Source organism: Bacteroides sp. Marseille-P3684, from assembly GCF_900291465.1.
Classification (GTDB): Bacteria; Bacteroidota; Bacteroidia; order Bacteroidales; family Bacteroidaceae; genus Phocaeicola_A.
In genome coordinates, this window is record NZ_LT985808.1 from 115,343 (window position 1) to 947,527 (window position 832,185).

At 56.1% G+C, this 832,185-nt stretch carries 612 protein-coding genes, 9 tRNA genes, 1 rRNA gene, 16 pseudogenes and 2 riboswitches; of the genes and pseudogenes, 303 read left to right on the plus strand and 335 right to left on the minus strand.

What is annotated here, in order from left to right; genetic code table 11:
- Positions 1-263 precede the first annotated feature (263 nt).
- The 9 genes from C8275_RS00435 to C8275_RS00470 all read left to right on the plus strand — a co-directional run bounded on the left by C8275_RS00435 (position 264) and on the right by C8275_RS00470 (position 12,910).
- Positions 264-1,247 carry a hypothetical protein gene (locus C8275_RS00435; protein WP_157948111.1) on the plus strand — a complete coding sequence of 328 codons (984 nt, stop codon included), beginning with the start codon at positions 264-266 and terminating at the stop codon, positions 1,245-1,247.
- Positions 1,248-1,444: 197 nt separating this feature from the next.
- Entirely contained in the window at positions 1,445-2,812 is a 1,368-nt protein-coding gene (locus C8275_RS14750) for a carboxypeptidase-like regulatory domain-containing protein (protein ID WP_234395671.1), read from the plus strand.
- On the plus strand, positions 2,788-4,818 hold the full coding sequence (locus tag C8275_RS14755) for a TonB-dependent receptor (RefSeq protein ID WP_234395672.1): 2,031 nt from the start codon (positions 2,788-2,790) through the stop codon (positions 4,816-4,818). Before C8275_RS14750 ends, C8275_RS14755 begins: the two co-directional genes overlap by 25 nt.
- Before the next feature lie 27 nt (positions 4,819-4,845).
- Positions 4,846-6,282 (plus strand): RagB/SusD family nutrient uptake outer membrane protein, encoded by a 1,437-nt coding sequence (locus C8275_RS00445; RefSeq protein ID WP_106483667.1) that lies wholly within the window; start codon positions 4,846-4,848, stop codon positions 6,280-6,282.
- Positions 6,283-6,309: 27 nt separating this feature from the next.
- On the plus strand, positions 6,310-7,677 hold the full coding sequence (locus C8275_RS00450) for a DUF4843 domain-containing protein (protein ID WP_106483668.1): 1,368 nt from the start codon (positions 6,310-6,312) through the stop codon (positions 7,675-7,677).
- Positions 7,678-7,701: 24 nt separating this feature from the next.
- A complete protein-coding gene (locus tag C8275_RS00455) occupies positions 7,702-9,387 on the plus strand; it encodes a PKD-like family lipoprotein (RefSeq protein WP_106483669.1) in 1,686 nt (561 codons plus the stop codon).
- 79 nt (positions 9,388-9,466) lie between these two features.
- Positions 9,467-10,567: a TlpA disulfide reductase family protein gene (locus C8275_RS00460; protein WP_106483670.1), complete on the plus strand. Its 1,101-nt coding sequence runs from the start codon at positions 9,467-9,469 to the stop codon at positions 10,565-10,567.
- Between the two features lie 12 nt (positions 10,568-10,579).
- The gene (locus tag C8275_RS00465) at positions 10,580-11,731 is read left to right on the plus strand and encodes a TlpA disulfide reductase family protein (protein ID WP_022383592.1); all 1,152 of its coding nucleotides are present in this window, start codon (positions 10,580-10,582) and stop codon (positions 11,729-11,731) included.
- A 24-nt stretch (positions 11,732-11,755) separates the two neighbouring features.
- The gene (locus tag C8275_RS00470; RefSeq protein ID WP_106483671.1) at positions 11,756-12,910 is read left to right on the plus strand and encodes a TlpA disulfide reductase family protein; all 1,155 of its coding nucleotides are present in this window, start codon (positions 11,756-11,758) and stop codon (positions 12,908-12,910) included.
- 478 nt (positions 12,911-13,388) lie between these two features.
- Here the strand turns inward: C8275_RS00470 and C8275_RS00475 are convergent, their stop codons facing one another.
- Complete coding sequence (locus C8275_RS00475) at positions 13,389-14,435, minus strand: S9 family peptidase (protein ID WP_157948112.1); 1,047 nt, start codon at positions 14,433-14,435, stop codon at positions 13,389-13,391.
- A gap of 281 nt (positions 14,436-14,716) precedes the next feature.
- Here C8275_RS00475 and C8275_RS00480 point away from each other — a divergent pair, with 281 nt between their 5' ends.
- Complete coding sequence (locus tag C8275_RS00480; protein WP_106483673.1) at positions 14,717-15,394, plus strand: MIP family channel protein; 678 nt, start codon at positions 14,717-14,719, stop codon at positions 15,392-15,394.
- A gap of 113 nt (positions 15,395-15,507) precedes the next feature.
- On the opposite strand, the gene efp is transcribed toward C8275_RS00480, so the two are convergent.
- On the minus strand, positions 15,508-16,074 hold the full coding sequence (gene efp, locus C8275_RS00485) for an elongation factor P (protein ID WP_022383596.1): 567 nt from the start codon (positions 16,072-16,074) through the stop codon (positions 15,508-15,510).
- A 259-nt stretch (positions 16,075-16,333) separates the two neighbouring features.
- Between efp and rpmH the strand changes: the two genes are divergently transcribed.
- The 6 genes from rpmH to C8275_RS00515 all read left to right on the plus strand — a co-directional run bounded on the left by rpmH (position 16,334) and on the right by C8275_RS00515 (position 21,389).
- Complete coding sequence (gene rpmH / locus C8275_RS00490) at positions 16,334-16,495, plus strand: 50S ribosomal protein L34 (RefSeq protein ID WP_022383597.1); 162 nt, start codon at positions 16,334-16,336, stop codon at positions 16,493-16,495.
- Positions 16,496-16,654: 159 nt separating this feature from the next.
- Positions 16,655-17,308 (plus strand): PASTA domain-containing protein, encoded by a 654-nt coding sequence (locus C8275_RS00495; RefSeq protein ID WP_022383598.1) that lies wholly within the window; start codon positions 16,655-16,657, stop codon positions 17,306-17,308.
- Positions 17,309-17,314: 6 nt separating this feature from the next.
- On the plus strand, positions 17,315-18,385 hold the full coding sequence (locus C8275_RS00500) for an RluA family pseudouridine synthase (protein WP_106483674.1): 1,071 nt from the start codon (positions 17,315-17,317) through the stop codon (positions 18,383-18,385).
- A 27-nt stretch (positions 18,386-18,412) separates the two neighbouring features.
- A complete protein-coding gene (locus C8275_RS00505) occupies positions 18,413-19,393 on the plus strand; it encodes a D-alanine--D-alanine ligase (RefSeq protein WP_106483675.1) in 981 nt (326 codons plus the stop codon).
- A gap of 183 nt (positions 19,394-19,576) precedes the next feature.
- Positions 19,577-20,740, plus strand: a complete 1,164-nt coding sequence (locus C8275_RS00510) for a 1-acyl-sn-glycerol-3-phosphate acyltransferase (protein WP_106483676.1) — start codon at positions 19,577-19,579, stop codon at positions 20,738-20,740.
- Positions 20,727-21,389, plus strand: coding sequence for a NigD-like C-terminal domain-containing protein (locus tag C8275_RS00515; RefSeq protein ID WP_106483677.1), 663 nt, complete (start codon positions 20,727-20,729; stop codon positions 21,387-21,389). The genes C8275_RS00510 and C8275_RS00515 overlap by 14 nt, the downstream gene beginning before the upstream one ends.
- A gap of 13 nt (positions 21,390-21,402) precedes the next feature.
- Here C8275_RS00515 and C8275_RS00520 read toward each other — a convergent pair whose 3' ends face one another.
- Entirely contained in the window at positions 21,403-22,167 is a 765-nt protein-coding gene (locus C8275_RS00520; protein ID WP_022383603.1) for a DeoR/GlpR family DNA-binding transcription regulator, read from the minus strand.
- A 327-nt stretch (positions 22,168-22,494) separates the two neighbouring features.
- On the opposite strand from C8275_RS00520, the pseudogene C8275_RS00525 reads away from it, so the two are divergent.
- From C8275_RS00525 to C8275_RS00565, 9 genes and pseudogenes are all read left to right on the plus strand, one after another.
- A pseudogene (locus tag C8275_RS00525) lies at positions 22,495-22,611 on the plus strand (PD-(D/E)XK nuclease family transposase); the annotation flags it as partial.
- Between the two features lie 21 nt (positions 22,612-22,632).
- Positions 22,633-23,505, plus strand: a complete 873-nt coding sequence (locus C8275_RS00530; protein ID WP_106483678.1) for an Rpn family recombination-promoting nuclease/putative transposase — start codon at positions 22,633-22,635, stop codon at positions 23,503-23,505.
- Positions 23,506-23,532: 27 nt separating this feature from the next.
- Complete coding sequence (locus tag C8275_RS00535; protein ID WP_234395673.1) at positions 23,533-23,820, plus strand: hypothetical protein; 288 nt, start codon at positions 23,533-23,535, stop codon at positions 23,818-23,820.
- Positions 23,821-24,253: 433 nt separating this feature from the next.
- The gene (glpA, locus tag C8275_RS00540) at positions 24,254-25,876 is read left to right on the plus strand and encodes an anaerobic glycerol-3-phosphate dehydrogenase subunit A (RefSeq protein WP_106483679.1); all 1,623 of its coding nucleotides are present in this window, start codon (positions 24,254-24,256) and stop codon (positions 25,874-25,876) included.
- Complete coding sequence (gene glpB, locus C8275_RS00545; protein WP_106483680.1) at positions 25,873-27,123, plus strand: glycerol-3-phosphate dehydrogenase subunit GlpB; 1,251 nt, start codon at positions 25,873-25,875, stop codon at positions 27,121-27,123. Before glpA ends, glpB begins: the two co-directional genes overlap by 4 nt.
- A gap of 7 nt (positions 27,124-27,130) precedes the next feature.
- A complete protein-coding gene (gene glpC, locus C8275_RS00550) occupies positions 27,131-28,378 on the plus strand; it encodes an anaerobic glycerol-3-phosphate dehydrogenase subunit GlpC (protein ID WP_106483681.1) in 1,248 nt (415 codons plus the stop codon).
- A 67-nt stretch (positions 28,379-28,445) separates the two neighbouring features.
- Positions 28,446-29,783 carry a glycerol-3-phosphate transporter gene (glpT, locus tag C8275_RS00555; protein ID WP_022384852.1) on the plus strand — a complete coding sequence of 446 codons (1,338 nt, stop codon included), beginning with the start codon at positions 28,446-28,448 and terminating at the stop codon, positions 29,781-29,783.
- An 89-nt stretch (positions 29,784-29,872) separates the two neighbouring features.
- Entirely contained in the window at positions 29,873-31,306 is a 1,434-nt protein-coding gene (locus C8275_RS00560) for a glycerophosphodiester phosphodiesterase family protein (RefSeq protein WP_106483682.1), read from the plus strand.
- A 31-nt stretch (positions 31,307-31,337) separates the two neighbouring features.
- Complete coding sequence (locus tag C8275_RS00565) at positions 31,338-32,678, plus strand: outer membrane insertion signal domain protein (protein ID WP_022384854.1); 1,341 nt, start codon at positions 31,338-31,340, stop codon at positions 32,676-32,678.
- 926 nt (positions 32,679-33,604) lie between these two features.
- Here the strand turns inward: C8275_RS00565 and C8275_RS00575 are convergent.
- The 41 genes from C8275_RS00575 to C8275_RS00775 form a co-directional block, all read right to left on the minus strand.
- Positions 33,605-35,116 (minus strand): RagB/SusD family nutrient uptake outer membrane protein, encoded by a 1,512-nt coding sequence (locus C8275_RS00575; protein ID WP_106483684.1) that lies wholly within the window; start codon positions 35,114-35,116, stop codon positions 33,605-33,607.
- 12 nt (positions 35,117-35,128) lie between these two features.
- On the minus strand, positions 35,129-38,398 hold the full coding sequence (locus C8275_RS00580) for a SusC/RagA family TonB-linked outer membrane protein (protein WP_106483685.1): 3,270 nt from the start codon (positions 38,396-38,398) through the stop codon (positions 35,129-35,131).
- Positions 38,399-38,436: 38 nt separating this feature from the next.
- Positions 38,437-39,669 carry a thioredoxin family protein gene (locus tag C8275_RS00585; RefSeq protein WP_234395674.1) on the minus strand — a complete coding sequence of 411 codons (1,233 nt, stop codon included), beginning with the start codon at positions 39,667-39,669 and terminating at the stop codon, positions 38,437-38,439.
- Positions 39,670-40,660: 991 nt separating this feature from the next.
- Positions 40,661-41,164: a 50S ribosomal protein L17 gene (gene rplQ / locus C8275_RS00590; protein ID WP_022384858.1), complete on the minus strand. Its 504-nt coding sequence runs from the start codon at positions 41,162-41,164 to the stop codon at positions 40,661-40,663.
- Between the two features lie 3 nt (positions 41,165-41,167).
- Positions 41,168-42,160 carry a DNA-directed RNA polymerase subunit alpha gene (locus C8275_RS00595; RefSeq protein WP_022384859.1) on the minus strand — a complete coding sequence of 331 codons (993 nt, stop codon included), beginning with the start codon at positions 42,158-42,160 and terminating at the stop codon, positions 41,168-41,170.
- Between the two features lie 11 nt (positions 42,161-42,171).
- Positions 42,172-42,777: a 30S ribosomal protein S4 gene (rpsD, locus tag C8275_RS00600; protein WP_022384860.1), complete on the minus strand. Its 606-nt coding sequence runs from the start codon at positions 42,775-42,777 to the stop codon at positions 42,172-42,174.
- Positions 42,778-42,901: 124 nt separating this feature from the next.
- Positions 42,902-43,291, minus strand: coding sequence for a 30S ribosomal protein S11 (gene rpsK, locus C8275_RS00605; protein WP_007567382.1), 390 nt, complete (start codon positions 43,289-43,291; stop codon positions 42,902-42,904).
- Between the two features lie 11 nt (positions 43,292-43,302).
- Positions 43,303-43,683 carry a 30S ribosomal protein S13 gene (gene rpsM / locus C8275_RS00610; protein WP_022384861.1) on the minus strand — a complete coding sequence of 127 codons (381 nt, stop codon included), beginning with the start codon at positions 43,681-43,683 and terminating at the stop codon, positions 43,303-43,305.
- Between the two features lie 32 nt (positions 43,684-43,715).
- A complete protein-coding gene (gene ykgO / locus C8275_RS00615) occupies positions 43,716-43,832 on the minus strand; it encodes a type B 50S ribosomal protein L36 (RefSeq protein ID WP_002558051.1) in 117 nt (38 codons plus the stop codon).
- An 11-nt stretch (positions 43,833-43,843) separates the two neighbouring features.
- Positions 43,844-44,062: a translation initiation factor IF-1 gene (gene infA, locus C8275_RS00620; RefSeq protein WP_022384862.1), complete on the minus strand. Its 219-nt coding sequence runs from the start codon at positions 44,060-44,062 to the stop codon at positions 43,844-43,846.
- Positions 44,063-44,070: 8 nt separating this feature from the next.
- Positions 44,071-44,868, minus strand: a complete 798-nt coding sequence (map, locus tag C8275_RS00625; RefSeq protein ID WP_022384863.1) for a type I methionyl aminopeptidase — start codon at positions 44,866-44,868, stop codon at positions 44,071-44,073.
- Positions 44,869-44,879: 11 nt separating this feature from the next.
- The gene (gene secY, locus C8275_RS00630; protein ID WP_022384864.1) at positions 44,880-46,229 is read right to left on the minus strand and encodes a preprotein translocase subunit SecY; all 1,350 of its coding nucleotides are present in this window, start codon (positions 46,227-46,229) and stop codon (positions 44,880-44,882) included.
- 4 nt (positions 46,230-46,233) lie between these two features.
- Entirely contained in the window at positions 46,234-46,680 is a 447-nt protein-coding gene (gene rplO, locus C8275_RS00635) for a 50S ribosomal protein L15 (RefSeq protein WP_022384865.1), read from the minus strand.
- A gap of 30 nt (positions 46,681-46,710) precedes the next feature.
- Complete coding sequence (gene rpmD, locus C8275_RS00640; protein WP_106483687.1) at positions 46,711-46,887, minus strand: 50S ribosomal protein L30; 177 nt, start codon at positions 46,885-46,887, stop codon at positions 46,711-46,713.
- A 10-nt stretch (positions 46,888-46,897) separates the two neighbouring features.
- On the minus strand, positions 46,898-47,413 hold the full coding sequence (gene rpsE, locus C8275_RS00645) for a 30S ribosomal protein S5 (protein WP_022384866.1): 516 nt from the start codon (positions 47,411-47,413) through the stop codon (positions 46,898-46,900).
- A gap of 5 nt (positions 47,414-47,418) precedes the next feature.
- Positions 47,419-47,760, minus strand: coding sequence for a 50S ribosomal protein L18 (gene rplR, locus C8275_RS00650; RefSeq protein ID WP_022384867.1), 342 nt, complete (start codon positions 47,758-47,760; stop codon positions 47,419-47,421).
- Between the two features lie 21 nt (positions 47,761-47,781).
- A complete protein-coding gene (gene rplF / locus C8275_RS00655) occupies positions 47,782-48,351 on the minus strand; it encodes a 50S ribosomal protein L6 (protein WP_022384868.1) in 570 nt (189 codons plus the stop codon).
- A gap of 14 nt (positions 48,352-48,365) precedes the next feature.
- Positions 48,366-48,761: a 30S ribosomal protein S8 gene (gene rpsH / locus C8275_RS00660; protein WP_022384869.1), complete on the minus strand. Its 396-nt coding sequence runs from the start codon at positions 48,759-48,761 to the stop codon at positions 48,366-48,368.
- Between the two features lie 59 nt (positions 48,762-48,820).
- On the minus strand, positions 48,821-49,120 hold the full coding sequence (gene rpsN, locus C8275_RS00665; protein WP_022384870.1) for a 30S ribosomal protein S14: 300 nt from the start codon (positions 49,118-49,120) through the stop codon (positions 48,821-48,823).
- Between the two features lie 6 nt (positions 49,121-49,126).
- On the minus strand, positions 49,127-49,684 hold the full coding sequence (gene rplE, locus C8275_RS00670) for a 50S ribosomal protein L5 (protein ID WP_022384871.1): 558 nt from the start codon (positions 49,682-49,684) through the stop codon (positions 49,127-49,129).
- A complete protein-coding gene (gene rplX / locus C8275_RS00675) occupies positions 49,684-50,007 on the minus strand; it encodes a 50S ribosomal protein L24 (protein WP_022384872.1) in 324 nt (107 codons plus the stop codon). Before rplX ends, rplE begins: the two co-directional genes overlap by 1 nt.
- A 20-nt stretch (positions 50,008-50,027) precedes the next feature.
- The gene (gene rplN, locus C8275_RS00680; RefSeq protein ID WP_022384873.1) at positions 50,028-50,393 is read right to left on the minus strand and encodes a 50S ribosomal protein L14; all 366 of its coding nucleotides are present in this window, start codon (positions 50,391-50,393) and stop codon (positions 50,028-50,030) included.
- Between the two features lie 2 nt (positions 50,394-50,395).
- On the minus strand, positions 50,396-50,653 hold the full coding sequence (rpsQ, locus tag C8275_RS00685) for a 30S ribosomal protein S17 (protein WP_022384874.1): 258 nt from the start codon (positions 50,651-50,653) through the stop codon (positions 50,396-50,398).
- 8 nt (positions 50,654-50,661) lie between these two features.
- Positions 50,662-50,859 (minus strand): 50S ribosomal protein L29, encoded by a 198-nt coding sequence (rpmC, locus tag C8275_RS00690; protein WP_022384875.1) that lies wholly within the window; start codon positions 50,857-50,859, stop codon positions 50,662-50,664.
- Positions 50,860-50,861: 2 nt separating this feature from the next.
- Positions 50,862-51,296, minus strand: coding sequence for a 50S ribosomal protein L16 (gene rplP, locus C8275_RS00695; protein ID WP_022384876.1), 435 nt, complete (start codon positions 51,294-51,296; stop codon positions 50,862-50,864).
- A gap of 21 nt (positions 51,297-51,317) precedes the next feature.
- Positions 51,318-52,049, minus strand: a complete 732-nt coding sequence (gene rpsC, locus C8275_RS00700) for a 30S ribosomal protein S3 (RefSeq protein WP_022384877.1) — start codon at positions 52,047-52,049, stop codon at positions 51,318-51,320.
- Positions 52,050-52,054: 5 nt separating this feature from the next.
- Complete coding sequence (rplV, locus tag C8275_RS00705; protein WP_022384878.1) at positions 52,055-52,465, minus strand: 50S ribosomal protein L22; 411 nt, start codon at positions 52,463-52,465, stop codon at positions 52,055-52,057.
- Between the two features lie 38 nt (positions 52,466-52,503).
- Positions 52,504-52,773, minus strand: a complete 270-nt coding sequence (rpsS, locus tag C8275_RS00710; RefSeq protein WP_013618002.1) for a 30S ribosomal protein S19 — start codon at positions 52,771-52,773, stop codon at positions 52,504-52,506.
- Positions 52,774-52,796: 23 nt separating this feature from the next.
- A complete protein-coding gene (rplB, locus tag C8275_RS00715) occupies positions 52,797-53,618 on the minus strand; it encodes a 50S ribosomal protein L2 (RefSeq protein ID WP_022384879.1) in 822 nt (273 codons plus the stop codon).
- Positions 53,619-53,625: 7 nt separating this feature from the next.
- A complete protein-coding gene (gene rplW, locus C8275_RS00720) occupies positions 53,626-53,916 on the minus strand; it encodes a 50S ribosomal protein L23 (RefSeq protein WP_022384880.1) in 291 nt (96 codons plus the stop codon).
- Between the two features lie 13 nt (positions 53,917-53,929).
- Positions 53,930-54,556, minus strand: coding sequence for a 50S ribosomal protein L4 (rplD, locus tag C8275_RS00725; RefSeq protein ID WP_106483689.1), 627 nt, complete (start codon positions 54,554-54,556; stop codon positions 53,930-53,932).
- On the minus strand, positions 54,556-55,173 hold the full coding sequence (rplC, locus tag C8275_RS00730) for a 50S ribosomal protein L3 (RefSeq protein WP_022384882.1): 618 nt from the start codon (positions 55,171-55,173) through the stop codon (positions 54,556-54,558). Before rplC ends, rplD begins: the two co-directional genes overlap by 1 nt.
- 24 nt (positions 55,174-55,197) lie before the next feature.
- Positions 55,198-55,503, minus strand: coding sequence for a 30S ribosomal protein S10 (gene rpsJ / locus C8275_RS00735; RefSeq protein WP_005941888.1), 306 nt, complete (start codon positions 55,501-55,503; stop codon positions 55,198-55,200).
- A gap of 100 nt (positions 55,504-55,603) precedes the next feature.
- Entirely contained in the window at positions 55,604-57,721 is a 2,118-nt protein-coding gene (gene fusA / locus C8275_RS00740; RefSeq protein ID WP_106483690.1) for an elongation factor G, read from the minus strand.
- A 35-nt stretch (positions 57,722-57,756) separates the two neighbouring features.
- On the minus strand, positions 57,757-58,308 hold the full coding sequence (gene rpsG, locus C8275_RS00745; protein ID WP_199881830.1) for a 30S ribosomal protein S7: 552 nt from the start codon (positions 58,306-58,308) through the stop codon (positions 57,757-57,759).
- A 70-nt stretch (positions 58,309-58,378) separates the two neighbouring features.
- Positions 58,379-58,783 carry a 30S ribosomal protein S12 gene (rpsL, locus tag C8275_RS00750; protein ID WP_022384885.1) on the minus strand — a complete coding sequence of 135 codons (405 nt, stop codon included), beginning with the start codon at positions 58,781-58,783 and terminating at the stop codon, positions 58,379-58,381.
- A 413-nt stretch (positions 58,784-59,196) separates the two neighbouring features.
- Positions 59,197-60,300: a TlpA disulfide reductase family protein gene (locus C8275_RS00755; protein ID WP_157948113.1), complete on the minus strand. Its 1,104-nt coding sequence runs from the start codon at positions 60,298-60,300 to the stop codon at positions 59,197-59,199.
- A 12-nt stretch (positions 60,301-60,312) separates the two neighbouring features.
- Positions 60,313-61,983: a PKD-like family lipoprotein gene (locus C8275_RS00760; protein ID WP_157948114.1), complete on the minus strand. Its 1,671-nt coding sequence runs from the start codon at positions 61,981-61,983 to the stop codon at positions 60,313-60,315.
- A gap of 78 nt (positions 61,984-62,061) precedes the next feature.
- Entirely contained in the window at positions 62,062-62,811 is a 750-nt protein-coding gene (locus C8275_RS00765) for a DUF4843 domain-containing protein (protein ID WP_106483694.1), read from the minus strand.
- Positions 62,812-62,830: 19 nt separating this feature from the next.
- Positions 62,831-64,441, minus strand: coding sequence for a RagB/SusD family nutrient uptake outer membrane protein (locus tag C8275_RS00770; RefSeq protein ID WP_106483695.1), 1,611 nt, complete (start codon positions 64,439-64,441; stop codon positions 62,831-62,833).
- A gap of 13 nt (positions 64,442-64,454) precedes the next feature.
- On the minus strand, positions 64,455-67,460 hold the full coding sequence (locus tag C8275_RS00775) for a SusC/RagA family TonB-linked outer membrane protein (protein WP_234395675.1): 3,006 nt from the start codon (positions 67,458-67,460) through the stop codon (positions 64,455-64,457).
- Positions 67,461-67,984: 524 nt separating this feature from the next.
- On the opposite strand from C8275_RS00775, the gene C8275_RS14535 reads away from it, so the two are divergent.
- The 9 genes from C8275_RS14535 (at position 67,985) to C8275_RS00815 (ending at position 87,975) form a co-directional block, all read left to right on the plus strand.
- Positions 67,985-68,254 carry a hypothetical protein gene (locus tag C8275_RS14535; protein WP_157948115.1) on the plus strand — a complete coding sequence of 90 codons (270 nt, stop codon included), beginning with the start codon at positions 67,985-67,987 and terminating at the stop codon, positions 68,252-68,254.
- A gap of 1,509 nt (positions 68,255-69,763) precedes the next feature.
- Positions 69,764-72,928: a TonB-dependent receptor gene (locus C8275_RS00780; RefSeq protein ID WP_199881832.1), complete on the plus strand. Its 3,165-nt coding sequence runs from the start codon at positions 69,764-69,766 to the stop codon at positions 72,926-72,928.
- A 12-nt stretch (positions 72,929-72,940) separates the two neighbouring features.
- Positions 72,941-74,884 (plus strand): RagB/SusD family nutrient uptake outer membrane protein, encoded by a 1,944-nt coding sequence (locus tag C8275_RS00785; protein ID WP_106483697.1) that lies wholly within the window; start codon positions 72,941-72,943, stop codon positions 74,882-74,884.
- 48 nt (positions 74,885-74,932) lie between these two features.
- Positions 74,933-77,797: a SusC/RagA family TonB-linked outer membrane protein gene (locus tag C8275_RS00790; RefSeq protein WP_106483698.1), complete on the plus strand. Its 2,865-nt coding sequence runs from the start codon at positions 74,933-74,935 to the stop codon at positions 77,795-77,797.
- Between the two features lie 16 nt (positions 77,798-77,813).
- Positions 77,814-79,622 (plus strand): RagB/SusD family nutrient uptake outer membrane protein, encoded by a 1,809-nt coding sequence (locus tag C8275_RS00795; protein WP_106483699.1) that lies wholly within the window; start codon positions 77,814-77,816, stop codon positions 79,620-79,622.
- Between the two features lie 28 nt (positions 79,623-79,650).
- Complete coding sequence (locus tag C8275_RS00800; RefSeq protein WP_106483700.1) at positions 79,651-80,685, plus strand: DUF5627 domain-containing protein; 1,035 nt, start codon at positions 79,651-79,653, stop codon at positions 80,683-80,685.
- Positions 80,686-80,702: 17 nt separating this feature from the next.
- A complete protein-coding gene (locus C8275_RS00805) occupies positions 80,703-83,003 on the plus strand; it encodes an endo-1,4-beta-xylanase (RefSeq protein ID WP_106483701.1) in 2,301 nt (766 codons plus the stop codon).
- A 302-nt stretch (positions 83,004-83,305) separates the two neighbouring features.
- Positions 83,306-85,798, plus strand: coding sequence for a thrombospondin type 3 repeat-containing protein (locus tag C8275_RS00810; protein ID WP_157948116.1), 2,493 nt, complete (start codon positions 83,306-83,308; stop codon positions 85,796-85,798).
- 185 nt (positions 85,799-85,983) lie between these two features.
- The gene (locus C8275_RS00815; RefSeq protein WP_106483703.1) at positions 85,984-87,975 is read left to right on the plus strand and encodes an alpha-L-arabinofuranosidase C-terminal domain-containing protein; all 1,992 of its coding nucleotides are present in this window, start codon (positions 85,984-85,986) and stop codon (positions 87,973-87,975) included.
- Positions 87,976-88,091: 116 nt separating this feature from the next.
- On the opposite strand, the gene C8275_RS00820 is transcribed toward C8275_RS00815, so the two are convergent.
- The 8 genes and pseudogenes from C8275_RS00820 to C8275_RS14540 all read right to left on the minus strand — a co-directional run bounded on the left by C8275_RS00820 (position 88,092) and on the right by C8275_RS14540 (position 94,844).
- The gene (locus C8275_RS00820) at positions 88,092-89,231 is read right to left on the minus strand and encodes a dTDP-glucose 4,6-dehydratase (RefSeq protein WP_022384898.1); all 1,140 of its coding nucleotides are present in this window, start codon (positions 89,229-89,231) and stop codon (positions 88,092-88,094) included.
- 21 nt (positions 89,232-89,252) lie between these two features.
- Positions 89,253-90,164 carry a dTDP-4-dehydrorhamnose reductase gene (gene rfbD, locus C8275_RS00825; RefSeq protein ID WP_106483704.1) on the minus strand — a complete coding sequence of 304 codons (912 nt, stop codon included), beginning with the start codon at positions 90,162-90,164 and terminating at the stop codon, positions 89,253-89,255.
- 21 nt (positions 90,165-90,185) lie between these two features.
- On the minus strand, positions 90,186-90,740 hold the full coding sequence (gene rfbC, locus C8275_RS00830; protein ID WP_022384900.1) for a dTDP-4-dehydrorhamnose 3,5-epimerase: 555 nt from the start codon (positions 90,738-90,740) through the stop codon (positions 90,186-90,188).
- Between the two features lie 4 nt (positions 90,741-90,744).
- A complete protein-coding gene (gene rfbA / locus C8275_RS00835) occupies positions 90,745-91,653 on the minus strand; it encodes a glucose-1-phosphate thymidylyltransferase RfbA (protein WP_022384901.1) in 909 nt (302 codons plus the stop codon).
- A 322-nt stretch (positions 91,654-91,975) separates the two neighbouring features.
- Positions 91,976-92,737 (minus strand): hypothetical protein, encoded by a 762-nt coding sequence (locus C8275_RS00840; RefSeq protein WP_106483705.1) that lies wholly within the window; start codon positions 92,735-92,737, stop codon positions 91,976-91,978.
- A gap of 243 nt (positions 92,738-92,980) precedes the next feature.
- Complete coding sequence (locus C8275_RS00845) at positions 92,981-93,478, minus strand: HU family DNA-binding protein (RefSeq protein WP_106483706.1); 498 nt, start codon at positions 93,476-93,478, stop codon at positions 92,981-92,983.
- Between the two features lie 243 nt (positions 93,479-93,721).
- Positions 93,722-94,216: pseudogene (locus tag C8275_RS00850) on the minus strand (glycosyltransferase); the annotation flags it as partial.
- 52 nt (positions 94,217-94,268) lie between these two features.
- Entirely contained in the window at positions 94,269-94,844 is a 576-nt protein-coding gene (locus C8275_RS14540; protein WP_199881835.1) for a hypothetical protein, read from the minus strand.
- Between the two features lie 316 nt (positions 94,845-95,160).
- Between C8275_RS14540 and C8275_RS00855 the strand changes: the two genes are divergently transcribed.
- From C8275_RS00855 to C8275_RS00865, 3 genes are all read left to right on the plus strand, one after another.
- Complete coding sequence (locus tag C8275_RS00855) at positions 95,161-95,538, plus strand: hypothetical protein (RefSeq protein ID WP_234395676.1); 378 nt, start codon at positions 95,161-95,163, stop codon at positions 95,536-95,538.
- Between the two features lie 7 nt (positions 95,539-95,545).
- Positions 95,546-95,893, plus strand: a complete 348-nt coding sequence (gene tnpB, locus C8275_RS00860; RefSeq protein WP_225231003.1) for an IS66 family insertion sequence element accessory protein TnpB — start codon at positions 95,546-95,548, stop codon at positions 95,891-95,893.
- Between the two features lie 77 nt (positions 95,894-95,970).
- Entirely contained in the window at positions 95,971-97,536 is a 1,566-nt protein-coding gene (locus tag C8275_RS00865; protein ID WP_106483708.1) for an IS66 family transposase, read from the plus strand.
- Between the two features lie 422 nt (positions 97,537-97,958).
- Here the strand turns inward: C8275_RS00865 and C8275_RS00870 are convergent, their stop codons facing one another.
- From C8275_RS00870 to C8275_RS00970, 21 genes are all read right to left on the minus strand, one after another.
- Entirely contained in the window at positions 97,959-99,086 is a 1,128-nt protein-coding gene (locus C8275_RS00870; protein WP_106483709.1) for a glycosyltransferase, read from the minus strand.
- Between the two features lies 1 nt (position 99,087).
- Complete coding sequence (locus tag C8275_RS00875; RefSeq protein WP_106483710.1) at positions 99,088-100,395, minus strand: HAD-IIIA family hydrolase; 1,308 nt, start codon at positions 100,393-100,395, stop codon at positions 99,088-99,090.
- A gap of 33 nt (positions 100,396-100,428) precedes the next feature.
- Positions 100,429-101,067 (minus strand): SIS domain-containing protein, encoded by a 639-nt coding sequence (locus C8275_RS00880; protein WP_106483711.1) that lies wholly within the window; start codon positions 101,065-101,067, stop codon positions 100,429-100,431.
- A gap of 11 nt (positions 101,068-101,078) precedes the next feature.
- Entirely contained in the window at positions 101,079-102,146 is a 1,068-nt protein-coding gene (locus C8275_RS00885) for a dehydrogenase (RefSeq protein WP_106483712.1), read from the minus strand.
- A 21-nt stretch (positions 102,147-102,167) separates the two neighbouring features.
- Complete coding sequence (locus C8275_RS00890; protein ID WP_106483713.1) at positions 102,168-103,226, minus strand: glycosyltransferase family 1 protein; 1,059 nt, start codon at positions 103,224-103,226, stop codon at positions 102,168-102,170.
- A gap of 818 nt (positions 103,227-104,044) precedes the next feature.
- Complete coding sequence (locus C8275_RS00895; RefSeq protein WP_106483714.1) at positions 104,045-105,172, minus strand: glycosyltransferase family 1 protein; 1,128 nt, start codon at positions 105,170-105,172, stop codon at positions 104,045-104,047.
- 3 nt (positions 105,173-105,175) lie between these two features.
- Positions 105,176-106,186, minus strand: coding sequence for a glycosyltransferase family A protein (locus C8275_RS00900; protein ID WP_106483715.1), 1,011 nt, complete (start codon positions 106,184-106,186; stop codon positions 105,176-105,178).
- The gene (locus C8275_RS00905; RefSeq protein ID WP_106483716.1) at positions 106,173-107,471 is read right to left on the minus strand and encodes an O-antigen polymerase; all 1,299 of its coding nucleotides are present in this window, start codon (positions 107,469-107,471) and stop codon (positions 106,173-106,175) included. The genes C8275_RS00900 and C8275_RS00905 overlap by 14 nt, the downstream gene beginning before the upstream one ends.
- Positions 107,472-107,504: 33 nt before the next feature.
- The gene (gene glf, locus C8275_RS00910) at positions 107,505-108,641 is read right to left on the minus strand and encodes a UDP-galactopyranose mutase (protein ID WP_106483717.1); all 1,137 of its coding nucleotides are present in this window, start codon (positions 108,639-108,641) and stop codon (positions 107,505-107,507) included.
- Positions 108,642-108,643: 2 nt separating this feature from the next.
- Positions 108,644-109,918, minus strand: coding sequence for a polysaccharide pyruvyl transferase family protein (locus tag C8275_RS00915; RefSeq protein ID WP_106483718.1), 1,275 nt, complete (start codon positions 109,916-109,918; stop codon positions 108,644-108,646).
- 3 nt (positions 109,919-109,921) lie between these two features.
- Complete coding sequence (locus tag C8275_RS00920) at positions 109,922-111,676, minus strand: thiamine pyrophosphate-binding protein (RefSeq protein WP_106483719.1); 1,755 nt, start codon at positions 111,674-111,676, stop codon at positions 109,922-109,924.
- On the minus strand, positions 111,669-112,517 hold the full coding sequence (locus C8275_RS00925) for an SDR family NAD(P)-dependent oxidoreductase (protein ID WP_106483720.1): 849 nt from the start codon (positions 112,515-112,517) through the stop codon (positions 111,669-111,671). The genes C8275_RS00920 and C8275_RS00925 overlap by 8 nt, the downstream gene beginning before the upstream one ends.
- 208 nt (positions 112,518-112,725) lie before the next feature.
- Positions 112,726-114,261 (minus strand): hypothetical protein, encoded by a 1,536-nt coding sequence (locus C8275_RS00930; protein WP_106483721.1) that lies wholly within the window; start codon positions 114,259-114,261, stop codon positions 112,726-112,728.
- Positions 114,262-114,286: 25 nt separating this feature from the next.
- Positions 114,287-116,701 carry a tyrosine-protein kinase gene (locus C8275_RS00935; protein WP_106483722.1) on the minus strand — a complete coding sequence of 805 codons (2,415 nt, stop codon included), beginning with the start codon at positions 116,699-116,701 and terminating at the stop codon, positions 114,287-114,289.
- Positions 116,702-116,751: 50 nt separating this feature from the next.
- A complete protein-coding gene (locus tag C8275_RS00940; protein ID WP_022384918.1) occupies positions 116,752-117,549 on the minus strand; it encodes a polysaccharide biosynthesis/export family protein in 798 nt (265 codons plus the stop codon).
- Positions 117,550-117,581: 32 nt separating this feature from the next.
- A complete protein-coding gene (locus tag C8275_RS00945) occupies positions 117,582-118,007 on the minus strand; it encodes a BT0820 family HAD-type phosphatase (protein WP_106483723.1) in 426 nt (141 codons plus the stop codon).
- 58 nt (positions 118,008-118,065) lie between these two features.
- Complete coding sequence (locus C8275_RS00950; RefSeq protein ID WP_106483724.1) at positions 118,066-118,299, minus strand: hypothetical protein; 234 nt, start codon at positions 118,297-118,299, stop codon at positions 118,066-118,068.
- A 23-nt stretch (positions 118,300-118,322) separates the two neighbouring features.
- On the minus strand, positions 118,323-118,868 hold the full coding sequence (locus tag C8275_RS00955; protein WP_106483725.1) for a UpxY family transcription antiterminator: 546 nt from the start codon (positions 118,866-118,868) through the stop codon (positions 118,323-118,325).
- A gap of 530 nt (positions 118,869-119,398) precedes the next feature.
- Positions 119,399-119,620 carry a Fic family protein gene (locus C8275_RS14930; RefSeq protein ID WP_106483726.1) on the minus strand — a complete coding sequence of 74 codons (222 nt, stop codon included), beginning with the start codon at positions 119,618-119,620 and terminating at the stop codon, positions 119,399-119,401.
- Positions 119,621-120,102: 482 nt separating this feature from the next.
- Positions 120,103-121,380: a type II toxin-antitoxin system HipA family toxin gene (locus C8275_RS00965; protein WP_106483727.1), complete on the minus strand. Its 1,278-nt coding sequence runs from the start codon at positions 121,378-121,380 to the stop codon at positions 120,103-120,105.
- Entirely contained in the window at positions 121,374-121,718 is a 345-nt protein-coding gene (locus C8275_RS00970; RefSeq protein WP_106483728.1) for a helix-turn-helix domain-containing protein, read from the minus strand. Before C8275_RS00970 ends, C8275_RS00965 begins: the two co-directional genes overlap by 7 nt.
- 893 nt (positions 121,719-122,611) lie before the next feature.
- Here C8275_RS00970 and C8275_RS00975 point away from each other — a divergent pair.
- From C8275_RS00975 to C8275_RS00985, 3 genes and pseudogenes are all read left to right on the plus strand, one after another.
- Positions 122,612-122,923: pseudogene (locus tag C8275_RS00975) on the plus strand (KilA-N domain-containing protein); the annotation flags it as partial.
- Between the two features lie 325 nt (positions 122,924-123,248).
- The gene (locus C8275_RS00980) at positions 123,249-123,611 is read left to right on the plus strand and encodes a PadR family transcriptional regulator (RefSeq protein ID WP_106483730.1); all 363 of its coding nucleotides are present in this window, start codon (positions 123,249-123,251) and stop codon (positions 123,609-123,611) included.
- Complete coding sequence (locus C8275_RS00985) at positions 123,608-124,756, plus strand: PspC domain-containing protein (RefSeq protein WP_106483731.1); 1,149 nt, start codon at positions 123,608-123,610, stop codon at positions 124,754-124,756. Before C8275_RS00980 ends, C8275_RS00985 begins: the two co-directional genes overlap by 4 nt.
- 131 nt (positions 124,757-124,887) lie before the next feature.
- Here the strand turns inward: C8275_RS00985 and C8275_RS00990 are convergent, their stop codons facing one another.
- The 5 genes from C8275_RS00990 to C8275_RS01010 all read right to left on the minus strand — a co-directional run bounded on the left by C8275_RS00990 (position 124,888) and on the right by C8275_RS01010 (position 131,026).
- On the minus strand, positions 124,888-126,042 hold the full coding sequence (locus tag C8275_RS00990) for a hypothetical protein (RefSeq protein ID WP_157948119.1): 1,155 nt from the start codon (positions 126,040-126,042) through the stop codon (positions 124,888-124,890).
- 124 nt (positions 126,043-126,166) lie between these two features.
- Entirely contained in the window at positions 126,167-126,976 is an 810-nt protein-coding gene (rhaD, locus tag C8275_RS00995) for a rhamnulose-1-phosphate aldolase (protein WP_022385038.1), read from the minus strand.
- A gap of 85 nt (positions 126,977-127,061) precedes the next feature.
- Positions 127,062-128,096: an L-rhamnose/proton symporter RhaT gene (locus C8275_RS01000; RefSeq protein WP_022385039.1), complete on the minus strand. Its 1,035-nt coding sequence runs from the start codon at positions 128,094-128,096 to the stop codon at positions 127,062-127,064.
- 57 nt (positions 128,097-128,153) lie between these two features.
- On the minus strand, positions 128,154-129,407 hold the full coding sequence (locus C8275_RS01005) for an L-rhamnose isomerase (protein ID WP_022385040.1): 1,254 nt from the start codon (positions 129,405-129,407) through the stop codon (positions 128,154-128,156).
- Positions 129,408-129,547: 140 nt separating this feature from the next.
- Positions 129,548-131,026: a rhamnulokinase family protein gene (locus C8275_RS01010; protein ID WP_106483733.1), complete on the minus strand. Its 1,479-nt coding sequence runs from the start codon at positions 131,024-131,026 to the stop codon at positions 129,548-129,550.
- Positions 131,027-131,996: 970 nt separating this feature from the next.
- Between C8275_RS01010 and C8275_RS01020 the strand changes: the two genes are divergently transcribed.
- The 12 genes from C8275_RS01020 to C8275_RS01075 all read left to right on the plus strand — a co-directional run bounded on the left by C8275_RS01020 (position 131,997) and on the right by C8275_RS01075 (position 143,705).
- Entirely contained in the window at positions 131,997-132,476 is a 480-nt protein-coding gene (locus C8275_RS01020) for an arginine repressor (RefSeq protein WP_022385044.1), read from the plus strand.
- A 71-nt stretch (positions 132,477-132,547) separates the two neighbouring features.
- Positions 132,548-133,087 (plus strand): GNAT family N-acetyltransferase, encoded by a 540-nt coding sequence (locus C8275_RS01025; RefSeq protein ID WP_106483735.1) that lies wholly within the window; start codon positions 132,548-132,550, stop codon positions 133,085-133,087.
- A 50-nt stretch (positions 133,088-133,137) separates the two neighbouring features.
- Positions 133,138-134,346 carry an argininosuccinate synthase gene (locus C8275_RS01030; RefSeq protein WP_022385046.1) on the plus strand — a complete coding sequence of 403 codons (1,209 nt, stop codon included), beginning with the start codon at positions 133,138-133,140 and terminating at the stop codon, positions 134,344-134,346.
- Positions 134,347-134,382: 36 nt separating this feature from the next.
- Positions 134,383-135,351 carry an N-acetyl-gamma-glutamyl-phosphate reductase gene (argC, locus tag C8275_RS01035; protein ID WP_106483736.1) on the plus strand — a complete coding sequence of 323 codons (969 nt, stop codon included), beginning with the start codon at positions 134,383-134,385 and terminating at the stop codon, positions 135,349-135,351.
- Between the two features lie 33 nt (positions 135,352-135,384).
- Positions 135,385-136,515, plus strand: a complete 1,131-nt coding sequence (locus tag C8275_RS01040) for an aspartate aminotransferase family protein (RefSeq protein ID WP_022385048.1) — start codon at positions 135,385-135,387, stop codon at positions 136,513-136,515.
- A 214-nt stretch (positions 136,516-136,729) separates the two neighbouring features.
- The gene (proC, locus tag C8275_RS01045; protein WP_106483737.1) at positions 136,730-137,500 is read left to right on the plus strand and encodes a pyrroline-5-carboxylate reductase; all 771 of its coding nucleotides are present in this window, start codon (positions 136,730-136,732) and stop codon (positions 137,498-137,500) included.
- Between the two features lie 25 nt (positions 137,501-137,525).
- Positions 137,526-138,080: a helix-turn-helix domain-containing protein gene (locus tag C8275_RS01050; RefSeq protein ID WP_106483738.1), complete on the plus strand. Its 555-nt coding sequence runs from the start codon at positions 137,526-137,528 to the stop codon at positions 138,078-138,080.
- Between the two features lie 8 nt (positions 138,081-138,088).
- Positions 138,089-139,756, plus strand: coding sequence for an AMP-binding protein (locus C8275_RS01055; RefSeq protein WP_106483739.1), 1,668 nt, complete (start codon positions 138,089-138,091; stop codon positions 139,754-139,756).
- A gap of 75 nt (positions 139,757-139,831) precedes the next feature.
- Entirely contained in the window at positions 139,832-140,080 is a 249-nt protein-coding gene (locus C8275_RS01060) for a DUF2007-related protein (protein WP_022385060.1), read from the plus strand.
- A 222-nt stretch (positions 140,081-140,302) separates the two neighbouring features.
- Positions 140,303-141,400 (plus strand): glutamate 5-kinase, encoded by a 1,098-nt coding sequence (gene proB, locus C8275_RS01065; protein WP_022385061.1) that lies wholly within the window; start codon positions 140,303-140,305, stop codon positions 141,398-141,400.
- Positions 141,401-141,448: 48 nt separating this feature from the next.
- Positions 141,449-142,699: a glutamate-5-semialdehyde dehydrogenase gene (locus tag C8275_RS01070; protein WP_106483740.1), complete on the plus strand. Its 1,251-nt coding sequence runs from the start codon at positions 141,449-141,451 to the stop codon at positions 142,697-142,699.
- 52 nt (positions 142,700-142,751) lie between these two features.
- A complete protein-coding gene (locus C8275_RS01075; RefSeq protein ID WP_022385063.1) occupies positions 142,752-143,705 on the plus strand; it encodes a hypothetical protein in 954 nt (317 codons plus the stop codon).
- Between the two features lie 882 nt (positions 143,706-144,587).
- Here the strand turns inward: C8275_RS01075 and C8275_RS01080 are convergent.
- The 3 genes from C8275_RS01080 to C8275_RS01090 are packed head-to-tail and all read right to left on the minus strand — an operon-like array spanning position 144,588 to position 147,720.
- Positions 144,588-145,430: an HNH endonuclease signature motif containing protein gene (locus C8275_RS01080; RefSeq protein WP_106483741.1), complete on the minus strand. Its 843-nt coding sequence runs from the start codon at positions 145,428-145,430 to the stop codon at positions 144,588-144,590.
- A complete protein-coding gene (locus C8275_RS01085; protein ID WP_106483742.1) occupies positions 145,427-146,128 on the minus strand; it encodes an OmpA family protein in 702 nt (233 codons plus the stop codon). The genes C8275_RS01080 and C8275_RS01085 overlap by 4 nt, the downstream gene beginning before the upstream one ends.
- 2 nt (positions 146,129-146,130) lie before the next feature.
- Positions 146,131-147,720: a MotA/TolQ/ExbB proton channel family protein gene (locus tag C8275_RS01090; protein WP_106483743.1), complete on the minus strand. Its 1,590-nt coding sequence runs from the start codon at positions 147,718-147,720 to the stop codon at positions 146,131-146,133.
- 902 nt (positions 147,721-148,622) lie between these two features.
- On the opposite strand from C8275_RS01090, the pseudogene C8275_RS01100 reads away from it, so the two are divergent.
- Positions 148,623-148,733: pseudogene (locus tag C8275_RS01100) on the plus strand (helix-turn-helix domain-containing protein); the annotation flags it as partial.
- Positions 148,734-148,762: 29 nt separating this feature from the next.
- Here the strand turns inward: C8275_RS01100 and C8275_RS01105 are convergent.
- The 3 genes and pseudogenes from C8275_RS01105 to C8275_RS14760 all read right to left on the minus strand — a co-directional run.
- Positions 148,763-149,287 carry a hypothetical protein gene (locus C8275_RS01105; RefSeq protein ID WP_106483744.1) on the minus strand — a complete coding sequence of 175 codons (525 nt, stop codon included), beginning with the start codon at positions 149,285-149,287 and terminating at the stop codon, positions 148,763-148,765.
- A 59-nt stretch (positions 149,288-149,346) separates the two neighbouring features.
- Positions 149,347-149,748 (minus strand): hypothetical protein, encoded by a 402-nt coding sequence (locus tag C8275_RS01110; protein WP_157948120.1) that lies wholly within the window; start codon positions 149,746-149,748, stop codon positions 149,347-149,349.
- Positions 149,749-150,564: 816 nt separating this feature from the next.
- Positions 150,565-150,762: pseudogene (locus tag C8275_RS14760) on the minus strand (hypothetical protein); the annotation flags it as partial.
- Here C8275_RS14760 and C8275_RS14765 point away from each other — a divergent pair.
- From C8275_RS14765 to C8275_RS01155, 8 genes and pseudogenes are all read left to right on the plus strand, one after another.
- Positions 150,741-150,945: pseudogene (locus tag C8275_RS14765) on the plus strand (cell filamentation protein Fic); the annotation flags it as partial. The pseudogenes C8275_RS14760 and C8275_RS14765 overlap by 22 nt on opposite strands.
- A gap of 525 nt (positions 150,946-151,470) precedes the next feature.
- Positions 151,471-152,376 (plus strand): IS982 family transposase, encoded by a 906-nt coding sequence (locus C8275_RS01125; RefSeq protein WP_106483747.1) that lies wholly within the window; start codon positions 151,471-151,473, stop codon positions 152,374-152,376.
- Positions 152,377-152,499: 123 nt separating this feature from the next.
- On the plus strand, positions 152,500-153,672 hold the full coding sequence (locus tag C8275_RS01130) for a FecR family protein (RefSeq protein WP_106483748.1): 1,173 nt from the start codon (positions 152,500-152,502) through the stop codon (positions 153,670-153,672).
- A gap of 28 nt (positions 153,673-153,700) precedes the next feature.
- On the plus strand, positions 153,701-156,979 hold the full coding sequence (locus C8275_RS01135; protein WP_106483749.1) for a SusC/RagA family TonB-linked outer membrane protein: 3,279 nt from the start codon (positions 153,701-153,703) through the stop codon (positions 156,977-156,979).
- 12 nt (positions 156,980-156,991) lie between these two features.
- Positions 156,992-158,443 (plus strand): RagB/SusD family nutrient uptake outer membrane protein, encoded by a 1,452-nt coding sequence (locus tag C8275_RS01140; RefSeq protein WP_234395677.1) that lies wholly within the window; start codon positions 156,992-156,994, stop codon positions 158,441-158,443.
- Positions 158,444-158,454: 11 nt separating this feature from the next.
- Complete coding sequence (locus C8275_RS01145) at positions 158,455-159,231, plus strand: DUF4843 domain-containing protein (RefSeq protein WP_106483751.1); 777 nt, start codon at positions 158,455-158,457, stop codon at positions 159,229-159,231.
- Positions 159,232-159,260: 29 nt separating this feature from the next.
- A complete protein-coding gene (locus C8275_RS01150; RefSeq protein ID WP_106483752.1) occupies positions 159,261-160,775 on the plus strand; it encodes a PKD domain-containing protein in 1,515 nt (504 codons plus the stop codon).
- A gap of 93 nt (positions 160,776-160,868) precedes the next feature.
- Entirely contained in the window at positions 160,869-162,212 is a 1,344-nt protein-coding gene (locus C8275_RS01155; protein ID WP_106483753.1) for a TlpA disulfide reductase family protein, read from the plus strand.
- A 256-nt stretch (positions 162,213-162,468) separates the two neighbouring features.
- Here the strand turns inward: C8275_RS01155 and nrdG are convergent, their stop codons facing one another.
- The 3 genes from nrdG to C8275_RS01170 form a co-directional block, all read right to left on the minus strand.
- The gene (gene nrdG, locus C8275_RS01160) at positions 162,469-162,963 is read right to left on the minus strand and encodes an anaerobic ribonucleoside-triphosphate reductase activating protein (RefSeq protein ID WP_106483754.1); all 495 of its coding nucleotides are present in this window, start codon (positions 162,961-162,963) and stop codon (positions 162,469-162,471) included.
- A gap of 11 nt (positions 162,964-162,974) precedes the next feature.
- Positions 162,975-165,182 carry an anaerobic ribonucleoside triphosphate reductase gene (locus C8275_RS01165; RefSeq protein ID WP_106483755.1) on the minus strand — a complete coding sequence of 736 codons (2,208 nt, stop codon included), beginning with the start codon at positions 165,180-165,182 and terminating at the stop codon, positions 162,975-162,977.
- A 275-nt stretch (positions 165,183-165,457) separates the two neighbouring features.
- The gene (locus C8275_RS01170; protein WP_106483756.1) at positions 165,458-166,018 is read right to left on the minus strand and encodes an RNA polymerase sigma factor; all 561 of its coding nucleotides are present in this window, start codon (positions 166,016-166,018) and stop codon (positions 165,458-165,460) included.
- Between the two features lie 296 nt (positions 166,019-166,314).
- Here C8275_RS01170 and C8275_RS01175 point away from each other — a divergent pair, with 296 nt between their 5' ends.
- The gene (locus tag C8275_RS01175) at positions 166,315-167,535 is read left to right on the plus strand and encodes an ISL3 family transposase (protein ID WP_106483757.1); all 1,221 of its coding nucleotides are present in this window, start codon (positions 166,315-166,317) and stop codon (positions 167,533-167,535) included.
- Positions 167,532-167,797 (plus strand): annotated as a pseudogene (locus C8275_RS01180) (DUF1016 N-terminal domain-containing protein); the annotation flags it as partial. The gene C8275_RS01175 and the pseudogene C8275_RS01180, both read left to right, overlap by 4 nt.
- Before the next feature lie 779 nt (positions 167,798-168,576).
- Here C8275_RS01180 and C8275_RS01185 read toward each other — a convergent pair.
- The 3 genes from C8275_RS01185 to C8275_RS01195 all read right to left on the minus strand — a co-directional run bounded on the left by C8275_RS01185 (position 168,577) and on the right by C8275_RS01195 (position 171,911).
- Positions 168,577-169,545: a Gfo/Idh/MocA family protein gene (locus C8275_RS01185; RefSeq protein WP_106483758.1), complete on the minus strand. Its 969-nt coding sequence runs from the start codon at positions 169,543-169,545 to the stop codon at positions 168,577-168,579.
- An 82-nt stretch (positions 169,546-169,627) separates the two neighbouring features.
- Entirely contained in the window at positions 169,628-170,527 is a 900-nt protein-coding gene (locus tag C8275_RS01190) for a helix-hairpin-helix domain-containing protein (protein WP_106483759.1), read from the minus strand.
- 19 nt (positions 170,528-170,546) lie between these two features.
- Positions 170,547-171,911, minus strand: coding sequence for a sodium-dependent transporter (locus C8275_RS01195; RefSeq protein ID WP_106483760.1), 1,365 nt, complete (start codon positions 171,909-171,911; stop codon positions 170,547-170,549).
- Positions 171,912-172,014: 103 nt separating this feature from the next.
- Between C8275_RS01195 and C8275_RS01200 the strand changes: the two genes are divergently transcribed.
- The 3 genes from C8275_RS01200 to C8275_RS01210 all read left to right on the plus strand — a co-directional run bounded on the left by C8275_RS01200 (position 172,015) and on the right by C8275_RS01210 (position 173,718).
- Positions 172,015-172,404 (plus strand): VanZ family protein, encoded by a 390-nt coding sequence (locus tag C8275_RS01200; protein ID WP_106483761.1) that lies wholly within the window; start codon positions 172,015-172,017, stop codon positions 172,402-172,404.
- 61 nt (positions 172,405-172,465) lie between these two features.
- Positions 172,466-173,029, plus strand: coding sequence for a flavin reductase family protein (locus tag C8275_RS01205; RefSeq protein WP_106483762.1), 564 nt, complete (start codon positions 172,466-172,468; stop codon positions 173,027-173,029).
- A 17-nt stretch (positions 173,030-173,046) separates the two neighbouring features.
- A complete protein-coding gene (locus C8275_RS01210; protein ID WP_234395678.1) occupies positions 173,047-173,718 on the plus strand; it encodes a hypothetical protein in 672 nt (223 codons plus the stop codon).
- 93 nt (positions 173,719-173,811) lie between these two features.
- Here the strand turns inward: C8275_RS01210 and C8275_RS01215 are convergent.
- Positions 173,812-173,884: transfer RNA gene (locus C8275_RS01215), tRNA-Phe, on the minus strand.
- 115 nt (positions 173,885-173,999) lie between these two features.
- Between C8275_RS01215 and C8275_RS01220 the strand changes: the two genes are divergently transcribed.
- Positions 174,000-174,072: transfer RNA gene (locus C8275_RS01220), tRNA-Pro, on the plus strand.
- 61 nt (positions 174,073-174,133) lie between these two features.
- On the opposite strand, the gene C8275_RS01225 is transcribed toward C8275_RS01220, so the two are convergent.
- From C8275_RS01225 to C8275_RS01235, 4 genes are all read right to left on the minus strand, one after another.
- Entirely contained in the window at positions 174,134-174,610 is a 477-nt protein-coding gene (locus tag C8275_RS01225; RefSeq protein ID WP_022385890.1) for a CYTH domain-containing protein, read from the minus strand.
- Positions 174,611-174,616: 6 nt separating this feature from the next.
- Positions 174,617-174,757, minus strand: a complete 141-nt coding sequence (locus tag C8275_RS14695; RefSeq protein WP_022385891.1) for a hypothetical protein — start codon at positions 174,755-174,757, stop codon at positions 174,617-174,619.
- 66 nt (positions 174,758-174,823) lie between these two features.
- Positions 174,824-175,939, minus strand: a complete 1,116-nt coding sequence (gene prfB, locus C8275_RS01230; RefSeq protein WP_022385892.1) for a peptide chain release factor 2 — start codon at positions 175,937-175,939, stop codon at positions 174,824-174,826.
- An 85-nt stretch (positions 175,940-176,024) separates the two neighbouring features.
- A complete protein-coding gene (locus C8275_RS01235; RefSeq protein WP_106483764.1) occupies positions 176,025-177,830 on the minus strand; it encodes a long-chain fatty acid--CoA ligase in 1,806 nt (601 codons plus the stop codon).
- 211 nt (positions 177,831-178,041) lie between these two features.
- On the opposite strand from C8275_RS01235, the gene C8275_RS01240 reads away from it, so the two are divergent.
- A complete protein-coding gene (locus tag C8275_RS01240; protein WP_106483765.1) occupies positions 178,042-179,106 on the plus strand; it encodes a M20 family metallo-hydrolase in 1,065 nt (354 codons plus the stop codon).
- A gap of 815 nt (positions 179,107-179,921) precedes the next feature.
- Here C8275_RS01240 and C8275_RS01245 read toward each other — a convergent pair.
- Positions 179,922-180,590 (minus strand): MgtC/SapB family protein, encoded by a 669-nt coding sequence (locus C8275_RS01245; RefSeq protein ID WP_106483766.1) that lies wholly within the window; start codon positions 180,588-180,590, stop codon positions 179,922-179,924.
- 115 nt (positions 180,591-180,705) lie between these two features.
- On the minus strand, positions 180,706-181,380 hold the full coding sequence (locus C8275_RS01250; RefSeq protein WP_106483767.1) for a B3/4 domain-containing protein: 675 nt from the start codon (positions 181,378-181,380) through the stop codon (positions 180,706-180,708).
- Positions 181,381-181,382: 2 nt separating this feature from the next.
- On the opposite strand from C8275_RS01250, the gene C8275_RS01255 reads away from it, so the two are divergent.
- The 3 genes from C8275_RS01255 to C8275_RS01265 are packed head-to-tail and all read left to right on the plus strand — an operon-like array spanning position 181,383 to position 183,406.
- On the plus strand, positions 181,383-181,580 hold the full coding sequence (locus tag C8275_RS01255) for a hypothetical protein (protein ID WP_106483768.1): 198 nt from the start codon (positions 181,383-181,385) through the stop codon (positions 181,578-181,580).
- Positions 181,570-182,391, plus strand: a complete 822-nt coding sequence (locus tag C8275_RS01260) for a 1-acyl-sn-glycerol-3-phosphate acyltransferase (RefSeq protein ID WP_106483769.1) — start codon at positions 181,570-181,572, stop codon at positions 182,389-182,391. The genes C8275_RS01255 and C8275_RS01260 overlap by 11 nt, the downstream gene beginning before the upstream one ends.
- A gap of 25 nt (positions 182,392-182,416) precedes the next feature.
- Positions 182,417-183,406, plus strand: a complete 990-nt coding sequence (locus C8275_RS01265; RefSeq protein ID WP_022385898.1) for a GNAT family N-acetyltransferase — start codon at positions 182,417-182,419, stop codon at positions 183,404-183,406.
- Between the two features lie 22 nt (positions 183,407-183,428).
- Here the strand turns inward: C8275_RS01265 and C8275_RS01270 are convergent, their stop codons facing one another.
- Complete coding sequence (locus C8275_RS01270; RefSeq protein WP_106483770.1) at positions 183,429-184,760, minus strand: deoxyguanosinetriphosphate triphosphohydrolase; 1,332 nt, start codon at positions 184,758-184,760, stop codon at positions 183,429-183,431.
- 119 nt (positions 184,761-184,879) lie between these two features.
- On the opposite strand from C8275_RS01270, the gene dut reads away from it, so the two are divergent.
- From dut to C8275_RS01355, 17 genes are all read left to right on the plus strand, one after another.
- Entirely contained in the window at positions 184,880-185,314 is a 435-nt protein-coding gene (dut, locus tag C8275_RS01275; protein WP_022383475.1) for a dUTP diphosphatase, read from the plus strand.
- A 31-nt stretch (positions 185,315-185,345) separates the two neighbouring features.
- A complete protein-coding gene (locus C8275_RS01280; protein WP_106483771.1) occupies positions 185,346-187,142 on the plus strand; it encodes a tetratricopeptide repeat protein in 1,797 nt (598 codons plus the stop codon).
- Positions 187,139-187,975: a DUF4292 domain-containing protein gene (locus C8275_RS01285; RefSeq protein WP_106483772.1), complete on the plus strand. Its 837-nt coding sequence runs from the start codon at positions 187,139-187,141 to the stop codon at positions 187,973-187,975. Before C8275_RS01280 ends, C8275_RS01285 begins: the two co-directional genes overlap by 4 nt.
- 92 nt (positions 187,976-188,067) lie before the next feature.
- On the plus strand, positions 188,068-189,351 hold the full coding sequence (locus tag C8275_RS01290) for a murein hydrolase activator EnvC (RefSeq protein WP_022383472.1): 1,284 nt from the start codon (positions 188,068-188,070) through the stop codon (positions 189,349-189,351).
- Between the two features lie 590 nt (positions 189,352-189,941).
- The gene (rsmH, locus tag C8275_RS01295) at positions 189,942-190,889 is read left to right on the plus strand and encodes a 16S rRNA (cytosine(1402)-N(4))-methyltransferase RsmH (RefSeq protein WP_106483773.1); all 948 of its coding nucleotides are present in this window, start codon (positions 189,942-189,944) and stop codon (positions 190,887-190,889) included.
- Positions 190,890-190,894: 5 nt separating this feature from the next.
- Positions 190,895-191,287 (plus strand): FtsL-like putative cell division protein, encoded by a 393-nt coding sequence (locus C8275_RS01300; RefSeq protein ID WP_234395679.1) that lies wholly within the window; start codon positions 190,895-190,897, stop codon positions 191,285-191,287.
- Between the two features lie 4 nt (positions 191,288-191,291).
- Entirely contained in the window at positions 191,292-193,412 is a 2,121-nt protein-coding gene (locus C8275_RS01305) for a penicillin-binding protein (RefSeq protein ID WP_106483774.1), read from the plus strand.
- A gap of 52 nt (positions 193,413-193,464) precedes the next feature.
- Positions 193,465-194,919: a UDP-N-acetylmuramoyl-L-alanyl-D-glutamate--2,6-diaminopimelate ligase gene (locus tag C8275_RS01310; RefSeq protein WP_106483775.1), complete on the plus strand. Its 1,455-nt coding sequence runs from the start codon at positions 193,465-193,467 to the stop codon at positions 194,917-194,919.
- Between the two features lie 14 nt (positions 194,920-194,933).
- A complete protein-coding gene (mraY, locus tag C8275_RS01315) occupies positions 194,934-196,202 on the plus strand; it encodes a phospho-N-acetylmuramoyl-pentapeptide-transferase (RefSeq protein WP_022385837.1) in 1,269 nt (422 codons plus the stop codon).
- A 2-nt stretch (positions 196,203-196,204) separates the two neighbouring features.
- Positions 196,205-197,542, plus strand: a complete 1,338-nt coding sequence (gene murD / locus C8275_RS01320; protein WP_022385836.1) for a UDP-N-acetylmuramoyl-L-alanine--D-glutamate ligase — start codon at positions 196,205-196,207, stop codon at positions 197,540-197,542.
- A gap of 18 nt (positions 197,543-197,560) precedes the next feature.
- The gene (locus C8275_RS01325) at positions 197,561-198,835 is read left to right on the plus strand and encodes an FtsW/RodA/SpoVE family cell cycle protein (RefSeq protein WP_106483776.1); all 1,275 of its coding nucleotides are present in this window, start codon (positions 197,561-197,563) and stop codon (positions 198,833-198,835) included.
- A 350-nt stretch (positions 198,836-199,185) separates the two neighbouring features.
- The gene (gene murG / locus C8275_RS01330; RefSeq protein WP_106483777.1) at positions 199,186-200,316 is read left to right on the plus strand and encodes an undecaprenyldiphospho-muramoylpentapeptide beta-N-acetylglucosaminyltransferase; all 1,131 of its coding nucleotides are present in this window, start codon (positions 199,186-199,188) and stop codon (positions 200,314-200,316) included.
- Positions 200,306-201,685 carry a UDP-N-acetylmuramate--L-alanine ligase gene (murC, locus tag C8275_RS01335; RefSeq protein ID WP_106483778.1) on the plus strand — a complete coding sequence of 460 codons (1,380 nt, stop codon included), beginning with the start codon at positions 200,306-200,308 and terminating at the stop codon, positions 201,683-201,685. The genes murG and murC overlap by 11 nt, the downstream gene beginning before the upstream one ends.
- Positions 201,679-202,416, plus strand: coding sequence for a cell division protein FtsQ/DivIB (locus tag C8275_RS01340; RefSeq protein WP_022385832.1), 738 nt, complete (start codon positions 201,679-201,681; stop codon positions 202,414-202,416). Before murC ends, C8275_RS01340 begins: the two co-directional genes overlap by 7 nt.
- Before the next feature lie 20 nt (positions 202,417-202,436).
- A complete protein-coding gene (gene ftsA, locus C8275_RS01345) occupies positions 202,437-204,164 on the plus strand; it encodes a cell division protein FtsA (protein WP_106483779.1) in 1,728 nt (575 codons plus the stop codon).
- A gap of 40 nt (positions 204,165-204,204) precedes the next feature.
- On the plus strand, positions 204,205-205,503 hold the full coding sequence (gene ftsZ / locus C8275_RS01350; protein ID WP_022385830.1) for a cell division protein FtsZ: 1,299 nt from the start codon (positions 204,205-204,207) through the stop codon (positions 205,501-205,503).
- 99 nt (positions 205,504-205,602) lie between these two features.
- Complete coding sequence (locus C8275_RS01355) at positions 205,603-206,052, plus strand: GatB/YqeY domain-containing protein (RefSeq protein ID WP_022385829.1); 450 nt, start codon at positions 205,603-205,605, stop codon at positions 206,050-206,052.
- Positions 206,053-206,841: 789 nt separating this feature from the next.
- On the opposite strand, the gene recO is transcribed toward C8275_RS01355, so the two are convergent.
- On the minus strand, positions 206,842-207,567 hold the full coding sequence (recO, locus tag C8275_RS01360; protein WP_106483780.1) for a DNA repair protein RecO: 726 nt from the start codon (positions 207,565-207,567) through the stop codon (positions 206,842-206,844).
- A gap of 285 nt (positions 207,568-207,852) precedes the next feature.
- On the opposite strand from recO, the gene C8275_RS01365 reads away from it, so the two are divergent.
- The 7 genes from C8275_RS01365 to C8275_RS01400 all read left to right on the plus strand — a co-directional run bounded on the left by C8275_RS01365 (position 207,853) and on the right by C8275_RS01400 (position 219,708).
- Positions 207,853-207,924 (plus strand) — tRNA-Glu (locus C8275_RS01365).
- Positions 207,925-207,969: 45 nt separating this feature from the next.
- A complete protein-coding gene (gene rpsT, locus C8275_RS01370) occupies positions 207,970-208,224 on the plus strand; it encodes a 30S ribosomal protein S20 (protein WP_022385827.1) in 255 nt (84 codons plus the stop codon).
- Positions 208,225-208,482: 258 nt separating this feature from the next.
- Positions 208,483-209,586 (plus strand): hypothetical protein, encoded by a 1,104-nt coding sequence (locus C8275_RS01375; RefSeq protein WP_106483781.1) that lies wholly within the window; start codon positions 208,483-208,485, stop codon positions 209,584-209,586.
- 419 nt (positions 209,587-210,005) lie between these two features.
- Entirely contained in the window at positions 210,006-214,394 is a 4,389-nt protein-coding gene (locus C8275_RS01385) for a two-component regulator propeller domain-containing protein (RefSeq protein ID WP_106483782.1), read from the plus strand.
- A gap of 99 nt (positions 214,395-214,493) precedes the next feature.
- The gene (gene xyl3A, locus C8275_RS01390; protein ID WP_106483783.1) at positions 214,494-217,085 is read left to right on the plus strand and encodes a xylan 1,4-beta-xylosidase; all 2,592 of its coding nucleotides are present in this window, start codon (positions 214,494-214,496) and stop codon (positions 217,083-217,085) included.
- Between the two features lie 202 nt (positions 217,086-217,287).
- On the plus strand, positions 217,288-218,811 hold the full coding sequence (locus C8275_RS01395) for a polysaccharide lyase family 1 protein (RefSeq protein WP_199881836.1): 1,524 nt from the start codon (positions 217,288-217,290) through the stop codon (positions 218,809-218,811).
- Between the two features lie 153 nt (positions 218,812-218,964).
- Positions 218,965-219,708 carry a head GIN domain-containing protein gene (locus tag C8275_RS01400; protein ID WP_106483784.1) on the plus strand — a complete coding sequence of 248 codons (744 nt, stop codon included), beginning with the start codon at positions 218,965-218,967 and terminating at the stop codon, positions 219,706-219,708.
- 455 nt (positions 219,709-220,163) lie between these two features.
- On the opposite strand, the gene gyrB is transcribed toward C8275_RS01400, so the two are convergent.
- The 3 genes from gyrB to gpmI form a co-directional block, all read right to left on the minus strand.
- Positions 220,164-222,131, minus strand: a complete 1,968-nt coding sequence (gene gyrB / locus C8275_RS01405) for a DNA topoisomerase (ATP-hydrolyzing) subunit B (RefSeq protein ID WP_106483785.1) — start codon at positions 222,129-222,131, stop codon at positions 220,164-220,166.
- A gap of 122 nt (positions 222,132-222,253) precedes the next feature.
- Positions 222,254-222,841, minus strand: a complete 588-nt coding sequence (locus C8275_RS01410) for a DUF3109 family protein (protein ID WP_106483786.1) — start codon at positions 222,839-222,841, stop codon at positions 222,254-222,256.
- Between the two features lie 181 nt (positions 222,842-223,022).
- The gene (gene gpmI / locus C8275_RS01415) at positions 223,023-224,540 is read right to left on the minus strand and encodes a 2,3-bisphosphoglycerate-independent phosphoglycerate mutase (RefSeq protein WP_106483787.1); all 1,518 of its coding nucleotides are present in this window, start codon (positions 224,538-224,540) and stop codon (positions 223,023-223,025) included.
- A 292-nt stretch (positions 224,541-224,832) separates the two neighbouring features.
- Between gpmI and C8275_RS01420 the strand changes: the two genes are divergently transcribed.
- The 9 genes from C8275_RS01420 to C8275_RS01460 all read left to right on the plus strand — a co-directional run bounded on the left by C8275_RS01420 (position 224,833) and on the right by C8275_RS01460 (position 238,828).
- A complete protein-coding gene (locus C8275_RS01420; RefSeq protein WP_106483788.1) occupies positions 224,833-227,961 on the plus strand; it encodes a collagen-like protein in 3,129 nt (1,042 codons plus the stop codon).
- 4 nt (positions 227,962-227,965) lie between these two features.
- Positions 227,966-229,222 (plus strand): OmpA family protein, encoded by a 1,257-nt coding sequence (locus C8275_RS01425; RefSeq protein WP_106483789.1) that lies wholly within the window; start codon positions 227,966-227,968, stop codon positions 229,220-229,222.
- Between the two features lie 313 nt (positions 229,223-229,535).
- A riboswitch (cobalamin riboswitch) is annotated at positions 229,536-229,743 on the plus strand.
- 82 nt (positions 229,744-229,825) lie between these two features.
- Complete coding sequence (locus C8275_RS01430) at positions 229,826-231,823, plus strand: TonB-dependent receptor (RefSeq protein ID WP_106483790.1); 1,998 nt, start codon at positions 229,826-229,828, stop codon at positions 231,821-231,823.
- Positions 231,824-231,859: 36 nt separating this feature from the next.
- A complete protein-coding gene (locus C8275_RS01435; protein WP_106483791.1) occupies positions 231,860-233,014 on the plus strand; it encodes a YncE family protein in 1,155 nt (384 codons plus the stop codon).
- 32 nt (positions 233,015-233,046) lie between these two features.
- A complete protein-coding gene (locus C8275_RS01440; protein ID WP_234395681.1) occupies positions 233,047-234,396 on the plus strand; it encodes a hypothetical protein in 1,350 nt (449 codons plus the stop codon).
- A 63-nt stretch (positions 234,397-234,459) separates the two neighbouring features.
- Positions 234,460-235,977: a DUF5074 domain-containing protein gene (locus C8275_RS01445; RefSeq protein WP_106483792.1), complete on the plus strand. Its 1,518-nt coding sequence runs from the start codon at positions 234,460-234,462 to the stop codon at positions 235,975-235,977.
- Between the two features lie 122 nt (positions 235,978-236,099).
- A complete protein-coding gene (locus tag C8275_RS01450; RefSeq protein WP_106483793.1) occupies positions 236,100-236,282 on the plus strand; it encodes a hypothetical protein in 183 nt (60 codons plus the stop codon).
- Positions 236,263-237,258 (plus strand): hypothetical protein, encoded by a 996-nt coding sequence (locus tag C8275_RS01455; RefSeq protein ID WP_106483794.1) that lies wholly within the window; start codon positions 236,263-236,265, stop codon positions 237,256-237,258. Before C8275_RS01450 ends, C8275_RS01455 begins: the two co-directional genes overlap by 20 nt.
- Positions 237,259-237,325: 67 nt before the next feature.
- Positions 237,326-238,828 (plus strand): DUF5074 domain-containing protein, encoded by a 1,503-nt coding sequence (locus C8275_RS01460; protein WP_106483795.1) that lies wholly within the window; start codon positions 237,326-237,328, stop codon positions 238,826-238,828.
- A 135-nt stretch (positions 238,829-238,963) separates the two neighbouring features.
- Here C8275_RS01460 and arsC read toward each other — a convergent pair whose 3' ends face one another.
- From arsC to pelA (C8275_RS01490), 5 genes are all read right to left on the minus strand, one after another.
- The gene (arsC, locus tag C8275_RS01465) at positions 238,964-239,308 is read right to left on the minus strand and encodes an arsenate reductase (glutaredoxin) (protein WP_022385805.1); all 345 of its coding nucleotides are present in this window, start codon (positions 239,306-239,308) and stop codon (positions 238,964-238,966) included.
- 75 nt (positions 239,309-239,383) lie between these two features.
- Positions 239,384-240,370 (minus strand): FAD:protein FMN transferase, encoded by a 987-nt coding sequence (locus C8275_RS01470; protein ID WP_106483796.1) that lies wholly within the window; start codon positions 240,368-240,370, stop codon positions 239,384-239,386.
- 115 nt (positions 240,371-240,485) lie between these two features.
- Positions 240,486-242,144 carry a hypothetical protein gene (locus C8275_RS01475; protein ID WP_106483797.1) on the minus strand — a complete coding sequence of 553 codons (1,659 nt, stop codon included), beginning with the start codon at positions 242,142-242,144 and terminating at the stop codon, positions 240,486-240,488.
- Between the two features lie 216 nt (positions 242,145-242,360).
- Positions 242,361-243,341: a hypothetical protein gene (locus tag C8275_RS01480; RefSeq protein ID WP_106483798.1), complete on the minus strand. Its 981-nt coding sequence runs from the start codon at positions 243,339-243,341 to the stop codon at positions 242,361-242,363.
- A 1,549-nt stretch (positions 243,342-244,890) separates the two neighbouring features.
- Positions 244,891-245,973: a pectate lyase gene (gene pelA / locus C8275_RS01490; protein ID WP_106483800.1), complete on the minus strand. Its 1,083-nt coding sequence runs from the start codon at positions 245,971-245,973 to the stop codon at positions 244,891-244,893.
- Between the two features lie 282 nt (positions 245,974-246,255).
- Here pelA (C8275_RS01490) and C8275_RS01495 point away from each other — a divergent pair, with 282 nt between their 5' ends.
- Positions 246,256-250,614: a hybrid sensor histidine kinase/response regulator transcription factor gene (locus C8275_RS01495; RefSeq protein WP_106483801.1), complete on the plus strand. Its 4,359-nt coding sequence runs from the start codon at positions 246,256-246,258 to the stop codon at positions 250,612-250,614.
- A gap of 270 nt (positions 250,615-250,884) precedes the next feature.
- Here C8275_RS01495 and C8275_RS01500 read toward each other — a convergent pair whose 3' ends face one another.
- The 9 genes from C8275_RS01500 to C8275_RS01540 form a co-directional block, all read right to left on the minus strand.
- The gene (locus C8275_RS01500; protein WP_022383904.1) at positions 250,885-251,970 is read right to left on the minus strand and encodes a thioredoxin domain-containing protein; all 1,086 of its coding nucleotides are present in this window, start codon (positions 251,968-251,970) and stop codon (positions 250,885-250,887) included.
- 16 nt (positions 251,971-251,986) lie between these two features.
- Complete coding sequence (locus tag C8275_RS01505) at positions 251,987-253,585, minus strand: PKD-like family lipoprotein (RefSeq protein ID WP_106483802.1); 1,599 nt, start codon at positions 253,583-253,585, stop codon at positions 251,987-251,989.
- A 13-nt stretch (positions 253,586-253,598) separates the two neighbouring features.
- Positions 253,599-254,447: a DUF4843 domain-containing protein gene (locus C8275_RS01510; protein WP_106483803.1), complete on the minus strand. Its 849-nt coding sequence runs from the start codon at positions 254,445-254,447 to the stop codon at positions 253,599-253,601.
- A gap of 18 nt (positions 254,448-254,465) precedes the next feature.
- Positions 254,466-255,995 (minus strand): RagB/SusD family nutrient uptake outer membrane protein, encoded by a 1,530-nt coding sequence (locus C8275_RS01515; protein ID WP_106483804.1) that lies wholly within the window; start codon positions 255,993-255,995, stop codon positions 254,466-254,468.
- A gap of 22 nt (positions 255,996-256,017) precedes the next feature.
- Positions 256,018-259,179 (minus strand): SusC/RagA family TonB-linked outer membrane protein, encoded by a 3,162-nt coding sequence (locus C8275_RS01520; RefSeq protein WP_199881837.1) that lies wholly within the window; start codon positions 259,177-259,179, stop codon positions 256,018-256,020.
- A gap of 482 nt (positions 259,180-259,661) precedes the next feature.
- A complete protein-coding gene (locus C8275_RS01525; protein ID WP_022383899.1) occupies positions 259,662-260,810 on the minus strand; it encodes a cytochrome d ubiquinol oxidase subunit II in 1,149 nt (382 codons plus the stop codon).
- A 102-nt stretch (positions 260,811-260,912) separates the two neighbouring features.
- Positions 260,913-262,478 carry a cytochrome ubiquinol oxidase subunit I gene (locus tag C8275_RS01530; protein WP_022383898.1) on the minus strand — a complete coding sequence of 522 codons (1,566 nt, stop codon included), beginning with the start codon at positions 262,476-262,478 and terminating at the stop codon, positions 260,913-260,915.
- 222 nt (positions 262,479-262,700) lie between these two features.
- Positions 262,701-263,303, minus strand: a complete 603-nt coding sequence (locus C8275_RS01535) for a ribonuclease HII (RefSeq protein WP_106483806.1) — start codon at positions 263,301-263,303, stop codon at positions 262,701-262,703.
- 120 nt (positions 263,304-263,423) lie between these two features.
- Positions 263,424-263,936 (minus strand): outer membrane beta-barrel protein, encoded by a 513-nt coding sequence (locus tag C8275_RS01540; RefSeq protein ID WP_157948121.1) that lies wholly within the window; start codon positions 263,934-263,936, stop codon positions 263,424-263,426.
- A gap of 288 nt (positions 263,937-264,224) precedes the next feature.
- Here C8275_RS01540 and C8275_RS01545 point away from each other — a divergent pair, with 288 nt between their 5' ends.
- Together C8275_RS01545 and C8275_RS01550 are read left to right on the plus strand one after the other, a co-directional pair.
- On the plus strand, positions 264,225-264,512 hold the full coding sequence (locus C8275_RS01545) for a LysO family transporter (RefSeq protein WP_106483808.1): 288 nt from the start codon (positions 264,225-264,227) through the stop codon (positions 264,510-264,512).
- On the plus strand, positions 264,509-265,111 hold the full coding sequence (locus C8275_RS01550; RefSeq protein ID WP_106483809.1) for a lysine exporter LysO family protein: 603 nt from the start codon (positions 264,509-264,511) through the stop codon (positions 265,109-265,111). The genes C8275_RS01545 and C8275_RS01550 overlap by 4 nt, the downstream gene beginning before the upstream one ends.
- A gap of 367 nt (positions 265,112-265,478) precedes the next feature.
- Here the strand turns inward: C8275_RS01550 and C8275_RS01555 are convergent, their stop codons facing one another.
- The 10 genes and pseudogenes from C8275_RS01555 to C8275_RS01595 form a co-directional block, all read right to left on the minus strand.
- Entirely contained in the window at positions 265,479-266,690 is a 1,212-nt protein-coding gene (locus C8275_RS01555) for an aminotransferase class V-fold PLP-dependent enzyme (protein ID WP_106483810.1), read from the minus strand.
- A gap of 26 nt (positions 266,691-266,716) precedes the next feature.
- On the minus strand, positions 266,717-268,060 hold the full coding sequence (gene sufD, locus C8275_RS01560) for a Fe-S cluster assembly protein SufD (protein WP_106483811.1): 1,344 nt from the start codon (positions 268,058-268,060) through the stop codon (positions 266,717-266,719).
- A gap of 83 nt (positions 268,061-268,143) precedes the next feature.
- Positions 268,144-268,905 (minus strand): Fe-S cluster assembly ATPase SufC, encoded by a 762-nt coding sequence (gene sufC / locus C8275_RS01565; RefSeq protein ID WP_106483812.1) that lies wholly within the window; start codon positions 268,903-268,905, stop codon positions 268,144-268,146.
- Positions 268,906-268,987: 82 nt separating this feature from the next.
- On the minus strand, positions 268,988-270,439 hold the full coding sequence (sufB, locus tag C8275_RS01570) for a Fe-S cluster assembly protein SufB (RefSeq protein WP_106483813.1): 1,452 nt from the start codon (positions 270,437-270,439) through the stop codon (positions 268,988-268,990).
- 5 nt (positions 270,440-270,444) lie between these two features.
- The gene (locus C8275_RS01575; protein ID WP_106483814.1) at positions 270,445-270,945 is read right to left on the minus strand and encodes a CvpA family protein; all 501 of its coding nucleotides are present in this window, start codon (positions 270,943-270,945) and stop codon (positions 270,445-270,447) included.
- A gap of 124 nt (positions 270,946-271,069) precedes the next feature.
- Positions 271,070-273,403 (minus strand): annotated as a pseudogene (infB, locus tag C8275_RS01580) (translation initiation factor IF-2); the annotation flags it as partial.
- 185 nt (positions 273,404-273,588) lie between these two features.
- Positions 273,589-274,045: pseudogene (locus C8275_RS14935) on the minus strand (translation initiation factor IF-2); the annotation flags it as partial.
- A gap of 144 nt (positions 274,046-274,189) precedes the next feature.
- Positions 274,190-275,446, minus strand: coding sequence for a transcription termination factor NusA (gene nusA / locus C8275_RS01585; protein WP_022383887.1), 1,257 nt, complete (start codon positions 275,444-275,446; stop codon positions 274,190-274,192).
- Positions 275,447-275,455: 9 nt separating this feature from the next.
- Positions 275,456-275,923 carry a ribosome assembly cofactor RimP gene (gene rimP, locus C8275_RS01590; protein WP_106483816.1) on the minus strand — a complete coding sequence of 156 codons (468 nt, stop codon included), beginning with the start codon at positions 275,921-275,923 and terminating at the stop codon, positions 275,456-275,458.
- A gap of 370 nt (positions 275,924-276,293) precedes the next feature.
- A complete protein-coding gene (locus C8275_RS01595; protein ID WP_106483817.1) occupies positions 276,294-276,548 on the minus strand; it encodes a PLDc N-terminal domain-containing protein in 255 nt (84 codons plus the stop codon).
- Positions 276,549-277,974: 1,426 nt separating this feature from the next.
- On the opposite strand from C8275_RS01595, the gene C8275_RS14550 reads away from it, so the two are divergent.
- Positions 277,975-278,265: a hypothetical protein gene (locus C8275_RS14550; RefSeq protein WP_157948122.1), complete on the plus strand. Its 291-nt coding sequence runs from the start codon at positions 277,975-277,977 to the stop codon at positions 278,263-278,265.
- Here C8275_RS14550 and C8275_RS01600 read toward each other — a convergent pair.
- Together C8275_RS01600 and C8275_RS01605 are read right to left on the minus strand one after the other, a co-directional pair.
- Positions 278,230-279,918: a S41 family peptidase gene (locus tag C8275_RS01600; protein WP_106483818.1), complete on the minus strand. Its 1,689-nt coding sequence runs from the start codon at positions 279,916-279,918 to the stop codon at positions 278,230-278,232. The two genes, C8275_RS14550 and C8275_RS01600, sit on opposite strands and share 36 nt — an antisense overlap.
- A gap of 58 nt (positions 279,919-279,976) precedes the next feature.
- A complete protein-coding gene (locus tag C8275_RS01605) occupies positions 279,977-280,963 on the minus strand; it encodes an adenosine kinase (protein ID WP_106483819.1) in 987 nt (328 codons plus the stop codon).
- Positions 280,964-281,043: 80 nt separating this feature from the next.
- Between C8275_RS01605 and C8275_RS01610 the strand changes: the two genes are divergently transcribed.
- Both C8275_RS01610 and C8275_RS01615 read left to right on the plus strand, forming a co-directional pair.
- A tRNA-Asn gene (locus C8275_RS01610) sits at positions 281,044-281,120 on the plus strand.
- A 12-nt stretch (positions 281,121-281,132) separates the two neighbouring features.
- Positions 281,133-281,206 (plus strand) — tRNA-Asn (locus C8275_RS01615).
- Between the two features lie 151 nt (positions 281,207-281,357).
- Here C8275_RS01615 and pnp read toward each other — a convergent pair.
- Positions 281,358-283,538, minus strand: a complete 2,181-nt coding sequence (gene pnp, locus C8275_RS01620; RefSeq protein ID WP_106483820.1) for a polyribonucleotide nucleotidyltransferase — start codon at positions 283,536-283,538, stop codon at positions 281,358-281,360.
- Between the two features lie 290 nt (positions 283,539-283,828).
- Here pnp and C8275_RS01625 point away from each other — a divergent pair, with 290 nt between their 5' ends.
- From C8275_RS01625 to C8275_RS01635, 3 genes are all read left to right on the plus strand, one after another.
- The gene (locus tag C8275_RS01625) at positions 283,829-284,980 is read left to right on the plus strand and encodes a TlpA disulfide reductase family protein (protein ID WP_106483821.1); all 1,152 of its coding nucleotides are present in this window, start codon (positions 283,829-283,831) and stop codon (positions 284,978-284,980) included.
- 248 nt (positions 284,981-285,228) lie between these two features.
- Positions 285,229-285,693, plus strand: coding sequence for a transcription elongation factor GreA (gene greA, locus C8275_RS01630; RefSeq protein WP_022383925.1), 465 nt, complete (start codon positions 285,229-285,231; stop codon positions 285,691-285,693).
- 100 nt (positions 285,694-285,793) lie between these two features.
- Complete coding sequence (locus tag C8275_RS01635; protein ID WP_022383924.1) at positions 285,794-286,201, plus strand: HIT family protein; 408 nt, start codon at positions 285,794-285,796, stop codon at positions 286,199-286,201.
- Positions 286,202-286,298: 97 nt separating this feature from the next.
- Here the strand turns inward: C8275_RS01635 and C8275_RS01640 are convergent, their stop codons facing one another.
- Positions 286,299-287,408 carry a mannose-1-phosphate guanylyltransferase gene (locus C8275_RS01640; protein WP_106483822.1) on the minus strand — a complete coding sequence of 370 codons (1,110 nt, stop codon included), beginning with the start codon at positions 287,406-287,408 and terminating at the stop codon, positions 286,299-286,301.
- A 253-nt stretch (positions 287,409-287,661) separates the two neighbouring features.
- Here C8275_RS01640 and C8275_RS01645 point away from each other — a divergent pair.
- From C8275_RS01645 to C8275_RS01655, 3 genes and pseudogenes are all read left to right on the plus strand, one after another.
- Positions 287,662-287,745, plus strand: a tRNA-Leu gene (locus C8275_RS01645).
- A gap of 150 nt (positions 287,746-287,895) precedes the next feature.
- Positions 287,896-288,264: a transposase gene (locus C8275_RS01650; RefSeq protein ID WP_106483823.1), complete on the plus strand. Its 369-nt coding sequence runs from the start codon at positions 287,896-287,898 to the stop codon at positions 288,262-288,264.
- A 16-nt stretch (positions 288,265-288,280) separates the two neighbouring features.
- A pseudogene (locus tag C8275_RS01655) lies at positions 288,281-289,233 on the plus strand (transposase).
- Between the two features lie 1,352 nt (positions 289,234-290,585).
- Here C8275_RS01655 and C8275_RS01665 read toward each other — a convergent pair.
- The 10 genes from C8275_RS01665 to C8275_RS01715 all read right to left on the minus strand — a co-directional run bounded on the left by C8275_RS01665 (position 290,586) and on the right by C8275_RS01715 (position 301,681).
- Entirely contained in the window at positions 290,586-291,296 is a 711-nt protein-coding gene (locus C8275_RS01665; RefSeq protein WP_106483825.1) for a phosphatidylserine decarboxylase, read from the minus strand.
- Positions 291,296-292,204: a dimethylarginine dimethylaminohydrolase family protein gene (locus C8275_RS01670; RefSeq protein WP_106483826.1), complete on the minus strand. Its 909-nt coding sequence runs from the start codon at positions 292,202-292,204 to the stop codon at positions 291,296-291,298. Before C8275_RS01670 ends, C8275_RS01665 begins: the two co-directional genes overlap by 1 nt.
- The gene (locus tag C8275_RS01675) at positions 292,201-294,156 is read right to left on the minus strand and encodes a penicillin acylase family protein (protein WP_106483827.1); all 1,956 of its coding nucleotides are present in this window, start codon (positions 294,154-294,156) and stop codon (positions 292,201-292,203) included. Before C8275_RS01675 ends, C8275_RS01670 begins: the two co-directional genes overlap by 4 nt.
- Positions 294,157-294,321: 165 nt before the next feature.
- Positions 294,322-294,699 (minus strand): hypothetical protein, encoded by a 378-nt coding sequence (locus C8275_RS01680; protein WP_234395682.1) that lies wholly within the window; start codon positions 294,697-294,699, stop codon positions 294,322-294,324.
- A gap of 558 nt (positions 294,700-295,257) precedes the next feature.
- The gene (locus C8275_RS01690) at positions 295,258-297,444 is read right to left on the minus strand and encodes an alpha-L-fucosidase (protein ID WP_106483829.1); all 2,187 of its coding nucleotides are present in this window, start codon (positions 297,442-297,444) and stop codon (positions 295,258-295,260) included.
- Between the two features lie 151 nt (positions 297,445-297,595).
- The gene (locus C8275_RS01695; RefSeq protein WP_157948123.1) at positions 297,596-298,240 is read right to left on the minus strand and encodes a hypothetical protein; all 645 of its coding nucleotides are present in this window, start codon (positions 298,238-298,240) and stop codon (positions 297,596-297,598) included.
- A gap of 197 nt (positions 298,241-298,437) precedes the next feature.
- On the minus strand, positions 298,438-299,040 hold the full coding sequence (locus C8275_RS01700; RefSeq protein WP_106483831.1) for a hypothetical protein: 603 nt from the start codon (positions 299,038-299,040) through the stop codon (positions 298,438-298,440).
- Between the two features lie 88 nt (positions 299,041-299,128).
- Positions 299,129-299,758 (minus strand): hypothetical protein, encoded by a 630-nt coding sequence (locus C8275_RS01705; protein ID WP_106483832.1) that lies wholly within the window; start codon positions 299,756-299,758, stop codon positions 299,129-299,131.
- 149 nt (positions 299,759-299,907) lie between these two features.
- Positions 299,908-300,654: a LytTR family DNA-binding domain-containing protein gene (locus C8275_RS01710; RefSeq protein WP_199881838.1), complete on the minus strand. Its 747-nt coding sequence runs from the start codon at positions 300,652-300,654 to the stop codon at positions 299,908-299,910.
- Positions 300,635-301,681 carry a sensor histidine kinase gene (locus tag C8275_RS01715; RefSeq protein ID WP_157948124.1) on the minus strand — a complete coding sequence of 349 codons (1,047 nt, stop codon included), beginning with the start codon at positions 301,679-301,681 and terminating at the stop codon, positions 300,635-300,637. Before C8275_RS01715 ends, C8275_RS01710 begins: the two co-directional genes overlap by 20 nt.
- A gap of 193 nt (positions 301,682-301,874) precedes the next feature.
- On the opposite strand from C8275_RS01715, the pseudogene C8275_RS01720 reads away from it, so the two are divergent.
- Positions 301,875-302,096, plus strand: a pseudogene (locus C8275_RS01720) (ORF6N domain-containing protein); the annotation flags it as partial.
- Positions 302,097-302,970: 874 nt separating this feature from the next.
- On the opposite strand, the gene C8275_RS01725 reads toward C8275_RS01720, so the two are convergent.
- Positions 302,971-303,792 carry an MBL fold metallo-hydrolase gene (locus tag C8275_RS01725; protein ID WP_106483835.1) on the minus strand — a complete coding sequence of 274 codons (822 nt, stop codon included), beginning with the start codon at positions 303,790-303,792 and terminating at the stop codon, positions 302,971-302,973.
- 295 nt (positions 303,793-304,087) lie between these two features.
- On the opposite strand from C8275_RS01725, the gene C8275_RS01730 reads away from it, so the two are divergent.
- Entirely contained in the window at positions 304,088-305,527 is a 1,440-nt protein-coding gene (locus C8275_RS01730) for a pectinesterase family protein (RefSeq protein ID WP_369861202.1), read from the plus strand.
- Between the two features lie 134 nt (positions 305,528-305,661).
- The gene (locus tag C8275_RS01735; protein ID WP_106483837.1) at positions 305,662-306,969 is read left to right on the plus strand and encodes a glycoside hydrolase family 3 C-terminal domain-containing protein; all 1,308 of its coding nucleotides are present in this window, start codon (positions 305,662-305,664) and stop codon (positions 306,967-306,969) included.
- 80 nt (positions 306,970-307,049) lie between these two features.
- Here C8275_RS01735 and C8275_RS01740 read toward each other — a convergent pair whose 3' ends face one another.
- From C8275_RS01740 to pelA (C8275_RS01750), 3 genes are all read right to left on the minus strand, one after another.
- A complete protein-coding gene (locus C8275_RS01740) occupies positions 307,050-308,009 on the minus strand; it encodes an exopolyphosphatase (RefSeq protein WP_106483838.1) in 960 nt (319 codons plus the stop codon).
- Positions 308,006-310,078 (minus strand): RNA degradosome polyphosphate kinase, encoded by a 2,073-nt coding sequence (locus C8275_RS01745; protein WP_106483839.1) that lies wholly within the window; start codon positions 310,076-310,078, stop codon positions 308,006-308,008. The genes C8275_RS01740 and C8275_RS01745 overlap by 4 nt, the downstream gene beginning before the upstream one ends.
- A gap of 101 nt (positions 310,079-310,179) precedes the next feature.
- Positions 310,180-312,318, minus strand: a complete 2,139-nt coding sequence (pelA, locus tag C8275_RS01750) for a pectate lyase (RefSeq protein ID WP_106483840.1) — start codon at positions 312,316-312,318, stop codon at positions 310,180-310,182.
- Between the two features lie 460 nt (positions 312,319-312,778).
- On the opposite strand from pelA (C8275_RS01750), the gene C8275_RS01755 reads away from it, so the two are divergent.
- Complete coding sequence (locus C8275_RS01755) at positions 312,779-313,288, plus strand: RNA polymerase sigma factor (protein ID WP_106483841.1); 510 nt, start codon at positions 312,779-312,781, stop codon at positions 313,286-313,288.
- An 87-nt stretch (positions 313,289-313,375) separates the two neighbouring features.
- On the opposite strand, the gene C8275_RS01760 is transcribed toward C8275_RS01755, so the two are convergent.
- The 6 genes from C8275_RS01760 to C8275_RS01785 all read right to left on the minus strand — a co-directional run bounded on the left by C8275_RS01760 (position 313,376) and on the right by C8275_RS01785 (position 323,444).
- Entirely contained in the window at positions 313,376-314,848 is a 1,473-nt protein-coding gene (locus C8275_RS01760; protein ID WP_199881839.1) for a thioredoxin family protein, read from the minus strand.
- A 76-nt stretch (positions 314,849-314,924) separates the two neighbouring features.
- Entirely contained in the window at positions 314,925-315,905 is a 981-nt protein-coding gene (locus tag C8275_RS14555; protein WP_157948125.1) for an FISUMP domain-containing protein, read from the minus strand.
- Positions 315,906-315,943: 38 nt separating this feature from the next.
- Complete coding sequence (locus C8275_RS01770) at positions 315,944-316,987, minus strand: hypothetical protein (RefSeq protein WP_157948126.1); 1,044 nt, start codon at positions 316,985-316,987, stop codon at positions 315,944-315,946.
- 27 nt (positions 316,988-317,014) lie between these two features.
- Positions 317,015-318,592, minus strand: a complete 1,578-nt coding sequence (locus tag C8275_RS01775; RefSeq protein WP_106483844.1) for a RagB/SusD family nutrient uptake outer membrane protein — start codon at positions 318,590-318,592, stop codon at positions 317,015-317,017.
- Between the two features lie 11 nt (positions 318,593-318,603).
- Complete coding sequence (locus C8275_RS01780) at positions 318,604-322,233, minus strand: SusC/RagA family TonB-linked outer membrane protein (RefSeq protein ID WP_106483845.1); 3,630 nt, start codon at positions 322,231-322,233, stop codon at positions 318,604-318,606.
- A gap of 41 nt (positions 322,234-322,274) precedes the next feature.
- Positions 322,275-323,444: a FecR family protein gene (locus tag C8275_RS01785; protein WP_106483846.1), complete on the minus strand. Its 1,170-nt coding sequence runs from the start codon at positions 323,442-323,444 to the stop codon at positions 322,275-322,277.
- 248 nt (positions 323,445-323,692) lie between these two features.
- Between C8275_RS01785 and C8275_RS01790 the strand changes: the two genes are divergently transcribed.
- The gene (locus C8275_RS01790) at positions 323,693-325,099 is read left to right on the plus strand and encodes a glycoside hydrolase family 28 protein (RefSeq protein ID WP_106483847.1); all 1,407 of its coding nucleotides are present in this window, start codon (positions 323,693-323,695) and stop codon (positions 325,097-325,099) included.
- A 424-nt stretch (positions 325,100-325,523) separates the two neighbouring features.
- Positions 325,524-326,024: an HU family DNA-binding protein gene (locus C8275_RS01795; protein WP_106483848.1), complete on the plus strand. Its 501-nt coding sequence runs from the start codon at positions 325,524-325,526 to the stop codon at positions 326,022-326,024.
- Between the two features lie 188 nt (positions 326,025-326,212).
- On the opposite strand, the gene C8275_RS01800 is transcribed toward C8275_RS01795, so the two are convergent.
- From C8275_RS01800 to nadB, 3 genes are all read right to left on the minus strand, one after another.
- Complete coding sequence (locus C8275_RS01800; RefSeq protein ID WP_106483849.1) at positions 326,213-327,913, minus strand: RagB/SusD family nutrient uptake outer membrane protein; 1,701 nt, start codon at positions 327,911-327,913, stop codon at positions 326,213-326,215.
- A 20-nt stretch (positions 327,914-327,933) separates the two neighbouring features.
- Positions 327,934-331,176, minus strand: a complete 3,243-nt coding sequence (locus C8275_RS01805; protein WP_106483850.1) for a TonB-dependent receptor — start codon at positions 331,174-331,176, stop codon at positions 327,934-327,936.
- Positions 331,177-331,615: 439 nt separating this feature from the next.
- Positions 331,616-333,199: an L-aspartate oxidase gene (gene nadB, locus C8275_RS01810; protein ID WP_106483851.1), complete on the minus strand. Its 1,584-nt coding sequence runs from the start codon at positions 333,197-333,199 to the stop codon at positions 331,616-331,618.
- A 119-nt stretch (positions 333,200-333,318) separates the two neighbouring features.
- Between nadB and C8275_RS01815 the strand changes: the two genes are divergently transcribed.
- Positions 333,319-333,717, plus strand: a complete 399-nt coding sequence (locus tag C8275_RS01815) for a PH domain-containing protein (RefSeq protein WP_022383356.1) — start codon at positions 333,319-333,321, stop codon at positions 333,715-333,717.
- Here the strand turns inward: C8275_RS01815 and C8275_RS01820 are convergent.
- The 8 genes from C8275_RS01820 to C8275_RS01855 all read right to left on the minus strand — a co-directional run bounded on the left by C8275_RS01820 (position 333,711) and on the right by C8275_RS01855 (position 342,864).
- Positions 333,711-334,667, minus strand: a complete 957-nt coding sequence (locus C8275_RS01820) for a PCMD domain-containing protein (RefSeq protein WP_022383357.1) — start codon at positions 334,665-334,667, stop codon at positions 333,711-333,713. The genes C8275_RS01815 and C8275_RS01820 overlap by 7 nt on opposite strands.
- Positions 334,668-334,788: 121 nt before the next feature.
- Positions 334,789-335,895: a sulfotransferase gene (locus tag C8275_RS01825; protein ID WP_022383358.1), complete on the minus strand. Its 1,107-nt coding sequence runs from the start codon at positions 335,893-335,895 to the stop codon at positions 334,789-334,791.
- 33 nt (positions 335,896-335,928) lie between these two features.
- A complete protein-coding gene (gene cysN / locus C8275_RS01830) occupies positions 335,929-337,404 on the minus strand; it encodes a sulfate adenylyltransferase subunit CysN (protein ID WP_106483853.1) in 1,476 nt (491 codons plus the stop codon).
- A 68-nt stretch (positions 337,405-337,472) separates the two neighbouring features.
- Positions 337,473-338,387, minus strand: coding sequence for a sulfate adenylyltransferase subunit CysD (cysD, locus tag C8275_RS01835; protein ID WP_022383360.1), 915 nt, complete (start codon positions 338,385-338,387; stop codon positions 337,473-337,475).
- A 150-nt stretch (positions 338,388-338,537) separates the two neighbouring features.
- Positions 338,538-339,116, minus strand: coding sequence for an adenylyl-sulfate kinase (gene cysC / locus C8275_RS01840; RefSeq protein WP_022383361.1), 579 nt, complete (start codon positions 339,114-339,116; stop codon positions 338,538-338,540).
- A 60-nt stretch (positions 339,117-339,176) separates the two neighbouring features.
- Positions 339,177-340,736 (minus strand): SLC13 family permease, encoded by a 1,560-nt coding sequence (locus C8275_RS01845; protein ID WP_106483854.1) that lies wholly within the window; start codon positions 340,734-340,736, stop codon positions 339,177-339,179.
- Positions 340,737-340,770: 34 nt separating this feature from the next.
- The gene (gene cysQ, locus C8275_RS01850; RefSeq protein WP_106483855.1) at positions 340,771-341,598 is read right to left on the minus strand and encodes a 3'(2'),5'-bisphosphate nucleotidase CysQ; all 828 of its coding nucleotides are present in this window, start codon (positions 341,596-341,598) and stop codon (positions 340,771-340,773) included.
- A 51-nt stretch (positions 341,599-341,649) separates the two neighbouring features.
- Positions 341,650-342,864 (minus strand): BamA/TamA family outer membrane protein, encoded by a 1,215-nt coding sequence (locus tag C8275_RS01855; protein ID WP_106483856.1) that lies wholly within the window; start codon positions 342,862-342,864, stop codon positions 341,650-341,652.
- A 575-nt stretch (positions 342,865-343,439) separates the two neighbouring features.
- Here C8275_RS01855 and C8275_RS01865 point away from each other — a divergent pair.
- Positions 343,440-344,372, plus strand: coding sequence for a carbohydrate kinase (locus C8275_RS01865; RefSeq protein WP_106483858.1), 933 nt, complete (start codon positions 343,440-343,442; stop codon positions 344,370-344,372).
- A gap of 162 nt (positions 344,373-344,534) precedes the next feature.
- Here C8275_RS01865 and C8275_RS01870 read toward each other — a convergent pair whose 3' ends face one another.
- Entirely contained in the window at positions 344,535-345,062 is a 528-nt protein-coding gene (locus C8275_RS01870; RefSeq protein ID WP_157948127.1) for an outer membrane beta-barrel protein, read from the minus strand.
- Positions 345,063-345,696: 634 nt separating this feature from the next.
- Between C8275_RS01870 and C8275_RS01875 the strand changes: the two genes are divergently transcribed.
- The 7 genes from C8275_RS01875 to deoC all read left to right on the plus strand — a co-directional run bounded on the left by C8275_RS01875 (position 345,697) and on the right by deoC (position 352,815).
- Positions 345,697-346,161: a hypothetical protein gene (locus C8275_RS01875; RefSeq protein ID WP_106483860.1), complete on the plus strand. Its 465-nt coding sequence runs from the start codon at positions 345,697-345,699 to the stop codon at positions 346,159-346,161.
- Between the two features lie 286 nt (positions 346,162-346,447).
- Positions 346,448-348,319 carry a tRNA uridine-5-carboxymethylaminomethyl(34) synthesis enzyme MnmG gene (mnmG, locus tag C8275_RS01880; protein ID WP_106483861.1) on the plus strand — a complete coding sequence of 624 codons (1,872 nt, stop codon included), beginning with the start codon at positions 346,448-346,450 and terminating at the stop codon, positions 348,317-348,319.
- Positions 348,320-348,377: 58 nt separating this feature from the next.
- Positions 348,378-348,902 carry an adenine phosphoribosyltransferase gene (locus C8275_RS01885; RefSeq protein WP_106483862.1) on the plus strand — a complete coding sequence of 175 codons (525 nt, stop codon included), beginning with the start codon at positions 348,378-348,380 and terminating at the stop codon, positions 348,900-348,902.
- A gap of 121 nt (positions 348,903-349,023) precedes the next feature.
- Positions 349,024-350,871 (plus strand): excinuclease ABC subunit UvrC, encoded by a 1,848-nt coding sequence (gene uvrC / locus C8275_RS01890; protein WP_106625692.1) that lies wholly within the window; start codon positions 349,024-349,026, stop codon positions 350,869-350,871.
- A gap of 81 nt (positions 350,872-350,952) precedes the next feature.
- Positions 350,953-351,405 carry a D-aminoacyl-tRNA deacylase gene (gene dtd, locus C8275_RS01895; protein ID WP_106483863.1) on the plus strand — a complete coding sequence of 151 codons (453 nt, stop codon included), beginning with the start codon at positions 350,953-350,955 and terminating at the stop codon, positions 351,403-351,405.
- Positions 351,406-351,434: 29 nt separating this feature from the next.
- Positions 351,435-351,755, plus strand: coding sequence for a nucleotide pyrophosphohydrolase (locus C8275_RS01900; RefSeq protein WP_022384924.1), 321 nt, complete (start codon positions 351,435-351,437; stop codon positions 351,753-351,755).
- Between the two features lie 7 nt (positions 351,756-351,762).
- Complete coding sequence (gene deoC / locus C8275_RS01905) at positions 351,763-352,815, plus strand: deoxyribose-phosphate aldolase (RefSeq protein WP_106625693.1); 1,053 nt, start codon at positions 351,763-351,765, stop codon at positions 352,813-352,815.
- A gap of 545 nt (positions 352,816-353,360) precedes the next feature.
- Here the strand turns inward: deoC and C8275_RS01910 are convergent.
- Entirely contained in the window at positions 353,361-356,324 is a 2,964-nt protein-coding gene (locus C8275_RS01910) for a glycosyl hydrolase 115 family protein (RefSeq protein ID WP_106483864.1), read from the minus strand.
- A gap of 559 nt (positions 356,325-356,883) precedes the next feature.
- Between C8275_RS01910 and C8275_RS01915 the strand changes: the two genes are divergently transcribed.
- Together C8275_RS01915 and C8275_RS14560 are read left to right on the plus strand one after the other, a co-directional pair.
- Positions 356,884-358,404, plus strand: a complete 1,521-nt coding sequence (locus tag C8275_RS01915) for an IS1634 family transposase (protein WP_106483865.1) — start codon at positions 356,884-356,886, stop codon at positions 358,402-358,404.
- Positions 358,401-358,571 (plus strand): hypothetical protein, encoded by a 171-nt coding sequence (locus C8275_RS14560; RefSeq protein ID WP_157948128.1) that lies wholly within the window; start codon positions 358,401-358,403, stop codon positions 358,569-358,571. The genes C8275_RS01915 and C8275_RS14560 overlap by 4 nt, the downstream gene beginning before the upstream one ends.
- A 314-nt stretch (positions 358,572-358,885) precedes the next feature.
- On the opposite strand, the gene C8275_RS01920 is transcribed toward C8275_RS14560, so the two are convergent.
- Positions 358,886-359,860, minus strand: coding sequence for a polyprenyl synthetase family protein (locus C8275_RS01920; protein ID WP_106483866.1), 975 nt, complete (start codon positions 359,858-359,860; stop codon positions 358,886-358,888).
- 91 nt (positions 359,861-359,951) lie between these two features.
- On the opposite strand from C8275_RS01920, the gene polA reads away from it, so the two are divergent.
- The 14 genes from polA to C8275_RS01990 all read left to right on the plus strand — a co-directional run bounded on the left by polA (position 359,952) and on the right by C8275_RS01990 (position 384,067).
- Positions 359,952-362,726, plus strand: a complete 2,775-nt coding sequence (gene polA / locus C8275_RS01925; protein WP_106483867.1) for a DNA polymerase I — start codon at positions 359,952-359,954, stop codon at positions 362,724-362,726.
- A 246-nt stretch (positions 362,727-362,972) separates the two neighbouring features.
- Positions 362,973-363,404 (plus strand): Hsp20/alpha crystallin family protein, encoded by a 432-nt coding sequence (locus C8275_RS01930; RefSeq protein ID WP_106483868.1) that lies wholly within the window; start codon positions 362,973-362,975, stop codon positions 363,402-363,404.
- Positions 363,405-363,482: 78 nt separating this feature from the next.
- The gene (locus tag C8275_RS01935; RefSeq protein WP_022384933.1) at positions 363,483-364,238 is read left to right on the plus strand and encodes an arginase family protein; all 756 of its coding nucleotides are present in this window, start codon (positions 363,483-363,485) and stop codon (positions 364,236-364,238) included.
- A gap of 69 nt (positions 364,239-364,307) precedes the next feature.
- A complete protein-coding gene (locus C8275_RS01940; RefSeq protein WP_022384934.1) occupies positions 364,308-364,826 on the plus strand; it encodes a sigma-70 family RNA polymerase sigma factor in 519 nt (172 codons plus the stop codon).
- Positions 364,827-364,874: 48 nt separating this feature from the next.
- The gene (locus tag C8275_RS01945; RefSeq protein ID WP_106483869.1) at positions 364,875-365,936 is read left to right on the plus strand and encodes a FecR family protein; all 1,062 of its coding nucleotides are present in this window, start codon (positions 364,875-364,877) and stop codon (positions 365,934-365,936) included.
- A 336-nt stretch (positions 365,937-366,272) separates the two neighbouring features.
- A complete protein-coding gene (locus C8275_RS01950) occupies positions 366,273-369,620 on the plus strand; it encodes a SusC/RagA family TonB-linked outer membrane protein (protein ID WP_106483870.1) in 3,348 nt (1,115 codons plus the stop codon).
- Positions 369,621-369,681: 61 nt separating this feature from the next.
- The gene (locus tag C8275_RS01955) at positions 369,682-371,139 is read left to right on the plus strand and encodes a RagB/SusD family nutrient uptake outer membrane protein (protein ID WP_106483871.1); all 1,458 of its coding nucleotides are present in this window, start codon (positions 369,682-369,684) and stop codon (positions 371,137-371,139) included.
- Between the two features lie 24 nt (positions 371,140-371,163).
- Positions 371,164-371,949 carry a DUF4843 domain-containing protein gene (locus C8275_RS01960; RefSeq protein WP_106483872.1) on the plus strand — a complete coding sequence of 262 codons (786 nt, stop codon included), beginning with the start codon at positions 371,164-371,166 and terminating at the stop codon, positions 371,947-371,949.
- A 19-nt stretch (positions 371,950-371,968) separates the two neighbouring features.
- Positions 371,969-373,489 (plus strand): PKD-like family lipoprotein, encoded by a 1,521-nt coding sequence (locus C8275_RS01965; RefSeq protein ID WP_106483873.1) that lies wholly within the window; start codon positions 371,969-371,971, stop codon positions 373,487-373,489.
- Positions 373,490-373,691: 202 nt separating this feature from the next.
- A complete protein-coding gene (gene ychF, locus C8275_RS01970; protein ID WP_106483874.1) occupies positions 373,692-374,795 on the plus strand; it encodes a redox-regulated ATPase YchF in 1,104 nt (367 codons plus the stop codon).
- Between the two features lie 11 nt (positions 374,796-374,806).
- A complete protein-coding gene (gene lgt, locus C8275_RS01975; protein ID WP_106483875.1) occupies positions 374,807-375,643 on the plus strand; it encodes a prolipoprotein diacylglyceryl transferase in 837 nt (278 codons plus the stop codon).
- A gap of 817 nt (positions 375,644-376,460) precedes the next feature.
- Positions 376,461-379,739, plus strand: a complete 3,279-nt coding sequence (locus tag C8275_RS01980; RefSeq protein ID WP_106483876.1) for a TonB-dependent receptor — start codon at positions 376,461-376,463, stop codon at positions 379,737-379,739.
- A 17-nt stretch (positions 379,740-379,756) separates the two neighbouring features.
- The gene (locus tag C8275_RS01985) at positions 379,757-381,763 is read left to right on the plus strand and encodes a RagB/SusD family nutrient uptake outer membrane protein (protein ID WP_106483877.1); all 2,007 of its coding nucleotides are present in this window, start codon (positions 379,757-379,759) and stop codon (positions 381,761-381,763) included.
- A gap of 24 nt (positions 381,764-381,787) precedes the next feature.
- Complete coding sequence (locus tag C8275_RS01990; protein ID WP_157948129.1) at positions 381,788-384,067, plus strand: hypothetical protein; 2,280 nt, start codon at positions 381,788-381,790, stop codon at positions 384,065-384,067.
- 268 nt (positions 384,068-384,335) lie between these two features.
- Here the strand turns inward: C8275_RS01990 and C8275_RS01995 are convergent, their stop codons facing one another.
- From C8275_RS01995 to C8275_RS02010, 4 genes are read right to left on the minus strand one after another with little or no spacing between them, the layout of a single operon-like run.
- Positions 384,336-385,481, minus strand: a complete 1,146-nt coding sequence (locus C8275_RS01995; protein ID WP_106483879.1) for a TlpA disulfide reductase family protein — start codon at positions 385,479-385,481, stop codon at positions 384,336-384,338.
- 30 nt (positions 385,482-385,511) lie between these two features.
- Complete coding sequence (locus tag C8275_RS02000; protein WP_199881840.1) at positions 385,512-387,038, minus strand: RagB/SusD family nutrient uptake outer membrane protein; 1,527 nt, start codon at positions 387,036-387,038, stop codon at positions 385,512-385,514.
- Positions 387,039-387,058: 20 nt separating this feature from the next.
- Positions 387,059-390,529 (minus strand): SusC/RagA family TonB-linked outer membrane protein, encoded by a 3,471-nt coding sequence (locus C8275_RS02005; protein WP_106483881.1) that lies wholly within the window; start codon positions 390,527-390,529, stop codon positions 387,059-387,061.
- Between the two features lie 12 nt (positions 390,530-390,541).
- On the minus strand, positions 390,542-391,690 hold the full coding sequence (locus C8275_RS02010; RefSeq protein WP_106483882.1) for a FecR family protein: 1,149 nt from the start codon (positions 391,688-391,690) through the stop codon (positions 390,542-390,544).
- 161 nt (positions 391,691-391,851) lie between these two features.
- Here C8275_RS02010 and C8275_RS02015 point away from each other — a divergent pair, with 161 nt between their 5' ends.
- The 3 genes from C8275_RS02015 to C8275_RS02025 all read left to right on the plus strand — a co-directional run bounded on the left by C8275_RS02015 (position 391,852) and on the right by C8275_RS02025 (position 394,452).
- Positions 391,852-392,418 carry a sigma-70 family RNA polymerase sigma factor gene (locus tag C8275_RS02015; RefSeq protein WP_022384949.1) on the plus strand — a complete coding sequence of 189 codons (567 nt, stop codon included), beginning with the start codon at positions 391,852-391,854 and terminating at the stop codon, positions 392,416-392,418.
- Between the two features lie 697 nt (positions 392,419-393,115).
- On the plus strand, positions 393,116-393,469 hold the full coding sequence (locus C8275_RS02020; RefSeq protein ID WP_106483883.1) for a toxin: 354 nt from the start codon (positions 393,116-393,118) through the stop codon (positions 393,467-393,469).
- Positions 393,466-394,452: a type II toxin-antitoxin system antitoxin SocA domain-containing protein gene (locus C8275_RS02025; RefSeq protein WP_106483884.1), complete on the plus strand. Its 987-nt coding sequence runs from the start codon at positions 393,466-393,468 to the stop codon at positions 394,450-394,452. Before C8275_RS02020 ends, C8275_RS02025 begins: the two co-directional genes overlap by 4 nt.
- 3 nt (positions 394,453-394,455) lie before the next feature.
- Here C8275_RS02025 and C8275_RS02030 read toward each other — a convergent pair whose 3' ends face one another.
- The gene (locus tag C8275_RS02030; RefSeq protein WP_106483885.1) at positions 394,456-395,718 is read right to left on the minus strand and encodes a DUF2851 family protein; all 1,263 of its coding nucleotides are present in this window, start codon (positions 395,716-395,718) and stop codon (positions 394,456-394,458) included.
- Positions 395,719-395,858: 140 nt separating this feature from the next.
- On the opposite strand from C8275_RS02030, the gene dapB reads away from it, so the two are divergent.
- The 6 genes from dapB (at position 395,859) to uxuA (ending at position 401,796) form a co-directional block, all read left to right on the plus strand.
- On the plus strand, positions 395,859-396,614 hold the full coding sequence (dapB, locus tag C8275_RS02035; RefSeq protein ID WP_106483886.1) for a 4-hydroxy-tetrahydrodipicolinate reductase: 756 nt from the start codon (positions 395,859-395,861) through the stop codon (positions 396,612-396,614).
- Between the two features lie 6 nt (positions 396,615-396,620).
- On the plus strand, positions 396,621-398,048 hold the full coding sequence (gene lepB, locus C8275_RS02040; protein ID WP_106483887.1) for a signal peptidase I: 1,428 nt from the start codon (positions 396,621-396,623) through the stop codon (positions 398,046-398,048).
- 69 nt (positions 398,049-398,117) lie between these two features.
- Positions 398,118-399,035 (plus strand): signal peptidase I, encoded by a 918-nt coding sequence (gene lepB / locus C8275_RS02045; RefSeq protein ID WP_106483888.1) that lies wholly within the window; start codon positions 398,118-398,120, stop codon positions 399,033-399,035.
- Between the two features lie 31 nt (positions 399,036-399,066).
- Complete coding sequence (locus C8275_RS02050) at positions 399,067-399,753, plus strand: WbqC family protein (RefSeq protein WP_106625694.1); 687 nt, start codon at positions 399,067-399,069, stop codon at positions 399,751-399,753.
- A gap of 13 nt (positions 399,754-399,766) precedes the next feature.
- Positions 399,767-400,579 (plus strand): SDR family oxidoreductase, encoded by an 813-nt coding sequence (locus C8275_RS02055; protein ID WP_022384957.1) that lies wholly within the window; start codon positions 399,767-399,769, stop codon positions 400,577-400,579.
- Positions 400,580-400,620: 41 nt separating this feature from the next.
- The gene (gene uxuA / locus C8275_RS02060; RefSeq protein ID WP_106483889.1) at positions 400,621-401,796 is read left to right on the plus strand and encodes a mannonate dehydratase; all 1,176 of its coding nucleotides are present in this window, start codon (positions 400,621-400,623) and stop codon (positions 401,794-401,796) included.
- A 155-nt stretch (positions 401,797-401,951) separates the two neighbouring features.
- Here uxuA and pafA read toward each other — a convergent pair whose 3' ends face one another.
- Positions 401,952-403,610: an alkaline phosphatase PafA gene (gene pafA, locus C8275_RS02065; RefSeq protein WP_106483890.1), complete on the minus strand. Its 1,659-nt coding sequence runs from the start codon at positions 403,608-403,610 to the stop codon at positions 401,952-401,954.
- Positions 403,611-403,879: 269 nt separating this feature from the next.
- On the opposite strand from pafA, the gene C8275_RS02070 reads away from it, so the two are divergent.
- The gene (locus C8275_RS02070) at positions 403,880-404,647 is read left to right on the plus strand and encodes a glycerophosphodiester phosphodiesterase family protein (protein ID WP_106483891.1); all 768 of its coding nucleotides are present in this window, start codon (positions 403,880-403,882) and stop codon (positions 404,645-404,647) included.
- A gap of 117 nt (positions 404,648-404,764) precedes the next feature.
- Here the strand turns inward: C8275_RS02070 and C8275_RS14910 are convergent, their stop codons facing one another.
- The 3 genes from C8275_RS14910 to C8275_RS02080 form a co-directional block, all read right to left on the minus strand.
- On the minus strand, positions 404,765-404,896 hold the full coding sequence (locus C8275_RS14910) for a hypothetical protein (RefSeq protein ID WP_255413972.1): 132 nt from the start codon (positions 404,894-404,896) through the stop codon (positions 404,765-404,767).
- 127 nt (positions 404,897-405,023) lie between these two features.
- Positions 405,024-405,665 carry a nucleotidyl transferase AbiEii/AbiGii toxin family protein gene (locus tag C8275_RS02075; protein WP_106483892.1) on the minus strand — a complete coding sequence of 214 codons (642 nt, stop codon included), beginning with the start codon at positions 405,663-405,665 and terminating at the stop codon, positions 405,024-405,026.
- Positions 405,620-405,946, minus strand: coding sequence for a hypothetical protein (locus C8275_RS02080; protein ID WP_106625695.1), 327 nt, complete (start codon positions 405,944-405,946; stop codon positions 405,620-405,622). The genes C8275_RS02075 and C8275_RS02080 overlap by 46 nt, the downstream gene beginning before the upstream one ends.
- Before the next feature lie 192 nt (positions 405,947-406,138).
- On the opposite strand from C8275_RS02080, the gene C8275_RS02090 reads away from it, so the two are divergent.
- From C8275_RS02090 to C8275_RS02115, 6 genes are all read left to right on the plus strand, one after another.
- On the plus strand, positions 406,139-406,351 hold the full coding sequence (locus tag C8275_RS02090) for a hypothetical protein (protein ID WP_106483894.1): 213 nt from the start codon (positions 406,139-406,141) through the stop codon (positions 406,349-406,351).
- Positions 406,344-406,973: a zeta toxin family protein gene (locus tag C8275_RS02095; RefSeq protein WP_106483895.1), complete on the plus strand. Its 630-nt coding sequence runs from the start codon at positions 406,344-406,346 to the stop codon at positions 406,971-406,973. The genes C8275_RS02090 and C8275_RS02095 overlap by 8 nt, the downstream gene beginning before the upstream one ends.
- A 33-nt stretch (positions 406,974-407,006) precedes the next feature.
- A complete protein-coding gene (ruvB, locus tag C8275_RS02100; RefSeq protein ID WP_022384961.1) occupies positions 407,007-408,032 on the plus strand; it encodes a Holliday junction branch migration DNA helicase RuvB in 1,026 nt (341 codons plus the stop codon).
- 85 nt (positions 408,033-408,117) lie between these two features.
- Complete coding sequence (locus C8275_RS02105; RefSeq protein ID WP_106625696.1) at positions 408,118-409,620, plus strand: lipopolysaccharide biosynthesis protein; 1,503 nt, start codon at positions 408,118-408,120, stop codon at positions 409,618-409,620.
- A 140-nt stretch (positions 409,621-409,760) separates the two neighbouring features.
- Positions 409,761-411,896, plus strand: a complete 2,136-nt coding sequence (locus C8275_RS02110) for a S46 family peptidase (RefSeq protein ID WP_106483896.1) — start codon at positions 409,761-409,763, stop codon at positions 411,894-411,896.
- A 167-nt stretch (positions 411,897-412,063) separates the two neighbouring features.
- Positions 412,064-414,424: a TonB-dependent receptor gene (locus C8275_RS02115; RefSeq protein ID WP_106483897.1), complete on the plus strand. Its 2,361-nt coding sequence runs from the start codon at positions 412,064-412,066 to the stop codon at positions 414,422-414,424.
- A gap of 198 nt (positions 414,425-414,622) precedes the next feature.
- Here C8275_RS02115 and C8275_RS02120 read toward each other — a convergent pair whose 3' ends face one another.
- From C8275_RS02120 to C8275_RS02135, 4 genes are read right to left on the minus strand one after another with little or no spacing between them, the layout of a single operon-like run.
- The gene (locus tag C8275_RS02120; RefSeq protein ID WP_106483898.1) at positions 414,623-415,855 is read right to left on the minus strand and encodes a BACON domain-containing protein; all 1,233 of its coding nucleotides are present in this window, start codon (positions 415,853-415,855) and stop codon (positions 414,623-414,625) included.
- A gap of 44 nt (positions 415,856-415,899) precedes the next feature.
- The gene (locus C8275_RS02125; RefSeq protein WP_157948130.1) at positions 415,900-417,453 is read right to left on the minus strand and encodes a SusD/RagB family nutrient-binding outer membrane lipoprotein; all 1,554 of its coding nucleotides are present in this window, start codon (positions 417,451-417,453) and stop codon (positions 415,900-415,902) included.
- A 19-nt stretch (positions 417,454-417,472) separates the two neighbouring features.
- Positions 417,473-420,799 carry a SusC/RagA family TonB-linked outer membrane protein gene (locus C8275_RS02130; protein WP_106483900.1) on the minus strand — a complete coding sequence of 1,109 codons (3,327 nt, stop codon included), beginning with the start codon at positions 420,797-420,799 and terminating at the stop codon, positions 417,473-417,475.
- Between the two features lie 33 nt (positions 420,800-420,832).
- Positions 420,833-422,788 carry a calcineurin-like phosphoesterase family protein gene (locus C8275_RS02135; RefSeq protein ID WP_199881842.1) on the minus strand — a complete coding sequence of 652 codons (1,956 nt, stop codon included), beginning with the start codon at positions 422,786-422,788 and terminating at the stop codon, positions 420,833-420,835.
- 343 nt (positions 422,789-423,131) lie between these two features.
- On the opposite strand from C8275_RS02135, the gene C8275_RS02140 reads away from it, so the two are divergent.
- The 3 genes from C8275_RS02140 (at position 423,132) to C8275_RS02150 (ending at position 428,492) form a co-directional block, all read left to right on the plus strand.
- Positions 423,132-424,226 (plus strand): site-specific integrase, encoded by a 1,095-nt coding sequence (locus C8275_RS02140; RefSeq protein ID WP_199881844.1) that lies wholly within the window; start codon positions 423,132-423,134, stop codon positions 424,224-424,226.
- Positions 424,227-424,314: 88 nt separating this feature from the next.
- The gene (locus tag C8275_RS02145) at positions 424,315-424,647 is read left to right on the plus strand and encodes an AraC family transcriptional regulator (protein WP_234395685.1); all 333 of its coding nucleotides are present in this window, start codon (positions 424,315-424,317) and stop codon (positions 424,645-424,647) included.
- Positions 424,648-424,757: 110 nt separating this feature from the next.
- The gene (locus C8275_RS02150; protein ID WP_106483904.1) at positions 424,758-428,492 is read left to right on the plus strand and encodes a cell surface protein; all 3,735 of its coding nucleotides are present in this window, start codon (positions 424,758-424,760) and stop codon (positions 428,490-428,492) included.
- A gap of 912 nt (positions 428,493-429,404) precedes the next feature.
- On the opposite strand, the gene C8275_RS14775 is transcribed toward C8275_RS02150, so the two are convergent.
- Entirely contained in the window at positions 429,405-429,626 is a 222-nt protein-coding gene (locus C8275_RS14775; protein WP_022384974.1) for a hypothetical protein, read from the minus strand.
- Positions 429,627-429,976: 350 nt separating this feature from the next.
- On the opposite strand from C8275_RS14775, the gene mutS reads away from it, so the two are divergent.
- On the plus strand, positions 429,977-432,595 hold the full coding sequence (mutS, locus tag C8275_RS02160; RefSeq protein ID WP_106483906.1) for a DNA mismatch repair protein MutS: 2,619 nt from the start codon (positions 429,977-429,979) through the stop codon (positions 432,593-432,595).
- Between the two features lie 189 nt (positions 432,596-432,784).
- On the opposite strand, the gene C8275_RS02165 is transcribed toward mutS, so the two are convergent.
- Positions 432,785-433,033 (minus strand): hypothetical protein, encoded by a 249-nt coding sequence (locus C8275_RS02165; protein ID WP_106483907.1) that lies wholly within the window; start codon positions 433,031-433,033, stop codon positions 432,785-432,787.
- A 113-nt stretch (positions 433,034-433,146) separates the two neighbouring features.
- On the minus strand, positions 433,147-433,986 hold the full coding sequence (locus tag C8275_RS02170) for an alpha/beta hydrolase (protein ID WP_106483908.1): 840 nt from the start codon (positions 433,984-433,986) through the stop codon (positions 433,147-433,149).
- A 142-nt stretch (positions 433,987-434,128) separates the two neighbouring features.
- Between C8275_RS02170 and C8275_RS02175 the strand changes: the two genes are divergently transcribed.
- Positions 434,129-434,551 carry a DoxX family protein gene (locus C8275_RS02175; RefSeq protein ID WP_022384981.1) on the plus strand — a complete coding sequence of 141 codons (423 nt, stop codon included), beginning with the start codon at positions 434,129-434,131 and terminating at the stop codon, positions 434,549-434,551.
- A 90-nt stretch (positions 434,552-434,641) separates the two neighbouring features.
- Here the strand turns inward: C8275_RS02175 and C8275_RS02180 are convergent, their stop codons facing one another.
- Positions 434,642-435,862 (minus strand): pitrilysin family protein, encoded by a 1,221-nt coding sequence (locus C8275_RS02180; RefSeq protein WP_106483909.1) that lies wholly within the window; start codon positions 435,860-435,862, stop codon positions 434,642-434,644.
- A gap of 212 nt (positions 435,863-436,074) precedes the next feature.
- Between C8275_RS02180 and C8275_RS02185 the strand changes: the two genes are divergently transcribed.
- A complete protein-coding gene (locus C8275_RS02185; protein WP_106483910.1) occupies positions 436,075-437,025 on the plus strand; it encodes a DUF3089 domain-containing protein in 951 nt (316 codons plus the stop codon).
- A gap of 114 nt (positions 437,026-437,139) precedes the next feature.
- Here the strand turns inward: C8275_RS02185 and tatC are convergent, their stop codons facing one another.
- From tatC to C8275_RS02245, 12 genes are all read right to left on the minus strand, one after another.
- Complete coding sequence (gene tatC, locus C8275_RS02190; RefSeq protein WP_106483911.1) at positions 437,140-437,913, minus strand: twin-arginine translocase subunit TatC; 774 nt, start codon at positions 437,911-437,913, stop codon at positions 437,140-437,142.
- On the minus strand, positions 437,900-438,109 hold the full coding sequence (locus tag C8275_RS02195) for a twin-arginine translocase TatA/TatE family subunit (protein ID WP_022384985.1): 210 nt from the start codon (positions 438,107-438,109) through the stop codon (positions 437,900-437,902). The genes tatC and C8275_RS02195 overlap by 14 nt, the downstream gene beginning before the upstream one ends.
- A 45-nt stretch (positions 438,110-438,154) precedes the next feature.
- The gene (locus C8275_RS02200; RefSeq protein WP_022384986.1) at positions 438,155-438,661 is read right to left on the minus strand and encodes a hypothetical protein; all 507 of its coding nucleotides are present in this window, start codon (positions 438,659-438,661) and stop codon (positions 438,155-438,157) included.
- Positions 438,662-438,675: 14 nt separating this feature from the next.
- Positions 438,676-439,104 carry a DUF1893 domain-containing protein gene (locus C8275_RS02205; RefSeq protein WP_106483912.1) on the minus strand — a complete coding sequence of 143 codons (429 nt, stop codon included), beginning with the start codon at positions 439,102-439,104 and terminating at the stop codon, positions 438,676-438,678.
- A complete protein-coding gene (locus C8275_RS02210) occupies positions 439,101-440,477 on the minus strand; it encodes an aldo/keto reductase (RefSeq protein ID WP_106483913.1) in 1,377 nt (458 codons plus the stop codon). Before C8275_RS02210 ends, C8275_RS02205 begins: the two co-directional genes overlap by 4 nt.
- A gap of 32 nt (positions 440,478-440,509) precedes the next feature.
- Complete coding sequence (locus C8275_RS02215; RefSeq protein ID WP_106483914.1) at positions 440,510-442,045, minus strand: 4Fe-4S binding protein; 1,536 nt, start codon at positions 442,043-442,045, stop codon at positions 440,510-440,512.
- Positions 442,046-442,254: 209 nt separating this feature from the next.
- Positions 442,255-443,565, minus strand: a complete 1,311-nt coding sequence (locus tag C8275_RS02220) for a DUF58 domain-containing protein (RefSeq protein WP_106483915.1) — start codon at positions 443,563-443,565, stop codon at positions 442,255-442,257.
- Between the two features lie 11 nt (positions 443,566-443,576).
- A complete protein-coding gene (locus tag C8275_RS02225) occupies positions 443,577-444,572 on the minus strand; it encodes a MoxR family ATPase (protein ID WP_106483916.1) in 996 nt (331 codons plus the stop codon).
- Positions 444,573-444,577: 5 nt separating this feature from the next.
- Positions 444,578-446,005 (minus strand): DUF4350 domain-containing protein, encoded by a 1,428-nt coding sequence (locus C8275_RS02230; RefSeq protein ID WP_106483917.1) that lies wholly within the window; start codon positions 446,003-446,005, stop codon positions 444,578-444,580.
- Entirely contained in the window at positions 446,002-446,649 is a 648-nt protein-coding gene (locus C8275_RS02235; protein ID WP_106483918.1) for a DUF4129 domain-containing protein, read from the minus strand. Before C8275_RS02235 ends, C8275_RS02230 begins: the two co-directional genes overlap by 4 nt.
- Before the next feature lie 6 nt (positions 446,650-446,655).
- Positions 446,656-447,591 carry a hypothetical protein gene (locus tag C8275_RS02240; RefSeq protein WP_157948131.1) on the minus strand — a complete coding sequence of 312 codons (936 nt, stop codon included), beginning with the start codon at positions 447,589-447,591 and terminating at the stop codon, positions 446,656-446,658.
- Positions 447,554-448,534: a stage II sporulation protein M gene (locus C8275_RS02245; protein ID WP_022384994.1), complete on the minus strand. Its 981-nt coding sequence runs from the start codon at positions 448,532-448,534 to the stop codon at positions 447,554-447,556. The genes C8275_RS02240 and C8275_RS02245 overlap by 38 nt, the downstream gene beginning before the upstream one ends.
- Positions 448,535-448,698: 164 nt before the next feature.
- On the opposite strand from C8275_RS02245, the gene C8275_RS02250 reads away from it, so the two are divergent.
- The 5 genes from C8275_RS02250 (at position 448,699) to C8275_RS02265 (ending at position 457,329) form a co-directional block, all read left to right on the plus strand.
- The gene (locus C8275_RS02250) at positions 448,699-449,418 is read left to right on the plus strand and encodes an RDD family protein (RefSeq protein ID WP_106483920.1); all 720 of its coding nucleotides are present in this window, start codon (positions 448,699-448,701) and stop codon (positions 449,416-449,418) included.
- A 127-nt stretch (positions 449,419-449,545) separates the two neighbouring features.
- Positions 449,546-449,830, plus strand: a complete 285-nt coding sequence (locus tag C8275_RS14570; RefSeq protein WP_157948132.1) for a hypothetical protein — start codon at positions 449,546-449,548, stop codon at positions 449,828-449,830.
- A 337-nt stretch (positions 449,831-450,167) separates the two neighbouring features.
- Positions 450,168-451,598, plus strand: coding sequence for a DUF4992 family lipoprotein (locus tag C8275_RS02255; protein WP_106483921.1), 1,431 nt, complete (start codon positions 450,168-450,170; stop codon positions 451,596-451,598).
- Between the two features lie 138 nt (positions 451,599-451,736).
- On the plus strand, positions 451,737-455,057 hold the full coding sequence (locus C8275_RS02260) for a TonB-dependent receptor (RefSeq protein ID WP_106483922.1): 3,321 nt from the start codon (positions 451,737-451,739) through the stop codon (positions 455,055-455,057).
- A 13-nt stretch (positions 455,058-455,070) separates the two neighbouring features.
- On the plus strand, positions 455,071-457,329 hold the full coding sequence (locus tag C8275_RS02265; RefSeq protein WP_106483923.1) for a RagB/SusD family nutrient uptake outer membrane protein: 2,259 nt from the start codon (positions 455,071-455,073) through the stop codon (positions 457,327-457,329).
- Between the two features lie 195 nt (positions 457,330-457,524).
- On the opposite strand, the gene C8275_RS02270 is transcribed toward C8275_RS02265, so the two are convergent.
- The 9 genes from C8275_RS02270 to leuS all read right to left on the minus strand — a co-directional run bounded on the left by C8275_RS02270 (position 457,525) and on the right by leuS (position 468,763).
- The gene (locus tag C8275_RS02270; protein WP_106483924.1) at positions 457,525-458,301 is read right to left on the minus strand and encodes a radical SAM protein; all 777 of its coding nucleotides are present in this window, start codon (positions 458,299-458,301) and stop codon (positions 457,525-457,527) included.
- A 509-nt stretch (positions 458,302-458,810) separates the two neighbouring features.
- Entirely contained in the window at positions 458,811-459,083 is a 273-nt protein-coding gene (locus C8275_RS02275; RefSeq protein WP_157948133.1) for a YciI family protein, read from the minus strand.
- A gap of 29 nt (positions 459,084-459,112) precedes the next feature.
- Positions 459,113-461,116 (minus strand): helix-hairpin-helix domain-containing protein, encoded by a 2,004-nt coding sequence (locus C8275_RS02280; protein ID WP_199881846.1) that lies wholly within the window; start codon positions 461,114-461,116, stop codon positions 459,113-459,115.
- Positions 461,117-461,365: 249 nt separating this feature from the next.
- Positions 461,366-461,971 (minus strand): DUF4294 domain-containing protein, encoded by a 606-nt coding sequence (locus C8275_RS02285; protein WP_234395686.1) that lies wholly within the window; start codon positions 461,969-461,971, stop codon positions 461,366-461,368.
- Between the two features lie 28 nt (positions 461,972-461,999).
- Positions 462,000-462,533: an RNA methyltransferase gene (locus tag C8275_RS02290; protein ID WP_106483928.1), complete on the minus strand. Its 534-nt coding sequence runs from the start codon at positions 462,531-462,533 to the stop codon at positions 462,000-462,002.
- 625 nt (positions 462,534-463,158) lie between these two features.
- Positions 463,159-464,094, minus strand: a complete 936-nt coding sequence (gene nadA / locus C8275_RS02300; protein WP_106483930.1) for a quinolinate synthase NadA — start codon at positions 464,092-464,094, stop codon at positions 463,159-463,161.
- A 173-nt stretch (positions 464,095-464,267) separates the two neighbouring features.
- The gene (locus C8275_RS02305; RefSeq protein WP_106483931.1) at positions 464,268-464,849 is read right to left on the minus strand and encodes a non-canonical purine NTP diphosphatase; all 582 of its coding nucleotides are present in this window, start codon (positions 464,847-464,849) and stop codon (positions 464,268-464,270) included.
- A gap of 106 nt (positions 464,850-464,955) precedes the next feature.
- Complete coding sequence (locus C8275_RS02310; protein WP_199881848.1) at positions 464,956-465,861, minus strand: YitT family protein; 906 nt, start codon at positions 465,859-465,861, stop codon at positions 464,956-464,958.
- A 64-nt stretch (positions 465,862-465,925) separates the two neighbouring features.
- Positions 465,926-468,763: a leucine--tRNA ligase gene (gene leuS / locus C8275_RS02315; RefSeq protein ID WP_106483932.1), complete on the minus strand. Its 2,838-nt coding sequence runs from the start codon at positions 468,761-468,763 to the stop codon at positions 465,926-465,928.
- Between the two features lie 1,092 nt (positions 468,764-469,855).
- On the opposite strand from leuS, the gene ltrA (C8275_RS02325) reads away from it, so the two are divergent.
- Entirely contained in the window at positions 469,856-471,262 is a 1,407-nt protein-coding gene (gene ltrA, locus C8275_RS02325; protein WP_106483934.1) for a group II intron reverse transcriptase/maturase, read from the plus strand.
- A gap of 237 nt (positions 471,263-471,499) precedes the next feature.
- Here ltrA (C8275_RS02325) and C8275_RS02330 read toward each other — a convergent pair whose 3' ends face one another.
- The 3 genes from C8275_RS02330 to C8275_RS02340 all read right to left on the minus strand — a co-directional run bounded on the left by C8275_RS02330 (position 471,500) and on the right by C8275_RS02340 (position 476,615).
- Positions 471,500-472,168 (minus strand): DUF3826 domain-containing protein, encoded by a 669-nt coding sequence (locus tag C8275_RS02330; protein WP_369860849.1) that lies wholly within the window; start codon positions 472,166-472,168, stop codon positions 471,500-471,502.
- A gap of 20 nt (positions 472,169-472,188) precedes the next feature.
- On the minus strand, positions 472,189-473,931 hold the full coding sequence (locus C8275_RS02335) for a thrombospondin type 3 repeat-containing protein (protein ID WP_106483935.1): 1,743 nt from the start codon (positions 473,929-473,931) through the stop codon (positions 472,189-472,191).
- Positions 473,932-474,521: 590 nt separating this feature from the next.
- Complete coding sequence (locus tag C8275_RS02340) at positions 474,522-476,615, minus strand: M3 family metallopeptidase (RefSeq protein ID WP_106483936.1); 2,094 nt, start codon at positions 476,613-476,615, stop codon at positions 474,522-474,524.
- A gap of 728 nt (positions 476,616-477,343) precedes the next feature.
- Between C8275_RS02340 and C8275_RS14575 the strand changes: the two genes are divergently transcribed.
- The 11 genes from C8275_RS14575 to C8275_RS02395 all read left to right on the plus strand — a co-directional run bounded on the left by C8275_RS14575 (position 477,344) and on the right by C8275_RS02395 (position 493,707).
- Complete coding sequence (locus tag C8275_RS14575) at positions 477,344-477,445, plus strand: smalltalk protein (RefSeq protein ID WP_157948135.1); 102 nt, start codon at positions 477,344-477,346, stop codon at positions 477,443-477,445.
- A gap of 193 nt (positions 477,446-477,638) precedes the next feature.
- Positions 477,639-481,409: an RHS repeat protein gene (locus tag C8275_RS02345; protein WP_157948136.1), complete on the plus strand. Its 3,771-nt coding sequence runs from the start codon at positions 477,639-477,641 to the stop codon at positions 481,407-481,409.
- Positions 481,410-481,439: 30 nt separating this feature from the next.
- Entirely contained in the window at positions 481,440-485,693 is a 4,254-nt protein-coding gene (locus C8275_RS02350) for an RHS repeat domain-containing protein (RefSeq protein WP_106483938.1), read from the plus strand.
- Positions 485,694-487,087: 1,394 nt separating this feature from the next.
- Positions 487,088-487,765 (plus strand): hypothetical protein, encoded by a 678-nt coding sequence (locus C8275_RS02360; RefSeq protein ID WP_106483940.1) that lies wholly within the window; start codon positions 487,088-487,090, stop codon positions 487,763-487,765.
- A gap of 103 nt (positions 487,766-487,868) precedes the next feature.
- Positions 487,869-488,570 (plus strand): hypothetical protein, encoded by a 702-nt coding sequence (locus C8275_RS02365; protein WP_106483941.1) that lies wholly within the window; start codon positions 487,869-487,871, stop codon positions 488,568-488,570.
- A gap of 157 nt (positions 488,571-488,727) precedes the next feature.
- The gene (locus C8275_RS02370) at positions 488,728-489,432 is read left to right on the plus strand and encodes a hypothetical protein (RefSeq protein ID WP_106483942.1); all 705 of its coding nucleotides are present in this window, start codon (positions 488,728-488,730) and stop codon (positions 489,430-489,432) included.
- A gap of 662 nt (positions 489,433-490,094) precedes the next feature.
- A complete protein-coding gene (locus tag C8275_RS02375) occupies positions 490,095-490,574 on the plus strand; it encodes a hypothetical protein (protein WP_157948137.1) in 480 nt (159 codons plus the stop codon).
- A gap of 168 nt (positions 490,575-490,742) precedes the next feature.
- Complete coding sequence (locus tag C8275_RS02380; protein ID WP_106483944.1) at positions 490,743-491,240, plus strand: hypothetical protein; 498 nt, start codon at positions 490,743-490,745, stop codon at positions 491,238-491,240.
- A gap of 497 nt (positions 491,241-491,737) precedes the next feature.
- Entirely contained in the window at positions 491,738-492,430 is a 693-nt protein-coding gene (locus C8275_RS02385) for a hypothetical protein (protein WP_106483945.1), read from the plus strand.
- Between the two features lie 163 nt (positions 492,431-492,593).
- On the plus strand, positions 492,594-493,151 hold the full coding sequence (locus tag C8275_RS02390; protein ID WP_157948138.1) for a hypothetical protein: 558 nt from the start codon (positions 492,594-492,596) through the stop codon (positions 493,149-493,151).
- Complete coding sequence (locus tag C8275_RS02395; protein WP_157948139.1) at positions 493,135-493,707, plus strand: hypothetical protein; 573 nt, start codon at positions 493,135-493,137, stop codon at positions 493,705-493,707. The genes C8275_RS02390 and C8275_RS02395 overlap by 17 nt, the downstream gene beginning before the upstream one ends.
- A gap of 53 nt (positions 493,708-493,760) precedes the next feature.
- On the opposite strand, the gene C8275_RS02400 is transcribed toward C8275_RS02395, so the two are convergent.
- From C8275_RS02400 to C8275_RS02415, 4 genes are all read right to left on the minus strand, one after another.
- Complete coding sequence (locus C8275_RS02400) at positions 493,761-494,396, minus strand: DedA family protein (RefSeq protein WP_106483948.1); 636 nt, start codon at positions 494,394-494,396, stop codon at positions 493,761-493,763.
- A gap of 245 nt (positions 494,397-494,641) precedes the next feature.
- Positions 494,642-496,885, minus strand: coding sequence for a RagB/SusD family nutrient uptake outer membrane protein (locus tag C8275_RS02405; RefSeq protein WP_106483949.1), 2,244 nt, complete (start codon positions 496,883-496,885; stop codon positions 494,642-494,644).
- Between the two features lie 21 nt (positions 496,886-496,906).
- Positions 496,907-500,257, minus strand: a complete 3,351-nt coding sequence (locus tag C8275_RS02410; RefSeq protein WP_106483950.1) for a TonB-dependent receptor — start codon at positions 500,255-500,257, stop codon at positions 496,907-496,909.
- Positions 500,258-500,361: 104 nt separating this feature from the next.
- A complete protein-coding gene (locus C8275_RS02415) occupies positions 500,362-501,876 on the minus strand; it encodes a DUF4992 family lipoprotein (RefSeq protein WP_106483951.1) in 1,515 nt (504 codons plus the stop codon).
- A 753-nt stretch (positions 501,877-502,629) separates the two neighbouring features.
- On the opposite strand from C8275_RS02415, the gene C8275_RS02420 reads away from it, so the two are divergent.
- Positions 502,630-504,540 carry a DEAD/DEAH box helicase gene (locus C8275_RS02420; protein WP_106483952.1) on the plus strand — a complete coding sequence of 637 codons (1,911 nt, stop codon included), beginning with the start codon at positions 502,630-502,632 and terminating at the stop codon, positions 504,538-504,540.
- A gap of 146 nt (positions 504,541-504,686) precedes the next feature.
- On the opposite strand, the gene C8275_RS02425 is transcribed toward C8275_RS02420, so the two are convergent.
- On the minus strand, positions 504,687-505,253 hold the full coding sequence (locus tag C8275_RS02425; protein ID WP_234395687.1) for an RNA polymerase sigma-70 factor: 567 nt from the start codon (positions 505,251-505,253) through the stop codon (positions 504,687-504,689).
- Positions 505,254-505,385: 132 nt separating this feature from the next.
- Here C8275_RS02425 and C8275_RS02430 point away from each other — a divergent pair, with 132 nt between their 5' ends.
- Complete coding sequence (locus C8275_RS02430) at positions 505,386-507,065, plus strand: SulP family inorganic anion transporter (protein WP_106483953.1); 1,680 nt, start codon at positions 505,386-505,388, stop codon at positions 507,063-507,065.
- Positions 507,066-507,085: 20 nt separating this feature from the next.
- Complete coding sequence (locus C8275_RS02435) at positions 507,086-507,625, plus strand: GNAT family N-acetyltransferase (RefSeq protein ID WP_106483954.1); 540 nt, start codon at positions 507,086-507,088, stop codon at positions 507,623-507,625.
- 141 nt (positions 507,626-507,766) lie between these two features.
- Here the strand turns inward: C8275_RS02435 and C8275_RS02440 are convergent, their stop codons facing one another.
- From C8275_RS02440 to C8275_RS02460, 5 genes are all read right to left on the minus strand, one after another.
- A complete protein-coding gene (locus C8275_RS02440) occupies positions 507,767-509,356 on the minus strand; it encodes a S41 family peptidase (RefSeq protein ID WP_106483955.1) in 1,590 nt (529 codons plus the stop codon).
- A gap of 155 nt (positions 509,357-509,511) precedes the next feature.
- A complete protein-coding gene (gene coaD / locus C8275_RS02445) occupies positions 509,512-509,964 on the minus strand; it encodes a pantetheine-phosphate adenylyltransferase (RefSeq protein WP_106483956.1) in 453 nt (150 codons plus the stop codon).
- Positions 509,965-510,041: 77 nt separating this feature from the next.
- Complete coding sequence (locus tag C8275_RS02450) at positions 510,042-511,925, minus strand: DNA topoisomerase IV subunit B (RefSeq protein ID WP_106483957.1); 1,884 nt, start codon at positions 511,923-511,925, stop codon at positions 510,042-510,044.
- Positions 511,926-511,967: 42 nt separating this feature from the next.
- On the minus strand, positions 511,968-513,098 hold the full coding sequence (locus tag C8275_RS02455; RefSeq protein ID WP_106483958.1) for an N-acetyltransferase: 1,131 nt from the start codon (positions 513,096-513,098) through the stop codon (positions 511,968-511,970).
- Positions 513,099-513,150: 52 nt separating this feature from the next.
- A complete protein-coding gene (locus C8275_RS02460; RefSeq protein ID WP_106483959.1) occupies positions 513,151-514,368 on the minus strand; it encodes a class I SAM-dependent methyltransferase in 1,218 nt (405 codons plus the stop codon).
- A 130-nt stretch (positions 514,369-514,498) separates the two neighbouring features.
- Between C8275_RS02460 and C8275_RS02465 the strand changes: the two genes are divergently transcribed.
- Both C8275_RS02465 and C8275_RS02475 read left to right on the plus strand, forming a co-directional pair.
- Positions 514,499-514,657: a YqaE/Pmp3 family membrane protein gene (locus C8275_RS02465; protein ID WP_106483960.1), complete on the plus strand. Its 159-nt coding sequence runs from the start codon at positions 514,499-514,501 to the stop codon at positions 514,655-514,657.
- A gap of 870 nt (positions 514,658-515,527) precedes the next feature.
- Entirely contained in the window at positions 515,528-517,552 is a 2,025-nt protein-coding gene (locus tag C8275_RS02475; RefSeq protein ID WP_157948140.1) for a TlpA family protein disulfide reductase, read from the plus strand.
- Here the strand turns inward: C8275_RS02475 and C8275_RS02480 are convergent.
- Both C8275_RS02480 and C8275_RS02485 read right to left on the minus strand, forming a co-directional pair.
- Complete coding sequence (locus C8275_RS02480) at positions 517,543-517,968, minus strand: hypothetical protein (protein WP_106483963.1); 426 nt, start codon at positions 517,966-517,968, stop codon at positions 517,543-517,545. The genes C8275_RS02475 and C8275_RS02480 overlap by 10 nt on opposite strands.
- A gap of 239 nt (positions 517,969-518,207) precedes the next feature.
- A tRNA-Ile gene (locus C8275_RS02485) sits at positions 518,208-518,281 on the minus strand.
- 149 nt (positions 518,282-518,430) lie between these two features.
- Here C8275_RS02485 and C8275_RS02490 point away from each other — a divergent pair.
- Genes C8275_RS02490 through C8275_RS02500 form a run of 3 tightly spaced genes read left to right on the plus strand, consistent with a single transcriptional unit; the run spans position 518,431 to position 520,748 of the window.
- Positions 518,431-519,039, plus strand: a complete 609-nt coding sequence (locus tag C8275_RS02490) for an HAD family phosphatase (protein ID WP_157948141.1) — start codon at positions 518,431-518,433, stop codon at positions 519,037-519,039.
- A gap of 13 nt (positions 519,040-519,052) precedes the next feature.
- Entirely contained in the window at positions 519,053-519,964 is a 912-nt protein-coding gene (locus C8275_RS02495) for a bifunctional riboflavin kinase/FAD synthetase (RefSeq protein ID WP_106483965.1), read from the plus strand.
- Between the two features lie 7 nt (positions 519,965-519,971).
- Positions 519,972-520,748, plus strand: coding sequence for a CPBP family intramembrane glutamic endopeptidase (locus C8275_RS02500; RefSeq protein ID WP_157948142.1), 777 nt, complete (start codon positions 519,972-519,974; stop codon positions 520,746-520,748).
- Between the two features lie 30 nt (positions 520,749-520,778).
- On the opposite strand, the gene C8275_RS02505 is transcribed toward C8275_RS02500, so the two are convergent.
- From C8275_RS02505 to topA, 8 genes are all read right to left on the minus strand, one after another.
- Positions 520,779-521,492 (minus strand): M48 family metallopeptidase, encoded by a 714-nt coding sequence (locus C8275_RS02505; RefSeq protein ID WP_106483967.1) that lies wholly within the window; start codon positions 521,490-521,492, stop codon positions 520,779-520,781.
- Between the two features lie 196 nt (positions 521,493-521,688).
- Entirely contained in the window at positions 521,689-522,195 is a 507-nt protein-coding gene (locus tag C8275_RS02510; RefSeq protein ID WP_106483968.1) for a DUF4252 domain-containing protein, read from the minus strand.
- Positions 522,192-522,698 carry a hypothetical protein gene (locus C8275_RS02515; protein ID WP_022383958.1) on the minus strand — a complete coding sequence of 169 codons (507 nt, stop codon included), beginning with the start codon at positions 522,696-522,698 and terminating at the stop codon, positions 522,192-522,194. Before C8275_RS02515 ends, C8275_RS02510 begins: the two co-directional genes overlap by 4 nt.
- Positions 522,688-523,197, minus strand: a complete 510-nt coding sequence (locus C8275_RS02520) for an RNA polymerase sigma factor (protein WP_106483969.1) — start codon at positions 523,195-523,197, stop codon at positions 522,688-522,690. The genes C8275_RS02515 and C8275_RS02520 overlap by 11 nt, the downstream gene beginning before the upstream one ends.
- A 66-nt stretch (positions 523,198-523,263) precedes the next feature.
- On the minus strand, positions 523,264-524,034 hold the full coding sequence (gene argB / locus C8275_RS02525; RefSeq protein ID WP_106483970.1) for an acetylglutamate kinase: 771 nt from the start codon (positions 524,032-524,034) through the stop codon (positions 523,264-523,266).
- Positions 524,035-524,082: 48 nt separating this feature from the next.
- The gene (gene speA, locus C8275_RS02530; protein ID WP_022383955.1) at positions 524,083-525,975 is read right to left on the minus strand and encodes a biosynthetic arginine decarboxylase; all 1,893 of its coding nucleotides are present in this window, start codon (positions 525,973-525,975) and stop codon (positions 524,083-524,085) included.
- Between the two features lie 24 nt (positions 525,976-525,999).
- Positions 526,000-526,527 (minus strand): shikimate kinase, encoded by a 528-nt coding sequence (locus C8275_RS02535; RefSeq protein WP_106483971.1) that lies wholly within the window; start codon positions 526,525-526,527, stop codon positions 526,000-526,002.
- Positions 526,528-526,636: 109 nt separating this feature from the next.
- The gene (topA, locus tag C8275_RS02540; RefSeq protein WP_106483972.1) at positions 526,637-528,979 is read right to left on the minus strand and encodes a type I DNA topoisomerase; all 2,343 of its coding nucleotides are present in this window, start codon (positions 528,977-528,979) and stop codon (positions 526,637-526,639) included.
- 915 nt (positions 528,980-529,894) lie between these two features.
- Between topA and C8275_RS02545 the strand changes: the two genes are divergently transcribed.
- From C8275_RS02545 to queG, 8 genes are all read left to right on the plus strand, one after another.
- A complete protein-coding gene (locus tag C8275_RS02545; RefSeq protein WP_106483973.1) occupies positions 529,895-530,302 on the plus strand; it encodes a thioesterase family protein in 408 nt (135 codons plus the stop codon).
- A complete protein-coding gene (dprA, locus tag C8275_RS02550) occupies positions 530,295-531,413 on the plus strand; it encodes a DNA-processing protein DprA (protein WP_106483974.1) in 1,119 nt (372 codons plus the stop codon). Before C8275_RS02545 ends, dprA begins: the two co-directional genes overlap by 8 nt.
- A gap of 74 nt (positions 531,414-531,487) precedes the next feature.
- The gene (locus C8275_RS02555; RefSeq protein WP_106483975.1) at positions 531,488-532,864 is read left to right on the plus strand and encodes a S9 family peptidase; all 1,377 of its coding nucleotides are present in this window, start codon (positions 531,488-531,490) and stop codon (positions 532,862-532,864) included.
- A gap of 86 nt (positions 532,865-532,950) precedes the next feature.
- On the plus strand, positions 532,951-533,835 hold the full coding sequence (locus C8275_RS02560; protein ID WP_106483976.1) for a metal ABC transporter solute-binding protein, Zn/Mn family: 885 nt from the start codon (positions 532,951-532,953) through the stop codon (positions 533,833-533,835).
- Positions 533,836-533,887: 52 nt separating this feature from the next.
- Entirely contained in the window at positions 533,888-534,676 is a 789-nt protein-coding gene (locus C8275_RS02565; protein ID WP_106483977.1) for a metal ABC transporter ATP-binding protein, read from the plus strand.
- A gap of 134 nt (positions 534,677-534,810) precedes the next feature.
- Positions 534,811-538,185 carry a protein O-mannosyl-transferase family gene (locus C8275_RS02570; protein ID WP_106483978.1) on the plus strand — a complete coding sequence of 1,125 codons (3,375 nt, stop codon included), beginning with the start codon at positions 534,811-534,813 and terminating at the stop codon, positions 538,183-538,185.
- A 9-nt stretch (positions 538,186-538,194) separates the two neighbouring features.
- The gene (locus C8275_RS02575; RefSeq protein ID WP_106483979.1) at positions 538,195-538,806 is read left to right on the plus strand and encodes a polysaccharide deacetylase family protein; all 612 of its coding nucleotides are present in this window, start codon (positions 538,195-538,197) and stop codon (positions 538,804-538,806) included.
- Positions 538,807-538,833: 27 nt separating this feature from the next.
- A complete protein-coding gene (gene queG, locus C8275_RS02580) occupies positions 538,834-539,784 on the plus strand; it encodes a tRNA epoxyqueuosine(34) reductase QueG (protein WP_106483980.1) in 951 nt (316 codons plus the stop codon).
- A 681-nt stretch (positions 539,785-540,465) separates the two neighbouring features.
- Here the strand turns inward: queG and C8275_RS02585 are convergent.
- The 10 genes from C8275_RS02585 to C8275_RS02630 all read right to left on the minus strand — a co-directional run bounded on the left by C8275_RS02585 (position 540,466) and on the right by C8275_RS02630 (position 554,159).
- Positions 540,466-542,112: a hypothetical protein gene (locus C8275_RS02585; protein ID WP_106483981.1), complete on the minus strand. Its 1,647-nt coding sequence runs from the start codon at positions 542,110-542,112 to the stop codon at positions 540,466-540,468.
- 16 nt (positions 542,113-542,128) lie between these two features.
- On the minus strand, positions 542,129-545,137 hold the full coding sequence (locus tag C8275_RS02590; RefSeq protein WP_106483982.1) for a tetratricopeptide repeat protein: 3,009 nt from the start codon (positions 545,135-545,137) through the stop codon (positions 542,129-542,131).
- Between the two features lie 49 nt (positions 545,138-545,186).
- On the minus strand, positions 545,187-545,711 hold the full coding sequence (locus C8275_RS02595) for an NUDIX domain-containing protein (protein WP_106483983.1): 525 nt from the start codon (positions 545,709-545,711) through the stop codon (positions 545,187-545,189).
- Positions 545,712-545,918: 207 nt separating this feature from the next.
- Positions 545,919-546,674 carry a succinate dehydrogenase/fumarate reductase iron-sulfur subunit gene (locus C8275_RS02600; protein WP_022385930.1) on the minus strand — a complete coding sequence of 252 codons (756 nt, stop codon included), beginning with the start codon at positions 546,672-546,674 and terminating at the stop codon, positions 545,919-545,921.
- 29 nt (positions 546,675-546,703) lie between these two features.
- On the minus strand, positions 546,704-548,683 hold the full coding sequence (locus C8275_RS02605; protein WP_106483984.1) for a fumarate reductase/succinate dehydrogenase flavoprotein subunit: 1,980 nt from the start codon (positions 548,681-548,683) through the stop codon (positions 546,704-546,706).
- Positions 548,684-548,719: 36 nt separating this feature from the next.
- Positions 548,720-549,397, minus strand: a complete 678-nt coding sequence (locus C8275_RS02610; protein WP_022385928.1) for a cytochrome B subunit — start codon at positions 549,395-549,397, stop codon at positions 548,720-548,722.
- Between the two features lie 283 nt (positions 549,398-549,680).
- Positions 549,681-551,213, minus strand: coding sequence for an acyl-CoA carboxylase subunit beta (locus C8275_RS02615; RefSeq protein WP_106483985.1), 1,533 nt, complete (start codon positions 551,211-551,213; stop codon positions 549,681-549,683).
- A gap of 52 nt (positions 551,214-551,265) precedes the next feature.
- Positions 551,266-551,769 carry an acetyl-CoA carboxylase biotin carboxyl carrier protein subunit gene (locus C8275_RS02620; protein WP_106483986.1) on the minus strand — a complete coding sequence of 168 codons (504 nt, stop codon included), beginning with the start codon at positions 551,767-551,769 and terminating at the stop codon, positions 551,266-551,268.
- A gap of 53 nt (positions 551,770-551,822) precedes the next feature.
- Complete coding sequence (gene accC, locus C8275_RS02625; RefSeq protein WP_106483987.1) at positions 551,823-553,337, minus strand: acetyl-CoA carboxylase biotin carboxylase subunit; 1,515 nt, start codon at positions 553,335-553,337, stop codon at positions 551,823-551,825.
- A gap of 111 nt (positions 553,338-553,448) precedes the next feature.
- Positions 553,449-554,159: a helix-turn-helix domain-containing protein gene (locus C8275_RS02630; RefSeq protein ID WP_022385924.1), complete on the minus strand. Its 711-nt coding sequence runs from the start codon at positions 554,157-554,159 to the stop codon at positions 553,449-553,451.
- Positions 554,160-554,315: 156 nt separating this feature from the next.
- Here C8275_RS02630 and C8275_RS02635 point away from each other — a divergent pair, with 156 nt between their 5' ends.
- On the plus strand, positions 554,316-555,275 hold the full coding sequence (locus C8275_RS02635; RefSeq protein ID WP_106483988.1) for a hypothetical protein: 960 nt from the start codon (positions 554,316-554,318) through the stop codon (positions 555,273-555,275).
- Between the two features lie 913 nt (positions 555,276-556,188).
- On the opposite strand, the gene rnr is transcribed toward C8275_RS02635, so the two are convergent.
- Positions 556,189-558,348 carry a ribonuclease R gene (rnr, locus tag C8275_RS02640; protein WP_106483989.1) on the minus strand — a complete coding sequence of 720 codons (2,160 nt, stop codon included), beginning with the start codon at positions 558,346-558,348 and terminating at the stop codon, positions 556,189-556,191.
- A 284-nt stretch (positions 558,349-558,632) separates the two neighbouring features.
- Here rnr and C8275_RS02645 point away from each other — a divergent pair, with 284 nt between their 5' ends.
- The 8 genes from C8275_RS02645 to C8275_RS02680 all read left to right on the plus strand — a co-directional run bounded on the left by C8275_RS02645 (position 558,633) and on the right by C8275_RS02680 (position 568,940).
- Positions 558,633-559,640, plus strand: coding sequence for an NAD(P)-dependent oxidoreductase (locus tag C8275_RS02645; RefSeq protein WP_106483990.1), 1,008 nt, complete (start codon positions 558,633-558,635; stop codon positions 559,638-559,640).
- Positions 559,631-560,620: a phosphatase PAP2 family protein gene (locus tag C8275_RS02650; RefSeq protein ID WP_106483991.1), complete on the plus strand. Its 990-nt coding sequence runs from the start codon at positions 559,631-559,633 to the stop codon at positions 560,618-560,620. Before C8275_RS02645 ends, C8275_RS02650 begins: the two co-directional genes overlap by 10 nt.
- A 36-nt stretch (positions 560,621-560,656) precedes the next feature.
- A complete protein-coding gene (locus C8275_RS02655; RefSeq protein ID WP_234395688.1) occupies positions 560,657-562,030 on the plus strand; it encodes a glycoside hydrolase family 105 protein in 1,374 nt (457 codons plus the stop codon).
- Positions 562,031-562,267: 237 nt separating this feature from the next.
- Positions 562,268-565,069, plus strand: a complete 2,802-nt coding sequence (locus tag C8275_RS02660) for a TonB-dependent receptor (RefSeq protein ID WP_106483992.1) — start codon at positions 562,268-562,270, stop codon at positions 565,067-565,069.
- A gap of 45 nt (positions 565,070-565,114) precedes the next feature.
- Positions 565,115-566,062 carry a metallophosphoesterase gene (locus tag C8275_RS02665; protein WP_106483993.1) on the plus strand — a complete coding sequence of 316 codons (948 nt, stop codon included), beginning with the start codon at positions 565,115-565,117 and terminating at the stop codon, positions 566,060-566,062.
- 295 nt (positions 566,063-566,357) lie between these two features.
- Positions 566,358-566,819, plus strand: a complete 462-nt coding sequence (locus C8275_RS02670) for an Lrp/AsnC family transcriptional regulator (RefSeq protein WP_022385912.1) — start codon at positions 566,358-566,360, stop codon at positions 566,817-566,819.
- 4 nt (positions 566,820-566,823) lie between these two features.
- On the plus strand, positions 566,824-567,135 hold the full coding sequence (locus C8275_RS02675; protein ID WP_106483994.1) for a DUF4491 family protein: 312 nt from the start codon (positions 566,824-566,826) through the stop codon (positions 567,133-567,135).
- Positions 567,136-567,188: 53 nt separating this feature from the next.
- The gene (locus tag C8275_RS02680; protein WP_106483995.1) at positions 567,189-568,940 is read left to right on the plus strand and encodes a gamma-glutamyl-gamma-aminobutyrate hydrolase family protein; all 1,752 of its coding nucleotides are present in this window, start codon (positions 567,189-567,191) and stop codon (positions 568,938-568,940) included.
- Between the two features lie 790 nt (positions 568,941-569,730).
- On the opposite strand, the gene C8275_RS02685 is transcribed toward C8275_RS02680, so the two are convergent.
- The 5 genes from C8275_RS02685 to C8275_RS02705 all read right to left on the minus strand — a co-directional run bounded on the left by C8275_RS02685 (position 569,731) and on the right by C8275_RS02705 (position 576,263).
- Complete coding sequence (locus C8275_RS02685) at positions 569,731-570,198, minus strand: YqaA family protein (protein WP_106483996.1); 468 nt, start codon at positions 570,196-570,198, stop codon at positions 569,731-569,733.
- Positions 570,171-571,163 carry a hypothetical protein gene (locus tag C8275_RS02690; RefSeq protein WP_106483997.1) on the minus strand — a complete coding sequence of 331 codons (993 nt, stop codon included), beginning with the start codon at positions 571,161-571,163 and terminating at the stop codon, positions 570,171-570,173. Before C8275_RS02690 ends, C8275_RS02685 begins: the two co-directional genes overlap by 28 nt.
- Positions 571,164-571,170: 7 nt before the next feature.
- On the minus strand, positions 571,171-572,439 hold the full coding sequence (gene purD, locus C8275_RS02695; RefSeq protein WP_106483998.1) for a phosphoribosylamine--glycine ligase: 1,269 nt from the start codon (positions 572,437-572,439) through the stop codon (positions 571,171-571,173).
- Positions 572,440-572,578: 139 nt separating this feature from the next.
- Positions 572,579-574,831 carry a DPP IV N-terminal domain-containing protein gene (locus C8275_RS02700; RefSeq protein WP_106483999.1) on the minus strand — a complete coding sequence of 751 codons (2,253 nt, stop codon included), beginning with the start codon at positions 574,829-574,831 and terminating at the stop codon, positions 572,579-572,581.
- Positions 574,815-576,263: a class I SAM-dependent RNA methyltransferase gene (locus C8275_RS02705; RefSeq protein WP_106484000.1), complete on the minus strand. Its 1,449-nt coding sequence runs from the start codon at positions 576,261-576,263 to the stop codon at positions 574,815-574,817. Before C8275_RS02705 ends, C8275_RS02700 begins: the two co-directional genes overlap by 17 nt.
- Before the next feature lie 286 nt (positions 576,264-576,549).
- Here C8275_RS02705 and C8275_RS02710 point away from each other — a divergent pair, with 286 nt between their 5' ends.
- Positions 576,550-577,527: a lytic transglycosylase domain-containing protein gene (locus C8275_RS02710; protein WP_369861203.1), complete on the plus strand. Its 978-nt coding sequence runs from the start codon at positions 576,550-576,552 to the stop codon at positions 577,525-577,527.
- Positions 577,528-577,574: 47 nt separating this feature from the next.
- Complete coding sequence (locus C8275_RS02715; RefSeq protein ID WP_106484002.1) at positions 577,575-578,507, plus strand: DUF5106 domain-containing protein; 933 nt, start codon at positions 577,575-577,577, stop codon at positions 578,505-578,507.
- 870 nt (positions 578,508-579,377) lie between these two features.
- On the opposite strand, the gene C8275_RS02720 is transcribed toward C8275_RS02715, so the two are convergent.
- Genes C8275_RS02720 through C8275_RS02730 form a run of 3 tightly spaced genes read right to left on the minus strand, consistent with a single transcriptional unit; the run spans position 579,378 to position 583,661 of the window.
- Positions 579,378-580,181, minus strand: coding sequence for a DUF3108 domain-containing protein (locus tag C8275_RS02720; RefSeq protein ID WP_234395689.1), 804 nt, complete (start codon positions 580,179-580,181; stop codon positions 579,378-579,380).
- Positions 580,182-580,184: 3 nt separating this feature from the next.
- Complete coding sequence (locus C8275_RS02725; protein WP_106625701.1) at positions 580,185-582,146, minus strand: Ig-like domain-containing protein; 1,962 nt, start codon at positions 582,144-582,146, stop codon at positions 580,185-580,187.
- A 6-nt stretch (positions 582,147-582,152) separates the two neighbouring features.
- Positions 582,153-583,661, minus strand: a complete 1,509-nt coding sequence (locus tag C8275_RS02730; RefSeq protein ID WP_106484003.1) for a GH3 auxin-responsive promoter family protein — start codon at positions 583,659-583,661, stop codon at positions 582,153-582,155.
- 229 nt (positions 583,662-583,890) lie between these two features.
- Between C8275_RS02730 and C8275_RS02735 the strand changes: the two genes are divergently transcribed.
- A complete protein-coding gene (locus C8275_RS02735; RefSeq protein ID WP_106484004.1) occupies positions 583,891-584,907 on the plus strand; it encodes an ATP-dependent 6-phosphofructokinase in 1,017 nt (338 codons plus the stop codon).
- 273 nt (positions 584,908-585,180) lie between these two features.
- Here the strand turns inward: C8275_RS02735 and C8275_RS14580 are convergent, their stop codons facing one another.
- Both C8275_RS14580 and C8275_RS02740 read right to left on the minus strand, forming a co-directional pair.
- Complete coding sequence (locus tag C8275_RS14580; RefSeq protein ID WP_157948143.1) at positions 585,181-585,336, minus strand: hypothetical protein; 156 nt, start codon at positions 585,334-585,336, stop codon at positions 585,181-585,183.
- Positions 585,337-586,055: 719 nt separating this feature from the next.
- On the minus strand, positions 586,056-586,901 hold the full coding sequence (locus tag C8275_RS02740) for a sugar phosphate isomerase/epimerase family protein (RefSeq protein ID WP_234395791.1): 846 nt from the start codon (positions 586,899-586,901) through the stop codon (positions 586,056-586,058).
- A gap of 298 nt (positions 586,902-587,199) precedes the next feature.
- Here C8275_RS02740 and C8275_RS02745 point away from each other — a divergent pair, with 298 nt between their 5' ends.
- The gene (locus tag C8275_RS02745; RefSeq protein ID WP_106484006.1) at positions 587,200-588,429 is read left to right on the plus strand and encodes a nucleoside recognition domain-containing protein; all 1,230 of its coding nucleotides are present in this window, start codon (positions 587,200-587,202) and stop codon (positions 588,427-588,429) included.
- A 33-nt stretch (positions 588,430-588,462) separates the two neighbouring features.
- Positions 588,463-588,873 carry an rRNA maturation RNase YbeY gene (gene ybeY, locus C8275_RS02750; RefSeq protein WP_022385327.1) on the plus strand — a complete coding sequence of 137 codons (411 nt, stop codon included), beginning with the start codon at positions 588,463-588,465 and terminating at the stop codon, positions 588,871-588,873.
- 511 nt (positions 588,874-589,384) lie between these two features.
- Here the strand turns inward: ybeY and C8275_RS02755 are convergent.
- From C8275_RS02755 to C8275_RS02795, 9 genes are all read right to left on the minus strand, one after another.
- Positions 589,385-591,235 (minus strand): 4-hydroxy-3-methylbut-2-en-1-yl diphosphate synthase, encoded by a 1,851-nt coding sequence (locus C8275_RS02755; protein WP_106484007.1) that lies wholly within the window; start codon positions 591,233-591,235, stop codon positions 589,385-589,387.
- Between the two features lie 8 nt (positions 591,236-591,243).
- Positions 591,244-591,753, minus strand: a complete 510-nt coding sequence (purE, locus tag C8275_RS02760) for a 5-(carboxyamino)imidazole ribonucleotide mutase (protein ID WP_106484008.1) — start codon at positions 591,751-591,753, stop codon at positions 591,244-591,246.
- 89 nt (positions 591,754-591,842) lie between these two features.
- The gene (locus C8275_RS02765) at positions 591,843-592,460 is read right to left on the minus strand and encodes a hypothetical protein (protein WP_022385330.1); all 618 of its coding nucleotides are present in this window, start codon (positions 592,458-592,460) and stop codon (positions 591,843-591,845) included.
- Positions 592,461-592,473: 13 nt separating this feature from the next.
- Positions 592,474-593,943: an RNA polymerase factor sigma-54 gene (rpoN, locus tag C8275_RS02770; RefSeq protein ID WP_106484009.1), complete on the minus strand. Its 1,470-nt coding sequence runs from the start codon at positions 593,941-593,943 to the stop codon at positions 592,474-592,476.
- A 55-nt stretch (positions 593,944-593,998) separates the two neighbouring features.
- Positions 593,999-595,039 carry a tRNA 2-thiouridine(34) synthase MnmA gene (gene mnmA / locus C8275_RS02775; protein ID WP_106484010.1) on the minus strand — a complete coding sequence of 347 codons (1,041 nt, stop codon included), beginning with the start codon at positions 595,037-595,039 and terminating at the stop codon, positions 593,999-594,001.
- 3 nt (positions 595,040-595,042) lie between these two features.
- Positions 595,043-595,465: a SufE family protein gene (locus C8275_RS02780; protein ID WP_106484011.1), complete on the minus strand. Its 423-nt coding sequence runs from the start codon at positions 595,463-595,465 to the stop codon at positions 595,043-595,045.
- A gap of 175 nt (positions 595,466-595,640) precedes the next feature.
- The gene (locus tag C8275_RS02785) at positions 595,641-596,648 is read right to left on the minus strand and encodes a M28 family peptidase (protein ID WP_022385334.1); all 1,008 of its coding nucleotides are present in this window, start codon (positions 596,646-596,648) and stop codon (positions 595,641-595,643) included.
- 294 nt (positions 596,649-596,942) lie between these two features.
- Complete coding sequence (locus tag C8275_RS02790) at positions 596,943-597,824, minus strand: FKBP-type peptidyl-prolyl cis-trans isomerase (protein WP_106484012.1); 882 nt, start codon at positions 597,822-597,824, stop codon at positions 596,943-596,945.
- 47 nt (positions 597,825-597,871) lie between these two features.
- Complete coding sequence (locus tag C8275_RS02795) at positions 597,872-598,456, minus strand: FKBP-type peptidyl-prolyl cis-trans isomerase (RefSeq protein ID WP_022385336.1); 585 nt, start codon at positions 598,454-598,456, stop codon at positions 597,872-597,874.
- A 143-nt stretch (positions 598,457-598,599) separates the two neighbouring features.
- Between C8275_RS02795 and C8275_RS02800 the strand changes: the two genes are divergently transcribed.
- The 5 genes from C8275_RS02800 to C8275_RS02820 all read left to right on the plus strand — a co-directional run bounded on the left by C8275_RS02800 (position 598,600) and on the right by C8275_RS02820 (position 603,096).
- On the plus strand, positions 598,600-599,307 hold the full coding sequence (locus tag C8275_RS02800) for a Sir2 family NAD-dependent protein deacetylase (RefSeq protein ID WP_022385337.1): 708 nt from the start codon (positions 598,600-598,602) through the stop codon (positions 599,305-599,307).
- Positions 599,308-599,383: 76 nt separating this feature from the next.
- Positions 599,384-599,548, plus strand: coding sequence for a rubredoxin (gene rd / locus C8275_RS02805; protein WP_022385338.1), 165 nt, complete (start codon positions 599,384-599,386; stop codon positions 599,546-599,548).
- Positions 599,549-600,546: 998 nt separating this feature from the next.
- Positions 600,547-600,996, plus strand: a complete 450-nt coding sequence (locus tag C8275_RS02810; RefSeq protein ID WP_106484013.1) for a PepSY-like domain-containing protein — start codon at positions 600,547-600,549, stop codon at positions 600,994-600,996.
- 277 nt (positions 600,997-601,273) lie between these two features.
- Positions 601,274-601,723, plus strand: coding sequence for a PepSY-like domain-containing protein (locus C8275_RS02815; RefSeq protein WP_106484014.1), 450 nt, complete (start codon positions 601,274-601,276; stop codon positions 601,721-601,723).
- A 251-nt stretch (positions 601,724-601,974) separates the two neighbouring features.
- Positions 601,975-603,096 carry an AraC family transcriptional regulator gene (locus C8275_RS02820; RefSeq protein ID WP_157948144.1) on the plus strand — a complete coding sequence of 374 codons (1,122 nt, stop codon included), beginning with the start codon at positions 601,975-601,977 and terminating at the stop codon, positions 603,094-603,096.
- 1 nt (position 603,097) lies between these two features.
- Here C8275_RS02820 and C8275_RS02825 read toward each other — a convergent pair whose 3' ends face one another.
- Complete coding sequence (locus tag C8275_RS02825; protein WP_106484016.1) at positions 603,098-604,012, minus strand: cation diffusion facilitator family transporter; 915 nt, start codon at positions 604,010-604,012, stop codon at positions 603,098-603,100.
- A gap of 187 nt (positions 604,013-604,199) precedes the next feature.
- Here C8275_RS02825 and C8275_RS02830 point away from each other — a divergent pair, with 187 nt between their 5' ends.
- Positions 604,200-605,390 carry a mechanosensitive ion channel family protein gene (locus C8275_RS02830; protein ID WP_369861204.1) on the plus strand — a complete coding sequence of 397 codons (1,191 nt, stop codon included), beginning with the start codon at positions 604,200-604,202 and terminating at the stop codon, positions 605,388-605,390.
- 14 nt (positions 605,391-605,404) lie between these two features.
- Here C8275_RS02830 and C8275_RS02835 read toward each other — a convergent pair whose 3' ends face one another.
- A complete protein-coding gene (locus tag C8275_RS02835; protein ID WP_106484017.1) occupies positions 605,405-607,066 on the minus strand; it encodes a nucleoside kinase in 1,662 nt (553 codons plus the stop codon).
- Positions 607,067-607,188: 122 nt separating this feature from the next.
- On the opposite strand from C8275_RS02835, the gene C8275_RS02840 reads away from it, so the two are divergent.
- The 9 genes from C8275_RS02840 to C8275_RS02880 all read left to right on the plus strand — a co-directional run bounded on the left by C8275_RS02840 (position 607,189) and on the right by C8275_RS02880 (position 623,132).
- Positions 607,189-608,895, plus strand: a complete 1,707-nt coding sequence (locus tag C8275_RS02840) for a Na/Pi cotransporter family protein (RefSeq protein WP_106484018.1) — start codon at positions 607,189-607,191, stop codon at positions 608,893-608,895.
- 533 nt (positions 608,896-609,428) lie between these two features.
- On the plus strand, positions 609,429-610,406 hold the full coding sequence (locus C8275_RS02845) for an ABC transporter ATP-binding protein (RefSeq protein ID WP_106484019.1): 978 nt from the start codon (positions 609,429-609,431) through the stop codon (positions 610,404-610,406).
- Between the two features lie 51 nt (positions 610,407-610,457).
- Complete coding sequence (locus tag C8275_RS02850; RefSeq protein ID WP_106484020.1) at positions 610,458-612,752, plus strand: Gldg family protein; 2,295 nt, start codon at positions 610,458-610,460, stop codon at positions 612,750-612,752.
- 35 nt (positions 612,753-612,787) lie between these two features.
- The gene (locus C8275_RS02855; protein WP_106484021.1) at positions 612,788-613,714 is read left to right on the plus strand and encodes an ABC transporter ATP-binding protein; all 927 of its coding nucleotides are present in this window, start codon (positions 612,788-612,790) and stop codon (positions 613,712-613,714) included.
- Positions 613,715-613,815: 101 nt separating this feature from the next.
- Positions 613,816-616,116, plus strand: a complete 2,301-nt coding sequence (locus C8275_RS02860) for a Gldg family protein (RefSeq protein ID WP_106484022.1) — start codon at positions 613,816-613,818, stop codon at positions 616,114-616,116.
- A gap of 41 nt (positions 616,117-616,157) precedes the next feature.
- On the plus strand, positions 616,158-619,310 hold the full coding sequence (locus tag C8275_RS02865) for a SusC/RagA family TonB-linked outer membrane protein (protein ID WP_022385350.1): 3,153 nt from the start codon (positions 616,158-616,160) through the stop codon (positions 619,308-619,310).
- Positions 619,311-619,329: 19 nt separating this feature from the next.
- Positions 619,330-620,784 (plus strand): RagB/SusD family nutrient uptake outer membrane protein, encoded by a 1,455-nt coding sequence (locus tag C8275_RS02870; protein WP_106484023.1) that lies wholly within the window; start codon positions 619,330-619,332, stop codon positions 620,782-620,784.
- 15 nt (positions 620,785-620,799) lie between these two features.
- The gene (locus C8275_RS02875; RefSeq protein WP_106484024.1) at positions 620,800-621,486 is read left to right on the plus strand and encodes a DUF4843 domain-containing protein; all 687 of its coding nucleotides are present in this window, start codon (positions 620,800-620,802) and stop codon (positions 621,484-621,486) included.
- A 26-nt stretch (positions 621,487-621,512) separates the two neighbouring features.
- On the plus strand, positions 621,513-623,132 hold the full coding sequence (locus C8275_RS02880; RefSeq protein WP_106484025.1) for a PKD-like family lipoprotein: 1,620 nt from the start codon (positions 621,513-621,515) through the stop codon (positions 623,130-623,132).
- A gap of 947 nt (positions 623,133-624,079) precedes the next feature.
- Here C8275_RS02880 and dusB read toward each other — a convergent pair.
- Together dusB and C8275_RS02895 are read right to left on the minus strand one after the other, a co-directional pair.
- Positions 624,080-625,066, minus strand: a complete 987-nt coding sequence (dusB, locus tag C8275_RS02890) for a tRNA dihydrouridine synthase DusB (protein ID WP_022385354.1) — start codon at positions 625,064-625,066, stop codon at positions 624,080-624,082.
- A gap of 102 nt (positions 625,067-625,168) precedes the next feature.
- A pseudogene (locus tag C8275_RS02895) lies at positions 625,169-625,726 on the minus strand (response regulator transcription factor); the annotation flags it as partial.
- A 153-nt stretch (positions 625,727-625,879) separates the two neighbouring features.
- On the opposite strand from C8275_RS02895, the gene C8275_RS02900 reads away from it, so the two are divergent.
- A complete protein-coding gene (locus C8275_RS02900; RefSeq protein WP_234395690.1) occupies positions 625,880-626,236 on the plus strand; it encodes a helix-turn-helix domain-containing protein in 357 nt (118 codons plus the stop codon).
- Positions 626,237-626,805: 569 nt separating this feature from the next.
- The gene (locus C8275_RS02905) at positions 626,806-627,195 is read left to right on the plus strand and encodes a hypothetical protein (RefSeq protein WP_106484028.1); all 390 of its coding nucleotides are present in this window, start codon (positions 626,806-626,808) and stop codon (positions 627,193-627,195) included.
- A gap of 209 nt (positions 627,196-627,404) precedes the next feature.
- Here the strand turns inward: C8275_RS02905 and C8275_RS02910 are convergent, their stop codons facing one another.
- Together C8275_RS02910 and C8275_RS02915 are read right to left on the minus strand one after the other, a co-directional pair.
- Positions 627,405-627,662: a hypothetical protein gene (locus C8275_RS02910; RefSeq protein ID WP_106484029.1), complete on the minus strand. Its 258-nt coding sequence runs from the start codon at positions 627,660-627,662 to the stop codon at positions 627,405-627,407.
- 78 nt (positions 627,663-627,740) lie between these two features.
- Positions 627,741-628,178 carry a hypothetical protein gene (locus C8275_RS02915; RefSeq protein ID WP_106484030.1) on the minus strand — a complete coding sequence of 146 codons (438 nt, stop codon included), beginning with the start codon at positions 628,176-628,178 and terminating at the stop codon, positions 627,741-627,743.
- Between the two features lie 369 nt (positions 628,179-628,547).
- On the opposite strand from C8275_RS02915, the pseudogene C8275_RS14780 reads away from it, so the two are divergent.
- The 3 genes and pseudogenes from C8275_RS14780 to C8275_RS14940 all read left to right on the plus strand — a co-directional run.
- A pseudogene (locus C8275_RS14780) lies at positions 628,548-628,750 on the plus strand (transposase); the annotation flags it as partial.
- 452 nt (positions 628,751-629,202) lie between these two features.
- Positions 629,203-629,400: a hypothetical protein gene (locus tag C8275_RS14785; protein WP_157948145.1), complete on the plus strand. Its 198-nt coding sequence runs from the start codon at positions 629,203-629,205 to the stop codon at positions 629,398-629,400.
- A gap of 191 nt (positions 629,401-629,591) precedes the next feature.
- Positions 629,592-629,687: pseudogene (locus tag C8275_RS14940) on the plus strand (hypothetical protein); the annotation flags it as partial.
- Positions 629,688-629,863: 176 nt separating this feature from the next.
- On the opposite strand, the gene C8275_RS02935 reads toward C8275_RS14940, so the two are convergent.
- From C8275_RS02935 to C8275_RS02945, 3 genes are all read right to left on the minus strand, one after another.
- Complete coding sequence (locus tag C8275_RS02935) at positions 629,864-632,233, minus strand: outer membrane beta-barrel family protein (protein ID WP_106484033.1); 2,370 nt, start codon at positions 632,231-632,233, stop codon at positions 629,864-629,866.
- 177 nt (positions 632,234-632,410) lie between these two features.
- Entirely contained in the window at positions 632,411-633,721 is a 1,311-nt protein-coding gene (locus C8275_RS02940; RefSeq protein ID WP_106484034.1) for a hypothetical protein, read from the minus strand.
- A gap of 121 nt (positions 633,722-633,842) precedes the next feature.
- Positions 633,843-634,529 (minus strand): porin family protein, encoded by a 687-nt coding sequence (locus C8275_RS02945; RefSeq protein ID WP_157948147.1) that lies wholly within the window; start codon positions 634,527-634,529, stop codon positions 633,843-633,845.
- Between the two features lie 292 nt (positions 634,530-634,821).
- Here C8275_RS02945 and C8275_RS02950 point away from each other — a divergent pair, with 292 nt between their 5' ends.
- Positions 634,822-635,460, plus strand: a complete 639-nt coding sequence (locus tag C8275_RS02950; RefSeq protein WP_106484036.1) for a porin family protein — start codon at positions 634,822-634,824, stop codon at positions 635,458-635,460.
- Positions 635,461-635,579: 119 nt separating this feature from the next.
- Here C8275_RS02950 and miaB read toward each other — a convergent pair whose 3' ends face one another.
- The 8 genes from miaB to rpsO all read right to left on the minus strand — a co-directional run bounded on the left by miaB (position 635,580) and on the right by rpsO (position 646,465).
- Positions 635,580-636,944, minus strand: a complete 1,365-nt coding sequence (gene miaB / locus C8275_RS02955) for a tRNA (N6-isopentenyl adenosine(37)-C2)-methylthiotransferase MiaB (protein WP_106484037.1) — start codon at positions 636,942-636,944, stop codon at positions 635,580-635,582.
- Positions 636,945-637,405: 461 nt separating this feature from the next.
- The gene (locus C8275_RS02965) at positions 637,406-638,386 is read right to left on the minus strand and encodes a ketopantoate reductase family protein (protein ID WP_106484039.1); all 981 of its coding nucleotides are present in this window, start codon (positions 638,384-638,386) and stop codon (positions 637,406-637,408) included.
- Between the two features lie 55 nt (positions 638,387-638,441).
- Entirely contained in the window at positions 638,442-640,517 is a 2,076-nt protein-coding gene (locus C8275_RS02970; RefSeq protein WP_106484040.1) for a DUF3857 domain-containing protein, read from the minus strand.
- A gap of 1 nt (position 640,518) precedes the next feature.
- Complete coding sequence (locus tag C8275_RS02975) at positions 640,519-642,564, minus strand: DUF3857 domain-containing protein (protein ID WP_106484041.1); 2,046 nt, start codon at positions 642,562-642,564, stop codon at positions 640,519-640,521.
- A 400-nt stretch (positions 642,565-642,964) separates the two neighbouring features.
- On the minus strand, positions 642,965-643,438 hold the full coding sequence (locus C8275_RS02980; protein ID WP_106484042.1) for an HU family DNA-binding protein: 474 nt from the start codon (positions 643,436-643,438) through the stop codon (positions 642,965-642,967).
- Positions 643,439-643,791: 353 nt separating this feature from the next.
- On the minus strand, positions 643,792-644,607 hold the full coding sequence (locus tag C8275_RS02985; RefSeq protein WP_106484043.1) for a carboxylesterase: 816 nt from the start codon (positions 644,605-644,607) through the stop codon (positions 643,792-643,794).
- On the minus strand, positions 644,604-646,052 hold the full coding sequence (locus tag C8275_RS02990) for a potassium/proton antiporter (RefSeq protein WP_106484044.1): 1,449 nt from the start codon (positions 646,050-646,052) through the stop codon (positions 644,604-644,606). The genes C8275_RS02985 and C8275_RS02990 overlap by 4 nt, the downstream gene beginning before the upstream one ends.
- Positions 646,053-646,195: 143 nt before the next feature.
- On the minus strand, positions 646,196-646,465 hold the full coding sequence (gene rpsO, locus C8275_RS02995; protein WP_022385368.1) for a 30S ribosomal protein S15: 270 nt from the start codon (positions 646,463-646,465) through the stop codon (positions 646,196-646,198).
- Positions 646,466-646,580: 115 nt separating this feature from the next.
- Here rpsO and typA point away from each other — a divergent pair, with 115 nt between their 5' ends.
- Together typA and C8275_RS03005 are read left to right on the plus strand one after the other, a co-directional pair.
- Entirely contained in the window at positions 646,581-648,383 is a 1,803-nt protein-coding gene (gene typA, locus C8275_RS03000) for a translational GTPase TypA (protein WP_022385369.1), read from the plus strand.
- Positions 648,384-648,631: 248 nt separating this feature from the next.
- On the plus strand, positions 648,632-650,641 hold the full coding sequence (locus C8275_RS03005) for a BCCT family transporter (protein ID WP_022385370.1): 2,010 nt from the start codon (positions 648,632-648,634) through the stop codon (positions 650,639-650,641).
- Positions 650,642-650,785: 144 nt separating this feature from the next.
- On the opposite strand, the gene C8275_RS03010 is transcribed toward C8275_RS03005, so the two are convergent.
- The 4 genes from C8275_RS03010 to C8275_RS03025 all read right to left on the minus strand — a co-directional run bounded on the left by C8275_RS03010 (position 650,786) and on the right by C8275_RS03025 (position 656,313).
- Positions 650,786-652,648, minus strand: a complete 1,863-nt coding sequence (locus C8275_RS03010; RefSeq protein WP_106484045.1) for an SLC13 family permease — start codon at positions 652,646-652,648, stop codon at positions 650,786-650,788.
- A 171-nt stretch (positions 652,649-652,819) separates the two neighbouring features.
- Positions 652,820-653,302 carry a ferritin gene (locus tag C8275_RS03015; RefSeq protein WP_106484046.1) on the minus strand — a complete coding sequence of 161 codons (483 nt, stop codon included), beginning with the start codon at positions 653,300-653,302 and terminating at the stop codon, positions 652,820-652,822.
- An 89-nt stretch (positions 653,303-653,391) separates the two neighbouring features.
- Positions 653,392-654,867: a cysteine--tRNA ligase gene (cysS, locus tag C8275_RS03020; protein WP_106484047.1), complete on the minus strand. Its 1,476-nt coding sequence runs from the start codon at positions 654,865-654,867 to the stop codon at positions 653,392-653,394.
- Between the two features lie 189 nt (positions 654,868-655,056).
- Positions 655,057-656,313, minus strand: a complete 1,257-nt coding sequence (locus C8275_RS03025) for a peptidase U32 family protein (protein WP_022385374.1) — start codon at positions 656,311-656,313, stop codon at positions 655,057-655,059.
- Positions 656,314-657,161: 848 nt separating this feature from the next.
- Here C8275_RS03025 and C8275_RS03035 point away from each other — a divergent pair.
- The 6 genes from C8275_RS03035 (at position 657,162) to C8275_RS03060 (ending at position 673,166) form a co-directional block, all read left to right on the plus strand.
- Positions 657,162-660,407, plus strand: a complete 3,246-nt coding sequence (locus C8275_RS03035; protein ID WP_106484049.1) for a TonB-dependent receptor — start codon at positions 657,162-657,164, stop codon at positions 660,405-660,407.
- Between the two features lie 7 nt (positions 660,408-660,414).
- Positions 660,415-662,130, plus strand: coding sequence for a RagB/SusD family nutrient uptake outer membrane protein (locus tag C8275_RS03040; RefSeq protein ID WP_106484050.1), 1,716 nt, complete (start codon positions 660,415-660,417; stop codon positions 662,128-662,130).
- 159 nt (positions 662,131-662,289) lie between these two features.
- Entirely contained in the window at positions 662,290-665,127 is a 2,838-nt protein-coding gene (locus C8275_RS03045; protein ID WP_234395793.1) for a family 43 glycosylhydrolase, read from the plus strand.
- A gap of 184 nt (positions 665,128-665,311) precedes the next feature.
- Complete coding sequence (locus C8275_RS03050; protein ID WP_106484052.1) at positions 665,312-666,643, plus strand: MATE family efflux transporter; 1,332 nt, start codon at positions 665,312-665,314, stop codon at positions 666,641-666,643.
- A gap of 845 nt (positions 666,644-667,488) precedes the next feature.
- Positions 667,489-671,856, plus strand: a complete 4,368-nt coding sequence (locus tag C8275_RS03055) for a two-component regulator propeller domain-containing protein (protein ID WP_106484053.1) — start codon at positions 667,489-667,491, stop codon at positions 671,854-671,856.
- A 137-nt stretch (positions 671,857-671,993) separates the two neighbouring features.
- The gene (locus tag C8275_RS03060; protein ID WP_022385990.1) at positions 671,994-673,166 is read left to right on the plus strand and encodes an iron-containing alcohol dehydrogenase; all 1,173 of its coding nucleotides are present in this window, start codon (positions 671,994-671,996) and stop codon (positions 673,164-673,166) included.
- Between the two features lie 206 nt (positions 673,167-673,372).
- Here C8275_RS03060 and eno read toward each other — a convergent pair whose 3' ends face one another.
- The 3 genes from eno to dacB form a co-directional block, all read right to left on the minus strand.
- On the minus strand, positions 673,373-674,653 hold the full coding sequence (eno, locus tag C8275_RS03065; protein ID WP_106484054.1) for a phosphopyruvate hydratase: 1,281 nt from the start codon (positions 674,651-674,653) through the stop codon (positions 673,373-673,375).
- Between the two features lie 151 nt (positions 674,654-674,804).
- The gene (locus tag C8275_RS03070) at positions 674,805-675,074 is read right to left on the minus strand and encodes a hypothetical protein (RefSeq protein ID WP_157948148.1); all 270 of its coding nucleotides are present in this window, start codon (positions 675,072-675,074) and stop codon (positions 674,805-674,807) included.
- 95 nt (positions 675,075-675,169) lie between these two features.
- Positions 675,170-676,582 carry a D-alanyl-D-alanine carboxypeptidase/D-alanyl-D-alanine-endopeptidase gene (gene dacB / locus C8275_RS03075; protein ID WP_106484056.1) on the minus strand — a complete coding sequence of 471 codons (1,413 nt, stop codon included), beginning with the start codon at positions 676,580-676,582 and terminating at the stop codon, positions 675,170-675,172.
- A 903-nt stretch (positions 676,583-677,485) separates the two neighbouring features.
- Between dacB and C8275_RS03085 the strand changes: the two genes are divergently transcribed.
- From C8275_RS03085 to tyrS, 28 genes are all read left to right on the plus strand, one after another.
- Positions 677,486-678,058: an RNA polymerase sigma factor gene (locus C8275_RS03085; RefSeq protein ID WP_022385982.1), complete on the plus strand. Its 573-nt coding sequence runs from the start codon at positions 677,486-677,488 to the stop codon at positions 678,056-678,058.
- 186 nt (positions 678,059-678,244) lie between these two features.
- The gene (locus C8275_RS03090; RefSeq protein ID WP_106484058.1) at positions 678,245-679,393 is read left to right on the plus strand and encodes a FecR family protein; all 1,149 of its coding nucleotides are present in this window, start codon (positions 678,245-678,247) and stop codon (positions 679,391-679,393) included.
- Positions 679,394-679,407: 14 nt separating this feature from the next.
- Positions 679,408-682,986: a SusC/RagA family TonB-linked outer membrane protein gene (locus tag C8275_RS03095; protein ID WP_106484059.1), complete on the plus strand. Its 3,579-nt coding sequence runs from the start codon at positions 679,408-679,410 to the stop codon at positions 682,984-682,986.
- Between the two features lie 21 nt (positions 682,987-683,007).
- Positions 683,008-684,429 carry a RagB/SusD family nutrient uptake outer membrane protein gene (locus C8275_RS03100; protein WP_106484060.1) on the plus strand — a complete coding sequence of 474 codons (1,422 nt, stop codon included), beginning with the start codon at positions 683,008-683,010 and terminating at the stop codon, positions 684,427-684,429.
- Positions 684,430-684,581: 152 nt separating this feature from the next.
- Positions 684,582-687,008, plus strand: a complete 2,427-nt coding sequence (locus tag C8275_RS03105; RefSeq protein ID WP_106484061.1) for a zinc-dependent metalloprotease — start codon at positions 684,582-684,584, stop codon at positions 687,006-687,008.
- Positions 687,009-687,527: 519 nt separating this feature from the next.
- Entirely contained in the window at positions 687,528-687,950 is a 423-nt protein-coding gene (locus C8275_RS03110; protein ID WP_157948150.1) for a hypothetical protein, read from the plus strand.
- A 283-nt stretch (positions 687,951-688,233) separates the two neighbouring features.
- The gene (locus tag C8275_RS03115; protein ID WP_106484063.1) at positions 688,234-690,468 is read left to right on the plus strand and encodes a TonB-dependent receptor; all 2,235 of its coding nucleotides are present in this window, start codon (positions 688,234-688,236) and stop codon (positions 690,466-690,468) included.
- A gap of 123 nt (positions 690,469-690,591) precedes the next feature.
- Entirely contained in the window at positions 690,592-690,900 is a 309-nt protein-coding gene (locus tag C8275_RS03120) for a heavy-metal-associated domain-containing protein (protein WP_106484064.1), read from the plus strand.
- Between the two features lie 482 nt (positions 690,901-691,382).
- On the plus strand, positions 691,383-694,640 hold the full coding sequence (locus C8275_RS03125) for a SusC/RagA family TonB-linked outer membrane protein (protein ID WP_369860887.1): 3,258 nt from the start codon (positions 691,383-691,385) through the stop codon (positions 694,638-694,640).
- Between the two features lie 19 nt (positions 694,641-694,659).
- Positions 694,660-696,603, plus strand: coding sequence for a RagB/SusD family nutrient uptake outer membrane protein (locus tag C8275_RS03130; RefSeq protein ID WP_106484065.1), 1,944 nt, complete (start codon positions 694,660-694,662; stop codon positions 696,601-696,603).
- An 18-nt stretch (positions 696,604-696,621) separates the two neighbouring features.
- A complete protein-coding gene (locus tag C8275_RS03135; protein ID WP_106484066.1) occupies positions 696,622-698,472 on the plus strand; it encodes a DUF5123 domain-containing protein in 1,851 nt (616 codons plus the stop codon).
- Between the two features lie 32 nt (positions 698,473-698,504).
- Positions 698,505-700,154 carry a pectinesterase family protein gene (locus tag C8275_RS03140; RefSeq protein ID WP_157948151.1) on the plus strand — a complete coding sequence of 550 codons (1,650 nt, stop codon included), beginning with the start codon at positions 698,505-698,507 and terminating at the stop codon, positions 700,152-700,154.
- A gap of 10 nt (positions 700,155-700,164) precedes the next feature.
- Complete coding sequence (locus tag C8275_RS03145; protein WP_106625705.1) at positions 700,165-701,736, plus strand: pectate lyase; 1,572 nt, start codon at positions 700,165-700,167, stop codon at positions 701,734-701,736.
- Between the two features lie 89 nt (positions 701,737-701,825).
- Entirely contained in the window at positions 701,826-703,274 is a 1,449-nt protein-coding gene (locus C8275_RS03150) for a pectate lyase (RefSeq protein ID WP_106625706.1), read from the plus strand.
- A gap of 984 nt (positions 703,275-704,258) precedes the next feature.
- The gene (locus C8275_RS03155) at positions 704,259-705,131 is read left to right on the plus strand and encodes an ABC transporter permease (protein ID WP_106484068.1); all 873 of its coding nucleotides are present in this window, start codon (positions 704,259-704,261) and stop codon (positions 705,129-705,131) included.
- A gap of 2 nt (positions 705,132-705,133) precedes the next feature.
- Positions 705,134-705,382, plus strand: a complete 249-nt coding sequence (locus C8275_RS03160; RefSeq protein WP_106484069.1) for a DUF3098 domain-containing protein — start codon at positions 705,134-705,136, stop codon at positions 705,380-705,382.
- Complete coding sequence (locus C8275_RS03165; protein ID WP_106484070.1) at positions 705,379-706,236, plus strand: undecaprenyl-diphosphate phosphatase; 858 nt, start codon at positions 705,379-705,381, stop codon at positions 706,234-706,236. The genes C8275_RS03160 and C8275_RS03165 overlap by 4 nt, the downstream gene beginning before the upstream one ends.
- Positions 706,237-706,245: 9 nt before the next feature.
- Positions 706,246-706,953 (plus strand): tRNA pseudouridine(55) synthase TruB, encoded by a 708-nt coding sequence (truB, locus tag C8275_RS03170; RefSeq protein ID WP_106484071.1) that lies wholly within the window; start codon positions 706,246-706,248, stop codon positions 706,951-706,953.
- 42 nt (positions 706,954-706,995) lie between these two features.
- On the plus strand, positions 706,996-708,048 hold the full coding sequence (gene queA / locus C8275_RS03175) for a tRNA preQ1(34) S-adenosylmethionine ribosyltransferase-isomerase QueA (RefSeq protein WP_022385027.1): 1,053 nt from the start codon (positions 706,996-706,998) through the stop codon (positions 708,046-708,048).
- Positions 708,049-708,060: 12 nt separating this feature from the next.
- Entirely contained in the window at positions 708,061-708,546 is a 486-nt protein-coding gene (gene folK, locus C8275_RS03180; protein WP_106484072.1) for a 2-amino-4-hydroxy-6-hydroxymethyldihydropteridine diphosphokinase, read from the plus strand.
- A 276-nt stretch (positions 708,547-708,822) separates the two neighbouring features.
- The gene (gene metK, locus C8275_RS03185) at positions 708,823-710,115 is read left to right on the plus strand and encodes a methionine adenosyltransferase (protein ID WP_106484073.1); all 1,293 of its coding nucleotides are present in this window, start codon (positions 708,823-708,825) and stop codon (positions 710,113-710,115) included.
- Positions 710,116-710,214: 99 nt separating this feature from the next.
- Positions 710,215-710,802, plus strand: a complete 588-nt coding sequence (locus C8275_RS03190) for a TIGR00730 family Rossman fold protein (RefSeq protein WP_106484074.1) — start codon at positions 710,215-710,217, stop codon at positions 710,800-710,802.
- Positions 710,799-711,578: a DUF4271 domain-containing protein gene (locus C8275_RS03195; protein WP_106484075.1), complete on the plus strand. Its 780-nt coding sequence runs from the start codon at positions 710,799-710,801 to the stop codon at positions 711,576-711,578. The genes C8275_RS03190 and C8275_RS03195 overlap by 4 nt, the downstream gene beginning before the upstream one ends.
- A gap of 15 nt (positions 711,579-711,593) precedes the next feature.
- The gene (locus C8275_RS03200; RefSeq protein ID WP_106484076.1) at positions 711,594-712,337 is read left to right on the plus strand and encodes a uroporphyrinogen-III synthase; all 744 of its coding nucleotides are present in this window, start codon (positions 711,594-711,596) and stop codon (positions 712,335-712,337) included.
- 107 nt (positions 712,338-712,444) lie between these two features.
- A complete protein-coding gene (locus C8275_RS03205; protein ID WP_106484077.1) occupies positions 712,445-712,858 on the plus strand; it encodes a ribonuclease P protein component in 414 nt (137 codons plus the stop codon).
- A gap of 12 nt (positions 712,859-712,870) precedes the next feature.
- Complete coding sequence (gene yidD, locus C8275_RS03210) at positions 712,871-713,113, plus strand: membrane protein insertion efficiency factor YidD (protein ID WP_022385020.1); 243 nt, start codon at positions 712,871-712,873, stop codon at positions 713,111-713,113.
- Positions 713,114-713,146: 33 nt separating this feature from the next.
- Entirely contained in the window at positions 713,147-713,908 is a 762-nt protein-coding gene (locus tag C8275_RS03215; protein WP_106484078.1) for a TatD family hydrolase, read from the plus strand.
- 128 nt (positions 713,909-714,036) lie between these two features.
- The gene (gene tyrS, locus C8275_RS03220) at positions 714,037-715,329 is read left to right on the plus strand and encodes a tyrosine--tRNA ligase (protein WP_106484079.1); all 1,293 of its coding nucleotides are present in this window, start codon (positions 714,037-714,039) and stop codon (positions 715,327-715,329) included.
- Between the two features lie 18 nt (positions 715,330-715,347).
- On the opposite strand, the gene C8275_RS03225 is transcribed toward tyrS, so the two are convergent.
- Entirely contained in the window at positions 715,348-716,286 is a 939-nt protein-coding gene (locus C8275_RS03225) for a DUF4373 domain-containing protein (RefSeq protein ID WP_234395691.1), read from the minus strand.
- Between the two features lie 333 nt (positions 716,287-716,619).
- The gene (locus tag C8275_RS03230; protein ID WP_234395692.1) at positions 716,620-716,949 is read right to left on the minus strand and encodes a hypothetical protein; all 330 of its coding nucleotides are present in this window, start codon (positions 716,947-716,949) and stop codon (positions 716,620-716,622) included.
- A gap of 303 nt (positions 716,950-717,252) precedes the next feature.
- Between C8275_RS03230 and C8275_RS03235 the strand changes: the two genes are divergently transcribed.
- Positions 717,253-717,323: transfer RNA gene (locus C8275_RS03235), tRNA-Gln, on the plus strand.
- Between the two features lie 177 nt (positions 717,324-717,500).
- On the opposite strand, the gene C8275_RS03240 is transcribed toward C8275_RS03235, so the two are convergent.
- From C8275_RS03240 to C8275_RS03255, 5 genes are all read right to left on the minus strand, one after another.
- Positions 717,501-718,295 (minus strand): gluconate 5-dehydrogenase, encoded by a 795-nt coding sequence (locus C8275_RS03240; protein ID WP_022385015.1) that lies wholly within the window; start codon positions 718,293-718,295, stop codon positions 717,501-717,503.
- A gap of 16 nt (positions 718,296-718,311) precedes the next feature.
- Positions 718,312-718,443: a hypothetical protein gene (locus tag C8275_RS14915; protein WP_255413979.1), complete on the minus strand. Its 132-nt coding sequence runs from the start codon at positions 718,441-718,443 to the stop codon at positions 718,312-718,314.
- Positions 718,440-719,282, minus strand: a complete 843-nt coding sequence (gene kduI / locus C8275_RS03245; protein ID WP_106484080.1) for a 5-dehydro-4-deoxy-D-glucuronate isomerase — start codon at positions 719,280-719,282, stop codon at positions 718,440-718,442. The genes C8275_RS14915 and kduI overlap by 4 nt, the downstream gene beginning before the upstream one ends.
- A gap of 948 nt (positions 719,283-720,230) precedes the next feature.
- Complete coding sequence (locus tag C8275_RS03250; RefSeq protein ID WP_022385013.1) at positions 720,231-721,235, minus strand: 2-oxoacid:ferredoxin oxidoreductase subunit beta; 1,005 nt, start codon at positions 721,233-721,235, stop codon at positions 720,231-720,233.
- Between the two features lie 86 nt (positions 721,236-721,321).
- Complete coding sequence (locus C8275_RS03255) at positions 721,322-723,169, minus strand: 2-oxoacid:acceptor oxidoreductase subunit alpha (RefSeq protein WP_106484081.1); 1,848 nt, start codon at positions 723,167-723,169, stop codon at positions 721,322-721,324.
- A 343-nt stretch (positions 723,170-723,512) separates the two neighbouring features.
- On the opposite strand from C8275_RS03255, the gene C8275_RS03260 reads away from it, so the two are divergent.
- Positions 723,513-723,584, plus strand: a tRNA-Arg gene (locus tag C8275_RS03260).
- Between the two features lie 175 nt (positions 723,585-723,759).
- Here the strand turns inward: C8275_RS03260 and secDF are convergent.
- The 4 genes from secDF to C8275_RS03280 form a co-directional block, all read right to left on the minus strand.
- Entirely contained in the window at positions 723,760-726,783 is a 3,024-nt protein-coding gene (gene secDF / locus C8275_RS03265) for a protein translocase subunit SecDF (RefSeq protein ID WP_106484082.1), read from the minus strand.
- 144 nt (positions 726,784-726,927) lie between these two features.
- A complete protein-coding gene (locus tag C8275_RS03270; protein ID WP_022385009.1) occupies positions 726,928-728,013 on the minus strand; it encodes an endonuclease/exonuclease/phosphatase family protein in 1,086 nt (361 codons plus the stop codon).
- Between the two features lie 71 nt (positions 728,014-728,084).
- Complete coding sequence (locus tag C8275_RS03275) at positions 728,085-728,975, minus strand: rhomboid family intramembrane serine protease (RefSeq protein ID WP_106484083.1); 891 nt, start codon at positions 728,973-728,975, stop codon at positions 728,085-728,087.
- Positions 728,956-729,630 (minus strand): rhomboid family intramembrane serine protease, encoded by a 675-nt coding sequence (locus C8275_RS03280; RefSeq protein ID WP_106484084.1) that lies wholly within the window; start codon positions 729,628-729,630, stop codon positions 728,956-728,958. Before C8275_RS03280 ends, C8275_RS03275 begins: the two co-directional genes overlap by 20 nt.
- A 223-nt stretch (positions 729,631-729,853) precedes the next feature.
- On the opposite strand from C8275_RS03280, the gene C8275_RS03285 reads away from it, so the two are divergent.
- From C8275_RS03285 to C8275_RS03315, 7 genes are all read left to right on the plus strand, one after another.
- Positions 729,854-730,126 (plus strand): HU family DNA-binding protein, encoded by a 273-nt coding sequence (locus C8275_RS03285; RefSeq protein ID WP_106484085.1) that lies wholly within the window; start codon positions 729,854-729,856, stop codon positions 730,124-730,126.
- A gap of 126 nt (positions 730,127-730,252) precedes the next feature.
- Positions 730,253-730,909: a fructose-6-phosphate aldolase gene (gene fsa / locus C8275_RS03290; RefSeq protein WP_022385005.1), complete on the plus strand. Its 657-nt coding sequence runs from the start codon at positions 730,253-730,255 to the stop codon at positions 730,907-730,909.
- A 1,103-nt stretch (positions 730,910-732,012) separates the two neighbouring features.
- Positions 732,013-732,223: riboswitch (cobalamin riboswitch) on the plus strand.
- Between the two features lie 110 nt (positions 732,224-732,333).
- On the plus strand, positions 732,334-733,497 hold the full coding sequence (locus C8275_RS03295) for a DUF5074 domain-containing protein (RefSeq protein WP_157948152.1): 1,164 nt from the start codon (positions 732,334-732,336) through the stop codon (positions 733,495-733,497).
- Positions 733,494-735,506, plus strand: a complete 2,013-nt coding sequence (locus tag C8275_RS03300; RefSeq protein WP_106484087.1) for a TonB-dependent siderophore receptor — start codon at positions 733,494-733,496, stop codon at positions 735,504-735,506. Before C8275_RS03295 ends, C8275_RS03300 begins: the two co-directional genes overlap by 4 nt.
- Before the next feature lie 5 nt (positions 735,507-735,511).
- On the plus strand, positions 735,512-736,684 hold the full coding sequence (locus tag C8275_RS03305) for an ABC transporter substrate-binding protein (RefSeq protein WP_106484088.1): 1,173 nt from the start codon (positions 735,512-735,514) through the stop codon (positions 736,682-736,684).
- 107 nt (positions 736,685-736,791) lie between these two features.
- A complete protein-coding gene (locus C8275_RS03310; protein WP_199881850.1) occupies positions 736,792-737,793 on the plus strand; it encodes an iron ABC transporter permease in 1,002 nt (333 codons plus the stop codon).
- 23 nt (positions 737,794-737,816) lie between these two features.
- On the plus strand, positions 737,817-738,593 hold the full coding sequence (locus C8275_RS03315; RefSeq protein ID WP_106484090.1) for an ABC transporter ATP-binding protein: 777 nt from the start codon (positions 737,817-737,819) through the stop codon (positions 738,591-738,593).
- Positions 738,594-738,869: 276 nt separating this feature from the next.
- Here C8275_RS03315 and C8275_RS03320 read toward each other — a convergent pair whose 3' ends face one another.
- The 4 genes from C8275_RS03320 to pckA form a co-directional block, all read right to left on the minus strand.
- Positions 738,870-739,388 (minus strand): TlpA disulfide reductase family protein, encoded by a 519-nt coding sequence (locus tag C8275_RS03320; protein ID WP_106484091.1) that lies wholly within the window; start codon positions 739,386-739,388, stop codon positions 738,870-738,872.
- A 6-nt stretch (positions 739,389-739,394) separates the two neighbouring features.
- The gene (locus C8275_RS03325) at positions 739,395-740,042 is read right to left on the minus strand and encodes a nitroreductase (RefSeq protein WP_234395693.1); all 648 of its coding nucleotides are present in this window, start codon (positions 740,040-740,042) and stop codon (positions 739,395-739,397) included.
- A gap of 40 nt (positions 740,043-740,082) precedes the next feature.
- The gene (locus tag C8275_RS03330) at positions 740,083-740,463 is read right to left on the minus strand and encodes a DUF6565 domain-containing protein (RefSeq protein WP_106484092.1); all 381 of its coding nucleotides are present in this window, start codon (positions 740,461-740,463) and stop codon (positions 740,083-740,085) included.
- Positions 740,464-740,770: 307 nt separating this feature from the next.
- The gene (gene pckA, locus C8275_RS03335) at positions 740,771-742,378 is read right to left on the minus strand and encodes a phosphoenolpyruvate carboxykinase (ATP) (RefSeq protein ID WP_022385964.1); all 1,608 of its coding nucleotides are present in this window, start codon (positions 742,376-742,378) and stop codon (positions 740,771-740,773) included.
- 401 nt (positions 742,379-742,779) lie between these two features.
- On the opposite strand from pckA, the gene upp reads away from it, so the two are divergent.
- On the plus strand, positions 742,780-743,430 hold the full coding sequence (gene upp, locus C8275_RS03340) for a uracil phosphoribosyltransferase (RefSeq protein WP_022385963.1): 651 nt from the start codon (positions 742,780-742,782) through the stop codon (positions 743,428-743,430).
- Between the two features lie 817 nt (positions 743,431-744,247).
- Here upp and C8275_RS03345 read toward each other — a convergent pair.
- The 6 genes and pseudogenes from C8275_RS03345 to C8275_RS03370 all read right to left on the minus strand — a co-directional run bounded on the left by C8275_RS03345 (position 744,248) and on the right by C8275_RS03370 (position 752,290).
- Positions 744,248-745,774: a DUF5123 domain-containing protein gene (locus C8275_RS03345; RefSeq protein ID WP_106484093.1), complete on the minus strand. Its 1,527-nt coding sequence runs from the start codon at positions 745,772-745,774 to the stop codon at positions 744,248-744,250.
- A 12-nt stretch (positions 745,775-745,786) separates the two neighbouring features.
- Positions 745,787-747,598, minus strand: coding sequence for a RagB/SusD family nutrient uptake outer membrane protein (locus C8275_RS03350; RefSeq protein WP_106484094.1), 1,812 nt, complete (start codon positions 747,596-747,598; stop codon positions 745,787-745,789).
- A gap of 21 nt (positions 747,599-747,619) precedes the next feature.
- Positions 747,620-747,829: pseudogene (locus C8275_RS03355) on the minus strand (hypothetical protein); the annotation flags it as partial.
- A gap of 5 nt (positions 747,830-747,834) precedes the next feature.
- A pseudogene (locus tag C8275_RS03360) lies at positions 747,835-748,827 on the minus strand (transposase).
- Positions 748,793-749,179, minus strand: coding sequence for a hypothetical protein (locus C8275_RS03365; RefSeq protein ID WP_106484096.1), 387 nt, complete (start codon positions 749,177-749,179; stop codon positions 748,793-748,795). The pseudogene C8275_RS03360 and the gene C8275_RS03365 overlap by 35 nt, the downstream one beginning before the upstream one ends.
- A 54-nt stretch (positions 749,180-749,233) precedes the next feature.
- Positions 749,234-752,290, minus strand: coding sequence for a TonB-dependent receptor (locus C8275_RS03370; protein WP_106625710.1), 3,057 nt, complete (start codon positions 752,288-752,290; stop codon positions 749,234-749,236).
- A 1,239-nt stretch (positions 752,291-753,529) separates the two neighbouring features.
- Between C8275_RS03370 and C8275_RS03375 the strand changes: the two genes are divergently transcribed.
- Both C8275_RS03375 and C8275_RS03380 read left to right on the plus strand, forming a co-directional pair.
- A complete protein-coding gene (locus C8275_RS03375) occupies positions 753,530-753,922 on the plus strand; it encodes a hypothetical protein (protein ID WP_106484097.1) in 393 nt (130 codons plus the stop codon).
- 273 nt (positions 753,923-754,195) lie between these two features.
- Entirely contained in the window at positions 754,196-755,692 is a 1,497-nt protein-coding gene (locus C8275_RS03380) for an acetyl-CoA hydrolase/transferase family protein (RefSeq protein ID WP_106484098.1), read from the plus strand.
- A 339-nt stretch (positions 755,693-756,031) separates the two neighbouring features.
- Here the strand turns inward: C8275_RS03380 and C8275_RS03385 are convergent, their stop codons facing one another.
- The 5 genes from C8275_RS03385 to C8275_RS03405 all read right to left on the minus strand — a co-directional run bounded on the left by C8275_RS03385 (position 756,032) and on the right by C8275_RS03405 (position 764,801).
- A complete protein-coding gene (locus C8275_RS03385; RefSeq protein ID WP_106484099.1) occupies positions 756,032-757,390 on the minus strand; it encodes a TlpA disulfide reductase family protein in 1,359 nt (452 codons plus the stop codon).
- 100 nt (positions 757,391-757,490) lie between these two features.
- On the minus strand, positions 757,491-759,128 hold the full coding sequence (locus tag C8275_RS03390) for a PKD-like family lipoprotein (protein ID WP_106484100.1): 1,638 nt from the start codon (positions 759,126-759,128) through the stop codon (positions 757,491-757,493).
- A gap of 5 nt (positions 759,129-759,133) precedes the next feature.
- A complete protein-coding gene (locus C8275_RS03395; RefSeq protein ID WP_106484101.1) occupies positions 759,134-759,925 on the minus strand; it encodes a hypothetical protein in 792 nt (263 codons plus the stop codon).
- A 19-nt stretch (positions 759,926-759,944) separates the two neighbouring features.
- Positions 759,945-761,384 (minus strand): RagB/SusD family nutrient uptake outer membrane protein, encoded by a 1,440-nt coding sequence (locus C8275_RS03400; protein ID WP_106484102.1) that lies wholly within the window; start codon positions 761,382-761,384, stop codon positions 759,945-759,947.
- Between the two features lie 15 nt (positions 761,385-761,399).
- Positions 761,400-764,801 (minus strand): SusC/RagA family TonB-linked outer membrane protein, encoded by a 3,402-nt coding sequence (locus tag C8275_RS03405; protein ID WP_106484103.1) that lies wholly within the window; start codon positions 764,799-764,801, stop codon positions 761,400-761,402.
- 269 nt (positions 764,802-765,070) lie between these two features.
- On the opposite strand from C8275_RS03405, the gene C8275_RS03410 reads away from it, so the two are divergent.
- Positions 765,071-766,507, plus strand: coding sequence for a carbon starvation protein A (locus C8275_RS03410; protein WP_106484104.1), 1,437 nt, complete (start codon positions 765,071-765,073; stop codon positions 766,505-766,507).
- Between the two features lie 4 nt (positions 766,508-766,511).
- On the opposite strand, the gene C8275_RS03415 is transcribed toward C8275_RS03410, so the two are convergent.
- Positions 766,512-767,639: a FecR family protein gene (locus C8275_RS03415; RefSeq protein ID WP_106484105.1), complete on the minus strand. Its 1,128-nt coding sequence runs from the start codon at positions 767,637-767,639 to the stop codon at positions 766,512-766,514.
- Positions 767,640-767,687: 48 nt separating this feature from the next.
- Positions 767,688-768,182 carry a sigma-70 family RNA polymerase sigma factor gene (locus C8275_RS03420; RefSeq protein WP_106484106.1) on the minus strand — a complete coding sequence of 165 codons (495 nt, stop codon included), beginning with the start codon at positions 768,180-768,182 and terminating at the stop codon, positions 767,688-767,690.
- 1,137 nt (positions 768,183-769,319) lie between these two features.
- On the opposite strand from C8275_RS03420, the gene argS reads away from it, so the two are divergent.
- Positions 769,320-771,113, plus strand: coding sequence for an arginine--tRNA ligase (gene argS, locus C8275_RS03425; RefSeq protein WP_022384747.1), 1,794 nt, complete (start codon positions 769,320-769,322; stop codon positions 771,111-771,113).
- A gap of 172 nt (positions 771,114-771,285) precedes the next feature.
- On the opposite strand, the gene C8275_RS03430 is transcribed toward argS, so the two are convergent.
- Positions 771,286-772,134, minus strand: coding sequence for a helix-turn-helix transcriptional regulator (locus C8275_RS03430; protein WP_022384748.1), 849 nt, complete (start codon positions 772,132-772,134; stop codon positions 771,286-771,288).
- Between the two features lie 142 nt (positions 772,135-772,276).
- Here C8275_RS03430 and C8275_RS03435 point away from each other — a divergent pair, with 142 nt between their 5' ends.
- On the plus strand, positions 772,277-774,064 hold the full coding sequence (locus C8275_RS03435; protein WP_106484107.1) for a PCMD domain-containing protein: 1,788 nt from the start codon (positions 772,277-772,279) through the stop codon (positions 774,062-774,064).
- 178 nt (positions 774,065-774,242) lie between these two features.
- Here C8275_RS03435 and C8275_RS03440 read toward each other — a convergent pair whose 3' ends face one another.
- Complete coding sequence (locus C8275_RS03440) at positions 774,243-776,759, minus strand: YfhO family protein (RefSeq protein WP_106484108.1); 2,517 nt, start codon at positions 776,757-776,759, stop codon at positions 774,243-774,245.
- 10 nt (positions 776,760-776,769) lie between these two features.
- Complete coding sequence (gene ahcY, locus C8275_RS03445) at positions 776,770-778,188, minus strand: adenosylhomocysteinase (RefSeq protein WP_022384756.1); 1,419 nt, start codon at positions 778,186-778,188, stop codon at positions 776,770-776,772.
- 917 nt (positions 778,189-779,105) lie between these two features.
- Between ahcY and C8275_RS03450 the strand changes: the two genes are divergently transcribed.
- From C8275_RS03450 to ltrA (C8275_RS03465), 4 genes are all read left to right on the plus strand, one after another.
- Positions 779,106-780,548 (plus strand): calcineurin-like phosphoesterase family protein, encoded by a 1,443-nt coding sequence (locus tag C8275_RS03450; protein WP_106484109.1) that lies wholly within the window; start codon positions 779,106-779,108, stop codon positions 780,546-780,548.
- 80 nt (positions 780,549-780,628) lie between these two features.
- Positions 780,629-783,859, plus strand: coding sequence for a TonB-dependent receptor (locus C8275_RS03455; protein ID WP_234395694.1), 3,231 nt, complete (start codon positions 780,629-780,631; stop codon positions 783,857-783,859).
- Between the two features lie 11 nt (positions 783,860-783,870).
- On the plus strand, positions 783,871-785,658 hold the full coding sequence (locus C8275_RS03460; protein WP_106484111.1) for a RagB/SusD family nutrient uptake outer membrane protein: 1,788 nt from the start codon (positions 783,871-783,873) through the stop codon (positions 785,656-785,658).
- Positions 785,659-786,148: 490 nt separating this feature from the next.
- Positions 786,149-787,555 carry a group II intron reverse transcriptase/maturase gene (gene ltrA / locus C8275_RS03465; protein ID WP_106484112.1) on the plus strand — a complete coding sequence of 469 codons (1,407 nt, stop codon included), beginning with the start codon at positions 786,149-786,151 and terminating at the stop codon, positions 787,553-787,555.
- Between the two features lie 112 nt (positions 787,556-787,667).
- Here the strand turns inward: ltrA (C8275_RS03465) and C8275_RS03475 are convergent, their stop codons facing one another.
- The 7 genes from C8275_RS03475 to C8275_RS03505 all read right to left on the minus strand — a co-directional run bounded on the left by C8275_RS03475 (position 787,668) and on the right by C8275_RS03505 (position 793,521).
- Positions 787,668-788,675 (minus strand): quinone-dependent dihydroorotate dehydrogenase, encoded by a 1,008-nt coding sequence (locus tag C8275_RS03475; protein WP_106625711.1) that lies wholly within the window; start codon positions 788,673-788,675, stop codon positions 787,668-787,670.
- 92 nt (positions 788,676-788,767) lie between these two features.
- On the minus strand, positions 788,768-789,517 hold the full coding sequence (locus C8275_RS03480) for a hypothetical protein (protein ID WP_106484114.1): 750 nt from the start codon (positions 789,515-789,517) through the stop codon (positions 788,768-788,770).
- A gap of 94 nt (positions 789,518-789,611) precedes the next feature.
- Positions 789,612-789,926, minus strand: coding sequence for a hypothetical protein (locus C8275_RS03485; RefSeq protein WP_106484115.1), 315 nt, complete (start codon positions 789,924-789,926; stop codon positions 789,612-789,614).
- Positions 789,927-790,094: 168 nt separating this feature from the next.
- Complete coding sequence (locus tag C8275_RS03490) at positions 790,095-790,985, minus strand: glycosyltransferase (protein WP_022384763.1); 891 nt, start codon at positions 790,983-790,985, stop codon at positions 790,095-790,097.
- Between the two features lie 38 nt (positions 790,986-791,023).
- Positions 791,024-792,007: a ribonuclease III gene (gene rnc, locus C8275_RS03495; RefSeq protein WP_022384764.1), complete on the minus strand. Its 984-nt coding sequence runs from the start codon at positions 792,005-792,007 to the stop codon at positions 791,024-791,026.
- Between the two features lie 10 nt (positions 792,008-792,017).
- Positions 792,018-793,280, minus strand: coding sequence for a beta-ketoacyl-ACP synthase II (gene fabF / locus C8275_RS03500; protein ID WP_022384765.1), 1,263 nt, complete (start codon positions 793,278-793,280; stop codon positions 792,018-792,020).
- 4 nt (positions 793,281-793,284) lie between these two features.
- Positions 793,285-793,521, minus strand: a complete 237-nt coding sequence (locus tag C8275_RS03505) for an acyl carrier protein (RefSeq protein ID WP_022384766.1) — start codon at positions 793,519-793,521, stop codon at positions 793,285-793,287.
- Positions 793,522-793,673: 152 nt separating this feature from the next.
- Between C8275_RS03505 and purN the strand changes: the two genes are divergently transcribed.
- Both purN and C8275_RS03515 read left to right on the plus strand, forming a co-directional pair.
- Entirely contained in the window at positions 793,674-794,255 is a 582-nt protein-coding gene (gene purN / locus C8275_RS03510; protein ID WP_106484116.1) for a phosphoribosylglycinamide formyltransferase, read from the plus strand.
- A 785-nt stretch (positions 794,256-795,040) separates the two neighbouring features.
- The gene (locus tag C8275_RS03515; protein WP_157948154.1) at positions 795,041-795,253 is read left to right on the plus strand and encodes a hypothetical protein; all 213 of its coding nucleotides are present in this window, start codon (positions 795,041-795,043) and stop codon (positions 795,251-795,253) included.
- A 258-nt stretch (positions 795,254-795,511) separates the two neighbouring features.
- Here C8275_RS03515 and C8275_RS03520 read toward each other — a convergent pair whose 3' ends face one another.
- From C8275_RS03520 to C8275_RS03530, 3 genes are all read right to left on the minus strand, one after another.
- Positions 795,512-795,814 carry a helix-turn-helix domain-containing protein gene (locus C8275_RS03520; RefSeq protein WP_106484118.1) on the minus strand — a complete coding sequence of 101 codons (303 nt, stop codon included), beginning with the start codon at positions 795,812-795,814 and terminating at the stop codon, positions 795,512-795,514.
- Entirely contained in the window at positions 795,786-796,133 is a 348-nt protein-coding gene (locus tag C8275_RS03525) for a type II toxin-antitoxin system RelE/ParE family toxin (RefSeq protein WP_106484119.1), read from the minus strand. The genes C8275_RS03520 and C8275_RS03525 overlap by 29 nt, the downstream gene beginning before the upstream one ends.
- Positions 796,134-796,726: 593 nt before the next feature.
- Positions 796,727-798,208 (minus strand): ATP-binding protein, encoded by a 1,482-nt coding sequence (locus tag C8275_RS03530; protein ID WP_106625713.1) that lies wholly within the window; start codon positions 798,206-798,208, stop codon positions 796,727-796,729.
- Positions 798,209-798,578: 370 nt separating this feature from the next.
- Between C8275_RS03530 and C8275_RS14595 the strand changes: the two genes are divergently transcribed.
- On the plus strand, positions 798,579-798,845 hold the full coding sequence (locus C8275_RS14595; RefSeq protein WP_157948155.1) for a hypothetical protein: 267 nt from the start codon (positions 798,579-798,581) through the stop codon (positions 798,843-798,845).
- Positions 798,846-799,086: 241 nt separating this feature from the next.
- Here the strand turns inward: C8275_RS14595 and pdxB are convergent, their stop codons facing one another.
- Complete coding sequence (gene pdxB, locus C8275_RS03540; protein WP_106484120.1) at positions 799,087-800,133, minus strand: 4-phosphoerythronate dehydrogenase PdxB; 1,047 nt, start codon at positions 800,131-800,133, stop codon at positions 799,087-799,089.
- 124 nt (positions 800,134-800,257) lie between these two features.
- Here pdxB and C8275_RS03545 point away from each other — a divergent pair, with 124 nt between their 5' ends.
- Genes C8275_RS03545 through C8275_RS03565 form a run of 5 tightly spaced genes read left to right on the plus strand, consistent with a single transcriptional unit; the run spans position 800,258 to position 804,376 of the window.
- Positions 800,258-800,863: a DUF4254 domain-containing protein gene (locus C8275_RS03545; protein WP_022384839.1), complete on the plus strand. Its 606-nt coding sequence runs from the start codon at positions 800,258-800,260 to the stop codon at positions 800,861-800,863.
- A gap of 51 nt (positions 800,864-800,914) precedes the next feature.
- On the plus strand, positions 800,915-801,955 hold the full coding sequence (locus C8275_RS03550) for a glycosyltransferase family 9 protein (protein WP_106484121.1): 1,041 nt from the start codon (positions 800,915-800,917) through the stop codon (positions 801,953-801,955).
- Between the two features lies 1 nt (position 801,956).
- Positions 801,957-802,706, plus strand: a complete 750-nt coding sequence (locus C8275_RS03555) for a lipopolysaccharide kinase InaA family protein (RefSeq protein ID WP_106484122.1) — start codon at positions 801,957-801,959, stop codon at positions 802,704-802,706.
- Between the two features lie 19 nt (positions 802,707-802,725).
- Positions 802,726-803,637 carry a lysophospholipid acyltransferase family protein gene (locus C8275_RS03560; RefSeq protein ID WP_106484123.1) on the plus strand — a complete coding sequence of 304 codons (912 nt, stop codon included), beginning with the start codon at positions 802,726-802,728 and terminating at the stop codon, positions 803,635-803,637.
- Positions 803,638-803,641: 4 nt separating this feature from the next.
- Positions 803,642-804,376 (plus strand): bifunctional 2-polyprenyl-6-hydroxyphenol methylase/3-demethylubiquinol 3-O-methyltransferase UbiG, encoded by a 735-nt coding sequence (locus tag C8275_RS03565; RefSeq protein WP_106484124.1) that lies wholly within the window; start codon positions 803,642-803,644, stop codon positions 804,374-804,376.
- A gap of 134 nt (positions 804,377-804,510) precedes the next feature.
- On the opposite strand, the gene C8275_RS03570 is transcribed toward C8275_RS03565, so the two are convergent.
- The 3 genes from C8275_RS03570 to C8275_RS03580 are packed head-to-tail and all read right to left on the minus strand — an operon-like array spanning position 804,511 to position 810,407.
- A complete protein-coding gene (locus C8275_RS03570) occupies positions 804,511-805,722 on the minus strand; it encodes a thioredoxin-like domain-containing protein (RefSeq protein ID WP_106484125.1) in 1,212 nt (403 codons plus the stop codon).
- Between the two features lie 11 nt (positions 805,723-805,733).
- Positions 805,734-807,149 carry a RagB/SusD family nutrient uptake outer membrane protein gene (locus C8275_RS03575; RefSeq protein ID WP_106484126.1) on the minus strand — a complete coding sequence of 472 codons (1,416 nt, stop codon included), beginning with the start codon at positions 807,147-807,149 and terminating at the stop codon, positions 805,734-805,736.
- A 24-nt stretch (positions 807,150-807,173) separates the two neighbouring features.
- Positions 807,174-810,407, minus strand: a complete 3,234-nt coding sequence (locus tag C8275_RS03580; RefSeq protein ID WP_106484127.1) for a TonB-dependent receptor — start codon at positions 810,405-810,407, stop codon at positions 807,174-807,176.
- Between the two features lie 254 nt (positions 810,408-810,661).
- On the opposite strand from C8275_RS03580, the gene C8275_RS03585 reads away from it, so the two are divergent.
- Positions 810,662-811,291 (plus strand): viroplasmin family protein, encoded by a 630-nt coding sequence (locus tag C8275_RS03585; protein WP_106484128.1) that lies wholly within the window; start codon positions 810,662-810,664, stop codon positions 811,289-811,291.
- A gap of 871 nt (positions 811,292-812,162) precedes the next feature.
- Here C8275_RS03585 and C8275_RS03590 read toward each other — a convergent pair.
- The 5 genes from C8275_RS03590 to glf (C8275_RS03610) all read right to left on the minus strand — a co-directional run bounded on the left by C8275_RS03590 (position 812,163) and on the right by glf (C8275_RS03610) (position 817,998).
- Positions 812,163-813,755: a hypothetical protein gene (locus C8275_RS03590; protein WP_106484129.1), complete on the minus strand. Its 1,593-nt coding sequence runs from the start codon at positions 813,753-813,755 to the stop codon at positions 812,163-812,165.
- A gap of 3 nt (positions 813,756-813,758) precedes the next feature.
- On the minus strand, positions 813,759-814,793 hold the full coding sequence (locus tag C8275_RS03595) for an HlyD family secretion protein (RefSeq protein WP_106484130.1): 1,035 nt from the start codon (positions 814,791-814,793) through the stop codon (positions 813,759-813,761).
- A gap of 12 nt (positions 814,794-814,805) precedes the next feature.
- Positions 814,806-816,134, minus strand: a complete 1,329-nt coding sequence (locus C8275_RS03600) for a TolC family protein (protein WP_106484131.1) — start codon at positions 816,132-816,134, stop codon at positions 814,806-814,808.
- Between the two features lie 336 nt (positions 816,135-816,470).
- The gene (locus C8275_RS03605; protein WP_106484132.1) at positions 816,471-816,842 is read right to left on the minus strand and encodes a GtrA family protein; all 372 of its coding nucleotides are present in this window, start codon (positions 816,840-816,842) and stop codon (positions 816,471-816,473) included.
- A 37-nt stretch (positions 816,843-816,879) separates the two neighbouring features.
- On the minus strand, positions 816,880-817,998 hold the full coding sequence (gene glf / locus C8275_RS03610; RefSeq protein WP_106484133.1) for a UDP-galactopyranose mutase: 1,119 nt from the start codon (positions 817,996-817,998) through the stop codon (positions 816,880-816,882).
- A gap of 197 nt (positions 817,999-818,195) precedes the next feature.
- Between glf (C8275_RS03610) and C8275_RS03615 the strand changes: the two genes are divergently transcribed.
- Positions 818,196-820,145: an LTA synthase family protein gene (locus tag C8275_RS03615; protein ID WP_106484134.1), complete on the plus strand. Its 1,950-nt coding sequence runs from the start codon at positions 818,196-818,198 to the stop codon at positions 820,143-820,145.
- 135 nt (positions 820,146-820,280) lie between these two features.
- Here C8275_RS03615 and C8275_RS03620 read toward each other — a convergent pair whose 3' ends face one another.
- Genes C8275_RS03620 through C8275_RS03645 form a run of 6 tightly spaced genes read right to left on the minus strand, consistent with a single transcriptional unit; the run spans position 820,281 to position 829,289 of the window.
- On the minus strand, positions 820,281-821,852 hold the full coding sequence (locus C8275_RS03620) for a PKD-like family lipoprotein (RefSeq protein ID WP_106484135.1): 1,572 nt from the start codon (positions 821,850-821,852) through the stop codon (positions 820,281-820,283).
- 20 nt (positions 821,853-821,872) lie between these two features.
- Positions 821,873-822,610 (minus strand): DUF4843 domain-containing protein, encoded by a 738-nt coding sequence (locus tag C8275_RS03625; protein ID WP_022384181.1) that lies wholly within the window; start codon positions 822,608-822,610, stop codon positions 821,873-821,875.
- 21 nt (positions 822,611-822,631) lie between these two features.
- On the minus strand, positions 822,632-824,095 hold the full coding sequence (locus C8275_RS03630) for a RagB/SusD family nutrient uptake outer membrane protein (RefSeq protein WP_106484136.1): 1,464 nt from the start codon (positions 824,093-824,095) through the stop codon (positions 822,632-822,634).
- A 21-nt stretch (positions 824,096-824,116) separates the two neighbouring features.
- Positions 824,117-827,512, minus strand: a complete 3,396-nt coding sequence (locus tag C8275_RS03635; RefSeq protein WP_106484137.1) for a SusC/RagA family TonB-linked outer membrane protein — start codon at positions 827,510-827,512, stop codon at positions 824,117-824,119.
- A 29-nt stretch (positions 827,513-827,541) separates the two neighbouring features.
- Positions 827,542-828,711, minus strand: a complete 1,170-nt coding sequence (locus C8275_RS03640; protein ID WP_106484138.1) for a FecR family protein — start codon at positions 828,709-828,711, stop codon at positions 827,542-827,544.
- Positions 828,712-828,728: 17 nt separating this feature from the next.
- Positions 828,729-829,289, minus strand: coding sequence for an RNA polymerase sigma-70 factor (locus C8275_RS03645; RefSeq protein ID WP_106484139.1), 561 nt, complete (start codon positions 829,287-829,289; stop codon positions 828,729-828,731).
- Between the two features lie 1,253 nt (positions 829,290-830,542).
- On the opposite strand from C8275_RS03645, the gene C8275_RS03650 reads away from it, so the two are divergent.
- Positions 830,543-832,076: ribosomal RNA gene (locus tag C8275_RS03650) — 16S ribosomal RNA — on the plus strand.
- Positions 832,077-832,185 lie beyond the last annotated feature (109 nt).

The window sequence follows — 832,185 nt, forward strand, 5'->3', positions numbered from 1 at the left end:
AATCATACATTGGAGTACGATCCATTAAAGAATTATCTTTACTAAATGGAACGGCACAAACACAACAATCTAAACACAGCGACTCATGAAAAAGTGCGCTTTGACAACATACGAATCCGAGAGAGTTCCTGCGCCTCCTCTTCTCCGCGCACATGGAAGCGCCCCTGCACGCAGCCACCCCAAGGAGGCGGCTCTTACGGGGCGGGATACTTCCCCCTACAAACTTGACTAATTCTCTAAACCACACTCAAACCATTACATCCATGAACAAAAGATTCCTGTTATTTGTTCTCTTCACACTGCCCTTGCTGGTCATTCGGGCAGGAGAGAAAATGAAGACCACCTTGAGCTGTCAGATTTACGACTTCAGGGGAGAGATGATTTACTTCGACTGTGTGCAGTCTCCCTTCTTCCGGGCAGAATTTCACACCAACCCGGGCGAAAACCACATCTACAACTTTGAGACTGACCGCCTGGTGACCATGCTCGTCAACAGCCGTGTACAGCTCGTCCTCGAACCGGGCGACAGCCTGCATGCCGTAATCCGCTATGGCAGCAACGGACGTCCGGAACGTATCGAACTGAGCGGAACCGAACGTGCAGTCCGCCAGAACAACCTAAAACGGGACATCTCCCAAATCCAGGCTTCCATGCGCTACAAGACCCAGCTGCTCGCTTGTGTGGCTGTCGACACCAAGCCGGCTGACCGCCTCCGTGACACCCGGACGTTCCTGGAAAAGACCGACAAGCTCATCAAGCTGGAGTCGTCGCACTGTTCGCCGGAGTTCATCAACTACATCCGTGCCGAGGTGGAAGCCATCGCCTACGGTTCGATGGTGGAGTATCCTGCCATGTATGCTTCGGTGCGCCACGTCCCCATCGAGCAACAGGGCATCGGCGACTACTGGACCATCGTCGACGACTACACTCCGCGGGATGACCAGGCTTCGCTGCGCTGCATGCCTTACAACGAGTTTCTCTGCCAGTATTGTGTCTACCAACGTACGAAGGAGGCACATGCGGCCGGAAAGACCTACAAACGTCCACAGACCCTGGAAGAGCACTACCGGGAACTGACCTCCTTCTTCAAAGGCAACCAGCTGGACGCCACGCTCTTCCTCGTGCTGTCGAACTACATCCGCAACGGAAAAGACATCGAGCGGGTGGAGCCTTTCCTGAAGGAATACAAAGAGAAGTATAACGTCGACAAGAGCTACGCCGAAATCCTCGACTCGCTCATGCAGTGAGGAATCCCTCCACACAAAGGACTGCGTGCATACACACGGACGTACCGTGTGCAGGGTGCACCTTGTCCTCCTTCACCGAAAACACTTACTACAACGCGCGTGCAACCGTCTCAGTGGAAGGGTGTCAAGCCTGCTTATCCATCCACCGCAACAGTCTGCACCTGCGAAAATTGAACCATCCAATAAAACGCTGAGAGATGAGAAAGTTCAGACGATTAGTCCCCATCCTGAGTCTTGCCCTGTGCACCAGCCTCGGCATGACCTACACCGTGTCAGCCCAAGACATTGATAGAGAGAGGGCTTACAAGAATGAGAGAATCAGTGTGCGCATCAGCAACGAACCGCTGAGCACCATCATCGAACGAGTGGCTGCACAAGCCAAAGTGAAAATCTACCTGCAAGGGGTGACCCTGATCGGCATCGACCGTCCCACGACCGTCAACGAGAACGACAAGACGCTCGATGAAATCCTGCGCGAGCTGCTGAAAGGACAGAACGTGCGGCTGCGCTATGAGATCGGGCGCACCATCTATGTGGAACCTGCCGGCGAGGAAGACGGCGAGTTTGCCATGATGCCCGTGCAGGGCTTCGTCCGGGGTTCCGATGCTCCGGAGGGCCTCATCGGCGCTACCGTGGTCATCACGGACGGAAGTGGCAACAGCACGGGCATGGGTTGTGTGACCAATGCCGACGGCAAGTTCTCCATCAACGTGCCGCGCAAGCAGTCCATCAAGGTGTCGTTCATCGGCTACAAGAGCAAGTCCGTCCAGATTCTCAAGCCGGAGACAGCACTGGAAATCACGCTGAATGCCAACACCGTCGACATGGACCAGGTGGTGGTGACCGGTATCAGCAAACGAAGCAAGAGCAGCTTCACCGGAAACTATGTCACCGTGAAGGGCGACGAGCTGCGCCGTGTCAGCCCGACGAACATCCTGCGCGGCTTGCAGTTCTACGACCCGAGCTTCCGCATCGTGGAGAACAACCAAACGGGTTCAGACCCGAATGCCCAGATGGACTTCCGCATCCGTGGTGACCAGAGCCTGGGCATCAACACCGAAGCCAACAGCATGGACCTCATGCTCGACAACGTCTCGAGCCGTCCGAACGTGCCGCTCTTCGTCCTCAACGGATTCACCGTGCCCATCAGCCGCATCCTGAGCCTTGACCCGGAACGTGTGGAGAGCATCACCATCCTGAAGGATGCCGCCGCTACCGCCATCTATGGTTCAAACGCAGCCAACGGCGTCATCGTCGTAGAGACCAAGGTTGCCCCCGACGGCGCCCTGTCAGTATCCTACAGCGGCAACTTCACCGTACAGGCTCCCGACCTGACGGACTACAACCTCTGTAATGCGGAAGAGAAGCTTCAACTGGAGTGGATGGCAGGCATCTACGACCCGTCGAACAACACGGAGATGAACCTCTACAACCGCTACAAGCGCAACGTCCTTGCCGGCGTCAACACCTACTGGCTCTCGCAACCGCTGCGCACAGCCTTCATCCAGAACCTTCGCTCACGGCAGCCGGCGGTACGGACGTGTTCCGCTATACGTTGGGCGTGAACGCGGGCTTCACCCCCGGTGTGATGAAAGGCTCGTCGAACAACAACAAGAGCGTGAACCTGAACATGTCGTACACCAAGAACCGGATTGTCGTAGGTGCCGACATCACGCTGACCGAGACGCAGGGCGAGAACTCCCCCTACGGCAGCTTCTCCAGCTACACCGAAGCCAACCCCTACTATCAGATAAGGAACGCCGAGGGTGAGTATGACAAGATTCTCGACACGAAGGGACTGGGAGCCGGTTACGCCAACCAGGACATCTACAACCCGCTCTACGACTCACAGTTCAACGCCCGCAACGAGACGAATAACCTCAACATCACCGCCCAGCTGAACGCCGAGTACATGTTGCTGAACAACCTGCGCCTCACCGCCCAGCTGTCCTACATGCGTGGCATGGCACGCACGGAAGCCTTCTCACCGGCAGGCATGACCACGTTCGACCAGGTGCAGGACCTGACGCAACGCGGCTCGTATGCCAAGAGCACGGGTGAGCTGACCTCATGGTCGAGCAACCTGGGTATCAACTACAACCTGCAAATCAACAAGCACCTCATCAGCCTCTTCGGCAACTGGACCGTCAACGAGGACACTAACAACCAGGTGAACATGAGCGCTACGGGATACCCCGACGAACACATGGACGACTTCATCTTCGGTTTCCAGACCTCCAACCGCCCGACAGGTACGGAAGAGACCTCGCGCGCCATGGGTCTGACGGGACAGTTCTCCTACAGCTATGACAACAAATACTCCTTCGACTTCAACGTACGTGCCGACATGTCGTCGCGCTTCGGTGAAGACAACCGCATGGAACCGTTCTGGTCAGCCGGTGTGCGCTGGAATGCCTACCGTGAGAAGTGGCTGGAGGGTCGTCTGTCGAACCTCGTGTTCCGTGCCTCGTACGGTGTGACCGGTTCGCAGAACTACGACCCCTATCAGGCCATCGAGTTCTACACGTTCAGCAACTCGATGAAGCCCTACCAGTCGTTCAACGTGCTGGGTGCGCTCCTTCAGGGACTCAACAACTCCAGCCTCGGCTGGTCAAAGACGGGCAACCTGAGCCTTGCCGTCGACCTGGGCTTCTGGCGGAACCGTGTGAACATGACCTTCAACTACTACAACAACATCACCCGTGAGATGCTGGTCAACTTCGACCTGGCTCCCTCCACAGGCTTCGCCTCGCAGATGCTCAACGCCGGAGAGTTGCAGAACCGCGGTTTCGATGCTTCGCTGAACGTCATCGCCTTCCAGGACCTCCGCCGCCAGCTCTACTGGACCATCGGCGTGAATGCCAACCGCAACAAGAACAAGATACGCAAGATCTCCAACGAGCTCCAGGCGCTCAACGAAAAACAGCTCGCGAGCGAGGATGCGCCCCTGCCGATGTATCAGGAAGGACAGTCGACCACGACCCTCTTCACCGTGCCGTCGCTGGGCATCGACCCGTCATCGGGCCAGGAGGTCTACCTGAAGCGCAACGGCGAGAAGACCTTCAAGTGGGACCCCGTCGACAAGGTGCCTGTGGGTGACACGAACCCGAAGGTGAGCGGTGCCATCAACTCGTCGCTCAACTGGCAGGACTTCTCCTTCTCGGTGAACATGACCTACCGCTACGGTGGCATCACCTACAACTCGACCCTCGTCGACAAGCTGGAGAACCGCAACGTCGCCTTCAACACAGACCGCCGTGCACTGACCAACCGCTGGCTGAAGCCGGGTGACGTGGCACGCTACAAGGCACTCGACCGCCAAGGTTCCGAGACACCGCAGAGCAGCCGTTTCATCATGGACGACAACGAGCTGAACCTCGCCAGCATCGCTGTGGGCTACCGTTTCCGCGACGACCAGTTCGCCTTCCTGCGCAAGTGCAGCATCCAGGCACTGAACCTCAACTTCACCACCAGTGACCTTGTGCGCTGGTCGACCGTGAAGATGGAACGCGGACTCGACTATCCGTTCGCCCGTTCCTACACCATGTCGCTCTCCATCATCTTCAAATAACACCAATCCTCACAAGATATACGCATTATGAAACACAACAAACTGCATATAGCCGTCTGCGCGGTGGCTGCCGCCCTGCTCAGCTCGTGCTCCGACTGGTTTGACATCAGTCCGAAGACCGACGTGAAAGCCGAAGACCTGTTCGAGACCGAGACCGGCTTCCAGAGTGCACTTGCCGGCATCTACATCGGCATGACCGACCAGTCGGCATACGGCGCCAACTTCACCTTCGGGCAACTCGACAAGATGGTGCAATACTACGACCGCCTGCCGAGCAACGAGAACGACCCCGCCGTCATCTTCCAGTATGACGTGGAGAACGAGACCTACAACAGCAAGTCCGTCCTCGCCTCCATGTGGGCCAAGTCATACAACCTCATCGCCAACACCAACAACTTCCTCTCCTGGCTGGACCGCAACGGCGAACGTGTCATTCGCCAGGAACAGGACCGCAAGATGATGCGGGGTGAAGCCCTTGCCCTGCGCGGTTTCCTCCACTTCGACCTGCTGCGTCTGTGGGGACCGATGTACCGCTCCGACTCCACCGCCCTGTCCATCCCCTACCGCGTTGTCGCCGATGCCAGCCGTCAGCCGCTGCTCCCTGCCAACCAGGTGATGACCCGCATCATGGCAGACCTCTCGGCAGCCCGCGAACTGATGAGCTACGAGAAAGGTACCTCCCTGGAGGAAAGTACACGACGCTTCCGCCTGAACTATTATGCCATCACCGCTCTCATGGCACGTGTATGCAACTTCCGGGGCGACAAGGCAGAAGCACTGGCTTACGCCGACGAGGTCATCAACGACTGCGGCATCGGTCTGATGGACAACAGCCGCAATGACCCCGCCCTCTTCGGCGAGACACTCTTTGCACTCAACATCTACGAGATGTCCGAGAACTACCAGAGTCTCTGGGCTGTGGGACCGACCTTCAACACCCAGCTCTCGTGCACACAGACCAAGCTGGACCAGATTTTCGAGACCAACGGTGTGGGCAACAACGACATGCGTGCCCGTCGCAACGAAGCCTTCCTGATGTACGACGACACCAACGAAGCCATCTCGCGCAAGTATATCAAGAACGACAAGGAAGTGCTCCCGCTCATCCGCCTGTCAGAGATGTACTACATCATGTGTGAAAGCTCCCCGCTCGACCAGGCAGCCGAATACATCAACGAGGTACGGCAGAAACGGGGTATCTCGCGCACGAACGACTACACCTTCACTTCGAACGAGCAACGCCTCGACGCGCTCAACCTCGAATACCGCAAGGACTTCTACGCCGAAGGACAGTATTTCCACTTCCTGAAGCTGCACGAGATGACCACCTTCCTCAACTGCCCCCTCACCGGCGGCATGACCGCAGAGCAGTATGTCTTCCCCCTGCCTGACGCCGAGCGCGAATATGGCTGGACCGACAGCATGTCCGGGACGACAGGCAGCGACAGTGAAGAAGCACAGTAAAATGACCTACTAAACAAGTAAAGAACAATGAAGAAAGTATATACCCTCCTCGCCTTGGCGGCTGCCCTGTGCGCCACTTCGTGCAACGAGAACGAAGTGCCTTTCTACGCAGCCGGTTCCGACGGCATCTATTTCAACTATGAGGACGAAAACCAAGCCAACTTCGAGGCTTCGGTGAACTTTGCCGACTACATCGTGGGCGACTCTGCCTTCCTGAGCGTACCCGTCAAACTGAAGACCCTGGGATACCTTGCCGATCATGACCGTCGCGTGGTGCTGAAGGAGAATCCCGTGGAGTCCTACCAGCAGGCAACCATCGAGATACCGGAAATCATCATGCCTGCCGGAGAGACCGAGCTGGACGTAGTCATCAAGGTGCTCCGTCCGGCTGAAATCAACACCCGCTATGCCGTACGGCTCACCATCGACGGTAACTCGTCGGAGAGCCAGATAGGCTCAGGCGTCACCGAGAAGGCTGCCTTCACCATCTACTCGGAGGAGACTTACAGCCAGCCTGCCAACTGGAACAACGTCACCCGCTTCTTCGGCACGTGGACACCCGAGAAGCATATCTTCCTGGCACGGGTGACCGGCAACGACCAGTACACCTCCGATGCCTCGATGGGCGAAAGCTACAACGTGGCTGCCGTCGACTCCATCCGCACCTACTACGCCGAACACCCCGAAGCGGAGAAGACCATCGACATCCCCCTGCTCGCCATCAGCATGTGGAGTCCGTACCAGTACGCACAGCCTCCCTATTGGAATGCCCTGCACGACCGCTACCTGGGAAGCTACAACCCCACCATGTTCGGCAACTACTGCCAGTCCTACAACATCAACACCATCAATGAGTATGACGAGTTCACCGGCACGGAAGACAACCTGAGGGAGGTCAACAAGAAAGCGGTCTACGCCATGACCAGCTACATCAACCAGCAGTTCCAGATGGGCTCCTCGGTATCCAACGCCTCGACCGGCTTCCGCGTACCGTTCCTCGACGAGCTCTTCGACGAATACCAGTTCGCCGAACCCTACTGGTGGGTCAACTTCCCGACCAATACCCCGGCAGGCGGTACACCCACAGGCATCTACATCGACGACTACTATGGCACCTACTCGGAGAGCAAGTACCGCTTCATGCTCAAGACCATGCTGGCTGTACGCGGCAACGACGGCTTCTCGTGGGGCGACATGTTCCCCGTGTGCGACAACTTCATGGGTGGACTCGGCTGGGACTACATGCTCATGCCTGCCGACGCACAGCAGCTCATCCGCACCTGCCATGAGATGTTCCTCTCGGAGTATGACAAGAACCCCGATGCCTACGACTTCACTTTCCCGCGCACCCTCGTCTTCCCCGACGACAGCGGCTCAGGAAAAGACAAAAAGTAACCCTCACCGAAAAACGAACAACGTATGAAAAAGATATTATTCGGACTGCTGACCCTCGGCACCGTCGTCCTGGGCGGATGCTATGAAGACAAGGGCAACTACAGCTACAACTTCGGAGACATCAACAGTGTGGACACCCTCAGATTCACACCCGAAGCTTACTCCGGTCTCAACGGCTGGATCATCGACTTCATGAAGAGTGGCGAAGCCGACACCGTGACCGAACGCGTCACGGTGAACCCCACGTTCTCGGCTCCCGACAAGGCGGACCAGATGGACTACTACTGGTACCGGCAATACACGTGGAACGGGCAAACCGTGAAAGACACGCTCACCACACCCGGATACATGGACGTGCTCATCCCCGAGAACGGCAATGTGAGCTACAGAGTCATCCTCGAACTGCGCGACCGCGAAACGGAAATCTCCTACTTCACCCAGCTGACCGTGAAGACCCGCGAATGGTACACCAACAGCCTCTTCGTGCTCCACGGCAACTCCACACAGAACCAACGGCTGGGCAACGTTGAGTTCCTCGGCGACGAACCGACCATCACCCTCGATGCCTTCGAGCGCTCGAACACCGACCCGAACCTGCACGAGCCTTTCAAGAATGCCCGCGTACTGGGCTTCCGCATGAACCGGATGGACCCCGAAATGGTGGTCTTCAAGACCAACGGCGAGGCGGAAGTCTACAACCCCTTCGGCTTGAAACGCCTCCAGGACACCTACTTCGTGATGCCTCCCGTCGCCGTTGGTTCCAACCTCTTCGTCGCCAAAACACTCATCAACGAAGACCCGGCAGGGGCATCCAACGACTTCCGTTGCGTCCTGAGCAACGACGGACGGTTCTACATCTCGCGCGGCTCGTTCCGCTTCTATGAACCGGGACTCAACACCGAGAACACCGAGCATCTCACCACCGACCAGTACCGCGTCAGCATCGGCACACGGACGGGAGACTACTACGTCTTCTGGGACGACCAGGGCAAGCGGTTCATCCACAACAGCATCGGTGGCAACAACTTCCCGCGCTTCGACACCGACGGACGGGAGACGGCAAGCCTCATCACCCCCGTGCTCGACTCACACATTGACGCCGGCATCCTGGCGAAGCTCTCCGGCATGCAGCCCGTCTATGCCTATGTGAACAACTTCAACTACTTCCAGTCTGCCGACGAGATGCGCTTCCTCTTCTACGACCCTGCCACGGAAAGCAACATGATGTGCATGCTCACGGTGGACGGAGGAGGCGGCAAGACCAAGGCTGTCACCCGTGCCGACAAGGACGAGGAAAGCACCGCCATGTTCGCAGCCGATACCCTCAGCCTGGACGGTCTCCACATCGAACCGGGGACTCCGATAGTCTACACGGGTGCCTACTCGCTTGACTTCTTCTTCTACGCCGACGGCTCCACCCTCTACCGTTACAATGTGCAGAGCGGCGACCAGGACATCATCTACGAGGCACCTGCCGGCTATGAGATTGTCCTCCTGAAGTTCCGGCAGAATATAGACTACCTGTACTGGGGCAACCTGTACCGCTACCTCTCCATCGGTCTGAACCGGAACAACGAAGGCGCCGTAGCGGAAATCAAGCTGACGGCAGCGGGTGACCTGGACGAATCCTTCGAGCCTCAACTCTACGAAGGCTTTGACCGCATCACCGACGTGCAGTTCTGCAACGAACTCATGTACACCGCCGAATAAACCTTTCAATCACATTCGCAGGCTCAACCGTCCACCCGGACGGTTGAGCGTACGCGAAGCCTAAAAACCTTACATAAACATGTTACACCTACGAACTCTTTTCAGCGCCCTGGGACTGTGCGGCTGCCTCTGCCTGCAAGCCCAGCAACCCGTGACCGTCAGCGGGACCATCGAGGGAGTCAGCTCCGGCAGACTGCTGCTCGTTGTCCCTGTCGGCGAAACACAGACAGACACCCTTGCCACCGCGGACATCACACCGCAGGGCAACTTCACCCTGAAAGCCACACTCACTGAACCGACGGGTGCGCACATCATGCTGGAGAACTACCTGGGAGGCTTCTTCTTCTTTGCCGAACCGGGCAAGACCTACGAGGCACGCCTGAGCAACGGCGAGGGCTCTCACATCCGCGGCGAAGGACTGCAAGTAGAATGGTTGCGCTACCAGGCGGACGTACAGTCCATCAACGCCCGTCGCGACTCCATGCAGCAGGCCTTCGACAACCTCCGCGCACAAGCCAAGTTCCGCAGCGCCAGCGAGGCAAACAAACGGCTGGAAGCCTACACGCAGGAGAGTGGCGACCAGGTGCGCCGCTTCCTTGCCGCACACGACGACGTGCTCAACGCCTACATCACCTACACCTATGCCTGTCAGCGTGAACTGGACGGAGCAGCCAGCCGGGCACAGTACAACCGCCTGGGCGAAAATGCACGCCGGAGCATCTACGGACGCATGCTCGCCCAACGTGCCGACCGGCTCGAAGCTGCCACCAGCGGCAAGCCTGCCCCTGACTTCACTCTTCCCACCCCTGACGGAAAGAACATCACCCTGAGCAGCGTGAAGGCGAAACTCCGCATCGTCGACTTCTGGGCATCGTGGTGCGGCCCCTGCCGGCTGAACAACCCGAAGCTCAAGGAGCTTTATGCCGCCTACAAGGACAAGGGACTGGAAATCATCGGCGTGTCGCTGGACACGGATACCCGCCGCTGGACGGACGCCATCGCCAAGGACGGACTGCCCTGGATTCAGGTGTCGTCGCTCAAAGGGTGGAAGTGCCCCGTGGCAAGCCTCTACGGCGTGAGTGTCGTCCCTGCCATGTTCGTCATCGACGCCAACGGCAACATCATCGCCACCGAACTGCGGGGCGATGCCTTGAAAGAATTCATTGCAAAACACCTTTAACACCAACCATTTATGAAAGCATTCACCATCCTGCTCTTCGCCTGTAGCCTTGCCGCGAGTACGTACGCCCAAGATACCTACAAGCTGACCGGAGAACTGACGGCTGACTCGCGCAAAGCCGTCAAACAACTGTTCATCACTTATGAAGACGAGCTAGGCAACACCGTCAAGCTGGACTCTGCCCAGGTGAAACGTGGCAAATTCACGTTCGAGGGAACCATCCCCGCCCATGTGGAGAAAGTCAGCCTGAGCGGCTTCCCCCGGGAGAGCCTCAGCTTCTTCCTCGACCCCGGCGAACTGACCGTCACGGGACTGGACGCACAGGCACCTGCCAAGGCACGTGTCACCGGCTCACACAACAACGACATATATAATAAGGTAAAAGACCTGGAGGCACAAAGTCTGCAAGCCGCCGCCGAGAAGGTCAAAGCCTACGAAGCATCGCTCCCCGCCGACATCAAGAACGACCCGGCACAGCTGAAGAAGTATGTCGCAGCCGAGTCTGAACGGCAACAGGCACTGGCACGCCTCGACGTGATGGACTTCATCGCCTCCAACCTCTACGAGCCCATCGCCGTCTGGTTGGTCAACGACTACTGCCGCGACTACTTCTCTCCCTACACCATGCAGCGTGACATCCTTGTCGCCCTCCCTGCCTCCTGCCAGAACCATCCGCTCTATCAGGAGATGCTCAGCTTTGCCCTCAGCAGCGACCTCAAGTCGGGCGTTGACGCTCCGGTCATCGTGGGACGCGACCTTGACGGCAAACGTCTCTCTTCCGCTGACCTGAAAGGCAAGTACGTCCTCGTACACTTCTGGTCGTCCCAGGACCCCGCCTCCACCGCTGAAACAGCCAAGCTGAAAGAAGCACTGGAAGCAGCCCGTGACTTCGGCCGGTTCGCAGTGCTGAGCTATTCGCTCGACACCGACGCCCGGGCATGGGCGGATGCCGTCACCCGTCTGGGCATGACCGATCCGAACTGGCACCACGCCTCCGCACTCAAAGGCATGGACTCCAAGCCCGCCCGCCTTTACCAGTTCAAGAAGCTGCCGTTCAGCGTCCTGCTCAACCCACAAGGGAAAATCATCGAGATGGAGCTCCGCGGCGACAACATCGTCAGCAAGGTGACACGCATCGCCGAGGGAATCGAGACTTACGAATAAACGAACCAAAAAACACGGATTGATATGCTACAGAAACTATTGCTTACCTGCCTGATGTGTGGCGGAGCAGCCTTGTCTGCATGGGCACAGCAGACCTGCGTCATCGAAGGCACGTTCACCAACGACCGCCTGCGCCACACCGACAAAGCCATCGATAAAGTCTATCTCAACCGGATGGATGAGATGGAGAACCTCATCCTCGTAGACTCCGCCCAAGTGAGTGACGGCAAATTCACCCTCAACCATGCACTCACCGACTATCACGGAGCCGAGGTCTACCTGCTCACCGGATTCGACAACGGCAACAGCGTCTTCTTCGTAGAACCGGGAACGGTGACGCTCCGTATCGACGCAGCCTACCCCAGCGGTGCCCGTGCCACGGGTACACCCACCAACGACCTCTATGAAGAGTACAAGAAGATTGCTGCCAAATGTACCCAGACACAGATTGACTCCCTCCGCGCGTTCCAACAGAGCCGCCCTGCCGGATGGATTGACTCCGACGACGGAGTGGCTGCCCGCGCCCGCATCGGTGGAGAGGCAAAGATGTGGACGAACCTGGAGCGCATCCGCTTCCTGCTCGACCACAATGACTCGGCTCTGGCTCCCCTGATGATGCGCAAGGAGCTGCTCTACACGCTCAGCGACGATGCAGCCAACGACCTGCGTCAGAGCGTCAGCCCCTCCCTGGAGCAACATCCCTACACCGAAGCCTTCTCCAATGCAGTCCTTGCCCGCCACATCGACATCGGTTCCGAACTGCCCAACATCGTCATGCCGACGACCGACGGCAAGAAGCTTACCCTGAAAGACTTCCGCGGCAAGTATGTCCTGCTCGACTTCTGGGCATCGTGGTGCGGTCCCTGCCGACGCGAAATCCCCTACGTCATCAAGCTCTACAACGAGACACGCGACCTGAAGGACAAGTTCGTCATCGTCAGCTTCTCGCTCGACAACAAGCAGAAGAGCTGGCTCGACGCCATCCCTGCCATGGGCATGCAGCTCCCCGACTGGGTACACGCATCCGACCTGCATGGGTGGAACTCCCCTGCCGCACAGACGCTCGGCATCTCAGCCATCCCCAAGACGTTCCTGCTTGACCCTGACGGCAAGCTCATCGCCGTCGACCTGCGGGGCGACCTGATGGTTCAGAAGGTGAAAGAGCTGCTGCAACAATAAGGCAGCCCCACGTTCTCTCTCAACGACAAAGGCACAAAGCCACCGACGCTTCATCCTGATGCGGGATGAGTCACGTTGTGGCCTTGTGCCTTTGTCGTTCCATGCCGCATCCATATCAGCGAATACGCCAGATACAAGTGTCCGGCAGAGGAAACACAAGTGTTTCACACGTCAAACATAGGTGTTTCATGCATCAAACACAAGTGTTTGACGACCTAAGTATCATACCTTACTGACCAAAGTATAATACTTAGGCTGGCAAAGTATAATACTTAGGTGGTCAAAGTATAATACTTTGGTCAGCTAAATATAATACCTTGTATCTCAAACACCTGTGTTTGACACATGAAACACCTGTGTTTGATACACAAAACTCCTGTGTTTAGCACGCCGGACACAAGTGTTCAGCGGACCAGACACAGGAGCTTGACGGGAAAGACCTTTCCATGCAGGGGCAGGCTTCCCGACCAATTGGGGTTTATTCACCGACGGGAATCAAGTCGAGCGCACACGGAAGCATCTCGTGCGTCCCTTCGAAAATCACCAGACGGGTGTTGGCAGCTTCCCGCTGCAACCAGATTTGACGGTCGCACAGCTTCAGCGTCGGGTCAGCCGTCGGCTCACAGCGGAGGGTCAGCAGACGGATGGTCTCATCCTCCGAGACCAGGTCGGCATGTACAAACGCCTGACGGTTGGCAGCCTCCGACTGTGCCAGCCCGTATTTCCAGTCACCCACCACACGGTTGTACATGTTGATGGCATGTGTGACGGGGACGGAGCCTGTATAGCCGTCGTGTACCCCTTCGTAAATGAAGAGCTGCGAAGTCCGGCGCTGCTTGCGGGGGATGACTCCATAGAGCGGAGAGCGTCTGCGTGCCTCCGCCGCGTCAAAAGTCTCTCCGACGGAACCGGTAGCCTGCTCAATGTGCCCGGCATACTTGTTGCCACGCGCTTTCGACTCCCAGTACCACGCCTCCAGGTCGGATATGGGCGCCCATGCCGAGAACGACTTCACGGGACAAGTCACGTTCATGTATGCCAGCAGCGTCGCCATGCCTCCTCCCGAGACACCGATGACGTGTACCTCCTTCGCATCTGCCCCGGTTGCCTTCACCGCATACTCGATGGCTTCCTGCAGGTTCTTCACCACCCGCTCGCTTCCCATCGCCTCGGGACGCGTGTTGGCTCCCTGAAAGTCGGGATGGATGTAGTTGTAGTTCCGTGCCTTTGCCTCTGCAGCCAACGGGTCAGCCTGCCGGTAATCGCCACTCCAGGTGTGGAGGCTGACGATGAGCGGACGGCCCGGCTCCGTCGCCTGATAGAGATAGGCCTTTTGCGGACGGCTGTCCACCTTCGACGGGATGTCGACCACGGTGAAGTCGGCACTCCAACGGGCAGCAGATGTGTCATCCCACTGCGATGTCTGTGCGGCATGCTTGACTGCGGTCTGAGCCTGACAGGGGAGAGACACCGCTCCTCCCCACAGCAGGGCAGCAACCGCCAATGATAAAACAGGGTATTTCATAGTCTTGATGTTGTGATTTGTCATGATTCAGCTTTCGCAGGCTGCGCGCACGGTTGGCGCCCTTCGGGCATCCCGTCGGAAGGTCCTGCTTCCGGACCGGATGCAGAATCCGTCAATCCATGAAGCACTTGCGAAAGTACAGCTTTTACTATGACGCTTTTAGCTCTGAAAAGTTTAGTATTTCCCCGCCTTTTTTCTCATCGGGCACAATTTTCCGGCACGTCCGTTTGCATGTCCGCTTTTTTTGAGTAACTTTCCGAGACCTTTAAAACACAATGCCTATGAAAAAGTACTTAGCTGAAATGATCGGGACCATGATTCTGGTACTCATGGGATGCGGCAGCGCCGTGTTTGCCGGGGGAGTCGCAGAGACAGTAGGTGCCGGCACCGGTACCTTGGGTGTGGCGTTGGCATTCGGCCTTTCGGTCGTCGCCATGGCATACACCATCGGCAACATTTCGGGGTGCCACATCAACCCCGCCATCACCCTTGCCATGTGGCTGTCACGCCGCATCGGCAGCAAGAGTGCCATGTTCTACATGTTCTTCCAGGTTGTCGGCGGCATCCTGGGAGCGCTCATCCTCGCCATCCTGACCTCCACCGGCGGTCACGGAGGCCCGACTCTGACCGGAGCCAACACCTTCGATTCGGGTGAAGGCTGGCAGGCATTCATTGCCGAGACCGTCTTCACGTTCATCTTTGTGCTGGTGGTGCTGGCATCTACCGACGAGAAGAAAGGGGCAGGCAACCTGGCAGGCCTTGCCATCGGTCTTACGCTGGTGCTCATCCACATCGTCTGCATCCCCATCACCGGGACTTCGGTCAATCCGGCACGAAGCATCGGCCCGGCTCTGCTTGACGGAGGTCAGGCATGTGCCCAGTTGTGGCTCTTCATCGTGGCACCCATGCTGGGCGGCAGTCTGAGTGCTGCAGTCTGGCGCGTGTTGAAAAGTGCCTGAGGGGACGTCCGTCAGTCATAAAAAGAACAGAGCCGTTCCGGCGCCTGAGGCAAACCGGAACGGCTCTGTCGTCATCGGGACAGGACGATTGTCCCGCCACAGTGATGAGTATATTATGCTTTCACACGACCTACATACGAACCGTCGCGAGTATCGATTTCGATGGTCTCACCCTGGTTGATGAACAACGGTACACGTACGGTGGCACCGGTCTCAACCGTCGCAGGCTTCAGGGTGTTGGTAGCAGTATCGCCTTTCAGACCCGGTTCGGTGTAAGTGATCTTCAACTGTACTTTCACCGGAAGCTCAGCAAACAGGATGGTATCGGTCGAAGCATCCGAAACCACGTCAATCACCATTTCCTCCTTCAGGAAGTCCACACCCTCGATCAGGTCGTGTGCGATGGGCACCTGCTCGAAAGTCTCCTGGTTCATGAAGATGTAATCCTCACCTTCTTTATAAAGATATTGGTAGGGACGACGCTCTACGCGTACGTCTTCCAGCTTCTCACCGATGTTGAAGCGGCGCTCCAATACGTAACCGTCAACTACGTCTTTCAGTTTCGTACGCATGAAGGTGTTGCCCTTTCCGGGTTTTACGTGAAGGAAGTCGATGCAGAAATAGAGTTTGCCGTCCATGCGGATAGCGGTTCCGATTTTGATGTCTTGCGCGTTAATCATACGTTATAATGAGTTATGTTTATGTTATGGATAGTTTTTGCACGGTCTTGGTCGATGTCCGTCAGGTACTGTCAGAAGATTCCATTCCACGGAACCGGACAGTCGCTACATGTTTCGGCTGCAAAAGTAAGCTAAATCGGGAGAAAGCGCAAAAGATTTGAGCAAAAATGACTTATCGGCTTGGTTTATTTAAAAAAAGTCTCTATTTTTGCAGCCCGAATCGTTAGGACTTGAATAATAACAATAAAAGAATATAGCAATGAAAAGAACATTCCAACCTTCTAACAGAAAAAGAAAGAACAAACACGGCTTCCGTGAGAGAATGGCTACGGCTAACGGCCGTCGCGTGTTGGCTGCACGTCGTGCAAAAGGTCGCAAGAAACTGACCGTATCTGACGAATACAACGGCTGCAAGCGCTAACCGTTCTTCGCTTAAAGACTTACAAGAGAGCATTTGGACTCTGCGTCCGGATGCTCTTTTTGTATATCCTTACCTTATATATAAAATGTAGAGGACGGATAGACGTTGCTTGTGTTTTTTGTCCTATCTTTGCCGACAAATACTCAATTCATTGAATTTATGACAATCAAAGAATTCTTTTCTTTCAAGAAGAACCGCATCTTCTGGCTCAACATCCTCGGCATGGTGGTGTTCGTGCTGGTGGTCATCTATGGTGCGCTGAAAGGAATCGACCTCTATACCCATCACGGCGAAAGCATCAGCGTGCCCAACGTACAGGGCATGACTTCCCAGAAAGCCGTGCAGACACTGACGGCAAGCCAGCTGGAGCCTGCCATCGTAGATTCCTGCTATGCCCCCGACATGCCTCAAGGCTCGGTGGTGGACCAGAAGCCCATACCGGGTGCACGGGTCAAGCAGGGACGACAGGTCTACCTGACCATCTGCACGCACCGGACTCCCACACGGGTCATCCCGGATGTCATCGACAACAGTTCGCTCCGCGAGGCTCAGGCACGCATCCTGGCTGCCGGTTTCCAACTGACGGAAAACGCCTATATATCCGGTGAGAAGGATTGGGTGTATGGCGTCCGTTACCGGGGAGCCAACCTCCGTCCGGGAGACAAAGTCCCCGTCGGTGCCGCGCTGACACTGGTCGTCGGCGGACATGCTGAAGTCGCCGTCAGCGACTCGCTCGATGTGGACATGAACGAGAACGGAAACACACCGGCAGAGGCTGACGCTCCTGCACGCGAGGATGAGTCTTGGTTTTAATCAGCTATGGCAGAAGAATATATAGACGAACTGGAGGACTCGCTCGATGACATCGAGCCGGTGGGTGACGGTCCGCAAGAGCTCTACGAACATTTCAGGGTCGTCGTGGACAAAGGGCAGTCGCCCGTACGCATCGACAAATACCTGTTCGAACGGCTGGTGAACTCCTCCCGCAACCGCATCCAACAGGCCGCCGATGCCGGCTATGTGATGGCGAACGGCAAGCCCGTGAAGAGCAATTACAAGGTGAAGCCACTCGATGTGCTCACCGTCATGATGGACCGTCCGCGCTACAACAACGACATCATCCCCGAAGAGATTCCCCTTGACATTGTATATGAAGACGATGACCTGCTGGTGGTGAACAAGCCGGCAGGACTGGTCGTACACCCCGGCTGCGGCAACTATCACGGCACCCTGGTCAATGCCATCGCCTGGCATCTGCGCGACAATCCAGACTATGACCCCAATGACCCTGCTGTCGGTCTGGTACACCGCATCGACAAGGACACCTCGGGGCTGCTTGTCGTGGCAAAGACCCCGGACGCCAAGACACACCTCGGCCTCCAGTTCTACAACAAGACCACCCAACGGAAATACAACGCCCTGGTGTGGGGACTCCTCGATGCCGACAACGGAACCATCGAAGGCAACATCACACGCAACCCGAAGGACCGCCTGCAGATGGCTGTCTCAACGGACCCTGCCATCGGCAAGCATGCCGTGACACACTACCACGTGCTGGAACGCCTGGGCTATGTCACCTTCGTCGAGTGCGTCCTCGAGACGGGACGTACCCACCAGATACGTGTCCACATGAAACACATCGGGCATCCGCTCTTCAATGACGAGCGCTACGGCGGCAACGAGATTCTGAAGGGGACCCATTTCAGCAAATACAAACAGTTCGTCGCCAACTGCTTCGAGACCTGTCCCCGTCAGGCATTGCATGCCAAGACCCTGGGCTTCGTCCATCCGCGTACCGGCGAACAGATGTTCTTCACTTCCGAGTTGCCCGACGACATGACCCTCCTGCTGGAGAAGTGGCGTGCCTACATCGGCAACCGGGAACTTTAATCCGACTTTCAATCCTACCACATCATTATGAAACGTACAATTGCAATTGTTGCAGGGGGCGACTCCTCAGAGTTCCCCGTGTCTCTCCGCAGTGCGCAGGGACTTTACTCTTTTATGGACAAAGAGAAATACACGGTCTATATCGTCGAAATGAAAGGACTGTGTTGGGAAGCCGTGCTTCCCGATGGCAACAAGACAGCCGTCGACCGCAATGACTTCAGCTTCCTCCTGAACGGAGAAAAGATAACCTTCGATTTCGCTTACATCATCATCCACGGCACACCGGGCGAGAACGGACTGCTGCAAGGCTACTTCGACCTGCTCCACATCCCCTACTCCACCTGCGACGTACTGGCATCGGCACTCACGTTCAACAAGTTCGCCTTGAACCACTACCTGCAAGGCTTCGGCATCCGCATCTCGGACTCACTGCTCGTGCGCAAAGGCTCTGACATCAGCGACCAGGACGTCATCGAAAAAATCGGACTCCCCTGCTTCATCAAGCCCAACGAGGGCGGCTCCAGCTTCGGTGTGACCAAGGTGAAGACAGCCGAACAAATCCGTCCTGCCATCGAAAAAGCCATGCACGAATCGGACGAAGTGATGGTGGAAGCCTTCATGGCAGGGACAGAGATTACCTGCGGCTGCTACAAGACACGGACGAAAGAAGTCGTGTTCCCCATCACCGAAGTGGTTTCAAAAAACGAGTTCTTCGACTATGCAGCCAAGTATGACGGCGAATCGCAGGAGATTACCCCTGCACGACTCGATGACGACACCACCCGACGCGTAAAGACACTCACATCCGCCATCTATGACATCTTGGGCTGCGAAGGCATCATCCGCGTGGACTACATCATCACCGAAGGAGGCAAAATCAACCTGCTCGAGGTCAACACCACACCGGGCATGACAGCTACTAGCTTCATCCCCCAGCAGGTGCGTGCCGCCGGGCTTGACATGAAAGACGTGTTGACAGACATTATCGAGAACAAGTTCATCAGCTGACGGAACGTCCGTCGGCCTCCTCATGACCTAATATATTCTAAACACCCCAATTTATATTCCATAACATGTAACCCCCGCTTGTCTATAACAAAAAGATTTACGTAATTTGCACATAGACTCATGACATTGAGGAGAAGCTGACACTTTGCAGCTTCTTCTCTTGTCACAAAACTTGATTATACTATGAACATTCCTACAGAATTTGACGAAATCCGCCCGTATGCGCCGGAAGAGCTTCCGCAGGTATTTGAAGAGCTCATCGCTGATCCCGCATTTCAAATGGTGGTCAACTATCTGTATCCCGACACACCGTTTGACTTGATTGCCGCCAAGATGCGGCAGTGCAAGACCAACCTGGACTTCCAGATGGCTTTCGGCTATGACTTCGTGAAAGGCATCGCCGATAAATACTGCGACAGCCTGACCATAGACTGTTCGTCACTTCCTGATAAGAAATTATCTTATACGTACGTATCCAACCACCGCGACATCGTGCTCGACGCAGCCTTCCTCTCGGTGCTCCTCATCGACAACGGCATGAACACCGTGGAGATTGCCATCGGAGACAACCTGCTGGTCTATCCGTGGATAAAAAAGATCGTACGCATCAACAAATCGTTCATCGTGCAACGTGCGCTCACCATGCGGCAGATGCTTGAATCTTCGCAGCGCATGTCACGCTACATCCACTATGCCATCTCTGAAAAACATGAAAATGTATGGATTGCCCAACGGGAAGGCAGAGCCAAGGACTCCAACGACCGCACCCAGGACAGCGTACTGAAGATGTTGTCAATGGGAGGTGAAGGCAGCTTCATCGACCGGTTGAAACAGCTGCACATCGTCCCGACCTCCATCTCCTATGAATATGACCCCTGCGACTTCCTGAAAGCACAGGAATTCCAAATCAAACGCGATAACCCGGAATACAAGAAAACACCGCAAGATGACCTGGTCAACATGCAGACGGGCATCTTCGGCTACAAGGGCCGTGTCCACTTCCAGATGACAGGTTACCTGAACGACTTCCTCGACACGCTGGATACCTCCCGCCCCAAATGCGAACTCTTCACACAAGTGTCCAACTATATCGACCGCAGCATTCATCTCAACTACCGCTTCTATCCGGGCAACTACGTCGCCTACGACCTGTGGAAGAACGAATCTCGTTTCACCGACCGTTACACGCCGGAAGAGAAACAGACATTCGAACACTACATCAACAGACAGCTGTCAAAAATCGAGTTGCCGAACAAGGACGAAGCCTTCCTGCGCGACCGCATCCTGGCCATGTATGCCAACCCGTTAATCAACCATTTGAACGCCGTCAGCCATGAAGCTGAGTAACCACTTCGGCAGCGCGTTCCGCACATTCGCCGTCATCCTTGCCGCATGCCTCTTTTCCGGATGCGACAAGGATGACGACTCTGTTTACCCGAATGTCCTGACCGACTTCATGGACCTCTACACCAACGGGGAATCAACTGTTGACCGCATACACCCGGATGCATCTTCATCTCCCCTTACGCTGCTCAACCGTCTGTCCGGCGAAGGACTGCAACCGGACACGACCTACCGGGCTGTAGGGATGTACCGTCTGCCTGACGAGAAAGGGGAAACAGCCGTCTATTCCGTCACACTGGTCTACGCCGAACCGCCCTTCAAGCCTCACGAAGGCATGAAGGTGGTGACCGACCCACTCTACCTGGAGAGTGTCAGCCGGGGCGGAAACTACCTGAACATCGTGGTGCAACCCATGATGCAGACCAAACCGCACAGCTATGCTTTTGTGGAAGACAGCGTGGTGAATATCAACGGACACAAGATGCTCTACCTCACCCTGGCACACAACCAGAATGGCGACCGCGAATCATTCCCGCGGCGCGTCTATCTTTCAGCACCCTTAAAATCTTATGGTTTCACGGACGGAGACTCCATCAGCCTCCGCGTCAATGTGTATGACAAAGGCGTCAAAGAGTGGCGGGTAGCCTATTGACCCGCTCCATGCCTCACTCGGCAATGGTCAGCTCGATGCCCATCTCCTCGATGCGCTTGGCCGTTGCGTCAGGGATGCGGCTGTCGGTGATGATGTGGTCCACCTCCTCCATATCGCCGATTTTGCTGAAGCCCCGTCTGCCGAACTTCGACGAGTCCGCAAGCACGATGGTCTTCTGCGCCGTCTGCATCATCACGCGGTTCAGGTTTGCCTCCATCATGTCCGTCGTAGTGATGCCATAATCCAGGTCGATACCATCAACTCCCATGTACAACTTACTGCACGAGAAATTGGAAAGCATCATTTCCGCGTATTTCGAAACGACCGAAAGACTGCTGTGGCGCAACAGTCCGCCCAGTTGGATGATGTCGATATCGGGGTCCTGCGAAAGAATCTCCGAAACCTGAAGCGAAGCCGTAATGACTGTCAGATGCTCCAGCGCATGAATCTGACGCGCGAAATAGTGCATGGTCGTTCCTGAAGCAATGAGGATGGAGTCCTTTGCCGTAATCAGTTTCGCGGCGCAAATACCTATGAGTCTTTTCTCTTCGACATAAAACTTTTCCTTTTCGTTTACGTTCCGGTCATTGATATACGGATTGATTAAAATGGCCTTTCCATGGTTCCGATACAGCTTCTTCTCCTTCTCCAGCTCTGTCAAGTCTTTCCGGATGGTGACGGACGAGACATTCAGCTTCGTGGCCAGTTCGCTCACCAATACAGAGTTATGCTGTAACAAATAGTCCACTATCAAATTATGTCGTTCTTCTTTTGTCATAGGTACTATCTCTAAATTAGCAAGGATGAGGACTTATGTTTTTCATAGCAACATCCCGAATACGGTATACTTTCATTGCAAAGAAAAATCATTTTCCCGACTCCTTCAAATGAAAGCTCTTCTATTTTTAGCTAATTAACCCTAACGGCAATATCTCATCTATCCTCCTCCTGCCGGATAAAAACGAACGGGAGAGACCGAAAAGACATGCTCCGGCATATCAGACCCAGAAACAACTTTGTATTTTAAACAGGCTCTTAATTTGCAGATGAACTTAAAATCCCTATTTTTGCATACAAACCAATAACCCCTAAACCTTAACAAGCCATGGGAAGATTCATCAACCCCTTTACAGATGTCGGATTCAAACGCATCTTCGGTCAGGAAATCAACAAAGACCTCCTCATCGATTTTCTGAACTCACTGCTGGTCGGCGAACGTCNAACCCCTAAACCTTAACAAGCCATGGGAAGATTCATCAACCCCTTTACAGATGTCGGATTCAAACGCATCTTCGGTCAGGAAATCAACAAAGACCTCCTCATCGATTTTCTGAACTCACTGCTGGTCGGCGAACGTCACATCGAGGACATCACCTTCCTTGATAAGGAGGTATTACCGGAAATGCTGGAGCAACGCGGCGTCATCTACGACATCTATTGTACCGATACAAACGGGGAACAGTTTATTGTGGAAATGCAGAACCGCGAACAGACCTACTTCCGTGAACGCGCCCTGTATTATGTGTCACGAACCATCTCCCGCCAGGGAGAACGCGGGATGCACTGGCAGTTTGACCTCAAGGCCGTCTATGGAGTCTTTTTCATGAACTTCGTTTTGAAAGGCTCCGCCCACAAACTACGGACCGACGTCATCCTCGCTGACCGCGACACCCATGAACAGTTCAGCGACAGGATGCGCATGATTTTCCTGGAGCTGCCGTCCTTCACCAAGGAGGAAGATGAATGTGAGACCGATTTCGAACGTTGGATATATGTATTAAAGAATATGGAGACCTTACAAAGATTACCGTTTAAAGCCCGTCAAGCCGTCTTCGACAAGCTGGAACAGATTGTCGACATCGCCTCATTGTCCAAAGAAGACCGCATGAAGTACGACGAGAGCATCAAGATTTACCGGGACAATCTTGCCGTCATGAGCTTTGCGGAAGCAAACGGAAGGGAGAAAGGCAGAGCCGAGGGTAGAGCCGAAGGTAAAGCTGAAGGTAAAGCTGAAGAGAAGATTTCCATAGCCCGCCAAATGAAAGCTAAAGGATTTCCAACAGAATTAATTGCTGAAATCACCCAACTTAGTAAAGAAGACATCGAACAACTTTAACTTCGGACTTGCAAACCAAGACACACTATGGAAGAATCACCACTCATCAAAATGATCAATGAGAAGTTCAAATGCATCTCACACATTACCGACATATCTGCACTGTCCAAAGAGGACCGCATGAAGTACGACGAGAGCATCAAGATTTATAGGGACAATCTTGCCGTCATGAGCTTTGCGGAAGCAAACGGAAGGGAGAAAGGTAGAGCCGAAGAGAAGATTTCCATAGCCCGCCGAATGAAAGCCGATGGATTACCGACTGAAATTATTATGAAATATACCCAACTTAGCAAAGAAGACATCGAACAACTCTAACTTCGGACTTGTAAACCCAGACACATTGAGAAGGTGTGCCAACAATCTGTTCCCGGAAATGGATTGTTGGCACACCTTCTGTTTTTTGCATACTCTCATCCCAAACTGCTTCCCCGTTTCGCAATCTTACTTTCATAAAAGCCCTGAACAAGCATCCCAACAAAACAACGAAAGCGAAAACATTTCGAAATATCACTTGTGAAATTATGTTTTAAAACATACTCCGCTTTGATAAGTCTCTGCTTATTCTATTATTATACAATAAATTACCTCACATATTTACCTATAAAACAAGAAATATTTGTAGAATCTACACTTTCGAAAAAGAAGGAAAAAAGTTTTGTTTTAAAGAAATAATCTCTACTTTTGCTTTCGAAATAGAAACAACACAAGAAAACAAACAGAAACCAACAAATCATAGAAAGCAATGATTATGGGAAAAACAGGTAATGGAACAGAATTCGATGTCATCGTGATTGGCGGTGGTGCCACCGGAGCCGGAACGGCACGTGACTGTGCGATGCGCGGCCTCCGTGTCCTGTTGCTGGAACGATTTGACTACACCAACGGAGCCACGGGACGCAACCACGGACTGCTGCACAGCGGAGCACGCTATGCGGTGAACGACGGAGAGTCGGCTGCCGAGTGCATCCGTGAAAACAGAATCTTACGCCGCATTGCCTCCCACTGTGTGGAGGAAAACGGCGGACTGTTCATTTCCCTTCCCGAAGACGACCTCTCCTACCAGGACAAATTCGTGGAGAGCTGTCGTAAGGCGGGCATTGAAGCCGAAGCAATCGACCCGAAAGAGGCCATTCGCCTCGAACCATCGGTCAACCCGTCGCTGACCGGTGCTGTCAAGGTACCCGACGGCTCCATTGACCCTTTCCGCTTGACCATTGCCAACATTCTGGATGCACGTGCACACGGTGCCGTCACCCTGACCTATCAGGAAGTGACCGGCTTCATCCGCGAACAGGACCGCATCGTCGGCGTGCAGACCTATAACTCCAAGACAAAAGAGCGCACGGAATTCCGTGCAGCCATCGTGGTCAATGCCTCCGGAATCTGGGGGCACCACATCGCCGGACTGGCAGGAGTAACCGTGAACATGTATCCTGCCAAAGGTGCCTTGCTCATCTTCGGACACCGCGTGAACAACATGGTGCTGAACCGTTGCCGCAAGGCTGCCGATGCCGACATCCTCGTTCCGGGCGACACCATCACCGTCATCGGAACAACCTCAACCCGCATACCCTACGAAGAAATAGACCACATGCATGTCACCGCCGACGAGGTAGACCTTCTGCTGACCGAAGGCGAGAAGCTTGCACCTGCCCTTGCAGATACACGCATCCTGCGTGCCTATGCCGGCGTCCGTCCGTTGGTCGCTGCCGACAATGACCCGACGGGACGAAACATCAGCCGGGGCATCGTCCTGCTCGACCACGCTTCACGCGACGGGCTGGAAGGCTTCCTGACCATCACCGGAGGCAAACTGGTCACCTACCGTCTGATGGCTGAATGGGCGACAGACCTCGTATGCAAGAAACTGGGCGTGAATGCCGTCTGCCGGACTGCTGACGAAGCATTGCCCGGCTCCCGCCTCACGAAGGAAGAAGAGAAACGCTACCCTGTCGGAAACGTCTACCGTGCCGCCGAAAGCCGCCACGGAGAACTCGCCCGACAAATGGACCTGCATGACGCCTACGACAACAGCCTCGTGTGTGAATGCGAAGGCGTCAGCGTGGGTGAAGCCAACTATGCACTCCGCGCACTGGATGCAACCGACCTGGCTTCGTTGCGTCGCCGTACCCGCATCGGCATGGGAACATGTCAAGGCGAACTCTGTGCCTGCCGGGCTGCCGGTCTGTTGGCTAAGGCGCACAATTGTACCGAAAAGGCCAAGCACGAACTGGTGGACTTCCTCAATGAACGCTGGAAAGGCATGTCACCGGTCGCATGGGGTGAAAGCCTGCGCGAGAGTCAGTTCTCGGCATGGGTCTACGAAGGGAATTGTCAGTTGGGAAACAATAAGAAGGAGGTAAAACCATGAAGTTCGATACTATCATCATAGGTGGCGGACTCGCCGGACTGGTCTGTGGCATCCGCCTGCAAGAAGGGGGACACAAATGTGCCATGGTGTCTACGGGACAAAGTGCCCTGCATTTCTCATCCGGCTCGTTCGACCTGCTCGCGACACTGCCTGACGGAACTCCGGTGGAACATCCGCTGGAAGCTATGAGCCGCCTGGAATCACCACACCCCTACGCACGCATCGGCGCGGACAACATAGCCCGTTATGACCGGGAATTTCCGGAAATGATGAAGCGTGCCGGCATCGGTCTCACAGGCTCCGCCACACGCAACCACTACCACTTCACCCCCATGGGGACGATGAAAAAGACCTGGCTCACGCTGGATGAATTCGTCACCTTCGACGAACCTTCGCGCCTGCCGTGGCACAGGGTGGTCCTCGTCAACTTCCCCGGTTTCCTGGACTTCTACACGAAGTTCATTGCCGATGAATTTGAGAAAGCAGGCGTGTCCTGTACTCCGGTACAAGTGACGCTCCCCTTCATCGAGAAGCTGCGTTCCAACCCGACGGAAATGCGCTCTGCCAACATTGCACGCACATTCGACTCCACCGGACACATCGACGAGCTGCTCCGTGAACTGAAACCGCATTGCGGAGAGGCTGATGCCGTGGTGATGCCGGCAGTCTTCGGACTCTCATCCCCCGCTCCGCTGGAGTACCTCAAGGAACAACTGGGCAAACCGCTGTGTCCGCTTGCCACCATGCCCCCCTCGGTGCCGGGCATCCGGATGCAACAACAGCTGACGAAGCACTTCGTCCATCTGGGAGGAACATTCATGCTGGGAGACACGGTAGACCGCGCCGACATCGAAAACAACGAGGTCAAAGCCGTCTACACCACCAACCACGCCGACATACGGCTTACTGCCGACCACTATATCCTTGCCACGGGCAGCTTCTTCAGCCGCGGCATCATCGCACGCCCCGACTCTGTCTACGAACCGATTTTCGACCTGGACGTCTTCTATGACACCGACCGTTCGAAATGGTACGACGCTGACGTATTCGCTCCGCAGCGTTACATGACTTTCGGCGTGATGACCACCGACAGCTTCCGTGCCCTGCGCAAGGGGGTCGAACTGACGAACCTGCATGCCGTGGGGTCCGTGCTCTCGGGTCACAACGCCCTGCACGAAGGCTGTGGCGGAGGCGTATCCATCATGAGCGCCCTGCATGTGGCAGACAGTTTACTGAACGATAAATGAGGAAGACATGAACTTGCAACAATATAACATCAGCGAAAACAACTTCGAGCAGTGCATCAAGTGTACCGTGTGCACCGTCTATTGCCCGGTCGTACCGCTCAATGAAGACTTCCCCGGTCCCAAACATGCCGGACCGGATGGAGAACGGCTTCGCCTGAAGGACCCCGACTTCTTCGAGAAGTCACTGAAATACTGCCTGAACTGCAAACGCTGCGAGGTGGCATGCCCGTCGGGCGTACGCATCGGCGACATCATCCAGTCGGCACGCATCAAGCACAACACCGACACACCCAAGCTGCGGGACATGTTGCTTGCCAACACTGATTTCGTGGGCCGCATGTCTACCCCGCTGGCTCCGCTGGTGAACATGACACTGAAGCTGAAACCGGTAAAGGCAGTGATGGACTCCGTCCTGAAGATTGACCACCGGCGCGTGTTCCCGAGCTATGCCCGGCAGACGTTCGAGAGCTGGTACCGCAAGCATGCTGCCGAACAACAGCAGAACTTCCGCAAGCACGTGAGCTACTTCCACGGCTGCTATGCCAACTACAACTACCCGCAGTTGGGCAAAGACCTGGTGAAGGTCATGAATGCCGCCGGATACGGCGTACACCTGCTGGAGAAAGAGAAGTGCTGCGGCGTGGCACTGATATCGAACGGCCTCATCAACCAGGCAACCCGTCAGGGCAAGCACAACATAGCCTCCATCCGCCGCTCGGTAGTGGAACAGGACATGCCCGTCATCGGAACCTCCTCGACATGCATCTTCACGCTGCGCGACGAATATCCCCACCTGCTCCACATCGACAATGCTGACGTGCGCGACCGTGTGGAGCTGGCGACCCGCTTCCTCTTCCGCCTCATCGACGAGGGCAAGCTCAAGCTGGTCTTCCGCAAGGACTACAAGAAGCGCGTTGCCTACCACACCGCCTGCCACATGGAGAAGCTGGGATGGGCCATCTACTCCACGTCGCTGCTGCGGATGATTCCGGGACTCGACTTCGTGATGCTCGACTCACAGTGCTGCGGAATTGCCGGGACCTATGGATTCAAGAAAGAGAACTACCGGACGTCGCAAGGCATCGGTGCCCCACTCTTCCGCCAAATCGAATCGCTGGGACTCGACTACGTGGCAACAGACTGCGAGACGTGCAAGTGGCAGATCGAGATGTCGACTTCCGTCCCGGTGATGAACCCGGTGTCCATCCTGGCCGAGGCACTCGATGTGGAAGCCACGATTCAGGCAAATCGGTAAGGTGCTTTCCCGACACAAGAACCATCAGACGAATATTCATTCAACACTCTATAAACTCATTAATACCATGTCATTTCTAACTCCTCCTCCTCACAAGCCCGAGTTGCCCAAAGAGCAAATCGACTCGACTTACAAGGCACTGCGATGGCAAGTATTCATCGGAATCTTCGTCGGCTATGCCGGCTACTACCTCGTACGCAAGAACTTCACGATGGCTATGCCCCAACTGGAAGAAATGGGCTACGAACATGCCGCCCTCGGCATCGCCATTTCAGCCAACGCCATCGCCTATGCGTTCTCCAAGTTCCTCATGGGCAGTGTGTCCGACCGCAGCGATGCACGCAAGTTCCTTCCGTTGGGACTGCTCCTCTCTGCCGGTGCAACCCTGCTGATGGGCACCGCCCTCGGTGTCTCCTCACTCGCCATGATGTTCATCCTCCAATTCTGCATCGGCTGGTTCCAAGGCATGGGCTGGCCTCCCTGCGGACGCGTCATGACCCACTGGTTCTCCATCAAGGAGCGCGGCACGAAGATGTCCATCTGGAACTGTGCACACAACGTCGGCGGAGCCTTGGTCGGCCCGATGGCTGCCTACGGACTCATCTGGTTCGGCGGCTGGCAGGAAGGCACGTTCTGGTTCCCCGGAATCGTTGCCATCATCATCGCCCTCATCGCGTATGCACTGATTCGTGACACGCCGCAGTCATGCGGATTGCCCTCCATCGAGAAGTACCGCAACGACTACCCGAAGAACTACAGCGCCAAGAGCGAGGAAGTGCTCACCACGAAGGAAATCTTCTTCAAATACGTGCTGAACAACAAGACACTCTGGTTCATCGCCTTTGCCAACGCCTTCATCTACATGGTGCGCTATGGCTGTCTGGACTGGGCACCGACCTACCTGCAGAACGTCAAAGGCTATAACCTGAAGGACATCGGTTGGGCTTACTTCGCCTACGAGTTTGCTGCCATCCCGGGCACGATTCTCTGCGGCTGGTTGAGCGACAAGGTCTTCAAGGGACGCCGCGCCATCACCACGATGATTTACATGGTGCTGGTAGCCGCCTTCATCCTCATCTACTGGTTCAACCCGGCAGGTCACCCGATGCTCGACACCATCTGTCTGATTGCCATCGGCTTCCTGATTTACGGTCCGGTGATGCTCATCGGCGTACATGCGCTTGACCTGGCTCCGAAGAATGCAGCAGGAACAGCAGCCGGTCTGACCGGTTTCTTCGGCTACTTCTTCGGAACAGCTCTCCTGGCAAACATCTGCGTCGGCTTCGTTGTCGACCACTTCGGATGGAACTGGTATTTCATCCTGATGCTGGCAGCTTGTACCCTCGCCTTCCTCTTTATCAGTTTCACCTATAAAGAAGAACAATATCTGGTTAAAGGTAAATAAATCTCAAATCGGGACGACGGCATTCTGACAACCGTCGTCCCCCTCCCTCCCCAAAAACGCATTACTAATTCAATCTAATATCAACAACTATGTTTGGAAATCTGATCCGTTTAGGCCTCACTTGCAGTGTTGCCATGGCTATGTTCGCGTCCTGTGAACACCAAGACTTTACTAACACCTACGAAGATGTTGACCGCGTGCAAGTGAATCACATCTCCGACGAAATGGCCAAAGTGAGAGACTATGTCCCTCGCATGGCAGTCATCGCCCACCGTGGCTCTACATTCTGGACTCCTGAAGAAACTGAGGCTGCTTATCGTTGGGCTCGTGAAATGGGCGCCGACTATCTGGAAGCAGACTTGCAATGCTCAAAAGACGGAGTCGTACTGGCACTTCATGACGACAACCTCAGCCGTACAACAGACATTGAAGACGTATACGGCGAGAGCTTCCCGACTGAAGTACGGCGTGCATTCTATAAAAAGCACTACAAAATGACTGATGCACAGGCAGACGCTCAGATCGAGAAGGATAAAGCTGCATTTGTTCCTTACTACGCCAAATCATACATGTACGAAGAACTGTTGGCACTGGATGCCGGCACATGGTTCAATGATGCTTCTCCCGAACAGGGTCGTACAGGTTTCTCCGCACGTGGCGGTGTACACCAATACATCTCGGCCCTGGCTGACTTGATCAACTATGCAAAAGGCAAAAAGCTGGACCGTGAGAATGGTACAGGTGAACGTATTTATACAATCACAAAGACCGGAGACCCTAACTCTTACACGGAAGGAGACAAACTGGTCTATACATTCAGCTATGTCAATGATGACGTGGACAGCGGTAACCGCCCGGGTATCTACATCGAGTTCAAGGAATCATGGCTGAACCCGACAACTTTTGAAAAAGACGTTTATCAGGAATTGGCAAAGTATGACTATAACATCATCGAAAAGCCCTCAACTGAAACAGCTTTCTATAAGAATGGTAAAGTGAATGTAGGTAATACCAACGGTCGCGTTATCCTGCAAACCTTCTCGCTGGAAAGCCTCCGTCGTACAGGAGATGTGTTCCAAGGCAAAATTCCCATGTGCTTCCTCTTCTGGGAAGGCACGGCTGCAACAGACCTTATCTATGACACCCCGTCAGGTTATGCATCCTTCATCAACTTGGGATTACAGCACAAAGCTCACATCATCGGTCCGAGTATCGCCGGTGCTCCCAACAACTATCCTGAAATGAACGCTCCGTGGCAAGCTTATCTTATCAAGAAGTCCGGCATGCTGAACCACCCGTATTCATTCGACTCCCGCGAACAGATGGGCAAGTATTTCGGTGAATACAACTGGGGCAACGAAGGCGGCTCCCTCTTTGAACCTCCTTATCTCGACGGCGCATTCACCAACCGTACAGAGTTGACCCTGCAATATTTCATCGACAAAGGCGTACGCAACAAAGACGCCGTGCAGACAGTGCCCGATCCTCGTCAGCTCTTGGACAAACTGGGATATGTGAAGTAACGAATACTAACCTCTTAAACGACAAAAAACAATGAAAAGACATATATTATTCTCGACCCTGGTTGCTATGACTCTTGCCGGCACAGCCGTAGCACAAGACTTCGATACCAACCCCGTCATCAAATACGAGAACAAGGAACAGAAGGTGAAATTCACCGTCGGTGCCCGTTTCATGGCTGATGCCGCTTATTACCACACGGACTTCACACCGTTGAAATCAGGTGTAGCTATCACCGACTCGCGTATCCGTACCTCCATGACATACGACAACTGGTACTTCTATGCAGATTTCGATTTTTCCAAGGGTAAGTTCTCCCAAAAGAATATCTTCCTGCAATATACGTTGAAGGATACAGACATGTGGAACCACTCGTTCAAAGCTGGTTACTACAACAATCCTTCAACCATGGCAAACAACACCAGCCGTGGCAGTCTGCACTTCATTTCACGTGCCGCCTCTTCAAATGCTCTTTCAGCTGGACGTGAACTGGGTGTCAGCTACAAAGCATACAACAACAACTTCTTCTTCAATCAGGGAGTCTTTGCCGAAAACAAGTACAATGACCAAGTGGACGGCTATCAAGGAGTGACTTTCGGAGGCCGTTGGTTATGGCGTCCGGTGAACGACGAAGACCAGACATTCCACGTTGGTGCGACCTTCCGCTATGCACGTATCAATACAGGTGAAGAAGATGGCAATGTATTGAAGACCAACCTGAAGTTCGGTTCTACCATGCAGACTTACGTAGACGACTTCCACTTTGCAAGTGCTGAAATTCCTTGGGCAAAGAATGTGTTTGATGCCGGTGCTGAAGCACTCTACCGTACACCCAAATTCTTTGCACGGGGCGAATACATGTACAAGCACGTCACCAAAGACCGTGACGACATGACTCTCTTCATGAACCAGCTCGGTGGCAGCCAGTCATGGACTACCTTGGAATCATGGCAAGCAGGCAATCCCCTGGCTTCAAACAGCTTCCACGGTGGATACGTAGAAATGGGTTACCAAATCTTCGGCAATGGCTACAAGTATGACAATGGAGAAGCTTTGCTGAAAGGTTGGGATGGCCGCTCACTGGAAATCGTTGCCCGTTACAATTACCTTGGAATGAATGACATTAAGGACGGTGAGTTCTATTTACCGGGACGTGACCAGTATTATCCGACGGGTGAAGTACAGGATTATCCTGCCAAATCTACCAGCATCGGTGGTGGCAACATGCACTCCGTAACACTTGGCGCCAACTATTCATTCAACAAATACGCACAAGTGTTATTGGAATACACCTACAATCGCCTCGATCGTGATAAATATCAATACGACAAGAACATCCATACCGTTCAGGCACGTTTGCTCTTCTCGTTCTAAAGAGACAATCTCTTGCCGCGAGGCAACAGTTTTCAATAGGTAATCCAACCAATAAGACAAGTGAGAATAAGAAGCTAATAGATATATCTCTCCAACCACTCATACTACTTTTTTAGCATACTTTCTATTCTCACTTCCGTAAATCTTTTAGGTCATGAGTTGAAAAGGGATACGTCCAGTCGCCAGACAACGTATCCCTTTTCTTTGGAACAAACGTACTGGCATCTACTTGTCTTATGAAAGGAAAAGCTTCAGCTACACATGCCATCTTATATTTTTGAACATTTACCGAATACCTCTATTTATTGACGATTATTTCATCTATTTCTGGAATCATGATATGAAACAAGTATCAGAGCATGATGGAATTCTGCGACAAGCTGTCGCAGTTATTGACAGAACCAGAGCTATGGTAGCCACAGCAAGGCGTTCTGCCAAATACTCCTTGCCCATCTCCTTCTTCCGAGATGAAGCTGTACCATCATTCTTCTACATCCTCCGGACATTTGCGTTTGACCAAGCAAACACAAGCCTTCGAACGGACAAACACAAGCGTTTGACCTGACAAACTCATTGGTTTGATATAGGTAAGTATCATACTCAGCCTGTCAAAGTATTATACTTAGCTTAGAAAGGTATTATACTTAGACCACCTAAGTATTATACTTAGGGTGCCTAAGTATAATACTTTGGTCCATCAAACTACTATGTTTGTCAGGTCAAACACTTGTGTTTGGTGAGTCAAACCAATGTGTTTGGTGAATCGAGCACTTGTGTTTGCCGCGATAAAGTCTGGGAAACGGAAGGGAACTCGACAGTCAGAGGCTTTGAAACATACCAAAGGCGTAAAGACACGGAACGGACATACATCCGGTCCGGTGACTTTACGCCTTTGTGCATCAATCGCCTTCGGTCTTCCTCAGACGTCAGCGGTCATACTCCGGCATGGGGTTGAAGCTGATGACGCGTTCCGGTACGGGGAAGATGTAACGCGGGTCATTGGGTGGAAGCGTCCAGGAACCATCGTTTCCAGCAGTGTGGGTGATGGTCTTCGCAAACCAGGACTCGCGGTTCATCCGCTTCAGGTCGATGAGACGGTAGAGGCCTACGAAAGCGAACTCACGACGGCGCTCGTCGATGACCAGGCGGAGCACCTCTTCACGCGACAGCGACGTCGGTGTGGCATAGTGCACATTGTTGCGGATGCGCTTGTCACGCAGGGTGTTCAGACGCTCCAGAGCACGGTCGACATCGCCTACACGGGCTTCACATTCGGCTGCGATGAGGTAGATTTCCGGCGTCCCCAGACCCACGTTCATGTCGACATACGGCATGTAGGTCGTAAAGCCGCGGAAGTAGTCAGGACGTCCACCGTTAATGGTACGGTCGCACGAGTCGGTGCAGTAGTACAACTCCTTACGCATGTCTGCCTGCCCCTCCGTCAGGTCCTTGCGGAAGGTCTCCAACAAGTCGTCGGAAGCCGCCACTACGGCGAAGAGGTAGGAAGTGTTGTTCGGCGTACGGGTATAGATGTTCTCGTCATTGTCCTGCGGGTCGGGATACTCCTCGCCGTTGTCGCTGCGGACGATACGCCCGAACGTGCCGTGGTCGAGCACCTCATATTCCGTCAGGTCGATGAGGTAAGAGTTGGACTCCAGCGCAGCATTGGCATTCGTCAGTGCCTCCTCATAGCGGCCCATGTAGAGGTACATCCGTGAGAGGAACGCCTGGCCTACACTCTGGCTGGGAGCGAACGGATGGTTCACCACCTTGGCGAGACAGGGCACCGCCTCATTCAGGTCTTCCTCTATCTGACGGTAGACCTCCGCCACGCTGGCACGCGGATATTGTTCACCCGTCATCACCTCGCTCAGCACCAGAGGCACGCCATAGTCCGTGTCGGCCGTCTCGGCGTCATAATGGTTGCCGTAGAGATTGACCAGATTCAGGTATTCGAAGGCACGCCCTACCAGCGCCTCGCCCCACACGCGCTTCCGGTCCGTATCCTTGCCGTCGGTCGTGGCAAGCACGTTGTTGATGATGGCATTGTAGGTGAAGATGTGTTCATAACCATCGTTCCAGATGGCGTCGTCGTCACTGGGCAGGAAGATGTCGCCCTCGGCAAACGAATAGGCGTTGCGCATCTCCTGGCTCTTGTCCATGTAGTCGAAAGAAGTATAGTTGGTCACCGCCCCGGTCGAAGCGTTCGTGTTCTGGATCTCGCCCCGTCCGGTGAGACGGATGTCGTCGGTGAAGAACAAGGGATACACGTCGAGCGAACGATAAAGAGACTGACCGTTGAGCAACATCTGATAGTCACTGAGTGTCTCGGGGATCATCTCGCCCTTGGGCTGGTTGCCCAGCCAGTCGTCGCATGCCGCCAGCGAGCACACCATGCCGGCACATGCCAGGTATTTCATTATAGTCTGTTTCATCATTTGTCTGTTCGTTTAGAAGTTTAGCGATAAGCCGAGAGTCCATGTCGGCGGGATGCGGTAGCCGCGCGAGGGCGACAGTGTCCGTCCGCTCCACACCTCGGGGTCGAGGTGGCGCTTGTTGGCAGCCCAGTAGAAGAGGTTCTGCACCTGGAGGCTCACACGCAGGTTCTCGGCATAGAACTTGTTGACGAGCACCTTAGGGAAGGTGTATGAGAGGGTCACGTCGCGGAGCTTGATGTAGTCGCCTTTCTGCACATGCTTGTCGGCAGCCGACCACAGATACTCCGAGTAGGTGTGGCTCGTGCCATAGAGGAATGCCGGAGCCATGTCGGGGTCCTTCTCGTCGCCCGGCTGTTGCCAGAACTTCAGCCTTCCGCGGTCCACCACGCCTGCATAGTTCAGCACGGGGTAACGGTTCCACAGGTAACCGGCTGCCACGTCACGCAGGACATGTCCGCCATAGTAGACAAACATGAAGTCAAGGTCAAAGCCTTTATACGACAGGCGGTTCTGCAAGGCTGCCGAGTAGGGAGGGTCTGCCGTTCCGGCATACTTCAGGTCTTCCGGTTCCAGCTCGCTGTAGGACTTCACGATGGTGCCGTCTGCCTTGTAGGCTGTCGGGTATCCCTCTTCGTCCAGTCCGGCATAACGGATGACCCACATGGCATTCATCGGCTTGCCTTCGCGGTTCTGCAGGCTGTAATAGTAGTCCATGGCCGAGGAGCCGCTCGCCTCCACACGGGTCAGCTTGTTCTTGTTGTAGCTGAAGGTGAAGTTGGTGGTCCAGGAGAAGTCGCGCCCGACGAAGTTCCTGCTTTCCAGGGTCAGTTCCACACCGCGGTTGTACATCTCGCCGTAGTTGAGCAGCAGCGACGGCCATCCGGTGGTGGGGTCGGTCTGCCGGTTGCCGAGCAGGTCGGAAGTCTTCTTGTTGTAGAACTCTAGCGTACCGTTCAACCGGTGTTTGAACAGGCTGAAGTCCACTGCCAGGTTGAACACCTTGGTCTTCTCCCAGCGCAGGTTCGGGTTGGGCGGTGTGCTGATGACGGCGTATGTCTCGTTGGTGTAGGAGTTCGGACGGCTGCTGACCGAAGCAATCATATAGGGACTGGTCACGGTGGTGGTGTTTCCGTTGATACCGTAAGTCGCACGCAGCGCCAGTCGGTCAATCACGTTCCAGTCCTCCAGTGCCACATACTGTGCACCTGCCGACCACAAGGGACGGTACTTGTACTTCGGGTCCATGCCGAAGAGGTTCGACTGGTCGATGCGGACGCTCGCCGTTCCTGTCAGCCGACGGTCAAAGGTGTAGGAGGCATTGGCATAGAAGGAGACGTAACGGCGGTCCACGTAAGAGAACGAGTCGCTCGCCGAGTCATAGTAATAGTAGTTGCCTGACACCGACTGCGTCCCATTGATGCCGTTTGCCGCCTCGATCTCGTCCATCAGCGTATAAGCCAGGGTCATGTCGTCATAGCCCACCTTGTTGAGCGACGTCGCCTGCGTCACGACTTTCCGCCGTTCCGCACCGAGCAACGCCTGTACGCTGTGGCGTCCGTCGGTGAAGTCCTTGTTGAAGTTGAGCTGCATACGGAAGGTGTATGACTTCTTCTTCTGCCAATTCTCTGTCATCCGTCCGCCGACGGGGAAGTAGTGAGTGATGGCCCCGTTGTCCTCGATGACGGTGGCATCGTTGATTTCCGACTTCACATCGTAGTAGTCCTTCGAGTAATACTGCTTGTTATAGACGCTGGTGTTCTCCGTCTGGTAGAGCACGTCGAGGTCCAGTCCCTCCATGAACGTGAGCTTCATGCCGAGGTTGATGTTGTAGTACTTGGACTCATAGTTATAGTGCGCCTTGTCCATCTCGTTGACGGGGATGTAGGTCTCGTCCTGTAGACCCAGCTCGTTCAGGCGGTCCAGCTCATACTGGCTCTTGCCCATGTACCATTGCGCCGGGGTGCCGTCCTCGTTGTACAGCATGCGGTAGGAAGGACCGGAATAGAGGTTGCTGTACGCCGAGAAGCCGTTGTCATAGCTCCGGTCCACATTGCTGGTGAGCAGGCCGACGTTCACACGCATCCACTTGAAAAAGTCGAACTGGTTCTTCAGGTTGACGCCGATGCGCTGGGTCGACTGTTCCTTCTCGTAAGGCAGGTTCTCCTCGTAGTTGGCGGAGAAGGCATACTTGTAGATGTCCGACCCTCCGCTGAAGGACAGGTTGTGCTGGTGGGTGATGTCCGCCTTGCGCAGCAGGCTCTTCAACTGACCATAGCGGTCGAGGCTGCGGTAACGGTCCATCTCGGCATTGAAGTCCGCCTCGCTGATGACGCCCTGCTCCTTCTTATAGAGCAACGTATAGACCTCGTTGTACGAGCTGCGCTCCGTCAGGATGTCGTTCACACTGTTGTGCTTGAGTCCGAAGAGAGTCTCCTGCAGGTCGACCAGCTCGGCACTCGACGTGAGATTCAGGTAGTCGCGGTCGGGCAACGGCTCGAACTTGATGCTTCCGTTGTAGCTGACACGGGTGCGTCCGTCTTGTCCCGAGCGAGTCGTGATGACGATGACGCCGTTTGCCGAACGGGCACCGTAGATGGAGGCTGCGGTCGCATCCTTCAGGACGGTCACATTGACAATGTCTGATGGGTTGAGGGCTTCGATGTCGCCTTCAAAGGGAATGCCGTCGACCACATAAAGCGGAGTCTTCTCTCCCCTGAGGGTAGAGACACCACGGATCTGCGGCGTGCTGCCGGGTGTATGCTGCAAACCTGCCACCATACCTTCCATACGGTCCAGGATGTTGGTCTGCAGTTTCCCCTGCATGTCTTCGGGAGTAATGACAGAGAATGAACCGGCGGCACGCTCCTTGGAGATGGTCTGGTAACCGGTCACCACCACTTCGCTCAGCTGGGTGTCGTCGGCATGCAGGGAGAGTTCCACGAAGGTACGTCCCGGTCTGACCGGTTCCTCGATGGTTTCATAGCCGATGAACGACACCACCAGGATTTGCCCCGGAGCCACCTTCAACGAGAAGCGTCCGTCGATGTCGGTCACCGTTCCTATCTTATTGTTTCCTTTCACATAAACACTGGCCCCGGGCACCGGGTCACCATTTTCATCACGGACCACTCCACTGAGGGTCATCGTCTGCTGGGCCGCCTCCATGCCTGCCGCTACAGGCTCATGCAGAGACGCTTCACCCGGCATCGGCACTGTCAGTGCCAACATGGAGAAGAGCGCAAAAATCTTACCCCCCCCCACGGGTTTTCTAAAGCTGTTCATACAGGTTCTTGTTTTTGATTATGATTGTTTTCCTTGATTCATTTCCGCTTTGCCGCAGGCTTCGGCTTCAGCGCATCGGGGCGCATCGAGTAGGTCTTCTTGCCTTGTGCAGGTTCAGCCAGCAAGGCAGACGGCACATTGGCTCCTGCCGGCAGACGCTTCAGGAGCTTCTCCAGGGCGTCGGCATATTCCTGGTGGATGAAGGCATCGTCGCGGTCACTCTGGTTGTAGGCGATGTAGCGGAGGTATTCCACACACTTGTTGAACCACACGTCAGGCAGTTCCTCGCTACCGTAGCTCAAGCGCACCATGTACTTCAACCGCCCGATCAGCGTCTGCTGGTCGACCTGCGGATCCGCTATCAGTGCATCGATGCGCCGGATGGCATCGTCATAGTTCTTCTGACGGATGGCATCGTTGACGCGAATCAGCTCGCAATTGAACGCCTTCCCTTCGAAGTCGCACAATGCCTCGATGACGGCAAGGTCACCGTAGGTCGTCTCTTTCGCCAGTTTGGCATCGACTGCCTCCTTGCCGAGCAAGGCACAGTAATCGGCATAATGGTCCGACAGGTCTTTCAGGTAAGGCGTCATGCCTGTGATGACCTCCACAAAGACGGGCCATACATCGTCATCCGACAGCTTGGCTCCCCCCTTCATCAGTTCGTCAAAGGCAGCCGTCACATTCTTGTGCGCATAGATGGAGTGTTCGTAACGGATGTAGTCAAGCAGGAAAGCCCGTTCACGGTTGCCTGCAGCATACTGTTCCTCCAGGTAGAAAGAGCGCAATTCGGGCGTCAACGCGCTACGTCCCGTGCGGATGAACTGCTCCCCCGTCTGACGGCTGCTGCTCCGGTGTACCATCTCCCCGGTAGCAGGGTCCACGAAGGCATAGGTCGGATAGCTCCTTACGCCATACTTTCGGGCAAGTTCGACTCCTTCCCCGTGCTCCGCGTCAATCTTCGCGCAGACAAAGTGCTCGTTGTAGAACGCACCGACGTCCGGCAATGTAAACACGGTCTGTGCCATGTTCAGGCAGGGACCACACCATTGCGTGTAGAAATCAATAAAAATAAGCTTGTTCTCGGCTTTCGCCTTTGCAACAACCTCTGCCCATGACTGATGGGTGAACCGGATGCCCGGTTCCTGTTCATCGCTCACCTGCATGATTTCAGCCGGCACCCCTAATGTGGTCTCGGCGCCCCTAACGCCGGAAGCCAATGCCGCTACAGTCAAAAGCATGCAAGCCCTTGAGCATAACATTCTTTTCATCAATGTACAATTTTTATAGTAGGTTCTTTTTCTTTGTATATTTATCGTTTAGCCTATTTATATCCTGCATCGCTTTCAGGTATCTTCTTTCCGAGGCTAAAATCTGACAGATTCAAAGATAATCCGTCTGTTTAGCATTTATGTTGTGAGTGCAAAAGTAACATTTTTTCCTATTCGGAAGATTATTTACCCTAAAAAACATTCAGCTGTCACAAAAACAGTTACGAGCCTCCTCACATCGGGGCATCCCTGCGGCGCACGTTTTCAACTTACGCCCTCCCTGTCATCGCGTATAATAAGGTATATATCCCCCTGCCGACCTGCCACATCGGGCAAGCATTCAGTGTCACAGAGCCAGTCCCATAATCTACAATTATCCTTACATTTCATGCTCATTACAAAAACGGGGGCTTCATTGACCTACATCAAGAAAAAGGCTGTTTTTATGTTTTAAAGCATGTTTTCCCTTGACACGAGCAAAAAATCCCCTATCTTTGCAGCGTAATTCAGAAATGAGTTACGAAGGATAACAAGTAGATAGGATAATTAGTAAAGGTAAAAAGATTTAATTATTTTAATTATGACAGCACAACTTTCTATTTTGGTTGCTATTGTAGCCGTGTTCGCTGTATTGAGCGTTATCGCAGTGGTACAAACGAACGTTAAGAAGTAAACGAGATTCAAAGTTTTCCTAGTGAGAATTTTCTCACTGGGAATAGTGTAAGGACAGGAAGCTCTTAAAATGCCAGAGCAAGCCTGCTTTCTTTAGAAATTACAGCATTCATTGAAATAAGCAAGAGGATGGGTCACAGCAGTGGCGCATCCTCTTTGCATTTTACCCCCATCAGACTTGTACACACGGACGGGGGAAACAGGGATCATACATGTCCCTGCAGAGACTGTCCGGACGGATATTCCAGAGATGTGTATATATGAAAAAAGGACAGCCTCACCAGGAGACTGTCCTCTCTTCATATATAGTGTATCTATATTATTCAGCTTTCGGGGCTTCTTCAGCCGGAGTTTCCACGGTAGCTGTTGCTTCAGTTGCAGGGGCTTCAGCAGCTGCAGCAGCACCACCCTTCTTCGAACGACGGGTACGCGTCTTCTTGGCAGCCTTGTCTTTTGCCATGTTCTCGTTGTAGTCAACCAGTTCGATGAAACAGATTTCTGCATTGTCACCGGCACGACGACCCAACTTGATGATGCGGGTGTAACCACCCGGACGGTCAGCCACTTTCACAGAGATTTCCTTGAACAACTCTGTTACGGCATATTTATCTTGCAAGTAGCTAAATACGACACGGCGAGAGTTGGTCGTATCGTTCTTAGACTTGGTGATCAAAGGCTCAACGTACTTCTTCAGCGCTTTAGCCTTTGCAAGAGTCGTAGTGATTCTTTTGTGCTTGATCAGAGAAATGGCCATGTTTGACAACATTGCGCTTCTGTGAGAAGCAGTACGACCCAAATGGTTGAATTTCTTATTGTGTCTCATTGTTTATTCTTTGTCTAATTTATATTTAGAAATGTCAGTTCCAAACGACAGATTCAGACTTTCGAGCAAATCATCAAGCTCCGTAAGCGATTTCTTACCAAAGTTTCTGAACTTCAAGAGGTCGGTCTTGTTGAATTGAACCAAGTCACCCAGTGTCTCCACATCGGCAGCCTTCAAACAGTTCAAGGCGCGGACAGAGAGATCCATGTCAACAAGTTTGGTCTTCAACAGCTGACGCATGTGCAATACCTCCTCATCAAACTCTTCATTGCCATCGGCGTCGGAGTTCTCCAACGTAATCTTCTCATCGGAGAAGAGCATGAAGTGGTAGATCAAGATTTTTGCAGCTTCTTTCAGTGCATCCTTCGGGTGAATGGAACCGTCCGTCGTAATTTCAAGAATCAGCTTGTCATAGTCAGTCTTCTGCTCAACGCGGAAAGGCTCAATCTGATATTTGACATTACGGATCGGAGTATAAATTGAATCGATAGGAATTACATTAACATCGGTGCAGTATTCGCGGTTTTCGTCAGCGGGGACGTATCCACGACCTTTGTTAATGGTCAAATCGATCTGCATGGTTGCTTTTGAATCTAAATGGCAAATAACTAATTCAGGATTTAACACTTCAAATCCAGTCAAATACTTACCTATATCACCTGCCTTAAATTCATTTGAATTCTCGATAGTAATACTTACTTTTTCGTTCTCGAATTCCTCTACTATTTGTTTAAATCTGACTTGCTTCAGATTCAGGATAATATTGGTCACATCCTCTTTCACTCCCGGAACGGCTGCAAACTCATGCTCAACCCCCGCAATGCGGATGGTATTGATGGCAAACCCCTCGAGAGAGGAAAGGAGGATACGGCGCAAGGCATTACCGACGGTAATACCAAAGCCGGGCTCAAGCGGACGAAACTCAAATTTTCCATATTTGGAATCCGCCTCCAACATTAATACTTTATCAGGTTTTTGAAATGCTAATATCGCCATGAAACTAATTATTATTTAGAGTACAACTCAACGATCAATTGTTCTTTAATGTTTTCGGGAATATCTGCTCTTTCAGGGATGTGCAAATATCTGCCAGCCTTTGTGTTTTCGTCCCACTCCAACCAGGGATACTTGCTGTGGTTGAAGCCAGCCAGAGAGTTGGCAATTACTTCCAAAGATTTAGATTTCTCGCGAACACCTACAATTTGACCCGGTTTAACGGCGTACGAAGGGATATTAACAACTTCACCGTCTACCACAATGTGTCTGTGACCTACCAGCTGACGTGCTGCGGCACGGCTAGGAGCGATACCCAAACGATAGACGATATTGTCGAGACGAGATTCGAGAGACTGCAACAGGATCTCACCGGTAATACCGTTGGCACTGGCGGCTTTCTCGAACAAGTTTCTAAATTGTCTTTCCAACACACCGTAAGTGTATTTGGCCTTTTGCTTTTCAGCCAACATGACACCATACTCAGAAGTCTTTCTTCTTCTGGAGTTACCATGCTGTCCGGGAGGATAGTTTCTCTTAGACAAAACTTTATCAGCACCGAAAATAGCCTCACCGAATTTACGTGCAATTCTTGATTTTGGTCCAGTATATCTAGCCATTTTTACTTCTTTGATTTAATTGGTTTACTAATGAACTTAAATTGTAGCAGCCGCGAATTACAGAAAGGAAATGCAATCCATTATTAACCAATTCAAGTTACATCATTCTATTAGGTTATCTGTATTATACTCTTCTTCTTTTGGGAGGACGACAACCGTTGTGCGGAAGCGGTGTTACGTCAATGATTTCAGTAACTTCAATACCAGCACCATGCACGGTTCTGATAGCGGACTCACGGCCATTACCAGGACCTTTCACATAAGCTTTTACCTTTCTAAGACCCAGGTCATACGCAACCTTGGCGCAGTCTTGTGCTGCCATCTGTGCTGCATACGGGGTGTTCTTCTTCGAACCTCTGAATCCCATCTTACCTGCTGAAGACCAAGAGATGATCTGACCTTCACTGTTTGCAAGAGAGACAATGATATTGTTGAATGAAGAATGAACGTGCAATTGTCCATTAGCATCCACTTTCACATTTCTCTTCTTAGCTGCGACTGTTTTTTTTGCCATATCAACAATTATTATTTAGTAGCTTTTTTCTTGTTTGCAACTGTTTTCTTTCTTCCCTTACGAGTACGTGCATTGTTCTTTGTGCTTTGTCCTCTTACGGGCAAACCGAGACGGTGGCGCACACCACGGTAACAACCAATATCCATTAATCGCTTAATGTTCAATTGTACTTCAGAACGAAGATCACCTTCCACCTTATATTCAGCACCAATGATTTCACGAATCTTGGCGGCTTGGTCATCAGTCCAATCCTTCACCTTGATATCTCTATCAACACCTGCCTTGTCCAAGATTTTTGCTGAACTACTGCGACCTATACCGTATACATAGGTCAACGCAATCTCACCTCTTTTGTTTTGAGGCAAATCTACACCAACTATTCTTATAGCCATATACTAATTATTTTTTCTGCAAAAATAATAAATTATCCTTGACGTTGTTTATACTTAGGATTTTTCTTGTTAATAACATACAAACGGCCATTACGTCTTACGATCTTACATTCTGGCGTACGTTTTTTCAATGATGCTCTTACTTTCATATCTTTATTTGTTATTTATATCTGAAAACGATTCTGCCTTTTGACAAATCGTAAGGTGACATCTCCACTCTTACCTTATCTCCGGGCAGGATTTTAATGTAATGCATTCTCATTTTGCCGGAAATATGAGCCGTAATCTCATGCCCATTTTCCAACTCTACACGAAACATTGCGTTTGACAATGCTTCAACAATCACTCCTTCTTGTTCTATTGCTGCTTGTTTTGCCATATAAATTTTTAAATTGCGTTATCTCCCAAAACTTCTTCTATAAAATCAAATGTTGACAATACTTCGGCTTTTCCCTTACGCACAGCCAACGTGTGCTCAAAGTGAGCCGCCCACTTGCCATCCCGTGTCCGGATCGTCCAACGGTCGGGTTCCATGTAGATTTGTGGGGAACCCAAGGTAATCATCGGCTCAATTGCAATGCACATGCCGCTCTTCAACAGCACACCCGAACCTCTCTTCCCGTAATTGGGGACAGGCGGTTCTTCGTGCATTTCCTTGCCGATTCCATGTCCGACAAACTCACGGACAACTCCATAGGCATGCTTTTCACAATGATCCTGAACCGCCGAACCGATGTCTCCCAGACGTTTTCCATGGACTGCATTCTCAATTCCCTTATACAGGGCTTCCTTGGTAACCTTGAGCAACTCCCTTACTTCAGGAGCTACCTCACCTACACAGAAGGTGTAGGCTGAGTCACCACAGAAACCATTCATGTAAGTCCCGCAATCAACCGAAACAATATCACCCTCCTGCAGAGGCTTGTCATTGGGAATGCCATGAACCACCTGGTCATTGACAGAGGCACAAATAGAGCCGGGGAAGGGTTGTCCATATTGATTCGGGAATCCCTTGAATGTCGGGATAGCCCCATTGTCACGGATGAACTCTTCGGCGACCCGATCAAGTTCCAGTGTTGTAACACCCGGTTTTATAAGTTTAGCTACTTCTGCCAAAGCTCTCCCCACAAGGAGATTGCTTTGACGAAGTAACTCTATTTCATCATCAGTCTTAAGAAATATCATCTAATGAAAACTTAATAGGCCGAAACATTAGCCGAACGACCCTTGATTCGTCCAGACTTCAGTAAACCGTCATAATGTCTCATCAACAAATGACTTTCAACTTGCTGTAAGGTGTCCAGAACAACACCGACAAGAATCAAGAGAGACGTTCCTCCAAAGAAGTGAGCAAATTCAGTCTTCACACCAAAGATACCGGCGAATGCAGGAAGGATGGCAACAATTGCAAGGAACAGAGAGCCCGGCAAAGTGATGCGCGACATAATGGTATCGATATACTCTGCAGTATTCTTACCCGGCTTGATACCCGGAATAAAACCATTGTTGCGCTTCATGTCCTCTGCCATCTGATTCGGGTTAATCGTGATTGCCGTATAGAAGTACGTGAAAAGAATAATCAGTACGGCAAATGTCAGATTGTACCAGAACCCGGTATAATCGCTCAGAGCAACAGCAAGACTGCTGACCTCACCTTGTGCACCGGAATAATTGGCAAGTGCAGCCGGAATAAACATGATTGCTTGTGCAAAGATGATCGGCATCACATTGGCTGCATTCACTTTCAAAGGAATGTATTGTCTTGCGCCACCATATTGCTTGTTGCCAACGATACGCTTGGCATACTGCACCGGAATCCGGCGTGTGCCCTGTACCAACAGGATGGCCGCAGCGATAACCAGCAACAGGAATACGATTTCAAACAAGAACATAATCAAACCACCAGCACCCGGAGAAGCCATTCTCGAAACGACTTCCTGGAAGAGAGCCTGCGGCAAGCGGGCAATGATACCGATCATGATGATCAGCGAGATACCGTTACCCACGCCCTTGTCAGTGATTCTCTCACCCAACCACAGGATGAACATACTTCCCGCAGCCAAGATGATGGTAGATGAAATCATAAATAACGTCCAATCTAATGAAGCATTTAATGAACCTCCGGCCTGTGACTTCAAATTCAACAAATAGGAAGGTGCCTGGAACAATAAAATGGCTATCGTTAGATAGCGAGTATATTGATTTATCTTTCTTCTGCCGCTTTCGCCTTCGCGTTGCATTTTCTGGAAATAAGGAACTGCAACGGCCAAAAGCTGGATGACGATGGAAGCCGAGATGTACGGCATGATTCCCAACGCAAAGATAGAAGCATTAGAAAATGCACCACCAGAAAACATGTTTAACAAAGCCAACAGACCTTCGCTTGTTTGTTCATGGAGCTTGGTCAACATGTTCGGGTCAATACCCGGAAGGACAATGTATGAACCAAAGCGATAGATAGCAACAAACAATACAGTGATGAGGATCCGTTTTCTCAGATCCTCAATCTTCCATATATTCTTTAATGTTTCAATAGATCGTCTCATTGAATCAGAGTTTTACAGCGTTACCACCAACAGCTTCAATAGCGGCGACTGCACTCTTAGAAAAAGCATGTGCCTCTACATCAACTTTTGTAGTCAATGTGCCGTTACCTAACACTTTAACCAATTGTTTTGAAGAAATAAAACCAGCAGCAATCAATTCCTCGATACCAACTTTGGTCAAGTTCTTGGCATCAACCAAAGCCTGGATAGTGCTCAGGTTGATAGCTTTATATTCTACTCTGTTTATGTTCTTAAAACCAAATTTCGGAGCACGACGCTGAAGCGGCATCTGTCCACCCTCGAAACCGATCTTACGGGAATAACCAGATCTTTGTTTTGCTCCTTTATGTCCTCTTGTAGAAGTTCCACCCAAGCCAGAACCGGGACCACGACCAACTCTTTTTCTAGAGGTAGTTGAGCCGGCTGCGGGTTTCAAGTTATTCAATTTCATATCGAAACTTAATTATTGTTCAACAATACATTACTTAACGATGGCAACGAGGTGCTTTACCTTTTCCACCATTCCAAGAATTGAAGGAGTAGCTTCGTGTTCAACCACACGATTCATTTTACGGAGTCCCAGTGCATCGAGAGTTCTCTTCTGATCAACCGGAGCACCAATTCTACTTTTTACTTGCTTGATCTTAATAGTTGACATAATTTCCTCCTTATCCTCTAAATACTTTTTCCATACTTACACCTCTGTTCTGAGCGACAGTTCTAGCATCTCTCATCTCGCTCAAAGCCTGGATAGTAGCCTTCACGAGGTTGTGAGGATTGGAAGAACCCTTCGACTTAGCCAAAACGTCAGTAATACCAACACTCTCAAGTACGGCACGCATAGCGCCACCGGCAACCACACCGGTACCGGTAGAAGCCGGTTTGATGAAAACCTCTGCACCGCCGAACTTAGCAGTTTGTTCATGAGGAACAGTACCTTTCAATACCGGGACACGAGTAAGGTTCTTCTTGGCTGCCTCTACACCTTTGGCGATGGCAGCAGTCACTTCACCAGCCTTACCAAGGCCCCAGCCGATAATACCATCTTCATTACCAACTACCACAATGGCAGAGAAGGTAAACGTTCTACCACCCTTGGTCACCTTGGTAACACGATTGATAGCAACAAGTCTATCTTTCAACTCGATATCGTTCGTTATCTTAACTCTGTTATTAACTGCCATGATCTTTAAAATTTAAGTCCACCGTTACGAGCAGCATCTGCCACTTCCTTAACTCTCCCGTGATACAAATAGCCGTTACGGTCGAATACGACAGTCGTAATACCAGCCTCTTGTGCTTTCTTTGCTATCAACTCGCCGACCTTTGCAGCTTGCTCTTTCTTAGGCATGGCTTCCATGCCCAGAGAAGAAGCGGCAGCCAAGGTTCTGCCCGACAGGTCATCCACAAGCTGAACATAGATCTGCTTGTTGCTTCTGAAGACCGTCATACGAGGACGTGCAGTCGTTCCGGAAATCTTGTTCCGTACTCTATATTTAATCTTGATTCGTCTTTCTATTTTTGTTGTCATAATAATACGATTTTATGTAAATTACTTAGCACCGGCTGATTTACCCGACTTTCTACGAATTTCTTCGCCAACAAACTTAATACCTTTACCTTTGTAGGGTTCAGGTTTACGGAAAGAACGTATTTTTGAGCAAACTTGACCAAGCAATTGTTTGTCACAAGATTCCAATATAATAAGAGGGTTCTTATTTCTTTCTGATTTTGTTTCAACCTTGATCTCAGGAGGCATTTGGATAAAGATGTTGTGTGTATAGCCTAATGAGAGTTCCATAATATTGCCGTTGTTGGATGCACGGTAACCTACACCCACCAGTTCCAACTCTTTCTTGTAACCTTCAGAAACACCAACAACCATATTATGTACCAATGCACGATACAATCCGTGGTAAGCATGTCTTTGCTTGGGATCATCCTGCATCATATCTTCATTTTCTACAAAGTGTACATGACCATCTTCGATAGAAACAGTAATAGCTGGATTTACATATTGGCTCAACTCGCCTTTGGGTCCTTTCACAGTGACCACATCATCCTTCAGAGTAACTGTCACTCCGGCAGGAATACTAATGGGTAATTTTCCTATTCTTGACATAGATAATCCTCCTATTAATATACGTAGCAAAGCACTTCACCACCAATCTTCAGGGCAGCGGCCTCTTTGTCTGTCATTACACCTTTGGAAGTGGATATAATCGCAATACCCAAACCATTAATTACTCTCGGCATGTCTTTGTAGCCGGTGTACTTACGCAAACCCGGGGTAGACACCCTGATCAACTTCTTGATTGCGTTAACCTTGTTAACCGAATCATACTTCAAAGCTACCTTAATAGTACCCTGAGGACCATCTTCTACGAACTTGTAGTTCAAGATGTAACCTTTTTCAAAAAGGATCTTAGTGATTTCCTTTTTCAAGTTTGAGGCAGGAACTTCAACAACTCTGTGTTTTGCGCTGATGGCATTTCTCAACCTCGTCAGATAATCTGCTATTGGATCTGTCATATAATAAAAATTTAAATTAATCAGGACTCTCCTGACAATATTTAAAAATAAAAACTTCTTTACCAGCTTGCTTTCTTAACGCCCGGGATCAATCCATTGGAAGCCATCTCACGGAACTGGATTCTGGAGATACCGAATTGACGGATATAACCTCTGGGACGACCGGTCAACTTGCAACGGTTGTGCAAACGAATCGGGTTGGCATTCTTGGGAATTGCCTGGAGCTTCTGAGCAGCCTCATAAGCGGCAACAGGATCACCCGTGTTGACAATCTTCTTCAGAGCGGCACGTTTTTCAGCATATTTGGCTACAAGTTTGGCTCTTTTTACTTCACGAGCCTTCATTGATTCTTTTGCCATAATCTATCAGTCTTTTTTAGCGTTTTTAAACGGTAAACCAAATTCCTTTAACAAAGCATAACCTTCTTCGTCTGTTTTGGCAGAGGTTACAAAGGTAATATTCATTCCCAATATTTTAGTAATACTATCAATATTTATTTCAGGGAAAATGATTTGCTCTTGGATACCCAGCGTGTAGTTACCTCTTCCGTCGAACTTGCTTTCGATACCTTTGAAGTCACGGATACGGGGGAGAGCCACACGGACGAGCTTCTCCAGGAATTCGTACATTCTCTCGCGACGCAGCGTTACCATCACACCGATCGGCATTTTCTTACGCAACTTGAAGTTTGCAATATCCTTGCGCGAAACAGTTGCAACGGCTTTCTGACCGGTAATGGCAGTCATCTCGTTAATGGCCACATCAATAATCTTCTTGTCGGCAACAGCCATGCCCAAGCCCTGATTGATGACAATCTTCTTGAGCACGGGGATTTGCATAGAAGAAGTATACTGGAATTGGCTCTTCAATGCAGGAGCGATGCGCTCTGCATATTCTTTCTTAAGGCTAGCAGTATTACTCATTACTTGATCTCCTCTCCTGATTTTTTAGAATAACGCACTAATTTAGTTCCTTCTGAGTTCTTTCTTCTTCCCACGCGTGTCGGTTTGCCCGTCTTGGGGTCAACGACATTCAAGTTTGAGATGTGGATAGGAGCTTCCTTGCTTACTATACCACCTTGAGGATTCTTTGCGCTCGGTTTGGTGCTCTTCTTTACGATGTTCACACCTTCAACCACAGCACGTCCTTCTTTCACAAGAACTTTCAACACAGTGCCGGTTTTACCCTTATCTTCACCAGAGTTAACGTAAACTGTATCGCCCTTTTTAATATGTAATTTGCTCATTACTTAAATCCTTTACAAAATTAAAGTACTTCAGGTGCCAATGATACAACTTTCATGTTTACAGCACGAAGTTCACGGGCTACCGGACCGAAAATACGACTACCTCTAATTTCGCCTGCATTGTTCAGCAACACACAAGCATTGTCATCAAAACGAATATAAGAACCGTCAGCACGACGAATTTCTTTCTTAGTACGTACGATCAAAGCCTTAGACACTGCACCTTTTTTAATATCACTTGAGGGGATGACGCTCTTTACAGAAACGACAATCACATCTCCCACAGTAGCGTAACGCTTTCTGGTACCGCCCAAAACGCGGATGCAGAGAGCTTCCTTTGCGCCACTGTTATCACATACCGTAAGTCTGGATTCTGCTTGTATCATAATTACTTAGCTCTTTCGATTATTTCAACTAATCTCCATCTTTTAGTTTTGCTCAAGGGACGAGTCTCCATGATGCGTACGGTATCACCAATATTGCATTCGTTCTTCTCATCGTGAGCGTGATATTTCTTCGTCTTGCTGACGAACTTACCGTAAATCGGGTGTTTTTCCTTAAACTTGGCAGCAACGGTGATCGTCTTGTCCATTTTGTTGCTGATGACAACACCCATTCTTTCTTTTCTTAAATTTCTAGCTTCCATCAGGATCATTATTTATTATTAAGTTCTCTCTGGCGCAACTCCGTCTTCATGCGTGCAATAGTACGACGCAAGCTCTTGATTTGTGCAGGATTCTCCAACGGAGAGATAGAATGATTCAAAACCATCTGATTGTACTTGGCTACTTCAGCTTCGATTCTTTCTGCCAGTTCATTGGTAGCTATTTCTCTAATTTCTGCAATCTTCATAATTATGCGTTTTGATTTTGGAAGTCGTAATCACGTCTAACAATAAACTTAGTAGTAATCGGAAGTTTCTGTGCAGCCAGGCGCAAAGCTTCTTTTGCGACTTCGTAAGAAACACCTTCCACTTCAATGAGGATGCGACCCGGAGTAACAGGGGCTACAAAGCCTTCGGGGTTACCTTTACCTTTACCCATACGTACATCAGCCGGCTTGCGAGTAATAGGTTTATCCGGGAAGATACGGATCCAAATCTGACCCTGACGTTGCATATATCTGGTTACAGCAATACGGGCAGCCTCAATCTGGCGTCCTGTGATCCACTTAGTACCCAAGGACTTGATGCCGAAAGAGCCAAAGGCAAGCTGGTTACCTCTTTGGGCATTTCCTTTTTGACGGCCTTTCTGCTGTCTTCTGAATTTTGTCTTTTTCGGTTGTAACATAGTTCCTAAAATTCAAATTCGTTAGCGATTGTTTTTCTTTCTTTTGAAGTTCTTGCCTCCATTGTTGCCGCCATTTCCACCACGACCATTTTCCTTGCTCTGCACGAAGTTCGGAGCGAGTTCTCTCTTACCGTAAACTTCGCCGCGGCAAATCCATACTTTGATACCCAGCAGACCTACCTTGGTCAATGCTTCAGCATGACAGTAGTCGATGTCTGCACGGAACGTATGCAACGGAGTTCTACCTTCTTTGTACATTTCAGAACGAGCCATTTCAGCACCGTTCAAACGGCCGGCAATCTGGATCTTGATACCCTCGGCACCCATGCGCATCGTGTTGGCGATAGCCATCTTGATGGCACGACGGTATGCGATCTTGCCTTCTACCTGGCGTGCGATGTTGTTTGCCACGATTACGGCGTCGAGCTCAGGACGCTTGATCTCAAAGATATTGATCTGGATATCCTTGTCGGTGATCTTCTTCAACTCCTCCTTCAACTTATCGACTTCCTGGCCACCTTTACCAATGATAATACCCGGACGAGCGGTACAAACAGTAATTGTGATAAGTTTCAGTGTACGTTCGATTACAATTCTCGAAACACTAGCTTTAGCAAGTCTGGCGTTCAAATATTTACGGATCTTGCTATCCTCCAGCAAAGCATCACCAAAGTCTTTGCCACCGTACCAATTTGAATCCCATCCTCTGATAATACCCAGACGATTGCTTATCGGATTAACTTTCTGTCCCATTACTCTTAGTTTTGATTATCATTAGTATTAATCGTATCAACGAACAAAGTCACGTGGTTCGAACGTTTGCGGATTCTGTAACCTCTACCCTGCGGAGCCGGTCTCATGCGCTTCAGCGTCGGACCGCAATCAACAAAAATCTTCGTTACAAACAATTCGCCGTCTTCAGCCTTGCGATCGTTTTTCTGTTCCCAGTTAGCAATAGCAGAGCGCAACAGCTGTTCCACTCTGGCAGAAGCTTCTTTAGAAGAAAACTTCAAGACACCAAGTGCTCTGTTCACTTCCATACCACGAATCATATCTGCAACCAAACGCATCTTACGCGGAGAGGTAGGAACATTTTGCAACTTTGCAAAATACATGGTCTTAAGGGCTTCTTTTCTTTTTTCAGCCGAAATTCTTTTTCTTGCTCCCATTATTTAGCTTTTCTTTATTATTTCAGATAAATGCCTGTTTATTTTTTCTTGTTGCCAGCGTGTCCACGGAAGGTACGTGTCGGAGCGAACTCGCCCAGCTTGTGACCTACCATGTTTTCTGTAACATAAACAGGGATGAATTTATTTCCGTTATGAACTGCAATAGTATGCCCTACAAAATCAGGGGAAATCATTGAAGCTCTGGCCCAAGTCTTAACAACAGACTTCTTGCCGCTCTCATTCATGGCGAGCACCTTCTTTTCAAGTTTGACGTTAATATATGGACCTTTTTTTAATGAACGACTCATAATTTACTCAATTAACCTTGTTATTACTTTCTTCTTTCGATAATGTACTTAGAAGATTGTTTCTTCGGAGCTCTTGTCTTCAAGCCCTTAGCATACAATCCCTTACGTGATCTCGGGTGACCTCCAGAAGCGCGTCCTTCACCACCACCCATCGGGTGATCAACAGGGTTCATTACAACACCACGGTTGTGAGGACGGCGACCCAGCCAACGAGAGCGACCGGCCTTACCGGAGCTTTCCAACGCGTGGTCTGAGTTACCTACGCTACCAATGGTAGCTTTACAAGCGCTGAGGATCTGACGAACCTCACCTGAAGGCAATTTGATGACGCAATACTTACCTTCTCTTGAAGTCAATTGAGCAAAGTTACCAGCTGATCTTACCAGCACAGCACCCTGACCCGGACGCAATTCGATGTTGTGAATCACGGTACCAACGGGGATGTTCTGGAGGGGAAGTGCATTACCAATCTCAGGCGCTGCATTCTCACCGGACATCAAAGTGCTGCCTACCTGCAATCCATTAGGAGCAATGATATAGCGTTTTTCACCATCAGCGTAAAACAACAAAGCGATACGAGCCGAACGGTTCGGATCGTATTCAATTGTCTTAACCACTGCGGGAACACCGTCTTTGTTTCTCTTGAAGTCAATGAATCTGAATTTTCTCTTGTGGCCACCACCAATGTAGCGGACAGTCATCTTACCTACATTGTTACGACCACCTGAAGAACGTTTTCCACTTACAAGAGATTTTTCTGGTACCGATGCAGTAATCTCTTCAAAAGTACCAATAATCTTATGTCTCTGCCCCGGTGTTGTGGGCTTAAATTTACGTACTGCCATCTTCTATTTAAATATTGCTATAAAAATCAATAGTATCGCCCTCTTTCAAAGTCACAATTGCTTTCTTATAAGCATTTCTACGACCTTTCACAAGTCCGGCTTTCGTATAACGAGTCTTGTTCTTACCGGAATAGTTCATCGTGTTGACACTCTCCACGGTCACGTTATACATCGCTTCTACTGCACTCTTAATCTCAAGTTTGTTAGCCTCAGGACGCACAATAAATCCGAAACGATTGCTCTTTTCGGATATTGCGGTCATCTTCTCTGTCACTAACGGTTTTACAATAATTCCCATTATCTAAGCCTCCTTATTTTGCAAAGTTATCAATGCTCTTCAGCGAGCTTTCAGTAATCACGAGAGTATCTGCCTCCAAAACTTTGTAAGTATTCAGATCTGAAGCAATTATAACGTTTGCACGCTTGATGTTACGAGCTGACAAATATACATTTTTATTACTTTCCGGCAAAACGAGAAGCAACTTCTTATCAGAAACTTTAAGGTTATTTATCATTTCTACAAAGTCCTTAGTCTTAGGAGCTTCGAAGGTGAAGTCCTCAACTACGACGATGGCATTCTCACGTGCCTTGTATGACAGAGCTGAGCGACGTGCCAAATCTTTTACTTTCTTGTTCAGCTTGAACCAATAGTCACGAGGTTTGGGACCGAACACGCGGCCACCACCTACCAATACCGGTGAGTTGATGTCACCGCGACGAGCACCGCCGCCACCTTTCTGACGACCCAATTTACGAGTAGAACCGCTGATTTCGCTTCTTTCTTTTGATTTGTGAGTTCCCTGGCGTTGGTTTGCCATGTATTGTTTCACAGCCAAGTAAATAGCGTGATCATTGGGTTCAATTCCGAAGATAGATTCGTTTAACGCTACCTTTCTTCCGGTCTCCTGACCGTTAATGTTATATACGCTAACTTCCATTATTTCTCAATTATTACGATTGAACCTTTGTAACCCGGAACAGAACCTTTGATGAGCAGAAGGTTGTGCTCAGGAATCACTTTTAATACTTGCAAGTTGTGAGTAGTCACACGATCACCACCCATCTGACCTGCCATGCGCAATCCCTTGAATACACGTGCGGGATATGAACAAGCACCGATAGAACCCGGTTTGCGGGCACGGTTATGCTGTCCGTGAGTAGTCTGGCCTACACCACCGAAGTGATGTCTTTTTACAACACCCTGGAATCCTTTTCCCTTAGAAGTTCCGATTACGTCCACGTAGGGAGCATCGTTGAACAGTTCTACGGTGATTACGTCACCCAAGTTTAACTCGTTTTCAAATCCTTTGAACTCGGCCAAGTGGCGCTTCGGAGTTACTCCGGCTTTCTTAAAGTGACCCATCAGCGGTTTGCTGGTATTCTTCTCTTTTGCTTCCTGGAAGCCTACCTGAACAGCTGCATAGCCATCTTTTTCTACACTCTTAATCTGAGTAACTACACAAGGACCAGCTTCGATAACAGTGCATGGTACGTTTTTACCATCAGCACTGAAGACGGATGTCATTCCGATTTTCTTTCCTAATAATCCTGGCATTTCAGTTAATTTTTAATGGTTCGTTTAAACTTTAATTTCCACTTCTACCCCACTCGGCAGTTCCAACTTCATCAGTGCGTCTACAGTCTTTGCTGTGGAGCTGTAAATGTCAATCAGACGCTTGTAAGAAGAGAGCTCGAATTGCTCGCGAGACTTCTTGTTTACGAAGGTTGAACGGTTCACAGTGAAGATGCGCTTGTGAGTAGGCAAGGGAATCGGGCCGCTTACGATGGCGCCGGTTGCTTTCACTGTCTTTACAATCTTCTCAGCAGACTTGTCTACCAAGTTGTGATCGTAGGATTTCAGTTTAATTCTAATCTTTTGACTCATTGTTTGAATAAATTGTTATTGTTCTTTTATCAGGCAGGCAGGTGGGCAGGTTAAGAGTCATTCGCTAACCTGCCTCCTTGCTTGCGCTATTTTGTTTGTTTTAGATCAAGTCTACACGACCCTTGACTTCTTCAAGCACAGACTTGGCAATCGATGCCGAAACTTGTGCGTGGTGATCGTAGGTCATGGATGAAGTGGCACGACCGGAAGTGATGGTACGCAGAGCTGTCACGTAACCGAACATTTCTGCCAGGGGAACCATTGCCTTCACGATGCGGGCACCTGAACGGCTGGATTCCATACCTTCCACCTGACCGCGACGCTTGTTCAAGTCACCGATTACGTCACCCATGTTCTCTTCCGGAGTAACAACCTCCAGCTTCATGATGGGCTCCATCAGCACGGGACCTGCCTTGGCACAAGCGTTCTTGTAAGCCTGAATGGCACAGATCTCGAACGACAGCTGGTCAGAGTCCACGGGGTGGAACGAACCGTCCTTCAAAACCACCTTCAGCGAGTCGAGCGGGAAGCCGGCGAGGATACCGTTCTTCATGGCTGTCTGGAAACCTTTCTGTACGGAAGGAATGAATTCCTTGGGCACATTACCACCCTTCACCTCGTCGATGAATTGCAGACCGCCCTGCTTCCAGTCTTCGTCAACCGGACCAACGGCTACGATGATGTCGGCGAACTTACCACGACCACCGGACTGCTTCTTGTAAACCTCGCGGAGTTCCACTGTCTTGGTGATGGCCTCCTTGTAGTTCACCTGCGGACGACCCTGGTTACACTCAACCTTGAACTCACGTTTCAGACGGTCGATGATGATGTCCAGGTGAAGCTCACCCATACCGGAGATGACGGTCTGGCCGCTCTGCTCGTCGGTACGTACGGTGAAGGTCGGGTCTTCTTCAGCCAACTTGGCAAGACCGTTGGACAGCTTGTCGAGGTCCTTCTGAGTCTTCGGCTCAACGGCGATACCGATTACCGGTTCGGGGAAGTCCATAGACTCCAGCACAATCGGAGCAGTCTCGTCGCAAAGCGTATCACCGGTACGGATATCCTTGAAACCAACACCGGCACCGATATCACCGGCGCTGATCACTTCAACCGGGTTCTGCTTGTTGGAGTGCATCTGGAACAGACGAGATACACGCTCCTTCTTGCCCGAACGGGAGTTGTAGATGTATGAACCGGCCTCAATCTTACCTGAATATACACGGAAGAAAGTCAGACGGCCTACATACGGGTCGGTAGCAATCTTGAATGCCAGAGCTGCAGTCTTCTCGTCTTCGCTCGGTACGCGGTCTTCTTCAGCACCGGTCGTCGGGTTCGTACCCACGATGTTCGGAGTATCCAGCGGAGAGGGCAAGAAGGCACAAACGTAGTCCAGCAAAGTCTGCACACCCTTGTTCTTGAACGAAGAACCGCAGGTCATCGGAACAACCTCCATCTTCAGGGTAGCAGCACGCAGTGCACGGAGGATTTCGTCTTCGGTGATGGTCGAGGGATCGTCAAAGAACTTCTCCATCAACACGTCGTCGAATTCAGCCACCTTCTCCAGCATCTTTTCACGCCATTCGTTGGCTTCATCCTGCAGGTTTGCGGGAATCTCTTCTACGTCATAGTCAGCACCCATTGTCTCGTCGTGCCACAGGATGGCCTTCATCTTGATGAGGTCAACCACACCCTTGAAGTTTTCTTCAGAGCCGATAGGGATGACAATCGGACAGGGGTTTGCACCCAGCACGTCCTTCATCTGACGGACAACTTCAAAGAAGTCGGCACCCGAACGGTCCATCTTGTTCACATAACCGATACGGGGAACATTATATTTATCAGCCTGACGCCATACGGTTTCAGATTGGGGTTCCACACCACCTACCGCACAGTAGGTAGCCACAGCACCGTCAAGCACACGCAGTGAGCGTTCTACCTCAGCGGTGAAGTCAACGTGTCCCGGAGTGTCAATCAAGTTGATCTTATAAGTATTGCCCGCATACTTCCAACGGGTGGTCGTAGCAGCCGAGGTGATGGTGATACCACGCTCCTGCTCCTGCTCCATCCAGTCCATTGTTGCAGCACCATCGTGAACCTCACCAATCTTGTGAGTCAATCCGGTGTAGAACAGGATACGTTCAGAAGTCGTTGTCTTACCGGCATCGATGTGAGCCATGATACCGATATTGCGGGTCAAATGCAAGTCTTGTTTTGCCATTTTGCTTCCTTAATATTCAGTTTATTAATACTTGATTAGAATCTGAAGTGAGCGAATGCACGGTTAGCTTCAGCCATACGGTGCATATCCTCCTTACGCTTGAAGGCACCACCTTGCTCGTTGAACGCATCGATAATCTCGGCAGCCAACTTGTCAGCCATTGATTTACCGCCACGCTTACGGGCAAATGCAATCAAGTTTTTCATAGAGATCGATTCTTTACGATCGGGACGGATTTCAGTAGGAACTTGGAAAGTCGCGCCTCCGATACGGCGGGACTTAACCTCAACTTGCGGAGTTACATTATCCAAGGCTTTCTTCCAGATTTCCAGCGGAGTTTTCTCTTCGTTGGGAAGCTTTGCCTTAACGGTCTCAAGGGCGGTATAGAAGATGTGATAAGAAGTATTCTTCTTTCCGTCGTACATCAAGTGGTTTACAAACTTAGAAACTTTTTGGTCGCCGAATACGGGATCCGGAAGAACCACACGTTTTTTTGGTTTTGCTTTTCTCATTTTGTTTGAACATAATGTTTTGTTTGAGGCTGCAATCTTGTTTTCTTCAACGCTTCCTCTGAAGCATTTACTCAACCTTTAAGCATTTTCCACCAAACCAAAACGATTTTAATAAATAAATTTCCTTTCCAGAAAAGTCGGTTGATTACTTCTTACCCTTACCTGCAGGAGCCTGACCCGGTTTCGGACGCTTGGCACCGTATTTGGAACGACGTTGGGTACGGTTAGCCACACCGGCAGTATCCAAAGTACCGCGAACGATGTGATAACGTACACCCGGAAGGTCTTTCACACGACCGCCACGTACCAGGACGATGGAGTGTTCCTGCAAGTTGTGACCTTCACCCGGAATGTAGGAGTTCACCTCCTTCTGGTTAGTCAGTTTCACACGGGCAACCTTACGCATTGCCGAATTCGGTTTCTTCGGAGTAGTCGTATAGACTCTGACGCAAACGCCACGTCTTTGAGGACAAGCGTTCAATGCCGGAGACTTACTTTTCTCAACCAGAACCTTTCTTCCTTTTCTTACTAGTTGTTGAATAGTAGGCATTTCTGTTCGATTTTAATTATTATATATTGTTTTGTTACTTTTCTGTTGAAGCGAAAATATACTTTTCGGGCTGCAAAGTTACTAATAACATTTTAATTAGCAATAGGTTTGTAATCTTAAAATAACCGAGACTTCCGTTTTTATATTTTTTATAGGAGTTTGACACTTTGCAAGGAATAGTCAGGTTACAATCAGAGGGGTTCTTTTAGGATTCTGGAAGAAATCTCGCTTGGGTGATACTGAACACATGCGAAGGCAGATTCAATCTTCATGCATTATGACAATCACACAAGAAAAGTTTATGGCATCCGTCTCTTTTTTATATATGACAAGACCTGGAGGCCACAGACAATATCCAACAACTGCCTTACGCCCCCAGGTCCAACTCTCAGAGTTAACCTAGAATGAATATATCACTCATAAATTTCAGCCAACTTACGGCGAAGTGCATCTCCACGTAGTCCAAAAGCGACAATCTTTCCATCCGGACCTATCAAAAGGGTAGCAGGTATGGCACGTATATCATACAATCGGGCGGCTTCGCTTTTCCAAGCCTTCAGGTCGGAAAGCTGCATCCAGACAATCTCCAGCTGCTCCACAGCCTTCATCCAGTCATCCTTGTTATTGTCCAAAGAGACACCGATTATCTCAAAGCCTTTCGGATGATATTCCTGATATAGCGTACTCATCTGCGGCATTTCAGCCCGACAGGGACCGCACCAACTGGCCCAAAAGTCAACAAGTACATAGTTCCCATGCCCGGCATAATCCGAAAGTTTATGAATCACGCCTTGTGAATCGGGTAAAGCAAAATCAGTAAAAGGAGCTCCCTCCGCTTTGCGCTTGGCTCCTTCCATTTTACGGCGGGTAGAAGCCAACAAGGGATTATCCTTATACGGATAGTCACGTAAGAATGACTCCAAAAAGTCCATACCCAACACATCATCATAGTTGAGAATAAAATAGGTAGGAATCAAATTGTCCCTATTATCCAAGATTCCCTGACGAAGGGCTTTCATCTGCCGTGTAGACGCTTCCTCCCATTCCTTATCCAAACGTCTGGCTACCGAATCAGGCAACTGCCCATTGTTTTCTTCAGTCTTTTGGACAGCCTCCTGCTGTATGCGGCGTTGCTCAACTCCTCCTTGATTGATGGCTGCAGTAATGGCCGCCATGCGTGCATTGATATCAGAGCCTTCCACTAGAACACCCCGATCAAGCGTCACCTTCACAGGCATGTCATCGAGAATAAAAGCCGCCACCACACTGTAACCGGTAGGAGTGCCACAAATAGAAGCCAATATGGGCAACTCAGCGCTTCCTTTAAACGTATAAATACCATTCACACAAACAGCACTATCAATTGCCACCCTGTCAGCCAATGAAAACAGGTATACTTTCTCTAGATCAAAACCTGTATCCGATTGATGGTTGACAAATGTCACCTCATAGGCAGACTGTGCCATCAATGGCAAGCAACAAATCAGGAAAGCTAGTATAATTATACAATTTCTCATATACATAATCGATTAATCATTAAACTTGTCATTAGAGGGAGACTGCTGTCCAAGCTGACGAACCTTGAATACTTTAGCTCCAACATTTCCTTTAAACAACAGGACGGGCAGATCATAAGTCTTTATGTCATAAATCAGCACATCGCCATTCTCACAGCCTACAAATAACTGATTGCAATTATAATAAGCCAATGTCAAACAAGTGACTGGCGATGTGATATCAGGCAACGACATTGTTTTCGTTTGGGTCGAAGCAAATACAGTCCCGTCATAAATCATATAATGCACCTGATTATCTTTTGAATAGAAAATCGTACGGGCTGCCGTTCGGCAAGTCGCCGGGAAACGGTTGCTTCCGCTGGAAACAAAACAAGAAGATGCATCAAAACGGTCTTCCAACATCCTATCGCTAAATTGGAATTGATAAGGAGACAGGTTGGGACGCAGTCCTTTCATATAAACACTGAAATGACGTAATTGAGTTCCACTTTCCCCTGGCAAATTATACAGACAGACAAACACCATTTGCCCATTCATCGGATAAAACCGATTCAGACCAAGATAAAGGATCTCCGTGCCTTCAGGAAATTCACCAACCGGAGCCCCCTGAGTGGGTATGCCCGACAGGGCTACAATCTGCGGCTGCGATACGAGCAACTTGTCTCCCTCCGTACCCACAGAAACTTCCTGCAGGCTAACCGCTGCTATCAAGATACGACGGTTCAACTCATCATAACACGGTATCATGCCATTAAACAATGCATTGCCAAACTTGGAAACCTTGTACCCCTTTTCATCTATATAGTAAGGCTCACTCAGGTATTTGCCTCCCAAATAATTCTTTGACATCACACGGGTATAAATCTGTCCATCAGCTGAAGCCAAGAATGTAGCAGGCTGATACATATCTGTTCCATCGTGATCTGCACGTGCCTGTAATTTGAATCCTGCAGGAACTCCATTCAAAAATTGCTCTCCGCCAATCATGGCATGCAGCGTCAAGTCCTCAGCATTCAATTCATAACCTCCCCGATCGGTAACGACCGTGAGCGAACCGTTTTGTCCGACATGCCTATCAAGAGCCCAATTAAGGCCGATGGGCTTGCCTGCAATCGACTGTCCGGCATTAGCAGCCTCATAGGCATTTTTGACAACCTCATATTTGGCTACTTGCACACCATTCTCCATGACATTCATCTTCCGTACTGCCGCCATACCCGCTTTTCCTCCATTGTCCGTGAGAATCATCCAGTTTCCACTGGAATAACGAGGATAGCACCACAACATGATTTTTGCCATGTATTTCACCCCCGTCGATTTCTCCACCACATTGAAAGTGCCGTATGTTCCCATGGAACCGGAGAAACTTTCTATACCGGCTTTCTCCATCAGCTCTTCCGTTTTCATGGCAACTCTTATCCCTTCAGCCACAGTGTTTCCATTGACAACCCATTCATAGGACACTTCTTCTGAACGCTCCAGGGAGTCAGTATCCCAGGTAAAGAGCGGAGCACCATTCAGTATGACCTCACCATCCTGATAACCGACAAAGTAAGTTGGCTGAGTGTAATCCACCAACCAATGAGGCGGATTGGTCACTTCATAATCGTAATTTCCTTCATCTTCAAAGCAAGCGGTCAATACCAATACGCTTGCTAACAGACCATATATAAGTTTATTCATAATCAGCATTTTTTATTATCACATTCAACTTTCATACGCTCAAGTCACAGTGGAACACCGACAAAACTTGAGTCCTTTTTATACCGGGACGTCCAACAGAGATCCATCCTCATCGTAGGTAGGATTTTCTATGAGCCATTTCTTAAAGTCCAATGCCAGCTTACGCGCCCAGTCAGGAGAGTCCTCAATGATTTCCTTATTCAATTCTCTCGCACCCGGAACATTCTCCAGGAAGAGCTTATATTTCAAAGGTGAATAAGTGCCCAACAGGTAAGTTGAGACTTCAATGTTCCACCATTCGGGCCGAACCGGGTTCTTCGATACATAGATGATGGCCCGCGAACGTTCATACTGTCCAACTCCCAATGCTTCGGAAGGGACAATTTCAAGGACCAGACGGAACCCATCTTCCAGGCTCTGAAGATGTGAGGTACGATTGAGCTGAATCCGAATCGTGTCCTGCATCTGCAGAGCATCGTCCCGGACGGGCAATGCACGGAAGGTGTACTCATCCTGCAAAGTATAATCTTCCGGGAGTGCTGTAGTCAATTCATCCACGACTCTCAAACGGAAGTGCGCGTCCCGTTCCAGTTTTCGTCCTGCCAGCACCACTACAAGCTCTGCATGTTGAGTGGTATTTGCAGCTTCATTAAAGTAGAATGTCACCTGAGTCGAATCCGACTTCTCATTACCTAGCATGGAATCATGCCAGAACTTCTCAAAATAGACCATGTGTTCGTCACCAAACACCATTATATCTTGTTCCTCACAGGCCGTCATCAGCATTCCGCCAAGAACGGTCATCAAAAAGATTACTTTCTTTATCATAATCAGGCGAATTAAATGATTACATCGTTTGATTGGCAGGGACAGGCAACATATATTCTGATTTGTTAAGCCTGCGTTCCCCATTAGCCGTCTTCACTTTAGCTCCCAGACGTTTATACAAATAGAAGAGTTGCCCTTCAGAGATCCATTCGCGTTGCGCATCGCGTGTCATATCTTGCAAGAAGCGCTCCAGGTTGTTAGACACATCCAAAGGCATATAGATTCCGCGACTGTTACGGATAGCGTTCAATATGTCATATGCCTCCATGAAATTGCCTTGGCGTGCATAGTGTTCCGCCATGATATAGCGCATTTCAGTAGCTCTGATGACAGGCAATGTCTGTAGGTTCTTCGTGCGAATATCCTTGTCTTCACTACAATACCATTTTGTGGATATGCGATAGTCATCACCATAGTCAAATGCCGCATAATCAGGTTTGAACAACAAATACAGATACCGGTAATCCTGTTCCTTCTCATCAACACCTGCTCTGTTCTGGAATATCTCCTGCCCATTCACATCCACAGCCAGCCAACGGGCATTTCCACCTTGAGCCTCGGAACGCTTCTGAAAGAACGTACCCAAATCATAGTCGAGGTAGGAATCTTCGTTGTAAAGAGCAAATATCAGATTGGAGACAGTCTTCAAGTCCGTCCGTGCCTCATTGTTTTCTGCAGCAATCATCGTATACCAGTCATCCTGTGTAAACATGTCGTAAACCATCCCGTTAGCTCCTTTAGCTTGAAAGGTCATCACCTCATCTGCACATTCGAATGCCAGAGCATCCTCACCCATGTACTGATAGACACGCGCCAACAGGGCGGTGACGGCATAATAATTCAAACGATAGCCTCGCTCCAGAAAGAAGTCATCAAGCCCCGTACCATCCGGATGTCCTTCCATGCCATAATCCAATTGATTGTAGAAACGGGCATTGGCGGAAGAGTTGGCACTCATGCCGATGGCTGTCGTGTCAATACGTGCAGTCAGTTTTTGCGCTTCTCTGAGGTCATTGACCACTTTAGTCAAGAAAGTCCTGACATCAATGGCTTCCGGCTGGATATTAGGATACACATCCACATAGGGAAGATACTTCCCGCTTTCGTTTTCTATCGGTGCCGGCGCAAACAGACGGCACAAATCAAAATGCATCAACGCGCGACAGGCATAAGCCTCGCCCAGAATCATGTCACGTTCCAGTTCGCCCTCTGCAAACTTTTCAGGAGCTTCATCCCTCACGTTCTGGATGAGATTATTCGCATTGGCTATCACGTTGTAACCATCTTTCCAGATTGCATCAATGAGCTCTCGCAAGCCTACATCATAATAGTTAAACGCCTTGGCAGCCTGATAAACCGTATTACCGGTTGTACCGTTAGCAGTCTGCCACGCCCACGTATACTGCTGGGACATACAGTCCACAATGCCGAATTGCAACTCCCTCCCATACAGATTTGGAGAGGTCATCGCCTTATACACGCCACTCAACATCGTGCGGTACCCATCTCCCGTCTCAGTCAGTTTGTTATTGGTAGCTTGTCCATCCGGTTCTATGTCCAACCAACCCGAACAAGCCGTCACTACGCACAGCACCAATAATAAATAAACGCTTGTATATACTTTTTTCATAACATTTCAAGATTTAAAAGCCGAGGCTCAGAGTAAAACTATAATTCTTCGCATACGGATAACTCGTACCCCTTTCCTCGCGGATGGTAGACCAACGAGCCAGGTCGTTGGCATTGAAACGAACCCCCAAGGAAGCAAGATGCAGCCGTTGCACAATCCGCTGATTGAAATCATATCCCAGAGAAAGTCCACTGAAAGCGAGGTAATTGTTATCCTGCACAAAACGTGACGTAGGCTGTGTCTTCACCGTCGACTTCATGTCATAGTAGGGAGCCACATCCCCGGGATGTTGCCAACGCTGGGTCAACACACGCCGGTCTACATTACTGTTCTCAATATCGGCCTCTTCCACTTTTGACAGGAGTGTTTCATTATAGTCCTGCCCTCCCCATTGATAGAGAAAGGTCGTGTTCACATAGGCTCCCTTCCAGCCAATGTTGATACCAAATGAACCCTGCGCTTTCGGACTCTTGTCACCACACACCACTATGTCTCCCGAGTTCCAGGTATGCGTCACCGACCCATCGCGTTTACGGAACATCTCTTTACCCGTTGAAGGGTCGATGCCCAATGAAGGTACTGCGTAGATAGCCGTAGTGGATGCCCCGACGTAATACTGCGTCAGCGGCACATACTTCAGTTCAGCATACTCAGCATTGTCCGCATGTTCGCCTTTACCGGCATAGAAATCCTGTACCCTCTGGTTGTAGGCTGCCGCATCCTGTCCCAGCTCGGTAATGCGGTTTTTGTTGGCAGCCACCATCGCATTCAACGCCACCGTCCAGTCACGGTCCTGATAAGGCACCACGTTTATCTTCAATTCATAGCCCTTGTTCAATATCGTCCCTGCATTCGTATAGAATGTCTCGAAACCGGATGAAGTACGGATATTCAGCTGGGACAACTGGTCGGTAGTTTCCTTGCGGTAATAGTTCGCTTCGATGGACAAGTGACGTCTAAACAGTTCCAACGCAATGCCAAAATCCCATGTTCCAGTCCTTTCCCATGTCAAGGCCGGATTACCCAACGCGATCAGCGTATTCGCCGGCGTGGAGGTGTACCAGTCATCCGACGTCTGATAAGTGGAGACTGCTGCATAGGACGGGAAACTGACATTACCCGTCACACCATAAGTAGCACGCACACGGAGAGTGTTGATGACCGGATTGTTACGAAGGAACTCATAGTTGTGGATATTCAGTCCCAAACCGGCTGACCAGAAAGGCGCAAAACGGTTGTCCTGCCCGAACTTGGACGAACCATCCATGCGAAATGAGAAATCGGCCAGATAAATATCGTCATAGGAATAATTCAATGCACCCAACAAGCCCACCAGACGGTCTTCATTCAAAGTCACCTGGGTTTTATTGGGCTGTTCAGCCGCGTAATTGGGCGAATGCAAATTGCTCAATTGGAATCCCCTGTATAAAACATTCGTATCAGTACCTTTGCTGGCCTGAGCATTCAGACCTGCCGTTGCGTTGATAAAATGTTTCTTTATCGCCTTATTATAATAGAACAAGGCATTTACATTCCAATTATACGAGGTACTGCCCGCCGTTTGGAGTGTCCCCTTTTCTTTACTCGGAGCATTCAGGAAGGCGGGGTCCTTAGGATCAACATAAGATTCGGCATTGGAATCTGTACGGGTGACAGAAAACGAGCCTTTGAAAAAGAAGTCATCCGTGAAATACAGATTGACCATCAGGTTATCGGTCAGGTCATTCAAGGACGTACGCCCGGAGTAGCTGCCCAAATAGCGTACCTGATAAAGCGGATTAGCTACATTGTTAGACGATATCAAAGTCTCCACCAGATTACCGTCATCATCATAAGGAGCATAGTAAGGTTTCAATATGGTATAACGCGAAAAGTCACCATAAGGCGAATTTTCAGACTTCGTCACCGTGTAGGTCACCTGATTCATGACCTGAAGCCACTTGTTGTAGCGATAGTCCAACGTAAGTCCCAATCCATACACATCCCTGAACGAGCCCTTCATGGCACCATTGTGCGTATTGTAGTTCAAGTCTACACTGTAACGAATGGATTCCACACCTCCCGAAAGGTTCATACTGTGAGTCTGGTTGAACACATTACGCACGGGTTGCGCCAGCCAGTCAGTCTGCACTCCGCGACGCACTTCATTCATCAGGTTATTATAGCGAATATCCTGATCAATCTGCCCCGCCTTGTTTTCACCGGTGAAGTAACCGGCCAACCGTTCCACTTCCAGCATTTCTTCGGCATTACACAGGTTATAGTCTGACAAATCCGGGAATTCCATTCCCCCTGTGAAATTATATGCCACACGAAGTTCACCCGGTTTGGGAGCAACCGTAGTCACCACAATGACGCCATTGGCTGCACGTGAACCGTAAAGTGCAGTAGCTGCCGCATCCTTCAGGATGGTCATGTTCTCAATCCGGTTAATATCCATGTCATAGATCTTCTGGACACTCACCTCAAAACCATCCAAAATGAATATAGGCAAGTTGGGATTGTCTGCCAGATTCGTACGCTGTGAACGACGGGCAGATTCCACATCCAACCCCCGGTTCATGCCGATGCTACTCTCACCCCGAATGGTAAACTCAGGAAGATTATTCGGGTCAGAGCCCCAGAGGTTGGACTCTTTCAGACGGAAAGAAGGCTCGAAAGCCTGCAGAGCCGCAATCGCATTCTTGTTGTTGGTTTTCAGCAATTCATCCTTGGTAACCACGGTGGCATTACCTGTGAAAGCATTTTTCTTCAATTGCTGATAGCCCGTCACCACGATTTCATCAATCTTCGAATTGTTTTTCAGTGTGACGGAGTAGGCATTCTTTTTGCCCAACATCAATTCAAACGACTCATAGCCCACATAAGAAATCACCAAGACCTTCACATCATCCGGCACACTGATGGTAAATTTACCATCTAGATCGGCTATTACTCCCTTGAAGTTCCGACCCTTTACCGTGACAGTCGCCCCAGGCAATGTTTCTCCGTCAGAGCCATAAACTACTCCGGTCACCACACGGTTCTGCTGCTGAGATACGCTTGTTACCGGAGCTTGACCAATAATCGCAGATGGGAATTTACCCCCCCCCACTAGGACTTGAAACAACCGTCTGTGTCACAAATAAATAACAGACACAGAGCAATGGAACGCGCATCGTTCCTTTCCATTCATTGTCTTTTCTTCTCATGGTAATTCTGGAAGATTTAGGTTTAAACTACTGTTAACTATTTTCAAAATAATTCTGTCAATGTCTCTCTATACTTTAACATCATTTATTCTGAATGGCTTTAAACATACGACTATTTTTGCAATAGAAACAAATAATAATTATTATTTTTTGTATCTATATTCATTTTTAACACTACTAACCTATCTTTTTCCCACACAGTCCGAATAGTCCGCCGCCCATCACAGCCCTCATCCCCCACTCACAGCACCCCTACACCTTATTATATATACGCGCACGCCATCCAGACAGAGAAACCACCTGCCTACGCTCGTCAGTGACCCATCACTTTGTCATTTTGTCAAAATGTCAAATGAATCACTCCACAGAGGCCTTCGTTGGAGCTAAAGACGGGGACGATGATCTTGCGGGCATTCTCGGACGATTTGCAAAATACATTTTCACACCAAATCCAATCGTTTCCTTTCCCTATGCCCTGCATGCAGAGCAATTGGTAGCACACAGAGTACTCACAGGAGAAAATACTCCACATTATAACAGTTCAAAAATGAACGATCCTGCCCTTCTTCCAGAGAGCAAACGTCCGTATTTTTTCATTGCGATTCCATTTTCTTTACATTGAGAGAGCAAACAATATTGTTTCACTCTTCAAACAATATTGTTTGACGAACCAAACACAAGTGTTTGAGATGCGAAACAATATTGTTTGGGACGTCAAACACTTGTGTTAACCGTTAACTTATCAAAATGCAATGGGCCCTACAGAAGGAAAGTGCAAATGCAATTTAACTTTCCATCGCTAGTTCAGTCGATTTTTCAAAAATGTGCGTTAGCTGAAAATGGCTTTTCAGGAAAATGGGAAAGTAAATAAGGCTTTTGACCTCACAAAATGTCAATCCATCCTTTGGTTCTGCCGATGTGCGGAGACTGTTCTCACCCGAGATGTCTTCCGAGTTGCTCCCGCAAACAGCACCGGGAACTTTTCTTCTCAAAACAGAAAAAGCTTATTGTATATTCTACGAACAGAAAACAGACCTCAGAAGGGTTTGAAATCCGTGAAAGTAGAAAGATAAAGAAAAGGAACAATTTTCACAAGAAACCGGACCTGATACAAGTGCATCTAACTGTCAATCCAACACAAAGCCTCAAAAATCTGCCCGTATTCCTTGGAGAAATGAAGTAAATCTCTTACTTTTATAGTGTTAGCATAACACTAACAATAAAAATAATAGACCTAGTCCATGAAAGAACCGACCTCGTTGAAGGTTTACATCTGTCAACAAAAAGGATAATAACCTCCAGCAGTAGGAAGGTCCGCTTAATAAATATACTTATGAAGATGTGTGTTAGACATAACCTGTTGAAGTCCGTCCGTGAGAAAGGCAGGACAAGCCATGAAAACCGACAAAGGCCGACAAGCATTCCTTACAATAAGGGTGCGGAGCGTCCGGCTGTTGTCCCTGCTGCATGTACAGCACATAGCCTGGCAGGCATCTATTGGCATCTGGAAGGACATCAACCTCTCAATCAAACATTTACCCCTCCCCACGAGCATTTAGGCAACAATTACAATATCTCTCCGGCAGACAACGTTTCCGTTCGTCCGCCCCACCTGCTCTTTACCACTACCCACCTCACCGATGCAGCCGCTCTCCATCTGCTGCATCCATCTCGTTGCACCTTCTCCACTGGCCCGGCAATGTCTCGAAATATGAACATCTGCGCGGCCGCCACGAAAATGCATGAGAATGGTAAAATAAAGAGTGCACGTCCGGCATCCCTTCCGTCGGTAAAACCACAAAAGGGTCGCCTCGAAAGCCTGAGTCCTCCACCGTGTGCGCAACCGGACAGGCAACACATCGGGAGAGCCGCCGAGCAGGGAACGATTTATAATCCGATAACCATTTTAATCCTTTTTTCAGACACTACCGACTTACTCCCCGAGGGCAATCCATCTTGTCATTTTTACGCATGAGACCGGAACGCCCCGTACACGTGAAAATAAACCATGCAAGTATTAACTAACGAATGTTGAACCATGAAACAGAAGGATGTGCTCGACAGCGGCTAGACAAACTCCCCAACCGCTGATGACTAGCAAACAATGTGAAAAAACAAACATCTTAAACTAATGGAAATGAAAAATGTAGGAATACAAAAACGTTATCCTTGCCTGTTCCTGCTCCTGCTGTTCTGCTGCCTGGGAGCATTTGCCCAAAAGGGGCCGACGGTCAAAGGAATTATCTTCGACAGCAACGGGGAGACCATCATCGGCGCCTCGATTGTCGTGAAAGGCAATACATCAATCGGTACGATTTCCGACCTCGACGGCCAATTCTCGCTGAACGTGCCGTCATCAAACTCCGTTCTGGTGGTGTCCTTCGTGGGCATGAAATCAAAAGAGGTGAAGGCTACCCCCAACACCTTGATGCGCATCACCCTGGAAGATGACACCAAACAACTCGACGAAGTGGTCGTCGTGGGTTACGGCCAACAGAAAAAGGCTTCCGTGGTGGGGGCGATTACACAAACTACAGGAAAAGTGCTGGAACGTGCAGCAGGTGTGTCAGACATCGGAGCGGCCCTGACCGGTAACCTCCCTGGCGTGGTGACCATGACAGGCAGCGGTATGCCGGGAGATGAAGAACCGAAAATCACCATTCGCGGTGCCAGTTCCTGGAACGACAATGAAGCTCCGCTGATTCTGGTCGACGGCATCGAACGTCCGATGAGTTCAGTAGACATCAACTCCGTGCAATCCGTATCCGTCCTGAAAGACGCATCTGCCACAGCTGTCTATGGTGTAAAAGGTGCCAACGGTGTCATCCTCATCACCACCAAACGCGGCGCGGAAGGTAGTGCAAAAATCGACATCGGTTTTAATGCAACACTGAAATCGCCGTCCAAACTGCCTAATAAATATGATTCGTATGATGCACTCATGCTCCGCAACACAGCCATCGAGCACGAACTGGCTCTCCGTCCTGACTCTTGGGAATATGTGCGTCCGCAATCATTCATCGACAACTACCGCAACCAGACAACTCTAGAGCAACGCGAACGCTACCCGAACGTCGACTGGCAGAAGGCCCTGTTCAAGGACAACACCATGTCCTACCGTGCAAACATGAGCATCAGTGGCGGTACAAACTTTGTGAAATATTTTGCATCCGCCGAATATGTGAACGAAGGAGACCTCTTCAAAATCTATGATAATGGACGAGGCTATAATTCCGGCTACGGATACAACCGACTTAACGTGCGCAGTAACCTGGATTTCAACTTGACCAAGACGACAGTCCTCAAGGTCAATCTTGCCGGTTCTAACGGCATCCGCAAGGCGCCCTGGCAAAACACCGGGCAATCGGAATGGCAAATCGGCCAGCAGTGGTCGGGAGCCTATAACATTGCCCCCGATGTATTTCTCCCGCAATATTCCGATGGAAGTTGGGGTATGTACCCGCTGGTATCGAATACGACGAACTCTGCCGAAAACATCTCACTGGGTGGTACCATGCGACTCACCACAACCCGCATCAACACGGATTTCACACTGGAGCAGGACCTGAAATTCATCACTCCGGGTCTATCAGCCCGTGCCACCATCTCCTGGGACAATGAGTTTGTAGAAAACAACCGCGGTATCAACGACCTCTATAACGACGCACAACGCAAATGGATCGATCCGGACACCGGTCAGGCACGCTACGAACAATCTTACGACACCAACAATGGCTTTGACTGGCATCAGGGCGTCAACTGGAGCACGGCTCCGGGTGAGGTGGACAACGGACAGACCGTCCGCAACCTCTATTACCAGGCACAGTTGAACTGGGTACGCAGCTTTGGCAAACACAACCTGACTGCCATGGGACTCTTCAGCCGTCAAGAGAATGCACGGGGAAGCGTGATGCCTGCCTATCGTGAAGACTGGGCATTCCGTACGACCTACAACTGGGCAGACCGCTACTTCGTGGAATACAACGGTGCCTACAACGGTTCCGAGAAGTTCAGCCCGAAAAATCGTTTTGCCTTCTTCAACTCCGGCGCACTGGGATGGATGGTCAGCGAAGAGAGCTTCATGAACTACCTGCGCGAAAAGCACATCCTCGACATGCTGAAGATTCGTGTATCCTACGGCGAGATTGGTTCTGACCAGTTGGGTATCGACCCCTTCGACTCCAACCGCCGTTGGCTGTACATGAGCCAATGGACTTACGGAGGGCAGACAACCATGGACCTCAACCATTCAACCCCGGGAAGTATCTATACCTGGTACAGGGAGGCCACCATCAGCAACGAGGACATCCATTGGGAAGTAGTACGCAAGCTGAACGTCGGCATTGACTATTCGTTCCTGGACGGTCTGCTTGCTGGTAACCTGGAATTCTTCCGGGACATCCGCTCCAACATATTCGTCTTCGGTACGGACCGTTCCATCCCCTCCTATTTCGGAGGAACTCCCCCGACTGTCAACAAAGGAAAAATCCGCACCAGCGGTTACGAACTGGAGGTACGCCTCAACAAGACTTATGCCAATGGTCTCCATCTATGGGGCAATTTCAGCATGACACATGCTAAAAACACCGTATTGGTGAAAGATGACCAGGCACTGCGTCCTGCCTACCAGAAGGCTGCTGGACATGGTGTGGGACAATATAACTCTTACATCGACGACGGCTTCATCCAGACCTACGACCAGCTGTATGCTGCTCCGGCCCACGATGCCAACGACAGCCAACGCCTCGTGGGAGACCACTATATCGTAGACTTCAACGGTGACGGTGTAGTGGATAACAAAGACTCTGCTCCCTATGGTTATACCAACCAACCGGAAAATACTTACAACGCAACCATCGGCTTCGAATGGAAAGGCTTCAGTGCTTTTGCCCAGTTCTATGGAGTAACGAATGTGACCCGCGACGTGACCCTGACCAGCTTCGGCAGCAAGCTGAATACGGTATATGACAACGGCACCTGGTGGTCCAAGGATACCCCAAATGCTGATGTGGTCGTTCCGCGCTGGAATTCTACACCCAATTACAACGAAGGTACTCAATTCCTGTATGACGGTTCATACATCCGTCTGAAGAATGTCGAGATTGCCTATACGTGGGACGGGGGATGGATTCACAAACTGGGGTTGAACAACCTGAAAATCTACCTCAATGGCAACAACCTCTGGTTGTGGACACGCATGCCTGACGACCGTGAAGCCAATCTCTCCGGTGCCGGTTATCTGGGTGCCTACCCCACGGTGAAGCGTTATAACCTCGGAATCAAATTCACTTTATAATATATGTACGCGATGAAACACTCTATATACAAGACGCTCTTCTGTGCAGGCTTGTTATCTGTGTCAGCAGGACTCCCCCTGACCTCCTGCGAAGACTACCTGGACAAGGCCCCGGAATCGACGGTATCAGAAGACGACGCTTTCAAGAACTTCCGCAACTTCCAAGGTTTCATAGAAGAAATCTACAACTGTATTCCGGACAAAGAGAAGAACAATTACTGTACTTCCTGGAACTGGGGAGATGATGAACTGTTCAACTCCATGGGAGATGCACACATGACCCACCAAGCTGATCTTGGCAACTTCCGTGCCTGGCAGACCAACGGACAATGCTGGCTGTACCGTAACCCAAGCAATCCGGCATCGACCGATAAGTTCCAACACTCACTCTGGCCTCACGCCTGGTATTGTATCCGTAAAGCCAACGTCGGCCTTGCCAACCTGGACAAAATGACCGGCACAGAAGAAGAGAAGAATCTCATAGCCGGACAGCTCTATTTCTTCCGTGCATGGTGGCACTTCCAAATCATGATGTATTGGGGTGGAATGCCCTACATCGACCAGGTGCTCGACGCAACGAAAGAGCTGACTCTGCCCCGCCTCAGCTATCAGGAGTGTGCAACTAAAGCAGGCGAAGACTTCCGACGGGCAGCAGACCTGCTCCCTGTCAATTGGGACAACGTGGCTCCGGGAAAAGCTACGGAGGGAAAGAACCAGCTCCGCATCAACAAAATCATGGCACTCGGCTATCTGGGCAAGAATTATCTGTGGGCTGGCAGTCCGCTCATGAAAAACGGAGCACAGTTGGGCGGAACCAAGACCTACGATTATGACACAGAGTTCTGCAAAAAGGCAGCCAATGCCTTTGGCGAACTGCTCTCTTTGGTTGAAAGTGGACAGACACAGTACGCTCTAGCTGAATACAACTACAAAAATATCTATAATCACGAGAAGGCAACGTCAGCCAAAAGCTGTTTCACAGACATCTTCTACACCGTCCGTCAGAACTGGCTGATGCCGGGTTCCGTGGAAGCAATCTTCCGCGGACCATCCTCGGACTATAACGGCAGTAACTGGAATATGACAAAGCTATGGGGTCCAAAAGTCGCAGGACTGGTCGCCCATGACAAAATCATCCACCTGCCGACAGCGAACCTGGTAGACATGTACGGAATGGCAAACGGACTTCCCATCGACGACCCAAACTCCGGTTTTGACAAACGCCATCCGTTCAAGAACCGTGATCCTCGCTTCTATCATGATATCGTGTTTGACGGTTTCCATTATGTGCTGGCAGAAGACAAGCTGTCGGATGCCCAAAAGCCCTATGCTTACTGCAATCTCTCAACCGGTTCAGACATGCGCTCTGCCGACCTGGGCAGCCGTACCGGCTATTTCTTCCAAAAGCTCGTCCCCCACACCTGTAATGAAGGGGACAAGGAATATGACTGGGGAAGCAACCTGCACACTTACCTGCCCTACATGCGCCTCGCCGACATCTACCTGATGTATGCTGAAAGCTGTGCAGTACTGGGAGGTCCGTCCGCCAAAGCCGACAATTGCAAACTGACCGCTCTGGATGCCATCAACAAAATCCGCACCCGTTGCGGTGCCGAAGGTGTACAACCGGCATACTTGGCAGACAACCATAAGTTCATGGATGAAATACGTCGTGAACGCGCCGTCGAGCTGGCTATGGAAGGATTCCGCTTCAACGACCTGCAACGTTGGTTGCTGCTGACCGAATCGCCCTACACCGAAAAATATGCCGTGGAATTCGACCGCGTTGAAAATCCCGACTTCTATAAGACGAATGACCCGGCTGATGCAGAAGTGGCAAACTGGCACAAGCGTCTGCTTGTAAAACGTGTATTCGGGACGAAACATTACTGGTTCCCCTTGCCTGACAATGATGTCTACCTTTATGGAGATTACGGGCAGAACCCTGGCTGGTAATGGCAGAGACATCCCATCAACGTATGTTTAACCATAAATGAACAACTAATGAAATATATACAATCCAAATTCATTCTTTGCAGCATGCTGGTCACTGCACCTGCCTTGACCTATGCACAAACACCCGACGAAGAAGGGACCGATTCGTTGGCTCGCAAGGAAAGTCCGGAGGTACAAGTCGCCTTCCGTAAGATGGCACAAAAGGACCTCTTGGGAGGAGTTTCTGTGGTCAATGTCGAAGAACTGACCAAAAAGAACTACAACACCTACAGCCTGGACAACATGCAAGGTTACATCGGAGGTTGGAACGGTAATTCCCTGTGGGGAATGGACGGAGACCATGCCGGCTATCTGGTTCTGGTCGACGGGGTACCCCGCGAAGCCAACAATGTCATGCCTTCGGAGATTGCACAAATCACCTTCCTGAAAGGAGCACAAGCGGTAGTCCTCTATGGCAGTCGTGCTGCCAAGGGCGCAATACTCATCAGTACCAAACGCGGCCATGCGGGCGGTCTGAGAGTCAGCCTACGCGCCAATACCGGTTTCAACGTGGCTAAGGCCTTCCCCGAATATCTGGGTTCTGCTGAATACATGACCCTCTACAACGAGGCATTGCTCAATGACGACCCATCTGCCAAGCCCCTCTATTCAGCCGAGCAGATATACAACCACGGTTCCGGTATCAATCCGTACCGCTATCCGAACATCAACTACTATTCTTCTGACTATGTGAAGAAGGCCTGCAACCGTTCGGAAGCGACAGCCGAAATTTCAGGCGGCGGACAGCGTGCCCGTTTCTACAGCAACGTCAGCTACTACCGTGCTGGGGACCTGCTCAATTTCGGTGAAGCCAAGGACAACATGATTGACCGCTTCAATGTGCGCGGCAATGTGGATGTGGACATCAACCGCTTCATCAGCACCCACATCAATGCCAACGCCACTTTTTACAATGCACAAAATGCCAAAGGTGATTATTGGAATGCCGCAGCTACGGCACGGCCGAACTTTCCACAAAACGCCTCCCCGCTCATTCCGGTAGCTCTTATCGACCCGAATGCGACAAGCGCACTGGAACTGCTGAGCACAACATCCAATATCATTGACGGAAAATATTTCCTATCAGGCAGCCAGGCAAATTCAACAAACGTGTTTGCCGACAACTATGCAGCCGGCAGTAGCAAATGGACCAGCCGACAGTTCCAGTTCGATGCCGGACTCGACATCAATCTGGACAAGGTGCTGAAAGGACTTTCATTCAACGCCCTGTTTGCAGTCGATTATGCAACGTCATACACAACGTCTTTCGACAACAAGTATGCGATATTCGTTCCCACCTGGGCCAACTACAACGGAAAGGATGTCATCGTAGCTCTCTCCAAGGAAGGCAACGACGAAAAGCCCGGCACACAAAACATCAGTGGAAGCAGTGACAAGCAGACCATTGCTTTCAGCGGGCAGTTCAACTACCGGAATACATTCGGCGGTGTACACAATGTTTCAGGCATGCTTATAGCCAATGGCTATCAGCAGACCATCTCACAGCAATACCACCGCATCAGTAATGCCAACCTTGCCCTGCAACTGGGTTACAACTACCGTCAGCGCTACTATGCAGACTTCGATGCGGCCTTGGTCCACTCTGCCAAACTTGCAGAAGGACACCGCAATGCCCTATCGCCTTCATTGACCTTAGGCTGGCGGTTGAGTGAAGAAGGATTCCTGAAAGATTCTCCTGTCATTGATGACTTGATGCTCAGCGTTTCGGGAAGTATCCTGAACCAGGACATTGACCTGGCTGTCGGAGACAACGAGTTTTACCTCTACAAAGCTGTATGGACCCAAAACGACGGTTATGCCTGGTATGATGGTCCTGCGGGTAAATACACCATCTCAACCCGCGGAGAGAATGACGACCTGTCTTTCATCCAACGAAAGGAGTTCTCTGCCAACCTGAGAGCCTCCCTTTGGCAAAAACTGGTCACCGTAGACGCCTCTTTCTTTATCAACTCGATGGAAGGTTACCTGATCGACCAGCCGACGTTCTATCCATCGCACCTGAACACCGGTTATCCTGACGCCTCGTTCATGGCGGTACAGAACTTCAACAACAACCGTCGCATCGGCTTTGACTTCAGCATCAATGCCAACAAGCGGTTTGGCGAGGTTGACTTATCTTTGGGGGTATCCGGTACATACTACGACACCAAGATTACCAAGCGCGATGAGATTTACGACAATGCATACCGTTATCGTCAAGGCAAACCCATCGACGGTATCTGGGGACTCCAAAGCGACGGTCTCTTCCGCAATGAAGAAGAAATTGCCGCTTCTCCGGAACAGAAGTTGGGCAGCACAGTACGTCCGGGAGATATCAAATACGTAGATCAGAACGGTGACAACGTAATTGACGACAAAGATGAAATCTACCTGGGTAAAGGAGGATGGTACGGTTCACCTTTTACATTGGGCATCAACCTCACCGCCAAGTGGAAGGACTTCACATTCTTTGCACTGGGAACCGGTGGATTCGGAGGATATGGTATCAAGAACAGCTCCTACTATTGGGTAGACGGTGACGACAAATATTCTGCCATTGTCCGTGGACGCTGGACTGAGGCTACAGCCGAAACTGCCACATATCCTCGTTTGTCTGCCAAGAGTGCCAGCAACAACTTCCGTACGTCTGACTACTGGCTCTACAAGACCGACCGCTTTGATTTGGCAAAAGTACAGATTACGTATGACCTGCCTCAGAGCATCCTGCACAATACATTCATCCGCAACCTGTCCGCCTATGTCAGCGGCGCCAACTTGCTCACGTTCTCCAAAGAGCGCAAACACATGGAAATGAATGTAGGCAGTGCTCCTCAAACCAGATTCTACAATATCGGCGTCAAAGCTGTATTCTAACTTAAAACCGGAACAAATGAAACTAAAGTATATTTTATTGACCACCGCCCTGATGGCTTCCCTTTCCGCCTGCGACGACATGTTTGAACCGGCGCAGGAAAACAATCGCGGTGTGGAAGAAATGCTCACCGACCCCAACTACGCCGTAGGCCTGTTGGGCTATGGATACGCCATGTTGCCGTATGAAAATGCGAGTGTAAGCGACGTGGCAACCGATGATGCTGTGACCAACGATAAAGAGAGTGCCTACTCCAAAATGGCACTCGGTGCATGGGCTGCCAATAACAACCCGATGGAACAATGGCAAGCACGCAAAGCTGCCATCCAATATCTGAATACTTTCCTCAGCATCGTCAAGAATGTCAATTGGGCAGCCAATGAAGTTACCAACGCTATGTTTATCGACAAACTGAGCGGAGAGGCTTACGGACTGCGTGCACTGAACTATTATTACCTACTGATGGCACATGCCGGACGTACGGAGAACGGAGAATTGCTGGGAGTTCCATTGCTACTTGAACCCGAAAACAACTCTTCGAACTTCAATCAACCACGCGCACCGTTCGAGCAATGCGTCAAACAGATTTTCGAAGACTTGGACAGAGCGATCGAACTGTTGCCTACAGACTACGAAAACATCAGTAGCGACAGTGATGTTCCTGCCAAATATCAGAATATGGGCGCCAAGCTGGGCAACTACAATCTGGTATTCGGAACCTACCAACGTGGACGGTTGACGGCTAAAATTGCAGAAGCCATCAAAGCACAAGTCGCATTGTTGGCAGCCAGCCCCGCTTACCGAGACGCTTCGGGCGTGACTTCCGAAACTGCAGCAAACTATGCAGCAACCGTCTTGAAACGTATCGGTGGCATTTCAGGACTTGACCTGAAAGGAAATACCTGGTACATGAACACCGATGAACTGGATAACCTGGGATCGGGTGAAGTGACAGCGGAAATCCTCTGGCGCGGGAACATCAGCCAAGGTACCGACGATTGGGATATCGGTATCACACAAGAAAAGAATAACTTCCCACCTACGCTGTACGGCTCAGGGCGTATCAATCCGACACAGAACCTCGTGGATGCATTCCCCATGGCTAACGGATACCCTATCACCGACAAATCGAACAGCGGATACAATGCCAACAATCCCTATGAGAATCGAGATCCACGTCTGAGTAAGTATATCATCTACAACGGTGCAAAGTTCAAAGACAAGGCCATCATCACCGGACTCTATGCAGATGCTGACAACAAGCAAGACAACGGTTTGAACCAGTTGAACACTTCCACCCGGACCGGCTACTACCTGCGCAAACTTTTACGTGAAGACTGTAACCCGAACCCCAGTTCACTCAACGCGAAAAAGCATATCCCCGTACGTATCCGATATACGGAGATATTCCTCGCCTATGCTGAAGCTGCAAATGATGCTTGGGGACCGACCGGACAAGGAAGCAACGGATTCAGTGCGTACGATGTCATCAAGAAAATCCGTACTCGTGCCGGAGTGGGAACAGACAACGGAGATGCCTATCTGGAAAGCGTCAAAGGAGATAAAGAGAAAATGGCACAGCTCATCCGCAACGAACGCCGCATCGAACTTTGCTTTGAGAATAAACGTTTCTGGGATATCCGCCGTTGGAAGATGCCTCTGACCGAAGAAGCCAAAGGCATGCAAATCGAAAAAAACGGGAATGCACTGACTTATAAAGTTATCAATGTAGAAGCCCGTAACTACAAGGATTATATGTACTACGGTCCTATCCCCTACAACGAGAAGTTAAAATGGAGTGAACTGAAACAGAACCAAGGATGGTAATCCTACTAAAACCAATTACAAATTGATTATGAATAAACTATTAACTGCTATAGCGTTGGGAAGCGTACTGACAGCTTTCTCCGCCTGCGAGAATGCAGACAACTCGTTTCCCGACTACGAAGGAGGCACCTCTGTCTACTTCGCTTACCAATATCCCGTACGTACGATTGTATTGGGGAATGATGAGGTCGTCAACAATTCACTTGACCGCGAGCATAAATGTGAGATCTATTCCACCATGGGAGGTTCCTATGGAGGAAGAAACATCACCATCGACATTGCGGTAGACAACTCTCTTTGCGACAACCTGTTTTTCGAAAATGATTCACCGGTGCTCCCCATGCCTTCCAACTATTACAAGCTCGCCGGGAACAAAATTGATTATAAAGGTCAGCACTGGGGATGCGTAGAAGTGCAACTGACTGATGCCTTCTTTGCCGACGAAAAAGCCTTGGAGAACAATTATGTCATTCCCATTGTCATGAAAAGCCAAACCGGAGCAGACCGCATACTCACCGGCAAACCGTTAGTGGAGGGTGAAAGTCCCGTACGTACCAATTCTATTTATTGGGATGTACTCCCGATGGACTATGTACTCTACTGCGTGAAATATATCAATCCTTGGCATGCCTCCTATCTCCGCCGGGGAACAGACAACATCACGGAAAACGGCAAGACTTCAACCATAAAACGTCATGGAGCCACCGTTGAAAAAGACGAAATCTGCAATGTCACCACACGTTCTCTGAAGACTTGCCATTTCCCTGTGAGCACCAAGCTCGCCGACGGAAGCAGCATAACCTGCAATCTGTTGCTTACGTTCGATGAAGAGAACAGATGCAGCATCACTTCTGACACGGAAGGCATCACTGCCAGCGGCAAAGGCCACTTCGAGCCTAAAGGTGAAAAGAAAGCCTGGGGAAACAAAGACCGTGATGCCCTCTATTTGGATTACACCATCAACTATGGCATCAAACAAGTTGCAACAAAAGACACCCTTGTCCTACAGACAAGAGGTACCAACAAGATGGAACTGTTCACCCCTAAGTACATCGCTAAATAATTATTGAAGGACAGACTATGAATAACAAGATTTCAACATACATCGGCCTGGCATTGCTCACGGCATTCGCCTCATGCGCCGACGATAAGTTTGCCGACTTCCAAACGGAAAAGCCGGAAAGTCTGACGCAATATGAATATCTGAATGCGTATGACAATTTGAAAAGCTACATAGACCGCAGTGCACATCCCGGTTTCAAACTGGGAGCAGGAGTCTCCGCCGATGACTTTCTGAAGGGAGAACTGGTACGCAGCATGGTTGTCAGCAACTTCGACGAAATCACGGCAGGAAATGCCATGAAATATGCCTCCTGTGTGTCGGACAACGGCATTATGGACTTTTCTAAAGTGACAAAGTTTGTAGAAGCTGCCAAGGCTGCCGGTGTGACCATCTACGGTCACACCCTTTGCTGGCACTCACAGCAGAACAACAAATACCTGAACAGCCTCATAGCCAACAAGCCTATTCCAGTAGACCCCACCGGCGGAAATAAAGCTCTTCACATCCACGCCGGAGATCCAAAAACAAATGCTTGGGACTATGAAATCTACTATGACCTCGACCAGACATTGGAACCAGGAAAGTCTTATACACTGACCATTAAGGCCAAAGGTTCCAATCCGGGTACCATATCATTTTGGCCGGGTCTGAAAGACGGCAATAATACCCACTATGGGTTCTCAGGCATCACAGCCGGCGAAGACTTGACGGACAATACCATTAACTTCACTCCCGAAAAAACAATTGACCGTCTGCGCTTCTGTTTTGGCAAGCTGGGAGGAGATCTGTATTTTGATGATGTCACACTGAAAGAGGCCGGTAGTGACAAGAATCTGATTGTCAATTCCTCATTTGACAAGCAAGACATCAATCACTGGACTAAAGTGAGCTGGATAGACATCTCGTATGAAATCGAAACTTTGGGCAACTCCGGTACAACCACTTGGTATGAAGACATGCTCACCAACGGCAATGCAGAAGGTAGTGAAGCAGGTAGTTTCTTCGCGACTGAACAAGGTATTGGCGGTCCCCACGACGCAACCATCGGTGCAGCCGGAACGGGTGCTGACGGCAAGGGACATGCCTATGTCGTGAAATCAGGCAATGACCCGGCCAACAGCTACAGCACCCAGTTCTTTGTCAAGGCAAACCGGACACTGCACGCCGGAGACATCTGTAAACTGACATTCAAATACCGTGCCGATAAAGCTGCAGGTTCTGAATCGCAGGCTCACGCAGCGCCCGGTGCTTACATTCACTATGACATGGGTGTAAGCGTGAACTTCACCACCAAATGGCAGACCTTCGAAAAGGAATTTACCGTCAGTGAAGCGCAAGCCGGGACATCGGGCATGCAGACCATCGCCTGGAACCTCGCCGTGCTGAAAGAAGCCAATACGTACTATTTCGATGACATCGAGTTCGGGATTCAACGCAAGGTAGAAGGTATTCCTTTGACTGAGCAAGAAAAGAAAGACACCCTCACCTGGGCAATGGACCGTTGGATCAATGGTATCATGGAAGCCACCGGAGGATATGTCACAGCATGGGATGCTGTCAATGAATCCGTCTCCGGAGTAGACAATGACAACGATGGTTTCTATGACCTGCAATCCAATAAGAATGTTTCCGCAGAGGATGCCAAAAACAACTTCTACTGGCAGGATTATCTGGGTGACCTCGATTACGTACGGATTGTCATCCGCTCAGCACGCAAGCACTTTGCCGAGCACGGTGGCAACCCCTCCGACCTCAAACTCTTCATCAACGACTACAACTTGGAATCCTGGTGGGACGACAACAAGAAAGCGAAGAGCCTCATCAACTGGATCAAACGGTGGGAATCGGACGGAGCGACCAAGATTGACGGCATCGGTACGCAGATGCACGTGAGCTACATCCTCGACGAGGCTGACCAGAAACGGCAGGAGGCTTCCATCGTGAAGATGTTCGAACTGCTCGCCGCTTCGGGCAAACTCGTCAAAATCTCCGAGCTGGATATGGGCATCACCAAAAAGGCTTTCGGAGAGGCCATCAAGACAGAGGACGTCACCTATGAACAACAGCTGAAGATGGCGGAATTCTACCGCTTCATCATCGAGAAGTATTTCGAAATCATCCCGGTGGCACAGCAGTACGGCATCACTCAGTGGTGCACCACCGACAGTCCCGAGAGCTCTTCCTGGAGAGGCGGACAGCCCGTCGGACTCTGGACACTCGGCAACAGCCGCAAACCGACCTACGGAGGGTTCGCCAACGGACTTGCCGGACGGGAGGTGGTCGTGCCTTACGCTGCCCCATCGGCTGAAGAAGAATAAGCATACGAGGACCTAACCGGGTCATCGTCCATCCAAGACGCCCGGTCAGGACATCCCACCCGAATGGCACTGCACATTGCAGCCTGCAAACCGGAAGGATGCCTGACCGGGCGTCTGACTTTTCCTTGCAACCCGTCCGCTACCACCTTACGAAAGTTGAGTGCATGATTAAACCTCCTGTACTCCCGAAAGTCTGATTTAAGATACCTGACTAATGTTCCGCATACGCTCTCCGTATCAGTCGGCAAGAACCAACTCCTACCCGGGCTGGCGGAAAAATAGAACGCCTAAAAAATCCATCTATGAAAACGAATGAAAGGAAAGCCAGACATTTGCTGCTGGGCAGCGCACTGCTTCTGACAGCTTGCGCCACCTCGGTACAGGATGCTCAACCGACGTACCGGATTGACTGCAACGTGGCACGACGCAGCGTGGCAGAAGTAAACGAAGTGAAATTCACACCGTGGGAAATCGACGGTGAAAAAACCGACACCCTGCAACTCTCCGGAGGTGTGCAGATCGTCATGGCGGTGAAAGGCAATGACGAGGCTACGCTGCACTCCGGCTACTACAAGGCAGGCGTACAGAACCCACTGGCAAAGCTCATCAGCGACGGTGTCTATGTGGAAAACGGCGATGAGCTGGAGTTGCTCATCACCGGACTGCCCAAAGGGGAACATGTCGTACAGACTTATCACAACAACTTCTCGGCAACTGAAGGAACCACCGTCCCGGCATTCGACGTCTATGCCGGCGACCAGCTCGTCCACGAAAACCAGTCATGTCCCTGCCGGGTGCTGACGCGGGAAGACGGACTGGTGCTGAAGACCGTGGTCAACGTGGAGCAGGACGGACAGGAAGTCATGCTCCGCTTCAAGGCGCGGGAGGCTGAAGCCGAACAGCGTGCCGTCTACCTCAACGGTGTGGAGATTGACACACCCGACATCCTCCGTCAGGCTCAAAAGCCCGCACCTGCCGACGACGACATGCACGCTGATGCCGACAACGGACTGACGCTGCAATGGACACCGGGCAAAGAAGCCGTGAAGCACCATGTCTATGTAGGCACCGACTCCCTCGCCGTGGCACAGGCATCGACCGGCGACCGGACCATCTATAAAGGAGTACAGGAACAGACCGGTTACGCCCTGAGCGACCTCTACAACCTGGACCGGTATTACTGGCGCATTGACGAAGAAGATGCTTCCGGCAACCTGACACGGGGTAATGTCTGGAGTTTCCGCCCGCGCCACCTCGCCTTTGAGGGAGCTGAGGGTTACGGACGGTTTGCCATCGGCGGACGCGGCGGCAAGGTGGTCCATGTGACCAACCTCAACGACGACGGTCCCGGCAGCTTCCGCGAAGCCATCACCAACGATATCGGTCCGCGCACCATCGTGTTCGATGTCTCGGGTGTCATCACGCTGAAGTCGCGCCTCACCTGCTCCTCACGCTATGTGACCATCGCCGGACAGACTGCCCCGGGTAAAGGCATCTGCATCAAGGGCGCACCCTTCGGAGTGGGTCCTGACGGCATCTGTCGCTTCATCCGTGTCCGTCTGGGTGGAGGAAAGACCTTCGACGGCATCGGTATGGCAGGAGCCGACCACAGCATCACCGACCACTGCTCCATCAGCTGGACCATCGACGAGGCATTCAGCTCACGCAGCGCGAAGAACATCACCCTGCAACACACCCTCATCTCCGAAGCACTCAACGTCGCCGGGCACAAGAACTACGAGAAAGGCAAGGGACACGGCTATGCAGCCACCATCGGCGGCAACATCGGCTCCTTCCACCACAACCTCCTCGCCCACTGTGCAGGACGCAACTGGAGCATGGGCGGCGGACTCGACGGCAACGGATTCTATGCCGGAGCACTCGACATCTTCAACAACGTGGTCTACAACTGGGCGGGACGTGCCACTGACGGCGGCGCCCATGAAGTGAACTTCGTGAACAACTTCTACAAGATGGGACCGTCGACCACTCAGAAGTTCATCCTCCGTGCACAGCTCGAAGGCGTCGGCAAGGGTTCCCAGAGCTACTACTGCGAAGGCAACGTCCGTCAGGACACTGACGGCAAGCTGGTGACCGACAACGAACAACTCCGCCGCTACGAACTTTCGAACGGACAGGTGCTCGACTGGGAAGTGTGGGTAGACAAACCTTTCTTCCCCTCGTATGCCGAAGTAGAAAGTGCACAGGATGCCTACAAGTCGACACTCTCCGACGTGGGCTGCAACATGCCGCTCTTCGACGAACACGACCAACGCATCGTGCGTGAAACCCTCGAAGGGTCCTATACCTACACCGGTAGCGTCGGCAAGACAAAAGGCATCATCGACAACGAACAGGATGCCGGCGGCTATGAGGAATATCCTGAGGAGAAACGGGCTGCCGACTTCGACACTGACGGTGACGGACTGCCCGACTGGTGGGAGGAGATGCACGGGACGAACCCGAAGTCTGCTGCCGGTGACTTCAGCGACTCTAACGCCGACCCCGACAAGGACGGTTATACCAACCTGGAGGAATACCTCGACTGGATGTCGGTGCCTCACTACTACGCCGACAATAACGAAGAAATCACCATCGATGCAGCCCCGTTGTTTGCAGGCTTTGAACAGCCGACATTCACTGTCGAGGGCGACAAGACCGTTGTCATCGAAGGCAGCCGTCTGACAATGGAAAGCACCGGCCTGGCAGAAGGTATCTTCTACTACAATGTGACGGCAACTGACGCCTCGGGCAGCAGTATGACCCGTCGCGTGGGTGTCTGCGTCCGTAAGTGAACGCCGGGCATTAAGAAGTGTTTTTAGTTGACCGGGAGGACAAGAAAATAGGAGATAAGTGTGATATTCTCAATTATTCTCCGTACTTTCGTGAGTCAGCGGACAAGGAACAAGTAGACGGGTGGACCATCCTCCCCCGTCGGCTTGTTTCCTGTCCACCCGTCAACTAAAACAACACTTACATCATGAAAATCTACTCAATTCTAGCCGGGCTGGCACTCGCAGCCACAGCTCCGGTCCTCCATGCACAAGAAAACACCGTGACGGTGCAGACCCGCCAGGTGGGTGCAGCCATCCAACCGACCATGTACGGTATCTTCTTTGAAGACATCAACTTCGGAGCAGACGGCGGTCTGTATGCCGAACTGGTCAAGAACCGCTCGTTCGAATTTACCCCCGACCACTACATGGGCTGGAAGATGTTCGGCAATGTCACCTTGCGCGACGACGGCCCCTTTGAACGGAACCCGCACTATGTCCGCCTTGCCTGGGCAGGACACAATGACATGTGGACCGGCATCCAGAACGAAGGCTTCTTCGGCATCGGGCTGAAGACAGGCGACGACTACCGCTTCTCGGTGTGGGCACGTGTCCCCGACGGTAAGCCTGTGACGCTCCTGGTGCAGTTCATCGACCAGAACACAATGGAGAACCGGCAGGCATTCGTCAGCCAAGACCTCACCATCGACTCCCGCGAGTGGAAGAAGTACACCCTCGTGATGCGTTCTCCACGGACCATCGAAAAAGCCAACCTGCGCATCTTCCTCTCCAACCCGGAACACCGTTCGGGCACAGGTACCGTCGACCTGGAGCATGTCTCGCTCTTCCCAACAGATACCTGGATGGGGCATGAGAACGGCATGCGCAAGGACCTCGCACAGGCACTCTTCGACCTGCATCCCGGTGTCTTCCGTTTCCCCGGAGGGTGCATCGTCGAAGGCAGCAACCTCGCCACACGCTACCAGTGGAAGAACACCGTGGGACCGGTAGAGAACCGTCCGCTGAACAAGAACCGCTGGGAGTCGACCTTCACCGACCGCTACTATCCCGACTATTTCCAAAGCTACGGACTGGGCTTCTATGAATACTTCCTCCTGAGCGAAGAGCTGGGTGCCGCTCCCCTGCCCGTGCTCAACGTGGGCATGGCCTGCCAATATCAGAACTGGAACAAGGAGGAGGCACATGCCGAATGTTCTGCCGAAGGGTTGCAACCCTACATCGACGATGCACTCGACCTCATCGAGTTTGCCAACGGTCCTGCTGACAGCGAGTGGGGCAAGGTGCGTGCCGAGATGGGACACCCGGCTCCGTTCGGACTGAAGTACATTGCCATCGGCAACGAGCAGTGGGGCGAGTTCTACTTCGAGCGTCTGAAGTTCTTCATCGACGCCATCCGCAAGGCACACCCCGAAATCAGCATCATCGGCACATCGGGTCCCGATTCCGAGGGCGAGATGTTCGAACTGGGCTGGAAGGCGATGCGTGAGCAGAAAGCCGACTTGGTCGACGAACACTTCTACCGCCCCGTCGACTGGTTCAAGAACAGCATGGACCGTTATGACAACTATGACCGCCGCGGTCCGAAGGTGTTTGCCGGCGAGTATGCCTGCCATGACCACGGACGCAACATGAAATGGAACCATGCCGGGGCATCGCTCTACGAGGCAGCCTTCATGACTACACTGGAACGCAATGCCGACGTCGTGCACATGGCAACCTACGCTCCCCTGTTCGCACATGTCGAAGGCTGGCAGTGGCGTCCCGACCTCATCTGGTTCGACAACCTGCGCTGCGTGAAGTCCGTGAGCTACTATGTGCAGCAGATGTACGCCCGCAACTGTGGCACGAATGTCATCCCTGCTACCCTCTCCACACCGACGCCCAAAGGGGAAGATGGCCTGTTCACCAGTGCCGTGGTCGACAAGCAGACGGGTGAATACATCGTCAAGGTCATCAACACGACCGATAGCCCGAAGGACATCGTGCTCCGCTTCGAGGGCATGAAGCGCCTCCATTCAGTCGGTACCCTGACGCTCGATTGCCGTTCCTATGAGCAGGACAACACACTCGATGCACCGACCAGCATCGTCCCTCAAGAGGGCCGCCTCATCCCGACGGACAATACTGTCCGCACAGTCATCGCCGCCAAAAGCTTTGTGGTTTATCGGGTGAAGTAAGGTGAATGTCCGGTTCCGGATTAACTGAAAAAACAATAGCGACTGCTACTATTGGGATTTATAGTGACAGTCGCTATTGCTGTATATAACGGTGCTGGACCATCCTGCAATATCATTTATCTGTTCCGGTACATCTCATCATAATACTTTTGGTAGTCACCACTGGTCACATTGTCCATCCAGTCCTGATGCTCCAGGTACCAACGGACGGTCTTTTCTATCCCCTCTTCGAATTGCAGGCTTGGTTCCCAGCCAAGCTCGCGCTGAAGCTTCCGGGAGTCAATGGCATAGCGCATGTCATGCCCCTTACGGTCAGTCACGTAGGTTATCAGGTCCATATCCTCGCCTTCCTTGCGACCCAAGAGGCGGTCAACCGTCCTGATGACAACCTTGATAATATCAATGTTCTTCCATTCGTTAAAACCACCGATGTTATAAGTATCCGCGATTCGGCCTTTGTGGAAAATGAGGTCGATGGCCCTTGCATGGTCTTCCACATAAAGCCAATCTCTGACGTTCTCGCCTTTTCCATAGACAGGCAACGGCTTCTTGTGTCGGATATTGTTGATGAATAGAGGTATCAGCTTCTCGGGGAACTGGTAAGGTCCGTAGTTATTCGAACAGTTGGTCACGATGGTCGGCATCCCGTAGGTGTCATGGAAAGCCCTTACAAAATGGTCAGAGCTTGCCTTTGATGCCGAATAAGGTGAATGCGGATTGTACTTCGTTTCTTCGAGGAAGAATTCCGTGCCATAGGCATGGTGATGCTCCGAACTGGCCTTTGTCGTAAACGGAGACTCAACCCCTTCGGGATGGGTCAGCTCCAGCGCCCCATACACCTCATCGGTGGAAATGTGGTAAAAGCGTTTGCCCTCATAACCTTCGGGCTTACTCTCCCAATATTCCTTTGCAGCCTGTAGCAATGTCAATGTACCCATCACGTTTGTATGAGCGAACGTGAACGGGTCCTTTATCGAGCGGTCCACATGGCTCTCAGCCGCAAGATGGATGATTCCGTCGATATCATATTCCGCCATCAGCCCCTTTATCGTCTCATAGTCACAGATATCAGCCTTGACAAACACATAATTCTCCCGGTCCTCGATGTCTTTCAGGTTTGCGAGGTTACCGGCATAGGTCAGCTTGTCCAGGTTTATGATTCTATAATCCGGATACTTGTTCACGAACAGGCGTACCACATGGGAACCAATAAAACCTGCTCCCCCCGTTATCATAATGTTGCGTTTGAAATTCATATCACTCTTGTGTTTTGACTGTTATCGCATTGCTTTCATATTCTCCATGCAGACTGTCAATGAATCTGTCCAGTACGGCACTTTGATGCCGAACGTCTGCTTGATTTTCGTCTTGTCCAGGACCGAATAGGCGGGACGCTTCACCGGACTGGGGAACTCATCACTGTGACAAGGCTCTATGTCACATGCTGTATGTCCTGCCAGCTCTGCAATCTTCTTGGTGAAGTCGTACCAGGAACAGACACCTTCATTGCTGAAATGATAAATACCTGTCTTGCTGTACCTCCCATGAGGGTTCTCGCGCTCATAGTCTTCCAGGACCGTCTCTATCGCCCGGGCGAGATCATACGCATAAGTCGGAGTCCCCACCTGATCAAAGACCACATTCAGCCTCGGCTTCGTCGCCGTCAGCCCCAGCATGGTCTTCACAAAGTTACGACCGAACTCTGAATACAGCCATGCCGTACGGATGATGACATGATCACATCCGACAGCCTGTATGTTCCTTTCACCTTCCAGCTTGGTCTTGCCGTAAACACCGGTCGGTGTACCCGACTGCTCCTCACGGCAAGGTGTATTGTAAGGGTCACCCCCAAACACATAATCGGTCGATATCTGCACCAGTAGTCCGTCCACCTCCTTCATCACCTCCGCCAATATCTTCGGAGCCTCAGCATTCAGTCTGTGACAGAGCTGCTCATCACTCTCCGCCTTGTCCACATTGGTATAGGCCGCACAATTCACAATACAGCGGATGTCGTTCGCACCGACCAACGCCCTTACGGCATCAGCATCCGTCATGTCGAGGAGGACCGTCTCCACGCCTTCAGCCGGGACCACATCGGTAAACAGATAATTGTCTTTCGAGTTCCTGCTCACGAGACGCATTTCATGGCCGAGCTGTCCGTTTGCACCTGTTATAAGTATATTCATCTGTTGTCAGGATTTAAATGTTCAGAAGACAAAAGGGGAATCAAAGTGACTCAACAGCGGATGCTTCGTATCCTTTTCACTGAGTATGGCACGTTCCGTCGGGATGCGCCAGTCTATTCCAAGGCTGCCATCCAGGATACTGATGCCACCATCCGCTTCCGGGTGATAAAACTCGTCACACTTGTACTGGAACACCGCCGTTTCACTCAGCACGGCAAAACCATGTGCAAACCCCTTCGGGATAAAGAACTGCCGATGATTGTCCTCGGTCAATTCCACCGCCACATGCTTCCCGTACGTCGGCGATCCCTTACGTATGTCCACAGCCACATCCAGTACCTTCCCCCTGACACATCTCACCAGTTTTGCCTGGGTAAAGGGAGGACGCTGGAAGTGCAATCCCCTCATGACGCCGTACGACGACATACTTTCATTGTCCTGCACAAAATCCACATGCCCGACCTTCTCGTCAAACTCCTTCTGAGAGAAGCTCTCAAAGAAGTAGCCCCTGGCATCCTTAAATATACGTGGTTCTATGATGACCACTCCGTCTATCTCTGTCTTTATTACTTCCATTTTTCTAATATTCCAAGTCCTTTTCCAAAGCATCTTCCTTCTCATCCAGCAGAGAAAGTATGTACTTGCCATAATCATTTTTCAGCATCGGCTGCGCCACCTCGCGCAATGTCTCCTTCGTGATCCAGCCCTTGCGGTAAGCAATCCCTTCGAGGCAGGCCACTTTCAGTCCTTGACGCTTCTCCAGCACTTCGATGAAGGTCGATGCCTCCGAGAGGGAGTCATGCGTCCCGGTATCAAGCCACGCAAAGCCTCGTGCCATCGTCTGCACTTTCAGCTCCTTGTCTTTCAGAAATTGCTGATTGACGGTGGTTATCTCCAGCTCTCCACGCGCAGACGGCTTGATATGTTTCGCAACCTCAACCACCTTGTTCGGATAGAAATACAAGCCGACAACCGCATAGTTACTCTTCGGGTGCTCAGGTTTCTCCTCGATGCTCAGGCAGTTGCCCGCCTTATCAAACTCTGCCACTCCGTATCGCTCCGGGTCACTCACCCGATAGCCGAATACCGTAGCCTTCCCATTCACTTCCGCATCCAGCACAGCCTGCCTCAACAGACTATTGAGTCCGACTCCATGGAAGATGTTGTCGCCAAGCACCAGGCAGGCACAATCATCTCCAATGAACTTCTCACCGATGATAAACGCTTGCGCCAGTCCGTCCGGAGAAGGTTGCTCTGCGTACTCAAATCTCACCCCGAACTGGCTGCCGTCTCCCAACAGACGCTTAAAGCTCGGCAGGTCATAAGGCGTCGAGATAATAAGTATCTCCCTGATGCCTGCAAGCATCAGCACGGAAATAGGATAGTAAATCATCGGTTTGTCAAAGATGGGTATCAGCTGCTTGCTGACTCCCTTGGTGATCGGGTACAGTCTTGTACCACTACCACCGGCGAGAACGATTCCCTTCATGTATAGTTGTTTTTTGATTATTGTTAAACTTAACTTCTACATCACAGGACGATATTCCACAAAATTAAACCAAGATTGTTCATTGGACTTTGATTAGATGTTTTCCCCGTCCTTGCAACACGAGAAAAAGATACAAGCACGGTGCACAAGATGTTCTCAGAGCCTGCTCCCTTGGAACGGAAGAGGATTTTGAATGGTCGAATGATTGGCTGGGGTTGAATAATAGCGACTCTTGCTATTTGATTATTAGCAGCATTCACTATTGAAGTTACTTTTTATCCCTCAAAATCAAGTTCTCCGAAGAATGTATAATGAGGAGTATTTATGTCAACCACTCATCAGGATTTATATCCTTCCACTTAGGAGTAGCTTTGTGAATCAGGTCCATAAGATAATCTTCGTCAAACTTTGGCTGGTAATCCATCAGTTCCACCAACACCAAGGTTGATTTGTCAATGTCCCCTGTAAGGATATTCTTCTTAGCACGTACTCGCACACCAAAATTTTTATAGAGAGGATTTCCCTGATACCCGGCTAAATATTTCTTATCTGCCCGAATCGTCAAGGAGCCAACATCCTTCGTATCCAAATGAATATTAGCCTTGTCCTTTCCACCTGCATCTGTCAAGGTTCCATAATAATAGCACTCTATATCCACCATGATATTTTCATGGCGAACATAATGTGTGGTTGGAGTAATCCGAAAGAAACGTTGTGGCTTGTCAGAAGTACCTATTTCTATATCATAGTTATAACGCAATGCAAAAGACTGAAGATTTTCTATCGCTTGCGCACTTGCCACTTCCAATTTATCAATAGAGCCATTTTCTTGTTCAATAACACCAAGCATGGCAGAGACCAAGAGGACGCTTTGCAGAGATGTTCTAAAGACATTGAGCACAGAGCCTTCCTTCATCTCATAAGAAATAGTAGGACGATCCTTGCGTTTCTTTCTGTCTGGATAAAGCAAATTCTCCACTTCATCAAGCAAGAATCGAATTTGCCTGATGTCAAAATTGGCAGGAGAAAGAGACTCGTCTCCGTTCTTACCAATAATTCTTAATGAAATTTCATTTCTATCCATACCACAAATATAGCAATATTCTGAACACTAAAGGAAATACCACTTCCTTTTCTATTCAAAATATTGCTATCAAGACAATCTCAAAGCCCAATGCTCATTGGAATTAAACAATAGCGACTGTTACTAGTTGATTCTTAGTAACAGTCACTATTCCTATGTTTCCGGTTCTCAATCCTGCCCGGCATCTGATGGCTGGTGGAGGCTTACCCCCAAGTCAGCAGACCACCGGTCCGGAATCCAGGGTCAGACTCCGTGGTCCGTATCCCCATTCTCTTCGCCGTCCGTGTCCGGTTTCGGGTCGGGAATAACCTGAACAGACTTGCTTCCCCGCAACTGCTTGATGCTCTTATACTCCATTCTTCCGAGCAGTCCCCACAGCGAAGTGCTACGGGTGATGTTGCGTTCAGCAGCCCTATGGAAATACAACTTGGGGACAGCCTGTTTGGGAGAGACCTCATCCGGGTTCTCCACCCCTTTGCCCTGTGATTTCAGACGGATGCGGAACGTCCCGATGCCGTCGAGTTCCACTACCTCAGAGGAAGCCAGGTGCTTCTGCATGACGGTGATGAGGTTGTCGATGGTATTTTTCACATCACCGGCCGTGAGCGAAGAATACTCCGCCACTTCTTTTGCCATCTGGGCAGTAGTCACGAGACCGATGTGAACGGTAGACGGATGATAGAGTTTCTTACCTTCTTTGTTTGCCTTACTTGCTTGCTTTACCTTATAAATTATAGCCATGTTACTTTTTGATTAGTCATTCAGCCTTCGTCAGCCCGTCCCTGTCATTGACAAGAAGCGGAGCGTATGCGACACTTGAATGGGTTAGACATTCGTGAATTCTTTCGCGATTCTCTTCCGTCCGTTACCCGGGATGTCCGTCCGTCGTTGAATCACATTGCAAAGATAGCCCCGGCTATATTCTCCGACAAGCAAAATGCACCGTTTGCGTTCACACTTGCGTTCACAACCCTTGATAACTAACTAATCAACAAATTGCTCCAAGAGCCACTTGAAATATTTTTCGTGTTCATCGACCAGGTGTTCCCAAGAATATTCATTCCGGATTACCTCTATATTGTTGTCCGTACATGTTTTCTTGTTCTTTTCCACAATGGCGTCCATATCATTAAAGTATTCCGTCACCTTCTCTGCCGACGGATAATAGAGGGCATTACCTTTCAGCACTGCCCGATTGAAGATATTATCGTGTGCCAGGACGAAACACCCCGCAGCCATTGCCTCCAGCAGCGAAGGGTTTGTTCCCCCCACACTGTGTCCATGAAAATAAGCCCGTGAGAAATGGCGCACCGAATCCAGCTTCTTAAAGTCATAGATTCCTCCGACGAACCTTACCCCTTTCTCATGCCCATACTTTTCCACCAGTTCCTTACCATGGGGCGTATTGGTTTTCCCTACCACTATCAACGGACGGCGCCCATTCTCAACAGAGTGGAGATACCCCTCTATCGCCATTAACGTCTGTTTGATCAAAGAGGGGCAGACAACTTACTATTTTTCTTTATTGAGCTCACGTTAAATATACTGTTATAGGATTCATAAAATATTTTGAAATAGGTTTCATAGAAAAATATGACAGAATAACGACAGCAACAAATGATGCTAATAGTGAAGATATCAACTCAGGAAAAAATCTATTTGCGAATGGATATAATATTGTTTGTCCAAAGTATATGAATAAAGTGCCCCTGCCTAAGTATGCAATATTATTAATAATTATATTATAACAGGAGAGTAACAAAACAAAGGCACTAACTAAAATAGAACAAGTGATAATAGCATACCTGTACACAAATGTTAATAGATAACCCATATCATTTGCGTTAGTTGTTAATTCTAATAGACCATCACGTTGGAATAAGACTAAGTGTTGTAGCCTATTTGATGTTAATACTATAACAATCATAGAAAGTATTCCCAAAACAGAAACTGAGTATTTGTGAGACTTTATTAATATCAGTTTATCCTTCATCAAATATCCTGCTAAGAAGAATGGATAATATTGTATTGTTCGCATTATAGACAAAAATCCACCATATTTTGGAATACATACAAATGTCACTATTTCCAATATTATGCTGAACATAAATATCCGTTTTACTCCACACTTATCAAACCAATATGATGACAGCATTCTCCAAAATATCAAACTAAAAAGGTACCAAGATGGTTCGTTTCCAAAAGAAAAGATACCTTTAATTGAAAAACCGTCTCTAAGGACCATCATTGCAAAGTGCAGTAATAGACAAGTTTCAAGCAAAGGCATACATTTATGAAATTCTTCCTTCAATGTACGTTGCTTATAGAAATATCCATTAAGCCAAATAAATGTAAGCATTCGGTAAACCACGTATTTTCGTCTCCAACTTCCATCATTAACTTTACGTCCAAAAAGCCAAGTTATGATGACACGAGAAGAAGTGGTAGAGATAATGAACTACTGCAAAGAGCACAAAATGACTTATAAGTCAAGACTGGAGGAACTCAATATCCCTGTATGGCGGTTTTATGACAGCAAATCCCGTTATGCCGCCGAGCAATCATCTGGTAAAACGGCTCAAGGTGAGTTTATCGAGCTTCCGCACAGCGGATCTTTTGTTCCGGTTCCTTCATTTGCCGGAACGAGCGGACGTAAACAGAAAAGTATACCGGCCACGCCAAGCGGATTGAAAGAGATAGAAATACGTACCCCGGCCGGTAGTGCCATACGTATCTGCGGTGAACTGAACGACAAGGAACTGCATTCAATCATCCAGGCCTGCAGCCATGTTCAGCCTTAATGACAGTATGCGCTATCTGTTGTATAACCGCCCTACTGATATGCGCAAAAGCTTTCATACTCTCAGCGGTATCATCACCGACGCCATGGGTCAGGACCCCTGCAGCGGCAATGTGTATATCTTCATAAACCGTGCCCGTGACCGCATAAAGCTCCTGCATTGGGAGCCGGGCGGCATGGTGCTGTATTCCAAACTTCTGGAAGCCGGTACCTTAGGCAAGCCTGATTCTGTCAACGACAATGAGGTCTGTGCAAATATAGAATGGCGGGAACTTGTCATGATAGTGGAGGGTATCATGGAAGCCCGCGACTCCCGTCGCACGAGACTTGAAAACCTGCAGAAACTTCGAAAATAGTGTCGTTTTCTTACTCTGTTTGCTTTTGTATGTCATTGGATTTTAGTATATTTACATTGTGAAACAATGAGATACAGATGCTTACGGAAGAACAGGAAAAAGCCTTATTGGAAGAGGTTGATAAGCTCCGCCAGGATAAAGCGGCGCTTATCAGCAGGGTTGCTTCGCTGGAGCAGTCGCTGTACTGGCTCCGGAAAAAAGTCTTCGGACGGATGAGCGAAAAAAATCTTCCGCTTGATCCCAACCAGTTGTTTCTGTTCTCAAAAGAAGAAATGTCCTCCATGGAAATATCCCGGATGGAGGATGAAGTCCGCAAAAGCGATGAAGAAATCACCAGAACCATAAAAGTCAAGGAGAAGCCGTCCCGCAAGCCCTTGGATACATCTTCTCTTCCGGTAGAAGTTGTTGATCTTTACCCCGAAGGAACAACTGACGGGGAAGGCAGGCTTAAGGATGATTTCATTGAAATCGGAAAGGAAGAGAGTTCACGCCTGGAGCGTGTTCCGGCAAAAGTATATATCCTGAAGACCGTCCGTCACAAAGTGATAAGAAAATCCGATATGGAGAAATATCCCGAGGAAAGGCAGATTCTGATTCATCCTCTTCCTCTTATCCCGGTCAGCAAATGTATGGCAGGCGCCTCGGTCCTGACGGACATTATCATCGGCAAGTTCATGTATCATCTCCCGTTCTACCGTCTGATACAGCAGTATCGCGAATCAGGAATCATCATAAGCGAATCTACCATGTGCGGATGGTATGAAATGGCGGTGGAGAAACTCAGGCTTCTGTACAACCTGCTCAAACAGAAGATACTCTCCAGTGAGTATATACAAGTGGACGAGAGTGTCATTCCTGTGCTGGACAATGAGAAACATAAGGCGAAAAAGGGGTATGAGTGGTGCGTACGCGACGGCATCACGGGGGACGTCATGTTCCATTATGACCGTGGCAGCCGTTCGGGCATGGTAGCCCGTGAACTGCTGGGATGCTGCCGTGGCATTGTGCAATGTGACGGCTATGCAGCTTACGAACAGTTTGAGCAGATGAAAGGAATTACTCTGGCCGGCTGCTGGGCACATGTCAGAAGAAAATACGTGGATGCTCTGGAAGAGAACAGGACCCTGGCTACACAGGCGATTCACTACATCGGCAAGTTGTACAAGATAGAGTCTGATGCCAATGATGCAGGGCTCACTACTGAAGAGCGTAAGGAAAAACGTATCCATGAGTCCTATCCGCTGATACTTGAATTTGAAAAGTGGCTGCAGGATGCTTATCTTAGAGTACTTCCTAAAAGCCGTATGGGTAAAGCCATCGAATATACTTACACGCTCCTTCCAAGACTTTCCAGATACGTAAACGACGGAAGAATCGAAATTGATGACAACCGCATAGAAAATGCCATAAGACCTTTGGCTTTGGGAAGAAAGAACTATCTGTTCTGCGGCAACGACGCATCCGCATACAGGGCTGCAATCGTGTACTCACTGATTGCCACCTACAAATCAGCAGAAGTAGACCCTAGAATCTGGATGGAAGATGTCCTGAGCAAAATTCCATATTATGAGAGGGATGAGAAGAATATGGAAGAACTTCTACCACGTAATTGGGCAAAATCCAATCAAACTTGTTCCGAATAGATACTATTAGTTCCGAATCGACTACGAATAGCACCGATTCGGAACTAATTCACAAAATTTGCAACGTGGTTTACCGAATGCTTACAAATAAATAATGGCATATGAAATGAATAAATAATACTATACAAGCAACAGGAATATTCATTGCTATATCTACTCGGCTCTATAAAGTGACCAATAACAACTAATACAATCAGAACGTATTTCAAACAATCTAATGAATTATTTCTTCCCATTTTTATTTAGCACACAAATATCTAGAATTATTACCTTCAAGTAATAAAAGTTACCCGCCAAGCCAGCGAACAACCGGAAAAAATTCCAAACTATTAAACTCCCTTACTAAGCCTAAACTGTGAACCTAGTAGAAGGCAAACATTCTTCCGTAATCTGCGATTTAGGATATTGTCATATACGCACCGTCATAAATTACAAAAAGCCTTCTCGTAACACTCTTTACAAGCCTCTATTTCCTTTGGTAGCACAAAAAGTTTTTTTACCCGTTCATATCCCGCTTCTCCTAGCTCATGATGTAATGCATCATCAGAGACCAATTGATCTATAGCTTGTGCATAAGCTTTAACATCACCATTAGCAACCTCCAAACAAGTTTTTTTATTAATAGATACCCAGTTGACGCCACTTCCTTCTATCGTGAAAGTAACAGCGGGAAGTTTACAGTACATTCCCTGCACCAAAGACAAACCAAAAGCCTCATTTTTTGTAATACTAGGGAAAGCCAAAACTCTCGAAGCATAGAGATAACAACGCAAATCATCATTAGAAATTTTTCCAATAAACTTCACCCTATCAGAAGAGCATGATGCCATCAGCTCTTTTGTTAATGGTCCTTTACCAGCAATCACAAATACACACTCTGATCGAACATGTTTTTCAGCTTCCAACAGATGAAATAGGCCCTTATACTGAATATGCCTGCCAACGAAGAAGATAATCGGCTTATAATCGTATTTCGCACGAATCCTTTTAATATTCTTATCATCCCCATCTTGCCTCTTAAAAAGTTCCTCCTCAATAGCACTTTGCACGATGTCAACTTTATCCTTGAACGACTGCAACGGCTTAGAACCATCACGGTAATTAGGACTAGTTACCATTATTCTATCCGCTCTTTTCAACAAAGCTGTTTCAAAAGGTTTGATAAAAGGATATATTTTCTTTTGCTTTACAATATCCATATGCCAATGCACTACCAGCTTCACATTTTTAGGCAGTATTGACAACAAAACAGCTGCAGGAAAAGGATTCGCCCAATGGAAATGGATAATGTCCGGCTCAAAATCCTTAATTACTTTCTTGAGAATAGAAAAATATGCAAAGGACAAAGCTTGTCTAGCTATCTCTATCCAAGTTCCCACTCTATACACCTTCACTCCATCAACTATTTCTATAAGATTATCCCTCCCCTCATTGAAACAAATGACTACTACCTCATTCGACTGAGCAAAGCTATCTGCTAAATATTTGCAAGTATTCTCTATCCCTCCTATGTAAGGATAGTAATACTTGGATATATGCATTATTTTCATCTTAATCAACAATATTCTTTACAGCATCCAACAACCCATTTGCTTTATTCCCTTCTACCTGTATACACTTCTTTACACCTGCATTCTCACCAGCTTCTATATCTCGATAACTGTCTCCAATTATGTACGACTCAGACAAGTCTATATTAAAATCCTTAGCAGCTTGCAGCAGAAGCCCAGGCTTTGGCTTACGACAATCACAGATGCACTTGTACTCAAGTCTTTCACCCTCAAAACCCTTGTCTGTATGATGAGGGCAAACATAAATACCATCCACAAAAGCACCTGCCTTACCAAGCTCCGTCTCCATCTTATCGTGAATTGCCTGCAGCTCCTCAAAAGTACAATCGCCACGAGCAATGACTGGCTGATTTGTCACAACAATAGCTAAATAACCACTTTTGTTAATTAGCTTGATTGCCTCAGCTGCCCCTTTTATCAGTTCAAACTGTTCCAATTTGGTTACAAAACCAACCATCTTGTTGATCGTACCATCTCGGTCTAAAAAGATTGCCTTTTGTTTATTCTGCAAATTACGAGCATGTACTTTTCCACTCTTGATGTCCTTTTCCGTTTCATATAATCTATCAGGAGTACCCATATCCTTAATATACTCCGGCGTATTGTAAACAAAAATCCTACCGCTCGAAATATTTGGCTTTAACACATCACGATCAAGATCTATCTTGTCGGGAGTTTCTGGATGTCGAGGCACAAAACTCTTCATCGTCTCCTTTAAAAGTTCAGGAGAAATCAATTCTATACCAGCATTGACAAGGTTCTTGTAATAAGTACGTTCGTCTTCCTTCGACATCCAACGTATAACACGATGTGTATCCCTAGGCATACCGCCAACTGTTTCGGGCACAGTAATCTCCGTTACCAATAGAGAACTATCGTATGGATGTCCATTAGGATGAGCCATCAAACTTGCCAATGCCCTATGTTCTTTATGGAAAGTAATAAAACGATTAAAATCAATATCAACAATTACATCTCCGCAGAGAAGTAAAAAATCATCTATTAACTGAGGCATTTTAAATAAGGCACCAGCTGTTCCCAATGGATAGTCCTCTACAAAATATTCAATATTAACGCCAAACTTTCTTCCATCGCCGAAATAGTCCTTGATTTTATCACCAAGATAACCTATTACAAGAATGATGTCTGTTAAATTACAAGCCCTCAAATTATCAATTTGATACTCCAAAATAGGTTTGCCGCATATCTGAATCATAGGCTTAGGCACATCATTTCTCACAGAAGCAATACGAGTACCCTTGCCACCTGCCATAATTACAACTTTCATAAATTTACCGTTAAAAAATAATGTTTAGGGGTATTACAAATTACCAAAGAATTTCTCTTCCAACATCAAACACAAACAGTGATATACAGGCATGTGAAGTTCCTGAATCTTGTAAGTTTCAGTCTCTGGTACATGAATACATACATCTGTGAATGCATCTAGTCTATTTTCATTCTGACCTGTTAGCCCAATGATTTTCAATCCTTTCGATTTAGCAGCAACAGCTGCATAAAGCACGTTTTTGCTATTACCGGAAGTAGAGATACCTAAGAAAACATCTCCAGCACGCCCCAAACCATTCACTTGTTGAGCGAAAATCAACACAGGTACAGCATCATTCATGAATGCTGTAGTCAAAGAAGGTTCACCCACTAATGAAATTGCAGGTAATGTGCCTTGTAGATGGTCTGCTAATACAGCTCCCATTTCCGCATCAATCTTCATTAGTCGGTCTATTTGTGCTGCATAAATCTTTCGCTTCAGTTTAAATTCTTTCATCAGCTCACCTACAATATGTTCTGAGTCGGAAGCAGAACCACCATTACCTGCAACAAGCAACTTGCGACCAGCAGAATAAGCCTCCTCTAATATTTGATAAGCTTTTAAAATGTCTTCTTGGCAACTTTCCAACTGTGGATAACGCTGCACCAAAATATCAATATGTTTTTTCATCTGTTTATACTTTATTTGTATTGAATATTATTCAAGGCTTTCACATTATCTGTCGGATAGATTTTCCAACCATGTGCACCACCATCAGAAAACTGAAATGGCATAACGAAACCATCAAGCTTTTTCAAAGCCTCTTCAACGGCCTTTTTAAGAGTTGGTTCCACCACAAACATGATGAATCCTCCACCACCAGCACCACTTACCTTTCCAGCTTTGGCACCGGCAGCCATTGCTACATCCATAGCCTCCTGAATTATTGGATTAGTTACATTATTTGCCAATTTTTTCTTGTTAGCCCATCCTTCACGAAGAATCTCAGCAAAGCCTTCGATATCACCCTTCAAGACTGCGAGCTTCATATCTTTAGCACTCTGCTTTATCTTATGCATTGCTTCTACAGCATCATTATCACCTTTGGATGTATTCGCCTTTTGCTCCTCAATGATAGCAGCACTACTACGACTTTTACCCGTAAAATATAGCAACATACTTGATTCCAACTCATCAATTATCCAACGTTTTATCTTTAGTGGATTCACTATAACTATATCATTCTGTAAGAACTCCATATAGTTAAAACCACCGAAAGCTGCAGCATATTGATCTTGTTTTCCACCTGAAAGCCCCAAGTCTTTACGCTCAATCTCATAAGCAAGACGAGAGATCTCGTAATCACCAAGTGGTAAACCAAGCCATTCTACAAAACATTTCAAGATACAAACCACCATTGTTGAAGATGTCCCCAATCCAGAACCAGCAGGAGCATCATTGTAAGTTGTAATCTTGAAAGACTTTTCTTCCACACTAAAGTCCCTTACAACACGATTATATACCCCCTTGATAAGACTTGCCTCGCCATCTATTTCCAAGCTTTTAGCCTTTGGATAGCTCTTATTGCAATCAGCATCAAGTGCATTGATAGTTATCATGTTATTATCAGTCTCCTCAATAGTACAATATGCATACAAATTAATTGTCGCATTCAAAATCAAACCTCCATAGATGTCGCTGTATGGCGAAACATCTGAACCTCCTCCGGCTAAACCAAGACGGAGCGGTGCTTTACTTCTTATAATCATAAATGTAATTTTAGTTGGAAATTAAATATTAAGATATTGAATAATGATATTATAAACTTGTTTAGCACTTATCGTAAAAGAAAAGCGTTTTGCATTTTCAAATCCTTTCTTTTCTAAACCATTAGGATTATTTAAAATTTCACTCATACAATTGGCTATATTTTGAGAATTGTATGGGTCGCAAAACATTCCACTATTTCCTATAATTTCATGAAGTGGAGGAATACTGCTGACTAAAATAGGACATCCACAGGCCTGGGCTTCAAGAGGAGGAATTCCAAAGCCTTCATAAATACTAGTAAAAACAAAAGCTAAGGCATTACTATAATACTTCACGAGTTGCTCATCGGATACTCGTCCAAGAAACTTTATTCTAGGATTGCTTTTATATTTCGATATATCAATATTTTTAAAGCTCCCATTACTTAAGTCTCCTATTATGTATAGAGAGATATCTGAACGCTTCTTCTCAAAGATATCGAATGCTTTTAGAATCGAAATAAAGTTTTTTCTATAGTTAAGGGATGAAACAGCCAGAAGATATTTTTCTTTTTTCAAATTAGTATCTTCTTCTATATGAAAATTATTGGCCACAGCAGGATATACTACTTTAATTTTCCGTTCTTCTGTTCCATAATATTTTATGATTTCATCTTTTGAGAATTGGCTGACAGTTATAATCTTCAAAGCGGATTTTATTATTCTAGGAATCATGAATTTATAACAATACAGAAATGCCTTGCTAAAAGTTTGAGGATAGGCTTTAAAGGCGACATCATGAATTGTTATTATTTTGTTCTTGTAGTACAGAGGAGCAGTATTACATAGACAGAGTAATAAAGGGCTGCCGTTTTTATTCAAGAAATTTGGTAAATCCCATTGTTCCCATACATGCCCTTTATGTACTCCGATTACCTTAGCGTCTAACCTTTGTGCATATTCTATTTGGATTATATTGGACGGTGTGAGAAACACCACCTCATCACCCAACAATTCTTTTAATCTCAACGAGATTTCTAAAGCAAACCTTTGCACACCAGTTATCTCCTGGGTCAGAAATCTTGCGTTTATTGCTATCATTTTTCGTATACATTTATGTGATTAATAGTTTCGATTCTTGTGGGTAGTTATTTAAAGGCCTTGCCGTAGTCTAATGTAATGTATCTCAATGGCTGGCTAATATAAAGTTCTTGATTGATATTAGATTTAGATAGTCAAATGTTAGTATCTATTGCAATGGTATTACCAATTTTTACACTAGACAATACCACGCAGCAGGCTAGTATATAACAATTATGACCTATACTCAAATCACTATCGACTTTGACCTTTAATCGCCCGATTTGCTAAAATAAAATCCGTGTGTCCATATTTGCGAATCGCTTTCAGACAGCATACTATTCTCTCCTATTGTTATGTTTCCAGTCTTATCAAACAGGTGCTTTAAGCCATCTTTGCGCGATATACCTACCAAGTATGGGTTTGCAATATTTATCTTCTATAGATTGGATAGAGGTAGTCTTGTTCTAAAGGTGATTTGCAGCTTTTCCGCCATGCATAGCATAAGCCAAGCCACTCATTTGTAAAATTAAACAATCAATCTGTGAGTTCATTCCTATGATGAGTTTGTCAACAATGATGATATTAAAGTGCCTATGCCCTTAATATAATAAATTTAATTGCGTTGTATTAAAAAATCCTTCACAACATTTCTTTATTTGCAATATAGAGGACAGCCCCTCTTTTTATACTTTTACTATCCTATTCTAATTGTATATAGGAATTGAACAATCGCAAACATTTAATTTTTCAGACATTCGAGCATACTTTTTAAAATCATCGAACAAAAAATCTATATTCAGCATGAGCCTGCGTCAAGATAGTCTTCGTTTTATCAATTACTTACTCTTTTCTTCTATGTAATGCCTAACCCTTTCTATTATATCTTGCCAGTTGTATTCGGAAATATCAGGATTTTTCATTGCTTCTATTTTTTTCATGTCTTCAAGTAAACCACATATTTGATTAACCCAATTCTTTTTATCCCAACCTTTAATCGTTAAGCCTCTTTTTTCAACGACCTCAATCATCGCTGAATTATGTGGACTAACAACTGGGCATCCACAAGCCATCGCCTCCAATTGCGGCATTCCAAAGCCTTCATTTAAAGCAGTTGAAATATATAGATTTGCTAAATTATATAGAACAATTAGTTCTTCAGACCCAATGTATTGAGTAAAACAAACTGCTTCTCTAGGATAGTCTGATGCATTTATAATAGAAGAAAGATTAGAACTCTGCCAGCCCTTAGCACCAACTATCAGTAATTTATAACCGGTCCTTTTATATATTTCAGGTATAATATGCAATAAAAAAGATAAATTTTTTCTAGGTTCAATAGTACCGACAAACAAAATAAAACCTTTTTCAATTGCATATTTTTTATATATTTCATTCTTTTGTTTTATTGATACCTGTATTTTTCGAAATTTCGTGCTACAGGAGTCTCCGATGACAACATCTTGTTGCTTCCTATTTGGATAATACAAATTTAACTTGCTATGTGTATAATTTGAATTACACCAAATTAGATCTGCTTTTTTAATGGAATAATTCACGAATGGTAATGCAAACCATCTGTTTTTCCACAACATTGTACTCTTATACTCCTTATTAACAACATCATGGACAGTTATCATTTTTTTTGTTTTCCCTATAGGCAATAATGGGACTTCTGACATAGGAGACCAAACAATATCAGGTCTTAATTTTCTTATAATCTTCGGTAGATAGAAATGATACCATATAAGGTTTGGAACTTTTATTTTCCTAAGAACAGGATCTATAATTATATCCAATTTATCTACAGGTAGTCCTGTAATGCTTTCATGAAAAGAAGTTGGACTTACCAATATCAAATGTAATTCTGGTGCATAACTACAGATAGCTCTAATTGCGTCTATTGCATATGTTGCAATTCCTGTAGCTCGCTTAGTAAATGCTCGACAATCAACAACAATATTCATATATCAAAATAGAATAGAAAGTTTAAAACCAAAATATCTCCATAAGAAAACAAACGGTATTTTTTTATAAGTGAATTTTAGAACTTTTTTATTCAGATCAGTATCCATTCGTACTAAAGAATCGATTTCATTTACCATATTTATTTGCTCTTTTGAGCTCTTAGTAAGATATACCAAATAAACACAGTAAATATTGAATAAAGAATTGGATATAAAGTTTATCGTTGATATACGTTTGTTATTTTTAGGGTAACTACCTGATATAAAATCATCAAGCATTCTTTTTCCTACTTTATAAAAACTGTCAAAATTTCTTCTCACACTATCTTTTGACACTGTTTGTCCTTCCCGTCCTATAAAATATTGATATAAATTAATGTCATAAAAGCTAATCGAATGCGATTTTACATATGGATAATAACAGTACTCAGCGTCAGTATAGCTGATTCCTTCTTGAAGTTTCAGATTACAGTCACGAAGTAATTCTGTTCTAAATGTCATCGCATGCATTCTCAGCATTAATGCATTTTGTGTACTCGCAAAATTTAAATCATCAGCCAAATATTTCTTACCATATTGAAGGTTTTGCATTTTAATATTATGCAAACCTTTCCCTTGTATTGTATAATTTGTGATCAATACATCAAGCTCATCACTCAAATTTACGATTGTATTAATAAATAATGATAGTTGATTTGTATCAAACCAGTCATCCGCATCAAGAATTCTAAAATACCTTCCTTTAGCAATAGTTAGTCCTTTATTTATGCAAGATCCATAATTTCCATTAGGTTTATCTACGACCTCAAATACATTTGGATATCTATTTACATATCTTAATGCTATATCTAATGACTTATCTTTGCTTCCATCATTTATAATTATAACCTGAAGTGCATTAAATAAATCATTATCTGAAATAATTAATGAGGCTAGACACCTGTCTAAATATAACTCCATATTATAGACCGGGACAATAATAGTTAACACTTTTTCGATTCTATGATTTTCCATATCTCAATACATATTTTTTAAGAAACCAAACCATTATCAATAAATAAATTACACTCCTTAACCAACCTAGTCTCATTATTGATTCAGTAAATTTACTTGAAAAGAATGCCATAAAAATACTCATAGCCATTGATGTGTATATTAACAAATTTACATTAAGAATAAATGGTGATTTTATGACATCTTCTGATTTCTTATAAAAGAACATCGAGATCAAAGCCAAGATAAAATTCATAACGAAAATACCCAGCATTCCCCAATCCTCATAAAAAGGCCTATATTGAGTATAAACATTTCCTAAGCTATTATTACCAACATACTGAAATTCACCAGGCTGTATACTAAAATTAGGATCAACGTCCTTGTAAAAGGAATAAAAAGTATGTTCACCCCACCTCTGAGAATAAGAAATGTTGGATGCGTGCATAAAAATATCAAAGTTTTTAATTTCTGCTCCACAATATTCTGCTAATAAATCTGAGTTCGTTCTATTCTCTACATCTCTCCCTATCAATAGACTTAATCCTCTGAATGAAAAAGCCAAGATGAAGAGTATCAATAATAGGCGTACATATACTTTTCTTGATATTTGATAATTACCTTTTAATGCGTAATAATCAAATAAGAAGAAAATACCAAACTGCATAAACATATTGAGTATCGGCGCTTTAGAGCCACTCAGCATACCATCTATAAATATTACAGAAATATGTATTAGGAGAATCTTTTTTATTTGTTGCAAACCCTTAGTTTGATAACTGAACATCAAAGCAAGCAACCATATTGTAAAATTGGATACAACGGTTGTGTAACTACCAAATTGTCGAACAAACGAAGGTAAATTGAAGTCATTTGTTCCATTCCATTCATCCATTCTTCGCGCTATTATAAGTTCAGAAAAGCTCAAAGAACCAAATGCTTGCTTTAAATAATATATTTTTAAAAGAATCCCCAAAAAGCCAATTGCGATGGACAACAATATGAAGATCCTTATTTTTTGTATGGGGAATTTTATCTCTTCATTTATTCTTTTATGCTTCACAGGTTTATTTGGTCGACAGAGTATCATGCAACAAAATGTAAAAAAAAGAGTTCCACCTCCAAGAATTACTACAGATATGGGAAGCATTTTGTCCATTCTCCATTCTGTATAATACGATGTAGCCATTAAAGAGGCAGCTAACATACCAGCCCCCATAAGTATTGGTGGGGACGCTAGATTCTTAAAATATTTATATGCTATCCACAAATTAATAGATAGTAATATGTCTAATAAAAATAACATTTAGATAATTGTTATAAGGAACACACCTTTGAATTATATATTAGCCATCGTTTGCATTACTTTTTCTATGATAGGTGCCATATCATAATACTTATATTCAGCTAATCGTCCTCCGAAGATTACATTCTCCTCTACATCGGCAAGAGCTTTATATTTGGCATAAAGGGTATTGTTCATTTCATCATTTACTGGATAATAAGGCTCCATGCCATCGCACCATTCTGTAGAATATTCCTTAGAAATTACAGTCTTTGGATTATCATAAACAGCCTGCCCGAACATCTCAAAATGCTTGTGTTCGATTATACGAGTATAGGGGACTTCAAGTTCAGTATAATTTACCACTGCATTACCTTGATAATTAGAAGATTCAATGATCTCCTGTTCAAAGCGCACGGTACGATAATTCAATTTGCCGAAACAATAGCCATAAAACTCATCAATCTTACCTGTAAATACTATTTTATCAGCAAGACTTTCCCAATAAGCTCTATTCACGAAAAAGTCTACATTTGTCTTCGTCTCAACACCGTCAAGTAGTCCGATAATCAATCGGTTGTAACCACCTATTGGAATACCCTGATATTTATCATTAAAATAGTTGTTGTCAAACACGAAGCGTACAGGCAGACGCTTAATAATAAATGCTGGCAGTTCTGTACATTTGCGCCCCCATTGCTTCTCGGTGTAGCCTTTTATCAAGCGTTCATATATATCCTTTCCGATAAGTACTTGAGCTTGTTCTTCGAGATTGCGTGGTTCTGTAACACCATCTGCTTTCATTCTAGAAATAGCTTCGGCTTTTTGCTCTTCTATCTTAGCCTGGGCTTCTTCAGGAGTTATGACTCCCCACATCTGGTAAAATGTATTCATGTTAAAAGGTAAGTTGTAGAGCATACCTTTATAATTTGCAACTGGTGAATTAGTATAACGATTAAACTCAACAATTGAATTGACCAAATTCCACACCTCTCTGTTTGAGGTATGAAATATGTGCGCACCATATTTATGAACATTTATGCCCTCAACATTCTCACAATAGATATTACCACCTAGATACGGTCGCTTATCTATGACGAGGCACTTCTTGCCCTGCTTTCTTGCAAAATATGCAAATGTGGCTCCAAATAATCCAGATCCCACTATAAGATAATCGTATTTTTTCTCCATAGTCAATTCTCTATTTCGTATTTTAAGCAATCAATAGAATCCATTATTTCACTCTCAATCAAAGGATTAATACGTTTATAATCTATGTGCCGTTGCCAATCAGTATCACCACTACCTTTGTAATTTTTGTAGAGAATACCGTAACGCAAAAGGATGTCATACATACGGGTATTCTGCGATCCTATTTCCGTATCGGCATTCTTCATCGCATGAACAAACTCCTTTTGAAATTTCAGCGCAAATACTGTTGCATGAAACGAATCCATACAAACGTAAGAGGCATGGCGTAACAAGTACACCCACTCATAAGGACCGGCATCCTGGTAAGTAATTCCATCACCATAAACTCTTGTTCTATTGTAGCATTCAAGAGTGATAACCTTATCAATACCGGTGAACCGCTTCACATCCTGTACCATCTGTTCATAAACATCTGCCCTCTTGTCGCCAACGAAATAACAGAAGATGTATTTGTCGGGGACTTGGAACTCTATCTCAGCCTTGTTTCCAAATTCCTCCCACTCCTTAGCCGAGAGTAAATAAGTGGGATCAACCACCAACTTAATATCATCACGATGAAGCAACTTACGTATCAGCTCTACAGACCGCTTTTCTCTCACAGCTATGTGAGAGAACTTACTTAGGGCATTCCTCATCCTATCTCTCACCATCGGATGGATTTCCGGCTGTGACATACTTGACGAATAGGCTACACACTTCGTGCCATCTGTTACAAATTCAAGGAACATCATCGGGTTATAACCTCCACAGAATGGATTCCATATTTGGTCGCTGCCCGTGATAAAAAGGTCAGCCTCTGCCACAACCTTCTTATAGTCTGCATGAGTGAAAAGACGACGCATATTGAAGTTGCCATCACAAAAAGTAAACTTATAAACTTTCTGCTTCTGCAGATTGCCGTAATACCATTTCTTCACAAAGTATTCATATCCCGGACATTTACTCAAGAAAGAAAGAATATAGCGGTTGGGTAACATGAGAATTACCGGCACATCACTGCCATTCTGCACATTCCGTATGATCATATTCTTTCTCTCTGCCAACCTACTGATTTGCTCTCTAGACAAAAATAGCCTCATGATGCGCTTCAGCACGGCAAAAATGTAATGCCTGAAAGTCGGCGGCGGGGTCTCACGTCCGTTGTATATGAACTCTACGTCATGCCCCATCTTACGTAACACATAATTGAGAGCGTAGCTCTGCAAACAGGTACCAAAGTTGGGATGTGGAGCAAAAGTTACCAGTTTTATCTTCATACTTTATTTTTTCAGAATTGACTTGATAAATCTCTTCCCTTTTTCGCCAACAATAGAGGTTACAGCTGTTTTCAGATTCTTTTTAAACACTACAGCTTTATCCTTATCTATTGAGGTTATCAGCTGATAGGCTTCTTCTTCATCTTCCTCACCAGCTACAAAAACCTCAAAAATCATCGGTCTATCAAAATGCTTTTCTGACAATACATGTTTCTTATATTTCAGAAATTCCTCCTTTGTAGACGCTGAAAAATATTCATATCCGAGATCTTCTGCGTAATGTTTAACAAGTGACTTGGACTGCCTTCCGAAATGCCCAGATGCAGCCATATACAGTTTACCGTCTTTCCCTAAAGACGTTGCAGGAGAGAAGCTGTATCTCATCTCATTTCCCTGTCCATTATTTACAAGTATTATTCGCACATTATCACCTATATGTCTGTTCCCCAACACATTCATATCATAGAAAAAAGCTAAATCTCCAAGCATTGCGATATACAATCTATCGGGATTACATAAAGATGCGCCGATCATCGTACTCAGGCAACCGTCAATTCCAAAACCGCCTACATTGCAATTACCCTTTGTCTCGGAAACTTCAAAATAATTCATAGCCCGTAATGAGCTCCAAATGCCCATGTGGAAATTGCAACCTTTCGGAAGACCTCCCGCAACTTGCTGGGCAATCCAAATAGTACTTAGTGGTAATTCCGGCAAAGCAGAAATGATATTTTTATATAACGAAATGCAAGCATCGTAATAAGAGTGATTTTCTGCACCAGGCTGTGAATATTGTTCAAAAAAATAACGCTCAGGCATTTCAAATACCAAAGACAAACGTCCAAAAGTATCCCTTATCTCACCATCACAGTTAACACGCCAAACTTCCTTGCAATTAAACTTTCGTGAAGTTGCATCGCCTGAGACTTCTCCTATATGTATCAACAAGTCAATATTTGCTACATCAAATTCGGTAAACTGTTGACCAAGACACAAAGCAGACTGTACCTTGTAAGCACCATTATACCCGCTTGTGTGATCACAGAATACTACTGCGTCGTGAGTTGCACAAAAATCGTCAATCGCTTGCGTCTCCTTTTTACTAAAAAGTCTATGGGCACCAACAAAAACAGCTATTCTGCCAGCAGGTAATTCAGGAAGCATGTCAAATGCTGTATATCTTCTTATGATCTGTACTGGTGGAAGCTCCTTTACCATGAAGTTTCTGCTGTATCTTGTAAAAAGATTGATGTGTACGGGACCGCCACCATGTCGCTTACATTCCAATATAGCTTTGTTAACCTCAATGGTACAATAATGCTCATCTCTCTCATCCTTGACATAAACAGCCTCTACATTCAGTTTTGCTATATCATAAGGTATCCTCCGACGGTCTATGTTCTGTTCCAACAAATGTCCAATCCGATCTGTTCCCTGATGTGCAGTAATAACAATAATAGGCAATTTACGGTAATAAGCCTCTGTCAAAGCTGAATAGTAGTTTCGTGATGCTGTAGCACCTGTACAGGTGATGACCACGGGCTCTCCACTTTCCTCTGCCATGCCACATGCCATGTAAGCAGCAGATCGCTCATCAACGCATGAGAATACCTTAAAAAACGGGTCATGCTGAATGCTTCCAACAAAACACATATGGGTTGTGCCTGGGGAAGTAACAACATACCTTATATTATTTGCCTTAAGGAGAGAGATTACGATTTGAGCGTTTCTCTCATCGGTGTAATATATATTATCCATGTTTCTCTATTTTTTCTCTTGTATAAATCGTCTTTCCATTATTACAAACTATAATTTGACCAGAAATACATTTCGAACAATCTGAAAGCAAAAACGTTGCAACTTCAGCTATTTCTTCAGGAAGATAAGCCCGTTTAGTTGCATTTGTCGGAATATAAAGGTTTCCATCAGAATGCAGACCTGTCATATCAGAGCATGTTATTCCTGGAGATATGGCATTTATGCGAATTCCACTTTCTGCAAAATTTGAAGCCAAACCTCTGACAAAACTATTTAGCGCAGCTTTTGTCCATCCATATGGTCTGTTATCTGCTAATTCGCCAACTTCAGAAGAAATGAAAAGTATATTAGCTTCAATTTTTTCTGGTAGTATAGAACTAATAAATTTCTGTGTGAGAAAAATATTACTTCGCAAATTCGTATCAAATTGCTCCTTAAAACTTCCTTCAGTTACATGAAAAAAATCCTTTTCGTGCAAAGATATTCCTGCATTACAAACAAGACTATCAAATCCTCCGAGTAACACTTTTGATTTATCTATAAAGGCTTGAAATGAATCTACATCGCGCATATCTAAGACCTGATATTTGCAATTAATCTGTTTGGCACTTTGTTTTAAAACGTCTTCATTACGTCCTGCTATTAAAACAAGCGCACCTTCTTCTGTAAATTTCTTGGCCATTGCATAGCCTAATCCACGACCACCACCTGTTAATATAATTTTTCTTCCTTTTAAAAGTTCATTGGGAGCAATGGTCACGATATTTGTTGTTATATGATTTTCGGGTATACCTTTCAACAGATACCGTCCAACTCTTTTTACATATTTCTTTATGCCCATATTCGCAGTAGTTGAATTGTAAATTTATATGATTTGGTTTCAAAATCTTACCAACTTACTTGCCACACACCATTTCACATTATACAAGACATCTTATCAGGCTGTAGAACAAAATCCTTTACACACCCAACATCATATACTTTCATTCTATCTTAAATCAGCCATTTATAGAAGTATCGCAAAGGAATGCGAATAAGATACAAACTGGTTAATGCGCAAATTTATGATGAAGATCAAGTACTTTCTTTGTCACGGCTTTACGCTCACTGTCTGTAAGGCCGATAAGAAAAATGGTTATTAATGAAGAAATCAAAGAGACAACAACAGTCAAGCATAAACGCCAAAACGACGGAGAGAACGAATTTACCACGACGAACGGCAAAATGACAGCGATCGGAGTGACAATAAACATTGGAATAACCACCTTTCTGACAAACAGAGCTGGAGGAAAATGCAACAATCCTTTCATTATATACAGCCTGACAATGTTTACTCCTATATAAACCATAATGAAGACAATATATGTACTCTCAGCAGGTAGACCACACTCAAAAGCAACCCAAGTAAGTGGAAAGACTAATACGCCTACACTGGAAATCCAAATTGAATAGCGTTTGATATTACCTGTTGCCATACAGGCTGTAAGACCTGTTCCACCGAGCATATTCAGCATCGAGCCTATAATGGTGAGTCGAAGAAACACCACGGTATGGTCAGGAACAGTTTTCAGCCATAGTGTCAAAACATATTCAGTTTCGAGCATGACAGGAATGGCGAATAGCATTAGCAAGAAATAGGAGAATTTAGCACCACGGCAAACGAGGGTAAACATCTCTTTGATCCTCCCCGCAGCATAATCTTTTGTTATCTGCGGGTTTACAGCAGTCATGAAATTGTTGACGAACTGCTGTATTGCTCCGTCAACCTGTGTGGCAACTCCTCGGGCCGCATTCAGCGTCACGCCAAAGAACATGTTTATAAGAATATTCACTCCCTGTGTATTGAACAGCCAACAACCATTAGACAGGAATTGCCATCCTGCAAAACTGCCCATCTGTTTCAATAAGGAACGATCGTAAACGAATCGATAATGGCATTCTTCAAAATGCCGGTTGCAGTAAACACCGTAAACGATACGTATGATCAAAGCGACAATAACAAGGAGTATGGCATAGGAAATCAGCTTATCAAAAGGTGAGACCACTATCAGATAACATATTAGCAGTTTCAATGAAGCCTCAAGTATGCTAACGTATGCAAAAGCTGCCATACGTTCGTGAGCAATGATGCAGGCGTTGTACGGAATACTTACAAGATTGATGCAGAACATCAACAGCGAGCAATAAAGCACCCAGTTGGCTGCCGTCATCCGCCCCTCTGGTATGTTCATCTGCGTATTCAGAAACCAACCACCGACTACTGCACCAAGAATCATTATCAACAGCGACAACCCCAACTGTATGTTGACACTTGTCGAGAAAATCAGACCAAGCCGCTTGATGTCACCACGTCCAAGCTCAAATGTAATGAAGCGACTTATCGCATTGGATAAAGAGCCTGAAAGTAGGGAGAACATGGCCACAACACCGCCCACGACATTGTAAATACCATAATCCCCCACGCCTAGTGCATTCAGGATGACGCGACTCGTATAGAGCGTTATCGCCATAATGAATAGCGTCCGCACATACAGCAGCAGCGTATTCTTAGCAATCCGCTTGTTATTCTCCGCAACGTTCACCATCACATACACCTGTTACGTCCCTCACTCACTTCTTCTCATCCCCATACCCATAGCCATAACCATACCCGGCCTTGCCATAGCCGTAGCCATACTTCTGGCCATAGCCATAGCCGTAACTGTTCTTGCGCTTGGACATGTCAATGCTGTTGATGACCGTCGCGAGGTGAGGAATCTTATGCTCGTCGCGCAACGTGTTGATGAAGCTGAAACCACCCTTCGGCGTATAGTCTGCACGACAGACATAGACCAGCATGTCTGCCACACGGGAGATGATCGAGCTGTCGGTCACCATGCCGATGGGAGCAGTGTCGAGGATGATGTAGTCGTACTTCTCCTTCAGACGGGAAATTGCCTCGTCGAGCGTACGGCGGGCTACCAGCTCAGTAGGATTGGGAGGAATGGGACCACCGGGAAGGATGTCAAGGTTCGGACTGAGGTCCGACTGCTGGATGATGTCGAAGAGGTCCGTATGCTCGGGATCGCTCAGGTAACTCGTGATGCCGTGAATGCGACGCGAGAGGTTAAACACCTTGTTCAGTCCCGGCTTGCGGATGTCCATGCCCATGATGAGCGTCTTCTTGCCCATGTAGGCGAGACTCACGGCAAGGTTGCCTGCCACGAACGATTTTCCTTCACCGGGCATCGTCGACGAGAACATGATGACTCGCTCCTCAGGCTTCAGCATGAACAGCAGGTTCGTACGCAGGGCACGGAAGGTCTCCTCCATCACCTCGTTGCGGTTCTCGTGCACGACGATGGCACCCGCCTCGGGCTTCTTGCCCAGGGGGATTTCGCCGACAACGGGTACATCGGTGAGCTTCTCCACATCCGAGCGGTTCTCTATCTTGTACTTCAGCAGGTCCGCCAGGTAGATGCAGCCGAAGGGTATGCCCAGACCCAGCACGAAGGCTGCCAGGTAGAACAGCTTCTTCTTCGGCGACACCGGATACTTGTCCGCCAGCGGCTCCTCAATGATGCGTCCGTTGTTCGCAGTGGCTGCCAGCGTGATGGCGTTCTCCTCGCGCTTCTGGAGGAGCATGGTGTAGAGAGTCGCCTTGATTTCCTGCTGACGCGAGATGCTCATGAACTCCTTCTCCTGCTCGGGGGCACGGCTGATGCGTCCCTCAAACTTGCTTGCCTGGCGGTCGAGGTCCTTCTTGGTAATCTGCAGTCCGCGGAGCACACTCTCCACGGTGGTCTGCACACTGAGGTGCATGGCTGCCAGGTTGGCGTCGAGCTGCACCACTGCGGGGTTCTCTTCCGACGAGGTGAGCAGGAGGCGCTTGCGCTCGGCAAGCTGCGCGTTATACTGGTCGATGGCGGTGCTCAACACACGGTCCTCCAGACCGACGTTGCTCGGGATGACCTGGTACTGGTTAGCAGGATTGTTGATGTAGTCGCGCAGGAAACGCACGAGGCTGATCTGTGTCTCGTTCTGCACGCGCTGCTGCTCGTACTTCGAGTTCTCCTGCAGGGCGAGTTGTGCATCGCTCACCAGGTCGGTCAACCCGGAGCGTTGCTTGAAGGCGGCAAGCCGGCTTTCGGTCGTACCCAGTTCCTCGTTGATGATGCCCAGACGCTCCTCGATGAACTCTGCCGTCTTCTCCGCCACCTCGTTCTTCTCATCGTTGGCATCCTGGTTGTAGAGTGCCACCAGGCAGGTGATGAAGTCCATGGCACGCAGGCGGTCGGTGTTCTGCACGGCAAGCCGGGCGATGGTTGTGGTCTTCGACGAGGGCTCCACGGTGAGGTGTTCCCCGTACGACTTTGCCACGGCTACCGGCGTGTTGATGACGGCATCCAGCTCCATGTTGTCCTCCACGGGGATGGAATCATTGAGCATGAACGTCACGATGCCTGCCGGGGTGTGCATCACGGCAGGGAACTTGTCAAAGTCCTTTTTCATCGTTTCCTCGTCCGCATCGGCATCCACCGTATAGACCGCCTCGACGGAGAGGTGCTTGTCTGTCGTCAGGTGCATCTCCAGCTCCATGGGTGCATAGAGCTTGTCGGCTTCCGCAGGGGTCATGTAGACCTCGACGGGCGACTTCTTGTACAGGGGGACGGCATGGCCGAAGGTACGCGGACGCGTGATGGAGGTGTAGAGGTTGAGCGTGGTCACCACCTTCTTGAGGAGGGTACGCGAACGGAGAATCTCCACCTCGTTGTCGAAGTTGTTTGTCATGGAGAACACACCCAGGTCCTGCATGGCTGCCAACGGACCGGCTGCAGCATTGTTGCTGCGCTTGTCCTGCTCCTGGATGAGCACGGACGCCTGCACGTTGTAGACGGGTGCCTGATAGCGCAGCCAGAGCCACGCACCGATGAGCATCACCACCACACCGGCAACAAACCAGTGCCAGTAGACGAGGTACTTGAAAAGGATTTCATAGAGGTTGATGTTCTCTTCTTTATGTTCTTGCTGGGGAATCTGTTCCATTATCTGTTTTCTTGTTTAGGATTTGTTCGGGAGACGGGTCGCCCGTTCTTTTACCTCAATATGTTTACAATCAGGCTGGCGATGGACACCAGGATGGATGTGGCGGAGATGACGGTGGTCGTCGTGTTGCCGATGTCGGAGTTCTTCGCCTTGGTCTTGTTCGGGGTCACGTAGATGATGTCGTTCTGCTTCAGGTAGTAGTAGGGCGAAAGGACAACATCCGCCTTGTTGAGGTTGAGTGTGACGATTTCGCGCTTGCCTGCCGCATCCTCGCGGATGAGCTTCACGTTGTCCCGCAAGCCGTAGACCGTCATGTCGCCTGCCATGGCAAGTGCTTCCAGCACATTGACCTTCTCGTTGCTCACGGTGAATGTTCCGGGACGGTTCACCTCCCCGATGACCGAGATTTTGTAGTTTGTCATGCGGACGGTCACGATGGGGACCTCCTTGAGGTAAGGCACCAGCCGTTCGCGTATCATCGTCTCGGTCTCCCGTTTCGTCAGTCCGCCGACCTTGAGACGTCCCAACACAGGGAAGTCGATTTCGCCCTCATTGTCCACCAGGTATTGCTGGAGGGTCGGGGCACTCGTCGTGTTGACATTTGCCAGCGAGGCGTTGAGAGGGGTCTGCGTCGTCAGGTTAAAGGGGGCGGAAGCCTGAGGGTCGGTCGTGTTGACCGTGATGGATATCAAGTCCTTGGGCATGATGCGGGCATCATAGAGCGGTTCGTTCTGCACGGCTTGGTTCACACTCTCAGGGTCCTGCAAGTAGGGCACGTTCTTGTACGAAGTGCAGCTTGCCAACAGAGTCGTCAGGAGCAACAGACTCAGCATGTTTCGCATGTTCATATCGTGTTCGTTTGTTTTGTTTCTACAGTTTTTCAGCCGAAGAGCTTGCCCAGCAACCCTTTCTTCTTTCCGGGTTGCGGACGGTCTTCACGTTCCAGCAAAGTTTCGTAAGTCAGTTTGTTGTGTATCATGTCATAGATGGTGCCCCAGTCGGGGAGTCCGCCCAGGTTGCGGTCGTCGATGAAGACGTCCGCCTTCAACTTGCGCGAATAGTGGTTGTTCTGCCCCTTCTCCTCCTCGGGATAGTCGCGGTTGATGGCATAGAACTCCAGTCCGCGTTCCCGGCAGAAGGCAACCGCCTCATCGAGCAGACGTCCCTCACGGACTGTCCATAACACGATGCGGTGATGTTCGTCGCGCAGACGCTTCAGTGTATCAATGGCAAAGGGAATCTCCCTGCCTATCTCAGGATAACGGTGTTCGACAATCGTTCCGTCGAAATCTACAGCAATCAGCATAATCAGAATGTACGTGTTTCAGTTAACAGTAAAATCGTCAATTGTCCATTGTCAATCGTCAATTGTCAGTAGCCCCCATCCGGTACGGACGTCCGTCAGTATCCCGTGCAGGAGTGAAAAAGGTCGTGGGAAGGTTCAGCTCATAGCACCGCGTACGGTAACAGCAGAGCACATACTCCTCGGTGACGCAGAGGCCGGCATAATGCTCTTCCGGCACACGGACGCCTCCCCGCAACAGGACCTCATAGTAGCCGTCGCGATGAACCATCGGCACAAAATTTTCCGGTTCCATGTTTCTTCAGTTGACGAAAGTGTTCAACGTGCCTGTTCCGCCTCACAATACCACTTCGGGATGTGGACGAAAATGCCCAACGTAGCCAGGGTGATGACCACGTAGGAGCGGTTTTTATACCGGACCAGTTTCCCGGTCAGTCCCTTGAACGTGCCATGAATGACACGCACCCGTTGCCCGGGCCGCGCCTCGGCAAACTCCCGGTCGGTGTACAGGGTCCCTTCATAGTCCGGGTCGCAGATGGCACGCAGCTCGATCATCTGTGAGTCCGGTATTGCATAATACTTTGTAGAATCGGAGTAACGAAGGATGCGGAGCGGATAGGGACAGCCGGCAATCAGCCGGGCAAGGAAGCTGTCATCATCGTCCCACTCCTTCTGCAAGAAAAGCAGGTTGTGCACCGCGGGGGTCAGTTCCCTCTTTTTCTTCCCGTCAGGCAACACCCGTTCGGTGTAGAGCATCGGGATGAACGATTTCAGCCCCTGCTCCTTCAGATAGTCCTCCACCTGCTGTTCCCGGCAATGGAAGGTCTGCAAGGCATACCACACCTTCCTCTCTGAATTTTCCATCTGTTCCCGTCCTCCTTTTCCGGATTAGTCCTATTTCTTATAATATTCGCCGATAGTTACCCTGTGGACAAGTTGACAAACAGAGGTCTGCAAACCGGTCCACCGGACCTTTCATTTCCTTGCAATTCTTCTCCTCCCCACCGGAGCAGGTGCTTCGCGGGTCATCGATTCATCAAGCAAGGACACAGCCTGTTTTGTAACACCTCTATATAAGAATTAGTATTCACAGCGATGTATACAAAGTACTATGACGGCGCAAAGATACGTAAAAAGAGCCTATTAGATATAACAATGCCTTCATAAAAAGTATGTAACGAATCTTCAATTCCGCCCCTCCCATTTGCAAACGAATCTTAACCCAATTTGTAATGTTCTGAATATTAATACATTTATAGGATGTCACCTCTTATATAGAGGTATCACATTTGCATCCGGTGTAGGATTCTACAAGATTTATTCACGAAAGTCTTTATTTTCAGACTTCTTTCCGTTAAAATCACTTAATTTAATATGTACAAAAAATTCTCATTTCAAGGAGATTTACAGCTGAAAGACTCCAGTATCAGCAGCCCCTTATCCGTCAATTGATACTTTTGATTTCTACTATTAGGCTTATCAGGGATGGTTTGTCTCAAGATACCAGCATTCAAAAGAGGATAAATGTATTTCCTCCTGAATTTGGTTCTGTCCGTAGCATCCATAAACGACAATATCTCTGCAAAAGAACGCGCCTCTACACAGAATCCAATCAACTTGTCTATGTTTTCAATACTGGGTGCTAACTGGGTGCTGACTGGGTGCTGACTGGGTGCTTAGCCCCCAAAAAATCACCATAAATGACTCTATCCGAAAAGGTCGACTACTCAAAAGAACATCCGGAATCCACCTGAACAGAGATAAACGAGAGTCTTTACAACAGAGACTTCAGTCATTTCATTTTCACAGTTCCGTCTTCAGTTCTTCGTACAAGTCAACGGGACCCAAATGCCAATACTTGGTGCTCTCGGTCGATAACTTCTTATAGAGTTCCGGTCAGTGACCGTTCTGTATGGAAAACAGCTTTTCAATCCGCCAAATTTAAGTGATTGTCCGCTAACGGCAAAGAGCTTCGGAAGTCTTTTGGAAGGCATCGCAAAAAATTTCACCTTTCTTCCTCGTTCCCTTTGTTCACTACAACTTAAGCTTGGGAAAGGCTAGTCGCTATTTTAACTCCAACAGGGCGGTAGACTTTGAGTTAAATATCCAACAGCATATACGGAAACCTTGCATCAATCATTTCTTGAGGAACGCCGCAGTTCTTTGCTATTTCAGGCCATTTAGAAGTCACCTCACAAACTTTATCAATAATTTCATTCGCATTCTTGATATTATTTGATGCGGCACAAGCTAGAAGATCTTTTCTTGTAATATCATCAAATCTTCCGTTTATTGACATTTGGTGAGTATCTGTCCATGCACCTTTAGGATTGTACGCAAAGCCTAAATCATAAGCTGGCGACAATCTCCACTTGCCGAACTTATCCATAAGAAATGATATATTCTTCGTATGATCATCCTGGTTCCTTATCACGACATTGAACACCATTCGAAGAAACATTTCCTCAGCTTGCGAATATGGAAGACGAAGGCGACGCATTACATTAAATGCTTGTTCATAAGAATATGCCCTGCGAAGATGGAAATCATAATGAGCAATTCCGCATAATGTTTGCATATGGATTTTATCACCATTAGCCCTATCGAATCGTTTAGTCAAAAAGTGAGCTCTGCCATTTTCTTCAATCAAGGAGCACTCAGTCATTTCTATACCACATTCCTTAGCAAGCAGAGAGAATGAGAACTCAAGCCGTCCAAAATTCTCTGTTTCTTTAAAACCGGCTTCATCTGACACACCATCCAGCTTAATAAGGTAGTAATCAAAGCCTGCAGGTGCCTGTACTTGCCCCGACCTTACTTCTCCAGTTTCTTTGTTATATGCAATTACAGCTTTCGCCCTTTGTCCTCCGGCAGATGTTCCCAGTCGTAAAATTTCCGCAATAGCAGCTTTTCTGTCAGCATCCAGATTTGTTCCAAATTCTTCTTTCTTCGAAAGAGCTTCTTTTGCAACTTCTACCAAAGAGTCTATTTCAATTTTCCTATCAGCTGCAACTGGTCCCGTTGCAGGTTCAAACTCCATGGCCCCCATACAGCGCTGCCCCAAAAAGCATAATGTTTCAATCGGATTACCAACTGTTCTGCCAATCATAGCGAGCCATTTATCGAACAAAGCGCGACCATACGAGTCTGGAAGAGAATCAGCCAACATCCCAGGTAGACCATAAAATACGTTTCTATTGAGATTCCCAAATGAATATATACGTCCTACCATCACTGGCATCATCAAAGGGGATGGTTCAATCCCCTTTCCAACAAAATGCCTGTCGTATTCAAAACGTGCCACATCATAAGCATCATCCCATTTAAATGTTCCGACATTCATGCCAAACATCTTAACTCTTGCTACATCTACCATTCTGATTCCTCCTTATCTTTCTTTATTGTTCCCACGGCTCTCTTTCTTCTATTTCTCTTCACAGAATTTACCATCTCAAAATATTCGTTCGGACTCATCTGTTCTTCTTCACATAGATGGGCAAGTTCATCAAGCATACCGAGTGTTCTCAATATGCGAAGAAACACATCAAAAGACCTGATTTCCCCACTTTCTATTTTCTGTACCGACGAACGTGATATTGACGATGATTCAGCCAAGCTATCTTGGGTTATATTCTGCTTGAGCCTGACGGCCTTAAGCTTTTGCCCTATTTTCTCCTGAATTTGAATATCAGACAGTGAATAAATATCATCCATAATGATTGCATTTTAAATCATTTCTCCACAAAATTAGACATAAAGCTTTTATTTGCAAGCATTATTCCTCTTTATTTTTAATTTAAGCCCAAATTGTCATTAGGTTGCTCAAAGCCTGATGCGATTCGGGTTAAAAGAATCAGCCTATCCATATCTTCGATACTGGGGTGCCAAATATCAATTTGTCAAAGTGTCAAACGAATCGCTTGAGAAGGGGCTTCCTCGCACCAAAATACAAGTCGGTGAGCAAAAAAGGCATTCTCGGGCGATTTGCAAAATACAGAATGACACATTTCCAAACGCCAATCGTACATAGAACGCCTATATACCCTGAAGAGAGAATCATCGTGAGAACCAAACAGACAGAAAAGTTCACCAAATCACACTTGTCAACATGCTCACTCCGTCGGCAAACTAGAGGTGAAAGAAGACAAACAAACGTTTCATTCCGCTAAGTTATGTGTTCAAAGTATAAAACACTTGTGTTCGACCGATGAAACAATATTGTTTGACGACCCAAACAATATTGTTTCGCATACCAAACACAAGTGTTTGACGCGGCAAACAATAGTGTTTCACAGTTAAAATACCATTCATAACACTAATCAACCAAAAATGAATGAGGCCTGCAGAAGGTGATGGTTAACCGGATTTCACAAATTTCGCTGGTTCGCTCCATTTTATAAAAACACGAGTTAGACAGAAAGGGTAAATTTACCAAATTCGTCAAGCATTTAACGCAAATTTGCATCCAAATGTCAGGAGAAGGAGGATGAAAAAAGCAACATCCATTATCGGATTGTAGCCTTACATCTTTGTAAAATAATCACTAGAAAGAAAATAATCTCATGAAGTATAATTACCTTTACGGATAAAAACAAAGCATAAACCCAATGGCAAAGATTACTGTTCAAAATACAGACATCAGTGTTGTCAAGTATAACGAAGAAGATTACATCAGCCTTACGGATATGGCGCGAAGCCAACTACAAGAACATATAATATTCCGTTGGCTCAGTCTCAAAAGTACGATTGAATATCTTGGCGAATGGGAAATGCTATATAACCCCAATTTTAATTGTACCGAATTCGGTACAATTAAAAATGCAGCAGGAAGCAATAACTTCGTACTTTCAGTGAAAACATGGATAGAACGAACCAATGCAATCGGCATCTATTCAAAGGCCGGGCGCTATGGTGGCACGAAAGTCTCTTAAAACTCAATCAGATAGCCATTCATCAGATGAGCGTATTGGAAAACGGTGATAATGGAAAGAGAAAACTGCTGAAATAAAATTCCCTATTGTCTTATATTGACGAATCTGTGAAACTGGGTTGCCAGATGTATACTCACGGTCTTGCATGACTCATCAAGAGATGCGCAAGACCCTTTGTTCGTATGCCTCTTACGCACAACACAAAGGAAAGAAGGAGAAGGAAAGTATTAATAAATAATAAAATAAAGTACTATGCAATACAAAGTACTTAGACATTGCATACTTTTGCAGCACGAACGATAAACAAACAGCCATGAACGTAGAAAACGTCAAATCGCAAATGCGCAAGGGGATGCTCGAATACTGCATCATGCTCCTGCTCCACCGGGAGGCGGCTTACGCTTCAGACATCATCACCAAGCTGAAGGAAGCACACCTGATTGTCGTGGAAGGGACGCTCTACCCGCTCCTCACCCGTCTGAAAAACGACGAACTGCTGAGCTACGAATGGGTGGAGTCGACCCAGGGACCGCCACGGAAGTATTACCGGCTCACCGAAAAGGGAGAGACTTTCCTCAACGAACTGCAAAAAGCCTGGCAGGAACTCAACGACACCGTGAGCCACCTGCAAGGGTACCAACCGGATTTAACAACTGAAAAACTCACTGAAGAATGAAAAAGACACTGGACATCAACCTGAGCGGACGCATGTTTCACGTTGACGAGGATGCGTACCAACTCCTGTATGACTATTTATACAATTTGCGTCATGCCTTCGAACGTCAGGAGGGTGGCAACGAAATCATGGATGACCTGGAGAACCGCCTCGCGGAACTCTTGCTGGAGCGCATTTCCGACCGTCAGGAGGTAGTCTCGCGTACAATCGTCCAAGAGACCATCGCCCGGCTGGGACAGCCTGAAGAGATAGCCGGAACGACGGATGCAGAACCCCGGGAAGAGGAGGCGTCCGCATCGGAGGAGCCGTCCGCTGAAAACAAGGAAGCTGAGACGGATAAAGAAAAAGAGGAAGAACAGCACGACGAGATGCCGCCCCACAACCATACGGAGTTCACGGGACGCAAACGTCTCTTCCGCGACCCGGACAACCGGATGCTGGGAGGCGTGCTGGGCGGACTGGCGGTCTATATGAACTGGGACCCGACGTTGCTGCGTCTGCTGCTGCTCATCATCCTGGTGGCAGGATACGGGACAGTCATCCCCGTCTACCTGGTATGCTGGCTGGTCATCCCGAAGGCGGAGACAGCTGCTGACCGACTGAGCATGCAGGGCCGTCCGATTACGATGGAGAACATCGGAAAGATGGTGACCGAGGGCATGGACAAGGCAGAGAGCTATCTCCACTCCGACCGTCCGCGTACGGCACTCCAACGTTTTGCCGACGCCTTCGTGGCAGTGGCAGGCTTCCTGCTCAAGGTGCTGCTGGTCATCATAGCCATCATCTGCAGTCCGATGTTACTGGTAGCCGCCGTGGTCTGCCTGGTGCTCATCGTGGCTCTGTTTGCCGTACTCTTCGGCGGGACAGCCGCCCTCGCCTCTCTCCCCGGTGATTTCTGGACGCACATACAGGTTCCCGGCGACATGGGTTGGGGACTGGCATTCTGTATCGCGCTGATTGTCGGCATCGGGCTGTTGCTCATCTGCCTGATAAGTGGAGTCTGCACACTCGCCTTCAAATGGAAAGGGCTTTCTCCCCGCAGCCTGAAAGTGATGTTAGCCATCGGACTGGTGAGCCTGCTCCTGTCAGGCATCTTCTACACCGTGTCCGCCCTCACCCCCGAAGTGAACTACCTCTTTCCGTAGAATCTCTCCATACTGTTTAGTTAATGATGTGAAGCCCGCCGGTTCCCCCGGCGGGCTTCTGTTGTTTGTGGCGGACAAATACCCCAGCGACCACTTTTTCCTGATGGTTACCTTGCGGATGGACTGACCTCTCACCGGCTTTCGTCAGCCGGAACAAACGGACAGGCTGCATCACCGGTCCAACGGTAGAGACGGGCGGTGCAGGTCTGATTGCCCCGCTTGTCCTTCCGGTTCTCGGAGAGGTAGAAGTAGTTGCCCTCAACGTGGCACATGCCGGTACTTCCCCAGGGGAAATGCCAGCCGTGGACGCCCGTGGGACGATGGAGGTTGCCTTGCGGAACCAGACAAAGCATCTCGACACGCTTCTCGCTTCCGGGCAACGACTGCCAGACGGAGGGAACGGAAGCATCAACCGCGAAAAGGGAATAGTTGGGATAGGAAGACTTCGCACCGCAGTAGGCAGCCATCAGAAACTGACGGCTGGTGGGATGGTAGACCAGATTCTGTACTCCGTATCGGGTGTTTCCCGTATGGACGAAATACTTGTGCAACGGCTTGGCGGGACCTGACGTATGGAGGGCATCCCACTGCATCGGCTTCTCATAACGATCCCACGAACGGATGTCGTAACACAACAGCACCTGATGGTCATTGTCCGTGCGGGTGGTGTCACTGTAGATGCCATAGCCGACATACAGATAAGGTATGTCCTCGGAGGACGTACCGATGGCGGGAGCGAAGGTGATGCCATCGATGCCCGAACATCCGTGACGGTGAGGGACGGTGCGTCCGCGTTCCGTGACGTTGTCCTGATAATCGCACGTAGGCTCGTCCAAGTAAACGGTTGTCATCACACTGTCGGCCGACGCATCCATCCCTTTACGGGTCAGACAGTCGGCACGGAAAATGGCGACATAGAACCTGGAGCCGTCCGCTTCGACCGCCGATGTGCCCAGCTTGCGGGAGATGGAGGCACCTATGGCGTCGTCCTTGCACTCCAGCGAGGCATAGACATCACCCGTCACGGGGTGAATGGCAAGGTCGCCCAAATGTCCGGTCAGGTGTTCCACACTGCCGATTACGTTTCCTTTCAGGTCGGTCTTCACCAGGGAGGTGGTGAAAGAGAAATACATGCACCGGCGCGTCCGGTCAATGGCGATACCCTGCACGTGGAAGTTGCCTCCCGTCACGTATACAGAATTCGGCAGGCCCTCGGGACGGTCCGCCTTCAGCAGCCCCTGCACCATCAGCAGCAGGGCGCACAGCATCCACAGTCGTTGTTTCATCTTACAGTGTCTTTTGGTCGCTAATATACAAACTTTATCTGTCAAAATCAACGCGGGTGGCACCTCCCGATGGTAGGGAAGCGTCACCCGCGTCAGTCGGATCGGGAAGCCGGAGCCTCGCGACCTATTTAGGCAAGTTGAAAGCCACGGTCATCTCCTTCATCTGCTCCTGCGTCATGCCGTCAGGCTCGAAGCCCATGCACTTGGCATTAATGTAGATTTGAGCGGACTTGGTGAGCACGTCAATCTGGTCGAATGCGGTCATGGCATCTTCGCCGATGGCGAACACACCGTGTTTCTCCCACATCACCACGTCATAGTCTGCCAGCTCCTTCAGCGTGGCATCCGCCAGTTCCACTGAGCTGGGGAGCTTGTAGGGGATGATGCCCAAACCCTTCGGACAGAAAGCCTTCGTCTCGGGAATCATGCTCCACAGCAGGTTGGTCAGTACGTCCTTCTCCAGGAACTTTCTGGTATGGCTCATGGCGATGAGTTCGATGGGGTGCGTGTGCACAGTCGCCTTATAGTTGGAGCCGGAACCGATGAGCCAGTTGTGCACGCTCAGGTGGGAAGGAAGTTCCGACGTGGGGCGCACGGGATTGTCGGCGATGATGACATAGCTGGCACAGTCGTCGAGGATACGGATGACAGAGCCGTTCTCCATCGGCCAGCGGGCAAGGTCGCGCATACGCATGTTCGTGCCTTTACAGTAGAAATAGCAGCCTTTCAGGTTCGGGAGGGTAGCCCCGATGGGCTTCACCTCGCTGATAGGTGCCATCTGACGAATCTCGTCGTCCACAAACTCGGTAATGTTGATGGTGATGTTTCCACCGTTGCGCTCCGCCCAACCTTTCTGCCACAGGTATCCGGCCACTTCAGCCACCTTGTTCACTTCTTTTGCCAGGGCAGGGCGTCCTTCTAGAATCGATTTCATAGTTGTCTTTGATGTTAGTGTTCCGGGACGGGGAGCGTACCTCTCCCGGAGGGTTGTATACCTTATTATATATGTGTGTCCGCTCTCACTCCATCAACTGGGGCAGGAACGACGACACGATGAGCACCACCAGCCCGACGAGGAGCACGGCAATGGTCTTCGGGGTGCAGCCTTTCCACTCCTTGAGGAGGATGCCCCACACGTTGGAGAAGGTCACGTTGAGTGCCATCAGGATGCAGAAGGCAAACGTGGTGAGTACGGGAGACTCGGTGAGGAAGCCCTTACCCAGTGCCAGGCCGAAGAACTGGCTGTACCACAGTGCACCGGCAAGCATGCAGAAGAGCAGGTTGTTGCCCCACACGGCGCCGTTGCGATAGTCTGCCCACGTCCGGTTTTTCTGGTTCTGATAGAAGCAGTAGAGGGCATTGGTCACAAAGCCGCCCAACGTCACGAGGAACGTCGCCGGCAACGTCTTGAACATGTCTGCCGACTCCTCGAAGTGAATCGACGAGCCGAACTCCAGTCCGACGTTGAAGCAGCCGCTCATGAAGCCTGCCAGCAGGGCGATGGCAATGCCCTTGGGGAAGTTGAAGTCCTTCACGGCAGCCTTCTTCTCCTCCTCGCTCAGGCTCTGTGCCTTCATGTTGCCTGCCACGCCGATGATGGCAATGCCAAGCAGCGTCACGATGACACCGATGATGACCGAGGCGGTGAGTTTCTCCAGGTGATGTGCTTCGGGATAGAACACGTTGAGCATCACGGGAGCCAGGATAGTGCCCAGTCCGGCACACGTACCCAGCGAGATGCTCTGGCCGAGTGCCACGCCGAGGTAACGCATGGAGAGGCCGAACGTCAGTCCGCCGACTCCCCACAGCACGCCGAAGAGCATCGTCATAGCGATGTCCAGTCCGCGTGCACCGGCAAAGAGGGCGCCGAGGCTCTGACCCTCAGGCACGGCAAGCAGCGCACCCAGGAAGGGGAACACCAGCCAGGCGAACACGCCCTGCACAATCCAGTAGGACTCCCAGCTCCACTGCTTGATTTTGTTGATGGGCACGTAGCAGCTCGACTGACAGAACGCGCCGATGGCGATTATCAATAGTCCGATTACGATATCCATAATGTCTGTATCTGGAATGAAGAGGAATGCCCGCGGGCACTCCTCTCACTGGAAGGCTTATCGTTTCGAAGTCACTTCGGCTTCGTACTTCTCGATCTCCGGGATGAAAGTCTCGCCTACGGGGACGTTGTTCTTCAAGCAGAACATGTCCCAAACGGCGTTCCAAGGCAACGACTTGGCCTCTTCGAGCAATGCCAGGCGCTGGAAGAACTGACCGTTTGCCTCGTACTCACGCAGCTTGGCGAGCGGTTCGAGCAACGCGCGGGTCATGCACTTCTGAGCGGCACGGCTTCCGATGACGTAGGCACCGATGCGGTTGATGGAGGCATCGAAGTAGTCCAGTCCGTAGTGCACACGGTCGAGGGCGCCGGCGCGTACGATTTCGCTGAACAGTTCCTGGGTCATGTCGTCCATGATGGTCACGTGGTCGCTGTCCCAGCGGATGGGACGGCTGACGTGGAGCATCAGCTCGGGCACGTAGAGCAGGAGTGAGGACACCTTGTCGCCGATGCTTTCCGTCGGGTGGAAGTGACCGGTGTCAAGTGTGATGAGTTTCTGGTGCTGCACGCCGTAGCCGATGTAGAAGTCGTTCGAACCGACGGTGAAGCTTTCCAGACCGATGCCGAACACCTTCGACTCGATGCAGTCCTTCATGTGACTATACTCCGTGGCAAAAATCTGGTCGAGCGAGTCCTTCAGCAACTCACGGTACTTCATGCGGTTCACCGTGATGTCCTTGCTGCCGTCATGCACCCACAGGTTCATGATACAAGGGTCGCCCTGAGCCTCGCCCATGGCCTCGGCTACCGCACGGCAACGCTTCGTGTGCTCAATCCAGAACTGACGGATGCCCTCGTCGGGATTGGCGAGCGAGAGGCTGCCACTCTTCGGGTGGGAGAACGAGGTGGAGTTGAAGTCGAGCTTCATGTTGTGCTCCTTGCCCCAGTCAATCCAGCTTTGGAAGTGCTTCGGCTCGACCTGGTCGCGGTCAACGACTTCGCCCTTGAAGTCACCGTAGATTTCGTGCAGGTTCAAGCGGTGCGTACCGGGGATGTAGGAAGCCGCCTTCAGGATGTCCTGACGCAGCTCATCGATGTTGCGCGCACGGCCGGGATAGTTGCCGGTGGTCTGGATGCCGCCCGTCAGCGAGCCGCCGTTGTTCTCGAAGCCCATCACGTCGTCCGCCTGCCAGCAGTGGAGCGAGAGATGGAAGTTCTGCATCTGGTCCAGCACTTTGTCGGTGTCGACGCCGACAGCGGCGTAGCGTTCCTTGGCTACCTCGTACGCTTTGTTCACTAATTCTTCTTTCATTGTCGTTTCAGTTTATAAGTTTTTCAGTTTATTAGTTTGTTGGTTTGTCTTTCGTTCTGTTTTCTTTTCAGCCGACGGGACTGGCGGAGCTTCCGCCTGTCGGACCGACCGACTCACTCCCGGCATGTTCCGTCCGCGGGTCACGCCTCGTCAGCCGTCAGCCGGACGTACTTCTCGTAGGCGGCATCCCACTCGGCAGCATCCTTCGGCTCGAACTCGGCCAGCTCGATGGAGGAGGCTATCATGTCGCGCATCTCCTGCATCGTGCCCACCAGACCGAAGGCCTTCGCCTGGAGCATGATGTTGCCGAGCGCAGTCCCTTCCGACGGTCCTGCCGTCACGGGTACACCCACGGCGTTGCAGGTGAACTGGTTCAGCAGGTTGTTGCGCGAGCCGCCGCCGATGACGTGCAGACGCTCGATGGGGAACGGCGCCATGGACTGCATGTAACCGAACACCTGACGGTAGCGCAAGGCAAGGCTGTCAAAGATACAGCGGGTCAACTCACCGTAGGTCTCGGGCACAGGCTGTCCCGTCCGGCTGCAATAACCGCGGATGGCGTCGACCATCGACACGGGGTTGGCAAAGCAGGCGGCGTCGGGGTTGATGACACTGCGGAAGGCAGGCACCGCCAGAGCGGCGTCTATCAACTCGGAGTAGGAATAGTTGCCGTCCCGCTCCCACTCCTTGCGGCAACGCTCCAGGAGCCACATGCCGCAGATGTTCTTCAGGAAGCGCGTCGTGCCTTCCACTCCGCCCTCGTTGGTGAAGTTGCGTTCGTAGCTCTCCGCCGTGATGATGGCATCCTTCACCTCGACGCCCATGAGCGACCACGTGCCGGAGCTGAGGTAGGCGAACCGCTCGTTGCGCGCGGGCACTGCCGCCACCGCCGAAGCCGTGTCATGCCCTGCAACGGCAATGACGGGCACGGCACCCAGACCCGTGAGCTGCTGCACCTCGGGGGTGAGCACGCCGACCTGCTCGCCGGGGAAGACGAAGCGGCCGAACTGTTCCTCGCTCACGCCTACCGCGTCGAGCAGCTCCTTCTCGAAGCGCTTCGTGCGCGGATTGAGCATCTGCGAGGTCGATGCGATGGTGTATTCCGTCACCCGCTCGCCCGTCAGCATGTAGGACAGCGCGTCGGGCATGAAGAGAATCTTGTCGGCAGCCTCCAGCGCGGAACATCCGTTACGGCGCAGCGTGGAGAGCTGGAAGAGCGAGTTGAAGTTCATGATTTGGATGCCCGTGATGTCGTACACGCGTTCACGGGGGATGTGGGTAAAGAATTCCTCGGGGGCGCCCTCCGTGTGCGGGTCACGGTAACAGTAGGGACTGCGCAGGATGCCTCCGTCGCGGCCGAACATCACGAAGTCGACGCCCCATGTGTCTATGCCGATGGAGCGGATGGGAATGTTCTCCTGTGCCACCTTCTTGAGTCCGTTGATGATTTCGAGGTAGAGGGCGTAGATGTCCCAGTAGAAGTGTCCGCCCGTCTCGATGATGTGGTTCGGGAAACGTGTCAGTTCCGTCAGTTCTATCTTTCCGCCGGAGACCGTACCCAGGATGGTGCGTCCACTCGTGGCGCCCAGGTCGACAGCGAAAAAGTTCATGTTTTCCATAATCTGTAAAGCTTCATGAGAGCACCTTGCAGCACCCTCCGGTTAACAATGAAACAAATGTACATATTTATTTCCTATCCGCCTGTCCTTTTCGGCAAATATTTTGGTTTTATTGGATTTTACCTGCCGGAAGGCGGAAGCAGCACCGCCGGCTGCCGACCCCGGCACGTCTGTCCGGTGCCCGTCGGGTGTCCGGCGGACGGCAACGGAACGGGGCAGCGCGGCGCCTCCCTCCTCCCCGTCCGCCTGTCGTCAGAAAGAAAGCAAAACAGGGAAACGGGCGACATTTTTTCCCGATTCGGCGTTTTCAGCTGACGCGTACTTTCGCTATTTCGTCCCTTCCAGCGCGCAGTTGAATACACTTTTTAAGACACGGACGTCCGGACAGGCTCCTATTTTCATTCCGTTAACACAAAAACGGAGCTGCGAACCCCTTCGCACCGTCATTCCAACCCGTTTTCACTTTCGTACGGACGCGTCCGTACCACCGTAGTCGTTCGTCCGCACCGTCGTACGGACGCGTCCGCACGAAAAAAGGCATCAGTTTTGTCCGTTTCCTTTACCTGTTTTCATTTTCAGACGGAAGGAGGCGCACATTTTCCATCTGTCATTCGGACGTCGCTTTGCATCTTCCAGCATCATCCAGTCCACAAAATCGCGCTTCCGCAGAAAGAAAAGAAAGGAAGAATGCGGAAGGGGCGACAGCGTGCATTTCGCGAATCGCCCGAGAAGGCCCTCGCCGGTCACCAACTCGTATTTGGGCGCAAGGAAGGCCCTTCTCGCGCGATTCATTTGACATTTTGACAATCTGACAGCAACGTCCCGCCGCACCCACACACCGCAGGGAACGGACCGCCGGTATCGTCCGAACGAATAAATATTCTGCATAAACATGAAATTTACAGTGAATTTATGCAGTAAATACGAAAATATACGTACCTTTGCAGCGTCTTAGGAATAAATATACACTATGAGAACAAAAAGCAGCCGACTTGATTCGATCAAGATCATCATCTCAACCAAGGAAATCGGTAGCCAGGAGGAACTCCTGCGCGAACTGGAGATCGAAGGATACACACTGACGCAAGCCACGCTCTCGCGCGACCTGAAGCAACTGAAAGTCGCCAAGGCGGCAAGCCCGGGCGGCAAGTACATCTACGTGCTGCCGAACAACACCTTATATAAAAGGGTGGCTGAATCCCGGCCGAAAGTGGAGTACCCCATCTCCAACGGGTTCATCTCGCTCCGTATCTCAGGCAACATCGCCGTCATCCGCACCCGTCCGGGCTATGCCAGCAGCATCGCCTACGACATCGACAACGGGAACATCCACGAAATCATCGGGACCATCGCGGGCGACGACACCATCATGATGGTCATCAACGAGGGCGTGACCCGTACGGACATGGTGAAGGCGCTCCGCAAGGTCATCCCCAACGTGCACTTCTGAGAACCGGCTGAAACAGACTAGACGACTTACAAAAGACATATACACAAGCGACTTTTTTACTATCGAGACAAATGGACGAAATTGACGTTATGGTTGCCGATGCCTCACACGAGGTCTATGTCGACACGATATTGGAAACGATTACAGCCGCCGCACAAGTCAGAGGGACGGGTATCGCCAAGCGTACCCACGAATATGTGGCGCAGAAAATGAAGGAGGGAAAAGCCATCATCGCGCTCCACGGCGACGAGTTCGCCGGGTTCTGCTACATCGAGAGCTGGGGCAACAAGCAGTACGTGGCAAACTCGGGACTCATTGTCGTGGAGAAGTTCCGCGGACAGGGACTTGCCAAGCGCATCAAGCAGGCGGCGTTCACGCTCTCCCGTCTGCGCTGGCCGCACGCCAAACTCTTCGGCCTCACCAGCGGGGCAGCCGTCATGAAAATCAATACGGAGCTGGGCTACGTCCCCGTGACCTTCGCCCAGCTGACGGACGACGAGGCGTTCTGGAAGGGTTGCGAAGGGTGCTGCAACCACGACGTGCTCGAACGCACGGGACGGCGCTACTGCATCTGCACCGCGATGCTCTATGACCCCGAGAAACACAAATGAGGCGGGACGGAACTCGACCTCCAGACAAACAAACTTAAAAACCAAATACAATGGAAGAGAAAAAGAAAGTAGTGGTAGCGTTCAGCGGTGGACTGGACACATCGTTCACCGTGATGTACCTCGCCAAAGAGAAGGGCTACGAGGTCTATGCCGCCTGTGCCAACACCGGCGGATTCAGTGACGAACAGCTGAAGCAGAACGAGGCGAACGCCTACAAGCTGGGCGCCAAGGCATACGTGACGCTCGACGTCACCCGCGAATATTATGAGAAAAGCCTGAAGTACATGGTCTACGGCAACGTGCTGCGTAACGGGACCTACCCCATCTCCGTCAGCTCGGAGCGCATCTTCCAGGCGCTCGCCATCGCCCGCTACGCCAACGAAATCGGTGCGCACGCCATCGCACACGGCTCGACAGGTGCCGGCAACGACCAGGTACGCTTCGACATGACCTTCCTCGTGCTGGCACCGGGGGTGGAGATCATCACCCTGACGCGCGACATGGCGCTCAGCCGCGAGTATGAAATCAATTACCTGAAGGAGCACGGCTTCGAGGCAGACTTCACCAAGCTGAAGTACTCCTACAACGTCGGCCTGTGGGGCACGTCGATTTGCGGCGGCGAGATTCTCGACTCGCGCCAGGGACTGCCCGAGAGCGCCTACCTCAAACAGGTGACCCGCCAGGGCAGCGAGGAGCTGCGGCTGGAGTTCAAGAAGGGCGAGCTGCATGCCGTCAACGGCGAAGTGTTCACCGACCCCATCGCCGCCATCCAGAAGGTGGAGGAGATTGGCGCTGCCTATGGCATCGGCCGCGACATGCACGTGGGCGACACCATCATAGGCATCAAGGGTCGCGTCGGATTCGAAGCTGCCGCCCCGATGCTCATTATCGGCGCGCACCGCTTCCTGGAGAAATATACGCTCAGCAAGTGGCAACAGTACTGGAAGGACCAGGTTGCCAACTGGTACGGCATGTTCCTGCATGAGAGCCAGTACCTGGAGCCGGTGATGCGCGACATCGAGGCGATGCTCGCCGAGTCGCAACGCAACGTCAACGGAACGGTCATCCTCGAGCTGCGCCCGCTCTCCTTCTCCACCGTCGGTGTGGACTCACCCGACGACCTGGTGAAGAACAAGTTCGGCGAATACGGCGAGATGCAGAAAGGCTGGACGGCAGAAGACGCCAAGGGATTCATCAAGGTGCTCTCCACGCCGCTGCGCGCCTACTACAGCGTCCACAAGGACGAGGAAGACGTGTGACCCGGACTCTCATTTCCTGACCCAAACACAGACACCATGATAAAAGTAGGAATCATAGGCGGAGCGGGCTACACCGCGGGGGAGCTCATCCGTCTGCTCATCAACCACCCCGACGCGGAGATTGTGTTCGTCCACAGCAACAGCCAGGCGGGGCGCAAGATTACTGACGTCCACGAGGGACTCTACGGCGAGACCGACCTGACATTCACCGACGCGCTGCCGCTGGACAGCATCGACGTGCTCTTCTTCTGCACCGCCCACGGCGACACGCGGAAATTCATCGACTCGCACAACATCCCCGAGGAACTGCGCATCATCGACCTCTCGATGGACTACCGCATCAAGGCGGACGACCACGACTTCGTCTACGGTCTGCCGGAGCTGAACCGCCGCACCATCTGCCACAGCAAGCATGTGGCGAACCCGGGCTGCTTTGCCACGTGCATCCAGCTGGGACTGCTTCCGCTAGCCAAACACCTCCTGCTCAACAGCGACATCTCGGTGAACGCCATCACCGGCAGCACGGGAGCAGGCGTGAAACCGGGCGCGACGAGCCACTTCAGCTGGCGCAACAACAACATCAGCGTCTACAAGGCTTTCGCCCACCAGCACGTGCCGGAAATCAAGCAGTCGCTCCGCCAGCTGCAGAACAGCTTCAACGCGGAGATTGACTTCATCCCCTACCGGGGCGATTTTCCCCGCGGCATCTTCGCCACGCTGGTGGTGAAGACGCAAGTGGCGCTTGAGGAGCTCGAACGCATCTACGAGGAGTACTACGCCAAGGACTCCTTCGTCCACATCGTGAAGGAGAATATCGACCTGAAGCAGGTGGTCAACACCAACAAGTGCCTCATCCACCTGGAGAAGCACGGCAACAAGCTGCTCATCATCTCCTGCATCGACAACCTCCTGAAGGGCGCCAGCGGACAGGCGGTCCACAACATGAACCTGCTGTTCAACCTGGAGGAGACCGTGGGACTGCGACTGAAGCCCAGCGCCTTCTGACACAAACCATTTACCCGTCATTATCCGAAGACTATGAATCTGTTCGACGTATATCCCCTGTTTGACATCAACATCGTCAAGGGCAAGGGCTGCCGTGTCTGGGACGACCGGGGCACGGAGTACCTGGACCTCTACGGCGGCCATGCCGTCATCTCCATCGGTCACGCCCACCCGCACTATGTAGAGGCAGTGAGCCGCCAGGCGGGCATGTTGGGCTTCTACTCCAACTCCGTCGTCAACCTGCTGCAACGCCAGCTTGCCGAGCGACTCGGCAAGGCGTCCGGCTACGAAGACTACAGCCTCTTCCTCATCAATTCCGGAGCGGAGGCCAACGAGAATGCACTCAAGCTCGCCTCGTTCCACAACGGACGGACGCGCGTGGTGTCCTTCGCCAAGGCGTTCCACGGACGGACCTCGCTCGCCGTGGAAGCGACGCAGAACCCCTCCATCATCGCCCCCATCAACGCCAACGGGCATGTGACCTTCCTCGAACTGAACGACCTTGAGGGCGCCCGCACCGAGCTGGAGAAGGGAGACGTGTGCGCCGTCATCATCGAGGGCATTCAGGGCGTGGGCGGCATCCGCATCCCCGACGCCGCCTTCCTGCAAGGCCTGCGCCGCTTGTGCGACGAGACCGGCACCCTCCTCATCCTCGACGAGATCCAGTCGGGTTACGGACGTAGCGGACGGTTCTTTGCCCATCAGCACGCCGGCATCCGCCCCGACCTCATCACCGTGGCAAAAGGTATCGCCAATGGCTTCCCGATGGGCGGAGTGCTCATCAGCCCGAAGTTCACCCCCTCCTACGGTCAGCTGGGCACGACGTTCGGCGGCAACCACCTGGGCTGTGCCGCCGCCCTCGCCGTGCTCGACGTGATGGAGAGCGAACACCTCGTGGAGAACGCCGCCCGTGTGGGCGAGCACCTGCTGCAGGAGCTGCGTGCCCTGCCCGGCATCCGTGAAGTGCGCGGCAAGGGCCTGATGCTCGGCATGGAGTTCGACCGTCCGGTGAAGGAGCTGCGCAACCGCCTCATCTACGACCATCATGTGTTCACCGGAGCCAGCGGGACGAACGTCATCCGCCTGCTGCCCCCTCTCTGCCTCACCGTCGGGGAAGCCGACGAGTTCGTGGAGAAACTGAAGGCAGCCCTCGCCGGGAACTAGCCCCTCTCCCATCCGCATCCAGACGCCGGATATACCGTCAGGACGTGTGCCCCTCCCCGTGCCACTTCCCCGACGGCGTATCCGGCGTCCGTGTTTTCAGGCGCAAAAGCTGAAGAACTCACAAACAAACTGAATATTCTTGTCCAATTAATTCCTATGTTAGCGTTTCTTTCTTAACTTTGCTAGCATCCTATCACATTAAAACGCTACTGATATGAGAATAGCTATTATCGGCGCAGGCAACATGGGTGGAGCCATTGCATGCGGATTGGTACAGGGCCGCAAGGCTGAGAAACGGGAAGTCATCGTGGCAAACCCGCACAACGAGAAGCTACAGGCTTTGCAGGCACGCTTCCCGGAGATTCAGGTGACCAACGACAACAAGGAGGCCGCACGCGGTGCGGACATCATCATTGTGGCAGTGAAGCCCTGGAAAGTCAGCGAGGTGCTGAAGCCCATCCATCCGCAGCGTCCGCAGATTCTCGTCTCGCTCGCTGCCGGAGTGACAATGGAGCAACTCGCCCAGTATGTCGACCCCGAGATGCCTATCTTCCGCATCATCCCCAACACCGCCATTGCAGTGCGTGCCAGCATGACGCTGGTCTGCGGACGGAATGCTACGGAGGAACAGTCACAGATGTTGCTGGACATCTTCAATGAGATGGGACTTGCCATGATGGTGAAAGAGGAACAGCTGGAAGCAGCCACCTCGCTCTCGTCGTGCGGCATCGCCTTTGTGCTGAAATATGTGCAGGCTGCCATACAGGCGGGCATCGAGATGGGAATCTCGCCCAGGAATTCCATGTGCATGGTGGCACAGACGCTCACCGGCGCGGCTTCCATCCTGCTGGAGCAGGACACGCACCCCTCGGTGGAAATAGACAAGGTGACGACTCCCGGCGGTATCACCATCAAGGGACTGAACGAACTCGAACACGCCGGCTTCACTTCCGCCATCATACGCGCACTGAAGGCAAGCAGGTAAAGAACAAACTAACAATCTAAGAACTATGAGCGAACAAATCAAACAAATTGCTGCACGGCTCCGTGGGTTGCGCGATGTGCTGGAACTCACGGAGCAGGAGGTAGCCGATGCCTGCCAGCTCGACGTGGAGGAATACCGCGAAATGGAAGCCGGCACACGCGACCTCTCGGTAAGCACCCTGCAAAAGATATCACGCAACTACGGCATTGCACTCGACGTGCTCATGTTCGGCGAAGAGCCCAAGATGAGCTCCTACTTCCTGACACGCGCCGGAACGGGCATCTCGGTCGAACGGCGCAAAGCCTACAAGTACCAGTCACTGGCATCGGGATTCCGCGGACGCATCGCAGACCCGTTCATCGTGACCGTCGAGCCCAAGCCGGAAGGGACACCCGTACAGTTCAACTCACACCAGGGACAGGAGTTCAACCTCGTCATCGAAGGACGGCTGTTGCTCAACATCAACGGCAAGGAACTCTTCCTCAATCCCGGCGACAGCCTTTACTTCAATTCAGCACTGCCCCACGGGATGCTTGCCCTCGACGGCAAGCCGGTGAAATTCTTGGCTATAATCATGTAACAAATACAATGGTAGAAAGATTCATTACACAGACGAGCTTCACTTCGCAAGAAGACTTTATCAAGCACTTCCACGTGCGGGTACCGGAGAACTTCAACTTCGGCTACGACGTGGTGGATGCATGGGCTGCTGAACAACCCGATAAGAACGCCCTCCTCTGGACCAACGACCGCGGAGAGCACCACCAATACACTTACGCCGAACTGAAGGAGAAGACCGACCGTACGGCATCGTACTTCCAGAGCCTGGGCATCGGCCACGGAGACATGGTCATGCTCATCCTCAAACGACACTATGAGTTCTGGTACGCCATCATAGCCCTTCACAAGCTGGGTGCGGTAGCAATCCCTGCCACACACCTGCTCACGAAGAAGGACATCGTCTACCGCTGCAATGCCGCAAGCATCAAGATGATTGTGGCTGCGGGCGACGACGTGGTGCTGCAACACATCATTGATGCCATGCCCGAGTCACCCACCGTGGAACGACTCGTCAGCACGGGACCGCACATCCCCGACGGATTCGAGGATTTCCATCAAGGCATCGACCATGCCGCCCCGTTCGTCCGTCCGGCACACGTCAACACGAACGACGACATCTCGCTGATGTACTTCACGTCGGGCACCACGGGCGAGCCGAAAATGGTGGCGCATGACTTCACCTACCCGCTGGGGCACATCGCCACGGGAAGCTTCTGGCACAACCTCCACGAGGACAGCCTCCATCTGACCATCGCCGACACCGGTTGGGGCAAGGCGGTGTGGGGCAAGCTCTACGGGCAGATGATTGCCGGAGCCAACGTCTTCGTCTACGACCACGAGAAGTTTACCCCGGCAGACATTCTGGAAAAGATACACGAATACCACATCACGTCGCTCTGCGCACCGCCGACCATCTACCGCTTCCTCATCCGCGAAGACCTGACGAAGTACGACCTCTCGTCGCTGGAGTACTGCACGACGGCAGGCGAAGCGCTCAACTCGGCCGTCTACGACACGTTCAAACGCCTCACGGGCATCCGCCTGATGGAGGGATTCGGACAGACCGAGACGACACTGACCCTCGCCACCTTCCCGTGGATGGAACCGAAGCCCGGCAGCATGGGTGTCCCCAACCCGCAATACCACATCGGGCTGCTCACTCCCGACGGACGCCCGGCTGAAGATGGCGAGCAGGGACAGATTGTGGTCTACACCGACCAAGGCAAGCCGTTGGGACTCTTCAAGGAGTACTACCGCAACGAGCAGCTGACGCGTGAAGCATGGCACGACGGAATCTACTACACCGGCGATGTGGCATGGCGCGACGAGGACGGCTACTACTGGTTCGTGGGCCGTGCCGACGACGTCATCAAGAGCTCGGGCTACCGCATCGGACCCTTCGAAGTGGAAAGTGCCCTGATGACCCATCCGGCTGTGGTCGAATGCGCCATCACTGGCGTCCCGGACGAAATCCGCGGACAGGTGGTGAAGGCGACCATCGTCCTTGCCAAGGACTACAAGGACCGCGCCGGCGATGCGCTCGTCAAGGAACTGCAGAACCACGTGAAGCGCGTCACCGCCCCCTACAAGTATCCCCGCGTCATCGAGTTTGTCGACGAACTGCCGAAGACCATCAGCGGAAAGATACGGCGCGTGGAAATCCGTCAGAACGAAGCGAAGAAGAGACAAGCGTGAGTGTGTTCAGGCGGAAGCACCCCTGCCCCGTCCGCACATCCACGGAACCACATACAAACTTAAAAGCTCAAACCTATGGCAACAACAAAAGATTACGGCTCATTGGTCGAAGTCTTCAGAGGCGACCTTTGGGAGGCAGAACTGGTGAAAGGCTTCTTGGCAGCAAATGGTGTACAAGCCATGACAAAGGACGAATCGGTCGGTCTGGTTACCGGTCCGTACAATAGCGGCGGACAAGGCGTTGTCGTCCTGGTGAACCACGAGGAGCAGGTGTTCGCGGAGAAAATCATCCGGGAGAACAAGCCCAAGTTGGAGAACCGTTGACCCTGTTCGGGTCGGAAAGAGACTGGAAGGTGTGCCCGGCAAGAACCGCAGGGGCACACCTTCTTTCGTTTCCCGCCGGCGGGCCCGTCTCATACGGCATACATATTTATACGTCAGAGGCGGTTTATTCGCTCCTTTTTGTCATAAAAAGGCGTTTTAGCGTGGCATAAAGATTAAATATGCCTACATTTGCCTTGACACATATCATCCAAAGATACGACTATGAGCAAGGACAACCATACACGCATCGTGGTCAAGGTGGGCAGCAACGTGCTCACCCGGACTGACGGGACACTTGACGTCACCCGCATGTCGGCACTGGTCGACCAGGTGGCGGAATTGCGCCGGGACGGTACGGAGGTGATTCTGGTCTCTTCGGGTGCCGTGGCGGCAGGACGCAGCGAGGTGCATCCTTCGGGAAGGCTCGACAGCGTGGCAAGCCGACAACTGTTCTCCGCCGTGGGACAAGCCAAACTCATCAACCGCTACTACGAGCTGTTCCGCGAACACGGCATCGCCGTCGGACAGGTACTCACCACCAAGGAGAGCTTTGGCACCCGCCAGCATTACCTGAACCAACGTGCCTGCATGGAGGTGATGCTACGCAACGGAGTGCTCCCCATCGTCAACGAGAATGATACCATCTCCGTGACCGAACTGATGTTCACGGACAACGACGAGCTCTCGGGCCTCATCGCCACCATGATGGATGCATCCGCCCTCTTCATCCTGAGCAACATCGACGGCGTCTATACCGGTCCGCCATCCGAACCGGACAGCGTGCTGCTCCGCGACATCAGGCCGGGAGAAGACCTGTCAGAGTACATCCGGCAAGAGAAGTCAGGCTTCGGACGCGGCGGCATGATTACCAAGACCCGCATCGCCCGCAAGGTTGCCGAGGAGGGCATCGCCGTGTGGATAGCCAATGGCAAGCGCGAGCGGATCCTGCCCGACCTCATGGCTCATCCGGACACGACACCCTGCACCCGGTTCGTCCCCTCCCCCGTCGCTCCGTCGAGCGTCAAGAAGTGGATTGCCCACAGCGACGACTTCTGCAAGGGAGAAATCCAGCTCGACGAGGAAGCCACCCGCCGGCTGACGGAAGGGCAGGTGGCAAGCATCCTGCCTGTAGGCATCACCCGGGTAGAGGGAGACTTTGAGGAGGACGACCTCATCCGCATCATCGGCGCCGACGGACAGCGCGTCGGAGTGGGAAAAGCCGACTGTGATGCCACGACCCTGCGACGGGAACTGGGCTGCAAGGACAAGAAACCCGTGGTGCACTATGACTTCCTCTACGTGGAAAGTTCCGTCTGCTGACAGGAAGGCAACCCTCACACACAAGAACCCGCTAACGAAAGAACCCACATGGACATACATTCCCTACTGGCTTCCGCTAAAGAAGCCTCCTTCAACCCCGGCATACAGGACGAAGCACTCGTCAACGAGACCCTGCGCCTGACCGCCGACGAGATTGAGACACAGACTGACGCCCTCCTCGCCGCCAACCGCAGCGACCTGGCACGCATGAACCCCGACGACCCGAAATACGACCGGCTGAAGCTCACGGCAGAACGCCTGCAAGGCATAGCCGACGACATGCGCACGGTCGCCTCCCTCCCCTCTCCGCTGGGACGCATCCTGCAACACAGCGTCCGCCCCAACGGCATGGAGCTGACACGGGTGAGCGTCCCCTTCGGCGTCATCGGCATCATCTACGAGGCGCGCCCCAATGTGACCTTCGATGTGTTCTCCCTCTGCCTGAAGGCCGGTAGCGCCTGCGTACTGAAGGGAGGGAGCGATGCCCGGGACTCGAACACGGCAGCCGTGTCGCTCATCGGCAATGTGCTCCGTCGGCAAGGACTGCCGCCCCACCTGGTGACCCTGCTTCCTCCCGACCGCGAGAGTGCCGACGCCCTGCTGCGTGCCAATGACTGCGTGGACCTGCTCATCCCGCGCGGAAGTGCCGGACTCATCCGCCACGTACGCGAGCATGCCACAGTCCCGGTCATCGAGACCGGTGCAGGCGTCTGCCATACCTACTTCGACCGTGCCGGTGACACGGCCAAAGGGGCAGCCATCGTCTGCAATGCCAAGACCCGCCGGGTGAGCGTCTGCAATGCACTGGACTGCCTGCTGGTTCACCGCGAACGCCTCGCCGACCTGCCGGAGCTCTGCCGTCCGCTTGCCGAGAGCCGGGTGATGCTTTATGCTGACGGACAGGCCACAGCCGCCCTTGCAGGACATTATCCTGCCGACCTGCTGCAACCGGCAACGCCCGACAGCTATGGCACGGAGTTCCTCGACTACAAGATGGCGGTGCACACCGTCGCCTCGCTGGATGAAGCACTGGCACACATCCGCCGCTACGGCTCGCACCACAGCGAGTGCATCGTCACCGAAGACGCAGCTTCCGCCGAACGCTTCATCCGCGAGACCGACGCAGCCTGTGTCTACACCAATGTGTCAACCGCCTTCACCGACGGGGCACAGTTCGGACTGGGAGCGGAAATAGGCATCAGCACGCAGAAGATGCACGCCCGCGGTCCCATGGGACTGGAGGCACTCACCACCTATAAATGGGTGATACGTGGCAACGGACAGATACGTCCGCGATGAACGCCTCACCCGAACGGATAACTATTCACACCAACATAAACTAAGAAACGACATGAGAAACTTTACATGCGTACAAGACCTGGGGCCTCTGGACAGTGCCCTCCGCGAAGCTTTCGAAGTGAAGAAAGACCGCTTCAAACACGTCGCACTCGGACGTAACAAGACCCTGCTGATGATTTTCTTCAACAGCAGCCTCCGCACCCGCCTGAGCACACAGAAGGCGGCGCTCAACCTGGGCATGAACGTCATTGTGCTCGACATCGCCCAAGGCGCGTGGAAGCTGGAGACCGAACGTGGCGTCATCATGGACGGCGACAAACCCGAACATCTGCTCGAAGCCATCCCCGTGATGGGCTGCTACTGCGACATCATCGGTGTGCGTTCGTTCGCCCGCTTCGAGAATCGGGACTATGACTACAACGAGGTCATCCTGAACCAGTTCATCAAATATTCCGGACGTCCGGTGTTCTCCATGGAGGCAGCTACCCGCCATCCGTTGCAGAGCTTTGCCGACCTCATCACCATCGAGGAGTACAAGAAGAAGGAACGTCCCAAGGTCGTCATGACATGGGCGCCCCATCCCCGTCCACTTCCCCAGGCTGTTCCAAACTCCTTCGCCGAATGGATGAACGCCACCGACTATGAGTTTGTGATCACCCATCCGGAAGGCTACGAGCTGGCACCCGAATTTGTGGGCAAGGCACGGGTGGAATATGACCAGATGAAAGCTTTCGAGGGCGCCGACTTCATCTATGCCAAGAACTGGGCAGCCTACAGCGGCGATAACTACGGAAAAATCCTGAGCACCGACCGCTCATGGACCGTGAGCGAACGTCAGATGGCAGTGACAGACAATGCCTACTTCATGCACTGCCTCCCTGTACGCCGCAACATGATTGTCACCGACGAGGTCATCGAGAGTCCGCAGTCGATTGTCATTCCCGAAGCCGCCAACCGCGAAATTTCGGCAACTGTCGTCCTGAAACGCATGCTCGAATCTCTGTAATCACCGTACGTGTGAGCACGAAAGTGTAGAATAATTCCACACATTATTCCACACTTTCCACACTTTTCCACACTGCCGTACAGGCGTGCCACTGGCAAGACTTCCTATTCTTTAAAAAGCAATGTTCCTTGACATCCGTTTACAATATATCTCAACAATTATATTTCCAGGGACACTTCATGGGGCATCTCTTAAAACTTTTCACAAGCGGAAGGTTTAAGACAGGAAGAAGCAGGACACTTTTAGTAGTCTGACAGCTATTTTGTTAGAAGTTTTCAATAAATAGAAAACGCAAGCACAGTACTACAGGTCCGACAAAGCGCCTGACAAATAGCTAAAAGAAGCTATATTTCGTAGTCGGAAGCCAAAAATATGTATTTTATACTGACAGGTTGACACAAAGTCCGGCTTTGGCACATGGGTTGCAATATAATTATCGAGCGAGGCTTGAAAAGGATACCCCGACAGGACCTTGCTTACGTAAACAACTAAAAAGCATCAGAAAGTATCTGGCAAGCATGAGGAGGGCAGGCTAGGAAATACGCTGACAGTCGCAGCACTGAAAGATATTTAAGCCGTCCCCACTAAAACGGTCATTCATCACACTGCGTTTACCACTTGCTACCGATTGTGAGCGTGTGAAACACGGACGAGTGCCGAACGAAGCCGACCCTGCTTCTCCCCTTTGCTACCAATACGATTTGGTGAACTTAGTGAAGACCACATACACACAACTTCATATGATTAAAAATTCTCCTAAAGAGACTTGAAACTAAACTTAGCGGCTTCCCATTCGTGATTGAACCGGAAGTCGCGCTTTTTTTTATACCCCCTTCGAAAAGTGTGCCAAGATTTGTAGGTTCAGTTTGTTTCCCACCGAAGTCAGGATGCTGCTTCTTTTCTATGATATTTGCGCATATATTCCTCAATAATAATTTTTTGAGCTGAAGAAGAGAAATTGTGCCTGTGATTATCATCCACTTCCGAATGACACTTAACACATAGACACTCAAGATTGCTTTCGCGATTATCTGTTTTTATTCCGTTCTTGTGGTGGGTTTGCATATAAAAACGATCGAAGCCGTCTTCAACATGAGTACCACAGCGTTCACAAGTAAACTCTTTTTTCGTACGATAAGCGAGTGAAATTTCTTCCCAGTTTTTAACATAGCCAAAAAGATCCACATCACATGCTGTCGGTTCTTTCACATCACCAGCCTCTTTTAAGATTTCAACAAAATCAGTAGAATCATTCACCCGTATTGCTTCTTCATCCATCAGCATACGTTTACAATATCCGCACAATTTCATACCCTCCACTTCAACTTCCTTGTTGGCATTACGAGAATAAACCTTTATAGGCTCTGCATTGGCAAAACGATAAGCTTTGCGCCCGAAATTCTCAATTGCGGCACATTGGCAAACATGAAATTTTGGTTGGTGTACATGCCCTTGCCACTCAAAATAAAAGCAAGCTTTATACATAAATCCACGGCGTTTTATCCCCTCATCATCAATATAAAATATTCTACCATCTTCAAAAAGAATACGTTCCCCAATGTCTTCTGGCAACACATCAATAGTACCCACCGAACGCCATGTGCCAGCTTCCCCTATTTGTATCCCCATATCGGTAAGACGTTCCTTTAAATTAGGGAAATCATAAATTGGGTCTGAATCAAAGAAGCTATCTTCTTCTGCGCCTATATCAAAATCAGATTTCATCTAGCATTTTCTTTTACAAAGTTTTCAAGTATCTCATCGCCAGAAGTAACAATACGAAATTCCACACGACGTGAATAAGCACGGTCTATTGGCTTTCCTGAACGAATAATAAAATCTCCATCTGAATCAAGAGCTTTTCCATAAGAAAGTCCATTAGCTGTAAACCAATATTCAAGTAGTTGCTTCTGCCTTTCTGAATAATTTTTAAACTGAGGCATCGTGCGGAAATATTTAATCACTGCTAAAGCTCTCTCTTGGGACAGCATTGCATTAGCAATATAAGGATCAGAGTGTTTGCTTGGCATCGGAACATCATCAGTATGCCCCTCAATACGAACTTCTCGAATATTAGAACGTAAACTATCATTTAATAGAATGCCAAAATAACGAGGCAAAAACTCATTTAGAATCTCTTTGAAACGTGGAGTTAATTCAGACGATCCTGTAGAAAAAAGAACTGTTGGCTCTTTGAACTTCATAGTAAGGTCTTTGCCAATAGTCATTTGCCATTTAAGGGTGTCCCCTTCAAACTCTTTAACCAGTTTATTATGCAATTCATCCTTCGTTTCCACATAATCCGTTAGAACAGATTGGTTTTTCTGCACACGACTAATGTAGGAGATTGCGACAAAAAGAAAAATCACCATCAATCCAGTCATAAGGTCTGAAACCGACATCCATACATTTATCCTAGCCATAATTATTTACGCTTATCGATTTGTTCCACCATCTTAGTTATACAATTATCAAGTTCTGCAAGAGTTGCGCTTAGACGACCATAAAATTGACGGTCAAGTGAAGTGAGTTGCGAGTTAAGTGTCTGCGAACCTTTTGTAATAATACTAACCCCTTCCTCCATTTTATCTTTCGTTTCTTTCCAAAATTGTTCGCCATAATCACGGATTTTGTTAAGTTCTTCAAGTTTAGCAATAAGAAGCTGGACACCGTCTACAAAATTACGTTGTTTACGTACCCATCCATTAAGAGACTGAGTGTATTCGTTGAACAGTTCCATATTAGATTTAGAAAGTTTAGCTGCCTCATGCAATTCTTTAGTAACCTCAATAAACCTCTCATCCTCTATGATAACCTGATTGAGTGCATCAACAAGCTGACGTAATTTACCACCTTCACTAACCAAAGTAGTTGTATCATCCTTAACACGAGTAAGAGAAGATGAGGTTGCCTCAAAGTTGTCCGACATCTCCTTATACTGTTGAGTAAGAGAAGTAATCATCTCTTTGTTTTCCTGTTGCCATATGTTAAGTTTCTCTACTGATTTGTTGAGTTGGTCAAAATTCTCTTGAATAAGTTTACTGATGATGGCGTTCATCTGCTTCTGAAATTCTTCGGTAACTTTCTTCATCACCTCGACTAGTGCTTCTGTATTACTCTTTTTAAGCAATTCTGTAAACTCATTAAATTTGCTTTCCAAAAGAACATTTGTTTTAGCCATATATTCCTCTATTTCAACAACCTCACCATGCATAATTTCCTTTAGTTTCCCAACCTTCTCGCTAATTTCCTCTCCAGTTCCACTCATCCCAGAAATAACATCAAGAATCTCGCCAAGATGATGTGTATATTCGCGGACCTCTTGGGTGTTTTTCACTACCGAGTTAATGGAAGCAGTCTGTTGGGTCGTGATTTCTTCAAGGTTACCAAACGAAACAAGCATAGAAGAATTTGCTTCCTTAATATTAGAAAGAGTATTTTCTTGGCTACGTTGTAATACCACTAACGAGTCAATAGCAGAAGTTATCGTTTTCTGCGTTTCAGACATTTTAAACATTACATCACCAACCGTTCGATAAAAAGCTTTACGATCAGCTTCCTGCTCAGCTAATTGCTGTTGAATGGAACGTATAGTTTCAATATTCGCATCACTCATCGCTTTTACAGATTGTGTAATTTCACCTGCAGCTTGATTTATATCAGAAATACCTCCGTCTTTCTTATCCTGCTTTCTGTTAATAACAGTAGAAAGTATTATAGACCCTATCATTCCTGCCAAAGATGTAAAAAAGGCTGTCTTCAATCCATCGAGTAAACGAGGAATGGAATTATCAAGGTCGGTAGTGTCAAAAGCAAGTAGACCTATAGTGATTCCCCAAAATGTACCTAATACACCTAGCGTGGAAACAACTGAAGGAAAATACTCCACCCAGCGACGATTAGTCACTAACTTCTCACTCTTATTATCTCTAAATACAAAAACAAAGCAATATATAAAGGCAACAGCAATAATGCCTAACCAAATCCAGGTATCAGTTGAAAGAGAAAAATTCATGGTATGATATTATTTATATTTGATTTTCAGGTTTTTAAAATATAGATTGTAGCATTTCACCTGCCTGCTGTGCATGTGAATTTACAGGAATTGGAGAACGAACAACACGGGACAAATACCCATATTGCCATTTTTCTTCTTAAATACACCTAATAAGCCCATTATTATTTACATTTTAGTTCATTTATTCATCTATCTATCAAAAGATGAACAATATGATGCAAAGCTACATAAAATATTATAAACACTATAGAATTTACTCATATATAAAATAATATAAAAAAACATTTCGTATCTTTTTTAACAACAGGTCAATAATCTCTTGATAAAGCCTTGAATTAAAAAGCTTAGATATTTAGTAAAAACATTGTATAATAGAGAAGAGAGAGGAGACTTAACTGATTGTGGCAAGAAGAAATTCGGATAGATATTGCAGGGCGCACTCAGACTTGATGAATGTCCATCAAAGTTTCAAGTATTCCCCAAACACTGGATTGTGGAACGCTCTTTCTCATGGTTGGAGAACTTCACAAGCTGACTATTGATTATGAATTCTTGTTGAAACTGCGGAAGCTATGGTACAGCTCGCATTCATCCAAATCATGCTTAACAATTATATCGAATGAAATCAAAAAAGTTTCTCAGCTATTGAAATCAATTCATGGATATACGTCACATTGGCATCAGACACCACGTATTCGATGGACTGGATGCCCTTCATATTTGTGGAACTGCCCCGATATTTATCGGAAAGGCACTTCGCAGGGCGATTAAGATAAAAGAAGAAAACGACTTGACAATTTAACCCCAACCGGCCCTTAGGCCGCTCAAAGCCCAAGGACCGGCGTGAGTCAGGAATAACACGAAATGATTCAACCGATCCGTATGCCTGTAATACAAACCTGAAAACAGGCAAGACGAAAGCCAGACGCTTTTTTACTTTGGAGAACATCTGCAAGGAGCTGGATTGCCAGCCGGGAGATATTCTGGAGCATAGAGGCAACATCGGATAAACCATAAACAAGTGCCTGTCCTCTCCTCGTCAGGAGAAAACAGTCTCCAGGATTACTTCGATCAGTAGCCAGCAACCTACCACAGTCATAATCCAACCATAGATACGCGAACCCTTCGTGTATTTGTAAATGGGCTCTTCACCCCTCCTTGCAATCTTGGCGGTTGCAATATGAAAAGGACGTGCAGACAGTCCCAGGGTAATGAGAACCACGATAAGGAAGATGAACATCAATTCAGCCGACGAGGGATCGAAGTACTCATCACCATCGTCTCTATCCAGCTTCTCCAATGTGTAATAGAATTTCAACACAAACAGGGGATAGAAAATCATTTCCAAGATACTGACTTTTTTGCCCAGCTCCACATATTTGTTCTGCTCCTGTATATAACGTTCACGTTCGCGGAACAGCTTGTCGCCATCCACACCCCGGGCAAGCAACTCGTCATACACTTCTTTCACAAATTGCTCCTGATAATCCGTCGCATGATTATAGATGTCAATCAACTCCTGGGTAGACTTGAGCTCAGTAACGTGTGCAAACTTTTTCTCCATGATTATTCAGTTTGGATGTTTTCATTGTATACTTCCATCAGCGTACACTTATCGACCCTTCAATAGTTGCCGGTATCCTCAAAAGTACCGTTCTGGAAGGTCCATTCATAATAAAAGCCACGAAGGTTTCTCGGTACCTTGATTTTATTCAGAACAAACTCACAGGTAGGGTCTCCCAAGATTCCCGGAGCAGATAAAATCCATTGCTTCATGTCATCGATACGCCAGATATTCAGACAGACGCCACAATCCGTCTCGTGGTCAGACTTCACAGCTATAATCAGTTCATCCACCTTGTCGCCGTCAAAATCGTATTGCCCGATTACATATTCATTATCCATATACGGAAGACGAATCTCCGGATCGCTCTTATCCAGTCCTATCTCCCCAAAATCCAGAGCCAGCACCTTCTTCCGCTTGTTTTCATCCACAAGGCGGGCATCCATCCTGTTCTGGTTCATAAAAAGCAATACATCCAGCTTCCTGCCACAATCATAGTGATACACGGCTCCCTCGTTGCCTTCATCCCCCTCTTCTGAATAGCGGGTAAATCGGCTCAGGTTCTCAATAAAGCAACTGTCTTTCGCCTATTCCTGTCCCTGCTCCCCGCTTGCCCTTTTGTTCATAAAGCACGAACTAAGCAACAGGCATACCGGAAGCACACACAAAATCCGCTTTTTCATAAACATTCTTCTTTTCTACATCCCCAGTTCCTAAAGACGTCATTATTACTTAAGTATTACACAAACACACAACCCAGCAGTTGACAAGACATTGGCAGGCAAGGGAGAAAGTCTCCGTCTCAGGATTACCGTGATGGGCAATTCCTCACAAGGGCCCTGTTTACCGGACGCTCGTCCCCTTGTAAACAATCACTTGCACTTGCAAAAGTTGGGATTAGAATGAAAAGAAGATGCGTGGAACTGCAATGCCACGTCCTTGTGTACAGGTGCTAGGAAAACCTTCGTAAACAGATGTGGAAATAACAGCCCCACGCATATGCGTGGAGACCATCATACCTTCTCCTGTTTACGTGGTTGAAGTTTCCTAGGCTTTGTACACGCAGGAAGAAGACATAACGCCTCTTATTTTCAATATGTCTTGGAAGGAGTCGTACTCCATCCAGCTACAAAAGTAAGAAATTCCGTAATAATTCCCCATCTCCTACCATTTTTATTTGCTGCCGGCCAATTTATTTATAAACTATCATTTCATTCCATCATTATGAGTCATTCGGCAGACAATCCCTGTATTTTTCCGTTTGAACTCATCATTTTTTATACCATCGGCTTCATTGGAAAGCCGATTTTTTCATTTTCCACCACAACTGGAGACACTACATTCGCCATGTGGATGCCGAAGAAAATATACAGGATTTCGGTCAATCTCGTCCTTGCCTTGATTCGTTTCAAGCCATAGTGTTCCTTCTGCGTTCCGAACGAACCCTCCATCTTTGTCGCCCTCACTCTCGCCAATCTTTGCAGATGAAGATTTATGGCTGACACAAGGCCAGTTAGCGGACATATATTGTACTACCCAACAGAATATCAGCCAACATATAGATAATATATAAAGATGGAGAACATTCCACAGGGGCAACTAACAAGAAATTCTTGTTAGTTCGCCAAGAGGGCAATCGACAGGTAAAGCGCAACATTAAGCCGTGAACGCAACTTCTATCAACAGCTGACGATGGTAACAGATACCATGTCCTCAATTACGCGACCAGCAGTTGCGCAATTCAATGGGCCATCACAGTCAATTACGAAATCAGTGATTTCGCAATTTAACGGACCATCAAATATTCGGTATTGATGTACCGATGATGCAAATCTCTTCCAAAAAGAGATAATACCGTTTTCTGGTCTGTTCATTTTGAATTCTATTTCAAATACCCGAAATCCTTAAAGAAAGCACTGTCCGTATAAGCGATCATTGTCCTATGCGTCGTAGCCTTTATTGTGTTTGCACATCTTTGCCCTGGGAAGTAAGAGAGTTCATCACTAAGACTGTATGTTCCTTTGGCTTTACTTCCTTTTTTATTTTCTTGAAAACAAGGCTCAGAAAACGTATTTAACGTGAGTTCGAAATAAGAATAAACATATTTCAGTGATAATTAGGAACATAGCGATAAAAGTATTAAATTTATAGTGCCGAATTATAAGATTTAAACGATTACCACTATGTTTCCGGAGTCTAAAATTACAGAGATTTATTATATGGCCGATGATTTTTGCAAGGAATTTGCTTTGCAACAGGAAAAATATATGATTGAGGACAAGAAGACCAGGCATCGTAATAAACCCAACCGTATGAGTGATGCCGAGATTATGGTTATTTTAATCCTGTTCCACTCCGGTGGTTTCCGTTGTTTCAAACATTACTACAAGGAGTATGTCTGCAAACATCTGAAACACCTTTTTCCGCGTCAGGTTTCCTATAACCGTTTTGTGGAACTGGAGAAGGAAGTATTACTTCCCCTGACCATCTTCATCAAAAAAGTCCTGCTGGGAACCTGTACCGGTATCAGTTTCGTCGACTCCACTCCCTTGCGTGTATGTCGTAACCAAAGAATCCTGATTCATAAGACATTTAAAGGACTTGCCGAGCGTGGGAAATGTTCTATGGGATGGTTCTTCGGATTCAAGCTACATCTGATAATCAATGACAAAGGAGAGATACTCAATTTCATGTTCACGCCTGGAAACGTGGATGACCGGGAACCGTTGAAACAAGGAAAGTTTCTGGAAAACATCAAAGGAAAACTATGCGCAGACAAAGAATATATCGGTCAGGCTTTATTTGAGAACCTCTTCCTTAATGGCATACAGCTTGTCACTAAAGTTAAAAATAATATGAAGAACTCACTGATGAGTGTCGCTGACAAGATTCTGCTCAGAAAAAGAGCCTTGATTGAAACGGTCAATGACGAACTGAAGAACATAGCACAGATTGAACACTCAAGACATCGTTCATTCAATAACTTTATAGCCAACTCCTTGTCGGCTATCGCGGCATACTGTTTTTTTGAAAAGAAGCCCGCCATTGACGTGAATTTTGTCAATGACGGACAACTTGCTATTTTTTGATTTTATTTCGAACTCACATTATTTAATAATAGAAATTAATTTTTCTGCAAAAAAAATCTAATTTCCTGCGACCCTTTTTCAAACGCTGTGTGTCTTTATAATGTAATAACACTTATAAAGCACATGAAACACATAGCATATCTGATAGTAAAGTCTATTCTTTCCGACCTGTCTGAACAGGAAAAGAAAGAACTTAGCCAATGGCGTTCGTCATCGCGGCATAATGAAAACCTGTACCAAAAATACAGTGGAAAAGACTTTCTACAGGATATGACACCTCTCTACACTCCCGGAGAGGAAACAGAACTATACAGACAGCTTCAGAAAAAGATGCATCCGGCTCGCAAGCGGAGAATTGCATGGTATAAATGGACTGGTGCTATTGCCGCATGTCTGTTATTGTCTGTTATTCTATATCAGGTATATACAAATTACAGGCAAGAGCAAAATGTTATTGTCCTGGCTGATTTAAAACCGGGAACACAACAGGCTACCTTGTATACTTATTCCGGAGATGAAGAAACGGTTATGCCTAAACAAACCGAAAAAGTTATCATCAATTATCCGGACAACAATAAAAGTCTGAATAATGAAAATGACAAGCCGCAAGGTATTATACAACAATCGGCTGTCAAACTGAATGATATAAAACGTATTATTGTTCCACGGGGCGGCGAATACAACGTTGTTTTAAAAGACCAAAGCAATATTTATCTGAATTCAGAGTCCGATATTCAGTTTGCACCCGAATATGGAGTAGACAAGCGTGAAATGGCATTCAAGGGAGAAGCTTACTTCAACGTTGCAAAAATGGAAAATCAGCAACCCTTCATAATCCATACAGAATTCGGAACAGTAGAAGTAAAAGGTACATCATTCAACCTCCGTTGTTATGAAAACGAAAAGATACTGCAAATAGCACTCGAAAACGGATGTGTACACTTTACTCCCTTGCACAATAAAGACACCTATGTACTAACTCCGGGACAGCTCCTTACTTATCATGTAGACGAACAGCAAATCACTACAGAAGAAACAGATATCAGCATATACACATCATGGAAAAGCGGAATATACAGTTTCAGACAAACTCCGCTCTCGGCCATTATGAATGACCTTTCACGATGGTATAACATCCCTATCGGTTTTGCAAAGAAAGAACTTGAGAACATAACATTTACGGGTGAAGTCAAACGCTATGACAACTTTATTGATATTGCCGGTATGTTTGAACTGACAAAAATGATTCGTTTCAAGGCTAACCGAAACGGTATAATTATAGAAGAACAAAAGTAATCATATTATTAATTTTATACAGACTGAGATGAAAAACAGAGAGAATCTTTTCCTGCGACAAGGCAGGGCAACGGGCTTTAGCAAAAGGCTCTTTGCGTGTTTGCTTCTGGGTTCATTGACTTTAGGCAATGCAATGGCTCAGAACATAAAAAGAATAACTTTACAGTTAAAGAATGCCCAATTGGAGAAAGTATTGTCTACTATCAAGGAACAAACGGGCATGCGGCTCATTTACAGCGATGAGGACATAGCAAACATACCGCCTGTCAACATCAATGTAAAAGACATGGAGGTACTTGAGGCAGTAAAGCAATGCCTGAAAAATACAGGGCTTTCTGCAACTATAAAAGATAATACAATCGTCATCTCTCCTACTACACAAGCCGGGGAAATAAAAGGTATCGTAACTGACGAGCGCAACGGTGAACCTATGATTGGTGTCAACGTATCTGTTATAAAAGGTGGAAAAATGATTACTGGCGTAGTTACAGACATCGACGGTAAGTTCAGCGTAAATATTCCCCGTGGCGCTCAGCTTAAATTCTCGTTCGTCGGTTACAGCGAACAAGTAATCAGTCCGGAAGGAAACGATATAAAAGTAGCGTTGAAAGAGGATGCCAATACGATGGATGAAGTCGTAGTCAACGGTTTCTTTACACGTTCCAAACAAACTTATACAGGTGCTGCACGCACTGTAACCTCTGAACAGTTGTTGAGCATATCACCCAACAATGTATTACAGGCATTGTCTGTTCTTGACCCTTCTATCAAAATAAACAAGAACAATGCAATGGGATCAAACCCCAACAATATTCCAGATCTTGTAATACGTAGTACTACATCACTGGCTACTGACAATGAAGCCGGACTGAATGCTCCTCTTATTGTTATAGACGGAGTGGAATCTACATTACAGGACTTATACGATATCAACATGTACGATATTGAGCGTGTAGATATCCTTAAAGATGCTTCAGCTACCGCACTTTACGGTGAAAATGCCGCAAACGGTGTTATCGTTATTGAACGTAAAAGAGTGGAACAGGCACCAGTACGTATCCGATATACATTTACTCCAGATTTCAGTTTTGCTGACCTGTCAAGTTATGACTTATGCAACTCACAACAAAAACTGGAGTTGGAAAGACTGGCCGGATTATACGACAGCAGCAACGGAAGCATGGATAATACCTATTATGAGAAACTGGCTCTGGTAAGCAGCGGCATCAATACCGACTGGAAGTCAAAACCAATACGTACAGGATTCTCACAGACTCATTCGCTCTCTGTATCAGGACGTGGAGGAAGCATTGAATATAACATTACCGGAAACTTTACCGACAAGAACGGTGTCATGAAAGATGACGGACGAAAGAATTATGGTCTCGAGCTCTACCTGGCATACCGTCTCAAAGAAAAACTGGTGCTTACCTTAAGAGCCAGCCACCAGCAAACCAATATCCGCAACTCCAAATACGGAAGTTATGACACATGGTTGCAAATGAATCCTTATGACTCTCCTTACGATGAAAACGGAGAACTCCGTTCATTATTGTCATGGGATATGACCAATCCTCTTTATGAGGCATCACTAAGTAGCCTCTCTACTGAAGAAACCCGTACTCAGAACCTGTCTTTGAGTGCACGTTATAACTTCAAACCGAATTTGTACATCACGGCACAAGGTTCATTGCTCACGGCAAAAGGTACGGCCGATGATTTTGTATCTCCTCTTTCCATGCAGTTCAAAGACGTAACAGACCCGTTGAAAAAAGGAAGCTATACATTAACCAACAATGACGAAGACAATTATTCGTTCAAAGTAGTCGGTAACTGGATACACAGCTTCGATAATGACGGTACACTGTTTACATTGAACGTGGGAGGTGAAATCAAAAAAGAGAACAGTTCTTCACGCACAAGCATCGCTTCAGGTTTCTTGTCTGATAACCTGACCGATTTCGGATACGCAGCATCTTACTCTGACACTACCCCATACGGAAGTGAAGACCTTGCCACCAGCGTAGGTGCCTTCGCTGCAGCAAACTTTACATGGAAAAACCGCTACATCATTGATGGTTCATACCGTATGTCTGGTTCTTCCAAGTTTGGAGAGAACAACAAATATGCACCGTTCTGGTCAGTAGGTGCCGGATATAACTTGCATAACGAAGAATTCATCAAACAGCTAGGATGGGTAGATATGTTACGTCTGAGAGGAAGTTACGGATATACAGGTAGCGTAAAATTCTCACCATATCAGGCTATCTCTACTTATAAATATTACATTAGTAATATCCACCTTGGAGGCGTAGGTGCAGTGCCTATGGCCATGCCTAATCCAGATCTAACCTGGCAGACTACCAAGAAGCTGAATGTAGGTATCACTTCTTCATTCTTTGATGAACGACTGAATGTCAACTTTGACTACTATAACGAATATACCGACGATATGCTTATCGACATCTCATTACCCCCATCATCCGGAGCCAGCACTGTAAAAGATAACTACGGCGCACAGGAAAGCAACGGTATCGAATTTGCCGTATGGGGTAAACCTATCGTTACTAAAGACTTCAGCTGGACGGTTTCTGTAAACGGACTTCATTCAAAGACCGTCATCAAGAATATCTCTGAAGCATTGCAACGCAAGAATGATGAAAACAATGCCGTATCTGATGAATCAGTTCCACGTATACTTTACGAAGAGGGCGGTTCTCCTACAGCAATCTATGCCGTACGTTCTGCCGGAATCGACCCTGCATCAGGAAAAGAAATATACATTAAGAAAGATGGAACCTACACTTATACATATGACGTAAAAGACAAAGTCGTAGTAGGAGATACCAATCCGGATGTTGAAGGTAACTTCTCAACAGACTTCATGTATAAGAATTTCTATCTGGGTGTAAACTTCAGCTATACTTTCGGAGGAGATATCTATAACTCAACCCGTGCAGCCAAGATTGAAAACATCAATCCGCAATACAATGCAGACGTAAGAGCATTCACCGAAAGATGGAAACAACCGGGTGACTTGGTACCTTACCTGAACCTCAGTGCAACTGGTGGACAACAGTTCGTACACTCCAGCCGATTTGTTGAAAACGAGAATGAAATATGGTTGTCGAGCATCAACTTTGCCTATGAGTTTCCACAATCATTGATCCAATCATGGGGAATACAACGCTTGCGACTGACTCTTGGAGCCTCAGACTTATTCCGTCTGTCAACTGTACGCTATGAAAGAGGTACCTCTTATCCTTATAGCCGCAGCATTAATATGTCATTCAATATTACACTTTAAAACATGAATAAGATGAAAAAACTAATATACATTTGTTACGGACTATGTTCCTTGCTCCTTTTCAATGCATGCGACGATTTCCTGGATGTACGCCCAAAATCTGAGAAGGTAGAAAACGAGCAGTTTAAAGACGCACAAGGATTTGAAGATGCCATATACGGAGTTTACGGTGAACTTCAGAATACCTATTCATACGGACGTTTCATGTATTGGGGATTTACTGAAGTACTTGCACAGAACCTTGCATGCTACCAGGATCAGGCAGAAATAGGACAGCCTCTTTCTGAACTTGATTACGAAGCAGATGCCGTAAAGGAAGTAATAGCCAACATGTGGGAAGAAGCATACAAGAATATCGGATACATAAACAATATTCTTGAAAACCTGGAAGGAAGAAACTCCATGACCCTTTACAATTACTATAGAGGTGAAATGCTTGCAATGAGAGCTTTCCTGCATTTTGACCTTCTGCGCCTGTTTGCTCCTACTGACGAAACCAAAGAAGGTATTCCTTACGTAGAAACTTATTCATACGATGTGAAACCTTTTTATAAGGTAGGAGAAGTATATGACAAGATTCTCAAAGATCTGAACGAAGCTGAAAGTCTTCTTGCCGAAGAAGAAAACAGCATGGACTATCCGAGAACAGACAACAACCTGCGCAACTTCCTGAACTACCGCACTACACATTTCAATCTTTATGCCATATGGGCACTTAAGGCACGTGTATATTGGACAAGAGGCGATATGGCCAATGCTGCTATTTATGCCGAAAAAGTAATAAAAAGCGAGAAATTCCCGCTCGCATACAGACAGGAAATGGCAGACTATCTGGCAGGAAAGTTATCTGAAAAAGAAACGATTTTCGGAGTTTATTCTAACTCGTATCTTGAATCTGTACGTGCTCTTATATTCAATCAAACCTCATTTGTATCATTCCAACCTTATCTGGAATCATCAGGTGGCAATGATTTACGAACCTTCGAAGATATCTATGCACTGGACAATGACAACACTGCAGCCGATTACCGCATGCAACAACTGGACAACAGACTTTGGAGAAAAATCATAGATTATTATACACTGAAAGGAGAAAGTGGTCCTAGCGGATGGGACGCCCGATATTCCGGATTTACCCTGATGCACGTTTCTGAAATGTATCTGATTGCGGCAGAAGCACTTCTGGAAACAAATTACGATCTGGCAGTCAGCTACTTTGACGCAGAACTTACCTCACGCGGATTAAGAGGATTTGCAGTTCAGGGCAAACAACTTACCAAAGAAAACATTTACAATGAATATTGTAAGGAACTCTTTGGCGAGGGACAAATATGGTATAATATGAAACGCCTGAACAAAGACATCATATGCAATAGCCTTGACCGTGTATTACCGGCCAGTGACACATATTATGTAGTTCCAATACCAGACAGTGAATATGAATATAGAAATGACAACAAGTAAATGTGTACAGTATGAAAACAATATATATCAAACAAGCCTTGCTCGCTCTATTGTGCATAGCAGGAACAGCCTGCACAAATGAAGACTACCAGCTCTATGATACGACCCAAAAAGATTCTGCGTTCATTGAATATATCAATGACAAAGATGAAATAGCAACTTCGGTTTCCTATAGTTTTGGATTTGACATCGCTACAGAATACGTTGTAGAGCTACCTGTAAAACTTATGGGAATGACATCGGACAAAGCACGTACTTTCACTCTTGAACCGACAGAAGGTACTACCATGCAGGAAGGAGTGCATTATACTATTGATAAGGAAGCTATGTCTATTCCAGCCAATGGAATCGAGACAAAAGTGAAAATCACGCTTTTGCGCAACAATGATCCTGAACTGCAACAAAAGGAATTCACTTTAAACCTGATTCTAAAAGAGTCTGAAGACCTTGCCGTAGTAGGACAGAATAAATTCAGCATCACTTACTCTGACATACACCCAGAATATGCTCCTAGCTGGTGGGTATCATGGGCTATGCCACCCTACAGATATGATGTAGCACAAAAGTTTTTTGAGCTTTTCTATGCAATGAAAGATGTTAATCCCGCTGTTATAGACGAGATGGTAACACAATACGGAGATTATTTCGTAAATGCCAGCAGCATGATGGGTCCGTTATCTATGTATTCAAGCTTCATGAACAAATATGTACTGATACCCTTATACGAATATTATGAAGTACATGACCCATCAGCCATTGAAGGATGGGAAAAACCATCCGCTATGTAATTATATCTAACCGTTATAAAAATAAAGATATGAAGAATATAATATATACCATTTTTTTATTCTTTGCTCTCACATCATGCATCAACGATGATTCACGAGATGCAAACAAGCTGCTGCCAGAACTGTCAATAGAAGGCAGCGATTCTGAAAAGATGCCTGTTTACAACGTCTATTTCGGAACGGAATCTTTGGTAATAGATCCAAAGGTAAAAGCTACATCCAAAAACCTGAAATATGAATGGTCTGTAGGAGAATATAATACCACATCCGATTCAAAAGGAGAACTTACCAAAATCAGTTCAGAACCGATACTGAATTATTCTTTTGAAAAGAAAGGTACATATTACATACATCTTACCGTTACCGATGATATCGTTGGAGATGTAATGGAATATCAGGTAAATGTAAACGATTACTTTGAAAAGGGAATATTGGTCATAGCCAACTCGGAAGACGGAAAAGGAAATCTGGGATTTATCAAAGACCTCACTCCGGAAGATATTGCATCTGGAATGGAATACAAGGTAGAAGAACATTGCCTAGAACAAATGAACCCTGATATTCAAATGACGAAACTTATCGGAGCAGACCGTACCAATGCTGCAACCAGCCCTTATGCACAAACTCCGATAATGATTGTCGCCTTGGAAGACAAATGTTTCTTTGTAAACTCTACAACTTTCGAAATCATATCTTCTTCTGAGTATTCAAGCATCTTCGAAGGATTTAAGGCTACCCATTTTCTCTCGAATGACGGATATGCATCATACCCCTTTGTATATGATGTAAATTCCAAACATTCTATACATTTCCAAAAGGCTTATTGGTATCTGTACGAATATCCGCATGAATTCTATCAGCAAAGCTATGAAGACGTTATTCCCGGATATAACTATATGGCAAGTATAAATTCGTGGAGTACGACACCAGTATTCGTAAACTACAGTACTTCTGAAATTATCAAGTTCCAAGCTTATTCTAGTAATGGTATGGCTACATCAGGCGACTTGTTCAAAGATAAGGATATACTGATGCTTGTTCATAACACACAACAAAATAGTGGAGACATTTATGTTGTAACAAAAGACAAAGCCAATCCTAACAAAATTTCACAATATACTATCTCTTTAAATACTGTAGGTGAATATCCTGATTGGACATATATTTATGAAAGCAGTAAAGAAACTTCTTATGAAGTAACGGACACACAGGGAATTCCTTCACAAGGAACAAGACTCACTCTTGCCAGAAGTAGTCAAGTAGCATTTTATGGTATTGGAGGAGATTTGTACGCTTACTACCTTTTCAACGCATCACCCCAACTTCCTACAAAACCCATTATTTCTTATCCTAATGAAGAGATTACCTGTATAGGTTACAATGAAGCAACTCAGGATTTATACGTAGGTACTTACAGTAATGATACAAAACGTGGAAATGTATATATCTACAGCACAGAAGATCTGACCAGCGATAAATTTGAGCCTAAATACGAGTTCAAACAATGCACAGATAAAATTTCTGATATAAGATACAAAAACTAACCCTCTCTCTTCTTTCAATGGGGGTATGTCTTGGCGAAGAACATACTCCCATTTAATTCTATTACAAACCAAGTAACCATTTAAACATCAGTCATGAAACTACATATTGCTATTCTATTGGCTTTAATTTATGCCTGCACCATGAATGCACAGTTAACAGTCAAAGGTCACATAACAGTAAAGAATGAAACTGACAGCATACATGAAATAGCCATCAACAACATCATGATGGGAAACTCATCATACACTCCTGTAAAAGCTGACAACAATCAGTTCAATATAAAGCTTACATCGGCTAATAACGGATTTTACCAACTTAACATCATTGTCCGAAAAGGAGATTCAAACAAGTATCCTTTCAACATTCCGCTGTATATGCCCGACTCCATCCGTATATACAACCTTGACATACAAATTGACAATGAAAAGATACAGTACGGCTTTGACAATGACAATACCTTTCTGGGAGAATATTATAATCAGGCAAACGTCATGAACAAGGAAGTATGGACCAACACTCCCTTGCCTGAGAACTCTTTGAAACTTATAAATCAATATGACAACATACTAAACAAGCTGTTGACTCAGTACAAGCCTTCAAAAGAGGTAGAATTATATGCACGGACCTGGAACTTTATTGAAAAGTCAAAAGCTATAAACGACATCCAATTTATGCATAGAAGAAACGGTAAAACCACTCCCAAAGAATTAGACAACGAAACCAATAATGCAACAGCTTTATTAAACAACAAGTATGCGATATGTTTTAATGAAACACCGATGTTCTTTTGCGCAAATATGCCTAAGGGAATGACTCTTGAAGAAAAAATGGACTATATCTATAAAAAAGCCGAAGACAAAAACCTGCAAAAGAGTATAGCGGAATATCTTCTGAGAAAGTATATCTCATCTTACAACTACAACAAAGACTTTTCTAACGGACTGATCGTCTTGGAAAAATGCGTCAGCAAATACAATCTTCCGGAAAAATATGTAAATGACTTCAAAAAAAGAAGATATATACTAGACAAGGCTCCATTTCCCGACATAACCTTTTACGATTCTGAAGGAAAAGAGCATACGTTCGAAGAGTTCAAGGGATATTACGTATACATTGATATCTGGGCATCGTGGTGCGTTCCGTGCTGTAAGGAAATTCCGCATCTGCAAAAGTTGGAAAAAGAACTGAACAATCCGGCTGTAAAGTTCCTGTCTGTATCCATCGATCAGAATGAAAAGAACTGGAAGAAGAAAATAGAAGAACTGAATCTGCACGGAAACCAATGGTTCAACAAAGGCAATGAAATATCAAACTTCCTGAATATAAATGCCATCCCAAGATTTCTTCTGTATGATAAAGAAGGCAAGCTCATGAACATTGATGCTACCCGCCCCAGCAATCCGCAGACAAAAGAAATGCTGGAACAGCTAAAATAAAGAAGTAAAATAAGATGATTACTAACTGACAGACAATCAGTAAGTATATACAACGAGCAACCCGACTGCAGAGGTCTGCAATCGGGTTGTATGCTTATCAGCCTCCTTGAATAAAGTCACTTTCTACTGGCTCCATAATTTATTGATACCCAACAAAAAGTTTATCTTTAGCCTAAAGATATATGTACTTAAGTTAAAGATACATGTACTCAGCCTAAGGATAAACTTTCCAACCTGTATAAAAGCAGATTATCAGTTAGTGACTGTATGAATAAACTACAGTCTGCTTGCTTTTCAGTGAAGCCTGCACATCAATAAGCCGTTGGTTGCTGCTTCCTCTGAAACAAAGGCTTTCGTCTTTCAGTTCCTTTTTGAAACGGCCGTCTACCAGTACGTCTATGTATTTCAACAAACGAACCTGTTTTGGATTATTCAACAGATTTTCAAACGTATACCCCGTGTAGCACCATATGCTCTTATTGCTTTGATGCTTGATGGCACAAGCCAGCTCGGCAAAGCCTTCAGGCTGAAACATCGGGTCACCGCCGCTAAAGGTTACGTCGGCAAACTCGTCAGCCAGAACTTTTTGAAGAATTTCGTCCGTACTCATCCAATGTCCGCGATTAATATCCCAAGATTCGGGATTATGACAGCCGGGACATCCGTTAGGACATCCGGCGGCATAGATAGCGGTGCGGAATCCCGGTCCGTCTACCGTCGTATCTTCAAGAATATCAAGGATAGATAACATGATGATTACGCTTAATTATGTATTACACGGTCATTCAGTTCTGCCAGTTTGGCCTGATTCCATCGGTCGGTTGTTCCCACCAGATATCCGGTTATGCGCTGAAGCTTGTCAATGTGCCTGCTTCCGCACTTGGGACATTCTTCCATATGGGGGTCGGCATTCTCATAACCACAGTCCAGACAGCGGTTACGGTTATGGTTTACCGAGCCATAACCTATGTTGTAACGGTCCATCATATCCACCACACGCATAATGGCTTCGGGATTGTGTGTGGCATCTCCGTCAATCTCTACGTAGAAGATGTGGCCTCCACGTGTCAGGTCATGATAAGGAGCCTCTATCTCAGCCTTATGACGGGCACTGCACTTATAATATACGGGCACATGATTGGAATTGGTATAATAGTCACGGTCGGTTATACCGGGCAAGATTCCGAAATCCTTGCGGTCAACGCGTGTAAACTTGCCCGAAAGACCTTCGGCCGGCGTAGCCAGCACACTGTAATTATGCTGATACTGTTCAGAGAACTGGTTCACTCTGTCACGCATATAGGTTACAATCTTCAATCCCAGTTCCTGAGCTTCTTCCGACTCACCGTGATGTTTGCCCACCAGTGCCACCAGACACTCAGCCAGTCCGATAAACCCTATACCCAATGTTCCCTGATTGATAACAAGAGCTATCGTATCGTTGGGTTTCAGCTTCTCACAACCAATCCACAAAGCCGACATCAGAAGAGGGAACTGTTTGGCAAAAGCTGTTTTCTGAAATTCCATACGCTCATGCAGCTGACGGGCCGTAACTTCAAGCATCGCATCGAGTTTGGCAAAGAAACGGGCTATGCGCTGTTCCTTGTCTTCTATTTGCATGCACTCGATGGCCAGGCGGACAATATTGATTGTAGAGAATGAGAGGTTTCCACGTCCTATCGAAGTCTTCGGACCGAAACGGTTTTCAAACACACGCGTACGGCAACCCATTGTAGCCACTTCGTGCTGGTAACGCAGAGGGTCATCGGCTTTCCAGTCCTCACTCTGATTGAACGTGGCATCCAGATTCAGGAAGTTAGGGAAGAAGCGTCGTGCCGTCACCTTGCATGCCTGTACATAAAGGTCATAATTGGGGTCTTCCGACAGATAGCTGACTCCTCTTTTCTTTTTCCATATCTGAATAGGGAAAATGGCAGTCTCACCGTTACCCACTCCCTGATAAGTTGTTCTCAACAGCTCACGTATGATACAGCGTCCCTCAGCAGAAGTATCCGTACCGTAATTGATGGAACTGAACACTACCTGGTTTCCTCCTCGTGAATGTATGGTGTTCATATTGTGTATGAATGCCTCCATAGCCTGATGCACGCGGGCTACCGTCTTGTTTACGGCATGCTGCACGATGCGTTCGTCGCCCGACAGGCCGTCAAGCGGTTTTTGCAGATAGTCTGAAAGTTCTTCTGCATACAGATGCGAATAGTCTGCTCCGTTAAGTTCTTCCAGATTCTTTATTTCTTCAATGTAACTGCTGCGCACATATGGAGCCAGATAAAAGTCAAAGGCAGGAATAGCCTGTCCGCCATGCATCTCATTCTGGGCAGTCTCCAGCGAAATGCATCCCAATATGCTGGCTGTTTCAATACGTTTGGCCGGTCTGGACTCTCCATGTCCTGCCGAAAAACCATTCTGAAGGATATGATCTAACGGATGCTGCACACAGGTAAGACTTTTAGTTGGATAATAATCCTTGTCATGTATGTGCAGATAGTTACCCGCAACGGCTTCGCGCACGTCTTCACTAAGCAGATAGTCGTCAACAAACGGTTTGGTAGTCTCGCTGGCAAACTTCATCATCATTCCTGCCGGTGTATCGGCATTCATGTTTGCATTTTCACGGGTAATATCATTCGATTTGATATTGATAATCTCCAGGAAAATATCTCTTGTCTTTGCCTTACGGGCTATACTGCGCTGATTCCGGTAAGCAATATATTTCTGTGCCACGTCTTTTCGGCTACTCTTCATCAGTTCCATTTCCACGGCATCCTGAATAGCCTCAACGGTCATCTGTGCATCTCCATTAAAAGAGATACGGTCGGTAATCTGATGTATCAGTCTGAAGTCTTCTCCTTTTTCTGTATGCAACATTGCCTTACGGATAGCAGTGGCTATTTTCTCTTCGTTAAAGCCCACAATTCGTCCGTCACGCTTGATTACTGTCTGTATCATTTCCTACTGTTTTTCTAATTATCTATTATGCTAAATTTGCAAGCAAAGGTAGCATATACAGAGGAAGGTTTCCCGTTTTGGACAACTTTTCGGCAATTAAAAAATATTAATCAATTGATAAGCAGTAGCAATACAAAAGAAAATAGAAAACTTATACACAAGAAGTATTTTCTAAACAGTTAATCGAACAAGCAAACATACATACAGAAACAGTAAAATATATTCTATGCACTGATGAACAAACAGTTGAGGTAGAACAAATGAAAAGTTATCCATCAAAGTTTCTCCAGAAAAACATCCAGAAGCAGCATTGCCGTAAAACTTGAACCATATAAGGTTCCCATCTTTTTGCGAAGCTGTTCCTTTGCCCGTTTCTTATAGGCCTTTACTGCATCGACTGTCGTATGCATCTGCTCGGCAATTTCATCAATGTGGTATCCGTCAAGAGAGTAATTTATCACTTTCTTATAATTGTCGGGCAATTCCGAAATGGCCCGATACAGTAACGTATATACTTCCACATCGAGCATCTGATCATAAAAGTCTTCTTCTGACAAAGACTCCAGATAGGTATGATGAGTGTCTTCACTGCGAAGAATATTCAGACAACGATGCTTGACCGAAGTAAACAGATAAGTTCTTATCGCCTCCGGATTCTTGAACTCCTGACGATGATTCCATATCTGCATAAAGATATCCTGTACCACATCTTCTACTTCTTCTTCCTGCACAAAACGGCGTGCAAAGGCGAGCAGGCTGGGACTGTATTCATAGAAAAGAGTCTTGAATGCAGTCTCATCCCCTTGCTGGAAACGGAAAAAGGTTTCGTTTGTCATCTTTGTCTTTATTGGAGTAAGGCTTCTCTTCTTCCGTTTTACGAAAAGAAGAGAGCCGTATTTTTTGGTTCATCCGACATTTCGCGTGATAGTTTATTAAAGAAGAAAAACCGCTGAACAAATTGTATATTTGAATAAGCACAAACAAATGTACAGTAATGAACAGCAGTTTTCTATATCATGCTTGGGGGTTATATAACCANTGGTTCATCCGACATTTCGCGTGATAGTTTATTAAAGAAGAAAAACCGCTGAACAAATTGTATATTTGAATAAGCACAAACAAATGTACAGTAATGAACAGCAGTTTTCTATATCATGCTTGGGGGTTATATAACCACAAATGCACTCGTGAGGAATACAAAGGTAATACAATTATCTTACATATTGAAGCAAAAGAGCGGAAGAAAGAATGTCCTAAGTGCGGGCATCGCCAATTGGTCAAGAACGGTTTTCGAGTTCGTGACTTTATAGGACTCCCGATAGGCGGCAAAAAGGTGATAATCCGCATGAAAGTCCAACGCTATAAGTGCAAGAATCAGGATTGTGATTATGACCGTCAGGAGAGCATACCCTTTGCCACGGGTAGTTGCGGTTACACCCATCGTTTCGCAAAATATGTAGTCGACCTGTTAAGGAGCATGACCTTGAAAGACGCAGCCAATCTCCTGGGCGTATCCTGGGATACCGTCAAGGATATCCATACGCGTCATCTTGAATACCATTACGCGCCTCCCTCCCTTGAAGGAGTGGACAGCATTGGCATAGATGAATTTGCGGTCAGGAAAGGACATGTGTACAAGACAATCGTGGTTGACCTAAAGAGTGGCCGTATTCTCTATGTCGGTAACGGCAAAGGAGCAGACGCCCTGGATGGCTTTTGGAAACGGATCAGAAGAAAAGGCGTTGGCATCAAGTATATTGCAACAGATCTCTCCGCCGCCTTCATCTCCTCTGTATATGAGAATTGCCCGAATGCGGTGCACGTGTTTGACCATTTCCATGTGGTAAAGCTTATGAACGAGAAACTGGATGAAATACGTAGGGTGCAATACCACATGGAAAAAGACATCAACAAACGCAAGGTGTTGAAAGGTACGCGATACCTGTTACTGAGTAATGGGGCGGATATCTTCGACAAGGAGTATAAGACACGGCTTGACAACGCGCTGGATATGAACAAGCCCCTGTCGCAGGCATACTACCTGAAAGAACAGCTCAGGGAAATCTGGATGCAGGTCAATAAGGACGATGCCGAAAGGGGCATGACGGATTGGGTAAAGCAAGCCCGGGAGAGCAAAGTGCCGCAATTGGTGAAGATGGCAACTACGGTAACGGCACACAGGACAGGCATACTCGCATGGTATGACTGCCATATATCAACCGGAAAGGTAGAAGGCATCAACAACAAGATAAAGGTCATGAAGAGAACGGCATATGGATTTAGGGATGAACGATACTTTGAATTGAGGCTATATGCACTGCATGATTGCCGCATCACGCGAAATGTCGGATGAACCCAATTTATGCCGCCAATAAGGAAATGCTGCGGATGTACTGGGACATTGGCAGGATGCTACAGCAAAGTCAATACACTGACGGTTGGGGCAAGAAGACTTTTCAGCGGCTGGCGGTGGATTTGAAGAACGACTACTCTGAGATCAAAGGATTTACTGTACGTAATATGCAATATATGGTAAGTTCTTCAATGAGTACAATCAAGAACTGGTGATGGTAAAAGGTGCCATGTCATCAATTACGCAATCAACGATTGCGCAATCGGACAAAGACTCGATACCAATTACGAAATCAGTAATTTCGCAATTTAACGGATTTCAAGTATTCGGCATTGATGTACCGATGATGCAAAATTCTTCCAAAAAGAGAGTATGCAGTTTTCTGTTATGCCCATTTTAAATGCCCGAGACCCTTAAACCCAAATCAAACCCCATTTACCATTTTGTCAAAACGTCAAACGAACCCCCTCAAAAAGGCCCGCTTTCGCACCAAAATACAAGTTGGTGAGTAAAACGGGTCTTCTCGGGCGATTCGCTAAATACACATTGCAACCCGTCGGACAAAAGTTGCATCAATAAGGAATACATTCAGCCGAAAAAGGAGCAATAAGCTCCACGTCTGCGACATTTCCACCCAATATCACACTTTCAAAACCAGCCTCATCCGGAACAAACTAGAGGTGAACGAATGAAAATTATTGTATCGTTTTGCTAAAACAAGTGTTTCATCCTTCAAAAACAAGTGTTCGGGAAATGAAACAATATTGTTTGACTCGTCAAACACTTGTGTTTGGCACGTGAAACAATATTGTTTGACGAGCAAAACAATATTGTTTCACTGCATAAATATCCGGAATATGCCCTTCTTTGGAATATTCATACGACGACTTCCGTATGAATATTCCTAAAAAAGCCTACTTTATCGTTTTTTCTCAAAAGTCAAGTTAGCTGAAAAGTGCAATTTCACCGAATCCGTCAAGCGGAAACGGGGATTCGGTTGCAATGTGACAGTCCGTCCTGCAACTACACAGGGGCACCACCTCACTCGAAGGGGAAGCGCACACCCCAGTGGGCACGCAGGTCGTCCATGAGGCGCATCACGCGGAGTGTCTCCGAATGGGGCATGTCGGGCGCCTCCAGCCAACCCCGCTGCAGTGCCTCGGCACATGCCTGCACCTCGTATTCGTAGCCGGTAATCTGCTTCGGGCAGTCATAGACTGACTTCACGCGGTATTCGCTGTCGACCACGGTGATGCGCTGGGGGTTGTTGATGTTCTCCACGATGAGGTGTCCCTCCTCGCCCGAGATGATACCCTGACGGTCGGTCTTTGCCATCATCGTGCTGCTGAGCACCGCCATCCGTCCGTCACGGTAGGTCAGCGTGAAGCTCTCCTGGGCATCGACCCCGGTCTTCGTCTTCACACAGGCGGAGTCCACCCGTTCGATGTCCGTGCCGAATGCCATCAGGGCAAAATTGAGGGCATACACACCCAGGTCGAGCAGTGCACCGCCTGCCAATGCCGGGTTGTACATCCGTTCCTTGTGGCTCAACGGATAGCCCAGGTTGGCAGTCAGCATCGTGGGACGGCCGATGACGCCTTCCGCCAGCAGCTCGTTGAGCCGATGCGACAGTGGCATGTAGCGTGTCCAGATGGCTTCGGTGATGAACACGCCCCGTTCACGCGCATAGCCGAGCACCTCTTCAGCCTGCACGGCGTTGGCGGTGAAGGCCTTCTCACACAGCACGGGCTTGCCATGATGCAGGCACATCAGGGCATGGTCGCGGTGGTGCGAATGCGGTGTGGCGACATAGACCAGGTCCACGTCGGGGTCTTCGAGCATCTCCTCGTATGAACCGTACGCGCGGGGGAATCCCCATCGGTCGGCAAACGCACGTGCCGAGTCCAGGCTGCGCGATGCAATGGCGTATCCCTCGGCATCCTTCATTCCTGCCAGTGTCTCCGCCATCTTGGCGGCAATGGCACCGGCTCCAATAATTCCTACTTTCATAATGTATCCATTTGTTTGTCTGACGCACAGACTGTGCGTCCGTTTTATCATACAATCAGGACAGGAGCTCCTGTCCGTTCTCCTAATCAAATGCCACGTACGGGGCGAGGCGCTTCAGGTCGTCCGCCGTGAACTCCTCATAGAGCTCCAGCTGACGGAGGGAGTGCAGGGGCCCGTACTTGTGGCGGAAGTCCGTGATGGCCCTTGCCTGCCGGTAGTTCAAGTACGGATGGCGGCTGAGCTGCGCAGCTTCCGCCCGGTTGATGTGAATCGGCTTTTCCGTCAGCGGACCGACGGTGAACCACCGGCACAGACTGTCGGGCATTCCGCTGATTTCCGTCAGTTGGGACACACGCACGAAGCCGCCCAGACGGTTCCGATAGGCGACGATGCGCGATGCACGGACGCGCCCGATGCCGGGCACCCGTTGCAGCACTGCCGTGTCGGCGGCATTGAGTTCGACAGTCGTCCCTTCGGCAAACTTCGAGGGGCGCACCCACCAGCCGTCCGCCTTCCCGGTGTTCTTCTGACGGACGGACGACGCCTGTTCCTTCTCCGGCAGGGTGATGCGGATGTACGGACGCAGGCGGGCGTAGTCTTCCGCTGTCAGCCCGTAGATGCGTGCAAGGGATTCGGGTGTACGGAACACGCCGCCGCGGGCACGGTACTTCAGGATGTTGCGCACCACGTAGGGAGGCAGTCCGAGACTTGACAACCGGACGGAATCGGCACGGTTGGGGTCAAACGGGACCGGCACGACTGCCGTCCGCCTTCCCCTTCCGGCAGACTGACGGTGCAGACTGTCGGCACGAATGAACGCCTGCCTGATGGCTGCGGTATCCGCATCCGTCACCTCGACAGAGTCAGACCGCGCGGCACGTCGGTAGACCCCGACACTCACCATAAGCACCAGTGCCAGTACCGACAGGACCACGACAAGTCGCTGTTCCCAGTACGAACAGAAAAGGGTATCTTTCCACATACAACGTCACGGTTCAGGTTCAGAACAGCCCCCACTCCTTCAGGAACACGCCGGCAATGGCTATCGGGGCGACATAGCGTACCAGGAAGATGTATGCCCGGAAGAAGCGCACCTTCAGGCTGCCTTCGTTCGACACCTCGGCATAGACCAGCCGACGGTCGAGATACCATCCGGTGAACAGGCAGATGAGCATGCCGCCCAGCGGAAGCATGATTTTGGTGGTCGTGAAGTCAAAGAGGTTGAAAAGGTTCATTCCGGCTATCGTGAAGTCACTCCACACGCCCATCGACAGGGAGCAGGCAGCACCGAGCAAAAGGCAGCCGGCAGTGACGAGCGTGGCAGCCCGCGTCCGCGAGAGATGGAACTCCTCATGCAGGTAGGCAGTCACCACCTCGTGGATGGAGATGGTCGACGTCAGTGCCGCCAGCGCCAGCAGGATGTAGAACATCAGCGAGAAGATGTACGACAGGACCGGCACTCCGGCAAACGCCTGTTGGAACACGTTGGGCAGGGTGATGAAAATCAGCTCGGGCCCTGCATCGGGACTGATGCCCACGGAGAATGCTGCCGGGAAGATGATGATGCCTGCCAGCACCGCCACACAGGTATCGATTACGCCTACGCTGCCTGCCGTCTTCGCCAGGTTGGTGTCGCGACTGAAGTAGGAGGCATACGTGCAGAGGCAGCCCATGCCGAGACTCAGCGAATAGAATGCCTGCCCCATGGCACCCAGCACGACGTCGGAAGTGACCTTGCTGAAGTCGGGACGGAACAGGAAGAGCAACCCCTTCTCCGAACCGGGCAGGCTGACGGAACAGACCGCAAGGACAATCACTAGGATGAAGAGCAGCGGCATCATGAGCTTCGACGAGCGCTCGATGCCCTTCTTCACGCCACGCACGACCACAAAGTGGGTCAGCAACAGGAAACAGGCTGTCCAGATGACTGGGAGCACAGGCTTCTGCAGGAAGGAGGCGAAGGAGGCGCTGAAGTCCGGTGCGGTCTTTCCGGCGAAGCTGTTGGTGCCCGCCTCGACGATGAACTCCAGTGTCCAGCCTGCCACCACGGAGTAGTAGCTCAGGATGAGAAAGCCCGTCAGCACGCCGAGGAATCCCACCCAACGCCAGGGAGTACCCGGTGCAAGGATGCGGTAGGCTCCTGCCGTGTTGGCACGCGAGCGGCGTCCGATGAGGAACTCGGAAATCATGACAGGCATGCCCATGAACAGCACGCAGAGCAGGTAGATGAGGATGAACGCCGCTCCACCATGTTGTCCTGCCTCGTAAGGGAAACGCCAGATGTTGCCCAATCCGACGGCAGAACCGGCAGAGGCGAGGATGACGCCGATGCGGCTTCCGAAGTTTACGCGGTCTGAATTTGTCATCAGAAGAGTTAGTGTTTGTTATTAGTTTCAGGCAAAACTACGCATTTTTGAAGAGATTGTTATAATTTTGTCTCTATAATCAACCAAAAAGATTCGTTTAGCCATGTCCCGACTTATCTTACGCTACACCGTGTCGTGGTTGCTCATCGTGGCAATCCTGCTGGCATGCTTCCTGCCTGTCCCTGAAACTGAAATGGACGACGTCCCCTTCATTGACAAGTGGGTGCACATCCTGATGTATCTCGTGCTCTCGTCGAGCCTGTGGATTGAGTACCTGCGCAGCCACACGCACATCGACTACCCGAAGCTCTGTGTCGGCGCCATCGTCCTGCCCATCGTCCTGAGCGGACTCATCGAACTGGGGCAGGCGTACTGCACGACGACCCGTTCGGGCGACTGGCTGGACTTCCTGGCAAACGTCACCGGTGTCGGATTGGGCGCCCTCCTGGGCTTCACGGTCTACCGGCGCCACTTCCTGAAGAAGGTCCGCTAAATCAAGGGACGAGGGTCCCGCCAACAGACAGTACGTACATTATACATAGGAGGATAAACTTATGAGAAAGAACTTTGGAGCAAAAGCATGGACGTATCCACAACCTGTATTCATCGTGGGCACTTACGATGAAGAGGGACGTCCCGACGCCATGAATGCCGCCTGGGGAGGCATCGACTACGACGACCGCATCAACCTGTGCCTGAGTGAGGGACATAAGACCGTGAAGAACCTGCTTGTCACACGGGCCTTCACCGTGAGCATGGGAACAGCAGACCAGCTGGTGGCATGCGACTACGTGGGCATCATCTCGGGCAACAAAGAGCCGGACAAGTTTGCCAAAGCAGGCTTCCACGCCGTGAAGTCGGAGTTCGTCAATGCCCCGCTCATCGAGGAACTGCCCATGACGGTGGAGTGCGAACTGGTGTCCTACGACCCGCAGACGTGTCACCTCGTCGGACGCATCATCAACGTGTCAGCCGACGAAAGCATCCTCAACGAGAAAGGGAAGATTGACCCTGCCAAGCTGCGCCCCCTCATCTTTGACCCGGTGAACATGGGCTATCTCGTGGCAGGCGAGCGGGTCGGCAATGCATTCAAGGACGGGACGGCACTGAAGCGATGATACCGGTCATTGACAACATGATTACACTGGAGCAGCAGGTACTCCGCGAGGGGTTCCTGCCGTTCTTCCGTTGCGGCATCCCCGGTTTCTCCATCGAGGAGCGGACGGCGCCTGAATATTGGTTTGCTGACGGGGAGGATGGTCCGTGGGAATGGAAAGGCCCCCTCATCCGCGAGGGACACTGCGCCTACGGCAAGTTCTTCCGCAAGAAGGCCGGCTACGTCAGCCTGGAATGGCTGCCCCACCTGATGAACTATCGCCGTACCTGCCGTTATGCCAAGGACGAGGACACCGCTGCCCTCGACGACGTGGTGTTGCAGACCATCGCATCGGAAGGTGGGGTGACGGTCAAGGACCTGCGCCGTCTGTTGGGCTTCGTCCGTGGCAGGGGAAGGAGGCATCCCGATGACCTCGTCGACCGTCAGCCGGAGCTCAAGCTCTCCCTCGACCCGATTCTGACGCGCCTGATGATGGGACTGCACATTGTCATAGCCGACTTCGAATACAACATCGACCGTCACGGCCGTCCCTACGGCTGGGGTGTGGCTCGCTACACGTTGCCCGAAGTGCTCTACGGACGCCTGGATGCCGGATGCACTCCCGAGGAGTCGCATGCCCGGATACTCGCCCATCTGCAACGCCTGCATCCGGAAGTCCCCACCCGAAAGCTGGAAGACTTCATCGGATAGAGGGAAGGTGGAAGCCGTACCGCACCCTGCACCCGCTGGAATACGGGTATAAAAAAAGAGAGCTACATCGCTGTAGTTCTCTTCGTCTCAAAGTGGTGTCACCAGGAATCGAACCGGGGACACAAGGATTTTCAGTCCTTTGCTCTACCAACTGAGCTATGACACCATTGCTTGATTGCGCTGCAAAGATAGGAATAATTCTTGAACTTACAAATTTTTCGCAATTTTCTATCCATTCCTTTGGCAGTTACAAAAAAGTGCGTACCTTTGCAACCGCAAAACGGAAAGTAGCGCAGTTGGTAGCGCACTACGTTCGGGACGTAGGGGTCGGGCGTTCGAGTCGCCTCTTTCCGACAGTGCAAAGAAAAACGGACATTCTTCATGGAGTGTCCGTTTTTCTTTTTATATCCCTCTGTCAGCGTTCCTGCCACGTCGCGTAGGGATGCTTGGACAGGTAGGCATTGTAGTAACGCTCGTCGCCGGTGACCTCACGGCCCAGGTAGGAAGGTGGGGTGAACGGCTCGTCTACATCGTCCAGCTCCACTTCCGCCATCACCAGTCCCTCGTTCTCGCCATGGAACTCATCGATTTCCAGCGTATGCTTCCCGTGCCGCACCAGGTAACGCGTCTTCTCGATACGTCCCGGTTCGCAGAGCGACATCAGGTGGCGGGCATCTTCCAACGGAATCTCACGCTCCCACTCATAACGGCTCAGCCCCGATGCATCGGACGCACCCTTGATGGTCAGGTACCCCCGTCCATCGCGGATACGGACACGCACACAGCGTTCGGGAGCACTGCACAGGTAGCCTTGTGCCACCTCGGAGGAGGCATAGGCGAGGCTGTGGAATGCTCCCGACACCAGAAATTTCCGTTCTATCTCTTGCGGCATAAAGCGTTATCCCAACACGGAATAGGCAATCATGGCGATGACCGCCAAAACAATCAGGCCGATGAATATGCCTTTCACTACGCGGTCGGCTTTCTGCTCTTCGCGGCGTTCACGAGCCGCATGCTTTTGTTGACTTCTCTGACTCATGGTATTTTCGTTTTTAAGTTCTTCTGTTCATTCATTTGCCGGTTCATCCGGACGGATGGGGAGGGGCTATACCTCGGCGTCGCCAAACTCCATCAGGTAGGCTTTGATGAAGCCGTCAATCTTGCCGTCCATCACGCCGTTCACGTCCGACGTCTGATAGTTCGTGCGGTGGTCCTTCACGCGGCGGTCGTCGAAGACGTAGCTTCGTATCTGCGAGCCCCACTCGATCTTCTTCTTCCCCGCCTCTATCTTTGCTTGCTCTGCCATGCGGTGCTTCATCTCCTTCTCGTAAAGGATGGAGCGCAACTGTCGCATGGCGTTTTCCTTGTTCTTGGGTTGGTCGCGCGTCTCGGTGTTCTCGATGAGGATTTCCTCTTCTTCGCCCGTATAGGGGTCTTTATACTGGTAGCGCAGGCGTACACCGGACTCCACCTTGTTGACGTTCTGTCCTCCGGCACCACCGCTCCGGAACGTGTCCCACGAGATGCACGCCGGCTGTATGTCCACTTCGATGGTATCGTCGACCAGCGGAGTGACAAAGACCGATGCGAACGAAGTCATGCGTTTGCCCTGGGCATTGTAGGGTGACACACGCACCAGGCGGTGCACGCCGTTCTCACCCTTCAGGTATCCGTAGGCGTAGGCGCCCTGAATCTCCATCGTCACCGACTTGATGCCCGCCTCGTCGCCTTCCTGCAGGTTGGCAATTGCCACCTTATACTTGTTCGCCTCCGCCCAGCGCATGTACATGCGCATCAGCATCGACGCCCAGTCCTGGCTTTCCGTACCACCGGCACCGGAGTTGATTTTGAGCACACAGTCCATCTGGTCGGCTTCCTGACGCAACATGTTCTTCAGCTCCAGCGCCTCGATGGCTTCGGATGCCTTGGCGTACGCCTCGTCCAGTTCGGCTTCGGTGATGAGTCCGTCCTTGCAGAAGTCGAAGGCGATTTCCACCTCGTCGGCAAGGCTTTTCACCTCTTTATATCCGTCAATCCAGCCTTGCAGTCCCTTGACCTTCTTCATTTGGGCTTCCGCTTTCTTGGCGTCGTCCCAGAATCCGGGAGCTTGGGTGCGCAGCTGTTCTTCCTCCACCTGAATCTGCTTGGCATCAATGTCCAGATAGCGTTTCAGGGCTTCGGTACGTTCCTTGACATCTTTCAGTTGTTCTATGGTTATCATGCTTAGCTACTTATATGGTTCAATGTGCAAAGATAAAGAGAATTTACGAAGTACGCCGCATGCGCGGGGCACAAACCGCGCCGCCTCACTCCTCGTACATCTTCTCTATCTCCGCCGCGTAGTTCCGGTAGATGACCGGACGTTTGATCTTCAGCGTATTCGTCAGTTCTCCCCGCTGCATGCTGAACGGCTCGGGCAGGAGCGTGAAATACTTCACCTGCTCATAGTGTGCCAGTTGCTGCTGCAAGGCGTCGATGCGCTCGCGGTAGAGCGCCATGACCTGCGGATGGCGGAGCAGCTCCTCCATCGTCTGGTAAACGATGCCGCGCCGTGCCGCAAACTCGCGCACCAGGTCGTAGACGGGCACGATGAGTGCCGTGACGTACTTGTGGCGGTCCGCGATGACGGCTACCTGGTCGATGTAACGGTCCACCACGAGGCGGCTCTCGATCGCCTGGGGAGCGATGTACTTGCCGTTGGACGTTTTGAACAGGTCCTTCAGACGGTCGGTCAGGAACAGCTCGCCGTCCTTGAGGTAGCCCACGTCACCCGTGTGGAACCAGCCGTCGGCATCGATGGCCTCACGTGTAAGTTCCTCCTTCCGGTAGTAACCGCGCGTGATGGTCTTGCCGCGCAGGAGTATCTCGTCGTGTTCTCCCAGCTTCACCTCCACGTCGGGCATCACCGCGCCCACCGAGCCGATGGTGTAACGCGGCAGGGGGTCACAGGACACCGTGGCGGTCGACTCCGTCAGTCCGTAGCCTGCCAGCATGGGAATGCCCACCGAGTGAACGAACTCCTCGACCACCGTGGGGATGGCGGCACCGGCTGTGGGGAACAGGTTGCCGTGCTCGATGCCCAGCGTCTTCTTCAGCAGACGGTAGACCGTACGGTCGTAGAGGCGGTAACGCTGACGCAGGAAGAAGGGGGGCTTCTTCTCCACCCGCACATAGTCCAGGTGGTAACGCCGTCCCACCCGCAGGGCGTCGCGGAAAATCATCCGGCTCAGGAAGTTGCTCGAAGCAATCTTCTCCTGCACGCCCGTGTAGACCTTCTCCCAGAAACGCGGGACGGCACACATGGCCGTCGGGCGCACCTCGCGGATGGTCTGCTGGATGTCCGCCGGACGCAGGTTGATGCACACCGTGCAGCCACGGTTGATGCAAAGGTAGGTCCACGCCTTCTCGAAGATGTGGGTCAGGGGGAGGAAGTTCATCACCACGTCCGCGTCCGTCAGTTGGGGCAGACGGATGTCATGGATACGGAACGCCTCCGCGTAGCAGGAGTGGTGGAGCATGACGCCCTTCGGCTCGCCCGTGGTCCCGGACGTATAGAGGATGTTTGCCAGGTCCTCTTCGCTGACGTCGTGCCGGCGGCGTTCCAGCTCGGCAGTGACAGCCGCGTCGGTGCCCAGTGCCAGGAACTCGTTGAAGTAGAGCGACAGCGAGTCCTGCGAATGGCGGATGACCTTGCGGTCGAAGATGACCACACGCTCCAGCGAGGGGCACGATTTAGCTACCTGGCAGGCGACGTCGTACTGGTACTGCTCGCCGACGAACAGGAAGCGTATGCCGGCATCCTGCAGGATGTAGCCCACCTGCTCGGCGGAGCTGGTGGCATAGAGCGGGATGGACACCGCACGCACGCCGAACGCGGCAAAGTCCATGTACAGGCACTCGGGTTTGTTCTGTGAAAAGACGCCGATATTCTCCTGTACCCCCACGCCCAGTTCGAGCAGGGCGCGTGAGGCGACATCGACGATATGGGAGAATTGGTTCCACGTCACGGGAACCCACGTGCCGGTGGCGTAGTCGCGGTAACGTAGCGCCGTCCGGTTAGCATATTTCTTCGCCTGCTCCTGTACGAGCAAGGCCAAATGAGGGTGCGACATGCTTCTTATGGATATTTAGTTTACGGGCTGTCCGGAAAGAGGTTATCCGCCCGGCGGACGGACCGTCTCACACCACCGGGCGCGCGCCTCGTCGGTCGGCCACCCGTCGGCAGGTCCGCCCCACGGATGCTCCGGGGACATTTTTATGGGGGCAAAGGTATGGTTTTTATTCCGAAGTATCGTACTTTTGCACGCACAATCACGAACGACTATGGACAAAGAAGCAATGCTAAGCGAGGCTCTCAACCTGTTGAAAGTGCTCATCAGCACGCCCTCGATGAGCCGCGAAGAAGAAGCGGCAGCCAATGCCCTACAGAACTACATGGAGCGCAGCGGCATCCTCACCAACCGCTCAGGCAACAACGTCTGGTGCGTCAGCCCGCAGTTCAGCCTGGACAAACCCACCCTCTTGCTCAACTCACACATCGATACAGTCAAGCCCGTCAGTGGATGGCAGAAACAGCCCTTCACCCCTACGGAAGTCAACGGGAAGCTCTACGGCCTTGGCAGCAATGACGCCGGGGGAAGCCTCGTCTGCCTCTTCCAGACCTTTTGCAGGCTCACACGGAAGGAGCAGCCCTACAACCTCATCTTCCTCGCCTCCTGTGAGGAGGAGGTCTCGGGCAAGAACGGCATCGAGAGCGTACTCCCCAAGCTGCCACCCATCGCACTGGGCATCGTGGGAGAGCCCACGGAGATGCAGCCAGCCATCGCCGAAAAGGGACTGATGGTCCTCGACGTGACCGCCCACGGAAAGGCGGGTCATGCCGCACGCGAGGAGGGCGACAATGCCATCTACCATGCCCTGACGGACATCGAATGGTTCCGCACGTACCGTTTCGAACGGGTGTCGCCCCTGCTGGGCCCGGTGAAGATGAGCGTCACACAAATCAATGCCGGCACACAGCACAATGTCATCCCCGACCGATGTTCGTTCGTCGTCGACATACGCAGCAACGAGCTGTACACCAACGAAGAACTCTTCAGCCTCATCAGCCAGCACGTCAGCAGCGAGGTCACAGCCCGCTCCTTCCGCCTCAACTCGTCGCACATCGACGCCTCCCACCCGGTGGTCCGCCGCGCCGTGGAACTGGGACGGACGCCCTACGGCTCCCCCACCCTCTCCGACCAGGCACTCATGCCCTTCCCCTCGGTGAAAATCGGTCCGGGGAAATCGTCGCGCTCGCACACTGCCAACGAGTACATCCTCATCCGCGAACTGGAGGAGGCGCTCGACCTCTACTACGAACTCCTCGACGGACTGGTCATCGGCTAAGACCGGACACGGCAACCGGAAACAGGTGATGGGGTCCGGCGGTTGTGTCAATTTGTCAAAATGTCAAACGAATCGCCCGAGAAGGGGCTTCCTTGCACCAAAATACGAGTTGGTGACCACGGAGCGCCTTCTCGGGCGATTTATGTTTTGCACACTGACGGTATTCTCGTCGGTTTCCTTTCCTTCTGTTTCCATTTTCTTCCCATTCGTTCCTTTCCGCCGGTCTTTTCACACGGACGGACGCAATTTCACACTCACGGAATCGTGTCCCTTTGGTCGCTGAAAAGTGGAAACAGGTGCCTGTTTTCGTACGGACGAACGACCACGACGGTGCGGACACGTCGGTACGGTGGTGCGGACGCGTCCGTACGAAGCCAACCACCGGTGCTTTCAACCGTGGAAAGGAAAGCGGCGGATGCCTTTTTCGCGTTAGAAACGATATAATTATGTGAATAGAGGTTTATTCAGGTACGTTTCGACGGACGTATCTTAAAATATTTAACGTGCAATTTTCTAATTGGGACGATTTTGCGAAAACACGCGTTACCTGAAAACGGCAAATCGGGAAAATCTGATGTTAAAAACGGGGAAATGATGTCGTTTGGATAAACCGTTCATAGAGAAAATGTAGGGGCGACCGGTCTGGTCGCCCGGTCCAACATATTCAATTAACAATTGATAATTGACAATGGACAATTATCGCCTTGCAGTCACATCCCCCACGCCGCAAGGTAATTGTCAATTGTCCATTGTCAATTGTCAATTGTGTTATGTCGCCCCTACATTCGCCGCCTGATGGACACGTCCGCGAGAGGCTATTCTACCTTATATATGTTCATGTCGTCCTGGAAATCGTGCAGGAGGTCAAAGAGGTCATGTTCGCCCGCCTTGCGCGCCTTGATGACCATCGTCACTTGGTAGGTCGCGGCGCTCTCGTGGTTGACCTGCTCCATCTGGTAGGAAGCGATGATGAAATCGTGTTCCAGCAGGCGTTCGCGGACGGCATTGACCACCTCACGCTTCGTCGTGGAGAACTCCATGTAGGAGCTGCGCATGCCGATGCTCTTGAACAGATAGCTGAGCAGCTCCAGTCCCATGAGTGTCAGGACCGCAGCCGAAATGCCGAGCCAGTACATCCCCGCTCCGATGGTCATTCCGATGCCCGACGTGACCCATATGCCGGCAGCGGTCGTCAGGCCTCTCACTATCTGCTTCTGGAAGATGATGGTACCGGCTCCGATAAAGCCGATGCCGGTGACGACCTGCGAGGCGATGCGGCTCGGGTCCAGGTTCACACCGGGGTGGTCGACCACCGCCATGAAGCCGTATTGCGACAGAATCATGAGCAGGGCACTGCCCAGCGACACGAGGAAGTGCGTCCGGTAACCCGCCTCCTTGGCACGGTACTCGCGGTCCAGCCCGATGAGCGCACCGAGCACTCCGGCGAGAAACAAACGGAAGATAAATTCAAGAGTCATGTTCATACTGTGGATTAATCAAGTGCTAAAGGTAAACAACACACGTCCGGCCAAACGCCACGGACCGTCGGTCTCACGAGTCAAAAGCCTCTCCCGAAGGATAATTGTCAATCGTCCATTGTCAATTGTCAATTGCCCCGAACCGGATGACCGTTCCGCCATCGCTGCCGGCATGGCGGCGCAGGAGGTCCTGCAGGTAGGCGCCAGCCTCCTCCAGTCCTTCCCGTCCGCTGTAACCGTTGATGATGGCCAGCAGACGGGTGGTGCCGAGGGTCAGCTTGGTGCGTTCGTGGTCGCTCGTCGGTGTGCCGATGCCCCCGAGTGCGTCCCGGTAGACGGGCAGCCCCTCAATGTTGAGCGTGCCGCGCCCGATGCCCTCATAGGGTTCTCCCGGACGGCCGATGCCCAGGGTGAGCGTGTCCCCCTCAATCTTGTCGGCGTCAAATCCCCCGATGGAGTAACCGCTGGCGATGGAGACCACGTTGATAAGGTCGACCAGCGTGTCTATCTGGTAGAGCGGACTGCCCTTGAGGATGCGTCGGCAGAGGGCTTCCGATGACGGACGGTAGCGGCTGGGGTCCTTGCCGCACCGCTTGTATGCCTCGCGCGTCGCCTGGATGGGGCGCATCGACTTGATGGAGTCGGTGGTGTAGCGGGCACGGTAGTCCGCGGTGAAACGTTCGATTTCCTCCCAAAGTGGCTCGCAGTAGGCACTGTTCTGCACCCGGGCGAGCACGGCCAGCCCGCAGAAGTCGGGACAGGCGTTCCTGATTTCGTCAGATAAGAGTATGCGCATGGATGTATCGATATGCTGTTTTGCAAGCAAAATTAGCCATTTTAAGACAGAATCGTAGCATAAAGGCGGTTCTAAATGAACAAGAAGGCAACGAATTTGGCATTCGTCCTGAATTTTTCCCCATGCAAGGGAGACGGAATAGAAAAGATGCACTATTTTTGCAGGGAGTTATATATGACAAGGATAAGCATGAAGACTGACTCGCAGTTCTTGATTGACATAGACCGTATCTTGGAAGCTAAGGCAGGGGCGAAAGCAAAGTATGTACCCCGCTTCGTGGTGTCCTACCTGAAGCGCATCGTCCATCAGGACGAAATCAACGGGTTCCTGCGCAGCGTGGAAGGGAAAGTCGGCGTGGACTTTCTGGAGGAAGGGATGAAGTTCCTCGACACGAAGCTGGACGTGCACGGGCTGGAGAACCTGCCCGACGACGGACGGCTCTGCACGTTCGTGAGCAATCATCCCCTGGGCGGACAGGACGGCGTGGCGCTGGGCTACCTGCTCGGCAAGCATTACGACGGGCGCATCAAATACCTGGTCAACGACCTGCTGATGAACCTCAAGGGCCTTGCCCCCCTCTTCATCCCCATCAACAAGACAGGCTCGCAGGCCAAGGACTTCCCGCTCATGGTGGAAGCCGGCTTCAACTCGGACTGTCATATCATCATGTTCCCTGCCGGGCTTTGCTCCCGTCGGCACAACGGTGTCATCCGGGACCTGGAGTGGAAGAAGACCTTCATCGTGAAGAGCGTGCAACACCAGCGCGACATTGTCCCCATACACTTCGAGGGGCGCAACTCCGACTTCTTCTACAACCTGGCGAACGTATGCAAGGCGTTGGGCATCAAGTTCAACATCGCCATGCTCTATCTCGCCGACGAGATGTTCAAGAACCGCCACAAGACCTTCCGCGTCACCATCGGCAAGCCCATCCCCTGGCAGACATTTGACAAGAGCCGGACACCGACACAGTGGGCGGCGTACGTGAAAGAGTCGGTCTATAAGTTGTAAACCAGCATAAAGCAAATAAAAATCTATGGAAGAAATCATCGCACCGATACCCAAGGAAGTACTGAAGTCGGAGCTGACCGAAGACAAGCGTCTTCGTTTTACGAACAAGAGCAACAACGAAATCTACATAGTGACGTACCAGGACTCGCCGAACGTGCTGCGCGAGATCGGACGTCTGCGCGAAATCGCCTTCCGGGCTGCCGGCGGCGGGACGGGACTGCCCTACGACCTCGACGAGTATGACACGATGGAGAACCCCTACAAGCAGCTCGTCGTGTGGAATCCGGAGGCGGAAGAGATTCTCGGCGGTTACCGTTACCTGCGCGGCACGGACGTACAGTTCGACGAGAACGGACAGCCGAAGCTGGCGACCGCCCACCTGTTCCACTTCTCCGACCGCTTCCTGACGGACTTCCTGCCCACGACCATCGAGCTGGGACGTTCGTTCGTCACCCTCGAATACCAGTCGACCCGCGCAGGCTCGAAGGGGCTGTTCGCCCTCGACAACCTGTGGGACGGCCTGGGAGCACTCACCGTGGTCATGCCCGAGGTGAAGTACTTCTTCGGAAAGATGACCATGTATCCTTCGTACAACCGCTTCGGGCGGGACATGATTCTCTACTTCCTCAACAAGCACTTCGAGGACAAGGACAACCTCATCACACCGTTGAAGCCCCTCCAGCTGGAGACGGACCCGGAGCTGCTGAAGACCATCTTCTGTAAGGAAACGTTCAAGGAGGACTACAAGATACTGAACACCGAGGTGCGCAAGCTGGGCTACAACATTCCCCCGCTGGTGAATGCCTACATGGGGCTGTCGCCGACGATGCGCATGTTCGGCACTGCCATCAACTACGGCTTCGGCGACGTCGAGGAGACCGGCATCCTGATTGCCGTCGACGAGATTCTGGAGGAGAAGCGCATCCGCCACATCGAGTCCTTCGTCAAGCAGCACCCCGAAGCCCTGAAAATCACTTCCGGCGCCAACCGGGTCATCTACGAGTCCAAGCAGTAGGCGCCGGCAGTTCCTGCCCGCCTCACACCGCCGGGAGGCTGTTGCCGTTGATTTTGCGGTAGAGGTCCAGCGCGTAGATGTCCGTCATGCCCGACAGGTAGTCGAGCACCGCCTGGATGCGCCCGTAGAGCGTGGGTGCATGCACGTCGTACTGGTCGGACACGCGGTTGATGAGCAGCTGCGAGTAAGCCTTCTCGGGCGACATGACCGCGTCGATGAGCAGGTCGAGCAGGGTCATGATGACCTTGAAACCGGCAAGCTCGATGTCCACCACGTCCTTCGAACGGTAGATGCTGGCGTATGCCTTGCGCGAACATGCCTCGTACGCCGCGTGCACCTCGGGGCTGATGTGGTCGATGAGGCTTCCCTTGAACGTCCCTGCCAACAGCTCCTCCTCGTGCTCGACAAAGGCACGGGTACACTCCTTCACCAAGACTCCGATGACTGACGAACGCAGGTAGGCGACCTGCTCGTTCACGTCCTGCACCATGCGGCAGACCTCGGCAATGTGCGTCCGCTTCTCCTCACCGAAGAAGCCGAGGAACAGTTGCCGTATCTCCTCCGTACCCACCAGTTTCAACTTGTGGGCATCCTCCATGTCCATCACCTGATAGCAGATGTCGTCCGCCGCTTCCACCAGGTAGACCAGCGGATGGCGCACGTAGCGTAGGGGCGCACCCTCACGGCTCAGGCGCACCATGCCCAGTTCGTCGGCGATGCGTCGGAAGTCGTCTGCCTCACTGACGAAAAAGCCGAACTTGGGCTTATGCAGCGCCAGCGACGAGGCGTAGGGATACTTGACAATCGAAGCCAGGGTCGTGTAGGTCATCACGAAGCCACCCCTGCGGCGCCCGATGAACTGGTGGGTCAGCAGACGGAAAGCATTGGCATTGCCTTCGAAGTGAATCAGGTCCTGCCACTCCTCCTCCGAGAGGTGTTCGCGCAGACGCAGTCCGTTGCCTTCCGAGAAATACGTTCCGATGGCGCGCTCGCCCGAGTGCCCGAAAGGCGGATTGCCCATATCATGCGCCAGGCAGGCCGCCGAGACGATGGCGCCGATTTCCGTCAGGTGGGTGTCAGCCAGCTCGGGATGCAGCGCCAGCAGCTGCTTGGCGGAGTCATTGCCCAGCGAGCGTCCCACACAGGAGACCTCCAGGCTGTGCGTCAGCCGGTTGTGGACGAAGATGCTGCCCGGCAGGGGAAAGACCTGTGTCTTGTTCTGCAAGCGCCGGAACGGAGCTGAGAAAATGAGGCGGTCATAGTCCCGCTGGAACTCCGTGCGGTCGTCCTTCTTGCGGGCATGAAGTTCCTCCAGGCCGAAGCGTTTGTTCGATAAGAGTTGGTTCCAGTTCATAGCGGAGTGTCACGTTAGTACGGATGCAAAGTTACAATACGCTTAAATAATTGAAAATCTTTTCCGCTATGTTTTTCGAATTACGTACTTTCGCAGGACAGAACACGTACTGACAGATTATGAACGTAGAAATCATCAATAAATCCAGACATCCCCTGCCGGCATACGCCACGCCGCTGTCCGCCGGCATGGACCTCCGAGCCAACCTCGACCAGCCCATCGTCCTGAAACCCCTCCAACGCTGCCTCGTCCCCACGGGGCTGTACATCGCCCTGCCCGCAGGCTATGAAGCACAGGTACGTCCCCGCAGCGGGCTTGCCATCAAGAAGGGCATCGGCGTGCTCAACGCTCCCGGCACCATCGACGCCGACTACCGCGGGGAGATTTGCGTCATCCTCGTCAACCTCTCACCGGACGACTTCGTGATCGAGGACGGCGAACGCATCGCCCAGCTCGTCGTGGCACGCCATGAGCAGGTCACCTGGAACGAAGTCGACACGCTCGACGACACCGAACGCGGCGCCGGTGGCTTCGGTCACACCGGCAAGCACTAAAGACCCCCAACCTCCACTCCGACTACCGACAATGAAACGAACCCCCACACTCCTACTCCGACGCCTGGTGCTGTGCTGCGCCTGGCTCAGCCTGCTCGCGCTGGCTGCCTCCTGCGGCTCATCGGCACGCGCCACCCGTCAGCCGGACACCGCCACGGCAACCGTCACCGAGAAAGCCTTGACCGAGGACGAGCAGCGCAAGTTCGAATACTTCCTCATCGAGGCCTCACGGCTCAAGCAGTCCGGCGACTATGACGCTGCCCTGGAGATGTATGAGCACTGCCTCAGCATCGACCCGACGTCCGGCGCCGTCCTCTATGAGATGGCCTACTTCTACACGATGCTCAACCAGGCGGACAAGGCGCAGGACTGCTTCGAGCGCGCCGTCGCCGTCAACCCCGACAACTTCTGGTACAAACAGACGCTGGCGGCGTTCTACCAGCGTGCCGGGCAGCCGGACAAGGCAATCGCCGTCTATGAGTCCATGGCGGCACAGTTCCCCCAACGCAGCGAACCGCTCCTGGCGCTCGTGAGCCTCTACGGCGAGAAGCAGGACAACCCGAACGTCATCCGCACCCTCGACCGCCTGGAGGTCAAGGAGGGAAAGTCCGAGCAGTTCAGCATGGAGAAGTTCCGCATCTACTTGCAGATGGACAGCACCGCACACGCCTTCAACGAGATAGAGAAGCTCGTGAAGGAATATCCGAACGACACACGCTATAAGCTCATACTCGGAGGCGTCTACCTGGACAACGACCGGATGGACGACGCCTACGCCACCTTCCGCGGCGTACTGGACGAAGAGCCGGACAACCCTCAGGCTCAGCTCGCCGTAGCAAGCTACTACCAGCGTCAGGGCAACGACTCGCTCTACAACGCCTGCCTCGACCGAGCCCTGCTCAACGAGAAGCTCGACACGCCCACCCGGCTCGACATCATGCGCCAGCTCATCATCGACAGCGAACAGACGGGCAACGGCGACACGACCCGCATCATGGACATGTTCCGACGCATCCTCCCGCTCGAACGTGAGAGCGCGGACCTGAGCATGCTCTGCGCCCAGTACATGATTACGAAGCAAATGCCCGACGACCGCATCAAGCCCGTGCTCTACCACATCCTGGAAATAGAGCCGGACAATACCGTCGCACGCCTCCAGCTGCTGAGCTATGCCGTCAAGAAGGACGACTACAACGACGCCATCGCCATCTGCCGCCCGGCACTGGAGTACAACCCCGAAGTCATCGAGTTCTACTACTACCTCGGGCTCTCCTACTACCAGGTGGACCGCACCGACGAGGCGCTCGCCACCTTCAGCAAAGGCGTCGAGCAGGCCACTGAGAAAAGTGACAAGGAACTCATCTCCAACTTCTACCAGCTCATGGGGGACATCTACCACGAGAAGCAGAACAACCAGCTGGCATACGCCGCCTACGACTCCTCGCTCGTCTACAACCCCGAGAACATCGGCACGCTCAACAACTACGCCTACTACCTCTCCCTCGAAAGGAAAGACCTCGACCGGGCGGAAGAGATGAGCTACAAGACCGTCAAGGCAGAACCGCAGAACGCCACCTACCTGGACACCTACGCCTGGATTCTCTTCGAGAAGGGCCGCTATGCCGAGGCGAAGCTCTACATCGACGATGCCATCAAGAACGAACAGTCGCCCGGAGCTGCCGTCTGGGAACACTGCGGCGACATCTACTACATGACCGGCGATACCGAGAAGGCGCTGGAGTTCTGGCGGAAGGCGCTGGGGATGGAAGACAACGAGTCCAAGACACTGGAACGTAAGATCAAACTGAAGAAATACATAGCCGAATGAAAGCGTGGAAACAGATTACCCTGTGCTGCCTTGTCGCAGCTGCCGGACTGCTCACCGGATGTAAGTCGTCCCGTGGTGTGACGGGCAAAAGTCCGTCCGCAGGAAGCCTCAACCGGACGGAACGCGTGGAGCGGGTCCTCGCACAGGCCCCGCAAACCGAGTGCATCAACGCCAAGATGCGCTTCTCCCTGCAACTGGGGGAGAAGGACTTCTCCATCGGGGGCAACTTCCGCATGAAGAAGGACGACGTCATCCAGCTCTCGCTCGTGGGCTTCGGCATCATCGAGGGCGGGCGCATCGAGTTCACCCGGGACTCCGTTCTGCTGGTCGACCGCCTGCACCATCAGTATATCTCCGTGGCATACAACGATGTTGCCTTCCTGCGGGAATCCCAAGTGGACTTTTACACACTCCAGGCACTCTTCTGGAACGAACTCATCCTGCCGGGACTGCAGCACGTCACCCCTGCCGAGGCACGCCACTTTGACATCAGCCGGGAGGGCGACAGCGTGGTGCTCACCGGCGACGGGAACCGCAGGCTGGCATACCGCTTCTTCACCTCCCTCGTGACGGGACTGCTGGAGCGCACCGAGATCAGCTCACGCTCCGACTACCGCCTGGACTGGACCTACGGCGACTTCGTGGACCTGGGAGGAGCGAAGTATCCTGCCCAGATGCGCATCGAGCTTTTCGGACTGCGCACGTCGGCAGTGATGACGCTCTCGCTCAACCGCATCGGCACCGACAGCGGATGGGCGACACGGACACAGGTGTCGAAACGCTACGAACGGGTCGACCCTGCCAAGCTCATCGACCGGCTGATGAAGATGTAAGCCTCCGTCCGCGGTGGACTCCCGACCGACGGACCGATGGAACCGCTTCCGCCTGACACCCCTTTCATCTCAAAGCACATATAACCTGCCCTATGAACAGACTGTGGATTTGCCTGATAGCCTTATGCCTGACCCTTCCCCTTGCGGCACAGACCAACCGGAAGATTCAGGAGTTGCAGGAACGCCGTGGCGCCCTGCAGAAGGAAATTGCCGCATCGGAACAAATGCTGCTCTCCACGCAGAAGGACGTGCGCAGCCAGCTCAACGACCTCAAGGTGCTGGGCGGGCAGATAGACATGCGCCGCAAACTCATCGCCTCCATCGTCGACGATATGAAAGCGCTCGACAGCGAGTTGGTCACCCTCCGCGGACAGCTGGGCTACCTGCAACGCCAGCTGGACGACCGACGGGAGAAGTACGCCACGTCCGTGAAATATCGCCACAAGAACCGCAGCATGGAGGAGAAGCTCATGTTCATCTTCTCCGCCGAGGAGCTGTCGCAAATCTACCGACGCCTGCGCTACGTCCGCGAGTACGGGGACTTCCAGCGCCGGCAAGCCGAGGAAATCGTCCGCAAGCAACAGGAGATACAGGCGAAGCAGGCGGAGCTGACCCAGGTGCGCAACGAGAAGAGCAACCTGCTGGGCTTGCAGTCCGCTGAACAGGACAAGCTGGAGAAACAGGAGCAGGCACAGCGCACCCTCGTGGCAAGCCTGCAGAAGAAGCAGAAGGGACTGCAAAACGAACTGGCGCAGAAGCGCCGCCAGGCGGAACGGCTGAACGCACAGATTGACCGCCTCATCGAGGCAGAGATTGCCGCCGCCAAGAAGCGTGCCGAGGAGGAGGCACGCCGACGGGCTGCCGCCGCAAAGAAACGTCCGTCCTCCTCCACCGGGACGACGAAGGAGACCTCGAAAGCCGCTCCCATGGAAGCCTACAAGACCGACAGCGGCGACCGCCGCCTCTCTGCCACCTTCGAACGCAACAAGGGCATCCTGCCCGTCCCCATCACCGGGGGCTACCTCGTCGTGGAACATTACGGAAGGCAGAACCTGCCCGGGCTCACCCACGTGACGCTCGACAACAAGGGCATCGACATCAAGGGCCGTCCGGGGGCACAGGCGCGTGCCATCTTCGACGGGGAGGTGTCGGCGGTGTTCCAGTACAACGGTATGACGAACGTACTGGTGCGCCACGGGAGCTACATCTCCGTCTACTGCAACCTCAAGTCGACTCACGTCAGACGCGGACAGCAGGTGAAGACCCGCGACACGCTGGGCGAAGTGGCTGCCGACCCGTCAGGCAACCTGGTCCTGCACTTCCAACTCCGCAAGGAGACGGCACGACTCAACCCGGAGGCGTGGCTGAAGCTATAGGCTCCACCGGAACTGTGCCCCATCATCCAGAAAAGGTCCACACGTCAAACAAACATTACAAATTTACAGTTCGAAAAGAACCGCTCCATTCCTCGCTTCGTACGGACCTGTCCGCAGCGTCGTACGGACGCGTCCGTACGAGCGTAGTGACCCATCCGTACGAGCGTACGGACGCGTCCGTATGAAGTTAAAAAAGCTTTCATAAAATCATACCTGTAAATCAACACCTTACGACGACTCTGTCCGAACGGACGGATGAGGGGAAAAGGAGTTTTCCGTCCGTTCGTCCGTTTTGAAAAAATCCAACAAGATGAAGGGACGGCACATGCCTTCCGCCCGTCCGTCTGCCCCTGCATGCACTCGCTGACGGGACGGGCACACACACCGCAGCGCCCTTGCCGCGCGCCGTTCGTCCGGCGTCCGTCGAAAACGGCGGACGGACGCGGCGTTTTTCAACACTGTGTTGATAACTAAATAGGCTCTTTTTCGCACAAAGAGCATGCGCAGTACACGATTATTGAGTACCTTTACACCCAAATTCGCCGTCAGGGGCGACAACGATGCAACAACTTAAACATCAGAGACTCACTATGAGCGAAGGACCAGTCTACCATATCCCCGTCCTGCTGCATCCCAGCGTGGACGGCATGAACATACAGCCCGGAGGAATCTATGTCGACGTGACCTTCGGCGGCGGCGGACACTCGCGCGAGATACTGCGCCGCATGGACGACACCGCCCGCCTCTACAGCTTCGACCAGGATGAGGACGCGGAAAAGAACATCGTCGACGACCCGCGGTTCACGTTCGTGCGGAGCAACTTCCGCTACCTCCACAACTTCCTGCGCTACTATCACCACGAACAGGTGGATGCCATCCTTGCCGACCTGGGCGTGTCGTCCCACCACTTCGATGACAGCGAAAGGGGCTTCTCGTTCCGCTTCGAGGGCAAGCTCGACATGCGCATGAACAAGCGGTCGGGACTGACGGCTGCCGACGTGGTGAACACCTACAGCGAGGAGCGTCTGGCAGACCTGTTCTACCTGTACGGGGAACTGAAGAACAGCCGCAAGCTTGCCGCCACGCTGGTCAAGGCGCGTGCGTCGGCACCACTGACGACCATCGAGGAGTTTCTCGCCGTCGTGAAGCCGCTCTTCGGACGCGAACGTGAGAAGAAAGAGCTTGCCAAGGTGTTCCAGGCACTGCGCATCGAGGTGAACCAGGAGATGGAAGCGCTCAAGGAGATGCTCGCCGCCGCGGTCAGGGTGCTCAAGCCGGGCGGACGCCTGGTGGTCATCACCTACCACTCGCTGGAGGACCGCCTCGTGAAGAACCTCATGAAAACGGGCAACACCGAGGGGCGCGTGGTGAAGGATTTCTTCGGACGGGTGGAAACTCCCTTCCGCCTGGTCACGAACAAAGTCATCGTCCCCGATGAAGCCGAACAGCAGCGCAACCCCCGCTCGCGGAGCGCCAAGCTGCGCATCGCCGAACGGACGGCAACAGACACGGAACAACAGGCAACCGAAAACGATTAATCACTATGGAAGAAGAAGACAAGACTACCGCAATACCCGCTCCCGAACAGCCGGAGGAGAAGCACCGGCCGTCAGCTGAAGACGGCGAGGAGAAGCTCTCGTTCAAAAGCTTCCTGGGCGGCGACATCCTGACCCACAAGTTCCTGCGCCGGCAGTTCTGGCTGCTGGTGATGCTCGTGGTGTATGGCATCCTCTACATCGGGAACCGCTATGCCTGCCAGCAGCAAATCATCGCCATCGACCGGATGAAGAAGGAGCTGACCAACATGAAGTACAACGCGCTCACCCGCTCGTCTGAACTGACGGAGAAGAGCCGGCAGTCGAAAATCGAGGAGTACGTCTCCAAGGAGAAGAGCACCCTCCAGACATCGACCAACCCACCCTACCTAATCAAGTAAGCCTATGGCGAAGCATAAGAACATACTCACACGCTACCTCGCCCTCATCGTCCTGATGGTGGTCGTGGGCATCTCCATCATCGTGAAGGCGGGCGTCATCATGTTCGGGGAGAGGGACTACTGGCACACCGTGGCGGAACGGTACGTCTCGGAGAATGTGCCGGTGAAGGCCACACGCGGCAACATCCTCTCCGCCGACGGACAGCTCATGGCGAGCAGCCTGCCGGAATACAAGATTTACATGGACTTCAAGGCAGGAGGCAAGGAGAAAGACTCCCTCCTGATGGCACACCTCGACGAGATATGCAAGGGGATGCACCGGATACTCCCCGACCGCAGCGTGGCGGAGTTCAAGGCGACCTTCAAGAAGGGACGCAAACTGGGCGCACGCCACTACCCGCTCTACCCCTACCGCATCTCGTTCACCCAGTTCCAGGAAATCAAGCAGCTGCCCGTCCTGGAACGTTCCAAGAACAAGAGCGGCCTCATCGGCGAGCCCTTTAACCAGCGCAAGAAGCCCTTCGGCTCGCTGGCACGACGGACGCTGGGCGAGATGTTCCCCTCGAAAGATTCTGCCATCAGCGGACTGGAGCTGTCATTTGACTCGCTCCTGCGCGGTACGCCGGGCATCGCCCACCGGCAGAAGGTGATGAGCGCGAACGGCGTGCTCATCGTCGACCGCCAGCCGGTGGACGGGTGCGACATCATCAGCACCATCGACGTGGACATGCAGGACATCGCTGAAAAGGCACTCATGGACAAGCTGAAGGAAATCAATGCCGACTGGGGGACGGCAGTCCTGATGGAAGTCGCCACGGGCGACGTGAAGGCTATCGTGAACCTGACCAAGACCGGCGACAGCCTCTACTATGAGAAGGACAACTGGGCCGTGGGCAGCATGATGGAGCCGGGCTCCACCTTCAAGACCGCCTCCATCATGGTGGCGATGGAGGACGGATACATCACCCCCGACTACGAAGTGGACACGGGCAACGGCATCCGCATGATGTACCGCCGCCCCATGCGCGACCACAACTGGCACCGCGGCGGCTACGGCAAAATCAACGTGAGCCGCATCCTCGAGGTGTCGTCCAACGTGGGCGTGTCGTCCATCATCGACCAATTCTACCACGACGACCCGCAACGCTTCGTCAACGGACTGAAACGCATGAGCCTCGACAAGCCCCTGCACCTCCAGGTGCCGGGAGAAGGCACGCCCTACATCAAGGGACCCAAGGAGCGGAAGAACTTCTCGCTGACGTCGCTGCCGTGGATGAGCATCGGCTACGAGACCATGATTCCGCCCATCAACATCCTGACGTTCTATAACGCCATCGCCAACAACGGGACGATGGTGCGCCCGCGCTTCGTCACCGCTGCCATGCAGGGAGACGAGGTGGTGGAGGAGTACCCGGTGGAAGTCATCAACCCGAAAATCTGCTCCGACACGACCCTGACGCAGATACGCACCATCCTGCGGCGCGTGGTAAGCCAGGGACTTGCCAAGCCCGCCGGCAGCAAGCAGTTCAGCGTGTCGGGCAAGACGGGCACGGCACAGGTGTCGCAAGGCGCGTCGGGCTACAAGTCGGGCACGGTGAAGTATCTCGTAAGCTTCTGCGGCTTCTTCCCGTCCGAGCACCCGAAGTACAGCATGATTGTCTCCATCCGCATTCCTCATGGCCCCGCTTCGGGCGGACTGATGGCGGGCAGCGTGTTCAGCCGCATAGCCGAACGCGTGTACGCCAAGGACCTGACGCTGCGGCTGGAGGATGCCATCGATTCCACTTCGGTGGTCGTCCCCACGGTGAAGGACGGCAACCTGGCTGAGACGGAGACGGTGCTGCAAGCTCTCCAAGTGAAGACCCGCCGTGCACCCGGCGTGGGCGACAGCCCGTGGGCTACGTTCCACAGCGACTCCGTGGCGGTCAGCCTGAAACCGCTCGCCTTCCGCAAGGGGCTGGTCCCCAACGTACGCGGCATGGGTGCGAAAGACGCCGTCTATGCGCTCGAACAGTCCGGGCTGCGTGTCCGGATGGAAGGCGTGGGACACGTCTACTACCAGAGCATCCTCCCCGGAAGCCGTGTATCAAAGGGCGCGGCGATAGTGATACGATTACGCAATTAACTAATTATAACCACCCGGAGCCTCCACCGGAGGTTCCCAAACCTGAACTGTTATGAAACTGGAAAGACTGCTTGAACACATCAAGATAAACAACCTGAGCGGCGACCCGCAGTGCGACATCACGGGTGTGAACATCGACTCGCGCCGCATTGCCGGGGGACACCTCTTCATCGCCCTCCGCGGTACACAGACGGACGGACATGCCTACATCGGCAAGGCCATCGAGCTGGGGGCACGCGCCATCCTCTGCGAGACACTGCCCGACACGCTCGCCGAGGGCGTGACCTACGTCGTGGTGGACAGTACCGAAGACGTCGTGGGACAGGTCGCTACCACCTTCTACGGCGACCCGACCTCTAAGGTGGAACTGGTGGGAGTGACCGGCACCAACGGCAAGACGACCATCGCCACCTTATTATATAAGATGTTCCGGCACTTCGGTTACAAGGTGGGACTCCTCTCCACCGTGTGCAACTACATTGACGACGAGGCTATCCCGACCGACCACACCACGCCGGACCCCATCACGCTCAACGCCTTGCTCGGACGCATGGCCGACGAGGGGTGCAAGTATGTCTTCATGGAGGTCAGCTCGCACTCCGTCGCCCAGAAGCGTATCGGGGGACTCCGCTTTGCCGGAGGCATCTTCACGAACCTGACACGCGATCATCTGGACTATCACAAGACGTTCGAGAACTACCTTAAGGCGAAGAAGGCCTTCTTTGACGGACTGCCCAAGAGCGCCTTCGCCCTGACCAACGCCGACGACCGCAACGGCATGGTCATGGTGCAGAACACCCGTGCCCGCGTGGCGACCTACTCGCTCCGCAGCCTGTGCGACTTTCAGGGCAAAGTGCTGGAGGACGGTTTCGAAGGCATGCTGATGGACATCAACGGCACGGAGGTCAACGTGCAGTTCATCGGCCGTTTCAATGCGTCCAACCTGCTGGCGGTCTACGGGGCCGCCGTCCTGCTGGGCAAGAAGCCCGAGGACGTGCTGGTGGCACTGAGCCTGCTCCGCCCCGTCGCCGGACGATTTGACGCCCAGCGTTCGCCGGACGGGTACACCGCCATCATCGACTACGCCCACACCCCCGATGCCCTGGAGAATGTGCTCAATGCCATCCACGAGGTGCTCCGCGGTCAGGGCCACGTCATCACCGTGGTGGGAGCCGGCGGCAACCGCGACAAGGGCAAGCGTCCGCTGATGGCACAGGAGGCTGCCCGCCAGAGCGACCGCCTCATCATCACGTCCGACAACCCCCGCTTCGAGGAACCGCAAGCCATCATCGACGACATGCTCGCCGGGCTGACCGCAGAGGACAAGCGGAAGACCCTCTCCATCGTCGACCGTCGCGAAGCCATCCGCACCGCCTGCCTGCTCGCCCAACCGGGCGATGTCATCCTGGTGGCAGGCAAGGGACACGAGGACTATCAGGAGATAAAAGGCGTGAAACACCACTTCGACGACCGCGAAATCATCCGCGACCTATTTGCTAACCACTAACCAACGACAGACGAATGCTCTACTATCTCTTCAAATACCTTGAGGGGCTCGACTTCCCCGGAGCGCGCATGTTCGGCTACGTGTCGTTCCGCTCGCTCATCGCCATCATCCTGGCATTGCTCATCTCCTCCATCTTCGGGCAGTACTTCATCACCCTGCTGAAGCGCAAGCAGATTTCCGAGGAACAACGCGACGCCAGCATCGACCCCTTCAATACCGGCAAGGTGGGCGTGCCCACCATGGGCGGCATCATCATCATCGTCGCCATACTCATCCCCTGCCTGCTGCTGGGGAGGCTGGACAACATCTACATGGTGCTGATGCTCATCACCACGGTGTGGCTGGGCACACTGGGCTTCCTCGATGACTACATCAAGACCTTCAAGCACGACAAGGAGGGACTGCACGGGAAGTTCAAAATCATCGGACAGGTCGGACTGGGACTCATCGTCGGCCTGACACTCTATCTCAGCCCCGACGTGGTGATACGCAAGAACATCGAGCACCGCCAGGTGAACAACACCGTCGCCATCGTCCATGAGAGCCAGGCGGAGAAGTCTACCCAGACCACCATCCCCTTCTTCAAGAACAACAACCTGGACTATGCCGACCTCGTGGGCTTCATGGGCGAGCACAAGGAAGCCGCGGGCTGGGTGCTCTTCGTCCTCGTCACCATCTTCGTGGTCACTGCGGTCTCGAACGGCGCGAACCTCAATGACGGCATGGACGGCATGGCTGCGGGCAACTCCGCCATCATCGGCGTGACACTCGGCATCCTCGCCTACGTCTCCAGCCACATCGAGTACGCCAGCTACCTGAACATCATGTATATCCCGGGAAGCGAGGAGCTGGTCATCTTCATCTGCGCCTTCATCGGTGCGCTCATCGGCTTCCTGTGGTACAATGCCTACCCGGCACAGATATTCATGGGCGACACGGGCAGCCTCACCATCGGCGGCCTCATCGCCGTGTTCGCCATCATCATCCACAAGGAGCTGCTCATCCCTATCCTGTGCGGCGTGTTCCTCGTGGAGAACCTCTCGGTCATCCTTCAGGTGCGCTACTACAAGAGTGGGAAAAAGAAGGGCGTAAAGCAGCGTCTGTTCAAGCGGACGCCCATCCACGACCACTTCCGCACCACCCTGGCGCAGCTCGACCCGAATTGCAGCTATGTATTCACCAAGCCTGCCAACGCCTTCCATGAATCGAAAATCACCGTCCGCTTCTGGATTGTGACCATCGTGCTGGCGGCAATCACTATAATCACACTTAAAATCAGATGACAATGAAACGTATTGTTGTTTTAGGAGCCGGCGAGAGCGGAGCCGGCGCAGCTGTCCTTGCCAAGGTCAAAGGCTTTGACGTGTTCGTGTCGGACCTGTCGGCCATCAAAGATAAGTACAAGCAGATGCTCGACAGCAGAGGCATCGCCTGGGAGGAGGGCCATCACACGGAATCGCTCATCCTCAATGCCGACGAAGTCATCAAGAGCCCCGGCATCCCCAACGACGCCCCCATGGTGCTCCGCGTGAAGGAGAAGGGCATCCCCGTCATCTCTGAGATAGAGTTTGCCGGACGCTACACCCACGCCAAGATGATCTGCATCACGGGCAGCAACGGGAAGACCACCACGACCTCGCTCATCTATCACATCTTCCGCAGCGCAGGGCTGAACGTCGGTCTGGCAGGAAACATCGGACAGAGCCTCGCCCTGCAGGTCGCCGAGAAGGACTATGACTACTACATCATCGAGCTGAGCAGCTTCCAGCTCGACAACATGTACAACTTCCGGGCAAACATCGCCGTGCTGATGAACATCACGCCCGACCACCTCGACCGCTATGACCACAACATGCAGAACTACATCGACGCCAAGTTCCGCATCATACAGAACCAGACGCAGGACGACGCCTTCATCTTCTGGAACGACGACCCCATCATCCGCCGCGAACTGAAGAAGTACGGCATCCAGGCAAAGCTCTGCCCGTTCTCCGAGCTGAAGGAGCAGGGAGTCATCGCCTACACCGAGGACAACAAGCTCTATTTCACCGAACCCATCGCCTTCAACATGGAGGAGGAGGAACTGGCACTCACCGGTACCCACAACCTGTACAACTCCATGGCAGCGGGCATCTCCGCTAACCTCGCAGGCATCCGCAAGGAGACCATCCGCGAAGCCCTCAGCGACTTCAAGGGGGTACCCCACCGCCTGGAGAAAGCCGGCACGGTCGACGGCGTGGAATACATCAACGACTCCAAAGCCACCAACGTCAACTCCTGCTGGTACGCCCTGCAAAGCATGACCACACCCACCGTGCTCATCCTTGGCGGCAAGGACAAGGGCAACGACTACAACGAAATCAAGGACCTCGTGGCACAGAAATGCCGTGCCCTCGTCTACATGGGACTGCACAACGAGAAGCTGCACGACTTCTTCGACCCCATGGGATTGCCCGTAGCCGACGTCCGCAGCATGGCGGATGCCATCGACGCCGCCCGCCGCATGGCACAACCCGGCGACACCGTCCTGCTCAGCCCCTGCTGCGCCAGCTTCGACCTCTTCAAGAGCTACGAAGACCGCGGCGACCAGTTCAAGGCATGCGTCCGGGCCCTCCGGTCCTAACCTCTAACCCTCAGGCTTATGGAACTTCTCAAAAACCTCTTCAAAGGTGACAAGGTCGTGTGGGCAGTGTTCCTGCTCCTCTGCCTCACCTCCGTCCTCGAAGTGTTCAGCGCGAGCAGTACGCTGGCCTTCCAGACAGGAAACTACACGTCACAGATTATCCGCCACACCGGATTCCTTGTTGGCGGTGCGGCCCTGGCTATCGGCGTGCAGTTCATCCCCCTGCGTGTGTTCAAGCTCGCCCCGCTGTTGCTGCTCTTTACGTGGATTTGCCTCATCCTGATGCAATGCGGACTGGGTGTGGAAAAGAACGATGGCATACGCTGGTTCAAAATCTTCGGCGTGCCTTTCCAACCCTCCGAGCTGGCAAAGATGGGACTCATCATCACGGTCGCCATCATCCTCTCGCATTTCCAGGAAGAGAAGGGTTCCTCCCGCACCGCCTTCAAGTGGATACTCGGTTGCACCATCCCCACCCTCCTGCTCATTGCCCCCGACAACCTCTCGACGGCACTCATCCTGGGCGGCATCATCTTCCTGATGATGTTCATCGGACGCATACCTTTCCGTCAGCTGGGCGCCCTGCTGGGAATCATCGTCCTTGCCGGCGGACTCTTCGCCACCTTCCTGCTCGTCACACCGACTGACACGCTGAAGAAAGTCCCCTTGCTGGAGCGACGCGGCCCCACGTGGAAGAACCGTCTCCTGGACTTCAGCGACAAGCATCAGGAGACAGTTCCTCCCGAGAAATACGACATCCAGGCGAACTACCAGGTGGGACACGCCCACATTGCCATCGCCTCGGGCAACGTCATCGGACTGGGTCCCGGCAACTCGAAGACCCGCGACAACCTGCCCCAGGCATACTCCGACTTCATCTTCGCCATCATCCTTGAGGAACTGGGCATCCTGCCCGCCGCAGGCATCATCTTCCTCTACGTGATCCTGCTCATCCGTACGGCAAAGATTGCCAACAAGTGCAACAGGGACTTCCCGGCACTGATGGCCATCGGCGTGGCATTGCTCATCGTCATGCAGGCCTTTGTCAACATGATGGTCGCCGTCGGTCTGTTCCCCGTGACGGGACAACCGCTGCCCCTCATCAGCCGGGGTGGTACATCGACGCTCATCAACTGCGTCTACATCGGCATCATCCTGAGCGTAAGCCGCTACAACAACATCCAGGCTGACAAGCAACAGGCACTCGCAGAAGGCGACATCGCCAAAGCCGAACGCCTTGAAGAACTGGGGAGCGGACTCGACACCGAGCCACGCCAGGGAGGACTCCTGTAACCCCAACATCCGACGCCGGAGAGGTCGTATGCCAACGTTCCTTCATCTTTCAGGAAAGAACGGACGCATCCGCCCTCTCCGGCGTCTCTGTTTCTCCCCGGACCGTACCAGAACATCGGCAATAGAAGGGTATGTCAGTCCGCCTCTTCGAGCATATAGCCTCCTGCATTCCGACAGGAATCCGGCTGCATCCGCGCGTTCCTATTCTTTATAAACCGTTCCCTATCCTCCCCTTCCTTTTCCCTTCTTCCCCTTTTTCACACCCGACGCAAAATTATCTCGTTGTTTACCACACCGCTATATTGATTTATTCGTACTTTTGTGGAACAATCCCCAAAACGACCATTCAAATGGAAGAAGAACTGAGAATCATCATAAGCGGCGGTGGTACCGGAGGACACATCTTCCCCGCAGTCTCCATCGCCAATGCCCTCAAAGCCAAACGTCCCGACGCACGCATCCTCTTCGTGGGCGCACTGGGACGCATGGAGATGCAACGCGTCCCGGCGGCAGGCTACGACATCGTCGGACTGCCCGTGTGCGGATTCGACCGCAAACACCTGTGGCGCAACATTGCCGTACTCTGGAAACTTGCCAAAAGCCAGCTGAAGGCACAGCGCATCATCAAGGAGTTCCGTCCGCAGGTAGCAGTGGGTGTAGGCGGCTATGCCAGCGGTCCCACCCTGAAAGTCGCAGGGATGATGGGCATCCCCACCCTGATTCAGGAACAGAACTCGTACGCCGGCGTCACCAACAAGCTGCTGGCCCAGAAGGCGGAGAAAATCTGCGTTGCCTATGAAGGGATGGAACGTTTCTTCCCCGCCGGGAAGATTATCATGACGGGCAACCCCGTCCGCCAGGACCTGCTCGACCGGCAGACCGACCGCAGCGAAGCCGTCCGTTCCTTCGGACTCGACCCGGAAAAGAAAACCATCCTCATCATCGGCGGGAGTCTCGGCGCACGCACCATCAACCAGTGCGTACTCTCCCACCTGGACCTCATCCGCTCTTCGGGTGTCCAGTTCATCTGGCAGACCGGCAAAATCTACATCGATGATGCCCGTCGCCGCGTGGCGGAAGCCGGAGAGCTCCCGATGCTCCACGTCACGGACTTCATCAGCCGCATGGACCTCGCCTACAGCGCTGCCGATCTGGTCATCTCGCGTGCCGGAGCCGGCTCCATCTCGGAGTTCTGCCTGCTGCGCAAGCCTGTGGTACTGGTGCCCTCGCCCAACGTAGCGGAAGACCATCAGACGAAGAACGCCCTTGCCCTGGTCGACAAGGGAGCGGCACTCTACGTGAAAGACAGTGAAGCGCAAGAGAAGATGCTCGCCACCGCCATCGATGCCGTGAACGATGCTCCCCGCCTGCGCACCCTGAGTGAAAACATTGCCAAGCTTGCCTTCTACAACTCGGCGGACCGCATCGCCGACGAAGTACTGGCACTGGCAGCAAACTACCGGAACAATCATGAACGTTGATACCATACGCTCGGTCTACTTCATCGGAGCTGGCGGCATCGGCATGAGCGCCCTCGAACGCTACTTCCTGTCGAAAGGCAAGGTGGTGGCAGGCTATGACCGTACACCGAGCGAACTGACTGAGCAACTGATGCGCGAAGGCGCACTGCTCCATTTCGAAGAGAACACCGACCTGATTCCTGAAGCATGCAAGGACCCTGCCACGACGCTGGTGGTCTACACACCCGCCATTCCGCCGACACACCGGGAACTGACCTACTTCAGGGAACACGGCTTCGAACTGCACAAGCGTGCCCAGGTGCTGGGAGTCATCACCCGTTCCGACCGCGGACTTTGCGTGGCGGGCACACATGGGAAGACCACCACATCGACCATGGCGGCACACCTGCTCTACGAGTCCCATGTCGGCTGCACCGCCTTCCTTGGCGGCATCTCACAGAACTACGGGACCAACCTGCTGCTCTCCACGAGAAGCGACCTTGTGGTCATTGAGGCCGACGAGTTCGACCGCTCCTTCCATCACCTGACGCCCTACATGGCGGTCATTACGGCGACCGACCCCGACCACCTCGATGTGTACGGGACGAAGGAGGCATACCTGGAGAGCTTCCGCCACTTCACCACCCTCATCCGTCCTGACGGCTGCCTGATCATCCACGAAGGACTGGAGATGCATCCCGACGTAGCCGAGGGGGTGACCGTCTACACCTATTCGCGTGAACACGGCGACTTCCATGCCGAGAACATCCGTATCGGAGGCGGAGACATCACGTTCGACTTCGTGTCGCCCCGCGGCACCGTGCGCGACATCAGCCTGGGAGTCCCCGTGAGCATCAACATCGACAACAGCATCGCCGCCATGGCATTGGCACAGCTCAACGGAGCCACCGACGAGGAACTCCGCAACGGCATGGCAAGCTACCGCGGCGTGGAACGTCGGTTCGACTTCAAGATACGCACACCCGAACGTGCCTTCCTGACCGACTACGCACACCACCCTGCCGAACTGCGGCAGAGTGCGCTGTCCATCCGCGAACTCTATAAAGGCAAGAAGCTCACGGCACTCTTCCAGCCGCACCTCTACACCCGGACACGCGACTTCTATGCCGACTTCGCCGAGAGCCTCTCGCTCTTTGACGAGGTCATCCTGACGGACATCTATCCGGCACGGGAAGCCCCCATCGAAGGCGTAACGAGCCGGCTCATCTACGACCGCCTTGCACCGGGAGTGAAGAAGACCCTCTGTCGGAAGGAGGAAGTGCCTGACATCATCCGTACCAAACGTCCGGAAGTACTGGTACTGCTCGGTGCCGGCGACCTGGACCGCTATGTTCCCCAACTCTGTGACATCCTGAACGAACCATGCTGAAGAAAATCCTCATCCTGACCGTCGTCCTGCTCCTGCTCGCCTATCTGGCAGTGGCAATGACTCGCCTGAACCGGCAGCCTGCCGATGCCGTGTGCACCGACCTGGCCGTGACCGTCGACGCTGACGGACAAGAGGGAGACTTCATCACCCCTGCCGACATCAAGCACCTCCTGCAGAAAGACGGACTGTACCCCAAGGGCAAAAAGCTTGACTCCATACGTTGCCGCGACATCGAGGCCTGTCTGGACAAAAGCCCTTTCATCAAGGAAGCGGAATGCTTCAAGAGCCCCACGGGACAGGTCTGTGTGAAAATCAGCCAGCGCATTCCCGTGTTCCGCATCATGGCAGACAACGGCGAACAATACTACCTCGACAGCTACGGGACCGTCATCCCCCGCTCGGGCTATGCCGCCCACCTGCCGGTCGTGACGGGACACGTGACGCAGAAGAATGCCGCCTCCCTGCTCGTCGAACTGGGCAGATGCCTCCAGAACGACCCGTTCTGGAACAGCCAGGTCGAGCAGGTCAACGTCACACCGGACGGCGAACTGGAGATAGTCCCACGCGTAGGAGACCACATCGTCTTCCTCGGCAAGCCACGGGACATCGAAGGCAAGCTGGCACGCCTGCGCACCTTCTACGAAAAGGCATTGAACAAAGTGGGATGGAACAAGTACGCCCGCATCAGCCTAGAGTTTAACAACCAGATTATTTGCACCAAGAACCGATAACGAAACCAAGAAGTAAGTATATGACAGCAGTGAAAGATTTCATCGTAGCCATCGAGCTGGGCTCGTCGAAGCTCACGGGAATGGCCGGAAAAAGAAACAGCGACGGAAGCATCCAGATATTTGCCTACGCTCGCGAAGAAGCCTCTGCCTTTATCCGCAAAGGCATCATCTACAACATCAACAAGACCGTACTGGGGCTTACTTCAATCATCAACAAGCTGGAAGAACAGCTGGAAGCCGAGATAGCCAAGGTGTATGTGGGCATCGGCGGACAGTCGCTCCACTCGGAAAAGAACTTCGTGGTGGAACATCTGCCCCGTGAGACCGCCATCACACCGGACATCGTCAACCAGCTCATCGCCAACAACCGGCAGACGCGTTATCCCGACCGCGACATCCTCGACGTCATTCCACAGGAATACAAGGTGAAGAACACCAACCACCTCGACCCGGTGGGCATCATCAGCAACGAGATTGAGGGACACTTCCTCAACATCGTCGCACGCACCTCGGTGAAACGCAACATCATCACCTGCTTCGAACAGGCAGGCATCGAGATTGCAGGCTTCTTCATCTCACCGCTGGTACTCGCCGACGCCGTCCTGCAGGAGAACGAGATGCGGCTGGGCTGCGCCCTCATCGACTGCGGAGCCGACACCACGACCGTAGCCATCTACAAACAGGGACTGCTGCGCCACCTCGCCGTCATCCCCCTGGGAGGAAACAACATCACCAAGGACATCTGTTCACTGCAAATCGAGGAAGAGGATGCTGAAATGCTGAAATGTACCTACGGCTCCGGATTCACACTCCCCGACGAGAACAGCGACGACGACAAATACCCCATCAACGAGAGCCGCAACATCCAGGCGAAGCTCCTCAACGAGATTGTGGGCGCACGCACCGAAGAGATTGTCGCCAACGTACGCAACCAGATTATGCTGGCGGGATACAGCGACAAGCTGACCGCCGGATATGTCCTGACCGGTGGAGGCGCCAACCTGCGCAACCTCCAAGGCGCCTTCATGCAGAAAGGAAAATACATCAAGATACGCATTGCAGGCACGGTGAACATGCCCATCAAGGCCACCGAGCAGGAACTCTATGCCAAGAACGGACGCCTGAACACCCTCTTCGCCCTCGTGGCTGCCGGCAAGGAGAACTGCTACCGACCGGAACCCGTAGCCCCGGCAACCGACCTCATCGAACAGATGCAGCAGAAGGAGCACGAGGAACAGGAACGCGAAGCAGCCAGACGTGAAGCCGAAGAGCGCGAACGCAAGGAACGCGAAGCCGCAGCCAAAGCCGCCGCTGCCGAAGAGGAGGCACGCAAGCGTAAGGCTGCCGAAGAGGCACGCGTCAAAGCCAACACCGCGGCGCTGGCTGAAGTGAAGTCGGCTGCCGACAACATCGTCCTCACCCAGGAAAAACTCAACGAAGCCCTGAAAGAGGTCAAGAAGGCACAAGAGGAGAAAGACTCGAAAGCCGCCCACAAGGCAAACATCTCCGCCATCGCTCGACTGAAGGAAATCCAGGGACTGCGCGACAACGCCTCCACCGTCATGGATACCATCACCGACGAAGCCTACCTCAGCGAGGCACGCGTCGTGTTTGCAGACATCGAAGCCGCCACCGAGGCTGCCGAACGTGTCAAGGAGAAAGCCGGGGAGATTGCCGAAAAAGTGAAGCGGGAGAACAGCTTCTTCGGCAAGCTGCGCGGACTGGGAGACATCATCATGAACGACTAAGAAACAACATCACCTCACACACCTATAAACAACTACTGATATGCCAAACGACGATAAACTGGTGTCGTTCCTCTCACTGGACGACAAATCGACAAGTATCATCAAAGTCATCGGTGTGGGCGGCGGCGGTGGCAATGCCGTCAACCACATGTACAACGAGGGCATCGAGGGAGTGACCTTTGCACTCTGCAACACCGACAACCAGGCACTGGCACGGTCGCCCATCCCCGTGAAGCTCCAGCTCGGACCCACCATCACCAAGGGTCTGGGTGCCGGCAACTGCCCGTCCAAGGCTAAGGAAGCTGCCGAAGAAAGCATCGAGGACATACGCCGACTGCTCAGCGACGGCACACAGATGGTGTTCATCACCGCCGGTATGGGCGGCGGAACAGGTACCGGAGCCGCCCCCGTCGTGGCACGTGTGGCAAAGGAGATGGGCATCCTGACCATCGGCATCGTCACCATCCCCTTCCTATTTGAAGGACGCGATAAAATCCTCCAGGCAATCGACGGCGTGGATGCCATCAAGGAGAATGTCGACGCGCTGATGATCATCAACAACGAACGGCTGCGCTCCATCTATGCCGACCTGACCTTCGTCAACGCATTTACGAAAGCCGACGACACCCTCTCCATCGCTGCCCGGAGCATCGTGGAAATCATCACCATCGAGGGTACGATGAACCTCGACTTCGCCGACGTCAGCACGACCCTGCGCAACGGCGGTGTGGCCATCATCAGTACCGGTCTCGGCGAAGGGGATGCCCGCGTGGAAAACGCCATCAAGGACGCCCTCCACTCGCCCCTGCTCAACAACACGGACATTGTCAATGCCCAACGGGTGCTCATCAACCTATCCTTCAGCGAAGAGTCAAACTTCATGATGGACGAGGTCAACGCCATCCACGAGTTCATGCAGAACCTCAACTCCAACGTGAAGGTCATCTGGGGATACGCCATCGACAACTCACTGGGCAACAGCGTCAAGATTACCCTGTTGGCATCGGGCTTCGACGTGAAGAACTTCACCGGAGACGAAGTGGACGCCTTGGTAGACCAGGACCGCATCGAGAAGGAACAGACGGAGACAACCCGCATCGAGGACATCTACGGACGGGGGTCCGTCACGACCAAGGGACATGTGAAGAAGCACCACATCTACCTCTTCACCCCCGAGACACTCGACGACGACAACATCATCTTCAACCTCGAAGAATCCCCGACCTATACGCGCGACAAAGCCGCCCTCAAACGCATCGCCGCCCAACAGCCCGAGAAGGCAGAACAGGCAACGCCGTCGGCTGCTTCCGCGCAACAGGGAGGAACCATCTCGTTCTGAACCGTAGCGGACACACCGGATGTGCGTCCGCTACTAAACCATAAAATAACGGACGGGCAGACCGCCCGCCCCTCACACAAACTTAAAAACTACTAATCTATGAGTCTGTTTGATCAAATAAGCAACGACATCAAGGAGGCCATGAAGGCCAAAGACAAGGTACGTCTGGAGACCTTGCGCAACGTGAAGAAAGTATTTCTGGAGGCAAAGACCGCTCCGGGTGCAAACGATACACTGACGGACGACAACGCCCTGAAGCTCATCCAGAAACTGGTGAAACAAGGCAAAGATTCCGCTGAAATCTACAAGGGACAAGGGCGTGCAGACCTCGCTGAAGGCGAATTGGCACAAGTCAGCGTCCTCGAAGCCTACCTCCCGAAGCAGATGAGTGAAGCCGAACTGGAGGCTGCCCTGAAAGCCATCATTGCCGAGGTGGGAGCCACCAGCGCCAAGGACATGGGCAAGGTGATGGGCACCGCCACCAAGCGTCTTGCCGGACAGGCTGAGGGACGTGCCATCTCCGCCAAGGTCAAGGAGCTGCTGGGATAAGCCCCGTCAGCTGACCTGAAACGTCCGGGGGTGACCTCCCCCGCATGCAGAGGCACGGAAGCACAGGACCGGGATGGACAGGATGCGTCCTCCCGTCTCTCTTGTGCTTTCGTGCCTCTGTCTTTGTTTTTATCAGCCGACGGGGACGACCGTCCGCTGACACTTTGTCAAACGAAGCCCTCCACACGCCCCTTCCTCGCACCAAAATACAGTTTCGTGGATTCCGAGGCCCTTCTCAGGCGATTCGCGAAATACACATGGATGCAGATTTCACCCGTTCCGCTTCACAACGAACAGCACAGCCGGGAGTGTCGCGTCCTTTTTCTACCGGACGTCCGGTCCTACCTGTCCGTTTAATACCTTCCGATTTGTTGACACCGTCCACCTTCTGGAGAACGAAACTCCGATTTTTTTCCTTTCATCGCCCGAACATTTGACTTTCGCCGGTCAAACAATATTGTTTGAGAAGTGAAACTATATTGTTTGGACTCGCCAAACACAAGTGTTTGACACGCGAAACAATATTGTTTGGGCGGTAAAACGTAAGGATTTCGAAATTCAAATGTATAGTTTTCTAAAATCAGAGTCATTTTCATCCCTTTTCATTCACATTCCTTTGCAATCACGTGCCAGTTCATCAGATTTTAGAAAAACACGCGTTAACTGAAAACGGCATTTTAGGAAAAACTGTCACCCAATCCTGCCATTCGCTTTCCTTCTGACAAACGCCATCAGCCGACCACCCTATATATAAATAGGTAGGAAGCCGGAAGGATGTGCCCGTCGGCGTCAGAGAAACAGCTCGCGCAACACTTCGAGCGACTTCAGCTCAGGCATGTCAGGGAGGTGGAGCCGGTAGTAATTCAGGATGATTTCCACACAACGGTTGCGCTCCGTGCGGCTCATTTCAAACAGGTGCATCGTCTCATAGTTCATGCGCATCAGTTTGCTCAGCCGCGCAGCCTCATCGGGGCGCACGAAGTCGGTGTGTAAAGGCTGACGGTCCACGAAGCACGCAGCCCGCAGGTCGAAACAGTCACCCGGACGGTAATCGTCCAGATTCGGATAAAGTCCGACAAAACGCGAAAGACGCATGAGAAAGACCAGGTGAAAGTTGGCGGACGTACCCTCACAGGCATCCAGCCATTGCACGGAGTGGAACAGGTAGGCGAACAACGGGACGTTCTCCTGCTCCTCGCGCAAGGCATGTCCCAGGAATTCCGCCAGGAACAGCGCAATGGCAGATTTATAGGGATCGTAAGGCAGGGAGCGGAACAGATACGCCGGGCGCACCTCGCGGAGATGTTGCAAGTTCAGCCGCGGACGATAGTCCGACTCATACTCCAGCATCGACAGCGGCTGGAAGAACACGCTGCGCAGTCCGCTCTTCCTGCTGTGCGGCAGACGCACGAGGTAAGCCACCCGCCCCCATTGCTCGGTAAACAAGTCTGCAATGACCGACGTATCGTTGTATTTTACAGTGCGAAGCACAATACCGGTTGCCTTCTGAAACATGCCTTTATCATTCTAAGGTTCAATCTTCAGACGCAAAAATAACGCATTTCCTCCACTCACCCTACAACCCTGCGGAAGGCGTCCTTCGTTTAACCTTTATTTGCAACACTTTCACTGCGTTTATTATCAATAAGATAAGCATATAGAGGCTATCAAGGTTTAAAAAATATCCAAACTTTTTCGCAAAAAGGTTTGGTCATGTCGGAAAAACCCTCTACATTTGCATCCGCAAACGAGAAACAACACTTCTCGAGGCAGTAAAGCGAAAGCTTACTCAGTCAGGAAGGCCCGTTCGTCTATCGGTTAGGACGCAAGATTTTCATTCTTGAAAGGGGGGTTCGATTCCCCCACGGGCTACTTAAAGTAAACGAATTAAAGAACAAGTAAAACAGATTAGTCGAGATGGCAAATCATAAATCATCAATCAAAAGAATCAGACAAGCAGAGAAAAGAAGACTGCACAACAGATATTATGGCAAGACCATGAGAAATGCTGTGAGAAAGCTTCGCGCGTTGACTGACAAGGCTGAAGCGATTGCACTGTATCCTTCAGTACAGAAGATGTTGGACAAGGCTGCCAAGACCAACTTGATCCACAAGAACAAAGCTTCAAACTTGAAGTCTAAGTTGTCTGCATACATTAACGGACTTGCTTAATAAAAGCATATAACTTGTCAAAACCAAATAGATAAGGTTGAGTCTTCACCGACTCGACCTTTCTTTGTTTGTACCTCTCTCTTTCTACCCCGGGCTTCGCAAAATTTCGGAGCTGTTTGTTTTCCTGGTCAAAAAATATAGGTACGATTACAATACCAACAGATTAGATTTAGTAGATATCCTGAATAATTATCATTGCAAGAAATAAGTAAATTCGATTTTATATAGGCTTATCTATTAATTTATACAGTCAAGAGTATGGGTAACGATACTAAATATCTGAAATATGCTCTTAATACAAAGGGTGAACTTGTACACATAGATAGTGTGCCTAATGGCAATGACTGTGGATGTATTTGTCCTGCTTGTAAGAAACCATTACAAGCAAAAAATAAAGGTACACACCGAACGCATCACTTTGCCCATCAGTCAGGAGTTGACTGTCCAACAGCATACGAAAGCTCCCTTCACCTTTTAGCCAAAAAGAAAATTCAAGAAGCATTTTATGAATCCCAGGCAATTACTATTTCATTTGAATACAAATCCTATTGTAGCATGAATGATACTTGCATGTACGTGAAAGACGGCGATTGTGTGAAAAAAAGCACAAAATCATTTAACTTGAAAGAGTATTATGATAGATGTGAACAAGAAATATCCTATAATAATATAAACAGAAGATCCGACCTTAAATTCTCATCATCTATAGATCCCAATAAAGAGCCATTATATTTAGAAATTTATGTTACACATGCAAGTGATTCCACAAAGCTTCACAGTGGGAATAAAATTATTGAAGCTAAAATTGAAAAAGAAGAAGACATTGATAAAATAATTGAAAACGGGTTCATTGAGAGCCCGAAGCAAAACATATCTGAAGAAGCAGAAGCTCCATCCCTAAATATCTCATTCTATGGGTTTAAGAATAGTGGCTATAGTCCTATTAAACATAGCTCTAATATTCGCATTTCCAGATATATGTTATATTCTTCAGGAAAATTTATCTGCAAACAGGAACATTGTAAATGTAATGAACTACACAAAAGCAGATCTGACACACTTTATGAATTTTGTTTTCATAGTACTCAGGCTTTTGAGCTTCGTAATATAGCCAAATGGCTGGGATATAAAAGGTTTAAAATAGAGAACTGTCAAATGTGCATAAATTATGTAGATAGCTATAATGGCACAGGTAAAATATGTCGTAGGTATAGTCAGCTAAATATACCAAGAACAGAACATCCTCTTAATACATCTCGTGCGAAAACATGTACTTTATTCGTCTTGAATGAAAAAGAAATGAAAGAATGTCTTCAAAAAGTTGACAATAAAGAAATACCACCTATAACTGAATTCAATTAATTCACACCAATTTATTATTTAGTAAACAGATTACTATCTTATATATACTCTTTTCTATCTTCATATTTTACAAATTTGCTGTACCTGACAGTATTCTTTACAATTCATCAGAAGCTTTTACTCCTATAATTATTCTGTCTGCGAACGGAAATGGCATTTTATGATTAAGCTTATGGGATATTTTAGGATCTATCTGCCGGATTACTCATAATGACGGAATTAAACGACAGCTCTAATGCAATGACAGAATCATTCAATGCCAAAATCAAACTTTTTAGAGCGAACTTAAGAGGCGTCGCAGATAAGAAGTTTTTCCTTTTCCGAATTACAAAGCTGTATGCTTACCCCATTAAAATTCTACTGAGCCGTTTTCTTCCCATATTTTTACTACATTTGCCTAGCTTATACTGAGAGTCGCTATGAAACAAACACACAACCGATACTGGTCGGCTACATGGACCGCCCTGCTCCTTCTGCTAATATCCATCACGAACATACACGCACAACCCCTCTGCCGGATTCAGCACTATTCGGTCAATGACGGATTATCACAGAGTTTCGTCCAACGAATGGTACAATCTGACGACGGACTGCTGTGGTTCGGCACATGGGACGGACTGAACTGCTACGACGGATATTCCTTCACGACCTATAACATGGTGTCACCCGGAGGCACAGCACTCAGCACCAACAGACTGACGGACATACAAATCGGGGCTGACGGAGACCTGTGGTGCTCCACCTACGATGCACGGCTCTTTCTATTCCGGAGAAAAGAACAGACTTTTGTGGATGTGCTGGCTCCCATCGAAAAGCGGCTAAAGAAACAGATGGCAGTGGAAAACACCTATGTGCTGCCCAAGGGAATAGTCTGGTTTCTCTGTCAGGACGGACGCCTCTTCCGGCTTGATACGCAGAAGTTCAGGGACGGAAGCGAAGGCATCGCCGAACATCCCATGAAAGGCAAACGGATTTACCGCATCCATCAGGATGCCGACGGCAACGAATGGTTGCTCACGGATCAGGGTATCGAAATCGTAGGCAACCGGTCCGTCAATGCCCCCGACCTCATCTTCCGGCATATCAAGGAGCGCAACGGGCACACCTATCTGGTCTCTGAAGGCGGCGAACTGTTCGTCTTCCGTCCGCAAAAAGGCGACTTCGAACGGCTTGCAACTCCGGGAAGCTCCGAACCCGTCACCTCCCTGAAGAATCTCGGACGCGACACCCTCCTCTTACAAACACCTCATTCACTGACTTTCTATGCCTGTAAAAGCGGTACGGCATCGACCTTCCACACGGCAGATGTCGGACGGGCGGAAAGCACCATCAACCAAGTCCATACAGACAAGAAGGGAATCTGCTGGATACTGCTCAATCCGCATGAGATGCTCCGTCTGAACCCACAGACGGGAGACAGCCATCTCTATGCACTTCCACCGTCCACATTCCGTAACCGTGCCCGTCAGAGCCGCAGCCTGGTGTTTAACGACCCGCACGGCATGCTGTGGGTCATCCCCGAGCACGAAGCGCTCTGCTACTACGATGCCGGCGCGGACTGCTTCCGTACCTACCTGCGCAACCCGGAAGACCCTTCATCCTCCTATGTGCCTTTCATCCGCTACAGCCTGCTTGACCGGCAAGGCAACCTGTGGTATGCACCCTATACGGGGTTGGAGAAGGTCTCTTTCCTCCCCCACTTCTTCACCCTGCATACGCTGGAGAAGGAGATGGACATCCGCAGCTTCCTGAACGACCACGAGGGGAACCTGTGGGTCGGTTCGCAGAATGGCACCCTGCGGATTTACCAGCATGGGGACAAACGACCGCTCTATGTCACACCGCAAGGCAAGCTCACCACACAGCCTACCGCCTTCCCCGGAGGAGCATACGCCCTGCTTCAGGCACGCAACGGCGACATCTGGCTGGGAACGAAGGAAGCAGGGCTTTACCGACTGCGACCTTCAGGAGCCCGGCATTTCACCGTCAGTCACTACACTCCCGAACCAGGCAACTCCTACAGCCTGAGTGCCAACAGCGTGTATGCCCTGTGTGAAGACAGCCGGGGACGCATCTGGGTTGGTACTTTCGGCGGAGGGCTGAACCTGGTCCAGGAGCATGCTGACGGACAGGTACAATTCATCCATCAGGGCAATGTATTGAAAGGCTTCCCCCTCAAGGATGCCCGCATCCGATGTCTGAAAGAGTCGCCCGACAGCATCCTGCTGGTAGGAACAACCGACGGACTGATTGCCTGCCGCACGTCCTTCCGCCATCCAGAGGACATCATCTTCCGGCATCACCGGCACATCGGGGGCGACCGGACCTCACTCAACAGCAACGACATCATGGATGTCTTCATTCCTTCCACCTCGGGGACAGACAGGCAGGAAGCCTGCATCCTCAGCTTCACGGGCGGACTGAACTTCGCCTGCACAGACTCGCTCATGCAGACACGGACGACCTTCCGCCACTTCACGACACAAGACGGGCTTCTGTCCAACCTGGTGCATGCCATGACGGACGACGGCAAAGGGCACTACTGGGTGGTGGCTGAGAACGGACTCACCCAACTCGACCCGCAAACAGGACTGACCGTGAACTACCGCAGCGACCGCTTCGGGAACGAACTGAAGTTTGCCGAAACCGTCCCCCTGCTCCGGGGTGACACCCTGTTGCTGGGCACCAACCTCGGCGTGCTCTCGCTCCGCCTCAACGAACTTCCGCAAGACACTTACACGCCCGCCGTTGTCCTGACCGAGATGCGTGTGCAGGGACAACCGCTCCACCGCGATGCCAACCGCATCGACGTCCTCACGCTCTCCCCGGAACAGCGCAACATCTCCTTCCGTTTTGCTGCCGTCGACTTCGTCAACTCTTCCACCATCCAATACGCCTACCGGCTGAGGGGACTGGAAGAACAGTGGAATGAGGTCGGGAACACACGCTCCGCCAGCTACATGAATCTCCCGGCTGGAGAGTATACCCTGGAGATACGTTCCACCAACAGCAACGGGGTGTGGATGGACAACACACGCAGCCTGCGCCTTGTCGTGGAACCGAAGTTCACTGAGACGGCGTGGGCGTGGGCGCTCTACGTCCTGCTCTTCCTGCTTCTCGTCGGCACTGTCGGCTATGTGCTCTTCTACATCTACCGCTTGCGCCACCGCATTGACATGGAACAGCAACTCGCCGACATCAAGCTCCGTTTCTTCACCGACATCTCCCACGAGCTGCGGACGCCCCTTACCCTCATCGCCGGCCCTGTCGAGGAAGTCCTCCAAAGCCGGGAGCTCTCGGACAAGGACCGCGAACACCTCTCACTCGTACGCACCAACACCCGGCGGATGCTGCGCATGATGAACCAGATTCTCGACTTCCGCAAACTGCAGAACCGCAAGATGAAGCTCATCGTCGAGGAAGCCGACCTCATCGCACTGCTCAGGCAGGTGATGCTCCACTTCCGCGCCATGGCGGAAGCCAAGCACATCGCCTTCACCCTCTCCTCGCCGGTGGACAGCCTCACGATGTGGCTCGATACGGACAAGGTGGAAAAGGTCTTCTTCAACCTCCTCTCCAATGCCTTCAAGTACACACCGGACGGGAAGTCCGTCAGCATCGAAGTGTCCCTTTCCGACCGTACCGTGAGCATTGCGGTGGCTGACCGGGGCATCGGCATCGACGAACAGCACCGCAAGATGCTCTTCCACCGCTTCGAGAACTTCACGCACAGCGACATGATGCATCCCTCCTCGGGCATCGGGCTCTCCATGGCACGGGAGATGGTCGGCCTGCACCACGGGCACATCGATGTGGAAAGCCAGGTCGGCGAGGGAAGCCGCTTCACTGTCACCCTACCGCTCAGCCGCTCCGCTTATGAACACGATGAGCACACGGAGTTCATTCTCCACGACGGCACGGCTTCCGCCTCTCCACAGGACAGCGACAAGGGGAACCGGGAAGCGGAAGACAACGGAGACGGCGAACGCCTGACCCTCCTCGTGGTGGAGGACAACGACGAGCTGCGCCTCTTCCTGCGCAACATCCTCTCTGCCGAATACCGCGTCATCGAGGCTACGGACGGGAAACAGGGACTGGAACTTGCCTGCGAACACATCCCCGACCTCCTCATCACCGACGTGATGATGCCCGTCATGGACGGACTGGAGATGGTCAGCCGGATAAAAGCGGACCGCACCGTCTGTCACATCCCCATCATCATCCTCTCCGCCAAGTCCTCCCTCGACGACCGCATCGTCGGACTGGAACGGGGCATCGACGACTACATCACCAAGCCCTTCAGTGCCACGTACCTCAAGACGCGCATCCGCACACTCATCTGCCGACGGCAGGAGTTGCAGGAGTTCTACCGGGCACGCTTCCAGCCTCACCCCGAGGAGACAGCTGCCCCGGCAGATGCAGAGTCCGCTCCGACCGCATACGAACCCAAGCGCCCACAGCTGGAGTCACTCGACGACCGCTTCATGGAGCAGGTCATGGAGTGCATCGAGCAGAACATGGACAACCAGGACTTCGAAATCGAGACCTTGGCGGAACACCTCTTCATGAGCCGCACCGTGTTCTATCGCAAACTCAAGTCCATCACCGGGATGACACCCGTAGCCTTCGTCGGCGAGATGCGCATCAAGCGTGCCCTCCAACTCATGGAGGACGACGGACTGACCATCTCGCAGGTCGCCTACATGACAGGGTTCAACTCGCCGAAGTACTTCAGCAAGGTCTTCAAGAAGGCCGTCGGATGCACACCCAGCGAGTATAAAGAGCAGAAAAAGGGGGACGACGAATAATTTCCCCTTTTTCACCAATAACTACCCCTCCAAAACGGATGAATGACGTAACTTTACACCGACATTTTTACCTCATTACTCATTTATCCTACGTGAATCATGAAGAAACTTGCAATGCTATGTCTGGCTGCCTGCCTGTCAGGAATGACACAGGCACAGACTGCCACCGGACCGCTCCCCTATCAGAACAGTGAACTCTCCCCGGACCAACGCGCCGAGGACCTGCTGGGAAGGCTCACCCTCGAGGAGAAAGTACTCCTGATGCAAAACAACTCAAAACCCATTCCACGGCTGGGCATCAAGCCTTACGAATGGTGGAACGAAGCCCTTCACGGGGTCGCCCGTGCGGGACTTGCCACCGTCTTCCCCCAGTCCATCGGCATGGCAGCCTCGTTTGACGACGACTTATTATATAAGGTGTTCGATGCCGTGTCCGACGAGGCACGCGCCAAGAACCGCATGGCAAACGAACGAGGTTCCTACCGACGTTACCAGGGACTCACCTTCTGGACGCCCAACGTGAACATCTTCCGCGACCCGCGCTGGGGACGCGGACAGGAGACGTACGGTGAAGACCCTTACCTGAGCGGACGCATGGGCGTCGCCGTCGTACGAGGCATCCAGGGACCGAACGACACGAAGTGGAACAAGGCGCACGCCTGCGCCAAGCACTTTGCCGTACACTCGGGTCCGGAGTGGTGCCGCCACAGCTTCAATGCCGAGAACATCCCCTTCCGTGAACTCTGGGAGACCTATCTGCCCGCCTTCAAGGACCTCGTGCAGAAGGCACGCGTCAAGGAGGTCATGTGCGCCTACAACCGCTTCGAGGGAGACCCCTGCTGCGGCAGTGACCGCCTGCTCCACCAAATCCTGCGCAATGAGTGGGGGTACGACGGCATCGTGGTGACCGACTGTGGCGCCGTGTCCGACTTCTGGCAGAAGGGCAAGCACCATGTCTACCCCGACGCCGGACATGCCTCGGCTGCCGCTGTCGCCAACGGGACCGACCTGGAGTGCGGGAGCAACTTCGAGTCACTCGTCGACGCCGTCCGTCAGGGACTCGTACCCGAAGAGAAAATCAACAACTCCGTCCGCCGGCTGCTGAAGGCACGCTTCGAGCTGGGCGAAATGGAACCGGAGCACCCCTTTGCCGACATCCCCGACTCCATCGTCGACTGTCAGGCACACCGCGACCTGGCCCTACGGATGGCACACGAGACGATGGTCCTGCTCCAGAACCGCGGCAACGTGCTTCCGCTAAAGAAGAATGCCACCGTGGCCCTCGTCGGCCCGAACGCCAACGACTCGGTGATGCAGTGGGCGAACTACAACGGCACGCCCTCACACACCGTGACCCTCCTGCAGGCACTGCGCAAACGTCTGCCCGAGCACAAGGTCATCTACGAACCGCTCTGCGGGCACACCGAGGGCTGCGTCTGGAACAGCCTCTTCACGGACTGCTCGATGGACGGCAAGCCGGGATTCGCCGCTACCTACTGGAACAACCGGGAGGCAAAGGGTGAGGTCGCAGCCACCGACCAGGTCGAGACGCCCTTCCACTACAGCGGAGAGGGTGCCACCGCCTTTGCTGCCGGGGTCAACCTGAAGGACTTCACCGGACGCTACGTCAGCATCTTCCGCCCCGACCACTCGGGCACCGCGCAATTCCGCCTCTCGACCAACGGACGGGTGAAATTCTTCATCGACGGACAGGAAGTCTGCGAACAGTATAACCTGAAGAACCCCGCCAACGTACACGCCTTCCCCTTCGAGGCGGGCAAGGAATACCGCATCGAGCTTGCCTTCGAGCAGGTTAAGGACAACCCGTTCCTGAACTTTGACCTCGTCGAGGAGCAGGCTCCCGACATGAAGGCGCTCATCAAACGGCTGAAAAAGGCGGACGTCATCATCTTCGCCGGCGGCATCTCTCCCCTGTTGGAAGGGGAAGCCATGAGCGTGTCTGCCGAAGGCTTCAAAGGCGGAGACCGCACGAGTATCGAGCTGCCGAAAATCCAGCGCGACATGATTGCCTCCCTCAAGCAGGCAGGCAAGAAGCTCGTCATGGTCAACTTCTCCGGCTCTGCCATGGGGCTGAAGGCCGAAGCCGCACACTGTGATGCCATCCTCCAGGCGTGGTATCCGGGACAGGAAGGCGGAACGGCGGTTGCCGACGTACTCTTCGGCGACTACAACCCCGCCGGCCGTCTGCCCGTCACGTTCTACGCCGACGACACGCAGCTGCCCGACTTCCTCGACTACTCGATGCGCGGACGCACCTACCGCTACTTCACCGGACGCCCGCTCTTCGCCTTCGGACACGGACTGAGCTACACGACCTTCTCCTACGGCGAGGCGAAGGCGGACAAGCAGGAACTGGCATACGGCGACACCCTGCGCGTGACTATCCCCGTGACGAACACCGGCAAGCGCGACGGCGACGAGGTGGTACAGGTCTATCTGCGCCGTCCGGGTGACAGCGAAGGTCCGCTGAAGGCACTCCGCGGCTTCCGTCGGGTGAACATAGCCCGGGGCGAGACGCGCGAGGTGGTCATCGAACTGCCGTACGAGAACTTCCAGTGGTTCGACACGCAGACCAACTCGATGCACCCGATGGAAGGTGCCTATGAGGTGCTCTACGGCGGAAGCTCCGAAGATGCCGCACTGAAGAGCCTTCCGGTGAACATCCGCTGAGCCTGCTGCTGACAACGGTTAGGAGCGATTTGAGTTTAAAGGAACGAAGGGGATAAGCTTGAGCTCTTACCCCCTCGTTCTTTTGTTTGGAGATACGGATGACAATCACGCTCTTTTTTGACACTTCCGCCCTCCAGGCATACCAACGACACAGCTTTCCGCTTATCTTTGCAGGACAACCAATCTGAAAAACACGAGCACTATGAAGAACAACTCCAAGCGGCGCATCCCGTACCTTCTCCTGACGGGACTTCTCTGCCTGTGCGGCAGTGGGACCTGCGCCGGTCCTCAAACAGCAGAAGACCTTCCGGACGAAACACGCCTTCCCGCCTTTCCGGGCGCCGAGGGCTTCGGACGTTACGCCGTCGGCGGACGAGGCGGACAGGTGTACCATGTCACCACACTGGCTGACGGCGACCAGCCCGGGACCTTGCGCCACGCCGTCGAACAGACGGGAGCGCGCACCGTGGTCTTCGATGTCGCCGGAACCATCCGACTCGACCGTCCGCTACGCATCCGGCACGACAGCCTGACTGTCGCCGGACAGAGCGCACCGGGCGACGGCATCTGCATTGCCCGCCACGCGGTGAACATCGACGCCAACGAGGTGGTCATCCGCTACGTACGCTTCCGTGTAGGCAACGAGGGCGGCGGTGAACCCGACGGACTGGGCGGCTGCGACCACCGCAACATCATCGTCGACCACTGCACCGTCAGCTGGTCTGTCGACGAGACCTGCTCGGTCTATGGCAACACCGACGCCACCGTGCAGTGGTGCCTCATCTCCGAGAGCCTCCGCACGGCAGGACACAAGAAGGGGCGCCACGGCTACGGCGGCATCGTGGGCGGAAACCGCATGTCGTTCCACCACAATCTCATGGCACACCACGAAAGCCGCGTGCCCCGTCTGGGTCCGCGCCCCGGCACACAGGACCGCGAATACGTAGACATGCGCAACAATGTGTTCTACAACTGGGCGGGTAACGGATGCTACGGCGGCGAAGCCATGCGGGTGAACATTGTCAACAACTACTACAAGCCGGGACCTGCCACGCCGGACCGGGGCAGCATCGCTTACCGCATCTTCGCTCCCAACATACGCACGACGGCCTACTGCCACCGTCCGGATGGCAGCCCCAACAGCTGGGCACCGATGGAGCACGTCTGGGGAAAGTTCTACATCGACGGCAACGTCATGGAGGGCTATCCCGACGTCACTGCCGACAACTGGACACGGGGCGTCTACGAACAGGTACGTCCCGAGTCGAACGACGGGCTGTGGAACGACGCCGTGCGCGACTCCATCCGTCTGCATGAACCGCTGCCCTACGGCGAAGTGACGACCCACAGCGCCGAGGAGGCGTACCGCCTGGTGCTTGCACACGCCGGCTGCTCGAAGGTACGCGACACGCTTGACCTCCGCATCGTCGAGGAGACACGTACGGGCACTGCCTCGTGCATCGGCTCGGTGACTCCCGATGCCGGACAGGCTCCCGGACTCATCGACCTCCCTGCAGATGCCGGCGGCTATCCCGAACTGACTGCCACTGCCGGTGAAACGGAAGCGTTGAAGGACAGCGACGGCGACGGCATGCCCGATGCCTGGGAGAAGGCTCACCGCCTGAACCCTGCCGATGCTGCTGACGGACGCGCCTGCACCCTGAGCAGCGAAGGCTACACCAACCTGGAAGTCTATCTGAACGGACTGGTGGAGAAGCAGGGATAAGGGGCTGCGGGATTCCCGGCAAAGGAACGCCGCAACGTCCCTGTGTGCTTCGGAAGAGATTTTTTTGGCACCAAGTTGCGGCGATATCGCAACTTTTCCGTTACTTTATCCGTCTAATAGAAAGAACCAATCAATAAAAGGAGGAGAAGGACTATGAAGAATCTCTATCGGATGCTCGTCGGACTGATGGCACTCACGGTATTGAGCAGCGCCAGCGGCTGCCGCACATTCAGCAACCAGACAAGTCAGGAAGTGCCCAGTGAGGCTAAAGCAAAGAAGAACTACTATGTCGCACCGTTCGAAGCCATCGAGGTGAACGGTGTAGTCAACGTCTCGTTCTCGCAGAGTGACAAGACCGACGTGGAAGTCACGGGACCGGAGAACTACCTGCCCTTTGTGGTCATTGAGTCGCACGACGGGGTCCTGAAGGTCAACACCAAGAGCATCGGCAACAAGCGTGCTGGGAAAGGACTGGAAATCAAGATTGCCGCTCCGACACTGAACCACCTGTCGAACCGTGGTGTGGGCGATTTCAAGACGACCTCACCCCTGAAGGCCGACCGCCTCGTCATCGAGAACTCCGGCGTGGGCAGCGTACGCCTGTCGGGGCTCGACTGCCAGAGTGTGGAAGTGGAGAACTCCGGTGTCGGCGACCTTCGACTTTCCGGCAAGACCGACAAGGCAAGCTATGAGTCGAGCGGTGTCGGCGACGTACATGCCAAGGAGCTCAAGGCCAAAGACGTCAACCTCAACCACAGCGGCGTAGGCGACATCACCTGCTCCGCTTCCGGGACCATCCGCATCCGTGCCAAGGGCGTGGGCAACGTGAAGTACTACGGCAACCCACAGGTGCTCAGCCTGTCGAAGTCGAGCGTCGGGGCGGTTATCGGGAAGTAACCCGGCTAGTCCGTATCAATAACAGGAGGGTGTATCGCGATGAGTGATGCACCCTCTTTGTGTATCCATGCTTTGCGACACATCCTCCGGGCATTCGCGCTTAATCGGGTAAGCACAAGCCTTCAATCAGGTAAGCACAGGTGCTTGACATACCTAAGTATCATACTTAGCCTACCAAAGTATTATACTTAGGCAGCCTAAGTATTATACTTTGACCACCTAAGTATTATACTTTGGTCCATCAAACTACTATGTTTGCCAAGTCAAACACTTGTGTTTGGCGAGTCAAACCAATGTGTTTGCCCGGTCAAACACTTATGTTCCGTCCGTCGGACGATTATGTTTGCCGGGACAAAGTCCGGACAAGGGAAGGGACATCAGGCACCGTCAGATAAAAAAAAGAGTGCACCGTGTGTAACGATGCACCCTCCTTTTATCTGATTATCAACTGATGCTTAAGCGTCGATGTTCGCGTAGGTGGCATTGCTCTCGATGAACTCGCGGCGCGGACCTACGTCGTCACCCATGAGCATGGAGAAGATGTAGTCTGCCTCGGCGGCGTTCTCGATGTGTACCTGCTTGAGGAGACGACGTTCGGGGTCCATGGTTGTCTCCCACAGCTGTTCCGGGTTCATCTCACCCAAACCTTTGTAGCGTTGCGTATGGATGCCGCTCTCGCTGCCACCGCCGTACTTCTCGATGAAGCGCAGACGGTCTTCCTCGGTGTAGCAATACTCCTTGACCTTGCCCTTGGTGCAGAGGTAGAGGGGCGGCGTGGCGATGTAGAGATAGCCTTCCTGGATGAGCTGCGGCATGTAGCGGTAGAAGAGCGTCATGATGAGTGTGTCGATGTGGGAACCATCGACATCGGCATCGGTCATGATGATGATTTTGTGGTAGCGCAGCTTCTCGATGTTTGCCTCCTTGCTGTCTTCGCCCACACCGAAGCGGACGCCGAGCGCCTGGATGATGTTGTTCACCTCGTCGCTCTCGAATGCCTTGTGCCACATTGCCTTCTCCACGTTCAGAATCTTACCGCGCAACGGAAGGATTGCCTGGAAGGCACGGCTGCGTCCCTGCTTGGCGGAACCACCTGCCGAGTCACCCTCGACCAGGAAAAGCTCACAGCGTGCAGGGTCCTTGTCGGAACAGTCTGCCAGCTTGCCGGGGAGTCCGCCTCCGGTCATGGGGCTCTTGCGTTGCACGGACTCGCGTGCCTTGCGGGCAGCGATACGTGCTGTAGCAGCCAGCACCACCTTGTCGACAATCATCTTCGCCTCCTTGGGGTGCTCTTCGAGGTAGTAGGTCAGTGCTTCGCCCACAGCCTGGTTGACGGCACCGCTCACCTCGTTGTTGCCCAACTTCGTCTTGGTCTGTCCTTCGAACTGCGGCTCGGCAACCTTGACGGAGATGACGGCAATCAGTCCTTCGCGGAAGTCCTCTCCGGAAATCTCCACCTTCGCCTTCTCCAGCGCCTTGCTGTCCTCGGCATACTTCTTCAGCACACGTGTGAGTGCCATGCGGAAGCCCGCCTCGTGCGTACCGCCTTCGATGGTGTTGATGTTGTTCACGTACGAATGGAGGTTCTCACGGAAGCCGGTGTTGTACATGATGGCGCACTCGATGGGGATGCCTTGCTTCTCGGTGTTGAGATAGATGACATCGTCGATGAGCGGCGTATTGTTGGAGTTGAGGAAACGGACGAACTCCTTCACACCCTCCTCGGAGTGGAAACGTTCGCTCTTGAAGTTGCCTGCCTCATCCTTCTCCCGGCGGTCGGTCAGCGTGATGGTGATGCCGGCGTTGAGGTAGGCAAGCTCGCGCATACGTGCCTGGAGAATGTTATATTTATAGGTGGTGGTCACGAAGATGGAAGCGTCGGGCCAGAAGGTCTGTCGTGTACCCGTGTCGTCGGGGTCGCACGTGCCCACTTCCTTGACAGGGTAGAGCGGCTTGCCGCAGGAGTATTCCTGCTGGTAAATCTTTCCGCCTCGGCGTACCTGCGAAATCATGCGTGTGGACAGCGCATTCACACACGACACGCCCACACCGTGCAGACCACCCGACACCTTGTAGGAGCCTTTATCGAACTTACCGCCCGCGTGGAGCACGGTCATCACGACTTCGAGAGCCGACTTGTGCTCTTTCTCATGCATGTCGACGGGGATTCCGCGTCCGTTGTCCTGGACGGTGATGGAGTTGTCTTCGTTGATGGTTACTTCGATGTGGTTACAAAAGCCTGCCAATGCCTCGTCGATGGAGTTGTCCACGACTTCGTAGACCAAGTGGTGCAGACCTTTCTCGCTTATGTCGCCAATATACATGGCGGGGCGCTTACGCACGGCCTCCAGTCCCTCAAGGACCTGGATGTTGCTGGCCGAATATTCCGCTCCGCTGTGATTAGTGATTTGTTCTTCTGCCATAGAGATTAATGTCCAATAAATAACGGACAAATTTACGAATAATTCTCGGGATGACCATATAAAGTATGGGAAATTCGCCCCTTGGAGCCGACAGGAAGTTACCCAGGAGCGACTATCGCTTGTCAATCGTCCAGATACCCCTGCTTCTTCAGCTCCACGGCTGCCTCCTCAAGCTCGTGGTACCAGTCCTCCCCGAACTTGCGTATGAGGGGCTCGCGCAGGAAGCGGTACACCGGGACGCCTTTCTTCCGTCCCAGCTCCACGGCGGCACGGCAGACGTCCCAGCGGTGGTAGTTGACCGCCTTGTAGGGACCGTAGTCGCCGATGCGGATGGGGTAGAGATGGCAGGAGATGGGTTTGTAGAAGCTGATGCGACCTTCGCGGTACGCCTTCTCCAGGGCACAGTAGCAACAGCCCGACTCGTCGTAGCAGGTGAACACACAGTCCTTGCCGTTCACGATGGAGGTCACGAGGTCGCCTTCCTCATCGACATAGACCACGCCCTGGCGGTCGATGACGGCACGTGCTTCGGGTGAGAGGTCGTCCCACACGGCGGGCAGGGAGGCTTCGAGCGCCTCCACTTCACCGGTCTCCACGGGAGCGCCGGCATCGCCTTCGATGCAGCAGGCACCCTTGCAGGCGCCCAGGTCACAGAGGAACTTCTCACGGAACACATCGAGGCTCACGATTACATCGTCTATCTGTATCATTTCTTCGGATTCTTCGGGTGACAGGGACGCACGGGCACGGATGCAAACGGCGCGGATGGCACGGATTCTTCCTTCCCGCCCAAGTGAAGGGGAACAAGGAATCCGCGTCATCCGCGCCGGCTGTATGCAGGGGAACGGGCACGGGGCCCGTCCTCCGCGCATCCCTACAGGATGGGATGAATTACTTGATAAGGTCGCGACCGGTCATCTCCTTCGGCTGGGGCATGCCCATGATGTGCAGGATGGACGGTGCCACGTCGGCGAGTACGCCGTTCTCCACGCGGGCGTCCTTGCGCTCCGTCACATAGACGAAGGGGACGGGGTTGAGCGAGTGGGCGGTGTTCGGGGTGCCGTCCTCGTTCAGGGCATGGTCGGCGTTGCCGTGGTCGGCGATGATGATGACTTCATAGCCGTTTGCCTTGGCTGCCTCGACGGTGTCGCGCACGCAGTTGTCGATGGCGACGACTGCCTTCTCGATGGCCTCATACACGCCGGTGTGTCCCACCATGTCGCCGTTGGCGTAGTTCACCACGATGAAGTCGTACTTCTGTTCGCCGATGGCTGCCACCAGCTTGTCCTTCACTTCGTAGGCGCTCATCTCGGGTTTGAGGTCATAGGTGGCTACCTTCGGCGACGGCACGAGGATGCGGTCTTCCCCCTTGTAGGGTTCTTCGCGTCCGCCGTTGAAGAAGAAGGTCACGTGGGCATACTTCTCGGTCTCGGCGATGTGCAGCTGCGTCTTGCCATTGTTCGAGAGATACTCGCCCAACGTGTTCTGCACGTTCTCCTTGTCAAAGAGGATATGGACGCCCTTGAACGAAGCGTCGTAGGGGGTCATGCAGTAGTATTGCAGACCGGGGATGGTATGCATGCCTTCCTCGGGCATGTCCTGCTGGGTGAGCACGATGGTCAGCTCCTTGGCGCGGTCGTTGCGGTAGTTGAAGAAAATCACGGCGTCGCCTTCCTTGATGGTGCCGTCGAAGGTGCTGTTCACGATGGGCTTCACGAACTCGTCGGTCACGCCTTCGTCATAGGATTCCTGCATTGCCTGTACCATGTCGGCAGCCTGCTTTCCGGTTCCGCTGACGAGCATGTCGTAGGCTTCCTTCACACGTGCCCAACGCTTGTCGCGGTCCATGGCATAGAAACGTCCCACGATGGAGGCTATGCGTCCGGCTGAAGCCTGGCAGTGTGCGGTGAGCTGTTCGATGAAGCCCTTGCCGCTCTTCGGGTCGGTGTCACGGCCGTCCATGAAGCAGTGGATGAAGGTGTGCTCCTCCAGCCCGTACTCCTTGGCGATGTCGCAGAGCTTGAACAGGTGGTCGAGTGAGCTGTGTACGCCGCCGTTGGAGGTCAGTCCCATGAAGTGGATGTTCTTGCCGTGCTCCTTGGCGTAGGTAAAGGCTGCCACTACCTGCGGGTTCTTCAGGATGCTGCCGTCGGCACAGGCACGGTTGATTTTCACAAGGTCCTGATAGACGATGCGTCCGGCACCGATGTTCAGGTGGCCCACCTCGGAGTTACCCATCTGTCCGTCGGGCAAGCCTACGTTCTCGCCGCTCGCCTGGAGCTGGGAGTGCGGATAGGTTGCCAGGAGCGAGTCCCAATAGGGAGTCGGGGTGTTGAAGATCACGTCGTCTTTCCGGTGGTCGCCGCAGCCCCATCCGTCGAGAATCATCAAAAGCGCTTTTTTAGCCATAATCATATCTGTTTTAGAGTTATTCTGTATTGACGCCGCAAAGTTACGCAAAATAGGCGCATCGGCGTGCATGTCTTAACGTGCATTAGCGAAAAAGCACGTCCGTCAGCCGATAGGTAAACATCGGAGGGTGATGAAAAAGCCGACGGATGGATTAGGAAAGCGAATCCGAAGGATAGGCAACAGCCGAACGGACGAAAGTTCCGATTTTTGCGCCCGAATATAACCGGGACGGAACACGTGAGGAAGTGCCCTCCGCAGAGGCGTTCCGTCCGCCTAATCAAACAACACCATGCACATCAGAATCAGACTTATCACTTATGTATGGATGCTCATGTGCCTGCTGGCGACAGCTTGCACAAGCATCGGTTTCGAACTGCCGCAGGGTCCGCAGGGACCGGACGGCAAGTCCGCTTATGACCTTTGGAAAGAGGAGGTGGAAGCGGGACGCATCGACTGGCCCGGGGACCGGACGACCCCTGCGGACTTCTTCGTCTTCGTCAAGGGCGAGAAGGGCGACCGGGGAGCGGACGGGCAGTCTGCCTACGAGCTGTGGAAGCAGCTCATCGCACAGGGTACGGTCGCCAACCCGCACGACGGGTCACAGACGTGGCCTGCCTCGAAGAACAGCGAGGCGGACTTCTGGGACTTTATCAGCGGACGCGACGGACAGACGCCCCACGTGGGCAGCAACGGCAACTGGTTCATCGGCGCTACGGACACCGGCGTGAAGGCGACGGGCAGGGACGGGCGTGATGGACGCGACGGACTGGACGGCAAGGACGGCCTCTCGGCTTATGAGCAGTGGCGACAGCTCGTCGGGCAGGGTGCCACCGACTGGCCCAAGGACCAGACGTCGATGAATGACTTCTTCCTCTTCCTGAAGGGGCGCGACGGCGCCAACGGCATCACACCCCACGTGGGCACCAACGGACACTGGTTCGTCGGCTCGACGGATACCGGAGTCACCGCACAGGGACCGAAGGGAGACAACGGTACGAACGGACGCGACGGCAAGGACGGACTGTCCCCCTACGTCGGTACGAACGGAAACTGGTGGGTGGGAACGACCGACACCGGCGTGGCTGCGAAAGGCAGGGACGGACGTGACGGACGCGACGGCACCGACGGACGGACCCCCGTCATCCGCGACGGACACTGGTGGATAGGCGACACCGACACGGGCATCGCCGCACAAGGCGTCCGTGGAGAGAAAGGCGAAAAGGGTGACCCGGGAGAGAAGGGAAAGGACGGACGAGACGGAAAGGACGGAGCGAACGGACGTGACGGGCGCGACGGCACTGACGGACGGACGCCCTTCATCCGCGACGGACACTGGTGGATAGGCGACACCGACACGGGCATCGCCGCACAAGGCGTCCGTGGAGAGAAAGGCGAAAAGGGTGACCCGGGAGAGAAGGGAAAGGACGGACACGATGGAGCCGACGGCAAAGACGGACGTGACGGAGTCTCGCCCCACATCGGCGACAATGGCAACTGGTTCATCGGGACTACCGACACCGGCATCGCTGCCCGCGGACAGAACGGCAACGACGGGGCTGCCGGAGCGTCGGCGTATGAGCTCTGGCAACAGGACGTGAAGAGCGGAAAGGTACATGACAAGGAGGGTCAGCCGTGGAGCAAGGACCGCACCACGATGGCGGACTTCTATGCCTACCTTTCGGGCGCGGACGGACGTGACGGACGCGACGGGCGTGACGGTGCGAATGGCACCAACGGACGCGACGGCATCAACGGCAAGTCTGCCTACGAACTGTGGAAGGAAACCATTGCCACCGGACAGGTGGACGACCCCAAGGCTCCGGGCACGAAATGGGCCGCGGAACGGAACTCCGAGGCGGACTTCTTCAACTTCCTCGCCGGACGCGACGGTGTGAACGGCACCAACGGGCGCGACGGTGTGGACGGCACCAACGGACGTGACGGGCTCAACGGGCGCGACGGAGTGAACGGCAAGGACGGCGCGAACGGGCTCTCTGCCTACGAACTGTGGAAGGCGGACCTCGCCAAGCGGTGCGGGACACCGGAAGCACTGACCGACCACCGCGACGGCAGCAAGTGGGACTGTGAGCGCAACTCGCTCGACGACTTCTACGAGTTCCTGCGGGGTGCCGACGGCGCGGACGGGAAGGACGGCAAAGACGGTCGTCCTGGTGAACCAGGTAAGCCGGGAGCTGAGGTGACCATCATCCAGGGCATACCCAACGTCATCGCACAGTACTCCCAGTCGGAGTTCGGCGAGTATGTACGCACGACCGACGGCGGTGTATTATATAAGGTATACGACGAGCGGGGTCAGCTGGCGCCTCATGCCAAGGTACAGGGGCTGCCGGGCATCGACCCCGGGAAGGAGTACACCAGCAACGAGCAGGGAGAGTTCATCGTTCCTCGGGAAGACCTGCCGGAAATCCAGGAGCTCGACAGCCGCTGGGGAACGACCCGCTCGGTGACCCTAGCAGGCAAGGCGCCCCAGGAGTCCGCCCGGAACACCTACGTCCCCAACCGGGTACACATGCGGATGGTGCCCTATAGCAAGACACCGTCTGTGGACTACCAGCTGAACATGAATTTCCGCATCCAGCGGCGCATCAATCCGAACGACGAGTGGCAGAACCTCCCCTCCTACCTGCCCAACTCGGGCAGCCTGCACCCGGAGACCTTCCGTGTTGCCGACAAGGACGACCCCCGCAGCCTGCTCGCCGACCGTCCGGTTTACTGCACCCACTCAGCGTCGTCCAGTTCCGGCAGCTACATCTACTACTGCTACCCCTACCGCTACGTACAGGAGAACCCTGCCAACCAGAAGAACAGCCAGAAGGAGTACTGGGACGGGACAGACGTCTACCTGACGGTCAAGAACCGCGAAGCCTACTACGGGGAGGAATTCCAGTGGAACGGCGTGGCGCTGCTGCCGCCCTACCAGCTGGGTCCCCGTCTGAAATCGCTCAAGCTGAAGACGAAGAGTGGTGAGCCCCCCACGGTGTTCCTGTCGGCGGAAGGGGAGCTGGACTTCTCCCACATAGACCTGACGCGCCTCTACAAGTCGTCGACCCGATACACCCAGCGTCCCGACGGCTCGGACTTCATCGAACCCATCCTGTACACCGAGGAGGAAGCGCGGAAGCTCAAGATGGCGTATGTCACCTTTAAATTCAGCTCGTCGGCAGGCACGCAGGAAGCATCCAGCACGAACAACCGTTCGTCCGCCGACGAACCCACGTTCAAGGTGCTCACCCCGTACCTGAACTCGACCATCAACATCAGGTACGGTGGCTCTTACCAGTTCAAGGAGTTCACACAGGGATACCTCCGCCCGGGGACGGAGGAAGGCACCTACCGCATTGAGAACTACGAATCGGCATACACCCTCCCCGAAGTCACTGTAACCTATGAAGAATAACCCTATGAACAGACTACTCATACCTACCCTTTCCGCTGTCCTGACCTTCCTCCTGCTGTGCACCGGCCTCCCTGCCGTGGCACAGCAGACGGACGGGAGCGACAGCATCCCCCGGCATCGCAAAGCCTGGGAAATCGGCGTCGGCATCCACGGAATGCAACTGACGCGCTTCAACGTCACCGGCTTCAGTCCCGGCAGCAACGGCGGCTACCGCATCGACACGGACAAGCGCGACGTCCTCTTCGGCGGACACCTGTACCTCGCCCGCGAACTGAACTCCCACTTCTTCCTGGACCTGCAGGGCAACGCCGACTTCACCGCAGACCCCGTCCGCGGCGGCAAGGAGAAACGCTGGACCGCCATGGCAGGGATGGGCCTGCAGTGGCGGCTGGGCGAATACTTCCGCTCGCCCTACATCGACCCCTTCCTGCGTGCCGGGGCGAACTACCTGTACAAGAACTTCACCGTCGGCTACAACGGGCTGGAACGCCTCAACGCCGAAGAGATGAAGTGGGACCTCGCCAACGACTTCGACAAGGAGGGCAGCGACCGCCGTCACCTCCTGCCCCTCTCGGTGGGAGCAGGCGTGAACCTCTGGCTCAACGACCGGCTGGGAGTCGGTCTGCAGGCGGACTACCTCGTCATGCCTTATCGCAAGGTAGCCAATGCCTGGCAGGGCAATGTGCGCCTGCAGTGGCGCATCGGTGGCAAGACGAAGCGACCCGCACCCGAGGTCCGCTATGTAGACCGCATCGTGGAGAAGGTCATCGAGAAGCCCGTCCTCGCCGGGACGCACACCGTCGAACAGAAGGTCATCGAGAGACCCGCGACCGCCCAGGCTGTCGCCGCCGAGACCGTGAAAGAGGTGACCGTGCACAAGGATTTGCCCGAGCTGTTCGCCGGCATCGAGTTCGACTTCGACAGCTCCGCCATCACGGCAGAGTCCGCCGCCATCCTTGACCAGATTGCACAGGTCATGCTCGCCGACACCTCGCGCCACTACCTCCTCACGGGGTGCACCGATGCGCGTGGCTCGCAGACATACAACCTCGCACTCTCCAAACGCCGTGCACAGGCGGTGATGAACTACCTCATCGAGCACGGTGTGCCGTCACAGATGCTCAAGGGCTGCGGCGTCGGCAGCAAGCTCGCCCACATCGCTCCCGACATGCCCGACCAGGTGCGCAGGGGAGACCGCAAGGTCATGGTCGAGATGATCACGAACCCATCCTACTGGAACCACCTTACAATGGACAATTGACAATGGACAATTGACAATGCGCCGTGCGGTGTTGGACGGGTCCATCCGTTACCGGAAAACTTTTTTGAAAATGGGACGCGGAGTTTTTTCTCTCCCGTTCGTCGGGACGCTTTTGCAAGTCCCTGTGTATCAGCACCCATTTTGAAAGCTTCGTACGGACGCGTCCGCAGCTTCGTACGGACGTGTCCGCACGCTCGTGGCGACGCGTCCGTACGACGGTAACGACACGTCCGTACGAACGTATTTATCCAGGTTGGAAAACTCGTTGCAAAAAATCTTCTCCCTTCCTGATTTGTCCTTACCGAAAAAGCCCTATCTTTGCCGTCGAATTGGTTCCTGCTGCCCAAGCACACGGGCAGAGGATTAAAAGGGAATCGGGTGAAAGTCCCGAACAGTCCCGCTGCTGTGAAGCTCCATTTCAAACGTCTTGATAATTACTCACTGCCACTGATGCACCGTGCGTCGGGAAGGCTTCAAGACGGGAGTCAGTCAGAAGACCTGCCATCATTCATTCAGCCATCCGGGCTCCGGGGATAGACGGATGTCGCGCTAGAACTTATTCGTACTTTTTAGAACATTTGGACTATGTGTAGGCAGACTACGATGAAACGTGCTGCTGGACGGTTGTGTGTATTTCTCGTGACGGGCACGTGGCTGCTTCCGTCGGCACGGGCACAGAGCCGCCTCGACAGCCTGCAACGGCTCGACGAAGTGGTCATCGAGGCACAGACGCCTGTGAAGGAGGTCATCCCGGCACAGCGGCTGGCCGGCGACGGACTGCAACGCCTGGGTGCGCACAGTGTCGCCGATGCCATCCGCTACTTCTCCGGCGTGCAAATCAAGGACTACGGAGGGGTGGGCGGACTCAAGACCGTGAACATCCGCAGCATGGGGACGAACCATGTGGGCGTGTTCTACGACGGCATCGAGCTGGGCAACGCGCAGAACGGCGTGGTGGACCTGGGACGCTTCTCGCTCGACAACATGGAGGCGGTGACGCTCTACAACGGACAGAAGAGCGCCATCTTCCAGCCCGCCAAGGACTTCAGCTCCGCCGGGAGCATCTACTTGCAGACGCGGACGCCCTTCTTCCGCGACGATGAGCGGCAACACCTGAAGGCGACGCTCAAGGGCGGCTCCTTCGGCACCGTCAATCCCGCCCTCGTGTGGGACCACAAACTCTCCGACCGGCTGAGCACGTCGCTCAGCGGCGAATACCTCTACACCACGGGGCGCTACCGCTTCACCTACCGCGTTGCCGACAGCTATGACACCACGGCGGTGCGGCGCAACGGCGACGTGCAGGCGGTGCGGCTCGAAGGGGGGCTCTTCGGCTCCCTGCCACGGGGCTACTGGCGGACGAAGGCGTACTTCTACCGCTCCGAGCGCGGCTACCCGGGCGCCGTGGTGAAGAACAAGTTCAGCCACGAGGACCGTCAGTGGGACATGAACGCCTTCGCCCAGGGGACCTACAAGCAGGACTTCGCACGCTACAGCCTGCTGCTCAATGCCAAATATGCCTACGACTACCTGCACTACCTCGCCGACCCCAACCGCGACGCGGCACTGATGTACATCAACAACCACTACCACCAGCGGGAGCTGTACCTCTCCGCCGCCCAACGCTATGCCCTGACGGACCGCTGGGACGTCAGCCTCTCGGCGGACTACCAGATGAACGCCCTCAACGCCGACCTGGTGGACTTCGTCTATCCGCGCCGGCACACGGGACTGGTGGCTGCCGCGACCTCGCTCCGCGTGGGACGGGTGGACCTGCAGGCGAGCGTGCTGGGCACGTTCGTCACCGAGCGGGTGAAGAGTGGCTCCGCTTCCGCTGAAGACCGCCACGAGTGGACCCCCACTGCCGTGCTGGCATGGCGCCTGACGGACGAGTGGACCGCACGCGCCTTCTACAAGCGCATCTTCCGCATGCCGACCCTCAACGACCTGTACTACACGTTCATCGGCAACGTCAGCCTCAACCCGGAGTTCACCAGCCAGTACAACGTCGGCGCAACCTATGCACGCACGTTCAGCGGCCGTTGGCTACGCCGCGTGGAGGCACAGGCGGACGCCTACTATAACGAGGTGGAGGACAAGATTGTCGCCATGCCCACGTCGAACTTCTTCCGCTGGACGATGGTCAACCTGGGCAAGGTGGAGATACGCGGCATCGACGTGGCGGCACAGGCCGACTGGCTGCTGCCGGGCGGTGTCTCGCTGACGTCGCGCCTGAACTACACCTTCCAGCGGGCGCAGGACTTCACCGACCCCGACGACTCCTACTATGGCGGACAGATTCCCTACATCCCGCGCAACAGCGGGTCGGCAACGCTCCAGGCAAACTGGCGGCGCTGGGAGGCGAACTACAGCTTCATCTATACCGGCGAACGCTATTCGTCGCGGGCGAACATCCCGGCGAACTACGTCCTGCCGTGGTACACGAGCGACTTCTCCGTGGCGCGGAACATCCCGCTGCACCGGGGCACGCTGAAGTGCACGCTGGAGGTGAACAACCTCTTCAACCAGCAGTACGAGGTGGTGATGAGCTACCCCATGCCGGGCACGAACGTCAAGGCCATCGTGCAGTATGCGTTCTGACCCCGGACGAACTTTACCGAACAGACCGATAGGAACATGAAACAGATAACGACTTACAGCATGTTGCTCCTGCTCTGCCTGCTGGCAGGCTGCCGGGGCGACATCCCCTTCCTCCACAGCGAGGAAGAGCAGCTCCAGCCGGTGCAGCACCGGCACATCCGTGGGTTCTTCCTCCTCAACGAGGGCAACATGGGCAGCAACAAGGCGTCGCTCGACTTCTTCGACGTCGGGAGCGGCAAGTACCAGCGCAACATCTACCCCACGCGCAACCCGGGGATTGTCAAGGAGCTGGGCGATGTGGGCAACGACATCGCCATCTACGGCAGCAAGCTCTACGCCGTCATCAACTGCTCGCACTACGTCGAGGTGATGGACGTGCACACGGGGCGGCACGTGGGCAGCATCGACGTGCTCAACTGCCGCTACATCGTCTTCCACGACGGCAAGGCGTACATCAGCTCGTATGCCGGCCCCGTGCAGATTGACCCGAACGCCCGTCCGGGCAAGGTCGTCGAGGTGGACACCACGAGCCTGAAAATCACCCGGGAGGTCGTCGTCGGCTACCAGCCCGAGGAGATGGTCATTACCGGCGGGAAGCTCTACGTCGCCAACTCCGGCGGCTACCGCTATCCGAACTACGACACGACCGTCTCCGTGGTGGACCTGCGGACCTTCGCCGTGGACCACACCATCGACGTCGCCATCAACCTGCACAGGATGGCGCTCGACCGCTACGGGCGCATCTACATCTCGTCGCGCGGCGACTACTACGATGTGAAGGCGGACGTCTATGTGGTCGACACGAAGACCGACCGCGTGACCCGCCGCCTGGACATCCCTGCCAGCGAGATGTGCCTGGTGGGCGACTCGCTCTACATGACCGCCGTGGAGTGGAGCTACGTGACGCAGAGCAACACCGTCTCCTACACCCTCTACGACGTGGGACGGCAGGAGGTGGTGACGCGCAACTTCATCACCGACGGGACGGACCGGCAAATCAAGATACCCTACGGGGTGGCGGTCGACCCGGAGACGTGCGACGTCTATGTCTGCGACGCCAAGGACTACGTCACCCCCGGCACCCTCTACTGCTTCTCGCCCGCCGGGAAGCTGCGGTGGAAGGTCACCACGGGCGACATCCCGGCACACTTCGCCTTCACCACCGTACCGCTGGAGGACGTCGGGAACTGAATACGGACAAATCACTCAATAACCTGTAAACTATGAATAGAATCTTCAGACCGGCACTGTGGACCGCCGCCCTCTCGGGCGTCCTCCTGACAGTTGCCGTGACCTCCTGTAGCGAGGACGAACCGGCACCCTACGTGCTGCAACAGACGGATGTCACCATCACAGAACCTGAAGGCGGCTTCCACCTTTATGTCGACGAACTGCTGCGCATCGACGTGCAGACGGTATCGGACTTCGGGCTGACCTATGCCTGGACGCTCAACGGCGAGAGCATCCCCGGCGGCAAGCGACTGGAGTACATGTTCTCCGAAATCGGCGAATACGAACTGGTGCTGACCGTCAGCCAGGGGAATATCAGCTACAGCTACCCGGTCAACGTCAGTGTGTCCCTCGAACAACCCGATACTCCCGATGAACCGGAGACCCCGGGTGACTCCACCCCCAAGACTCCATACATCACCAAGGTGTTCGACTTCCTGCCCGCCGTGGGACAGTTCACCAACACTCTTCCCGAATACGAGGAAGGCGACACACAGGAGACCATGAACGAAAAGGTGCTCCGCAGCATCGGCAACAACCGCAAGGGGATGATTTCGCTTGGTGGCTTTGGCGGCTACGTCGTGGTGGGCTTTGACCACACCATCGAGAACAAGGCAGGGCTGCGCGACTTCCGCGTGCTTGCCAACGCCTTCCAGGCAGGCGCCAACCCGCGCCCCAATGCACCGCTCGGCGGCAGCTGCGAACCGGGTGTCATCATGGTCGCCTACGACAAGAACCACAACGGATACCCCGATGACGACGAATGGTACGAGATTGCCGGAAGCGCCCACGAGGACGTCACCCGGGAACCGTGGTACCAGCTTGCCAGAGACAACAAGAACGACGTGAACCTCTACCGCAACTATGAGATTACCTATTACCGTCCGTCGAAGGAGCCTGCCTCGACTGCCGAGTGGGATACCTACATCCGCTGGGAGGACAATCAGGGACACTCGGGCTACAAGGTGAAGAACCAGTACCACAAGCAACCCTACTTCCCCCTGTGGTATCAGGGCGACAAGCTCACCTTCCGCGGCACCTGCCTTCCGCAGAACGGCATCAACGAAGCCACCGAAGAGACCGAGGGCGGCATGTACTATGTGCTCTACCGCTTCCGCTACGGGTACGCCGACAACGCCCCCAACGGCGACGACGACTCCGCCATCGACATCGACTGGGCAGTGAACAGCTACGGTCAGCGTGTCAAGCTCCCCGGTGTGGACTTCATCAAGATTTATTCGGGCGTGAACCAGGAGAACGGCTGGCTGGGCGAATGCTCCACCGAGGTGCTCGGCGTGGAAGACCTGCACCTGCTGGGCGTCTCCATCGCCTCGGGACATTAACTGGCGGACGGACGCACCGTGCGCTCCTGCTGACTGAATCATAAACCATCAAAAGAACATACAATGAAGAAACAATCGAAACTGGCGTGCACACTGCTCATCCTGTGCACGACCTTTGCCTGGACCGGATGTAGCGACGACGACGACCCTATCCGCAACACTCCGACGCCGGAACCGGAAGTATCCAAGGACCTGAGCCTTGCCTGGAGAGACCCCATCGCAGCCGACTCCGCCGCCCTCCTGGTCCCCGGAGAGAACGATACGCTGGTTGTCCGGGCTGCCAATGCCACCGCTCTCACACTGAACGAAGCCGCCGAAGGCTGGAAGGCCGTCGTGAAGGACGACTCGCTCGTCATCGTGACCGCACCTGCCGAGGTGAAGGGAGCCGACAAGTTCGACCTCACGCTGACCGCCACCGGCGAGGGTGACAAGACCCTGACGCTGAAAGCCGCGTTCCGCCGCATCCTCTTCGACGACCCGAAGGGCGTGTTCGTCCTCAACGAGGGCAACATGAGCAACGAGACCGGCACACTGCTCTACATCACGCCCGAAGGCGAACTGATTGACAGCATCTATGCACGTGTCAACGGCAGCCTGCTGGGCAACGTGACGCAGGACATGAAGTTCTACGGCGACAACGTCTACTTCATCTCGCAGAACGGCAACAAGGCTCCGCTCGGTGGAGAGTTCCAGACCGACGGGATGCTCATCATCGCCAACCGGCACACCATGAAGCGCGTGCAAGCCTTCACGTACGAGGAAATGAAAGACCTCAAATGGCCGACCCACATCGCCGTCGTCGACGAGAACACCATCTTCATCCGCGACAGCAAAGGTGTGTGGAAGTTCAACCCCACAAGCAAGGAACTGACTTTCATGGAAGGCAGCGAGAAAGCCGTGAAGCAACCCTTCGTCGTGCTGCAAGGGAAGGCGTTCACCTTCTCATCCAAACAGTCGGGCGTGTCCATGTCGCTCCTGTCGTTCGACGCCGCCAGCACGAAGGCGACCAAGGTAAGCGTGGGCTACGACTTCAAGAAGCTCAACGCCATCGGCTACCGCGATGAGAACTCGCTCTATGTGGCAGGAGTGTTCGACTATCTGCGACAGCCCCACCTGTGCTGCTTCAACTTCGACGGCAGCAGGCTCGCGGAAGACGGGAACGTGTATATCGGCGCACCCATCGAGTCGAGGAACGGCTTTGCCAGCTCCTGGTTCACGTCCAAGGACGATGAGGTGTACTACCTGGTCGGCTCAATGCTCAGCCACGTCACCTACAAAGCGGGTGAGAAGCTCAAGCCCAAGACGAAAGGACCGGACGATGACTCCAAGACCTTCAAGGCTAGCTATGAGGACGAGCTGCTCGGCGTCTATGACCTGGGCGACAATGCCAGCATCATCTACAACGGCGTTGCCATCCACCCCGTGACGGGCGAAATCTACCTCAATACCCTGAAAGGTTTCGGAGAGAACTACAAGACCAACAACATCTGGCGGATTGACCCGGAGAAAAAGGTCAGCACACGCACCTGGGAGAACCACACGGCGTTCCCCGCAGGCATCTTCTTCAACCCTCAAAAGTAAACGCGGACCATGAACAGACTGAACATACTCTACACATACCTCCTGGGAGCCGCCACAGCCCTGCTAATCTAGGCAGCTGCTCAGACGACACGCCTGACAAACCAACGGACGAAGAGAACTACGTGGAAAAGCCCCTGGCACTGGACAAGGGCATTTACCTGCTCAACGGCGGCAACGGGGCGGACGGTCCCGGCGGACTGACCCGCATCAACGAGGACGGCTCCGTCACCACGCGCCTCTTCGAGGACGTCAACGGACACTCCCATCGGCAAACGGGTCCGCTGCATGGCTGCCTACGGCGATGACATCTACTTCCTGTGCTCGACCTTCAAGTCCATCGGTTTTGCCGAGGACACCATCCTCGTGGTCGCCGACGCAAAGACCTTGAAGGAGAAGCGTGCCTACAAGTTCAAGGACCTCAGCTTTGACATGCCCGAAGGCACCAAGCCCGAAGACGAGCCCTTCCCGAGCGACCCGGAATCCATCTACGTGCTCGACGAAGCGAACATTTTCATCAAGGACGAGCAGGCGCTCATCCGCTTCGACAGCCAGGCGAACAAGGCATACCTCATGGAGGGAAGCTACCACATCGCCAATTTCGGCGCGACGCTGGAACCTCTGGTCCTGTCCAAAGCCATCCGCCACAACGGCAAGCTCTACTATGCCATGGGCGGTTTCTGGCACAAGCAGCCGGGACTCGTCGAGGTGAAGCGCAACACGACCGCCCTCGGCAGGGAGGTGACCTTCGACGCTCCGGGTGAATATGTGCCCGGCGGCATCGTGGCGGACGCCGAAGGCAACTTCTGGCTGAGTGTCTTCTGGACGCGACGCCCCAAGGTGGGCTACTTCATCAAGGTAGACCCCAAGGAGATGAAGGAGCTGGAGTCGGTCACCGTCAACGAGTTTATCTCTCCGGGCTACGACCCGACGCACGGCATCTCCATCGACGGCGACTACATCTACCTCATGGGCGTGCAGTCGCTCAACACGGAGTTCTACTACGAACGCAGCGGGGTAATCAGACGCTTCAACCTGAAGACCAAACGGCTGGAGAAGGCGGGCGACGTCTTCAAGGACGTGCCGGAGGGGCAGTTCATCGGCTGCAACCCCATCATCGACTCCCGGACGCACCTGCTCTATATCCCCGGTCAGACGGGCAACGGGAAGAACGGTCCCGATGACAACTACCTGCTCATCTACGATTGCAGCGGCGCGAAACCGGTGCTGAAAGAGAAGATACAGGGCAAGACGTCCAACATCCGATACATCTTCATCAACTAATCCTGCCGGCAGCCGGCTGCTGCCACATCGGGGCAACCGACTGCCGGTATTTCCTTATCCCAATCGCATGAAAAAGACTTTTCTCTCACATTGGATGGCCGCACTGGCTATCCCTGCTGCACTCATGCTCTACACCTCGTGCAGCAAGGACGACGACATCGTCGACACCCCACCCACTCCGACCGAAGACCCTACTCCCGCAGAGCCTGCGAACCCCGACCCGCATGCCGGCCATCGCGCCGAGGGCTTCTGGATTGTCAACGAAGACTGGTTCGGGCACGACAACGGCACGGTGAACCGCTTCAAGCGCACCGGATACACCACCCTCGAACCTGTCTACCGGGCTTACCGGGCAGCCAATGACGGGGAGACCTTCGGCGTGACCACCCAGTTCGGTGCCATCTGGGGCGACAACTTCTACTTCACCTCCAAGCAGGGCAACCGCCTCGTGGTGGCTGATGCCCGGACACTGAAGAAGAAAGCCGTCTTCACGGAAATCGGAGGAGACGGACGCGTCTTCGTGGGACTGACCGACCGGAAAGCCTACGTGGGACACAACCGGGGCATCGCCGTGTTCGACATCCCCTCCCTCACTATCACCCGTCAGCTGGAGGGCATCAGCAGCCAGACCGGCGACATGCGCCTGGCAGCCGGCAAGGTGTTCGTGGTGACACAGAAGGAAGGCTTGTGCGTGGTCGACCCCGTGACCGACCAGGTGCTCCAACGCATCGACGGGAAGTTCTACGCACTGACCCGCAGCCTCGACGGACGCATCTGGGTGGCGGGGAAGGACGGCTTCCTCGTCATCAACCCCGAGACCATGCAACAGACCACACGCCCCTACCCCGACGAAGCCGCCATCGGCAGTCCGTGGGGAGCATGGAGGGCAGGCAGCCTCTGCGCCTCGACCCATCACAACGTGCTCTACTGGATTGGTGGCGGCGGCATGGTCAGCAGCGGCAGCACACTGTACAAATATGAGGTGGACAGCGGGACAGCCAAGCCTGTCTTCGAGACCGGACAGACCGAGAAGGGCGATGAGCTGATGTTCTACGGCACCGGCGTCCGTGTAGACCCCTGGACCGACGAGCTGGTGGTGACACTGACACAAAGCGGCTATGGCGTGAACTATGCCTACAACTGGGTGTGCGTGCTCGATGCCGACGGCAAGGAGGTGCTCCGTCTGCCGCTCAAGGGCGACAACGGGCTGGGCTCGGAGTGGAGCACCGTGAACAAGCAGGAGAACTGGGACGACAAGTACTTCTGGTTCCCCGCACTGCCCGTGTTCGAGGATGCCTGCAAGCCGGAGTTCACCGCCGACAACATGGGACTGACGGCAGGCCACAGCGGAGAGTTCGACCTGAACGACTACGTGAAGGATGACGACAACATGCCGCTCGACATGCAGTTCAGCGTGCAGACCCCGGCGGACTTCCCCGCCAAGCTGACCGTGGACGGACACCGTCTGAAAGTAGAAGCAGGGAGCCGGAAGGGCACCTTCACGTTCACGCTCGTAGTCCTCTCGAACGGCGTCCGTGCCGAGAAGGAGATAAAGCTGAACGTCGGCTGATGCCACTCCCCACACCACAACGGGGAAACAGATAAACAAAGAACGGGCGTGTGTCTGTGTGCATGAAAGCACTACGACACACGCCCGTTCCGGCATTACCGGCCACCCGGAGGAACAAGCTCCGTCCGGTGTCCGTCAAAGTATCTCGTCGATGCGGTCGGCAGTGGGACGTGCCACGACTGCCTTGTCGCCCTTGATGACGATGGGACGTTCGATGAGGCGGGGATTCTCCACCATCACGCGAATCAGCTCGTCCTCGCTCAGCTTCAGCCCGGCGAAGCGTTCCTTCCAGAGCGCCTCTCCCGTGCGGACAATGCTCTTGGCAGGTACACCCAGCTTACGCAGGACGTCGCGCAGTTGTTCCTCGGTGACACTCCCGTCGAGGTAGTTCACCACATTCAGTTCTTCACCCTTCTCCTTGAGATAGGTCATGGCAGCACAGCTCTTGCTGCACCGCGGATTGTGAAAAATGGTAATCATAGTGCGTCTAGGTTTTATGAGTGAAACGTCAGCGGCAAAGATACGCATAAGTCGGCAAACTGCCACACTCCCATCTCATTTGACCAGGTATTTCTCCATGCCGGGCGAATACTCGGTGCGGTAGGCACCCGTACTGTCGGCGTAGATGAAGAAGTACTCCAGCTCGGGATGCCGTGCCTGGAGCGCCTTGGCTCCCTCCCGTCCCAGCGCCATGCATGCCGTGGCATAGGCGTCGGCTACGATGCAGTCCCGCGCGATGATGGTCGCACTCAGGATGTCGCCCCCGGCGGGATATCCGGTCTTGGGATTGATGGTGTGGGCGTACTTCTTGCCGTCCTTGATGTAGAAGTTGCGGTAGTCGCCCGAGGTGGCAAGTCCTACGCGCTCGCCCAGCTCGATGACCTGCTCGATGTCCGTATTCAGCTGCGTGGAGTCGTCGACGGGACGGTTGATGCCGATGTGCCAGGGCAACCCCTTGGCATTCCTTCCCTTGGCGGTCATTTCGCCGCCGATGTCCACGAGATAGTCTTCGACACCGAGGCTGTCGAGGCGTGCGGCAATCAGGTCGCAGATGCACCCGTCGCCCACTGCGGAGAAGTTGAGCAGGAGGCGCGGGTCGTCCTTCACCACCCGGTTGCCTTCCAGGCGTACCTTCTCATAGCCCACGAAGGTCTTCAGGCTGTCAATCATTGCAGGCGTGACCTCCCCCATGTTCTTGAAGCCGAAGCCCCAGGCATTGATGAGCGGAGCGCAGGTGATGTCGAACATGCCGTCGGTCTGCCGCGACACCTCCTCCGCCACCCGGAAGGCATGGATGAAGATGGAGTCGACCTCCATGTTGCGGTTGGTGTTGACGGCGCTGACGATCGAGAGCGAGTCGAAGGGGTTGAGCGAATGGTAGAAACGGCTGATTTCACCCCGTATCTCGTCGTCCAGCGTACGGTCGTAGTTGTAGGTGATGCGATAGTAAGTGTGGGTGTGTCCTTCGGTGACACGGTACTGCCGCGGCGGTGTGCAGGCACACACGGCTATCAGCAGCAGAAGGGATGCAAGTAGTTTCATTGGAACGATTCTGATTGGGTTCAATAACAGTGGTCGGCGGCAATTCTTCCGCTTATCCGTGGTAAAGGTAGGCAGATTCTGAGACGCAGGCAAACGGACGGCGGAATATTGCGCCTCAACGGGCGGATTCCTGCACTTCCTGACGCAGGAAAGCCGTGATGTCGCCGCCGTCGGGGACACCCAGCTTCTTGCGGACATCCGTCTTGCACTTGTGGACGGAGAAGACACTCTGCATCCACACACCGGCTATCTCGTCGGTACGGAAGCCGGCCGTCAACAGGCAGCAGAGCTGCACCTCCTTCTCCGTGAGCGAAGGGTAGAGGCGGACGAGCTGCGTGTAGCACCCGTCGAAGAGGAAATCGATGTGGCGGTAGAACAGGTCCCAACGGGTAAACGGGGCATCGGCATCCTCCGATGGGGCAGAACGGTCGGACGCCTGCTTCGTCTCCTGTCCCTTCTCCTGACGGAGGCTCCGCCGCGCCATCAGCTCCCTGAAGAGCTGCAAGTCGCAGCGGACCAGTTCCTTCATCTCCTCGCTTGCCGTCTCGAAGCGTTCCCGTTCACCGACGCTTTGCCGGAGCGATGCATGGCGGTGCCTCTCCCGTCGATATCGCCACGTCTGCACCACAAGCCCGGCAAGGAGCAACACTGCCACAACCGCCGTCAGGTAAAGGAGAAGGACGGACCGACGCCCGGCTTCCTGCTCTTCATGCTGACGGGCATACTCGCTGACAGCACCGTCGAGCGTATGCCGGGCAAGCTTTGTCACCAGGTGCTCGTACGCCTCAATCAGACAGCGACCGGAAGCCGACGCCCCTTCGGTATCACCTTCCTTCCCGGCGAGGTCGGTGCAGAGCCGGTAATAGTCGATGAGTGCATGGTCGGACACACCGGGGACACGGCAGGCTGCCGCGAGGTCGCAGTGACGGCGCGCCGTTTCAAGGCTGTCCATGCGGAAGGCACAGGTGGCGAGCATCGTGTGGCAGCGGAACAGGTGGAGGGTGTCGCGTTCGGCAGCCAGTGACTTGCGGAAGTCGGTGGCTGCATCCCCGAAGCGTCCGAGACGGAAGTCCGCCATGCCCAGCAACCGGTGGATGTCGGCATAGCGCAAGTGGTGTTCCGAGGTCTCACGGGCAAGCGGAAGGAGCAGACGGAGTGCCGCTCCGGGCTGTCCGGTGTAAAGCTCGCTACGTGCAAGGAGCATCCGTGTGTGGGGGTCCAGCTCGACCTCGGGAACGGAGGAGATGCATCCTTTCGCAGTCTCCTGATAGCGGGCAAAACGGACGAGGTCTCCCTCGCGACGGTACATGTCACCCAGGTAGCTGTAGAGGTAGAAGAGCCACACGGGGTCATTGACCGCCTCCGCCAAGTCTATGGAGCGCTGGATGATGTCCAGCTCGCCCCGCAGGTCGTTGTTGCGCCGGTGGATGTCGGCGAGCAGGTAGAGCGTCTCGAGCTGTTGCTGTGCCTTGCGGGCGGAACGGAAGATGGCAAGGCACTGTTCCAGCCGTTCCCTGTCGGGGACAGTTCCATAGACGGTATAGACCTGTGCCAGCGTGCGGACGAGAAAATCGGTAGCCGAGGCTTCATCGGTGATGGGACGGTCGGCAAGGGAGTCCTTTGTCATGCGGACGAGCAACAGTTCGGGATTGTTTTCGAGGATGAGCACCTTGTCATCGAAGGCGGGATCGTCCTTGAACGGACGTCGGTCACACCCGATTCCCACGAAGAGGAGTGCGACCAGCAGGGAGAGCGGGAAAAGAGTTTGTTTCATGGCGCAAGGTTTAGGAGTTTCCGCCACAAAAGAAACCAAAAGTCACGGGATTGGCAAGGGACAGGATGTTAAAAGTAAAAGCCAGACACTGTTTTCGGCAACCCGCCCCGCCACATCCAATTTCTAGTAGAGCATATTCAGGTCGTAACCGAACACGGTCTTTTCGCCCTTCCTGACGCAGGAAAAAGCTTCTTCATAAGGGGACGCATTTCCAATCTATCTGTTCCTCCTGAACGGTTTATTGTCCTTCACATAAGCACCCTCACACAGAATTGGAACGCCATAGTCTCCTTCGGAATAATAATCCTTGAAGATTGTCTGTATATCCGTATGCAGGTCAAACAGCTGGTTAGCATCCCATTGCGCAGTATCCGACCATATTCGCCTACTGACCGTTGACCGACGGAAAACCTCTTGCTGCTCAAGAGTCAGGTCCTTCCCTTCCAGCCTGTTTCTCCAAGCATCCTGCAAAGAGCTGAAGCCAGCTTCACTCTCCACCATCAACAAGGCGGCTCTTCCATACGTCAAGGAACGCACGTAGACCGGATTCTTCCCGGTCTGCCCTTTCATCGCTTCCCAGAAAGAGACGTTATCGGGAATATCCATAGTCACCTTAAAACGACGCGACAGGACCAGTACCAACATCCGGCTTTTCACGACCTGTATGTTTTTCGTCCCTTCTGGAGAGTTGTATTCCGAATAAAAGACTTCCACAGGTCCCCCAAGGCTGTCTGTCCTGACAAAGTCCTTGTATTCTTCCGAATGAATCAGGCTCTTCAAATATCTCCGATAGTTCATGGACTGACGGCCATTCGAAATACAATGTCCGACGTATGGTTGGGGGAAATCCGTCCGTAAAGTGAGGGACATCTCCGGATAGGGAATATTGTTTTCAAAGCCAGCCCCGAAATCAGCCTCCGGAAAAACATTCCCCACCCAAACCCTATCGGGCCAGTCTGCCATAAAGACCGAAGCAGAATCAGCTCCTTCTCCACAGAGTCCATTTACAGAGAAAGGATATTCCCATTCCTCGTCAGATTTTACTTCCGGACGTACCTGGACATCATCCCGTTGTCCGTCAGGCAACCGTTCCCAATTTGGTTCATCTGAACATGACCCGATGAACATTGCCATCCCAGGCAGCATCATCGCATAAACAAAGTTCCTTAATCTCCTAAGAAGAATCGTCTTCTTCATTACATTCTCATGGTTTGTTGTTCAGGCAAAGTTAAGACGGACAAACCGAAAAAGCGGTTGGTAAGGGCAAATAAATACTTTGTAATGCGAATTTTTATTTCTCTGATTATAAGAGAGATACGTAGAAATTACTTTGTAAAGCCAGAAAATCACTTTGTAAAGCAAAAAAACGATGATGTACAAGGGTGCTTTTTACGGCAAAAAACACCCTTCAAATGCATCATAAAATCAGACATATTTGCACCCCGTGCTTCCACCACTTGGTGTTTTTGTGGCATTTCACTTGGTGTTTTTGCGGCATTTCACTTGGTGTTTTTGCGGTAATGCGTCAAACGACACTGAATTCACCAGCTCTGATAACACGAGGTCACTATAAGGATTGAGAAGAAAATCAATCGGCATTCCCTTGTTGGACCGGGCGACCAGACCGGTCGCCCCTACATTTTTTGATTGATTGGACGGAATTGGGCATCGCCGAACCGATGGCACAACTATATGGGGTGGACATATTCCATCGGTAATACCGTAAATGCATGCAAACGAATGTAGGGGCGACCGGTCGGGTCGCCCGGCCCAATGCAACGCCCAATAAACATTCAACAACCATTCAAACAATATTCGACAACCGTTCAAACGCATTCCGCAGGGTTCCATTGTCCATCACCATGTATGAATGCGGGAAAACAATCAGGATTGGACCGGGCGCGTTTGACAAAATGTCAAATGAAGGGCTCTACAGGGGCAATGCTTACGCCAAAGGACGAGTGAGCGCGCAAAGAAAGGATTCTGGAGCGTTTCGCAAAATACACATTGATGCAGATAGGGGGATTTTCCTGTTATTTGGATAGGGAAGATTTAGAGGGAGCAGCCTCATGCATAGGAGATACACTCAACCGCACTCTTTTTACTAGTTTCAAAATCAGTCTCCCGTTCCACCTTCTGGAAGACGAAACCCGTAATTCAAGCACTTCGTTCTCCGAATATTTGACTTCGACACCTCAAACAATATTGATTGGAGGCGGAAACTATATTGTTTCATGTCTCAAACAATATAGTTTGGCTCGCGAAACAATATTGTTGCGGGCACGTTTTGTCCATATTCCGAGAACGGAATGTATAGTTTTCTAAAATCAAAGGCTGATTCCGCGATTTTCGGTAACATCTGTTAGCAGTTGGCTTCTGGTTTGAGCGGAATTGGGAAAGTACGCGTTAGCGCAAAAGTGGCTTTTGAAGGACTTTGTCAAGCATTTCGCGGGAATTGGTTGCATGCTGATACAGGGGCAGAGCGTACATAAGAAATAATGCGTGCACGGCATCACTGCCCCACACGCATTGTACTTTTCACCCACATTTTTGGAATGTAAAGGAAAGATGCCGGACGAGCCGGCTCCTAACTAGATAGAAATATAAGCCTAATGTTATAACTGATCCTTGGTTGTATATGTTTGAATAAGTCTTTCTTTTATTCTTCTGTTTTGACGATGCAAAGGTAGTGAGCGGCAGGGGGTCCGGCTGTGTAGATTTGCATTTTCTTGTGGGTAGATTTGGGTCAAATGCCCGAAATCCACTTTGCATAGCGGTCGAGGACGCGTTGCGGGGCATTGGTGTACCACGCATAGCCGCCACGGCGTTCCTTTTCAATCTCGGCAAGGGTGGCATGTTTCACCCCGTCGCGTCCGCAGAAGAAGGGCTTGCCGGTTTCGAGGTCGTAGAAACGTGCCCAGAGGACATTGCCCGGGGCGGAGACAACACGGGCGTCGCCCTTGGGACTGCCGTCCGGAACGCGTTCCACCCGGATGTCCTTCACGGCATGGGTCTCAAACCACGCCACGGCTCCCTTGACAGCTGCGACAATCTCGGGCGAAGGATGGGGAATCGACATGAGCAACGCCACGATGGAGGCGGACTCGGCACCACTGAACGAAGCCAGTTCGTAGGCACGTGCAGGAGCCGGGGCAAAGGTATGTTCATCGTGCTGGGCACACCAGACCGTCGGCTTGCCGTCGACACGGATCTGGGTCTTGAGGATGCAGCCGATGCCTTTGTCAAACGAGGCGCGTGCCTGTGCCCGGGTGGCGTCGTCGAGCTTCAGGGCGTCATAGGGGCTGCGTCCGTCGGCAATGTCGCGCAGCTGACGGAGGACGTTGACCATGGCATCGTCGTTATAAGTAATGTGTGAGGCGTAGTTCACCGCTGTCCGTTCGGGGTAGAACTGGGGCCAGCCCCCGTTGTCATACTGTGCCTCAAAGAGGTAGCGGAGTCCACGGAGGAAGCCTTCGCGGTAACGGTCCTCACCGCTATGGGCATAGACCCGCGCCAGGAAACGCATCTCGGTGGTGGTGGCACCGTTGTCGATGGTTGAACCGACGCCCGTGCGGTTCACCTTGGCAAGCTCTTCGGCGGAGAGCAGGTGGTGGTAGGGGATGTTCTTCTGCCAGCCTCCGCTCTCCATCTGACGGGCAAGGAGCTGGTCGGCAATGGCGCGTGCCTGCTGTCCGCCATACCACTCGTCGGGCATGCGGTCGGCTACTTTTTTCCAGGAGAAATCCCGGATGTTGGGACTGTCTTGTGCCTGCACGGGCAGCAGCCAGGCGAACAGGCAACAGAGGAGGGAAAGGATTTGTGCTTTCATATACGTTGGTCATTAAGCATCCAAAGTCATTTGCATTTACAAAAATACATTAATATCGCAGGCAAAATGGGGTATTTTTGTGTTTTTTATGTGTAGATTTGTGGACAAACACATCTAAAGACACCGACGAGGCTGTGCCTGCACAGCGCGGTACTCATCCTGCGGGAGCAGGGGATGCGGGTGAAACCGGTTTAGTTGTTTCCAAGTTGCCGACGGCAGGTATCCGCGTCCCGTTTCCGCCGGAATGGGTCCGGCACGGCTTCCCGACAACTACTCATCCCCATGAGACGACTGTTAACCTTCCTGCTCCTGACCTTGTCCGTCCTTGCCGGCACGATGCCTGCCGGTGCACAAGGTTCCTACGTCCCCACCCTCTATGATACCACCAACGGACTGCCTCAGCAGACCATCAACGTCACCATCCAGGACAAGCAGGGCTACCTGTGGTTCGGCACCTCGAACGGGTTCAGCCGCTTCGACGGGGCGCACTTCACCAACTACCGCCTGGAGGACAGCGACAGCATCGGGATTGCCAACAACCTCATCACCTCGCTGCGGGAGGACAGCCGCCGCTACATCTGGCTCACCAACGACAACCGGAGGACCGTCCGCTTCAATCCCTACACGCGCCGGTTCTTCCCCCTGCCCGACTCGCTGGGAACGGTCAAGAGTCTCCAGCTCCTGCCCAACGGCGACATCTGGCTTCACCTGGACAACGGACGGCTGGTACGTGCCCGCTACGGCGAGGGCGAACAGCTCGACTATGAGACGGTGCTCGACTATCCGCCGGGCGACGACACGGACATTGTCATGGTCTCGAACGACCGCGAGCACCACGTCTGGATTCTCTCCCGACGGGAGTTCCTCGACTATGACGAGCAGACGGGCAAGCTCACCCGCCATCCCCTGGGGACGAACGACCGCTACTACAGCATGCGCAAGCGGCTCAACCTGTTCCAGATAGGCAGCGACCACGGCAAGGTCTACATCTACCGCAACAGGGAGCGGCAGCACTCGCTCATCCGCCTTGCCACGACGGACAACATCGTCCGCATCAAGGCATACACCGACACGAAGTCGCTCTACATGACCGGGAGCGACGGCTTCTTCCTCCACGACCTGGAGTCGGGGCGGGCACTCCACTACTCCGCCTCACAGCCTGTCCCGCGACGGCTGGAGAGCAACCACATCGGCGACTGCTACGTCGACCAGGACAAGAACATCTGGGTGACCTACCTCGACAACTCGTTCATCACTTGCCTGGAGCCGGACAAGGAGAGCCAGCGCCGCTTCCGTCTGCTGGACCGCCACCGCCGCACCATCGACACACGCAACAAAATCTCCATCTTCGAGGACCGCAACCAGCGCATCTGGTTCTATGCACCCGACAAGGCGCTCAACTACTATGACATGGAGAACCACGAGCTGTTCCCCCTCATCCTGCCTGCCACCCAGGGCATGCCCGACTTCACCGAACCGTCCTCCCTCTATGTCGACAAGCAGCGCAACCTCTGGCTGGGCAGGGCGAACAAGGGCGTGCTGAAGCTCACGTTCAAGAGCAACCATTTCGACCTGCTCTCGCCCGACCCCACCGACCTCTACAGCAACGACAACCGTACGCGCGGACTCTGTGCCGACAGCCGGGGCAACCTGTGGATGGGGGCACAGGACAGCACCATCCATCTCTTCGACACACGCACGCGCCGCTTCCGGGGCTACTTCTCCGCACAGGGGACCATCACGCCGCAGCGGAGTCCCGTCGGACGTGCCAACGCCATCCTGGAGGACCGGGAAGGGAACATCTGGATAGGCACCGACGGGAGCGGTCTCTTCAAGGCGACACCACTCGCCGGCGGGCGTTACCGGGTGGAGCGGTTTGTCCACCGGACGGACGACCCGGCATCGCTCAGCGACAACCGCGTGACCTTCCTGCTGGAGGACAGCAACGGACGCATCTGGGTCGGCACGGCAGGGAGCGGACTCAACGCCGTCGGACGCGGGGCGGAGGGGCAGACCGTCTTCTTCCACCCGGGGCACCGGCTGACGCACTATCCTACCGCCTTCCGCCAGATACGCTGCCTGTGCGAAGACGGACGGGGACGCATCTGGATTGCCACGACACAGGGGCTGCTGCGCTTCCGTCCCGAACAGAACGCGCCCGAGTCGGTCGTCTTTGAGGACCTGCATACGCTGGCGGCAAAACGGGGCGCCTTCAACACCAACTCCGTCTTCTTCATCTACCGTTCCGGAGACGGCACGCTCAACCTCGCCACCTTCGGCAAGGGGCTCTTCCGCCTCTCTCCCGACGGGATCCTCGCGAACTACACCACGCGCGACGGGCTGCCCTCCGACGTGCTCTACACGATGCAGGAGGACGGCAACGGCTGCCTGTGGCTCGCCACGGAGGGCGGACTGTGCAAGTTCGACCCGCAGGCACGGACGTTCGACACCTTCGACGACCGCTTCTTCCCCTCTCCCCTCACCTTCTCGGACAACGACGCTGCCGACGACGGGCACGGCAGGCTCATCTTCGCCACCGACCGCGGACTGCTCGCCTTCCGTCCGGGTGACATCGAGAAGGACACGTTCAAGCCCAACATCGTGCTGACCGCCTTCTCGGCAAACGACAGTCCCGTGACCGACGCCAACGGACAGCCCTACACCTTCGGCAACAGCCGGACGGTGACGCTCAGCCACGACCGCAACTCGTTCAACCTCCTCTTCCGGGCACTCGACATGAACTTCCCCGACCGCCTGCAATACGCCTACAAGCTCGACGGCTTCGACGACTGGCACTATGTGGGCAACGAGCCGAAGGCGGTCTACACGAACATCCCGCCGGGCGACTACACCTTCCGCGTGCGCTCCACGAACAGCGACGGACGCTGGATGGACAACGAGAGCTGCCTCCACATCCGTGTGCTGCCCTCGTTCTGGGGCTCGCCGGGAGGCATCGCGCTCGCCATCGTCCTCTTCCTTGCCGCGACGACGGGAGCCGGCGCCATCGTGCTGGGACACTACAAGCTGAAGCAGCGCATGCTCCTCGAGCAGAAGCTCGCCAAGGTGAAGACCGACTTCTTCACGAACATCGTCCACGAGATGCGTACGCCGTTCACCCTCGTCGTGTCGCCGTTGGAGAACGTCCTCGAACAGCCGGGGCTCTCGCCCCAGGTGCGCCAGAACCTGGAAATCATGCAGAAGAACACCCGCCGCAGCATCCGCCTCATCAACCAGATACTCGACTTCCAGAAGGTGACCAGCGGCAAGATGCACCTGACGGTGCGCCGCGTGGAGCTGCGCGCCTTCTTCGAACAGCTCCTGCGCTCGTTCGCCGGACTTGCCGAGAGCGAGGACACACGGCTTGAACTGCAGATGGAGGCTCCCTCGCTCACGGTCTGGGCGGACGCCGACAAGCTGGAAAGCGTCTTCTTCAACCTCCTTTCAAACGCCTTCAAGTACTCCCCGCGCGGGAAACGCATCACGGTCGCCGTCGAGGAGCACGGGGAACACATCACCGTCCGTGTCATCGACCAGGGCTACGGCATCCCCGAGGAACGGCAACCCCACCTCTTCGACCGCTTCGAGAGCTTCGTGCAGCGGCAGGCGTCCCGTGTGCCGACGACGGGCATCGGACTGTCGCTCATCAAGGAGCTGGTCGAGCTGCACCACGGACACATCAGCGTGACCAGCAGCGTGAACAACGGCTCGACCTTCACCGTGGAGCTGCCCAAGGGCAGGGACCACTTCGGCCCCGACACGGAGTTCATCCTCGAGGACGGCGATGACACCGACGAGCCGACGGCACCCGCTTCCGACACGTCCGGAGAGGACACCGACGCCACCCGTCCGCTCCTGCTCATCGTCGAGGACAATGCCGAGCTGCGCGGCTTCCTCGAGTCCACCTTCTCGAACGGCTACCGCACCCTGACGGCAGCCAACGGCGAGGAGGGCTTCCTCCGTGCGGTGAGCCACAACCCGGACCTCGTCATCAGCGACATCCACATGCCGGTGCTCAGCGGGACGGAGATGTTCAAGATGCTCCGCCGCAATCCCGCCACCAGCCACATCCCGGTCATCCTGCTGACCAACGAGTCGAGTGCCGAGGGCGAGGTGGAGAGCCTCAACCTGGGCGTGGAGGCATACGTCCCGAAGCCGTTCAGCTCGAAGGTGCTCCGGGCACAGGCGGACAACATCGTCCGTGGCAGACGCCGCCTGCAGGAACTGTACCGCTCGCAGTTCATCTATCCCGAGACGGACGCCACCCCCGGCGACACCGCTTCCGACAGTGCACTGCCCCCGGCCGAACAGGCATTCATCGACCGGATGACCGAACACATCGGCTCGCACCTCGGCTCGCCCGAGCTGAACGTGGAGAGCCTGGCGCGCGAGATGGGCGTCAGCCGCTCGGTGCTGTTCAAGAAGACAAAGGCGCTCACAGGACTGTCGCCCGTGGAGCTGATACGCGACCTGCGCTTCCGCAAAGCCGCCGAACTGCTGGAGACGGGCAACCAGACGATGACGGAGATAGCCTTCCTCACCGGCTTCTACGACTCACACTACTTCAGCAAGTGCTTCAAGCAGGTCTACGGCATGTCCCCGTCGGAGTACCGGAAGATGAAGAACGAGGAAGCACGCTCCTGATACTCACGGGGTGCGGGAGAGACACGATACAAGCCGGGGATAGATGGACCTAAGTATAATACTTAGACCCCCTAAGTATAATACTTAGGCTGCCAAAGTATAATACTTTGGTCTGTCTATCCCCGGCTTGTTGCCTGCTTGTCCCCGGCTTGGACGAGCCTCAGGGCACATGCACAGAGAGAGGGTGTACCAAGGATGAGCGTCGGCTCACCTTGATACACCCTCTCTTTATAAGTTTAGCTGTGTTCGCCGGGTGGCGGAATCAGCGTGTTATTTCCCTTCCAGGCTCTGGAGGAGCTGTCCCATCATCATGATGGTCGACGGCTTCAGACCGGGGAGAATCGAACGGATGTACTTGGCTCCTTCTGCCAGCAGCGCCTTGTCGGTCGTGGCAGCGGGGAAGAGACGCGAGAAGTTGAGCAACACGAGGTTGAAGTCGTTCTCGTTCATCTCGGGCTGCTTCTCCTTCAGCAGGGCAAAGTAGGCAGCCTTGTCGCCCTGGGCATAGCACTCGATGAGGGCGAAGAGCGGGGCATACGGATAGGTCTTGTCCAGTCCGCAGTCGATGATGGACTGCTTCAGGGCACCGTAGGCGGCAGCGTCATACTTCCCTTCGGCAAACTGGAAGCCGGAGAGGTAGCTCACCAGCCCGGCGTGATAGAGCTTCTGGGCGTGCTCCTCGGCACGGGCACGGACGGCGGGGTCGAACTCGCTGCGGTGTGCCACGAGGAAGTCTGCCTTCGGGTCATCGAGACGGATGGTGTAGCGCGAGAAGAGGAAGAAGTTCTCGGGAGCGAGCCGCTGTGCGTCCGTCAGCGAATCAAAGTAGGCGTTGACGATGCGGAAGCCTTCCTCCTCCTTGCCTTCCTCCATGAAGTGGAAGGCATAGGCGTTGACCAGTTCGGGGGTACGTTCGCCGGCATCGTAGCGCTTCTTCATGGCTTCGGGCGAAAGCTCGGGGTTGAGTTCGCTCTCAATCTTCGAGATGAAGTTGTCGGCGGTCATGGAGCCCTTGATGTCGAGCTTCACCTTCTTGTCCGTGTCGAGCACGAGGAAGGTCGGGTATGCCTTCACCTGGTAGGTGGCGGCGTCCGCCTTGCCCTCCTTCTCGGCATTGAGCTTGATGCAGACGAAACGGGCGTTGAAGTAGTCGCCCACCTTCTTCTGCGGGAAGACGGTGTTCGCCATCACGCGGCAGGGGCCGCACCAGTCAGTGTAGAAGTCGACGAACACGAGCTTGTTTTCCTTCTTTGCCTGCTCCACTGCCTGGTCGAGCGTGAGCGGACGGAAGTTTGTCTGTGCCAGGCCGGGGATGGCCAGCAAGGCAGTAAAGAGAGTGATGAATAGTTTTTTCATTGTCGTTGAGTTGTTATCAATAATATCCTGATTCGTCGGCAAGGTCACCGGCGCTCTTCCACTGGATGCCCTTCACGGTGGAGTTGATTTCCCATACCATGTCCTCATCCTCCTCAAACGGGATGTCGTTCGGGTCGGACGGGATGGTGAACCAGCTGAGAGTGCTCTTGCCGTCGCCGGCGGAGACAGCGATGTAGAACTTGTTGCGGGCGGTAGTCGACTCGGCATCGCGGTCGAGGAGGATGATTTCGCTGCCGTAGTCCTTCAGCAGGCGGCCGATGTTGCGCTCCAGGTCGTACCCGTAGAGCTTCGAACCCACGGCATAGACCATCTCGGTCTCGTCGTCGGAGAAGGCATAGTGGCTCGCCTGTGCAAAGTCGGTAGCCACGCTCTGGTCAATCTCCGTGCTGAACCACTGGACGGGAGCAGTAGTGCTCGACGGCTTGAACGAATAGGCGTACCACTTGTTCTGGTCGTCAGTCAGGACCACGTACGAGTAGCCGGCGTTGCCGTTCTGTCCGAAGACGAGGCGGCGGTTGTCGGGATACTTGCTCTGGTCCCACTCGAAGGCTGCACTTGCGCTCGCCTGGAGCTTCCGGCAGTAGGTCGCGCTCGTCGGGCTGTTGCTGTTCGGACCGACGAAAGCCTGGCTGTCCATGTCATAGAAGATGACGTTGAGGAAGAGCGACGACATGTAGGCTCCGTTAACCACGAATGCCAGCCGGTAGGGCGTGAACAGTTCGGTGCTCGTGTTGCTGTAGCGGTTGATGGGGTTACCGAAAATCTGGTCGTTCGACATCATCGAGGTGACGTAGATGGCGTCGTCGGTGATGTATCCGCGCTTGGAGTCACCCCGGCAACCGTAGCTGGCGTCATAGCGGGGGAACATGTCGATGACACGCATCGGGCGCTTCACGTCGAAGGTGGTCAGCATCTTCGAGTCAAGCGTGTTGTCCTCGAGCAGCTCGAAGTAGGAGCCGTTGGTCAGCGAGTACGACTGGTCGGCGGCGGTCAGCCACAGGTTCTGGTATTCGCCGTAGCGCGTCTGTCCGATGAAGACGAGCGACTCGGGCTCTCTGATGTTGGGGTCGGTGAAGACGTCCTCCAGCAGGATGGTGTCTTCCGCCATCGTGGTAATCATGTCCATCTTGACCGTGCCGTCGGTGTTCTCGCCGAGCACGAGGTAACCCGTCGTCATCTGGGAGAGGACGGCGAGCGAGCTTCGCTGGATGGTCTTCAGTCCCGTCTCCAGGTCGGTCACCTCCAGATAGAGCGTGTAGCTGCCCGGCAGCAGGGAGCCGTCGGCAACGTAGTCGAACTCGCGTTCCTCGCTCAGGTCTATCGTCTCGGACGCCATGCTCGACAGGTTGGTGATAATCTTCACATACCAGTGGTAAGCGTAGCGCGAGGGCTCGTTGGTCTCCGCCATCGTTCCGGTGACATCGGCAGAGATGTGTACGGGGTCACCCGCGAGATAGGCTACGTAGCCGTCTTCGTTACTCAGTGTAATCTCCACCTCGTTGATGGGCGAAAGGGTGTAGCTGCCCTTGTCGTCGACACACGAGGCAAGGCTGGCAGCGGCTGCCAGCAAGCAGGGATAAATATAGTTCTTCATAATCGTTTCTTAGTTAATCAAGGACAACATCGCCCGGCATGGAGCTTTCATCCCAAGGCACATTGCTAAACCACATGAGCGTCCCGTCGGCGTCCGTGATGGGGTTCCCGGCACGGAACTGCTCCACGAGGTAGTTCGAGACAATCTCGTTGATGATGTTCTGCATGATGAAGGGCACGGTCACCAGTGCGCTGAAATCGTCGTAGGTCACGTCGGGGTAAAGGCGGAGGACCAGCTCCATCTTCTCACGCGAGAACTCTCCGAAGTTCAACGGCCAGATGGTCGGCTTGGTCATGATGTCGGAGATGAAGATGTTGTGCACGCGGGGGTCGGGGTTGTTGTAGAAGTCCGTCATGCCCTCGGTGTAGCGTCCCGGAATCTCCGTGATGTAGGTGAACGGCAGGTCGAAATACTCGTTGGGCACGAGCGTCAGCTGCAGCTGTACCGTCTCCTCTGCCACGCGGTCGGAGCGCAGGATGGTCACGTTGACAAGGCCCGAGGTCTCTCCCGCCTTGATGACACACTGCTCGGAGAGGTCCTTGTATTCCTGGTCTGCCACAGCCGTCGTGCTGTCGGCAACCACTGCCACATTGAACACACGGTCGTAGTCGCGTGCCTCGCCCACGGCATTCACCTTCAGGCTCAGCGTCGTATCGGTAGCACTTTCGGGCATGGAAACGAAGCGCACCCAGGTGTAGAGCTGGTGTGCCCACATGTCCGGATTGGTGAAGTGGGGCACGTTGGTGTACTGCACGTCAAAGTAAAGCCCGTCTTTTCCCTCATAGGCAGGCATGTCCTTCTCACACGCCGCGAACGAAGCCAATCCCAACAGGCAGCAAAGTGTATAAATCAGTTTCTTCATATTCGTCGTTCTTAATGGTTAGTTACGCAAGTCTTCTTCGTCGCTCGGCAGCGGTATGACATAGCTGTCCACGCTCATGGAGGCGGAACCGCTCGCTGACGTTCCGGAGATAATCGAGGTCATGCCCAGTCGCTTGTAGTAGAAGAACAGTTGTCCTTCGCCCACGACCTCACGGGCAAATTCGCGGGTGATGAGCTCCTGCTTGTTGTCGGGAGTCACGTCGAGGGAGACGGCACCGCGCACGTTGCGCACCGTGTTGATGAGCGTGGCAGCCTCGGTGATGTCGTCCGTACATTCGGCAGCGATGAGGTACATCTCGCTCTTGCGGATGAGCGGGGTCATGTAGCGGTAGGTCAGTGTGTCACCGCTCTCCGAGCTGACGCTGAAGTCCTGGAACTTCACGAGGCAGATGGCGTTGTCGCCCGAGGTCTCTCCCTCCTGGAAGCTCCACATGCGACGGCGGATGTCGTTGGTGTCGTCGTAGAACGAGGCAAGCTTCGAGTCGCTGCCGGTCTCCGACGAGCCGACGAAGCAGAGGCGGTTGTTGGCATTCACCGACGCGCTGAAGTAGTTGTCATAGAGGTTGTCGCGGCTCATGTTGTAGAGGCTGAACATCACCTCGTCAGAGAACACATAGTCGGGACGGGAGTTCTCGATGGTCGCCTGGACGGTGGTGCGGTCCATCCACGGGAAGACGTCGAGCTGCTCGGTCTCGCTCTTGGCGATGACCTCGTTCTTGGCAATGTCGTATGCCGTCGCCTTGTCCCCCTTCCACAGGTAGGCACGTGCCCGGAGCGCCTGCACGGCGTAGTAGTTCAGGCGGAGCTGGCGGTAGGACCAGTCGTAGCTGTCCAGTCCGTCGTCGCTCAACACGCCGTCCTTCACACCTTCGGTCAGGACGGGGTCGCACTCCTTCAACAGCTCGGCGGCTGCGTCGAGGTCGCGGATAACCCGGTTGAGGAACTCTTCGGCTGAAATCAGGGGCTGCACGGTGCGGCGGCTGTCCTCCTGATAGGGCAGGCACTCCTGCGAAGCCGTCGCGTCGGAATAGATGGGGCCGTAGAAGCGCAGCAGGTCAAAGTGCATCATGCCGCGCAGGGCGAGCGCCTCACCCTTCACCAACGGATAGTAGCGGTCCAGGATGGCGGCATCCGGCTCGTCGCACTTCTCCAGCAGGAGGTTTACGTTGGCAATGAGCGAGTACATGTTGCTCCACAGGGAGTTCGACGCGTTGTCGAAGTTGGTGTCGGTGTAGTTGTAGCCGCTCCAGTAATAGTAGTTGTGCTGGTTGATGACGTTGGGCACGTTGTAGTACTGCGCCATGATGTCGATGCCGACCATGCCCAGCGTACCGCCGTAGAGCGACGAGTTGTTGAGCGACGAGTAGACACCGTTGAGCGCGGTGAGGAAGCCTTCGTTCGTGGAAAAGAGGGTGGTCTCCAGGATGCTGTCTTCCATGTCCACCTCAAGCCAGTCGGAGCAGGACGAAGTCGACACGGACAGGGTGCCAGCCACGAACAGACATTTGATGATATTCTTGTAGTTCATATTGATTCACTGGTTTTAGGGGTTAAAAGCTAAGGCCCAACGACATCATCACCGAGCGCTGGAAGGGGTAGTCCAGACCGCGCTCTTCCTTGATGGTCGACAGGTAGAAGAGGTCGTTCATCGACAGGCGGACGTTGAAGGAAGAGGCACCGATGGTCTTCAGCCAGGGAGCCGTCTGGTTCTCATAGCCGAAGGAGAGCGTGGTGAGCTTCAGCGTGTTCTCGTCCTCGATGAAGCGGCTCGTCATGTGCGACTCCGAGAGGTCGTCGATGCGCTTGAACTTGGCATGGTCGCCGGGCTTCTGCCAACGGCCGTAGTAGGCACGCTTGTCCTGGTTGTACATCAGGTCAGACTCGGAGATGTTCTCCACCTTGTCAAACAGCGTCTGGCGGAAGGCCTGTCCGCCGTAGCGGTAGGAGAAGATGAGGTTCATCGAGAAGCCCTTCCAGTATGCCGAGGTGCCGAAGGTGCCTTCCACGTCGGGCGTGGTGTCACCGCAGACAACCTCGTCGGCAGTGTCCCACTCGAAGGTGTAGCTTCCGTCTTTCTTGATAAAGACCTCGTTACCGGTCATCGGGTCGATACCTGCCGAACGCACCGCCCACAACGCCGTGGGGCTGGCGCCGTCGTAGTAACGGCGGAGGGTGTACGCTTCTTCGTCACGGCCCTGTTCGTTGAGGTACTCCAGGTAGTTGCCCATGTCGTCGTAGCTGGTCTTCACGTGGTTCATGTTGGCAGTGAGGCTCCAGTTGTAGTCGTTGCCACGGAGCACGAAGTAGGTTGCCTGCCAGGTGAAGCCCTCGTTGTGCATCGTTCCGATGTTCATCGGGCTGGTTGTCGTACCGGTCGAGGGAGGCAGGGAGATGGAGAGCAGCAACGGGTCAGTCGTCTTCGTGAAGTAGTCGAAGGTGAAGCGCAGGCGGTCGTCCATGAAAGCCAGGTCGATACCGATGTTCTGGTCGAGCGTACGCTGCCATTCGAGGTCCTTGTTACCCCACTGTCTGATGAGTGCGGCAAGACCGAAGGGGTTCTGGAACGCCGTGTAATAGTTGTAGACCGTGTTGGCACGCTTGGCGTCGAGGTTGCTGTTACCGGGGTTACCGAGTGAGTAGCGGAGCTTCATGTAGCTGATTACGTCCGATTCGGCAAGGAACTTCTCGTTGTGCACGTTCCATCCCAGACCGAAGGACCAGGTGGTCGAGAAGGGGTTGTTGATGCCGAACACCGAAGCACCGTCGGTACGGAGGTTCAAGTCGACTAGGTAACGCATGTCGTAGCCGTAGTTCAAGTTGAAGTAGTAGCTTGCCGTACGCGACTTCACCACCGTGGAGCTGGGCTTGCCACCGTCGGGGTAACCCATCGAGAAGTTCGGGTTGGAATACTGGTCGGACATGTAGCCCAGGGCGGAGAAGGCCTCCGCGTCGGAGTTGGACTCGGTGAACTGCATACCGCCGATCAGGTTGAGCATGTGGTTGCCGAAGGTGCGTCCGTAGGTCAGGTCGAGAGTACCGTCATAGGACGTGTCACGCGAGCTGTTCTTCGCATACGTTCCGCGCTCCAGGCGGTCGGTCTCGGCGAACATTGTCTCTTCGGGCGAATGGAAGACGGTCGACTCGTTCTGCGCGATGGTCACACCGAAGCGGCCACGCAGGCGCAGTTCTTCCAGGATGCGCCACTCGACCTGGAAGTTGTTGTTCAGCGAGAAGGTATTCGTCCGGTTGTAGCTCTTCTGGTTGAAGTCCCACAAGGGGTTGTAGGCGTACTCATAGCCGCTCAGGGTTGCCGTACGCTCGAAGTACTTGGTGATCTCACCGTTCTCGTTGTATTTCGAATAGTAGGGGTTGGCGTTGACGAAGTTGCGGAATGCCACCGGCTCGGTGTCGCTCGTGTTGTAGTTGAGGTTCGTATTGTTCGAGAACGAGAGGCGGTCCACACGGTAGGTCAGGCGGATGTTTCCGTTGAGCGCATCCTTGCCCGAACCCTTCATGACACCCTGCGTGTTGCTGTAGTTCACGCCCACACCGTAGAGGAAGGCTGAGTCACCGCCGTCGACGTAGATGTTGTGCGTCTGGGTGAAGGCGGTGCGCAGCGGCTCATTGAGCCAGTAGGAGTCGAGTCCCTGCTCGACCAGCTTGAGGCGGTTGTAGTAAATCTGGCGCTGGTCCTCGTCGATGATTTCGCCGTTCGCATCGAGGTTGTAGTCACCCGAGGCATAGCGTCCGGCAAGCTTCTCGTAGGCGAGCTTCTCGCGTGCGTTCATCATGTTATAGTCCGTCAGGTCCGCCCATGCCACCTGGTAGTTGCCGCTGTAGGAGAAGCGCAGCTTGCCCGGCTCGGGCTTCACCGTCTCGACTACCACAACGCCGTTGGCTGCCTTCGAACCGTAGATGGCGGTGGAGGCGGCATCCTTCAGGATGGTGATGCTTGCCACGCGGTCGATGTTGAGGTTGGTGATGGTCGTCAGGTCGCTCTCGAAACCGTCGAGGATGAAGAGCGGCTGGTTGGGGTCATATTCGTAGTCCGACTCCAGGTCGGTCAGGTTCGTCGTACCGCGGATGCTGATGTCCAGCGTGGCGTTCGGGTCCGCACCGCGGAGGTTGTTGTCCGTGATGACGAACGCCGGGTCGAGTGCCTGGAGGCTCTGGAGCACGTTCAGGTTTCCGACTTGCTTGAGTTCCTTGTTCGTGTAGGTCGCCATGGAGCCGGTGAAGCTCTCGGCATTACGGGTGTAGATACCCGTCACGACGGCTTCCTTCAGGTTGACCGCGTCCGACTCCAGGCGGACGGTAATGTCCTTGGTAATGCCCTTCACACGCACGGTCTGCGTCTTCATGCCGATGTAGGAGAACACGAGGTTGTGTACGCTCTCGGGGACAGAGATTTCAAAACGTCCGTTGACGTCGGTAGTCACGCCCATGCCTTTGCTGTGGGGGAGCGTCACGCTGACGCCCGGCAACGGGGCATCGGTGTCGTCGATGACTACGCCCCTGTAAATGACTTTCTTCTCCGGTGTCTGGCTCTCCGTTGTCTGTTGTTTACCTCCTCCCGCGGGAGTCTGCGCCATCGCGGGAAGCGCTGAAGCCACCAACAAGGCCATGGCGAGGCAACCGGGCTTCACGGCATGCGACCAATGTTGGGAGAAGAAGCTTCGTGATGAATGAGTTGTTAAGGCGAACTTTTTCATGCTAGTCTTCATTTGTTATTTTAGTTAGACCGATGTAGGCTCAAGCTTTCATACGGCCCTTGTGTTTGTGCGTGTGTCTGTGTTGGGCAGGAAGCGGAAGACTCTCTCGAAACCGGCTCGGGAAATATCCGTAGAAACGCGTCTGCGGACCGGTAAAAAGATGTTCCTTCTTTATAAACTGTTTTTATATCTATTTCTACATAAATAATATACAGTTTATATTCATTAATCTTCTAGCGGCGACAAAGATAGCGATTCAAGAATAAAAAACAATAGTTTACTTTATATTTCAAAATAAACTTACTCACAAAAGTTAGAAACCGCAACCATTTGTCATCCCGGGTGAGCAAAAGTGACACTGCCGCCGCAGCCGTCGTCCGCCGGACACAAATAAAGCGGGTGGCATCCCCGGATACGGAATACCGTACCAGGGTGCCACCCGCGTCTTATTCTAAGAGATCTAGCTAAGTCGTGAAATGCGCTTAATAGGCGTGGTCATCGTTCTTCAGCTCCTCGCGCGTGATGGGCTTGCGCTCCAGGGCACGCCAGGCATAGAAGATATACGCCAGCACGAAGGGGATGAGGATGGACACGTACGCCATCACTTCCAGCGTGAAGGGGCTGGAGCAGCTGTTGGCGATGGTGAGCGAGCTTTGCAGGTCTGCCACTGAAGGATAGTAGGCAGTGTTGTTGTAGCCTGCGCAGAGCAACAGGGCGGTCACCGTGAGCACCGTGCCGATGCCGGCGAACCAGATGCTCTGACGGGGCGTCCGTGAGAACACGCCCTTGACGATGCCCCACAGCACCAGCACCACTCCCACGAGGAACACTGCCAGCACGGCAGGCATCGCGAGGAAGTTGTTCAGGTACTTCAGCGGCTCCATGTAGACTTCCTGGGTCGTGGGGTCCACGGCGAAGCCTGCGCTGACGAGTGTCCGGATGACGAAAGCCAGGAAGAACACCAGGAAGGCGAGCGCGTCGCCGAACAGACGGCGGCGGCAACGGGCGATGACGGTGTCGTCAGCAATACGGTTGAGGAAGTAGAGTCCGCCAAGGACACGCGAGAGGTAGTAGACGGCGATGCCGAGCACCCAGTTCCAGATGTTGAACAGGATGTCGATGCCATGCCATCCGTTCGCCCAGCGGCTGATGACGGGCATGGAGAGGTCGCTCATGTTGCCCTTGTCGACGATGAAGTTCGAGCCCGTGAAGAAGGTAGCGACGGCGGCACCGAGCAACAACGGACCCAGGATGCCGTTGAGCACGAGGAAGCACTGGTAGGTCTTCTTGCCGAGCAGGTTGCCCAGGCTCGCCTGGAACTCATAGGACACCGCCTGGAGCACGAAGCTGAACAGGATAATCATCCACGCCCAGTAGGCACCGCCGAAGCTGGTGCTGTAGAACAGGGGGAAGGAAGCGAAGAAGGCGCCGCCGAAAGTGACCAGTGTGGTGAAGGTGAACTCCCACTTACGGCCCGTGGCATTGATGAGCAATGCACGCTCTTCGTCGGTTTTGCCCAACTGGAAAATCAGGGAGTTGCCGCCCTGGACAAAGAGCAGGAACACCAGCAGTCCGCCCAACAGGGAGATGAGGAACCACCAATAATGTTGAAGTAAGCTATATGTTTCCATTGATATTGTTTGATTGGACAACCGGGCACCGGCGGCAGGTCCTGCGGGGACCAATCAGGTGCCGGAGCCGGCTGAACGGTTTGTAGATATGTGTGTGAATACTCAGTCTTCCATGCCCTCCGGACCCTTGCGGATGATGCGCAGCGAAATGCCGATGCCGGCAATCAGCAGGATGGTGAACACGGCGAGGAAGAGGAAGAAGGTGGTCTGCACGGAGTAGGTCGGTACCGACGAGATGGCGGCATTCACCGGCAGAAGGTCCTGAATCGCCCACGGCTGGCGTCCGGTCTCTGCCACTATCCAGCCTGCCTGTCCGGCGAGATGGCCCAGGATGATGGTGAAGAGGGCAATCCACTGCATCCAGCGCATGGAGGCAAGACGGTTCTTATAGGCGAGGAAGAGCACCACGGCAAAGAACAGGATGAAGTAGCATCCCAGACCCACCATGACACGGAAGGCGTAGAAGTTGAGGGGCACGTTGGGCACCAGCTCGGCGGGCTCGTTGATGTAGCCGTAGCCCAGGTATTTCACATTGCTCTGCAGACGGGGCAGGATGGAGTCTGCCGCCTGCTGGTCGCCGTTCTGCTTGGCAGTACGGTAGGCGTCGAGTGCGCTGAGAGCTTCGCGTCCGGCAGCCATCTTCTCGGCAGCCGAGAGAGCCACCGTCCCGTCGGGCTGGGTGTATCCGCCGGCAATGACCTCGTTGATGCCGGGGACATAGCCGTCCAGGCTGCGGGTGGAGAGGAAGGACAGCGCGTAGGGTATCTTGATTTCGAAGAGGAAGGGTTCCTTGCCGTCGTCATAACGTTCCTTCGCGGGATTGAGCAGACCGATGGCGGTGAGTCCCTGCTCCGTGCCGCCATTGTAGAGTCCCTCGATGGCAGCCAGCTTCATGGGCTGCTTCTGTGCCACGTGATAGCCCGAGGTGTCGCCCGTGAATGCCACTACCAGCGCGGAGAAGAGTCCGAAGGCGGAAGCAATCTTGATGCTCGACAACGCCATGCGCTCGTGGCGCTTCTTCAGCAGGAACCAGCAGGAGATGCCGACGACAAACACGGCGCCGAGCACCCAGCCGCTCAACACGGTGTGGCAGAACTTGACCACAGCCACGTCAGAGAACGCCACTTCCCAGAAGCTGCCTGCGGACTGCATCTCGTTGCGCATCGTGTCGGGGTTGAACGTCATGCCCACCGGGTTCTGCATCCATGAGTTTGCCACCAGAATCCACCAGGCGGAGATGGCGGCACCGGCACCCGTCAGCCACGTCGAGACAAGGTGGAGACGTTTGCTCACGCGTCCCCATCCGAAGAACATGATGGCGACAAAGGTGGCTTCGAGGAAGAAGGCGAGGATGCCCTCGATGGCAAGCGGCGCTCCGAAGATATCGCCCACAAACCAGGAGTAGTTGCTCCAGTTGGTTCCGAACTCAAACTCCAGAATCAGTCCCGTAGCGACACCGATGACGAAGTTGATGCCGAAGAGTTTCATCCAGAACTTGGTCGTGTGTTTCCAGAACTCATTGCCCGTTCTGACATAGAGTGTTTCCATGATGCCCATCAGCAATGCCAGCCCCAATGTGAGTGGCACGAACAGCCAGTGGTACATCGCCGTCAGGGCGAACTGCGCCCGTGACCAGTCGATCAGAGAAGTGTTGATTTGTTCTAACATGCTTAATGAAAGATTAGGTTAAACTTATTGTTGGAACAAAAATAAGTATTAATATGTAACTGCTCCAAGAATCCGGGAAAAATTTATGCTCCTGAGGCAAAATAATTCTGCCGCATTGACATTTCAGCGAAAAGAGAGGGGAAAAAGCGGATGATTCCGTGCAGGTAAATGACAAGAAGGGGGGAATCCGGTTTTGTAAAAACGGGGAGGGCACGCCGGCATTCAGAGGTCAAGCGAGAGCTGGGCGTCGCCCAGGAGGTTGAAGGTGCGGCGGTGGTAGGGGGAGGGTCCGTACTGACGGATGGCGGCACGGTGTGCCTTGGTGGGGTAGCCCTTGTTGCGGTCCCAGGCATACACGGGGTACTGCTCGTGGAGACGGTTCATGTAGTCGTCGCGGTAGGTCTTGGCAAGGATGGACGCCGCAGCGATGGACATGTACTTCCCGTCGCCCTTCACCACCGTGGTGTGGGGCGTGTCGCCGTAGGGCATGAAGCGGTTGCCGTCGATGAGCAGGTGCTGGGGACGGACGGACAGCCCGTCGAGTGCGCGGTGCATGGCGAGAAAGGAGGCACGGAGGATGTTCAGTTCGTCGATTTCCTCGGGCGACACCACGCCCACTGCCCACGCCACGGCTTCGCGCTCGATGACTTCGCGCAGGGCATAACGCCGGTGCTCGGTGAGCTGCTTGGAGTCATTGAGCCACTCGTTCTCGAAGTCCGCCGGCAGAATCACTGCCGCCGCATAGACCGCACCCGCCAGACATCCGCGTCCGGCTTCGTCGCAGCCTGCTTCGACCAGGTCTCTATTATAATAAGGTAATAGCATGGCAGGAAAGAGACTTTTTTAATTGACAATTGACAATGGACAATTACGCCTTGCACGAGCAGGACACAGGAAATCCACCCGCAGGATAATTGTCAATTGTCCATTGTCAATTATCAATTGTCAGAAGCTGTATCCCAGACGGATGAAGAAGCCGTTGAGCTTGCTGTCCACATTCTTGATGCAGTTGGTCAGACCGAACTCATAGCCCAGCTTGAGGGAGAACTCGCGGTAGTTCGCCTTCGCGCCCACATCGATGCCCAGGTTCACGGTGTTCGTGCTCTTGGCATCGTCGTCGAGCACCATGAGGGCGAGTGTCGGACCGGCAAGCAAGCCCACCTTGCCTTCTCCGTAGTCGGCGAAGTTCCAGATGGCGTCGGCGTTCACTTCAATGAAACCCGGGTCCCAGCCGTCATAGCCCTTGGTCGTAAAGGCAACGCCTGCCGACCAGTCGAACATGTCGGTCATCGGGGCAGTATAGTCCATTCCGAAGTTAAGAAATTTCATCTCTGAGTCAGGGTTTACACCTGATGTGTTGATGTTGGCATAGTTCATACCATACCAAACCGTAAAGTTCTGTGCGCTGGCGCAGACAGCCATCACGCAAAGACAAAGCGTCAGAAATAACTTTTTCATAATCATTTCGTTTTAAAGGGTTAATAATCAAGGCCATGCGGAGCTTCCGTGCCGGAAACACGTCCGTCCGTCAGCCGCTTGCCTTCCGACACACGTGCCGGATGAAATCAAAAGTAAGTATTTTTATACGCTTACGGACATGCAAGCAGTTAATATTGGTTAAGTTGCCCTTCCGTATGACAACCGGGGCACACCGGAGGCAGCCTTCCGACGAGAGCGAAGGCACGGCATTTGCCAAGAAAAGTCGTAATTTTGCAGCCTCATCGACACACTTCAGACAAGACCATCATGTTCACAGTCATCGGATGCATGCTGGCAGGCATGATTGCAGGCAGCCTGCTCAGCCGACGCCGGGTGCCGGGCATACAGGGCACCGTCAACCTGCTCATCTGGCTCCTGCTCTTCCTCCTCGGATGGGAGGCGGGCAGCAACCGTCAGCTCATCGACGCCCTCCCCCGGCTGGGAGGCGAGGCACTGCTCCTCTCCACGGCAGCTACCCTGGGCAGCGCGGTGGCGGCAGCCCTGCTCCTGCGCTGCGTCCGCCGGAAGGGAAGAAAGGAGGAACACGGCTCATGAAAGGCAGTCTCCTCATCATCGGGTTCTTCGTCCTGGGCATCATCGTCGGGCGCAGCACGGGCCTGCCGACGGCATGGTCGCTTGCCGACGTCAGCTTCACCGCGCTCTGCCTGCTCATGGCAGCGGTGGGCTTCAGCATCGGGCACGACCCTTCCGCCCTCTCCCGCTTCCGCCGGCTCAACCCCCGCCTCGCCCTGCTCCCGCTCTGCACCATCGGCGGCACCCTGACGGCATGCGCCCTGGCGAGCCTCCTCACGCCCCACTCCGTGGCGGAAGGCATGGCGGTGGGCGCGGGCTTCGGCTACTACTCCCTTTCGGGCATACTCATCACGGGCAGCAAAGGGGCTGAGCTGGGCACGGTCGCCCTGCTGTCAAACATCATCCGTGAGCTGCTCACCCTGCTGGGCGCGCCCCTGCTGGCACGTTGGTTCGGAAGCCTTGCTCCCATTGCGGCAGGCGGAGCGACGACGGCGGACACGACCCTGCCCGTCATCACCCGTACGTGTGGCGACGAACTGGCGGTGGTCTCCATCTACCACGGCATGGTGGTCGACTTCAGTGTCCCCTTCCTCGTGACCTTCTTCTGCTCGCTGGGCTGACGCCGAAAAAGCCTTATAAATTTTCTTCCAGCGGAAGCCGCCTGCGGTGCGGACCTGTCGCCACGTTCGTACGGACGCGTCCGCAGCACCGTACGGACGTGTCCGCACGCTCGTACCGACGCGTCCGTACGAAGCTCGGAACAGGTCGTTTGCAACCTGTTGACAGTCAGACGTCTGCAAAACGTCCTTTCCGGAGCCGGAAGCGTGCAAGGGATTTTCCGATTTTTCAACAGACGGGCACTGCCGTACCCGCAAAAGAGAGAGGCGCGGAGACACCGGGGAAACAGGGTTCAAGCCCTGTCCGCAGTGTCTTCGTGCCTCTATGCTGGTCCGACGGACGCACGGTTGCGCGCCGACGGGGGTACTGTCAGAACATGTGCCGCACGCGCTCGATGCCGGCGACGAGGGTGTCGACCTCCTCCTTCGTGTTGTAGAAGCTGAAGGAAGCGCGGACCGTCCCCTCGATGCCCAGCCGTTGCATCAGCGGCTGCGCACAGTGGTGCCCGGTGCGGACGGCGATGCCGAGGCGGTCGAGCAACGTGCCGAGGTCGAAGTGGTGGATGTTGCCGACGAGGAAGGAGATGACGCTCCCCTTGTGAGGGGCTTCGCCGAAGATGCGCATGCCCTCGATGGAGCGCAGCCGTTCCGTGGCATAGCGCGTCAGTTCCTGCTCGTAGGCATCAATCTGGTCCATGCCCAGGGCGGACACATAGTCGAGCGCCCGTGCCAGGGCGTGCGTGCCGATGTAGTCGGGCGTACCTGCCTCAAACTTGTAGGGCAGCTCGTTGAACGTCGTCCGTTCAAAGCTGACATGCTGTATCATCTCCCCTCCTCCCTGGTAGGGCGGCAGCCGGTCGAGCCACTCCTCCTTGCCGTAGAGCACGCCCACGCCCGTCGGGCCGTAGACCTTGTGCCCGCTGAAGGCATAGAAGTCCGCGTCGAGCGCCTGCACGTCGACTGCCATGTGCGGCACCGCCTGCGCCCCGTCGACGAGTACGGGCACGCCGTGGGCATGTGCCGTGGCTATCATCTCGCGCACGGGATTGACCGTCCCCAGGACGTTCGACACGTGGGTGACGCACACCAGACGGGTGCGCTCGTTGAAGAGCGCGGCATACGCGTCGGTCAGGAGCTCGCCGCGGTCGGTCATGGGGATGACGCGGATGACGATGCCCCGGCGGTCGCGCAGGAGCTGCCAGGGGACGATGTCGCTGTGATGCTCCATGACGGAGACGATGACCTCGTCGCCCTCGCGGAGGAAGGCTTCACCGAACGACGAAGCCAGGAGGTTGATGCTCTCGGTGGTTCCGCGTGTGAAGACAATCTCGCTCGTGGAGCGGGCGTTGATGAACTTGCGGACGGTCTCGCGTGCCCCTTCGTGCAGCTCGGTCGCCTGCTGGGAGAGGAAGTGGACGCCGCGGTGCACGTTGGCATTGACCGAGTAGTACTCCTCGGCAATGGCATCGACCACGCAGCGTGGTTTCTGCGTGGTGGCGCCGTTGTCGAAATAGACGAGCGGCTTGCCGTAGACCGTGCGGCTGAGGATGGGGAAGTCTTCCCGTATCTTTTGTATATCCATAGTGCTATCAGTGTTTAGGCGGGGTCTCACTTGCACATGGCGCACCCCTGGCACTTGTTGAGCTCGCCGCGGAAGCGTTTCTCCACGAGCAGGTGCAGGCGGTCCTTGAGTGCGTCGAGACGTATCTCGTCGATGACCTCATTGACGAAGGCAAACATGAGCAGCAGGCGTGCCTCCCGCTCGGCGATGCCCCGCTGACGCATGTAGAAGAGGGCGTTGTCGTCGAGCTGGCCCACGGTAGCCCCGTGGCTGCACTTCACGTCGTCGGCGTAAATCTCCAGCTGCGGCTGGGTGTACATGCGTGCCTCGCGGGTGGCGCAGAGGTTCCGGTTGGTCTGCTGCGAGGAGGTGCGCTGTGCGCCTTCACGGACGAGCACTTTGCCGGCAAACGCCCCGACGGCACTGTCGTCGAGCACATACTTGTAGAGCTCGGTGCTGGTGCAGTCGCTCACCCGGTGGTCGATGAAGGTGTTGTTGTCCACTTGCTGCTGTTTGTCGCCGATAGCCATGCCGAGCATCTTCACCTCGGCGCCCCGTCCGTCGAGCGCCACCTCGGTGGTGTTGCGGGTGATGCCGTTGTGGAGGGTCATTCCGTTGAGCAGGACGTTGCTGCCTGCCGCCTGATGGACATAGAGGTTGCTGAAGCGCACGGTGTTGTTGTGGGTCTCCTCCAGCTCATAGAAGTCGAAGACGGCATTCTCGCCGACGAAGACCTCCACCACCTGGGTGGCAAGGAACTTCACACGGTCCATGGCATGGTCGCACGCCAGCAGACGCGCCTGTGCGCCTTCTTCCAGGATGATGAGCACCCGCCGGTTGACCATGAAGTCGACGTTGGAACGGAGCATGTTGACAAGTTGGATGGGTCGCTCCACGACCACCCCCTTGGGCACATAGAGCACGAAGCCGTCCTGTGCGAGCATGGTGTTGAGGGCGGTCACGGCGTCGCGTGCGGTGTCGGCGAGGCGTCCGTAGTGTGCCTCCGCCAGCTCCGGGTGCAGGGTGGAGAACTCCTTGAGGCTGCCTGCCCACACGCCGGCGGGGAGGGTTGCCTTCGGCAGGTCACGGCTGTCGAAACCGTCGTTGAGCATGAAGTAGAGCGAGGTACTCATGTTCGGCACGTCGCACTTGAACACTTCGCTGGAGTCGACGGGTATGTCGAGGCGGTTCAGGTTCAAGCCATAGTCCGGCTCGAAGAGCTTCGCCACGTCGGTGTACTTGTACTTCTCCACTTTCCGCGTGGGGAATCCCAGGCTCCGGAAGTCGGCGAACGCCTTGGCGCGGGGCTTGTTCATCACCTCCGAGCTGTGGCGTGCGATCATCGCTTCGCACTGGGTGTACAGGTCGATGTATTGTTGTTCTGCTTTCATTGTCTTGATAGGGTTTATGTATGATTCTTCAGCTACGGCTGACACGGACGGCGGCTGTGCGTCTGCCGGTCAGCCGTTCCCGGTCAGCGGTCTGCAGTGTCCGCTTCCGCCTTGATCCAGTCGTAGCCCCGCTCTTCGAGTTCAAGCGCGAGCTCGGGTCCGGCGGTCTTGACGATGCGTCCCTTGTAGAGCACGTGGACGATGTCCGGCTTGATGTAGTCCAGCAGACGCTGGTAGTGGGTGATGACGATGCAGCTCGTCTCCGGTGTCTTGAGCTTGTTGACGCCCTCGGCTACGATCCGCAGCGCGTCGATGTCGAGTCCCGAGTCCGTCTCGTCGAGGATGCTCAGCTTCGGCTCCAGCATCGCCATCTGGAAGATTTCGTTACGCTTCTTCTCGCCGCCGGAGAAGCCTTCGTTCACCGAACGGTTCGCGAGCTTGTTGTCCAGCTCGACCACGGCACGCTTCTCGCGCATGAGTTTGAGGAACTCGCTTGCACTGAGGGGTTCCTGCCCCATGTACTTCCGTTTCTCATTGACTGCCGCACGCATGAAGTTGACCATGCTCACGCCGGGAATCTCCACGGGATACTGGAACGAAAGGAACAGCCCTTCGTGGCTTCGGTCTTCGGGACTGAGCGCGAGGAGGTCCTTCCCGTTGAACATCACCGAGCCTTTGGTCACCTCGTAGGCGGGATGTCCCACGAGGACGTTGCTCAGCGTACTCTTACCCGAGCCGTTAGGGCCCATGATGGCGTGCACCTCTCCGGTCTTCACGGTGAGGTTGATGCCTTTCAATATCTCTTTGCCATTGATGGTGGCATGCAAATCTTTTATTTCAAGCATATCTGTCTGAGGTTATAATGTGATTCATTCGTTTAGGTTCATTCGTCGCCGGGAGGCAGTCGCCAGGCGGTGGCGTCCGCGTTCAGCCGACGCTGCCTTCGAGCGAGACTGCCAGCAGCTTCTGTGCCTCGACGGCAAACTCCATCGGGAGCTTGTTGATGACCTCCTTGGCGTATCCGTTCACGATGAGTCCCACGGCGTCCTCCGTCGGGATGCCGCGCTGGGTGCAGTAGAAGAGCTGGTCTTCTGATATCTTCGACGTGGTGGCTTCGTGCTCCACGACAGCTGTCTCGTTGTGGATGTCCATGTAGGGGAAGGTGTGTGCGCCGCACTTGTCGCCCAGCAGCAGCGAGTCGCACTGGCTGTAGTTGCGCGCCCCGTCCGCCTTGGCAGCCACACGGACCAGTCCGCGGTAGGAGTTCTGGCTGCGTCCGGCAGAGATACCCTTGCTGATGATGGTGCTCCGGGTGTTCCGCCCGAGGTGTATCATCTTCGTGCCGGTGTCCGCCTGCTGGAAGTTGTTCGTCACGGCCACGGAGTAGAACTCCGCCTGCGAGTTGTCGCCCGTCAGGATGCAGCTGGGGTACTTCCACGTGATGGCTGAGCCTGTCTCCACCTGCGTCCAGGACAGCTTGCTGTCCACGCCCTTGCAGTTGCCCCGCTTGGTCACGAAGTTATAGACTCCGCCCTTGCCCTCGGCATCGCCGGGGTACCAGTTCTGCACGGTGCTGTACTTCACCTCGGCGCGGTCCATCACCACGATTTCCACGATGGCGGCATGGAGCTGGTTCTCGTCGCGCATGGGGGCGGTACATCCCTCAAGATAGGACACGTAGCTGTCGTCGTCCGCCACGATGAGCGTACGTTCGAACTGCCCCGTGTTGGCGGCATTGATACGGAAGTAGGTGGATAGTTCCATCGGGCAGCGTACGCCCTTGGGGATGTAGACAAATGAGCCGTCGCTGAACACGGCGGAATTGAGGGCAGCGAAGAAGTTGTCGCGGTAGGGCACCACGGAGCCGAGGTACTTCTTCACCAGGTCAGGATGTTCGCGCACTGCCTCGCTGATGGAGCAGAAGATGATGCCCTTCTCGATGAGTGCGTCCTTATAGGTAGTCTTCACCGACACGGAGTCCATCACGGCGTCGACCGCCACTCCGCTGAGCGCCATCTGTTCCTCCAGGGGGATGCCCAGCTTGTTGAACGTCTTTATCAACTCGGGGTCGACCTCGTCCATGCTCTTGGGTCCGTCTTTCCGGGTCTTCGGGGCAGCGTAGTATGAGATAGCCTGGTAGTCAATCTCGGGAATATCCAGATGTGCCCACCGGGGCATCTCCATCGTCTGCCAGTGACGGAACGCATTCAGGCGGAACTCCAGCAGCCAGTCAGGCTCCCCTTTCTTCTCGGAGATGAGCCTTATGACCTCCTCGTTGAGTCCCCGCTCGATGATGTCGGTGTGGACATCCGTCGTGAAGCCGTACTTGTACTTCTCGGCAGCCAGTTCCTTCACCAGCTTGTTCGGTTCGTCTTGCATAATTCTTACTTGATTAATTGTTCTGTAACTTGTTTGATAGCCGGGAAGAAGAGCCCGGCCGTTTCTCCCACAGGATGGTAGAACACCGACTGTTCCTTCACTTCGGGGGTGAGCATCTTCTCCTCAGGGTCGATATACTCCACCACCTTGATGAGCACACCAAGGAACAAGAGATGGAGCACCATGCCGGTCACTGCGCCCAGCATCCGGTTGACGATGCCCAGATGGGCAGCCTCCAACGCCCGGGTCAGTGCAGCCCCTGCCAGCATGAGCAGTGCGGGGATGACCGCCCAAATGATGATGAACGAGATGATTTGCGCCACACTGACGGATGTCCCGATGTGAGGCGCCAACTGTTCGCCGACAGCGGCATACAGCGCACGCGCCACCAGCAGTCCGGCTATCAGGCCTACCAGTCCGCATGCCTGCTTGATGAAGCCTTTGGCGAGTCCCGACACCAGTCCGATGCCCAGCACCACCACTATGAATATGTCAATCGTTTCCATTCCTTTATAACAACAATGTGCCAATCACACAAACCGGAAGGGCGGTCTGGCAATTGGCACATTTCATATGATTGTCACTGCCCGCAGGGGCAGCCGTGTTTCGTTTGCTTTCTTATTCCACAGGTCAGAGTGTCTGCTTCACCTCGATTTCCTGGTAGGACTCGATGATGTCGCCCACCTTGATGTCGTTGTAGTTCATCAGGCTGATACCGCACTCGAAGTTGACCGGCACCTCCTTCACATCGTCCTTGAAACGCTTCAGGGCGTTGATGGCTCCGGTGTGGATGACGATACCGTCGCGGATGAGACGTGCCTTGTCGGTACGTTTCACCTTGCCTTCGCGTACCCATGCTCCGGCTACGGTGCCGACCTTGGTAATCTTGAACACCTCGCGCACTTCGATGGTAGCGGTGATTTCCTCCTTGACCTCGGGTGCCAGCATGCCTTCCATCGCCGCCTTCACATCCTCGATGGCATCATAGATGATGGAGTAGAGACGGATGTCGACTCCCTCCTGCTCCGCCTGCTTGCGGGCAGCCATTGACGGACGCACCTGGAAGCCGATGATGATGGCGTCCGAGGCAGCGGCAAGGCTGACGTCCGATTCCGAAATCTGACCCACCGCCTTGTGGATGACGTTCACCTGAATCTGCTCGGTGGAGAGCTTGATGAGCGAGTCGCTCAACGCCTCGATGGAGCCGTCGACGTCGCCCTTGACAATGACGTTCAACTCGTGGAAATCGCCCAGTGCCAAGCGGCGTCCCACTTCGTCGAGCGTAAGCATTTTCTGTGTGCGGAGTCCCTGCTCACGCTGGAGTTGCTCACGCTTGCTGGCAATCTCGCGCGCCTCCTGCTCGGTCTCGATGACGTGGAAGGTGTCTCCGGCTGTCGGGGCACCGTTCAGTCCGAGGATGAGTGCAGGCTCGGAAGGACCTGCCTGCTGGATGCGCTGGTTGCGTTCGTTGAACATCGCCTTCACCTTGCCATAGTTGGTTCCGGCAAGCACGATGTCGCCCACCTTGAGCGTACCGTTCGCCACGAGCACCGTTGCCACGTAACCCCGTCCCTTGTCGAGCGTCGACTCGATGATGGAACCGGTAGCCCGGCGGTTGGGGTTCGCCTTCAGTTCGAGCAGTTCGGCCTCGAGCAGCACCTTCTCGAGCAGCTCGTGCACGCCGATGCCCTTCTTGGCGGAGATGTCCTGCGACTGGTACTTTCCGCCCCATTCCTCCACGAGGAAGTTCATGTTGGCAAGTTCCTCCTTGATTTTGTCCGGGTTGGCGGCGGGTTTATCTATCTTGTTGATGGCAAAGACGATGGGCACACCGGCAGCCATGGCATGGTTGATGGCCTCCTTGGTCTGCGGCATGACGTTGTCGTCGGCAGCCACGATGATGATGGCGATGTCGGTCACCTTGGCACCACGTGCACGCATGGCCGTAAATGCCTCGTGACCCGGAGTGTCGAGGAAGGTGATGCGGCGTCCGTCTTCCAACTTCACGTTGTAGGCACCGATGTGCTGCGTGATGCCGCCAGCCTCGCCTGCGATGACGTTCGACTTGCGGATGTAGTCGAGCAACGATGTCTTTCCGTGGTCGACGTGACCCATGACGGTGACAATCGGCGCGCGCGGCTGGAGGTCTTCGGCACGGTCTTCCTCCTCGACCACCGCCTGTGCCACTTCAGCACTGACATACTCGGTCTGGAAGCCGAACTCCTCCGCCACCAGGTTGATGGTTTCCGCGTCGAGACGCTGGTTGATGGACACCATGATGCCCACACTCATACACGTGCCGATGACCTGCGTCACAGGGACGTTCATCATGTTGGCAAGCTCGTTGGCAGTCACGAACTCGGTGAGCTTGAGCACCTTGCTCTCTGCTCTTTCCTGGTCCTCCAGTTCCTGCTGACGGTTGATGGCGTTCTCGCGCTTCTCCTTGCGGTATTTGGATGTCTTGTTCTTTCCCTTGCTTGTGAGTCGTGCCAGGGTCTCTTTCACCTGTTTTGCCACATCTTCGTCGCTCACTTCAGGTTTGGCGAACGATGACGACTTGCGGTTGCGGTCGCGGTCCTTGCCACGGCGGTCACGGTCTTTCGACTTCTCACCTCCGCCGCCTTTTCCGCTGCGTCCTTCACCACGCGAAGACTGGTCGACGGCGTTGATGTCGACCTTCTCCTTGTTGATGCGGCTGCGCTTCTTCTTCCGCTTGCCATCCTCGTCGGAGTCGTTCTTGTCCGCACGGCTCGACTTGTCGTCGGTCTTGCGTATCTCCTTGATGATGGCGTCCTTCATCTGCTTCTTCTGTTCCTGACGCTGCTTTTCCTTTTCCTCGCGCTCTTTGCGCCGTTCCTCTTTCGACTTTTTCCGCGGACGGGTCGATTGGTTCAACGCGTCGAGGTCAATCTGCCCCACCACGTTGATTTTCGAGACGAACTCAGTAGGACGTATCTTGAACACGCCGTCGTCTTCTTGTCCGCCTTTCTTTTCTTCTACTTTCTCAGCCACCTGGGTATCTGCTTTTTCGGTTTTGACGGGAGCCGGTTTGTCGGCAGCAGAGGCTGCTTCCGGGCGTACGGGCTTGGCGGCTTTCGCTTCGTCCTTGGGCTCGGCAGTCCCAGCGGCTTTCTCCGGGGCAGGCTGTTGGGCAGCCTTCTTCTCCTCGGTCTTTTCGGTTATGTTTTTCTCTACAGTCTTCTCGACGACGGGTTGTGCCGGCTTCTTGCGTCGGTTGAGGGCATCGAGGTCGATTTTCCCCACGGGCTTGAATTTCGGGCGCACGTCCTCGGGCACGACGGTCTTGACCACCTCATCCTCTTTGGCTTTCCGTTCGGGCTCTTTCTTGGGCTCGTCGAAACCGTCGATGGAGATGGAGGCACCGCGTCCACGTTCCTTGCTTTGTCGTTCCTGGCTGAATTTCTCAGACTCGATGCGCAGCTTCTTGTCCTTGCGGAACTCCTGTACGAGGAGTTCGTACTGCTCTTTCGTAATCTGCGTATTCGGGGTGGCCTCCACCTCGAATCCTTTCTTCTGGAGGAATTCGACAACCGTCGTCAGTCCTACGTTTAAATCTCTTGTTACTTTATTTAGTCTTATAGTCATACGTTTTTAGTTTGTAAGTTCGTCAAGTTTCTCAAGTCGATGAGTTGTTTCCTGTCTGCCATTGCCCGGGCGATGTCCTGAGCCCGCATCCTCCAACTCATTCCATGAAAAAAGAACCAAAGGACTCAACCGGCCCGGGACGACTTACTCTTCAAATTCGGCCTTTAATATTCTCAATACTTCGTCGACCGTGTCTTCTTCCAGGTCGGCTTTCTCGATGAGCATCTCGCGCGGAGCGTTGAGCACGCCCTTGGCGGTGTCGATGCCGATGCCCTTGATGGCGTCGATGACCCACTCGTCGATTTCATCGCGGAACTCATCCAGGTAGATGTCTTCCTCGTCGGCTGCACCGTCGAGCTCGCGATAAACGTCGATGGTGTACTCCGTCAGCATGCTGGCAAGCTTGATGTTCATGCCGCCCTTTCCGATGGCGAGGGAGACCTCCTCGGGTTTGAGGAACACCTCGGCACGCTTGTTCTCCTCGTCGAGACGGATGGAAGAGACGACGGCGGGACTCAGCGCACGCTGGATGAAGAGCGAGATGTTGGCGGTGTAGTTGATGACGTCGATGTTCTCGTTGCGCAGCTCACGCACGATGCCGTGGATGCGGGAACCTTTCACACCCACACAGGCGCCGACCGGGTCGATGCGCTCGTCGTAAGATTCGACGGCAATCTTGGCGCGTTCACCGGGGATGCGTGCGATGCGTTTGATGGTGATGAGTCCGTCGTTGATTTCGGGGACTTCCATCTCGAACAGGCGTTGCAGGAAGACGGGCGACGTGCGGCTCAGGATGATTTTCGGGTTGTTGTTGGTGTTGTCCACCCGTGCCACGACGGCGCGTACGGTCTCGCCCTTGCGATAGAAGTCGCTGGGGATCTGTTCGGTCTTGGGCAGCAGGAGTTCGTTGCCCTCATCGTCGAGCAGCAGCATCTCTTTCTTCCATATCTGATAGACCTCGGCGCTGACGACCTGGCCCACCTTTTCAATATACTTGTTATACAGGCTATCCTTCTCCAGTTCCAGGATCTTCGATGCAAGTGTCTGGCGCAGGTTCAGGATGGCACGCCGTCCGAACTTGGCAAAGATGACCTCGTCGGTCACTTCCTCGCCAATCTCATAGGAAGCGTCGATCTTGCGTGCCTCAGTGAGGGAGATTTGCATATTCGGGTTCGTCAGGTCCTCGTCTGCCACGACCTCGCGGTTGCGCCAGATTTCGAAGTCCCCCTTGTCGGGGTTCACGATCACGTCGTAGTTCTCATCCGTCCCGAACATCTTGGCAATCACGCTGCGGAAGCTTTCCTCCAGGACGCTGACCATCGTGGTTCGGTCGATGTTCTTCAACTCTTTAAATTCCGAAAATGTATCAATCAAGCTGACTGTTTCCTCTTTCTTAGCCATAATATAGCGTTATTTAAAACTTATTAGGTATTTGGTATATTTTACTTCCGGGTAGGTGAACGTCATGTCTTCCTCCACCGTTTTGGCGCGCTTCTGTCCTTCCAGCTTCACGCGTTTCGGGACACTGACCACGAAATGTTCCTCGTCGGCTTCCTTGAGCACACCGCAGTGTTTCTCTCCGGCGAGTGTGAGCACCTCGACATCCATTCCGATGTGGTTGATGTATTGCTGCAGCACCTTGAAGGGTTGCCCGATACCGGCGGAACCCACTTCGAGTTCAAAGTCTTCTTCTTCACGATTGAGCCTTGACTCGATGAAACGGCTCAGCTGCACGCAGTCTTCGATCCACACACCCTCGGCATGGTCAATTTCAACAACGATTTTGTCATCCGGGCTGACGTTCACATCGACCAGGAAATAGTCTTTTCCGTCGAGCCACTCTTCCACGATGTTACGGACAAGGTTTTTGTCTATCATTCAGTTCACTGTTTGTTTTTAATTCAGCTATCGCCAACCCGGGGCATCCCCGGCAGAACCCTGCGACGAGTTGTTCCGGCAGCCCCGTTCTTCCACGGAGCAATCGTCTCCACTCACCGCCTTCCTGTCAACCGACGCGTCGGGCATCTGCGAAACTTCAGTTTTTAAAATAAAAAAGGAGCTTTTATCAAGCCCCTCACGTTTCATCTTAATTCGGATGCAAAGATAGAGAAATTGTGCAGCGTTTCCAAAGGTTTACGGAATATTATTTGTAATTTATCCACTTTTTCACAAAGTGCATGACGGAAAGGTGACAGAAACGGATGTTCCCGGCATCCGGACACACACCATCCGGATGTCGGGAACGCCTCTATACTACCGGGAGATTGTCTTCCTTACAGACGCGTTTGCCCTTTCCCCTCCCAAACAACAAGTAGAGCAGCACACCGAGGAAATTCATCCCTACAATGACGACAGCCCATATCCATTTTGCTATCGAGCTCCACGTCTTATCTTGCAGGAGCTGAACGATGGCGTAGAGAACAAAAGCTGCATCTATAACCAGCAATAGCCAATTAAGCCAAGCCCAAAAATAGAGCTGGACATCAGGTGTCATTAAATCCATATTGCTTTATTTTAAAGTGGTAAACATTCGACTTGTTTGCTCACACAACTGCTGTATGCATTCATTTTCGCGGACGAATATAAGCACATTCTACCCGTTATACAAGTTTCAGGACTATGTTATACAACATATATAATGCAAATTATCAAAGCAATATACACACTTAAACGCCTTATATGACATCATTTTTCCCCGACTTGCAGTCAGCCACATGCAGACACCACACCGCCTTAGCAGCAGACAGAACAAGACACACGAATATAAGACTACTGTCATTTCAGGTAGTAAGGCTTATGACGGGGACAATATACAGAGTTTTCTGTCGCCCGTTCATTGCAATCAGGATATATGCATTTATAATCTCCTGTTATCAGTTCAAGTATCGTCGAGCATGACGAAAGCAAGCATAAGCTTAGAAGCAAAAAAATAATATATTTCTTTTTCATACGGATTCTTCTGAATAACCGTTACGTATTTTTGGACGAAAATAAGACAAACCACACAGTGCAACAAGATCGACCTAGTAGAACGACGTGCTTTTCACGCTCATTAACATCCATCATCTTCCAGCGACGTGTTGCTTCCACTCTGACACTTTCATGCTATTTTAGGTTAAATCCTTGACAAAATCAGCCAATATCCACTTTCTCCCTAACTCACATTTTTGAAAAATCGGGTACTCCAGCGAGAAATACTAAGTCTGCTTAACATTTGCATTCTACAATCCGCATTCATTTTTATTAAATTAAATGTACAAATGATATATTAACCCTCAAACAATATTGTTTGACTCGTCAAACACTTGTGTTTGGAATGCGAAACAATATTGTTTGGGTCATCAAACAATATTGTTTCGTCCATCAAAGATTTGTGTTTTACACTTCAAATACATTATTTTGTGGAATTAAACAGTCTTTTATTCTCTTTTACTCCTAGTTTGTGGACGCAGCAGCTATTTTTCCAAGTGTGATTTAGAAAGGGAATATGTCTGTCATCATTCCTTCTGATTAGATTTAGAACTATAAGAATACTTTTTGCCATGCAAATGTGCCGTGATGCATCGTTGTGCATTTCGCAAATGGTCTGAAAATCCCAAAAAATCCACCAATCCGTATTGAGATGCAAAGGAAGGCCCTTCTCAAGCGATTCATTTGACGTTTTGACACTTTGACAGAATGCCCTACTTTCTTCTACAAGAACCGATACAGGCGTGACAACAAGGAACCGACTGCACATGACCCGACGCATGATGCAATTTCCCAATCGTCCCTCGCGCACTGGACAGTCCAAGGAACCATTCAGGTTAAGCCTATGGAAAGGAGGACAGAGAAACGGGCATTCCCCGACATACTTGCATACCGTCCGGGCATCGAAAACATCTCTATCCATATCGGTGAAAAGCGACGATAACCAAGGAGTGAAAAAAATGAAAACAGGTGCCCTATTTCGTACGGACGAACGACTACGACCGTGCGGATGGGTCGGTACGGTGAGTGGTGCGGACGCGTCCGCTGAAAACAAGGAACCGGGAAACGGGCGACAAAAAGAAAAAGCCCCATCCGGACTTTCCCCGAAGGGAAGGGACTGCGGATGGGGCGGATTTCTTCCGTCAACGGACGGCAACCGACGGGACTGCCTGGAGAACGAAACGAACCGGAAGGCAAGCGTCGGCGGAAGCCTGTCAACGGTTCATCGCTACGGCTGTCGCCGCCGGTGAAAGTATCTTCTTGTATTCTGCGGGCGAGGCTAGTATCTCGCGAGCACGGCGCACGTCGTTGTCATCCTTGAGCTGCTGGATGATAGTGCCCCGCTGGTAATAGTAGCGCTGGACAATCTCGTCGGCAATGAGCATCTTGATGTCCTTGGCGAAGTGGTCGAGGTCACGGTCGAGGTTGTGCGTGAGCTTCTTCTCCAGTGCGGCAAATTCCGCCTGTGCGTCCTCGGTGTAGCCTTCGAGGGTGGCAATCTCCTTGAGCGCCTTGAACGCCTTCTCACTGCCGCGGTCGTACTCGAAGCCTGCCTTCTTCACGAACGCCTTGAAGGCGGCGTAGTCGGCGTCAGTGATTTCAAACTCCTCGGGGGCGGCGATGGTGGGGTGCTTCAGGCAGAAGTCGGTGGCGTAGTCGAAGAGGACGTCGTCGTTCGCCAGGTAGAAGAGCATCGTGGGGAGACTGTCGCCCTTGACCGTGATGTCGGGGGTAACGCCTCCGCCGTCACGCACCAGCCGTCCGCCTGCCGTGTGGAAGACGTGGGTCAGGCTGTCGGGGATGCGCTCCGGACGTCCGTCTGCCGCCCGCTGGCTGTAGTTGATAGCCTGCACGCAGCGTCCGCTGGGGATGTAGTATTTCGAAGTGGTCACCTTGAGGCTGCCGCCGTACGGGAGGTCGCGGATGACCTGCACCAGCCCCTTGCCGAAGGTGCGTTCGCCGATGATGACGGCACGGTCGAGGTCCTGCAGCGAGCCTGCCACAATCTCTGAAGCCGACGCGGAGTTGCCGTTGACCAGGACGGCGATGGGCATGTCGAGGTCAAGGGGTTCGCGCCCCGTCTTGCTCACCGACGATGCCTGTTTGAGCTTGCCCTTGGTCGAGACGACCTCGGTCCCCTTGGGGATGAACATGCTCAGGATGTCGACTGCCTCGTTCATCAGTCCACCGGGATTGCCGCGGAGGTCAAGCACGAGCGAGGTCATGCCCTGGTCCTTCAGCGCGATAAAGGCACGGCGCACGTCGCGGGCACAGCCTTCGAAGAAGCTGCTCAGGACGATGTATCCCGTCCGACTGCCGGCAAGGAAGCCGTAATAGGGGACGGCGGGCGTCTGGACGTTCTCACGGGTTATCTTCACCGTTTGCGGGGCATCCACACCGGGGCGTCCGTACTTGAGCATGAAGCTGGTGCCGGGTTCTCCGCGCAGGAGGTTGCTCACGGCCTCGGTGGACTTGCCCGTCAGGTCCTCCCCGTCGATTTCAAGGAGGACATCGCCCGGCTTCAGCCCCGCCTTCTGTGCCGCCATGCCTTCATACGGGGCATCGATGACGACGTGGTTCTTCTTCTTGTGGAAGCGGATGATGGAGCCGATGCCGGCGAACTTGCCGGTAGTCATCATCTTCAGTTCCTCGTTCTTGCTCTCGGGGTAGTAGACGGTGTAGGGGTCCAGTTGGGCGAGCATGTAGTTGATGCCGTCCTCGACAGACTTCCCCGGGTCGACGGTGTCGACGTAGCAGAGGTCCAGTTCGCGGAAGACGGAGTTGAAGATGTCGAGGTTTTTGGTAATCTCGAAGTTGCGCGTATCACGCTTAAAACTGAAGAAGGTGCCTACGAGCACGAGCAGCCCGCAGACCACCAGCAGTTTCTTGTGCGTCAGTTTCATGTTTGAATGGTTTTAATGGATAGTTGACAAGTCGCTACAAATGTAGGGCGGAAGGGGGCTATTCCGACAAGATGGCTTCAATATTTAACTTTATTTCGTTCCACTCCTCTTCGGACAGCTTCGTGCCGACCACGCGGATGATGCCGCCCGACAGTTCCGACCCGATGCGTCCGCAGGTCAGCAGGGGGAGCCGGCGGACGTAGCCGTAGAGGAATCCGGCAGCGAAGTAGTCTCCGGCGGCATTGGTGTCCACCACCTCGGGCACTTCCTTTGCCGGGACGTGTACCTGCTCTTCACCCCGACGGATGTAGGCGCCGCGCGGCCCGACCTTGACAACGGCAACCTCGCAACGGCGTGCCAGGTCGTCGATGGCTTCCTGCTCCGGCAGACAGGTAAAGGCGCGCGCCTCATCCTCGTTGGCAAACAGGATGTCAACGTAGCGGTCCACAAGCAGGCGGAGGAAGTCACGGTCCGCCTCGACAATGTTGTAACTTGCCATATCGAGGCAGATTTTCATCCCTGCGGCGTGTCCCAGCTCCATGGCTCGCTGCACGAAGGCGTGGTTCTGCACCAGGTAGCCTTCGACGAAGAGGATGTCATAGCCCCGGAAGGTTTCTTCCGAAAGGTCGTCGGGCGTCATGGCTCCGGCAGCTCCCAGGTAGGTGCCGAAGGTGCGTTGTCCGTCAGGAGTGATGAAGGTGGATGCCACACCCGTGGGCAGATCGCCGTCTTTCAGGCGTACGTCGACACCTGCTTCGCGGAAGCTCTGCCTGAAGAAGTCGCCGAAGCTGTCGCGTCCGACCATCCCGACCACTCCGGGCCTCATGCCCAGGTGTGCCATTGCCATCACCGAGTTGCAGACGGCCCCTCCGGTGGTGAACTTCCGTGTGGTGTGAGCAAAGATGCGGTTGATGCGTTCCAGTGTTTCCGCCCCAACGGGCTGCATGCCCCCTTTGGGCAATCCGATTTCATGGAGCAGGTCGTCGCTCCCGATGGTTGCCAACGCATCGACCAGTGCGTTGCCTATTCCGATTATTTTATCCATAGATGAAAATTTTTTGGCAAAGATATTGCATATTCCAATAATAGCCATTACCTTTGCACCGCAATTCGAAAGAAAAGCCTGCTTCAGTAGCTCAGTTGGTTAGAGCACCTGACTGTTAATCAGGGGGTCGTTGGTTCAAGCCCATCCTGAAGCGCCACATAAATAAATTGCTTCAATAGCTCAGTTGGTTAGAGCACCTGACTGTTAATCAGGGGGTCGTTGGTTCAAGCCCATCTTGAAGCGCAAAAAGGTCTGCATGATGCAGGCCTTTTTTGTTTTCCATCCGTTCTGCCGGATGCCGAAGTCCGGAGCTGGCATACGGATACAGCAAAGGGAGCACCCTCCGCCTCATCGGCAGGAGCATGCTCCCTTCCTTTATATATAGGTATGGACCTTATCTGTCTTCGCGACGCGGACGACGTTCGGGACGCGGACGTACCGGACGCTCGGCGTATCCTTCGGGCTTCGGCATGAGCACCTTGTGCGAGAGCTTGAATTTGCCCGTCTTCTGGTCGATGTCAAGCAACTTCACGTCGATTTCGTCACCCTCTTTCAAGCCCGTCTCTTCCACGGTGTCCAGGCGACGCCAATCCATCTCGGAGATGTGGAGCAAGCCGTCCTTGCCGGGGAGGAACTCGACAAATGCACCATAAGGCATGATGGAGCGTACCTTGCCCTTGTAGACTTCGCCCACCTCGGGGATTGCCACGATGGCCTTGATTTTTGCCAACGCACTGTCGATGCAAGCCTTGTTGGTACCTGCAATCTCGATGCGGCCCACACCGTCGACCTCGTCGATGTTGATGGTGGCTCCGGTCTCCTCCTGCATGCCCTGGATAATCTTTCCGCCCGGGCCAATGACAGCACCGATGAACTCTTTCGGGATAATCATGGTCTCGATGCGCGGAGCATGCGGCTTCAAGTCGGGACGCGGCTCGGCGATGCAGTCGGTCAGTTTGTCGAGGATGTACATGCGGCCTTCCTTAGCCTGGTTGAGCGCACGTTCCAGGATGTCGAACGAGAGGCCGTCGACCTTGATATCCATCTGCGTGGCAGTGATACCATCCCGTGTTCCCGTCACCTTGAAGTCCATGTCGCCCAAGTGGTCCTCATCACCAAGGATGTCGGAGAGGACGGCATACTTGTCTTCGCCGGGGTTCTTGATAAGTCCCATGGCAATACCCGACACGGGCTTCTTGATGGGCACACCCGCATCCATCAGCGCCAGTGTTCCGGCACATACCGTTGCCATTGACGACGAACCGTTCGATTCGAGGATGTCGGATACCACACGGATGCAGTAAGGATAGTCTTGGGGAATCATGCTCTTGAGCGCACGCCATGCCAGGTGACCGTGACCGATTTCACGACGGCCGACGCCACGCTGAGCCTTGGCTTCACCGGTAGAGAAGGGAGGGAAATTATAGTGGAGCAGGAAACGCTCGCGGCCCTGATTGAGCACATCGTCGATGATTTTCTCATCGGACTTGGTACCCAGGGTGACGGTGCTCAGCGACTGAGTCTCACCACGGGTAAAGATGGACGAACCGTGAGGACCGGGCAGCGGGCTGACTTCGCACCAGATGGGGCGGATCTCGTTGGTCTTACGTCCGTCGAGACGCTTGCCTTCATCGAGGATGCAGCGGCGCATGGCCTCTTTCTCCACGTCGTGGTAGTAGCGGTCGATGAGGGAAGCCTTCTCTTCAAGCTCTTCCTCGGTGTATTGTGCCTTGAACTCTTCGCAGATGGCATCGAAGGCGTCCTGGCGGGCATGCTTGTTGGCATTGCCACTGGCAGCCACGGCATAAGCCTTTTCGTAGCAGGCATCGTGCACCGCCTTGCGGAGGTCTTCGTCGTTCTCTTCGTGGCAATATTCGCGCTTCACGGTCGTGCCGACTTCCTCCATCAGCTCCATCTGTGCCTTACAGTGGCTCTTGATGGCCTCGTGAGCCACACGCATGGCCTCGAGCAGGTCTGCTTCCGAGACTTCCTTCATCTCGCCTTCGACCATCATGATGTTGTCGTAGGTGGCAGCCACCATGATGTCCATGTCGGCATTCTCAAGTTGCTGGAAAGTGGGGTCGATTACAAACTGCCCGTCGATGCGAGCCACGCGGACTTCGGAAATGGGGCCTCCGAACGGTATATCCGAAACGGCAAGCGCTGCAGAGGCAGCCAGACCAGCCAAAGCGTCGGGCATGTCCACACCGTCTGCCGAGAAGAGTATGATGTTCACGTATACCTCAGCGTGGTAGTTGTCGGGGAAGAGGGGGCGCAAGGCGCGGTCCACCAGACGACAGGTGAGAATCTCATAGTCGGAAGCCTTTCCCTCGCGGCGGGTGAAGCCTCCGGGGAAACGGCCGAATGCCGAATACTTCTCTTTGTACTCTACCTGAAGAGGCATGAAATCTGTACCGGGAACTGCATCCTTTGCTGCACAAACAGTCGCCAACAACATCGTATTTCCCATGCGGAGCATTACCGCACCGTCGGCCTGCTTTGCAAGCTTTCCCGTTTCGAGCGTGATGGTTCTTCCATCAGGCAGCTCGATAGTCTTAACAATTGGGTTAATCATATAACGTTTTTAAATCTGTATGTAAGTCGTCTCATGAAGCTCCTCCTCCGAACAGAGTCCGTCACCGACAGGCCTGTACCACAGTAACGGCTTGTCTGTACGAGCGTGGTGACCAGTCCGTACGACGGTGCCGACGCGTCGGCAGCAAAACGTGAGGAAAAGCCTCCGCCCATCGGCGAATGCCCGTCCGCCGACAACCGACGGAAAGAAGGGAGTTTATAAATTGCCGCAAAGATACGCATTATTCTAATTATGTGTTATATATTTGCAGCGGCAAATTACTTAAAGATATGAAAAACAAAAGCATTCTTCCATTGCTCTGTCTGCTGGCCGTTCTGTCCGCCTGCGAACAGGAGCCGCACTTCACCATAACGGGACAAATCACGGGAGCCGACGACAAGACGCTCTACCTGGAGGAGGCGGGCATCTCCTCCATCACGCCCATCGACTCCGTGGAGCTGGGCAAGCAGGGGACGTTCACCCTCAAGGGACGCCGGCCGCAGTATCCTGAGTTTTACCGCCTGCGCGTGGAAGGGAACATCATCAACCTTGCCGTAGACTCCACCGAGACCATCCGCGTGGAAGCCGATCTGAAGGACATGCCCACGGGATACACCATCGAGGGCGAGACAAACCGGAAAATCAAGGAACTTGCCGTGAAGCAAATCAAGCTCCAGGCAGACATCGACCGTCTCTACAGCGGACGTACGCTGGCCCCGTACCAGATACAGGACAGCATCGAGACAATGGTGACACGGTATAAGAACGACGTGAAAGCCAACTACATCTTCAGCGCGCCCAACACGCTCTATGCCTACTTTGCCCTCTTCCAGCGGGTGAACAATACGCTCATCCTTGACCCGCTGGGCAATGCCGACGACGTGCGCTGCTTCGGTGCCGTGGCAACCAGCTTCGAACAGCTCTACCCTCACTCCATCCGCACGACCAACCTGCGCAACCTGGCACTGCGGGGCATGCGCTCGACACGTGCGCCCCGACGGAAGGAAATCGCACTTCCGTCAGACAAAATCAATGAAGCAGGAGTCATCGACATCGCCCTCAAGGATCAGAACGGACACGAGCGCCGCCTGACCGACCTCAAGGGGAAGGTGGTCATGCTCGACTTCACCATCTACGGCAACGAGGAGTCGCCGGCACGCAACATGATGCTTCGCGAGCTCTATGACAAGTACAAAGGCAGCGGCTTCGAAATCTTTCAGGTGTCGCTCGACGAGAACGAACATTACTGGAAGACGGCAGCCGACAACCTGCCGTGGATTTGCGTACGCGACCCGCGCGGCGCCTACTCCACCTACCTCCAGCTCTACAACGTCGGACGTCTGCCTACCTACTACCTCGTCAACCGCGCCAACGAGCTGAGCGCGCGTCAGGAAAACGTGAAAGACCTGGAGGCGGAAATCAGAAAGCAGCTGGGCAATTGAGCCGCCGCACGACAGCCATTGCAGCCCCATGCTCTGTCACATCGTTGTTACCCGTCGGTTGCCAATCGGACAAAATATGTTACATAGCATACTTGCAGGCTTGCCACGTATCAAATAAAAGCTTACCTTTGCCAACGTCATTTACGAAACTATGGATACAATGAAGAGTTCCGGCATGCACAATGCCGGGATTCTTTTTTATTTTGCCCGCTTATTCAATACAAACTTAAAAATAGGAGGAATCAGAAATGGCTTACATGTCAGAAGAAGGCTACAAGAACCTCGTAGCAGAATTGAAAGAGCTGGAGACCGTCCAGCGTCCGAAAATCTCGGCGGCCATCGCCGAAGCACGCGACAAAGGCGACCTCTCGGAGAACGCCGAATATGATGCAGCCAAGGAGGCACAGGGCTTGCTGGAGATGAAAATCAACCAGCTGAAAGCCATCATCAGCGACGCCAAAATCATCGACACGTCGAAGCTGAAGACCGACTCGGTGCAAATCCTGAGCCGCGTCGAACTCAAGAACGTGAAGAACGGCATGAAGATGGCATACACCATCGTGTCAGAGAGCGAAGCCAACCTGAAGGAAGGCAAAATCTCGGTCAACACCCCGATTGCACAGGGACTGCTCGGCAAGAAGGTGGGCGACGTCGCCGAAATCACCATTCCGCAAGGGAAAATCAGTCTGGAAATACTCAACATTTCATTCTAGGACACAGAAAGCCGTCACGGTGGGCACTTGCCTGCCGGGCGGCTTTCTTCGTTTCCGCCCAGATGAACACGCAATACAAACCTTAAAACACAAGAGATTTATGGCAAGCATCTTCAGCAAGATTGTAGCCGGCGAGATACCGAGCTACAAAGTGGCAGAGAACGACCGCTTCTATGCCTTCCTGGACATCAATCCGCTGGTGAAGGGCCACACGCTGGTCATCCCCAAACGTGAAGTGGACTACATTTTCGACCTGACAGACGACGAGCTGGCAGGCATCCACCTTTTTGCCAGACAGGTGGCGCTCGCCATCCAACGCGCCTTCCCCTGCCGCAAGGTGGGCGAGGCGGTCATCGGACTGGAAGTGCCGCATGCACACATCCACCTTATCCCCATGCAGAAGGAGACGGACATGCTCTTCTCCAACCCGAAACTGACGTTCACTCCCGACGAGTTCACAGCCATTGCCGACGCCATCCGCCACGAGTGGGAGGCGGCAGACAAGTAACCTTCTTCCTCATCCACATAACATGCAGACGGGGCGGTGTCACGCAGACATCGCCCCGTTTGTGTTTCTTGTCAGGCGTCAGGCAGACGCTCCCCCGTCAGAGGTACTCCTCCCCCATCTTCACCTGCACATCGTTGCGGAACTGACGGATGGCAGCCGCATCGTCGCGCCGGCAGATGATGAGCACCCCATGTTCCTCGACGACCATGTATCCCTCCAGGTCCTTGAGCACGACCACATGCCCGTCGGGGACTGAAACGAGGTTGTCGCGACAGTCGTAGAGCAGCGCACGCGTGTCGAGCACCACATTCTGTTCGTGGTCCTTGGGCACCATCTCGTAGAGTGTCGACCAGCTGCCGATGTCGCGCCATCCGAAATCGCCGATGAGCACATCCACGCATTCCGAACGCTCCAGGACACCGTATTCCAGCGACATGTTGGGCAGCGTGGCATAGAACCGGTTGACGTACGGCTGCTCATTGGCAAGAAAAGCTTCGGCAGGCAGTTTTCCGTCAATCAGTTCGGCAACTTCCGGCACAAGGTCGGGGTCGGGCACAATCCGCAGCATCGTACGCAGGAAGGCATTGGCATTCCACAGGAACAGGCCGGAGTTCCAATAGAACTCACCACTCTCGACAAAGAAGCGGGCGAATTCCATCTCCGGCTTCTCGGTGAAGCTCTTCACCCGGTAGATGTCCCGTGCCAGGCGTTCGTCGACCTGGATATAACCGAAGTTCGTGTCAGGCCGCTCGGCATGGATGCCTACGGTGAGCAGACGATCGGCATGCGCCACATAGTCCAGTCCCCGTCCGATGGCCTCGGCAAAACGCTCCTCATCCAGGATGCACTGGTCCGTCGGGGTGACCACCATGCAGGCGTCGGGATTGAGTGCACGCAGGTGGCATGCAGCCCACGTCACGGCAGGCGCCGTGTTGCGATAAGTCGGTTCACAAAGCACGTTGGCAGCGGTGATTCCGGGCAACTGCTCCATCACCAGGTCGCGATAGTCGGCATTGGTCACCACAAATATATGATCTTTTGGAATAAAGCGGACGAACCTTTCGTAGGTCGTCTGTAGGAGGGTGCGCCCCGTCCCGAGGATATCGAGGAATTGCTTGGGGAGTTTTTTGTTGCTTCTCGGCCAGAAACGGCTACCGATGCCACCGGCCATAATCACACAATAGTTGTTGTTGAGTTCCTCCGTCATAGCTCTCAATTTTTAAGATTCAAAGTCTGTGAACAAAGATAGGCCGATTCACATCTCCTGACAAAGTATTTCTGCAAAACATCATTAAGACTCTCCTTAATTTTAATAAACAGCAGGAGGCAGCCCTCCTATCACCGATGTTGCAAAACAGCTCTCCAGCATGCCTTTTCTTCATCTTTTTTACAAAAAACAGCCTGCAATGTTTGCAGAATTGAAAATTAGCACTACCTTTGCAACGCATTTGAAAAACGATGCCCAGATGGCGGAATCGGTAGACGCGCTGGTCTCAAACACCAGTGGAGTAAAATCCATCCCGGTTCGACCCCGGGTCTGGGTACGAGTAAATCGGCTAAGTAATTGAATATTAATGCTTAGCCGATTTTGTTTTGCCTCCATTGTTCCCGTTTTGTTCCCACTTACACTTAATATAGGCACAGATTTTAAACTTGGGGATTTAACAAAAGCGTAAAAGTCATATCTTTGTGTTATGAAACGCAATTCAGTTAATTATAAATCTGTTTTGTCCTTATTCCTGCCTAAAGGCATATTGGACTATTTTGAGATTGTCGACTTCTCCGACATGGGTTCTTATTATATCATATGTTTAGATGAACTTCCGGCGATACCGGAAGAATATTCTTCCCTCCCGTTAGTTTCCAAAGGCTTCTATCCTGAAATAGTAGTGACGGATTTCCCCGCCCGTGACCATACGGTCTATCTGAAGCTCCGTCGCCGACGCTGGGAAGACAAGCGTACGGGCAAGACCTATAGCCGTGACTGGCAGCTGGTAGCTTCAGGCACCCGAATCACCGCCGAGTTCAGTGCTTTTTTAAAAGGAATACTTGGAAAACCATGAGGTGAGCATCAAGAGCGTGGCCGATTTCTGCCGCCTGAAGCCTTCCGTGTTAACGGATTATTATAAGAACCATCTGAGCGGCTTCCTCAAATGGGAGCAATACGGACACGCTGAGGACTACATCCTTTTCCCTGAAAACACCGGAGAGCATATATCCCTTGATGAGACCAGCCTGACTGGTGGCGAGCTTTACACGAATGTCTGTAACAAAGACGGGCATGGTCGTAAAGGCACCGTCATAGCCATGGTCAGGGGCACAAAGTCGGAAGATGTTGAAGCGTGCCTCGAAATGATACCTTTGGAAGAACGGCTGAAAGTCAGGACCGTCACGTTGGACATGGCAGATAACATGCACAGCATCGCCTTGCGCTGTTTCCCTAACGCCACGCAGGTCATAGACCGCTTCCATGTACAGAAGCTCATGTACGACGCGCTACAGGATGTAAGGGTACAGTACCGTTGGCAGGCCATAGAGGAGGAAAACAAGCTGCGGAAAGAGGCCAAGGCAAAAGGGGAGAAATTCGTGCCGGAAGTCTTTGAAAACGGCGATACGCGCCGCCAGTTGTTGTTGCGAAGCAGGTATCTGCTTTTCAAGTCCCCGACACATTGGACCGAAACGCAAAGAAAAGGGCGGAAATCCTTTTTAGCCAATACGATGACCTCAAGCAATTCTATTATCTCTCCCTACAGTTGGGACAAATATACTCGACGAGCTATGATAAGGATGTGGCCAGGGTAAAGATGGCACTTTGGTTTAACAGGGTGGAGGAATGGGAATACCCCCAATTCAACACAGTCATCAATTCCTTTAAGACGCATTATGAAAGGATCCTGAACTTCTTCATCGAAAGGCACACGAACGCCAATGCAGAGTCCTTCAATGCCAAACTCAAAACGTTTAGGGCTACGTTCAGAGGAGTGGGAGACATCAAGTTCTTCCTTTACAGGGTAGCGAAATTATATGCCTAATTTGTTAAATCCCCAACAATGCGAACTGTTCCTTAATACCATGCCTTAAGTACAATTAGGTTATTTGTTTGTTTTTATATCTGTTACCCCAAATTCGAAGATCTATAATATGCAAATATGCACAATTGAATAACTGTGCGAATAAGAAGCATATGAATATGCCTATTATTCCAATATTATTTGTTATTGTCATAAACAAAATGCCCAATATAAGAATTATGGCGTATAGCATTTTTGAGAGAACGAAAGAATTTATTTTTAGCCTGACTAATAATGACGTTTCTGTTATCTCGGCAAAAGCATGAAATCCTACTATGCTTATTAATATCGCAAACACAAACAATCTATGGATATCTAGCCCATAAAGATAAATATCTAACATAAGAATAACGAAAATCAGAGGTATACTGGTCAGTAAGGAAAGAGATAAGAATCTTTTTTTTATGCAATTATAAATATTAAACAGTTTCTCTGAGTAGATGTTTGAGAAGAAATTGATTGAGGTTTCAGAGAATCCTTGGCTGGGAACTTGTAATATCCCCCAGTAAGACATAAATAATGTAAACAATGCAGTTTCTTTATCCAAAAAATAGCACAAACAATATGTATATAATGCTAAAGACCCGAGATGGAAACATACAGCACTCAAGCAAGGATAAACAGACGAATAGACTAATATCTTCAAGATAAGTGATTGGTGTCGACAATCTAAGTCATTATCATTATTTTGATTGTACATACGACATATCTTCAATGACATAAAAACGATTCTTAATAATTCAGACAGAGAAGATGTAATGATTACAAGTACACAAGGATTTAATCCGATGTCATAGACATAAAGCAAACAATAGCCTAATATTATATTTATCAAAATCGAAATTAGCGATATGCAACCAAGGAATTTTGTGAATCCCCATCCTAACAACAAACTATTTAATGACAGGGATATAAATGATAAAACTACAAGAATGGCCAAGTAAGGAACTACAGAAACTATAGTAGAGAAATGCGCACCTTTCCAAATATCATTGGATAAAGGAATCAGTAAGCATAACGCAGCTAATATTAAACCAACTCCAATAAACAAGAGTAAAGAATGTGAAAATATACACTTGCAACGAGAAATGCTACCGGAATGACGAGAATAGAAATTCTGAAACGAATCATTCATTGAGTCTCCGATAGCCAAAAATAATAAAAATATGGAATCAATTACTCCTACAGTCGACAAATACAACGGATCTTTGAAAGAAAGCAGTATTGAGTCGGACAAGATTATAACCTCCTCCAACAATTCGCTGAGGATTATTGGAAAGGTATAAAAACATATTGATTTTGAGGTGTATTTATCATTCATACATAAATAAAGCATCTATACCGGCTTCAATGTGTATATTTTCTTTACAAACGAACTTGCAATTCCACTGTTTAGGGACAACGCATGTAACCATACTACCATACCTGATTGATGCCAGTCTTTGATTTTGCTTTAATGCCTGAATTTGAGAAGTAAATGGTAATATCGTATCAATGTCATAGTCAGCTGTTAATACCATAAACATATTTCCATCCTTTGAAGGATCGTTTATTGAATATAATACTCTCTCATTATACGCAAAACATGAGATGAGTTCCTTTCTAATTGACGAAAATTTATTATTCATTATATCTTTCTCCAGACTTAACATAGGGCGATTCTCTACAAAAAAAGGTGGAAGCTTCAGCCTTTTGGCAACACCATTTATAGGCATTCTTATAATATGGACATCGTAAAATGTTAAAAATATTGACACGACGTCATATGTCCCTTCTGGTATCATTCCATAGGATATTTCCTTCAAAGAAATGTTACCATATTTCCCAAATATACAGTCCTGTGATGAAGTAACAGTTGTAAAGTCAACAATTACACCATCAGATGGGCAAAAGACAATATCATGATTGCTCTTAATTGGACGAAGAGGATCACGAAAACAATACGTTGAAGACAAATCCTTTATTGACATACCCTTGGTTAAGCGTTTTTGATCGCGCAACCAACTTCTTACAGATTGTGACATTATAATAATTCTTTAGTAAATGAGTGGTGATTTATGTGAAGCACAGTACACGAAAGAAGTCCTCCACCTTTCAAGTATTCTTCCATATTAAAGTAACATACCTCCATGCCATTTTGACCTGCAATATCTTCAAGCCTAATATTCTTGGATTTCTCCAGACGGTAATCTTCAGACCGTTTTGATAAAAAATCTATGTCGGAAGCATTCAAAATGTAATTATTGACTCTAACGCTATTGCACAGCCCGGTATGGGCTTGTTCTATTGAAATAGGTATCAACTCGGCTACATTTTCTAGTTGCTTGATTTCTTGCTTTGTAAAGGCTTCCGTAGCTACAATTATACTCTCCCTGGTGAGAGGGAAAATAGTACAGTCTAGATGATAGTTATATGGATCTGTCAATTCAAGCGGAATAATATTCATGTCGAACTCAGAAGCCATCCAGTCATAGCTTTCCTTTTCAGACCTTATTCCATATCCTCCAATGTAGATATTGTCCCTGAGATATTTCAACTCCGCTTCACCTTCAAACAAATAAGGGCAAGGGATAACCTTAAATCCCATTTGTTCAAAGAACTTGCTTGCAACTATCTCTTCTCCACGCCTATTGGGCACTCTGAAATTCGAAGCAATGTAGGTTTCCTCCTCAAGATGTTCAAGCACTATTCCGTTATTTGCAACAAAAACCAAATCTTGTAGTCTGCAATCGTAAGGTGTGGGCAGAAGATAAACAAAACCCTGACTTGAAAGGAATGAGTATACTTCCCATATCTCTCTAATAGCTTTTTCTTTGTTAACAACAATGTCTTTCGCTGTGTACTCTTCCATCCAAATATTATTTCTAACATTTGTTGAATAACAAGTTGGTATGTTCATAAGGAACAATGGCATGTTAATATCTTTAATCATAGTTCGTAAAAGTTATAGTTGTTTTGGTAGTAATCAATTGTTTTCAGTCTTTTATATCCTCCTTCAATGAACATTCTCATTTGATTAGTGTAATTAGGGCTTTTCATGTTACTGGATGCCCCATATGGGTGACATGTTAAAGAAATGCGATTTCTTAAATCAACAATCATTCTAAAGGCACTAGCTTCTTCTGCATATAATTTCCCTTTCTCAAAATAAGGTCGAACCGTATTTATTGAGTCTGGGACTCCTCCTATAGGCAATGAGACTTCGCCCCTTCTCAAAAATTGAATATTCTCTAATTTTTGTCCTTTATAGTATCTTTTCTTTACCCAACTCAAACAATCCACTATTTCTTGGACTGTAGCAATTTTTATAATGTCTGGATTTTTGGAACATACATAATATTTTTCTTTATACTTATAAAAAAATAAGGCAAAAATAGCTGCTGCTTCTGATTGTGGGCAAGCATTGCCATCCCAATCCCTTAATAAACCAAGGAGAGGAGCAATAGACTTATAACTGTTTAACTCAGGTTGATACAATGCAGACAAATCAACATTTCTGATTATAGGAAGAGAGATTTTGTAATCGAAAAGAATCGACTTCAAATCATCTATGGAGAACAATTCTGTAGCATTCAAAATATCCTTTATCCGATTGGATCGGGAATTCTCATGTTGATAAACTAATCCTTTAATCTTTCCTATAGGGCGATGAGTGTCTGTTACATTTAAGGGAGATTGATTAGCCGAGACTATGTATCCACAAGCAGGATTCTTTTCTACGACAAGATTATCTTTATAGTATTGTGCAGACAATTCTTCTCGCAAATGACAGACATCTAATACATCTTTATAATGCAATGATTCATCCTCTCTAACTTTCTCATGAGAGTTATGAACATAGAGTAAATTATTGTCCTTATCTATACATACAAGGTCCAAATAGGTATATCGAGATTGTCTTAAAAGATTTAATGCTTCGCTATTCGATTTGCACACATTAAGCTTATGCACCATCTCAGCACCAAACTGTTTGCCTAGCATATCTATTAAAATGAGATAAAATGTACCTTTGATTTCAATTATATTACCAAATTCGGATTCATAGAAGTTCTTTATGATAGGTATTGGTATTTTACCGTATAATTTGATATAATTTTTATATGTGCATCTTTTCAATAGGATTTCTTTCCCATCATAAAGAAAAGATTTTACCCGTCCGAACCTCTTTTGAACATCTATTTTATAGATGGTATACATTTCAGGATAGCTAGCTGTTGAACCCCATGCGATCTGAAAGTTCGTTCCCATAAATATTGAGAATGAACATGGCAATATAAATCCGTGGTACTCAATGTTTTCACTATCTTCTATGCTCAAATGAACTTCATAATAAGAAAATATGCCCTCAAGCATTTGATGTGGGCTGACTGCAATTAAAGAACTTTTGCTTGCGCTTTTGTTCGCCCCTATTGCTATCGCATTTGATCCCTCTTTATGAGGTAATCTACGGCTTTGTTTTTTATTTAAATAAGAATACGGTTTGTCTATTTGAATGCCTATCACCTCCATTAGATGCTGAACCTGAAGCAGATCAACAGAATTAACAGGAAATATGGAAGGATCCAAGACATTTTCTTCGTGTTCTTTGGCATACTGGTTTATTCCACTACAATATGAATCTGCAAGAGACTTGTATTCATCAGAAATAGTTGGAAGCAAGTCGAGTGTTTTACCTTGGATATCGAAAAAGAATGAAAGAAAATCAAGATATGGGCCATCCCAATCATCGAAGTGTCCAGATTTAAACTTTATGGCTAAAAACCACAATTGTAGAGTATGAAAATCATCTTCACTATGAACGTACGCTATAGCTTTGGCTGCATCAAAACTTGTTTTAGCCATTATATGCGGTGTTCCATAATCATCTCGATATATTTTTGCCATAATTTCCTGATTTTATCATTTAACTATGGAATACCTTAATTTATATTAATATAATCTAACGTATGACGGATTCCATAAACAAGTGCAAAATTACAAAATTATTTTGTATGGGACGATTGCTTTAAACATTTCATTTCTATTGACTTATACATTTCACCTATATTATTAGTAATTCTTCCTCCAATACACATACACATCCCGTATCGAAATCTTATGATTAAGATATGCCCGACTGATTTCAGTCGGAAGTGTATAAGCAGGATAGTCTGCGACCTTGAAATGCCAGTAAATGCCTCGGTTGTCGGGATAAATCCGGCAATTATGCCGCTCACAGAAAAGACGTTCACCTTCGGCTGTATAAAGGTAATAGTTGGTAGCCGCTTTTTGTAATTCCGTATTCTTCTCTTGCAGCTCACGTACTTTGGCAGCAAGTTGCTCTCGCTGTTTCTGCTCGGATTCGTAAGCAGACAAATCCATTTCACGCCATGTGCCAGTCTTGAAATATTCGTTGGTCCGGTTGATGTATTCTCGAATGGCATCCATTACAAAAGGTAAGCCGTGGATGTTAGCCAGCCGTGCAATCTGATTGAGGTTGACTTGTATCTTATAGCTGATAAACCCATATAATAGGTTCGTATTAACTCATAATGATATTTGGCATACTTTGTATCTATGGCATGTGAAGCGTTGAAACAGATCGGTTCATGATGGGCTATTCGGTTACGAAATTCACGGATGGCAGTCAGTTGTTTGTAGATTTCTGTTTGCTTTAAACCATGCGCCTTGCTGGAGAAAGTACCTGCAAACATTCATCATATTCCATTTGATATCAGTCTAAAAACGAGATTTATCTTGCAAATATAAAAGACAATGACTATATTTGCAAGCGTAAGACCCTGTTGTCCCTGCTGAATAAGCAAACTTCAGGGTTATTGTTTTTTATATCCTGTTCCATTCGGAGACTTCTGCTGTTCCAAGCATTACTACAAGAAATCTGTCTGTAAGCATCTGACACACCTTTTCTCTCCCAAGCGTGTGTGTCCCATACGTTTAGACAGCATACGACAACGCCTCGGTTGGAAGATTCTATTTTGCATCGCTCTAAAACACATCCAGCTCAGCCATACTCAGGGTCCTGCTTCCTCCTTCTGTGGACGTAATGACAATCCTGAGATACCTTCCTTCCACTTTCTCCTTGAAGTAATGGAAACGCCGGGTAGGGTCGTTCACCAGATTGCCGAACGTGAAATCATCGGCCTTGCTCCACTGCTTGCCGTCCGAACTGACCTCAACGGTTCCGCCGGTTATCATCCCCTCTTTGTGCTCCTGCTGCGGAGTATAGGCAAAACCACTGATAGGCCGCTGTCTTCCCAAATCCAGGCAGAACGTTACCGGGAGACTGACCTGCCCGACCATCCAGTACGTAGCCGGTTGCTCATCGAAAGCTGCTTTTAGCGGATGTTGCGCGTCTTCGGGAACGGAAGCCGATGCCTTCCAGCCCCTTTTGAGCAGTCCGAACCGTTCCTCGCAGACCGGACCACGCTCTTCACCCTCAAAGGCTGCCGCCTTCAACAGGGCATTTTCCACAAATACGGGTCCCGTATAGACCGGCGATGTGGAGTCCGGTACACTGCCGTCCGTCGTGTAATGAATCCGGACGCCTTCGGGCAACTCCCCGGCGATGTGCACCCCACCGTCCACCTCTCTCCACATCCGGAGTTCCGGCAGACGCTGACGGTAGTAGTGAGCCGACACACGACTGATTACAGGAGAAAGCCTGGATGAGGTAATCCTAACTCGCAGCTTTCCGGTCGTCACTTCAGGGAAGCGCAGGATGCGTTTATAGCCGATATTGGTGCCGCGAGCTATCTCTTTCCATTGTCCGTCCATCCAGGCGTCAAGGGCATGCTGTTCCACCCGTTCACTGCCTGTGCGCACCGCCTCCTGCAACACGAGGCGGTTCAGTGTTATCGGTTCGGGAACGGTAATGACAAATTCTTTCACAGCCCCATCCAGCAACAGACCGGTGTCCTCATTCCCGTCCAGCACTTCTCCCGGTCCGTCTGCACCCTGCAATAAATCCAGACCATACGTCTCACGTATACGGCTGCCGACCTTCCTCAACACGGAGACATCGGCTGACGAAAACCTGCCTTCGCGGTTAGGCGGAATGTTCAACAGAAAAATCGAGTTGCCTCCTACCGCCCGCTCATACATGTCAAACACGTCGTCCGCCGTCCTGACACGCTGATGGACATCATCTCGGTAGAACCACCCATCACGAATCGATGTGTTGACTTCCGCCGGCTGATAGTGCAGATAGTAAGGTCTTTCTCTCGACAGCAGCACGTGCCGTGTCCCCAAATCACCGTGCAAGTCGCGGAACTCTTCCTGGGATGCAGGGTCCTCATCGTATGCCCCGATCACATTCCATTCGCTTTCACGCGTACGTCCGGCTTCATTGCCGCACCACCGCACGTCTTCCCTTCCGAAAATAGTCGCTTCGGGTGCCAACGTCCTAATCAGCTCACGCCATGCCTTATAGTTGTATTTCTGCCCTCCTTTCCGCCTGGGGTGAGCGCCATCAAACCAGACCTCATGCACAGGACCGTACTCCGTAAGCAACTCGAACAGCTGATTCAGGAAATACTCGTTGTAATCGTCCACCACAAACCTGAACCGCGTCTGATTCCTGAAAGGTCGGCCGGGTACTTCTCTGGGGATTGTACGCAGGGTCGGGGTACTCCCGTTCCCATACAGTCCGTCCGGGCTCTCTATCTGGAAAAGGTCTGCCGGAGACAAGTATATGCCCAACTTCAATCCGAATTTCCGGCAAGAAGCCGACAGCTCCTTCAGCACATCACCCTTTCCGTCCCGATACCCGGTAGCCATGATTCCATGACTGGTATAACGGCTTTGCCACAACACGAACCCGTCATGGTGCTTCACGGTAAGAATGACCATCTTCATGCCCGCCGCTTTCATTGCCTCACACCACTGGTCCGTGTCTAGCTCCTTCAGGTCAAAGGTCTCGGGACTCTCCTTCCCCGTTCCCCATTCCATCCGGGTAAACGTATTCGGGCCGAAATGGACGAACGCAATGAATTCATTGTTCAAAGCTTCCCACTGATTGGTTGTGGGCACGACATGCGCAGCTTTGGCCATGACCTCATCGTCCGTGTCCGTAGCCTCGACCCGGATTGAGTTACACACCTCCCTATCTTTCTCCTTTTGAGCATACAAAGTGACAGACAGCAACATGAATGCCACTAGAATCTTTTTTCTCATCCTGTTCGTTTTATATGTGCCAAAGGTAACACTATTATCTCGCATGCAGAATCAAATCAACTCCCAAAAAACGTGACCTTACGAAAATGAGCGAGAAAGGTTGTCATCTTCTACCTTCCTCGCTCATTTTCGCCTGTATCAAGCCGATGGGCTAATACAATCTGAAGTCAATATCTATTGTCATTGTGTTGGGAGCATCATCGTATGTCAATGTTCCTCTAAGATTTCCTTCAATACCCGGCCATCTGTGTCCGACATATTCGACATCTATGTCTTTCATGCGGCCGTTGTTTGCCCACGGGACCTGTGCTTTTTGTTTAGCTTCCTCTGTCACTGTGAACATCTTCCACATGGCATAAACCGGATATCGCTGTGTCGGATGGTAAACCTTGGTCACCTTCTTATTCAGGTCTTCCACCGTAACATAGCATGTATTGTAAGTTTTAATCTTACCCTTATCGTCGGGAGAGTAAATGACAGTGTTGGTCAGCTCGACATCATCGATATGCAGAAAAAGTGTAACGATGGAATCTTTCGTTTCCAGCAGCTTTACCTCCCAGTCAAACTTCGCAGGAGTATCACTCTGATCATTACTGATGAAATCATACATGGATTTGTCGATAAGCCTATGTTCATTTACGTCATTCATGAACACATCTTCACCATTCACCTTTCCCTTAACATAACTTTGATGATAGATGGGCTCTTCCGGTTCATTATCATCTGAACAGGAGGTTAGCGAAAAGAAGGATATAGCAGTCCATACAAGTGCATATCCGAATCTTGATAGTTTCATAGTAGCATTATTAAATATGAATTTACGTTCTATTTGACTGCCGCTAAGAATGTACAATCTTTGATGAAGCGCCACATCCTTCCGACGATTTCGACACAAATATAACAGAGCCTCACATACATAGCAAAAATAAATAATCGAAGCGGACAAATTCGGCATCGAAGCGGACATCGGACTACCTGCATCAAGCCAATGGGCTAATACAATCTGAAATCAATGTCTATTTTCATTATACCGGGAACGGTATCATCGCATGTCAGTATACCGTTAACCCTTCCTTCAATACCCGGCCATCTGTGTCCGACATAATCTATATCTACCCCGCTATCAGCTGTCACCATAAACGTTTCCCACTTGGCAAAAACCGGAGAGGAATGGGTCGGATGGTAAACCTTGGTCACTTGTTTATTCAAGTCAGTCACCGCAACATAGCATGTATTGGGAGTCTTGATCAGCTCTTTATCATTGGGAGAGTAAATGGCACAATTGATCCTATCGACATCATCGATGTGCAAATGGAGGGTTACAATGGAATCCTTCGTCTCCATCAGCTTTACCTGCCAGTCGAACTCCACAGGAATATCACTTTGGCTATTACTTCTAAATTCATACATGGACTTTTCGCTCAGTATGCTAGAGTTCAAGTCATTCATGGCGATGTTCTCATCATTGACCTTCCCCTTTACATAACTTTGATGATATGCAGTCACTTTCGGTTCATCATCGTCTGAACAGGATGCTATCATAAGGAGGGAGATAGCCATCCATAAAAGTGCATATCCGAATCTTAATAATTTCATAATATCAGTCTGATTATCAAATAAGCGAATTCAGTAATATCACACTCAGTCAGAGCTTCCCGACCATACGTCAGATAGAAGCACGCCACTAATATAGCTTGAACTGGAGTTTCAGGGTGAGAGGACTTCCTTCATAATTGTCTCTGAAGAGCATTCCGTCCAGACTTCCCTCAATTCCCGGCCATTCGACTGTTCTATACGTCAAGACAACATTATCTTGCCGTTTCACCTTCGTATCCGTGCTTACCTTGAATGACTTCCACTCTACCTGCACTGGAGATTTGCCTGTCAGATGATACATGTCAGTCTTGCCGTCTTTAAGATGCTTCACTTCCACATAGCAAGTGCTTGACGACACGATTCCATCTTTATTGTCATTGAGAGAATATATCAGCTCATTATTCTTCCTCAGATTATCTATATGCAAATACAGGGTTACAATCGAATCTTGAGAATCAAGCAACTTTACCTGCCAGTCAAACTCTGTAGTCATGTTACCTTGGCTATTGGTCGTGAAGTCATACATGGACTTGTCAATCATTATATTGGCATTCAAGTCATTCATAAAGACCTCTTCACCATTCACCTGTCCCTGTACATAACTTTGATGATACACGGGCTCTTCCGGTTCATCTTGATCATCATCTGAACAGGATGTCAGCGAAAGGCAGGATATAGCAACCCACACAAGCGCACATCCAAGTCTTGATACTTTCATAGTAGCGATTACTTAAATAGTTACGTTCTTTTTAATCGACGCAAATATAACAGAGCCTCACACGCATAGCAAAAATAAATAATCGAAGCGGACAAATTTGGCATCGAAGCGGACATCAGCAAGCAAAAGGACCTTTCACACAGACAGTCCTACCGCCCGAGCCAACGTTTCAGGCTGCCATAGCGTTCCTTGCTGACCGGAATCACCACCTTGGGATAGAACGTCAGGTGGACAAACGTCTTGCGTGTGGCGTCCGTCGTCAGACTGTCGACGGCGGATAGGTGCACGATGTCCTGTCTGTTGGCACGGAAGAACGTGACCGGGTCCAGTTCCTCCTCCAGCTCTGCCAGGCTCAACCCCGTCTCATAGTTCGTCTGCTGACGCGTATACACCCTGACGCATTTTGCCTCCATGCGGATGTAGCAGATGTCGTCGGTGCTGACCACCACCTGACGGTCCTTGTACGTACAGACGACACGGTGGCGGTGTGTCCGGTCGCCCAGGTCTGAGAAGTCCGACAGAGGGACGGGCAACACATGTGCCAGGTTGTGAAACTTGTCAAGCGCCGCCTTCAGCTCCGCCTCCTCGACGGGTTTGAGCAGGTAGTCGATGCTGTTGTACCTGAATGCCCGGAGCGCATATTCGTCATACCCCGTGGTGAAGATGACAGGCACCACCACCCGGCTGCGGTCAAAGGCTTCAAACACCGTCCCGTCGCTCAGCCGGACGTCGGCAATGATGAGGTCGGGCAACACTCCGAGGTCGGCAAAATAGTCCCTGACCTCACAGACGGAAGTCAGCGGTCCCTCGATGTCCGCCGTCTCCTCCTGCCGACGGAGCAGCTTGGAGAGTCGCCGGAAGTTGTAAAGCTCGTCTTCAATGATCAGTATCTTCATAGGCATGGGTTGGGTATAGGATAGGTATTCTCACGATGTATTTTCCGCCGTCCGTCCGGGTCTCCACCCGGTCTGCCCCGAGCACCCGGTAACGTTCGCGGACGTTCTGTTGTCCGATGCCTGCCGACGGCAGATGCCCGTCCGCCATCGGGCGGTAGTCGTTCTCCACCACATAGAAGTCATCCTCCCTGCGGATGCGGATGTGCAGGGGCTGTGCGTCCGACCGCCGGTTGTGCTTGACGGCATTCTCCACCAGCAGCTGCAGCACGCCGCGCACGATCAGCGTCTCACCCTCCATTACCTCCGCGTCGGTCTGCAGACGGACGGACGGTCCGAAACGTATCGCAATCAGAGCCATGTAGCGGTCCAGGTTCTCCAGTTCCTCCCGGATGGTCACGCAGTAGCGGTCCGGACGCTGGAGGATGTGGCGGTAGATGCCGGCAAGGTCTGCCAGGAAGGCCTCTGCCTTCTCCGGTTCCGTCCCTACCAGCCCGATGGCGATGTTGAGGCTGTTGAACAGGAAGTGCGGGTCGGTCTGACTCTGCAGGGCGAGCATCCGTGTCTCGGCTTCCACCTGCTGTTGCCGTTCCCTCCGGGCGGTGGCTATCTTGAGCTCGCGGACGTAGCGTATCACCAGCTGGAGTGCCAGCAGCAGGGTCGACACCATGGAGAGCACCATGTCGTTGAGCAGATGGTCGCGCAGGCTCCATTTCTCACTGTCCATCAATCCGTACACCCCAATCTCCACCCAGGTGATGGGGACGGCGACCGCCATGTTGAGCAGGAAGAGGATGGAGAGCAGCAGGGACAGCGTCATCCTGCGACTTGCAAAGAGTATCCGGTGGTGGATTTCAAAACGGATGAGGAGGAAGCAGAAGAAGGTCTGCGTCGCACAAACGGCGAAGTCGGTGAGATATTCAATCGCGGAAGGGAGGATGACGGGTCTGTCGGCAGTGCTGTCAAAGAGCATCCACATGACCTCGTAGAACATCCACAGAAGGAGCGACACGCGCAGCCACTTCTTCACAAACGGTCGTTGTATGGTCGGTTGTATGGTTACCACGGCAAGAGATATGAAACTAACACGGCAAATATAAGCATAATATGTGAGTCGGGGAATGATGGGGAGGAAGAATAAAGAGGGAACGTCGGGAGCGAAATACTCCTATATAATGCCGTAACGCTTTTTAGTAGCGTTGTCAAAGATATCTGTTTCTTGAGAGTGTGAAATCTTGAGGTGCAAAAATTCCACCTCAAGTTGGGGAGGACGCCGATACAATCCCTACGCTTTCACGGAACAGGGTATATACATGCTAATGACGGTTCTAAAAGGAGATTTGGCCACCAAGCAAAGTAAAGCCTTAATTCGCATCTTCAAACAAATGAAAGACTACATTGTGGACAATCAGCCTTTGTTGGGGCAAAGGGAGTATTTGCAACTTCATCCTCGAAAGATGGCGGCAATAAGGTAACAACGATTACAGCGGTCACGGATGGCGAAATATATCATCCAATTATAAATCAACTTATTCAAAACCCAGAATTGACACTGAGGTGAATTCAAACCGAAAACGATCATTTATAACGGTTTTCGACACGAACCCGGGAAAATCTAAATTTGAGACGGGGTTATGCATACTTCCAAGTCACTACTGTCCACTTTTTTATTTATACTGGCAGCAAATTCTTTACGCCCGGCATGAGGATGAGCATCTATCTATTCGACATTTCACATCCCGACACATTGCTATAAAAATCCCCCAATCTGCTGACACAATTTCTCAAAACAGTATTTTCAGCTAACGCGTACTTTTGAGAAATGGACCCTTCCAGCGAGTAAATGCTAAACCCGATTAACACAAATCGCCTATTTCACCCGCATATTTTGCATTTATAAACACAAAACAGCTGTTTTTCATGCGCGAAACAATATTGTTTCGCATGTCAAACACTTGTGTTTGGCTCGTCAAACAATATTGTTTGGCGGGTGAAACAATATTGTTTCATCATTCGATGTAAAGAAAAGAGAAACTCAAAGAATAAATTCTGACATCTGCTCTCTAAAAGAAGCGGAAGGGCAACCATTTTACAACTATCACAAGACGCACCATCTTCTCCTGCATACATTCATTCCGTCAGTCATCAGACAGACAATCCAGCAGCACGAAACCACATCCATACAAACAGCGACAAAATGTATTTTGCGAATCGCCCGAGAAGCCCCGTTTTACTCACCGCCCCGTATTTTGGTGCAAGCAAGGGCACTGTGGAGCGATTCGTTTGACACTTTGACAAAATGACAAAAGAGAATTTTCCCTATTCCACCGCAATCACCTCCAGATCATCAGGGACGACGATGCGTCCGTGGAAGTTGCGTGCAGCCTCTCCGGTGTAGTCCTCACGGCGGGTGGAGAGGTGGCGGTCCTCGGTATGATAGAGCAACAAATTGCGGACGTGCAGGGAGGCGGCAAGCTCACCGGCTTCAAGTGCCGTACTGTGATGCTTCTCGTAGGGCTTGAAGATTTCACGGTCGCGGTAGAGGCAGAAGGCTTCGCACAACAGCCAGTCGGCTCCCTCCACACAGGGGCGGTTGGCAGCATTGAACGGCTCGTCACCCAGACAGGCCAGACGGATGCCGCCGGGAAGCCAGGCACAGAAACCGAACTGTTTCTCCTTGGCTGACCGGATGTCAAAACACTGCAGGTCGATGCCTGCTGCACGGAAACGGTCCCGGTCCTCCAGTTCGTGGAAAAGGATGGCAGACCCGATGAATGCCTGGAGCTTGGCAGGGAGTGTCAGCCAGCAAATCTGTTCCAGCACTCCGAGTGCACGGGCGTGACTGTAGAGGGTGAACGTACCGGCATACGTGCCGCTCTTCATGCGCTGTGCCACCATGCGGACCATCCAGACGGCACCCAGGATGTGGTCCGTATGGGCATGGGTGATGAACATGTCGTGAATGTCGGACAAGGCGAGTCCGGCTTTTTCCAGCTGCGAAAGGATGCCGTTGCCTCCTCCCCCGTCCACCAGCAAAAGCCCTTCGGCTGTCCGCAACACAAAACAGGTGTTATAGCAACGGGTGGCTGTGGCATAGCCTGTCCCCAGCATGATGAGTTGATTGTCGGTCGGTGTGCACATAGTCTGTCTGCTTTTTTGGGTACAAAGGTACACTTCCCGGGCAGAATGGTCCAAAAAAGTTGCCGACGGAAGCGAAATTCTTCCGCACGCGTGCCACATTCTGCCGCAAAAACGTTTCCTTTGTAGGAGCGTTACGTCCGCCTTTTATCTGGAAATTTTCTATCGTACGCTCGCCCCGTCTGCAGCACGTGGCGAAACAACAACAAACATAATAGCTATGAAAACACCTTGCATGCTGACGCTGGCGGGAGCCTTGATCCTGGGTTCCTGCAGCACGGACAAAGAGACCGGCGGGATGCTGTTCCCCGCCGACGGTGCGACCGGAGTCAACCCCGACACGCACCTGGTACTGACCTTCCACGACACTCCCGCAGTGGGCGACTCGGGAATGATACGTGTCTTCAACGCCCGTACGGGAGAACCGGTAGACAGTCTGGACCTGAGCATCCCTGCCGGACCGACGGAACCGCGCACCTACGGACCGGAGTGTGACTACACGAAGGTGCCCTACGACTACACGCGCACCACCATGCCCACCAACCGCGACACACGTCCCGGCACTCCGTCGGGGACAGCCGAACCGACGCCGCCCGACTATCAGCTGAACATCATCGGCGGATTTACCGACGCATTCCACTTCTACCCCATCATCGTACGCGACTCGGTGGCAACCATCTACCTGCACAACAACATGCTGGAGTACGGACAGACCTACCGCGTGGAGATTGACCCGGGCGTGCTGACACTCGCCGACGGCAGCTTCCGGGGCATCGACGGATGGACCTTCACCACCAAGGCGGAAGCGCCGACACAGACCGATACGCTTGTGGTCGATGCCACGGGACGGGGAGACTTCAACACCGTGCAGGGCGCACTCGACTACCTGCCCGACTTTGCCGAACGGACGACAGTCATCCTCGTGCGTCCGGGTGACTACGAGGAACTGGTATACGTGCGCAACAAGTCGCACGTCAAAATCAAAGGGTCGGGCATGGACTGCACCCGCGTGCATTATGCCAACAACGAGGTGTTCAATCCCCACCCGCTCACCGTGAAGACCAACGAATGGCCGGGCACCTTCCCCTCCCGGCGTGCAGCCTTCGCACTGGACAACTGCCGCGACATCGAGGTGGAGGACATCACCATCGCCACGGACCTGCACGGACAGGCGGAAGGACTGCTCATCAACGGTGAGCGCATCGCCTTGCGCCGCGTGCACATCATCGGCTCGGGCGACGCCTTGCAGGCGAACGGGACCATCTATATGGAAGAATGCGAACTGGACGGCGGAGGCGACACCATCCTCGGACGGGGCAGCCTCTTCGCCTACCGCAGCAACTTCCGCAACGATGGCGGACCCTTCACTTGGGTGCGCAACACCAAGGGACATCACGGCGACATCTTCGTGGAGTGCACGTTCTCGACGAACAACGGACGTCTGGCGGACTATGGCCGCACCAAGTCCAACCACGGCACTGCCTACCCGGATGCCGAGGTAGTGCTCATCGACTGCCGGGTGAAGAACATCCGTCCGGAGGGCTGGTCGTCCATCGGTGAACCGACGGCACGCATGCTGGAGTACAACACACGCGACCTGGAGACCGGACGTCCGGTGGATACCTCACGCCGCCACCGCTACTCGCGTCAGCTGGATGCCGTGAAGGATGCCGAGCTCATCAAGAACTACCGCACACCCGCCTACGTGCTGGACGGATGGACGCCGACCAGGAATTGACCGGGGCAGGAACACTGCCACATCGCCGGGTAATTGCCGGCTGCCCGTTGGCAATTGTCAATTTATTTACGTACTTTGCAGCACCGTTTAACCGGAGGCGGCGTGACGCCGTCTCCACTTTTCCTTTTTAGTCTATGAAACACAAACTGATCACCCTCGGCTTCCTGTCGTTGCTGGCAGGACTCGCCCCCGTGCAGGCACAGGAGTCTGCACCCTTCCGTTCACCCTTCCCTTCCGCCCTCAACGTGGCACATACCTGGAACCGGAGCCTGACCAAGAAGGCGGGACTGGTCGTCGGCAAGCAACTGGCTGCTGAAGGGGTCCGCGAAGTGGCACTGCCCGACCTGACCCTCGTGGGACCCTCGTCGGACACACCCCTGCTCAACACCTACGGCGAAAGTCCCTATCTCACTGCCGAAACAGGCGTGGAGATGACCAAGGGGCTACAGACCGACGGACAACTGAAGGCGTTCATCCGCATCGAAGAGAAAGAGAAGAAAGCATCCTACGTGCGCCCCTGGCAACGGGTGCTCGACGAAGCACATGCCGCCGGCATCGCCACACCGGCACAGATAGCGGCTTCGGACACGGACGGCAAAGACCTGGGACCCTGCTCCGACGAATTCCGCAAGACCGCCTTGCAGGTGGCGCATGAATCGCTCACGCTGCTGAAAAATGCAGGAAACATCCTGCCGCTCGACACGGCGTGGGTGAAGTGTGTGGGGGTCACGGGCGACGACGGACTGGTGGCGGACATGATGCCCGTCCTGCAACAGGGACTGCCCTGTGCCGTCAGTACGGACACGCGGACGGCAGACCTGATTATTGTCTTTGAGGACGACGACATCGACAGCGGACGCATGGGCAGTCTGCTGCTGACGGGGAAACCTGTCGTCGTGGTGCTGCTCAACAGCCGTCCGATTGCCTTGGGCAAGGCGCTCGACGCCAGTGCCATCCTCGAAGCCTGGCATCCGGGACGCGAAGGCATGCAGGCCATCGCCGACGTACTCACGGGAGCTTACAACCCGGGTGGCAAGCTGACGGTCGCCTTCCCCGACTTCGCCTTCGGACACGGACTGAGCTATGCCGACTTCCGCTACACCGGACTGCGCATCGAGCCTGCCTCCATCGGTCCGGACGGCAGTGTGACCGTCCGCTTCAACGTGACCAATACCGGTACACGTCCCGGAGCCGAGGTCGTGCAGGTCTACCTGGAGGATGAGGAGAGTTCCGTCCCGCTGCAATGTCCCAAGCTGGAGGCGTGCAAACGCACGAACGTCAATCCCGGACAGACCAAGGAAGTGAAGTTCACCATCCGTCAGCGGAACATGGTGCTGCTCGACCACTCGGGGCAGTGGACGGTCGAACCGGGCTTCTTCACCGTCCGCGTGGGTGGAGGCAGTGACGACATCCGTCTGCAGGGACGCTTCGAAGTGAAATGACAGACTGACGGGCGGGCCGGAGAAGGAAGATGCTTCCACCGGTCCGCCCGTCAGCTCAATGGAGAAAGGGAACGGGAGCGCTACGGACGCGCCTGCATCAGCGCACGCTCACGCTCCAGCTTGTGGTTCTCGTAGATTTCGTCGATGATGCCGTCCGACAGTCCGATGACGGGGACATAGATGTACGCCGCCGAGACGATGCCGGCAATGAGCAGGAAGATGTTGCCTGCCGGCACGATGACATCGGCGCGGTCGGGCTTGAGAGCGTACTTCGCCATGCGTTCCTCCACCGGGAGGGCACGGAGCGCCTCGTGGAGTGCCTGAAGCGTGACGACCGACATGCGTTGCACGCGCTTGTCCTTCTTCTCTGCCAGCCGGTAGAGCTTGTTGATGTTCCCGCCCGAGCCGACAATGTTGATATCGCTGTACGACTGTGCCAGGGCGGCGAGGTCGGTCTTCAGGCGGGTCCATTCGCTCTCCGCCACCGCCTCATTGAGGATGCGTACGGTACCGATGTTGTAGGAACGGCTGCACACCAGCTGGCCCTCGGAGAGGAGGTTGATCTCGGTGCTGCCGCCGCCTACGTCTACATACATATAGTTGCCCTTGCGGTCGCCCATGTAGGTCAGGTGGTTGTTGTAGATGATGCGTGCTTCCTCCTGTCCGTCGATGATTTCCACGCGGATGCCCGTCTTCCTGGCAATGCGCCGGATGATGGACGAGCCGTTTCTGGCGTCACGCATGGCGGATGTGGCGCAGGCACGGTATTCCTCCACATCATAGACTTTCATCAGCTGACGGAACGCCTTCATCACGCGCACCATGTCCTTCTCCTTCCGCTCGGAAATGACTCCGCGGGCAAACACGTCGAAGCCCAGGCGGAGCGGTACGCGCACCATGAGTTCCTTGCTCATCTCGGGGGCATCTGGCCCCTCCTCCACATGCTTGATGAGCAGTCGCACGGCATTCGAACCGATGTCGATTGCCGCGTAGTTGGTCCCGCAGGCGGGGACTGTCTCAGAGGTTATCGTATGCTTCATTCTTCTGTTGCTTGTTCTTCGTTCAGGTAATATTCATACAAGGCTTCCTGCGAGCGGAAGGGTTGTCCGCCCTCGTCAGGCTGCTTGAACAGGTTCTTCCCTTCGCCGTCGACGATGCGCGCCTGGAGCGTGTCGCGCAACCCGAAGTCGACGATGCGTTTCATCTCTTCCTTCACCTCCGGGTCATAGACCGGTGTGACCACCTCCACACGGTTGTCGAGGTTGCGCGGCATCCAGTCAGCGGACCCGATAAACACCCGTTCCTCGCCCCCGGCAGCAAACACGAAGATGCGCGAATGCTCCAGATAGCGGTCAATGATGCCCGCGATGCGGATGTGGTCGCTTACCCCGGGAATGCCCGGCACAAGAGAACAGTTGCCACGTACGAGCAGGTCGATGTCAACCCCTGCGCACGACGCCTCGTAGAGCTTCTCCACCATGACGGGGTCGGTAATGTGGTTAATCTTTATCTTTATGTAGGCGGGCTTGCCGCTCTTCCGGTTCTTGATTTCGTTGTTTATGAGCGCGACGAAGCGGTTCTTCATCTCGTTGGGCGACACGAGCAGCTCCTTGAAACGTACGGGCGTGTAGGGACGCTCGATGAAGCCGAAGACACTGTCGACATCCTTCACCAGGCGGCGCGATGCCGTCATGAGCATGCAGTCGGTGTATGTACGTGCGTTGCCTTCATGGAAGTTGCCCGTACTGATGCAGGCGATGTCCGCCCCGTGCTTCATCCCGATGTGGACAATCTTCGAGTGCACCTTCAGTCCTTCCACGCCGAAGATGACCTTGATGCCCGCCTCCTGCATGCGCTTCGACCAGTTGATGTTCGAAGCCTCGTCGAAACGTGCCAGCAACTCGATGACCACGGTCACCTTCTTGCCGTTACGGGCTGCCCCGATGAGGGCGCGCACCACCTTCGACTCTCGTGCCAGGCGATAAAGCGTAATCTTGATGCTCTCCACCTCCTTGCTCACGGCTGCCTCCTGAAGGATGCGGATGAAGGAGTCGAAGTTGTGATAGGGGACGTGGATGAAGCGGTCCTTCTGCCGGATGCGGTCGAGCAGGCTCGCAGGACCGTCCAGTTCCCGCTTCAGGATGGGGGTCCATGTAGGGTAGCGCAGGTCGGCACGGCCGCAGTCGGGGAAGCGCATGAAGTCCTTGTGGTTCTGGTAGCGTCCGCTTGCCAGCACGGTGTCCAGGCTGTCCAGGTCGAGCTTGCGGAGGACGCGCTTGAGCAGGTCCTTCGGGATGCGTGCGTCGTAGAGGACGCGGAGGGGCTCGCCGCGCTTGCGGCTCTTCACGCCCTTTGAAATCTTCTGGAGGATGCCCGTGCGCAGGTCGTTGTCTATCTCCATCTCGGCATCGCGGGTGAACTTGAACGTGTACGCCTCGAAGGAGGTGAAGCCCAGTCCCTCAAAGACGAGCGGCAGGCAGCAGCGCACCACATCGTCGAGATACATCAGGTAGCTGCGCCCCTCATGGTCGGGCAGGCGGACGAAGCGCCCGCAGGGACCCACGGGGACCTCCAGGAAGGCATAGTCGGCAACGGGCTTCGGTTCCGTGCGCGAGACCTTCACGGCGAGATAGATGTTCTCGTCGTTCTCATAGTCGAGCCACTTGATGGCGGAGAACCACACGGGCACGATGAAGCCGCTGAGCCGTTCGCGGAAATAGCTGCGGATGAAGTCCAGCTGTCCGGGCGTCACCTCGGTGTCGTCGACGAGACAGATGTTCTCGCGCCTCAGCTCCTCGGTGACCTGCTCCACCGCCTGGGCATAGGCCTTGGCATAATGGGCGTTGAGCTTGCCTATCTGCTTGATAATCTTCTTTGCATGTTCGCTCTCACGGACGGCTGCACGGTCAGCGCACTCGGCGATGCGGCTCTGGCTCGCCATGCGTACTCGGAAGAACTCGTCGAGGTTGTTCGAGTAGATGCCCAGGAACGAGAGCCGCTCCAACAGTGGGACATGGGGACGGGTGGCTTCCTGCAAGATTCGTTCGTTGAAATACATCCAGCTGATGTCTCTCTCCAGGTAGGGAGAGCCTTTCTTCTTCTGTGCCATAAGTGATTGGTTTGTGTGGAGCAAAGAAACGAAACTTATGTTACAATACGATTGCAGAAAGGAGAATATTTGACAGAAAATGGGCTGCGACGTACGTACCGTCAGTAGATGGAGTACGCGAGCACGTCCCACAACTCACGGATGCGGCGTTCGGGGTCCCAGCGTCCGCCAAAGGTCCATTGTGCCGTGATGCCATAGAAGGCAGGGGCGCCCGGTGCCTTGTCGAGGTTGTCGTCGAGCCAGCCGCTCTGCCCGCCCTCACGGGTACAGTTGGCATAGTAGGTGCGCTGTCCCCAGGGGCAGGGGTCGAGCACCTTGTCGGTATAGGCATAGCCGATGTTGCTGTCCAGCACGTTCTTCGTCAGGCGGCAGTTGACGAGGACGAACTGTGCGTCGTGGTGATAGCGCCCCAACGGCGTGGGCGAGAGGGCGTCGAAGGTGGAGTTCGTGATGACCAGCTTCTTGCTGCGGTCGCCGCGTCCGTCGTGCCAAATCATGGCGCGGCTGTCGCCCACGAACCGGCAGCGCGTGGCGTAGCACCAGCCGCGCGGACAGAGGAAGTCGACCCCGGGGCAGCGCAGGTAGAGGTCGGCGTGGTAGTACATCCCCTCGCCTCCCCGCGCCCAGAGCGAAAGGGCGTCGTTGCCGTCCGCCCAGACATTGCAGTTGATGACGATGGTGCGCGTGGCGCGTCCGAAGATGGCCATCTGATGGGTCGTGGTGCGCTCCACGGTCGTCCCGTAGTTGTTGTAGACCGTCAGTCCGCTGATGACACAGTCGTCCGCCCCCTCCTGGAGGACGATGACCCCGTTGCCGACGGGCTTCCCGTGATACTCGGTGACGGTGCGCGTCTTCGCCGTCTCGGCTAGGATGATGCGGGTGCTGTCGCGGTCCTCACCGACGAGGACGATGTTCGGACGGTCGATGATGACCTTCTGCCGGTACGTCCCCTTCGTCAGCAGTATCTTGTAGGGGCGGTCGGGATGTGCGGGTGCCTGCTCGATGGCTGCCTGGATGCTCTCTCCCGGACGGACGACGGCATCAAACGCCCGGAGGTCCGGCTCGGGACGACGGTACAGCTCGATGGTGCCGTTCACGTTCGCTCCCGGGGTGGTCAGGCTGACGGGCACCTTGTGTGCCGGGTCGTGGCGGTCCGCCCAGGCATCGTAGAGCGGATAGAGCTCCGACGGACGGTCGTTGTACCAGCTGTAGCCGTTGCGCCGCTCCTCGCCCAGCTCTTCGAGGTGACGGCGGGGGATGCCGTCGCGGTCGCACACGAAGGGTTCGCAGCGTTCGAGGTCATAGAAGCGTGCCCAGAGCGGACCGGCGGTGCTGTCGGCCAGCAGACGGGTGCCTCCCCAGCGAGTCCCGTCCCAGCGGCGCTCGATGCGCAGCCCCGTCAGCTTGTAGGTGTCGAACCACCGCATGGCGGCATGGACGGCACGCTTCACCCGTTCGTCGGGGTCGGGCAAGGACATGAGCAGGCGGACGATGGCGGCACTCTCCTGCGAGCAGTAGGAGGGCAGCTCAAAGGCGCGTGCGGAGGTGGGCAGCAGGGTCTTCTCGTCGTGCTGCTGGCACCAGACGGTGAGACGTCCGTCAGCGGTCCGAATCTGTGTGTCCAGGATGCAGCCGATGCCGCGGTGGAACGACGAGTCGATGCGCGCCCGCAGGGACCCGTCGACGAGGTCGCCGTCATAGGGCGCGTCGGCACGGAGGATGTGTTGCCAGAGTGTGAGCAGGTTGACGATGGCATCGTCGTTGTAGGTGATGTGGAACTGGTAGCCGCGCGTCAGGGGCCAGAACTGCGGCCATCCGCCACCGGGATACTGCCCGGAGAGCAGGTAGCCGACGCCCCGGCGGAATGCGTCGCGGCAACGGGTGTCGCCCGTCTGCCGGTAAAGCCGGGCAAGGAAGTCCATCTGGGTCGTCGTGGCGTTGTTGTCGATGGTGGAGTCGTCGCGCCGACTGCGGTCAGCCTCCACCCGGGCGCGTTCTTCGTCGGTCAGACGGCGTGCCATGTCGATGTTCTTGGGCCAGCCGCCCGTGACACGTTGGAAGAGCAGGACCTGCTCGCCGATGAGACGGGCGGTGTCGGTCCGGAAGAAAGCCGCATCGGTGCGGCGGAGCGGATTGGGCGTCCGTTGGCGTTGTGCCGTTGCCGGGAGAAGCAGGCAGCCCATCAGGGAGAAGGCGGCAAGGAAACGGATGCCTCGCCGCAAGTCAGGATGTTTTTTCATAGCTGTGAGCGATTACAGGTTTCTACTGCATACAGAGCTTGCGTCTGTTGCCGGTGTAAAGGTACTGCTTTCTGGCGGACGGACGGATGGACCGGGGCTGTTTTTTTCACCCGACGCCATCCTTATGCCCCACGTGCCGTCCGGCGGGACGTGTCCGTCGGCGGGGCACCCCCTATGCCGGGAGAGGGATTGCGAATTTTGTTTACAACACCCTACCGATAGGTCGCTACCGTCGTACGGACGTGTCCGTAGCGCGGTGCGGACGCGTCCGTACGAGCGTGGCGACGCGTCCGTACGACGGTACGGACCCATTCGCAGCATAGTGCTGACGGACAAGCAGTTACGTTTTTCAATAAAAATAGACAAATTTCTATTTGTCGCGACGTTTTTGGGAAGAATGGAATAAATTCGTACTTTTGGGAACTCAATTGTAAACATTTGTATCATTTCCGTTTACCCCATGTTATCTCCCGCTGACAGAGAAAAAGCCGTCGAACTCTTCAACCGGCACTTCAACCACCTGGTGCTGTTTGTCAACCAATATACACACTCCATCCCCACTGCCGAAGACCTCGTGCAGGACATGTTCGTACGGCTGTTGGAGAAGGGGCAGTTGCTCGACAGTCCGCCTGCCTACCTCTTTGTCTGCGCCCGCAACGCCGCACGCAACTACCTGCGCGACCGGCACGAGCATGTGGAGCTGGCCGAGGCGCAGGCTGCCGCGTCCGCAGACCCCGGTATCGAGGAGACCCTGACCTACTTCGAACGCCTGCAGGAGATACACGATGCCGTCAGCGAGCTGCCGCCGCGCTGCAACGAGGTCCTCCGCAAAATCTACTACGAGAACAAGCACTACGACGAGGTGGCGGCGGAGATGGGGCTCTCGGTCAACACCGTCAAGACGCACGTCTACCTCGCCATCAAGGCACTGAAGAAGAACTTCACGCTCTACCTCCTGCTCTTCGTCTAGGCGGACGTCCGTCCGTGGAGCGGAAACAGAAACATCGCCTTGCAGGGTCCCTCCGGGGGACACACGCTGCAAGGCGATGTTTTCAGTTTACTTCTCTGCCGTCACCTGTTCCGCCATCCGGATGAGCTCCTGTGGCGAGCGGGCGCCGGTGAGGGTGTGGAGCAGGTTGCCGTCGGCATCGAGGACGAGCAGCGTGGGGTAGACCTTCACGCCGTACTTCTTTGCCAGCTCGATGCCCTCGCCCTTCTCCATGTCACACTTGAAGGAGACGAAGCGGGGGTTGAACGCATCGCCCACATCCTTGCGCGGGAAGACCACGCTCGCCATCATGCGGCACGGTCCGCACCAGGACGTGAAGCAATCCATGAACACCAGTTTTCCCTCGCGCTTGGCGCGTGCCAGAACTTCGCTGAAGGGTCCGTGGTCAAAGTCGATGCCCTCCCCCTTCTCCAGCAGGGTAGCAAACGAGGCGAGGCTCTTGCCCGCTGACGTATTGCCTTCGCGCACCGCTGCCTCCTTCAGGTAGGCGACCAGTGACGCCTTGTCCTCCGCGTTCATGTCGGAGAAGTCGAGGCTCAGCTCCAGGTTGGCGCGGTAAATGAGCAGGCGGTGTCCGTAGGTCTGCAGGTAGTCCAGCAAGCCCCGGTAATCCTTTGCCCCGCGCAGCTTGGCAATGTCGTAGAACGTCCGGCTGACACAGGTGTCGGACAGTTGCGCCTCGTCCATCACCCGACGGAGGGAGTCGAGTCCCGCCTCGTCGAAGGTGACACTGCCCATGGCGTACTGCATGACCTCGCGGCAGACGAGCGACTCCAGGAAGTTGTCGATGGTGCGGGCACCGATGCTGTCGTCAAAGAGCTGCTTGTGGGCGACGAGGTAACGGTAGTTGTCACAGTTGCGGTCGGGGATGGCAAGGCGTGCCAGCATCCAGTTGTCCTTCTTCGCCAGGTCGGCGGGCCGGAGCAGCTTCAGGTACTCCTGACCGACGACCGTGAAGAGCGAATCCTCGTCCGCCAGGCGGAGTGCCTTCACGTAGTGGTAGAGGCTGCTGCGCGAGTGGTCGCCGGCGGCATAGCGGCGTGCCGTCCCGCTCAACGAAGTGCTGTCGGACAGTGCCATCTCCACCTGGTTGCGGAAGTCGGGGAGTTTCGAGCCGCCGACGATGCGGTGGATGACGTTGCCGTCGGCATCGAGCACGAGGTAGTGGGCATAGGTCCGTACCCGGTACTTGAGGGCGAGTTCGTTGCCCTTGGCCGTGGTCATGTCCATCCAGAGATTGACGAAAGTCTTGTTCATGAAGTCGCAGAACGCCTGGTCACTAAAGACATACTTGTTCATGCCGTGGCAGGGCACTGCCCAGTCGACAAAGCAGTTGAAGAAGACCGGCTTGTTCTGCTCGCGCGCCAGGCGGAGCGCCTCGTCGAAGTCGTAAACATAGTTCATCTTCACATCGGCTTTCACCTGGTCGCCATAGACGCTCTTGCCCGTCTGTGCGTGTCCGGCAGCCATCCCCAGGCAGAGCAGGAGCAGGCATCCGGCGATTCGTTTCAATGTTTTCATACGAAGGTTTCCTTTCTTTAAAAGATTTGTTAAGCAGTTTTTATGTCGGAATAAGCATCGGTGTGCGGCAGGAGCCTCAGCGGGCATCCTTCACGCAGCGCACACTGTACAGCACGGGGCGGAAGACATTGTCCAGCCGTGTCGTTCCGCGCCAGATGCCTGACGAGTAGATGGCCACCATGCGGATGACTCCCTCTGAGACCAGGGCGGCACTCGAGCCGTTCAGGCCCTCGACCATGCGCTCCTCGTCGCACCAGAAATATCCGCACCGTGACTCGTTGATGTAGTCCATCGTGTTCGCCGACGACTCGTAGGCGTCGCATCCGGCAAAGAGGGCTTCGAAGCCGCTCTCCCCGCCCGCCTTGAGATAGTCTCCGGCGGACGTCCCGCGCCATGCGTTCATCTTCTCGCGCTCGCCTTCCGCCATGCCCAGCACGGCCTCCAGCTTCAGCCAGTCTTCGTCGGTCGGCAGACGCCAGCCTTCAGGCACGGCAGCCCGTGCGCCGTCGAGGGAGTAGAGGAAGCCGTAGCGTTCGGAGTAGCCTCCGTTCTCCTCCTCGGCAGCCAGCATCGCCTGCCGGGGACGCTCCTGTGCCAGCTTCACTTCCAGCTCGGCATAGAACTCGGCACTCGCGTTCCGGATGCCGTTCACGGCAATGCTCTCGGGAAGACCGATTTCGACGTAGCCGATGTACATGTCGATGGTCGACCGGGCGGACTCGTCGAGCCGGTCGGTCCAGTCGGCGAGCAGCTTCCGCGCCACTTCGCCCCAGATGTTGCCGGGCAGATCGGCGGAAGCCCCGTCATAGATGTCCTGCCCGTAGGTGTAGCATCCGTCCTCGGCACCCATGGGGAGGAAGTAGGCAAGGTTCTCTGCCATCCATATCTGGTCGCCAATGCGGACGCACTTGTAGACATGTCCGTCGCGGGCGTCGGTGAAGTCGTCGGCAGCCCCGACCTGCGACAGGTCGATGGGGTCCGCCGTTACTGTGTCCTCGCTGCAGGCCGCGCACACGACAAGGAGCAACAGGCCTGCCAGTTTATGTAGTTTCATCATAATCCTAATCCTTTACTTGTTTGGTTACACATCAGCCATCAGATGGCGACACCCAGCTCGCCCTCGATGTATTCGACCAGCATGTTGTACTTCTCCATCACCAGTTCGCTGCCCCCGTAACGGTTGACGAACTCCTCCTTGCCGATGGCGAGCAAGGTGTCAATGTAGTAGCCCAGGTCAGTGGAGACATCCTCGGGCGACTGTGTCTTCGACGAACGCGAGTAGCCGCTGATGAAGCCGAATCGTCCGATGTCGGCAATCAGCTCGGCACGCACCTCCTCGTAGGCTTCCATCGTAGCGAAGATGCCTATGGACATGATGCGGTCGATGGTCGTCTGGGTGAAGCAGTTGTTCACGTCGAGCTGGTAGTACCCGTCGTAGGCGGTGAGCCAGCGGCAGGTGCAGCCCAGTCCGTCGTTCGCTCCGTTGGTCACCCACGGACGGCCATAGTAGTTCTCGGTACTGGAGACGGAGCCGAAGCGTGCCACGAGGTTGGCATCCTGCTGCACACGGCTCTTCACCATGCTGCGCAGGATGGTCGTGCTGAGCGAGTCCATCTGTTCGGCAGCATAGTCCTCGACTCCTGCCACGACCAGCGTACGGAAGTTCGTCAGGTAGTCGGGCCTTTCGTAGGTCTCCTGCGAGAGGTTCCACACGGTCACCTGACTGGTGAGGAACATGCAGAAGGGACGCATCGCGCCGGTCGCCTTGCTCAAGAACTGGTCGACGAAGTCCAGGGCACGGTTCTGCTCCTCGGGGGTCGTCAGGTAGTCGAACTCGTACTTGATGGAGCCGTAGGACTGGGAGGAGAACTCCCAGTTAAGGTCGATTGTCTCGTAACGGTAAATGGGGTCGCCCGCAAAGTCATCGCCCACATAGGAGCTGGACACCGTGTCGTTGAAGAAGACCGACACGCCGTAGTCGCGGAACAACTCGTAGCGACGGTGCTGGATGGGGTCGTCGCTGTCCTCGATGGCATAAGGAGAGGAGAAGTCGATGCGGTTCTCCAGCTTCTCGCTGTCATCGCAAGCGGCCGTCAGCAGCGTGGCGGCAGCCAGTAATATAAGGGTCAAGTGTTTCATAAGTCTCACGCTAATGTTGGTTGGGGGTTATTCGGTAGGGGTGGACGAGCTGTCGAGCGGCGGACGGTCCTCCCGCGGATTGTTCTCCATCGGCACCTTGTCAAACTCCAGGACGCTCGTCGGCAGGGAGAAGGTGTAGGCAGGGTCGTCGGGCAACAGCCGGAAGTACTCCGTATAGAGGTAGGGCGTGTTGTCGCCGATGGCATTGAACACGTGGAGAATCGACCGCTTGTAGGGATACTTCTCACACACGGCGTAGCGGCGCAGGTCGAACCACCGGTGTCCCTCGAAGCAAAGCTCCTTGCGGCGCTCGGTGCGTATCTCGTTCACCAGCTCCTCGCCCGAACAGGAGACGTCGGCATAGCCGTCGATGCGGTTGGCACGGAGTGCGTTGAGTGCCTCCAGCGCCTCGGCATCCTTGCCGCTCATGGCGCAGGCTTCCGCCTTGTTGAGGTACGCTTCCGCCATACGGAGGGTAAACACGTCCGACACGCGCGAACGCAGGGTGCCTCGCTGGTACTTGTAAGCCAGCGAAATGCTGTCGTTCGACGAGATGCCGAAGAAGCAGTCGCCCCGGCGGTCGTTCTCATCATAGAGGTCGCGCAGCTCGCGGGTGACGCAGAAGTCTCCCGCCATCCCGGTGAATATGCCCGTCGGGGCGAGGTTGTTGGAGCCCTGCGAGAATATCAGTTCGGGGTTCGTGTTGGTCAGGAAGGGCGCCGTGCTGCTCAGCGCCGACAACGGCGCGAGGCGGACATAGTCGCTCTCCATCACAGCCTCTGCCTTCAGCTCTGCCTGGGCGTAGTCCTGCATGTAGAGGTAGACGCGGCTCAGCAACAGCTCGACGGCGTCCAACGACGCACGGTAGAGGCGGTGGTCGGCCTTCTGCGGGCTCTGGGTCAGGTAGTCCTCGGCAATCAGCAGGTCGGCGACAATCTGGTCATAGACCTCCTTCACCGTGGCGCGCTGAAACTGGGTAGGCTTGTCCTTGTCGTGCTCCACGTACGGGGTAAGCTTCAGGGGCACGCAGAGCTTCTCGGCGGCAGTGGCAGGCGCATAGGCGTCGCCGTAGAGATTGGCGAGGACGAAGTAGAACCATCCGCGCAGGAAGTGTGCCTCGCCCTGTACCCGCAGGTATGCCGCCTGGTCGTCCTCCGTCTCATGGGGGAGCTGGGTGATTTCGTCGAGGATGACGTTCACGTAGTTGATGCGCGCATAGAGGTCGCTCCACGTAGCCACGTCGGATGCCACGCTCGTACTGTTATAGTTCGTGCCGACGTCCAGCTGCCAAGCAAAGTAACCGTAAATGGAGGAGAGGCAGTTGCGCCATCCGTTGACATTGGACGTGTTGTCTCCGTTGGGATCGCCCAGGCCGGTGTTCACGTCATCGTCGAGGATGTTGAAGAAGCCGCAGGAACGCATGCCCGACGGTCCGACACCGATTTCCTGGCTCGGTATGTACACACTGCCCAGGAGCACCTCGTCGAGGTCGGTCACCGTGCTGGGTATGACCATGTCTTGTGAGTAGGCTTCGAGGAAGTCGCTGCACGAGGTGCTGCCCAGTGCCAGCAGCACACCCGGTATGAATTGGTATAGTTTCTTCATTGTCGAATCGTTTAAAATGAAACATTCAGTCCAAAGGTGTAAGCGGGACGGACGGAAAGGTTGACGCCCTCAAAGCTCGTTTGCGTGGGGTCCTGTCCATCGAGCTTGCTCGACGCGATGGTGAACACGTTCGTCACGTTGAAGCTTAGACGGAGCGACTTCAGGAACGTGCCCGTCAGCTGCTGGGGCGTGAAGTTGTACGAGAGCGTCAGGTTGCTCAGACGCAGGTAGTCTCCCGGCACGACACGCAGGTTGGAGTAGTCGTACATGTCCCACAGACTGTAGGCGAACGTCGGCACCTTGCTCTGCGAAGCCGACACGCCGCTTGACCAGTGTGAGAAATAAGCAGTATAGGACGGGTCACCCGGACTGATGAGGGCGGGGATGTCGGTGTACTTCTCATCGCCCGGCTTCTGCCAGCGGTTGATGAACTCCTTGCGCACGTTCTTGTCGGACGACACGCCGCGGATGACCGGACTGTAGAGCTTGAACAGGCGCATCTTCGAGCCGATGCGGTAGTTGAAGTTCGTGTTCAGCGAGAGTTGCTTCCACGTCAGGGTGGCATAGAGCGAGCCGGTGAAGTCCGGGTCACGGTTGCCGCTCTCCACCATCACCATGGGCACAACCTCGGCGAGCGTCTTGCCGGCGAGCAGGTGCTGACGATCTTCGTAGTCGTCGAACATGGGCACACCGTTGTTGGGGTTCAGCCCGAGGTACTCGTAGGAGTAGAAGGTACCGATGGGTCTGCCGTCCATGATGGCCGTACCGTTGAGATAGTTCTCCAGGGTGTACGTCTCACTGGTGTTGGTTTGCACCGTGTTGCTGGCATAGGAGTAATTCGTCGAGAGATAGAGCTTCCAGTCTCGTGTGCGTATGGGATAACCCGAGAGGGAGAAGGAGAAGCCCTTGTTCTTGATGTCGCCGTTGTTCATCCGGTAGCTTGACACACCGTTGACGAGCGCCACGTTGACGCTGGCGAAGGCATCGGTGGTATACTTGTACCAAAAGTCGGAAGAAAGGAGCAGACGCCCGTCAAAGAGGTTCAAGTCCACGCCCACATTATACTGGTCGGTCTGCTCCCAGCGCAGGTTCGGGTTAGGGAGGCTGGCTACGGTCGAGACGTTCTCGCCGTAGAACGCGTCCATCGTGCCTTGCTGGATGAGCAGGTTGGGCGTCTCGCCATCGAGCATGTTACCGGTCTTTCCGTAGGAGAGACGCATGCTCAGTTCGCCCAGCCGGTCGGCCTTGGGAAAGAGCGTCTCCTTGATGTTCCACCGTCCCGACACGGACCACACGGGGAGGAACTTCTCGTTGCTCCGGCTGCCGAACTTGTTCGAGGCGTCGAAACGTCCGCTCAGGCTGACCGTGAAGTAGTCGGCATACGAATAGGCGGCGGTGAGGTAACCGCTCAACTGATTGGTCTTTCCGGCAGTGAGCGAGCGGTGACCGGCGGCCAGCCAGTTCTTGTAGTAGGGGAAGTCATCGAGCGACTCGCTGTCCATCGTGACATACTTCATGCCGCGGTCCTTGTAGTAACCGCGGGTCTGGTCGGAGATACCGTCGGTACGGACCATGTTAACCTCGTAACCCGCCGTGGAGGTCAGGAGGTGCTGGCTGTCGCTACCGAACGACCAGTGGAGGTTCGCCTGCAGACGGCCCGTGAAGCTCTCGTTGATGGTGTTCGTCGTATTGTAGACGCCGCCGTAAGGCAGCTCGCAGACGCCGGTCTCGCCTGGGATGGGCATCTCGTCCGCCTCCCCGTTCTTCAGGATGGCGACGTAGTTGGTCTTCTCACCGAACCAAGTGGTCTGGAGGGTCGAGCTGCGCGAGTAGGAGGCGGCGGCAGTCAAGTCGAGGAGGTCCTTCACCTTGTACGTCAGGTCGGCACTTGCCATGAAGGTGTTGCCCGAGTAGTCGTCCGAGGTGTTGTTCATCTCGTTGATGATGTTGTAGTTGTACTGGTTATAAGTCTTCTGCGAATCGCCCACCGAGTAACCGTGCGTCTGGTAGTAGTAGAGCGAGCCGTCGTCGTTGTATGCCGGCAGGGCGCGGGTGGTGTTGTAGGCGTAGTCCAGCACGGAGACAGCCGACGGAAGGTGGTTCTTCTTCTGGATGTTACCGTTGAGGCGAATGTTCGCCATCAGGTTGCGGGTAATGTTCGTCATGACGTTCATCGAGGCCGTATAGCGGTCGACAAACTCCGTCTTGATGACACCGGTCTCGCTCGTGTAGCCCAACGACGCATAGTAGCGTGTCGACTCGCTACCGCCCGAGATGCTCAGGGTGTGTTGCTGCGTCCAGGCATCCTGGGTGAGCAGCTTGAACCAGTCCGTGTTCGTCGTCTCATAGCGGGAGCACTCGGCGAGGAACTCATCGTAGGAAAGCTGCCCCGTCTGGTAGCGGTAGTAGGCGCCTTCGTATCCCACCATCGGCATGCCCGAGGGGAAGACGTAGTGCAGGTCTGTCAGGTCCTTGCCGAACTGCATGCGCTCCTGCGAGTTCATCAGGTTGATGTTGCTGTCCGAGTAGCGCGGACGACGGGTCAGCTTGGTGTTGTTGGCATAAGTGATTGTGGGCGGTCCGGGGCGACCCTTCTTCGTGGTGACGACGATGACGCCGTTCGACGCACGTGTACCATAGAGCGCCGTGGCGGACGCATCCTTCAGGACGTCGATACGCTCGATGTCCTGCGGGTTGATGCCCGCGATGGCATTGCCCACATAGTTGATGTAGTCCGGGTCATTGAGCTGCTCGGTGCTCACGTCGACCGGGTCCTGAAGGACAAATCCGTCGAGCACCCACAACGGCTCGCGGTTGCCCACAAGGGTCGATGTTCCACGCACACGCAGACGGGCGGTCGCTCCCACCTCACCCGAGTTCTGGGTGAACATGAGGTCGGGGATACGCCCTTCCAATGCCTGGTCAATGGTGGTCATGTTCGGCTCCAGGATGTCGTCCATCATCACCGAGGTGACGGAGCCCGTCAGGTTACCACGGCTCTGGTCGTAATAACCTATCTTCACGATCTCGTTCAGCTTCTGGGTGTCCTCCTGAAGCACGATGCGCAGGGGCTTCCCCGTGTCGTCGACCGTCTGCTCCTCGAATCCGATGAAGCGTACCGTCAGGCTGATCTTCCCGCTGCCCGACACGCGCAAGTTAAACCGGCCATCGATGTCAGTGATGCCGCGTGCCGCCTCCTTCTTGCTGCCTGCCCGGACGAGGATGCTCACGCCCGCAAGCGGCTCTCCGGACGCATCAACCACCGTACCCGTCACGCGGCGTTCCTGCTGCGGGAGGGACTGGATGACGACGGTCTGTCCGTGGACGGTAAACGTGAACCCATACGGCTCCAGACACTTCCGCAGCGCCTCTTCCAGCGAGACGTCGCGCACGGTGAGCGACACACCGTCGATGTCCGAAATCTCGTCGACATTGTACGAGATGCCGTAATCGCTCTGCTGCATGATTGCCGCGATGGCTTCCTGCAGGGAGACCTTCTTCAGACGGACCGTCACCTTACGGTCGAGCGTCCCGCCGTAGACAGCCGGACAGAGACAGAGGAACAACAACCCCACACCGAGGGGGCGCCACAGGCGGAGCCTCCCCGCCTCTCTCCGGAGAACCAATGATTGTTTTTTCATAAGCTAACTGTTTTTAAGTTCTCAACTCTATATGAATGGATTTATTCATGCAAACGGATGTAGATGTCGCGCCCGTCGACGCGATAGTCTATCTTCTGCGTGTAACGCAGCAGGTCGAGCACCTCCTCCACGTGTTCGCAGCGGTGCGTGCGAGCATAGAAGCGGAAGGTCGACGCCTTGTAATTATCAAAGTAGATGTTCACGTCGTACTTGCGCTCCAGGTCGGCGGCTATGAACATCAGCATCTCATTCTTGAAGAAGAAGCGGTAGTCCTGCCAACAGGTCACCTCCGCGGCATCCACCCCGCGTTCGTGCTCCCTGAGTCCGGCATAGTCATACGCCACATAGTCACCCGGCACAAGGCGGTGCACCCGTCCGTCGCGCCCCACGACATCGAGCCGTCCCTCTTCGAGCATCACCCGTGCCCGGGCGTCGCGGGCGTATGCCTTGACATTGAACTTCGTGCCGTAGACACGTGTCTCCACGTTGGATGCCTTCACGATGAACGGACGGACGGAGTCGGTCTGCACGTCGAAGTAAGCCTCCCCGTCGAGCCAGACCGTGCGCGACGTGCTGTCGGGGTGGAAAGCGATGGGATAGCGCAGGCGTGAAGCCGCATTGAGCTTTATCCGCGTGCCGTCCGTCAGCTCCACTTCACACATGCGTCCGCGGGGCACCACCACCTCGTGATAGAGCAGGCTGTCGGCAATGACCGTATCCTTCAGGACCGACTCTCCCGCCGTGTAGGCTATCCTGTCATCCTCCATGCGGATGCGTACGCCCAGAATCTCCAGATGCTCCGTGCGTCCGCCGAGCTTGTATTCCAGCGAGGGGGTCACCGTGAGCGATGCAGGAGCATAGTCGGCAGCTATGTATCCGCTGACGAGACCGCTCCCCTGCCCCATCCACCACCAGGCGCAGCCCAGCACGAGCAGCACCGAGGCGGCAGCAGCCCACACACGCCGACGCACGTTCGTCCTTCGGCCGCCCTTCTCCGCCGCCCGAAGGAAGCGGTTCAGATTCGCCTCGCGCCTCTCTTCGAGGTAACGCAGACGGATGAGGTCACGTTGCAGTTCGTCAGAGTCCGCCCACCGGCGCAACAGACGTTCGTGCCCGTCGCGCTCCAGCCACTGGCGGAAGGCGGCACGCTCGGCTTCGCTCCATTGCGCTTCGTCCGGTGAGAAAAAGGGTTTGTCGGTACGTTGTTCCATGAGGATTCGTCTTTGGCTTTATTCAGGTTTCTTTACCGTACAACACAAAAAAGGACAGGATTCATGAATCGCAGGGGTGAATTATAACATTCTTTCACATTCAAGCATCCGTTTATCGACAAGGGCGGTCCCTGTCACCCCGACATTCCCCTACAAGGCAGCCGCCTTAATAATAATAGGCGTAGACTTGCACAACCCGATTTTCTTGCTGAACTTAGCCGACGGAAACACACAAACACGAGTAACTTATGGAACTGAAAAAACTCCTCTGCTGCATCCTCCTCACCGTGGGATGCACCCTCCCGGGGTATGCACAAGACCAACCCTGGACACGCTATGCCGACGTGGAAGCCGGCATCGAACAACCCTCCTTCCCTGAACGCAACTTCCTCATCACGGACTTCGGAGCACGGCCGGACGACTCGCTCGCACTCTGCCACGAAGCCATCGACCGTGCCATCCTCGCCTGCTCGCTCGCCGGAGGAGGACACGTCGTCGTACCCCAGGGGACGTTCTACACGGGACCCATTACTCTCAAGAGCAACGTCGACCTGCACCTGGAGAAGGGTGCCTGCCTGAAGTTCTCGACCGACAAGGCGCTCTACACTCCCACCGTCCTCACGCGCTGGGAGGGCGTGGACTGCTACAACCTGCGTCCGCTCATCTATGCCCGCGGGGAGACCAACCTCGCCATCACCGGACAGGGCACCATCGACGGACAGGCGGACAACGACAGCTGGTGGCACATGTGTGGCAACGCTGAACGCTTCGGCTGGCGCGAAGGGATGATCAGCGCCGCCCGGGGCGGACGCGAACGCCTGCTGGGCTTCGGCGAGACACAGACGCCCGTTGCCCTGCGGCAGATGACGCTGGAGGACGGGCTGCGTCCGCAACTCATCAACCTCTGCCACTGCACGCGTGTGCTCATCGAGGGCGTCAGCCTGCGCAACTCGCCCTTCTGGGTCATCCACCCGCTCTTCTGCGAGGACCTCACCGTGCGCGGCGTCGACATCTTCAGCCACGGACCGAACAGCGACGGCTGCGACCCCGAGTCGTGCAACGACGTGCTCATCGAGGACTGCCGTTTCGACACGGGCGACGACTGCATCGCCATCAAGAGCGGGCGCAACATGGACGGACGGCGCTGGGACACGCCCAGCAGCAACATCATCGTCCGCCGCTGTGAGATGAAGGACGGCCACGGGGGCGTGGTCATCGGAAGCGAGATTTCCGGCGGATGCCGCAACGTCTATGTCGAGGATTGCCGCATGGACAGCCCGAACCTGGACCGCGTCATCCGCATCAAGACGAACAACTGCCGCGGCGGTGTCGTCGACGGGGTCTACGTACGCCGGGTGGACGTCGGGCAGTGTCGCGAGGCGGTGCTGAAAATCAACCTGCTCTACGAGAGCGGCGAGGACTGCGACCGCAGCTATCCGCCCTATGTGCGCAACGTCATGCTCGACCACGTGACAAGTGGCAAGAGCCAGTACGGGGTACTCATCACGGGCTATGACGACCGCATGAACATCGAGAACGTGAGCGTGACCAACAGCTCGTTCGACGGGGTGGAACGGAAGCCGCTGAGCATCCAGGGAGCAAAGGGGCTGCACTTCGACAACTTCCGCATCAACGGAAAGGCGGTCGACAACTGACGACGCTCCCGCACTGCCGGACGTGCCTCCGTCTTTTTCCCAAGGACACGGAAGATGCAACAGAAGGCATTGAGAATTTTGTTTACAGTGCACTACCGACAGGTCGCTACCGTCGTACGGACCTGTCCGCAGCGTGGTGCGGACGCGTCCGTACGAGCGTGGCGACGCGTCCGTACGACGGTACCGACCCATCCGCAGTAACCAACTGGCTTACAGCGGATTGAGAAAATACATAAATCTTTACAATTCAACATGCGTGTGAACGCAAGTGTGAACGCAAACGGGTGTTTTTGCTTGCACAGGGAGTGAAGGCGGTCTATCTTTGCAATGTGATTCAACGACGGAGGCACGGCCCCGGGGAGCTGAAGCAACGGGAATCGCACAACAATCAACCAAAGTCTAACTAATTTAAATCTTAAACACCATGACAGTACTTTACAAAGCCATCCAATCGAACATCGAGAGCAAGAACAAGAAGCGCCTTTACCATCCGCGTGTGGTCACCGTCGGTCGCGTGAAGACCGAAGGGCTGGCAAAAGAGGTTGCCGAGTTGTCGGCACTCAGCCCCGGCGACGTGATGAGCACCATCGCCAACCTCGTCACCGTCATCACGCGCCACCTGCGCGACTCGCACAGCGTGACCCTCGACGGGCTGGGCACGTTCTACCTGACGCTGACTTCCGTCGGCAAGGGCGTGGAGAAGGAGGAAGACGTGTCGCCGGAACAGGCGCAGCTGATGCTCCGCTTCATGCCTGCCCGCAAGCGGAATCCGAACGGCACCACCGCCACCCGCGCCATGCTGACGGAGTACACCTTCCGCCGGGCCGACAGCCTGCTGACGGAGGACGGCAAGGGCGGCATCGTGCCCGACCCGGAGTCTCCTGCCGACAGCGGTGAGGGAGGCGACACGGACGAAGGAGTTTGAGCCATCCGCCCGGCGGTCTGACCGGGTGACACCTCGGGGAGCGTTCCTGCACAAGGGACGCTCCCTTTTTGTTTTCCGCGACCGGCGGACGCGAAAAAAGCCGGCGCAGCCCCAACGCCATGGGACCTGCCGGCTTCAGAAGCGGATCTTCAGGAATGTTTCAATGTATACGTATGAGTGTCCGATTTTTACCATTTATGCTCGGGCGAAGTCGCGGTCGGAGCAACCGGAATGGGGTTCGGCTCGATGTTACTGTAGTTCGTCTGCGTCTGCGGGAAGCAGAGCGTCATCCAGTCGGGGTAGTTCGTGCCCTCGACCTTATTGTAGACGTCGGCGTTCCAGCGGTACAGCTCGATGTGGTTGGAGCCTGCATAGCTGCGGATGACCTGCTTGTCGAGCCGCTTGATGTCATAGAAAGCGAAGCCCTCGCCCCACAGCTCGACGCGGCGCTGCCACCAGACTTCGTTCTGGAACGGCTTGGCATACGTGCTGCCGTAGGTCTCGGCGCTGTGCTTGCCGTAGACGTACTGCGGGTCGCGCGTCTGGGCGAAGGCGGTGAGCAGCGCGATGCCGCGTGCCTCGTCCTGCATGCCGGCAGCCTCAGCCTCGATGAGCTTCATCTCCTCCACGCGCATCAGGGGGACGGCGACGGTGAACGCCTTGTACTGGTTGGCGTGCTCGCCGCCCTTCGGACGGAACTTCAGCTCCAGACCGCCCACCGTGCCCGACGTGGTGGCTTCGGCGGTCGTCAGGATGCCTTCGGGGTCGTCGGTGTAGGCTTCCAGCTTCCTGAGGGCGCCCAGGGTGTCGCCGGCTGCCTTCTCAAAGCTCTCGGCGATGGCGAAGTCGATGAAGCCCTTCTTGCGGAAGTCGGTGGCAGGGATGGTCTCGAAGAGGTGACGGTCGATGCGCTTGGGCTGGCCGTAGTTGGCGGCATAGCCGCACTCTGACGGCGACACCTCGATAATCATCTGCGAGCCCCACGAGCCGTCGGCGTCGTTCTGGAGAATGTTGTCGTCGTTGTCCTTGAACGTGAGGGCGAACATCCATGCGCCGTTGGGTGTGTTGAAGCCGTCGGTGTGCGAGTTGAACACGTCCTCCGTCATCACGGTGTAGCCCTGCTGCGCCTTCCTGGCATAGTCCTCGGCCTCCTTCCACTTCTCCATCGTCAGGTAGGCACGCGCCTTCAGTCCGTAGACCACGGAGAGGTCGGGTGTGTAGACGTTGGGACGCTTGTAGTCGGCGAGGTACTGCTCCGCCTTGTCAAGGTCTTCCAGGATTTTCCCCCACATCTGCTCGTTGGTCAGACGGGGTGTCGTCGGCAGCTCGGACAGCTGGGTGTCGTTGCTGACCCAGGGGACTGTCTGCGCGTTCGGGTCCTTGGCGTAGGACTTGGGCGCATACATCCGGGCGAGGTCCATGTAGAACATGGCACGCATGGCGTGGGCGATGCCGGCTCCGGAGCGGCGTTCAGCGGACGGCTCGTCGCCTGCCATCTCCAGCACGATGTTGCACGACTTGACCCACATGAAGTAGTAGGTCCAGGGCACCTGTGCCAGGGCGTACGACGGGCCCAGGCTGGTGCCGCATCCGTATTGGGTCACATACCAGTCCTGCTCTTCGAGGGTGATGTCCTGCCCCATGACGTCGCGCGAGAGGAAGAAGGAGGGATAACCGTAATCAATGGGCCACTGGGATGCCGGCCTGTAGGCAAAAGAGCCTGCCAGCGAGTTGGTGATGGCGGCCACGAAGTTGTCATAGGAGCCTTCCGCCTCGTTCGCCTGGTCGAAGCTCGCCTTTCCGCCCTGGGGAACGATTTCCTTGATACATCCTGACAGGAGTACCGCTGCGGCGGCAGTGATGGAGAATATCTTTGCTATCTGTTTCATGCTTTGTACGTGTTTGAAGGTTAGAACGACAGTTGGATGCCACCCATGATGGTGCGCATGGGGGAATAGACGGTGAGTGCCTCGGTCTCGTCGTAGGCATAGCGCGGGTCAAGACCTTTGCGTGCCGACCAGAAGTAGAGGTTCTCGCCCGTGGCGTAGATGCGGAGCTTGTTCAGTCCCAGGCGGGCAACAACGCGTTGCGGCAGGGTGTAGCCCACGGAGAACGACTGGAAGTTGAGGTAGCGCGCGCTGGTCAGCCAGCGGTCGGAGTCTCCTCCCGTGTACTTGTCGCCGTAGTAGAGGCGCGGCAGTCCGGTCGTCTTGTTCTCGGGTGTCCAGGAGCGGAGCACGTCCTTGTGGAAGGCACGCCCGGCATCGCTCGCGGACGCGGTGTTCGACATCAGTTCCTGGTAAGCCGAGTCATAAATCTTGCCGCCGAGCTGGTAGTCGAACGAGAGCGAGAGGTCGAAGCCGTAGGCGGTGAGCTGTGTGCCGAATCCGCCGTAAGCGACCGGCATGCTGCGTCCCTGCGCATAGCGGGTGGCACTGTTGATGTCGGTGGTCGTCTCGTCCCGGTTGGTTCCCGGACGGTTGGTCACACCGGCACCCAGCTGGGAGTCGACGTAGTAGAGCGCCTCGCCCTTCTCGTTCACTCCGGCATACTCGGGAAGGAACTTGTTGTAGATGGGACCGCCCTCGACATACCACAAGCCCTGTTCGATGAAGCCGCCGGTCAGCGCGGTCTTCGAGGCAGGGAGGCGGAGAATCTTGTCCTTGTTGTGTGCGATATTGAACGACAGGCTCCAGTCGACGTCCTTCGTGCGGACGGGAGAGCCGACAAGGCTCAGCTCGACACCTGAGTTGCGGATGTCACCGGCGTTGCCGTAGTAGCCGCGCGACCCAGCCGCCTCGGGGACGGAGAGCCAGAAGAGCAGGTCGGTCGTGGTCTTGTTGTAGTAGTCGAGGCTGCCGCTCAGGCGTCCGCTGAAGAGGGAGAACTCCAGACCGATGTTGAGGTTCGTGGCGGTCTCCCAGGTAATCTCGGGATTACCGATGCGCCAGAACGTGGCTGACATCTGTGAGTCGGAGGCGGCAACGAGGTTGTACATGTCGGTGAAGGCAAATTCTCTCATCGCCATCGTCCTTTCACCGATGTTGTCGTTGCCCTGCTGGCCGATGGAGAACTTCAGCTTCAGCTCGTCTACCCAGGGGGCGTGGAAGAATGCCTCCTTGTTAATCAGCCAGGCTGCACCCACCGACCAGAAGTCGCCCCAGCGCCGGTCCTTGGCAAAGCGTGAGGACGCATCGCGGCGGTAAGATGCCGAGGCGAAGTAACGGTCGTCGTAGTTGTACTGTACGCTTCCGAAGTAGCCTTCGACGTTGTACTCTTCCGTGTAGGAGGAGGCGTCCGCCTTCTTGGCTGCGGCATCGAGCTCGGGGATTGCCTCGGAGAAGAGTCCCATGCCGTAGGCGGAGAGCCAGGTGGTCTTGCGGTCGTAGTATTCGTGACCGAGCAGGGCGTTCACGTTGTGCTTGCCGAAGCGGTCGAAGTAGGTGAGCGTCTGCACATGATTCTGCTCGATGATTTCCTTCGCCTTCTTCTCAATTTGTCCGTTGACCGAAACCTTGGGACCGTAGAGTCCGCTCTGCAGCTCCGAGTCCTTCCGGTTGCTCCAGTCGAGGGTGCTGGTCGCGTTGAACTTCAGGAAGTCGGTCAGGGTGACGTCCGCCATGAAGGTGCCGTTCAGCTTGTTGAGCCGTTTCTTGTAGTCGTTGTAACGGTTTGCGCCCAGGGGGTTTCCCGGCGAGAGGAAGGGACGCGACAGTCCCGGATAGTTGGTGGCTGCCACGCCGTAGTCATACTGCGGGTTGCCGTGGCTGTCGGTGCGCACCTGCGGATTGCCGTCCGCGTCGAGCACCCGGACGTAGATGGGGTAGATGGGCGCGATGAGCGACGTGTAGTACATCAGGTTGGTGTTGTTCCACGCGGTGGCGCTGAGGTTCGGGTTCGACCGGGTGGTCGAGTTGGTATAGCCCACGTTGGCGGTGAGCTTGAGCCACGACTTCGCCTGGTAGTCCGCCTTGAAGCGGGCGGCAAGACGCTTGTAGCCCGAAAATTCGATCATGCCGTCCTCGTCGAGGTAGTTCATGTTCGCATAGAAGGAGCCTTTGTCCATCGCTCCCGATGCGCTGACGTTGTACTCCTGACGGAAGGCGGTGTGGTAGGCAGCGTCGCGCCAGTTGTCGTTCGTCAGGTAGTAGGTCTCTCCGTTCGCCTGATAGGAACGGCCCAGCGTGGCGTGCGGGTTCAGCTTGCCGTCGGCGCCGATGAGCAGCTCTCCGTCGGGCACGGTGTAGATGTTGTAGCCCAAGTGGTTGAGCACGTACTTGTTCGCCTTCTGGTTTGCCTCTGCCGGAGTAGACCCACGGTCGGTGAAGTAGCCGTAGTACTGTCCGTAGAAGGTCTCGTAGTAGAGCCCCGGGTCGGAGATGGTCTCATAGTCCTGCACCGAGCGGGTGTTGGCACCCCACTTCATGTCGACATTGATTTGGGCGACCTTGTTCTTGCCGGTCTTTGTCGTGACGATGATGACACCGGAGGCACCGCGCGCACCGTAGAGGGCAGCGGAAGCCGCATCCTTGAGGACGGTCACCGACTCGATGTCCTCCTGCGGGATGTTGTTCAGCGAGGCGCTGTAGGGTGCCCCGTCGACGATGATGAGGGGCTTGGTCTCCGAGTAGAGCGAGGAGACGCCGCGGATCTGGAGCTTGGTGTCTTCCGACCCGCCCGGCGTGCCCATGCCGCCGCGCAGCTGGAGTCCCGGCGTACTGCCCACGAGGGCATTGGTCACGTCGGTCGTCACGTGCTTCGACAGTTCTTCCGAACCGAGCACGGCTGCCGACCCGGTGAACGACGACTTCTTCTGTGTACCGAAAGCGACGACCATCACTTCATCAAGCTGCTTGGTGTCTGCCTTCAGTTCCACACGGATGAGTCCCTGACGGATGGCGACCTCTTGCGTCTGCATGCCGATGAAGGACACTAACAAGGTTTTGGCTGAATGGGGCACGTTTGCCACTGTGAACTTGCCATCGATATTGGTGACGGCACCCAGTCGTGTGCCTTTGACCAATACGGACGCTCCCACTACCGGCTGACCATCGTCCGCGGAAACCACTGTTCCCGTCACTGTGGTCTGAGCCAAAGCTACGCCTACGCTGAGGAACACGCAGACGAGCCACAGAAAGAATCTTCTCTTCATATAATCTCTCCTTTGCTTTGGTGAAACTGTAATATTATAAGGTCTCTCTATATGCATCTCTACGTAAGAGATGAATTTGATAACAATAACAGTGGTTTAGGTTTCGAATCGTAGAAGAAAAGGGGGTTGATACTTCATAAATTTCAGGATTGTGCTCTAAATTCTTTAGGCTTATTACTTGCTTTTCTGATATTATTGCATACTTTTGCAACCATTAGTGCATCTCTTACGTAGAGAGGGACACCCGTTGCATAAGCTTTCTCCCTTATATACAAGTTCCTTTGTACCAAACAGATTAACATCCTTTTGCGTCCGTTGCAGGGACATGCCCGGACGTCATATTGTATAAATATGCAGTTTCAGACGGATGCGCGACGTCCGGATACATAAAAGGGCGGCCGCGTGGGTCGCCCTTATACTATTCCGTAGAAGGCTATGCTCAATGCTCCGTGTTGGCAGGATGCGGATAGTCGAGCGTGAAGTGCAGTCCCCGGCTTTCCTTCCTCTCCATCGCCTGACGGGTGATGAGGTAGCCCACATTGATCATGTTGCGTAGTTCACACAGCTCGCGCGATGCCTTGCTGTGCTTGAAGAGGCGTTCGGTCTCCTCATAGAGGATGTCGAGGCGGTTCCATGCCCGTGTCAGGCGGACGTTGCTGCGCACGATGCCTACGTATGCCTCCATAATCTGGTTCACCTCTTTGGCGCTCTGCGTGATGAGGACTCGTTCCTCGGTCGAGATAGTGCCCTCATCGTTCCACTCGGGCACGTCCTCGTTGAAGTCGTAACGGTCGACGACTTCGAGCGAATGGCGGGCAGCCGCGTCGGCATAGACCACCGCCTCGATGAGTGAGTTCGACGCCAGGCGATTGCCTCCGTGCAGCCCCGTGCATGAGCATTCGCCCAGGGCGTACAGGCGACGGATGCTCGACTGTCCGTCAAGGTCGACCACGATGCCTCCGCAGAGGTAGTGCGCCGCCGGAGCCACGGGGATGTAGTCGCGCGTAATGTCGATGCCCAGGCTCAGACACTTCTGATAGATGTTGGGGAAGTGTCGCTTGGTCTCTTCGGGGTCTTTGTGCGTCACGTCGAGGTAGACGTGGTCCTCGCCTCGCTGCTTCATCTCGTTGTCGATGGCACGTGCCACGATGTCGCGCGGGGCAAGCGAGAGGCGTTCGTCGTACTTCTGCATGAACTCCTTCCCGTCCAGCGTGCGGAGTACGCCGCCGTAGCCGCGCATTGCCTCGGTAATGAGGAAGCAGGGACGGTCGCCCGGATGAAAGAGCGCGGTGGGGTGGAACTGGATGAATTCCATATTCTTCACAGCTCCCTTGGCACGGTAGACCATGGCGATGCCGTCGCCCGTCGCCACGAGCGGGTTCGTGGTGTTACGGTAGACCGCCTCGCAGCCTCCCGTCGCCATGACGGTGATGCGCGACAGGAAGGTATCGACACGCCCCGTGTCCTCATTGAGCACATAGGCGCCGAAGCAACGTATGCCCGGCGTATAGCGCGTGACGATGATGCCCAGGTGATGTTGCGTAATGATTTCCACCGCGAAGTGGTGGTTGAAGATGTGTATGTTCGGCTGACGCTTGATGGCTTCGATCAGGCTGGTCTGTATCTCAGCGCCAGTGTTGTCCTTGTGGTGGAGGATGCGGAACTCCGAGTGTCCGCCTTCGCGATGCAGGTCAAAGCCACCGTCCTCGTTCCGGTCGAAGTCGACGCCCCAGCGGATAAGCTCCTTGATTTGCGACGGGGCGCGGCGCACCACCATCTCTACGGCAGCGCGGTCGTTGATCCAGTCGCCCGCCACCAGGGTATCGTGTATATGCTTTTCAAAGTTGTCCACTTGGAGATTGGTGACAGAGGCAATCCCCCCTTGTGCAAAATACGTATTGGCCTCTTCCAGCTCCGTCTTGCAGATAATGGCGACGGACTTGCCCTGTTCGGCCACTTTGAGGGCAAAGCTCATGCCTGCGATGCCCGAACCGATAACTAGGTAATCGTATTGATGAATCATGGCAGTTTGTTGCATTTATTGGGTGCAAAGCTACAAAAAAGCACATTTACCCGGTGCTGGGCTTCTTGTTTTTCTTCACTATTTTGTAACTTGCGCGTCCTAAACCAACCGTTACCACCATGGACAAGATATTTCACGCCCGCATCCACTTCTCGATGTACCTCTTCCTGGTGCTGCTTACCGCAGGCACCTGTCTCTCGTTCTGGCACCACATGGGCGTCTGTGCCGCCATCACCCTGGTCCTGCTCGTAGTCGTCGTGGAGCGCATCATCCACACCACGTACACCCTGACGGGCGACGGACGGCTCATCGTGAGTTACGGACGCTTCTCCCGTCCGCGTGTCATTCCGCTGGAGAGCCTGCGGCGCATCGAACGTTGCCGACGCATGCGCATCGCCGGCAAGAGCCTGTACTCCTACCTGCTGCTGGTCTACGGCGAGGAGAAGCATGTGGCAGTGATGCCGGTGAAGGAGGAAGAGTTCATCGCGGAAGTGACGCGCCGGAGAAAGGCTCAGTAGACCAGCTTCACGTTGTCCACCCACAGGGAGTTCCCGGGCGAACCGATGTACGCACCGCCGTGGCTCGAAGCGAACTGGAGTACAAGGTGAGTGGGCGTCTCGTCGGGGGCAGCCCATCCCACTTCCTGGATGCGGACGCTCTTCCCGTGGCTATTGACCGTGTTGTACTCGTAGGCGTTGAGCTTCATCCATTCGGCACGGTAGGCGGGGTTGTGCGTGATGTCGCCGTAGAGGATGTTGTAGGTAGCGGCGTTGTGCCAGTCGGTGCTTTGGCTGTACTGGATGGCAAAGGTGCCCACACGCTTGGCGTAGACATTGCCCTCGGCGTCCTCCCAGCGTTTCTGTAGCAGGCAGACGACGGCAGCATGGTCCTTGCCGGCAACCTTGCCCGTGCGGCTGAATCCCGTGGCACGGATGCGCTGCGGTGCGTCCGCAATGCGCACCTTGTAGTCGAACCGGAGCGCTGTGGGCCGCTTGCTAAAGGGGATGCCCATGAGGAGCAGCCCGTTGGGGTTCTTGGTACTCTTGATGGGTTCGTGGACCTCGCCCAGGAAGAGCGAGCCGGCAGCCAGGACGGTGATGTCCACCAGACCGAACACCTTCACACTCTCCATGTGGGTATCCAGACGGGCACAGTAACCGTTACCACGTGCCTCGGGGAAGACCGATGAGTTGGTCTTGACGATGCCGACGACCTTGGCCATGACGTTCGATGTCGCCCAAGGGGAACCGCCGGTCGGCTTGTAGGGCACTTCGCCCTTGATGGTGCTCGTAGGTCCTACGGCATAGATATTCTTCAACTCGCCACCGATGATGGCGGACTCTTTGATTTCGCGCTTGACCCATTGGTCCATGTTGCCGAAGGGAAGCGGCTCTTCCCGTTGCTGTGCCCGGACGAGTGTCGAACTGCCCAGGAGGGCAACCAGCGCAAGAGTTGGGATGATTCGCATGTGCATTCTTTCGTTTGTCTAGTTGTAGGGACGCACGGTCCGTGCGTCCGGTCTGTCAATCAGTAAACAGGTCTGCTCCTCAGGTCCTCCCGTCGGGGAAGGGCCCGGGAGAAGCCGTGGGTTATAGCTCGTACTTCCAGTCCTCCAGGGCGAAGCCCCAATGTTCCTGCACGAGGCGGACGGTCCGTTCGTCGTACGCATACTTGTTCTTCTTGTAGCCTTTCTTCTTGCCTACGTAGCGGGCGATGTCGTCGCGTGCCTCCTCCCATCCGGGGAGCGACAGGCGGCGGTAGATGTCTTCGGTCATACCGTAGGCGTCGGTCTCGTAATCCTCGAAGCGGACCTCCACGAGGTTGCCTGCGGGGATGCACGCCTTGTCCGCCTCATACTTGTGATAGAGCTTGGCGTAAATGTCGAGGATGTTTGCCTCCAGTTCGGCAGGAGTGATGTCCTGCAGCTTCAGCGGCTGGATGGTGTTGGTGAAGAAGCTTCGCGTCGATTCGAACACGGTGTAGGGGTTGCGCATGAGGTAGATGAACTTGGCATTGGGGAACATCTTCACCAGCTCGCGTACACGTCCCGTATGGGGCGGGTTCTTGCTGAGGAACTGCGACCCGCCGGTGTTCCACAGAGAAATCTTGATGAGCTTCGTGAAGGTTTCCTCGAATACTCGCAGTTCCTCGGGCGTGACCTTGTCAAAGAGGAGGTAGCGGTCGGCATACTCCTCCATGTGACGGGGCAGGAACCAGAAGTTATAATAGGTGTAGGGCATCATGTTCGCCAGGGCGAACTCCTCCTCCTGCGGCAGGTCGACGGCAAGCTCCATGTTGTCCGTCGGACGCTTGTCGGGCATGAGCCAGCTCATGTTCTTCTTGAAGAAAGGCTGCCCCCACATCATCAGGTGCGGGAAGACGGTCTGATAGGTCGTGTTGTAGCCAAAGTGCTTGTCGCAGGAGAAGACGTTGTGCATGAAGGTCGTCCCACTGCGCCAGTGACCGAGGATAAATACCGGGTCATGCTCCAGCGGGCGGTCCGCCAACAGCTTCGCGTAGCGCCGGTCCTGGATGGATGCGAGTGGCGAAAGCAACCGGCACACGGCTTTCGTCAGTCTGTACTTGCCCCGGTATGCAGGGTCTATGGTGCGTCCGCGGGTGATGTCGCCGAAGGTCTTCCAGTCGGCGCCCACGAGCGTATTGATAGGTAGTTTGTTAAATTCCAGTAAGCCCATAGTGAATGAACGATGAAAGGTGAAACATGAAGGCTAGCTCCGCACAACCTTGATGCCGATGCCCTGTCGCTCCAGCTCCTTGACAGCGCGGGCGATGGCTTCGTCATGTTCGGGACCGATGCCGAGACGGGTCAGGTCGAGCACAGGCAGCTCCTCGGTGGTGTGCATGTCCTTGTCCTCGACGCGGTCGATAATCATGCCCACGGCACTGGTGTTGTTCGTGATGGGGTCGATGAGGATGAACGAACCGGTCGCCTTGTTCTTCACGTAAGGGTCGAAGAACAGCTCCTTCGACGTGGTGAGCACGACGCGGGCAATCTGGTTCAGCTCCATCGGCAGCGTGTCGGCGGTCAGCCGTCCGTTTTCCAGTGAGAGCTGCTCCATCGTGTTCACGTCGACCTTGTACTTGATGCTGTCAACGCGGCAGCGGCTGGTGTTCGTCGTCTGCTTGAGGAAGAACGACTTGTCGGTGTCCATGCGTTCCTCATCCATCCAGACGAGCATCGCCTCGAAGTTGCGTCCCACGAGGGGGAGGTTGTCGGGGTGAACAAGCATCTCGCCGCGCGACACGTCGATTTCGTCTTCGAGCGTCAGCGTGACACACTGTGGCGGGAAGGCGTAATCCAGCTCGCCGTCATAGGTCACGATGCTCTTCACGCGCGACGTCTTGCCTGAAGGCAATGCCACCACGGGGTCGCCCTTGCGCACCACGCCCGATGCCACCTTGGCACAGAAGCCGCGGAAGTCGAGGTTCGGACGGAGCACGTACTGCACGGGGTAACGGAAGTCCGTCAGGTTATGGTCGTTGGCAATGTGCACCGTTTCGAGGAACTCCAGCAGCGACGGTCCTTCGTACCAGGGCGTACGGTCGGAGTGCTCCACGACGTTGTCGCCGTCGAGTGCCGAGAGGGGGATGCACTGCACGTCGGGAATGCCCAGCGGGTCGATGAAGTCATGATAGTCCGCCACGATGCGGTCGAACACCTCCTTTGAGAAGCCGACCAGGTCCATCTTGTTCACCGCCAGTACGACATGCTTGATGCCGAGCAGTGAGACCAGGTAGGAGTGGCGACGTGTCTGCGTGATGACTCCCGTGCGTGCGTCGACAAGGATGACGGCAAGGTTGGCCGTCGAGCCGCCGGTAATCATGTTGCGCGTGTACTGTTCATGCCCCGGCGTGTCGGCAATGATGAATTTCCGCTTGTTGGTCGAGAAGTAGCGGTATGCCACGTCGATGGTGATGCCCTGCTCGCGCTCTGCCTTCAGTCCGTCGAGCAGCAGGGCGTAGTCTATGTGGTCGCCGGCATTGCCCATGCGCTTGCTGTCCCGCTCCAGCGCGTCGAGCTGGTCTTCGTAGATTTTCTTGCTGTCAAACAGCAGCCGGCCTATCAGGGTCGACTTGCCGTCATCGACCGAGCCTGCGGTGAGAAAACGGAGAAGGTCCTTCTCCTCGTCCCGCCGCAAGAACTCTTCAATTGACAATTTATTGTTGTTCTGTTCTGTATCCATAGCTTTGATGTTGTTTTAGACGGATGCCCGTGGAAAGCCACGCAGGCGGATGCCCGGGCACCCCGCTGTCAGAAGTATCCCTCGCGTTTCTTTTCCTCCATGCTCGCCTCCTGGTCGAAGTCGATGACACGGGTGGTGCGTTCGCTCTTGGTGGTGGTCATCATCTCCTCCACGATTTTCTCGATGGTGTCCGCCTCGCTCTCGATGGCGCCGGTGAGCGGCCAGCAACCGAGGGTGCGGAAACGTATCTTCTTGTACTCGATCTTGTCGCGGTACTTCTCCGGCAGCCGGTCGTCATCGGGCATGATGAGCTGCCCGTCGATGTTCACCACCGGACGCACCTTGGCGAAGTAGAGGGGCACAATGGGAATCTGCTCCAGGCGGATGTACTGCCAGATGTCCAGCTCGGTCCAGTTGCTCAGGGGGAACACACGGATGCTCTCTCCCTTGCGGATGCGGGCGTTGTAGATGTCCCACAACTCGGGACGCTGGTTCTTCGGGTCCCACTGGTGGAACTGGTTGCGGAAGGAGAAGATGCGCTCCTTGGCACGCGACTTCTCCTCGTCGCGGCGTGCACCGCCGAAAGCGGCGTCGAACTTGTACTTATCGAGGGCATGGAGCAGCGCCTGGGTCTTCATCAGGTCGGTATGTACCTTGCTGCCGTGGGTGAACGGGCCCACCCCGGCGCGGAAGGCTTCCATGTTGCTCTCCACGATGAGGTTCCAGCCATACTTCCGCGCGTACTCATCGCGGAACTGTATCATCTCCTTGAACTTCCACTTCGAGTCGATGTGCATCAACGGGAAGGGGACTTTGCCCGGCGCAAAGGCTTTCTCCGCCAGGCGCACCATGACAGACGAATCCTTGCCAATGCTGTAGAGCATCACGGGATTCTCGAACTCTGCCGCCACCTCACGGATGATGTGGATGGACTCGGCTTCGAGTTCCTTCAGGTGACTGAGTTTGTAGGTCTCTTTTTCCATAGAATCAAACTTCTTTGCCTCGGACCGGCAGTCGTCGGCAATTGATATTTTTAGCGGACGGATGCTTCCTGCACGCCTTCTTCCGCCGTCCGGATGCACAGGGCACGGTGCCGGCAGCGGCGTGGGGAGGACAGGCGGAAGCCCCCGTCATCAGACATTGATCAGTTTCAGGATGCGGTCCACCGACTCTTCGACGGTGAGCTGCGAGGTGTCGAGGCTCAGCGCCGGATGCTCGGGGACCTCGAAGGGGGCGGAGATGCCCGTGAAGTCGCGGATTTCGCCGCGGCGTGCCTTGGCATAGAGTCCCTTCACGTCGCGCCGTTCGCACTCCTCCAGCGGGGTGCTGACGTAGACCTCATAGAAGTCCTGCTCGCCGATGATGCGTGCTGCCATGCGGCGCAGCTCGTTCGTCGGGCTGATGAAGGCTGCCAGGGTGATGATGCCGGTGTCAACAAAGAGCTTGCCGACCTCGGCGATGCGGCGGATGTTCTCGACCCGGTCTTCAGGCGAGAAGCCGAGGTTGCTGTTGATGCCCGAGCGGATGTTGTCGCCGTCGAGGATGCGGCAGAGCAGGCGGCGGCGCTGCAGCTCACGTTCCAGGGCGATGGCGATGGTGCTCTTGCCCGAACCGCTCAGTCCGGTGAACCAGATCATCATGCCCCGCTGCCCGAGCAGCTGTTCCTTGTCGGCGCGGGTGAGCATACGGTCGAATATGGGGTAAATGTTCATGTCGGTTTATCTGTTTTTGAGTTTCTAGTCTGTTCAGTCCATGTCCCGGCGGACGGAGGCTCAGAAGGGCCATATCAGCGGGATGAGCCCCACGGAGACGACCATCACGATGAAGTCCAGCGGCAGACCTATCTTCACGAAGTCGGTGAACTTGTAGTTACCGGCGCCCTGCACGATGAGGTTCGTCTGATAGCCGATGGGGGTGGCGAATCCTGCCGAGGCGGCAATGCAGATGGCAATGAAGAACGGCATCGGGTCCGCCCCGAACTTCGTCGCGGTCTCCAGTGCCAGCGGGAACGCCAGCGCGGCAGCGGCATTGTTGGTCACCAGCTCGGTGATGAGCAGCGTCACCAGGTAGAGCAACGCCAGCGCACCCCAGGCGCCCAGCGACCCGGCTACGTCCTGGATGAAGGTGGCGATGAGTGCCGCCAGTCCCGATTCTTCCATCGCCGAGCTGATGGCAAAGGCGCAGGCGATGGTGATGAGGATGTCCCAGCTGATGTACTTGGTATACTTCTTCGGCGGGAATATCTTCAGCCACGCCATCGCCACAGCCGTGACGGAGGCGAAAAAGAACATGTCCATCTTCACACCCGGGAAGTGTTCCTGCATGTAGGGCAGCTCGCCCACGGTCGCCCCCACAATCATGAGGATGAGCAGCGTGAAGGCGGTCCACTTCTTCCATGCCGGGACCGGTGTGGAGGGGATTTCCTGTCCGTTGGTCATCATCAGGAAGACCGACGAGTCGCCCCACGTCCGTGTGAAGGCACTGTCCGCCAGCAGGACCAGCGTATCGCCCTCCTGGAGACGGACCTCTCCCAGGTTCTCGGTGAGCACCTGACCGTTCTGCCGGATCTCCTTCACCTCGGCACCGTAGCGGCGCTTGAAGTCGAAGTTCTTCAGCTTCCGCTTCAGCCCCGGAAAGCGCGACGCCAGCACGACCTCGACCACGTGCTGCCCGTTGTCCTCGGCGACCTCAGCCTCCTCGTCCTCGAAGTTGTCGGGACGGTCGGCGGGCAACAGCCGTTTCGACACGAACAGAATGTAGAGCAGCCCCACCACCGTAATGGGGATGCCGATGTAGGCAAGGTCGAACATCTTCAGCCCCTCGAAGCCGCGGTCGAGCATCATGCCGTGCACGACCAGGTTGGTCGATGTCCCGATGAGGGTGCAGAGACCACCCAGGATGGTGGCGTACGACAGCGGGATGAGGAACTTCGTGCACGACAGTCCCACACGCTTCGCCCAATGCTTCAGGATGGGCGCGAAGATGACCACCACGGGGGTGTTGTTCAGGAACGCCGAAAAGGCGCTCACCACGGGCAGGATGCGCAGCTGTGCCCGGGCGACCGACGTCCCCCGGGAGGGGAGCAGCTTCTTCACCACCGCGCTCAGTGCACCGCTCTGTCGGATGCCTTCGCTCACGAGGAAGAGCAGCGCCACGGTAATCATGCCGCGGTTGCTGAATCCTGCCACCATCTGGCTGGGCGAGATGATGCCTGCCGCCATGAATACCACGACGACGCTCAGCAGCACGATTCCGGGACGCATCTTGTCCAGTATCAGTGCCACGAGCATGCAGACCAGCCCCAGCAATACGAATAGAATCTCGAAATTCATAGCTTATCTTGTCTGAATAATCCGAACTCCCCGGTCAACGTGTCGTCCGGCCGTTCCGGGAAACGATGAACCAGGGGTTGAGCAGGTCCTCCTTGTTATAGCGCACGGGCTCCTTCGTCTCCCACTGCCAGACCTCTCCTCCGGCGGCACGGACGATGGCATGCCCCGCCGCCGTGTCCCACTCCATGGTGGGTGCGAAGCGCGGATAGACGTCCGCCTTGCCCTCGGCGACCAGGCAGAGCTTGAGCGAGCTGCCGATGCTGACCAGTTCCAGGTCGGGACGGGTGCTGCGCAAGGAGTCGATGTAGGCGGTCGTCTCGGCATTCGCGTGCGACGACGATGCCACCACGACGTAGCGCGGGTGCAACTCCGAATAGGGCAGCCGCAGCGAACGCCCGCGCAGGGTGTCGAGGTCGCGGATGCCTTCGAGCGAGGCGATGTCGGGCATCTTGTACGCTCCGTTCGCCTGGTCGGCAAAGTAGAGTTCACGGCGCGTAGGGACGTAGATGACTCCCGCGACAGGCACCCCGTCGGTCACCAGCGCAATGTTCACGGTGAACTCGCCGTTACGCTTGATGAACTCCTTCGTGCCGTCCAGCGGGTCCACGATCCACAAGGTGTGCCAGGCGCTCCGCTCGCTGTAGGGGATGTCGCGCCCCTCTTCACTCAGGACGGGATAAGGGGTGGATGCCAGTGCCGCCGCGATGACGTCGTGCGAGCGTCGGTCGGCGATGGTCAACGGGGAATTGTCCGCCTTACGTTCCACGTGGAAATCGGCGTTCGGGTCTTCGTAGATGGCGAGAATCTCCCTTCCCGCCTTCAAGGCTGCCTCAATGGCTGTATAAAGTAGTTCCATACTCAGTTGTCTTTCGTTGTATCGTTGTCGGGCGTCCGTCCGCCGGTGTCGGCAGGCTCAGAACGCCTCGGTCATGTTCAGGTAAAACAGGTTCTGGCGGTTGACCATGTCGCGCCCGAAGTCCAGGCGCAGGTTCATGCGCGGCTGAATCTCGATGCGCAGACCCACACCGAGGTTGGGCAACACGCCTTCGACCCTCGTCGGGCGCGGGCCCATGAAGCCTGCCCCACCCCACACGGCGTAGCCCACGTGGTGGAGCATGCGTTTCACCCAGGTCGTCCGGTCGGTGTTAATCATCTGACGCCATTCGGCAAGTGCCAGATGGGCGCTCTTGTCGCGAAACTGCCCCATGTAGTATCCTCGCAGGTCGAAGGGAGTGCCCGTGAGGGCGTACTTCAGCAGCGGGACGGTGCCGAAGACATTGTTTGACTGCACGGTCCACGTCAGCACCCGGCGCTCGCCCATCGGGCGGTACTGCCGGTAGTCGAGCTTCAGCTGATAGAAGTTGTTGTCGCTTCCGAAGGCGCGTGTGTACGCCATGCCGCGCACGTCGAGGTACAGCCCCCTATAGGCATTCGAGGGCACGTCCCGCGTGTCATAGGACACCACGAAGCCCAGACCGGAGCTGAGCTTGTGGTAGCTGCCCGGCTTGCCCCCGTCCGCCACGTAGGAGGCGTCGGCGACCATCCCGGCGGCTGCACTGCTGATGTCGTCGTAGTTGACATCGAACTGCGGACCGACGAAGAAGTCGCTCTCTCCCACCCGGAAGAGGAACTGCGGGTTGAGCTGGAAGCCGCTGTAGGAGTATTCGGTGGTAGCTTCACCGCGCTCCGTACGCTTGTTCGTCACGTATCCCACGCCGTAGTAGTTCTCCACCGTGTTCTTCCAGCTGAAGGTGCCGAAGATGCGGAAGCGGTCTCCGCGGAAGAAGAGCTGCGGACGGACCATGAGGTTCACTCCGCTCCCCTTGAACATGTATGCCATCGTCAGGGGGACGACCGACCGTTGCAGGAGCGTGTCGGCAGGGTCCGTGCGGAAGGTCATCAGTGCCGTGGCGCCAAGCACCACCCCGAAGTCCGGCGTGTAGCCGGGACCGCCCATGATGTTGTAGTGCAGGTTGCGCTTTGCCACACGCTGACGCCTCAGGGCGCGTGCCTCCTTGCGCGAAAGTCCCTCACCGGCGCTGTCGGCAGGCAGGGGGGCGTCCGTCTGTGCAAACGTCGGCAACAGGCAGCCCAGGCAGAAACAGATACTCAGCAGTCGCTTGTTCATAAACTCGTCATTGTGTGTGTGTTTGAGGGGCAAAAGTAGTTGCTTTCTGTTAAAGAAACTAATAACGAATGGTTATATAGCTTTAAAATATCAAAACTGAAAGCTGCGATTGAGTTTTCAGCACCCAATTTCCGCATCCGCGAGTGTACGCCAATCCGCTTTTATGTGTATTTTTGCGAACGGACGGAACCGTCCGTATACCCCGCCGGAAGGGGCTCAAAAGGCGCCTTTGTAACCATCTGTGTATCAAGGCTTCCGTAAGCACCTGTCGGTACGTTCGTACGGACGCGTCGCCACGAGCGTACGGACGCGTCCGTACGAAGCTTCCCACCTGCGGAAGGAGAAAAACGGACGTGCCGGGACGCGGAAAAGGACAAAGTTTGTAGTGTTTTTTCTCAAACGGAAGTCGGACGCCACCCCCGCTCCTCCCGCCGGCTGAAGCAGACACAACGCCTCTTCGGCTGAACAACCGAGACACCGTCTGCACAACGGCAGGATGCGGACGACGGAAAGCCGGACGCGCAGCGTGCACTATATAATAAGGTGAGAATTCATCATCAAGACATATCAGGACTATGAAACGAAAAGTGATTGGAATCGGAGAAACGATTCTCGACATATTGTTCCGCGACGGACAGCCCACGGCGGCGGTGCCGGGCGGCTCGGTGTTCAACGGCATCATCTCGCTGGGGCGCATGGGGGTCCCCGTGGACTTCATCAGTGAGACGGGCAACGACCGTGTGGGGCGCACGATTCTCGACTTCATGCGTGCCAACGGCGTGGAGACGTCGCACGTCAACGTGTTCCCCGAGGGCAAGTCGCCCCTGTCGCTCGCCTTCCTCGACGAGCACAACGACGCGGACTACCTCTTCTACAAGGACTATCCGTCACAGCGGCTCGACGTCGTCTTCCCGGAGATAGCCCCGGACGACATCGTGATGTTCGGCTCCTACTTCGCGCTCAACCCCGTGCTGCGTCCGAAGGTGCTGGAGTTCCTGACGTACGCCCGGGAGCACGGCGCACTGCTCTACTACGACGTCAACTTCCGCTCGACCCACGCCTCCGACGCCATCAAGCTGACGTCGACCATCCTGGAGAACTTCGAGCTGGCAGACATCGTCCGTGGGTCGACAGACGACTTCCGCCACATGTTCGGCATCACGGACGCGGACCGCATCTACACGGACAAGGTGAAGTTCTACTGCCCGCGGCTCATCTGCACCTCCGGTCCGGAAGCCGTGACACTGCACAGCGAGCAGGTCAACAAGACCTACCCCGTGCCTCCCGTCGAGACGGTGAGCACCGTGGGCGCAGGCGACAACTTCAATGCCGGCATCGTCTACGGCCTGCTGAGCGAGGGCATCCGGCGCGATGATCTGCCCCGCCTGACCGAGTCAGACTGGGATGCCGTCATCCGCAGCGGCATGGACTTCTCTGCCGAGGCGTGCCGCAACCTGGGCAACTCCGTCTCCCTGGATTTTGCAAAACAATTGACAATTGACAAGTGACAATTGACAATTACCGTCCGGCGTTGGACGAAGAGGAGACCGACTCAGCTGTAGCTTAAGTCCCTCTAAAAATTACCGCCTTGTGGGACTCATGCCCAACAAGGCGGTAACTATTAATTGTCAATTGTCCATTGTCAATTGTCAATTAAAACGATTGTCAATTTACTTCCTGCCCCCTCCGAAGACATAGCCTACGGACAGGCCGAAGTTGTTGTACCCCTCCATGCAGGCACGCGAGTACGCCGTCACCCGCCAGTGGCGGATCAGCTCGACGCCTGCCCGCGCCGTGAAGAGGAAGCGTGTACCCTCGTCGCCGTAGGACCCCTGCATCTCCTTGCAGCCGGCTACGCCGAGACCCATCCCCACAAAGGGAGAGACAGACTTGCCGCGCATGAAGTTGTAGTCGCCCAAGAGCGAGAACGAGGTTATCCGGCAGGCGAGGTCGCCCTCAGCCGGATGGCGCACGGTGCTGCCCATATAGAACTCAGCACCGAAGTCGATGGGGAGGAAGCTCACGTTGTAACGTCCTTCGAGGGCGAAGGCAGGACCCAGACGCCGGTGTCCGGCGTAACTCTCCAGTCCGTAGGTGGTACCCACAGAGAGTTCCACCTCAAAAGGCTTGACTTTTTGTCCCCAAGCCTCAGTCATCAGTCCCAGCAGGGCGATGACGATAAACAAAGATTTCTTCATACGATTATAGATTGATAGGTTAAACCCGAAGCGGTCCGTCGGACGTCCCGAACCCTCTTTCGCTTCGAGGGCCTGTGCTCCGGGTCGAAGTCAGTCATTCACACGCAGACAAAGATACACATCCGTCCAAGGAATCCCATCCACCGGTCCAATCGTTAGGAAAGATTAGCAAACCCGTCCGCCCCCTTAACAAACCTCGTCGATTTTTTAGAAGCTAAAGGCGCTGAGAATTCAAAAATCGCGTCCCGATGGACGGATGGTCGGGAAAAAACGCATTCTCAGGCGATTCGCGAAATACACTTTGTCAGCATACAGGCGCATCCATAGCACATATGTAATCCCTATACGGTTTCATCTTGTCACAATCGGACCGTACAATGGCTGAATCGGTTTACATTTTAATAGTTGTCAGTCGGGCGCCTCCGGCACGGTTCCAGCGAAACGGGGCGGCTGACGGACGGAAAGTCCCTGCCATCCCCACGTGACAACCGGAAGCCGGAGCATCCGTCAAATGTTAACCCATGCAAAACCGCCTGCCTGCCCCCACATTTATCTCCATGGGACCGACGGTCCTAAAACTTAAAAAGTTATCTTTGTGGCAGACTGCTTCTTTAACCACTAAACACCACCACTCATGAACGTACACTTCAAGCGTGGGTTCGTAGCCATGTTGCTATGGAACCTGTTTCTCCTGCTCCTTGTCGGCATCAACAGTCTCTGCACCGGCAAAGGACTCAGCTTCCACCTGTTTGGCGACGAAATCGGAAACACCGCGTATTTCTTCCTCGCCCTCTGGTCGCTCGTATGGTTCTTCGTCGGGCACCACGGCAGCAGGGAGTACACGGCGCAGAAAGCCGTCTTTGCCGCACAATACCCCGACGTGGATGAGCACCTGCTGACGCTCGCCTTCCGGAAGGCGTACTTCGCCCGGTACTTCAAGTACATCTACCGCGTACTCGCCGTGATGATTTTCTTCTACGGCGCCGCCTACTGGGAGCACTTCACGACACGCACCGGGGTCTACATCACCTGCTTCATGCTGGTGTCCCTCGTCTGCTATCACTACCATCGGAAGTGGCAGGTCGAGGAGATGAACTGAACGTTGCGGGAGAGAAAGAACTGAACACGGTCTGTATGCCGACGGGGCATGCAGACCGTGTCTGTTTCCGGAGGGGCGCCTCCTTATTTATCTATAAAACCGCGGGAGCAACAAAACGGAAAAAGGAAAATTTCCCTAACTTTGCAGGCTGTGGATGAAGAAAGTCTCTTGATACTCCAACAGCAACCAAACGAAACAAACCCACGAGGGGCGTGACCGCATACTGCCGACGGCACTGACCCGCAGACCCGACGGCACACCCCTTCCCTAACCATTTTTGAACAGTATGGAATTAAACTACGACGTGGTCGTCATCGGCGCAGGACACGCCGGATGTGAGGCGGCAGCCGCTGCTGCCAACCTCGGTGCGCGTGTCTGCATGGTGACGATGGACATGAACAAGGTAGCCCAGATGAGTTGCAACCCCGCCGTGGGTGGCATCGCCAAAGGACAAATCGTCCGCGAAGTCGACGCCCTAGGCGGATACATGGGACTGGTGACCGACCGCACCGCCATCCAGTTCCGCATGTTGAACCGGTCGAAAGGCCCCGCCATGTGGAGTCCCCGCGCACAGTGCGACCGGGGAAAATACATCTGGGCATGGCGCGAGGTGCTCGACCGTGTGGACAACGTGCACATCTGGCAGGACACCGTCACCGAGCTGCTGGTGGACAACGGCGAAGTGACCGGCGTGCGCACCCAGCTCGACGTGACCATCCGTGCCAAGGCTGTCGTGCTCACGGCAGGCACGTTCCTCAACGGGCTGATGCACTTCGGACGGGTGAAGCTGCCCGGCGGACGTGTCTCGGAACCCGCCTCGCTCCTGCTCACCGAGTCCATCGCCCGGCACGGCATCCGCTACGCCCGCATGAAGACCGGTACGCCGGTGCGCATCGACGGACGCAGCGTGGACTTCAGTCTCATGGATACGCAGGACGGCGAGAACGACTTCCACAGCTTCTCCTTCATCAGCGAACCGCGCAAACTCAGACAACTGCAGTGCTGGACGTGCTACACCAATCCCGCGGTGCACGACGTGCTGCGCAACGGACTCCCCGACTCCCCGCTCTACAACGGACAAATCCAGAGCATCGGCCCGCGCTACTGTCCGAGCATTGAGACAAAGATTGTGACCTTCCCCGACAAGGAGCAGCACCAGCTCTTCCTCGAGCCCGAGGGCGAGAACACCGAGGAGCTTTACCTCAACGGCTTCTCCTCGTCCCTCCCCATCGACATCCAGGTGGAAGCGCTCAAACACATCCCCGCCTTCCGCAACCTGGTCATCTACCGCCCCGGCTACGCCATCGAGTACGACTTCTTCGACCCGACCCAACTCAAGCATACGCTGGAGTCGAAGGTGGTGAAGAACCTCTTCTTCGCCGGACAAGTGAACGGCACCACGGGCTATGAGGAAGCCGCCGGTCAAGGACTCGTCGCCGGCATCAACGCCGCCATCAACTGCGGCGGAGGCGAACCGTTCGTGCTCCACCGTGACGAGGCATACATCGGCGTGCTCATCGACGACCTGGTGACGAAGGGAGTCGACGAACCCTACCGGATGTTTACTTCGCGTGCAGAGTACCGCATCCTGCTCCGTCAGGACGACGCCGACATGCGTCTCACGGAGCGTGCCTACCAGCTGGGGCTCGCCACCCGCGAACGCTACGACCGCCTCTGCCGGAAGCGTGAAGACATCGGGCGCATCCTGAAGTTCACCGAGACCTACTCCATCAAGGCGGACCTCATCAACCCCGCCTTGGAGAGCTTGGGAACGACGCCCCTGCGCCACGGTTGCAAGCTGGTCGACCTCATCAACCGACCCCAGATTACGCTGGAGAACATCTCCGCCCACATCCCTGCCTTCAAGCGTTGCCTCGACAGTGTGACAGAGCGGCGCGACGAGACCATCGAAGCCGCAGAGGTGCGCATCAAGTACCAGGGCTACATCGACAGGGAGCGGATGATTGCCGAGAAGATGCAGCGACTGGAGAGCATCAAAATCCGCGGCAAGTTCGACTACGCCTCGCTCCAGTCCCTCTCCACGGAGGCACGTCAGAAGCTCCAGCGCATCGACCCCGAGACCCTTGCCCAGGCAGGACGTATCCCCGGCATCTCACCCAGCGACATCAACGTCCTGCTCGTCCTGATGGGACGGTGAGAGTCGCCGCGTTCCACGTGAAACAATCAGTATAACTAAATTCAACAATAAGCTTATTATGAGCAAAGAAACACTAAAGAACAGTTTAAGAACTGTAAGAGACTTTCCCATACCCGGCATCCTGTTCTGGGACGTGACCACCCTCTTCAAGGACGCCGCTTGCCTGCGTGAGCTGGAGGACGTGCTCTACGAAATGTACAAGGACAAGGGCATTACCAAGATTGTGGGTATCGAGTCGCGCGGATTCATCATGGGAGCCGCCCTCGCCGTCCGGCTGGGAGCCGGATTCGTCATGGCACGCAAGCCGGGCAAACTGCCTGCCGAAGTTCTCGAGGAACACTACGACAAGGAGTACGGCAAGGACACCATCCAAATCCATAAGGACGCCATCACCGAGGATGACGTGGTCCTCCTCCACGACGACCTGCTCGCCACGGGAGGAACCATGTGCGCCACGCACCGCCTCGTGAAACGCTTCCACCCGAAGCAGATTTACGTCAACTTCGTCATCGAGCTGACGTCCCTCCACGGACGCGACAACTTCCCCGAAGGCGTCAACCTCGAAACCGTCCTGCAAGTGTAAGGACAGGGGACGGCAGGTGCCGGACGTCCATCCGGTCCCGGCACACCGCCTGCCCTGTCTCCGGACGGGAAAGCATCCCTCCTCCACATCCATTCACAACGAACCAGACAAGCACGCATTCATGGCTGAACACAGCAACTTCAACGACTACCTGAGGGGCATCGTACAGAACCTGCCCGACAGTCCGGGCATCTACCAGTATCTGAACAAAGAGGGAGTCATCATCTACGTAGGAAAGGCGAAGAACCTCAAGCGACGGGTCTACTCCTACTTCAGCAAGGAGCACGAACCGGGCAAGACGCGCGTACTCGTCAGCAAGATTGCCGACATCCGCTACATCGTCGTCAAGACAGAGGAAGATGCGCTCCTGCTCGAGAACAACCTTATCAAGAAGTACAAGCCCCGCTACAACGTCCTGCTCAAGGACGACAAGACCTATCCGTCCATTTGCGTCACGAACGAATACTTCCCCCGCGTCATCCGAACACGGAAGATCGTGCGCAACGGCTCCACGTACTTCGGTCCCTACAGCCACATCCCCACCATGAACGCGCTGCTGGATCTCATCAAGCGGCTCTATCCGCTACGCACGTGCCATCTCGCACTGACCCCCGAGAATGTCGCAGCGGGAAAGTTCCAGGTGTGCCTCGAATACCACATCAAGAACTGCAAGGCACCGTGCATCGGCCTGCAGTCACACGAGGAATACATGGCGAACATCGCGCAGGTGAAGGAGATTCTCAAGGGAAACACCCGGGAGATAGCCGCTGCGCTCATGGACGAGATGCAGGCGCTCGCCGCCGAATTGCGTTTTGAGGACGCGCAACGGGTGAAGGAGAAGTACGAGCTTATCGAGGCGTACCGCTCCCGCAGCGAGGTGGTGAGCGCGGTGCTGCACAACATCGACGTCTTCTCCATCGCCGAAGACGGGGACTCCGCCTACATCAACTACCTGCACATCACGAACGGCTGCGTCAACCAGGCGTTCACCTTCGAGTACAAACGGCGCATGGACGAAACGAAGGAAGACCTGCTCGCCATGGGCATCGTCGAGATGCGCGAGCGTTACAAGAGCCGTTCGCGCGAAATCATCGTGCCGTTTGAGCTGGACCTGGAGCTCGCCGGGGTCACGTTCACCATCCCGCAACGGGGCGACAAGAAGACACTGCTGGACCTCTCGCTGCTCAATGTGAAACAGTACAAGGTCGACCGTCTCAAGCAGGCGGAGAAGCTGAACCCGGAGCAGAAGAGCGTCCGCCTCATGCGCGAAATCCAGGAACAGCTGCACCTGCCGAAGCTGCCGATGCTAATCGAGAGTTTCGACAACTCGAACATTAGCGGAACCGACGCCGTGGCTGCCTGCGTGGTGTTCAGGAAAGCCAAGCCGTCGAAAGCGGACTACCGCAAGTACAACATCAAAACCGTCGTCGGACCGGACGACTATGCGTCGATGCAGGAAGTGGTCCGCCGACGCTACAGCCGCGCCGTGGAGGAAGGAACGCCCCTGCCCGACCTCATCATCACCGATGGCGGAAAGGGACAGATGGAGGTCGTCCGCCAGGTCATCGAGGATGAGTTGCACCTCTCCATCCCCATCGCCGGACTCGCCAAGGACAACCGTCACCGCACGTCGGAACTGCTCTACGGCTTCCCACCCGTCACCATCGGCGTGAAGCAAGGCACTCCCCTCTTCCATCTGCTCGAACGCATCCAGGACGAGGTGCACCGCTTCGCCATCACCTTCCACCGCGACAAGCGCAGCAAGCGTCAGGTGGCATCCGCCCTCGACACGGTCAAGGGCATCGGGGAAAAGCGGAAGACAGCCCTGCTGAAAGCCTTCAAGAGCGTCGCACGCATCCGGAAGGCGTCGGTGGAGGAACTGGCAGCCGTCGTCGGCGAAAAGGCCGCACAGAGCCTGAAACAAGCCCTGACGGAGGACGCGACGGGACAGTCCGAAGCAACCGATTGACCACAGCCGACGCATCATTCCGCCGCCATTTGATACGCCGTATGACAAACTATCCGTATCTTTGTGACAAAAAACAGACTTATGCGAATCGTTATACAACGCGTACGCCATGCCTCGGTCACCATTGACGGCGTACTGAAATCATCCATCGGGGGCGGCATGCTCGTCCTCGTGGGCATCGAGGAAGCCGACACACAGGAGGACATCGACTGGCTCTGCAAGAAGACGGTCAACCTGCGCATCTTCGACGATGCTGACGGCGTGATGAACCGCAGCATCCTGGATGCCGGAGGGGATATCCTCGTGGTAAGCCAGTTCACCCTCCACGCATCGACCCGGAAGGGCAACCGCCCCTCCTACATCCGTGCTGCCAGACCGGAAGTGTCCATCCCGCTCTATGAAGCTTTCTGCCGGACGCTCTCTGCTGACCTGGGCAAGGCGGTGCAGACGGGGACTTTCGGTGCGGACATGAAGGTGGAACTGCTCAACGACGGCCCCGTGACCATACTCATCGACTCAAAGAACAAGGAGTGAACGGAACTCCCACCCAATCCATACAGACTATGACAATCGAAGAAGCTCAACAGACAGTAGACCGCTGGATACACACCTACGGGGTGCGTTACTTCAGCGAGCTTACCAACATGGCAGTGCTCACCGAGGAAGTGGGCGAACTTGCCCGGGTCATGGCACGCCGCTACGGCGACCAGTCGTTCAAGCCGGGCGAGAAAGACAACCTTGCCGACGAGATGGCGGACGTGCTGTGGGTACTGCTCTGCCTCGCCAACCAGACGGGCACAGACCTCACCGAAGCTTTCCGCCGCAACCTGGAGAAGAAGACGGCACGGGACAAGGAACGACACAAGAATAATCCTAAACTATAAGAGCATGATGAAAGAGAACCACGAACATGAATGTCACTGCGGGCACCACCATCACGACGATGAGGGCTGCCACTGCGAACAAGAGTACGGGCACGACTGCTGCCACGATGACGAATGTGACTGCGAGGCTTGCGAGGACACGCCGGCAGACGACGAAGACCGCGAACACCTCCATCAGCCCAGCAAGTACGACGCTGCCCTGGCGAAGTATGAGACGCATCTCGACGATGATGCCGTAACGCAGGCCGTTGACGCCATCATCGAGAGCAAGGTGGCGGACAACGACAACGAGGAAGTGAAGAAACTGCTCTTCTCGTGCCTCGACCTCACCTCGCTGCGTACGGCGGACAACGACGAGAGCATCCTCCGCCTGGTGGAACGGGTCAATGCGTTCGACGACGCGCATCCGGACCTGCCTCACGTCGCCGCCATCTGCACCTACCCCAACTTCAGTCACCTCGTCAGCCAGTCGCTCGAAGCGGAAGGGGTCGAAGTGGCTGCCGTGTCGGGCGGATTCCCGTCAGCCCAGACCTTCACCGAGGTGAAAGTGGCAGAGACAGCCATGGCACTGCACGAAGGGGCGACCGAGATTGACATCGTGATGCCGGTGGGGAAGTTCCTCGACGGTAACTACGAAGACCTCTGCGACGAAATCGAGGAGCTGAAGGACATCTGCGGGGACAAGCCGCTCAAGGTCATCCTGGAGACTTCGTTGCTCCGCTCTGCCTCGAACATCAAGCGGGCGTCTATCCTGGCAATGTATTGCGGGGCGGACTTCATCAAGACCTCCACGGGCAAGGACTGCTCGGTAGCGACTCCCGAGGCTGCCTACGTGATGTGCCAGGCTATCCGGGAGTACCACACGCAGACAGGAAGGATGGTGGGCTTCAAGGCTGCCGGAGGCATACGCTCGGTACACGACGCCCTGGTCTACTACTCCATCGTACGCGAACTGCTGGGCAAGGAATGGCTCACGCCGCGCTACTTCCGCATCGGGGCGAGCTCCCTTGCCAACGCACTCCTCTCCGACCTGTTGGGCGAAGAGACCAAGGCGTTCTGAGGCGACGGCTTCCTGCATCAACGGCGCGGGAGGATGCCTGGGGCAACAGAGGGTTGTCCGGAGCATGCTTCCGCGCCGCTCTGTTTATACCCCGACAGTCACGGGACCGTGCAAGACGCTCTCCTCCCTCACAACGGGAGACGGACACTGGGACGAATGCCTTCCGCCACATCCGCTATAAATTCGCAACAATCCTTAAAGAACGTTTCCTCCTATTGCAAAAACCATTTTAACACTTCCGAAATTTCAGAAGCTAAAGGCGCCAAAAAGGCAAAAATACTGACCGAGGATACAGGCGATGGGAAAGAACGGCATTTTCAGCGCATTCATAAAATACATATTAACACATACACAGACTTTCTCTTACCTTAGAGAAACAGAATACGCCTGTACTCCATCCATTCGTAAGGGCACAGGCGTATTTTGTTAGCAATATAACACTTCGGAATTGAGCACGTATCCGCACAAACTAGAGAAAAGATGCACACTTCGGGGATGGTTTGTGCATCCGCCCGTCCGAACGACGGACCGGAAGTTCCGGAAGCCTAGCGGACATTGTGACGGACGGAAGGCGCACCGAAGTAACTCGGGTGACGGTTGTCGGGATTGACCACGATGCGCTCGAGCACCACCTCCGGGTCGGTCATGAAGACCTTGAGCATATGAAGTCCGGCAGAGCGGACGGGCAACTTCACGGTGAGCCAGCGCAGGTTGTCGAACACTTCGTTGCGGCGGAGTTGTCCGGCGCCGGTCAGTCGGATGCTCGTATCCTGACGGGGGAGCGGCTTCAGGTTCGGCGACTTCGCCAAGTTGGCAGGCGTGTATTCGGCAAATTCGTCCTTGAAGCCCTGACGGGCATCAAGCGTCAGCGGAGCCTCGTCGTCGAGGGAGATGGCAAGGCGCAGGCCGCGCTCAGGGTTGACATCCTGCGTGGGGAGGATACCGATGCAGAGCGATACGCTGTCGGCGTCAGTCAGCAGCACCCGGTATTCGAGACGGGGAGCCTCGGATGGCTGCGCACTCAGGGCTGTAACGGGCTGGATGCCCATGCAGCCTTCGTCGCGTCCCAGGTCGGGGAGCAAGGTCCAGGCGGCTGCCTTCCCGGGAACGTTCCGGTTGAAGGCAATGGCAGGGATGGAGAACTCGCTGCCGCTGACGTTACCGAAGTAGGGTTCGTCGGTACGGGGCGCCTCGCCCTTGACGGCACGTACGGCGACGGGGACGCGCGTGTCACCGCTGACAATGGTCACCTGCCCTTCGTGGATACCGGCTTCGAGGGCACCCCAGTCGATGCTGACCTGCAGACGGGCTTCGTCCGTCAGCGTGCCGGCTGAACGGCTGACACGGAGCCACGGAGCAGAAGGGGTGACGGCATAGTCGAGGCTTCCCGTCCCACGGTTGAACAGGTCGACATGGTACTCCGATGCCAGCAGGGAGTCAAATACAGGGAGTGCCAGGTTGCCGTCCTGCTCCGTGGCTTCGCTGCCTTCCACGCTGACGCCCAGCGCCGGGGATTCGGTCGGAGTGACACGGACGAGCTCGGGCAGCACCGCCTTCTCGGGCATCGACCACTGTGTGTACCCGATGTGGATGTCCTGCATCATGTTCTTCCACTTGCCGCCGGCGAGGGTATCGTTGTAGTAGCGCGTCAGCTCACCTTCTTTCCGGAAGAGGGCTTCCGCCAGGTCGGCATAGCGGTTGGCGAGCGGACGTCCCTGGGAGGCATAGAGCCGGTTGCGCGTCACGGCTGTATAGAGGTTGGCAATGCCGGCAGATGCCACGGCGGGATAGTAGACGAGCAGGAAGTAGGCGTCCTGCATCGCGGCAGGGAGCAGGCGGCTCAGGGAGTCGGCACGGTGGACAACGTACTGCCACAGCTGCTCGGTGCGGTCGCTCTCGTGGTAGTTCACCACGCTGAAGATACCGGGCACCTGGACTTCCGCCTTGCGCCAGAGGTTGTACTTGGGATAGGCCGACACGAGGGCAGCGACGGCGTCGGCGTGCGCTTCGCCGAAGTTCTCACCCGCCCACGCACGGAGGTAATCGTCCGTACGGTCGGCAGGGATGGCGTCAGGGTCCCACGCATAGCGCAGGATGAAGTCGATGGGCAGTTCCTTCGGCTTGAGGTCGCCCACGTTGACAATCCACAGGTCGTCGATGCCCGTCTCGTAGGCAAGGTGGAACTGTTCGCGGAGCTTCGGGATGGGCGAGGTGTTCACCCAACGGTCGTTCCACGGGCCTCCGTTCATGTCGATGTGGTAGTAGAGCCCCATGCCGCCGCAGCGGTCACGTTCCTTCAGCGGTCCCGTGCGCCGGATGTAACCCCAGTTGTTGTCGCAGAAGAGCAGAAGCACGTCGTCGGGCACGGTGAAGCCCTTGTCATAGTAGCGCTGCACCTCGGTGAAGATGGCCCAGAGCTGGGGCACCTCGGAGGCGGGACGTCCGTAGACCTCACTGATGATGGCACGCTGTCCCTCGACGACCTTGGCGAGCGTCTGCATGTTCTCCTCGTCGTCGCCTTTGCCCATCGCTACGTCACCGTCGCCGCGCATGCCGATGGTGATGAGGTTGTCATACGTCCGGTTGCGCTCCAGCCCGTCGCGGAAGAAGCGGTCCAGGCGCGTCTTGTTCGTGGCATAGTTCCACTCCCCCACTTTGTCACGCCGACGGGTATACTCCTTGTGGGCGCGCATCATCGGCTCGTGGTGCGACGTGCCCATGATGATGCCGTAGCGGTCGGCAAGGGCGGGATTTTCCGGGTCGTCCTCATTGAAGGCGGTCGCCCACATGGCAGGCCAGAAATAGTTGGCACGCAGGCGCAGGAGGAGTTCGAAGAGGTGGGCGTACATCTTGGAGTTGAGTCCGCCGAACTTTGCCGACGCCCATCCGCCGAACGAGGGCCACTCGTCGTTGATGAAGATGCCGCGGTACTTCACCTTGGGCGACGGCTGCACGTAGCGTCCGCCCTCGACATAGAGCGACGTGCTGCGGCGTGCGGGGACATCCGCCCACCAGTACCAGGGCGAGACGCCTATCTTCTCCGAGAGGTCGTAGATGCCGTAGATGGTACCGCGCTTATCGCTGCCGGCAATCACGAGACAGCCGTCCACGGTTGCGATGAGGTAGGACTCCCACTGTCCGCTGACGGACGAGGCGTCAAGCTTGCCTGCCTTCACCAGCTGGTCGATGAGGGGGCTCTTGCCCAGTGTCCCCACGAGGACGGATGCGGGGGCGGGCTCGTCAGTCTGTACAAGCCGTGGCAGGATGCCGGTCACGCGTTGCACGTCTTGCGTCAGGTCACCGGCAGCGCGGACGACGCCTTCCCAGTCAGCGGAAGAGACGAGGACGGAGGCTGCCCGGCCGTCAGCTGCCAGGCAGAAGGCTCCCGGGGCGGATGTGTAGCGGACGTATTGCGGAAGGGTACTGAGACAGTCGGTTTTCACCGGACCGGCCGCATGCAGGGTAAGTGTTGCAAGAAGCAGCAGGAGGGGCAGAATGGATTGTTTCATGGGTGATAGCTTTTAGGGTTGTTTCTACGGACGGACGGCATCTGCCGTCTTCCTGCAAAGTTAGCGTACGCGGCAGCGCATCGGCAAATCCGGTTATTTCATTCTTCATTGATTTGGTTACACAGCGGCGGAAAACCGGGGGCGGACTGTTGACTATTGCCCTGCAGCGCGAGCAGCCCATTCCGTCAGGTGGTGAACGGAGGGACGACCGGTGAGCAGAAAGCAAAGGGAGGGCGTGCTTACCGGTGGAAGCATGCATCCGTAGAAAAGGAAGGCTGCGCGAAGTAAACTCTCCGCACAGCCTCCCAACCGTTCAAAGTAAAAATGTAATAACCCGTAAGCTCCGGCCTACACCACCTTCATCAGGTCATTGATGCCGACAAAGACATAAGCTGCGATGTAGCAGGCAAAGACCACGATAAGGAGGACAGAGCCTACCTTATTTCCTGACTTTGACAGCTTGATATTTCAACAATTGTAACATTTTTAAAATCAGCCGTTCCAGAAAATCTTCATGGTGACGCGGGTGACGCAAACCTAAAATGAGTACCTTTATGGCATGTTTGTACGCAAGAAAAAGAACCGTAGCGGCACTGTGAGCGTGGTTATCGCAGACAAGAGCAGTGGCAAGTTCAAGGAGCTTAAGACAATTGGAGTATCGTCTGCCCCCGACGAGATTGTTCGCCTTGAGGTCAAAGCGCGTCAATGGATAGACGAATATTCCGGTCAGATGACACTTGACTTTGACGAGAGTGCTCAGGCGCTCCAAGAAGCGAGAAATACCATTGCGCGCATCGAGAGGACGCTCCAGAACACGCCACAAGTTATCCTCGGCCACATATACGACAGAATTGGCTTTGGAGTAATCGGGGACAGCATTTTGCGTCATCTCGTCATCGCAAGGGTCTGTCATCCGCAGAGCAAGGTTGCCACAGCGTCGTATCTGAAGTCCTACTTCGACGAAGACGTTCGGTTACATAACATCTACCGCTATATGGACAAGCTGTATAATACGCAGCGCGAGAAGGTCCAGCGGATAAGCGTAGAGCACACGATGAGGATTCTCGGCGGACGGATTGGGGTCGTTTTCTACGATGTGACCACACTTTACTTCGAGTCCGCACCACAGCCGGACGATGTCTTTCGTCAGGCAGGCTTCTCAAAGGACGGCAAGATGGCAGAATCGCAGATAGTCCTCGGACTGCTGGTGAGCGAGGACGGCTACCCGATGTCCTACTCTATCTTCAACGGCAGCCAGTACGAGGGGCGCACAATGATTCCCGTAATCGATGACTTTGTCCAGCGCTTCAAGCTGACAGACTTCATCGTTGTGGCCGACTCGGGCCTTATGAACACAAAGAATGTGGAGCTGCTGGAATCCGCCGGCTACCGGTATATTATCGGGGCGAGAATCCGAAACGAGTCTCCAAAGATTAAAGACTGGATTCTTGCAATTGACAGGACGGACGGGAACATTATTGAATGTTGCAAGAATGATTGCCAGAGGCTGGTTGTGAGCTATTCAGATGCACGGGCAAAGAAAAACGCATGGAACCGCAACAAAGGCGTCGATAGACTCCGCAAGGCCTATGCGAAAGGTACTCTGACCAAGGACAACGTCAATAAGCGAGGCTACAACAAATTTCTCGATATCAGCAAGGACATAACCGTAAGTATCAATGAGGAAAAGATAGCAGAAGACAGTCTTTGGGATGGACTGAAGGGGTATATAACGAATACGACCCTGTCCGGGAAAGAGGTCATATCACAATACCATGGCCTTTGGATGGTTGAGAGGGCTTTCCGTATTGGCAAAGGGACGCTCGAGATGCGTCCAATGTTCCATTTTACGGAGAAACGTATCGAGGCCCATATTTGCATCTGCTTTGTAGCCTACAAGGTGTATAAGGAACTTGAACGGGTCATCAGAGAAGTCGGCATGAAGATGAGCGTTGACAAGGTTCTTGAAATCGCCAAGACAATAACGACGCTCAGAATAAGGCTGCCCAACGGCTCGGTATATACTGAGACTCTANGGTGTATAAGGAACTTGAACGGGTCATCAGAGAAGTCGGCATGAAGATGAGCGTTGACAAGGTTCTTGAAATCGCCAAGACAATAACGACGCTCAGAATAAGGCTGCCCAACGGCTCGGTATATACTGAGACTCTATTCACAACACCACAGCAGGAGACCATCAAACCATTGTTGGAGGCATTAGATCAAGACAAAAATAAAGCAGGGTGACGCATTGTCAAAGTCAGGTATAAAGCCAAGTCCGGCTTGAAATAGAATCATACTTTCTCATAATTGTTCCTCCTTTCTCATAGAATTAAATTTAATTGTTAGCAATTTGATTAGAACAAGTTATCCCTATACTTTTACTTTGGATTTTCTTTCGAAGCAATTGGCGGATGCCTTTATTCGTAAGCCACCAACCATAACCACCCGGTTGTATTTGTCCAAGAGGAAAACTTGCAGCGACGACGCTGGAGAGAAGCACGATGCTCCTACCCGACAAAAAACAAATAAACAAAAGAAGAATATTCGCCGGATACGGCTTACTTCGTACGTTCCACCACGTAGGAGAGGAAGGCTTCGAGGGCGGTGCGGATGTCGTCATCCTGCACGGGGAGAATGAGGTCGAGTGCCTCGCGACGGAGCTTCTCCATCGCCTGCATGGCGTACTCGATGCCGCCGTGCGCCTTGGTAAAGCGGATGAGCTCCACAATCTCGTCGTGCGTCACATGACCGCTCTTGACCCGCTTCACGAGGTCACGGATGTGGTCGTCTGCCGACGTGTTCACGGCGTAGATGGCAGGGAGGGTGAGCTTCCCTTCGAGCATGTCGTTGCCGGTGGGCTTGCCCAGTTCGGGGCTTTCGTAATAGTCGAAGATGTCGTCCTTGATTTGGAAGCAGATGCCGACCTTCTCGCCGAACAGGCGGAAACGCTCGGTGTCGGCCGCCGACGCTCCCGATGCCATGGCACCCAGCTGGGCACAGGTGGCAAAGAGGACGGCAGTCTTCTTGCGGATGATTTCGTAATAAGTGTCTTCGGAGAGGGAGGAGCTGCTGATATTGGAGAGCTGGAGGATTTCACCTTCCGAGAGGTCCTGACCCAGGCGTGCCACGACGCGGACGATTTCGGCGTCACCCGTCAGGGCAGCATGGTGGAGGGAGGTGGAGAGCAGGTAGTCGCCCACGAGGACCGAGACCTTGTTGTCGTAAGCGGAATTGACCGAGGGCTGACCGCGGCGTTCGTCGCTCTCATCGACCACATCGTCGTGGACGAGACTTGCCGTGTGGAGCATCTCCAACGTGGCTGCCGCATGATAGGCGGCAGGAGACAGCGGACCGAACGACTTCGCTACCAGCAAGGTAAGCATAGGGCGCATCATCTTGCCACTACGGCGTCGTATGTAGCCCAGGATTTCACTCAGCAACGGGTTCGACGTGTTCAGTGATGCATCGAACACCTCGCGGAATGTCAGCATTTCTTGTGCTATCGGGCGTTTGATCAGTTCGGTCTTCTCCATAAAAAGCGTGATTATAGCCGCAAAAGTAATAATAAAGAGAGAAAGCGACGTGCTTTTTTCGTACTTTTACCCTAAATTTTTAAGAATACAGATGGAACGACTATTTTTACTCGACGCATACGCGCTCATCTACCGCGCCTATTACGCGTTCATCAAAAACCCACGCATCAATTCGAAAGGAGAGAACACCTCCGCCATCATGGGCTTCGTCAACACCCTGGAGGACGTGCTCCGACGTCAGGACCCCACGCACATCGGCGTGGCTTTCGACCCACCCGGACCGACCTTCCGCCACGAGGCCTACGAGCAGTACAAGGCGCAGCGCGAAGAGACGCCTGAAGCCATCCGCTGGTCGGTGCCCATCATCAAGGACGTCATCCGTGCCTACCGCATCCCCATCCTCGAAGTGCCCGGCTATGAGGCGGACGACGTCATCGGGACACTGGCGACCCAGGCGGGTGCCAGGGGCATAGACACCTACATGATGACACCTGACAAGGACTACGGACAGCTGGTAGGCGAGCATGTTTTCATGTATCGGCCACGCTACGGCGACAAGGAGTTCGACACGCTGGGCGTGGAGGAGGTGAAAGCGAAGTTCGGCATCGCCGAACCGGCGCAAATCATCGACATGCTGGGACTGATGGGCGACACGGCGGACAACATACCGGGCTGTCCGGGCGTCGGCGAGAAGACCGCGCAGAAGCTCATCACCGAGTTCGGCAGCATCGACAACCTGCTGGCAAACACCGGGCAGCTGAAGGGCGCCCTGAAGAAGAAAGTGGAGGAGAACGCCGAGCAAATACGCTTCTCGCGCTTCCTTGCCACCATCAAGACGGATGTTCCCGTGACGCTCGACATGGACGCGCTGCGGCGTGAGCAGCCCGATGAGGAGACGTTGCGCAAGCTGTTTGAAGACCTGGAGTTCAAAAGCCTCATCGACCGCCTGTTCAAGAAGGAGAAGGCTCCCCTTCCACCCCCGTCCGACCAGGGCACCCTGTTCGCGCTCTTCGATGCCGCCCCCCAGGAGGAACCGGCAACGCCCTCGCGCCTGTCACACCTCGAGGACCTGCCCTACCGCTACCACCTGGTGGAGACGGACGCCGACCGCCGGGCGCTGGCGGACCGTCTGCTGGGAGCCGCCGCCTTCGCCATGGACACCGAGACGACCAACGCCGAGCCCATGTGGGCGGAACTGGTAGGCATGAGCTTCAGCCTGGAGGAGAACGAGGCTTACTACGTGCCCGTCCCGGCTGAGCGCAGCGAGGCACAGCGCATCGTGGACCTCTTCAAGCCTGCCTTCGCCCGGGAGGAATCGCTCAAGATCGGACAGAACATCAAGTATGACATCATCGTGCTGGGCCACTACGGCGTGGAGGTGCGGGGTACGCTTTTCGACACCATGATTGCCCACTACGTGCTCCAGCCCGAGCTGCACCACGGCATGGACTACCTGGCTGAAATCTACCTGAAGTACGAACCCATCCACATCGAGGAACTGATTGGTCCGAAGGGCCGCAAGCAGAAGAACATGCGCGACCTTCCGCCTGCAGAGGTCTACCGCTATGCCTGCGAGGACGCCGACGTGACACTGAAACTGAAGCACATCCTGGAGCGTGAGCTGGACGCCAACGACGCACGCCGCCTGTTCGAGGAAATCGAGATGCCGCTCGTCCCGGTGCTTGCCTACATGGAGCGCAACGGGGTGCGCATCGACCCGGAGGCGCTGCGTCAGACGTCGGAGCTGTTTACCGGACGGATGCGGCAAATCGAGCAGGAGGTGTACGCCCTTGCCGGCGAGGAGTTCAACATCGCGTCGCCGAAACAGGTGGGCGAGGTCCTCTTTGACAAGCTGAAGATAACCGACAAGGCGAAGAAAACGCGCAGCAAGGGGCAGTACGTCACCTCCGAGGAGGTGCTGGAGAGCCTGAAGACGAAACATCCCATTGTGGAGAAGATTCTCGGATACCGCGGCCTGCGCAAGCTGCTGAGCACCTACATCGACAACCTGCCGACGCTGGTCAACCCTGCCACGGGCCGCATACACACGTCGTTCAACCAGACGGTGACTGCCACCGGACGACTCAGTTCGAGCAACCCGAACCTGCAGAACATCCCGGTGCGCGGGGAGGACGGCAAGGAGATTCGCAAGGCGTTCATCCCGGACGACGGCTGCGAGTTCTTCTCCGCGGACTACTCGCAGATCGAGCTGCGCATCATGGCACACCTGAGCGGCGACCCGCACATGATCGAGGCGTTCCGCGAGGGACACGACATCCACGCTGCCACGGCGGCGAAGGTCTACAAGAAACCCATCGACGAGGTGACGCGCGACGAACGGCGGAAGGCAAAGACGGCGAACTTCGGCATCATCTACGGCATCTCCGCCTTCGGACTTGCCGAGCGCATGGGCGTCGACCGCCGGGAGGCGAAGGAGCTCATCGACGAGTACTTCCTCACCTATCCGCACGTGAAGGCGTACATGGAGCACAGCATCGAGGAGGCACGCCGTCTGGGCTACGTGGAGACGATTTCCCGACGGAAGCGTTACCTGCCCGACATCCATTCGCACAACGCCGTGGTACGGGGCTATGCCGAGCGAAATGCCATCAACGCGCCCATCCAGGGCAGTGCCGCCGACATCATCAAGGTGGCGATGGTGCGCATCTACCGCCGTTTCCAGGCGGAGGGAATCCGTTCGAAGATGATTCTCCAGGTGCACGACGAACTCAACTTCAGCGTCTACCCGGAAGAACGGGAGCGCGTGGAACGCATCGTCATCGAGGAGATGCAGGGCGCCTACCCCTTGCAAGTGCCGCTGGAGGCGGACTGCGGCTGGGGCGCGAACTGGCTGGAGGCGCACTGATGCCGCTCCCGGCGCGTCCCTTCGCCGAAGGAAGCAGGAGGGACGCACCGGTGTCATTGTGTCAAATCGTCCACTCCTGTCCCGATAATCTGTCACTCCGACCGCGTTTCCGAAGACTATTTGTCAGCGTCCGCCCTTTGCGGCACGTGGCACGGAGTTTGCGACCCTGTGAGTGAGCTTCGGAATGAAAGGAGCCGGAGTCCAAGGATAACTACTCAACGAAACTTAATATAGGAGATTACGACTATGACACCGATGAGAAGAAACAATGGAAACTGGTTACCGAGTATCTTTAATGACTTCTTTGATACCGAATGGATGGAACGCGCCAACGCTACCGCACCTGCCATCAACGTGGTGGAACACGACACTGACTACTGTGTCGAGCTGGCAGCTCCGGGCATGACCAAGGACGACTTCCGGGTACACCTCGACGACGAAGACAACCTCGTCATCTCCATGGAAAAGAAGACCGAGAACAACGGGGAACAGAAGGACGGACGCTACTTGCGGCGCGAGTTCTCCTACTCACAGTTCCAGCAGACGATGGTCCTGCCTGACGACGTGGACAAGGAGCACATCAGCGCCCACGTGGAACACGGCGTCCTCACCGTCGAACTGCCCAAGCTGAAAAAGCAGGACGGAGACAAACCGTTGAAAGCCATTGAAGTCAAATAAGCTTGCAGAAGCAGAAGCCATCATCCTGACAGCCACACGGCGCGGGATGGTGGCTTCTTTCGTTTTATACCCACCCTTATGCCCATTACCATCCTCAACTTCACACACGCCTACGAGCCCATGACGTTCCTGCACGACGCGTCCTGCCGCTGGATTGACTGCACCCGCCTGCACGGCACGGCATGCTACTGCGACACCGACGGGGAAGCGCAGCTGCGTCGCCTCCTCGCACCCTATCCGCCCGAAGGCATCCATCTCATCGACTCGGGCGACTACCACTACGTCACCAAGCTGTGGACCGACAAAATCGACCGCCCCTTCTCGCTCGTGCTCTTCGACCATCACCCCGACATGCAGCCGCCCCTGTTCGACGGACTGCTCTCCTGCGGTTGCTGGGTACGCACCATGCTGGAACGGAACCCCCTGCTACGGAAAGTGTGCATCGTCGGTGCGTCGGAACGACTCCGGCAGGAGACGCAAGGCTTCGACCGCAGGCTGGTCTACTTCAGTGAGCAGACGCTCCGGCTGCGCGAGGCATGGCACCTCTTCTCCCGTTTCTACCTGAACGGACCAGTCTACATCTCCGTCGACAAGGACGTGCTCACGCCGCGCCAGGCGACGACCGACTGGGACCAGGGCTCACTCTCGCTGGGACAGCTGGAGTCACTCCTGCGCATCATCCTGCGCCACGAGGAGGTCATCGGCATCGACATCTGCGGCGAACTGCCCCTCTGCCAGCAGCCGTCCGCAGTCTCTCCCGAACGCCGCGCCGCCAACACACGCACCGACCACGAGCTGCTCGACTGGCTGGAAAAACATCTTCCACAGGAATAAAGCGGGCAGAGGACTGGGGACAATGCAGATATTCCCTATCTTTGTCCGCTGTTCCACACCCCGACACGCATGCTGAAACAGTTGTTCCATAAGAAAACGTTCGACCGCATCTTCCATGAGAACTACTCGCGGCTGTACCTCTACGCCTTCCACATCACCGGCGACGCAGAGGTGAGCCGCGACATCGTCAGTGACGTCTTCACCGGACTGTGGAACCAGATGGGGCGCATCGACGAGAAGACACTCCGCGCCTACCTGCTCACCGCCGTGCGCAACCGCTGCACCGACCACCTGCGCACATGCCTGCTCGACAAGCGTTACGAGGAGTATTACCTCGACACAGCCACGGAGCTGTATACCGACGACTACGAGGAACGGGCGGAGGAGGACCGCCTCATCCGCCGGATGCTCGAGTCCCTCCCGCCGCTCACCGCCGACATCCTGGAACGCTGCTACCTGGAACGCAAGACGTACGCCGAAACCGCCGCCCTGCTGGGCATCAGCCCCGAGACGGTGAAGAAGCACATTATAAAAGCCTTGCGAACCCTTAAAAAACTCTATAATCCTGCTTCTTTGGAGGAATCCTAGGCACCAAAACGCCCTTTCGTCCGTATCTCTATTAAAAGACACTGAATCATGACACAGCCAACCCCGAACCACCGTCCCGATACTCCCCCGGCAGAGGACTTCACCCGCGAGGAAGTCCGGCTGCGACGCTACTTTCTGCGGCAACAGGTCCCCGTGCCGGATGCCAACCGGGAACTGGAGCGGCTCTACCGCCGGCACCGTTCGCAGCTCGTGCGCCGCACTGCCGTGTGGGGCAGCGTAGCCGCCCTGATAGCCCTGGCGGTATGGCTCGTCCCGTCCCTCGTCGGCCGGCAGACGCAGCAGGTAGTGCACACGGCACCCGCGGTCGATGAAGTAACCCTCCAGACTGCCCGCGGCGAACGGCTCACCATCGGTTCTGCCGACGGGGACGACGCCCTGCACACCCTGGGAGCCACGCTCGACGACAGCGGCAGCCGTCTTGCCTACGACGACCGCTCCGCCACGCCCGTGCAGATGCAGGTGCTCAGCACCCCGGCACGACGCACCTTCCACGTGACGCTGTCCGATGGGACGGAGGTGTGGCTCAACGCAGGCAGCCGCCTCACATACCCGAACCGCTTCACGGACGGCGGACGGACAGTGGAGCTGGAGGGAGAGGCTTACTTCCGCGTGGCAAAGGATGCCGCACGCCCCTTCACGGTGAAGAGCGGCCCCCTGTCCACCCGGGTGCTGGGCACGGAGTTCAATGTCCGCCGCTATGCTTCCTCCGACACCCATGTCACCCTCCTGGAAGGCTCGGTCGAGGTGCAGGCTGGCACAGCGCCCGCCGTACGCATCGCCCCGGGGCAGGACGCCTCTCCGTCAGCGGACGGCACCTGGCGAGTCACCGACGTGGACACGGACATCTACTGCGCCTGGCACAAAGGGCTGTTCTATTTCGACCACGTCCCCCTGCGGGAGGTCCTGTGCGAGCTGGGACGCTGGTATGACAGGGACGTGCGGTTCGACCCGTCGGCAGACACGGATGCGGAAGTGTTCTTCACGGCACGCCGCACCGACCCGCTGGAGGACATCGTCAGCCTGCTCAACAGCCTCCACAAGGCACACATCCGCATCGGGGAGGATGCAATCCTCGTCAGCAAACAGTAAAAACAACAGACAGAAAGACACGTCTGAAAATCCCCCTCCATTCCCCGCTTCGTACGGACGCGTCGCCACGCTCGTACGGACGCGTCCGCACGGTCGTAGTCGTTCGTCCGTACGAACGTGACGACCTGTCCGTACGAAGACAGTCATTCTAGCACCCGATATACCTTTCAAAATCAGAGAATTATCCTCACCCGTCACCGGAGGGCGACGGACGTGAAAAAAAACTTCGCCTTCCGCTGAAAAAAACGGTCAAAAGCATACCCGATTGGCGCCCCTTCTCCGTATCTATTTACAAAGGAACATCTATTCATCTCTTTAAAAACCGAAGAAAGCACCATGAGAAGACTGCTCGAAACCCTCTGCCTCCTGGTCATCCTGCTCGTCGCACCGCATGCACGGGCACAGGATGTCGGGAAGAAAGTCAGCTTTGACTTCAAGAATGAAAGCCTGCCGACAGCGCTGAAGACCCTCAACCGCCTGGCGGAAGGCAACGTGACCATCATCTTTGCCTACGACGACGTGGCGTCCCACAGCGTCACGGCATCCGGCCGCAACATGACCGTGGAGGAAGCCTTGCGCAAGGTCCTCACGGGGACAGGACTGACCTGCACCGTCCAGTCTGACGGACGGTACCTCAGCGTCCGCCGGCAGCCACAGGCGAGTACCCCCGCACCACCGGCACGCCGGGAAGAGAAGCTCACCTGCACCGTGGTCGACGAGAACGGCGAACCGCTGGTGGGCGCCAACATCACGGTGAAGTATGACGGACGGGCGGACGCCTATGCCTCCGTCGGCATGGAGGGACACGCCTCGCTGCCGCTGCGTGGGGGCGAACGTTCGCTGACCGCCTCGTTCGTGGGTTACCTGTCGTCCACACAGGCTTTCACCAATGGACGGACCGTCTACACCTTCCGCCTGGAACCTGACACGAAGACCATGGGCGAAGTCGTCGTGACCGGCATCTTCAAGAAGCAGGAGTCGGTCTTCACGGGGGCAGCCCTGACCATCACCAAGAAGGAGCTGGACCAGTTCGGCGACAAGAACCTGCTCAGCTCGCTCGCCAACATCGACCCCGCCTTCAACATCGTGGAGAACAACAACTACGGCTCCGACCCCAACCGCCTGCCTGACCTCCAGGTGCGCGGCACCACGAGCATCACCGCCCTGCAGGACGGTTCGGACGCCATGCTCAACTATCCGCTCATCATCATGGACGGCTTCGAAATCACCCTGCGGCGCATGCTGGACCTCAATCCCGAAGAGGTGGAGTCGGTCACGCTGCTGAAGGATGGCGCCGCAACCGCCATCTACGGCTCACGCGGTGCCAACGGCATCATCGTCATCACCTCGCGCGAGCCGGAAGAAGGGCGTCTGCGACTCTCCTACAACGGACAGATGAATGTGGAGCTGCCCGACCTGAGCGGCTACCACCTGCTCGACGCGCGCCGGAAGCTGGAGCTGGAGAAGCAGCTGGGATACTTCGAAGGCAGCACGCCCGACGACATCATCGCACTGAGCAACCGCTATGCCTCCCTCCTCGCTGAGGTGGAGCGCGGTGTCGACACCGACTGGCTGGCAAAGCCCCTGCGTGCCGGCATCGGCCACCGGCATGCCCTGCGCATCGAGGGTGGTGACAAGGCGTTCCGCTATGCCGCCGACGTGTCTGCCGACTTTGTCAACGGCGTCATGAAGGGCTCGGGACGGCGCAACTACAACGGAGGCATCAACCTGAACTACCAGAAGGGAGGCTTCCTGCTGTCGAACCGCTTCCTCTTCGGGTATTCGCTCTCTGACGAGTCGCCCTACGGCTCGTTCGCCGACTACGTGAAGCTCAATCCCTATTGGACCCCGACCGACGAGAACGGCGTCATGAAGCGTTACCTCGACGAGGACCGCACCTATTGGGGTTCGGACACGTACTTCCCCGCCAACCCGCTCTACAACGCCACGCTCCCCATCAAGAACACGCAGAAGGGCACCAGCCTCACTGACAACCTCGCCCTGGAGTACCGCTTCTCGCCGGCATTCACCCTGCGCGGTGCCGTCAGCCTGTCAAAGGAGATGAGCCGCACCGACCACTACCTGCCGCGCACCCACACCACCTTCCTCACCAGTGAATACAGCTCGGGGGAGAACGTGATGCGGCGCGGACGCTACGACTACGGCAACACTGAGTCCACATCCTACACCGTCAACCTCACCCTCAACTACAACAAGCTCTTCGGCGGCCGCCACCTGCTCTACCTGGGCGTCAACGGCGAGCTGTCGGAGCAGCAGAGCGAGTCGGTCAGCTTCGAGCTGGAAGGCTTCACGCAGGAGGACCCCAAACACCTCTCCGCCGCCCTCTCCTATGCCAAGAACAAACGTCCGGGAGGCAGCGAGAGCACGTTCCGCCGCGTGGGTGTGGTGGCAAATGCCAACTATTCGCTGAGTGACACCTACTACGTCGACGGCGCCTACCGTGTCGAGGGAGCATCGCAGTTCGGCGCCAACAAGCGGTTCGCCCCGTTCTACAGCATCGGGGCAGGATGGAACCTGCACCGCGAACACTGGATGCAGTCCGTCAGCTGGGTGAGCTACCTCAAGCTGCGCCTCTCCTACGGGCAGAACGGCAGCCAGCGGTTCAGCCCCTACCAGGCCATCGCCACGTATAACTACCTGAACGCCGACCGCTACCATGACTGGCTGGGCATCGCGCCCGCCGCACTGGAGAACGAGGACCTGGAGTGGCAGATTACCGACAAGTACAACGTGGGCGTGGAGGCGTCGTTCTTCAAGGCGCGGGTCAACCTGACCGCCGACGTCTACTGTGACGTGACGGACAACCTGCTCACCGAACGCACCCTCCCGCTGTCCAACGGCTTCACCTCCTACAGCGAGAACCTGGGCAAGCTGCGCAACGTGGGCTTCGAGGCAAAGCTCAGCGTGAAGCCCATCGTCGACACGCAACGGCGCATCATCTGGACACTCACGGGCAGCGTGGCGCACAACAAGAGCAAGATGGTGAAGCTCTCATCCGCCCTCAAGAAGGCGTTCGAGCAGGAAGCCGCCGCCACCCGTCAGCTGCCACCGAACCGCCTCATCCGCGAAGGCGAGGACCTGAACACTCTCTACGCCGTACGCTCCCTGGGCATAGACCCGCAGAACGGGCGCGAGGTCTACGTGGACCGCAACGGCGAGCTGACCTACACCTGGAGCGCAGCCGACCTCGTGCCGTGCGGCGTGAGCCAGCCGAAGTTCCGCGGCAACCTCAACAGCACGTTCCGCTGGGGCAACTTCTCCTGCGCACTTGCCTTCGGCTACCACTTCGGCGGACAACAGTACAATGAGACACTGGTGTCGCGCGTCGAGGTGACGAACATGAAGTACAACGTCGACGAACGTGTCTACACGGGACGCTGGAAGCAGGAGGGCGATGTCGTCCCCTACAAGGGGTTGTCGAACTACGAACGTACCAATGCCACCAGCCGCTTCGTGCAGGACGACCGCATGCTGACGCTGCGCAACGTGAACCTCGCCTACGAGTTCCGTGAGCAGGTATGGATGAAGGCCCTCGGCCTGACGACCATGCAGGTCAGCGCCAACCTGAGCGACGTGTTCTACCTCTCGTCCATCAAGCGCGAACGCGGACTCTCGTACCCCTTCGCACGGCGCGGCTCGCTGGCATTGTCGCTCATGTTCTGAGAGGCTGACGGAGCACCGTCCGGTCTCTCCCATTCCACTCACCATCAAACACCGCAAAACAATGAAAACCATCCATAGAACCCTCTTCCGGTGGAGCGTCCCGGCACTCGCCCTCCTCTGCCTGACCCTCACCGCTGCCTGCAGCGACTGGCTCGACGTGAAGCCTTCCACACAAATAGAGAAAGAAGATGCCGAAAAGACACTGACTGGTTATGAGAGCATGCTCATCGGCGCCTACATCCAGATGCAGTCGTCCCTGCTCTACGGACGGCAGATGAGCTACGGCGCCATCGAATACCTGGCGGAACACTGGAACAGTGCGCCCCTGAACAGTGCCGAGAGTGCACTCACCGCCCACCGGTACGACGACGAGGCGGCAGAACAGCTGTTCGCCGACATGATGAATGCCTTCTACAAGGTCATCTTCAATGTGAACAGTGTCCTGTCGGACATCGACCGGCACCGCGACATCCTCACCGACCACCACTACGAACTTATCAAAGGGGAGAGCATCGGGCTGCGCGCCTTCTGCCACCTGGAACTGCTCCGCCTGTGGGGTCCCATCCCCGGACAGGCAGACTCGACGGCGTGTCTCGCCTACGTCACACGCCGTGGGAAGGAAATCAACGAACGCCTGCCTTATGCCGAGTATGTCCGCCGCATCGAAGCCGACCTCGACGAAGCGGAAGCCCTGCTCCGGGACATCGATCCCGTCACGGAGGTGAATGTGTCGGCACGGGAGGAAGTGTCGCTCATCGGAACCGGGAAAATACGCAGCGAGTTCTTCACCGAACGCCGCAAACGCTTCAACTACTACGCCTGCATCGCCACGAAGGCGCGTCTCTACCTGTGGACCGGACAGCCCGAAAAGGCAGCCCGCTGCGCCACGCAGGTCATCGACGCCAAGGACAACCGTGGGAAGCAAATCTTCACCTACGGCACACGGAGCGACATGGAGCAGGGCGACTACACGCTCTCTGCCGAACACATCTTCTGCATCGACCTCCCCTCGCTGGAGAGCAACAGCGGACTGGATGTCTACGCCGGCCGCTCCTATAAGCTGACGAAGTTGTTCAAGAGCACTGACCTGCGCCTGACGAAGCTGTTCTACGACCGCACCGAGAACGGCAGCACGAACACGTATCCCTACAAGTATCTCTACGTTCCCGAGCTGAAGGACAGCCGTCCGCGTGCCCTCTGCGTGGTGCCTGCCCTCCGGTTGAGCGAGATGAAGCTCATCCTCGCCGAAGCCTTGGGCAAGGAGCAGGGCATCCCCATCGTCAACGAGCTGGGGGCGCAACGCGACCTCGCCCCGCTGAGTGCATCGACCTCCGACAGCAACTGGCTGCGTACGCTCGTGCAGGAATACCACCGCGAATTCTACGCAGAGGGGCAGGGCTTCTTCGCCTCCAAGCGCATCTGGCCGAAGCTCGACGTGTTCTGGCCCGTCGCAAACAACCGCAAGAGCGAAGACATCTACCGGATTCCCTTGCCCCGTGCAGAGACCTTGACCGAATGAACCAACGCATTAATCCTACAGACAATGAGAAACATCCTACTCCAACTTCCGGCAGCAGTCATCGCACTCTGCCTGGGTGTCTTCCTCGCCACCTCCTGCCGGGAAGACCATATCCCCACCTATTCGGGCGGGGCACGCATCCAGTGGCTCACCCGCTTTGTCAGCGACTCGCTGCGCGTGGACTTCTCGTTCACTTCGCTGACCGGAGGCGAAACGTCGCACGTGGTCGAACTGCCCTTCAAGGTAATCGGTCCCGCCACCGGGCAGGAACGCACCTTTACCCTCCGTCAGGCGGACGATGACAGCGGACTCCCTGCCGCCGTCGAAGGGACCGACTATACCCTCCCCGAACGCCTCACCGTCGCCCCGGGTGCGCTGCAAGGCACCGTTCCCGTCACCCTGCTGCGCACTGCCGCCCTGGACACCGTCACCAAACGGCTCGCCCTGGAGTTTGTCACGGGCAGCGAGTTCGGTCCGGGCGCCCGGCTGCAACAACGCGCCGTCATCGACTTCTCCAACCAGCTGTCGCGTCCCTCGTCCTGGGACTACATTGTCGAGTGGCAGGACTGGGGCGTCTGGAGCCGGGGCAAGCACCTCTTCATCAATCAGGTGCTTGGGAAGCCCATCGCCGACGACTTCTTCCTCGTCACCGACGCGACCCTGCTGCGCATTTACCTCGACACGCTGAAGAAGGCGCTCGACCGCTTCAACAACGACCCGGACAACATCGCCTCGGGCAAGGCTCCCGTGCTCTCCGACCCGAACGACCCGAAGTCCGCACCCATCAGCTTCAGCTCCCAATCCGTCTAACCTCCAAAAACACAAACTCATGAATACCCGCATATTCCCCTTCCTGCTGTGCCTCCTGCTGGCACTGACAGGCTGTTATGAAGACGAGAGCAACGACCGGCTGCTGCCCAAGGCCACCGTCAGCGTCACCGGCATCGCCGAAAGCTACACCGTCGGCGCACTCAAGGAGGTGTCGCTCGACATCACCCCCGACGTGGTCAGCCCGGGCAACGAACATCGTGCCTGGTGGGGCATTGTCTCGGAAAAGGACCGCTACAACGCCGTCATCGACACACTGGCACGGACTGTCGAACTGCACATCCGCCGCAGCTTCCTGCCGGGTGAGTACATCCTGCTCTACTACGTGGAGGACGTCAGCACGGGACTCTCGCACATGCTGAAGACCCGCCTCTCGGCACGCACGGAGTTCAGCAAGGGCTGGTGGGTGCAGAAGACCACACCGGACGGGACCGACTGCGACATCGACATGTTCCCCGACGAAGGCAGCCTCATCCCCGATGTCATCCGGAACGCCGCCGGGCAACCGCTTGAAGGGAAAGCCGTCGACATGACCACTGCCCAATACTCTTTCAGCTACACCACGACCGATGCCTCGGGCACACCCGTCCGGGAACAGGCCGCGCCGCTCATCGTCGCCTCCGCCCGGGAGCTGGCGGTGCTCAACCTGGAGACAGGCATCCCCGTCGCCCGGATGGCGGACCTGTTCGTCGAGCAGCCCGCCACCCCCGACATCACCGCGCTCTGCCATGCCTACGGACACCTCTACCTGGGCTGCAACGGACAGATTCATGCGATGGGGTACAGCAACGGCTCCCTCGTCGGCATGTTCAACACGCCCCTGCTGGGAGACACCCCTCTGCCCTATCTCCACAGCGGGCAGCCACGCACCAAGGCACTCTGCTTCGACGACGTCCGCGGCGCCTTCTTCACCCTGCCCGAGGACGCCATCCGGGTGCAGTACATGGAGGACGAAGCCGGTGCCAAGCTTACGGGACTGGACGCCGAAGTGCTGGCTGCCGGACCGCATGATATCGAGTCGAACTTCGACGACGCTACGTCCGAGGTGGTTCTCCGCGACCGCACGACGGGCAGAGTGAGCATCTACACCTTCCAGAGCAACCTGAACAACAAGAACGGCAACGTCAAGTCCGTCCGGCAAGTCGTGGAGGGCAGGCTGCTCCACCGCGCCGAGCACGTCTGTGTGGCAAAGGAGTACCGCGAGCTGTTCTTCACCGTCGGACGGGACCTCTACATGTACGACATCGCCACGGGCAGCGAGACCCTGCAACTCACCCTGCCCGGCACGGATGCCGTCACCCTCCTGCAGTGCGTCCGGATAGGCGACTTCGAGCCTGAGCCGCTGCTCCACCTGCTGCTCGGGACCTCCGACGGCAACCGTTACACCCTGCGTGTCTACAGCTTCCGCGCCGGCCACATCACCGAACCTGCCGTCCGCACCCTGGAAGGCGAAGGCACCGTCCGCCGTGCCGTCTATGCCGCCAATGTCGACGGATACATCCACCGCACCTGCCTCGAATGAGGCAAACCGGCAGTATCTCCCCCTCCCCTCACCGACGCGCCCTGTCCCCTCGCGACGGGAGGGGGAATCCTCTGCCGGACCGTTGCGGCACATCCGCACCGAGACCCGTGCCCCTTTTGGGGTCAAAATATATTTGCACATCCACGCCTGAATGCCTACCTTTGCAGCCGACTATTTGAGGAAACGATTAATATTCTAGAATATGGCATTACAATGTGGAATAGTGGGTCTGCCCAACGTCGGGAAATCGACCCTCTTCAACTGTTTATCCAACGCTAAGGCACAAGCTGCCAACTTCCCCTTCTGCACCATTGAACCCAACGTCGGTGTCATCACCGTCCCCGATGAACGGCTGAACAAGCTCGCCGAGCTGGTCCACCCGGGACGCATCGTGCCGACCACCGTCGAGATTGTCGACATCGCCGGACTGGTCAAGGGAGCCAGCAAGGGGGAAGGACTGGGCAACAAGTTCCTTGCCAACATACGCGAGACGGACGCCATCCTCCACGTACTGCGCTGCTTTGACGACGACAACGTCACCCACGTCGACGGCACGGTGGACCCCGTACGCGACAAGGAAATCATCGACACCGAGCTTCAGCTGAAAGACCTCGAGACCATTGAGGCACGCATCCAGAAGGTCCAGAAGCAAGCACAGACCGGGGGCGACAAGCAGGCGAAGCTGCTCTACGACGTCCTCCTGCGTTACAAGGAGGCACTCGAACAGGGAAAGTCGGCACGCACCGTGCAGTTTGAGGGCAAGGACGAGCAGCGGGCGGCACACGACCTCTTCCTGCTCACCTCGAAACCGGTGCTCTATGTCTGCAACGTCGACGAGGGCAGCGCCGTCAGCGGCAACAAGTATGTCGAACAGGTGCGTGAAGCCATCCGCGAGGAGGGTGCCGACCTGCTCGTCGTGGCTGCCAAGGTCGAGTCGGAGATTGCCGAACTGGAGACCTACGAAGACCGCCAGATGTTCCTGCAGGAAATCGGACTGGAGGAGTCGGGCGTCAACCGCCTCATCAAGGCTGCCTACAAGCTGCTCGACCTGGAGACGTTCATCACCGCCGGCGAGATGGAGGTGAAGGCGTGGACCTTCCACAAGGGATGGAAAGCTCCGCAATGCGCCGGCGTCATCCACACCGACTTCGAGAAGGGCTTCATCCGCGCCGAGGTCATCAAGTATGAGGACTACCTCACCTACGGCTCCGAAGCCGCCGTGCGCGAAGCCGGCAAGCTGAACGTCGAGGGCAAGGACTACGTCGTACAGGACGGCGACATCATGCACTTCCGCTTTAACGTCTAAACCTTCCCGATATGGACACACTCGCCTTCATCACGTGGAACCCCGGCATCGAGCTTTTCAGCATCGGGCCTGTCCACATCCGTTACTACTCGTTGTGCTGGATCATCGGACTGCTGTTCGCCTACCTCATCGTGCAACGGCTCTACCGCCAGCAGGGCATCAAGAGTGAGCTTTTCGAACCACTCTTCCTCTACTGTTTCGTGGGCATCCTCGTCGGCGCCCGCCTGGGGCACTGCCTCTTCTATGAGCCGGGCTTCTACCTCACCCATCCGCTGGAGATGATTCTCCCCTTCCGCCACACCGCCTCGGGATGGATATTCACGGGCTACCAGGGTCTGGCGAGCCACGGCGGCACGCTGGGCCTGATGATTGCGCTGTGGCTCTACGTCCGACGGACGAAGCTGAACATCGTCCGCGTGCTCGACAACATTGCCATCGCGACGCCGCTCACGGCATGCTGCATCCGTCTGGGCAACCTGATGAACTCCGAGATAGTGGGGCTTCCGACCGACGTGCCCTGGGGCTTCATCTTCGTGCACAATGGCGAGGCGTTCGCACGTCACCCGGCACAGCTCTACGAGGCACTCGCCTACCTGGTCATCTTCCTTGCCGGCTGGCTGCTCTACCGACGCCACCGTGACAAGGTGGGGACGGGCTTCTTCTTCGGCTTCTGCCTGACAACGATATTCGCCTTCCGCTTCTTCGTCGAGTTCATCAAGGAGGAGCAGGTGGGCTTTGAGGAGGGCATGGCACTCAACATGGGACAGTGGCTGAGCATCCCCTTCGTCGTGCTGGGCATCGCCTGCATGGTCGGCGGACGCTGGCTCCGGAAGCTTTCCGGGAAATAATCCTTCCTTCCTCACGTTCTCTCTGACAGGGGGACGGGACTGCGGTGACATCCGTAGCCCCGTCCCCCTGTTTCGTATGCAGGGACCGGCAGGCACGGTGGCTTGACGGACGGAAGACAAGCGGCCAACTCACTCGACACACGTGCCTGACTCACTAAAAGCCCGTGCTTAATCTGACAAGCACAGGGGCTTGACAGACCAAAGTATAATACTTAGGCAGCCTAAGTATAATACTTAGGGGGTCTAAGTATAATACCTTTCCTGGATAAGTATGATACCTTGATAAGTCAAGTATGATACTCAGGTATATCAAACCAATTGGTTTGCCGCGTCAAACACTTGTGTTTGTCCGGTCAAAGGCTTGTGTTTGCACGGACAAACGCAAAGGTTCGGAGGGTGTATCTTCCTTTGACGTCCCCTCGTGATGCGGGCATTCTGTCCGTCCGGAACGGCGGAACAGAAGCGTCGGCAGACGTCTTCCGGCGGGAGCGACTTATTGTAATATTCCGGCATTTTCTCACCTGTCAGTTCAGTATTATTTTGACATTACAAAAGGATATCACTTTAGCATCCCTTATGATTTATTTTACCAATTTCCCTTCTGAACGAATCTGGACGAAAGAACCCTTTTCAGCCCTTTTAGCCTCATTTTAACAAGAAAGAGCAGACAGATGCTCCCGTTAGCAACATTTGTCCACCAAAAAGATAGAAATTTACCCCCCCCCCAGTTGCCTTTTAACCTACATTTGCATCCAACGAGCTTTTTAACTAATCACTTTATTTAATCACTTATTGTTTTATGAGGCAAAAGGAAATCATGAAAAACATGAACGGTAGACTATTCCTTCTGTTGGCACTTCTCCTCTTTGTGCCACTGGGATTGTTTGCCCAGTCCATCACGGTGAAAGGAACCGTCGTGGACGAGACAGGTGAGACTGTCATTGGTGCTTCGGTTGTGGAGAAGGGGAATCCTTCCAACGGAGTCATCACCAATTTCGACGGTCAGTTCACGCTGACTGTCCCCAAAGGAAAGATGCTGGTAGTCTCCTACGTGGGATACATCTCCCAGGAGGTAGAGGCTGTAGCCGGTGAAGAACTCCGCATCACCTTGCGCGAGGACTCGCAGTCGCTCGACGAGGTCGTAGTCATCGGTTACGGTGTCAGCCAGGTGCGTAAGGACTTGACCGGTTCCGTCGGTTCCGTGTCGGGAGCCAAGTTGGCACAGGTGCCTGTGGCTTCAGCCGGTGAGGCACTGCAAGGAAAGATTGCCGGTGTGCAGGTCACCACGGTCGATGGTGCGCCGGGTGCCGACATCAACATCCGTATCCGTGGTGGTGGTACCTCACTGAGTGGCGACAACAGCAAGCCGCTCTTCGTGGTCGACGGTTTCATCACCGACAACATCAACGATATTCCCCCGACAGACATCCAGTCCATCGACGTCCTGAAGGACGCCTCCCTGACTGCCATCTATGGTGCGAAGGGTGGTAACGGTGTAGTCATCGTCACCACGAAATCAGCACAGGCAGGCAAGCTGAAGGTGGAATTCAACACCTACTGGCAGGCACGCCAGCTCTCCGGCAAGCTCGACTTGCTCGACACCTACGAGTTCGTCCGCTACCAGCTCGACGGCACGGTGGCAAGCAACAGCAAAATCCACCAGTTCCGCAACGACTTCGGTAACCCGAACGACCTCGACATCTACCAACATGCCGTGACCCACGACTGGCAGGACGAAATCATGGGCAGCACCCCCATCACCCAGATGTATAATGTAACGGTGAAGGGTGGTAGCGACAACATCAAGCTCAGCACCTCGCTGACCCACCACGACGAGCGTGGTGTCGTGGAAAGCTCCGGCGTACGCCGTACGAACATGAACACGAAGATTGACGTGAAGCTCTCCGACCGCGTGAGCCTCCTCTTCAACCCGCGTTTCACCTACCGCCGTGACATGGGTGCCGGTGGTGAGGGCATCGGTACATCGGGTTTGATCGGTGTGCTCCGCTACCGTCCGACGAACGGCTTGCGCGAATACATCTTCCGCGACGACGAGACGGTCAACTTTGACGAGGAGCGCAACTGGATGCTCGCCAGCCCGCGCGACGACATCGACCAGAACTACCGTCTGCGTCACTCCTACACCTTCACCAACCAGGCTTCGCTGACGTGGAAGATTATCGACGGACTGACCTTCCGCTCAGACATCGCACAGTCCTGGCGCTTCCGCGACGACAACCGCTTCTACGGTTACCTGACCGACGAGGCTGCCAACAACAACGACATGCCGGTGGCTGAAATCACCAACGACCGTCAGGACAAATACGTCTGGACGAACACGTTGAACTACCAGCTCAGCCTGCGCGACGAGGATGTGCACAACTTCTCGTTCCTCCTCGGACACGAAATGCAGCACACGCAGACGACGGCCAACTTCGAGGCAGCACGCTACTTCCCGCAGCAGACTCCTCCCCGCTCCGCCTTTGCCAACATGGGCTTGGGTACGGCTTACCAGACCACGTCAGGCGTGTCTACCCCCGACCGCATGCTCTCATTCTTCGGTCAGGCAAACTACAACTACAAGCACAAGTACCTCGTCTCGCTGACGTTCCGTGCCGATGGTTCGACGAAGTTTGCTCCGGGCGACCAGTGGGGTTACTTCCCCTCCATCTCCGGTGCATGGGTACTCTCGGAAGAACCGTTCATGCAGGACATCGACTGGATTAGCCAGTTCAAGATTCGTGCCGCCTTCGGTATGGCAGGTAACAACGAGATTGATTCCGACCTCTGGCGTTACCAGTACAGCATCTCCTCCACCGGTGGACCGAGCTGGGGCGAGACCACCCTCAACGGTGAAGGCTACTACCAGAACGGCTCCGGCTCGACCTTCCCCAACAAGGACATCAAGTGGGAGACGACCATCACCCGCAACCTTGCCCTCGACCTGAGCTTCTTCGACGGACGCCTGAACATCACGCCGGAGTTCTACTGGAACACCACGCGCGACCTGCTCTATGAGAGCATGATTCCCTCGACCACCGGTTACACCCGCCAGATGCAGAACGTGGGTCAGGTGACCAACAAGGGTTTCGAACTGACCATAGGCGGCGACCTCTACCGCTCGCGTGACGCCGTGTTGAGCGCCAACTTCACCATGGGTATCAACAAGACCCACGTCGACCACCTCAACGGCGACGACAAGGAGCTGTGGGCAACCTCCAGCCGCTGGTCGTCATCGGACAACGACTTCTGTCTGCGTGAAGGCGAGGAAGTGGGCTTGATTTACGGTTACGTGTACGACGGACTGTACAGCTTCGACGAGTTCGACCGCGTGAACTTCAACTACGTAGCCAAGGAAGGAACCGTCAACGGCGACGGTATCTACGGCACCCAGCCGGGACGTCCGAAGTTCAAGGACCTCAGCGGTCCCGAAGGCAAGCCTGACGGCATCATCGACGAATACGACCGCACGATTATCGGTAACACCAACCCGCGTCTGCAGGGAGGTTTCAGCTTGAGCGGACAGTGGAAGAACTTCGACTTCAACGCCAACTTCACCTACATGCTCAACTTCGACCTTATCAACGCCACCGCCTACGAGCTTTCGTCTGCCCATGGCTCCAGCCAGAGCGACCCGAAGAACGTCCTCGCCGACTTCAACTACGAGAACCGCTGGGTTTACTACGGCGACATCTACAACGCCGACGGTACGCTCTACAACGCCAACGAAATGCTCTACAGCAACAGCCAGCACAACGAGTACATGGATGTCTATCAGTCCATCAATGCCAACAAGACACTTTGGAACCCGAACGACGTGACCGAGCGCTACACCCACTCCTACTTCATCGAGGACGGTTCGTTCCTGCGTCTGCAAGACATCACCATCGGTTACACGCTGCCCGAGAAGCTCACCAGCAACTGGGGTATCTCCCGTCTGCGTGTCTATGTGACCGGCTCCAACCTCTTCTGCCTGACCGGCTACAGCGGCTACGACCCTGAAATCGATATCCAGAGCGGTCTGACCCCGAGTGTGGACTACAACCGCTACCCGCGCAGCCGCGGCTACCTGTTCGGACTTAACATTTCATTCTAAACCAAACACAGAAACACATGAAGAAGAAATACAGTTTCATCCTGGGACTTGCCCTGTTGGGCATGACATCGTGCTCCGACTTCCTGGAGGTCGACTCTCCGTCCGCGTTCACCGACGACTATGTGATGGACAACCTCGAAGAAGCCAACCGCCTGCTCAACGGTGTCTATGCCGGCATCTGCAACAACAATACCTACGGCAATGCCTACCTGACCACATTCTGCTTCAACAGCGATGTGGAGTTCACCACCAGCTCCAACGAGCTGCAGAGCGCCAGCCACAACGAATACAAGCTGTTCGACTGTGAGGCGGACGCCAGCAACCTGCTCTCGACCTGGAACGCCGCCTACTCGGGCATCGAACGCGCCAACAACTTCATTACCGCAGCCGAAGCCAGCGAGCTGTACGCCCAGGGCGACGCAGACCTGATACAGATGATTGGCGAGGCGAAGTGCCTCCGTGCCATGAGCTACCTCGACCTGGTCATCCTCTTCGGTGACATCCCCTTCTCGATGACGCGTACCTACGACGCCGAGAGCCTCGTGATGCCCATCGTGAACCGTGACGAAATCCTGACCACCCTCATCGAGGACCTGGAAGGCATCGCACCCTCCATGCGCTTTGCCTCCGAACTGGAAGGTGGCGTGGAACGCTGCTCGAAGGAGTACTGTTGGTCGCTCATCGCCCGCATCGCCCTCTTCCGCGGCGGTTACTCACTCCGTCCGGGAGCCACGACAGCCGACATCGGCACCATGGAACGTCCCGACGACTACAAAGACTACTATGCCATCACACGCCAGTACTGCGACTCCGTCATCTCCTCCGGCACCCACAGCCTGAACAAGGACTACATGCAGGTGTTCATCGACGAGTCTGCCTACCGCGTGACCAACAACGACGACCCCATCTTCGAGATTCCCTTCACCCAGCTCGTGTCGGGTAACATCGGCTACATCCACGGACCGAAGAGCAACGAGTCGAATGCCGGCGGAACGACGGGTGTCAACCAGTGGGGTATGGCAAGCTCCAGCGTCCGTCTGAACGCCTTCTACCGCTTCACCTTCGACCCACAGGACGCACGCCGCGCCATGGTGGGCTTCTGGGGTTACGAGGCTGACGGAACACCGACACTGGAGAACGACCGCAACAACTACTGCAACAAGTGGTCGAAGTTCTGGGACCCGGACCACACGCTGGGTTACATGAGCGAAGGAAGCACCGGCATCAACTTCCCCTACATGCGTTATGCCGACGTCCTGCTGATGTATGCCGAGGCTGAGAACGAGCTGAACAACGGTCCGACGGCTGCCGCCCGCGACGCTCTGAAGGAAGTGCGCCGCCGTGCCTTCCGCAATGCCGACAACCAGGGCGAGATGGTCGACGTCTACGTAGACCAGGCTTCGAGCAAGGAAGACTTCTTCGACCTCCTCGTCGACGAGCGTGCCTGGGAGTTCGGTGGAGAGAACATCCGCTGGAAAGACCTCATCCGCTGGAACCTCTACAACCAGGTGGTATATACGACCTTCTGGCGCTACTACGGTGTGGGCAGCGACGACTACTCCTACGACCTCTATGACGAGTACGACTCCTATCCGCGCAACATCTACTACCACGTGATTCCCAACCCGGGCGACGGCAGCTTCCCCAACACCGTGCTCGACGTCATCGAGTTCTTCACCGACGAGGAATATGGTGTCGACTGCCAGTGGGCACCCATCCCCATCGACTACCAGCTCAACCATGCAGACCGTCTGCCGTCCATCACCGGCAGCGATGCCTGGAGCCAGGCAGAGTGGTTCAGATGGATTGACGAGGACACCGGTATCGCCCGCGCCGACTGCCGCTGCTCGCTCCGCGGATACATCTACATCGACCAGCAGGGTTCACTCTTCCCGAGCGACATGCCCTGGTATTCACTGGAGACCGACCTCAACAGCCTGCCGCCCGTGCGCTACATCCTCCCCATCCCGAGCGATGCCATCTCGCGCAGCAACGGCACGTATGTGAACTACTACGGATATTAACCTTCAACCAACACGTGAGACAACATGAAAAAACATAGTATCTATTTCTTCCTACTTTGGGCATGCGTGACCATGTTCTTCCCCTCCTGTCAGGACGACGACGTGGTCAGTGACGGGGAGTTCAACAGCGAACGTCTGTTCATGCCCATGTTCCGTCGTGACGAGAACACCAACGCCGGCACCTCTGACCGCTACCAGTGCGCCATCGCCTCGGAAGCGCCTAACAGCGCCAGCAAATATGTCAACGACGTGCAGCTCTACTGGTACGGTGTCAACGGAGCCAGCGGCTACCGCCTCCAGGCGAAAATCCAAGGTACGGAGTGGACTACCGACTGTGTGCTCGACACCATCCTTCCGCCCGACCAGCTCTCGTTCCTCCACGAGGACCTGCAGTACTCCACGGGCTACTCCTACGCCATCCAGGCTCTCTCCCCCAAGGGTGATGCCTACAACTCCAAGTGGTACGGCTACGGCGACGGCTCGCACCAGAAGGACTACATGACCATCACCACGGGTGAACGCTATGCCGTGCCCGACGTGTTCTGGCCTTCCGAAGTGACCGAGAGCACCGTCCGCGTCAACTTCAACCCCACCGTGGAAAACGGCAGCGAGACGACCTACCGTGACTTCTTCGAAGCAGGTGCCGAGACTGCCAACGGCGAATGGGTGTTCGACGAAATCCAGATTGTCCCCACCGCCGACAACCCGCAGCTGGAGACCATCACCCACAAGGTGACCCAGGCTGACCGCGACAAGGGCTACGTGGACTTCGAAGGACTGACCTCCAACGGTTCCTACGTCATCTACGGACAGAACAACAACGTGTCCCGCTACTTCGACCGTCAGTACAACAAGGTGATGATGCGTATGATGGGTGAACCGGGCGAACCGATTATCATCCCCGCCACCGTCGACCCGAACGACACCATCCTCGCCCAACGCTACGTGCCCGGCCTGCAGGCTACGCGTATCGACACCGTGCTCACCAACTACATGGGTGACAACACGATGGCTGAGGGACAGGTGTTCTACCTCGAAGGCGGCAAGGACTACTACATCTCGACCAACGTCGAACTGACCAAGGGCCTCACCATCGAGACCAACCCCGAAGACCTCCCGACCAAGGGACGTGCCCGCATCCTCCTCGGTGTAGGTGCCTCGTCAGAGACCATGACCGACCCGTCGGAAGTCAACTTCAACCTGGCACGTAACGCACAGAGCAGCGCCGAGAACGGCATGATGTTGACCATCCAGGCTATCAAGTTCAACGAAATCAACTTCCAGCCGCAGATGTACTACAACTACTGGGATGTGAACGGTACGGGTGGCAACTCGTCGTACACCATCAGTGCGAACTACTTCATGAACATGAGCTCACAGGGTCTCTCCTTCTCGCTGACCGAGCTGAGTGTGACCAACTGTACGTTCAGCGGCTTGGTACGTGGCTTCATCCGCTTCCAGGGTCCGAACCGCCAGATTATCGAGAACCTGACGGTGGAGAACTGCGTCTTCTACGACTGCGGCTGCTATGACACCAACGGACGTGGCTACTCGTGGTTCGCCGGACCGGGCAACAACCGCAACTCGAACTTCTACCAGAACCTTGTCTTCCGCAACAACTCTATCATCGGCTCACCGCGCCACGCCCTCGTGACGGAGAACGGCAACCTGGCATGGCCTGTCGGAACGACCTGGAACATCACCGTGGAGAACAACACGTTCGTCAACTTCAGCCCGCACTCGACCAGCTCCGGCCACGGCCTCATGTTCGAGACGCGCTACATCCCGATGGGCAGCAAGATCACCTGCCGCAAGAACCTCTTCGTCATGGTGAAGGCCGGCGACTCTGACGACCGCTACCTCTACATGCGCGGCATGCGTATCAGCAACCAGGCTATCAGCTACGACTTCAGCGACAACTATGCGACCACCGTGCCCACCTGGTACAACAACCAGGGCAACCTCCAGAACCTGACCGACGGACTCTGGACGAACTATCCGTTCAGCGGCAATGACGGTGCCGGCTACCAGAGCGGTTCGCTCAACGCCGGAGGCATCGGAGAAACCCGCATCAAGTTCGGCGACAATGTCAACGGCAACGAACCCGATGCCGTGGGCTACCAGCTGACACCTGAAGAGCTGTTCAAAGACCCGCGTCCGCTGGCTCCGAACCGCGACAAGAACATGAACCGTTACAACGTGGACGGTTTCTACTACAACAACACGGACCGCGTGCGCAACCACCCGATTTACACGAAGGGAATCGGTGACCCGCGCTGGCGTACCGGTGCCGCTTGGAAATAAGGCACAACAAAAATGCGTGAAAGCTCCGGACTCACCTTGCAACCCACACACATTGAGATTCCCTGATTGCAAGCCGGAGCAGTAGCGACTGATTCATCATAAGCAAAGAATGGGTAAAGGCTCGTCGTGAGACGGGCCTTTACTGTGTTTATAAGGTGGGGCTTTGGAGGGCAAAAACAAAGCGGACAACACAGCTCCTCCGAAGAAGACACTGTGCTGTCCGCACCCCAAACATGGTCAGGAATCAGCCTTCAAGGCTCTCCCGACATCAGTCACCAAAGATTTCCTTGAACTTCGCCTCCAGTTCATCGCTTTCCATCTTGCCCACGATGTTGCCGTCGGGGTCAATGAGATACTTCGTCGGAAGGAAGTGGATGGCATATTTGTCACTGATGTCATTCGTACGGTCAAACTTCCATTCGCCGTTCTCACGCGACATTTTCATGCCTCGCAGCACGTGATGGAATTCCTCCAGCCCGTCTTCCTTGATAGCCTTTCGCCAGTCTTCCGGACTGTTGTCATTGTCGCCCACATAGACATACTCCAAGCCTTTGTCGTGGTATTTGGCATACATCTCCTTCATGTGTGGATTGCTCTTGCGGCAGGGCACGCACCAGCTTGCCCAGAAGTCGATGACCACATACTTGCCTTTCAGGTCAGCAAGGCGGAAGGGCTTCCCGTTCACGTCGGTTGCTTCAAAGAGCGGTGCAGGCTGTCCCGGCTGCACACGTCCCAGTGTCTCCAGCTCATCGGCTACCTCACGGGCACTCGCCACCTGCTGCACTTCCGGCGAAAGTCCGTCATAGAGCCCTTTCAGCTCCTCATAGGTCAGGTAACCCGAATAGGAACGAAGCATGTCGGGCGATGCATACGACGACGGATGGTTTGCTATGAAAGCCAGTGAGAGCTTGCGTACACGCGTCTGGAAAGGTTCCAGCTGCTCACGCAGTTCATTCTGCTTCTCGTGGTCTGTCTCGGCTGCTATCGCCTTCTCGATGGCTTCCGCTTCCGCCATGATGGCGCGCTGCTGCTCCTCCAGACTGTCCACGGCAAGCTGGGTGGCAGAGCCTTCCAAGCGGCTCTTGCTCCAGTCGGCAGTATCAATGGTGAGGGTCATGTCAGCAGATTCGATGAAGGGGCTGTAATAATGCTTCGGGTCAAGCTGCTGCATGGGAAGTTTGGGGTAGATTCCCACCCGGATCGGAACCTTCAGTTTCCCTTCAAAGCGGAAAGCACCGCCTTCGACCAACGCACTGTCCGTCACCGGAACGGTATCGTTCATATACGAAAGGAACACATACTGTCCGTCGAGCCCTTCGGCACTGCCGGTGAGTGTAAACCCATCCTTGGGTTGCTGTGCACAAGCGGCACAGAGTGCAGTCACAAAGACTGCCGGGAATAATGATTTGTTCATGACATTCTTACTATAGGGTTAATGTTTCAATCAGTCAATCAGTCCTGCCACGCTGTAACCGGGGTTCTGGTCGTCACGGGTCAGGGCGTAGTTGTTCCGGAACTCATCGTCGGGGATGGGGAAGACGGAGTACTGCGTGTTGGCATACTCGGGATTGAAGCCGACGACGATGTCCTGTGGCAGACGCATCATGATTTCCCACTCACGTCCGCTCTCACAGAAGAGGTTGCGCATGTACTCCTTGAAATAGACCTCCATAAAGGCATGTACATCGCCGTCAGACACGTTGTCGACCTCGGAGAAGTCGGTGACTCCGGCTTTCGACATGACGGTCTTCAGCAGCTCCTTTGCCTCACTGACGCGGTTCTCACGGGCAAGTGCCTCGGCACGGAGGAGGTACATCTCTCCCAACCTCATCTGGTATTGCGATTCCTCGGTCGTGGTAGCCGTGAGTTCTCCGGGCGGCATGTGCTTGAAGATGGAGGTCATGGGCGTCTTCACATAGACGAGTTCATACCCCGTCAGGTTGCCTGCATCATCAAAGATGTAGTTATATGTAGGCACATTCACGGTGTCCACCTTCATCAGCTCGTCCTTGCGCGGGTCGTTCTCAAAGAAGGCAGCAAACTTGTCGCTGATGACAAACTGTGCCTCGCCGCGATAATGGTAAGCTTCGAGCACATTGGTCTGGTTGTCCTTAGGCTGGATGCCAAACATCACCTCGGCACTGGTCAGTCCCTTCACGTGGAATATGTCGGTCGTATGCTCTTCCAGCCGGTAAGGTCCCTGGGCAATGATTTCCTCTGCCAGTGAGGCTGCATCGGCATAGTCCGAGCCTTGTCCCCTCATCATGAGCACACGCACCTTGAGTCCCTTTGCAACCCATCGGTTGGTGTAGTGGTTGGCACTCGTCTCGACCATGTTCTCGATGGCATAGTCCAGGTCTTCCATGATGGCACGGTACGCCTCGCTCACCGAGCTGCGCGGGACAGAGAGCGTACTGCTCGTCGTCGGGTCCAGACGCAGGATGATGCCGTAGGGGCTGTCCACATCCCAGAAATAGCCGAACATGCGGAGGATGTTATAGTTGATGAGTGCACGCATGCAACGTGCCTCGGCGATGATTTCCGTCTTCCGGTTGCCTGTGAACCAGCTGTCGTCAGCCTTTCCCACCTGGTCGATGACGCTGTTGGCAGCCGTCAGCTGCTGATAGTATGCCGACCAGTAATAGGCACTGTAGGACGTGTAACCGGAGCCTCCGTGTGTCTCAAACATGTACGGGCCCTGGTAATAGGTCACCAGCCCTGCGGCGTTGGCAGGATAGATTTCATAGTAGTTGGCACAGCCGGTCGACTCCACGGCATAGTTGTCCACCTGACACATGGCATAACGGTAATAGATGCCGTTGAGCGCATACTCCGCACTCTTCTGGTCCACCACCAGGTTACCGTCAACTTTCGACTGCGTGGGCAGGGCACTCAGCTTGTCGTCGCACGATGTGCCCAAGAGCAAGGCCGCCGCCAGCATTCCCCATAAATATGTAGCTTTAAATCTCATAGTCATTACAATTTAAGTGGTTAGAAACTGATTCTCAATCCCAGCGAGTAGCTGCGCACCGTGGGGTAGGATGTCACGTCGCGTCCGCCTCCGGCAACGCTGTAGGGGTCATCGCTCACGGCAGGGTCAGGACCGGGATACGACGTGAGGGTGAAGAGGTTGGTTGCCGTGGCATAAATCGACATGTTGTTCATACGGAACTTCTTGACGAGGGAAGAAGGCAGCGAGTAGCTGAGCGAGAGCGACTGCAGCTTCAGGTAGGAAGCGTCATAGACATTCAGGTTCGTCAGGAAGTTGGTCGTGTTGTAGACGCTCAACGGACGTCCGGTGATGTGATCGGGAGTAGATGCGTTCAGAACACTCGTACCACGGTTTGCCATGGAGTTGAACAGCATGTCGGTCACATCCTTCTGATAGATGAGGTCATTCCCGTAGGAGTAGGTGAACGCCGTCAGCAACGACCAGTTCTTGTAGCTGAGGTTCATGGTGAAGCCGCCATAGAAGTCGGGCGTGCAGTTGCCTATCACGTCTTCATAGTACATGCCGGTCTCATCGAGCGCCAGCTCTACCGAACCGATGCCCAGGTCCGGAGCAAACGAAGTCCACATGGCATAGCGTGACTTGTAGTCGTCCAACTGCTCCTGCGTGGTGATGATGCCCACAGCCTTGCGTCCGCAGAGCAAGCCCAGCGACTCGCCTTCACGGAAGACGGTTGTACCCAGGTTGAGGGCATTGCGGTCGGTATCACTGGAGAAGTTGTCGCCTTGCAGCTTCAGGACCTTCGAAGCGTTGTGCGAGATGTTCGCGCTGATGGATAATGTCCAGTCCTTCGTGCGGACAGGCTCACCGTAGACCTCAAACTCCACACCCACGTTCTCAATCTTGGCAATGTTGCTCGTGATAGAGGCATATCCGCTGCTGGGCGGCGGGGTGATGTTCAGCAAGGCTCCGTCCGTCGTCTTGTAGTAGTAAGCCAGTGTTCCGCTCAATCGTCCCTGGAAGAAGGAGAAGTCCAGTCCCAGGTCCTTCTGTACGGTACTCTCCCACTTGATGGCGTCGTTACCCAGCTGCTCGGGATAGAGCGCGCTGACACCGGCATACGCTCCGGCTGCATAAAGCGTACGGAACATGTGGTCGGAGATGTTCTGCGTTCCGGTCTTTCCGATGCTGGCACGGAGCTTCAGCTCGTCAATCCATGCAACATCCTGGAGGAACGGTTCCTCGGAGATGCGCCAGGCGATGGCTCCGGAAGGGAAATAGCCCACACGGTTATGCTTGGCAAACTTCGACGATGCGTCGCTACGCCCGGTGAAGGTCAGCAGGTAACGGTCCTTGAACACATAGTTCATACGCAGGTAGAAGGACAACAGCGAAGTCTGGTACAGAGGGTTGGCACCGTCGACCGAAGCTGCTACCGAAGCAGAACCCAGGTTGTTGAGGAAGTCGTCGTCGGGATAGCCCTTGCCGCTTGCCGAGAAGTAGCTGCTGCGCTGTTCCTCCCACGACGTACCGAGAACGGCATCCACACGATGGTCTTCGTTGAAAGCCTTGTTATAGGTCAATGTGTTCTCAAAGAAGATGTCGGTAGCGATGGTCTGCGCCTGCGAACCCTGACCGCCTTCCGAAGAGGACGAACCATAGTAACCGCCCATGTTGACGTAGCTGGGGATGTAGTTCAGCTGGTTATAGTTGTTGTAGTTGACCGAGACGGTACTCTTGAACTTGAAGTCTTTCAGGAAGCTCAGTTCGGCATACACCGAGCCGTTGAACGTATAGGTCTTCGCCTGGTTGGTGCCCGATGCCACTGCCAGCGGGTTCTGGTAACCCATGTAAGTCGCTCCTACACCACCCACCTTGTCATAGTTGGCATACGTACCGTCCTCGTTCCACGGGGAGAGGATGGGCGGTGCCGAGATAGCCTGGCTGTAGACACCGTTGGTGATGTTGTTCTTCGTGTAGGCATAGCTGATGTTGGTACCCATGCGGAAATGGCTGGTGATGTCGTTGTCCAGACTGATTTTACCGGAGTAACGCTCGAAAGCGGTGTTGATGACCGTTCCCTCCTGCTTGGTATAGGCAAACGAGGTGTAGTAGCGGGTAGTCTGGCTGCCGCCGGTCACCGAAAAGTCCACATTGTGCGATACACCCGTACGCGTCACCAGGTCAATCCAGTCGGTATTGGCATTGCCGATGTTCTCCAGCATGGCAAGCCGGTCGGCATTCGAACTGATGTAGCTGGAGAAATCTGCCCCCGACGATGCCATGTTCGCCAGCATGTTTTCCGTCGACTGTTCCAACGACTGGCGCAGGGCGCTGATGTACTGCTCACCGTTGAGCACCTTCTCCTTCTTCGGCGTGCTGACGTTCATGCTGTAGTTGAAGTCAAACTGGGGCTTCATCCCGCGCCGTCCGCGCTTGGTGGTGATGATGACCACGCCGTTGGCGGCTTTCGAACCATAGATGGCGGTAGCGGACGCATCCTTCAGGATGGAGATGCTCTCGATGTCGGAGATGTTCAGTCCCGCCAGACTGTTCAGACCGCGCATGAACGAACCGGAGATACTGTTGTTGAAGTCATCGCCATAGTTTGCCGCCTCAATGGGGTTGACGATTTCGGTCGACGTCACATAGTTGTTGGATATCTCGGTCGGAATGCCATCGATGACGTACAGCGGGTCCACGCTTCCGTTGAGCGACGAACCTCCACGTACCCGGATGCGCACGGCACCGCCCGGAGAACCGTCTGCCTTGGTCACCTGCACACCGGCTGCCTTGCCTGCCAATGCGTCGTCGATGGTCAGAGCCGGGATGTTCTTAAGTTCATCAGGATTGACCGTAGCTACAGAACCCGTGAAGTCCTTCCGGTTTGATGTACCATAGCCGATGACCAGTACATCGTCGAGGGCATGTGCCGACTCATCGAGCGTCACCACAACGGTCCCTCCGGCACCCAGTGCCACCCGTTCGGACTCATAACCCATGAATGACACGGACAGATGACGGCATTCGCGCGACACGTTCAGGGTGAATGTTCCGTCAGCAGCCGTGATTGTGCCGCGTTTACTGAAAGGGTCCCGCACCGAAGCTCCAATCAACGGAATCCCCGTGGCACCGTCAACGACCTTTCCACGAACAGTCCTTCCGACACCTTCCTGCCGGGTACCTGACGGCTTTAGCGGCTTGATGATGTAGACATTGTTTCCACTTTTCTCATACGTGTACGGCTGGTCGCGGAAGAGCAGGTCAAGAACCGCCGCCAACGAAGCATCGTCGACTGAAAGCGTCACGAGCGGTGCCGTCCGCAACTCCTCATCGCTGTAGACAAACCGTGCCTGAGTCTGCGATTTCAGCTGCTGCAACGCCTGCAACAGCGACACCTTGTTAAGCTCCAACGTCACGTTCCCCGGCGACTGTGCCAGCGAGGGAAGGACAAAAAGGGCTGAGAGCAAAGCCGTTCCGGCCTTGCGCATCGAGTGTTTCATCTCTCTCATAAGCTGATGTGTTTAGTTAGTGATTATTATAGTTCGATCTTCTATCGTGAAGTGTATACGGGTTGTTTTCTCTATCTGTCTCAATAAGGTCTGAAGGGGAACATTGCGGAAGGCAATTCCGGTGAAGAGCCGCTTTTCCAGTTCCGGGTCTTCAAAGCGGTAACTGAAGTCATACCAGCGTGAGAGCTGCCTCATGATGCGGTCCAACGGCATGCCCGTAAATTCGAAGACACCGTCAATCCATGAACAGTAAGCCAGCGCATCGACGGGCTTCTCCTCTACCCTGCCCGACACATGGTCGTGTACCAGCTGGTCTCCCGGCTTCAGCAGGTACGTCTGCCCGCCGGAGACATAAACGACAGCCCCCTCCGTAAGGGTCACGGCGGTGTAACCCTCATCGGCATAGTCGTGTACGTTAAACTTCGTGCCAAGCACCCTCACCACACCATGCCCGGTGTGCACCTCAAAGGGCATCTCCTCGTTACGTGCCACCTGGAAGTAGGCTTCACCGCTCACATAGACCCGGCGCACACTGTCAGACGGCGCAAAAACCACGGGATAACGCAAGCGTGACTCGGAATTGACGTTAATCTTCGTTCCGTCGGCAAGGACCACCGCATATTCGCCTCCACGAGGAACCGTCAGCGTGTGGAAAAGGCTGCGCAGGGAGTCGGCACGCGTGGGCAGGTCATAACGCAACACACCTTTCTCATTGCGCACCGTCCAGGTGTCAGTCTGCTGCTCCACAGCGGAAGCGTCGGGAAATATCTCCACCCCTTCCCCACTCCCTGTCTCAAGCATGGCTTTCTGACTGCCGGGTACAATCTCCGCCACCCGTCCGTCGCCTGCGTCAGGCAACAGATACCACAATCCGCCTGCCAGCACAGCCAGGACCACTACAGCTGCCGCCGCGTATTTCATCAGACGGCGTACACCCAACATGCGACGCTCGTGCAACGGCAATCTTCCCTCAAAACGTGCCCATTCGCGACGCACATCCGCAGGCTCTTCCGCCAGCAGGTCGGTGCGCAGCCGCTCCACCAGGCGTGCATATTGCGCACGGTGTTCAGCGGACGCATCGAGCCAGTCTTGCAACCGGCGTTCTTCCTCGTCGGTCGCTATGCCCAGCAAATGGCGTGTAATGAGGTCAGAGAGTTTCATCGTACTTTAATGGATAAGGGTTGAACAGGCAGGACGACTTTTCAGCCGTCTTGTATCCCGCCTTCATTAATAAAACGCATAACTCCGTAAAGTGGGTGAATGAATTCTAAAAAAAGTTTCTTATTTTTGCACATATAGTAAGAAAAGAGCACAGTCCCAGGATGATAAGCAACGAACTCGCCCCATTCAAAAGATTCTTCACAGACCACTTCAATGCCGTGGTCCGCTTCGCTACGGTGTATACCGGCGATGCTGACGAAGCACGTGACATTGCCCAGGAGACCTTTATCCGCATCTATGAACGATGGGACGACCTGCCGACTCCCGAAGAGACACGCTCATTCATGTACGCCACGGCACGCAACCTCAGTATCAGCCGGCTGCGGCATCAAAACGTGGAAGAACAATATTCTCAGCAACTCCTCGAAGAACACGCCGACCGTGAGGACCCCCAGTTGGCTGAAGAAATGACCTACCAGGAGACGCTCCGCCTGCTCCGTGCAGCAGTAGACAGTCTCCCCCGTCAGTCTCGTCAAATCATCCTGCTCGCTCTCGACGGCAAGAGCAACCCGGAAATCGCTCACCTGATGGACATCTCCGTCAACACCGTAAAAACCCTCAAGCGCAATGCGTACACCCGACTCCGCACCTCCCTCGGTTCCCTCACTGACGAAGAACTCTTCGTGCTCCTCTGCATCCTGACAGCTTCGCAAGGATGGGGCATGTGACAAATTGTCAAACGAAGCGTCCGAGAGTGCCCTTCCTCGCACCAAAATACAAGTTGGTGAGTAAAGAAGGCATTCTCGAGCGATTCGCAAAATACACATTGAAAGCAATCCACTCCAAACGCTGTCTCCGTGGCAGACGGAAGCCTTCCTTACCACCCTCACTCCCATTCAGCCGTTCACCTACCCTACTTTATGATACCTTCCGATTTGTTGACACGGCTCACCTTCTGGAGAATGAAACTCCGAATTTTTTCCTTTCATCTCCCGAATATTTGACTTTCGCGGACGAAACAATAGTGTTTGGCAGGTGAAACTATATTGTTTGACGCGGCAAACTATATTGTTTGGCTCGCGAAACAATATTGTTCCGGGCACGTTTTGTCCATATTCCGAAAATGAAATGTATAGTTTTCTAAAATGCAAGACCTTTCCCGTGCTTTTCATTAGTAGAATTTAGCATTTTCTCTCTGGTTAGTCGGGAGTCCGCAAAATACAAGTTAGCAGGAATATGGCTTTTTCACGCTTTTGTCAAGCAAATGCAGAGGAAAGGCAACGTTATGATATTCGTAAAAGAGGAGAGGAGGGAAGAAGGAGGGTATTTGGCTACACAATCTCCACATTTCCGTTGAAATATAGAACCAAATATTTGAACTATTCAACGGATTCGTTACTTTTGCAGAAGTGCTAAGATGAAGACATGGAGACACAAGAAAACGTAGAACAATTTTTAGTAAGTTTCCATCAGAAAGCTAAGGTGTTCGGCATGATATTCCGCGATGACAGAGGAAAGAACATGCAGACACTGCTAGACTTGGAAATCACACCCAAATATCGGGAAAAAATCATCATGCAACTCCAAAGTTCCGACTATGTAGACGGACCGGTTGAAGACACGCTGAATAATCTCAGTCCGATGTGGGTGTTCGGAAAAGAAATCAAAGGGAAGGAAGTCTATATAAAAATATCCATGGGAATGAGCGGTTCATGCACCATCTGCATTTCCTTCCACATAGCAGAATATAAACTAAACTATAAATTCAAGAAACAATGAAAAGTCCATTTACAGGAGGTGATGTCATTCTTCTTCCCGAAACCAGAAAAGCCATATTCCGAAAAGAAGAATATGAATACACGCATCTGTGTTACCAGTGTGTGGACACCAAAGAGACCTTCACAACGACACAGATGGACCAGATAAATACCCTGCAGGTATACAATCTTTATCGGGTAGAACATAAAATACCTTTCCCCGACGAAATCAAGGATTTACGCCGTCAGTACGGACTCTCAGCCTCTAAAATGTCACGGATACTCGGATTCGGCGACAATCAGTACCGCTTGTATGAAAACGGAGAAATACCCAGCATCGCCAACGGAAGGGTGCTGAAAGCCATCCAACAGCCCGAAGTTTTCAAAACTTTTTTGGAAGCAGCCAAAGACGCTGTGTCCGCAGACGAATTTACGGCAATCATAAGACGACTGGACGAATACCGGGACACTGCCTATGAAAGAGGATTCCTGTATAACCTCATCTACGGAGGAGTCGGACGTAACAAGTATAACGGCTATGCCATGCTCTCCGTCAGCAAACTCAAAAACGTCATGCTCTATTTCATAGAAAAGTTTGGAGGAGTATTTGTCACACAAATGAACAAGCTGCTGTTCTATACCGACTTTTTGGCTTACAAAGAAAACGGTCAGGCTATCACCGGGCTCTCCTTCAAGGCGATAAAACATGGCCCCGTCCCCAACAGATGGGATCGGGTATACGGACTGATCGAAGATGTTTACCAGATTGAAGTAGAAAGCAAAAATGGCAATATCGGCAATAAACTGATGTCAGATATTTCCTTCGACAAAGCCAGCCTTTCAGATGAGCAGCTTACTGTGCTGGACAGAGTGTATGAAACATTCAGAAATGACACGCCAACATCCATCTCAAAAAAGAGCCATGACGAAATAGCATGGATACATAACATCGACAATCAGTCATTGATAGACTTCAAATACGCCTTCTTTATCAAAGCCTTATAGAAGTCACTTCTTCAGATACTCATACCCGAATCGGCAACGGAGGCACTTCTTCGCGTCGCAGTACTCCCGCTTGAGCTGGATGAGCGCCTGGCTGTCGGCGGCATTCTCCACGGAGAGGCCGCAGGACCGCCAGTTGCGGATGATGGCATTGTCCTCGGGCTTGAGCTGCTCCAGAAAGTCGAAGGCACGCTGACGGAGGACGGCATCGTCCTTGTACGAACCGTAGGCGAAGAGGAAAGGGCAGAGGGTGTTGATGATGAGCAGGTCCTGCGTGGCGTGCGTCAGCTTTTTCACCCGACGGGGTGAGACGGACGCAAAGGTGTAGTGCGTGTCCCAATACTCCGAAGTCCGGGCAGTGAGGATGTCGCGCACGGCGTCGGTGTCTTCCGCCTCCAACAGACGGGAGAGGAGGGAAGGTTCGCGGAAGAAGAGCCACGCCATCTGGGCGATGCGGACATGAGGAAAGTTCACGGGACGGGTACGGAGGAAACGCCAGGAGGCTGACTCCATGCGGCGCAGCTCGAACTTATGTGCCAGGTAGAGGTACTCGTGTTGCAGACGCTCGTAGTAGGGGTCACACAGTTCCTCTTCGAGCAATCCTGCCTGACCGAAGAAGAGGGCTTCGAGCTGGAAAAGGTCGTCGCGGTGCTTGTCGAGCGCACGCAGGGGGACTGACCGTCCCCAACGCTCGAAGACGTCGCTGTTGAGACCGAAACCGAAGTTGCGTGCCAACGTGACGAAGAGGGCATCGTCCCAACGGTGGTCACAAGACTCCACGCAGTCCGCCACACGCTGTGCCTTGGCCTCCAGACGTTCATACTGAAGCGCCGTCATCCAGCTGTGCACCGTGAGGGCGGGCAGGGTGGAGATGATGGAGTGACAGGGCGGATAGCGGTCGGCATGCTGCAACCCGTCATACCGTTCGGCAAGGCTGACAGGGTAGGGGAGAAGGAGTTGCGGGACGTGCCGCCCGTGGCAGTCGATGACGTCGGCATCCAGTTCGGCAGCGACATGGAGCACGACGGAAGCATAGGCAGGGTCGGTGTCGTGTCCGTGACGGACCCAGTCGGAAGAGCGGTCGTGTATCTCCACATTTCCCACCCACAGTGTCGTACCGATACGGAGCTTGGCATTGAAAAAATCAGGACCGGCATCGGGGTTCTTCAGTCCGGGGTCAATGACCTCGACCGTCTCTCCTTCACGGGTGCGCAACTCGTGGAGCGGGAAAATCTTGTGTTTCCACGCATAATGCAGCAACTCTTCCATGTTAATTGAGGTTATATAATGAGACAAAACTACAAAGTATCGCCGACAAAACGCTTATATTTGCAGAAATATTTGTGAATGAGCCGACAAGGAAGCTCACAAACCCACAACACTTAAAACGTACAAACTTACACAATCAAATGAAAATAGCACTGATAGGATACGGAAAGATGGGCAAGACCATTGAGCAGATTGCCCGGGACCGCGGACACGAGATTGTGTCCGTCATCGACGTGAACAACCCGCAGGACTTCGAGTCGGAAGCTTTCCGCTCGGCCGACGTAGCCATTGAGTTCACCGCACCTCAGGCTGCCTACGGAAACTGCATGAAGGCATTCGCTGCCGGAGTAAAGGTCGTGTCGGGCAGCACGGGCTGGATGGATGCACACGCCGACGAGATGCGCCGCCTCTGCCGTGAAGAGGGACGGACGCTCTTCTGGTCGTCGAACTTCAGCCTGGGCGTGGCCATCTTCTCTGCCGTGAACAAGTACCTGGCACGCATCATGGACAACTTCCCCAACTACGAGGTGAGCATGACCGAGACACACCACATCCACAAGCTCGACGCACCGAGCGGCACAGCCATCACCCTCGCCGAAGGCATCCTGGAGAACCTGCACCGCAAGACCTCCTGGGTGAAAGGCACGCTCACCGCTCCCGACGGTTCCGTCAGTGGAACAACCGACTGCCGCCCCGAGGAACTGCCCGTCAGCTCCATCCGCGAAGGCGAGGTGCCGGGCATCCACACCATCCGCTATGAGTCGGAAGCCGACAGCATCACCATCACCCACGATGCAAAGAACCGCAGGGGCTTCGCTCTGGGTGCCGTGCTTGCCGCCGAATATACAGCCACCCACGAGGGATTCCTCGGTATGGATGACCTCTTCAAATTCTAAGCGCCTATGAAACGACAATGGATCAAATTCGCCCTCGTGACCGTGCTTTACCTGCTCTTCCTGCTCTGGGTGAAGAGCTGGTGGGGACTCATCGTGGTGCCGTTCATCTATGACATCTACATCAGCAAGAAAATCAAGTGGACGTGGTGGAAGAAGTCGAAAAGCACCACCGTCCGGACGGTGATGAGCTGGGTCGACGCCATCGTGTTCGCCCTCGTGGCGGTCTACTTCGTCAATATCTACGCTTTCCAGAACTATGCCATCCCTTCGTCCTCGCTGGAGAAGTCGCTGCTCGTGGGGGACTACCTCTTCGTGAGCAAGCTGAGCTACGGTCCCCGTGTTCCGCAGACGCCGCTCTCCATGCCGCTGACGCAGCATACGCTCCCCGTGTTCAACTGCAAGTCGTACATCGAGTGGCCGCAGTGGGACTACCGTCGCGTGAAGGGATTCGGACACGTGAAGCTCAACGACATCGTGGTGTTCAACTACCCGTCGGGTGACACCGTGGCACTGAACATGCAGAACACCGACTTCTACAGCCTCTGCTACCAAATCGGTGAACTGACGTGCCAGCAGAGCAACATCACCCTTCCCAACCTCGACAGCATCAGCCGCACCCAACAGCAGGAGGTGTACGGCTTCCTCTACCACCTCGGACGTGAAGCCATCGCCAACGACCCCGCCTACTATGGTGACGTGGTAGCCCGCCCCGTTGACCGGCGCGAGAACTACGTGAAGCGTTGTGTCGGACTGCCGGGACAGACGCTCCAGATCAAGGACCACATCGTCTACCTCGACGGACAGCCCAACAAGGAACCGGACGAAGTGCAGTACGTCTACCACGTGGAGACCACGCAACCCATCCCGATGGAGCTGCGCCACGAGCTGGGCATCAGCGAGGAGGACGCTGCCGACCCCTACCTGCGCAACACCTCCTACACGCTTCCACTGACACAGAAAGCATACAACGCACTGAAGGCGAACACCCGTCTGGTGAAGAGCATCAACTACGTGCAGCCCGGACAGGGGGACTGGCTCTATCCGCTCAACATGCACAAGGACTGGACCGCGGACAACTACGGCCCGGTGTGGATTCCGAAGAAAGGGGAGAGCATCCGTCTGACAGCGGACAACTACCTCATCTACGAACGTCCCATCCGGGTGTATGAAGGCAATGACTTCGAAGTGCGAGACGGCAAGTTCTACATCAACGGACAGCAGACCGACTCCTACACCTTCAAGATGGACTACTACTGGATGATGGGCGACAACCGCCACAACTCCGCCGACTCGCGCTACTGGGGCTTCGTCCCCGAAGACCACATCGTGGGCAAGCCCATCGTGGTGTGGCTCTCGCTCGACAAGGACCGCGACTGGTTTGACGGCAAGATACGCTGGAACCGCCTCTTCAAGATGGTGGACAACATCAAGTAAACTCATTGGAACGGGCAGGTGTGAGGGACACTTCTCCCGGCGCCGCCCGTCCGCTCCAAACAACAACCGATGAAGCAACTCCTGAAAGCTGTACTGATTGCTGCCGCCTTGGTCGTCCTGATCAAGGTGTTCGCTTTTACGTCGTGCACGATTCCGTCGACAGGCATGGAGAACAGTCTCCTGCGCGGCGAACGGGTCATCGTGAACAAGTGGAGCTACGGACTGCGCCTGCCCCTGATGGGGATGACAGGCTACCACCGTCTGGCTGCACGCGGCGTGGAGCGGGGCGACATCGTGCTCTTCAACAATCCTGCAGGCAAGGGGACCATCGACCGACGCGAACTGTTCATCAACCGTTGCATCGGGCTGCCGGGCGACACGCTCATGCTGAACGGACAGCTCATCCAGACACGCGACCAGGTGCTCAGCCCCGACAGCAAGCTGGTGTATGCCTACCCCGGCGAACAGGAAGACCTCGTCGTGGAGGCGATGCGGCGCGTGGGCATCGGCGACAACAAGCTCGTGGGCTTCGACCGGGGCGACTTCCTGCGGAGCTTCAGCCACTATGAAATCTACCTGATGCGGCAGGAGCTGCGCGGACAGGTCACGTTCCGCTCGCTGCAGACTGACACGGCAGACGGGGTGCACCCCTTCGTCGTCCCCGCACGGGGCAAGGCGGTGAAGGTCTATCCGTGGAATGCCAAACTGCTCTGCAACACCATCGTGCAGCACGAGGGACGGCAGGCACGCCTGCAAGGCGACACGCTCTGGGTCGACGGACGGCGCGTGACGAGCTACACCTTCAAGAAGGACTACCACTGGGTTGCCTCGAACAACTCGGTCAGCCTGTGCGACTCGCGCCTCTTCGGCTTTGTCCCCGACGACCACATCATCGGGCGGGCGTCGCTCATCTGGTTCTCCAAGGACACGGAAGAGCCCTTCTGGCACGGCTTCCGATGGAAACGCTTCTTCCGCCTCGTACAATGACCCATTCACTCACCCCTGCAACTCAACGATGATGAAAGACACAATCTACCTCAGTTCCGCCTACCTCGCTCCGGTGCAATACTACACCAAGCTCTACGCCTGCACCAAGGCATGCGTGGAGCAGCACGACCACTATGTGAAGCAGACCTACCGCAACCGGTGCAACATCGCCACGGCGGACGGCGTACTGGCCCTTTCCATCCCCACCGAGAAGCCCGGGACACTGAAGTGCGAGATGAAGGACATCCGCATCTCCGACCACGGCAACTGGCGCCACCTGCACTGGAACGCCCTCTGTTCCGCCTACCGCCACAGCCCGTTCTTCGACTACTATGCCGACGACTTCCGCCCCTTCTACGAGCAGCGGTACACCTTCCTCTACGACTTCAACGAGGCGCTCTGTGCGCTCGTGTGCAGCCTCATCGACATGCAGCCGCACATCGTCCGCACGGACGAATACAGGCAGACGTTCGGTCCCGACGAGGCGGACGTCCGTGAACTCATACACCCCAAGCATCCCTGTACCGACGACCCGGACTTCCGCCCGGTGCCCTACTACCAGGTCTTCAGTGCCCGGCACGGCTTCCTGCCCAACCTGAGCATCGTCGACCTCCTCTTCAACATGGGGCCCGAGAGCCTGCTCGTCCTGAGGGACTCCATCGTGACGGGTACCCGAGCGGCGACAGACAAACGAACCAACAAATCAACAGAACCATAAATTCAAAACAGCTATGAACGAATTATTCAGTGTAAAAGACAAGGTCGTAGCAATCACCGGCGGTACCGGCGTGCTCGGCAAGGAAATCGGCAGCTACCTGGCAACCCAAGGAGCCAAAGTGGTCATCATGGGACGCAAGGCGGAAGTGGGCGAAGCCATCGTGGCAGACATCAAAGCCAAAGGCGGTGAAGCCATGTTCCTGAAGACCGACGTCATGGACGTCAAGGTCGTGGAGCAGAACCTCGCCGACATCCTGGCTGCCTACGGACGTGTAGACGCCCTGCTGAATGCGGCAGGAGGCAACATGCCCGGAGCCACCATCGCCCCCACGGGCACCTTCTTCGACCTCAAGCCCGAGGAGTTCGAGCGCGTGCTCAACCTGAACCTCGTCGGCACGGTCATCCCGACCCAGGTGTTCCTCAAACCGATGGTAGAGCAGAAGCAAGGCTCCATCGTCAACTTCTCGTCGATGGCGGCATTCCGTCCGATGACCCGCGTATGCGGCTATGCGGCAGCGAAGGCCGGCATCTCCAACTTCACCCAGTTCATGGCGAACGAAGTCGCCACCAAGTTCGGCGAGGGCATCCGCGTGAACGCCATCGCTCCGGGATTCTTCCTCACCGAGCAGAACCGCGCCCTGCTCACCAACCCTGACGGCAGCTACACCCAGCGCGGACTGGATGTCATCCGCCAGACTCCGTTCAAGCGCTTCGGACGCCCCGAGGAGCTGGACGGCACCATCCAGTATCTCATCAGCGACGCATCGAAGTTCGTCACCGGCACCGTGGCTGTGGTCGACGGAGGCTTCAACACGTTCGCCATGTAATGACAACCGACAGACAACCCCCTAACTAAACGGAAAGAACAATGATACTCTGTGAACAAACCTGGCGCTGGTACGGACCCAACGACCCCGTCAGCCTGCAAGACATACGACAGACCGGAGCCACCGGCATCGTGAACGCACTCCACCACATCCCCAACGGAGAGGTGTGGACGGTGGAAGAAATCATGAAACGCAAGGAGATGATCGAAGCTGCCGGACTGAAGTGGAGCGTGGTCGAGAGCGTCCCCGTCCATGAACACATCAAGACGCAGACGGGCGACTTCATGCGCTACATCGAGAACTACAAGGAGAGCCTGCGCAACCTCGCCAAGTGCGGCATCTACATCGTGACCTACAACTTCATGCCCGTGCTCGACTGGACCCGCACGGACCTCGCCTACGAGATGAAGGACGGCTCACGCGGACTGCGCTTCGAGCGTGCCGCCTTCGTGGCATTCGACCTCTTCATCCTCAAGCGCCCGGGCGCCGAGAAGGACTACACACCCGAGGAAATCGAGAAGGCAAAGGCACGCTTCGCCGGCATGAGCGACGAGGACAAACACCGCCTGACGCGCAACATGATTGCCGGCTTGCCCGGCTCGGAGGAAAGCTTCACCGTCGAACAGTTCCAAGAGGCGCTCGACCGCTACAAGGACATCGACGCCGAAAAGCTGCGCAGCAACCTTATCTTCTTCCTCAAGCAGATATGCCCCGTTGCCGACGAGGTTGGCGTGAAGCTCGTCATCCACCCCGACGATCCGCCCCAGCCCATCCTGGGACTGCCGCGCATCCTCAGCACCGAGGAGGACTTCTGCAAGCTCGTCGAGGCAGTACCCAACCCGTCGAACGGACTCTGCCTGTGCACCGGCTCGTTCGGCGTCTCTGCCAAGAACGACCTTGCCGGCATGATGGAACGCCTGGGCGACCGCATCAACTTCGTCCACCTGCGGAGCACGCAGCGTGACGCCGAAGGCAACTTCTTCGAGGCGAACCACCTGGAGGGCGACGTGGACATGTATCACGTCATGAAGAACTTCCTCAAGCTCCAGCAACGCCGCGGCGTGTCTATCCCCATGCGCCCCGACCACGGACATCAGATGATAGACGACCTCCACAAGACGACCAACCCGGGCTATTCCTGCCTGGGACGCATGCGCGGACTGGCCGAGCTGCGTGGTCTGGAAATGGGCATCGCCAAGAGCATGGAGGAGAACTGACCTCTGCCGGCGAACGACCGTCAATGAGCTCCTGACAAGAGACCGCACCCTGTCCGCGGGACAGCACCCGGTCTGACAAACGAAGGCACGGAACGAACCCCGAAAGGAATCGTCCCGTGCCTTTGTCTTATGTCGCGGTGGTCAATGGTTCAGGTTCAGTTGCCCATAGCCCCGACCGCCTCGCGGATGGGAGTGCCGATGCATCCGCTGGGCATCTGGATATGCAGCAGGGCGGAGACGGTGGCGGCAATGTCCGTCAGGTGAACCTCGCGGACGGTCTCGCCCGGACGGATGCCCCAACCCATGAAGAGGATGGGCACGTGGGTATCATACGGACACCACACGCCGTGAGTCGTCCCCCGTCCGTGACGGCTCTCACCATCGTACCAGCCGGGGTTGAGCACCACCTGGATGTCACCGCTGCGCTTGGCATTGTAACCGTTGATGACACGGCTGAGCACAGGGGCGGGCAGGGGAGCGGAGCCTGCCTTCTCAAGGTCGACGGCATACATGACACCCTCACAGCCTGTCAGGTAGCGCACGAGGGCCTGCTTCACACGGGCGAAGGCGTCCGCGTCAGGGAACTTATCGCGACGGAGGAACACCTGGTAGTTCATCACCGCCTGCACGGCATCCTGCACGCCGAAGTCCGCAGCCACCAGCGAGTCGAGCGCAGCCTTCACGCCGCCCGTGTCCCAACTGCCGGAATGGATGCCACGGTCCGCCAGGAACGTCACGTTGTGGGCGGCAGCATGGTCGGCAGTGAGGAAGACCGTGTAGTTTCCTGCCCCCACCTTCTCGTCGAGCAGGGTGAGGAAGGCGGCAACGTCGCGGTCGAGGCGCAGGTACGTGTCCTCGGTCTCCACGGCATTCACGCCGAAGCGGTGACCCACATAGTCGGTCGATGACAGGCTGACGGCAAGCAGGTCGGTGATGCTGTCCTGCCCGAGCGCCTCGTGCTCAAGGGCCTCGCCTGCCATCTGCAGCGTCAGGGTGTTGCCGTAGGGTGTCTCACGGACGATGCCGTAGCCGTCAGCCTCCAGCAGCTGCGAGGTCGCAATGGGGAACACCGGCTTGCCGCCCTTCACGAAGGGGTCCTCATAGGGCGTGTCGTCCGCCGTGCTCTGCGTGTAGGTGTCTGACGGAAGGAGTGTGTGCCAGTCCTGCTCCAGCAGGCGGCGGGCGGGGTCGGTGTCATTGAACGCCTTCACCCACGCCGGCAGCTCGTCGCGGTAATAGGAGCTGGTAATCCAGCGTCCCGTCGTGCTGTCGAACCAGTAGGCGGCGTCCGCGGTATGTCCGCCGGGGAGAATCGCCGCCCGGTCCTTGAGCGAGATGCTGATGACTTTTGCGCGGAAGTTCGTCGCCAGGTGCAGCTCGTCGCCCAGCGTGGTGACAAGCAGGTTGCGGGGCGACATCTTCCCGGCCGCATTGTCGCTGCCCACGCCGTGCACGGTGGCATCGTCGGTGCAGTAGGTCTTCCGCCCCGTGGAACGGAAGATGAAGTCGTTGCCTGCTATGCCGTGGATGGAGGGGACGGAGCCTGTATAGATGCACGTGTGCCCGATGGCTGTCACGGTGGGGACATAGTTCAGGTGGGCGTTCTCACAGCTGAACCCGTCGTTCAGCAGACGCTTGAAGCCGCCGTCGCCGTAGCGGTCGGCATAACGGTACAGATAGTCCCAGCGCATCTGGTCGACCACGATGCCGACGACCAGCCGGGGACGTTCCACTTGCGCCGGTTCTGCCGCACCTGCCGGACAAAGGTTCAGGGCGAAGGCGGCGCACATTGTCAAAAGAGCTTTCTTCATCATTATATAATAGGTATGGTTGGTTTCGGGTGTCGCCTCCCGCGGGGACGGGCAGCCGTGCCGTCCGCTACACACCCCGTCGGTTGACACTGCAAAAGAAGGGGGTCGGAATGACATACCTGTTACAACGGTGTAAAATCACTGTGGCAAGGCGGCGACAAGGGGGACGGACTTCATTTTGTCACCCCTCAGTAACACGCATGAAACAGGAAAGCTGCTATCTTTGCCAGTGAGAAACAAAACCGAAGGACCCATACATCCAAACACTCCAAATGCCTATGAAAAAGATACTGATGGCAGCCTTGCTGGCTGCGGGCTCATGGACAGCCTTGTCTGCCCAGACCCAAGTGATTGCACACCGCGGATACTGGGACTGTGACGGCTCGGCACAGAACTCCATCGCGGCACTCGTGAAAGCTGCCGAGGCAGGTGCCTACGGCTCGGAGTTCGATGTCTCAATCACTGCGGACGGCGTCCCCGTGGTCAACCACGACGACGACATCCAGGGACACGTCATTGAGACAACGGACTATGCCACCATCAAGGACCTGAAACTGCCCAACGGGGAGACGCTTCCCACCCTGGAGCAATACCTCGCCAAAGGTAAGGAGACGCCGGGCATCCGCCTGGTCCTCGAAATCAAGCCCCACAAGCTGGAGGCGAACGAGAACCGTGCCGTGGAGGCCATCGTGGCGCTCGTCCGGAAACACGGGCTGGAGGAGCGGACGGACTACATCTCCTTCAGCATGAACATCTGCAAGCAGCTGGTGAAGCAGGCTCCCGGCGCACCGGTCTACTACCTGAACGGCGACGTCACCCCCGCCGAACTGAAACGGTTGGGCATGGCAGGCTTCGACTATCACTACAAGGTGCTCCGGAAGAATCCCGGATGGATAGACGAGGCGCACCGCTTGGGCATGAAGACCAACTCATGGACGGTGGACGACACCGAGGTGATGCAGTGGCTCATTGACCGTCGCATAGACTTCATCACGACCGACAAGCCCGTCGAGCTGAAACGGCTGCTGGAGAAGAAGTGAACTCTTTCTTTCCATATTGACCTACGAACTGGGGATTATTGATTGTTTTTAAAGCTTGTGCCACGCCGGAGTCTGCCGCTTGCTGAAAGCCGCAGTGCTCCGAGCGTGGATTTTTTTTTACCATCCGATTTGTACCCGCGGGTTCCCTGCTTCGTACGGACGCGTCGCCACGGTGGTACGGACGCGTCCGTACGACGGTGCGGACACGTCGCTACGAGCGTACGGACAGGCTCGTACGAAGCTCTTCATAAATGATTGATAATCAAGGGGTGTTTTTAGAGAGAAAAAGGGACGAGGCGGAAGAGGGATATGTTGTTTGTTTTTACTATCTAAAACCTAAGAGTACATGCAATCTCCGAACAGTTTCTACGCATATTCACAAAGGATAACACTCAAAGATGCATTCCTGATTTCGAGTCATATCTACCAGTCTCTGCCAAATACGTTCCCAATCATACTTTCCTTCCAGCATCACAACAGTCTCATCAAAATCAATGTCCTCGAAATAGGTTAAGGCTTTGAAAGGTCTGAGGACATTGGCTTGAGGAAATTTATGACGGTAGCATTGGAGCATTTCATAGAAGGAATAGCGGGTAGACAGACAAGCAATATCAATGAAATCCTTCAACCGCGAACCATTATCCGTAATGGCAGAAAGCTTCATGGCTATGATATCCTTTAACCCATAAAGCCTGATTCCCTCTTCTACATAAGGTGGCTCCAGCAACGGGTACGCATGCGTAATACAATCGATCTTGACACCGTCAATCGTACCCTTCAATGTATGCTTGAATGCGTAATCCGTCCGCAGGCCATAAGTTTCCTCCAGCCGTTCTCTCAACACATTCACATCGAAAGCTTCCGGTGTGAACAAATCCAAGTCTACGGAGCGCCGGTGTCCCATATAGAGAGCCAGCGCAGTTCCTCCTGCCAGATTAAACGCTGACAGGACCTCCTCCTGCTCCAGCCGTTTCAAGAGCTCAAGCGTTGTTCCCGCAACAGTTTCCGTGTGTAGCATGACAGTTCCTCCTTTTTCAAATCAAACGCGATACAGACAAAGTTCATGTCCCGGGACGAGAGGTGGGGCAGTTCCTTAACAATCTGGCGAAAGCCCTCTATGCCGCCGTAAAGGTCGAAAGCAGCGAAATAGTCACTGAGCCAACCTCGCTCCACCACTCTCTGCACGACAATCTTGCGCGACTTCCACCAATCGAAGCATGAAAGGTCATAGTCCCACAGCAGGGAAGGGGAGAGCGTACACATTGCACGGGAGTCCTTATAATCATCAAAGATAGTCATGAGCAAATGGTTTAGAAGTTCTTACAACAAAAGTAGGTCTTTTTGTCAGAACAGGCAAGCCGGACCCTGCAAAAAGAAACAGGGCGGCGTCTTTTGCCTCGCAGACTCATTTTCCGGGAGCGAAGAAAGACGCATTGCAAAAGTAATCGTACCTTTGCAAGTGAATGAACCATTTAACAAGGAGGACTGAAGATGAACATTGAAGAATTGAACAACTACCGTCTGACCAGTATGGAAGAACCTACCGACGAAATGTTGGCCCTCATTATGAAAGAGGTATCTGAAGAGGCTGCACGCGAGAATCATGCAGCAAAAGAACGGTACTTCCAACGTATGAAAAGACATTCAGCTGAGCGCAAACGCGTCTGGAAAGAACGGATTGAAAGGACGGCGCATCATGGATAACACCAGTCATCGCCCTGTGCTAATTGTGATAGCCGGTCCCAACGGCTCCGGGAAAACCTCGGTCACCTCAAAAATCCTTCGCCATGAATGGATGGAAGACGCCATGTATATCAATCCGGACATCGTGGCTCAAGAAATGTTCGGAGATTGGAACTCTCGTGATGCAATCATAAAAGCAGTTAAGTTTTGTGAGGAGAAACGGGAGACATGTTTGCGGGACAGGCACAGCCTCATCTTTGAGACAGTATTATCCACTGATGAGAAAGTAGATTATATCTTGCGCGCACATGAAGCCGGTTTCTTCATACGCTTCTTCTTCGTGTGCACCGAAAGTCCCATTATCAATGCTTCACGCATCGCACATAGAGTAATGAAGGGTGGACATGATGTTCCCATTCCGAAAATAATTTCACGGTATGACAAGTCTATTGTCAATGGAGGAATTGTATGCAGCTTTGTCGACAGGGCATATATTTACGATAACTCTGTCGATAACGCCGAGGCACGCTTACTATTTCGCTTGACCAGCGGAGCTTTAGCTAAACAATACTCCAAGGACATTCCAGATTGGGCACAAATCATGTATCCAACCAACGATTCTCTATCCGATGTTCCTCTTTAACCTCTAACTCTCTATATCTGTTTATAGCTTTTTATGGAAGAAAACTTCGACATACGCAGCCAACAGTACAACAACCGTGAGCGCGAGTTTGAGAACGCGCTCCGCCCGTTGCAGTTCAGCGACTTCAGCGGGCAGGACAAGGTCGTGGACAATCTGCAGGTGTTTGTCAAGGCGGCACGCCTGCGCGGAGAGCCGCTCGACCACACGCTGCTGCACGGACCTCCCGGACTGGGGAAAACTACCCTGAGCAACATCATCGCCAACGAACTGGGCGTGGGCTTCAAGGTGACCTCGGGACCGGTGCTCGACAAACCCGGCGACCTGGCGGGTCTGCTCACCTCCCTGGAACCGAACGACGTGCTCTTCATCGACGAGATACACCGGCTCTCGCCCGTCGTCGAGGAATATCTCTACTCGGCCATGGAAGACTACCGCATCGACATCATGATCGACAAGGGCCCGTCGGCACGGAGCATCCAGCTCGACCTCAACCCCTTCACCCTCGTGGGTGCCACCACGCGCAGCGGACTGCTCACCGCCCCCCTGCGTGCCCGCTTCGGCATCAACCTTCACCTGGAATATTACGACGACGACATCATCAGCCGCATCATCCTGCGGTCGGCACACATCCTGGACGTGCCCTGTGACACCGACGCCGCCGGGGAAATCGCCTCGCGCAGCCGGGGTACGCCGCGTATCGCCAACGCCCTGCTGCGCCGCGTCCGCGACTTCGCCCAGGTGAAAGGCTCCGGACGCATCGACGTGGACATTGCCCGCTTTGCGCTGGAGGCTCTCAACATCGACCGCTACGGGCTCGACGAGATAGACAACAAGATACTCGGGACCATCATCGACAAGTTCGGCGGCGGACCCGTCGGGCTGTCGACCATCGCCACCGCCCTGGGCGAAGACCCCGGCACGCTGGAGGAGGTCTACGAACCGTTCCTCATCAAAGAGGGCTTCATCAAGCGGACGCCACGCGGACGCGAAGTGACCGAGCTTGCCTACAAGCACCTGGGCCGCAACCGCTTCTCTGCCGGCAGGACGCTGTTCGACTAACCGGACCACCGTGGGGCCGTGAGGCAGGCGGACGTCCGTGCCTGCCGTTCCCTCCTCCGCCACGCGCCGTCCTTCACTGAAAGACATTATGGAACTGAAATCACTGGCCAAGGATACGGCCATCTACGGACTGAGCAGCATCGTGGGGCGTTTTCTCAACTACCTGCTCGTCCCCCTGTACACGAATGTCATCCCAGCCTCGACGGGAGGCTATGGCATCGTCTCGAACGTCTACGCCTTCACGGCGCTGATGCTCGTTTTCCTCACCTTCGGCATGGAGACCGGGTTCTTCCGCTTCGCCAACCGGCAGGACGAAGACCCGCGGCGCGTCTATGCCAACGCACTGCTCTTTGTCGGCGGACTGTCACTGCTCTTCGTCATCGTCTGCCTCGCCGGTCTGGGACCGCTCTCCGACGCGCTGGAGTATGCCGACCACCCCGAGTTCGTGGGCATGATGGTCGTGGTCGTGGCGCTCGACTCGTTCCAGTGCATCCCCTTCGCCTACCTGCGCTACAAGAAGCGGCCCATAAAGTTCGCCGCCATCAAGCTCTTCTCCATCGTGGGCAACATCGCGCTCAACCTCTTCTTCCTGGTGCTCTGTCCGTGGCTCATGCGGACGGCCCCCGGGACGGTCGACTGGTTCTATGACCCGGACTACGTGGTGGGCTACATCTTCCTGAGCAACCTCATCTGTTCCGCCGTCCAGATGTTCTTCTTCATCCCCGAGCTGCGCGGCTTCAGCTACCGTGTCGACCGCGCCCTCATGCGCCGCATGGTGTCCTACTCCTTCCCGCTGCTCATCCTCGGACTGGTCGGCGTGCTCAACATGACCGTGGACAAGATGATTTATCCCTTCCTCTACGACGACCGTCAGGAGGGCATGAAGCAGCTGGGCATCTACAGTGCCACGAGCAAGGTCGCCATGGTCATGGCGATGTTCACCCAGGCGTTCCGCTATGCCTACGAACCGTTCGTCTTCGGCAAGAGCAACGACAGCGACAGCCGCGAGACGTATGCCAAGGCGATGAAGTACTTCTTCATCTTCGCCCTGCTCGCCTTCCTCGCCGTGATGGGCTACATGGACATCCTGCGCTACCTCGTCGCCCGCGACTACTGGGAAGGGCTTTCAGTGGTCGCCATCGTCATGGGCGCCGAGATTCTCAAGGGCATCTACATGAACCTCTCGTTCTGGTACAAGCTGACCGACGAGACGCGCTGGGGTGCCTACTTCTCGCTCATCGGCTGCGCGGTCATCGTGGGGCTGAACGTGTGGCTCGTGCCGCGCTACGGCTACCTCGCCTCCGCCTGGGCATCGGTGGCAGGCTACGGCGTCATCACCCTGCTGTCCTACTTCATCGGCCAGCGGAAGTACCCCATCCGCTACGACGTGCGTGGCATGGCTGTCTACCTGCTGCTGGCAGCGGTGCTCTACGCCGCCTCGACATTTATCGGGCACCTGGGGCTTCCTTTTGCCCTCCGCCTCTTGCTTAATACGTTGCTATTGCTGATATTTGCAGCCTACATCCTGAAGAAGGACCTCCCGGCACGGCAACTGCCGTTCATCGGCCGCTTCTTCCGACGGACGTAAGGGAGTCTTCCCACTCCCGCACAAGGCTGGCGGAGCGCAGAGTTTTTTAATTATTTTTCTCTGCGCCTCCGCTTCCCTGTGTCCGGGCAGGCTTTATTCACAATCCATAATCCATAAACCCAATGACAATGAAAAAGACAATGACCAAGCTGCTCGCGGGCATCCTCTGCTCGCTGATGTTCGCCCCCTGTGCGTATGCCGACGAAGGCATGTGGGTGCTGAGCATGCTCAGCAAGCGCTCGCAGAAGCAGATGAAGGCACTGGGCCTGAAGCTCAATGCCAAACAGCTCTACAACCCCGACGGCCCGTCGTTCAAGGACGCCATCGTCAGCTTCGGCGGCTTCTGCTCGGGCGTGGTGGTTTCACCCGACGGACTGGTGTTCACCAACCATCACTGCGGCTACGGCTCCATCCAGGAGCACAGTGCGCCTGACCACGACTACCTGAAGAACGGCTTTGTGGCGCGCACGTACAAGGAGGAGCTTCCCAACCCCGACCTGCACGTGAGCTTCCTCATCCGCACCGAGGACGTGACGCAGCGCGTGAAGGCTCTGCTCACCGACGACATGGGGCTGAGACGCCGTCAGCATGTGGTCGACTCCGTGAGCCGCGCCATCGAGAAGGAGGCTGTCGCCGGCAACAAGCTGTTGCGTGCCGAGGTGGCATCCTACTACCAGGGCAATGAGTTCTACCTCTCCATCTATAAGGACTACAAGGACGTGCGGCTCGTCTATGCACCGCCCTCGTCCCTGGGCAAGCTGGGCGGCGATACCGACAACTGGATGTGGCCGCGCCACACGTGCGACTTCTCCGTCTTCCGCATCTATGCCGGTCCCGACAACGAACCCGCCGAATACTCCCCCGAGAACAAGCCCTACCAGGCATCCGCCTATGCCCCCGTGTCGCTCAAAGGCTATGAGGAAGGCGACTTCTGCATGACCATGGGCTATCCCGGCTCGACCGAACGGTACCTGTCCTCCTTCGGCGTGGACGAGCGCATGAAGACCTCGAACGCAGCCATGATACAGATCCGTGGCATCAAGCAGGACATCTGGACCTCCTACATGGAGCAGGACGACGCCACCCGCATCAAGTATGCGTCGAAGTTCGCCTCCAGCTCCAACTACTGGAAGAACAGCATCGGCATGAACCAGAGTATCGCCGACCTCGGAGTCATCGGGCAGAAGCAGGCGCTGGAGAACCGTCTCCGCACCTGGATTGCCCAGCACCCCGACATGCAGAAGAAGTACGGCACGATGCTCCCGGCACTGGAGCAGGCATACAAGTCGCGCTTCAATGCCTCACACGCACGCAGCTTCTTCTACGAGAGCCTGCTGGGCTCTGCCGAGCTGCCGCGCTTCGTAATCAACTTCCTCCAGCTGCGCGTGAACGACATGACGCCGGAGATGAAGGAGCAGACCCTGAAAACCTATGAAGGCAAGTATGCCGACATGGACCTGAACATCGACAAGGAGGTCTTCGCGACCATGCTCAAGACGTATGCCGAGGTAGTGCCTGCCGAGAAGTACCATCCGTCGCTCTACCAGACCGTGGCACAGGAGTTCGGCGGCGACTTCAAGGCGTACGTGGACAGCCTCTACGCACACACCGCCTTCACCACCCTCGACGGACTGAAACGCTTCCTCGCCAATGACACGACGTTCAACCTGCGTCAGGACCCCATGACGCAAGTTGCCGTCTCGCTCATCCAGGCCTACAACGGCATAGCCGACGAGTCGGGCAAGGACGACGAGGTCGTGGCACTCAACGAGAGCAAGCTCTGCGACGCGCTGCGCGAGATGGAGATTGACCGCGACTTCTACCCCGACGCCAACTCCACCCTGCGCATGAGCTACGGCGTGGTGAAGAGCTATGACCCGCTCGACGCCGTGCACTACAACTACTACACCACCACGCAGGGCATCCTCGAAAAGGCAAAGAAGGGCGCACAGAACAGCGACTACTACATCCAGCCGGAAGTCCTCAAGCTCTTCAACGGCAACTACGGCCGCTATGGTAACAAGCAGGGAGACATGAACACCTGCTTCCTCTCGACCAATGACATCACCGGTGGAAACTCCGGCAGCGGAATGTTCAACGGCAAGGGAGAGCTCATCGGCCTCGCCTTCGACGGCAACTGGGAAGCCATGAGCGGGGACATCGTCTTCTCGCCGAAGCTCCAGCGCTGCATCGGCGTGGACATCCGCTACGTGCTCTACGTAATCGAGAACTACGGTCACGCCGACCGCCTCATCAATGAACTGAAGCTGAAGTGACGGCTTCACGCTGACACGCCTACCTAGAAGTAGGTATTTTGCAAGGTGCGGCATGCTTTTCAGACGAGAGCATGCCGCACCTTTGTTGTCTGTGCCTTACCTTTGGCGCGTCAACCGGCGAAACGGCTAGTACCACGGCAAACGACGTTTCACCAATAAACCTTGATATGAAATCTATTCTGAACCTATCCCTCCTGTGCCTGCTCGTGCTGGCACCGGCAGTGCCACAGCGTGTGGCAGCTGACACGGTCGTGACCGCAGAACGGAACACCGACGCCAATGTCTACGGACACGTGATTGACAAGAAGACGGGCGAGCACTTGCCCTACATCCGCGTGACGGTGAAGGGAACCACCCTCGCCACAATGACCGACGCCACCGGACACTACTTCCTCAAGAACCTCCCCGTGGGACGCATCACCCTCGAAGTGGGAGCCATCGGCTACCGGACACAGCAGCGCGAGGTAACCACCTCCGCCGGGTACACACGCGAACTGAACTTCGAGCTGGAGGAGTCTGACGTCGCACTCGACGAAGTGGTCGTCTCCGCCAACCGCAGCGAGACACGCCGACGCGAAGCACCCAACCTCGTGAGTGTCCTCAGCTCCAAGCTCTTTGAGACCACCCAGTCCGCCTGCCTCGTGCAGGGGCTGAACTTCCAGCCGGGCGTACGTACGGAGAACGACTGCCAGAACTGCGGCTTCTCGCAGGTGCGCATCAACGGACTGGACGGACACTACTCGCAGATACTCATCGACTCGCGTCCGGTGTTCTCCTCGCTCAACGGCGTCTACGGACTGGAGCAGATTCCCGCCAACATGATTGAGCGCGTCGAGGTGGTGCGCGGCGGCGGTTCGGCACTCTTCGGCGCCTCTGCCATCGGAGGGACCATCAACATCATCACCAAGGAACCCGTGCGCAACTGGGCGGAGGCAGGACACACCTTCACTGCCATCGGGGGCGGGGATGCCTTCGACAACACGACCACGGCGAACGTCTCCCTCCTGACCGACGATGCACGGGCGGGCTTCATGGCATACGGACAGAACCGCTACCGTCAGGGCTACGACGCCAACGGCGACGGCTACACCGAGCTACCGGTGCTCCGCTCGCAGACCTTGGGACTGAACAGCTTCCTGCGCGTCAGTCCGTCCTCGAAGTTCACGCTGCAATACCACGGCATCAGTGACTTCCGCCGCGGAGGAAACGCCTTCGACCTGCCGCCCCACGAGGCGAACGTCGCCGAGCAGGCAGAGCACAACATCCACGGAGGCGGACTGGCGTACGACTTCCTCGCACCCGACGGACAGGACCGCGTGAACGCCTACTTCTCCTTCCAGGCAACGACCCGCAAGAGCTACTACGGCGGCATCGGCGAGGGCACACCCGACGACATCGAGACGGCTGCCAAGGCGTACGGCACGACACACAACCTGAACTACATCCTCGGCACGCAGTACGTCCACTCCTTCCCCCGTCTGCTCTTTATGCCCGCCGACCTGACGCTGGGCGCGGAATACAACACCGACAGGCTGACCGACGTCATCAAGGGCTATGACCACCGGCTGGAGCAGAAGGCACACATCGGCAGCTTCTTCTTCCAGAACGAGTGGAAGACCCCTCAGTGGAGCCTCCTCCTGGGCGGACGGCTCGACAAGCACAATTTCATCGACCGTCTCATCTTCAGCCCCCGCGTCAACGTGCGCTTCAACCCGACGGATGACGTCAACCTGCGACTGAGCTACTCGGGCGGCTTCCGTGCCCCACAGACGTTCGACGAGGACCTCCACGTGGGCATGGTGGGTGGCAGCCGGCTCGTGACGGTACTTGCCGACGGGCTGCGCGAGGAGCGTTCCAACAGCTTCAGCCTCTCTGCCGACCTCTACCACCGCTTCGGCGACGCCATCCAGGCAAACCTGCTCGTCGAGGGCTTCTACACCAAGCTGTCCCACGTGTTCGCCCTGCGTCAGCTGGAAGAGAAGGACGCCAACGGAAACAGCGTGCAGGAGCGCTACAACGCCTACGGGGCAAAGGTCTACGGCATCAACCTCGAAGGCAAGGTGGCGTTCGACCGGCTGCTGCAGGTACAGGCAGGACTGACGTTGCAACGGAGCCTCTACGACGAGGCCATCGCCTGGAACGAGGACGTCCCCGAACAGCTGTACCGCCGCATGATGCGCACACCCGACACCTACGGCTACTTCACCGCCACGCTGACGCCGCTCAGCCGCCTCTCGGTCTCGCTGACGGGCAACTACACGGGCAGCATGCTCGTGGGGCACAATGCAGGCTCGGGCACGGAGACACCCGTAGCGGTCGACACACGCAGCTTCTTCACCCTGGGCACGAAGGTGAGCTATGACTTCCCCGTCGGCTCGCACCTCACCCTCCAGGTGAATGCCGGTGTGCAGAACCTCACCGACGCCTTCCAGAAAGACCTCGACACGGGCTGGAACCGCGACTCTGCCTACATCTACGGTCCGTCAACGCCCCGCAGCTTCTTCGTCGGTGCAAAGATTGTCTACTGACGGACGCCTTCTCCCGGCAACTGAAAACAATGAAAAAAAGCGACTCTTTCCATCGGCGTGATGGAGGAGTCGCTTTTTCCGCTTGTATTAATGATTAGATTGTGTATGTGTTGCCCAAGGGGCACGGCAAAGATACGCCGTTTTCTGAAAAGAACAAACAATCGTGTCCGAATAATTCATTGTGTGAAGGCTACGGTGCTATTCCAGTATCGCCACCGTGATGTCATCGAGGAAGATGCGGTTCTTGCCTTGTCCCACCCCGTGCAGGTCGAACGAAACGCCCGCCATGAAGCGTATTTGGGTCTCGTCCGTGACTCCTTCGATGGTGAAGGAGCGTTCGGCAATGTCGGGGCTCCAGACGTCGTACCCCTCACCATACTCATTCTTGCTCGAGTTCGGATAGTTGTCGATGATGAACGGGTTGTCTGCCTTCACCGTACCCGGACCGATGACCGAGACGTAAAGCTCGTTGTCATCGCGCGTTCCGCCTTGCGAGACATACCCGCACGCCTTGAAGGTCACCTTCACGTTGACCGTACCGTCGACCTTCAGTTTCGGCGAGACGAGGTCACCCGCATAATTCGTCTTGCCCAGCTTGACGAAGCCCAGGCAACCATAGACCAGCGGCTCGTCCTTGCTGGCAGAGTTGGGTGTGGAGGTCCATCCGTGCGCCAGCTCATCGGCAGTCCAGGAGTCGATACGTACCTGCCCGTCGGTGTCGTAGGTGATTGCCGTGCCGTAGTTCAGCCAGCTGAAGTCCTCCTGCAGAAGGATGCTGCCCGAAGCCTGCACTACGCTGATGTCGACATTCGCCGACGGTTCGGCGTCGGACGTACAATGGAGGATGCCCGTGCGCTCCAGCCCGTTGTTCTGCGCCAGCGTCAGGCAGATGAGCCCCTGCGCCGATATGGAGTCAAAGCGCAGCCAGTCCTGTGCTGCCGCATCGACGCTGCAGGTCCACTCCACGTTCGCCTGTGAAGTGACGGTGACCGGTCCGCCTGCTGACGGGACACGCACCGTACCGCTGCCATCGCCGACGGTGATGGTGGGCACACTTGCCGCCTGGTTGACGCAGAGCAGGATGGGATACTCCTGTTCGCCCACCACGAGGGCAAACTCTGCCTGCCGTGCCTGGAAGCCGGAGTTGGCACTCACGATGAGGTTGAAGTGTCCGTCCTTGTCGCCCTCGTCAGGGAAGGCACGTACCCAGTCGGTACCTTCGGTGCGGCACACCACCTGCCAGGGACAGTTGGACCGTACGGTCACGGTATATTCGGTCTTCGACGCACCCGCCTCAAACGTGGTCTGTTCGTTCTCCAGGTGCAGGTAGGGGTTGTCGGGATAAGTCTCTTCGTCGTCGCACGCCGCAAAAGAGCAGGCGGCAACCACGTACAAGAGCCCTCCCAGGAAATAGTGTATCAGTGATTTCATGACTTTCTCTGTGTTTTATCGGTTTATGCTGTGTCTCATGCCGCTCAACGTCCGATGGCCTGCTTGCTCCACCACACGGGCGTCTTCATGTTGTTCGCGCCTCCCATGCGCTGCAGCGCCTCCTCCACATGGGCTGCATTGGTCGCCACGCTGGTAGCAGGATAGGCAAAGCGGGTAGGGAGGATATGGTCGTTGAAGGTTCCTTCACCGATGGTCAGCACCGGATAGCCCGTACGACGATACTCGTGATAGGCTTCCATGCCGGTCCAGAAGAGCGCGAGGTACTTCTGCTCACCGATGAGCTGTTCCTTGTTGGTGTGTCCCTCCCAGGAGGCAAGGTCGGATGCCAGGAAGGTTGCCACATCGTCCGCCGTGATGGTGACAGGCGTCAGCGAATAGGCTCCCAGCTCGTTCCACTTCTCCATCGAAGCGGTCACCGCCGCTTCGTAGTAGGTGCGTGCAGCCTGCTCGCCTCCGTCAATCCATCCCTTCAGGGCCGCCTCGGCAAGGATGAACTCCAGCTCGTCATAAGACAGGAAGAACGAAGGACAGAGTGCCCGGCAGAACACCTCGTAGTTCAGGCGCGAGGCTCCGCTGTCGGCATCGCTCTGCTGGGCATTGGTACAGCCCGAGATGGTTCCCTTCCACGTGTCGCGGCTCGGATGCTTCTTGCCCCAGATGGGCAGGCGCGGGTCCTGATAGAGCTGGATGCCGTTCTCACTGATGACGGTCATCTTGATGAACTGCTCGGTGAGCTTGCGTCCGCTGGCAGTAAACTCGTTCTCGGTCTCGTCCGTGAAGTAGTTCACATAGGGCTTGATGCCCGTATAGTCCACCCGGGCATTGTCGGCATTGGAAGCGAAGAGCGGGTATTTGTCCGGGTCGGCAAGGAGGGCACGCATCCGCTGTCCCACGTTCATCTCGCTACGTCCACCGACCCGGCAGAGCAGGCGCATGTAGAGGGTATTGTTGAACTTGCGCCAGGCTGTCATATCGCCGCCGTAGAGCCCGTCCAAGTTGCCGTCGAGCATCGTGGGCTGTGTGGCATAGAGTTCGTTCGCGGCTTCGAGGTCAGCGAACATCTGCTCGTAGACCTCCTGCTGTGAGTCGTATTTCGGTGTTTTCGTGCCTCCCTCCTCACGTCCCTGGAAGGCCTCGGAGTAAGGTATATCGCCGAACATGTCGGTCAGGTTCGACATGAAGAGTACCTTCAGCGTGAGCGCCATCGCCTGGATAGCCACGTCGCCGTCCTCCGCAGCAAGCGAAGCCATGTGGAGCGTGTTGTTGGCATAGCTGCTGTAGAAGTTCCAGACGCCCTTCCAGTCCTGGTCGGAGATGAAGTAGCGGTGCTCCTGACGGGTCGTTCCGCCCGTGAAGGCCGTGAACTGGATCAGCTCGTCGTTCCAGTACCACGTGTAGTATTGCCATTGCTTGGATGCGCCGTAGATAATCGGTTCGAGCATGCGGCTCGCCTCGATATCGCCCACGGTCATCTTGTTGGGGTTCGTATTGATATCTTCGAAGTTTGTCGTGCACGACGTGCCCAGAAGCGAAGCCGCCAGCAGGCAGCCGGTCACGAATGTATGGAGTCGTTTCATTGTCATCTGTGCTTTGAGGTTAGAATGCGAGTTTCACGTTGAGACCATAAGTGCGCGTCATGGGGAACGACATCGCCTCGATGCCCTTGTAGATGTCGCTTCCGTTGAGCATACCCACTTCGGGGTCATACTGCGGGAAGCTGGTCAGGCAGAAGACATTGGTGGCATACACGCCCACGTTGGCACGCTGGATGACCTTGGTCTTCTTGAGGAAGGAGGCGGGCACCTGGTAGTCGAGGCGCACCTCCTTGAGCTTGAGGAAGGAGGTACTGAAGGTGTTCGTCTCGGTGTTGTCGCGGTTCCAGATGTACTTGTTGTAGTAGGTCTGTATGTCCTCGGTGATGGTGTTGTTCTTCTGATAGGCCACCGAGCCGTCCTCCTGGACGATGGCGTTCACACCCGGATGCACGAGCCCGTCGGCACGTCCTTCGAGCGAGTTGGTCAGCTTGCCCTGGTAGGCCAGGGAGAAGTTCGTCACCGAGAAGGCATGTCCGCCATACTGTCCGCTGAACGTTGCGCTCAGGGTGAAGTCCTTGTAACGGAAGCGTTGCGTCATGCCGGCACGCCAGTCGGGGTTGACCTTGCCGATGCGCCGCGTGGGGTTGTCGTCAAGCATCGGGTAACCGGTCTTCTCGTCGACAAGCACCATGCCCGAACAGTCGACGCGGTTGCCGTTCTCGTCGGTATAGAACGAGCCTTCGGGAGCACGCTGGAAGCCGCGTCCGTAGATGATGTGCATCTCTTCGCCCACGTAGGAATAGACATACGTACGTCCGCCGATGGTCGTACCCATGTCGGTCTGGAGCGGTGTGGAGGGGTCCCAGTCATCTTGCAGGCTGACGAGCTTGTTGTAGTTGCGCGACCAGTTGAGGCCGAACGACCACGTGAAGTCTTTCGTCTTTACCGGGACAAAGTTGGCACTGATCTCGATGCCCTTGTTCTGTATCTCGCCGGCGTTAATCTTCATGCCCGTAGCACCCGTAATCTGGTCCAGTGCCACGGAGACGATCTGGTCGGTCGTGCTCGACTTGTAGAAGGCCACGTCGAAGGTGACGCGCTTCTTGAAGAGACTCATCTCGAGGCCGGTCTCCCAGCTCTCGACGTTCTCGGGCTTGATGAGCGGGTCGGGGATGGTGCCCGGCAGGGTATAGCCGCCCGAATAGTCGGTGGTGGAATAGTACTGGTCGAGCGAGTAGGGACTGGTGTCATTACCCACGTTCGCCCACGACAGACGCAGCTTCATGAAGTCCACCACAGGCAGGTGGTCGCGGAAGTTGAACACGTTGCTCAGCAGGACACTTCCCGATACCGACGGATAGAAGTAGGAGCAGTTGCTGCGCGCCAGCGTGCTCGACCAGTCGTTGCGCCCGGTGATGTCCAGGTAGTAGGTATCGTCCCAGCTGAGCGACGCCATGCCGTAGAGGCTGTTGATGGCCTTCTCGGAACGGTACGTATAGATTTCCGGCTTCGTGTCCGAGGGGACGTTGCTCAGGTTGTACACGCCCTCCACATCGAGTTCTTCGAGGGTGATGCGGTTGTTGTAGTACTTGCTGTACATCCGGTTGCCGCCGAAAGCGACGGAGTAGCCGAAGCGCTTGTCGAAGGCGTCGCCCGTGTAGCGGAGCAGGAAGTCGATGTTCGACTCATAGCTGCGCAGGTCCTGTTCGCGGTAGAAGCCGTCCTTCCACTCGGAGTACTTCGGACGGCGCTGCGTGCGGAACTCATCCGAGAAGTCCACACCGCCGCGCAGGTTGAGCGTCAGACCGGGCAGCAGGTTGGCGGTGATGCCCAGGTTACCGAAGAAGCGGTTCTTGTCCATCCCGTTGAGCGCCTCGTAGAGCGTGCGGTAGGGGTTCCACGAACCGTCGCCCGAGGGATAGACCAGGCTGTTGCCGTTCGTACCCTCGGCATTCTCCCAGTTGGCGCGGGTGTAGCGGCCCTGGAAATACTCGTCGCGCCACTGCGACATGCTGTTGTTGTTGTAGCCCCACACGAGCTGGTACATGGGCGAACTGGAGCTGTATCCGCTCACAGGGAGGTTGTCGCTCGTCTTGTGGTAGTAGTTCGCCTTGGCATTGATGGTAAGGTACTTGTTCAACTCGGAAGTGAACGAGAGGGCGAAGCTCTGCTGTTCGTACCCCGTGTTGGGCAGGATCCAGTCGTTGCGCCGGTCGGTGATGGAGAGGCGGGCGCTCGTCCCCTTGCCGTTGCTGCCGTCGATGCTCACGGAGTTGTCAAAGGTCAGACCGGTCTCAAAGAGTCCGGTGTACCAGTCGTCCTGGTAGACCCACGGTGTCGGCGTGAAGGTGCCGGTGTCCCAGTTCTTGGAGTTATACTGATAGCGCAGCTTGTTCGCATCGAACTTCTCGCCGAAAGCGTAGCGCGAGATGTGACGGTTGACGGCAACTCCGTCGGCAGTCATGTCGGCAGGGAGTGTCCAGAAGCAGAAGGGCTGCAGACCGAGGTCCGAACCGGAACCGTACTCCTTCTGGAACTCGGGGAAATAGCCTGCCTGCTCCCACACGACGGAGGAGCTGAAGGTCACCCCGATGCCTTTGTCCGTACGTCCCTTCTTCGTGGTGATGATGATGGCGCCGTTGGCAGCGCGCGAACCGTAGAGGGCGGTTGCCGCCGGACCCTTCAGGACGCTCACCGACTCGATGTCCTCGGGATTGATGTCGCTGGCACCGTTACCGAAGTCCACGGGGGCGTCAGCCTGTGCATAGTTGCTCACCGCCTTCGTCTGCGTCGTACCCGAATTGACGGGGATGCCGTCCACCACGAAGAGGGCTTCGTTCGACCCGTAGTTGAGCGACTGGTCGCCACGCAGGGTCACGCGCAGCGAGCTTCCCGGTCCGGCTCCTGCACTAGCCATGGTCAGGCCTGCCACCTTGCCGTCGAGGGCATTGAGCCAGTTGTTCGACAGGTTGCTGGTCACCTCGTCCTCACCGAGTTTGGACACGGCGTAGCCCAGTGACTTCTGTTCACGGGTGATGCCGAGTGCGGTGACTACCGTCTCGTTGAGCATCACCGACGATTCCTGCAACACCACGCGCAGGTTGCCTCGTGCGTCGGCCTTCACCTCCTGGGGGACGAATCCCATGTAGGAGACCTCCAGCACCACATCTTTCCCGTCAACACGCAGGCGGAAGTGCCCGTCGAGGTCGGACACCGTGCCCACATTGCTCCCCTTCACCTTGACTGTCGCACCGATGAGAGGGGTCACGCCGTCGGCTTCGAAGATGCTGCCCGTCAGTTCCCTTTCCTGGGCAGACAGCTGGAACGCCAGCAGGGAGGTTGCGAAGAGCAGTCCTGCCCGGCGGAAGTTGCATTTTGCTTGTTTCATAGTCTGAGTGTATGTGTTCGTTCGTTTGTACCCTTACTTCATGTCCGTGCTCAGGGCTTTCGGACGTATCATCTGCTCGGTGTAGATGCAGCCGAAGCGGTCGGTCACACGGATGTCGAGCGTGGAGGTGGCGGACGATGCCGTCACCTCGAACATGTGGCCCGTGGCGTCAGTCTCAAAGGACGACGTCGGTGTGGCACCCTTGTCCAGACGCAGTGCCTCGTAGGAGATGAGGTGCAGCGGGTCCTTGACGGAGACGCGGGTCACGGCGAGCGGGACACCGTTCTCGCTCACCTCCACCTTCCAGGCGGGGTCGTAGCCCCAGACGTTGATGAGCACCTTGTTGTCCGTACGGGCGGTAGCGTAGCTGCCGGTATAGCGTGCCAGGTCTTCCTCCGACGCGCCGGGCGCATACTTCGCCGCGGTGATGTGGCACTCGTTGAGGTCATACGTGCGGAACTGGTAGTCGCGTCCTTCACCCGTCCCCTTGTAGTACCACTGACTGTCGGTCCCGTTCTGGTCCCACACGGCATAGCCGGCGGGGGAACCGTCCTTGCAGATGTAGTTGTCGGCATAGCCTTCCTTGCCGGTCCACCACCACGTGCCGCAGACGGCAGCCACGTTGTGCTCCATCAGGTTGTCCTTCTCCACGGTGAAGTTGAGGTGGGTGTGACCCGTGAGCACCTCCACGCGGTCAAAGCGTGCCAGTAGGCTCTGGAGTGCACTGCCGTTGTCGAGCGAGAGCAGGTCCAGCTGACTGCCGCCCACGATGAGCGGATTGCGGTAGAGGTTGACGTGCATCGCCACGACGATGGGCGTGGACGGGTCGGTGATGTAGGAGAGGTCCTTGCGCAGCCACTCCATCTGCGGGTCGACGATGACCCCTTCGTAGTTGCGCTCCCCGACAACTCCTTCCGCACCGCCGGTATTGATGTAGCGCACGTTGTCCAGCAGGACGTAGTGCACGCGGCCGAGGTTGAACGAGTAGTAGGTGGGACAGACATCGTCCTTGAACGGCTGTTCGGCATCCCAGTCGTCTGCCTTGTAGGGGTCGTTGTCGTGGTTGCCCGGCAAGTGGAAGAGCGGACAGCCGATGCGGTCTGCCTGCGTGAGGCACTGTGCCAGGGCAAAGCTGTTGGAGTACCAGTAGAGGTCCCAGCTCAGGTCGCCCAGGTCGATGGCGTAAGCGGGTGTGCCGTCGGCAGTCTCTGCGGCAATGGTCGCGTTGATGTCGGTCACGAAGTCGTCATACTGCTTGAGGTCGTCGTTGCGGTTGGCAAGGTGGAAGTCCGTCACGACAAAGAGCTTGTGGTGGTCGTTGTCCACCCGACGGAGGGCAAAGTCCTGCTGTTCGGATACCCCGGCAGCTGCCGTCAGCCGCTTGAAGAACTGCGGCTCGTTGCCGTTGCGGCATTCCACCTCGTAGCCCGAGGGGAGGGAGATGAACACATAGCCGTTGCGCTTCTCCGACGGCAGGTAGTAGATGCCGTCGGCGTCGGTCGATGTCACCTCGAAGCCGTCGGACACCACCACGCCTGCCACGCCCTGTCCGTCGCATGCCACCACACCCTTCACGGTCATGCCTTCCCGGTCGGGAACAAGGATGGAAGCGGTGAGGTTGATGCTGAGGCTGCCCAGCTCCAGCCGCTGGTCATCACGCAGGAGGGCGAGGCGGTAGTCGCCCGAGACAAAGTCGTCGGGCAGGCTGACGGCAAAGCCGGTATCGGAAGTCTCGGCCACGCTGACGATGAACGTACGGTCGGCGGAAGCAAGCTCCAGCCGGTCTGTGGTGAGGATGCCGTTGCCACGCAGGAAGAGGAGTTCGTCCCGTCCGACACTGACGGAAGAGGGGAGGACAATCCCTTTCACAGGGATGGAACCGTTGAGGGGATTCATGGAGCCGGAGTCGTTGCCGCAGCCTGCCATGCCCGCACTCACGAGCAGCAGACACAGCCCGAGCCGTGTCCAGTCAAGAAGTCTTGTTCTCATCATACTATTCTTTAAAAGGTGTTAGAGTTTCCTGAAAGCATGCGCAAAAGTAGGGTGGGGGTGTGACGGGACGATGTCCGGACAGTTACATTTCGGGGACATTCGCGTTACAAACACGGAGCACTCAACAGGGTCCGCTTCCGTCTCCCGGCAGTCGGTTTTCCGCTACGAACGCGTCCGCCTGACCCACCCCTGCAGGAACGACAGATGCACCGATTCCTCCGTCCAAGGGACTGACTTCTCGCATAATTCCCATATCATAAACGCACGAAAGCCCCCGATGCCTCCTCCGCGTGGGAGGAGACGGGCAGGGGCGGAACAATCACCTAATCAATTTACCACTATGGGAATTACTGTTGAAAAACGGAAGCTGGCAGGCGGACGCGTGGCGCTCTACCTGAACTTCAGCTTCGGACACAAACGCTGGCGCGAGTCGCTCCACCTGACGCTGGAGGACCCCGTCGACACCGCCACACGCAAGCTCAACCGCGAGAAGATGAAGATGGCACTCGCCGTGCGCAGCCGCCGCGAACTGGAGCTCATCACCGAGCGCAGCGGCATCCGCACCACGAAGGGGAACGCGCACACCGACCTGCGCGACGTCTGTACCGCCTTCATCGCCCAGTACCGGCGCAAGGACATCAAGATGGTGCAGGCTGCCTGTGCACAGCTCGTCCGCTTCACCGCCAACCGTCCGCTCTACACCTGGCGCATCGACCGGACGTTCTGCCTGAAGTTCTACGACTACCTGCGCGAGCATCTCTCGGGGCACACACCGACGGGCTACTTCAACAAGTTCAAGCAGTGCCTGGACTTCGCCGTGGAGCAGCACTACATGGAGGTCAACCCCGCCGCACACGTCCGCCTCGTGCAGCAGAACGAGTTCACCAAGGCGGTGCTCACCCAGGACGAGATACGCCGCCTCGCCACCGTGCCCTGCCTGCACGCCGAGGTGAAGCGTGCCTTCCTCTTCGCCTGCATGACGGGGCTGCGCTGGTGTGACGTCGTGGCTCTGCGGACGGAGAGTGTCGACGAGGCAGGACGCATGCTCCACCTGGTGCAGCAGAAGGTGGAGGGACACTCCAGCAAGGCGGTCCTCCATCTGGCACTCAACGACTCCGCCCTGGCGCTGCTCCGTGCCCGCCGTCCTGCAACGGACGGACGTCTCTTTGTCCTCCCCTCGTACTCCTACGCGGGCAGGGTGCTCAAGCGGTGGATGCGCAGTGCGGGCATCGACAAGCACATCACCTTCCACTGTGCCCGCCACTCGTTCGTGACGAACCTGCTCCTCAACGGGGCGAACATCAAGACGGCGTCCGAACTGGCAGGGCACTCCACCATCCGCCACACGGAGAAGTACATCCACATCGCCGACGAACTCAAGCGGAAGGCGGTCGACAGCCTGCCTACACTGGAGCTTGACCCGGAGTGGGAGTAGCAGGTCCGGTCACCGGATGGTCACCTGCCCCGACGTTGCGGCAGTCCATCCTGCTCACCGGTAAAGGGTTCTCCGAAGGGGTGTGGTAGTGGGTACGAATACTACCTATCTGTCAAACGCCGTCAATCAAATCTTCGGATGTAACCTTAAATCACTCCTCAACTGGTACCGGGTGCAGTATGCCAAGCGGATGTTGACGTGTTACACGTACAAGCTCAAGGACATCCCCTTCATCTGCGGATTTTCGTCAAAGAGCACCTTCTACGTCGCCTTCCGCAAATATGAGGGTATCACGCCTTACCAGTATGTCCTGGAGCGTCGCCCCGACAGATTGGAGGAGTTGGAAGAAGTGTCCGACGGACGGACCTCGAAGAGCACAGCACAGCCGGGACTCCCATCCTCACAGTACGCTCACACCTGACTCTGACAATCCGGGCAACCGGCAATTCCCTCAGCCGGTAGCAACCACGAATAAGTAAGAATGAGAACTAAATTAATTGTTAAATCTTTAAATTTAAAGTTTTAGTTATTATGAACAAAAAGTTTATGAATGCACTCCTGTTCAGCGCAGCCTTGCTCTCAGCAGGGGTGGTTACGTCATGTAAAGACTACGATGACGACATTGATGAGCTTCGCGAGCTGATCAACCAAAACGCGACTCTCGGTGAGACTTTACAGACGCAACTGAACACATTGCAGTCAGCCGCACAAGCTGCTCAGACAACAGCAGACCAAGCTGTGGCCGATGCAAAGACTGCCGCTGATGCTGCTGCCAAAGCACAGGCTGCTGCAGATGCCGCACAGAGCCGTGGTGATGAAGCCGCTGCTGCTGCCGCTACTGCACAGGCTGAGGCTGAACAGGCTAAAGCTGATGCTGCTGCTGCATTGGCCGCTGCAGAGCAGGCTAAAGCTGATGCCATCGCTGCTGCTGCCGCTGACTTGGAAGCTTACAAAGCTGAAGTAGAAGGTCTGTTGGCTAACAAGGCTGACGTTTCTGCTGTGACTACTTTGAAAGGACAGCTCGATGCACTGGGTAGTGAATTGGAAGGTGAATTGGCTGAGCTTGTCGGACGCATCGAAGGTATCGAAACCGGATTGGCAGACGAAATCACTTCTGCACTGGATGTACGCATCACCAGCAACACCAACGAGATTAGAAACATCAAAGACCTCTTGGCTACCTTGACTGCCGGTGCTACTGATTTGGAAGTACAAAAAGCTACGTTGGAGCAATATGCTAACTTGCTATCTGAGAACGGTTTGCAAGCTGACATCACTGAACTCAATCAGGATATTTTAGCTGTTAACGAGCGCATCGACGGTACGGTTGCTGACATCAACACGTTGAAGACTGATGTTGCAACTAATAAAACCGACATCGCTACTGCCAAAGCTGACATTAACACGTTGAAGGGTGACGTTGCCGATATTCGTACGGATATCAACAGAATCGACAACAACCTGTCTCAACTCCACATCTTGGTTACTGCCCGTCTGAACAGCATCACGTTTGCTCCGGACTACATTGTTGACGGTGTAGAGGCTATCGTATTCAACTCTTTGGAATACGGTGATATGAAAAACGTTGCTGAAGACACGGATGTGAAGGATGCCAAACTTGACATCGACTTCTCTACAGCTTCTTTGGCTAAAGCACGTTATCACTTCAATCCTGCCAGCTTCGACTTCGAGAAGAATGCTACTTATCAATATATCGACCGTCAGGCAGAAGTTATCACTACTCGTGCTAATGTTGCCGCAACAAAATTGCTTGAAATTGAAGGTACTCCTGTTGCTAACGTAGAAAAGGGTACGGTAGACTTCAGCCTCCGTCGTCTGAATACGACCGAGAATAGCGACGATAACGGCGACAAGGTTAACCTCGTTGCATTGCAGGCTACGCTGCAAGGTAAGGCCATCGATGAAGGGGAGACCGGTGCTGTCGTAACTTCTCCGTATGTTCGCGTATATGATGATATTGTGACTCAAGGTGATCTCTTCATCTCTGACAACAAGAACAAGGATATGGAGACTCGTGGCGATGCCGCTCACTTCCCGACTACTGTATCAGGTGCTCAGGAGGATGCTGTTCGTTACGAAGTAATCTATGACAAGGAATTCAACTTGAAAGAGCTTATTGCTACTTGTCTGAACGAAAAAGAAGAGGATGCAACCAAGCACACTGCATTTGATACGGATGCTTACAAGTTGAGCTATCGTTTCGCTGTTGCTACTACTGAGTATAACATCCCGACAGATGCTACCATCACGAACCAACAGACTGTCATCGAATGTACCGATGAAGAAGCTGGTTTGTACAAGGTTTCTGACGAAATCAAGCGTGAAGCTATCGGTCGTACCCCGATTCTCCGCGTAGAATTGGTTGACGAGGCTGGTCGCGTTGTTCGTCGTGGTTTCGTTAAGGTAAAGGTTGTTGCTGAAAAGGCTGCTGACTACGTTGCCGGTATTGTTAAAGACCTGACTTACGATTGCGAAAATACTCAGACTACCTTCGAACTTGACGAAGAGTGGATGCGTGAAAACGTTTACCGTCAGATCGAGTCTTCTAGAGGCGATGTTTCCTTGAGCCACGAAGAGTTCTGGAACATGTATGAATTCGATCATGCAAATGTTACGAAGGACGGCGAACCTACCTCTGGTATGACTCCTGATGTAGTTGACGGTTCTGCAAGTGCAGGTGTTGCTACGAAGAAGGTTGTTTGGAACATCGTCCACCGTAACCTCGGTGAAATCAGCGAAGAAGGTTCTGTATTCATCGGTTCTGTAACCTTGAAGAACAAGCTTGCTGCTTCTGAATTCCCCGAATATATCACATTGAACATCACTGTAAATGTGACTCTGCCGGCATTGAATCCTGAATTCACCATCAATAAGGTTTACTGGAACGAGACCCAGACTGCATTCGTATCGAATGTAAACCGTCCTGCCAGCGAAACCGACTATGCTAGCAACTGTCAGTTCCAGACCAAACTTTCTGATGCATTTGCAACTGTGAAGTTTGACGAGAAACTGCCTAAGTGCCACGCTGAATACTTCCGCTTGGCTGGTATCTACAACGGTGAGGAGAAGATGACCACCGGTGGTGTTGAAATCGAAGGCAACACGGCTGCTGACCAAATCATTACGCTTGACAAGGACAACGAAGCCATCAAGGCAGCCCTCAACAGCGAAGAAGGTTTGAGCGCAGTTGTTGAATACGTAGTTCAATTCGAAAGCGGCGACGTTGTAGTTGCTAACACCTTCAACGTTGAGTTCGTAACTCCGGTTAGCTTGAACATGCCTGTTGGCAAGACTGTAATGGATGCCAAGACGGGTGGTGACGTGGTTGACTTCGGCGGTTACCAGATGTTGACCGACTGGAGAGGTTACACCATCACTGCTCCTGAAACTACTACGGAACTCGTTCAATGGGGCTTCTGGGCACACAACCGCAGCGCTCACAAGACTACTGTAATCCCGGGCTGGGAAGAAACTATCAGACCTGCTTACTGGGATATCCAGACTGAACCGGTTGAAATCCTCACGGGTGAAAAGGTTTATGGTGGTAACGTTAAGGTTTCTTACACTTGGGTATTGAAAAGCTATATAGGCATACCTCTTGATAAGAAAGTTGTTGTGAAGAACTATGAAGTAGAGGGCTATGATAGCGAAGCCGCTGTACAACAAGCCTTGAATGCATTGGTAACCGAAGGCATGTATTCTACACGACCTGATGGTGATTGGTTTGGTATACCATATGAACTCGCTGGACACTATTGTGATGCCTACAACTATACAAGCGAAATTGTAGCTACTACAACTACAATTCAGACAATCAAGTCTATCAAGTACTATCCGGCAATCACGAAGTCTCACGCTCCTAAGGTCATCGTAGAAAAGGCTCACACAGCTGTGAAACCGAACTACGAAGGCAAGGCTGGTGATATCGTAGGCTGCTGGCAGTGGATCGCCAAGGAAAATACTCAGGTAGTAACCTCTTACGGTGCATACTGGGACTTCTACGGTGTATTCGGCGACTTGAAGCTTGATACTGCAAACGCAACTACCGACCTCGACTACAATGGTGGCAAACTTCCGTCAACTGTAACATTGACTCAAGTAGGCAACACCGTTAAGTACGAGAACGTAGGTACTCCGGTTGGTTACAGCTATAAGATCAACATCCCGGCTTCTATCGAATACGGATGGGGTGTAGCTGAAACTACTTTGACTATCACAGTCAATCCCGCAGGTGCTGGTGAATAAGTTCTAAACTTATTCTGACTATTCATACGAAGGGCGATTCCCGCAAGGGGGTCGCCCTTTGTCCGTAGTGTCAAAATGTCAAAGTGTCAAACGAATCGCCCGAGAAGGGCCTTCCTTGCACCAAAATACGAGTTGGTGACCGGGAAGGGCCTTCTCGGGCGATTCGCTAAATACACATTGTCGCCGATAGCGGCTGTTTTGTTTCGTTGTGTCCACCCAGAAGCGTGCGTGGTGTGCAAACAGGCAAGGTATAGGAGTAAAAGATGTGCCATCTAATAGTTTGAAAATTGATGCGTCCGCAGACCTTCTGGAGAGCCAATGTCATTATTTTGGAATTGGTTTTCCATATTCTTTACATCGAATCGCGAAACAATATTGTTTGAGTCGTGAAACAATATTGTTTGACGAAGCAAACACAAGTGTTTGACGGGTGAAACAATATTGTTTGGAGCGTCAAAGAGAAGCGTTTCGTGTGAATAAAACAAAAATGAATGGGCGATAAGGAAGAAGATTGCAAATCGGATTTAACCTTTACGCGCTGGTTTGCCCGTTTTTTCAAAAGTACGCGTTAGCTGAAAACGTCCAATCGGGAAAATATGGAAGGAAAACGGCGGTTTTGCCTTCCGGAATGTCAAAGACAGCAGAACGGACAGCCCGCGCTGCCCGTTCCCGTCGGGTGACCATGCACTGACCAAAGTCGGAAGTGTGCAGGGTCTTTCGCTTTCTCTTACATCGGATGATGCGTGCATCCGATAATTCCCCTAATCTAACGTATATGAATTGTAAAAATATGATACTAATTCTCTGTTTGGCTCCTATGAATGATGGGATTAGGATGTATCAGAGGAAGGACCGGCGGGAAGGGACAACGGGCTGCAACGTCCTTGCAGAGGGACTTCCGTGTAGCAGGGGTCAGGCGGCTGTGCAGATGCGGGCAATAGCCGTACCCACTATTGAACTGAACTTTGCCAATGACAGGTTACGGTCCAGATAAACGCGTTTCTGGTTCAAGTAATGGAGCATTTTACGGCATACTTCACCCCCTTTGCCTTCCGGGATACTTTCGGGGAAGGAGGGAACCTCCACTCTGGAAGAGTCAACCGTCGTTTCTGCACTCATTTTTAGCCGTGACATAAGATAAAATTTTATGGCAGCAAATGTATAGCATCTGCTAACATCCGACAACATTTTTCCTAAGAAATAAAACCTATAACATCAAAGTTTTTAAGAAGTTGGAAAAATCATTAATCAGGATAAAAGATAGATATTACATAATTATTATATATACATAATATATTACTATTACTCCGTGTGGGCACACGGACGACATTTGTCAATGAACGGTGAAGGGAGGGAGCGGCAGACCGGGAATCATTGCCCGTGACAGGCAACAGGACACAACGGGGCTTCGCGAAAGAATTGCCGGTAGTCAATTGCCAATTGTCGATTGTCGTGTATCTTTGCGCTAAAAACAGATACTATACATGGCAAACGACGTGGTTCTTACGCCGATGATGAAACAGTACTTCGAGTTCAAGGCACAGCATCCCGATGCCGTCCTGCTGTTCCGTTGCGGCGACTTCTATGAAACCTATTCGGAGGATGCCATCATCGCCTCCGAGATACTGGGCATCACCCTTACCAAACGTGCCAACGGCGGGCAGTCGAAAGTGGTCGAGATGGCGGGATTTCCCCACCATGCGCTCGATACCTACCTGCCCAAGCTCATACGCGCCGGAAAGCGCGTGGCCATCTGCGACCAGCTCGAAGACCCCAAGCTCGCCAAGAAACTGGTGAAGCGTGGCATCACCGAACTGGTAACCCCGGGTGTGTCCATCAACGACAACGTACTCAACTACAAGGAGAACAACTTCCTCGCCGCCGTGCACTTCGGCAAGCAGGCGTGCGGAGTGTCCTTCCTCGACATCTCCACGGGGGAGTTCCTCACCGCCGAAGGGACAACCGACTACGTGGACAAGCTGCTGGGCAACTTCGCGCCCAAGGAGGTACTCTTCGAGCGCGGTCGCCGTCCGATGTTTGAAGGCAACTTCGGGTCGAAGTTCGTCACCTTCGAGCTGGACGACTGGGTATTCACCGAGCAGACCGCCCTGCAGAAGCTCCTCAAGCACTTCGAGACAAAGAACCTCAAGGGCTTCGGCGTGGAGCACCTGAAGATGGGCATCATCGCCTCAGGCGCCATCCTGCAATACCTCGAAATGACGCAGCATACGCAAATCGGCCACATCACCTCGCTGGCACGCATCGAGGAGGAACGCTACGTGCGGCTCGACAAGTTCACCGTGCGCAGCCTGGAGCTGGTGAGTTGCATGAACGAGGGAGGCACAAGCCTGCTCGACGTCATCGACCAGACCCTCTCGCCGATGGGGGCGCGCATGCTGAAGCGTTGGGTGGTCTTCCCGCTGACGAGCAAGAAGGCCATCGACGAACGGCTCGACGTGGTGGACTACTTCTTCCGCGAACCGGAGTTCAAACAGCTGGTCGAGGAACAGCTCCGTCTGGTGGGCGACCTGGAACGCATCATCTCGAAGGTGGCAGTCGGACGGGTGAACCCGCGCGAACTGGTGCAGCTGCGCACGGCACTGCAAGCCATCGAACCGGTGAAGCGTGCCTGTGAGAAGGCGAAGAACGACAGCCTGCGCCGCATCGGCGAACAGCTCAACGTCTGCGAGGTGATGCGCGACCGCATCGCCCGGGAAATCAATCCCGACCCGCCCGTCCTCCTTAACAAGGGAGGCGTCATCGCCGACGGGGTGAACCAGGAGTTGGACGACCTGCGCCACATCGCCTTCTCGGGCAAGGACTACCTGGTGCAAATCCAGCAGCGCGAAAGCGAGGAGACGGGCATCCCCAGCCTGAAAATCGGCTACAACAATGTCTTCGGTTACTACATCGAGGTGCGCAATGCTCACAAGGACAAGGTGCCCGCCGAGTGGATACGCAAGCAGACCCTTGCCAACGCCGAACGGTACATCACGCAGGAGCTGAAGGAATATGAAGAGAAGATACTGGGAGCGGAGGACAAGATACTCATCCTGGAGAACAAGCTCTACACCGACCTCGTGTCGGCACTGACGGAATACATCCCGACCATCCAGGTGAACGCTAACCAGATTGCCCGGCTCGACTGCCTGCTCTCGTTCGCCAACGTGGCGGCAGCGAATCACTACGTGCGTCCGGTCATCGACGAGAGCGACGTCATCGACATCCGACAGGGACGTCACCCGGTCATCGAACGGCAGATGCCCGTAGGGGAGAACTACGTGGCAAACGACGTGCTGCTCGACTCACAGAGCCAGCAGATTATCATCATCACCGGTCCGAACATGGCGGGTAAGTCCGCCCTGCTGCGACAGACGGCACTCATCACCATCCTGGCACAGATAGGCTGCTTCGTCCCGGCAGACAGTGCCCGCATCGGTCTGGTCGACAAGGTATTCACCCGCGTCGGTGCAAGCGACAACATCTCGGTGGGCGAGTCTACCTTCATGGTGGAGATGAACGAGGCATCGAACATCCTGAACAACCTGTCGCCACGGAGTCTGGTGCTCTTCGACGAGCTGGGACGAGGCACGTCGACCTACGACGGCATCTCCATCGCCTGGGCCATCGTGGAGTACATCCACGAACATCCGAAGGCAAAGGCACGGACTCTCTTCGCCACGCACTACCACGAGCTGAACGAGATGGAGAAGACCTTCCCGCGCATCAAGAACTACAACGTCTCGGTAAAGGAAGTGGGCAACAAGGTGATTTTCCTGCGCAAGCTGGAGCGTGGCGGCAGCGAGCACTCCTTCGGTATCCACGTGGCAAAGATGGCGGGCATGCCCAAGAGCATCGTCCACCGTGCCAACGAGATCCTCAAGCAGCTGGAGCGCGACAACCGTCAGCAGGGCATCGCCCACAGCACAGTGCCGAAGGTAGAGACCGCCCCGTCAGGCGTACAGCTGAGCTTCTTCCAGCTCGACGACCCGGTGTTGAGCCAGATACGTGACGAGCTGCTCCACCTCGACGTGAACAACCTCACGCCGCTCGAAGCACTCAACAAGCTCAACGACATCAAGAAGATACTGAAGGGGAGGTGATGGGATATCAAGTCAGAGGCACAAAGACACGGAATGATGACTTCGGTTCATATTCTCCGTATCTTTGTGCCTCTGTCTTATAAGTCTTTCAGCCACTTCTTACCACGTTTGGTGTGAATCCAAATGGCAAAGATTCCTGCAACAATCAGTGCAATCGTGTATACCATACTAAGCATTAACATAAGCTTCTCATTTTAGTATTCTATTACCTAACCAAGCAAACAAAAGAGTCACAACAGAACCCACAAGAACAGAGTACAGCAACAGGCTTATATTTACATTGTCTTTTGTGAACACAGTTGCAAAACTACCAATCACCAATCCGGCAAAAGCCAGTTTGGATAAGTCATACAGATACTTTGCCAGATTGTCTCGACGTGTTTTATCACGCTCCTTCGCTTCATTTCGCTCCGCTTGTTGTTGTTCCCATCTCCCCATAAACTTGAACTATTAGTGTTTTGGAACAAAAATACATAATCTAAAGCATTAAGCAAATTTATTCCTTTAGAAACTTTCATGTTCCTTTCACATTTTTCTAACCGACACGGTCTTCATCTTATTATCAACGGAGCTTCTTTCAGCCAGTCGACCACCAATGAAACGGCGTAGGAGAGGTTTGCACCGAAACCATGATTCTCGCCGGGAATGAGGTTGAGGGTACAAAAAGCCATCTCGCGTTGGAAACGTTCGCCGTAGGTGTAAGGCACCACACGGTCGTCCATACCGTGGATGACGAGGGCAGGACCGTCATAGCGTGCCGCCGTCTCATAGACAGGCAGACTGATGGCTGTCTGAATATAGGCACGTCCGAGTCTGACACCCGACGGCAGCTGCACATATTCCGGGGCATGCCACGGGTCGTACATGGCACCCATCGTATTGCCACGCAAGGCATCGTCGCGCAGGACGGCGGCAGGAGCCATCATCACCAGCCTCTGCACGACACGGCTTCCCAACCGTCCGGCAGTCATGGCTGCGACGACACCTCCCTGGGAATGCCCGAGGAGAGAGATGCCGTCGGTCTGCGGAAGCTTGCGCACACAGGCAATGACCGCCATCGCATCGTCGATTTCGTTGAGGACGGTCATCTCCTCAAACTTGCCTTCGCTCCGTCCGTGAGCATTGAAATCGAAGCGCATCACCCCGAAGCCTTCCTCCAGCAGACGGGCTGCCAGTGCCCGATGGAGCGGCTCCTCCATGTTGCCCGTGAATCCGTGGCAAATCACCACCACGTGACACTTTTCTCCCTGGGACAATGCAGGCAGCTGCAAGTGGGCAGCCAACCGCCCCATGGAACCTTTCACAAAGAAGGTAGAGTCGGTCTGTGCCGACGCTACGACGCCGCAGAGGACCATCACCAGAGCGGCAACCACGCTTTTGAGTCTCATCATAAATCGTTCGTTGTCTGTTTGCCTGCAAATGTAGCAAAGATGAGGCGGAGACGGAAACATTTCTTGACCTTCATCAATGCACACATTCCTGTCCGTAACTTATCTTTGCAGCCGTAACAAGTTAATAAAAGGAGAAATACGTATGAAACTGAACAAAGACTTCCTGCGCTGCAACGACCTCGGACTGCTCGTGCTGCGCCTGACAATGGGCGGGCTGATGCTCTTCCACGGTGTACATAAACTGACTCACGGGGTGGGCTTCATCGGCGACATGCTCGCCGGGATGGGGCTGCCTTCCTTCATTGCCTACGGTGCCCTCCTGGGCGAAGTCGTGGCATCGCTGATGCTCATCATCGGACTGTGGACACGCCTCGCTGCCGTCGTCTTTGCCGGCAACATGGTGGTTGCCATCCTCATGGTACACCTGCCGCAATTCTTTGCGGTCGACCCCATGACGGGAGGATGGACTGTCGAACTGCCCATGCTCTACCTGCTCGGAGCCGGTGCACTCTGCCTCACCGGAGGCGGACGTTATGCCCTCACACGGGGTAGCGTGCTCGACTGAACCATCCCCGTCAGACGGAAAAGAGGGAAGAACGGAACATACATGCCTCTGGGGCCATGTTCCGTTCTTCCCTCTTTGTGTTGTTCAGTCCTATGTATAAATGAGGGTCGACAGCGTCGACTCGTCAAACATCTCGTTGGCTATGTCAAGCAGCTCGGACGAAGTGAGTGCCTCGATGCGGGCATACAGCTCGGCACTGTCCTCGTAACGCCCGTAGTGGAGGAACGTCTTCCCCATGTCGAGTGCCAGATTCTCGAAGTTGTCGCTCGCCACGGCTATCTGTCCGATGATCTGCTTCTTGGCTGCTGACAGCCGGGCGTCCGTCAACCGGACGTTGCGCAGGCGTGCCAGTTCCTTATAGACCAGCTCCAGACAGGTACCCACGTCGGCAGGGTCACAACCGAAGTAGATGCTCATCACCCCCGTGTCGGTGTACGACGTCAGGTTGCTCTCCACGTTGTAGACCAGTCCGCGACGCTCGCGCAACGCCACGTTCAGTCTGCTGTTCATGCCCGGTCCTCCCAGGATGTTGTTGAGCAGGTACAGTCCCGTGCGTCGGTTGCTGTGTGCGTCGTAGCTCCGTCTGCCCAACATGACGTGTGCCTGGTGGGTGTCGCGCCGCAGCGTCTGTGAAGCAGGTTCGTAGGGAGGTAGCGGAAGGGTACGTCGGTTGGGCGTGCCCGGCTCCCGGTCTCCCGTCAGCTTCTCCAGCGTACGCACCACCCGACGGAAGTCCACATTGCCACGCAGGAAGAACACCATGTTGGAAGGCGTGTAGAAGCGGCGTGTCCATCCCAGCGCGTCGGCTGAACCGAAACCACGTAAGCGGACCGGGTCACCCAGGATGTTGCGCCCCAGCGGATGTCCGTGGAAGAGCAGCTCCTCGAAGTCGTCGAATATCAGCTCCGACGGACTGTCCTCGTAGCTCTGTATCTCGTCGAGAATGACCTCTACCTCGCGTCCGATTTCATGAGACGGGAAGACACTGTGGAAGGTGATGTCGGCAAGCAGCTCTGCCGCCCGGGCAAAATCGTCGGCGAGGAAAGCCGTATAGATGGTTGTCTCCTCCTTGTTCGTGAAGGCGTTGAGGTCTCCCCCGACGCGCTCCATCCGGTTCAGGATGTGCCAGGCACGACGCTTCTCCGTCCCTTTGAAGATGAGGTGCTCCACGAAGTGCGCCATGCCCTGTTCGTTGTCCGCCTCGTCGCGCGTCCCGGCATCAATGGTAAAGCCTCCGTATGCCACGGGGGTAGCCGATGGTGCCTGAATGATGCGCAGTCCGTTGGGCAAAGTATGTTGATTCAGTTCCATGCTCTTTTCGTTCGGATCAGGTTTCAGCCTGCAAAGGTAACGCTTCCGCCGACAACGGGCAACGGAGGTCCGGCAAATCTTGACCGCCGGACAAGTGTTCCCACCACAAGGAGCGGTCCTGACTGCATACTTTTTCTTTAGATTCGATAACTTTTGTTTGCACTTTCCGAAAGATATGCCTACCTTTGCAGGCGAATAGTGAAGAAACATTTATGAAACAGCTCTCTCACATCCTGCTCACTGTCATCTTAGTGTGCATGGGGTGCTCGGACAAGACCGCGCACTACCTGATGCCGTCGGCACCTGACTATGGCGAAGAGAACGCCTGGTACAAGGAGCTGAATGTTCCGCAGGGGGACAACAACTCCACAGCCGACGTGTTCTACATCGCTCCCACGTGCGTGTGGGACTGGCACGACAGCCAGGGAAACACGATGCACTTTGAAGACGTCTACAACGCCGACCAGCGCGAGGCACTGCGTCCGTCACTGGAACTGGCAGCTGACATATTTGCCCCGACGAACAACTTCTATGCTCCCTACTACCGCCAGATTACATTGGAATCGTGGATGGAAGGGGAGGACACTGTCGAGAAACGGTTCCCCTATGCCATGAGCGACGTCAAACGTGCCTTTAACCACTACCTCGAACACGACAACGGAGGGCGTCCGTTCATCCTGGCAGGCTTCAGCCAAGGTGCCAAGGCGGTGGTCGAACTGCTCAAGGACATGCCAGCCGACGTACACAGCCGCATGGTAGCAGCCTACGTCATCGGCTACAACGTGAGCGAACGTACGGCGAGCTACTTCAAGACCATCCAGGCGGCACGCGATTCCATCGACACGGGCGTCACCGTCTGCTACAATTCCGTGGCAAGCCCTGAAGCGGTCTGTCCCGTCCTGGGAGAAGGCTCCCTGTGCATCAATCCCGTGAACTGGAAGACGGACGGCAGCCCTGCCTATCTCAACGACACCGTCACCGTCCGCGTGGACACGAAACAGCACGTACTGCTCGTCGAGGGCTTTAATCCACAACAATACTACCTGCCGTCACTCGGCTCCATGTTCCCCGTAGGCAACTACCATCTCCAGGAACTCACGTTCTACGCCGACTGCCTCCGCCGCAACGTGGAACAGCGCGTGCGTAGCTACTACCGCCGGTAGGTAAACCGGAACCTGATGTAACGCTTTACAAATTGTTTCCCCACACCCACGCATGACAATGAGTCCCCATACGAAATGTGTTCGGGGGATGTATGTATGAACGGTTGTGGGGAATCAATCTTTCACCAGGAAAGTACTCACCTCGTAGAGGAGGCAGATAGGGAGGGCGACGATGCAGAGGGTGAAGATGTCGGATGTGGGAGTGATGATGGCAGACACCACGAGGATGACTACCACGGCATGCTTGCGGTAACGGCGCATGAACGTCCGACGGAGGATGCCCAACTTGCCGAGCACCCAGCACACGATGGGCAGCTCGAAAAGGATGCCCAGGAGGAAACACATGACAAGCAGCGTGTCCATGTAGGATTGCAGGGTGATGAGGTTCTCCACGTCGGGACTGACCTGATAGGTGCCGAGGAAACGGAACGTCAGGGGAAAGATGAGGAAGTAGCACAGCGCCACGCCGAGCAGGAACATGACGTAGCCGGACACCACGGCACGCACCCCGTAGCGACGTTCCTTCGGGTAAAGCCCGGGGGAGACGAAGCGGAACAGCTCGTAGAGGCAATAGGGAGAAGCGGCCATGAGACCGACGTAGAGCGAGGTCTTGACGTGAATCTTGAATTGCTCCGCCAGCCCCGTGTTGATGAGCTCGACGTGGAACGACGACGGTGAGCCATCCGCCAGCCAGCCGCTTACGCCAGCCAGCAGACGGTAGAGGATGAAGTCGTCGTGCTTCGGTGCCAGAATGGCGGCAAACACGGCATCCTTGAAGGCGAAGGCGACGACGGCACATGCCACCGTCACCACCGCCATGCGCAGGAGGGAGCCGCGCAGCACGTCGAGATGGTCCCAGAAGGTCATCGCGGAGTTATTGTCCGTCATGTTTCGGCTCTTCCGGGGTGGGTTTGTCGGTTTTCTTCTCGGACGGAGCATCGGGGTCCAGTCCGTTCATGCCGTCCTTGAAGCTGCGGACGCCTTTGCCCAGCCCTTTCATGAGTTCGGGGATTTTCTTGCCACCGAAGAGCAGCAGCACGATGAGGATGATGAATATGAGTTCGGGAGTTCCTATTCCAAACATGGTTTTTCGATTTTAAAGAATGAATAATGTATCGGCTTCAGATTCTCAACGGATGTATTTCACACACAGGTAGCCGCCCACGACTTGCAGCGCCATGCCGGGAAGCCCGATGCGGAAGTCTTGCAAGGCAAGGAAAAGGTCGCCCTTCAACGCCCATTCGCCCAGGGTGCCCAGCACCTGGTAGCCCAGCACCACACCCAGAAGGAGAGGGAAGCTGACACGGGCAAAGCGGTGCGCAGTTCCTCCGGCGAGGAGGGCCAGCAGGCAGGACTTCAGCAGGATGGCGGGCAGGGCAGCCACAGGAGGCATGCCGAAGAGCCACGAATTGACGAGCGGGGAGAGAACCGCCGTGAGCAGTCCGACGCGCCAGCCGAACTTGTATGCACCAACCAGGGTGAAGAAGTAGATGGGAAGCCACGTCACGCCACCTTGGGGGACGAGGTGGAAGAGTTGGGGCAGAGCGATGTTGCCTGCCACGAAGAGCAGGACGGCTACATAGGTCTTGATGCTGTCACAGGGCAGCGAGTAGAGTCGTACGTTTGTTGTTTCCATAAGTTTCTTTCGGTTTAAAGAGTCGTTTGTTTCCGGTGAATGAACGCGCGAATGGCGTCGACCATCTCGTCGATGTTGTCCAGCGGACGGCAAAGTCGTTCGACAGGGCACCAGTCCGTCCCGTCACGGTTCACGATGTGGTCGGTGAGGGTGTCATACGTCACGTCGATGCCTGCCCGGCTGAGCAGGTCGAGGGCGGGACGGGAAATCAGGTCGGTGTGCAGTGCCGCCACGCCTCCCTTGACGAGGAGTGCCGCGGCGCCCTTGCCCACCACCTTGTCTGCCACAAGTGCGCCGTGCAGGAAGGCGGGGTCGTTGTCGGTCAGGTCCATCAGGTCCGCCACTCCCCGACGTGTGAAGAGGTGGACGTCGTCGCCTTGTGCCACGACGAGGGTGCAGCCGCCTTCATGGAGGCGTCTCACGAGGGTGTCAAGGGGCGTCATAGGGTGTTCTGTTTGAGGCCTTCCACATAGTCGTCGATGCGGTGCAGCTCGGCGGGGATGTCGATTGCCTGCGGACAGTGTTCGACACACTGACGGCAGCCGATGCAGTGGCTCGCCTGACGCAGACGGGGCACGCTGCGGTCATAGCCTACAAGGAAGGCTCGGCGGGCACGGCGGTAATCGGGGTCTCCGGACGTCGTGGGCAGGTTACCCTCGTTGACGCACTTGTTGTAGTGTACCAGTACGCCGGGGATGTCTATTCCGTAGGGACAGGGCATGCAGTACTTGCAGTCGTTGCACGGGATGGTCGGGTACTGCTTCATCAGGTCGGCCGTCTGCTGGAGGAACTCGTGCTCCTCTGCGGTCACGGGCTTCAGCGGAGAGTAGGTCTTCAGGTTGTCCTGCAGGTGCTCCAGGTAGGTCATGCCGCTCAGGACAGTCAGTACGCCTGCCGGTGTCCCGGCAAAACGGAACGCCCAGGAAGCGACGCTCAGCTCAGGAAGGCGCTGCTTGAGGCGAGCCACGATGTGTTCGGGCACCTTGGAGAGGCGTCCGCCGAGAAGCGGTTCCATGATGACGGCGGGGATGTGCCGTTTCTCCAGCTCGGCATAGAGGTAGTCGGCGTTGACATTGTTGCCCGAGGCATAGCGCCAGTCGAGGTAGTTGAGCTGTATCTGCACGAAGTCCCAGTGTACCCGGTCGTGCATGGCGAGCACCTCGTCGAACACGTCCTTCGTGCCGTGAAAGGAGAAGCCCAGGTTGCGGATGCGTCCTGCCTTGCGCTCCTCCATGAGGTAGTCTATCATCCCGTTCTCAATGTAGCGCTTGCGGAAGGTCTCGATGCCTCCGTTCCCGATGGAATGGAGGAGGTAGTAGTCGATGTAGTCGACCTGAAGCTCCTCGAACGACCGTCGGTACATGGCGATGGAGTTCTCACGGGTGTAGTTGGAGAAGTTCGACAGCTTGGTGGCAACGAAGAACTTGTCCCGCGGATGCCGCTTGAGAGCGAGTCCGGTGGAACGTTCGGACCATCCCTGTACGTAGACGGGGGAGGTGTCATAGTAGTTCACGCCGTGTGCCATGGCGTAGTCAATCAGTTCGTTCACGGCGTCCTGGTCGATGACGTTGCCCCCCTTCTCCGGGGCAGGCAGGGTGGGCCAGCGCATGCAGCCGTAGCCGAGGAGGGACACGCGCTCGCCTGTCTTGGGGTTGGTGCGGTAGTCCATCTTGCCCACGGGCACGGTGCCGGCACCTGTTTCGTTGTTTCCCGCGCCTTTCGGTCCGCATCCTGCCAGGGTCGCCGTAGTGGCGGTGGCGGTGCTGATGCCGACAATCTTCAGGAAGTCGCGGCGGGACATATCTTTTTCGTTCATGTTCTTAATGGGTTGAGGGTTGATGTTGCATGCTAGACGGTCCGGTGGCGCACGTGTCCTTCCACGTAGATGGCACTGAAGGGACGGGCGGGACAGAGGTTCTCACAGGCGCCGCAGCCGATGCAGCGCTCGGTGTCGACCACGGGAATCCGGCGCGAATCAGGCCGCGAAGGCTCGGAGGGCACCATGGTGATGGCTCCGGTGGGACAGTGACGGGCACAGTTGCCGCACTCCTGACCGTCGGTGAGTGGAATGCAGTTCTTGCGTATCCACACGGCATGACCGATTTGCGTGGCGGACTTGTCGGCGGTGGTGATGGGGTGGATGGCTCCTGCGGGACAGACGTCGGCACACTTCGTACACTCGGGACGGCAGTAGCCGCGCTCGTAGCTCATCTCGGGCTGCATGAGCTTCATCAGGTCGGTCGAGGGACGGAGCACCTCGTTCGGGCAGACCGAAACACAGAGCTGGCACGCCGTACAGTGCTGGGCAAAGTTGGCCGCGCTGAGTGCGCCCGGGGGCACGATGGGGGTAGCACGGTGGGGAACCTGCTTGTCGATGATAGTGGCAAAGCCTCCGTCCACCTTCATCTCCTGTGCCAGGGCTGCCGAGCCGACGGCAAGTCCGGCGGCGGAGAGGAAAGAGCGTCGGGAGAAGGTCGTCCGGGTGCCTTCCGCCGCTCCGGCAGGGGCGGGGGCTTCAGCCGCCTGCAAGGTCTCCGTCCGGAGAGGGGCACGGAGGGGTGCCGGCTTGTGGCCGTAGGTGATGGCGCCCTGACGACAGACGTCCAGGCAGTCCATGCATGCCACGCAGCGGGTGTAGTCGATGCGGTGGTTCTTGAAGTCTATGCACGATGCCTTGCAGGAACGGGAGCAGAGTCCGCAGGCGTTGCACTTGCCGGTGTCTATGACCGGCTTAAACCAGGAGAAGCGGGCGACGTAGCCCAGCACGGTCCCTACGGGGCAGAGGGTGTTGCAATAGGTGCGTCCGTTCCGCCAGGCAAGGATGAAGAGGATGACGAGTGTTGCCAGGGCAATGAGGAAGGTGGGGAGGCTCTTCAGCCAGACGCCCGTCTCATAGAAGGCGTAGCTGTCGGCGCGTTCCGCCAGATAAGCCAAGGCATTGTTACCCCACGCATAGAAGGGGGCGAAGAGGTTTTGGGCGATGCGTCCGAAGGCGCTGTAGGGAGCCAGCAACGCCACGAACGAGCCGACTCCTGCCAGGAGGGCGATGACGAACAGTGTCAGTACGCCAAGGCGTAACCAGCGTTTCTCGGGCGAGTAGGTGAAGCGGCGGCGGCGTTTCTTCGTGCGTCCGCCCAGCCACCCGGCTATGTCCTGCATCACGCCCAGCGGGCAGATGACCGAACAGTAGACCCGCCCGCAGACCAGGGTCAGCAGGAGCAGGGCCAGCACCACGCCCACATTCACTGCCAGCACGGCGGGCAGGAACTGCATACGTGCCATCCAGCCGAACCACGCATGCACCGTCCCCGTGAAGTCGAGGAAGAGCAGGGTGATGCAGACGAAGAAGACAACGGCAAGCGTTAGTCTGAGTTTGCGTAACATAATGGATACTCGTTTAAAAGGATAAGGGTTAGTCGGTCAGGGACCGTATCACGTAGTGTGGCAAAGTTAGGTAAAAATCGTACGCTGGAAGTACCCGAATTACAGATTCTGCCACCCAAAGCACGGAAATGTGACGATTTTCCGGTTCGGGAGGTGAAAACAGGAGAGTCTGTTACTGCGGAAGGGACCGACGGGGACCGTCAGCCGGCTCAGATGCCGCGCCGCTTCAGCTCGATGTACTTGTTGACCACGTCGACGGTGAGGCGGGAGGGGGAGGTGAGGAGGGCGGTGATGCCGTGCTGGCGGAGCAGGGCGACAATCTGCCGCTTCTCGTAGACGAACTTGTCGGCGATGACGTGCCGGTAGTAGTCCTCGGTCGTCCGGGCGGGCGAGGTGGCATACGCCTTCACCTCGTCGTCCTCGAAGAAGACCACGAGCAGGCAGTGGCGGCGTGCAAGGTTCTGCAGGTAGGGCAGCTGGCGGCGTACCTCGACGAGGGTCATGAAGTTGGTGTAGAGGACGGCGAGGCTGCGCTTGGTCACCCGCTTGTCCAGGTGGGCGCAGAGGGCGGAGTAGTCGGTCTCCCGGAACGACGTGCTCTCCTTGAAGAGGGAGTCGGCGAGGAGGGTCATCTGTCCCTCCTGACGGGATGCCGGAACGAAGGTGTCGAAACGGTGGTCGAAGGTGACCAGTCCTGCCTTGTCCTCCCGGCGGACTGCCACGTAGGACAGCACCAGGGCGGCATTGATGGCATAGTCGAGGAGCATCATGCCGCCAAAGGCCTGCTGCATCACGCGCCCCTTGTCGATGAGGCTGTAGACCTGTTGCGAACGTTCGTCGCGGTAGATGTTCACCATGAGCTGGTGGCGGCGGGCGGTGGCTTTCCAGTTGATGGTGCGGTAGTCGTTGCCGGGGACGTACTCGCGGATGTGTTCGAACTCCGTCTGGTGCCCCACGCGGCGGATGCGCTTCTGTCCCTGCTCGACCAGGCGGTTGTGGATGGCCTGCAACTCATATTGCCGCAGCAGCAGGTACGAGGGGTAGACCTTCACGTCGGCGGGCCGTCCGGTGGTGAACCGCCGCTCGACGAGCCCCAGCCGGGTACGGGCGAAGAGACGGATGTGACCGAACCCGTAGATGCCGCGGCGCACGGGGTGCAGCGTGTAGGTCAGCAAACGGCTGCCGCGGGGAGGCAACGTCAGGGTGAACGAGAGGTCGCGCCGCTGGAAGATGGCGGGAATCTCGTCGATGACAGTCAGGTGCAGCGTCTGCCGGCAGGTGCTCGCCAGCTCCAGTGTCACGGGGTTCTCGTCGCCGTTGGAGAAGCGTTCGGCGCAGTGCCGCTCTCCCGTCAGCCTGCCGCCCCCGGCGTAGAGGAGCCCGGCATCGAGCAGCGTCGCCGCCACCCACAGGCACAAGGCTGCCTGCCCCACTCCGAACAGCGGGGCAGCCCAGTAGCCGCTGCCCAACAGCAGGACGACGGCGAGTGCCACGAGATAGAACCTACGGGTCAGAAACATGGGCGGAAGGGTTATTGGGGTACTTCCACCTTGTCGATGAGGCGGCGGACCGCCTTCACGTCCGACCATCCCTCCATCTCCGCCTCGGCGGTGAGCACGATGCGGTGTTGCAGGACGTAGGGCGCCACGAACTTCACATCCTCGGGAGTCACGAAATCGCGTCCTTGCAGGCAGGCGTACGCCTTCGACGCGCGGAGCAGCCCGACACTGGCACGGGGCGACGCGCCCAGGTAGACCGCCTTGCTGAGGCGTGTCTGACGGACAATCTGCACAATGTAGTTCAGGAGCGACGGCTCCACGTAGAGGCTGTCTGTCCTGCGGCGCAACTCCTGTACGTCGGCGCGGGTCAGCACGGGGGCGATGTCCGTCAGCTTCACCAGGTCATGCCGCTCCTGGTGGCGGCGCAGGATCTCCAGTTCCTCGTCGGCAGACGGATAGTCGACGGTGACCTTGAGCAGGAAGCGGTCGAGCTGTGCCTCGGGGAGCTTGTAGGTCCCTTCCTGCTCGACGGGGTTCTGGGTGGCAATGACAAGGTAAGGCTCCTCCATGGGATAGGTCACCCCGTCGACCGTCGCCTGGCGTTCTTCCATCACTTCGAAGAGGGCGGACTGGGTCTTCGCCGGGGCACGGTTGATTTCGTCCACGAGGATGAGGTTCGCGAACACCGGACCGCGGTGGAACTCGAACACGCCTTCCTTCATGTTGAGCACCGACGTGCCCAGCACGTCGCTCGGCATGAGGTCGGGCGTGAACTGGATGCGGCTGAAGTCGACGTCGATGAGGCGTGCCGTCAGCTTGGCAAGCAGGGTCTTCGCCACGCCCGGCACGCCTTCGAGCAGGACATGACCGTCGGCGAGGATGGCGGTGAGCAACAGGTCGACCGTCTGTCGTTGGCCGACGATGACGGAAGCAATCCGCTCCTTCAGCAGGCGGATGCGTTCCTGCAAGTATTCCGCACGGGGCGCATCATCGTGCGCGGCTGCGGGTTCCAGTTTTGTCTCTTCCATAAGCTTTATTGTTCCTTCCTGTCCTCCGTCGTAGGGAGGGGGTCCCGTGCGGGGAACAGGGAGTCTGGTTCATTCTGTGATTGTATGGTTTCTTTTCCAACGGAAGGCGTCTGCCGTCCGGGTGCTGACGGGGCACCGGGCGAGGACACCGCGGCGAGCAGGTCATTCATCCGGTCGACCAGCCGTTTCATCTCCTCGTCGTCGGCACGCAGGGGGCTCTCCGCACGGATGGCATCGAGGCGCGTCAGCAGTGCCAGGAGCTGTGTGCGGTCGGCTCCGGTCTTCTCCGCCAGGCGGTCGGCACGTTCATCGGCGGACGTCTCCGAGAGCAGGTCCACCCCCGTGCGGCGTTGCAGCTCGTCGGCGAAGTAGACATACTTCTTGCGCAGCAGGGCGGAAGGGGTCTCGCGCTGGTAGTAGAGCGTGCCGATGAGCTTCACGAACTCCAGGCTGCGGTTCTCCGGAGGCGACATGACGAGGATGGGACGCTGACGCCGCCGGGCGGTGAAGCAGCACAGCAGCACGATGGTCAGCAGCGACACGTAGAGCGCCCACTGCAGGGGCGGATGGCTCAGGAAGTAGCCAAACGGTCCCCGTGCCCGTCCATCGGCAAGGCTGTCCCAGTCCATGCCTCCCGAGCTGAAGGCGTAGGCATCGGTCCGCACCAGCGGAGCGTCCTTCAGGCGGTCGGCGAGGCGCAGCACGTAGTCCTTGAGGTCGCGGTGGAGGATGCCGTAGTTCGTCAGGACGAAAGGCGAGCGCATGAGCGTCAGTTCGCCCTTGCCGACGCGGAAGCTGACGGTGTTCATCCTCCGGGCGACGTAGCCGGAGTCCCCCGCATACACCCGGTCGTGGTGTTGCCACGCCAGCACGCGGAAGGGGTAACGCCCGAGGCTTTCCGTCGGCTGGAAGCCCGTCGCCTGGAAGGAGGAGCGCACCGGGAAGTCGCGCCGGGGATAGCGTCCCGGCTCTTCCACCCACTCCAGCGTGTCAATCGCCGGCCGGAGTGAGGGCAACTCATCCAGCCCGTCCAGCACGAAGCCGTCAGCCTCGGTGATGCCCAGCGAGTCGAGCAGGGCGTCGCTGAACCAGTCGGCTGCCATCAGCACGCTGGCTCCCCGGTGCAGGCGGACGAAGAGGGAGTCCACGTCCTCGTCGTTCAGCCAGCAGTATCCGCTGACGAAGAGGAGGTTCTGACCGCCCACCGTGTCGTTCTCCAGAAAGTCGTCCAAGGTCTCTGCCACGGGGCGATAGCCGGCAGGGAGCGTGAACGCCATCACCGAGTCGAACACGGCACAGCCGAAGGGTCCGGTGTCCTTGTGGTCATAGGTCGCCGTCCAGTCGACAGGTCGCGGCTGTGTGAGCTGCAACCAGAGTCCCACCGCGAGGAGGGCGATGATGCAGCCGATGTAGATGAGCGTGCCGCGCCTCATGGCTCACCTCCTTCCGTTTGCAGGAGCCGACGGACGAGCGCGTCGCGAAAACGGCACATCCCGTCGTAGAAGGCGCGCGTGGCGGTGTAGTTGCCATAGCGCACGCGCAGGAAACCGTTGGTCAGCGCACGCAGGTCCTCGGCGCTGTCAGCCTCCCGCAGTTCGTAGACATAGTCGGTGGGGGTCTTGTAGCTCTGCCAGCTGATGAGTCCGGCATCGTCGAGCTGCCGGAGCATATATAAATAGGTGTAGCGCACGGCAGCCGTATAGTCCTCGCGCGACGTGGCACGACGTATCTCCTCGGGAAAGTCGATGCCGTAGATGGTGTCCTCGTCCGTCGCTGCGGAAGACTTTCCGGCACGTCCCACCCGGCGGAACAGCCCGGGATGCTTCCACCACAGGTAGGCGACAATCAGCAGGAGGACCACGAGGGCGGCGACGACGTACACCCAGTTGACCTCCGAGTCGGTCAGTGTCCAGTTGAACCACTCGCTGAGCTTCCAGTCCAGCCAGGAGCGCAGGCGGTCCCACCACGTACCGTCCGCCGCGCGCAGGGCGCGCTCATAGTCATACGCCGGGTCGGTCCACCAGCGGGCAAGCCGGGCGGTGTCGCAAGTCAGGGTGTCGGTAGCTGCCGGGTGCATGCGGTATCAGAGCTTGTCGAAGTTCTCGATGTCCTCGTCCACGGTCACGGCGTCCATCTTCTCGCGGATGTGTCCGTACTGGTAGGTCGCGCCCAGCAGCACGACGACCGTCGAGAGGTAGGAAGCGTAGAGCATCAGGACGGACGTGAAGTACTGCAGCACGTCGAACAGCATGCCGCCGTCAGCCACCTGTCCGCTTGCTCCTACCAGGAGGGCACGGACGATGAGCACTACGTACATCGGCACGGAAAGGAGGCCGCTCAGCACGCTCGTCAGCAGGTTGCAGACGAAGAGGATGAGGAAGGAGCCGCCCCAGCACTTGAAGCCGTTGCGCATGCTCCACAGGAAGGTGTTCCAGATGCCTGCCGACTGCTCGTCGAGCATGTAGGCAGGATAGAAAATCATGAGCGGAACCAGGCATGCCAGCAGCAGGGGAACCGTCACGATGAGCGTGGCGGCCGACAGGGAAGCGAGCAGAACCATCAGCACCAGATACAGTACCAGCAGCAGGATAATGAAGCCGAAGCACGTGGCGCTCCGCTTCAGGCAACGCAGGAACTCGGCTGACAGCGCACTCCAGGTGACGCCCCGCAAACCTTTCTCCCGCCTGTCATAAGTGATGAACAGGGCATAGAACACCGCGTAGAGCAGGATTCCGCCCAGCAGGGAGAACACGATGAGGAACAGGTAGGGGAGTCCCAGAAGAGCCATCATGCCATTCTCCTCCGCCCCGGACGAAACGTAGGGGTTTGCCTTGAACGCGTTGTCCATGTACGCGCTCATGCTGAAGCCCTGCAGGATGGCTATGGGCAGGAGGAATGCCGTGAGGTACTTCAGCAACGGTTTCCAGTTCTCACGGATGAACCGGAACGTGACGGTAAATTTCTCTCCGAAGTCGCGCCGTTTATACAGCACGATTCCGGGTTCTCTCATTGTTTCCATAAATACGTTTTTTGGGTAAGTAGATATAATAGTATGCGATAAAGGCAGCTGAAAGCGCGATGAGCCCGAAGCGCAGGACGGCAGGGGCATGGGTGTGGCGCGTGAGGAAGCTCTCGATGAACCCTGCCACGATGAAGACGGGGACGGTGCCCACCACAATCTTCATCCCGCGCCGTGCGGCACGCCGGAAGGATACGAGACGCGGATAGGTGCCGGGGAAGAGCCACCCGTTGCCCATGGTGATGCCCGCCGCTCCGGCAATGATGACGGCGGAAATCTCGAGCGTCCCGTGCAGCCAGATGGCAAGCATCGATTCGCCGAGCACCCCGTGCTGGGCAAAGAAGGTCTGGAAGCAGCCCACCATCACGCCGTTGGTGAAGAGCAGCCACCCCGTGCCAATGCTGGTGAACAGCCCTGCGGCAAAGCAGAGGAACGACACGCGCACGTTGTTGATGGTGATGGCGAGGAACATCGACCCCTCTTCGCCGCCGCTGTAGACCGCCATGGGGTCACCCTTGGCAATGTTGCGCAGCGTCATGTCCACATACCCGTCGCCGAGGATGGTGCGTGCGAAGTTTTCATCGCCCAGCTGGGAGACGACGCCCACGAGCACACTCGTCAGGAAGATGAGGAAGGCATAGAGCAGTTCGCGCCGCGCCCCGTAGACCGCCAGCGGCACCTCGGTGTGCCAGAAGGTGAGTATGCGGCTCCACTTCTCCCGCTTGTTGCGGTACAACTCGTTGTGGAGCGAGGACGCCAGGTTGTTCAGGTAGAGGGTGATGCGCGAACGGGGGTAGTGGGTCTGCGCGAAAGCCAGGTCCGACGTGAGGTCCACATAGACATCCGCCAGGTGGTCGGGCGACTGCGAGGCGGCACTCTCGACCACCTGCTCTGCCCGGCGCCACTTCTCTATATTCTGACGTATGAAGACAACTTCTTTCACGGTTCCGGCTTTTTCTGGATGATGGAATGGACAAATGTATGGGTTTTATTATACATTTGCAAACCACGGGGCATAAGTTTGTGCCTCCGTCCGCATTTTGTCCGCCTGTCCTGCCGACAGCGGCGTGACACCCGGCGGCACCCGTCCCCTAAACAGATTATCCTATGTCACACGACATCATCACCGGACAATACGTCCGCATCGAACAGACCCCGGCGAGCATAGGCACACGGCTGCTCGCCCTGCTCATCGACGACACCCTGATTGCCGTCGTCCTCGTCGGTCTCTCCACGCTGGAGCGGATGCTCAAGCTGACGGGAGCGGCAGAGACCGCCGTCATCCTCCTTGCCCTCGCCTTCCTCGCCTTCTACTCGCTGCTCTGCGAGGTGCTCAACAACGGGCAGAGCGTGGGCAAACGCCTGATGCACCTGCGTGTGACCCGGGTGGACGGGAGCGAACCGACCATCGGCTCCTACCTCCTGCGCTGGCTGCTCTATCCCGTCGACGTGGGCTCCGGCGGCGCCATCGGCCTGATCTCCGCCCTCGTGACGAAGAATCACCAGCGTCTGGGCGACCTGGCAGCCGGGACCGTGGTCATCAAGGAGCAGGACTACCACCATCTGCACGTCAGTCTCGACGAGTTCGCCTACGTCAGCGAGGACTACCGGCCCACCTATGTGCAGGCGGCCGACCTGTCGCTCGAGCAGGTCAACGTCATCACCCGTACGCTCGACACGCGCGGCAAGGACCGTGACGACCGCATCCTCCAGCTGTCGCGCAAAATCATCGGGACGCTCCGTCTGCCGGCTGACACCCGTCCGGGGGAACCGCTCCTGCAGACGCTCCTGCGCGACTACCAGTACTACGCACTGGAGGAGCTCTGAGCAATGGACAATTGATAATTGACAATTGACAATGGGGGCCTTCGTCCCCTCTTCCAACAAATCTTGACAACCGGAGTCCATCTATCCCTACCTCTTTTCATGGGAAAACAGGCGTTGCGCCGTATGGATGGGTTCCCACGTTCGTACGGACGCGTCGCCACGCTCGTACGGACGCGTCCGCACGGTAGTAGTCACGCGTCCGTACGAAGGTGGGAATATACCCCTACGAAAGCTGCTGGCTGTCAAACACTTGCGAAACGTCCTTCCGGCAGTGTTCAACGGACGCATCGGGCCTTCAGAAAACACGACATCTCATTTCAATAATATCGGACGTTACGAACGCTCCGGACTGGGTCGCAGGCAGGCTGCAACGGGAGAAATCACACCGGTGGACGGACTCGTGGCAAAGTGACTATTTGTTCACTGTTTCACATTTATTCACAGCTAAAAGAGTCTCTTCGGGGCAAAACACGGCCTTTATACAACATTTCTCTACTCTTTTGAACCAAAAATACTCCCGTACCACCCTTTTTCGTCCTAACTTCGTAGTGCTGTCAGAGGGACGACTGACGTGACCGGACGCCACGATGTACCTCCCACGCAAATACCCAAAACCGATGTTGCGAAATTACTTACTCTACCATCACATATTTCCAAACATCCGGGCGTCTCACGGCGCATGAAGGGAATCCCCCTGACAGTTTTGTTTTCAGACTCTGACGGACTTTATTTAACTTAAATATAATTGTATGAAAATGAATCGTTTCTTATCTCTGAGGAGTATGTGTGGTGTGACGGCTGCGTGTACGACGCTGCTCCTTGGTTCCTGTATCAACGGGTACGACGACGACTGGACCTTCTCGTCGGGCGTGTCGGGCGTCACCCTGACGTCGCCGGCTGCCGACGGGGTGAAGTTCACCCAGAATCCCGAAGGTACGGAGGTCACTGTCGAGTGGCCCGTGGTCATGGGCGCAGGAGGCTATGAGTTCACAGCCTACAACGTCGACGACCCCGAAAATCCCGTCCCGGTAGGCCGTCCGGACACCATCGACGGCTGTTCGAAAAAATTCGCTCTCAAGGAGGACACCAGCTACAAGTTCTACATCCGCTCGCTCGGCAACGAGGAGGCTGGCAACAAGGCTGCCGAGAAGGCGACCGAACTGTCGTACTCCACGCTCCTTGCCACCTATGCGGAAATCCCTGACGGAACCGACCTCACGGAGTGGTTCAAGCAGAACCCCATCCCTGACAGCAGCGAGGAACTTGCCTACAACCTCGTCCCCGGCGGGCACTACACGATGAGCGGAGCGACCGACTTCGGCAGCCACCGCATCACCCTGCGCGGCAACAAGGTGAAGCACCCCATGGTGACCTGCGGTGCGGACGGGACCCTCGCCACGGCGGCAGGCTTGAAGGTCAAGTTCATCGACTTCGACTGCAACGCCAACACCTCGGGCGCCTTCCTCGCCCTGAGCACGACTCCTGACGAATCGACCAAGGTGGCAAGCGGCGAGTATGTCATCAAGGACCCCATCGCCCTCCAGTCATGCCGCATCCTGGACGTGAACAAATACCTCATCTACGACAACAACAAGCAGAAGTACGCCGTGGAGAACCTCTCGGTGAACGATTGCTACGTCCGCATCAACCAGACGGATGTCCTCGTCCTCTTCAAGAAGAGCAGCACCATCAACCTTACGCTCAAGGAGAGCACGCTCTACAGCACGGTGAAGGCAGGGAAGTTCTTCGCCCAAATCAACGGGTCGCGACCCGACAAGATTACCGGCTACGTCGGCGGCTCGTTCAACATCAACTCCTGTACGCTCTATAACATCGCCAACGGCAAGGACTTCGTCAACTGGAACCAGTACCGCGGACGCAACACGATGACACTGAACATCGCCAAGAGCATCATCGTGGACAGCGGCAACACCGGGGACAACAACTTCACCAACAAGATTATGGGAAACGCCAACATGGTGCACAACTTCCGCCTGAACACCTACTGGTGGAACGGTGCCGCCGGGACGGACAAGTTTGACACCTCCACGCTCACGACCGAACCGTTCGTCTACAACGGCGACGGGCAGTTTACCGTGACGGGCGCCGACCAGCTTGCCAACCGCACGGGCGACCCCCGCTGGCTGCCTGCCGACACGGAGGACGACTCCGCCGAGTGAACGGACAGGGCTGTCACCCTACCTTATATATAACAGACAGAAGTTCCGCTCGCGCCCGACGCCCCGGCAGACCCGGCAATCCGCCAACGTCTCCCTGCCGTCCCGCCTGCGGAAACAGAATTAAAGACCTGAACTCTTATGCAAACAAGATATATTCTCTACAGTGTATGCCTCGCGGCAATGTGCGCGTCCGTCTCTCCTCTGGAAGCACGCGGAAGCAATGCCCCGGCAACCCAACAACAGCACACAAGGACCATCAAGGGTACGGTGGTCGACGAGACGGGCATGCCCGTCATCGGTGCATCGGTCAAGGCTGAAGGCACCACCGCAGGTGTCATCACCGACATCGACGGGCACTTCACCCTGCAGGTACCTGCCAATGCCAAACTCGTCATCTCCTACATCGGCTATATCTCCCAGACCGTCGCTCCGCAGGACGGCATGAAGGTGACCCTGCGCGAGGACATGATGAAACTCGACGAAGTGGTCGTCGTGGGTTACGGTACCCAGAAGATGAAGAACGTCACGGGTGCCATCGAGGTCATCAAGCCCGACGAAATCAAGGACCTCTCGGTGGGTAACCTCAGTGCCGCCCTGGGCGGACTCATCAACGGACTCAGCTCCAGCGGCGGCTTCGGCCGTCCCGGTGAGGCTGCGACCCTGCAAATCCGCCAGGCAAAGGTGGCTTCCGCCTATGCCGGCAAGGGTGGAGAGACCAGCGCGTCGCCGCTCTATGTCATCGACGACTTCGTGACCGACGAAGAGGCGTTCAACAACCTCGACGCCGACGAGGTGGAGAGCATCACCGTCCTGAAGGACGCTTCGGCTGCCGTCTACGGCGCCCGCGCCGCACAGGGTGTCGTGCTCGTGAAGACCAAACGCGGACAGGTGGGCGCCCCGAAGATTTCCTACAGCGGACAGTTCGGTGTCACCGACGCCGTCTACCGCACGAAGATGCTGTCCGCCTATGACCAGGGCGCCATCTGGAACGCCATACGTGCAGCGCGTACCTCCACCGACGAAGAGTCGTCGGAAGTGCAGAAGGACCTCTTCCAGGCAGACGAACTGGCTGCCATGCGCGGCCTCAACTATGACCTCCTCGACCAGGAGTGGAAGGCTGCCTTCACCCAACGCCACAGCCTCAACATCAACGGCGGTACGGAGAAAGCCACCTACTTCGCCGGCATCTCCTACTTCGACCAGGACGGTAACATCGGCCGCCTGAACTACGACCGCTGGAACTTCCGTGCCGGGGTGAACGCCAACATCAGCAAGTGGTTCAAGGCTTCGCTCCAGCTGTCGGGCGACTACGGCGAGACCAACAAGGCAAAGAACGGACTCTCCGGCGGCGGCACCGACCTGGACTTCAACACGCTGCTGACCCATCCGCGCTGGGTGCCCGACTACGTCGGCGGGATGCCCCTCGTGCAGTCGGGCATGCAGAATGAGCCTCCGACGGACCTGAACCTCTACAACTTCAGCGCCGTACAGAACTCACCCGACAACATCGAGAACCAGTCGTCGAACATGACCATCAACAGTTCCGTGGAGTACGACTTCGGCTGGAGCAACCTCCTCAAGGGCCTGAAGCTCAAGGCTACCTACTCCAGGAGCATCAGCAACGACAAGGGCAATGAAACCGGTACGAGCGTGACCGTCTACCAGATGCTCAACCGCACCGGCAGCGGGGCGCACCTCTACACCGGCGCTGACGCCGATTACTCGGAAAACAACCTGCGCCCCATCGAGGTGAACAACGGCAACAACCTCAGCCGCAGCAACATCAAGAGCGACAACTACCAGGTGAACCTCACGGCAAGCTACGCCCGCGAGTTCGGCCTGCACAACGTGAGCGCCCTGTTCTCCATCGAGAAGAGCGAGGCGGAGACGGAGGATGTGCTCGCCCGTGTCAGCGACCCCTACAAGTTCACCGACGGCTCCTCGAAGTCAGCCTACGGCTCTCCCTACGCCAACTTCGGACGCAGCGAGTCGGGCATGCTCTCCTACGTGGGACGTCTGAACTACTCGTATGCCGACCGCTACCTCTTCGAATTCCTCATCCGCTCCGATGCGTCGACCAAGTTCGCCCCGAAGAACTACTGGGGCACCTTCCCGTCGTTCTCCGCCGGATGGGTTGTGTCGGAAGAAGGTTGGTTCAAGGACCACGTGAAGTTCATGGACTTCCTCAAGGTACGCCTCTCCTTTGGTATCCTGGGTAAGGACAACATCCAACCGTGGCGGTGGACCCAGCTCTACAACGTCGACCAGGGCAAGGGAGCCGTCTTCGGCAACAACAGCCAGATGAGCGACAAGGGTCCGGGCTCCAAGACCGGCGATGCTCCCAACCCCGACGCACACTGGGACAAGAGCTACAAGACGAACCTGGGCTTCGACATGCGCTTCCTCAACAGCCGCCTGTCGGTGAACCTCGACGCCTATCTGGACAAGAACCGCGACATGTTCATGAACCGTACGGGAGCCTCCAACTTCCCGTCCACCGTGGGTACGCAGCCGACGGCAGAGAACTTCGGCGCCATCGATGCCTGGGGTGTGGAACTGTCACTGGGCTGGCGCGACAACATCGGCAAGGACTTCAAGTACCACGTGAAGGTGAACACCGGCTATAGCGACAACCGCATCAAGAAGATGGCATGGCCCGACCGCATCGAACTGGACGGCGCCCGTCCCAATGAGCGTTCCGACCGCGGCACGTGGGGCTATGAATGCATCGGCATGTTCCGCAGCTACCAGGAGATTCAGGAGTACTTCACGACCTACGGCATCACCAACTACCTGGGCAACACCATCAAGGACGTGCACCCCGGTATGCTCATCTACCGCGACATACGCGGCGCACAGAACCAGGACGGCACCTGGCAGCCGGCAGACGGCATCATCAACAACAACGACCGTATCGAAATCTCCCACCGGGCAAGCAACACCTACGGCTTCACCGTGAACCTCGGCGCCGAGTGGAAGTCCCTCTCGCTGAGCGCGCAGTTCAACGCGAACTGGGGCGGCTATGACCTCGTGGACAAGTCGGCATACTACCTGAAGAAAGGCTACAAGGATGTGCTCTACACCAACATGCCCTCGTTCTGGAGCGACATGTTCGTCTATGAGGACATCAAGGACGCCCAGGGCAACGTCACCGTACCCGCCAACCGCGACGCACGGTTCCCGAACCTCCGCTACATGGATGTGAACAGTCAGGCGTCCACGTTCTGGAAGGTGAGCGCTACCTCCATCAGCCTGCGCAACATTACCCTTGCCTACACGCTGCCCAAGGACTGGACATCCCTTGTGGGCATCGAGAGCTGCCGACTGAACTTCACGTGCCAGAATGCCATCAGCTTCACCAGCCCCTATCCCGACCACTTCATGAACCCGTGGGCAGGAGCATACGGCAAGTATCCCAACCTGCGCAAATACACGTTGGGCGTAAACATCTCATTCTAAAAACAACGACACTATGAACAACTACAACTATAAGGGCGCCGCCGCCCTCCTGTGTGCAGCCCTCTGCCTGGGCAGCTGCAGCGACCAGTTCCTGCAGGACAAGAAGTCCTACGGCAGTTTCGGCGCCGCTACCATCTATGAAGACTACGACGGTGCAAAGACACGCATCGACTACCTCTACAACCTCCTGCTGCCCGTCTCCGCCAGTGGCATAGACTACGACACGCCCAGCACAGGTGTGGCGGACATCTACTCGAAGTCAACCGAGGAGTTCGCCGGACTGTCCGCATTTGTCGACCCGGAGACCATCGTCGACTATACCAACGTGCAGGACCTCATCTTCCGCGAGACCAAGAACGTCAGCCCCTACGGACGCATCCGCGAGTGCAACGACATCATCGAGGGAGTGGAGGGCAGCAAGTCCCTCAACGAGGAGCAGAAGCACGAACTGCTCGGTCAGGCGTACTTCTTCCGCGCCTGGTGCTACTACCGCCTGGTGAAAGTCTACGGCGGTGTGCCCATCATCGACCACGTGCAGAATCCCATCGTAGGCGATGACGGCGGAAACGAACTCGTCGTACCCCGTTCGACCACGAAGCAGTGCATCGACTTCATCTGCGCCGACCTCCAGAAGGCCGCCGACTACCTGCCGGCAGCATGGCCCTATGCCGGGGAAGACTTCGGACGGGTCACCGCAGGGACGGCGCTCGCACTGAAGGGACGCACCCTGCTGCTGTGGGCGAGCCCGCTCTTCAACCGCGCCGACGACAAGCAACGGTGGGCAGACGCCTACGAGGCAAACAAGGCTGCCATCGACAAGCTCGACGAGAGCGGTGTCTTCGGCCTTGCCTACGAGGGAAACCCCGGAGTAAACGCCACGAACTGGGGCAAGATGTTCGTCAACTACACCGGCTCTGACGGCTCGAAGTCCGAAGCCGTCTTCGTCACCCTGTACAACAAGATTCCGTGGGTCGAAGCATCCGACTACCATAAATACAACAACTGGGAACACACCGTCCGTCCGAAGAACGCCATGGGCGGCGGAGGACTGACACCGACGTCCGAAATCGTCGACCTCTTCCCTATGGCAGACGGCAAGCGCGCAGGCGAGTCTGCCTACACGTACGACAAGCAATGCTTCTTCCTCAACCGCGACCCGCGTTTCTACCGCACCTTCGCCTTCCCGGGCGTACGCTGGCGCTTCACGGGCAACCCGTCCGCCAACAGCAAACCTGCCGGGAACAACGGACAGGTGTTCGACTATCCGTACAACGGTGAGGACTATGCCTTGTGGAACTATGCCTGGTACGAGGACGAGAGCAACGAGCAGAACCCCGGCAAGAGCGGCTTTACCGCCGACGGACTCGCCGGCTCACACACCGGCGTGTATGTCAACAAGCGCAGCGACGACCTCGATGTGAACGAGACGCCGCTCTACACCTTCAACATCCAGGCAGCGTCCAACGGCGCCCCGTCCGGCTTCAAGCAGTCTGCCGCTCCCTACATGGAGATACGCTATGCCGAGGTGTTGCTCAACCTTGCCGAGGCTGCATGCGGTACGGGCGACGCCGGACACATGAACGAAGCCTACGAGGCGTTGAAACGCATCCGCTCGCGTGTCTATCCGTCAGAGCTGGCAGCGAAGGATTACGGACTCGATGCCTCCATACGGAGCGACCGTGCCCGTCTGTTCTCAGCCATCCTCTACGAACGTCAGCTGGAACTTGCCTACGAGGGCAAACGCTTTGACGACATGCGCCGCTGGATGCTCTGGGACGGCGGTCAGGGTCAGGAGGCCCTGAAGGCATCGTGGAAGCTCACGGGCTTCGGCGGGAACACCTGCCAGTATCTGGGCGTAGCTCCGCTCAACGGCACACGCCGCCACACCATCGAGGTCTACACGGCGAAATTCACTGCCGAGGAAAAGAACGGCGCGGACCCGCTCTACACCCTGCGTCCGTCTGCCATCAACCTGACCCGTGCCGGACTGACGGCAGAGCTGACAGGCAACGCTGCCGAGCCGGTGAAGGAACTGACCGACAAGAACGTCCTCTCGCTGGTGAACTTCTACCGCAACAACCAGCTGACACGCAAGGACTACAACGCCGACGGCAACTCCGTGGAGAACGTCATCCGCTTCAAGCCCAACTGTTACTTCATCGGCTTCAAGCAGAACATGATGCAGAACAACACGACACTGGAACAGACCGTCGGCTGGACCGACATCAACCGTGGCGGTGCTGACGGTACGTTCGACCCTCTGGCGGAGTGAAAGGGGGAAAGACTTGAAATAATACGTAAGATGCCTCTTACGTTTGTATGACAAAAGTTCAAAAAGTAGAAAAGCCCTGTCTGTGAAGATGGGGCTTTTCGTTTGTTGGTCAACGGACGCCGGAAGGTAGGAATCCGGTCCGTCCGTGCAAGTAGCTTGGCTCTCCGGACTTGCAGGCAAATACCTGCCGGGTGCTCAATAGGAGACGGAGACCTCCATGCCGGCTTCCCGGACGAGGGCGGCTATGCGGTCCAGCTCCTCGGGAGTTGCCTTCTGCAGGTTCTGGTCGGGTGTCTCCCGGTCGATGGTGTAAATCATCACCTGACGGGGAGCAATGTCGCGCACGGCATCGAGCCAGGGGAGGACGTAGTGGTCTGTCGTGTTGTCCACCGAAAGTCCGTCGTGCGTGCCCTTCATGAACATGGTCTGGATGATGAGCTGCCCCTCGAACGCCTTCATCCGGCTGATGATGTCGTTCACATCATAGGCTCCCGTCGGCCGGTCCACCCGGCGGATGTATTCAGGGTCGACGGTGTCGAGCTTGAGGATGTTGTTGTCGATACGTTTGAGCGCCTCCACCACTTCGGGACGGAAGAGCATGGTGGAGTTGCTGAGCACGCTCACCTTCGCTTTCGGAAAGTAACGGTCGCGCAGCGCCAGCGTGTCGTCGATGATTTCAGAGAAATGCGGATGGGCGGTCGGCTCTCCGTTCCCGGCAAAGGTCAGCACGTCGGGTGCCGGTCCGTTCGCCTGCATGTCCTGCAGACGGGCTTCGAGCGCCTCCCGCACTTCCTCCCGTGTCGGTCTTCGCTGACGCGGACGGAAGTCGGCATTGAATCCACACTCACAATACACACAGTCGAACGTGCACACTTTGCCGTCGGCAGGCATCAGGTTGATGCCCAGTGAGACTCCCAACCTGCGGCTGTGTACCGGTCCGAAGATGGGAGCAGGATAGATAATGGTTGACATAGTAGCATCAGTTTATTAAGTTCGCGGAACAAAGAAACGGCTTTTTCAGGAAAAGTCGTACAGGGGAGGGAGGGAAAATGTGTATTTACCCTATCCACCTCCAAACAGTCATTAAACCTGATTCGAAAAACCACCTTCCCTTTCTCCCTTTTCCTCCTTCCTCATCCTCTCACCGACGCCTTCCTCAACCCCACACCGACGCCTTGCGCATCTCCTTTTGTCGAGAAGAGCATGACGGTAGTGACGCTTTGAGCAAGACGACGCGACGAGATGAGCATGCCGGAAACAGGGCTTACGCACGGAGTGACAACGGATTGCTGAAAAAGGAGACAGGGGGAAGCGCATCTCCTTGTGACGAGATGAGCAAGAGGGGAGTCTGATGATGGGGAAAAAGAGGGGTGAAGGGGGAGTCTTGCAGGCGGATTGCTGCGGAAGGCGAACCAAAAATAGACATTTCCCGGGACAAAACCAAGGAAATGCCTACATCCGCCGCACCTCAAGTCCGAGCCTCAGAACCTTCCGTAGTGGATATTGATTTCCCGGACGACATAGTCCTGCGCTCCGGCACGATGGAAAGGCTCGTTCGCGTAGAACGCCTCGACCTCCTCCTGCGTATCCGCAAAGACAATGTTCACCACACCCGTCATGTCGGCATAGAGCGCACTCATCACGATGCGTCCGGCATCCATCCACTGCTGCGTATATGCCATGTGGGTCTGAAGCAACTCATCGTTGATTTTCTCGGGAGCGATGAGGACTCCCGTCACTAAAAACTGTTTCATGTTGAATCGATATTTAAAGTTCATAATACTTAAAACGTCACCTTCAGTTGGATATACAGGTCATGCTTGTTCCTCCCCTCGATTTCCTGCGTTCCGGAACCGATGCGGTCGCGGTCAAAATAGCCGGTATAAACATACTTGACAATGACTGTCAACAAACTGTTGATATCGTACCTTCCCCACAGGTATCCGTGGACACCCTCTCCCTCGTATGCAGGGAACGAGTAGGTGTAGAGCAAGCCGCGTTCGTAGGCATAAATCCTTGTATCATAACCGTCTGTATGAAAATAGCCTCCACCTGCCTCGCACTCCCATCCTCCGGCAGCAGGCTTCAGGTCGATTGCCTGTGTCAGCTGATAGCCCTGTTCATTTCCCTTGTCCGACGCCCCGTTTTGAACATAGTCCAGCGTCGTTTTCAACAGGCACGCCGACGTTGCCTGCCACCGCCATTGTCCCTTGCCCGTATGCCGACGGACGGTAACCGGTCCTTCCGCTGATTCCTTCCGGTCCGCCAGGACATCCCGTTCACGCTGCTTGTAGCGATAGCGCAACAGCCAGTCGCTCTTCTTCCCACACTTCCCGACGAGTTGCACGAAGGCTTCCGTGCCCTTGCTGCGTGGGAAGGAGACCCGGTAGCGCGGAGCCGGAAAGCGGAACCAGTCGGTGTATGCCGTCAGTTTCAGGTCTCTTCCCGGCAGCCACTCCAACCCGGCGTACAACCCGTCTTCATTGCGCACCCGGCTTCCTTCGCCGAACGAACGTGCAAAGATGCCCTCATAGTCCTTCGCATAGTGTCTGTGGAGCAGGAGCAGGTGGAGTGCCGTCAGCGGACGGTAAGCCAACGTGTGGAGTGCCGCCACCGCTCCATTCCCGCTCACTGCCGTCTCTCCCGCAAACGACCAGCGGTGCAGGTCCAGCCGGTAGTCGGCACCGACGGCTGCGAACTGCCGCCCGCGGGGGTCATGCTGCTGGTAGTAGAACTGCGGTTTCAACACCTTGTCGAAAACGGTATAAACACCTGTCAGTCCAATGTGCCAACGGACAGCGTCGTATGATAAATGTATTCCTGTCAACTGATTATGCACGTCGTGTTTCTTCTCCATCTCGGAGCGTGTACGGTGGAGTCCGTCAGTTTTCAACGCAGTTATGAACCCGTGTTTCAGGGTGGCATCCTGACGACGGAACGAGTAGAAGGCGGCCAGTCCCCATCCTCCCTTCTGCCAGTCGACCGCCAATCCGCGCAAGTAATCCTGCTCGCTGGTCGAGGCATGCCGGGTGATGCCTTCGCCTCGGCTGCCTGCTCCGTCCATGACGGTCTGTTTCCCCGACGCGAAGCGTGTGTTCACGACCAGCCCCTGCCCGAAACGCAGGCGGTAGTCGCCCAGCGCCACCGTGTGCAAGGGACCGACATCGTGCAGGAGCACGTAGGCGGAAACATAATCATAGCCTTTGTTGCCTGCCGCGAAGAAGGGTTCCCCGGCATCATTCTCCAGGGTGAACCCTGCCGTCAGCCGTTCACCGGACGCCAGCCGGTAGCGCAGGGAGTGGTAGAACCGGCTGCCCAGATAACGCCGGTTCGGATAGCGTTGCAGCACCTCGGGCGGATAGGTGTAATAGCCTTTGCGGTAGTAGAAGGGGATATCGACACGTGCCACTGCTTCCTGCCGTCCGTGTCGCAACACCTCGCGCCAGGGGAAGGGGACGGCACCTTTCTCCTTCACCGGACGGCAGACGACAAACAGCGACAGCATGGCACGTGTCTCGTAGTCCACGCCTGCGACCAGCTGCAGCTCGGAGAAGTCCGTCAGGGGACCGTACGTATGAAGGTAAGTCAGGATATGGCTGATTTGAACCGGGGAAAGAAAGGGGAGCTGTTCGAGCTGTTCCCGTGTCGCCGTGTTGAGATTGAACGGGTGTGCATGGAGTTCGGCAAGTTCGTCCCATTGCTCTGCGGACGTCTCTTCGTCTGCCGTCAGCCGTTCGAGGAAGTCCTCCCACTCCATGGTCTGTGCGCACAGCTTATCAACAGACATTGACAGCAACAGCATACTTATCAACAAGCCTTTCAACAGGAAGGCGGACGGTCGTAGGAATCGGACTGAAAGCTCTCTATTCATGAGGATTAGGTTAAAGCGGAAGTATCCGGATTGGCAACGTCATGCCCGGTTATGAACGTCACGATGCGTTCATGTCGACCAAGCACTGTTCAAAGTTAGCCTTAGTCCGTAAGATAGCAAAAGTTTCAGGGCTGAATTTCAAGTGCGGGCGCACTTTCCGGCGGGTCAGAGCTGTCCGCTCTCCACCATGAGGATGACGCGCTCGGTCAGAGCATCGTCTGCGTCGGGGTCATATTCCTTCTTCAGGCTCGCGCCGAACATGGAGGCAAAAGTCTGGTAGAAGCCTGCACGGAAGGGACCGACAAAGGCTTTCACGAGTTCATAGCTCGTCTGGTTGCACTCCCGGTCGACCAGTTTGATGAGCAGCTTTCCCTGGGAGAAGGTGAGCTTTTTCATCATGGGGGTGTATTGTTCCTTCAATCCTTTCTCCACCCGCTTGATGTGTTCTTCGCGTGCCTTTCCCTCGGGCAGCGTCTGCATGTATTCGTAGGTCTCTATCAGTATCTGGTTAATCATCCGTGCCAGGGGCAACGTGCGCTTCACGTCGCGGACGAGTTTATAGTATGCCCGTTCGCTCCGCCGGCTTTTGAACGTCAGGGGCGGATAGACACGCAGCGGATAGAAGTCCACGCGTGTGATGCTGTCGCCCTCGTACACCGTCCGGCTGACGGTAAGCCGTGCCGGGGGAGGGACGTTCCTCTGCTGTGCCGCTACCGGAATCGCGCAGGACAGAAGGAGGATGAAAGCCATCTTTTCAGCGATTGTTGCCATAAGGTTATAAACAGTTTGTTGATACACGTCAGCCGATGAGCAGCTTCCTGGCGAACTCCCAGATGATGATGCCTGCCGTGACGGACACATTGAGCGAGTGCTTCGTCCCGTACTGGGGTATCTCCAGGCAGCCGTCGCAGGAGTCTACTACCTCCTGACGGACGCCCTTCACCTCGTTGCCCAGCACCACGGCATAACGTCCGTCCGGCTCGGGAGACCAGCGGTCGAGCATCGTACTGCCTTCCGCCTGCTCCACGGCAAGGACCGTATAGCCGTCTTGCTTCAGCCGGGAGACAGCCTCCAGCGTATCTTTATAATAGGTCCATGCCACACTGTCTTCCGCTCCCAGCGCGGTCTTGTGTATCTCCGGCTGGGGAGGGGTTGCCGTGATGCCGCACAGGCAGATGCCTTCGACACGGAACGCGTCCGACGTGCGGAACACCGAACCGACATTGTGCAGGCTGCGCACGTCATCGAGTACGACCACCAACGGCATCTTCTCGGACTCCTTGAACTCGTCCACCGTCAGACGGTTCATCTCGGTTATCTTCAGCTTTCTCATGAAGGATGATTTGTTTATCTGATGCAAAAGTAACATCTATTCCGGCAATAAGAAAGGATGGACTGCAAAGAATTGACCGACGGACCTGAAGCTCCCGTCCTCCTGTCGATAACCTGTCAAAAGCGTGTTCAAACCCTGTCGAAATAATGTGCACACAATGGGGGAGAAAAATGTTGGAGTTCTCGGCGGAATGTCTATACCGGCACGGAAACGGAATGAGCAACTATTTCCGGCAGAAGTTGCAACACATGTTTCAACAGCCTTTTCACACTCCTGACGGCTGCCGACAGCCTAAAACTTATTGACAATCCGAGTTATCGACGCTTTGTCAATAAGGGAAGAACAGTATCTCAGTATCAAGTTCTTTCACCATTTATACAGTGTCGATAAGCTCTTCATAACCTCGTACCGGATGCTTATAACTTCCTGTGCAAGTAAAAGGCTCACTTTCTTCCGACACTATCAACACTCCATCATTATCATCATATTTCTTCTTCAAAGAAAGAATAAAGAATAATAATAAGATGTTATGTCGATAACGGGGGAGTGGAAAACAAAGCTCCACGGAGGGAGCACCCGGTCGGGGTGGCAGCGTCCGTGGAGCAGAGAGGGGGAAGGGTGCGGGTCAAAGCCCGAGGCGGGCGGAGATGTCCAGCATGCGCTCGATGGGGAGGAGGGCACGCGCGGCAATGTCGGGAGACACCTCGATGGCGGGGGACTCGTCGCGCAGGCAGGCATGGAGCTTCTCGAGCGTGTTCAGCCGCATGAAGTTGCACTCGTTGCAGGCACAGGTCCCGGCGTTCGGAGGTGCGGGGATGAACTCCTTGTCGGGGCACTGTTTGCGCATCTCATGCAGGATGCCGGACTCGGTGGCGACGATGAATTGCCGACGGTCGCTCTTCACGGCGTGTCGCAGCAGGGCTGCCGTGGAGCCGACGACGTCCGCCAGCTTCAGGACGGCACCCTTGCACTCGGGATGGGCGAGGACCTCGGCATCGGGATAAGCTGCCTTCAGCTCCACGATGCGCTCCACGGAGAACTGTTCGTGCACGTGGCAGGCACCGTCCCAGAGCAGCATTTGACGCCCTGTGACGGCGTTGATGTAGTTGCCCAGGTTGCGGTCAGGACCGAAGATGATGGGCGTGTCCTGCGGAAAGCTTTCCACAATCTGACGCGCGTTGCTTGAGGTCACGACCACGTCAGTGAGTGCCTTGACGGCAGCGGACGTGTTGACATAGGAGATGACCGTGTGGTCCGGATGTTCGCGGACGAACTCGGCAAAGCGGTCTGCCGGGCAGCTGTCGGCGAGCGAACAGCCTGCTGCCAGGTCGGGGACAAGCACTTTCTTGTCGGGACAAAGGATTTTGGCTGTCTCGCCCATGAAGTGTACGCCGCACATCACGAGGATGTCGGCATCGCAACGGGATGCCCACTGTGCGAGGGCGAGGCTGTCGCCCACGAAGTCGGCAAGGTCCTGGATCTCGCCTTCCTGGTAGTAGTGTGCCAGGATGACGGCATTCTTCTCTTTACGTAACCGGTTGATTTCTTCTTTCAACATCATGATAAGTTTGTGTTTGTCGGGGCGACCCGGACGGACCGTCCCGTGGGTTTATGGATAGGGGGACGCACGATGGGGTACGTCCGTTCTGTGTCTTTTCAACAGCTATCGTCCGTGCGCTGTGAACAGGCTTGTTGACAGGGGATGTCGATAAGGGCGGATGCCGGATGGAGCCGTCAGCCCCTCCGCAGGAACTCCACCAGACGCTCCACGGCACGTGCACGGTGGCTGATGTGGTTCTTCACGTCGCCCAGTTCGGCAAAGGTGCGGTCGTAGCCTTCGGGGATGAAGACCGGGTCGTAGCCAAAGCCTCCGTCGCCGTGTGGTTCCGTAGCGATGGTTCCGCGGACGATGCCTTCGAACTCATGCACCTCCCCGTCGAGGATGAGGGCGATGACGGTGCGGAAACGGGCACGTCGGTCGGTCACCCCTTCCATGCGGGCAAGGAGCTTCTTCATGTTCGCCACGGAGTCGTGTCCGGCTCCGCCGGCATAGCGTGCCGAGTAGACGCCCGGTTCGCCGTCGAGTGCGTCCACTTCCAGTCCGGTGTCGTCGGCAAAGCAGTCCATGCCGTAGTGTTCGTGGATGTAGCGCGCCTTGATGAGGGCGTTCTCTTCGAGCGTGGTCCCCGTTTCGGGGATGTCGGTGTGGCAACCGATGTCGTTCAGGCTCATCAGGCTGACCGACGTGCCGAGCATCGCGGACACCTCTTCCAGCTTGTGGGCATTGTTGGTGGCAAATACAAGTTTCTTTTCCATGATGGGTATGTCTGGTTGAACAAAAAGCCGCAGACCCCCAAGGCAGGGAGCTGCGGCTGTCAGAATACAGGTTTAGTATGTACAGTATGAAGTCATTGAAAGCAGGTTATTTCACTTTTATCTTGTCGAAGCCCTCGCCGAACACGCCGATGACGGCACTCTGTGAGATGAAGGCATTCGGGTCTATCGCCTTGACCAGGCGGAAGATGTTGGTCGACTCGCGTTTCTTCGCCAGTACGACGATGACCTTGACGCCGTTCTTGCTGTACCAGCCGGTGCCGTCGAGCAGCGTCACGCCGCGGTGTGCCTGGAAGACGATGGCGTCGGATATCTTCTCATACTCCTTGGAGAAGATGAGGAACTGCACGGACTGGCGGGCGTTGTTGACCACGTAGTCGATGCAGAGCCCGATGACGACGAGCGTACAGTAGCCGAATGCCATCTTCTCGATGGTGTAGCCGGGAATGAACGAGGAGGAAGAGATGATGCAGATGTCGCAGAGCATCGTCATGCGTCCGAAGGTCACGTCACGGTACTTGTTCACAATGGCGGCGATGATATCCGTTCCGCCCGTGCTGCCGTTGTGGGTAAACGCCATGCCCAGTCCGATACCGCAGAGGGCGGCGCCGATGATGCACGCCATGAAGGGTTCGTCGCCCACGAGCGAGAGAGCCTGTCCCTGGTCGTCGACAATGATGCGCTGGAAGAACCACAGCAGCACGTAGAGCACGGCTATGCCGTAGATGGTCTTCACACAGAACTTCCACCCCAGTATCTTCAGGGCAAAGATGAGCAGGACAATGTTGATGAGCACGTACGTGTTCTGGATGGGGATGTCCGTCGCATAGTACACGATGGCGGAGATACCCGTCACGCCACCCGTAGTGATCTTGTTGGGGATGAGGAATCCCGCCCACCCGAAGGAGTAGAGAATCAACCCCAGTGTGATGAACAGATAGTCCTTCATCTCTGTCCACATGTTGGTGATGCGAATTGGTTTGAATTTGTTCATACTATACTTGATGTTTAAAGATTGTAGTTACATAAGACGTCGGGTCTGTTCCCCCTTGTCAGGTCTACCCGAGTACCATATTGATGATTTTCTTCGGTACGATGATGACCTTCCGGACGGTCTTTCCCTCCAGGTACTTCTGCGAAGCCTCATGCTCGCGCACCGTCTGTTCGATGGTGGCATTGTCGGCATCGGCAGGGAAGTCGAGCGTGAAGCGTGCCTTGCCGTTGAACGACACGGTGTACCTCACCACATCCTCCTTCAGGTATTCCTCGTTGCAGACGGGCCACTGTGCGTCGCAGACGCTCGTCGTGTGTCCCAGAGCCTCCCACAGCTCCTCGCAGAGGTGGGGTGCGAAGGGGGCAAGCAGCACCACGAGGTCGGACAGGACAGCCCGCTTGTTGCACTTCAGCTGGCTCAGCTCGTTGACGCAAATCATGAACGCGCTCACCGAGGTGTTGTAGGAGAAGTTCTCTATGTCGACCGTCACCTTCTTGATGAGCTTGTGGATGGACTTCAGTTCGTCGCGCGTCGGTTCGACGTCTGTCGGAAGGAACTCGTCCTTGCGGCTATAGAAGAGCGACCAGAGCTTCTTCAGGAAGCGGTGTACGCCGTCGATGCCGTTCGTGTCCCAGGGCTTCGACTGCTCCACGGGACCGAGGAACATCTCATACATGCGCAGCGTGTCGGCACCGTATTTCTCGACAATCATGTCGGGGTTCACTACGTTGTACATCGACTTGCTCATCTTCTCCACTGCCCATCCGCAGACGTACTTGCCATCTTCGAGGATGAACTCTGCCGTGGCGTATTCCGGACGCCAGGCCTTGAAGGCTTCCAGGTCGAGCACGTCGCCCGAGACGATGTTCACGTCCACGTGGATGGGGGTGACGTCGTATTGTTCCTTCAGTCCCAGGGAGACGAAGGTATTGGTATCCTTGATGCGGTAGACGAAGTTGCTCCGTCCCTGAATCATGCCTTGGTTGACGAGTTTCTGGAACGGCTCTTCCTTCACGCTCACGCCGAGGTCGAAGAGGAACTTGTTCCAGAAGCGCGAGTAGATGAGGTGCCCCGTGGCGTGCTCCGTTCCGCCCACGTAGAGGTCTACGTTCTGCCAGTAGGCATCCACCTGACGAGACACCAGTTCGTGGTCGTTGTGCGGGTCCATGTAGCGCAGGTAGTAGGCGGACGAGCCTGCAAAGCCCGGCATGGTGTTCAGTTCAATGGGGAAGACCGTCACGTTGTCAATGCGGCTGTTCTCGGTGACGCAGCGGTTCACCGTGTCCCAAGCCCAGCGTGTGGCGTGGCCCAACGGCGGCTCACCCGTCTCCGTGGGGAGGAACTTCGCCACTTCGGGCAGTTCCAGCGGAAGGCAGTCCTCGTCGATCATGTAGGGCATCCCGTCCTTGTAGTATACGGGGAAAGGCTCCCCCCAGTAGCGTTGGCGGCTGAAGATGGCGTCGCGCAGACGGTAGTTCACCTTCACACGTCCCAGGTTGTGCTCCTTCACGTACTCCTTCGTGCGTGCGATGGCTTCCTTCACCGTCAGTCCGTTGAGCACCAGTCCGCATCCTCCCGTAGCTCCCTCGCGCGGCGAGTTGGTCATGATGCCCTCCTTGGCGTCGAAGCTCTCTTCACTGACGTCGCAGCCTTCAATCAGCGGACGGATTTCCAACCCGAAGTGCTTGGCGAAGGCATAGTCGCGGCTGTCGTGTGCAGGCACTGCCATGATGGCTCCCGTACCGTATCCGGCAAGTACGTAGTCGCTTATCCACACGGGGATGGCTTCGCCCGTCATCGGGTTGACGGCATACGAGCCTGAGAACACACCCGTCACGCGGCGGTCGGCGATGCGTTCGCGCTCGGTGCGCTTCTTGGTTGCCTCCAGATAAGCCTCTACCTCGGCACGTTGGCTGTCGGTGGTCACCTGCGGCACCAGTTCGCTTTCAGGAGCGAGCACCATGAACGTCACACCGAAGATGGTGTCGGCACGCGTGGTGAAGATGGTGAATTCCACCTCGCTGTCCTTGATGTGGAAGCGCATCTCCGTACCCTCGGAACGTCCGATCCAGTTGCGTTGCGTCTCCTTGAGCGAGTCGGTCCAGTCGAGGGTGTCCAGTCCTTCCAGCAGCCGCTGTGCATAGGCTGACACGCGGAGGCACCACTGGCGCATCTTCTTCTGCACCACGGGGTATCCGCCACGTTCCGACACACCGTCGACCACTTCGTCGTTGGCAAGCACCGTTCCCAGCTGCGGGCACCAGTTGACCATCGTCTCGCCGAGATAGGCGATGCGGTAGTTCATCAGTGTCTCCTGTTGCTGACGCTCGTCCATGGCTCGCCATTCGTCGGCTGAAAAGCTCAGCTCCTCGCTGCACGCAGCGTTCACGCCTTCGGTTCCGGCAGTCTCGAACGCCTTCACCAGTTCGCTGACGGGGCAGGCGCGGTTGAGCCGGTTGTCGTAGTAGCTCTCGAACATGCGTTGGAACGCCCATTGCGTCCAGTGGTAGTACGACGGGTCGCAGGTGCGCACCTCGCGGCTCCAGTCGAAGGAGAAGCCTATTTTGTCAAGCTGCTCGCGGTAACGGTTAATGTTGTTCACCGTGGTGATGGCGGGGTGCTGTCCCGTCTGTATGGCATATTGCTCGGCAGGCAGTCCGTAGGCATCATAGCCCATGGGGTTGAGCACGTTGAAGCCCTGCAGGCGTTTGTAGCGTGCGTAGATGTCCGAAGCGATGTAGCCGAGTGGGTGTCCCACATGCAGTCCCGCTCCCGAAGGATAGGGGAACATGTTGAGGACGTAGAATTTCTTCTTTGTGGAGTCTTCTGTCACGCGGTAAGTCTGTCGTTCGACCCACCGTTGGTGCCATTTCTTCTCAATCTCTCTGAAATTGTATTCCATTGCGATGTATTTGTTTTGGTGTTACGTTCTTGTTCAGCGGAAGCGTTGCCGTCAGCCGACGGTTCTGCCCCTTCTTTACTAATAATGTGCAAAGATAGATGTTTCGGGCGAAGAATGAAGTTTCTCTCCCCCGTAAATAATCTAAATGGCTACTTCTGTGGCATTTCTCTCCCTTTTCCTCCCTGTTTGTCCGTTGTCAGGCGGACGAAAGCGTCCCTACCACCGTGTGGGGCTGTCTGTACGAAAGCAGGGATGTGCCGGAACTTCTGAATGTAAGGATATTTAAAAATCACGTGCAATTTCCGTGTTCGAAAACGGTCTTTTGAGTTTCTTTGCTTGATGTAGGTCAATAAAACGGGCTTTTTATGTTGAAAAGCATATTTTCGCTTGTTGATAATTCCAAATGCCTTTATCTTTGCATCGTGATTAAAGGTCATAAGGATAACAAACGAACAAAAGACGCTCTGCGAAGAGCAAGTTCAATAGGTAGTAAAAGGTAAAAAGATTTCGATTTTTAATCAAGTGCTTGAATGTTGTGCATAGGGATTTACAACATTTTTAGTTACTTGTCAATTTTCACGTAGTGAAGTAAGAATTTACTAGAATTTGAGAGATTTGAAATGATTAAGGAGAACTCCCGGGCTTGCGAGAAGTCCGGGAGTTTTTGTGTTCGCCCAGCACGAGCATTCTCTAATCGGTGCAAGTCCGTAACACGCCCGATAGCGGGAAGTGTACAGCCAAGGGCAAGGGTGTCCATTGCGAAGTGGAATCTGAAGGAAGCCGGCGGCAAACATCTGGCCTGACGAACAGAAACTTGATATAAGGCTGGTGGGCATGGATGAGATTACACAACAAATCAAAGTCCGATAGCTATACGGAAATGCCCTAAGTAAATCAAGCAGGTATAAGATGGAAAGAGGATGTCCTTAACTGGGGAGGTCTCATGGACGTGCGGAGGATGAATTTCCGAACCACGGAGTAAAGCTTGCCATGAGAAGTCAGCCGAGGTCATAGTACCCGAGTTTTTTTTTCTACTCAATTCGGGGAAGGACTGAACCATAAGTCAATTGAGCAGTAAATGAAAGTCACTCCATGAAGGGAAGAATGCAGAAAATACCGATGTCAAGCGATAGCCGCCCTCAAAAGGATAGCACGGAATGCGAAAGCTATGAGGGGGTGCAGACCTTCATGTACATGACTGAAAACAACCTCAAGGAAGTGCAATTTGAGCGAGAAAATTTGCTTGAGTTTATCCTCTCGCCGTACAACCTTAACCGTGCATACCTGCCAGTTAAGCGTAATCAAGTCAGTTGTGGAGTGGACGGATTGTCAACCGAGGAATTGGGAGACTATCTGAAAGAACACAAAGATGAACTCGTGGAATCCTTGAAAACGGGCAGATACCGCCCGAATCCCGTCCGTAGGGTAGAAATCCCGAAGGATAAGGGCAAGACCCGCCCGCTTGGTATCCCGACGGTGGTGGACAGGGTCATCCAACAATCCATCAGCCAAGTACTGAGCCCCATCTATGAACATCAGTTCAGCGACAACAGCTTTGGCTTCCGCCCTCATCGAAGCTGCCACAAGGCCTTGAGGCGGGCGCAGGAATATATCACCCAAGGTTATAAATACTGCGTGTCGCTAGACCTGGAACGCTTCTTCGACACGGTAAACCACAGTATGCTGATAAGGATATTGTCCCGCACCATACGTGACGGACGTGTGATATCGCTTATCCATAAGTACCTTACGGCAGGAGTCATGGTTAAACGAGGCTATGAGGAAAGTGTGGAAGGCGTTCCCCAAGGCGGTCCTTTAAGTCCTTTGTTGGCAAACATCATGCTCAACGAACTCGACAAGGAGCTTGCCTGCAGGGGGCACAAGTTCGTCCGCTATGCAGACGACTGCATGATACTCTGCCGTAGCAAGCGTGCGGCGGAACGCGTTCGTGAGAGCATCTCCACTTTCATTGAATTACGGCTTCACCTTAAAGTGAACCGTGACAAGACAGAAGTGTCATACGTGGGCAGGGTGAAGTATTTAGGTTACTCCTTTTATATGATGAAGGGGAAGTGCCGTCTGCGTCTGCATCCCAAATCGGTTGCCAAGATGAAAGGGAAACTGAAAGAACTGACATCAAGAAGCAACGGTTGGGGGTATGCAAGACTGAAAGACAAGTTGAACCAATTCATCAAAGGCTGGATGAACTACTTTAAATTGGCTGATATGCGGAGCATCCTCCAAATGACAGATGAGTGGCTTCGACACCGAATACGCAGCTATGTCTGGAAGAGTTGGAAGAAGGTCGGCACAAAGTTCAAGAATCTCATGAAATGTGGTATAGACAAGTGGAGGGCTTGGCAATGGGCTAATACCCGTGGCGGGTATTGGAACACGGCAGGAAGTCCGATATTATGCCGAGTCATGAATAATGAGCGACTGAGACTTCAAGGCTACCCTTGCCTTGTGGACTTATACATCAAACTGCATCAGCACTAAGGAACCGCCGTATGCCGAACGGCACGTACGGTGGTGTGAGAGGTCGGAAAACGAAAGTAGGAAGAAAACTACTTCGTTTTCCTCCTACTCGATTATGTACGCTCGGCATGAGTCCACAAAAAAAGCCGCCCGTAGTTTCACAACCGGGGCGGCTCGATAGTCTAACTAATCAATTATAACATTTAAAGATCTGTGCTTATTTCCTATTAGTTGTAGGTTGAATAGCCTGTGTTTGTTTTACAGCTTCCCTCCGCGGGCCTTGACGCGCTCATACCATGCTTCGCGCTCCTTGGTCAGGTCGTAGCCCTGCTTGGAGAGGTAGTTGTTGATGCGGCCCTTGTACTTGCCGAAGGCTGCATGCTTCTTGTTGGAGTTCTCGGCATCCATGGCATACTCGCGTGCCTCCTTCAGCCAGGCGAGTATCTGTTTCTTCTCGTAGTCCTTCAGTGTCGGTATCATGTCACACTGTGCGTCGTAGGTCACTTTGACCACGCCGTAAGTCATGCCGTCCTTCACTGCCTCGATTTGTGTGTCGTCGAGGAAGAGCGAGAGTCCGGACTCCAGTTCGAAGTGGTGGCGGAAGAGTTCGCTGTCCTTGGCATTTTCGGCTGCCTGTACTGCAGCATTCTTGGCATCGCCGGTCAGCTTCTCCTTGGCTTCCTTGACAGCGGCATCCCGTTTCTCGTAGATGTCGTTGAGCAGGAAGTAGCGGTTGGCAATGATGTTGCGCACGTTGAGTGCCACATCTCCGTCGGTGAGTGCCAGCTTGTCGACAATCTTCTGCGAACGTTCACAGATGGTCTTCACGTAAGCCGCGTCACGACCCTCTTCGTTGAGTTCCACTCGCTGTGCCGATGCCGTTGCGGCGATGCACAGCAGAAGAAAAAGCAGTAAGGAGTGTTTCATCTTTTTCATCCGTTGCAAAATTACATCAATTTTCCTTTTTCAGCCAAAGTATCGTAGTTGTTTTTCAAGTCAGTCCAGTCGATTTTGTTCTTTGTGCTGACGCCGTTGATATATTTTTCGATGTTGGTGTAGCCGTCGCCGGTGCAGTCCTCGTTGGCGTCGCTCGGGTCATTGGGGTTCAGTCCGTTGGCCTTTTCCCATTCGTCGGGCATGCCGTCGCCGTCGGTGTCAACATACGGGGTACCCTTGTACTCGGGGAATCCGCCCATCTGTGCCGGTGAGGTGATGATACCGAGCTTGTAGGAGTCGTTCGCCATACGACGGTATTTGAACAGTCCGTCCTCGTTCTGCGATTTCTCGGCAAGTCCCCATACATCGCCGTAAGGATTCTCTTTCGGCAGTTTCTCCACGTAGTAGGGTTTGCCGGTACGCACTTCGTCGATGATGCGTTGGTCGATGATGTCGCGGCAGGGGATGTTGGCACCCACGTTGCGGAGCACATAGTCGTATGCGTCACGGGTGTTGAGGATTGTCAGGTGAGGCATCTCGAAGGGAGCCTGGGCACGCATCAGCTCGGTGTATCCGTCGGTGTTCTCCTGGTCCTCGATTTGGATGCCGCCGTCCCAGTTGTCGCGGGTCACACGCTCGTTGCCCTCCATGATGTTGCCTTCAGCGAAGACACGTCCGTAGACCTTGTGGTCGAGCTTGCTTCGTCCCGACTCCGGTTTGAGGATACGGAAGGCGATGGCGCCCTCTTTCGGGGTTGCAGGACCCGGTTTGTAGTAGTTGTTGATGAAGTTGTACATTGCCGTGTAGTCGCCGCCGTCTGAAGAGCGGTGTACCCAGTTGAAGACTACGTTGTTGACGAAGTTGAACACGCCGTTCCATCCCACAGACGGGTTACGTCCGGAGTTGCTTGCCCAGAGGTTGCGCATGAAGGCGCAGTTCTCACCGCCGAGGGTGCTTCCGAAGGCATGGTTGTAGGTGTCGAGTGCCTTGGCGGAGATGGTATTCTGGATGGTGACGTTGACGGTGGGGAGTTTCAGTTCCTTGGTCTCATATTGTCCCTCGCTGGGGTCGTACATGTGACGGTAGAAGGAGATGTTCTCGTCGAGTCCCCAGGAGCAGGAACAGTGGTCGATCATGATGTTGCCCACGGGATTGCCGCCGAAGGAGTCGTCACGGTGCCACACCATGGTCTCACCCCGACGGAAGCGCATGTGTCGGATGACCACGTCGTGTGTGTCTACCCAGAACGATTGTCCTGAAACGACTACGCCGTCACCGGGAGCAGTCTGTCCGGCAATGGTGATGTAGGGGGCACGCACGATGATGGGAGTCTCCAGCTTGATGATACCTGACACGTTGAACACGATGATGCGTGCACCTCCCTGGTCGCATGCGTCACGGAGTGAGCCGGGTCCGCTGTCGTTGAGGTTGGTCACAGTGATGACGCGTCCGCCTCGTCCGCCAAAGCTGTACATACCTCCACCTTCAGCACCGGGGAATGCCGGAATTTTTGCCTGCGGAAGGTCACAGGGTCTTGAAGCCCAAGGCACATAGGGGCGTCCCTCTTTGGCTTCTTTCATCACGATGGGGAGTGCTTTTGCCCAGGCAGAGTCGGCATGTGCGTATGCCTTTGTAATCATCTCTTTGTACTTTGCCTGTGCTTCGGGAGTGATTTGGGGATATTGTGCGTATGCTGCATTGGCTGTACCGAGCAAGCCTGCCAGCATGAATCCCCATGCTACTGTTTTTTTCATAGTCATTATATTATCTATCCGGTATTGTTTTTCTTGCTTTGTGTAAATAGACTGCCAGGAGTGCAAAAGGTTATACGGCGGATGGTGTGTATTTTAATTTTTTAATAGAAGGGGAGTGAGTGGGGAGTGAATCAGTAGGTACGATTTCCCGGCAAACACTGTTGTCCGACGGATGGAACACAAGTGTTCGATTCATCAAACACATTAGTTTGACTCACCAAACACAAGTGTTTGATCTGGCAAACATAGTAGTTTGATATACCTAAGTATAATACTTTGACAGGCTAAGTATAATACTTTGGTAGGCTAAGTATAATACTTTGGTAGGCTAAGTATAATACTTTGGTAGGCTAAGTATAATACTTTGGTAGGCTAAGTATAATACTTTGATAGGCTAAGTATAATACTTAGGTATGTCAAACTAATTAGTTCGCTGCGTCAAACACTTGTGTTTGTCCGGTCGAATACTTGTGTTTGCCTGCTCAAACGCAAATGTCCGGAGAGTGTGTCGTTGTGACATACCCTCCGGACATTTTCATTTGTCAATGATGGGAGATTCAACGCATGTTCTATCTCTATTCAGAAACACCTTATTTCAATCCGTGCGCTTTCAGCAGCGGCTCGATGCTGGGTTCGGCTCCGCGGAAGGCTACGTAGAGCTTCATGGGGTCGTCCGAACCACCTTTCTCCAGGATGTTCTGGCGGAAAGAGGTAGCAGTGGCCGGGTCGAAGATGCCGTGCTCCATGAATGCCTCGAAGGCGTCAGCCACCAGACGGTCTGCCCACAGGTAACTGTAGTATCCGGCATCATATCCGCCCATGATGTGGTTGTAGTAGGTCGAGCGGTAACGCGGAGCTATTTGCGGGATGAGGCCGATCTTGTCCATGACTTGCTTTTCGAAGGTGGGGATGTCCAGCCCCTCGGTGGAGGTGAGGGTGTGGTATTCCATGTCGAGCAGGGCAGCTGCAAGGCGTTCGGTGATGAGGAAGCCCTGGTTGAACAGCGTCTGTTTCTCGATTTTCGCTATCAGTTCGTCGGGGATGGGCTGACGCGTCTGGTAATGCTTGGCATAGACCTTCAGCACTTCGGGAGCCAGTGCCCAGTTCTCCATGATTTGTGAGGGCAGTTCCACAAAGTCGCGTGCCACGGCAGTGCCCGATGTGCCTTTGTACTGGCAACGGGTGAGCAGTCCGTGCAGGGCATGTCCGAACTCATGGAACAGGGTACACGTCTCGTCGAGCGTCAGCAGGGAGGGCATGTCGTCCGTCGGTTTGGTGAAGCTTGCCACGTTGTAGATGAGCGGACGCGTCTGTCCGTCGGCTTCGCGGAAGTTGCTCATCCAGGCACCGCTGCGCTTTCCGGCACGGGGCATGTAGTCGCGGTAGAAGATGCCGAGCAGGGAGCCGTCGGCGTCCTTCACGACGAAGGTCTTCACGTCGGGGTTATAGACGGGGATGCTGTCGGTCGGTGTGAGGGTGACTCCGTAGAGCTTGTTCACCACATAGCACAGTCCGTTCCATACGTCGTCCTGGCTGAAGTAGGGTTTCACCTCGTCCTCGTTGAGGTCGTACTTCTCCTTGCGGAGCTTCTCGCTGTAGTAGGCCCAGTCCCATGCCTCAAGCTTCTCGCCGCGTCCTTCGCGGTTCATGATGGCTTGCAGCTCGGCAGCTTCGGCTTTCGCGTTACGGATGGAGTATCCCCAGAGGTTGTTCAGGAAGTCCATGACCGTCTCCGGAGTCTTTGCCATGTTGTCGCTCAGCACGTATGCCGCGTGGTTCTTGTATCCCAGCAGGTTGGCTTTTTCCAGCCGAAGGGTGAGGATTTGTTTCAGGACCTCCTTGTTGTCGTTCGCGTCGTCGTGGTTTGCCAGGTTGGTGTAAGCCTGATAGATGTCCCGGCGCAGCTCCCGGTTCTGTGCATACTGGAGCAGAGGCAGTCGGCTGGAAGCCTGAAGGGTGAAGACCCATTTGCCTTTCAGTCCCTGTGCTTCCGCTTCCTGGGCAGCTCCGGCAATGACGGCATCGGGCAGTCCGGCGAGGTCTTCCTTCTTGTCGATGACCAGCCGGTAGGCGTTGTTGTCTGCCAGGACGTGGTTGCTGAAGGCGATGGTGAGGGTGGACAGTTGCTGGTTGATTTCACGCAGACGTTTTTGCTTGTCAGCATCGAGCGATGCGCCGGAACGCACGAAGCGCCGGTAATATTTGTCGAGCAGGTAGTGCTGCTCGGTGTTCAGTTTCAGTGTACCTTCCTCTTCCTGTTCGTGGAGGGCGGCGATGCGTTTGTAGAGGTCGGCATTCAGGTAGATGTTGTCCTGGTGTGCAGCCAGTTGCGGGGCAATCCGGTTCTGGAGCGCCACCAGACTGTCGTTGGTGTCGGCTTCGGTCAGGGCGAAGAACACGCCACTCACACGGGCGAGTATTTCGCCGCTGTTGTCCAGTGCGAGGATGGTGTTTTCGAACGTTGGGGCTTCCGTGTTCTGGACGATCGAGTCTATTTCCAGGTTCTGCTGCTCGATGCCTTTCAGGAAGGCAGGTTCGTAGTGCTCGAAGCGTATCCGGCTGAAGTCCGGCGTAGCATAGGGTGTCTGGAACTCGGTCAGGAAGGGGTTGGACGCGGAGTCCTGCTTCTGACCGCATGCACAAATCAGGCAACTCATGGCTGCTGCAATCATTAATGTTTTCATGTGTATGTTTACTTAAGTTTCGCGCGTGCTTCAGTCGTCGGTTGACAAAATGACAGGAAGAAGTGCCTGCCAACCGCAGTCTGAGCCTGCGAACGTTGAATAATGTACTTAATCCGCCAAATTTAGACGATTGTATGTGAACGACAAAGCTTTTCGTGAATCTTTTTGGAAAAGGCTATTGTATGCAATCCGAATGTAGGGGCGAGCGGTCTGCTCGCCCGGTCCAATGCACCGTCCAATAACCGTTCAATGCACCGTCCAATAAATGTTTAATAACTGTCCAATAACCGTTCAAACGCCTTTCGTACGGTTAATGTTATCGTTATGTGTGGATGTGTGGAAACAATTTGGATAGGACCATGATTGGACCGGGCGAGCAGACCGCTCGCCCCTACATTTGGATTGAACAGGTTCTGTCACTCCTTTCCTGAATGTGTGAACGCATGTGTGAACGCAAACGGGGTTTTTTGCTTGCCCCTTTTCCACCATCCGCATACCTTTGCAGTGTGTTCAGGGAGGAAAGGCGAACGCCGGCACGTCTCCCTCCCCCGACACACGTGAAAGAATCAACCAAGTCTAACTAATCTCTTGACGGAGTTCCGTATCCGTCCAGCCATCCGTTGACAAGGGAACCGGGCGACGCGTCTGTCTGCCGTGGATGTTGTGATATTCACTTGTCAATCCTGACCGGAGCCTGCGGAAGTGCCGTCAGTCTAAACTGAAACGCCATGAAAGAAGAAAAGAAAAACATCTGGAGCCTCGTGCTCAAAGTAGTCATTGCCGTAGCATCTGCCATCGCCGGCGCGTTGGGTATCAGCGCATGCAGATGATGCCAGCAGACGGCTGACCTTCATCGGGAGAACAATCCTCTCCCCCTCCCTTACTCTTTTTTAACCCAAATCGGTCCTTAGACTTTGAGTAATGACTTATTTGGGTTTAACAGACTAGCCCGGGCAGGCAGCAGCAAGTGCTTGTCCTGTCCGGACTATGCCTTTTTCCAAACCTAAAAACAAAGATTGAACCATGAAAAAGATACTATACCTACTTCTAACCCTGTTTGGATGTACCCTTTTGGCCAACGGTCAGGACTTCAAACCCGGACAGCAGGCACAAGGCATCCTGGAAAGTAAAAACGTGACAGTCGACCATGCCACAGGCACCTTCCATTACCGTGTTCCACTCTACACTCTGAAGTCGGGCGCATTCGAGCTTCCCGTCACCCTTGATTACACCGCACGCGGCGTCCGCGTGGACGACCAGCCCGGTCCCGTGGGCTATAACTGGACACTCAACACCGGCGGTGTGGTGACACGCACCGTGCGAGGAGGAATGGCGGATGAACTGTCTTACGGTTATGCCCATTCGGAGAGCGCCTTCACTCCTCTGTGGGACGATGTGACAAACGTCAACCTGCATCGCCGCGACGGTGAAAGCGACATCTTCACGGCTGTCTTCAACGGACGGAGCGTGAACTTCCTCATCCGTAAGAAGGCAAACGGTGCCCTTTATGCCGAACCGCTGGAACTGACAGCGGTCAAGATAGAACCTGTTTCCGACTGGTCCGGCATCAGCGCGTGGACCGTAACCGACGAAATGGGGAACCGGTACTTGTTTGAGGAGCGGGAGTACGTGAAGGACCTCAATAAGGTGGACGCCATCAGTACCAACGGTGTCTATGACATGAGCTATGTTTCCGCCTGGTACCTGAGTCGCATCGAACCGGTCAACACGGCTCCCATCACCTTCATCTATGAGAAGGGCGATCCCTACGGCGACCTGTCCGCCTACATGAGAAAGAGTCATTATAATGTCTATACAAGTGTGCATTATGACTATGGACGGGAGATGGTGGAATACCCCTGCGACTTTGGGAAATACCAGGAAAAATATCTGAAATACCTGTCTCAGGCAAAAGATGCCCTGCAGAGTTCCGTACGGGACATCAAGAAGGTGCAGGAACTGGAGTCCATGTACGGATTGAGGTGGTTTACCAACTCCACCGCTGCCAAGTCCTTTGCAGAATATCAGAGAGCCACCAGAAGTGCCCTGGGGTGCATCTCCGACCTGCGCCTCCTCCATTCAAGCTCTCTGAAAGAGGTGGGAGCACTGACACAACTCATCGACTACTACCATGATGAGAACTATCTCGTCTCCATCTATCTGACCAATGCCAGACAGTGTATCCTGGACTGCCTGGCAGAAAGAAGGACCTATCGGTCGAAAGAAACCCAGAACAACACCTACTATGACAACTTTACGCCGGTCCTCAAAGAGATTCGCAGTCCGGAACAGAGTCTGCAGTTCACGTATGTCGACAACAGGCTGGAAACCGTCTCCTGTCACAACCTCATCGACGGCAAACGCATCTCTGCAGTGTCTTTCTCCGGAAAACCTACATTGGACAAGCTTGTATTCAAGGGCAAAGACAACATCGGTTACCGCCAAATGACCTTCGATTACTACCAGACGCCGGGCGACACCTACGACCCTTGGGGCTATACACGCCATCTCGTCCATCGGGCAGAAACATACGCTGAAGTCGTGGATACTGCCCGTATCTGCCATCGTTCCTTGAAGCGCATCACGCTTCCTCACGGCGGTGTCATTGAGCTGTCGTATGAATGCAACCATAGCAGTCGCTTTCGTCACTGGCCCTTGCCTACTCCGGAAAGTCCTTATGGCGGTATCCGCCTCTCGGCACTGGTGATGCAGGCTGACGCAACGGCAAAGCCCGACACCATCCGTTATACCTATCCGGAAGGAGGCGAACCGGTATATGACTGGTTCGACATGCGGGAGAGCATCGACTACGGGGACTTTCACGACCTGCTGTTATACACCCGTATGAAAAACAAAGGTTGCGCCTTTCTGAACACCGGCAACAACGGCCTCTATTATCCTTATGTGATAGAAACCATCCAGGGAAAGGGCAGCACTGCCTACCTGTTCAACATACCGACCCGTAGGAGAAGCTATCTGCAGATACCCTATGCTTTCTGGTTGTACGGACTTCCGCTTGCCACAGCGACGTACGATACACAAGGGCATATCCGTACCCTGAAGAAAAATGTCTACTACACCGATGTGCCGAATACCGACCGATTCCAGACGGATTACCTCATGAACAACCAGACCTTTTTTGACACGCAACTACCTGACTACCGCATGAAGCACAGTAAACAGCTGCACCAGCTGCAACCCTACGAATGCTACATGGACGCGAAAAAGATTGAAAAGGAATATGCCGCCATGCCCAAGACCGTCATCCCGGACCTTTTCGCCTTTGACCCGTATGAGGAACTCTACAAGCCCAATATGCTGCCACGCAGCAAAGTTGTGATGCCTGACCTCACCTATACCTTATATTATGGTGGTTCCACCCTGCTGAAGGAGCAACAGGAGTTCGTCTTTGAAGGGCATGTGACCGACAGCATCAGCAAGCGGGACTTCTACAGACTGACCCAGGGAAAACCTTTCAAACGCATCGAGTATTTCTACTCACTGTCAAACGGAATAACTACTCCTGCCGGACAGGAAGTGACCGACTCCCGGGGCATACGACTTCAACAAGGACAGGAGCGTGTAGGAGATTTCCGTGCCACCACGCCGGTACTGGACTCCATGCAGGTGCGGAACATGCTGGCGCAACCGCTGCGCGAATGGAAAAAGGAAGGTTCTGTCATGCTGGAAGAGACCCACTATCGCTATGGGCTCCATCACGAAGACTCCTGCACGTTTATCACGCTGGACAATCGTTTGAAGACATTGAAGAACTCTCCGTTGTCCTCACAGCCCACTGCCACTACCCTGTCGGTGAGCTACACACACCGTCCTTCAGGTTATCTTCCCGTCAGCCGGATAGAAGACGGGAAGCGTACGTCCCTCTGTTACCATGACGGTGACGACCGCATCGTGTTGAAAGCCGAAGAAATCTTTCCCGACGAGATGGCCGTGCTGGACTTGCAACAGCAACAGCAAGACCTGAAGGAGATGGATCGGGTCTTGTCAGAACAGCCGGCTGATTTCTATGGTGAAGCAGCAACATTTTTATCTTGCTTGCGTAAAATCGACTGGGACACCATCCAGATAAGAAGCCTGCTGCCCTATCAGGTCACCTACCTCCGTCGGGATATGCCGAAGCTCTTCCGCCTGCTGGAATGTCTGAGTGAGCCTCAGTCACCCATTACGAAGTCTGAGGCCGACACAATTATAAACGTGGCACAAGGACCGCTGATGTTCATGAATCGCCTCTATCGGGAGTTAGTGAACCATGCAGCCTTTGAACCGGTGCGCCAAACCTATATGGCCATTCTGTTTCATCTTGATCGCCAGTTGACTCCGGAAATGCTCTACTATTCGTATTGGTATCACCGGAACGAAGTCAAGGTCAATGCCCGCAGCAATACCCGTTGGAGTATCTATACGCTGGGTGAAGCTCCCGAACTGACATGCACCTTCGTATGCGGCGACGGCGAGCACACGGTGAAGATAAAGCCACACAACACCGGCATTCCATCCTGCTACCTGTTGGACTCCGGCGGACTGCAGGACGTTCGTTCCCTCAGGATACACGTTCCCTCCACGGTCTATTATCTCGCCATCCTGCCTCAACGGGCAACCTTCGAAGCCAAGACCTACAATGCCGACGGCACGGTGGCTGTGAAGTTCGGTCCCGACGGACAATCGGAATCTTACAGATATGATGCTGCCGGACGAGTCGCGAATATACTGGACCGTAACCGGGAACACATAAAAACCTTCTACTATCACATCGTATCACAAGAAGAAAAATAAAGCTATAACCTAATAAAAACGTAACGAACCATGAAACATATTAACCCTTTACTCATTGGATTGTTGATGACCCTACTTGGTATCGGCAACAGCTGGGGAGCAGCTCTCGACTTCCCCTCTGCAGACTATCACATAAGCGGTGAACTCCATACCTTGCCAGGAGGACAACCGAAAATCTACCTGTCCGGTTCGGAAAAAGGAGCTTCCTATGTGCTCTACCGCGACGGACAACCTATCTCCAACCAAGAAGGCACTGGCCGCAGTCTGTTGTTCCTTGGAGACGGAACGGGAACTTACACCATCGCTGTCGAAACATGGAAATATCCGCTTTTTATCAAAGACAGTCTGAAAGTAACGGACTTTCCCGGACTGGAACATATAAAGTCGATCACACGTACAAAAACAGAAGGACCTTTAAAGGCAGAAGGAGGAACATGCTGGTTTGACGTGATACTGGACAGTCCTGTCAACAAGACTGTAAGCCAGTCTTTACGTGACATATCAGAAATCTGCTATCAAGGGCGTTGTTCTACCTGGCATCCGTCCTACGGTTTGTTGATTACCGCCTATCCCGCCTACCCGGACAAAATCCGTGTTATTGTCATGGGAAAACCCAACATCGGCAATGAACAGCACTCTTTCCTTCAGTTGGGCAAGACACGCCTTGAAGTCACACAAAAAGGACAAGCGGACAAACTGCTCAATCCCGAAATCTACAGATACCCGGATTCCATTACAGGAACATGGGAAATTTGTGGTATGGACATGCAACCCGATGTCGTGTATACCCTCTATCAGGATGAAGGCTTCCGTCCGCATCCGGTAGCAACCCGAACAGGAATCTGCATCTTCCCGGGACTGACCCAATATGGAAATTACTACGTCACAAGTAGCTATCAGGGAAAAACTGTCCAATCGAACACCGTAAACCTGACCTATCTTTTCCTCCGTTTCCAACTCTCCGGTGATGCATTCATTTCTCGTTTTGGTCCTGCAACCCTGAAATTATCCGGCTCAGAACTGGGAGTGACTTATCGTCTCTATTGCAACAACCGTCTGGTAGAAAGCCAACAAGGGACAGGACAAGCTCTTGCATTTGATGCAAGCATACCTGGAGAATATTATGTGGTTGCCTGCAAAGATGGTGAGGAGACTCGCATGGACGGAGTCTCACACGTACGATATCCCGGTGCGAACAGTGCAGACTACGGGCACAACTTCACCATCGAAAGAACGATACTGGCACCAGCCCGATTGGATTGGAACGACGACATCACCTACTTCGACGGTTTCAACCGCCCGCTTCAGGAGATTCAGGTGGATGGTTCTGCCAGCACACAGAGTGACCTGGTCACCCCACATGTCTATGCAGCCTTCGGACAAGAAGAGAAGAAGTATCTCCCCTTCGTGAAGCAACACAATTCGGGCGCCTTCGTCGCCGATGCACTGAATGTCATCAACTGGAACACTTACGGCACAGACGAAATGGCTTACGCCTTCAGCCAGGCCGACTACGAAGCATCGCCTCTGAACCGAATCCTCAAACAGACGGGTGAAGGACATGTCTGGCACAACCGGGAAAAAGGCATCACGTATGCCTATGCGCTGAATGCCGCCAACGAGGTGCGCCGTTATGCGGTCTCTGCCGATGGTACACTGACGCGCAACGGATTTTATGATGCCGGGACTCTGCAAGCGGTGACCACGACTGACGAGGACGGACACACCAGTACGACTTACACCGACAACTTGGGACAGGAAGTCCTGCTCCTTCAGACGGACGGGAAAACCCGGCTGGAAACCTATAAAGTGTATGACGGACGCGGACTGCTCCGCTGGGTGCTTTCGCCCGAAGCCGTGGCACAACTCGGCGAAGGAACGGATGCCGCCGTGCTCGGACGCCTTGCCTATTACTATGAGTATGATGCCATGGAACACACCACTCTCAAGCAGCTGCCCGGCTGCAAGCCCGTCTACATGACCTACGACTCCCGCGGAAGACTCGTGTTCAGTCAGGACGGCAACGAACGTGACAACAATCCACGCAGATGGAGCTACCAGCGTTATGATGCCTCCGGACGGGTTGTCGAGAGCGGGGAGTTCCTTGCCAAGACCGATATCGGAAGGCTGAACATGCTCTCCTTGTCGGCACGTGACCAACGTCCCGAAGGAACCTACACGCCGTTGCAACAGACTGTGTACGACGACTATGATAACCCGGTCATCAAGGCGCATGCCTTTACAGCCACACCGGGATACGAATCCTCCTACCTCCGCTCCGCAGGAGGGCAGGTGACAAGCGTACGTTCGCGTAAACTCGGCACGGACGAATGGCAGACCATCACGACCTATTATGACGACCATGCGCGACCCGTGCAGGTGGTCAGCGACGAGACAGGAGGTGGACTCCTTCGTATCTGCACTGCCTATGACTTCGTGGGCAATGTCATCCGTACACGCGAACAACATGCCGACGGGTCGTTCATCGAGACCAACCGGACCTATGACAGACGCAGCCGTCTGCTCACGACCTCTACCACCAAGGACGGAGGCACACCGGCAGTCATCACCTACACGTATGATGAACTGGGACGTCTCGTTGCCAAGAAATACGGAAACACCACGGAACAGCTACGTTACAACATCCGCGGATGGCTGACAGCCAAGGAAAGTGCCCCCTTCAAGATGCAGCTGCACTATGAAACGCCCCTCGCCGGGACGACACCCTGCTACAACGGCAACGTCAGCGAGTGGACATGGACACACGAGGGGCATGCAACTCTGATGTATGGCTTCGCCTACGACGGATTCAGCCGGCTGGCATCCGCCACCCAGAAGCAGAGAGACGGACTGACATGGACCACTTCGGCAGCATCTTTCACGGAGAAGGGCATCACCTACGACCGGAACGGCAACATCCGTACCCTGCAACGCACAGCCTGCGGCAAGCTGGTGGACGACCTGCTCTATGCCTACTCCGGCAACCGGCTGACGGCACTGAGCGAACAGGTACGCACCTCGCAGCAGGGAGATGTCTATCAACCGGGCAATGCTGCAGCAGGAAGCTACGAGTATGATTCCAACGGAAATCTCACAAAAGATTCCCGAAAAGCTTTGTCGTTCACATACAATCGTCTAAATTTGACGGACGAAGTGAAGCAGGGCGGCGTGCTGAAGGCACGCTACCAATACCTGACCGACGGCACCAAGCTCAGCGTACGCGACGGAAGCGGAAAGAACGGATACGACTATGCCGGCAGCTTCATCTACAAAGTAGCAGACGGGAAGCGTGAGTTCGACCGTGCCATCGTGGGAGACGTGCAGTTCACTTCGCAAGGGACAAGGTATGCCCTGACCGACCAGCTGGGAAGCATCCGTGCACTGATTGACGACAAGGGGAAAGTCGTACAGCAAAACGACTTCTATCCTTTCGGAGCCAAGGCGGAGCGCGACGGATTGGCGCAAGCCGAGGACAACTGCTTCCTCTTCAGCGGCAAGGAATGCCAGGCGTTGATTGACTTGAATGCGTACGACTTCGGTGCGAGAATGTATGATGCGTCGTTGGGAAGATGGACGGCAGTAGATCCCTTGGCGGAGAAGTATACCAATCTTTCACCGTACAACTACTGCATCAACAATCCGTTGGTGATTGTGGATCCGGATGGGAAAGATGTAATGATTACGATTGTTGGAAATACCATTACGATCACGGCAATCATTTTCATCTATGGACACTTGGCTACTGAGAAACTTGCTAGTTTATACATGGAAAACATCCAAAATGTATGGGGACTTCTAACGTCTTACAACTTTGAAGGTATGGATTACAAAATAGACTGGCAAGTAAATGTAATCTTCAGACCAGACATCAGTGAAGATGTCAAAAAGAAAGACTTAAAATATGATGGTAAAACCAACTATATGAAAGTCTTTAAGAATAAAGATGAATCCTCCTATGTAATAGACTCAAAGTTTGGTAATATTCAATATACTGAATCATCTGAGAATGCAATGTCTCATGAATTTGGTCACATGATGGGACTGAAAGACAGATATAAAGATGGGGGAGCCCCGGTATCACCGGAATGGAACTTCAATATCATGCATGATATAAAAGGTGCGGCTGATAAACAAAATATGGATTTCATCTTAACACCTGTACTGCAAATAGATAAACAATTGAACTTGCATAGACAGAGCGTACGCCCCAATCCAAATACCCCTTGGAATAATGGAGTACCTAGAACGGTGTACCATATTAATAAGAAAAATAGAGAATTATGAAACATAAAAAACTTCTTATCCTCTTATTCCTATTCCTTCTCGCAGGAGGAATAGGAATAAACAAGCTCTGTCAAAAGACGGTTCCTGAAGAACAACCACCCAGACAGAAGCAACTGTACCCACCATTTGTGTACAAACCGGATTCTGCCACAAGAGCAAGATGGGAAAAGTTGAATCCGAAAGAACAGGAAGAACTGGAAATCCGTAAATTTGAAGACTATACTGACTTTGACTACAGAAAATATACATTGGATGAGCCCTATATTGTATTGGAATCCAACCCAATGGCTAAGTTAAAAGGATACAAACAATATAAAGAATGGGAANCCAGACAGAAGCAACTGTACCCACCATTTGTGTACAAACCGGATTCTGCCACAAGAGCAAGATGGGAAAAGTTGAATCCGAAAGAACAGGAAGAACTGGAAATCCGTAAATTTGAAGACTATACTGACTTTGACTACAGAAAATATACATTGGATGAGCCCTATATTGTATTGGAATCCAACCCAATGGCTAAGTTAAAAGGATACAAACAATATAAAGAATGGGAAGACTATAAATATGATCCAGACCATATATTATATCCGGGAATGCATATCCACGGTATGACCAAAGAACAAGTCTTGGAAAAATATAAAGATAATAGAATGGTAAGCTATGGTGATACTGATACATTACGGTATGGAATACTCATAAGTTCCGGAGGCGTTCTTCCCAAACTAAGATTCATGGTATCAGACTTGCATTATGCAGAAATCAGTTCGTGTTCATGGGTATTTATACGAGAACCATATCCACTTGTGCGGGTTGTCTACTTCATCAGAGATGGTAACGTGCAACGAGCATTCTGGGGATATGAGGTTAATCTATCTAGAGCCGACATGATGGATCTTCCCACAATACCCTAACGATAGAAAGGTTGTACTGCAAATCCTAACGCAGTGCAACCTTTCTTCTTTAAGCTGCCTTCTCAAAAAGATTCCCGAAAAGCTTTGTCGTTCAAACGAACTGGCCACCTCCATCATAGGGGCATCGTTCGTTGAGTATCAGATTCCTTCAACATCTGTTGTCATTTCATCCAATCAAAAATGTAGGGGCGAGCGGTCTGCTCGCCCGGTCCAATCATGGTCCAATCCCAATTGTTTCCCCACATCCACGCATAATAATGAACAATTAACCGTACGAAAGGCGTTTGAACGGTTGTTGAACATTTATTGGACGGTGTATTGGACGTTGCATTGAACCGGGCGAGCAGACCGCTCGCCCCTACATTCAGGTTGCATACAGCTGCCTTCTCCAAAAAGATTCCCGAAAAGCTTTGTTGTTCACATACAATCGTCTAAATTTGAGGAGCGAAGAAATAAAAGCCAAACGGTTAAAACAAGATAACCATGAAAAAAAGAACGATTTTCCTCGCCATTGCTACCGTACTTCTCCTTCTCGCAGGAGGAATAGGAATAAACAAGCTCTGTCAAAAGACGGTTCCTGCAGAACAACCGCCCAGACAGAAGCAACTGTACCCACCATTTGTGTACAAACCGGATTCTGCCACAAGAGCAAGATGGGAAAAGTTGAATCCGTCGGAACAGAAAGAGCTGGAATTCCGTAAATTTGAAGACTATATGTCCGACTTTGATTCCAGGAAATTCACATTGGATGAGCCTAATATCGTGTTGGAACCTAACCCAATGGCTAAGTTAAAAGGATACGAAGAGTATAAAGCAGACGAAGATTATAAATATCCATTTGACTATATATGGTATCCGGGAATGCACATTCACGGTATGACCAAAGAACAGGTTTTGGAAAAATATAAAGATAATAGAATGGTAAGCTATGGTGAGGCAGATACATTCCGATATGGAATACATATAGAGCATCAACTCTATTTTCCCTTCATAGCATTCATGGTATCAGACTTGTATTATGCAGAAATCAGTCGTTGTTTTTGGTATTTTAGACGGCAAGGATACCCAATTACGCGGGTTGTCTACTTCATTAGAGATGGTAATGTGCAACGAGCATGCTTTGGATATGAAATTAATCTATCAAAATATACGTTAGATTAATCCCTGCCATCCTAGAAATAGAAAAGCAGCTTTCCTCAAGACACTGCTGTCAATGTTGATGCTCTTCCTCACTAATTGAATCAACGGTAAAAACAAGAGCCCCATGAAAAACAGAATGATTTTCCTCGCCATTGCTGTCGTACTTCTCCTTCTTGCAGGAGGAATAGGAATAAACCGACCTTGCCAAAAGATAATTCCTAGAGAACAACCACCCAAACGAAAGCAACTGTATCCACCGTTTGTATACAAACCGGATTCTGTCGAAAGAGCAAGATGGGAAAAGTTGGACCCTAGAGAACAAGAGGAATTGGAATTTTATGCATTTGAATACTATAAATATTACTATTCTGAGCATTCAGATAGATTCACATTGGATGAGCCCAATATCGCGCTGGATCCCAATCCTATGGCTAAACTAAAAGGGCATACGAGGTATAAAGATTCTGAAGACTATAAATATCCACCTGACAGTATTTTGTATCCGGGAATGCACATTCACGGCATGACCAAAGAACAGGTCTTGGAAAAATACAAAGACAATCAAGTGACAAGCTACAAGGCTGACACATTCCGATATGGAATACATATAAGCCCCGGAAGTTATCTTCCCAAAATAGGATTCATGGTCTCAGACCTACATTATGCAGAAATCAGTTTTTGTTCATGGCGTTTTAGATTGCAAGGCTATCGATATCCTATCATACGGTATGTCTACTTCATTAGAGATGGCGATGTGCAACGAGCATTCTGGGGATATGAGATTAACCCATTAAAATGCGCAATAGATAATTCCAAGATACCTTAGAAAAAGAAAGGTTGTATTGCACACCATGTCGCAGTGCAACCTTTCTTCTTTAAGCTGCCTTCCCAAAAAAGATCCCCGAAAAGCTTTGTCGTTCACATACAATCGTCTAAATTTGAGGAGCGAAGGTAAAACCACAGCCTCGTGCTAAACGATAACTATGAAAAAAGGTAACAAGCTAAGTATCATGCTGACAGCAGGCACAACGATCCTGCTGCTTTCAGTCTTTTCCCTTGCACCCAGTCAAGAGGACAAGATTACGTGGGGAGGAGAATATCCACCTCCACCGAAAGAACTGACTTGGAAAGAAAAGTGGAAACGCTCAAAGTTGCACCCCATAAAGCAAGATCTCTTAAATAGACTGGAACATTGCAAGTACCATTCCTATTTGCTAAGACTCTATGAGGATGAGTATACGAAGAAAATGCGTGAACCCATTATCCGCCTCGATAAGGACCCTTACAGCAAGCTCCGTAGGCTCAACTACTATGAAAGCTACGATCAACCGCATAAATATTGGGAAACCTATGTTTTAAGTGACGGACTGGACACACACGGGGAAACATTGGAGGACTTAATACAAAAATATGCCAAGCATAAACTTGTCACACATGAAGTCGATACGTTTCGCTTTGGGTGTTCCATAAACGAAGGATATGGAGATCAAGAAGTAAACTATATGCTGTCAAAGATCCATTATGCTGAGGTACACACCTATGTCTGGCATGTAGAGCCGAACCTAGAAAGGACGCTATTGTTCTTGAATGACAATGGGGTACTGCGATCATTCTGGGGGTATCAAGTGAAACAAGGCGGATGTATTATTGATTATCCTGAATTTCTGTATGATATTGGTCCAGATTAAGATGAATAGAGTTACCTGTTGTTATTTCATCCAATCAAAATGTAGGGGCGAGCGGTCTGCTCGCCCGGTCCAATCATGGTCCAATCCCAATTGTTTCCCCACATCCACGTATAATGATGAACAATTAACCGTACGAAAGGCGTTTAAACGGTTGTTGAACATTTATTGGACGGTGTATTGGACCGGGCGAGCAGACCGCTCGCCCCTACATTCAGGTTGTATACAGCTGCCTTCTCCAAAAAGATTCCCGAAAAGCTTTGTCGTTCACATACAATCGTCTAAATTTGACCGAATGAGAACATTTCACATCTTCTTCAGACGAACTGAACGCCTCTCATAGGGGCATCGTTCGTTGAGTATCACTTCTGACACTTTTAATCATGATACGAACTTTATTAAACCTGTTCTTAACGACAGTATTATTGACGGAAGGATGCAGTAAACCAGCATCCACATCCATTGCCCGTCCCACCAAGGATGACATGACACAAAGCTCTCATCCAGACAAGATACGAAAGAAGCTTGACTCTGTACGGGTAAAGTATTATACTTGTTTCATAATGGGGCTCACATCTCTTACGCGTGAAGAACTGATTAACAAACCGGTAGATTCATTCCTTCCCATCCTTCCTGACCATCCGAAAGGAAACGAAACGGTGGATATGAGGCTTCCGGAAAACAGAATACCGGAGGTTATCGATACTCTTATCACCACTCCACATGTTCTGGATGAGCTTTCAGCAGCCATACAGACTGTGAAGACTAACTCCCCGGGACCGTACCCGTATGAGGACGTCAGGATGACAGCGCGGTTCTACTACCGGAATCATACCGTGGACATCATAGACTATCATGGGACTTATCTGGAAGACTTCACACTGAACGGGCAGGAGGGCAAAGAGAATGACCAGCTGACCTATTTGTTGCGCCAGCATTCCGGTTTCTATTGGTTTCATAATCTTTTCCACCTGACTTACATGCACGAGTTGTATAACATCAGCTTTCCTCAAGACACTGTTGTCAATGCCGATGGCGTCCGACTATATTACGGAAAACCTTATCAGGCAAAATATTATGAGGATACGTTCAATTATGATTTTATACCGCTTCCCTATCTGAAAATAGAATATCCGGGTAGATGAAGCGTCTGTGAAATATAGTTATAATAGTAGAAAGGGGAAGATAAGCCACCTCCTGATGGAGATACGCTTATCTCCCTCCCCTTATTTAAGCCAAACGGTTAAAACAAGATAACCATGAACAATAGGACGATATATCCCATTGATTATCCCCTGATATAAATGAACGATATGGAAACAAAGAATGGACCAAACTACAAACTGGAGTCTTTGGACGGACTTCGACTTACGATTTATGAACAACCAAACTCCAAACTTATCTATATCCCTTTGGTTATAGGAGTAGTCATATTAATGATTCCAATAATCATTTTTCCATTTATCGTGGCTGAAGATAGGGGAGTTCCCTTAGGTTTTGTCATAACATGTGTCATTGCCCTACTGACTGGTGGGTATCTGCTAAGAATGTATCTGTGGAATGCCTACGGCAGTGAAGTATTCATAATCAAACAGAATACATTTTCCACCTATTATGACTATAAATTCCTCAAGGACAATGTACGCACTTTCAGATTCCAATCAGTAGCGGTTCATGGCATAGAGGATGAGAAAAACACTTCTGGTAGTGAAATGATAGCTTTTTGCATTGATGAACAGACTTTTTCCTCAAGAGAAGCTATTCCCATAGACGTTATTACGCAAATAGCAAAAATCTTGAAGCAGTCATAATGTCACTGACAAAGCTTCTGTATAGAAAGATTGTACTGCACACCATGTCGCAGTGCAACCTTTCTTCTTTAAGCTGCCTTCCCAAAAAGATTCCCGAAAAGCTTTGTTGTTCAAACGAACTGACCACCTCCAAGGGGCATCGTTCGTTGAGTATCAGATTCCTTCAACATCTGTTGTCATTTCCTCCAATCAAAAATGTAGGGGCGAGCGGTCTGCTCGCCCGGTCCAATCATGGTCCAATCCCAATTGTTTCTCTACATCCACGCATAATGACGAACAATTAACCGTACGAAAGGCGTTTGAACGGTTGTTGAACATTTATTGGACGGTGTATTGGACGTTGTATTGGACCGGGCGAGCAGACCGCTCGCCCCTACATTCAGGTTGCATACAGCTGCCTTCCCAAAAAGATTCCCGAAAAGCTTTGTCGTTCACATACAATCGTCTAAATTTGAGGAGCGAAGAAATAAAAGCCAACCGGTGAAAACAAGATAACCATGAAAAAAAGAACGATTTTCCTCGCCATTGCTACCGTACTTCTCCTTCTCGCAGGAGGAATAGGGATAAGCCGGCTCTTTCAAAAGACAGTTCCTGAAGAACAACCGTCCAGACAGAAGCAACTGTACCCACCATTTGTGTACAAACCGGATTCTGCCACAAGAGCAAGATGGGAAAAGTTGAATCCGAAAGAACAGGAAGAACTGGAAATCCGTAAATTTGAAGACTATACTGACTTTGACTACAGAAAATATACATTGGATGAGCCCTATATTGTATTGGAATCCAACCCAATGGCTAAGTTAAAAGGATACAAACAATATAAAGAATGGGAAGACTATAAATATGATCCAGACTATATATTATATCCGGGAATGCATATCCACGGTATGACCAAAGAACAAGTCTTGGAAAAATATAAAGATAATAGAATGGTAAGCTATGGTGAGGCTGATACATTACGGTATGGAATACTCATAAGTTCCGGAGGCGTTCTTCCCAAACTAAGATTCATGGTATCAGACTTGCATTATGCAGAAATCAGTTCGTGTTCATGGGTATTTATACGAGAACCATATCCACTTGTGCGGGTTGTCTACTTCATCAGAGATGGTAACGTGCAACGAGCATTCTGGGGATATGAGGTTAATCTATCTAGAGCCGACATGATGGATCTTCCCACAATACCCTAACGATAGAAAGGTTGTACTGCACACATTGGACGGTGTATTGGACGTTGCATTGGACCGGGCGAGCAGACCGCTCGCCCCTACATTCGGGTTGTATACAGTTGCCTTCTCAAAAAGATTCCCGAAAAGCTTTGTTGTTCACATACAATCGTCTAAATTTGACCGAATGAAAACATTTCACATCTTCTGCAGCCTGTGCCTTCTGTTGTTTGGTACGTCCGCATGCCACCGGATGCCATCCGACAGTCCCCTCCTGACGAGGGCGCAGGGGTATGCCATGTCCGATTCCACCTACAGCTTTGCACCCTGGCTGGCACAACTCATCGACTCTTTCGTCGCACAACATCCTAACCTGAACTATGACATCTTCATCAACAAGATTGACGAAGATACCTTGCAACTGGCACTGCAAGGGACGGTCACAATGCGGATGGAAGAAGAACGCGCATGCTATGAACTGCATCCGCTGACTGTATACAAAAGCGGAAATATGTCTGTTAACGTCTACAGCGGAGCGGAAATGTTCCTCGTCCCCCGTGCAGACTCTCTACTGCCTGAAAAAGGCGACTACTACCCAACGGCACGCAGGGAAGCCTTCTGTCTCATCTATGTCTATGACGACAGTCTACACTTCTTCCGGGACTGGAGAGAGGCAGATATCTATCCCTTTACTGAACATCGTATGAACGTATGGCAACCTGACGATGATGAAACGACTGACTGACCTTCTGAAAACATGCCTGCTCCTGCTGCTGGCGATAACCGTCTCGTGCAGACCTGTCCCCGAAAAGGAGCCTCAACCGATATACACGTTCCAGCAGTCCTTCCACCCGTCGATAGAGGCGGTTGTAGACTCATTCACGGCACGCTATCCTGCCACTTATACGGAACTGCACATCAACAAGGTCTGTGGCGCACGGGTATTCTTTGCTCTGCTCTACAGTGGTGAATCTCCCTTGTCAACCGTTCCTGCATGCATAAAGGCATCCACCTTCGACGGAACGGTCGTCAGTGTGTATTCGGGATTGGAGGACGTCTGTGTCCGGCATGACAGTCTGCCTCCCGTCCACGTCGATGAACAGCTCATACGGAAGGGACACTTCTGGCTGATCAAGCATGATTGGAGGAATGTGCTGCAAGTCCGTGAGGCGGATGCCCGTCTGCGTTCTCCCTTTGTACCTACACCAGGATTCATTTCTGCAGACGAACTGAACACCTACATCATGATGGACAGCATCAAACGTTATGACGACCTACATCATAGGGGCATCATTTATTGAGTATCAGCTTTCCATCGTAAAGACCGTTCCTTTTGGCAACAGCAAACCGGGGCTTACCCCTTCCGTCGGGCACGCAGATACTCCACAATGCCGGGGATGAGGGAGATGATGATGATGGCGACGATGACCAGCTTCAGGTTCTCCTGGATGAACGGCTGGTTGCCGAAGAGATAGCCCGCATAGAGGAACGAGGCGACCCAGAGAAGGCCTCCCGTGAGGTTGTAGAGCATGAAGTAGGTGTAGTGCATCCGTCCCATGCCTGCCACGAAAGGAGCAAAGGTGCGGACAATGGGGACGAAGCGGGCGAGGATGATGGTCTTTCCACCATACTTCTTATAGAACTCATGTGTCTTGTCGAGATAGCTCTGCTTGAAGATTTTGGAGTCCGGGTTGCTGAAGAGCTTCTTGCCGAAGAAGTGCCCGATGGCGTAGTTGCACGAGTCGCCCAGCACGGCGGCGGCAAAGAGCACGAGTGCCAGCAGGTGCACGCTCAGCGGCATGTTAGGCTGGGCGGCAATGGCTCCGCCGACGAAGAGGAGGGAGTCTCCCGGGAGGAAAGGGGTGACCACGAGTCCGGTCTCGCAGAAGATGATGAGGAACAGGATGGCGTAGGTCCACTCATGGTAGTCGCGCACCATCTCGACCATGTGCTGGTCGATGTGGAGGAGGAAGTCGATGATAAATTCCATAGGGTTGTGTGATGTGTTTGTGTGTACGGGCTCCGGGGAGCTTCCGGGGACAAAGATACGCATTTCAGCGGAATATCTGCAAGGGGGAGAGGGAGGAGAAGCCGCCGCCTCTGCCCGCACGCACAAAAAAATAGACCCATCTTCACAGACAGGTCTATTCTATTATAAACTTTTGTTTTAACAAAGCACAAGATTCCTCTTGTGTTTATCGTGGTCGGGCCGAAGCCCGTTGACGGTCAAGAAGGTCATTCAGCCAGCGGGTCGAATGTTCCGTCGTCACCACCATGATTGTGGTCTCCCCAACCGATGGTCTGTTCCACAGCGGGGTTCTGGCTCATGGCACTCTGTGTCAAGCCCAGGAAGTAGTAGTTCGGTTGGTATTGGAAGTAAAGCTCGCTGTGGTTCGAGTCGTATGAGTCGCCCTTCTTCTTCTTATACGTCAGGTATTTCGTATAGAAAGCCTTCAGCGCCTCCTGCTGGTCGGCAACCGGTTGGCGCAAGTCCATCACGGCTGCGGCACGTTCGCCCGAGCTCACTGTTCCGTCTGTACCATAAGCAATGCCGCAGAGCGGGTCGGGGTTGTTGTCGCCCACGTAGCTGTCGCCGTTCGGATAGTCACGTCCGCCCAAGCCGTCGTTGTAGTCGTTGCTGACGCGGAACTCCATGTTCTCACGACGTTGGCCGTTCATGGCGCGATAGCCCAGCCAGGTGCAGGTGTTGCCGTTCCATCCGGTGAGCTTCCAGGTTGACGGAGCACCATCCACGGTACCCGTACCGCCGTCGAACAGCATCCAGCGACGCATGTCGTCGAAACGTTTGCCCTCGAAGGCAAGCTCGATCTGGCGCTCATAGAGCACAGCCGACATACAGGCAGCCTGGTCGCTGCTCAGCGTAGCGTCCAGTCCGCAGTCGCCCGTGTAGCCCACACGGCGGCGGATTTCCTTCAGGATTTCCACGGCCTCGTCCATGTGTCCTGCACCGCAGGCAGCTTCAGCCAGGTTGAGCTTCACCTCGGTGTAGCGCAGTTCCATCCACGGAGCTGCCGAACGGCCGAAGTGGCGGTCGTCGCTCCACTCATAGAGCGGGCTGTTGTTGACGTCGTAGTCATCCGAACGCTTGCGCACGTAGATGCCCTTGGCATTGCCCATCAGGCCGTCGGGACCGAAGTTTGTGCCCGACTCCACGTTGTCGCGGTCTTCAGCGGAAGCGTACCATACGTAGTTCCACAGCACGTAGTCCGGACCGTTGTAGGGGTACATGTTGTCGTCGTTACGCGGGTCGTTGGCGAAGGCCCAGCGTACGCCCGGGAAGGCGAAGGTGCGGTAGAAGCGCGGGTCGCGGTTCATGAACGGTGCGTTCTGTTCGTAGGCATAGACCGACGGACTGAGCTTGCTGTAGGTGCTGCTGCTCGGACGCTTGCCGTCCGCCATGGGGAACATGCTGATAATCATTTCCGACGGGGTCTTGCCGCCTCCACCTTGTGCGTTTGACGGACGGATGCCGCTCTCCCAGGCATTGTTGCGTGCATGGTCGGGCACGCCGCCGGGGGTGATGGTGTTGTAGAGCGTCACGAGGACGGCTTCCTTGCTCCGCTTGTTGCCTGCCGGGCTGAAGATGCGTGCCCAGTTGGCTGCATTGGTCTCGTAGGTTGTCTCCTCATAGCCGTAGCCGCAGCCTTCGATGACGGGCAGTGCCTCCTTCATGAAGGTGTAGGCGTCCTGCCAGCGTTGCTGGTCGTTGGCACGGTTGAAGAGCGGGCTTGCCCAGAGCAGGAGCAGACGTCCCTTCAGCGCGAGTGCCGTACCGGTGGTCACACGTCCGTAGTTGGAGTCTTCCCATCCGCCGTTGGCTGTGGCGGGCGTCAGCAGTTCGGCTGCCAGGTCGAGGTCGGAGACGATGAAGTCGATGGTTGCCTTTGTCGACGAACGCGGCGTCTGTGAGTCAGCCACGGGGTCCTGCACCTCGGTGATGATGGGCACACCGCCGTACCACTTCACGAGGTTGTAGTAGCACCATGCACGCCAGAAGTAGACTTGCCCGAGGAGCTGGTCCTTGTCCTCCTGGGGGATGTTGCCGTTCGTCAGTCCGCGGATGACGTCGTTACAGTTGCGGATGCGTCCCCAAACGGACTCGCGGATGTTGTTCGACTGGTTCTGGAAGTAGTCGGGCACGGTGTTCGCACCGCTGAGGTAGGTCAGCTCGTTTTGCGGGTCGTTGAACTTGTCGAAGCCGCTGTACTCCTCCGTACACTTCGAGAGCAGGTCGGCAGAGCCGCTGGAGGGATACTTCCAGTTGGGACCGTCCAGTGTCGGCTGGCAGAACCAGTAGATGTCGCTCACACGTCCGGTGGCTCCGCTGACGTAGTTGTAGACGTCCTCGCTCACCTGGTCGTAGTTCTTCTTGTCCTGAAGGAACTGGTCGCTGCACGCTGTGAGGGCGGCAGAGGCGGTCAGGGCAAGGGCAAATAGTTTTATCGTTGTTCTTTTCATTGTCGTTCGGTTAATGTGTTTTTAGAATGAGATGTTGATACCCACGGTGAACTTGCGCAGCGAGGGATAGCTGTCGAAGCTGCTCATCGGGTCCATGAAGTTGTCAGGATAGGGGTTGTAGAGGCTCAACAGATTCTGTCCCGTCACGTTGAAGCGGCAGCTCTGGATGCCGAGCATCTTGGTGACGCTCGACGGCAGTGCGTAGGCGAGTGTCAGGCGGTTGAGGCTGATGCGTGTGCTGCTGATGCGCCAGAAGGTCGAAGCCACGCTGTTCACGCTGGAGTAGGCGAGGTTCGGATACTTGGCATCGCGGTTCTCTGCCACGACGAGGTTGCCCGAAGCGTCGTAGACATCCTGATAGGAGTACATGTTGTCCACGTTCCAGAACGACGGCATGTTGGAGTATTCCAGGTCGCCTTCAGCCTTGAGGGCGGAAGTGGGGACGATGCTGTAGCCGCCCCAGCTGGCACCGAGCTGTGCGCTGATGGAGAAGCCTTTCCAGTCGGCGCTCAGGTTGGCGGTCACGCCGTAGGGGTTGCCGCGGTGGGAGAGTTCCACTTGGTCGTTGTCCTTGTCGACGATGCCGTCAGGACCGGCGTAGGTGCCGTCCTCCTGCAAAGGTCCGCGGACGTCCTTGTAGATGAGCATACCCGGACGGACTTCGTCCTTGGACATACCCATGTAGGAGGTGATGTTGTACTTGGCGAAGTATTCGTCAATCTCCTGGAAGCTGCGGAACATGCCCAGACACTGCATACCCCACGTACCCTGGTCGGTGCGGTCGCCTTCCTGAATGCTGCGGAAGAGGTAGTCGGTCGCCCAGTCCATGAGGAGCACCTTGTTGTCGGTGTAGCCCGTGTTCAAGCCGATTTTGTATTTGAAATCCTTGCCGATGTTGTCGCGCCAGGTGATGCCCACCTCGACACCGTAGCTGTCCAGCTTACCGTAGTTCACCTTCGCCGAATGCGTACCGACGGTACCGGGGACGGAAGCCGAGTACTTCGTCAGCATCTCGCGGTTCCACTCATAGTAGCCGTCGATGTTGAAGGCGAGGCGGTTGTCGAGCACGTTGAAGTCGAGGCCGACGTTCGCCTTGTAGGTCTTGTCCCAGTGGGCGTCGCGGTTCACGGCGGAGTTGTTCTTGTTCAGTGAGATGTGTGTACCGGCGTTGTTGCCTGTGCCCGTGCCGATGACCGGACCCTTGTCGAGGTCCATGCCGTAGGTCTGCATCCACTGCCACGGCGTGGTGTTGTCACGACCGGTCAGACCGAACGAGGCGCGGAGCTTCAGGTAGTCGATGAACTTCACGTGGTCCTTGAACCAGCCTTCCTCTGACATCACCCAACCGGCGGATACCGACGGGAAGGTACCCCAGTAGTTCTCGGGGGCAAACTTGGTCGAGGCGTCCGAGCGGAGCAGGAACTCCAACAGGTAGCGGTCGTTGTAGGCGTAGTTGATGCGCCCGATGTAGGACAACGTTCCTGATTCGGCGCGCGTCCAGTTGGTGGTCATATCGCTGTCCATACCCACGGAGTTCGACTGTCCCGTGGTGAATTCATACGGGTCGGTCACCTGTCCGGTCATCCACTCGCTCTCGGTCTCCGACTTTTCGATGGAGAAGAGGGCGCTCACGTGGTGGTCGCCGAAGTCGCGCGAGTAGGAGAGGGTAAGGTTCATCTGGTAGTTGTCGGTGCGGTCCATCGTACGGGAGAGCATGTCGCCGTTGTCTACCGAGTTTCCGCCGTTGGCGAGGATGAAGTTGTTCTCGTCCATCAGCGCTTCGTATTCAGCCTCCTGGCCTACGATGGGAGTGTACAGGTGCTGTCCGCTACCGGAGCGGCGTGACATCTGATAGAGGTTGTACTCCGTACCGTACTGGTTGTTCTTGTTGGTGCTGATGCTCTTGGCGTAGGAGAAGCGCACGTTCAGTCCCTTGAGGAAGTCGATGTGGCTGAAGTCGTACTCGAGGCTGCTGTTGATGGTCAGGTTCTGGCTCATGGAGCTGCTGTAGTCGCCGTTGTTCTGGAGCACGTCGAAGTGGTAGACCTGGTCGTCGCCCTTCTTCTCGTTGCTGATGCCGTAGGCGGCGATGGGCAGTCCGTTGACATATTCAGGGATGTAACGCGGACGGTAGAGCAGGCGGCGGTAGTCATTCTCCGAGTCTGTTCCGCCGACTTTCACGAGCGGGTTGGTCTTCTTGCCATAGTCGCCGGACACCTGCAAGCTTGCCTTGAAGCCCTTGGCTATCTGCAGGTCGACACCGGCGCGGAAGTTCCAGCGGTCGTAGTCGAGCTTCCCGAGGTTACCTTCCTGGTCGAAGTAGGAGATGCCTGCGTAGTAGTTGGCCTTCTCCGACGCACCACTCAGGTTCACACTGTGCTTCTGCGTGATGCCGGTCTCCCAGTACTTGTCGAGCAGGTTGTAGTTGAGTCCGCGCATGGCGGCAAGCTCGTCGGCCTGGAAGAGGTCGAGTTGGGGGTTGAGGTCGGTCTTGAGGGGGTCGGCAGCCTTCACGGCGTTCCACAGACGGCCGTACTCATAGGAGTTCAGCATCTTGGCATGGCCGACGGCGTCGGTGATACCGAACGAGCCGCTGTAGGAAATCTGCGGGGCGCCCATCTTGCCACGCTTCGTGGTGACGAGGACGACACCGTTGGCAGCACGTGCACCATAGACGGCTGCGGCGGCGTCCTTGAGGACGGAGATACTTTCAATCATGCTCGGGTCGAGGTTGTTGAACGTCTCCGAGCCGAGGTTCTGCATGGTGTTACCCACCTTCACGTCGTTCGGGTAGATGAAGCCGTCGATGACGAACAACGGTTCCTGTGCGGTCGAACCGAGGGCACTCACGTCGCCCGAGCCACGGATGGACAGACGGGCGGGAGCTCCCGGACGTGCGTCGCCGCCGCTCACGCTCAAACCGTTGACAAGTCCGCTCAGCGAGCTGGCGAGGTCGCCGCCCACGAGGTCCTGGATTTCATCCATCGGGACGGTGGAGATGGCACCCGTCAGGTGGGCCTTCTTCTGCACGCCGTAACCCACGACAACCACTTCGTCGAGTTGCTGGGTGTCCTCCTTCATCACGATTTTCACCTGTGAGAAGTCGGTGACGCGCAGGGTGGAGTAACCGATGTAGGAGATTTCCACGGCTCCGCCCTGGGGAACTTTGATGGTGAACTTACCGTCGAGGTCGGTGATGGTGCCGCCCTGGGTCTGTCCGGCGATGCGTACGGCAGCACCGATGATGGGGATGTCGGTCTCGTCGACGACCGTACCCGTGAATGTGATTTGTGCTTGGGCAAATGCCGACGTAAATGTGCCGACGGTCATCAATGCACCAAGACCTACCTTTAATATCTTGTTGTATTCCATTGATTCAATGCTTAGTTTGTTTTGACTGGGTGGGTTGGCAAGCCTGTGGAGGCGGGGAGTCCGTTGGCGTCCGCTTCCCCCCGTCCGCCTGTCAACCTGTTTGATTACTTATACCAGCGCGGGTCGCCTGCCTGGTTCTGAGTGGCGACAGGAGCCGTCGGTGTGAAGTTCACGCCGCCCTTTTCCTGGTCGTCGAGGTTGATGGCCTGGAGGAACGTTCCGGCAAAGGCAGGGTCTTCGAGGGTTGCATACGGGTTGCCGTCGCTGTCCTTACGGCCGCCGGTGTCGTTGCCGTTCGGTGTTCCGCCGTCCACGCCCCAGATGGTGTTGCCCGGTGTGTGGCGTTCACAGTTGTTCTGCAGGTACTGGTAGATGCGGAAGACGTCGTAGAAGATGTTGTACTGCGTGTTCAGCACGACGGTGTTCGTGTTCGGCATGTTGTTTCCGAAGTCCTTGTTGGAGAATGTCTTGCAGAAGGTGTTGTAGCGGATGTTGTGCGTCGACGAGTTGTCGTTGTTGCCGAAAATCTTCTTCGGTTGGGCGTTGCTGGAGTTGGAGTAGCGGATGAAGTAGGCAGAACTGTTCTTCACAAGGTTCCAGATTGTGTTGTTCTCGATGGTCATGTCCTTCACCAGTCCGTTGCCGCCGCCGTAGAGGTTGATGAACGAGTTGGACCCCTCGTTGTTCAGCTGAATCAGGCAGTCGGTGATGCGGAAGTCGCGGAGGCTCCACGGCTGCTTGTTGCCATAGATGAGGCTGTTCGGCAGGTTCTTGATGTTGCACTCCTGGAAGATGACCGGCTTGTTGATGACATAGCCGTTCTGGTTGGCTCCGTTCGCCTTGTAACCCAGGCTCTCGGTTGAGATGGAAGCGTCAGGCGTGTCGCTCAGCATGAGGAGACCCGTCTGGGTGGCACTCGTACAGTCGAAGTCGATGAACTTCACCTTCAGTCCTGCCTGTGTCACGAGCGCTCCTTCCGGTCCGACGATGACGCGCGGGTGTGTGCCGCCCTTCTCGGTGCTGCGCAGGGTGATCTGGTTCAGGCGGAAGTCAACTTTGCCGTTGAGCGTGTAGGTCTCGCCTGCTTCAAGCGCGAAGCCCTGTTCCTTCTCGCTGTCCTTCAGGTTGGCGTTGATGTATTCGGCAATGTCCGTGCCCACGGGGATGGTCGTTGCCGGCACGAGGGCGGAGTACTTGTAGACCGTAGCCGATGCAGCTCCGGCGTTGTTGAGCTTGTCGTTGCCCAATGTCTGCAGGCTGATGTTGTAGACGGCGTCTTCTATCTTGGCGAAGGCCACGGAGCAGCCGTCCACGATGCTGTCCTGAATAACGGTGAGGGGATTTTCCGAAGTCACAGACTCGTCCTCCGGGTTCTCAATACATTCGATGTTGCAGAGATAGCCGCCGGCTCCGTAGATAACCGGCCAGGAAACCTTGACACTTTCCGTTCCGTCGGGGTTGGTGAGGATGCTGAATGATGCCTCGTCGATGGTCGGCGATTCCAGCTGCGTGTTCGTCACGCCGCCACTGAAGCTCTCGTCATCGACTCCTCGTGCACACGAGGCGGCGAGAAGAACCACTGACAGGAACGCAATGCCTCCAATACGTTTGGTTTTCATCTTACTAGGGATTTTAAAGTTAAACAAAAGTATATTCTATCTAAAGTTCAAGTTCCGTGTAGACGGTGGAGTGAAAGTACATCAGGGAGGCACAATGTCTGTCGACTTGTACGGGGCATGTCTTTATCTTTCAGTTCTTGTGCTTTGTTAATGTGCTTTTCTTCCCAGGTTCTTTGTGTTTGTATGACGCTGCGAAGGTATGTTAAAAAACTAGTGGGTAGGGAGTAAAATCATCTCAAAAAGGCGGACGTATGTTGCACCTTCGCCTTTTAACGTGCCGCTCACCCGTCGCAGGCCGTTCTGTCCGTGGAGGTTGGGGGTTGTCGGACGGAAGGCTCCTCCGGCGGAAGGGGACGTGGGTGTCTTCTGAATTCATGACAACGTGTAAATATTTATCGCCTCTCTCTTTTCAGGCCTCCGTCTCTACGTTCGTACGGACGCGTCGCCACGCTCGTACGGACGCGTCCGCACGACGCTACGGACGGGCCCGTACGAAGCTGCGGACACGTCCGTACGAAGGCCTGAAATAGTTTTACTCTAACGTGCTGACAAACAGGGTGTGGTGTCTGTTCTTGCGTCTGCGTTTTACACCCCTTGCCGACCCGTCGGAGGGTGTCCGTGTGTCCTGTTTTTTCGCATCACCGGACGGACATTTCCCGGAAATCAGGTCTTCCGCCTTCAAATACAGTCCCGTTCATGCCGGAAGCTGCGTGAAATCGTCGTATCTTTGCGCCCGTATAACAAAGAACATAGATGAAGACATTTCAAGAGTTAGGTGTTTCCGAGGAGATACTGAGAGCCATCACGGAGCTGGGGTATGAGAATCCCATGCCCGTCCAAGAAGAAGTAATCCCTTATCTGCTGGGAAACGGGAATGACGTTGTAGCTCTAGCCCAAACTGGAACGGGAAAGACGGCTGCCTTCGGACTGCCGCTGATCCAGAAAATCGAAGTTAAGAACCGCGTGCCCCAGGCACTGGTCCTGTGTCCCACCCGTGAGCTGTGCCTCCAGATAGCAGGCGACCTCACTGACTATTCAAAATACGTGGACGGCCTGCGTGTGCTGCCCGTCTACGGCGGCTCGTCGATAGAGAGCCAGATACGCAACCTCAAGAAGGGGGTACACATCATCGTGGCGACCCCGGGCCGTCTGCTGGACCTCATGGAGCGTGGCACCGTGAAGCTCGGCACCATCCGCGACGTGGTGATGGACGAGGCGGACGAGATGCTCAACATGGGGTTCACCGACAGCATCAACGCCATCCTGGCGGATGTGCCCGAGGACCGCAACACGCTCCTCTTCTCCGCCACGATGAGTCCCGAGATAGCGCGTATCGCCAAGAATTACCTCCGAGACCCGAAGGAAATCACCATCGGCACACGGAACGAAGGCAACAAGAACGTGAACCACCTGTATTATATGGTGCATGCGAAGGACAAGTATCTCGCCCTGAAACGTATCGTCGACTACTACCCGCAAATCTACGGCATCATCTTCTGCCGCACCCGCAAGGAGACACAGGAGATAGCCGACAAGCTCATCCAGGACGGCTACAATGCCGACTCCCTGCACGGCGAGTTGTCGCAACAGCAGCGTGACCTGGTGATGCAGAAGTTCCGTCAGCGTCACCTGCAGCTGCTCGTCGCCACCGACGTGGCTGCCCGCGGACTCGACGTGGACGACCTGACGCATGTCATCCACTACGGACTGCCCGACGACACCGAGAGCTATACCCACCGCAGCGGACGTACGGGACGCGCCGGAAAGACGGGTACGTCCATCGCCATCATGAACCTGCGCGAGAAGGGACGCATGCGCGAAATCGAGAAGATAATCAACAAGAAGTTTGTGGCGGGAGAGATGCCCACCGGCAAGCAAATCTGCGAGAAACAGCTCATCAAGGTCATCGACGATATCGAAAAGGTGAAAGTCAACGAGGAGGAAATCGCCGACTTCCTGCCGGACATCTACCGCAAGCTGGACTGGCTGGAGAAGGAGGACATCATCAAGAGGATGGTCTCGCTGGAGTTCAACCGCTTCCTGGAGTACTACCGCAACGCACCTGAAATCGAGTCCGTGGCGGAACGTCGCGGCCGTGACGGCAAGGAGGCGCGGGGCGAACGCAAGGGCGGGACGGCACGCCGTGCCGAGGAAGGCTACGTCCGCCTCTTCCTGAACCTGGGCAAGACGGACAACTTCTACGCCGCCCAGATCATCGACTTGGTGAACCGCAACGTGCGCGGCAAGAAGGTGAACATCGGTCGCATCGACCTGATGAAGAACTTCTCCTTCTTCGAGGTCGACGAGCGTCAGGCGGAGACCATCGTCCGCGCACTCAACAAGGTGAAGGTCGATGGTCGCAAGGTGGTAGTCGAGGTTGCCGACGAGGCTGCCGGCAGTGAGGACGCACACCGCCCGTCGGCATCACGTGGCAACTGCCGCACGGAGCGGCGCGACGACCGTCCGGGAAAGACGTCGGCAAAGCCCGAGGCCTCCAGGAAGGCGAAGAAGGACAAGCCGAGCCGTGCCGAGCGGGGCTATACCGAGGCACGCGGCCCCAAGAAGAAGGATGACTGGAAGCAGTTCTTCGACAAGGACCGCCCCTGGCAGGACGAGGAGCCCGACTTCAGCGAGGAAGGCTGGGCTTGGCGGAAGAAGCGGTAAAAGCTTCTGTACGTTCTCCTTCAGAAACGGAAGGGGTGGGCGTCAGAAGTTTGACGAGTGATTCGTTGTAGAACACAAGGACACGAAGACACAGAGGAATAGACCGGGACTCAGTCCCTTGACAGCGACTCTGTGTCTTCGTGTCTTTATGTTTCCTCCCCCTTCTCCGGCAGTCCGAGGAAGCGGCGGAGGCGGTCTCTCAGGTAGTGGTTGGCGTTGTTGATGTGCTTTTTGACGGTGTTGATGGTGATGTCGTACTGGGCGGCGATTTCTTTCTGAGACTTTCCTTCCAGGCTGGCAGAGTAGACGCGGCGGCAGGGGGTGGACAGTTCCTCAAAGGCGTCATTGACCATCTGGTAGACTTCCGCCTCGATCATCCGGGAGCTGATGTCGTCCTCCAGCGGTTCGCCCGAGAGCATCTCGCGGTTGACAAATTCCTGTTCGACAGACTGACGTTTGATGCGGTTGAGGAGGGTATTGTGGAAGGCGCGGAACAGGTAGGTCTTGAAGACGGTCTCGTTGCGGAATGTCTCCCGGCGTTCCCACAGGCGGAGCCACACGTCCTGCAAGGCGTCGGATACGACCTCCTCGTCCGGCACATAGTGCATGCCGAAGTATTTCAGCTGGCTGTAATACTTCTCGTAGAGATGCCGGAATTGCTTGCTGTTCGTCAGGATGATAGCTTCCCCTTGAGCCGATAAATCCTTTTCCACCTGTTCTCTTTCGTTTTTGAAGGTCCAAAGATAGGGGCAATAAGTTGCAGGAAAGTTGCAGTACCTATTAATAAATACTAATTTTGCCGCTCTTTTAATGAAATGCACAAACACCGAACATCAATCAAGAAGATGAAAACATTTGAATTCAAGCCGAAGCTCTTCTCTACGCTCAAAGGCTACTCGAAGACTTCGCTGACGGCCGACATCATGGCGGGAGTCATTGTCGGCATTGTGGCTCTGCCGCTTGCTATCGCATTCGGTATCGCGTCGGGCGTGTCGCCTGAGAAAGGAATCATCACCGCTATTGTCGCCGGTTTCCTCGTGTCGTGTTTCGGGGGCAGCCGGGTGCAGATTGGCGGACCGACGGGAGCGTTCATCGTCATTGTCTACGGCATCATTGCACAGTACGGCGAAAGCGGACTGATGGTCGCCACGTTCATGGCGGGCGTGTTCCTCATCCTGCTGGGGCTGTTCCGTCTGGGGACCATCATCCGGTACATCCCTTATCCCATCGTGGTGGGTTTTACGAGCGGTATCGCGCTGACCATCTTCACCACGCAGGTGAAGGACCTCTTCGGGCTGAGCATCGACGAGGTGCCGGGCGACTTCGTCTCCAAGTGGGTGGTCTATGCCCACCATTTCCATACCATTGACCTGTGGTCGACACTTGTGAGTGTGCTCAGCGTGGTCATCATCGCCCTGACGCCCCGCTTCTCGAAGAAGATACCCGGTTCGCTCGTTGCCATCGTGGTCATGACGGTGGCGGTGTGGCTCCTGAAGACTTATGCCGGGGTCGACAGTGTGGCAACCATCGGCGACCGCTTCAGCATCAACTCCCAGCTGCCCGACGCCAATGTGCCGGTACTCACATGGGAGACCGTCAAGGACCTCATCTCGCCAGCCATCACCATTGCCATCCTCGGAGCCATCGAGTCGCTGCTCTCCGCCACGGTGGCGGACGGCGTCATCGGTGACAAGCATAACTCCAACCAGGAACTGGTCGGTCAGGGCATCGCCAACCTGTTCTCGCCCATCTTCGGCGGTATCCCTGCCACGGGAGCCATCGCCCGCACGATGACGAACATCAACAACGGCGGACGTACGCCTGTGGCCGGCATCGTGCACGCAGTGGTGCTCCTGCTCATCTTCCTCTTCCTCATGCCGCTGGCGCAGTACATTCCCATGGCGTGCCTGGCTGGCGTACTGGTCGTCGTCTCCTACAACATGAGCGGCTGGCGCACGTTCAAGGAACTGCTCAACAACCCGAAGTCCGACGTCGGCGTCCTGCTGGTCACCTTCTTCCTCACCGTGGTGTTCGACCTCACAGTCGCCATCGAGGTCGGGCTGCTCATGGCGTGCCTCCTCTTCATGCGGCGTATGGCTGAGAGCACACAAATCTCCGTACTGACCGACGACATCGACCCGAACAGTGAGTCGGACATCGAGCTGCACGAGGAACACCTCGTCATCCCTGCCCGCGTGGAAGTGTATGAAATAAACGGACCCTACTTCTTCGGCATCGCCAACAAGTTCGAGGAAGAGATGATACGCATCGGCGACCGTCCGAAAGTGCGCATCATCCGCATGCGCAAGGTGCCCTTCATCGATTCCACGGGTATCCATAACCTGACGAACCTCTGCCGCATCAGCCAGCGCGAAGGCATCACCATCGTGCTCTCCGGAGTCAACCCCCGCGTGCATGCCACGCTGGAGAAAGCCGGGTTCTACGACCTGCTGGGGAAGGAAAACATCTGCGGCAACATCAACGAGGCCCTGGCGAAGGCGCGTGAGCTGCTCCAGGAAGCCTAACCATCATCCAACATACAGACATGAGACTGACTGCTATCAAGACGACACATCCCCACTATCCCTTTGTGGAGGAGCTGTTTCTGGCGGCGTTCCCCGAGAGCGAACGTCGCCCGGTGGAGGCGCAACGCCTCAATGTGGACGGGAACGCCCGTTTCCGTTGTTACCTGCTCACGGAGGACGACGACGAGCGTCCCTTGGGCTTCATCACCGTGTGGGAGCTGGACGGCTTCTACTACGCGGAGCACTTTGCCATCGACCCCACGTTGCGCAACGGAGGCTATGGTTCGCGGGTGATGCAGCACCTGCTGGCAGAGCTCGACCGTCCGCTGGTGCTGGAAGTCGAGGTGCCGGAGGACGAACTGACGCGTCGGCGCGTGGCGTTCTACGAACGGCAGGGCTTCCGCATCTGCGACAAGGACTACGTGCAGCCCCCCTACCGCACCGGTGGCGCATCACTGCCGCTCTATCTCATGGTGGCAGGCGATGCGTCGGCAGAACTGCCTGCCCTGGAGGACGTACGGAAGGGCATCTACCGGGAGGTCTACCGCGTGGACTGCTGAGCGCCTGCGGAGGATGACTCCCCGGACGTCGGTACTTGAAAAGAGACAGCCCGCGTCTTCTCCCCCGAGCTGCCGGCAGCATCAGGCTGTCGGGGCGGAGGGAGAAGGCGCGGGCTGTCCCGTATCTGTCTGTCAGGCTGCCTACTTCTTGCGCAGCAGGGCGTTGAAGTCAGGTGCTGCCATCAGTTCCAGTGCCTTCTGCACGGTGGGTTCGGAGTGGTTGACGACCTGGTAGTACTCGCTCATGCCCCAGATGTCGCGGGCGATGAGTGCCTTGAGCTGGAGGTCGATGAGTGCTTTCGCCTTCTGGTAGCCAGCCTCGTCATACTTGGCGCCCACCTCGTTGCCGTCGGCTATGAGCGCCTGGCGCAGCGACTCGGGAACGGTGAACGAGCGGTCGAAGTCAGCGAACTTCTTGTAGGTCTTCTGTAGCTCATTGCGGTGTCCGTCGACATACTGGAGCGTAGCCTTGATGATGGCGCCCTTTGCCAGCAGCTGACGGTGGTAGTCCGACGAGCGGGTCGTGTCGATGGGGACGAAGTAGTCCGGCATGATGCCTCCGCCACCATAGACGGTGCGGCCGAGCTTCAGCGTGGTGCACTTCAGCGAGTCGGGGAAGTGGATGCTGTCGGCATTGGTCATCTCGCCGCGGTTGTAGCGGTTGATGAGGTCTGCGTTGTAGTTTTCCGGATTGTCGTACGGCTTCTGGATGCAGCGTCCCGAGGGCGTGTAGTAGCGTGCGATGGTGAGCCGTATCATGGAGCCGTCAGGCAGGTCGACGGGGCGTTGCACGAGTCCCTTGCCGAAGGAGCGTCTGCCGACCACGAGGGCACGGTCCCAGTCCTGCACGGAACCCGTGACAATCTCGGCAGCCGAAGCCGTGAACTCATCGACGAGGACAATCAGCTTGCCCGTGCGCATCTGTCCGTTGCCCAGGGCGCGGAACTCGTTGCGCGGGGAGCGGCGTCCCTCGGTGTAGACGATCATCTCGTCGCGCTCCAGGAACTGGTTGGCGAGGCCTACGGCAGCATTCAGGTAGCCGCCTCCGTTGCCTTGCAGGTCGAGCACGAGGTCGCGCATGCCCTGCTTCTTCAGACGCTTGAGGGCGTCCATGAACTCGTCGACGGTCGTTGCGCCGAAGTTGTTGATGCGCACGTAGCCGACGTGGTTGGGGTACATGTATACGGCGTCGATGCTATGGACGGGAATCTTGTCGCGTGTCACGGTGAAGTGCAGCGTCTCGGCGATGCCGCGGCGTACCACACCGAGGTTGACCTGGCTGCCCTTCGGTCCGCGGAGGCGGCGTACGATGGCCTCGTTCTTCATCTTCACGCCGGCGATGGCGGTGTCGTTGACGGAGATGATGCGGTCGCCCGGCAGCAGGCCTGCCTTCTCCGAAGGTCCGTCAGGGATGACCTGGATGACCATCAGCGTGTCCTCGTTCATGTTGAACTGGATGCCTATGCCCTCGAAGTTGCCCTCCAAGGGTTCGTTGAGGCGTTTCACCTCTTCCGCGTTGGCGTAGGTGGAGTGCGGGTCGAGCTGACGGAGCATCTCGATGATGGCGCTCTCCACGAGCTTGTCTTCGTTCACCGGGTCGACATAGAGCTGCTGGATGGCGAACTCGGCTATCTGCAGCTTGCGGGCTGCTGAAAAGTCTTCCGGTTGTTGCTGCTGGGCCTGTGCGCCGATGGCGAGCCACAGCAGGCAGAGTGATAAAAGCTTTCTCATAGTTTGTTTGGTTTTTAACAACCGCCCGGAGGCAGTTGGCGAGCTTGCGCTCTGTTCATGGTAATCTTCTTGTCTGTTTCTTTCTTTATCATAGGGTCCGGCGGACGGGTCGTCGGGTTACCGGCAGGGCAGGCAACCGACCGTACCGCCTTCGGTCATAGTTTCATGCCTTCGGGGAGGAAGCGGCTGACGTCCTTGCCGAAGCTGAGCAGTTCGCGCACGACGCTGGAGCTGATGCTGGTCAGCTCGGGCTCGGTGAACAGCAGGATGGTCTCGATGCCGGAGAGCTGCCGGTTGATGTCGGCGATGGTCTCCTCGTATTCGAAATCCTTCACCGTGCGGATGCCGCGGACGATGAAGCATGCCCCCATTCGGCGGGCGAAGTCGATGGTCAGGTCGCTGTAGGCCTCCACCTGCACGCGCGGCTCGTCGCGGTAAAGGTCGCGTATCATGTCGATGCGCTTCTCCATGGTGAACCACGTGCGTTTGTTCTCGTTGATGCCGATGCCGATGACCACCTCGTCCATGAAGGTGAGTGCACGGCGTACGACGGAGTAGTGTCCGATGGTAAACGGGTCGAACGTGCCCGGGAAGATGGCTCTTTTCATACGGTTGGGTCTGTTAGCTGATGGGGATGCGGGATGCGGACCGGTGGTCCGCCCCTGCACGGTTCGTTGTTTCCGGTTCAATCATTCGCGACGTCTTCCTCCACCACGAGGTTGTTGATGATGAAGTTCTGTCGTTCCATGGTGTTCTTGCCCATGTAGAACTCCAGCAGTTCCTTCACGGTGTCGGTCTTGCGCAGGGTGACTTGTTCCAGACGCATGTCCTTGCCGATGAAGTGCTTGAACTCGTCGGGCGAAATCTCGCCGAGACCCTTGAATCGCGTAATCTCCGGGTTCGGGCTGAGCTTGCGGATGGCAGCCACGCGCTCCTCTTCCGAGTAGCAGTAGATGGTCTCGAACTCCGGCTTTCCCTTCCCCGGGCGCTTGACCTTGTTGCGTACGCGGAAGAGGGGAGTCTGCAGGATGTAGACGTGTCCCTTCTTGATGAGGTCGGGGAAGAACTGGAGGAAGAACGTAATCATCAGCAGGCGGATGTGCATCCCGTCCACATCGGCATCCGTCGCCACGATGACCTTGTTGTAGCGCAGTCCGTCGATGCCGTCCTCGATGTTGAGGGCTGCCTGGAGGAGGTTGAACTCCTCGTTCTCATAGACCACCTTCTTCGTCAGTCCGTAGGAGTTGAGCGGCTTGCCCCGCAGGCTGAACACCGCCTGGGTGTTCACGTCGCGGCTCTTGGTGATGGAGCCGCTCGCCGAGTCGCCCTCGGTGATGAAGATGCAGCTCTCCTCCGTCTTGTCGCCCTTGGTGTCGTTGAAGTGTATGCGGCAGTCGCGCAGCTTGCGGTTGTGCAGGTTCGCCTTCTTGGCGCGCTCGCGTGCCAGCTTGGTGACGCCGGCAATCGCCTTGCGTTCCTTCTCCGACTCCTGGATTTTCTGGAGCATCACTTCCGCCACGTCCGAGTTGATGTGCAGGTAGTTGTCCACCTCCGTCTTGATGAAGTCGCCCACGAACTTGTTGAGGTTCGGTCCGTCGGGCGCCATCTTCAGTGAGCCGAGCTTCACCTTCGTCTGACTCTCGAACACGGGCTCCTGCACGTTGATGGCGATGGCGCCCACCAGTCCGTTGCGGATGTCGGCAAAGTCCATGTTCTTGTTGAAGAACTCCTTGATGGTGCGTGCCAGGTGTTCCTTGAACGCGCTCTGGTGCGTGCCGCCCTGGGTCGTATGCTGTCCGTTGACGAAGGAGTGGTACTCCTCGCCATACTGGTTCGTGTGGGTGAAGGCAATCTCGATGTCCTCCCCCTTCAGGTGTACGATGGGGTAGAGCGGGGTGGCGGTCATGGTGTCGTTGAGCAGGTCCACCAGTCCGTTGCGGGAGACGATGCGCCGGCTGTTGTAGATGATGGCGAGTCCCGTGTTGAGGTACGTGTAGTTGCGCAGCATCGTCTCGATGAACTCGGGGCGGAAGCTGTAGTGCTCGAAGAGCGTGTCGTCCGGTTCGAAAAAGATGTAGGTGCCCGTAGCCTCCTCGGTGTCGGTGGTCGTGTCGCTCTGCAGGACACCCTTGGCAAAGACCGCCTCGCGCACCTTGCCGTCGCGGAAACTGCGCACCACGAAGCGGCTGCTCAGTGCGTTGACCGCCTTCACGCCCACGCCGTTGAGGCCGACGCTCTTCTTGAACGCCTTGCTGTCATACTTGCCTCCGGTGTTGAGCACGCTCACAGCCTCGATGAGCTTGCCTTGGGGGATGCCGCGCCCGTAGTCGCGCACGCTGACCCGCAGGTTGTCCTTCACGCGGACTTCGATTTTCTTCCCCGCGTGCATCTTGAACTCGTCGATGCTGTTGTCGATGACCTCCTTCAGCAGCACGTAGATGCCGTCCTCCGGATAACTGCCGTCGCCCAGCTTGCCGATGTACATGCCGGGTCGGGTCCGCACATGCTCCATGTCGCTCAGGTGCCGGATGTTGTCGTCGGTGTATTCAACCGTTGGTGTTTCTTCCATAAGCACTGTATGTTGGGAGGAACGGGAGTCCGTTCCCCGGATTCAGATTTTCTTTTTGTATGCGCGCCGGCGCTTGTGCTGCCGGTTCTCGAAGTAGTCCCACTGCCGCTGGACCGCCTCGTTGAGCTCCAGCTCGGGGTTGCTCTCCGCCCACTTGTAGCCCTTCCGGTTGTAGACCTTGATGAGGTCGGAGAAGAGCAGTCCGTTGACGCCCTTGTTCTGGTACTCGGGCTTCACGGCGATGAGCAGCAGGTCGAGCGTGTCGGGGTGTTTGAGGAACAGCGTCTTCAGCAGGTGGACCCAGCCGAAGGGGAACATCTTGCCCTTCGCTTTCTGCAGGGCACGCGAGAGCGAGGGCATCGTCACGCCCACCGCAATCAGTTCCCCCGCCTTGTCGGTGACCAGGGTCACCAGGTCGAGGTCGAGGATGGGCAGGTACATCTTCACGTACTGGTCAATCTGTCCCTGGCTGAGGGGGGAGTAGCCGTAGAGCGGGGCATACGCCTCGTTCACCAGCTCGAATATCTTTTGTCCATATTCCCGGGCGATTTTCTTGGCTGACCGGTACTTCTTGATTTCCAGTCCGTACTTCTGCTGCACCAGGGCGGCGATGCGGCGGTGCTTCTCCGGTTCCTCCTCGGGCACGCGGATGCGGTATTCCACCCAGTCGGCGTCCTTCTCCAGTCCGTATGCCTCCATGTGCGCGGGGTAGTAGGGGTAGTTGTAGATGGCCGCCATCGTACTCAGCTGGTCAAAGCCCTCGATGAGCATGCCCTCGGCGTCCATATCGGTGAATCCCAGGGGACCGTGCATGGTGTCCATGCCCCGTTGGCGTCCCCACTCCTCGACCGTGCGGAGCAGGGCCTCCGACACTTCCCGGTCGTCGATGAAGTCTATCCAGCCGAAGCGCACGTTCTTCACGCCCCACTTCTCGTTGGCGCGTCGGTTGATGATGGCTGCCACGCGTCCCACCAGACGCCCGTCCTTGTAGGCGAGGAAGTAGTCTGCCTCGCAGAACTCAAAGGCGGCATTCTTCTGCGGATTGAACGTGTGGAGCATGTCGTCCAGCAGGTCGGGCACGGAGTATGGGTTGTGTTTGTACAGCTCGTAGTTGAACCGGATGAACGTCTTGAGTTCCTTCGGCGTCGTCACTTTCTTGATTGTTATAGCCATTCTTATTTAGTCTTTCACAAGCGTTTGAACGTGCAAAGATAGTGAATCGGACTTATTGTCTGTCTGTTTCGTCCGAAGAATTAGGAGCTTTTTTGCATTTGACGATGACTTTCCGTCCGTCGGCAAGGGTCGTGGCGAAGAGATAGATGTCTCCGCCCTCGCGCAGCTTGAGCCGGCGGCGCAGCTCCGCCACCGTCGACGGGAAGTTGCGCACCGTCAGGTTCGCCTGCCCGATGCCGTCGGTGAGGGCCTTCAGCTCCCGTTTGCCGAAGCCGGAGACTGCCTCGACGGTGAAGGCGCGTCCCGGGAACCCCTCGGCAGGGCGGTCCGACGTGTAGAGATGGCTGTTGGGGTGCAGCTTCGAGAGGCGGAAGCGGACGGCGGGCGAGCGGAAAGCCCCTGCCTTGAGGAGCGAGGCGTTCGGTTCGTAGAGGTAGCTGCCCACTGCCGGGGCGAGCGGACAGGCGGCGGCCTGCTCCTCGGCGGAGGTGAAGACGTAGCGTTGCACCCCGGCGGCGAAGTTCACGCAGTGGAACACCGGACCCCCGTCCGCCGGTCCGTCCGTCAGCAGGAACAGCAGCTCCCGGCACTCGTTGTGCACCGACACCACGTGCACCTGCCTTACGCCCGGCAGGAGCTGTACAGCCCGTGCGATGTCGAGCATGGGCGAGAGCTTCACCAGCACCCGTCGCCCCTTGCGCAGCAGGCGGTCGTGCAGGGCGGCGACGTCGGGCGTGCAGTCGGTGATGTCCACCGTGCGGCCCCCGTGGGCATCGCGCCGTGCCGGGTCGAGGAAGAGGGCGTCGACAGGCTCCATCGCGTCGAGGAACGCTTCCGCCTCCCCCTCGTGCACCCTCACGTGCGGGCAGCCCAGCAGGGGCAGGTTGTGCCGTGCCAGCGCGCACAGCTCCGGTTGCCGTTCCACGTACGTGGCGTGGGTGAAGCCCTGTGCCAGGTAGGAGCAGTCGACGCCGAAGCCGCCCGTCAGGTCCGTCAGGCTCTCGCCCCCGCCCAGCACCTCCGCCTTGTAGGCGGCAGTCAGCTCCGAGGAGCATTGTTCCAGCGGAAGATGAGGCGGGTAGAGCACCCCTTCGGTCGTGCTCCAGCGGGGCAGCTTGCGCCGTGCCACCTGCCAGCCGGCTATCTGCTGCAAGGCTGCCGTCAGGTCCACGCCCTCCGAGGGCCGTGCCTGCAGGGCGAGTGTGCGCACATCGTCCGTGCGGTGCAGGCGGATGAACGCGAGTGTCTGTGGGGAAAGAGGAAGTTCCATGATGTGTGTCGTCGGATGGTTCTGTCGGGAGGCAAAGGTACGAAAAAGTCCCGTTCTCACGCTTTCGCTTTGGCGGATAGGGGCGAATGTGTATCTTTGCCCGTACCAAAACCAGTAACAACAGATAGCTATGTCTTTATTCCGAGTGCTTCTCTCCATCATTTTCCCGCCCCTTGCGGTGCTCGACAAGGGCTGCGGCTCCGTGCTCATCGTTTTCCTCCTGACGCTCTGCGGATGGATTCCCGGCGTGATTGCCGCGTTGGTCATCCTGAACAAACAGGAAGGATGATTTTAATTGACAATGGACAATTGACAATTGACAATTGCCCTGTGGCGTGGAAACGATTCCACCAGGCGATAATTGTCCATTGTCAATTATCAATTGTCAATTGATAAAGGTCGCCCCTACATTTTCCCCATGATTGTTTTGTCAAAACGACACAATTTTCCTGGTTTTGCCGTCCTATTTTCCCGATTTACCGTTTTCTGCTAACGCACATTTTTGCAAAATCGTCCCAATTAGGAAATCACGCGTTAAATATTTTAAGATACGTCCGTCAGAACACATCAGAATAAACGGTTATTCACACAATTATACTCTTTCTAACGCGGAAAAACCATCCGTCGCACCCATTTTTACGCTCAAAAGCACCTGTGACTGCTTTCGTACGGACGCGTCCGCACCACCGTACCGACGTGTCCGCACCGTCGTAGTCGTTCGTCCGTACGAAAACAGGGACCTGTTTTCATTTTTCAGCGACCCAGGGGGCACGATTCCGAAGGTGTGAAATTGCGTCTGTCTGAAGAAAAAGACCGGCGGAAGGGAACGGATGAGGCGGAGGATGCTGTAAAAAGAAAGGCAAAAGGCGAAAAGTACGACAAGGTGTATTTCGCGAATCGCCCGAGAAGGCCCTTCCCGGTCACCAATCCGTATTTTGGCGCAAGGAAGGCCCCTCTCGGGCGATTCGTTTGACAATTTGACAAATTGATACCTTCGTTGGAATGCATCCACAGCCTGTCCCGGAAGGAGGAGGGGAGGCGGCGTTCAGCGTCCATTGGCTGGCGATATTCCAGCAAGAGAAAAAAAGGAGAGCAGGCTTTGAACGGTGGGGACAAAACAGTTAAATTTACGGACGCTAACAGTAACAGACTATTGACTATGGAATATAATTTGAGACGTGCGGCTGCCCGGATGATGATGTTTCTGGGCATGCTTCTCCTGACGCAGAAGGCGTTTTCCCAGGATGAATCTTTATTTACTTCCGACTGGCGGGACCCGGCGACGGGGGACTGGCTGATGGGCTTCCGCCCCGAGGCCGTGGTGTACGATTGCCGCGTGTGGAACTACCGGACGAAGGTGCCGGAGGGCGACGGATGGGCGCTGCTGCTGGAGAGCGGCGGCGAGACGTTGCAGGTGAAGGTGGGCAGGGAGGAAGACGGACGGCGGAGCATCGCCGTGGACGGACGTCCTGCCACGGTCTGCGAGAAGCTGCCGGGGAGAGTGATGCCTGATTATCCGACGGCGGACGGACGGGGATTTACGGACAACGGTTACCGTGTGGACTCGGTGACGGTCTGCGGATGGTATGTGAACCGCCCCGCGAAGCTGCAGGGGAAAGGGCAGACGTTCGAGGTGACATACACGGACGTGCTGACGGCAAAGGAGAGGCGGGTGACGGCACCGCTGGACTCGCTGGGGAGGTTCCGTGTGACGTTCCCGGTGCTGAACACGCAGGAGGTGTTCCTCGACTGGCGGCGCATCGCGGTGCACACGGTCGTGGAGCCGGGAGAGACCTACTTCCTGCTCTGTGACTTCGGCAGTGGGCGACGCCTGTTCATGGGCAGGGACAGCCGCCTGCCGAACGAGCTGCTGGCGCATGAGACATCGTTCCGGAGTCCGCTGTATCAGGACCCCCGGAAGCAGAAGATGGGGCTGGAGGAGCAGACGGCGCTGGGCGACAAGGTCCTGGAGCAGAGGGAGGCGCTGCTCGACAGCCTGACGGGGTGCCACCCGACGCTGTCGGAGCGTTACCGGGCGTACTTCCGGGGGAATGTGCTGATGGACAATGCGCGCAACATCGGCCAGGCACGGTTCTTCTCGCCGGACTTCCGTCTGCCGCGGACGGTCTCGGACCACTTGGCGGAGCGTTACTGGTCACGGATGCCACAGCCTTACACGGTCCACGCACAGGCGTTTGCCTCTTTCGTCCGTGATTTTCTGGACGACCGGATGGAGTACTGCGGGCTGCGCGCCTCGGTCCGTCCGGACGAGCTGGTGTGTGAGGGCTTCATCCGTGCGTCGGAGGAGGAGCGTCAGCTGATGGAGGCGTACAGCGTGGCGTTCCGGGGGCTGGAGGCAGCGTTGGCGAAGGAGGCGGACGAGGCGTTGCGCGATTCGCTGGTGCACCGGTTCCGGCGGGAACAGGCGGAGGCGCTGGCCTATCTGGACGTGCTGATGGACGACGAGGAGACGGGGGCGGTTATTCGCCGGGAGCTGATGAGGAGTGCGCTCGCCAGCCAGTGTACGTTGCTCGACACGCTGGGCTGCACCGGGGCGTTGCGGGACATCTGCCTGACGAACTTCTTCCATGCGTACCTGGACAACAACCGGCATTCGCTTCCGCAGGAGCTGCTCACGTCGGTAGAGGAGCTCATCGGAATGGAAAGCGCGAGGGACCTGCTGCTCGCCGAGCAGGCGCACTATGTGGCACTGGAGGAGTCGCCCGTCCCCGATGCGGAGAGCCTGAAGTCGGCTGACGTGGTGGCGGGACTGACGGACGGCGGGGAGATATTGGACCGGTTGCTGGCGCCGTACCGGGGCAGGCCGGTGCTCATAGACGTATGGGGGACGTGGTGCGGTCCGTGCAAGGAGGCCCTGTCCCACTCGCAGGAGCTGTATGAGGCGTTGGCACCCTACGGGGTGGTCTGTCTCTACCTGGCGAACAACAGTCCGATGGAGTCATGGAGGAACGTCATCCGTGAATACCGGCTGACGGGCAGTCACTGTGCCCACTACAACCTCCCGCCGGAGCAGCAGGCAGCCGTCGAGTCGGTACTGGGAGTGCGGTCTTACCCCACATACAGACTTGCCGACCGGACGGGCCGTGTGCTCGATGTGCCGGCTGACCCGCGCCGTCTGGCAGCGTTGCTGGAGTCGGTGAAGGGGGTTGCCGGTCAGGAGTGAGTCGGACGTCGCATGTCCAGGATGAGGTCGATGAACTCCTGCGGCAGGCTGACGTTGGGCAGGTCGACGGCGTCGGCAAAGAGTGGGGCAATGTCCCGTGCGCGGAACCCGGCGATGCCGCAGCCGATGCGTGTCACGAGGAAGTGCAGCCCGGGGTGTGTCCGTGCGAAGGCGATGAACTCGTCGGTGTAAGGTCGTATGGCGTCGATACCTCCGTGCATGGTCGGTATGCCGTAGGACTGTCCCTGCAGTCCGTTCCCCTGTCCGAGGACGGCTCCGAAGCGTCGCCAGGCGAGGAGTGCGGCTCCTCCCCCGTGCATGCCTTCGAGGTTGCTGCCGAAGACGAAGATTTCATTTTCCTTCAGTCGGGTGATGAGTTTGGGAGTAATCCCGCATGCGTGGTTGCCGGTGTTCATGATGATGAAGAATTAGGAAGGGTGAAACAAAAGATGGTTGTTGTCAGAGTCCGCGTCGGACGAACTGGTGACGGCCTGCGGGGAGGGGACGACGGCTTTTCTGCTGTGGTATCCCCGTGCCGGAACCGTGGTCCCCGGCTGCCCCTGTCTGCGGACGGAAGGAGCCGCCGCGGTGCCCGAATCGGTGACAAGTAACGTAAAAATCCCCTGCAAACGTTTGGCTTACAGGGGATTAGCAGTGGACCAGCCTGGGCTTGAACCAGGGACCTCCAGATTATGAGTCTGTTGCTCTAACCAACTGAGCTACAAGTCCAGGAAAACACGCATTGTTTTCGCTGCAAAAGTAGATATTTGCGACGAATTATGCAAGAGCGGGCTTTAAAAAAGTGGAAGACAGCGAGGAGGCACGGCTTTTTTTCCATACCTTTGCGCCCGATTATGACAAGAACTACAACAGATTTCATGGATAACGGTATACGGAACCTTGTGTTCGATTTCGGCGGAGTGCTCATTGACATCGACCCCCGCCGCTGCGTGGAGGAATTTGAGAAGCTGGGCTTCGGTCCGGCGGAAGAGTTGATAGGAAAGTATTGGCAGCGAGGGGTCTTCCGCGACTTCGAACTGGGGAACGTCTCCTCCGAGGTCTTCTGCCAGTCGGTCCGCAACGAGGCAGGACGGCGGGTGACGGACGAGGAAATCATCGCGGCGTGGAACGCCATGCTGTGCGACATCGCACCCGCGAAACTCGAACGGCTCCTCGAACTGAGAACGGACTATAAGGTTTACCTGCTTAGCAACACGAACGTACTCCACTGGGAGGCGGCACGCCGCCTCTTCGCCCGAGGAGGACACTCCCTGCAGGACTATTTCGACGACGTCTTCCTCTCCTTCGAGATGCACCAGGCGAAACCCGATGCCGGTATCTTCCAGTCGCTTGCCATGCGGACGGGGCTTTTCCCCCACGAGACGCTGCTCATCGACGACGCGTCCGCCAACTGCGACGTGGCACGCTCGCTGGGGTGGCACACGCACTGTGTGAACCCCGGGGAAGACTGGACTTCCACGATTTAAAACCACTACCGCTATGAACACCAAACCCTGTGTCGCTACAATCGGATTCTTTGACGGCGTGCACCGAGGACACCAGTTCCTCATCAGCCGTGTGAAACACTTGGCGCAGGAGCTGGGGCTGGAGTCGGTCATCATCACCTTCCCGGAGCATCCGCGGACGGTGATACAGCCGGGCTTCCGCATGCAGCTCCTCTCGACCCCGGAGGACAAGTACCGTCTGCTGAGGGAGCAGGGTGTGGACCGCATCGTCGAGCTGCCTTTCACACGCGAGCTGTCGTGCTACACGGCACGCGAGTTCATGCTGGAGGTACTGCAGCGCCGGTTGAAGGTCGACACGCTGGTCATCGGCTACGACCACCGCTTCGGGCACAACCGCAGCGAGGGCTTCGAGGACTACCGGCGTTATGGTGAGGAGATGGGCATGAAGGTGGTGCATGCCGAGGTCTGTGTGGTCGACGGGGTGACAGTGAGCTCGTCGGCTGTCCGCCGCTTCCTGGGAGGAGGCGAGGTGACGATTGCCGCCCATTGTCTGGGCTACGAGTATTACCTGGAGGGGACGGTGGTCGACGGTTTCAAGGTCGGACGGACCCTGGGCTTCCCCACGGCGAACCTGCGTGTGGACTGTCCTGACAAGCTGGTGCCTGCCGACGGGGTCTATGCCGTCCGTGTCCGGGTGGACGGGGCGGAGCATGCCGGGATGCTCAACATCGGGGTGCGTCCCACGGTGGACAACGGACGCGAACGTTCGGTGGAGGTACACATCCTGCATTTCTCGGGCGACCTGTACGGTCACCGCATGCGTGTCACCTTCGTGCAGCGTATCCGCAACGAACAGAAGTTCGCCGGGCTGGACGGACTCATGGCGCAGCTCCGTCGCGATGCCGAGGAGGTCGAGCGCATCTTCAGTAATCCTTCTCAATCCTGATAGCCGTATGAAAAAAGCCGTATTCCTTGTTCTTCTTTACTTCGTCTGCCAGTTTGCGGCGACGTTGCCCTTCGTGTTCCTGCATTTGCTCCGGGATGTGCCCGAACCGTTGTCGCTGACGGACCCGGCTGAGCTGGGGCTGTCGGTCCTGCTGTCGAACGTGCTGATGATAGCCCATCTGCTCTATTGGAAGTACGTGCGCCTGGGCGTGCGTTCGCTGACGGAAGTCCCTCCGCGGATGCTGCTGGTGTGCGTTCCGCTGGTGCTGTCGGCGATGTTCGTGCTCAATGCGTTCAACGAGTGGCTGGATCTGCCCAACTGGGGCGAGGCATCCTTTGAGGGGATGAGCCGCACGGTGTGGGGACTGCTGGCGATAGTGGCGGGTGCTCCGCTGGTGGAGGAGATGTTGTTCCGCGGCGGTGTGATGAACCTGCTCCATCGTTCAGGCTACGGTCCGAAGGCGATGGTCGTGTGGTCGGCGTTGCTGTTCGGTCTGTTCCACATCAATCCGGCGCAGATTCCGTTTGCCTTCCTGCTGGGCCTGCTGCTGGGTTGGCTTTACTGGCGGACGGGCAGCCTGTTGCCGGGCATCCTGTGCCACTTCATCAACAACGCGCTGGGTGCACTTGTGCTCCGTTCGGAGCATGCCGACGCCCGCCTTGTCGACCTGATGGGCGGCACGGGTCCGCTCCTCGCAGGTGTCGCCGTGGCAGCGGTGGTGTTTGCCGTCTCCCTCTTCTACGCCCGTCGTTGGCTGAAGGTGGTGAATGGAACGTTTGACTGAGTGCCGTCCTTCCCCCCTTTCCTTTCCCTTTCACGGATTAAACGTGGTATATCCCTTCAGTTCAGTGCGCAGGGCGTCGGACTTGCCATGGACCAGCTTGTCGAGCAGTGCCCAGAAGCGGGGGCTGTGGTTCATCTCCACGGTGTGGCACAGCTCGTGGAGGATGACATAGTCGACCAGGTGCTCGGGCAGGAGCACGAGCGAGCAGGACAGGTTGATGTCCCGACGTGCGGAACAGCTGCCCCAACGGCCTTTGCTCGTATTGATTTTCACGCTTTGGAAGGGCAGTCCCGCCTGCTCCGACAGGCGGCGGATGCGTGGCGGAAGCACCTCTTTGGCACGTCGGCGCAATGTCTCCTGGATGATGCCGCGCAGCCACGGCTGCATGCCTTCGTCATGGAAGTCGGTGCCGGGCGGACAGAGCAGGGTGAAGTCGCCCTCGCGGCTGCGCATCTGGAACCCCTTGCTTCCGCCATACTCCACGTGGAAGCGGAAGAGCGGGGCGTCGATGCGGAAGTCCGGGTCGACGAAGGTGGAGGGGCGCAGCTGTTGCAGCCGCTGCCTGACTTCCGTGCGACAGGAGTCGAGGAACAGGCGGATGCGTGCTTCGAGCGTGCCGGGAGGTACGGTGACGATGATGTGTCCGTTGGATTCGATACGGAGGATGAGCCGGCGCGCCCGTCGGTTGATGCGGATGTAGACGGTGCCGAACTCGGAGTCGGTGATTTTGAACAGTTCTGCCATAGCGGTGCAAAGGTACGCATAAAAACTCTGACGGACCACTGCTCACGCGGTAGTCCGTCAGGGTATTGTATTCTACAAATGTTGAGAGAATTGAAACTTCACAGCCTCGTTATTCTTTGTTCTTGTAAGCATGAATTGTTTACAGTCTTAAGCAAATGAATTGTTTCTATAATAAAGCAAATAAAATTCCTTGTTCTCACTCCTTCCGGCTTCTGGCGGCGGCGGGCACCATCGTGTGCGTAAGCTGCCGGATGAACGCGTGGTTCATGTCGCCGGTGAAGTTGATGACCGTGAACTGTTTCCCTACCTGGCGGAGCAGCACCAGCTCGACAATCTCGGTCTTGTGCTCGCGGACGAAGATGCGGCAGTGGTCCTTCCCTTCGTCATACGAAGCCAGTTCCTTGAAACGGGCGGAGTTCTTCCGTGCCATCTCTTCGGCATGCTTGAAGTAAGTCTTGCCCTGCCTGCCGGCATTGACAATCTGCATGCTCTTCAGGCGCGAGATGATGTCCGCCATTCCGGTCGTGTCGTTTTCACCGATGCCGTGGTCGAGAATCTCCTCCATCATTTTCGGGCTGACGCTGATGCAGTGCAGGAGGCTGTCGCCCTCATGCTCCGCCATGTAACGTGAGGCGAAGTCCTGTGCCTGCGTGCCTGTGGCGATGAGTGCCAGCAGACACACGGTGAGCCATGTGCGTCTCATTGGACTGCCTGTTTAGGGGCGGTGTCGGCGACGCTGTCACTGTCATGCACCTGCGATTTCTGGAAACTCTCCGACACGATCTGCAATGCCTCCGAGACGGTCCCATAGGCCGACTGCGGGTCGGTGTAGGTGTCCTGGTAAGCGTCGTAGTTGTAGTCGGTCTGTCGGCTGCGGTCAAAGGAGTGCTGGGCGACCGTGCCCAGCGACAGCATGACGGCAACGACGGCGGCTGCCTTGAAGAGGGGCATCATGCGGCGGCGCATCGGGAGGCGGCGTGCCTTGACGCTCGGACGTTCGACCTGCGCAAGGATGCGCTCGTCGAAGTCTTCGCCCAGGTGCAGGTCCGCAGCTGCATCTTCGTAGGCAAACAGACTCTTGTAGGGAAGCAAATGAGCAGGTACTTCTTTCTGCCGGAAGAAGGCACGCAAGATTTGCTCTTCCTCCACGGAGGTTTCGCAAGCCCAATAGCGTTCGAGTAACTGTTCAATATACTTATAGTCCATAGTCGTTTATTTCGGTGTATTGTTGTTTTATCTTCTGGCGGGCGCGGAACAGGTTGACTTTCACTTGCTCTTCGCTCACGCCGACGATGTCGGCTATCTCCTTGTAGCTTTTCCCTTCGACGTCCCGCAGCTGGAGGATGGTGCGCTGCTTCTCGGGCAGCCCGCTGATGAGGCGGTGGATGAGCGCCATCTGCTCATTGCGTACGCAGAGCGAGTAGGGGTCGGCACTGTCGGGGGTGTTGGCATTGCTCTCGGTCAGTTCCTCGTTTTGGGATTCCTTGAGCTGGCTCCGGTCGATGGCGAGATTCCGGCAGACCGTGAGGCAGTAAGCCTCCACCGATTCCATGCCTTCCCACTCATCGCGGCGTCCCCACACCCGCAGCATCGTTTCCTGTACGACATCTTCTGCTTCCGCACGGTTCATGGTGATGCGGAGTGCCAGCCTGAAGAGCTTGTCCTTAAGCGGCAGGATATCGTTTCGGAAGTTGATAGCTTGCATCGTGTTTCTATATAGATGACGGTCGACTGGCTGAAAAGTTACAGGGGATGGGTGAATTTTTTTTGCTTAAGCCTGGATGAGGGTGCCGGAGTGCCCGTCGATGGCGTCGGCGCGTGTGATGATGACGCGCTTCACGCCGGCTTCGATGGCGGCAAGGGCATTCTCAATCTTGGGTATCATGCCGCCGGCGATGGTGCCGTCGGCGGTGAGTGCCTCGAAGCTCCGGCGGTTGAGGCTGGGGATGACGCTGTCCTCGTCGTCGGGGTCGCGCAGCACGCCTTTCTTCTCGAAGCAGTAGACGAGCGTCACGTCAAACCGGGCAGCGAGTGCCCGGGCTGTCTCTGAGGCGATGGTGTCGGCGTTGGTGTTGAGCAGGTTCCCGGCGCCATCGTGCGTCAGGGGTGCCATGACGGGGACTACGCCGCGGGCAATGAGGTCGCCCAGCAGACGGGCGTCCACCCGCTCGACGTCGCCCACGTAGCCATAGTCGATGTCTTTCACGGGGCGTTTCACCGAGCGGATGACGTCCATGTCGGCTCCGGTCAGTCCCAGGGCGTTCACGCCGCGTGCCTGGAGTCCGGCGACAATGTTCTTGTTGACGAGTCCGCCGTAGACCATCGTGACCACGCGGAGGGTTTCAGCGTCGGTGATGCGGCGTCCGTCGACCATGCGGCTTTCGATGCCGAGCTGTTCGGCAATCCGGGTAGCCGAGCGTCCGCCACCATGTACGAGCAGTTTGTGCCCGCTGATGGCGGCGAAGTCGGTGAGCAGGCGTTGGAGGCTGGACGCCTCCTCTACAATCTTTCCGCCTACTTTGATGAGGGTAAGTGAGGGCATAGAATCCTGTTTAGTTAATGAGTGTAAGGGTCAGTGAATGCTTGCCGCCTACTCCAGGTACGTGTACCCGTAAAGCCCGGAGCGGTAGTTGGAGAGGAACTCCTTGCCCTCCTCCAACGAAATCTTTCCTGACTTCACGGACTTGGTGACCCAGGTCTCCAGGGTGCGGACGAGCTTCTTGGGGCTGTACTGCACGTAGTCCAGCACCTCTGCCACGGTCTCGCCATCGATGAGCTGGTCGATGCTGTAGCCCTTGTCGTTCACGCTGATGTGTACGGCGTTCGTGTCACCGAAGAGGTTGTGGAGGTCGCCCAATATCTCCTGGTAGGCACCCACGAGGAATACACCTATATAATATGGGTCCTTCCCCTTGAGCGAATGCACGGGGAGGAAGTTCGAGATGTTGCGGGTCGAGATGAAGTTCGCAATCTTCCCGTCCGAGTCGCACGTGATGTCCTGCAACGTCGCGGAGCGGTCGGGGCGTTCGTCGAGGCGCTGGATGGGCATGATGGGGAACAGCTGGTCGATAGCCCACGAGTCGGGCAGTGACTGGAAGAGGGAGAAGTTGCAGAAGTACTTGTCCGCCAACAGTTTTCCCAGCGAGTGAAGTTCCTCGGGGGCATGCTTCAGCCGTTGCGCCATCTGGTGTATCTCACGGGTGACCGACCAGTAGAGACGCTCGATTTGCGCGCGCGTCTTCAGGTCGACGATGCCGTGGCTGAAGAGGTCGAGTGCCTCCTCGCGTATCTGCTGCGCGTCGTGCCAGGCTTCGAGCATGCGGCTCTGGTTGAGGTTGTCCCAGATGTCGTACAGCTCCTGCACCAGCTCGTGGTCGTCGGGGCTGACCTCCCACTCCTCGTCCATCTCGGGCAGGCTCGCCGTTTCGAGCACCTCGAAGATGAGCACCGAGTGGTGGGCGGTCAGGGCGCGTCCGCTCTCGGTGATGATGTTCGGATGGGGGATGTTGTTCTTGTCGGCGACGTCGACAAAGGTCGATATGGAGTCGTTGACGTACTCCTGGATGGAGTAGTTCACGCTGCTCTCGCTGCTCGACGAGCGTGTCCCGTCATAGTCCACGCCCAGGCCTCCGCCGATGTCGACGAACTCCACGTTGAAGCCCATGGCGTGCAGCTGCACATAGAACTGCGAAGCCTCGCGCAGGGCGGTCTTGATGCGGCGTATCTTGGTGATCTGGCTACCGATGTGGAAGTGGATGAGGCGCAGGCAGTCCTTCATGTCCTTCTCCTCCAGGATTTGCAGCGCTTCGAGCAGTTCGCTCGACGTGAGTCCGAACTTGCTGGCGTCGCCGCCGCTCTCCTCCCACTTGCCGCTGCCCGACGAGGCGAGCTTGATGCGTATGCCCAGGTTCGGCCGTACGTTCAGCTGCTTGGCAAGGCGGGCGATGAGCTGGAGCTCGTTCATCTTCTCCACGACGAGGAAGATGCGCTTGCCCATCTTCTGGGCGAGCAGGGCGAGCTCGATGTAGCTCTCGTCCTTGTAGCCGTTGCAGATGATGAGCGAGTCGCTGTCGGTGTTCATGGCTATCACCGCATGCAGCTCAGGCTTCGAGCCTGCCTCCAGTCCGAGGTTGAACTTCTTGCCGTGGCTGATGATTTCTTCCACCACGGGGCGCATCTGGTTGACCTTGATGGGGTAGATGATGAAGTTCTGCGCCTTGTATCCGTATTCCTCGGAGGCAATCTGGAAGCAGCGGGCAGTCTTCTCGATGCGGTTGTCCAGGATGTCCGGGAAGCGGACTAGTACCGGGGCTGACATGTCACGCAGCTGAAGCTCGTTCATGAGTTCCTTCAGGTCGACGCTGACGCCGTCCTTGCGGGGGGTGACTACGACATGTCCCTTCTCGTTGATACCGAAGTAGGAAGTGCCCCAACCTGTGATGTTGTAGAGCTCTTCGGAGTCCTCAATACGCCATTTTCTCATTTCTAGTCTGTGTAAGTGTTTGTTTTATAGGTTTAACATAGTTCGCAATTGTTCGAGTGACGCTTGTATCTGCTGGCGGGTCTCCAGCAGGTTCACGTCGAAGATGTAGTTGGCACGCTCGTAGAACGGTGCCCGCCGGGCGAGCGACTCGATGATGTAGGCACGCATCTCCTCGTCGGTCTTGCCGGCGAGCAGGGGGCGCTTCTGCCTGCCCGGCAGCAGGTGGCGGAAGAGCACCTCGGGCGTCGCCTTCAGGTAGACGGTCTGTGCCTGGCGGTTCATGTAGTCGATGTTGTCGAAGAAGCAGGGAGTGCCGCCGCCGGCAGCAATCACCACGTCCTCAAACTCCGCCACCTCGTGGAGCATCTCGTGCTCGATGCGGCGGAAGCCCTCTTCACCCCGTTCCTCGAAGAGCCGGGTCACGGTGCGGCAGAAACGGTTCTCGATGTACCAGTCGAGGTCGAAGAAGGGCAGGCCCAACTCCCGGGCGAGGGCGTTGCCCAGCGTTGTCTTGCCGGAGCCCATGTACCCGATCAGGATGATTCTTGTCATTACGTATGTTGTAGGGACGCACGGTGGGTGCGTCAGGGTTGTTTGATGTCTGTTGGTTGTTCTCTCCGCCGGTGTGCAGGCGGACGGTCTCCCCTCCGTCGGGGAAGGCTCACTTGCGCTTGGCGAACCGGCGGCCCTTCGTCGAGACGGGTTTCTCGTCCTGCTCCTTGATGATGGCAAGGCAGTCGGCAAGCTCCAGGTCCTTGGGTTCCACCTTCAGTGTCTTGGGCAGACGGTAGTTGTTGCCCTTGTAGGTGATGTAGGGACCGTAGCGTCCGTTGAGAATCTCCAGCTCCGGCTCCTCGTCAAAGCGCTTGATGTGCTTCTGCGCCTCGGCGGCACGCTTGGCAACGATTAGCTCCACGGCCTCGTCGTAGCTGAAGGTCATGGGGTCGGCGCCCTTCGGCAGGGAGATGAACTTCCCGTCGTGACGCACGTACGGACCGAACTTGCCCGTCCCGATGATGACCGGCTTGCCCTCGTAGTCGTCGAGCGTGCGGGGCAGCTTGAACAGCTCCAGCGCCTCGTCGAGCGTGATGGTCTCGATGGACTGGCCCTTGTTGATTTGCGCGAAGCGGGGCTTCTCCTCGTCGTCCGCCGAACCAATCTGTACCACGGGACCGAAGCGTCCGATTTTCACGAACACCGGACGGCCGCTGACGGGGTCGGTGCCCAGTTCGCGTTCGCCCACCTTGTGCTCGGTCTTCACGGCAAGGGTCTGCTCGACCATCGGTTCGAACTCGCCGTAGAACTGGCGGATGAGCGTGGTCCACTGCTTGTCGCCCTCGGCTACCTCGTCAAACTCCTTTTCCACGCTGGCGGTGAAGTTGTAGTCCATGATTCCGGGGAAGTATTGCAGCAGGAAGTCGTTGACCACCGTGCCCACGTCGGTGGGCAGCAGCTTGCCCTTCTCGCTGCCGGCGGTCTCGCTCCGCGTGGCGGTGGTGAGTCGCCCTCCGCTCAGGGTGAGGACCTTGTAGGTACGTTCCTTGCCGGGCTTGTCGCCCTTCTCGACGTAGCCGCGCTGCTGGATGGTGGAGATGGTCGGAGCGTAGGTCGACGGGCGTCCGATGCCCAGCTCCTCGAGCTTGCGCACGAGACTCGCCTCGGTGTAGCGCGGCGGGTGCTGCGTGAAGCGTTCCTGAGCCACGATGCGTCCGCAGTCGAGCTTCTGCCCCTTCTTGAGCGGGGGCAGCAGGCGGCTCTCGTCTTCCGTCTCCTCGTCGTCGAGCGACTCGCGGTAGACACGCAGGAAACCGTCGAAGGTCACCACTTCGCCCGTAGCGACGAAGGTCTCGCTCATGCCCGTGAGGGCGATGGTCGCCGTGGTCTTCTCCAGTTCGGCGTCCGCCATCTGGGAGGCGATGGTGCGCTTCCAGATGAGGTCATAGAGCCTTCGTTCCGCCGAGTCCGCCTCGATGGTCTGGTGCTCCATGTAGGTCGGGCGGATGGCCTCGTGCGCCTCCTGCGCTCCCTTGCTCTTGGTGGTGAACTGACGTGTCTGCACGTAGCGTTCGCCCATGAGCTGTGTGATGGCCTCGCGGCTGGTGCCGATGGCGAGCGAAGAGAGGTTCACCGAGTCGGTACGCATGTAGGTGATGAATCCGGATTCATAGAGCCGTTGGGCGACCATCATGGTCTGCGCCACGGTGAAGCCTAGCTTGCGTGCCGCCTCCTGTTGGAGGGTGGAGGTGGTGAAGGGCGGTGCCGGCGACTTTTTCATCGGACGGGTGGTGATGTCCTGCACGGTGAACTCCGTGTGTCGGCACTTCTCCAGGAATGCCTTCGCCTCGTCCTCGGTCTTGAAGCGGGTGTTCAGCTCGGCACGTATCTCGGCGGGCCGTCCGTCGGCGTCGGTGGTCGAGAAGACGGCGGTCACACGGAAGGACGCTTCGCTGTGGAATGCCTGGATTTCCCGTTCGCGCTCGACGATGAGGCGGACGGCGACGGACTGCACCCGTCCCGCAGAGAGGGCAGGCTTGACCTTCCGCCAGAGCACGGGCGAGAGCTTGAAGCCGACGATGCGGTCGAGCACCCGTCGTGCCTGCTGCGCGTTGACGAGGTTGATATCGATGTCCCGCGGATGCTCGATGGCGCGCAGGATGGCATTCTTGGTGATTTCGTGGAACACGATGCGCTTGGTGTTCTCAGGCTTCAGTCCCAGCACTTCATAGAGGTGCCAGGAGATGGCCTCTCCCTCGCGGTCCTCATCGGACGCAAGCCACACCATGTCTGCTTTCTTGGCTTCCTGTTTGAGTTCGCTGACCAGTTTCTTCTTCTCGGCAGGGATTTCATAGTCGGGTTCGAAGGTGTCGGTATTGATGCTGAACTCTTTCTTCTTCAGGTCGCGGATATGACCGTAACTGGAGAGCACTTTATAGTCCTTTCCCAGAAACTTCTCGATGGTTTTAGCCTTGGCAGGTGACTCAACAATGACCAGATTCTTTTGCATGTGTGTCTTTGTTAATAATTTAACGTGCGGCAAAAGTAGGAAAAAAGAGAGATTACACCATATTATAAGGTCTAAATCTGTGTTTTTTTGCGAAAACAACGATTCAATTGACAATGGACAACGATTCAATTGACAATTGACAATGGACAATTGACAATTGCCCTTCGGCGTATGCCTGAATCCATCAGGCGGTGAATGTAGGGGCGACCGGTCTGGTCGCCCGGTCCAACGAACATCAATTGACAATTGTCAATTAAAACGTCGGTTTTAACATCACATTTTCCCGATTCAGCGTTTTCAGGTAACGCGCAAATCCGCAATTTTGTCCCAATTGGAAAATTGCGCGTTAATTATTTTAAGATACCTCCGTCAGAACGCGTCGAAATAAACCCTTATTTACATAATTATACCGTTTATAACGCAAAAAAGATATCCGCCGAACTCATTTCTACGGTCGAAAGCACCTGTGACTGGCTTCGTACGGACGAACGACTACCGTCGTACGGACGTGTCCGCACCGTCGTGGTCGTTCGTCCGTACGAAAACAGCCACCTGTTTTCATTTTTTAGAGCGCAAGGGGGTACGATTCCGAAGGTGTGAAATTGCGTCCGTCCGTGTGAAAAGACCGACGAAAGGGTACAAACGGGCAGGAAGATGAGGCAGAAAGAAAGGAAACGGACGAAAGTGCCGTCAATGTGTATTTCGCGAATCGCCCGAGAAGGCCCTTCCTGCCCACCAATCCGTATTTGGATGCAACGAAGCCCCTTCTCGCGCGCTTCGTTTGACAATCTGTCAGAAGCGCACGTCGCTTCTTCCATTGACAGCTGTCAATCGAAACGATTGTCCATTGCCCCTCCGATTGCCTTTTCACAAAAAAAGCGTAAGTTTGTAGCCTACTAATCATGAAGGCAGAAAATGGAGAAATACATCTTCGAACTCACGATGAAGGTGCGCGACTATGAGTGCGACCTCCAGGGCATCGTCAACAATGCCAATTACCAACACTATCTGGAACATACCCGACACGAGTTCCTGCACACCACCGGTGCCAGCTTCGCACGCCTGCACGACGAAGGCATCGACCCCGTCGTGGCACGCATCAACATGGCATTCAAGACGCCGTTGAAGAGCGGCGACGAGTTTGTCTCGAAGCTCTACCTGCGCAAGGAGGGCATCAAGTACGTCTTCCACCAGGACATCTTCCGTCTGCCCGACGGGAAGGTGAGCCTCCGCGCCACCGTCGAGACCGTCTGTCTGGTCGACGGACGGCTGAGCGACAGCCCCCTGTTCGACCAACTCTTTGCCCCCTATCTCCATGGATGAGCGCGAGACCTTTGCCGCCCTGGTGCTCCACTTCGCACAGGGTGTGGGCATCGCCGGCGCGCGGAGGCTCCATGAGCACTTCGGCTCCCTGGCGGCTGCGCTCGAATACCCGGACGAGCTGCTGCGGGTGCAGGGACTGACCGACGAGGCACGGGCGTCGCTCGCCGACCCCTCCCTGCGCGAACGGGCGCACCGGGAGTGGGACTACGACGCGTCGCACCGTGTCCGTTGCCTGAGCTTCCTCGACGAGGCGTACCCGGCACGGATGCGTATGCTGCCCGACGCCCCGCTGGTGCTCTTCTACTGCGGGTCCGCACCCCTCAACCGGGCGCGCGTGGTGTCCGTCGTGGGCACCCGCCGCGTGACGGACTACGGGCAGAAACTCTGCTCCCGGTTCCTCTCCGAGCTGAGCCAGCTCTGTCCCGACGTGCTGGTGGTCAGCGGACTGGCGTACGGCGTGGACATCAGTGCCCACCGGGCGGCACTGGACAACCGGCTGGACACCGTCGGGGTGCTGGCACACGGACTCGACCGCATCTATCCCTATGCCCACCGCAGCGATGCCGGGCGGATGGTGCGCCGGGGCGGTCTGCTGACGGAGTACCACATCGGGACGGAGCCGGAGCGCCAGAACTTCGTGCGCCGCAACCGCATCGTCGCCGGTATGAGCGACGCCACCGTCGTCGTGGAGTCTGCCGCCCGTGGCGGTTCACTCATCACCGCGCGCCTTGCCGGGGACTACCACCGCCCCTGCTTCGCCTTCCCCGGACCCGTGGGCGCCCCCTGTTCGGAGGGGTGCAACAACCTGATTCGTCAAGGGCGGGCAGTGCTTCTGCAGAGCGCCTTTGAGCTGGCGTCGGCGTTGGGCTGGGTGGGTAGTCAGCCGACGGCACAGCCCGTGCAGCCCTCCCTCTTCACCGAGCTGAGTGACGACGAACGTCAGGTGGTCGACCGTCTGCGCCAGTCCCCCGAGGGTATCTCCACCGACGCCCTGTCCGCCGGGACGGGCCTCTCCGTCCAGCAGCTCAGCACGACCCTCTTCGGGCTGGAGATGAAAGGGCTGGTACGTCCGCTGGCAGGAAACGGATATCGATTGACAAGGAACAATTGACAACTGACACTGCCGTGCGGTGTGATTCCTTGCTACTTTACCATCATCACTGACCAATCGCTAATGAATAAGATATGAAACACTTGCACATCACTCTCTTCCTGCTCCTGGCGCTCTGCGTCCGGGGTCTGTCCGCCCAAGGGCTGGCAGGCGACTGGCAGGGCAGGCTGGACGTCGGCTCGATGAAGCTGCGTCTCGTGACTCATTTCGAGCAGACGGACGGAGGCTGGTCCGGTACGCTGGACTCGCCCGACCAGGGCGCACGGGGCATCCCCATGGATGCCGTCACACGGACGGACTCGCTCGTGACCTTCACCGTCGCGGCACTGGGCGTCCGCTACACCGGGGTCCTGCGGGGCGACTCGCTCATCGACGGGACCTTCCAGCAGGGGGCGGCATCGCTTCCGCTGCGCCTGACCCGGGGCGTGGAACAGGTGCGCCGTCCGCAGACACCCCGTCCGCCCTTCCCCTACCGCAGCGAGGAGGTGACGCTGCCCGGTGCGGACAAGGGCGTGACCCTCGCCGGGACGCTGACCCTCCCCGAGGGCGGCAAACCCCGTCCGGCGGTCATCCTGCTCACGGGCAGCGGCACACAGGACCGCGACGAGACCATCATGGAGCACAGGCCCTTTGCCGTCATTGCCGACTGCCTGACGCGCCGGGGCTTTGCCGTCCTGCGCTGCGACGACCGGGGAGCGGGCCGGTCGACGGGCAGTGCCGCGTCAGCCACGACGCTCACCGGTGCCGCCGACGCCTCGTGCATGATGGACTACCTCAAGGCGCGTCCGGAGATAGACCCGTCGCGCATCGGGCTGCTGGGACACAGCGAGGGTGCGGCGATGGCATTCCACACCGCCGCACAACGGGACGACGTGGCGTTCGTCGTCTCCCTGGCAGGTCCGGGCGTGAAGGGGGACAGCATCCTGCTGAGGCAGAACGCCGACCTGGCACGGCTGGAGGGCATGCCCGAGGGGCGCGTGGAGTCGCTCTGCCGCCTGCTGCGGCAGGTGTATGCGCTGGCTGAGAGCGAGCTGCCAGCCGACGTGCTGCTCGACCGTCTGGTGACCCTCTACGGCGGACAGACGGGCCGTCAGCTGACCGATGCCGAGCGCGAACAGCTCCGCCGTCAGCTGAGCACCTTCTGCACCCCGTGGATGCGCGGCTTCCTGCGCCATGACCCGCAGACGGACCTGAAGGCGGTCCGCTGTCCCGTGCTGGTGCTCAACGGGGAACGCGACACGCAGGTGGACGCCACGGTGAACCCCGACGCCATCCGCCGCGCCCTGCCTGACGTGCCGGGACGACTCGTGACGGTGAAGCGCTACCCCGGTCTGAACCATCTCTTCCAGCACTGCACCACCGGGCTTCCCGCCGAGTACGGCTCCATCGAGGAGACCATCAGCCCGGAGGTACTCGCCGACCTCGCTGCCTGGATGGAGGCATTGCCGTAAAAAATCGCCCTTCCTGCTCCGCCTGTCGGAAAACCGCCGTATCTTTGCACGGGCGTTACGCCCTTGTGCAATCAAACTGACGACTTATGAAACATGTGCTTACACACTGCTTCCAGCTGGCCTTGCTGCTGCTCACGGGCGCTTCGTGCCGTCCGGGCGGGGCGGAGGCGGAAGGCGGGAAACCGACGCTCACCGTGACCCTCGAACCGGTGCGCTACTTCGCCGAGGCGATTGCCGGCGACCGTTTCGAGGTGAACTGCATGGTGCCTGCCGGCAGCAGCCCGGAGACCTATGACCCGACACCGCGCCAGCTGATGGAGCTTGCCGCGAGCCGCGCGTACCTGCGCATCGGCTACATCGGATTCGAGCAGGCGTGGATGGACCGTCTGGAGGCGAACGCACCGCAGATGCAGGTCTTCGACCTCTCCGAGGGCGTTCCGCTCATCCGCGAGGCGGACCATGAACACGAGGGGCACCGCCATGCCGGCGGCGTGGAGCCGCACCTCTGGAACTCGCCTTCGAACGCACGCATCATCGCGCGCAACGTCTGTGCCGCCCTCTGCCGGCTGGACAGCCTGCACCGCGGGGAGTATGCCGCACGCCTGGACAGCCTGGAGGGAGTCATCACACGGACGGACAGCCTCGTGCGCGGTCTCCTGTCCGAGGGGGCGCCTCGCGCGTTCCTTATCTATCATCCGGCACTGTCCTATTTCGCCCGTGACTACGGACTGACGCAGCTCTGCCTGGAGGAAGGCGGCAAGGAGCCTTCGCCCGCCCACCTGCAGACGCTCATCCGCACGTGCCGCGAGCAGGGCGTCCGCACGGTCTTCGTCCAACGGGAGTTCGACAGCCGCAACGCCGAGCTGGTGGCGCGGGAGCTGGGCGCCCGTCTGGTGACCATCAACCCGCTCAACTACCATTGGGACGAGGAGCTGGTGGAGACCGCCCGGCAATTGACAATTGACAATTGACAATTGACAATTGGGCAGTGCCTTCGGTTACGATTCATTTTATCGCACAACTATGACAACGAATCCCATCCTCACTCTCGAACATATCACGGCAGGCTACGAGCAGAAGGTCGTCCTGCGCGACGTGAACCTGACGGTCTATGACCGCGACTTCCTGGGCGTCATCGGACCCAACGGAGGCGGCAAGACGACCCTCATCAAGGTCATCCTCGGCCTGCTGGCGCCACTGTCCGGCAAGCGCAGCTTCTTCCGCGACGGGCGTCCCACGGACGGTCTGAAAATGGGCTACCTGCCGCAGTACAACCAGATAGACAAGAAGTTCCCCATATCGGTGGAAGAGGTCATCCTGTCCGGACTGAGCGGCGAGAAGGGACTCCTGCGCCGTTACACGGAGGAACAGCGTGCCCGCGTCTGTGAGGTCGTGTCGCGCATGGGCTTGGAAGGCCTCGAACGGCGCCCCATCGGACAACTCAGCGGCGGACAGATGCAACGTGCACTGCTGGGCCGCGCGGTCATCTCGCAACCGGACCTCGTCATCCTCGACGAGCCGAACACGTACATCGACAAGCGTTTCGAGGCGAAGCTCTACGAGCTGTTGGAGGACATCAACCGGCGCTGCGCCATCATCCTGGTGAGCCACGACATCGGTACCATCCTGCAGACGGTGAAGACCATCGCCTGCGTCAACGAGACACTCGACTATCACCCCGACACGGAGGTCCCCGTGGAATGGATTGACAAGCACTTCGGCTGCCCCATCGACCTGCTGGGACACGGCAACCTGCCCCATCGGGTACTGAAGAGTCACTGCTGCCACGCCGACGACTCTTCCCGGGAGTAGACGGAGGTCCGCCCCTCCCTATCGGTTAAATAAACTTATTAAACAAAGAAAGCCGCGGACAGACACGCAGGCTGTGTTATTTCTTTCCTATCTTTGCGGCTTAGTGTGAAAAGATTAACAAACAACGATTCTGAATGAGACAATACCGTCGTATCAACAACCTGATGGGTTGGTTCACCTTCCTCATTGCGGCAGTAGTCTACTGCATGACCGTCGAGCCGACCGCCAGTTTTTGGGACTGCCCGGAGTTCATCACCACCGGTTATAAACTCGAAGTGGGTCACCCGCCCGGTGCACCTTTCTTCATGCTTACCGCCAACCTCTTCTCCCAGTTTGCCAGTGACCCGTCGGAAGTGGCGTACATGGTCAACATCATGTCGGCACTGCTCAGTGCGGGCTGCATCATGTTCCTGTTCTGGAGCATCACCCACCTGACGTGCAAGCTCGTCTGCCCGGGTGTGGAGAAGATGACCACCGGACAACTGGTGACCATCATGGGTGCCGGACTCGTCGGTGCGCTCGCATACACCTTCAGCGACACGTTCTGGTTCAGTGCGGTCGAGGGAGAGGTCTACGCCTACTCGTCCCTGTTCACAGCTGTCGTGTTTTGGTTGATACTCAAGTGGGAGGACTGTGCAGACCAACCGCACAGCGACCGCTGGCTGGTGCTCATAGCCTACCTTACGGGACTCTCCATCGGCGTGCACCTGCTCAACCTCCTTTGTCTCTCCGCCATCGTACTCGTTTACTACTACAAGAAGAACCCGAACGCGAACGTGAAGGGCTCGTTGCTCGCCCTCGCCGGTTCCATGGTGCTCATCGCAGTCGTGCTCTACGGCGTCGTGCCGGGCATCGTGAAGGTGGGCGGATGGTTCGAGCTGCTCTTCGTCAACACCTTCGGCATGCCGTTCAACAGCGGACTCATCGTCTACATCGTGTTCCTGCTCGCCGTGCTCGTGTGGGCGATCTACGAGAGCTACAACTATGCCAGTGCGCGGCGTGCCAACATCGCCTTCCTGCTGACGATAGCCCTGCTGGGCATTCCCTTCTTTGGACACGGCGTGAAGAGCATCGTCTTCGGCATCGTGTTCCTGGCGCTGGTCGGCGCCTGCCTTTGGGGCGTGTTCGGCAAGCGGCTCATGGTCAGTCCGCGCACACTCAATACGTCCATCCTTTGCCTCACGATGATGGTCATCGGCTACTCCTCCTATGCCGTCATCGTGATACGTTCGTCCGCCAATCCCCCCATGGACCAGAACTCACCCGAGGACATCTTTACCTTGGGCGACTACCTCGGCCGCGAACAGTACGGTGATACCCCACTGTTCTACGGACCTGCCTACAACTCCAAGGTAGCCCTGAAGATCGAGGGGCAGTACTGCGTCCCCGTCTCCGAGGAGGGAGCTCCCGTCTACCAGCGGAAAGAGAAGGAATCACCCGACGAGAAGGACAGCTATGAGATAGTACGCCATAAGACAGAATACAAGTACGCACAGAACATGCTCTTCCCCCGCATGTACAGCAGCGCCAACGAGCATATCGCCGCCTACGAGCAGTGGTTCGGAGGCTACCGCAACGAGAAGGGAGAATGGGTCAATGGCGTGAAGGGACACCTCATCCCCTACGACGAGTGCGGCAACCCGGTGATGGTGAAGATGCCTACGACTTGGGAGAACCTGAAGTTCTTCTTCTCCTACCAGGTGAACTTCATGTATTGGCGTTACTTTCTCTGGAACTTCGCAGGACGCCAGAACGACATCCAGGGCAACGGGGAGCCGGAGCACGGCAACTGGATCAGCGGAATCCCACTCATCGACAACCTCCTCTATGGCGACCAGAGCAAGCTGCCCGACGAGCTGAAAGCCAACAAGGGCCACAACGTGTTCTACTGTCTGCCGCTCCTGCTGGGCATCCTCGGACTCCTCTGGCAAGCCTTCCGCGGACAACGCGGCATCCAGCAGTTCTGGGTGGTGTTCTTCCTCTTCTTCATGACCGGACTCGCCATCGTGCTCTACCTCAACCAGACGCCGCTCCAGCCGCGTGAACGCGACTATGCCTATGCAGGCTCGTTCTACGCCTTTGCCATCTGGATCGGACTGGGTGTGGCTGCTGTCAGCGAATTTCTCCGGCGGCGCAAGCTCAACGCCACCACCGCGGCTGCCCTCGCTTCCGTCGTGTGCCTGCTCGTCCCCGTGCAGATGGCCAGCCAGACCTGGGACGACCACGACCGCAGCGGACGCTACACCTGTCGCGACTTCGGACAGAACTACCTCAACAGCCTGCCCGAAGGCAACAACCCCATCATCTTCACCAACGGCGACAACGACACCTTCCCCCTGTGGTATAACCAAGAGACCGAAGGAGTGCGTACCGACGCCCGCGTCTGCAACCTGAGCTACCTGCAGACCGACTGGTACATAGACCAGATGAAGCGTCCCGCCTACGACTCCCCGTCGGTGCCGGTGTCCTGGGACCGTATCGAGTTTGTCAGCGGAAAGAACGAATACATCACCGTCCGACCGGAAGCGAAGCAACAGATTCTTGACATCTATAAGGCACACCCCGAGGCTGCACGCCAACAGTATGGCGACGACCCGTTCGAACTCAAGAACATCCTCAAGTACTGGGTGCGCTCCAAGGACGAAGACCTCCACTTCATCCCGACCGACACCGTCCACATCACCCTCGACAAGGACGCCATCCGCCGTTCGGGCATGATGATTCCCGAAGAGTACAAGGACAGCTTGCCCGACAAGATGTACATACCCCTCCGCAAACGAACCCTCTACAAGAGCGAACTCATGATGCTGGAGATGCTCGCCCAGACCAACTGGGTACGGCCGCTCTATGTCGCCATCACCGTCGGCTCGGACAACCACATGGGCCTGGACCCCTTCTTCGTACAGGAGGGACTCGCCTACCGCATCACCCCCTTCGACTGGCGGAAGTACGGATACCCGCAGGAGCCCGGCAAGGGATACGTCGTCGACTCCCGGAAGATGTACGACAACCTCATGACGAAGTTCAAGTTCGGAGGCATCGAGGACCCGTCGGTCTACCTGGATGAGAACATCCTGCGCATGTGCGGCACGCACCGCCGCCTCTTCGCCATCCTCGCCGGACAGCTCCTCAAGGAGGGTAAGAACGAACAGGCACTCAAGGCACTCGAATACTGCGACCGCGTCGTCCCCGCTGCCAGCGTCCCCTATGACTACCAGAACAGCTCGCTCGACCTGGCGAAGGACTACCTCACGCTCGGCAAGGCAGAACAGGGCAACACCATCCTCAAGGCGCTCGCCGACAAGTCGTTCTCCTATGTCAACTGGTACCTCAGCATGCGTTCACCCACGCTTGTCGCCTATGCGCAGGACTGCATCTACCACTTCTACCTGCTCGACGAAATCGTCAAGTGCATGCAGACGGAGAAGAGCAAGCCTGACTACGCCGATGCCTACAAGCAGAAGTTCGAGATGCTCTACCATCAGTTCAGCCAACGCATCGGAGGGTAAAGCACGCCTATGTTCATCGAGCAGCCTCCCCGCATCGTACGTTGGCTCTATCCGCAAGCCATCTGGCGCATGGACCCGTCCGTCAAGGCAGTCTACCTGACGTTCGACGACGGGCCCATCCCCGAGATGACACCGTGGGTGCTCGACGTGCTCGACCACTACGGCATCAAGGCTACCTTCTTTCTCGTTGGGGACAATGTGCGCAAACATCCGCGCGAGTTCGCCATGATCAAGGAACGCGGACACCGCCTGGGCAACCACACCTTCAACCACCTGAGGGGCTTCGAGTGGCTGACGAAGAACTACCTGGCGAACGCCGACAAGGCAAACGAGCTCATACAGACAGACCTCTTCCGTCCGCCACACGGGCACATGCGCTGGCTCCAGTACGAGATGTTGCGCCGACGCTACCGCATCGTGATGTGGGACCTCGTGACACGCGACTACAGCAAGCACCTCAACGGACGGCAGGTCTTCGAGAAGGTCAAACGCTATGCCCGCAACGGCTCCATCATCACCTTCCACGACTCCATCAAGTCGAAGGAGAATACCATGTACGCCCTGCCGCGCTCCATCGAGTGGCTCATGGAGCAGGGCTACGAGTTCAAGGTGTTCGACTGACGGGCAACCTCCATTCCCCGAAACGACATGACGACCCCTGAAACACATACCCGACTGCTGAAAGCCGAAGCCCTGCGCCTCGGCTTTTCTGCATGCGGCGTGTCCCCGGCGGAGCCCGTCGGAGCGGCAGACCGCGACGCCTTCGTCCGCTGGATCGACGAGGGCTGCCACGCCGACATGGGCTACCTGGCGGCAAACCTCGACAAGCGGCTCGACCCGACGCTCCTCGTCGAGGGCGCACGCAGCGTGGTGTCCGTCGCCCTGAACTACTTCCCTCCGCGTGACATCCCTCCCGGCGAGTACCGGCTGGCGTGGTACGCCCTGGGCGAGGACTACCACACGGTGATGAAGGACAAGCTTGCCCGGCTCCTGGACTACCTCCGCACCCTGCTGCCCGGGGTCAGCGGACGCGCCTTCTGCGACACCGCCCCCCTGCTGGAACGCTACTGGGCGTGGCGCGGCGGACTGGGCTGGGTAGGCAAGCACACGCAGCTCATCCTGCCACACGCCGGCTCAGCCTTCTTCTTGGGCGAGCTGGTGGTCGACTGCACGCTGGCGTATGACATGCCGATGCCCTCGCGCTGCGGCACGTGCGACCGCTGCCTGCGTGCCTGTCCGACGGGCGCACTGACCCGTCCGCGTCACCTCGACGCCCGTCGCTGCCTGTCATACCTGACCATCGAGAACCGCGGCGAAATCCCTCCCGAGGCAGCCTCCAGCCTGGGCGACAGCATCTATGGTTGCGACCGTTGCCAGCAGGCGTGCCCGTGGATGCGTTTTGCCCGTCCGACGGACGAGGCGCGCCTGCATCCGCGCGACGGACTCCTTGCCATGCGCCGCGCCGACTGGAAACGTCTGGACGTGGAGACCTACCGACGTCTCTTCAAGGGCTCTGCCGTCAAGCGAGCGAAATTCGAGGGTCTGACGCGGAACATCCGTGCCACGGGCAACGCTCCCATGGACGAAACGGCCCCTTGACAATCCCCGTCCGGCATGGGCATGAACCCATCCGGTCGCCCCTACATTTTCCCCATGAACGGTTTATCAAAACGACACAATTTTCCCCATTTTAACATCACAATTTCCCGATTTGTCGTTTTCAGCTAACGCACATTTTCGCAATTTCGTCCCAATTAGAGAATCGCGCGTTAAATATTTTAAGATACGTCCGTCAGAACGCATCAGAATAAACCTATATTCACACAATTATACCCTTTCTAACGCAGAAAAACCATCCTTCGAACCCATTTTCACCATCGAAAGCACCTATGATTGGCTTCGTACGGACGTGTCCGTACCACCGTACCGACGTGTCCGCACCGTCGTGGTCGTTCGTCCGTACGAAAGCAGCCACCTGTCCCCATTTTTTAGAGACCAAAGGGGCACGATTCCCGATGTGTGATATTGCGTCCGTCCGTGTGAAAAGGCCGACGAAAGGGAATGAAGGAAGGGAAGAGTTAAGCAGAAGGAAAGGAAACCGACGAAAACACCGTCAGTGTGGAAAATGCAAATCGCCCGAGAAGGCGCTCCGCGGTCACCAACTTGTATTTTGGTGCAAGGAAGCCCCTTCTCGGGCGATTCGTTTGACAAATTGACAAATTGTCAGCAGGGACATGCTGAACAGCCATTGTCCATTGTCAATTATCAATTGTCAATTGCTTAGAACCGGAACGACGTGCCGACGAGGAAATGGATGCCCTGTGCCGGGTAGCCGAGGTCGTATTGGTACTGTGCGTTCGTCAGGTTCGCCCCTTTCACCCACAGCGAGAGGAAGTCGAAGCAGCGGTAGTCGGCGCGTGCATAGAGGTCGGACACGGCGTCGCGGTCGCCCTTGCTGAACGTCCGGTGCTCATAGCCGACGTGGATGCCCAGGCGCGGAACCGGCTTGATGCCCACATCGGCGCGCAGGCTCAGCGCAGGCTTGTCATAGAGCAGCATGTCCATCCCGTCGTCGGTCGACCACTTGCGGTAGTTCACGTCGAGCGACACGTCGAGCAGGTCCTTGTAGGCATACGAGCCCTCGATGCCCACTTTCACGTTGTTTCCCTTGCCCTGGACGAAGGAGTGGGACAGCGGGGTCGCGTCGCCGTCGACGTAGGGGAAGAAGCCCAGTTCGTTCTTCCGCATCTCGAAACCGCCGTAGAAGTTCAGCCATGCGCCGCTGCCCAAGTCTGCCTTGAAGCCTGCCACGGCGTCGAGCTGCACGTGGGTGTTGTCCAGCCGTTCGTCGGGGCGGTAGCCGCCCCAGTAGGGCGTCAGGCTGTTGAAGCGGAAGTAGTCGGTCAGGAGCGTGCCGCCGGTGGCGCTGGCGTAGAAGACGTAGCGGTCGGCAAAGGGGAACTCGGCGGTCACGTCCGGGGCGATGGCGACGCCGCTGTCATGACCCGTCGAGAGGTCGACGCGGATGCCCAGGCGCAGGCGCATGGCGTCGGTGGTCAGCCGGTAGAAGGGGGTCAGGCTGACCAGTCCGTTGCTCTCCATCCCGTCGAGCGAGTAGGTGGCTTGGCTGACGCCGAAGTCCAGCCCCATGCGGTTCCGTTCGTCGGGGGCATAGGACAGTCCGCCGCGGGCGTAGAGGTTCGTCTCCGAGTTGCTCTCGTCGGCGCCGTAGAGGTAGCCGCGGCCGAAGTGGTGCACGCCTGCGGTGAGGGCATATTGCCAGGCGTCGCCCGGACGGGTCGAGCGGACGTGCAGCTGGAAGCGGCCGAGCGCGTTGCGTTGCTTGTTCGTGTCGTAGTAGTCGAGGTAGTCGAACGTCTGTGTGCCCCAGACCGCCTGTGCACCCAGCTCGGTGCTGCGGAAGCGGTGGGCGTAGTCGGCGGCGATGCGCGACTGGTAGAAGCGCGACTTCCAGCCCCGGTAGTCGGTGTCGTCGTTGTCCGGACGGAAGTTGAACCCGTCGAAGGCGGCGTTCACGTTCAGGTGGTCAGCTGCCGAGAGGCGGAAGAGGTAGTTCAACTCCCCGGTCACATTGCCGTTGTTGCCGTAGCCCAGGTTGAGGTAGCTGCGCGGGCTGTCGGGTTGGAGGGGCTTGGCGGCATAGGAGGGCATGGGGCGGTACTGGAAGCGGGCGAAGGGCTGTGTCGTCCGCGCATACTCGATGTCCTTCTTCGTCGCCTTCGGCTCTTCCACGGCAGGCAGGAGGTTGATTTTGTCCGCATCCATGAGCTGCGGGTTGTACTCGTTCTCCACGACCACGGTGCGGTTGAGCGTGGAGTCCTTGGGTTGTGTCTGTGCCCTCGTCTGGGTGGTGAAGGCGAGCATCGCCGCCGAGAAGAGGGCTATGTGGGTCAGTTCTTGTTTCATAGTGTTCGGGGAGTTGTCAGTTGAGTTTCTCTAATCTCGATTCAATCATCGGCGCGATGTCGTCGTCCGCCTGGTAGTTCTGCCGGAGCGAGAGCAGGTACTGGCGTGCCTCCAGCGTACGGCCCAGCTTGGCGTAGACGTCGGAGAGGAGGACGAAGCTGCGGGCGAGCCAGTAGGCGTGGGGTGTGCTGGCGTCGATGTATTCGAGCAGCTCCTTCTCGGCGGCGTCGGTCTGCCCGGCGTCGAAGTAGAGCTGTGCCAGGCGGTACTTCGCTTCGGCTCCGTAGGCGTTGCGGGTGTCGCGGCTCAGGATGCGCAGGTCGTCGGCAGCCTTGGCAGGCTCGGTGGCGAGCAGCGTCTTGGCGCGGTAGTAGCGTGCCTCATTGGCGAGCTCGGGCGAGAGCTTGCTGTCGGCGAGCAGGTCGGCAGCGGCAAGGGTCACTTCCTCCCGGTCGCCCGTCAGGTAGGCACAGCGCAGGATACCCGTCTGTGCGAGGCGGCGGCGTTCGGCGGCAGCGGTCTTGTCCTTGAGGAGCTTGTAGAGTGTGAGGGCGCGGGCGTAGTCCTTGGCGTTGAATGCCATTTCGGCGTTCATGATCATCGCCTCTTCGGAGTATTCGTTGTTCGGGTACTCGATGACGCGGTCGAGGTGGGTGCGCGCGGTGGTGTAGTCCTTGGCGTTGTATGCCATCAGTCCCAGGTAGTAGTGGGCGTTCAGTGCGAAGGCGCCTTGGGGGAACTGCTGGAGGTAGCGGGTAAAGCTGGTCTTCGCCTGTGCCTGGTCTCCGCGGACGTAGACCTTCTCGGCGGCGACGTACGTCAGCGAGTCACGCTCGCCTGCTGCCACAGGGATGCCGCCCCGGATGGTGGAGGCGTACTGCGTGTAGGCATCGACCTGGTTGAGGTCGGTGTAGATGGAGCGCAGGTCGCGCTGTGCCTGGCGTGCCTCTTCGCTGCCGGGATAGTCGGCGATGACCTTCTTGTAGGCGGCGATGGCTTCCGGGTACTTGTCGTCCTGGTAGTAGAGGAGTCCGATTTCGCCGGCACCCTTGCGGGCGATGGAGCTTTCGGGATACTTGCTCACCAGCTCGGTGAACGAGGCGATGGCGGCGCGGTTGTTCTGCAGTTGCACATAGGCGCGTCCGCGCTCATAGAGGGCGTCGTCGGCGTAAGGAGAGTCGGGGTGCGAGGCGAGGAGCTTGTCGAGGTCGGCGACCTTGCCTGCATAGTCCTTCTGGAGTCCGCGGACGAACGCCTGCTGGTAGAGGGCGTAGTCGGCGGACGAGGCGTCGGTGGCTGCAGCCCGGGCGTAGCAGGACTGTGCCTCGGCAAAGCGACGGTCATGGAAGCGGCAGTCGCCCAGCCGGTTGTAGCCGTCGGCGAGTACCGGACGCTCCGTGCGGCTGTTGTCCGCCGAGGTGAAGCGTCCGAACCAGGTGGCGGCGCGGCGGTAGTCGTGCTGCTTGAAGTAGGCGTAGCCCAGGTTGTAGAGGGCGAGGCTGTAGGTGCCGGGGTTGGTGCGTGCGTCGGTTTGGGCAAGGTAGGCGGTGAAGTCTGATGCTGCCTGTGCGTAGTTGCCCAGGCGGTAGGCGGACTCGCCGCGCCAGTAGTGTGCGTCGGCGCGGGTGCCCAGGTTGTATCCGCCCAGTTGGAGCGAGCGGTCGAAGTAGGCGGTAGCTCCGCTGAAGTCGGCGTTGACGAACGACTGTACGCCAAGGCGGAAGAGGATTTTCTGCTTGGCTTCGAGGATGCGTGCGCCCGGCTGGCTGAGCTTCTCGATAGAGCGCAGGGCGGCGTCGTAGCTGCGGGTGTTCATGTAGACCTCGACGAGGTAGTCGTTCACCTGCTCGCTGTAGGTCGAGTGGGGGAACTCGTTGAGGAACCGTTCGAAGACGGTGACGGACTCTGCGAAGGGCGAGTAGGAGGTCTCGTGGATGCAGAGTGCGTAGTTGTAGAGCGCCTCTTCCTTCACCTTCGGGTCGTAGTTCATGAGCGAAGCCTGCTCGAATGCGAGCTGTGCCTGCCGTTTGTCCTGGAGCTGGAGGAAGGCGAGTCCCATGTGGAGGTAGGCGTTCTGCGCGAGCGCGTCCTTGATGACGGTGGCGCGTCCGAGGTTGTCGCACGCCCGTTGCCAGGCTCCGTTGCGGTAGTGGCACAGACCGAGCTGGTAGAGCGCGTTGCGTTCGGGGTTATCGGTGTTGCGGACGTAGGTCTCCAGGGCACGGAGGGCGTCGTCATAGCGTCCCTGTCCGTAGTACGCCCCGCCGAGGATGCGCTGCATCTCGTTCCCGTGGTTGCCGTCCGGACGGACGCTGACGTAGCGTCCCGCCACTTGTTCCGCCTGGCTGTACTGTCCCTGCCGGAGGTAGATGTCGGCGACGTAGTAGGGTGCCTCGCCGGCATACTTGCGGTCGTCCTCCAGGCGTTGGAACACGGGGAGGGCGTCGGCGTAGCGTCCGTTGGCATAGTCGATGTAGGCGCGGTAGAAGTCGACGTCGCTCTGGTACTTGGGCGTGCAGGCCTGTACGACGCTGAGCAGGGCATAAGCCTCGTCGAGGTCTCCCGTCTCGATGTGTGCGATGGCGAGGTGGAGGGTCATCTCGTCGCGTTCCTCGTCGCCGAGCCGGTCGAGCTCGCAACCTTCGAAGCGGCGTATGGCGTGCTCGTAGTCCTTCTCATAGAAGAGCGCGTTGGCGATAAGGGAATTGACGCGGTTCTTATAGGGCGAGTCGGGATGGGTGGCGAGGTAGGTCTCCAGGGTCCGTATGCAGTCCTTCTGTTTCAGTTCGTAGGCGGTGCAGGCAATCATGTAGTCCGCCTCGCTCCGTTGCAGGAACGTCTGTCCGTCGGTCTTGACGAAGTCTTTCAGTGCACGCAGGGCGGCAGCGTAGTCCTTTTGGATAAACAGCTGTCTGCCTTCCTCGAAGAGTCGTCCGGGCGCAGTGACGGGCACATGTCGTTGTGCCATCCCCGCGGCGGGGAGTGCTCCGAGCAAGGTGAGTAGCAAGGTTTGTCTCAGTTTCATACTATTTGGGGTTTGTTTTGGTGAATCAGTGGGTGGGTGTGCGGGGGCTTCACTCCCGCTGCATGTCCAGCAGACGTTTGACGCCTTTGCGGATGGACATCAGTCCGAAGTCGGTGATGCGAAGCTCGTCGAGGGGCATCCAGAAGCAGTCCGCCACGTCGTCCTCGGGGTGCAGTTGCGAGCTGTCCGCAACGGTGCAGCGGAAGAAGAGGTCGAGGGTGTGGACCATGAATCCGGAGTATTCATAGAGGTTGGGGATGGAGAAGCAGTACTCGGCACGTTCGACGGTGAGCCCCGTCTCTTCGCGTACCTCCCGTGCGACACCTTCCTCTCCGGTCTCGTACATGTCGATGAATCCCCCGGGGAGGTCGAGTGTTCCTTTGGCGGGGTCCTTCGCCCGTCGGCAGACGAGCAGTTTCCCTTCAGGGTTGAGGATGAAGGCGACCGTGGCTGCGCTGGGATTGAAGTAGTAGGTAAATCCGCAGTCGGCACATTGCTTGGCTTTGGTATTGCGCACCTCGAAGTGGGGTGACCCGCACTCGGGGCAATACCTGAATTTCTCTAGTGGATGCATCTTCTTCGTTCTTAAGTCGATGGGCAAAGATAATATATTTTGGGTGACAGGGTGCCCGGTGGAAGGTTTGTTTAGACACTTTATGACGAATGTCCGTGAAAGGGGAGTTTCCGGTGACAGACTGACGGGCATAAAAAAGGGGAGGACCAGTCTCCCGACAAGTCCTCCCCATCAAATATGAGTGTCTTAAATAAAAGTTGTATGTGCTTAGTCTTTCAGCTTCGCCTTGATGAACTCGCGGTTCAGACGGGCGATGTTGCTGATGGAAACGCACTTCGGGCATTCAGCCTCGCAGGCGCGTGTGTTCGTACAGTTACCGAAGCCCAGCTCGTCCATCTTGGCAAGCATTGCCTTGGCACGGCGTGCAGCCTCGGGACGTCCCTGCGGAAGCAAGGCGAGCTGGCTGACCTTTGCCGAGACGAACAGCATGGCAGAGCCGTTCTTGCAGGCAGCCACACAGGCTCCGCAGCCGATGCAGGATGCGGCGTCCATGGCTTCGTCAGCGTTCTGCTTGGGGATGAGGATGGCATTGGCATCCTGCGGTGCTCCGGTTCTGACACTGACGTATCCTCCTGCCTGCATGATCTTGTCGTAGGCGGAGCGGTCGACCATCAGGTCCTTGATGACGGGGAATCCGGCCGAACGCCAAGGCTCCACGGTGATGGTGTCTCCGTCGTTGAAGCGACGCATGTAAATCTGGCAGGTGGTAGCTCCGGTAGCGGGTCCGTGCGGATGTCCGTTGATGTAGAGCGAGCACATGCCGCAGATGCCTTCGCGGCAGTCGTGGTCGAATACGATCGGCTCCTTGCCGTCGCTAATGAGCTGTTCGTTCAGGATGTCCAGCATTTCCAGGAAGGAGGTATCGCCGGGGATGTCCTTCATCTGGAATGTATCGAAATGACCTTTGTCCTTAGGTCCGTTCTGACGCCAAATCTTCAGCGTGAATGATATGTTTTTGTCCATTTGTTTCTGTCTTTTAATGTTTAACCCTATTAGCTCTTGTAGTTACGTGTCTGCACCTTGATGGCTTCGTAAACCAGCGGCTCTTTGTAGAGTACGGGAGCCTTGTCGTCAGAGCCTTGGTATTCCCAGCAGGCAACGTAGAAGAAGTTCTCGTCGTCACGTTTGGCTTCGCCTTCCTCCGTCTGGTATTCTTCGCGGAAGTGTCCGCCGCAGCTCTCGTTGCGGTTCAGTGCATCGTAGGCTATCAGCTCGCCCATGGTGATGAAGTCGTTCAGGCGGATGGCCTTGTCGAGTTCCACGTTCATGCCTTCCTTCGAGCCGGGGATGAACAGTTCAGTCTCGAACTCCTTGCGGATGTCCTTGAGCTTCTCCAGTCCGGTCTTCAAGCCTTCGGCGGTACGTCCCATACCTACGTACTCCCACATGACACGACCCAACTCCTTGTGGATGGAGTCAACGGACTTCTTGCCCTTGATGTTCATGAGGTGGTCGATCTTAGCCTGTACGGCTTTCTCGGCTGCATCGAACTCAGGCAGGTCGGTCGAGAAGCGAGGAACGGTAATCTGGTCTGCCAAGTAGTTCTGGATGGTGTACGGCAGTACGAAATATCCGTCGGCAAGACCCTGCATCAGTGCGGAAGCACCCAGACGGTTGGCACCGTGGTCGGAGAAGTTGCACTCGCCGATGGCGAACAGGCCCTTGATAGAGGTCTGGAGTTCGTAGTCCACCCAGATACCACCCATGGTGTAGTGGATGGCGGGGTAAATCATCATGGGGTTGTAATACTTCACGCCGTTGATTTCATTGGCAAGTTTGCCGGGGTTCACGTCGGTGATCTCCTCGTACATGTCGAAGAGGTTGCCGTAGCGCTGACGGACAACGTCGATGCCCAAGCGTTCGATACTCTCGGAGAAGTCGAGGAACACGGCGAGACCGGTGTTGTTCACACCGAAGCCGGCGTCACAACGCTCCTTGGCTGCGCGGGAAGCCACGTCGCGCGGAACGAGGTTACCGAATGCCGGATAACGGCGTTCCAGGTAGTAGTCACGGTCTTCTTCGGGGATGTCGCTGCCCTTCTTCGTGCCTGCCTGCAGAGCCTTGGCATCTTCGAGCTTCTTCGGTACCCAGATACGTCCGTCGTTACGGAGCGACTCGGACATCAGCGTCAGCTTCGACTGCTTGTCGCCGTGTACGGGGATACAAGTCGGGTGAATCTGCACGTAGGCAGGGTTGGCAAAGTAGGCACCTTTGCGGTAGCACGCCATGGCGGCGGAGCAGTTACATGCCATGGCATTGGTTGAGAGGAAATAGGTGTTGCCATAACCGCCGGTAGCGATGACTACGGCATGTGCGGCAAAGCGCTCCAGCTTGCCGGTCACGAGGTTCTTGGCAATGATGCCACGGGCACGGCCGTCGATGATGACGATGTCCTGCATCTCGTAGCGGGTATAGAGTTTCACCGTGCCTGCATTCACCTGACGGCTCAATGCCGAGTAGGCACCGAGGAGAAGCTGCTGGCCGGTTTGTCCTTTGGCATAGAAGGTACGTGACACCTGTGCGCCACCAAAGGAGCGGTTGGCGAGTGTGCCTCCGTATTCGCGGGCGAAGGGGACACCTTGTGCCACGCATTGGTCGATAATGTTGTTGGAAACCTCTGCCAGGCGGTACACGTTCGCTTCGCGGGCACGGTAGTCACCACCTTTCACCGTGTCGTAGAACAGACGGTAGATGGAGTCGCCGTCGTTCTGGTAGTTCTTGGCAGCGTTGATACCGCCCTGAGCGGCGATGGAGTGTGCGCGGCGCGGAGAGTCCTGGATGCAGAAGTTGAACACCTTGAAGCCCATCTCACCGAGTGAGGCTGCGGCGGATGCACCGGCAAGACCGGTACCGACAACGATGATGTCGAGGCGGCGCTTGTTGGCGGGATTGACCAGTTTCTGGTGAGCTTTATAGTTGGTCCACTTTTCGGCGATCGGGCCTTCGGGTATTTTTGAATCTATAGTAGCCATAATATTCGTTCTATTTAAAAGGTTTGTAATAATGTATTAGCAGCAGAGTGATTTGAAGAAGTAAACCACAACCACTACGGCAAAACCGAGAACCACGAGGGTGGAGTACACGTTACCGATAGTCTTCCAACGCTCGAACCAGATCTTGTTGCTCCAGCCGAGTGTCTGGAGTGCGCTCCAGAAACCGTGCGTCAGGTGGAACCACAAAGCCAGCAACCATACCAGGTAGATGATGACGTACACCGGTGAAGCGAACGTGTAGGCAATGTATGCCGCACCGTCCGTCGGACCGAATTCGCCCAGGAAATGGTCGCCGATAATCTCGGCAAACTGCATTTTGTACCAGAAGTTCGCCAAGTGGAGGAGCAGACCGAGCACCACCACGAGACCCAGCACGAGCATGTTCTGCGATGCCCATTCTACAGTTTTGGGTTTTTGGGTCACGGCGTAACGTTCGTTACCACGCGCTTTTCTGTTCAACATCGTCAGCCAGAACGCATAGATGATGTGAATCACGAAGAGGGCAGCCAGTGCGACCGACGCAGCCAGTGCGTACCAGTTAGCACCCAGGAATTCACATACCATGTTGTAAGCCTCCTCGGAGAAGAGTGCCACAAGGTTCATCGACATGTGAAATGTTAGAAACAGGACAAGGGCGAGACCGGTAACGCTCATCACCACTTTCCTTCCAATAGATGAATTACTTAACCACATAAATAAATGAATTAAATTATTTAATTGTTAGAATTGAGATTTGCTGGTTTCAATCATTCCGCAAAGTTAAGAGAAATAGATGGATAGCACAAAGGATTAAGGAAATATTTCTATAATGTAGCGACGGAATGTCAACAGGGATGTCCGGGCAGGGCGGAAGGGGGTAGTAGCAGTGTCGGAGAAACGCAAAGGCACGCCCCCACAGTGCGGGCACACGGAAGAGAACCGTGTGGGAATGCTGTGGCGGCGTGCCTTGACAGGGGGTGACGGAAGTCCGTCTGCCTTAGAGCGGCATGTTGCCGTGTTTCTTGGGAGGATTGTGCAGGCTCTTGTTCTGCGCCATCTCCAGTGCCTGGATGAGTTTCGAGCGGGTCTGTCGCGGAAGGATAATCTCGTCGATGAGACCTTGTTCGGCAGCGCGGTAGGGGTTGGAGAAGTAGTCCTTGTACTCCTCGATAGCGGCGGCCTTCTCCTCGTCGCTTGCCTTGCGCTTGAGGATGTTCACGGCTCCCTCGGCTCCCATCACGGCAATCTCGGCGGTAGGATAAGCCAGGTTGATGTCTCCGCCGATGGTCTTGCTCGACATGACAATGTAGGCACCGCCGTAGGACTTGCGGGTGATGAGCGTTACCTTCGGTACGGTGGCCTCGGCATAAGCGTAGACAATCTTTGCACCATGGCGGATGATGCCGTTGTGCTCCTGCTCACAGCCCGGGAGGAAGCCCGGGACGTCCTCGAACGTCACGAGGGGGATGTTGAAGCAGTCGCAGAAGCGGATGAAGCGGGCTGCCTTGTCGGAGGCGTCGATGTCAAGTACGCCGGCAAGGAATGCGGGCTGGTTGGCAACGATGCCCACGGTGCGGCCACCCAGGCGGGCAAAGCCCACGACGATGTTCTTGGCAAAGTGGGGCATCACCTCGAAGAAGTACTGGTCGTCGACCACCGGCTCGATGATGTCCTTGATGTCGTAGGGCATGTTCGGGTCTTCGGGTACGACCGTCTGCAGGCTTTCGTCCTCGCGGTGAGGGTCATCGGTGCACGGACGCAGGGGGGCCTCCTCCATGTTGTTCGACGGAAGGAAGCTGAGCAGCTCACGGATGCTCATGAGTGTCTCCTCCTCGGTGTTGCACAGGAAGTGGGTCACGCCGCTGCGGCTGCTGTGGGTGTCGGCACCGCCAAGCTCTTCCTTGTCCACCTCTTCGTGGGTCACCGCCTTCACCACGTCAGGACCGGTGATGAACATGTGGCTCTTCTCCTTCACCATGAAGATGAAGTCGGTCAGTGCGGGCGAGTAGCATGCGCCGCCGGCACAGGGACCAAGGATGGCTGACAGCTGGGGGATGACACCCGAGGCGATGGTGTTCTGGTAGAAGATGGAGCCGAAGCCGGCGAGTGAGCTGATGCCCTCCTGGATACGGGCACCGCCCGAGTCGTTGAGCGCGATGATGGGAGCGCCGTTCTGCAGGGCGAGCTTCTGCACCTTGACGATTTTGGCGGCATTGGTGTGGCTCAGCGTGCCGCCGTAGACGGTGAAGTCGAAGGCGTAGACGAACACCAGGCGGCCGTCTATCTTGCCGTAGCCGCACACCACGCCGTCGCCTGCCAGATGGCTCTTGTCCATGCCCAGGTTGGTACACTGATGGATGACGAACTTGTCCAGCTCGTTGAACGTGCCCTTGTCGAGCAGCATGTCGATGCGCTCGCGTGCCGTCATGCGCCCGGAGGCGTGCTGTTTCTCGATGCGGTCGATGCCGCCGCCCATGGAAGCCTGCTTGTCAAGCTCCTCAAATGTATGGTAGATTTCTTCTCTTGTCATGTTTTGGTCTGTTTGTTCGTTTGTGAGTGGTGGAACGTGCGTCGGTGGGGAGTCAGAGGCTCAGTGTCAGCAGCACCTGGTTGCTGTTCACCGAGTCGCCCTCGTTGACGAGCACTTCGCGTACGGTGCAGTCGGAGTTCACCTTGTAGTTGCTCTGCATCTTCATGGCTTCGAGGACGATGACGATGTCGCCCGCGCTGAGCTTGTCGCCCGGCTTCACGGGAATCTTCACGACCTTGCCCGGCATGGGGGCAATGATTTTGTCGTCCTGCTTCTCTTCGCCGCCTTTGCGCATGCGCAGGTACTTCGCCTGTGTGTCCACGATGTCGACGTTGTAGGAGCGGTAGAACATGTTGACGGTGTAGTTCTTGCCGTTTTCGCTGCGGATGAGTTCAGCGTTGTAGGAGTTGCCGTTGTGCAGGATGGAGCAACTCCCGTTCTCTGCCATCACGATGTCCACATCGTAGGGTTCCCCGTCGATGAGGAACTGCACCTTGTTGCCGTCTTTGCTGACCAGCGTCACGTCAGCGACGCGGTCGCCTATATGTATTTCCATATCAGTCTGTGTCTTGGTTATGAATGAGGGGGAGGAGCCTCCCGTTTCCGTTGTCAGATGCGCAGTACGCCCTTTTGCAGTCCGAACTGCTTCCAGCGGCTGATGGGGCGATTGTCGCCCTCGGTGCCGGCGGGGGAATTCTCCTCAAGGTTCATCAGGTAGTCGATGTACGACGCCATCATGGCGACGTTCTCGATTTCCTCGTTGTGCCCGTTGGAGCGCTGGAGCATCTTGGCGTTCTTCTCGATGAAGAGGGTGTTGTATTCGCCCTTGACGAAGTCGGGGGTGAACATGATGCGCCGCAGGTAGCTGAGGTTGTTCTTCAGTCCGGTGATCTTGTACTCATAGAGCACGCGGCGCATCCGCTCGATGGCAAACTGCCGGGTCGTCGCCCATACGATCAGCTTGCCAATCATCGGGTCATAATATATAGGTATCTCGTAGCCCTGGTAGACATAGCTGTCAATACGGACCCCGATGCCGTTCGGCTCCGTGAGCTGCTGGATGATGCCCGGTGAAGGCATGAAGTTGTTCTCGGTGTCCTCGGCGCAGATGCGGCACTCGATGGCGTGCCCGCGCTGGAAGAGATCTTCCTGGCGAAGGTGGAGCACCTCGTCGTTTGCCACACGCAGCTGTTCCTTCACCAGGTCCACGCCGACGACTTCCTCGGTGATGGGGTGTTCCACCTGGAGGCGGGTGTTCATCTCCAGGAAGTAGAAGTGGCGGTGCTTATCGACGAGAAACTCGATGGTACCTGCTCCCGAGTAGTTGACGGCGCGTGCGGCGGCAACTGCCTTCTCGCCCATCTCGCGGCGCAGTTCGGGGGTGAGGAAGGGAGAGGGGCTCTCCTCGACAATCTTCTGGTTGCGGCGCTGCACGGAGCATTCGCGGTCGAAGAGGTGAATGACGTTGCCGTGGTTGTCGCCCAGTATTTGGAACTCGATGTGGTGAGGTTCCTCGACGAACTTCTCGATATAGACCGTGTCGTCGCCGAACGAGGACATCGACTCCGAGCGTGCCGTGTTGTACGCCTCCACGACCTCGTCTTCGCTGTGGATGAGCCGCATGCCCTTTCCACCGCCGCCCATTGATGCCTTCAGCATCACCGGGAACCCGATTTCCTTGCTCACACGCAAGGCTTCCTCGGCACTCTGCAGGGGCTTTTCCGTCCCCGGGACTACCGGCACTCCGGCAGCAATCATACGTTTACGGGCAGAGATTTTGTCGCCCATGGCTTCCATCGTCTCCGGAGCGGGTCCTACGAAGATGATGCCTTCCTGCCGGCAGCGGCGGGCGAACTCGGCATTCTCGGACAGGAAGCCGTACCCGGGATGGATGGCGTCCGCCTTGTGTTCCTTGGCGGCGCGGATGATGTTGTCGATGTTCAAATAGCTTTCCTGGGATGCCGCCGGACCGATGCAACATGCTTCGTCAGCATACATCACGTGGCGTGCTGCCCGGTCGGCTTCGGAGAATACGGCAACCGTCCGGATGCCCATTTCCCTGCACGAACGCATAATACGCACGGCAATCTCGCCTCGATTGGCGACTAAGACCTTTTGTATCATATCTTGTATTTTGTTGGATAATCAGAGCATTGCGCTTTCGGCGCGCAAAGATACGACAAAGCCGGTGAATCGATAGCGTTTGTTAGTTATATTTAAACATCGTAAAGAGTCTCAGACCATCATGTTCCGGCGGATGGAGAACTTCACGATGGCCATGGCATTGATGGTGCGCAGGGGAATGTCCTGGGGGGCATGGTGGGGGTTGTAGCTCACCAGACGGATGGACTCCGGCTGCTCCGATTGGTTGACATATTTTACGGTCAGGTACTCGTCGCCGTCGAGGTCAAAAGCCACGAGATACATCTCGCCGAAGATGATGTTGCTGAAGCTGTGTATCTCCTTGTAGCCCACTATGTCGCCAGACTTCAGCAAGGGGTACATGCTGTCGCCGCTGACGTAGACCGCCCCGTCGCACGACGGGATGTTGGGGATGACAATCTCCCCCAGCGCGAACTGGTGCTTGTTGGTGAAGAGCGTCTTCAGGTTGGCGGCAGCCGTCACGTCGTAGAGCGTCACGCTGCGGTCGTTCAGCGCCTCGGGCACACGCGGCGTGCGGAGCATCTGGACCTCGCCCTCGGCAAGGGGGTCGTGGCACGGGTTGTCGCGGTGTTCGGGGGTGCCGCGGCCCGTGAGCAGCCACGTCAGGTCCACGCCGTCGAGCTTGTTGATGAGCAGGGGGAAATCGATGCTGTTGCGCGCCATCCAGTTCGACACCGTTGCCTTCGACACGCCGAGGAAGTCTGCCACCTGGCGGTCAGTCTTGAATGTTTTCAGTTCTTTAATCCGACGGATGATTTCATTCACGTTGATTACATTGTCCATAGCCTGCGTTTTAAATTAGTTATTGGATGTGCCAAAGGTAGGTATTAAAATTGAAACCTTGTTCATCCGACGCGAAGAATCTTGCAAAAAATTTCAATTTTCCCTTACACCGGACGGTACCCACATTGTCTTTACTATGTAACGACCTTCGAAACGATGCCAAACGAGAGACAAGAACGAATCAAGTTCCTGGCGCTGAAAAAGCTTGCCGGGGTGTTGTCCGACGCTGAAGCCGGGGAACTCCGTGCGCTCTGTGCGGAGGACGACCGTCTGCGCCGTCTCGCAGACGCCTTGCTGTCCGAACAGCTCCGGGCGTCCGCTGCCCGCGACCGCAACCGGGAAGCCTGTCACCGCTCGTGGCAGGAGCTGCAACGGACCGTCCGTCGGCAGACAAACACCGGCTGGAAACAGTACCGCCGGTGGGGCTACTATGCTGCCGCCGCCGCGTTCGTCGGTGTCGTGGCTGGATGGCTGGGCTTGCAGAAGCCGCTTATCGTCCCGGGCATGGAGCCGGGGATGCTGACCGAAGCCGTGCTCTACGTGGACGGGCTCGACGGTCCGCAAACGGTGCACGATGTCTATGACTTCCGCACCATCCGTCAGGAACTCCTGCGCCGCATGGGCGACCGCCTGGAGGCGATGACCACGGGACAGTACACCCGCGTGTGCGTCCCCGAAGGAAAATGTTACAAGGTCCGCCTCAACGACGGGACGTGGGTTTACCTCGAAGGGGGTGCCTACCTGTCCGTGCCGGGCAACTACTCCGAGTCGAACCGCTGCATCAACCTGGTGGGAACCGCCCACGTGGCGGTGAGTGAGGGCGCCAAGCCCCTCTGCATCTACACCGGGAGCGGGGACGTCTACGCCTACGAAGGCTGTGTGGACATCCGCGGAGGAGGAGGTTCGGGAGCTGTCGAAGTGAGCGTGGACGGCGGCCGTGCCGAGGTCGTGTCGAGCCGGGAGCACCGGTTCCTCACCGAGCAAGGCAGGGCACTCGTCACCGGGGAAGGCGACGTCAGCCTGCACCCCGGGTCAGACCGGATGCACGTCGGCTTCTGGCAGAACAGGCAGCTCGACGAGATGAGTCTGGCGTACACCGACTGGAAGTTTTTCTAATAGGTAATGATAAATGATTGTTGAACCCCAATAACTCTACTGAAAGAATCCCCTAATCTTTCTATAAAGATGGCAGGCGTGCCATTGAAGAGTTAGCGCGAGATGCCGGTTTTAGGTTCTTCCGGGCATCTCGCGTTTTTATTATGTTCCCGCTTCTCCCGTTCGGAGGAGGAATCACATTGACACCTTTTTCACGGTTTTAGCATCACATTTTCCCGTTTTGGCGTTTTCAGCTGACGCGTACTTTTACAATTTTCTCCCTTCCAGAAAATAGCACGTTAAATAGTTTAAGATACGTCCGTCTAAATGGACAGAAAATAATGTAATTTTACATAATTACACTCTTTCTAACGCATAAAAAGCGTCCGCCGCACCCATTTTTACCATCCGAAGCACCTGTGATTGGCTTCGTACGGACGCGTCCGCACCACCGTACCGACGTGTCCGCACCGTCGTAGTCGTTCGTCCGTACGAAAACAGTCCTCTGTTCTCATTTTTTAGAGCCCGAAGGGGCACGATTCCCGATGTGTGAAATTGCGTCCGTCCGTGTGAAAAGACCGACGGAAGGGAACGGACGAAACGAAAAAGGATACAGAAGGAAAGAGAACAGGCAAAAAGGCTGTCACGACGCAAAACGCAAATCGCCCGAAAAGGCGCTCCGTGCTCACCAACTCGTATTTTGGTGCAACGAAGCCCCTTCTCGGGCGATTCATTTGACGTTTTGACAAATTGACACAACCGCTTTTCAATTGACAATTGACAATGGACAATTGACAATTGAATCGGTGCCAACGAATAACGCCGGGCAATTGGACCGGGCGACCAGACCGGTCGCCCCTACATTCACCGCCTTGGGGTCTCGTCGCCACGCCGCACGGCAATTGTCAATTGTCCATTGTCAATTGTCAATTAATCAGGCTATCGTGAAGTCCAACTGTTTCTTCTCCAGGTTCGCGCGTGCCACTTTGATGCGCACCGGGTCGCCCAGGGAGAAACGTTTGTGGCGTTTCCGTCCGATGAGACAGTAGTTCTTCTCGTCGAAGTCGTAGTAGTCCTCCCCGAGGTCGCGCATGGGCACCATGCCCTCGCACTTGTTCTCGTTGATTTCCACATAGATGCCCCACTCCGTGATGCCGCTGATGGTCCCGTCGTACACTTCGCCGATGTGCTCGCTCATGAACTCCACCTGCTTGTACTTGATGCTCGCGCGTTCGGCAGAGGCAGCCACCTGCTCCATGTCCGAGCAGTGTTCGCACTTGTCCTCATACTTCTGCTGCTGCACGGAGCGTCCGCCGGCGAGGTAGCGCGTCAGCAGTCGGTGCACCATCAGGTCGGGATAGCGGCGGATGGGCGAGGTGAAGTGCGTGTAGTAGTCGAATGCCAGTCCGTAGTGGCCGATGTTGAACGTGCTGTAGCGCGCCTTCTGCATCGCCCGCAGCGAGACGGTCTCGATGAGGTTCTCCTCCTTCTTCCCCTGAATCTCGTCCAGCAGGTGGTTGAGCGAGCGCGACACGTCGGTCTTGGAGCCGGCAGTCTTCAGCTTGTAGCCGAACTTGACGATGAAGTTCTTCAGGTCCTCCAGCTTCTCCGGGTCCGGCAGGTCGTGGATGCGGTAGGGGAACACCTTCGGCTTGGCACCCCCGCGCACCTTGCCGATGCGCTCGGCAACCGTCCGGTTGGCAAGGAGCATGAACTCCTCGATGAGCTTGTGCGCGTCCTTCTGCACCTTGAAGTAGACGCTCAGCGGACGACCCGTCGCCTCGTCTATCTCGAAGCGCACCTCCATGCGGTCGAAGTTGATGGCGCCCGCTGCCATGCGCCGTTCACGCAGTATCTTGGCGAAGGTGTTGAGCTGCATCAGCTCGGCGGCATACTCGCCCTGACGTGCTTCCAGGATGTCCTGCACCTCCTCGTAGGTGAAGCGTCGGTTGCTCCGGATTACGGTGTGCGCGATGTGCGAGTCGCGGACGTTGCCCTTGTCGTCGATGCGGAAGATAACGGAGTACGCCAGCTTCTCCTCGTCGGGGCGCAGCGAGCAGATGAAGTTGCACAGCCGCTCGGGCAGCATCGGCACGGTGCGGTCCACGAGGTAGACTGACGTGGCGCGCTTGAACGCCTCCTTGTCGATGATGCTGCCTTCCTTCACATAGTGGCTCACGTCGGCGATGTGCACGCCCACCTCCCACAGCCCGTCGCCGACACGGCGGATGGAGAGCGCGTCGTCAAAGTCCTTCGCGTCCTTGGGGTCGATGGTGAACGTCAGCACGTCCCTGAAGTCCTCGCGCTCCGCCAGGTCTTCCGCTGAAATCTCGGCAGGGATTTGCTCGGCGGCGCGTTCCACGTTCTCGGGGTAGGAGTAGGGCAGTCCGTACTCGGCGAGGATGGCGTGCATCTCGGTCGTATTGTCGCCCGCGCGCCCCAGCACGTCGATGACCTGCCCGATGGGGTTCTTCGCGTCGTCAGGCCACTCGGCGACCCGGACGACCACCTTGTCGCCGTCCTTCGCCCCCTTGAGCCGTTCCTTGGGGATGAAGATGTCGTTGGCGAGCGTCCGGCTCTCCGTCAGCAGGAAGGCGTAGTGGCGGTCGACCTTCAGCCGTCCGACGAAGGTGTCGTTGGCACGTTCGAGGATTTCGATGACCTCGCCCTCGCGCTCGCGGTTCTTGCGGCGGGCAAAGAGGGCGACGCGCACCTTGTCGTTGTTCATGGCGTGCGCCGAGTTGCGTTCCGCCACGAAGATGGGGGTGCTGCCGTCCTCGGGCAGGAGGGAGTTCTTCCCGTTGCTCTTGCGTTGGAACGTGCCCGTCACGATCTGGTCGGGGTTCTTGAGTTTGTAGCGCCCTTTCTCGGGTTCGCAGATGAAGTCGTCGGTGAGCATGTCCTGCAGGATGTCCAGGCACAGCATCTTGAGTGGGTGGGTGTTGAGCTTCAGTTCGGCATAGATGCGCTTGAGGCTGACGCTCTCGGGGGCGTTCAGCTGGATGAGGTCGGTGAGCTTTTCCACAAGCTGCTTCTTGGTCATCCGTTTGCCGCCCTTCTTTTCTTTCTTTACTTTCTTGTCTTTCTTTCCCATAGCGGTAGAGGTTTATGGCATACGTTCCGCACGCCCGGTCCGTCGGTGTGTCTCCCGGTTGCCCGGTCCGTTGCGTTCCGGGCTTGCGGACGTCATGTTTGCAGTCTTCGGGTCCGTCGTCCGCATCCCCCGTTCCGGCGCGTCCGTCGGGAGGGACCACAGGCAGGTGCCGGGCGGACCCGATGTACAAAGTAAGTGATTTTCTGTGATAGTTCATGAGCAAAACGGGCTTATTTCAATAAGATGTCTTATCTTTGCAGCGAATTTGTAACAAGAAGGCGAAAATGAAGATACTCATCACCGGAGCCAGCGGCTTCATCGGAAGCTTCCTGGTCGAAGAGGCGCTCCGTCGCGGGATGGAGACCTGGGCAGGCGTGCGTGCGTCCAGCAGCCGCGCGTGGCTGCAGGATGCCCGTATCCGTTTCGCCGAGCTGGACTTGGGCGATGACCGCCGGCTGGAGGAGCAGCTGCGCCGCCACCGCGACACCGAGGGGGCATGGGACTATGTCATCCACTGTGCCGGGGCGACGAAGTGCCGCCGCAAGGAGGACTTCGACCGCATCAACTACGACGCCACGTGCCGGCTCGTCCGTCTGCTCACGGAGCTGGGCATGGTGCCCCGGCAGTTCCTGTACATCAGTTCGCTGAGCGTCTACGGTCCCATCCATGAGACCGACTACGCACCCATCTGCGAGCAGGACACCCCCCGCCCCGACACGGCTTATGGCAGGAGCAAGCTCCGTTCCGAGGAGTTCCTGCGCTCCACCCCCGACAGTTTCCCCTACGTCATCTTCCGCCCCACGGGCGTGTACGGACCGCGCGAACGCGACTACTACCTCATGGCGCAGAGCATCAGCCGCCATCTGGACGTCGCAGTGGGCTTCCGCCGCCAGGACCTCACGTTCATCTACGTCAAGGACCTCGTGCAGGCTGTCTACCTGGCGATAGAGCGTGGCGTCACCCGCCGCGCCTACTTCGTGAGCGACGGTCGGGTCTATTCGAGCCGTGCCTACTCCGACTACATCCGTGCCGAGCTGGGCAATCCCGCCGTCATCCGGCTCACCTTCCCCCTGGCGGTGCTCCGCGCCGTCTCGGTCGTGGCGGAGACGCTGGCAGGGCTGGCAGGGCGCAGCAGCACCCTCAACCGCGACAAGTATCACATTATGAAACAACGAAACTGGCGTTGCGACATCACGCCCCTCGTCGAGGAACTGGGCTTCCGCCCTGCCTACGACTTGCAGCGGGGAGTGAGGGAGAGCATCGCCTGGTATAAACAACAAGGATGGCTTTAAACTTACTCCAACGTACGGAAACACGCCGTGGGCTGTTTCCCATCGAGGTGGTCAGCCTCGCCTACGGGGCACTGACCACCGTGCTCATATTGTTCCTTCACGAACGCATGGACCACCCGTTGACGATGGTCCTCGAACGCATCGGCATTGCCGTGATCACGGTGTTGCTCCTGCTCATCTACCAGCGCTACTCGTGCAAGCTCACGAGCTTCCTGCGCACGCTCTTCCAGCTCGGGCTGCTCGCCTACTGGTATCCGGACACCTACGAGTTCAACCGTCTCTTCCCCAACCTCGACCACCTCTTCGCCCACAGCGAGCAGGTGCTCTTCGGGTGCCAGCCCGCCATCGAGTTCAGCCGGCTGTTGCCGTCGGTGGGATGGAGCGAGGCGTTCAACCTGGGCTACTTCTCCTACTACCCGATGATAGCAGCCGTGGTGCTGTTCTACTTCATCGCGCGTTACCGTGAGTTCGACCGCACGGCGTTCGTCGTGCTGACGTCGTTCTTCATCTATTACCTTATATATATATTCGTCCCCGTCGCCGGACCACAGTACTACTTCCCCGCCATCGGGCTGGACGAAGTGGCGTTGGGACACTTTCGCGCCGTGGGCGACTACTTCAACCACCACTCCGAGCTGCTGTCTGCCCCGGGCGATGCCCAAGGCTTCTTCTACGGACTGGTGGAGATGTCCCAACAGGCGGGCGAACGCCCGACGGCGGCTTTCCCGAGCTCGCACGTGGGTATGTCCACCATCCTGATGCTCCTCGCGCTGCGTACCCGCAACCGTGTGCTTCCGCTGGTACTCCTGCCGTTCTACGTCCTGCTGTGCTGTGCGACGGTCTACATCCAGGCGCACTACCTCATCGATGCCCTCTGCGGCTTCGTCTCCGCCTTCGTGGTCTACGCCCTCGCTGTGAGTGCCTACCGTTTTTTCCTGCTCCGCGGAGCGTCGCTCCGTGAGGTGAAGGTGGAGAGCTGACGAGCCACGCACACATCCACTTAACTACATACTACTATGAGAAAGTACCTTTGCTTACTGCTGCTCCCCCTGCTGCTCGGTGCCTGCGCTTCGAGCCGGGAGGAAGCCCCCATGCCCTACTCCCAGCGCATGGTCGAGTCGCACGGACTGGGCGACTTCTACTGCAACCGCCATCACCAGGCGAAGCTGGACACCACCGGATGGGACTACGTGTCCGGACTCGTTGCCAACGCCGTCCTGAAGGCATGGCAGCTCTATCCCGAGAAGACTGCCTACTATGACGCCGTCAAGGCATTCGCCGACCACAACACCAATGCCGACGGGTCGATGATACTCAGCAAGAAGGGCACCTCCGCCCTGCGCCCGAGCAACATCGACGACCTCCCCGCGGGCAACATCTACTTCACCCTCTACCGCGAGGAGATGCGCAAGGGCAACACCCAGGATGCCGAACGTTACCGACGCGCCGCCACCCTCATCCGCAACACCCTCAAGTACAACCATTCGCGTATTGCCGAAGGACTGCCCGGCGCCGGCGGATTCTTCCACAAGGCGACTTACCCGAACCAGATGTGGCTCGACGGACTGTTCATGGGCTCGCCCATCTACGCCCAGTGGCAGTACACCTTCGGTGCCGACAGTGTGGACAACAATAACGAGAGCTGGAGCGACATCGCCCTTCAGTTCAAGACCATCCACCGCTACACCTATAACCCCGAGAAGCAACTGAACTACCACGCCTGGTCCGCCACGCCCGACGCGCCGGACTCCTTCTGGGCGAACAAGGAGGAACCCTTCAAGGGATGCAGCCCCGAGTTCTGGGCACGCGGCATGGGCTGGTACTTTGCCGCGCTGGTCGACGTGCTGGAGTTCATGCCTCGCGAGCACCCCGACCGTGCCGCCGTCGACTCCATCCTGCAACAGGTGGCTGCCGGCGTCGCCCGCTGGCAGGACCCGCAGAGCGGCGTGTGGTATCAGCTCATGCAGTATGACGCCACGAAGACTGCCGACGGCAAGGGCGACACCGTGGATGGCGAGACCTACAACGTGGGCACCGCCCCCAACTACCTCGAAGCGTCCGCCTCGGGCATCTTCACCTACGCCTTCCTCAAAGGAATCCGACTGGGCCTGCTCGACGCTGCTACCTACCGTCCCGTGGCAGAGAAAGCCTATGCCGGTCTGCTCAAGACCTTCATCCGGGAGAGCGACGGGCGGACGGACATCGTGCGTACCTGCGCTTCCGCCGGACTCGGTCCGCAGAAGAACCCCTCCCGCACCGGTACGGTGAACTACTACCTCTGCGGTAAGGACGTGACCATCGTGGAGAACGAAGGCAAGGCTATCGGCACGTTCATCCTGGCGTCCGTCGAATACGAACAGAGCAAGCAACAGGACACGACAGACAAGTGACCACTTCCCCCTTCGGGGATACATGCACGGACACGCCTCCAGGGACTATCTTCCTTGGGGGCGTGTCTGCTTATGTATGCCGACTGTCCGCCGGACGGACATGTCCGTGGAAAGGCTGTTGACCGTCCGTCCGGTCACACGAATGCAACAGGACTGTTACGGTAGCTTAAAAGTCGTGAAAGACGGATGTAACACGAACGGTGTTTCTTTGTAGCGTCAAAACATAAACGCAAGCAAATGAGAACTTTCGCAAAGGCAACGAGCCTGTTGCTCCTTTCAACCGTACTGTGCAACCCGGCGTCGGCGGACAACAAGAGTGCAGACCCCGCCGTCGGTGTCATCCGTGGACGAGTGGTTGACGCGGACAAGCGTACCCTCCCCGGAGCCTCCATCTACATCGAAAACCTCAAGGCCGGAGTGGTGAGCGACGCCAACGGCTTCTATACACTGACGAACCTGCAACCCGGTACCTACAAAGTCAAGGTGAGCTACGTGGGCTATGAACCCATCTACCTCACACTCGCCGTGCCCGAAGGGAAAACGGTCGAACGCGACATCACACTCAACGAAGGCCTCGAACTGCAGGAGGTCGTCATCGGTGGTGTCTTCCGCGGACAGAGCCGTGCCCTCAACCAGCAGAAGAACAAGATGGGCGTGGTCAACGTCGTCTCCTCGGACCAGGTGGGCAAGTTCCCCGATTCCAACATCGGAGACGCCCTCAAGCGCATCAGTGGCATCAATGTCCAATATGACCAGGGAGAGGCCCGCTTCGGACAGGTCAGGGGCACGTCGCCCGACCTCACCTCGGTGACCATCAACGGCAACCGCCTCCCTTCGGCGGAAGGCGACGTGCGCAACGTGCAGCTTGACCTGATCCCCTCGGACATGATACAGACCATCGAGGTCAACAAGGTGGTCACCGCAGACATGGACGCCGATGCCATCGGCGGCTCCATCAACCTCATCACGAAGAACTCCCCCTACGAACGTACCTTCAATGCCACACTCGGCAGCGGCTACAACTGGGTCAGCCAGGACCCGCAGCTGAACTTCGGACTGACCTACGGCGACCGCTTCTTCAACGACCGCCTGGGCGTCATGGCTGCCGTCTCCTACCAGAACGCACCCATCGGTTCGGACGATGTGGAGTTCGAGTATGACCTCGATGACAACGGGGAGAAGTTCCTGACCAGTGCCGAAACGAGACAGTACTACGTCACCCGTCAGCGCCAGAGTTACTCCCTCTCGCTCGACTATGATATCAACCCCAACCACAAACTCTTCTTCAAGGGTATCTACAACCGGCGTCACGACTGGGAAAACCGCTACGCCGTCGCCTACAAGGACCTGGAGAAGGCTGCCGACAACGAGGCGGAAGTGGAGATTGAGACCAAGGCAGGCGGACATGACAGGCACCACGCCCGTGTGGAGCTCCAGCAGACCATGGACTTCTCGCTCGGCGGAGAGCACCTTTTCGGCAACCTGATGGTGGACTGGGGAGCTTCCTATGCACGGGCGAGCGAGGACCGTCCCGAGGAACGCTACTTCAAGCTCAAGCAGGAGGGACTCGGTCTGCACGTCGCCGACCCGTTCACCCGCTTCCCCTACGTCACCGACAACATCAGCCTGCACGAGGGCACATGGGAGGTCGACGAGCTGACGAACTCCAACCAGGACATTCACGAAACGGACGCCAAGTTCCACCTGGACTTCGAGCTGCCCTTCCGGAAGGGAGAGTTCGGCAACAAGCTCAAGTTCGGAGCCAAGTACGCCCACAAGTCCAAGACGAAGGACATCGTGCAGTATGAGTATCAGGACGACTACACCAACAAGTACGGCAACGACTACATGAACCACCTCTCCAGCCAGATACGCGATGACTACATGCCCGGCAACGGACAATACAAGCCCACCGACTTCGTCCGCAAGGACTACATCGCCGACCTCGACTTTGCCTCCCTCGAAGGGGAACGCGTCTGGGAAGAGTCGTCGGGCAACTTCGACGCCGCCGAGAACGTGACCTCCGCCTACCTCCGCTTCGACCAGCAGCTCGGACGGCACCACCAGCTCATGCTTGGCGTCCGTATGGAAGCAACCCGGCTGGAGTACGAAGGCTGGAACTGGACCAAGCCCGGCGACGCAGAGGAAGAAGCCGGCATGGAGGAAGGCATCGTCAGCACCGGCAAGCAGAAGAACAACTACGTCAATGTCCTCCCGAGCATCCTCTACAAGTGGGACGTGAACGACGACTTCAAGGTGCGCGCCTCCTTCACCAACACCCTGGCACGTCCGAACTACGTGGACCTCGTCCCCAACGTGGCGCTGGACCTCGACGACGAGAAGGTCACCATCGGCAATCCCGACCTGACGCCCGCCCTCTCCTATAACTTCGACCTCAGCGCGGACTACTACTTCAAGAGCATCGGACTGGTCTCGGCTGGCGTGTTCTATAAGCGCATAAACGACTTCATCGTCGAACAGCGCACCAGCGGCGACTACGCAGGCTACCCCGGCGTGGACTTCAAGGAAATCAAGACCTCCATCAACGGCGGCGACGCCGACCTGCTGGGTGTGGAGGTAGGCTTCCAACGGGACTTCGGCTTCATCGCCCCCGCCCTGAAGTGCCTGGGTTTCTATGGCAACTACACCTACACCTGGTCGCGAGTGAACCACTTCAACTTCGCCGGACGCGAGAACGAGAAGGACCTGCGCATGCCCGGTTCGCCCGAACACATCGCCAACGCCTCGCTCTACTTCGAGAAGGACGGATGGAACGTCCGCCTGTCCTACAACCACGCCTCCGAGTTCATCGACGAGATGGGCGAGCACGCCATGCTCGACCGATACTATGACGCCGTCGACTACATGGACCTGAACGCCTCCTACACCTTCGGCAAGAAAATCAAGTGTACCGTCTACGGCGAGGCGAACAACCTGCTCAACCAACCCCTGCGCTACTACCAGGGCACGAAGGAGCACACCATGCAGGCTGAGTACTATGGCGTGAAAGTGAACGCAGGCATCAAGGTCGCCTTCTGAGGCCATCAACTGACAAAGCTTTATTAACAATCAAACAAAACCCTTATGAACACACTGAAAAGACTTACCTTCCTCTGCCTCCTGCTCTGCACGGCTGCCCTTGCTGCCGTGGCACAGGACGCCGCGAGCTGGGCGAAACTGGAGAAAAGCGTCAACTTCTACATCGCCAATGACCTCGGACGCAACGGCTACTACGACCAGAAGCCCATCGCCGAACTGATGGGCCGTATGGCCGAGACCGTCGGCATCGAGTGCGTGGTGGCTGCCGGCGACGTGCACCACTTCGAGGGCGTCCGCAGCACATCCGACCCGCTGTGGATGACCAACTATGAGCTCATCTACAGCCATCCCGAGCTGATGCTCCCCTGGCACCCCATCCTCGGCAACCACGAGTACCGCGGCAACACGCAGGCGGTGCTCGACTATGCCGGCGTCAGCGCACGCTGGGAGATGCCCGCCCGCTACTACACCTTCACCGTGGAGGACAACGATGTCACCGTGCGCGTGGTCATGCTCGACACGACTCCGCTCATCGACAAGTACCGCGAGGACACCGCCGGTTACCCTGACGCCTGCCGCCAGGAGGTGGAGCCGCAACTGAGCTGGCTCGACCGCGTACTCACCGACGCCCGCGAGGACTGGGTCATCGTCGTGGGGCACCACCCCATCTTTGCACAGACGGAGAAGAGCGAGAAGGAACGTCTCGACATGCAACGCCGTGTGGACACCGTCCTGCGCCGGCATGACAACGTCGCCATGTACGTCTGCGGACACCTCCACACCTTCCAGCACATCCGCCGTCAGGGGACGGACATCGACTACGTGGTCAACTCGTCCGCTTCGCTGAGCCGCGAGGTCAGCCCCACCGAGGGGACACAGTTCTGCAGCGGTGCGACCGGGTTCTCCCTCGTCGCCGCCGACAAGGACCGCCTCTGCCTCTACATGCTCGACAAGGACGGCAAGGTGCTCCACACCGTCAGCAAGACACGCTGACCGGCAATGGCTGATTGACACTTGACAACTTCCCCCTTCGGGGATACACACATGGACACGCCTTCAGGGACCATCACCCCTGGAGGCGTGTCTGCCTGTGCATGCCGTTTTCGCGCCGGAAGGGCATTGTCGATAGTCAATTGTCACTTGTCAATTGAAAAGTGCACTTTTTTGGTCTTCGTGCCGACACTTTTTCAAGAAAATCCGAAAAATAGAGAGCAAAAAGTTTGTCGATGTGAAATAATCGCTATATTTGCCTATCAAAGTGTTATTGAACAACCAAACCCCCAACGTGATGGAAAGAATAGATAATTTAGACCGACGCATCCTGGAGATCATTTCCCAGAATGCGCGTATTCCCTTCAAGGATGTGGCTGCTGAGTGCGGCGTCTCACGCGCTGCCATTCATCAGCGTGTGCAACGACTGATCGACCTGGGCGTCATCATCGGGTCGGGCTATCATGTCAATCCGAAGAGCTTGGGCTACAGTACCTGCACTTATGTCGGAGTAAAGCTCGAGAAAGGCTCCATGTACCGGGCTGCAGTGGCGCAGCTGGAGAACATCAAGGAGATTGTCGAGTGCCACTTCACCACCGGTCCCTACACCATGCTTATCAAGCTCTATGCCCGCGACAACGAACACCTCATGGAGCTGCTCAACAGCCGCATCCAGGAGATTCCCGGCGTGACTGCCACCGAGACGCTCATCTCGCTGGAGCAAAGCATCAAGAAGGAAATACCCATAACTGACAAGTGACCGGATGGGAGCCTTCGACAACCTCCACCTTACCGGGCTGGTCATAGGCATCTGCACCTTCCTCATCATCGGCCTGTTCCACCCCGTCGTCGTCAAGTGCGAGTACTACTTCGGGACACGCTGCTGGTGGGTCTTCCTCCTGCTGGGACTCGGCGGTACGGCCGCCTCTCTGTGGGTGGCGAACGTGCTGCTGTCGACCCTCCTCGGAGTCTTCGCCTTCTCCTCGTTCTGGACCATCAAGGAAATCTTTGAGCAGGAGGAACGTGTGAAGAAAGGATGGTTCCCCAAGAACCCCAAACGGACCTACAAGTTCTGACGTCCGTCCCGCAAGCCCCACACGGCAACCGGCGGACAGCAACGCAGACAGACATGCAGACATACGACATACAGCGGGCGTACGACAGCATCCACGCGTCGTACCCCGGATACCGGAAATTGCCCGTCATTGGAGTCACAGCGAACTTCAGTGACGGGAATTGTTCTTTAGCCGACGGCTATTGCACCTCCATCCTCCGTGCCGGAGGACTTCCCCTCATCATCCCTCCGTACGACGACACGGACGCACTGCTCTCCACCCTCGAACACCTCGACGGACTCCTGCTCACCGGCGGGGGCGACATCAACCCGCTCTACCTGGGCGAGGAACCCGTCAACGAACTCCACTCCATCAATCACCGCCGCGACCGTCAGGAACTCCTGCTCACCCGCCTCGCCGCCGACCGTCAGATACCCATCCTCGGCATCTGCCGCGGCCTCCAGGTCCTGACCGCCGCCCTCGGGGGCACCCTCTACCAGGACATCCACACCCAGGCAGGGACCGTCTGCCTCAAGCACGACCAGCAGCTCGACCGCAGCTACGCCTCACACACCCTGCACATCGAGCCGGACACGCTGCTCGCCCGCCTCTTCGGCACCGACCGCCTGCCCGTCAACTCGTTCCACCACCAGGCGGTCCGTGAGCCCGCACCCGGCTTCCGGGTCAGCGGAAGGGCAGCCGACGGCATCATCGAGGCGGTCGAGTCGGCGGAACACAAGTCGATGCTCGGCGTGCAGTGGCACCCGGAGTGCATGATTCTCGCCGGAGACGAGAGCATGCTGCCCCTCTTCCGCTGGCTCACGGCAGAAGCCGCTTCGTTCGCCGACGCCAAGGCAGTGCACCGGCGCATCGTCTCGCTCGACAGCCACTGCGACACGCCGATGTTCTTCCACAAGGACATCCGCTTCGACACGCGCGACCCGCACGTGCTCGTCGACCTGCACAAGATGACCGAGGGACATCTCGACGCCACCATCATGGTCGCCTACCTCAAGCAGCTCGAACGCGACGACGAGTCCCTGCTCGCCGCCACTGCCAAGGCGGACCGCATCCTGACCCAAATCGAGGCGATGGTCCATGCCAACGCATCGTGGGTCGACATTGCCCGCACGCCCGCCGACGTCCGTCGGTTGAAGCAGATGGGGCGGAAAGCCATCATGCTGGGCATCGAGAACGGCTATGCCCTGGGTCGCGACCTGGCGAACGTGGAGCACTTCCGTCGCCGCGGGGTGGTCTACCTGACGCTCTGCCACAACGGCGACAACGACGTCTGCGACTCCGCCCGCGGCAATGGGGAGCACGGCGGACTGAGTGCCTTCGGCAGGGAGGTCGTCCGCGAGATGAACCGCACGGGCATGCTGGTGGACCTCTCGCACGCGTCGGAGAAGAGCTTCTACGACGCCCTGTCGCTCAGCCGCACCCCCATCGTCTGCTCCCACTCGTCGTGTCGTGCCCTGTGCGACCATCCGCGCAACCTGACGGACGACCAGCTGCGTGCCCTCGCCCACAGCGGCGGCGTGGCACAGGTCTGCCTCTACGGGGGCTTTCTGCGGACGGACGGGACGGCGTCGCTGCCTGATGTCATCGAACACATCAACCACATGGTGAGCCTCATGGGCATCGACCACGTGGGCATCGGCACGGACTTCGACGGGGACGGCGGCATCCCCGGCTGTGCGTCGGCGTCGGAGGTCATCAACCTGACGCGCCGCCTGCGTGCGGAACGTTACTCGGAGGAGGACATCCAGAAACTCTGGGGCGGCAACTTCCTCCGCGTCATGGATGAGGCACAACGGGGCAATTGATAATGGATAACGTTTCAATTGACAATTGATAATTGACAATTGACAATTGCCCTGCGGCGTGGATAGCGAGGCTACAAGGCGGTGAATGTCCATTGTCCATTGTCCATTGACAATTGAAAAGCGGTCGTGTCAATTTGTCAAAATGTCAAATGAATCGCCCGAGAAGGAGCTTCCTTGCACCAAAATACGAGTTGGTGACCACGGAGCGCCTTCTCGGGCGATTTGCGTTTTGCACTGTGACAGCCTTTTTGCCTGTATCCTTTCCTTCTGTATCATTTTTCGTTCCGTCCGTTTCCTTCCGTCGGTCTTTTCACACGGAAGGACGCAATTTCACACATCGGGAATCGTGCCCCTTCGGTCTCTAAAAAATGGGGACAGATGGCTGTTTTCGTACGGACGAACGACCACGACGGTGCGGACACGTCGGTACGGTGGTGCGGACGCGTCCGTACGAAGCCAATCACAGGTGCTTTTGACCGTGTTGATGGGTGCGACGGATGGTTTTTCTGTGTTAGAAAGGGTGTAATTGTGTGAATAACGATTTATTTTGATGTGTTCTGACGGACGTATCTTAAAATATTTAACGCGCAATTTTCTAATTGGGACAAATTTGCGGATTTGTGCGTTACCTGAAAACGGCAAATTGGGAAATTGTGATGTTAAAATGGGGAAAACGATGTCATTGTGACAAACGGATGTTGTTGGACCGGGCGACCCGACCGGTCGCCCCTACATTCGCCGCCTTGTGGTCATATCCATACGCCGCAAGGTAATTGTCAATTGTCCATTGTCAATTGTCAATTAGAATATTGATGCCCTGTGCCGCCAGCACGAGCGCAACGTAGCGCAACAATTTTCCCAGTGTCATGGAGAACACCGTGATGGGCAGGTTCGCCCGCATCAGTCCGAGGACAATGGCGATGCCGTCCCCCACCACGGGGAGGAACGAGAAGAACGCCATCCATGCTCCCCGTCCGCGGATGAAACGCTCGGCGCGTGCCAGCTTCTCAGGCTTCACACCCAGCCAACGCTCCAGACGTGCCATGTTGCCCAAGTGACCCAGCCAGTAACACGTCATCGAACCGGCGGTATTGCCCAGCGTGGCGGCAGCGACCGTGCCCACGGGGTCCAGCCCCATCTCGACGAACGCGACGAGGAGGGCTTCGGAACTGAACGGGAGGATGCTCCCGGCAAGGAAGGCGGCGAGGAACATCCCCACGTACCCGTAGTCTAGAAGGAACTGTAAAGCTGTGTCCATATGTCAAGGAGGTAAAGTGCGGCGATGAGCGCCAGCGTGACAAGTAGCCCGATGCCGCTGCGGCGGTCGCGGGTCACGGCGAAGTAGTGCCCGGCGAGCAGCGAGGCGCAAGCCGTCAGCGGAGCTGCGAGCGAGGGATAAAGGACGGGCTGGAAGGCGAGGAGCACCCACAGGAGGGCTTCCGTCGAGAGGATGTAGTAGATGCACGTCCGGGTGCGTATCTTGTCGTGGAAGCTGTTGCGGGCGTAGTGGATGATGCTCCACAGCGTCAGGAGGAGGGTCAGCGCGAGCGTGGCTATCGCCGGGGGCGTCAGCGTGCTGTAGTCCGTGGGGCTGAAACGGACGACGGCTGCCAGCTGGCGGAGCAGGAGGTCCCACTCGCCGATGGTGTAGGCATAGCCGCCCAGGAACCAGTAGGGGAGGAGTGCACCGATGAGTGCCGCGCAGAGCGTCCGCGGAGAGAGGTGGTGGAACCCCGTCTGCATGAGCAGCAGCACGGGCATGAGCAGCAACAGCGGGGGGACGGCGAGGGTCGCCAGTCCGTAGAAGAAGAAGCCGCGGAAGACATCGCCCACGGGCTCCACGCCCTGATAGGTGCGGAAGAGGAAGTAGAACGTCGCTGCCAGGCAGCATGCCGACACGCTCCCGCCCTGCAACGTGTGGGGCTGGGCGACGGTGGCAAGGAGCAGGAAGAGCGTCAGGTAAAAGGTCGAGTGGACGCGGATGACGGCGTGGTGGACGGTCACTGCCCCGAGCAGCAGCAGGGCGAGCAGCAGCAGGATGTAGCCCGCGAGCCGTCCGCCGAAGGGTGTCAGCAGACCCGGCACACTGTCCCACAGCCCGCCCGTTGTCGCGGCGGCAGTGTCGGCTGACGGAAGCCACCAGAGCGCCGAGGCAATGAGAAAGGCAACGAGGAGCGGAAGACTCCCCGTTGCCAGCCGTTCTTGCAGATAGGTCAGTCGCATGAGAGGCTTAGAGGTCGAACCCGATGTCCGAGCGGAAGTAGCGTTTCTCGAATGCGATTTGTTGTGCGCCGCGGAAGGAGCGGGCGAGCGCCTCTGCCTTGTCCGCGCCGTAGGAGCTGACGGCGATGACGCGTCCACCGGCGGTGACGACCTGTCCGTCCTTGAGTGCCGTCCCGGCGTGGAAGACGATACTGTCTGTCACACTGTCGATGCCCGTGATGGGATAGCCCTTGGTGTAGGCTTCGGGGTATCCGCCGGAGACGAGCATGACGCAGACGGCGGTGCGGGGGTCGATGGTGAGTGTCCGATGGTCGAGGTCGCCCTGTGCCACGCCTTCGAAGAGGTCGACCAGGTCGCTCTGGATGCGCAGCATGACGCTCTCGGTCTCCGGGTCGCCCATGCGGACGTTGTACTCGATGACCATGGGTTCACCCTGTACGTTGATAAGGCCGAAGAAGATGAAGCCCTTGTAGTCGATGCCTTCGGCGGCAAGTCCCTCGACGGTGGGGCGTATGATGCGGTCCTCGACCTTCTGCATCCATGCCTTGTCGGCAAAGGGGACGGGCGAGACGGAGCCCATGCCTCCGGTGTTGAGGCCGCGGTCTCCCTCGCCGATGCGCTTGTAGTCCTTCGCTTCGGGGAGTATCTTGTAGTGGCGTCCGTCGGTCAGGACGAAGACGGAGCACTCGATGCCGCTGAGGAATTCCTCTATGACGACCTTCGACGAGGCATCGCCGAACATGCCGCCGAGCATCTCGCGCAACTCGCGACGGGCTTCGTCGAGGGTGGGCAGGATGAGCACGCCCTTGCCGGCGCAGAGACCGTCGGCCTTCAGTACGTACGGTGCGGGAAGGGTCTCAAGGAAGGCGAGCCCTTCGTCGAGGCGGTCTGCGGTGAAGCTGCGGTATCGGGCGGTGGGGATGTGGTGACGCTCCATGAACTCCTTGGCGAACTCCTTGCTGCCTTCGAGCACGGCACCGGCACGGGAGGGTCCGATGACGGGTACGCCGGCGAGGCGGGGGTCAGCCTTGAAATAGTCATAGATGCCCTTGACGAGCGGGTCTTCCGGTCCGACGACGACCATGTGTACGCCGTTGTCGATGACAAAGCGGCCGATGGCGTCGAAGTCATTCGCCTGGATGGCGACGTTCTCGCCCACGTTGCGTGTCCCTGCATTGCCGGGAGCGATGTAGAGTTTTTCCACTTTCGGGCTCTGGGATATCTTCCACGCCAGCGCATGTTCGCGCCCGCCCGAACCAAGTAACAGTAGTTTCATAATCGTGATGGGGTATTGTGTTTCCGGTCCTCCGCCTCGTCGCTGCGGGGCTGTCAGCCGGACGTCCGCCGACGGGGCGTTGCGTTGTGCATCCCTGCCGGCGGACGGCTCGCGGACGGTGCGGAGTCCCGGAGAGGGGTTATTTCAAGTGCTCTTCGAAGTATCGGGTGATGTGTTCGTGCAGGTGGACACGGTCGCGGCCGACCATGTTGTGTCCCTGACCGGGGTAGATGAAGAGGTCGGGGTGCGTGCCCTGGTCGATGCAGGCACGGATGAACGAGAGGGTGTGCTGTGGCACGCACGTGGGGTCGTTTCCGCCGATGATGAGTTCCAGCCGCCCTTTCAGGTTGCCGGCGCGGAGCTTGAGGTTGGCGTTCTTATAGCCGTCAGGATTCGCCTCGGGGGTGTCCATGTAGCGTTCGCCGTACATGACCTCGTAGTACTGCCAGTCGATGACGGGTCCTCCTGCCACTGCCACCTTGAACACGTCGGGGTGGGTGAGCATGAGGTTTGTGGTCATGAATCCGCCGAAGCTCCATCCGTGCACGCCGAGGCGGGATGCGTCGACGTAGGGGAGGCTCTTGAGCAGTTCGACGCCCTTCATCTGGTCTTTCATCTCCTCGGTGCCGAGCTGACGGAAGGTACAGTTCTCAAACGCCAGTCCGCGGTTGGAGCTGCCCCGGTTGTCCAAAGTAAGCATGACGTAGCCTTGTTGCGCCATGTAGATGTCCCAGCCTCGTGCGGCGTATCGGAAATTGTTCTGAAGCATCTGTGCGTGCGGTCCTCCGTAGACGTAGATGATGGCGGGATACTTCTTCGACGGGTCGAAGCCGGTGGGTTTGATGAGCCGGTAGTAGAGGTCCGTCACGCCGTCAGCCGCCTTGATGGTGCCTGTCTCGATGGTGGGGACGTCGTATCCCTTCCAGGGGTCTTCGGCGCGGAAGAGGTTCTTCGTGGTCCGTCCGTCGGCGGTGGCGACGAGGTCGATGTTGCGCGGCACGGTCGGGGTGGAGTAGTTGTCGATGAGGTAGTTGCCGTCGGCAGAGAGCTGCACGTGATGGACTCCTTCGCTATTGCCCACGGGACGGCGTTTGCCGTTCTTCAGGCTGACGGCATAGATGTTGGTCTGCATGGGCGACACTTCGGTAGTGGCGATGTAGACCTCCTTCTTCTTCTCGTTGAAGCCGACGATGCTCTGCACGAGCCAGTCGCCCTGGGTGAGCGGGGTGACGCGCAGGCTCTCGCGGCAGGTGCCTCCGTTGTCGGTGTTCTTGATGGTCGGCTCACAGGGGGCGGAGGTGTCGAACAGGTAGAGGTGGTTGTACCCGTCGCGCTGGCTCTGGTAGATGAACTTCGTGTCGTCCCATGGGAGGAAGGTCAGCGGGAACTGCGGCTCCACGTACTTGGGGTGTATCTCCTCGTAGAGGACGGCTTCGCGCTTGCCCGTCGTGGCGTCATAGCGGACGAGCTGGGCGTAGTTCTGGTCCCGGTTGAGCTCGATGAGAAAGAGCTTCTGTTCGTCCGGCGACCAGCTGACGTTGGTGAAGTAGCGGTCGGTGGGGTCTCCGGCATCGAGGTAGACATTCTTCCCCGTCGCCAGGTCGTAGACGCCGACGGTGACTTTGTGGCTGGTCATCCCTGCCATGGGGTACTTGTCAGGCTCGAGCGTGGCGATGCGGGTGTCGATGTTGACCTGTGGGTAATCGGTCACCATGCTCTGGTCCATCCTGTAGTAGGCGAGACGGCTTCCCCGGGGGCTCCAGAAGGTCCCTTTCGTAATGCCGAACTCGTTGCGGTGCACCGCCTGACCGTAAACGATGTCGTGCGGCTTGGGCGCATGCGCCGGGTCGGCGAACTCGGGGCTGAGGTCGATGGGCTTGTTCTCGCCCGTGCGGCGTATCAGAAGGCGGTCGCCCAACGTATAGGCGACGGCGCGTCCGTCGGGGGCGATGTCGGCGTTGGCGGCTGCGCGGTCAATGCCGATGAGATGGTCGACCTGGCGGATGGAGAAGTTGTAGTAGACGATGTGTTCCGGGAAGCGGAGCATCACGATGGGCTGCCGGGCGTCCGGGAAGCGCACGCCGTAGAGGCTGTGTACCCGAGGCAGCTTCGCCCCGGTATAGGACAGGATGCCCTCGTTGACATCGACGAGATTGAAGAGCAGACTTTCCCGTCCGCTCTGGGGGTTGACCGCCTTGACTTCTTCGGCATCGGGGACAATGCAGCGGTCGCCCCACCACTGGACGTCGTAGAGGTTCTTGGTGGAGCAGTTGTAAAAGTTGCTACCGCCGGGGATGAGGTCCTCCAGCGTGAAGCGCTTGAGTTCTTGTGCCATGGTGGTAACTGCCGACAGCAGGAGCAGCGCCGGCAGCAGGTTAATCTTGATTCTCATAACGGTTGGTTTTATTCTCTTGATCGAAAGGCTTTCGTGAGTCGCGTGTGTCGTAGGGGCGGCGTCCGCGGTTGTCGCCGTAGCGTCCGCGTGGTCCGCCGTCGGGGTGTTCGCGGCGGTTTTCGCCGTAGCGGGGCGGACGGTCGTTGCCCGGGCGGGGGCGTCGTCCTCCGTCGGGACGTTCGCGGCGGCTTTCGTCGGGACGTCGGGGGCTGCGCAGGTCGCGACGCGGACGGAACTCGCCCGGATGGTCGCCACGGGAAGCGCGGAAGTCGTCGGCGTTGGTCTCCATGTAGTCCTTAAAGCGTCCGCTGAAGAGCTGGTACTTGCGGAACTGGCAGGCGAGGGCGCCGTTGAAGAGTGGTATCTTTTCCGAAGCCTTCAGCCCTATCTGGTCGAAGCACTCGTCCCTGTAGCTGAGTATCCATGCCTCATTGCCCGAGAAGGCGTGCTTGAGGCGTTCGCCGATGGTGCGGTAGAGTCCCAGCAGGTCGTCGGTCGTGATGCGCTCGCCGTAGGGCGGGTTGGTCACCATGATGGCCTTCTCCGTCGGCTGTTCGAACTCCTCGAAGGGTCTGACCTGGAGAACGATGTCGCGGCTCAGTCCGGCAGCCTTGACGTTGCGTGTGGCTATTTCGTTCGCGTGGCGGTTGATGTCGTAGCCGTAAATCTTGTGGGAGAACTCGCGTTCCTGCGAATCGTCGTTATAGACCTTGTCGAAGAGCTCCCGGTCGAAGTCGCCCCACTTCTCGAACGCGTACTCCTTGCGGAAGACGCCCGGGGCGATGTTCCGCGCGATGAGCGCCGCCTCGATGGGGATGGTTCCCGACCCGCACATCGGGTCGATGAGGTCGCACTCTCCGTGCCAGCCGGTGAGGAGAATCATGCCTGCCGCCAGGACCTCGTTGAGCGGTGCCTCGACCGCCTCCTGACGGTAGCCGCGCCGGTGGAGCGACTCGCCCGAGCTGTCGAGCGAGAGGGTACAGTGGTCCTGTGCGATGTGGATGTTGAGGGAGAGGTCGGGGTTATTGATGCGCACCGACGGACGCTTGCCCGTCTTCTCGCGGAAGTAATCGACGATGGCATCCTTGACGCGGTACGCCACGAACTTCGAGTGCCGGAACTCGTCGGAGAAGACCACAGCGTCGACGGCAAAGCTCCCTTCCGGCGTGAGGTAGTCCTCCCAGGCAATCTCCTTGACCGCATTGTACACCTCGTCGGCGTTGCCCGCCGTGAAGTGCTTGATGGGCTTGAGGATGCGGATGGCGGTACGCAGGGCAAAGTTCGCCCGGTACATCATCTCCTTGTCGCCGGTGAACGACACCATTCGTCTTCCTACTTCGATATTGTTGGCTCCCAGTTGAGTCAACTCTTTGGCCAAGACCTCCTCCAGTCCTTGGAAGGTCTTTGCAATCAGCTCTGTTTCTTGCATAGGTATTCTAGAAGTTATTAGTCAGTCCCGTAATGCCGAAGGGCGGGCAACCCGCTGCCGCACACGCGGAAGGATGCAGGCACATCCGTCGCCCCGGCTGCATGTCAAGGCCTCGGTTCCAGGGTGCAAAGTAACGGAATTTCCGCCGCTTAGTCAAGAGTTTTCCCGCTTTTTGTGGCGTCGGTGGAAGCGGGCAGGTCCCACTTTTCTCCTTGTTTCCTTGTCGGTTTGTCACCTGAATCGGCTTTTTCTCCTTACCTTTGTGGCACAAACACTCCCTGACATGATAAAACCGCACTTATTCAGCCGAACGCTTTACGCCCTGCTGCTCCTCGTTGCCGGAGCCGCGCTGCCTGCACTCTATGCCTGCCTCTCCACCGGAGAGCGCGACGTGCCGCAGTCCCAACTCCCCTTTGCCACCGTGTCGCCCGACGTCCCGGACGCCGTCGTCTTCGCCGGGGACACGCTGAGGCTCGACCGCGCCGACCTGCGCGAACGCATGGACCGCGAACAGTGTGCCTTCACCTACATGCACGCCTCCACCCTGCTGGCCCTCAAACGTGCCAACCGCTACTTCCCCGTCATCGAACCCATCCTCCGTCAGGAGGGAGTGCCCGACGACCTCAAGTACCTGGCTGTCATCGAGAGCTCCCTCGACGAGCGGGCGTACTCGCCGGCACATGCCGCCGGGCTGTGGCAGTTTATCGAAGCCACCGGACGGCAGTACGGGCTGGAGGTCAACGACCACATCGACGAACGCTACCACGTGGAGAAGGCGACCCGTGCCGCCTGCCGCTACCTCAAGGATGCCTATGCACGCTATGGCGACTGGCTCACCGTAGCCGCCAGCTACAACGCCGGGCAGGGGCGCATCTCCCGCGAGCTGGAGCGTCAGGAGGCGGACCGCGCGACCGACCTGTGGCTCAACAAGGAGACCACGCGCTACATGTTCCGCCTGCTCGCCGCGAAGGAGCTCTTCGCCAACCCCCGCCGCTTCGGGTTCTGCCTGCGGCGCAGCCAGCTCTATCCCCCGGTGAAGTACACTTACGTGGAGGTGGACACCCCCATCGCCTCGCTCACCGACTTCGCCCGCGAACACGGACTGCTCGTCCGTCAGCTCAAGGAGGCGAACCCCTGGATACAGGGCTACACGCTCCAGAACCGTTCCCGGAGGCGCTACCGCATCGCCATCCCCGACAGCGCGTCGCTCCATTACCGTCCGCAGGACACCCGTCCGCATGACCCGGCGTGGGTCATCGACTGACGTCCGCCCGACGACCGACAGACCATCCACAAACCACATACACATTTATGAGAACCATCACCTTATGTATCCTTGCCCTTGCCCTCGCTGCCTGCGGGGGCGGCACCAGCGGACGGAAGGCTGCGGAGACTGCTCCCGCCAAGCCGACAACGTTCGTCTTCCCTGAGATTCCCGACCTGATGACCGAACCGGACCAACGTCTGGCATACCTCGTGCGCCACTTTTGGGACGAGTTCGACTTTGCCGACTCCACCTCCCTCACCAATCCTGACGTGGGCGAGCAGGGCTTTGCGAACTTCATCGCTCTCCTGCCGCAGGCACTCCCCGGTGACGTCGGGGCTGCGCTCGACTCGCTCGTGAAGCGTGCCGCGCCCCATCCTGCCGCCCTCACCTTCCTGCTCACCAACGCCGAGAAGTACCTCTACGACCCCAACTCCCCCTACGTGAACGAGGAGCTGTACGCCACCCTCGTCCGTCCGCTGCTCGCCCTCCCGTCCGTGGGCTATGCCGACAAGAGCCGCCTGACCTTCCGTCTGGACCTCATCGCCAAGAACCGTCCGGGCACCCCGGCGACGGACTTCCCCTTCCTGCTCTATCCGCGCGAAGAGCCTTCGTCGCTGCATGCCACCCCTGCCCGGGAGCTGCTGCTGGTGTTCTATGACCCCGAGTGCGAGCACTGTCAGGCGACGCTCCAGGCGCTCGTCGCGTCCGAGGAACTGGCTGCCCGCATCAAGGGCGGACTGCGCGTGCTGGCGGTCTACACCGAGGGCAACCAGGAGGTGTGGCGCGAGACTGCTCCCCTGCTGCCCCACACTTGGACCGTGGCGACGGACACGGCGTGCGCCGTGAAGGACATGCCGCTCTATGACCTCAAGGCGATGCCGTCGCTCTACCTCCTCGACGCCGACAAGAAGGTCGTGCTCAAGGATACGAGCCTGCCTGCCCTGCTGCAACGGTGGAAGGAGGAACAGGACAATTGACAATTGACAACGTTTCAATTGACAATTGACAATGGACAATTGACAATTTCCGTGCGGCGTGAGGACGAGACCATAAGGCGGTGAATGTAGGGGCGACCGGTCTGGTCGCCCGGTCCAATTGCCCGGCGTTATTCGTTGGCACCGATTCAATTGTCAATTGTCCATTGTCCATTGTCAATTGCCCTGCGGCATGTGTGCGCATCCGTTCATTGGACCGGGCGACCAGACCGGTCGCCCCTACATTTTGAGAAATGTTTTGTTGATGCGGTCCGACGTTTTTATCAATTTGTCAAAACGTCAAATGAATCGCCCGAGAAGGGGCTTCCTTGCACCAAAATACGAGTTGGTGACCGCGGAGCGCCTTCTCGGGCGATTTGCGTTTTGCATCGTGACAGCCTTTTTTCCTGTTCTCTTTCCTTCTGTTTAGCTCTTCTCTTCCTTTGTTCCCTTCCGTCGGTCTTTTCACACGGACGGACGCAATATCACACATCCGGAATTGCGCTCCTTCGGGCTCTAAAAAATGGGGACAGGGGACTGTTTTCGTACGGACGAACGACCACGACGGTGCGGACACGTCGGTACGACGGTAGTCGTTCGTCCGTACGAAGCCAATCACAGGTGCTTCGGGTGGTGAAAATGGGTGCGGCGGACGCTTTTTCTACGTTAGAAAGCGTGTAATTGTGTAAAGTTACGTTATTTTCAGTCTGTTTAGATGGACGTATCTTAAAATATTTAACGCGCTATTTTCTGGGAGGGATAAAATTGCGAAAGTACGCGTCAGCTGAAAACGCCGAATCGGGAAAATGTGATGTTAAAATCCGGTAAATGGTGCCGTTTTGACAAAATGAACGGACGGCAATGTCCCATGCCTCATTTGACCCGTGAGGTGATGGGGTGGCGGTTGCCGTGTACGCCCGTGAGGAAAGCCTTGGCGCTGCCGAAGTTCAGGTACATGTCCAGGCGCACGGGGAGGTGGTTCGCGTCGTCGGTGATGAAGAACGTGATGACCTCCTTCTCCTTACCATCCTTGTACTCCACCAGGGAGAATTTCAGACAGTGGTAGTCGTGCTTGTCGTTCGCATCCACCACCTCCCGTCCGCGGAAGATGAGTGTCTGCTCCTCGATGGCAGAACCTGTCGCCATGGGGAAGCGTATCTTCTGCCCCACGCGGTAGTTCGTCGGGTCGAACGAACGGGCACGTGCCAGGATGCTCAGCATGTCGTAGACGCAGTAGTCCGTCACGTCGTTGGCGAACTTGGGGTCACGGCCCCGGCGGTGGCGCGACTGGCGGATGTGGCTCTTGCCGTCCTTATAGGTGAACGTGACCGAGTCGACGGTGTAGTGCTTCCCTTCCTCCGCACCCTTGCGGAAGAAGTAGGGGACGAGCTTCTGGGACATGACATTCTCCAGCGTGTCGCGCATGACGAAGAAGAAGTCCGCACGCTTGTTGCCCTTCGTCTGGAGGTACGTGCGGTAGGCAGGCTCGCCGTGCCAGGTCGTGTTGTGGATTGCCATTTCGGCAGTCCCCGCCTTCACCCAGACGAACTTCCAGTTGAAGTAGAGGTCGTAGGTCACGCGCTCTCCAGCCTTGAAGGCTTTGTTCTCCGCCTCGTACTGTGCCCGGACGGACCAGGCAGCCAGCATGCAGAGGCACAGCAAAATGATTCGTTTCATAGCCTATTTCCTTTTATTGCGTTCACGTTCAGCATTGCGTCCCCGCACGCTCTTCTTCTCGTCGGGCTTCTGCTTGGTGATTTCCAGCGGTTTCTGTCGGTCGACGGGGACGGCGTTGAGGTTCCAGTCCTGCTCCACGTCCCACTGTGCCTTCAGCTCCAGCGGCTGCGGGTAGTAGAAGACCTCCTCCGCCTGGCGGTGTTCCTCGTAGAGTCCGGTATCCCAGACACCGTTGCCGTTGCGGTCGTAGAAGAGGCGGACGTAGTACTTCCCGGGGTTGACGAAGTAGAACTCCGCGCGCCCGTCGGCGATGTGTGCCTGGCGGACGGGCTTGTCCTGGGCGTCGAGCAGCTGCACGATGGCGGTGGTGTCGGCGCCGGGCAGGTTCAGGAAGAGGGAGGCGTACTCCTCCAGCGGACGGACCTTGATGTTCTGTTCGATTTTGTCGGACGAGAGCCCGTACAGTCCGGTGAATGCCAGCGAGTCTACCTTCAGCTTGAACTCCGCTCCGGGGTGCCACTCGGCGAGCAGCTCATACTCGCGCAGCTTGCCTTTCTTCTGACGGAAGACGAAGGGCACCTCCACGTCTACCGAATCGACCACCTCGTGCAGGTGGAAGGCGGACGTGTCGATGGCGGCGAGGGGCTCGTCGAATGCGAAACTGATGTTCTGGTACAGCTCCAGGGGCGAGGGCGCGCCGGCGGTGACCTTGAGGTACTCGACGGGTGGGACGGTATCGATGGGGATGCTGTCGTTCTTCTTGCGTCGCTTGAGCTTCTTCTCCAGCTCCTTCTTCCACTCGGCGAGCTTGTCAGCCTTCTCCTTGGCTATCTTCTCCCGGGTGGTCTTCGGTGCCAGCTCCAGGGTGTCGGTCTGGGTGACGAGCCGGTTGAGGGTGTCCGACGCGAGGTAGGTGACGCGCATGCGGAGGGTGTCGATGTTGTAGACGAGGGAGTCCTTGAGCCAGTAGTCGATGGTGTCGTTCTTCGCACTCTTCTCGATGATGAAGGCGTCGTGTGCGTCGAAGTTCATGCCTTCGAGGGTCGGCAGGGTGTCTGCCGGCGCAGCGAAGAAGAGGGAGAACTTCCAGGGGACGAGGCGTTCGTTCTTGGTCATGTACTGGGTAACCGCCTGTTCGGTGAAGGCGCGGAGCACGATGTTGTCGGGCATGAAGTGGGTGTACTGCACCTCCTTGATGGTGTCGATGGCGATGCTGTCGGCGCTGAGCCAGAGGGTGTCCTTGCGTGTGCGGAAGTCAAAGGACGGGCAGATGGAGTCGTCCGAGAACGCAATCATCTCGCTTTTCTGAGAGAAGGTGAAGTTCTGGTCCACGTCCTGGAGGGCGTAGGCATGGTAGGTTCCCGGCGCGATGCCCCGGATGGTGAAGCGGCCGCGGCTGTCCGTGCGGGCGACGCGGTCGAAGGGGCGGGTTACGAAGGCAGAGTCCGCCAGGTCGGCATGCAGCCCGACGAGGATGCCCTTGATGGGTTCGAGGTTCGAGGCGTCAAGGACAGTCCCCGAGACCTCCAGCGTGTCGATGCGCTCCCCGGTGGAGAAGGTGAATGCGAAGTTGCCCAGCGGGTTGCCCTCGTTGTTGTCGACGATGGCGTCGGAGAAGTCAATGGTGTAGGTGGTGTTCGGGTGGAGGGAGTCCAGCAGGGCTACCTCGACCTTCTTTCCGCTGGTCTTGATTTCCGGAGCCTCAATCTGGGGCGGGGAGACGACGACTTTCTCGTTGGCGTTCTCCAGCTTGATGAACTCGTCGAAGGTCAGGGTGATCTTCTTCTGCTTGTTGTTCGTCGCCATCAGTTCGGGCGAGCACTTCAGCAGCACGGGCGGGTCTTCGTCATAGGGTCCCCCGTCGGGGGTACCGGGGCTGGCACAGGCGTACGCCAGGAGGGCAAGCAGGATGCCCAGGGGCCCCGCGAGCGTCTTCAACAGGTGGGTATGTTTCTTGCGGTTCATTGTCATTTATCGGTTCAGGCGCAGCAGTTCGTCGATGTACTCACGCGTATTGCTCAGCCGGGGCACCTTGTGCTGTCCGCCGAGCTTTCCCTTCTCCTTGAGCCAGTCGTGGAAGAGGTTCTTCCGCGCTACGACCACTTCGAGGGGCTGGAGCGTGATGTCCTTGTATCGCTTTGCCTCATAGTCTGAGTTGATTTGTTGCAGCGCACGGTCGAGGATGCGTGCGAAGCGTTCGGTCGAGTCGGGCAGGACGGCAAACTCGATGAGCCACTGGTGGCGGCACTTGGCGTCGGAGTCCATGAACACGGGGGCGGCGGTGTAGTCGGCAATCTGTGCGCCCGTCCCGGCGCATGCCACCTCCAGCCCCTTCTCGGCATTGTCGACGATGAGCTCCTCGCCGAAGGCGTTGATGAAGTGCTTCGTCCGTCCGGTAATCACGAAGCGGTAGGGGTCCTTGCGGGTGAAGCGGACGGTGTCGCCGATGAGGTACCGCCACAGGCCGCAGCTGGTACTGATGAGCATGGCGTAGTTCTTGCCCGTCTCCACCCCTTCGAGGGGGACGACGGTGGGGTCCGCCTTGCCGAACTCGTCCATCGGGATGAATTCGTAGAAGACGTCGTAGTCCACCATGAGCGTCATCGAGGCATCCGTCGGGTCGGTCTGCACGCCGAAGAAGCCCTCGCTGGCGTTGTACGTCTCCACATAGTGCATGCGGTCGCTGCGGATGAGCTGGCGGTACTGCTCGCGGTAGGGCGCGAACGCCACTCCGCCGTGGAAGAACACTTCGAGGTTCGGCCACACCTGTTCGAGGGAGTCCTTGCCCGTCAGCTCCAGCACGCGACGGAGCACGGAGAGCATCCACGAGGGGACGCCGGAGAGGTTGGTGACGTTTTTCCCAATGGTGCTGCGGGCGATGCGGTCGCGCTTCACCTCGAAGTCGCTGAGCAGGGCGATTTCCTTCTTCGGGACGCGGATGAGGTTCACCAGCGGGTTCACGTTCTGGATGAGGATGGCGGAGAGGTCGCCCACCAGGCTGTCCTTGAGGTTGTAGTTCGGGGCGTGGCTGCCGCCGAGTATCAGCCCCTTGCCTGAGAAAAAGCGGCTGTCGGGGTTGTTGCGCAGGTAGGACGCCACGCAGTCGGTTCCGCCGGCGTAGTGTATCCTTTTCAGACCGTCGGGACTGACGGGGATGAACTTGCTCTTGTCGTTGGTCGTGCCCGACGACTTGGCGTACCAGCGCACCTGCCCCTTCCAGAGGACGTCGCTCTCGCCGTGTCGCATGCGCTCGATATAGGGTTTCACATCATCGTAGGTCTGCACGGGCACCAGCCGGCGGTAGTCCTCGTAGGAGCGTATGCCTGCATACTGGTGTGCCTTGCCCCACTCGGTACCTGCCGCTTCGGACAGGAGGCGGCGCAGCACGGCATCCTGCAACGCGACGGCGCGGGTGGCGTAGGCGTCGAGTGCCTTCTGGCGGGGGGCAAACAGTTTTCCAATGAGTCTGGTCGTATTCATTCGTCTTGAAATATTGCTTACTTGGGTTCCGTGAACTCAACTTACAGTCCCGTGCCGCGCGGCGGGTCCCTGCGGGCTGTCCGGCGGACGGATGCTGCCCGGTCTGTCAGTGCCCGGGCAGGCGGCTGTTCATACTCTTTCTCGTTCTTTTTGACGGACAAAAGTAGTATAAAGATTTGAAAAGCTCTATCTTTACCGTGAAGTTTTAACGAATAGACACACGCTAGTTATGAGAATCGGAATTCTGACATCCGGGGGCGATTGTCCGGGCATCAACGCCACGCTCCGCGGCGTAAGCAAAATAGCTATCAATCATTATGGTATGGAGGTCGTAGGCATCCACAGCGGCTTCCAGGGGCTGCTCGACAACGATGTGGAGCCGTTCGGGACGGACAACCTGTCGGGACTGCTCGGCATGGGCGGCACCGTGCTGGGGACGTCGCGTGTCAAGCTTTTTCCCCGCCGGGGGAGCGACAGCCAGACGGAGAACGCCCGCCGCATGATGCAGACCATCGAGCAGCAGGGCATCGAGTGCCTGGTGTGCATCGGGGGAAACGGCACGCAGAACACGGCGGCGCGCATCGCTGCCATGGGTGTGAACGTGGTGACCATCCCGCAGACCATCGACAACGACATCTGGGGGACGGACTCGTCGCTGGGCTTTGACTCGGCGGTCGAGGTAGCGACCGAAGCGATCGACCGCCTTCACTCCACCGCCAGCTCGCACAAGCGGGTGATGGTCATCGAGGTCATGGGCCACGAGGCGGGTTGGCTGGCACTGCACAGCGGCATGGCTGGCGGGGGCGACATCATCCTCCTTCCGGAGCTTCCCTACAAGATGCGCAATCTGGGCAATGTCATCATCGACCGCCTCAAGCGGGGGAAGCCCTACAGCATTGTGGTCGTGGCGGAAGGCATCCACACCGACGCCGACAGCCGCAAGCGGGCAGGTGAATACATCGCGCAGGAGATAGAGTATGAGACGGGCTTCGAGACGCGCGAGACGGTGCTGGGCTATCTGCAGCGCGGTGGCACCCCGACGTCGTTCGACCGCAACCTTGCCACCCTCATGGGCGGTCATGCCGTGGAGCTGATTGCCGACCGCCGCTTCGGCCGCATGGTGACGTTGCAGGGCGACACCATCTCTTCGATTCCGCTGACCGACGTGGCGGGCAAGGTGAAGCTGGTCACCCCCGATGCCGACCTCATCGTCCAAGGCAAACGGATGGGAGTCTGCTTCGGGTGATGGTTAATTGACAATTGACAATGGACAATTGACAATTGCCCTGCGGCGTGGAAACGGTTTCACAAGGCGGTGAATGTAGGGGCGACCGGTCTGGTCGCCCGGTCCAACAGGTCCGTTTGTCAAAGTGATACCGTTTTCCCAGTTTTAACATCATAATTTCCCGATTTGCCGTTTTCAGGTAACGCACAAATCCGCAAATTTGTCCCAATTAGAAAATTGCGCGTTAAATATTTTAAGATACGTCCGTCAGAATGCATTAAAATAAACTGTTATTCACACAATTACACTCTTTATAACATAGAAGAACCATCCGCCGAACCCATTTTCACCATCCGAAGCACCTGTGATTGGCTTCGTACGGACGCGTCCGCACCACCGTACCGACGTGTCCGCACCGTCGTAGTCGTTCGTCCGTACGAAAACAGCCATCTGTCCCCATTTTTTAGAGCCCAAAGGGGCATGATTTTCGATGTGTGAAATTGCGTCCGTCCGTGTGAAAAGACCGACGGAAGGGAACGGATGGGAGGGGAAAGGAGACAGAAGGAAAGGAAACCGACGGAAAGGCTGTCACGGTGCAAAACGCAAATCGCCCGAGAAGGCGCTCCCTGCTCACCAACTCGTATTTTGGTGCAAGGAAGCCCCTTCTCGGGCGATTCATTTGACGTTTTGACAAATTGATACGACCGCCAAATCCCATCAACAAAACATTTCAAGGAATGTAGGGGCGACCGGTCGGGTCGACCGGTCCAACATATTCAATTGTCAATTATCAATTGTCAATTGAATCGTTGTCGCATTTATTCCGGCGTGCAGTAGACGTACGTGCCGTCCTGTTCCTCCATGGTGCCGGTCGGGTTGGCGTTCGCCTTCATCCAGCCTTCGGTCTGTGTCAACCCACGAGGGGACAGTAGAACCGGCGAGAAGCAATGCAAGAAGAATCTTGTGCCTTATGCGTTGGCATTTGATGTTAAACAAAAGTTTATAATAGTGTCAGCTTCCGCAGACCCGCGCTGCCGTGGGCAAGGGGCTTCATCTCGCCAGCGGGAGACCGGGCGTATGCGGAACTTCAATTATTGTCATGCCCCGTGAGGAATGAAGGACGGGGGTCACAAAAAGTCGGTATATGTGGGTGGCGTCCGTGCTGCTGCCTACTGGAAGATGCTCTTCAGGTAGGTGGCGTTGGTGCCGTAGTTCTTTTTCACGTTGTGTACGTCCGCGGTGTCGCGCGAGCGTTCGATGACGAGCCATCCGCTCCAGCCCATGCGGTCGAGGGTCTGCTTGACCTTCCGCAGGTCGAGCCGCGTGTTCCGGTCGAGCGTCACGCCGTCGGTGTCAGTGCAGTGGATGAGTTCGCAGAGGTTGTCCTTGCCGAGGATTTCCAGCTCCGTGCATACGTCACGTCCCGCCTCAAGCGCGTTCTGGAACTTGAAGTAGATTTTGATGCCGGGCGAGTTGATGTCCTTGAGCAGCGCCAGGTCCCCGGTGGCGTCGAGCGAGGTCTCTATGCCGATGATGCGTCCCTCACGTGCCGCCAGGTCGCCGATGACCTTCAGCCGTTTCACCAGCTCGGGGCGCAGCTCGGGGTTCTTCGTCAGGTTGCAGACGCCCAGCGGAAGGAAGGCGGTGCGTACGTCCATTGCCTTCATGGTGTGGAGGCAGTCCGTCACGAGGTCCACATAGTTGTCCCGCTCCACGATGGACTGTCCGTAGAAGCCCGACATGGCGATGGAGGAGATTTCCACCCCGTTTTCCCGGGCGGTCTCCCTGAAAAGTTTCTGGAAGTGCGGATAGCGCAGCTTGTTGTCGAAGGTGTCCCGTTTGCCCAGTCCGCCCATGTCCACCTCGACACCGTCGCATCCCAGTTCGCGTGCCAGGGCGAACTCGCCAATCTTCTGACGTTTGAGAATCATCCAGTCGCAGACGGACACTTTGTAACGCTTCTTCGCTTCGGGCTGTGCTGCGGACAGTCCGGAGGGCATGACGAGCAGAGTCATTAAGGCAATGACTGCCAGTCCAATCAGTTTTCTCATAGTATGTGTGTTAAGCTTATATCGGGAGCAAAGTTAAATGATTTTTTGAATGTTACAACGCTTTGTCCGTCGAAATATGCGCGTCCCGATGTGCTTGTCGTCCGTTGCCAGCCGACGGCCCTGCCTGTCCCCTCCGGTGGGATGTCCTTCGCGTCGGTGTGCCGGACGCGCTGCCTTCTTGGACGGTGGATTCGTTCCGTATGTCCGCAAGATGTGTTACTTTTGCACATCCTCCCGTGCGGGAGCATTGATACGACAGCTTATGGTACTGAACTACATTTGGATAGCCTTTTTCCTGATCGCCTTCGTCATGGCGGTCGCCAAGCTCCTTTTCTGGGGAGACACCACGGTGTTTCCCGCGATGGTCAGCTCCACCTTTGACTCGGCGAAGACCGCCTTTGAGATTTCGTTGGGGCTGACGGGTGTGCTCTCCCTTTGGCTGGGCATCATGCGCATCGGCGAGCGGGGCGGTGTCGTCAGTCTGCTGGCACGCTGGCTGAGTCCGCTCTTCTGCCGGCTCTTCCCCGACATCCCCAAGGGGCATCCTGTCACGGGGACCATCTTCATGAACATTGCTGCGAACATGCTGGGACTGGACAATGCTGCCACCCCGATGGGTCTGAAGGCGATGGAGCAGCTTCAGGAGCTGAATCCGCGGAAGGACACGGCGACGAACCCTATGATCATGTTCCTCGTGCTCAACACGTCGGGGCTGACCGTCATCCCCATCAGCATCATGGTCTACCGGGCACAGATGGGGGCTGCACAGCCGACGGATATCTTCGTCCCCCTGCTCATTGCCACCTTCTTCTCCACGCTGGCGGGCATCCTCTGCGTCAGCTTCTGCCAGCGCATCAACCTGCTCAACCGGACGTTGCTCATCGCCCTGGGCGGTGCGTCGGTCGTTGTGTCGCTCCTCATCTGGGGCTTCGGCAGTCTGTCGCAGGTGCAGATTGACGCCGTGTCGACGTCGGCGGCAAACATCCTGCTGTTCCTTATCATTATAGGCTTTATCCTCTCAGGCGTACGTCGGCGCATCAACGTCTACGACACGTTCATCGAAGGGGCGAAGGAGGGCTTCAGTACGGCAGTCCGCATCATCCCCTACCTGGTCGCCATCCTGGTGGGCATCGGGGTGTTCCGTGCATCGGGAGCGATGGACATGCTGGTGGACGGCATCGCGTGGGTCGTGTCTGCATGCGGTGGTGACACCGACTTCGTGGGTGCGTTGCCCACGGCGTTGATGAAGCCGTTGAGCGGCAGCGGGGCACGCGGACTGATGGTCGATGCCATGGCAACCTACGGAGCCGACTCGTTCGTGGGCCGTCTGGCGTGCATCTTCCAGGGGTCGACGGACACGACGTTCTACATCCTGGCAGTCTACTTCGGCAGTGTGGGCATCCGTCATACGCGCCACGCCGTCGGCTGCGGACTGCTGGCTGACCTCGCCGGTGTGATTGCTGCCATCTGCATGGCGTACCTGTTCTTCTGATAGTCCATTGCCTAACGTATAAACTCAAACGATATGATCAGTTACAACACCGACGGCGTGAAGATGCCGTCCATCAAGCGGCGCGAGAACAGCGCCTGGGTGAAAGCCGTGGCTGCGACCTACGGCAAGCAGGTGGGCGAGATAGCCTACATCTTCTGCAACGACGAGAAGATACTGGAGGTGAACCGCGAGTACCTGCAACACGACTACTACACCGACATCATCACCTTCGACTACACCGAGGGGGACGTCATCAGCGGCGACCTCTTTATCAGCCTTGACACCGTGCGTTCCAATGCGGAGCAGGTCGGCACGACCTACGAGGACGAACTGAACCGGGTCATCATCCACGGCATCCTGCACCTCTGCGGCATCAACGACAAGGGCCCGGGCGAACGTGCCATCATGGAGGCTGCCGAGAACAAGGCGTTGGCGATGAGGTGACCTTCACACACAGTCACGGTCTTCTTCCCGAGGGCATTCCGTCAGGCGGACGAGGAGACAGCGGGTGTATCGCGATGAGCGATACACCCTTTTCATTTTTGAAAAGAGGGGGTGTGCTTGTTGGCATAATCCTCCGTCCTTTGCGTCTGACTGCTCAAGCGCATGCCTTCAGTCGCCCAGGCACGGGGCTTTGGCTGCACACCCACGAGGGGTTGACAGACCAAAGTATCATACTTAGCCTACCAAAGTATTATACTTAGACCACCTAAGTATTATACTTAGGCTGCCAAAGTATAATACTTTGGTCTGTCAAGTCCCTATGCGTATCAGATTAAGCACGGGTGTTCAGTGAGTCAAGCACTTGGGTTGAGCGAGGGGAGCCTTTGTCTCCCGTCCGTCGGACGACGGTGCTTGCCGGGAGAAAGTCCGGGCGATGGAAGGAATCGGGCATAAAAAAAAGAAGGTGCGCTCGTTGACACACCTTCTTCTTCAGTTATCTTTCGAGAGAGACTTATTCGCCCCGGTCCCGTCGTATCAGTTCCAGCAGCTTGTCCACTGCCTCCTCGGCAGGGATGTTCTTCTCGACGCACTCCTTGCGTCGGTAGAGGCTCACCCGTCCGCGTCCGGCACCGACGTAGCCGTAGTCGGCGTCCGCCATTTCGCCCGGACCGTTGACGATGCAGCCCATAACGCCAATCTTCAGTCCTTTCAGGTGGGCGGTGGCAGCCTTGATGCGTGCCAGCGTGTCCTGCAGGTCGAAGAGGGTGCGTCCGCAGCTCGGACAGGCGATGTATTCGGTCTTGCTCGTCCGCACGCGGGCGGCCTGGAGGATGCCGAAGGCGGTAGCGTCGACCACGGTCGAAGGCAGCGTCCCCTGGTTGTAGAGGAAGATGCCGTCGCACAGTCCGTCAAAGAGCAGGGCACCCAGGTCGGCTGCCGCCTTAATCTGAAGGTCCTCCGCGTCGCGCTCATCGTAGTGCTCGAACATCACCACCGGGTTCTCCAGTCCGGCGCACGTGAGCTGGTGGACCAGTCCGCGCAGCTCGCCCAGCCGGTTGGGGTGGTTGCTCTGTGCGATGACCACGACCTCGGGGTGGTGGCGCAGGAGCGCGAGCATCTCGTCGTCGCAAGCCATGTAGGTCAGGAAGAGGAACTTCATCGGCGCGGGGCACTGCATGAGCTTCAGGAAGAGCGGCTCGTCGCCTTCGCCCGACGGCATGAAGGCAGGGTAGGTGCCCACCTCGCCGCTCCAGCAGTCGGCATCGAGGATGTAGCCGCACGCCTCGCGCTTCTCCGGCAGGGCACGGGCGGCGTAGATGTAGTCGGGTTGGAACTGCGGGTTGACCTCGGTGCGCTCGACGATGCCCTCGGCAATGACCACGGGGACGTTCTCGCCCCCGATGTTGCCCACTGCCCGTGTGCGGCGGCGTACCGGCGAGAGGTAGTCGAACGAGGCAGGTGCCTGTCCGGGGATGTAGGGGTGTCCCTGACGGGCGAGCACATGGTCGACGAGTTTGCGTGCTACGGGTATTTCCGCCTCCGGCTCTTCGCTGAGGGACACGCGGATGGTGTCGCCCAGTCCGTCGGCAAGCAGGGCGCCGATGCCCAGTGCCGACTTGATGCGTCCGTCCTCTCCGTCACCCGCCTCGGTCACGCCGAGATGGAGGGGAAAGTCCATCCCTTCCCGTTCCATGACAGCAGCCATGAGCCGGACGGTCTTCACCATGACGACGGTATTGCTCGCCTTGATGGAGACCACCACGTCACGGAAGTTCTCCTCCACGCAGATGCGCAGGAACTCCATGCACGACTCCACCATCCCCTCGGGCGTGTCGCCGTAGCGCGACATGATGCGGTCGGAGAGCGAGCCGTGGTTCACACCGATGCGCAGGGCGGTATGGTTTGCCTTGCAGATGTCGAGCAGGGGGACGAAGCGGGCGCGTATCTTCTCCAGTTCGCGTGCATACTCCTCGTCGGTATATTCCAGGTGCTTGAAGGTGCGTGCGGCATCGACGTAGTTGCCCGGGTTGATGCGCACCTTCTCGGCATAGAGTGCAGCCACTTCCGCCACCTTGGGGTTGAAGTGGACGTCTGCCACGAGGGGCGTCAGGTAGCCTTGCGAGCGCAGGGCGGCGTTGATGTTGCGTAGGTTCTCAGCCTCTGCCACTCCCTGGGTGGTGAGCCGTACGTACTCTCCTCCGGCGTCGATGATTCGCTTTGCCTGTGCGACGGACGCTTCGGTGTCGCGCGTCGGCGTGTTGGTCATCGACTGGATGCGTATGGGGTTGGCAGCCCCCATCGGTGTGGCGCCGACCTGCACCTCGTGCGTCGCCCGGCGTTCGTAGTTGAATAGGTCTGTCATGACGGGGCTCAGTTGGTCTTGTAAGCGTACTTCACCGCCTTGAGGTCCTCGTTCGCCTTGACAATCTTCTGCTTCAGTCCCTCCTTGTAGGCGGCGAAGCGGGCGGCGAGCTCCTCATCGCTCAGGGCTAGCATCTGTACGGCAAGGATGGCGGCATTCATGGCGCCGTTGATGGCGACCGTAGCCACAGGGATTCCGGCAGGCATCTGGATGATGGAGTAGAGGGCGTCCACGCCGTCGAGCATGGAGCCTTTCACGGGTACGCCGATGACGGGCAGGGTGGTGTTGGCAGCAATCACGCCCGGAAGGGCAGCAGCCATACCGGCGGCGGCAATGATGACCTTCAGTCCGCGGTCGCGTGCGCCCTTGGCGAATGCCTCGACAGCCTCGGGGGTGCGATGTGCGGAGAGCGCATTGATTTCAAAGGGGATTTGCATTTCGTCAAGCAGCTGAGCTGCCTTCTCCATGACTGGGAGGTCGGACGTACTTCCCATGATAATGCTTACAACAGGTTTCATAGTCTTTGGTTTTATAGTGAATTGATGTTTTTGCATGCGGTTGGCGGAACGGACGGACCCGGTCAGGGACGGCACATCGCCCGTCCGCGTCAGATGAACAGGATGCCGGCAATCCCGCAGACCAGGCCCACGAGGAAGCCGACGATGACCTCGCTGAGGCTGTGCTGCCGCAGGATGATGCGCGACGTGCCCAGCAGGCCTGCCACGATGATGGCAAGACAGAACCATCCCACCCCGTCGTAGTAGAACAGCAGGCTGAACGACACCATCCCGCCGATGAACTGCCCGATGGCTGCCATGTGGACGCTGATTTTCCACCAGATGTTCACCAGCGCGCAGATGACTATGGCGAGCAGCGATGACACCAGGATGCCCGACATGAAGCGCGGGATGCCCATGCGGTACATCAGCAGCAGGCAGGTGACGTAGGAGGCGATGGTCATGGCATAGGGGACGATGCGCTTCTCACGATGTCCCAGGTGGCGCAGGCTCCACCCGTTCACCTTCTGGTAGAAATAGATGGCGAGCATCGGGAGTACCACCGTGAACAGATAGACCACGCCCACGATGATGACCTGGTAGCGCATGGGCAATAGCCCCAGGTAGGTAAACAGGAACAGCGCGATGAAGCCGACCGTGGGGACGTAGAACGGTCTGAATATGATGGACAGCAGATGGGCTGCCGTGCGTAAATACTTCTCTTCCATACAGCAAAGCGGTCTATTTTCGTAGTCGCGCCACCGGGATGCCCAGTTGCTCGCGGTACTTGGCTACCGTCCGCCGGGCGATGGCGAATCCTTTGTCTTTCAGTATGCGCGCCAGCTCGTCGTCGGTGAGCGGGTGCGACTTGTCTTCCTTCTCGACACACTCCTTCAGCACGCGGCGTATCTCACGGACGGATAGCTCCTCGCCTTCGTCAGTCGTATAGCCGTCGCTGAAGAAGAACTTCAGGGGATAGATGCCATAGTTCGTCTGCACGTACTTGCTGTTGCTCACGCGCGAGATGGTGGAGATGTCGAGTCCGGTGAGTGCGGCCACGTCCTTGAGTATCATCGGGCGGAGCAGCGACTCGTCGCCCTCGCGGAAGAAGGGCATCTGGAGGTCGATGATGGCGCGCATCGTGCTGAGCATCGTCTGCTGGCGCTGCTTGACGGCGTTGATAAAGCCTTGGGCAGCGTCCATCTTCTGCTTGAGGAACATCATCGTCTCTCGTGACTCCTTGCTCTGGTTGGCGCGGTTGCGGGTGTGCTCGTCCAGCATGTCGGCGAACTCTCGGCTGACGTGCAGCTCGGGCACGGAGTGGTCATTGAGCGCGAGGGTCACCGTCCCGTCGTCCAGGGTCTCGACCAGGAAGTCGGGCACAATCTGCTGGTTGGGGCGGCCTACGGTCTCGCCCAGCGAACTGCCCGGGCGCGGGTTGAGCCGCACGAGGTCGTTCTTGGCGTCCTCAAACTGCGCGTCGGTGAGTCCGAGGCGCTGCTTGATTTTGTCCCAATGCTTGTGGGTGAACTCGTCGTAGCACTTGCCGATGATGTCCTGCTCCAGCGTCTTCAGCGGGGAGTCGTCCTTGCGCCGTATCTGGATGAGCAGGCATTCCTGGAGGCTTCGTGCGCCCACGCCGGGCGGGTCGAAGTCCTGGATGACGTGCAGGGCATCCTCCAGTTCGGCAGGGGTGGTCTCCAGGCCGTAGTTGAACAGCAGCTCGTCACTGATGGAGTTGAAGTCCTTGCGCAACAGGCCGTCGTCGTCGAGCGAGCCGATGAGGTATTCTGCCAGTTGCCGCTGACGGTCGGTCAGTTCACGTTCGCCCAGCTGTTGCTTCAGGAGCTCGTAGAACGAGACCGCTTCGGAGAAGGGGATCTCCTCGGCCTGTGCAGCCGGTGTCTTCGGTTCGTGCAGCTTGTAGTCGGGGATGTCGTCTTCCGTCCGGTAGTCACCCAGTTCCATGTCTTCGGGGGTGATGGCAGCAGCCTCGTCGTCGGCGGGTCCGGCGGTGTAGTCGTCGCCGTCCTCCTGTGCGGTTGCGGGGGCCTCGCCTTCCTCCAGGGCAGGATTGTCGAGCAGTTCCGCCTTGACCCTCTCTTCCAGCTCGACGGTAGGCAGTTCGAGCAACTTCACTGCCAGCACCTGCTGGGGGGAGAGCGTCTGTATCTGTTGTTGTTTCTGTATCTGATAATTCCCTTGTCGCATGAATAGTGGTTTAGCGAGGCAAAGTTAGCGAATTTTTGTGTGCACGTATGTACTTTCAGGCAATAATCCCTCCGCCCAGCACGCGGTCGCCCCGGTAGAATGCGGCGGCCTGTCCGGGGGCAATGGCGGTGAGGGGTTCGTGGAGGCGGACGTGCAGGCGTCCGTCGGGGAGGAGGGTGACGGTGGCGCGGTTGAGCTGCTTGCGGTAGCGTATCCGGACGTCGACGTCGGAGCGGCCGAGCACGTCGTCGGGGCGGACCACGCGCCAGTCGGTGAGCACCATCTCCCGGCGTTCGAGCGAGGAGAGGGGTGAGAGCGTGACGCGGTTGGTCGTCGGGTCGATGTCCTTCACGAAGACGGGACGGTTGAGCCAGAGTCCCAGTCCGCGCCGCTGCCCGATGGTGTAGAACGGGTAGCCCTCGTGCCTGCCCAAGGGCGTGCCGTCCTCATCGTAGAACCAGCCCGGGCGGATGCGTCCGTCGGCAACCCGTGCACGGAGGTACGGACGGTAGTCTCCGGGGCAGAAACACACGCCCAGGCTGTCGCGCTTGACGGCTGCCTTGCGCAACCCGCGTTCTGCCGCGAGACGGCGTACCTCCGCCTTCGTCCGTCCGCCCATGGGGAGCACCATCCGGCGGATGACCTCCTGAGGCAGACCCCAGAGGAAGAAGGACTGGTCCTTGTCGGGGTCGGCTCCGCGGACGATGTAGTGCCGTCCGCCGTCGTTCACGGTGCGGACGTAGTGTCCCGTTGCCACGTGGGGGATGCCCTCGCGGTCGGCGACCCGGCAGAGGAGGGGCCACTTCAGCAGGTTGTTGCACAGGGTGCAGGGCACGGGTGTGCGTCCCGCCAGGTACTCGCGGACGAAGTAGTCCTCGACCGTCTGCCTGAACACCTCGCGGGCGTCGTAGGTCAGGTGACGGATGCCCAGCTGTGCCGCCACCTCGCGGGCATCGTCCAGGTAGGCGGTGTCGCCTTCGTCCTCGTGGAAGCGGAAGGTGATGCCCGTCACCTCGTAGCCCTGCTCCTGCAAAAGAAGGGCGGCAACCGAACTGTCAGTGCCGCCGCTCATTCCCAGCAATACGCCCTTGCCCATCCGTCAGCTGTTCATTGCCTTGAAGGCGAGGGCGTACATGCGCATCTGCTTGACCATTGCCAGCAGTCCGTTGCTGCGCGTGGGCGAGAGGTGCTCCTTCAACCCGATGCGGTCGATGAAGTACAGGTCGGCGTTGAGGATTTCGTCCGGTGTATGGTCGGACACCACACGGATGAGCAGGGCGACGATGCCCTTGACGATGAGCGCGTCGCTCTCCGCCTGGAAGTGCACCTTCCCGTCGATGAGGTCGGCTTGCAGCCACACACGGCTCTGGCAGCCCTCGATCAGGTTGGAATCCGTCTTGTAGGCTTCGTCCAGGGGAGCCTGTTCATTGCCCAGGTCGATGAGCAGTTGGTATCTGTCCATCCAGTCGTCGAAGTCACTGAACTCGGCGATGACTTCGTCTTGTAGTTCGTTTATTGTCATAGTCATAAGAAAGTGGTTTCAGTTGGAAAGGAACAGCAGGCAAGGAGCCACGGCCGTCCCGTGGCGGTCAGCGGACACCTGTATATATAAGGTAAGGGCGTCCGTTCGTCCCGGGTGTGCCGGCACGCCGCCGGAGCAACGTCCGGTTGTCCATGCTCCCTTGTCCCTTGCAAGGTTATTTCTCGTTGTACACCACGTGGAGGACGGTCTGTCCCACTGCCTGCAAGGTGGCGCGGTCGATGACGTCCATGTTGTCGTCGAGCGTATGCCAGAAGTTGCCGAAGCTCGACAGCTCGTCGGTCAGTGAGCAGTTGATGATGTCGATGCACGGGATGCGTGCGATCTCATTCACCGGACCGTGGTCGTCGTTCACGTAGCCGCCGTCCTCGTCGATGAAGTAGTTCCCGAAGCCCAGCTTGGCGGCAGCCTTCCACACCTTCTTCACCACGGACGGAGCATGCTGCATGGAGTAGCCCTCACGCAGGAAGGTCGCCCCCTTGCCGCCCACCATGTCGAGGAGGATGCCGAAGCGTGCATTGTAGCCCTGCACGTGGGGAGCCCGTGCCCAGTATTGCGAGCCCAGGCACCAGGTGTGGCTGTCGTCGCCCATGGATGAGGCGAACTGCGGGGTGCCGGAGTCCTCCATGTCGAAGAAGATGATGTCGACACCGATGGCGGGAGCCTGCTGTTGCAGCTGGCGCGCCACTTCGAGCAGCACGCCCACTCCGCTGGCGCCGTCGTTCGCGCCCAGGATGGGCTTGTGGTGGTTTGCCTCGTCGGGGTCGTTGTCTGCCCACGGACGGGTGTCCCAGTGTGCGCAGAGCAGTACGCGCCGCTTGGCATCGGGGTTGAACGCGCCGATGATGTTGCGTGCCTTGAGCGTCTTGCCGTCATAGCCCGTCAGGTCGGCACGCTGGTTGTAGACCTTCGCGCCGAAGGACTCCAGCCGTGCGGCCAGGTAGTCACCGCAGAGGTCGTGCGCCCGGCTGTTCGGTGTGCGCGGACCGAAGTCCACCTGTTGCTTGACGTAGAGGTAGGCACTGTCGGCATTGAAGGCAGGCACCTGCACCGCCTTCTCCGTCGTCTCTCCTTCGGCAGCCGATGTTTTCTTGCTGTTGGCACACGAGAGGCATCCCAATGCCACCGTGGCGCAGACGAGCATCATGTAGTTGCGTATCTTCATAACGATGTGTTTGATTAGCCGTTTGGATTTCCTGCAAAGATAAGGCGTTTCTCCGTGCCTGCCTGTCGAACCGTCCGTTTTTTATAAGGATGAAAGATTATTTTACGGAGCTTACGCTCCTTAATTGATAATTGACAATTGACAATTGACAATTGCCTTTCGGCGTGTGCCTCCACCCGTGAGGCGGCGAACGTGCATCGCCATCAAGAAGAAAGGAGGTCCTTGCCCGTTGCGGGGCAGGAGACCTCCTTTCAAAATGCATGTTGGAATTACCGAAGGCAACGCCTGCGGATTTTATTTCTTATCGTCCTTTACGATTTCGAGCAGTTCAACCTCGAAGACGAGCGTAGAGAACGGCTTGATTTTGCCTGTTTCACGTGAGCCGTAAGCCAGTTCCTGCGGAACGAAAATCTGCCACTTCGAGCCGACGGGCATCATCATCAGAGCCTCAGTCCAGCCCTTGATGACCTGGCTGACGCCGAAGGTAGCCGGTGTATTGCGTTTGTAGGAGCTGTCGAACTCGGTGCCGTCGATGAGCGTACCCTTGTAGTTCACCTTCACGCGGGCATCGGCAGCAGGCACTTCGCCCTTGCCTTCCACGAGCACCTTGTACTGCAGGCCGCTCGGAGTGGTCTTGACACCTTCCTTCGTCTTGTTCTCGGCGAGGAACTTCTCGTTGGCAGCCTTGTATTCGGCGTATGTCTTGGCGAGGTAGTCCGACTTGATGCGCTCCATGTTGTTCTGCAGGTAGTTCATCGCGCTGTCCATGTCCATCATCATGCCCTTGTTGTCCTCCATGGCGGCAGCGATGAAGGCAGCGAGGAAGTTGTCATCGTTCACCACGCGGACAGAGTCGTTGCCGCTCAACTCGTAGTTGAAACGGTCAATCATCCCCTTCACCTGCTGTCCGATCTGGATGCCGGCGTAGTAAGCCTTCTGCTTCTCATCCTCGGAAGCCTTCACACCCGTCTTCAGACCGCGGATGAAGTCCTTCATCTGAGTGGAGTCGATGCCCATCTGCTGCTCCAGGTAGGGGCGCAGACCGCGGGTGTTTGCCACACCGGCTGCATACGACAGGGTGTCGACGCCGGACTTGAACGTGGCTGTGGGAGCGTTGCCGGCGCATGAAGCGAAGAGGCCTGCGGCGGCAATCAATGCAATACCTAACTTTTTCATTTGTTTATCTGTTTGTTTTGATTTGTAGTTCTTTGTCTGTGCGCGCATCAGAGCACCTCGATGAGCTCGACCTCGAAGATGAGCACGCTGTGGGGCGGAATCATCGCGCCTGCCCCTGCTGCGCCGTAACCCAGTTCGGAGGGGATGTAGAGCTTCCACTTCGCCCCTTCGCTCATCAGCTGGAGGGCTTCCACCCATCCCTTGATGACCTGGTTCACGCCGAAGACGGCAGGTTCGCCGCGCTGGATGGAGCTGTCGAAGAGGGTGCCGTCTATGAGCGTTCCCTCGTAGTGGCAGCGCACCTGGTCGGTGGCTTTCGGACGTTTGCCGTTGCCCTCGCGGATGACCTCGTATTGCAGTCCGCTGGGGAGCACCTTCACGTTCGGGTTGTTCTTGTTGGCTTCGAGGAACGCCTTGCCCTTCTCGATGTTTTCGGCGTTCATCCGTTCTTCGAGCTTCTCGAAATATTCGTTGACTATCTGGCGGGCTTCGGTGTGCGAGATGGCAGGCTCGGCACCCGTGAGAACGTCCTTGACTGCCTGTGCGAAGTCCTCGACGTTCAGGTCCGCCGTTCCCATGCCTTTCAGGTTCTGGCCAATGCCCAACCCGATGGAGTAACTGAATTTATCCATGTCTGTTTCCTTACTTAGTTGTTTTGAGACTGTGATTCTTGTTGAAACGGTGCAAAGGTAGCTGAATATTTGCAGTTAACGAGTGGGTCACAATGATTTTTTCATAATTTTGCCTTTAATCACCAAACAAGGAGGAATCATTCATGAAAAAGCAAAAGATTGTGCTGCTGACGGGCGCGGGCATGAGTGCCGAAAGCGGCATCAAGACGTTCCGCGACTCCGACGGGTTGTGGGAGAACTACCCGGTGCAGCAGGTCGCCAGCATCGAAGGCTACGAGGCGGACCCCGGTCTGGTGCTGGACTTCTACAACGCGCGTCGCGCGGAGCTGCTGCGCACCGAGCCGAACCACGGTCACCGGATGGTGGCGGCGTTGGAGCAACACTTTGACGTCACGGTCGTGACACAGAACGTGGACAACCTGCATGAGCGTGCCGGCAGTTCGCACGTCATCCACCTGCACGGCGAGCTGATGAAGGCGACCTCCAGCCGCAACCCGAACGACCCGTCGTGCATCTGCGACATCGACCCCGCCAGGCCCGTCATCCGCCTGGGAGACAAGGCTGCCGACGGCTCGCAGCTGCGTCCGTTCATCGTGTGGTTCGGCGAGGCAGTGCCCCGTTTTGAGGATGCCATCGCGGAAGCCGAGACTGCCGACATCTTCGTCATCATCGGTACGTCGATGCAGGTCTATCCCGCCGCCGGACTCGTCCGTTACATCCGTCCCGGCGTGCCCGTCTACGTCATCGACCCGAAGGCGGTTGCGGTCCACAGCGCATCGCCCGTGCACACCATTACCAAGGGCGCATCCGACGGAATGGACGAACTTTTCAAAATGTTGTTAAAAGAATGACGACCATTCGGAAGTATTTACTTCCTTTGTCGTGTCCAAAATTAAAACGATTACAAACCATTTAGCTAACGAACTTATGAAGAAGTACATTTGCACTGTATGTGACTGGGTTTACGACCCCGAGGTAGGTGATCCCGAAAGCGGCATTGCTCCGGGCACTGCGTTTGAAGATATTCCCGAAGACTGGGTATGCCCCGTCTGCGGCGTTGGAAAGGAAGACTTCCAGGTTGTAGAGGATTAAAGTTAAGATTTCTACCCATCCAAGGGCGTGCGGGCTCGTGCGACATCTCCCGACCGGAGAGTTGCACGGGCCCGTTTTCATTTGGCAGGTTGCCTTGCCGTGTGACATGAAGGCCGAAAACACAAGGCGGTGAATGTAGGGGCGACCGGTCTGGTCGCCCGGTCCAACAAACGAACACGCCACATCCAACAAGACCCATTTGTCAAAACGACATCGTTTCCCCGTTTTTAACATCACAATCTCCCGATTTGTCGTTTTCAGCTAACGCACATTTTTGCAATTTCGTCCCAATTAGAAAAACGCGCGTTAAATATTTTAAGATACGTCCGCCAAAACGCATTAGAATAAACCTATATTCACACAATTATACCGTTTCTAACGCAAAAAAGGCATCCGCCGAACCTGTTTTCACGGTTAAAAGCACCTGTGACTGGCTTCGTACGGACGAACGACTACCGTCGTACCGACGTGTCCGCACCGTCGTGGTCGTTCGTCCGTACGAAAACACCCACCTGTCCCCATTTTTTAGAGACCGAAGGGACACGATTCCGGATGTGTGAAATTGCGTCCGTCCGTGTGAAAAGACCGACGGATGGAAACGCGAAAAGAGAAAAAGACCGCAGAAAGAAAAGAAACCGACGGAAACCCCGACAACATGAAAAACACAAACCGCCCGAAAAGGCGTTCCCTGCTCACCAATCCGTATTTTGGCGCAACGAAGCCCCTTATCGGACGGTTCATTTGACATTTTGACAAATTGATAAAAACGTCGGACCGAATCAACAAAACATTTCTCAAAATGTAGGGGCGACCGGTCTGGTCGCCCGGTCCAATAAACCGACATATCCCATCCAAACACCCGCCGCGCCCGGTCCAAACACCCCCAATTGTCAATTACTTCATTTTTTTCGTCCGATTCAGATTCTTTTCAGATTTACACCCGAATTTTGCAGTGTAAGAACGAAACAACAAGTGAAACCCGACAAAAACGTAGGACTATGAAAAAGATTCTGATGAGCCTCCTGTGCCTGATTGCCGTCTGTACGGCACGAGCGACGAACGACGACGACCGCCCCATCCGCATTGACCAGTTGCCGGAGAAGGCACAAAGCTTCATCCGCGAGCACTTCAAGGGGGTGAAGGTGGCACTGGCAAAGATGGAAAGCGACTTCTTCGACCGCAGCTACGACGTGATATTTACCAACGGGAACAAGGTCGAGTTCGACCGCCACGGACAATGGGAAGAAATCGAGTGTAAGTACACGGAGGTACCCTCGTCCGCCGTCCCCGAGTTCATCCGACGCTACGTGGCGGAGAACCATGCCGACCAGAAGATATGGAAGCTGGAGTATAAGGACAACCGACGCTTCTACGAGGTCAAGCTCTCCAACCGCTGGGAACTGACGTTCGACCTGAAAGGCAACCTCGTCGATCTCGACAGGGACTAGTGCAATTGACAATTGATAATGGACAATTGACAATTTCCCTTCGGCGTGTGGATATGCCCATCAGGCGGTGAATGTAGGGGCGACCGGTCTGGTCGCCCGGTCCAATCGGACGGTGTTTCCGCCCCAATCGAACGGTGTTTCCGGTTCAATCGGATGATATTCCGCCTCAATCCGGCGATGTCTCCGGTCCGCTCCAGGCGCTGTCATTCCTTGTCGATTGACAACCGTCTCATCCGTAACTAAAAACATAAATGTCTAACTCTAAATATTCTATCGTATGAAAAAAGTATTATTTGCCCTCGTTTGCATGTTTACCCTGGTATCTGCCCAAGTGAAAGCCGACAACGAACGTTCGATGCCGGTGACCCAGTTCCCGCAAAGTGCGCAACAGTTCATCAAGCAACATTTCGCTGACAAGAAGGTGGTAATCTCGAAGGTGGAGACCGACTTCCTTGAGAAAGTATACGTGGTTGTCTTCGCCAACGGCGACAACGTGGAGTTCTACCGCAACGGTGAGTGGAAGGAGATAGAGTGCAAGTACAGCCAGGTGCCCGCCGCTGCCGTGCCCTCGTTCATCACCAAATACGTGTCCGAGAATCACCCCGACACCAAAATCATCAGCGTCGAAAAGGACAAGGATGACAAGGAGTATGAGGTCAAGCTCTCCAACCGCTGGGAAATGAAGTTCGACTTCAAGGGCAACCTCGTCGACCTCGACAGGGACTAGGATAATTGACAATGGACAATGGACAATTGACAATTTACCTTCGGCGTGTGGATATGCCCCGCCGACGGAGACAAGAGGGACGACCGGAGCGGTCGCCCCTCTTGTGCTTTCGTGCGTCATGCACAGGCGAGTGCTCGTCTCTGATTCGCAGACGGTTGTCCATCCTCGGTTGAGATAATTCTTCCTGGTCCATTGCCAATTGTCAATTGAAAAGCTATCTTTGCCGTAGAATCCTCAGATAAGACTTGTTTATGATGCGAACGTTGACCATTCTTTGCTTGTCCGCCTGTTGTGTCCGGCTGGAAGCTGCCACGGGGAGTACGTATGACCTGCGGAACGGCCTCCTGGCTGCGGTCTGTGCGGCGGTCGTGCTCCTGCTGCTCGTCGGCTATCTGCTCCATGTGCTGCGCCGTAACCAACGGATGTGCTCCGAGGTCCGGAGAGAGCATGCGGAGCTGAAGATGCACTATGCGGAGAAGAGCCAGGCGTACGACGAGCTGGACGCCACGCACCGGAAGCTGGAGGAGGCGTGCAACGAACTGACGCTGAAGCTGGAGAAGGAACAGATGCTGCTCGATGAGGCGGGGCGTCGGTATGACACCCTCCGTGAGGGATACGCGGACCTGCAGGAGCGCTGTGCCCGTCTGCTGACACTCGAGAGGGAACATGCCGACCTGAAGGAGGCGCATGCGCACCAGTTGGAAGAAGGGCGGGAGAAGGACGGGGAGATAGCCCGTCTGGAGGCGGAGCTGGCGGAGTGCCGCCGCACCGTCGAACGGCTGAAACAGCAGGAGGAGAACATGCGCACGGAGCTGCTGCACGCCCACCAGTTGCTGCACCGCCACGAGGAGGAGCAGCAGCGACGCGACAACCCGGAGGGAGCAGCGGCGGCGGAGCCGTCCGCTGAACGACTGGCGGGAGGGGCGCGCCGACCGACGGGGACGGATGTGCTGCCGTGGAACAGCAACGACGAGTTCCTGGCACAAATCGTCCGCTTCATGCGCGAGAACATGGACAATGCCGGGCTGAGCATCGAGCTGTTTGCCAAGCGGATGAACATCAGCCGCTCCATGCTCTACCGCAAGATAAAGTCCGTCACCGGACTGACGCCCGTGGAGTTCATGCACCGTGTGCGCATTGCCTACGCCATCGAGTTGTTGCGCGGCGACTACAACTTCTCCCAGATAGCTTACATGACGGGCTTTAACGACCCGAAGTACTTCACCAAGTGTTTCAAGCGCTACACGGGCATGACGCCCAGTGACTGGAAGGAGAAACGGACGCCCAAGGGCGACAAGACGAACAAGGAAATCCTGTCACACAACAACAGCTACCAGTTTGCCAACTACTTCCGCGAGGACCTCTCCTCCTGACTTACCCTTTCGCCGGCTCGACGTGGATGTTGATGAACGTCCCTTCGCCCAGGAGCTCGCGCAGGCGCTGCTCCATGGCGCGTGTGGTCTCGTGTGACTGGTGGAGGGTGAGGTTGCCGTCCATGCGGACGTGCACATCGATGGCGCAGTTGTTGCCCACGCGGCGGGTGCGCAGGTTGTGCGGTTCCGTCACGCCGGGGAAGCTGAGGAGAATCTCCTCGATTTCCCGTTCGGTCTGCTCGGGCAGCGACTGCTCCATGAGCTCGTTGGCACACGGGACGACCATTTCCCACGCTACCTTCACGATGAAGATGCTCACCACCACGGCTGCCACGGGGTCGAGCACACGCCAGTTGTCGCCCAGCAGGATGGCTCCGCCGATGCCCACTGCCGTGCCGACCGACGAGAGGGCGTCGCTGCGGTGGTGCCAGGCGTTGGCGATGACCGCCTGTGACTGTTCGCGCCGTCCCACGATGACGGTGTAGCGGTAGAGTATTTCCTTGGTGACGATGGAGAGGAGGGCTGCCACGAGGGCAAGGGTGCCGGGCGCTTCGAGCGTTTCCCCACGGACGAACGCCCAGATGGAGCGTGCGCCGTTCCAGAAGATGCCCAGTCCGACGAAGAAGAGGATGATGCCGATGAGTGCCGTGGCAAGGGTCTCGTATTTCCCGTGCCCGTAGTCGTGGTCCTTGTCCTGCGGCTTGTTGGAGATGCGTACGAAGAGGAGTACGATGACGTCCGTGACGAAGTCCGACAGCGAATGGACGGCATCGGCGAGCATGGCGGCACTGCGCCCGAGGATGCCCGCGGCAAACTTGAAGAGGAGGAGGACGAGGTTGACCACGCTGCCGACGATGGTCACGCGGTAGATGCGCCGTTCGCGTTCCGCCCGTCCCGATGTGTTCCGGTTTTCCATAACACGTAGAGCTTGGTTCGTTAATACGGTGCAAAGATACAAGGCAATTGACAATTGACAATGGACAATTGATAATTGCCCTTCGGCATGGGAGCTGTCCAACAAGGCAATAATTGTCCATTGTCAATTGTCAATTGTCAATTGAGGCGTATCTTTGCAGAAAATTAGTTGCCTTATGAATGAAGATATGTTTCGCACCTTCGACCAGTGGTTGCGCTCTGAAGGCTACCTCATGGGCGAAGACTCCACTTCCACCCTCCACCGCGTGCTCTGGCTCGTGGCAGTACTCCTGTTCGGTTACCTCGTCGGCCTGATTTGCCGTCGGGTGGTCATCCCTCTCGTCGCGAAGGTCGTGTCGAAGACCAAGGCTACGTGGGACGACTACCTCTTCAATCCCCGCGTGTTGCGCAGCATCTCCCACCTCGTGCCTGCGATGGTGGTCTATGTCGTGATTCCCTACGTGTTCATCGGCACGGGGCTGTGGCTCGACATCCTGCTGCGCATCTCCCAGATATGGCTCATCATCGTGGGCATCCGGTTCTTCACCGCTCTCATCTCGTCGGTCTATGAGCTCTCGACACAGCACGAGGACCTGCGCGACCGCCCGCTGAAGGGTGTCTACCAGATGCTGAAGATTATCGTCATCTGTGTCGGCGTCATCGGTGTGGTGAGTGTCCTGGTGAACCGTTCGCCCCTGGCGCTGTTCACTGCCCTGGGTGCCGCCGCCACCGTGCTGATGTTGATATTCAAGGACACCATCATCGGACTGGTTGCCGGGGTGCAGCTCTCTGCCAACGACATGCTTCGTCCGGGCGACTGGATCAAAATCCCCAAGCAGGGCATCGACGGCATGGTGACGGAGGTCAACCTGACGACGGTGAAGGTGCTCAACTGGGACAACTCCGTGACGACGGTCCCGCCCTACACGCTCGTGAGCGACTCCTTCGAGAACTGGCGTGTGATGCAGGAGAGCGGCGGGCGCCGGGTAAAGCGCTCGGTGAACATCGACATGCAGAGCATCCGTTTCTGCACGCCCGAGGAGCTGTCCGCCTATGCCGATGAGGAGTGGTTCGCCCCGCTGAAGGATGAGAAGGAGGTGGTCAACCTGCGCGTGTTCCGTGCCTATTTCACCGACTGCCTGCGTCGTAACCCGCGCATCAATGCGGAGCTGACGCTGATGATACGCCAGCTCCAGCCCGGCCCGCAGGGTCTCCCGTTGGAACTTTACTTCTTCTCGGCCGACCGTTCATGGATTCCCTACGAGATGCTGCAGGCTGAGGTGCTCGAGGTGTGCCTTGCCGTGCTCCCGCGTTTCGGTCTCCACGTCTTCCAGTCGCCGACGGGACTGGACCTGGAGCGGACACGCATCAATCAGTAGCGGACACGCCTGGTTCAGTAGGTGAAGCTGCTTCCACCCAGGAACTCCCTGAGGAGCGAGGTCGGCGGAAGGTCGCGGTCCGGCACGGGGATGAAGTACTCGAGGAAGCGGCGCAGGCGGTAAGCCTCCGAGTAGGCCGGCGACGACTCGGGGACGCGGTACAGCACAGGCTCCACGTGGCTCTTGAGCACCGACAGCTCGAAGAGCAATGCGGAGTTGAACATGGCGTCGGCGTTCTCCTGGTACGGGAAAATCCATTTCGCCTCACCTGCCCGCACGCTCGGCCAGCGCAGGATGGTCTCCTCGGCGGAGTAGCCCCGGTAGTTGTAGTCGCGGATGATGCGTCGCAGCAGACGGTTGTCCGTCGTGGGGATGTAGTTGTGGTTGTCGAGCGAGATGGTCGTCAGGGCGGACACGTACACGCGGTACTTGTTCGCTTCCGGAATGTGGGGCGTCAGCTCGGGGTTCAGCGCGTGGATGCCTTCGAGGATGAGGATGGCGTTCTCCTCCAGGTGCAGGAAGTCGCCCCGGTACTCGCGCGCCCCGGTGGTGAAGTTGAAGCGCGGCAGCTCCACCTGTTCGCCGGCGATGAGCGAGCGGATGTGCTGGTTGAACAGGTCGAGGTCCAGCGCGTAGAGCGACTCGTAGTCATAGTTCCCGTCGGCGTCCAGCGGCGTGTGCTGGCGGTCGACGAAGTAGTCGTCGAGCGAGATGGGGTGGGGGCGCTTGCCGTTCGCCATGAGCTGGACGGAGAGCCGCTTGCTGAAGGTCGTCTTGCCCGACGACGAGGGACCGGAGATGAGCACCACCTTCACGTCGGGGCGTGCGCAGATGTCGTCCGCGATGCGGGCGATGCACTTCTCCTGCAGTGCCTCGGCAACGTTGATGAGGTCCGTGGCGTGTCCTTCGGCAATCGCCTCGTTGAAGTCGCCCACCGTGCTCACGCCCATGATTTCCTGCCAGCGGCGGTTCTCGTTGAAGACGTCGAACATCTTCTCCTGCTTGACCATCTCGCCCAGTACGGAGGGGTTCATGCGGTCGGGGAAGCGGAGGAGCAGCCCGTCGTAGTACTTCACCAGGTCGAACAGGTGCAGGTGTCCCGTCGAGGGGAGGAGGCTGCCGTAGTAGTAGTCCACGAATCCGTCGAGCGTATAATAATAGGTATAGAGCCGCCCCGTCGTGCGCAGGAGCTTCACCTTGTCCGTCATGCCCTTCTGCTCGAAGAGGCGGATTGCCTCCTCGGAATGTTGCTCGATGCGGTGGAAGGGCAGGTCGGCGGCAATGATTTCCGCCATGCGCTGCTTGATGCGGGTGACGTCGGCGAGCTCCGGTTCACGCCCGATGCGCAGGCTGCAGTAGTAGCCCCGCGAGACGGGGTGCTCCAGCAGGATTTGTCCGTCGGGGAATACGTCCGCGACCGCCTTGCAGAGCACGAAGCAGAGCGAGCGGACGTAGGTGCGCAGTCCCGACTCGCTGGAGATGTCGAGGAACTCCACGTCCTTGTTGTGGTAGACACGGAAGTTCAGACCCTCCACGTGGTTGTTCACCTTGGCACTCACCACGCCGTAGGGCATGTCGAGTCCGAAGCCTTTGTAGATTTGCAAAAGTGAGCTCCCGATAGGAAAGCTCTGAGTTTTTTCATTATTTTTGCAGCAGATTTGTATTACTTGTTTCATTCCTGTTACAATTATGCGGTTCGTTTGGCGGCTGTCTCCCGTCGGTGGAGAAGCCTGTGGCTAAAGATAGGCATAATCGGGATGAGGCGTGGTAGGAGACTCTATTAATAAAGATAAACCGCATGTCTATTTTCGTATTTTTAAAGCTTCTCGGCTCTTTGGCACTGCTCATGTATGGCATGAAGACCATGAGCGAGGGACTTCAGAAGCTCACGGGCGGACACCTCCGCCACATCCTTGGCGCCATGACGACGAACCGGTTCACGGGGTTGCTCACGGGCGCGTTCGTTACCGGCGCCGTCCAGTCGTCCACCGCGACGACGGTCATGACGGTCAGCTTCGTCAACGCCGGCCTGCTGACACTGGCACAAGCCATCTCCGTCATCATGGGTGCGAATATCGGCACGACGCTCACTGCGTGGATTATGTCGATATTCGGTTTCCAGATGAACATGAGCAACTTCGTTTTCCCCCTGTTTGCTGTAGCTCTCCCCTTGATTTTCTCCCGCAAGAGCGGGCGCAAGTCATTCGGAGAGTTTATTTTTGGCTTCTCGTTCATGTTCCTCGGTCTGACGACCCTTCGGGAGAACGCGCTGACCATGGACCTGGAGCACAACGAGGCGGTCATCAGCTTCATCGCCTCGTGCCGGGGCTGGGGCTTCCTCTCGACGCTGCTCTTCCTGGTGGTCGGCAGCGTGCTGACGATGTGCGTCCAGTCGTCGGCAGCGGTCATGGCAATCACGCTGATTCTCTGTTCCGGCGGCGTGCTCGACCTGTACATGGGCATCGCGCTGGTCATGGGCGAGAACATCGGCACGACGGTCACCTCCAACATCGCGGCGCTGACGGGCAATGCGCAGGCACGGCGTGCGGCGTTCGCCCACTTCATCTTCAACACCTTCGGAGTCATCTGGGTGCTGTGTGTGTTCCATCCCTTCGTCGACATGGTGCGGGGGCTGGTCCGCTGGATGGCGCCCGACGCGTCGCCCCACATCGCAATCACCTATGCGCTCTCGGCGTTCCACACCTGCTTCAACATCTGCAACGTGCTCATCCTGATTTGGTTCATCAAGCCGATGGAACGGATTATCTGCCGTGTCATCAAGGCGAAGGACGACGATGAGGAGTTCCGCCTGCGCTACATCGAGGGCGGGCTGCTGTCGACGGCAGAGCTCTCCATCCTCCAGGCACGCAAGGAAATCAACCTCTACGCCAAGCGCACCCACCGCATGTTCGGCTTTGTGCGCGACCTGCTCCACACGACCGACGACGACGCCTTCACCCGTCTGTTCGCCCGCATCGAGAAGTACGAGAATATCAGCGACCGCATGGAGGTGGAGATAGCCAACTACCTGAACCTCGTCTCCGAGGGACGCCTCAGCTCCGAGAGCAAGGAGCAGATACGCGAGATGCTGCGCGAGGTGTCCGAAATCGAGAGTATCGGCGACAGCTGCTACAACCTGGCGCGTACGCTGAACCACAAGCACAGCGGCAAGACCGACTTCACGGAGAAGCAGTACGAACACATCGAACTGATGTTCCAGTTCGTCAACGAGGCAATGATGCAGATGATGGCGCTGCTCAACGACACCACCCACGAGGTAGACCCGAACGTGTCGTTCAACATTGAACAGGAAATCAACAACTACCGCGACCAGCTCAAGACACAGAACGTGATGGACATCAACAACCGGGAGTACGGTTACCAGATGGGTGTTCACTACATGGACCTCATTGCCGAGTGCGAGAAGCTGGGCGACTATGTCATCAACGTCGTGGAGGCATACACCGAGAAGAAAGCCACCGCCGCCCTGTCGGCTGTGGGCTGACGCGCTGCCTCCGGACCCGTTGCCGTGCGCTTACAGATGTTCGTGTTTTTGGCACTTATTCTGTAGGCGCACGGTCGTTTTTACGTGCCGTGGTTTGAATTTGAAACCTCCGTTTCACCCCGATGAAGAATCTGTTACGGCAAGATGTTCTAACCATTATTGCGTTAAATAAACTAAACGCCTGTTTGTGAGTTCGTGACACGGTGTCGGAAGGATGCTGCATTTCCGTATCTTCTGTCCGTGAGAATGGACGAAACTGTCAGTATTTGTCTGCCAGAAGGACCGTATTGTCGGCAAATGTGTTCTGTCTGCATGGATATGCAAGTGTGAATAAATCCAAACGACCGTTACACCATCCTCGTATATCAGAATATTTCTTCCTATATTCGCACACCTCCCTACAGGGAGTCAGAAAATATTGAAAGATTAGGGGATTCAATATTCATTCGCTTACAGATTAAAAGCAGCTCTGCCGTTCTTAGGGGGAACGGTGGGGTCGGCTCCATACTAACCTAAAGACATTATTCTGCTTTATGGAAGAACCTATCGTACGGGTAGACCACCTGTCGCATCGCTACAGCGTGCAATGGGCTATCCGGGACATTAACCTTCAGATCAGCAAGAAAGGGGTGTTTGGTCTGTTGGGCTCCAACGGAGCGGGGAAGTCCACCACGATGAACATCATCTGCGGTGTGCTCAACCAGACCGAGGGAGATGTCCACATCAACGGCATCAGCCTCCGCGAAGACCCGGTGCAGGCGAAACGCTACATCGGCTTCCTGCCACAACGCCCTCCTTTGTACACCGACGCCACGGTGGACGAGTATCTCATGTATTGTGCCCGCTTGCGCCTCATGGACCCGAAGGAGGTCCGCTCCGCAGTGGACCGCGCGAAGGAGAAGTGCGGCATCATGCACTTCAGTCGCCGCCTGATAGGCAACCTCTCCGGCGGCTACCAGCAGCGGGTGGGCATCGCGCAGGCCATCGTCCATAACCCGCCCTTCGTCGTGCTCGACGAACCCACCAACGGACTGGACCCGAACCAGATTGTCGAAATCCGCCACCTTATTAAAGAGATTGCTGCCGAGCGTGCCGTGATGCTCTCGACCCACATCCTGCCCGAGGTGCAGGCCACGTGCGACGAAATCATGATGATCGAGCACGGACGGGTGGTCTTTACCGGCTCGCTGCGCGACTTCAACAACTACATGGCGCCGAGCACCTTCGTGCTCGTGCTGGAACAGGCGCCACCGGTGGAGGAGCTTGCCGCCATCCCCGGCATCCTCAAGGTGGAACACCTCACTCCCACACGCTTCCGCCTCCACTTCGACGGTGAAGACCACGGCATGACCCGCCGTGTCGCCGCCCTCGCCGTGGAGAAAGGCTGGCGTCCCAGCGAAATCATGCTCGAACGCGACTCGCTCGACACCGTGTTCGCACAGCTCTCGGGCAAGGGCGTCGCCTCCCTGCACACCGGTGCACACACGGACGCCGCCGCCTCCCGTTCCTGAACGGCGGGACTCCCGACGCACCTCAACCAACGAACCTAGCAAAGAACCGTTATGAAAACAACCATCCGCATAGCATTGGCAGAACTGCGCTCGCTCTTCTGCTCACCGATCGCATGGCTCATCCTGGTCATCTTCGCCTTCCAGTCGGGGCTGGCCTTCAGCGATGCCATCGGACGCCAAATCCAGTCGCAAGCCATGGGCTACGGCCTGTGGGGAGCCACCTCCGGCATGTTCACCGGCTGGATGGGCATCTTCCCGGGGTTGCTCGGCAACCTCTACCTCTACATCCCCCTGCTCACGATGGGGCTCATGAGCCGCGAGTACAGCAGCGGCTCCATCAAGCTGCTCTATTCCTCGCCCGTGACGAACCCGCAAATCATTCTGGGCAAGTACCTCTCGGTGCTCGTCTACAACCTGGCGCTCATCTTCCCGCTGCTGGTCATGGCCGTGTTCACGGGACTGACGGTGAAGGACGCCGACCTGCCGCTGGTCTTCTCGGGCATCCTGGGCATCTATCTGCTCATCTGTGCCTACGGAGCCATCGGACTGTTCATGTCGAGCATCACCTCCTATCAGGTGGTCGCCGCCATGGGTACGCTCGCCGTGCTCGCCGCCCTCAACTACGTCGGCGAGGTAGGGCAGGACTATGCCTTCGTCCGCGACATCACCTACTGGCTCTCCATCTCCGGACGCGCCTACCAGTTCATCGACGGACTCATCTGTACGGAGGACTTGCTCTACTTCCTCATTGTCATCGTGCTGTTCATCAGCCTCTCCATCCTGAAGCTCCGTGCCGGACGCAGCAAGGTGTCCCGCGTCCGTTCGTGGGGAACCTATACGGCTGTGGTGGCTGCCGCCTTCCTCGTCGGCTATCTCTCGACGCTGCCCTCGCTGAAGTTCTACTATGACTGCACCGCCACCAAGTCGAACACACTCACCCGCACCAGCCAGGACATCGTGAAGAAGCTCGACGGCGGACTGACCATCACGACCTACGTCAACCTCCTGGAGCCGAACTACGGCAGCGGGCTTCCCAGCCAGCTCAAGTTCGACGTGGAGCGATTTGAGCAGTACATGCGCTTCAAGCCCGAGATCAAGATGCGCTACGTCTATTTCTGGGACAAGGCAGACAACGAGTCGCTCGACGACCGCTTCGTGGGGCTGGACGACCGTCAGAAGGCGGAAAAGATGAGCAAGATCCTCGACCTCGACTTCGACATGTTCCTCACTCCTGAAGAGATACGCAAGGTCATCGACCTGCGACCCGAGGGCAACCGCTTCGTCCGCGTCATCGAACGTGAGAACGGACAGCGCAGCTTCCTCCGTCTCTACGACGACAACCAGAAGCACCCCTCCGAGACCGAAATCTCCGCTGCACTCAAACGCTTTGTTGTCAAGTCGCCCAAGGTCGCTTTCCTCACGGGCCACGGGATGCGCGACATCCACAAGACCGGCGACCGCGACTACAACCGCTTTGCCGAGAGCATCTATTTCCGATACTCGCTCATCAACCAGGGCTTCGACGTGCTGACCGTTGACCTCTCCCGGGAAGATATCCCTGCGGACGTCGACATCGTGGTCATTGCCGACATGCGCACCCCCTTTGATGAGGCAGAGGGCGGCAAGCTGTCCGCCTACGTCAACCGCGGGGGCAACCTCTTCATCCTCGGCGACTACCGCCGTCAGGAGGTCATGAATCCCGTTGTCGCCCCCTTCGGCGTCAGCTTCCTGCCCGGCGTGCTCGTCGAGCCGAACGACGTGGACCTGCCGACACTGACCGTCGGCCACATCACGGCACAGGCAGCCGAGGCCTTCCCGACCTACCGTCGTCCCTATGCCTACGGCTACACCATCAGCATGCCCGAGGCGACCGCCCTCTCGTTTGACCCCTCGTGCGGGTTCACTGCCCTGCCCGTCATCGTCTCCGGCGAGAAGAGCTGGACCGAGCTTCAGACCACTGACTTCCTCGACCAGGTACCTACAGCCGACAGCCTGAGCGGCGAGCGTCCGGGAAGCTATCCCACGGTACTGGCACTCACCCGCCAGGTGGGCGACAAGGAGCAGCGCATCGTCATCTCCGGTGACGCCGACTGCGTGAGCAACTACGAGCTGGGCAAGACCCGCAACGGCGTCAACTCGTCGAACTTCACCCTGCTCACCGGAAGCTTCAAGTGGCTCTCCTACGGCGAATACCCGTTGGACACCACCCGCCCCGAACCTACGGACAACGAAATCTATCTCGGGCGTGACTCCCGCCGCTGGATCAAGTACGGCTTTGCCGGACTCCTGCCCCTGGCGCTTGCCGCCTGCGGCATCACCATCCGTGTGCGTCGGCGCAGAAGATAGTAACCAGTCCACTCGTCAACTTAAATAGACCCATTATGGAAGAAACAATTGTAAAAGTAGAGCACCTGTCCCACCGTTACAGCGTGGACTGGGCGATACGCGACATAAACCTGGAAGTGAGAAGCCGCGGTGTCTTCGGTCTGCTCGGCTCCAACGGAGCGGGGAAGTCCACCACGATGAACATCATCTGCGGAGTACTCAACCAGACCGAAGGCAATGTCTACATCAACGGCATCAGCCTGCGTGAGAACCCGGTGGAAGCCAAGAAGTACATCGGCTTCCTCCCCCAACGTCCTCCCTTGTACCCCAACATGACCGTGGAGGAATACCTGACCTACTGCGCCGCCCTGCGTCTGATGGACGAGGCAGCCATCCCTGCCGCCGTCGAGCGGGCGATGGACCGTTGCGGCATCCTCCACTTCCGCAGCCGTCTGCTGAAGAACCTCTCCGGAGGCTACCAGCAGCGCGCCGGCATCGCGCAGGCCATCGTCCACAGCCCGAAGTTCGTTGTCCTCGACGAGCCGACGAACGGACTGGACCCCAACCAGATTGTCGAGATACGTAACCTCATCAAGGAGCTCGCGTCCGACCATGCCGTGATGCTCTCCACCCACATCCTCTCGGAGGTGCAGGCAACGTGTGACGAGATACGCATGATCGAGCGCGGACACGTCATCTTCACTGGTACGATGGACGACTTTGACAACTACGTCGCGCCCACCTCGTTCCTTGTCGTGTGGGACAATCCGCCGACGACGGATGAGCTGGCTGCACTGGATGGTGTCACCGGCAGCGAGGACCTGGGCGACGGATGCTTCCGCGTCCACTTCGACCGCCGCCCCGACATCACCGAACGGGTCATCGACCGGAGCGTCCGCAGCGGATGGGGCTTGAAGGAAATCAGGCTCGAACGTCGCTCGCTCGACGAGATATTCGCCCGCCTCTCGAAGGGGGAAGGATGAGGCACCGTCTCCCGGTCCGTCCGTTCCCCCGTCGGCCGGGTGCAGTCCTCCCGTTCCCACGTTTACTTGTTAACTCGTCAACTAACCCATTTCAAGTGAATATGAAAACAACATGGAAAATAGCCAAGGCGGAGCTGTACAACCTGTTCTGCTCGCCCATCGCCTGGCTCATACTGATCATCTTCGCATTTCAGGCGGGGCTTACCTTCTCCGACCTGATCGACGACCAGCTGCGTTACCTCGCACTGGGCTACCGTCCCTATAACCTCACCTCACGCCTCCTGTTGGGCTTCGGCGGTGTGTTTGCCGCCATGCAGGACAACCTTTATCTCTACATCCCCCTGCTCACGATGGGGCTGATGAGCAAGGAGTACAGCAGCGGCTCCATCAAGTTGCTTTACTCCTCTCCGGTAACGAACACCCAGATTATCCTCGGCAAGTACCTGTCGATGCTGGTCTATGCCCTCCTGCTCATCGCCGTGCTGCTGCTGTTCCTCGTCTTCTGTGCCCTGACAGTGGAGCACTTTGACTACCCCTTCGCCTTCACGGGTCTGCTGGGCATCCTGTTGCTCACCTGTGCCTATGCCGCCATCGGACTCTTCATGTCCACCCTGACCGCCTATCAGGTGGTCGCCGCCGTCGGCACACTGACGCTGCTGGCACTGCTCAACTACATTGGTAATGTGGGGCAGGACATCGCCTTCGTCCGTGACATCACCTACTGGCTCTCCCTCTCCGGCCGTTCGGACAGCCTCATCGAGGGCATGATTTGCAGTCAGGACGTGCTCTACTTCTTCATCGTCATCGTCCTCTTCCTCGTGCTCTCCATCCTGAAGCTCAAGTTCGCACGCACGTCGGTGAAGCCGGCTGTCAAGTGGATGCAGTACACGCTGACGGTCTGCGTCGCCCTCCTCGTCGGCTACACCACCACACGTCCCAAGCTCATGGGCTACTACGACGCCACTGCCACCAAGGCGAACACGCTCACGCCCGAGAGCCAGGAAGTCATGAAGCAGCTGACCGGCGGACTGACCATCACCACCTACGTCAACCTGCTCGACGAGAACTACGGCAAGGGCATGCCCTCCCGGCTGAACTACGACCGCGAGCAGTTCGAGAAGTACATCCGCTTCAAGCCCGAGCTGGAGATGAACTACGTCTACTACTACGACCGGGTGAACAATCCCTCCATCTATGCCCAGTTCCCCGGATTGGACGAGGAAGGCATCGCCCGCCGCATGTGCGACATCATGGACCTGGACTTCGACATGTTCCTCAGTCCCGAAGAGATACACCGCATCATCGACCTCACGCCCGAAGGCAACCGCTTCGTCCGCGTCCTCGAACGGGAGAACGGTGCACGCAGCTTCCTGCGTGTGTATGACGACAATCAGCGCGACCCGCGTGAGAGCGAAATCACCGCTGCCCTGAAGCGGCTCGTCGTCAAGGCTCCCAAGGTGGGCTTTGTCGCTGGTCACGGCGAACGCAGCATTGACAAGGCAGGCGAGCGCGACTATGCCGCCTTTGCCCGCAACCTCACCTTCCGCTACTCCCTCATCAACCAGGGCTTTGATGCCGTCGGGCTGAACCTGGCGGATTCCACGGGCATCCCTGCCGACATCGACATCGTGGTCATTGCCGAGGCACGCACCCCGTTCACTGATGGCGAACTGGCACGTCTGCACGACTACGTGGAGCGCGGGGGCAACCTCATCATTGCCGGTGAGCCGCGCCGTCAGGAGGTCATGAATCCCCTCGTGGAGCCGTTCGGCGTCCGCTTCCTGCCGGGCATTGCCGTCCATCCGACGGCAGAGTATGCAGCCGACCTCCTGGCGCAGGAACTCACACCCGAAGCTGCCGCCCTGAACGATGTCTATGCCGGACTGCGCCGCAACGATTACCGCATCATCATGCCCGGTGCCGTCGGACTGGCGTGGGCAGACACGACCGCCTTCCACGTGACCCCCATGCTCACCACCCCGGCACAAGGCTCGTGGATGGAGTTGCAGACGACCGACTTCGTTGACGACAAGGCGGTGCTCGACACCCTGACGGGCGAACGCGAGGCTGCCGTCCCGACGATGCTCCGCCTCACCCGTCAGGTGGGCGACAAGGAGCAGCGCATCCTCATCCTAGGCGACGCGGACTGCATGAGCAACGGCGAGCTGACGACCGAGCGTTACGCCCTGAACGGCTCGAACTTCTCACTCATCACCGAGTCGTTCCGCGACCTGTCCTACAACGTCTTTCCCATCAACACCGACCGTCCGCGTCCGGCCGACGACGCCATGTCCATCGGTCAGGGAGCGCTCATCTGGGTGCGCATCCTCTTCATGGGGCTTGTCCCCGCCGCCCTCATCGCCTGCTACACGCTGACGTGGTGGCGCAGACGGAAGAAGTGAAACGAATCATCCTAATGTTGAGTATTTAATACATATAGAACATGAGAAAAAAGCGAGAGTTACTAGTGAGACAAGGTGCGCTCCTGGCGTGTGCCCTCTGTTGCGCGGCTCCTGTGGCAGCACAGGTGTCGGTGCGGGTGAGCACGGGTCAGCAGACAAGCACCGAGAGAACGCTCATTACCGTCAAGGGTAGGGTGGCAGACAAGGAAGGCCACTCGCTCCCCGGTGTGACCGTGTTGCGCAAAGGCAACATGAACGGTGTGATCACCGACATCGACGGACGGTTCCAAATCAACGTGCCGAAAGGAGCGGATGCCGTGTTGCAGTTCTCCTTCGTCGGTATGGAAACGAAGGAGGTGCGGGTGAAAGCGTCCGCACTGGGAGAGAAAGAACTGGAAATACGTCTGGATGAAGACGCCCAGCAGCTCGACGAGGTGGTGGTGACAGGCTTTGTGAACTTCAAGAAGGAAAGCTTCACGGGAAACTCCACCACCATCCGCAAGGAGGAGCTGCAACGTGTTTCCAAGACGAACGTCATCAAGGCGCTTCAGGCGTTTGACCCGTCGTTCCGCATTGCCGAGAACACCACTTGGGGTTCGGACCCGAACGCCCTGCCCGAAGTGTCCATCCGTGGTAACTCCGGTATCGGCGTGAAGGAGCTGGATGCGCAGAGCCTGACCTCGAAGTCGAACCTGCAGAACAACCCGAACCTGCCTACCTTCATCATGGACGGCTTCGAAATTGACGTGACGAAACTCTATGACATGGACCCCTCTCGCATCGAGAGCATCACCATCCTCAAGGATGCCGCCGCCACGGCGATGTACGGTTCGCGTGCAGCCAACGGTGTGGTTGTCATCACGACCGTCACTCCGAAGCCCGGCAAGCTCAACGTGCAGTACAGCTTCACCGGTGAGGTCGAGGCGCCTGACCTGAGCGACTACCACCTGCTCAACGCGGCTGAGAAGCTGGAGGCAGAACGCCTCGCAGGATGCTACGTCTCCGACACTCCTGCCGACCAGGAACGGCTGAACGAGGAGTATCAGGGCAAGCTGTACAACGTCCGGCGCGGTGTCGACACCTACTGGCTGTCGAAGCCCCTGCGCACGGTGTTCAACCATAACCACAGCCTCTACATCGACGGCGGTACGGAGAACCTGCGCTTCGGCGTCGACCTCAACTACAAGCAGGACGACGGTGTCATGAAGGGTTCGGGCCGACGGACGATGGGCGGAGGCATGTACCTCGACTACCGCATCAACAAGCTTCAGGTGCGCAACTACGTCAGCTTCAACACGACCCACAGTCAGGAGTCACCCTACGGCTCCTTCTCCGACTACACCACCAAGCAGCCCTACGACGTGTACACCGACGAGAACGGCAACTACCTCGAGGAGCTGGAAGACTGGCACATGTCGGGCACCATCACCAACCCGCTCTATGAGGCAGGGTTGCACAACTTTGACAAGTCGTCGTACAACGAGCTTATCGACAACCTGAGCCTGCAGTGGAACATCACGCACCACTTGCTGTGGAAAGCCTCGCTGGGTGTCACCTACCAGACGAACAAGAGCGACCGCTTCCTCGACCCGCTCTCGAAGAAGAATACCAACCCCATCAGCTCCACCAACTACTCGTCGGGTGAACTGACCACCGGCTCGGGCTCCAACCTGAACTGGGACTTCCAGAGCACCCTGTCCTACAACCAGTTCTTCGGCAAGCACAACCTGAACTTCTCGCTCGGCTTTAACGCGCAGGAGACGCAGACCGAGTCGGTCAGCACGACCTACCGCGGCTTCCCCTCGGGCATCCTCCATTCGCCCAACTATGCGCAGGAAGTCTATGAGAAGCCGTCGACGAGCGAGAACACGACCCGTCAGATGGGTGGCGTGGGCGTGTTCAACTACAGCTACGACAACATCTACCTCTTCGACGCCAGCATCCGCGTGGAAGGTTCCTCGGAGTTCGGTGCCGATGAGAAGTGCGGAACGTTCTGGAGCACGGGCGTCGGACTGAACCTGCACAACTACGAGGCAATCAGCGACCTGGGCTTCTTCGACCTGCTCAAGCTCCGCGGAAGCTACGGACAGACGGGTGCCGTCAACTTCGCCCCCTATCAGGCAGAGACCACCTATCAGATATTCACCGACGAATGGTACAAGACGGGCTATGGCGCCACGCTCTACGCCCTGGGCAACGAGGCATTGCGCTGGGAGACGACCAACACGCTCGACGTCGGCTTTGAGGTGAGCTTCCTGCGTCGGCTGTTCTACCTGAAGGCAAGCTACTATGTGAAGCGTACGACGGACATGGTGAACGACGTGACCATCCCCAGCCACACGGGCTTCACGACCTACAAGGATAATGTGGGCGAGGTGGAGAACCGCGGTTTCGAGCTGGACTTCCGTTCCGACATCTTCCGCAACCGCGACTGGTACGTCTCCATCTTCGCCAACCTGGCACACAACCGCAACAAGATTCTGAAGATTTCCGACAGCCTGCGCGACTACAACAAGCAGGTGCAGGACTACTATAGCGACCCCTTCAACCAGAGCTCACGCTCGCAGCCGCTGTTGCAGTACGTCGAGGGCGGTTCGATGAATTCCATCTGGGGCGTACGTTCGCTGGGCATCGACCCTGCGTCGGGCAAGGAGCTGTTCCTGCGTCCTGACGGGACGGTGACGGACACCTGGCGTTCGGGCGACCAGGTCGTTATCGGCAACAAGGAGCCGGACGGCCAGGGAACCTTCGGCTTCAGCGCGTCGTGGAGGAACTTCTCGCTCTACACCACGTTCATGTACGAGTTCGGCGGACAGCGCTACAACCAGACGCTGGTCGACAAGGTCGAGGACGCCGACATCTATGACAGCAACGTCGACTACCGCGTGCTGACCGACCGCTGGCAGAAGCCCGGCGACGTGTCGAAGTTCCAGGCGTTGCAGGCAGGCGTGAACAACATCGCGCAGACACAGCCTACGTCGCGCTTCGTGCAGGACTACAACTACCTGACGCTGAACTCACTCTCGCTGGAGTACACCTTCGACAACGAGCTGATAGCCCCTTGGGGACTGAGCATGCTCCGGCTGGAGTTGTCTGCCAACGACCTGTTCTATGCCTCCACCGTGAAGCAGGAGCGTGGCTTGAGCTATCCGTACTCGCGCTCCGTAAGTTTCGCCGTCAAGGCTTCCTTCTAACCCTTTAAACGTACGACAAATGAAGAAACTCTACATACTCTTGTCCGCCGTCCTGCTCCTGGCGGGCAGTTCCTGTTCCGACTGGCTGGACGTGCGTCCGTCTGACACGCTGACGCAGGACGAGCTGTTTGCCGAGGGCGACGGCTACCGCGTGACCCTCAACGGTGTCTACCGTCAGATGTCGGAGACCTCGCTCTACGGTTCCGCCCTGACGTGGGGCTACCTGGATGCCGCCGCACAGATGTACTCGTCCTGGTACCTGGGCACGAACACCCTCTACGACAAGTTCGCCAGCTTCGAATACACCGACTCCAAGGTGGAAGATGTCATCGACGGCATCTGGTCGAAGATGTACAACAGCATCGCCAACTGCAACAACCTGATTGCGCAGATAGAGGAGGCGCCCGCCTCCAAGTTCCGCGGAGGGGAGGAGGAGCGTCAGCTCATCAAGGGCGAGGCGCTGGCTCTGCGTGCCTTCCTCCACCTGGACGTCCTGCGTCTGTTCGCTCCCGCTCCTGTCAAGGATGACGGGAAGGACTACATCCCCTATGTGGACACGTACCCCTGTACCTTCAAGGAGTACAGCTCCAACCGGGAGGTGCTCGACCGCATCATCGCCGACCTCCAGGCTGCCAAGGAGCTGGTGAAGCCCTTTGACACGGCGGAGGAACACGCCTACTGGATGACGACGAACGCCCGTATCGAGAACTTCGAAGGCTCGGGTGTGGGCAATCCCCCGTCGGACATCTTCTTCACCTACCGCGGCTACCGCATGAACTACTACGCCATCTGCGCCGCCCTGGCACGCGCCTACAACTACGCCGGACCCTACGACGCGGAGAACTACAAGCGGGCGTTCGACGAGACGCAGCCCATCATTGACGGAGCCTACGAGGGCAACCCCTACTTCACGTTCACCTATCCCTCGACGGGCAACACGCGCCTCTATCACGATGTCATCTTCTGCCTCTCCAACCAGAAGACCGTGACGAACTACAGCGACGCCACTGCCGACAACACGAAGTTCTACATCAACGACGCCTCCTACCTGTTCGACGACCAGTCGGACGTGCGCTATGCGGTCCTGCTGAACACGACGTCCTACAACGTGCTGTCGCTGAAGTACAGCGACGAGTCCAACAGCTACTGTGCCGACCTGCTCCCGGTGCTGCGCCTGAGCGAGATGTACTATATCCGTGCGGAGTACTACTACACCATCGGCGACAATGTGAAGGCTGCCGACGAGATTGATGTCGTCCGTGAAGGGCGCAACTGCTCGAAGGGCAAGTACAGCCAGGTCATTGCCAGCGACCCCGAAGGATGGTTCGGTCCGGAAATCGTCAAGGAGGCGAACCGCGAGTTCGTCGGCGAGGGCCAGCTCTTCTACTATTACAAGCGCCTGGGCATTGACCCGGACTACGTCTACGACGCCAACTTCGTATTCCCGTTGCCCGACAGCGAGAGTGCCATTTAACCAAACGATTCGAGAATGATTATGAAAAGACACCTGTTACTCAGTGCGCCTCTGTGTGCCGTGCTTGCGTTTGCTGCCTGCTCGGAGGCGGAGATACCCGTTTACGACGTCAGCTCCCACCGCCTCTACTTCACGGGCGAGAAGGAGCAGACCGTCACCTTCCAGTTCTATCCCGGGACGGACACCTACGAGGCGTGCTTCCCGATACAGCTCATCGGCCAGCAGCTGGATGCCGACCGCGAGGTGAGCGTCGAGGTGGTGGACACTGCCACCACGGCACTGCCCGATGAATACACGTTGCCCAGTCCCGTGGTGTTCCGCAAGGGACTGTTCACCGACACGCTCAAGGTCCTGCTCAAGCGCAGCGCACGCATGGACGACGAGGAGGTTTCGCTCGCCCTGCGCATCGTGGCGAACGACCACTTTGACGTCGGTTACCCCGACAGCCTGATGGTGAAGACCCACTTCAGCAACCTCCTGCGCAAGCCCGAGTGGTGGACCGAGGACATCACCAACGCCATCTTCGGCCCCTACAGCGATGCCAAGTACCACTACCTCATCGAGTCCACCGGCATTGCCGACTATTCGGGCTACTCGCTGACCGAGATGCGTAAGGTCCGCGATGCCTACCAGCAGGCACTGGATGCCCACCCCGAGTGGACGGAAGCGGACGGTTCGCCCATCGAACTGGCCGGATATTAATCCTTAAGTAAAGAGAAGAAAAAGCTATGAAACATAAACTAATCCTGTTATACCTCTGCGTGGCGGCAGTCCTTGCAGGCTGCTATGAGGACAAGGGGAACTATTCGTACACGGATATCCCCAAGTATGTCATCGACGAGTCGTCCTTCGGGAGCGGCAGTACCCTCAGTCTGGCACAGGGCGACACCCTGACCCTGTCGCCGGTCATCCTCAGCGAGCAGGGCGACACCCTGCGGGACATCGCCAATGTGGAATATTCATGGAGCATCGACTACGCACAGGTCGTGAGCCGTGAGCGCGACCTGACCTATGTCTGCGACTCGCTGATGAGCAACGCCCTGCTGGTCTTCGACATCCATGACCTGGTGAACGACCTGCACTATGCCCAGACCGTCTATGTCAGCGTACGTGAGAAGTACAGCGGTGCGGGCTTCTACGTCCTGGGCGAGAAGGACGGGCACACCTGCCTGAGCGCCATCCTCAGCTCTTCGTTCCTGGGGGACAAGGTCGACATTGCCAACAGCACCATCCGTACGGTCGTCGGTGTGTATCATGCCGAGAACGACGAGTACCTGCCGGACGACCCCATCCGCCTGCACGAGCACAACTGGTACGGCGGCGGTCCGCAGGTGATGGTCATCACGCCCACCGAGCTGGTCGACGTCGAGTCGTCGACCTTTGTGAAGGACATGACCGGTTCGGAGATGATTGACGGAGGCTGGCCTGCCGGCATGCGTGCCGCCAATGTGATGTACATGGGCTGGACCGACGTGCTGGAGGACGAGGAAGGACAGATTTACACCCGCATCAAGTCGACGAAGGAGCTGCCCAACTCGGAGTATTTCTATCCCGTGCCCTGCAAGTGTGAGGGCGAGGACGAACCGCTCACCGACACTCACATCATCGTCAGCAAGCTGGGAGGCAACTTCTGCCTGCTGCATGACGACAAGCACAAGCGCCTGCTCCACGTGTCGGACATCAAGTCGGACAGCAAGGGTGAGTACACACTGGGACGCATCTCGGCGCTCCGCCATTTCGAGGGACCTGCCGGCTTCGTGCCCCTCGACAACTACGAAGGCTACAACCTGGTGCACTGTGGCTACCACGACCAGTACCAGTACGGAGGCACGGGCTACAGCTATGTGTTCATCTTCGAGAAGGACGGACAGTACACCGTGCAGACCTGCCGCATCTGGCAGGACAACTACAACAGTTCGACCCTGATGGTGGACAACATGGCGGTGCTCTCGGCTTCGGAAGACGGTTCGCACGTCAACCTCATCGACGACATCATGCGTGCCGACAGCTACGTCTACACCTTGCCCTACACGACCCAGGCTTCCAACCCCGGTGCCTACACGTTCATCGCGAGCGGCAACGACCTGTACATGCTCGACCGCACGGCGAAGTCGGTGAAGAAGTACCTCTCATTCGACGCTCCGGTGACGGCGATGTGCGGCGAGTGGTTCAACAGCAACTACATGGGACTCGGACTGGAGAACGGCAAGTTCTACTTGCTGCCGATGCAGAACGCCAAGAACCTGGACGACAGTGCCAAGATTCTCTGGGAGTCTCCGGATGACTTCGGCCGCATCGTGAGCGTGCGGACGAAGGAAGCCAACGGATGGGGAGTGGACCAGTTCTGATTCCTGTTTTCTATTTGATAATGTCGCTGCCTCCGTACAGGAGGAGCATGCAGGGAGGTGCGTCAGACGAACGTGCCTCCCTTTTTTATGCGTCGCCCCTTCCGTTGTCCGGACGTTCTCCCACAGACACGGTTGCCCGGCGGACGGGGCATGGATGCCTGATTCGCTGCACACCCGCTCTTAATCTGATACGCATAGGGACTTGACAGACTAAAGTATAATACTTAGATAGGCAAAGTATAATACTTAGGTGGTCTAAGTATAATACTTTGGTAGGCTAAGTATTATACTTTGGTATATCAAACCAATTAGTTTGCCACGTCAAACACTTGTGTTTGCCCGATGAAAGACTTGTGTCTGTCCGGTCAAACACAAATGTCCGGAGGGTGTGTGTCCATGAAGTGCACCTTCTGTACAGGCGGAAGAAAAGTATGGAGTGTAAATTTAACCCTTATCTTTCTTACAGTCGGAATGTAGCAAAGCGGGAATGGTTGAGAAGTGTAAGAAAATACATCTCACAACGATTTTATGGTACAGACAACAAAAAAGGAGGAAAAGATTTTGCATTACAGATAAAATAACATACTTTTGTCCATCATTAACTAAAGAAAGACAGTTCCCTTCCTCTCTGGGAAGACTGGATGGGAGAGAAAGATGCAGAGAGGGAAATATATAGAGGTGGAGAAAAGCGAAGATATATGGAGACTAGAGAAGAATGCAGTGTGGAGAGAGAAGAAGACGGATGCAAATCATATACACATTATTGTCGTTTTTGCTATAGGCATAAACTCCATTATGATTGCCAGCATGTTCCTGAGAGAGGAAGGGAACTTTTTAATTGACAATGACAACTCTGATAATTGACAATGATGACGAGATACGAAGGCACAAAGGCGCGTCCCTGGTGGTCTTCGTTTTTTTGTGCCTTCGCATCCCGCGGTGTGTCCTTACTCCTTGCCGTAACGCTCCTTGATGTCGTCGAAGATGCTGAACAGCTCGTCGACGGTCTCGGCGCGCAGCATGGCGATGCGTGTGTCGCGGAAGTTCGGCAAGCCCTTGAACAGGGGAGTGGCGGCAAGGTGACGCCGTATGTGCAGGATACCCCTTCGCTCGTCCAGTCGCGCCACGCTCTGGCGGACCTCTTCGCGCAGGACATCCATCTTCCAGTCGAACGACAGCGGGGGAAGCTCTTCACCGGTCTCCAGGAAGTGCTTCACCTCCTTGAATATCCACGGACGCCCGAAGCTGCCGCGTCCGATCATCACCGCGTCCACACCGTAACGTTCAAAACACTCCGCGGCACGTTGCGGGGTGGTGACGTCGCCGTTGCCGATGATGGGGATGTGCATCCGCGGGTTCTCCTTCACGGCTCCGATGAGGGTCCAGTCCGCCTCGCCGGTGTACATCTGTGCGCGTGTCCGTCCGTGGATGGTCAGCGCCTCGATGCCGCAGTCCTGAAGACGCTCCGCCAGGTCGACGATGATTTTGTGGTCGGCATCCCAGCCCAGGCGGGTCTTCACGGTGACGGGAATCTTCACGGCATCGACCACTGCACGGGTAATCTCCAGCATCTTCGGGATGTTCTGCAGCATTCCTGCACCCGCGCCCTTGCCTGCCACCCGCTTCACGGGACAGCCGAAGTTGATGTCGAGGATGTCGGGGCGTGCCTCCTCCACGATGCGTGCCGCCTCGACCATGGCGTCGGTCTCCTTGCCATAAATCTGGATGGCGACGGGGCGTTCGTCGTCGCTGATGGTCAGCTTCTGCATGGTCTTGCTCACAGAGCGCACCAGTGCGTCGCTTGAGACAAATTCAGTGTATACCAGGTCCGCTCCGAAGTGCTTGCACATCAGGCGGAAGGCTATGTCGGTCACGTCCTCCATCGGGGCGAGGACAATGGGATGTTCTCCTAGGTCGATGTTTCTAATCTTCATGTTGTCATACGGTTGAGGCTGCAAAGGTAGGAAAAATCGTTGGTTTCATGGACCATCGGTCGGGGACAATCTCTCCCTCGTGCCGTCTTGCCGGAGAGGCTGTCACTTGACTGCCAGCATCAGTCCGACACCTCTTGCGGTCTTAATTTCCACATCCGGATCATCGGTAAAGAGCTTGCGGAGCTTGCTGATAAACACATCCAGGCTGCGGGATGCGAAAAAATCGTCTTCCGTCTTCCAGCAGCGGCTCAGGATGGCTTCACGGCGGATGATTTCGTTTTGGTTCTCGGCGAGGAGCTGCATGATTTTGGTCTCCATGCCGGTCAGTGGGAAGACACTTCCGGTGTTGTCGTTGCGCAGGGTGGCATGCCCGGTGTCGAGCGTGTAGTGGCTGAACTGGTAACATCCTTCTTCTGACCGGCTCTTGCCCCCTGCCTTCATCTTCAGGATGGCATGGATGTGCGCATCAATCTCTTCCGGGACAAACGGCTTCTTCACGTAGTTGTTCACCCCCAGTTTGTAGCCATGCCTCACATCCTTGGGCGAGGTCAGGGCGGAAGTGAACAGGATGGGCGTGTCCCCGTCCGTCTCCCGGATACGTCTCACCATCTCGAAGCCGTCCATTTCGGGCATGTCGATGTCGGACAGGATGATGTCGGGACACTGTGAGAACAGTCAGGCGTTCAAACGTTACCGAAGCATCGGTGATGACATCAAGGCTGATGCCATCCGTCATTTGGAGTAGCCGGACACCGGCTATTATTAGCCAACAAGCAATTCAATAAAAATCAAACATATAAATACAGAACCAACATGGAAAATTATAAATTTATTTCCCTTATGGGCGACCAAAGCGCATCATTCTCGGTGCAGGCAAGTAAAGAAAACCTCATAGCCTTTGCTGACTATCTCATTGACCGCAGCCGTGAGCGTCAGCAGCACAGGAAGGAGCAGGAAGAAAAGCTGGAGCTGGATAATCGCACGCTACTCACCCGAAAGGAAACGTGTGAATATCTGGGCGTATGCGAAGCCACGCTTTGGAAATGGGCAAAGATCAGGTATCTTGTTCCCATCAAGACGGGTTCCAAGGTACGCTACCGAAAGTCGGACATAGACCGTATTAAATTCGGCTGCAATTTAGATCCCTATGCAGGCAAGTCCGATAAATGACCATTTTTTTTTGCAGTGTTGTGTCTGCATGTGCTCATAGGTGCGTTCGTTCGGGAGTTCATGCGTGCATATCACAACACTGCAAGCTGGCATGCAAGAATGCCGTAATGCTGTAATGCCGTAATAATGTTATTCCGTAATAATGTTATTCCGTTATAATGTTATTCCGTTATAATGTTATTCTGTTATAATGTTATTTCGTAATGCTGGCATGCAAGACATGAAGATATATGGATCCTGAATCTTCACATGAAGAAAAAAGAATCAAGATGAGTAGATGCAGATAAAACAAGTTAAACAGAAAATGGATATGTAAATTATTGGGGGATGTTCTTGCACTCAACGTTACTAAATGACAGCAAAGCAACTTTCTGTTATCGCAATACAGATTGTTATACTTGAATATAAAAGTTGGCTGCATCGCACAACTCAATAATAGAAAAACTCAAATAGCAAGTTGTACTTTTGTACGTACATCCCCGATGGGGCTGCACTTACAAAAGTAACTTGCCAAGTCCTGCGGACATTGGGAAATCACCTCGCAACTCAGTAATTTAAGGCAGTGAAGTATGGAGAAAAAGACAAGAAGAATAGAAATTAGGCTCACCGAAAAAGAGTATGAACTCTTCCAAAAGAAAGGGGAAAATTACCCCACTAAAACATGTATGATAGTGGAAGCTGTCAGACAAATGGGCGACCTAAACGCACGCCAAAAGTTGGCGGCCTTGGCTGAAATGACCAACCTCTATAAGCAGTACCAACAACAACTGTCGTGGATGGGGAGCAATCTCAACCAAGCTGTGAAGCGTGCCAATGAGTTAGCCATAGGACAAGAACTCACAGTTCCGTTCTTCGAGTGTGTGCTGTACCCACAGATAGAGAAGATACTAGAACTGTTAGAGCGAATCAGGGAAGAGCAACACATCATCACCCTAAAAATTAAACATATTGGTAAGTGATATTCAACTAGTATATTCAGATATTTCCCACAAAATAGGAATATGAGAGAATATCATTAAATTTTCAGCATCATCTGATGTTTATAAGCTTGAGAGAAATAGACACACTATTTAAACGCTACCTTTCTTTATTTTTGTATTCAGTAAATTGCCTCCCCCAAAAAGATTAGATAATAACTTTTTTGGGGGAGGCTGTAAATTATTGTTTTTCAAATCTTTTCAATGATTAAATCCAATGAGTCTTCCTCAAGAGAGTTATACTCATCTAGATGGATGTGGGTTCCAATAGGAACCGATGTCTGAGCTAAGTTTAGCAAGTGGTTAGCAAGTGAAGTTAATCCATCAGCATTTGCCTTAATATATACGTCTCCGTCTTCACTTACTACCTTAATTTGGAAATCACCTTCCCATTTGAATACTATACCAGAATTTTCCGAATAGCTTGGGATATCTAATATAACTTTCATATATCTAATCTGTTATGAATACATGATAATTTTGGTCAACCATCATTTTCCCTGGTTTGTTAGGATTCGGTTTCAAATTTACTTAGTGGTCTTATTCTGATTACACTCCAATACTTGAGTTTTGGGACGAGCCTTGCTCCGCTTTACGCTTGGATCTATCCAAAGCAAAAATGAAGACAAAAACAATAAAAAAGCCAAAGGAATTCCTTTGTCAGCACGCTGGTTACGACAAAATACTTTATCAAATAATGGATCATAATGAAATGTTGTATCATTATATCCTATATTCAAATTTTCCCCACTACGAATATTTGTGAAGTATTCTTTTCCATGATATATAACTCGGGCTGTAGGATGAGTTCTTGAACCAGATTTAGGATATAACTGAATTATTTGGCAAGCAATGAAATTATGGTGGGAGGCAATAAAAGCCTCCCGCCTAATAGAAAAAGAGTAATAGATCGCAAAAAGACCTAAGACTACATTAATCAAAGCAATCATCAATTTCCTTTTCATTCTCTTGTTTCTTTTTGAGTCTTGTTTCCAGCAACTTTTGAAACTACTTGCTTTGTACCCTCACTTCCTTTCTCAAGAGATTCATTTAACCTGATTTCACTTTGAGCCTCCTTAAGTAACGTGAGTTCGATATAAGAGCTTAAATTAGTTGTTTGGAAATTAGGAACATAGCGATAAAAGCATTAAATTTATAGTGTCCAAGTATAACATTTAAGCGATTACCACTATGTTCTCAGAGGCTAAAGTTACGGAGATTTATTGTATGGCGGATGATTTTTGTAAGGAATTTGCTAAAGTGTAGAAAAAATAGATGGTTTAAGACAAGATCCATGTGCATAGGAATATGCCGAATTGGATGAGTGATGCGGAAAAATTATATTAAGGAAACGCGCTTTGGTAGAAACAGTCAATGACGAGTGAAGAACATCGTCCAAATTGAACACTTTAGACACCGTTTCTTCAATAACTTTATTGTCAACTCCTTCTCTGTTATAGCGGCATACTGTTTCTTTGAAAAGAAACTCGCCATTGATGTTTGTTTTGTCAAAGATGGGCAATTTGTCATGTTTTAATTTATATCGAACTCACGTTATCTTAAGGATGTACTTCCTCAGGCTAAGACTTCTGTACAAAAGGAACGGATGGTCGGAAATATTCTTGTAGATATGAAAGAAGCAGGGATAATCATTCTGAAGGGTAGAATATGGTATGTAAAATAGGCGTAAGAATTATATTTACGACTAAAAAGAACCAATTACGACTATGTACGACTAAATAGGACCAATTACGACTAAAAGCAGTCAGCCTCTTTGTCTGTTTTAACCTAAAGATAACATAAGTTCCTAAGTTTTCGGAATATCTTTGTCTTCGGATTAACTAAAGATATGAATCAGTCATGAGCAAGTTATGGAAAATGATTGTAGCAATCGTAGTTTTAGCGAGCGTTGCAGTCCTGTTGAACAGTTATGTCAATATCCCCGGTGTGAATTACGTCGTCTTTGTCCCTATCATTTTATCCCTCAGAATGTATACTGAACGGAAAGCCGTCTACAGGGAATGGCTCCTGGCAACCCTGTCGGCTGTCCTGTTTCTCCTCCTGTGCTATTGCATGGATGCAGAAAAGGCATTGGGTGCCTTCATCTGGGCGTTGGTCGGTGCTCTTGTCGCACTGGCGGGCATATTCGGTTATCGGTGTTTCTTCCGTAGACAGGAAGAGAAGTGACGGTACTCTCTCAAAATAAGATGAATAGAATAATGAACATCAGACTCTTGCCACTTGTCCTCTGCCTCCTCCTTCTCCCCGGTCATCTCGTCGGGCAGAGCCGTCTGTTTTCTTTGAAAAGAAACCCGCCATTGACGTATGTTTTGGTCAATGACGGGCAACTTACTATGTCTTAATTTGTATCGGACTCACGTTATAATATGAACTACCAACGTTCTCGGCTTTTTGGAAAGGACAAGGTCTTTATGGACTTCTCCTTCTTTGCCATTGCCTTCAATATAAGGAAGTGAACTGTTGAACATAATGACATGGCTTGTCCAATTGGTTCTTGCGACGGGTGATGATATGAACAGTTTTTCCATGTCCTCAATCGGCATCTGGTAAACGGCGGCTACTGTCTGGGATACATTCTGAATTTGTGCAAGAGGTTCTTGCATAAATGGCATATTCCACGTCCTTGCTCCTATTTCAATCTTCCACCATCTCCCGCACCGACAGCTTTCCGCACTTTTGCCCATTGGTTTCCCCATTTGAGGACATAGCGCAGGCTGATGCCTATCTTGTGAGGGGAGTAATCGGAGTCATAGTTGTTCACAACGCCGGCTGTATGGATGCGTCCGGTCAGTTCCGGGCTGTAACCATAGTCGATGGTAGCTGTCAGACGGTCCTTCAAGAACGATTTGCTTAGCGAAGCCGAGATGTTCAGTGCACGTCCCGTGTCCAGATGGATGCCTTCTGTCGGAGAAACATAAAACAGATTGGTGTTCAGGTTGAGTCCCCAGGGCAGGTTGTTCGTCGATGACAAGGTGATGTTCCAGTTTTTTGCCCGATGATTTTGTGACTGATAGGATGTCGTCACATACATGCGGTTCACCGTGGCGTTGACCATCCACTTGGGCGAGATGAACTGTACGGCACTCAACCCGATGACCCAGAACTTGTCCTTTCCTCCATTCTCGTAGGTCGAATAGTAGATATCACGTCCTTCCTCCTTCGAATAGAGCAGCTGGAACAGGGGCGACTCGGCATACGTCACCGACAGGGAATAGTTGCCAAAGAGTGACAGGATGCCCGTCACTTCGTTGCCGCACATGGGCTTCAGGTAGGGGTTGCCCTTGGAGTAGCTGTATTCGTTGCTCCACGTCGTTCCCGGATTGAGCATGTTCATGAAGGGGAACTGGATCTTGCGGGCGTACGACAGGTTGATGTTGTGCCCTTTCATGGGATTGATGGTATAATTCAGACGCACGTTTGGGAAAAAATTGCGATAGTAACTCGTGTAGTTTGCTTCCGGTGCCAACGTTGAGTTCGGCGAAATCCTGGTAAACTCATAGCGCAGTCCCAACGATGCGCTGAAGTTCTTGATCATGAAGTCATAGCTCCCGTACATGCCCAACGTCTGCTCCTTGTAGGTGTACACGTCGTCGTAGGTGCCATAAGGGGATTCCCTGCCATCTTCCATCAGGAGGTTGTCGGTGTGGCTGTCATTGTCCCAGTTGGAAAATGCCACTCCTGCCTTCAACTTGCCTTGCAACGCCTGGAAACGTTGTTCGAAGTCCAACTTGGTATAGAGGGATGCATAGTCGCTGGAAGCGGCTTCCGTGCTGCTCCACAGGTCGGTATTTCCCTCCCGCCAGCGTCTGCTGTCGTCCGAAGAATGTGAATCGGAGTAAGACCCTGCGAAGGCCAGTTCACCCGTTTTCCACGTATGCACATAGTCTATGGAGACGGAAGCCCGCCGGCTGTCGCTGTCCGACAATCCGAGGTTGTGTTCTTCTCCCGTTACCACATCGTTCTGCAAGTTTTGAATCCGGGAAGACGATTCATATTCGGATTTGTATCCGTGATAGCCGACTTCCAACGTCAGGATGTCATCGGGTGTAAGGTCGTAGCCCGCTCCCACGGTGTATGCCGGAGCCGGCTTTTGCCTCATGACGGAGCTTGACCATTCCTGCTTCCCCGCTCCGGAATCGGTAAACAAGGTCTTGCTTTCACTGTTGCCCTTATTCTTGTTTGCCACCATGGATGCTTCTCCGTAGACAGACCATTTGCCGCTGCGTTGCTGTACGATCAGCGATGGATTGCCGTAAGTCTGACTTTGCTTGTTATAGCTTCCCGAATCCCTCATGGACAGCATGCCTCCGTCTTCAATCTTCGTCGTGATGATTTTCAGTACGACGGTGCCGCCTATCGCCGCGCTCTCGTTTGCCCCGGCAGAAGTAATGACTTGAATTTCCTTCACATTCTTGCCGTGGTAGTTCTGGAGATAGTTCAGGAGGTCTTTTCCCGTGAGTTTGATTTCCCTGCGGTTGATGTACACCTTTCCCACCATCTTTCCGTAAATCTTCAGATTGTCTTTCTCCCTCATGGCACCGGGCAGGAAGAGGAGTATCCGGTCCAAATCCTGCTGCTTGAAAAGCGCGTTGTTTTCCACATTCAGCTTATACCCTTCCACATTGTACGTCAGGCTACGTCCCACGACGGTAAATTCTTTCAATGCCGTGGCACTCTCCACCAGCCGGATATCATTCACCGACATGGATTGGCGGGCTTCCACGTGTGACGTGAACGGTTGGTAGCCCAGGTAGGAGACACGCAGTTCGTAGGTGTCAGGAGACAACTGCACCGTGAACGTGCCTTTTGCATCCGTTACTGCTTTTATTACCGCGGTTGTATCCATCAGGTTCCGGAACACGACATTTGCACCCGGTAACACCTTGGCACCTTGGTCTGTCACTCTCCCCGATACTTCCACTTGTCCGGGACTCTCTCTCAGCACCTGCGCCACCAGTGACAGCGGAAGCAGGATAAAAATCAGTAACGCCTTTCTCATAACGCTTTTTTTATACAGATTGAATCAGGTCCTTTTCTCTCATCCACACATTGCTCTCTTTATTTATAGTACGTTTGAGAAAAATTTTCGGGCACCAGTATGGTGCTTTTTCTTTACTCGTGAAACATTATTTAACGGATTATCGAGAGAGGGTGATTGGCTTTTGCCTTCGCCAACTCATTCCCTGTCAGCTGAAGCCGGACGCATGCCGGACCTGCCCACAGACGCCACACCCAGGTATTCGTCGAGCGAGCCTTCCAGCTCCATCTTCTGACGCAGACGCTGCTTGCGTTGCGACACACTGCCCTTGCCGATGCCGAAGATGAGAGCCGTCAGGTCGAGCGGCATCTCCATCTTCACGAGGCAGCAGAGGCGGATGTCGTCCTCCTTCAGGAAGGGGAATGTCGTGCGCAGCCGTCCGGTGAAGCCCGGGAAGCAGGCGTCGGTGTTCGCATAGATGGTCTGCCACTCCTTCTCCCCCATGCGCACCTTTCCTTCGCGCAGGCTGTCGTATGCCATGGGCAGCGTCAGCTGGTTCAGCTGACGGTAGTAATCCATCCGGAGTTGTTCGCGGTCCATCCGTTCCTGCTCGCGCCGGGTCTGCTCGGCGAGCAGGCGGTTTTCCGCCACCAGACGGCGACGGCGGTCGTAGAAGTAAATCGTCAGGAGCACCGCCATCACAGCCAGCATCACTGCCAGGGTGCGGTAGAGCGCACGTCCGCGCAACACCACCTTGTACTCGGCACGGTCGGCGTCCTTGCGCCAGCGTCGGTAGTCGGAGAGGAGCTGCAGCTGTCCTGCCAGTTGCTCCTGCCGGTTGGCGCAGGCAGAGTCTTTCGCTTCCGTCAGCTGACGGACGGACGGCTGCACGGTGCGGACATTGCCTTCGAGACATGCCAGACGCCGGAGTCCGTCGGCAACATAGTCCCCCTTGCCCAACCGCCGGGCGTAGATGAGTGCCTCGCGGAGGCAGTCCCGTTCCCGGTCGGGCAGTCCGTTCTCGCGGTAGAGGAATGCGAGGCGTTCGTGTACCCGGTAGGCGAACTCGTTATCGTCGGGCATGGATGTCCCGTATGCCTTGGCATCCAGGAGAGCGTCCACCGCTCCGAGCCAGTTGCCGCGGGCACGCTCGATGCGTCCGCTGAGCAGATAGAGATGAGCGATGCGCACGGAGTCGCGTGTGAAGAAGTCAAAGTAGCGGAGGGATTGCCGGCAGAGGGAGTCGGCGAGGTCATTCTCTCCCCGTTCGAGGAGGTTCCCGGCAGCAATCTTGTTGCGCAGTGCCTTCCCTTTGCCCGAAAGGAACGACCGTTCGAAGGCTTGCAGCTGCAACCGGCACGAGTCTGTCGTCAGGTCGGACTGCCGTCTTTCCAGCTCCGCCAACCGTCCGTAGTTCCGTTGCTGCACGAGGGCACACACCGCCCACACTGCCGCCACGAGGAGCAGTACACTCCCCACGTATGTGTATACACACCTGCGTAACTTCATAAGATATACGTCCTTTCGGGCAAAGGAAGGCAGAAAAGGGGAGATATGCAAGAAACGGAAGGGGGAATCTTGGGGCAACGGACAATTGTTCGGCAGTGTGGGAGACGGAGGTGCGCCGCGGTCAGAACATGTAGCCCACGGAGACGGTGAAGTTGTTGTTGCCGCTTCCCATGCCCCCTCGCATGTTGTTCATCAAGCCGAAGTCGTAGGCGGCACCGATGCGGAGGTGGTCGGCAATCTCTGCTCCCAGCCGCACGCCCAATCCCCAGTCGAAGCGGCGCATCACGTGGAAGACATTCTCAGACAGCTTCGTTCCGGTGACGGGGTCCGTGTATTTCAGCTTGCCGGAGAGTCCGAATGAAACGTATGGTCCGGCATCGGCATAAATGGCAAGTCCCCTGGCGACTGCCCAACGGTAGCCGATGTGGATGGGCAGGTGGAGGGAATAGACATCCCAGTAGGGATGGGAATAGGCGGAAGGGTCCATTGTGCCGTGTCCGGGGAAGCGCAAGGCGTCGATGGCATAGCCTGCCTGACCGTCCTTCCACCCGAGTTTCAGCAGTCCCGGTTCGGCATCGAGGTACATCCGGCTCGGGGCGTCGGTGAAGGAGAGTTCGGCGCGTGCGGCGAAGTTGAAGCCGTAGCGTCCGCGGTCATCGGAGAGGTTCAGCGTATGGGCGTTGTAGCCGTTCAGTCCGGCCATGATGCCCCAACGGAGGTACATGTTCCTGTTGTCTTGTGCCTTGAGCGGCAGGGAGCAGATTGCCAGCAGGCAACACAGCCCGAAGAGTAGTCTGATTCGTTTCATAAGTCTGGTAGGTTTGGTAGGTTCGACAATGCGTCCTCCTCTTCTGCCGGCGATGGAAGCGGAGGACGGCGGCAAAGATAGGCGCCCTTTCCGCAGCCTCCTTCCTTTCGCGATATACATTTCAGACCGCTTGTTGTATATCCGGTACGACGTTGTCGGTCAATGTATTGCCTTCGCCTTGTATATCCCTCCCGTCCGTCTGTCTGATATACATTTGTCAGATTTCCCGCTTTTCCTGCCGTCCGTCCGGAAACAATCCCTACCTTTATCAGCGGTTTAAGTCTTCAAGTCTATGAAACGAACAGTCAGTCTCTTCGGAGTGTGCTGCCTCTTGGTAGCCTGGTCCCTGTCCGCCGTGGCACAGGGCAATCATCGAGCGGCCTTACGCTGGGGCATTACGGCAGGTATCAACGGATTTGATGCCGGCATCCTCGAGCTCTCCCGCGGACGCGGTCTCCACTCTTTCAACTTTGCGGGACGTGTCGAACTCTCCTTTACCGACGCACCAAGCCGGATGTACCTCGATGCCGAGCTGGGGCTGTCGGACCTCGCATGGAAGTTCGATGAACCGAGCGGGGAACCCCGCCGCATCACTTCCCGCAACTATTACCTCCATCTGCCCCTGCACATCGGCTACCATGGGGACATCGAGCGGGTGTGTGCCATCTTCGCCGACTTCGGTCCCTACTTCGCATACGGGCTGTTCGGTGAGAGCGTCTATCGTGCCCCGGCGGAGCATACCCGGATACAATGGAGCTCTTTCGACGAGACGGACCGCTTCGACTGGGGACTGGGTGTGCGCCTGGGGGTCGAGGTGCTCGACCACTTCCGCCTCGGTGCCGCCTATGACTATGGGGTGAGGGTGATTACATGTTACTATAGCAAGATGCATAACGGCAACCTGACGCTCTTCGTGGGCTATACCTTCTGACTGTGCGTCGGCGGACAACTCCCGTCCGGATATAAAAACAAGTTGCAACGGAATGCCCGTGGGACCAGCCTGTGGCATTGCGTTGCAACCTGGTGATTATCTCAGTGAGAGTCGGGCGGTCATTCCACTGCCTCGCCCTTCAGCGTTGCCGATGTGCTCTCGGTGATGCGCACCTGCACGAAGTCGCCGATGCGGTGGTTGCCGCGGTCGAAGACCACGACCTTGTTCTGCTCGGTACGGCCGAAGAGCTGCTCTTTCGAACGCTTCGACACGCCCTCGACCAGCACTTCACAGGTCTGTCCGATGCAGCGTCGGTTGCTCTCGGCGGACAGACGGGTCTGCAGGGCGATGATTTCGTTGAGGCGGCGTATCTTCACATCCTCGGGCACGTCGTCGGGCAAGTGTTTGGCGGCATAGGTCCCCGGACGCTCGGAATACTTGAACATGAAGGCGGAGTCATAGGCACACTCCTCCATGAGCGAGAGCGATTCGCGGTGGTCCTCCTCGGTCTCCGAGTGGTAGCCGCAGAAGATGTCGGTACTCAGTCCGCAGTCGGGGATGATGCGGCGGATGGCAGCCACGCGGTCGAGGTACCACTCACGGGTATACTTGCGGTTCATCAGCTTGAGGATGCGGTTGCTGCCGCTCTGTACGGGCAGGTGGATGTGCTTGCAGACGTTGGGCACCTCGGCGATGACGTGCAGTGTCTCGTCGCTCATGTCCTTGGGGTGCGACGTGGTGAAGCGGATGCGCACGCCCGGCGCCGACTCTGCCACCCGGCGGAGCAGCATGGGGAAGGTCACCGTCTCCCCTTCGCGCTCGAAGCGGTAGGAGTTGACGTTCTGTCCCAGCAGCGTGATTTCCTTGTAGCCTTTCGCCGTGAGGTCTGCCACCTCGGCGAGGATGCTCTCCACGTCGCGGCTGCGTTCCCGTCCGCGGGTATAGGGCACGATGCAGTAGTGGCAGAAGTTGTTGCAGCCGCGCATGATGCTGACGAAGCCGGAGATGTGCGTGCCGCAGATGCGCGAGGGAATCACCTCGCGGTAGGTCTCCGTGGTCGAAAGCTCCACGTTGATGGCCTTCTCGCCAGCTTCGGCAGACGCCACGAGGTCAGGCAGCGTCAGGTAGGCATCCGGACCTGCCACGAGGTCCACGTGGTGGTTCTCGATGAGGTTGTCCTTCACCCTTTCCGCCATGCAGCCCAGGACGCCGATGATGAGTCCGTGCTTCTTCTTGCTGCGCAGCGCGTGCAGCGCCTCCAGCCGGTTGATGATTTTCTGCTCCGCATTGTCGCGCACGGAGCATGTGTTGAGGAATACGGCGTCGGCATCTTCCAGCCGGTCGCACACCTGGTAGCCTGCCATTTGCATGACGGATGCCACCACTTCGCTGTCTGCCACGTTCATTTGGCAGCCGTAGGTCTCGATGAACAGGTTCTTGTTCGCAGCAGCGGATTTTAAGTCCGCCCCTTGTTCTTGTGTCATAAGATGGTTGGATTAAAATGTTACGGACGGTCCGTCCCGGCTGTTGTGCCGGGCAGCCATTCCGCCGCAAAGATAGTGACTCTGTGCCAATCTGCCTTCCGATGTGCCGGGTTTCCGGTGGAAATATCCTCGTTTGCTTACGGTTCGGCTGCCGGACGGAGGCGGAAAAGAAGGAATTGACAGCTGCAGAAGCTTCAAAGAAGTTATTTGACACTACCCAATTATTAATTAACATTAAAAAGCAGCGGAAATCGTGTAGAATATTTGATGGATTGATGACTATTTCGCACCTTTGGGGAGTGAAAAAACATTAGATTTTTTCATAGTTAAGGTTTAGGTTAAAGATTAAAGGAGCAGGAAACTGTGAAGTTTCCTGCTCTTTGCTTTTCTGACGGTTGCCTCGGTGCATCCGTCGTTTTCCCGATGCCTGCGGGCGTCCTCGTCTCTTAAGAAATATCTTGTCATATCCATTCCAACGAACAAACGATGCTCCTTGCTTCACGTGCCTTCCGGCTGTCGGTCGACAGACGGTTTATCAGCCTATCCGCCACGTGCCGGTAGGTCTTCATGTAGACACCCATCTGTTCGCCGAGGTCGAGCATCTGGAAGAGCAGTCCCTCGATTTCCGACTCATGGCCGCGTGCGAGGTCCTTCTGCATGGATGCCGTGGTGTTCGGGTCGAGCTTGTCGATGATGCGCAGGTTGGCAGCCGGCAGGTTGTCGGGCAGGTCGATGCCCAGGCGGCGTCCCGTCTCGGCACTCTCTCCCGTCAGTTGGGCGAAGACCAGGCGCGGTTCTCCCGGACGCTGCAACGCACCCATGGGTACGCCGAAGCAGGCGCCCGTGCAAGCCATGGCCGAGATGAAGGTCCACTTGATGAACGTGTCGCGGTCGATGTTGTCGGACACGTCGACCTTGATGCCGCAGCTGCGCAGCTCGTCGGCAATGTCGTCCAGCAGGGCGGTGTCGGCCGTCTGTCCCGGACGTACGCCGTAGACGATGCGGAACGTCCTGCCCGTCTGTACCACTACACCCGGACGTTCGACATAGCCCACGATGTAGATGCAGCCGTCGAGCACACAGCTCCCCTTGGGGGCAAGCGAGGCGATGCGTGCGCCTGTCCCGTAGACGTTGAGGATGGGGATGACCACCGTGCGGGGGGTGGCGACGCGCTTCAGCAGGTCTCTGATGGAGTCCATGGAGTAGCCTTTCACACAGACGAAGACCACGTCGGGCACCTCCCGATACTCGTCGGCGGTGCATGCCTTCACGGGGATGACACGGTCGCCCTTCAGTCCCGAGCGCAGGTGGAGCCCCTCGCGACGGATGGTTTCCAGGTGTTCGCCCCGGGCGATGCAGGTCACGTCCTTGCCGCCCAAGGCGAGGAATCCGGCGATGCTTCCTCCCACGCCGCCGGTACCGATAATCAGGTATTTTCTCATATGTTTCACAGGTTTTTATGGAGCCTCGTGCTGCCTTTTCCCGAGGGGGAAGGAGTCACGGAGCCGGTTGCCGTTCTGCACGGTCCGGCGGGTCCGTCTCCTCGGAATGGGCAGGCTGAGGCCCGGTGGTTGATTGGTTTTCAATAAGGATTGCGATGCGTCCGGCATACGCCTCCTTGATGCGGCGGACGAAGGCCTCCCATGCCGCCCGTTCGGAGGCAGGATAGACCCCCTTGCGCAGCAGCAGGCGTTGGCGGATGCGGAGGCGTCCGTCCGAGAGGCTTGCCACCGACGAGAGCGAGCCGAACGCGTGCGACCCGGAGACCTCGGGGGGCAGTGCATCGCAGTGGCTTCCGGCAGGCAGCACCACGTCCAGCGTGTCGCTGTATGATGCGCTCTCCGTCAGCTCCCAACTCCCGTCGGGCAAGGTCCGTGTCCGGGACAGGCGGTCGGCACGGCGGAAGGGGTTCAGCGTCAGGAACAGCCGGGGCGGTACCGGGCGTGCATAGCGTGCCGAGAGGCGGTAGCCGATGGTGAGCGAGGGCAGCGCGCCGTCGTCTTCCGTCCGGCTGACGCTGTCGATGCGCACCAGCGTGCAGGCGAGTCCCTCCGTCAGGCGGTGTGCCAGCTCGGTGGGCTTCAGGTCTTTCAGCGGAAGGGCTTCCTCGTAGAAGCGCAGGCGGTTGTGCAGGCTGACCCGTCCCGATGCCATCCCGTCGCTGCCGACATGGAGGTGGGCACGGACCGACTGTTCCTGTTGCTCCGCGTCGTAGTCGGGCAGACGCACCATCCGTCCGCCTTCCGGTGTGACCAGCAGGGCGTCGTGCCCTGCGATGAGGCGGTGGCGGTAGCCGAAGGGCAGGCGTGCGGCGGTGCACTCCAGCCACAGGGTGTCGGTGGGGCAGGGCACGCCCAGGACCACGTGGTCCATCTGCCCGATGCCGGGATAGTCGTCGATGCGTGCCTTCCGGGTGCTGATGACGGTGTAGACCGACGGGACGCCTGCCTCGGCAAGCAGTGCCTTCAGGTAGTTGGTCAGCGCCTTGCAGTCGCCGAACTTGGTGCGGCAGACCTGCTCTGCGGTCATGGGTTGCCATCCGCCGATGCCGAGCTGGATGCTCACATAGCGGGTGTGCTCCGCCAGGTAGTCATAGAGGGCATGCGCCTTCGCTTCCGGGGTGGAGAGTCCGTCGGTGAGACGGTGCACCGTGGCAGCCTCGTCGGCGGTCAGGCGGTCGCGTCCCTCGGTGAGACGGTAGAGCCACTGGCCGAAGTGCTCCCAGGTGTCCTGCTGTCCCTCGTAGCCTTCGCAGACGAAGTCGGCGGGTTGCGCCTGCACCGTCGGGGGTTCCCACACGGTGTCTTCCCGGGGGACGGCAGCAGACAGGTCGTCCGCCTGCCAGCGGTAGGTGCGTGTGCCGGCACCTGCGTCCGCGCTCTCTTCGGGATGGGCGGCAAGGCCCCGGCTGCGGTACAGGAGGCGGACGGAGGCGGGCAGCGTCAGGGTGTATGAGGCGTGCTCCACTGCCTGGCGTATGTCGTCCTGCGGACGGAAATCGGGATAGCGCAGCAGTCCGTTGTCGTAGGTGCACGTCCACTCATAGCGGACGGTGAAGGGGAAGGAGCCGCGCGGACCTTCGTAGTAGTGGAGGCGGTCGTCGGAGGCAAGTCCGTCGTTGAGCGTCGCCTCGCGCAGGTCGGAACGTCGCAGGCGTGCGAGCTGTTTCCCGCCGGCGCCGTGGACGGTGCCCTTGAAGTCCTTCAGGTGGATGAAACGGCTGCTGACGACGGCAAACCGTGCGGCGTCTGCCCCGTAGGGGGAGTGCACGGTGACGCTCCGCACGAAGTGGGCTTCTCCCCGGTGGGCGTCCAGCTGACGGAACTCCACGCGGTAGTCGTGTACGACGGAGGCGGGACTCGTACCATTATATATAGGTGTATCCGTGCGGGGAACCTTCCCGTCCGGGCAGAAGCCGGGGAGGGGTCCGCCGGGGGCGTCGGCTGAGAGCGGAAGGACGCACGGCAGCAGGAGCAGCAGGAGGGCGAGGCGGAGCACCGGGCAGGCAAGGGGACGGGCGGACGGGGCTTGCGGGGCGTGTAGCCGGTGCTTCCGGCAGGAGGGGCGTGCCATGCTAGCTGTCCCCCCTGGCGGCAGTGCCGCTGACGGAAACCGGGGCGCCGTCCTTTCCGCCCGTCCGTTTCAGCGTCAGCAGTGTCTGTGCCGACTCGATGAAGACATCCCACAGCTCGCGCAGCTCTCCGTAGTAGCGGGCGGGGATGATGGATTGGTTCACTTTCAGTTCGAGCATCACCTGCAGTCCGTCGGGGCGGCGGTCGAGGAGACAGCTCACCGACGCCATGCGGTCATGGGTGTGCATCCGCATCGGCTTGGGGAGGCTCTCGGGTTCGTAGCCTTCCGGCAACCGGTAGAAGCCGAAGAAGCGGCGGGTGAACTTCGCGGGGAACTCCACGGGGAAGGTGCGCTTCTCAGCCAGGAAGGGGTTCGCAGGCAGCTGGTCGAGCAGGAAGGGGTACAGGTAGATGATGCCGCCGCCTGCCCGGAGGTCCTTGCTGACGTCCATCTGCTCGCGGTAGGCGTCCGTGACGGACTCCTTGTAGGTGTGGAACGTCAGTCCGTAGCGTTCCGCCTCCTTCTTCACGTGCTCCACGGAGTCCGGTTCGGCGGTGCGGCGGCGCAGGGCGTCGAGCGCCTCCAGTCCGGTGTAGGAGGTCGAGAGCTTGCCCGTCAGCGAACCGTCGTCGGTGATGCTGCCCTCGAACATGAGGGAGGCGGTGTGTGTGCCGATGTCCGCCAGGCTGATGAGCCGCTGACCGTCGAGGGGTGTGTAGCAGATGCCCAGGTTCACCATCAGGTGTCCCGGGAGGAGGTTCAGCATGGGCCACTCCAGGGAGCAGTCGGTGCAGTAAACCGCTCCCTGCTCGTCGAGCAGCCCCACGACGAAGGTCGTCAGCCGGGAGAGGGAAGGTTCGCTTCCGGTGAGGTCGCCCGCACGCTTGTCCCTCACGAGGATGGGGGTGCAGCGGATGCCGGCGTCGCGGAGCATGGCGAGGTAGATGAAGTTGAGGGCGGCGTTGTTGCCCTGCTGCCTGTCGAGGCACTTGCGCGGGCTGTCGTCGGTGGCGATGCTGTAGTGCCCGTCCCAGTGGATGTGCTCATGGAGCAGCCGGTGCAGGCGGAGCGCCTTCTCCGTGGCAGGCATGTCGGCAGGCAGGGCAAGTGCCGCCTGCTCGTCGCGCAGGGGGTTGCGCATGTTCACGTAGTTCCCGAAGCCGGAGAAGTCCTTCAGCTCGGCGCAGACACCCTCCCAGTTGGAACCCTGGAAGGCCGATAGGCCCAGCCGCGGGTCCAGTCCCCGGATTTCGAAGGAGACGGTGCCGCGGTAGTTCTCGGCACACCAGACCAGGGGCTCGTCCTTCAGGGGCGGGACGTCGGTGCTGGTGAACGTGTAGCGGTTGTTCTGCATCTGGCTCAGGTGCCCGTCATACGCCTGCATGATGAATTCGCTGTTGATTTTCTTGTGGTCGCGCTGCATGGGGATGCTGCCCTTGCCGGTGATGTTGAACTGGAAGACCTCGGGGATGTCGACCTGGTAACGGGCGAAGCAGACGGGGATGTCCTCCTGCACCCGCCAGTCTTCCAGGTGGACGGGGTTGTTCGACGTGCGCCGGTACTTGTACTCGATGATGGTGCCGGGCTTGACGTCCGGGATGGAGAAGCGGTAGCGGCGGTAGTTCCCGGTGACCTGTTCCTCGAAGATGTACTTCCGGTCAAGGGGTGTCTCGACGACCTTCCCGTCGACGAGGTTGTATGCCGACGCGCCGATGGCGGATATCTGTTCCTGGGTGGCGCCCATGCGTTCGCCGCGGTAGTAGAGTATGTCTACGTCGGCATACCTGGTCCCTTCGGGGCGCAGTACCTGAAGGCGGAACTTGAACTCGGACTCCACACGGATTCTTCCGTCGTTTTCCTGACGGTAGTAGGTGTACCCCTCCTTGTTCAGGAACACGGCGTCGGTGGTGCTGTCGGTCGGATGATAGAGGGAGAACTCCTTCTTGCCCACCTTCCCGTACTTCATCTCCTTGTGCTGTGCAAACAGGCTCCCTCCGCAGAGGAAGAGGAGGAGGCTTGCCAGTATGCAGACTCGTGGTGCTTTCATGATTTTCTCTCCGGTTTAGGATTTCGTACTGTTTCGTGCTGACAAAGCTAACTTATTCATTCAAGTTTTCCTAATTCCGGGTGAGAAAAAAGGAGAATCGGGATGCAATTGCCCCCTGTTGTTCCCTGCGCATCGCCTTGCTGACGTCTTGCGCATCTCCCTACCGGCGTCTTGCGCTTCTCGTTCTGCCGGGAAGCTCATCTCGCCGGTACCGTCTTGCGCATGACGGAACAGGGAGATGCGCAAGGTGAAAAAGGGGCTTGCGCGAAGAGGAACAGCACGTTACGCAAAAGGCAGGCGAGGAGATGCGCAGGAGGGTGGTGCCGTCAAGCGCATGCGCACAAAAAAAAACGCCCGATGCTGTCAGTCAGCATCGGGCGTTTCCCGTCAGGCGAGAGGCTTAAATACCTTCATCCGTATCACCTTCTTTGCCGGACTCTTCCGGCGTCTCTTTCTCTCCCTCCTCGGCAACGTTGTTGCCTTGCAACACCTTGTCGAGCCAGACGAAATCGGCTTTCTGGAGGGCGATTTTCAGCTCGTTCCCGGGTTGGAACTTGATGTTCACGCGCTTGATGTTGCGCGCGGTCAGCTCTTTCTTTTCACCGGAACCGGCGGTCGACAACGTGATGTTGAAGGTGCCCCAATCGCCCAGGCGGACGCTCTTCCCGTCGAGGAGCAGGCGCAGCATCACCTTGCGCAGCTGACGGAGTGCCATGGCGGCTTCCATCGGGTTGAGGGTGACCTCGTCGGCAATCAGCTGTGCCACCTCATCCTCGGTCACCATCTTGGTGGTGGACTGTATGGGATACCACTTCCGTGTTCCCTTGACGTCCTTGGGATTCACTCGTTGAATAGCTCTTACTAGAATACTCATAATGCGTTACGTTTTGATAGTTAGACATGCGTCCGGCTTCCGTTGTGCCCGGCTTGTCGGCGGGCAGGTCCGGGGTCCTGTCTGCGGTGGATGTTGTGACGGGGCGGCGCGTTGCAGGGACCCGGGGTTGCCTGTCGGCTTGCCACCGGTCTGCGGTGACCGGAGCTTGCGGAAGCTCGAACAGGGACTTGTCTCTTCCGTTTCCCGGAAGGGATGCACGAAGATAGGTGTTTTCCGGATTGAAAAATCGGGTGTAAAATGTTTAACTAAAGTTAGAAAATCAGGACCTTGAAAGACAGGCAACTACTTGCGTTAAAGTGTGAACGCAAAATGGTGTTTTTGATTTTAGGTTTTCAGCAACAGGGAGATACGTGGTCGCCATGAGGGGCGGAGTGTTCCTCCTGCAGGCTCCGGCAGAACGCGCGGAAGGCCTCCCGGAGTGCTGTGGCGTCGGTGGGTGGATAGAGGAAATGGGTGGTCTGGGGGAGGACGAGCGTCCGCAGGAACTCAGGGGCGACACGGCGGCGGAAACAGCGGAGGCTGCGGCGGGCATCGACCAGCTCGTCGCGTGCTCCCTGAACGGCAAGGAGGGGGACACGGACGGAAGGCAGCTCCCGGCGTACGTCTGCCATCAGGGTGAAGAGGTCGCGCAGGCGGGGCAGCCAGCGGACGTAGCCGGGGGTGGGACCCGGGGCGACATTGAGGGCATGAAGGATGGCAAGCCGCTCGTCGCTGGCGTCCGCCCGTCCGTAACGCACACCGAGGAGGTCGCGGACAGCGCGTGCCGACACCCACACGTGGAGCGGACAGCCGACGCAGACAATGCCTGCGATGCCGTCGGGACGGCGCGTCCACGTCCGCAGGGCAAGCAGCCCGCCCATGGAGTGCCCCACGAGGATGAGGCGGGGGGAGCGGGGGCGGGAGTCGTCCGTCAGTGAATGGACGAAGGCTTCCCACTCTTCCCGCCCCGAGCGGGCGAACGTCCCGGCACTGCCGCCATGCCCCGGAAGGACGGCTGCCGCGGCATCGAAGCCCAGGTCGTTTGCCCAGGCTGCCGGACGGCGGAACTGGTCGGGACCCTCCGTGATGCCGTGGAGGAAGAGCACGGCGGTGTCACTCCGTCGGTCTGTACACGGAAGGACGAAGGGCGGCTGGGGGATGAACTTCATGGTTTCCTGTTTTCCGAGATGAACAACAGCTTGTCGCCGACGTGCAGCTCCATCTGTCCGTTGGGGATGAGGAACTCGTCGCCGCGCTTGACGAGCATGACGAGGGTGCCGCGGGGGATGTTCATGTCCGCCAGGCGGTTTCCCCGGGCGAGCATGTCGGGGGTGAGCGTGAGGTCGCGCAGCTGGGTGTCAATCTCCTCGGGCAGCTCGACGCCGAACTCGTTGCCCTCCTTCTCTTCGGGGAGGTCGAGGTGGAGCAGGCGGGCGGCGCGTGCAATGGTCATGCCCTGCACGACGAGGGAGACGAGGGTGATGAAGAAGACGATGTTGAAGAGCTGTTGCGAGCCTTCGACACGGGCGATGACGGGGTAGGTGGCGAAGATGATGGGGACGGCCCCGCGCAGTCCTACCCAGGAGACGAACCACTTGGCGCGCGCGGGCAGCCGGCGGAAGGGCAGGAGGCAGAGGAAGACACTGACGGGACGTGCCACGACAATCATGAACACGCCGATGAGCAGTGCCACGGCAGCCACGTCGACCATCTCCAGCGGGTTGACGAGCAGTCCGAGGGCGAGGAACATGATAATCTGGAAGAGCCACGTCAGTCCGTTCATGAAGGTGTTGATCTCCTTACGGTTTGCCAGGCGTGCGTTGCCGACGGTCACGCCGGTGATGTAGACGGCGAGGTAGCCGTTGCCGTGGAGCAGGTCGGTGATGGTGAAGGTGAAGAAGACGAGGCTGAGCAGGAGGATGGGGTAGAGGGACCCATTGGAGAGGCTGATGCGGTTGATGATCCACACGGCGAAGCGTCCGAGTGCAAAGCCGATGATGGCGCCGAAGAAGAACTGGATGGCAAGGTCCTTGAGGATGACCGCCCAGCTCATGCCGTCGGAGGTGATGACCTGGATGAGGACGATGGTGAGCATGTATGCCATGGGGTCGTTGCTTCCGCTTTCCAGCTCGAGCATGGGGCGCAGGTTGTGCTTGAGGTTCATGCGCTGCGAGCGCAGGAGGTTGAACACCGACGCGGAGTCGGTCGACGACATGGTGGCGGCAAGCAGGAGGGAGGTGGTCAGCGGAAGGGAGATGTTGGTGCTGTCCCACCCGGAGATGTAGCAGATGAAAAGCCCGGTGAGGAGGGTGGTGGCGAGCACGCCGACGGTGGAGAGCAGAATGCCCTGGGCGAGCACGGGGCGTATCTCGGTGAACTTGGTATCCATACCTCCGGTGAAGAGGATGATGCTGAGCGCCATCATGCCGATGAACTGTGCGTCTGTGGCGCTGTGGAACTGGAGCCCGAGCCCGTCGCTCCCGAAGAGCATGCCGACGAGCAGGAAGAGGAGCAGCGTGGGTATGCCGAAGCGATAGCCCGTCTTGCTGATGAGTATGCTGCAGAAGATAAGCACGGAGCCGAGCAGCAGGATGTTTTCTGCGGTGAATATCATAGGCGGGAGTGGTTTGTGGGCGTAAAGATAGGAAAAAACGGGGGAATGTGAGGAAGGGGGGAGTGCCAAAAACCGGCAAGCCCCTGCGTCTCGTGGGGAGAGGCAGGGGCTTGAAGTTCGTTTGCGCCGTAAGCAATGCGGGATTACTTACGCAAGTTCAGAGCTTTCAGGATGGCGCGGTAACGCTCGATGTCGCGATCCTTGAGGTAGTTCAACAATGCGCGGCGTTTGCCGACGAGAGTAGTCAAAGCTCTTTCTGTGCTATGATCTTTACGGTTGCGCTTCATGTGCTCCGTCAAGTGGGAAATACGGTATGAGAACAATGCTATCTGCGCTTCAGGTGAGCCAGTATCAGTGTTAGACTTTCCGTATTGTCCAAAGATCTCTTGTTTCTTTGCAGCGTCTAAGTACATAATGAGTTAGTTTAAAATTGATTTGCGGGCGCAAAGATAGACAATATTCCTCAATGCGCAATGCCTATTCAAAGATTTTCTTGTAACTTTGCGCCCGAAAATTTAAGGTAATAGTATGCAGAATATAAGAAACATCGCAATCATTGCGCACGTCGACCACGGGAAGACGACGCTCGTCGACAAGATGATGTTGGCGGGACACCTCTTCCGCAATGATCAGACAAACGGCGTGCTTGTATTGGATAACAACGACTTGGAACGCGAACGAGGGATAACGATTCTTTCGAAGAATGTATCAATCAACTACAAAGATACCAAAATCAACATCATCGACACTCCGGGACACGCCGACTTCGGCGGAGAGGTGGAGCGTGTGCTCAACATGGCGGACGGCTGCATCCTGCTCGTCGACGCCTTCGAGGGACCCATGCCGCAGACCCGGTTCGTCCTCCAGAAGGCACTGCAAATCGGGCTGAAGCCCATCGTTGTGGTGAACAAGGTCGACAAGCCCAACTGCCGCCCCGAGGAGGTCTACGAGATGGTGTTCGACCTCATGTTCTCACTCAATGCCACCGAGGACCAGCTCGACTTCCCCGTCCTCTACGGTTCGGCAAAGAACAACTGGATGGGCGAGGACTGGCGCAAGCCTACCGACAGCATCACCCCGCTGCTCGACGCCATCATCAAGTACATCCCTGCCCCCAAACAGCTGGAGGGCACTCCCCAGATGCTCATCACTTCACTCGACTTCTCATCCTATACCGGACGTATCGCCGTGGGCCGCGTGCACCGCGGGACGCTCACCGAGGGCATGAACATCACCCTGGCACGCCGTGACGGGACGCTCGTGAAGTCGAAAATCAAGGAACTGCATACCTTCGAGGGACTCGGACGCAAGAAAGTCCAGTCCGTCTCTTCGGGCGACATCTGCGCCGTTGTCGGTCTGGAAGGATTCGAAATCGGCGACACCATCTGCGACTTCGACAACCCGGAACCGCTGCCGCCCATTGCCATCGACGAGCCGACCATGAGCATGCTCTTCACCATCAACGACTCGCCTTTCTTCGGACGGGAAGGCAAGTTCGTCACTTCACGCCACATCCAGGACCGCCTCACCCGCGAGCTCGACAAGAACCTTGCCCTCCGCGTCCGCAAGACCGAGAACGAGGACGGCAAGTGGATTGTCTCCGGCCGAGGCGTGCTGCACCTCTCCGTCCTCATCGAGACCATGCGCCGCGAAGGCTATGAGCTTCAGGTGGGACAGCCGCAGGTCATCTACAAGGAGATTGACGGCAAGAAGTGTGAGCCCATCGAGGAGCTGACCATCAACGTCCCCGAGGAATACTCCAGCAAGATGATTGATATGGTCACCCGACGCAAGGGCGAGCTGACGTCGATGCAGACCATCGGCGACCGGGTCGACATCGAGTTCGACATCCCCTCGCGCGGCATCATCGGACTGCGTACGAACGTCCTCACGGCATCTGCCGGCGAAGCCATCATGGCGCACCGCTTCAAGGAGTACCAACCCTACAAGGGCGACATCGAACGCCGCACCAACGGTTCCATGATTGCCATGGAGACGGGTACCGCCTTCGCCTACGCCATCGACAAGCTCCAGGACCGCGGACGCTTCTTCATCTATCCGCAGGAGGAGGTCTATGCCGGACAGGTCGTGGGCGAGCACGTGCATGAGAACGACCTCGTCATCAACGTCACCAAGTCGAAGAAGCTCACCAACATGCGTGCGTCGGGCTCTGACGACAAGGCGCGCATCATCCCGCCCGTCATCTTCTCGCTCGAGGAGGCTCTCGAATACATCAAGGAGGACGAGTACGTGGAGGTGACGCCCAAGAGCATGCGCATGCGCAAGGTCATCCTCGACGAGACCGAGCGCAAGCGTGCCAACAAAGTGTAAGGCTGTACAAGCAAACATTCTTTAATAGTTCTCGGAAGCGCGGACAGCGCCGGGGTGCTCAGGGCATCCGGTGCATCCGCGCTTCTTCTTTTATCCCTGCCACACTGACTGCCCAATTGTTAATAAATGAGTAGCCGTGTCGTCATAACGGCTGATTTTCCGTATATTTGTCAACCGTGCTTCTGCGGAAGCCTTCAAGTCTCCGGCTCATGGGAGCCGAAACCATAAACCTAAACACTCGTACACTTATGAAGTTTTTTCCTAACCTGCAACCAACCTTCACGCGACGTGTCGCCTATCCGGGACTGGCAGTCCTCGTTGGGCTGTCCGTCATCTGCGCACTGTTCCCCAGGCAGACCAACGCCTGCCTTGCATCCATCCAGACGCTCATCTACGACAAGCTGAGCTGGGCTTACACCCTGATGATATCGTTCTTCTTCATCTTCCTCTGCGTGCTGGCGTTCAGCAAGATCGGTGCCATCCGTCTGGGAGCGGACAGCTCCCGTCCGCAGTACAGCTTCTTCTCGTGGATAGCCATGCTCTTTGCCGCCGGGATGGGTATCGGACTGATGTACTTCGGTGTGGCGGAGCCCATGTCCCACTACGTCAACCCTGCCTTGCCCGACACGCTCAATCCTGCCAAGGAGGCGCAGCTCGCCACGTTCTTCCACTGGGGCATCCATGCCTGGTCCATCTTCGGACTCATGGGGCTGATTCTCGCCTACTTCTCCTTCCGCTACAAACTTCCGCTTGCCATCCGCAGCGGACTCTACCCCCTCCTGCGCAATCGCATCAATGGACGGGTGGGCGATGTGGTCGACATCTTCGCCCTGGTCAGCACCTTCTTCGGCATCGCGACCTCGCTCGGCTTCGGTGTCGTACAGCTCAACGCCGGACTGGTGCACCTGGGCATCCTCCGCGAGTCCAGCTTCCTCTTCCAGGCGCTCATCATTGTGGTGGTCAGCTCCATGGCGATTGCGTCGGCTGTCGCCGGGGTCAACAAGGGCGTCAAGCGGCTGAGCGAAATCAACCTGACGATGGCAATCGTACTGATGCTCTTCGTCCTCCTGCTCGGACCGACCGCCTTCCTGATGAATGCCTTCAGCGAGGGCATCGGCTATTACATCAACCAGTTCGCCAACCTCACCTTCAAGACCTTCGCCTTCGAGAAGGACGGCGTCGGGTGGTTCACCGGATGGACCGTCATGTACTGGGCGTGGTGGATCAGCTGGGCACCGTTCGTCGGGCTGTTCATTGCCCGCATCTCCAAGGGACGCACCATCCGCGAGTACATCCTGGCGGTGCTGCTCGTCCCCTCGTTCTTCATCTTCCTGTGGATGACGGTCTTCGGCAACAGTGCCATCTACATTGACCGCAACGTGGTGCACGGCGCCCTCTCGGCGCTCGCCGGCAACCCCGACGTGCTGCTCTTCAAGTTCCTCGAACAGTTCCCCCTCGCCACACCCCTGTGCGTGCTCACGCTGATGATGATTGCCGTCTTCTTCGTCACCTCCGCCGACTCGGGCATCCTGGTGATGAACAGCATCTCGTCGAACAACCGCCCCAATGCGCCCAAGTGGCAGAACGCCTTCTGGGGCATCCTGCTCGCCACCATCACGATGGCGCTCCTCTATGCCGGCGGCCTGCAGTCGCTCCAGACGATGACGCTCATCTCCGCCCTCCCGTTCGGCGTCATCATGGTGCTCCTCTGCCTGTGCCTGCTGCGTGCCCTGCGCACCGACAGGCTCTACCACAGCTCCAAGCGGCCCTATGGCAGCGCGACCTGGGACGGCAGCCACTGGCACGAAAGGCTCGACCAGATTCTGACCTTCTCGCAGAAGCGGGACATCAAGCGCTTCTTCGCCGAGAAGGTGCAGCCCGCCTTCGAGGAGCTGCGCGACGAGCTGAGCCGCAAGGGCATCGACGCACACATCCTCACGGGGCAGAACGGCAAGCTCTCCATCGAGCTGCAAATCCCCTTCGAGAAGGTGTGGAACTTCCGTTACGGCGTGACCACCGAGGTGCAGAGCATCTCCGACTACATCATCGGCGAGGACAACACCCCCGACGTGGACTCCAACAAGCAGTATCTCCCGGTGACCTACTACACGGACGGCAGGATGGGATACGACATCCAGTATTTGAATAAGGAGGAAATCATCGCCGACGTCCTCCGCGAGTACGAACGATACATCCGTGTCGTGGCGGACGAACAGAAGGCGATGATGTTTGTCGACAAGAAGCGATACAACGGATAAATTGACAATGGACAATTGACAATGGACAATGGCCGTTCGGCGTGCTTGTCTTCCTGCTGAGGAAGGATGACACGCCGAACGGTCTATTTGGGAGGTATCACCAATTGTCAATTGTCAATTGTCAATTGAAACGATTGTCAATTGTTAGAACGGGAACAGCAGCGGGAGCACGAATATCATCACGATGCCCATGATGACTTGTAGCGGAAGGCCCACCTTGATGTAGTCCATGAAGGTATACTGTCCGGCAGGCATCACCAACGCGTTGGGCGGCGTGGAGAACGGAGAGGCAAAGCACATGCTGGCGCCCAGGGTCACTGCGAAGAGGTAGGGCACGGGGCTCACGCCGAGAGCCTCCGCACTGTGGAGCGCGATGGGTGCCAGCAGGACGGCCGTGGCGGTGTTGCTGATGAACATCGTCATCAGCGAGGTCGTGAAGTAGATGCCTGCCATGAGCGCCATGGGACCGTAGCTGCCCAGTCCGCTCACCAGCGTGCTGGAGATGTAGTCGCTCGCACCGGTCTTCTCCAGCGCCAGCGACATGGGCAGCATGGCGGCAATGAGCACGATGCTCTCCCAGTTGATGGTCTTGTAGGCAGCCTCCACGTTGCGGAAACACCCCGTGAGCACCATCAGGAGGGCGGCAATCATCACCGCCGTCACCGGCTCCACGGGGATGAAGTCGAACACCATCATGGCGACCATGAGTACCATGATGGCAGCCGCCACGGGCGCCTTGTAGTCGAGCGTCACACGTGCCGCCTCGGCAAGCGGCTGACCCAGCACCACCCAGTCGGCATCCTCGCGTTCCAGGCGGGCGATGTTCTCCCACGTACCCTGCACGAGCAGCACGTCGCCCCCGTGGATGGCCTCGCGTCCCAGGTCGTTGAGCAGGTACTCCTTCTTGCGGCGGATGCCCAGTACGTTCACGTTGAACTTGTCGCGGAAGCCCGCCTCCTTGACCTGACGGTTCACGATGTGCGCCGTCGGCATGACCAGAATCTCGGCGATGCCGATGTCGTAGAAGTCGAGCACGTTCGACGTGCTTGCCGCCTCCTCCGTCGTGTGCCCGTCGATGAGGGCGAGGCGGTAGTCGTCAGCCAGCAGCTTCACCTGGTCGAAGTCCCCCTTCACATAGAGGATGTCGCCTCCCTGCAACGCCGTCTCCGGGTCGGCAAGCTTCTGCGTGATGGTCTTCAGGAAGCGGTGCTGCGAGATGTCGCCGCGCCGCACCTCGAGGATGTCCAGCCCGTAGCGCCGGCGGATGTCCAGGTCGACGATGGTGCGCCCTTCCGCCTCAGAGCCTCCCGGCACCTGCAGACGGAAGAGGTTGCTCGACAGCCCGTATTCGCGCACGAGCTGGGAGAGCGACTTGCCCGAGCGGTGACGGTCGTCGCGCTTCTGTCCGCGCTTGGCGAGCACCCACTTGCTCAGCGGGAGGAGCACCAGCAGACCCACGGCGAGGCAGACCAGGCCGACGGGGAGGAAGGAGAAGAACGACAGCGGCTCATAGCCTGCTGCCGTCAGGGTGTTCTGGATGACGAGGTTGGGCGGCGTACCGATGAGCGTCATCATGCCGCCCATGCTGCTGGCGAAAGCCAGGGGCATCAGCAGACGGCTGGAGTTGACGCCCGCGCCCGCCGCCATGCTCACCACGATGGGCAGCATCAGGGCGACCGTACCCGTGTTGCTGACGAAGGCGCCGATGGCTGCCGTCACGAGCATGATGAGCACGAAGAGGCGCAGTTCGCTCTCGCCGGCAAGCTTCAGGATGCGCGCGCTTATCATCTTCGCCAGTCCGGTCTGGAGGATGGCGCCGCCCACGACGAACAGCCCCACCATCATGATGACCACGTTGTTGGAAAAGCCCGAGAGCGCCTCGTCGGGCGTGAGGATGTGAAACAGCAGCAGTGCCACCAGCGCACAGAGCGCGACGATGTCCGAGCGGACCTTGCCGTTGACGAAGAACACGGCGGAGAGGAGTAGGATGAGGAGTGTTATCAGCATAAGTCAGTCTAGTTTGAAGCGACGGGAGGGAGCGGGGTGCGGGACGTCCGCCGGCGCCTCCCCGTCAGGATGATATAAAAAGAGAAAGGAGCCGGGCAAGATAGTTTGTCCGGCTCCTTTCAGCCTGTTCATGAAATGAGGGTGTGCACGTCTGCGACGGCACGGTGGGGCTTACTGGCGTGCGCCATATTGCCCGTCGAGGTAGCAGAGGGCCGTGTCGCCCATCTTGCGGATGCGGTCGACGATGTTCTGCACGGTAGCCTCCTCTTCCACTTGTTCGCGGACGAAGCTCCAGAGGAAGTCCTCCGTCGGTTTGTCATTTTCCGCCTTGGCGATGTCGAGCAGCGAGTTGATTTGCTCCGACACGTGGCACTCATGTTCGTACACATGCTCGAACACTTCCAGCGGGCTTCCCCATCCGGTGGGGACCACGTCGACCTTGTCTACCGTCACCTTGCCACCACGCTTGATGACATAGTCAGCCATGCTGTAGGCGTGTGCCAATTCCTCATCAGACTGTTTCTTCATCCAGTGTGCAAAGCCGTCGAAGCCCTCCATCTTGAGGTAGAAGGACATTGACATGTAGAGATTGGCAGACCACATCTCTGCCGTTACTTGCTCATTGATGGCTTTTTGCATTTTCTCACTAATCATAGCTGTAATATATTTAGTTGGTGAATAATACGTTTGTACACGTCCGGGGCGGCAAAAAGCGTACCGGACAGGGGCGCGCTGACAAATCGTCACTTCAGCAGGCGCCAGGCGAAGCCGTCCTTCGTGTCCTTGACTTCGAAGCCCAGGGCGGTCAGCTCGTTGCGGATGCGGTCGCTCGTCGCCCAGTCCTTGTTCGCCTTGGCGGTCATGCGCTGCTGGAGCAGCATGTCGACCGCCTTGCCGAAAGCTTCCTCGCGGGCAGCTCCCGTGCCCTGTTCGCGCTGCATGCCGAGCAGGTCGAACAGGAAGAGGTCGAAGACCGCCTTCAGCTCTTCCAGGTCGGTGGCAGAGAGGGTTGCCTTTTTGTCATAAGCGGTATTGATGGCCTTGCAGGCGTCGAAGAGGTGTGCGATAACGATGGGAGAGTTGAAGTCGTCGTTCATGGCGTCGTAGCACTTCTGCCGGAGGCCGGACACGTCCACGCTCGACGTGGCGGACGGCTGGATGTGGCAGAGGTTGTCATACGCCTCCATGAGCCGCTGCATCCCCTTCTCGGCAGCCTGGAGAGCCTCGTTGCTGAAGTCCACCGTGCTGCGGTAGTGTGCCTGGAGGATGAAGAAGCGGATGGTCATCGGGCTGTACGACTGCGAGAGCAGCGGGTGCGTCCCGTTGAAGAACTGGTCGAGGGTGATGAAGTTGCCGAGGCTCTTGCCCATCTTCGTCCCGTTGATGGTAATCATGTTGTTGTGCATCCAGTAGTGCACCATGTCGTCGCCCTGCGATGCCACGCTCTGTGCAATCTCGCACTCATGGTGGGGGAAGACGAGGTCCATGCCGCCGCCGTGGATGTCGAAGTGGGCGCCGAGGTACTTCCGTCCCATGGCGGTGCACTCGCAGTGCCATCCCGGGAAGCCGTCGCTCCAGGGGCTGGGCCAGCGCATGATGTGCTCCGGCTGTGCGCTCTTCCACAGGGCGAAGTCGGCGGGATTGTGCTTCTCCTGCTGGCCGTCCAGCTCGCGGGTGGTGTTGAGCACGTCGTCGAGGTTGCGTCCCGAGAGCTTGCCGTAGTGGTGGTCCTTGTTATACTTTGCCACGTCGAAGTAGACCGAGCCCTGGCTCTCGTAGGCATAGCCGTTGGCAAGGATTTCCTTGACGAGCTGTATCTGCTCGATGATGTGTCCCGATGCGAGGGGCTCGATGCTCGGCGGCAGGACGTTCAGCTCCTCCATGGCCTTGTGGTAGCGGTTGGCATAGAACTGTGCCACTTCCATCGGCTCGAGCTGCTCCAGCCGTGCCTTCTTTGCAATCTTGTCCTCTCCCTCGTCGGCGTCGTGCTCCAGGTGTCCCACGTCGGTGATGTTGCGGACGTAGCGCACCTTGTACCCCAGGTGTTGCAGGTAGCGGAAGACGAGGTCGAACGTGATGGCAGGGCGTGCATGCCCCAGGTGGGCGTCACCGTAGACGGTGGGACCACAGACGTACATGCCCACATGAGGAGCATGCAGGGGAATGAACTCCTCCTTCTTGCGGGACAATGTATTGTAGATGTACAGTTTTTGTTCCATAGATGGTTGTGTTTAGTTGAGTAGCTACAAAGATAGGCTTAAATTGACAATTGACAAAGTTTCCGGGACAATTGACAATGGATAATTGACAATTGACAATGTCCCTCCGGTGTGTGCCCCCGTCCGTCAGGCGGCGGATACAGGGGCGACCGGTCGGGCGTCCGTCCCCACATTGTCAGTTGTTCCTTGTCAATTGTCAATTGTAGAGACCAGCTTGTAGAGCTTGTCGCTGGGGCGTATCTTCTCGGGCACCTTGAAGGAGACGTGTACCCCCTTGTCCACATGGTCCACCGAGCGGAGGTCTACGCGCGGGTCCTCCAGCTTCAGGAAGAGCGCTCCCGTGGTGGGGCCCGTGATGAGCAGGTCGTCCCCGACGTGAAGGTCCGACGCCTCCGTCAGGAACTCCGCCACGCCGAGCTGCGAGAAGTACTTCATGCCGCGGCCCACGTAGACCTTCTTCTGCGTCGCCTCCGAACCGTAGCGCCGGCTCCACTCGCCCAGGCGTTGCCCCAGGTAGTAGCCGTCCCAGAAGCCGCGGTTGAAGACCGTCTTGAGGCGTTCCTCCCACGCAGCCACCTTCTCGGGCGTGAACGTCCCGTCGAGGCAGGCGGCGATGGCCTGCTTGTAGCACTCTGCGACGATGCGGACGTATTCGGGTCCGCGTGCCCGTCCCTCGATTTTGAACACACGGACGCCCGCCTCGATCATGCGGTCCATGAAGTGGATGGTCTTCAGGTCCTTGGGCGACATGATGTACTTGTTCTCCACATCCAGCTCGATGTTGCTGTCCCGGTCGCGCACGGTGTAGGCGCGTCGGCATATCTGCGTGCACGCACCGCGGTTGGCGGACGAGTTCAGCTCGTGCAGGCTGAGGTAGCACTTGCCGGAGACTGCCATGCAGAGCGCGCCGTGACAGAACATCTCGATGCGCACCTGCTGTCCGCCGGGTCCGCAGATGTTCTCCTCGACGATGTGTCGGTGAATCTCCCGCACCTGCTCCAGGTTCAGCTCCCGGGCGAGGACGACGACGTCGGCAAAACGCGCGTAGAAGCGCAGCGCCTCGATGTTGGAGATGTTGAGCTGCGTCGACAGGTGCACCTCCTGACCGATGCGGTTGCAGTAGTCCATCACCGCCACGTCGGCAGCGATGACGGCGGAGATGCCTGCCTCGTGAGCCGCATCGCAGATGCGTCGCATGAGCTCCAGGTCCTCGTCGTAGATGATGGTATTGACGGTAAGGTAGCTCTTCATGCCGTGCGCGTCGCAGGTGGCGGCAATCTCCTTCAGGTCGTCCACGGTGAAGGTGTTGGCGGAGTGTGCCCGCATGTTGAGGTTCTCGATGCCGAAGTAGATGGAATCGGCCTTTGCCTGTATGGCGGCGGCAAGCGACTCGCGCGAGCCCACCGGAGCCATAATCTCGAAGTCGTTTATGGAATAGGTTGTCATGATGTTGGGTCTCAATTTGGTTACCGGGTGCAAAGGTAACGATTTTCGGTTGAACCGTTGTGTTGCGGACGGGAGGTGGCGGTTGTGTCGTTTTGTCAAAACGTCAAATGAATCGCCCGGGAAGGGGCTTCGTTGCGCCAAAATACGGATTGGTGACCGGGAATGAATTTTCAGGCGGTTTGCGAAATGCACCTTGACGGTTTTTCCGTCGGTTTCCTTTCCTTCTGCACGGTTTTTCTCTTCCTGCGTTCCCTTCCGTCGGTCTTTTCACACGGACGGACGCAATTTCACACATCGGGAATCGTGCCCCTTCGGGCTCTAAAAAATGGGGACAGGGGGCTGTTTTCGTACGGACGCGTCGGTACGACGGTGCGGACACGTCGGTACGGTGGTGCGGACGCGTCCGTACGAAGCCAGTCACAGGTGCTTCGGACCGTGAAAATGGGTTCGGCGGATGCTTTTTTCGCGTTAGAAAAGGTTTATTTGTGTGAATGGACGTTACTTTTGGCGCATTCTGGCGTCCATGTCTTAAAATATTTAACGCGCGATTTTCTGGAAGGGAGAAATTTGCGAAAGTACGCGTCAGCTGAAAACGCCGAATCGGGAAAATGTGGTGTTAAAACCGGCGAAACGGTGTCATTGTGACAAACGGACTTTGCGGAAAGGGTCCTCACACCGGACGGACGTTGTCACTTGTCAACTATCAATTGTTAATTGGAGGGGCGGAACGAGGCTCCAAAACATGTTTTACAGCAGAGAATACCAGTTTTTCCATCATTTGTGTCAGTTTTTACACCGTCGGAACGGAGGTTCGGGCTTTCTTTGCGAGCAATCTAAACATGAAAAATATGAACTACCGAGGAAACACACACACGAGCGTCTCCCGTCACACGGGTAGATGTCTTTCGAAAAACACACTGTTTGCCTGTAGCCTCTCGTTGGGCATGATGATGGCGCCGCAGCTGCTCCTGGCGGCGGACGTGAATGCCGCAACCGATGTCCAGGCTGCCGTCACTCAACAGAACAGGTCGGTCACCGGACGGGTGGTCGACGAGAAGGGGGAACCGCTCATCGGCGTATCCATCCAGGTGAAGGGTACGAAGCTGGGAACGGTGACCGACTTCGACGGTAATTTCAAACTCAACGCACCTGCGGACGCCACACTTGTCATCTCCTACGTGGGCTTCCGTACGCAGGAAATCGAACTGAAAGGGCGCTCCGACTGCCAGGTCAGCATGGTCCCCGATGACCAGCTGCTCGACGAGGTGGTCGTGGTGGGCTATGGCGTGGTGAAGAAGTCCGACCTGACAGGCTCCGTCGGGAGCGTGAAGTCGGACGTGATTTCGGCACGCGGCTCGACGTCGGTCATGGAGAGTCTCCAGGGACAGGTCGCCGGTGTGAACATCACCCAGTCTTCGAGCCGCGCGGGCGACGGGTTCAGCATCCAGATTCGTGGTAAGAGCTCGCTCAACGACGGGGAGCCCCTCTACGTCATCGACGGGGTGGTATGCGACAACATGGACTTCCTCAACCCGATGGACATCGAGAAGGTAGACGTCCTCAAGGATGCCTCCTCGACGGCTATCTACGGTTCACGCGCCACGAACGGCGTGCTGATGATTACGACCAAGAAGGGCGCACCCGAGGAGTCGCGCGCGACCGTCAGCTATGACGGATACTACGGCGTGAAGCACACGACGAACATGCCCGACTTCATGGACGGTGACCAGTTCCTCAACTGGCGCTTCTACCGCTACTTCGAGTCGTCGATGGACAGCAGTACGGGTCTGACGACATGGAACATGACGGACGCCAACTACCAGAACTTCTGGGGCGGGGGCAGCGAGGTCGTCAAGGACATGTACCGCAACAAGCGTTACACCGACTGGGTGGACCTGGTGACACGCACCGGCTCGCAACAGAACCACTTCGTCAACATCACCGGCAACGCGCGCGACATCAGCTATCGCGTCGGCCTCGGCTACCAGAACGAGGAGGGCGTGCTCTATGACGGCTACAGCCGCTGGAACCTGAAGGGAGCCGTCGACCATAAAATCTCCGACAAGGTGTCGGCAGGATTCTCCACCAACATGGCAACGTCGCTCAAGGAGAGCGGCAGCAACTACGCCGTCCTCTCGGGCTTCCGCATGACGCCGACGATGCCGGCGTACTACTGGGAGGGGGAGAATGCCGGCGAGCTCATCGTCCAGCCGGGCAAGGATGCCGCCATCTATCCCAACGGCGGCGGACCGACCTCGAACATCAACCCGCTGGTCGACCGCGAGAACTCCAAGGACAACACACGCTCCTATGACATCATGGCGAACCTCTACCTGCAGTACAGCCCCATCAAGGAGGTCATCCTGAAGACGACCTTCTCGCCCATGTACACGAAGAGCGAGCGGGGCACGTTCTACAACGGCAACACGCAGTACCGCTCGGGTAAGACGAACATGGCGGAGAAGTACAACGACCAGGTGTTCTCCTACACATGGGACACGCAGGCGAACTTCATCAAGTCGTTCGGCGACCACAACGTGAACGTGCTGGGCCTGTTCAGTGTCTACGACCAGCGGATGGAAGGCGACTACATGGGCGTGGTCGATATGCCGTTCGACGTCGACTGGCACAACCTCGGCTCGGGAACGGTGCAGAGCCAGTCGAGCTACTATGAGCGCATCACGATGTTGTCTTACGTGGCGCGCGTCAACTACGACTACAAGGGCAAGTACATGGTGACCGTATCCTCGCGCTGGGATGGCAGCTCGAAGTTCAGCGAAGGGAACCGCTGGGGTATGTTCCCCTCGGCAGCCGTCGCCTGGCGCATGACCGAAGAGAAGTTCATGGAGCCGGTACGCGGCTGGCTGAGCAACCTGAAGCTCCGTGCCAGCTTCGGTGTGACGGGTAACAACGCGGGCGTAGGTCCCTACGACACGCAGGCGCTCGCCAACGTGAAGTACTACTACAACTTCGGCAGCACGGTAGCCAACGGCTTCGGCTACACGATGATCAACCCCGACCTCACGTGGGAACGGACGACGGAGTTCAACGTCGGCGTGGACTTCGGCTTCCTGGACAACCGCATCAACGGTTCGGTGGACCTGTACAACAAGAACTCCAGCGACCTGCTGATGGAGATGCAGACGCCGCTCGAACTGGGCTCCTACTCGGGCGCCGTGGTGAGCAACGTCGGCAAGGTGAACAACAAGGGTATCGAGGTTCAGCTGAACACGAACAACGTCCGCACGAAGGACTGGAACTGGACGACGTCGTTCTCCTTTGCCCGCAACATCAACAGCATCCGGGAGCTGAATGGAGGCAAAGAGGACCTCGTGGGCAACAAGTGGTTCATCGGCAGCCCCATCGACGTGGTCTACGGCTACAAGTACACGGGCGTCTGTACGCGTGAAGAGGCACAGGCCATGGCGCAGGACCCGAACATAAAGACCAAGTTCTATGAGGGCGAGATGAAGATTTACGACAAGACCGGCGACGGCGTCATCGACGCGAACGACAAGATGATTCTCGGCCATTGCGCACCGACGTGGACGGGAAGCTTCGTCTCGAACCTGACCTACAGGAACTGGGACCTCAGCCTGAACATCTACACGAGCCAGGGAGGCACGGTCTACTCTCCGTTCATGGGCGAGTTCACCGACTACTCGCAGCGCGGCATGCAGCGCCTGAACATCGACTACTATATCCCCGAAGGCGTACCGACGCTTGCCGAGGACGGCTCGATGACGACCACGACCTCGACGCACTACGGCAGCTGGCCCTTCCCGACGAACGGCGGCAACGGCAAGGGCGGCGGCTCCTACTGGCTGTCCGGTGCCAGCGAAGACCGCTCGCAGTACTTCGTGGACAACTCGTACGTGAAGATAAAGAACATCACCCTGGGCTACACCTTCCCGACGTCGTGGCTCAAGAAGCTGCACATCTCCCACCTGCGTCTGTATGCCAACGTGGTCAATCCCGTAGTGTGGACGGACTACAAGGGCTTCGACCCTGAGTGGGCGGACGCACAGGTCGGCGACGGTACCGGCGGTGTGAGCGCCACGAGCTGGCAGTTTGGTATTAACTTAAAATTCTAATGCAATCATGAAACACCTATACATTTTCGCACTTGCGGCCTCCCTGGCGTTTACCGCCTGCTCGGACTTTTTGGAGCAAGACAACAAATCGAACGTCCCCACCGAGGAGTTCTACAACACGGCGAACGGCTTCGCCAGCCTCACGAACAGCGCCTACTCCTCGCTCCGCACCATCTACAGCGCACAGCCCCAGCTCTTCGTGGCGGGCACGGACCTCTATGCCGACGGCAAGAGCCAGGGCGTGGTCATGGGACAGTACACCTTCACGACCGATGAAGGCATCATCAAGGACTTCTACGACCGTTGCTACAAGGGCATCCAGCTCGCCAACAGTGTCATCGCGTACGGCGAGACGACCGAGGACAACGCCCAGCGCCTGCAGTACATCGACGAGGCGCGTTATCTACGGGCATGGTGGTACTTCCAGCTCGTGCAGCAGTTCGGTCCGGTGGCGCTGAACACCGAGATGTTCGAGTCCGCCGTGATGAGCCACGAGCGCACCGACCTCGCCACGGTCTACCAGTTCATCATTGATGAGTTTACCTACCTGGCGTCCGCAGACTCGCATCTGCTGGAGCGCGCCTCTTCCGGCGTCGGTCGTGCCAATAAGCGGGCAGCCGCCTTCTATGCCGCCAAGGCATACCTGACACGTGGCTGGCTCGACGGCACCGACTACGAGGCACAGGAGGCATCCATCGCCCAGGCGTCGGACTTCGACAACGCCGTGACCTATGCCCGGCAGGCCATCAACGGGGAGCTTCCCGCGCTCTCCATCGAGGAGGCGTTCGACGTCAATAACGAAGAGAACGACGAACTGTTCTGGAGCGTGCAGTACAGCAGCTCCGCCGTGGAGAACCCCGTTGACGACGGGTCCTACCAGCAGGCACAGTTCGGCGCCTACCAGGGTGGCTCCGAGAAGCCACGCAACAAGGCGATTGACGGCAACTTCGCACCGTCCCTCCGTCTCCAGCAGATGTACACGCGCGGAGACGGCCGACTGGAGCAGACCTTCATGCTGGAGTTCCATGAGGCATACTTCGACTGGTACACCAACCCGACGTCGAAGATACTCTACTACTATGCTCCCGCCTGGGCGACCGACGAGGACATCGCTGCCTGGCGTGCCGACGACCCGAACGGCATCAAGACCGAGACCATAGTCAGCAAGACCGTCGCCGAGGGCGGCATCGCACCGTCCAACGGTCAGCCGGCTTCCTACAAGGACCGGCGGACGCAGGACTTCGGCAACGCCGCCATCAAGAAGTTTGACGACTACACCGAGACCTCCATTGCCAACCGGAGCACCACGTGCAGCATGCACGACGTTGTCCTGGCACGCCTGGGCGAAGCCTACCTGATCGCCGCTGAGGCTTACTACAAGAAGGGCGACATGCAGCAGGCTGCGGAGATGATCAACAACCTGCGTCAGCGTCCCGGAACCATCAAGAGTGGCTACGAGACAGCCATGCACGTCGACGCTGCCGACATTACCATCGACTTCATCCTCGACGAGCGCGCCCGCGAGCTGGCAGGCGAGTACGTCCGCTGGACCGACCTGAAGCGCACGCACAAGCTCATCGAGTACGTCACCGAGTACAACGAGGACGGTGTCGAGCTCAGTGCGCTGACGGGACCCGACGGCAAGTACAAGATCCTGCGCCCCATCCCGCAGGCCGCCATCGACCTCAACCAGGCTCACGTGGAGCAGAACCCCGGCTATTAAGCCTCCCGCCTGGCAGACTGAACATGCAGTAGACAAGCTCTCTCCTGCCTCCTCCATTCTCCTCGGGGAGAGTGGGGGAGGCTTCTGCCGTCTCTGCGATCCCATTACTCCTTATTCCCGACTTTTATGCTGAAACAACTCCTCTCTCTCTTTCTGGGCATGACGGCGCTGTCCGTCCCCCTTGCCGCCCAACAGACGTCGCCCGACACCTGGGGCGACCAGGGCAATGGCACATACATCAACCCCATCCTCAACGCCGACTACTCCGACCCCGACGTCATCCGTGTGGGCGAGAAGTACTACATGGTCGCCTCCGACTTCCACTTCCTGGGCATGCAGGTGCTCGTCTCGGATGACATGGTCAACTGGCGCCTCCTCTCCCAGGTCTACAGCCGCTTCGACTTCCCGGGCTGGGACACGAACGAACGCTATGCCGGCGGCTCGTGGGCACCTGCCATCCGCTACCACGACGGGAAGTTCTGGATTTTCTTCTGCACACCCGACGAGGGACTCTTCATGACCAACGCCACCGACCCCGCCGGGCCGTGGAGCCCCCTGACGAACGTCTGCCACGTGCCCAAGTGGGAAGACCCGTGCCCCTTCTGGGACGATGACGGACAGGCGTACCTCGGACGCAGCATCCACGGCGCAGGCCCCATCATCATCTACCGCATGAGCCCCGACGGCACCCGCCTGCTCGACGAGGGACGGACCGTCTACCGCGGACCGGTGGCGGAGGGCACGAAGATTCACAAGCGCAACGGGTACTACTACCTCAGCATCCCCGAAGGGGGCGTCTCCAAGGGGTGGCAGACCGTCCTGCGCTCGAAGAGCATCTACGGCCCCTATGAGAAGCGCGTGGTGCTCGAACGCGGCACGACCGACATCAACGGACCGCACCAGGGAGCGATGGTCGACACGCCGGAGGGCGAATGGTTCTTCTTCCACTTCCAGCAGTACAACCCGCTGGGACGCGTCGTCCACCTGCAACCCATGCACTGGGAGGATGACTGGCCCGTGGTCGGCGTGGACATCGACCGCAACGGTGTCGGCGAACCGGTCGCATCGTGGACCAAGCCGCGGGGAACCCGTGACGTGCCCGTCGAAGTGCCCCGCACCGATGACGACTTTAGCGGACCGTCGCTCGGATTGCAGTGGCAGTTCAACCACAACCCCGTGGACGATGCCTGGTCGCTGACCGAACGTCCCGGCACGCTCACCCTCCACGCCCTGCAGGCAGACGACTTCCGCCGGGCACGCAATACGCTCACCCAGAAGACTATGGGCTACCGCGGCACGGCGACCGTACGCATGGACTTTGACGACCTGGCGGACGGACAGCGCTGCGGCATCGCCTGCATCGGCAAGGCAAACAGCCTGCTGGGCATCCGCCGCGACGGAGCGGACACCCGCCTCTACCTCGAACACGGGGGCACGGAGGCTGCCTCCTTCCCCGTCAGCGGGACGACCGTCTACCTCCGTCTGCAGGCGGACGCACGGGCGAACCGCTACACCCTGCTGTACAGTACCGACAACCGCAACTTCACCGCCGCGGGCGACGCCTTCCCGATGGAGTTCGGCAACTGGAAGGGGGTGCGCGTGGGGTTGTACTGCTACAACGTGCGGCAGGCAGCGGGCAGTGCCTCCTTTGACGACTTTACCTACCGCCACGACGGACCGGCACGCCGTCAGCCGATGACACCGCAGGAGGCCATTGTCAGCCGCATCGCCACCACCTCCTTCCCCGACCGCACCTTCACCGTCCGCCTGCCTGAAAAGGCTGACGAGAGCCTCCGGGTCATCCAGCAGGCCATCGACTCCTGCTCGTGGCTCGGCGGAGGGACCGTCCGTGTCACGGCCGGACACTACCCCCTCAACGGACCGCTGCGCCTGAAGAGCGACGTCAACCTCCACCTCGACGAGGGCGCCTATCTGCAGTTCAGCGGACGGGCGGACGACTTCCTCCCCGTGGTGCTGACCCGCTGGGAAGGCACGGAGATGTACGGACACTCCCCCATGATTTATGCCTACCATGCCAACAACATTGCCATCACGGGCAGCGGCACCATCGACGCCCAGGGCGGCAAGGAGTTCGCCGCATGGAGCCGGATTGAGGCACCGGACCGCGACCGCCTGCGGGAGATGGGCGACAAGCTCGTGCCCGTCCAGGAACGCGTCTTCGGCAAGGGCACCGTCCTGCGTCCGTCGTGCATCCAGCCCCTGGGCTGCTCGCGCGTGCTCATCGAGGGCGTGACCATCAAGGATTCCCCCTTCTGGACCATCCACCCGGTGCTCTGTGACAATGTCATCGTCCGCGGGGTGACCATCGACAGCCACTTCCCCAACAACGACGGCTGCGACCCGGAGGGAACGTCGAACGTGCTCATCGAGCGTTGCACCTTTCGCACCGGCGACGACGCCATCGCCATCAAGTCAGGACGCGACACCGACGGCCGCTCCATCGGACGTCCCTCGCGGAACATCGTCATCCGCGACTGCATCTTCCACTCCGAGTGCAACGGACTGTGCATCGGCAGCGAGATGTCCGGCGGTGCCTCCGATGTCTATATGAGCAACATCGAGATAGGCACGGTCAAGAACGCCCTCTACTTCAAGTCCAACCGCGACCGGGGCGGCTACATCCGCCGCGTCTTTGTCGACAGCATCACGGTGGAGCGCGCCAAGGGCGCCATACTCCGCTTTGAGACCAACTACTTCGGCTTCCGCGGGGGGAACTACCAGGCACTCTATGAGGACTTCCACATCAGCCACGTCCAGGCTGAGAAGGCGGACCACTACGCCGTGTTCATGGACGGTAACGAGGTGTACCCGATACGCAACGTCCGCATCCACGACTTCCACGTCGGCGAGGCACCGCACGCCCACTACCTGAAGAACACCGAGGGCGTCCGCTTCACCTCGTCGTCGGTCAACGGCACCCCGCTGCCCGAACAACCGGAGGAAAGCCCCGAACGGGTCACGCTGGAGGTCTACTGAACGTGCGTTAATTGACAATTGACAATGGACAATTGACAATGTCCCTTCGTTGTGACCATGAATCCATCAGGCGGCCCCTACATTCACCGCCTGACAGGGTGGGGGACACACCGAAGGGTCATTGTCCATTGCGCATTGTCAATTGTCAATTATCTTTGCACCGCATTTCCACGAGATAACACCTATGAAGACAGCTTACACCAACAAAGAGATTCTGAAGATAGCCTATCCCTGCCTGATCAGCCTGGTCATGGAGCAGCTCATCGGAATGACCGACACCGCGTTCCTGGGGCGGGTCGGCGAAGTCGAACTGGGCGCATCGGCGATTGCCAGCGTCTACTACCTCGTCATCTTCATGATGGGCTTCGGCTTCAGTGCGGGCGCACAAATCATCATGGCACGCCGTAACGGCGAACAGAACTACCGGGAGGTCGGTGCCATCTTTTACCACGGACTCTACTTCCTCCTCGCCTTTGCCGTGCTCGCCTTCGGGCTGACCAAGGCGCTTTCGCCCCTGCTGCTGGAGCGCATCATCGACGACCCCGACATCTGTGCGGCAGCCGAGAGCTACATCGACTGGCGTATCTTCGGCTTCTTCTTCTCCTTCGCCGCGGCGATGTTCCGCGCATTCTACATCGGCACCACCCAGACGAAGACCCTGACGCTGAACTCCGTCGTCATGGTCCTGTCGAACGTGGTGTTCAACTACATCCTCGTCTTCGGCAAGCTGGGCTTCCCCGCCCTGGGCATCGCCGGAGCCGCCATCGGCTCGTCGCTCTGCGAGCTGGTGTCGCTGGTCTTCTTCATCGTCTACACCACACGGCGCATCGACTGTGCCAAGTACGGGCTTGCCCACCGCGTGCGTTTCCGGATGCGTACGCTGCGGAGCATCTTCACCGTCTCGTTCTGGACCATGATACAGAGCTTCCTGACGCTGTCCACGTGGTTCCTCTTCTTCCTCTTCGTCGAGCACCTGGGCAAGGAGCCGCTTGCCGTGTCGAACGTCGTGCGCAGCGTGTCAGGATTCTTCTACATGATTGTCGCCGCCTTCGCCGCCACGTGCGGGTCGCTGGTGAGCAACCTCATCGGTGCCGGCAAGACCGACGCCGTCCTGCCCACCATCCGTCAGCACATCCGCCTGTGCTACCTCTTCGTGCTCGGGCTGGGTGTCCTCGTGGCAGTCTTTCCCACCGCGGTCATCAGCATCTACACCAACATCCCCGAGCTTCAGGCGGCGACTGTCCCCTCGCTGCTCGTCCTGTGCACGGCGTACGTCTTCCACGTCCCCGGCATCATCTATTTCCAGTCCATCTCCGGTACGGGCAACACGCGGATGGCGTTCCTGCTGGAGGTCATCGTCCAGGTGGTCTATGTCGCCTACTGTGTGGTCCTCATCAACTGGCTGCGCGCGGACGTCGCCGTCTGCTGGACGACCGAGCACATCTACGGACTGGCACTGCTCGTCTTCTGCTCCATCTACATCCACCGCGGCGGATGGCGCGGCAAGGCGGTCTGACCCCGTCTGTGTCGGGCGGACGGCGCCTGCCTTCCGACGCGGCTGTCAATTTGTCAAAATGTCAAACGAATCGCCCGAGAAGGGGCTTCCCTGCACCAAAATACGGATTGGTGACCGGGAAGGCCCTTCTCGGGCGATTTGCCAAATGCACCCTGACGCCTTTTCTGTCGTTTTCCTGTCCTTCTGCTCGCTGTTCCTTGTCCTGCATTCCCTTCTGTCGGTCTATTCACACGGACGGACGCAATTTCACACTCACGGAATCGTGCCCCTCCGGTCGCTAAAAAGTGGAGACAGGTGGCTGTTTTCGTACGGACGCGTCGGTACGACGGTGCGGACACGTCGGTACGGTGGTGCGGACGCGTCCGTACGAAGCCAGTCACCGGTGCTTTCGTCGGCGAAAATGGGTTCGTCGGATGCCTTTTTTGCGTTAGAAACGGTATAATTATGTGAATAACGGTTTATTTCGATGCGTTCTGAAGGACGTATCTTAAAATATTTAACGCACGATTTTCTAATTGGGACAAAATTGCGAAAATGTGCGTTACCTGAAAACGCCGAATCGGGAAAATGTGATGTTAAAACCGACGTTTTAATTGACAATTGTCAATTGATGTTCGTTGGACCGGGCGACCAGACCGGTCGCCCCTGCATTCACCGCCTGATGGATTCAGGCATACGCCGAAGGGCAATTGTCAATTGTTCCTTGTCAATTGTCAATTGATAAAGGTCGCCCCTACATTCACCGCCTTGCGGTTTCGTTCTTCACGCCGAAGGGCAATTGTCAATTGTTCCTTGTCAATTGTCAATTATTTTGTTATCTTTACGAGCTGTTACGATACACGCTTATGAGAATCCGCATATACCTGGGTCTGTACATTCTTTTCACCCTTTTCACCCTGTCCGGGCACAGCCGGGCGGGAGCGTTGCCGCAATATGCCGTCCGAGCCTACGGTCCGAAGGACGGGCTGGGGCACGGCTTCATGCACGACATCCTCCAGGACCGCGAGGGCGTGATGTGGTTTGCCACATGGAACGGGCTGAGCTGCTTCGACGGCTACACCTTCCGCAACTTCAAGGCAGGCGCCGATGGCACACATCCCTTCACCAGCGGACGGGTGCTCTCCATCACCGAGGACTCCGTCGGCTGCCTCTGGCTCGTGTGCTACGACAACTCCGTCTACCGCTTCGACCCGCGCGACGAGCGTGTCCTCCCCATTCCGCTGACAGGCGGACGCCGCACCGCGCAGACTGCCGTCGTCCGTCCCCTTGTCGGCGGTGTGGTCTGGGTCCTGGGCAACGGCACCGCTGTCCGTGCCTCTTACGATGCCGACAGCCAGCAGCTTGCCCTGCGTCCGCCCGTCAACCTCGCGTCGTGTGGCGAGCTGACGGACGTCCACCGCGACGACCGCGGGCAGGAGTGGATACTCTCCTCCCGGGGGCTCTTCCGCTTTGACCCGCTGACGGAGATGCTGCGTCCCGTCCGGTTGCCCGGTGCCCCGGAGACTGCCCTGCGGACGCTGATGGAAGACGGACGCCGCCTGCTCGTTGCCGGCGACAGCGGCCGCGTGTTCGTCTGCGACAAGGCGACCCGCCGGCTCACCCTCCACCGTCTGCCCACCCCTGCCGCCGTGACCGACATCGCCCGGTGCGCGGACGGCAGCCTGCTCTTTTCCACCGACGGCGACGGGCTGTTCCTCGCCACCCCTTCCGACACCCTCCACTTCTCGACACGCACCCCCGGCGGACCTGCGGACGACCATATATATAAGGTGTACATCGACCGTCACGGACTCGCCTGGCTGGAGTATGCCTCCCTCGGCATCGGGCTGTTCGACCCATCGCACCGCCGCTTCACCCACTTCCTCATGCGCGACGAGCACGGGCGTCCGCTTGCCACCGAGACGGGCGTACTCCTGGCGGAAGACGCCAACGGCATCCTCTGGGTCCACCCCAAGGGTGGCGGGCTGGCATGGTATGACCGTCCGTCGAACACCCTCGTGCCCTTCAACCCTGCCCAGCGGACGCATGAGTGGCGCTCGAACGACCGCTGTTTCTCCATCTGCACCGACCGTCAGGGGAACCTCTGGATGAGTACCCTCCTGGGCGGACTGACGAAGATTACCTTCCAGCACGCCTTCTTCCACCTCCTGCCCCTCGATGCCGACGACCCCGAGTCGCCCGGGAACGAGGTGCGCGCCCTCCTGGTCGACCGTCAGGGACGCACCTGGGCAGGCACGCGCAACAACGAGCTGCTCGTGCTCGACCCCTACAAGCATCTGCTGGGCAGGCTGGACCCGTCCGCCGGACGCATCGTCTCCCGTGAGAGCGCAGCCACGCGCTTTGCCAGGGTTTACGCCGTGATGCAGGACCGCGACGGCGACATCTGGGTGTCGACCAAGGGGCAGGGCATCTACCGCCTCCGTCCGTCGGGCGAAGGACGCTTCCGGACGGAGCACTACACCCACTCGTCGGTCGACCCCTACAGCCTGAGTTGCGACGAGGTCTACCACCTGTTCGAGGACAGCCGCGGGCGCGTCTGGGTGGCTACCTACGGCGGCGGGCTCAACCTCGTACGCTTCCAGTCCGACGGCAGCTTGCGCTTCCTCCATGCCCGCAACGAGCTGAAGAGCTTCCCCCTGCGCCACTACTACAAGCTGCGCCACGTCAGCGAGGACAGTCGCGGACGCATCTGGGTGTCGTCCACCGTCGGTGCGCTCGCCTGCGACGGCAGTTTCAGCCGTCCGTCGGACATCCGCTGGACCCGCTGCCTCGACCACTGCGACGTGCACATGGTGGACTGCCTGCCCGGGGGCGGGGTCTTCGCCGCTACCTTCGGACAGGGACTGCAGGAGCTGACCTCCTTCGGCGGGGGCAAGGCGTCGTTCCGTGCCTACACCCACGCCGACGGGCTGATAGCCGACATCATCTACGCCATCCGTCCGGACGACCGGGGCAACCTCTGGCTCGCCACCGAGAAGGGACTCATCAAGTACCGTCCTGCCGACGCGACCTTCGAGCACTATGAGAACGACTTCACCGCCTTCAACATCCAGTTCAGCGAGGGTGCGGGCACCTTTGCCGGGACACAGATACAGCTGGGCACGACGAAGGGCATCTTCTACTTCAACCCCGCGGAAGTGTTCAAGAACACCTTCACCCCCACCATCCGCCTGTCCGCCCTCGTGACGGACCACCGCACCGTCTCCCCCGGCGACAGCACGGGCATCCTGCGGCACACGCTCAACCACACGTCGCTCGTGTGCATCCCCCACGGCATCCACACCGTCGGCATCCGCTACGCCGCCCTTGACATGTCGAACACCGAGGACATCCAGTACGCCTACCGGCTCGACGGCTTCGACCGCGAGTACCGCTACGTCGGGGAGAGCCGCGAGGCGACCTACACCAACCTGCCGCCGGGGCACTACACCTTCCGCGTGAAGTCCACGAACAGCGAGGGCGTGTGGCGCGACAACGAGAAGACGCTGGCAGTCGAGGTGCTGCCTTCCTTCTGGCAGACACCCTGGGCATGGCTGCTCTACACGGCGGGAGTCGTCGGGCTGTTCGTGCTGGTGCTCCGTCTCTACCGCGCTTTCTACCGGCTGAAGGACAAGGCGGAGCGTGAGGAGCTGATGGCACAGTTCAAGCTGAAGTTCTTCACCGACGTGTCCCACGAGCTGCGCACCCCGCTGACGCTCATCTCCGGTCCGCTGGAGTACATGCTCGCCCGTTCGCCGCTGACCGACGATGTACGCGGCCGCCTCCTGACGGTGAAGCACAACAGCGACCGTCTGCTGAGGCTCGTCAACCAGATACTCGACTTCAACAAGCTCCAGGACAACCGCCTGAAGCTCTACGTGCGCCGGCTCGACCTCTCCTCGCTGCTGGAGCGGACGGTCGCCGACTTCCGCCTGCTCGCCGAGAAGCGCGACATCCGTCTGAGCTACGGACATCCCTCCGGCGACGTGTGGGTGTGGTGCGACGCCGAGAAGATGGAACAGGTCGTGGGCAACCTGCTGTCCAATGCCTTCAAGTATACCCCTGAGCATCGTGCCATCCGCGTGGAGCTGACAACCGACGGAGGCGCCGCCGTCATCCGTGTCACCGACGAGGGGGTGGGCATCAGCCCGCAGAAGCTGCGGACCATCTTCGGACGCTTCGAGACCTCGCCCGGTCCCGACTTCACGGGCATCCCGGGCACCGGCATCGGGCTGGCGCTCACCAAGGAGCTGGTGGAGCTTCACGGCGGCACCATCGGCGTGCGGAGCCGTCCCGGCGAAGGGAGCTGCTTCACCGTGACGCTTCCTCCGGGCAGGGACCACTTCCCGGAGGACACGGAGTTTCTGCTGACGGACGCGACGGCGCCCTCCGTCCCGACGTCCGTGCCGGCGTGTCCGCAGCCTGCCGCCCCTGAATCCGGCGAGGAGACCGCCTCCAGCAGCATGCTCATCGTGGAGGACAACGACGAGCTGCGCCGCTTCATCGCCGAGGTGTTCAGCCCCGACTTCCGCGTCGTGGAAGCCCGTGACGGCGAAGAAGGCCTGGCGTCGGCACGTACCCTCATGCCCGACATCATCCTGACGGACATCATGATGCCGCGCCGTGACGGCCTGTCGCTCCTGCGCGAGCTGCGCGCCGACATCGGCACAAGCCACATCCCCGTCGTCCTGCTCACCGCAAAGGCAGACTCCGACAACCGCCTCCGGGGGCTGGAGACAGGAGCCGACGCCTACATTGTCAAGCCTTTCGGCATCTCCTACCTGCGTGCCCAGGTGGACAACCTGCTGGAGCGGCGCAAACGTCTGCAAGCCTACTACGGCAACCCCCACCGCACCCCCGTGCCCGACGAGCCGGAGGCGGACCGTCCGTCGGACACCCTCACCGCGGGCGACCGGGAGTTCCTGGAGAAGCTCGACGCCCTCATCGACCGCGAGCTGGACAATCCCGACCTCTCCGTGGAGCAGCTCGTGGAGCACTTCAGCTTCGGCAGGACCGTCTTCTTCCGCAAGCTCAAGGCACTCACCGGCAAGTCGCCCATCCTCTACATCAAGGAGGCGCGCATGACCCGTGCCGCCCGCCTGCTGAAGGAGCGCCGCAACAGCATCGCCGAGATAGCCTACGCCGTCGGGTTCAGCGACCCGCACTACTTCAGCAAGAGCTTCAAGCAGTACTACGGCGTCTCCCCGACCGACTACGCCGGCGACCCGGACTGACCCTCCGCCGGGGCAGGGGGCGGCATCCTGTCGCCGTGGTAATGAAAATGTAGCCACAATGAAAAAAAAGTGTGATTTCCTGTACAACTTATGATTTATTTAGTAGCTTTGTGCTATCACTATAATAGGTAACTACCATGACCAGCAATTCAATATTCAGTATGCACATACCGACGAGGATACTCTTCGGCTGTGGCGAGATCAAGAAGTTGGCAACTGAAAAGATGCCGGGTAAGAAAGCACTCATCGTCATCTCCGCGGGTACGTCAATGCGGAAGTATGGCTACCTGGGCAATGTGGAACGCTACCTGAAGGAGAACGGCGTGGAAAGCGTGGTCTTCGACAAGGTACTGCCCAATCCCATCAAACAGCACGTCATGGAAGCAGCCCAGCTTTGCCGCGACGAGAAGTGCGACATGGTGGTCGGCCTCGGAGGCGGAAGCTCCATCGACTCCGCCAAGGCAATCGCCGTGATGGCATGCAACGAAGGCGACTACTGGGACTATATCACCTCGGGCAGCGGTAAAGGCAAGCCCGTGACACGCGCACTCCCCATCATTGCCATTCCCACCACCGCAGGCACAGGCACCGAAGCCGACCCCTGGACAGTGGTGACGAACGAGGAGCTTCAGGAGAAGATAGGCTACGGATGCGACCTGACCTACCCGACGCTCTCAATCATAGACCCCGAACTGATGGTCTCCATTCCGCCCCACCTTACCGCCTACCAGGGCTTCGACGCATTCTTCCATGCCTCCGAAGGCTTCATCGCCAACTGTGCGACACCCATCAGCGACCTCTTCGCCCTTGAAGCCATCCGCCTGCTCTACAAATACCTCCCCGTTGCCGTCAAGGACGGACGTAACCTCAAGGCTCGTGCCAAGGTGGCGTGGGCAAGCACCCTCGCCGGTATGGTCGAATCCACATCAAGCTGTATCTCGGAGCACTCGCTCGAGCACGCCATGAGCGCATACTATCCCCAGCTCCCTCACGGCGCCGGACTCATAGCCTTGAGCGAAGCTTACTTCGAAACCTTCCGCAACGATTGCATGAAGCGCTACATGAAGATGGCCGATGTCATGCTCGGCATCAAGAGCAACCGTCCGAGCGACTTCATTGACGCACTGGTGCGCATGCAGAAGGAGTGCGGGGTCTACGGCATCAAGCTCAGCGACTGGGGACTCAAGGAGGAGGACCTGCCGAAGATGGTACAGAACGCGCGTCACACCATGGGCGGACTCTTCACCCTCGACCCGCGTCCGCTGACCGACGAAGAAGTACTGGGCATCTATCAGAAGTCCTACAAATAAGACATTGACAATCGGTACGCCGTGACCCTGTAGTCGTCGGCGGAAAAACCTGCAAGGAGAGCGCACGGGCTGCGCCCCTTTGCAGGTTCTTTTTTTGCCCGCACGCAGCCTTCACCCGTCCGCTGAAAAACAAGGCGGCGTCCCCCGCATCCGGGAGACACCGCCTGCCTAAGAAATGGATAAAGAAAAAAGTCAGTGTTGCACTGTTACTTGATGCGTTTGTAACCGTAGACCGCCAGGTCGCCCAGTTCCTCCTCGATGCGGAGCAGCTGGTTGTACTTCGCCATGCGGTCGGAGCGACTCAGCGAGCCGGTCTTGATTTGTCCGCTGTTCGTGGCGACGGCAATGTCTGCGATGGTGGCGTCCTCGGTCTCGCCGGAGCGGTGCGAGGTCACCGTGGTGTAGCCGTGGCGATGTGCCATCTCGATGGCATCGAGCGTCTCGCTCAGCGAGCCAATCTGGTTCACCTTGATGAGGATGGAGTTGCCACAACCCTCGGCGATGCCCTTGGAGAGGAAGTCCACGTTCGTCACGAAGAGGTCGTCGCCCACCAGCTGGCAACGGTCGCCGATGCGTTCCGTCAGCTTCTTCCAGCCGGCCCAGTCGTTCTCGCTCATGCCGTCCTCGATGGAGTCGATGGGATACTTGCTGATGAGCTCCTCCAGGTAGGCAATCTGCTCGTCAGCCGTACGCTTCTTGCCCTTCGCACCCTCGAAGATGGTGTAGTCATACAGCCCGTCCTTGTAGAACTCCGAGGACGCACAGTCCATGCCGATCATCACGTCCTTGCCCGGCTCGTAGCCTGCCGCGCGGATGGCAGCCATGATACTGTCGAGCGCGTCCTCGGTGCCTGCCAGCGAAGGAGCGAAGCCGCCCTCGTCGCCCACAGCCGTGCTCAGGCCGCGGTCATGCAGCACCTTCTTCAGGGCATGGAACACCTCTGCTCCCATGCGGAGACCTTCGCGGAACGAGGGCGCACCCACGGGACGAATCATGAACTCCTGGAAGGCGATGGGCGCATCGCTGTGCGAGCCACCGTTGATGATGTTCATCATGGGGACGGGCATCACGTACGTGTTCACCCCGCCGATGTAGCGGTAGAGCGGGAGGTTCAGGCTGTTGGCAGCCGCCTTTGCCACGGCGAGCGAAACACCCAGGATGGCGTTCGCACCCAGGTTCGACTTCGTCTTCGTGCCGTCGAGGGCGAGCATCTTCCGGTCGATGGCACGCTGCTCATACACGCAGCAGCCCACCAGTGCCGGGGCGATGACCTTGTTCACGTTCTCCACTGCCTTGAGCACACCCTTGCCGCCGTAGCGCTTGGGGTCCTTGTCACGCAGTTCCAAAGCCTCGTGTTCGCCCGTCGAAGCGCCGGAGGGCACCGATGCGCGTCCGATGACGCCCGATTCCAACACTACTTCCACCTCGACAGTCGGGTTTCCACGTGAATCGAGGATCTCACGTCCCGTAATCTTAGCAATCTTCATAAGCTTATCGTTTTTAAGTATGTATTGTATGTTGAGAGGAGTCCGGCCGACGGACGTGCCCGTCGGTCCAACGTGCAAAGATGGGGGAAACAAAGGGAATGTACAATACCTAGAAATAGGTATATTCAGCAGGGCGGATACCTACATGTGGTCAGTCGTCCTCGTCGATGACCTCCCCGTCTTCTCCGTCCTCGTCGTCCGGGTGATAGAGGGAGAGGCAGGAGAGCGCACCCACCAGAGGGATGCACACGATGACCACGGTCCAGAGGAGGGCGGCACGGCGCGTCAGCAGCTCGTCCGTCCATACCCGGACGAGGGCACGCAGCATCACGCCCGCTACGGCAACAGCGAGGATGACACCCACGGTGATGACGCGCGAGTCTCCTAAATCAAGACCTAAACCGGATTCATGCATAGCCATACGTTTATCAGGCAGGCAACGTGTCTGTCCGATCTCAAAGGTACGACCCTTTCACCCGACTGCCAAATTTCTGCGTATGTTAGTTAACATATTTTTCAATCTTTGACCACCAGTTCCCGCGCGACCTTGTCCTGGAAGGCACGTGCACGGGCACCCCGCAGCACGTTCTGGTTGATGATGACGAAGGCGAGCATCCGTCCGTCCTCCGTCCGGGCATAGCCGGCGAGCGAGCTGACCCCCGTCAGCGTCCCCGTCTTGGCACGCACGCGGCGGTGTGCAGGCGAAGCCTTCATGCGGTGGGCGAGGGTTCCGTCGACCCCGGCTACGGGCAGGGCGTCCCACAGGGCGGCGAACACCTGCGGGTCCCGGTATGCGCTCCGGAGGAAGGCGAGCAGCAGGTCGGGCGACAGGTAGTTGTAGAGCGACACGCCGCTGCCGTCCGCCACGTTGTAGTCCTCTGGGTTGCGTCCCAGCGCACGGATGGCGGTGCCGATGACCTCCGCGCCGTCCGCTGCCGTCGCAGGACGCTCGGGGTGGAGACTGTGCGCCAGTCGGTAGAACACGGCTTCGGCAGCCAGGTTGTCGCTCTTCTTCAGGGCGCGGCGCACCAGGTCGGTCAGCGGACGGGCGGTGCCGCCCAGCCTCCGTGCCCCCTCGGGCACCCTGCCCAGGTCCGTCACCCCGGTCTCGATGCCCCGTGCCCGCAGGCGGTCGGCAAGGACCGAGAGGAAATACTGTTCGGGCGCGAAGAGCGGCACCTCGCGCTCCACCCTCCGTGCGGCATTGCCCCGGATGAGCAGGGCGTTGCTCTGGTACATCCAGTCGCGCGTCACGACGAGCCGTCCCGCCCCGGGCACATGGCTCACCGCGCGGTTGTCCACCGTGTAGCAGTCGGACGCCGGCTCGACCGTCACCACGGGTTCCTCGCCCCGTGCCGTCGGGCGGACGGTCACACGGACGCACCCGCGCCGGTAGACGAGCGGTGTCAGGCAGGGCTGGAAGTCAAACCGGGCGTCGTCCCACGACCATCCCTCGCCGTAGTAGAGCGAGTCCTTCATCGACACGTCGCCCACGAGCCGTCCGCTGATGCAGCGGATGCCGGCACGTGCCACGCAGTCCGCCAGGCGTTCCATGTCCGCGTCGCCGAACTCGGAGTCGAAGCCGCCGCGCACGTAGAGGTCGCCCTGCAATGTCCCGTCGGCATCGACCGCGCCGTCGGCGAACACGTCGGTGCGCACCTCGCAGTCCGTCCCCAGCCGGGTGAGGGCAGTGAGGGTCGTCACGAGCTTCTGCACCGACGCCGGGCGGTAGAGCTTCTCCGCCTGGTGGGCGAACACGAGGGTGTCCGCGTCGAGGTCATAGACCGCCATGCCCACTTCCGACTGCCGCAGGACAGGCTCTCCCAGCAGGCGTTGCAGCCGTTGGGCGAGGGGTTGCGCACTGGCGGAGCCCGTCAGGCAGACGAGCAGCAGGAGCAGGGTGAGGCGAGGGTTCAGCAGGTGGTTCATGTCGGTGTTTCGTTGGTTTCAGGAGGGCAAAGTTACGAAAGGAAAACGCTCGGCGGAAGCGTTCGGAGCATTTCTGCGGTCCGTCCTGCACGTGCCGCCGGGTTTCCCCGTCCCTTTCCCGGCAGACCGACGGACGGCGCCTGCCGGCATTCCGCGCCCGTTGCTTCCCGTCCGTCTGTCCCCTTTTTTCTCACCCACGGACGCACCGCCTTTCCCCCGGCTTCGGACCAGCGGAAGCCACCTGTCCCATCCCCGGTTTTGTGCGGACGCATCCCCCGTTTCGTACCGACGTGTTCCTACGTTCGTACGGACGTGTCCGCACGAGCGTGGCGACGCGTCCGCACGACGGTACGGACACGTCCGTACGACGGTATTCATTTGAGTATTGATAATCAGTGAGNGTCTGTCCCCTTTTTTCTCACCCACGGACGCACCGCCTTTCCCCCGGCTTCGGACCAGCGGAAGCCACCTGTCCCATCCCCGGTTTTGTGCGGACGCATCCCCCGTTTCGTACCGACGTGTTCCTACGTTCGTACGGACGTGTCCGCACGAGCGTGGCGACGCGTCCGCACGACGGTACGGACACGTCCGTACGACGGTATTCATTTGAGTATTGATAATCAGTGAGATACGCGAACGGCTTTCTGCGCTCGTTTAGCTTCTGCCGGGCGTGCCGGAGTTTTGTCTTCCGGGGGTGTGATGACGGGCGGAACGACGTGGGGAAGCGATGGTTTTTGTCAAGGAAAAGTCATGCGGGGAGTGCGCGGGGAGGGACGACGGAGGAGAGGGGAGAGGCGGCGTCCGTCCGTGAAAAGGAAAAGATAAACCCGGCGGCAGCCCCTTTCTTCATGAATCTTCCGTATCTTTGCATCCGACCACCCTAGAAGAGAGACCCTTAAACACATGAGCACCGACCTTCCCGCCGACCTTTCCTTATGGGACGAACGCTGCATGAGGCAGTTCATCGAAGCGAACTCAGCCGTGTTCCGTGTCTTTGCAAGCCGTTACGTCGACGACCCCGACGCCATCGACGACTTCCTGCAAGAGGCATACATCCGTCTGTGGACCTACCGCCGTACGGCAGGGCGGGTGAAGTCGCTGCGCAACTACTTCTTTACCATCCTCCACAACGTCATTGTCAGCCACTACGACGCGTTCGGCTCCCACCGTGCCCTGCCCCTGGAGGCAGCGGGCGACGGCGACATCCCTGACGACAGCTCCCTCTTCCGCCGCATCGTGGAGGCAGAGAGCGCACAGCTCATTGCCGATGCCCTCCGCCGTCTCTCGCCTCAGAGCCGCGAGGTGCTCCGCCTGTCGCTGGAGGGGAAGAGCATGCCCGAGATTGCCGACGCCCTGGGGCTGTCGCTCAACACCGTGCGGACGGTGAAGTACCGTGCCCTCAAGCGTCTGTCGGACCTCCTCTCGAAGGACGATTTCCTCCTCCTGCTGTTCCTGCTCGGGGGAGCCTCCCTGTAACCCCTTCCGCCTCATCCGTCGGTGCCGTTCCTTTCACACGGACGGACGCTCCCCAGCGTGGACTGTGTCCGGCGGACGGGTCCTTCCGCATGTCGGAATGTTAAAAATGCACCCTCTTGTCATACGATTCTGTCACGACGGAAGTCTACTTAGTGACAAATCTTCACAACCAAACTGTCCTGACACATGGAAACACCTCAAGAATATGCCCGTCTGCTCACCGCCCGTCTGCTGGGCGAACCCCTGACGGACGCAGAGAACCGCAAGCTTGACGACTGGCTCGCCGCATCGGAAGCCAATGCCGCGACCTTCCGTCGCCTCGATGAAGACTGCCCGGCGGACCGCCTGCTGGAGCTGGAACGTTCCGGCTACGGACGCCGCATGGCGGACCGCTTCAGTCGGGAGCTACGCCGACGGCGCCTGCGCCGCCTGTGGGGGCGTGTCTCCCTCGCCGTTGCTGCCGCTGCCTGCCTCGTGCTCGCCGTGCTCTTCGTCGGGCAGGGCACGGACGGACGGGAGGATGCCGACGGACGTACGGCTGCCCTCGCGCCCATCGAGATACAGCCTGGGCGTGCGGTGGCGACCCTGACGCTGGCTGACGGACGGCAGTTCGAGCTGGAGGAGATGACCGGCGCGGACGTACGTGCCCTCACGGACTCCCTGCACCGGACGGCTGCCGCCGGCGACGCCCCGTCGGCGTACAACACGCTCGACATCCCTGCCGGAGGGGAATATGCCTACGTCCTGCCCGACGGCACGAAGGTGCGGCTCAACTCGATGACCCGCCTGCGCTATCCTGTCCACTTCACCGGGAGCGAACGGCGCGTCGAGCTGCAGGGCGAGGCGTACTTCGAGGTGGCGCACGACGCCCGCAAGCCTTTCATCGTCCGCACGGGACGGGGCGACATCACCGTCTACGGGACACGGTTCAACGTGACCGACTACGCCGACAGCCCCTTTGCCGCCGTGCTCGTGAGCGGCAGCATCGGTTTCCGTTCCGCACAAGGCGGACAGACGGTGCGTCTCCGTCCGTCGGAGCTGCTGACCTGTGACGCCGACGGGCACACGACCGTCACCACCGTCGACCCGTCGGTCTACACCGCGTGGGTGGACCACCGCTTTGTCTTCCGCGGACAGACGCTGGAGAGCATCATGACCACGCTCGCCCGCTGGTACGACTTCACCCCCGTGTTCCGTTCCGACGAGGCACGTCGCATCCGTCTCTCGGGACGGCTCAACCGCCACGAGGACATCCGCGTCCTGCTGCGCAGCTACGAGGCGACGACGGGTCTGACCTTCCGCATCGAGGGCCGCAACATCGTGATTACCCCTTAATACGTTCTATATATATGAGAAAGAAATCTACGACTACTCCTGCTTGTTCCGGGAAAAGCCTCGCCCGTGCGACCCTGTTGCTCGGCGTCGGCCTGGCCTCGCTGCTGCCCTGCCGGGCGCAACAAGTCAGCCTGAAGCTCGGGGAAGGGAACCTCGACCAGGCGTTCCAGCAAATCATCAGACAGAGCAACGTCCAACTGGTCTATGATACCGACCGTGCCGCCGGCATCCGCTGCCGCGCCTGTTCGTTCACCAATCGCGAGGTGGGCGATGTCATCGCCGCGTTGCTCGAAGGCACCGGACTGACCTGTACCTACCGCGACGGGGTCTACCTCATCCGCGTGAAGCCGTCCACCGGCGATGTGCGCGAGAGCTTTGTCGCCGGACGGGTGGTCGATGAGCAGGGAGAGCCCCTCATCGGGGCAAACGTCATGCTGACGGACAGCCGCCGCGGCATGGCAACCGATGTGAACGGATACTTCCGCATCGGGCGCATCCGTAGCGGAGAGGACCATGTGGTCCTGCGTGTGTCCTACATCGGCAGGAAGGAGCGCGAGGTGCGCGTGCGCCTGGGTGCCGACGACCTGCTCATCACGCTCGAGGAGGACCACCGGCTGGTGTCCGAGGTCGTCGTGACCGGTTACCAGCGCATCAGCAAGGAACGCTCCACCGCCTCCTACGGCTTCGTTGATGCCGAGGCGCTCAACGAGCAGATGCACACCGACCTGGCGTCCGCCCTCGAAGGCAAGGTGGCTGGCCTCCAGCTGAACCTGAACGCGAACACGGGCGAGATGTCGCCCATCCTGCGCGGCGTCGGCACCTTCTCCAGCGAGGTGGGCACGCAGCCCCTTATCGTCATTGACGACATGCCCACCACCATGACGCTCAACGACATCAACCCCTATGACGTGGAGAGCATCACCGTGCTCAAGGACGCTGCCGCCGCCAGCATCTACGGCGCACTGGCAGCCAACGGCGTCATCGTGGTCACGACCAAACAGGCGCGCGGCGAGAAGACCGCGGTGCACATCAACGCCGACTGGTTCGTCACCACCAAGCCCTCATTCTCCAACCTGGGGCTTGCCTCCACGGCGGAAATCATGGACTACCAGACGGCGGTCTTTGACGACCAGGTGGCACAGACGGGCAGTGCCGAGGCTTTCCTCTCGTCCTACCGTTCGGGTTACTACAACCCGCTCTTCCAGCTCTACCTCGACCGGGAGAACGGCACCCTGACGGCAGCCGAGGTGGACGCCACGCTTGCCGAGTGGCGCGGCAACGACTACTACCGTGAGTACCGTGACCACGCCTGGCGCACCGCCTTGACCCAACGCTACAACGTCAGCCTCTCCCACCGCAACGGCGGGAACAACCACTACGCCTCCTTCGGCTACGAGCAGGAGCGCGGCCGTGTCATCAGCGACGGGGGACGGCGCTTCTCGCTCTACTACAAGTCCCACTATGCCGTCACGCCCTGGCTGGGAGTGAACCTGGGCATTGACGCTTCGCTCGACCGGAACGAGACTGCCAACACCCTCTACACGTCCTACAACCTCCAGCAACGCTACGAGCGCATCCTCTCTCCGGACGGCAGCCGCTATACCAGTCCCTACGTCAATGTGGGCGGATACGCCGGCAGTGCCTACAACGGCAGCGTGGTGGCAGCCCACGAGGGGACGGAACCCTACAAGTCGTTCGGCTTCAACGTGCTCGACGCCCTGCAGGAGGGCACGACCCGTGCGCACGACGTCAGCCTGCGCCCCTTCGTCAGCCTCGAGGCGAAGTTCCTGAAGATGTTCCGCTACAACTTCATGTACCAGTACGAATGGAACTACGGCGAGAGCGAGACCCTCGATACCGCCGACTCCTACCTGATGCGCATGACCCACAACAGCATGGTCGACGAGTCGGGTACGGCGCTGCTGCCTGCCGGCGGCAGGCTCTACCAGACCGAGGTGGGCAGCCGTCGCTACACGCTCCGCAACCAGCTCGACTTCGACTACTCGTGGCGCGACCATTCGGTGACCGCCCTCACCGGTCTGGAGTTCCGTGAGAACAAGATTCCCAAAACGCTCACACAACTCTTCTACGGCTACGACCCGCAGACGCTCGCCTCTGCCGTCATGGACTGGCAGGAGCTGGAGGACGGCATCGGGACGAGCGCCCTCTCGGGCAACCGCATTACCCTGGGCGGACTGCCCAGCACGCTCCGTGAGGTGCGCCACCGTTATGCCTCGTTCTATGCCAATGCCAACTACTCGTACCGCTCCCGTTACAACCTGTCGGGCAGCATCCGCTGGGACCAGGCGGACCTGTTCGGACTCGACATCCGCAACCAGCGTCACCCGCTGTGGTCGGTGGGAGGCTCGTGGGCGCTCTCGGAAGAAGCCTTTCTGGAGGACGCCGGCTGGCTCGACCACCTGAAGCTGCGCGCCACCTACGGCATTAACGGCAATGTGGACCAAAGCTCGACCACCTACTTCATCGTCAAGCAGAAGACACAGAGCAACCCGATACGGACCAACTACCTGACCTTCGACGACGACGACCTGCCCAACCCGAAGCTCCGTTGGGAGAAGACCGCCACGCTCAACCTGGGCGTCGACTTCCGTCTGTGGACAGGCCGCCTGCGGGGAAGCATCGAGTACTACAACCGGCAGGCGTCCGACCTGCTCGTGCGCCGCTACATGGACCCGACCATCGGCACCAAGTCGCGCGTGATCAACAACGGCGAGATGCGCAACCGCGGTGTGGAGCTGTCGCTCTCTGCCGACCTGCTCGACCGGAACGACTGGCAGATGGGATTGGACCTGAACTTCGCGTACAACAGGAACAAGATGTTGCGTGTCGACCACGATGAGACCGCGTCCGCCACCAGCTTCATCCAGGCACCGACCAACTACTTCATCGAGGGGACGAGCTATAACACCCTGTGGGCATACCGCATCGGCAGTATCGAGAACGGCTATCCCGTGGCACTCGACAAGGATGGCAACCCGCTCGTAACGTTCAACGACGACGGCACCGTGGACGAGATCACCACGTCGCTCAAGGGTACCGACGACCTGGTCAACATGGGCACGCTCACGCCCAAGTATCATGGCTCCGCAACCTGGCGCGTGAAGTGGCGCGGCTTCGACTTCAACGCCTTCTTCGTCTTCGGTGGCGGGCACAAGCTGCGCGATGCCGTGGCGAGCATGAGCGACCAGATGGGCACGCAGACCGTCAAGGAGATCACCGAACGCTGGACCACCGGGACACCCGCCGACAGGGTGCGCCTCTACCTGGACATGCCCGTCGAGAACCGCACCTACGCCTCGACCTTCGACAGCTGGTGGCGTTACGGCGACCTGAACGTGAAGGACGCCGACTACGTGAAGCTGCGCAGCGTGAGCCTGGGCTGGTCGCTCCCCGACGCGGCATGCCGCCGCCTGGGACTGACCTCGCTGCGGGTGAGGGTACAGGCGGACAACCTGCTCACCTGGTGCAAGGCGGGCAGCCACATCGACCCCGAGAGCTACGGGCTGAACACCGGCTCGCGTTCCATGGCACTGCCGACGACCTACTCCTTCGGCATCTCCACGAGTTTCTAACCCCCAGACATCCTGAATCCTATGCGTACACTGACTCATATCTTCCTCGTTTGCATGCTGCTGGCCTTCACCGCATGCGAGCACTACATTGACATCACCCCGAAGGGGCAGCAGACCGTCGACTCCACCGAGACGTACTACGACCTGGTCGTCCTGCCCAACCGCGCCTATTACCCCACGTCCTTCGCCCTGCTGAGCGACAACGTGTGGGCGAAGGAATCGAACATCATCGGCAACGAGTTCATCACCTACGACGGCATCAACATGACCTTCAACACTGCCGGCGACCGGCTGGAGCTGAGCGACAACAACCTTTACGCCAACTGCTACAGCTACATCCTGCGCTCGAACATAGTCATCTCGCTCGTCGGCGAAAGCCGGGGCGACGCTTCGCTGAAGGAGCTGGCACGTGCCGAGGCACGCATCCTGCGTGCGTGGGACCACTTCATCCTGGTCAACACCTACGCCCGGGCGTATGACCCCGAGACCGCCGGGAGCGACCCGGGCATCGCCATCATGGACCGCTATGACCTGGAGGTGACCCCCGCCAAGTCGACCGTGGCTGCCGTCTACGACTTCATCATCCGCGACATCGAGGAGGCACTCCCCTTGCTGCAGGAGGAGCCGGAGAACGTCTACCACCCGTCGAAAGCCTTCGGCCATGCGCTGGCGGCGCGCGTCTACCTCTTCCACCGCGACTGGGAGAAGGCGCGTCAGGCTGCCGAGGCATCGCTGGCGCTGAAGGACGACCTCATCGACTACAACGAGCTGGCGGCTGCCGGCGGTCCGCTCAAGGACACACGCTATGCCAAGGGCGGCAATCCCGAGGTGCTCAACTATGCCTACATGGGCAGCTACTCGGACAACCCGACGTACTGCTACGGCATGATTAGCCCCGAGCTGGTGCAGCTCTTCGGGACGGACGACCAGCGTTTCAACCTCTTCTTCAAGACTACGGGCAACAGCGTCTACTACTTCGACGAGGGGTCGGGTGCCGCCCTGTGGAACGCATCCATCACCTACTCCAAGTTCCAGTACATGGCGGTGGGCATGCGTACGGCGGAAGTCTACCTCATCCTGGCGGAGGCGAAGGCACGGCTGGGCGACACGGCAGGTGCCGTCGAGACCCTCAACGAGTTGCGCAGGCACCGCATTGCAGGCGAGGGCGCCGTGCTCTCCGACCCCGGAACGGTGGAGGACGCCGTGCGGCTGGTCATCGACGAGCGGCGGAAGGAGCTGCTCTTCGGCTTCAGCCGGTTCTGGGACTTGAAGCGGCTGAACACCGAGGCGGCGTATGCCAGGACCATCACCCGCCTCTTCCCCGTCGTGACGACCGACGTGCCCCAGCAGACGTATACGCTCGACCCGCAGTCGTCGCTCTATGTCATCCCCTTCCCGAAGGATGCGCGTACGAAGAACCCCAACCTGACACCCAACGAGTGACCCGGCAGGCAAGGGGACAATGACAGGGGGAGCGGGGAGGTCCGCCGCTGCGGACCGTGACCCCCGCGAATCCCGATGAACAGACATGAACCGACCGGCGGGGCAGGGGCTGAGGCCTCACCCGTCGGCAGAACGATAAAGACAGAAAAGACATGATTGGAAAGATTCTCCGGGCAGCGTTTGTCTGCCTGCTCCTGACCCCGGCGGCACACGGGGCGGGAAAGGACTCCACGTCCGTAGACAATGCTTACACCAAGCTGGTTGCCAAAGGGGGCAGCGAACAGCACGGACTGTTCACCGTCCGCCACATCGACAAGGACTGGTACCTCGAGGTGCCCGACTCGCTCCTGGGACGGCACCTGCTCAGCGTGACGCGCTTCCTTGCCGTCCCTGAGGGGTTCAAGCTGCTGAGCGGCGAGGAGGTCAACCACAGCGTCGTCTACTGGGAGGAGCATGACGGGCAGACGCTCTTCCTGCGCGAATACGTGCAGACACAGTTCGCACCCGAGGGCGACCGCATTGCCCGCTCGCTGCGTGCCTCCACCGTGGACCCCATCATCGGGCGGTTCGATGTCGTCGGGCGCAATCCCGAAGGCGGGGCACGGCTCGTGAAGGTCACCTCCTTCTTCCTCGAGGACTCCAAGCTGACGGGGCTCAACACTGCCGACCGCAAGACCGTCAGTGTGGGCACGCTGCAGCGCGACTGCTCCTTCATCGACACCATCAAGACCTATCCCATCAACACCGAGGTACAGACGCTGCGCACCTATGCCGTGTCTGCAGGCAAGTTCCCGGCGTCACAGAGCGGTGCCGTCACGCTGGAGCTCAACACGAGCATCGTCCTCCTGCCGCGGGAACCGATGCGTCCGCGCTTTGCCGACGAGCGGGTGGGCTACTTCCAGAACGGCTTCACCCTCTTCTCCGACACGCAGCAGAAGACGCGCCGGGAGGACATCATCCACCGCTACCGCCTTGAACCCAAGGACCCTGCTGCCTACCGACGCGGGGAGCTGACCGAGCCGAAGCGTCCCATCGTCTACTACATCGACCCGGCGACGCCCAGGAAGTGGGTGCCTTATCTCAAGGCTGGCGTCGAGGACTGGAACGCCGCCTTCGAGGCAGCCGGCTTCAAGAACGCCATCCAGGCACGCGAGTGGGGCGACGACCCGACGATGAGCCTGGACGACGCACGCCTGAGCGTCATCCGCTACCTGCCGTCCGAGCAGGAGAACGCCTATGGTCCCCGCATCGTAGACCCGCGCAGCGGGGAGATTATCGACAGCCACGTCTGCTGGTACCACAATGTGATGAACCTGCTCAAGAAGTGGTACATGGTGCAGTGCGGACCGCTCGACAAGCGGGCACGCACCATGACCTTCGACGACGAACTGATGGGGAGCCTCATCCGCTTCGTCTCCTCCCATGAGGTGGGACACTCGCTGGGCTTGCGCCACAACATGGCTGCCAGCTCCGCCACACCCGTGGAGAAGCTCCGCGACAAGCGGTGGGTCGAGGCGAACGGGCACACGGTGTCCATCATGGACTATGCGCGCTTTAACTACGTGGCGCAGCCGGAGGACCGCATCTCGCCCCGGGGGCTCTTCCCGCGCATTGGCGTCTATGACCGATGGGCGGTCGAGTGGGGCTACCGCTGGAGCGACGACGGCGACCCGTGGACCGAGCAGGAAGCCCTGCGTGCCGAGGTCACCCGCCGTCTGAAGGACGACCCGCGCCTGTTCTATGTGGGCGACGAGGGCAAGGGAGCCGACCCGCGCAGCCAGAGCGAGGACCTGGGCGACAACAACATGAAGGCGAACGAGTACGGCATCCGCAACCTGCGCCGCGTGATGGAGCACATCCTGGACTGGACCCGTCAGCCCGACGGACGCCATGACGACCTGCAGGACATCTACAATGCCGTCCGTGCCCAGTACATCAAGTATGTGTGGCACGTGCAGAAGAACATCCTGGGACGCTATGAGGGCAACCTGCCCGGGGGACGCCTTCGCGACTTCGTCGGTGCCTCCCGCCAGCGGGAAGCCGTGGAGTGGTTCGGGCGCAACCTCTTCGACGCGCCCCTGTGGCTCTATCCCGTCGAGGTGGTGCAGTGTGTCGACAAGGTCGACCCCGTGACGGAAATCTACGACCGGCAGAGCACGGTGCTGTCCTACCTGCTCGCCCCGGGGCTGCTCGCCAACCTGGACAACGCTTCCTACGTCGCCTCCGAGCCCTACCCCGTGAGCGACTACCTCGCCGACGTCCATCGTGCCGTGTGGCGGTCCACCGACGGGGTGCCGGAGCGTACCGCCTACTATACCCGTCAGCTGGAGCGTCAGTACGTCCGTCTGCTGGAGAACATGCTGCGCCCGGCGACTCCGGAGGCACGGAACGCCAACCTGGCTTTCGAACGCTCCGACGCCCGTCTGGCGGTGCAGGCACACGTCGAGGCGCTGGCTGCTGACGTCCGCGAACGCCTTGCCGGCTGCCGGGAGGGCACGACGGACTACCGCCACTTCCGTGACCTGGCTGAAAAGCTGGAGAAGCTCATCCGCCCCGATGAGGCTGCCCCGAAGGACTAGTCACCGGACGGCGCATCCCTGCCGGGAGGGTGGGGAAGGTTTCTTTGTCTGTCCCCTTTTTTCTCACCCACGGACGCACCGCCTTTCCCCCGGCTTCGGACCAGCGGAAGCCACCTGTCCCATCCCCGGTTTTGTGCGGACGCATCCCCCGTTTCGTACCGACGTGTTCCTACGTTCGTACGGACGTGTCCGCACGAGCGTGGCGACGCGTCCGCACGACGGTACGGACACGTCCGTACGACGGTATTCATTTGAGTATTGATAATCAGTGAGATACGCGAACGGCTTTCTGCGCTCGTTTAGCCCCTGTCGGGCGTGCCGGAGTTTTGTCTTCCGGGGGTGTGCCGACGGGAGGAACGGTGCGGGGAAGTAGTGGTTTTTGTCAAGGAAAAGTCATGCGGGGAGTGTGCGGGGAGGAAGTGAGGGGAGTGTTCGTCCCTCTTAATTCTTCTGAAAATATATTATTTCGGACCTGTTTGACTTGCTTTGTTATTTGGAATGTTTTTAAATTTGCACCCGATGAAACGCTTGTATCACATAATCGCCCTCGTGCTGTCCCTGACCTTCTTCTGTCTGGGGACCGGGATGACACAGCTCCACATCTGCTCGGACAACTGCCGGATGGAGGAGTCCTGCCCCATGCACGGACACCACGCCGTGAAGCGTCCGACGTGTTGTGCGGAGAAGACCGCCGCGGCATCCCCCGACGGGGTACATGTGAGCGAGGCGTGCACCTGCCTGAGCCTTTCCTATCAGGCAGACTTCTTCATAAACCACATACAGACCCTGCTGCCGATGGTGGCGTGCTGTCAGGTGATGCAACCCGTATGCCTGCTGCCCGAGCGTACGCCCGAGACGGCGACGGAGACCTTCGTCACCACGCATGCGCCCCCACTGACAGGCAGGCATATCCTGAACTTTCATTCCGTACTGATTATTTAGTCAATTGACAGTTGGCAATTGACCATTGACCATGCGCGTGTCTCCATTGAGCAGGAGGCATGTCGGTCTGTCGTGACTGCTTCCCGTATCGCATGAGACCGGTCAATGGGGACGTTGTCAACCGCACCGTCCGTTTTCCACGCCGCAAGGCGATTCCGAATCAAATTATTCATTTCCAGACTGCAAGGCGATTGCCCGTTGCCAATTGTCCGTGAGCGGCGTTTTCACGCCGCAAGGCAATTGTCCACTGTCAATTGTCCCTTGTCAATTGAACCAAGTACGTATGAAACACTTTATACTTCCCCTCTTTACATTGGCCTGGGCGGTGAGCGTCCGGGCAGGGTCCGACCGCGTGCTCTCCGGGAGCGTGGCGGACGCCAACGGCGAGACCATTCCCGGCGCCAACATCGTGTGGCTCGGCTCGAAGACGGGCACGAGCACCGACCTCCAGGGCGCCTTTTCCCTGAAACGTACGGGCACTGCCGACCGGCTCGTGGTGAGCTGCATCGGCTTCGCCACCGACACGCTGACCATCGCTCCCGAGCAGGAGTACATCGACATCGTCCTGCGCGAAGGCATGGAGCTGGCCGAGGTCAACGTCACTGCCCGCAAGATAACCCTCGGCAAGCTGCGCGGCAGTGTGATGAACACTGACATGGTGTCGCGCGAGGAGCTGTTCCGCGCCGCCTGCTGCAACCTCGGCGAGAGCTTCGTCACCAACCCGTCGGTCGACGTCAACTACTCCGACGCCGCCACGGGAGCCAAGCAAATCCGTCTGCTGGGCCTCTCGGGCACCTACGTCCAGCTGCTCACCGAGAACATCCCCAACTTCCGCGGAGCCTCCGCGCCCTACGCCCTGGGCTACGTCCCCGGACCGTGGATGCAGAGCATCCAGGTGAGCAAGGGCACCTCGTCCGTCAAGAACGGCTACGAGGCGCTGACCGGGCAAATCAACATCGAGTTCAAGAAGCCGCAGGCTGCCGACGCCGACTGGGTGTCCGCCAACCTCTTCGGCAGCACCACCGGACGCTATGAGGCGAACGCCGACGCGTCGGTCAAGCTGACGGACAAGTGGAGCACCATGCTCCTGGCGCACTATGAGAACGAGACGCGCAGCCACGATGCCAACGACGACGGCTTTGCCGACATCCCCATGGTGGAGCAGTACAACCTCTTCAACCGCTGGGCGTACATGGGCGACCACTACATCTTCCAGGCAGGCATCAAGGCGCTGCGTGAGGACCGCACCAGCGGACAGGTGTCGCACGGCGGACACAGCTGGGCGGACCCCTACCGCGTGGGCATCCGCACCGACCGCTACGAGGCGTTCGTCAAGCAGGCGCTCGTCTTCGACAAGGAGCACAACACCAACCTGGCGCTCATCCTCTCGGGCACGCTCCACGACATGGACGCCTCCTACGGACGCAAGCTCTACGACGTCGACCAGCAGAATGCCTATGCCTCGCTCATCTTTGAGACCGACTTCACCCCGCAGCACTCCCTCTCCACGGGCGTGAGCTTCAACTACGACCACTATGCGCAGCACTTCCGCCTGACGAACGATGCCGCCCTGGAGCCTTCCCGTCGGCTGGACAAGGAGGCGGTGACGGGGCTCTACGCACAGTACACCTACAAGCCGTCGGACAAGCTGACGCTGATGGCGGGCGTGCGTGGGGACTACAGCAACCTTTATGGCTCGTTCTTCACCCCGCGTGCCAACGTCCGCTATGCACCCAACGACATCGTGACCTTCCGCGCGTCCGTCGGCAAGGGCTACCGCACGAACCACGTGCTGGCAGAGAACAACTACCTGCTGGCGAGCAGCCGCGCGGTGCGTCTGGCGGACGACCTGAAGCAGGAGGAGGCATGGAACTACGGCGTGAGCGTGGCGACCTCCATCCCCGTGGCGGACAAGACGCTGACGCTGAATGCCGAGTACTACTACACCGACTTCCTCAACCAGGTGGTGGTGGACATGGAGAGCAACGCGCATGAGGTCGCGTTCACGAACCTCGACGGACGCTCCTACTCCCACGTGTTCCAGGTGGAGGCGAGCTATCCGTTCTTTGCCGGTTTCAACCTGACGGCAGCCTGGCGGTGGACGAACGTGCGGCACGAAATCGGCGGCGTGCTCTACGAGAAGGCGCTCACGGGGCGTTACAAGGGACTGCTGACGGCGTCCTACAAGACTCCGCTGGGCAAGTGGCAGTTCGACGCGACGTGGCAGCAGAACGGTGGCGGACGGATGCCGAAACCGTACACGCTGGCTGACGGTTCGCTGTCGTGGGGCGAGCGTTACGGTTCCTTCGGGCAGCTCAGCATGCAGGTGACGCGCTTCTTCCGCCGTTGGTCCGTGTATGTCGGTGGCGAGAACCTGACGAACTTCAAGCAGCGCAACCCCATCATCGGCGCCGACAACCCGTGGGGCGACACGTTCGATGCCACGATGGTGTGGGGACCGATGCACGGGGCGACCGGCTACGTCGGTGTCCGCTTCAACCTGCCACGGGGCAATTGACAATTGACAATTGATAATTGACAATTGACAATTGGAGACTTCTTTCATGAATCATGGACGATTGACAAGGGATGGTTCCGCGAGTGAACACCTTATTATATACACTTAAAAACTTAAAGACGTATGAAAAGAATTGGATTGCTTTTTCTGTTGGCTGTCGCTCTGGGCAGCCTGAACGTGTCCGCCAAGGACATGCGTAAGGTCATCTTCAAGGTGCAGCAGATGCACTGCGAGATGTGTGAGAAGAAGGTGAAGGACAACATCAGCTTCGAGAAGGGGCTGAAGAAGCTCGACACCGACGTGAAGACACGCACCGTGACCATCGTCTACGATGCTGACAAGACGTCGGTAGACAAGCTGAAGGAGGGCTTCGCCAAGTTCGACTACGAGGCGAAGGTCATCAGCGACTCACCGATGAAGAAGAAAAAGTGAGATTGTGCCCCCGGCGGGGCGCACCTCTTAATTGACAATTGACAATTGACAATTGACAATGAATAGCCTTGTGTGCTGTAGTCTACTACGCCGCAAGGCTATTGTCATTTGTTTATTCTCCGTTTCCATTGAAACAATTGACAATGAATAGCCTTGTGTGCTGTAGTCTACTACGCCGCAAGGCTATTGTCATTTGTTTATTCTCCGTTTCCATTGAAACAATTGTCCATTGTCAATTGTCAATTGTCAATTGAAACGATTGTCCATTGTCAATTGTCCATTGTCAATTGCTTGGTGGACTATCTGCTCAAAAGGGTGGACTATTTGTCCCGGGGCGTGGATTATTGACAAGTTTCCTGTGCGCGTGTGCGCTCAATCCCTTATTTTTGCGCCGTTTGCCTGATGAATCGTAATCTATCTAACATAACCTGGAACGGACGGTAGCAAAGAGCCGTTTCCATAACCTAAAACTTTTTATTCTTATGACTGACATGAAGATGATGGTCGGCCGCATGTCGGCTGTCCTGCTGGCTGGTACATGCAGCTTCACCGCCTTTGCTCAGGGACAAAGCCTCTCGGGCACGGTCAAGGACGCTTCGGGCGAACCGCTGATCGGCGTGAGCGTGAAGGTGAAGGATGGCAAGGCAGGCGCTGTGACCGACTTTGACGGCAACTTCAAGCTCACGGGCGTGAAACCGGGAGCAACCCTTGTCTTTTCCTACATCGGGTACCGCACGCGCGAGGTACGTGTGGAGAATGCCAAACAGCCGCTGAGCGTGACGCTGGAGGAAGATACCAAGACGCTCGACGAGGTCGTGGTCATCGGCTACGGCACGGTGCAGAAACGTGACCTCACCGGGTCCGTCTCGTCCGTGAAGGCGGAAGACCTCGCCAACGTCCCGGTGGCCAACGTCACCGAGGCACTGTCCGGCAAGCTCGCCGGCGTGAACATCACCACCACGGAAGGCTCGCCCGACGCCGACGTGAAGATACGCGTACGTGGCGGCGGCTCCCTCTCGCAGGACAACTCCCCCCTCTACATCGTCGACGGCTTCCCGGTGTCGAGCATCAGCGACATCGCTCCCTCGGAGATTGAGAGCATCGACGTGCTCAAGGATGCCTCGTCGACCGCCATCTACGGCGCACGTGGTGCCAACGGTGTCATCATTGTCACCACGAAGAGCGGACGCGAGGGAAAGACCCAGGTGGACTTTGGCGCATCTTACGGCTGGAAGAAGGTGACGAAGATGACCAAGGTGCTCAACCCCTATGACTACGCGTACTACCAGTGGGAGCAGGGCAACCAGACGTACGGCAACTTCGAGGACCTCGAAATCTGGCGTTCGGTCCCCGGAACGGACTACCAGGACGAAATCTTCGGACGCACGGGCAACCAGCTCCAGTATAACCTGAACGTCAGCGGCGGCAACAAGGACCTGACCTACAACGTCAGCTACTCGCACAGCGACGAGAACAGCATCATGCTCGCCTCCGGATACCGCAAGGACAACGTCAACGCCAAGCTGAAGTCCGAGCTGAACAAGTGGCTCTCGCTCGACTTCAACGCCCGCCTGAGCTACAGCGTGCTCGACGGACTGAGCGGCGGTGCCGACACCAACGAGAGCAACGCCGCCACCTCCATCGTCTTCAACGCCGCACGCTTCGCACCCGTCCGGCAGCTCAGCGAGGACACGGACAACACCGAGGATGCCGTCAGCACACGGCGCAGTCCGCTCGAACGCCTCCTGGCGACCTGGAAGAAGCGCCGCCGCCTGCAACAGAACTATAACGTAGGGCTGAACTGGAAGCCGTTCAAGGGCTTCACCTTCCGCTCCGAGTTCGGCTACCGCTGGGACTACGACGACACCGAGCAGGCATGGGGCTCCGACGCCACCGCCAACTCACGCTGGCCCGGCATGGGACAGCCGCAGCACTCCTACAACCACGACACCGGCCGCACCTGGCGCAACGCCAACACCCTGACGTACGACAACAGGAAGCTCTTCGGCGGCAGGGACCGCATCAACGTCCTCCTCGGTCATGAGGTCAACAGCAGCGCGGGCAAGGACAAGGAGATCGTCTCCGTGAACTACCCCGTGTCGATGACCATCGACGAGGTCCTCGCCAACACCGGACTGGGCACGCCCTACCTGAACAACACCACCATCGACGCCGACGACAACCTCCTCTCGTTCTTCGGACGTGTCAACTATACGCTGGCGGACAACTACCTCTTCACCGTGGCAGTGCGTGCCGACGGGTCGAGCAAGTTCGCCGACGGCAACCGCTGGGGCGTCTTCCCCTCTGCCGCCTTTGCCTGGCGACTCTCCGACGAGAAGTTCATGGCAGGCACGAAGGGCTGGCTCTCGAACCTGAAGCTGCGCCTGAGCTACGGAACCGCCGGCAACAACCGCATCAAGTCCGGCCTCATCTACACCACTTATTCGGCAGCCGGCAGCGCGAACAAGTTCCCCTACTTCGGCGAGACGCAGGGCAACATGATCGAGCTCGGGCGGAACCTCTACAACCCCTCCCTGAAGTGGGAGACCACCATCACCCGCAACGTCGGTGTCGACTGGGGCTTCTGGAACAACCGGCTCAGCGGCTCGCTCGACTTCTACTGGAACACCACCCGTGACCTGCTGATGCAGGCGGAGATTCCCTCCAACACCGGCTACAACTACCAGTACCAGAACATGGGCCAGACCTCGAACAAGGGCGTCGAGCTGACGTTGAACGCCGTCATTCTCGACACGAAGCAGGCGACGCTGAACTTCACCGCCAACGTGGCGTACAACCGCAACCGCATCGACAAGCTCGCGTCCGATAACCCCTGGTCGCAGAACTACTCGTGGTCCGGCTCGAACATCGAGAAGTATGAGAACTTCCCCGTCGAGGAAGGCGGACGCGTGGGCGAGGTCTGGGGCTACCGCACGAACGGCTTCTTCACCGCCTATGACCCCGTGACGAACCCCACCGGCGAGCTCATCATGAACGGCACGGGCTGGGTGCTCAAGGATGGCGTACGGGACAACAGCGCCTCCATCACCGGCGGCGCCCTCTATCCGGGCGGACTCAAGCTCGTGACCGACACCGACGGCAACCCCGTGAAGCAGCGGCTGGGCAACACCGTCGCACCGTGGACCGGCGGCTTCGGACTCAACGGCACACTGGGCAACTTCGACTTCAACGCCTTCTTCAACTACTCGCTCGGCGGGGACATCATCAACGGCACGAAGCTCATCACCTCCTTCTTCGCAGGCACCTCGCCCAACTACAACCTGAACGACGACTTCGCCCTGGGCAAGCGTTACACCTGGATCGACCCGGCGAACGGCATGAACCTGGCGCGTCCCAACTCGCAGGTGCTGGACACCTACGGCGGCGAGCGCGGCATCATCAACCGCCTCAACGAGCTGAACGCCGGAGCCTCGACGTGGAGCCCCGTCGCCGTGACCCGGATGCAGCTCATCGACTACGCCGTCGAGGATGCCTCCTTCCTGCGCCTGAACAACCTCACCGTGGGATACACCCTGCCCAAGGCATGGGTCAAGAAGGCCTTCCTGCAGAACGTGCGCCTCTACTTCACCGGCTACAACCTCTTCTGCTGGACCGGCTACAGCGGCGCGGACCCCGAGGTGGACACCAGCAGCCGCAAGAACCCGCTGAACCCCGGCATCGACTACGCCGCCTACCCGAAGAGCCGCTCCTACGTGGGAGGCATCAACATCTCATTCTAACCGCAAACGTATACGACTTATGAAACATATCACCAAGATTCTTTGTCTGGCTGCCGGGTTGCTGGGCGCCACGTCGTGCTCCGACTTCCTGGACCAGACTTCGCCGTCGGAGATGACCGGACAGAACGTCTTCGGCTCGGCGTACTACACCGGGCTTGCCATCAACAAGCTCTACGGCGCCATGGCGCAGGATGACACCTACTCGCAGGCAATCCCCATCGTCTGGAGCACCAACACCGACTGCGAGCTCATCGACGGACTGGGCGACAATGCCACGGCAAGCAACGAGCGTGGCGTGATGAACTACAACTCCTTCGCCGGCTGGAACCGCATCGCGCGGCTCTGGGACGCCATGTACGGCATCATCGAGAACGCCAACCTCGCCATCGAGGGCATCGACAAGAGCCCCTTGCTCCATGCTGGGGGCGCCGACGCCACTGCCATGCGCCGTTACAAGGGCGAGGCACTGACGATACGCGCCATGGTCTACTTCGACCTCGTGCGCTTCTTCGGCGACATCCCCCTCAAGCTCGAATCCTCCAAGCCCGACCTCTCCAACGCCTACCTGGGCAAGACCGACCGCGACGTCATCCTCGACACGCTGATGAACGACCTCGACGAGGCCATCGAGCTGCTGCCCTGGGCAGGCACGAACAGTACCTACACGACCGAGCGCGTCACCCGGGGCTATGCCCACGCCCTGCTGGCACAGATTGCCCTGACACGCGCCGGATGGGTCATCCGCGAACAGGCGAAGGAGGGCTATGAGACGGCAGCCTACACCGACCCCGTCTACCCGACGCAACGCCCCGGGGCAGCCGCACGCAAGGCGCTCTACGAACGGGCGCTGGCACACCTCTCCGCGGTCATCCAGGACCCCACGCACAACCTCAACCCCTCCTTCGAGAACGAGTGGTACCTGCTCAACCAGCTGAAGCTCGACGAGACCTGGCGCGAGAACCTCTTTGAGGTGCCCTTCGGCGAGGCTACCGGTGAGCTGGGCTACACCATCGGCGTCCGCACCAACAAGACGACCGACTTCGGAGGCAACTCTTCGGGCAAGCAGAAGATGACCTCCACGCTCTTCTGGTCCTACCAGCCGGGAGACACGCGCCGCGACATCACCTGTTGCCCGTGGGACCTCCGGCAGGAGAGCAACGGCGCAGTGGAGACCATGATGGGCAACAAGCCTTTTGAACTCTACTGCGGCAAGTGGGACGTCCGCAAGATGAACTCCGCCATCACCGACCGTGCCCTCCGTTCGGCAGCCGCCGGCTACTCCAAGTGGATGACCGGCATCAACTGCGTGCGCATGCGCTATCCCCAGGTGCTGCTGATGTACGCCGAGACGCTCAACGAGTTGTCGGGCAGTCCCGTGGGTTCCTATCCCGGGGATGCAGGCATGACCGCCAAGGAGGCGTTGCGCGAGGTGCACCTGCGTGCGTTCACTGACGCCGAGGCAAAGGCGGAGGCGGACCGCTACATCGACCGCGTGTCGGCAGACAAGCAGACGTTCTTCAACGCGATTGTCGACGAGAACGCCTGGGAGCTGGCTGGCGAAGGCTTCCGCAAGTACGACCTCATCCGCTGGAACCTCCTGGCGGAGAAGATACTCCAGTTCAAGCAGGACTACCTGCGCGAGATGAACGACGAGACCGCCGGCTATCCCGCGAAGCTCTACTTCAACTACACTGACGGCACGAAGAAACGCATCGACTTCAGCACCGTCACGTGGCACGGCCTCCCCGAGGGAAAGACCAAGGAGGACTACGACAAGGAGGTGAGCTTCTGGGGCAGCGAGCGTACCGCCACGAAAAAGCAGCAGCTGGAGACCAACCTCCCGTCCATCTCCTCCGGTCTGGTGGGCGACGGCGTCAAGGTGAAGAACCGCTACCTGATGCCCATTGCCTCGACGACCCTCTCCGCATCGGGCGGCAAACTACAGAACTCATACGGTTTCTAACCCATCAAGCAGAACGTCATGAAACAGAAACAACTCATCCACATACTGGGCACGGGGACCTTCGGGTTCCTGCTTGCCACCGGCATCGCCTCCTGCAGCGATGTCAACGACTGGTCGACAGACCCGTCCTTCGACCGCCTCTTCGGCACACGGCAGGCGTCGCTCTCCGTTGAGCCCGAAGCCCTCTCCGCCACCGTGGAGTGGGAGGCTACGCCGAAGACACAGTCCTACCTCATCGAAGTCAGTACCGACTCGCTCTACGACGACCGCGCCATGGGCGAAGGCGGAAGCCTGCTCTACGGCACCGACGGCTCCATCACCCGTTCGCCCTACGTCCTCACCGGACTGAAGGGCGAGACGACCTACTATCTCCGCATCAAGTCAGTGAGCGACGGCAAGGAGTCCCGCTGGGTCTACCCGGAGAAGTTCAAGTTCACCACCGATGCCGAACAGATATTCCACAAGGTCGCCGACGAAGACGTGACGGACGAGTCCGTCCGCCTCACCTGGGATGCCGCGATGGAGGCGACACGCATCGAGTACGTCCGTGACGAAGAGGAACCTGCCGTCCGCGAGCTGACCGCCGAGGAACGCGCCGCCGGCGAGGTGCTCATCGACGGGCTCGACCCGAAGGTGACCTACACCTTCATGATTTACAACGGCGACACCCGGCGCGGCACCCTTGAGGTGCAGACGAAGGCTGCCGTCATGGCGGACTCGGAGGTGACCGTCGACGCCGCTGCCCGGAGGGTGACCTTCACCTGGGGCGAGAACATCGGCAGACTGACGGGCTACGTCCTCCTCGAGGGTGACGTCTATCCCGCCGACCAGCCGCAGACCGCCCTGACCGACGCACAGGTACAGGCACGCCAACTGACCCTCACGGGGCTGAAGGGCAGCACCACCTACACCGTGGCGGTGATGCGCGGACGCACCGTCCGTGCCCTCCAGACCTTCAAGACGTGGGCGGACATCCCTGCCGACTACACGAAGGTGAACGTCGGCAACGCCGACGAGTGGGACGCTGCCCTGGCGAGCCACAGCGGCAAGGTAGCCGTGGTCCTGACGGGCGATGTCGACCTGACCGCCAGCGGCACGGCGAAGATTCCAGCCTCCATCACCTCCCTGCTCGTGTGGGGCGGCGACGTGGTGACGGCTCAGAAGGCACACACCTTCCGCACCAAGGGACTGAGCTTCCTGGGCAACATGGACGCGGTGGAGTTCTACAACCTCAACCTCTTCGCCAACGGCAGCACGAACAACTACCTCTTTGACTTCAACGGCTCGAAGGCGGACGTCAACACCGTCAGCCTGACGTCCTGCGTCCTCGACGAGGCACGCGGCGTGTTCCGACTGCGCAGCAACAGCACCGGTACCCTCCGCAACATCGTGGCGGAAGACTGTCTGATAAGGAACATCGGCAGCTACGGCTTCGTGTCGCAGGAAGGCTCGGGCCTCACGCTCGGCACGGTGACCCTGAAGAAGTGTACCTACGTGCCCCACAGCTCGGGCAAGTGCCTCCTGCAGAACAAGGGCGGCAACGTTGTCGGCGTGGTCATCGACCAGTGCACCTTCTACGGCTTCACCTACGCCTTCCTCGACAACAACAAGGCAGGCTTCACGCTCGACATCAGCCGCACGCTCATGGGTGGCTTCACCGGAAGCAAGTTCTTCCAGAACATCGCCACGGCGACGGTGAACTCCTGCAAGGACTTCTACGTGTCGGCCGACTGCCCCTTCGAGACGTCCATCGGCGAGATGAAGCTGGAGCTGAAGGATGCCGACCTCTTCGCCAACCCCGGCGCAGGCGACTTCCGTGTGAAACCGACGGAATATGCCGCCTTCGGCGACCCGCGGTGGGAGAAGTAATGAAACTCATTAACCGAACAATTCATTCATCCATGAACCAAATCATAACCATCGGAAAGAACCTTGCCGTGGTGCTGCTCTGCGTGCTGGCGCTGGCGTGCAAGGACGACAAGGCGGTGGACGGCACGGCACTCACCCTGCTGTCATACACACCGCACGAAGATGACAACATCCCCACGGAGGGCGTCATCGAACTGACCTTCTCGAAGCCCGTCCGTCAGGCTCCGAACACGGACATCACCCTCAACGGCACGCCGGTGCGCGTCATCATCACCGACAACGTGGTGCGCGCACACTACAGCCTGCCGCTGGCTGACCACATCCGCCTGCTCATCCCCGAGGGCGCACTGACCGACATGGACGGAGCGCAGGCATTCAGCGGACTGGACCTGAACCTCCCCGTACGCGTGGAGGCGCACCCCTTTGACGCCATCGTCGACGCCAACGGGCACGGCGACTATACCAGCGTGCAGGCAGCCATCGACCAGGCTCCCGCGAACGCCACGCAGCCCTACCTCATCTTCGTGGCGGACGGGGCGTACAACGAGTGCATCACCATCCCGGCGAACAAGCCCTACATACACCTCATCGGGCAGTCGCGCGAGGGCACACGCATCCAGTTCCTCCTGAACCGCGTGCAGTGGAAGGACCCTGCCACGCCGAAGCCCGAGGGATGGGAGTACTCGGCATACAACCCCGACTACCAGGCAACGACCGGACTGACCTCTGCCAACGAAGCCGTCTGCCTCGTGCTGGCGAGCGACTTCCATGCCGAGAACCTCTCGTTCGTCAACCTCTACGGCGCACGTGCCGACGTCTACGGCGGACGCGCAGCCAACGGACAGGCGGACGCACTCATGACACGCGCCGACCGCATCTCGCTCTACAACTGCCGCATGGTCTCCTATCAGGACACCTGGTGGGTGCGCAACAACCAGAGCGACAAGTGGAGGGGACTGAACAACCGTAACTACGCCGACAGCTGCTGGATTGAGGGAAAGACCGACTACCTCTACGGCAACGGCAACCTGCTGGTGGAACGGAGCACCTTCTTCAACGTCGGCACGAGCGGCAACGTGATGACCGCCGGAGCCCACTTCCCCGGCACGGCGTGGGGACACATCATGCGCGGATGCACCGTCGACGGACTGCCCTCGGCGAACGGGACGACCTTCTTCGGACGCCCCTGGCAGCAGGAGCCCGTCGCCGTGTGGATTGACACCCGCTGCAAGGTCTCCCTGGACCCTACCGGCTGGATGGACATGGGCGCCCTGCCCAAGGTCTACGGCGAGTACGGTACGACCGATGCCGAAGGAAACCCGGTTGACACCAGCCGGCGCAAGACGACCTTTGCCGTCGGTGGCAAGCAAGTGCCCTACCCGGGCAACATCGTCCTCGATGCAGCCGACGTCGCCAAGTACACCTACGACGCCATCATCACCGCCGACGACGGATGGGACCCCCGTTCGTACTATACCGACAAGCATCTGCCTGCCCCCGCACACGTCGCCCTCGACGGGACGACCCTCACCTGGGACGGGCTGAACCGGGCGGTGTGTTACCTCGTCTTCCGCGACGGCGTCCTGCTGGGACAGACCACGGAGACGACCTACACCGTGCCCTCGGCCGACGGCACCTACACCGTCCGTGCAGCCAACAAGTATGGAAACCTGAGCGACTGAAGCCATGAGCATGAACCGACTGATACTGACACTCCTGTGCGGCGCCCTCCTTGCGGGGGGCACCGCCTGCTCGGGCGACGACCCCCAGCCGTCCGATAAGCCCCAACCGGAGACCCCCGGCGGCACCGACACGCCGGACACCCCCGGACTGCCCACCTACCCGAAGCCCGACCGCTCGCAGATAGCCGCCTTCCCCGGCGCACACGGGGCGGGCCGCTACGTCAAGGGCGGGGCGGAAGGGAAGGTCTACGTCGTCACCTCGCTCAAGGACGACAACTCCGTGGGGACGCTCCGCCACGCCATCGCGCAGAGCGGACCGCGCACCATCGTCTTCGCCGTCAGCGGCACCATCGACCTCACGAGCGAACTGGTGATACGCAACGGCGACCTGACCATTGCCGGACAGACCGCCCCGGGCGACGGCATCTGCCTGCGCTACCACCCCGTGATGCTTGCCGCCGACAACGTCATCATCCGCTTCCTGCGCTTCCGCATGGGGGCGGACAGGCTGCAAGGGACCGAGGCGGACGGCGCCGACGCCATCTGGGGCAAGGGACACCGGGACATCCTCATCGACCACTGCTCCATGAGCTGGAGCACCGACGAGTGTGCCTCCTTCTACGACAACCGCAACTTCACCATGCAGTGGTGCATCCTCGCCGAGAGCCTCGCCCGTTCGCTCCATGACAAGGGGGCGCACGGCTACGGCGGCATCTGGGGAGGTGCGCCTGCCACCTTCCACCACAACCTGCTGGCACACCACAGCAGCCGCACCCCGCGCCTGAACGGCAGCCGCACGCTGGGCAACCCCGGCGAGGAGAAGGCGGACCTGCGCAACAACGTGTTCTACAACTGGGGACCGACCAACGGCGGCTATGCCGGAGAAGGCGGAAGTTTTAATTTCGTGAACAACTACTACAAGCCGGGACCCTCCACCGCCACGAAGAAGGGCATCGTGAACCGCATCTTCTCGCCCAACGGCGACGACGGCAAGCAGAAGAACCCGCGCGGCGTGTGGGGCACGTTCCACCTGTCAGGGAATTTCTTCGACGACTCCTGTCCGTCCCTCCCTTCCGCCTGGAAGCCACTGCTCGAGGCTGTCAATAAAAATAACCGCGAAGGCTTGCAGCCGAACACGGGGAATGGTGTACCTTTGCCGTCGGGAGGCGTGGACGCCCTGCTGGCAGCCAAGGAGTTTGCCGTTTCAACCGACGCTGCCGCCTTCACCCAGTCCGCCGCGGACGCCTACGAGTCGGTGCTCCGCCTGGCAGGTGCCTCGCTGAAGCGTGACGCCGTGGATGCCCGCATCGTGGAGAACGTCCGTCGGGGCGACTTCACCGCTCCGGGCAGCAACGGCAGCAACTACGGCATCATCGACAACGAGCAGGATGTGGGCGGTTGGCCCGCCTATGCCGGAACGACGCTGAAGGACACCGACGGCGACGGCATGCCGGATGCCTGGGAACGGGCGCACGGGCTCGACCCCGACCGGGACGACAGCGCCGCCTACAATCTGAGCAAGGAGTACACCAACCTGGAGGTTTACTACAACGGACTGGTGGAGAACCTCTACGGCAATTGACAATTGATGATTGACAATTGACAATTGACAATGGGCAATTGAAAAACAGAAAGACTATGCGACTACGAACCATGAGTATGACTGTCCTGATGCTGGCAGGAGCCTTTGCGCTGCTGCCCGTGCAGGCACAGCAACAAGCGAATTATCCGACGCCGGACCGTTCCACGGTGCCCGCCTTCCCGGGAGCCGACGGGGCCGGCAAGTATGTCACCGGTGGGGCAGGAGGAGCCGTCTACACCGTCACCTCGCTCAAGGACGACGGGTCGGAGGGCACCCTGCGCTGGGCAGTCCGCAAGAAGGGACCGCGCACCATCGTCTTTGCCGTCAGCGGAATCATCGAACTGACGGAACCGCTGAAGATTAACAACGGCGACCTCACCATCGCCGGACAGACCGCCCCCGGCGACGGCATCTGCCTGAAGAACTACACGCTGGGCATCTCCGCGGACAACGTCATCATCCGCTTCATCCGCTCGCGCATGGGGGCGGACATCCGCCAGAAGGGCGACGATGCCATGAACGGTTTCCACGGGCACCGCGGCATCCTCATCGACCACTGCTCCATGAGCTGGAGCACCGACGAGTGTGCCACGTTCTACAACAACAGCAACCTCACCCTCCAGTGGTGCCTCATCAGCGAGAGCCTCGTGCACTCCATCCACGAGAAGGGGGCGCACGGCTACGGTGGCATCTGGGGAGGCTCGCCTGCCACGTTCCACCACAACCTGCTGGCGCACCACACCAACCGCACCCCGCGCCTCTGTGGCAGCCGCTTCAACGGGAAGCCCGAGGAGGAGCGCGTGGAGCTGTTCAACAACGTGATTTACAACTTCGGCAGCGACGGCGCGTATGCCGGCGAGGGAGGCTCCTACAACTTCCTGAACAACTACTACAAGCCGGGACCCTACACCGCCACCAAGTCGTCCTACAAGCGTTTCTTCACCGCCTACGCGGACGACGGCAAGAACGAGAACGTCAAGGGCACGCACGGCGTGTTCTACCTGGCAGGCAACTACATGGACCCGACCTGCCCCGCACTCGACGAGAAGAAGCGTAAGGCCATCATGCGGCTCAACAAGGACAACGCCGCCGGCTTCGTCATCAAGAACGACTTCGCCCCTGCCTCCGAGGTGCTGGCGTCGCAGCCCTTCACCATTGCCGAACACACCACCCTGCAGCCGGCATGGGATGCCTACGAGTCCGTGCTCCGTCATGCCGGCGCTTCGCTCCACCGTGACAAGCAGGACACGCGCATCGTCGGGGAGGTCCGCGCCGGGACGTACACCTACGAGGGTTCTCACGGCAGTACGCTGGGCATGATCGACCAGCCCTCCGACGTGGGTGGCTGGGAGACCTACCGTCAGACGGACGCACCCCTGGACACCGACGGCGACGGCATGCCCGACGACTGGGAAAGGGCACATGGGCTGAACCCGTCCGATGCCACGGACGGCGCGACGTACCGTCTCTCTCCTTCGTACACGAACCTGGAGGTCTACCTCAACGGGTTGGTGGAGGGAACGTTCCCGTCCAATTGACAACGTTTCAATTGACAATTGACAATGGACAATTGACAATTGCCATGCGGCGTGAGGCGTGGGGCGTGTCAGGCGAGACCACAAGGCGATAATTGTCAATTGTCCATTGTCCATTGTCAATTGAATATGTTGGACCGGGCGACCAGACCGGTCGCCCCTACATTCCTTGAAATGTTTTGTTGATGGGGATTGACGGTTGTGTCAATTTGTCAAATTGTCAAACGAATCGCCCGAGAAGGGGCTTCCTTGCACCAAAATACGGATTGGTGGCCGGGAAGGCCCTTTTCGGGCGGTTTGCGTTTTTCATGTTGTCGGTATTTTTGCTTTTTCTCTTTCTTTCTGTGTTCTTTTATTCCGCCTGTGTTCCCTTCCGTCGGTCTTTTCACACGGACGGGTGCAAAATCACACGTCGGGATTTGTGCCCTTTCGGTCTCTAAAAAATGGGGAAAGGGGACTGTTTTCGTACGGACGCGTCGGTACGACGGTGCGGACACGTCGGTACGACGGTAGTCGTTCGTCCGTACGAAGCCAGTCACAGGTGCTTTCGACCGTGGAAAGGAGGGCGGCGGATGCTTTTTCTGCGTTAGAAAGGGTATAGTTGTGTGAATAATCGTTTCTTTTGGTGCGTTCCGACGGACGTTTCTTAAAATATTTAACGCGCGTTTTTCTAATTGGGACGATTTTGCGAAAATGCGCGTTAGCCGAAACTGCCGAATCAGGAAATTGTGATGTTAAAATCGGGAGAATAATGTCATTGTGACAAACGGGGAAAAATCAATTGTCAATTGTCCATTGTCCATTGTCAATTGATGTTTGTTGGACCGGGCGACCAGACCGGTCGCCCCTACATCGCCGCCTTGTGGGTTCATGAACATGCTGCAGGGGTCCTTGTTCCTTGCAATTGGGTTAAATCCTCTTAACGCAGCGTGACCGTGTGGCAATTAATTTGTTACTTTGCACCAATTTAGCTAAAGAGTCGCTTTTATGTCCACGAAACACCGGGTACGCCTTTTCGACATGCAGTTCATCACCGCCTGCATCAGTACGGCCATGGTACTGATACTGTTGGGGTTGATGCTGTTTCTCGTGTTGTCGGCACACCGGCTGTCCGTGTACGTACGCGAGAACCTGAACTTCACCGTCCTGCTGAACAACGACGCACCCGAGTCCGCCATCCTTGCCCTGCAGAAGCGGCTGGACAGTGAGGCGTTCGTCAAGGCGTCCGCCTACATCTCCAAGGAGGAGGCGCTGAAGGAGGAGGTGGAGACCATGGGCAGCGACCCCGTGGAGTTCCTCGGTTACAACCCCTTCAGTCCGTCCATCGAGCTGAAGCTGCATGCCGCCTATGCCAATGCCGACAGCGTGGCGTGGATCAAGGAGCGCATCCTTGCCGACAAGCTGGTGACGGACATCGACTACAGGCAGGGGCTCATGGACTCCGTGAACCGGAACATCAGCAAGCTCAGCATCGGGCTGCTCGCCGTGGCCGCCCTGCTGACGCTCATCTCGTTCGCACTCATCAACAACACCGTCCGCCTGACCATTTACTCCAAGCGCTTCCTCATCCACACCATGAAGCTCGTGGGGGCGGGGTGGGGCTTCATCCGACGGCCCTTCCTGCGGCGCAACTTCTGGGTCGGGCTGTCGTCGGGCGTTCTGGCGGACGCCGTGCTGGTGGCTGCCGCCTACACCCTGGTGAGCTATGAGCCGGGGCTGCTCGCCGTCATCACCACCGACATCCTGCTGTGGGTGATGCTGTCGACGCTCCTCTTTGGCGTGCTCATCACCTGCATGTGCGCCTATATTTCGATAAACAAGTACCTCCGCCTGAGCGCAGGTGACCTATATTATATGTAAACATGGATAGACAAACATTCGCTTTCGACAAGACAAACTTCATCCTCCTCCTCATCGGGATGGCGGTAGTAATCATCGGCTTTCTCCTCATGGCGGGACCGGGCTCCTCGGAGACCCAGTTCAACCCCGACATCTTCAGCGTACGCCGCATCCGGGTGGCTCCCATCGTGAGCTTCGTGGGGTTCGTGTTCATGATTTACGCCGTGGTGCGCCGTCCCAAACACACTGAAGACAACCGACCGGAAGCATGAACGACCTGACCCTCTTTGAAACCATCGTGATAGCCATCGTGGAGGGACTCACCGAGTTCCTTCCCGTCTCGTCCACGGGACACATGATTATTACCCAGGGCGTGCTGGGCGTGGAGAGTACGCCTTTTGTCAAGGCGTTCACCGTCATCATCCAGTTCGGCGCCATCCTCTCGGTGGTCTGCCTCTACTGGAAGCGGTTCTTCCGCCTGAACCCCAAGCCCGTGCCTGCGGGCAGTACGTCCCTGAGGCGGTTCCTCCACAAGTTCGACTTCTACTGGAAACTGCTGGTCGCCTTCATCCCCGCGGCCATCTTCGGCTTCCTCTTCAGCGACAAGATAGACGAGTTGCTGGAGAGCGTGACCGTGGTGGCGGTGATGCTCATCCTGGGCGGCATCTTCATGCTGTTCACCGACCGCATCTTCCGCGACGAGGCAGGACGGAAGACCGAGCTGACGGAGGCGAAGGCGTTCCGCATCGGACTTTTCCAGTGCATCGCGATGATACCCGGAGTGTCGCGCTCCATGGCGACCATCGTCGGGGGCATGGCGCAGAAGCTCTCGCGCAAGGATGCCGCCGAGTTCTCCTTCTTCCTCGCCGTGCCGACCATGTTTGCCGCGACCGCCTACAAGATGCTGAAGCTCTTCCTCGACGAAGGGGGCGCTGACGTGCTGCGTGAGAACCTGACCGCCCTGCTGGTCGGCAACGCCGTCGCGTTCGTCGTCGCCCTCGTCGCCATCAAGTTCTTCATCGCCTTCGTGACCAAGTACGGCTTCAAGGCCTTCGGCTGGTACCGCATCATCGTGGGCGCACTGATTCTCATCCTGCTGCTCACGGGCCATTCGCTCACCCTTTAAACCCTGCCTATGAACTTCAAAGACGGAGCCATCATCTGTGTCAACAAGCCCTACGGGTGGACCTCGTTCGGCGTAGTGAACAAGGTACGCTACTTCGTGTGCCGCAAACAGGGCGTGAAGAAGCTCAAGGTGGGCCATGCCGGCACGCTCGACCCGCTCGCCACCGGTGTGATGATACTCTGCACCGGACGGGCGACGAAGCGCATCGAGGAGTTCCAGGCGCACACCAAGGAGTACGTGGCTATCCTCCGCCTGGGGGCGACCACCCCGTCGTTCGACCTGGAAAAGGAAATCGACGCCACCTATCCCACCGACCACATCACCCGCGAGCTGGTGGAGGAGACCCTCCGGCAGTTCGTGGGCAGCATCGAGCAGGTGCCCCCTGCCTTCTCCGCCTGCAAGGTCGACGGCAAGCGCGCCTACGACCTCGCCCGCAAGGGCCGTGAGGTGGAGCTGAAGCCCAAGACGCTGGTCATCGACGAGATAGAGCTGCTCGCCTGCGAGCTGCCCGACATCCGCATCCGGGTGGTGTGCAGCAAGGGGACCTACATCCGTGCACTGGCACGCGACATCGGCATTGCCCTGCACAGCGGTGCACACCTCACGGCGCTGGAGCGCACCCGGGTCGGCGACGTCCGCCTGGAGGACTGCCTCGCGCTCGACCAGGTCGAGGCGTGGGTGGACGCGCAGGAGCTCACCCCGTCGGTGAACGACTGACGTCCCCCTGAACAAAGAAATAACAATAACATCGAAGATATTATGAAACTGTCGCAATTTAAATTCAAGCTGCCGGAAGAGAAAATCGCTCTGCACCCGGCGAAACATCGTGATGAATCGCGCCTGATGGTCGTCCACAAGAAGTCGGGAGAGATCGAGCATCGCATGTTTAAGGACATCCTGGACTATTTCGATGATAAGGACGTATTTATCTTCAACGACACGAAAGTCTTCCCCGCCCGCCTCTACGGCAACAAGGAGAAGACCGGCGCACGCATCGAGGTCTTCCTGCTGCGCGAGCTCAACGAGGAGCTGCGTCTGTGGGATGTGCTGGTCGACCCCGCCCGCAAGATACGCATCGGCAACAAGCTCTACTTTGGCGAAGACGACTCCATGGTGGCGGAGGTCATCGACAACACCACGTCGCGCGGACGCACCCTGCGCTTCCTTTACGACGGGCCGCACGACGAGTTCAAGAAGGCGCTCTATGCCCTGGGAGAACCCCCCTTGCCCTCGTTCATCAACCGGCCCGTGGAGCCGGAGGACGAAGAGAACTTCCAGACCATCTTCGCACGCAACGAGGGTGCCGTGACCGCACCTACCGCCGGACTGCATTTCAGCCGGGAGCTGATGAAGCGCATGGAAATCAAGGGCATCGACTTCGCCTTCATCACCCTCCACGCCGGACTGGGCAACTTCCGCGACATCGACGTCGAGGACCTCACCAAGCACAAGATGGACTCCGAGCAGATGTTCGTCGAGGCGGACGCCGTGCAGCGGGTCAACGCCGCCAAGGACGGAGGCCATAACGTCTGCGCCGTGGGCACGACCGTCATGCGCGCCATCGAGACCGCCGTGGGCACGGACGGCCACCTGAAGGAGTACGAGGGATGGACGAACAAGTTCATCTTCCCGCCCTACGAGTTCTCTGTTGCCAACAGCATGGTGTCGAACTTCCACATGCCTTACTCCACGCTGCTGATGCTCGTGTCGGCGTATGGCGGATACGACCTCATCATGCACGCCTACGACGTTGCCCTGCAGGAGGACTACCGCTTCGGTACCTACGGCGACGCCATGTTGATTCTCGACTGACGACACGAGCCTATGACGACGGTTTACTTGGGCCTGGGCACGAACCTGGGCGACCGGGAGCTGAACCTGCGCCGGGCGACGGACGAGATAGAACGACGGATAGGGAAGGTGACTTCCCTTTCGTCATTTTATGAGACCGCCCCGTGGGGCTTCCGCTCCGAACATGCTTTCCTCAACGCCGCCCTGGCTGTGCAGACCGACCTGACACCCGGGGAAGTGCTCGTCCGCACGCAGGCCATCGAGCGCGAGCTGGGCAGACGCAGCAAGAGTGTCGGCGGGGTCTATTCCGACCGCCCCATCGACATCGACATCCTGCTCTACGGCGACCGGCTCCTGACGACTGACACCCTGACGCTGCCGCACCCCGGCATCGCCGAACGCCTGTTCGTCCTCCGTCCGCTGGCAGAGATTGCCGGCGAGGTGACACACCCCGTGCTGGGAGTCACCATCGGCGAACTGCTGCGCCGGGCAGAGGCGGCGACCGATCCCCTGCGGTAGGGGACGTCCCTAAAAAGAATTTAAAAAGAGAGGAACACCTGCACGCCGTTCGGCGGGAAATGCCTACCTTTGCGCCCGACAAAACAATGTGGAAAGATTTGGGCAGCTTGCAACCACAGAAAAAAATGCTAAAGAAACCGCCTCCCGGCAGGCGGCGTGCGTAGTTCCCTTCCCAACTCCTCTTTCCCCATTCTTTTGTGACCGTGTATGTGGTACTGCCGTACGGCAGGGGCCGCACCGTGAATGAATGAACCAACTAACCTTTAAACGAAAGAAATGGGATATCTGTTTACATCCGAATCGGTGTCTGAAGGACACCCCGACAAAGTGGCGGACCAAATCTCCGACGCTGTGCTTGACAAACTATTGGCTTATGACCCTGGTTCGAAAGTAGCTTGCGAAACTCTGGTAACCACCGGACAGGTGGTGCTGGCGGGTGAAATCAAGACAAAGGCGTACGTTGACATGCAACGCATCGCCCGTGAAGTAATCAACCGTATCGGCTATACGAAAGGCGAATACATGTTCGACGGCAATTCCTGCGGAGTGCTCTCCGCCATCCACGAGCAAAGCCCCGACATTAACCGGGGCGTGGAGCGTCAGGACCCCATGGAGCAGGGAGCCGGTGACCAGGGCATGATGTTCGGCTATGCCACCAACGAGACCGAGAACTACATGCCCCTCTCGCTCGACCTGGCGCACAAGATACTGATGGTCCTCGCCGACATCCGGCGCGAGGGGAAGGAGATGACCTACCTGCGCCCCGACGCCAAGAGTCAGGTGACCATCGAATACGACGACGACAACCGCCCCGTCCGCATCGACACCATCGTGGTGTCGACCCAGCACGACGACTTCATCCGTCCCGCGGACGACTCCCCCGAGGCGCAGCTCCGGGCTGACGAGGAGATGCTCGCACAGATACGCCGCGACGTCATCGGCATCCTCATGCCCCGCGTCATCGCCGGCATCCACAACGAGAGCGTGCTCGCCCTCTTCAACGACCACATCACTTACCACGTGAACCCCACCGGCAAGTTCGTCATCGGCGGACCTCATGGCGACACGGGACTGACCGGCCGCAAAATCATCGTCGACACCTACGGCGGCAAGGGCGCACACGGCGGAGGCGCCTTCTCCGGCAAGGACCCCAGCAAGGTGGACCGCAGCGCAGCCTATGCCGCACGGCACATCGCCAAGAACCTCGTGGCTGCCGGCGTCGCCGACGAAATCCTCGTCCAGGTGTCCTACGCCATCGGTGTGGCACGCCCCATCAACATCTACGTGAACACCTACGGACGCAGCCACGTGAACCTGACTGACGGGGAGATTGCCCGCAAGATTGACGCCCTCTTCGACCTCCGTCCGAAGGCCATCGAGGAACGCCTCAAGCTCCGCAACCCCATCTACTCGGAGACGGCTGCCTACGGACACATGGGACGCGAACCCCAGGTGGTGACGAAGCACTTCGACTCCCGCTACGAAGGGAACAAGGACATCACCGTGGAGCTCTTCACCTGGGAGAAGCTCGACTACGTGGACCGCGTGAAGGAGGCCTTCGGACTCTGACACACCCGTACTCATACCGGCGCGGACGGCACGGAGGCACACAGCCGCCGGAGCCGTCCGCGTCCGGACATTCATGCTAACGACAAACCCCACAGACTCATGAACACCCTACGCCGCGTATGCGTCTACTGCGCATCCAGCACACAGATTGACCCCGCCTATGCCGAGTGCGCCGCCGAACTGGGCAGGCTGCTCGCCCGCCGGCACATCCGGCTCGTGAACGGTGCCGGCTCGATGGGGCTGATGGCCGCCTGTGCCGATGCCGCCCTGGAGGCGGGAGGCGAGGTGACCGGAGTCATCCCCCGCTTCATGGTCGAGCAGGGCTGGTGCCACAAGGGACTGACGGAACTCATCGAGACGGCGGACATGCACGAGCGCAAGGAGGTCATGGCACGACTCTCCGACGGCACCGTTGCCCTGCCCGGAGGCGTCGGCACCCTCGAGGAGCTGCTCGAAATCATCACCTGGAAGCAGCTGGGACTCTATGACAAGCCCGTCGTCATCCTCAACACCCACGGCTACTTCGACCCCCTGCTGGCGATGTTCCGCCGTGCCGTCGACGAACGCTTCATGCGCCCCCAGCACGCCGGACTCTGGACCGTGGCGTCCACCCCCGCCGAAGCCGTCGAACAGCTGCTCGTCACCCCTCTCTGGGACAAGAACCTCCGTAAATTCGCTGCCCTATGACCCCCCGATGCCCCGTTGACAGCCTTCAGGTACACTACTGCCAGCCGCAGGACTCGCTCCTGGCGACGATGGTCCAGCGGACGGAGATTCCGGGCCGACCCGGTGTGCCCTTGCCCTACCAGCTGCGCACCGACGACGGCATCACCTCGGTCATCCTGCTGTGCATGTGCATGCTCGCCTACGTCCTGTCGCGCGGCAGGCACTTCCTGTGGCAGCAGGTCAAGGACTTCTTCTCCACCCGCGAGCGTTCCAGCCTCTTTGCCGAGGAGACGAACACCGACGTCCGTTACCGCGTCCTGCTCCTGCTCCACACCGGGATGGTCTTCGGACTGCTCGTGTTCGAGTACCTCAGCGGACGCCTGCCCACGGCGCTGCATGCCCACCCCATCCGGTGGCTCGGGCTCTACATCGTCGCCTGCCTGGCATACTACCTGCTGAAGTGCGCGCTCTACAGCTTCGCCAATTGGACTTTTTTTGACAAACAGAAGTCCCGCCGGTGGCTGGACTCCTATTCCCTGGTCTTTGTCGGCGAAGGGCTGCTGCTTTTCCCGCTGTTGCTGTTCGTGGTCTACTTTGACCTGGGTGCGGAGAAGAAGGTGCTTTTTATCGCTTTTGTACTTGTTTTGGGCAAAATCTTGCTGTTTTGTAAGTGCGCAGGCATCTTTTTTGGAAAATACTACCGTGCTTTCTATTTAATTGTGTACTTTTGCGCCTTAGAAATTCTGCCTAGTTTCCTGCTTGGCCGAACATTAATCACCATTAGTAGTTTGCTATAATAAAAGATTCATACTTTGGAAATAAAAAAGATACTAGTATCGCAGCCGAAACCCAGCTCCGATAAGTCGCCATATTACGATATTGCGAGCAAGTATGGGGTAGAGATAGTCTTCCGCCCGTTCATCAAAGTTGAGAGCGTTTCTGCTAAAGAGTTCAGACAGCAGAAGGTGTCCATCCTGGACCACACTGCCGTAGTGTTCACCTCCCGCCACGCCATTGACCACTTCTTCCACCTGTGCGGCGAGTTGCGTGTCACCATCCCGGAGACCATGAAGTATTTCTGCGTCACCGAATCGGTCGCCCTCTACATCCAGAAATACGTGCAGTACCGCAAGCGCAAGGTGTTCTTCGGCGCCACGGGCAAAATCGAGGACCTGCTGCCCTCGATGATCAAGCACAAAGGTGAGAAATACCTCGTCCCCATGTCCGACGTCCACACCGACGAGACGAAGACCCTCCTCGACAAGGCGAAGCTCCAGCACACCGAGACCGTCATGTACCGCACCGTGAGCAACGATTTCACCCCGGAGGAAAAGTTCGACTACGACATGCTCATCTTCTTCACTCCCGCCGGAGTGGCTGCGCTGAAAAAGAACTTCCCCGACTTCCAGCAGGGCGACATCGCCATCGGCTGCTTCGGACCGGCGACGGCGAAGGCGGCACGCGATGCCGGACTGCGGCTCGACGTCGAGGCTCCCACAGCCGAAGCGCCGTCCATGACCGGAGCACTGGAACTCTTCCTGAAAGGACTTAAATAAGAATATCCGCGGTCCGCGGCAAATAACGGACCACTGACAGTGGCTTTATACCGGAGAAAGTGTAACTTTGCGGTCTGAAGCCACTGTCTTTTTTACGCTGTCACGCTATGGAACCTACACAACCGACCCCACATCCCCGTACGTTCGGCAAGGCTGAACGCCTCTGCCGCCAGCTGCTCATCGACCGTCTGTTCGCCGGTGGGAGCAAGTCGCTGGTGTCGTTCCCCCTGCGGCTGGTGTACCTGCCGGTGGAGGAGGCGGACGTCCGTGTGCCGGTCTCGATACTGGTCAGCGTACCGAAGAAGCGTTTCCGTCGCGCAGTGAAGCGCAACCGGGTGAAGCGTCAGGTGCGCGAGGCATACCGCCGGAACAAGCACATCCTGCTGGACACCGTCACGCGCCGGCAGCTCCATCTCGTGATGGGCTTCATCTGGCTGGGCAATGAGCTTTGTCCCACGGAGGAGGTCGAACGCCGCGTGGTCAACCTGCTCCAGCGCCTGTCCGAACGTCTGGACGCCTGAAACCGTCTGCCTATGTGGAAAGTACTGCATCTGATAAACCGCCTGCTGACCCAGTTGCTCCTGCTCCCCATCTACTTCTACCGCAACTGCATCTCTCCCCTGACACCCCCGACGTGCCGTTTCACCCCGACGTGCTCGCAGTATGCCATCGAGGCCATCCGCAAGCACGGCCCGTTCAAGGGACTCTACCTTGCCGTCCGCCGTCTGCTCCGCTGCCATCCCTGGGGCGGCTCGGGCTATGACCCCGTGCCCTGAACATTCGTCCGCTGAACCCCTTACACCCGACTGATGAATCCGCACCTCCCTTCCGACTCTCCCTTGCCGTCCGCCCTTTCTCACACGGACGACCTGCCGACGGGCACGGAACGCCCTTCCGCTGAAGCAGCCGTGCCGACGGACATCCACACCCACCGCCTGCCGGAACAGCCGGGGAGCGCGGTCGTCACCGTGGACCCCACGACGGAAGGCGGATTGCCGGAGCACCAACGCTGCTCGGTGGGCATACACCCCTGGCACACCGACGGGGACTGGGAGCGGACGGGCATGCCCCGGGTCGAACGGCTTGCCGGGGAGGACCGCGTGGTCGCCATCGGGGAGTGCGGACTCGACAAGGTGTGGCTCAAGCGACTGCCTGCCGGGGAACGCGACGGGGCCTTCCGCCGGCAGACGGAAGCCTTCGAGGCGCACATCCGCCTGAGCGAGGCGACGGGGAAGCCACTCATCATCCACTGCGTGAGGGCGTACAACGAGCTGGTCCTTCTCCACCGGAAGCACCGTCCCCGGCAGACGTGGGTCGTGCACGGCTTCCGTGGAAACCGCAGCGTGGCACGGCAGTTGCTCGACGAGGGGCTGTCACTCTCCTTCGGCGAACATTTCCAGGCGGAAGCCCTGCTTGCCACCCCCGACGGACGCCTGTTCGTGGAGACCGACGAGAGCCCGAAGCCGCTGGCGGACATCCTCGCCGCCGTCGCTACGGTACGTGGGATGGACCCCGAAGCCCTCGTCCGTGTGCTCGAAAACAACTACCGGAGGCTGCACGCCCCACGCTGAACGTGGAAATCTGCACGCCCCGGAGCAAAGAGTGCGTCTTTTTGTTGGTCCTTTAGATAAAGAGTCGTACATTTGCCCTCAACGTTACAAACTTTAACAGATAAACGAACACACTAAAGTATCATTCGATGAATTTTGTAGAAGAACTAAGATGGCGCGGGATGTTGCACACCATGATGCCCGGCACGGAAGAACTGCTCGAAAAGGAACAAGTGACTGCCTACCTCGGTATTGACCCGACGGCAGACTCGCTCCACATCGGTCACCTGTGCGGCGTGATGATGCTCCGCCACCTGCAGCGTTGCGGACACAAGCCGCTGGCGCTCGTGGGCGGTGCCACAGGCATGATCGGCGACCCTTCGGGCAAGTCGGCAGAACGTAACCTGCTCGATGAGGACACCTTGCGTCACAACCAGGAATGCATCAAGAAGCAGCTCGCCAAGTTCCTCGACTTCGAGTCGGACGCGCCGAACCGCGCCGAGCTGGTCAACAACTACGACTGGATGAAAGACTTCACCTTCCTCGACTTCGCACGCGAGGTGGGCAAACGCATCACCGTGAACTACATGATGGCGAAGGACTCCGTGCAGAAACGTCTCAACGGCGAGGCGCGCGACGGGCTCTCGTTCACCGAGTTCACCTATCAGCTGATTCAAGGCTACGACTTCCTATACCTGAACACCCACAAGAACTGCAAGCTCCAGATGGGCGGTTCCGACCAGTGGGGCAACATGACCACGGGTACGGAGCTGATACGCCGCACCACGGGCGGTGAGGCATACGCACTGACCTGTCCCCTCATCACGAAGGCGGACGGAGGCAAGTTCGGCAAGACGGAGTCGGGCAACATCTGGCTCGACCCGCGCTACACGTCGCCCTACAAGTTCTACCAGTTCTGGCTGAACGTGAGCGACGAGGACGCTGCCCGCTACATCAAGATATTCACCTCGCTGAGCCGCGAGGAAATCGACGCACTGACGGCAGAGCATGCCGCCGCTCCCCACCTGCGGGTGCTGCAGAAGCGCCTGGCGAAGGAAGTGACGGTGATGGTCCACTCGGAGGCCGACTACGAGGCTGCGGTGGAGGCATCGGGCATCCTCTTCGGCAACGCGACGTCGGAGGCGCTGCACCGGCTGGACGAGTCGACACTGCTCGCCGTGTTCGAGGGTGTGCCGCAGTTCAAGGTGTCGCGCGACCTGCTCGCCGGCGGCGTGAAGGCAGTCGATCTCTTTGCCGAGCACTCGGGCGTCTTCGCCTCCAAGGGCGAGATGCGCAAGCTCGTACAGGGCGGAGGCGTGTCCTTGAACAAGGAGAAGTTGACGGAGTTTGACCGCGAAGTGACCACCCAAGACCTGGTGGCAGACAAGTACCTCATCGTACAGCGCGGGAAGAAGAACTACTTCCTCCTGATTGTGGAATAATCTGATTCAATATTTGGCTTATGGCAGGGGATCTCGTTGCGCGACGCAGCGGGGTCCCCGCCTTTTATGCCCACTCTCCGGGCGACGGCTCAGGTCTTCAGGCTGAGCAGGTAACGCCCCGGCAGACGTATCTTCCCGCCGCTCTCCCGGAGGACGCAGAAGCCGCGCCACACGCTGTGCCCGATGGCGCCGTAGTTGCTCCGGCAGATGATGGCATACTGCTCGTCGGGCGGGATGCGGAACTGCCTGAGGTTCTCCAGCAGACCGCGGAAGTTGCGCTTCACCCCGTCGGCAGGCGGCACCAGGCGCTCCAGTGCCTCCGGCGTCCACAGCTTCCGTCCGCCCGTCCGTCCAGGCGCAGCAGAAGGTCCCTCCTCCGGACTCCTTTCCGTTTCCCCGTCGAGGGGGGAACAGGAGGGGGTTTGCTTTGCTCTGCTCTGCTGTTCTTTTCTTTGCTATGCTATGGGGGTCTGTGGCGGGTGAAATGTCCCCTTCCGCGGGTGAAACTGCCGCCATTCGTTCGGTTTTCACGGACGCCTCCTTCGGGGCTTCCGTCTCTTCGCCCCCGTCGGTCAGCAGCGACAGGTCGGGGTCGATGAGCGACTCGCGCGCCTTCTTCTTCACGAAGGCGAACTGCTGCTGGATGTGTGCCGAGGTCAGGATGTGGCGTCGCTCGTACAGTCCCGCGTCGAAGATGCCGCAGTCCACCGCCGCCTCCACCACGCGCCGTACATCCTCGTCCGTGAAGCCGTAGAAGTCCGCGGCAATGTCCTCCAGCAGGACATCGTCCACCTCCAGGTAGTAGCCCTTGTCCGCGTAGATGCACGAGAAGAGCCACACGAGGATGCCCACCGCCCCGTCGCCCTCGCGTTTCATCAGGCGGCGCACCGTGCGGTGTGTGATAAAGTCTGTGTCCAGGGGGAAATAGTCCAGTCCCCGTTTCTTGATTCTAGCCATAGTTCAAGGTTTGTTGTTTGTTCATGGTAAACCCGAATCGGTCATTAGACCGCTCAAAGTTCTCTCCGATTCAAAAGGGCAAGCTCTTTGAGCATCTTGTCCACTCTGTCGACATCTTCTTCCTCGTTCTGTCTCGACGTAGCCCGCTACGTCTTCACCAAAACGAGAAACAAGCTGCCTGACAGATGCGAACAATCTACTCAAAGTCTAATGGCTGATTCGGGTTAAAAAGAGAAAGGCGCAAGCGCCATGCACGTCACGTGGTTTTCAAACATTGAATCCCCGTCCGGCATGCCTTGTGCCTTTCCGTGTGCGGCCCACCGGCGTGCGCCCTCACTCGCTGTCCTCCATTGCCGCTTCGCGCTCCTTGCGTCGGCGGACGCTCTCCGCCACCACGCGCAAGGCATGGCGGATGAGGGTCATCCTCAGTTCGCGGTCTTCCACTTCGGTCAGTACCAGGTAGCTCCGGTACGTTTCCGTGCGCGGTCCGAGCGCAGACTTGCCCCGTTGTATCCGGCTCGCCTGACGGCGGCAGGCCTTGCAACGTGAGTCCGGTTTGCCCGTGCGGGCATTGACGTAGAATTCGGTCAGCGGCAGCTGACGGTGGCAGCAGGGGCATTGGCGCATCTCTGTCTGCAACGGTGTGTCTTCCATCGTGTTCATATCGCAATTTGTTTTTGTTATTAAATCACTAGCAAAGATAGTATACATATATAATACCATCCAAGTAAATCACGAAATTAATTTTCACGGGCGGTTGTCGCGCTGTGAACCAGTTCGTGTTTCGTTGCCGGACGAGCCGATGTGGCGACGACTGAGGACTTTCGTTGGGGCTCTCCGGGGGCTTCCCTTTTCCCCACAGGTGCCGATGTGACAAGATTCCCGAAAAAATCCCGGTAAACATTTGGAGCATATCGCCCAAACGCCTATCTTTGCATCGCTTTTCAAAAGAAAGCACAGAATGATTGGACTATGGTGTAATGGTAGCACAACAGGTTTTGGTTCTGTTTGTCTAGGTTCGAATCCTGGTAGTCCAACGGTTTACTGTTAAGAAGGTTGACCCGGAAGCACCGCTTCCGGGTTTTTTCATGCCCTTGCCGCACCTGCGGATACACGCAGCGGGCATGTCCGGAGGGTTGTCCGGGCATGCCCGCTGTATGCTTCTGGTCCGGCGGACGGCGACGGTGCGTCCGTCCGTCAGCCGGTCACACGACTCACTTGGGCTGCTTGCCGATGTAGGCGAGGATACCGCCGTCCACGTAGAGCACCTGGCCGTTCACGAAGTTCGACGCGTCCGAAGCGAGGAACACCACCGAGCCCATCAGGTCCTCCGGCGTGCCCCAGCGTGCTGCCGGAGTCTTGGCGACGATGAACGAGTCGAACGGGTGGCGGGAGCCGTCAGCCTGACGCTCGCGCAACGGGGCGGTCTGCGGTGTGGCGATGTAGCCCGGGCCGATGCCGTTGCACTGGATGTTGTACTCTCCGTACTCCGATGCGATGTTGCGGGTCAGCATCTTCAGGCCGCCCTTCGCAGCGGCGTAGGCGGACACCGTCTCGCGTCCCAGCTCGCTCATCATCGAGCAGATGTTGATGATTTTTCCGTGACCCTTCTTAATCATGCCCGGGATGACTGCCTTCGACATGATGAACGGGGCGGTCAGGTCGATGTCGATCACCTGGCGGAACTCCTCCACCTTCATGTCCGTCATCGGGATGCGCTTGATGATGCCGGCGTTGTTCACCAGGATGTCGATGGTTCCCAGCGTCTGCTCGATGTCGGCAATCATGGCGCTGACCTCGTCCTCCCTGGTGACGTCGCAGAGGTAACCCTTCGCGTCGATGCCCAGCTTCTTATAGTCCGCCAGAGCCTGTTCCATGTGCTCCTTGCCGCGGCAGTTGAATGCAATCTTCGCACCTGCCTCTGCCAACGCCTGTGCCATGGCGAAGCCGATGCCGTAAGCGGCGCCCGTCACGAGGGCGACCTTTCCTTCCAATGAGAAATTTACCATAGTCGTATAGATTTGATTAAGTCTCCGCCTGTGCCTGCGGGCAGAGGCTGACGGCTGTCTGTCGCCGTCCGTCTGCCGGGAGGACCTGCGGAAGTTGAATGATTCGGGTGTTGTCGTCCGTCCGTCCGGACCCTTCGGTGTGCCTCATCTCAAGTCGGTGATGGCAGCGAAGTCCTGGTCGCCATAGTCGAGGTTCTCCCCGCCCATGCCCCAGATGAAGGTGTAGTTGTGCGTTGCCGCCGCGCTGTGGATGGACCATTCGGGCGACAGCACTGCCTGCTCGCCGCGCATCCACAGGTGGCGCGTCTCGTCCGTCTCGCCCATGAAGTGGCAGACGGCGTGCTCCTCGGGCAGCTCGAAGTAGAAGTATGCCTCCATGCGACGGCTGTGCACGTGTGCCGGCATGGTGTTCCACACCGAGCCGGGCTGGAGTTCCGTCATGCCCATCTGCAGCTGGCACGTGGGCAGCACCTGGTTGACAATCATCTTGTTGATGACACGGTGGTTCGACCCTTCGAGCGAGCCCATCTCCACGCTGATGGCGTCCGCCCGGGCAATCTTGCGGTCGGGGCAGGTGCAGTGTGCCGTGGTGGAGTTGAAGTAGAACTTCGCCGGACGGCCGGCGTCGCGGCTCTCGAAGGTCACCTCGCGGTCGCCCCGTCCCAGGTAGAGCGCCTCCTTGTAGTCCAGTTCGAACACGGTGTCGCCCGCGCGCACGATGCCCGGTCCGCCGACGTTGAAGATGCCCACCTCGCGCCGTGTGGTGAAGAAGGGAGCCTTCAGCGGGTCGATAGCCTCCAGGCGGAGCACCTCGCCCACAGGCTGTGCGCCGCCGACGACCATGCGGTCGTACATGGAATAGACCATATTGACTTCGTCGGGTGTGAATACTCGTTCGATGAGGAAGTCGCGCCGTATGCGCGTCGTGTCGTAATGCTTCGCGTCCTCGGGATGCGCCGCATAGCGTATTTCATAGTTCGTTTTCATAAGCAGGAGATTGCCTTTCGTTGTTAGGGTTATCCACAAAGATACAGCTTTTGGGTGGCATGTACCACCTTCTTTACTTTTTTTTACAAGAAAGGGAGACAACGATTCAATTGACAATTGACAATGGACAATTGACAATTGCCGTTCGGGGTGTGGACGGTTCGATGGCGGAATAATTGACAATTGACAATGGACAATTGACAATTGCCGTTCGGCTCGTGGATGGTTTGGCGACGGGGAGATGGACCGGGATGGGCATTTTGACAATGTGACAGTTTGTCAAACGAAGGGCGCGAGAATGCCCTTCGTTGCGCCAAAATACGGATTGGTGACCGGGAAGGGCCTTCTCGGGCGATTCGCGAAATACACATGGACGGGGTTCCCGTCGGTTTCCTTTCCTTTTGTTCTGTTTCCCCGTCCGTTTGTTCCCTTCCGTCGGTCTTTTCTGACGGACGGACGCACTATCACACATCGGAAATCGTGTCTCTTTGGACTCTAAAAAATGAAAACAGGTGGGTGTTTTCGTACGGACGAACGACCACGACGGTGCGGACACGTCGGTACGGTGGTACGGACGCGTCCGTACGAAGCCAGTCACAGGTGCTTTTGTTCGTGGAAAGGGGTGCGAAGGAGGCTTTTTCTGCGTTAGAAAGAGTTTGTTTATGTGAATTTATGTCTATCTGAATGCGCTGTGGAGGATGTATGTTAAGATATTTAACGCGCGATTTTCCAGAAGGGACGAAATCGCGAAAGTACGCGTCAGCTGAAAACGGCAAAACGGGACATTGTGACAGGGGAAACGGCCGGATGACTATCATTGTGTCACACGCGCAGGAACACAAAGGCACGGAGGGACAGGGTCTGTCTGCCTGTCTCCTCCGTGCCTGCGTATCTCGGTTGTCCGGCGGACGGGTCACATCCGGCGGACGGGGACCTGTGCACCCGGGGTTATTCCACCACCCAGGTGTCGTTGGTCATGAGCAGTTCGTTGAAGTTGTGGTACGGCTTCTTCGCGCCCACGGTCTGTATCTGCTCGTTGACGGCAGCCTCGTAGGTGGGTGCTGCCACGTCGCGGATGACGCCCAGTGCGATGGGGAAGTCGGGGCCGTCCATGAGGGCGAGCTTCAGTTGGAGGGTGTCGTCCTCACAGTGTGCGTCGTGCACGAGGATGTCCTTCTCGGTGATGCCGTTCTCGCCGAGCTTGACGACCTTCAGGCCGAAGCCCTGCTGCATGAGTCCGTACTCATTGTTCTCGCCGAAGAGGAGCGGCTTGCCGTGCTCGACGTAGATGGCGTGTTTGGCTCTGCCCTCCTTGGTGTAGATGGACTCGTGTGTGCCGTTGTTGAAGATGACGCAGTTCTGCATCACCTCGACGACGGCTGCGCCCTTGTGTGCGACGCTTGCCTTGAGCACGTCGACGGTGCCGGGTGCGTCAGTGGCGACACAGCGTGCGAAGAAGCGTCCGCGTGCACCGAAGCAGAGCTCGGCGGGGTGGAAGGGGTCTTCGACGGTGCCGTAGGGGGATGACTTGCTGACGAAGCCGCGGGGCGACGTGGGCGAGTACTGTCCCTTGGTGAGGCCGTAGATGCGGTTGTTGAGCAGGATCATGTTGATGTCCACGTTGCGTCGGATGGCATGGATGAAGTGGTTGCCGCCGATGGCGAGTCCGTCGCCGTCGCCTGAAATCTGCCAGATGGTCAGGTCGGGGTTTGCCACTTTGCAGCCGGTGGCGATGGCAGCGGCGCGTCCGTGGATGGTCTGCATGGCGTAGGTGTTCATGTAGTAGGGCAGGCGGCTGGAGCAGCCGATGCCTGAGATGACCGCTGTTTCATAGGGGGCAATGCCGATTTCAGCCATTGCCTTGTGGAGGGAGGCGAGGAAGAAGTGGTCGCCGCAACCCGGACACCAGCGGGGTTGTCCTTTCTTGAAATCTTTAGAAGTATATTCTGTCATGGCTTTGTTTCCTTTTAGTTGGTGTTTTTGTTTCTGCCGACGGGCGTTGTGCCTGCGCCGGCGTGTTCACGCTGACGGGGGGAGGCTCACTTCTTGAGTATTTCCTCGAATGCCTCGACCAGTTCGGTCACGACGAAGGGCTGTCCCTTGACCTGGTTGAACTGATAGGGGACGAAGTTGTCGACCTTCATGCGCAGGTATCCGGCGAGCTGTCCGAGGTTCTGCTCGGCAACGACCACCTTCTTGTAGCGGTGGAGCACCTCGGCGGTGTTCTTCGGCAGCGGGTTGATGTAGGAGAAGTGGGCGAGGGCGACCTTGTGTCCTGCCTTGAGCATCTCTTCCATGGCGGTGTAGAGGTGTCCGTAGGTTCCGCCGAAGCCGACGATGAGCAGGTCGGCGTCATCGGCACGGCCGAGCACCTTGAGGTCGGGCACGGGGATGCGGGCTACCTTCTCGGCACGGAGGCGGCACATCTTGTCGTGGTTCTCCGGGTCGTTGGAGATGGCTCCGGTGTCGCTGTCCTTCTCCAGTCCGCCGAGGATGTGGGTGAAGCCTTCCTGTCCGGGGAGTGCCCAGTAGCGTGCTCCGGTCTCGGGGTTGCGGTGGTAGGGGGCATAGCCTTCCTTCATCTCGGGGGTGACGTAGGGCGGACGGATGGCGGGGTATTCGTCGATGTTGGGCAGACGCCATGCGGCGGAACCGTTGGCGACGAAGGCGTCGGTCAGGAGCACGACGGGGGTCATGTGCTCGAGGGCTATCTTGGCGGCGTTATAGGCTGCGTCGAAGCAGTTGGTGGGCGATGTGGCGGCAATGACGGGCATGGGGGACTCGCCGTTGCGTCCGTAGAGGACTTGCAGGAGGTCGGTCTGTTCCGACTTGGTGGGGAGTCCGGTGGAGGGTCCGCCGCGTTGCACGTCGAGGACGACGAGCGGAAGCTCGGTCATGACGGCGAGGTTCATCGCTTCGGACTTGAGGCAGATGCCCGGTCCGGAGGTAGAGGTGGCAGCGAGTGCGCCGGCGAAGGCGGCACCAACAGCGGATGCGCAGCCTGAAATCTCGTCTTCACACTGCATGGTGGTAACGCCCAGGGACTTGTGCTTGGAGAGTTCGTGCAGCACGTCGGTGGCGGGGGTGATGGGGTAAGACCCCAGGAAGAGGCGCAGACCGGCTTTCTCGGCGGCTGCGATGAGTCCGTATGCGGTCGCCTTGTTGCCGGAGATGTCCATGTAGCGTCCGGGCTTCTTGGCGTGCGACTCGATGCGGTAGGTCGAATTGACGGACGAGTGGGTGTTGTGTCCGTAGTCGTATCCGGCGTGGAGGACCTTGATGTTGGCTTCTGCCACGTCGGGTTTCTTAGCGAATTTCTCGCGCAGGAACTTTTCGGCTGCGTTAAGGTTTCGGTTGAAGAGCCAGCAGACGAGTCCTACGGCGAACATGTTGCGGCACTTGAGCATGGCCTTGTTGTCCATTCCGGTGTCGGCAAGGCAGTCCTTGACCATCTGGGTGATGGGGGCTGCGACGACGTCCTGCTGGATGCCGAGCTCCTCGATGGGGTTGTCGGTGGTGAATTTTGCCTTGTCAAGGTCGGTCTTCTTGAAGCTGTCGGTGTCGATGATGATGCATGCGGTCTTCTTGGCGAACTTGTACTGCGTCTTGAGCGCTGCGGGGTTCATGGCAACGAGCACATCGCAGAGGTCGCCGGGGGTGAAGACCTGGTCGGCTCCCACGTGTACCTGGAAACCGGAGACGCCCGTAAGGCTGCCTTGCGGGGCGCGGATGTCTGCCGGATAATCGGGGAACGTACAAATGTCATTGCCGACTGTTGCTGATACGCTGGAGAAGATGTTTCCTGCCAGCTGCATTCCATCGCCGGAGTCGCCCGAGAAGCGTACTACGACTTCATCGAGCTCTTTTACTTCCATTCTTTCTGCCATATTATTATTGTGATAAAGGTGTTTGTTTACTCATTGACGGACAAAGGTCTGTAATGTTCACGAATAAAGCAAGCAATTGGTGTGCTATTTTTCCCGGACGGGTACTCTTTTGCCGCCACGGGGGTGTTTTTGCGGCGGAATTGTAATATGTAAGGGGAATTGGGTGAATGAAGCGTCTATTGTCAAGTGTGTATGCGCGGAATTGAACGATTACGGGATGGTTTGCTTACAATATGTCAGGCGTATGTTATATATCATGTTTTCGGGGCAGTTGCATCGTGTGGGCTGTTTGTTTGGAGGATACGCATTTTTCGTTACCTTTGCAGGCAGATTAGGTATTAGGGCCCTTGTAGTTCAATGGATAGAATAGAAGTTTCCTAAACTTTAGATTCGAGTTCGATTCTCGACGAGGGTACACATGTTATCATGATTGAGATGTTTGGACGCAGCCACAGTGACTCCGTGCGGGTTGGTGTGTGCTGCGCTTCTTTTTGTGTGCGGGTGCCGTAAAAGGACAGCCGCCATGCTGGTCCCCTGACGGGGCAGGCATGGCGGCTGTGCCGTTATGTGCTGTTGCTGTAAGGCGTTGCTTATGCTTCGGCAGGGGTTTCTTCCTTGTCGGCCTTCTTCATCTTGTTGCCCATGACGAGGTATGCCACCGGGGCAGCCACGAAGAGCGAGGAGAAGGTTCCGAAGACGACACCCAGAATCATGGCGAACGAGAAGCTGCGGATGCTGTCACCTCCGAGGATGAAGATGCAGATGAGCACGATGAGCGTACTCTGTCCGGTGTTGAGCGTACGTGCCAGGGTGGTGTTTAGTGAGTCGTTGTAGAGGCGGAAGTGGTCGCGCTTGGGGTAGAGCCCGAAGTACTCGCGGACACGGTCGAAGATGACCACCTTGTCGTTGATGGAGTAACCGATGGCTGTCAGCACGGCGCCGATGAAGGTCTGGTCGACCTCGAGCGAGAAGGGCATCCAGCCGTAGCAGAGCGAGTAGGCTCCGATGATGAGGATGGTGTCGACTGCCAGTGCCACAACCGAACCGACGCTGTACGCCACGTTGCGGAAGCGCAGGAGGATGTAGAGGAAGATGGCGATCAGGGCGAGTACGACTGACCAGACGGCTGCTACCTTCATGTCCTCGGCGATGCTCGGACCCACCTTCTGGGAGCTGATGATGGAGCCGCCGGTGTGGTTGTCGCGGTCGATGAAGACTTCGAGGGTGGTGCCCTTGGTCAGGAGGTTGTTGTCATAGAGTGCCTGGTAGAGCACGGCCTCGATTTCGCTGTCGACGTTCGGGTCGTTCTCCTCGATGCGGTAGTTGGTCGAGATACGCACCTTGCGGTTGTCCGTTCCCAGGGCAATGACCTGAACGTTGCTGTCGCCGAATTTCTCGGAGAGAGCCTCGCGTACGGTCTCCGGTTGGGTATCTTGCTCGAAGGTCACGACGAAGTTGCGTCCGCCGGTGAAGTCGATGCTCTGGCTCAGTCCGCGGATGGCGAACGAAGCGACGCAGACGGCGATGAGGATGCCGAAGATGGTGAGGTAGCGTTTCACGTGTCCCATGAAGTTATACTTCGGGTTGACCATCAGGTTCTTGGAGAGCCCTGTGGTGAACGTCAGGTTCAGCCACTTGTCCTTGCCCATGTAGTGCTCGTACACCAGACGGGTGAGGAACACGGCGGTGAAGAAGGAGCAGGCAATACCGATGATGAGGGTCGTGGCGAAGCCGCGGATGGGGCCTGTACCGAAGAAGAACAGGATGATACCGGTGATGATGGAGGTCAGGTTGGAGTCGAAGATCGCGGAGAAGGCGTTCTTGTAACCGTCCTGCAGGGCGCTCTTGACGTTCTTGCCCAGGCGCAGTTCCTCCTTCGTGCGTTCGTAAATCAACACGTTGGCGTCGACTGCCATACCGAGGGAGAGCACCATACCCGCGATACCGCTCATGGTCAGTGCTGCCTGGAAGGACGAGAGGATGCCCAGGGTGAAGAAGAAGTTAAAGACGAGTGCCATGTTGGCTACCATGCCCGGGATGAAGCCGTACATGGCGCACATGTATACCATCAGAAGGATGAGGGCGACGATGAAGGAGATGACGCCCTGATTGATGGACTCCTGTCCGAGTGACGGTCCGACGATGTCCTCCTGCACGATGTGGGCGGGGGCGGGCATCTTACCGGAGTTGAGCACGTTGGCAAGGTCCTTGGTGTCCTCGAGGGAGAAGTTGCCGGTGATCTGGGACTGTCCGCCGGTGATTTCGTTCATCACGTTCGGTGCGCTGTAGACATATCCGTCGAGCACGATGGCAATGGAGCGGTTGATGTTCTGCTTGGTGAGCTGTGCCCAGCGGCGTGCGCCCTCGGTGTTCATGTTCATGTGGACGCAGGGCTTGCCGAACTGGTCGTAGCCGTCGCTGGCATCGGTGACCACGTCGCCTTCCAGGGGAGCACGTCCGTCACGCTCGGTGACACGGATGGCGTAGAGCTCGAAGGTGGAAGTCTTGGCATCGATGGCCTTCACGCCCCAGAGGAGCCGGAGTTCCTTGGGGAGGCTGTTCTTCACTTCCGGCATGGCAAGGATGCGGTTGATGGCGGCGGTGTCGCGTGCCAGTGCATAACCGGCGATGCCGCCTCCGCCCTGGCTGACCTGCAGGAGCGAGAGCAACGGGTGCTGCTTCTTCATCTCGTCGGCAGCTGCGTTGCTGGCAGCCTTTGCCTGGTCGCCCTTGAGTGCGTTGGCGAGGCTGTCGGCGATATTGGTGGCTGAGGAGTCTGCCTTGGCCGTGGTCTCGGCCTGTGCGGCAGGTTCGGTGGCGGCAGCAGTGGCGGTGGTGTCTGCCTTGGCTTCACCGGCGAGTGCCAGTGCGGCTTTGGCGTCGGCATCCATCAGGTAGGGAGCCACTTCCTGTCCGTTGAATGTTTCCCAGAATTCGAGATTGGCAGAGCCTTGGAGGAGCTTTCTCACACGTTCGGGCTCCTTGATGCCCGGGAGCTCGACCATGATACGTCCCATGCCGCCCTCCAGCTCCTGGATGTTGGGCTGTACGACACCGAAGCGGTCGATACGTGTACGGAGGACGTTGTAGGAGTTTGCCACTGCCGACTTGATTTCACTGCGGAGCACGCGTTCCACTTCGGCGTCGCTGCTCTGTGCGCTGACCTTGTCTCTCAGTTGCTGGGTGGCGAATATCTCGGCGAGGCGTTTGCCCGGGGCGAGCTTGTGGTATTCGTCGACAAAGAGGGTGACGAAGTCGCTCTGGCTGCTGACTTGTGCCTTGGCAGCGTTTGCCACTGCCTGGTTGAAGGCTTCATCCGTCTTGTGGTCCGCCAATGTTTTCACTACTTCGGGGACGGACACCTCGAGGATGACGTTCATACCACCCTTCAGGTCCAGACCCAATCCGATTTCCATCTCACGACACTGTTTTAGCGTATAGTTCCACAAGTAAACCCGCTCGTTCTGCATGGAGTCGAGGTAGTGTGTCTCCCCCTGTGGGTCTTGTGCCGCCAGCTTCATGTAGTGGCGCGTCACAAACGAAAAGGAGAGGTAGAACACACAGACGAGTGTGAGCAATACCGCAAAAACCTTAACAAATCCTTTGTTTTGCATGTTACGTTACTTAATTATTTTATCTACTTTATTAATATGCATACGTTACAAGGCTGCAAATATAGCCTTTTTTTCAAATTCGGGCAGTAAAAGAATAGTAATTATTTGATTCGTAGAGCGGATTTAGCCGATGGGGACGCCTTCTCATGGCTTTTTGTCCACATAGCACCAGATGGGGTAGTGGTCGGAGTTCTTGATGCGGCTGTCGACGGTGCAACGGTAGGACTGCAGGTCGGGGCTGATGAGGATGTTGTCGATGCGGAAGAGGAAGCCGTTCCGGTGGTAGGAGATGCCCAGCCCGAAGCCGGACTCCACGAAGGCGTCCGTCAGCCCTTCGGCGATGGTGCGGTGGGCGTAGGAGATGGGGGAGGTGTTGAAGTCGCCGCACACGATGAGCCGCTTCCGGCCCTGCGAGGCTATCAGGCGGGCGATGGTGTCTGCCTGGTGGGAGCGGATGGAGGTGGCTTCCGCCAGCTTGCCCAGCAGGAGGCGCGACCCCTCCTTGACGTCGGTGCTCTCGGGTGAGCGCAGCATGCGGACGTACGTCTCGCGGTCGCTGGTGGTGAGCTTGTTGGACTCCAGGTGGTTGTTGACCACGGTCAGCGTGTCGCCTCCGCACAGCAGGGTGTAGACGACGCTGCCGTTGAAGTCGCTCCCGTAATCAATCGTACGGGCGTGCAGGATGGGGTAGCGCGAGTAGCAGGCGAGGTGGTTGCCGCCCTTGCCCACGCGGCGGACGTCCTTGTAGGGGTAGGCGGAGAGCACCCGGTCGATGTGCGACTGCTTGAGCCGTCCGCCACGGATGTACTCCTGCAGGCAGAGGATGTCGGCGCCCGAGTCGCGGAGGTAAGCCAGGACCAGATTGGGGTTGTCGGGCGTGTCCGGATGGTCGGCGTCGAAGCCCATGACGTTGTAGGACAGGAACTTGATGGCGCCCTCGGGAGCGTCCGCCCGTCCGAAGTTCAGCGGACAGTACGTCCGGATGGCGGGCAGGCAGCAGAGCAGACCCGCCAGCGCCACGAGCGCATAACGGTAGTACACCACCAGCCAGAACAGCAGGAACAGCACCGTCCCCAGGAGGAACACCGGGAAGGCGAGCCCCGCACACGACTGCACCGGGTGACGCACCGGGTCGATGTACGGGCTGTAGGCACAGAACAGCAGTCCGCAGACCCACAGCAGGTTCGCGGCGAGCAGTATCCATCCCAGCAGGCGTCCGATGTATTTCATTGGTTCAGGAGGTTGTGGCGGTGCACGGTGCGTGCGGCCGTCGGGTGAATAGTCGGGTTCAGGGGGTTCTCTTACGGGCGGCGGCTCTCGTCGAAGAGCTTCTTCTTCTCCTCGGCGCTCAGGCTGTTGTAGCCGGACTTCTTCAGCTTGTCGAGGATTTGCCCGATTTCCTCCTCGCGTTCGCGCTTGCGTGCGTTGTAGTCATAGTCCTCGGCATGCTTGCCATAGTGGACCTTCATCTTCGGACGCTGCCTGCGTCGCGGGGCGGACCACCGGACGGGCAGGTCGAGCAGGCGGTTGATCCAGTGCGTCGGGTCGGAGCCGTGCTGGAACGCGCGTGCGAACCAGAAGCCGGCAAGGGCACCACCCAGGTGGGCGATGTGTCCGCCCGCATTGTTGGACGTGATGAACAGCAGGTCCGTCACCACCAGGATGAGCGCGAGGTACTTGAGGCGGACGCTCCCGAAGAACAGCAGGTTCACCCGGTATTCGGGCTCGCGCACCGCCGTGGCCACGGCTATCGCCAGCACCGACGCCGACGCCCCGATGAGCAGCGCACCCTCAACCGACGCGCTGAAGTAGGGGAACACGTTGTAGGCAAGGATGTAGAGCGCCGCCCCGCAAAGCCCGCCCAGCAGGTAGACCCCCCGGAAGTGCTTCTCCGAGAAGAGGTACAGGAACAGCTGCCCGAACCAGTAGAGCCACAGCATGTTGAACAGCAGGTGGAGCACGTCGGCGTGCATGAACATGTACGTCACCACCGACCACGGCTGCCGCACGAGGCGCCCCACGTCGGCAGGGCACTCCAGCCACGACAGCAGGGGGGCGTACGTCTGTGTGAGCAGCATCACGACGTGGACGACAGCCGTGACGAGGAACACCCCCACGTTGATGTAGATGAAACGGAGCGCGATGTTCCCTTGGCGGAACTTCATGCGCAGGTCAGTAAGTATAGTTCCCATTGCGGTATTTTTTACGCCAGTAGACAATCAGCAGGAAGCCGAAGAGCATGCCTCCCAGGTGGGCGAAGTGCGCCACCCCGTCGTTCGCCTGCAAGCCCATCAGCAGCTCGATGACCACATAGACCGCCACGAACCACTTTGCCTTGATGGGGAAGGGCAGCGGGAAGATGAACAGCGGCTGGTTGGGGAAGAGCACCCCGAAGCCCAGCAGGATGCCGTAGACCGCACCCGACGCGCCCACCGTCGTCATCAGGTTCAGGTAGACGCTCATGGGGATGATGGAGGTGCCCGTGTTCACACTGTCATAGTTGGACAGCACCGTCACGTACTCGATGTACTGCACCAGCTCCTGCATCAGTCCCGCCCCGAGGCCACATACCATATAATATATAAGGAACCGACGGGGACCGAAGACCCGCTCCAGTGTCGTTCCGAACATCCAAAGCGCAAACATGTTGAAGAACAGGTGTGCGAACCCGCCGTGCATGAACATGTACGTCACGAGCTGATAGAGATGGAAGTCCGACGCCATGAAGTAGTGCAGGCCCAGCACTTCCGTCAGGTCCACCCCGTACTTCGGAGCGACGAGTGAAGCAAGGAAAAAAATTACGTTTATGATGAGCAGGTTCTTCGTGATTGGAGGCATCTGGTTCATAGGTCTGGTGCGTGTCTAAGTGTCTGTTTACGGGTTAATATGGGTGCAAAAGTACGAAAATATTCCTTTTGGCGGCACGAATGACCCCCTTCTTAGGTTTTTTTGCAGGATTGGCGCGATTTTTAGCCGAGAATGTTTGTTTCTTAGGGACGAAGACCTATCTTTGTTGGGCAATGGATGAGCAACATCGTTGCAGCACGTATACATTTAATCAAAAATAGTTATGAATAAGTCAGAACTTATCAATGCAATGGCAGCCGAATCGGGATTGAGCAAAGCCGATTCAAAGAGAGCACTCGACGCTTTCATCGCCACTCTGTCAACAGCGCTCAAGGACGGCGACAAGGTCGCACTCGTCGGTTTCGGCACATTCTCCGCAGTAGAGCGTGGAGAAAGGTCAGGCATCAATCCGGCTACCAAGCAGGCCATCACCATCCCCGCCAAGAAGGTGGTGAAGTTCAAGGCTGGCAACGAGCTCGAGAGCGCCATCCAATGAGGCTCGACGGACAGGACGCTTACTGACGACGATACTGTTAGGCACGGACCTGCGCTCCGCGTGGACCCGTGCCTAAGTTGTTCCTCTTCCCTCACCGGACATTCACTGTTATTAAAATCTATACGTATGAAATTCTTTATTGACACAGCCAATCTGGAACAAATCCGTGAAGCAAACGCCATGGGCGTGCTTGACGGCGTAACCACCAATCCGTCCCTCATGGCAAAGGAAGGCATTAAGGGTACTGCAAACCAACGCCAACACTACATTGACATTTGCAACATTGTCAATGGCGACGTCAGCGCAGAAGTCATCGCCACTGACTATGAAGGCATGATCAAGGAAGGCGAGGAGCTTGCAGCCCTCAATCCTCATATCGTGGTGAAGATCCCCTGCATCGCAGACGGAATCAAGGCCATCAAATATTTCACCTCCAAGGGCATCCGCACGAACTGCACCCTGGTGTTCTCTGCCGGGCAGGCATTGCTCGCCGCAAAGGCAGGCGCCACCTACGTTTCGCCCTTCGTCGGACGTCTCGATGACATCAGCAGCGACGGCGTAGAGCTCATCGCTCAGATTGTCAGCATCTACCGCACCTACGGCTTCAAGACCCAGGTGCTGGCAGCCTCCATCCGTCACACGCAGCACATCATCGCATGCGCCGAGGTCGGCGCCGACGTGGTGACCTGCCCGTTGTCCGCCATCAAGGGGCTCCTGAAGCACCCGTTGACAGACTCCGGTCTGGCAACATTCCTGGCAGACTACAAACGTGTGAACGGTTAATCTAGACTTTTATAAGTAGTAAAGATTATGGTATGAAGGACTATTTTGTCCTTGAACGCTACTTTCTCCGTGAGGCGAAGGTAGCGTTTTCCTTTTTTAGTGGTTGCCTTGCAGACCGTTCGCCCTACATTTTTCGGAATGTTTTGTTTATGTAACGTGGCGGTTGTGTCATTTTGTCAAAATGTCAAACGAAGCGTCTGAGAATGCCTTCGTTCGCACCAAAATACGGATTGGTGACCGGGAAGGCCCTTCTCGCGCGATTAGCGAAATACACATTGACGGGGTTCCCGTCAGTTTCCTTTCCTTCTGTCTGATTTTTCCCTCCCTTCATTCCCTTCCGTCGGTCTTTTCACGCGGACGGACGCAATTTCACACATTCGGAATTGTGCCCCTCCGGGCTCTAAAAAATGGGGACAGGGGACTGTTTTCGTACGGACGAACGACCACGACGGTGCGGACACGTCGGTACGGTGGTGCGGACACGTCGGTACGGTGGTGCGGACACGTCCGTACGAAGCCAACAACCGGTGCTTTCCACCGTAAAAACGGGTTCGGCGAATGCCTTTTTCGCGTTAGAAACGGTATAATTGTGTGAATATATGTTCATTCTGATGTGTTCCGAAGGACGTATCTTAAAATATTTAACGAGTGTTTTTCTAATTGGGACGATTTTGCGAAAATGCGCGTTACCTGAAAACGGCAAATCAGGAAATTGTGATGTTAAAAACCGGAAAATGATGTCGTTTTGACAAGCAGGCCATGGGGAAAATGTAGGGGCGACCGGTCTGGTCGCCCGGTCCAATAGGGCAATGCGTCCAATCCAACCGACCGGGACGCCCCGTCCGACAAACCGTCCCGCAGGCGATTCCTTATTTCGGGAATGGCACCGTTGCGTTGGACCGGGCGACCAGACCGGTCGCCCCTACATTCACCGCCTTGTGGAATCGTTTCCACGCCGCACGGCAATTGTCAATTGTCCATTGTCAATTGTCAATTGAATCGTTGTCAATTGTCCATTGAATCGTTGTCAATTGTCAATTGAGCAAACATTTTCCTGTCCGGCTTGGCTGTTCGGCGCATTTCGCCTACCTTTGCAGCAGTAATCAGAAACACGGCGTCCTGGTGTCCCGCGGAGCGTCCTGCCCCGAGGGATGAAAAGGGAACCGGGTGAGAATCCCGGACAGACCCACTGCTGTGAGTCCCCGTAGCGTTTCCACGAAACACCGCATCATGTCCACTGTCCCTGCACAAGGGGTGGGAAGGACTTCGTGGAAGGGACGAGTCAGAAGACCTGCCAGACACACGCCTTTTGTTCAACGTTTCGGGGGAGGAAACGGAGAATATACGTCGGCATTTCCATCCGGGCGCCCACTGCCGTCGCGCGTTCTTTCGACTCTTCTTCGCGAAGTAAAAACCATTCTATCATGTTATTAGCTAAAAAATTCGCGTATGCTCTCGCATGCGCTGCCGTCCTGTTCGCTGCTTGTAGCGACGACGACAAACCGGTGTTGACGGAAGAAGAGGTATCTGAAAAGACCGTAGAGGCAATCGTGGTCAATGAGGGTCAGTGGACGAAGAACCTGGGCTCGATTTCTGCCATTTACAGTGACGGAACGGTCGACGCCGACATCTTCCGTCAGGTGAACAACCGCCCGCTGGGCGATGTGGCACAAGACATAGCCCTCATCAACGGTGCCTACTTCGTGCCCATAAACAATTCGCACATCATTCAGGTCGTTGATGCCAAGACCTTTGAGTCGAAGGCTACCATCCTGGCACCGGACATCACCCCGACACGCATCGTGGCGATTTCGGACACGGAAGCTCTGGTGAGTGCAGGATACGGGAAAGGATTCGTACGCATCAGTACGGTAGAGCCTTACGGCGAGGCTACACCCGAAGGCGGACGTGAAGTGCTGGAATATATTCAGACTTCGGGTGCAGGTCATTACATGGCAGCGGTCGGAAACAAGCTGGCAGTGTCGACCGGTAGCTCGACCAAGGGGGTTGTCATCTATGACCTCAATAAACTGAATGCAGGGGGCGATACAATAAAAGTTTCTCACTTCGGCGAGAAGGCAAAGCTGCTGAAGGACAAGAACAACATTGTCTGGGCCATCGGCGAGTACAAACCGGATGACAACACGAAGGTAATCCGTTGCAGCGGGATAGACCTTGCGAAAGAAGCGGTCGTGTCGACCATCGACATACCCGAGGCACTGAATGCAGCGTCTGCCAAGGCTGGCGACCTCATTGGTGTCCCCAGCTATAACCGTACGGACATTGCGAACAACAAGCTCTACTTCCCCGTGAAGATAGCCACCGAGGACGGAGACCTCTTCTCCGCCGAGCAGGGTGTCTACGAGGTGGATGTCGAGACGGGAACCTATCGTCTGTACTGCATGACGCCCGACCTGGGCATGATGTTCGGCTTCGGGGTCAGTCCGGCAGGTGATGTCTATGTCGGCGACTGCATCAACTGGAGCGCTCAGCAGGGTTATGTGCGCATCTACGACCGCGACGGTGCACACAAAGATGTAAAGGTGGGACTTTACCCGACAGAGTTTTGTTTTCCTGACAAGCAATGATGAGACACTGGGGACTCTGCATACTGATGGTATCCGGCTGGAGCGGCGCACAGGCTGCCCCCGCCGACACCATCGTCTGCGACAACCGACTGGACACCATCCAGGTCGTGGCACGACGCATCCGGCACGTCAATGAGGCGAATGCCGGAGCACGTGTCACGACCATCGACCCGGAGCTGCTGCTCGCCAACCGCACGCGCTCGCTCTCCGAACTGCTCGCCGACAACTCGGCGGTCTACATCAAGAGCTTGGGCACGGGCGCACTCGCCACAGCCTCCTTCCGCGGAGGCAGCGCGGCACAGACACGCGTCAACTGGAACGGCATCAACATCACACCGCCCATGTCGGGCACGTTCGACTTCTCGCAAATCCCCGTCTTCTTCACCGACAACGTCGACCTCTACTACGGCAGCAGCCATGTCAAGAACGGCACGGGCGCCGTGGGAGGCAGCGTCAACCTCTTCACCGACCCGGACTGGGGGCAGGGCTTCAGCGGACGTGCCTTCACCGAGTACGGCTCCTACGACACCTGGACCGCGGGCGGACAGCTCAACTACAGCCGCGGACGCTCCTCGTTCAAGACCCGCGCCTACTACCAGCACTCGCAGAACGACTACGAGTACATCAACCGCATCCTCACCAACACCCCCTTTCGCGAGCGTCGCACCGATGCCGACTACTCCCAGTGGAGCGTCATGCAGGAGGCGTACTTCCGTCTCAGCCCCTATGCCCGGCTGACGGCTGTCGGCTGGTTGCAGGGCGGCACACGGATGCTGCCCCAGCCGCTGGGCGTGGTGCAGACGAGCCACGAGCGTCAGCAGGACCTCAACGGACGCGCCTACGCCGGGCTGGACTGGAGCCGCGGCATACACCAGCTGCACCTCAAGGCGGCGTGGCTCTACTTCCGACAGGACTATGACAAGTGGTACGACCGGGGCTCGTTCGACCCCTCGGGCACCGTCAACCAGTCGCAGACGTGGCAGGCGGTGGCGGACTACTCCTGCGCACCTGCCGACGGACTGGTGCTCAACACCACCCTCACCTATACCCACGACCGGGTGAAGTCGGAGAGCTACATCGACGTGGACTCGTCGAAATACGTCATCGACGGCGTGCACTTCGACATCCCCGTGCCCGAACCGCCGCTGACCGCCCGCCGCAACGTGCTCTCCTGGCAGGCGTCCGTTCGTTGGGAAGCCCTCCCGTGGCTGCTCCTCGACGGGCAGTACATGCTGGAGCGCAACGGGCACCGCACGGTGTCTACCGGCTCGGCGGGCTTCCTCGTGAGTCTCTGGGACAAGATGCTCAGGCTGAAGGGAAGCGCCTCCTACAACTACCGCTTCCCGAGCATGAACGACCTCTACTGGCGTCCCGGGGGGAACCCGGACGTGCTGCCCGAGGACGGTTTCTCCTACGACGCCGCCCTGAGCTTCCACCGTCCGCTGACCGACTGGCTGACGCTCGATGCCGAGGTGGCGGGCTACCTGATGTACATCGACAACTGGATACTCTGGCTGCCGCAGGACGGCAACCAGTGGATATGGACTCCGCAGAACAAGCGCGACGTGCGCTCCACGGGCGTGGAGGTATCCACCCGGCTGGAGTTCCGTGCGGGCGACCTGCGCGCCGTCCTCTCGGGCAACTACAGCTGGTCGGAAGCCTGCACGCGCACCAGGCAGCACGTGGACGACGGCTCGCTCATGAAGCAGATTCCCTACGTGCCGCGCCGCAAGTGGAACGCCCGTCTCGCGCTCGACTGGCGGGGCGCGTTCCTCTCCTGGCAGACGACCCACGTAGGCCGACGCTATGTGACCACGGACGAGTCCTACTCGACCGACGCCTACACCGTGCACAACCTCCTGGCAGGCTACCGCTGGACGTTCGCCGGCGGCAAGGCGCTCACGCCGCAGCTGCGTGTGGACAACGTGACGGACGCCTACTACGAGTCGACGCAATACTACCCCATGCCGTTGCGCAACTACCTGGTTTCACTGCTCTTTGAATTTTGACGCTTATGAGAACGCATTTCCTCCCCCTGCTGCTCCTCGGCCTCTGGCTGACGGCAGCCTGCACCCACCGTCCGCCCTCCTACAAGCAGGTGTACACGGACGTGGCCTATGACAACGCCTGTGCCAAGGGCTTCCACATATGGGGCGCCCGGGACCGGCAGAGCACCGTCATCGAGGTGACGAACCCGTGGCAGAACGCCCGCGACGTGACGATGGCGTACTTCGTGGCACGCGGCGGCGAACAGCCCCCCGAGGACTTCGGCGGGGTCGTGATTCCCGCCGGACCGCGACGCATCGTCTGTATGTCGTCGAGCTACGTGGGCATGCTGGACGCCCTCGGGGCGACGGACCGAGTGGTGGGTGTCTCGGGCCTGGACTACATCAACAGTCCCGCGCTGCTCGCCCGGCGCGACAGTGTGCGCGACGTGGGGGCAGAGCTGGACTTCGAGGTGCTGCTCGGACTGAAGCCCGACCTGGTGCTGCTCTACGGCGTGGACGACGCGCAGACGGCAGTGACCGACAAGCTGACGGAGCTGGGCATCCCCTACATGTACATCGGGGAGTATGTCGAGGAGGACCCCATCGGACGTGCCGAGTGGATGATGGTGCTGGCGGAGGTCCTCGGGCTCCAGAAGCGCTGTCAGGTCATGATTGACATCCTCTACACCCAGTACAAGACCCTCAGCCAGCTGGTGGCGGACGTGAAGGAACGCCCGAAGGTGATGCTCAACACGCCGTGGAACGACGTCTGGACCCTGCCTTCGCCGGAGAGCTACATGGCGCGCCTCATCCACGACGCGGGGGGCGAGTACATCTTCCGCGAGGGGGCAGCCGGGAGCTACACCCGCATCGGCATGGAGACGGCGTACAGCCTGCTCCATGAGGCGGACTACTGGCTGAACATCAGCTCCGTGAAGACGCTCGACGAGCTGAAGGTGATGGACCCGCAGTTTGCGTCCGCCAAGGCGGTGCGCGAGGGGCACGTCTTCAACAACAACCTTCGCACGAACGCTGCCGGCGGCAATGACTTCTGGGAGTCGTCCGTCGTCAAGCCTTCGCGCGTGCTGCTCGACCTCATCTGCATCCTGCACCCCGAGAAGCGGCGCGCTACCGACACCTTGTATTATTACCGGCCCATCGTGCCGGCGACCGGGGCGGACACCCCTCCGTCCCGTTAGCAACGGACCCCGTCGGCAGGAGCGGTCCATGCACCGTCCCCGTCCGCCGGTCCTCCAACGAATGAACCTGTCGGATGCACGCACCGTGCCTCCTGCCCAACGAACCAATGCCTATGACACGAACCGCACTCTGTTTCCTGCTGCTTGTCCTGTCCACCGCCGGGCTGTTCCTGCTCGACCTCATGACGGGCGACGTCACCCTCCCCGCTGCCGACGTATGGGCGGCACTGACGGGCAGTGGCGACGACGCGCTGACGGCACACATCGTCCGTTCGGTCCGCCTCGTGCGGGGGGTGGTGGCAGTACTCGTCGGGCTGTCGCTCTCCGTGAGCGGACTGCAGATGCAGACCGTCTTCCGCAATCCGCTGGCGGACCCCTACCTGCTGGGCGTCAGTTCGGGAGCCAGCCTGGGCGTGGCGCTATTCATCCTGGGCATCCCCCTGCTGGGGCTGTCGGGTGCGCCGTGGTTGCAGTCGGTGGGCGTGGCAGGCGCCGGCTGGGTGGGTTCCGCCGCCATCCTGCTGGGCGTGGCGTTCATCAGCCGACGGGTGAAGAACATCATGGGGGTGCTCATCCTCGGCGTAATGACAGGATACGTTGCCGGGGCACTCATCCAGGTGTTGCAGTATCTCAGCGCGGCGGAACAGCTGAAGCTCTTCACGCTGTGGTCCATGGGCTCGCTGGGTCAGGTCACCGAGACCAAGCTCTGGGTCATGCTTGCCGTGGTGACGGTGGGCCTCGTGCTCGCGGTGGCAAGCATCAAGGCGCTCAACCTGCTGTTGCTGGGCGAGCAGTACGCCTCGACGATGGGGCTTGACGTCCGCCGTTCCCGCTCGCTCATCTTCCTGTCGACGATGTTGCTCACGGGCACGGTGACCGCGTTCTGCGGACCCATCGGGTTCGTCGGTCTCGCCATCCCCCACCTGGCGCGGGTCGTCTTCGGTAACGCCGACCACCGCGTGCTGCTCCCTGCCTGCGTGGGTATGGGCATGGCGGCGATGCTCGTGTGCGACATCCTCTCGAAGGCGTTCGTTCTCCCGGTGAACTGCATCGCCGCCCTGCTGGGCGTCCCCGTCATCGTGTGGGTCATCGTGAAGGTCGGCTGGTAATGAACTTGTAATCTGAAACACTCATGCACATCGAACATCTCTCCATCGGTTATGGCACGCGCACGCTGCTCTCCGACGTCACGCTGACGCTGGAGGGAGGGCAGCTCGTGGCGCTCCTGGGCCGTAACGGGACGGGCAAGAGCACCCTGCTCCGTGCGCTGGCAGGGCTTGAACCGTGCCGTACGGGCGAAGTATGGCTCGACGGACGCCCCCTCTCCACGCTCGATGCGGGCGAACGCTCGCGCCGGGTCAGCCTGGTGACGACCGAGAAGGTGGCAGTGCCCCACCTGCGTGTCCACGAACTCGTGGCGATGGGCCGCGCCCCCTACACCAACTGGGTGGGCCGTCTCTCCGACGCCGACGAAGCCGCCATCGCCCGTGCACTGGAGCTGACGGGTATGTCCGCCTACGCCTCCCGTCCGACCGACAGCCTGTCTGACGGCGAGAGCCAGCGGGTGATGATTGCCCGGGCGCTGGCACAGGACACGCCGCTCGTCCTGCTCGACGAGCCGACGTCGTTCCTCGACCTGCCGAACCGCTACGACCTCTGCCTGCTGCTCAAGCGGCTCGCCACGGAGTCGGGGAAGCTCATCGTGTTCTCTACGCACGAACTGGACATCGCGCTGTCCGTCTGCCACACGGTGATGCTCATCGACAATCCGCACGTGCACTGCCTGCCCACACCGGAGATGGTGTCGGCGGGCCACATCGAACGCCTGTTCCACAGTCCGTCGGTGAGCTTTGACATCTCGGAGTGGGAACCCGGCAGCTATGCCGTCCGGGTGAAGGGGAGGGGATGAATTTTCCCGCCGGGCGAAAGATTTCCGTCCGATTGTTTCGCCGCTCCGACATCTCTTTGTATCTTTGCGGTACTTTAAGAAGCAAGTCACAATAAGGAAGTTTCCGTTGTGAAGACATCTAGGTAGCCCTCGGCCTTTAAGCGGGGGCTTTTTTATTGTCCTATTCCAAACAAAGGCGGGCAATGACGACAGGTTCCTGTGCCGTCATTGCCCGCCTTTGCCTTATCCTTGCCCGCCGTCGTGCCGGCAGGTTCCGGTCCGGGTCGTCCTGTGGGTTCAGTTCTTCGCCGTTCCGTACTTGTCTATCAGTCCGCGGATGACCTCCGCCGTCAGCTCATGTCCCTCCAGGAGGGGGAACCCTTCCCAGCGGACGATGCCCTGCGGGTCGATGAGGATGACGTGCGGGATGCCCTTCACCTGGAGCGCGTTCTTCATCGTCGCCCGGGTGTCGATGGCGCTGCTGTACTCCAGTACGGGCGAAGGCATTGCCTTCACGTCCTCCGCCTTCTCGTCAGAGAGGCCGATGACCACCAGCTCGTCCTTGAACTGCTTCTGGAACTCGTTCAGTTCGGGGATAGCCTTCCGGCAGGGACCGCACCACGTCGCCCAGAAGTCGATGAGGACGAACTTGCCCTTTGTCTCCGGCTGTGCGGTGAGCCACTGCTCCACGGTCAGCTCGGGTGCCTTCCTGTTGAGGAACGAGGCAGCCCACAGCTGCTTGCCGTTGTTGCTCTCCTGTGCCATTCCCGCTATGCTGCACAGCAGGAAGGCGATGCACGTAAGTAGCTTGTTCATGGCGCCTTACTCGATGAATTTCACTTTGCTCATGTCGCGCGACTTGGCTTCGGGCGCCTCGTCGGGGTAACCCAGGGCGATGGCGTAGAGCAGCCGGTGCGTGTCGGGGAGGTCCAGCCGTTTGAGGTACTCTGCAGCTGCGGGCGTCTCCATGAAGCGGGTGGCGCCGCCCAGGCAGCACGAACCGATGCCCAGCGACTGTGCCGCGAGGATGATGTTCTCGCCCAGCAGGCCGCAGTCGACCTGCGAGAGGTCATAGGTCGTGTCGTAGGCGATGAAGACCACCGTCGGCGCGTTGTTGAACATGTTGCGGAAGCCCGGACGCTCGGCTGCCTTGGGGTTCTCCTTCTTGTACAGTTCGGTCAGTCCGTTGATGAAGTCCGCGTTGTCGGTCACGCGCACCTGCCACGACTCCCGGTGCATCCCGTTGGGGGCATGGATGCCGCACTCCAGGATGCGTTGCAGCGTGTCGCGGTTCACCGGCTGGGGTTTGTACTGACGGATGCTGCGCCGCGCCATGATGTTCTCGATGACGATGTCCGAGCGGCTCGGCAACGGTTCCTGAGCAGGAGCTTCCTGCTGTGCCGGACTGCATCCGGCAAGGGCGGCACACATGCAGAGTCCGCCCACAAGCGATTTCAATGTTGCGTTCATGTTATGAGGTATTGGGTGATTGGCTGTCAGGGATTCGGGGTTACTTGTCCTTCGGCTTGTCGTCGGACTTCAGTCCGTCCACGAAGCCGTCGATGGCGGCGCCTGTCTTGTCGATGACGTCCCCTGCCTTCTCGATGACCTTGCCGGCGTGCTCCTTGAAGGCGGCGGAAGCATACTCACCCTGCAGGCGGGCGATCTCCCTCAGCTCATCCTCGGACAGATCCTTGGCGTCCTTCGCCTTGTCCAGGAGGGCGCTGAACTTCTTGTTCGCCTCCTCCCACTGCGCCTCGGTGTAGCTGCTGCCCTTGTCCTTCACCTCCTCGATGAAGTCCTTCAGTTCGTCCACTTGGCTCTTCTCCCGGCAGGAGTCGAGCGAGAATGCCGCTGCGAAAAGCAGGGCGTAGATAAAGAATCTTTTCATACTCTTGACTGGTTAAGTCCCGCCTGCGTCCGGTACGCCCGTTGGCAGGGAGTCCGTCGCCCGTCCGTTGCAGCCCGTCGCCTGCGGAAGTGATTGAACAGTATCGGGTCACGGACGCTCTGCCCTGCGTACCTGCCGCCGGGACGCCGTCCGTGATACCTTCGCAAATATACGGCTTTTGCGTACAAAAAGGAGTGAAAAAAGTCCACATTATGTTGCACGTGCCTCCCCGTCGGGTATAAAAAAAGGGGCGCTGCAGAGCAACGTCCCCTTTCCTTTTAATATGGCGTATGATGGAATGCCCGTCTTAGAGCTTCGGACCAGCAGCAACCAAAGCCTTGCCGGCTTCGTTACCGGTGAACTTGGCGAAGTTCTTGATGAAGCGGCCGGCGAGGTCCTTGGCCTTCTCGTCCCACTGAGCAGCGTCAGCGTAGGTATCGCGCGGGTCAAGGATCTTCGGGTCTACTCCCGGAAGCTCCGTCGGAACGACGAAGTCGAAGTACGGGATGGTCTTCGTGGGAGCCTTGTCGATTGAGCCGTCGAGGATGGCGTCGATGATGCCGCGGGTGTCGCGGATGGAGATACGCTTACCGGTACCGTTCCAGCCTGTGTTGACCAGGTATGCCTTGGCGCCAACCTTGTTCATCTTCTTCACCAGTTCCTCAGCATACTTCGTCGGGTGCAAGCTCAAGAAAGCGGCACCGAAGCAAGCGGAGAAGGTCGGAGTCGGCTCGGTGATGCCGCGCTCTGTACCTGCCAGCTTGGCAGTGAAGCCGGAGAGGAAGTAATACTGGGTCTGCTCTGCGTTGAGGATAGATACCGGGGGCAATACGCCGAAGGCATCAGCAGAGAGGAAGATTACCTGGTGTGCGTGAGGACCCTTGGAGATGGGCTTCACGATGTTCTCGATGTGGTAGATGGGGTAAGACACGCGGGTGTTCTCGGTCACGCTCTTGTCTGCGAAGTCGATCTTGCCGTTGGCGTCAACGGTTACGTTCTCCAGGAGGGCGTCACGCTTGATGGCGTTGTAGATGTCCGGCTCAGACTCCTTGTCGAGGTTGATGACCTTGGCATAGCAGCCGCCTTCGTAGTTGAACACGCCTTCATCGTCCCATCCGTGCTCGTCGTCACCGATGAGCAGACGTTTCGGGTCGGTCGAAAGAGTGGTCTTTCCGGTACCTGACAGACCGAAGAAGATAGCGGTGTCAGTACCTTCCTTGTTCGTGTTGGCGGAGCAGTGCATGGAAGCGATGCCACGGAGCGGGTTGAGGTAGTTCATGATGGAGAAGATACCCTTCTTCATTTCACCACCGTACCAGGTGTTCAGGATTACCTGTTCCTTGGTCTTGAGGTTGAACACGGTAGCTGTCTCCGAGTTGAGGCCAAGCTCCTTGTAGTTGTCCACCTTTGCCTTGGCAGCGTTGAAGGACACGAAGTCGGGCTCGCCGTAGTTGGCAAGTTCCTCAGCTGTCGGACGGATGAACATGTTGGTCACAAAGTGTGCCTGCCAAGCCACTTCCATGATGAAGCGCACTTTCAGACGGGTAGCCTCGTTAGCACCGCAGAATGTGTCGACAACGAAAAGACGCTTGCCGGAGAGTTCCTTCACGGCCTTTGCCTTCAGGTCAGCCCATGCCTCTTCGGAGCAAGGCTTGTTGTCGTTCTTATATTCGTCGGAAGTCCACCATACGGTGTCCTTGCTGGCCTCGTTGTATACGAAGAATTTGTCTTTGGGCGAGCGGCCGGTGTAGATACCGGTCATCACGTTGACTGCGCCCAGTTCAGTTACCTGGCCCTTCTCGTAGCCTTCCAATGTTGATTTGGTCTCTTCTGCGAACAGAACATCATAAGACGGATTGTGCACGATTTCTTTGACATCGGTGATTCCGTACTTGCTCAAATCCAAGTTTGCCATTGTTGTTGAGTTTTTAGTTGTAATATAATGAATAGATTCTCTTGCTTGTTGTCTTTCTTTTTGAAAAGGCAGGGCTTTCGCTCTGAAAGTGGCAGGGAGCCTGCCTTGTTTATCGGGTGCAAAAGTAGCATATTCTTTGGAGTGGGGGAAATATATTAGAGAAAAATTTCCATAATGCGGTAAGATTTATATTTGTATAACATCTGTCCGCGTCAGAATTGCGTGTTTGGGCTTTATTTCGTTTATTTGCAGCCGATAAAGCGAAAGCAGCCGGACCGTCGGGCAGGCAGGCTCCCTTCTCCCGCCTTGCCCTGCCCCCTCGTGTGCCCGTGTCCGGAGAGCCCTTTCCGGTCGCCGGCTGCCAAAGAGTCAATCATTTAACAACAAGATAAACCTGACTTATGAAAGTAATCGACTTCAACCAGTCCAACTCGGTGCTCAACCGGTTTGTGGCTGAGCTCCGCGACGTGAACATACAGGGCGACCGCCTCCGTTTCCGCCGCAATGTGGAACGCATCGGCGAGGTGATGGCCTATGAGATGAGCAAAGAGTTCCACTACACCCGTCGTCCCGTGCAGACCCCGCTGGGAGTCGCCCAGGTGAACCTGCCGGACAATCCCCTCGTCCTCGCGACCATCCTGCGTGCGGGGCTTCCGTTCCACCAGGGCTTCCTGAGCTACTTCGACCATGCGGAGAACGCTTTCGTCTCCGCCTACCGCAAGTACATCGATGAGGAGCACTTCGACGTGAACATCGAGTACATCGCCTCGCCGGACATCACGGGCAAGACGCTCGTCCTGGTCGACCCGATGCTTGCCACCGGGTCTTCGATGGAGTTGAGCTACCACGCCATGCTGACCCGTGGCGAACCGGCGGAAATCCACGTGGCATCCATCATCGCCACCCGTCAGGCGGTGGACTACATCTCCGAGAAGCTGCCGGCAGACAAGACCACGGTGTGGTGTGCTGCCATCGACCCCACGCTCGACGACCATTATTATATTGTCCCCGGTCTGGGTGACGCGGGTGACCTCTGCTTCGGGGAAAAATAAACACCTTTCAATTGACAATTGACAATTGACAATGGACAATTGCCGTTCGGTGCGACGGGCGAGACCACAAGGAGATAATTGTCAATTGTCAATTGTCCATTGTCAATTGAAGAAGCGCTTTGCGCTTCTGACAAAACGTCAAACGAATCGCCCGAGAAGGGGCTTCCTTGCACCAGAATACGAGTTGGTGAGCAGGAAGGGCCTTCTCGGGCGATTTGTGTTTTTCACACTGACGGAGTTTTCCTCGGTTTCCTTTCCTTCTGTCTTGTTTTTCTTTCTGTTCATTCCCTTCCGTCGGTCTTTTCACACGGACGGACGCAATTTCACACATCGGAAATCGTGCCCCTTCGGTCCCTGAAAAATGGGGACAGGTGGGTGTTTTCGTACGGACGCGTCGGTACGACGGTGCGGACACGTCGGTACGACGGTAGTCGTTCGTCCGTACGAAGCCAATCACAGGTGCTTTCGAGCGTGGAAATAGGTTCGGCGGATGCTTTTTCTGCGTTAGAAACGGTATAATTGTGTGAATATACGTTTATTCTGATGCGTTCTGACGGATGTATCTTAAAATATTTAACGCGCGTTTTTCTAATTGGGACGATTTTGCGAAAATACGCGTTAGCTGAAAACGCCGAATCGGGAAAATATGATGTTAAAACCCGGAAAACGATGTCGTTTTGATAAAATGAACATTCCCCACCTGCACCACGGTCACGAAACAACAAAGGAAGGCAAAGAAAAGCCCCTCCCGACCTTCCGGTGAAGGAAAGGGCAGGAGGGGCAGTACAGGGGCCCGGTGAAGGGGCGGTGCGTCGGTCTATTTCATCCAGCGCGGGTCGCCCACGTTCCGGTAAGTCAGGTCTTCGTTGCCCAACGTGAAGTCACCGGAGGCGGCGTCCGCGAATTTCGGGTCAGCCTCCGTGGCGACAGTGGCGTGGTCGTCGGCGTGTGCGTTGCCCCACAGGTTCGGGCAGTTGAAGTAGTAGTTGTTGCCATAGGTCTCGGCAGCCTTCAGCTTGTCGGCACGCGCCCATACGCCGGAGTTGGCGTTATTGGGGTTGGCAAGTCCGATGCCGTAGAAGAGGCAGTTCTCCACGGTGAGGGTGCTGCCGTCCTTCTCCACGCGGAAGAGTCCGGTGTTGTTGCCGTCGTCGATGGTGCAGAGGTTGTAGAAGGTGCAGTTGCGGAAGGTGACGGCGGCAGGTACCTGGCAGCGGACGAGCGAGCGGACGCCGTTGCTCAGGGTGGAGTTCGTCACCGTCAGTGCCGTCAGCGCTCCGCCGCGCAGGTCGAATCCGTCGCCGGCATTGTTGGCGATGCCGTCGATGAGCGTGTTGTTGATGGCGATGGTGCCGAAGGTCCCCTTCTTGTTGTTATAGAGGATGTGCTTCGTCGTGTTGCGCACCTCGCAGCCCTCGAGGGTCAGCGTGCCCAGGTTGGCGGCGGCGTCGGTCAGTTCGAGCAGATTGTCCGTCTCGCCCGCGCCGTCGAACACGAGGTCCGTCAGTGTGAGGGAGCCGACGGCTGTCGCCACGGTGAAGCGTCCCTTGATGACCGCCTTGTTGGCGCGGTCGTAGGAGGCGATGGAGAGCGACTTCGTCAGGGCGTATTCACCCAGCTCGTAGGAGGTCCCGAGCAGGACCAGCTGGTCGCCGTCCTGTGCTGCGTCCAGTGCCTGGACAAGGTCTGCGCCTGCCTCGACGGGTGTCTTGCCGCCCAGGTCGATGGCTGTCTTGAAGCTCACCGTACCCCGGGTGGAGGTGCCGTTCTTCATCACGGCGGTGTAGTCGGTCTCCGGCGTCAGTCCGTCGATGGTGGCGGCACCGGCAGCGATGTCCTCGGGGGTGATGTGGTAGGTGATGTCGCCCGGTGTGAGCGTGATGGTCGTGGCTGTCTCGCCGGCGGGCCAGCGCAGGGTCACGCGGGTTGCCTCGATGTCGTCATTTGCCACTGCCTGGAAGATTTGTTCCGTGCCGGTGGTGAAGGTCGCCCCGACCCACTTGGACTCGGGGATTGCCTCGCCCAGTGCTTTCACACGGACGTAGTAGTCGGTCTCGCCCAGGAGTCCCTCATAGGTGATGGTGGCGTCCGTCACCTCGTCGGTCTTCATCGGCGTCTCTGTGGCGGCGGTTCCCTGATAGAGCTCCACGGTGTAGGAGGTTGCCTTGTTGACGGTGTTCCAGGAGACGGTCACGTCCACCTGGTTTCTGACGCGCGTCTCCAGCTCCGTGGGCGAGAAGAGGCGGTCGTAATCCACGCTCGTCAGCTCGTCGGGAGCGTCCGAGCACGATGCCACTGCACCCAGCAGGAGGCATCCGGCTATATGTTTCAGATAGTTCTTCATAGGTTGTCCTGTTTATTGATAGTTGCTGCTGTTGACGAGCATTCCGTTGCTATTGTCGATGAACGTCTGCCAGATGGGCCAGAACTGGTACTGGTCGGGGTCGTTGACGTAGAGTCCCTTGATTTTGTCTGCCCACTCGTTCTTCCCTGCCCAGGAGGTGTTCTCGGCATAGCCCAGTGCGGCACCTTCCTCGTCGGTCTGTCCCAGTTCCACGCCGTAGATTTCGACGGTCTCGCCCGCCTTGACGACGTCCCACACGGTGCTCTGCGCCTTGGGCGTGCCGGTCACGGTCTGGTAGTAAATCTTGTCGGGCAGTGCGGCATACTTGCCCTCCTTGTTGAGCAGTTGGGTCATCTCCGCCTTGGCAGCCTCCAGTGTGCTTCCCAGGCGGTTCCAGCGGATGAGGTCCGCCTTGCGCAGCATCTCCCCGCACAACTCCAGTCCGCGTTGTTCGACGATGGCTTCACGGAAGGCGTCCTGGCTGGCGGTGGCAGCTGCGAGACGGGCTTCCGCCTTGTCGGCGGGCAGTGCGCGGTCCAGGATGGGCTTGAGGTAAAGAGCTGCCGCCTGCGGTCCGTCCAGCTCGTTGATTGCCTCGGCAGCCATGAGGTAGACGTCGGCCAGGCGCATGTAGAGCCAGTTGACCCCGTCGTCATTGCTTGAGGTGACGATGCGGTTCATCCACTCGTAGCGGTACTTGCCGAAGTACCATTGGTTGACGGCATTGGGCACCTGCACGCCCTTCTCCCAGAAGTAGGGGACACAGGTGACGTTGCGCCGCTTGTCCTGCGGGTCGTACTTGTAGAAGGCAATCGGTGTGGGTCCGACGGTACCGCCTTTCGCCTGCTTGGTGTACTGGTCGACGTCCTTGTGGCGTACGCCCAGGTCAAAGAGGACACGTCCGCGTCCGGCCGAGAAGGGGATTTCCCAGATGGACTCGTTGCCCGCGGTGACATCGTCCTGACAGAGCCGGCGGAAGGTGTCCTCGAACTCTCCCAGCTGGTTGCAGCCCTGATTGATGATGCTGAGGCACTCCTCCTTCACCACCCGGTACATCTCGGCGGGCGCCAGGCGCGGGTCGTTGCTCAGGCGGATGGTGCCGTCGTTGCGCTGCGAGTAGCCTCCGGCATAGAGTGCCAGACGGGAGCGGAGCGCCTTGACGAACGCCTTGCTCACGCGCTCGGTCGTCCGTGTGGTAGCGGTCTCGTTGGGCCATGCCACGAGCTCCTCGGCGCGTTTGAGGTCGTTGAAGATGAGGCGGGCGTAGATGGAGTCGCGGTCCGCCTTGGGCTGGTAGATGGTCTCGGTCGTGATGGGAGCGAAGCGTGCCGGGACGTCGCCCCACGCCTTCAGCAGGTCACAGTAGTAGACGGCGCGCAGGGTTAGCGCCTCGCCCAGCAGCTGCCGGAAGGCAGGGTCCTTGAGGTCGGCATAGTTCTCCAGTCCGCGGATGCACATGTTGGCACGCTCGATGCCTTCGTAGAACTTGGCCCAGGCGTTGTTGTCGGTGTTCATCTGCGTGTTGGTCGTGTTGGGGTTGTAGTTGGAGAGCCGTGCCTTGTCGTCGCCGGTGTTCTCCGACGAGTTGTACCACTCCATGTCGGTGTTCATTCCGTAATAGACGAGAAAACGTCCGCGGTAGGAGTTGGTCTCGGCAAACGACTGCAGGATGCCCATTACGGCATCTTCCGCCAGGTCTACGCTGGAGAAGACCACCGTCTCGTCGGTCGAGGAGATGGAGGGTGCGTCCAGGATGTCGTCGCAGGAGGCAAGTGCCCCCGAGCACAGGAGCATCGACGCACAGAGGTATGTTGTCAGTTTCATAGGTCAGTGATTGGTTAACGGTTAGAAATTCAGGTTGAAGCCCACGACGAACGAGCGGCTCTTGGGATAGGCGGAGTAGTCCACGCCCGGGGTCAGGTTGGTCTGTCGGCGGGTGGACACCTCCGGGTCGAAGCCGGAGTAGCCGGTCCAGCAGAAGAGGTTGTAGCCCGTGACATAGAAGCGCAGGCTCTCAATCTTCACGCGGCGGGTCACCTCCTGGGGGGAGCAGTAGAAAATCAGTGGGGATAACCATACAGCTTTGCGATTCTGAAGAGGAAGAATTTTTTGTCTACGACTCCATGCAGATTCGCCCTGAAAAGTTTGATTTTGGCGTTGAATGATTCGGCTGCCGCATTTGATGAGCGTTTGTTGTAGAAGTTCAGGATTTCGTCATAATGCTCATAGAATGTCGAGGCAATGACATTGAACTGCTTCATTCTTGAATCATCGACTTTGTTGTACCATTTGGCCATGCTCAACCGCGCTGCATCTTTGATGGTGTTCTTTGAGAATATCATTCTTAATGAGTGGGACAGACCATAAGCCATTTTGATGTCAGGATACTCCTCGAAGAGGATTTTAGCCCTTTCCTTTTGTCTTTCCGTCCATTTGTCTGCTGATTTGAACAGAAGGTAACGGCTTCTGATGAGCAATTCCGGACGCGTGTCTCCATTGGAAAAGCGGAACGGCACATAGGGCTTGCCGGTTTGTTTGCACTCTTCCATTTCTTCATTGCTTTGCTGCAAGGCGTCCTAACAGTGCGCAACACGGATTACCTGCACGTCATCACAAGCCAGTTTCTGGATGTGGAAACGGTCAATCACTCTTTGAGCCTTCGGAAATGCGACAGAAACAATCTTGCGCATTGAATCGGAAAGGTCAAGGGTCACTTCCTCCACTTTCATGCGTTCTTCCTCGTCTATCAACTTCAGCACCTGTATCACGTCTTCCGATTTCGTGCCGGAAACGACCGCCACCAGACTTCCTTCACCTGTATGCCGGTCACGGTTGGTGACAAACGTATACAGCTCCCCATTGGACAGGGAAGACTCGTCTATGGCAAGATGCCGGCCTATGTTTTCGGGAAACAACAGCCATGAATCGGCATGGTCTAGCTGGTCCCAGTCGTGGAAGCCGCTTAGCGTTTCCTTGTACTGTTTCTCAAAGGTATGTGCATTTATGTGGTAGAATGTTTCAAGCGTACGGCAGGTCACAGGGGATGTCTCCATACGTTTCTTTTAAAAAAGCCCCGAACTCCTTGGAGTAACGGGTTCCTTTGCAGGCTATGTCAAGGCTGATTGGAAGGCTGAAACTCTTGCCTGTACGCAGGTCGGTCCACCTGCGACGGCGTATGACCAGTATGACCTTATGGTCGCGTATCGGGAAATCGGTTACATTCACAGCCTCCATGAAGCCTTTGGATGCAAAATTGGCATCTGATGACAATCCCGCATTCATTAACTCGTCGAGATAAATATGAATCTCTGTCCGACTCTGTTGCACACCTGCTATCTCAAAATGATCCAGTATTTCTGAAGGCAGCACGATACGCGCAAGCACTTCCAATTGATTCTTTTCCATAAGGCAAAGGTCGGAATTCCTCTGGATATTGGAAAACTAATCCCCACTGATTTTCTACTGCTCCTCCTGGGGCAGGGTGTAGCCCAGGGTCAGCGTGCTCAGGCGGAGGAAGGAGCCGTCCTCGACTGCCCAGTCGGAGAACACGCTGCTCTTCATGTAGGGCGACCACATGGTGGTGCCTTCGTTCATTGCCGCCAGTTTCTCGGGGTCGTTGCAGAGCGTGCCGTCCTCGTTGAGGTTGGTCCAGCGCTTGCCGCTCTCCATGATGGTGAGCATGTTGCGGTACTTGCTGCCTCCGGTGGTGGTGTATTCGATTTTGTTGGCGTTATAGACGTCGTTGCCGTAGCTCCAGTTGAAGTTGGCGGTCAGGTCGAAGTCGTAGACGCGTGCATTGATGCCGAAGCCGCCGGAGTGTACCGGGTTGGCATTGCCGATGATTTCGCGGTCGTCGTTGTCGACCACGCCCTCGCCCGTGAGGTCCTTCAGCTTCATGGAGCCGGGACGCAGGTCGCCGATGACGTTGGACGCGTCGACAACCCCTTCCTTCAGAATCCATTTGTGGGTGGTCTCGTCGTAGCCGCTGAAGTCGGACACCTCGTAGCGTCCGTCATGACGGAAGCCGTACATCTCGCCGACTTGTCCGCCGACGGCAATCCAGTAGTCGTCGCCCACGGCGGTCGATGCCCATCCGGAGTCCTGGCCGAAGTCGTTCATGATGCCGAGCGACTTGATCTTGTTCTTGTTGAAGCCGATGTTCGCGTTGAAGCTCAGTCCGAAGTTCGGCTTGTTAATGGCGACATAGTTCACGGTCGCCTCGAAGCCGCGGTTCTCGGTCTCTCCCATGTTGCGGTACTGTGTGTCGTAGCCCGTTCCCGCCGTCGGGAATTCGATGAGAAGGTCCTTTGTCGTGTTCCAATAGTACTCGAGCGAACCGTTGAGGCGTCCGCCCAGGAGGGTGTAGTCGACGCCGAGGTTGCGCGTGATGGTCGTTTCCCACTTCAGGTCCGGGTTCGCCATGGTCTTCGACGGTGCCCAGTAGGACGAGGTGGTGTTCAGCCATCCGGTGGTGTTGGCGCCCCAGGTCTGCACGAGCAGTCCCGTCGGGATGTTGTTGTTGCCTGCGGTACCATAGCTGAAGCGGAGCTTCAGGTCGTCGAGCCAGCCCTGCGTGCCCTCCATGAAGGGTTCGGCGGAAATACGCCAGGCAAGGGCGGCTGAGGGGAAGTAGCCCCACTGGTTGCCGTCGCCGAACTTGGAGGAGCCGTCGGCACGGAAGGTAGCGGAGAAGAGGTATTTGCTGTCATAGTCGTAGTTCACACGCCCGAAGAAGGAGAGAAGGATGTCGTTGGGGTTGTAGAAGTCCTTGATTTCATAGGCGTCGCCCTGGGTCGTCAGCTTGAAGCAGTCGTCGGCGTCGAAGCTGGTGGGGAAGCCGTGGACGGTGTTGGTCATCACCTTCTCCTTCTCGATGATGTACTCCTGACCTGCCATGAGGTTGAGGTGATGCCGGCTGTCCTTGCCCAGCACGCCGGCAAAGTCGTAGCTCACGGTGTTCGTGTTACGGAAGGTCGAGCGGTCGGTGCCCGTGAGGATGATGGCAGGCTTCTCCTTGTTCTCCTCCGTGGGTGTGTTCTTTACATAATAGGTAGAGAGGCCGTAGAAGCGGTTGTCCTGGTTGTCGTAGGTGTCGTATCCGAACTCCGTCTTGAAGCGGAAGTCCTTGAAGATTTCCCAGGCGAAGCTGCCTGCCATGTTGAGTGTGGAGCGACGTTGGCGACGGTCGGTGTCGCGGATGGACTCCAGGGGGTTGTAGAGGTTGAAGCTCGGGTCGGTCTCACCGCCTGCCACCGATGCGTCGGAGAGTCCCTCCACGGGGAACGGCGTGTAAATCATGGCGTGCTTCAGGCGGGCGTCGCTCGACGAGGTGGAGCTCTGCTCGTTCATGCCGCCGCCGTTCACCTTGCGCTTGGCGTAGCGGACGGAGAAGTCGAGGTCGACGTTCTTGACCGGATTCACGTTGAGCTTGAGGCTGAGGTTGTCGCGGACGAAGTCGGACATCTGCATGATGGCTTTGTCGTCGATGTGTGCGTAGTTGAACGAGAACTTCATCTTCTCCGAGCCGCCCGTGATGCTCAGGCTGTGGTTGAACGTGTGGCCCGTGCGACCGAAGACGATGTCCTGCCAGTCGTTCGTCTCGACATCGTCATAGAGGTCGATGTCCTGCCAGTTGCCGAAGTACTTGCTGTACTGCTCGGGATTGATTTCATCGGGCTTCGTCTGGTTGTCCAGCATCGCCAGCTCGTACTGCCAGCGTGCGTAGTCGCCGGCGCCCATGACGTCAAGGCGGTCCGCCAGCTTCTTAAAGGAAATGTAAGCGTTGTAGTTCACGCTGATTTTCCCCTCCTTGCCGCTCTTTGTCGTGACGATGATGACGCCGTTGGCTCCGCGCGAACCATAGATGGCAGTAGAGGACGCATCCTTCAGCACGGTGATGTCCTCGATGTCGGTAGCCGGGATGTCGCTGATGGACTCGACGGGGAATCCGTCGACAATGAACAGAGGGTCGTTGCTCTGGGTGATGGAGCCGCCACCGCGGACTCGGATCTTCATTTCCGCATCGGGCGAACCTTCCGTCGTGGTAATCTGCACGCCGGCGAGCTTGCCCTGCATCGCCTCGACGGCGGAAGCCACCGGAACGCCCACCAACGCCTCTGCGTCGACCGTGGCAACGGACCCGGTGATGTCCTTCTTTTTCACAGAGCCGTATCCGATTACGACCACCTCTTCAAGGTTCTGTGCGTCCTCGCGCAGGACTACGTTCAGTGGAGCATTTTTACCCTTCTCCACGGGGATTTCCTGGGACAAGTACCCGATGTACGAAAAGACGAGCACACTCCCCGCGGGCACGTTCGCGAGCTTGAAGTTGCCGTCGAAATCCGTTATGGCGCCGGTCTTGGCACCCTTCACTTGTACGCTGACGCCAATCAGCGGCTCGCCCGCCGGGTCCGTCACCGTACCCGTCACGTTCTGCCCCTGTGCGAAAGCGAACAGGCAGACGAGCCCCATCAACAGGGTCACTGCCCATCGTCTTGCATGAACATACTGGTTCATCATAAGCAAAATTTGTTTTTAGATATTAGACTTTATGTTCTGTAAAGTGCTCTTCCGTTCTCCTGCCGACGTTTCCGCCCGGCAACAAAGTTTAAAAGAGCGAAGGCAAAATTACTGAAAAAGGCTTAATACGTGGTGGACTATTCGCTCGTTTTGGTGGACTATTTGTATCATACGAAACAAAATACCATGTTATATAACACTTTTTACGTGGCAAAAGGGTGAGACGGGCGTTTCCGTTTGTTGGACGGGGCGACCAGACCGGTCGCCCCTACATGGACCGCCTGATTGGACCATCCTCCACGCCGCAGGGCAATTGTCCATTGTCAATTGTCCATTGTCAATTGAATATGTTGGACCGGGCGACCAGACCGGTCGCCCCTACATTTTGAGAAATGTTTTGCGGACGGGGACGGGCGGTCGTGTCAATTTGTCAAAATGTCAAATGAATCGCCTGAGAATGCCCGCGGTTGCACCAAAATACGAGTTGGTGAGCAGGAAGGGCCTTCTCAGGCGGTTTGTGTTTTTCATGTTGTCGGTATTTTCGTTGGTTCCCTTTCCTTCTGTCTTGTTTTCCTTTCTGTTCGTTCTCTTCCGTCGGTCTTTTCACACGGACGGACGCAATTTCACACATTGGGAATCGTGCCCCTTCGGGCTCTAAAAAATGGGGACAGGTGGGTGTTTTCGTACGGACGAACGACTACGACGGTGCGGACACGTCGGTACGACGGTAGTCGTTCGTCCGTACGAAGCCAATCATAGGTACTTTCGAGCGTGAAAACAGGTTCGGCGAATGCTTTTTTTGCGTTAGAAACGGTATAATTGTGTGAATATAGGTTTATTCTGATGCGTTCTGACGGGCGTCTCCTAAAATATTTAACGCACGTTTTTCTATTTGGGACGATTTTGCGAAAATACGCGTTACCTGAAAACGCCGAATCGGGAAAATGTGATGTTAATATCCGGGAAACGGTGTCGTTTTGACAAATGGACCTTGTTGGATTGGGGGTGTTCGTTTGTTGGACCGGGCGACCAGACCGGTCGCCCCTACATTCGCCGCCTTGTGGGTTCATACCTATGCCGAAGGGCAATTGTCAATTGTTCCTTGTCAATTGTCAATTGAGGCATGGTTGGACCGTTTCCTGCATCTTTTCGAAGAAAATGTGCAGCATTCCTTTCTTTTCCCAAAAACAATACCTATCTTTGGACATCCAACAGTAATCTAAGGAGAGTTGAACCATGGAATTCATCCAAATTATCGTCATCTTCGCCATCATAGGCTTTGCGGTCGTACGTAACGTCCGCAAGGAGCTTGCCAAGGAACGGCGGCGCAATCCTGCCAAGCCGGTGGCGCAACCGGAGGTCCCTGTCCCCCGGCACGAAGAGGAGCGATGGGAGGCGGACGAGGCACCACCCGTCAGCCGTCCGCGGGTGAAGACCGGGAAGAAAAGCCCGCCGCCACCCCTGATACAACCTGCCGAAGCGGAAGCTGCGGCATCAGGTCCGCCACACGGACGCAGGCAGGTCCCACACCAGCAGAAGCGGACGCCGGGCAACGACATACGGCTCGGCTCACCCGAAGAAGCCAGGCGGGCGTTCATCTACTCGGAGATTTTTAATCGGAAATATTAATCTTATATATAAAGGTATAAGAGGGGACTAAGGGGATGAATCGACAAGCAGACTGTGAAACCCAAGCAAGCATCTATCATCAACCCTGTTTTCTTGCCGGCTCGTCCCCCACGCCTTTCCGCCCGCCCCGGACGACGGACATGTGTCCCCACCACTTTCCCCGCGGTACGCTTCCAACGGAGCACCGACCCCTTCCCGAGAGAGAGACTTCCCCCAGACATTTCGACTGATAAACTGTAAATCATAACCAACCAAAAAACACCTTTGACGCGTATGGGATACCACATCATCTCGGCAGCTGAGGCTGCCGCCCTTGTCAAAGACGGCGACACCATCGGACTGAGCGGGTTCACACCTGCCGGTACGCCGAAAGCCGTCACCCCCGAGATTGCAAAAATCGCCGAAGCGGAACACGCTGCCGGACGTCCGTTTAAAATCAATATCCTCACCGGCGCCTCCACGGGCGACTCGTGCGACGGCGTGCTCTCGCGTGCCAAGGCGATACGCTTCCGCGCCCCCTACACGACGAACCCCGACTTCCGCAAGGCAGTGAACAACGGCGAGATAGCCTACAACGACCTCCATCTCTCGCAGATGGCGCAACGCGTACGCTACAACTTCCTGGGACATGTCGACACCGCCATCATCGAGGCGTGCGACGTGACACCTGACGGGAAAATCTACCTCACCGCTGCCGTCGGCATCGCACCCACCGTGGCGCGCCTCGCCGACCGCATCATCGTCGAACTGAATGCCGCACACAGCAAGAACATGATCGGCATGCACGACGTCTATGAGCCGCAAGACCCGCCACGCCGCCGCGCCATCGAGATTTACAAGCCGAGCGACCGCATCGGTGTGCCCTACGTGCAGGTGGACCCGGCGAAAATCGTGGGCATCGTCGAGGTGAACAAGCCGGACGAGGCACGTGCCTTCACCGCTCCTGACCCGGTGACCGACCGCATCGGACAGAACGTAGCCGACTTCCTGGCTGCCGACATGCGTGCCGGACGCATCCCCGACACCTTCCTGCCGTTGCAGAGCGGTGTGGGCAACATCGCCAACGCCGTCCTCGGCGCGCTGGGACGCAACCCCGACATCCCCGCTTTCCAAATGTACACCGAGGTGTTGCAGGACTCCGTCGTCGGACTCATCAAGCAGGGACGCGTGAAGTTCGGCAGTACGTGCTCGCTCAGCGTCACCAACGAGTGCCTGAACGACATCTACGGGAACATCGACTTCTTCCGTGACAAGCTGGTGCTCCGCCCCTCGGAAATCTCCAACAACCCGGAGGTCGTGCGCCGTCTGGGCCTGATCACCATCAACACCGCGCTGGAGGTGGACCTCTACGGCAACGTCAACTCGACGCATGTCTGCGGAACGAAGATGATGAACGGCATCGGCGGTTCGGGCGACTTCACCCGCAGCGCCTACCTGAGCATCTTTACCTGCCCGTCGGTGGCGAAAGAAGGCAAAATCAGCGCCATCGTCCCGATGGTTTCTCACCACGACCACAGCGAGCACTCCGTGAGCATCATCGTGACGGAGCAGGGTGTGGCGGACCTGCGTGGCAAGAGCCCGATGGAGCGTGCAGAGCTCATCATCGAGCACTGTGCCCACCCGTCGTACCGCGAGTTGCTGTGGGACTATGTGAAGGGCAGTGCGAAGGGTCACACGCGCCACAGCCTGAGCGCAGCCTTCGCCATGCACGACACCTTCCTCCGCACGGGAGACATGCGCCTGACGAAGTGGGAAGAGTACATCAAGTAAGGACCTAAACCTTCCAGCCCCCGCACGCATCCCCCGGCGGACTTTCCTCCGGACGGACGGCGGAAGGGACTGATCTATCATACACAAAAACTTTTTAATGAAGAGGAGACAGCTTCATGGTTCGTCCATGCTGTCTCCTCTGTTTGTATATACCCCCTTCGTCCGGTTGTACGGACGGAACCGGTTCCGGCCGGCATGTTATGCACCCACGAGGCGACAATTGATAATTGACAATTGACAATGGACAATTGCCTTTCGGCGTGTGTATGCACCCACGAGGCGACAATTGTCAATTGTCCATTGTCCATTGTCAATTGAAGCGTTGTCAATTGTCCCTTGTCAATTGCCCAGCAGGCCTTGCAGAGCCTCTTCCGCTTCAGGTTGCGAAGGACGCGGGGCGTAGGCGTCGGCGATGTTGAAGTCGCGGTCGATGAGTACGAAGCGCGGGATGTAGTGGATGCTCCAGCCCGTGCGGAGCGCCTCGTCGGTGCTGTTGTACTGCGGCAGCTGTTTGTCATGCGCCTTCAGGTAGGACAGCCACACCTCCCTTCCGGTGTCGGTCGAGATGGGGATGAACACCACGTCGGCATCCTTGAACCGGGTGGCGAGTTTCTCGAAGTGGGGCGACTCCTGGATGCACGGTCCGCACCACGTCGCCCAGAAGTCCAGGTAGAGCACCTTCCCGCGGAAGTCGGACAGGCGGTGTGCCTTGCCCTCGGTGTCGGTGAAGGAGAAGTCGATGGCGGGCTGCCCCTTCAGCAGACGCGCTGCCTGGTCGAGCTTGGCGCGCAGCTCGTCGGCGAAGTCCGTGTGGGTGAGGCTGTCGGCAAAGGCTCGTGCAGCCTGCAACTGCGCTTCGTCGACCCGGTGCCGCAGCCGGTTCACCTGTCCGGCGGCGGCATAGAGCTCCCGGGCACGGGGGCTGAGCGTCACCTCGCCGGCGATGGCTTCAAGGGCGGGAGTGTAGGGCGTAGCGAGGCTGCCGAGGACATCGCGGACGACTGCCACGTCGAGCAGTTCGTCGTCAGTCAGTGTGCGGAGCAGCGGGACGAGGTCGGGCTTGAGCGTGGCATAGACGGAGTCCAGGCTCTCCGGCGTCATCTGCAGGTAGCCGCGCATGGCGGCATAGGACGGATAGGACAGGAAGCTGTTGGCGACATCGGCTGTGATGCGTGCCCCTTCGAGCCGCTTGAAGGCGTCGGTGGCTCCCGTCAGCGTGTCGAGCTGGGCACGGCGGACGGCAGCCAGGCTGTCGACGAGGGCTTTCGTCCCGGCGAAGTCGGGGCGCAGGTTCGAGCCTCCCTCCAGGAAGGAGCCGCCCTTGGGGAAGAGCCGTCCCTTCATGTAGGTGTTCACGGACGCTCCCTGCCCCGTGAACTCCGCCTGCCGGTTGTCCTGCGTGATGCGCAGGGTCAGGTCGTCGCCGGGTGTGAGGTAGAGCGTGTTGCGGCTGATGCTGTAGTACGTCGGCTCAGTCAGGGTGAGGACCGTGTCGAACCGTCCTTCCGCGTCGGTGTGCAGGATGATGTCCCGGCTGTCACCGACGAGGGATGCCGCCCCGTCATAGCGCATCGGCACGTCGGTCGTGCCCATGTCGACGAGTTGTCCCTGCAGGTGTACGGTGGTCGGTGCAGGTGCCGGCTGGCAGGCGGACGCCAGGAGGGCGGCTGCCGCGAGTGTGTGGATGAGGTGTTTCATACGTATGTCTTTGGATGGTTGAGCCTTGTGATGGATGCGTCCGGAGGGCATGCGGGGCAGGCGTGTCGCGTGTGCCCCGGCATGTCCCCGCGGACAGTGGTCAGATGAACGCGATGTCGGTGATGGGACCGAAGCCCGTGTGTACCTGCGTCGAGGGGTAGGTGTGGTCGCTGTCCACATTGCCCGCCGTGTTGAGCTGCAGGACGATGAGCTGGCCCTGTCCGTCGCCGGTGTTGACAGCCACGCCGAGGGTACGGCTGAAGGGGTGCCCGTAGGTGTCCGCCCCGTTGGTGTCGGCGTCGTTCTGGAACACGGAGTTGTGCGCCATCAGCAGGGCGGAGATTTCAGCCGACGCGTCCTCGTGCTGGTAGATGACCGTGCTGTTGCCCGAGGTGAAGTCGAGCCGGTAGACCTTGTTGCCCACGGCGTAGAAGAGCAGGTTGCTGTACGTCGGTCCCGATGCCATGGGTGTCTGGTGGTCCACGCCTTCGGGGGTGGGGAAGTCATAGCGTCCGGAGACGGTCGCCACGTCAGAGTGCGTCAGCGAGTAGTAGCGCATGACGTAGATGTGCGACTGCCCGTCGGGCGACACGGTCCATGCGTAGGTGGAGTACTTCTGCCAGGGGGCGATGCCGCTGACCTCGTAGTGGTACCCGCCGACGAACTTGAGAATCTCCTCCTGCGGGTCGATGGCGTTCGGGTCTGCCACGTCCAGTCCGCTGCGGTAGGTTATGGGCACGATTTCCCCGCCGTACATGTCCGCGCTGGGCGCATAGCCCGACCACGAGTCTCCCGTCTGGAGGTTGCAGTGGACGAAGCGGTGCCCGAGCTTGTCGAAGGCGATGGCGGTGTGCGGTCCGCCTGCCACCTGCTCGATGTAGTAGTCCCCCGAGAGGCTGACGGAGGGCAGCATCTCGAACATGACGGGCGAGTTGTTGTTGGCACGGAACACGTGTCCGTTGCTGCACATGGTCATGCCGTTCTGCGAGGCGGAGCACTGCATGTGGTCGAAGTCGACCAGTCCCAGCAGGTGTTCAGGCAGGAGGCTGCTCCAGTCCGCCATGAGGCTGAGTCCGTCGACCTGGTTGAGCAGCCCCGACTCCGCCAGGTCGGTCGTCTGGACGTAGAGCTGCGAGGGCGCTTCATAGAGCCAGGTGTACTTCTGTGTGTTGTACTGGCGCGAGTAGAGGCGGACGGGCCGTCCGGTGAAGGAGGCTCCGCTCTCCTGTGTGTAGGCGTCCGGGGTGATGAAGATTTCCCCGTTGGCATACTCGACCGAGCCCAGTTCGGCGTGTCCGTCGGTCTCGTGGAGCACGATCCAGGAGTCGGTGAAGGGCTTGAAGATGACCAGTTCCGTCGGTCGCATGACGGTGATGCCCCGCCGGTTGTCCTTCACGTAGAGGCGGAAGTAGTAGTTGTAGCTGAAGTCCTCCGACTCGGGGTCGATGGTCACGGTGAGCGCCTCCTCGCGGGAGATGGTGTCCTGCGGGAGCGACATGGGTGCGGAGCCTTGCGTCCAGGCGTATTCGAGGTACGACTTGTCGCCGTCGGGCGTGGTGATGTCGGGCGTGATGGTGTAGGTGAACGCCTCCTTGTCCATGCGGACGTTGAAAGCCTCGTCGAGGCTGACGCTGATGTCTTCGAGCGTGTCGTCGTAGGTGTAGTTGCCTTCGTCTTCATAGCATCCCGCGCAGAGGGTCGCGGCGGCGATGCAGAGTGCATATCTGATGGTCTTCATAGGCGTTAGTTGTTAGGGAATGATACCGGTGTGCCGTCGGCTTCGGCGAGCGGTGTGTCGTGTGTGCTGTTCCACTCGTCGAGGGCGGAGGTGAGGATGCTCATGTAACGTCCGAAGCCGTAGGAGGGCATCATCTGTGTGAGGTTGTAGATGGTCGTGACGTTGTCGGCGCTGTAGCCTGCCTCGCCCATGGCGACGAGGATGAAGCGCGCCTTGACGGGTCCGAACGTGCCCAGTGTGGCGGCGTAGTAGCTGTTCCACTCGTCTGCGTTATCGACGTACATGGACTCCCAGTCCGTCTCGTCGGTGAGGATGAGGGTGTACTGCTGACGTTCCTTCGTGCCGGGCACGACGTCGGAGTTCTCATAGTCGAAGGTGAGGATGGCGCGATACTCGGTGTCCGCCACTTCGGGCTTGCGGATGCCCAAGGTGATGGTGCGCCGGTATTCGCCCGCGGCGATGGCGGAGTCTCCGGGCAGGGTGACGTCGGCGAGGGGGTATCCCTCATCCTCGACGACCCGCAGGCGTACGTTGACCGGATGGTCGGGGATGATGCCTTCGAGCTGCACGCAGACCTTCGTCGTGGTGTCGGTGAATGCCATCCCTTTGGCGGCATAGTAGTTGTAGAAGTTGACCCTCGTGGTCAGGTTCTGGTAGTTGTCTACCGGTTGTCCGTAGCTGTCCCAGGCGAGGAAGTTGATGCCCAGGGCGTCGCTGTAGGGCGCGATTTCCTCCTCGTTGCAGGCGGGCAGGAACGCCGTCAGGCAGAGGAGCAGGATGTATGTGAGCTTCTTCATAATCGTTAGCGTATGGTGGTTAGTAGATGTTGCCCAGGGCTATCTCGTCGTCGGGCAGCGGGAAACGGTAGTGTCCCTCGGTCATGTTGGCAATGGGGCAGCCGAGGAAGGTGGTGTAGCCCAGCCGCTTGTAGAAGAACCAGAGCTGTCCCTCGGCATAGAACTCCTTGCGGTACTCCTTCTCGATGGCCTGCATGCGCTCGGTGTCGTTGCGGAAGGTCTCCAGGGCGTCAACGCCGCGCAGGGTGCGCACGGTGGAGATGAGGCTGGTCGCCTCGCCGAGGTCGTCCGTGCACTCGGCAAGGATGTAGTACATCTCCGGCAGGCGGATGAGGGGGATGTTGTTCTCCAGGGCAAAGGAGAAGAGCTGGTTCTGATTGTACTTCAGCGTGTAGGCGCCGTTGGCGTTGATGCTGAAGCCCATGCCTTCCTTCATGCGCATGTCGTTCTGTCCGTCGGTCTCGACGTCGAAGATGTCGTACAGGAAATTGACGTCAGTGATGATGTAGTAGTTCCACATGGTGATGGCGAACTCGCTCTCGATGCGGTCGGCAAAGGTGTTGGAGTCCATATTGATGGCGAACATCAGCTCGGTGGAGCATATCTTGTCCTGTGTGTTATCGGAAATCAGGGTGAACATGTCCCCTCCCCCGGGCTTCTGCGCGTCGATGACCTCCCGTGCATAGCGGGCGGCATTGGTCTTGTCGCCTTTCCACAGGTAGGCTCGGGCGAGCTCTCCCTTGACGGCATACTTGTTCATGCGGTTGAAGCGGTAGTTGAGGAAGGGGTCGATGCTGGTGTCCTCGCCGTGTGTGGGGAAGGAGATGTTCATCGGGTCGTTCTCCAGCAGGGCCTCCGCCTCATGCAGGCAGTCGATGATGCTGTCGATGACCTCCGTTGCCGGCAACAGCTTGGCGACGTTGCGGTCGAACTGCGTGCGGTAGGGGAGCGAGGGCGACGAGGCGTTGTCGCGGTAGATGGGCCCGTACATGCGCAGCAGGTCGAAGTAGATGAATGAGCGCAGTCCGAGCGCTTCGCCCTTGATGAGGTCGTGATAGCCGTCGGTGACGATGACGTCGCCCCTGCTCTCAATGTTCGCCAGCAGGTTGTTGATGTTGGCGATGGTGTTGTAGCCCTCCGTCCAGAAGTCGTTGATGTAGGTCTCCGTACGCGTCGACGGGTAGGTGTACCACGTGTCCTGGTAGTAGTCCGCCAGTTCGTTACCGTCCGAGAGATAGTTCTGTGCGAGTTGCGAGAGGAATCCGTAGGTCAGTTCCCGTCCGTAGAGTTGTGTCTCGCTCATCTTGATGTAGATTCCCGTGAGGGCTTCCTTGAAACCCTGTTCGTTCTTGAAGAGGTCCTCTTCCTCCACGTTCGTCTTTGGCTTGACGTCCAGCCAGTCGCTGCATGAGGTGCAGAGCGCCAGCAGGCAGGCTGCGAGGTAGTATAGTTTTCTCATTGTTTGCACGTTGTGTTAGAAGGTTAAGTTGAGTGACATGGATATTTGGCGCGACATCGGGTACTCGATGCCCCGCTCCTGCCGGATGGTCGACCAGTGGAAGAGGTCCTCCATGTAGAGTCCCACGCTGGCGCTGCTCAAGCCGAGTCGCTTAATCCACGGAGTGTAGCGCTGCTCGAAGCGGTACTGTATGTTGATGGTGTTGAGCACCAGCTCGTTCTGGTCCATGAGGAAGCGGGTGCTTGCCTTCGTCTGCGAGCCGTTGACGTCCTGCGTCACTGCCTTGAAGACGGCAAGGTCGCCCACGTTCTGCCAGCGGTCGGTGTAGGCGCGGCGGTCGACATTGTAGCGCAGGTCGGCGTTCTCCACCTTGTCCACGAGGGTCTTGTTGTAGTACTGTCCGCCGTAGCGGTACTGTGCGGCGACGTTCACGCTGAGCCCCTTCCAGTTGAAGTTGAGGCTCATGGTGCCCTGCAGGTCCGGTTCGGTGTCACCCACGGGGACCTGGTCGGCGGCGTTCCACTCGCTGGTGCGTTCCCCATCGCGTGTCAGGAAGATTTCGCGTCCGGTAATCGGGTCTATGCCCAGAGAGCGGACCGCCCAGATCATGGACTGCGAGTAGCCCTCCTCGTAGCGCGGCAGGGGGCGCGACAGCTTGTTGGGGTTGTCGGGGTCCTCCTGCATCTGCTCCTCGTTGCGGGCACGAAGGGCGTTGGAAATCTTCTTGATGGTGTTCTTGTTGTGGCTTCCGTTGACCACGAAGCTCAGGTTCATCTGCTGTGCCACGTTGTAGTAGGGCATCCAGCGCAGGGTAAACTCGTAACCTTCGTTCGAGATGTTGCCCACGTTGTCCTTGATGGTGTTGAAGCCGATGGAGGGTGCGAGCGAATAGTCGAGCACGGTGTTCTCCGTCAGCTTGTAGTAGTACTCGAAGCGTCCGCTCAGCCGGTTGTTGAAGAGGGTGAAGTCCAGGCCCACGTTCCACGAGTCGGTCGTCTGCCACTTCAGGTCCGGGTTGCCCATGCCGTAGAGCAGCGTGCCCACCACGTCGGAGCTCTGGTAGATGCGCATGGAGTTGGAGTAGTTGTACATCTGCAGTGCCTGGTAAGCCTGGAAGCCCTGTTCGCCCGTCACACCGTAGGTGGCGCGCAGCACCAGTTCGTCGACGAAGCCCAGGCGGTGTATCCAGCTCTCCTTGTCGGCGTTCCAGCGGAGACCTGCCGACCAGAACGGGGCGTAGCGGTTGTTCCGTCCAAATTCCGAAGAGGCGTCCATACGCCCGTTCACGTCGACGGCGTACTTCTGGTCATAGGTGTAGCTCAACGTCGCCACGCCGCCGAAGGAGCGGGTGGTGTTCTCACTGCCTTCGTTCTGCTGCACCTTCGCACCGAGGAACACCTCGTCCATGTTGTCGTTGGGGAAGCCGGTGGCATAGGCGCCGGCGCTGTGGTCCTTGGTCTCCTTGATGTTGTAGCGGAAGAAGGTGGCGAGTACGTGTCTGTTCTGCCATACCTTATTATAGCTGGCTGTGAAGGCGAGGTCCCAGTCGAGCGACGTGGCGTTCGTCCAGCGATAGGAGCCGCGCTCCTCCAGGTCGGTCACCTCGATGAAGTCGGTGTGGTTGGCGGACTTGAAGATGTCGGTGTCCGACGTGGTCTTCGTCACCGTGAGGTCCATGGCGAGGCGCAGGTTCTGCAGGGGCGAGTACTCGGCGCGGAAGGCGTCGCGCACCTCGAATGCCACGTTGCGGTCGATGGAGTTGTAGAGCGTGTTGTACATGGGGTTCCCCACGGTCATGCCGGCGGAGTTGATGCCACTCTCGTCATAGACTGCCTGCTCCAGGTATTGCTGGATTTGCCCGTGCTCGTCGCGAATGCGGTAGTAGGGGTTCAGGCGCGCGTACTGGTCGAAGGTGCCGTAGGGCGACGTCCGGTCCGAGGTGGTATAGTCCACGTAGGCGATGTTGCTGATGAGCAGCCCCTTGTAGCGGTAGCGGATGTCGACACTGACGCTCTTGCCGTTCACGCCCGTACCGCGCATGATGCCCGGGGCGTCGTTCAGTCCGGCGTATATCTTGTAGCGCAGCTCCTGCGTTCCGCCTTCCAGGTTGATGCCGTGGCGGTGTGCGAAGACGGTCTCCAGCGGCTGGGAGAGCCAGTAGGTGTCCACGCCGCGTTGCACCTCCAGGTACTTGCGCCGGTACACGTCGTAGCGGTTCTCCACGTTGGTGATGGTCCCGCTCTCGTCATAGTAGCCCGCGCGCCGTTCCAGCTCCAGCTTCTCGGCGGCATTGAGCAGGTGGTAGTCTGTCAGGTCGGGATACTCCACCTTGTAGTTGCCGTTGTAGGTCACGCGCAAGCGTCCCGCCTCGGGTGCCTTCGTTTCGACAACCACGACACCGTTGGACGCCTGTGAGCCGTAGATGGCCATGGCGGCGGCGTCCTTCAGGAGCGTCACGCTCTCAATCTGTGCCGGGTCGAGGTCCATGATTTTCGTCACACCGACGTCGATAATGCCGTCGAGCACGAACAGCGGCTGGTTCGGGCGCGTGTCGATGTCGCCACGCATGATGACCGTCTCGTCGGTCGAATAGTCGCCCATGCTCGACTGTCCGCGCATGGTGAAGTCGGGCACGGAGCTGGGATTGGAGCCCGAGAGCATGTTGTCCCCCATGCGGAAGCCCGGGTCAAGCATCGTGATGGCGTTGAGTATGTTGCCCGACGAGAGGTTGCGTATCTCGTCGCCCGTCATGCGGTTGGCAGAGCCGGTGAAGCCCTCCTTCTTACGTTCGAAGATACCCGTGACGACCACCTCGTCCACCGTCTGCGCGTCCTCCTCCAGGGTGACGCTCAGCGGACGTCCCTTGAAGGCGACCGTCTTGCTCTTCATGCCGATGAACGAGAAGGCGAACGACCGCACGTCCTTCCCCGCGGGGAGGTTGATGGCGAACGTTCCGTCGGCGCTGGTGATGCCCTTCAGGCTTCCGTCGTCCGAGACCACCGACACACCCGGGATGGGGTTCCCCCCGACGTCGCTCACCTTTCCCGTGGCAGACCGTGCGGCGCCGGTGCTCCCCGTCTGCCGGGCAGGCACCACGGTGATGTAGCTCCCCTCCAGGCGGTAGGTCAGCGGATGCCCTGCGATGAGTGCGTCCATGATGTCGCTCACGGGACTGTCTTTCACCGACACCGTGGCACGGTAGGACTGCACGTCCTCGTAGGTGAACAGGATTTTGTAGCCGGACGCCTGTTCCAGTTTCCGGAAAGCCGATGCCAGGCTTTCATTCGTACACTCGAAGGAGAGCCGCTCCTTCAAGGTGCCCTGTGCCGAGGTGGGAAGGCTGACGCAAAGCGCGAGCACCACCATCAGGCACCATTTTACTCTCTGATGCAGTTGTTGCTTAAGTAGCTGTTCCATGCATGATTCGTGTTAAGTTAATAAATATTCGCGCTGTTTAACCTCTATACGTACACACCTGGGAAATGGGTACTGCAAAAGTGAAGAAATTTGAAAGAAAATTGAAGTTTGTGCTCCCGCCGGCCCGAAAGAATGTCCGTCAGCCCTTCCGCCGAAACAAAAAAACACCTACATTTGCGCCGGAATGACAATCCGGAACCTGTACTGCCTTTCCGGCGTCAGACTATTAGAGAGATGAACCTGTATACGAACAAAAAGAAAGACACACTATGCTGAGCTTTACACTTTGCCTGCTGGCGCTCATTGCCGGCTACTTCCTCTACGGCCGCTTCATGGAGCGCCTCTTCGGTCCCGACGACCGCCCGACACCCGCCCTGACCAAAGCCGACGGCGTGGACTTCATCGCGTTGCCGACGTGGAAGATCTTCATGATTCAGTTCTTGAACATTGCGGGCCTCGGACCCATCTTCGGCGCCATCATGGGCGCCAAGTTCGGCACCGCATCCTTCCTCTGGATTGTCCTCGGAAGCATCTTCGCCGGCGCCGTGCACGACTACCTCTCGGGCATGCTCTCGCTCCGTCACGGCGGGGAAAGCCTGCCCGACATCATCGGGCGCTACCTGGGTCGGACGACCGAACAGGTCATGCGCGTCTTCTCCATCATCCTGATGATTCTCGTGGGAGCCGTCTTCGTCGCCGGTCCCGCGGGCCTGCTCGCCAAGCTGACGCCCGACGCGCTCGACACGACCTTCTGGATTGTCGTTGTCTTCCTGTACTATATCCTTGCCACGATGCTCCCCATCGACAAGATTATCGGCAAGATTTATCCGCTCTTTGCCGTCGCACTGCTCTTCATGGCTGTCAGCATCCTCGTGATGCTCTACGTCCACCACCCTGCGTTGCCCGAGCTCTGGCACGGGCTGGAGAACACCCACCCCGACGCCGACACGCTGCCCATCTTCCCCATCATGTTCGTCAGCATCGCCTGCGGAGCCATCAGCGGGTTCCACGCCACGCAGAGTCCCCTCATGGCACGCTGCATGACCAGCGAACGCCACGGGCGCCCCGTCTTCTACGGTGCGATGATAGCCGAGGGCATCGTCGCCCTCATCTGGGCGGCGGCAGCCACCTGCTTCTTCCAGGACCATGGGATGGGAGAGACCAACGCCGCCGTCATCGTCGATGCCCTGACGAAGGACTGGCTTGGCACCGTGGGCGCCGTGCTGGCGGTCATCGGCGTCATTGCCGCACCCATCACCAGCGGCGACACTGCCTTCCGCTCGGCGCGGCTCATCGTGGCGGACTTCCTCGGCATGGAGCAACGCACCATCCGACGCCGTCTCTACATCTGCATCCCCATGTTCACCCTGGCGGTGGGGCTGCTCATCTACAGCCTGCGCGACGCCGAGGGCTTCAACATCATCTGGCGCTACTTTGCCTGGGCGAACCAGACCCTGTCCATCTTCACGCTCTGGGCGGTGACCGTCTACTTGGTGCGCGAGCGGCGGAAGCCTGCCTTCCTTGTCACGTTCTTCCCCGCCCTCTTTATGACGGCGGTCTGCACGACCTACATCTGCATCGCGCCCGAGGGCTTCGGCGTCCCCGTCAGTGCCACGGGCGTCATCGCCATCCTCTCCGTCATCGGCGCCACGCTGTGGTTCTGCCTCTGGTACCGGAAGGCAGGGCGCCGTCCGCTGCAGCCCTGAGCCGTCAGCGGAGCACGATGCGGTTCCCCTCCAGGACCGCTGTCAGGCGTTGCAGTCCGTTGAGGCGCTTCAACGCCTCCTCCAGCGTGCCCCTGCGGTCGGCGACATAGTGCAGGTGGAAGTCGAGCAGCTCCGGGTCGGCGTTCACCTCGATGTCCACGTTGTACCACCGTCCCAGTCCGCGGAGTATCTCCTCCAGCGACGCGTGGTCGAAGTAGAAGTATCCCTCCTTCCACTGCGTGCGTGCATAGGGGTCGACGTTATGCAGCTCCGACGAGCCGTCCGGCTTCAGCGTGAACTCCTGCCCCGGCTGCAGGTTCACTTCCTCCCGTCCGTCCGGGTCCTGCACCACCACGCTGCCCCGGACGAGGGTCACGTGTGAGGGCGCGTCGGTGTAAGCCTGGAGGTTGAACTCCGTGCCCAGCACGCGCGTGCTGAACTGTGTCGTCTCGACCACGAAGGGGTGACGCTCGTCGCGTGCCACGCGGAAGTAGGCTTCCCCCTCCACACGGACGCGCCGTTCGCCGCCCGTGAACCGCGAGGGGTAGTGCAGGCAGCTCTCGGCATTCACCCACACCTCCGTGCCGTCCGCCAGCACGAGATGGAAGTCCTTGCCGCGGGGGACGGTCAGGGTCTGCATCTCCACACGTTCCACCTCCCGGTAGTCCGCCACGCGCCCGTCCGTCCGTATGCCCTGTTCCTCCAGCGCCTCAGCCGCCTGCGGCTTGTCCAGCTCCCAGACCGTCCCGTTGTCTGCCGACAGGGTCACGCCCCGCTCGTCGTGCACGGCAGTGAACATCAGCACCGCCTGCCCGTCGGTCTGCGGACGGGTGAAGAACACCCAGAGCAGCACGGCGAGGCATGCCGCCATGCCCGTCCATCCGCCCCACACGAGGAATCCGTTGCGGCGCCGCCGGTGCCGTCCATCCGTCCGTCGGCGGAAGTCCTCCCACGCGCGGTCAGTGTCAGGCGCCGCGTGCAGCCTCCGTGCGAAGACCCCGTTGCAGTCGTGCACCGCCTGGCGCAGGCGTTCCAGCTCCTTCTCGTCAGCAGGTCTGCCGATGTCGCCGGCTGTGTCCGCGTCCTCCAGCCAGTCGAGCCACTCGTCGCTATGTTTGTCGTTTGTTTCCATTGTCAGGTTCTTTACAATCCTATACGTGTGAGCCTCCGGTTCAGGTACTCACTTTAACATAAATTCGTCTCTCAGGTTTCTCAGCGCCGTGGTGATGTGCCGTTTGACGCCGTCCGTGGTGATGCCCAGGATGGCAGCCACCTCCCGGTAGGACTTCTTGTGGAAGAAGCACTGTTCCAGGACGAAGCGCCGTTGTGGCGGCATCCCGCTGATGACCCTGTCGACCCGTTGCAGCCGTTCCTCCAGCTCGCGGTCCGTCCCGAGCAGTCCCTCCCGGACGTCGGCGGCATAGAACAGGACGTAGCGTTGCTTCACCGACCTACGGCGCAGGTGGTCCACGCACCGGTTCTTGACGCAGGCATAGAGGTACGCCATCCGTCCGTCGGGGCGCACGGAGTCATAGTCGTGCCACAGCGTCTCGAACACGTCGCTCACGATGTCCTTGCAGACCTCGGCGTCGTCGACAAACGTCAGCGCGTAGTAGTAGAGTCGGGTGTAGTTGCTCTTGAACAGATATTCAAATTCTTTGTCATTCTTCGTCATCGTTCCACACGTCTAGAGTTTCATCGTTCAAAGGGTTTGAGTGTTTATGCGGCGGCAAATTTACATGATATTATTTTATAATTGCCAACGATTTAATTGACAATTGATAATTGACAATTGACAATTGCCCTGCGGCGTGTGCCTGAATCCACAAGGCGGTGAATGTAGGGGCGACATAACAGAATTGACAATTGACAATTGACAATGGACAATTGCCGTTCGGTGCGACGGGCGAGACCACAAGGAGATAATTGTCAATTGTCAATTGTCCATTGTCAATTGAAGAAGCGCTTTGCGCTTCTGACAAAATGTCAAATGAACCGCCTGAGAATGCCCGCGGTTGCACCAAAATACGGATTGGTGACCGGGAAGGCCCTTCTCGGGCGATTCGTGAAATACATACTGACGGTATTTTCGTCGATTCCCTTTCTTCCTGTTCCATTTTCCTGTCTGTCCGTTCCCTTCCGTCGGTCTTTTCACACGGACGGACGCAAAATCACACATCGGGAATCGTGCCCCTTCGGGCTCTAAAAAATGGGGACAGGTGGCTGTTTTCGTACGGACGAACGACTACGACGGTGCGGACACGTCGGTACGACGGTAGTCGTTCGTCCCTACGAAGCCAGTCACAGGTGCTTTTGACCGTGGAAATTGGTTCGGCGGATGCTTTTTCTGCGTTAGAAACGGTATAATTATGTAAATGTATGTTTATTCTGATGCGTTCCGAGGGATGTATATTAAAATATTTAACGCGCGTTTTTCTAATTGGAGCGAATTTGCGGATTTGTGCGTTACCTGAAAACGGCAAATCGGGAAAATGTAATGTTAAAACCGATGTTTTAATTGACAATTGTCAATTGATGTTCGTTGGACCGGGCGACCAGACCGGTCGCCCCTACATTCACCGCCTGATGGATTCAGGCATACGCCGAAGGGCAATTGTCAATTGTTCCTTGTCAATTGTCAATTGATAAAGGTCGCCCCTACATTCGCCGCCTGATGGAATTGTTCATGTCCCGGACGGGAATTGTCCATTGAAACCGCGTTGCCGGGGCGCGGTGGTGTGCCGATTCGTTTTTTCTTCCTATCTTTGCCGCCGATAAGGAAGTAACTAAGCAACTAAGCATTCAATACGTTATGAAGATTGAAGACAAAATAGGGGCTTCGGTCATCGAGGCCATCCATGCACTCTACGGGCAGGAAGTGTCCCCCGCGCAGGTGCAGCTGCAAAAGACAAAGAAAGAGTTTGAGGGGCATCTCACCCTCGTAGTGTTCCCCTTCCTGAAGATTTCCCGCAAGGCGCCCGAGGCGACGGCACAGGAGATTGGTGCGTACCTGAAGGAGCACGAGCCTGCCGTGGCGGCATTCAACGTCATCAAGGGCTTCCTGAACCTGACGGTGGCGTCGGCATGCTGGGTCGAGCTGCTCGACAGCATCCACGCGGACGCACGTTACGGACTGACGGACGCGACCGACCGCTCGCCGCTGGTCATGATCGAGTACTCGTCGCCGAACACCAACAAACCCCTCCACCTGGGGCACGTCCGCAACAACCTGCTGGGCAATGCGCTGGCGAACATCCTCGCCGCCAATGGCAACCGGGTGGTAAAGACCAACATCGTCAACGACCGCGGCATACACATCTGCAAGTCGATGCTTGCCTGGCTGAAGTACGGCAACGGCGAGACGCCCGAGTCGTCCGGTAAGAAAGGCGACCACCTCGTGGGCGACTACTACGTGGCGTTCGACAAGCACTACAAGGCGGAAGTGGCTGAGCTGATGGAGAAGGGCATGACCAAGGAGGAAGCCGAGGCGGCGTCCCCTCTGATGAAGGAGGCACGCGAAATGCTCGTGAAGTGGGAAGCCGGAGACCCGGAGGTGCGCGCCCTGTGGAAGCGCATGAACAGCTGGGTGTACGCCGGCTTCGACGAGACGTACCGCATGATGGGCGTCGGCTTTGACAAGATATACTACGAGTCGGAGACCTACCTGGAGGGCAAGGAGAAGGTGCTCGAAGGGCTGGAGAAGGGGCTCTTCTACCGCAAGGAGGACGGCTCCGTGTGGGCGGACCTGACGCCCGAAGGGCTGGACCAGAAGCTGCTGCTGCGTGCCGACGGGACGTCGGTCTACATGACTCAGGACATCGGCACGGCGAAGCTGCGCTTCCGCGACTATCCCATCGACAAGATGATTTACGTCGTGGGCAACGAGCAGAACTACCACTTCCAGGTGCTGTCCATCCTGCTCGACAAGCTGGGCTTCGAGTGGGGCAAGGGCCTCGTGCACTTCTCCTACGGCATGGTCGAGTTGCCCGAGGGCAAGATGAAGAGCCGCGAGGGTACGGTGGTCGACGCCGACGACCTGATGGCAGAGATGATCGCCACCGCCCGCGAGACGTCCACCGAGCTGGGCAAGCTCGACGGGGTGTCGCGTGAAGAGGCCGACGACACCGCCCGCATCGTCGGGCTGGGTGCGCTGAAGTACTTCATCCTCAAGGTGGACGCACGAAAGAACATGACCTTCAACCCGAAGGAGTCCATCGACTTCAACGGCAACACGGGTCCCTTCATACAATATACGTACGCGCGCATCCGCTCCATCCTGCGCAAGGCCGCGGAGGCAGGACTGACCGTCCCCGCCCGTCTGCCGGAGAACGTGGAGCTGAGCGAGAAGGAGGAAGGGCTGATACAGCTCCTGGCGGACTTTGCCGGCGTGGTGCGTCAGGCAGGGACCGACTACAACCCCTCAATCATAGCCAACTACTGCTATGACCTGGTGAAGGAGTACAACCAGTTCTACCACGACTTCAGCATCCTGCGCGAGGAGAACGAGAACCTGAAGCTCTTCCGTCTCGCCCTGTCCGAGAACGTGGGCAAGATAGTCCGCCTGGGCATGGGACTGCTGGGCATCGAGGTCCCCGAACGGATGTAAGCAGGGGCGGACGTCCCTGACGGATACGAATGGACAACTGACAAGGCATTCTCACGCCGGCACGTCGTCGTGTGCCGGGGGTCGGCAGCAGCCGGTTTCCCCACACGGACGGCAGCCGGCAGGGGTGGCTTGCCGGTTGTCCATTTTTCATGGGCGGACGCCGCGTCCGTCCTCAGGAGTTCCGGTACGTCTGCGGCGTCATGCCGGTGTGTTCGCGGAAGAAGCGGTTGAAGTGGGAGGGGTTGACGAAGCCCAGCTCGAAGGCAATCTCCTTGACCGGCTTGCGGCTCGTGGAGAGCAGCTCCTTGGCGTTCATGATCAGGAAGTTGTTGATGAGCGAGAGGGCGGTGCGTCCCGAGGCACGCTTGATGGCGGAACAGAAGTGCGGGAGGGTCACTCCGCACGCCGAGGCGTAGAAGGCGACGGTGTGCTCCCGGGCGTAGTGGTGCAGCAGCAGGACGACGAACTCGCGACAAATCTCCTGGTCGCGCGTCAGCTCCCCGTCCCAGCGTGGCACATAGTGGTGGTACAGGCGCAGGCAGGTCTGCAGCGACAGCGAGAGCAGCGGGGTGAGCACCTCGCGGTCGTTCTCGATGCGGCCGATGGCGGCAGTGCGCATCAGCAGACGGTAGGCCTGCTCGTAGAGCCGTGTGATGCGCGGAGGCAGGCTGAGCGCGGGGTGCTGGAGGATGGAGTGGAAGTCGTCGACGACCAGCTTGAGGTAGTTCGACCGTGCCATGAACTCCGACGAGTAGCCGACCACGTAGAGATGGATGTCGCTGCTGATGGACTCGACCTGGATGAAGCTGCCCGGCAGCAGGGTGATAAAGGACCCCGTGCGGATGGTCAGGTGGGTCAGGTTCACGGTGGCGCGGACCTCGCCCCGGGTGCACAGGATGAAGAGGCACGCCTTTATCTTGCACGGGAAGCGGGCGTAGTTCTGGAGCAGTGCGACGGGTATTTCGTCGGTGACGACAAAGTCGATGGGGAGGTCGAATTTGGGGAGTTCGTGGTTGGTCATGGGTCGTAATCTTAAGAATGGGACACAGAATCGGAATAATGTGGCTTTGCGTACGTGCAAAATTATAAGAACTTTGCAGCGATTTTCCGGACTGTGCGAAACGGTCTGCAAGGTAAGAATATAATATTAAACAACGAAGACGATGAAGAAAGATTTTTTCAAGACCATGCTCCTGATGCTGTGTACGGTTTTCACGTTTGCGGCATGTAGCGACGACGACGATCCCATCCTGGGCAGTGAGGCTGCGATGATCAGCTTCTCCTTTGACCCCTCTGTAGCTGCCAACTCCATTGTGACCTCCCAACCGGTCATCGGCAGTGACAACTCGATTACGTACACGGTGAGCGAACAGGCTACCGAGGCACAGCTGGCTACGCTGGTGCCGACGGTGGTTGTTTCCGCCGGTGCCACTTATACGGCTTCCGGTTCTGACTTTTCGAAGGAAGTGACCTACAAGGTCGTTTCAGAGGACGGTCAGACGACCACGCAATATGTGGTGAAAGTGCCGGGCCTGACCTATCCCATCGAGGAGCAGGTTGCCGGAACCTACAAAGGCTTGCTGAACGTTGAGATGATGGGAAGCAGCCTGGTGGTCGACGAGCCGAAGAACATCACCGTGACGAAGAACAAGGGCAATGCCGTTGATTTGCTCCTGACTGACTTCTCCTTCCAGGGAATGCCCTTGGGCGACATCCAGCTCGACAGCCTGACGGTGACACTTGACGACAAGGGCGTGTACACCTTCACCGGCAACCAGGGACTGACCTTGGGCAGCGGTGTGGGCGACTGCACCGTGGAGACCGAAGGTACGGTGGACAATGGTGCCGTGACGGCGAAGCTCACCATCCTGTGGATGCAGGTTCCCATCAACGTGACCTATACCGGCGAACGCCTGACGGGCGACGAGAGTGGCGAGGCAAAGATGACGGCATTCTCCTTCACCGGCAATCCTTCGTTCGTGGCACAGCAACCGGTCATCAATGACGACAATACCATCACGTTCGGCGTCAGTGAGTCCACAACCGACGAGCAGCTGAAGTCGCTGCAAGCCACCGTGGAGGTTTCGGCCGGAGCAACTTACAAGGCCGACGGCACCGACTTCTCCAAAGACGTGACCTACACCGTGGTTGCGGAGAACGGCACCGTGGCAACCTACGTTGTGAAGGCTCCCGCCCGTATGGCATCGCTGAAGTATTCCTTCGACGAGTGGGAAAGCGTGGCAGGAAGCTTCCTCAGCAACGCATACGACAAACCGAAACCGACGAATGAGTTGGCCTCCAGTGCCGAAGGCGCAGGCATGCTGAAGCTCTTCGGGTTTACCGACATGCCTGTCTACAAGTCTACCGACGACAAGGTGGCAGGTGCTGCCGCTGCCCGTCTGGTGACGATGGACACAAGTGCGAAGGCAAGTACCCTGGTGCCCGCCATTACTTCCGGTTCGTTGTTCACGGGCCAGTTCGACATGTCGGTGGCTACAACCGACAAGTTGAGCAGTACACGCTTCGGCATCGCCTATGACAAGAAGCCGTTGCGCTTCAAGGGCTACTACAAGTACACGCCGGGTGAGAAGTTCATTGACGGCACGGACGTGGAGAACATTGTCACCGTGGACAAGACCGATGAGTGCGCCATCCAGGCAGTGCTCTACGAAGCTGAGACCGAAGACTTCACGTTGACAGGTCACGACATCAACAACTCTGACAAGCGCGTCGCAGTAGCTGCCCTGTCCGACGGTTCAGCAAAGGCAGACTGGACATCGTTCGATATCCCGTTCACCTGGCTCGAAGGCAAGACCTATGACCCTGCCAAGAAGTACAAGCTCGCCATCGTCTGCTCATCCAGCAAGGAGGGTGACCTCTTCAAGGGGGCAGGCGGCAGCACACTGCTCATCGACGAGTTCGAGGTAGTCGGCGAGGCCGTAGCGAAATAACGGACAGTTCATATCCTCTCTTTAAATTGATAAGAAAAGCCGTCCCGGCTTCCCCTGACGGGGGAGTGGGGCGGCTTTCTTGTTGGGGCAGGGGCGGACCTTCCTCCCACCCCAACACCAAACGAGCCCCTGCCGACCTTCGGCAGAGGCTCGTTTGCTCTCAGGCAGGGGTTGCGCATCACTTACGCTTCCCGCGTCGCACGTGCAGCACGATGCCTGCCACGATGCCCAGCAGCATGAGGGCGAGGGCGATGTAGGCGATGGTCTCTGTCGTGTGCAGCGAAACCGGGTCGAACGTCATCACCAGCTCGTGGCGTCCGGCGGGCACCTGGAGCGCACGCAGGATGTAGTCGGCGCGTCCGACTGCCACCTCCTCGCCGTCGATGAATGCCTGCCAACCGGGATAGTACACCTCGGCGAAGACCACCACGCCACCCTTCGGAGAGTTCACTTCGTAGGTCAGGCGATTGGCGTCATAGGACTTCATCGTCACCGTACAGGTGGAGTCGACGGGTTGTGCCTGTCCGACGGCAGACGCGAAACGCTTGTCCACCACTGCCGTATGACGGGGGTTGATGTGGTGGAGCGCCTCAATCTCCTCGTTGGCATTTGCCACCTCCTGCACCTCGCTGACGAACCATGCGTTGCCTAAGGCATAGGGGTTCTGCAGGGGGACGGTCGTCCCGTCGGCGGCAGGAAGGATGAACCAGCGCGTGTTGAGCATGTTGATGACCGGGAACAGCGAGTCGTTCACCTGCGTCATGTCGCCGCCGGCGGTCGCTACCTCTTTGTAGAGGGCCTGCATCTCGGGGGCGATGTGCTCCTCGATCATCTCCTGATAGCGGCGCAGCTTCGCGGCGTTATATCCGCCCACGCTCTTGTGGTAGTAGGACGTCTCGTTCTCGTTGAAGGTGTTCGACGCAAGGTTGAGCACACGGTAGTCCAGTGATTTGTCGCTGAGGATGACCTTGTCGGCGGCTGACGGGCTGAACAGCTTGCTGTGTGCCACCTCCCGGGGCTCGACATACATCTCGTCGCACAGGTAGCGCTTGTTCACCGACCAGAGGTCCACGAGGCAGAGCACGCCGACCAGCACCAGGGTCGTCTTCGCCTTCAGCCTGCCCAACGCGAAGAAGGCGATGAGCAGCGTGCCGGCAAGCACCACGAAGAAGCTGCGCCACGCATCGGCGGTGAACATCGCCACGCGCATGTCCGTCAGGTTCGTCAGCACCGCGGTGAGGTACTGCGACGGAAGTCCGTTCTGCAGCGCGCCCATCTCCATCGAAGAGATGAACGACGAGAAGCACACCTTCGGCGCCACGGCAAAGAGGAAGGCGACACCGCCCGTCAGCAGGAAGCTGCCCACGAACGCCTTCCGGTGCTCGCGGAGGACCTGCGGACGCGAGAGCACCTCACGCAGCGCCATCATGGCAAGCAGCGGGATGGTGAACTCCGCTATCACCAGGATGGATGCTACCGTACGGAACTTGGCATACATCGGCACGTAGTCGATGAAGAAGTCGGTGAAGCCCATGAAGTTCTTTCCCCACGACAGGAGCACCGACAGCACCGTGGCTGCCAGCAGCGCCCACTTCATCGGGCCCTTCACGATGAAGCAGCCCAGCACGAAGAGCATCAGCACGAACGCCCCCACGTAGACGGGGCCCGAGGTACCCGGTTGCTCGCCCCAGTACTGCGTCAGCTGGCTGTAGAGCGAGCTGAACTGCGGGTCCGCCTTTGCCATCGCCGTGGCATTGTCGCTCATCAGCATGGGCTTGTCGCCGCGGTTGCTCGCGCCGCCCTTCACGTTCGGCACCAGGAGGGACCAGGTCTCGCCGATGCCGTAGCTCCAGGCAGTGATGTAGTCGCGCTCCAGTCCGCTGTCCGTCTGGTTCCCGTTGTCCGCTTTCACCAGTTCGCTCTTGCCGCGCATGGACTCCTTGCTGTACTGCCAGGTGTGGTAGAGGTTCGACAGGTTCACGCAGGCACCGATGGCAGCTGCCACCAGCAGCGTGCACGTCGCCTTGACGAAGCGCGGCATCTCCCTCTTCCGCCAGGCATCCACGCCGAAGGCTATCGCCATGAAGAGCATGACGAAGCCGAAGTAGTAGCTCATCTGGATGTGGTTCGAGAGGATTTGCAGAGCGAGGAAGAACGCCGTGACGATGCCTCCCCACAAGTACTTGCCGCGGTAGGCGAGCACGACGCCCGCTATCGTCGGCGGAATGTAGGCGAGGGTGACGAACTTCCAGATGTGGCCTGCCGCAATGATGATGAAGAAGTAGGACGAGAATGCCCACAGCACGGCGCCGAGGGCGGCCATCCATACGCGGAAGTCAAAGGCGCGCAGCAGGATGTAGAACCCGAGCAGCATGATGAACACCAGCCACACGCTGCCCGGAAGATAGAGGTGATAGACGTCCCCGACGGTCTTCAGCAGGTCCGTCGAGTCGTAGCTCGGCGCCATCTGATAGGTAGGCATGCCGCCGAAGAGCGCGTTGGTCCAACGGGTGCGCTCGCCCGTACGCTGTTGATACTCTTGCATCTCGATGCCCGAGCCGATGCCTGCCACCGCGTCGTGCTGTGCCAGTACGCGTCCCTCGAGCACCGCCGGGAAGAAGTAGGCGAGCGAGAGCACCACGAAGGCAACCACCGCGATGACATCGGGCAAAATCAGTTTGAAGTGCTTGTTCATAAAGGAAGGGTTAGTATCTGTAATGTTCTGCTTTGTAGGGACCGTCCACGGAGACGCCGATGTAGGCAGCCTGCTCCGGGGTGAGCCGGCTCAGGTGGACGCCGATGCGCTCCAGGTGGAGCCGTGCCACCTCCTCGTCGAGCTTCTTCGGCAGACGGTAGACGTCGATGGGGTACGGCTGGTTGAACAGCTCAATCTGTGCCAGCGTCTGGTTGGTGAACGAGTTGCTCATCACGAACGAGGGGTGTCCCGTCGCGCAGCCCAGGTTCACCAGACGGCCGTCGGCGAGCAGGATGACGGAGTGCCCGTCCGGGAAGTAATAGCGGTCAACCTGCGGCTTCACGTTCACGCGGCGGATGCCGGGGTAGTGCTTGAGCGCGTCGACCTGAATCTCATTGTCGAAGTGGCCTATGTTGCAGACGATGGCCTGGTCGGGCATCTGCTCCAGGTGTTCGATGCGGATGATGTCGATGTTCCCCGTCGTGGTGACGAAGATGTTGCCCTGCGTGCATGCCTCCTCCATCGTCACGACCTGGAAGCCTTCCATGGCAGCCTGAAGGGCGCAGATGGGGTCGATTTCCGTCACGAGCACACGGGCGCCATAGGAGCGCATGGAGTGCGCGCAGCCCTTGCCCACATCGCCGTAGCCTGCGACGACCACCACCTTGCCGGCAATCATCACGTCGGTGGCGCGCTTGATGCCGTCGGCGAGCGACTCGCGGCAGCCGTAGAGGTTGTCAAACTTGCTCTTCGTCACCGAGTCGTTGACGTTGAATGCGGGGAAGAGCAGCTTGCCCTCCTCCTTCATCTGGTAGAGTCGGTGTACGCCCGTGGTGGTCTCTTCCGACACGCCGCGCACCTCGGCAGCCACAGCCTGCCAGTAGCCTTTGCGTTCGGCGAGTACCCGGCGCAGGAGGGCGAGCAGCTCGACCTCGTCCTCGGCGTGCACGTCGGCATCGAGCACCGACGCATCCTTCTCCGCCTCCACACCCTTGTGGATGAGCAGGGTGGCGTCGCCGCCGTCGTCGACAATCATGTTCGGACCCTTGCCGCCGGGGAAGTTCATCGCCTGGAGCGTACACCACCAGTAGTCGGCGAGCGTCTCGCCTTTCCAGGCAAACACGGGCACGCCCATCTCGGCGATGGCAGCCGCGGCGTGGTCCTGCGTGGAGTAGATGTTGCAGGACGCCCAGCGTACCTCGGCACCCAGGGCGACGAGCGTCTTGATGAGCACGGCGGTCTGGATGGTCATGTGCAGCGAGCCCATCACGCGGGCACCTTTGAGCGGCTTCGTCTCGCCGTATTTTTCGCGCAGTGCCATCAGTCCGGGCATTTCTTTCTCAGCCATATCGATTTCCTGACGTCCGAATTCCGCCAGTGAAATGTCAGCAACTTTGTAAGGGAGGGTTGAAAACAGTTCGTTTGTCATTTTATAGTGTTTTGATTTGTTGTCGGTTCTCCGCCTCGCCGGCGGGTGCGCGTCGGTGCCGTCAGCCGACGGTCCCGCGCGTGTGTCCGGAGGACCTGCAAATATAGACAATCTTTCTCTTTCAGCAAGATATGCCGGCGGCGAATGTGGGGCGGCAGGATGCCACCGGTCCGTCGCGGCGTCGGTGTCAGAATGTCAAAATGTCAAACGAAGCGCCCGTGAAGGGGCTTCCTTGCGCCAAAATGCGGGCTGGTGACCGGGAAGGCCCTTCTCGCGCGATTCGCAAAATGCAGGTTGTCGCCTTTCCCGTCGTTCCGCTTTCTTTTGTTCAGCGGAAGGGCTGTTCAGCCGACGGGACGTTGCCGGGACCGTCCGTGCGGACGTCAGGACGACAGTGGACAAACGGAAGGCTCCGTCCGTCTGAAAATGAAAATAGGTAAAGAAAACAGACAAAACCGATGCCTTTTTTCGTGCGGACACGTCCGTACGACGGTGCGGACGAACGACTACGGTGGTACGGACGCGTCCGTACGAAAGTGAAAACGGGTTGGAACGACGCTGCGAAGGGGTCCGCACCCTCGTTTTTGTGTTAACGGAATAAAAATGGGAGCCTGTCCGGACATCCGTGTCTTAAAATATGTATTCAACTGCGCGCTGGAAGGGACGAAATGACGAAAGTACGCGTCAGCTGAAAACCCCGAATCGGGAAAAAGTGACAGGAAAACAGGGAAAATAGCGACGAAATGACAAACCGCGAGCCGCCTTCCGCCCCGACACCGGAGGGCATGCGCCGGGACCACTGTCACGGGGGTGTAACAGGATGGGAACAGGATTGTCACAGGGGCGTCACGGCGCTGTAACGGGGAAGGACGTACTTTGCAGCAGTTTTCTGAAATATTCCTAAAACTATTCGATATATGTATCAAGAGACAGCTAGATTAGGGGCATTCGGAGTTGCCTTGTGGGCACTCTGCCTGAGCGCTGCAGCGCAGCATTCTGTTTTGAGTTTTTCCGGAAAAGTCCTCGACGAGAAGGGCAAGGGCATAGCCGGGGTGGTGGTCAACGACGGGGTCCGTTTCACCCGGACCGACGGCAAGGGCGCCTGGTCGCTCGACTCGGACACCACCGTGAGCAAGTTCGTGAGCATCTCCACGCCGTCGGCTTACCGACTGCCGCAGCGGGAGGGACTGGCGGACGGATTCTATGTGTCCGTGGGACAGCTGGCGGCAGGCGGCAACCGGCACGACTTCAGGCTGGAACGGCGCAAGGAGGCGTCGGACCGCTTCTACTACATCGCCGTGTCCGACCCGCAGGTGCGCGACGCACGGGAGATGAAGCGCTGGCGTCAGGAGGCGGTCGTGGACCTGAAGGAGACCATCGACTCGCTGAAGCAGAGCCGCGAGGTGGTGGGCATGACGCTCGGCGACCTGGTGTTCGACAACATGGGGCTGTACCCCGAGTACAAGGAGTCGTTGCGGAACACGGGGGCGACCTTCTTCCAGTGCATCGGCAACCATGACTTCGACCTGCGCTACCAGGACCTGCACAACATGGAGGCGGGGACGCCGGTCTATGGGGAAATGGTCTACCACAGCTACTTCGGCCCGACGGACTATTCGTTCAACGTGGGCAAGGCGCACATCGTGACCATGAAGAACATCAACTACGTGAGCAACAAGAAGTATATCGAAGCGCTCACCGGGGCGCAGCTGGCGTGGCTGAAGAAGGACCTGAGCCATGTGCCCGAAGGCAGCCTCGTCATCCTGAACATGCACGCCTCCTCCTGGAACACCGTGGAGCCGGGCGGGAACATCCGCAATGCCTCCGCGCTGAAGGAGGTGCTGGAGGGCTACAACGTGCATGTCTTCTGCGGGCACACCCACTTCCTGCAGAACAACGAGGTCAGCCCGACGCTCTATGAGCACAACATCGGGGCTGCCTGCGGTGCCTGGTGGGCAGGCTGGGTGAACCAGTGTGGCGCACCGAACGGCTACATGGTGGTCGATGTTGACGGCGACCGGCTGAAGTGGCACTACAAGGGCACACGCCGCGACTTCGGCTACCAGTTCCGTCTGTACAACCGGGGCGAGTTCACGACGCAGAGCAGCTTCGTGGTCGCCAACGTCTGGGACTGGGACAGTGCCTGCCGCGTGGTGTGGTACGAGGACGGGAAACCCATGGGCGACATGGAGCGTTTCATCGACTCGGACGAGGAGCGTGCCGCGCAGCTGAAGAACCGTGCGAAGGCTCCGAAGACGGGACACCTGTTCCGCCTCATGCCGTCGGACGGTGCGAAGGAAATCCGTGTGGAACTGACCAACCGCTTCGGCGAGGTGTACACGCAGACGCTCCGTCTGTGAACCGGACGGAGGGGAAACTCGTCAACTAATCTGAACATGCACTTATGGAAACAAGACAGACAAGGATAACAGGCAGGCCTTTGCTGCGCTGCAGACGCAGCCTCGTGAGCCTGCTGGTGGCCTGCTCGGCTGCCACGGCATGGGCTGCCGTCGTCCCGTTCGAGGGGACGGTGGTGGACGCCCAGGGTCAACCGCTCACAGGCGTTGCCGTACGCGTCAAGGGCGAGAACAAGGGGGTAGTGACGGACATCAACGGCCGCTTCATACTCAATGTGGAACAGGGGAAGACGCTTGTGCTGAGCTACATCGGCTACTCCAACCAGGAAATCGAAGTGTCGGACGGACAGCAGATGCAAATCGTCCTGAAGGAGGACGACCAGCTGCTCGACGAGGTCGTCGTCGTGGGTTACGGAACGGCGAAGAAGGCGAACCTGGTGGGCGCCGTGGAGCAAATCGACAGCAAGCAGATAGCGGAGCGTGCCAACAGCAACGTGTCCCGCTCGCTGCAGGGCCTGATGCCGGGACTGAACGTGACGTTCTCCGACGGCAAGCCGTCGCGCAACCCCTCCATCAACATCCGTGGTACGGGCAGCATCGGGGCGGGCGGAAGCGCGCTCATCCTCATCGACGGGGTGGAGGGCGACCTGAACTCGGTGAGCCCCTCTGACGTGGAGAGTGTGTCGGTGCTCAAGGACGCCTCGTCGGCAGCCATCTACGGCGCACGCGGTGCCTTCGGCGTGGTGCTCATCACGACGAAGAAAGCCCAGTCGGGCAAGGCTCGGGTCAACTACAACGGCAGCGTGTCGCTGCACCGGCGTACGGTGCGCACGGAGGACGGCATCGTCTCGAACGGTCTGCAGTGGACCGACGGCTGGTACACCGCCTACCTGGAGGGGAAGAACTCCATCCCTGCGGGCATCAACAACGTGTTCAAGTACTCCACCGACTGGTACAACGAGCTGGTGAAGCGCGATGCCGACCCGACACTCGACAAGGTGCGGGTGAACGACAACGGCGAGTACGAGTACTTCGGCAACACGAACTGGCTCGATATCATCTACCGCGACTTCAACTACTCTACCGAACACAACGTGAGCGTGAGCGGTGGCAGCGACAGGGCGAAGTATTACGTCTCGGGGCGCTACTTCAACCAGGACGGCATATACAGCGCCGGTGGGGAAAGGTACACACAGTACAACCTCAACTCGCGTGGCGAAATCCGGATTAACCGGAACCTCACGCTGGAGAACAGCACGAAGTTCACCCACTTCAAGTCACACCAGCCGATGGTGATGTACGACCGGCAGAACATCGCCCGGCAGATACAGCACCAGGGCTACCCCGTGACGATGGAGAAGAACCCTGACGGGACCTGGACCGAGGCGGCTGTCTACATCGGCTGGGCAGGCTTCGTCGAGGGGACTTCGTGGCAGAAGAACGGCAAGATAGACTTCCGCAACACCAGCACCCTGACGTGGGAGCCCATCCTGGACCAGCTGACGTTCAAGGGCGATTTCACCTACGCGAAGAGCCTTTCCGACCGCCGACGCGCCGAGAACCAGTATGAGTACTACACCGGTCCGGAAATCGTGAAGGAGCGCAACACGTACAGCTCCCTGGAGAATGTAGACTATGACAAGGAGTATATCTCCAGCAACATCACGGGTAACTATGAGCCGCAGTTCGCCAATCCCGACCATTACCTCAACGTGCTGCTCGGCTGGAACCTGGAGACCCAGTCCTACGAGACCATTACCACCTACCGCCGTGGGTTGCTGTACCCGACGAAGCCCAGCTTTGCCCTCATGGACGGCGACTACTATACGGAGAACCAGAGCGGCTATGAGTGGGCGTACGTGGGCTTCCTCTACCGCGTGAACTACAACTACAGGAACCGTTACCTCGCCGAGTTCAGCGGACGCTACGACGGCTCGTCGAAGTTCCCCTCCAACCAGCAGTGGGGCTTCTTCCCTTCAGGGTCGGTGGGCTGGCGCATCTCGGAAGAGCCGTTCATGGCTCCCGCCCGCACCTGGCTTGACAACCTGAAGCTGCGCGCTTCCATCGGCAGCTTGGGTAACGGGAGTGTGGACCCGTATCTCTACCTCTCCACCGTCCCCATCAAGCGGACGTCGGTGATTCTTGACGGTGGTCTGCAGGGTTATGCCACCACACCGGGCATCGTGCCCAGCAGTCTGACGTGGGAACGCGCGACGACTTACGACGTGGGCCTCGACTTCGCCCTGCTCAACAACCGCCTCAGCGCCACCTTCGACTACTACCAGCGTTATACCACCGACATGTACACCGTCGGCCCGACGCTGCCCGCCGTGCTGGGTGCCTCGACTCCGAAGGGCAACAACGCCGAGATGAAGACCCGTGGATGGGAGCTCTCCGTGGAGTGGCGCGACCGCTTCACCCTGGGCGACAAGCCGTTCAACTACAGCATCAAGGCGATGGTGTGGGACAACCGCACGTGGGTGACGAAGTTCTACAACCCGACCAAATCGCTCTCGACCTACTACGAGGGGCAGGAAATAGGCACCATCTGGGGGTACCACATCGAGGGACTCTTCAAGGACCAGGCTGAGATCGACGCACATGCCGACCAGTCCTACCTCGTCGTCTCCGACGACAACATCCTGAAGCCCGGTGACCTGAAGTTCGCCGACCTCGACGGCAGCGGCGCCGTGGACAACGGGAAGAACACGCTCGACGACCACGGCGACCTGAAGGTGGTCGGCAACACGACCCCGCGCTACCAGTTCGGCGTCACCCTGGCAGCCAACTGGAACGGCTTCGGCGTGAGTGCCTTCTTCCAGGGCGTGGGTCAGCGCGACTGGTACCCGCACCGCGAGTCCGCCTTCTTCTGGGGACAGTACGACCGTCCCTACAGCTACATGCTGAAGGAGCACACCGGCAACAACGTCTGGACGGAAGAGAATCAGAACACTGACGCCTACTGGCCGCGCTACCGTGGCTACCTGGCTCAAGGCTCGACCCGTGCACTGGGCCGGCAGGCGAACGACCGCTACCTGCAGAACGCAGCGTACGTCCGTCTGAAGAACCTGCAGGTGGACTACACCTTCAGTCCGAAGGTCTGCAAGGCGCTCCACCTGGAGAACCTCAAGGTCTATCTGGCGGGCGAGAACCTCTGCACGTGGAGTCCGCTCTACAAGCACACGAAGATGTACGACCCCGAAGTCATCAATCCGGGCGACGCTGACTTCCGTTCTACCGCCAACACCGACGGCGACGGATACGGCTATCCGCTCCTGAGCAGCTACACCTTCGGCATTAACGTAACCTTCTAACGACAACACAAATGAAACGACACTATACACTCTTGCTCATGGGACTGCTGGCACTGGGAGGCTCCTCGTGCGAGGACTTCCTGAACTGCCAGCCTGAGAATGCCGTCGGCTCCGAGGCTTTCATGACCACGGAGAACGACCTGAAGCTCTACACCAACGGCTTCCTGCAGACTTTCCTCCCCTCGGAAGAGGACATCGCCTGGGGAGGCGACCAGTATGCCGACTACTGTGCCACCCGTACCTCGACGACCTTCCTGAAGGGAGACACCTGGGACTCCAGCCAGCAGGGCGGATGGTCCTGGGATGACCTCCGCCAGGTGAACTACTTCCTCGACCACCTGCCGCAGATGGAGGGCAAAATCGACGAGGCTACCTACCGCCATTATGAAGGGGTGGGACGCTTCTGGAGGGCCTACTTCTACTACAACATGGTGCGCACCTTCGGCGATGTGCCCTGGTATGACCATACGCTTGATACCGGGGAGACGGAGGAGCTCTACAAAGGACGCGACAGCCGCGAGACGGTGATGGCACACGTACTGGAGGACCTGACGTTCGCCTCGACGTATTGCTCCACTGACGGGACGGAGGTGGAGAGCAGCACGCTTGTCACCCGTTGGGTGGCACTGGCCTTCAAGTCGCGGGTCTGCCTGTTTGAGGGCACTTACCGCAAGTACCATGACGAACTGGGGCTGCAGAGCACGGCCAACCAGTTCCTGGAAGAGGCAGCCGCTGCCGCCAAGGAGTTGATGGACAACGGTCCATACTCGCTGGTCGACAACCCGTCGGACGTGGAGACGCAGTACCGTGCACTGTTCACGTCCGAGAAAATCAACACGCAGGAGGTCATCTGGGCGATTGCCTATCAGACGGACGTGCGCATGCACGACATTACGTGGAAGATATTCTCCGGTTCGTACGGTGCCAACTGGTCGCTGGTCCGTCCGTTCGTGAACATGTACCTGATGCGCGACGGCAGCCGCTTCACCGACCGTCCGGATTATGCCACGCTGACGTATGACCAGGAGTTTGCCGACCGTGACTGCCGCCTTGCCCAGACCGTCATCGGCGCCGATTACCAGCGGACCATCAGCGGTACGCTCCAGCCCGACGCCCCGAACTTCGCCATTACCTCCACAGGGTACATGATGATCAAGTGGGCGCTTGACGACGATGTACACGTGGGGAAGGCGACGGCAAACAATTCCATCCCCATCTTCCGCTACGCCGAGGTGTTGCTGAACTATGCCGAAGCCATGGCGGAGCTGGGACGGTGCGACCAGTCCGTGTGGAACGCTACCATCAAGCCGCTCCGCGAACGTGCCGGTGTGGACGGCAGCATCCCTGCCGACTACGACCCCTATGTAGCAGCTTATTTTGACAATCAGACACAGGATAAATGGATTCTGGAGGTGCGTCGTGAACGCGGTGTCGAGCTGGCCTTCGAAGGCGTGCGCTACGACGACATCATGCGTTGGAAGCAGGGCAAGCTCATCGAGCGTACCTGGCAGGGGATGTATGTCCCGGCAAAGGATACGCCGTACGACTTGAACCACGACGGGACGTTCGATGTGGCTTACGTCGACCAGGAGCCTGCTGCCGAAGATAAGGTGAAGGGAGTGGACTACGTCGTGCTCGACGGACAGAACTACCGCCTGTCGGAGGGCGACCATGGCTATGTGGAGTACGGCATGTCGCAAAACCGCCGTTGGCTGGACAAGAAATACCTGCGCCCCGTACCCCTCTCTGCCATTCAAATCAACGAGGCACTGTTGCCGCAGAACCCGGGCTGGGAGTAACTTCCGGTCCGTATGAAAAAAGAGGATGTGCCGGTGTGAGTGCCGGTGCATCCTCTTTCTTTAGTACGCTCGGCATGAGTGTTGTCTAACGGGTGCAAGTCCCGAGTAAGCCCTAATAGCGGGAATTACATAGCCCCAGGCAAGGGTGTTCATCGCGAGGTGAAATCTGAAGGAAGCCGTCGGCAAACATCTGGCCTAACGAACAGAAACTTCATACAAGGCATATGACCGTGGGTAAGATTGCTAAACAAATCGAAGCCCTATAGCTATTCGGAACGGTCGGTGTAGATGAAGTAGGTATAAGATGGAAAGACAACGCCCTTATCCGAGGAGGTCTCACGGACACTTCGAATAGTTTTTTTTTTTTACGAAAGAAGTGGAGTAAAGCTTGTCGTGAGAAGTCAGCAGACGCCATAGTAGTGCAGCTGTCGATAGAGTTGCATGAAGGGCAGAACCTAACAATTAAACGATAGTAATTGAAACATACCATATGAAGGACAGAATGCAGAAAACATTATCACGTTTTAATGGCTGCCCTCAAAGGAATAGGTCGGAAACCGAAAGATATGGGGGAGTGCAGACCTTTATGTGGATGTGTGAAGACAACATCGTGGAAGTACCATTCGACAAGGAACACCTTTTCGAGCAAATTCTCAGTCCGTCAAATCTCAACAGAGCCTACAAAACAGTGGTGAGAAACAAGGGATGTGGTGGTATCGACAAGATGTCGTGCGAGCAATTGCTCCCATGGCTCCTGACCAATAGGGAAATGCTCCTTAGTTCCTTGATGGACGGCTCTTACCGTCCGAACCCGGTAAGAAGGGTAGAAATCCCCAAAGACAATGGCAAGATGCGCCTTTTAGGTATCCCCACCGTGATAGACCGATTGGTGCAACAAGCCATAAACCAAGTGTTGACTCCCATCTATGAGAACCAATTCTCCAAGACAAGCTACGGCTTCCGTCCGAGAAGAGGATGCCATGACGCACTACGTGAAGCGCAGAGGATAATCAATGAAGGCTACGTATATGTTGTAGACCTTGACCTTGAACTCTTCTTCGACACGGTGTGCCACAGCAAGCTCATAGAAATCCTCAGCCGTACCATAAAAGACGGCAGAGTGGTCAGTCTTATACATAAGTATCTCCGTAGCGGTGTAATGAATAAAGGCTTGTTTGAAGCGAGCGAGGAAGGAACTCCCCAAGGAGGTCCGCTAAGTCCCTTGTTGAGCAACATTATGCTCAATGAACTGGACAAAGAGCTGGAACTCAGAGGCCTCCCTTTTGTGCGCTATGCGGATGACTCGATGATATTCTGCAGGTCCCGAAGGGCAGCAATGCGAGTGAAGGAGAGCATAACCCGATTTATAGAGAACAATCTATATCTCAAAGTCAACCAGGAGAAGACCGTAGTGTCGTATGTGCGCGGAGTGAAATATCTCGGCTATTCCTTTAATGTAATGAAAGGTAAATGCCAACTTACGGTACACCCGACATCCAAAGCCAAGATGAAGTCAAGACTAAAAGAACTGACAAGTCGCAGCAATGGATGGGGATATTCCAAGAGAAAGCAAAAGCTCAAAGAATACATAAGAGGATGGGTCGGCTATTATCATCTTGCCAATATGAAACGTCTTCTACTTACCACTGACGAATGGTTAAGGCGTAGAATACGTATGTGTATATGGAAAGCATGGAAGAAAGTCAAGACAAAAGTGGCAAACCTCATTAGATGCGGTATCGATAAGTACAAGGCATATGAATGGGGTAATACTCGCAAGGGCTGCTGGCGCATAGCAGACAGCCACATAATGCACAGAGCAATCACAAATGAGAACTTGCGCAAAGCAGGGTATGCTACTTTAATGGGTGAATATCTCGAATGGTACCCAAAATAGGAACCGCCGTATGCGGAACCGCATGTACGGTGGTGTGAGAGGACGGAAAACGAAAGTAGGAAGAAAACTACGTCGTTTTCCTCCTACTCGATTGGGCTGTCGGTGTGACTGTTCATTCGTCCATCTCCGCCGAGCGGATGACCATCCGGGCGACGATGCCCGGTCCCTCGTAGATGAAGGCGGAGTATATCTGTACGTAGTCGGCACCCATGCGGAACATCCGTTCGGCGTCGCCGGGAGTCATGATGCCGCCTGCCCCGATGATGAAGAGGTCGGGACCGCCGTGCTTGCGCAGGTAGTCGACGGCAAAAAAGGACTTCATGCCCATGCCTTTGCCGCTGACTCCGCCGGCTCCGAGAGCTTTCAGCTCGGCTTCCGTGTAGCGGCGGAGCTGGGAACGGTCCATGGTGGGTCCGGTGGCAATGACGCCGTCGAGCCCGTAGCGGCTGATGAGGGAGAGGACGGTGTCCATGCCCTCGGCCGTGATGTCGCCGGGGAGCTTCAGGAGGATGGGACGCCGCATGCGCATCGTGGCACGCTTCCCGGTCAGTGCGGCAAGAACCTCCTCCATGAGTGCGGCATCGATGGAGCCCCAGTTGAGGGTGAAGTAGTCGGCGACGGCGTTCAGCTCGGTGAAGAGCAGGAGGAAGTCGTCCACAGCCTGACGGCCCTCCGACGCGGGGTTCTTGTTGATGTTGACACCGACGGTCACCCGTCCGGTCTTGTGGCTGAGGCGTTGCTTGACGACCGCCAGCCCAGGGTTGTTGAAGCCCGTGCGCGAGATGAACGATTCGTCCTTCGGCAGACGGAAGATGCGTGGTGCCGGATTGCCGGGGCAGGGGTCGGGCGTCACGGTTCCCACCTCGATGAAGCCGAAGCCGTAGTCTGCCAGTTCGTTGAAGACTTCCGCCCCCTTGTCCATCCCGGCGGAAAGCCCGATGCGGTTCCGGGTGAGGATGCCTTTGCAGAGGATGTCCTCTTCCTCGTACCGGTACTGGCTGCGCAGGTAAGGGCGCAGGAGAGGAATGTAGTTGGTGAGCTTGAGCAGGGAGAAGGTGAGTCGGTGGGCACGCTCCGGTTCCAGGGAGAAGAGGAGCGGACGGAGGATGGATTTATACAGCATAGTACCTTTGCGTTTTGATTGATGACGCAAAGGTACGCAATGCCGTTGGAAGTTCCGTCTTCGAAAGGTTTATCTGTGATAAAAGCAGGTTATAAGTCGGTAGGGAATTGGTTGTCTACCTCGAAGACCACGCCGTTCATCACGAAGGTCTTGCTCGCGGGACTGTAGGTGAGGATGCAGGGAGCGGTCTTTTCCATCTCGGAGAGTTGGATGCTGCTCAAATCGGGGAGGAAGCAGTTGAGCTTGTAGGTACATACAATCCGGTTCCCTTTAATCTTGCCGGCATACACCGTGTTGCCGATATGGCTTATGCGCCCGTCTTCATAGACAGAGGAGCTTTCTTCGTTGATGAACACCCACCCGTTCCGTTTCTCAAAGGAGAGGAATAGCAGCCCGTGCTTGATATCGCGGTTCCTGTAGGTCTTCATCAGGACCAGTGAGTTGATGGGAGGGGTCGGTTGGAATGTGATTGGGAAGTCTCCGCGCAGGTAGTTCATCACTTTGGTTGCGGGGTTGTATGTCAGGGTTGCTTCCACCTGATCGTTGGGGGAACCGTAGCGCCAGCTGAACATCTTGACCTTTGCGTTGTTCCCTTGCAGGGACAGGACTTGGGTGATTACCCAGATGTCCGAATAGAATTCATTCTCACTTTGCAGATAGCCGTAGGAAGCGGCGGACTTGTCCGGGGTCTTCAATGACTTCCCGTAGAGGTCAATGTACAGGGCGTGGTATTCGTCCGTTGTGTCTTTTTCCCAGAAACCTTTGAAAGGCTTTCCTTGTGCGAATGCGAACGAGAGCGACAGGGAAAGCAGCATGAACAGTGTAAGGATACGTCTCATGGTAAATGTGGGTGTTAAATGTGAATGAATGTCAGGCAAGCCGGTAAGACCAGTGTGCAGACCGACTTGCCTGGAATGGAGGAGGAAGAATGACTCAGGATGCCGCTATAAGTGCAACCAGTGAGCCGACGAGTGCGATGAGGATGATGAGTCCCAGCAAGCTGATGCACAGACCGGCAATGGCCAGTCCGCGTGGTACACGGAATACGCCGATGGCAGAGAAGATGAGGCCCAGCAGCCAGAGAATCCAGTCAAGCACAGGAATCCAGCACAGGAACAATGCCACAAGCGACAGGACAAAGCCTGCTGTACCGATGCCGTTCGACTTTCTTTGCGGTTCTTGTTGCACAATCACGGTCTGTTGTACGGGCTGTTGTGCGGATTGTTGCCCGTTTTCTAAAGTGTCCATAATGTAAAGTTTTTAAATTGTGTTCTCTCTAAAGGAATGATGGCTCTCTCTCACAGGGGCTTTCAGTGAAGCGATAGTGCGACACTGTACGCTGCATATCGTCGAAGCCTGTCCAAAGATATGCATATTATTTGAAACGTTGTATGGATTCTTTAAGAAAAAAGCAGGTTATAGTTTCCCCAGCCGTTCGTGGATGCCGTCGAGGTACATCCGCCAGAAGCGGGGGATGTCACGCCAGCTGTAGGCCTTTGTGAAGGGGGCGGTGAAGAAGGCGAGGAAGATGTATCCGAGGGTCTCCTGCAGGGGGCGGAGGTAGCGGATGAGGAAGTTCTTGCCGTAGTGGTGGTTGAAGTAGGCTCCGTTGCGCACCTGGTAGAACCGTTTCCACTTCTTCTTGCGTTGCCTTTCCGCCCAGGTGTCGTTGTTGTAGAAGCGTTCCTTGTACATGAGCGCGTTGGGGACGTAGAGCACCTGGAGTCCCGCCAGCACGGCCCGGTAGGCATAGTCGGTGTCGTCGTAGAAGATGAAGAGGTCCTTGTTGGGATAGCCGATGCGTTCGATGGTCGACCGCTTGATGAGCGGACCCTCGAACACCATGCCCTGGATGGAGACCAGGTGGCAGATGTAGGGCTCGACCTTGTCCAGATGGAGCGATGAGAACGGGTCTATCAGGTTGAGGTACCTGCATTCGGTGACGAACACCTCCTCTCCCATGATGCGTCGCGGGCAGAGGATACCGACGCCGTGCATGTCGGCATCGATGAGGAAGTTCAGGCAGTCCGGCCGGGGACAGACGTCGTCGTCCATGCACCATATCCAGTCGCTGCCGCCCTCGTAGGCAGCCTTCATGCCGGTGTAGAACCCGCCCGAGCCGCCGACGTTGTCCTGGTGGATGACCTCCAGGTCGGCCTGCGTGTCGAGCCATTCGGTAGTGCCGTCGGTGCTCCCGTTGTTGACCACGATGATGTGGGTCACGAGGGGAGTCATGCGGACGTAGTCGAGGGTTTTCTGCAACAGTACGAGGCGGTTGAATGTCACGATGACGGCGGTTACTTTCATGGCTGCAAGGGGTGTTTGGGGTTAGTGGATGGGTTTTGTCAGCTTCTGGCTTCGCGGAACGCTTGCTCTTCAGCTTCGGCAATGATGCGTTCCACCTCGTCGAGACTCGGACGGGAGATGGGGGCGAGCTTGTCGTCGGAGGTGCTGTCATGCGTCTCCTCCTCTTCTGCAGGGTCTTCGGTATAGACGGTCACAGGGTCTTCGTTGAGGATGACGGCTGCCGTGTCGGACACTTCGACGGTGACGCTGCGTGCCTTCTTGGCAGCAAAGACCGCGTCGATGAACTCGGAGTCCTTCTTCAGTCGTCCGAGTGCCTGCTTGGCAGCTGCCTGCTGGCTCTCTTTCTTCGAGTATCCGGTGCCGCTTCCGCCGACGATGCCTTCCAGCAGGACATCCGACTGGAAGACGGGGCTGCTCACATCCTGCGTCTGTTCCACCAGACGGAACTCCAGCTCGACCTTGTTCTTCTGCGACCACTCGATGAGTTTCGACTTGAAGTTGACCTCCTTGTAGGCGACCTTGTCGATGTTGATGAGCTTGTGGAGGATGCGTTCCTGCATGAAGCGCATGCAGGCGTCATAGCCCCGGTCGAGGTAGATGGCGCCGATGAGTGCCTCGAAGGCGTTGCCACACATGTAGCTGTTGTGGTTGCTGGAGTGGGTGGAGTAGGTGATGAGCTTGTCCAGCCCGATTTCCACGGCAATCTTGTTGAGCGTCTCCCGCTGTACGATTTTCGAGCGCGTGTTGGTCAGGAAGCCCTCGCGTTTGCCTTCGAAGTGCTTGTAGACGACGTCTGCGACGATGGCATCGAGGATGGCGTCGCCCAGGAACTCCAGGCGTTCGTTGTTGAGCTTGTAGCCCTTGGCGCTGCGGACGGTCGATGACTTGTGGAGCAGTGCCTCCTTGTAGTAGCTGATCGTGCGCGGATAGAAGCCCAGGATGCGGTACAAAGCAAAATAAGACTCCCTTTCCTTGGAGAAAAGGAGCCTTATTCTATGTAATATAGTAATTCTCTGAAACACTGATAGCTTCTTATTCGGCGTATTTCTTAACGATTATACATGCATTGTGTCCGCCGAAGCCGAATGTGTTCGACAGGGCGGCATTGACCGTACGTTTCTGAGCCTTGTTGAACGTGAAGTTCAGGTTGTAGTCGATCTCCTCGTCGTTGTCACCCTCGGTGTGGTTGATGGTCGGAGGAACAATGTCGTTCTTCACAGCCAATACGCTGGCAAGTGCTTCGACGGCTCCGGCAGCTCCGAGGAGGTGTCCGGTCATGGACTTGGTCGAACTGATGTTCAGCTTGTAGGCATGTTCGCCGAAGAGTGCCTTGATGGCTTTCACCTCAGAGATGTCGCCCACGGGGGTCGATGTGCCGTGTACGTTGATGTAGTCGATGTCTTCAGGTTTCATCTCTGCATCCTCGAGTGCGTTCATCATCACCAGCTTCGCGCCCAGTCCTTCGGGGTGGGATGCAGTCAGGTGGTGTGCGTCGGCACTCATGCCCACGCCGGCAACCTCGGCATAGATTTTGGCTCCGCGTGCCTTGGCATGTTCCAGTTCTTCGAGAATCAGACAGCCGGCACCTTCGCCCATCACGAATCCGTCACGGCTTGCGCTGAACGGACGGCTGGCACCCTGCGGGTCATCGTTGCGGGTCGAGAGGGCATGCATGGCATTGAAACCACCCACGCCGCACGGGAAGATGGCAGCTTCGGCACCACCGGAAACGATGACGTTCGCCTTGCCCAGACGGATCAGGTTGAAGGCGTCAGCCAGTGCGTTGGTCGAGGAGGCGCAAGCTGAAGAGGTCACGTAGTTGGGACCGTGGAATCCGTACATGATGGAGATCTGTCCGGCACAGATGTCGGCAATCATCTTCGGGATGAAGAAGGGGTTGTACTTGGGTCCCTGGTCTTTATGAAGTGCATAGTTTCCGGTCTCTTCCTCAAAGGTGTGCATGCCACCGATGCCGACACCGAAAATCACACCGATACGGTTCAAGTCTTCTTTCTCCACATCAAGCCCTGAATCCGTCACGGCCTCCTTGGCGGCCACGATGGCATACTGGGTGTAAAGGTCCATCTTGCGTGCTTCCTTCCGGTCGATGAAATCGTTCGGGTTAAAGTTTTTCACTTCACACGCAAACTGGGTCTTGAAGAGTGATGCGTCGAAATGAGTAATAGGTCCTGCCCCACTCACTCCGTTCACCAGGTTCTCCCATGTTTCGGGAGCGGTGTTACCTACGGGAGTCAGTGCGCCAAGACCTGTTACTACTACTCTTTTTAATTCCATAAAATTACTTCGCGTTAGCTTCGATGTAAGAAACGGCGTCACCTACGGTAGTAATCTTTTCTGCTTGGTCATCAGGAATTGAGATACCGAATTCCTTTTCGAATTCCATGATCAATTCTACTGTGTCCAATGAATCGGCTCCAAGGTCGTTTGTGAAGCTAGCTTCGTTAGTTACTTCCGATTCTTCAACGCCCAATTTATCAACGATAATTGCTTTTACTCTTGATGCGATTTCAGACATAATTTTACGATTTAAATTAATACTTTGTTGTTATTTCCTTATTTTTGCGGTGCAAAGAAAGAAAGATTTATCATTATGAGCAAATAATTAACTGATTAATTGCACTTGCTTTGCACAAATTTCACGCATCTGTGCACTAAATTAGGATATATATGCAGAAAAACATTGCCATTTTTGCTTCGGGTTCGGGTACGAACGCCGAAAACATCATCCGCTACTTTCAGGGAAACAAGACCATAAGGGTCTCTCTTGTGGTGTCAAACAAACCCGATGCTTTCGTGCTCCAGCGGGCGGAACGGCTGGGGGTACCGACATGTATCCTGACGCGTGAGCAGTTTGCCCGGGGCGGAGAGGTCGTGGAGTTGTTGCGCGGACGGGGCATCGACTTCATCGTGTTGGCAGGATTCCTGTTGCGTGTACCCGACGAGTTGCTTCAGGCTTATCCGCAGCGGATTGTCAACATCCATCCCGCCTTGCTGCCGAAGTATGGAGGCAAGGGGATGTACGGCGACCGGGTACATCAGGCGGTGGTTGCTGCGGGCGAGCGCGAAAGCGGCATCACTATACATTATATAGATGAGCACTACGACGAGGGGACGACCCTCTTCCAGGCAACGTGTCCCGTGGAGCCGGACGATACCCCCGAGCAGGTGGCACAGAAGGTACATGCCCTGGAGTATGAGCACTATCCGAAGGTCATCGAGCGCATCCTTCTCGGTCTGGAAGCGGACTGACGTTTTGCTGCCTTTCCTTCGTTTTTGCTTGACGGAGAGTCGTAAATAGCAGGTTTTCTCTAACCTGTTTTTTGCGACTCTCCGTCATTCTAGCATTCAATGGTTAATTGCGATTAACGCTTGGAGCTAAAACGGTTCTTCTATTTTAGGTTTATAAACATTTTCAATCCGAAAAACTTACATTTTAACGCTCAAACAATATTGTTTCACTCGTCAAACACTTGTGTTTGGTTCCTCAAACAATATTGTTTCACGCCCCAAACAATATTGTTTCATCCGGGAAAGTCCAATCTTTGGAACGTAAAGGTAAAATGTTCTGATTTTCATTCGCTGGAAGACGGAATGGGACTTCAATTTGTGCTGTGATAAAAAGCATCCACCTCCGTTACACATGTAAGCGGAAAGAAACGGACGTACGCTAAATGTTGCCTGGATGAAAGGAAAATCCCATTGATAGCATCAACATGTATTTCACGAATCTCCTGAGAATGCCTTCTTTTGCCACCGACTCGTCCCCCGGGTCGAAAGATGCGATTCTGGAAGGCTTCCGCAGAACAAAATGTCAGAGCTGGAGGGGAATTGACAATGTGTCACGAGGGGGAGTGGTTCATCATGAATGCGTCCTTTTATGTCTTTACCGAAAATTGATGCTGACGCTGAAATCGCTAATGCTATAGTCATCCATATTCAAAAAATGTCAGACACAATATTGCAGTCAGATTTTACTATTGGCTCAAGCTGCTTATTCCAAGCATGATTATACGGAAGCTGCAGAACTTGTTTCTATGATTGATGCACAAAGTAGCTGTGCTACACAAGCTAAAGCGTTACTTAATTCCATAAAAAAAGAAATGGATAAGCAGTATAATGATATAATCGCAATGGAAAAAGAGAAAATTCGTTCGGATGAACGTATCAAGTCTGCACAAATAAAAGCTATCAAAGACATTGCTACCGCATATTTCGAACGTCAAACAGAGTATATATTCTTTTGGTAACTGCAAATTCAAATAAAGTAACTCTAACGGAAATAAATGTATCGGTCGTTCTTACTTAACGTGAGCTCGATAGAAGGATTAAAATAGCGGTTTAAAGATTAGGAACATAGTGAGAACAACATGAAAATAAACCGATTATGCTGCCAGCAAGTTAATTGCCTGATATACAAAAAAGAAAAATGGAGAAAAGCCTGCGGACTTCTCCCCATTTTCCCGATTTTGTGCAGAAAACGAGCCTTTCGGCACGTTTCGGCTTAGCTATACACCTAAAGGACGTGTAATGTCAATACGCATTCCCATTGCTGTGATAAGACGGAAAAACAATCCCACTCTAGGCTCAATCACTCCGTTTTCAATCTTGGAAATGTAAGACTTCGTCGTACCCACACGTTTAGCCAACTCGCTCTGCGTGATCTTCGCTTCCTTGCGAGCTTGCAGCAACACCTGAGAAGCGTAGAAAGCCCGAGCTTCCTCCTCAAACTCCTCACGGCTCGCAGTGCCACGCTTGCCAAACTTCTCGTCCAAGATGGCACTATAATCGGTTATTTTGCTTGTCGTCATAATATGCCTCCTTTATTCTTAGTGCTTTATCAATTTCCTTACTTGGTGTCTTCTGGCTCTTTTTCTGAAAGCCGTTGAACAAGACTACTACACATCCATCGTCAAAGATGAAGAAAGCCCGGTAGATGTTGCTGTTGTACTCTATGCGCAGCTCATACAGTCCGTCCCTTATGGCCTTAACGAACTTGGTGGATATGCGCTCTTGCGTTTCAAGTATCGAGAAGGCATAATAGAACTTTCTCACAACATCCTCTGTCAATGAAGTCAGAAAGTCGTTGAAATAGCTACCGTAGGCGGTAATCTTCCTAACCTTATTCATACTGCAAAACTACAAAAAAAGTTGTTATATCTCACAACTTTTCCGCCTTGTTTTTTTTAGAGGATTACACAATGACCTCACTGCGTTAACTTTCATTAGGTAGAAAATTCATCATAAATCTTCTACTTCATCACATTGGGTTGCATTCCTCATTAGGACAAATGTGAAACACCACTTGTACCTTTCGATGTACTGGCCGACACCATCCTCCACAAACTGTTAAAGCAGCTATGATACTCCATCGATTTCTGTCCGTACACCGTAAAGAAAAAGCACTTTTAATGGATGCGGATAATGGCCTTTTCGGAGAGGTAAATGTCGGTAAATTTTACGGAGGTTGAGCCACGTCTATTGGAATATGTTTTTGCGCGATGGCGGGAAAAAAGGCGGGAAAGGCGTGGTTAACATCTATTAAAATCGGTGATTTATAGATAATTGCGAAGATTTAACACCATCAGAAGACGATAATGCTACCTACATGATAATCCATTAAGATACAAGCACAAAATGGAGAAAATCCTGCGGGCTTCTCACCAGATTCTCGATTTCGTGCAGAAAACCAGTCTTTCGGCACGTTTGACGATGTTGAGCCGTTACAACCTCTCGAAAAACCTTTCATACTCATCATCAATAATGCGCCAAAAACCAGTCTTACGACCTCCAACTCGTTCAATCCTGTGTTGGTCTTGAAGTCGTTTCATATACTTTTGTACTTGTCGTTCTGAAAGATTGAGATGTTTTGCAATCTCATTTGCGGTTACTTGTGCATTTTTACTTATGAGCTTATATATCAGCCTACTTGCTCTAAGAAACTCTTTTGTCTGTTCTAACTCCTCTTTTACGAACTCTTTCCCGAATCCGCTTTGTCCTTTTACGAACTTTATTCCGAACTCGACACTATCTTCCTCTTGATCATCAACGTTGTAGTTGATATTCCACAGCAAGACGTGAAACTCGTTGTTGTCAGACCTAAACTGGGGCATTCTCTGCTCCGGAACCATCTTGTACCAGCGATACGCATCCATTATCTTGCGCATACCACTACCTCTGCGTTCCATCAATCCTAATCTGCTGAAGAAGTCGGCAATCAGTGGGTTGCGCCTTTTGGAAGATACGGATGTAGGATCAAGGTCTTGTATCTGTTTACCATCAATCATGCCACCGGGCGAATAAATCTCCATACGGTCATCGTACATATCTATATGTACTTCGCTACCTATCTGTAAATAGTCACGATGGATAATGGCATTGGTAATGACTTCTGTAACGGCTCGTTCGGGATAGTCGGGCAGCTCCTCTCTATGGTCAGGCGTTTTCCACCACTTCTTACGAGAGTTATTCCTCACGAACGCCACAGCGTCTTGAAGTTGCCCAATCACACTTCCCTCGAGTTCCACATCGTCCAAGGCTTCGCCCAAACCGTTCGTCATGGTCAATCCGTTCCAACGTGTGCAGAAGATGCGAGAATGCCTTACAGGTGATTCGTCAGCTATCAATGCACCTGCATTTGTGAGGTTTCCTTGTTCGTCAACGATGCCCCAAGACGCAAAGTCGGCATCTTCAAATGGTCTGCCCAATCTCTTGTAATGCACGGACTTTAGTTTTGTGAAAGCCATGTTCTCAAACTTATATGGAGAGGGCAGACTGTCATATGTACGCCCCGAACCTCTCAACACCAGTGCTTTTAGTTGAGTACGGTCAGCCACCACGGTTTCGTTACCCACACGCGCGTATGCCAAACGCTGCTTGTCGCCTATATAATAGTATGGTGTTTCTTGCCCAGGCTTGACTGTCAATACAATAACCTTCGCTCCGTCCTGTTCTTCAAAGCGCAAATCAATTTCCGGGACAGGGTCAAGTTTTGTTTTAATCGCTTCGCTTATAAACTCACTGTCGGCTTTGGCGTTGGGTAAGCCCACCACCTTGTCGTCATCTGAAATGCCGAAAATGAGCATTCCACCTTCACCATTGGCAAAGGCTGATACGCTTTTCAACCAGCTCTTGGGCTTGCTGCGTTCTACGTTTTCTTTCTTGTCGTAAGCGGTTGCTTCGCCAATGAGTTTATGAAGTTCCATGTGCGTTAATTTTAAAGTTATTGCAAATTTACCAAGAATATACGACAATGAGCTTTCGCTAAGAACCTTTTATGTGTGGTTCATACCCAAGCGCTTGCTAAAAGATACATCTATAGAGCAGCGTTAGTCACATTTATGGCCAACTTCATCTTTACCGAACTGTTAACTCACACCTCACTCACCACCGAATTTTGTTCGTACAACATAAAAATAACTAACGGCTTATGGACGCAACCTGCTACGAGGGTGAGATGCGTTACCCGACGGATACGAAGTTGCTGTGGAAAGGGATAGAGAAGGCGTATGGGATCATGTGCGGGTTGAGTGAAAAGATGAATCAGCACCGGCCGAGGACGAAGCATCCGGATGGATGGAAGGCAAACCTTGCTTACAGGAAGCAGTGCAGGTATATGAATGGCCAGACCCGGAAGATAACCTGATGTCTGCTAACCCTTTTGGGGGAGATATTCTTCGGCATCCACACGGCAAATGTAGCTCAGCTTGTCCGGAGGGAAGTCTCCGCAATTGTTCAGGCTGCCTGATGTTCTATATGTGGAACGGAACCTTTACAGGAGTATTGTCTTCAGTTGTGGCGGAAAATGAAAAAATCGGCTTCCAAATGAAGCCGATGATATAAAAAATGATGGGTTCGAACGGAAAAATACAGGGAATGTCTGCCGGATGACTCAATAATGACGGAATTAAACAACAGTCCTAAATTAACGTGAGCTCGATAGAAGGATTAAAATAGTGGTTTAAAGATTAGGAACATAGTGAGAACAGCATGACATATAACATTTGCACTGTTACCACCATGTTCCCAGAGGTTAAAGATACGTAGATATATTGTAGGGCGGATGATTTTTGCAAGGAATCTGCTAAGAAATGGGAAGAATCCGGTAGGCCGACGGCTCACGTCGGTAGGCATAGTTGCCGCGAAGCGACTCGAAGCTCTCGGGGGAGGCTTTCAGCCGACGGCTGTCGTCGAGCGGATTGTAGATGCGGAGCAGGGCTTCGGTACGGGAAGTGGCACGGATGAGCGGTTCGGAAGGTGCGGGCGGCTCGATGTGAAACTCCTCCGGCAGCCCGAAGAAACGGCAGAATGCCTGGAGAGACATGCGGGTGGCGTTCGCCTTGCCGTCCGCTGAATAGCCGGCAATGTGGGGCGTGCCGATGAAGACCTGCTGCAACAGGCGGCGGTCGATGTCCGGCTCGTGCTCCCACACGTCGATGACGGCGTCGGCAACACGTCCGTCGGTCAAGGCGGACAGCAGGGCGGCATTGTCGACCACCTCTCCGCGTGACGTATTAATAAGGTAAAGCGGACGGGAGAGCGAGCGGAAGAATGCCTCGTCCGCCAGATGCCACGTCGGGTGAGCACCCTCGCGAGTGAGCGGCGTGTGGAAGGTGATGAGGTCCGAACGGCTGACGAGTTCCTCCAGCGAGGTGAAGCCTTCCGGTCCCTCGGCTTCGGCACGTGGAGGGTCGCAGCAGAGCACCGTCATGCCCAGCCGACGACCGACGTCCGCCACACGGCTGCCGACATGACCCACGCCGACGACACCGAGGCAGGCACTCCGGAGGGAAAAGCCCCGTTCACGTTCCAGCAGCAGGAGGGCTGCCTCGACATACTGCTCCACACCGCCCGCGTTGCAACCCGGGGCATTGGTCCACGTGATGCCCGACGCACGGCAGAAGTCCGTGTCGATGTGGTCAAAACCGATGGTCGCCGTGGCAATGAAGCGCACCCGGCTGCCTGCGAGCAACGCACGGTCACAGCGTGTACGGGTACGGACGAACAGGGCGTCGGCGTCCCTCACCAGCTCCGGGGTGAAGTCGCGCCCCTCGGCATAAACCACCTCATCGGCAAGTCGCTCGATGACACCCTGCAGGTAGGGTATTTTCTTATCAACGATTACTTTCATGGAAAATTGTCATTAGTCGGTGCAAAGTTAGCCGCTTTCTTGCACTTTTGAATATCGTTCGTATTGTCAGTTCGGCAAGAATGCCTATTTTTGTCGATTGTAACACCATAAGCATAGAACGGTTATGACATTCACAGAACTTTGCAACCCGATATTTGTGCAATCCATCGATGATTACCACAAAACCGACAATGTGGATACGCCTATCAACAACCCTTATGCGTTGAAGACGATCGAGTACTATCTCTATCTCAAAAACTGGATAGACACTGTCCAATGGCACTTCGAGGACATCATCCGCGACCCGAATATCGACCCGGCAGCCGCCTTGGTGCTGAAGCGCCGCATCGACAAGAGCAACCAGGACCGCACGGACCTCGTGGAGCTGATCGACAGCTATTTCCTGGACAAATACAAGGATGTGAAGCCGCTGCCGGATGCCACCATCAACACCGAAAGTCCGGCGTGGGCAATCGACCGCCTGTCGATTCTCGCGCTGAAGATATACCACATGCGTCAGGAGACGGAACGCACCGACGTGTCTGCCGAGCACCACGAGCAGTGCGCCCGCAAGCTGGCAGTCCTCCTGGAACAGCAGAAGGACCTGTCGACAGCCATCGACCAGCTGATTGCCGACATCGAGGCGGGTCGCAAGTACATGAAAGTCTACAAGCAGATGAAGATGTACAATGACCCCGAACTCAACCCGGTGCTCTACGGCAAGAAGTGAGCCTTCGCCCCATCGAACACAGACCAATCATCCCATAACACCCGACTAAACGTGAAACATCTGCTCGTCATACGCTTCTCGGCGCTGGGCGATGTGGCAATGACCATCCCGGTCATCCACGCCTGCGCCTGTCAACATCCGGAGCTGCGCATCACTGTGCTGAGCCGGGAGTTCGTGCGTCCGCTGTTTGAGCGGATGCCTGCGAATGTCAGTTTCGTCGGGGCTGACCTGAAGGGACGGCACAAGGGCATCGGCGGACTGAACCGCCTCTTTGCCGAGCTGCGTCCGCTGGGCATCGATGCCGTGGCGGACCTGCACGACGTGCTCCGCAGCAAGTACCTGCGGATGCGCTTCCGCCTGGCGGGCATACGGACCGCTCACATCGACAAGGGACGGCGCGAGAAGAAGGCGCTGACCGACGCGGTGGAGAAGAAGCTCGTCCCACTGAAGTCGTCCTTCGAACGGTATGCCGACGTGCTGCGCCGATTGGGGCTGGACGTGACACCCCGCTTCTCCTCCCTCTTCGGCGATGCCGGGGGAGACCTGCGCACGGTCGTCGGCGTGACGGGAGAGAAGGGGACGGACACCTGGGTGGGCATCGCTCCGTTTGCCGCCCACCGCGGGAAGGTCTATCCGCTGGAACTGATGGAGCAGGTGGTGGCTGCACTTGCCGCTGCCGGATGCCGTGTGTTCCTCTTCGGGGCAGGCGCATCGGAACGTGCGCTGCTCGAACAGTGGGAGCAACGGCATGAGGGCGTCCGTTCGTTGGCAGGGAAGCTGCGGATGGACAGTGAGCTGGTGGTGATGAGCCATCTCGACGTCATGGTGTCGATGGACTCGGCGAACATGCACCTGGCATCGCTCGTGGGCACTCCGGTGCTCTCGGTGTGGGGCGCGACACACCCGTACGCCGGCTTCATGGGCTGGGGGCAGACGGAAGACCGCGCCGTGCAGCTCGACCTGAACTGCCGTCCCTGCTCCATCTACGGGAACCGTCCCTGTCTGCGCGACGACTATGCGTGCCTGACGCTGCTTCGTCCCGAAACCCTTGTAGAACGAATCAAGCAACTAATCGAATCAAAGAAAGACTGACATGAAACTTATCGTCCATCCCGACTACCGCCGCTACAGCGACTTCATCCGGCAACTGCCTGCCACTTTCGACCAGAGTGGCGAACTGTTGTATCAGGGACGTAACGTCGTCAAACGCTACCGGGTGGACGGACAGTCGCTCGTCGTCAAGAAATACAAGCACCCCAACTTCTTCCAGCGCATCATCTACACCTACTTCAAGAGCACGAAGACCGAGCGTGCCTATAAGTTCGCCGCCCTGCTGCGCGACAAGGGCATCGAGTCGCCCCACGAGGTGGCGTACATCGAGACCAGGCGCCACGGGCTCTTCACCACCGGCTTCTTCGTGTCGCTCAACTGCGACTATCCGCCGACGAGCATCCTCCTCTCGGTGCCGCACTTCGACCATCCGCTGGCCGACGCACTGGCAGGATTTCTCGTGGAGCTGCACGAGAAGGGTGTCCTGCACGGCGACCTCAACCTGACCAACATCCTCTATCATGCCGATGCCGACGGACGTTACCGCTTCGCGCTCATCGACACCAACCGCTCCATCTTCAAGCGGCCCACCCCCGACGAATGTCTGGACAACCTGAAACGGCTCACCCACAAGCGCGAGGTGCTCGTCTACATCATCTCCCTCTACGCCCGTCGCCGTGGTTGGGATGCCGACGAGTGTGTCCACAAGGTCATCCGCCAGCTGGAACGCTTCGAGGAGCACCGGCGCATCAAACGCCGCTTCCAGGACTTTTTCGGCATCCGCCACGCCTGACCACTTAAACGACACGCCTATGAAACTCGTCTATTACCTGGTATTCGCTCTCTGGTACGCCCTCTCGTTGCTGCCGTTGCGGGTACTCTACCTCCTGTCGGACCTGCTCTACTTCCCCCTGTACCATGTGGTGCGCTACCGGCGCGGCGTGGTGCGGAAGAACCTCACCGCATCGTTTCCCGAGAAGAGCACCGCGGAGATTGTCCGCATCGAGAAGCAGTTCTACGCTTTCTTCTGCGACTATGTGGTGGAGACGCTCAAGCAGTTCTCCATGTCGGAGGAGCAGATGCGCCGTCGCATGACGTTCAGCGGAACCGAAGACATTATCCGCGACATGGAGCGCGAGGGGAAGTCGTTCACGTTCATCTACCTGGGACACTACTGCAACTGGGAGTGGATTGCCTCGATGCCTTACTGGTTCCCCGGTGACGTCTCCTGCGGACAAATCTACCACCCGCTCTACAACAAAGCTTTCGACCAACTGTTCCTCAAGCTCCGCAGCCAGTATGGTGCACGCTGCATCGCCATGAAGGAGACCCTGCGCCGCATCATCGAGATGCGCCGTCAAGGAGGGAAGCACGTCATCGGCTTCATCTCCGACCAGTCGCCCAAGTGGAACAGCATCCACCACTTTACCCCCTTCCTCCATCAGGACACACCCGTATTCATAGGGACGGAGAAGATAGGGCGTCAGATGGACGCGCTCATCTACTTCGCCGACGTCACCCGTCCTCGTCGGGGGCACTACCACTGCCACCTCTACCGCATGGTCGACGACATCGGTCAGGTCAAGGAATACGAGGTGACCGACCTCTACATGCAACACCTCGAACAGATGATATGCCGCGCCCCCCAATACTGGCTGTGGTCGCACAACCGGTGGAAGCGCACGCGCGCCGAGTGGGAGAAGCGGATGCAGGAAAAAGCGTAAGCCTATGCGAACCGATACACTGACTCCGGAGAAAGACCCGATGGGAGCCGCCATTGCCGACTTCCACCGCCGCGGGAAGGCACAGCCGCTGCGTGTCTTTTCGTCCCGCTTTGACGAGGACGAGATGCCCGTGAAAGAATTGTTCCGTACCTTCGACACGATGCCTCCGCTGGAGCAGACCGCCCTGCGCATGGCACAGGGACGCATCCTCGACGTCGGCGCCGGTAGCGGATGCCACTCGCTCGCCCTGCAGGCGATGGGGAAGGACGTGTGTGCCATAGACATCTCGCCCCTCTCGGTGGAGGTCATGCGCGAACGCGGCGTGAGGGACGTCCGCCTCGCCAACCTCTTCGGCAACGAACCGCTTGGGACGTTCGACACCATCCTGATGCTGATGAACGGTTCGGGCATCATCGGACGCATCGAGGAGATGCCCGCCTTCTTCGACCGCATGAAGCAGCTCCTGCGTCCCGGCGGATGCATCCTGATGGACTCCAGTGACCTGAGCTACCTCTTCGAGGATGAGGACGGAGGGATGCTCATTGACCTGGCAGGCGACTACTACGGTCAGGTGGACTTCCTCATGCAGTACCGGCAGGTCAAGGGCGAACCCTTCGACTGGCTTTACATCGACTTTGACACCCTCTCGCTCTATGCCTCCCAATGCGGCTTCCGTGCCGAATGTGTCCGGGAGGGCGAGCACTACAACTACCTGGCACGACTCTCCGCGGACGCTTGAGCGCGCCCCGCACCGGATAAACGCAGAGGCACGAAGCCACAGCAACCGTCCGTCACCCCTCCGTGGGGCGGGCATACGCTGTGTCTTCGTGCCTCTGTCCGTGTCCCGTCATGCCGTCATGACGGTGCCGGTCGTCACTTGCCGTAGAGCTCCATCAGGAAGGCGTCGAGGTAGGCACCCCGGGTGTTCGTGCGGTAGAAGCGTCCCTCACCGTCGAGCACCATGCACATGGGGATGCCCGTGATGTTGAACTTCTTCACCTCCTCGCCCATGATGCCGCCGGTGATGCGTGCCTGTGTCCACGTCATCCGCTCTTCCTTCATGGCTTTCTGCCAGTCAGCCTCCTTCTCGTCGACCGAGACGCTGACGATGTTGAAGTCCTTGTACTTCTCGTGCACCCGCACCAGGTGGGGAATCTCCGCGCGGCACGGTCCGCACCAGCTTGCCCAGAACTCCAGCATCACATACTTGCCCTCGGGGATGAGGCTCGACAGCTTCACGGTTTTGCCGTCGGGCGTCTGTACGTCGATGTCGGCATACTTCTCACCCAGTGCGACCGGCTTGATGCGGCTCACGATGGAGTCGAGTGCCGCCAGTTGGGGAGTGCCTGTCCAGGCATCTGCCACCCAGCTGCGCATCTCGTCAATCTGCTTGCCGGAATAGTTCACGGTGAAGTCGGAGAAGAGCGCCACCAGCTGGTCGAAAGCCACGACCGACGAGGGGTTCTCGCGGATGAACGCCAGGGTCTTCTCCTGAAGCTCCTTGCGCCACCGTGCCTCCTCCTTCACGAGTGCTACCCCCACCTCGGTGTAGTCGTGCTTGTGCTCCTTGTCGTTCATCATCGGGGCGGTGTACTCCTCCCAGTAGCGTCGGTCAATGACAGCCAGGCTGTCGCTGGCGGGCTTGATGTCCGCCCGGAAGCGGGCGTAGAAGTCCTCCGTGGCAGAGCCCTTGATGACGGGCGCCTCCAGCGGACGCTCGGGGTCGTAGAACACTCCGGGCAGCGTCTTCAGGTTGCCTTCGAAGGTGATGGGCGAGTTCTCCAGGTAGAAGTTCGAGGCGAACACCTTGCCCTGGACGCTCTCCGTCGGGTCCGTACGCAGGTCGATGCGGAGGGTGTACATCTGCGGACGGTCCACGTGCCCCTTCAGGCTGAACTTGCCGTCCGTGATGGTGGCACTGTCGGTCGACACCATCTGTCCGTCGGGCATTTGCCGTTGCAGGTATGCCATGCCGGTGGATGCTTCGCCGCCGGTGAGTACGCCGTCGAGCGTATAGCCCGGACCGGCGCCGGGCTGGCAGCCTGCCAGGAGGGCGACGGCTGCCAAAAGAGTCAGTTTCTTCATAAGGTTATCATTTAATGGTTGGATATTTCATAGGTCGGGTTCTGCACCAGCAGGCTGTTGCCGCTGAGTGCCTGTGTGGGAATGGGCAGGACGAGATGCTGCATCGACTGCGTGTATCCCAGTCCGGTGGCTGTGAAGTCAGTGCCGTCGAGCCGGTAGTAGCGCACCATGTCGTACCACTCCTCGTAGTTCTCCGCGCTCAGCTCCATGTACTTGTGGCGGAAGATGGTGAGCAGCAGGTCGCCGTCGGCGATGCCGTCCGTATAGTCCTCCGCGTAGCCGGCGCGGGTGGCAACAGGCTGCAGGGCCGCGCGTGCCTGCGGGTAGTTGCCCTCGCGCGCCTCGGCTTCCGCCAGGATGAGGTACAGTTCGGGCAGACGCATGAAGTAGTAGGTGTTGTTGTCGCCCGTCGTGGCGTTGTTGAGCACATACTTCCTCAGGCTCATTGGCTGGAAGGCGGCGGTGTAGCGGGCGTCATACAGTTCGTCGCCCGTCGTGCCTGCCAGCTCGTCGGCTATCCGGCTGACGGTCGTCCCGTAGCCCAGGTTCACATCGGTGGTCAGGATGGTGCCCATCGTCTCCAGCGGATAGGACACGTAGGGGGCGAAGAGGGTCTCCGGGGAGCTGAAGCCCTGGGCAAAGACCGTCAGGTAGTCGGTCTCCAGCGAGGCACCTCCGGCGGTGGCGTCGGCGATGGCAGTCCGGGCGGTGGCGGCAGCGTCGGCGAACCGTCCCATGTAGAGCAGCACACGTGCGCGGAGCATCTGCACGGTGACGCCGTTCACCCGGTAGGCGCGTCCGTCGTATGCCGGGGCGGCAGCCGCCTCGTCGAGGTCGGACAGGATTTGCGTGTAGCACTCCTCGACCGGAGCGCGCCGTTTGGCCTCGTCGTTGCCGCGTGCCGGTTCGTTGTAGAGCACCACGCCGTAGTCGGACGAGCGGTCCCAGAACTCGCCGAAGGAGCGCAGCAGCATGAACTCGGCAAACGCCTTGTGGAAGTAGGCTTCACCCAGGATTTCGCCCTTGCGTGCCTCGGTCAGTCCCTTCGGATGGGCGTCGCGCAGGTTCGCGATGAGCGAGTTGGACTGGTTGATGATGGCGTAGAGGCCCGTATAGTAGTTGAGCACGGTGTTGTTCTGCGGACGGAGGTTGTTCTCGCGGAAGTTCGTTGCGCCCTCGGCGACGGTCGTGTTGTTGAGCGTGCCCGTCAGGATGAACATGCCGTTGCGCATGGATGCGAGGGATCTTTCGCGGTAGCGGCTGTAGATGCCGTTGAGCAGGTACTCGGCAGAGTTGCTGTCAGTGATCACATCGTCGTCGGTCAGGACGAAGTCGGGTTGGATGTCATCGACCGGACCCAGCAGGTTGCACGACGAGAGTGTGAGGCTCACCAGGAGGGTGAGCAGGATGTTTCTATGCGTAGTCATATACCTTATCTTATTAGCGTGTGGTTAGAAGGATAGCTTGACACCTACCGAGAAGGTCTTCGAGAGCGGGTAGGAGTCGTAGTTGGTGCCGGCGGTCGTGCCCGTACCTGCCGACTCCGGGTCGATGCCGGGCCAGTCGGTCACGGTGAAGAGGTTCGTCGCCACGGCGTAGACCGATGCGCTGCCGAGGTGCAGGCGTTGGGCGACGCTCCGGGGCAGCTCGTAGGCGAGCGTGATGTTCTTCATGCGCAGGTAGGAGGTGCTGAACACATAGCGGTCGTTGAGCGTGGAGTTGTAGTTGTAGATGCCGTCGCCCATGCGCGCATAGCGTGCATCGGTGTTCTCGGGCGTCCAGAAGTTCCCGTACAGCTCGCGGCTGACGCTCTTGCCCGCGTAGGGCTGCGTGACCTCCATGAGCAGGTCGTTATAGACCGCAGTGCCTCCCTGGGAGAACTGCATGAGCATGGAGAGCGACCAGTTCTTGTAGGAGAACGTGTTCTGCCAGCCGCCGAAGATGGCGGGCTCGGGATTGGCGATGACCGTCTTGTCGTACGTCGCATCGAAGATACCGTTGCCGTCGAGGTCCTTCAGCAGGTAGTCCCCGACGCCGGTGTTGTCCATGTAGTTGCGCCCGTAGAGCTGCTGGGCGGTGGCGTTCAGCGCATCAATCTCCTCCCGGCTCTGGATGATATGGTCCACCACGTAGCCCCGGGTCACGCCCATCGGCTCGCCGACGACGAAGTAGTCCTGCATGTAGGTGCTGATGAGGGCGTCGTTGAGCGACTCGATGCGGTTGTGGTTGTGCGAGAGGTTGAGCATCGTGCTCCAACTGAAAGCCTTCCCGCGCACCACGTCCGCCCCGATGGAGAACTCCACGCCGCGGTTGCTCATGTCGACGATGTTGCTCCAGTAGTTCGCCATGCCCGGCTCCAGGATGTGGGGCGACGGTGCCAGTGCCCCGTCGGTATACCGGTAGTAGGCGTCCAGGCTTCCGTAGAGCCGGTCGTTGAAGAAGCTGAAGTCCACGCCCACGTTCACCTCGCTGGTCTTCTCCCACCCGATGTTACGGTTGGGCAGCGTGCCGTTGAGCACGGTGCTGTTCTGTCCGCCATAGAGCGGACCGTTGATGTAGTACTGGCGGTAGACGAAGTCGGCGACGTTGGTCGAGCCGGTCTGTCCGAGGCTCAGGCGCAGCTTCAGGTTGCTGACGGTGTCCTTGTCGCGGATGAAGTCCTCTTCGCTGATGAGCCAGCCGAGCGAGAGCGCCGGGAAGTAGCCCCACTGGTTGCCCGGGCCGAACTTTGACGAAGCGTCGGCACGCATGCTCAGTTCCGCCAGGTATTTCGCGTCGTAGGAGTAGTTCACACGTCCGTACACCGAGTTGAGTCCGCTCCGGGTCGTCGTCTGGCTCTTGCTGATGACCTCGCGGGCAGCGTCGATATTGTTCAGTGTGGGGAAGCCCTGGTAGGCGAGTGTCTCCGAGGCGTTCTTCGACCGTTCTGCCCCATAGCCCAGCATGGCGCCGAAGAGGTGCTTCTGCAGGTTGAGGCTGTAGTCCAGGCGGAAGTTGAGCGACGTCGTCCGGTACTCGCTGTCGGAGGTCGACAGCATGGCTTCGAGCGGCATGCCCAGTCCGCGCATGTCGACGGACGCCTCCACGGGGGTGTAGTAGGAGGTCTGGAAGGTGTAGTGGGTCATGCTGAAGTCCGTGCGGAACTTCAGTCCACGGAACAGTTCGATTTCAGCGAAAAGGTTGCCGAGGAACTGGTTGCTCGTGTGACGCGTCTGTCGCTCGAGCAGTCCGACGGGTGAGGGCGTAAGCTCCACGCCGTCCATGCCGTAGGCGGAGAGACCCGTGTCGATGCGGTTCAGCTCGCCCAGCTCGTCATAGACCGCTATGTCGGGGCGCACCAGCCAGGGCTTCGCCTCGGCGCTCGCCGTGCCCAGTCCGTCGCTCGTGCTGCGGCGCTTCGTCTCCGAGTAGTTCATCACGCCGCCCAGCTTCACGCGGTCGCTCAGGTCGGTGTTCAGCGCGATGCGTCCGCCGTAGGTCTCCATGCTGTCGTTCCTGTAGAGTCCCTCCTCGTTGCTGCCGTTCAGCGAGAGGGAGTAGTTCGTGCGTTGGGAGCCGCCGCGCACGGAGGCATTGTACTGGTGTGTCAGGGCATTCCGGTTCTTCACCTCGCGGACCCAGTCGGTCTGCACGTCGGGGTTGAACCGTGTCATGTCCAGCCCCTCGTAGACCACCTGTCCGTACTCGTCGAAGCTGAAGAGCGCCATCGACGGCATGTACGGGGTGAACATCACGGAGTAGCCTTCGAAGTTGTTGTAGGCGATGGCGGCATTCCGCAGGTTCTGGTCGGTGTAGTGGAGGAACTCCTCGGTGGTGAGGGGCGTGAACTCCTTCACGGGGTTCGCCACGGCGATGCTGTACCCTACCTCCACCACAGGCTTCTCGTCCTTGCGTCCGTCCTTGGTCGTGACGATGATGACGCCGTTGGCTCCGCGCGAGCCGTAGATGGCAGTGGCGGACGCGTCCTTCAGCACGTCGATGCTCTCGATGTCGTTCGGCGAGAGGTTCATGAGCGGGTTCAGACTGGTCGCTTCCACAAAGAGGGGCACGCCGTCGATGACGTAGAGCGGTGCGTTGTTGTTCGTGCCCGTCTGCATGTTGGGATAGGGCGAGGTCACACCGCGGACGTTGATGCTGATGGACGACCCCGGCTCGCCGCTGTTCTGCGTGGCAAGTACACCCTTCAGCATGCCGCCTCCGATGAGGTCCTGCACGTTGGTCGAGACGGGCGCCATGCGCTCGATGTCCTCCTTCTTCACGGAGGAGATGGAGCTGGTCAGGCTCTTGCGGTTCTTGCTGCCGTAGCCGATGACCACGACGTCATCGAGTGCCACGTTGTCGTCGCGCAGGATGATGTTGAGGGAAGGCTCGCCCTTGAAGCGTACCGTCTGAGTCTGCATGCCGACGAAGGAGAACACCAGTTCCGCCCCTTCGTGCACTTTCAGCGTGTATTTTCCGTCGATGTCGGTGATGGTTCCCAGGGTCGTCCCCTTGACGGAGACCGAGACACCCGGGAGAGGTTCACCATGACTGTCGGTGACAGTTCCGGTGAGGGTCCGTGCAGCTTGTTGCACCGAAGCTGCATACACATGGCCCGATGGGAGAGAGCCTCCTCGTGCGGTCAACGCCGTGCCGCAACATGCACCGGTCAGGAGGGCGCATGCGAAAAGTTTCCAGTTTGTCATAAGTGTGAGTTAATAAAGGTTCAGTTCTCCAGGAGTATAGACAAGGTCAAGGACGAAGCGTATCCATACGCTGTAACAGTTTTTGCAAATATATGTATTTCTTTTAAAACAATCGTACGCTTTTGTCCGTATTATCGAACTTTTCTGTCCGGATTCTTTTGCGGCGAGGCGGGGCGGAAGTAGCGGAAGTTCCGTCGCTTTGCTGCCGGTTCCCCCATTTCTTTGTACTTTTGCAGCCAAACAACACCCAGCGTATGGCAAAACAGAAATATTATGTCGTCTGGAACGGCGTCACCCCGGGCATCTACACTTCCTGGAGCGAATGCCAGGCACAGATAAAAGGCTACGAGGGAGCCGTCTACAAGTCGTTCGAGAGTCGCGAGGAGGCAGAGCGTGCCTACGCGTCCTCCCCTTATCACTACGTAGGTCGTGGGGCAGCCGCCCGGCAGGCATCCGCCGCGCAGCCGTCCTGGGGGGCGGAAGTGCAGACCGAGGCACTGGCGGTCGACGCGGCATGCAGCGGCAATCCCGGTCCGATGGAGTACCGCGGCGTGTATCTCCGCACCCGTCAGGAGATTTTCCACTTCGGCCCCATGCAGGGGACGAACAACATCGGCGAGTTCCTTGCCATTGTCCACGCCCTGGCGTTGCTCGACCAGAAGCACCTCTCCATGCCCGTGTACTCCGACAGCCGTACGGCCATCAGCTGGGTCCGTCAGAAGAAGTGCAAGACCAAGCTGGAGCGCACCCCGCAGACCGAACCGCTCTTCGCCCTCATCGAGCGTGCCGAACGCTGGCTGCACACCCATACCTACGCTACGCCCATCCTGAAATGGGAGACCGAACGCTGGGGCGAGGTCCCGGCGGACTTCGGGCGGAAATAAATCAATTGACAATGGACAATGGACAATTGACAATTACCTTGCGGCGTGGGGGATGTGACTGCAAGGCGATAATTGTCCATTGTCCATTGTCAATTGTCAATTGAATATGTTGGACCGGGCGACCAGACCGGTCGCCCCTACATTCCTTGAAATGTTTTGTTCATGGAATGTGGCGGTTGTGTCAATTTGTCAGAATGTCAAACGAATCTCCCGAGAAGGGGCTTCCTTGCATCCAACTACGAGTTCGTGAGCAAAGAAGGCATTCTCGGGCGATTTGTGTTTTGCATGTTGTCGGTATTTCCGTCGGTTTCTTTTCCTCCTGTTCCCTTTTTCTTTTTATCTGTTTCTTTCCGTCGGTCTTTTTACACGGACGGACGCGATTTCACACCTTCGGAATCGTGCCCCTTCGGGCTCTAAAAAATGGGAACAGGTGCCTGTTTTCGTACGGACGCGTCGGTACGACGGTGCGGACACGTCGGTACGGTGGTAGTCGTTCGTCCGTACGAAGCCAATCACCGGTGCTTTCGACCGCGATGATGGGTGCGACGGACGGTCTTTTTGTGTTAGAAACGGTATAATTGTGTGAATATAGGTTTATTCTGATGCGTTCTGACGGATATATCTTAAAATATTTAACGCGCCTCTTTCTATTTGGGACGATTTTGTAGAAATGCGCGTTACCTGAAAACGTCAAATCAGGAAAATGTAATGTTAATATCCGGGAAACGGTGTCGTTTTGACAAATGGGGAAAAATCAATTGTCAATTGTCCATTGTCCATTGTCAATTCTGTTATGTCGCCCCTACATTCGCTGCCTTGTGGGCACATCTCCCATGCCGCAGGGCAATTGTCAATTGTCAATTATCAATTGTCAATTGACCCGCTCTCCCGTGTGCCGGATTTCCAGCAACCGTTTGAACACCTCCACCGGCGGCATGCGCACGAAGCGGACGATGTGCCGGTAGCGCATGGCGAGCACCAGGAGCAGGAACAGGATGCCCAGCAGGACGGCGTAGCCGTAGACCTCCTTCAGCGAGACCAGCAGGGACTGGCGTTGCAGCTCGCCGAAGAGCTCCGGCAGGGGGAGCGAGGAGCTGCGGACGTCCAGACCGTCGAGCGACGTGCTGAGCGTGAAGGCGTTGGACTGCTGTACCACCTTGAACAGACGGGCGGTGAGGGCGTTGGCTATCGGCGAACCGATGCCCTCGCGGATGAAGCCCACGGCGCCGAGCGCCTGGAAGAAGAAGACGAAGGGCACCAGCTGCTGCAGGTAGGTCGTCAGGGCGATGTAGAGGATGACGTTCCCGAAGTTGCGCACGAAGACGGGGAGGTAAAGCTGACCGAGGACGGTCTCGGGCGAAATGAGGAAGTAGCACTCCACCTGGTACGCCAGCACGCAGACGAAGCCCAGGACGGTCAGCTGCTTGTACGTCAGGTAAAGCCGCGTCAGTGCGTAGAGCGTGAAGGCGGCTCCGGCGAGCGTGCCGAGCAGCGAGGGCAGGTTGAGGCGTGCCGCCGTCAGACTGTCATAGCCGAGTATCACTCCCGTAAAGACCCCCTGGAGCACCGTCGCCGTGGAGCTGAGCAGGCAGAGGGCGGCGAAGAGCAGGATGATGGGGACGACCTTCGGGTAACGGTAGACCTGCGGGTCGATGTAGGGGTGGCGGATGTGGTGCATCCGTCCGATGTTCAACGCCACGCAGCCGATGCCTGCCGCCAGCGCCGCACAGAGCAGGGGCGAGTGGAACCAGTCGTAGTAGTCGCCGTAGTTCGCCACGAAGATGAGGAGCCCCAGTCCCGTGCTCCACAGCAGGGCGCCGAGCCAGTCGATGCCGTACAGCGGCATGGGCTTGCCCATGTGGAAGGGGCGCAGGAGCAGCCTCGTACAGCCGAAGACGCCCAGCAGCAGGGCGATGATGACGAGCTGCATGTACTGCCAGTGGTAGTGGTAGGCGAGCCACGTGGTGAGGTAGCCCGACACCTGGATGCACCCGAAGACGGTGGCATAGACCACGGGGAAGAAGACGGCGAAGTTGCGCGTGGGCGTGATGCGCAGCTGGATGGTGGAGAAGCACTCGAAGGTCCCCCACATGCGGAGCATCCCGGCGATGAAGCAGGTCACCACGAGCAGCGGGACGCTGCGGCAGTACATCGTGACGAGGTTGCAGGCGACGAGCCCCGCACTCGTCACTTGCAGGATGAAGCGCGACGTCAGCCGGAACTTCAGCCGGAAGAGGAGGGGGAAGACCATGGAGATGCCCAGGAAGGAGGACAGCCCCGCCATGAGCAGGTCCTCCTGCATCAGGGCGGTCTCGCCCTCCATGTCGGGCAGGGCGGACAGGTAGATGCCGCCCGAGAGCTGGAAGACGAGGATGAACGCGTAGAACGACCATGTACGCACGTGCATGGGCACCCACTCCTTGAAGGCAGGGAGCTGGCGCAGGAGTTCGTCAAGACGGCTCATGGGCTAGTAGGCTGTTTCGCATTCGACATTCAGCCCCGAGCGCAACCGTTGCAGGTCGGCGGCACGGTTCGCGTCCGTGAACACGATTTTGACGGGGACGCGCTGCTCCACCTTGACGAAGTTGCCCGCGGAGTTGTCCTGCGGGATGAGGGAGTACTGGGCGCCGGTCGCCTGGGAGAGCGCCTGCACGCGCCCCTCGTAGGTCACGCCGGGGATGGCGTCGACGCTGATGCGGACCTTCATGCCCTCGGCAAGGTGGGCGGTCTGCGTCTCCCGGTAGTTGGCTATCACCCAGACGTCGTTGTCGTCCACCACGGAGAGGAGCACCTGACCGGGCTGCACGAGCTGTCCCTCCTGCACGGTACGGCGCGAGGTGACCCCGTCGCAGGGGGCGGTGATGACGGTGTAGGAGAGGTTGAGGCGTGCCAGGTCGAGGGCAGCCTCGGCGACCGCCACGGCAGCGTCGTTCTGGTCCAGCCGCTGGGTCTGTTGCTGACGGACGAGGGCGGTCGACCGGCGTTGCCGCAGGAGGCGTTCGTAGTTTGCCTTGAGGGCTTCGTAGTTGGTGCGCACGTTGTCGAACTGCTGCGGGGTGACGGCTTCCTGTTCGAGCAGGGTGCGGTAGCGGTGGTAGTCCTTCTCGGCGTTGAGCAGGCGGACGTGCACTTCCTCGATGCCGGCATCGGAGACGGAGAGGTCGTTGCCCGTGGTGGTGATGGTCGTGCCCATGGCGCTCCTTCCGGCGAGCGTGCTCAGGCGGTCGGCTTCCGCCTGGGCGAGACGGAGGCGGTACTCGGTGTCTTCGATGATGAGCAGGGTGTCTCCCTTGTGCACATGCTGGTACTCCTCGAAGCGTACTTCACGGATGAACCCCTGCACGCGGCTGTTGACGGGGACGATGAGGCGGCGCACCTGGGCGTTGTCGGTGTATTCCACCCGTCCGAGACGGACGAAGCGGGAGACGACCCAGGTGAAGCCCGCGAGGAGCACGAGGATGATGACGGTGTTGATGAGGATTTTCTTGTTCTTTCGTTCCATAGTGAGTGAGTGTTAATTGTCTTGGAGTGTTCCGGCGAGGTAATGCAGTTTGTAGTACTGGTAGACGATGTCGATGCGCGCGTTCGCGAGTTCCACCTCGGCAGACAGGCGCGCGTTGGCGGCATCGAGCAGGTCGGTGACGAGTGCCAGCTCGTTGGCGTAGCGATGGGCGATGACGTCGTAGTTCTGCCGCGCCAGTTCGACGCTCTTCTCCCGGGTGCGCAGCTGTTCGTACGCCTCGCGGTAACGGGTGTACCCCGCGTGTATGACAAGGGAGGTCTGTTCGCGTGCATCCTCGGCAATCTCCTGGTTTCGGCGGGTGGCAAGTTGCTGACGGCGAAGAGACTTAGGGGTTTTGAACAGGGCCGACAGATTGTACTTCACGCCCAGCCCGACATACCAGTAATTGAAGTTCTTGTCGATGGGCGGGACCTCGATGGTGATGGGACCGTCGAAGTGTTCGGCTGCCACGAGGGCGACCTGCGGACGGAGGGAGGAGCGGACGAGCTTCTCCTGTGTGCGGCTCATGGCGGTGGCAAGGTCGAGCTGCCGGAGGGTGGGGGACTGCGTCTGCGCGCGTTCCAGCCAGCAGGTACGGTCGTCCGTGGGGAGCGAACGTTGCAGCAGGGTCGTGTCGGGGGCGACGACCGTCCCGTCGGGCAGTCCGAGCGTGGTGACCAGGTCGTGGTTGAGGATGCCGAGGGTGTTGCGGAGCTGCGTGCGCGTCAGTTCCAGCTGGGCGAGCAGCAGTTCATAGCGCGTCACGTCGTTCTTGAGCATGATGCCCTGCGCGCTGCGTGCCCGCATGTCACGGAGCGTCCGCTGTGTCAGTTCGATGTGACGGTCGTAGACCTGCAGCAGGTTCTGCTGCTTGAAGAGGTCGAGGTAGTAGCCCAGGGCGAGGAAGCGGACCTTGTTGCGGTCGGCGGCGAGCGTCTGCCGTGCACTTTCCGCCTGGAGCCGGCTGAGGGCGACTGCGCCGTCGAGCGCCCCTCCGGCATAGATGACCTGAGTCACCTCGAGGGCGAAGTTGTTGCCCCAGTGGGGCATGGACGCTTTCATCCCACTGCCCAGGTCGCGGTCGATGAGGCATCCGTTGCCGAGAAAGCTCCCGGAGAGGGACGCGTTGATGTCCGGCAGGCGTGCCCGTTGCGCCGCCTCGACGGCTTGTCCGGCTTCGGCGACACCGGTGACGGCAGGGCGCAGCGACTTGCTGTTGCGGTCGGCGAGCGTAAAGAGTTGTTCGAGAGTCAGGGGGTGCCGGGCGTCTGTCTGGGCATACGCCAACGGCGGACACAGCATCAGCGCGAGCGATGCCGTGAGCAACGTACGTTTCTTCATTGTCGTAAGTGTGTTAGAATGCGGTGTGAGGAATGCCCGGGTCGGGGAGTGTCCGTGTGCCCCTGCTGACGGAGCTCAGCGGACGGGTTTTCGGTGCGGCAGGCCACTGCCTGCTGCGTTGCGAGCCTTCAGAGGGGCTCGCGGACTCGGGTGCGGGATTGCCTAAGGGATTTATTGACTGTATGATTGTAGGTTTGTTCTGTCTCTTGCAGTTCATGATACGTGGAGCATTATACTCCATTCCGGCTGCAAAAGTATGGAAAATAAACTTCGCTTGTAACCTTGTAGTTTTGTTAATAAAGCGTAAAAGGATGGCGGACAAGGGGCAGGACGCCGTCAGTCGGTCCGTTTCTTCCTGAAGACCCAGCGGACGAGGAGGAAGTTGACGGGGATGGCGATGGCAAAGACAGGAGCGGGCGCCCATGCCTCCGGTACGCCCAGCCAGAGGAAGAGGTTGAGCAGGCTGATGTGGAGCAGGAAGTTGACCAGATGGGCTCCGCCGAAACCGCCGGCACGCTTCCACGAGGGGCGCGAGCGGAAGGTGAAGTACGCCGTCAGGTAGAAGTTGGCAACGAAGCTGAGGGCATAGCCCACGGTGTAGGCTATGCTCTCATTGGCGTGTGCGAATCGCCACAACACGTAGTAGATGCCATAGTGGAGCGCCGTTGCCAGTGCGCCCACCAGACCGAAGCGTATCAGTTCCCTCATGGTTCGTCGATGCTTGGTTCTCGTTCCGGGTCCGTCGTCACTTCCGGTCCAGTTCGCGGTCGACGAGCTGCAGGGCTGCCTCGATGGTGTCGTCCATGTCGGCGTAGGTGTATTGCGCCAGCCGTCCGCCGAATAGCACGTCCACGCAGTTGTCCGCCAGTGTGCGGTAGCGTTCATACAGCGCCGAGTTGCGGGCGTCGTTCACGGGGTAGTAAGGCTCCTTGCCGGGGGCGAAGTCGTCCGGATACTCATAGGTGATGACGGTCGACGGCTGTGTGCCGAAGGCGAAATGCTTGTGCTCGATGATGCGTGTGTAGGGGACCTCGCGCTCGGTGTAGTTGACCACGGCGTTGCCCTGGAAGTTGTCGGTGTCTTCGAGCACCCGGTGGTCGAAGCGCAGGCTGCGGTACTCCAGCCGTCCGAAGCAGTACTCGAAGTACTCGTCGATGCAGCCGGTGAAGAGGGTGGTGTCCGCCAGCCGGTCCAGCTCTTCGCGGTGGGCGAAGTAGTCGGTTCCCAGGCGCACCTCGCTGCCTTCGAGCAGGGCGTCGATGAGGCGGTTGTACCCACCCTCGGGGATGCCCTGGTAGCGGTCGTTGAAGTAGTTGTTGTCAAAGGTGAAGCGGAAGGGCAGACGGCGGATGATGAAGGCCGGCAGTTCGGTGGCGGCACGTCCCCACTGCTTCTCGGTATAGCCCTTGATGAGGCGTTCGTAGATGTCGCGTCCGCCGAGCTTGAGCGCCTGCTCCTCCAGGTTGGCAGGCTCGCCGATGTGGGCATAGCGTGCCCGTTCCTCCTCGATGCGTGCCCGTGCCTCGGCGGGGGTACGGACGCCCCAGAGCTGGTAGAAGGTGTTCATGTTGAACGGCAGGTTGTAGAGCTTGCCGCCGTAGGACGCCAGGGGCGAGTTGGTGAAGCGGTTGAACTCCACGAGCCGGTTCACGTAGTCCCACACGCGGCGGTTGTCGGTGTGGAAGATGTGTGCGCCGTAGTAGTGCACCTGGATGCCATTGACCTCTTTGCAATAGATGTTCCCGCCTGTGTGCTGCCGCTTGTCGATGACCAGGCAACGCTTGCCCCGGCGGGTGGCTTCGTGGGCGAAGACGGCGCCGAAGAGTCCGGCTCCCACGATCAGGTAGTCATAAGTTGCTTTCATGCTTGGGATGGTTTTGTTGACAGGGGCAAAGATAAGTCTTAATGTCTTTGTAACATGCCTTGTTTCCCGCTTTTTTGTGCTACTTTTGCGGCGCCGGCAAGGGAGAGGCGGTGACCCGGTGGCAACAGGCGCCGTGTGTCCCGTCAGCCCCGTACGTCCGGATAACCATAAACCCCAACCATCATAAACTTAAAACAATGAAAAGATTCCTCCAGTCGTTTGCCTACCTGCTCGCGGTGCACGTGACGGGACTCGTGCTGCTCACGATGTTCCGCGTGTTGTTCTGGATAGACGTCCGTCCGCAGGTGCCCGCCGAGCTTCGTGAAGATGCGACGCTGACGCTGACCGCCTTCGTGCGCGGGCTCTGGTTTGACAATGTGATCGCTTGCTACGTGCTCATCCTCCCGCTGGCGGTGCTGTGCATCGCTGCCCTGTGCGACTATTACGGCAAGTGGCTCTTCCGCTTCATCCAGACCTTCTTCACGGTGTTCTACGGCATCCTCTTCCTGTCGGCTGCCGCCAACATCCCCTACTTCCTCTACTTCACGAAGGTGCTCAACTCGTCCATCTTCAACTGGTTCGAGTACGGGACGACCACTGCCTCGATGGTCCTGGGCGAAAGCTCCTACTATGTCTACCTGTTCTACTTCGCGGCGGCGCTCTTCCTGTTCTGGTTCCTGACGAGCCGTTACCTGAAGCTGCTACGGCGTCACCTGTCCGAGGCGCACATCCCCTGGGGGCAGCGCGGCGGCATCCTGCTGGTCTCGGCCTGTCTCATCGGACTGTGCCTCTTCGGCATCCGCGGACGCATGGGCTATAACCCCATCAAGGTGAGTGCAGCCTACTTCTGCCTGAACCCCGTGCTCAACCAGATGGGTCTGAACCCGACGTTCAACCTCATGGCGAGCGTGGTCGACGACCTGCGTGCGGAGAACCGGACGCTGCACCTCATGGACGGCGAGGAGGCCGTACACCGTGCCTGCGCCTACCTCGGGCGGACGGGCATCGAGGGCATCTCTCCCCTTGCCCGGGTCGTACAGCCCGACTCGGTGCCGTCGCGCCGCAACGTGGTGCTGGTGCTCATGGAGTCGATGTCCGCCAGCCTGATGCAACGCTTCGGCCAGGAGGCGCAGCTGACGCCCTGCCTCGACAGCCTCTACCGTCATTCGCTCTCGTTCGCCAACTTTTACTCCGCCGGCAACCACACGAACCACGGACTGTATGCCACGCTCTATTCCTTCCCGTCGGTGATGAAGCGCAACGCGATGAAAGGCTCGGTCATCCCCACCTATTCGGGTCTGCCCACCGTCCTGCGTGACAACGGCTACGACACGATGTTCTTCATGACGCACGAGTCGCAGTACGACAACATGAACGCCTTCTTCCGTACCAACGGCTACGAGGAAATCTACTCGCAGGAGAACTATCCTGCCGACAAGCTGGTCAGCAGCTGGGGCGTGCAGGACGACTACCTCTTCACCTATGCCCTGCAGGTGCTCAACCGTCACGCCGCCACGGGCAAGCCCTTCTTCGCCACCCTGCTGACCATCAGCAACCATCCGCCCTACATCCTCCCGCCCGACTTCCGTCCGAAGAGCAGTACGCCCGAACAGCAGATTGTGGAGTACGCGGACCGCTGCGTGCATGACTTCATGGAGGCGGCGTCGCGCGAGCCCTGGTTCGACAACACGCTCTTCGTCTTCCTGGGCGACCACGGCAAGATGGTGGGCACCGCCGACTGCGAGCTGCCGCAATCGTACAACCACATCCCGCTGATTATCTACGGACGGGGCATCACCCCCGAGGAGCGCACCGACTTCGCCGGACAGGTCGATGTGGCACCGACGCTCCTGGGAATGCTCGGCATCGGCTACACGCAGAACAACTTCGGCGTCGACCTGACGCGGGAACGCCGCCCGGCGATGTTCTACACCGCCGACAACACCGTGGCGGCACGCGACAGCTCCCACCTGTATGTCTTCAACCCCACCGTCGGGCAGGAGTTCTGCTATGACACGTCGGCAGGCACACCCGTCGCCGTGGAGATGTCCGACCCCTACCGCCGGCTGAAGGACTACTGCTTCTCCATGCTGCAAGCCACGGAACAGCTCGTGCAGGAGGGTCGCACGGTGGACCACCGGAAGTGACATCCCGCGGGACTCCCGATAAAAAGAGGAGGCACGGATACACAGCGTAAAGAGATTCGCTCTGTGTGTCCGTGCCTCCTCTTGTTGTCTCCCGGTGCGGTCGTCACCGGGAGAGAGGGCGTCCGTGCTTCCGTCTTACCAGACCTTGTACATCAGTCGGCTGGCAACGCCTTCGCCGCTCATGACCTTCTCGGCAGGCAGCGTCACCTCAGGCTGGTTGGTGTTCGGGATAAGGTAGAAGTAGCAGTTCCAGGCACCGTCCTTGGTCGTCATGATGATGAGGTAGTTGCCTCCGTTCCAGCCGCTGTTGCACACCATGTAGGTGATGCGCTCGTCGGCTGCCACATCGAAGAGCTTGAACTCGCGCTCGTCCAGTCCCGGCGCATCGCGGTAGTAGTAAATCTCGTTCCCGCGGGTGAAGTAGACGAAGTCTCCCACGCCCGGAGTCGCCATGAACTCGCTGTCGAGCAGCATGCTTCCCGCCGGCACCTCGTTGTAGGACTCGAAGAGGTTGCTCGTCCCGTAGGGCATCTTGCCCAGGCGGTAGCGGTCGGTGTCCAGCTCGTGCATGAGGATGTAGGTCTGCCCGTCGTAGTTGAGGCTTCCGGAGAGCTTCACGATGTCGGCGTTCATGTTGCCCGGGTCGATGGTCTCGCCATCCAGCTCATATTCGCTCAGGGCGTTGACGTTCGACGAGGTGCTGTTGGGCATGTAGCGGTAGAAGCCCTTGCCGTTGTTGTCGAAGAGGACCACGTCGCCCGACCATCCGTAGGGGATGATGGCGGGGTAGTAGGAGTGGTCGCTCGGCTTGAGAGTGTACTTGCCGATGCTCTTCGGCGTCATCGTGCCCACATACTTGTATGCCGTCCCCAGTACGCCGTAGAGCTCGTTGCCGTCGATGAGGAACTGGTGGTTGAAGGTGTCGAAGAAGAAGAACGCCTGCGGGTTGTGGCTCGTGGGCGGGGTATAGAACTGCTCGTCGTAGTCCTTGAGCGGAATCATGTCGCCTCCACCCTGGAGCACGAGCATGTCGCGGTCGGTCACGAAGTGCCATGCCTCGAGCAGTTCGATGTTGGTCGTACCGTACTCATCGACCACGGGGTGGCAGTAGTTGTACTCCTGCCAGGCGACTGCCACGGGGTTGCCGTGGAGCGTGCAGCCCGCCAGGGCAATCATGTTGCGCGTCGGTTCGGAGCCTTCTGCCGGATAGGCGTCGGGGAAGAAGTCCACGTCCGCCACATCGTCCTTAGCCTTCATGATGTACCATCCGCGGTTGAAGGACGAGGAGCTGACGGTCAGGTTGATCTGGCTCTCCTTGAACACACCCAGCTCGTTGTCGGTCACGCGGAAACAGAGAATCCAGTCGCCCGACTTGAGCGTGAGGCTCGGCAGGTCGAGGTTCTGCTCGGTGCCCAGCTCCACCCGTTCGTCGGTCGTTACGCCGCTGATGTTGGGGAAGGCGTACCAGAGGAAGCTGTAGGCGCCGCTGCCTCCTTCGAGTCCGCTCACTTGAGCTTCCACATGGAAGGCGTCGCCCTTGACTCCGCGCAGGAAGTTGTCGTTCTCCTCCGCTTCAGGGACGGAGATGTTGACGGGGAACATTTCTTCGGCAGGGATGTAGGTGTAGTTGCCTTTGTCGTCGATGCAGGATGCGGTGCCTGCCAGCGCCAGCAGCATCGTGAGGTATGCAAGAGGTTTACGTATCATAATGGTTGGTTTACGGAAGGTTAATAATCGAAGGATACGGGGGTGCCGTCCGCCTCACACAGCGGGTTGTCGGGGTGTTCGGCGTTGTACTCCTCCAGCTGTTGGGAGCAGACGGTGTACATCCAGCTGCCCAGTCCCGGGTCGAGCGGACGCTCGTTGAAGTCCTTGTAGCCGGTAGCCTCGATGGCGAAGCGCAACTTCTCCGGTCCCCATGACGTGCCGAGGTAGTAGCTCCAGTAGCTGTCCCAGATGGTGGGCTTGATGGCGGTATCGGTGATGGTCACGGTGTAGGTGCGCCAGGCGTCGATGCCCGGACGGAAGTACTCGTTGCCCTGTACGGCAAGCACGAGCTTGTAGGTCGCCGCCTTGAGCGACTCGTCGCGCAGGAGGATGACGGGGATGAGGCGCGACACCTCCCCGGCGCTGATGCAGATGGAGTCGCGCACCTCTGCATCGTCAAAGGGGACGTAGTGTACGCCCGGCTGTGCGGCATCGGCGTCGCCGCTGTTTGCCTGTACGAGGCTGAAGGGACGGCTCTGGTCGGAAGGCATGCCCATGGTGAGGGCTTCCACCCAGACGGTGTCGCGGGGGATGTGCGAGTCGAGTGTGAAGAACGAGTAGGCGATGCTGTCGGCATCTTCGTGGTTGAAGTAGATGGCGGGGTCGTTCTGATAAACCTCCATCTCATTTTCCGTACAGGCAGTGGCGGACCCCAGCAGGGCTGCCAGGCAGGCGAGTGCAGTGTATATCTGTTTCATGATGTTGTGCGTTTGTCGGGGTTATTCGAAATCGGTCAGTCCGTCGGGCTTGGGTACGACGAGTGCGTTCTGGGGCAGCGTGTAGGAGCTGGGCCAGGTGTAGGCGGTGTAGCCGTGACGCTTGTAGAAGTAGAAGAGCTGTCCCTCGCCGTAGAACTCCTTGCGGTATTCCTTTTCGAGGAAGGCGACGATCTCGCTCTCGGTCGTGAGCGTGCCCTCGATGGCGGTCCGGGTGAGGGAGCGTGCCACGATGTAGGGGTCAAGCCATGTCTGCAGCTCGGCGATGGGGGCATCCTCCATCAGGATGAAGTACATCTCCACGGAGCGTAACAGGGGGACGCGGTTCGAGCTGGCGTTGGTGTTGTTGCCGGTGTACTTGCGGAAGTGGGTGATGACGCTCTGCTGGTAGGTCACCGTCTCCCAGTAACGGCGGTTGCGGTAGCGGATGTCGCTGTTGTGCACGTCGCTCTCGTAAGCCACGTCCAGGGCGCCTTCATCCTGGTTGAGGCTGGCGGTCTGTGTGGAGAAGAGCGGTTCGACGATGTCCTGCAGGTCGGGGTTGTCGATGTCGAAGAGGTGCTCGTCATACATCACCAGGTCGGAGCCGCTCTGCGAGAGGGTCTCTTCGGTGGCGAGGGGGAACTTCTCCGACTCGATGACCTGACGGGCATAGGCGGCAGCCTGCTCCTTGTCGCCCTTCCAGTGATACATGCGGGCGAGGGTGCCGAGCACGGCGTAGTAGTTGAAGCGTCCGTGGCGGAAGTACTGCCATTCGTCCTCGGGCATGCCCTCCGTACCTATATAATAGGTGTCCTCCAGCTGGCGCATGGTGGCGGTCACGACGGGGTCATACTCCTCCAGGAGGGCCTTGGCGTCGAGCAGGTCCTTCTCCATGAGCGTGAAGACCTCGCCCCACGTCTTCGACACGAGCTTGGAGGTCTCGTTGGTAATCTCCGTCACGTAGGGGACGGCAAGGGTGCCGTCGGTAGCTGTCTGCGGCATGGGACCGAACATGCGGAGCACGTCGAGGTGCAGGAAGGCACGCAGTCCGAGCGCTTCGCCGCGGAGCAGCTTGTCGTTGTTGTAGCGGAAGGTCACGTCGGTCCGCTCGTCGAGGTTCTTCAGCAGGTCGTTAAGCTGGGCGATGGAGTTGTAGTAGGTCAGGAAGATGGAGCTGACCAGCGGCTCCACGTTCTGGTGGGTGTAGTCGAAGCGGTTGATGGCGTAGAGTACGTCGGTGTTGAGCGACGGGTCCTTCCACAGCCGCGCGAGGGCGTCGGTGAAGTACATGGTCGTCTGCCGTCCGTAGAGTCCTTCCTTGGCGATGTTGATGTAGACGCCGTTGAGCGCCTTCTTGAAGCCGTCCTCACTCTTGTAGAGCTCTTCGCCCTTGATTTGCGAACGGGGGTTCACGTCGAGCCAGTCGTTGCAGGCGGAGCAGAGGGCGAGCAGGAGGAATAGTATGGGATAATATGCTTTTTTCATACGTCTGTTGGTGTTGAGGGGTTAGAATCTGACTGTGAGTGAAAGCGAGAACTTGCGGGAGAACGGATAGTCGGTACCGCGTTCGCGCTTGATGGTCGACTTGTAGAACAGGTCTTCGAGGTAGCCGTTGAGCGCCAGGTAGGAGATGCCCAGGTTGCGCTGTGTCCACTCGGTGGGGAACTCGTAGCCCAGGTTGAGCGAAGAGCAGTAGAAGGCATTGTCCTTGAAGACGAAGCGCGAGGTGGGGCGTGTCTCGGTCATGTCCTGCACACCCTTGTAGAGCGCTACGTCGCCCGGCTGGCTCCAGCGGTCGTAGAGCACGCGGCGGTCGGCATTGCCATAGGGTGCAATGTTCTCCACCTTCGAGGCGAGGGTACTGTTGTAGGACTTTCCTCCCCAGCGGTAGCCGAAGACCATGTTGAAGGTGATGCCGCGCCAGCGGATGTTGCTGTTGAGCGTACCCTGTATCTTGGGCTCTGCCACGCCGCAAGGCACCTGGTCGGCAGCGTCCCATTCGAAGGTTTCCGTCCCGTCGCGCTTCACGAAGATTTCCCGTCCCGTGCTCGGGTCGATGCCCTTCGAGGGAACGGCGTAGATGGTGTTCATTGACTCGCCTTCGCGGTAGATGAAGCTCGGGTTGTAGGAGTCCTGGTTGAGCAGGTCTTCGTTGAGGTTCTCCAGCGAGTTGGAGATTTCCTTCACCTGGTTCTCGTTGTGTGCCATCTTCACGCCGACGGTCCAGCGCAGGTCGCGTTCCACGTCGCGGATGAGCTGTGCCGAGGCGCTGAGCTCGTAACCGCGGTTCTGCACCTTGCCGACGTTTGCCTTGTAGCTCTCGAAACCGCCGGAGATGGGCATGTTCACGTCAGCGAGCAGGTCGTTGGTAATCTTGTTGTAGACGTCGATACTGAAGGTCAGCCGTCGGTTGAGCAGCTCCAGGTCGAGACCGAAGTTGTACTGCGAGGTCTTCTGCCATTGCAGGTCGGGGTTGCCGTATGCCATCAGGTAGACGCCGTACCAGTTCTGTGTGCTGATGCCGCCGAAGTCCTGATAGGAGCGGATGGAGAGGTAGGAGGCGAAGTTCTGCGAACCGGTGATACCGTACGACATTCTCAGGCGGGCGATGTTGATCCACCGCAGGTTCTCCATGAACTTCTCGTTCTGGATGTTCCAGCCCACACCCGTGGACCAGAAGGGCGCGAAGTGATTGTTGGCACCGAACTGGGAAGAGCCGTCGTACTTGCCGTTCAGGTCGACGAAGTAGCGCCGGTCGTAGGTGTAGTTCAGGTTGAACAGGGCACCGAAGCCACGCGAGATGGATTCCGTTCCGTAGGGGCGTCCGTCCTGTTCATACTGGTTCGCCATGCCCAGGAAGTCCATGTTGTCGACCGAGATGCCTTCACCCACGATGCTGTAGTTCTCTGCGCTGGATTCGTTGACGGTGATACCCAGTCCTGCAAAGAGCTGGTGCACGTCGCGGAAGGTCTTCGAGTAGTTGAGCGTGAAGCGCCCCTCGTAGCTCTGCGAGTCCCCCGTGCCGTAGGTGTACTGTCCCTTCCGCTTGTAGTCCTCCCCGGTGTAGGTGTCGAACATCGTGTCGCTGGCAGGGTAGTAGAGGTCCGAGCGGCTCGTCTGCTTCGTGTAGGAGAACTGTCCGCGCAGGAAGAGCTCGGGCAGGATGTACCACTCGACGGAGAAGTTGTTGGTGATTTCGGTGTACTCGCTGCTGTCCTTCCGCGGGAGGTAGGCGTTGTAGAGCGGGTTGTAGACTGTGTTGCGGTCGCCGGTCATCGGGTAGTAGAAGTCCTCGAGCGTCTTCTTCAGGTTGCCTTCCTCGTCGTAGGGCGTGTAGTAGGAGTTGAGGGCACAGTATTCGCTGAAGGAGCCGTAGGGCGAGTTGTTCGAGGTGGTGTTGGTGATTTGCAGGTTGTTCTGGAAGGTGAAGTTCTTGTAACGGTATTGCAGGAACATGTTGCCCGAGAGCGTGTTGCGGTCGGACCCCTTCATGGCTCCCTCGACGTTGTTGTAGGTGATGGCGGCACCATAGCGCAGGTGTTCGTCGCCTCCCTCGATGGAGACATTGTGGCGCGAGCCGACGCCCGTACGGATGGGATACTTCATCCAGTAGGTGTTCACGCCGCGTTCCACGTCCATGCGCCGCTGGTTGTAGAGCGACTTCAGGTCCTGGTCGGTCTGGACGTCGTCTGCCTCATACAGTCCGGCGAGCCGTTCATACTCCAGCTTCTCGCGTGCGTTCATGAGGTTGTATGATGTCAGGTCGGGCGCTTCCACGCTGAGGGTTCCCTTGTAGCTGAAGCGCAGCTTGCCCGGTTCGATGGGTTTGCTGGTGATGACCACGACGCCGTTCGAACCTTTCGAACCGTAGAGTGCGGTGGCGTTGGCGTCCTTCAGGAGGGTGATGCTCTCCACCTGGCTCTCGTCGAGGTCCATGAAGCGCGTCAGTGAAATCTCGAAGCCGTCGAGGATGAAGAGCGGCTGGTTGGCGGTGCGCTGGTTGTCGGCGCTCACCTGCATGTCCTGCACGTCGGTCGGCAGCGCCGATGCACCACGGATGGTGATGCTGGGCAGGCTGTTCGGGTCGGAACCGATGGCGAGGTTGTCGGCAATGTTGAAGCTCGGGTCGAGGTTGCGCAGGGTCGAGATGAGGCTGCGGTTACCCGACTCCGACAGTTGCTTGTGGGTGAACGTGCTGGCGGCACCCGTATAGCTCTCGCGGGTGCTGTTGAAGATACCCGTCACGACCACCTCGCTGAGCTTCTCGGCGTCGTTCTTGAGGACGATGTTGCGTGTCACGTCGGTGGTACCTGCGGCGATATGCACCCGCTGGGTCTCCATGCCGATGTACGACACGATGAGGGTGGCACCCTCTGACGGGACGGCAATCAGGTATTTTCCGTCGACCGAGGTGATGTTTCCTCCCTCTTCACCTTCCACGCGGACACTGACGCCCGGCAGCGGTTCATTGGACTCGTCGAAGACGTAACCGCTGACGCGGCGTTTCTCCCGTGCCTGTTCCGGTTGCGGACGGTCCTTCCGGCTGACGGTGATGAAGTCCTTCTCCATCCGGTAGCGGATGGGCAGGTCGGCACTCAGGCGGTTCAGGATGTCGGCGACGGTCATCTTCTTGCCTCCGGTGTTGAGGGTGGCGGTCAGCCCTTGCAGGTCTTCGGTGTTGAAGTTGATTTTGTAGCCCGACGCCTGGCTGATCTGTTTCAGTACCACAGCCAGTGAGGTGTTGTTGACTTGCAGCGTGATGGCCTGTTGCAGGTTCTGCGCTTCGGCAGCGGCAGGTCCCGCGAGCAGGAAGGCTGCCAGGACGTACTTCATCGAGTGCTTGCCCAAGGGGAAGCCCCGGTGGAGTGGATGGCAGGACGAGGTGTTCTTTCTCAGCTCCATAGTGTGTCTGTGTTATAGGGGTTAATAGTTCAGTTGATTGTCAGGGTGTGTGCGTCCAGCGAGGCTTTGACCTTGCCCAGCTCGTTGAGGGTGCTGACCACGTGGGCGATGCTCTCCCGTCGGTTGACCCAGAGCGTGAAGTGGTAGTCGGCAGCCCGCGGGTCGGCGATGTCCACGGTGAGGTTGTACCATTCGCCCAGTGCGCGGGCGATGTCGGCGAGGGAGGCGTTGTCGAAGTAGAAGTAGCCGTCCATCCATGCCGTGTAGACGCGTGTGTCCACTTCCCGGATGCGGATGCTTCCGTCTTCGTCCAGTTCGGCGTTTTCACCCGGACGCAGCAGCAGGTGGTAATGGGGGCTGGCGACGGCAAGCTTCCCTTCCACGAGGGTGACATGCGGACGGCTGCCTTCGTAGGCGCAGACGTTGAAGCCCGTTCCCAGCACCTGTGCCTCCAGTCGGGGCGTCTGCACGATGAACGGATGTTCGGGGTCGGGTGCTACCCGGAAGTAAGCTTCTCCCGTCAGCCGGACCACGCGCTCCTCTCCATCGAAGTGCGAGGGATACTCCAGCGTACTCTCTGCGTTGAGCCAGACGGTGGTCCCGTCGGCGAGTACCAGCCTGAAGTCTTTTCCCCGAGGTGTTCGCAGGGTCTGTTGCCGGGGTTCGGCGGACGCCGCCTGCTCTTGTCCGTACGCCAGCTCCGTTCCGTCCGTCAGGGTAGCACCCAAGGTAGAGAGCGTGTCAGCGTCCGTCTGCTTGGAGAGGACGAGGACACTCTGTCCCCCGTCATCGCTCAGTGTGATTTCCTGCGGATGAGGGTCCATCCGGGTGAGGGTGAGGACTTCCGGTTCCGACAGTCGGGAGTGTATGCCCGTGCCAATCCACACGAGCAGGCAGACTGACGCTGCGATGCCGATGAGGCGGACGGTCAGCTTCCGGTGTCCCGGACTCTCGTGAGCCGCCCGGGGTGTGAAGGCGTGTCTCTTTTCACGGACGCCCCGTTGCAGGCGTTCCCACTCTGCCTGTGTGTCGGGCAGGGCATCTTCGTTCATGCCGATGGCGTCGTACATCGCCTTGAGCTGCGTGTACAGTTCCCGGTGCCGTCGGTCCTTTATCCACCGACGGAACTCCGGTGTCAGCTCCAGCTCCCGCTGGGCGAGCACCTTCAGGGCATAATCCAAGTCGTTGTCATGTTCCATGTTTCCTCATGCTTTGCCTATAGAACGGAGAAGGCATGCAAAAGGAGTACAACGACGGGTGAAAAAAATTCTTTTTGCTGACGGAGCTGCTTGAGGGCGCGTGCCATGAGGGTCTTGACGGTCAGCGGACTGATGCCGAGATGTTCTGCCGTCTCCTTGTAGCTGAGGTGGCGGAACACACAGTCGGTAAATACGCGCCGTGTCTGCGGGGGAAAACGTCGGATGGCTGCCATCACCCGTTCGAGAACCTGTTCATAGTCCTCGTAGTCGTCTTCCTCGCGGACGTCGTCCTCCGGACGCTGGAGGAGGTAGTTTTCCTGCACCCGGTTCTGTCGCAGATGGTCGATGCAACGGCTTCGGACGAATGTATACAGCAAGGTGAGAAAGGAAGAGTTGTCGGCATAGCGGTCGAAGTGTTCCCAGAGGTAGCAATAAGAGTCGTGTACGATGTCCTTGGCACACTCCTCATCCTGCACATAGCCGCAGGCATGCACATACAGCTGGTGGAAATGTGATTTGAATAAGTCCTCAAACAGGATATTTCTCTCCGACTCCGACATTTTTTCGTTACAAGACATGTTTGTGTTCGGTCGCAAAAATACGTATTTTTAGGATAACATGATAAGCAGACGGATGAAAAAAGCAGACGAACATCCGGCTTTCCCGTGTGCCTCCTTCACTTATCCTCCATTTGTTGTGCCGGATAACATTTTGCCATGCTTTTAGCCTCTTCACCATACAGAAACATCAAAATCCCCCTTTTCCGCTAACTCGTCCTTTTCGAAAATCCGATAATCTGGAGACGAAACGTGAATGATTGCAAACGGAATGCCCGAAAAAAGCCCTTCATTTTAGAAAACTATACATTTCATTTTCGAAAAACAGGCAAAACGTGCCCGGAACAATATTGTTTCGCGCGCCAAACAATATAGTTTGCCGCGTCAAACAATATAGTTTCACCTGCCAAACACAATTGTTTCGCGCCCGGAAGTCAAATCTTTGGAAATTGAAACACAAAAACACCGGGTTTCCTTCTCCAGAAGGTGTGCCGTGTCAACAAATCGGAAGGTAATAAAAAGGGAACCATTAGGAACCGAAAACAGAAAAAGGACACCCATCCGTTCCCAACACCCTCCGGAATGTTGTTCCAGCACCCCTGCCTGCATCAATCTGTATTTTGCAAATCGCCCGAGAAGGCCCTCCGAACCCACCAAATCGTATTTTGGTGCGAGGAAAGACATTATAGCCCCCTTCGTTTGACATTTTGTCAAAACGTAATTCCGGAACGTCCACCCCACGAATGTAGGGGCGACCGGTCTGGTCGCCCATAATAACGGGGCAATGATGATTGGACCGGGCGACCAGACCGGTCGCCCCTACATTATTATATGTATCTCCCAGACCCGTCATTTCTGTAATTCCCTTTTAAAATGTAAACAAACGCAAATAAGCACCCTATTCTCTCCATACCAATCCGCCATTTCTCACCCGTTTCCCCGTCACATCCACGAAACAATCCCTGAAAAACATGTTGTAAAACATATCTGTGAATGAAACCCTTAGGAGAAAGCCTCAAAAAATATTCAAAAAAAGTGCGAAGAATGTTTGGAGTGTATATGCAAAAGCTCTACCTTTGCATCCGCTTTCGATAAGGAAAGCCGCTGCAAAGCGTTAGATACTTGAAAAGAATGCAACAAACAGACAAGTAGTACAAGAGCTCTGCTGATGATTGGTAATCAGCGGAATGGGTATGAAAGGTCAACGTCAAAACCTGGACAATAAGTCAAAAGGAAATCGGAAATCCGGGCAAAAGAGATTAAAGAAATTCATTACAATGAAGAGTTTGATCCTGGCTCAGGATGAACGCTAGCTACAGGCTTAACACATGCAAGTCGCGGGGCAGCATAGAGTTTCAGCAATGAAATTCGGATGGCGACCGGCGCACGGGTGAGTAACACGTATCCAACCTGCCCTTTACTCGGGGATAGCCTTGCGAAAGTAAGATTAATACCCGATGGCATTGGATTCCCGCATGGGGATTCAATTAAAGGTGCGAACCGGTAAAGGATGGGGATGCGTTCCATTAGGCAGTAGGCGGGGTAACGGCCCACCTAACCGACGATGGATAGGGGTTCTGAGAGGAAGGTCCCCCACATTGGAACTGAGACACGGTCCAAACTCCTACGGGAGGCAGCAGTGAGGAATATTGGTCAATGGGCGCGAGCCTGAACCAGCCAAGTAGCGTGAAGGATGACTGCCCTATGGGTTGTAAACTTCTTTTATAAGGGAATAAAGTCGCTTACGTGTAGGTGTTTGTATGTACCTTATGAATAAGCATCGGCTAACTCCGTGCCAGCAGCCGCGGTAATACGGAGGATGCGAGCGTTATCCGGATTTATTGGGTTTAAAGGGAGCGTAGATGGGCTTTTAAGTCAGTTGTGAAATTCTGCGGCTCAACCGTAGGACTGCAGTTGAAACTGGGAGCCTTGAGTGCAGTTGAGGTGCATGGAATTCGTGGTGTAGCGGTGAAATGCTTAGATATCACGAAGAACTCCGATTGCGAAGGCAGTGCACCAAGCTGTAACTGACATTGATGCTCGAAAGTGTGGGTATCAAACAGGATTAGATACCCTGGTAGTCCACACGGTAAACGATGAATACTCGCTGTTGGCGATACAATGTCAGCGGCCAAGCGAAAGCATTAAGTATTCCACCTGGGGAGTACGCCGGCAACGGTGAAACTCAAAGGAATTGACGGGGGCCCGCACAAGCGGAGGAACATGTGGTTTAATTCGATGATACGCGAGGAACCTTACCCGGGCTTGAACTGCAACCGAATGTCGCGGAAACGCGACAGCTAGCAATAGCGGTTGTGGAGGTGCTGCATGGTTGTCGTCAGCTCGTGCCGTGAGGTGTCGGCTTAAGTGCCATAACGAGCGCAACCCTTGCCGGCAGTTGCCATCAGGTAAAGCTGGGGACTCTGCCGGGACTGCCATCGTAAGATGCGAGGAAGGTGGGGATGACGTCAAATCAGCACGGCCCTTACGTCCGGGGCTACACACGTGTTACAATGGGGGGTACAGAAGGCCGCTACCTGGCGACAGGATGCCAATCCCGAAAACCCCTCCCAGTTCGGACTGGAGCCTGCAACCCGGCTCCACGAAGCTGGATTCGCTAGTAATCGCGCATCAGCCATGGCGCGGTGAATACGTTCCCGGGCCTTGTACACACCGCCCGTCAAGCCATGGGAGCCGGGGGTACCTGAAGTACGTAACCGCGAGGGTCGTCCTAGGGTAAAACCGGTGACTGGGGCTAAGTCGTAACAAGGTAGCCGTACCGGAAGGTGCGGCTGGAACACCTCCTTTCTGGAGCTTCAGGATTCCGAATAGGATGGAGACCTTTCTATCCGGTCTTGTACTGCTGATGTTTGTTTGTAAAGATATGAAGGAGAACCAGAGAAGCCGGGCATTGTCC

Excerpts from the sequence above, each read along its gene's own strand:
- C8275_RS02130 (WP_106483900.1), bottom strand. The coding sequence starts at position 420,799 with ATGAAACAAGCAAAATGCAACTTCCGCCGGGCAGGACTGCTCTTCGCA.
- secDF (WP_106484082.1), bottom strand. The coding sequence starts at position 726,783 with ATGCAAAACAAAGGATTTGTTAAGGTTTTTGCGGTATTGCTCACACTC.
- C8275_RS00985 (WP_106483731.1), top strand. The coding sequence starts at position 123,608 with ATGAAAAAGACACTGGACATCAACCTGAGCGGACGCATGTTTCACGTT.
- C8275_RS02450 (WP_106483957.1), bottom strand. The coding sequence starts at position 511,925 with ATGGAAGAAACACCAACGGTTGAATACACCGACGACAACATCCGGCAC.
- C8275_RS01680 (WP_234395682.1), bottom strand. The coding sequence starts at position 294,699 with ATGGATGCCATTCGAGAATACATCAACCGGACCAACGAATATTTCAAG.
- C8275_RS00875 (WP_106483710.1), bottom strand. The coding sequence starts at position 100,395 with ATGAAAGTTGTAATTATGGCAGGTGGCAAGGGTACTCGTATTGCTTCT.
- C8275_RS03420 (WP_106484106.1), bottom strand. The coding sequence starts at position 768,182 with ATGACGAAGAATGACAAAGAATTTGAATATCTGTTCAAGAGCAACTAC.
- C8275_RS03230 (WP_234395692.1), bottom strand. The coding sequence starts at position 716,949 with ATGAACACGATGGAAGACACACCGTTGCAGACAGAGATGCGCCAATGC.
- C8275_RS03430 (WP_022384748.1), bottom strand. The coding sequence starts at position 772,134 with ATGACCAACCACGAACTCCCCAAATTCGACCTCCCCATCGACTTTGTC.
- C8275_RS02490 (WP_157948141.1), top strand. The coding sequence starts at position 518,431 with ATGGATAACGGTATACGGAACCTTGTGTTCGATTTCGGCGGAGTGCTC.
- nrdG (WP_106483754.1), bottom strand. The coding sequence starts at position 162,963 with ATGTTATCTATCCTTGATATTCTTGAAGATACGACGGTAGACGGACCG.
- C8275_RS03405 (WP_106484103.1), bottom strand. The coding sequence starts at position 764,801 with ATGGAACAGCTACTTAAGCAACAACTGCATCAGAGAGTAAAATGGTGC.
- C8275_RS01670 (WP_106483826.1), bottom strand. The coding sequence starts at position 292,204 with ATGATTAAAGATATTAACATGCCATTGTTCCTTATGAACATACCAACT.
- C8275_RS02845 (WP_106484019.1), top strand. The coding sequence starts at position 609,429 with ATGGAAGAACCTATCGTACGGGTAGACCACCTGTCGCATCGCTACAGC.
- C8275_RS01885 (WP_106483862.1), top strand. The coding sequence starts at position 348,378 with ATGAGCAAAGAAACACTAAAGAACAGTTTAAGAACTGTAAGAGACTTT.
- C8275_RS03305 (WP_106484088.1), top strand. The coding sequence starts at position 735,512 with ATGAGAACGCATTTCCTCCCCCTGCTGCTCCTCGGCCTCTGGCTGACG.
- C8275_RS00980 (WP_106483730.1), top strand. The coding sequence starts at position 123,249 with ATGAACGTAGAAAACGTCAAATCGCAAATGCGCAAGGGGATGCTCGAA.
- ahcY (WP_022384756.1), bottom strand. The coding sequence starts at position 778,188 with ATGACAAACGAACTGTTTTCAACCCTCCCTTACAAAGTTGCTGACATT.
- rplO (WP_022384865.1), bottom strand. The coding sequence starts at position 46,680 with ATGAAATTGAATAACTTGAAACCCGCAGCCGGCTCAACTACCTCTAGA.
- C8275_RS02635 (WP_106483988.1), top strand. The coding sequence starts at position 554,316 with ATGCCAAACGAGAGACAAGAACGAATCAAGTTCCTGGCGCTGAAAAAG.
- glf (WP_106484133.1), bottom strand. The coding sequence starts at position 817,998 with ATGAAAGCAACTTATGACTACCTGATCGTGGGAGCCGGACTCTTCGGC.
- C8275_RS02870 (WP_106484023.1), top strand. The coding sequence starts at position 619,330 with ATGAAGAAACTCTACATACTCTTGTCCGCCGTCCTGCTCCTGGCGGGC.
- uxuA (WP_106483889.1), top strand. The coding sequence starts at position 400,621 with ATGATACTCTGTGAACAAACCTGGCGCTGGTACGGACCCAACGACCCC.
- C8275_RS01290 (WP_022383472.1), top strand. The coding sequence starts at position 188,068 with ATGAACAGACTGTGGATTTGCCTGATAGCCTTATGCCTGACCCTTCCC.
- C8275_RS00480 (WP_106483673.1), top strand. The coding sequence starts at position 14,717 with ATGAAAAAGTACTTAGCTGAAATGATCGGGACCATGATTCTGGTACTC.
- arsC (WP_022385805.1), bottom strand. The coding sequence starts at position 239,308 with ATGATTACCATTTTTCACAATCCGCGGTGCAGCAAGAGCTGTGCTGCC.
- C8275_RS02285 (WP_234395686.1), bottom strand. The coding sequence starts at position 461,971 with ATGGCAACAATCGCTGAAAAGATGGCTTTCATCCTCCTTCTGTCCTGC.
- C8275_RS02405 (WP_106483949.1), bottom strand. The coding sequence starts at position 496,885 with ATGAAAAGAACAACGATAAAACTATTTGCCCTTGCCCTGACCGCCTCT.
- rplE (WP_022384871.1), bottom strand. The coding sequence starts at position 49,684 with ATGAGTAATACTGCTAGCCTTAAGAAAGAATATGCAGAGCGCATCGCT.
- C8275_RS03345 (WP_106484093.1), bottom strand. The coding sequence starts at position 745,774 with ATGAAGAACTATCTGAAACATATAGCCGGATGCCTCCTGCTGGGTGCA.
- C8275_RS01055 (WP_106483739.1), top strand. The coding sequence starts at position 138,089 with ATGGTAGAAAGATTCATTACACAGACGAGCTTCACTTCGCAAGAAGAC.
- tatC (WP_106483911.1), bottom strand. The coding sequence starts at position 437,913 with ATGACGGACAATAACTCCGCGATGACCTTCTGGGACCATCTCGACGTG.
- C8275_RS00500 (WP_106483674.1), top strand. The coding sequence starts at position 17,315 with ATGGCAGAAGAATATATAGACGAACTGGAGGACTCGCTCGATGACATC.
- C8275_RS02440 (WP_106483955.1), bottom strand. The coding sequence starts at position 509,356 with ATGAGAAAGCTTTTATCACTCTGCCTGCTGTGGCTCGCCATCGGCGCA.
- C8275_RS00815 (WP_106483703.1), top strand. The coding sequence starts at position 85,984 with ATGAAAATCTACTCAATTCTAGCCGGGCTGGCACTCGCAGCCACAGCT.
- C8275_RS03225 (WP_234395691.1), bottom strand. The coding sequence starts at position 716,286 with ATGGCTAGAATCAAGAAACGGGGACTGGACTATTTCCCCCTGGACACA.
- C8275_RS02240 (WP_157948131.1), bottom strand. The coding sequence starts at position 447,591 with ATGGAAACAATGAGAGAACCCGGAATCGTGCTGTATAAACGGCGCGAC.
- C8275_RS01530 (WP_022383898.1), bottom strand. The coding sequence starts at position 262,478 with ATGTTAGAACAAATCAACACTTCTCTGATCGACTGGTCACGGGCGCAG.
- C8275_RS02855 (WP_106484021.1), top strand. The coding sequence starts at position 612,788 with ATGGAAGAAACAATTGTAAAAGTAGAGCACCTGTCCCACCGTTACAGC.
- C8275_RS01140 (WP_234395677.1), top strand. The coding sequence starts at position 156,992 with ATGAAAAAACTAATATACATTTGTTACGGACTATGTTCCTTGCTCCTT.
- C8275_RS14575 (WP_157948135.1), top strand. The coding sequence starts at position 477,344 with ATGAAAGAAGAAAAGAAAAACATCTGGAGCCTCGTGCTCAAAGTAGTC.
- C8275_RS02510 (WP_106483968.1), bottom strand. The coding sequence starts at position 522,195 with ATGAGACGCACATGGCTCACCGTGTGTCTGCTGGCACTCATCGCCACA.
- C8275_RS01540 (WP_157948121.1), bottom strand. The coding sequence starts at position 263,936 with ATGAAAAAGTTATTTCTGACGCTTTGTCTTTGCGTGATGGCTGTCTGC.
- argB (WP_106483970.1), bottom strand. The coding sequence starts at position 524,034 with ATGCCCTCACTTACCCTCATCAAAGTAGGCGGAAAGATTGTAGAGGAG.
- C8275_RS01175 (WP_106483757.1), top strand. The coding sequence starts at position 166,315 with ATGAACAGCAGTTTTCTATATCATGCTTGGGGGTTATATAACCACAAA.
- C8275_RS01260 (WP_106483769.1), top strand. The coding sequence starts at position 181,570 with ATGAAGACTGACTCGCAGTTCTTGATTGACATAGACCGTATCTTGGAA.
- C8275_RS00520 (WP_022383603.1), bottom strand. The coding sequence starts at position 22,167 with ATGACAAAAGAAGAACGACATAATTTGATAGTGGACTATTTGTTACAG.
- C8275_RS03625 (WP_022384181.1), bottom strand. The coding sequence starts at position 822,610 with ATGAAACAGATATACACTGCACTCGCCTGCCTGGCAGCCCTGCTGGGG.
- C8275_RS01780 (WP_106483845.1), bottom strand. The coding sequence starts at position 322,233 with ATGAAAAAACAATCATTGGTTCTCCGGAGAGAGGCGGGGAGGCTCCGC.
- C8275_RS03515 (WP_157948154.1), top strand. The coding sequence starts at position 795,041 with ATGATTGATGCACAAAGTAGCTGTGCTACACAAGCTAAAGCGTTACTT.
- C8275_RS01505 (WP_106483802.1), bottom strand. The coding sequence starts at position 253,585 with ATGAAGAACTATATTTATCCCTGCTTGCTGGCAGCCGCTGCCAGCCTT.
- C8275_RS02030 (WP_106483885.1), bottom strand. The coding sequence starts at position 395,718 with ATGGAAGAGTTGCTGCATTATGCGTGGAAACACAAGATTTTCCCGCTC.
- C8275_RS02810 (WP_106484013.1), top strand. The coding sequence starts at position 600,547 with ATGAAAAAGATTCTGATGAGCCTCCTGTGCCTGATTGCCGTCTGTACG.
- C8275_RS00945 (WP_106483723.1), bottom strand. The coding sequence starts at position 118,007 with ATGCTGATTGCTGTAGATTTCGACGGAACGATTGTCGAACACCGTTAT.
- C8275_RS02415 (WP_106483951.1), bottom strand. The coding sequence starts at position 501,876 with ATGAAAACCAAACGTATTGGAGGCATTGCGTTCCTGTCAGTGGTTCTT.
- C8275_RS01700 (WP_106483831.1), bottom strand. The coding sequence starts at position 299,040 with ATGAAATTATTAAGATTCGGATATGCACTTTTATGGATGGCTATCTCC.
- C8275_RS03100 (WP_106484060.1), top strand. The coding sequence starts at position 683,008 with ATGCGTACACTGACTCATATCTTCCTCGTTTGCATGCTGCTGGCCTTC.
- C8275_RS01800 (WP_106483849.1), bottom strand. The coding sequence starts at position 327,913 with ATGAAACAGATAGCAAAGATATTCTCCATCACTGCCGCCGCAGCGGTA.
- murC (WP_106483778.1), top strand. The coding sequence starts at position 200,306 with ATGAACGTTGATACCATACGCTCGGTCTACTTCATCGGAGCTGGCGGC.
- rplV (WP_022384878.1), bottom strand. The coding sequence starts at position 52,465 with ATGGGAGCAAGAAAAAGAATTTCGGCTGAAAAAAGAAAAGAAGCCCTT.
- C8275_RS02505 (WP_106483967.1), bottom strand. The coding sequence starts at position 521,492 with ATGGCAGAACTGTTCAAAATCACCGACTCCGAGTTCGGCACCGTCTAC.
- C8275_RS02080 (WP_106625695.1), bottom strand. The coding sequence starts at position 405,946 with ATGACTATCTTTGATGATTATAAGGACTCCCGTGCAATGTGTACGCTC.
- C8275_RS03325 (WP_234395693.1), bottom strand. The coding sequence starts at position 740,042 with ATGAACGCAACATTGAAATCGCTTGTGGGCGGACTCTGCATGTGTGCC.
- C8275_RS03060 (WP_022385990.1), top strand. The coding sequence starts at position 671,994 with ATGACCAGCAATTCAATATTCAGTATGCACATACCGACGAGGATACTC.
- C8275_RS03565 (WP_106484124.1), top strand. The coding sequence starts at position 803,642 with ATGCGAACCGATACACTGACTCCGGAGAAAGACCCGATGGGAGCCGCC.
- mnmA (WP_106484010.1), bottom strand. The coding sequence starts at position 595,039 with ATGGGCAAGGGCGTATTGCTGGGAATGAGCGGCGGCACTGACAGTTCG.
- C8275_RS01475 (WP_106483797.1), bottom strand. The coding sequence starts at position 242,144 with ATGAAACAAACTCTTTTCCCGCTCTCCCTGCTGGTCGCACTCCTCTTC.
- C8275_RS02665 (WP_106483993.1), top strand. The coding sequence starts at position 565,115 with ATGAACACACTGAAAAGACTTACCTTCCTCTGCCTCCTGCTCTGCACG.
- mutS (WP_106483906.1), top strand. The coding sequence starts at position 429,977 with ATGGCAAACGACGTGGTTCTTACGCCGATGATGAAACAGTACTTCGAG.
- C8275_RS01930 (WP_106483868.1), top strand. The coding sequence starts at position 362,973 with ATGACACCGATGAGAAGAAACAATGGAAACTGGTTACCGAGTATCTTT.
- C8275_RS02075 (WP_106483892.1), bottom strand. The coding sequence starts at position 405,665 with ATGCTACACACGGAAACTGTTGCGGGAACAACGCTTGAGCTCTTGAAA.
- C8275_RS03645 (WP_106484139.1), bottom strand. The coding sequence starts at position 829,289 with ATGTCTTGTAACGAAAAAATGTCGGAGTCGGAGAGAAATATCCTGTTT.
- rplN (WP_022384873.1), bottom strand. The coding sequence starts at position 50,393 with ATGATACAAGCAGAATCCAGACTTACGGTATGTGATAACAGTGGCGCA.
- C8275_RS02385 (WP_106483945.1), top strand. The coding sequence starts at position 491,738 with ATGAAAAAAAGAACGATTTTCCTCGCCATTGCTACCGTACTTCTCCTT.
- secY (WP_022384864.1), bottom strand. The coding sequence starts at position 46,229 with ATGAGACGATCTATTGAAACATTAAAGAATATATGGAAGATTGAGGAT.
- tyrS (WP_106484079.1), top strand. The coding sequence starts at position 714,037 with ATGAATTTTGTAGAAGAACTAAGATGGCGCGGGATGTTGCACACCATG.
- C8275_RS01375 (WP_106483781.1), top strand. The coding sequence starts at position 208,483 with ATGGGTAACGATACTAAATATCTGAAATATGCTCTTAATACAAAGGGT.
- C8275_RS01420 (WP_106483788.1), top strand. The coding sequence starts at position 224,833 with ATGCACATCAGAATCAGACTTATCACTTATGTATGGATGCTCATGTGC.
- rplC (WP_022384882.1), bottom strand. The coding sequence starts at position 55,173 with ATGCCAGGATTATTAGGAAAGAAAATCGGAATGACATCCGTCTTCAGT.
- C8275_RS01665 (WP_106483825.1), bottom strand. The coding sequence starts at position 291,296 with ATGTCACAATCTGTAAGAAGTTGGTTGCGCGATCAAAAACGCTTAACC.
- pckA (WP_022385964.1), bottom strand. The coding sequence starts at position 742,378 with ATGGCAAACTTGGATTTGAGCAAGTACGGAATCACCGATGTCAAAGAA.
- C8275_RS01640 (WP_106483822.1), bottom strand. The coding sequence starts at position 287,408 with ATGACGGAGGAACTCAACAACAACTATTGTGTGATTATGGCCGGTGGC.
- C8275_RS01495 (WP_106483801.1), top strand. The coding sequence starts at position 246,256 with ATGAGACGACTGTTAACCTTCCTGCTCCTGACCTTGTCCGTCCTTGCC.
- C8275_RS01020 (WP_022385044.1), top strand. The coding sequence starts at position 131,997 with ATGAGAACAAAAAGCAGCCGACTTGATTCGATCAAGATCATCATCTCA.
- C8275_RS02660 (WP_106483992.1), top strand. The coding sequence starts at position 562,268 with ATGAGAACTTTCGCAAAGGCAACGAGCCTGTTGCTCCTTTCAACCGTA.
- C8275_RS01900 (WP_022384924.1), top strand. The coding sequence starts at position 351,435 with ATGACAATCGAAGAAGCTCAACAGACAGTAGACCGCTGGATACACACC.
- pafA (WP_106483890.1), bottom strand. The coding sequence starts at position 403,610 with ATGATGAAGAAAGCTCTTTTGACAATGTGCGCCGCCTTCGCCCTGAAC.
- C8275_RS02305 (WP_106483931.1), bottom strand. The coding sequence starts at position 464,849 with ATGGAAAAGAAACTTGTATTTGCCACCAACAATGCCCACAAGCTGGAA.
- C8275_RS03580 (WP_106484127.1), bottom strand. The coding sequence starts at position 810,407 with ATGACAAACTGGAAACTTTTCGCATGCGCCCTCCTGACCGGTGCATGT.
- C8275_RS02460 (WP_106483959.1), bottom strand. The coding sequence starts at position 514,368 with ATGGAACTTCCTCTTTCCCCACAGACACTCGCGTTCATCCGCCTGCAC.
- rplX (WP_022384872.1), bottom strand. The coding sequence starts at position 50,007 with ATGAGCAAATTACATATTAAAAAGGGCGATACAGTTTACGTTAACTCT.
- C8275_RS00865 (WP_106483708.1), top strand. The coding sequence starts at position 95,971 with ATGCTTACGGAAGAACAGGAAAAAGCCTTATTGGAAGAGGTTGATAAG.
- C8275_RS00765 (WP_106483694.1), bottom strand. The coding sequence starts at position 62,811 with ATGATAAAGAAAGTAATCTTTTTGATGACCGTTCTTGGCGGAATGCTG.
- C8275_RS02595 (WP_106483983.1), bottom strand. The coding sequence starts at position 545,711 with ATGCATCCACTAGAGAAATTCAGGTATTGCCCCGAGTGCGGGTCACCC.
- C8275_RS01985 (WP_106483877.1), top strand. The coding sequence starts at position 379,757 with ATGAAGAAGAAATACAGTTTCATCCTGGGACTTGCCCTGTTGGGCATG.
- C8275_RS00770 (WP_106483695.1), bottom strand. The coding sequence starts at position 64,441 with ATGAAAAAAGTATATACAAGCGTTTATTTATTATTGGTGCTGTGCGTA.
- rpsT (WP_022385827.1), top strand. The coding sequence starts at position 207,970 with ATGGCAAATCATAAATCATCAATCAAAAGAATCAGACAAGCAGAGAAA.
- ychF (WP_106483874.1), top strand. The coding sequence starts at position 373,692 with ATGGCATTACAATGTGGAATAGTGGGTCTGCCCAACGTCGGGAAATCG.
- purN (WP_106484116.1), top strand. The coding sequence starts at position 793,674 with ATGCAGAAAAACATTGCCATTTTTGCTTCGGGTTCGGGTACGAACGCC.
- C8275_RS03435 (WP_106484107.1), top strand. The coding sequence starts at position 772,277 with ATGAAGAAAGATTTTTTCAAGACCATGCTCCTGATGCTGTGTACGGTT.
- C8275_RS00800 (WP_106483700.1), top strand. The coding sequence starts at position 79,651 with ATGAATAAACTATTAACTGCTATAGCGTTGGGAAGCGTACTGACAGCT.
- rpmC (WP_022384875.1), bottom strand. The coding sequence starts at position 50,859 with ATGAAGATTGCAGAAATTAGAGAAATAGCTACCAATGAACTGGCAGAA.
- C8275_RS01605 (WP_106483819.1), bottom strand. The coding sequence starts at position 280,963 with ATGGATAAAATAATCGGAATAGGCAACGCACTGGTCGATGCGTTGGCA.
- C8275_RS00805 (WP_106483701.1), top strand. The coding sequence starts at position 80,703 with ATGAATAACAAGATTTCAACATACATCGGCCTGGCATTGCTCACGGCA.
- C8275_RS03160 (WP_106484069.1), top strand. The coding sequence starts at position 705,134 with ATGGATAGACAAACATTCGCTTTCGACAAGACAAACTTCATCCTCCTC.
- C8275_RS00505 (WP_106483675.1), top strand. The coding sequence starts at position 18,413 with ATGAAACGTACAATTGCAATTGTTGCAGGGGGCGACTCCTCAGAGTTC.
- C8275_RS02615 (WP_106483985.1), bottom strand. The coding sequence starts at position 551,213 with ATGACAAGAGAAGAAATCTACCATACATTTGAGGAGCTTGACAAGCAG.
- C8275_RS02455 (WP_106483958.1), bottom strand. The coding sequence starts at position 513,098 with ATGGCTATAACAATCAAGAAAGTGACGACGCCGAAGGAACTCAAGACG.
- C8275_RS00535 (WP_234395673.1), top strand. The coding sequence starts at position 23,533 with ATGGAAGAATCACCACTCATCAAAATGATCAATGAGAAGTTCAAATGC.
- C8275_RS00870 (WP_106483709.1), bottom strand. The coding sequence starts at position 99,086 with ATGAAAATAATGCATATATCCAAGTATTACTATCCTTACATAGGAGGG.
- C8275_RS03385 (WP_106484099.1), bottom strand. The coding sequence starts at position 757,390 with ATGAAACACCTCATCCACACACTCGCGGCAGCCGCCCTCCTGGCGTCC.
- C8275_RS02900 (WP_234395690.1), top strand. The coding sequence starts at position 625,880 with ATGGAAAATTATAAATTTATTTCCCTTATGGGCGACCAAAGCGCATCA.
- C8275_RS01990 (WP_157948129.1), top strand. The coding sequence starts at position 381,788 with ATGAAAAAACATAGTATCTATTTCTTCCTACTTTGGGCATGCGTGACC.
- dtd (WP_106483863.1), top strand. The coding sequence starts at position 350,953 with ATGCGAATCGTTATACAACGCGTACGCCATGCCTCGGTCACCATTGAC.
- C8275_RS02990 (WP_106484044.1), bottom strand. The coding sequence starts at position 646,052 with ATGATATTCACCGCAGAAAACATCCTGCTGCTCGGCTCCGTGCTTATC.
- C8275_RS00940 (WP_022384918.1), bottom strand. The coding sequence starts at position 117,549 with ATGAACATGCGAAACATGCTGAGTCTGTTGCTCCTGACGACTCTGTTG.
- C8275_RS03055 (WP_106484053.1), top strand. The coding sequence starts at position 667,489 with ATGAGAATCCGCATATACCTGGGTCTGTACATTCTTTTCACCCTTTTC.
- C8275_RS02205 (WP_106483912.1), bottom strand. The coding sequence starts at position 439,104 with ATGACGCCCCTTGACACCCTCGTGAGACGCCTCCATGAAGGCGGCTGC.
- C8275_RS01400 (WP_106483784.1), top strand. The coding sequence starts at position 218,965 with ATGAAGAATCTCTATCGGATGCTCGTCGGACTGATGGCACTCACGGTA.
- C8275_RS01705 (WP_106483832.1), bottom strand. The coding sequence starts at position 299,758 with ATGAAAGTATCAAGACTTGGATGTGCGCTTGTGTGGGTTGCTATATCC.
- C8275_RS03005 (WP_022385370.1), top strand. The coding sequence starts at position 648,632 with ATGAAGTTTTTTCCTAACCTGCAACCAACCTTCACGCGACGTGTCGCC.
- C8275_RS01785 (WP_106483846.1), bottom strand. The coding sequence starts at position 323,444 with ATGGAACAACGTACCGACAAACCCTTTTTCTCACCGGACGAAGCGCAA.
- C8275_RS00885 (WP_106483712.1), bottom strand. The coding sequence starts at position 102,146 with ATGATTATAAGAAGTAAAGCACCGCTCCGTCTTGGTTTAGCCGGAGGA.
- C8275_RS00920 (WP_106483719.1), bottom strand. The coding sequence starts at position 111,676 with ATGGATAATATATATTACACCGATGAGAGAAACGCTCAAATCGTAATC.
- C8275_RS03295 (WP_157948152.1), top strand. The coding sequence starts at position 732,334 with ATGTTATTAGCTAAAAAATTCGCGTATGCTCTCGCATGCGCTGCCGTC.
- ftsZ (WP_022385830.1), top strand. The coding sequence starts at position 204,205 with ATGCCAAACGACGATAAACTGGTGTCGTTCCTCTCACTGGACGACAAA.
- C8275_RS00755 (WP_157948113.1), bottom strand. The coding sequence starts at position 60,300 with ATGAGAAATTGTATAATTATACTAGCTTTCCTGATTTGTTGCTTGCCA.
- C8275_RS02910 (WP_106484029.1), bottom strand. The coding sequence starts at position 627,662 with ATGAAAGTTATATTAGATATCCCAAGCTATTCGGAAAATTCTGGTATA.
- C8275_RS01010 (WP_106483733.1), bottom strand. The coding sequence starts at position 131,026 with ATGGAAAACATGAACTTTTTCGCTGTCGACCTGGGCGCCACGAGTGGA.
- C8275_RS02850 (WP_106484020.1), top strand. The coding sequence starts at position 610,458 with ATGAAAACAACCATCCGCATAGCATTGGCAGAACTGCGCTCGCTCTTC.
- C8275_RS03195 (WP_106484075.1), top strand. The coding sequence starts at position 710,799 with ATGACCCCCCGATGCCCCGTTGACAGCCTTCAGGTACACTACTGCCAG.
- C8275_RS01625 (WP_106483821.1), top strand. The coding sequence starts at position 283,829 with ATGAAAAACAAAAGCATTCTTCCATTGCTCTGTCTGCTGGCCGTTCTG.
- C8275_RS02250 (WP_106483920.1), top strand. The coding sequence starts at position 448,699 with ATGTCACACGACATCATCACCGGACAATACGTCCGCATCGAACAGACC.
- C8275_RS01200 (WP_106483761.1), top strand. The coding sequence starts at position 172,015 with ATGTCCCGACTTATCTTACGCTACACCGTGTCGTGGTTGCTCATCGTG.
- C8275_RS02070 (WP_106483891.1), top strand. The coding sequence starts at position 403,880 with ATGCCTATGAAAAAGATACTGATGGCAGCCTTGCTGGCTGCGGGCTCA.
- C8275_RS02375 (WP_157948137.1), top strand. The coding sequence starts at position 490,095 with ATGAGGCTTCCGGAAAACAGAATACCGGAGGTTATCGATACTCTTATC.
- C8275_RS01745 (WP_106483839.1), bottom strand. The coding sequence starts at position 310,078 with ATGGCACAGAAGAAGAAAGGCTCTCCCTACCTGGAGAGAGACATCAGC.
- C8275_RS02225 (WP_106483916.1), bottom strand. The coding sequence starts at position 444,572 with ATGGAAGAGACAAAACTGGAACCCGCAGCCGCGCACGATGATGCGCCC.
- C8275_RS00890 (WP_106483713.1), bottom strand. The coding sequence starts at position 103,226 with ATGATAGCAATAAACGCAAGATTTCTGACCCAGGAGATAACTGGTGTG.
- cysD (WP_022383360.1), bottom strand. The coding sequence starts at position 338,387 with ATGGAAAAAGAGACCTACAAACTCAGTCACCTGAAGGAACTCGAAGCC.
- C8275_RS01280 (WP_106483771.1), top strand. The coding sequence starts at position 185,346 with ATGAAACGAACCCCCACACTCCTACTCCGACGCCTGGTGCTGTGCTGC.
- C8275_RS01855 (WP_106483856.1), bottom strand. The coding sequence starts at position 342,864 with ATGAACAAGCGACTGCTGAGTATCTGTTTCTGCCTGGGCTGCCTGTTG.
- C8275_RS01460 (WP_106483795.1), top strand. The coding sequence starts at position 237,326 with ATGAAAAAGACTTTTCTCTCACATTGGATGGCCGCACTGGCTATCCCT.
- C8275_RS01025 (WP_106483735.1), top strand. The coding sequence starts at position 132,548 with ATGGACGAAATTGACGTTATGGTTGCCGATGCCTCACACGAGGTCTAT.
- C8275_RS02165 (WP_106483907.1), bottom strand. The coding sequence starts at position 433,033 with ATGGGGAGATGGGAACAACAACAAGCGGAGCGAAATGAAGCGAAGGAG.
- C8275_RS02170 (WP_106483908.1), bottom strand. The coding sequence starts at position 433,986 with ATGATGAGACTCAAAAGCGTGGTTGCCGCTCTGGTGATGGTCCTCTGC.
- C8275_RS01525 (WP_022383899.1), bottom strand. The coding sequence starts at position 260,810 with ATGGAAACATATAGCTTACTTCAACATTATTGGTGGTTCCTCATCTCC.
- purE (WP_106484008.1), bottom strand. The coding sequence starts at position 591,753 with ATGAAACCTGTTGTAAGCATTATCATGGGAAGTACGTCCGACCTCCCA.
- rfbA (WP_022384901.1), bottom strand. The coding sequence starts at position 91,653 with ATGAAGGGAATCGTTCTCGCCGGTGGTAGTGGTACAAGACTGTACCCG.
- C8275_RS02515 (WP_022383958.1), bottom strand. The coding sequence starts at position 522,698 with ATGGACTATAAGTATATTGAACAGTTACTCGAACGCTATTGGGCTTGC.
- C8275_RS03585 (WP_106484128.1), top strand. The coding sequence starts at position 810,662 with ATGGCAAAACAGAAATATTATGTCGTCTGGAACGGCGTCACCCCGGGC.
- dapB (WP_106483886.1), top strand. The coding sequence starts at position 395,859 with ATGAAAATAGCACTGATAGGATACGGAAAGATGGGCAAGACCATTGAG.
- C8275_RS00565 (WP_022384854.1), top strand. The coding sequence starts at position 31,338 with ATGAAAAGACATATATTATTCTCGACCCTGGTTGCTATGACTCTTGCC.
- C8275_RS02730 (WP_106484003.1), bottom strand. The coding sequence starts at position 583,661 with ATGAATACGACCAGACTCATTGGAAAACTGTTTGCCCCCCGCCAGAAG.
- C8275_RS00460 (WP_106483670.1), top strand. The coding sequence starts at position 9,467 with ATGTTACACCTACGAACTCTTTTCAGCGCCCTGGGACTGTGCGGCTGC.
- C8275_RS01225 (WP_022385890.1), bottom strand. The coding sequence starts at position 174,610 with ATGCCGCAAGAGATAGAACGGAAATTTCTGGTGTCGGGAGCATTCCAC.
- C8275_RS01760 (WP_199881839.1), bottom strand. The coding sequence starts at position 314,848 with ATGAAAACATTGAAACGAATCGCCGGATGCCTGCTCCTGCTCTGCCTG.
- rplQ (WP_022384858.1), bottom strand. The coding sequence starts at position 41,164 with ATGAGACACAATAAGAAATTCAACCATTTGGGTCGTACTGCTTCTCAC.
- fabF (WP_022384765.1), bottom strand. The coding sequence starts at position 793,280 with ATGGAATTAAAAAGAGTAGTAGTAACAGGTCTTGGCGCACTGACTCCC.
- C8275_RS01515 (WP_106483804.1), bottom strand. The coding sequence starts at position 255,995 with ATGAACTACAAGAATATCATCAAATGTCTGTTCGTGGCTGGCACCCTG.
- ltrA (WP_106483934.1), top strand. The coding sequence starts at position 469,856 with ATGAAGGGAAGAATGCAGAAAATACCGATGTCAAGCGATAGCCGCCCT.
- C8275_RS03460 (WP_106484111.1), top strand. The coding sequence starts at position 783,871 with ATGAAACGACACTATACACTCTTGCTCATGGGACTGCTGGCACTGGGA.
- C8275_RS03415 (WP_106484105.1), bottom strand. The coding sequence starts at position 767,639 with ATGGAAACAAACGACAAACATAGCGACGAGTGGCTCGACTGGCTGGAG.
- C8275_RS02390 (WP_157948138.1), top strand. The coding sequence starts at position 492,594 with ATGAAAACATTTCACATCTTCTGCAGCCTGTGCCTTCTGTTGTTTGGT.
- C8275_RS14915 (WP_255413979.1), bottom strand. The coding sequence starts at position 718,443 with ATGAGGCACACCGAAGGGTCCGGACGGACGGACGACAACACCCGAATC.
- C8275_RS00560 (WP_106483682.1), top strand. The coding sequence starts at position 29,873 with ATGTTTGGAAATCTGATCCGTTTAGGCCTCACTTGCAGTGTTGCCATG.
- C8275_RS00820 (WP_022384898.1), bottom strand. The coding sequence starts at position 89,231 with ATGAATTTCAAACGCAACATTATGATAACGGGGGGAGCAGGTTTTATT.
- C8275_RS03380 (WP_106484098.1), top strand. The coding sequence starts at position 754,196 with ATGGGATACCACATCATCTCGGCAGCTGAGGCTGCCGCCCTTGTCAAA.
- C8275_RS02690 (WP_106483997.1), bottom strand. The coding sequence starts at position 571,163 with ATGCGACTGACCTATCTGCAAGAACGGCTGGCAACGGGGAGTCTTCCG.
- C8275_RS03635 (WP_106484137.1), bottom strand. The coding sequence starts at position 827,512 with ATGGAGCTGAGAAAGAACACCTCGTCCTGCCATCCACTCCACCGGGGC.
- C8275_RS02555 (WP_106483975.1), top strand. The coding sequence starts at position 531,488 with ATGAAACACTTGCACATCACTCTCTTCCTGCTCCTGGCGCTCTGCGTC.
- C8275_RS14695 (WP_022385891.1), bottom strand. The coding sequence starts at position 174,757 with ATGAGTCAGAGAAGTCAACAAAAGCATGCGGCTCGTGAACGCCGCGAA.
- C8275_RS01755 (WP_106483841.1), top strand. The coding sequence starts at position 312,779 with ATGTTATCTCCCGCTGACAGAGAAAAAGCCGTCGAACTCTTCAACCGG.
- C8275_RS03205 (WP_106484077.1), top strand. The coding sequence starts at position 712,445 with ATGGAACCTACACAACCGACCCCACATCCCCGTACGTTCGGCAAGGCT.
- C8275_RS14550 (WP_157948122.1), top strand. The coding sequence starts at position 277,975 with ATGAAAACAGGTGCCCTATTTCGTACGGACGAACGACTACGACCGTGC.
- C8275_RS00455 (WP_106483669.1), top strand. The coding sequence starts at position 7,702 with ATGAAAAAGATATTATTCGGACTGCTGACCCTCGGCACCGTCGTCCTG.
- C8275_RS01410 (WP_106483786.1), bottom strand. The coding sequence starts at position 222,841 with ATGATACAGATAGACGATGTAATCGTGAGCCTCGATGTGTTCCGTGAG.
- C8275_RS14580 (WP_157948143.1), bottom strand. The coding sequence starts at position 585,336 with ATGGCTGTTTTCGTACGGACGAACGACTACGACGGTGCGGACACGTCG.
- rfbC (WP_022384900.1), bottom strand. The coding sequence starts at position 90,740 with ATGGAAGTAATAAAGACAGAGATAGACGGAGTGGTCATCATAGAACCA.
- rpsD (WP_022384860.1), bottom strand. The coding sequence starts at position 42,777 with ATGGCTAGATATACTGGACCAAAATCAAGAATTGCACGTAAATTCGGT.
- C8275_RS02475 (WP_157948140.1), top strand. The coding sequence starts at position 515,528 with ATGGAATATAATTTGAGACGTGCGGCTGCCCGGATGATGATGTTTCTG.
- lepB (WP_106483888.1), top strand. The coding sequence starts at position 398,118 with ATGAAGCAACTCCTGAAAGCTGTACTGATTGCTGCCGCCTTGGTCGTC.
- rplB (WP_022384879.1), bottom strand. The coding sequence starts at position 53,618 with ATGGCAGTACGTAAATTTAAGCCCACAACACCGGGGCAGAGACATAAG.
- C8275_RS03545 (WP_022384839.1), top strand. The coding sequence starts at position 800,258 with ATGACATTCACAGAACTTTGCAACCCGATATTTGTGCAATCCATCGAT.
- C8275_RS01650 (WP_106483823.1), top strand. The coding sequence starts at position 287,896 with ATGAAACGCAATTCAGTTAATTATAAATCTGTTTTGTCCTTATTCCTG.
- C8275_RS01675 (WP_106483827.1), bottom strand. The coding sequence starts at position 294,156 with ATGGCAAAAATATATCGAGATGATTATGGAACACCGCATATAATGGCT.
- C8275_RS02535 (WP_106483971.1), bottom strand. The coding sequence starts at position 526,527 with ATGACAAGAATCATCCTGATCGGGTACATGGGCTCCGGCAAGACAACG.
- C8275_RS02980 (WP_106484042.1), bottom strand. The coding sequence starts at position 643,438 with ATGAGTATTCTAGTAAGAGCTATTCAACGAGTGAATCCCAAGGACGTC.
- C8275_RS01695 (WP_157948123.1), bottom strand. The coding sequence starts at position 298,240 with ATGAAACTATCAAGATTCGGATATGCACTTGTATGGACTGCTATATCC.
- C8275_RS01795 (WP_106483848.1), top strand. The coding sequence starts at position 325,524 with ATGACAGTACTTTACAAAGCCATCCAATCGAACATCGAGAGCAAGAAC.
- C8275_RS00950 (WP_106483724.1), bottom strand. The coding sequence starts at position 118,299 with ATGGAACCGGAAAATTTTGTGCCGATGGTTCATCGCGACGGCTACTAT.
- queG (WP_106483980.1), top strand. The coding sequence starts at position 538,834 with ATGACGACCCCTGAAACACATACCCGACTGCTGAAAGCCGAAGCCCTG.
- C8275_RS00450 (WP_106483668.1), top strand. The coding sequence starts at position 6,310 with ATGAAGAAAGTATATACCCTCCTCGCCTTGGCGGCTGCCCTGTGCGCC.
- C8275_RS14570 (WP_157948132.1), top strand. The coding sequence starts at position 449,546 with ATGGGTTCCCACGTTCGTACGGACGCGTCGCCACGCTCGTACGGACGC.
- metK (WP_106484073.1), top strand. The coding sequence starts at position 708,823 with ATGGGATATCTGTTTACATCCGAATCGGTGTCTGAAGGACACCCCGAC.
- C8275_RS01870 (WP_157948127.1), bottom strand. The coding sequence starts at position 345,062 with ATGAAGAAATCTTTGTTTATCGTCATCGCCCTGCTGGGACTGATGACT.
- C8275_RS01325 (WP_106483776.1), top strand. The coding sequence starts at position 197,561 with ATGGAACTTCTCAAAAACCTCTTCAAAGGTGACAAGGTCGTGTGGGCA.
- typA (WP_022385369.1), top strand. The coding sequence starts at position 646,581 with ATGCAGAATATAAGAAACATCGCAATCATTGCGCACGTCGACCACGGG.
- cysC (WP_022383361.1), bottom strand. The coding sequence starts at position 339,116 with ATGAACATTTACCCCATATTCGACCGTATGCTCACCCGCGCCGACAAG.
- C8275_RS01480 (WP_106483798.1), bottom strand. The coding sequence starts at position 243,341 with ATGAAGAAGACGATTCTTCTTAGGAGATTAAGGAACTTTGTTTATGCG.
- ykgO (WP_002558051.1), bottom strand. The coding sequence starts at position 43,832 with ATGAAAGTAAGAGCATCATTGAAAAAACGTACGCCAGAATGTAAGATC.
- C8275_RS01235 (WP_106483764.1), bottom strand. The coding sequence starts at position 177,830 with ATGTCGCACCCTCATTTGGCCTTGCTCGTACAGGAGCAGGCGAAGAAA.
- rplR (WP_022384867.1), bottom strand. The coding sequence starts at position 47,760 with ATGACAACAAAAATAGAAAGACGAATCAAGATTAAATATAGAGTACGG.
- C8275_RS03390 (WP_106484100.1), bottom strand. The coding sequence starts at position 759,128 with ATGAAGACCATCAGATATGCACTCTGCATCGCCGCCGCGACCCTCTGC.
- C8275_RS03190 (WP_106484074.1), top strand. The coding sequence starts at position 710,215 with ATGAACACCCTACGCCGCGTATGCGTCTACTGCGCATCCAGCACACAG.
- rhaD (WP_022385038.1), bottom strand. The coding sequence starts at position 126,976 with ATGAAATCGATTCTAGAAGGACGCCCTGCCCTGGCAAAAGAAGTGAAC.
- C8275_RS02140 (WP_199881844.1), top strand. The coding sequence starts at position 423,132 with ATGGGAATTACTGTTGAAAAACGGAAGCTGGCAGGCGGACGCGTGGCG.
- C8275_RS03090 (WP_106484058.1), top strand. The coding sequence starts at position 678,245 with ATGGAAACACCTCAAGAATATGCCCGTCTGCTCACCGCCCGTCTGCTG.
- C8275_RS02095 (WP_106483895.1), top strand. The coding sequence starts at position 406,344 with ATGGATAACACCAGTCATCGCCCTGTGCTAATTGTGATAGCCGGTCCC.
- C8275_RS03525 (WP_106484119.1), bottom strand. The coding sequence starts at position 796,133 with ATGAATAAGGTTAGGAAGATTACCGCCTACGGTAGCTATTTCAACGAC.
- C8275_RS01575 (WP_106483814.1), bottom strand. The coding sequence starts at position 270,945 with ATGGAAACGATTGACATATTCATAGTGGTGGTGCTGGGCATCGGACTG.
- rpsN (WP_022384870.1), bottom strand. The coding sequence starts at position 49,120 with ATGGCAAAAGAATCAATGAAGGCTCGTGAAGTAAAAAGAGCCAAACTT.
- folK (WP_106484072.1), top strand. The coding sequence starts at position 708,061 with ATGACGACGGTTTACTTGGGCCTGGGCACGAACCTGGGCGACCGGGAG.
- deoC (WP_106625693.1), top strand. The coding sequence starts at position 351,763 with ATGAAAGAGAACCACGAACATGAATGTCACTGCGGGCACCACCATCAC.
- purD (WP_106483998.1), bottom strand. The coding sequence starts at position 572,439 with ATGAAACTACTGTTACTTGGTTCGGGCGGGCGCGAACATGCGCTGGCG.
- C8275_RS02725 (WP_106625701.1), bottom strand. The coding sequence starts at position 582,146 with ATGAACCGCAAGAAACATACCCACCTGTTGAAGACGCTCGCGGGGCCC.
- C8275_RS01090 (WP_106483743.1), bottom strand. The coding sequence starts at position 147,720 with ATGAATTTTTCTCTTTCAACTGATACCTGGATTTGGTTAGGCATTATT.
- C8275_RS03110 (WP_157948150.1), top strand. The coding sequence starts at position 687,528 with ATGAAACGCTTGTATCACATAATCGCCCTCGTGCTGTCCCTGACCTTC.
- C8275_RS01040 (WP_022385048.1), top strand. The coding sequence starts at position 135,385 with ATGAATCTGTTCGACGTATATCCCCTGTTTGACATCAACATCGTCAAG.
- C8275_RS02215 (WP_106483914.1), bottom strand. The coding sequence starts at position 442,045 with ATGTTACGCAAACTCAGACTAACGCTTGCCGTTGTCTTCTTCGTCTGC.
- C8275_RS03040 (WP_106484050.1), top strand. The coding sequence starts at position 660,415 with ATGAAACACCTATACATTTTCGCACTTGCGGCCTCCCTGGCGTTTACC.
- C8275_RS03095 (WP_106484059.1), top strand. The coding sequence starts at position 679,408 with ATGAGAAAGAAATCTACGACTACTCCTGCTTGTTCCGGGAAAAGCCTC.
- C8275_RS01440 (WP_234395681.1), top strand. The coding sequence starts at position 233,047 with ATGAATAGAATCTTCAGACCGGCACTGTGGACCGCCGCCCTCTCGGGC.
- C8275_RS02110 (WP_106483896.1), top strand. The coding sequence starts at position 409,761 with ATGACCAAGCTGCTCGCGGGCATCCTCTGCTCGCTGATGTTCGCCCCC.
- C8275_RS03155 (WP_106484068.1), top strand. The coding sequence starts at position 704,259 with ATGTCCACGAAACACCGGGTACGCCTTTTCGACATGCAGTTCATCACC.
- C8275_RS02120 (WP_106483898.1), bottom strand. The coding sequence starts at position 415,855 with ATGAAATCACTGATACACTATTTCCTGGGAGGGCTCTTGTACGTGGTT.
- C8275_RS02945 (WP_157948147.1), bottom strand. The coding sequence starts at position 634,529 with ATGAAACGAATCAGACTACTCTTCGGGCTGTGTTGCCTGCTGGCAATC.
- C8275_RS02185 (WP_106483910.1), top strand. The coding sequence starts at position 436,075 with ATGAAACAGCTCTCTCACATCCTGCTCACTGTCATCTTAGTGTGCATG.
- C8275_RS02115 (WP_106483897.1), top strand. The coding sequence starts at position 412,064 with ATGAAATCTATTCTGAACCTATCCCTCCTGTGCCTGCTCGTGCTGGCA.
- ybeY (WP_022385327.1), top strand. The coding sequence starts at position 588,463 with ATGATCAGTTACAACACCGACGGCGTGAAGATGCCGTCCATCAAGCGG.
- murD (WP_022385836.1), top strand. The coding sequence starts at position 196,205 with ATGAAACGTATTGTTGTTTTAGGAGCCGGCGAGAGCGGAGCCGGCGCA.
- rfbD (WP_106483704.1), bottom strand. The coding sequence starts at position 90,164 with ATGAATATACTTATAACAGGTGCAAACGGACAGCTCGGCCATGAAATG.
- C8275_RS14555 (WP_157948125.1), bottom strand. The coding sequence starts at position 315,905 with ATGATGAAACTACATAAACTGGCAGGCCTGTTGCTCCTTGTCGTGTGC.
- C8275_RS02765 (WP_022385330.1), bottom strand. The coding sequence starts at position 592,460 with ATGGAAGAGAAGTATTTACGCACGGCAGCCCATCTGCTGTCCATCATA.
- C8275_RS01270 (WP_106483770.1), bottom strand. The coding sequence starts at position 184,760 with ATGAACTGGAACCAACTCTTATCGAACAAACGCTTCGGCCTGGAGGAA.
- proC (WP_106483737.1), top strand. The coding sequence starts at position 136,730 with ATGAGAATAGCTATTATCGGCGCAGGCAACATGGGTGGAGCCATTGCA.
- C8275_RS03395 (WP_106484101.1), bottom strand. The coding sequence starts at position 759,925 with ATGAAGAAGCTCACATACATCCTGCTCCTCTGCCTGACGGCGTTCCTG.
- C8275_RS03240 (WP_022385015.1), bottom strand. The coding sequence starts at position 718,295 with ATGGTAAATTTCTCATTGGAAGGAAAGGTCGCCCTCGTGACGGGCGCC.
- C8275_RS03505 (WP_022384766.1), bottom strand. The coding sequence starts at position 793,521 with ATGTCTGAAATCGCATCAAGAGTAAAAGCAATTATCGTTGATAAATTG.
- C8275_RS00760 (WP_157948114.1), bottom strand. The coding sequence starts at position 61,983 with ATGAATAAACTTATATATGGTCTGTTAGCAAGCGTATTGGTATTGACC.
- C8275_RS03025 (WP_022385374.1), bottom strand. The coding sequence starts at position 656,313 with ATGACAACCTATTCCATAAACGACTTCGAGATTATGGCTCCGGTGGGC.
- C8275_RS01820 (WP_022383357.1), bottom strand. The coding sequence starts at position 334,667 with ATGCGAATCATCCCAACTCTTGCGCTGGTTGCCCTCCTGGGCAGTTCG.
- C8275_RS01690 (WP_106483829.1), bottom strand. The coding sequence starts at position 297,444 with ATGAGAAAAAAGATTCTAGTGGCATTCATGTTGCTGTCTGTCACTTTG.
- C8275_RS02970 (WP_106484040.1), bottom strand. The coding sequence starts at position 640,517 with ATGGCACGCCCCTCCTGCCGGAAGCACCGGCTACACGCCCCGCAAGCC.
- dut (WP_022383475.1), top strand. The coding sequence starts at position 184,880 with ATGAACGTAGAAATCATCAATAAATCCAGACATCCCCTGCCGGCATAC.
- C8275_RS02800 (WP_022385337.1), top strand. The coding sequence starts at position 598,600 with ATGAAAAAGCAAAAGATTGTGCTGCTGACGGGCGCGGGCATGAGTGCC.
- C8275_RS03120 (WP_106484064.1), top strand. The coding sequence starts at position 690,592 with ATGAAAAGAATTGGATTGCTTTTTCTGTTGGCTGTCGCTCTGGGCAGC.
- C8275_RS02255 (WP_106483921.1), top strand. The coding sequence starts at position 450,168 with ATGAAAATGAATCGTTTCTTATCTCTGAGGAGTATGTGTGGTGTGACG.
- glpC (WP_106483681.1), top strand. The coding sequence starts at position 27,131 with ATGAACTTGCAACAATATAACATCAGCGAAAACAACTTCGAGCAGTGC.
- C8275_RS02055 (WP_022384957.1), top strand. The coding sequence starts at position 399,767 with ATGAACGAATTATTCAGTGTAAAAGACAAGGTCGTAGCAATCACCGGC.
- C8275_RS03215 (WP_106484078.1), top strand. The coding sequence starts at position 713,147 with ATGAATCCGCACCTCCCTTCCGACTCTCCCTTGCCGTCCGCCCTTTCT.
- C8275_RS02650 (WP_106483991.1), top strand. The coding sequence starts at position 559,631 with ATGGCTTTAAACTTACTCCAACGTACGGAAACACGCCGTGGGCTGTTT.
- C8275_RS14775 (WP_022384974.1), bottom strand. The coding sequence starts at position 429,626 with ATGTCACGGCTAAAAATGAGTGCAGAAACGACGGTTGACTCTTCCAGA.
- C8275_RS03620 (WP_106484135.1), bottom strand. The coding sequence starts at position 821,852 with ATGATACGTAAACCTCTTGCATACCTCACGATGCTGCTGGCGCTGGCA.
- nadB (WP_106483851.1), bottom strand. The coding sequence starts at position 333,199 with ATGATTCATCAATACGATTACCTAGTTATCGGTTCGGGCATCGCAGGC.
- C8275_RS01190 (WP_106483759.1), bottom strand. The coding sequence starts at position 170,527 with ATGTGGAAAGATACCCTTTTCTGTTCGTACTGGGAACAGCGACTTGTC.
- C8275_RS01310 (WP_106483775.1), top strand. The coding sequence starts at position 193,465 with ATGAAACTGGAAAGACTGCTTGAACACATCAAGATAAACAACCTGAGC.
- argS (WP_022384747.1), top strand. The coding sequence starts at position 769,320 with ATGAAGATTGAAGACAAAATAGGGGCTTCGGTCATCGAGGCCATCCAT.
- C8275_RS02350 (WP_106483938.1), top strand. The coding sequence starts at position 481,440 with ATGAAACATATTAACCCTTTACTCATTGGATTGTTGATGACCCTACTT.
- C8275_RS02335 (WP_106483935.1), bottom strand. The coding sequence starts at position 473,931 with ATGAAAAAAACAGTAGCATGGGGATTCATGCTGGCAGGCTTGCTCGGT.
- C8275_RS01245 (WP_106483766.1), bottom strand. The coding sequence starts at position 180,590 with ATGAACATGACTCTTGAATTTATCTTCCGTTTGTTTCTCGCCGGAGTG.
- C8275_RS00855 (WP_234395676.1), top strand. The coding sequence starts at position 95,161 with ATGATGACACGAGAAGAAGTGGTAGAGATAATGAACTACTGCAAAGAG.
- C8275_RS02370 (WP_106483942.1), top strand. The coding sequence starts at position 488,728 with ATGAAAAAAGGTAACAAGCTAAGTATCATGCTGACAGCAGGCACAACG.
- C8275_RS02630 (WP_022385924.1), bottom strand. The coding sequence starts at position 554,159 with ATGGACAATGTAATCAACGTGAATGAAATCATCCGTCGGATTAAAGAA.
- C8275_RS03530 (WP_106625713.1), bottom strand. The coding sequence starts at position 798,208 with ATGGAACTTCATAAACTCATTGGCGAAGCAACCGCTTACGACAAGAAA.
- C8275_RS00530 (WP_106483678.1), top strand. The coding sequence starts at position 22,633 with ATGGGAAGATTCATCAACCCCTTTACAGATGTCGGATTCAAACGCATC.
- C8275_RS01455 (WP_106483794.1), top strand. The coding sequence starts at position 236,263 with ATGGCTGCCTACGGCGATGACATCTACTTCCTGTGCTCGACCTTCAAG.
- C8275_RS01735 (WP_106483837.1), top strand. The coding sequence starts at position 305,662 with ATGAAACACAAACTGATCACCCTCGGCTTCCTGTCGTTGCTGGCAGGA.
- C8275_RS01205 (WP_106483762.1), top strand. The coding sequence starts at position 172,466 with ATGAGAAAGAACTTTGGAGCAAAAGCATGGACGTATCCACAACCTGTA.
- greA (WP_022383925.1), top strand. The coding sequence starts at position 285,229 with ATGGCTTACATGTCAGAAGAAGGCTACAAGAACCTCGTAGCAGAATTG.
- murG (WP_106483777.1), top strand. The coding sequence starts at position 199,186 with ATGGAAGAAGAACTGAGAATCATCATAAGCGGCGGTGGTACCGGAGGA.
- C8275_RS01105 (WP_106483744.1), bottom strand. The coding sequence starts at position 149,287 with ATGGAGAAAAAGTTTGCACACGTTACTGAGCTCAAGTCTACCCAGGAG.
- C8275_RS01145 (WP_106483751.1), top strand. The coding sequence starts at position 158,455 with ATGAAAACAATATATATCAAACAAGCCTTGCTCGCTCTATTGTGCATA.
- rpsS (WP_013618002.1), bottom strand. The coding sequence starts at position 52,773 with ATGAGTCGTTCATTAAAAAAAGGTCCATATATTAACGTCAAACTTGAA.
- C8275_RS01265 (WP_022385898.1), top strand. The coding sequence starts at position 182,417 with ATGGAAGAAATCATCGCACCGATACCCAAGGAAGTACTGAAGTCGGAG.
- C8275_RS02585 (WP_106483981.1), bottom strand. The coding sequence starts at position 542,112 with ATGAAACAAGAACTGACCCACATAGCCCTCTTCTCGGCGGCGATGCTC.
- C8275_RS03330 (WP_106484092.1), bottom strand. The coding sequence starts at position 740,463 with ATGAAAAGATTCTTTATCTACGCCCTGCTTTTCGCAGCGGCATTCTCG.
- C8275_RS03010 (WP_106484045.1), bottom strand. The coding sequence starts at position 652,648 with ATGCTGATAACACTCCTCATCCTACTCCTCTCCGCCGTGTTCTTCGTC.
- C8275_RS03115 (WP_106484063.1), top strand. The coding sequence starts at position 688,234 with ATGAAACACTTTATACTTCCCCTCTTTACATTGGCCTGGGCGGTGAGC.
- C8275_RS01950 (WP_106483870.1), top strand. The coding sequence starts at position 366,273 with ATGAGAAGACTGCTCGAAACCCTCTGCCTCCTGGTCATCCTGCTCGTC.
- C8275_RS02610 (WP_022385928.1), bottom strand. The coding sequence starts at position 549,397 with ATGTGGTTAAGTAATTCATCTATTGGAAGGAAAGTGGTGATGAGCGTT.
- C8275_RS01775 (WP_106483844.1), bottom strand. The coding sequence starts at position 318,592 with ATGAAGAAACTATACCAATTCATACCGGGTGTGCTGCTGGCACTGGGC.
- sufB (WP_106483813.1), bottom strand. The coding sequence starts at position 270,439 with ATGCAAGACGAACCGAACAAGCTGGTGAAGGAACTGGCTGCCGAGAAG.
- C8275_RS02560 (WP_106483976.1), top strand. The coding sequence starts at position 532,951 with ATGAAACATGTGCTTACACACTGCTTCCAGCTGGCCTTGCTGCTGCTC.
- C8275_RS02380 (WP_106483944.1), top strand. The coding sequence starts at position 490,743 with ATGGAAACAAAGAATGGACCAAACTACAAACTGGAGTCTTTGGACGGA.
- C8275_RS02310 (WP_199881848.1), bottom strand. The coding sequence starts at position 465,861 with ATGAACAAATTCAAACCAATTCGCATCACCAACATGTGGACAGAGATG.
- C8275_RS03400 (WP_106484102.1), bottom strand. The coding sequence starts at position 761,384 with ATGAGAAAACTATACTACCTCGCAGCCTGCCTGCTGGCGCTCTGCACC.
- C8275_RS02675 (WP_106483994.1), top strand. The coding sequence starts at position 566,824 with ATGGGAGCCTTCGACAACCTCCACCTTACCGGGCTGGTCATAGGCATC.
- C8275_RS01005 (WP_022385040.1), bottom strand. The coding sequence starts at position 129,407 with ATGAAAGAAGAATTAGTGAACAAAGCGTACGAGGTAGCCAAGGAACGC.
- C8275_RS03370 (WP_106625710.1), bottom strand. The coding sequence starts at position 752,290 with ATGAACCAGTATGTTCATGCAAGACGATGGGCAGTGACCCTGTTGATG.
- miaB (WP_106484037.1), bottom strand. The coding sequence starts at position 636,944 with ATGACACAAGAACAAGGGGCGGACTTAAAATCCGCTGCTGCGAACAAG.
- C8275_RS01980 (WP_106483876.1), top strand. The coding sequence starts at position 376,461 with ATGAAAAACATGAACGGTAGACTATTCCTTCTGTTGGCACTTCTCCTC.
- C8275_RS02150 (WP_106483904.1), top strand. The coding sequence starts at position 424,758 with ATGAACAAAAAGTTTATGAATGCACTCCTGTTCAGCGCAGCCTTGCTC.
- kduI (WP_106484080.1), bottom strand. The coding sequence starts at position 719,282 with ATGAAAACGAACTATGAAATACGCTATGCGGCGCATCCCGAGGACGCG.
- C8275_RS14560 (WP_157948128.1), top strand. The coding sequence starts at position 358,401 with ATGAAGATGAGCGTTGACAAGGTTCTTGAAATCGCCAAGACAATAACG.
- prfB (WP_022385892.1), bottom strand. The coding sequence starts at position 175,939 with ATGATAACCATAGAACAACTGAAAGATGTCAAGGAACGTACCGAAGCC.
- C8275_RS01955 (WP_106483871.1), top strand. The coding sequence starts at position 369,682 with ATGAAAACCATCCATAGAACCCTCTTCCGGTGGAGCGTCCCGGCACTC.
- C8275_RS03035 (WP_106484049.1), top strand. The coding sequence starts at position 657,162 with ATGAACTACCGAGGAAACACACACACGAGCGTCTCCCGTCACACGGGT.
- lgt (WP_106483875.1), top strand. The coding sequence starts at position 374,807 with ATGGACACACTCGCCTTCATCACGTGGAACCCCGGCATCGAGCTTTTC.
- dprA (WP_106483974.1), top strand. The coding sequence starts at position 530,295 with ATGGATGAGCGCGAGACCTTTGCCGCCCTGGTGCTCCACTTCGCACAG.
- C8275_RS02180 (WP_106483909.1), bottom strand. The coding sequence starts at position 435,862 with ATGGAACTGAATCAACATACTTTGCCCAACGGACTGCGCATCATTCAG.
- gyrB (WP_106483785.1), bottom strand. The coding sequence starts at position 222,131 with ATGGCAGAAGAACAAATCACTAATCACAGCGGAGCGGAATATTCGGCC.
- C8275_RS02050 (WP_106625694.1), top strand. The coding sequence starts at position 399,067 with ATGAAAGACACAATCTACCTCAGTTCCGCCTACCTCGCTCCGGTGCAA.
- C8275_RS02410 (WP_106483950.1), bottom strand. The coding sequence starts at position 500,257 with ATGGAATACAACAAGATATTAAAGGTAGGTCTTGGTGCATTGATGACC.
- infA (WP_022384862.1), bottom strand. The coding sequence starts at position 44,062 with ATGGCAAAACAAGCAGCAATAGAACAAGAAGGAGTGATTGTTGAAGCA.
- C8275_RS03595 (WP_106484130.1), bottom strand. The coding sequence starts at position 814,793 with ATGGAACGAAAGAACAAGAAAATCCTCATCAACACCGTCATCATCCTC.
- C8275_RS02950 (WP_106484036.1), top strand. The coding sequence starts at position 634,822 with ATGAAACGAACAGTCAGTCTCTTCGGAGTGTGCTGCCTCTTGGTAGCC.
- C8275_RS03590 (WP_106484129.1), bottom strand. The coding sequence starts at position 813,755 with ATGAGCCGTCTTGACGAACTCCTGCGCCAGCTCCCTGCCTTCAAGGAG.
- C8275_RS03280 (WP_106484084.1), bottom strand. The coding sequence starts at position 729,630 with ATGAACCAGATGCCTCCAATCACGAAGAACCTGCTCATCATAAACGTA.
- C8275_RS02915 (WP_106484030.1), bottom strand. The coding sequence starts at position 628,178 with ATGAAAAGGAAATTGATGATTGCTTTGATTAATGTAGTCTTAGGTCTT.
- C8275_RS02965 (WP_106484039.1), bottom strand. The coding sequence starts at position 638,386 with ATGAGAAAATACCTGATTATCGGTACCGGCGGCGTGGGAGGAAGCATC.
- C8275_RS02395 (WP_157948139.1), top strand. The coding sequence starts at position 493,135 with ATGAAACGACTGACTGACCTTCTGAAAACATGCCTGCTCCTGCTGCTG.
- map (WP_022384863.1), bottom strand. The coding sequence starts at position 44,868 with ATGATATTTCTTAAGACTGATGATGAAATAGAGTTACTTCGTCAAAGC.
- C8275_RS01865 (WP_106483858.1), top strand. The coding sequence starts at position 343,440 with ATGAAACGAAAAGTGATTGGAATCGGAGAAACGATTCTCGACATATTG.
- C8275_RS01600 (WP_106483818.1), bottom strand. The coding sequence starts at position 279,918 with ATGAAACTGACGCACAAGAAACTGCTGGTGGTCTGCGGGCTGCTCGTG.
- truB (WP_106484071.1), top strand. The coding sequence starts at position 706,246 with ATGAACTTCAAAGACGGAGCCATCATCTGTGTCAACAAGCCCTACGGG.
- rpsJ (WP_005941888.1), bottom strand. The coding sequence starts at position 55,503 with ATGAGTCAAAAGATTAGAATTAAACTGAAATCCTACGATCACAACTTG.
- C8275_RS02780 (WP_106484011.1), bottom strand. The coding sequence starts at position 595,465 with ATGACAATAAACGAACTACAAGACGAAGTCATCGCCGAGTTCAGTGAC.
- C8275_RS02010 (WP_106483882.1), bottom strand. The coding sequence starts at position 391,690 with ATGAAACTCTCTGACCTCATTACACGCCATTTGCTGGGCATAGCGACC.
- C8275_RS03570 (WP_106484125.1), bottom strand. The coding sequence starts at position 805,722 with ATGAAGAAACTGACTCTTTTGGCAGCCGTCGCCCTCCTGGCAGGCTGC.
- C8275_RS01060 (WP_022385060.1), top strand. The coding sequence starts at position 139,832 with ATGGCAACAACAAAAGATTACGGCTCATTGGTCGAAGTCTTCAGAGGC.
- C8275_RS14785 (WP_157948145.1), top strand. The coding sequence starts at position 629,203 with ATGTATACTGAACGGAAAGCCGTCTACAGGGAATGGCTCCTGGCAACC.
- C8275_RS02015 (WP_022384949.1), top strand. The coding sequence starts at position 391,852 with ATGATAAGCAACGAACTCGCCCCATTCAAAAGATTCTTCACAGACCAC.
- sufD (WP_106483811.1), bottom strand. The coding sequence starts at position 268,060 with ATGAAAGCAGAACAACAATACATCGACCTGTACACCCAGTGCGAAGCG.
- C8275_RS02280 (WP_199881846.1), bottom strand. The coding sequence starts at position 461,116 with ATGTCTGTTGATAAGCTGTGCGCACAGACCATGGAGTGGGAGGACTTC.
- C8275_RS01110 (WP_157948120.1), bottom strand. The coding sequence starts at position 149,748 with ATGAACCAGAACAGGATGGATGCCCGCCTTGTGGATGAAAACAAGCGG.
- uvrC (WP_106625692.1), top strand. The coding sequence starts at position 349,024 with ATGGCTGAACACAGCAACTTCAACGACTACCTGAGGGGCATCGTACAG.
- C8275_RS02880 (WP_106484025.1), top strand. The coding sequence starts at position 621,513 with ATGAAACATAAACTAATCCTGTTATACCTCTGCGTGGCGGCAGTCCTT.
- C8275_RS01240 (WP_106483765.1), top strand. The coding sequence starts at position 178,042 with ATGGACAAAGAAGCAATGCTAAGCGAGGCTCTCAACCTGTTGAAAGTG.
- C8275_RS02545 (WP_106483973.1), top strand. The coding sequence starts at position 529,895 with ATGGAGAAATACATCTTCGAACTCACGATGAAGGTGCGCGACTATGAG.
- C8275_RS02275 (WP_157948133.1), bottom strand. The coding sequence starts at position 459,083 with ATGAAACAGTTTTTAGTGACGGGAGTCCTCATCGCTCCCGAGAAAATC.
- C8275_RS01825 (WP_022383358.1), bottom strand. The coding sequence starts at position 335,895 with ATGGGCTTACTGGAATTTAACAAACTACCTATCAATACGCTCGTGGGC.
- topA (WP_106483972.1), bottom strand. The coding sequence starts at position 528,979 with ATGCAAAAGAATCTGGTCATTGTTGAGTCACCTGCCAAGGCTAAAACC.
- C8275_RS03320 (WP_106484091.1), bottom strand. The coding sequence starts at position 739,388 with ATGAACAAGCTACTTACGTGCATCGCCTTCCTGCTGTGCAGCATAGCG.
- C8275_RS01085 (WP_106483742.1), bottom strand. The coding sequence starts at position 146,128 with ATGGCTAGGATAAATGTATGGATGTCGGTTTCAGACCTTATGACTGGA.
- gpmI (WP_106483787.1), bottom strand. The coding sequence starts at position 224,540 with ATGGCTAAAAAAGCGCTTTTGATGATTCTCGACGGATGGGGCTGCGGC.
- C8275_RS00575 (WP_106483684.1), bottom strand. The coding sequence starts at position 35,116 with ATGATGAAACAGACTATAATGAAATACCTGGCATGTGCCGGCATGGTG.
- C8275_RS01770 (WP_157948126.1), bottom strand. The coding sequence starts at position 316,987 with ATGAAACACTTGACCCTTATATTACTGGCTGCCGCCACGCTGCTGACG.
- C8275_RS03440 (WP_106484108.1), bottom strand. The coding sequence starts at position 776,759 with ATGAACAAGCACTTCAAACTGATTTTGCCCGATGTCATCGCGGTGGTT.
- C8275_RS02645 (WP_106483990.1), top strand. The coding sequence starts at position 558,633 with ATGAAGATACTCATCACCGGAGCCAGCGGCTTCATCGGAAGCTTCCTG.
- C8275_RS02400 (WP_106483948.1), bottom strand. The coding sequence starts at position 494,396 with ATGGAATTTATCATCGACTTCCTCCTCCACATCGACCAGCACATGGTC.
- C8275_RS01960 (WP_106483872.1), top strand. The coding sequence starts at position 371,164 with ATGAGAAACATCCTACTCCAACTTCCGGCAGCAGTCATCGCACTCTGC.
- pnp (WP_106483820.1), bottom strand. The coding sequence starts at position 283,538 with ATGATTAACCCAATTGTTAAGACTATCGAGCTGCCTGATGGAAGAACC.
- dacB (WP_106484056.1), bottom strand. The coding sequence starts at position 676,582 with ATGAACCACCTGCTGAACCCTCGCCTCACCCTGCTCCTGCTGCTCGTC.
- rplW (WP_022384880.1), bottom strand. The coding sequence starts at position 53,916 with ATGGGAATTATTGTAAAACCGTTAGTGACAGAGAAGATGACCGCAATA.
- C8275_RS03450 (WP_106484109.1), top strand. The coding sequence starts at position 779,106 with ATGTATCAAGAGACAGCTAGATTAGGGGCATTCGGAGTTGCCTTGTGG.
- C8275_RS02575 (WP_106483979.1), top strand. The coding sequence starts at position 538,195 with ATGTTCATCGAGCAGCCTCCCCGCATCGTACGTTGGCTCTATCCGCAA.
- C8275_RS01080 (WP_106483741.1), bottom strand. The coding sequence starts at position 145,430 with ATGAAATCTGATTTTGATATAGGCGCAGAAGAAGATAGCTTCTTTGAT.
- C8275_RS02495 (WP_106483965.1), top strand. The coding sequence starts at position 519,053 with ATGAACACCAAACCCTGTGTCGCTACAATCGGATTCTTTGACGGCGTG.
- rplD (WP_106483689.1), bottom strand. The coding sequence starts at position 54,556 with ATGGAAGTTAGCGTATATAACATTAACGGTCAGGAGACCGGAAGAAAG.
- C8275_RS00580 (WP_106483685.1), bottom strand. The coding sequence starts at position 38,398 with ATGAACAGCTTTAGAAAACCCGTGGGGGGGGGTAAGATTTTTGCGCTC.
- C8275_RS01725 (WP_106483835.1), bottom strand. The coding sequence starts at position 303,792 with ATGTGCACACCGACCGACAATCAACTCATCATGCTGGGGACAGGCTAT.
- speA (WP_022383955.1), bottom strand. The coding sequence starts at position 525,975 with ATGAGAAAATGGCGTATTGAGGACTCCGAAGAGCTCTACAACATCACA.
- C8275_RS01815 (WP_022383356.1), top strand. The coding sequence starts at position 333,319 with ATGGACAAGATATTTCACGCCCGCATCCACTTCTCGATGTACCTCTTC.
- C8275_RS02340 (WP_106483936.1), bottom strand. The coding sequence starts at position 476,615 with ATGAAAACATTAATGATTGCAGCAGCCATGAGTTGCCTGATTTGTGCA.
- C8275_RS01790 (WP_106483847.1), top strand. The coding sequence starts at position 323,693 with ATGGAACTGAAAAAACTCCTCTGCTGCATCCTCCTCACCGTGGGATGC.
- C8275_RS03270 (WP_022385009.1), bottom strand. The coding sequence starts at position 728,013 with ATGAAATACATCGGACGCCTGCTGGGATGGATACTGCTCGCCGCGAAC.
- C8275_RS01945 (WP_106483869.1), top strand. The coding sequence starts at position 364,875 with ATGACACAGCCAACCCCGAACCACCGTCCCGATACTCCCCCGGCAGAG.
- C8275_RS03315 (WP_106484090.1), top strand. The coding sequence starts at position 737,817 with ATGCACATCGAACATCTCTCCATCGGTTATGGCACGCGCACGCTGCTC.
- C8275_RS02605 (WP_106483984.1), bottom strand. The coding sequence starts at position 548,683 with ATGGCTACTATAGATTCAAAAATACCCGAAGGCCCGATCGCCGAAAAG.
- C8275_RS01555 (WP_106483810.1), bottom strand. The coding sequence starts at position 266,690 with ATGGATATACAAAAGATACGGGAAGACTTCCCCATCCTCAGCCGCACG.
- C8275_RS01355 (WP_022385829.1), top strand. The coding sequence starts at position 205,603 with ATGAGTCTGTTTGATCAAATAAGCAACGACATCAAGGAGGCCATGAAG.
- C8275_RS01385 (WP_106483782.1), top strand. The coding sequence starts at position 210,006 with ATGAAACAAACACACAACCGATACTGGTCGGCTACATGGACCGCCCTG.
- C8275_RS14910 (WP_255413972.1), bottom strand. The coding sequence starts at position 404,896 with ATGAAGAGCTTCGTACGAGCCTGTCCGTACGCTCGTAGCGACGTGTCC.
- C8275_RS01070 (WP_106483740.1), top strand. The coding sequence starts at position 141,449 with ATGGACATACATTCCCTACTGGCTTCCGCTAAAGAAGCCTCCTTCAAC.
- pelA (WP_106483840.1), bottom strand. The coding sequence starts at position 312,318 with ATGAAAAAACATCCTGACTTGCGGCGAGGCATCCGTTTCCTTGCCGCC.
- C8275_RS02935 (WP_106484033.1), bottom strand. The coding sequence starts at position 632,233 with ATGAGAAAGGCGTTACTGATTTTTATCCTGCTTCCGCTGTCACTGGTG.
- C8275_RS02590 (WP_106483982.1), bottom strand. The coding sequence starts at position 545,137 with ATGAAACTGAGACAAACCTTGCTACTCACCTTGCTCGGAGCACTCCCC.
- C8275_RS02570 (WP_106483978.1), top strand. The coding sequence starts at position 534,811 with ATGAGACAATACCGTCGTATCAACAACCTGATGGGTTGGTTCACCTTC.
- C8275_RS00435 (WP_157948111.1), top strand. The coding sequence starts at position 264 with ATGAACAAAAGATTCCTGTTATTTGTTCTCTTCACACTGCCCTTGCTG.
- C8275_RS00515 (WP_106483677.1), top strand. The coding sequence starts at position 20,727 with ATGAAGCTGAGTAACCACTTCGGCAGCGCGTTCCGCACATTCGCCGTC.
- C8275_RS01155 (WP_106483753.1), top strand. The coding sequence starts at position 160,869 with ATGAAACTACATATTGCTATTCTATTGGCTTTAATTTATGCCTGCACC.
- C8275_RS01255 (WP_106483768.1), top strand. The coding sequence starts at position 181,383 with ATGTATCGATATGCTGTTTTGCAAGCAAAATTAGCCATTTTAAGACAG.
- C8275_RS02785 (WP_022385334.1), bottom strand. The coding sequence starts at position 596,648 with ATGAAGATACGCAACTACATGATGCTCGTCTGCGCCACGGTGGCATTG.
- C8275_RS00990 (WP_157948119.1), bottom strand. The coding sequence starts at position 126,042 with ATGAAACAACGACTGTGGATGCTGTGCGCCCTGCTGCTGATGGTGCAG.
- upp (WP_022385963.1), top strand. The coding sequence starts at position 742,780 with ATGAAAGTAATCGACTTCAACCAGTCCAACTCGGTGCTCAACCGGTTT.
- dusB (WP_022385354.1), bottom strand. The coding sequence starts at position 625,066 with ATGAAGATTAGAAACATCGACCTAGGAGAACATCCCATTGTCCTCGCC.
- C8275_RS02125 (WP_157948130.1), bottom strand. The coding sequence starts at position 417,453 with ATGAAACGACTCCATACATTCGTGACCGGCTGCCTGCTGGCGGCTTCG.
- C8275_RS01710 (WP_199881838.1), bottom strand. The coding sequence starts at position 300,654 with ATGAAGATACTGATCATTGAAGACGAGCTTTACAACTTCCGGCGACTC.
- C8275_RS02025 (WP_106483884.1), top strand. The coding sequence starts at position 393,466 with ATGAAAAGTCCATTTACAGGAGGTGATGTCATTCTTCTTCCCGAAACC.
- C8275_RS03575 (WP_106484126.1), bottom strand. The coding sequence starts at position 807,149 with ATGACTACGCATAGAAACATCCTGCTCACCCTCCTGGTGAGCCTCACA.
- C8275_RS01910 (WP_106483864.1), bottom strand. The coding sequence starts at position 356,324 with ATGAAACAATCCATTCTGCCCCTCCTGCTGCTTCTTGCAACACTTACC.
- C8275_RS02680 (WP_106483995.1), top strand. The coding sequence starts at position 567,189 with ATGCAGACATACGACATACAGCGGGCGTACGACAGCATCCACGCGTCG.
- C8275_RS02090 (WP_106483894.1), top strand. The coding sequence starts at position 406,139 with ATGAACATTGAAGAATTGAACAACTACCGTCTGACCAGTATGGAAGAA.
- C8275_RS02435 (WP_106483954.1), top strand. The coding sequence starts at position 507,086 with ATGAGACTGACTGCTATCAAGACGACACATCCCCACTATCCCTTTGTG.
- mraY (WP_022385837.1), top strand. The coding sequence starts at position 194,934 with ATGCTCTACTATCTCTTCAAATACCTTGAGGGGCTCGACTTCCCCGGA.
- C8275_RS03045 (WP_234395793.1), top strand. The coding sequence starts at position 662,290 with ATGACGGCGCTGTCCGTCCCCCTTGCCGCCCAACAGACGTCGCCCGAC.
- mnmG (WP_106483861.1), top strand. The coding sequence starts at position 346,448 with ATGGAATTAAACTACGACGTGGTCGTCATCGGCGCAGGACACGCCGGA.
- C8275_RS01805 (WP_106483850.1), bottom strand. The coding sequence starts at position 331,176 with ATGAAGAGAAGATTCTTTCTGTGGCTCGTCTGCGTGTTCCTCAGCGTA.
- C8275_RS01535 (WP_106483806.1), bottom strand. The coding sequence starts at position 263,303 with ATGCTATTACCTTATTATAATAGAGACCTGGTCGAAGCAGGCTGCGAC.
- C8275_RS02745 (WP_106484006.1), top strand. The coding sequence starts at position 587,200 with ATGGTACTGAACTACATTTGGATAGCCTTTTTCCTGATCGCCTTCGTC.
- C8275_RS02195 (WP_022384985.1), bottom strand. The coding sequence starts at position 438,109 with ATGTTTGGAATAGGAACTCCCGAACTCATATTCATCATCCTCATCGTG.
- C8275_RS01430 (WP_106483790.1), top strand. The coding sequence starts at position 229,826 with ATGAAACGTGCTGCTGGACGGTTGTGTGTATTTCTCGTGACGGGCACG.
- C8275_RS01425 (WP_106483789.1), top strand. The coding sequence starts at position 227,966 with ATGAACAGACTACTCATACCTACCCTTTCCGCTGTCCTGACCTTCCTC.
- rpsK (WP_007567382.1), bottom strand. The coding sequence starts at position 43,291 with ATGGCAAAAAAAACAGTCGCAGCTAAGAAGAGAAATGTGAAAGTGGAT.
- argC (WP_106483736.1), top strand. The coding sequence starts at position 134,383 with ATGATAAAAGTAGGAATCATAGGCGGAGCGGGCTACACCGCGGGGGAG.
- eno (WP_106484054.1), bottom strand. The coding sequence starts at position 674,653 with ATGAAGATTGCTAAGATTACGGGACGTGAGATCCTCGATTCACGTGGA.
- rpsH (WP_022384869.1), bottom strand. The coding sequence starts at position 48,761 with ATGACAGATCCAATAGCAGATTATCTGACGAGGTTGAGAAATGCCATC.
- C8275_RS02720 (WP_234395689.1), bottom strand. The coding sequence starts at position 580,181 with ATGAAACGAATCATTTTGCTGTGCCTCTGCATGCTGGCTGCCTGGTCC.
- C8275_RS14750 (WP_234395671.1), top strand. The coding sequence starts at position 1,445 with ATGAGAAAGTTCAGACGATTAGTCCCCATCCTGAGTCTTGCCCTGTGC.
- recO (WP_106483780.1), bottom strand. The coding sequence starts at position 207,567 with ATGTTTCAGAAGGCAACCGGTATTGTGCTTCGCACTGTAAAATACAAC.
- C8275_RS02795 (WP_022385336.1), bottom strand. The coding sequence starts at position 598,456 with ATGGATAAATTCAGTTACTCCATCGGGTTGGGCATTGGCCAGAACCTG.
- C8275_RS01965 (WP_106483873.1), top strand. The coding sequence starts at position 371,969 with ATGAATACCCGCATATTCCCCTTCCTGCTGTGCCTCCTGCTGGCACTG.
- C8275_RS03275 (WP_106484083.1), bottom strand. The coding sequence starts at position 728,975 with ATGGGAACTATACTTACTGACCTGCGCATGAAGTTCCGCCAAGGGAAC.
- C8275_RS02265 (WP_106483923.1), top strand. The coding sequence starts at position 455,071 with ATGAACAACTACAACTATAAGGGCGCCGCCGCCCTCCTGTGTGCAGCC.
- cysS (WP_106484047.1), bottom strand. The coding sequence starts at position 654,867 with ATGGAACAAAAACTGTACATCTACAATACATTGTCCCGCAAGAAGGAG.
- C8275_RS02210 (WP_106483913.1), bottom strand. The coding sequence starts at position 440,477 with ATGAACGAAAAAGATATGTCCCGCCGCGACTTCCTGAAGATTGTCGGC.
- C8275_RS02360 (WP_106483940.1), top strand. The coding sequence starts at position 487,088 with ATGAAAAAAAGAACGATTTTCCTCGCCATTGCTACCGTACTTCTCCTT.
- C8275_RS00475 (WP_157948112.1), bottom strand. The coding sequence starts at position 14,435 with ATGAAATACCCTGTTTTATCATTGGCGGTTGCTGCCCTGCTGTGGGGA.
- C8275_RS02755 (WP_106484007.1), bottom strand. The coding sequence starts at position 591,235 with ATGACAGACCTATTCAACTACGAACGCCGGGCGACGCACGAGGTGCAG.
- queA (WP_022385027.1), top strand. The coding sequence starts at position 706,996 with ATGAAACTGTCGCAATTTAAATTCAAGCTGCCGGAAGAGAAAATCGCT.
- C8275_RS00845 (WP_106483706.1), bottom strand. The coding sequence starts at position 93,478 with ATGGCTATAATTTATAAGGTAAAGCAAGCAAGTAAGGCAAACAAAGAA.
- C8275_RS03085 (WP_022385982.1), top strand. The coding sequence starts at position 677,486 with ATGAGCACCGACCTTCCCGCCGACCTTTCCTTATGGGACGAACGCTGC.
- C8275_RS00810 (WP_157948116.1), top strand. The coding sequence starts at position 83,306 with ATGAAAACGAATGAAAGGAAAGCCAGACATTTGCTGCTGGGCAGCGCA.
- C8275_RS01285 (WP_106483772.1), top strand. The coding sequence starts at position 187,139 with ATGAAAGCGTGGAAACAGATTACCCTGTGCTGCCTTGTCGCAGCTGCC.
- C8275_RS01940 (WP_022384934.1), top strand. The coding sequence starts at position 364,308 with ATGCTGAAACAGTTGTTCCATAAGAAAACGTTCGACCGCATCTTCCAT.
- C8275_RS14535 (WP_157948115.1), top strand. The coding sequence starts at position 67,985 with ATGAATCACTCCACAGAGGCCTTCGTTGGAGCTAAAGACGGGGACGAT.
- rpsL (WP_022384885.1), bottom strand. The coding sequence starts at position 58,783 with ATGCCTACTATTCAACAACTAGTAAGAAAAGGAAGAAAGGTTCTGGTT.
- ruvB (WP_022384961.1), top strand. The coding sequence starts at position 407,007 with ATGGAAGAAAACTTCGACATACGCAGCCAACAGTACAACAACCGTGAG.
- C8275_RS01510 (WP_106483803.1), bottom strand. The coding sequence starts at position 254,447 with ATGAAGAAACTGATTTATACACTTTGCTGCCTGTTGGGATTGGCTTCG.
- C8275_RS01030 (WP_022385046.1), top strand. The coding sequence starts at position 133,138 with ATGGAAGAGAAAAAGAAAGTAGTGGTAGCGTTCAGCGGTGGACTGGAC.
- rpsQ (WP_022384874.1), bottom strand. The coding sequence starts at position 50,653 with ATGGAAGCTAGAAATTTAAGAAAAGAAAGAATGGGTGTTGTCATCAGC.
- C8275_RS02830 (WP_369861204.1), top strand. The coding sequence starts at position 604,200 with ATGTTTCGCACCTTCGACCAGTGGTTGCGCTCTGAAGGCTACCTCATG.
- C8275_RS01250 (WP_106483767.1), bottom strand. The coding sequence starts at position 181,380 with ATGCGCATACTCTTATCTGACGAAATCAGGAACGCCTGTCCCGACTTC.
- C8275_RS02465 (WP_106483960.1), top strand. The coding sequence starts at position 514,499 with ATGTCTTTATTCCGAGTGCTTCTCTCCATCATTTTCCCGCCCCTTGCG.
- rnr (WP_106483989.1), bottom strand. The coding sequence starts at position 558,348 with ATGGGAAAGAAAGACAAGAAAGTAAAGAAAGAAAAGAAGGGCGGCAAA.
- C8275_RS03135 (WP_106484066.1), top strand. The coding sequence starts at position 696,622 with ATGAAACAGAAACAACTCATCCACATACTGGGCACGGGGACCTTCGGG.
- C8275_RS00445 (WP_106483667.1), top strand. The coding sequence starts at position 4,846 with ATGAAACACAACAAACTGCATATAGCCGTCTGCGCGGTGGCTGCCGCC.
- C8275_RS02740 (WP_234395791.1), bottom strand. The coding sequence starts at position 586,901 with ATGACTCTGCTCGTCATGCCCTCCGGACTGTCCGCAGCACAGCCCGAA.
- C8275_RS00905 (WP_106483716.1), bottom strand. The coding sequence starts at position 107,471 with ATGTTATTTTTATTAGACATATTACTATCTATTAATTTGTGGATAGCA.
- yidD (WP_022385020.1), top strand. The coding sequence starts at position 712,871 with ATGTGGAAAGTACTGCATCTGATAAACCGCCTGCTGACCCAGTTGCTC.
- glf (WP_106483717.1), bottom strand. The coding sequence starts at position 108,641 with ATGGAGAAAAAATACGATTATCTTATAGTGGGATCTGGATTATTTGGA.
- C8275_RS02835 (WP_106484017.1), bottom strand. The coding sequence starts at position 607,066 with ATGAAACAAGTAATACAAATCTGCTGCAAAAATAATGAAAAAACTCAG.
- C8275_RS02860 (WP_106484022.1), top strand. The coding sequence starts at position 613,816 with ATGAAAACAACATGGAAAATAGCCAAGGCGGAGCTGTACAACCTGTTC.
- C8275_RS01135 (WP_106483749.1), top strand. The coding sequence starts at position 153,701 with ATGAAAAACAGAGAGAATCTTTTCCTGCGACAAGGCAGGGCAACGGGC.
- polA (WP_106483867.1), top strand. The coding sequence starts at position 359,952 with ATGGAACGACTATTTTTACTCGACGCATACGCGCTCATCTACCGCGCC.
- C8275_RS03640 (WP_106484138.1), bottom strand. The coding sequence starts at position 828,711 with ATGGAACATGACAACGACTTGGATTATGCCCTGAAGGTGCTCGCCCAG.
- C8275_RS01195 (WP_106483760.1), bottom strand. The coding sequence starts at position 171,911 with ATGACAAATTCAGACCGCGTAAACTTCGGAAGCCGCATCGGCGTCATC.
- C8275_RS01845 (WP_106483854.1), bottom strand. The coding sequence starts at position 340,736 with ATGAATTTCGAGATTCTATTCGTATTGCTGGGGCTGGTCTGCATGCTC.
- C8275_RS00880 (WP_106483711.1), bottom strand. The coding sequence starts at position 101,067 with ATGAAAAAACATATTGATATTTTGGTGCAGCGTTATCCACAGTTGGAA.
- C8275_RS03410 (WP_106484104.1), top strand. The coding sequence starts at position 765,071 with ATGCTGAGCTTTACACTTTGCCTGCTGGCGCTCATTGCCGGCTACTTC.
- C8275_RS03145 (WP_106625705.1), top strand. The coding sequence starts at position 700,165 with ATGAACCGACTGATACTGACACTCCTGTGCGGCGCCCTCCTTGCGGGG.
- C8275_RS01125 (WP_106483747.1), top strand. The coding sequence starts at position 151,471 with ATGTTTCCGGAGTCTAAAATTACAGAGATTTATTATATGGCCGATGAT.
- rpsM (WP_022384861.1), bottom strand. The coding sequence starts at position 43,683 with ATGGCTATAAGAATAGTTGGTGTAGATTTGCCTCAAAACAAAAGAGGT.
- C8275_RS01995 (WP_106483879.1), bottom strand. The coding sequence starts at position 385,481 with ATGAACAAATCATTATTCCCGGCAGTCTTTGTGACTGCACTCTGTGCC.
- C8275_RS01210 (WP_234395678.1), top strand. The coding sequence starts at position 173,047 with ATGATTACACTGGAGCAGCAGGTACTCCGCGAGGGGTTCCTGCCGTTC.
- C8275_RS02330 (WP_369860849.1), bottom strand. The coding sequence starts at position 472,168 with ATGAAACACTCCTTACTGCTTTTTCTTCTGCTGTGCATCGCCGCAACG.
- glpT (WP_022384852.1), top strand. The coding sequence starts at position 28,446 with ATGTCATTTCTAACTCCTCCTCCTCACAAGCCCGAGTTGCCCAAAGAG.
- C8275_RS02715 (WP_106484002.1), top strand. The coding sequence starts at position 577,575 with ATGAGAACCATCACCTTATGTATCCTTGCCCTTGCCCTCGCTGCCTGC.
- C8275_RS00780 (WP_199881832.1), top strand. The coding sequence starts at position 69,764 with ATGGAAATGAAAAATGTAGGAATACAAAAACGTTATCCTTGCCTGTTC.
- rimP (WP_106483816.1), bottom strand. The coding sequence starts at position 275,923 with ATGATAGACAAAAACCTTGTCCGTAACATCGTGGAAGAGTGGCTCGAC.
- C8275_RS02175 (WP_022384981.1), top strand. The coding sequence starts at position 434,129 with ATGAAACTGAACAAAGACTTCCTGCGCTGCAACGACCTCGGACTGCTC.
- rplF (WP_022384868.1), bottom strand. The coding sequence starts at position 48,351 with ATGTCAAGAATAGGAAAATTACCCATTAGTATTCCTGCCGGAGTGACA.
- C8275_RS03630 (WP_106484136.1), bottom strand. The coding sequence starts at position 824,095 with ATGAAAAAAGCATATTATCCCATACTATTCCTCCTGCTCGCCCTCTGC.
- C8275_RS00585 (WP_234395674.1), bottom strand. The coding sequence starts at position 39,669 with ATGAAAAGAATGTTATGCTCAAGGGCTTGCATGCTTTTGACTGTAGCG.
- C8275_RS01150 (WP_106483752.1), top strand. The coding sequence starts at position 159,261 with ATGAAGAATATAATATATACCATTTTTTTATTCTTTGCTCTCACATCA.
- rpsO (WP_022385368.1), bottom strand. The coding sequence starts at position 646,465 with ATGTACTTAGACGCTGCAAAGAAACAAGAGATCTTTGGACAATACGGA.
- C8275_RS00785 (WP_106483697.1), top strand. The coding sequence starts at position 72,941 with ATGAAACACTCTATATACAAGACGCTCTTCTGTGCAGGCTTGTTATCT.
- C8275_RS01340 (WP_022385832.1), top strand. The coding sequence starts at position 201,679 with ATGCTGAAGAAAATCCTCATCCTGACCGTCGTCCTGCTCCTGCTCGCC.
- C8275_RS02005 (WP_106483881.1), bottom strand. The coding sequence starts at position 390,529 with ATGAGAGAGATGAAACACTCGATGCGCAAGGCCGGAACGGCTTTGCTC.
- pdxB (WP_106484120.1), bottom strand. The coding sequence starts at position 800,133 with ATGAAAGTAATCGTTGATAAGAAAATACCCTACCTGCAGGGTGTCATC.
- C8275_RS01305 (WP_106483774.1), top strand. The coding sequence starts at position 191,292 with ATGGCGAAGCATAAGAACATACTCACACGCTACCTCGCCCTCATCGTC.
- C8275_RS03605 (WP_106484132.1), bottom strand. The coding sequence starts at position 816,842 with ATGAGGGAACTGATACGCTTCGGTCTGGTGGGCGCACTGGCAACGGCG.
- C8275_RS03520 (WP_106484118.1), bottom strand. The coding sequence starts at position 795,814 with ATGACGACAAGCAAAATAACCGATTATAGTGCCATCTTGGACGAGAAG.
- C8275_RS00470 (WP_106483671.1), top strand. The coding sequence starts at position 11,756 with ATGCTACAGAAACTATTGCTTACCTGCCTGATGTGTGGCGGAGCAGCC.
- C8275_RS02735 (WP_106484004.1), top strand. The coding sequence starts at position 583,891 with ATGAGAATCGGAATTCTGACATCCGGGGGCGATTGTCCGGGCATCAAC.
- C8275_RS02260 (WP_106483922.1), top strand. The coding sequence starts at position 451,737 with ATGCAAACAAGATATATTCTCTACAGTGTATGCCTCGCGGCAATGTGC.
- C8275_RS00965 (WP_106483727.1), bottom strand. The coding sequence starts at position 121,380 with ATGGTAGATGTAGCAAGAGTTAAGATGTTTGGCATGAATGTCGGAACA.
- C8275_RS02825 (WP_106484016.1), bottom strand. The coding sequence starts at position 604,012 with ATGGAAAACCGGAACACATCGGGACGGGCGGAACGCGAACGGCGCATC.
- C8275_RS03375 (WP_106484097.1), top strand. The coding sequence starts at position 753,530 with ATGGAATTCATCCAAATTATCGTCATCTTCGCCATCATAGGCTTTGCG.
- C8275_RS02500 (WP_157948142.1), top strand. The coding sequence starts at position 519,972 with ATGAAAAAAGCCGTATTCCTTGTTCTTCTTTACTTCGTCTGCCAGTTT.
- C8275_RS00955 (WP_106483725.1), bottom strand. The coding sequence starts at position 118,868 with ATGGAAAATTCAGAGAGGAAGGTGTGGTATGCCTTGCAGACCTTCCAT.
- C8275_RS02565 (WP_106483977.1), top strand. The coding sequence starts at position 533,888 with ATGACAACGAATCCCATCCTCACTCTCGAACATATCACGGCAGGCTAC.
- C8275_RS01740 (WP_106483838.1), bottom strand. The coding sequence starts at position 308,009 with ATGAAGCATACGATAACCTCTGAGACAGTCCCCGCCTGCGGGACCAAC.
- C8275_RS03165 (WP_106484070.1), top strand. The coding sequence starts at position 705,379 with ATGAACGACCTGACCCTCTTTGAAACCATCGTGATAGCCATCGTGGAG.
- C8275_RS02345 (WP_157948136.1), top strand. The coding sequence starts at position 477,639 with ATGAAAAAGATACTATACCTACTTCTAACCCTGTTTGGATGTACCCTT.
- fsa (WP_022385005.1), top strand. The coding sequence starts at position 730,253 with ATGAAATTCTTTATTGACACAGCCAATCTGGAACAAATCCGTGAAGCA.
- C8275_RS01445 (WP_106483792.1), top strand. The coding sequence starts at position 234,460 with ATGAAGAAACAATCGAAACTGGCGTGCACACTGCTCATCCTGTGCACG.
- C8275_RS02480 (WP_106483963.1), bottom strand. The coding sequence starts at position 517,968 with ATGAACACCGGCAACCACGCATGCGGGATTACTCCCAAACTCATCACC.
- C8275_RS00595 (WP_022384859.1), bottom strand. The coding sequence starts at position 42,160 with ATGGCGATATTAGCATTTCAAAAACCTGATAAAGTATTAATGTTGGAG.
- rpsE (WP_022384866.1), bottom strand. The coding sequence starts at position 47,413 with ATGGCAGTTAATAACAGAGTTAAGATAACGAACGATATCGAGTTGAAA.
- C8275_RS02235 (WP_106483918.1), bottom strand. The coding sequence starts at position 446,649 with ATGCACCCGGCAGCTACCGACACCCTGACTTGCGACACCGCCCGGCTT.
- C8275_RS00790 (WP_106483698.1), top strand. The coding sequence starts at position 74,933 with ATGAAATATATACAATCCAAATTCATTCTTTGCAGCATGCTGGTCACT.
- ftsA (WP_106483779.1), top strand. The coding sequence starts at position 202,437 with ATGACAGCAGTGAAAGATTTCATCGTAGCCATCGAGCTGGGCTCGTCG.
- C8275_RS01730 (WP_369861202.1), top strand. The coding sequence starts at position 304,088 with ATGCTGTTCCCCGCCGACGGTGCGACCGGAGTCAACCCCGACACGCAC.
- C8275_RS03310 (WP_199881850.1), top strand. The coding sequence starts at position 736,792 with ATGCCTATGACACGAACCGCACTCTGTTTCCTGCTGCTTGTCCTGTCC.
- C8275_RS03015 (WP_106484046.1), bottom strand. The coding sequence starts at position 653,302 with ATGATTAGTGAGAAAATGCAAAAAGCCATCAATGAGCAAGTAACGGCA.
- C8275_RS02940 (WP_106484034.1), bottom strand. The coding sequence starts at position 633,721 with ATGAAGTTACGCAGGTGTGTATACACATACGTGGGGAGTGTACTGCTC.
- C8275_RS01395 (WP_199881836.1), top strand. The coding sequence starts at position 217,288 with ATGAAGAACAACTCCAAGCGGCGCATCCCGTACCTTCTCCTGACGGGA.
- rpoN (WP_106484009.1), bottom strand. The coding sequence starts at position 593,943 with ATGCGACAAGGGAATTATCAGATACAGAAACAACAACAGATACAGACG.
- C8275_RS03285 (WP_106484085.1), top strand. The coding sequence starts at position 729,854 with ATGAATAAGTCAGAACTTATCAATGCAATGGCAGCCGAATCGGGATTG.
- C8275_RS00495 (WP_022383598.1), top strand. The coding sequence starts at position 16,655 with ATGACAATCAAAGAATTCTTTTCTTTCAAGAAGAACCGCATCTTCTGG.
- pelA (WP_106483800.1), bottom strand. The coding sequence starts at position 245,973 with ATGAAAGCACAAATCCTTTCCCTCCTCTGTTGCCTGTTCGCCTGGCTG.
- C8275_RS02985 (WP_106484043.1), bottom strand. The coding sequence starts at position 644,607 with ATGAAGTTCATCCCCCAGCCGCCCTTCGTCCTTCCGTGTACAGACCGA.
- C8275_RS03600 (WP_106484131.1), bottom strand. The coding sequence starts at position 816,134 with ATGAAGAAACGTACGTTGCTCACGGCATCGCTCGCGCTGATGCTGTGT.
- C8275_RS00930 (WP_106483721.1), bottom strand. The coding sequence starts at position 114,261 with ATGGTGAACGTTGCGGAGAATAACAAGCGGATTGCTAAGAATACGCTG.
- C8275_RS01185 (WP_106483758.1), bottom strand. The coding sequence starts at position 169,545 with ATGAAAGTAGGAATTATTGGAGCCGGTGCCATTGCCGCCAAGATGGCG.
- C8275_RS03555 (WP_106484122.1), top strand. The coding sequence starts at position 801,957 with ATGAAACTTATCGTCCATCCCGACTACCGCCGCTACAGCGACTTCATC.
- C8275_RS02430 (WP_106483953.1), top strand. The coding sequence starts at position 505,386 with ATGAAAACATTTGAATTCAAGCCGAAGCTCTTCTCTACGCTCAAAGGC.
- C8275_RS01435 (WP_106483791.1), top strand. The coding sequence starts at position 231,860 with ATGAAACAGATAACGACTTACAGCATGTTGCTCCTGCTCTGCCTGCTG.
- C8275_RS02020 (WP_106483883.1), top strand. The coding sequence starts at position 393,116 with ATGGAGACACAAGAAAACGTAGAACAATTTTTAGTAAGTTTCCATCAG.
- C8275_RS02520 (WP_106483969.1), bottom strand. The coding sequence starts at position 523,197 with ATGCAAGCTATCAACTTCCGAAACGATATCCTGCCGCTTAAGGACAAG.
- C8275_RS14540 (WP_199881835.1), bottom strand. The coding sequence starts at position 94,844 with ATGTTCAGCATAATATTGGAAATAGTGACATTTGTATGTATTCCAAAA.
- C8275_RS00900 (WP_106483715.1), bottom strand. The coding sequence starts at position 106,186 with ATGGAAAATCATAGAATCGAAAAAGTGTTAACTATTATTGTCCCGGTC.
- C8275_RS02270 (WP_106483924.1), bottom strand. The coding sequence starts at position 458,301 with ATGTCAACCATTATCTATCCTGCTCCCATCTTCGGACCGGTACACAGC.
- rpsC (WP_022384877.1), bottom strand. The coding sequence starts at position 52,049 with ATGGGACAGAAAGTTAATCCGATAAGCAATCGTCTGGGTATTATCAGA.
- C8275_RS00840 (WP_106483705.1), bottom strand. The coding sequence starts at position 92,737 with ATGGATAGAAATGAAATTTCATTAAGAATTATTGGTAAGAACGGAGAC.
- proB (WP_022385061.1), top strand. The coding sequence starts at position 140,303 with ATGAGCAAGGACAACCATACACGCATCGTGGTCAAGGTGGGCAGCAAC.
- C8275_RS01935 (WP_022384933.1), top strand. The coding sequence starts at position 363,483 with ATGCCCATTACCATCCTCAACTTCACACACGCCTACGAGCCCATGACG.
- C8275_RS02420 (WP_106483952.1), top strand. The coding sequence starts at position 502,630 with ATGAAGACATTTCAAGAGTTAGGTGTTTCCGAGGAGATACTGAGAGCC.
- C8275_RS03255 (WP_106484081.1), bottom strand. The coding sequence starts at position 723,169 with ATGGCAGAAAGAATGGAAGTAAAAGAGCTCGATGAAGTCGTAGTACGC.
- C8275_RS01920 (WP_106483866.1), bottom strand. The coding sequence starts at position 359,860 with ATGGAGAAGACCGAACTGATCAAACGCCCGATAGCACAAGAAATGCTG.
- C8275_RS01500 (WP_022383904.1), bottom strand. The coding sequence starts at position 251,970 with ATGAAAAAACTATTCATCACTCTCTTTACTGCCTTGCTGGCCATCCCC.
- C8275_RS02790 (WP_106484012.1), bottom strand. The coding sequence starts at position 597,824 with ATGAAAAAGTTAGGTATTGCATTGATTGCCGCCGCAGGCCTCTTCGCT.
- tnpB (WP_225231003.1), top strand. The coding sequence starts at position 95,546 with ATGCGCTATCTGTTGTATAACCGCCCTACTGATATGCGCAAAAGCTTT.
- C8275_RS01545 (WP_106483808.1), top strand. The coding sequence starts at position 264,225 with ATGTTCACAGTCATCGGATGCATGCTGGCAGGCATGATTGCAGGCAGC.
- C8275_RS02875 (WP_106484024.1), top strand. The coding sequence starts at position 620,800 with ATGATTATGAAAAGACACCTGTTACTCAGTGCGCCTCTGTGTGCCGTG.
- C8275_RS00510 (WP_106483676.1), top strand. The coding sequence starts at position 19,577 with ATGAACATTCCTACAGAATTTGACGAAATCCGCCCGTATGCGCCGGAA.
- fusA (WP_106483690.1), bottom strand. The coding sequence starts at position 57,721 with ATGGCAAAACAAGACTTGCATTTGACCCGCAATATCGGTATCATGGCT.
- C8275_RS01550 (WP_106483809.1), top strand. The coding sequence starts at position 264,509 with ATGAAAGGCAGTCTCCTCATCATCGGGTTCTTCGTCCTGGGCATCATC.
- C8275_RS00970 (WP_106483728.1), bottom strand. The coding sequence starts at position 121,718 with ATGGATGATATTTATTCACTGTCTGATATTCAAATTCAGGAGAAAATA.
- C8275_RS03250 (WP_022385013.1), bottom strand. The coding sequence starts at position 721,235 with ATGACAGAATATACTTCTAAAGATTTCAAGAAAGGACAACCCCGCTGG.
- glpB (WP_106483680.1), top strand. The coding sequence starts at position 25,873 with ATGAAGTTCGATACTATCATCATAGGTGGCGGACTCGCCGGACTGGTC.
- C8275_RS03615 (WP_106484134.1), top strand. The coding sequence starts at position 818,196 with ATGAAAAGATTCCTCCAGTCGTTTGCCTACCTGCTCGCGGTGCACGTG.
- leuS (WP_106483932.1), bottom strand. The coding sequence starts at position 468,763 with ATGGAATACAATTTCAGAGAGATTGAGAAGAAATGGCACCAACGGTGG.
- C8275_RS00895 (WP_106483714.1), bottom strand. The coding sequence starts at position 105,172 with ATGAATATTGTTGTTGATTGTCGAGCATTTACTAAGCGAGCTACAGGA.
- C8275_RS02620 (WP_106483986.1), bottom strand. The coding sequence starts at position 551,769 with ATGGAAATACATATAGGCGACCGCGTCGCTGACGTGACGCTGGTCAGC.
- C8275_RS00915 (WP_106483718.1), bottom strand. The coding sequence starts at position 109,918 with ATGAAGATAAAACTGGTAACTTTTGCTCCACATCCCAACTTTGGTACC.
- C8275_RS02000 (WP_199881840.1), bottom strand. The coding sequence starts at position 387,038 with ATGAGATTTAAAGCTACATATTTATGGGGAATGCTGGCGGCGGCCTTG.
- C8275_RS03480 (WP_106484114.1), bottom strand. The coding sequence starts at position 789,517 with ATGAGACGTATCCTTACACTGTTCATGCTGCTTTCCCTGTCGCTCTCG.
- C8275_RS03350 (WP_106484094.1), bottom strand. The coding sequence starts at position 747,598 with ATGAAACTGACAACATACCTCTGTGCGTCGATGCTCCTGTGCTCGGGG.
- sufC (WP_106483812.1), bottom strand. The coding sequence starts at position 268,905 with ATGCTTGAAATAAAAGATTTGCATGCCACCATCAATGGCAAAGAGATA.
- C8275_RS02290 (WP_106483928.1), bottom strand. The coding sequence starts at position 462,533 with ATGAGAAAGCTGAAGATAACCGAGATGAACCGTCTGACGGTGGACGAG.
- C8275_RS02655 (WP_234395688.1), top strand. The coding sequence starts at position 560,657 with ATGAGAAAGTACCTTTGCTTACTGCTGCTCCCCCTGCTGCTCGGTGCC.
- C8275_RS02200 (WP_022384986.1), bottom strand. The coding sequence starts at position 438,661 with ATGGAAACAACAAACGTACGACTCTACTCGCTGCCCTGTGACAGCATC.
- C8275_RS00465 (WP_022383592.1), top strand. The coding sequence starts at position 10,580 with ATGAAAGCATTCACCATCCTGCTCTTCGCCTGTAGCCTTGCCGCGAGT.
- C8275_RS03365 (WP_106484096.1), bottom strand. The coding sequence starts at position 749,179 with ATGGAAAAGAATCAATTGGAAGTGCTTGCGCGTATCGTGCTGCCTTCA.
- nusA (WP_022383887.1), bottom strand. The coding sequence starts at position 275,446 with ATGGCTAAGAAAGAGGAAACAGTCAGCTTGATTGATACATTTTCGGAA.
- ltrA (WP_106484112.1), top strand. The coding sequence starts at position 786,149 with ATGAAGGACAGAATGCAGAAAACATTATCACGTTTTAATGGCTGCCCT.
- C8275_RS02865 (WP_022385350.1), top strand. The coding sequence starts at position 616,158 with ATGAGAAAAAAGCGAGAGTTACTAGTGAGACAAGGTGCGCTCCTGGCG.
- C8275_RS02670 (WP_022385912.1), top strand. The coding sequence starts at position 566,358 with ATGGAAAGAATAGATAATTTAGACCGACGCATCCTGGAGATCATTTCC.
- C8275_RS02815 (WP_106484014.1), top strand. The coding sequence starts at position 601,274 with ATGAAAAAAGTATTATTTGCCCTCGTTTGCATGTTTACCCTGGTATCT.
- cysN (WP_106483853.1), bottom strand. The coding sequence starts at position 337,404 with ATGGATACAGAACAGAACAACAATAAATTGTCAATTGAAGAGTTCTTG.
- C8275_RS01170 (WP_106483756.1), bottom strand. The coding sequence starts at position 166,018 with ATGACAAACGAAACCTTTTTCCGTTTCCAGCAAGGGGATGAGACTGCA.
- rpmH (WP_022383597.1), top strand. The coding sequence starts at position 16,334 with ATGAAAAGAACATTCCAACCTTCTAACAGAAAAAGAAAGAACAAACAC.
- C8275_RS02820 (WP_157948144.1), top strand. The coding sequence starts at position 601,975 with ATGATGCGAACGTTGACCATTCTTTGCTTGTCCGCCTGTTGTGTCCGG.
- lepB (WP_106483887.1), top strand. The coding sequence starts at position 396,621 with ATGAAACGACAATGGATCAAATTCGCCCTCGTGACCGTGCTTTACCTG.
- C8275_RS03560 (WP_106484123.1), top strand. The coding sequence starts at position 802,726 with ATGAAACTCGTCTATTACCTGGTATTCGCTCTCTGGTACGCCCTCTCG.
- C8275_RS02905 (WP_106484028.1), top strand. The coding sequence starts at position 626,806 with ATGGAGAAAAAGACAAGAAGAATAGAAATTAGGCTCACCGAAAAAGAG.
- C8275_RS03300 (WP_106484087.1), top strand. The coding sequence starts at position 733,494 with ATGATGAGACACTGGGGACTCTGCATACTGATGGTATCCGGCTGGAGC.
- C8275_RS01300 (WP_234395679.1), top strand. The coding sequence starts at position 190,895 with ATGGAAGAAGAAGACAAGACTACCGCAATACCCGCTCCCGAACAGCCG.
- C8275_RS00935 (WP_106483722.1), bottom strand. The coding sequence starts at position 116,701 with ATGGAACAGATTCCCCAGCAAGAACATAAAGAAGAGAACATCAACCTC.
- C8275_RS01595 (WP_106483817.1), bottom strand. The coding sequence starts at position 276,548 with ATGGATTTAATGACACCTGATGTCCAGCTCTATTTTTGGGCTTGGCTT.
- C8275_RS03125 (WP_369860887.1), top strand. The coding sequence starts at position 691,383 with ATGACTGACATGAAGATGATGGTCGGCCGCATGTCGGCTGTCCTGCTG.
- C8275_RS03150 (WP_106625706.1), top strand. The coding sequence starts at position 701,826 with ATGCTGGCAGGAGCCTTTGCGCTGCTGCCCGTGCAGGCACAGCAACAA.
- C8275_RS01130 (WP_106483748.1), top strand. The coding sequence starts at position 152,500 with ATGAAACACATAGCATATCTGATAGTAAAGTCTATTCTTTCCGACCTG.
- C8275_RS02700 (WP_106483999.1), bottom strand. The coding sequence starts at position 574,831 with ATGAGAATCAAGATTAACCTGCTGCCGGCGCTGCTCCTGCTGTCGGCA.
- C8275_RS00925 (WP_106483720.1), bottom strand. The coding sequence starts at position 112,517 with ATGGGCATAAAGAAATATGTAAAAAGAGTTGGACGGTATCTGTTGAAA.
- C8275_RS02685 (WP_106483996.1), bottom strand. The coding sequence starts at position 570,198 with ATGGACACAGCTTTACAGTTCCTTCTAGACTACGGGTACGTGGGGATG.
- C8275_RS01075 (WP_022385063.1), top strand. The coding sequence starts at position 142,752 with ATGAGAAACTTTACATGCGTACAAGACCTGGGGCCTCTGGACAGTGCC.
- C8275_RS00795 (WP_106483699.1), top strand. The coding sequence starts at position 77,814 with ATGAAACTAAAGTATATTTTATTGACCACCGCCCTGATGGCTTCCCTT.
- C8275_RS01000 (WP_022385039.1), bottom strand. The coding sequence starts at position 128,096 with ATGGATATCGTAATCGGACTATTGATAATCGCCATCGGCGCGTTCTGT.
- C8275_RS02975 (WP_106484041.1), bottom strand. The coding sequence starts at position 642,564 with ATGAAAGCACCACGAGTCTGCATACTGGCAAGCCTCCTCCTCTTCCTC.
- rd (WP_022385338.1), top strand. The coding sequence starts at position 599,384 with ATGAAGAAGTACATTTGCACTGTATGTGACTGGGTTTACGACCCCGAG.
- C8275_RS02135 (WP_199881842.1), bottom strand. The coding sequence starts at position 422,788 with ATGAGAACAAGACTTCTTGACTGGACACGGCTCGGGCTGTGTCTGCTG.
- C8275_RS01050 (WP_106483738.1), top strand. The coding sequence starts at position 137,526 with ATGAGCGAACAAATCAAACAAATTGCTGCACGGCTCCGTGGGTTGCGC.
- C8275_RS01470 (WP_106483796.1), bottom strand. The coding sequence starts at position 240,370 with ATGAAACTACTTGCATCCCTTCTGCTGCTGATAGCCGTGTGTGCCTGC.
- C8275_RS03050 (WP_106484052.1), top strand. The coding sequence starts at position 665,312 with ATGAAGACAGCTTACACCAACAAAGAGATTCTGAAGATAGCCTATCCC.
- efp (WP_022383596.1), bottom strand. The coding sequence starts at position 16,074 with ATGATTAACGCGCAAGACATCAAAATCGGAACCGCTATCCGCATGGAC.
- rplP (WP_022384876.1), bottom strand. The coding sequence starts at position 51,296 with ATGTTACAACCGAAAAAGACAAAATTCAGAAGACAGCAGAAAGGCCGT.
- C8275_RS01875 (WP_106483860.1), top strand. The coding sequence starts at position 345,697 with ATGAACGTACACTTCAAGCGTGGGTTCGTAGCCATGTTGCTATGGAAC.
- C8275_RS03490 (WP_022384763.1), bottom strand. The coding sequence starts at position 790,985 with ATGAAAGTAACCGCCGTCATCGTGACATTCAACCGCCTCGTACTGTTG.
- C8275_RS02230 (WP_106483917.1), bottom strand. The coding sequence starts at position 446,005 with ATGAGGCGCGGCACGCTCATCTACATCGGCTGCATCATCGCCCTCCTC.
- C8275_RS14595 (WP_157948155.1), top strand. The coding sequence starts at position 798,579 with ATGGAAGGCAAACCTTGCTTACAGGAAGCAGTGCAGGTATATGAATGG.
- accC (WP_106483987.1), bottom strand. The coding sequence starts at position 553,337 with ATGATACAAAAGGTCTTAGTCGCCAATCGAGGCGAGATTGCCGTGCGT.
- C8275_RS03485 (WP_106484115.1), bottom strand. The coding sequence starts at position 789,926 with ATGGACACTTTAGAAAACGGGCAACAATCCGCACAACAGCCCGTACAA.
- coaD (WP_106483956.1), bottom strand. The coding sequence starts at position 509,964 with ATGAAAAGAGCCATCTTCCCGGGCACGTTCGACCCGTTTACCATCGGA.
- nadA (WP_106483930.1), bottom strand. The coding sequence starts at position 464,094 with ATGATGTTGAAAGAAGAAATCAACCGGTTACGTAAAGAGAAGAATGCC.
- C8275_RS01520 (WP_199881837.1), bottom strand. The coding sequence starts at position 259,179 with ATGAAAAAGTTCGCCTTAACAACTCATTCATCACGAAGCTTCTTCTCC.
- C8275_RS03140 (WP_157948151.1), top strand. The coding sequence starts at position 698,505 with ATGAACCAAATCATAACCATCGGAAAGAACCTTGCCGTGGTGCTGCTC.
- C8275_RS03070 (WP_157948148.1), bottom strand. The coding sequence starts at position 675,074 with ATGGCTATGCATGAATCCGGTTTAGGTCTTGATTTAGGAGACTCGCGC.
- C8275_RS03105 (WP_106484061.1), top strand. The coding sequence starts at position 684,582 with ATGATTGGAAAGATTCTCCGGGCAGCGTTTGTCTGCCTGCTCCTGACC.
- C8275_RS02220 (WP_106483915.1), bottom strand. The coding sequence starts at position 443,565 with ATGTTTCTGACCCGTAGGTTCTATCTCGTGGCACTCGCCGTCGTCCTG.
- C8275_RS02365 (WP_106483941.1), top strand. The coding sequence starts at position 487,869 with ATGAAAAACAGAATGATTTTCCTCGCCATTGCTGTCGTACTTCTCCTT.
- C8275_RS02600 (WP_022385930.1), bottom strand. The coding sequence starts at position 546,674 with ATGGACAAAAACATATCATTCACGCTGAAGATTTGGCGTCAGAACGGA.
- rpmD (WP_106483687.1), bottom strand. The coding sequence starts at position 46,887 with ATGTCAACTATTAAGATCAAGCAAGTAAAAAGTAGAATTGGTGCTCCG.
- C8275_RS02840 (WP_106484018.1), top strand. The coding sequence starts at position 607,189 with ATGTCTATTTTCGTATTTTTAAAGCTTCTCGGCTCTTTGGCACTGCTC.
- C8275_RS01635 (WP_022383924.1), top strand. The coding sequence starts at position 285,794 with ATGGCAAGCATCTTCAGCAAGATTGTAGCCGGCGAGATACCGAGCTAC.
- glpA (WP_106483679.1), top strand. The coding sequence starts at position 24,254 with ATGGGAAAAACAGGTAATGGAACAGAATTCGATGTCATCGTGATTGGC.
- C8275_RS02705 (WP_106484000.1), bottom strand. The coding sequence starts at position 576,263 with ATGCAAGAAACAGAGCTGATTGCAAAGACCTTCCAAGGACTGGAGGAG.
- rsmH (WP_106483773.1), top strand. The coding sequence starts at position 189,942 with ATGAGCGAAGGACCAGTCTACCATATCCCCGTCCTGCTGCATCCCAGC.
- xyl3A (WP_106483783.1), top strand. The coding sequence starts at position 214,494 with ATGAAGAAACTTGCAATGCTATGTCTGGCTGCCTGCCTGTCAGGAATG.
- C8275_RS01165 (WP_106483755.1), bottom strand. The coding sequence starts at position 165,182 with ATGATACAGACAGTAATCAAGCGTGACGGACGAATTGTGGGCTTTAAC.
- C8275_RS03130 (WP_106484065.1), top strand. The coding sequence starts at position 694,660 with ATGAAACATATCACCAAGATTCTTTGTCTGGCTGCCGGGTTGCTGGGC.